Annotated in this window: 1022 protein-coding genes, 9 tRNA genes, 1 other RNA gene, 237 pseudogenes and 1 riboswitch (2 of these 1270 cut by a window edge); of the genes and pseudogenes, 605 read left to right on the top strand and 664 right to left on the bottom strand. The window is 69.0% G+C overall.

Features of this window, described 5'->3' with window-relative positions; all coding sequences use genetic code 11:
- From G7085_RS10150 to G7085_RS25455, 4 genes are all read left to right on the top strand, one after another.
- Positions 1-107 carry the final stretch of a restriction endonuclease subunit S gene (locus G7085_RS10150; RefSeq protein ID WP_197510872.1) on the top strand. It extends 1006 nt beyond the left edge of the window, so 107 of the gene's 1113 nt are visible here — the last part of the coding sequence; the start codon falls outside the window, past its left edge; its stop codon occupies positions 105-107.
- 125 nt (positions 108-232) lie between these two features.
- Entirely contained in the window at positions 233-916 is a 684-nt protein-coding gene (locus G7085_RS25445; RefSeq protein WP_231979403.1) for a type I restriction endonuclease, read from the top strand.
- Positions 904-1983 carry a DEAD/DEAH box helicase family protein gene (locus tag G7085_RS25450; protein ID WP_331715967.1) on the top strand — a complete coding sequence of 360 codons (1080 nt, stop codon included), beginning with the start codon at positions 904-906 and terminating at the stop codon, positions 1981-1983. Before G7085_RS25445 ends, G7085_RS25450 begins: the two co-directional genes overlap by 13 nt.
- Positions 1911-3956, top strand: coding sequence for a type I restriction endonuclease subunit R, EcoR124 family (locus G7085_RS25455; RefSeq protein ID WP_408647201.1), 2046 nt, complete (start codon positions 1911-1913; stop codon positions 3954-3956). The genes G7085_RS25450 and G7085_RS25455 overlap by 73 nt, the downstream gene beginning before the upstream one ends.
- A gap of 12 nt (positions 3957-3968) precedes the next feature.
- Here the strand turns inward: G7085_RS25455 and G7085_RS10160 are convergent, their stop codons facing one another.
- The 4 genes and pseudogenes from G7085_RS10160 to G7085_RS10175 all read right to left on the bottom strand — a co-directional run bounded on the left by G7085_RS10160 (position 3969) and on the right by G7085_RS10175 (position 7318).
- Positions 3969-4127, bottom strand: a complete 159-nt coding sequence (locus G7085_RS10160) for a hypothetical protein (protein WP_197510873.1) — start codon at positions 4125-4127, stop codon at positions 3969-3971.
- A 102-nt stretch (positions 4128-4229) separates the two neighbouring features.
- Positions 4230-4957: pseudogene (locus tag G7085_RS10165) on the bottom strand (ISL3 family transposase); the annotation flags it as partial.
- A 19-nt stretch (positions 4958-4976) separates the two neighbouring features.
- Positions 4977-6655 (bottom strand): annotated as a pseudogene (locus tag G7085_RS10170) (oleate hydratase).
- Between the two features lie 27 nt (positions 6656-6682).
- Positions 6683-7318, bottom strand: a complete 636-nt coding sequence (locus tag G7085_RS10175) for a TetR/AcrR family transcriptional regulator (protein WP_197510874.1) — start codon at positions 7316-7318, stop codon at positions 6683-6685.
- Between the two features lie 273 nt (positions 7319-7591).
- Here G7085_RS10175 and G7085_RS10180 point away from each other — a divergent pair.
- The 5 genes and pseudogenes from G7085_RS10180 to G7085_RS36290 all read left to right on the top strand — a co-directional run bounded on the left by G7085_RS10180 (position 7592) and on the right by G7085_RS36290 (position 11501).
- Positions 7592-8889, top strand: a pseudogene (locus tag G7085_RS10180) (ISL3 family transposase).
- A gap of 233 nt (positions 8890-9122) precedes the next feature.
- Positions 9123-9410, top strand: coding sequence for a TetR/AcrR family transcriptional regulator (locus tag G7085_RS10185; protein WP_197510875.1), 288 nt, complete (start codon positions 9123-9125; stop codon positions 9408-9410).
- Positions 9332-9712, top strand: a complete 381-nt coding sequence (locus G7085_RS10190; protein ID WP_197510876.1) for a hypothetical protein — start codon at positions 9332-9334, stop codon at positions 9710-9712. The genes G7085_RS10185 and G7085_RS10190 overlap by 79 nt, the downstream gene beginning before the upstream one ends.
- Positions 9713-9839: 127 nt before the next feature.
- A pseudogene (locus G7085_RS10195) lies at positions 9840-11091 on the top strand (formate--tetrahydrofolate ligase); the annotation flags it as partial.
- 32 nt (positions 11092-11123) lie between these two features.
- Positions 11124-11501 carry a formate--tetrahydrofolate ligase gene (locus G7085_RS36290; protein WP_331715598.1) on the top strand — a complete coding sequence of 126 codons (378 nt, stop codon included), beginning with the start codon at positions 11124-11126 and terminating at the stop codon, positions 11499-11501.
- A 745-nt stretch (positions 11502-12246) separates the two neighbouring features.
- Here G7085_RS36290 and G7085_RS10200 read toward each other — a convergent pair.
- The 4 genes from G7085_RS10200 to G7085_RS30105 form a co-directional block, all read right to left on the bottom strand.
- On the bottom strand, positions 12247-12483 hold the full coding sequence (locus tag G7085_RS10200) for a hypothetical protein (protein WP_197510877.1): 237 nt from the start codon (positions 12481-12483) through the stop codon (positions 12247-12249).
- Positions 12411-13511, bottom strand: a complete 1101-nt coding sequence (locus G7085_RS10205; protein ID WP_197510878.1) for a low temperature requirement protein A — start codon at positions 13509-13511, stop codon at positions 12411-12413. The genes G7085_RS10200 and G7085_RS10205 overlap by 73 nt, the downstream gene beginning before the upstream one ends.
- 83 nt (positions 13512-13594) lie before the next feature.
- On the bottom strand, positions 13595-13963 hold the full coding sequence (locus tag G7085_RS30100; protein ID WP_331715599.1) for a DNA alkylation repair protein: 369 nt from the start codon (positions 13961-13963) through the stop codon (positions 13595-13597).
- On the bottom strand, positions 13960-14268 hold the full coding sequence (locus G7085_RS30105) for a DNA alkylation repair protein (RefSeq protein ID WP_269451830.1): 309 nt from the start codon (positions 14266-14268) through the stop codon (positions 13960-13962). Before G7085_RS30105 ends, G7085_RS30100 begins: the two co-directional genes overlap by 4 nt.
- Before the next feature lie 105 nt (positions 14269-14373).
- Between G7085_RS30105 and G7085_RS10215 the strand changes: the two genes are divergently transcribed.
- From G7085_RS10215 to G7085_RS10225, 3 genes are read left to right on the top strand one after another with little or no spacing between them, the layout of a single operon-like run.
- Positions 14374-14517: a hypothetical protein gene (locus G7085_RS10215; protein WP_197510879.1), complete on the top strand. Its 144-nt coding sequence runs from the start codon at positions 14374-14376 to the stop codon at positions 14515-14517.
- Positions 14518-14549: 32 nt separating this feature from the next.
- Positions 14550-14855: a DMP19 family protein gene (locus tag G7085_RS10220; RefSeq protein WP_197510880.1), complete on the top strand. Its 306-nt coding sequence runs from the start codon at positions 14550-14552 to the stop codon at positions 14853-14855.
- Between the two features lie 37 nt (positions 14856-14892).
- The gene (locus G7085_RS10225) at positions 14893-15201 is read left to right on the top strand and encodes a hypothetical protein (RefSeq protein ID WP_197510881.1); all 309 of its coding nucleotides are present in this window, start codon (positions 14893-14895) and stop codon (positions 15199-15201) included.
- Here G7085_RS10225 and G7085_RS30110 read toward each other — a convergent pair.
- Both G7085_RS30110 and G7085_RS10230 read right to left on the bottom strand, forming a co-directional pair.
- Positions 15180-15305, bottom strand: a complete 126-nt coding sequence (locus G7085_RS30110; RefSeq protein ID WP_269451831.1) for a hypothetical protein — start codon at positions 15303-15305, stop codon at positions 15180-15182. The two genes, G7085_RS10225 and G7085_RS30110, sit on opposite strands and share 22 nt — an antisense overlap.
- Positions 15302-15892, bottom strand: a complete 591-nt coding sequence (locus G7085_RS10230; RefSeq protein ID WP_331715600.1) for a TSUP family transporter — start codon at positions 15890-15892, stop codon at positions 15302-15304. Before G7085_RS10230 ends, G7085_RS30110 begins: the two co-directional genes overlap by 4 nt.
- A gap of 275 nt (positions 15893-16167) precedes the next feature.
- Between G7085_RS10230 and G7085_RS10235 the strand changes: the two genes are divergently transcribed.
- From G7085_RS10235 to G7085_RS10255, 4 genes and pseudogenes are all read left to right on the top strand, one after another.
- A complete protein-coding gene (locus G7085_RS10235; RefSeq protein ID WP_197510882.1) occupies positions 16168-16419 on the top strand; it encodes a hypothetical protein in 252 nt (83 codons plus the stop codon).
- Positions 16407-17551 (top strand): annotated as a pseudogene (locus G7085_RS36295) (MFS transporter). Before G7085_RS10235 ends, G7085_RS36295 begins: the two are co-directional and overlap by 13 nt.
- Positions 17552-17604: 53 nt before the next feature.
- Positions 17605-17931 (top strand): annotated as a pseudogene (locus G7085_RS34735) (phosphatase PAP2 family protein); the annotation flags it as partial.
- A gap of 151 nt (positions 17932-18082) precedes the next feature.
- Positions 18083-18865 (top strand): diacylglycerol/lipid kinase family protein, encoded by a 783-nt coding sequence (locus G7085_RS10255; RefSeq protein WP_197510884.1) that lies wholly within the window; start codon positions 18083-18085, stop codon positions 18863-18865.
- 28 nt (positions 18866-18893) lie between these two features.
- Here the strand turns inward: G7085_RS10255 and G7085_RS10260 are convergent, their stop codons facing one another.
- The 6 genes and pseudogenes from G7085_RS10260 to G7085_RS25475 form a co-directional block, all read right to left on the bottom strand.
- Complete coding sequence (locus G7085_RS10260; protein ID WP_197510885.1) at positions 18894-19700, bottom strand: glycosyl hydrolase family 95 catalytic domain-containing protein; 807 nt, start codon at positions 19698-19700, stop codon at positions 18894-18896.
- A complete protein-coding gene (locus G7085_RS10265) occupies positions 19597-20373 on the bottom strand; it encodes a glycosyl hydrolase family 95 catalytic domain-containing protein (RefSeq protein WP_197510886.1) in 777 nt (258 codons plus the stop codon). Before G7085_RS10265 ends, G7085_RS10260 begins: the two co-directional genes overlap by 104 nt.
- Positions 20374-20400: 27 nt before the next feature.
- Entirely contained in the window at positions 20401-21111 is a 711-nt protein-coding gene (locus tag G7085_RS10270) for a glycoside hydrolase N-terminal domain-containing protein (RefSeq protein ID WP_197510887.1), read from the bottom strand.
- Between the two features lie 77 nt (positions 21112-21188).
- Positions 21189-21392 (bottom strand): annotated as a pseudogene (locus tag G7085_RS10275) (glycoside hydrolase N-terminal domain-containing protein); the annotation flags it as partial.
- 243 nt (positions 21393-21635) lie between these two features.
- Positions 21636-21950 carry an ACT domain-containing protein gene (locus tag G7085_RS25470; RefSeq protein WP_231979407.1) on the bottom strand — a complete coding sequence of 105 codons (315 nt, stop codon included), beginning with the start codon at positions 21948-21950 and terminating at the stop codon, positions 21636-21638.
- A gap of 76 nt (positions 21951-22026) precedes the next feature.
- Positions 22027-22536 (bottom strand): prephenate dehydratase domain-containing protein, encoded by a 510-nt coding sequence (locus tag G7085_RS25475; protein ID WP_331715601.1) that lies wholly within the window; start codon positions 22534-22536, stop codon positions 22027-22029.
- Between the two features lie 417 nt (positions 22537-22953).
- On the opposite strand from G7085_RS25475, the pseudogene G7085_RS10290 reads away from it, so the two are divergent.
- A pseudogene (locus G7085_RS10290) lies at positions 22954-23938 on the top strand (S8 family peptidase).
- On the opposite strand, the gene G7085_RS10295 reads toward G7085_RS10290, so the two are convergent.
- The 6 genes from G7085_RS10295 to G7085_RS25480 are packed head-to-tail and all read right to left on the bottom strand — an operon-like array spanning position 23935 to position 27771.
- On the bottom strand, positions 23935-24324 hold the full coding sequence (locus G7085_RS10295) for a hypothetical protein (RefSeq protein ID WP_197510889.1): 390 nt from the start codon (positions 24322-24324) through the stop codon (positions 23935-23937). The pseudogene G7085_RS10290 and the gene G7085_RS10295 overlap by 4 nt on opposite strands.
- A complete protein-coding gene (locus tag G7085_RS10300) occupies positions 24321-24515 on the bottom strand; it encodes a hypothetical protein (RefSeq protein WP_197510890.1) in 195 nt (64 codons plus the stop codon). Before G7085_RS10300 ends, G7085_RS10295 begins: the two co-directional genes overlap by 4 nt.
- Positions 24506-24784, bottom strand: coding sequence for a hypothetical protein (locus G7085_RS10305; protein ID WP_197510891.1), 279 nt, complete (start codon positions 24782-24784; stop codon positions 24506-24508). The genes G7085_RS10300 and G7085_RS10305 overlap by 10 nt, the downstream gene beginning before the upstream one ends.
- The gene (gene eccCb, locus G7085_RS10310; RefSeq protein ID WP_197510892.1) at positions 24739-25746 is read right to left on the bottom strand and encodes a type VII secretion protein EccCb; all 1008 of its coding nucleotides are present in this window, start codon (positions 25744-25746) and stop codon (positions 24739-24741) included. The genes G7085_RS10305 and eccCb overlap by 46 nt, the downstream gene beginning before the upstream one ends.
- A complete protein-coding gene (locus G7085_RS10315; protein WP_231980150.1) occupies positions 25668-26636 on the bottom strand; it encodes an FtsK/SpoIIIE domain-containing protein in 969 nt (322 codons plus the stop codon). Before G7085_RS10315 ends, eccCb begins: the two co-directional genes overlap by 79 nt.
- The gene (locus G7085_RS25480; RefSeq protein WP_231979408.1) at positions 26518-27771 is read right to left on the bottom strand and encodes a hypothetical protein; all 1254 of its coding nucleotides are present in this window, start codon (positions 27769-27771) and stop codon (positions 26518-26520) included. The genes G7085_RS10315 and G7085_RS25480 overlap by 119 nt, the downstream gene beginning before the upstream one ends.
- Positions 27772-28162: 391 nt before the next feature.
- On the opposite strand from G7085_RS25480, the gene G7085_RS25485 reads away from it, so the two are divergent.
- Both G7085_RS25485 and eccD read left to right on the top strand, forming a co-directional pair.
- On the top strand, positions 28163-28303 hold the full coding sequence (locus G7085_RS25485) for an EsaB/YukD family protein (protein WP_231979409.1): 141 nt from the start codon (positions 28163-28165) through the stop codon (positions 28301-28303).
- Between the two features lie 26 nt (positions 28304-28329).
- A complete protein-coding gene (eccD, locus tag G7085_RS10320) occupies positions 28330-29508 on the top strand; it encodes a type VII secretion integral membrane protein EccD (RefSeq protein WP_231980151.1) in 1179 nt (392 codons plus the stop codon).
- Between the two features lie 14 nt (positions 29509-29522).
- On the opposite strand, the gene G7085_RS10325 is transcribed toward eccD, so the two are convergent.
- From G7085_RS10325 to G7085_RS34740, 5 genes are read right to left on the bottom strand one after another with little or no spacing between them, the layout of a single operon-like run.
- Positions 29523-29765 carry a hypothetical protein gene (locus G7085_RS10325; RefSeq protein ID WP_197510893.1) on the bottom strand — a complete coding sequence of 81 codons (243 nt, stop codon included), beginning with the start codon at positions 29763-29765 and terminating at the stop codon, positions 29523-29525.
- Positions 29705-29914 (bottom strand): hypothetical protein, encoded by a 210-nt coding sequence (locus G7085_RS10330; protein WP_197510894.1) that lies wholly within the window; start codon positions 29912-29914, stop codon positions 29705-29707. Before G7085_RS10330 ends, G7085_RS10325 begins: the two co-directional genes overlap by 61 nt.
- 41 nt (positions 29915-29955) lie before the next feature.
- Positions 29956-30177, bottom strand: a complete 222-nt coding sequence (locus G7085_RS10335; RefSeq protein WP_197510895.1) for a hypothetical protein — start codon at positions 30175-30177, stop codon at positions 29956-29958.
- Complete coding sequence (locus tag G7085_RS10340; protein WP_197510896.1) at positions 30174-30401, bottom strand: hypothetical protein; 228 nt, start codon at positions 30399-30401, stop codon at positions 30174-30176. Before G7085_RS10340 ends, G7085_RS10335 begins: the two co-directional genes overlap by 4 nt.
- A complete protein-coding gene (locus tag G7085_RS34740; RefSeq protein WP_197510897.1) occupies positions 30362-30811 on the bottom strand; it encodes a type VII secretion protein EccE in 450 nt (149 codons plus the stop codon). The genes G7085_RS10340 and G7085_RS34740 overlap by 40 nt, the downstream gene beginning before the upstream one ends.
- A 27-nt stretch (positions 30812-30838) precedes the next feature.
- On the opposite strand from G7085_RS34740, the gene G7085_RS34745 reads away from it, so the two are divergent.
- The 6 genes from G7085_RS34745 to G7085_RS10375 all read left to right on the top strand — a co-directional run bounded on the left by G7085_RS34745 (position 30839) and on the right by G7085_RS10375 (position 33679).
- Positions 30839-31498 (top strand): hypothetical protein, encoded by a 660-nt coding sequence (locus G7085_RS34745; RefSeq protein ID WP_197510898.1) that lies wholly within the window; start codon positions 30839-30841, stop codon positions 31496-31498.
- Positions 31485-32279, top strand: a complete 795-nt coding sequence (locus G7085_RS10355; protein ID WP_197510899.1) for a type VII secretion protein EccB — start codon at positions 31485-31487, stop codon at positions 32277-32279. Before G7085_RS34745 ends, G7085_RS10355 begins: the two co-directional genes overlap by 14 nt.
- The gene (locus tag G7085_RS10360) at positions 32242-32481 is read left to right on the top strand and encodes a hypothetical protein (protein WP_197510900.1); all 240 of its coding nucleotides are present in this window, start codon (positions 32242-32244) and stop codon (positions 32479-32481) included. Before G7085_RS10355 ends, G7085_RS10360 begins: the two co-directional genes overlap by 38 nt.
- A gap of 174 nt (positions 32482-32655) precedes the next feature.
- The gene (locus G7085_RS10365; protein WP_197510901.1) at positions 32656-32844 is read left to right on the top strand and encodes a hypothetical protein; all 189 of its coding nucleotides are present in this window, start codon (positions 32656-32658) and stop codon (positions 32842-32844) included.
- 202 nt (positions 32845-33046) lie between these two features.
- Positions 33047-33355, top strand: coding sequence for a WXG100 family type VII secretion target (locus G7085_RS10370; RefSeq protein ID WP_197510902.1), 309 nt, complete (start codon positions 33047-33049; stop codon positions 33353-33355).
- Between the two features lie 33 nt (positions 33356-33388).
- On the top strand, positions 33389-33679 hold the full coding sequence (locus G7085_RS10375) for a WXG100 family type VII secretion target (protein WP_197510903.1): 291 nt from the start codon (positions 33389-33391) through the stop codon (positions 33677-33679).
- Between the two features lie 74 nt (positions 33680-33753).
- On the opposite strand, the gene G7085_RS30115 is transcribed toward G7085_RS10375, so the two are convergent.
- The 10 genes and pseudogenes from G7085_RS30115 to G7085_RS34755 form a co-directional block, all read right to left on the bottom strand.
- Positions 33754-34179, bottom strand: coding sequence for an enolase-like domain-containing protein (locus G7085_RS30115; protein WP_331715969.1), 426 nt, complete (start codon positions 34177-34179; stop codon positions 33754-33756).
- Positions 34086-34628: a phosphopyruvate hydratase family protein gene (locus G7085_RS30120; protein ID WP_331715602.1), complete on the bottom strand. Its 543-nt coding sequence runs from the start codon at positions 34626-34628 to the stop codon at positions 34086-34088. The genes G7085_RS30115 and G7085_RS30120 overlap by 94 nt, the downstream gene beginning before the upstream one ends.
- Positions 34603-35022, bottom strand: coding sequence for a hypothetical protein (locus tag G7085_RS25500; protein ID WP_197510906.1), 420 nt, complete (start codon positions 35020-35022; stop codon positions 34603-34605). The genes G7085_RS30120 and G7085_RS25500 overlap by 26 nt, the downstream gene beginning before the upstream one ends.
- Entirely contained in the window at positions 35012-35182 is a 171-nt protein-coding gene (locus G7085_RS10395; RefSeq protein ID WP_197510907.1) for a hypothetical protein, read from the bottom strand. The genes G7085_RS25500 and G7085_RS10395 overlap by 11 nt, the downstream gene beginning before the upstream one ends.
- Positions 35183-35386: 204 nt before the next feature.
- On the bottom strand, positions 35387-35587 hold the full coding sequence (locus G7085_RS10400; protein WP_197510908.1) for a hypothetical protein: 201 nt from the start codon (positions 35585-35587) through the stop codon (positions 35387-35389).
- A 356-nt stretch (positions 35588-35943) separates the two neighbouring features.
- A complete protein-coding gene (locus G7085_RS30125; RefSeq protein WP_269451832.1) occupies positions 35944-36519 on the bottom strand; it encodes a mannonate dehydratase in 576 nt (191 codons plus the stop codon).
- A 79-nt stretch (positions 36520-36598) separates the two neighbouring features.
- Positions 36599-37201 (bottom strand): annotated as a pseudogene (locus G7085_RS34750) (SDR family oxidoreductase); the annotation flags it as partial.
- Positions 37202-37266: 65 nt separating this feature from the next.
- A pseudogene (locus G7085_RS10410) lies at positions 37267-37848 on the bottom strand (SDR family NAD(P)-dependent oxidoreductase); the annotation flags it as partial.
- Between the two features lie 86 nt (positions 37849-37934).
- A pseudogene (locus tag G7085_RS30135) lies at positions 37935-38168 on the bottom strand (RraA family protein); the annotation flags it as partial.
- A gap of 121 nt (positions 38169-38289) precedes the next feature.
- Positions 38290-38556: pseudogene (locus G7085_RS34755) on the bottom strand (hypothetical protein); the annotation flags it as partial.
- 93 nt (positions 38557-38649) lie between these two features.
- On the opposite strand from G7085_RS34755, the gene G7085_RS10425 reads away from it, so the two are divergent.
- From G7085_RS10425 to G7085_RS10440, 4 genes are all read left to right on the top strand, one after another.
- Positions 38650-39285, top strand: a complete 636-nt coding sequence (locus G7085_RS10425; RefSeq protein ID WP_197510911.1) for a GntR family transcriptional regulator — start codon at positions 38650-38652, stop codon at positions 39283-39285.
- A 104-nt stretch (positions 39286-39389) separates the two neighbouring features.
- Positions 39390-40292 (top strand): SMP-30/gluconolactonase/LRE family protein, encoded by a 903-nt coding sequence (locus G7085_RS10430; protein ID WP_197510912.1) that lies wholly within the window; start codon positions 39390-39392, stop codon positions 40290-40292.
- 135 nt (positions 40293-40427) lie between these two features.
- Positions 40428-41393 carry a fumarylacetoacetate hydrolase family protein gene (locus G7085_RS10435; protein ID WP_331715603.1) on the top strand — a complete coding sequence of 322 codons (966 nt, stop codon included), beginning with the start codon at positions 40428-40430 and terminating at the stop codon, positions 41391-41393.
- The gene (locus G7085_RS10440) at positions 41390-41905 is read left to right on the top strand and encodes an SDR family NAD(P)-dependent oxidoreductase (RefSeq protein WP_331715604.1); all 516 of its coding nucleotides are present in this window, start codon (positions 41390-41392) and stop codon (positions 41903-41905) included. Before G7085_RS10435 ends, G7085_RS10440 begins: the two co-directional genes overlap by 4 nt.
- A gap of 189 nt (positions 41906-42094) precedes the next feature.
- Here G7085_RS10440 and G7085_RS10445 read toward each other — a convergent pair whose 3' ends face one another.
- The 5 genes and pseudogenes from G7085_RS10445 to aat form a co-directional block, all read right to left on the bottom strand.
- Complete coding sequence (locus G7085_RS10445; protein ID WP_197510914.1) at positions 42095-42895, bottom strand: alpha-amylase family glycosyl hydrolase; 801 nt, start codon at positions 42893-42895, stop codon at positions 42095-42097.
- The gene (locus G7085_RS10450) at positions 42822-43271 is read right to left on the bottom strand and encodes an alpha-amylase family glycosyl hydrolase (RefSeq protein WP_197510915.1); all 450 of its coding nucleotides are present in this window, start codon (positions 43269-43271) and stop codon (positions 42822-42824) included. The genes G7085_RS10445 and G7085_RS10450 overlap by 74 nt, the downstream gene beginning before the upstream one ends.
- A 16-nt stretch (positions 43272-43287) precedes the next feature.
- Positions 43288-43392 carry a hypothetical protein gene (locus tag G7085_RS34760; protein ID WP_408647203.1) on the bottom strand — a complete coding sequence of 35 codons (105 nt, stop codon included), beginning with the start codon at positions 43390-43392 and terminating at the stop codon, positions 43288-43290.
- A 158-nt stretch (positions 43393-43550) separates the two neighbouring features.
- Positions 43551-44066, bottom strand: a pseudogene (locus G7085_RS32485) (DNA-formamidopyrimidine glycosylase family protein); the annotation flags it as partial.
- A 110-nt stretch (positions 44067-44176) separates the two neighbouring features.
- Positions 44177-44916 (bottom strand): annotated as a pseudogene (gene aat, locus G7085_RS34765) (leucyl/phenylalanyl-tRNA--protein transferase).
- Positions 44917-45042: 126 nt separating this feature from the next.
- Between aat and G7085_RS10465 the strand changes: the two are divergent.
- On the top strand, positions 45043-45288 hold the full coding sequence (locus G7085_RS10465) for a hypothetical protein (protein ID WP_197510916.1): 246 nt from the start codon (positions 45043-45045) through the stop codon (positions 45286-45288).
- A complete protein-coding gene (locus tag G7085_RS10470) occupies positions 45285-45728 on the top strand; it encodes an EcsC family protein (protein WP_197510917.1) in 444 nt (147 codons plus the stop codon). The genes G7085_RS10465 and G7085_RS10470 overlap by 4 nt, the downstream gene beginning before the upstream one ends.
- Here the strand turns inward: G7085_RS10470 and G7085_RS30145 are convergent.
- Positions 45722-45862 (bottom strand): alanine racemase C-terminal domain-containing protein, encoded by a 141-nt coding sequence (locus G7085_RS30145; RefSeq protein ID WP_331715607.1) that lies wholly within the window; start codon positions 45860-45862, stop codon positions 45722-45724. The two genes, G7085_RS10470 and G7085_RS30145, sit on opposite strands and share 7 nt — an antisense overlap.
- A pseudogene (gene alr / locus G7085_RS10475) lies at positions 45859-46829 on the bottom strand (alanine racemase). The gene G7085_RS30145 and the pseudogene alr overlap by 4 nt, the downstream one beginning before the upstream one ends.
- Before the next feature lie 81 nt (positions 46830-46910).
- Between alr and G7085_RS10480 the strand changes: the two are divergent.
- The gene (locus tag G7085_RS10480; protein ID WP_197510918.1) at positions 46911-47672 is read left to right on the top strand and encodes a DUF4282 domain-containing protein; all 762 of its coding nucleotides are present in this window, start codon (positions 46911-46913) and stop codon (positions 47670-47672) included.
- A gap of 30 nt (positions 47673-47702) precedes the next feature.
- Here G7085_RS10480 and G7085_RS30150 read toward each other — a convergent pair.
- From G7085_RS30150 to G7085_RS34775, 5 pseudogenes are all read right to left on the bottom strand, one after another.
- Positions 47703-48736, bottom strand: a pseudogene (locus G7085_RS30150) (serine hydrolase domain-containing protein).
- Between the two features lie 39 nt (positions 48737-48775).
- Positions 48776-49818: pseudogene (locus G7085_RS10495) on the bottom strand (dihydrolipoamide acetyltransferase family protein).
- Between the two features lie 323 nt (positions 49819-50141).
- Positions 50142-50240 (bottom strand): annotated as a pseudogene (locus tag G7085_RS34770) (biotin/lipoyl-containing protein); the annotation flags it as partial.
- A 107-nt stretch (positions 50241-50347) separates the two neighbouring features.
- Positions 50348-51323: pseudogene (locus G7085_RS10500) on the bottom strand (alpha-ketoacid dehydrogenase subunit beta).
- Positions 51320-52387 (bottom strand): annotated as a pseudogene (locus G7085_RS34775) (thiamine pyrophosphate-dependent dehydrogenase E1 component subunit alpha). Before G7085_RS34775 ends, G7085_RS10500 begins: the two co-directional pseudogenes overlap by 4 nt.
- 307 nt (positions 52388-52694) lie before the next feature.
- Here G7085_RS34775 and G7085_RS10510 point away from each other — a divergent pair.
- The 6 genes and pseudogenes from G7085_RS10510 to G7085_RS10540 all read left to right on the top strand — a co-directional run bounded on the left by G7085_RS10510 (position 52695) and on the right by G7085_RS10540 (position 60066).
- Positions 52695-53315: a bifunctional metallophosphatase/5'-nucleotidase gene (locus G7085_RS10510; protein WP_197510920.1), complete on the top strand. Its 621-nt coding sequence runs from the start codon at positions 52695-52697 to the stop codon at positions 53313-53315.
- Between the two features lie 528 nt (positions 53316-53843).
- Positions 53844-55037, top strand: a complete 1194-nt coding sequence (locus G7085_RS25530; protein WP_231979413.1) for a 5'-nucleotidase C-terminal domain-containing protein — start codon at positions 53844-53846, stop codon at positions 55035-55037.
- Complete coding sequence (locus tag G7085_RS10520) at positions 54992-55153, top strand: hypothetical protein (RefSeq protein ID WP_197510921.1); 162 nt, start codon at positions 54992-54994, stop codon at positions 55151-55153. The genes G7085_RS25530 and G7085_RS10520 overlap by 46 nt, the downstream gene beginning before the upstream one ends.
- Positions 55154-55424: 271 nt before the next feature.
- Positions 55425-56854, top strand: a pseudogene (locus tag G7085_RS25535) (DUF222 domain-containing protein).
- 908 nt (positions 56855-57762) lie between these two features.
- Positions 57763-59320, top strand: a pseudogene (gene istA / locus G7085_RS10535) (IS21 family transposase).
- Positions 59317-60066, top strand: a complete 750-nt coding sequence (locus G7085_RS10540) for an ATP-binding protein (protein WP_197510922.1) — start codon at positions 59317-59319, stop codon at positions 60064-60066. Before istA ends, G7085_RS10540 begins: the two are co-directional and overlap by 4 nt.
- 431 nt (positions 60067-60497) lie before the next feature.
- Here G7085_RS10540 and arr read toward each other — a convergent pair whose 3' ends face one another.
- The 3 genes and pseudogenes from arr to G7085_RS10555 form a co-directional block, all read right to left on the bottom strand.
- On the bottom strand, positions 60498-60878 hold the full coding sequence (arr, locus tag G7085_RS10545) for an NAD(+)--rifampin ADP-ribosyltransferase (protein ID WP_197512848.1): 381 nt from the start codon (positions 60876-60878) through the stop codon (positions 60498-60500).
- Between the two features lie 40 nt (positions 60879-60918).
- Positions 60919-61915 (bottom strand): annotated as a pseudogene (argF, locus tag G7085_RS10550) (ornithine carbamoyltransferase).
- A 27-nt stretch (positions 61916-61942) separates the two neighbouring features.
- Positions 61943-62428 (bottom strand): arsenate reductase/protein-tyrosine-phosphatase family protein, encoded by a 486-nt coding sequence (locus tag G7085_RS10555; protein WP_331715611.1) that lies wholly within the window; start codon positions 62426-62428, stop codon positions 61943-61945.
- 117 nt (positions 62429-62545) lie between these two features.
- Here G7085_RS10555 and G7085_RS10560 point away from each other — a divergent pair.
- Positions 62546-63223: pseudogene (locus tag G7085_RS10560) on the top strand (response regulator transcription factor); the annotation flags it as partial.
- A 573-nt stretch (positions 63224-63796) separates the two neighbouring features.
- Positions 63797-64650: pseudogene (locus G7085_RS25540) on the top strand (sensor histidine kinase).
- A 15-nt stretch (positions 64651-64665) separates the two neighbouring features.
- Here G7085_RS25540 and G7085_RS10570 read toward each other — a convergent pair.
- Positions 64666-64839 (bottom strand): DUF5652 family protein, encoded by a 174-nt coding sequence (locus tag G7085_RS10570; RefSeq protein WP_197510923.1) that lies wholly within the window; start codon positions 64837-64839, stop codon positions 64666-64668.
- A gap of 185 nt (positions 64840-65024) precedes the next feature.
- Here G7085_RS10570 and G7085_RS10575 point away from each other — a divergent pair, with 185 nt between their 5' ends.
- The gene (locus G7085_RS10575) at positions 65025-66089 is read left to right on the top strand and encodes a phosphorylase family protein (protein WP_197510924.1); all 1065 of its coding nucleotides are present in this window, start codon (positions 65025-65027) and stop codon (positions 66087-66089) included.
- Here G7085_RS10575 and G7085_RS10580 read toward each other — a convergent pair.
- The 5 genes from G7085_RS10580 to G7085_RS30160 all read right to left on the bottom strand — a co-directional run bounded on the left by G7085_RS10580 (position 66043) and on the right by G7085_RS30160 (position 69484).
- Positions 66043-67377, bottom strand: a complete 1335-nt coding sequence (locus G7085_RS10580; protein WP_331715612.1) for an MFS transporter — start codon at positions 67375-67377, stop codon at positions 66043-66045. The genes G7085_RS10575 and G7085_RS10580 overlap by 47 nt on opposite strands.
- Positions 67378-67472: 95 nt before the next feature.
- A complete protein-coding gene (gene idi, locus G7085_RS10585; RefSeq protein ID WP_197512850.1) occupies positions 67473-67946 on the bottom strand; it encodes an isopentenyl-diphosphate Delta-isomerase in 474 nt (157 codons plus the stop codon).
- A 23-nt stretch (positions 67947-67969) separates the two neighbouring features.
- Positions 67970-68536 (bottom strand): YbaK/EbsC family protein, encoded by a 567-nt coding sequence (locus G7085_RS10590; RefSeq protein ID WP_197510925.1) that lies wholly within the window; start codon positions 68534-68536, stop codon positions 67970-67972.
- 64 nt (positions 68537-68600) lie between these two features.
- Positions 68601-68915, bottom strand: coding sequence for a sugar-binding domain-containing protein (locus G7085_RS32510; RefSeq protein WP_331715614.1), 315 nt, complete (start codon positions 68913-68915; stop codon positions 68601-68603).
- Positions 68870-69484 carry a sugar-binding domain-containing protein gene (locus G7085_RS30160; protein ID WP_197510927.1) on the bottom strand — a complete coding sequence of 205 codons (615 nt, stop codon included), beginning with the start codon at positions 69482-69484 and terminating at the stop codon, positions 68870-68872. Before G7085_RS30160 ends, G7085_RS32510 begins: the two co-directional genes overlap by 46 nt.
- Positions 69485-69601: 117 nt before the next feature.
- Here G7085_RS30160 and G7085_RS10605 point away from each other — a divergent pair, with 117 nt between their 5' ends.
- A complete protein-coding gene (locus tag G7085_RS10605) occupies positions 69602-71206 on the top strand; it encodes an alcohol dehydrogenase catalytic domain-containing protein (protein ID WP_197510928.1) in 1605 nt (534 codons plus the stop codon).
- A 325-nt stretch (positions 71207-71531) separates the two neighbouring features.
- Here G7085_RS10605 and G7085_RS32515 read toward each other — a convergent pair.
- From G7085_RS32515 to G7085_RS10625, 4 genes and pseudogenes are all read right to left on the bottom strand, one after another.
- Positions 71532-71609 (bottom strand): annotated as a pseudogene (locus G7085_RS32515) (RNA-binding S4 domain-containing protein); the annotation flags it as partial.
- 44 nt (positions 71610-71653) lie between these two features.
- Positions 71654-71887 (bottom strand): transglycosylase family protein, encoded by a 234-nt coding sequence (locus G7085_RS10615; RefSeq protein WP_197510929.1) that lies wholly within the window; start codon positions 71885-71887, stop codon positions 71654-71656.
- A 101-nt stretch (positions 71888-71988) separates the two neighbouring features.
- A pseudogene (locus G7085_RS34785) lies at positions 71989-72252 on the bottom strand (G5 domain-containing protein); the annotation flags it as partial.
- On the bottom strand, positions 72207-72830 hold the full coding sequence (locus G7085_RS10625; protein ID WP_197510931.1) for a ubiquitin-like domain-containing protein: 624 nt from the start codon (positions 72828-72830) through the stop codon (positions 72207-72209). The gene G7085_RS10625 and the pseudogene G7085_RS34785, both read right to left, overlap by 46 nt.
- A gap of 124 nt (positions 72831-72954) precedes the next feature.
- Between G7085_RS10625 and G7085_RS10630 the strand changes: the two are divergent.
- The 5 genes and pseudogenes from G7085_RS10630 to G7085_RS10655 all read left to right on the top strand — a co-directional run bounded on the left by G7085_RS10630 (position 72955) and on the right by G7085_RS10655 (position 75788).
- Positions 72955-73415 (top strand): annotated as a pseudogene (locus G7085_RS10630) (cupin domain-containing protein).
- Positions 73416-73417: 2 nt separating this feature from the next.
- A complete protein-coding gene (locus tag G7085_RS10635) occupies positions 73418-73996 on the top strand; it encodes an SDR family NAD(P)-dependent oxidoreductase (RefSeq protein ID WP_197510932.1) in 579 nt (192 codons plus the stop codon).
- The gene (locus G7085_RS10640; protein WP_197510933.1) at positions 73936-74097 is read left to right on the top strand and encodes a hypothetical protein; all 162 of its coding nucleotides are present in this window, start codon (positions 73936-73938) and stop codon (positions 74095-74097) included. The genes G7085_RS10635 and G7085_RS10640 overlap by 61 nt, the downstream gene beginning before the upstream one ends.
- Positions 74098-74156: 59 nt before the next feature.
- Positions 74157-75303 (top strand): annotated as a pseudogene (locus G7085_RS25545) (PEP/pyruvate-binding domain-containing protein).
- A complete protein-coding gene (locus tag G7085_RS10655; protein WP_231979415.1) occupies positions 75300-75788 on the top strand; it encodes a hypothetical protein in 489 nt (162 codons plus the stop codon). The pseudogene G7085_RS25545 and the gene G7085_RS10655 overlap by 4 nt, the downstream one beginning before the upstream one ends.
- Before the next feature lie 67 nt (positions 75789-75855).
- Here G7085_RS10655 and G7085_RS10660 read toward each other — a convergent pair whose 3' ends face one another.
- A complete protein-coding gene (locus tag G7085_RS10660) occupies positions 75856-76140 on the bottom strand; it encodes a hypothetical protein (protein ID WP_197510937.1) in 285 nt (94 codons plus the stop codon).
- Positions 76141-76427: 287 nt separating this feature from the next.
- On the opposite strand from G7085_RS10660, the gene G7085_RS10665 reads away from it, so the two are divergent.
- Positions 76428-76670, top strand: a complete 243-nt coding sequence (locus tag G7085_RS10665; protein WP_197510938.1) for a PEP-utilizing enzyme — start codon at positions 76428-76430, stop codon at positions 76668-76670.
- Between the two features lie 22 nt (positions 76671-76692).
- On the opposite strand, the gene G7085_RS10670 is transcribed toward G7085_RS10665, so the two are convergent.
- From G7085_RS10670 to G7085_RS10690, 6 genes and pseudogenes are all read right to left on the bottom strand, one after another.
- Positions 76693-77562 (bottom strand): oxygenase MpaB family protein, encoded by an 870-nt coding sequence (locus G7085_RS10670; RefSeq protein WP_197510939.1) that lies wholly within the window; start codon positions 77560-77562, stop codon positions 76693-76695.
- Between the two features lie 24 nt (positions 77563-77586).
- Positions 77587-78586: pseudogene (locus tag G7085_RS10675) on the bottom strand (IS481 family transposase).
- A 97-nt stretch (positions 78587-78683) separates the two neighbouring features.
- Positions 78684-79925: a thiamine pyrophosphate-dependent enzyme gene (locus tag G7085_RS10680; RefSeq protein WP_331715615.1), complete on the bottom strand. Its 1242-nt coding sequence runs from the start codon at positions 79923-79925 to the stop codon at positions 78684-78686.
- Between the two features lie 197 nt (positions 79926-80122).
- Positions 80123-80377: pseudogene (locus G7085_RS32520) on the bottom strand (thiamine pyrophosphate-binding protein); the annotation flags it as partial.
- A 132-nt stretch (positions 80378-80509) separates the two neighbouring features.
- Positions 80510-80998, bottom strand: a complete 489-nt coding sequence (locus G7085_RS10685; protein WP_197510940.1) for an SRPBCC family protein — start codon at positions 80996-80998, stop codon at positions 80510-80512.
- Between the two features lie 6 nt (positions 80999-81004).
- The gene (locus G7085_RS10690) at positions 81005-81349 is read right to left on the bottom strand and encodes an ArsR/SmtB family transcription factor (RefSeq protein WP_197510941.1); all 345 of its coding nucleotides are present in this window, start codon (positions 81347-81349) and stop codon (positions 81005-81007) included.
- Positions 81350-81517: 168 nt separating this feature from the next.
- On the opposite strand from G7085_RS10690, the gene G7085_RS10695 reads away from it, so the two are divergent.
- The 4 genes and pseudogenes from G7085_RS10695 (at position 81518) to G7085_RS10705 (ending at position 84667) form a co-directional block, all read left to right on the top strand.
- Positions 81518-81973 (top strand): MarR family winged helix-turn-helix transcriptional regulator, encoded by a 456-nt coding sequence (locus G7085_RS10695; RefSeq protein WP_197510942.1) that lies wholly within the window; start codon positions 81518-81520, stop codon positions 81971-81973.
- Positions 81966-82640 (top strand): MFS transporter, encoded by a 675-nt coding sequence (locus G7085_RS30165; protein WP_269451835.1) that lies wholly within the window; start codon positions 81966-81968, stop codon positions 82638-82640. Before G7085_RS10695 ends, G7085_RS30165 begins: the two co-directional genes overlap by 8 nt.
- A gap of 2 nt (positions 82641-82642) precedes the next feature.
- Positions 82643-83248: an MFS transporter gene (locus tag G7085_RS30170; protein ID WP_331715616.1), complete on the top strand. Its 606-nt coding sequence runs from the start codon at positions 82643-82645 to the stop codon at positions 83246-83248.
- Between the two features lie 47 nt (positions 83249-83295).
- Positions 83296-84667: pseudogene (locus G7085_RS10705) on the top strand (L-serine ammonia-lyase).
- Between the two features lie 182 nt (positions 84668-84849).
- On the opposite strand, the gene G7085_RS10710 reads toward G7085_RS10705, so the two are convergent.
- Positions 84850-85170, bottom strand: a complete 321-nt coding sequence (locus G7085_RS10710) for an alpha/beta hydrolase (protein ID WP_231980164.1) — start codon at positions 85168-85170, stop codon at positions 84850-84852.
- A complete protein-coding gene (locus G7085_RS10715; protein ID WP_197510944.1) occupies positions 85134-85520 on the bottom strand; it encodes an alpha/beta hydrolase in 387 nt (128 codons plus the stop codon). The genes G7085_RS10710 and G7085_RS10715 overlap by 37 nt, the downstream gene beginning before the upstream one ends.
- 225 nt (positions 85521-85745) lie before the next feature.
- On the opposite strand from G7085_RS10715, the gene G7085_RS10720 reads away from it, so the two are divergent.
- A complete protein-coding gene (locus tag G7085_RS10720) occupies positions 85746-86078 on the top strand; it encodes a hypothetical protein (protein ID WP_197510945.1) in 333 nt (110 codons plus the stop codon).
- Here the strand turns inward: G7085_RS10720 and G7085_RS10725 are convergent.
- From G7085_RS10725 to G7085_RS10755, 8 genes and pseudogenes are all read right to left on the bottom strand, one after another.
- Positions 86034-86861, bottom strand: coding sequence for a M48 family metallopeptidase (locus G7085_RS10725; RefSeq protein ID WP_331715617.1), 828 nt, complete (start codon positions 86859-86861; stop codon positions 86034-86036). The genes G7085_RS10720 and G7085_RS10725 overlap by 45 nt on opposite strands.
- Entirely contained in the window at positions 86846-87010 is a 165-nt protein-coding gene (locus G7085_RS25555; RefSeq protein WP_231979416.1) for a hypothetical protein, read from the bottom strand. The genes G7085_RS10725 and G7085_RS25555 overlap by 16 nt, the downstream gene beginning before the upstream one ends.
- Positions 87011-87465: 455 nt before the next feature.
- Positions 87466-87912, bottom strand: coding sequence for a 50S ribosomal protein L9 (gene rplI / locus G7085_RS10730; protein WP_197510946.1), 447 nt, complete (start codon positions 87910-87912; stop codon positions 87466-87468).
- Between the two features lie 22 nt (positions 87913-87934).
- Positions 87935-88174, bottom strand: coding sequence for a 30S ribosomal protein S18 (gene rpsR / locus G7085_RS10735; protein ID WP_073187171.1), 240 nt, complete (start codon positions 88172-88174; stop codon positions 87935-87937).
- A gap of 81 nt (positions 88175-88255) precedes the next feature.
- Positions 88256-88803 (bottom strand): annotated as a pseudogene (locus G7085_RS10740) (single-stranded DNA-binding protein).
- Between the two features lie 150 nt (positions 88804-88953).
- Positions 88954-89241 carry a 30S ribosomal protein S6 gene (rpsF, locus tag G7085_RS10745; protein ID WP_197510947.1) on the bottom strand — a complete coding sequence of 96 codons (288 nt, stop codon included), beginning with the start codon at positions 89239-89241 and terminating at the stop codon, positions 88954-88956.
- 74 nt (positions 89242-89315) lie between these two features.
- Complete coding sequence (locus G7085_RS10750) at positions 89316-89957, bottom strand: SGNH/GDSL hydrolase family protein (RefSeq protein ID WP_197510948.1); 642 nt, start codon at positions 89955-89957, stop codon at positions 89316-89318.
- Between the two features lie 295 nt (positions 89958-90252).
- Positions 90253-90486 (bottom strand): rhodanese-like domain-containing protein, encoded by a 234-nt coding sequence (locus G7085_RS10755; protein ID WP_197510949.1) that lies wholly within the window; start codon positions 90484-90486, stop codon positions 90253-90255.
- A gap of 233 nt (positions 90487-90719) precedes the next feature.
- Here G7085_RS10755 and G7085_RS10760 point away from each other — a divergent pair, with 233 nt between their 5' ends.
- Positions 90720-91079 (top strand): GNAT family N-acetyltransferase, encoded by a 360-nt coding sequence (locus G7085_RS10760; RefSeq protein WP_231980168.1) that lies wholly within the window; start codon positions 90720-90722, stop codon positions 91077-91079.
- Here G7085_RS10760 and G7085_RS10765 read toward each other — a convergent pair.
- The 4 genes and pseudogenes from G7085_RS10765 to G7085_RS25570 all read right to left on the bottom strand — a co-directional run bounded on the left by G7085_RS10765 (position 91041) and on the right by G7085_RS25570 (position 93184).
- Positions 91041-91367 (bottom strand): hypothetical protein, encoded by a 327-nt coding sequence (locus tag G7085_RS10765; protein ID WP_197510951.1) that lies wholly within the window; start codon positions 91365-91367, stop codon positions 91041-91043. The two genes, G7085_RS10760 and G7085_RS10765, sit on opposite strands and share 39 nt — an antisense overlap.
- Positions 91368-91398: 31 nt before the next feature.
- Positions 91399-91956 (bottom strand): hypothetical protein, encoded by a 558-nt coding sequence (locus tag G7085_RS36300; protein WP_456300412.1) that lies wholly within the window; start codon positions 91954-91956, stop codon positions 91399-91401.
- 45 nt (positions 91957-92001) lie between these two features.
- Positions 92002-92765 (bottom strand): annotated as a pseudogene (locus tag G7085_RS36305) (AMP-binding protein); the annotation flags it as partial.
- Between the two features lie 32 nt (positions 92766-92797).
- On the bottom strand, positions 92798-93184 hold the full coding sequence (locus G7085_RS25570; RefSeq protein WP_231979419.1) for an AMP-binding protein: 387 nt from the start codon (positions 93182-93184) through the stop codon (positions 92798-92800).
- 114 nt (positions 93185-93298) lie between these two features.
- On the opposite strand from G7085_RS25570, the gene G7085_RS25575 reads away from it, so the two are divergent.
- The 3 genes and pseudogenes from G7085_RS25575 to G7085_RS10785 all read left to right on the top strand — a co-directional run bounded on the left by G7085_RS25575 (position 93299) and on the right by G7085_RS10785 (position 95006).
- Positions 93299-93535, top strand: coding sequence for a hypothetical protein (locus G7085_RS25575; protein ID WP_231979420.1), 237 nt, complete (start codon positions 93299-93301; stop codon positions 93533-93535).
- A gap of 205 nt (positions 93536-93740) precedes the next feature.
- Positions 93741-93968 (top strand): annotated as a pseudogene (locus G7085_RS30175) (ATP-binding cassette domain-containing protein); the annotation flags it as partial.
- A 9-nt stretch (positions 93969-93977) separates the two neighbouring features.
- Positions 93978-95006, top strand: coding sequence for an ATP-binding cassette domain-containing protein (locus tag G7085_RS10785; RefSeq protein WP_197510952.1), 1029 nt, complete (start codon positions 93978-93980; stop codon positions 95004-95006).
- On the opposite strand, the gene G7085_RS10790 is transcribed toward G7085_RS10785, so the two are convergent.
- From G7085_RS10790 to pdxS, 4 genes and pseudogenes are all read right to left on the bottom strand, one after another.
- Positions 95003-95224 (bottom strand): nucleoside phosphorylase-I family protein, encoded by a 222-nt coding sequence (locus tag G7085_RS10790; protein ID WP_197510953.1) that lies wholly within the window; start codon positions 95222-95224, stop codon positions 95003-95005. The genes G7085_RS10785 and G7085_RS10790 overlap by 4 nt on opposite strands.
- Positions 95221-95775: a nucleoside phosphorylase gene (locus tag G7085_RS10795; RefSeq protein ID WP_197510954.1), complete on the bottom strand. Its 555-nt coding sequence runs from the start codon at positions 95773-95775 to the stop codon at positions 95221-95223. The genes G7085_RS10790 and G7085_RS10795 overlap by 4 nt, the downstream gene beginning before the upstream one ends.
- Positions 95776-95860: 85 nt before the next feature.
- Positions 95861-96434, bottom strand: a pseudogene (gene pdxT, locus G7085_RS10800) (pyridoxal 5'-phosphate synthase glutaminase subunit PdxT).
- Positions 96431-97270 carry a pyridoxal 5'-phosphate synthase lyase subunit PdxS gene (gene pdxS, locus G7085_RS10805; RefSeq protein ID WP_197510955.1) on the bottom strand — a complete coding sequence of 280 codons (840 nt, stop codon included), beginning with the start codon at positions 97268-97270 and terminating at the stop codon, positions 96431-96433. The pseudogene pdxT and the gene pdxS overlap by 4 nt, the downstream one beginning before the upstream one ends.
- 123 nt (positions 97271-97393) lie before the next feature.
- On the opposite strand from pdxS, the gene G7085_RS25580 reads away from it, so the two are divergent.
- From G7085_RS25580 to mnhG, 17 genes and pseudogenes are all read left to right on the top strand, one after another.
- The gene (locus tag G7085_RS25580; RefSeq protein WP_231979421.1) at positions 97394-97672 is read left to right on the top strand and encodes a GntR family transcriptional regulator; all 279 of its coding nucleotides are present in this window, start codon (positions 97394-97396) and stop codon (positions 97670-97672) included.
- 85 nt (positions 97673-97757) lie between these two features.
- Positions 97758-98144, top strand: coding sequence for a hypothetical protein (locus tag G7085_RS10815; protein ID WP_197510957.1), 387 nt, complete (start codon positions 97758-97760; stop codon positions 98142-98144).
- The gene (locus G7085_RS10820; protein WP_197510958.1) at positions 98096-98674 is read left to right on the top strand and encodes an aminotransferase-like domain-containing protein; all 579 of its coding nucleotides are present in this window, start codon (positions 98096-98098) and stop codon (positions 98672-98674) included. The genes G7085_RS10815 and G7085_RS10820 overlap by 49 nt, the downstream gene beginning before the upstream one ends.
- Positions 98662-98850 (top strand): hypothetical protein, encoded by a 189-nt coding sequence (locus G7085_RS10825; protein WP_197510959.1) that lies wholly within the window; start codon positions 98662-98664, stop codon positions 98848-98850. Before G7085_RS10820 ends, G7085_RS10825 begins: the two co-directional genes overlap by 13 nt.
- Positions 98851-98923: 73 nt before the next feature.
- Positions 98924-99746: pseudogene (locus tag G7085_RS10830) on the top strand (deoxyribonuclease IV).
- A gap of 197 nt (positions 99747-99943) precedes the next feature.
- Positions 99944-100408 (top strand): proton-conducting transporter transmembrane domain-containing protein, encoded by a 465-nt coding sequence (locus G7085_RS32525; RefSeq protein ID WP_197510960.1) that lies wholly within the window; start codon positions 99944-99946, stop codon positions 100406-100408.
- Positions 100408-101051, top strand: a pseudogene (locus G7085_RS25585) (proton-conducting transporter transmembrane domain-containing protein). Before G7085_RS32525 ends, G7085_RS25585 begins: the two are co-directional and overlap by 1 nt.
- Positions 101052-101295: 244 nt before the next feature.
- Complete coding sequence (locus G7085_RS10850) at positions 101296-101499, top strand: hypothetical protein (protein ID WP_197510962.1); 204 nt, start codon at positions 101296-101298, stop codon at positions 101497-101499.
- Between the two features lie 26 nt (positions 101500-101525).
- Positions 101526-102554: pseudogene (mbhE, locus tag G7085_RS10855) on the top strand (hydrogen gas-evolving membrane-bound hydrogenase subunit E); the annotation flags it as partial.
- 121 nt (positions 102555-102675) lie between these two features.
- A complete protein-coding gene (locus tag G7085_RS34790; RefSeq protein WP_408647204.1) occupies positions 102676-102990 on the top strand; it encodes an NADH-quinone oxidoreductase subunit K in 315 nt (104 codons plus the stop codon).
- Entirely contained in the window at positions 102890-103099 is a 210-nt protein-coding gene (locus G7085_RS30185; RefSeq protein ID WP_197513067.1) for an NADH-quinone oxidoreductase subunit K, read from the top strand. Before G7085_RS34790 ends, G7085_RS30185 begins: the two co-directional genes overlap by 101 nt.
- A complete protein-coding gene (locus G7085_RS25595; protein ID WP_231979422.1) occupies positions 103096-103596 on the top strand; it encodes a proton-conducting transporter membrane subunit in 501 nt (166 codons plus the stop codon). Before G7085_RS30185 ends, G7085_RS25595 begins: the two co-directional genes overlap by 4 nt.
- Positions 103597-103598: 2 nt before the next feature.
- Positions 103599-104520: pseudogene (locus G7085_RS25600) on the top strand (proton-conducting transporter transmembrane domain-containing protein).
- Positions 104493-104642 (top strand): hypothetical protein, encoded by a 150-nt coding sequence (locus G7085_RS10870; protein ID WP_197510964.1) that lies wholly within the window; start codon positions 104493-104495, stop codon positions 104640-104642. The pseudogene G7085_RS25600 and the gene G7085_RS10870 overlap by 28 nt, the downstream one beginning before the upstream one ends.
- 99 nt (positions 104643-104741) lie before the next feature.
- Positions 104742-105242, top strand: coding sequence for a Na+/H+ antiporter subunit E (locus G7085_RS10875; RefSeq protein ID WP_197510965.1), 501 nt, complete (start codon positions 104742-104744; stop codon positions 105240-105242).
- 56 nt (positions 105243-105298) lie between these two features.
- Positions 105299-105478 (top strand): annotated as a pseudogene (locus G7085_RS34795) (monovalent cation/H+ antiporter complex subunit F); the annotation flags it as partial.
- Between the two features lie 73 nt (positions 105479-105551).
- Positions 105552-105917: a monovalent cation/H(+) antiporter subunit G gene (gene mnhG, locus G7085_RS10885; RefSeq protein ID WP_197510966.1), complete on the top strand. Its 366-nt coding sequence runs from the start codon at positions 105552-105554 to the stop codon at positions 105915-105917.
- A 189-nt stretch (positions 105918-106106) separates the two neighbouring features.
- Here the strand turns inward: mnhG and G7085_RS34800 are convergent.
- From G7085_RS34800 to G7085_RS10905, 4 genes and pseudogenes are all read right to left on the bottom strand, one after another.
- Positions 106107-106343, bottom strand: a pseudogene (locus tag G7085_RS34800) (4a-hydroxytetrahydrobiopterin dehydratase); the annotation flags it as partial.
- The gene (locus tag G7085_RS10895; protein ID WP_197510967.1) at positions 106340-106564 is read right to left on the bottom strand and encodes a 4a-hydroxytetrahydrobiopterin dehydratase; all 225 of its coding nucleotides are present in this window, start codon (positions 106562-106564) and stop codon (positions 106340-106342) included. The pseudogene G7085_RS34800 and the gene G7085_RS10895, both read right to left, overlap by 4 nt.
- A complete protein-coding gene (locus G7085_RS10900) occupies positions 106561-106989 on the bottom strand; it encodes an LLM class flavin-dependent oxidoreductase (protein ID WP_197510968.1) in 429 nt (142 codons plus the stop codon). Before G7085_RS10900 ends, G7085_RS10895 begins: the two co-directional genes overlap by 4 nt.
- A gap of 125 nt (positions 106990-107114) precedes the next feature.
- Positions 107115-107600 (bottom strand): LLM class flavin-dependent oxidoreductase, encoded by a 486-nt coding sequence (locus tag G7085_RS10905; RefSeq protein WP_197510969.1) that lies wholly within the window; start codon positions 107598-107600, stop codon positions 107115-107117.
- Positions 107601-107734: 134 nt separating this feature from the next.
- Here G7085_RS10905 and G7085_RS25610 point away from each other — a divergent pair, with 134 nt between their 5' ends.
- The 13 genes and pseudogenes from G7085_RS25610 to yaaA all read left to right on the top strand — a co-directional run bounded on the left by G7085_RS25610 (position 107735) and on the right by yaaA (position 116030).
- Complete coding sequence (locus tag G7085_RS25610) at positions 107735-107917, top strand: hypothetical protein (protein WP_231980822.1); 183 nt, start codon at positions 107735-107737, stop codon at positions 107915-107917.
- Positions 107914-108201 (top strand): NADPH-dependent FMN reductase, encoded by a 288-nt coding sequence (locus G7085_RS10910; protein WP_331715971.1) that lies wholly within the window; start codon positions 107914-107916, stop codon positions 108199-108201. The genes G7085_RS25610 and G7085_RS10910 overlap by 4 nt, the downstream gene beginning before the upstream one ends.
- A complete protein-coding gene (locus tag G7085_RS10915; RefSeq protein WP_197510971.1) occupies positions 108177-108320 on the top strand; it encodes a hypothetical protein in 144 nt (47 codons plus the stop codon). The genes G7085_RS10910 and G7085_RS10915 overlap by 25 nt, the downstream gene beginning before the upstream one ends.
- Positions 108321-108431: 111 nt before the next feature.
- A complete protein-coding gene (pta, locus tag G7085_RS10920) occupies positions 108432-110774 on the top strand; it encodes a phosphate acetyltransferase (RefSeq protein ID WP_456300396.1) in 2343 nt (780 codons plus the stop codon).
- Positions 110684-111693, top strand: a pseudogene (locus G7085_RS10925) (acetate/propionate family kinase). The gene pta and the pseudogene G7085_RS10925 overlap by 91 nt, the downstream one beginning before the upstream one ends.
- 267 nt (positions 111694-111960) lie before the next feature.
- A pseudogene (locus G7085_RS10930) lies at positions 111961-112733 on the top strand (SDR family NAD(P)-dependent oxidoreductase).
- Positions 112733-113532 (top strand): annotated as a pseudogene (locus tag G7085_RS10935) (lysophospholipid acyltransferase family protein). The pseudogenes G7085_RS10930 and G7085_RS10935 overlap by 1 nt, the downstream one beginning before the upstream one ends.
- A gap of 98 nt (positions 113533-113630) precedes the next feature.
- Positions 113631-114071: pseudogene (locus G7085_RS30190) on the top strand (FAD-binding protein); the annotation flags it as partial.
- A 46-nt stretch (positions 114072-114117) separates the two neighbouring features.
- A pseudogene (locus tag G7085_RS30195) lies at positions 114118-114198 on the top strand (hypothetical protein); the annotation flags it as partial.
- A 169-nt stretch (positions 114199-114367) separates the two neighbouring features.
- Positions 114368-114790: an FAD-linked oxidase C-terminal domain-containing protein gene (locus tag G7085_RS30200; RefSeq protein WP_197510973.1), complete on the top strand. Its 423-nt coding sequence runs from the start codon at positions 114368-114370 to the stop codon at positions 114788-114790.
- On the top strand, positions 114772-115167 hold the full coding sequence (locus tag G7085_RS30205; RefSeq protein WP_197510974.1) for an FAD-linked oxidase C-terminal domain-containing protein: 396 nt from the start codon (positions 114772-114774) through the stop codon (positions 115165-115167). Before G7085_RS30200 ends, G7085_RS30205 begins: the two co-directional genes overlap by 19 nt.
- Before the next feature lie 172 nt (positions 115168-115339).
- Positions 115340-115764: pseudogene (locus G7085_RS30210) on the top strand (YaaA family protein).
- Positions 115758-116030 (top strand): peroxide stress protein YaaA, encoded by a 273-nt coding sequence (gene yaaA, locus G7085_RS30215; protein ID WP_331715618.1) that lies wholly within the window; start codon positions 115758-115760, stop codon positions 116028-116030. The pseudogene G7085_RS30210 and the gene yaaA overlap by 7 nt, the downstream one beginning before the upstream one ends.
- 19 nt (positions 116031-116049) lie before the next feature.
- On the opposite strand, the gene G7085_RS10960 is transcribed toward yaaA, so the two are convergent.
- From G7085_RS10960 to G7085_RS11000, 9 genes and pseudogenes are all read right to left on the bottom strand, one after another.
- A complete protein-coding gene (locus G7085_RS10960) occupies positions 116050-116373 on the bottom strand; it encodes a hypothetical protein (RefSeq protein ID WP_197510975.1) in 324 nt (107 codons plus the stop codon).
- Positions 116352-116546: a hypothetical protein gene (locus tag G7085_RS10965; RefSeq protein WP_197510976.1), complete on the bottom strand. Its 195-nt coding sequence runs from the start codon at positions 116544-116546 to the stop codon at positions 116352-116354. Before G7085_RS10965 ends, G7085_RS10960 begins: the two co-directional genes overlap by 22 nt.
- Positions 116547-116665: 119 nt before the next feature.
- On the bottom strand, positions 116666-117142 hold the full coding sequence (locus G7085_RS10970) for a hypothetical protein (RefSeq protein ID WP_197510977.1): 477 nt from the start codon (positions 117140-117142) through the stop codon (positions 116666-116668).
- Between the two features lie 81 nt (positions 117143-117223).
- A complete protein-coding gene (locus G7085_RS10975; RefSeq protein WP_197510978.1) occupies positions 117224-117502 on the bottom strand; it encodes a DUF4190 domain-containing protein in 279 nt (92 codons plus the stop codon).
- Positions 117502-117813 carry a hypothetical protein gene (locus G7085_RS10980; RefSeq protein WP_197510979.1) on the bottom strand — a complete coding sequence of 104 codons (312 nt, stop codon included), beginning with the start codon at positions 117811-117813 and terminating at the stop codon, positions 117502-117504. The genes G7085_RS10975 and G7085_RS10980 overlap by 1 nt, the downstream gene beginning before the upstream one ends.
- A 92-nt stretch (positions 117814-117905) precedes the next feature.
- Positions 117906-120548, bottom strand: a pseudogene (ppdK, locus tag G7085_RS10985) (pyruvate, phosphate dikinase).
- 120 nt (positions 120549-120668) lie between these two features.
- Positions 120669-120866, bottom strand: a complete 198-nt coding sequence (locus G7085_RS10990) for a hypothetical protein (RefSeq protein WP_197510980.1) — start codon at positions 120864-120866, stop codon at positions 120669-120671.
- Positions 120867-120895: 29 nt separating this feature from the next.
- A complete protein-coding gene (locus tag G7085_RS10995) occupies positions 120896-121675 on the bottom strand; it encodes a hypothetical protein (protein ID WP_197510981.1) in 780 nt (259 codons plus the stop codon).
- 47 nt (positions 121676-121722) lie between these two features.
- Positions 121723-122612, bottom strand: a pseudogene (locus G7085_RS11000) (pyruvate, water dikinase regulatory protein).
- A 376-nt stretch (positions 122613-122988) separates the two neighbouring features.
- Here G7085_RS11000 and G7085_RS11005 point away from each other — a divergent pair.
- Positions 122989-123180 (top strand): SRPBCC domain-containing protein, encoded by a 192-nt coding sequence (locus G7085_RS11005; protein WP_197510982.1) that lies wholly within the window; start codon positions 122989-122991, stop codon positions 123178-123180.
- 16 nt (positions 123181-123196) lie between these two features.
- Here the strand turns inward: G7085_RS11005 and G7085_RS11010 are convergent, their stop codons facing one another.
- From G7085_RS11010 to G7085_RS11025, 4 genes are all read right to left on the bottom strand, one after another.
- The gene (locus G7085_RS11010; RefSeq protein WP_197510983.1) at positions 123197-123391 is read right to left on the bottom strand and encodes a hypothetical protein; all 195 of its coding nucleotides are present in this window, start codon (positions 123389-123391) and stop codon (positions 123197-123199) included.
- A 497-nt stretch (positions 123392-123888) separates the two neighbouring features.
- Positions 123889-124254 carry a hypothetical protein gene (locus G7085_RS11015; protein ID WP_197510984.1) on the bottom strand — a complete coding sequence of 122 codons (366 nt, stop codon included), beginning with the start codon at positions 124252-124254 and terminating at the stop codon, positions 123889-123891.
- Between the two features lie 76 nt (positions 124255-124330).
- Positions 124331-124579, bottom strand: coding sequence for a hypothetical protein (locus G7085_RS11020; RefSeq protein ID WP_197510985.1), 249 nt, complete (start codon positions 124577-124579; stop codon positions 124331-124333).
- 108 nt (positions 124580-124687) lie between these two features.
- Positions 124688-124915, bottom strand: a complete 228-nt coding sequence (locus tag G7085_RS11025; RefSeq protein WP_197510986.1) for a hypothetical protein — start codon at positions 124913-124915, stop codon at positions 124688-124690.
- 328 nt (positions 124916-125243) lie between these two features.
- Between G7085_RS11025 and G7085_RS11030 the strand changes: the two are divergent.
- Positions 125244-127713: pseudogene (locus G7085_RS11030) on the top strand (sodium-translocating pyrophosphatase).
- Between the two features lie 64 nt (positions 127714-127777).
- Here the strand turns inward: G7085_RS11030 and G7085_RS25620 are convergent.
- The 3 genes and pseudogenes from G7085_RS25620 to G7085_RS11040 all read right to left on the bottom strand — a co-directional run bounded on the left by G7085_RS25620 (position 127778) and on the right by G7085_RS11040 (position 128992).
- A complete protein-coding gene (locus G7085_RS25620; RefSeq protein WP_231980171.1) occupies positions 127778-128158 on the bottom strand; it encodes a murein hydrolase activator EnvC family protein in 381 nt (126 codons plus the stop codon).
- A complete protein-coding gene (locus G7085_RS25625; RefSeq protein ID WP_231980823.1) occupies positions 128155-128421 on the bottom strand; it encodes a hypothetical protein in 267 nt (88 codons plus the stop codon). Before G7085_RS25625 ends, G7085_RS25620 begins: the two co-directional genes overlap by 4 nt.
- A gap of 200 nt (positions 128422-128621) precedes the next feature.
- A pseudogene (locus tag G7085_RS11040) lies at positions 128622-128992 on the bottom strand (FKBP-type peptidyl-prolyl cis-trans isomerase).
- 99 nt (positions 128993-129091) lie between these two features.
- Here G7085_RS11040 and G7085_RS11045 point away from each other — a divergent pair.
- The 3 genes and pseudogenes from G7085_RS11045 to G7085_RS11055 all read left to right on the top strand — a co-directional run bounded on the left by G7085_RS11045 (position 129092) and on the right by G7085_RS11055 (position 131256).
- Positions 129092-130216, top strand: a pseudogene (locus G7085_RS11045) (lipid II:glycine glycyltransferase FemX).
- 81 nt (positions 130217-130297) lie between these two features.
- A complete protein-coding gene (locus G7085_RS11050) occupies positions 130298-131032 on the top strand; it encodes an alanine racemase (RefSeq protein ID WP_197510988.1) in 735 nt (244 codons plus the stop codon).
- Between the two features lie 29 nt (positions 131033-131061).
- Positions 131062-131256: a hypothetical protein gene (locus G7085_RS11055; RefSeq protein WP_197510989.1), complete on the top strand. Its 195-nt coding sequence runs from the start codon at positions 131062-131064 to the stop codon at positions 131254-131256.
- Between the two features lie 53 nt (positions 131257-131309).
- Here the strand turns inward: G7085_RS11055 and G7085_RS11060 are convergent, their stop codons facing one another.
- From G7085_RS11060 to G7085_RS11085, 9 genes and pseudogenes are all read right to left on the bottom strand, one after another.
- Positions 131310-131936, bottom strand: a complete 627-nt coding sequence (locus G7085_RS11060) for a hypothetical protein (RefSeq protein WP_197510990.1) — start codon at positions 131934-131936, stop codon at positions 131310-131312.
- Positions 131873-132619 (bottom strand): hypothetical protein, encoded by a 747-nt coding sequence (locus G7085_RS11065; RefSeq protein WP_197510991.1) that lies wholly within the window; start codon positions 132617-132619, stop codon positions 131873-131875. Before G7085_RS11065 ends, G7085_RS11060 begins: the two co-directional genes overlap by 64 nt.
- Before the next feature lie 4 nt (positions 132620-132623).
- Positions 132624-134141, bottom strand: a complete 1518-nt coding sequence (locus G7085_RS11070) for a penicillin-binding transpeptidase domain-containing protein (RefSeq protein ID WP_197510992.1) — start codon at positions 134139-134141, stop codon at positions 132624-132626.
- Complete coding sequence (locus G7085_RS11075; RefSeq protein WP_197510993.1) at positions 134030-134956, bottom strand: transglycosylase domain-containing protein; 927 nt, start codon at positions 134954-134956, stop codon at positions 134030-134032. Before G7085_RS11075 ends, G7085_RS11070 begins: the two co-directional genes overlap by 112 nt.
- Positions 134957-135352: 396 nt before the next feature.
- Positions 135353-135481, bottom strand: a complete 129-nt coding sequence (locus tag G7085_RS30220) for a hypothetical protein (RefSeq protein WP_269451836.1) — start codon at positions 135479-135481, stop codon at positions 135353-135355.
- Positions 135482-135483: 2 nt separating this feature from the next.
- Positions 135484-135750 (bottom strand): hypothetical protein, encoded by a 267-nt coding sequence (locus G7085_RS11080; protein WP_197510994.1) that lies wholly within the window; start codon positions 135748-135750, stop codon positions 135484-135486.
- A gap of 17 nt (positions 135751-135767) precedes the next feature.
- Positions 135768-135827, bottom strand: a pseudogene (locus G7085_RS34805) (hypothetical protein); the annotation flags it as partial.
- 16 nt (positions 135828-135843) lie between these two features.
- Positions 135844-135966 (bottom strand): hypothetical protein, encoded by a 123-nt coding sequence (locus tag G7085_RS30225; protein WP_269451837.1) that lies wholly within the window; start codon positions 135964-135966, stop codon positions 135844-135846.
- A complete protein-coding gene (locus G7085_RS11085) occupies positions 135963-136214 on the bottom strand; it encodes a hypothetical protein (RefSeq protein WP_197510995.1) in 252 nt (83 codons plus the stop codon). Before G7085_RS11085 ends, G7085_RS30225 begins: the two co-directional genes overlap by 4 nt.
- Between G7085_RS11085 and G7085_RS11090 the strand changes: the two are divergent.
- Positions 136213-137708 (top strand): annotated as a pseudogene (locus G7085_RS11090) (CCA tRNA nucleotidyltransferase). The gene G7085_RS11085 and the pseudogene G7085_RS11090 sit on opposite strands and share 2 nt — an antisense overlap.
- Before the next feature lies 1 nt (position 137709).
- Here G7085_RS11090 and G7085_RS11095 read toward each other — a convergent pair.
- From G7085_RS11095 to G7085_RS11105, 3 genes are read right to left on the bottom strand one after another with little or no spacing between them, the layout of a single operon-like run.
- On the bottom strand, positions 137710-138486 hold the full coding sequence (locus G7085_RS11095; RefSeq protein ID WP_197510996.1) for a serine/threonine-protein kinase: 777 nt from the start codon (positions 138484-138486) through the stop codon (positions 137710-137712).
- A complete protein-coding gene (locus tag G7085_RS11100) occupies positions 138408-138905 on the bottom strand; it encodes a protein kinase domain-containing protein (RefSeq protein WP_197510997.1) in 498 nt (165 codons plus the stop codon). The genes G7085_RS11095 and G7085_RS11100 overlap by 79 nt, the downstream gene beginning before the upstream one ends.
- A gap of 13 nt (positions 138906-138918) precedes the next feature.
- Entirely contained in the window at positions 138919-139227 is a 309-nt protein-coding gene (locus G7085_RS11105) for a hypothetical protein (RefSeq protein ID WP_197510998.1), read from the bottom strand.
- A gap of 76 nt (positions 139228-139303) precedes the next feature.
- On the opposite strand from G7085_RS11105, the gene G7085_RS11110 reads away from it, so the two are divergent.
- The 6 genes from G7085_RS11110 to G7085_RS11135 all read left to right on the top strand — a co-directional run bounded on the left by G7085_RS11110 (position 139304) and on the right by G7085_RS11135 (position 143040).
- Positions 139304-139783 carry a MarR family winged helix-turn-helix transcriptional regulator gene (locus G7085_RS11110; protein WP_197510999.1) on the top strand — a complete coding sequence of 160 codons (480 nt, stop codon included), beginning with the start codon at positions 139304-139306 and terminating at the stop codon, positions 139781-139783.
- A gap of 111 nt (positions 139784-139894) precedes the next feature.
- Complete coding sequence (locus G7085_RS11115) at positions 139895-141055, top strand: MDR family MFS transporter (RefSeq protein ID WP_197511000.1); 1161 nt, start codon at positions 139895-139897, stop codon at positions 141053-141055.
- A gap of 44 nt (positions 141056-141099) precedes the next feature.
- Entirely contained in the window at positions 141100-142098 is a 999-nt protein-coding gene (locus G7085_RS11120; protein ID WP_197511001.1) for a hypothetical protein, read from the top strand.
- A gap of 308 nt (positions 142099-142406) precedes the next feature.
- Positions 142407-142583, top strand: a complete 177-nt coding sequence (locus tag G7085_RS11125) for a hypothetical protein (RefSeq protein ID WP_197511002.1) — start codon at positions 142407-142409, stop codon at positions 142581-142583.
- Entirely contained in the window at positions 142580-142744 is a 165-nt protein-coding gene (locus G7085_RS11130) for a hypothetical protein (RefSeq protein ID WP_197511003.1), read from the top strand. Before G7085_RS11125 ends, G7085_RS11130 begins: the two co-directional genes overlap by 4 nt.
- The gene (locus G7085_RS11135; RefSeq protein ID WP_197511004.1) at positions 142741-143040 is read left to right on the top strand and encodes an AI-2E family transporter; all 300 of its coding nucleotides are present in this window, start codon (positions 142741-142743) and stop codon (positions 143038-143040) included. The genes G7085_RS11130 and G7085_RS11135 overlap by 4 nt, the downstream gene beginning before the upstream one ends.
- Positions 143041-143108: 68 nt before the next feature.
- On the opposite strand, the gene G7085_RS11140 is transcribed toward G7085_RS11135, so the two are convergent.
- Positions 143109-143639, bottom strand: coding sequence for a VIT1/CCC1 transporter family protein (locus tag G7085_RS11140; RefSeq protein ID WP_197511005.1), 531 nt, complete (start codon positions 143637-143639; stop codon positions 143109-143111).
- A 62-nt stretch (positions 143640-143701) separates the two neighbouring features.
- Between G7085_RS11140 and G7085_RS11145 the strand changes: the two genes are divergently transcribed.
- Together G7085_RS11145 and G7085_RS11150 are read left to right on the top strand one after the other, a co-directional pair.
- A complete protein-coding gene (locus G7085_RS11145; protein ID WP_197511006.1) occupies positions 143702-144457 on the top strand; it encodes a PfkB family carbohydrate kinase in 756 nt (251 codons plus the stop codon).
- The gene (locus G7085_RS11150; protein WP_197511007.1) at positions 144457-144633 is read left to right on the top strand and encodes a hypothetical protein; all 177 of its coding nucleotides are present in this window, start codon (positions 144457-144459) and stop codon (positions 144631-144633) included. The genes G7085_RS11145 and G7085_RS11150 overlap by 1 nt, the downstream gene beginning before the upstream one ends.
- Positions 144634-144792: 159 nt before the next feature.
- On the opposite strand, the gene G7085_RS11155 is transcribed toward G7085_RS11150, so the two are convergent.
- From G7085_RS11155 to G7085_RS30250, 8 genes and pseudogenes are all read right to left on the bottom strand, one after another.
- Positions 144793-145356, bottom strand: a complete 564-nt coding sequence (locus G7085_RS11155) for a VanZ family protein (protein ID WP_197511008.1) — start codon at positions 145354-145356, stop codon at positions 144793-144795.
- A complete protein-coding gene (locus tag G7085_RS32530; RefSeq protein ID WP_197511009.1) occupies positions 145269-145712 on the bottom strand; it encodes a hypothetical protein in 444 nt (147 codons plus the stop codon). Before G7085_RS32530 ends, G7085_RS11155 begins: the two co-directional genes overlap by 88 nt.
- Positions 145713-145725: 13 nt before the next feature.
- The gene (locus G7085_RS30230) at positions 145726-146376 is read right to left on the bottom strand and encodes a Dyp-type peroxidase (protein ID WP_331715972.1); all 651 of its coding nucleotides are present in this window, start codon (positions 146374-146376) and stop codon (positions 145726-145728) included.
- On the bottom strand, positions 146259-146810 hold the full coding sequence (locus G7085_RS30235) for a Dyp-type peroxidase domain-containing protein (protein ID WP_269451838.1): 552 nt from the start codon (positions 146808-146810) through the stop codon (positions 146259-146261). The genes G7085_RS30230 and G7085_RS30235 overlap by 118 nt, the downstream gene beginning before the upstream one ends.
- 180 nt (positions 146811-146990) lie before the next feature.
- Entirely contained in the window at positions 146991-147416 is a 426-nt protein-coding gene (locus tag G7085_RS30240) for an EfeM/EfeO family lipoprotein (protein ID WP_197511010.1), read from the bottom strand.
- A gap of 17 nt (positions 147417-147433) precedes the next feature.
- Positions 147434-147817 carry an imelysin family protein gene (locus tag G7085_RS32535; RefSeq protein WP_197512858.1) on the bottom strand — a complete coding sequence of 128 codons (384 nt, stop codon included), beginning with the start codon at positions 147815-147817 and terminating at the stop codon, positions 147434-147436.
- Between the two features lie 434 nt (positions 147818-148251).
- Positions 148252-148725: pseudogene (locus tag G7085_RS32540) on the bottom strand (FTR1 family iron permease); the annotation flags it as partial.
- A complete protein-coding gene (locus G7085_RS30250) occupies positions 148698-148988 on the bottom strand; it encodes an FTR1 family protein (RefSeq protein ID WP_269451840.1) in 291 nt (96 codons plus the stop codon). The gene G7085_RS30250 and the pseudogene G7085_RS32540, both read right to left, overlap by 28 nt.
- 123 nt (positions 148989-149111) lie before the next feature.
- Here G7085_RS30250 and G7085_RS11185 point away from each other — a divergent pair, with 123 nt between their 5' ends.
- The 9 genes from G7085_RS11185 (at position 149112) to G7085_RS11220 (ending at position 154588) form a co-directional block, all read left to right on the top strand.
- The gene (locus tag G7085_RS11185; protein ID WP_197511011.1) at positions 149112-150461 is read left to right on the top strand and encodes a hypothetical protein; all 1350 of its coding nucleotides are present in this window, start codon (positions 149112-149114) and stop codon (positions 150459-150461) included.
- Positions 150462-150466: 5 nt separating this feature from the next.
- Positions 150467-150742, top strand: a complete 276-nt coding sequence (locus G7085_RS11190; protein WP_197511012.1) for a hypothetical protein — start codon at positions 150467-150469, stop codon at positions 150740-150742.
- The gene (locus tag G7085_RS11195) at positions 150739-150984 is read left to right on the top strand and encodes a hypothetical protein (RefSeq protein ID WP_197511013.1); all 246 of its coding nucleotides are present in this window, start codon (positions 150739-150741) and stop codon (positions 150982-150984) included. Before G7085_RS11190 ends, G7085_RS11195 begins: the two co-directional genes overlap by 4 nt.
- A gap of 136 nt (positions 150985-151120) precedes the next feature.
- Complete coding sequence (locus G7085_RS11200; RefSeq protein WP_197511014.1) at positions 151121-151261, top strand: hypothetical protein; 141 nt, start codon at positions 151121-151123, stop codon at positions 151259-151261.
- Complete coding sequence (gene murJ / locus G7085_RS11205) at positions 151258-152640, top strand: murein biosynthesis integral membrane protein MurJ (RefSeq protein ID WP_197511015.1); 1383 nt, start codon at positions 151258-151260, stop codon at positions 152638-152640. The genes G7085_RS11200 and murJ overlap by 4 nt, the downstream gene beginning before the upstream one ends.
- Complete coding sequence (locus G7085_RS30255; RefSeq protein WP_269451841.1) at positions 152637-152768, top strand: hypothetical protein; 132 nt, start codon at positions 152637-152639, stop codon at positions 152766-152768. Before murJ ends, G7085_RS30255 begins: the two co-directional genes overlap by 4 nt.
- 191 nt (positions 152769-152959) lie before the next feature.
- A complete protein-coding gene (locus G7085_RS11210) occupies positions 152960-153331 on the top strand; it encodes a protein kinase family protein (RefSeq protein WP_197511016.1) in 372 nt (123 codons plus the stop codon).
- Positions 153274-153708: a protein kinase domain-containing protein gene (locus G7085_RS11215; RefSeq protein WP_331715619.1), complete on the top strand. Its 435-nt coding sequence runs from the start codon at positions 153274-153276 to the stop codon at positions 153706-153708. Before G7085_RS11210 ends, G7085_RS11215 begins: the two co-directional genes overlap by 58 nt.
- 286 nt (positions 153709-153994) lie before the next feature.
- Positions 153995-154588, top strand: a complete 594-nt coding sequence (locus G7085_RS11220; protein ID WP_197511018.1) for a hypothetical protein — start codon at positions 153995-153997, stop codon at positions 154586-154588.
- A gap of 4 nt (positions 154589-154592) precedes the next feature.
- Here the strand turns inward: G7085_RS11220 and G7085_RS11225 are convergent, their stop codons facing one another.
- Positions 154593-154949 carry an NINE protein gene (locus tag G7085_RS11225; protein WP_269451842.1) on the bottom strand — a complete coding sequence of 119 codons (357 nt, stop codon included), beginning with the start codon at positions 154947-154949 and terminating at the stop codon, positions 154593-154595.
- Between the two features lie 145 nt (positions 154950-155094).
- Here G7085_RS11225 and G7085_RS11230 point away from each other — a divergent pair, with 145 nt between their 5' ends.
- Positions 155095-155874 (top strand): FMN-binding negative transcriptional regulator, encoded by a 780-nt coding sequence (locus G7085_RS11230; RefSeq protein WP_197511020.1) that lies wholly within the window; start codon positions 155095-155097, stop codon positions 155872-155874.
- Positions 155875-155921: 47 nt separating this feature from the next.
- Here the strand turns inward: G7085_RS11230 and G7085_RS25635 are convergent, their stop codons facing one another.
- The 5 genes and pseudogenes from G7085_RS25635 to G7085_RS11250 form a co-directional block, all read right to left on the bottom strand.
- Positions 155922-156347 (bottom strand): hypothetical protein, encoded by a 426-nt coding sequence (locus G7085_RS25635; protein WP_231979427.1) that lies wholly within the window; start codon positions 156345-156347, stop codon positions 155922-155924.
- Between the two features lie 117 nt (positions 156348-156464).
- A complete protein-coding gene (locus tag G7085_RS32545; protein WP_331715973.1) occupies positions 156465-157025 on the bottom strand; it encodes an ATP-dependent DNA ligase in 561 nt (186 codons plus the stop codon).
- A 168-nt stretch (positions 157026-157193) separates the two neighbouring features.
- Positions 157194-157982 (bottom strand): annotated as a pseudogene (locus G7085_RS32550) (DNA polymerase domain-containing protein); the annotation flags it as partial.
- Positions 157983-158038: 56 nt separating this feature from the next.
- Positions 158039-158203 (bottom strand): hypothetical protein, encoded by a 165-nt coding sequence (locus G7085_RS11245; RefSeq protein ID WP_197511022.1) that lies wholly within the window; start codon positions 158201-158203, stop codon positions 158039-158041.
- 142 nt (positions 158204-158345) lie between these two features.
- The gene (locus tag G7085_RS11250; RefSeq protein ID WP_197511023.1) at positions 158346-158621 is read right to left on the bottom strand and encodes a helix-turn-helix domain-containing protein; all 276 of its coding nucleotides are present in this window, start codon (positions 158619-158621) and stop codon (positions 158346-158348) included.
- Between the two features lie 548 nt (positions 158622-159169).
- On the opposite strand from G7085_RS11250, the gene G7085_RS11255 reads away from it, so the two are divergent.
- The 5 genes and pseudogenes from G7085_RS11255 to G7085_RS11275 all read left to right on the top strand — a co-directional run bounded on the left by G7085_RS11255 (position 159170) and on the right by G7085_RS11275 (position 161512).
- Entirely contained in the window at positions 159170-159376 is a 207-nt protein-coding gene (locus G7085_RS11255; protein ID WP_197511024.1) for a P-loop NTPase family protein, read from the top strand.
- A gap of 108 nt (positions 159377-159484) precedes the next feature.
- Positions 159485-160180 (top strand): annotated as a pseudogene (locus G7085_RS34810) (YhgE/Pip domain-containing protein); the annotation flags it as partial.
- 428 nt (positions 160181-160608) lie between these two features.
- Positions 160609-160812, top strand: a complete 204-nt coding sequence (locus G7085_RS34815) for a hypothetical protein (protein WP_408647091.1) — start codon at positions 160609-160611, stop codon at positions 160810-160812.
- Positions 160809-161078, top strand: a complete 270-nt coding sequence (locus tag G7085_RS32555; protein ID WP_197511027.1) for an ABC-2 transporter permease — start codon at positions 160809-160811, stop codon at positions 161076-161078. The genes G7085_RS34815 and G7085_RS32555 overlap by 4 nt, the downstream gene beginning before the upstream one ends.
- Entirely contained in the window at positions 161030-161512 is a 483-nt protein-coding gene (locus tag G7085_RS11275; RefSeq protein ID WP_197511028.1) for a YhgE/Pip family protein, read from the top strand. Before G7085_RS32555 ends, G7085_RS11275 begins: the two co-directional genes overlap by 49 nt.
- A gap of 59 nt (positions 161513-161571) precedes the next feature.
- Here the strand turns inward: G7085_RS11275 and glpK are convergent.
- A pseudogene (glpK, locus tag G7085_RS11280) lies at positions 161572-163090 on the bottom strand (glycerol kinase GlpK).
- Between the two features lie 35 nt (positions 163091-163125).
- A pseudogene (locus tag G7085_RS11285) lies at positions 163126-163886 on the bottom strand (MIP/aquaporin family protein).
- A gap of 624 nt (positions 163887-164510) precedes the next feature.
- Here G7085_RS11285 and G7085_RS11290 point away from each other — a divergent pair.
- Complete coding sequence (locus G7085_RS11290; protein ID WP_197511029.1) at positions 164511-164801, top strand: hypothetical protein; 291 nt, start codon at positions 164511-164513, stop codon at positions 164799-164801.
- A gap of 4 nt (positions 164802-164805) precedes the next feature.
- Here the strand turns inward: G7085_RS11290 and G7085_RS11295 are convergent, their stop codons facing one another.
- The 11 genes from G7085_RS11295 to G7085_RS32565 all read right to left on the bottom strand — a co-directional run bounded on the left by G7085_RS11295 (position 164806) and on the right by G7085_RS32565 (position 172767).
- Positions 164806-165063, bottom strand: coding sequence for a hypothetical protein (locus G7085_RS11295; protein WP_197511030.1), 258 nt, complete (start codon positions 165061-165063; stop codon positions 164806-164808).
- Positions 165042-165428: a hypothetical protein gene (locus tag G7085_RS11300; protein ID WP_197511031.1), complete on the bottom strand. Its 387-nt coding sequence runs from the start codon at positions 165426-165428 to the stop codon at positions 165042-165044. The genes G7085_RS11295 and G7085_RS11300 overlap by 22 nt, the downstream gene beginning before the upstream one ends.
- A 166-nt stretch (positions 165429-165594) precedes the next feature.
- On the bottom strand, positions 165595-166002 hold the full coding sequence (locus G7085_RS11305) for a hypothetical protein (RefSeq protein WP_197511032.1): 408 nt from the start codon (positions 166000-166002) through the stop codon (positions 165595-165597).
- A gap of 910 nt (positions 166003-166912) precedes the next feature.
- Entirely contained in the window at positions 166913-167044 is a 132-nt protein-coding gene (locus tag G7085_RS30260; RefSeq protein ID WP_269451843.1) for a hypothetical protein, read from the bottom strand.
- Positions 167026-167370, bottom strand: a complete 345-nt coding sequence (locus G7085_RS11310) for a hypothetical protein (RefSeq protein WP_197511033.1) — start codon at positions 167368-167370, stop codon at positions 167026-167028. The genes G7085_RS30260 and G7085_RS11310 overlap by 19 nt, the downstream gene beginning before the upstream one ends.
- A gap of 385 nt (positions 167371-167755) precedes the next feature.
- Positions 167756-168076 carry a hypothetical protein gene (locus tag G7085_RS11315; protein ID WP_197511034.1) on the bottom strand — a complete coding sequence of 107 codons (321 nt, stop codon included), beginning with the start codon at positions 168074-168076 and terminating at the stop codon, positions 167756-167758.
- Positions 168077-168155: 79 nt separating this feature from the next.
- Positions 168156-169289 carry a hypothetical protein gene (locus G7085_RS32560; RefSeq protein ID WP_331715620.1) on the bottom strand — a complete coding sequence of 378 codons (1134 nt, stop codon included), beginning with the start codon at positions 169287-169289 and terminating at the stop codon, positions 168156-168158.
- Complete coding sequence (locus G7085_RS34820; RefSeq protein WP_197511036.1) at positions 169214-169372, bottom strand: hypothetical protein; 159 nt, start codon at positions 169370-169372, stop codon at positions 169214-169216. The genes G7085_RS32560 and G7085_RS34820 overlap by 76 nt, the downstream gene beginning before the upstream one ends.
- A gap of 8 nt (positions 169373-169380) precedes the next feature.
- Positions 169381-169995 carry a YhgE/Pip domain-containing protein gene (locus G7085_RS11330; RefSeq protein ID WP_197511037.1) on the bottom strand — a complete coding sequence of 205 codons (615 nt, stop codon included), beginning with the start codon at positions 169993-169995 and terminating at the stop codon, positions 169381-169383.
- Positions 169904-172498 (bottom strand): MMPL family transporter, encoded by a 2595-nt coding sequence (locus G7085_RS11335; protein WP_197511038.1) that lies wholly within the window; start codon positions 172496-172498, stop codon positions 169904-169906. The genes G7085_RS11330 and G7085_RS11335 overlap by 92 nt, the downstream gene beginning before the upstream one ends.
- A complete protein-coding gene (locus G7085_RS32565; RefSeq protein ID WP_197511039.1) occupies positions 172390-172767 on the bottom strand; it encodes a hypothetical protein in 378 nt (125 codons plus the stop codon). Before G7085_RS32565 ends, G7085_RS11335 begins: the two co-directional genes overlap by 109 nt.
- 158 nt (positions 172768-172925) lie before the next feature.
- Here G7085_RS32565 and G7085_RS11345 point away from each other — a divergent pair, with 158 nt between their 5' ends.
- The gene (locus G7085_RS11345; RefSeq protein ID WP_197511040.1) at positions 172926-173516 is read left to right on the top strand and encodes a TetR/AcrR family transcriptional regulator; all 591 of its coding nucleotides are present in this window, start codon (positions 172926-172928) and stop codon (positions 173514-173516) included.
- A 4-nt stretch (positions 173517-173520) separates the two neighbouring features.
- Here G7085_RS11345 and G7085_RS34825 read toward each other — a convergent pair whose 3' ends face one another.
- A complete protein-coding gene (locus G7085_RS34825) occupies positions 173521-173724 on the bottom strand; it encodes an MBL fold metallo-hydrolase (RefSeq protein ID WP_408647093.1) in 204 nt (67 codons plus the stop codon).
- A gap of 89 nt (positions 173725-173813) precedes the next feature.
- Positions 173814-174143 (bottom strand): annotated as a pseudogene (locus tag G7085_RS25655) (MBL fold metallo-hydrolase); the annotation flags it as partial.
- 71 nt (positions 174144-174214) lie between these two features.
- Between G7085_RS25655 and galE the strand changes: the two are divergent.
- From galE to G7085_RS11370, 4 genes and pseudogenes are all read left to right on the top strand, one after another.
- Positions 174215-175202 (top strand): annotated as a pseudogene (gene galE / locus G7085_RS11355) (UDP-glucose 4-epimerase GalE).
- A 366-nt stretch (positions 175203-175568) separates the two neighbouring features.
- On the top strand, positions 175569-176279 hold the full coding sequence (locus tag G7085_RS11360) for a sensor histidine kinase (protein WP_197511041.1): 711 nt from the start codon (positions 175569-175571) through the stop codon (positions 176277-176279).
- Positions 176280-176350: 71 nt separating this feature from the next.
- Entirely contained in the window at positions 176351-176662 is a 312-nt protein-coding gene (locus tag G7085_RS11365) for a sensor histidine kinase (RefSeq protein ID WP_197511042.1), read from the top strand.
- Positions 176663-176729: 67 nt separating this feature from the next.
- A pseudogene (locus G7085_RS11370) lies at positions 176730-177327 on the top strand (response regulator).
- A gap of 37 nt (positions 177328-177364) precedes the next feature.
- Here G7085_RS11370 and G7085_RS11375 read toward each other — a convergent pair.
- From G7085_RS11375 to G7085_RS25665, 7 genes are read right to left on the bottom strand one after another with little or no spacing between them, the layout of a single operon-like run.
- Positions 177365-177934 (bottom strand): HdeD family acid-resistance protein, encoded by a 570-nt coding sequence (locus G7085_RS11375; protein ID WP_197511043.1) that lies wholly within the window; start codon positions 177932-177934, stop codon positions 177365-177367.
- Complete coding sequence (locus G7085_RS11380) at positions 177931-178752, bottom strand: MFS transporter (RefSeq protein WP_197511044.1); 822 nt, start codon at positions 178750-178752, stop codon at positions 177931-177933. The genes G7085_RS11375 and G7085_RS11380 overlap by 4 nt, the downstream gene beginning before the upstream one ends.
- Before the next feature lie 34 nt (positions 178753-178786).
- Positions 178787-179014, bottom strand: coding sequence for a hypothetical protein (locus tag G7085_RS11385; RefSeq protein WP_197511045.1), 228 nt, complete (start codon positions 179012-179014; stop codon positions 178787-178789).
- On the bottom strand, positions 178987-179190 hold the full coding sequence (locus G7085_RS11390; RefSeq protein WP_197511046.1) for a hypothetical protein: 204 nt from the start codon (positions 179188-179190) through the stop codon (positions 178987-178989). The genes G7085_RS11385 and G7085_RS11390 overlap by 28 nt, the downstream gene beginning before the upstream one ends.
- Positions 179178-179357 carry a hypothetical protein gene (locus G7085_RS11395; RefSeq protein WP_197511047.1) on the bottom strand — a complete coding sequence of 60 codons (180 nt, stop codon included), beginning with the start codon at positions 179355-179357 and terminating at the stop codon, positions 179178-179180. Before G7085_RS11395 ends, G7085_RS11390 begins: the two co-directional genes overlap by 13 nt.
- A 3-nt stretch (positions 179358-179360) precedes the next feature.
- Positions 179361-179969, bottom strand: coding sequence for a TerC family protein (locus tag G7085_RS25660; RefSeq protein ID WP_231979429.1), 609 nt, complete (start codon positions 179967-179969; stop codon positions 179361-179363).
- Positions 179969-180541 (bottom strand): TerC family protein, encoded by a 573-nt coding sequence (locus G7085_RS25665; RefSeq protein WP_331715621.1) that lies wholly within the window; start codon positions 180539-180541, stop codon positions 179969-179971. The genes G7085_RS25660 and G7085_RS25665 overlap by 1 nt, the downstream gene beginning before the upstream one ends.
- Before the next feature lie 351 nt (positions 180542-180892).
- On the opposite strand from G7085_RS25665, the gene G7085_RS25670 reads away from it, so the two are divergent.
- The 4 genes from G7085_RS25670 to G7085_RS30270 are packed head-to-tail and all read left to right on the top strand — an operon-like array spanning position 180893 to position 182617.
- Entirely contained in the window at positions 180893-181360 is a 468-nt protein-coding gene (locus G7085_RS25670; RefSeq protein WP_231980824.1) for a hypothetical protein, read from the top strand.
- Positions 181264-181716: a hypothetical protein gene (locus tag G7085_RS11405; RefSeq protein ID WP_331715976.1), complete on the top strand. Its 453-nt coding sequence runs from the start codon at positions 181264-181266 to the stop codon at positions 181714-181716. The genes G7085_RS25670 and G7085_RS11405 overlap by 97 nt, the downstream gene beginning before the upstream one ends.
- On the top strand, positions 181680-182423 hold the full coding sequence (locus G7085_RS30265) for a penicillin-binding transpeptidase domain-containing protein (protein WP_197511049.1): 744 nt from the start codon (positions 181680-181682) through the stop codon (positions 182421-182423). Before G7085_RS11405 ends, G7085_RS30265 begins: the two co-directional genes overlap by 37 nt.
- Entirely contained in the window at positions 182420-182617 is a 198-nt protein-coding gene (locus G7085_RS30270; RefSeq protein WP_269451844.1) for a hypothetical protein, read from the top strand. Before G7085_RS30265 ends, G7085_RS30270 begins: the two co-directional genes overlap by 4 nt.
- 369 nt (positions 182618-182986) lie before the next feature.
- Here G7085_RS30270 and G7085_RS25685 read toward each other — a convergent pair whose 3' ends face one another.
- Both G7085_RS25685 and G7085_RS30275 read right to left on the bottom strand, forming a co-directional pair.
- On the bottom strand, positions 182987-183178 hold the full coding sequence (locus tag G7085_RS25685) for a DMT family transporter (protein WP_231979431.1): 192 nt from the start codon (positions 183176-183178) through the stop codon (positions 182987-182989).
- A gap of 258 nt (positions 183179-183436) precedes the next feature.
- Entirely contained in the window at positions 183437-183559 is a 123-nt protein-coding gene (locus tag G7085_RS30275; RefSeq protein WP_331715622.1) for an SMR family transporter, read from the bottom strand.
- Between the two features lie 131 nt (positions 183560-183690).
- A riboswitch (guanidine-III (ykkC-III) riboswitch) is annotated at positions 183691-183751 on the bottom strand.
- A gap of 71 nt (positions 183752-183822) precedes the next feature.
- Here G7085_RS30275 and G7085_RS25690 point away from each other — a divergent pair.
- The 5 genes and pseudogenes from G7085_RS25690 to G7085_RS25705 all read left to right on the top strand — a co-directional run.
- Positions 183823-184377: an LLM class flavin-dependent oxidoreductase gene (locus G7085_RS25690; RefSeq protein ID WP_331715623.1), complete on the top strand. Its 555-nt coding sequence runs from the start codon at positions 183823-183825 to the stop codon at positions 184375-184377.
- Between the two features lie 124 nt (positions 184378-184501).
- Positions 184502-184846 (top strand): hypothetical protein, encoded by a 345-nt coding sequence (locus tag G7085_RS25695; RefSeq protein WP_231979434.1) that lies wholly within the window; start codon positions 184502-184504, stop codon positions 184844-184846.
- Positions 184847-184881: 35 nt separating this feature from the next.
- Positions 184882-185094, top strand: coding sequence for a hypothetical protein (locus tag G7085_RS11435; protein WP_197511051.1), 213 nt, complete (start codon positions 184882-184884; stop codon positions 185092-185094).
- Entirely contained in the window at positions 185063-185476 is a 414-nt protein-coding gene (locus G7085_RS11440; protein ID WP_231980185.1) for a DUF885 family protein, read from the top strand. The genes G7085_RS11435 and G7085_RS11440 overlap by 32 nt, the downstream gene beginning before the upstream one ends.
- Before the next feature lie 130 nt (positions 185477-185606).
- Positions 185607-186543 (top strand): annotated as a pseudogene (locus tag G7085_RS25705) (DUF885 domain-containing protein); the annotation flags it as partial.
- 26 nt (positions 186544-186569) lie between these two features.
- Here G7085_RS25705 and G7085_RS34830 read toward each other — a convergent pair.
- The 7 genes and pseudogenes from G7085_RS34830 to G7085_RS36310 form a co-directional block, all read right to left on the bottom strand.
- Complete coding sequence (locus tag G7085_RS34830) at positions 186570-186950, bottom strand: hypothetical protein (protein WP_408647205.1); 381 nt, start codon at positions 186948-186950, stop codon at positions 186570-186572.
- Between the two features lie 72 nt (positions 186951-187022).
- Positions 187023-187226, bottom strand: a pseudogene (locus tag G7085_RS34835) (acyltransferase domain-containing protein); the annotation flags it as partial.
- 241 nt (positions 187227-187467) lie between these two features.
- The gene (locus tag G7085_RS11455; protein ID WP_197511053.1) at positions 187468-187977 is read right to left on the bottom strand and encodes an extensin family protein; all 510 of its coding nucleotides are present in this window, start codon (positions 187975-187977) and stop codon (positions 187468-187470) included.
- Positions 187978-188270: 293 nt separating this feature from the next.
- A complete protein-coding gene (locus G7085_RS11460; RefSeq protein WP_197511054.1) occupies positions 188271-188660 on the bottom strand; it encodes a flavodoxin domain-containing protein in 390 nt (129 codons plus the stop codon).
- A gap of 155 nt (positions 188661-188815) precedes the next feature.
- A pseudogene (locus tag G7085_RS34840) lies at positions 188816-189072 on the bottom strand (mycothiol-dependent nitroreductase Rv2466c family protein).
- Positions 188973-189416, bottom strand: a complete 444-nt coding sequence (locus G7085_RS34845; RefSeq protein ID WP_408647095.1) for a DsbA family protein — start codon at positions 189414-189416, stop codon at positions 188973-188975. The pseudogene G7085_RS34840 and the gene G7085_RS34845 overlap by 100 nt, the downstream one beginning before the upstream one ends.
- 29 nt (positions 189417-189445) lie before the next feature.
- Positions 189446-190678 (bottom strand): cation:dicarboxylate symporter family transporter, encoded by a 1233-nt coding sequence (locus G7085_RS36310; protein ID WP_456300397.1) that lies wholly within the window; start codon positions 190676-190678, stop codon positions 189446-189448.
- Positions 190679-190965: 287 nt separating this feature from the next.
- Between G7085_RS36310 and G7085_RS11475 the strand changes: the two genes are divergently transcribed.
- The 9 genes and pseudogenes from G7085_RS11475 to G7085_RS11510 all read left to right on the top strand — a co-directional run bounded on the left by G7085_RS11475 (position 190966) and on the right by G7085_RS11510 (position 197090).
- Positions 190966-191664: a Sir2 family NAD-dependent protein deacetylase gene (locus G7085_RS11475; RefSeq protein ID WP_231979438.1), complete on the top strand. Its 699-nt coding sequence runs from the start codon at positions 190966-190968 to the stop codon at positions 191662-191664.
- 67 nt (positions 191665-191731) lie between these two features.
- Positions 191732-192902: pseudogene (locus G7085_RS11480) on the top strand (DUF808 domain-containing protein).
- Positions 192892-193206 carry a hypothetical protein gene (locus tag G7085_RS11485; protein ID WP_197511055.1) on the top strand — a complete coding sequence of 105 codons (315 nt, stop codon included), beginning with the start codon at positions 192892-192894 and terminating at the stop codon, positions 193204-193206. The pseudogene G7085_RS11480 and the gene G7085_RS11485 overlap by 11 nt, the downstream one beginning before the upstream one ends.
- A 44-nt stretch (positions 193207-193250) precedes the next feature.
- Entirely contained in the window at positions 193251-193664 is a 414-nt protein-coding gene (locus G7085_RS11490; protein ID WP_231979439.1) for a MarR family winged helix-turn-helix transcriptional regulator, read from the top strand.
- A gap of 134 nt (positions 193665-193798) precedes the next feature.
- Positions 193799-194146, top strand: a complete 348-nt coding sequence (locus tag G7085_RS11495; RefSeq protein ID WP_197511056.1) for a MazG-like family protein — start codon at positions 193799-193801, stop codon at positions 194144-194146.
- A gap of 99 nt (positions 194147-194245) precedes the next feature.
- Positions 194246-194557 carry a flavin reductase gene (locus G7085_RS11500; RefSeq protein WP_231980189.1) on the top strand — a complete coding sequence of 104 codons (312 nt, stop codon included), beginning with the start codon at positions 194246-194248 and terminating at the stop codon, positions 194555-194557.
- The gene (locus G7085_RS30300; protein ID WP_269451845.1) at positions 194548-194679 is read left to right on the top strand and encodes a hypothetical protein; all 132 of its coding nucleotides are present in this window, start codon (positions 194548-194550) and stop codon (positions 194677-194679) included. The genes G7085_RS11500 and G7085_RS30300 overlap by 10 nt, the downstream gene beginning before the upstream one ends.
- Before the next feature lie 1359 nt (positions 194680-196038).
- The gene (locus G7085_RS11505) at positions 196039-196473 is read left to right on the top strand and encodes a site-specific integrase (RefSeq protein ID WP_197511058.1); all 435 of its coding nucleotides are present in this window, start codon (positions 196039-196041) and stop codon (positions 196471-196473) included.
- A gap of 203 nt (positions 196474-196676) precedes the next feature.
- A complete protein-coding gene (locus tag G7085_RS11510; protein ID WP_197511059.1) occupies positions 196677-197090 on the top strand; it encodes an AbiV family abortive infection protein in 414 nt (137 codons plus the stop codon).
- A gap of 461 nt (positions 197091-197551) precedes the next feature.
- Here the strand turns inward: G7085_RS11510 and G7085_RS11515 are convergent, their stop codons facing one another.
- Positions 197552-198457 (bottom strand): hypothetical protein, encoded by a 906-nt coding sequence (locus tag G7085_RS11515; RefSeq protein WP_197511060.1) that lies wholly within the window; start codon positions 198455-198457, stop codon positions 197552-197554.
- A 1030-nt stretch (positions 198458-199487) separates the two neighbouring features.
- On the opposite strand from G7085_RS11515, the gene G7085_RS11520 reads away from it, so the two are divergent.
- Positions 199488-200801 (top strand): SIR2 family protein, encoded by a 1314-nt coding sequence (locus tag G7085_RS11520; protein WP_331715624.1) that lies wholly within the window; start codon positions 199488-199490, stop codon positions 200799-200801.
- Between the two features lie 83 nt (positions 200802-200884).
- Here G7085_RS11520 and G7085_RS11525 read toward each other — a convergent pair whose 3' ends face one another.
- On the bottom strand, positions 200885-201103 hold the full coding sequence (locus G7085_RS11525; RefSeq protein WP_197511062.1) for a hypothetical protein: 219 nt from the start codon (positions 201101-201103) through the stop codon (positions 200885-200887).
- Between the two features lie 34 nt (positions 201104-201137).
- Positions 201138-201977, bottom strand: coding sequence for a hypothetical protein (locus tag G7085_RS11530; RefSeq protein WP_197511063.1), 840 nt, complete (start codon positions 201975-201977; stop codon positions 201138-201140).
- Between the two features lie 137 nt (positions 201978-202114).
- Here G7085_RS11530 and G7085_RS11535 point away from each other — a divergent pair, with 137 nt between their 5' ends.
- The gene (locus tag G7085_RS11535) at positions 202115-202324 is read left to right on the top strand and encodes a hypothetical protein (RefSeq protein ID WP_197511064.1); all 210 of its coding nucleotides are present in this window, start codon (positions 202115-202117) and stop codon (positions 202322-202324) included.
- 115 nt (positions 202325-202439) lie between these two features.
- The gene (locus G7085_RS11540; protein ID WP_197511065.1) at positions 202440-203168 is read left to right on the top strand and encodes a hypothetical protein; all 729 of its coding nucleotides are present in this window, start codon (positions 202440-202442) and stop codon (positions 203166-203168) included.
- A 158-nt stretch (positions 203169-203326) separates the two neighbouring features.
- On the opposite strand, the gene G7085_RS11545 is transcribed toward G7085_RS11540, so the two are convergent.
- Together G7085_RS11545 and G7085_RS11550 are read right to left on the bottom strand one after the other, a co-directional pair.
- A complete protein-coding gene (locus tag G7085_RS11545; RefSeq protein ID WP_197511066.1) occupies positions 203327-203494 on the bottom strand; it encodes a hypothetical protein in 168 nt (55 codons plus the stop codon).
- Complete coding sequence (locus tag G7085_RS11550) at positions 203491-203694, bottom strand: hypothetical protein (RefSeq protein WP_231979440.1); 204 nt, start codon at positions 203692-203694, stop codon at positions 203491-203493. The genes G7085_RS11545 and G7085_RS11550 overlap by 4 nt, the downstream gene beginning before the upstream one ends.
- Before the next feature lie 507 nt (positions 203695-204201).
- On the opposite strand from G7085_RS11550, the gene G7085_RS11555 reads away from it, so the two are divergent.
- The 7 genes from G7085_RS11555 (at position 204202) to G7085_RS11585 (ending at position 209755) form a co-directional block, all read left to right on the top strand.
- Positions 204202-204684, top strand: a complete 483-nt coding sequence (locus G7085_RS11555) for a hypothetical protein (RefSeq protein WP_197511068.1) — start codon at positions 204202-204204, stop codon at positions 204682-204684.
- A 315-nt stretch (positions 204685-204999) separates the two neighbouring features.
- Positions 205000-205191, top strand: a complete 192-nt coding sequence (locus tag G7085_RS11560; protein ID WP_197511069.1) for a hypothetical protein — start codon at positions 205000-205002, stop codon at positions 205189-205191.
- A 343-nt stretch (positions 205192-205534) separates the two neighbouring features.
- Positions 205535-205708 carry a hypothetical protein gene (locus G7085_RS11565; RefSeq protein WP_197511070.1) on the top strand — a complete coding sequence of 58 codons (174 nt, stop codon included), beginning with the start codon at positions 205535-205537 and terminating at the stop codon, positions 205706-205708.
- Between the two features lie 289 nt (positions 205709-205997).
- Entirely contained in the window at positions 205998-206558 is a 561-nt protein-coding gene (locus G7085_RS11570) for a hypothetical protein (protein ID WP_197511071.1), read from the top strand.
- Positions 206559-207130: 572 nt separating this feature from the next.
- Positions 207131-207406 carry a hypothetical protein gene (locus tag G7085_RS11575; protein ID WP_197511072.1) on the top strand — a complete coding sequence of 92 codons (276 nt, stop codon included), beginning with the start codon at positions 207131-207133 and terminating at the stop codon, positions 207404-207406.
- A gap of 1471 nt (positions 207407-208877) precedes the next feature.
- On the top strand, positions 208878-209249 hold the full coding sequence (locus G7085_RS11580; RefSeq protein ID WP_197511073.1) for a hypothetical protein: 372 nt from the start codon (positions 208878-208880) through the stop codon (positions 209247-209249).
- A gap of 320 nt (positions 209250-209569) precedes the next feature.
- Positions 209570-209755: a hypothetical protein gene (locus G7085_RS11585; protein ID WP_197511074.1), complete on the top strand. Its 186-nt coding sequence runs from the start codon at positions 209570-209572 to the stop codon at positions 209753-209755.
- 2470 nt (positions 209756-212225) lie between these two features.
- Here G7085_RS11585 and G7085_RS11590 read toward each other — a convergent pair.
- The 7 genes and pseudogenes from G7085_RS11590 to G7085_RS11615 all read right to left on the bottom strand — a co-directional run.
- Positions 212226-212489 (bottom strand): annotated as a pseudogene (locus G7085_RS11590) (HigA family addiction module antitoxin); the annotation flags it as partial.
- Positions 212490-212528: 39 nt separating this feature from the next.
- On the bottom strand, positions 212529-212630 hold the full coding sequence (locus G7085_RS34855) for a type II toxin-antitoxin system RelE/ParE family toxin (protein WP_408647206.1): 102 nt from the start codon (positions 212628-212630) through the stop codon (positions 212529-212531).
- The gene (locus tag G7085_RS34860; RefSeq protein ID WP_408647096.1) at positions 212603-213004 is read right to left on the bottom strand and encodes a type II toxin-antitoxin system RelE/ParE family toxin; all 402 of its coding nucleotides are present in this window, start codon (positions 213002-213004) and stop codon (positions 212603-212605) included. The genes G7085_RS34855 and G7085_RS34860 overlap by 28 nt, the downstream gene beginning before the upstream one ends.
- Before the next feature lie 1089 nt (positions 213005-214093).
- Entirely contained in the window at positions 214094-214456 is a 363-nt protein-coding gene (locus tag G7085_RS11600; protein ID WP_197511077.1) for a site-specific integrase, read from the bottom strand.
- Positions 214453-214848, bottom strand: coding sequence for a site-specific integrase (locus tag G7085_RS11605; protein WP_197511078.1), 396 nt, complete (start codon positions 214846-214848; stop codon positions 214453-214455). The genes G7085_RS11600 and G7085_RS11605 overlap by 4 nt, the downstream gene beginning before the upstream one ends.
- A gap of 61 nt (positions 214849-214909) precedes the next feature.
- On the bottom strand, positions 214910-215311 hold the full coding sequence (locus G7085_RS11610; RefSeq protein ID WP_197511079.1) for a hypothetical protein: 402 nt from the start codon (positions 215309-215311) through the stop codon (positions 214910-214912).
- A gap of 1172 nt (positions 215312-216483) precedes the next feature.
- Positions 216484-217694, bottom strand: a pseudogene (locus G7085_RS11615) (IS256 family transposase); the annotation flags it as partial.
- A 530-nt stretch (positions 217695-218224) separates the two neighbouring features.
- On the opposite strand from G7085_RS11615, the gene G7085_RS11620 reads away from it, so the two are divergent.
- Positions 218225-218437 (top strand): hypothetical protein, encoded by a 213-nt coding sequence (locus G7085_RS11620; protein ID WP_197511080.1) that lies wholly within the window; start codon positions 218225-218227, stop codon positions 218435-218437.
- A gap of 463 nt (positions 218438-218900) precedes the next feature.
- On the opposite strand, the gene G7085_RS11625 is transcribed toward G7085_RS11620, so the two are convergent.
- The 8 genes and pseudogenes from G7085_RS11625 to gyrB all read right to left on the bottom strand — a co-directional run bounded on the left by G7085_RS11625 (position 218901) and on the right by gyrB (position 226723).
- Positions 218901-218977: transfer RNA gene (locus G7085_RS11625), tRNA-Ile, on the bottom strand.
- Positions 218978-219050: 73 nt separating this feature from the next.
- The gene (locus G7085_RS11630; protein WP_197511081.1) at positions 219051-220133 is read right to left on the bottom strand and encodes a hypothetical protein; all 1083 of its coding nucleotides are present in this window, start codon (positions 220131-220133) and stop codon (positions 219051-219053) included.
- Complete coding sequence (locus tag G7085_RS11635) at positions 220130-220315, bottom strand: hypothetical protein (protein WP_197511082.1); 186 nt, start codon at positions 220313-220315, stop codon at positions 220130-220132. The genes G7085_RS11630 and G7085_RS11635 overlap by 4 nt, the downstream gene beginning before the upstream one ends.
- Complete coding sequence (locus G7085_RS11640) at positions 220312-221166, bottom strand: hypothetical protein (protein WP_197511083.1); 855 nt, start codon at positions 221164-221166, stop codon at positions 220312-220314. Before G7085_RS11640 ends, G7085_RS11635 begins: the two co-directional genes overlap by 4 nt.
- A gap of 90 nt (positions 221167-221256) precedes the next feature.
- Positions 221257-221580, bottom strand: a complete 324-nt coding sequence (locus G7085_RS25715; protein WP_231979441.1) for a DUF3566 domain-containing protein — start codon at positions 221578-221580, stop codon at positions 221257-221259.
- On the bottom strand, positions 221580-221981 hold the full coding sequence (locus G7085_RS25720; protein WP_231979442.1) for a hypothetical protein: 402 nt from the start codon (positions 221979-221981) through the stop codon (positions 221580-221582). The genes G7085_RS25715 and G7085_RS25720 overlap by 1 nt, the downstream gene beginning before the upstream one ends.
- 155 nt (positions 221982-222136) lie before the next feature.
- Positions 222137-224626: pseudogene (gene gyrA, locus G7085_RS11650) on the bottom strand (DNA gyrase subunit A); the annotation flags it as partial.
- A gap of 30 nt (positions 224627-224656) precedes the next feature.
- Positions 224657-226723 (bottom strand): DNA topoisomerase (ATP-hydrolyzing) subunit B, encoded by a 2067-nt coding sequence (gene gyrB, locus G7085_RS11655; protein ID WP_408647097.1) that lies wholly within the window; start codon positions 226721-226723, stop codon positions 224657-224659.
- 185 nt (positions 226724-226908) lie between these two features.
- Between gyrB and G7085_RS11660 the strand changes: the two genes are divergently transcribed.
- On the top strand, positions 226909-227658 hold the full coding sequence (locus G7085_RS11660) for a sulfite exporter TauE/SafE family protein (RefSeq protein ID WP_197511085.1): 750 nt from the start codon (positions 226909-226911) through the stop codon (positions 227656-227658).
- A gap of 347 nt (positions 227659-228005) precedes the next feature.
- Here G7085_RS11660 and G7085_RS11665 read toward each other — a convergent pair whose 3' ends face one another.
- Positions 228006-228242 (bottom strand): hypothetical protein, encoded by a 237-nt coding sequence (locus G7085_RS11665; protein WP_197511086.1) that lies wholly within the window; start codon positions 228240-228242, stop codon positions 228006-228008.
- Positions 228243-228851: 609 nt separating this feature from the next.
- On the opposite strand from G7085_RS11665, the gene G7085_RS11670 reads away from it, so the two are divergent.
- Positions 228852-229022: a hypothetical protein gene (locus G7085_RS11670; protein WP_197511087.1), complete on the top strand. Its 171-nt coding sequence runs from the start codon at positions 228852-228854 to the stop codon at positions 229020-229022.
- Here G7085_RS11670 and G7085_RS11675 read toward each other — a convergent pair.
- The 4 genes and pseudogenes from G7085_RS11675 to G7085_RS34865 form a co-directional block, all read right to left on the bottom strand.
- Positions 228979-229830: a M23 family metallopeptidase gene (locus tag G7085_RS11675; RefSeq protein WP_197511088.1), complete on the bottom strand. Its 852-nt coding sequence runs from the start codon at positions 229828-229830 to the stop codon at positions 228979-228981. The two genes, G7085_RS11670 and G7085_RS11675, sit on opposite strands and share 44 nt — an antisense overlap.
- Before the next feature lie 127 nt (positions 229831-229957).
- The gene (locus tag G7085_RS11680; protein ID WP_197511089.1) at positions 229958-230233 is read right to left on the bottom strand and encodes an SIMPL domain-containing protein; all 276 of its coding nucleotides are present in this window, start codon (positions 230231-230233) and stop codon (positions 229958-229960) included.
- Positions 230116-230388: a hypothetical protein gene (locus G7085_RS11685; RefSeq protein ID WP_197513069.1), complete on the bottom strand. Its 273-nt coding sequence runs from the start codon at positions 230386-230388 to the stop codon at positions 230116-230118. The genes G7085_RS11680 and G7085_RS11685 overlap by 118 nt, the downstream gene beginning before the upstream one ends.
- A 26-nt stretch (positions 230389-230414) precedes the next feature.
- A pseudogene (locus G7085_RS34865) lies at positions 230415-230666 on the bottom strand (hypothetical protein); the annotation flags it as partial.
- Between the two features lie 364 nt (positions 230667-231030).
- Between G7085_RS34865 and G7085_RS11695 the strand changes: the two are divergent.
- Positions 231031-232011: an NAD-dependent epimerase/dehydratase family protein gene (locus G7085_RS11695; protein WP_197511090.1), complete on the top strand. Its 981-nt coding sequence runs from the start codon at positions 231031-231033 to the stop codon at positions 232009-232011.
- Positions 232012-232106: 95 nt separating this feature from the next.
- Here the strand turns inward: G7085_RS11695 and G7085_RS11700 are convergent, their stop codons facing one another.
- The 14 genes and pseudogenes from G7085_RS11700 to dnaA all read right to left on the bottom strand — a co-directional run bounded on the left by G7085_RS11700 (position 232107) and on the right by dnaA (position 243349).
- Entirely contained in the window at positions 232107-232556 is a 450-nt protein-coding gene (locus G7085_RS11700; RefSeq protein WP_197511091.1) for a DUF721 domain-containing protein, read from the bottom strand.
- The gene (locus G7085_RS11705) at positions 232468-234381 is read right to left on the bottom strand and encodes a hypothetical protein (RefSeq protein WP_197511092.1); all 1914 of its coding nucleotides are present in this window, start codon (positions 234379-234381) and stop codon (positions 232468-232470) included. The genes G7085_RS11700 and G7085_RS11705 overlap by 89 nt, the downstream gene beginning before the upstream one ends.
- Positions 234382-234480: 99 nt before the next feature.
- Positions 234481-235624: pseudogene (gene recF / locus G7085_RS11710) on the bottom strand (DNA replication/repair protein RecF).
- A gap of 10 nt (positions 235625-235634) precedes the next feature.
- A complete protein-coding gene (locus G7085_RS32575; RefSeq protein ID WP_331715625.1) occupies positions 235635-236144 on the bottom strand; it encodes a hypothetical protein in 510 nt (169 codons plus the stop codon).
- Entirely contained in the window at positions 236087-236515 is a 429-nt protein-coding gene (locus tag G7085_RS32580; protein WP_331715626.1) for an NAD(P)-binding domain-containing protein, read from the bottom strand. Before G7085_RS32580 ends, G7085_RS32575 begins: the two co-directional genes overlap by 58 nt.
- Positions 236516-236596: 81 nt before the next feature.
- Entirely contained in the window at positions 236597-237757 is a 1161-nt protein-coding gene (dnaN, locus tag G7085_RS11720) for a DNA polymerase III subunit beta (RefSeq protein ID WP_197511093.1), read from the bottom strand.
- Positions 237758-237832: 75 nt separating this feature from the next.
- On the bottom strand, positions 237833-238024 hold the full coding sequence (locus tag G7085_RS11725) for a hypothetical protein (RefSeq protein WP_197511094.1): 192 nt from the start codon (positions 238022-238024) through the stop codon (positions 237833-237835).
- On the bottom strand, positions 238009-238401 hold the full coding sequence (locus G7085_RS11730) for an ABC transporter permease (protein ID WP_197511095.1): 393 nt from the start codon (positions 238399-238401) through the stop codon (positions 238009-238011). The genes G7085_RS11725 and G7085_RS11730 overlap by 16 nt, the downstream gene beginning before the upstream one ends.
- 48 nt (positions 238402-238449) lie before the next feature.
- A complete protein-coding gene (locus G7085_RS32585; protein WP_197511096.1) occupies positions 238450-239439 on the bottom strand; it encodes an FtsX-like permease family protein in 990 nt (329 codons plus the stop codon).
- A complete protein-coding gene (locus G7085_RS32590) occupies positions 239397-239717 on the bottom strand; it encodes an ABC transporter permease family protein (protein ID WP_197511097.1) in 321 nt (106 codons plus the stop codon). The genes G7085_RS32585 and G7085_RS32590 overlap by 43 nt, the downstream gene beginning before the upstream one ends.
- Positions 239718-240011: 294 nt before the next feature.
- The gene (locus tag G7085_RS11745; protein WP_197511098.1) at positions 240012-240383 is read right to left on the bottom strand and encodes an ABC transporter permease; all 372 of its coding nucleotides are present in this window, start codon (positions 240381-240383) and stop codon (positions 240012-240014) included.
- 2 nt (positions 240384-240385) lie between these two features.
- The gene (locus G7085_RS11750; RefSeq protein ID WP_197511099.1) at positions 240386-241507 is read right to left on the bottom strand and encodes an ABC transporter ATP-binding protein; all 1122 of its coding nucleotides are present in this window, start codon (positions 241505-241507) and stop codon (positions 240386-240388) included.
- Positions 241504-241677 carry a VOC family protein gene (locus tag G7085_RS11755; protein ID WP_197511100.1) on the bottom strand — a complete coding sequence of 58 codons (174 nt, stop codon included), beginning with the start codon at positions 241675-241677 and terminating at the stop codon, positions 241504-241506. Before G7085_RS11755 ends, G7085_RS11750 begins: the two co-directional genes overlap by 4 nt.
- Positions 241678-241985: 308 nt before the next feature.
- Positions 241986-243349, bottom strand: a pseudogene (gene dnaA, locus G7085_RS11760) (chromosomal replication initiator protein DnaA).
- 346 nt (positions 243350-243695) lie between these two features.
- On the opposite strand from dnaA, the gene rpmH reads away from it, so the two are divergent.
- From rpmH to G7085_RS25735, 10 genes and pseudogenes are all read left to right on the top strand, one after another.
- Entirely contained in the window at positions 243696-243833 is a 138-nt protein-coding gene (rpmH, locus tag G7085_RS11765; RefSeq protein WP_077349367.1) for a 50S ribosomal protein L34, read from the top strand.
- A 15-nt stretch (positions 243834-243848) separates the two neighbouring features.
- Entirely contained in the window at positions 243849-244199 is a 351-nt protein-coding gene (rnpA, locus tag G7085_RS11770; protein ID WP_197511101.1) for a ribonuclease P protein component, read from the top strand.
- Positions 244200-244218: 19 nt separating this feature from the next.
- On the top strand, positions 244219-244488 hold the full coding sequence (gene yidD, locus G7085_RS32595; protein WP_408647099.1) for a membrane protein insertion efficiency factor YidD: 270 nt from the start codon (positions 244219-244221) through the stop codon (positions 244486-244488).
- Between the two features lie 3 nt (positions 244489-244491).
- Positions 244492-245586, top strand: a pseudogene (gene yidC / locus G7085_RS11780) (membrane protein insertase YidC).
- Positions 245587-245624: 38 nt separating this feature from the next.
- Positions 245625-246093, top strand: a pseudogene (locus tag G7085_RS11785) (Jag family protein).
- Positions 246094-246122: 29 nt separating this feature from the next.
- Positions 246123-246713: pseudogene (rsmG, locus tag G7085_RS11790) on the top strand (16S rRNA (guanine(527)-N(7))-methyltransferase RsmG).
- An 896-nt stretch (positions 246714-247609) separates the two neighbouring features.
- Positions 247610-248478, top strand: a pseudogene (locus tag G7085_RS11795) (ParA family protein); the annotation flags it as partial.
- A complete protein-coding gene (locus tag G7085_RS36315; RefSeq protein ID WP_331715978.1) occupies positions 248455-249147 on the top strand; it encodes a ParB/RepB/Spo0J family partition protein in 693 nt (230 codons plus the stop codon). The pseudogene G7085_RS11795 and the gene G7085_RS36315, both read left to right, overlap by 24 nt.
- Positions 249123-249344, top strand: a complete 222-nt coding sequence (locus G7085_RS32600; protein ID WP_331715627.1) for a hypothetical protein — start codon at positions 249123-249125, stop codon at positions 249342-249344. The genes G7085_RS36315 and G7085_RS32600 overlap by 25 nt, the downstream gene beginning before the upstream one ends.
- Positions 249345-249537: 193 nt before the next feature.
- Positions 249538-249773 (top strand): annotated as a pseudogene (locus tag G7085_RS25735) (DUF3817 domain-containing protein).
- A gap of 213 nt (positions 249774-249986) precedes the next feature.
- On the opposite strand, the pseudogene G7085_RS11810 reads toward G7085_RS25735, so the two are convergent.
- From G7085_RS11810 to trxB, 7 genes and pseudogenes are all read right to left on the bottom strand, one after another.
- A pseudogene (locus G7085_RS11810) lies at positions 249987-250490 on the bottom strand (SURF1 family cytochrome oxidase biogenesis protein); the annotation flags it as partial.
- A gap of 1 nt (position 250491) precedes the next feature.
- Positions 250492-251420, bottom strand: a pseudogene (locus G7085_RS11815) (D-alanine--D-alanine ligase family protein).
- Between the two features lie 25 nt (positions 251421-251445).
- A pseudogene (locus tag G7085_RS11820) lies at positions 251446-252750 on the bottom strand (aminotransferase-like domain-containing protein).
- Positions 252751-252802: 52 nt separating this feature from the next.
- Complete coding sequence (locus G7085_RS11825) at positions 252803-253180, bottom strand: hypothetical protein (protein ID WP_197511103.1); 378 nt, start codon at positions 253178-253180, stop codon at positions 252803-252805.
- Entirely contained in the window at positions 253135-253350 is a 216-nt protein-coding gene (locus tag G7085_RS11830; protein WP_197511104.1) for a hypothetical protein, read from the bottom strand. The genes G7085_RS11825 and G7085_RS11830 overlap by 46 nt, the downstream gene beginning before the upstream one ends.
- A gap of 58 nt (positions 253351-253408) precedes the next feature.
- Positions 253409-253726, bottom strand: coding sequence for a thioredoxin (gene trxA / locus G7085_RS11835; protein WP_197511105.1), 318 nt, complete (start codon positions 253724-253726; stop codon positions 253409-253411).
- Positions 253727-253763: 37 nt separating this feature from the next.
- Positions 253764-254721: pseudogene (gene trxB / locus G7085_RS11840) on the bottom strand (thioredoxin-disulfide reductase).
- Positions 254722-254804: 83 nt separating this feature from the next.
- Here trxB and G7085_RS11845 point away from each other — a divergent pair.
- Together G7085_RS11845 and G7085_RS11850 are read left to right on the top strand one after the other, a co-directional pair.
- A complete protein-coding gene (locus G7085_RS11845) occupies positions 254805-255143 on the top strand; it encodes a UDP-N-acetylmuramate dehydrogenase (RefSeq protein ID WP_197511106.1) in 339 nt (112 codons plus the stop codon).
- Positions 255144-255363: 220 nt separating this feature from the next.
- Positions 255364-255876, top strand: a complete 513-nt coding sequence (locus G7085_RS11850; protein WP_197511107.1) for a hypothetical protein — start codon at positions 255364-255366, stop codon at positions 255874-255876.
- A gap of 68 nt (positions 255877-255944) precedes the next feature.
- Here the strand turns inward: G7085_RS11850 and G7085_RS11855 are convergent, their stop codons facing one another.
- The 5 genes and pseudogenes from G7085_RS11855 to G7085_RS11875 form a co-directional block, all read right to left on the bottom strand.
- Complete coding sequence (locus G7085_RS11855; protein WP_408647100.1) at positions 255945-256181, bottom strand: enoyl-CoA hydratase/isomerase family protein; 237 nt, start codon at positions 256179-256181, stop codon at positions 255945-255947.
- A pseudogene (locus G7085_RS34880) lies at positions 256069-256886 on the bottom strand (enoyl-CoA hydratase/isomerase family protein). The gene G7085_RS11855 and the pseudogene G7085_RS34880 overlap by 113 nt, the downstream one beginning before the upstream one ends.
- A 173-nt stretch (positions 256887-257059) precedes the next feature.
- Complete coding sequence (locus G7085_RS11865) at positions 257060-257644, bottom strand: sugar-binding transcriptional regulator (RefSeq protein ID WP_197511110.1); 585 nt, start codon at positions 257642-257644, stop codon at positions 257060-257062.
- Positions 257645-257711: 67 nt separating this feature from the next.
- Complete coding sequence (locus G7085_RS11870) at positions 257712-257903, bottom strand: sigma factor-like helix-turn-helix DNA-binding protein (RefSeq protein WP_197511111.1); 192 nt, start codon at positions 257901-257903, stop codon at positions 257712-257714.
- Positions 257896-258639: an isochorismatase family cysteine hydrolase gene (locus tag G7085_RS11875; protein WP_197511112.1), complete on the bottom strand. Its 744-nt coding sequence runs from the start codon at positions 258637-258639 to the stop codon at positions 257896-257898. The genes G7085_RS11870 and G7085_RS11875 overlap by 8 nt, the downstream gene beginning before the upstream one ends.
- A gap of 209 nt (positions 258640-258848) precedes the next feature.
- Here G7085_RS11875 and G7085_RS25745 point away from each other — a divergent pair, with 209 nt between their 5' ends.
- Positions 258849-259739: a glycerol-3-phosphate dehydrogenase/oxidase gene (locus tag G7085_RS25745; RefSeq protein WP_269451847.1), complete on the top strand. Its 891-nt coding sequence runs from the start codon at positions 258849-258851 to the stop codon at positions 259737-259739.
- A complete protein-coding gene (locus tag G7085_RS30310) occupies positions 259703-260566 on the top strand; it encodes a glycerol-3-phosphate dehydrogenase/oxidase (protein WP_331715629.1) in 864 nt (287 codons plus the stop codon). Before G7085_RS25745 ends, G7085_RS30310 begins: the two co-directional genes overlap by 37 nt.
- A 59-nt stretch (positions 260567-260625) precedes the next feature.
- Here G7085_RS30310 and G7085_RS11885 read toward each other — a convergent pair whose 3' ends face one another.
- The 6 genes from G7085_RS11885 to G7085_RS11910 all read right to left on the bottom strand — a co-directional run bounded on the left by G7085_RS11885 (position 260626) and on the right by G7085_RS11910 (position 263629).
- Positions 260626-261300: a hypothetical protein gene (locus tag G7085_RS11885; protein ID WP_197511113.1), complete on the bottom strand. Its 675-nt coding sequence runs from the start codon at positions 261298-261300 to the stop codon at positions 260626-260628.
- On the bottom strand, positions 261213-262259 hold the full coding sequence (locus G7085_RS11890) for a hypothetical protein (protein WP_197511114.1): 1047 nt from the start codon (positions 262257-262259) through the stop codon (positions 261213-261215). The genes G7085_RS11885 and G7085_RS11890 overlap by 88 nt, the downstream gene beginning before the upstream one ends.
- Positions 262241-262585: a hypothetical protein gene (locus G7085_RS11895; protein ID WP_197511115.1), complete on the bottom strand. Its 345-nt coding sequence runs from the start codon at positions 262583-262585 to the stop codon at positions 262241-262243. Before G7085_RS11895 ends, G7085_RS11890 begins: the two co-directional genes overlap by 19 nt.
- A 90-nt stretch (positions 262586-262675) precedes the next feature.
- A complete protein-coding gene (locus G7085_RS11900) occupies positions 262676-263179 on the bottom strand; it encodes a hypothetical protein (RefSeq protein WP_197511116.1) in 504 nt (167 codons plus the stop codon).
- A gap of 34 nt (positions 263180-263213) precedes the next feature.
- Positions 263214-263474 (bottom strand): hypothetical protein, encoded by a 261-nt coding sequence (locus G7085_RS11905; protein ID WP_197511117.1) that lies wholly within the window; start codon positions 263472-263474, stop codon positions 263214-263216.
- A complete protein-coding gene (locus tag G7085_RS11910) occupies positions 263444-263629 on the bottom strand; it encodes a YbjN domain-containing protein (protein ID WP_197511118.1) in 186 nt (61 codons plus the stop codon). Before G7085_RS11910 ends, G7085_RS11905 begins: the two co-directional genes overlap by 31 nt.
- Positions 263630-263805: 176 nt before the next feature.
- Here G7085_RS11910 and G7085_RS11915 point away from each other — a divergent pair.
- The 3 genes from G7085_RS11915 (at position 263806) to G7085_RS11925 (ending at position 265250) form a co-directional block, all read left to right on the top strand.
- Positions 263806-263878 (top strand) — tRNA-Ala (locus G7085_RS11915).
- Between the two features lie 205 nt (positions 263879-264083).
- Positions 264084-264503: a hypothetical protein gene (locus G7085_RS11920; protein ID WP_197511119.1), complete on the top strand. Its 420-nt coding sequence runs from the start codon at positions 264084-264086 to the stop codon at positions 264501-264503.
- Positions 264504-264803: 300 nt separating this feature from the next.
- Complete coding sequence (locus G7085_RS11925; protein WP_197511120.1) at positions 264804-265250, top strand: tyrosine-type recombinase/integrase; 447 nt, start codon at positions 264804-264806, stop codon at positions 265248-265250.
- A gap of 88 nt (positions 265251-265338) precedes the next feature.
- Here G7085_RS11925 and G7085_RS34885 read toward each other — a convergent pair whose 3' ends face one another.
- The 3 genes and pseudogenes from G7085_RS34885 to G7085_RS25760 all read right to left on the bottom strand — a co-directional run bounded on the left by G7085_RS34885 (position 265339) and on the right by G7085_RS25760 (position 266649).
- On the bottom strand, positions 265339-265647 hold the full coding sequence (locus G7085_RS34885; RefSeq protein ID WP_408647208.1) for a multicopper oxidase domain-containing protein: 309 nt from the start codon (positions 265645-265647) through the stop codon (positions 265339-265341).
- A 207-nt stretch (positions 265648-265854) separates the two neighbouring features.
- Positions 265855-266252, bottom strand: a pseudogene (locus G7085_RS32605) (hypothetical protein); the annotation flags it as partial.
- Positions 266146-266649 (bottom strand): multicopper oxidase domain-containing protein, encoded by a 504-nt coding sequence (locus tag G7085_RS25760; protein ID WP_331715630.1) that lies wholly within the window; start codon positions 266647-266649, stop codon positions 266146-266148. The pseudogene G7085_RS32605 and the gene G7085_RS25760, both read right to left, overlap by 107 nt.
- A gap of 513 nt (positions 266650-267162) precedes the next feature.
- Between G7085_RS25760 and G7085_RS32610 the strand changes: the two genes are divergently transcribed.
- Genes G7085_RS32610 through G7085_RS11945 form a run of 3 tightly spaced genes read left to right on the top strand, consistent with a single transcriptional unit; the run spans position 267163 to position 268216 of the window.
- Complete coding sequence (locus G7085_RS32610; protein WP_197511121.1) at positions 267163-267453, top strand: YncE family protein; 291 nt, start codon at positions 267163-267165, stop codon at positions 267451-267453.
- Complete coding sequence (locus G7085_RS11940) at positions 267450-267902, top strand: YncE family protein (protein WP_197511122.1); 453 nt, start codon at positions 267450-267452, stop codon at positions 267900-267902. The genes G7085_RS32610 and G7085_RS11940 overlap by 4 nt, the downstream gene beginning before the upstream one ends.
- Before the next feature lie 2 nt (positions 267903-267904).
- Positions 267905-268216: a YncE family protein gene (locus G7085_RS11945; RefSeq protein WP_197511123.1), complete on the top strand. Its 312-nt coding sequence runs from the start codon at positions 267905-267907 to the stop codon at positions 268214-268216.
- Positions 268217-268716: 500 nt separating this feature from the next.
- On the opposite strand, the gene G7085_RS11950 is transcribed toward G7085_RS11945, so the two are convergent.
- The 3 genes from G7085_RS11950 to G7085_RS25765 form a co-directional block, all read right to left on the bottom strand.
- A complete protein-coding gene (locus G7085_RS11950; protein WP_197511124.1) occupies positions 268717-268911 on the bottom strand; it encodes a hypothetical protein in 195 nt (64 codons plus the stop codon).
- Between the two features lie 143 nt (positions 268912-269054).
- Positions 269055-269267, bottom strand: coding sequence for a hypothetical protein (locus tag G7085_RS11955; RefSeq protein ID WP_197511125.1), 213 nt, complete (start codon positions 269265-269267; stop codon positions 269055-269057).
- Positions 269268-269371: 104 nt separating this feature from the next.
- Positions 269372-270157 carry a prolipoprotein diacylglyceryl transferase gene (locus G7085_RS25765; protein ID WP_231979446.1) on the bottom strand — a complete coding sequence of 262 codons (786 nt, stop codon included), beginning with the start codon at positions 270155-270157 and terminating at the stop codon, positions 269372-269374.
- Here G7085_RS25765 and G7085_RS11965 point away from each other — a divergent pair.
- The 15 genes and pseudogenes from G7085_RS11965 to G7085_RS12010 all read left to right on the top strand — a co-directional run bounded on the left by G7085_RS11965 (position 270115) and on the right by G7085_RS12010 (position 281321).
- Positions 270115-270264 carry a hypothetical protein gene (locus G7085_RS11965; RefSeq protein WP_197511127.1) on the top strand — a complete coding sequence of 50 codons (150 nt, stop codon included), beginning with the start codon at positions 270115-270117 and terminating at the stop codon, positions 270262-270264. The two genes, G7085_RS25765 and G7085_RS11965, sit on opposite strands and share 43 nt — an antisense overlap.
- A gap of 563 nt (positions 270265-270827) precedes the next feature.
- Positions 270828-271646, top strand: a pseudogene (locus G7085_RS25770) (HAD-IC family P-type ATPase); the annotation flags it as partial.
- Between the two features lie 83 nt (positions 271647-271729).
- Positions 271730-272887, top strand: a complete 1158-nt coding sequence (locus G7085_RS25775; RefSeq protein ID WP_331715980.1) for an HAD-IC family P-type ATPase — start codon at positions 271730-271732, stop codon at positions 272885-272887.
- A 30-nt stretch (positions 272888-272917) separates the two neighbouring features.
- A complete protein-coding gene (locus G7085_RS11975; RefSeq protein WP_197511128.1) occupies positions 272918-273199 on the top strand; it encodes a metal-sensitive transcriptional regulator in 282 nt (93 codons plus the stop codon).
- A gap of 150 nt (positions 273200-273349) precedes the next feature.
- On the top strand, positions 273350-274129 hold the full coding sequence (locus tag G7085_RS11980) for a type II glyceraldehyde-3-phosphate dehydrogenase (RefSeq protein WP_197511129.1): 780 nt from the start codon (positions 273350-273352) through the stop codon (positions 274127-274129).
- Positions 274130-274193: 64 nt separating this feature from the next.
- Entirely contained in the window at positions 274194-274403 is a 210-nt protein-coding gene (locus tag G7085_RS11985) for a hypothetical protein (RefSeq protein ID WP_197511130.1), read from the top strand.
- A gap of 84 nt (positions 274404-274487) precedes the next feature.
- The gene (locus G7085_RS25780) at positions 274488-274898 is read left to right on the top strand and encodes a cation transporter (RefSeq protein ID WP_231979448.1); all 411 of its coding nucleotides are present in this window, start codon (positions 274488-274490) and stop codon (positions 274896-274898) included.
- Positions 274898-275269 carry a hypothetical protein gene (locus G7085_RS25785; RefSeq protein ID WP_231979449.1) on the top strand — a complete coding sequence of 124 codons (372 nt, stop codon included), beginning with the start codon at positions 274898-274900 and terminating at the stop codon, positions 275267-275269. The genes G7085_RS25780 and G7085_RS25785 overlap by 1 nt, the downstream gene beginning before the upstream one ends.
- Before the next feature lie 121 nt (positions 275270-275390).
- On the top strand, positions 275391-275741 hold the full coding sequence (locus G7085_RS25790) for a P-type ATPase (protein WP_331715631.1): 351 nt from the start codon (positions 275391-275393) through the stop codon (positions 275739-275741).
- 147 nt (positions 275742-275888) lie between these two features.
- Positions 275889-276641: an HAD-IC family P-type ATPase gene (locus tag G7085_RS30315; RefSeq protein ID WP_331715632.1), complete on the top strand. Its 753-nt coding sequence runs from the start codon at positions 275889-275891 to the stop codon at positions 276639-276641.
- Positions 276527-276874, top strand: coding sequence for a hypothetical protein (locus G7085_RS30320; protein WP_331715633.1), 348 nt, complete (start codon positions 276527-276529; stop codon positions 276872-276874). The genes G7085_RS30315 and G7085_RS30320 overlap by 115 nt, the downstream gene beginning before the upstream one ends.
- A 160-nt stretch (positions 276875-277034) precedes the next feature.
- Positions 277035-277382, top strand: a complete 348-nt coding sequence (locus G7085_RS11995) for a hypothetical protein (protein WP_197511131.1) — start codon at positions 277035-277037, stop codon at positions 277380-277382.
- A gap of 262 nt (positions 277383-277644) precedes the next feature.
- A pseudogene (locus G7085_RS12000) lies at positions 277645-278847 on the top strand (IS110 family RNA-guided transposase); the annotation flags it as partial.
- Positions 278848-279139: 292 nt separating this feature from the next.
- Positions 279140-280519, top strand: a complete 1380-nt coding sequence (locus G7085_RS12005; protein WP_197511132.1) for a phenylacetate--CoA ligase family protein — start codon at positions 279140-279142, stop codon at positions 280517-280519.
- A gap of 550 nt (positions 280520-281069) precedes the next feature.
- Positions 281070-281321 (top strand): hypothetical protein, encoded by a 252-nt coding sequence (locus tag G7085_RS12010; RefSeq protein ID WP_197511133.1) that lies wholly within the window; start codon positions 281070-281072, stop codon positions 281319-281321.
- A 50-nt stretch (positions 281322-281371) separates the two neighbouring features.
- On the opposite strand, the pseudogene G7085_RS12015 reads toward G7085_RS12010, so the two are convergent.
- Positions 281372-282638: pseudogene (locus tag G7085_RS12015) on the bottom strand (IS256 family transposase).
- A gap of 1438 nt (positions 282639-284076) precedes the next feature.
- Between G7085_RS12015 and G7085_RS12020 the strand changes: the two are divergent.
- The 3 genes from G7085_RS12020 to G7085_RS12030 all read left to right on the top strand — a co-directional run bounded on the left by G7085_RS12020 (position 284077) and on the right by G7085_RS12030 (position 286223).
- Positions 284077-284358: a type II toxin-antitoxin system RelE/ParE family toxin gene (locus tag G7085_RS12020; RefSeq protein WP_197511134.1), complete on the top strand. Its 282-nt coding sequence runs from the start codon at positions 284077-284079 to the stop codon at positions 284356-284358.
- Between the two features lie 141 nt (positions 284359-284499).
- The gene (locus G7085_RS32615) at positions 284500-284667 is read left to right on the top strand and encodes a HigA family addiction module antitoxin (protein WP_331715634.1); all 168 of its coding nucleotides are present in this window, start codon (positions 284500-284502) and stop codon (positions 284665-284667) included.
- Positions 284668-285059: 392 nt separating this feature from the next.
- Positions 285060-286223, top strand: coding sequence for a hypothetical protein (locus tag G7085_RS12030; RefSeq protein ID WP_197511135.1), 1164 nt, complete (start codon positions 285060-285062; stop codon positions 286221-286223).
- A 358-nt stretch (positions 286224-286581) separates the two neighbouring features.
- Here G7085_RS12030 and G7085_RS12035 read toward each other — a convergent pair whose 3' ends face one another.
- Together G7085_RS12035 and G7085_RS34890 are read right to left on the bottom strand one after the other, a co-directional pair.
- A complete protein-coding gene (locus G7085_RS12035) occupies positions 286582-287538 on the bottom strand; it encodes a hypothetical protein (RefSeq protein ID WP_197511136.1) in 957 nt (318 codons plus the stop codon).
- Between the two features lie 275 nt (positions 287539-287813).
- Positions 287814-288065 (bottom strand): annotated as a pseudogene (locus tag G7085_RS34890) (hypothetical protein); the annotation flags it as partial.
- Here G7085_RS34890 and G7085_RS12040 point away from each other — a divergent pair.
- On the top strand, positions 288006-288326 hold the full coding sequence (locus G7085_RS12040) for a hypothetical protein (protein WP_231979450.1): 321 nt from the start codon (positions 288006-288008) through the stop codon (positions 288324-288326). The pseudogene G7085_RS34890 and the gene G7085_RS12040 overlap by 60 nt on opposite strands.
- A gap of 296 nt (positions 288327-288622) precedes the next feature.
- On the opposite strand, the gene G7085_RS12045 is transcribed toward G7085_RS12040, so the two are convergent.
- Positions 288623-288958 carry a hypothetical protein gene (locus tag G7085_RS12045; protein ID WP_197511138.1) on the bottom strand — a complete coding sequence of 112 codons (336 nt, stop codon included), beginning with the start codon at positions 288956-288958 and terminating at the stop codon, positions 288623-288625.
- A 290-nt stretch (positions 288959-289248) separates the two neighbouring features.
- Between G7085_RS12045 and G7085_RS32620 the strand changes: the two are divergent.
- A pseudogene (locus tag G7085_RS32620) lies at positions 289249-290338 on the top strand (TIGR04053 family radical SAM/SPASM domain-containing protein).
- A gap of 767 nt (positions 290339-291105) precedes the next feature.
- Here G7085_RS32620 and hemQ read toward each other — a convergent pair.
- From hemQ to G7085_RS12065, 4 genes are all read right to left on the bottom strand, one after another.
- Positions 291106-291729, bottom strand: coding sequence for a hydrogen peroxide-dependent heme synthase (hemQ, locus tag G7085_RS25810; protein WP_331715981.1), 624 nt, complete (start codon positions 291727-291729; stop codon positions 291106-291108).
- Entirely contained in the window at positions 291611-292654 is a 1044-nt protein-coding gene (locus tag G7085_RS12055) for a ferrochelatase (RefSeq protein ID WP_331715635.1), read from the bottom strand. The genes hemQ and G7085_RS12055 overlap by 119 nt, the downstream gene beginning before the upstream one ends.
- 233 nt (positions 292655-292887) lie before the next feature.
- Positions 292888-293334, bottom strand: a complete 447-nt coding sequence (locus tag G7085_RS12060; protein ID WP_331715636.1) for a glutamyl-tRNA reductase — start codon at positions 293332-293334, stop codon at positions 292888-292890.
- Positions 293304-294137: a glutamyl-tRNA reductase gene (locus G7085_RS12065; protein ID WP_197511140.1), complete on the bottom strand. Its 834-nt coding sequence runs from the start codon at positions 294135-294137 to the stop codon at positions 293304-293306. The genes G7085_RS12060 and G7085_RS12065 overlap by 31 nt, the downstream gene beginning before the upstream one ends.
- 53 nt (positions 294138-294190) lie before the next feature.
- Here G7085_RS12065 and hemE point away from each other — a divergent pair.
- From hemE to G7085_RS12125, 11 genes and pseudogenes are all read left to right on the top strand, one after another.
- Positions 294191-295196: pseudogene (hemE, locus tag G7085_RS12070) on the top strand (uroporphyrinogen decarboxylase).
- Positions 295193-295402, top strand: a pseudogene (locus tag G7085_RS34895) (NAD(P)-binding protein); the annotation flags it as partial. The pseudogenes hemE and G7085_RS34895, both read left to right, overlap by 4 nt.
- A 91-nt stretch (positions 295403-295493) precedes the next feature.
- Positions 295494-296045: an FAD-dependent oxidoreductase gene (locus G7085_RS25815; RefSeq protein WP_331715982.1), complete on the top strand. Its 552-nt coding sequence runs from the start codon at positions 295494-295496 to the stop codon at positions 296043-296045.
- The gene (locus tag G7085_RS12080; protein ID WP_197511142.1) at positions 295997-296434 is read left to right on the top strand and encodes a hypothetical protein; all 438 of its coding nucleotides are present in this window, start codon (positions 295997-295999) and stop codon (positions 296432-296434) included. Before G7085_RS25815 ends, G7085_RS12080 begins: the two co-directional genes overlap by 49 nt.
- Positions 296431-297309 (top strand): annotated as a pseudogene (gene hemC / locus G7085_RS25820) (hydroxymethylbilane synthase); the annotation flags it as partial. The gene G7085_RS12080 and the pseudogene hemC, both read left to right, overlap by 4 nt.
- A gap of 366 nt (positions 297310-297675) precedes the next feature.
- Positions 297676-298047: a uroporphyrinogen-III synthase gene (locus tag G7085_RS12095; RefSeq protein ID WP_331715983.1), complete on the top strand. Its 372-nt coding sequence runs from the start codon at positions 297676-297678 to the stop codon at positions 298045-298047.
- A gap of 95 nt (positions 298048-298142) precedes the next feature.
- Positions 298143-299419, top strand: a pseudogene (gene hemL / locus G7085_RS12100) (glutamate-1-semialdehyde 2,1-aminomutase).
- Positions 299420-299814: 395 nt separating this feature from the next.
- Positions 299815-300719 (top strand): annotated as a pseudogene (locus G7085_RS25830) (DUF4862 family protein).
- A gap of 206 nt (positions 300720-300925) precedes the next feature.
- Positions 300926-301435 (top strand): hypothetical protein, encoded by a 510-nt coding sequence (locus G7085_RS12115; RefSeq protein ID WP_197511145.1) that lies wholly within the window; start codon positions 300926-300928, stop codon positions 301433-301435.
- 193 nt (positions 301436-301628) lie between these two features.
- Positions 301629-302000, top strand: a complete 372-nt coding sequence (locus G7085_RS12120) for a hypothetical protein (protein WP_231979454.1) — start codon at positions 301629-301631, stop codon at positions 301998-302000.
- Complete coding sequence (locus G7085_RS12125; RefSeq protein WP_197511147.1) at positions 301940-302227, top strand: hypothetical protein; 288 nt, start codon at positions 301940-301942, stop codon at positions 302225-302227. Before G7085_RS12120 ends, G7085_RS12125 begins: the two co-directional genes overlap by 61 nt.
- 81 nt (positions 302228-302308) lie before the next feature.
- On the opposite strand, the gene G7085_RS25835 is transcribed toward G7085_RS12125, so the two are convergent.
- From G7085_RS25835 to G7085_RS30325, 12 genes and pseudogenes are all read right to left on the bottom strand, one after another.
- Entirely contained in the window at positions 302309-302491 is a 183-nt protein-coding gene (locus G7085_RS25835; RefSeq protein WP_231979455.1) for a hypothetical protein, read from the bottom strand.
- 620 nt (positions 302492-303111) lie between these two features.
- On the bottom strand, positions 303112-303717 hold the full coding sequence (locus G7085_RS12135) for a hypothetical protein (protein ID WP_197511149.1): 606 nt from the start codon (positions 303715-303717) through the stop codon (positions 303112-303114).
- A 664-nt stretch (positions 303718-304381) separates the two neighbouring features.
- Positions 304382-304997: pseudogene (locus tag G7085_RS34900) on the bottom strand (response regulator).
- On the bottom strand, positions 304921-305346 hold the full coding sequence (locus G7085_RS32625) for a sensor histidine kinase (RefSeq protein ID WP_331715984.1): 426 nt from the start codon (positions 305344-305346) through the stop codon (positions 304921-304923). Before G7085_RS32625 ends, G7085_RS34900 begins: the two are co-directional and overlap by 77 nt.
- Positions 305347-305551: 205 nt before the next feature.
- Positions 305552-306268, bottom strand: a pseudogene (locus G7085_RS32630) (histidine kinase dimerization/phosphoacceptor domain-containing protein); the annotation flags it as partial.
- Positions 306265-306855, bottom strand: a complete 591-nt coding sequence (locus G7085_RS12150; RefSeq protein ID WP_197512861.1) for an MMPL family transporter — start codon at positions 306853-306855, stop codon at positions 306265-306267. The pseudogene G7085_RS32630 and the gene G7085_RS12150, both read right to left, overlap by 4 nt.
- A 367-nt stretch (positions 306856-307222) precedes the next feature.
- A complete protein-coding gene (locus G7085_RS12155; protein ID WP_197511150.1) occupies positions 307223-307732 on the bottom strand; it encodes an MMPL family transporter in 510 nt (169 codons plus the stop codon).
- Between the two features lie 46 nt (positions 307733-307778).
- Positions 307779-308141, bottom strand: coding sequence for a hypothetical protein (locus G7085_RS12160; RefSeq protein ID WP_197511151.1), 363 nt, complete (start codon positions 308139-308141; stop codon positions 307779-307781).
- Positions 308141-308326, bottom strand: a complete 186-nt coding sequence (locus G7085_RS12165) for a hypothetical protein (RefSeq protein WP_197511152.1) — start codon at positions 308324-308326, stop codon at positions 308141-308143. The genes G7085_RS12160 and G7085_RS12165 overlap by 1 nt, the downstream gene beginning before the upstream one ends.
- A gap of 221 nt (positions 308327-308547) precedes the next feature.
- A complete protein-coding gene (locus G7085_RS12170) occupies positions 308548-308847 on the bottom strand; it encodes a hypothetical protein (protein ID WP_197511153.1) in 300 nt (99 codons plus the stop codon).
- Positions 308848-308902: 55 nt separating this feature from the next.
- A complete protein-coding gene (locus G7085_RS12175; protein WP_197511154.1) occupies positions 308903-309085 on the bottom strand; it encodes a hypothetical protein in 183 nt (60 codons plus the stop codon).
- A 100-nt stretch (positions 309086-309185) separates the two neighbouring features.
- Complete coding sequence (locus tag G7085_RS30325) at positions 309186-309311, bottom strand: hypothetical protein (RefSeq protein WP_269451848.1); 126 nt, start codon at positions 309309-309311, stop codon at positions 309186-309188.
- A gap of 140 nt (positions 309312-309451) precedes the next feature.
- Here G7085_RS30325 and G7085_RS12180 point away from each other — a divergent pair, with 140 nt between their 5' ends.
- The gene (locus G7085_RS12180; protein ID WP_197511155.1) at positions 309452-309637 is read left to right on the top strand and encodes a hypothetical protein; all 186 of its coding nucleotides are present in this window, start codon (positions 309452-309454) and stop codon (positions 309635-309637) included.
- A gap of 165 nt (positions 309638-309802) precedes the next feature.
- Here G7085_RS12180 and G7085_RS12185 read toward each other — a convergent pair.
- Both G7085_RS12185 and G7085_RS12195 read right to left on the bottom strand, forming a co-directional pair.
- Positions 309803-310218 (bottom strand): annotated as a pseudogene (locus G7085_RS12185) (GrpB family protein).
- An 879-nt stretch (positions 310219-311097) separates the two neighbouring features.
- Positions 311098-311733, bottom strand: coding sequence for a Swt1 family HEPN domain-containing protein (locus G7085_RS12195; protein WP_331715640.1), 636 nt, complete (start codon positions 311731-311733; stop codon positions 311098-311100).
- A gap of 389 nt (positions 311734-312122) precedes the next feature.
- On the opposite strand from G7085_RS12195, the gene G7085_RS12200 reads away from it, so the two are divergent.
- Positions 312123-312275 (top strand): hypothetical protein, encoded by a 153-nt coding sequence (locus G7085_RS12200; protein WP_197511159.1) that lies wholly within the window; start codon positions 312123-312125, stop codon positions 312273-312275.
- A 15-nt stretch (positions 312276-312290) separates the two neighbouring features.
- Here G7085_RS12200 and G7085_RS12205 read toward each other — a convergent pair whose 3' ends face one another.
- From G7085_RS12205 to G7085_RS25855, 6 genes are all read right to left on the bottom strand, one after another.
- Positions 312291-312695, bottom strand: coding sequence for a hypothetical protein (locus G7085_RS12205; protein WP_197511160.1), 405 nt, complete (start codon positions 312693-312695; stop codon positions 312291-312293).
- Positions 312596-312850, bottom strand: coding sequence for a pyridoxamine 5'-phosphate oxidase family protein (locus tag G7085_RS12210; RefSeq protein WP_197511161.1), 255 nt, complete (start codon positions 312848-312850; stop codon positions 312596-312598). The genes G7085_RS12205 and G7085_RS12210 overlap by 100 nt, the downstream gene beginning before the upstream one ends.
- 60 nt (positions 312851-312910) lie before the next feature.
- Positions 312911-313348, bottom strand: coding sequence for a hypothetical protein (locus tag G7085_RS12215; protein WP_197511162.1), 438 nt, complete (start codon positions 313346-313348; stop codon positions 312911-312913).
- Positions 313349-313486: 138 nt separating this feature from the next.
- Positions 313487-313786, bottom strand: a complete 300-nt coding sequence (locus G7085_RS30330; protein ID WP_269452134.1) for a substrate-binding domain-containing protein — start codon at positions 313784-313786, stop codon at positions 313487-313489.
- Entirely contained in the window at positions 313672-314250 is a 579-nt protein-coding gene (locus G7085_RS12220) for a type 1 periplasmic-binding domain-containing protein (protein WP_331715641.1), read from the bottom strand. Before G7085_RS12220 ends, G7085_RS30330 begins: the two co-directional genes overlap by 115 nt.
- On the bottom strand, positions 314238-314486 hold the full coding sequence (locus tag G7085_RS25855; RefSeq protein WP_231979459.1) for a LacI family DNA-binding transcriptional regulator: 249 nt from the start codon (positions 314484-314486) through the stop codon (positions 314238-314240). Before G7085_RS25855 ends, G7085_RS12220 begins: the two co-directional genes overlap by 13 nt.
- 292 nt (positions 314487-314778) lie before the next feature.
- Here G7085_RS25855 and G7085_RS12225 point away from each other — a divergent pair.
- From G7085_RS12225 to G7085_RS12270, 14 genes and pseudogenes are all read left to right on the top strand, one after another.
- Positions 314779-315462: pseudogene (locus G7085_RS12225) on the top strand (beta-L-arabinofuranosidase domain-containing protein); the annotation flags it as partial.
- Between the two features lie 53 nt (positions 315463-315515).
- Positions 315516-315922 (top strand): annotated as a pseudogene (locus tag G7085_RS30335) (beta-L-arabinofuranosidase domain-containing protein).
- 110 nt (positions 315923-316032) lie between these two features.
- Positions 316033-316181, top strand: a pseudogene (locus G7085_RS34905) (hypothetical protein); the annotation flags it as partial.
- A 75-nt stretch (positions 316182-316256) separates the two neighbouring features.
- On the top strand, positions 316257-316553 hold the full coding sequence (locus G7085_RS25860) for a hypothetical protein (protein ID WP_408647209.1): 297 nt from the start codon (positions 316257-316259) through the stop codon (positions 316551-316553).
- Positions 316554-316573: 20 nt separating this feature from the next.
- On the top strand, positions 316574-317692 hold the full coding sequence (locus G7085_RS25865) for a glycoside hydrolase family 2 protein (RefSeq protein WP_231979461.1): 1119 nt from the start codon (positions 316574-316576) through the stop codon (positions 317690-317692).
- Positions 317693-317750: 58 nt separating this feature from the next.
- Complete coding sequence (locus G7085_RS25870) at positions 317751-318503, top strand: glycoside hydrolase family 2 TIM barrel-domain containing protein (protein ID WP_331715642.1); 753 nt, start codon at positions 317751-317753, stop codon at positions 318501-318503.
- Positions 318463-318594, top strand: a complete 132-nt coding sequence (locus G7085_RS30340; protein WP_269451849.1) for a hypothetical protein — start codon at positions 318463-318465, stop codon at positions 318592-318594. Before G7085_RS25870 ends, G7085_RS30340 begins: the two co-directional genes overlap by 41 nt.
- Positions 318595-318607: 13 nt before the next feature.
- Positions 318608-319009: an alcohol dehydrogenase catalytic domain-containing protein gene (locus G7085_RS12245; RefSeq protein ID WP_197511166.1), complete on the top strand. Its 402-nt coding sequence runs from the start codon at positions 318608-318610 to the stop codon at positions 319007-319009.
- Positions 318973-319428, top strand: a complete 456-nt coding sequence (locus G7085_RS12250; protein ID WP_197511167.1) for a zinc-binding dehydrogenase — start codon at positions 318973-318975, stop codon at positions 319426-319428. Before G7085_RS12245 ends, G7085_RS12250 begins: the two co-directional genes overlap by 37 nt.
- On the top strand, positions 319425-321095 hold the full coding sequence (locus G7085_RS25875; protein ID WP_231979462.1) for an extracellular solute-binding protein: 1671 nt from the start codon (positions 319425-319427) through the stop codon (positions 321093-321095). The genes G7085_RS12250 and G7085_RS25875 overlap by 4 nt, the downstream gene beginning before the upstream one ends.
- 2 nt (positions 321096-321097) lie before the next feature.
- Positions 321098-321898: an extracellular solute-binding protein gene (locus tag G7085_RS25880; protein WP_331715985.1), complete on the top strand. Its 801-nt coding sequence runs from the start codon at positions 321098-321100 to the stop codon at positions 321896-321898.
- A gap of 162 nt (positions 321899-322060) precedes the next feature.
- Positions 322061-322282: a hypothetical protein gene (locus G7085_RS25885; protein WP_231979464.1), complete on the top strand. Its 222-nt coding sequence runs from the start codon at positions 322061-322063 to the stop codon at positions 322280-322282.
- A gap of 2 nt (positions 322283-322284) precedes the next feature.
- A complete protein-coding gene (locus G7085_RS12265) occupies positions 322285-322902 on the top strand; it encodes a carbohydrate ABC transporter permease (RefSeq protein WP_231979465.1) in 618 nt (205 codons plus the stop codon).
- Positions 322899-323702: a carbohydrate ABC transporter permease gene (locus tag G7085_RS12270; protein ID WP_231979466.1), complete on the top strand. Its 804-nt coding sequence runs from the start codon at positions 322899-322901 to the stop codon at positions 323700-323702. The genes G7085_RS12265 and G7085_RS12270 overlap by 4 nt, the downstream gene beginning before the upstream one ends.
- A 378-nt stretch (positions 323703-324080) precedes the next feature.
- Here the strand turns inward: G7085_RS12270 and G7085_RS12275 are convergent, their stop codons facing one another.
- Complete coding sequence (locus G7085_RS12275) at positions 324081-324917, bottom strand: hypothetical protein (RefSeq protein ID WP_197511168.1); 837 nt, start codon at positions 324915-324917, stop codon at positions 324081-324083.
- A 145-nt stretch (positions 324918-325062) separates the two neighbouring features.
- Between G7085_RS12275 and G7085_RS12280 the strand changes: the two genes are divergently transcribed.
- From G7085_RS12280 to G7085_RS34910, 4 genes and pseudogenes are all read left to right on the top strand, one after another.
- Positions 325063-325719 (top strand): exodeoxyribonuclease III, encoded by a 657-nt coding sequence (locus G7085_RS12280; RefSeq protein ID WP_331715643.1) that lies wholly within the window; start codon positions 325063-325065, stop codon positions 325717-325719.
- Positions 325720-326016: 297 nt separating this feature from the next.
- Positions 326017-326187, top strand: coding sequence for an META domain-containing protein (locus tag G7085_RS25890; RefSeq protein ID WP_197511169.1), 171 nt, complete (start codon positions 326017-326019; stop codon positions 326185-326187).
- Positions 326180-326416, top strand: coding sequence for a hypothetical protein (locus G7085_RS12290; protein ID WP_197511170.1), 237 nt, complete (start codon positions 326180-326182; stop codon positions 326414-326416). Before G7085_RS25890 ends, G7085_RS12290 begins: the two co-directional genes overlap by 8 nt.
- Positions 326410-327446: pseudogene (locus G7085_RS34910) on the top strand (leucyl aminopeptidase family protein); the annotation flags it as partial. The gene G7085_RS12290 and the pseudogene G7085_RS34910, both read left to right, overlap by 7 nt.
- Positions 327447-327454: 8 nt before the next feature.
- Here the strand turns inward: G7085_RS34910 and G7085_RS36320 are convergent.
- From G7085_RS36320 to G7085_RS30350, 4 genes are all read right to left on the bottom strand, one after another.
- Entirely contained in the window at positions 327455-327889 is a 435-nt protein-coding gene (locus G7085_RS36320) for a helix-turn-helix transcriptional regulator (RefSeq protein WP_456300413.1), read from the bottom strand.
- A gap of 463 nt (positions 327890-328352) precedes the next feature.
- A complete protein-coding gene (locus G7085_RS12310; RefSeq protein ID WP_197511173.1) occupies positions 328353-330242 on the bottom strand; it encodes a MalT transcriptional regulator family protein in 1890 nt (629 codons plus the stop codon).
- Positions 330243-330552: 310 nt separating this feature from the next.
- Complete coding sequence (locus tag G7085_RS30345) at positions 330553-330681, bottom strand: LapA family protein (RefSeq protein ID WP_197511174.1); 129 nt, start codon at positions 330679-330681, stop codon at positions 330553-330555.
- A 165-nt stretch (positions 330682-330846) separates the two neighbouring features.
- Positions 330847-330969, bottom strand: a complete 123-nt coding sequence (locus G7085_RS30350; protein WP_269451850.1) for a hypothetical protein — start codon at positions 330967-330969, stop codon at positions 330847-330849.
- On the opposite strand from G7085_RS30350, the gene G7085_RS25900 reads away from it, so the two are divergent.
- The 20 genes and pseudogenes from G7085_RS25900 (at position 330950) to G7085_RS34925 (ending at position 342498) form a co-directional block, all read left to right on the top strand.
- Positions 330950-331171 (top strand): SLC13 family permease, encoded by a 222-nt coding sequence (locus G7085_RS25900; protein ID WP_197511175.1) that lies wholly within the window; start codon positions 330950-330952, stop codon positions 331169-331171. The two genes, G7085_RS30350 and G7085_RS25900, sit on opposite strands and share 20 nt — an antisense overlap.
- Before the next feature lie 182 nt (positions 331172-331353).
- The gene (locus G7085_RS12325; RefSeq protein WP_331715986.1) at positions 331354-331962 is read left to right on the top strand and encodes an SLC13 family permease; all 609 of its coding nucleotides are present in this window, start codon (positions 331354-331356) and stop codon (positions 331960-331962) included.
- A complete protein-coding gene (locus G7085_RS12330) occupies positions 331869-332507 on the top strand; it encodes an SLC13 family permease (RefSeq protein WP_197511177.1) in 639 nt (212 codons plus the stop codon). The genes G7085_RS12325 and G7085_RS12330 overlap by 94 nt, the downstream gene beginning before the upstream one ends.
- A 127-nt stretch (positions 332508-332634) precedes the next feature.
- The gene (locus tag G7085_RS12335; RefSeq protein ID WP_197511178.1) at positions 332635-333039 is read left to right on the top strand and encodes a hypothetical protein; all 405 of its coding nucleotides are present in this window, start codon (positions 332635-332637) and stop codon (positions 333037-333039) included.
- A complete protein-coding gene (locus G7085_RS12340) occupies positions 333006-333326 on the top strand; it encodes a hypothetical protein (protein ID WP_197511179.1) in 321 nt (106 codons plus the stop codon). The genes G7085_RS12335 and G7085_RS12340 overlap by 34 nt, the downstream gene beginning before the upstream one ends.
- A 20-nt stretch (positions 333327-333346) precedes the next feature.
- Complete coding sequence (locus G7085_RS12345; RefSeq protein WP_197511180.1) at positions 333347-333838, top strand: hypothetical protein; 492 nt, start codon at positions 333347-333349, stop codon at positions 333836-333838.
- Positions 333839-333899: 61 nt separating this feature from the next.
- Positions 333900-334244 (top strand): SHOCT domain-containing protein, encoded by a 345-nt coding sequence (locus G7085_RS12350; RefSeq protein WP_197511181.1) that lies wholly within the window; start codon positions 333900-333902, stop codon positions 334242-334244.
- Between the two features lie 76 nt (positions 334245-334320).
- Positions 334321-335097 carry an META domain-containing protein gene (locus G7085_RS12355; RefSeq protein WP_197511182.1) on the top strand — a complete coding sequence of 259 codons (777 nt, stop codon included), beginning with the start codon at positions 334321-334323 and terminating at the stop codon, positions 335095-335097.
- 166 nt (positions 335098-335263) lie between these two features.
- Positions 335264-335770: pseudogene (locus G7085_RS34920) on the top strand (DUF3375 family protein); the annotation flags it as partial.
- 28 nt (positions 335771-335798) lie between these two features.
- Positions 335799-336272: a DUF3375 family protein gene (locus G7085_RS25910; protein ID WP_231979468.1), complete on the top strand. Its 474-nt coding sequence runs from the start codon at positions 335799-335801 to the stop codon at positions 336270-336272.
- A 42-nt stretch (positions 336273-336314) separates the two neighbouring features.
- Complete coding sequence (locus G7085_RS12365) at positions 336315-336509, top strand: hypothetical protein (protein ID WP_197511183.1); 195 nt, start codon at positions 336315-336317, stop codon at positions 336507-336509.
- The gene (locus G7085_RS12370) at positions 336506-337285 is read left to right on the top strand and encodes a DUF4194 domain-containing protein (RefSeq protein ID WP_197511184.1); all 780 of its coding nucleotides are present in this window, start codon (positions 336506-336508) and stop codon (positions 337283-337285) included. The genes G7085_RS12365 and G7085_RS12370 overlap by 4 nt, the downstream gene beginning before the upstream one ends.
- A gap of 165 nt (positions 337286-337450) precedes the next feature.
- A complete protein-coding gene (locus tag G7085_RS12375; protein ID WP_197511185.1) occupies positions 337451-337690 on the top strand; it encodes an ATP-binding protein in 240 nt (79 codons plus the stop codon).
- A 96-nt stretch (positions 337691-337786) separates the two neighbouring features.
- On the top strand, positions 337787-339109 hold the full coding sequence (locus tag G7085_RS12380; RefSeq protein ID WP_197511186.1) for a hypothetical protein: 1323 nt from the start codon (positions 337787-337789) through the stop codon (positions 339107-339109).
- A 150-nt stretch (positions 339110-339259) separates the two neighbouring features.
- The gene (locus G7085_RS12385) at positions 339260-340078 is read left to right on the top strand and encodes a hypothetical protein (RefSeq protein ID WP_197511187.1); all 819 of its coding nucleotides are present in this window, start codon (positions 339260-339262) and stop codon (positions 340076-340078) included.
- A 95-nt stretch (positions 340079-340173) separates the two neighbouring features.
- Positions 340174-340782, top strand: coding sequence for an SbcC/MukB-like Walker B domain-containing protein (locus tag G7085_RS12390; RefSeq protein WP_197511188.1), 609 nt, complete (start codon positions 340174-340176; stop codon positions 340780-340782).
- 157 nt (positions 340783-340939) lie between these two features.
- The gene (locus tag G7085_RS12395) at positions 340940-341206 is read left to right on the top strand and encodes a hypothetical protein (RefSeq protein ID WP_197511189.1); all 267 of its coding nucleotides are present in this window, start codon (positions 340940-340942) and stop codon (positions 341204-341206) included.
- Positions 341207-341237: 31 nt separating this feature from the next.
- Positions 341238-341939 carry an SGNH/GDSL hydrolase family protein gene (locus tag G7085_RS12400; RefSeq protein WP_197511190.1) on the top strand — a complete coding sequence of 234 codons (702 nt, stop codon included), beginning with the start codon at positions 341238-341240 and terminating at the stop codon, positions 341937-341939.
- A gap of 290 nt (positions 341940-342229) precedes the next feature.
- Entirely contained in the window at positions 342230-342406 is a 177-nt protein-coding gene (locus G7085_RS12405; protein WP_197511191.1) for a YdeI/OmpD-associated family protein, read from the top strand.
- Complete coding sequence (locus tag G7085_RS34925) at positions 342406-342498, top strand: YdeI/OmpD-associated family protein (protein WP_197511192.1); 93 nt, start codon at positions 342406-342408, stop codon at positions 342496-342498. The genes G7085_RS12405 and G7085_RS34925 overlap by 1 nt, the downstream gene beginning before the upstream one ends.
- Positions 342499-342666: 168 nt before the next feature.
- Here G7085_RS34925 and G7085_RS34930 read toward each other — a convergent pair.
- Positions 342667-343218: pseudogene (locus G7085_RS34930) on the bottom strand (aspartate/glutamate racemase family protein); the annotation flags it as partial.
- 215 nt (positions 343219-343433) lie between these two features.
- Between G7085_RS34930 and G7085_RS25915 the strand changes: the two are divergent.
- Together G7085_RS25915 and G7085_RS25920 are read left to right on the top strand one after the other, a co-directional pair.
- Entirely contained in the window at positions 343434-343625 is a 192-nt protein-coding gene (locus G7085_RS25915; protein WP_231979469.1) for a hypothetical protein, read from the top strand.
- A 40-nt stretch (positions 343626-343665) separates the two neighbouring features.
- Positions 343666-343806 (top strand): hypothetical protein, encoded by a 141-nt coding sequence (locus tag G7085_RS25920; protein WP_231979470.1) that lies wholly within the window; start codon positions 343666-343668, stop codon positions 343804-343806.
- Between the two features lie 112 nt (positions 343807-343918).
- Here G7085_RS25920 and G7085_RS25925 read toward each other — a convergent pair whose 3' ends face one another.
- The 5 genes and pseudogenes from G7085_RS25925 to G7085_RS25940 all read right to left on the bottom strand — a co-directional run bounded on the left by G7085_RS25925 (position 343919) and on the right by G7085_RS25940 (position 346751).
- Positions 343919-344401 (bottom strand): Gfo/Idh/MocA family oxidoreductase, encoded by a 483-nt coding sequence (locus G7085_RS25925; protein ID WP_231979471.1) that lies wholly within the window; start codon positions 344399-344401, stop codon positions 343919-343921.
- Positions 344398-344912 (bottom strand): annotated as a pseudogene (locus tag G7085_RS25930) (Gfo/Idh/MocA family protein). Before G7085_RS25930 ends, G7085_RS25925 begins: the two are co-directional and overlap by 4 nt.
- Before the next feature lie 23 nt (positions 344913-344935).
- Positions 344936-346013: pseudogene (locus G7085_RS12430) on the bottom strand (transaldolase family protein).
- 115 nt (positions 346014-346128) lie between these two features.
- Positions 346129-346602, bottom strand: a complete 474-nt coding sequence (locus tag G7085_RS25935; protein WP_231979472.1) for a GntR family transcriptional regulator — start codon at positions 346600-346602, stop codon at positions 346129-346131.
- Positions 346599-346751: a GntR family transcriptional regulator gene (locus G7085_RS25940; protein ID WP_231979473.1), complete on the bottom strand. Its 153-nt coding sequence runs from the start codon at positions 346749-346751 to the stop codon at positions 346599-346601. The genes G7085_RS25935 and G7085_RS25940 overlap by 4 nt, the downstream gene beginning before the upstream one ends.
- Before the next feature lie 276 nt (positions 346752-347027).
- Between G7085_RS25940 and iolC the strand changes: the two are divergent.
- The 4 pseudogenes from iolC (at position 347028) to G7085_RS12460 (ending at position 352536) form a co-directional block, all read left to right on the top strand.
- Positions 347028-348008 (top strand): annotated as a pseudogene (iolC, locus tag G7085_RS12440) (5-dehydro-2-deoxygluconokinase).
- Between the two features lie 161 nt (positions 348009-348169).
- Positions 348170-348867, top strand: a pseudogene (locus tag G7085_RS12445) (Cgl0159 family (beta/alpha)8-fold protein).
- Positions 348868-348955: 88 nt separating this feature from the next.
- Positions 348956-351620, top strand: a pseudogene (iolD, locus tag G7085_RS12455) (3D-(3,5/4)-trihydroxycyclohexane-1,2-dione acylhydrolase (decyclizing)).
- Positions 351621-351677: 57 nt separating this feature from the next.
- Positions 351678-352536: pseudogene (locus G7085_RS12460) on the top strand (sugar phosphate isomerase/epimerase family protein).
- 22 nt (positions 352537-352558) lie between these two features.
- Here the strand turns inward: G7085_RS12460 and G7085_RS34935 are convergent.
- A pseudogene (locus tag G7085_RS34935) lies at positions 352559-352995 on the bottom strand (DUF4291 family protein).
- A gap of 302 nt (positions 352996-353297) precedes the next feature.
- On the opposite strand from G7085_RS34935, the gene G7085_RS12475 reads away from it, so the two are divergent.
- From G7085_RS12475 to G7085_RS12505, 7 genes and pseudogenes are all read left to right on the top strand, one after another.
- Entirely contained in the window at positions 353298-354263 is a 966-nt protein-coding gene (locus G7085_RS12475) for a sugar ABC transporter substrate-binding protein (protein ID WP_197511196.1), read from the top strand.
- Between the two features lie 81 nt (positions 354264-354344).
- Positions 354345-355847 (top strand): sugar ABC transporter ATP-binding protein, encoded by a 1503-nt coding sequence (locus G7085_RS12480; RefSeq protein WP_197511197.1) that lies wholly within the window; start codon positions 354345-354347, stop codon positions 355845-355847.
- A gap of 161 nt (positions 355848-356008) precedes the next feature.
- Positions 356009-356844 (top strand): annotated as a pseudogene (locus G7085_RS25950) (ABC transporter permease).
- A gap of 60 nt (positions 356845-356904) precedes the next feature.
- Entirely contained in the window at positions 356905-357117 is a 213-nt protein-coding gene (locus G7085_RS12495; protein WP_197511199.1) for a Gfo/Idh/MocA family oxidoreductase, read from the top strand.
- Between the two features lie 112 nt (positions 357118-357229).
- Positions 357230-357352, top strand: coding sequence for a hypothetical protein (locus tag G7085_RS32635; RefSeq protein WP_331716052.1), 123 nt, complete (start codon positions 357230-357232; stop codon positions 357350-357352).
- A 46-nt stretch (positions 357353-357398) separates the two neighbouring features.
- Positions 357399-358049 (top strand): annotated as a pseudogene (locus G7085_RS12500) (Gfo/Idh/MocA family protein); the annotation flags it as partial.
- A gap of 251 nt (positions 358050-358300) precedes the next feature.
- Positions 358301-358882 carry a sugar phosphate isomerase/epimerase family protein gene (locus G7085_RS12505; protein WP_197511200.1) on the top strand — a complete coding sequence of 194 codons (582 nt, stop codon included), beginning with the start codon at positions 358301-358303 and terminating at the stop codon, positions 358880-358882.
- 9 nt (positions 358883-358891) lie between these two features.
- Here G7085_RS12505 and G7085_RS25955 read toward each other — a convergent pair whose 3' ends face one another.
- The 3 genes and pseudogenes from G7085_RS25955 to G7085_RS34940 form a co-directional block, all read right to left on the bottom strand.
- Positions 358892-359302 carry a Gfo/Idh/MocA family oxidoreductase gene (locus tag G7085_RS25955; protein ID WP_269451851.1) on the bottom strand — a complete coding sequence of 137 codons (411 nt, stop codon included), beginning with the start codon at positions 359300-359302 and terminating at the stop codon, positions 358892-358894.
- Entirely contained in the window at positions 359185-359556 is a 372-nt protein-coding gene (locus G7085_RS30355; RefSeq protein WP_197511202.1) for a Gfo/Idh/MocA family protein, read from the bottom strand. Before G7085_RS30355 ends, G7085_RS25955 begins: the two co-directional genes overlap by 118 nt.
- 53 nt (positions 359557-359609) lie before the next feature.
- Positions 359610-359858: pseudogene (locus G7085_RS34940) on the bottom strand (Gfo/Idh/MocA family oxidoreductase); the annotation flags it as partial.
- A gap of 207 nt (positions 359859-360065) precedes the next feature.
- Between G7085_RS34940 and G7085_RS12525 the strand changes: the two are divergent.
- From G7085_RS12525 to G7085_RS12535, 3 genes and pseudogenes are all read left to right on the top strand, one after another.
- Positions 360066-361564: pseudogene (locus tag G7085_RS12525) on the top strand (CoA-acylating methylmalonate-semialdehyde dehydrogenase).
- Positions 361565-361697: 133 nt separating this feature from the next.
- A pseudogene (gene lgt, locus G7085_RS12530) lies at positions 361698-362506 on the top strand (prolipoprotein diacylglyceryl transferase).
- A gap of 274 nt (positions 362507-362780) precedes the next feature.
- A complete protein-coding gene (locus G7085_RS12535) occupies positions 362781-363146 on the top strand; it encodes a thiol-disulfide oxidoreductase DCC family protein (protein WP_197511203.1) in 366 nt (121 codons plus the stop codon).
- On the opposite strand, the gene G7085_RS12540 is transcribed toward G7085_RS12535, so the two are convergent.
- The gene (locus G7085_RS12540) at positions 363143-363880 is read right to left on the bottom strand and encodes an ROK family protein (RefSeq protein ID WP_197511204.1); all 738 of its coding nucleotides are present in this window, start codon (positions 363878-363880) and stop codon (positions 363143-363145) included. The two genes, G7085_RS12535 and G7085_RS12540, sit on opposite strands and share 4 nt — an antisense overlap.
- A 136-nt stretch (positions 363881-364016) precedes the next feature.
- Complete coding sequence (locus G7085_RS12545) at positions 364017-364334, bottom strand: MarR family transcriptional regulator (RefSeq protein ID WP_197511205.1); 318 nt, start codon at positions 364332-364334, stop codon at positions 364017-364019.
- 111 nt (positions 364335-364445) lie between these two features.
- Between G7085_RS12545 and G7085_RS25965 the strand changes: the two genes are divergently transcribed.
- Together G7085_RS25965 and xylA are read left to right on the top strand one after the other, a co-directional pair.
- Complete coding sequence (locus G7085_RS25965) at positions 364446-364643, top strand: hypothetical protein (protein ID WP_231979477.1); 198 nt, start codon at positions 364446-364448, stop codon at positions 364641-364643.
- Between the two features lie 11 nt (positions 364644-364654).
- Entirely contained in the window at positions 364655-365620 is a 966-nt protein-coding gene (xylA, locus tag G7085_RS12550; protein WP_331715646.1) for a xylose isomerase, read from the top strand.
- A gap of 28 nt (positions 365621-365648) precedes the next feature.
- On the opposite strand, the gene G7085_RS12555 is transcribed toward xylA, so the two are convergent.
- Positions 365649-366542 carry a hypothetical protein gene (locus G7085_RS12555; protein ID WP_197511206.1) on the bottom strand — a complete coding sequence of 298 codons (894 nt, stop codon included), beginning with the start codon at positions 366540-366542 and terminating at the stop codon, positions 365649-365651.
- 29 nt (positions 366543-366571) lie between these two features.
- Between G7085_RS12555 and G7085_RS12560 the strand changes: the two genes are divergently transcribed.
- Positions 366572-366805 (top strand): hypothetical protein, encoded by a 234-nt coding sequence (locus G7085_RS12560; protein WP_197511207.1) that lies wholly within the window; start codon positions 366572-366574, stop codon positions 366803-366805.
- A 34-nt stretch (positions 366806-366839) separates the two neighbouring features.
- Here the strand turns inward: G7085_RS12560 and G7085_RS36325 are convergent, their stop codons facing one another.
- The gene (locus tag G7085_RS36325) at positions 366840-367847 is read right to left on the bottom strand and encodes an SIR2 family NAD-dependent protein deacylase (RefSeq protein WP_456300414.1); all 1008 of its coding nucleotides are present in this window, start codon (positions 367845-367847) and stop codon (positions 366840-366842) included.
- 168 nt (positions 367848-368015) lie between these two features.
- On the opposite strand from G7085_RS36325, the pseudogene G7085_RS34945 reads away from it, so the two are divergent.
- The 4 genes and pseudogenes from G7085_RS34945 to G7085_RS34950 all read left to right on the top strand — a co-directional run.
- A pseudogene (locus tag G7085_RS34945) lies at positions 368016-368302 on the top strand (FeoA family protein).
- Positions 368299-370229, top strand: a pseudogene (gene feoB, locus G7085_RS12580) (ferrous iron transporter B). The pseudogenes G7085_RS34945 and feoB overlap by 4 nt, the downstream one beginning before the upstream one ends.
- 52 nt (positions 370230-370281) lie before the next feature.
- Positions 370282-370518 (top strand): hypothetical protein, encoded by a 237-nt coding sequence (locus G7085_RS12585; protein ID WP_197511208.1) that lies wholly within the window; start codon positions 370282-370284, stop codon positions 370516-370518.
- Positions 370519-370608: 90 nt separating this feature from the next.
- Positions 370609-370782 (top strand): annotated as a pseudogene (locus tag G7085_RS34950) (NifU family protein); the annotation flags it as partial.
- 57 nt (positions 370783-370839) lie between these two features.
- Here G7085_RS34950 and G7085_RS32640 read toward each other — a convergent pair.
- From G7085_RS32640 to G7085_RS12615, 4 genes and pseudogenes are all read right to left on the bottom strand, one after another.
- Entirely contained in the window at positions 370840-371568 is a 729-nt protein-coding gene (locus tag G7085_RS32640) for an MFS transporter (protein ID WP_197511209.1), read from the bottom strand.
- Positions 371478-371765, bottom strand: a complete 288-nt coding sequence (locus G7085_RS12600; RefSeq protein ID WP_231979479.1) for a hypothetical protein — start codon at positions 371763-371765, stop codon at positions 371478-371480. The genes G7085_RS32640 and G7085_RS12600 overlap by 91 nt, the downstream gene beginning before the upstream one ends.
- Positions 371714-372795, bottom strand: a pseudogene (locus G7085_RS25985) (YibE/F family protein). The gene G7085_RS12600 and the pseudogene G7085_RS25985 overlap by 52 nt, the downstream one beginning before the upstream one ends.
- Before the next feature lie 163 nt (positions 372796-372958).
- A complete protein-coding gene (locus G7085_RS12615) occupies positions 372959-373225 on the bottom strand; it encodes a hypothetical protein (RefSeq protein ID WP_197511212.1) in 267 nt (88 codons plus the stop codon).
- Between the two features lie 65 nt (positions 373226-373290).
- Here G7085_RS12615 and G7085_RS12620 point away from each other — a divergent pair, with 65 nt between their 5' ends.
- From G7085_RS12620 to G7085_RS12630, 3 genes are all read left to right on the top strand, one after another.
- The gene (locus G7085_RS12620) at positions 373291-373479 is read left to right on the top strand and encodes a DUF6767 domain-containing protein (protein ID WP_197513074.1); all 189 of its coding nucleotides are present in this window, start codon (positions 373291-373293) and stop codon (positions 373477-373479) included.
- 149 nt (positions 373480-373628) lie between these two features.
- Complete coding sequence (locus G7085_RS12625) at positions 373629-373811, top strand: hypothetical protein (RefSeq protein ID WP_231979480.1); 183 nt, start codon at positions 373629-373631, stop codon at positions 373809-373811.
- Positions 373811-374419, top strand: coding sequence for a rhomboid family intramembrane serine protease (locus tag G7085_RS12630; protein WP_197511213.1), 609 nt, complete (start codon positions 373811-373813; stop codon positions 374417-374419). Before G7085_RS12625 ends, G7085_RS12630 begins: the two co-directional genes overlap by 1 nt.
- A 9-nt stretch (positions 374420-374428) precedes the next feature.
- Here the strand turns inward: G7085_RS12630 and G7085_RS12635 are convergent, their stop codons facing one another.
- Complete coding sequence (locus tag G7085_RS12635) at positions 374429-375781, bottom strand: SDR family oxidoreductase (protein ID WP_197511214.1); 1353 nt, start codon at positions 375779-375781, stop codon at positions 374429-374431.
- A 161-nt stretch (positions 375782-375942) separates the two neighbouring features.
- Here G7085_RS12635 and G7085_RS12640 point away from each other — a divergent pair, with 161 nt between their 5' ends.
- The 25 genes from G7085_RS12640 to G7085_RS12760 all read left to right on the top strand — a co-directional run bounded on the left by G7085_RS12640 (position 375943) and on the right by G7085_RS12760 (position 396195).
- Positions 375943-376182, top strand: a complete 240-nt coding sequence (locus G7085_RS12640; RefSeq protein ID WP_197511215.1) for a hypothetical protein — start codon at positions 375943-375945, stop codon at positions 376180-376182.
- Positions 376179-376700 (top strand): M23 family metallopeptidase, encoded by a 522-nt coding sequence (locus G7085_RS12645; protein ID WP_197511216.1) that lies wholly within the window; start codon positions 376179-376181, stop codon positions 376698-376700. The genes G7085_RS12640 and G7085_RS12645 overlap by 4 nt, the downstream gene beginning before the upstream one ends.
- A 480-nt stretch (positions 376701-377180) precedes the next feature.
- A complete protein-coding gene (locus G7085_RS12650; RefSeq protein ID WP_197511217.1) occupies positions 377181-377357 on the top strand; it encodes a hypothetical protein in 177 nt (58 codons plus the stop codon).
- Positions 377354-379081 (top strand): phosphatase PAP2 family protein, encoded by a 1728-nt coding sequence (locus G7085_RS12655; protein WP_197511218.1) that lies wholly within the window; start codon positions 377354-377356, stop codon positions 379079-379081. The genes G7085_RS12650 and G7085_RS12655 overlap by 4 nt, the downstream gene beginning before the upstream one ends.
- Positions 379082-379271: 190 nt before the next feature.
- On the top strand, positions 379272-379562 hold the full coding sequence (locus tag G7085_RS12660; RefSeq protein WP_197511219.1) for a hypothetical protein: 291 nt from the start codon (positions 379272-379274) through the stop codon (positions 379560-379562).
- 94 nt (positions 379563-379656) lie between these two features.
- Complete coding sequence (locus G7085_RS12665) at positions 379657-379890, top strand: vWA domain-containing protein (RefSeq protein WP_197511220.1); 234 nt, start codon at positions 379657-379659, stop codon at positions 379888-379890.
- A gap of 55 nt (positions 379891-379945) precedes the next feature.
- Complete coding sequence (locus tag G7085_RS12670) at positions 379946-381265, top strand: hypothetical protein (protein WP_197511221.1); 1320 nt, start codon at positions 379946-379948, stop codon at positions 381263-381265.
- Positions 381228-382148 (top strand): hypothetical protein, encoded by a 921-nt coding sequence (locus G7085_RS12675; protein ID WP_197511222.1) that lies wholly within the window; start codon positions 381228-381230, stop codon positions 382146-382148. The genes G7085_RS12670 and G7085_RS12675 overlap by 38 nt, the downstream gene beginning before the upstream one ends.
- A 29-nt stretch (positions 382149-382177) precedes the next feature.
- The gene (locus tag G7085_RS30365; protein ID WP_197511223.1) at positions 382178-382474 is read left to right on the top strand and encodes a tubulin-like doman-containing protein; all 297 of its coding nucleotides are present in this window, start codon (positions 382178-382180) and stop codon (positions 382472-382474) included.
- Complete coding sequence (locus tag G7085_RS30370; protein ID WP_197511224.1) at positions 382381-382767, top strand: tubulin-like doman-containing protein; 387 nt, start codon at positions 382381-382383, stop codon at positions 382765-382767. Before G7085_RS30365 ends, G7085_RS30370 begins: the two co-directional genes overlap by 94 nt.
- Entirely contained in the window at positions 382722-383147 is a 426-nt protein-coding gene (locus tag G7085_RS30375) for a hypothetical protein (RefSeq protein WP_197511225.1), read from the top strand. The genes G7085_RS30370 and G7085_RS30375 overlap by 46 nt, the downstream gene beginning before the upstream one ends.
- Positions 383075-385636 carry a hypothetical protein gene (locus tag G7085_RS12695; protein WP_197511226.1) on the top strand — a complete coding sequence of 854 codons (2562 nt, stop codon included), beginning with the start codon at positions 383075-383077 and terminating at the stop codon, positions 385634-385636. The genes G7085_RS30375 and G7085_RS12695 overlap by 73 nt, the downstream gene beginning before the upstream one ends.
- Positions 385617-386411: a hypothetical protein gene (locus tag G7085_RS12700; protein ID WP_197511227.1), complete on the top strand. Its 795-nt coding sequence runs from the start codon at positions 385617-385619 to the stop codon at positions 386409-386411. The genes G7085_RS12695 and G7085_RS12700 overlap by 20 nt, the downstream gene beginning before the upstream one ends.
- Before the next feature lie 138 nt (positions 386412-386549).
- Positions 386550-388241, top strand: coding sequence for a hypothetical protein (locus G7085_RS12705; RefSeq protein ID WP_197511228.1), 1692 nt, complete (start codon positions 386550-386552; stop codon positions 388239-388241).
- 10 nt (positions 388242-388251) lie between these two features.
- Positions 388252-388884, top strand: coding sequence for a hypothetical protein (locus G7085_RS12710; RefSeq protein ID WP_197511229.1), 633 nt, complete (start codon positions 388252-388254; stop codon positions 388882-388884).
- Positions 388885-389014: 130 nt separating this feature from the next.
- A complete protein-coding gene (locus tag G7085_RS12715) occupies positions 389015-389431 on the top strand; it encodes a hypothetical protein (protein WP_197511230.1) in 417 nt (138 codons plus the stop codon).
- A 165-nt stretch (positions 389432-389596) separates the two neighbouring features.
- Positions 389597-391123: a hypothetical protein gene (locus G7085_RS12720; RefSeq protein WP_197511231.1), complete on the top strand. Its 1527-nt coding sequence runs from the start codon at positions 389597-389599 to the stop codon at positions 391121-391123.
- A 178-nt stretch (positions 391124-391301) separates the two neighbouring features.
- Positions 391302-391781 (top strand): GAP1-N2 domain-containing protein, encoded by a 480-nt coding sequence (locus G7085_RS12725; protein ID WP_197511232.1) that lies wholly within the window; start codon positions 391302-391304, stop codon positions 391779-391781.
- Positions 391775-391939, top strand: a complete 165-nt coding sequence (locus G7085_RS12730; RefSeq protein WP_197511233.1) for a hypothetical protein — start codon at positions 391775-391777, stop codon at positions 391937-391939. Before G7085_RS12725 ends, G7085_RS12730 begins: the two co-directional genes overlap by 7 nt.
- 43 nt (positions 391940-391982) lie before the next feature.
- Entirely contained in the window at positions 391983-392234 is a 252-nt protein-coding gene (locus G7085_RS12735; protein ID WP_197511234.1) for a hypothetical protein, read from the top strand.
- Positions 392216-392443, top strand: a complete 228-nt coding sequence (locus G7085_RS12740; RefSeq protein ID WP_197511235.1) for a hypothetical protein — start codon at positions 392216-392218, stop codon at positions 392441-392443. Before G7085_RS12735 ends, G7085_RS12740 begins: the two co-directional genes overlap by 19 nt.
- 380 nt (positions 392444-392823) lie before the next feature.
- Positions 392824-393249 (top strand): hypothetical protein, encoded by a 426-nt coding sequence (locus tag G7085_RS12745; protein ID WP_197511236.1) that lies wholly within the window; start codon positions 392824-392826, stop codon positions 393247-393249.
- A complete protein-coding gene (locus G7085_RS12750) occupies positions 393246-393566 on the top strand; it encodes a hypothetical protein (RefSeq protein WP_197511237.1) in 321 nt (106 codons plus the stop codon). Before G7085_RS12745 ends, G7085_RS12750 begins: the two co-directional genes overlap by 4 nt.
- 61 nt (positions 393567-393627) lie before the next feature.
- Positions 393628-395100, top strand: coding sequence for a TerD family protein (locus G7085_RS32645; protein WP_197511238.1), 1473 nt, complete (start codon positions 393628-393630; stop codon positions 395098-395100).
- A 228-nt stretch (positions 395101-395328) separates the two neighbouring features.
- Entirely contained in the window at positions 395329-396195 is an 867-nt protein-coding gene (locus G7085_RS12760; protein ID WP_197511239.1) for a lactonase family protein, read from the top strand.
- A 338-nt stretch (positions 396196-396533) separates the two neighbouring features.
- On the opposite strand, the gene G7085_RS12765 is transcribed toward G7085_RS12760, so the two are convergent.
- Both G7085_RS12765 and G7085_RS12770 read right to left on the bottom strand, forming a co-directional pair.
- Complete coding sequence (locus tag G7085_RS12765; RefSeq protein ID WP_197511240.1) at positions 396534-397562, bottom strand: DUF222 domain-containing protein; 1029 nt, start codon at positions 397560-397562, stop codon at positions 396534-396536.
- A gap of 76 nt (positions 397563-397638) precedes the next feature.
- Entirely contained in the window at positions 397639-398046 is a 408-nt protein-coding gene (locus G7085_RS12770) for a VOC family protein (protein ID WP_197511241.1), read from the bottom strand.
- Positions 398047-398251: 205 nt separating this feature from the next.
- Between G7085_RS12770 and G7085_RS12775 the strand changes: the two genes are divergently transcribed.
- Positions 398252-398833, top strand: a complete 582-nt coding sequence (locus G7085_RS12775) for a DUF1989 domain-containing protein (RefSeq protein ID WP_197511242.1) — start codon at positions 398252-398254, stop codon at positions 398831-398833.
- Between the two features lie 42 nt (positions 398834-398875).
- Here G7085_RS12775 and G7085_RS32650 read toward each other — a convergent pair whose 3' ends face one another.
- From G7085_RS32650 to G7085_RS34960, 4 genes and pseudogenes are all read right to left on the bottom strand, one after another.
- Positions 398876-399136 carry an MraY family glycosyltransferase gene (locus G7085_RS32650; protein WP_331715648.1) on the bottom strand — a complete coding sequence of 87 codons (261 nt, stop codon included), beginning with the start codon at positions 399134-399136 and terminating at the stop codon, positions 398876-398878.
- Positions 399112-399792, bottom strand: a complete 681-nt coding sequence (locus G7085_RS32655) for an MraY family glycosyltransferase (protein ID WP_331715987.1) — start codon at positions 399790-399792, stop codon at positions 399112-399114. Before G7085_RS32655 ends, G7085_RS32650 begins: the two co-directional genes overlap by 25 nt.
- Positions 399793-399801: 9 nt before the next feature.
- Positions 399802-400065 (bottom strand): annotated as a pseudogene (locus G7085_RS34955) (hypothetical protein); the annotation flags it as partial.
- Between the two features lie 47 nt (positions 400066-400112).
- Positions 400113-401857: pseudogene (locus G7085_RS34960) on the bottom strand (phosphoenolpyruvate carboxykinase (GTP)).
- Between the two features lie 193 nt (positions 401858-402050).
- Here G7085_RS34960 and G7085_RS12790 point away from each other — a divergent pair.
- On the top strand, positions 402051-403490 hold the full coding sequence (locus G7085_RS12790; RefSeq protein ID WP_197511243.1) for an XRE family transcriptional regulator: 1440 nt from the start codon (positions 402051-402053) through the stop codon (positions 403488-403490).
- Between the two features lie 40 nt (positions 403491-403530).
- On the top strand, positions 403531-404022 hold the full coding sequence (locus G7085_RS12795; protein ID WP_197511244.1) for a DUF456 domain-containing protein: 492 nt from the start codon (positions 403531-403533) through the stop codon (positions 404020-404022).
- Positions 404023-404137: 115 nt separating this feature from the next.
- On the opposite strand, the gene G7085_RS12800 is transcribed toward G7085_RS12795, so the two are convergent.
- On the bottom strand, positions 404138-404335 hold the full coding sequence (locus G7085_RS12800; RefSeq protein WP_197511245.1) for a hypothetical protein: 198 nt from the start codon (positions 404333-404335) through the stop codon (positions 404138-404140).
- A 176-nt stretch (positions 404336-404511) separates the two neighbouring features.
- Here G7085_RS12800 and G7085_RS12805 point away from each other — a divergent pair, with 176 nt between their 5' ends.
- From G7085_RS12805 to G7085_RS12815, 3 genes are all read left to right on the top strand, one after another.
- Complete coding sequence (locus tag G7085_RS12805) at positions 404512-405021, top strand: hypothetical protein (RefSeq protein WP_197511246.1); 510 nt, start codon at positions 404512-404514, stop codon at positions 405019-405021.
- Between the two features lie 934 nt (positions 405022-405955).
- Positions 405956-406408 carry a hypothetical protein gene (locus G7085_RS12810; protein WP_197511247.1) on the top strand — a complete coding sequence of 151 codons (453 nt, stop codon included), beginning with the start codon at positions 405956-405958 and terminating at the stop codon, positions 406406-406408.
- 85 nt (positions 406409-406493) lie between these two features.
- Positions 406494-406964, top strand: a complete 471-nt coding sequence (locus G7085_RS12815; protein ID WP_331715988.1) for a GNAT family N-acetyltransferase — start codon at positions 406494-406496, stop codon at positions 406962-406964.
- 967 nt (positions 406965-407931) lie between these two features.
- Here G7085_RS12815 and G7085_RS12820 read toward each other — a convergent pair.
- The 8 genes and pseudogenes from G7085_RS12820 to G7085_RS12855 form a co-directional block, all read right to left on the bottom strand.
- Positions 407932-408138, bottom strand: coding sequence for a hypothetical protein (locus G7085_RS12820; protein WP_197511249.1), 207 nt, complete (start codon positions 408136-408138; stop codon positions 407932-407934).
- Between the two features lie 35 nt (positions 408139-408173).
- Positions 408174-408371, bottom strand: coding sequence for a hypothetical protein (locus G7085_RS12825; protein WP_197511250.1), 198 nt, complete (start codon positions 408369-408371; stop codon positions 408174-408176).
- Between the two features lie 155 nt (positions 408372-408526).
- Entirely contained in the window at positions 408527-408703 is a 177-nt protein-coding gene (locus G7085_RS12830; protein WP_197511251.1) for a hypothetical protein, read from the bottom strand.
- Positions 408685-408846 carry a hypothetical protein gene (locus G7085_RS12835; RefSeq protein WP_197511252.1) on the bottom strand — a complete coding sequence of 54 codons (162 nt, stop codon included), beginning with the start codon at positions 408844-408846 and terminating at the stop codon, positions 408685-408687. The genes G7085_RS12830 and G7085_RS12835 overlap by 19 nt, the downstream gene beginning before the upstream one ends.
- A 658-nt stretch (positions 408847-409504) precedes the next feature.
- Positions 409505-411019 carry an arsenical pump-driving ATPase gene (gene arsA / locus G7085_RS12840; RefSeq protein ID WP_331715650.1) on the bottom strand — a complete coding sequence of 505 codons (1515 nt, stop codon included), beginning with the start codon at positions 411017-411019 and terminating at the stop codon, positions 409505-409507.
- Positions 410980-411485, bottom strand: a pseudogene (arsD, locus tag G7085_RS12845) (arsenite efflux transporter metallochaperone ArsD). The gene arsA and the pseudogene arsD overlap by 40 nt, the downstream one beginning before the upstream one ends.
- Entirely contained in the window at positions 411458-411772 is a 315-nt protein-coding gene (locus tag G7085_RS12850) for an arsenate-mycothiol transferase ArsC (protein WP_197511253.1), read from the bottom strand. Before G7085_RS12850 ends, arsD begins: the two are co-directional and overlap by 28 nt.
- Positions 411760-412089, bottom strand: a complete 330-nt coding sequence (locus tag G7085_RS12855) for a hypothetical protein (RefSeq protein ID WP_197513076.1) — start codon at positions 412087-412089, stop codon at positions 411760-411762. Before G7085_RS12855 ends, G7085_RS12850 begins: the two co-directional genes overlap by 13 nt.
- On the opposite strand from G7085_RS12855, the gene G7085_RS34965 reads away from it, so the two are divergent.
- Positions 411973-412374, top strand: a complete 402-nt coding sequence (locus G7085_RS34965; protein WP_408647211.1) for an ArsR/SmtB family transcription factor — start codon at positions 411973-411975, stop codon at positions 412372-412374. The two genes, G7085_RS12855 and G7085_RS34965, sit on opposite strands and share 117 nt — an antisense overlap.
- Positions 412375-412609: 235 nt before the next feature.
- Here G7085_RS34965 and G7085_RS34970 read toward each other — a convergent pair.
- Positions 412610-413023 (bottom strand): annotated as a pseudogene (locus tag G7085_RS34970) (class I SAM-dependent methyltransferase); the annotation flags it as partial.
- A gap of 72 nt (positions 413024-413095) precedes the next feature.
- Positions 413096-413368 carry a dihydrofolate reductase family protein gene (locus G7085_RS26025; RefSeq protein WP_231979482.1) on the bottom strand — a complete coding sequence of 91 codons (273 nt, stop codon included), beginning with the start codon at positions 413366-413368 and terminating at the stop codon, positions 413096-413098.
- 790 nt (positions 413369-414158) lie between these two features.
- Here G7085_RS26025 and G7085_RS12870 point away from each other — a divergent pair.
- Both G7085_RS12870 and G7085_RS12875 read left to right on the top strand, forming a co-directional pair.
- Positions 414159-414377, top strand: coding sequence for a hypothetical protein (locus tag G7085_RS12870; RefSeq protein ID WP_197511255.1), 219 nt, complete (start codon positions 414159-414161; stop codon positions 414375-414377).
- 561 nt (positions 414378-414938) lie between these two features.
- A complete protein-coding gene (locus G7085_RS12875) occupies positions 414939-415118 on the top strand; it encodes a hypothetical protein (protein WP_197511256.1) in 180 nt (59 codons plus the stop codon).
- Between the two features lie 55 nt (positions 415119-415173).
- Here the strand turns inward: G7085_RS12875 and G7085_RS26030 are convergent, their stop codons facing one another.
- Complete coding sequence (locus tag G7085_RS26030; RefSeq protein ID WP_331715989.1) at positions 415174-416013, bottom strand: STAS domain-containing protein; 840 nt, start codon at positions 416011-416013, stop codon at positions 415174-415176.
- A 31-nt stretch (positions 416014-416044) separates the two neighbouring features.
- Positions 416045-417143, bottom strand: a pseudogene (locus G7085_RS32660) (SulP family inorganic anion transporter); the annotation flags it as partial.
- A 21-nt stretch (positions 417144-417164) separates the two neighbouring features.
- Here G7085_RS32660 and G7085_RS12885 point away from each other — a divergent pair.
- Together G7085_RS12885 and G7085_RS34975 are read left to right on the top strand one after the other, a co-directional pair.
- On the top strand, positions 417165-417428 hold the full coding sequence (locus G7085_RS12885) for a hypothetical protein (RefSeq protein WP_197511257.1): 264 nt from the start codon (positions 417165-417167) through the stop codon (positions 417426-417428).
- Positions 417429-417530: 102 nt separating this feature from the next.
- Positions 417531-417668, top strand: a pseudogene (locus G7085_RS34975) (helix-turn-helix transcriptional regulator); the annotation flags it as partial.
- A gap of 58 nt (positions 417669-417726) precedes the next feature.
- On the opposite strand, the gene G7085_RS12895 reads toward G7085_RS34975, so the two are convergent.
- The 4 genes from G7085_RS12895 to G7085_RS26055 form a co-directional block, all read right to left on the bottom strand.
- Complete coding sequence (locus G7085_RS12895) at positions 417727-418989, bottom strand: glycoside hydrolase family 3 C-terminal domain-containing protein (protein ID WP_197511258.1); 1263 nt, start codon at positions 418987-418989, stop codon at positions 417727-417729.
- Entirely contained in the window at positions 418929-419354 is a 426-nt protein-coding gene (locus G7085_RS12900; RefSeq protein WP_331715653.1) for a glycoside hydrolase family 3 N-terminal domain-containing protein, read from the bottom strand. Before G7085_RS12900 ends, G7085_RS12895 begins: the two co-directional genes overlap by 61 nt.
- Before the next feature lie 69 nt (positions 419355-419423).
- Positions 419424-419714: a hypothetical protein gene (locus G7085_RS32665; RefSeq protein WP_331715654.1), complete on the bottom strand. Its 291-nt coding sequence runs from the start codon at positions 419712-419714 to the stop codon at positions 419424-419426.
- Positions 419705-419935, bottom strand: a complete 231-nt coding sequence (locus tag G7085_RS26055; RefSeq protein ID WP_231979483.1) for a hypothetical protein — start codon at positions 419933-419935, stop codon at positions 419705-419707. Before G7085_RS26055 ends, G7085_RS32665 begins: the two co-directional genes overlap by 10 nt.
- Between G7085_RS26055 and G7085_RS34980 the strand changes: the two are divergent.
- From G7085_RS34980 to G7085_RS12950, 11 genes and pseudogenes are all read left to right on the top strand, one after another.
- Positions 419927-420157, top strand: a pseudogene (locus tag G7085_RS34980) (hypothetical protein); the annotation flags it as partial. The gene G7085_RS26055 and the pseudogene G7085_RS34980 overlap by 9 nt on opposite strands.
- Before the next feature lie 36 nt (positions 420158-420193).
- The gene (locus tag G7085_RS26065; protein WP_231979485.1) at positions 420194-420547 is read left to right on the top strand and encodes a hypothetical protein; all 354 of its coding nucleotides are present in this window, start codon (positions 420194-420196) and stop codon (positions 420545-420547) included.
- Between the two features lie 160 nt (positions 420548-420707).
- A pseudogene (locus tag G7085_RS30395) lies at positions 420708-421400 on the top strand (carboxylesterase family protein); the annotation flags it as partial.
- 41 nt (positions 421401-421441) lie between these two features.
- On the top strand, positions 421442-422239 hold the full coding sequence (locus G7085_RS12925; protein ID WP_331715655.1) for a carboxylesterase family protein: 798 nt from the start codon (positions 421442-421444) through the stop codon (positions 422237-422239).
- Positions 422233-422586: a Cd(II)/Pb(II)-sensing metalloregulatory transcriptional regulator CmtR gene (gene cmtR / locus G7085_RS12930; protein ID WP_197511274.1), complete on the top strand. Its 354-nt coding sequence runs from the start codon at positions 422233-422235 to the stop codon at positions 422584-422586. The genes G7085_RS12925 and cmtR overlap by 7 nt, the downstream gene beginning before the upstream one ends.
- A gap of 362 nt (positions 422587-422948) precedes the next feature.
- Positions 422949-423349: pseudogene (locus tag G7085_RS36330) on the top strand (P-type ATPase); the annotation flags it as partial.
- Between the two features lie 65 nt (positions 423350-423414).
- Positions 423415-424434: an HAD-IC family P-type ATPase gene (locus tag G7085_RS36335; RefSeq protein WP_456300415.1), complete on the top strand. Its 1020-nt coding sequence runs from the start codon at positions 423415-423417 to the stop codon at positions 424432-424434.
- Between the two features lie 209 nt (positions 424435-424643).
- Positions 424644-424907, top strand: coding sequence for a hypothetical protein (locus G7085_RS12940; protein ID WP_197511276.1), 264 nt, complete (start codon positions 424644-424646; stop codon positions 424905-424907).
- 22 nt (positions 424908-424929) lie between these two features.
- Positions 424930-425061, top strand: a complete 132-nt coding sequence (locus G7085_RS30400; protein ID WP_269451854.1) for a hypothetical protein — start codon at positions 424930-424932, stop codon at positions 425059-425061.
- A gap of 133 nt (positions 425062-425194) precedes the next feature.
- A complete protein-coding gene (locus G7085_RS12945) occupies positions 425195-425497 on the top strand; it encodes a PH domain-containing protein (RefSeq protein WP_231979487.1) in 303 nt (100 codons plus the stop codon).
- A gap of 138 nt (positions 425498-425635) precedes the next feature.
- Positions 425636-425839: a cold-shock protein gene (locus G7085_RS12950; RefSeq protein WP_197511279.1), complete on the top strand. Its 204-nt coding sequence runs from the start codon at positions 425636-425638 to the stop codon at positions 425837-425839.
- 74 nt (positions 425840-425913) lie between these two features.
- Here G7085_RS12950 and G7085_RS12955 read toward each other — a convergent pair whose 3' ends face one another.
- The 4 genes and pseudogenes from G7085_RS12955 to G7085_RS34985 form a co-directional block, all read right to left on the bottom strand.
- Entirely contained in the window at positions 425914-426243 is a 330-nt protein-coding gene (locus tag G7085_RS12955) for a helicase C-terminal domain-containing protein (RefSeq protein WP_197511281.1), read from the bottom strand.
- A 27-nt stretch (positions 426244-426270) separates the two neighbouring features.
- Entirely contained in the window at positions 426271-426996 is a 726-nt protein-coding gene (locus tag G7085_RS12960) for a DEAD/DEAH box helicase (RefSeq protein ID WP_197511283.1), read from the bottom strand.
- 43 nt (positions 426997-427039) lie between these two features.
- Positions 427040-427309 (bottom strand): hypothetical protein, encoded by a 270-nt coding sequence (locus G7085_RS26070; RefSeq protein ID WP_231979488.1) that lies wholly within the window; start codon positions 427307-427309, stop codon positions 427040-427042.
- Between the two features lie 100 nt (positions 427310-427409).
- Positions 427410-427577 (bottom strand): annotated as a pseudogene (locus G7085_RS34985) (nuclease); the annotation flags it as partial.
- A 172-nt stretch (positions 427578-427749) separates the two neighbouring features.
- Here G7085_RS34985 and G7085_RS12970 point away from each other — a divergent pair.
- Positions 427750-428169 carry an OsmC family peroxiredoxin gene (locus G7085_RS12970; RefSeq protein WP_331715656.1) on the top strand — a complete coding sequence of 140 codons (420 nt, stop codon included), beginning with the start codon at positions 427750-427752 and terminating at the stop codon, positions 428167-428169.
- Between the two features lie 81 nt (positions 428170-428250).
- On the opposite strand, the gene G7085_RS26075 is transcribed toward G7085_RS12970, so the two are convergent.
- Positions 428251-428523, bottom strand: coding sequence for a hypothetical protein (locus G7085_RS26075; RefSeq protein ID WP_231979489.1), 273 nt, complete (start codon positions 428521-428523; stop codon positions 428251-428253).
- Here G7085_RS26075 and G7085_RS26080 point away from each other — a divergent pair.
- A pseudogene (locus G7085_RS26080) lies at positions 428506-428631 on the top strand (acyl-CoA desaturase); the annotation flags it as partial. The gene G7085_RS26075 and the pseudogene G7085_RS26080 overlap by 18 nt on opposite strands.
- A 208-nt stretch (positions 428632-428839) precedes the next feature.
- Positions 428840-429337 carry a fatty acid desaturase family protein gene (locus tag G7085_RS26085; RefSeq protein ID WP_331715657.1) on the top strand — a complete coding sequence of 166 codons (498 nt, stop codon included), beginning with the start codon at positions 428840-428842 and terminating at the stop codon, positions 429335-429337.
- 17 nt (positions 429338-429354) lie between these two features.
- On the opposite strand, the gene G7085_RS12980 is transcribed toward G7085_RS26085, so the two are convergent.
- The 13 genes and pseudogenes from G7085_RS12980 to G7085_RS13035 all read right to left on the bottom strand — a co-directional run bounded on the left by G7085_RS12980 (position 429355) and on the right by G7085_RS13035 (position 441770).
- Positions 429355-429771, bottom strand: coding sequence for a hypothetical protein (locus G7085_RS12980; protein WP_197511285.1), 417 nt, complete (start codon positions 429769-429771; stop codon positions 429355-429357).
- A gap of 97 nt (positions 429772-429868) precedes the next feature.
- Positions 429869-430966, bottom strand: coding sequence for a hypothetical protein (locus G7085_RS12985; RefSeq protein ID WP_197511286.1), 1098 nt, complete (start codon positions 430964-430966; stop codon positions 429869-429871).
- A gap of 69 nt (positions 430967-431035) precedes the next feature.
- The gene (ilvD, locus tag G7085_RS12990) at positions 431036-432736 is read right to left on the bottom strand and encodes a dihydroxy-acid dehydratase (RefSeq protein WP_197511290.1); all 1701 of its coding nucleotides are present in this window, start codon (positions 432734-432736) and stop codon (positions 431036-431038) included.
- 317 nt (positions 432737-433053) lie between these two features.
- A complete protein-coding gene (locus G7085_RS12995) occupies positions 433054-434202 on the bottom strand; it encodes a restriction endonuclease (protein ID WP_197511297.1) in 1149 nt (382 codons plus the stop codon).
- Positions 434203-434364: 162 nt separating this feature from the next.
- Entirely contained in the window at positions 434365-435153 is a 789-nt protein-coding gene (locus tag G7085_RS13000) for a hypothetical protein (protein WP_197511299.1), read from the bottom strand.
- A 145-nt stretch (positions 435154-435298) separates the two neighbouring features.
- The gene (locus G7085_RS13005) at positions 435299-436009 is read right to left on the bottom strand and encodes an SMC family ATPase (RefSeq protein WP_197511301.1); all 711 of its coding nucleotides are present in this window, start codon (positions 436007-436009) and stop codon (positions 435299-435301) included.
- A gap of 17 nt (positions 436010-436026) precedes the next feature.
- Positions 436027-437511 (bottom strand): hypothetical protein, encoded by a 1485-nt coding sequence (locus G7085_RS13010; RefSeq protein ID WP_197511303.1) that lies wholly within the window; start codon positions 437509-437511, stop codon positions 436027-436029.
- A gap of 82 nt (positions 437512-437593) precedes the next feature.
- Complete coding sequence (locus G7085_RS26090; protein ID WP_231979490.1) at positions 437594-438394, bottom strand: sbcc family protein; 801 nt, start codon at positions 438392-438394, stop codon at positions 437594-437596.
- Positions 438395-438420: 26 nt separating this feature from the next.
- Positions 438421-438576 (bottom strand): annotated as a pseudogene (locus G7085_RS34990) (AAA family ATPase); the annotation flags it as partial.
- A 46-nt stretch (positions 438577-438622) separates the two neighbouring features.
- A complete protein-coding gene (gene sbcD, locus G7085_RS13020) occupies positions 438623-440161 on the bottom strand; it encodes an exonuclease subunit SbcD (protein ID WP_197511307.1) in 1539 nt (512 codons plus the stop codon).
- Positions 440146-440574, bottom strand: coding sequence for a hypothetical protein (locus G7085_RS13025; protein ID WP_197511309.1), 429 nt, complete (start codon positions 440572-440574; stop codon positions 440146-440148). The genes sbcD and G7085_RS13025 overlap by 16 nt, the downstream gene beginning before the upstream one ends.
- The gene (locus G7085_RS13030; protein WP_197511311.1) at positions 440472-441269 is read right to left on the bottom strand and encodes a hypothetical protein; all 798 of its coding nucleotides are present in this window, start codon (positions 441267-441269) and stop codon (positions 440472-440474) included. The genes G7085_RS13025 and G7085_RS13030 overlap by 103 nt, the downstream gene beginning before the upstream one ends.
- A gap of 66 nt (positions 441270-441335) precedes the next feature.
- Positions 441336-441770, bottom strand: a complete 435-nt coding sequence (locus G7085_RS13035) for a hypothetical protein (protein WP_197511313.1) — start codon at positions 441768-441770, stop codon at positions 441336-441338.
- Between the two features lie 553 nt (positions 441771-442323).
- Here G7085_RS13035 and G7085_RS13040 point away from each other — a divergent pair.
- The 9 genes from G7085_RS13040 (at position 442324) to G7085_RS13075 (ending at position 451724) form a co-directional block, all read left to right on the top strand.
- On the top strand, positions 442324-443559 hold the full coding sequence (locus G7085_RS13040; RefSeq protein WP_197511315.1) for a choice-of-anchor K domain-containing protein: 1236 nt from the start codon (positions 442324-442326) through the stop codon (positions 443557-443559).
- Positions 443532-444158 (top strand): DUF5979 domain-containing protein, encoded by a 627-nt coding sequence (locus G7085_RS13045; RefSeq protein ID WP_197511316.1) that lies wholly within the window; start codon positions 443532-443534, stop codon positions 444156-444158. Before G7085_RS13040 ends, G7085_RS13045 begins: the two co-directional genes overlap by 28 nt.
- Complete coding sequence (locus G7085_RS32670) at positions 444155-444889, top strand: DUF5979 domain-containing protein (protein ID WP_331715658.1); 735 nt, start codon at positions 444155-444157, stop codon at positions 444887-444889. Before G7085_RS13045 ends, G7085_RS32670 begins: the two co-directional genes overlap by 4 nt.
- Positions 444849-445508 carry a DUF5979 domain-containing protein gene (locus G7085_RS13050; protein ID WP_331715990.1) on the top strand — a complete coding sequence of 220 codons (660 nt, stop codon included), beginning with the start codon at positions 444849-444851 and terminating at the stop codon, positions 445506-445508. Before G7085_RS32670 ends, G7085_RS13050 begins: the two co-directional genes overlap by 41 nt.
- Positions 445505-445828, top strand: coding sequence for a DUF5979 domain-containing protein (locus tag G7085_RS13055; protein ID WP_197511318.1), 324 nt, complete (start codon positions 445505-445507; stop codon positions 445826-445828). Before G7085_RS13050 ends, G7085_RS13055 begins: the two co-directional genes overlap by 4 nt.
- Positions 445825-449106 (top strand): DUF5979 domain-containing protein, encoded by a 3282-nt coding sequence (locus G7085_RS30410; protein ID WP_197511319.1) that lies wholly within the window; start codon positions 445825-445827, stop codon positions 449104-449106. The genes G7085_RS13055 and G7085_RS30410 overlap by 4 nt, the downstream gene beginning before the upstream one ends.
- Before the next feature lie 139 nt (positions 449107-449245).
- A complete protein-coding gene (locus G7085_RS30415) occupies positions 449246-450127 on the top strand; it encodes a SpaH/EbpB family LPXTG-anchored major pilin (protein ID WP_197511320.1) in 882 nt (293 codons plus the stop codon).
- Positions 450100-450729 carry a SpaH/EbpB family LPXTG-anchored major pilin gene (locus G7085_RS30420; RefSeq protein ID WP_269451855.1) on the top strand — a complete coding sequence of 210 codons (630 nt, stop codon included), beginning with the start codon at positions 450100-450102 and terminating at the stop codon, positions 450727-450729. The genes G7085_RS30415 and G7085_RS30420 overlap by 28 nt, the downstream gene beginning before the upstream one ends.
- Before the next feature lie 140 nt (positions 450730-450869).
- On the top strand, positions 450870-451724 hold the full coding sequence (locus tag G7085_RS13075; protein WP_331715659.1) for a class C sortase: 855 nt from the start codon (positions 450870-450872) through the stop codon (positions 451722-451724).
- A 275-nt stretch (positions 451725-451999) separates the two neighbouring features.
- On the opposite strand, the gene G7085_RS13080 is transcribed toward G7085_RS13075, so the two are convergent.
- Complete coding sequence (locus G7085_RS13080; protein WP_331715660.1) at positions 452000-452671, bottom strand: CAP domain-containing protein; 672 nt, start codon at positions 452669-452671, stop codon at positions 452000-452002.
- 422 nt (positions 452672-453093) lie between these two features.
- Between G7085_RS13080 and G7085_RS13085 the strand changes: the two genes are divergently transcribed.
- The 3 genes from G7085_RS13085 to G7085_RS13095 are packed head-to-tail and all read left to right on the top strand — an operon-like array spanning position 453094 to position 454639.
- Positions 453094-454068 carry a hypothetical protein gene (locus G7085_RS13085; RefSeq protein WP_197511321.1) on the top strand — a complete coding sequence of 325 codons (975 nt, stop codon included), beginning with the start codon at positions 453094-453096 and terminating at the stop codon, positions 454066-454068.
- On the top strand, positions 454017-454493 hold the full coding sequence (locus G7085_RS13090; RefSeq protein WP_197511322.1) for a hypothetical protein: 477 nt from the start codon (positions 454017-454019) through the stop codon (positions 454491-454493). The genes G7085_RS13085 and G7085_RS13090 overlap by 52 nt, the downstream gene beginning before the upstream one ends.
- On the top strand, positions 454481-454639 hold the full coding sequence (locus tag G7085_RS13095) for a hypothetical protein (protein WP_197511323.1): 159 nt from the start codon (positions 454481-454483) through the stop codon (positions 454637-454639). The genes G7085_RS13090 and G7085_RS13095 overlap by 13 nt, the downstream gene beginning before the upstream one ends.
- 105 nt (positions 454640-454744) lie before the next feature.
- On the opposite strand, the gene G7085_RS13100 is transcribed toward G7085_RS13095, so the two are convergent.
- The 34 genes and pseudogenes from G7085_RS13100 to G7085_RS13255 all read right to left on the bottom strand — a co-directional run bounded on the left by G7085_RS13100 (position 454745) and on the right by G7085_RS13255 (position 475449).
- Entirely contained in the window at positions 454745-455173 is a 429-nt protein-coding gene (locus G7085_RS13100) for a YjbQ family protein (protein WP_197511324.1), read from the bottom strand.
- A gap of 70 nt (positions 455174-455243) precedes the next feature.
- A complete protein-coding gene (locus tag G7085_RS13105; protein ID WP_197511325.1) occupies positions 455244-455774 on the bottom strand; it encodes a triose-phosphate isomerase in 531 nt (176 codons plus the stop codon).
- 205 nt (positions 455775-455979) lie between these two features.
- Positions 455980-456435, bottom strand: a complete 456-nt coding sequence (locus G7085_RS32675) for an SIS domain-containing protein (RefSeq protein ID WP_197511326.1) — start codon at positions 456433-456435, stop codon at positions 455980-455982.
- A gap of 3 nt (positions 456436-456438) precedes the next feature.
- Positions 456439-456573 (bottom strand): hypothetical protein, encoded by a 135-nt coding sequence (locus tag G7085_RS30425; protein ID WP_269451856.1) that lies wholly within the window; start codon positions 456571-456573, stop codon positions 456439-456441.
- On the bottom strand, positions 456570-456782 hold the full coding sequence (locus G7085_RS13115) for a hypothetical protein (RefSeq protein ID WP_197511327.1): 213 nt from the start codon (positions 456780-456782) through the stop codon (positions 456570-456572). Before G7085_RS13115 ends, G7085_RS30425 begins: the two co-directional genes overlap by 4 nt.
- Before the next feature lie 14 nt (positions 456783-456796).
- Positions 456797-457744 (bottom strand): N-acetylglucosamine-6-phosphate deacetylase, encoded by a 948-nt coding sequence (locus G7085_RS13120; RefSeq protein ID WP_197511328.1) that lies wholly within the window; start codon positions 457742-457744, stop codon positions 456797-456799.
- Positions 457704-457916, bottom strand: a complete 213-nt coding sequence (locus G7085_RS13125; RefSeq protein ID WP_197511329.1) for a hypothetical protein — start codon at positions 457914-457916, stop codon at positions 457704-457706. The genes G7085_RS13120 and G7085_RS13125 overlap by 41 nt, the downstream gene beginning before the upstream one ends.
- Complete coding sequence (locus tag G7085_RS13130) at positions 457913-458689, bottom strand: hypothetical protein (protein WP_197511330.1); 777 nt, start codon at positions 458687-458689, stop codon at positions 457913-457915. Before G7085_RS13130 ends, G7085_RS13125 begins: the two co-directional genes overlap by 4 nt.
- Positions 458690-458795: 106 nt before the next feature.
- The gene (locus G7085_RS30430; RefSeq protein ID WP_269451857.1) at positions 458796-458930 is read right to left on the bottom strand and encodes a hypothetical protein; all 135 of its coding nucleotides are present in this window, start codon (positions 458928-458930) and stop codon (positions 458796-458798) included.
- 254 nt (positions 458931-459184) lie between these two features.
- Complete coding sequence (locus G7085_RS13135) at positions 459185-459421, bottom strand: hypothetical protein (RefSeq protein WP_197511331.1); 237 nt, start codon at positions 459419-459421, stop codon at positions 459185-459187.
- 229 nt (positions 459422-459650) lie between these two features.
- On the bottom strand, positions 459651-460163 hold the full coding sequence (locus G7085_RS13140) for an aldo/keto reductase (RefSeq protein ID WP_197511332.1): 513 nt from the start codon (positions 460161-460163) through the stop codon (positions 459651-459653).
- Between the two features lie 328 nt (positions 460164-460491).
- The gene (locus tag G7085_RS13150; protein WP_197511334.1) at positions 460492-460860 is read right to left on the bottom strand and encodes an SDR family NAD(P)-dependent oxidoreductase; all 369 of its coding nucleotides are present in this window, start codon (positions 460858-460860) and stop codon (positions 460492-460494) included.
- Positions 460857-461630: an aldolase/citrate lyase family protein gene (locus G7085_RS13155; protein WP_231979491.1), complete on the bottom strand. Its 774-nt coding sequence runs from the start codon at positions 461628-461630 to the stop codon at positions 460857-460859. The genes G7085_RS13150 and G7085_RS13155 overlap by 4 nt, the downstream gene beginning before the upstream one ends.
- 28 nt (positions 461631-461658) lie before the next feature.
- Positions 461659-462429, bottom strand: coding sequence for an SDR family NAD(P)-dependent oxidoreductase (locus G7085_RS13160; protein WP_197511336.1), 771 nt, complete (start codon positions 462427-462429; stop codon positions 461659-461661).
- Positions 462419-463369 (bottom strand): Gfo/Idh/MocA family oxidoreductase, encoded by a 951-nt coding sequence (locus G7085_RS13165; protein ID WP_197511337.1) that lies wholly within the window; start codon positions 463367-463369, stop codon positions 462419-462421. Before G7085_RS13165 ends, G7085_RS13160 begins: the two co-directional genes overlap by 11 nt.
- Before the next feature lie 63 nt (positions 463370-463432).
- Entirely contained in the window at positions 463433-463759 is a 327-nt protein-coding gene (locus G7085_RS13170) for an MFS transporter (protein ID WP_331715661.1), read from the bottom strand.
- A 48-nt stretch (positions 463760-463807) separates the two neighbouring features.
- A pseudogene (locus G7085_RS13175) lies at positions 463808-464394 on the bottom strand (MFS transporter); the annotation flags it as partial.
- On the bottom strand, positions 464310-464990 hold the full coding sequence (locus tag G7085_RS26125) for an MFS transporter (RefSeq protein ID WP_408647106.1): 681 nt from the start codon (positions 464988-464990) through the stop codon (positions 464310-464312). The pseudogene G7085_RS13175 and the gene G7085_RS26125, both read right to left, overlap by 85 nt.
- Positions 464991-465114: 124 nt before the next feature.
- Positions 465115-465873 carry a DeoR/GlpR family DNA-binding transcription regulator gene (locus G7085_RS13185; RefSeq protein ID WP_197511341.1) on the bottom strand — a complete coding sequence of 253 codons (759 nt, stop codon included), beginning with the start codon at positions 465871-465873 and terminating at the stop codon, positions 465115-465117.
- 91 nt (positions 465874-465964) lie between these two features.
- On the bottom strand, positions 465965-466552 hold the full coding sequence (locus G7085_RS13190; protein ID WP_197511342.1) for a hypothetical protein: 588 nt from the start codon (positions 466550-466552) through the stop codon (positions 465965-465967).
- Between the two features lie 6 nt (positions 466553-466558).
- Positions 466559-467071, bottom strand: a complete 513-nt coding sequence (locus G7085_RS13195; protein ID WP_197511343.1) for a hypothetical protein — start codon at positions 467069-467071, stop codon at positions 466559-466561.
- A gap of 9 nt (positions 467072-467080) precedes the next feature.
- Positions 467081-467710, bottom strand: coding sequence for an ABC transporter ATP-binding protein (locus tag G7085_RS32680; protein ID WP_331715991.1), 630 nt, complete (start codon positions 467708-467710; stop codon positions 467081-467083).
- 106 nt (positions 467711-467816) lie between these two features.
- Positions 467817-468152 (bottom strand): annotated as a pseudogene (locus tag G7085_RS32685) (ATP-binding cassette domain-containing protein); the annotation flags it as partial.
- Between the two features lie 180 nt (positions 468153-468332).
- A complete protein-coding gene (locus G7085_RS13205; RefSeq protein WP_269451858.1) occupies positions 468333-468656 on the bottom strand; it encodes an ATP-binding cassette domain-containing protein in 324 nt (107 codons plus the stop codon).
- A gap of 144 nt (positions 468657-468800) precedes the next feature.
- Positions 468801-469133: an ATP-binding cassette domain-containing protein gene (locus G7085_RS13210; protein ID WP_231979493.1), complete on the bottom strand. Its 333-nt coding sequence runs from the start codon at positions 469131-469133 to the stop codon at positions 468801-468803.
- A 235-nt stretch (positions 469134-469368) separates the two neighbouring features.
- The gene (locus G7085_RS13215) at positions 469369-469932 is read right to left on the bottom strand and encodes an ABC transporter permease (protein WP_197512873.1); all 564 of its coding nucleotides are present in this window, start codon (positions 469930-469932) and stop codon (positions 469369-469371) included.
- A gap of 117 nt (positions 469933-470049) precedes the next feature.
- Positions 470050-471003, bottom strand: coding sequence for an ABC transporter permease (locus G7085_RS13220; protein ID WP_197511345.1), 954 nt, complete (start codon positions 471001-471003; stop codon positions 470050-470052).
- Positions 471004-471005: 2 nt separating this feature from the next.
- A complete protein-coding gene (locus tag G7085_RS13225) occupies positions 471006-471977 on the bottom strand; it encodes an ABC transporter substrate-binding protein (protein ID WP_408647107.1) in 972 nt (323 codons plus the stop codon).
- Complete coding sequence (locus tag G7085_RS13230; RefSeq protein ID WP_197511346.1) at positions 471974-472441, bottom strand: ABC transporter substrate-binding protein; 468 nt, start codon at positions 472439-472441, stop codon at positions 471974-471976. The genes G7085_RS13225 and G7085_RS13230 overlap by 4 nt, the downstream gene beginning before the upstream one ends.
- A gap of 340 nt (positions 472442-472781) precedes the next feature.
- Complete coding sequence (locus G7085_RS13235) at positions 472782-472973, bottom strand: hypothetical protein (RefSeq protein ID WP_197511347.1); 192 nt, start codon at positions 472971-472973, stop codon at positions 472782-472784.
- A gap of 8 nt (positions 472974-472981) precedes the next feature.
- A pseudogene (locus G7085_RS26140) lies at positions 472982-473661 on the bottom strand (dihydrodipicolinate synthase family protein).
- Between the two features lie 64 nt (positions 473662-473725).
- Entirely contained in the window at positions 473726-474448 is a 723-nt protein-coding gene (locus G7085_RS13245) for an alpha/beta hydrolase (protein ID WP_331715992.1), read from the bottom strand.
- Entirely contained in the window at positions 474439-474636 is a 198-nt protein-coding gene (locus tag G7085_RS13250) for a hypothetical protein (protein ID WP_197511350.1), read from the bottom strand. The genes G7085_RS13245 and G7085_RS13250 overlap by 10 nt, the downstream gene beginning before the upstream one ends.
- 129 nt (positions 474637-474765) lie before the next feature.
- Entirely contained in the window at positions 474766-475449 is a 684-nt protein-coding gene (locus G7085_RS13255) for an HAD family hydrolase (RefSeq protein WP_197511351.1), read from the bottom strand.
- A 98-nt stretch (positions 475450-475547) separates the two neighbouring features.
- Between G7085_RS13255 and G7085_RS30440 the strand changes: the two are divergent.
- Together G7085_RS30440 and G7085_RS30445 are read left to right on the top strand one after the other, a co-directional pair.
- Positions 475548-475811: pseudogene (locus G7085_RS30440) on the top strand (threonine/serine exporter family protein); the annotation flags it as partial.
- Between the two features lie 77 nt (positions 475812-475888).
- Positions 475889-476911 (top strand): threonine/serine exporter family protein, encoded by a 1023-nt coding sequence (locus G7085_RS30445; RefSeq protein ID WP_269451859.1) that lies wholly within the window; start codon positions 475889-475891, stop codon positions 476909-476911.
- Here G7085_RS30445 and G7085_RS13265 read toward each other — a convergent pair.
- The 12 genes and pseudogenes from G7085_RS13265 to G7085_RS35010 all read right to left on the bottom strand — a co-directional run bounded on the left by G7085_RS13265 (position 476882) and on the right by G7085_RS35010 (position 484622).
- Positions 476882-477685 (bottom strand): glycoside hydrolase family 3 C-terminal domain-containing protein, encoded by an 804-nt coding sequence (locus tag G7085_RS13265; protein WP_197511352.1) that lies wholly within the window; start codon positions 477683-477685, stop codon positions 476882-476884. The genes G7085_RS30445 and G7085_RS13265 overlap by 30 nt on opposite strands.
- A complete protein-coding gene (locus G7085_RS13270; protein ID WP_197511353.1) occupies positions 477682-477954 on the bottom strand; it encodes a hypothetical protein in 273 nt (90 codons plus the stop codon). Before G7085_RS13270 ends, G7085_RS13265 begins: the two co-directional genes overlap by 4 nt.
- A 121-nt stretch (positions 477955-478075) precedes the next feature.
- A complete protein-coding gene (locus G7085_RS13275) occupies positions 478076-478969 on the bottom strand; it encodes a glycoside hydrolase family 3 protein (protein WP_197511354.1) in 894 nt (297 codons plus the stop codon).
- On the bottom strand, positions 478963-479160 hold the full coding sequence (locus G7085_RS13280; RefSeq protein WP_197511355.1) for a hypothetical protein: 198 nt from the start codon (positions 479158-479160) through the stop codon (positions 478963-478965). The genes G7085_RS13275 and G7085_RS13280 overlap by 7 nt, the downstream gene beginning before the upstream one ends.
- Positions 479161-479250: 90 nt before the next feature.
- Complete coding sequence (locus G7085_RS13285; protein ID WP_197511356.1) at positions 479251-479700, bottom strand: ABC transporter permease subunit; 450 nt, start codon at positions 479698-479700, stop codon at positions 479251-479253.
- A 17-nt stretch (positions 479701-479717) separates the two neighbouring features.
- Positions 479718-480107 (bottom strand): ABC transporter permease, encoded by a 390-nt coding sequence (locus G7085_RS13290; protein WP_197511357.1) that lies wholly within the window; start codon positions 480105-480107, stop codon positions 479718-479720.
- 59 nt (positions 480108-480166) lie between these two features.
- The gene (locus G7085_RS13295; RefSeq protein ID WP_331715663.1) at positions 480167-481153 is read right to left on the bottom strand and encodes an ABC transporter permease; all 987 of its coding nucleotides are present in this window, start codon (positions 481151-481153) and stop codon (positions 480167-480169) included.
- An 85-nt stretch (positions 481154-481238) separates the two neighbouring features.
- Positions 481239-481502, bottom strand: coding sequence for an ABC transporter ATP-binding protein (locus G7085_RS13300; protein ID WP_197511359.1), 264 nt, complete (start codon positions 481500-481502; stop codon positions 481239-481241).
- Positions 481478-481774, bottom strand: a complete 297-nt coding sequence (locus G7085_RS13305) for an ATP-binding cassette domain-containing protein (RefSeq protein ID WP_197511360.1) — start codon at positions 481772-481774, stop codon at positions 481478-481480. The genes G7085_RS13300 and G7085_RS13305 overlap by 25 nt, the downstream gene beginning before the upstream one ends.
- Complete coding sequence (locus G7085_RS36340; protein ID WP_456300398.1) at positions 481744-481920, bottom strand: ATP-binding cassette domain-containing protein; 177 nt, start codon at positions 481918-481920, stop codon at positions 481744-481746. Before G7085_RS36340 ends, G7085_RS13305 begins: the two co-directional genes overlap by 31 nt.
- Positions 481844-482854, bottom strand: coding sequence for an ABC transporter ATP-binding protein (locus tag G7085_RS36345; protein WP_231979494.1), 1011 nt, complete (start codon positions 482852-482854; stop codon positions 481844-481846). The genes G7085_RS36340 and G7085_RS36345 overlap by 77 nt, the downstream gene beginning before the upstream one ends.
- A 77-nt stretch (positions 482855-482931) precedes the next feature.
- Positions 482932-484622, bottom strand: a pseudogene (locus G7085_RS35010) (ABC transporter substrate-binding protein).
- Between the two features lie 169 nt (positions 484623-484791).
- Between G7085_RS35010 and G7085_RS13330 the strand changes: the two are divergent.
- The gene (locus G7085_RS13330) at positions 484792-485154 is read left to right on the top strand and encodes a TetR/AcrR family transcriptional regulator (protein ID WP_197511363.1); all 363 of its coding nucleotides are present in this window, start codon (positions 484792-484794) and stop codon (positions 485152-485154) included.
- Between the two features lie 148 nt (positions 485155-485302).
- Positions 485303-485461 (top strand): hypothetical protein, encoded by a 159-nt coding sequence (locus G7085_RS13335; protein ID WP_197511364.1) that lies wholly within the window; start codon positions 485303-485305, stop codon positions 485459-485461.
- On the opposite strand, the gene G7085_RS13340 is transcribed toward G7085_RS13335, so the two are convergent.
- From G7085_RS13340 to G7085_RS26165, 7 genes are all read right to left on the bottom strand, one after another.
- On the bottom strand, positions 485434-486489 hold the full coding sequence (locus tag G7085_RS13340) for a mannosyltransferase family protein (RefSeq protein WP_197511365.1): 1056 nt from the start codon (positions 486487-486489) through the stop codon (positions 485434-485436). The two genes, G7085_RS13335 and G7085_RS13340, sit on opposite strands and share 28 nt — an antisense overlap.
- The gene (locus G7085_RS13345) at positions 486486-487064 is read right to left on the bottom strand and encodes a hypothetical protein (protein WP_197511366.1); all 579 of its coding nucleotides are present in this window, start codon (positions 487062-487064) and stop codon (positions 486486-486488) included. Before G7085_RS13345 ends, G7085_RS13340 begins: the two co-directional genes overlap by 4 nt.
- A 778-nt stretch (positions 487065-487842) precedes the next feature.
- Positions 487843-488538, bottom strand: coding sequence for a C40 family peptidase (locus G7085_RS32690; protein ID WP_331715664.1), 696 nt, complete (start codon positions 488536-488538; stop codon positions 487843-487845).
- A 337-nt stretch (positions 488539-488875) separates the two neighbouring features.
- Positions 488876-489235, bottom strand: coding sequence for a hypothetical protein (locus G7085_RS26155; protein WP_231979495.1), 360 nt, complete (start codon positions 489233-489235; stop codon positions 488876-488878).
- A 112-nt stretch (positions 489236-489347) separates the two neighbouring features.
- Positions 489348-490295, bottom strand: coding sequence for a DEAD/DEAH box helicase (locus G7085_RS26160; RefSeq protein ID WP_331715665.1), 948 nt, complete (start codon positions 490293-490295; stop codon positions 489348-489350).
- 277 nt (positions 490296-490572) lie between these two features.
- Positions 490573-491601, bottom strand: coding sequence for an alpha/beta fold hydrolase (locus tag G7085_RS13360; RefSeq protein WP_231979496.1), 1029 nt, complete (start codon positions 491599-491601; stop codon positions 490573-490575).
- Positions 491601-491825: a hypothetical protein gene (locus tag G7085_RS26165; RefSeq protein ID WP_231979497.1), complete on the bottom strand. Its 225-nt coding sequence runs from the start codon at positions 491823-491825 to the stop codon at positions 491601-491603. Before G7085_RS26165 ends, G7085_RS13360 begins: the two co-directional genes overlap by 1 nt.
- A gap of 87 nt (positions 491826-491912) precedes the next feature.
- On the opposite strand from G7085_RS26165, the gene G7085_RS26170 reads away from it, so the two are divergent.
- Positions 491913-492323 (top strand): hypothetical protein, encoded by a 411-nt coding sequence (locus tag G7085_RS26170; protein WP_231979498.1) that lies wholly within the window; start codon positions 491913-491915, stop codon positions 492321-492323.
- Positions 492324-492423: 100 nt separating this feature from the next.
- Here G7085_RS26170 and G7085_RS26175 read toward each other — a convergent pair whose 3' ends face one another.
- A complete protein-coding gene (locus tag G7085_RS26175; protein WP_231979499.1) occupies positions 492424-492792 on the bottom strand; it encodes a hypothetical protein in 369 nt (122 codons plus the stop codon).
- Between the two features lie 107 nt (positions 492793-492899).
- Here G7085_RS26175 and G7085_RS32695 point away from each other — a divergent pair, with 107 nt between their 5' ends.
- The gene (locus G7085_RS32695; protein WP_331715666.1) at positions 492900-493475 is read left to right on the top strand and encodes an alpha/beta hydrolase family protein; all 576 of its coding nucleotides are present in this window, start codon (positions 492900-492902) and stop codon (positions 493473-493475) included.
- Entirely contained in the window at positions 493475-493834 is a 360-nt protein-coding gene (locus G7085_RS26180; RefSeq protein ID WP_269451860.1) for an alpha/beta hydrolase family protein, read from the top strand. The genes G7085_RS32695 and G7085_RS26180 overlap by 1 nt, the downstream gene beginning before the upstream one ends.
- A 101-nt stretch (positions 493835-493935) precedes the next feature.
- On the opposite strand, the gene G7085_RS13370 is transcribed toward G7085_RS26180, so the two are convergent.
- The 5 genes and pseudogenes from G7085_RS13370 to G7085_RS13385 form a co-directional block, all read right to left on the bottom strand.
- On the bottom strand, positions 493936-494316 hold the full coding sequence (locus G7085_RS13370) for a hypothetical protein (RefSeq protein ID WP_197513078.1): 381 nt from the start codon (positions 494314-494316) through the stop codon (positions 493936-493938).
- Positions 494317-494457: 141 nt separating this feature from the next.
- Positions 494458-494646: pseudogene (locus G7085_RS35015) on the bottom strand (glycoside hydrolase domain-containing protein); the annotation flags it as partial.
- Between the two features lie 50 nt (positions 494647-494696).
- Positions 494697-496868 (bottom strand): annotated as a pseudogene (locus G7085_RS13375) (glycoside hydrolase domain-containing protein); the annotation flags it as partial.
- Positions 496869-497198: 330 nt separating this feature from the next.
- Positions 497199-497774: an Ltp family lipoprotein gene (locus G7085_RS13380; RefSeq protein WP_197511368.1), complete on the bottom strand. Its 576-nt coding sequence runs from the start codon at positions 497772-497774 to the stop codon at positions 497199-497201.
- A gap of 89 nt (positions 497775-497863) precedes the next feature.
- Positions 497864-498067 carry a DUF2510 domain-containing protein gene (locus G7085_RS13385; protein ID WP_197511369.1) on the bottom strand — a complete coding sequence of 68 codons (204 nt, stop codon included), beginning with the start codon at positions 498065-498067 and terminating at the stop codon, positions 497864-497866.
- Between the two features lie 193 nt (positions 498068-498260).
- Here G7085_RS13385 and G7085_RS13390 point away from each other — a divergent pair.
- The 22 genes and pseudogenes from G7085_RS13390 to G7085_RS13480 form a co-directional block, all read left to right on the top strand.
- Positions 498261-499352, top strand: a pseudogene (locus G7085_RS13390) (FAD-binding dehydrogenase); the annotation flags it as partial.
- Between the two features lie 211 nt (positions 499353-499563).
- Positions 499564-499890, top strand: a complete 327-nt coding sequence (locus G7085_RS30455) for an FAD-binding protein (protein WP_269451861.1) — start codon at positions 499564-499566, stop codon at positions 499888-499890.
- Positions 499891-500035: 145 nt separating this feature from the next.
- Positions 500036-501310, top strand: a complete 1275-nt coding sequence (serS, locus tag G7085_RS13395) for a serine--tRNA ligase (protein WP_197511370.1) — start codon at positions 500036-500038, stop codon at positions 501308-501310.
- 76 nt (positions 501311-501386) lie between these two features.
- The gene (locus G7085_RS13400) at positions 501387-502172 is read left to right on the top strand and encodes an HAD family hydrolase (protein ID WP_197512877.1); all 786 of its coding nucleotides are present in this window, start codon (positions 501387-501389) and stop codon (positions 502170-502172) included.
- Positions 502173-502424: 252 nt separating this feature from the next.
- Positions 502425-503159 carry an ABC transporter permease gene (locus G7085_RS13405; RefSeq protein WP_197511371.1) on the top strand — a complete coding sequence of 245 codons (735 nt, stop codon included), beginning with the start codon at positions 502425-502427 and terminating at the stop codon, positions 503157-503159.
- The gene (locus tag G7085_RS26185) at positions 503146-503553 is read left to right on the top strand and encodes an ATP-binding cassette domain-containing protein (protein WP_231979500.1); all 408 of its coding nucleotides are present in this window, start codon (positions 503146-503148) and stop codon (positions 503551-503553) included. Before G7085_RS13405 ends, G7085_RS26185 begins: the two co-directional genes overlap by 14 nt.
- Positions 503520-503936, top strand: a complete 417-nt coding sequence (locus tag G7085_RS26190; protein ID WP_231979501.1) for an ABC transporter ATP-binding protein — start codon at positions 503520-503522, stop codon at positions 503934-503936. Before G7085_RS26185 ends, G7085_RS26190 begins: the two co-directional genes overlap by 34 nt.
- Positions 503899-504693 carry a CDP-alcohol phosphatidyltransferase family protein gene (locus G7085_RS13415; protein WP_197511372.1) on the top strand — a complete coding sequence of 265 codons (795 nt, stop codon included), beginning with the start codon at positions 503899-503901 and terminating at the stop codon, positions 504691-504693. The genes G7085_RS26190 and G7085_RS13415 overlap by 38 nt, the downstream gene beginning before the upstream one ends.
- Entirely contained in the window at positions 504690-505565 is an 876-nt protein-coding gene (locus tag G7085_RS13420; RefSeq protein ID WP_197511373.1) for a glycosyltransferase family 2 protein, read from the top strand. Before G7085_RS13415 ends, G7085_RS13420 begins: the two co-directional genes overlap by 4 nt.
- 694 nt (positions 505566-506259) lie before the next feature.
- Positions 506260-506340 (top strand): annotated as a pseudogene (locus tag G7085_RS35020) (Stealth CR1 domain-containing protein); the annotation flags it as partial.
- A gap of 50 nt (positions 506341-506390) precedes the next feature.
- Positions 506391-506768: a hypothetical protein gene (locus G7085_RS35025; RefSeq protein WP_408647110.1), complete on the top strand. Its 378-nt coding sequence runs from the start codon at positions 506391-506393 to the stop codon at positions 506766-506768.
- Positions 506769-506797: 29 nt separating this feature from the next.
- Positions 506798-507238 carry a stealth conserved region 3 domain-containing protein gene (locus tag G7085_RS13430; protein WP_197511375.1) on the top strand — a complete coding sequence of 147 codons (441 nt, stop codon included), beginning with the start codon at positions 506798-506800 and terminating at the stop codon, positions 507236-507238.
- Positions 507239-507242: 4 nt separating this feature from the next.
- Positions 507243-507932, top strand: a pseudogene (locus G7085_RS26195) (glycosyltransferase); the annotation flags it as partial.
- Between the two features lie 515 nt (positions 507933-508447).
- Positions 508448-509482, top strand: a complete 1035-nt coding sequence (locus tag G7085_RS13440; protein WP_331715993.1) for a glycosyltransferase — start codon at positions 508448-508450, stop codon at positions 509480-509482.
- Positions 509483-509610: 128 nt separating this feature from the next.
- Positions 509611-510087, top strand: coding sequence for a hypothetical protein (locus tag G7085_RS13445; protein WP_231979503.1), 477 nt, complete (start codon positions 509611-509613; stop codon positions 510085-510087).
- Positions 510088-510089: 2 nt separating this feature from the next.
- Entirely contained in the window at positions 510090-511247 is a 1158-nt protein-coding gene (locus tag G7085_RS13450; protein ID WP_197511378.1) for an FkbM family methyltransferase, read from the top strand.
- Positions 511248-511270: 23 nt separating this feature from the next.
- Positions 511271-511942 carry a glycosyltransferase gene (locus G7085_RS13455; protein WP_197511379.1) on the top strand — a complete coding sequence of 224 codons (672 nt, stop codon included), beginning with the start codon at positions 511271-511273 and terminating at the stop codon, positions 511940-511942.
- 96 nt (positions 511943-512038) lie between these two features.
- A pseudogene (locus G7085_RS13460) lies at positions 512039-513301 on the top strand (ISL3 family transposase); the annotation flags it as partial.
- A gap of 1282 nt (positions 513302-514583) precedes the next feature.
- Positions 514584-515494, top strand: a pseudogene (locus G7085_RS13470) (glycosyltransferase).
- A gap of 12 nt (positions 515495-515506) precedes the next feature.
- Positions 515507-515926, top strand: coding sequence for an NAD(P)-binding protein (locus tag G7085_RS32705; protein WP_331715667.1), 420 nt, complete (start codon positions 515507-515509; stop codon positions 515924-515926).
- Positions 515830-516647, top strand: a pseudogene (locus G7085_RS13475) (UDP-galactopyranose/dTDP-fucopyranose mutase family protein). Before G7085_RS32705 ends, G7085_RS13475 begins: the two are co-directional and overlap by 97 nt.
- Positions 516644-517807 (top strand): annotated as a pseudogene (locus G7085_RS13480) (nucleotide sugar dehydrogenase). Before G7085_RS13475 ends, G7085_RS13480 begins: the two co-directional pseudogenes overlap by 4 nt.
- A 211-nt stretch (positions 517808-518018) precedes the next feature.
- On the opposite strand, the gene G7085_RS13485 reads toward G7085_RS13480, so the two are convergent.
- Positions 518019-518888, bottom strand: coding sequence for a Stealth CR1 domain-containing protein (locus G7085_RS13485; RefSeq protein ID WP_197511382.1), 870 nt, complete (start codon positions 518886-518888; stop codon positions 518019-518021).
- Positions 518889-518927: 39 nt separating this feature from the next.
- Here G7085_RS13485 and G7085_RS13490 point away from each other — a divergent pair, with 39 nt between their 5' ends.
- Positions 518928-519113 (top strand): hypothetical protein, encoded by a 186-nt coding sequence (locus G7085_RS13490; RefSeq protein ID WP_197511383.1) that lies wholly within the window; start codon positions 518928-518930, stop codon positions 519111-519113.
- Positions 519114-519247: 134 nt separating this feature from the next.
- Here the strand turns inward: G7085_RS13490 and G7085_RS13495 are convergent, their stop codons facing one another.
- The 3 genes and pseudogenes from G7085_RS13495 to G7085_RS13505 all read right to left on the bottom strand — a co-directional run bounded on the left by G7085_RS13495 (position 519248) and on the right by G7085_RS13505 (position 521243).
- Positions 519248-520183, bottom strand: a complete 936-nt coding sequence (locus tag G7085_RS13495) for a Gfo/Idh/MocA family protein (RefSeq protein WP_197511384.1) — start codon at positions 520181-520183, stop codon at positions 519248-519250.
- Between the two features lie 149 nt (positions 520184-520332).
- Positions 520333-520677, bottom strand: a pseudogene (locus G7085_RS35030) (adenylyltransferase/cytidyltransferase family protein); the annotation flags it as partial.
- A complete protein-coding gene (locus tag G7085_RS13505; protein WP_197511385.1) occupies positions 520626-521243 on the bottom strand; it encodes a WhiB family transcriptional regulator in 618 nt (205 codons plus the stop codon). The pseudogene G7085_RS35030 and the gene G7085_RS13505, both read right to left, overlap by 52 nt.
- Before the next feature lie 420 nt (positions 521244-521663).
- Here G7085_RS13505 and G7085_RS30470 point away from each other — a divergent pair, with 420 nt between their 5' ends.
- Positions 521664-522224, top strand: a complete 561-nt coding sequence (locus G7085_RS30470) for a UDP-N-acetylglucosamine 2-epimerase (RefSeq protein WP_331715669.1) — start codon at positions 521664-521666, stop codon at positions 522222-522224.
- The gene (locus tag G7085_RS30475; protein WP_269451863.1) at positions 522212-522748 is read left to right on the top strand and encodes a UDP-N-acetylglucosamine 2-epimerase; all 537 of its coding nucleotides are present in this window, start codon (positions 522212-522214) and stop codon (positions 522746-522748) included. Before G7085_RS30470 ends, G7085_RS30475 begins: the two co-directional genes overlap by 13 nt.
- Positions 522749-522806: 58 nt before the next feature.
- Here G7085_RS30475 and G7085_RS32715 read toward each other — a convergent pair whose 3' ends face one another.
- The 4 genes and pseudogenes from G7085_RS32715 to G7085_RS13520 all read right to left on the bottom strand — a co-directional run bounded on the left by G7085_RS32715 (position 522807) and on the right by G7085_RS13520 (position 524803).
- Positions 522807-523253 carry a UDP binding domain-containing protein gene (locus G7085_RS32715; protein ID WP_331715670.1) on the bottom strand — a complete coding sequence of 149 codons (447 nt, stop codon included), beginning with the start codon at positions 523251-523253 and terminating at the stop codon, positions 522807-522809.
- Entirely contained in the window at positions 523213-523566 is a 354-nt protein-coding gene (locus G7085_RS30485; protein WP_269451864.1) for a nucleotide sugar dehydrogenase, read from the bottom strand. Before G7085_RS30485 ends, G7085_RS32715 begins: the two co-directional genes overlap by 41 nt.
- Positions 523566-524035 (bottom strand): annotated as a pseudogene (locus G7085_RS30490) (NAD(P)-binding domain-containing protein). Before G7085_RS30490 ends, G7085_RS30485 begins: the two are co-directional and overlap by 1 nt.
- A 96-nt stretch (positions 524036-524131) precedes the next feature.
- Positions 524132-524803 (bottom strand): hypothetical protein, encoded by a 672-nt coding sequence (locus tag G7085_RS13520; RefSeq protein WP_197511386.1) that lies wholly within the window; start codon positions 524801-524803, stop codon positions 524132-524134.
- Between the two features lie 77 nt (positions 524804-524880).
- On the opposite strand from G7085_RS13520, the gene G7085_RS30495 reads away from it, so the two are divergent.
- Positions 524881-525006, top strand: coding sequence for a hypothetical protein (locus G7085_RS30495; protein ID WP_269451865.1), 126 nt, complete (start codon positions 524881-524883; stop codon positions 525004-525006).
- 57 nt (positions 525007-525063) lie between these two features.
- On the opposite strand, the gene G7085_RS13525 is transcribed toward G7085_RS30495, so the two are convergent.
- From G7085_RS13525 to argG, 5 genes are all read right to left on the bottom strand, one after another.
- Positions 525064-526416 carry a D-glucuronyl C5-epimerase family protein gene (locus G7085_RS13525; RefSeq protein WP_197511387.1) on the bottom strand — a complete coding sequence of 451 codons (1353 nt, stop codon included), beginning with the start codon at positions 526414-526416 and terminating at the stop codon, positions 525064-525066.
- 104 nt (positions 526417-526520) lie between these two features.
- Positions 526521-527228, bottom strand: a complete 708-nt coding sequence (locus tag G7085_RS13530; protein ID WP_197511388.1) for a hypothetical protein — start codon at positions 527226-527228, stop codon at positions 526521-526523.
- A 496-nt stretch (positions 527229-527724) separates the two neighbouring features.
- Positions 527725-528681 carry a glycosyltransferase gene (locus G7085_RS32720; protein ID WP_197511389.1) on the bottom strand — a complete coding sequence of 319 codons (957 nt, stop codon included), beginning with the start codon at positions 528679-528681 and terminating at the stop codon, positions 527725-527727.
- 109 nt (positions 528682-528790) lie between these two features.
- The gene (locus G7085_RS13540) at positions 528791-529171 is read right to left on the bottom strand and encodes a hypothetical protein (RefSeq protein ID WP_197511390.1); all 381 of its coding nucleotides are present in this window, start codon (positions 529169-529171) and stop codon (positions 528791-528793) included.
- 34 nt (positions 529172-529205) lie between these two features.
- Positions 529206-530627 carry an argininosuccinate synthase gene (gene argG / locus G7085_RS13545; RefSeq protein WP_197511391.1) on the bottom strand — a complete coding sequence of 474 codons (1422 nt, stop codon included), beginning with the start codon at positions 530625-530627 and terminating at the stop codon, positions 529206-529208.
- Positions 530628-530795: 168 nt separating this feature from the next.
- Here argG and G7085_RS13550 point away from each other — a divergent pair, with 168 nt between their 5' ends.
- The 13 genes and pseudogenes from G7085_RS13550 (at position 530796) to G7085_RS13605 (ending at position 537301) form a co-directional block, all read left to right on the top strand.
- Positions 530796-531008 carry a hypothetical protein gene (locus tag G7085_RS13550; RefSeq protein WP_197511392.1) on the top strand — a complete coding sequence of 71 codons (213 nt, stop codon included), beginning with the start codon at positions 530796-530798 and terminating at the stop codon, positions 531006-531008.
- The gene (locus G7085_RS13555; RefSeq protein WP_197511393.1) at positions 530963-532339 is read left to right on the top strand and encodes a glycosyltransferase; all 1377 of its coding nucleotides are present in this window, start codon (positions 530963-530965) and stop codon (positions 532337-532339) included. Before G7085_RS13550 ends, G7085_RS13555 begins: the two co-directional genes overlap by 46 nt.
- On the top strand, positions 532339-532683 hold the full coding sequence (locus G7085_RS13560) for a hypothetical protein (protein WP_197511394.1): 345 nt from the start codon (positions 532339-532341) through the stop codon (positions 532681-532683). Before G7085_RS13555 ends, G7085_RS13560 begins: the two co-directional genes overlap by 1 nt.
- Positions 532684-532688: 5 nt before the next feature.
- Positions 532689-532967, top strand: a complete 279-nt coding sequence (locus G7085_RS13565) for a hypothetical protein (RefSeq protein ID WP_197511395.1) — start codon at positions 532689-532691, stop codon at positions 532965-532967.
- A complete protein-coding gene (locus G7085_RS13570; protein WP_197511396.1) occupies positions 532894-533304 on the top strand; it encodes a glycosyltransferase family protein in 411 nt (136 codons plus the stop codon). The genes G7085_RS13565 and G7085_RS13570 overlap by 74 nt, the downstream gene beginning before the upstream one ends.
- Before the next feature lie 13 nt (positions 533305-533317).
- On the top strand, positions 533318-533992 hold the full coding sequence (locus G7085_RS13575) for a glycosyltransferase family 4 protein (RefSeq protein WP_197511397.1): 675 nt from the start codon (positions 533318-533320) through the stop codon (positions 533990-533992).
- 72 nt (positions 533993-534064) lie between these two features.
- Positions 534065-534484: a glycosyltransferase gene (locus G7085_RS13580; RefSeq protein WP_197511398.1), complete on the top strand. Its 420-nt coding sequence runs from the start codon at positions 534065-534067 to the stop codon at positions 534482-534484.
- Between the two features lie 34 nt (positions 534485-534518).
- Entirely contained in the window at positions 534519-535175 is a 657-nt protein-coding gene (locus G7085_RS13585) for an ABC transporter permease (RefSeq protein WP_197511399.1), read from the top strand.
- Positions 535172-535318, top strand: a complete 147-nt coding sequence (locus G7085_RS13590) for a hypothetical protein (protein WP_231979504.1) — start codon at positions 535172-535174, stop codon at positions 535316-535318. Before G7085_RS13585 ends, G7085_RS13590 begins: the two co-directional genes overlap by 4 nt.
- Positions 535319-535599: 281 nt before the next feature.
- Positions 535600-535703, top strand: a pseudogene (locus G7085_RS36350) (ATP-binding cassette domain-containing protein); the annotation flags it as partial.
- Positions 535704-535782: 79 nt separating this feature from the next.
- Positions 535783-536034: an ATP-binding cassette domain-containing protein gene (locus G7085_RS26215; protein WP_331715671.1), complete on the top strand. Its 252-nt coding sequence runs from the start codon at positions 535783-535785 to the stop codon at positions 536032-536034.
- Positions 536035-536235: 201 nt separating this feature from the next.
- Positions 536236-536577: a hypothetical protein gene (locus G7085_RS13600; protein WP_197511401.1), complete on the top strand. Its 342-nt coding sequence runs from the start codon at positions 536236-536238 to the stop codon at positions 536575-536577.
- Positions 536578-536800: 223 nt separating this feature from the next.
- Positions 536801-537301 carry a glycosyltransferase family protein gene (locus G7085_RS13605; protein ID WP_197512879.1) on the top strand — a complete coding sequence of 167 codons (501 nt, stop codon included), beginning with the start codon at positions 536801-536803 and terminating at the stop codon, positions 537299-537301.
- 5 nt (positions 537302-537306) lie between these two features.
- Here the strand turns inward: G7085_RS13605 and G7085_RS13610 are convergent, their stop codons facing one another.
- The 7 genes from G7085_RS13610 to G7085_RS13640 all read right to left on the bottom strand — a co-directional run bounded on the left by G7085_RS13610 (position 537307) and on the right by G7085_RS13640 (position 540281).
- Positions 537307-537636 (bottom strand): hypothetical protein, encoded by a 330-nt coding sequence (locus G7085_RS13610; RefSeq protein WP_197511402.1) that lies wholly within the window; start codon positions 537634-537636, stop codon positions 537307-537309.
- Positions 537637-537771: 135 nt separating this feature from the next.
- On the bottom strand, positions 537772-538296 hold the full coding sequence (locus G7085_RS13615) for a hypothetical protein (protein WP_197511403.1): 525 nt from the start codon (positions 538294-538296) through the stop codon (positions 537772-537774).
- A 108-nt stretch (positions 538297-538404) separates the two neighbouring features.
- On the bottom strand, positions 538405-538641 hold the full coding sequence (locus G7085_RS13620) for a hypothetical protein (protein ID WP_197511404.1): 237 nt from the start codon (positions 538639-538641) through the stop codon (positions 538405-538407).
- A 23-nt stretch (positions 538642-538664) separates the two neighbouring features.
- Positions 538665-538829 carry a PGAP1-like alpha/beta domain-containing protein gene (locus G7085_RS13625; protein WP_197511405.1) on the bottom strand — a complete coding sequence of 55 codons (165 nt, stop codon included), beginning with the start codon at positions 538827-538829 and terminating at the stop codon, positions 538665-538667.
- Positions 538805-538981 (bottom strand): hypothetical protein, encoded by a 177-nt coding sequence (locus tag G7085_RS13630; RefSeq protein ID WP_197511406.1) that lies wholly within the window; start codon positions 538979-538981, stop codon positions 538805-538807. The genes G7085_RS13625 and G7085_RS13630 overlap by 25 nt, the downstream gene beginning before the upstream one ends.
- Complete coding sequence (locus G7085_RS13635) at positions 538978-539571, bottom strand: hypothetical protein (RefSeq protein WP_197511407.1); 594 nt, start codon at positions 539569-539571, stop codon at positions 538978-538980. Before G7085_RS13635 ends, G7085_RS13630 begins: the two co-directional genes overlap by 4 nt.
- 434 nt (positions 539572-540005) lie before the next feature.
- The gene (locus G7085_RS13640; protein WP_197511408.1) at positions 540006-540281 is read right to left on the bottom strand and encodes a hypothetical protein; all 276 of its coding nucleotides are present in this window, start codon (positions 540279-540281) and stop codon (positions 540006-540008) included.
- A 122-nt stretch (positions 540282-540403) separates the two neighbouring features.
- Between G7085_RS13640 and G7085_RS13645 the strand changes: the two are divergent.
- The 7 genes and pseudogenes from G7085_RS13645 (at position 540404) to G7085_RS13675 (ending at position 545936) form a co-directional block, all read left to right on the top strand.
- Positions 540404-540996 (top strand): annotated as a pseudogene (locus tag G7085_RS13645) (acyltransferase).
- Between the two features lie 29 nt (positions 540997-541025).
- Positions 541026-542083, top strand: a pseudogene (locus tag G7085_RS13650) (DegT/DnrJ/EryC1/StrS family aminotransferase).
- A 2-nt stretch (positions 542084-542085) separates the two neighbouring features.
- Positions 542086-543074, top strand: a pseudogene (locus tag G7085_RS13655) (Gfo/Idh/MocA family protein).
- Positions 543075-543189: 115 nt separating this feature from the next.
- A pseudogene (locus G7085_RS30500) lies at positions 543190-544477 on the top strand (nucleotide sugar dehydrogenase).
- A 3-nt stretch (positions 544478-544480) separates the two neighbouring features.
- Complete coding sequence (locus G7085_RS13665) at positions 544481-544972, top strand: hypothetical protein (RefSeq protein ID WP_197511409.1); 492 nt, start codon at positions 544481-544483, stop codon at positions 544970-544972.
- Positions 544973-545001: 29 nt separating this feature from the next.
- Positions 545002-545205, top strand: coding sequence for a hypothetical protein (locus G7085_RS13670; protein WP_197511410.1), 204 nt, complete (start codon positions 545002-545004; stop codon positions 545203-545205).
- The gene (locus G7085_RS13675; RefSeq protein WP_197511411.1) at positions 545184-545936 is read left to right on the top strand and encodes a glycosyltransferase family 4 protein; all 753 of its coding nucleotides are present in this window, start codon (positions 545184-545186) and stop codon (positions 545934-545936) included. The genes G7085_RS13670 and G7085_RS13675 overlap by 22 nt, the downstream gene beginning before the upstream one ends.
- A 46-nt stretch (positions 545937-545982) precedes the next feature.
- Here the strand turns inward: G7085_RS13675 and G7085_RS26230 are convergent, their stop codons facing one another.
- The 14 genes and pseudogenes from G7085_RS26230 to G7085_RS13735 form a co-directional block, all read right to left on the bottom strand.
- Entirely contained in the window at positions 545983-546330 is a 348-nt protein-coding gene (locus G7085_RS26230; RefSeq protein WP_231979506.1) for a zinc-binding dehydrogenase, read from the bottom strand.
- Positions 546327-546911: a zinc-binding dehydrogenase gene (locus G7085_RS26235; protein WP_331715672.1), complete on the bottom strand. Its 585-nt coding sequence runs from the start codon at positions 546909-546911 to the stop codon at positions 546327-546329. The genes G7085_RS26230 and G7085_RS26235 overlap by 4 nt, the downstream gene beginning before the upstream one ends.
- A gap of 53 nt (positions 546912-546964) precedes the next feature.
- Positions 546965-548047 (bottom strand): M15 family metallopeptidase, encoded by a 1083-nt coding sequence (locus tag G7085_RS13685; protein ID WP_197511412.1) that lies wholly within the window; start codon positions 548045-548047, stop codon positions 546965-546967.
- Positions 547969-548193: a hypothetical protein gene (locus G7085_RS13690; RefSeq protein WP_197511413.1), complete on the bottom strand. Its 225-nt coding sequence runs from the start codon at positions 548191-548193 to the stop codon at positions 547969-547971. Before G7085_RS13690 ends, G7085_RS13685 begins: the two co-directional genes overlap by 79 nt.
- A gap of 205 nt (positions 548194-548398) precedes the next feature.
- The gene (locus G7085_RS13695) at positions 548399-548632 is read right to left on the bottom strand and encodes a hypothetical protein (RefSeq protein ID WP_197511414.1); all 234 of its coding nucleotides are present in this window, start codon (positions 548630-548632) and stop codon (positions 548399-548401) included.
- 502 nt (positions 548633-549134) lie between these two features.
- Positions 549135-549572 carry a hypothetical protein gene (locus G7085_RS13700; RefSeq protein WP_197511415.1) on the bottom strand — a complete coding sequence of 146 codons (438 nt, stop codon included), beginning with the start codon at positions 549570-549572 and terminating at the stop codon, positions 549135-549137.
- Positions 549573-549883: 311 nt separating this feature from the next.
- Positions 549884-550204: pseudogene (locus G7085_RS26240) on the bottom strand (pseudouridine synthase); the annotation flags it as partial.
- Positions 550108-550566, bottom strand: a complete 459-nt coding sequence (locus tag G7085_RS26245) for a pseudouridine synthase family protein (RefSeq protein ID WP_231979507.1) — start codon at positions 550564-550566, stop codon at positions 550108-550110. The pseudogene G7085_RS26240 and the gene G7085_RS26245, both read right to left, overlap by 97 nt.
- 40 nt (positions 550567-550606) lie before the next feature.
- Positions 550607-550691, bottom strand: a tRNA-Ser gene (locus tag G7085_RS13710).
- Between the two features lie 92 nt (positions 550692-550783).
- Positions 550784-551782, bottom strand: a complete 999-nt coding sequence (locus G7085_RS13715; RefSeq protein ID WP_197512880.1) for an LCP family protein — start codon at positions 551780-551782, stop codon at positions 550784-550786.
- A 37-nt stretch (positions 551783-551819) separates the two neighbouring features.
- Positions 551820-552017, bottom strand: coding sequence for an LCP family glycopolymer transferase (locus G7085_RS30505; protein ID WP_197511416.1), 198 nt, complete (start codon positions 552015-552017; stop codon positions 551820-551822).
- Positions 552018-552071: 54 nt separating this feature from the next.
- Positions 552072-552644: a hypothetical protein gene (locus G7085_RS13725; protein ID WP_197511417.1), complete on the bottom strand. Its 573-nt coding sequence runs from the start codon at positions 552642-552644 to the stop codon at positions 552072-552074.
- Between the two features lie 73 nt (positions 552645-552717).
- Positions 552718-553779 (bottom strand): LCP family protein, encoded by a 1062-nt coding sequence (locus G7085_RS13730; RefSeq protein ID WP_197511418.1) that lies wholly within the window; start codon positions 553777-553779, stop codon positions 552718-552720.
- Entirely contained in the window at positions 553677-554630 is a 954-nt protein-coding gene (locus G7085_RS13735) for a hypothetical protein (RefSeq protein ID WP_197511419.1), read from the bottom strand. Before G7085_RS13735 ends, G7085_RS13730 begins: the two co-directional genes overlap by 103 nt.
- 164 nt (positions 554631-554794) lie before the next feature.
- Between G7085_RS13735 and G7085_RS13740 the strand changes: the two genes are divergently transcribed.
- The 3 genes from G7085_RS13740 (at position 554795) to G7085_RS13750 (ending at position 555324) form a co-directional block, all read left to right on the top strand.
- Positions 554795-554887, top strand: a tRNA-Ser gene (locus tag G7085_RS13740).
- 57 nt (positions 554888-554944) lie between these two features.
- Positions 554945-555184: an ACT domain-containing protein gene (locus tag G7085_RS13745; protein ID WP_197511420.1), complete on the top strand. Its 240-nt coding sequence runs from the start codon at positions 554945-554947 to the stop codon at positions 555182-555184.
- Positions 555082-555324, top strand: coding sequence for an ACT domain-containing protein (locus tag G7085_RS13750; protein ID WP_197511421.1), 243 nt, complete (start codon positions 555082-555084; stop codon positions 555322-555324). Before G7085_RS13745 ends, G7085_RS13750 begins: the two co-directional genes overlap by 103 nt.
- A gap of 151 nt (positions 555325-555475) precedes the next feature.
- On the opposite strand, the pseudogene G7085_RS35035 reads toward G7085_RS13750, so the two are convergent.
- The 22 genes and pseudogenes from G7085_RS35035 to G7085_RS13830 all read right to left on the bottom strand — a co-directional run.
- Positions 555476-555589, bottom strand: a pseudogene (locus tag G7085_RS35035) (methylated-DNA--[protein]-cysteine S-methyltransferase); the annotation flags it as partial.
- Positions 555590-555645: 56 nt separating this feature from the next.
- Positions 555646-555732 (bottom strand): annotated as a pseudogene (locus G7085_RS35040) (hypothetical protein); the annotation flags it as partial.
- Between the two features lie 81 nt (positions 555733-555813).
- Positions 555814-556029 carry a hypothetical protein gene (locus tag G7085_RS26250; protein ID WP_231979508.1) on the bottom strand — a complete coding sequence of 72 codons (216 nt, stop codon included), beginning with the start codon at positions 556027-556029 and terminating at the stop codon, positions 555814-555816.
- Positions 556026-556810: pseudogene (locus G7085_RS35045) on the bottom strand (DNA-3-methyladenine glycosylase family protein). The gene G7085_RS26250 and the pseudogene G7085_RS35045 overlap by 4 nt, the downstream one beginning before the upstream one ends.
- Positions 556811-556842: 32 nt before the next feature.
- Positions 556843-557298, bottom strand: a complete 456-nt coding sequence (locus tag G7085_RS26265) for an Ada metal-binding domain-containing protein (RefSeq protein ID WP_231979511.1) — start codon at positions 557296-557298, stop codon at positions 556843-556845.
- A gap of 3 nt (positions 557299-557301) precedes the next feature.
- Positions 557302-558261 carry a CehA/McbA family metallohydrolase gene (locus G7085_RS13765; RefSeq protein WP_197511422.1) on the bottom strand — a complete coding sequence of 320 codons (960 nt, stop codon included), beginning with the start codon at positions 558259-558261 and terminating at the stop codon, positions 557302-557304.
- Positions 558147-558686, bottom strand: coding sequence for a hypothetical protein (locus tag G7085_RS13770; RefSeq protein WP_197511423.1), 540 nt, complete (start codon positions 558684-558686; stop codon positions 558147-558149). The genes G7085_RS13765 and G7085_RS13770 overlap by 115 nt, the downstream gene beginning before the upstream one ends.
- Positions 558683-560854 carry an alpha-mannosidase gene (locus tag G7085_RS13775; protein ID WP_197511424.1) on the bottom strand — a complete coding sequence of 724 codons (2172 nt, stop codon included), beginning with the start codon at positions 560852-560854 and terminating at the stop codon, positions 558683-558685. Before G7085_RS13775 ends, G7085_RS13770 begins: the two co-directional genes overlap by 4 nt.
- Positions 560788-561318 carry a glycoside hydrolase family 38 N-terminal domain-containing protein gene (locus G7085_RS13780; protein WP_231979512.1) on the bottom strand — a complete coding sequence of 177 codons (531 nt, stop codon included), beginning with the start codon at positions 561316-561318 and terminating at the stop codon, positions 560788-560790. The genes G7085_RS13775 and G7085_RS13780 overlap by 67 nt, the downstream gene beginning before the upstream one ends.
- Before the next feature lie 20 nt (positions 561319-561338).
- Positions 561339-561962, bottom strand: a complete 624-nt coding sequence (locus G7085_RS32725; RefSeq protein WP_331715673.1) for an ABC transporter ATP-binding protein — start codon at positions 561960-561962, stop codon at positions 561339-561341.
- Positions 561851-562186 (bottom strand): ATP-binding cassette domain-containing protein, encoded by a 336-nt coding sequence (locus G7085_RS30515; RefSeq protein ID WP_269451866.1) that lies wholly within the window; start codon positions 562184-562186, stop codon positions 561851-561853. Before G7085_RS30515 ends, G7085_RS32725 begins: the two co-directional genes overlap by 112 nt.
- Positions 562187-562217: 31 nt before the next feature.
- Positions 562218-562424 (bottom strand): ATP-binding cassette domain-containing protein, encoded by a 207-nt coding sequence (locus G7085_RS30520; RefSeq protein ID WP_269451867.1) that lies wholly within the window; start codon positions 562422-562424, stop codon positions 562218-562220.
- Positions 562421-562927 (bottom strand): carbohydrate ABC transporter permease, encoded by a 507-nt coding sequence (locus tag G7085_RS13790; RefSeq protein WP_231979513.1) that lies wholly within the window; start codon positions 562925-562927, stop codon positions 562421-562423. The genes G7085_RS30520 and G7085_RS13790 overlap by 4 nt, the downstream gene beginning before the upstream one ends.
- Entirely contained in the window at positions 562867-563181 is a 315-nt protein-coding gene (locus G7085_RS26280; protein WP_231979514.1) for an ABC transporter permease, read from the bottom strand. Before G7085_RS26280 ends, G7085_RS13790 begins: the two co-directional genes overlap by 61 nt.
- A gap of 82 nt (positions 563182-563263) precedes the next feature.
- Complete coding sequence (locus G7085_RS13795) at positions 563264-564052, bottom strand: carbohydrate ABC transporter permease (RefSeq protein ID WP_231979515.1); 789 nt, start codon at positions 564050-564052, stop codon at positions 563264-563266.
- Positions 564053-564189: 137 nt separating this feature from the next.
- Positions 564190-565479 carry an extracellular solute-binding protein gene (locus G7085_RS13800; protein WP_331715674.1) on the bottom strand — a complete coding sequence of 430 codons (1290 nt, stop codon included), beginning with the start codon at positions 565477-565479 and terminating at the stop codon, positions 564190-564192.
- On the bottom strand, positions 565476-565625 hold the full coding sequence (locus tag G7085_RS13805; protein WP_197511426.1) for a hypothetical protein: 150 nt from the start codon (positions 565623-565625) through the stop codon (positions 565476-565478). Before G7085_RS13805 ends, G7085_RS13800 begins: the two co-directional genes overlap by 4 nt.
- Positions 565626-565827: 202 nt before the next feature.
- A complete protein-coding gene (locus G7085_RS13810; RefSeq protein ID WP_197511427.1) occupies positions 565828-566799 on the bottom strand; it encodes a Gfo/Idh/MocA family protein in 972 nt (323 codons plus the stop codon).
- A 16-nt stretch (positions 566800-566815) separates the two neighbouring features.
- Positions 566816-567016 carry a hypothetical protein gene (locus G7085_RS13815; protein ID WP_197511428.1) on the bottom strand — a complete coding sequence of 67 codons (201 nt, stop codon included), beginning with the start codon at positions 567014-567016 and terminating at the stop codon, positions 566816-566818.
- Positions 567017-567164: 148 nt separating this feature from the next.
- On the bottom strand, positions 567165-567722 hold the full coding sequence (locus G7085_RS26285) for a hypothetical protein (protein ID WP_231979516.1): 558 nt from the start codon (positions 567720-567722) through the stop codon (positions 567165-567167).
- A 132-nt stretch (positions 567723-567854) separates the two neighbouring features.
- Positions 567855-568169: a hypothetical protein gene (locus G7085_RS30525; RefSeq protein ID WP_269452154.1), complete on the bottom strand. Its 315-nt coding sequence runs from the start codon at positions 568167-568169 to the stop codon at positions 567855-567857.
- The gene (locus tag G7085_RS13830) at positions 568157-569050 is read right to left on the bottom strand and encodes an ROK family transcriptional regulator (protein ID WP_197511429.1); all 894 of its coding nucleotides are present in this window, start codon (positions 569048-569050) and stop codon (positions 568157-568159) included. The genes G7085_RS30525 and G7085_RS13830 overlap by 13 nt, the downstream gene beginning before the upstream one ends.
- Positions 569051-569363: 313 nt before the next feature.
- Between G7085_RS13830 and G7085_RS13835 the strand changes: the two genes are divergently transcribed.
- The 18 genes and pseudogenes from G7085_RS13835 (at position 569364) to G7085_RS13890 (ending at position 582150) form a co-directional block, all read left to right on the top strand.
- A complete protein-coding gene (locus G7085_RS13835) occupies positions 569364-570290 on the top strand; it encodes a LacI family DNA-binding transcriptional regulator (protein ID WP_197511430.1) in 927 nt (308 codons plus the stop codon).
- Positions 570287-570733, top strand: a complete 447-nt coding sequence (locus tag G7085_RS26290; protein WP_231979517.1) for a carbohydrate ABC transporter permease — start codon at positions 570287-570289, stop codon at positions 570731-570733. Before G7085_RS13835 ends, G7085_RS26290 begins: the two co-directional genes overlap by 4 nt.
- 17 nt (positions 570734-570750) lie before the next feature.
- Positions 570751-571224, top strand: coding sequence for a carbohydrate ABC transporter permease (locus G7085_RS26295; protein ID WP_231979518.1), 474 nt, complete (start codon positions 570751-570753; stop codon positions 571222-571224).
- Complete coding sequence (locus G7085_RS13845; protein WP_231979519.1) at positions 571224-571904, top strand: carbohydrate ABC transporter permease; 681 nt, start codon at positions 571224-571226, stop codon at positions 571902-571904. Before G7085_RS26295 ends, G7085_RS13845 begins: the two co-directional genes overlap by 1 nt.
- A 2-nt stretch (positions 571905-571906) precedes the next feature.
- On the top strand, positions 571907-572050 hold the full coding sequence (locus G7085_RS26300; protein WP_231979520.1) for a hypothetical protein: 144 nt from the start codon (positions 571907-571909) through the stop codon (positions 572048-572050).
- Between the two features lie 52 nt (positions 572051-572102).
- A complete protein-coding gene (locus tag G7085_RS13850; protein ID WP_197511431.1) occupies positions 572103-573383 on the top strand; it encodes an ABC transporter substrate-binding protein in 1281 nt (426 codons plus the stop codon).
- Between the two features lie 92 nt (positions 573384-573475).
- A pseudogene (locus tag G7085_RS13855) lies at positions 573476-574138 on the top strand (ADP-ribosylglycohydrolase family protein); the annotation flags it as partial.
- A 149-nt stretch (positions 574139-574287) separates the two neighbouring features.
- A pseudogene (locus G7085_RS30530) lies at positions 574288-574425 on the top strand (ADP-ribosylglycohydrolase family protein); the annotation flags it as partial.
- 90 nt (positions 574426-574515) lie between these two features.
- Positions 574516-574638, top strand: coding sequence for a hypothetical protein (locus tag G7085_RS30535; RefSeq protein WP_269452264.1), 123 nt, complete (start codon positions 574516-574518; stop codon positions 574636-574638).
- A 306-nt stretch (positions 574639-574944) separates the two neighbouring features.
- The gene (locus G7085_RS13860) at positions 574945-575943 is read left to right on the top strand and encodes an ADP-ribosylglycohydrolase family protein (RefSeq protein ID WP_331715675.1); all 999 of its coding nucleotides are present in this window, start codon (positions 574945-574947) and stop codon (positions 575941-575943) included.
- 302 nt (positions 575944-576245) lie between these two features.
- Positions 576246-577109 (top strand): hypothetical protein, encoded by an 864-nt coding sequence (locus tag G7085_RS13865; protein WP_197511432.1) that lies wholly within the window; start codon positions 576246-576248, stop codon positions 577107-577109.
- A gap of 240 nt (positions 577110-577349) precedes the next feature.
- Entirely contained in the window at positions 577350-577967 is a 618-nt protein-coding gene (locus G7085_RS13870; RefSeq protein WP_197511433.1) for a formylglycine-generating enzyme family protein, read from the top strand.
- The gene (locus tag G7085_RS13875) at positions 577964-579022 is read left to right on the top strand and encodes a CaiB/BaiF CoA transferase family protein (RefSeq protein ID WP_231979521.1); all 1059 of its coding nucleotides are present in this window, start codon (positions 577964-577966) and stop codon (positions 579020-579022) included. The genes G7085_RS13870 and G7085_RS13875 overlap by 4 nt, the downstream gene beginning before the upstream one ends.
- Positions 579016-579141 (top strand): hypothetical protein, encoded by a 126-nt coding sequence (locus G7085_RS36355; protein WP_269451869.1) that lies wholly within the window; start codon positions 579016-579018, stop codon positions 579139-579141. The genes G7085_RS13875 and G7085_RS36355 overlap by 7 nt, the downstream gene beginning before the upstream one ends.
- A 202-nt stretch (positions 579142-579343) precedes the next feature.
- A complete protein-coding gene (locus G7085_RS13880) occupies positions 579344-580003 on the top strand; it encodes a CoA ester lyase (RefSeq protein ID WP_197511434.1) in 660 nt (219 codons plus the stop codon).
- A gap of 99 nt (positions 580004-580102) precedes the next feature.
- Positions 580103-580552 (top strand): annotated as a pseudogene (locus G7085_RS35050) (alpha/beta hydrolase); the annotation flags it as partial.
- A 22-nt stretch (positions 580553-580574) separates the two neighbouring features.
- Positions 580575-581852, top strand: coding sequence for a hypothetical protein (locus tag G7085_RS26305; protein WP_231979522.1), 1278 nt, complete (start codon positions 580575-580577; stop codon positions 581850-581852).
- Complete coding sequence (locus tag G7085_RS13890) at positions 581818-582150, top strand: hypothetical protein (RefSeq protein WP_197511436.1); 333 nt, start codon at positions 581818-581820, stop codon at positions 582148-582150. The genes G7085_RS26305 and G7085_RS13890 overlap by 35 nt, the downstream gene beginning before the upstream one ends.
- A 39-nt stretch (positions 582151-582189) precedes the next feature.
- Here the strand turns inward: G7085_RS13890 and G7085_RS13895 are convergent, their stop codons facing one another.
- The 5 genes from G7085_RS13895 to G7085_RS13915 form a co-directional block, all read right to left on the bottom strand.
- Positions 582190-582435, bottom strand: a complete 246-nt coding sequence (locus tag G7085_RS13895; protein WP_197511437.1) for a hypothetical protein — start codon at positions 582433-582435, stop codon at positions 582190-582192.
- 124 nt (positions 582436-582559) lie between these two features.
- Positions 582560-583519, bottom strand: coding sequence for an HNH endonuclease signature motif containing protein (locus G7085_RS32730; RefSeq protein WP_197511438.1), 960 nt, complete (start codon positions 583517-583519; stop codon positions 582560-582562).
- Positions 583512-583832 (bottom strand): hypothetical protein, encoded by a 321-nt coding sequence (locus G7085_RS13905; protein WP_197511439.1) that lies wholly within the window; start codon positions 583830-583832, stop codon positions 583512-583514. Before G7085_RS13905 ends, G7085_RS32730 begins: the two co-directional genes overlap by 8 nt.
- Before the next feature lie 450 nt (positions 583833-584282).
- Positions 584283-584444 (bottom strand): hypothetical protein, encoded by a 162-nt coding sequence (locus G7085_RS13910; protein WP_197511440.1) that lies wholly within the window; start codon positions 584442-584444, stop codon positions 584283-584285.
- A gap of 518 nt (positions 584445-584962) precedes the next feature.
- Positions 584963-585370 (bottom strand): hypothetical protein, encoded by a 408-nt coding sequence (locus G7085_RS13915; protein WP_197511441.1) that lies wholly within the window; start codon positions 585368-585370, stop codon positions 584963-584965.
- Between the two features lie 969 nt (positions 585371-586339).
- Between G7085_RS13915 and G7085_RS13920 the strand changes: the two genes are divergently transcribed.
- Positions 586340-587020 carry a tyrosine-type recombinase/integrase gene (locus G7085_RS13920; protein ID WP_197511442.1) on the top strand — a complete coding sequence of 227 codons (681 nt, stop codon included), beginning with the start codon at positions 586340-586342 and terminating at the stop codon, positions 587018-587020.
- Between the two features lie 242 nt (positions 587021-587262).
- Here the strand turns inward: G7085_RS13920 and G7085_RS13925 are convergent, their stop codons facing one another.
- From G7085_RS13925 to G7085_RS26330, 12 genes are all read right to left on the bottom strand, one after another.
- Entirely contained in the window at positions 587263-587997 is a 735-nt protein-coding gene (locus G7085_RS13925; RefSeq protein ID WP_197511443.1) for a hypothetical protein, read from the bottom strand.
- A 699-nt stretch (positions 587998-588696) separates the two neighbouring features.
- Positions 588697-589008 (bottom strand): hypothetical protein, encoded by a 312-nt coding sequence (locus G7085_RS13930; protein ID WP_197511444.1) that lies wholly within the window; start codon positions 589006-589008, stop codon positions 588697-588699.
- Between the two features lie 295 nt (positions 589009-589303).
- A complete protein-coding gene (locus tag G7085_RS13935; protein ID WP_197511445.1) occupies positions 589304-589819 on the bottom strand; it encodes a hypothetical protein in 516 nt (171 codons plus the stop codon).
- Between the two features lie 166 nt (positions 589820-589985).
- Positions 589986-590330, bottom strand: a complete 345-nt coding sequence (locus G7085_RS13940; protein WP_197511446.1) for a hypothetical protein — start codon at positions 590328-590330, stop codon at positions 589986-589988.
- 460 nt (positions 590331-590790) lie between these two features.
- Positions 590791-592092, bottom strand: a complete 1302-nt coding sequence (locus G7085_RS13945; protein WP_197511447.1) for a phage tail tape measure protein — start codon at positions 592090-592092, stop codon at positions 590791-590793.
- Between the two features lie 106 nt (positions 592093-592198).
- Complete coding sequence (locus G7085_RS13950; RefSeq protein WP_197511448.1) at positions 592199-592360, bottom strand: hypothetical protein; 162 nt, start codon at positions 592358-592360, stop codon at positions 592199-592201.
- Between the two features lie 561 nt (positions 592361-592921).
- Positions 592922-593332: a hypothetical protein gene (locus tag G7085_RS13955; RefSeq protein WP_197511449.1), complete on the bottom strand. Its 411-nt coding sequence runs from the start codon at positions 593330-593332 to the stop codon at positions 592922-592924.
- Entirely contained in the window at positions 593329-594054 is a 726-nt protein-coding gene (locus G7085_RS13960) for a hypothetical protein (protein WP_197511450.1), read from the bottom strand. Before G7085_RS13960 ends, G7085_RS13955 begins: the two co-directional genes overlap by 4 nt.
- The gene (locus tag G7085_RS13965; protein ID WP_331715996.1) at positions 594051-595415 is read right to left on the bottom strand and encodes a phage major capsid protein; all 1365 of its coding nucleotides are present in this window, start codon (positions 595413-595415) and stop codon (positions 594051-594053) included. Before G7085_RS13965 ends, G7085_RS13960 begins: the two co-directional genes overlap by 4 nt.
- Positions 595416-595571: 156 nt before the next feature.
- Complete coding sequence (locus tag G7085_RS13970) at positions 595572-595829, bottom strand: phage portal protein (RefSeq protein WP_197513085.1); 258 nt, start codon at positions 595827-595829, stop codon at positions 595572-595574.
- Entirely contained in the window at positions 595744-596280 is a 537-nt protein-coding gene (locus tag G7085_RS35055; RefSeq protein ID WP_197511452.1) for a phage portal protein, read from the bottom strand. Before G7085_RS35055 ends, G7085_RS13970 begins: the two co-directional genes overlap by 86 nt.
- A gap of 465 nt (positions 596281-596745) precedes the next feature.
- Positions 596746-596997 carry a hypothetical protein gene (locus tag G7085_RS26330; protein ID WP_231979524.1) on the bottom strand — a complete coding sequence of 84 codons (252 nt, stop codon included), beginning with the start codon at positions 596995-596997 and terminating at the stop codon, positions 596746-596748.
- A gap of 61 nt (positions 596998-597058) precedes the next feature.
- On the opposite strand from G7085_RS26330, the gene G7085_RS26335 reads away from it, so the two are divergent.
- Complete coding sequence (locus tag G7085_RS26335) at positions 597059-597322, top strand: hypothetical protein (protein ID WP_231979525.1); 264 nt, start codon at positions 597059-597061, stop codon at positions 597320-597322.
- A gap of 315 nt (positions 597323-597637) precedes the next feature.
- Here G7085_RS26335 and G7085_RS35060 read toward each other — a convergent pair.
- From G7085_RS35060 to G7085_RS14020, 10 genes and pseudogenes are all read right to left on the bottom strand, one after another.
- Positions 597638-598192: pseudogene (locus G7085_RS35060) on the bottom strand (hypothetical protein); the annotation flags it as partial.
- A complete protein-coding gene (locus G7085_RS35065; RefSeq protein ID WP_408647114.1) occupies positions 598189-598311 on the bottom strand; it encodes a hypothetical protein in 123 nt (40 codons plus the stop codon). The gene G7085_RS35065 and the pseudogene G7085_RS35060, both read right to left, overlap by 4 nt.
- A 246-nt stretch (positions 598312-598557) precedes the next feature.
- A complete protein-coding gene (locus tag G7085_RS13990; protein ID WP_197511455.1) occupies positions 598558-598854 on the bottom strand; it encodes an HNH endonuclease in 297 nt (98 codons plus the stop codon).
- Positions 598855-599183: 329 nt separating this feature from the next.
- Positions 599184-599417, bottom strand: coding sequence for a hypothetical protein (locus tag G7085_RS14000; protein WP_197511457.1), 234 nt, complete (start codon positions 599415-599417; stop codon positions 599184-599186).
- A gap of 73 nt (positions 599418-599490) precedes the next feature.
- A complete protein-coding gene (locus G7085_RS26345; protein WP_231979527.1) occupies positions 599491-599925 on the bottom strand; it encodes a hypothetical protein in 435 nt (144 codons plus the stop codon).
- Positions 599925-600098 (bottom strand): hypothetical protein, encoded by a 174-nt coding sequence (locus G7085_RS26350; RefSeq protein ID WP_231979528.1) that lies wholly within the window; start codon positions 600096-600098, stop codon positions 599925-599927. The genes G7085_RS26345 and G7085_RS26350 overlap by 1 nt, the downstream gene beginning before the upstream one ends.
- 100 nt (positions 600099-600198) lie before the next feature.
- Positions 600199-600474 (bottom strand): annotated as a pseudogene (locus tag G7085_RS35070) (WhiB family transcriptional regulator); the annotation flags it as partial.
- Positions 600475-600681, bottom strand: a complete 207-nt coding sequence (locus tag G7085_RS14010) for a hypothetical protein (protein WP_197511458.1) — start codon at positions 600679-600681, stop codon at positions 600475-600477. It lies immediately after the preceding pseudogene.
- Positions 600678-600911, bottom strand: coding sequence for a helix-turn-helix domain-containing protein (locus G7085_RS14015; RefSeq protein WP_197511459.1), 234 nt, complete (start codon positions 600909-600911; stop codon positions 600678-600680). Before G7085_RS14015 ends, G7085_RS14010 begins: the two co-directional genes overlap by 4 nt.
- Before the next feature lie 703 nt (positions 600912-601614).
- Positions 601615-601687: transfer RNA gene (locus G7085_RS14020), tRNA-Arg, on the bottom strand.
- 99 nt (positions 601688-601786) lie between these two features.
- Between G7085_RS14020 and G7085_RS14025 the strand changes: the two genes are divergently transcribed.
- From G7085_RS14025 to G7085_RS32735, 4 genes are all read left to right on the top strand, one after another.
- The gene (locus tag G7085_RS14025) at positions 601787-602155 is read left to right on the top strand and encodes a glycerophosphodiester phosphodiesterase family protein (RefSeq protein ID WP_331715676.1); all 369 of its coding nucleotides are present in this window, start codon (positions 601787-601789) and stop codon (positions 602153-602155) included.
- 124 nt (positions 602156-602279) lie between these two features.
- Positions 602280-602528, top strand: a complete 249-nt coding sequence (locus G7085_RS14030) for a glycerophosphodiester phosphodiesterase (protein WP_331715997.1) — start codon at positions 602280-602282, stop codon at positions 602526-602528.
- A 10-nt stretch (positions 602529-602538) separates the two neighbouring features.
- Positions 602539-603438, top strand: a complete 900-nt coding sequence (locus G7085_RS14035; protein ID WP_197511462.1) for a 1,4-dihydroxy-2-naphthoyl-CoA synthase — start codon at positions 602539-602541, stop codon at positions 603436-603438.
- Positions 603439-603460: 22 nt separating this feature from the next.
- The gene (locus tag G7085_RS32735) at positions 603461-604159 is read left to right on the top strand and encodes an HIT family protein (RefSeq protein WP_331715677.1); all 699 of its coding nucleotides are present in this window, start codon (positions 603461-603463) and stop codon (positions 604157-604159) included.
- 126 nt (positions 604160-604285) lie between these two features.
- Here G7085_RS32735 and G7085_RS14050 read toward each other — a convergent pair whose 3' ends face one another.
- On the bottom strand, positions 604286-604666 hold the full coding sequence (locus tag G7085_RS14050) for a YwiC-like family protein (protein ID WP_197511464.1): 381 nt from the start codon (positions 604664-604666) through the stop codon (positions 604286-604288).
- A 64-nt stretch (positions 604667-604730) separates the two neighbouring features.
- On the opposite strand from G7085_RS14050, the gene G7085_RS14055 reads away from it, so the two are divergent.
- A complete protein-coding gene (locus G7085_RS14055) occupies positions 604731-605636 on the top strand; it encodes a squalene cyclase (RefSeq protein WP_231979530.1) in 906 nt (301 codons plus the stop codon).
- 66 nt (positions 605637-605702) lie between these two features.
- On the opposite strand, the pseudogene upp reads toward G7085_RS14055, so the two are convergent.
- A pseudogene (gene upp, locus G7085_RS14060) lies at positions 605703-606364 on the bottom strand (uracil phosphoribosyltransferase).
- A 46-nt stretch (positions 606365-606410) separates the two neighbouring features.
- Between upp and G7085_RS14065 the strand changes: the two are divergent.
- A pseudogene (locus tag G7085_RS14065) lies at positions 606411-607033 on the top strand (tRNA adenosine deaminase-associated protein).
- Positions 607034-607059: 26 nt separating this feature from the next.
- Positions 607060-607490: pseudogene (gene tadA / locus G7085_RS14070) on the top strand (tRNA adenosine(34) deaminase TadA).
- A 71-nt stretch (positions 607491-607561) separates the two neighbouring features.
- Here the strand turns inward: tadA and G7085_RS14075 are convergent.
- From G7085_RS14075 to G7085_RS14085, 3 genes are all read right to left on the bottom strand, one after another.
- Positions 607562-607732 carry a hypothetical protein gene (locus tag G7085_RS14075; RefSeq protein WP_197511465.1) on the bottom strand — a complete coding sequence of 57 codons (171 nt, stop codon included), beginning with the start codon at positions 607730-607732 and terminating at the stop codon, positions 607562-607564.
- Between the two features lie 126 nt (positions 607733-607858).
- Entirely contained in the window at positions 607859-608041 is a 183-nt protein-coding gene (locus G7085_RS14080; RefSeq protein WP_197511466.1) for a hypothetical protein, read from the bottom strand.
- Positions 608029-608583 (bottom strand): MFS transporter, encoded by a 555-nt coding sequence (locus G7085_RS14085; RefSeq protein ID WP_231979531.1) that lies wholly within the window; start codon positions 608581-608583, stop codon positions 608029-608031. The genes G7085_RS14080 and G7085_RS14085 overlap by 13 nt, the downstream gene beginning before the upstream one ends.
- A 318-nt stretch (positions 608584-608901) precedes the next feature.
- Here G7085_RS14085 and G7085_RS14090 point away from each other — a divergent pair.
- Positions 608902-608985: transfer RNA gene (locus G7085_RS14090), tRNA-Ser, on the top strand.
- Here the strand turns inward: G7085_RS14090 and G7085_RS14095 are convergent.
- The 3 genes from G7085_RS14095 to G7085_RS14105 form a co-directional block, all read right to left on the bottom strand.
- Complete coding sequence (locus G7085_RS14095; protein ID WP_197511468.1) at positions 608957-609514, bottom strand: phosphatase PAP2 family protein; 558 nt, start codon at positions 609512-609514, stop codon at positions 608957-608959. The two genes, G7085_RS14090 and G7085_RS14095, sit on opposite strands and share 29 nt — an antisense overlap.
- Before the next feature lie 295 nt (positions 609515-609809).
- Entirely contained in the window at positions 609810-610094 is a 285-nt protein-coding gene (locus tag G7085_RS14100) for a LytR C-terminal domain-containing protein (protein WP_197511469.1), read from the bottom strand.
- Between the two features lie 209 nt (positions 610095-610303).
- Positions 610304-610597, bottom strand: coding sequence for a type II toxin-antitoxin system VapB family antitoxin (locus tag G7085_RS14105; RefSeq protein WP_197511470.1), 294 nt, complete (start codon positions 610595-610597; stop codon positions 610304-610306).
- 89 nt (positions 610598-610686) lie between these two features.
- Between G7085_RS14105 and G7085_RS14110 the strand changes: the two are divergent.
- The 3 genes and pseudogenes from G7085_RS14110 (at position 610687) to G7085_RS14120 (ending at position 612940) form a co-directional block, all read left to right on the top strand.
- Positions 610687-612342 (top strand): annotated as a pseudogene (locus G7085_RS14110) (helicase HerA-like domain-containing protein).
- A 240-nt stretch (positions 612343-612582) separates the two neighbouring features.
- Positions 612583-612789, top strand: a complete 207-nt coding sequence (locus G7085_RS14115; protein WP_197511471.1) for a hypothetical protein — start codon at positions 612583-612585, stop codon at positions 612787-612789.
- 1 nt (position 612790) lies between these two features.
- Complete coding sequence (locus G7085_RS14120) at positions 612791-612940, top strand: histidine phosphatase family protein (RefSeq protein ID WP_197511472.1); 150 nt, start codon at positions 612791-612793, stop codon at positions 612938-612940.
- A 2-nt stretch (positions 612941-612942) separates the two neighbouring features.
- On the opposite strand, the gene G7085_RS14125 is transcribed toward G7085_RS14120, so the two are convergent.
- The 4 genes from G7085_RS14125 to G7085_RS14140 form a co-directional block, all read right to left on the bottom strand.
- Positions 612943-613251 carry a hypothetical protein gene (locus tag G7085_RS14125; protein ID WP_197511473.1) on the bottom strand — a complete coding sequence of 103 codons (309 nt, stop codon included), beginning with the start codon at positions 613249-613251 and terminating at the stop codon, positions 612943-612945.
- The gene (locus tag G7085_RS14130) at positions 613206-613418 is read right to left on the bottom strand and encodes a hypothetical protein (protein ID WP_197511474.1); all 213 of its coding nucleotides are present in this window, start codon (positions 613416-613418) and stop codon (positions 613206-613208) included. The genes G7085_RS14125 and G7085_RS14130 overlap by 46 nt, the downstream gene beginning before the upstream one ends.
- Complete coding sequence (locus G7085_RS14135; protein ID WP_197511475.1) at positions 613385-613807, bottom strand: hypothetical protein; 423 nt, start codon at positions 613805-613807, stop codon at positions 613385-613387. The genes G7085_RS14130 and G7085_RS14135 overlap by 34 nt, the downstream gene beginning before the upstream one ends.
- 124 nt (positions 613808-613931) lie before the next feature.
- Positions 613932-614327: a hypothetical protein gene (locus tag G7085_RS14140; protein WP_197511476.1), complete on the bottom strand. Its 396-nt coding sequence runs from the start codon at positions 614325-614327 to the stop codon at positions 613932-613934.
- Between the two features lie 346 nt (positions 614328-614673).
- Between G7085_RS14140 and G7085_RS32740 the strand changes: the two genes are divergently transcribed.
- Positions 614674-615045 (top strand): ROK family protein, encoded by a 372-nt coding sequence (locus G7085_RS32740; protein WP_197511477.1) that lies wholly within the window; start codon positions 614674-614676, stop codon positions 615043-615045.
- A 380-nt stretch (positions 615046-615425) separates the two neighbouring features.
- Here the strand turns inward: G7085_RS32740 and G7085_RS14150 are convergent.
- A pseudogene (locus G7085_RS14150) lies at positions 615426-616699 on the bottom strand (aspartate kinase).
- A 187-nt stretch (positions 616700-616886) separates the two neighbouring features.
- On the opposite strand from G7085_RS14150, the pseudogene G7085_RS14155 reads away from it, so the two are divergent.
- The 5 genes and pseudogenes from G7085_RS14155 to G7085_RS26370 all read left to right on the top strand — a co-directional run.
- A pseudogene (locus G7085_RS14155) lies at positions 616887-617221 on the top strand (DUF480 domain-containing protein); the annotation flags it as partial.
- An 84-nt stretch (positions 617222-617305) separates the two neighbouring features.
- Positions 617306-617959: a class I SAM-dependent DNA methyltransferase gene (locus G7085_RS14160; RefSeq protein WP_231980424.1), complete on the top strand. Its 654-nt coding sequence runs from the start codon at positions 617306-617308 to the stop codon at positions 617957-617959.
- Between the two features lie 118 nt (positions 617960-618077).
- Entirely contained in the window at positions 618078-618257 is a 180-nt protein-coding gene (locus G7085_RS26360) for a hypothetical protein (protein ID WP_231979532.1), read from the top strand.
- Positions 618258-618270: 13 nt separating this feature from the next.
- Complete coding sequence (locus tag G7085_RS26365) at positions 618271-618750, top strand: Gfo/Idh/MocA family protein (protein ID WP_331715678.1); 480 nt, start codon at positions 618271-618273, stop codon at positions 618748-618750.
- 38 nt (positions 618751-618788) lie between these two features.
- Positions 618789-619082 carry a hypothetical protein gene (locus tag G7085_RS26370; protein ID WP_231979533.1) on the top strand — a complete coding sequence of 98 codons (294 nt, stop codon included), beginning with the start codon at positions 618789-618791 and terminating at the stop codon, positions 619080-619082.
- Between the two features lie 6 nt (positions 619083-619088).
- Here the strand turns inward: G7085_RS26370 and G7085_RS14170 are convergent, their stop codons facing one another.
- From G7085_RS14170 to ileS, 3 genes are all read right to left on the bottom strand, one after another.
- Complete coding sequence (locus G7085_RS14170) at positions 619089-619718, bottom strand: LCP family protein (protein WP_197512890.1); 630 nt, start codon at positions 619716-619718, stop codon at positions 619089-619091.
- Positions 619658-620113, bottom strand: a complete 456-nt coding sequence (locus G7085_RS14175) for a hypothetical protein (protein WP_197511480.1) — start codon at positions 620111-620113, stop codon at positions 619658-619660. Before G7085_RS14175 ends, G7085_RS14170 begins: the two co-directional genes overlap by 61 nt.
- A 125-nt stretch (positions 620114-620238) precedes the next feature.
- On the bottom strand, positions 620239-623373 hold the full coding sequence (gene ileS, locus G7085_RS14180; protein ID WP_197511481.1) for an isoleucine--tRNA ligase: 3135 nt from the start codon (positions 623371-623373) through the stop codon (positions 620239-620241).
- Positions 623374-623757: 384 nt separating this feature from the next.
- On the opposite strand from ileS, the gene G7085_RS14185 reads away from it, so the two are divergent.
- The 20 genes and pseudogenes from G7085_RS14185 (at position 623758) to G7085_RS14280 (ending at position 642404) form a co-directional block, all read left to right on the top strand.
- The gene (locus tag G7085_RS14185; RefSeq protein WP_197511482.1) at positions 623758-624864 is read left to right on the top strand and encodes a hypothetical protein; all 1107 of its coding nucleotides are present in this window, start codon (positions 623758-623760) and stop codon (positions 624862-624864) included.
- Between the two features lie 174 nt (positions 624865-625038).
- Positions 625039-626001 (top strand): MalY/PatB family protein, encoded by a 963-nt coding sequence (locus G7085_RS14190; RefSeq protein WP_197511483.1) that lies wholly within the window; start codon positions 625039-625041, stop codon positions 625999-626001.
- Between the two features lie 221 nt (positions 626002-626222).
- Positions 626223-627374, top strand: a complete 1152-nt coding sequence (locus G7085_RS14195) for a hypothetical protein (RefSeq protein WP_197511484.1) — start codon at positions 626223-626225, stop codon at positions 627372-627374.
- A complete protein-coding gene (locus G7085_RS14200) occupies positions 627326-629233 on the top strand; it encodes an Ig-like domain-containing protein (RefSeq protein WP_197511485.1) in 1908 nt (635 codons plus the stop codon). Before G7085_RS14195 ends, G7085_RS14200 begins: the two co-directional genes overlap by 49 nt.
- A gap of 218 nt (positions 629234-629451) precedes the next feature.
- Positions 629452-630051, top strand: coding sequence for an Ig-like domain-containing protein (locus G7085_RS14205; protein ID WP_197511486.1), 600 nt, complete (start codon positions 629452-629454; stop codon positions 630049-630051).
- Positions 630052-630398: 347 nt separating this feature from the next.
- A complete protein-coding gene (locus G7085_RS30555; protein ID WP_331715998.1) occupies positions 630399-630869 on the top strand; it encodes an Ig-like domain-containing protein in 471 nt (156 codons plus the stop codon).
- Positions 630830-631735, top strand: a complete 906-nt coding sequence (locus G7085_RS14220) for a hypothetical protein (RefSeq protein ID WP_197511488.1) — start codon at positions 630830-630832, stop codon at positions 631733-631735. Before G7085_RS30555 ends, G7085_RS14220 begins: the two co-directional genes overlap by 40 nt.
- The gene (locus G7085_RS26375; RefSeq protein ID WP_231979534.1) at positions 631660-632346 is read left to right on the top strand and encodes an Ig-like domain-containing protein; all 687 of its coding nucleotides are present in this window, start codon (positions 631660-631662) and stop codon (positions 632344-632346) included. Before G7085_RS14220 ends, G7085_RS26375 begins: the two co-directional genes overlap by 76 nt.
- 83 nt (positions 632347-632429) lie before the next feature.
- The gene (locus G7085_RS14225) at positions 632430-633206 is read left to right on the top strand and encodes a fibronectin type III domain-containing protein (RefSeq protein ID WP_331715999.1); all 777 of its coding nucleotides are present in this window, start codon (positions 632430-632432) and stop codon (positions 633204-633206) included.
- A gap of 657 nt (positions 633207-633863) precedes the next feature.
- Positions 633864-634829: an AAA family ATPase gene (locus G7085_RS14230; RefSeq protein WP_197511490.1), complete on the top strand. Its 966-nt coding sequence runs from the start codon at positions 633864-633866 to the stop codon at positions 634827-634829.
- A gap of 141 nt (positions 634830-634970) precedes the next feature.
- Positions 634971-635240, top strand: a complete 270-nt coding sequence (locus G7085_RS14235) for a hypothetical protein (RefSeq protein ID WP_197511491.1) — start codon at positions 634971-634973, stop codon at positions 635238-635240.
- A gap of 79 nt (positions 635241-635319) precedes the next feature.
- Entirely contained in the window at positions 635320-635874 is a 555-nt protein-coding gene (locus tag G7085_RS14240; protein WP_197511492.1) for a DUF58 domain-containing protein, read from the top strand.
- Positions 635871-636062 (top strand): hypothetical protein, encoded by a 192-nt coding sequence (locus G7085_RS14245; protein ID WP_197511493.1) that lies wholly within the window; start codon positions 635871-635873, stop codon positions 636060-636062. Before G7085_RS14240 ends, G7085_RS14245 begins: the two co-directional genes overlap by 4 nt.
- 139 nt (positions 636063-636201) lie before the next feature.
- The gene (locus G7085_RS32745) at positions 636202-637380 is read left to right on the top strand and encodes a hypothetical protein (RefSeq protein WP_197511494.1); all 1179 of its coding nucleotides are present in this window, start codon (positions 636202-636204) and stop codon (positions 637378-637380) included.
- The gene (locus G7085_RS32750) at positions 637362-637895 is read left to right on the top strand and encodes a transglutaminase-like domain-containing protein (protein ID WP_197511495.1); all 534 of its coding nucleotides are present in this window, start codon (positions 637362-637364) and stop codon (positions 637893-637895) included. Before G7085_RS32745 ends, G7085_RS32750 begins: the two co-directional genes overlap by 19 nt.
- On the top strand, positions 637892-638350 hold the full coding sequence (locus tag G7085_RS14260) for a hypothetical protein (protein ID WP_197511496.1): 459 nt from the start codon (positions 637892-637894) through the stop codon (positions 638348-638350). Before G7085_RS32750 ends, G7085_RS14260 begins: the two co-directional genes overlap by 4 nt.
- Before the next feature lie 67 nt (positions 638351-638417).
- Positions 638418-639482: an RDD family protein gene (locus G7085_RS14265; protein WP_197511497.1), complete on the top strand. Its 1065-nt coding sequence runs from the start codon at positions 638418-638420 to the stop codon at positions 639480-639482.
- Between the two features lie 22 nt (positions 639483-639504).
- On the top strand, positions 639505-639807 hold the full coding sequence (locus G7085_RS14270; RefSeq protein WP_197511498.1) for an FHA domain-containing protein: 303 nt from the start codon (positions 639505-639507) through the stop codon (positions 639805-639807).
- 73 nt (positions 639808-639880) lie between these two features.
- Positions 639881-640455 (top strand): annotated as a pseudogene (gene dcd, locus G7085_RS14275) (dCTP deaminase).
- Between the two features lie 77 nt (positions 640456-640532).
- Entirely contained in the window at positions 640533-642404 is a 1872-nt protein-coding gene (locus tag G7085_RS14280) for an ABC transporter ATP-binding protein (RefSeq protein WP_197511499.1), read from the top strand.
- Here G7085_RS14280 and deoC read toward each other — a convergent pair.
- Positions 642398-643083: pseudogene (gene deoC / locus G7085_RS14285) on the bottom strand (deoxyribose-phosphate aldolase). The gene G7085_RS14280 and the pseudogene deoC sit on opposite strands and share 7 nt — an antisense overlap.
- A gap of 292 nt (positions 643084-643375) precedes the next feature.
- On the opposite strand from deoC, the gene G7085_RS30560 reads away from it, so the two are divergent.
- From G7085_RS30560 to G7085_RS26400, 7 genes are read left to right on the top strand one after another with little or no spacing between them, the layout of a single operon-like run.
- The gene (locus G7085_RS30560) at positions 643376-644482 is read left to right on the top strand and encodes a discoidin domain-containing protein (RefSeq protein WP_197511500.1); all 1107 of its coding nucleotides are present in this window, start codon (positions 643376-643378) and stop codon (positions 644480-644482) included.
- Between the two features lie 2 nt (positions 644483-644484).
- Entirely contained in the window at positions 644485-645186 is a 702-nt protein-coding gene (locus tag G7085_RS30565; protein WP_331715679.1) for an endo-alpha-N-acetylgalactosaminidase family protein, read from the top strand.
- Positions 645183-646184: an endo-alpha-N-acetylgalactosaminidase family protein gene (locus G7085_RS30570; RefSeq protein ID WP_197511502.1), complete on the top strand. Its 1002-nt coding sequence runs from the start codon at positions 645183-645185 to the stop codon at positions 646182-646184. The genes G7085_RS30565 and G7085_RS30570 overlap by 4 nt, the downstream gene beginning before the upstream one ends.
- Positions 646118-646753, top strand: coding sequence for a hypothetical protein (locus G7085_RS32755; RefSeq protein WP_197511503.1), 636 nt, complete (start codon positions 646118-646120; stop codon positions 646751-646753). Before G7085_RS30570 ends, G7085_RS32755 begins: the two co-directional genes overlap by 67 nt.
- A complete protein-coding gene (locus G7085_RS14310; protein ID WP_197511504.1) occupies positions 646743-647261 on the top strand; it encodes a hypothetical protein in 519 nt (172 codons plus the stop codon). Before G7085_RS32755 ends, G7085_RS14310 begins: the two co-directional genes overlap by 11 nt.
- Positions 647258-647863, top strand: coding sequence for an NPCBM/NEW2 domain-containing protein (locus G7085_RS14315; protein WP_197511505.1), 606 nt, complete (start codon positions 647258-647260; stop codon positions 647861-647863). Before G7085_RS14310 ends, G7085_RS14315 begins: the two co-directional genes overlap by 4 nt.
- A 28-nt stretch (positions 647864-647891) precedes the next feature.
- Positions 647892-648854 (top strand): Ig domain-containing protein, encoded by a 963-nt coding sequence (locus G7085_RS26400; protein WP_331715680.1) that lies wholly within the window; start codon positions 647892-647894, stop codon positions 648852-648854.
- Between the two features lie 73 nt (positions 648855-648927).
- Here the strand turns inward: G7085_RS26400 and G7085_RS14325 are convergent, their stop codons facing one another.
- The 5 genes and pseudogenes from G7085_RS14325 to G7085_RS14340 all read right to left on the bottom strand — a co-directional run bounded on the left by G7085_RS14325 (position 648928) and on the right by G7085_RS14340 (position 652986).
- Complete coding sequence (locus tag G7085_RS14325) at positions 648928-650139, bottom strand: sensor histidine kinase (protein ID WP_197511506.1); 1212 nt, start codon at positions 650137-650139, stop codon at positions 648928-648930.
- Between the two features lie 225 nt (positions 650140-650364).
- Positions 650365-651089 (bottom strand): annotated as a pseudogene (locus G7085_RS14330) (response regulator transcription factor).
- A 33-nt stretch (positions 651090-651122) separates the two neighbouring features.
- The gene (locus G7085_RS14335; RefSeq protein ID WP_197511507.1) at positions 651123-651617 is read right to left on the bottom strand and encodes a DoxX family protein; all 495 of its coding nucleotides are present in this window, start codon (positions 651615-651617) and stop codon (positions 651123-651125) included.
- A gap of 51 nt (positions 651618-651668) precedes the next feature.
- Positions 651669-651920 carry a hypothetical protein gene (locus G7085_RS26405; RefSeq protein ID WP_231979536.1) on the bottom strand — a complete coding sequence of 84 codons (252 nt, stop codon included), beginning with the start codon at positions 651918-651920 and terminating at the stop codon, positions 651669-651671.
- A pseudogene (locus tag G7085_RS14340) lies at positions 651884-652986 on the bottom strand (NAD(P)/FAD-dependent oxidoreductase). The gene G7085_RS26405 and the pseudogene G7085_RS14340 overlap by 37 nt, the downstream one beginning before the upstream one ends.
- A 271-nt stretch (positions 652987-653257) precedes the next feature.
- Here G7085_RS14340 and G7085_RS14345 point away from each other — a divergent pair.
- The 9 genes from G7085_RS14345 (at position 653258) to G7085_RS14375 (ending at position 658991) form a co-directional block, all read left to right on the top strand.
- Positions 653258-653473 (top strand): hypothetical protein, encoded by a 216-nt coding sequence (locus G7085_RS14345; protein WP_197511508.1) that lies wholly within the window; start codon positions 653258-653260, stop codon positions 653471-653473.
- Entirely contained in the window at positions 653470-654591 is a 1122-nt protein-coding gene (gene mptB / locus G7085_RS14350) for a polyprenol phosphomannose-dependent alpha 1,6 mannosyltransferase MptB (protein WP_197511509.1), read from the top strand. Before G7085_RS14345 ends, mptB begins: the two co-directional genes overlap by 4 nt.
- Positions 654592-654748: 157 nt before the next feature.
- The gene (locus G7085_RS14355; RefSeq protein WP_197511510.1) at positions 654749-655615 is read left to right on the top strand and encodes an ATP-binding cassette domain-containing protein; all 867 of its coding nucleotides are present in this window, start codon (positions 654749-654751) and stop codon (positions 655613-655615) included.
- A complete protein-coding gene (locus G7085_RS14360) occupies positions 655600-656184 on the top strand; it encodes an ABC transporter permease subunit (protein ID WP_197511511.1) in 585 nt (194 codons plus the stop codon). Before G7085_RS14355 ends, G7085_RS14360 begins: the two co-directional genes overlap by 16 nt.
- Positions 656181-656453 (top strand): hypothetical protein, encoded by a 273-nt coding sequence (locus G7085_RS14365; protein ID WP_197511512.1) that lies wholly within the window; start codon positions 656181-656183, stop codon positions 656451-656453. The genes G7085_RS14360 and G7085_RS14365 overlap by 4 nt, the downstream gene beginning before the upstream one ends.
- A gap of 53 nt (positions 656454-656506) precedes the next feature.
- Positions 656507-656692, top strand: coding sequence for a hypothetical protein (locus G7085_RS26415; protein WP_269451872.1), 186 nt, complete (start codon positions 656507-656509; stop codon positions 656690-656692).
- Complete coding sequence (gene thrC, locus G7085_RS26420; RefSeq protein ID WP_331715682.1) at positions 656689-657567, top strand: threonine synthase; 879 nt, start codon at positions 656689-656691, stop codon at positions 657565-657567. Before G7085_RS26415 ends, thrC begins: the two co-directional genes overlap by 4 nt.
- 43 nt (positions 657568-657610) lie before the next feature.
- On the top strand, positions 657611-657925 hold the full coding sequence (locus G7085_RS26425) for a PALP domain-containing protein (protein ID WP_231979538.1): 315 nt from the start codon (positions 657611-657613) through the stop codon (positions 657923-657925).
- A gap of 94 nt (positions 657926-658019) precedes the next feature.
- Complete coding sequence (locus tag G7085_RS14375; protein WP_197511513.1) at positions 658020-658991, top strand: DUF1707 SHOCT-like domain-containing protein; 972 nt, start codon at positions 658020-658022, stop codon at positions 658989-658991.
- A 409-nt stretch (positions 658992-659400) separates the two neighbouring features.
- Here G7085_RS14375 and G7085_RS14380 read toward each other — a convergent pair whose 3' ends face one another.
- The 5 genes from G7085_RS14380 to G7085_RS14400 all read right to left on the bottom strand — a co-directional run bounded on the left by G7085_RS14380 (position 659401) and on the right by G7085_RS14400 (position 663827).
- Positions 659401-659979: a DUF4126 domain-containing protein gene (locus G7085_RS14380; RefSeq protein ID WP_231979539.1), complete on the bottom strand. Its 579-nt coding sequence runs from the start codon at positions 659977-659979 to the stop codon at positions 659401-659403.
- Between the two features lie 903 nt (positions 659980-660882).
- Positions 660883-662202, bottom strand: a complete 1320-nt coding sequence (locus G7085_RS14385; RefSeq protein ID WP_331716000.1) for an HNH endonuclease signature motif containing protein — start codon at positions 662200-662202, stop codon at positions 660883-660885.
- 337 nt (positions 662203-662539) lie between these two features.
- The gene (locus G7085_RS14390) at positions 662540-663082 is read right to left on the bottom strand and encodes a hypothetical protein (RefSeq protein ID WP_197511516.1); all 543 of its coding nucleotides are present in this window, start codon (positions 663080-663082) and stop codon (positions 662540-662542) included.
- Positions 663083-663246: 164 nt separating this feature from the next.
- On the bottom strand, positions 663247-663594 hold the full coding sequence (locus G7085_RS14395) for a hypothetical protein (RefSeq protein ID WP_197511517.1): 348 nt from the start codon (positions 663592-663594) through the stop codon (positions 663247-663249).
- Positions 663558-663827 carry a hypothetical protein gene (locus G7085_RS14400; RefSeq protein WP_231979540.1) on the bottom strand — a complete coding sequence of 90 codons (270 nt, stop codon included), beginning with the start codon at positions 663825-663827 and terminating at the stop codon, positions 663558-663560. Before G7085_RS14400 ends, G7085_RS14395 begins: the two co-directional genes overlap by 37 nt.
- Before the next feature lie 128 nt (positions 663828-663955).
- On the opposite strand from G7085_RS14400, the pseudogene G7085_RS14405 reads away from it, so the two are divergent.
- The 19 genes and pseudogenes from G7085_RS14405 to G7085_RS14500 all read left to right on the top strand — a co-directional run bounded on the left by G7085_RS14405 (position 663956) and on the right by G7085_RS14500 (position 675212).
- A pseudogene (locus G7085_RS14405) lies at positions 663956-666040 on the top strand (NAD(+) synthase).
- A 106-nt stretch (positions 666041-666146) separates the two neighbouring features.
- Positions 666147-666428, top strand: a complete 282-nt coding sequence (locus G7085_RS14410) for a hypothetical protein (RefSeq protein WP_197511519.1) — start codon at positions 666147-666149, stop codon at positions 666426-666428.
- Positions 666359-666697 (top strand): hypothetical protein, encoded by a 339-nt coding sequence (locus tag G7085_RS14415; RefSeq protein WP_197511520.1) that lies wholly within the window; start codon positions 666359-666361, stop codon positions 666695-666697. Before G7085_RS14410 ends, G7085_RS14415 begins: the two co-directional genes overlap by 70 nt.
- Entirely contained in the window at positions 666643-666987 is a 345-nt protein-coding gene (locus G7085_RS14420; RefSeq protein ID WP_197511521.1) for a hypothetical protein, read from the top strand. Before G7085_RS14415 ends, G7085_RS14420 begins: the two co-directional genes overlap by 55 nt.
- Positions 666876-668642 (top strand): hypothetical protein, encoded by a 1767-nt coding sequence (locus tag G7085_RS14425; RefSeq protein ID WP_197511522.1) that lies wholly within the window; start codon positions 666876-666878, stop codon positions 668640-668642. Before G7085_RS14420 ends, G7085_RS14425 begins: the two co-directional genes overlap by 112 nt.
- Positions 668639-668830: a hypothetical protein gene (locus G7085_RS14430; protein WP_197511523.1), complete on the top strand. Its 192-nt coding sequence runs from the start codon at positions 668639-668641 to the stop codon at positions 668828-668830. The genes G7085_RS14425 and G7085_RS14430 overlap by 4 nt, the downstream gene beginning before the upstream one ends.
- 52 nt (positions 668831-668882) lie before the next feature.
- On the top strand, positions 668883-669104 hold the full coding sequence (locus G7085_RS14435; RefSeq protein ID WP_197511524.1) for a hypothetical protein: 222 nt from the start codon (positions 668883-668885) through the stop codon (positions 669102-669104).
- Positions 669105-669338: 234 nt separating this feature from the next.
- Positions 669339-669626: pseudogene (locus G7085_RS35075) on the top strand (siderophore-interacting protein); the annotation flags it as partial.
- A gap of 199 nt (positions 669627-669825) precedes the next feature.
- Positions 669826-670203, top strand: coding sequence for an SIP domain-containing protein (locus G7085_RS14445; protein ID WP_331716001.1), 378 nt, complete (start codon positions 669826-669828; stop codon positions 670201-670203).
- 1 nt (position 670204) lies between these two features.
- On the top strand, positions 670205-670444 hold the full coding sequence (locus tag G7085_RS14450; protein ID WP_197513089.1) for a hypothetical protein: 240 nt from the start codon (positions 670205-670207) through the stop codon (positions 670442-670444).
- A gap of 118 nt (positions 670445-670562) precedes the next feature.
- Positions 670563-670718, top strand: coding sequence for a hypothetical protein (locus tag G7085_RS32760; protein ID WP_197513091.1), 156 nt, complete (start codon positions 670563-670565; stop codon positions 670716-670718).
- Complete coding sequence (locus G7085_RS14465; protein WP_331715683.1) at positions 670676-671125, top strand: iron chelate uptake ABC transporter family permease subunit; 450 nt, start codon at positions 670676-670678, stop codon at positions 671123-671125. The genes G7085_RS32760 and G7085_RS14465 overlap by 43 nt, the downstream gene beginning before the upstream one ends.
- Before the next feature lie 263 nt (positions 671126-671388).
- A pseudogene (locus G7085_RS14470) lies at positions 671389-672137 on the top strand (FecCD family ABC transporter permease).
- A 233-nt stretch (positions 672138-672370) separates the two neighbouring features.
- A complete protein-coding gene (locus tag G7085_RS14475) occupies positions 672371-673066 on the top strand; it encodes an ABC transporter ATP-binding protein (RefSeq protein ID WP_331715684.1) in 696 nt (231 codons plus the stop codon).
- A 103-nt stretch (positions 673067-673169) separates the two neighbouring features.
- Positions 673170-673655 (top strand): ABC transporter substrate-binding protein, encoded by a 486-nt coding sequence (locus tag G7085_RS14480; protein ID WP_197511527.1) that lies wholly within the window; start codon positions 673170-673172, stop codon positions 673653-673655.
- A gap of 114 nt (positions 673656-673769) precedes the next feature.
- Positions 673770-674156 carry a TroA family protein gene (locus G7085_RS14485; protein ID WP_197511528.1) on the top strand — a complete coding sequence of 129 codons (387 nt, stop codon included), beginning with the start codon at positions 673770-673772 and terminating at the stop codon, positions 674154-674156.
- Positions 674157-674228: 72 nt separating this feature from the next.
- The gene (locus G7085_RS14490) at positions 674229-674588 is read left to right on the top strand and encodes an arsenate reductase family protein (protein ID WP_197511529.1); all 360 of its coding nucleotides are present in this window, start codon (positions 674229-674231) and stop codon (positions 674586-674588) included.
- Positions 674589-674592: 4 nt separating this feature from the next.
- Positions 674593-674826, top strand: a complete 234-nt coding sequence (locus tag G7085_RS14495) for a hypothetical protein (RefSeq protein WP_197511530.1) — start codon at positions 674593-674595, stop codon at positions 674824-674826.
- Positions 674827-674834: 8 nt separating this feature from the next.
- Positions 674835-675212, top strand: a complete 378-nt coding sequence (locus G7085_RS14500) for a DUF1345 domain-containing protein (protein ID WP_197511531.1) — start codon at positions 674835-674837, stop codon at positions 675210-675212.
- On the opposite strand, the pseudogene hemH reads toward G7085_RS14500, so the two are convergent.
- Positions 675146-676169 (bottom strand): annotated as a pseudogene (gene hemH / locus G7085_RS35080) (ferrochelatase). The gene G7085_RS14500 and the pseudogene hemH overlap by 67 nt on opposite strands.
- A 262-nt stretch (positions 676170-676431) precedes the next feature.
- Between hemH and G7085_RS14520 the strand changes: the two are divergent.
- Together G7085_RS14520 and G7085_RS30575 are read left to right on the top strand one after the other, a co-directional pair.
- The gene (locus G7085_RS14520; RefSeq protein WP_197511535.1) at positions 676432-676677 is read left to right on the top strand and encodes a hypothetical protein; all 246 of its coding nucleotides are present in this window, start codon (positions 676432-676434) and stop codon (positions 676675-676677) included.
- A 203-nt stretch (positions 676678-676880) separates the two neighbouring features.
- Positions 676881-677585 carry a WD40 repeat domain-containing protein gene (locus G7085_RS30575; protein ID WP_197511536.1) on the top strand — a complete coding sequence of 235 codons (705 nt, stop codon included), beginning with the start codon at positions 676881-676883 and terminating at the stop codon, positions 677583-677585.
- A 150-nt stretch (positions 677586-677735) separates the two neighbouring features.
- Here the strand turns inward: G7085_RS30575 and ald are convergent.
- Positions 677736-678841 (bottom strand): annotated as a pseudogene (gene ald, locus G7085_RS14530) (alanine dehydrogenase).
- Between the two features lie 180 nt (positions 678842-679021).
- On the opposite strand from ald, the gene G7085_RS14535 reads away from it, so the two are divergent.
- On the top strand, positions 679022-679690 hold the full coding sequence (locus G7085_RS14535; protein ID WP_197511537.1) for a hypothetical protein: 669 nt from the start codon (positions 679022-679024) through the stop codon (positions 679688-679690).
- Positions 679621-679893, top strand: a complete 273-nt coding sequence (locus G7085_RS14540) for a septal ring lytic transglycosylase RlpA family protein (protein ID WP_197511538.1) — start codon at positions 679621-679623, stop codon at positions 679891-679893. Before G7085_RS14535 ends, G7085_RS14540 begins: the two co-directional genes overlap by 70 nt.
- 62 nt (positions 679894-679955) lie before the next feature.
- Here the strand turns inward: G7085_RS14540 and G7085_RS32770 are convergent, their stop codons facing one another.
- The 8 genes and pseudogenes from G7085_RS32770 to G7085_RS35095 all read right to left on the bottom strand — a co-directional run.
- Complete coding sequence (locus tag G7085_RS32770) at positions 679956-680435, bottom strand: carbohydrate kinase family protein (RefSeq protein WP_331716002.1); 480 nt, start codon at positions 680433-680435, stop codon at positions 679956-679958.
- The gene (locus G7085_RS26435) at positions 680374-680523 is read right to left on the bottom strand and encodes a hypothetical protein (protein WP_231979542.1); all 150 of its coding nucleotides are present in this window, start codon (positions 680521-680523) and stop codon (positions 680374-680376) included. The genes G7085_RS32770 and G7085_RS26435 overlap by 62 nt, the downstream gene beginning before the upstream one ends.
- A 41-nt stretch (positions 680524-680564) precedes the next feature.
- Positions 680565-680852 carry a PfkB family carbohydrate kinase gene (locus G7085_RS14550; RefSeq protein ID WP_197511539.1) on the bottom strand — a complete coding sequence of 96 codons (288 nt, stop codon included), beginning with the start codon at positions 680850-680852 and terminating at the stop codon, positions 680565-680567.
- A pseudogene (locus G7085_RS35085) lies at positions 680849-681199 on the bottom strand (ADP-ribosylglycohydrolase family protein); the annotation flags it as partial. The gene G7085_RS14550 and the pseudogene G7085_RS35085, both read right to left, overlap by 4 nt.
- A gap of 142 nt (positions 681200-681341) precedes the next feature.
- Positions 681342-681632 (bottom strand): ADP-ribosylglycohydrolase family protein, encoded by a 291-nt coding sequence (locus tag G7085_RS35090; protein WP_408647115.1) that lies wholly within the window; start codon positions 681630-681632, stop codon positions 681342-681344.
- Positions 681629-681802, bottom strand: coding sequence for an ADP-ribosylglycohydrolase family protein (locus G7085_RS14565; RefSeq protein ID WP_269452168.1), 174 nt, complete (start codon positions 681800-681802; stop codon positions 681629-681631). Before G7085_RS14565 ends, G7085_RS35090 begins: the two co-directional genes overlap by 4 nt.
- Positions 681803-681881: 79 nt before the next feature.
- Positions 681882-682124 carry a hypothetical protein gene (locus tag G7085_RS26445; RefSeq protein WP_231979544.1) on the bottom strand — a complete coding sequence of 81 codons (243 nt, stop codon included), beginning with the start codon at positions 682122-682124 and terminating at the stop codon, positions 681882-681884.
- 283 nt (positions 682125-682407) lie between these two features.
- Positions 682408-682527 (bottom strand): annotated as a pseudogene (locus G7085_RS35095) (DUF1707 domain-containing protein); the annotation flags it as partial.
- A gap of 352 nt (positions 682528-682879) precedes the next feature.
- Between G7085_RS35095 and G7085_RS14575 the strand changes: the two are divergent.
- Genes G7085_RS14575 through G7085_RS14585 form a run of 3 tightly spaced genes read left to right on the top strand, consistent with a single transcriptional unit; the run spans position 682880 to position 683840 of the window.
- Positions 682880-683272, top strand: a complete 393-nt coding sequence (locus G7085_RS14575) for an MFS transporter (protein WP_197511542.1) — start codon at positions 682880-682882, stop codon at positions 683270-683272.
- A gap of 47 nt (positions 683273-683319) precedes the next feature.
- Positions 683320-683640 (top strand): MFS transporter, encoded by a 321-nt coding sequence (locus G7085_RS14580; RefSeq protein WP_197511543.1) that lies wholly within the window; start codon positions 683320-683322, stop codon positions 683638-683640.
- A complete protein-coding gene (locus G7085_RS14585; protein WP_197511544.1) occupies positions 683640-683840 on the top strand; it encodes a hypothetical protein in 201 nt (66 codons plus the stop codon). Before G7085_RS14580 ends, G7085_RS14585 begins: the two co-directional genes overlap by 1 nt.
- A gap of 10 nt (positions 683841-683850) precedes the next feature.
- Here G7085_RS14585 and G7085_RS14590 read toward each other — a convergent pair whose 3' ends face one another.
- Positions 683851-684447 (bottom strand): HAD family hydrolase, encoded by a 597-nt coding sequence (locus G7085_RS14590; protein WP_197511545.1) that lies wholly within the window; start codon positions 684445-684447, stop codon positions 683851-683853.
- A gap of 102 nt (positions 684448-684549) precedes the next feature.
- Between G7085_RS14590 and G7085_RS30590 the strand changes: the two genes are divergently transcribed.
- From G7085_RS30590 to G7085_RS14600, 4 genes and pseudogenes are all read left to right on the top strand, one after another.
- Positions 684550-684855 carry a cytosine permease gene (locus G7085_RS30590; protein ID WP_269451873.1) on the top strand — a complete coding sequence of 102 codons (306 nt, stop codon included), beginning with the start codon at positions 684550-684552 and terminating at the stop codon, positions 684853-684855.
- Positions 684852-685283: pseudogene (locus G7085_RS32775) on the top strand (cytosine permease); the annotation flags it as partial. The gene G7085_RS30590 and the pseudogene G7085_RS32775, both read left to right, overlap by 4 nt.
- A gap of 187 nt (positions 685284-685470) precedes the next feature.
- Positions 685471-685902: a hypothetical protein gene (locus G7085_RS32780; RefSeq protein ID WP_331716053.1), complete on the top strand. Its 432-nt coding sequence runs from the start codon at positions 685471-685473 to the stop codon at positions 685900-685902.
- Positions 685903-686009: 107 nt separating this feature from the next.
- Positions 686010-686351 (top strand): YnfA family protein, encoded by a 342-nt coding sequence (locus tag G7085_RS14600; protein ID WP_197511546.1) that lies wholly within the window; start codon positions 686010-686012, stop codon positions 686349-686351.
- Positions 686352-686705: 354 nt separating this feature from the next.
- Here the strand turns inward: G7085_RS14600 and G7085_RS14605 are convergent, their stop codons facing one another.
- From G7085_RS14605 to dnaB, 5 genes and pseudogenes are all read right to left on the bottom strand, one after another.
- Positions 686706-687017, bottom strand: coding sequence for an HAD-IA family hydrolase (locus G7085_RS14605; protein WP_269452169.1), 312 nt, complete (start codon positions 687015-687017; stop codon positions 686706-686708).
- Entirely contained in the window at positions 686983-687372 is a 390-nt protein-coding gene (locus tag G7085_RS14610) for an HAD family hydrolase (RefSeq protein ID WP_197511548.1), read from the bottom strand. The genes G7085_RS14605 and G7085_RS14610 overlap by 35 nt, the downstream gene beginning before the upstream one ends.
- 277 nt (positions 687373-687649) lie before the next feature.
- Positions 687650-688135: pseudogene (locus G7085_RS26455) on the bottom strand (A/G-specific adenine glycosylase); the annotation flags it as partial.
- A gap of 115 nt (positions 688136-688250) precedes the next feature.
- The gene (locus tag G7085_RS14620; protein WP_197511549.1) at positions 688251-688751 is read right to left on the bottom strand and encodes a DUF6553 family protein; all 501 of its coding nucleotides are present in this window, start codon (positions 688749-688751) and stop codon (positions 688251-688253) included.
- A gap of 41 nt (positions 688752-688792) precedes the next feature.
- Positions 688793-690207 (bottom strand): annotated as a pseudogene (gene dnaB / locus G7085_RS14625) (replicative DNA helicase).
- A gap of 570 nt (positions 690208-690777) precedes the next feature.
- On the opposite strand from dnaB, the gene G7085_RS14630 reads away from it, so the two are divergent.
- From G7085_RS14630 to fumC, 5 genes and pseudogenes are all read left to right on the top strand, one after another.
- A complete protein-coding gene (locus tag G7085_RS14630; RefSeq protein WP_197511550.1) occupies positions 690778-691089 on the top strand; it encodes a metal-sensitive transcriptional regulator in 312 nt (103 codons plus the stop codon).
- 9 nt (positions 691090-691098) lie between these two features.
- Entirely contained in the window at positions 691099-691218 is a 120-nt protein-coding gene (locus G7085_RS26460; RefSeq protein ID WP_231979546.1) for a heavy-metal-associated domain-containing protein, read from the top strand.
- A gap of 209 nt (positions 691219-691427) precedes the next feature.
- Entirely contained in the window at positions 691428-691991 is a 564-nt protein-coding gene (locus tag G7085_RS14640) for a ubiquitin-like domain-containing protein (protein WP_197511551.1), read from the top strand.
- Positions 691895-692584, top strand: coding sequence for a septal ring lytic transglycosylase RlpA family protein (locus tag G7085_RS35100; RefSeq protein ID WP_197511552.1), 690 nt, complete (start codon positions 691895-691897; stop codon positions 692582-692584). Before G7085_RS14640 ends, G7085_RS35100 begins: the two co-directional genes overlap by 97 nt.
- 165 nt (positions 692585-692749) lie before the next feature.
- Positions 692750-694137, top strand: a pseudogene (gene fumC / locus G7085_RS14650) (class II fumarate hydratase).
- Positions 694138-694628: 491 nt separating this feature from the next.
- On the opposite strand, the gene G7085_RS14660 reads toward fumC, so the two are convergent.
- Positions 694629-694799, bottom strand: a complete 171-nt coding sequence (locus tag G7085_RS14660) for a hypothetical protein (RefSeq protein WP_197511553.1) — start codon at positions 694797-694799, stop codon at positions 694629-694631.
- 224 nt (positions 694800-695023) lie between these two features.
- Entirely contained in the window at positions 695024-695608 is a 585-nt protein-coding gene (locus tag G7085_RS14665) for a TetR/AcrR family transcriptional regulator (protein WP_197511554.1), read from the bottom strand.
- A gap of 47 nt (positions 695609-695655) precedes the next feature.
- Here G7085_RS14665 and G7085_RS35105 point away from each other — a divergent pair.
- Together G7085_RS35105 and G7085_RS26490 are read left to right on the top strand one after the other, a co-directional pair.
- A pseudogene (locus tag G7085_RS35105) lies at positions 695656-699010 on the top strand (acyl-CoA dehydratase activase-related protein); the annotation flags it as partial.
- A 274-nt stretch (positions 699011-699284) separates the two neighbouring features.
- Positions 699285-699968 carry a hypothetical protein gene (locus tag G7085_RS26490; RefSeq protein ID WP_231979547.1) on the top strand — a complete coding sequence of 228 codons (684 nt, stop codon included), beginning with the start codon at positions 699285-699287 and terminating at the stop codon, positions 699966-699968.
- A 23-nt stretch (positions 699969-699991) separates the two neighbouring features.
- Here the strand turns inward: G7085_RS26490 and G7085_RS14675 are convergent, their stop codons facing one another.
- Together G7085_RS14675 and G7085_RS14680 are read right to left on the bottom strand one after the other, a co-directional pair.
- Positions 699992-700282 carry a hypothetical protein gene (locus G7085_RS14675; RefSeq protein WP_331715687.1) on the bottom strand — a complete coding sequence of 97 codons (291 nt, stop codon included), beginning with the start codon at positions 700280-700282 and terminating at the stop codon, positions 699992-699994.
- The gene (locus G7085_RS14680; RefSeq protein ID WP_331715688.1) at positions 700207-700569 is read right to left on the bottom strand and encodes a hypothetical protein; all 363 of its coding nucleotides are present in this window, start codon (positions 700567-700569) and stop codon (positions 700207-700209) included. The genes G7085_RS14675 and G7085_RS14680 overlap by 76 nt, the downstream gene beginning before the upstream one ends.
- A gap of 45 nt (positions 700570-700614) precedes the next feature.
- On the opposite strand from G7085_RS14680, the gene G7085_RS32785 reads away from it, so the two are divergent.
- The gene (locus tag G7085_RS32785; RefSeq protein ID WP_331715689.1) at positions 700615-700746 is read left to right on the top strand and encodes a hypothetical protein; all 132 of its coding nucleotides are present in this window, start codon (positions 700615-700617) and stop codon (positions 700744-700746) included.
- An 88-nt stretch (positions 700747-700834) separates the two neighbouring features.
- Here G7085_RS32785 and G7085_RS32790 read toward each other — a convergent pair.
- From G7085_RS32790 to G7085_RS14715, 9 genes and pseudogenes are all read right to left on the bottom strand, one after another.
- Positions 700835-701430, bottom strand: a pseudogene (locus G7085_RS32790) (beta-L-arabinofuranosidase domain-containing protein); the annotation flags it as partial.
- Positions 701397-701699 (bottom strand): beta-L-arabinofuranosidase domain-containing protein, encoded by a 303-nt coding sequence (locus G7085_RS26500; RefSeq protein ID WP_331715690.1) that lies wholly within the window; start codon positions 701697-701699, stop codon positions 701397-701399. The gene G7085_RS26500 and the pseudogene G7085_RS32790, both read right to left, overlap by 34 nt.
- Before the next feature lie 349 nt (positions 701700-702048).
- Positions 702049-702684: pseudogene (locus tag G7085_RS35110) on the bottom strand (carbohydrate ABC transporter permease); the annotation flags it as partial.
- The gene (locus G7085_RS32795; RefSeq protein ID WP_197511559.1) at positions 702681-703010 is read right to left on the bottom strand and encodes a carbohydrate ABC transporter permease; all 330 of its coding nucleotides are present in this window, start codon (positions 703008-703010) and stop codon (positions 702681-702683) included. The pseudogene G7085_RS35110 and the gene G7085_RS32795, both read right to left, overlap by 4 nt.
- Positions 702953-703504, bottom strand: coding sequence for a carbohydrate ABC transporter permease (locus G7085_RS32800; protein ID WP_197511560.1), 552 nt, complete (start codon positions 703502-703504; stop codon positions 702953-702955). Before G7085_RS32800 ends, G7085_RS32795 begins: the two co-directional genes overlap by 58 nt.
- A 255-nt stretch (positions 703505-703759) precedes the next feature.
- Complete coding sequence (locus tag G7085_RS32805) at positions 703760-703990, bottom strand: hypothetical protein (RefSeq protein ID WP_331715691.1); 231 nt, start codon at positions 703988-703990, stop codon at positions 703760-703762.
- A complete protein-coding gene (locus tag G7085_RS32810) occupies positions 703957-704133 on the bottom strand; it encodes a hypothetical protein (RefSeq protein ID WP_331715692.1) in 177 nt (58 codons plus the stop codon). The genes G7085_RS32805 and G7085_RS32810 overlap by 34 nt, the downstream gene beginning before the upstream one ends.
- Entirely contained in the window at positions 704109-704381 is a 273-nt protein-coding gene (locus G7085_RS14710; RefSeq protein ID WP_197511562.1) for a hypothetical protein, read from the bottom strand. Before G7085_RS14710 ends, G7085_RS32810 begins: the two co-directional genes overlap by 25 nt.
- On the bottom strand, positions 704318-704971 hold the full coding sequence (locus G7085_RS14715) for an ABC transporter substrate-binding protein (RefSeq protein ID WP_197511563.1): 654 nt from the start codon (positions 704969-704971) through the stop codon (positions 704318-704320). Before G7085_RS14715 ends, G7085_RS14710 begins: the two co-directional genes overlap by 64 nt.
- A gap of 278 nt (positions 704972-705249) precedes the next feature.
- Here G7085_RS14715 and G7085_RS26515 point away from each other — a divergent pair, with 278 nt between their 5' ends.
- Both G7085_RS26515 and G7085_RS26520 read left to right on the top strand, forming a co-directional pair.
- On the top strand, positions 705250-705723 hold the full coding sequence (locus G7085_RS26515; RefSeq protein WP_331715693.1) for a LacI family DNA-binding transcriptional regulator: 474 nt from the start codon (positions 705250-705252) through the stop codon (positions 705721-705723).
- The gene (locus G7085_RS26520) at positions 705675-706202 is read left to right on the top strand and encodes a substrate-binding domain-containing protein (RefSeq protein WP_331716003.1); all 528 of its coding nucleotides are present in this window, start codon (positions 705675-705677) and stop codon (positions 706200-706202) included. Before G7085_RS26515 ends, G7085_RS26520 begins: the two co-directional genes overlap by 49 nt.
- Before the next feature lie 3 nt (positions 706203-706205).
- Here G7085_RS26520 and G7085_RS14725 read toward each other — a convergent pair whose 3' ends face one another.
- The 7 genes and pseudogenes from G7085_RS14725 to G7085_RS14755 all read right to left on the bottom strand — a co-directional run bounded on the left by G7085_RS14725 (position 706206) and on the right by G7085_RS14755 (position 713396).
- Positions 706206-706757 carry a glycosyltransferase gene (locus G7085_RS14725; RefSeq protein ID WP_197511564.1) on the bottom strand — a complete coding sequence of 184 codons (552 nt, stop codon included), beginning with the start codon at positions 706755-706757 and terminating at the stop codon, positions 706206-706208.
- A 103-nt stretch (positions 706758-706860) separates the two neighbouring features.
- Positions 706861-707400, bottom strand: a pseudogene (locus G7085_RS35115) (glycosyltransferase); the annotation flags it as partial.
- Complete coding sequence (locus tag G7085_RS14735) at positions 707346-707483, bottom strand: hypothetical protein (RefSeq protein ID WP_197511565.1); 138 nt, start codon at positions 707481-707483, stop codon at positions 707346-707348. The gene G7085_RS14735 and the pseudogene G7085_RS35115, both read right to left, overlap by 55 nt.
- A gap of 61 nt (positions 707484-707544) precedes the next feature.
- Positions 707545-709105 (bottom strand): annotated as a pseudogene (gene cydC, locus G7085_RS14740) (thiol reductant ABC exporter subunit CydC).
- Positions 709102-710707, bottom strand: a pseudogene (gene cydD, locus G7085_RS32815) (thiol reductant ABC exporter subunit CydD). Before cydD ends, cydC begins: the two co-directional pseudogenes overlap by 4 nt.
- A gap of 113 nt (positions 710708-710820) precedes the next feature.
- Positions 710821-711897, bottom strand: coding sequence for a cytochrome d ubiquinol oxidase subunit II (gene cydB, locus G7085_RS14750; RefSeq protein ID WP_197511566.1), 1077 nt, complete (start codon positions 711895-711897; stop codon positions 710821-710823).
- Positions 711855-713396 carry a cytochrome ubiquinol oxidase subunit I gene (locus G7085_RS14755; RefSeq protein ID WP_197511567.1) on the bottom strand — a complete coding sequence of 514 codons (1542 nt, stop codon included), beginning with the start codon at positions 713394-713396 and terminating at the stop codon, positions 711855-711857. Before G7085_RS14755 ends, cydB begins: the two co-directional genes overlap by 43 nt.
- A gap of 55 nt (positions 713397-713451) precedes the next feature.
- Between G7085_RS14755 and G7085_RS14760 the strand changes: the two genes are divergently transcribed.
- On the top strand, positions 713452-713832 hold the full coding sequence (locus tag G7085_RS14760; protein WP_331715694.1) for a BlaI/MecI/CopY family transcriptional regulator: 381 nt from the start codon (positions 713452-713454) through the stop codon (positions 713830-713832).
- A 433-nt stretch (positions 713833-714265) separates the two neighbouring features.
- On the opposite strand, the pseudogene G7085_RS14765 reads toward G7085_RS14760, so the two are convergent.
- The 9 genes and pseudogenes from G7085_RS14765 to G7085_RS26545 all read right to left on the bottom strand — a co-directional run bounded on the left by G7085_RS14765 (position 714266) and on the right by G7085_RS26545 (position 721746).
- A pseudogene (locus G7085_RS14765) lies at positions 714266-715419 on the bottom strand (PPK2 family polyphosphate kinase).
- A gap of 96 nt (positions 715420-715515) precedes the next feature.
- Positions 715516-716376, bottom strand: a complete 861-nt coding sequence (locus G7085_RS14770; protein WP_197511568.1) for a VOC family protein — start codon at positions 716374-716376, stop codon at positions 715516-715518.
- Positions 716377-716513: 137 nt separating this feature from the next.
- Positions 716514-718387, bottom strand: a pseudogene (locus G7085_RS35120) (ABC transporter ATP-binding protein).
- Positions 718388-718508: 121 nt separating this feature from the next.
- Positions 718509-719021 (bottom strand): ABC transporter ATP-binding protein, encoded by a 513-nt coding sequence (locus G7085_RS32830; protein ID WP_331716005.1) that lies wholly within the window; start codon positions 719019-719021, stop codon positions 718509-718511.
- A gap of 29 nt (positions 719022-719050) precedes the next feature.
- Positions 719051-720187: pseudogene (locus tag G7085_RS14780) on the bottom strand (ABC transporter transmembrane domain-containing protein); the annotation flags it as partial.
- Positions 720188-720245: 58 nt separating this feature from the next.
- On the bottom strand, positions 720246-720506 hold the full coding sequence (locus G7085_RS26540) for a hypothetical protein (RefSeq protein ID WP_231979550.1): 261 nt from the start codon (positions 720504-720506) through the stop codon (positions 720246-720248).
- The gene (locus G7085_RS14785; protein ID WP_231979551.1) at positions 720506-720772 is read right to left on the bottom strand and encodes a helix-turn-helix domain-containing protein; all 267 of its coding nucleotides are present in this window, start codon (positions 720770-720772) and stop codon (positions 720506-720508) included. Before G7085_RS14785 ends, G7085_RS26540 begins: the two co-directional genes overlap by 1 nt.
- A gap of 72 nt (positions 720773-720844) precedes the next feature.
- The gene (locus tag G7085_RS14790) at positions 720845-721183 is read right to left on the bottom strand and encodes a hypothetical protein (protein ID WP_197511570.1); all 339 of its coding nucleotides are present in this window, start codon (positions 721181-721183) and stop codon (positions 720845-720847) included.
- Positions 721156-721746, bottom strand: a complete 591-nt coding sequence (locus G7085_RS26545) for a DUF4031 domain-containing protein (protein WP_231979552.1) — start codon at positions 721744-721746, stop codon at positions 721156-721158. Before G7085_RS26545 ends, G7085_RS14790 begins: the two co-directional genes overlap by 28 nt.
- Positions 721747-721812: 66 nt before the next feature.
- On the opposite strand from G7085_RS26545, the gene G7085_RS14800 reads away from it, so the two are divergent.
- Entirely contained in the window at positions 721813-722124 is a 312-nt protein-coding gene (locus G7085_RS14800) for a hypothetical protein (RefSeq protein ID WP_331715697.1), read from the top strand.
- Between the two features lie 94 nt (positions 722125-722218).
- The gene (locus G7085_RS14805; RefSeq protein WP_197511572.1) at positions 722219-722800 is read left to right on the top strand and encodes a DMT family transporter; all 582 of its coding nucleotides are present in this window, start codon (positions 722219-722221) and stop codon (positions 722798-722800) included.
- Here the strand turns inward: G7085_RS14805 and G7085_RS26550 are convergent.
- The 17 genes and pseudogenes from G7085_RS26550 to G7085_RS14850 form a co-directional block, all read right to left on the bottom strand.
- Entirely contained in the window at positions 722709-723347 is a 639-nt protein-coding gene (locus G7085_RS26550) for a glycoside hydrolase family 1 protein (RefSeq protein ID WP_331716006.1), read from the bottom strand. The two genes, G7085_RS14805 and G7085_RS26550, sit on opposite strands and share 92 nt — an antisense overlap.
- Positions 723314-723818: pseudogene (locus G7085_RS35125) on the bottom strand (family 1 glycosylhydrolase). The gene G7085_RS26550 and the pseudogene G7085_RS35125 overlap by 34 nt, the downstream one beginning before the upstream one ends.
- Positions 723781-724098, bottom strand: a complete 318-nt coding sequence (locus tag G7085_RS26570; protein ID WP_331715700.1) for a family 1 glycosylhydrolase — start codon at positions 724096-724098, stop codon at positions 723781-723783. Before G7085_RS26570 ends, G7085_RS35125 begins: the two are co-directional and overlap by 38 nt.
- Position 724099: 1 nt before the next feature.
- On the bottom strand, positions 724100-724300 hold the full coding sequence (locus G7085_RS26575; protein ID WP_231979555.1) for a hypothetical protein: 201 nt from the start codon (positions 724298-724300) through the stop codon (positions 724100-724102).
- Positions 724267-724653 carry a hypothetical protein gene (locus G7085_RS35130; RefSeq protein WP_408647213.1) on the bottom strand — a complete coding sequence of 129 codons (387 nt, stop codon included), beginning with the start codon at positions 724651-724653 and terminating at the stop codon, positions 724267-724269. Before G7085_RS35130 ends, G7085_RS26575 begins: the two co-directional genes overlap by 34 nt.
- A 45-nt stretch (positions 724654-724698) precedes the next feature.
- Positions 724699-725054 (bottom strand): annotated as a pseudogene (locus G7085_RS35135) (TIM-barrel domain-containing protein); the annotation flags it as partial.
- A 98-nt stretch (positions 725055-725152) separates the two neighbouring features.
- Positions 725153-725818 (bottom strand): annotated as a pseudogene (locus tag G7085_RS32850) (TIM-barrel domain-containing protein); the annotation flags it as partial.
- Positions 725776-726078: pseudogene (locus G7085_RS32855) on the bottom strand (alpha-xylosidase); the annotation flags it as partial. The pseudogenes G7085_RS32855 and G7085_RS32850, both read right to left, overlap by 43 nt.
- Complete coding sequence (locus G7085_RS26595) at positions 726069-726362, bottom strand: hypothetical protein (protein ID WP_231979557.1); 294 nt, start codon at positions 726360-726362, stop codon at positions 726069-726071. The pseudogene G7085_RS32855 and the gene G7085_RS26595, both read right to left, overlap by 10 nt.
- A gap of 24 nt (positions 726363-726386) precedes the next feature.
- The gene (locus G7085_RS26600) at positions 726387-726872 is read right to left on the bottom strand and encodes a carbohydrate ABC transporter permease (RefSeq protein WP_231979558.1); all 486 of its coding nucleotides are present in this window, start codon (positions 726870-726872) and stop codon (positions 726387-726389) included.
- A 115-nt stretch (positions 726873-726987) separates the two neighbouring features.
- Positions 726988-727395: a hypothetical protein gene (locus tag G7085_RS26605; RefSeq protein ID WP_231979559.1), complete on the bottom strand. Its 408-nt coding sequence runs from the start codon at positions 727393-727395 to the stop codon at positions 726988-726990.
- A 91-nt stretch (positions 727396-727486) separates the two neighbouring features.
- Positions 727487-728218 (bottom strand): carbohydrate ABC transporter permease, encoded by a 732-nt coding sequence (locus tag G7085_RS14825; RefSeq protein WP_231979560.1) that lies wholly within the window; start codon positions 728216-728218, stop codon positions 727487-727489.
- Positions 728219-728301: 83 nt separating this feature from the next.
- Positions 728302-728568: a hypothetical protein gene (locus G7085_RS14830; protein ID WP_197511573.1), complete on the bottom strand. Its 267-nt coding sequence runs from the start codon at positions 728566-728568 to the stop codon at positions 728302-728304.
- A complete protein-coding gene (locus G7085_RS14835) occupies positions 728510-729613 on the bottom strand; it encodes an ABC transporter substrate-binding protein (protein ID WP_197511574.1) in 1104 nt (367 codons plus the stop codon). Before G7085_RS14835 ends, G7085_RS14830 begins: the two co-directional genes overlap by 59 nt.
- 68 nt (positions 729614-729681) lie before the next feature.
- Positions 729682-730389 (bottom strand): substrate-binding domain-containing protein, encoded by a 708-nt coding sequence (locus G7085_RS14840; protein ID WP_197513092.1) that lies wholly within the window; start codon positions 730387-730389, stop codon positions 729682-729684.
- Complete coding sequence (locus G7085_RS14845) at positions 730353-730673, bottom strand: LacI family DNA-binding transcriptional regulator (RefSeq protein WP_231980491.1); 321 nt, start codon at positions 730671-730673, stop codon at positions 730353-730355. Before G7085_RS14845 ends, G7085_RS14840 begins: the two co-directional genes overlap by 37 nt.
- 179 nt (positions 730674-730852) lie before the next feature.
- Positions 730853-732368: pseudogene (locus G7085_RS14850) on the bottom strand (lysine--tRNA ligase).
- A 409-nt stretch (positions 732369-732777) separates the two neighbouring features.
- Between G7085_RS14850 and G7085_RS14855 the strand changes: the two are divergent.
- The 5 genes from G7085_RS14855 (at position 732778) to G7085_RS35140 (ending at position 734436) form a co-directional block, all read left to right on the top strand.
- Complete coding sequence (locus tag G7085_RS14855; protein WP_197511576.1) at positions 732778-732945, top strand: heavy metal-binding domain-containing protein; 168 nt, start codon at positions 732778-732780, stop codon at positions 732943-732945.
- A 103-nt stretch (positions 732946-733048) separates the two neighbouring features.
- Positions 733049-733192: a hypothetical protein gene (locus G7085_RS14860; RefSeq protein ID WP_197511577.1), complete on the top strand. Its 144-nt coding sequence runs from the start codon at positions 733049-733051 to the stop codon at positions 733190-733192.
- A complete protein-coding gene (locus G7085_RS14865; RefSeq protein ID WP_197511578.1) occupies positions 733162-733455 on the top strand; it encodes a hypothetical protein in 294 nt (97 codons plus the stop codon). The genes G7085_RS14860 and G7085_RS14865 overlap by 31 nt, the downstream gene beginning before the upstream one ends.
- A complete protein-coding gene (locus G7085_RS14870; protein ID WP_197511579.1) occupies positions 733428-734042 on the top strand; it encodes a 13E12 repeat family protein in 615 nt (204 codons plus the stop codon). The genes G7085_RS14865 and G7085_RS14870 overlap by 28 nt, the downstream gene beginning before the upstream one ends.
- A 43-nt stretch (positions 734043-734085) precedes the next feature.
- The gene (locus G7085_RS35140; RefSeq protein WP_408647214.1) at positions 734086-734436 is read left to right on the top strand and encodes an HNH endonuclease signature motif containing protein; all 351 of its coding nucleotides are present in this window, start codon (positions 734086-734088) and stop codon (positions 734434-734436) included.
- A gap of 97 nt (positions 734437-734533) precedes the next feature.
- Here G7085_RS35140 and G7085_RS26610 read toward each other — a convergent pair whose 3' ends face one another.
- The 3 genes from G7085_RS26610 to G7085_RS26615 form a co-directional block, all read right to left on the bottom strand.
- On the bottom strand, positions 734534-734827 hold the full coding sequence (locus tag G7085_RS26610) for a hypothetical protein (RefSeq protein WP_231979561.1): 294 nt from the start codon (positions 734825-734827) through the stop codon (positions 734534-734536).
- A gap of 255 nt (positions 734828-735082) precedes the next feature.
- Entirely contained in the window at positions 735083-735793 is a 711-nt protein-coding gene (locus tag G7085_RS36360; protein ID WP_197511581.1) for an HAD family hydrolase, read from the bottom strand.
- Positions 735790-735957 carry a cell division protein CrgA gene (locus tag G7085_RS26615; protein ID WP_331715702.1) on the bottom strand — a complete coding sequence of 56 codons (168 nt, stop codon included), beginning with the start codon at positions 735955-735957 and terminating at the stop codon, positions 735790-735792. The genes G7085_RS36360 and G7085_RS26615 overlap by 4 nt, the downstream gene beginning before the upstream one ends.
- 340 nt (positions 735958-736297) lie before the next feature.
- Between G7085_RS26615 and G7085_RS14890 the strand changes: the two are divergent.
- A pseudogene (locus tag G7085_RS14890) lies at positions 736298-736941 on the top strand (DUF881 domain-containing protein).
- A gap of 8 nt (positions 736942-736949) precedes the next feature.
- Here G7085_RS14890 and G7085_RS14895 read toward each other — a convergent pair.
- From G7085_RS14895 to G7085_RS14960, 15 genes and pseudogenes are all read right to left on the bottom strand, one after another.
- Positions 736950-737384 carry a glutamine amidotransferase-related protein gene (locus tag G7085_RS14895; protein WP_456300399.1) on the bottom strand — a complete coding sequence of 145 codons (435 nt, stop codon included), beginning with the start codon at positions 737382-737384 and terminating at the stop codon, positions 736950-736952.
- A gap of 25 nt (positions 737385-737409) precedes the next feature.
- Positions 737410-737586, bottom strand: a complete 177-nt coding sequence (locus tag G7085_RS36365) for a glutamine amidotransferase-related protein (protein WP_269451875.1) — start codon at positions 737584-737586, stop codon at positions 737410-737412.
- Between the two features lie 169 nt (positions 737587-737755).
- Positions 737756-737968 carry a PASTA domain-containing protein gene (locus tag G7085_RS32860; RefSeq protein ID WP_197511582.1) on the bottom strand — a complete coding sequence of 71 codons (213 nt, stop codon included), beginning with the start codon at positions 737966-737968 and terminating at the stop codon, positions 737756-737758.
- A 43-nt stretch (positions 737969-738011) separates the two neighbouring features.
- Positions 738012-739519 (bottom strand): annotated as a pseudogene (pknB, locus tag G7085_RS35155) (Stk1 family PASTA domain-containing Ser/Thr kinase).
- A 67-nt stretch (positions 739520-739586) separates the two neighbouring features.
- Positions 739587-741011, bottom strand: a pseudogene (locus tag G7085_RS32870) (peptidoglycan D,D-transpeptidase FtsI family protein).
- A pseudogene (locus G7085_RS35160) lies at positions 741008-742399 on the bottom strand (FtsW/RodA/SpoVE family cell cycle protein). Before G7085_RS35160 ends, G7085_RS32870 begins: the two co-directional pseudogenes overlap by 4 nt.
- Positions 742399-742821, bottom strand: a complete 423-nt coding sequence (locus tag G7085_RS14920) for a hypothetical protein (protein ID WP_197511583.1) — start codon at positions 742819-742821, stop codon at positions 742399-742401. The pseudogene G7085_RS35160 and the gene G7085_RS14920 overlap by 1 nt, the downstream one beginning before the upstream one ends.
- A gap of 49 nt (positions 742822-742870) precedes the next feature.
- The gene (locus tag G7085_RS14925) at positions 742871-743827 is read right to left on the bottom strand and encodes a PP2C family protein-serine/threonine phosphatase (protein ID WP_197511584.1); all 957 of its coding nucleotides are present in this window, start codon (positions 743825-743827) and stop codon (positions 742871-742873) included.
- A complete protein-coding gene (locus G7085_RS30635; protein WP_197511585.1) occupies positions 743828-744289 on the bottom strand; it encodes an FHA domain-containing protein FhaB/FipA in 462 nt (153 codons plus the stop codon).
- Positions 744290-744983, bottom strand: a pseudogene (locus tag G7085_RS14935) (FhaA domain-containing protein). It abuts the gene before it with no gap.
- Positions 744984-745108: 125 nt separating this feature from the next.
- Positions 745109-746107, bottom strand: a pseudogene (gene meaB / locus G7085_RS35165) (methylmalonyl Co-A mutase-associated GTPase MeaB); the annotation flags it as partial.
- Between the two features lie 158 nt (positions 746108-746265).
- Positions 746266-746475, bottom strand: a pseudogene (locus tag G7085_RS14945) (helix-turn-helix domain-containing protein); the annotation flags it as partial.
- Positions 746456-746767 (bottom strand): hypothetical protein, encoded by a 312-nt coding sequence (locus G7085_RS14950; RefSeq protein WP_197511586.1) that lies wholly within the window; start codon positions 746765-746767, stop codon positions 746456-746458. The gene G7085_RS14950 and the pseudogene G7085_RS14945, both read right to left, overlap by 20 nt.
- Positions 746764-746910, bottom strand: a complete 147-nt coding sequence (locus G7085_RS14955) for a hypothetical protein (RefSeq protein ID WP_197511587.1) — start codon at positions 746908-746910, stop codon at positions 746764-746766. Before G7085_RS14955 ends, G7085_RS14950 begins: the two co-directional genes overlap by 4 nt.
- Complete coding sequence (locus G7085_RS14960) at positions 746907-747077, bottom strand: hypothetical protein (protein ID WP_197511588.1); 171 nt, start codon at positions 747075-747077, stop codon at positions 746907-746909. Before G7085_RS14960 ends, G7085_RS14955 begins: the two co-directional genes overlap by 4 nt.
- Before the next feature lie 312 nt (positions 747078-747389).
- Here G7085_RS14960 and cobT point away from each other — a divergent pair.
- Positions 747390-748353: pseudogene (gene cobT, locus G7085_RS14965) on the top strand (nicotinate-nucleotide--dimethylbenzimidazole phosphoribosyltransferase).
- A gap of 113 nt (positions 748354-748466) precedes the next feature.
- Positions 748467-748649, top strand: coding sequence for a DUF5302 domain-containing protein (locus G7085_RS14970; protein ID WP_269451878.1), 183 nt, complete (start codon positions 748467-748469; stop codon positions 748647-748649).
- A gap of 197 nt (positions 748650-748846) precedes the next feature.
- Here the strand turns inward: G7085_RS14970 and scpA are convergent.
- The 4 genes and pseudogenes from scpA to G7085_RS30675 all read right to left on the bottom strand — a co-directional run bounded on the left by scpA (position 748847) and on the right by G7085_RS30675 (position 753944).
- Positions 748847-751023 (bottom strand): annotated as a pseudogene (gene scpA, locus G7085_RS30660) (methylmalonyl-CoA mutase).
- Position 751024: 1 nt separating this feature from the next.
- A pseudogene (gene mutA / locus G7085_RS32875) lies at positions 751025-752890 on the bottom strand (methylmalonyl-CoA mutase small subunit).
- A gap of 258 nt (positions 752891-753148) precedes the next feature.
- Positions 753149-753577 (bottom strand): annotated as a pseudogene (locus tag G7085_RS32880) (dihydropteroate synthase); the annotation flags it as partial.
- A complete protein-coding gene (locus tag G7085_RS30675) occupies positions 753531-753944 on the bottom strand; it encodes a dihydropteroate synthase (protein ID WP_331715705.1) in 414 nt (137 codons plus the stop codon). The pseudogene G7085_RS32880 and the gene G7085_RS30675, both read right to left, overlap by 47 nt.
- Positions 753945-753984: 40 nt before the next feature.
- On the opposite strand from G7085_RS30675, the gene G7085_RS30680 reads away from it, so the two are divergent.
- The 3 genes from G7085_RS30680 to G7085_RS30690 are packed head-to-tail and all read left to right on the top strand — an operon-like array spanning position 753985 to position 754657.
- Positions 753985-754269: an ArsR/SmtB family transcription factor gene (locus tag G7085_RS30680; protein ID WP_197511590.1), complete on the top strand. Its 285-nt coding sequence runs from the start codon at positions 753985-753987 to the stop codon at positions 754267-754269.
- A complete protein-coding gene (locus G7085_RS30685; RefSeq protein WP_269451880.1) occupies positions 754266-754475 on the top strand; it encodes a VOC family protein in 210 nt (69 codons plus the stop codon). Before G7085_RS30680 ends, G7085_RS30685 begins: the two co-directional genes overlap by 4 nt.
- Complete coding sequence (locus tag G7085_RS30690; RefSeq protein WP_269451881.1) at positions 754475-754657, top strand: VOC family protein; 183 nt, start codon at positions 754475-754477, stop codon at positions 754655-754657. Before G7085_RS30685 ends, G7085_RS30690 begins: the two co-directional genes overlap by 1 nt.
- Positions 754658-754672: 15 nt before the next feature.
- Here the strand turns inward: G7085_RS30690 and G7085_RS15000 are convergent, their stop codons facing one another.
- Positions 754673-754819, bottom strand: coding sequence for a hypothetical protein (locus tag G7085_RS15000; RefSeq protein WP_197511591.1), 147 nt, complete (start codon positions 754817-754819; stop codon positions 754673-754675).
- 372 nt (positions 754820-755191) lie between these two features.
- Between G7085_RS15000 and G7085_RS26685 the strand changes: the two genes are divergently transcribed.
- Both G7085_RS26685 and G7085_RS26690 read left to right on the top strand, forming a co-directional pair.
- On the top strand, positions 755192-755707 hold the full coding sequence (locus G7085_RS26685) for an FGGY family carbohydrate kinase (protein ID WP_231979567.1): 516 nt from the start codon (positions 755192-755194) through the stop codon (positions 755705-755707).
- A 193-nt stretch (positions 755708-755900) separates the two neighbouring features.
- A complete protein-coding gene (locus tag G7085_RS26690; RefSeq protein WP_231979568.1) occupies positions 755901-756374 on the top strand; it encodes a hypothetical protein in 474 nt (157 codons plus the stop codon).
- A 259-nt stretch (positions 756375-756633) separates the two neighbouring features.
- On the opposite strand, the gene G7085_RS15010 is transcribed toward G7085_RS26690, so the two are convergent.
- Together G7085_RS15010 and G7085_RS15015 are read right to left on the bottom strand one after the other, a co-directional pair.
- Positions 756634-757272, bottom strand: coding sequence for a histidine phosphatase family protein (locus tag G7085_RS15010; RefSeq protein ID WP_231979569.1), 639 nt, complete (start codon positions 757270-757272; stop codon positions 756634-756636).
- A gap of 260 nt (positions 757273-757532) precedes the next feature.
- Positions 757533-758912, bottom strand: a pseudogene (locus G7085_RS15015) (glycosyltransferase); the annotation flags it as partial.
- Positions 758913-758953: 41 nt separating this feature from the next.
- On the opposite strand from G7085_RS15015, the gene G7085_RS15020 reads away from it, so the two are divergent.
- A complete protein-coding gene (locus tag G7085_RS15020) occupies positions 758954-759193 on the top strand; it encodes a hypothetical protein (RefSeq protein ID WP_197511593.1) in 240 nt (79 codons plus the stop codon).
- Positions 759194-759266: 73 nt separating this feature from the next.
- Here the strand turns inward: G7085_RS15020 and G7085_RS15025 are convergent, their stop codons facing one another.
- The 4 genes from G7085_RS15025 to G7085_RS30695 all read right to left on the bottom strand — a co-directional run bounded on the left by G7085_RS15025 (position 759267) and on the right by G7085_RS30695 (position 761626).
- Positions 759267-759416, bottom strand: a complete 150-nt coding sequence (locus tag G7085_RS15025; RefSeq protein WP_197511594.1) for a hypothetical protein — start codon at positions 759414-759416, stop codon at positions 759267-759269.
- 172 nt (positions 759417-759588) lie between these two features.
- Entirely contained in the window at positions 759589-759990 is a 402-nt protein-coding gene (locus G7085_RS15030) for a hypothetical protein (protein WP_197513094.1), read from the bottom strand.
- Positions 759987-760925 carry a hypothetical protein gene (locus G7085_RS15035; RefSeq protein WP_197513095.1) on the bottom strand — a complete coding sequence of 313 codons (939 nt, stop codon included), beginning with the start codon at positions 760923-760925 and terminating at the stop codon, positions 759987-759989. Before G7085_RS15035 ends, G7085_RS15030 begins: the two co-directional genes overlap by 4 nt.
- A gap of 497 nt (positions 760926-761422) precedes the next feature.
- The gene (locus G7085_RS30695; protein WP_331715706.1) at positions 761423-761626 is read right to left on the bottom strand and encodes a hypothetical protein; all 204 of its coding nucleotides are present in this window, start codon (positions 761624-761626) and stop codon (positions 761423-761425) included.
- A 9-nt stretch (positions 761627-761635) separates the two neighbouring features.
- Between G7085_RS30695 and G7085_RS30700 the strand changes: the two genes are divergently transcribed.
- A complete protein-coding gene (locus tag G7085_RS30700) occupies positions 761636-761875 on the top strand; it encodes a hypothetical protein (protein ID WP_197513096.1) in 240 nt (79 codons plus the stop codon).
- A gap of 54 nt (positions 761876-761929) precedes the next feature.
- Here the strand turns inward: G7085_RS30700 and G7085_RS35170 are convergent.
- The 7 genes and pseudogenes from G7085_RS35170 to G7085_RS15085 form a co-directional block, all read right to left on the bottom strand.
- A pseudogene (locus tag G7085_RS35170) lies at positions 761930-762408 on the bottom strand (glycoside hydrolase family 130 protein).
- A 239-nt stretch (positions 762409-762647) separates the two neighbouring features.
- A pseudogene (locus G7085_RS26700) lies at positions 762648-762827 on the bottom strand (ABC transporter permease subunit); the annotation flags it as partial.
- 518 nt (positions 762828-763345) lie between these two features.
- Positions 763346-763648 (bottom strand): annotated as a pseudogene (locus tag G7085_RS26705) (carbohydrate ABC transporter permease); the annotation flags it as partial.
- Positions 763639-763914: a hypothetical protein gene (locus G7085_RS26710; protein WP_231979570.1), complete on the bottom strand. Its 276-nt coding sequence runs from the start codon at positions 763912-763914 to the stop codon at positions 763639-763641. The pseudogene G7085_RS26705 and the gene G7085_RS26710, both read right to left, overlap by 10 nt.
- Before the next feature lie 244 nt (positions 763915-764158).
- Positions 764159-766450 (bottom strand): extracellular solute-binding protein, encoded by a 2292-nt coding sequence (locus G7085_RS36370; protein WP_231979571.1) that lies wholly within the window; start codon positions 766448-766450, stop codon positions 764159-764161.
- Positions 766451-766575: 125 nt separating this feature from the next.
- Complete coding sequence (locus G7085_RS15080; RefSeq protein ID WP_197511598.1) at positions 766576-767031, bottom strand: FadR/GntR family transcriptional regulator; 456 nt, start codon at positions 767029-767031, stop codon at positions 766576-766578.
- Complete coding sequence (locus G7085_RS15085; protein ID WP_197511599.1) at positions 767028-767279, bottom strand: FadR/GntR family transcriptional regulator; 252 nt, start codon at positions 767277-767279, stop codon at positions 767028-767030. The genes G7085_RS15080 and G7085_RS15085 overlap by 4 nt, the downstream gene beginning before the upstream one ends.
- Before the next feature lie 112 nt (positions 767280-767391).
- Between G7085_RS15085 and G7085_RS30710 the strand changes: the two genes are divergently transcribed.
- From G7085_RS30710 to G7085_RS15165, 16 genes are all read left to right on the top strand, one after another.
- Positions 767392-768117 (top strand): GntP family permease, encoded by a 726-nt coding sequence (locus tag G7085_RS30710; RefSeq protein ID WP_197511600.1) that lies wholly within the window; start codon positions 767392-767394, stop codon positions 768115-768117.
- Complete coding sequence (locus tag G7085_RS30715; protein ID WP_197511601.1) at positions 768117-768782, top strand: GntP family permease; 666 nt, start codon at positions 768117-768119, stop codon at positions 768780-768782. The genes G7085_RS30710 and G7085_RS30715 overlap by 1 nt, the downstream gene beginning before the upstream one ends.
- Positions 768782-769345, top strand: a complete 564-nt coding sequence (locus tag G7085_RS15100; protein WP_231979572.1) for a gluconokinase — start codon at positions 768782-768784, stop codon at positions 769343-769345. The genes G7085_RS30715 and G7085_RS15100 overlap by 1 nt, the downstream gene beginning before the upstream one ends.
- A gap of 28 nt (positions 769346-769373) precedes the next feature.
- Positions 769374-769456: transfer RNA gene (locus G7085_RS15105), tRNA-Leu, on the top strand.
- A 430-nt stretch (positions 769457-769886) separates the two neighbouring features.
- Positions 769887-770645 (top strand): hypothetical protein, encoded by a 759-nt coding sequence (locus G7085_RS15110; RefSeq protein ID WP_197511602.1) that lies wholly within the window; start codon positions 769887-769889, stop codon positions 770643-770645.
- A gap of 169 nt (positions 770646-770814) precedes the next feature.
- Complete coding sequence (locus tag G7085_RS15115) at positions 770815-771138, top strand: S8 family serine peptidase (protein ID WP_197511603.1); 324 nt, start codon at positions 770815-770817, stop codon at positions 771136-771138.
- Positions 771135-771509 carry a hypothetical protein gene (locus G7085_RS15120; RefSeq protein WP_197511604.1) on the top strand — a complete coding sequence of 125 codons (375 nt, stop codon included), beginning with the start codon at positions 771135-771137 and terminating at the stop codon, positions 771507-771509. The genes G7085_RS15115 and G7085_RS15120 overlap by 4 nt, the downstream gene beginning before the upstream one ends.
- A 43-nt stretch (positions 771510-771552) precedes the next feature.
- Positions 771553-771966: a vWA domain-containing protein gene (locus G7085_RS15125; protein WP_197511605.1), complete on the top strand. Its 414-nt coding sequence runs from the start codon at positions 771553-771555 to the stop codon at positions 771964-771966.
- Between the two features lie 34 nt (positions 771967-772000).
- Positions 772001-772270: a hypothetical protein gene (locus G7085_RS15130; RefSeq protein WP_197511606.1), complete on the top strand. Its 270-nt coding sequence runs from the start codon at positions 772001-772003 to the stop codon at positions 772268-772270.
- Positions 772264-772422, top strand: coding sequence for a hypothetical protein (locus G7085_RS15135; protein ID WP_197511607.1), 159 nt, complete (start codon positions 772264-772266; stop codon positions 772420-772422). The genes G7085_RS15130 and G7085_RS15135 overlap by 7 nt, the downstream gene beginning before the upstream one ends.
- A gap of 87 nt (positions 772423-772509) precedes the next feature.
- Positions 772510-772851, top strand: a complete 342-nt coding sequence (locus tag G7085_RS15140) for a hypothetical protein (protein WP_197511608.1) — start codon at positions 772510-772512, stop codon at positions 772849-772851.
- The gene (locus tag G7085_RS15145; protein WP_197511609.1) at positions 772848-772985 is read left to right on the top strand and encodes a hypothetical protein; all 138 of its coding nucleotides are present in this window, start codon (positions 772848-772850) and stop codon (positions 772983-772985) included. The genes G7085_RS15140 and G7085_RS15145 overlap by 4 nt, the downstream gene beginning before the upstream one ends.
- A gap of 796 nt (positions 772986-773781) precedes the next feature.
- The gene (locus G7085_RS15150) at positions 773782-774780 is read left to right on the top strand and encodes a M14 family zinc carboxypeptidase (protein ID WP_331715707.1); all 999 of its coding nucleotides are present in this window, start codon (positions 773782-773784) and stop codon (positions 774778-774780) included.
- A 176-nt stretch (positions 774781-774956) separates the two neighbouring features.
- Entirely contained in the window at positions 774957-775589 is a 633-nt protein-coding gene (locus G7085_RS15155) for a vWA domain-containing protein (protein ID WP_197511611.1), read from the top strand.
- 322 nt (positions 775590-775911) lie between these two features.
- On the top strand, positions 775912-776079 hold the full coding sequence (locus G7085_RS15160) for a hypothetical protein (RefSeq protein ID WP_197511612.1): 168 nt from the start codon (positions 775912-775914) through the stop codon (positions 776077-776079).
- Between the two features lie 53 nt (positions 776080-776132).
- Positions 776133-777230, top strand: coding sequence for a hypothetical protein (locus G7085_RS15165; RefSeq protein WP_197511613.1), 1098 nt, complete (start codon positions 776133-776135; stop codon positions 777228-777230).
- A 123-nt stretch (positions 777231-777353) separates the two neighbouring features.
- On the opposite strand, the gene G7085_RS15170 is transcribed toward G7085_RS15165, so the two are convergent.
- Positions 777354-777710, bottom strand: coding sequence for a cytochrome b5 domain-containing protein (locus G7085_RS15170; protein ID WP_197511614.1), 357 nt, complete (start codon positions 777708-777710; stop codon positions 777354-777356).
- The gene (locus G7085_RS15175; RefSeq protein WP_331715708.1) at positions 777707-778084 is read right to left on the bottom strand and encodes a DUF2231 domain-containing protein; all 378 of its coding nucleotides are present in this window, start codon (positions 778082-778084) and stop codon (positions 777707-777709) included. Before G7085_RS15175 ends, G7085_RS15170 begins: the two co-directional genes overlap by 4 nt.
- Positions 778085-778191: 107 nt before the next feature.
- Here G7085_RS15175 and G7085_RS15180 point away from each other — a divergent pair, with 107 nt between their 5' ends.
- Positions 778192-778758, top strand: a complete 567-nt coding sequence (locus tag G7085_RS15180) for a beta/alpha barrel domain-containing protein (RefSeq protein WP_197511616.1) — start codon at positions 778192-778194, stop codon at positions 778756-778758.
- A gap of 485 nt (positions 778759-779243) precedes the next feature.
- Here the strand turns inward: G7085_RS15180 and G7085_RS15185 are convergent, their stop codons facing one another.
- Both G7085_RS15185 and G7085_RS15190 read right to left on the bottom strand, forming a co-directional pair.
- A complete protein-coding gene (locus G7085_RS15185; protein WP_197511617.1) occupies positions 779244-779387 on the bottom strand; it encodes a hypothetical protein in 144 nt (47 codons plus the stop codon).
- Between the two features lie 58 nt (positions 779388-779445).
- Positions 779446-779913: a hypothetical protein gene (locus tag G7085_RS15190; RefSeq protein WP_197511618.1), complete on the bottom strand. Its 468-nt coding sequence runs from the start codon at positions 779911-779913 to the stop codon at positions 779446-779448.
- 302 nt (positions 779914-780215) lie between these two features.
- On the opposite strand from G7085_RS15190, the gene G7085_RS26725 reads away from it, so the two are divergent.
- From G7085_RS26725 to G7085_RS15210, 4 genes and pseudogenes are all read left to right on the top strand, one after another.
- Positions 780216-780659 carry a hypothetical protein gene (locus G7085_RS26725; RefSeq protein ID WP_231979573.1) on the top strand — a complete coding sequence of 148 codons (444 nt, stop codon included), beginning with the start codon at positions 780216-780218 and terminating at the stop codon, positions 780657-780659.
- A gap of 270 nt (positions 780660-780929) precedes the next feature.
- A complete protein-coding gene (locus G7085_RS26730) occupies positions 780930-781280 on the top strand; it encodes a hypothetical protein (RefSeq protein ID WP_231979574.1) in 351 nt (116 codons plus the stop codon).
- Positions 781277-782944, top strand: a pseudogene (gene pgi / locus G7085_RS15205) (glucose-6-phosphate isomerase). The gene G7085_RS26730 and the pseudogene pgi overlap by 4 nt, the downstream one beginning before the upstream one ends.
- Before the next feature lie 37 nt (positions 782945-782981).
- On the top strand, positions 782982-783515 hold the full coding sequence (locus G7085_RS15210; RefSeq protein ID WP_331715709.1) for a SanA/YdcF family protein: 534 nt from the start codon (positions 782982-782984) through the stop codon (positions 783513-783515).
- Here G7085_RS15210 and G7085_RS26735 read toward each other — a convergent pair.
- Both G7085_RS26735 and G7085_RS26740 read right to left on the bottom strand, forming a co-directional pair.
- A complete protein-coding gene (locus G7085_RS26735; protein WP_231980510.1) occupies positions 783464-783772 on the bottom strand; it encodes a hypothetical protein in 309 nt (102 codons plus the stop codon). The genes G7085_RS15210 and G7085_RS26735 overlap by 52 nt on opposite strands.
- Positions 783773-784072: 300 nt before the next feature.
- A complete protein-coding gene (locus G7085_RS26740; protein WP_231979575.1) occupies positions 784073-784453 on the bottom strand; it encodes a hypothetical protein in 381 nt (126 codons plus the stop codon).
- On the opposite strand from G7085_RS26740, the gene G7085_RS26745 reads away from it, so the two are divergent.
- Positions 784448-784618 (top strand): hypothetical protein, encoded by a 171-nt coding sequence (locus tag G7085_RS26745; protein WP_231979576.1) that lies wholly within the window; start codon positions 784448-784450, stop codon positions 784616-784618. The two genes, G7085_RS26740 and G7085_RS26745, sit on opposite strands and share 6 nt — an antisense overlap.
- A 21-nt stretch (positions 784619-784639) precedes the next feature.
- Here the strand turns inward: G7085_RS26745 and G7085_RS26750 are convergent, their stop codons facing one another.
- Positions 784640-784882, bottom strand: a complete 243-nt coding sequence (locus tag G7085_RS26750; RefSeq protein ID WP_231979577.1) for a hypothetical protein — start codon at positions 784880-784882, stop codon at positions 784640-784642.
- A 340-nt stretch (positions 784883-785222) separates the two neighbouring features.
- Between G7085_RS26750 and G7085_RS15220 the strand changes: the two genes are divergently transcribed.
- The 6 genes and pseudogenes from G7085_RS15220 (at position 785223) to ppgK (ending at position 790724) form a co-directional block, all read left to right on the top strand.
- Entirely contained in the window at positions 785223-786719 is a 1497-nt protein-coding gene (locus G7085_RS15220; RefSeq protein WP_331715710.1) for a xylulokinase, read from the top strand.
- 168 nt (positions 786720-786887) lie between these two features.
- Positions 786888-787115, top strand: coding sequence for a hypothetical protein (locus tag G7085_RS15225; protein ID WP_197511620.1), 228 nt, complete (start codon positions 786888-786890; stop codon positions 787113-787115).
- Complete coding sequence (locus G7085_RS15230) at positions 787030-787962, top strand: MFS transporter (RefSeq protein ID WP_269451883.1); 933 nt, start codon at positions 787030-787032, stop codon at positions 787960-787962. Before G7085_RS15225 ends, G7085_RS15230 begins: the two co-directional genes overlap by 86 nt.
- Positions 787959-788177 (top strand): hypothetical protein, encoded by a 219-nt coding sequence (locus tag G7085_RS15235; protein ID WP_197511622.1) that lies wholly within the window; start codon positions 787959-787961, stop codon positions 788175-788177. Before G7085_RS15230 ends, G7085_RS15235 begins: the two co-directional genes overlap by 4 nt.
- 13 nt (positions 788178-788190) lie before the next feature.
- Positions 788191-789824, top strand: a pseudogene (gene argS / locus G7085_RS15240) (arginine--tRNA ligase).
- 111 nt (positions 789825-789935) lie between these two features.
- Positions 789936-790724 (top strand): polyphosphate--glucose phosphotransferase, encoded by a 789-nt coding sequence (ppgK, locus tag G7085_RS15245; RefSeq protein ID WP_197511623.1) that lies wholly within the window; start codon positions 789936-789938, stop codon positions 790722-790724.
- An 83-nt stretch (positions 790725-790807) separates the two neighbouring features.
- On the opposite strand, the gene G7085_RS15250 is transcribed toward ppgK, so the two are convergent.
- The 5 genes and pseudogenes from G7085_RS15250 to G7085_RS35185 all read right to left on the bottom strand — a co-directional run.
- Positions 790808-791668, bottom strand: coding sequence for a PH domain-containing protein (locus G7085_RS15250; RefSeq protein WP_197511624.1), 861 nt, complete (start codon positions 791666-791668; stop codon positions 790808-790810).
- 44 nt (positions 791669-791712) lie between these two features.
- Positions 791713-792162 (bottom strand): PH domain-containing protein, encoded by a 450-nt coding sequence (locus G7085_RS15255; protein ID WP_197511625.1) that lies wholly within the window; start codon positions 792160-792162, stop codon positions 791713-791715.
- Entirely contained in the window at positions 792162-792491 is a 330-nt protein-coding gene (locus G7085_RS15260) for a PH domain-containing protein (RefSeq protein ID WP_197511626.1), read from the bottom strand. Before G7085_RS15260 ends, G7085_RS15255 begins: the two co-directional genes overlap by 1 nt.
- A gap of 160 nt (positions 792492-792651) precedes the next feature.
- Entirely contained in the window at positions 792652-793068 is a 417-nt protein-coding gene (locus G7085_RS26755) for a cell wall-active antibiotics response protein (RefSeq protein WP_231979579.1), read from the bottom strand.
- Positions 793069-793111: 43 nt separating this feature from the next.
- A pseudogene (locus tag G7085_RS35185) lies at positions 793112-793276 on the bottom strand (DUF1707 SHOCT-like domain-containing protein); the annotation flags it as partial.
- A 160-nt stretch (positions 793277-793436) separates the two neighbouring features.
- Between G7085_RS35185 and G7085_RS15270 the strand changes: the two are divergent.
- From G7085_RS15270 to G7085_RS15280, 3 genes and pseudogenes are all read left to right on the top strand, one after another.
- Positions 793437-794557: pseudogene (locus G7085_RS15270) on the top strand (6-phosphofructokinase).
- 47 nt (positions 794558-794604) lie between these two features.
- Positions 794605-795099: a hypothetical protein gene (locus tag G7085_RS15275; RefSeq protein WP_197511628.1), complete on the top strand. Its 495-nt coding sequence runs from the start codon at positions 794605-794607 to the stop codon at positions 795097-795099.
- A complete protein-coding gene (locus tag G7085_RS15280; protein WP_197511629.1) occupies positions 795078-795854 on the top strand; it encodes a serine hydrolase domain-containing protein in 777 nt (258 codons plus the stop codon). Before G7085_RS15275 ends, G7085_RS15280 begins: the two co-directional genes overlap by 22 nt.
- Before the next feature lie 79 nt (positions 795855-795933).
- Here G7085_RS15280 and G7085_RS15285 read toward each other — a convergent pair whose 3' ends face one another.
- On the bottom strand, positions 795934-796689 hold the full coding sequence (locus G7085_RS15285; protein WP_197511630.1) for a (Fe-S)-binding protein: 756 nt from the start codon (positions 796687-796689) through the stop codon (positions 795934-795936).
- Between the two features lie 36 nt (positions 796690-796725).
- Positions 796726-798594 carry an FAD-binding and (Fe-S)-binding domain-containing protein gene (locus G7085_RS15290; RefSeq protein WP_197511631.1) on the bottom strand — a complete coding sequence of 623 codons (1869 nt, stop codon included), beginning with the start codon at positions 798592-798594 and terminating at the stop codon, positions 796726-796728.
- A gap of 250 nt (positions 798595-798844) precedes the next feature.
- On the opposite strand from G7085_RS15290, the gene G7085_RS15295 reads away from it, so the two are divergent.
- Positions 798845-798918, top strand: a tRNA-Gly gene (locus tag G7085_RS15295).
- 137 nt (positions 798919-799055) lie between these two features.
- Complete coding sequence (locus G7085_RS15300) at positions 799056-799352, top strand: GIY-YIG nuclease family protein (RefSeq protein WP_197511632.1); 297 nt, start codon at positions 799056-799058, stop codon at positions 799350-799352.
- Positions 799353-799434: 82 nt separating this feature from the next.
- Here the strand turns inward: G7085_RS15300 and G7085_RS15305 are convergent, their stop codons facing one another.
- From G7085_RS15305 to G7085_RS30725, 7 genes are all read right to left on the bottom strand, one after another.
- Positions 799435-800502 carry a LacI family DNA-binding transcriptional regulator gene (locus tag G7085_RS15305; protein ID WP_197511633.1) on the bottom strand — a complete coding sequence of 356 codons (1068 nt, stop codon included), beginning with the start codon at positions 800500-800502 and terminating at the stop codon, positions 799435-799437.
- A gap of 55 nt (positions 800503-800557) precedes the next feature.
- Positions 800558-801391, bottom strand: coding sequence for a carbohydrate ABC transporter permease (locus G7085_RS15310; protein WP_197511634.1), 834 nt, complete (start codon positions 801389-801391; stop codon positions 800558-800560).
- 1 nt (position 801392) lies between these two features.
- Positions 801393-802229: a carbohydrate ABC transporter permease gene (locus G7085_RS15315; protein ID WP_197511635.1), complete on the bottom strand. Its 837-nt coding sequence runs from the start codon at positions 802227-802229 to the stop codon at positions 801393-801395.
- Between the two features lie 100 nt (positions 802230-802329).
- Positions 802330-803511 (bottom strand): ABC transporter substrate-binding protein, encoded by a 1182-nt coding sequence (locus G7085_RS15320; RefSeq protein ID WP_331715711.1) that lies wholly within the window; start codon positions 803509-803511, stop codon positions 802330-802332.
- Positions 803424-803690 (bottom strand): hypothetical protein, encoded by a 267-nt coding sequence (locus tag G7085_RS32885; protein WP_331715712.1) that lies wholly within the window; start codon positions 803688-803690, stop codon positions 803424-803426. Before G7085_RS32885 ends, G7085_RS15320 begins: the two co-directional genes overlap by 88 nt.
- 297 nt (positions 803691-803987) lie before the next feature.
- Complete coding sequence (locus G7085_RS15325) at positions 803988-804329, bottom strand: hypothetical protein (protein WP_231979580.1); 342 nt, start codon at positions 804327-804329, stop codon at positions 803988-803990.
- 26 nt (positions 804330-804355) lie between these two features.
- On the bottom strand, positions 804356-804478 hold the full coding sequence (locus G7085_RS30725) for a hypothetical protein (RefSeq protein WP_269451884.1): 123 nt from the start codon (positions 804476-804478) through the stop codon (positions 804356-804358).
- A 182-nt stretch (positions 804479-804660) separates the two neighbouring features.
- On the opposite strand from G7085_RS30725, the gene G7085_RS15330 reads away from it, so the two are divergent.
- Complete coding sequence (locus tag G7085_RS15330) at positions 804661-804918, top strand: hypothetical protein (RefSeq protein WP_197511637.1); 258 nt, start codon at positions 804661-804663, stop codon at positions 804916-804918.
- Between the two features lie 9 nt (positions 804919-804927).
- Here G7085_RS15330 and G7085_RS30730 read toward each other — a convergent pair whose 3' ends face one another.
- The gene (locus G7085_RS30730) at positions 804928-805476 is read right to left on the bottom strand and encodes an undecaprenyl phosphate translocase family protein (protein ID WP_331715713.1); all 549 of its coding nucleotides are present in this window, start codon (positions 805474-805476) and stop codon (positions 804928-804930) included.
- Positions 805473-805889 carry an undecaprenyl phosphate translocase family protein gene (locus G7085_RS30735; protein WP_269451885.1) on the bottom strand — a complete coding sequence of 139 codons (417 nt, stop codon included), beginning with the start codon at positions 805887-805889 and terminating at the stop codon, positions 805473-805475. Before G7085_RS30735 ends, G7085_RS30730 begins: the two co-directional genes overlap by 4 nt.
- Positions 805890-806515: 626 nt before the next feature.
- On the opposite strand from G7085_RS30735, the gene G7085_RS15340 reads away from it, so the two are divergent.
- The 5 genes from G7085_RS15340 to G7085_RS15360 all read left to right on the top strand — a co-directional run bounded on the left by G7085_RS15340 (position 806516) and on the right by G7085_RS15360 (position 808587).
- Positions 806516-806782, top strand: coding sequence for a hypothetical protein (locus tag G7085_RS15340; RefSeq protein WP_197511638.1), 267 nt, complete (start codon positions 806516-806518; stop codon positions 806780-806782).
- A 261-nt stretch (positions 806783-807043) separates the two neighbouring features.
- Positions 807044-807214: a hypothetical protein gene (locus G7085_RS15345; RefSeq protein WP_197511639.1), complete on the top strand. Its 171-nt coding sequence runs from the start codon at positions 807044-807046 to the stop codon at positions 807212-807214.
- A gap of 9 nt (positions 807215-807223) precedes the next feature.
- A complete protein-coding gene (locus G7085_RS15350; protein ID WP_197511640.1) occupies positions 807224-807574 on the top strand; it encodes an HNH endonuclease in 351 nt (116 codons plus the stop codon).
- Positions 807575-807807: 233 nt separating this feature from the next.
- Positions 807808-808203: a class I SAM-dependent methyltransferase gene (locus tag G7085_RS15355; protein WP_197511641.1), complete on the top strand. Its 396-nt coding sequence runs from the start codon at positions 807808-807810 to the stop codon at positions 808201-808203.
- 213 nt (positions 808204-808416) lie between these two features.
- Entirely contained in the window at positions 808417-808587 is a 171-nt protein-coding gene (locus G7085_RS15360; RefSeq protein ID WP_197511642.1) for a hypothetical protein, read from the top strand.
- Between the two features lie 11 nt (positions 808588-808598).
- On the opposite strand, the pseudogene ppk2 reads toward G7085_RS15360, so the two are convergent.
- The 7 genes and pseudogenes from ppk2 to G7085_RS26765 all read right to left on the bottom strand — a co-directional run bounded on the left by ppk2 (position 808599) and on the right by G7085_RS26765 (position 814962).
- Positions 808599-809503: pseudogene (gene ppk2 / locus G7085_RS15365) on the bottom strand (polyphosphate kinase 2).
- Between the two features lie 82 nt (positions 809504-809585).
- Complete coding sequence (locus tag G7085_RS15370; protein ID WP_197511643.1) at positions 809586-810644, bottom strand: polysaccharide deacetylase family protein; 1059 nt, start codon at positions 810642-810644, stop codon at positions 809586-809588.
- A 212-nt stretch (positions 810645-810856) separates the two neighbouring features.
- Entirely contained in the window at positions 810857-811525 is a 669-nt protein-coding gene (locus tag G7085_RS15375) for a MetQ/NlpA family ABC transporter substrate-binding protein (RefSeq protein WP_331715714.1), read from the bottom strand.
- Positions 811526-811792: 267 nt separating this feature from the next.
- Complete coding sequence (locus G7085_RS15380) at positions 811793-812425, bottom strand: methionine ABC transporter permease (protein WP_197511644.1); 633 nt, start codon at positions 812423-812425, stop codon at positions 811793-811795.
- A gap of 45 nt (positions 812426-812470) precedes the next feature.
- Entirely contained in the window at positions 812471-812881 is a 411-nt protein-coding gene (locus G7085_RS35190) for an NIL domain-containing protein (RefSeq protein WP_408647216.1), read from the bottom strand.
- A gap of 48 nt (positions 812882-812929) precedes the next feature.
- Positions 812930-813507 (bottom strand): annotated as a pseudogene (locus G7085_RS35195) (methionine ABC transporter ATP-binding protein); the annotation flags it as partial.
- 273 nt (positions 813508-813780) lie between these two features.
- Positions 813781-814962 carry a TetR family transcriptional regulator gene (locus tag G7085_RS26765; RefSeq protein ID WP_331715715.1) on the bottom strand — a complete coding sequence of 394 codons (1182 nt, stop codon included), beginning with the start codon at positions 814960-814962 and terminating at the stop codon, positions 813781-813783.
- A 357-nt stretch (positions 814963-815319) separates the two neighbouring features.
- Here G7085_RS26765 and G7085_RS15395 point away from each other — a divergent pair, with 357 nt between their 5' ends.
- On the top strand, positions 815320-815580 hold the full coding sequence (locus G7085_RS15395) for a hypothetical protein (RefSeq protein ID WP_197511645.1): 261 nt from the start codon (positions 815320-815322) through the stop codon (positions 815578-815580).
- Here the strand turns inward: G7085_RS15395 and G7085_RS15400 are convergent.
- Together G7085_RS15400 and G7085_RS15405 are read right to left on the bottom strand one after the other, a co-directional pair.
- Entirely contained in the window at positions 815534-816226 is a 693-nt protein-coding gene (locus tag G7085_RS15400) for a hypothetical protein (RefSeq protein ID WP_197511646.1), read from the bottom strand. The genes G7085_RS15395 and G7085_RS15400 overlap by 47 nt on opposite strands.
- On the bottom strand, positions 816223-816699 hold the full coding sequence (locus G7085_RS15405; protein WP_197511647.1) for a hypothetical protein: 477 nt from the start codon (positions 816697-816699) through the stop codon (positions 816223-816225). Before G7085_RS15405 ends, G7085_RS15400 begins: the two co-directional genes overlap by 4 nt.
- On the opposite strand from G7085_RS15405, the gene G7085_RS30740 reads away from it, so the two are divergent.
- The gene (locus G7085_RS30740) at positions 816689-816823 is read left to right on the top strand and encodes a hypothetical protein (protein WP_269451886.1); all 135 of its coding nucleotides are present in this window, start codon (positions 816689-816691) and stop codon (positions 816821-816823) included. The genes G7085_RS15405 and G7085_RS30740 overlap by 11 nt on opposite strands.
- A 72-nt stretch (positions 816824-816895) precedes the next feature.
- Positions 816896-817393 (top strand): hypothetical protein, encoded by a 498-nt coding sequence (locus tag G7085_RS15410; protein ID WP_197511648.1) that lies wholly within the window; start codon positions 816896-816898, stop codon positions 817391-817393.
- A gap of 56 nt (positions 817394-817449) precedes the next feature.
- On the opposite strand, the gene G7085_RS15415 is transcribed toward G7085_RS15410, so the two are convergent.
- Both G7085_RS15415 and G7085_RS15420 read right to left on the bottom strand, forming a co-directional pair.
- Positions 817450-817836, bottom strand: coding sequence for an ATP dependent DNA ligase (locus tag G7085_RS15415; RefSeq protein WP_197511649.1), 387 nt, complete (start codon positions 817834-817836; stop codon positions 817450-817452).
- Entirely contained in the window at positions 817824-818417 is a 594-nt protein-coding gene (locus G7085_RS15420; RefSeq protein ID WP_197511650.1) for an ATP-dependent DNA ligase, read from the bottom strand. The genes G7085_RS15415 and G7085_RS15420 overlap by 13 nt, the downstream gene beginning before the upstream one ends.
- Positions 818418-818612: 195 nt before the next feature.
- On the opposite strand from G7085_RS15420, the pseudogene G7085_RS35200 reads away from it, so the two are divergent.
- Positions 818613-820885: pseudogene (locus G7085_RS35200) on the top strand (ROK family protein).
- A 55-nt stretch (positions 820886-820940) separates the two neighbouring features.
- Positions 820941-821604 (top strand): annotated as a pseudogene (locus G7085_RS15430) (carbohydrate ABC transporter permease); the annotation flags it as partial.
- A 68-nt stretch (positions 821605-821672) separates the two neighbouring features.
- On the opposite strand, the gene G7085_RS26785 reads toward G7085_RS15430, so the two are convergent.
- From G7085_RS26785 to G7085_RS26795, 3 genes are read right to left on the bottom strand one after another with little or no spacing between them, the layout of a single operon-like run.
- Positions 821673-821996: a M20/M25/M40 family metallo-hydrolase gene (locus G7085_RS26785; protein WP_231979583.1), complete on the bottom strand. Its 324-nt coding sequence runs from the start codon at positions 821994-821996 to the stop codon at positions 821673-821675.
- The gene (locus tag G7085_RS26790) at positions 821993-822310 is read right to left on the bottom strand and encodes a peptidase dimerization domain-containing protein (protein WP_231979584.1); all 318 of its coding nucleotides are present in this window, start codon (positions 822308-822310) and stop codon (positions 821993-821995) included. The genes G7085_RS26785 and G7085_RS26790 overlap by 4 nt, the downstream gene beginning before the upstream one ends.
- Positions 822310-822840 (bottom strand): M20 metallopeptidase family protein, encoded by a 531-nt coding sequence (locus G7085_RS26795; RefSeq protein ID WP_231979585.1) that lies wholly within the window; start codon positions 822838-822840, stop codon positions 822310-822312. Before G7085_RS26795 ends, G7085_RS26790 begins: the two co-directional genes overlap by 1 nt.
- 211 nt (positions 822841-823051) lie before the next feature.
- On the opposite strand from G7085_RS26795, the gene G7085_RS15440 reads away from it, so the two are divergent.
- Positions 823052-823744 carry a GTP pyrophosphokinase gene (locus tag G7085_RS15440; RefSeq protein ID WP_197511651.1) on the top strand — a complete coding sequence of 231 codons (693 nt, stop codon included), beginning with the start codon at positions 823052-823054 and terminating at the stop codon, positions 823742-823744.
- A 154-nt stretch (positions 823745-823898) separates the two neighbouring features.
- On the opposite strand, the gene G7085_RS26800 is transcribed toward G7085_RS15440, so the two are convergent.
- A complete protein-coding gene (locus tag G7085_RS26800) occupies positions 823899-824126 on the bottom strand; it encodes a hypothetical protein (RefSeq protein WP_231979586.1) in 228 nt (75 codons plus the stop codon).
- Between the two features lie 174 nt (positions 824127-824300).
- On the opposite strand from G7085_RS26800, the gene G7085_RS26805 reads away from it, so the two are divergent.
- The 4 genes from G7085_RS26805 to G7085_RS35210 all read left to right on the top strand — a co-directional run bounded on the left by G7085_RS26805 (position 824301) and on the right by G7085_RS35210 (position 826201).
- The gene (locus G7085_RS26805) at positions 824301-824786 is read left to right on the top strand and encodes an SPFH domain-containing protein (protein ID WP_331715717.1); all 486 of its coding nucleotides are present in this window, start codon (positions 824301-824303) and stop codon (positions 824784-824786) included.
- Positions 824786-824971 (top strand): toxin-antitoxin system HicB family antitoxin, encoded by a 186-nt coding sequence (locus G7085_RS15450; protein WP_231979587.1) that lies wholly within the window; start codon positions 824786-824788, stop codon positions 824969-824971. Before G7085_RS26805 ends, G7085_RS15450 begins: the two co-directional genes overlap by 1 nt.
- Positions 824972-825195: 224 nt before the next feature.
- Complete coding sequence (locus G7085_RS35205) at positions 825196-825852, top strand: aminotransferase class I/II-fold pyridoxal phosphate-dependent enzyme (protein ID WP_269451887.1); 657 nt, start codon at positions 825196-825198, stop codon at positions 825850-825852.
- Between the two features lie 73 nt (positions 825853-825925).
- On the top strand, positions 825926-826201 hold the full coding sequence (locus tag G7085_RS35210) for an aminotransferase class I/II-fold pyridoxal phosphate-dependent enzyme (protein WP_269452183.1): 276 nt from the start codon (positions 825926-825928) through the stop codon (positions 826199-826201).
- 25 nt (positions 826202-826226) lie between these two features.
- Here the strand turns inward: G7085_RS35210 and G7085_RS35215 are convergent.
- From G7085_RS35215 to G7085_RS32905, 4 genes and pseudogenes are all read right to left on the bottom strand, one after another.
- Positions 826227-826870: pseudogene (locus tag G7085_RS35215) on the bottom strand (nitrilase-related carbon-nitrogen hydrolase).
- Between the two features lie 386 nt (positions 826871-827256).
- Positions 827257-828861 carry an FAD-binding and (Fe-S)-binding domain-containing protein gene (locus tag G7085_RS32895; RefSeq protein WP_331715718.1) on the bottom strand — a complete coding sequence of 535 codons (1605 nt, stop codon included), beginning with the start codon at positions 828859-828861 and terminating at the stop codon, positions 827257-827259.
- Positions 828862-828971: 110 nt separating this feature from the next.
- Positions 828972-829640 (bottom strand): annotated as a pseudogene (locus G7085_RS32900) (FAD-binding oxidoreductase); the annotation flags it as partial.
- Positions 829613-830092, bottom strand: a complete 480-nt coding sequence (locus G7085_RS32905) for an FAD-binding oxidoreductase (RefSeq protein WP_197511652.1) — start codon at positions 830090-830092, stop codon at positions 829613-829615. The pseudogene G7085_RS32900 and the gene G7085_RS32905, both read right to left, overlap by 28 nt.
- Positions 830093-830305: 213 nt before the next feature.
- Between G7085_RS32905 and G7085_RS30750 the strand changes: the two are divergent.
- From G7085_RS30750 to G7085_RS26835, 4 genes and pseudogenes are all read left to right on the top strand, one after another.
- Positions 830306-830847, top strand: a pseudogene (locus tag G7085_RS30750) (FAD-dependent oxidoreductase).
- Entirely contained in the window at positions 830844-831008 is a 165-nt protein-coding gene (locus G7085_RS35220; protein ID WP_231979588.1) for a hypothetical protein, read from the top strand. The pseudogene G7085_RS30750 and the gene G7085_RS35220 overlap by 4 nt, the downstream one beginning before the upstream one ends.
- Before the next feature lie 79 nt (positions 831009-831087).
- Positions 831088-831297 (top strand): hypothetical protein, encoded by a 210-nt coding sequence (locus G7085_RS26830; RefSeq protein WP_231979589.1) that lies wholly within the window; start codon positions 831088-831090, stop codon positions 831295-831297.
- Positions 831255-831497, top strand: coding sequence for a hypothetical protein (locus G7085_RS26835; RefSeq protein WP_231979590.1), 243 nt, complete (start codon positions 831255-831257; stop codon positions 831495-831497). The genes G7085_RS26830 and G7085_RS26835 overlap by 43 nt, the downstream gene beginning before the upstream one ends.
- Here G7085_RS26835 and G7085_RS15480 read toward each other — a convergent pair.
- Positions 831487-832079, bottom strand: a pseudogene (locus G7085_RS15480) (MarC family protein). The gene G7085_RS26835 and the pseudogene G7085_RS15480 overlap by 11 nt on opposite strands.
- Before the next feature lie 296 nt (positions 832080-832375).
- On the opposite strand from G7085_RS15480, the gene G7085_RS15485 reads away from it, so the two are divergent.
- Together G7085_RS15485 and G7085_RS15490 are read left to right on the top strand one after the other, a co-directional pair.
- Positions 832376-832630, top strand: a complete 255-nt coding sequence (locus G7085_RS15485) for a hypothetical protein (RefSeq protein ID WP_197511653.1) — start codon at positions 832376-832378, stop codon at positions 832628-832630.
- A gap of 97 nt (positions 832631-832727) precedes the next feature.
- Complete coding sequence (locus G7085_RS15490; protein ID WP_197511654.1) at positions 832728-833762, top strand: hypothetical protein; 1035 nt, start codon at positions 832728-832730, stop codon at positions 833760-833762.
- 106 nt (positions 833763-833868) lie between these two features.
- Here G7085_RS15490 and G7085_RS15495 read toward each other — a convergent pair.
- Positions 833869-835382: pseudogene (locus G7085_RS15495) on the bottom strand (acetyl-CoA hydrolase/transferase family protein).
- A gap of 229 nt (positions 835383-835611) precedes the next feature.
- Between G7085_RS15495 and G7085_RS30755 the strand changes: the two are divergent.
- The 3 genes and pseudogenes from G7085_RS30755 to G7085_RS30760 all read left to right on the top strand — a co-directional run.
- A pseudogene (locus tag G7085_RS30755) lies at positions 835612-835755 on the top strand (phosphoglycerate mutase family protein); the annotation flags it as partial.
- Between the two features lie 4 nt (positions 835756-835759).
- Positions 835760-836053, top strand: a complete 294-nt coding sequence (locus G7085_RS35225) for a histidine phosphatase family protein (protein WP_408647217.1) — start codon at positions 835760-835762, stop codon at positions 836051-836053.
- A pseudogene (locus G7085_RS30760) lies at positions 835948-836223 on the top strand (histidine phosphatase family protein); the annotation flags it as partial. The gene G7085_RS35225 and the pseudogene G7085_RS30760, both read left to right, overlap by 106 nt.
- Positions 836224-836226: 3 nt before the next feature.
- Here G7085_RS30760 and serB read toward each other — a convergent pair.
- The 5 genes from serB to G7085_RS15525 form a co-directional block, all read right to left on the bottom strand.
- A complete protein-coding gene (gene serB, locus G7085_RS15505) occupies positions 836227-837084 on the bottom strand; it encodes a phosphoserine phosphatase SerB (protein WP_231979593.1) in 858 nt (285 codons plus the stop codon).
- Positions 837085-837167: 83 nt separating this feature from the next.
- The gene (locus G7085_RS15510) at positions 837168-838463 is read right to left on the bottom strand and encodes a S1C family serine protease (RefSeq protein WP_331715720.1); all 1296 of its coding nucleotides are present in this window, start codon (positions 838461-838463) and stop codon (positions 837168-837170) included.
- A gap of 232 nt (positions 838464-838695) precedes the next feature.
- Positions 838696-839025, bottom strand: coding sequence for a methyltransferase (locus G7085_RS30765; protein ID WP_197512914.1), 330 nt, complete (start codon positions 839023-839025; stop codon positions 838696-838698).
- The gene (locus G7085_RS30770) at positions 838964-839218 is read right to left on the bottom strand and encodes a methyltransferase (protein ID WP_197511655.1); all 255 of its coding nucleotides are present in this window, start codon (positions 839216-839218) and stop codon (positions 838964-838966) included. Before G7085_RS30770 ends, G7085_RS30765 begins: the two co-directional genes overlap by 62 nt.
- A complete protein-coding gene (locus G7085_RS15525; protein WP_197511656.1) occupies positions 839155-839685 on the bottom strand; it encodes a hypothetical protein in 531 nt (176 codons plus the stop codon). Before G7085_RS15525 ends, G7085_RS30770 begins: the two co-directional genes overlap by 64 nt.
- A 57-nt stretch (positions 839686-839742) precedes the next feature.
- Between G7085_RS15525 and cobU the strand changes: the two genes are divergently transcribed.
- Together cobU and G7085_RS15535 are read left to right on the top strand one after the other, a co-directional pair.
- Entirely contained in the window at positions 839743-840372 is a 630-nt protein-coding gene (gene cobU, locus G7085_RS15530) for a bifunctional adenosylcobinamide kinase/adenosylcobinamide-phosphate guanylyltransferase (protein ID WP_231979594.1), read from the top strand.
- Positions 840369-841076, top strand: coding sequence for an adenosylcobinamide-GDP ribazoletransferase (locus G7085_RS15535; RefSeq protein ID WP_197511657.1), 708 nt, complete (start codon positions 840369-840371; stop codon positions 841074-841076). The genes cobU and G7085_RS15535 overlap by 4 nt, the downstream gene beginning before the upstream one ends.
- 27 nt (positions 841077-841103) lie before the next feature.
- Here the strand turns inward: G7085_RS15535 and G7085_RS15540 are convergent, their stop codons facing one another.
- The 4 genes and pseudogenes from G7085_RS15540 to G7085_RS35235 form a co-directional block, all read right to left on the bottom strand.
- Complete coding sequence (locus G7085_RS15540) at positions 841104-841940, bottom strand: class I SAM-dependent methyltransferase (protein WP_197511658.1); 837 nt, start codon at positions 841938-841940, stop codon at positions 841104-841106.
- A gap of 58 nt (positions 841941-841998) precedes the next feature.
- Positions 841999-842598, bottom strand: coding sequence for a 2'-5' RNA ligase family protein (locus G7085_RS15545; protein ID WP_197511659.1), 600 nt, complete (start codon positions 842596-842598; stop codon positions 841999-842001).
- A pseudogene (locus tag G7085_RS35230) lies at positions 842595-843118 on the bottom strand (siderophore-interacting protein). The gene G7085_RS15545 and the pseudogene G7085_RS35230 overlap by 4 nt, the downstream one beginning before the upstream one ends.
- Before the next feature lie 47 nt (positions 843119-843165).
- Positions 843166-843444: pseudogene (locus tag G7085_RS35235) on the bottom strand (siderophore-interacting protein); the annotation flags it as partial.
- 393 nt (positions 843445-843837) lie between these two features.
- Here G7085_RS35235 and G7085_RS15555 point away from each other — a divergent pair.
- On the top strand, positions 843838-844734 hold the full coding sequence (locus G7085_RS15555) for an AI-2E family transporter (RefSeq protein ID WP_197511661.1): 897 nt from the start codon (positions 843838-843840) through the stop codon (positions 844732-844734).
- Positions 844735-845092: 358 nt separating this feature from the next.
- Here G7085_RS15555 and G7085_RS15560 read toward each other — a convergent pair.
- Both G7085_RS15560 and G7085_RS32920 read right to left on the bottom strand, forming a co-directional pair.
- Positions 845093-845177, bottom strand: a tRNA-Ser gene (locus G7085_RS15560).
- Positions 845178-845286: 109 nt separating this feature from the next.
- On the bottom strand, positions 845287-845856 hold the full coding sequence (locus tag G7085_RS32920; protein ID WP_331715722.1) for a L,D-transpeptidase: 570 nt from the start codon (positions 845854-845856) through the stop codon (positions 845287-845289).
- Between the two features lie 321 nt (positions 845857-846177).
- Between G7085_RS32920 and G7085_RS15570 the strand changes: the two genes are divergently transcribed.
- Complete coding sequence (locus G7085_RS15570) at positions 846178-846432, top strand: hypothetical protein (protein WP_197511662.1); 255 nt, start codon at positions 846178-846180, stop codon at positions 846430-846432.
- 128 nt (positions 846433-846560) lie between these two features.
- Here the strand turns inward: G7085_RS15570 and G7085_RS15575 are convergent, their stop codons facing one another.
- Complete coding sequence (locus G7085_RS15575) at positions 846561-847382, bottom strand: asparaginase (RefSeq protein WP_197511663.1); 822 nt, start codon at positions 847380-847382, stop codon at positions 846561-846563.
- Positions 847383-847607: 225 nt separating this feature from the next.
- Between G7085_RS15575 and ffs the strand changes: the two genes are divergently transcribed.
- The 18 genes and pseudogenes from ffs to G7085_RS15660 all read left to right on the top strand — a co-directional run bounded on the left by ffs (position 847608) and on the right by G7085_RS15660 (position 858479).
- An RNA gene (gene ffs / locus G7085_RS15580) (signal recognition particle sRNA small type) lies at positions 847608-847703 on the top strand.
- Positions 847704-847826: 123 nt separating this feature from the next.
- A pseudogene (locus G7085_RS15590) lies at positions 847827-849634 on the top strand (DNA polymerase III subunit gamma and tau); the annotation flags it as partial.
- Between the two features lie 415 nt (positions 849635-850049).
- Complete coding sequence (locus G7085_RS15595; RefSeq protein ID WP_197511665.1) at positions 850050-850358, top strand: YbaB/EbfC family nucleoid-associated protein; 309 nt, start codon at positions 850050-850052, stop codon at positions 850356-850358.
- A 13-nt stretch (positions 850359-850371) separates the two neighbouring features.
- Positions 850372-850984, top strand: a pseudogene (gene recR / locus G7085_RS15600) (recombination mediator RecR).
- 162 nt (positions 850985-851146) lie between these two features.
- Positions 851147-851689 (top strand): aminoglycoside phosphotransferase family protein, encoded by a 543-nt coding sequence (locus tag G7085_RS26850; RefSeq protein WP_331715724.1) that lies wholly within the window; start codon positions 851147-851149, stop codon positions 851687-851689.
- Between the two features lie 29 nt (positions 851690-851718).
- Positions 851719-851862, top strand: a complete 144-nt coding sequence (locus tag G7085_RS15615; RefSeq protein WP_197511667.1) for a hypothetical protein — start codon at positions 851719-851721, stop codon at positions 851860-851862.
- Between the two features lie 139 nt (positions 851863-852001).
- Complete coding sequence (locus tag G7085_RS15620; RefSeq protein WP_197511668.1) at positions 852002-852391, top strand: VOC family protein; 390 nt, start codon at positions 852002-852004, stop codon at positions 852389-852391.
- A gap of 187 nt (positions 852392-852578) precedes the next feature.
- Entirely contained in the window at positions 852579-852716 is a 138-nt protein-coding gene (locus G7085_RS35240; protein ID WP_408647118.1) for a hypothetical protein, read from the top strand.
- Positions 852701-852988: pseudogene (locus tag G7085_RS35245) on the top strand (hypothetical protein); the annotation flags it as partial. The gene G7085_RS35240 and the pseudogene G7085_RS35245, both read left to right, overlap by 16 nt.
- Positions 852989-853031: 43 nt before the next feature.
- The gene (locus G7085_RS35250; protein ID WP_408647119.1) at positions 853032-853490 is read left to right on the top strand and encodes a hypothetical protein; all 459 of its coding nucleotides are present in this window, start codon (positions 853032-853034) and stop codon (positions 853488-853490) included.
- Positions 853487-853975 (top strand): ABC-2 transporter permease, encoded by a 489-nt coding sequence (locus tag G7085_RS15630; RefSeq protein WP_197511669.1) that lies wholly within the window; start codon positions 853487-853489, stop codon positions 853973-853975. Before G7085_RS35250 ends, G7085_RS15630 begins: the two co-directional genes overlap by 4 nt.
- Positions 853960-854295: an ABC transporter permease gene (locus G7085_RS15635; RefSeq protein ID WP_197511670.1), complete on the top strand. Its 336-nt coding sequence runs from the start codon at positions 853960-853962 to the stop codon at positions 854293-854295. Before G7085_RS15630 ends, G7085_RS15635 begins: the two co-directional genes overlap by 16 nt.
- Positions 854296-854315: 20 nt before the next feature.
- A complete protein-coding gene (locus G7085_RS15640) occupies positions 854316-855116 on the top strand; it encodes an ABC transporter permease (protein WP_331715725.1) in 801 nt (266 codons plus the stop codon).
- Between the two features lie 50 nt (positions 855117-855166).
- The gene (locus G7085_RS30780) at positions 855167-855883 is read left to right on the top strand and encodes an HAD-IC family P-type ATPase (RefSeq protein WP_197511671.1); all 717 of its coding nucleotides are present in this window, start codon (positions 855167-855169) and stop codon (positions 855881-855883) included.
- Positions 855884-855986: 103 nt separating this feature from the next.
- Complete coding sequence (locus G7085_RS30785; RefSeq protein ID WP_269451889.1) at positions 855987-856793, top strand: HAD-IC family P-type ATPase; 807 nt, start codon at positions 855987-855989, stop codon at positions 856791-856793.
- 112 nt (positions 856794-856905) lie between these two features.
- Positions 856906-857166, top strand: a complete 261-nt coding sequence (locus tag G7085_RS30790) for a hypothetical protein (protein ID WP_331716011.1) — start codon at positions 856906-856908, stop codon at positions 857164-857166.
- The gene (locus G7085_RS36375; RefSeq protein ID WP_197511673.1) at positions 857073-858035 is read left to right on the top strand and encodes an HAD-IC family P-type ATPase; all 963 of its coding nucleotides are present in this window, start codon (positions 857073-857075) and stop codon (positions 858033-858035) included. The genes G7085_RS30790 and G7085_RS36375 overlap by 94 nt, the downstream gene beginning before the upstream one ends.
- Positions 858036-858104: 69 nt before the next feature.
- The gene (locus tag G7085_RS15660; RefSeq protein WP_197511674.1) at positions 858105-858479 is read left to right on the top strand and encodes a hypothetical protein; all 375 of its coding nucleotides are present in this window, start codon (positions 858105-858107) and stop codon (positions 858477-858479) included.
- On the opposite strand, the gene G7085_RS26885 is transcribed toward G7085_RS15660, so the two are convergent.
- From G7085_RS26885 to G7085_RS35260, 4 genes and pseudogenes are all read right to left on the bottom strand, one after another.
- Positions 858436-858810, bottom strand: coding sequence for a hypothetical protein (locus tag G7085_RS26885; protein WP_231979595.1), 375 nt, complete (start codon positions 858808-858810; stop codon positions 858436-858438). The genes G7085_RS15660 and G7085_RS26885 overlap by 44 nt on opposite strands.
- Entirely contained in the window at positions 858795-859196 is a 402-nt protein-coding gene (locus G7085_RS26890) for a Gfo/Idh/MocA family protein (RefSeq protein ID WP_231979596.1), read from the bottom strand. The genes G7085_RS26885 and G7085_RS26890 overlap by 16 nt, the downstream gene beginning before the upstream one ends.
- Before the next feature lie 47 nt (positions 859197-859243).
- A pseudogene (locus G7085_RS35255) lies at positions 859244-859453 on the bottom strand (Gfo/Idh/MocA family oxidoreductase); the annotation flags it as partial.
- An 82-nt stretch (positions 859454-859535) separates the two neighbouring features.
- Positions 859536-860860: pseudogene (locus G7085_RS35260) on the bottom strand (amidohydrolase).
- 74 nt (positions 860861-860934) lie between these two features.
- On the opposite strand from G7085_RS35260, the gene G7085_RS15675 reads away from it, so the two are divergent.
- On the top strand, positions 860935-861123 hold the full coding sequence (locus G7085_RS15675) for a hypothetical protein (RefSeq protein ID WP_197511677.1): 189 nt from the start codon (positions 860935-860937) through the stop codon (positions 861121-861123).
- Positions 861124-861138: 15 nt separating this feature from the next.
- On the opposite strand, the gene G7085_RS15680 is transcribed toward G7085_RS15675, so the two are convergent.
- From G7085_RS15680 to G7085_RS26910, 8 genes and pseudogenes are all read right to left on the bottom strand, one after another.
- Positions 861139-861429 (bottom strand): hypothetical protein, encoded by a 291-nt coding sequence (locus G7085_RS15680; protein WP_197511678.1) that lies wholly within the window; start codon positions 861427-861429, stop codon positions 861139-861141.
- Positions 861430-861508: 79 nt separating this feature from the next.
- Positions 861509-861994, bottom strand: coding sequence for an MFS transporter (locus G7085_RS15685; RefSeq protein WP_197511679.1), 486 nt, complete (start codon positions 861992-861994; stop codon positions 861509-861511).
- A 451-nt stretch (positions 861995-862445) separates the two neighbouring features.
- Positions 862446-863009: a leucine-rich repeat domain-containing protein gene (locus G7085_RS15690; RefSeq protein WP_197511680.1), complete on the bottom strand. Its 564-nt coding sequence runs from the start codon at positions 863007-863009 to the stop codon at positions 862446-862448.
- Positions 863010-863079: 70 nt separating this feature from the next.
- Positions 863080-863439, bottom strand: a complete 360-nt coding sequence (locus G7085_RS15695; RefSeq protein WP_197511681.1) for a hypothetical protein — start codon at positions 863437-863439, stop codon at positions 863080-863082.
- 2 nt (positions 863440-863441) lie between these two features.
- Positions 863442-863924, bottom strand: a complete 483-nt coding sequence (locus tag G7085_RS15700; RefSeq protein WP_197511682.1) for a hypothetical protein — start codon at positions 863922-863924, stop codon at positions 863442-863444.
- Positions 863925-864035: 111 nt separating this feature from the next.
- A pseudogene (locus G7085_RS35265) lies at positions 864036-865206 on the bottom strand (phosphoenolpyruvate carboxykinase domain-containing protein).
- A gap of 214 nt (positions 865207-865420) precedes the next feature.
- Positions 865421-865783 (bottom strand): annotated as a pseudogene (locus G7085_RS35270) (hypothetical protein); the annotation flags it as partial.
- Positions 865671-866015, bottom strand: a complete 345-nt coding sequence (locus G7085_RS26910; protein WP_231979597.1) for a hypothetical protein — start codon at positions 866013-866015, stop codon at positions 865671-865673. The pseudogene G7085_RS35270 and the gene G7085_RS26910, both read right to left, overlap by 113 nt.
- 402 nt (positions 866016-866417) lie before the next feature.
- On the opposite strand from G7085_RS26910, the gene G7085_RS15710 reads away from it, so the two are divergent.
- The 3 genes and pseudogenes from G7085_RS15710 to G7085_RS15715 all read left to right on the top strand — a co-directional run bounded on the left by G7085_RS15710 (position 866418) and on the right by G7085_RS15715 (position 867891).
- Positions 866418-866756 carry a hypothetical protein gene (locus G7085_RS15710; RefSeq protein WP_197511683.1) on the top strand — a complete coding sequence of 113 codons (339 nt, stop codon included), beginning with the start codon at positions 866418-866420 and terminating at the stop codon, positions 866754-866756.
- Positions 866757-867401: 645 nt separating this feature from the next.
- Positions 867402-867494 (top strand): annotated as a pseudogene (locus G7085_RS35275) (pyrimidine dimer DNA glycosylase/endonuclease V); the annotation flags it as partial.
- A 166-nt stretch (positions 867495-867660) separates the two neighbouring features.
- Positions 867661-867891 carry a hypothetical protein gene (locus G7085_RS15715; RefSeq protein ID WP_197511684.1) on the top strand — a complete coding sequence of 77 codons (231 nt, stop codon included), beginning with the start codon at positions 867661-867663 and terminating at the stop codon, positions 867889-867891.
- Here G7085_RS15715 and G7085_RS15720 read toward each other — a convergent pair.
- The 3 genes and pseudogenes from G7085_RS15720 to G7085_RS26920 form a co-directional block, all read right to left on the bottom strand.
- A complete protein-coding gene (locus G7085_RS15720) occupies positions 867881-868093 on the bottom strand; it encodes a hypothetical protein (RefSeq protein WP_197511685.1) in 213 nt (70 codons plus the stop codon). The genes G7085_RS15715 and G7085_RS15720 overlap by 11 nt on opposite strands.
- 28 nt (positions 868094-868121) lie before the next feature.
- Positions 868122-869297, bottom strand: a complete 1176-nt coding sequence (locus tag G7085_RS15725) for an Ig-like domain-containing protein (protein WP_231980549.1) — start codon at positions 869295-869297, stop codon at positions 868122-868124.
- Positions 869298-869492: 195 nt separating this feature from the next.
- Positions 869493-869792: pseudogene (locus G7085_RS26920) on the bottom strand (discoidin domain-containing protein); the annotation flags it as partial.
- Between the two features lie 53 nt (positions 869793-869845).
- Here G7085_RS26920 and G7085_RS15730 point away from each other — a divergent pair.
- Positions 869846-869995 (top strand): hypothetical protein, encoded by a 150-nt coding sequence (locus tag G7085_RS15730; RefSeq protein WP_231979598.1) that lies wholly within the window; start codon positions 869846-869848, stop codon positions 869993-869995.
- A 19-nt stretch (positions 869996-870014) separates the two neighbouring features.
- Here G7085_RS15730 and G7085_RS15735 read toward each other — a convergent pair whose 3' ends face one another.
- The 4 genes from G7085_RS15735 to G7085_RS15750 form a co-directional block, all read right to left on the bottom strand.
- Positions 870015-870473 carry a hypothetical protein gene (locus G7085_RS15735; protein WP_197511688.1) on the bottom strand — a complete coding sequence of 153 codons (459 nt, stop codon included), beginning with the start codon at positions 870471-870473 and terminating at the stop codon, positions 870015-870017.
- Positions 870474-870632: 159 nt separating this feature from the next.
- Positions 870633-872048, bottom strand: a complete 1416-nt coding sequence (locus G7085_RS15740) for a hypothetical protein (RefSeq protein WP_197511689.1) — start codon at positions 872046-872048, stop codon at positions 870633-870635.
- Positions 872049-872127: 79 nt separating this feature from the next.
- Entirely contained in the window at positions 872128-872769 is a 642-nt protein-coding gene (locus tag G7085_RS15745) for a hypothetical protein (protein ID WP_197511690.1), read from the bottom strand.
- On the bottom strand, positions 872766-872979 hold the 3' portion of the coding sequence (locus tag G7085_RS15750; RefSeq protein ID WP_197511691.1) for a hypothetical protein. Its footprint extends 122 nt past the window's final position; the window shows 214 of its 336 coding nt (coding positions 123-336); the start codon falls outside the window, past its right edge — the gene reads right to left on this strand; its stop codon occupies positions 872766-872768. Before G7085_RS15750 ends, G7085_RS15745 begins: the two co-directional genes overlap by 4 nt.

The following is an 872979-nucleotide window of genomic DNA, read 5'->3' on the forward strand; positions in this document are numbered from 1 at the left end:
TCGTCAACGACATCAGTATCGGCCTCCCTGCCGAACTTGATGCTCGTCGCAAGCAGTACGAGCACTATCGTGATCGGCTCCTGACGTTCAAGGAGCTGGCGTCGTGAGTGATTCACCCGCGCGCACGTACGATCCGATCGCAATCTCTTCGGAGAGCACGGTCGTCGCTGAGTATGTTCATGATCCGTCGCAGGGTGATGCGTATCAGTCGGAGTCTGCGCTCGAAAGGGAGATGATTCGACTCCTCGAGGAGCAGGCATACGACTACCTGCCGATCACATCGGAGACAGATCTGGTCGCGAACCTCCGCATGCAGCTCGAGAGGGTCAACAGGATGACCTTCTCGGATGCCGAGTGGGAGCAGTTCTTCACAACGAAGGTCGCCGGTGCCAACGACGGCATCGTCGAGAAGACGGTGCGTGTGCAGGAGGATCACGTGCAGATCCTCAGGCGCGACGACGGGTCGACGAAGAACATCGCGCTGATCGACAAGGCGAACATCCACAACAATCAGTTGCAGGTCATTAACCAGTACGAGATCGGGCGCGACGGTGGTGACGCGGGCGACAACGGTGCGAAGTACGCCAACCGTTACGACGTGACCGTGCTCGTCAACGGGCTGCCGATGGTGCACATCGAGCTGAAGCGTCGCGGCGTCGACATCCGGGAGGCCTTCAACCAGATCAATCGCTATCAGCGCGACAGCTTCTGGGCCGGGTCGGGCCTGTTCGAGTATGTGCAGCTGTTCGTGATCAGTAACGGCACGCTCACGAAGTACTACTCCAACAGCACTCGCAACAGGCACCTTGCCGAGCAGAAGAAGGCGAGTGGTGCGGGCAAGGGAAGAAGTCGAGCAACTCGTTCGAGTTCACCAGCTGGTGGGCCGACGCGAACAACAAGCCGATCACCGAGCTGACGGCGTTCGTGAAGACGTTCTTCGCGAAGCATGCGTTGTTGAACATCCTGACGAAGTACTGCGTGCTCACCGCGGATCGGGACCTGCTGGTGATGCGGCCGTACCAGATCGTCGCGACCGAGCGGATCCTGCAGAAGATCCAGATCTCGACGAACTACAAGACGCTCGGCACACTCGATGCCGGAGGATACGTCTGGCACACCACGGGGTCGGGTAAGACGCTCACTTCGTTCAAGGCAGCGCAGCTCGCATCGAAGATGCCGAGTGTGGACAAGGTGTTGTTCGTCGTCGACCGCAAAGACCTCGACTACCAGACGATGCGTGAGTACGACCGGTTCGAGAAAGGGGCGGCGAACTCGAACACGTCGACGGCGGTGCTGAAGACGCAGCTCGAAGACCCCAGTGCGCGGATCATCATTACGACGATCCAGAAGCTGTCGACATTCATCAGGGCGAACAAGGGCCACGAAGTCTTCTCGGGCCACGCGGTGATCATCTTCGATGAGTGCCACCGGTCGCAGTTCGGCGACATGCACACCGACATCACACGCGCGTTCAAAAAGTACAACCTGTTCGGATTCACCGGCACGCCGATCTTCGCCGCGAACGCCGGCAGCGGTGGCAACCCTCAGCTGCGCACGACCGAGCAGGCGTTCGGCGACAAGCTGCACACGTACACGATCGTCGACGCCATCACGGACAAGAACGTGCTGCCGTTCCGGATCGACTACATCAACACCATCAAGGTCGGGAACCCCGACGACTCACAGGTGTCAGCGATCGACCGTGAGCGAGCGCTTCTGGACGTGCGTCGTATCCGGGACGTCGTGGCGTACACCCTGGAGCACTTCGATCAGAAGACGAAGCGCTCATCGAGCTACGAACACGCAGTCGTGACGAACGTCGCCGACTCGGTGCGGGCCGGCGTCAGGCGGAGGCACTCAAGGAGCGGAAACGAGTTCGCGGATTCAACGCGCTGTTCGCTACCGCGTCGATCGACGCCGCGCGCCGTTACTACAACCAGTTCCAGCTGCAGATGGAGGAGCTGCCACCGGACAAGCGGCTGAAGGTCGGGCTGATCTTCAGCTACGGTGCGAACGAGGCCGAAGCCGACGGAATCCTCGATGATGAGGCGTTTGACACCGATGCGCTCGACCGTGACACGCGCTCGTTCCTGGAAGACGCGATCCAGGACTACAACGACATGTTCGGGACCAGCTACGACACGAGCGCGGACCGGTTCCAGAACTACTACAAGGACCTGTCACAGCGGATGAAGAACCGCGAGATCGACCTGGTCATCGTGGTGAACATGTTCCTCACCGGCTTCGACGCGACGACGCTGAACACACTGTTCGTCGACAAGAACCTGCGCGCCCACGGACTGATCCAGGCGTACTCGCGCACGAACCGCATCCTCAACTCGGTGAAGACCTACGGCAACATCGTCGCCTTCCGCGATCTCGAGGAAGAGACGAACGCTGCGCTGGAGCTGTTCGGCAACAAGGATGCCCGCGGCGTCGTCCTGTTGAAACCGTACGTCGACTACTACGGCGAGTATGTCGACAAGGTCACCGAACTGCTCACGCACTTCCCAATTGGGCAGCAGATCGTGGGGGAGCAGGCGCAGAAGGACTTCATCCAGCTGTTCGGAGCGATCCTGCGGCTGCAGAACATCCTCACGTCCTTCGACGACTTCGACGGCAACGATCCACTGACCGAGCGACAGCGGCAGGACTACACCAGCATCTACCTGCGGCTACGCGATGAGTTCACGCGCGATCGTGACGGCGACAGAGAAGTCATCAACGAGGACGTCGTGTTCGAGATCGAGCTCGTCAAGCAGGTCGAGATCAACGTCGACTACATCCTCATGCTCGTCGAGAAGCTCCGCGCCGAGAAGGGCGACGGCGACGACAAAGAAGTCCGTGCCGAGATCACCCGCGCGGTCGACGCGAGCCCGACCCTCCGCAGCAAGCGCGACCTCGTCGAGGACTTCGTCGAGTCGGTGTCGCTGCAGGGCGCGGTCGATGAGCAGTGGCAGGCGTACATCGCCGCGAAGCGAGAGGCCGAGCTTCAGGAGCTCATCGAAGCGCACAAGCTCAAGCTGGAGCAGACGCGGTCGTTCGTGGATGCCGCGTTCCGGGACGGCCAGCTGCGCACAGCGGGCACCGAGATCACCCGCATCTTGCAGCCAGTGTCGCGGTTCAACCGCGAGTCCAACCATGGCGACAAGAAGAAGCGGGTCATCGAAGCGCTCTCCAGGTTCTTCGAGCGGTTCCGGGGACTTGCCACTGGGGTGGGGAGCCTGGGGACTGAGGTCAGCACGAAGGGCGCTGGCGGCACAGCCGCTCACGCGCCACAATCTGCGCATTCAGCCAGGCACGCAAGGGTGCGGCATGTTCGAGCATCTCGGCCTGGCCGTTCAACCGCGCACCGCTTCGGCCACGGCCGTCTTGGTCCGCGCGGCCAGGTCGTCGACGAGTTGCTGGCACAGCGCGATCCCGGCCGCACCGTCCTGCTCTTGCCGGCACTCGGACAAGCGTGCCTCGTCGATCGGGATCCGCTTGGCGAATCCACGAGTGGTGCTGACCTCGATGTACGCGCCGGTCTCACCGGGCCCGTCGGCTCCCAGCCGCATCTTCACAGGAGTGTCCCACGGGACGTCGGCCGTCTGCATCGCCGCGTTGCCGAAGTTGGACGCGCTCGTGTTGAACGGGCTGCTGATCATCAATGCCCTCCTTCCTCGAATGCTGGGCGATCTCGCAGTGTGGCACCGTTCGGCGAAACCACCACCTCGCTCGGTGTGTCCGACGTTCCAATCTACATTGCAGGACGGCCCGCATCCCCGTCAGCACGCCACCTGGACAAGTGCCGGAGCCGTCTCGATCTCATCGCAGTTCGGCGCTTCGGCATCCTCACTCACAGCGATACAAAAGCCAGAGTCGTCGCTATCGGTATGATCTATCCAATTGCTCATGCGATAAGCGCTTATGCCGTTGTGCCTGGTCAGGCGCGGTTTCCTTGCAGCCGATCGTAGTCGGACACCACATCAAGGTGAGCGGGGTGTTGCGCTCCAGCATCTTGATCGTGTCGTCGCCGTAACGCATGAACGCCTCCCAGCGGGGCGCGGGGCCGAGTCGCCCACGACGCTTCCGATGTAGGTGAGGCCGCGTTCGTGCGAGTCGATGCCGCCGTCGCGCAGCAGCACGGGGTTGGCGGGATCCAGTAGGCGCCGCCGGAACGGGCGGTCGAGCCGCCGACGTACTTCGTCTTCTCGATCACGAGGACGTTGAGGCCCTTTTCGGGCTCATCACAATCCACGGTGTAGCTGAGGTCTGAACCCACCGGCCTCGAGTAGTGATCTGGCGATGTAGTTGGTGAGGTTCCGGAAGCCGAGTGCGGAGCCTCGGAGGTGTTCGAGGCGGCCGTTGATCGCTTCGGTGGGCCGTTGGAGGCCGGGCCGGTCGAAGTAGGCAAGGACGTCAGCCGCTCGGTTCTTGAGTGTTCGGCCGAGCGAGCGGAGTTCGACGAGCGCGGTCGGGACGCCGTTGCTGAGGCTGGCGATCAGGTTGTTCATCAGGTCGCGGCCGCGAGCAGGGTCAGCCTCGCGGTAGGCGATGATCATTCGCTGGTAGGCCGCCCAGGTGACCTCGACGGCGGCGTGGGCGTCGTCGGCGAACAGCTGCTCGAGCCGGGTCTTCTGTTTGTCGGTGAGCAGGTCGGTGCCGGTGTGCAGGGTGCGGCGGGCGGAGTACAGCGGTCACCGGCCCGGCCGCGGTGGCCGTGAAGGTCTTGCTGGATCCGGCGGCGGCACTTGTCGAGGGCGTCGCCGGCGAGGCGGACGACGTGGAAGGGGTCCATCACCGCGACCGCGTCGGGCAACTCTTCGGTAGTGGCGGTCTTGAACCCGGTGAAGCCGTCCATCGCGACCACCTCCACGCTGTCTCGCCAGGCCTGGTCTCGTTCGGCCAGCCAGGTCTTGAACACGCTCTTGGAGCGGCCCTCGACCATGTCGAGCAGCCTGGCTGGACCGGCGCCGGCGAGCTCGCGCGAGGGCTCAGCGCAGCATCGTGAGGGCAGCTTTGGCCAGCACGCGCGGGTCCTTCTCGTAGTGGTGCAATGTGGTCAGCCGCTCGCTCGGGATGCCCAGGAAGTGGTAGACGGCGATCTGGGCGGCTCGAACCGAGTACTGCTCGGTGAAGACCATGTCGAAGGGCATCTCGACGAACTGGCTGATGAAGGCGAGGTTCACCGAGTTGGCGGGCACCACCTCCGGGCGGTCCCCTTGGCCCGACGGGCGAAGAGCGCGCTGGCGTACGGCATGTGAGCGGGCACCACATTGACGATCGAATCCCAGATCTCCTCGGTCTTGGCGGAGATCTTCACCGCCCGGGTATCGACGCGTTCGAGCTGGCCGAGCGCTTCGGTGAGCATCTCGCGCCCGGTCATCTCGATGAAGGGCTTCTTCACGACGTCTCCGGTCCGTCGCGGGTAGAGCGAATAGCCCCAGAACACGGTTTCGTTCGGTTGCTGGGCGGCGAAGTGTGGCTGGTGGTGAATCACCAGCGAGACCACCGCATTGCTGTCGACGAAGGTGTTCAGTGCATTGCCGGGCAGCTGTCGGGTGATGGCGGAGATTTCGTTGACCAGCAGGTGGTTGTTGGTGGTCACCGTGAAGCTGGTCCACTCGCTCTGGGTGCGGTCGGCGAAGAACTTGTCGGGGTTGCCCAGGCCGTAGAAGTGTTCGGTCGCCTGCTTCCACAGCGCTGCGGACGGAGCGTAGCGTTCGTCCTCGACGATGGCGGTGTCCAGATCGCCCAGCGAGGTGGAGTCGGTGATCGAGCCGTTGGTGCAGAACACCAGGTCGCCCTCATTCACATCGATCAGGCCTGGCTGATTGTCCTTGTCTACCTGCTCGTACTTCAGCCCGATCACGGTGATCCGGTCGCGCATTGGGTCATCATCGGCGAACACGAACTCGGTCACCTTGCGGTTGCCGACGAACTCGACGCCCTTGCCTTCGAGCCAGGCGCGCATCGGCACGATGATGCTCTCGTACTGGTTGTACGGCGTCCGCGTGACGCCTTCGAGGGTATTGATCCGGCTGAACTCCAAGATCATCCGGTTCATGTAGCGGCGAAGTTCCATCGCGGAATTGCTGCGTAGGAAGGCGAAGGTGGTCTCCCACATCCTCCAGAAGTTGGTGGTGAAGAAGTGCGGGCTGGAGGCGAACCACTCTTCGATGCTGACATCGTCCAGCCTGGATTCTCGCGATTCTGGCAGCGTCATCAGCTTGGTCAGCAGCACGCGATCGGCCTTGCTGAACTGCATGTGGCTGTAGTCATCGGCATCGCCTCTAGTGCGCGGGCCGCGGGTGTCCATCAGCCGGCCGATGTCCTTGGTCGGATGGGCGTGATCGAAGTCGAGGATCTCCTGGGTCAGGGTCTTTCCCGGCGAGGTCAGAGACGGAATCGAGCCCAAGACGTCCCACAGATTCTCGTAGGTCTCCTCGTTGAGCATCCGGCCGCCGCGGTTCAGGAAGCCGGCTTTGTTGCTAAGCGCCTTGTGCCCGTACTCGGTCTCGTAGGCCGCTACGCGATTGCCGTCGTTGGCGCCGTGGTCTTCCAGGCCGAGAATGGTGATCTGGGAACCGTCCCAGTGTCCATCGCGAATCAAGTAGACGGCGGCGGATAGGCTGCCGATCCCGGCGCCGATGAGGTAAGCCTTGCGAGTCATGGTGTTCTCCTTGTCGATTGGTGCGTCTCAGAGGTGGCTGGTCGCGCTGAGGGTTGATTCGCCGGATGAGGCCTTGTTCAGGCCGACGAGGAAGCCGTCGACCATGATCGCCACCTGGGCGTGCAGTTCGGTGGCGGCCGCCCGGTCTGGGTGGGCGCCAGTGGAGGGCTGAGCCAGCGCCAGGTGCAGGCAGGCGAAAATGAGCCGGGCGGCGCGCTCAGCCAGGAGCCGTGCCTGCGGGCCGTCCGCTTGGCTGGCCGCGAGCAGTGCGGACGCAACGCCGTCCTCCAGGTCTGCCACGAGTTGCAGGCCGGTCTGGCGATGGAGCATCTTCTCGTGCCCGAAGAGCAGTTCACGCTGATACAGGATGGCGGTGTCCAGCTGTTCGGCGCTTCCCTTCAGGACCGGCATGACGAGGGCGAAGACGGCCTCGATCGGATCTGACAGCCCAGCGGCGGCGCGTCGCCCTTCGGTGATCGCCTCACGGAATCGCTCGTTATAGACCATGAGCAACAGGTCGGCCTTGGTGGCGGCGTAGCGGAACAGAGTGCCTGCGGCCACATCGGCTCGGTCGGAGACCTGCTGGGTGGTCATGCCGGCGTAGCCATGCGTTTGGAGGAGATCGTGGGCCGCAGCGAAGATTCGGGCGCGCTTGGCGTCCATGTTGCGATCCCGACGCGATCCTAGGGCTTCCATCGAGCCTCCTACTGAGTGGACTCATTAACGAGCATACTCAGTATGCCGGTCATGGCAAGACCCCTGCAGAGGTATCGTCGGCCGTTCTTTGGCGGGGTGACACAGCGCTCAACCGGCTCATCACAGATGAGGGTGTAGGGGCTGTTCGGCGCGTCGGGCCGGGTAGGGGTCGAGGTCTCCCGATGATGGAAGTTCTCACACTGCCCATCTGGAAGACCTCGACGTGTCTGATGCTACCCTGTGGCGGGGTTCGCCTGCCCTGACCTGACCTCGTTCTGTCGGCTCGACGAGCTCGGCTTGGAGGTCACCGGCCAACTGCTGGAGCCTGGCCGCGCGGTCCTCGCCTGCCGGGTGGTGGAGCCGGATCAGTGGTGCCGACGTTGCGGCTGCGAGGGCCTCGCGCGTGACACCGTGACGCGGCCGTTGGCCACGAGCCGTTCGGCTGGCGGCCGACGACGTTGCTGGTCACGATCCGCCGCTACCGCTGCACCGGCTGCGGGCATGTGTGGCGACAAGACACCAGCCTCGCCGCGGAGCCGCGGGCGAAGCTGTCACGCCGCGGGCTGCGGTGGGCGTTGGAGGGCCTGGTAGTTCAGCACCTCACCGTCGCCCGCGTCGCCGAGGGCTGGGGGTGTCGTGGAACACCGCCAACACGGCGGTCCTGGCTGAAGGCAAGCGGGTCCTGATCGATGACCCGACCAGGTTCGACGGCGTGAAGGCCATCGGCGTGGATGAGCATGTGTGGCGCCACACCCGCCGCGGTAACAAGTACGTCACCGTGATCATCGACCTGACCGGCATCCGCGACCGGACAGGGCCTGCCAGGCTGCTCGACATGGTCGAAGGGCGCTCCAAGCAGGCGTTCAAGCAGTGGCTGTCCGAACGCGACCAGGCATGGCGCGACAGAGTTGAGGTCGTCGCGATGGACGGGTTCACCGGGTTCAAGACCGCCACCACCGAAGAGTTGCCCGACGCGACCGCCGTCATGGATCCCTTCCACGTCGTCCGCCTCGCCGGCGACGCCCTCGACCGATGCCGGAGACGCGTCCAACAGGCCATCCACGGACATCGAGGACGCACCAGTGACCCGCTCTACTCGGCGCGCCGCACCCTGCACACCGGCGCCGACCTCCTCACCGACCGGCAGAAGGACCGGCTCACTGCCCTGTTCGCGGGCGATGATCATGTCGAGGTCGAAGCCACCTGGGTATCTACCAACGGATGATCGCCGCCTACCGTGAACCCGACCGGACCAGAGGCCGGGCCCTGATGACCAGCCTGATCGCCTCGGTCAGCCACGGCGTCCCGCCGCGTTGAGCGAGGTGATCACACTCGGCCGAACACTGAAGAAGCGAGCAGACGATGTGCTGGCCTACTTCGACCGGCCCGGCACCTCGAACGGTCCGACCGAGGCCCTCAACGGCCGCCTCGAACACCTCCGCGGATCGGCACTCGGCTTCCGGAACCTCACCAACTACATCGCCAGATCACTGCTCGAGACCGGCGGATTCAGACCCCGACTACACCCTGGATTGTGATGAGCCCCTTTTCGGCGCCCGCGAGGGCGGTGGCGAGGCCGGTGCCGGTACCGACGACCAGCAGGTCGACGGTGCAGTCCTTCGCGGGCACCGGCGGGGAACCATGTCTGCCATGGGTAGCTCCTTTGCTGAGTGGCTGAATCCGGGTGCTGAGCTCGGATGTTGATCAAATACTAGCCGCTCGGCAAGTATTCTGTGAAGCTAGGGGAAGAAGATTCCCAGGGACTGCTGGCATGCTGTCCTCGGAACTGATCGGAAACGGGGCAGACATGGGACGGGCAGCGGCAGGCGTCGGGCGCGAGAGGGTGCTGGACGCGGCGTTGGACCTCTTCGCCAGGAACGGGGTGACGGCGACGTCGCTGCAGGCGATCGCCGACCATCTCGGCCTCACGAAGGCCGCGATCTACCACCACTTCCCGCCAAGGACCAGATGGTCGTCGAGGTGCTCCGCGCCGGGCTGCAGCAACTCGATGACGTTGTCGCCGACTCAATGGCGGCCGACGATCCCGCCCGCCGGGTAGACATCGTGGTGGAGGGGCTCGCCGACATCATGATCGACCACAGGCCCCGCTACTCCATCATGATGAGCGACCCCGCCGTCGGGGTGGTCCTGGCCGCCGACCCGCACACCGCGGAGACCTTCGACCAGATGGAGAAGGCGCTCCTCGGGCCCGAACCGACGGCGGAGCGACGCCTCGCCGTTGCCTACTTCCTCGCCGCCTGCAACGCTCCGGCCCAGCAGTCGCTGCGCGAGCACGCATCGATCAGCGACGAGGCCATCCACTCCAGCATCGTCGCCCTCGGGCACCATCTGCTCGCTTGATCCTGTGGGCACCCAGGGGTTCGTGCAATGACATTGCACTAATCCCACCCCTCCCACGCTGCCTCCCCATGCGGTGAAACACTATGCAGACCCGATTGGAGAAGGTGCCCCCGTGACCCTCAGCAACGTGGAGATCGCCCAGGCAGCAACGCCGCTGCCGATCACGCAGATCGCCGAACGACTCGGCCTCCCGGCCGACCAGATCGAGCCCTACGGCCGGTTCAAGGCCAAGCTCCCACTTCAGCTGCTGGAGAAGCACCGACGCGACCGTCAGGGCCGGCTCATCCTCATGACCGCCGTCTCACCCACCCCGCCGGCGAGGGCAAGACGACCACCACCGTCGGGCTCGGGGATGCGCTGACGCGGCTCGGTCAGAAGGCGGCGCTGTGCCTGCGCGAGCCGGCACTCGGCCCGGTGTTCGGCATGAAGGGTGGCGCCGCGGGTGGCGGCTACGCGCAGGTGATCCCGATGGAGGACATCAATCTGCACTTCACGGGCGACTTCGCCGCGATCGCCGCCGCCAACAACCTGCTCGCCGCGCTCATCGACAACCACATCTTCCACGGCAACGAGTTGGGCATCGACCAGCGTCGGATCACCTGGCGGCGCGCGCTCGACGTCAACGACCGGGCGCTGCGTGACACCGTCACCGGCCTCGGCGGCGTCGGAAACGGCTTCCCGCGCTCGTCGGGCTTCGACATCGTGCCCGCCAGCGAGGTGATGGCGGTGTTCTGCCTTGCCACCTCACTGTCCGACCTCAAGGAGCGACTCGGCCGGATTGTCGTGGCACACACGTTCGACAAGCGACCGGTGCTGGCCAGCGACCTCAAGGCCCAGGGCGCCATGGCCGCGCTCCTGCACGACGCGATCGCCCCGAACCTCGTCCAGACCATGGAACACACCCCCGCCCTCGTGCACGGCGGCCCGTTCGCCAACATCGCCCACGGCACCAACACCACCATCGCGACGAAGGCAGCGCTCGGGCTCGCCGACTGGGTGATCACGGAGGCCGGCTTCGGGGCCGACCTCGGGGCCGAGAAGTACTACGACATCGTCAGCCGCGCCGCCGACCTGCGGCCGGCCGCGACGGTCGTGGTGACGACGGTGCGGGCCATGAAGTTCCACGGCGGCGTCGCCGTCGCCGACCTCCCCGACGAGACGTCGCAGCCGTCGCCAGGGGCATCTGCAACCTCCAGCGGCACGTCTCGACGCTGCGCGACGTGTTCGGCCAGAAGGTCATCGTCGCGATCAACCGACGGGTCGAGGACGATCCCGAGGAGGTCGAGGCGATCATCGGGGCTGCGCAGGCGATGGGGGTGCCCGGCGTCGAGGCCCGACACTTCACCGAGGGCGGTGCGGGGGCGGAGGAACTGGCGCGGGTGGTGATGGAGGTCGTCGGGGACGACGAGCCGTGCAGGCCGGGCCACGCCTACGAGCTGGAGGCCCGCTCTGGGAGAAGGTGCGGGCCGTCGCGACCCGCGTCTACGGAGCGAGCGACATCAGCGGAGGCTCCGGCGTCCACAAGCAGATCGCACGGCTCGAGGCGGAGGGCCACGGCCACCTGCCGGTATGCGTCGCGAAGACGCAGTACTCGTTCTCCACCGATCCGTCGCTGCGCGGTGCGCCGACGGGGCACGTCGTCGACGTGCGCGAGGTGCGGCTGAGCGCGGGCGCCGGATTCGTGGTGATGGTGTGCGGATCGATCATGACGATGCCTGGGCTGCCCTCCAAGCCGTCGGCACACACGATCGACGTCACCGATGACGGCACGCTGGTGGGCCTGTTCTGACCGTTCGGCGCAACGTCCCTGACTGCGCGGCGGTGCGGCTAGGTTTCCCACATGAGGTTACACGCCGTCCTGCGACTCCTGGTCGCCGCCCTGATCCTGGCGGCGACCAGCTGGACGTACGGGCCCTCTGGCGGGTGAACGGCGCCGCACCCAACCCGGCCAACTTCTTCGGGTTCTTCACCGTGCAGTCCAACCTGATCGGCGCGGCCGTGCTCGTGGCGCTCGGCGTCCTCGAGCTACGCGGCAGGGCCCAGCCGGGCTGGCTGCCGCTCGCGCGCGGGTGCGCCACCGTGTATCTGATGATCGTCGGTCTGGTCTACGGGCCCTGCTCGCGCCGCTCGGTGAGGAGGGCGGGGTTCCCGTGGTGTGGGCGAACACCGTCCTGCACGTCATCTCACCGCTCTTCCTTCCCTCGACTGGGTGCTCGTCCGCGACCGTCCCGCCCTGCGGTGGCGGGCCCTGCCGTGGGTGTTGGCCTACCCGGCGCTGTGGCTGGTGGTGGTCCTGCTGCGGGGGCGACCGACGGGTGGGTGCCCTACCCGTTCCTGGATCCGTCCATCGGGTACGGGATGGTCGCGCTTGTCTCGGTCGCGATCTTCGCCGTCGGGCTGGGGCTCGGGGCGCTCGTGTGGTGGGTGTCGCGCGCGCTGCCGGCGCGGCAACCGGGACGATCGGGCAGCGCATCGGACACGGCCACCCCTGACGTCCGGGCCGGAGGACCGGCCGGGCTAACGGACGTCGGCGCTCAACGCCGCCCTGGCCCGCGCCACCGCTTGGCGCATCGTCCGGTGCCCCGTACCTCGTACCCGACGACGGCCACCCACGGGATCAGCATCAGCAGCGCGAGGTCGACCCCGAGCGGAACCCCGAGGGACGCGAGCGCCACACCCAGGACCGCGACCGCCACCGTCACCGCCAGCAGCAGGCCATGGAAGGCGTCAAACCCGCCGAGCAGGGTGGTGAAGTTGGCGAAGGTGAGCAACACCACCGCGGTCGCGGGGACCGCGACGGCCAGCGCCAGAGCGACCCGGGTGGCGCCCGACTCCCCTCGACGAAGCTGGCCGACAGGTGCAACCCTGCCCCGACGGCCGCGATCGACGCGTACAGCAGGATGTGCAGCAGGATGACGGCGTGCAGCCGGCGGGGCCGCAGCCCGAGCAGTTCGCCGCACGGCAGGATGAAGTAGAGCCACCAGAGCCCGAACGCGAGCCCGAGCCCTGCGACGGCGACCGCAATCGCCGTCGCATTCCAGCCGAACCCGTCGACGTCGGCCTGCACGGCGGTGACGGTGCCGAGCACCACCTCGCCGAGCGTGATGATGGTGAAGGCACCGAGTCGCTCGGCCATATGCTCCGGATGCCACGGCATCTGCTGGCGCCGCTCGGCGAGCACCGGGTAGAGCACCTCCTGGACGAGCCACACCCCCATCACCGTCAGCGCGATCCGGGGCGGAATCGGGAGGAACGCCTGCAGGCACCAGCCGACCTGCGAGATCACGAGGGCGCGCACGTACGCCGTCGCCATGACGCGGTACCGGCCCGAGACCCTCGCGACCCGGAGCCAGACGATGATCGCACCCACCCGCATCACGACGTAGCCGAGCACCATCACCTTGTTGTCGAGGCCGCCGGAGTCGATCGAAGCGACCATCGGACCCAGCCCGAGGGCGAGCAGCAGCACGCCGACCATCTGCATCAGGGTGATCAGGCGCACGCCCCAGTCGTCGGTGTCGAAGGCCGAGAGGAGCTGCGAGTACGTCGACCACGCCCAGGTGATGGCGAAGACCGCGAAGAGGAAGGTGCCGATCCCCGTGACGATGTGGCCCTCGTCGAGCAGGCGGGCGAGGTTGGACGAGGCGATGGAGACCGCGACGACGGCGATCAGGTCGAAGATGAGTTCGAGGGGAGAACCGGCGCGGCCCTGCTCGCCCGGGTCGCGTCCGCGCATGGGCAGCAGCCCATGGGGCGAACGGTGGCCGACGGCGGTCGTCGGCCCTTCAGCCGGTGTCATGTCGGTGTCCCGTCGGCGCCTGGGACGAGCCTACGACCCTGGCGCCGTCGCGACACCTGACCGGCGAAGCCGACTCCCACCACTCAGGCGGTGGCCTCGCGGCGGCGGACGATCTCGGCGATCCAGGTCGGCGCGAACGGTGAGGTGCAGTTGGGAGGCGTCGGGTAGTCCCGGAGCACCCCGAGTCGCTCCCCGATCGCGACGGCCCGCTCCCGCAGCTCGGCGTGGTAGATGCCGATGTGGGCGAGGCACTGGTTCATGGCCCACTGCAGTCGCTCCGGGGCGTCGCGCATGTCGGCCTCGATGACGTCGAGCAGACCCGCTGGGTCGATCCCGTCGGGCTTCTTCGCGACGCGGTCAGCCGTCAGCGCCCACCCCGCGGATCCCACCACCGGGTCGGGGTCGGCCAGCCACACCACCCGCAGTTCCTCGACGTGCGGGCTCTTCTTCACGACGTAGCTGACGAGCCATTCGTGCGCCTTCGGCGTCCCGCGGAGCGGAGCATGGCGTCGAGTTCGTCGGCCGTGAAGAGCCGCGGGCGGCACACCAGGGTGGCGAGCAGCTTCGCCTCCGTCACGCCCGTGGCCCACAGCTCGCGGGACAGGTCATGGTCGACGCCCAGCCGCTTGGCGACGGCGCGCAGCTTCGTCAGATTCACGGCGTGGTTGTCGCCGTGACGCTCGTTGACGGCGAGGATCTTCGGGTCCCCGAGCGCGCGCAACTCTGCGAGGATCTCTTCGATCCGCGGTTCCGTCATGGGGTCCTCCTGTCGTTCGGGCAACGTTACGGCAGAGTGCCGCCCCGCCCTTGCCGCTGCCCGCTCCATGGGTAGGCTGGCCGCACCTCGATGCCTAGGAGAGTCATGTCCGAGCCACTCGCCCCGCTACTCGTCTCGTCGGAATCCGTCGAGTCGGCCGATCCGTACGACGTGATCCTCAGCAACATCGAGGTGGTCAACGATCTCGCAACCCTGCTCGGGCCCGATGAGCTGGCCCCGAGGCGCTGATCAGCTACTACACCGACTTCTACCACGCGCAGATGGACAACGGCGGCTTCGCGCAGTTCGCGTTCAACTCCGAGTGCTCACCGCTGATCCTCGAATGCGTCTCCGCCGGTTTGGAGGCCTTCGACACGCCGCGGCACGCGGCGGTGTTCGCCCGCGCGAGGACCATCCTCGACGCCCTCCCCGGCACCGAGATCGAAGACTTCCTCGAGTCCGACCTGTTCGCCGAGTCCCACCCACTACGCGACCTGCTCAACGGGGCCGCAGCCGGTTTCGACGAGGCTGAGGAGGATCTCGTCCTCCGGAACGCGGCCTACCTGATGAGCCGCCCTCGCTCCTGACCGTCCCGAGACGGAGCTCGAGCAGACGATCGAGGCCGTGTTCGCGGCACTCCCCGACCGGGCCGAGCGGGAAGCGGAGCTCGACGATGCGCCGCAGCCCGAGTTCGTCCAGGTGATCGTGGGGCTCACCGACCGGGCCGGGCTCACGCTGGACCGGATCACCGCGGGCTCGCCGTCCCCCGAGGGGATCGTGTGGCACTTCCTCACCGGGCAGGGCGCCTACCGCTACGTGCAGCAGGGCAACGACGCGGTGCTGTTCGCTGACGAGGACGACGCTGAGGTGCTGCGGGTTCCCGTCGCCGAGCTGGTCACACACCCGGAGGGTCATCCCGCCCAGACGTCGTAGCCGAGCTTGACGATCAGCGCCGCGGCGACGGCGAGGAACACCACGCGTACGAAGCCGGTGCCCTTGGCGATGGCGGTGCGCGCCCCGAGGTAACCGCCGGTCATGTTGGCGGCGGCGAGGCACAGCCCGAGGCCCAGACGACGGCGCCGGTCGGGATGAACAGCAGCAGGGCGCCGAGATTGGTGGCGAAGTTGACGATCTTGGCCTTGGCACTGGCGGCGATGAAGTCGTAGCCGACGACGCTGACCAGAGCGATCACGAGGAACGCGCCGGTGCCTGGCCCGAGCATCCCGTCGTAGAAGCCGATGAGCACCCCGACCAGGCAGACGACGACGAGGTGGCTGCGCCCTGTGAAGCGGAGCGCGGTGGCCGCGCCGAGCTTCGGGCGGAGCGCGACGAAGATCACCACCGCGGTGAGGGCCACCACGATGATGGGCTTGAACAGGGCCGGTGGCAGCACCGTCGCGACGACGGCGCCCCCGAAGGAACCGGCCAGCGCGAGGCCCGCCATGGGCAGGGCGGTGCGGAGGTCGGGTTTGACGCGCCGGTAGTAGGTGAGGCTGCTGGTGCCGGTTCCGAAGATGGAGGCGAGCTTGTTGGTGGCGAGCGCCTGGACCGGTGCCAGTTGCGGCACGAGCAGGAGCGCGGGGAGTTGGAGCAGCCCACCGCCCCGACGACGGCGTCGACCCACCCGGCCGCGAAGGCGACCAGCATCAGGAGGGCGACGGTCTCGATCCCGACGCCTTCCGGGAACCAGGCGTTGAGGTCGGGCATGGCGTCAAATCTACGCTCACTCGTGCCGCCGGACCCGTCTGGAAAAATCGGCCAGTAGCCGATTTTTCCGCTCCATCTCCGCAGGGACGGCGGGGGCAGGACCGCGGACGGCGGGGGACGGCGGGGGCGGACGGCGGGGGACGGCGGAGGGGACCGCGGGGGACCGCGGACGGCGGGGCTACAGTGGGGCCGGTGCAGGCAGCAACCAGGCGACAGATACCGGGCGAGATCTGGGTTCTCGTCGCCGCCGCCTTCCTGATCGCGCTGGGCTACGGCCTCGTCGCACCGATCCTGCCGCAGTTCGCCCGCTCCTTCGACGTCGGCGTCGTTCTCGCCTCCGCCATCGTGACCGTGTTCGCGCTCGTGCGGCTCCTCTTCGCCCCGGTGGCGGCGCCCTGGTCGCCAAGTTCGGCGAACGACGCATCTACCTCATCGGCCTCATGATCGTGGCCATCTCCAGCGCCCTCTGCGGGCTCGCCCCGGGTTACTGGTCGCTGCTGTTCTTCCGCGGCCTCGGCGGCATCGGATCGGTGATGTTCACCGTCTCCTCGATGGGCCTGCTCGTCAGGCTCTCTCCCCGGCGCAGCGCGGCCACACCTCATCCCTCTACGGCACCGCGTTCCTGCTCGGCAACATCTTCGGACCCATCCTCGGCTCGCTCCTGTCCGGATTCGGCATGCGGGTGCCGTTCTTCATCTACGCGGCCGCCGTGACCGTCGCCGTCGCGGTGGTGGCGATCTTCCTCCGCGGAGGCGCGGGCGGCCGCCCGCTTGACGACGTCATCCAGGAGCGGATGACGCTGAAGGAGGCGCTCGGGCTGCCCTACTACCGTGCCCTGCTCTACACGGGCTTCGCCCACGGCTGGTCGAACTTCGGCGTCCGGATCGCCCTCCTGCCCCTGATGGCCGCCGCGATCCCGGCGATCGGCGAGGCCGCCGCGGGCATCGCACTGACCCTGTTCGCCCTCGGCAACGCCGTCACCCAGCAGGCCACCGGCCGCCTGATCGACAAGCGCGGCCGTCGCCCTTCCTCATCCTCGGCCTCGGCATCTCCGCCATCGCCACCTTCCCGTTCGGCTGGCTCGACACCCTTCCCTGGTTCCTGGGCTCGCCACCCTCGCCGGCGCGGGTGCCGCATTCATCGCGCCCGCCTCCCAGGCGCTGCTCGCCGACCTGATCGGCTCCAACCGCAACGGCGGCCAGGCGCTCTCGACCTACTCGATGGCCACCGATCTGGGCTCCATCGCAGGCACGATGCTGGCGGGCATCATCGCCCAACTGATCGGGTTCGGCTGGGCATTCGCCGTCACCGGCGTCGTGATGGCCACGGCGATGGTTCCCTGGTTCCTCGTGAAGCGGCGCACGGCCTGAGCAAGAATGGGGGATGCCGCGACGCGCCCTCCCCTCCCTCGTCACGGCACTGCTGGGCCTCACTGTGCTGGCCTGGTCACTCTGGACGCCGATCGCGTTCGACCCGTGGTGGCCGTGGCCGTACGCGGCGGAGGGCTCGCCGACCGGACGCGTGGCCGCAGTCTGGGCCGACATCCTGCAGCCAGCCACCGCATACCTTGCTGTGATCGGCCTCGTGGTGACCATGTTCCGTTGCCGGTGGCGCGACCTCGCGGCGTCGATGCTGTTGGCATCCCTTCTGACCCTCTCGCTCGTGACCGTCCTGAAGGTGACGATCGGCCGTGCCCGGCCGACGACGCCGTGGCTCGGTGCCCTCGGCGAGAATGCCTCCTTTCCCTCCGGGCATGCATCCGCGGCAGCCGCACTTGCGATCGCCGTCACACAGGCGACGTGGGCGCTGACCAGACGTCGCAGGCCGACCGTGGTGGCCGCGGTCGTGGGCACGGCCGTGGCGGTGCTGGTCGCGGTCGGAAGGCTGGTGCTCGGCGTCCACCATGTCAGCGACGTGCTCGCCGGCGCCTTGGTGGCCGCCTTCTGTGCCGCCCTGGCCGCGGCCCTGACCGGCGCCTGGCGCACGCTCACGCCGTCGGGGCGGCCGGGAAGCGTCTACGTGGTGTGGCACCCGCACCGCGTGCGGGCCAGGCCGGAGTGCGGGCCGCCTGGATCGCGAGGCGGCGCGGCGCGGTTGCCCCGCACCTGTGTGGCTGGCCACCGAGCGCGACGGGCACGGGGTCGAGCAGGCCCATGCCGCGGTCGATGCGGGCGCCGACCTGGTGCTCTCCCTCGGCGGCGACGGCACCATCCGGCAGGTGCTGAGCGCGGTGGAGGGCAGGGCCGCTGTCGGGGTGCTCCCGGCAGGCAGCGGCAACCTGCTCGCCAAGAACCTGCGCATCCCGCTCGACATCGGGCGCGCCATGGACCTGGCCCTCGACTCGCCGGCCACCCCGCTCGACCTGCTGCTGATCGAGGCCGACGGCGCGGCCCCCACCGTGGCGGCCGTCATGGTGGGCGCAGGCGCGGACGCCGCCGTGCTGGCCGACACGTCCGAGCGTGGCAAGCGGCTGGTCGGGCCCCTGGCATACATCTCCGCCGGCCTGCGGCACATCGTCGCGACGCCGGTGGCCGCGGAGGTCATCGTCGGCGGCGAGGTGATCTCAGTCGACACGTCGCTCGTGACGGTGGGCAACGTCGGGTCGCTCCACCCGGGGGTCGCCCTCATGCCCGCCGCCGACCCCGCCGACGGCAGGCTCGAGGTGCTCGTCGCCTCCCCGGAGGGCGCCGTCGACGTGCTGCGGATGATCCTCGGCGTGCTGGCCGGACGCGACCGGATCGACGACGTTGTGCGGCTCTCGGGCGTCGAGGTGACGGCCCGCTTTGAGCGACCCGTCGCGTTCCATGTCGACGGCGATGTGGTGGGCGACGTCACCGTCGTCAGGGCGACGGTGCTTCCGGGCGCCGCGCGGGTCGTCCGACCGGGCTAGTGTTCGACGACGACGTCAGCCGGCGGCCTCAGGAGCCGGCCGCCCTCACGAGCCGGTAGCGTCCACCTGCGACGGTTCGGTATGTGGCCGCCTCGACGCCGAGTTGGTGCGGAGCGACGACGGCACCGTCCGACCCGGAAAGGGCGTAGCCGTCGATGCCCGGGTAGCTGAGGGTCAGGTCGTTCCCGCTGCCAGAGGCGATCGCCGCGCTGACCAGGGCACCCCCTTCCCAGAGGAGGTCGATCTCGAAGTTGCCGCGGGCCCGCAGCCCCGAGACGCGTCCTTCCGCCCACGCCTCAGGTAGCGCCGGCAGCAGCCGCACGCGCCCGAGGTGGCTCTGCAACAGCATCTCGGCCATGCCTGCGGTGAGGCCGAAGTTGGCCTCCACCTGCATCAGCGGGATCTCATCGTGATCGTCGCCCTGCCCGTGCCCGGCCAGCAGGTTGTCCATGATGCCCGCGATACCCCTCGGCGGGCCGACCAGCCTCGTCAGCGCCAGGTGCGCCATCTCCGCGTCCAGGGCCCGGGCCCACAGGCTGAGGCGATGCGCCTTGCCCCACCCGGTGGTGGCGAAGCCGCGCTGCTCCAACGACACCTTCGCGGCCGCCAGCACGTCCTCCTGGCCCGGCGTGATGAGGGTGCCTGGGAACAGGCCCACGAGGTGCGACAGGTGGCGGTGCGGGAGCGGCCGGTAGCCGGCATTCCAGTTGGGGATGTCCGTCTCGGGCAGGTCACCCGCCTGCGCCCGGCCGAAGGTGGTCTCCTCGTACCATTCCCTGATCTGGCCCGACCCGCCGATCTGCACGGGATCGAGCCGCCCCGGGCGTCGGCCCACCGAGCGACCAGATCGTCGTCAACCCCCAGCTCCCTGGCAGAGCCGATCGCGTCGCCGAACAACTCCCACACGAGCGACTGGTCGTAGGTGGAGCCGTTGACGGTGGGCCCTGCTCCGCGGAGACCGACGGCGTCACGACGAGCCGGTCCTGGTAGGGGCTCCACCAGAGGTAGGTGAGCCAGAAGTTCGCGAGCTCGCGCTGCATCGGATAGATCCGGTCCCGCAGGAGCTCGCCGTCCTGCGTGAACTTGTGGTATTCGCCGACATTCTGCAGCGCCCACGTGGAGCCGCCGATGTTCCAGCCGAACTCCTGCACGCCGTAGGGCGCCGTCAGGCCGAAGATGTTGTTGACGGTGTGCACGAGGAAGCCGTTCTCCTCGCCCGGCCCGCTCGGCACGGCGGACGTTGCACCCGCCGTCACCCGTCCGGGCACCCGGAGCGACTCCATCCACTCGATGAACGGTTCCGCCGTCTCGGCAAGGTTCGTCACGAGGTTGGGCCAGTAGTTCATCTGGACGTTGATGTTGAAGTGGTAGTCGGCGTTCCAGAACTGCGAGGCGTCTCCGATCAGCCACGCGCCGTTCAGGTTCGACGGCAGAGTGCCGGGTCGCGAGGTGGCGATGCTGAGGTAGCGGCCGAACTGGAACGCGAGCGCCTCGAGAGCCGGGTCCACCTCCCCGCCCGGTAGCGGGAGAGCCATTCATCGGTCGGGATGTCGACAGCTTCGCCGAGGTCCAGGTCGACGCGCGAGTAAAGGCCGTTGTGGTCGGCCACATGGGTGGCCCGCACCGCGTCGTAGCCCTTCGCGGCCGCGGCCCTCACCCGGCCCACCACCCGCGGTGCGGATCCTCCCCGCGGTAGGTGGGGTGGTCATTGGCGTAGTCGGTGCCGGTGGAGAGGAAGAGCGTGACGCTGTCGGCTGCCGCGACCCGGATGCCGGTGGAGTCGGTGGTGACCTCACCGCCGTCGACGACCACCCGACCTGCGCCTCGTAGCGGAGCTGGTTGTCCGCGAGCTCACCCGACAGCGTGACGGTGGAACCGTCGGCCACCACCACCGCACCGGCCTGCGCGCCGGTGAGCGTGATGTGGACGGACACGGCGCCGGGCGCGTCGGTCGACAGGCGCGCGGCGAGCACGTTGTCCGGGTGGCTGGTGAACATCTCCCGGGTGTGGGAGACGCCGTCGCTGCGGTAGGAGACGGTCGCGACGCCGGTGTCGATCGCCAACTCGCGCACGTAGTCGGACACGCCGGTGAGCGGCTGCCGCCAGAAGTCGAGCCGGAGGTCGCCGAGGTCCTGGTACATCCCCATGCCGTCGCGCCACGCGGCGGGATCGATGATCTCGTGGACGAGGTGTCCGCTCGACTCCTCGAACGGCATGCCGAACACATGCGTCGACTTGTCGTCCAACCTCCCCGCGAACTCCTCGATCGTCGCCCGGGTGACGGGGATGGTGCGGTTGCCCCGTTGTAATCGGGGCGCGACCTTCCCGGCCCGCCGCTCCAGAGTGTCTTGTCGTTGAGGTGGATCCGGTCGCGGGTGAGGCCACCGAAGACCATGGCTCCGAGGTGGCCGTTGCCGAGCGGCAGGACGGTGGACTGCCAGCGGTGCCCGTCCGTGTCGACGGGGGCGGGTTCGTCGAACCAGACCCGGTGCGACGGGGCGACTCCCGCGGGGCGCGTTCCTGCCATGGAGGCTCCTTGGATGATCGACTCTGATCCCGGTTGACGGCCGGCGCCGGACGGCGACCCCTCCGTGGGGCCGCCCGCAGCCTAGTGTCCCGTGTCAGATATTCGCTGCGCTATGCGGCCCTCCGCTGGCGCCTCGCGGCGTTCTCCTCGCTCGACGAACGGCAAGGTGCGACTCCGGTCGTCGGCCTTGCGATGCATCCACCGGCGAGCCACCTATCATCAACTAACCTCTGACACGAAACACTAGCGGGACAGCCCGTTGACCCAGGCCCGCGCCGCGTCGAACTCGGAGTCACTGAAACCGACCCCGATCTCCGGGCGTCTGCCGTTGGCCCGCGGGTACGAGCCGAGGAAGTACACCTGCGGGCACACCCGGTGCAGCCCCTCGAGCGCCTCGGCGACGCGCTTGTCGCGCAGGTGCCCCTCGCAGTCGATGGAGAAGCAGTAGGAACCGAGCGTCGTCTTGGTCGGGCGCGACTCGATGCGGCTCAGGTTCACGCCACGCACCGCGAACTGCTCCAGGATCTCCAGCAGGGCACCGGCGTGGTCCTGCCGCATGAACGCGACCAGCGTCGTCTTGTCCGCGCCGGTCGGGTCGGGGATCCGGCCCGCGGGCCAACCTGGACGAAGCGGGTCACCGCGCCGGGTTGTCCTCGATCTGGTACGCCAGTTCCGTGAGGCCGTACATCCGCCCGGCCACCTGCGCGCAGACGGCGGCGTCGTAGCGGGAGTCGGGGCGGGCGACCTCTGCCGCGGCTCCCGCCGTCGACCCGGCCTCGGTGACGACCGCGTCCGGCAGGTTCGTCGCGAGCCATTCGCGGCACTGCGCAGCGGCATGCCCATGCGTCAGCACCTGGCGCACGTCCGCCATCCCGGTGCCCTCCCGCACGTACAGGCCGAACTCGACGGGGATCACGATCTCGCCCTTGATGGCGAGCGGGGCACCCGCGATCAACTCGTCGAGCGTGGCGGACACGCCGCCCTCGACCGAGTTCTCGATGGGGACGACCGCCCGCGTCACGGCACCCTCGCGGACGGCGTCGAGCGCCTCGCGGACCGAAGGGAAGGCGACCGCCTCCTCCTCCGTCACGGTGCGGAGGGCCTGATGGGTGAACGTCCCCGCGGGACCGAAGTATCCGAGCACGTTGCCTAGTCTGGCAGGCGCCGACCCGTCCGCGCGTCGCGGTCCGTCCGGCCGGGCCACCGGATCCTGTCCTCTGGCCTGAGCGCCGACTACCCTTGCGGGCGTGAAGCCAATGATCGTGCGGCTGGCCGCCGCCGCCACCGCAGGGGCAATGCTCTGCGCGGGCGGCATGGTGCCCGCGCGAGGCGACGATGTGCGCCACCTGATCCAGGAGAACTGCACCGCCTACCAGGCCACCCCGTCGAGTGAGCTCACCAACGCCTGGCAGTTGCAGCGGCTCGGCATGGAATCGGTGTGGCGGCTCGCCACGGGCAGCGGGATCCGGATCGCCGTGATCGACACCGGCGTCTCGACGCTCGGTTCCCCCTACCTCGCCGACAAGGACCGTTTCGTCGTGCGCGACATGATCCCGCCACGGTGCGGCCGAGCGACGACGGCAGCATCGACTGCCTGCACGGCACGATCGTCACGTCGATCCTGGCCGCGGGTCGCGGCTCCGACGGATCGGCGCTGGCCAGCGCGACCAACTTCTCCGGGATCGCCCCCGACGCCACCGTCTACGCCTACCGGACGCTGCTCTCCTCGGAGCAGCAGCCGGGGCAGGAGAGCGACGAGAACCTCCGCTACACGATCGACGCGGTGCGTCAGGCCACCGCCGACGGGGTCGACATCATCAACCTGTCGCAGGTGACGTTCGGTGACGCACTGCTGCCCGACTTCCAGGCGGCCATCGAGGACGCCATCGACGCGGGCATCGTCGTGGTGGCAGCCGCGGGCAACGCGGGGCAGGCCCAGCAGGGCGTCCCTACCCCGCCGCCTTCCCGGGGTGATCGGCGTCGGCATCTCCAACCAGCAGGATGCGGGCGACCCGGCCACCTACCCCAGCCACGACATCACGGTCGGCGCACCGGGGCGTTCGCTGGTGGCGCTGCGCCCGTCGAAGGACGGGCCGCAGGCGACGCTGGAGAATCAGGCCTACCTCACCGACGCCACAGGCACCTCATACGCGGCGCCCGTCGTGACGGGCATCGTCGCCCTGCTGCTGCAGTACGAGCGCGACGTGCACGACCGGCGACTGACCCCGGCCGAGGTGAAGCGGCGGCTGATCGCCACCGCCGACCGCCCCGCCGTCCCGCTCCCCGACTCCTACCTCGGCTACGGCATCGTCAACCCGATGCGGGCCCTGACCGACACCACGTCCGAGACAGCGACCTCCGCGACCGCGACCCCAGCACCGACGCGGAGGTCGTCATCAAGGGCCCGAGCGCACCCCGGTGATCTCGATGGTCGCGCTCGGGTTCGGGATCGCGGCCATCGTCGCGGTGCTGCTCGGCGTCGTCGCGGCGATCGCGATCCCCGCGGCCCGCCGCAAACGGTAGGCCGGAGACCGGGACAGGCCTAGGGCTGCTCGGCCCCGGGCAGGTGCGCGGTCTGGATGAGGCCCTTGAACCCGCGGGTGATCAGCGTGCCGCGGCCGGGTGGCATCGGTGAGCCCTTCACATCCCCGTAGAGGGCGCCCTCCTCCTTGTTGCCGCTCATCACGAGCGCCGGGTTGACGGCGTCCTTCATCCGGCTGATCAGCTGGTCACCGAAGATCGCCCGGCTCGCGCCGCCGAAGGCCCTCGTCATGATGATGTGCAGGCCGATGTCGCCCGCCTGGTTGATGAGGTCGGCGAACGGGGCCATCGGGTTGCCCGACGGCGTCGCCACCAACTCGTAGTCGTCGACGATCACGAACACCTCGGAGCCCGTCCACCACGACCGGTCGCGCAGCTGCTGCTGGGTCACGTCGGGCCCGGAAGGCGGGCGCGGACGGCCTCGGCCGTCTGCTGCAGCATCGGGGTCGCCGCCGCCGCGGACGGGTAGTAGCCGATCAGGTGCTCCGTCTCGACCTCACCGAGCAGCGAGCGCCGGTAGTCGACGATGATGATCTTGGCTTCCTTCGGCGTGAACCTGGTCGTGATGCCCTTCAGGAACATCCGCAGCAGGTTCGACTTGCCCGACTCGGGGCGCCGAACGCGACGAAGTGCGGTTCGCTCATCGTCTCGAGGTACACGGGCGCCAGCTCGAGCTCGTCGACGGCGTACGGGATCCGCTTGTCCGGGGCGTGCCCGATCGCGGGCAGCGAGGCGAATCCGAGGTTCTCCGGCAGGAGGCGGACCTCCGCGGCCCGCGGGCCCTTCCAGGCCGCGTTTACCGCCGTCATGAACCCGCGCTGCCCCGCGCTGACGTCGGTGGCGTCCTCCACCCCGTCGATGCGGGCAGGCCGATCATCGTGTGCAGGCCGCCCGACATCAGGCCACGGCCGGGACGGGCGGCGGGGACGATGGCCTGGATCTTGCGGTCGACCTCGGAGTCGAAGGGGTCGCCGAGCTTCAGCTCGATGCGCGACTGCAGCGCGTCCTTTGTACCGGAGCGGATCTCCGACCACTTGGCGGCGGCGATCCATACGTGGATGCCGAACCCGAGGCCCCCGTTGGCGAGCGCCTGGATCTGCGGCTCGAGGGCCTCGAACTCGGTCTTCATCGTGGCCCAGCCGTCGATGACGAGGAACACGTCGGTGGGAAACCGGTCGGGCACGATGCTGCCGTCGCGGCGGCCCTGCCGGTAGGTGGTCATCGAGTCGACGCCCAGCTCCGCGAACTGGAGCTCGCGGCTGGAGCGCAGCGACGTGATCTCCGCGACTGTGCGCCGCACGCGGTCGACGTCGAGCCGCCCGGTGACCGAGCCGACGTGCGCGAGGTTGCGCATCGACGTCAGCGAGCCACCGCCGAAGTCGAGGCAGTAGAAGCCGACCTCCTGCGGGGTGTGCGTGAGCGACAAACCAGCGATGCCCGCGCGCAGCGCCATCGACTTGCCCGACTGGGGGCCGCCGACGACGCCGAGGTTGCCGCCGGAACCGTCGAACCGGATCCACCACGGGTCGCGCCGCTGCTGCCGGGGCCGGTCGATCAGGCCGAACGGCGCCGCGAGCGCCCCGCGGAAGGCCGGGTCGGATGCCTGCAGGCCGCGACCCTCGACCTCGGCCAGGCCGCCGAGCAGCTTGTCCATCGTCGGGGGCTCGTCGAGTGGCGGCAGCCACACCTTGTGCGACGGCCAGCCGTGCCCCTTGAGGCGACCGACGGCGATGCTCAGCAGGGTCTCATCCTCCTCCTCGCGGTCGTCGTCCTCCTTGACCTCGACCACCTCGGCGCTGCGGGCGGGCAGCACCTCGACCGCCTGCTCCGGGGAGCGACCGGCATGACGTAGTCCGCGCTGAACTCCAGCACCGGCGGGGTCCAGCCCCTCGATTCGACGACGACCTCGTCGATGGGGCGGTCCTCCGGGGCTGCCGGGGCCGACTCCCCGTGCCACGGGCCCGACACGTAGGCGGCCTTGAACCGCGTCATGCCGGTGGTGTCGAACTTGAGGTAGCCGTTGCCGGGCGGGGTGGGCAGCTCGTACGCGTCTGGCACCCCGATGACGGTGCGCGACTCGGCCGGAGAGAAGGTACGCAGCGCGATGCGGTACGACAGGAACGTGTCGAGGCCGCGCAGCTTGTTCTCCTCGAGCCGCTGCGACGCGAGCAGTTGGTGCACGGCGATGGAGCGACCCACGCGGCCGATCTGCACGAAGAGGTCGATGAACTCGGGCCGGGCGCTCAGCAGCTCGGAGAACTCGTCGACCACGATGAACAGGCTGGGCATCGGCGGGATGTCCGCGCCTGCCTGGCGGGCGTTCTCGTAATCCTCGCGGTTCTTGAAGTTGCCCGCGTCGCGCAGCACCTCCATGCGCCGGTCGAGCTCGCCGCCGATGGCATCTGCCATGCGGTCGACCAGCGACAGCTCGCCCTCGAGGTTGGTGATGACGGCGCTGACGTGCGGCAGGTGTTCGAGCCCGAGGAACGTCGCGCCGCCCTTGAAGTCGACGAGGATGAAGTTCAGCTGCTCGGTCGAGTGCGTCATGGCGAGGCCGAGCACCAGCGTGCGGAGGAACTCCGACTTACCCGATCCGGTCGCTCCGATGCAGATGCCGTGCGGGCCCATGCCGCCCTGCGCGGACTCCTTGATGTCCAGTTCGACGGGGCTGCCGTCGTCGGCGGTGCCGAACGGGATCCGCAGGTGCTGACGCAACGGGCGGGGCGCCAGGCCTGCCGCGGGTCGAGGGTGAGGGGTCACCCACGCCGAGCATGGCCGGGTAGTCCTTGGGTGGCTCGAACACAACCTCGGCGGGGCCGTCCTCCGAGCCGAGGGTCACGTCGGGCATCCGGTACGGGGCCATGGCGCGGGCGAGCATCTCGCAGTAGACGACCGGCACCTGGTCGGGGCGGCCGAAGGGCGTCTGCGCGTGCGGGGTCTTCGAGGTGCGACGGTGCAGCACGATCGCATCGTCGCGCACCTCGAAGACGGCGACGCCGCTTTCGAATGTCTGCGGAAGCTCGCGCCGCCCGGTCACCTCGATGGTGACGGCGCGGGTGCTCGGAGTGACGAACTGCTGCGAGTTGACGCCCTCGACGCCGTCGGAGACGACCACCGTCAGCGACGGCGGATTGGCGGCCGACTGCGCTGACGTGCCCATCTGCGACAACTCACCGGCGCCGGTGGCGAACATCCGGACGGGTCCGACCCCGTCGCGCTCGGTGGGATGCTGCAGGTGTGGGAGCCACTTGACCCACTGCCACTGGTCCTGGTGCTGCCTGCTCGCCGCCACCATGAGCGACACGTCTGTGGGCGCGTGCCACGTGACGAGCTGGGCGACCATCGAGAAGGCCACCTTCCGGCAGGCCTCCTCGTCACCCACCAGCGAGATGGCGCGGAAGCCGCGCACGTCGACGGCGAGCGGAACCGACTGGATGAGGCGGTGGGTGCGGATGAAGCGGCGCAGGGCGCCGGTGGTGAGGGGCTCGAGGTCCTCGATGGGCTGCGATTCGGGCGGCGTGATCCGCTTGGCGGACTGCTGCCGCCCAACCGAGAGTCGCAGCGATCCGAACTCCTCCGCGTCGGGGCGCCGTTCCCACATCCGCATGCCGCCGACCACGGTCCACAGGCTGTCGGGCGAGGGATGGCGGTAGGCCATGCTGGCGCGCTGCTCGTCCGCGGTCCTGGCGAAGTTGCGGCGGGTCTGGGCAAGGTAGCGAAAGTAGTCGCGGCGGTTGGCGTCGAGCTGGGCCGACTGGTCGTCGTTCTGCCTGCCCACCTGGGAGAGCATCATGCCCATCATCGACACGGCGTACAGGCCACCCACGATGCTGCCCATGAGGCCTTTGCCACCCCTGCGAACATCAGCCCCATGGCGAGGCCGCCCGCGACCATCGGGAGCATCCGCAGCAGGTTCCCGAACGGCTTCGACGCCGCCGGGGCGGGATCTCCGGGGGCGATTCGAGCAGGAGGTCGCCTCGTGGCATCGCCGGCGGGGTCACCCGCTTCGGCCGATGGAACGTGATCAGGCCCATGCGCCGATTCCCTCCGGTGAAGTTGCTCGACGCCTAACTTAACCGACGAGGCGTCCGACTCCCCGCCGTCGCAACGGCTGTGACGTGCTCCCGCGGGCGTTAGGGTACGGGCGTGAGTACCTTGCCCGAAGAGGACCTGTCGAGGGTCACGATCATCTCGAGCAGCCGCCGCGTCGATCTCGCGCTCCCGGGGCCGTGACGCTGAACGAGCTGATGCCGAGCATCGTGCGCTTCTCCGGGCTCGAGTCGAACACCCCGACCGACGCCGTGCACGGCTGGGTCCTGCAGCGCTTCGGCTCCGACCCGTTCGACCTCTACACCCCGTCGGGAAGCTGAACCTGCGCGACGGCGAGACCCTGCACCTGCGGCAGCGTGAGAACGCGATTCCCGATGCCGCCTTCGACGATGTCGTGGATGCGGTGGCGGGCGCCACCAACTCCAGGCCGTCGTGGGTCGCCCGCAACTCCCAGCGCATCGGGCTCATCCTCATGATGGCGGTGCTGATCGGGTTGCCGCTGCTCATCATCCTGGCCCAGCCGAACGTCGATCCTGAGCAGGCCCGGGTGGATCCGTGGCTCCGGTTCCCGCTCGGTGTCGCCGTCGTCACGACGGCGTTCCTCAGCTTCGCCGCCTGCATCGGATCGGTGGCGCTGGCCCGGGCGGCGAAGGAGATCCCGACGGCGACCTGCCTCGCCTGGGCGAGCGCCGCGCTGGCGGGCATCGCCGGCTGGTTTGCGGCTGAGCCGGTGTCGGAGACGGTGCCGATGTCGATCCGGCTGGTCCTGTCGTCTGCGCTGGTGCTGATCGCCTCGGCCGCGGCCGCGCTCGCCGCCCGGGTGAGCGCGCTCGCGCTGTTCGCGGTGGCCCTGTCATCCGCGTTCACGCTCGTCGCTGCCAGTTGCATGATCATCTTCCCCGGCAACAACGTGGAGGTGGCGGCGATCACGCTGACGGTGATGGCCTTCCTGACCTCGTTCCTGCCGACGCTGAGCTACCGCATCGCGGGCATCGCGCTGCCCAACCTGCCGGTGACCACCGAGGCCATGCTGGCCGACGAGACACCGGTGCAGTCCGACATCGTGAGCAGGGCGCTCTTCGCCGACCGCCTGCTCGGGTCGATGCTCGCGGCGAGTTCCGCGACCGCCGTACTGGCCGCGCTGCTCACCCTGACGCAGGGGTCGATCTGGTCGACGCTGCTGCCGGTGTGCGTCGGGCTCGCGTTCCTGCTGCGGGCCCGCTCCTTCGTGGGCCTGACGCAGCGCATGGCGCTGCTGATCGGCGGCGCCCTGTGCGTGGCCATGGCGGTCGTGACGCTCAGCATCGGGGCCTCCCGGTCGCTGCTCGGCATGTCGCTGCTGTTCGCGGGCTGCCTGGTGCTCGCCTATGTCTTCGCCCACTACTCGGCGTCGACCTACAACAAGGTGCTCTCGCCGACGTGGGGGCGCTGGGGCGACGTGTTCGAGTGGCTCGCGATCATCGGGATCGTTCCCACCCTGCTCGGCGTGCTCGACCTCTACGCCTACTTCGGCAGCCTCCTCTGACGGAGGCCCCGCGGCTATCCGCCGAACAGCAGCCGGTACTCGGTCGGCGACGGCGGCATCGACACCCTCGTGACGCGGCGCACGCTCGCCAGCACGACCTCGGTCTCCGCGAGGTCGGTGACGGCCTTCACCTGCCCCGTCGACAGCGCGTAGGCGCGGCGCAGGTGCTCGGCGCCCTTCGTCGACAGTGGCGCGATCAGAGCGACCTCGGCGGCCCTGAGGTCGCTGACGGCGCGGCCCGCCTCCGGATCGCCCATGGTGACGAGCGTCTGCCACGCCCGAGCCGGTCGGTCGGGGCCACGGCGCCCATGCCGTCGATGATCAGGCTCGGCCGGTAGGGGCGGCCCTGACCGGGAAGGTTCTCCGGGGTGCGGAGCAGGTCGATGGTGCCGCCGCAGGCGCGCACGGTGTCTGCGAGCGTCAGCCACCGGCGGTGGTCCTCGACGATCACGGAGAGGTGGGCTCCGAGACACATGGCCCGGAACGCGAGCAGCCAACTGACGTACTCGGGCGTGGCCATGAACACCCTGGTGGGTTGCTGGCGGAACAACCTGAGCGTGACGGGGCCGCGAGCCCCGTGCCGAGCACGAGGCCCCACGGGCCGGTGCGCATCTCCTGCTCCTCGGGCTGCACGGCGGGGCCGAGCGCCTGGAATGTGATCTCGGTCATCGGCCGATCCGCCTTCCCAATGCCATGGTGGCCAACAGGCCCGGCACCTGGTTGCCGCCCAACGGGCCGAGCCGCAGGTCGCCCTGCACGGATGCCATCACGAACTCGTCCGCGGCCGCGGCCTGTTCCAGGTTCGCGGTGACGAGCCGGACGGCGCCACGCGGCGGCTCACCCGGCGAGACGGTCAGCGAGGTGACGGCGAACATCGCGGGCGACTGCGCCACCACGTCGAGCAGGCCCTGGTAGTGGGCGCTGGGGCGTCGTCGAAGCCGCTGATCCCTCGGGTCTGATGGACGAGCGTGTCGCAGGTCCAGTGTTCCCACGCCTCGCTGCTGCGCTCCTCCGAGGGCTGGTCCGAGGCGCCGGTGGCCAGCGCGAGGACGTCGGCGATGCCGAGCGGGTCGAGCGGTTCGGTGGGCATGCCGTGGCGCTTGAGCGTCGCCTGGGCGCGGTGGAGGCCGAAGCGCAGTGTGGCGAACACGCCGACCTGGCCCGAACCGCGCCGGTCGACGGCCTCGAGGCAGAGGCGCGGGTCGAGCCGCAGCGCGATCCAGGTGCGGCGGACGGCGGGCGGGGTGGCGCGCCCGGCGATCTCGCGGTAGGCGTCGAGGGCGGGCGAGTTCGGCGGAAGCATGGCGCCGGCGGGCCCGGGACGGTGTAGGTGACGATCTGGATGCCGGAGAAGACGACGTCGTCCTGCCTGGTCAGCGAGCCGAGCACCGCGAGGTCGAGGCGGGCACCCCGGTCGGTGAACAGGGAGTTGTCGCTGGTGACCTCGAGGATGCCCGACCACGATTCGCCGTCGGCGACGACGCCGATCTCGCCGTCGTGGGCGTCCTTGATCTCGGTCACCTCCAGCTTCGGCAACCACTGGGCGAGCGGCACGAGTTCGGCCGCGACGTCGGGGTGTTCGAGCCGGTGCCGTGCACGGGACGCGAACCGGCGGCGGGTGCGCACGGTTCGGCCGAGGGTGCGCCCGTTGACGGGGATGGTGAGAAGCAGTGCGGCGAGCAGCATCAGCGCGGCCAGCGAGATCGACCAGATCTGCATGCGGAGGGCCAGCGCGACGGCGACCACGAGCACGATCTGCCAGGCGACGACGAGCCCGAGGTGGCGGGTCGAGCGACTCCGCCTGGGCAGCGCCGCCCGCGAGGGCTGGGTCCTGCGCAACATCTGTTTTTCCCTCCTTCAGGCCGCGGCCCACTCTATGGCCTCGCCCGCGCACGAACGGGGCCGTGCGCGCCCTGTTGTGCCGCCACCGGGGCTAAAGTGGCCCGGACCGCTCCCCACGATCACCCAGGACAGGCATGGCGACCCGTAAAGACCTCCTGAAGGCCCAGTCCTTCACGTCGCGGCGCATGATCGCGGCCTTCGTGGACCGTGACCCCGACGACCCGACGCCGCCGCTTCGCCGCGTGGGGACGGCGACCTTCGTCTCCATCCTGATCGGGGTCGTGCTGCTGGCGGGCACCACACTGTTGGGGTGCTGCGTGGGGCACGGCCAACGAGTCGTGGAAGGACCAGTCCAACGTCATCCTCTCCGACGCCCAGTCCGGGCCCTGTTCGTGTACCAGGACGACAGGTTGTACCCGATGGCCGACGTGTCGTCGGCCCGCCTGAAGGCGGCGGGCGCGGAACCGGAGGGCCAACCCCGTGTCATCGAGGTCAAGACCGAGGCTCTCCGCGGGCAGGTCCAGCAGCCCGAGGAGGGCATCCCTGGCTCGCCGCGCCAACTGCCCGCCGTCAAGGACCTCCGCGGCTACCCGCTGCGGCTGTGCTCGACGGCGCCGCAGGGCCACGACCGCCGGTACCTGACGCTCGAGTTCGGGTCGGGGGCCTCCAGCAGCAACGACTTCGCCATCGTGGCCAGGCACTCCAACGGCACCGACTACCTGCTGTTCGGCGGCCAGACCCACCAGCTGTATGCGGCCCCGGGTCAGCAGTCGAGTCTGATCGGGGACCTGCCGGTCGTGACGCCCGGGACGGCTGGATCGCGGCCCTGCCCGCCGGGCTCCCATCAACCCACGGGTCGTCGAGGGATACGGGGCGCCAGGCAGCGACCGGATGAAGATCGGACAGATGGCGGTGGTCGACGACGGTGACAACGACCGTTACTACATCCAACTCTCGGGTGGCCTTTCGCGCATCTCCTACCTGGAGATGAAGGCCATCGCGCAGCAGAACAAGGATGAGAGCGATCCCGTGCCACTCACCGACGTCGAGGTGACGCAGATGGGCAACGCGGAGATCCCGCGGTTCAGCGCCGACGGGATCCCGCTCGGCGAACCCGCCCTCCCCGGGTGACTTCTCCTCCGAGAGCGCCTCGGTGTGTGCCACCTTCGAGGAGGATTCACCGGGGCGGGTGTCGCTCGGCATCGACCAGCGCACCCCCGAGATCCCCTCGAACGCGAACGCACCGCTGGGACAGTACGTCGACCTCGTGACGCTGCCCCGCTCAGCGGGGCCCTGCTACGCAACATGGACGCGGTCACCGACGAGGGCGCCACCACATTGCTGCTGAACGGCCGGAGCTACGCCATCCCGACGACGGGTGCCCGCCGGGCGCTGGGCTACGGCGGGTCAAGCCGATCCCGGTGCCGGGTGGCCTCATCAACCTGCTTCCACCCGGCCTGGCCAACACCGGTAGCGCACTGTCGGCCGACATGATCGTCAGGACCGGCGACTAGGCGCAGATGAGCGTCGCCCAACCGGCCCTCTAGGTACTGCTACTCGAAAACGGCGGGCCGCTGGGAACTGACCCGACCTCCGCCTAGTGTTTTGCCCGACAGCACAGCAGCAAGCGCGATCCTCTCGCCCGAGTTGCTACCAATGAGTCCCGAACGGACTCACCGTCGAAGGGAATGGAACCATGGGCGATAAGTCCGTTGACCGCGCTGCTATGCAGAAGGCCACGCAGCAGATCGAGACCAAGCACCAGCAGATCCACCAGCTGCAGAGCCGCCTCCAGGGCCAGATGATCGACCTCTCCTCGCGCTGGCACGGCAACGCCTCGACCGCGTTCCAGCAGGGCTACCAGCAGTTCGACACGGAGTTCGAGAAGGTCAAGCAGGGCCTGGACAAGATCCACACCTCCCTCGTTGAGACGCTCCGTGAGTACGGGTCGCGTGAGGAAGAGAACCAGGCCACCGCAAACCAGATCGCCGGCCTCATCGGCTGACCCAGTCACTTTCTGATTCGATAGGAGACACCAATGAGCGATTCAACCACTTACTCCGTCGGCGGCCTGCAGGAGGGCATCAGCAACCTCTCCGCCGCCCACAAGGAACTCACCACCCTTCTCGAGGACCTCAAGGCTGAGCTGTCGACCTCGCTGGGCGCGTGGGAGGACAACGCCCGTAACGCCTACGTCGAGGTGCAGCGTTCGTGGGACGCCTCGGCCGCCAAGCAGCAGGACATCGTGCAGCGCATGCCCGTCCTCCTCGGCAACATCGCAGACGGCTACAACGCCACCGAGTCCCGCAACGCGGGCATCTGGGGCTGACCGGTTCCAAGCGCAACAGCAGTGGGGTCCGGCGATGCCGGGCCCCACTGCTGTTGCGCGGGTTCCTTCGCGGATCAGGTGGCCCGCGGTGCGGCCCGCAGCGGGCCGCGAGCGGTAGGCCCCGCAGGCCTCGTCGATGCGGATGAGCTCGTTCCACTTCGCGGTGCGTTCGCCGCGTGCGATGGAGCCGACCTTGACGATGTCGGCGCCCATCCCGAGGCGAGGTGCGCGACCGTCACGTCCTCCGTCTCGCCCGACCGGGCCGACACGATGACGCCGAGGCCCGCCTCGCGGGAGGCGCGCACCGCGGCCGCGGCGGCGCTGACGGTGCCCGCCTGATTCACCTTGATCAGCGACGCCTCCACCTCGCGCGCGGCCGCGGCGGACCGCACCCGCCCCGCATCGGTCACCAGGTAGTCGTCGCCGACGACGACCGCGGGAACGGTCGACACGGCCAGTGCCATGCCCTCCGGATCGTCCTCGCCGGCCGGGTCCTCGATCGTGGCGACCGGGAAGTCCTCGCACAGGCCGCGCAGTTCGCCGATCCACTCCCGGTCGGGTACCCGGTTCCCGCGATCCGGTAGGCGCCGTCGACCAGGAACTGGGTGGCCGCGATGTCGAGGGCGATGGCGATGTCGACGCCGGGCCTGAGACCCGCGAGTTCCATGCCGTCGACCAGCACCTGCAGCGCGTCGCGGGTGCCTGCGACCTCGGGCCAGTGCCCGCCCTCGTCGGCGACCCCGCGGGGTTCGCCGCGGCGGAGCATCACGTCGCCGACGGCCAGATACACCTCGGCCACGTGGCTCAGCGCGTCCGCGATGGTGGTCGCTGCGATGGGATAGACCATGAAGTCCTGCACGGCGACGCGGTGGGCGGCGTGCGCGCCGCCCCCATGATCTGGATCTGGGGACGCGGGATGTGGGTCAGGGGCTGCCCGAGCCGGGCCCACAGCGGCAGGCCGAGCGAGGCGGCCCCGCGTGGGCCACAGCCATCGACACCGCCGTCGTGGTGTTGCCTCCGATGCCCGAGCGTTGCGGGTCGGGATCGGCGGCGTCGAGGATCGCGTCGATGGCCTCCTGGTCGGTGACCGGCATCCCACGCAGCGCGGGGGCAAGGGTCTCAGCCACCTTCCGCACCGCCTCACGCACGCCGAGGCCGCCCATCCGCCTGCCGCCGTCACGCAGTTCGATCGCCTCGCGGCGGCCGGTGGAGGCCCCTGCGGGGCGATCGCGCGCCCCACGGCCCCACCGATCGTCACCACCTCGGCCTCGATGGTGGGCAGTCCTCTGGAGTCCCAGACCTCCCTGGCGCGGATGTCTGCGATGGTGTCGGTCATTTCTCACTGCTTCCGTGGGTGTCGGTGTGTGACGAGCTCCGAGACGGCCCGGTCGCGGACCATCCGGCGCTCGGCCGGGTCAGATACTCGGCCGGTGAGGCGCCCGCGACGCGCGCGAGCTGCAGCGCGGGGAGGCACCGGGAGATGCGTTCGTCGAGCTCCGCCACCGGTTCCCAGTCGACCAGATCGAGGTAGGCACGGCGCAGGGCACCGGCCGCCCGGGCGAGGTTCGCCGCGTGCGGCGGGAGGTGGACGGCCTTGAGTTCCAGGTGGTTCAGGCAGAAGGCGACGTCGAAGGCGGGTCGCCCAGGTGGCGCACTCCGCGTCCAGGAGAACGGGCGAGGAGGCGCCCACGAGGATGTTCTTCGGGCTCACGTCACCGTGGACGAGCGCGCGGGGTTCGCTCCGAGCATCCCGATGACGTCGGCGATGGCATCGGCCACCTCGGGGACGGCCAGCGCCGTCCTGCGCAGGTAGGGCTCGATCCGGAGCGACTCGAACTGGGCCTGGTTGGCGAACCCCGCCGCCAACCCGGGGGTCGCGGCACTCGCGGCGTGGATGCGTCCCAGCATGCGGCCGACGGAGGCGGCGAAGCCGACGTCGACGAGGCCGCCAGCAGTTGCTCCTTCCAGTTCGGGAAGTCTCCGGGTGGGAGGTAGTCGAGCGCGACCGCGAAGGTCTCGGCGTCCGTCGCGAGCACCGCAGGAACCGCCTCAGGCACCACGGTGGCGACGTAGCGCAGCCACCGCGCCTCCGCCGCGCCCCGCTCGAGGGGGCGTGCCATTCCGCCTCGACCCGCAACCGGCCGAGGGCACGTTTGAGCACGAAGGCCCGGTCGCCCACCCTGACCAGCCGGATGTCGGAGGACACCCCTCCGGTCAGGGGCGTCAGCTCCGGCTCCTCCCCTCACGGAGGAGCCCCATGCGGGTCAGGATGGCGCGGTCGTCGTCCACCTGTCGTCCCTGCGGGCGGGATGGCCGTAGGCCGCGTGCTCGAGGCCACGGATGTAGCCGATGGCGAAGAGGCGGCCGAGCATCTCGTAGCCGGGCGCGTCGTTCGACTCACCCTCGAGGGTCGGCACGTGGTCGGGGCGCATCGCGCCGCCGAACCCGATCTCGTGGTACGCCTCGAGGCAGGCGGCCATGTCGGTCTGACCCGCGTCGTGGAACGTCTCGCGGAACTCCTCGACGGTGCCCCTCACGTCGCGGAAGTGCACGAACGGGATCTTGGCCGTGCCGAACTCACGGATCAGGTCCGGGATGCTGGTCTCTCCCGCGAGCACCTCCGGCATCAGCGCGAAGTTGCCCTGGCAGAACGTCATGCCGTTGTAGTCGGACGCGACGATGTCGAGCATGCGGCGGTAGTTCGCGACCGAGCCCATGATGCGCGGAACGCCACGGTCGAACGGCTGGGGCGGGTCGTCGGGATGCAGGGCCAGGCGGACGCCGGCCTTCTCGGCCTCCGGGACGACGGCCTTCAGGAAGTACGCGAGCGCGTCCCACATCTCCTCCGGGTGACCTCGCCCTCGGGAGCAGTGGTTCGCGCGCCTGCGCGACGGAACGGTTGTAGCCCGTGACGAGGGCGCCGCCGCGGTCCTCGAGCGCGGTCGAGGTGCGACCCCAACTGCTGAGCGCCATCCAGTTGTAGGCCATGGTCGGCACCCCGAGCACCCCGAGCGCCCGGATCTGCTCGATGAACTGCTCGATCTCCTCGTCGCGGCCGGGGAGCCCGAGGCGGGTGCGGTCCATCGGCGCGGTGTCCTCGGTGGCGATCAGCTTGAAGCCCCACTCCTCGTAGATCTCCTTGTTCCTGCGCAGCGCAGCGAGGCTCCACGGCACCTCCGAGCGGTCATCGATCTTCCAGCCGGCGCTGCCCACCGAGGCGAACATCCGCGTGTCCTGTTCACCTCCGTTCAGGACTCCGACGACGTTGTCGACACCGACCTGTCGGATGAGCTTCCAGTTGCGGGACGGTCGCGGGGGAAGGAACTCGCTGAGTTGGAGCATGGTCACACCTTCTGTAGTCGTCGGGTCAGGGCTTCTCGGGAGAGCGGCCGCGGTACGCGCCAGCAGGCCGCCGTCGACGCGGATCTCCGCACCGGTGATGAAGCTGGCCTCCGAGCTGGCCAGGAACGAGCAGGTGCTTCCGAGCTCGGAGGGGCGGCCCACACGGCCGAGCGGGTGCATCCTGCCCCACTCGGCGATGACCCCTCTTCTCCGGCGTCGGTGCCGTCGGACCAGTCACGCGCCGCGGCGCGCAGCATCGGGGTGTCCACCGATCCGGGCAGCACCGCGTTGACCCGGACCCCGTAGGCGGCCTCGTCGACCGCGAGAGCGCGGGCCATCGCGTTGAGGGCACCCTTGGTGGAGGTGTAGCCCACCACGTTGTTCTGGGTGGCGACGCCCTGGGCGGACGAGATCAGCGAGATCGTACCGGCGTTGCGTCGAATCTCCGCGATGGCCGCATGCACCGCCAGGAAGACACCACGTACGTTGACCGCGAAGACGCGGTCGAAATCGGCGGGCGTCGTCTCGGCTGCGTCGCCGTAGGTCTGGATCCCTGCCGACGTGACGAGGTGGTCGATGCGTCCGAAGGCCGACATGGCAGCCTCGACCAGCGCGGTGTGCGTCTCCTCGAGCGACACCTCTCCTGCCACCCCGACGGCCGCACCACCGTCCGCGATGATCCGTGCGACGCCCTGGTCGACCTCCTCCCGGCTGAGCCCATGGATGACGACCGAGGCGCCGTCGGCCGCGAAGGCCTCCACCACTCCCCGACCGATTCCTGCCGAACCGCCTGTGACGATGACGACCTTTCCGGTGTGCCTGCCCATGTTCTCCGGTTCTCCTTGGTTGTTCTGAACGAGTTGTTGGTGTCCTGGTCAGAGCACGCCGAAGCGTGCGAATGCCTCGGTGGCGCTCATCCCGCCGGCGATGGCCGCGGCGACGAGGTTCTCCGTTCCCGCCTTCTCAAGGGCGGCCCGATCACCTCGTCCTCGAGTTCCTGCGGGATCACGAGCACGCCGTCGACGTCACCGAAGATCAGGTCGCCCGGCGCGATGCGGACGCCACCGACCTCGACGGGCACGCGGAACTCTCGGACCACCGTGCGCACGGACGAGTCCTGCGCGTAGCCGCCCCAGCTGAAGACGGGGAAGTCGCGCGCGAGGGTCTGGGGGTGTCGCGATGGTAGCCGTCGACGACGGCACCGACCGCCCCCGCTGCTGGGCCGTCGTGGTGAGGATCTCGCCCCACATCGCCACCGGCTGCACCACGCGGGTACCCACCCACACCTCGCCGGGACGGAGTTGGTCGAGGGCCTCGGTGAGGTACCCGAAGGGCTTCTCCTGCGGGCCGTACACGTCCGCGACGAGGACGGGCATCGCCCTGCCTGCGAGCTTCATCTCCGGGCGCAGCGGGCGGACGGCCGGCGGGAGGAACTGGTGCGTCCGTCCGAGCCGGTCGAGGATGTCGCCCACGACAGGCGTGTACAGCGACGTCCTCATGAGTTGGAGGAGTTCCTCGTCGGTATGTTGACCCATGATCCTCGCTTCGTTGCTGGAACTCGACTAGCCACCACAATCGTGACATACTTGTATACTAGTTTCAAGAGTCGACGAGAGGAGGGCAGGTCGATGCTGGACACACCGCAGGCAACCCTGTCATCGCTGCAACCCCTTGCCAGCCCGAAGTCGCGCTACCGGATCTCCGACGCGGTGTTCGAGTCGCTCAGCGAGTCGATCCGCAATCTGCGGCTCCCACCCGGCTCCCCCATTTCGGAGCCCGCGATCGCCGCCTCGCTCCAGGTGAGCCGCTCGCCCGTCCGCGAGGCGATCACCCGCCTGGTGGATCTGGGGCTCGTCTCGGTGGTTCCTCAGGTGGGGAGCCGGATCGCGCCCATCTCACTGCGCGAGGTCGACGAGGCCGTCTTCATCCGTCGGGCGTTGGAGACCAGCGCCTTCACCTACGCCATCCGTGACGTCCGCCCTGACGTCTCCGAGATCCAGGGCCACGTCAATGCCAACGCGGCCGCCGCGGCCGAGGGCGACGCGGAGCGGTTCTTCGAGACCGACGAGCTGATCCATCAGGCGGTGTTCATCCTCGCGGGTGTGCCCCGCCTCTGGGACGTGGTGCGCGGAACGAAGATGCAGCTCGACAGGCTCCGGCGCCTCCATCTGGATGCCGCCCTGTCCAGTGAGGACCTGCTGGCCGAGCACCAGGCCCTCGTCGACGCCCTCGCCGATCGCGACCTGCCGAGGGCACCGCCCTGATCGACGAGCACGCGACGCGCATCCTCTCCGATACCACCCGGCTCCGCGAGAGCCATCCGAGCTTCTTCACCGACTGATCCTCCACACGTTCAGGAGAAATGAAAGTGACCGAACACGTCAACGTCGTCGTACCTCGTCACACACAATGCGGAGAGGGTCCGTACTGGGACCCGGAGAGCCGCACCGTCGTCTGGGTGGACATCATCGGTAAACAGGCGCTGCGCACCACGATCGGCGGCGACACCACCGTGATCGACTATCCAGAGATGGTCGGGGCCGCCGCCCCGCGCGTCGGCGGCGGGCTGGTGCTGGCCGTCGAGTCCGGCTTCGCGCTGCTCGACGCCACCGGCGAGGTCACCTCATGGGTCGACGTGCTGACGCCGCCGCTCCGGATGAACGACGCGAAGGTCGATCCGGCCGGGCGCTACTGGGCCGGGGCCTGCGCCATGGACTTCAGCGAGGGAAAGGGCGGGCTCTGGCGGCTGGACGAGAACCTGTCCGCCGAGCTGGTGCTCGACGGCCTGACGCAGCCCAACGGGATCGGTTGGAGCCCTGACGGCACCACGATGTATCTGGCCGAGACCCAGGCCCGCCAGCTCCTCAGCTACGGGTTCGACCCCGTCACGTCCAACATCCTGAGCGGGCCGTCGGTCGTCGCGGAGGGCTTCGCCGACTACCCGGACGGCCTCTGCGTCGACCGGGACGGCCACATCTGGCTCGCCGAGTACGGCGGGGCGTCGTGCACGAGATCACCCCCGACGGCGACGTGGTGCGGAGCATCCGGTTCGACACCCCTCAGACCACGTCGTGTGCCTTCGTGGGCGACGACCTCGACACCCTCCTGGTCACCACCGCCGGCGTGGGCCTCGACCCGGAGACCGATCCGATCGCCGGGTCCCTCCTCGAGATCACCGGGCACGGCACCGCCGGGCTCGCAGTCGCCCTGTTCAAGGGCTGACCCGGGCACGACGCAGCCTCCACTCCCGACCGACACCGCTGTCACCTAACGAAAGGACAACAATGCAGTTCCAACGCCTCGGCCCCTCGGCCGTGAGATCCCGGTCGCCGTCGTCGACGGCCGCACCCTCGACCTGCGCCCGATCACTCCCGACATCACCGGTGACTTCCTGGCGGACGACCCGGTGGGCACGGTGACAGCCCGGTTGGGGGAACTCACCGACCTCGAGGGTGCCGCCGCGCTGCGCGTCGGGGCCCCGGTCGCCCGCCCCGGGTCGGTCTACTGCATCGGCATGAACTATGCCGCGCATGCCCGGGAGGGTGGGTCGGAGCCGCCGGAGCGGATCGTGGTGTTCATGAAACCGTCCCACACGCTCGCCGGCCCGGATGACGACTTCCCCGCATCGCGCGGGGCGCAGAAGCTCGACTGGGAGGTCGAGTTGGCCCTCGTGGTCGGTCGACGCGCCTGGAACCTCGGACCCGACGACGACGCGCGGGGCGTGATCGCCGGCTATGCCGTCGCCAACGACATCTCGGAGCGCGCCTGGCAGTTGGAGGAGTCGGGCGGTCAATGGTCCAAGGGAAAGAGCGGCCCGGGCTTCCTTCCGCTGGGCCCGGTGCTGGTCCCGACGGCCGACCTCGACCCGTCGGACCTGCGGTTGCGGTCGTGGGTGAACGGCGAGCCCCGCCAGGACTCGACCACCGCCGACCTGATCTTCGACATCGACACGATCGTCCGTGACCTCAGCACCTACACCGTCCTCGAGCCTGGAGACGTCATCCTCACCGGCACACCGGAGGGCGTTGCCCTCTCGGGCCGCTTCCCGTACCTGGGCGTCGGCGATGTGATGGAGATCGACATCGAGGCCTGGGGCGACAGCGTCAGGTCGTCGTCGCAGACGGGACGCTGCGATGAGCGATCCGCGCTTCGACGGCCTCGTGGCCGTGGTCACCGGCGGCATGTCGGGGATCGGCGCCGCGTGCGCCGCCCGGCTGCAGGAACTCGGGCCGACGTGGCTGTGATCGACCGGGATGTCTCCGCCGGGGCGTCGCCGGCGCTGTGCCTCGAGGCCGACGTGAGCGACGTGGCGGCGGTGGGGCCGCCGTCGCCGCGGTCGTCTCGCGGTGGGGCCGGATCGACATCCTCGTGAACTCGGCCGGGATCGGCGCTGCGGGAACCGTGCTCGAGAACGACGTGGAGGAGTGGCAGCGCGTCCTGGGCATCAACGTGATCGGCATGGCCAACGTGGTCAAGGCGTGCCTTCCCCACCTGATCGCCTCGCCTGCGGCGAGCGTCGTCAACGTGTCGTCGGCGGTGGCCCTGACGGGCTTCCCGAACCGGGTGCTCTACACGGCGAGTAAGGGCGCGGTGCTGTCCATGACCCGCGCCATGGCCGTCGACCACCTGGCCGACGGCGTGCGCTTCAACGCCGTGTGCCCGGGCACCACGGAGACCCCGTGGATCGGCCGCCTGCTCGGCGACTCGGTCGACCCGGCGGCGGCGCGGGAGGCGCTGGAGGCGAGGCAGCCCCACCACCGGTTGATCTCGGCCGAGGAGGTGGCCGAGGCGGTCGCCTACCTGGCCGGCCCGCGGTCGGCCTCGACGAACGGAGTGGCGCTGTCGGTGGACGCGGGTATCGAGTCGCTCTACGTGGCGCACTGAGGCCAGAGACGCGGGTGAGGGGGTGGGCCAAGGCCCACCCCCTCACCTGTCCCCCGTCTCAGGCGCGCACCACGACGGCGGCCCGTGAGCGACGACGACACCGCTTCGCTCACCCGGTCACAAACGCTCACCCGGCCCCGGCGGGCCGTTGGATCGCGCACCGGCGGCGAGCCGGCGCTCAGCGGGTGGTCAGCGCAGGCTGACGGCCTCGTCGTCGGCGACCACGGCGATCGAGGCGCGGTCGAGGTCGACGCGCACCTCACACCAGCGCGAGCCGGAGGTACAGCGGTAGAACAGGGCGCGGTTGTCGCGGTGCAGCACCTCGACCTCGGCGGTGGCCAGCCAGGCGTGCCTGCGGCGGAAGCCGATCGCCCGACGGTAGGCCGCGTGCAGCCGGGAGCCGAACGGGCTGAGAGCCCCGGGCGAGTCGGGCAGCGGGGGCCGCACCTCATCGTCGCCGGCGAACTGGTCGCGCTTGGTGCCGGTGAAGCCCTGCTCGTCGCCGTAGTAGACGCTGGGCACGCCGGGGAGCGTCATGAGGAGGAAGGCGGCGATGCCCGCGAGGTCGGGGCCCACGAGCGTGGCGATGCGGCTGACGTCGTGGTTGCCGACGAAGGTCTGCGGGAGGAACGAGCGGCAGAAGTCGGCGTGCCGGTCGATGGCGTGGGCCAACTCCCAGAGATTCTCCTCCTTCAGCGACGACCAGATCGCCTTCCACAGCTCGTACTGCGTGACGGTGGTGAGCGTCGACCCGGAGACGAAGCCCGCGTAGTCACCATGGATGACCTCGCCGACGAAGACCACATCGGGGAACTCGGCGCGGACCCGCGCGGCGACATCACGCCAGAACGCCGTCGGGACGGCGTATGCGACGTCGAGCCGCCACCCGGCGGCCCCTTCCGCAGCCAGTGCAGCATCACGTCGACGACGAGGTCGGCCACGGCGGGGTTGGAGTGGTCGAGCTCGACGAGGTCGTCGTGGCCCTCCCACCCGCGGGCCGGTCGCCGTCCATGGCGATCAGATCAGGTCGCTCCGTGACGAGGGGGTGGCTCCTGGCAACGTGGTTGAAGACGCCGTCCAGCACGACACCCAACCCACGCGCACCGCACTGTGCGATCAGGTGGTCGAAGTCGGCGTCGTCGCCCAGGCGCGGATCGATCCGGTAGTGGTCCAGCGTGTCGTAGCCGTGGCTGACGGACGCGAAGATCGGGTTCAGGAGGAGGCCGTTGCAGCCGAGTTCGACGACGTAGTCGAGCCACGCCTCGAGGCGGCGGAGCCGGTGGGCCGGCTCCCCGTGGTCACCGCGGAGCGGGGCACCGAGCGCGCCGAGTGGATAGACCTGCCACCAGATGTCGTACTCGAGCATGCCCATGAGCCTAGGGCTACTTCAGCAACTTCGACATCCGACGGTCGGCCAGCGGCTTCCCGCCGGTCTGGCAACCCGGGCAGTACTGAAGCGACGAGTCGGCGAACGAAACCTCCGCGATGGTGGTGCCACACTCGTCGCACGGCTCCCCGCGCGGCCGTGCACGCGCATGCCGGAGCGCTTTGCGTCCTTCAGCTTGTCGATCGGCACCCCGGACGCCGCGTCGATCGCCTGACCGAGCACCTCACGGAGCCGGCCGAACAGGTCGGCCACCCCGTCCCCGTCGAGCCCGTCGGCGGGCTTGAACGGGCTCAGCCGGGCGGCGTGCAGGATCTCGTCGGAGTAGGCGTTGCCGATCCCGGCGAGCCGGCGCTGATCGCGCAGCACACCCTTCAACTGCGCCCTCCCCGCCTCGGCGAGGACGCGGCCGAGGTCGGCGGCGGTGAAACCCTCGGCCATCGGGTCGGGCCCGAGCGCCGCGATCCCGGGCACCTCCTGTGGGTCGTCTACCACGTAGACGGCGAGGTGTTTCTGGGTGCCGGCCTCGGTGAGACTGAAGCCCGACCCGTCGTCGAGCACGACCCGCAGCGCGAGCCCCGACTTCCCTGGTCGCGCGGGCACCGTCGGGGCGACCTGGTGCCACTGCACCCACCCGGCACGGGCCAGGTGGAAGATCAGGTGGATGCCCTGCGCCCCGATGTCGATGAACTTGCCATGCCTGGCCACGCCGTCGATCTCGAGCCCCGCGAGCGCATCCAGTGGGATCCGGAACGTCTTGAGCGCGGAGAAGGACACCAGGTGCCCCGACGCGATCGCCCGGCCCGCAGGCGCCCGTCGAGGGTGGTGGCGAGCGCTGCCACCTCAGGCATCTCCGGCATGGTTCCTCCTCACGCACACGCTACCGCTCAGCCGCCCGCCCGAGGCGGCCCGCCGTCGCGTGCCGGTCGCGCATGCCGCGCCAGGCGCTCAGCAGCTCGGCCCCGGGAGGCGACCGCGGTCGGACCAGCCACGCGTGGGTCGCTCCAACACCAGCGACAGCCGCCGCAGGTACTCCTCGCGCGGCACCTCGTAGGCCCCAGCGTCCCGAGGTGCTCGGTGAGCCACTGCACGTCGAGCAGCTCCACCCCGGACGCCTCGAGTTCCAGCACGAGCCGCACCAGCGCGACCTTCGACGCGTCCCTGCCACGCTCCGGGTCGTGGAACATCGACTCGCCCGCGAACAGGCCGCCCACCTGCACCCCGTACAGCCCGCCGACCAGTTCACCGTCGGCATCCCACACCTCGACGCTGTGCGCCCAGCCCGCTCGTGGAGGCGACGGTAGGCGGCCGAGATGCGCGAGTCGATCCACGCGCCGTCACGTGCGGGGTCGGCGCAGCGCCCGACGACCCGACCGAACTCCAGGTCGGTGGTGGTGCGGTACCGCCTCACCATCTTCCCGAGCGACCTGGTGACCCGCAGCCCCTGCACCGGCAGCAACCCCCGCAGCACCGGCGACCACCACCCCATCTCCGACCGGTTCAGGGGCATCGGGAAAACGCCGCAGCGGTAGGCCTCCAGCGCGACGGCAGCATCGAACTCGTCGGAGTATCCGATGAGATCACGCGGCGGCCAGTCCTCCGGCCGGCCGAACAGGGTGCCGAGCATGCCCCAAGTCTGTCAGCGTCCGGGACATCGGCGGGGAGCTCACCCGGAACCGTCCCCAACCGGCCCTGACTCCCTCGCCTTCCTTGGTCGCGTATGTCACGCTTGAGTGCGTAGGAAGGGGTGCGGATGGCTACCCAGAACCAGGCGGTCGCCCTCACTGAGGGCATCACCGCCAACGCGATCCACGAAATCCTCGAACTCGCGATCGAGGGCAAAGGCAGGCTGCCCGGGGCCAAGCACGCCGCGAAACAGCTTCTGGTGCAGCGCAATGACGCCGAGCTTGCGATCTCGCGCATGCTCACCACCCACGTCGCCATGGCCAGCGGCCAGGGCTTCGCCACCAACTGGGCGGGTTCCTCGTCTCCCTCGTGACCATTCCCGCCAACATGGCCGCCGCCACCTTCCTGCAGGCCCGCCTCGTCGCCGGGATCGCGCACCTGCGCGGCTATGAGCTGACCGATCCTCGGGTCCGCACCGCCATCCTCATGGTGATGCTCGGCCCGGCAGGCAACGCCGACCTCGTCTCCAAGGGCGTGCTGCCCTCGTCGCCGCTCGTGGTGGCGACGGCGCCGGTCTTCGATGCCCGCCTTGACCGTCAGGTCTCGAAGGCTCTTCTCGACCGCGCACTCAACCAGATGACGGGCAAGCGGTTCGGCGTGTGGATGGCCAAGCGGGTGCCGATCGTCGGCGGTGGCGTCGGCGCGGCAGTCGATGGCTGGTCGACCAGGTCGATCGGGATGCACGCCATGGAGGAGTTCACGAGCCGCCGTCCGCGGCTGACCCGCACCGTCGTGGAGACCGACCCTCAGTAGTCGCGCTGCACACGCGCCGTGATGAGGCAGGTCACCTCATAGGTGATCGTGTCCATCAGGGTGGCGAGTTCCTCGACGCCGATCCGCTGGTCGCCGCTGGTGCCCATCACCACGACCTCGTCGCCGACCCTCACGGTGGTGGGGCCGGGCCGAGGTCGAGCATCGTCTGGTCCATGCACACACGCCCCACCACGGGGTACGAGACGCCGTCGATCAGCATCCGGCCCCGGGACGAGAACCGGCGGGAGTAGCCGTCGCCGTAGCCGATGGCGACCGTCGCGATCCACGTGTCGCGCTCCGCCTCCCAGGTGCGTCCGTAACCGACGGTCTCACCGGCGCGGATGCGCTTGACGAAGTTGACCCGGCTCGTCCACCGCGCCACGTCGCGGAGCCCGGCCGGGTGCCCTCCGACGACGTCGGGGTAGGACCCGTAGATCATGATGCCTGGCCGGATCAGGTTGCTGCGGCCCAGATCGTGGCCGAGGACGGCGCCGGAGTTGGCCACGTGCACCAGCCCGATGGGGCCATGGGTCCGCTCGACCTCATCGACCACCGCGTAGAACCGGGCAAGCTCCGCGACCGTGTAGTCGGCGCCGTCGTCGACGTCGCTCACGGGGAGGTGGGTGAAGATTCCCTGCAGCCGCAGGTTGGGCGCGGCATCGATCCTGGCTGCGAGCGGGGCCGCCGCATCCGGGTCGATCCCCACACGTCGCATGCCCGTGTCCACCTTCAGGTGCACGTCGATCGTGCGCCCAGCCAGCGCGGCGGCCGCCTGTGCCTGGTCGACGGTGTCGTCGTCGTCGACCGACAGCGTGACGTCGGCCGCGATCGCGTCGGGCAGTTCCTCGGCGAGCGAGGGGAGAACTTGAGGATCGGCAGGGTGACGCCGGCGGCGCGCAGTTGGCGGCCCTCCTCGACGAGCGCGACGCCCAGCCATTCCGCCGATCCGCGCTCCTGGATGCTCAGCGCCACCGGCACCAGCCCGTGTCCGTATGCGTCTGCCTTCACCGGGGCGAGCACCATCCTCCCGCCGGCCAACTCGCGTGCGACGGCGAGGTTGTGGTGCAGCGCATCGAGGTCGATATGCAGGCGCGTGAGCATGGTTCCCAGTGTGGCCCCGGCCAGGTAGGAAAGTGAAAACGCCCGGCAGCCCTGAACTCAAATCGTGGCAGACTTGCGGCCATGTCGAACCAACAGTGGAACAGCGGTCAGGGCTCCAATGAGTGGGCGCCGCAGCAGGACTGGGGTCAGCAGGCCCAGCCGCAGCCTTCCGGTCAGGACTGGGGCCAGCAGGCCCAGCCCCAGCCTTCCGGTCAGGACTGGGGACAGCAGGGTGCACCGGCGCAGGACTGGGGACAGCAGGCCGCCCCGACCCACGACTGGGGACAGCAGCAGGCCCAGCCGCAGCCCTCCGCTCAGGACTGGGGCCAGCAGCAGGCCCAGCCGCAGCCTTCCGGTCAGGACTGGGGCCAGCAGGCCGCCTCCACCCACGACTGGGGACAGCAGCCGCAGCCTGGCGCTGACTGGCAGTCTCAGCCGGCGCAGCCCGACTGGAATCAGCAGCAGAACTGGCAGGGCCAGCCGCAGCAGGGCCAGTACCTCCCAGCCCAGCAGCAGTTCCCGGCCAGGCCGGTCGAGCCCAAGGGTGGCCTGTTCGACTTCAGCTTCAAGAAGCTGTCGCTGCCCGGCTCCGCAGGCACGATCTTCCTGGTTGGCACGATCGCCGTCGCCGTCGGCTGGCTGTTCGGGTTCATCAACCTGCTCGGCTCCGGGTTCGCGACCCCGCTCAATGTCATCGAGTCCCTGGTCAGCGGCCTTGCCACCGCTCTGTTCCAGATCCTGGTGCTGCGGGTGCTGGTCGAGATCGGCGTGATCGGCACGAGGCTGCTGACCAGGGCGGAGGAGAAGCCGGCCAAGAAGACCGAGTCACCCGAGGCACCCTGATCCCACCCACGGCGGCTCAGGCGTCGGGCCTCACCTGATGGTGAGCAGGGCGTCGACGGCCTCCGAGGTGACACCGATCACCGGCCAGGCGCCCGGTGAGCTGTTTCCGAGCACGCTCACCGTGGTGGCCGCGGCCGGTATGTGGGTGGAGCAGAAGGAGACGCCCGCGTCGTAGCCCTCGATCATCGTGGCGGCGCCTGTCGCATGCAGCCAGAGCCCGAGGCCGTAGGCGTTGCGGGGCTCTGATCCGTCGGCCGGGGGCGTCCGCATCGCGGCCACGGTGGGAGGCGACACGATCCGCCCGGAGTGGAGCGCTTCCCAGAACCGGTGGAGGTCGGCGGCGGTGCTGAAGGCTCCGCCGTCGCCGTTACCGAGGACCGGCAGTCGGAGGGCGTTGACGGCGTCCCCCTCTTCGAAGAGGTAGCCCGTGGCCGCCGAGCCTGGGAGGTCATCCATCCGCAGATACGCGGTCTCGGTGAGGGCCGCGGGTGCGAACACCGAACGCTGAATGACCTCGTGGAAGGCCTGTCCGGTGATGCGTTCGAGGACGATCGCGAGCACCATGTACCCACCGTTGCAGTACGAGAAGGCACTCCCGGGCTCGAACTTCTGCGGGAAGCCGTCGAGCGCAGGCAGAAATGCCTCCGCGGTGGTGAGGGTGTGCACCGGGAGGGTGAAGACGTAGTCGTCGACCTCCCACTCGCCGTCCTCATCCAGGTAGTCGCCGATCCCGACGTGTGCCTGAGCAGCTGCTCGATGGTCACGGCATCATCGATCAGTGGGAGGTCCCCGCCGAGGATCCCACGCACCGGCTCATCGAGCCTCAGGCTGCCGTCCTCGACGAGCCGGAGGATCGCAAGGGCGGTGAACGCCTTGCTTCCGCTGGCAAGGCCGAACTGCATGGCGGCCGTGACGGGCACCCCGTACCCGCGGTGGGCCAGGCCGTAGCAGCGCTCGAACACGCGCCGGTCGGCGACATCGACGGTGACGACGCCCGAGAACGAGCGCTCGCGCGCGGCGGCATCAAGGGCGGCGGCATCGAGCGTGAGCATGACACACATCATGACACCGCCCCACGATCCACCGGTGCCCGCGGGCGCGGGTCAGTACAGCAGCGCCATCGCGGGCTCGGCGAGGATCGACGCTACGTCGTGCAGGAAGCGCGACCCCTGCTCGCCGTCGATGATCCGGTGGTCGAACGCGACGGCGAGCGTGGTGACCCAGCGCGGCTCGACCCGCTCGTCCGCGCCCTCGCCGACCACCCACGGCCGGCGCTGGATGGCGCCCATGCAGAAGATGGCCGACTCGTCGCCGTTGATGATGGGCGTGCCCGCGTCGATACCGAAGACGCCGACGTTGGTGATGGTGAAGGTGCCGTGCGCGTAGTCGCCGGGCCGCAGCTTGCCCTCGCGGGACACCTGCACAAGCCGGTTGATGGTCTGGCACAGCTCCAGCAGGCCGAGCCGCTGCGCCGCCTTGATGTTGGGCACCATCAGGCCACGCGGGTGGCGGCCGCGATGCCGAGGTTCACGTCACGGTAGTAGACGATCTCCTGACGCTCCTCGTCCCACGAGGTGTTCAGGTCGGGGTTGCGGCCGAGCGCGAGACAGATGGCCTTCGCGTAGATCAGCAGGGGTGACACCCGGAGGCCCGCGAACTCGCGGCGTTCCTTGAGTCGCTCCACGAACTCCATCGTCCCGGTGACGTCGACGGTGGTCCATTCGGTGACGTGCACGTGCGTGTTCACCGAGCGCACCATGTTCTCGGCCGTCAGTTTCCGCACGCCCTTGATGGGCACCCGTCGCTCGGCGCGGCCCTCAAACGGGTCGAACCCGCCGAGCCCCTCGGTCGGGCCACCGAACGCGGAGCCACCCATGCCCGAGTCGGAGAAGGACGGACCGGGCTGACCCCCGTCACCGGCGGAGAAACCGCCACCGGCCTGGAAGGTGGCGCTGTCGTTGATGATCCGGCCCTCGCGCGGCTGCTCCGACAGGAAGCGGAACGCGGCGGCGGCCTCGACGTCACGTCGGGTGATCGACCCGTCGGGGCCGGTGCCGACGATCCCGGCGAGGTCGACGCCGAGATCCTTCGCGTACTTGCGCACCGGCGGCTTCGCCTTGACCGACCCGGCCTCCGAGGCGAGCACCAACTGCGACTCGGCGGGCGCGCGGCCCGGGTCGGCAGCGGATCGCCCTCGGGCTGGGCGGTGATGGTGGTGGTGGGATGCACCTCGTCGGTGCGGCGCCCCGGCTCGTGCGGTTCATAGGCCGCGGACAGCGCCTCCGACGCGGCCCGCGACTCCTCCGCCGGGCGGGTCCGACGGCGTCGACGTGACGGCGTCGCATCGCTCGCCCCGTAGCCCACCAGGTTCGGCTCCGGCTCGTCCTCGGCCGGGTCGCTGCCGTCATCGATCTCGACGATGGGCGCGCCCACCTCGACGGTGGTGCCCTCGGGCACCAGCAGCGCGGTGACTGTGCCCGCGTACGGCGAGGGAAGCTCGACGAGCGACTTGGCCGTCTCGATCTCGACGAGAATGTCGTTGACCTCGATCGTCTGGCCCTCGGTCACCCGCCAGGCGACGAGTTCGGCCTCGAGAAGCCCTCACCGGGGTCGGGCAGCAGAAACTGGCGCTTCACGCGAGCGCTCCCTTCATCATCGGCTCCATGTCAGGCTCCTCAGTACGCAAGAGACCGGTCGACGGCGTCGAGGATCCGGTCGACCGAGGGCAGGTACTGCTCCTCGACCCTTGCAGGCGGGTATGGCATGTCGAAGCCCGCCACGCGCTGCACTGGCGACTCCATCACGTAGAACAGGTCCTCGTGCAGCTTCGCCGCGATCTCCGCACCCACGCCGAGGGTCTTCGGCGCCTCATGCACGATGATCGCCCGCTTCGTGCGGCGCACCGACGAGATCACCGTCACCCAGTCGATGGGGCTGATGGTGCGCAGGTCGACCACCTCGAGCGAGGTGCCCTCCTCCTCAGCGACGGCGGCCGCGTCGAGGCACGTCTTGACCATGGGCCGTAGCAGAACAGGGTTGCGTCGGTGCCGTAGCGGGTGATGGCCGCCTGATGCATCGGCTGCGGCTTCGCGGTGAAGTTCACCTCGCCCTTGACGTGGTAGCGGCGCTTCGGCTCGAGGAAGACGACGGGATCGTCGGACTGGATCGCCTGCTGCATCATCCAGTAGGCGTCGTTCGGGTTGGAGCACGCGACGACCTTGAGCCCCGGGGTGTGCGCGAAGTAGGCCTCGGGCGACTCGGAGTGGTGTTCGACCGCGCCGATGCCGCCGCCGAACGGGATGCGGATCACCATCGGCATCGGGGTCTGGCCGCCGGTGCGCATGTGGAACTTGGCGACCTGGGTGACGATCTGCGAGAAGCCGGGGAACACGAACCCGTCGAACTGGATCTCCACGACCGGCCGGTAGCCGCGCATGCAGAGCCCGACGGCGGTGCCGATGATGCCCGACTCCGCCAGCGGCGAATCGACGACGCGGTTCTCGCCGAACTCGGCCTGCAGCCCCTCGGTGATGCGGAACACGCCGCCGAGCTTGCCGATGTCCTCGCCGGCGAGCAGCACCTTCGGGTCGGCCTGCAGCGCGCGGCGCAGCCCCGGTTGAGGGCCTTCGCCATGGTGAGCGTCTCGCTCATGCTTCCTCCCCCTCGAGGTACTCGGCGAACTCGCGACGCTGGGACTCGAGCGCAACGGTCGGCTCGGCGTAAACCGTCTCGAACAGCCGGTCCATCGTGGTGTCCTCCAGCTCAGGGATGGCCGCGCGGATCTCCACACCCAACTGCTTCGCCTCCTCCTCGACGGCCGCGAACCATGCGTCGTCGACGGCGCCCTCGGCCCGCAGGTACCGCGTCAGGCGCAGGATCGGGTCGCGGCCACGCCAGGCCTCCTCATCGGAGGACGCGCGGTACTTGGTGGGATCGTCCGATGTGGTGTGCGCCCCCATCCGGTAGGTATAGGCCTCGATGAAGCAGGGCCCTCCCCCGATCTGGCGCGCTGGAGGGCCCAGTCGGTGACGGCCTTCACGGCGAGCACATCGTTGCCGTCCACCTGGACGCCGGGGAAACCGAAGCCTCGGGCACGCTCGAAAAGCGGGATACGCGACTGCAGGGCGATCGGTTCGGAGATGGCCCACTGGTTGTTCTGGCAGAAGAACACGACCGGGGCGTTGTAGGAGGCGGCGAACACGTAGGCCTCGTTGACGTCGCCCTGGCTCGCGGCGCCGTCACCGTGGTAGACGACCACTGCGGAATTCTCGGCGTCGTTGTCGTTCCCGACGGCACCGTCCAACTGGAGGCCCATCGCGTAGCCGGTCGCGTGGAGCGTCTGGCAGCCGATCACGATCTGGTAGTTCTTGAAGGTCTCGAGCCGCTGCCAGTCGCCGCCGTCCGAGCCGCGGAACAGGGCGAGCAGATTGGTGAACGGCACCCCGAGCACCATGGCGACGGCGTGCTCGCGGTACGACGGGAACACGACGTCCCCTCGCGCAGCGCACGCCCGGAGCCGACCTGCGCAGCCTCCTGGCCGAGCAGCGGCGTCCAGAGCCCGAGCTCGCCGTGGCGCTGCAGCGCGGTGGCCTCTGCGTCGAAGCGGCGGGCGAGGATCATGTCACGCAGGTAGCCGACAAGGTCCTCGGTGGTGCCGACGAACTCGAACGCATCGTGACTGACCCGTTCCCCTCAGGGGTGAGGAGCTGAACCATGTCGTGGCTCTGACCGCGCACGCGGACCCCTTTCGACAACCTACGAAACCGTAACTTACGCCAGCGTAGCTTACGGATCGGGCGGCCCGGAGATGGCGATCCACCAACCTGACCCCCGGGATTGTGGGAAGCCGACAAACGGCCGGGACCGTGAACGACCGGTGACCCTTCGGTGACAACTCGGTGGATTCGCCCTTTCCAGCTTGCCGACCACCTTGTGTGCCTAGAGTGTGGAACCCAGCGGCAGGGGGCAGGATTTCTGCCGTCCTGCGGCAGATCTCATACGTCAATCGACCATTGGAGAGAGATGACCACACACACCTCGCGGTTGACGGCGGGCCTCGCCGCCACCGCATTGGTGGCAAGCGGCCTGGCGATCACCACCGGCGCCACCACCGCCACCGCCGACGTCAAACAGTGCGTCGCGACCAACCCCACGGAGACGGTGTCCGTCTTCGGCATCAACGACTTCCACGGGCGCGTCATCGACGACTCGAAACCCGTGACGGACCCGACCGCGTACCTGGCGGGCCGACTGTTCACGCCGGTCGAGCAGGCCCGCGACACCCAGGGCGAGGACAACGTCCTGCTGATCTCCTCAGGCGACAACATCGGCGCTTCCACGTTCGTGTCGATGATCACCGACGACCTCCCGACCCTCGACATCCTCAACGCTGCGGGTCTCGACGTGTCGACCGTCGGCAACCACGAGTTCGACAAGGGCTGGAGCGACCTGTCCGGCCGCGTGGCCGCAGACTCCGAGTTCGGCTACCTCGGCGCCAACGTATACAAGGGCACCGGCACGACCGTGCCTGCACCCCTGAAGGAATACGAGATCTTCGAGAAGGCCGGCGTGAAGATCGCGGTGGTCGGTGTCGTCACCGCCGACGTGCCCTCCCTCGTCTCCCCGCCGGCGTCGCAGGCCTGAGGTTCGGCGACCCCGCCGCGGCCGTGAACCGCGTCACGAAGGCGCTCCTCGACGGAGACACGGCCAATGGCGAGGCCGATGTCGTCATCGCCTCGTTCCACGAGGGCGCAGCCAACGGGGCCCTCACGGCCGCGCAGAACGCCGCAGACAGCGCCGCATTCGACGAGATCTTCCGCGACGTCGACCCGCGCGTCACCGCGATCTTCAACGGCCACACGCACCAGAAGTACATCTACGAGTCGACCAGCAAGGTCCCGATCATCCAGACCGGCTCCTACGCGGCCAACATGGGCAGGATCGATCTGGTCGTCGACTCGATCACCAAGGGCGTCTGTTCCGCGACCCCTGCCGTGACCGAGTCGCCCAAGACCCCGACGAGTCATTCCCAGCCATCGCGGCCATCAATGACATCGCCGAGGTGGCGTTCGGCGTCGCCGACGAGCTCGGCAGGGAGGTCGTCGGCGAGGCGACCAAGGCGATCTCGACCCCGGCACCGGCGGCTCGGGCACCCGCGACCAGGAGTCGCCGATGAGCAACGCCGTCGCCCAGATGTTCTACGACACGCTCAGCAACGGCAACCCGAACTTCATCGGCCTGCAGAACCCCGGCGGCACCCGAGACAGCTTCAACGCGGGCGACATCACCTACCGCGAGGCTGCCATGACGCTGCCGTTCGCCAACTCGCTGTTCACCACCGAGATCACCGGCGCGCAGTTCAAGACCGTCCTCGAGCAGCAGTGGCAGCGTGACCAGGAGGGCAAGGTTCCGTCGCGTCCATTCCTCCAGCTCGGCCTCTCAGACAACGTGACCTATACCTACGACGAGACCCTCGAAGAGGGCTCGCGGATCACGTCGATCATGGTCAACGGCAAGCCGATCGACCCCGCCGCGAAGTACACCGTCGGCTCCGGGTCGTTCCTGATCGCGGGCGGCGACAACTTCTGGGAGCTCGCCAAGGGCACCAACACGAAGGACACCGGCCGCGCCGACCTTGAGGCATGGGTCAACTGGGTGGCCGACTCCAGCCCACTCAGCCCCGACTACACCAAGCGGGGCGTCTCGGCGAAGCTCGCCGACGGCACACTCGTCGAGGGGGCGACGACCTTGTCTTCTCGTTCGGCCAGGTCAAGGCCGACGGCGTCGCTCCGCAGACCCTCGACATGTACCTCGAGACGGGCGACAAGGTCTCCCGAAGCTCGCCAACCGGCAGATCCGGGCCTACCTCGACGGAGTCCAAGTCGGTTCCGGCAAGGTGACCAACGGCGCGGGCACCATCTCCGTGTGGCTGCCCGAGGGCACCAGCATCCTGAGCGGCAACTACACGCTGGAGTTCAAGGTGCTCGAGTCCGGCACCACGATCCACTTCCCCATCAAGGTGGAGACCACGGCCAAGCCGAAGCCCACGCCGACCCCGACCCCGACGCCGACCCCGCCGCCGGTCCCCAGACGCTGTACACCACTCCCGGCGTGCACCGTGTCAATGGGCGCCTCTGGGTCACCTCCTGCGAGCCGTACTCGCAGACCACGCGCTGCCGCACAGAGATCTGGGCCACCCAGATCCGCTACATCGACGGCAGGTTCGTCAAGGTCAACGACTTCGCGTTCAACAACATGACGTACCTGCCTCGAAGCGGTCCCTGTGGGTGGGCAACCCGCTCGGCACGCCAGGCAACCACGTGGTCAACGGTCGCAACTGGCGCACCGAGTGCGACACGGCCCTGACGGGTCGCAACGCGTGCCGCAGCTTCATCAAGACGTGGGTGATCGAGCCCGCGCCGGGTGGCGGCTACCGCAACGTTCAGAAGTATGTGCTGAACAACATCGTGCTGTTCTCCTGAGCATCGCCTGACGCGAGGGGCTGGACGCCGGCGGCGTCCAGCCCCCTCCATGTCGTCACCCCTGATGGGCCGCCGGAGGAGGCGGTCGGCGCCCACTCGGGCCGCTCAGGACATATTCAAACTGTTTCGACTCATCACGGCTCACGGGATCGTTTGAAACGGACAACACCCACACAGACACGGACAACACCCATAGCCAAACCTCAGTAAATCCCCGAAAAAGGTACCCCAGGGTGGTTCCGAAATGTATCGAACGGGGTAGAATCGGAACATGTTGGACGGCCCGTTCCCGAACACCCGCGATGAGGCAATCGCGCGGCTGGAACAGGGCCTCCACCTCTGGAACTCCCCCCAGACGTCCGGAACACCGGAACACGAGTTGGAGCAGTTGGCCCAGCTCAACACCCTGATCGACCGACTGCTCGCCACCCGCTCCCTGGCCATCTCCGACGCCGACAAGCGACGGGTCGCCGAAACGGCGACCGGGTTGACGATGGCTGTGTGGCTGAAGTCGACCCGACGGGCCACGAAGGGCGAGGCGACCGGGATCATCTTCGCCGGCCATGACCTTGCCGCACACCCGGAGGTCGGCAAGGCCGCGGTGGACGGGACGGTCTCGACCAGGCAGGCGGCGTGTATCACGGCGATGCTCGACGATCTACCGTCCCGGTTGAGTGTGGAGCAGCAGGGCAGGGCGGCGGAGTTCCTGGTCGCGAAGGCCGCCAACCTCGACACCAACTCGTTGAAGCGCCTCGCCAGTGAGGCGCTCGACGTCGCAGACCCGGTCGAGTCGGAGGCTGATGCGGCGCAGCGGGAGCAGGTGCGGTTGGAGGCGCAGCAGCGACGCGCGGAACGGAACCGGGCGTTCCGGTACCACTACGACGACGGGTCGCTCCATTTCTCCGGCCAGGTCCCCGCCGTCGACGGCGCCGAACTGGTCCGCCTGGTCGAAGCCAGGGTCGAAGCCGTCAAGCGCGCCACCCGTGACGATCGACGCGGAGCCGATGTGGGGCGGCCTGAGGTGACTCCGGAGCAGCGGGCGGCGGACGCGTTCATGGCGATCATCCGCGGACATGACACCTCGGGTGTGCGGGTGGCGCAGGACCGGGCCCGGGTCGTGGTCCACCTCGACGAAGAGACCCTGCGGCGTCGCGTTGAGCAGGCAGGAGTGCTGCCGTCGGGCAGAAGATCAGCGCAGGTGAGTTGCGGCGCCTGTGCTGCGACGCTGACCTCACCCCCGTCGTCCTGGGCACCGCCTCTGAGGTACTCGATCTGGGCCGGACGCGGCGGCTGGTGTCCGATGAGATGCGCCTCGCGCTCAGCATCCGTGACCGCGGCTGCGCGTTCCCCGGCTGCGACGCCGCCGACCATGAGTGTGAGGCCACCACATGGTTCCGTGGTGGGCAGGAGGTGCCACCACCCTCGGCAATCTCGTCCTGCTGTGTCCGAAGCACCACAAACTGGTCGAGCCACCCCGGATGCACCACCCGCCAGGCAGACCTCCAGACGGAACCCGAACCTCTGGGCGGGACTCTGCCCGGGAGCGGTGGGAAGTCCGGATCAATCAGCACGCGATGCCCGAGTTCCTTCCCCCGGAACGGCTCGACCCGACACGCTCCCCGATCCCGGCCACGGCACCCTGCCCCTGACCGTCTGACCCGCCCCATCGGCGGGTCGGACGGTGCGCCCCGGCCCAGCTGAACATCCGGGAAGGCATCCACCGACCGGAGCCGGCCGTGACCGCGTCGTCCGCATCACCCCATCCGGTCCCCGCGAAGCAGCCGGGGCAGTGGCCACTATTTTCAGCAGGACCGACCAGAATCGGCCACTGGCCCATTTCTCCAGGAGGCCCGGCAGGAGGACGGGCAAGTCAGTGGGCACCTTTTCCAGGCAGACCGACCAGAATCGGCTACTGGCCCATTTTTCCGAGCCCGGCAGCCCAGACCCGGCGCGCGCAGAACCATCCCCGTTGCTGCCAGGAACCCCAACCACCGCACGGCCCTGACCGACGCCTGAACAGAGCACCCCCGTCCGCCTCGACGCAGCAAAGGAGCGGGGTAGTGGTCACTATCTCAGCAGGACCGACCAGAACCGGCTACTGGCCCATTTTTCCAGGAGGCCCGACAGGAGGAGGGCAAGTCAGTGGGCACCTTTTCCAGGCAGACCGACCAGAATCGGCTACTGGCCCATTTTTCCGAGGCCCGGCAGCCCAGACCCGGCGCGCGCAGAACCATCCCCGTTGCTGCCAGGAACCCCAACCACCGCGCAACCCTGGCCGACGACCCAGACGGGGGATCCCCGTCTGCCGCGACGCCACCAAGGAGCGGGGTAGTGGTCACTTTTTTCAGCAGGACCGACCAGAATCGGCTACTGGCCCATTTTTCCGAGAGCCCGGTAGAGGGCAGTGGCCACTATTTTCAGCAGGACCGACCAGAACCGGCCACTGGCTGAATATTCGCTTCTCTGAGCGCCACGAGTATTGCGGTTGAGCGCCACCTGCTCGTGGGCGCGTTCGCGTCGTTGAGCGCCACCGGGTATTCGGGTTCGGCGCCACCTTCCTAGGCTCCTTCTGCCGCGTGGCTGATCACGCGGCAGAAGGAGTAGTTCGGATGGTACGCAGGATCAAGGCGAAGCTGGTGTTGAGGCTTCGCGCGGAGGGGCTCACGGGTCGGCAGATCGCGGCGCAGGGTATGTCTCGGCACTCGGTGTCGGCGGTGCTCGACGCCGCCGACCGGGAGGGCGTCGGCTGGGACGACGTCGCGGAGCTCGACGAGGCGGACGTGTATGCGCGGCTGTTCCCCGGGCGTGGTGAGCACGAGAGTGTTCACGCGCAGCCGGACTGGGACAAGGTACATCGGGAGCTCGCGAGGGTCGGGTGACGTTGAAGCTGCTGCATGGCGAGTACGTCGATGCCTGCCGGGCCAAGGGCGAGACGGCGATGGGCTACGACCGGTTCTGCAAGACCTACCAGCGTCATGTGCTGGTGATCGGGGCGGCATCGCGGGTCGGTCACAAGGCCGGGCAGACGGTCGAGGTCGACTGGTCGGGCAAGACTATGCAGCTCAGCGACCCGGTCACCGGGCAGGCGACGAGGGTCTACCTGTTCGTCGCGACGCTGCCGTTCTCCCGCTACTCGTTCGTCGAGCCGACGCTGGATATGAAGCAGGACACCTGGCTGCGCGCGAACACGGCGATGTTCGACTGGTTCGGCGGCAGTGTCCCCGGATCGTCCCGGATAACCTGAAGGCGGGTGTGATCAAGCACCCTGCCGAGGGCGAGGTGGTGCTGAACGACGCGTATCGGGAGCTCGCGGCGCACTATTCGGCGGCGGTGCTGCCGGGACGGGTGAAGAAGCCGAAGGACAAGCCGAGTGTCGAGGGCACGGTCGGGAACGTTGCGACGGTGGTGATCGCGGCTCTCCGCGACCGCACCTTCGCGACGCTGCCGGAGTTGCGGGCCGCGGTCTACGAACGCGTCGCCGCTTACAACGCGAAGCCGTTTCAGAAACGCGCCGGGTCGAGGCTTTCGGTGTTCGAGGGTGAGGAGAAGCCGCTGCTGCGGCCGCTCCCGCAGGTTCCGTTCGAGATCTCGCAGTGGCTCTACGGCCGCAAGGTCCAGAAGAACGGACATGTGGTGTTCGAGAGGAACTTCTACTCGGTCCCTTACGAGAACATCGGCCGGTCCGTCGACCTGCGCATCACCGACACCACCCTCGAGGTGTTCGCCGGCGATCAGCGGCTCACCAGCCATCTCCTCGCCCCAGCCGGGGTGGTCAACGAGTACCGGACGCACGACTCGGATCTGCCCGACGGGCCCCGCTACCAGCAGATGGACCCGCAACGGGCACGGGAGTGGGCCGCTCGGATCGGGGAGAACACCACCACGATCGTGAACCGGATCTTCGAGTCCGTCCCCGTCGACGAGCAGGGGCTGGGAGCTGCGCTGGCAGTGCTCAGGTTGACCCGCCGCTATTCCGCCACCCGGGTCGAAGCCGCCGCCGGCATCGCACTCGATGCCCGAGTCCGATCACCCAGGTATGCGCACCTGCGGCCGATCCTCGACTCGAATCAGGACCAACGCGGCAGAGGCCCATGGTTCGAACCAGCCGACGAGGAACCCGCCGGCTACGTCCGCGGCGCCGACTACTACGCAGGAGGCACCCGATGAGCCGGCTCGACTCCGAGACGAAGCGGAAGCTGCGAGAGATGGGCGTCCCCGCCCTCGTCGACGCGCTCGACATCCAAGACGAGGGCCTCACGATGGGGCTGGTGTTCGAGGAGCGGATCAAGCTCGCCGTCGACGACGCCCACGCCGCGTTCACCCACTCCAAAGTCGAAGGCCTCATCCGCCGCGCCGGGCTCCGCTACCCGAACGCGGACCTCCGCCGCGTCGACATGCTCGAACAACGCGGGCTCGACAGAGGCGTGATCGCGCAGCTCGGGACCTGCCAGTTCATCCAGAGGCACATGAACGTCGTGTTCCAAGGCTTCACCGGGTCCGGGAAGAGCTATCTCGGGTCGGCGCTGGCGAAGCAGGCGTGTCAGCACCGCTACCGGGCGCACTACATCCGCATGCCCGACCTCGAAGAGACCTGGACCGCGGCGAAAGACAAGCCCGCCGGTCGGGAGAAGTGGTTGCGGAAGTACTCCACGTTCACGCTCCTCGTGATCGACGAATGGCTGCTCGACCCGCCCACCGACGACGTCCGGTTCATGCTGCTCGAGCTCCTCGAACGCCGTTACGACGCGACCTCGACGGTGTTCTGCACCCAGTACGCGAAGAAGGACTGGCACCAGCGCCTCGGCGGCGGGGTCCACGCCGACGCGATCATGGACCGCATCGTCCACAACACCCTCTGGATCGAGACCGGCGACGTCAACATGCGCGAGCACACCGCCGCCGCGGCCGGCTGAACCCGGGCCGGTGAGCGTCGCGCCGACCGGGGTGGCGCTCACCGGCAATACCGGTGGCCCTGAGAGTGAATATCGACTGGCCCTCAACCGCAATAATCAGTGGCGCTCACGACTCCAAATACTCAACTGGCCCATTCTTCCGAGGCCCGGCAGCCCAGACCCGGCGCACGCAGAACCATCCCCGTTGCTGCCAAGAACCCCAACCACCGCGCAACCCTGGCCGACGCCCCAGACGGGGATCCTCCGTCTGCCGCGACGCCACCAAGGAGGGAAGCAGGGGTAGTGGTCACTATTTTCAGCAGGACCGACCAGAACCGGCCACTGGCCCATTTTTCCGAGGTCCGGCGGAATCAAGGCCGACGGGAGCGGAGCGGGGCGGGTCGGTCGGCGGGGCGGGTCGGTCGGCGGGCGGGTCGGTCGGCGGGAGCGGGTCAGTCGTCGATGACGTCCTCGCCGCGGCGGGCCAACTCGGCGAGAGACTCGCGCATGCCGAGGATCTGCTCGGCACTGTGCCCCTCCCAGTCCATCAACTCACCCACGACGCGGACCGGGTCGGCCGAGCGGTAGGACTGCGTCGGGTTCCCCGGAAACCGCTTGTCCGTGACGTTCGGGTCGTCCTCATACGCGCCTGTCGGCTCGACGACGTAGATGCGCTGCACCCCGTCCCCGTCGGCCAGTTCCGCACCCCAGGCCGCCGCGTCGAGCGTCCGCGTGAAGTAGACGTGGTTGGCGCTCCGACCGCCACCGAAGTTCGACCGCCACCCGGCGACCAGCAGGTCACCCACGACCAGATCCGCCTTGGTGCCGTGCAGGAACGCTCCGGAGGGGTGCGCCTCGAAGGGGTCGGCCGGGTCACGATGCCGCCAGCGTCGCGACCAGCACCGCCTTGATGGTGTGCATCCTGTTCTCGGCCTGGTCGAACACGATGCTCGCCGGCGACTCGAACACCTCGTCGGTCACCTCGACACCCTCGATGCCGAACTGCTCGTGGAGATCGCGACCCACCGCCGTGGCCAGGTCGTGGAAGGCAGGCAGGCAGTGCATGAACTTCGCGTCAGGGTTGCCCGTGGCCGCCATCAGCTCCGCGTTGACCTGGTAGGGCCGCAGCAGTTCGATCCGTTCGGCCCACACCTCCTTCGGTTCGCCGAGCGACACCCACACATCGGTGTAGACGAAATCAACGCCCCGCACACCCTCGGCGACGTCGTCGGTGATGGTGATCCGGGCCCCGGTCGTGGCGGCCAGCCGTCGTGCCTCTTCGACGATCTCGGGCGCGTTCTGCTGCGAGGGGGAGCGACCATCCGCACATCCATGCCCATCATGGCGCCGGAGATCAGCAGCGAGTTCCCCACATTGTTGCGGGCGTCACCCAGAAACGCGAAGGCGATCCCGCTCAGCGGCTTGCCGCTGTGCTCGAGCATCGTCAACTGGTCGGCGAGCATCTGCGTCGGGTGCCAATCGTCGGTGAGCCCGTTGTAGACGGGCACTCCGGCATGCTCGGCGAGGGTCTCGACAATGCCCTGCCCTGCCCGCGGTACTCGATGCCGTCGTACCAGCGGCCGAGGACGCGGGCCGTGTCGGCCGCGGACTCCTTGTGGCCGATCTGCGAACCTGCCGGATCCAGGTAGGTGGTGGTGCCACCCTGATCGGCCATCGCCACCTCGAAGGCGCAGCGGGTGCGCGTCGACGTCTTCTCGAAGAGCAGCACGACCTGACGGCCCTCGAGCCGACGGACCTCACGCCCCTCACGCCGGGCGGCTTTCAGGTCGGCGGCCAGGTCGAGCAGCGAGCGCCACTCGTCAGCCGTGAAGTCGAGTTCCTTGAGGAAGCTGCGTCCGAGCAGGGTCATCGTCGCGCCTTTCGGGTCTGGAAGCCCTCAGGATAATCGGCCCGCGGCGCGGCCCCCGAGGGGTCCAACCCCGGACCGGGCCTCACCCGCCGACCGCATCGAGGATGCCGGGCATGGCCGCCTCGACGTCCTCGAGGGTCTCCTCGAAGCCGGCCTGATCGCCGTACCAGGGTCCACCAGCGCCTCACCCTTCGGTTTACGCGGGTTGAAGTCGTTCAGGAGCGCGACCCTTGCACCGGGCGCCGAGCGCAGCAACCGCTCGACCTGGAAGGGCTCAACCGCAACCACCAGGTCGGCCCCGAGCAGGTCGTCCGCGGTCACCCTGCGGGCCTGATGGCCGGAGGCGTCGTAACCGTGGGCCGTGAGGGTACGCGCCGCGCGCCGGTCGATGGGGTTGCCCGCCTCCTCCGCGGAGATACCGAAGCTCTCCACCTCCAGGTCGATCCCGCGCTCCCGCGCCTCCCGGATCGCGACCCGCTCCGCCATCGGGAACGACAGATGTTGCCCCAGCACACGAACACCAGCTTCGACATCGCCCCACCCTAATCCCGGGCACGCGGACCGGGAAGCGGGATCCGTCCGACGACCCGGGTAGGATTCCGGCAGGTACCGGACGAAGGGTGGGCCCACATGCAGATCCTGGTGGTGGACGACGATCAGGCCGTGCGCGACTCGCTCGCGCGTTCCCTGACCTATTCCGGCGACGAGGTGCAGACGGCGGGCGACGGCGTGGAGGCCCTGGCCAAGCTCGTCAGCTACTCCCCCGACGCGATCATCATGGACGTCATGATGCCCCGCCTCGACGGCCTGGAGACCACCCGAATGCTGCGTGACGGCGGCAACGACATCCCGATCCTGATCCTCACCGCCCGTGACGCGGTGGGCGACCGCGTCGACGGCCTCGACGCCGGCGCCGACGACTACATGGTCAAGCCCTTCGCGCTCGATGAGCTGCTGGCGCGGCTCCGCGCGCTCACGCGGCGGGCGAAGCCGGCCGCGGAGGCCGAGTCGCGGGTGCTGACGTTCCAGGACGTCACGCTCGACACCCAGCACCGCGAGGTGACCCGGGCCGGCCAGCACATCTCGCTCACCCGCACCGAGTTCGCGCTGCTGCAGGTGTTCATGGAGAACCCGCGCCGCGTGATGGAACGCAACACGCTCCTCAACGAGGTGTGGGGCTTCGAGTTCCCGACCACCGCCAACTCGCTCGAGGTCTACATCGGGTACCTGCGGCGGAAGACCGAGGCAGGCGGTCGCGCGCGCCTGATCCACACCGTGAGGGGCATCGGGTATGTCCTGCGCGAAACGCCCCGTGATCTCCAGCTGGTGGATCAGGATCCAACGTGCCATCGGTCGGCTGGTCAGCGGCCAGTCACTCCAGTGGCGCCTGGCGCTCCTGACCGGCGCCAGCGTCGCCATCTCGGTGATCGTGGTGGGCGCCACCACCTTCACGGTGACGCGCTGGTCGCTCCAGGATCAGCTTGACCGTGAACTGATCGAGGTCGCCCAGAGCACGACCTCGTCGGTTGCGGGTGAGTACTCCGACAGTGGCCGGCTCACCCAGGGTTGCTGGTCGCATCCAACGGGCTGCTTGCCGTGGTAGGTGCGGACGCCTCCGTCGAGCAGCTTCCCGGCCAGAGCCGCGACATCCCGGCGACCGCCTCCGAGATCTCGATCGCGCGGCTGCAGACGGGCTCCTCGGCCCGCACCCTCTTCACCGACGCCCTCACCTACCGCGTGGTCGCCGTGCCGCTCCGCCTGAACGACGGCACCCCTGTGGCGGTGATGTTCGCCCGCCCCATGACGAGCCTCGAGACCACGCTCGGCACCCTGTGGATCGTGCTGCTGATCGCCGGGGCGCTCGGCGTCATCACCGCGACGATGGCGGCGCTGTGGACCGGCCGCGCCGTCCTCGCCCCGGTGCGGCGGCTGTCGCAGGCCGTGAAGTCCGTGACGCAGACCGACGAACTGAACCCGATCCGCATCTACGGCCGCGATGACCTCGGCGAGCTGACCCAGTCGTTCAACACGATGCTCCGCTCGCTGCAGCAGTCGCGCGAGCAGCAGCGCCAACTGATCGCAGACGCCGGCCACGAACTGCGCACGCCGCTGACCTCGATGCGCACCAACATCGAGCTGCTGGTGGCCGACGACACCACCGGCATGCTGCCGGAAGGCGCCCGCTCCGAGGTGCTCGGCGACGTGGCCGCCCAGCTCGGCGAGTTCTCCGCGCTGGTCGGCGACCTCGTGGCGCTGACCCGGGACGACCACCTCCAGCGTCCACACGAGATGGTCGACCTCGCCGACATCACCATCTCCGCCATCGAGCGCGCCCGCAGGCGCGGCCCGGGCATCGAGTTCGACGCGAGCCTTGAGCCGACGCCGATCATGGGCGATCCCGCCACCCTGGAGCGGGCCATCACGAACCTGCTCGACAACGCGGTGAAGTTCTCCCCGCCGGACGGTGTGATCCGCGTCCACCTCGAGGCCGGCGAGCTCACCATCATCGACCATGGCCCGGGCATCGAAGAGGACGACCTTCCCCTTGTGTTCGACCGCTTCTACCGCTCCGACAAGGCGCGCAACACCCCGGCACCGGCCTCGGGCTCGCGATCGTCGCCCACACCGCGGAGGTGCACGGCGGCTCCGTGAAGGCTGGCAACGAGCCGGGCGCGGGCGCGAAGTTCACGTTCCGGGTGCCGATCCTGGAGATTCCCGCCGAGGCGTACGAGTAGGAGTCCCCGATCGGGCTAGCGCTTGCGCCCCCACAGCAGATAGGCGGTGGGCAGGATCCCCACGGAATTCACGAGCGTGAGCGCCGGGACCCAGACCTCCTTGGGGCCGTTGATCGTGCTCTGGTCGCGCCGGGCGACGTCGACGAGGGCGTAGGCGCGGAGCACAGCGTCGAGGACGCCCCGATCCACAGGGCGCCCCTCACGGGCTTGGGTAGGTTCTCGAACCGGACTTTGTTGGACTTCATCGTCTTTCCTCCTCCCTCCAGCGTAGCCTCGGGCATATGTCCGCACATCAACCAAGTCCTCTGCTCGAATTCGACCCGACGACCCGCGCGTTCATCGAGCCCGGCGCGCTGATCCGTCCCCGTGGGGACATGCCGAAGGCCTGCGTCCTCACCTGGTTCCGGGACGCGGCCGACCGGATGGTCGAGACCACCTTCGGACGGCGGATCGTCCAGCTCCGCTGGGAGGATGGACCGCGGCCCGTCTACGCGATCGAGCACGACTCCCGCACGGTGGCGCTCGCGCCGATGCCGGTGGGAGGGGCGCCCTCGGCGGCCCTGCTGGAAGAGCTGATCGCGCTGGGCTGCCGTTCGTTCATCGCCTGCGGCGGAGCAGGCGCCCTGCGGCCCGAGTTCACCGCCGGGCATGCCGTGCTGGTCACGTCCTCGCTGCGGGACGAGGGCGCCTCCCACCACTACCTCCCACCGTCGCGCACCGTGGAGGCCGACAACCACGCCGTCAGCACGCTGCGCCGCACCCTGACGGAGGCAGGCGTGCCGTTCGACGAGGGCCGCACCTGGACCACCGACGGCCTGTACCGGGAGACGGCAGACAGGATCGCCGCCCGGGTCGCCGAGGACTGCGTCACCGTCGAGATGGAGGCCGCGTCCGTGGCCGCGGTCGCCGAGTTCAGGGTGTCCGCCTGGCCCAGGTGCTCTACTGCGGCGATGACCTCACCGGCGAGGTGTGGGACGAGCGCGGATGGCAGGACAACCACGACGTGCGCGACCGGCTCCTGTCTGTGGCCGCCTCCGCCGCGTTGCGTCTCGAAACCCCCTGACACCTGCCCGGCCGGGTGGCAGGATCGTCGCATGGGAACCATTGACGAGTACCTCGCGGGTCTCCCCGACGCGGACGCGGAGGTCGTCCGAGGCGCCTACGACGTGGCACAACGGGTCGTGCCGCAGGCTGAGCAGGGCCTCGGCTACGGGATGCCTGCCCTCACCTACCGGGGCAAGCCGCTGCTGTCTGTGATGCGCGCGCGGCAGCACTTCGGCATCTACCCGTTCAGCGGCCGGATCGTCGAGGACATCTCCGAACTGCTGGAGGGGATCGACCACGCCAAGGGCACGATCCGGGTGCGGCCCGGGCAGCCGCTGCCCGACGCGGTCATCGAGGCGATCGTGGAGCGCCGCCGCGCTGAGATCGACGGCTGAGCCCATCGACGGCTGGCCCTCGGTCAGGCGCGGTAGTTTCTGAACGCGGGGAACGCGACCGCGACGACGGCGATGCCGACCAGCACGAGCAGTCCCCCACCACCGCTGGCCCAGGCCGGGCCGACCAGCTCCGAGGCCGCACCGTGCGCGGCATCGGCGATGCGGGCCCGCCCGCCACCACGACGATGAACACGCCCTGCAGCCGGCCCGGACATCGTCGTCTGCCGCGGAGAGCAGGATGGTCTGCCGGAAGGCTGCGGACACCATGTCCGCGGCGCCGCCCACGATCAACATGGCGAGCGAGGCGCCGAGCATCAGCGTCACGGTGGACGGGGCCAGCCCGACGAAGAGGCCGAAGAGGGCCATCGCCGCGCCCCACACGCAGATGGCCACCAGCACCGCAGCGCCCTGCAACCGCACCCTCGTCACCCAGCCACTGAACACGCCGCCGAGCACCGCGCCCAACGGCATCGCGGCATACAACAGCGCGAACTCGAGCCCGCCCTCGTCGGGCCCGCCGAACGCGACGTGCGCGATCTCGGGATAGAGCGCGCGGGACATGCCGAACACCATGGCGATCAGGTCGACCAGGAAGCTGAGCAGCAGGATCCGGTGCCCGCGAGATACCGCAGCCCCTCCACCACCGAGCGCAGCCCCGGGCTGCCGGAGCGCCGCTCAACGGGCAGCGGGGCAGCCGGTAGACCGCGTACAGCGTCGCGAGCAGCGTGAAGGTGTCGATCAGGTACAGCCAGGAGTAGCCGAGCACCGGGATCAGCGCACCGCCGACGAGCGGCCCGGCGATCGCACCTGCCGACATCACCGTCATGTTGAGCGCGTTCGCGGCGGGTAGCTGCCGCAGCGGGATCAGCTTGGGCAGGATCGCCACCCGGGTCGGCTGGTTGACGGCGAAGAATGCCTGCTGGAGCGAGAAGAGTGCGAGCAGCAGCCACACGTTGCCGAGGCCGAGGAACGCCTGGAGCCAGAACAACGCTGAGGTGGCCACCAGCCCGAGGGTGGTGATCTCGAGGAGCCTGCGGCGGTCGACGTGGTCGGCCAGCGCCCCACCCCAGAGCCCGAAGACGATGAGAGGCACGAGCCCGAACACGCCCGTCAGGCCCACCATGCCGGACGACCCCGTGATCGCGTAGATCTGCGCCGGCACCGCCACCACCGTCAACTGGGCGCCGATGACGGTGACGATGTTGGCCGTCCACAGGCGCCGGAAGTGTGGTTCGCTCAGCGGCCGGATGTCGGCGATCATCCCGCGCAGCCTCCGCGCGAGGCTCACCTGGTACCCGACCGGTCGATCACGGCCGACACGTTACTCCGCGGTGTGGCCCGCCTCACGCAGTGCCGTCCACTGCAGGACAGACCAGGGGCTGATCAGGAACGGCGTGTTGTCGACCAGCGCGTCCAGGTCGGCGGTCGTGACCCAACGGAACGAGGCGACCTCTTCGGGTTGGGCTCGGGAGCGACATCGGCGTCGAGGATCCACACGGGGCAGATCTCGTTCTCGACGACGCCCGAGTCGTCGACGGCGCGGTAACGGAAGTCGGGCAGCGCGAGCGTGAGCCGCGACGCGTCGACGGTGATGCCGAGCTCGGCGAGGCCATGGCGGGCGATGGTTGCAGTCGGCTCCTCACCGAGGTCCGGGTGCCCGCAGAAGGCGTTGGTCCACACGCCCGGCCAGGTGAGCTTCGACACGGCGCGCCGCGACAGGAGCCAGCGGCCGTCGCTGCCGCGCACGTGGCAGGAGAAGGCACGGTGCAGCGGCGTCGCGTCGGTGTGGACGGTGGACTTGGGGCGGTGCCAAGCACCACGTTCGCGTCGTCGACGAGCACCACGTGCTGGCCGGATCCCAGGTCGGTCATGCCCGGACCCTAGCCGGGCACCCGGGTTTGTGCACGTTCCGGCTGCGCGTCGACGGTCAGCTTCAGCACGCGCGCGTTGGGCAGCGTCGCGAGTTCGGCGCCGTCGACCAGGAGCTTCGAGCCGCGCACGCCCCCGCCGATAACGACCGGGCCTGCCGCGGCTACGGCCTCGTCGACAAGGATGGGCCAGTGGGCGGGCAGGCCCACCGGCGTGATGCCGCCCTGGGTCATGCCGGTGAGTTCCTCGGCCGTCGGCTGGTCGGCGAACGACATCTTGCGCATCCCGAGTTCCCTGCGCACCACCTTGTTCACGTCGGCCCTGTCGGTGGCGAGCACCATGACGGCGGCGTGCACGCTCTCGTCGCCGCGGCGGCCGAACACGACCACGCAGTTGGCGGAGGCCTCCTGCGCGACGTCGTAGGCCTCGCAGAAGGCGGCGGTATCGGCGAGCGTCGCGTCGATCGCGGCGACCCGCGCACCGGGCACGTGGCCCGCCGCGGCCGCCACGGGTGGGGCGACCAGCTCCGGGTTCTCGCGCAGCGGCTTCCAGTCCAGGGTTCCCTCGGCAGATGGCATGGGGATCAGGCTACGCGCTCCAGCAGCGCGGTCGCCGTCGGCTCATCGGTGACGAGGGCATCGATCAGGCGACCCGCCACCGCGCCGCGGATCGCGTCGACCTTCTCGAGACCCCCGCGACTGCGACCACGTTGCTCAGTTCGCGGAGCTCCTCGAGGCCGAGGCCGATCCGGCGGCGCGACCAGTTGGTCTCGACGACGTTGCCCTCGACGTCGAACCACTCGCCCATGATGTCGCCGACGGCGCCGCGGGCCGCGAATCCGGCCACCTCGGCGTCGGTGGTGACACCGAACTGGACGGCGGAGCAGCCGGGGGTCGCCGAGCCCATGCCCGTCAGGGTGACTGCGGCGGAGCGGGCAAGGTCGAGCACTTCGCGCACCGCGTCCTCCCCACGGATCGCCTCGGCCACCTCCGGGTGGACACGAGCAGTGGGGCGGGCAGGGTCCGCAGCCGCTGGAGCACGTGCGGGCTGCGGGTGAGCACCTCGTCGATGGCGGTCAGGGCGCCCGCGGTGGCCACGATCTGCACGCCGTCGAGGTTCTCCTCCGGCAGCATCGACAGCGACCGGGCCACCGAATCGCCCCAGCTGACGCCGACCACGGCGCCGGGGTGCAGGTGGCGCCGGACGAACGCGGCGAGCGCGGCGGCCACCCGCTCGTTGGTCCGCTCCCGGGACATCCGGCCCTGTGCGGTGGGCACGACGACGGCGTCACGGAGGCCGAGGCGGTCACGCAGCCGGGTGGCGAGCTGCATGGCGGCCAGGTACTGGGAGTCGAGCTCGATGCGGACGATGCCCTGCTGTCGGGCGCTCTCCAGCAGCCTGCCGACCGTCTGGCGCGACACGAACAGCCGGGTGGCGATCTGCGCCTGGGTGAGGCCGTCCTCGTAGTAGAGCCACGCGGCCCGCACGACCATGTCGATGTCGTTCGGGGCCGGGTTGAGCACCATCGTGTGTCCTCCTCAGACGTGTTGTGTCCGTGAGCATATGCCCAGTTGGGCCGCCGCCCCTTTCCGGGACGGCCCCGTTGCCTATCTTGGTGGAAAGACTCCAGAGAAAGGCCTCCGGTGAGCCAGATCCCCGCCCTCCAGCACGCCATCCAGATCGTCGGCGTCGATGAGATCGTCGTCAACGACGCCAAGCCGGTCGACCCGGTCGGCCCGCACCAGATGCTGCTCCAGGTCGAGTCGTGCGGCATCTGCTTCAGCGACACCAAGCTTCTGCACGCGTTCGACTCCCACCCACGCAAGGCGGAGGTGGTCGAGGGCATCTCCGCCGAGGCGCTCGCCGAGATCCCCGGCTACAAGCCCGGGTCGCTCCCGACGGTGCCGGGCCACGAGCCGGTTGGCCGCATCGTCGCCGCGGGCGACAAGGTGACGCACTTCAAGGTCGGCGACCGCGTCCTCGTGCAGGCCGACTGGAAGCACCTCCGCACGCCCAAGTCGAACGGCGCGTTCGGCTACAACTTCGAGGGCGCGCTGCAGGAGTACGTCGTCATCGACGAGCGCTGCGTCGTGTCGCCGTCCGGCGAGGAATTCCTGATCCACGTCTCCGACGGCCCGTCCGCCGCTGCCGTCGGCCTCATCGAGCCCTGGGCCACCGTCGAGGGCTCCTACGCCTGGGCCGAGCGCAACCACGTCAAGGATGACGGCACCCTGCTGGTCGTCACCGACGGCGAGGCCACCGGGCTGGCCGACCTGACCGCCGCCCACGCCCCCGGCGAGATCGTCACCATCCCGGCGGCCGACATCGCCTCGATGGAGGGGCGCACGTTCGACGACATCGTCTACTACGGCGCCGACGCGGCCACGATCGAGTCGCTTGCGGCCCTGCTGGGCACCCGCTCGGTGTTCTGCGTGGTGCTCGGTGGCGCCGCCATCGACCGGAGGGTGTCGCTGGACATCGGCCGCGTGCACTACGACTTCATCCGCTTCGTCGGCACCACCGGTGACAGCCCGGCCGACGGCTACGCCTGGATCCCCGCCAACGGCGACCTCCGTGCGGGCGACAACATCGCCATCATGGGCGCCGCGGGCCCGATGGGCCTCATGCACACGATGCGCGCCGTCACGTCGGGCGTGCCCGGCATCACCGTGACCGGCACCGACCTGAACGACGACCGCCTGCGGCACCTCGCCGAGACGGTGGCCCCGGCCGCCGCCGACCGGGGCGTCGCCGTCAGCTACATCAACTCGGGCACCACCGAGCTGCAGCCCGGCTACACGCACATCTCGTGCATGGTTCCGGTGCCGGCGGTCGTGTCGCAGGCCGTCGACCTTGCCGCCGAGGACTCGATCCTCAACGCCTTCGCGGGGATCCCGGCCGGCACGCTCGGCGAGTTCGACCTGCAGGGCATCATCGAGCGCCGCATCTTCATGCTCGGCACCTCGGGCTCCGATGTCTCCGACATGCGCACCGTGCTCGACAAGATCGAGAAGGGCATCATCGACACCCACATCTCGCTCGACGCCGTCACCGGCATGGCCGGGTTCCGCGACGCGATCGACTCGGTGATCAACCGCACCTCCGGCGGCAAGATCATGGTCTACCCGCAGCTCCACGACCTCCCGCTGACCAGGCTCGTCGACATGCCGGAGAAGCTTCCGCACGTCGCGGCGAAGCTGAAGGACGGGATCTGGACCAAGGAGGCCGAGCAGGCCCTGCTCGGCTGACCGCACGGTGTGCCTCCGCGGGAGGCACACCGTCTTCATTCCCGGGCCCGCAGCTTCTCGATGGCCCGGCGGTCACGCTTGGTGGGGCGCCCTGCGCCCCGGTCGCGCACCGCGACCCTCCCACCATCTCCGGGATCGGGGCGGGCTTCTCAGGCGTCCGGTCGATGTAGGCGGCCTGGGCGAGCGGGGCACCGACGCGCTTGTCGAGCGTCGGATCGACGACCTCGATCAGCCTCTCGTCCTGCTCCTTGCGCACCCGCACCTTCTGGCCGGTGACGACGGGCTGCGCGGCCTTGGCGAGCTTGTCGTCGACGCGGACATGGCCACCGCGCACAGCGGCGGTGGCCATCGAACGGGTCTTGTACATCCGCACGGCCCACAGCCAGGAATCCAGTCGCGCCATCGCCCCAGCTTAGGCGAGCCGGTCCCCGCCATGGGGCTGCGGGGTCAGCGGAGACCGAGCCTCCGCGAGCAGGCGGGCCACTGGCCCCAACCGGCCTTGGCCTGCAGCATCTTCGCCCGCTTCGTCTGCTCGGCCGCGGAGGCCCGCGAGGGCAGCCCGGAGCCTCCGACGGAGCGCCAGGTGGACACGGTGAACTGGTAGAGGCCGTGGTAGAGCCCGTTGCTGCTGACGATGCGCGGGTTGCCGCCGGACTCGCACTGCGCGAGCCTGGCCCACACGCCCCACCGATGGCCGACGCGGTGTCCTCCGCCTTCTCCACCTTCGTCCCCACCGTGGTCACCTCGTCCACGGCCTCAACCGCTACCGTCTCCGAGAGCAGCTTCCGCTGCGTCTCCACGCCGTCGCGGGTGGTGACCTCGAAGAGGCGGTCGATGCGTCCGTCGATGCCCTGGGTGGTCACCTGCGTGGTGCCGGACCTGTACTTTCCGCTCTTGACCTGGCTGGCGCCGTGGGCGACCGCCTCGGACTCGGTGACCTGTGTGGTGGCCCAGCGCACGATCGTGAGGACGGTGGCACCGTCCTCCCCGACGGCCACGGTCAGTTCGTCGGCGTCGCCGAGGCTGAGGTCCTGATCGTCGAGCACCGACTGCAGCGGCGTCGGGCCCTCGAGCGAGGCGGTCGAGGCACCGTCGACGTGGACGATGCTGATCTCCCCGCCAGCGGCAGGTCGATCTCGGCACGGCCCTGCGACCGGGAGACCGTCATGGCCATGTCGCGGCCACCCGCCGCCTTCGCGAGTGCGGCACCCGCATGGTCCTCGGTGGTCCAGAGGATCGTGTGCTCGCTGTCGAGGACGACGTCGACGGCCCGCGCCCGGTCGATGCGGACGGTGCTGCCGTCGGCCAGCCGCGCGTCGAGGGCCGGGCTCACCTCGTCGTGTTCGCCCAACTCGATGCCCTGCTCCGCCAGGAGCTCCGACACATCGCCGGTGAACGTGCCGGTGCTGAGGAGCCGTCCGTCCGCCTCGAGGGTCACAGATTTGTGCGCGGCGGCCACCCCGACGCCGCCGAGCCCGAGCAGCAGCGCCAGCGAGATGGCCACCCCTGTGACCGCGACGCCGGGGCGCCTGCCGCGCGGCGCGGAACGCTTCGGGGAGGCCAGCTCGGTGACCTCGTCGATCCGGATCGACGCGTCGTCGGCCATGCGGCGTGGTGTGCTCATGCTTCTCCCATGGTGGCTCGATCGGCGCCAAGACTACCGATGGGGCCTTGTCACTGTCGCATCGCAGGGCACCGGCCGCACGGTCCGACCCCACCGGTAGGCTGCCTGGCAGGAGGAGAAGCACATGAGCATTCAGGATTACGGACCGCAGCCCAACGTCTTCGACATCGAGGCCGCGACCGTCGCGAACCCCAACTACCGCACCGTCGCGTGGACCGGGAAGTACCTTCAGGTGACGCTGATGTCGATTCCGGTGGGTGGGTCGATCGGCCTCGAGACGCACCCCGAGACCGACCAGTTCCTGCGCATCGACGCCGGCCGCGGCCGCGTCACGATGGGCCCCGCCGAGGACGACCTTCCGTTCAGCGAGGAGGTGGGTGACGGCTGGTCCATCCAGGTGCCCGCCGGCACCTGGCACGACGTGATCAACATCGGCGACGAGCCCCTCCAGCTCTACACGATCTACGCCCCACCCATCACGCGGCCGGAAAGGTACACGCGACGTTCGCCGACGCCGAGGCCGACGAGGAGTCCGGCAACGACGAGCCACCCGCATGGAGCCACCAGCCGCACCCGGAGCACTGAGGATGACGCGCAGGGCCATCGTCACCGGCCACAGCCGCGGGCTCGGGGCGGCAGTCACGGCCGCGCTCACCGCGGACGGGTGGGACGTGCTGGGTGTCTCCCGCTCGGCCGGCGAGCGGGTCGATCTGGCCGATCCCACGGCGCTGGCCACCTGGCTCGACGGCCCCACGGTCGCCGACTTCCTGGCGGGCGCCGATGAGGTGCTGCTGATCAACAACGCGGGGCTGCTCGGACCGGCAACCGTCGCGGGTCCGCAGGAGGCGGCCTCCGTGACGGCCGCCGTCAACGTCAACGTGACCGCCCCGATCCTGCTCACCAACGCCGTCCTCGCGGCCCGCCCGGACGGGGTGCCCGTGAGGATCGTGCACGTCTCGAGCGGTGCGGGACGGCGCCCGATCGTCGGGTGGAGCGTGTACTGCGCCACCAAGGCGGCCGTCGACCAGCATGCCCTGACGGTGGCGGCCGAGCGGTTGCCCGGGTGCGGATCGCGGCCATCGCGCCGGGCGTGGTCGACACGTCGATGCAGGCCCAGATCCGCGGCTCGGAGGACTTCCCGGGTCGCTCCGACTTCGTCGCCCTGAAGGACGAGGGCCACCTGCTGACGCCCGAGGCCTCCGCCTCCCGGCTGCTGGCGATCGCCCTGGCCGACGATTTCGGTGCGGAGACGCTGACGCGGGTCTGACGCGTCGGGTTCTTCGCCGCGGAACCGGGACTAACCTGGAATGCGGCAAAGGAGACGACATGGGTCGGATCGAGACGCTGCGGGCCTTCGGGCGCACAGACATCGCCACCGCCGGAGGCAAGGGAGCCAACCTCGGCGAACTGGTGAGGGCCGGGTTCCCCGTGCCCGACGGCTTCATCATCACGACGGGGGCCTACGACGAGTACCTGGGGCAGACGACCTGCGCGCCCGCCTCGCCGCCGCCCCGACGGCACGGCGGCGAGGGCGCTGTTCGATCGCCCGCTCCCCGCGGACCTCGCCGACGCGGTCACGGAGGCTTACCGCGCCCTCGGGAGGGGCCGGTCGCCGTCAGATCGTCGGCCACCGCGGAGGACCTCGCCGACGCCTCGTTCGCCGGCCAGCAGGACACCTTCCTCAACGTGCGGGGCGCCACCGACCTGCTCGACGCCGTCCGGCGGTGCTGGGCATCGCTGTGGACCGACCGCGCCATCGCGTACCGGGCGAGGGCGGGGTGCGTGACGCGAGCCTCGCCGTCGTCGTGCAGCGACTCGTCGACGCGGACGCGGCGGGCGTCATGTTCACCGCGAACCCGGCCAACGGGCGCCGTGGGGAGGTCGTCATCAACGCGGCGTTCGGGCTCGGCGAGGCCGTCGTCGGCGGCGAGGTGACCCCGACGAGCTCGTGGTCGAGGCGGGCAGCGTCACCTCCCGCACCACCGCGGACAAGGCGGTCCGCACCGTCACCACCGGCTCCGGAACCGTCACCGCCGGGCAGTCCGCCGACCGGCGGCACGCACGGGTGCTGACCGACGCCCAGGCCGTGTCCCTCGCCGATCTCGGGCGCCGGATCGAGCGGCACTTCGGCTCCCCGCAGGACATCGAGTGGACCCTCCGCGACGGCGCGTTCCAGGTGGTGCAGAGCCGCCCCGTCACCGCTCTCCCGCCCGAGACCGGGCCGGCGCCCACGACGTGGCCGCTGGAGCGCAGCGACGGCATGTACGTGCGCGCCTCGATCGTGGAGCAGCTTCCCGACCCGCTCTCGACGCTGTTCGCCGACCTCATCCGCCCGTCAGTGGCCGCATCGCTGCGGACCGTGCTCGAGCGCTACTTCAAGGACGGCGTGCTCGAGCCGGAAGACATGGACTTCCCGACCGTCAACGGATTCGCCTACTACTTCTACTCCAACGCGGGATGTGGCGGCTGGTGAAGGCGGCGCCCACCGCGTTGCCCGTGGTGTTCCGCAGCGGGAGCGACCTGAACGGCCTGACGATGTGGCGCACCATCGGGCTGCCCGCCTACCGGGCCGTCGTGGAGCGGCACGCACACGACGACCCGACGACGATGACGGCGTCCGCCCTGCTCGACACGGCCACCGAGCTGATCTCCGCCGGCGCCGAGTACTACACCTTCGTCCAGGCCCTGATCCCCAGTCGGCGACCGCCGAGATCGCCTTCACGAAGCTGTACGGGGCCCTGGTGCGGCACCCCGGTCGGCCGCCCGCGCTGGCCCTGCTGCTGGGCGCCGAGTCGGAGCCGATCCGCGCGGAGCGGTCGCTCTACGCGCTGGCGACGTGGTGCAGAAGGTATCCGGAGGTGGTCTCGGCGATCCTCGACGGGCGCCGGGTGCCTGGGGCGCGGCGGGCCCGGTTCGATGAACTGCTGCGCGAGCACCTGGACCGCTTCGGACACCTGACCTACAACCTCGACGTCATGCAGCCGGTGGCGGCCGACGACCCGTCCGCCGTCATGGTGGCGCTGCGCTACGCCGTGTCGGGCCGGGCGACCGACCCGGACGATCGACTCGCCCGGCTCCGCGCCGACCGGGAGTCGGCCACCGCCTGGTTGTGGGGCCATGTCGGCCCGCTCCGCAGGCGCCTGCTGGAGCGCGCGCTGAGGAAGGCCCACGAGCTCGGCCCGCTGCGGGAGGACGCGCTCGCCGACGTCGGGCTGGGCTGGCCTGCGGTGCGCCGGATGCTGCGCGAGCTGGGAAGCCGCCTCACCGAGGCCGGCGTCGTGCTGGAACGCGACGACGTGTTCTGGCTCACCGGTGAGGAGGTGCGGCAGGCGGCGGGAGCCTCGACGCCGGGCGCGAGGCAGGATCGTCGCTCGCGGCCGCCGTCGACGCGCGGAAGGTGCAGTGGCGCGGGCGCAGGCAGATCGCGACCCCACCGGGGTGGCTGCCCGCCAGGGGCTGGGCCTACCGGGCGTTCCGGCGGTTCATGCCGACCAACGAGTCCACGCAGGACGGCGACACGCTGCGGGGCCTCGGCGCGAGCGGCGGCACCGCGACGGGCACCGCGCGGCTGCTGCGGGGCCGGAGGACTTCGCCTCGATGCGGCCCGGGGATGTGCTGGTCGCTCCCATCACCACACCCGCGTACACGCCGTTCTTCGCGATGGCCTCAGCGGTGGTCACGGACGTCGGTGGGCCGCTGTCGCACAGTTCGATCGTGGCGCGCGAGTACGGCATCCCCGCCGTGCTCGGCACCGGCTCGGCCACCGCGCGGATCCGCAGCGGCGACCAGGTGACGGTCGACGGGGACCGCGGCCGCGTGCTGTTGCCGAAGGCCGGCTGACAGCGGCCGGGTCGGCCGGGCGTCACGCCTGCTCGGAGGCGGTCAGCGGGGTCGCGATGGCCCACCCTGCGACGCGGGTGGCGAACCTGCCCAGCGGCAACCCGACGAGCCGGTCGAACCACCTCGACGTCGGGAGGTCGAGCATCTGCCTCGCCCAGACAGGCAGCGTCGCGACGGCGCCGGCCGCGAGCATCCAGTAGCCGAGCTTCCCGGGCCACGGCACCGGGGGCGTCCGCAGGATGAAGTCGACGGTGTCGCGCGCGGCGGGCGAGACGCGAAGCTCGGGCCGGTAGGCGTCGATGACCGCGAGCAGGTCGGCCTCGGTGCGTGGCAGGTCGACGGCGCCGAGCAGTTCCCCGACCGGTGCCGCCGAGGCGACGTACGCGTCGGCCTCCCCCGGCCCGAGCCGCGCGGGCCCGAAGGCCTGGTAGGAGGCGAGGAAGCTCTGCGTCTCGGCGACGTGCACCCAGGCGAGCAGGTGCGGGTCGGACGCCCGGTAGGGGGTGCCGTCATCGGTCTTGCCGCGGACCCGCTCATGCACGGAGCGGACCCGGCCGATCAGGGCCTCGGCCGACGGGATGGGGCCGTAGGTCGTCATGGCGATGAACTCGCCTGTGCGCTGCAGCCGCCCCCACGGGTCGGACCGGTACCCCGAATGCCCGGCGACGCCCGCCATGGCGGCGGGGTGGAGCGCCTGGAGCAGCAGCGCCCGGATGCCTCCGGCGTACATGGCGGCGTCGCGGTTGATACGCCAGATCGCCTCGTCGCTCCGGTGCCAGCGCTCGCCGTCAGCGCCCCAGATGCTCGCTTCGCGGGCCTCCGGGTCGGGGCCGGCGACCTTGTCACGGATCGCCGACCCGATGAGGTGACGCAGCTTCTCGATCGGGCGCATGCCCCAAGGGTATGCGCGAACCGGCTAGATGTACTTCCCCGTGACGTTGTGAACGCGTTCTGAGGGGTTTGGCCGCCGATCCCGGTGTGGGGTCTGTGGTGATTGTAGTGATGCAGCCACGTTTCGTAGGCAGCGGCTCGTTCGGCTTCGCTGGTGTAGGGCTTCGCGTATGCCCACTCGGCGGCGAGGGTGCGGTTGAAGCGCTCGACCTTCCCGTTGGTCTGCGGCCGGTAGGGCTTGGTCCACTTGTGTTTGACGCCCTCTCCGAGAGCGTCGCGGAAGGCGTGGGATCGGTAGCAGGCGCCGTTGTCGGTCATCACCGCGGTGACGGTCACGCCGAGTCCCTGGAAGAACGCGTTCGCGCGGGTCCAGAACCCGCGGCGGTCTCCTTGCGTTCGTCGTCGAGGATCTCCGAGTACGCGACCCGGGAGTGGTCGTCGACGGCGTGGTGGAGGTATCGGTAGCCGCGGGAGCCTGCCGCTCCTGCCCGCGTTGCCTTGTCGCGGGCGGAACCCGCGGCGCGGTCCTGCGTGGATCCGCGGCCGTGGGCGTGCCAGCCGCCGCCGTCGGGGATCCGGCCCTGCTTCTTGATGTCGACGTGCACGAGCTGCCCGGGCGCGGCGACCTCGTACCGTTTCGGCTTCGGCTTTCGCACCGGCAGCCCGGTGGCCTGGTCGATGTCCACCAGCTTCGGCATGCCGTACCGGGCCAGCACACGACCCACCGTCGAGCGTGCCAGATGCAGGTGATACGCGATCCGGTGCGGACCCCACCGGCGCGTGAACCGCAACGCGATGATGCGCCGCTCCAACTTCCGCGGCAGTCGATTCGGCGAGGACGCCGGCCTCGAGCTGCGGTCAGTGAGTGGCTGCCCGGCCCGATACCTGTCGACCCACCGTTTCGCCGTCGCCGGCGAGCACTGGAACCGTTCCGCCGCGCGTCGCAGCGACCAGCCGCGATCGACGACGAGAACAACAAGACGACGACGCCCCTCCGGCGTCAAAGGCGCGTTAGCGTGGGACATGAAGACCTCCGTGAGCAAGATGCGAGTGTGGTAACCCACATCCTGCACGGAGGTCTTCGCCTACCTCACCCGTTCACAACCTGCCGGGGAAGTACAGCTAGAAGACCTGTCTCCAGTTGGTGGCGGCGAGGTCGAGCAGTTCGTCGCCGCGGCCGTTGAGCACGGTGCGGATCGCGTACAGCGCGAAGCCCTTGAGCTGCTCCTGGGTGATCTTCGGCGGGATGGTCAGTTCCTGGCGACCCGTGGGGATGTCGATCAGCGCAGGTCCGTCGTGCGCGAACGCCTCGCGGAGCGTCTCCTCCAGCTTGGCGGCGTCGTCGACGCGGTAGCCCTTGACTCCGATCGCCTCGGCGACCTTCGCGAAGTCGGGGTTGACGAGGTCGGTGCCGAAGTCGACGAAGCCGGCGGCCTTCATCTCGAGCTCCACGAAGTTGAGGCTGGAGTTGTTGAGCACGACCACCTTCACCGGCAGCTTCTCCTGGACGAGGGTGAGCAGCTCACCGAAAAGCATGGTGAGGCCGCCGTCGCCCGACATCGTGACGATCTGGCGCCCGGGGAACGCGGCCTGCGCGCCGATGGCCTGCGGGATCGCGTTGGCCATGGAGCCGTGGCTGAAGGAGCCGACGATGCGGCGCCTTCCGTTCATGGTGAGGTAGCGGGCTGCGTAGATGACGGGCGAGCCCACGTCGGGGAGGAAGACGGCGTCGTCAGCGGCGAGCTGGTCGATCACCTTCGCCACATACTGCGGGTGGAGCGGCTTGCCCTTCGGCGTGGGGGTGGCGAGGTCGTCGAGCTTGGTGCGGGTCTTCCGGTAGTGCTTCTGGGCCTCCTCCAGGTGGGAGCGGTCCTTCTTGCGCGGCACCATCCGGATCAACGCCTCGGCGGTGTCCTTGACCGTGCCGACCAACCCGAGGTCGAGCTGGACGCGGCGGCCGAGCTGCTCGCCGCGCACGTCGACCTGGATCACCTTGGCGTTGTCCGGGTAGAACTGCTGGTAGGGGAAGTCGGTGCCGAGCATCAGGAGGGTGTCGGCGTTGGCCATGGCGCGGTAGCCGCTGGCGAACCCGAGCAGGCCCGTCATGCCGACGTCGAACGGGTTGTCGTACTCGACGTGCTCCTTGCCACGCATGGCGTGCACGATCGGGGCCCCCAGCACGTCGGCCAACGCGACCAGCTCATCGTGTGCCCCCGCCGCGCCTGCGCCGGCAAGGATGGTGATGCGCTTGCCGTTGTCGAGGAGCTCGACGGCGCGCCCCAGATCCTCCGAGCCCGGGATGACGCGCGGCTCCGCCTCGAAGGCGTGGGCCAGCTGGTCGCCGGCGGCCTGGCTGAGCGCCACGTCCCCGGGATCACCAGCACCGCCACGCCCCGCTTGGAGATGGCCTCCTGCATGGCGATGCGGAGGAGGCGGGGCATCTGGTCGGGGCTGCTGACGAGTTCGGCCCAGACGGAGCACTCGCGGAACAGCTCCTGCGGGTGGGTCTCCTGGAAGTAGTTGGAGCCGATCTCACCGGAGGGAATGTGCGCGGCGATCGCGAGCATCGGCACCCGGCTGCGCTGGGCGTCGAAGAGACCGTTGATGAGGTGGAGGTTGCCCGGCCCGCAGGAGCCTGCACAGACCGTCAGCCTGCCGGTCAGCTCGGCCTCGGCCCCGGCGGCGAAGGCGGCGGACTCCTCGTGTCTGACGTGGACCCACTCGAGCTTGGACGAACTGCGGACCGCGTCTGTGAGGCCGTTGAGCGAGTCTCCGGAGAGACCGTAGATCCGCTCGACCCCTGTGCTTCCAGCGATGAAACGATGATCTGCGCGACGGTAGCCATGTGCTTGATTCTTCTACATTCTCCGCCCCATCACCGACGAAGCACAGGGTCGCCCGCAGTCAACGCCGTTACTCCGGTCGCGAACACCCGACACCCGGGCGGGTCAGGCAGTCAGCAGGCCGTCGATCTGGTTGATCGCCGAGGTCGCTCCCTCGATCATCCCCATGTCGAGCACCTGCTGCAACGACTCGGCGGTCGGGTAGACCGATACCGCCGTCATGGTGGTGTGCCCACCGTTCGGCTCGAAGCGGTAGGTGTTGATGCTGACCGGGAGATCGGTGTTCTCGGCAAACGTCTCGTCGACGGCGAACCCGTCCTCGAAGGTGAAACTCCTGGGCGAGTCCACCTCCGTGACGCGCCAGAAGCCGTAGTACCGCTCCCCGTCGGGACCGGTCATGAAGTAGTTCATCCTGCCGCCCGGTGCGAGGTCGTGGTCGACGAAGGTGGCGGGATGCGTGGGCGGGCCCCAGACCCGCTCGAGCTGACGCGGGTCGGCGTAGACCTGCCAGACGCGCTCTACGGGGGCCGCGAAGTCGGCGGTGAGGATGATGGTGCGCGACTCGAGGTCGTGCGTTGCATCGGTGAGAGGCATGGTGGTTCATCCCTTCGGATCGGGTTGCGGTTCGGCCAGGAGTTCGTCGATGCGGGCGATGCGCCCGCGCCAGACGTCCTCGAGCTCGGCGAGCATGTCGCGCACGGAGCGGACCGCCGCGATGTCGCCGCTGGTGAGGGCCTCGCGGCCCTGTCGCCGCTTGGTGATGAGGCCCGCCTTCTCCAGGACGGCGATGTGTTTCTGGACGGCGGCGAAGCTCATGTCGTACTTCGCCGCGAGGGCCGAGACGCTGTGCTCCCCGGCAAGTACCCGACGCAGAACATCGCGCCGGGTGCGGTCGGCGAGCGCGTGGAACAGTGCGTCTGCACGATCCTCTTCGTTCCCGGCCATGCCGCCCAATCTACAACCATTTAGTTGCATGTCAAGGGTCCGCGGCCCACTTCCCGCCCGACGCGCCCTCCCGGGCCACCCGCCGACAGCATCCGGACACCGACCCAGGGCATTTTGGTTAGCCAAACTAATGAACTAGGCTAACTACCCGAAGAGGGAGTACAACACATGAATCTGTCGGCGGAGACCGGGAACAACGCGGAGGACGCGCCCATGATCACGCTCGCGAACGACCTGCGGCTGGCGTGCCAACGCATCGCCCGCCGGGTGCGCTTCGAGTCGACGACCGCCGTCGCACCGCACCAGTTCTCGGTGCTCGTCTACCTGCACCGCATCGGCCCGCAGACGCCGACGCAGCTCGCCGCCCACGACCGGGTCAGCGCGCCGTCCATGACGAAGACCGTCAACTGCCTCGCCGAGGACGGCCTCGTCGAGCGCTTCCCCCATCCCGACGACCGGCGGCAGGTGCTCGTGCGCCCCACCGAGGCCGGGCACGCCGTCATCCGTGACACCATCGCCCAGCGCGACACCTGGATGCTCGAGCACCTCGAGGGCCTCAGCGAGGAGCAGCTCACCCTGCTGCGCAGCGCCGCCGACCTGCTACTGGAGGTCTCGGATGCCTGAACGCCTCAGTACCTTCGCCTCCCTCGGGATCCGCAACTACCGCTACTTCTTCGTCGGCGCGCTCGTCAGCAACCTCGGCACCTGGATCCAGCGCATCGGCCAGGACTGGCTGGTGCTCACCGAACTGACCGACAACTCCAGCACCGCTCTGGGCATCGTGACCGCCCTGCAGTTCCTCGCGATCCCGCTGCTCGCCCCCTATGCGGGCGCCATCATCGACCGCTACCCCAAGCGCAAGGTGCTGATCGTCACCCAGGTCGGCCTGATGCTGACGGCGCTCGGGCTCTGGGCCCTTGTCGCAACCGGAACCGTCGCGTTGTGGCACGTCTACGTCTTCGCTCTGCTGATGGGCATCATCACGGCCTTCGACAACCCGGCGCGGCAGGCGTTCGTCACCGAGATCGTGCCGGAGGACCACATCACCAACGCCGTCGGCCTCAACTCGACGTCGTTCAACGGCGCCCGTCTCGTGGGTCCCGGCCTCGCCGGCCTACTGGTCGCCGCGGTCGGCGTCGGCCCGACCCTGCTGATCAACGCGCTGAGCTTCCTCGGCATGATCGCCGCCGTGATCGCCATGCACGGCGACGAGCTGCGCCCCGCCCCGATCCCCAAGACGAGGGCGGCGCCCTCGACGGGCTGCGCTACCTCTGGCACCGACCCGACCTGATCGTGGTCCTCGTGATGGTGTTCGTGCTCGGCACCTTCGGCATGAACTTCCAGATCTTCAACGCCACCATGTCGACGGTCGAGTTCGGGAGGGGTGCCTCCGCCTTCGGCATGCTGGGCACCATCATGGCCGTCGGCACCCTCGCGGGCGCCCTGATGGCGGCCCGCCGCACGAAGCCGACGCTGCGCACCCTGATGCTGTCGATGGTCGGCTTCTCGATCAGCACCTTCGCGCTGGCGCTGTCCCCCAACTACTACGTCTACGCTGCGCTCCTCATCCCGACGGGCTTCTTCTCCCTCACCGCGATGACCACGGCGAACGCGTCGGTGCAGTTGGGCACCGCCCCGGAGTTCAGGGGCCGCGTGATGGCCGTCTACATGGCGATCTTCCTCGGCGGCACCCCGCTCGGGTCGCCTTTCATCGGCTGGGTGGGCCAGGTTCTCGGGCCACGCGCCTCGGTGCTGGTCGGCTCGGTGACGGTGGGACTCTGCGCCATCGGCGTGTTCGCCTACCTCGTCCTCCACAAGGGCATGCGGGTCAGGGTGGCGCGACACCCGATCCGGATAAGGGTGTGGACGCACCGCTCGGAGGCCCCGGCCGTCAGCTGAAAACCCGCGCGCTAGTGTCGGTGCCACAGGCAACCATCGGAGGCGGCATGTCGATCAGCGCGCTCGATCTGTTCAAGATCGGCATCGGTCCTTCTTCATCGCACACGATGGGTCCGATGCGGGCCGGGGCCCTCTTCGCGGAGGCCCTGGCCGACCTGCTCGATGAGGTGGCCCGCGTCCGGATCGACCTGTACGGGTCGCTCGCCGCGACGGGCATCGGGCACGGCACGGACAAGGCGGTCGTCGGCGGGCTGCTCGGCAACCTGCCCGAGGCGACCGACCCCGACCGCTTCGAGGCCGACGTCGCCGCGGTCGGGCGTGAGGGCCGCCTCCTGCTCGCGGGGCGCCGTCCCGTCCCGTTCGACTGGGCCACCGATCTCCGGTTCCACCGCGAGGCGCTGCCCCGACACCCGAACGCGCTCGACCTGACGGCCCTGGGCGAGGACGGCCGCGTCGTCCACACGGCCCGCTACTACTCGATCGGCGGCGGCTTCGTCGTCGATGAGGAGGAGGCCGCGCGGGGCGGCACCGGGGTCGACGAGGTGAGCGTCCGGTACCCGTTCAACACCGCCGAGGAGCTGTTGGCGACGGCCGCACGCGAGTCGCTCAGCATCGCGCAGGTGGTCGCGGCCAACGAGGAGGCCTGGCGCCCCGCCCACGAGACGCGGGCCGCCCTGGTCAACATCTGGGGCGTGATGGAGGCCTGCGTGGAGCGTGGGATCAGGCAGGAGGGTCTCCTTCCCGGCGGGCTCCGGGTGCCGCGGCGCGCGCCCGACCTGTACCGGCGGCTCACCTGCGACCCGCGGCCGAACCTGATCACCGTGACCTTCTCGGCGATGGAGTGGGTCAACCTCTACGCGCTGGCCGTCAATGAGGAGAACGCGGGCGGCGGCCGGGTCGTCACCGCCCCACCAACGGCGCGGCCGGGATCATCCCGGCCGTGCTCCACTACTACATGGACTTCGCCGAGCACCCGGGCGACGACGACATCGTCGACTTCCTGCTGGCCGCCACCGCGGTGGGGGTGCTGTTGAAGCAGAACGCCTCCATCTCCGGTGCGGAGGTGGGTTGCCAGGGCGAGGTCGGTTCGGCGTGCGCGATGGCCGCTGCGGGCTCGCCCAGGTGCTGGGCGGCACGCCGGGGCAGGTGGAGAACGCGGCGGAGATCGGCCTCGAACACAACCTGGGGCTGACGTGCGACCCGATCGGCGGGCTCGTCCAGGTGCCGTGCATCGAGCGCAACGCGATGGCGGCCGTGAAGGCGATCAACGCGGCCCAACTGGCACTCAACGGCGACGGCACCCACCGCGTCACCCTCGATCAGGCGATCCGCACCATGCGCGACACCGGACACGACATGTTGAGCAAGTACAAGGAGACCTCGGAGGGCGGCCTCGCGGTCGCCTTCATCGAGTGCTGACGCCCGGTCAGGTCGGGTCGGCGGACTCCTCGGCCGGCCCGGTCGCGACGGTGCGTTCGTTCAGTTCGATCCAGGACGAATCGCAGCCGGGGCAGCGGTAGACGGGCGCCCCTCGACCCGCTCGTCGGTCTCGACGGTGCCGCAGGCATCCTGGCACGGCCAGGTGGAGAGGAACCTGGCGCTCACCGGGCCGCCCAGGTCGCCCGGAGCCACGAGAGGCAGAGCCCCAGCCAGGCCTGGGCGTTCTCGGGCAGGGCGCCGCGGTCGGCATTGGAGAGCGGCGTCGCCATCGACAGGCCGTGCGGGCCGCGGTCGAAGTGGTGGTACTCGAACTCGACGCCCGCCTCCGCAAGGGCCGCCGCGAAGCGCAGCGACTGGGTGGGCGGGACGGTGGTGTCCTCGTTGGTGGTCCAGAGGAACGTCGGTGGCGTCGCGGCCGAGACGCCCGCAATGCAGTCGCCAAACGTCAGGTGGGGGCGGGAGCGGCCGTCGTCCCAGTCCATGGTGAGCACCGCGTAGCAGGGGACGATGGCGTCGGGGCGGGGCTGAAGGCCATCAGACCGGCGTTGATCTCGACGCCCGCGGCAACCAGCGCGTCGTATTCGGCCCGTTCGGCGGTCTCGAGTGCGGGGTCGTCCCAGGCGGTGCCGATCATCCCCGTCACGTGGCCACCGGCCGAGAAGCCGAGGACCGCAACCCGGGTCGGGTCGTTCCCCAGCTCTTCGGCGTGTGCCCGGACCCACCGGACGGCGCGGGCGGCGTCGACGGCGGGGTTGGGCCCGGTGGCGTGCTCGTTGATGGAGTAGCGCAGCACGAACGTGTTGAAGCCGCCCGCGAGGAAGGACGCGACCACCGGGTCGACCTCGCGCTGGGAGAGGAACTCGTAGCCGCCCCGGGGCAGATGACGATGGCCGGCCGCGGGTGCTCCAACGGCGTGGGTCGCTCCGAGTGCAGCGGCAGGTCGAAGACCGTCGCCTCAAGGGAGACGCTCCGTTGTGGGTTCAACTCGACGGTGAAGGTGCGCACCGATCAAGCCTATCCCGATCGGGCAGGGGCACCGGGATGTGAGGATGGGGTGATGGCAGCGCACCCACCGCAGTTCGACCCGGCCGATCCGTACCTGGCCCGCCTCCGCACGGTGGCGCTGGCGCTGCCCGGCGCCGGGGAGAAGCTCGTGGTCGGGCACCCCGCGTTCTACACCCGCAAGGTGTTCGGCTACTTCGGGATGAGCTACAAGGTGGGGGTGAGTGGGCGCACTCGCCGCGGTCGGCAGCCTTCCTGCTGCCGGAGGACGAGCGACTCGCGCTGCTCGACGACCCGCGCGTGCACATCCCCGGCTACATCGGGCCGTTCGGCTGGATCGGGGTCACGCTGGACGACTCGACCGACTGGGACGAGATCGCCGAGCTGATGGAGCTGTCCTACCGGGAGACTGCGGGCTCCCGGCTCCTACGGGAGCTGGACGCCCGGCGCCCCTGAGCTTCAGAGCCCGCGGACCTTTCCGGAGACCCACTTCCCGAGGTCGGTCACGCCCTCCCCAGGTCGCGGGCCAGCTTGGCCAACGCGTCCTCGCTCTGCCTGAAATCTGCGGCGTAGGCGTCGGCGGCGGCGCTCGCCTCCGACGAGATCTTCGCATCGGCGTCCTCGTCGCGGCGCGGGTACCCACCGCGAGGATCGCGGCATAGGCTCCCGACTCGACCCACCGTCGGATCTCGCTCGCCCGCACAACGTTCATCGGGTGGGTGGAGCCGTCGACGAGCATCAGCTTCGCGATCGAGTCGCGCAGGTCGTCGCTCTCCTGGTACTCCCGCGCCTGGGCAAGGAACTCCGTCTGGTCGAGGTCCTCCAGGTGCCCACCGGAGGCGAGCTTCATGTTGACCCGCACGGCCGCAGGCACATCCTGGGTGGCGAGCAGCCCGGCCCGGTCGGCGGACAGCTCCGACTTGCGAGACCACTCCGTGAGGGCCGAGCGGAGCGCGATCAGCCCGATGCCACCGAATGGGACGCTCGTCAGGGTGAACCCGAAGGTGAGGATGTACTGCAGCAGGGTGCGGTAGAGGGCGTGCCCGCTCAACGCGTGGCCGAGCTCGTGGCCGAGCACGAACCGCAACTCCTGGTCGTCGAGGAGGTCTACCAGCGCGGAGTTGACCACGATCTTGGGCTTGTCGATCCCGATCGTCATGGCGTTGAGCACCGGGGAGGCCATGACATACAGCTCGGGCAGTTCGGGGCGTCCAACGCGGTGGCCGCGTCGGCGTGCAGCCGATGGACCCGCGGGAACTGGCGCTCGCTGACGCGGACGGCGGAACCGAGCAGCTGCATCCGGATGGAGCGCTCGTTCATGAACGCGGAGAACTTCCGCAGGATGGTGTCGAAGCCCTGGAGCTTGCGCAGCGCGACGAGCGCCCCCTGTCCGCCGGATGCTCCCAGGCCCGGCTGGAAATGCCCTTGAGGGGTATGCGGTGTCGGGTGGTGTCGGAGGTCATGGGTCCAGTGTGCCCGCTCCCCCGTCCAGCCCGCCTGCGACCCAGGTCCCTGTCACGACCCTTTCGGCCGGGACGGTGGCCCATTCTTCCGGGCAGACCGACCGGAATCGGCCACTGGCCGATTTCTCCGGCAGGCCCCGAGGGATGCAGCCGACCGGGACGCTGGCCCATTCTTCCGGGCAGACCGACCGGAATCGGCCACTGGCCGATTTCTCCGGCAGGGCCCCGGGGGATGCAGTTGGCAGGGCCGAGGATGCAGAGAGGGCCCGGCCGAAGCCGGGGCCCTCTCCTAAAGGACTTCGTCCTGTGGGATCACTCAGCGGTGACCTCGAACGGCACGTGCGCGGTGACCGCGCCGTGCAGCTTGACGTTGGCGGCGTGGCCACCAACGGACTTCACGGGCTTCGCGAACGAGACCGAGCGCTTGTCGATCGTCGGGCCGCCGGCCTTCTTCACGGCAACCGCGAAGTCGTTGGCGGTCACGGCGCCGAACAGGTGACCCTGCTCGGAGGCGCGCGAGGTGACCTTGATGGTCAGGCCCTCGAGCTGCGAGCGGATCTCCTGCGCGTGCTCGACACCGCGAACCTCGCGGGCGTCGCGGGCACGCTTGATGCCATCGATCTGCTTCTCGTTGCCACGGGTCCAGCGGATCGCCTTGCCCTGCGGCAGCAGGTAGTTGCGGCCGTAGCCGTCCTTCACCTCGACGATGTCGCCGGCGATGCCGAGCTTGTCAACGGTGCCAGTCAGGATGAGCTTCATAGTGAACCTTTCCCTTCCGTGATCAGCGAGCGGTCGACGCGTAGGGCAGCAGGGCAACCTCACGCGCGTTCTTGACGGCGATGGCGACCTTGCGCTGGTCCTGGACCGAGAGGCCAGTGACGCGGCGGGCGCGAATCTTGCCACGCTCGGAGATGAACTTCTTGAGCGTGTTGGTGTCCTTGTAGTCGATGTTGGCGACGCGGGTCGTCTTCACCGGCATGATCTTCTTCTTGTTCACAGGCTTGCGCTGTGGACCGGCCATTGTGGTGCTCTCCTTTGTTGGTGGGCGGGATGCCCTGAAAGCCCGTCTCGCGACGGAATGTGCCAGCTAGCCCGCGGAGGGCTAGATAAGCGGTGGATCAGAACGGGGCTCTTCAGGCTGCGACTGGGCCCACGGATCGTTTCCGCCGCGGTTGCCACCGGCATTGCCGGAGCTTGCCCAGGGATCAGCCTGCTGCTGCGGCTGGTTGCCGCCGCCGCCGTTGCCGCCCTGACTGCCCTGCCACGAGCCGCCACCGCCGCCGCCACCCTGGGTGCGGGTGACCTTCGCGGTTGCGTAGCGCAGAGCGGGACCGACCTCGTCGACATCAACCTCGAACACGGTTCGCTTCTCACCCTCGCGGGTTTCGTAGCTGCGGGCCTTCAGTCGACCGGAAACGACGACGCGCATCCCCTTGGTGAGGGATTCGGCCACGTTCTCGGCGTACTGACGCCAAACCGAGCAGTTGAGGAACATGGCGTCGCCGTCCTTCCACTCGTTCGTCTGACGATCGAACGTGCGGGGGTGGACGCGACCGTGAAGTTCGCGACAGCGGCCCCATTGGGCGTGAAGCGAAGCTCCGGATCGGCGGTGAGGTTGCCGATGAGCGTGATGGGTGTCTCGCCTGCCATGTTTTTCAGTGCCTTCCGATGGATCGGACTTCGATGGGCCGAGCGGCCCACCTCGTGTTACCTCCAGATTCTCGGGCCAGGGCCCGACAATTTTGCAGGTAACTGTGAAGTTGTGGAAAAGAACCCGGTCCCCGCGAGGGGAAACCGAACTCAGTCCTCGAGACGGAGAACCTTGGTGCGCACGATCTTCTCGTCGATGGACATCAGACGGTCCATCTCGGATACGGTCGCGGGCTCCGCGGTCAGCTGGAGGACGGCGTAGATCGCCTCCGACTTCTTGTTGATGTCGTACGCAAGGCGACGACGTCCCCAGATGTCGATGTTGTCGATCGTGCCGCCATCCTTGGTGATGACTTCGAGGTGCTTGTCAACGAGTGCGGGTGCCTGACGCTCATCAACGTCGGAATCGATGAGAACCATGACTTCGTACTTACGCATAGTTCAGCCCCACCTCCTTCGGACTAACGGCCACGGGTCGTTCCCGTGGCAGGAGGGCGTGACCGACCAGGTGGTCAGTCGATCCACCACCCTACCGTGGGGCGGACGGCTGGCGGAAATCCTTCAGGCCTCCCGGAGCCCTCGATGACGCCCGAGGAGACGATGGAGTCCCAGTACAGGTCGGCGAACGCCAGGTAGCCCTTGTCGTTGGGGTGGAACCAGTCGGCCGCCGTCTTTGTGTAGAACCGCAGATACCCGTTGTCCCGCATCGACCGGTAGATGGGCACGAGGTGGTGCCCGTAGCTTTCGATCAGCCCGGTGGCGCGCCGCGTCATGGCCAGCGACCGCTGGGAGAGGCCGGGGATCAGGAACCAGGGCACGTCGCCGACGAAGCTGCCCGGCGGCAGCGCCGCCAGGATGGCCTCGAGGCTCGCGGCGAACGACTCGACGCTGTTGTCCGCCGCGAAGATCACGTCGTTGCCGCCGATGTCGAGCGTGACGATGTCGGGGGTGAAGCCGAGTTCGGCGAGGTGCGGGAGCTGGCGCGCCACGACGTCACCGGAGACCGCACCCGAGACCGAGAGATTGGTGATCGCAACATCACGCCCCGTCGCCTGCGCCAGCCGGTCACCGACGATGGCGACATAGCTCGCGCCGACGTGGCTCGCTCCGACGCCCTGCGCCGCCGAGTCGCCCAGCGCCACGTAGTGGAGCACACCCTCGGCGTGCCCCCACGCCGCGACTCCCAGTGCGCCCGGTAGTCGTCGACGTGCCGGTTGATGAGGCGGTGCCCCTTCAGGTAGTTGTAGCCGACGGCGGCCAGGCCGGCGGCCGCGGCGCCTACGGCGAGGCCGGCCCGAAGCGGTTCATCTCCGCCTCCGGTAGGGGCCGGGATCACCGGGTTGCCGTCCTTGGCCCAGGCTCGCAGCCCACCCGCCACCGACTCGGCGAGAAGGCCCCTCTCGCGCAACTGGGCAGCGACCAGCGATGAGCGCAGCCCGTTGTCACAGATCACGACGATCGCGGCCTCGCGGTCCGCCAGCGGGTCGTCGCCGTGGATCGCCAGGAGCGGGTCATCCCCGAAGTCCTTGGGCTCCACCGGCCGCGCCCGGGGGCGTGGCCGGACTCGTACTCGATCGGCGTGCGGACGTCGATCAGCACGGCCCCTTTGCTGAGCGCCATCAGCGTCTCTTCGATGCTGAGGCCGCCCGCGGAGCGCTTTCCGAGGAAATCCATGAAACCCATGCGCCCATCGTGGCTTGCGGCAGGGCCGCAGCCAAGTCGGTTCGGCGAATGGACTGCGATTTCGTGGCAGGCTGGCCGGATGGGCATGGCGGTCGGGATCAGGGACTACGGGCCGGGCGATGCCGCGGCGACGCTTGAGGTGTTCATCGACGCGGTGACGGTGACCGGCGCCGCCTTCTACAGCGCGGCCCAGCTCGAGGCCTGGGCCGATCCCGGCAACCGGAACTGGAGGCCTGGCACCGGGCCAGGAGCGCGCGGGGACCTTCGTCGCGACCATCGACGGCGAGGTGGTCGCCTTCTCCGACGTCGATCCCGCCGGCCACATCGACATGCTGTTCGTGTCCCCGCGTTCGGGTCGGCAGGGCATCGCGACGCGCCTGCTGAAGGAGGTCGAACGGCGGGCGCGCGCCTCCGGCGTGACCACGTTGACCACGGACGCCAGCCTGGCGCTGCGGCCGCTGCTGGAGCGCCTCGGCTTCACGGTGACGGCGGAGCAGCACCCCGTGACGAGGGGCGTCGAGTTGACCAACTTCGCGATGGAGAAGGCGCTGGCGTCAGAGGATGCCGAGCTGGGTCAGCCCGACGACGCCTGACACGGCGGCGAGGCCGAGCCCGAGGAGCACGTACCCCGCCCACCGCCTGCGCGCCCAGAACACCGTCAGGACGGGCAGCACCAGCCCCGCCAGCGCCTGCACCCCGAACCCGATCGACTTCCACAGCGGAGGCGCGGCGATCTCGAAGTCGATGCCCGCGCTGTCGACGGGCGGGATCACGACGTAGGCGAGCCCGGTCAGGGTCCCGGCCGAGCCGAGCAGCAGCGCGGCGGCTCCGAGCGTGAGCGCACCGGGCCAGGTGGTCCACCACCTGCGACGTTCAGCCATGCCCCGACCCTAGGGCTGTGACGCAAGAACGTCAGCGGTCGTCCCGGGCGCGTTCCTTCAACCGGGCGTACATGTCGTCGATCATCGCCTTGAACCTGGCCTCCACCTCGCGCCGCTTCACCTTCAGCGTCGGCGTCAGCAGGCCGTTGTCCATCGTGAACTCCTCATCGATGACCTGGGTCTCCTTCGGCCGGTCCTGCGACGGGAGCTTCGCCGTCAACTCGTCGACGCGCTTCCTCATCTCGTCGAGGAGCTCGTTCGAACGGAGCCAGTCCTGCAGCTCACCCTGCCACTTGCCCGCCTTCGCCAGCGCCTCCACGTGCGGGAGGGACGGCTTGACGAGCAGCGTCACGAACGGGCGGTTGTCGCCCAGCAGCACTGCGTGCTCGAACAGCGGGTCGGCAAGGATCAGGCCCTCGATGGGCTGCGGGGCGACGTTCTTCCCGCCGAGCGTGACAATGATGTCCTTCAGCCGGTCGGTGATGGTCAGGAAGCCGTCGGTGTCGATGTAGCCGACATCTCCGGTGCGCAGCCAACCGTCCTCGATCGTGTCGGCGGTGGCCTGCTCGTTGTTCCAGTATCCGAGCATGACGTTGGGGCCCTTGAAGAGAATCTCGCCGAGGTCCCCGATCCGCAGCTCGCCGCCATGGAGGACCTTCCCGGCGGTGCCCTCCTTGAAGTCGGACGGTGCGTTGAACGACACCAGCGGCGAGGCCTCCGTCAGGCCGTATCCGGTCATCACGGGCAGGCCGATGGAGCTGAAGAACTCCTCGATCTCGATCCGGAGCGGGGCGCCACCGCAGGCGAGCACGGTCTTCGGCCCGCCGACGGCGTCACGCACGGCCTTCAGGACGAGCTTGTCCGCGATCTTCAGCTTCGCGCGCAGCACCGATCCAGGCTCACGGCCCGCTCGGTGCGCGTACTGGTTGTGGCGGCCGATCTTGAGCGCCCACGCGAAGATGCGGCGCTTTGCGGCCGAGCCGGCCACCTTCGCATGGGCCGTGGTGTAGACCGTCTCGTACAACTTCGGGACCGACACCATCATGGTCGGCTTGGCGAGCACCATCTGCTCGGCGACGGTGCGGGCGTTCTCCACGTAGGTGTTCATGCAGCCGTTCAGGAGGACGACGATGGTCCAGGCCCGCTCCAGCGCATGCGAGAGGGGCAGGAAGCAGAGCGAGTGGTCTTCGGATCGGAACGTGAAGAGCAGGTCGAGGGCTTCGCCCTGCGCAAGGAGCGCCTTGTGCTGGATCATGACCCCTTCGGCGCACCCGTGGTGCCCGAGGTGTAGATGATCGAGGCCAGGTCGTCACCGCTCGCGCGGGCGAGCCTCTCGTCGATCGCAGCCCGGTCGGGGTCGGCGAGGAAGCCGGGGTAGGCGACCATGTCGGCGGGCATCCCCTCGTAGGGGTGCACCACCACGATCGTCTTCAGCTCGGGAGCTCCTCCCGCGCCTCCAGGACGCGCTCGGCCTCGCTCTTCCCACCCACGAACATCACCGTCAGGCCCGAGTCGCGCGAGATGTGCGCGATCTGCTCCGGCGTCGACGTGGCGTACAGCGGGACGGGGACCGCGCGCACGGTGCAGGCGCCGAAGTCGATCTCCGACCACTCCGGCTGGTTGTTCAGGAAGATGCCGATCCGGCCGCCCTCCTCGACTCCCAGGCCGATCAGGCCCTGGGCGACCCGCTCGACGCGCGCCCCGAACTGGGCGTAGGTCTGGACCTCCCAGTCGTCGTCTCGCCGGATGCGGGTGGCGGGTCGCTCCCCATGGTTCTCGATCACGGATCGGAACCTGGTGATGATGTGGTCGGACAAGTCGGCCTCCTTCGGCAACTGCTCGCCCCAAGGCTACTGCGGCCGCCCAGGCCGGGGAGCCGGTTCCGTCGTGGTGGATCCGGGGCTAAGCTGGCCTGACCCCGACCAGGAGGAATGAATGACCGACTGAGCCTGGCACGCCCGTTGGCGCGTGCCGTCCCACAGAGACCGCATCCCAGCGACCCCAGGACCAGTAACCATGGCTCATTCCCCGCCGTCGTCGTCGACGGCCTCACCTTCACGCTTCCCGACGGAACCGGCATCCTCCTCGACGTCACCGCGACGTTCCCGGTCGGCATGACCGGCCTGATCGGCCCAACGGCTCCGGCAAGACGACCCTGCTGCGCCTGATCGCAGGCGAGCTCACCCCGACCTCCGGGACGGTGCGTGCGGCCGGCCGGGTCCACGTGGTTCCGCAGCGCCTGTCCAGGGCGGGCTCCGTCGCGGACCTGCTCGGCATCGCAGGGAGCCGGGCGGCCCTGCACGCGATCGAGGCCGGGTCGGTCGACCAGGCGCACTTCGACGCGGTCGGGACGACTGGGACGTCGAGGCCCGCGCCATCGCCGAGCTTGCGGCACTTGGCCTCCCGGCCGACCACGACCTCCTCGACCGCGACGCGTCCACGCTCTCCGGAGGAGAGGCGACCCGGATCGCATTGGCGGGTGCCAGGCTGGCCCGCGCCGACGTCACCCTGCTCGATGAGCCGACCAACAACCTCGACACCCGCACGCGACGCTGGCTCCACGACGCGCTCGACGACTGGGAGGGGCCCGGATCGTGGTGAGCCACGACCGTGACCTGCTCGAGCGGGTCGACGCACTTGTCGACCTCGATCCCGCGGGGTCGAGGTGTTCGGGGCCCGTTCAGCGCATACCTGGAGCAGCGCGCCCTGCGGCAGGCGGCCGCCGAGCGCAGGCTGCGCGATGCCGATGCCGAACTGGAGAGGGCGAGGCGGCAGGCGCAGGTCGAGCTCCAGCGGCAGGCCCAGCGCGACCGCTCGGCACGGAAGGAGCGCGCGCTCGGCAACGTGTCGAAGGGCGCGGTCGACTTCTACAGAAACCGCGCGGAGAAGGGCGTCGGGTCGAAGGGCGTCGCGCACCAGAAGGCGGTCGCCGACGCCGGGGCGACCCGCGCCGAGGCCGACGCGTCGGCCCGCACGGCCGACACGATCCGCATCGCGCTTCCCGACACCACGGTGCCCGCGGGCAAGGACGTGCTGCGCCTCACCGTGGGCGGCACGCGCCTGGACGTGGTCGGCCCGGAACGGATCAGGCTGGTCGGCGACAACGGCTCGGGCAAGTCCACCCTGCTCGCGCTGCTGACCGGGGGCGACGGCGACGAGCCGTGGCGCCGGGCGGTGCTTGACGGCGTCCAGCTCGACCTCGCACCCACCGTGCCGCTCGGGATGCTCGCGCAGAGCCTCGACGACCTCGACCGGTTCGCGACCGCCATCGAGGCTGTGCGCGACGCGGCCCCGCTGCGCACCCCGCACGACGCCCGGGCGCTGCTCGCACAGTTCCTGATCCGCGGCGACCGGGCCGACCAGCCGCCGTCGACCATGTCGGGCGGGGAACGGTTCCGTGTCGGCCTCGCCCGGACGCTGTTCGCCGACCCGGCCCCGCAGTTCCTGGTGCTGGACGAGCCGACCAACAACCTGGATCTCGACTCCGTCGGGCAACTTGTTGAGGCGCTCGAGGACTACCGGGGCGCGCTCCTGATCGTGACGCACGACGGGCACCTCGCCGCCGAACTGAGCATCCACCGGACGTGGGAGCTCGAGCGGCCTGGCGGGGTGCCCGTGGTGCGCGACGCGATCGTCTAGCCGCGCGCCTTGTCGGCGGCGATGACGCGGCGCATGCCCTCGATGGCCACGGGGATCAGGTTCTCGACCTTCGAGGCCTCCTTCTCGGCGTCCGTCATCGGCGCGAAATCGTGGTGGCCCATCACCATCATCACGCCGCCCGCGCGGACGCGGCGCACGGACGCGACGAGGAAGAGGGCTGCGCACTCCATCTCGGAGACGAGACAGCCGCCCTTCACCCAGGCGTCCCACCGCTCCCGGAGGCGCGGGCCGACCGGCATCGAGTCGGGTCGTGCTGCCCGTAGAAGGAATCCTTCGACTGCGAGACGCCCACGTGGTAGCGGCGCCCCATCTCGGCGGCCGCGAGCACGAGGCCGTTGATGATGTCCTGGTCGGCGACGGCCGGGTACTCCATGGGCAGGTAGTGCAGTCCGGTGCCCTCGTCGCGGATCGACGCGTTGATGACGGCTATGTCGCCGGGCTGCGTCTCGGGCTGCATGGCACCGGAGGTGCCGACGCGCATGAAGGTGTCGGCTCCGACGTGGATGAGCTCCTCCACCGCGATCGCGGCGCTCGGGCCGCCCATCCCGGTCGAGGTCACGGCCACGGGAACGCCGTCGAGCTCGCCCACCCAGGTGGTGTGCTCGCGGTGCGAGGCCACGAAGCGCGGATTGTCGAAGTGCTGCGCGATGACCTCACAGCGGCCGGGGTCGCCGGGGAGGAAGACGTAGCGTCCGATGTCTCCCTGCTTGAGGTGGATGTGGTACTCGTAGCCCTCGGAATAGGCCATGTCGGCTCCCTGGTGGTCGGTGATGTGTTGCCCCTACGCTAACGCCACCGTCGCCCCGGCCGCTGGCGCGGTGGCCTGATCGCCCTCAGCGGAGGGTCGGTTCCGGGAGCAGCCGGCGGTGCAGGGTCGCGTCCCCGGTGAGCTCCGGGTGGAACGCCACCACCGTCACGGCACCCGAGCGCACACCGACGACCCGGCCCCGGTGCTCGGCGATCACCTCGACTCCCGGCCCCACCCGGGTCACGACGGGTGCCCGGATGAAGGCGGCCATGACCGGCCCATCCACCGTGTCCACCACCGCCTCCTCGGAAGCCACCTGCGACCCGAAGGCGTTGCGTCGCACCGTGATGTCGAGCAGGCCGAGGCTCTGCTGGCCGGGGCGGGATCCTCGATCCCGGTGGCGAGCCCGATCATCCCGGCGCAGGTGGCGAGCACCGGCAGCCCTCCCCGGACGGCGGCGCGGAGCGGTTCGACGAGCCCGAACATCCGCATCAACCGGTCGATGGTCGACGACTCACCGCCCGGGAGCACCAGGGCGTCGAGGCCCTCGAGGTGCGCGGGGCGTCGCACCGGGACGACGTCGGCGCCGAGGCCCTCGAGCACCCGGGCGTGCTCGACCACCCCTCCTGGAGCGCGACGACGCCGACGCGTCCCGTCACCAGCCGCGCTCGGCGAGGCGGTGCGGCGCGGGCAGGTCGGAGACGTTGATGCCGACCATGGCCTCGCCGAGCCCGCGTGAGGCCTCGGTGACCACCTCGGGGTCGTCGAATGCGGCGGTCGCCTTCACGATGGCCGCGGCCCGCCTCGCCGGGTCACCCGACTTGAAGATGCCGGAGCCGACGAACACACCGTCGGCGCCGAGCTGCATCATCATGGCGGCGTCGGCGGGCGTCGCGACGCCCCCGGCGACGAACAGCACCACGGGAAGCCGGCCGGTGCGCGCGACGTCGGCCACGAGGTCGTAGGGCGCCTGCAGTTCCTTGGCCGCGACGTACAGCTCGTCGGGCGACTTGGCCTGCAGCGCGCGGATCTCGCCGAGGATCTGCCGGATGTGCCGGGTGGCCTCCGACACGTCGCCGGTGCCCGCCTCGCCCTTCGAGCGGATCATGGCCGCGCCCTCGGCGATCCGGCGGAGGGCCTCGCCGAGGTTTGTGGCGCCGCACACGAAGGGGACGGTGAAGGCGTGCTTGTCGATGTGGTTGACGTAGTCGGCCGGGGAGAGCACCTCGGACTCGTCGATGTAGTCGACCTTGAGCTGCTGCAACACCTGGGCCTCCACGAAGTGCCCGATCCGCGCCTTCGCCATCACGGGGATCGACACGGCGTCGATGATGTCGGCGATCAGGTCCGGGTCGCTCATGCGGGCCACGCCACCCTGGGCGCGGATGTCGGCGGGCACCCGCTCCAGCGCCATCACGGCGACGGCTCCCGCGTCCTCGGCGATGCGGGCCTGCTCGGCGGTGACGACGTCCATGATCACGCCGCCCTTCAACATCTCGGCGAGGCCGCTCTTGACGAGGCGGCCCCGACGAGGGGGTCGGGTCGGTGGAACGGTTCAGCGTATCGGTCATGACGGACACCTTCCCCGCCCGAGTGGATCATCACAAGAGCCACTAGCATGGAGTTCCATTGGACCACTTGGAGGCGGCATGCAGCGCACCGAGGTCGACCTACCGCTCCTGCTCGACCGCCGCGACCCACGGCCCTCACGCTCCAGGTGGCGGACGGGATCCGCGAGCTCGTCGATGCGGGGGCGCTGCGCCCCGGGGAGCGACTGCCGGCGACCCGCCCGCTGGCCGTGCGGTGGGGGTGGCCCGTGGCACCGTCGTCGCCGGCATCGACCAACTCGTCGCCGAGGGCTACCTCACCGCGGTCACCGGCGCGGGCACCGTCGTGAACCCGCGCCTGCGGACGATCCACCCTGGCCTGCCCTCCGCAGCGCGCACCGTCGCACCACCCCCGCGCCGGAGCGACCCGCCCTGGTGGATCTCACCCCCGGACGGCCCGACGCCGCGCGCCTCGTCGATCCACGCTGGCGCGAGGCGTGGCGGACGGCGGCCTCCCGGATGGCGGCGACCGCGCCTCCCGCCGCCGGCCTGGCCGAGCTGCGCGCCGAGTTGGCGGCCCACCTGCGCCAGGTGCGGGGCGTGCTCGCCGACCCGGCCGACATCCTCGCCACCACGGGGCCCGCGACGGCCTCGCGCTCGTGCTGCGGCTCGAGTCGCTCCGACGGGGTCGCGACCTCACCGTCGCCGTCGAGGACCCCGGCTATCCCTCCCTGCGCCGGGTGCCCGAGCGGCTGGGCGCGAGGCTGGTGGAGGTGCCGGTCGACGGCGACGGGCTCGATATCGCCGCGCTGGGCGCACTGAGCCCGGCCCCCGACGCCGTGATCGTGACGCCGAGCCACCAGTACCCGTTGGGCAGTTCGATGTCGGCCGCCCGCAGGCACGCGCTGCTCGCCTGGGCCGGTGCCACCGGCGCGCTGATCATCGAGGACGACTACGACTCGGAGCTGCGCTACGTGGGGGCGCCCTGCCCGCGCTGGCCGCGCTCGACCGGCAGCACGCCCCGAGGGCCGCTCGGTGGTGACGTTGGGCTCGTTCTCCCGGACGGTCACGGGCGACCTCGGGCGGGTTTCGTCTACGCCCCGAGGTCACTGATGGCCGACCTCGTGCGGCTCCGCGCCGACCTGGGCGGCCTCCCCTCGGGGTGGCGCAGCGGGCCCTCGCCGGCTACCTCCGCTCCGGGGTCTGCGCCGCCACATCGAGCGGATGCGCCGCGACTACCGGCGACGCCGCCTCGTGCTGCTGGGGCGCTGGCCGATCTGGAGGGCGGCGAGGTGACCTGCATGGACGGCGGGCTGCACGCCGTGGTCCACCTGGGGCGATGCCCACGCTGACCGCGGCTGACCGCGAGGCCCTCGTGATCCGCGAGGCGGCCGACCGCGGGATCGTGGTGACCCCGCTCAGCCGCTACTGGGCCCACACACGCCCGACCACCGCCTACGGCATCGTGATCGGCTATCCGCCGCCCGGCCCGAGGGAGGGCGGGCCCTGGCGGCGCTCTGCGCCGTGATCGCGTCGACGGCGGGGAGTGTGGTCGACCTCGGGTCACCCCTCCTGCCGGGCACCCCGGTTAGGCTGAGCCCATGACGATCACCCTGGGCGCCCACGTCTCCTCAACCCATCCGCTCGTCGATGCCGCGGGCATGGGGGCCGACCTCGTGCAGATCTTCGTCGGCGACCCGCAGAGCTGGAAGAAGCCCACGACGCTCTTCCCCGACGGCGCCGCCGCCCTCAACGCCGCCGCCTCCTCGGACGGGGTCGGGATTGTCGTCCACTCTCCCTACGTGCTCAACGTGGCGTCCACCAACAACCGGATCCGCATCCCGTCGCGCAAGCTGCTGCAGCAGACGATCACCGAGTCCGCGGCCATCGGCGCGATGGGCGTGGTGGTGCACGGCGGCCACGTCACCGCCGACGACGACCCGGCCGTCGGGTTCGAGAACTGGCGCAAGTGCATCGACGGGCTCACCCTCGACGTGCCGATCTTCATCGAGAACACAGCGGGAGGCACCAACGCGATGGCCCGCACGCTCGAGTCGATCGAGCTACTGTGGGCCGCGATCGGCGATTCGCCCAACATCGACCGCGTCGGATTCTGCCTCGACACCTGCCACGCCCACGCGGCGGGGCTGGACCTGGAGGGCTCGTCGCCCGGGTCGTGGCCATCACCGGCAGGGTCGATGTCGTGCACTGCAACAACTCGCGGGACGCCGCGGGCAGCGGGGCCGACCGGCACGCGAACCTCACCGACGGCACGATCGACCCCGAGCTGCTGCTCACGGTCGTGCGCGAGGCAGGCACCGCGACCATCCTCGAGACCCGGGTGAGGTGCCCGAGCACGCGGCCGAGATCGCCTGGCTGAGGCCCACCTGGAAGGGTGACCCGGGGCCTTGTCGGGTCCGATAAACTACCGACCGCCACCACGTACCCACCGGAAGGGACCACTGGCGTGCTGTATGCCCTGATCGCAGTCCACGCGATTCTCGGCGCGTCCACTCCCTGTTGGTCAGGAGGCTCGGCGCCCGGGTCTTCTATGTCCTGGCCGCCGCTCCGCTGGCCGCGGGCATCTGGCTGACGGCGATGGCCCCAGGCGTCCTCGGGGCGTGCCGTATGTCGAGAACCTGGCCTGGATTCCCTCCCTCGATGTGACGCTCACCCTGCGGGTGGGGCTCGTTCAGTGGATCCTCGCGATGATCGTCACCTGGATCGGCTTCCTCGTCCTCCTCTACAGCAGGTGGTACTTCGACGGCCTCACCACCGGCCGGTCCGCCGCCATCCTCACGGTGTTCGCCGGCACCATGCTCGGCCTCGTCACGGCTGACAACCTCATCGTGATGTTCGTGTTCTGGGAGCTGACCACGGTCTTCTCCTTCCTGCTCATCGGCCACGACCCGACGCGGCGCGCCAACCGCGGCGCCGCCCAGACGGCGCTGGTCGTGACGACCACAGGCGGCCTCGCGATGTTGGTCGGCATCGTCGCCGTGCACCACAGCAGCGGCACCATGTCGCTCGAGGCGATCCTCGCCGATCCGCCACGGGGACGCTCGCCGGCGTGGGCGCGCTCCTGATGCTCGTCGGCGCCCTCAGCAAGTCGGCGCTCGTGCCCTTCCACTTCTGGCTCCCCGGCGCGATGGCCGCCCCACCCCGATCTCGGCCTACCTGCACGCCGCGGCGATGGTGAAGGCGGGCGTCTACCTGGTCGCCGTGCTCGCCCCTGCGTTCGCGGAGGTCCCGTTCTGGCGGCCCGCGGTGCTGCTGCTCGGAAGCATCACGATGATCCTCGGCGGCTGGCGGGCCCTACGCCAGACCGACCTGAAGCTCCTGCTCGCCTACGGCACCGTTTCCCAGCTCGGCTTCATGGTGCTCCTGCTCGGCGTCGGCACGAAGTCGGCCGCCATGGCCGGCCTCGGGCTGGTCATCGCGCACGCCCTGTTCAAGTCGGCGCTGTTCATGTGTGTCGGCCTGATCGACCACTCCGCGGGCACCCGCGACATCCGCGAGCTCAGCGGCGTCGGGTACCGCGTGCCGTGGCTCGCCGTGATGGGCGGCCTCGCCGCGCTGTCGATGGCCGGGATCCCGCCACTGGTGGGCTTCATCACGAAGGAGTCGGCGTTCGAGTCGATCGTCAACCTCGTCGACGGCGACCTCCCGTCGCTGACCCCCTGCCCGCCGTCGCGCTCGCCGCCGCGCTCACCTTCGGTGCCGCGCTGACGGTCGCTTACTCGCTGCGCTGGTGGTGGGGCGCGTTCGCCTCCAAGAGCGGGCCCCGCCCTCAACTGGCACCGGCCCGCCGTCGGCATGGCCGCCGTGCCAGGTCTCCTCGGCGGCCTGAGCCTCGCGCTCGGTTTCCTCGGCCCCAGCTGACAGCGCTGATCGCCCCTACGCCGAGACCCTCGGCACCGGGGAGAAGAGCCACGGCCTCGCGCTCTGGCACGGCTTCACCTGGCCGCTCATCATGTCGCTGCTCGCGGTGGGCGCCGGCGTCGTGCTGTTCCTCTTCCGCAGGCGGATCGCCGCGATCCAGGCGACGTTCCCGCAGGTGGCCACCGCCGAGGAGATGTACCACCGCTCGATGCACGGCATCGACCGGATCGCCGTCGAGGTGACGGCGCGCGTCCAGCGGGCTCCCTGTCGATCTACCTCGGCACGATCCTCGTGACTCTCGTGTCCGCCTCGCTGTTCGCGATGCTGCGCATCCAGCAGTGGCCGAAGCTACGGCTCTACGACACGCCCGCCCAGCTTCTCGTGGTGATCGTGATCGCGACCGCCGCGGTGCTGGCCGCCGCCTCGCGCGGCCGGATCCGCGCGGTCCTGCTGGTCGGGGTCACCGGTTACGGCCTCGGGCTCCTGTTCGCGATGGGCGGCGCCCCCGACCTCGCCCTGACCCAGGTGCTCGTGGAGACCGTCACCCTGGTGGTCTTCGTGCTGGTGGTGCGCAAGCTGCCCCGCTACTTCACGAACCGCCCGCTCAGCTCCACCCGCTGGTGGCGGGTGCTGGTGGCCCTCCTGACCGGCACCACCGTGACGCTGATCGCCCTGGTCACGCTCGCCGCCCGGGTCGCCGAGCCCGTCTCGAAGGACTGGTACCGGCTTGCCTACGAGTACGGATACGGGAAGAACATCGTCAACGTGGCGCTCGTCGACACGAGGGCGTGGGACACCTTCGGTGAGATCTCGGTGCTCGTCATCGCCGCCACAGGCGTCGCGTCACTGATCTTCCTCCGCTCACGCGTCAGCAAGGTGACCTCGACGAAGGAGGCCTTCGAATCCCGCGAGGACGAGCCGCAGGCCGACACCGCGCCGGGTGTGTGGCTGCGCGCCGGGCAGACCCTCTCCCCGATGGTGCGCTCAATCGTGTTCGAGGTGATCACCCGCGTCCTGTTCGGCGTGATGATCGTCGTGTCGGTCTACCTGCTCCTCGCCGGCCACAACTGGCCGGGCGGCGGCTTCGCCGGCGGCCTCGTCGCGGGAATGGCGCTCATGATCCGTTACCTCGCCGCCGGCCGCCACGAGCTCGACGAGGCCGCCCCCGTCGACGCCGGTCGGCTGCTGGGCGGCGGCCTGCTGCTTGCCCTCACCGCCGCGGTCGCGCCGCTGTTCTTCGGCGGCACCATCCTCCAGAGCTACGACTGGCCCATCCACATCCCGCTGCTCGGCGAGCTGCACCTCGTCACGTCGACGCTCTTCGACATCGGCGTCTACCTCGTCGTGGTCGGCATGCTGCTGGACGTGGTCCGCAGCGTCGGCTCCGGCATCGACCAGCACGCCTCGGAGGAGATAGCGCCGGTGCCCATCCCCGACTCGACGAAGACCCTCCCGGGATACGGGGTGGCCGATGAGCGCCAACCTCGCCCTCGCGATCACGGCCGGCATCCTGGTCGCGGCCGGCGTCTACCTGCTGCTCGAGCGCTCGCTGACCCGCATCCTGCTCGGCGTCCTGCTCACCAGCAACGGCGTCAACATGTTATTCCTGATCGCCGCGGGCGAGCCTGGACGGCCCCCATCGTCGGGCTCGCCGCCGGCGACGTCTCCGATCCGCTCCCCAGGCGATGGTGCTGACCGCCATCGTGATCACGATGGCGGTGGCGGCCTTCGTGCTGACGTTGGCGTACCGCAGCTTCCAACTGCACGGACACGACGAGGTGGCTGACGACGTCGAGGACGCCCGCATCCGCGAGCTGGCCGAGGCCGACTTCGCGTCCGACTCCTACGAGGACACCTCCTTCTCCGACAGCGGCCGGGACGCGGTGAGCGAATGACGAACCTGCTTCCCGTTCCGGTCCTCCTCGCGATCTTCGGCGCGGCCGTCGCGCTGGCGCTGCCGCGCCGCCCGGGCGTGCAGCGCGTCGTCTCGGTGCTGAGCCTCACCGGCATCGTCGTGGTGGCCAGCGTCTTCATGTACTGGACCCACACGCACGGCTCGCTGGCCCTGTGGCTCGGAGGCTGGCCGGCCCCGCTCGGCATCGCGCTCGTCGTCGACCGGTTGAGCGCCCTGATGCTGCTGGTGGCATCCGTGGTGGCGCTGGCGGTCCTCGTCTTCGCCACCGGCCAGGACAAGGACGAGGTGCGCCGCGAGACACCGGTGTCGATCTTCCACCCGACGTTCCTGCTGCTCGTGGCGGGCGTGTCGAATGCCTTCCTGGCCGGTGACCTGTTCAACCTGTTCGTCGGCTTCGAGATCCTGCTCTTCGCCTCCTACGTGCTGCTGACGCTGGCGGAACGGCCGACCGGGTGCGGGCGGGCACCACGTACGTGATCGTGTCGCTGCTCAGCTCCTCGTTGTTCCTGATCGCGATCTCCGCCATCTACGCCGCCACGGGCACCGTCAACATGGCGCACCTGTCGGTGCGGTTGCGCGACCTCTCGTCGCCCGTGCAGCTGCTGCTCGAGGTGCTGCTGCTCGTGACGTTCGCGATCAAGGCTGCGGTGTTCCCGCTGTCCTCGTGGCTGCCCGACTCCTACCCGACGGCGCCGGCCCCGTCACCGCGGTGTTCGCGGGCCTGCTCACCAAGGTCGGCGTCTATGCCATCATCCGCACCGAGACGCTCCTGTTCCCGCTGCACACCGTCGACACGATCCTGCTCACGGCCGCGGGCCTCACCATGCTGATCGGCATCTTCGGCGCACTCGCGCAGGTTGAGATCAAGCGAATGCTGTCGTTCACCCTGATCAGCCACATCGGCTACATGATCTTCGGCATCGCACTGAACACCACCGAGGGCCTCGCGGCCACCATCTTCTACACGGCGCACCACATCACCATCCAGGCGACACTGTTCCTCGTCACCGGGCTCATCGAGCGCCGGGGAGGCACGTCCTCTCTGGAGGGCCTCGGCGGTCTGCTCAAGGTCGCCCCCTGCTCGCGTTCCTGTTCTTCGTTCCCGCCATGAACCTGGGCGGTATCCCGCCGCTGTCGGGGTTCATCGGAAAGCTCGGCCTGCTGCAGGCGGGTGCCGCCGTCGGCACCCCGCTCGCCTGGGCGGTGATCGCGGCGGGCGTCGTGACGAGCCTGTTGACGCTGATCGCGATGGTGAAGGTGTGGAACAGGGCGTTCTGGGGTGTGACCCCTTCCGAGCAGCGCAGGCAGGCGGCCATCGCAGCCAACCAGGATCCCGATGAGGTCGTCGACGACGATCCCCGGGTGATGCCCCGGTGCAGGTCGGGGCCACCATCGGTCTGATCCTGTTCGGGCTGGCACTGACGGTGTTCGCGGGTCCGCTGTACGAGTACGCGACCGCGGCCGCAGAGGCGCTGCGCGACGGTTCACTGGTCGCGGTCGTCCTACCGGAGGGGCTCCGATGACAAAGACGTACCCCGCGCGGCGCAGCGGATCGGGTTCCGCCCGATCTCCGTGCTCGGCATGACCGTGGTCTGGGTGATCCTCTGGGGAAGCATCTCCCCATGACGATCGCGTCGGGCGCCCTGCTGGGCTGGCTCGTGTCGGTGGTGTTCCCACTCCCGCCCATCCACTGGGAGGGACGCTTCCATCCGATCGGGTTCTTCAAGCTGGTCTGGCATCTGCTGCACGACCTCGTGCTGTCCTCGTTCCGGATGATCCAGCTCGCCTTCCAATGCAGGATCAACCTCAACGCGGGCATCGTCCGCGTCGACCTGGACAGCAACGACGACCTCTACCAGGTGCAGGTCGCCGAGCTGATCTCGCTCGTGCCCGGCACCGTCGTCGTTGAGGTCGTCCGGCACCCACGGCGCCTCTACCTGCACGCCCTCGACCTGGTGGGACCGGATCCGGTGGGCCGCATCCAGAAGATGACCCACGACGTCGAGGCCCGGGTGCTCAACGCGTTCGGGTCGGCGCAGGAGATCGCCGATTACAGGGCGGCGAGGGCGCGCGGAGAGGTCGGCGCCGAGGAGCTTCCCGAACTGGAGGTGGATGAGTCATGACGATCGCCATCCAGGTGGTGCTCTCCATCGCCGCGATCCTGCTGTTCACCGCGGCCATGATCGGCGTCAACCGCATCGCGGTGGGCCCGACCCAGCTGGACCGGTCGGTGGCCGCCGACCTCATAGTGGCCACGGTCGTGGCCGGGTTGGGGCTGTGGACCGTGTGGTCAGACCTGACGACCGAGCTGCTGATCCTCGTGCTGCTGTCGATGCTCGGCTTCACCAGTGCCGTCTCGATTGCGCGGATGGTCGGCGACCGGATGGCGTCGCGCCGGAGGTTCTCCCCACGAGACGACAGGATGACGACGCATGACCGACCAGATCTTCGACCTCATCGGTGCCCTGTTCGTGCTGGTGGGCGCCGGGCTCTGCTTCGGCGCGGCGGTGTCGCTGGTGCGGTTCCCCGATGTGCTCAGCAAGATGCACGCCATCACGAAGCCCCAGGTGCTCGGCCTGATCTGCATCACCGTGGGGATCACGTTCAGCATCCGCGCCTGGTGGGCCGTCGGGCTCGGCCTGCTCATCGTCGCGCTGCAGCTGATGACCTCGCCCGTGTCGGCGAGCATGGTGGCCCGCAGCGCGAGTCGCTCCGGCTTTGTCGATGAGGCGCACCTCAACGTCAACCACCTCGCAGACGACCTCGAGGAGATGGGCTACTCGCGCGACGGGCACTAGTGCCCGTCGCTGCGACCCGCCGACCAGCACAGGCACGCGCGGTTGCCCTGCCTGTCCTCCAGCACGCGGAACGTGCCCGTCTCCCGGGCGATCCTGCCCCGGCGGCCAGCGCGCCCTCGTGCGCGGCTCGATCTCCTCGGGCGGCAGCGTGACGTCGAGGTGGAACCGCTGACGGGGTGGCTCGTGCGGCTCGGAGTGCTGGAACCAGAACAGGGGCGCGATGCCGCGCGGATCGACCACCGCGTCGTCGCGCACGTTGCCCGGCCCGCCCGTGAGCACGACCGACCAGAAGTCGGCGATCCCGGCCACGTCCGTCGTGTCGAGGGCCACCTCGACGACCTGGGTCGATCCGGGGTCGGCCACCAGGCCGCGGGCCTCAGCGAGCCGGGTGATCTCGCGCGCGAGGTCGACATCGCGCTCGGTCACGCCCCCGAGTCGTGGGACGTGAGCACGATCCGCACGTCGGGGTAGGTGAGCGTCACGTCGGGGTGGTGGTCGGCCTCGTCGGCCACCACGGCGATGGCGGCGACGAACTCGGCGCCGGTCTCGAAGTCGCCCGTCACATACCTGGCATGGATGGCGTTGAGCAGCGTGCGCCAGTCACGGAGACCGGCCTCGAGGATCTGGGGGTTCGTGAGGCGTGTCATGGATCCACCCTGCAACGCCCCCGGCCGGTTGTCACGGTTTCCGGCGGATCAGTCGAGCAGCGCCCCGGCCAGCAGCTCGAGCCCCGGAGCTTCGCCGGCCAGGCGTCCGCCGGCTCACCCGGGTGGGCGCCCTGCACCGGATGGACCATGATCTCGTCGACCCCGAACTCATCGGCGGTGGTCCGGAGTTGGTCGGCGACCTGCCGCACGTCGCCGATCGCCCAGGTGTGCACCGCGGGCGCGATGACCTCGCGGAGCTCGGCGGAGAACACGCTGGAGACGTCGTCGCCGACGAGCCTTCCGCGCTCCAGCCTGCCGCCTGCGCGCAGGCTCGCCATGGCATGCATGTGCGGCTCTGCCAGCTTCCAGGCCTCTTCAGCGGTGTCTGCGACCGACACGTTGACCGTGACGAAGGTGCGCGGCACCGCACCGCCCCGGCCGGCCTGAACCCCTCGCGGTACAGCGCGAGGGCCCGCTCGGTGCCCGGCCGGAGAAGTGGTGGGCGAACACATACGGCAGGCCGAGGTCGGCCGCCAACTCCGCCGAGAAGTCACTGGAGCCGAGCAGCCAGACCTGCGGCACGGCCGCCAGGTCGGGGGCGGGGTGCATCGCGTAGGTCTGCCCGTGCCGGAGCCTGATCTCGGCACCGCCGGGCGAGAACAGCGTCAGGATGTCCCTGACGTTGGAGGGGAACTCCGCGACGGGGTCGGCGGGCCTTCCGTCGGGCCCACGTAGGTGCCGCCGTGGAGGTGCCCCGGATGGCGGCAGAGGTGATCGGGTCGGTGCCCGGCGCACGGCCGATGCCGAGGTCGATCCGGTCGCCGTAGACGGCGGTGAGCAGCGCGAACTGTTCGGCCACCGCGAGCGGTGAGTGGTTGGGCAACATCACGCCTCCCGACCCGAGGCGGATCTGTGAGGTGCCCTCGCCCAGGTACATCAGCTCGACCGCGGGCGACGTCGACGCCACCGACTCGGTGTTGTGGTGCTCGGCCACCCAGTATCGCGTGTAGCCGAGCCGATCCGCGGCCCGCACCATCGCCCTGCTCGCCCGCAGGGACTGCCCGCGCTCTGGCCGGTCCGGACGCTGATCAGGTCGAGCACTGAGAGTCGCATGGCCACCACGCTACCCGGGCGCCCCGACTTTGGAGGATAGTTTAGTTCTCAACTATCATGGTCGGGAACGCAACCTCTTCCCCGAAGGAACCAGATATGAAGATCGGCATCGTGCTCGGATCCATCCGCGAGGAACGCAACGGCACCTCCGTCGCCCACTGGGTCAGGGACAACGCGGCCACCCGGGGGACGCGACCTTCGACATCGTCGACCTCGCGAGCTTCGACGTCCCGCTCCTGACCGACTCCGTTATCCCCGCCGCCCGCGGCGGCGTCTACCCCGATGCCCGGGTGCAGGCGTTCGCCGACGCCATGGACGCCTTCGACGGCTACATCGTGGTGACCCCCGAGTACAACCACGGCATCCCCGGCGGCGTGAAGAACGCCTTCGACCACCTCGGCCCGGAACTCAACACCAAGCCCGTCGCCTTCGTGTCCTACGGCGCCGAGCGGGGGTCCGCGCCGTCGAGCAGTGGCGCCAGGTGGTCGCCAACTTCAACATGTTCGACATCCGCGCGCAGGTGACGCTCGACCTGTTCACCGACTTCGACGGCGACGGCGCGAACCCGGCCGAACGCAAGGCGGGCGAGCTCGTTTCGATGATCGACTCGCTCGTCCCGATCGCCGTGAAACTGGCCGCCTGAGCCTCCCCGACGCGCCCCGGCATCGCCTGGGGCGCGTCGGCATGTGCGAAGAGGTGGCCCCGAGGCCGATGCGGGGCCGGTTCCCGCGGGAAGCAAGGTAAGGTGACCCCCGTGACCAAGAGTGTGTTTATTGCCTCGTCGGAGCGGCAAGTCAGCAAGTCCTCCATCGCGCTGGGCGTGATCGACCTGTTCGCGCGCCAGGTGCGCTCGGTCGGGGTGTTCCGCCCGCTCGTCGCCTCCTCGGAGCATGACGCCGTCACCGAGGCGATGCTCTCCCAGAAGGGCGTGACCCAGTCGTTCGAGTCGGCGATCGGAGTCTCCTACGCCGAGTACGCCGACGATCCGGACGCCGCGATCGACACGATCGTCGCGAAGTACAGCGCCATCGCCGAGACCCGCGATGCCGTCGTGATCCTCGGGTCGGACTATGAGGACATCGACACCTCGTCCGAGTTGGCCCACAACGCCACCATCGCCGCCAACCTCAACTCGCCGGTGCTGTTCGTGTGCCGCGCCGAGGACCGCTCCGTCGAGCAGGTCCGTCGCGCCACCGAGGCCGCCATCGAGGCGCTCAACCAGCAGCACAACACGGTGATCGGCGTCATCGCGATGCACGCAGAGCCCTCCTCCGTCGAGGAACTGCGCGGTGCGCTCGGGTCGCTGGGCGAGGTCGCCGTCTCGGTGCTCCCCTTCAACGCGGTGCTGCGCGCCCCCTCCGTCGGCGACCAGTTCGACGCCGTCGACGCGGTCCAGTGGCTCGGCCAGGACGACTTCCGCCGCCACGAGTCGCTCCACACGCTCGTCGCGGGCATGACGCTGCCGAACCTCCTCACGAGGCTGAAGCGCGAGGCGACCGTCATCGTCCCCGCGGACCGCCTCGACCTGCTGCCCGGCCTCCTGATGGCCCACCGTTCCACCGACTACGGCCCGCTCGCCGCGCTCGTCCTCACCGGCGGGTTCGAGATCCCGGCGTCCGTGTCGAAGCTGTTCGCCGACTCCGCGATCGACCTGCCGATCGCCGTCACCCAGCGCGACACCTTCCCGACCGCCGTCGCCCTCCAGGCGATCCGCGGTACCTCGACCAGCTCGGCCCGCAAGATGGCCGAGTCGCGCACCCTCTTCTCGCAGCACGTCGACGAGACCGCCCTGCTGAAGGCGATCGACTTCCCGCGCACCGAGATCCGCACGCCCACCATGTTCGAGTACCAGATCATGCAGCAGGCGCGCGCGAACCGGCAGCGGATCGTGCTGCCGGAGGCCACCGACGACCGCATCCTCGAGGCGGCGGCGGTGGTGCTGCAACGCTCCGTCGCCGACCTGATCCTGCTGGGCGACAGCGCCCGGATCAGCCAGCGGGCCACCGAGCTCGGCCTCAACCTCAGCGAGGCCACCATCGTCAACCCCCACGACCCGGAACTGCTCGAGACGTTCGCGGCCGAGTACGCACGGCTGCGGGCCCACAAGCACGTCACGCTCGACCAGGCCCGCGACAAGCTGCGGGACCTGTCCTACTTCGGCACCATGATGGTGCACCAGGGGTTGGCCGACGGCATGGTCTCCGGCGCCATCAACACCACGGCCAACACCATCCGCCCGTCGCTCGAGTTCATCAAGACGATGCCCGGCGTCAGCGTGGTGTCCGGGTCGTTCCTGATGTGCATGAGCAACCGTGTGCTCGTCTACGCCGACTGCGCAGTCAACCCCGATCCCGATCCGTCGCAGCTGGCCGACGTGGCGATCTCGTCTGCCAGGACCGCCGTCGACTTCGGCATCGAGCCCCGCATCGCGATGCTGTCGTACTCGACGGGCGACTCCGGCTCCGGCGCCGACGTCGACAAGGTCCGCGAGGCGACGCGCATCGTGCGTGAGCGGGCGCCCGAGCTGAAGGTCGAGGGACCGATCCAGTTCGACGCCGCCGTCGACATGGTGGTGGCGCAGAAGAAGATGCCCGACTCCGAGGTGGCAGGCCGCGCGACGGTGTTCATCTTCCCGACCTCAACACCGGCAACAACACCTACAAGGCCGTCCAGCGCACCTCCGGCGCCGTCGCGATCGGTCCGGTCCTGCAGGGCCTCCGCAGACCGGTCAACGACCTTTCGCGTGGTGCGCTCGTCGACGACATCGTCTCGACGATCACCATCACGGCCATCCAGGCCCAGTCCGTCTAGCCCGAACCACTCCCGCGTACGGCGGGAGAGAGCTCCGCCGACGCGGCGCGCTCAAGTCGATAAAAGAACAGGAATGCCCATGTCGCAGCCGATCCTCCTCCTCAACTGTGGATCGTCGTCGATCAAGTACCAGTTGCTTGACCCGCACAACCCGGCCCGCAGGCGGTGGGGATCGTCCAGCGCATCGGGCAGGGCATGTCGACGATCGACCACGAGGTCGGCGACTCCGAGTACCACGAGGACGTCCGCTTCGCCGACCACACCGAGGCCGTCGCCGCCGTCGTGAAGATGTTCTCCGACCACGGCCCCAGCCTCGAGCACGTGGTGGCCGTCGGGCACCGCACCGTCCACGGCGGCTCCACCTTCGTCGAGTCGACCCTGATCGACGACGCAGTGGTCGCCAAGTTGGAGGAGCTCTCCGACCTGGCCCCTCTCCACAACCCGCCCGGCATCGCCGGGATCCGCGCCGCGCAGGCCGTCCTGCCGGACGTGCCGCACGTTGCCGTCTTCGACACCGCGTTCTTCTCGACGCTGCCTGCCGAGGCCTACACGTACGCCATCGACGCTGCCACCGCGGAGAAGTACGGCATCCGGAAGTACGGCTTCCACGGCACCTCGCACAGCTACGTGTCCAAGAAGGCCGCAGAGGTCCTCGGCCGGCCTCTCTCCGAGTTGAAGACGATCGTCTGCCACCTCGGCAACGGGCCTCGATCTCGGCGGTCGACGGCGGCGTCGCCATCGAGACGTCGATGGGCCTCACCCCGTTGCAGGGCCTCGTGATGGGCACCCGCTCCGGCGATGTCGATCCCGGCATCTCGAAGTACCTGAGCGTCGCGGCCGGCATGAACGCCGACGACGTCGACGACCTCTTGAACAAGCGCTCCGGCATGGGCGGCCTCTGCGGCTACACCGACATGCGCGACGTCAAGACCCAGATCGAGGCGGGCAACGAGCAGGTCAAGCTCGCGCTTGACGTGTACGTGCACCGCCTCGTCGGCTACATCGGTTCCTACATCGCCATCCTCGGCGGCGTCGACGCCCTTGTGTTCACAGCGGGCGTCGGCGAGAACGCCTCCCACGTGCGCGGCCCTGTCATCGAGCGCCTGAAGGCGCTCGGATTCGAGCTCGACGAGGGCGCGAACCTCGTCCGCTCGAAGGAACCCGCGACATCTCGACCCCGGAGTCGAAGGTGCGCATCCTTGTGATCCCCACCAACGAGGAGCTCGCGATGGCGCAGGAGACGCTCGAGGTCATCGGCACCCTCTCCTGACCCACCCGCGCAGAGGAGGCCCGGCACCCGCCGGGGCCTCCTCTGCGTTGCGGGCAGGGCACGGGTGGTGACCGCTGCGGTGCCGATGATTGTGCTGGCTGCACAACCCCGCCACACCCGCCTTGTCCGGGACGCACAATCCGGACAGGTGAGGCCCGTTCCGCTTGGGCAGCCAGCCGCGCGGTGGCGTACCTTAGAGTCCATGGCTTCAGCTTTGATCACGGGTGGCACGTCGGGCATCGGTCTTGCGTTCGCGCGGGAGTTGGCCGCACGCGGAACCGACCTCGTCCTGGTCGCCAGGGATGAGGCCGACTCCGGGAGACCGCCGCCGAGCTCACCGAGGTGCACGGCGTCGAGGTCGAGATCCTTCCCGCCGACCTCTCCGTCCGCGACGACGTGCTGCGTGTCGCCGCACGGCTCGAGGATTCGTCCCGTCCGGTGGAGTGGCTGGTCAACAACGCGGGCTTCGGGCTCCACTCCACGGTGCTCGACCCGGCCGACATCAACCTGCATGCGAAGGCCCTCGACGTCATGTGCCTTGCCGTCCTCATCCTCGGCGGCGCGGCCGGACGCGCCATGCGGGGCGCGGACACGGCCGCATCATCAACGTCGCGTCCTCCTCGGCCTCGATCTTCACGGGCAACTACTCGGCGATCAAGGCGTGGGCCCGCACGTACTCCACCGCGCTGGCTCTCGAGTTACACGGCACCGGGTCACCGTCACGGGTCTGCTGCCCGGCTGGGTGAAGACCGAGTTCCACGAGCGGGCCGGCATCAACTCGAGCAAGCTGCCCGGAATCGTCTGGATCGACCCGGACAAGCTGGTCCGCACCGCCATCGACGACGCCGAGAAGGGTCGGATCGAGTCGGTTCCCGACTGGAAGTGGCGGGCGGCCATGTTTGTGGCCGACCACGGCCCCGAGGCGTCACGCGGCTGGTCTCCCGCCTGCTGACCGCCTCGCGGAAGCACCACTGATGTCGCGTGAGCTTGAGCCGGACAACAGCCGGTATACGTCGAAGCTGCAGGCGACAACGCGGCAGACCGCGCAGCTTCTCCTCCTCAAGCCCGCGCTGAGCAGGCTCCTCAAGATCCGCGTCCACGGCCTCGCGAACCTCGACGGCCTCGAGGGCGCATTCGCCGTGTACGGCAACCACTCGTCGCACCTGGACGCCCCCTGATCCTGTGCTCGCTGCCGAATCGGCTGTCGCGTTACGTCGCCACCGGCGCGGCGGGCGACTTCTTCTTCGGCAACTGGGCCAAGTCGATCTCGATGTCCCTGTTCATGAACGCATTCGCCATCGACCGGGGCAAGGGTGGGAAGGGGCGACGCGGTATGGCCGGGCATCTGCTCGCCGACGGCGTCCCGATCCTCCTGTTCCCGAGGGGACCCGGTCCCGGACCGGCGCCATGGGCCCGTTCATTCCCGGCGTCGCATCCCTGTGCGTCTCGCGCGGCGTGCCCGCCCTGCCGGTGGCGCTGGTGGGGCCTACGAGGCCTGGCCTTCCAATCAGAAGAACCTGCCGAAGGGTCGGCCCGAGGTGCACGTCGTGTTCGGGCGGCCCTTGACCCCTACCCGGGGGAGATCGCACTCGAGTTCAACGAGCGGATGCGCCGCCATCTGCTGGAACTCCACGACACGACGGCCCGGGCATACGGTAAGAAGACCCTTGCAGAGTACGCGCGGACCGTGGCGCTCAAGAAGGCGGAACGCACCGAGATTGCTTCCCTGGTCGAGGACGCCAAGGAGCAGGCAGACAAGCAGGAGGACAGATGATCGAGGGCGTCAAGCAGCAGAAGTGGTGGGGCTGGGGTGAAGAGGGTCACGCCTACCGCTACGAGGACAAGCCCAAGTTCGTGCCGTTCGTGAAGAAGATGGTCGGGATCGACATCACCACGACGGCGCAGCCGGTTCCCCGCTTCTCATCCCTGACGGTGCCCGCCTCCCAGCTGGGCGAGGGGCTCCGTGACACGTTCGTCTCCATCCTGGGCGAGCGCTACGTCCAGACCGACGACGAGACGCGCGTGGTGCACGCCTACGGCAAGGGGGTGCGCGACCTGATCCGTGTGCGCAACGGCAAGCTGGGCCGTGTTCCCGACGTCGTGCTCTACCCCGGCGACCAGGGCCAGGTTGAGCGGCTCCTCGATGCCGCCGTCGCCGCCGACGCGGTCGTGATCCCGTTCGGTGGCGGCTCCAACATCGTCGCGGCCCTGGAGGCCGAGCCGGGCGAGACCCGCCAGGTCGTCTCGGTGAACATGGGCCGCCTCAACAAGGTGCTGGAGATCGACGAGGTCTCCGGCCTCGCGCACATCCAGGCAGGCGTGTTCGGCCCGACATGGAGGACCAGCTCAACGCGCGTGGTTGGACCATGGGGCACCACCCGACTCCTTCGTCTGGTCCACACTGGGCGGCTGGATCGCGACGCGCAGCTCCGGCATGCAGTCCGACAAGTACGGCGACATCGCAGACATCGCACGCGGCCTCACGATGGTGATGCCGGGCCAGGTGCTCACCCTGCGTCCGCTCCCTCGTCCTCGTCAGGCCCGAGCGTCCGCGAGATGGTGCTCGGCTCCGAGGGCGCCTCGGGATCATCACCTCGGCTTGGGTCAACGTGCACCGCATCCCCGAGGTCCGCGAGATCCAGGCCTACTTCTACGCCACCTACGAGGACGGGCTGAAGGCCTGCGAGCAGATCGTCGCCTCCGACGCCTCGGTCATGATGGCCCGTGTCTCCGATGCGATCGAGACGCAGTACATCATGGCCAACGGCAAGAAGTCGGGCAAGGTGTCATCCCTGGTCAGCAAGGGCATCCAGAAGGTCATGCTGCAGAAGGGCTGGGACCTCGAGAACATCGCGATGAGCTTCGTCGGGTTCGAGGGCAGCGCCAACCACGTGCGCTACGAGAAGGGCCTCGTCGGCAAGATCGTGCGGGCGAACGGTGGCCTCGGCGTCGGTAAGGGCCCCGGCACCCTGTACGACCAGAAGAAGTACGACACCCCTACATCCGTGACTTCATGCTCGACCGAGGCCTGATCTGCGACGTCTCCGAGACGACGACGCCCTGGGCGTACGCCGCCGAGATCCACGAGCGCATCGTCGAGCGGTTCGAGGAGAAGATGCAGGAACTCGGCGTGCGCGGCGTCGTGTTCTGCCACCTCAGCCACTCGTACCACTCGGGCGCCTGTCAGTACTTCACCTTCGCCATCGCGGACGACTCCGACAACCAGGAGGCGACCTACGACGCCGCGAAGCGGGTCATCCAGGACTCCTTCATGGACTTCCACGGGACGGTCTCGCACCACCACGGCGTGGGCGAGGAGCACAGCCCGTGGATGGATCGCGACATCTCCCCGGCAGGCGTGTTCATTCAGCGCAAGCTGTTCGAGGGGTCGACCCCGGCAACAACCTGAACCCCGGCAAGATCGTCCACGACGGGGCCCGGGCGTCTCGTCGAACTCCGTCGACGTGTGAGGTGAGGGGTGGGCACGCCGGTAGACTCGCCGGCATGCTCACCGTGCTCTCCCCGCGAAGTCCCTCGACTACGAGTCGAAGCTGCCGACCAGGAAGCACTCCGAACCCAGGCTGCTGACGCAGTCCGAGGGACTCATCGAGATCATGCGGACCAGGTCGCCCGCGGACATCTCGAAGCTGATGCACATCTCCGACGACCTTGCGCACCTCAACGCGACGCGTTACGCGCAGTGGTCGCGCGAGCACACCCCCGCCACCGCGCGTCAGGCGGTGCTCGCGTTCAACGGTGACGTCTACCAGGGCTTCAGGCGTCGACGTTCGAGGCCCGCGACTTCACCGACGCGCAGAAGACGCTGCGCATCCTGTCGGGTCTGTACGGCCTGCTGCGCCCGCTGGACCTCATCGCCCCGTACCGCCTGGAGATGGGCACGAAACTGGCCACCGGCCGCGGTGCGAACCTGTACGACTGGTGGGGTCATCAGGTGACCGACCTGCTCGCACGGGACCTGGAGGCCTCCCCGGCTCCCCGGTGCTGATCAACCTCGCCAGCTTCGAGTACTCCAAGGTGATCGACCGCGAACGTCTCGGCGCGCGGGTGATCTCGCCGCGCTTCGAGGACCGGGACGCGTCGGGTCGGCCCCGGATCGTCAGCTTCTACGCGAAGCGCGCGCGCGGCACCATGGCCGGCTGGTTGGTCCGCAACCGGGTCCGCACCGCCTCCCACCTGAGCGACTTCGACGGCGACGGCTACGCCTTCGACGAGGCCCGCTCGACCCGCGACGAGCCGGTCTTCGTCCGCTGAGACCGGCGCGCCAGGTCACTCAGAGGCCACCCAGCATCGCGAAGATGAAGATGAAGTAGATCACGTAGAAGATGATCGCCAGCGAGAACCCGATGATGCTGAGGATGCCGAACACCTTGCCGAGCGTGTAGCCCGTCTTCAACTGCCCTGCCCACTGGTACGGGGCACCCGCCTGGATCTCCTTCCGGGCCTGCCCGCCCATGTACCAGGCCACGAACGCCGTGATGCCCGTGAAGATGCCGAGGATTCCCAGGATGAAGACGAGCTGGCTCTGCGGGTGCTCCACGTTCTGGTAGCCGTACGGCTGCTGGTAGGGCTGCATCACGTAGCCCTGCTGCTGCATGCCGTAGGGCTGCTGGAGCGGGGCGTGGCGTAGCCCTGCTGGGGTAGCCGTACTGCGGGCCGTCGGCTCGCCGTAGCCCTGCGGCCGCGCCTGATAGGGGGACGGGAGGAGTAGGGCGCCTGCCCGTAGCCGGAGTGCTCACCGGGCCGGAAATCGGGCTGCTGATCGGACATCGTGTGTTCTCACCTTCCCAGGGTGTGGTTGCAAAGTGTCTCACGGTGGAGCGCGGGAAACGGAAAACGGGCCGGGCGTCTCAGGAACGCCCGACCCGTATTCGCTTGTCGACTGCGGATCAGCCCATCGTGGCGGCGCCGAGGCCCGCGATGATCGCGAAGATGATGAACGCGATGTAGAGGGCGAAGAACACGATGTAGATGATCGAGAACACCTTGCCGAGCGTGTAGCCGGTCTTGAGCTTCGTGCCCTCCCAGCCGTAGGGCGCACCCGCGTCGATCTCCTTCTTCGCCTGGTTGCCCATGTACCACGCGATGAACGACACGATGCCGACGAAGATGCCGACGATGCCGAGGATGAAGACCGTCTGAGTCTGGGGTGCTCCTGCACGCCGTATCCGCCGGCGGCGCCGTACGCCGGAGGCTGCTGGCCGTACGCCGGAGGCTGCTGGCCGTACGCCGGAGGCTGCTGGCCGTACGCCGGGGCTGCTGGCCGTACGCCGGGGCTGCTGGCCGTAGGCCGGGGGCTGCTCGCCGTAGCCGAGGTTCGGGGACTGCTGCGGGTCAGGCTGGCCGTAGCCACCGGGCTGAGTCATGTCGTCTCCTGTCAGAGGTTCGTTGCGTGACGATTGTGGGGATGCATCGGGTCAACCGCAATAGCCCTCTCGAAAACAGGCCTAGAGGCCCGACGACATCATGAGCATGACGAACCCCACGAAGAGCACCATCAGGACGGTGTAGATGATCCCGAAGATCCATCCCACCATGGCCAGGCCGGAGAACTTGTAGGGGGCGCCGTTGGCGATCTCACGCCGCGCTCTGGAGCCCAGGTACCAGGCGATCGGCGCGGTGACCCAGACGGCCAGGCTCGCGATCCCGAGGCCGAAGATCGCGCCGGTGTTCGGATGGTCCGGAACCACCGGGTACGAGTACGGGTACGGCTGCTGGTACGGCACTACGTTGGGCTGGTAGCCGTAGGCAGGGACCCGTAGGGCTGCTGGCCGTAACCCTGCGGCGGCCCGGCCTGCGGATAGGGGGCATGGACCGGCGCTGGCGCGGGGCGGCTTCCCTCATCCACGATCGGCGCCGGGGTCGGCGTGAGGTACCCCTCGTCGTAGACGCTCGGGGCGGGTTCCAGCGCGTCGTAGGCCGAGGCGAAATCGGGGCCGCTGGTCGGAGCGGGCGTCGCCTCCACGGGTGCGTCCTCCCGGGTCCCGTAGTCGGGGCTCAGGTAGTTCGGCCCGTAGGACTCGCGCTCTGACGACATCTCCCACCTCCAGATCGGTACGTCCCACCAAGTGTAGGCCGGACCCGGCACACCTCCCGGCGCGTGGCACCGGGAGGTGTGGAGCGGGTGCGTCAGCGGGCGTTCAGCACCGCGCGCGCCGCCGCGAACCGGGCGATCGGCACCCGGAACGGCGAGCAGGACACGTAGTCGAGGCCCACCGAGTTGAAGAACTCGATGGAGTCCGGGTCGCCGCCGTGTTCACCGCAGACGCCGCACTTGAGGCCGGCTTGGCACCGCGGCCCCTCTCGACGCCGATCGAGACGAGCTGGCCGACACCGTCGACGTCGATCGACTCGAACGGGTTGCGCTCCAACACGTGGTCCATCACGTAGCTGGTCAGGAAGCCGTTCTCCGCGTCGTCGCGGGAGATGCCGATGGCCGTCTGCGTCAGGTCGTTGGTGCCGAAGGAGAAGAAGTCGGCGTGGCCCGCGATCTGGTCGGCGACCAGCGCCGCGCGGGGCAGCTCAATCATCGTGCCGACCGTGTAGTCCAGCCTCCTGCCCGCCTTCGTGAGCTCGTCCTCGACGGCCGCCACCACGATGGCGCGCTGCGTCTCGAGCTCCTGGCTGAGAGCGACCAACGGGATCATGATCTCGACCCCGACCGTCTCGCCCTCCCGCTCGAGGACCGCTAGCGCCGCGCGGATGATGGCCCGCGCCTGCATCTCGGGGATCTCCGGGTAGAGCATCGCGAGCCGCACGCCGCGGGTGCCGAGCATCGGGTTCATCTCGTTGAGCTTCTTGACCTGGGCCAGGGTCTGGCGCGCGTCGGCCAGTTCCTGCCCTCTGCACCCTGCAGTTCGAGCCGCTGGACGAGCAGCGACTGCTCCACCAGGTTCGGCAGGAACTCGTGCAGCGGCGGATCGAGCAGCCGCACGGTGACGGGGAGCCCCTTCATGGCCGTGAAGATGCCCTCGAAGTCGACCTGCTGCATGGGCAGGATCTCGGCGAGGGCCGCGGCCCGTTGGTCCGGGTTCTCCGCGAGGATCATCTTGCGCACGGCGGGAAGGCGGTCCTGTGCCATGAACATGTGCTCGGTCCGGCAGAGCCCGATGCCCTCCGCGCCGAGCTCCCGGGCCTTGGTGGCATCGTCGAAGTTGTCGGCGTTGGCCCTGACTCCGAGGCGACGGACGCCGTCGGCCCACTCGACGAGGCGGGTGAAGTCCTCGTTGATCTGCGGCGGGATGAGGTCGAGCGCCTCACCGTAGACCTTGCCCGTCGAGCCGTCGAGGGTCATCACGTCGCCCTCGCGGTAGACGTTGTCGCCGATCGTGAGCGTCCGGGCCACGGGGTCGATCCTGATGCCCGCGGCGCCCGCGACGCACGGCTTGCCCATGCCGCGCGCCACCACGGCCGCGTGCGACGTCATGCCGCCGTGCGCCGTCAGGATGCCCTGCGCCACGATGACGCCGTGGATGTCGTCGGGTGTTGTCTCGAAGCGGACCAGGATCACCGGTTCACCACGCTCGCCGCGCTCGGCGGCGGTGTCGGCGTCGAAGACGATCTCGCCGACGGCGGCACCGGGAGAGGCGGGCAGGCCGGAGGCGACCGGGGTGCGGCCGTGGTTCGGATCGATGGCCGGGTGGAGGAGCTGGTCCAGCTGGGCCGGTTCGATGCGCAGCAGCGCCTCCTCCTTCGTGATCACGCCCTCGTCCACGAGGTCGGAGGCCACCTTCAGCGCCGCGGCCGCGGTGCGCTTGCCGTTGCGGGTCTGCAACAGGTAGAGCTTGCCGTCCTCGACGGTGAACTCCATGTCCTGCATGTCCTTGTAGTGCTGCTCCATCTTGTGCATGGTGTCGATCAGCTGGCCGTACGCCTCGGGCAGCACGGCCTCCATCTCACCCAGCGGGTTCGGGTGCGGATGCCCGCGACCACGTCCTCGCCCTGCGCGTTGACGAGGAACTCGCCGTAGAGGGCCCGCTCGCCGGTGGAGGGGTTACGGGTGAAGCAGACGCCCGTGGCCGAGGTGTCGCCCGGTTCCCGAACACCATCTGCATGATGTTGACGGCCGTGCCGAGGCTGGCGGGGATGTTGTTCGCGCGGCGGTACACCTCTGCGCGGGGGTTCTGCCACGACTTGAACACGGCGTTGACGGCGCGGTTCAGCTGCTCACGCGGGTCCGAGGTCCACTCGCCGCCAAGCGCCTCGTTGGCGATGTCCTTGAAGGTGGCGACCAGTTCCTTCAGGTCGTCGGCGGTCAGGTCGGTGTCGTTCGCGACGCCGCGGTCGTGCTTGAGCGCGCTCAGGGCATCCTCGAAGGCGTGCGAGGGGATCCCCTCCACGACCTCGCCGTACATCTGGATGAAGCGGCGGTAGCAGTCCCAGGCGAAGCGCTCGTTGCCGAACTCCTCACCGAGCGCGACCACGGACTCATCCGAGATGCCCAGGTTGAGGATCGTGTCCATCATGCCCGGCATGGAGAACACGGCACCGGAGCGGACCGAGACGAGCAACGGCCTGTCCGCCGCCCCAACCTGCGCCCTGTGCGTTCCTCGAGCCGGGCGAGGCCTTCGGCGATCTGGTCGGCAAGGCCGTCCGGCCATTGCCCGCCGTTGTTCATGGTCTCTACGCACGCCGTCGTGGTGACTGTGAACGCGTCGGGGACCGGAACTCCGACCCTGTTCATCTCGGCAACGCCCGCGCCCTTGCCCCGAGCAGGGACTTCATGGTGGCATCGCCGTCGGCAAGGTCGTAGATGTAACGAACGTCACTCATAGTGGGGAATCTCCTTTGACTGCCCAAGGACACCTCTGTCCTCTTGCCCAGAGCCTAGTGCCGACATTCCCCCGGTGGGGCGGGGCGGACGAATGTGTGTCCGTCCCGCTCCCCGGAGCGTCAGGTGATCGTCCAGGCCCCACCGTCGGTGCTGACCCAGACCAGCAGCGGCCCGTCGGTGAGTCCCAGGCTTCCCGTGAACGCCCCGGTGGTGTCGACGAGGAGGGTCAACTCCTCGGTGACCTCGAAGACGAGGATCCGGCCCGAGCCCGAGTAGGTGAACTGCTTGGTGGTCGCCGGGCCGTAGTACCAGAGCACGGCGTCGGAGACGCCCTTTGCGCTGGTGGTCAGCTTCGGCGCGGCCGTCCACGGCCGGAGGGTGATGGTCCACTCCCCCTCCCCTGCACCCTGAGGTGGCCGGATGAGTCCTCCACCAGCCCGATCATGGTCGACCCCGTGTAGTTCCCGGTGCCCATCAGGCCGTCATCGGTGGGGTTGCCCGACGGGTCGAGCGTGCTGACGAGGAACTCGTCGGTTCCCTTGTAGGTGAATGTCAGGTAGGCGATGTCCATGCCTGCCGGGAGGCTGATGGTCGTGGTCCCGGTGCCCGAGTAGGTGGCGTACACGTTGTCGGTGAACCGCACCATGTTGTTGAACTGCCAGCCCTCGATCGTGACGTACCTGGTCCCGGAGGAGGTCCGCTCGGCCTGGATCGCGGTGCCCCAGATGTAGGAGCGGCAGCCGTTGTTTCCGGTGGTCGGGGTGTCGCACTCGGTGAACCAGTCCCGACCCTCCGACTCCCACGCTCCGCTGCGGCCCAGGTTGTTGTTGATCCAGCGGGCACGCGGGCTCGCCTTGTAGGTCAGGTTGTTGAACACCCAGCCGGTCTTCTGCACGTACCTGCCGCGCTCGACCTTGACCTGGGTGGCCCAGATCTCGGTGCGACACCGGTCGACATTCGACGAGTACTTCTGGCACGCCGTGTTCCACTGACGGCCGTTGACGGTGTGCTTTCCGGGCGTGATGTAGACGTCGACGGCTGCTTCAGCGCCCTGCGTGAGGGGACCCATGACCGCGACCAGCGCGAGCGACGAAGCGATCGCCAGTCGGGAGAGTAGCTTCTTCATGGCGGTCGATGTAGGCGATCCCCTCCGGCGCCGGGGTGGACCGGGAGTTAATTGTGTCCCGGGCTCCAGGGGTCTCCCGGGGCCATCACTCCCGGCGGGCGGCGCAGGTGCGCCCCGACCTTCTTCGCGCGCTCGTCGACGATCTCGATGATCCTGGCCGCCGCCTCCTCCAACGCGACGCCCGTCGTGTCGATCACCGGGGCTCCGAGCCTGCGATGGATCCGGGCGATCTCGTCGAGTTCGTCATAGATCTTCACGAGGTCTGCGTAGCCGTCCTTCGTCCCGAAACCGCCCAGCCCCTTCACCCGTTCGCCACGGATGGTGAGGAGCCGATCCGCGTCCATGGTCAGCCCGATGATCCGCCACCGGTCAACGGTGAAGAGCTCGGGAGGCGGGGCGATGCCCGGCACGAGCGGCACGTTGACGGCCTTGTACCCCAGATAGGCGAGGTAGATCGACAGCGGGGTCTTGCCCGAGCGCGAAGGGCCAACGAGGCAGATGTCGGCCTCGTGCAGCACCGCGGGCATGGCTCCGTCGTCGTTGCGCACCGCGAAGTCGATGGCCGCCATCCGGACGAAGTACTCCGCCTCGACGGCAGGGCCCGCATCGCCACCTGGTCAGCCTCGATGCCACTGATCTGCTCGAGCGCATGCATGGCGTCGGTCATCAGATCCGCGTGCGGGATGGAGGCGTCCCGGCAGAAGTTACGCACCAGGCTCGCCAACTCCTCGTTGACAAGCGTGTAGAACACCGCAACGGGGTTTCCCGCGTCCCGGACGGCCTCGAGGGCGAGGATCAACGCCCTCGTCGTGAGCATCTTGCGATGCCGGACGATGGTGAACTCCCGCGACGGGAACTGCGCGATCGCCGCGCGGGCGATCCGGGCGGCCGTCTCTCCGGTCGAATCGGCGATGATGTGGATCTCGAGAGGAGCCATGCGCCCAACTGTAGGCCGCGGCGGCCTGGACACGCGGCCGCCCCGGCAACCTCACGACACCCGCATCCCGGGCGACGGATTCCGACCCCGATCGTCCCGCGTCGAGGTGGGCAGGGATAGGCTGATCAGAACCGGCCGGGCGAAGGTGCCCCGCCGCAGCAGGAGGTGCAATTACCGATGGAGACCACCACCGAAACAGAATCGGCAAGCCTCGAGGTGTCGCTCGCCGTCCCCAAGCCACTGACGGCGGTCTGGTCCGCCCTGATGACCCTCCGGGCAACGACGCCCTCCTCGGCGTCGGAGGCCGACTCGGCTCGAAGGGTGACGACTGGCGGCCGAGGACGGCACATACGGCGTCACCAGGAGCTTCCACCCCATGGAGCAGATCCGCTTCTCGTGGCATGCGGACGACGAGGCACCACGCTCGATCGTAGACCTGCAGTTGCGGGGCGGAGACGACCAGACCCACCTCGTCCTCGCACAGCAGCAGCTGCCTGCCGACGCCGACATCAACGCACTCTCGGCGCGCTGGGAGGGAGCCCTCGGCAGGATCGCGGAGCTGGCCTGAACTCAGCCCCACACGGTCAGGGTGCCGTCGGGGCCACCGTCACGAGACGGCGGCCGATCCGGGTGAAGCTCAAGGATTCGCCGCTGTCCCTCCATACCCAGTCGAGCTCACCGGCGGTCGTGACGGCTGCCATCGCGAACCTGGGGTTGGCGGCCTCCACGTCGCGCATGCGGACGATGAGTGCCGTCCGTCCTGGCAGCACGTCCAGCACGGGCGCCAGGTGTCGAGCCGGTACGCAGACGCACGTCCCGCCGTGTTGCGCAGGTTCGGCATGTTTCCCCACCCCAGAGGTCGGTTTCGAATGGTCGGTCACGCCGGCGGCGGACCGTTGACGCCCTTGCGGGCGCGATCACCCCGGACCGAGAGGGTGCCGTCGCGGCCCAACGTCGCCAGGTGGGGCCGAACCTCGGCATGGACCACGAACCCAATGTGTCGTGGCGCACCCATGCGATCCGACCGTCGGCTGTGATCGAGGCGACCGAGAAGCGTGACACGGCCGTGCCCGGGTCGCACATGCGCACGATGAGCGTCCGGTTACCCCGGAGCACGTCGAGCACCGGCGCCGGGGTGACCGTGTGCCAGAGGCGCTCTCCGGTCTGCATGTCGTAGGCCTGAACCCATGAGCCGGAGGTTGTCTCTCCCGCCGTTCCCCGCTCGGGAAACAGCGTCTGCGCCCCGGAATAGAGGATGAGCCGCCCTCGAACTGGGTCACCCGCGTGAAGATGCCTGTGTCGGTGAGAGTCCAGCGCGTCGCACCCGACCACGGGTCGACCCGCTGCAGGCTTCCGGGGACTCGAGCAGCAGTGCATCGCCGACGACGTAACCGTGCCCCCACTTCTCCTCCCGGCGCCACAGTCGCCGCCAGGTGTCGAGGCTCCAGCCGTCGGTGCCGTCGGTCCCGGTCAGCACGGCGACCCCGTCCACCACCTGGAAGGCCGGACCATCCGCCAACCAGCGGGGCACCGCGCCGTCGGCGGCCCGGATGCCGAGGGTGTACTCCTGTTGCCCACGCCAGCCGTACGCGGTGCGCAGCAGGAGCATGCCGTCGCGCTCGATGACCACCGGATTACGCATCGCCCGGTTGAGGGCCTCACTCATCGGCACCTGCCTGCTCCACACAACGGCATAGGGGAGGGTGCGGCGAGCCTCGTCACCCGGAGCGCGGGCCGCCGACGCCGTTCGTCGGCACCGCGACCAGGAGGGAACCCCGGTCGCTCGACCCGAACCAGCCGACGCCCGCGTCGCTGACGGGGACGTCGAACCGGAACTGTCGTTCCCCGGTGAGCCGGTCGAGCAGGGTCACCTGCTGCCCGGCCTGGAGTGCGACCCACCCGGTGCCGGGCAGGTCCCGGACCACGAACGCGGATGCGGCACCGGTCAGCCGGTAGCGCCACCGCACGTCGCCCGACTCGGCGTCGAGGCCACGGACGCCGGCCCGGCTCGGCCATGGGGCGGTTCCTGGATCCCGATCAGGTCGCTACCCAGAGCGACCGCGTTCTCCCCTCCCTCAGCCGGGTCGACCAGATGGGTGGCGGAACGGCCCCCAGGTGCAGGCCGTCGTCGTCCATGGTGGGGAGGCGGCAGCCCCGACGAAGGCGACGAGGCCAGCCACGGCTGCGAGCGCCGTGCACAGGTGGCGCGTGTGGCGCCGGGTCCATCGGGAGACCGGGGCGGGCCCGGCGATCTCGGTGAGTTCCAGGACGTCCTGGTCGTCCTCGTTTCCTGGCAGTCTCATGATCCCCCTCAATTCGGGGTCAATGTAAGTCTGCCCAGACCTCATCGGTAGACCCTGCGCAAGCCTCCATCCAGCGACACGACACGACGAGCACCGCCGTGTGGCGACGGGTCCACACCCACATCGGCGCCCCGTCTGTGGCGGGCTGAGTTCGACCACGTCATCGGGTTCGATCCGTCAACCCTGGTGTCCGCGCGGGCCGCCGTTCCGGGCGGCGCGGAGCGACGAACCTCACCCCCGGCGGTGGCCGCGGGGCGCCCGGTCCTAGTATGGGCAGGGACGGCAACGAAGCCGTCATCAGACCTGGTTCACAGGAGAAGTGGTCGACATGGACACACGTTTCGGCACCAAACCCAGAGCACGCGGCGCCGCCCTCGGCGCCCTCACCCTGCTACTCCTCACCGGCTGTGCCGGAGGTGGGGGCGGGGTGAGACCCACGTGGCGGCGAGGCCAACCTGCAGCTTCCCGACCTTGGATCGGTCACCTTTCTCGGCCTGCCCGGCAACGTCCTGCTCGGGCTCGGCCTTATCGTGTGCGCGCTGGGCCTCGGCTTCGGTCTCCTCACCTACACCCAGCTGAAGAGGATGCCCGCGCACCAGGCGATGCGCGAAATCTCCGAGCTCATCTACACCACCTGCAAGGCATACCTGAGGCAGCAGGGACAGTTCCTGTTCCTGCTGTGGGCCTTCATCGCGACGATCATCGTCGTCTACTACCTGTCGCTCGGCTTCGGCGTCGGAAAGACCGCCATCGTCATCGCGTTCTCCCTGATCGGCATGGCCGGTTCATATGCGGTGGCCTGGTACGGAATCCGCGTCAACACCCTCGCGAACTCCAGGACGGCCCACGCGGCCATCGGCGGGCGCCCCTACGCGCTCCACGACATCCCGCTGCGCTCCGGCATGAGCATCGGCATGGTGCTCATCTCCGTCGAGCTGGCGATGATGCTCATCATCATGGTGTTCCTGCCCGGCGAGATCGCTGGCGCCTGCTTCATCGGCTTCGCCATCGGCGAATCGCTGGGCGCCTCCGCGCTGCGCATCGCCGGCGGCATCTTCACCAAGATCGCCGACATCGGCGCCGACCTCATGAAGATCGTGCTGCACATCAAGGAAGATGACGCCCGCAACCCCGGCGTCATCGCCGACTGCACCGGTGACAACGCCGGCGACTCGGTCGGCCCGTCCGCCGACGGCTTCGAGACCTATGGCGTCACCGGCGTCGCGTTGATCACGTTCATCCTGCTCGGCGTCCCGGAGCAGACGATGCAGATCCAGCTGCTGGTGTGGCTGTTCGTGATCCGCGCCGTGATGATCGTGGCCTCCGGAATCTCCTACTTCATCAACAGCGCCATGACAAGGTCCCGCTACGCAGGGGCCGAGGAGATGGACTTCGAGAAGCCCCTCACCTCGCTCGTGTGGATCACCTCCCTGGTGTGCATCGCGAGCACCTTCCTGACGTCGGCGCTGCTCATCGGCGACATGCCGGGTGGCATGTGGTGGAAGCTCTCGCTGATCATCTCGTGCGGCACCCTCGCGGGCGCCCTGATCCCCGAGCTCGTGAAGATCTTCACCTCGGTGAAGTCCCGCCACACCCGAGAGGTGGTCATCTCCTCCAACAAGGGCGGTCCCTCGCTCGGCATCCTGTCCGGGCTGGTCGCGGGCAACTTCTCCGCCTACTGGCTCGGCATGGCCATCGCGGGCCTGATGGCCGTCGCCTACTGGATCTCGACGCTCGGGCTCGGCGACGCGATGCTGGCCCCGGCGGTGTTCGCCTTCGGGCTCGTCGCCTTCGGCTTCCTCGGCATGGGTCCGGTCACGATCGCGGTCGACAGCTACGGACCCGTCACGGACAACGCCCAGTCGGTGTTCGAGCTCTCCACCATCGAGGAGGCTGGGGTCGAGGACGAACTCGAGCGTGAGTTCGGGCGGCGCCCGGACTTCGAGAAGGCGAAGTACCTGCTCGAGGCCAACGACGGTGCGGGCAACACGTTCAAGGCCACTGCGAAGCCGGTCCTCATCGGCACCGCGGTCGTCGGCGCCACCACGATGATCTTCTCGATCATGATGGGTCTCACCGGCGGGCTGGAGCACGACGTGGAGAACCTGTCGCTGCTGCATGCACCGTTCCTGCTGGGGCTGCTCATCGGCGGCGCGGTGATCTACTGGTTCACCGGCGCGTCGATCCAGGCCGTCACCACCGGCGCCTACCGGGCGGTCGAGTTCATCGGTGCGAACATCGACCTCGACAGCGACGCCAAGCGGGCGAGCGAGGAGGACTCCTCGAAGGTGGTCCAGATCTGCACCAAGTACGCGCAGAAGGGCATGTTCAACATCTTCCTCGGCGTGTTCTTCGCGACGCTGGCCTTCGCCTTCGTCGAGCCGTTCTTCTTCATCGGCTACCTGATCGCGATGGCGCTGTTCGGCCTGTACCAGGCCATCTTCATGGCCAACGCGGGTGGCGCCTGGGACAACGCGAAGAAGCTCGTGGAGGTCGACCTCGCGGCGAAGGGCACCCCGCTGCACGAGGCGACGATCATCGGCGACACCGTTGGCGACCCGTACAAGGACACCTCGTCCGTGGCCCTCAACCCGGTGATCAAGTTCACGACGTTGTTCGGCCTGCTGGCCGTCGAGCTGTCGGTGCTGCTGAAGGCCAACTTCGGAGGCGTGCTGACGGGCGTGCTCGCGGCCGTGTTCCTGTTGGCCTCGATGGTGTTCGTGTACCGCTCCTTCTACTCGATGCGGATCAACGAGGAGATGGAGAACATGGAGATCGAGGTCGTCAAGGCCTCCTGAACAACACCCGACGGCCGCCCGCAGGCTCTGCGGGCGGCCGTCGCCGTTGTCCAGGGTGGTGCGCTCACCAGTGGGTGATGCCGTTGGCCCTCAGGAGCGCCCCGGGTCGGAGGCGGTGTAGATGTCTCCGGGGTGGTGCCGGGCTCGTAGTACTCGAGGTGCAGGTGGGCACCGAATGAGCGCCCCGTCTCCCCACCTCGCCGATCTGCTGCCCGACCGTTACCGTGTCGCCCGGGGCGACATCCGCGTCGCTCAGGTGGGCGTAGAGGGTGTGGGATCCGTCCGCTGCCCGGATGATCAGGTGGGTGCCCGCCCATCCGCCCGCCGTCGGCTCGACGACTGTGCCCGCGACCACCGCGTGTACCGGGGTGCCGACGTCGGCCGCGAAGTCGAGGCCCGTGTGATAGCGCGACCATGACCCGGTCGCCCCGAATCGGGCGCTCAGACGGTAGCTGCCACGTTCGAGCGGGAGCGACGCGGTCGGCTCCGGCTCCGGGCAGGCGCGGCCACCGGAGTGGGCGCTGGGGAAGCCGCGGGCCTGGGGGCAGGCGTGGGCGCGACGAAGCGGCCGGCCTCCACCGGCACCGGCGCAGCGACAACCGGTTTCGTGGCCGCGGAGGCCGACGAGACGCCGGTACCCATGAGGGCGAGCGCTGCGACGGTCAGGTTCAGGACTGCGCGGCGCGGATGGTTGAAGCGGAACTGCATGGATCTCCCTGAGTTGGACACCCCTATTCTGAGGGTTTCTCAGGCAATTCTCAAATACCACCGGCCTTGCGCGCTCAGATCGGAGCCTTTGACGGTTGGGCTTCACCGACTTCCTGAGACCACTCCTCAGGTTGATCAGGCTTCCGGGAAAGACGAAGGCCGCGCCCGGCTCGGGCGCGGCCTTCAACGTGTCGGGTGGATCAGGTGAGACGGATGAGGTCGCAGACGAAGATCAGCGCCTCGCCCGGGCCGATCACGCCGCCGGCGCCCCGCTCGCCGTAGGCGAGGTGCGACGGGATGGTCAACTGGCGACGCCCCCCGACCTTCATGCCCTGGATGCCCTGGTCCCAGCCCTGGATGACCCGGCCGCCGCCGAGAGGGAAGGAGAGCGGCGCACCGCGGTTCCACGAGGAGTCGAACTCCTCGCCGGAGCTGAAGGCCACGCCGACGTAATGCACGTGCGCGACGTCGCCGGCCTTGGCCTCGGGCCGTCACCCTCGACGATGTCGGTGATGACGAGATCAGCGGGGGCCTCGCCGCCCGGGAAGTCGACCTCGGGCTTCTCATTCATGTTGGTCATGGCCCCGAGCCTACCCGGACGGCAGCCCTTCCCACACGCCCGGAAGCGCGCGAATCCTCCCCTCCACGGCTCGCCGGGTAGCCTGTCGGGGTGAGCATCACCTGTCGTCCCATCTCCGCCGAGCAGCACCTCGGGTTCATCGTCGAACGCGGCTCGGCGTCGTTTCTCCAGACCCCGGCATGGGCGAGCGTCAAGCCCGAGTGGCGCGCCGAGTCCGTCGGCTTCTTCGACGGCGGAGTCCTCACCGGGGTGGGGCTGATCCTCTACCGCCAGCTTCCCAAGCTGCGGCGCTTCCTCGCCTACCTCCCGGAGGGCCTGTCCTGGACTGGACCAGGGGAGACATCCCGAGCACCTCGCCGCGCTCGTCGCGCACGCGAAGAAGGCGAGGGCCTTCGCGGTGCGGATCGGCCCGACCACCGTGCACCGCCGCTGGTTCCCCGCCACGATCAAGGAGGCGATCGCCGACGAGACGGTCACCCGGCTGTCCGAGGTGACGCCGGATGTCACCGTCAACGCCGCGACCAGGCTGCGCAACCAGCTCCTCCACGGTGGCTGGCGGACCGATGAGACGGGCCACGGCTTCGCCGCCGGCCAGCCGATGTTCAACTTCCAGCTGCCGCTGCGCACCGCGGACGGCGCCCAGAAGACCGAGGACCAGATCCTCAAGGGCATGAACCAGCTCTGGCGCCGCAACATCAAGAAGGCCGCCAAGGAGGGTGTCACCGTCCGTAACGGTGGTCGTGCCGAACTCGCGGACTTCCACCGCATCTACCTCGAGACCGCGCAGCGCGACGGCTTCACCGGCCGCTCGCTGAGCTACTTCCAGACGATGTGGGATGCCCTGAACTCCGAGGCCCCCGACCGGATGAAGCTCTATCTCTCCGAGCATGAGGGCGACCTGGTCGCGGCGACCACGATGGTCCGCGTCGGGGAGCATTCCTGGTACTCGTACGGCGCATCCACCAACGCCAAGCGCGAGGTCCGGGGATCCAACGCCATCCAGTGGCAGATGATCCGCGACGCCAACGAGGCGGGCTGCGCGGTCTACGACCTACGGGGTATCACCGAGGGGTCGGAGCCGACGATCCCGAGATCGGCCTCATCCAGTTCAAGGTCGGGACGGGCGGCGAGGCCGTCGCCTACGTGGGCGAGTGGGACTACGCCATCAACAAGCCACTCCACTACGCGTTCAACCTCTACCTGAAGCGGCGGTGACCTGGTGCCCCTCACACTGACGATCGACCGCGCCCGCTGGGAGGCGCATCAGCGCGACCTGATCTCCCAGGTCCCGGGTTGGTGCCCGTAGCCAAGGGCAACGGTTACGGGTTCGGGCTCGACGTGCTCGCCCGGCAGTCCGGAGTGCTGGGCCTTCCCGTCCTCGCTGTCGGGATCGCCCAGGAGGTCGCCAAGGTGCGTGCCGGCGGCTGGGCCGGCGGGTTCAGCGGCGACCTCGTCGTGCTCAACCCTTGGCGCCCCTTCGACGACGTGGCTACGGCCCAACTCGCGGATCCGCACGTCATCGTGACCGTCTCACGCGCCGAGGACGTCACCGCCCTCGCGGCCGCCCACCCGGGCACGCGGGTTCTGCTCGAGATCGAGACCTCGATGCACAGGCACGGGCTGACCCCAGGCGACGTCGACGTCGCGGCCCTCGACCGGCTGACGTTCGAGGGCTGGACGATCCACCTGCCCGCCGACGGCTCCCTTGCGGACGCCCACCGGCTCGCCGCTGGCGGCCTCGCCGTCCGCACCGGCCCGATCTGGGTCTCGCACCTCAGCGTGGCCGACTACCGGGCGCTCAGCGCACGCCTCGACGTGCCGACCCACATGCGCATCGGCACGCGGCTCTGGCTGGGCGACAGGGAGGCCTACCGCACCACGGCGACCGTGCTGGACGTCCATCGGATCGCGAAGGGCGACCGGCTCGGCTACCACCAGGCAACTGCCCCGAAGGACGGCCACATCCTGATCGTCTCGGGCGGAACCGCGCACGGGGTGGCGATGGCGGCCCCGTCCCGCAGCGGTCGCTGAGGCAGCGCGCCGTCACCGTCGCCCAGGGCGTGCTCGAGGCGGCCGGTCGGACGTTGTCACCGTATGGGATCGCGGGGAGGAAGCGGGCCTTCGCCGAACCACCCCACATGCACTCGTCGATGATCTTCGTGCCCGGGAGGGACCCGCTCGTGAAGGTCGGCGACGAGGTGCCCGTCACCACGAGGATGACGACGGTGACCACCGACGAGGTCCGTTGGGCCTGAGTCGGGGCGTCAGCCGATCGGTTGCCCCACGGGGGGCATCCGCTCATACCGGTTCAGCACCCCGCCGAGGGATCAGGCACCTCGGGCGTCTTCAACCGGTCGTGCAGGGGATCGCGGATGTCACGGATCGACTCGACGACGATCCACGCATGCACGCCTGAACGCAGGATGATGGCGAGCCAGTAGAGCAGGTACGGGCCGCTCTGGCTGATCGTCAGGGCGCCACCGAGCCAACCCCAGATCGCGAGGTAGTGGCCCACCTCCACGACGGTCAGGGCGATGAGTTCGGTGCGGAAGGGTCGCGACAGGATGAGGGCGACGACGAGCCACAGGCCGGTCTGCGGTGGGTACGCCGGGCCCAGCAGCGCCGCGGCGAAGAGCACCACCGCGATGAGTGACCCGATGCGCGGTCGCCGCTTCGTGACGTAGAGCCAGGCGATGAAGACACAGAGGGCGAGCACGAGTATCGCGAACGCGAGCGACCCGGTGTCACGCAGCTGCAACCCGAACAGCGAGACCAGGTACCAGAGCGACCCGTATCCGGTCTGCTTGTTGATCTCCTGGTGGTAGAACGCGTAGACGGCGTCGAAGTTACGCAGCAGCAGGGGAAGGTGGATCAGCAGGAACGTGGCGACGGCCGGGATCGCGAACCTGAGCGCCGTCGCCCAGCCCGAGCGCAACCCGCAGGCGACCACGACCGCGAGCGCGACACCGACCGGCATCGTCCCGGCGCAGGCCGCGATCCCGACGACCACCCCGCCTCCACCGTTCGCCCGCGGGCGAACGCGGCCAGCCCGATCAGCGTGATGGCGATGGGCACCAGATCCCACGAGATCAGGCCCGAGGCCAGGACAACGGGCGAGGCGGCCAGCAGCACCGAGTCCCAGGACGGCCGCCCGTTTTCCGTCCCGCGACCGGAGCGCGCGAGCGCCAGGCAGGCGACGAGGAAGCAGAGGTAGAGGCCGACTGCGGTCAGGGAGAAGAAGGGCACGCTCTGGTCGATCTGCGCCTGCAGATCGGCGCCCGACACTCCCGAGAGCAGGGAGGCGAGGTTCCTGGTCAGCAGCACGATCACGGCGATGAGCGGCGGGAACACCAGCTGTTCGGAGGAGAGCGGTGACGTCCCCGCCCCGAGCCCCTGGCTCAGGAATGTCGTCTGGATGTCCGAGTAGCAAACCCTGATATAGGAGTTGATGGGGTTGGTCGCCTCGGTCTGGAGGCACGGGACGTGCCGCAGGTACAGCGCGGTGAAGAGGAGCGCGCTGACCGCCGCGACCGTGGCCAGCGGGCTGAACCAGAACCCCCGTCGGACGGGGTGCCTGCCCATCGGCCCGCCGAGTCGCGGGTACAGCGCGTTGTCCACGGCGTCACTCTAGCCGTCGACTTCTTCCGCGGTCAGTCCCCGGGGCCGGCGCCGCCCCGTCACCGGAGCCCTGCCCACCCGTGTTGCCGCCTCCCGGTTTGCCGCCGCCACCCTGGTTGCCTCCGCCCTCTGACGCCACACCGGTTGGTTCCTTGCCCGGCTCCTTGCCCGGCTCCTTGCTCGGCTCGCTGGTCGGTTCCTTGGTCGCCTCCTTCGACGGCTCCTTGCTGGGTTCCTTGCTGGGTTGCCTGGTCGGCTCCTTGGAGGGTTCCATGCTCGGCTCGGGGCTGGGCGCCACCTGGGATGGCGTGGCCGACGGCTTGGCACTCGGGGTAGGCGACGGCTTGGGCGTCGGCTTGGGCGAGGAGCTTTCCTTACCCTTTTCCGCCTTGATCGGTTCGGGCCTGTCGAAGTCCTCCACCGGCATCGAGTCGGTGGCCTGCAGCATGAAGTCCACCCACGTCATGAGCGGATAGCTCGAGCCGAAGAAGGTGGAGTCCTGGGGCCGCTTGTAGGCCTCCAGGTTGTCGTTGCCGCCGTCTCCGGCGACGTACATGACGGCGGTGGAGACCTGCTTCGTGTACCCGACGAACCACGCCGAGGTGATCGCCCCGTCGAAGTCATTGGTGCCCGTCTTGCCCGCGACCGGACGGTCCAGTTCGCCCGCCCGGCGACCGGTGCCCTCCTCGACCACGGAGGTCAGCGAGTCGGTCACGTTGGCTGCCACGTTCGGGTCGATGGTGCGCTCGTTGGCAGGCTTGGCCTCGTAGAGCACCTCCCCCTTCGAGTCGAGCACCTTCGAGACGATGTGCACCTCGTTGCGTTGCCCCGAGTTGGCGAGCGTCGCGTAGGAGTTGGCCATGTTCGTCGGGCTGACCTCGGCGAACCCGAGGGCCACGCGGTTGATCGGGTCCCACCCGCGGCTGGTGGGAGCTCCCGCGTCGTTGGCCGCCTGCATCACCTTCTGGGGACCGTCATCCATCTGCCCGGTCATGTCGACGAAGGCCGTGTTGATCGACTTCGCCGTCGCCTCACGCAGCGTGACCGGGCCGTACTGATGGCTGAACTCGTTGCGGATGGGCTTGTCGTCACCCTTGGGCGTGAAGGTGTTGCCCTTGAAGATCGACTTGAGTGAGAAACCGTTGCGGAGCCCGGCGATGGTGGCGAAGGTCTTGAAGGTGGACGCGGCCGGGCGGTCGGTCGTGGCCCAGTTGCGCGAGTCCGCCACGTAGTCAGCGCCGCCGTAGGTTGCCAGGATGCCGCCGGTGGCGGTGTCGACCGAGGCGATGGCCACGTGCAGGTCGTTCGGGTCGGGGTCGCCCTTGGCCTTCTCCGCCGCCTTCTTCGTGTACTCCTGGGCGGTGAGGATGGCCGCGGTCTGCATTGGCTTGTTGAGCGTCGTGATGATCTTCAGGCCGCCGCCCTGGAGCTCGGCGTCGGTGAATCCCTTCGCGAGCAGCTCTTCCTCGACCTGCTTGATGAGGAAGCCCTTGGGGCCGCCGTAGCGGTTGTTGATGGGCACCTCGGGAAGGTGGGGAGCTGCGCGTACGCCGCGTCATGTTCCTGCGGGGTGATCGCACCCATGGTCAGCATGCCGTCCAGCACGTAGCGGTAGCGGCCCAGGAGCCTCTGGAGCTTCTCCTCGCCTCCGGAGGGGTTGAATCCCGCGGGGTTGTTCAGGATGGCGGCCAGCGCGGCGGTCTCCTCGAGCGTCAGCTCGGCGGCCGGCTTGAGGAAGTAGGACTTCGCCGCAGCCTGGATCCCGTAGGCACCACGCCCGAAGTAGATGGTGTTGAGGTAGCCCTCGAGGATCTGCTCCTTACTCATCTCGCGGCCCATCTTCACAGCGAGGAATAGCTCCTTCACCTTGCGCGACACCGTCTGCTCGGAGGTCAGGTAGAGGATCTTGATGTACTGCTGCGTGATGGTGGAGCCACCCTGCACCTCACCGCCGGTGGCGATGGACCAGACGCTGCGGGCGATGCCCGTGGCGGAGAAGCCCGGATCCTCCCAGAAGCTCCGGTTCTCGGCCGCGACGACCGCGTCCTTCATGAGCTGGGGCATGTCCGCGTAGTCGAGGCTGACCCGGTTCTGGACGGCGAGCGAACCGAGTTGGTTGTTGCCGTCCTGGTAGTAGATGAAGGTGGTGTTCGTGGTGAACTCGGCGTTGGCGTCCGGAAGCTCGGCACTGCTGTAGAGATACGCCACGCCTCCGAGCCCGGTGATGCCGAACACGATGAACAGCACCAGGAAGGTGACGCCGATCCGGCCCCAGATCCTCCTGGCCCGCGACCGGGGTTGCTTCTTCCCGCCGCGCTTCGCCTTCGCCTCTGCCATTGGTGTCCTCGTGTCCGATTACAACTCCGTGTGGTCGCCGCGGCCGTGTCCAGCCTCCGACGTCAGCCGGGTTCCCCGGTCCTGACGGGACTCGGACGCCCTCGGATCGCGTGCCCCTGGAGGGTCACGGCGCCTGGAGGGCGCCGGGTGAACCCGTTGACAGGGCCGTCCCGCGCGGGACCACATCGTCACAGGATACGTGTGGCGCCCAAGAATCCTGGTGCCAGGGGCTGCGACCACGGTCGCCGGTTTGCCGCACCGGACCCCGACCCAGGTGCCGCTGCACCCTAGCGGCCGCGGCGCGACAACCACGACAGGGTGGCGGGCCGCAGGCATTCCGAGCACCTGCCCGCTCCACCTGGAAACGCAGCGGCACCCGGCGGCTTCGCGTCCCGGTCAGTGCCCGGTGGCGCCGGCCACCGTGGTCCGGATCCCCGCCTCGGCGAGCGCCCTCTGGGCCCTGGACCGCACCTCGCGCGCAGGTGCCCAGTGGCGGTTCGGCTCGGCCTTGAGACCGATCTGCACGGTCATCGTCGCCCCGGACAAGCCCCGATGCCGAGCACCGACGGCTCCTCGAGGAGGATCTCCTCCCAGTCGGGCTCGGCATGCATCTCGGCCACGGCCTCCCGCAGGAGAGCCACCACCCTCTCCGGATTCTCATCGATCGGGACCGGCACATCGATCGTCAGGGTCGAGAAGCCCTGCGACACGTTCCCGAGCGTGAGCACCTCCCCGTTGCGCACGTACCAGACCGTGCCTGTCCCGTCGCGCAGTTGCGTGACCCGGAGGGACACCTCCTGAACGGTCCCGTCAGGTCACCGACGCGGATCACGTCCCCCACCCCGAACTGGTCCTCGGCCAGCATGAAGATGCCGAGAGGTAGTCCTTCACCAGAGACTGGGCCCCGAAACCGAGCGCGACGCCTCCGATGCCCGCCGAGGCCAGGAGTGGCCCATCGGCACGCCGAAGATCGCGAGGACCGTCAGCACCGTCAGACCCACCAGCATCACGTCGACCACGTTGCGCAACAGCGACCCCAACGTCGCGATCCGCTGCTTCTGCCGGACCCCGCGAGGCCACCCGCCCGGTCGAGGAAGCGCCTGGCCTGGGAACGGCGCGTCTGGTCCGCCTCGGCCTCGTGCTTCGCTGTCAGCGCCTCCACCGTCCGCCTGATCACGAAAACGGCCAGGAACCGGACGGTCACGGCCACGGCGATCACGATTCCGGCCTGCAGGAGCTTCTCCCAGATCTCTTCCATGTGCCAAGCCTGCCAGTGCGGGACGGCCTCCGCCTGCGGCTCGCGTAGACTTGTCCCCGTGCCAAGCCTGACCCGAGCCCAGACGAACGCAATGCAGGAACTCCTCCGCATCGCGCCGGTCATCGACGACCTCGGCCGGCTGTTCTCCGACGCCGGCCACGAGATCTTCCTGGTGGGTGGTTCCGTGCGCGACGCGCTGCTCGGGACCCTCGGCCAGGACCTCGACTTCACGACCTCCGCCTCGCCCGATGAGACAGAGGCCCTCCTGAAGCAGTTCACGCCCACCACCTGGGCGATCGGCAAGGCGTTCGGCACCATCGGCGCCATCAAGCGCTCCGAAGGCGTCGAATGGCAGATCGAGGTGACCACCTTCCGCGCCGACGTCTACCGGAGCGAATCACGCAAGCCAGAGGTGGCCTTCGGCGACTCGATCGACGGCGATCTCATCCGCCGGGACTTCACGGTCAACGCGATGGCCATCGACGTGGCCACCAAGGCCTTCGTCGACCCCTACGGCGGCCTCGACGACCTCGCCGACGGCGTCCTGCGCACCCCTCGACCCCCGAGATCAGCTTCTCGGATGATCCGCTGAGGATGCTGCGTGCCGCCCGCTTCGCCTCCCGGCTCGGGTTCACCGTCGTGCCCGAGGTCGTCGCGGCGATGAAGGACATGGCGGAACGGATCGACATCGTCTCGGTCGAGCGCGTCCAGGCCGAGCTCACCGGCCTCCTGCTGACCGACTCACCCCGCGAGGGTCTGGACCTGCTCGTGCGCACCGGGCTGGCGGAGCGCTTCCTGCCGGAACTTCCCGCGCTGAAACTCGAGGTCGACGAGCACGCCCGCCACAAGGACGTCTACGAGCACAGCCTGACGGTGCTCGATCAGGCGATCGGGCTGGAGAAGGCCCGCGGCCACGAGCCCGACATCGTCAACCGCCTCGCGGCGCTGCTGCACGACATCGGCAAGCCCGCCACGCGCCGCTTCGAGGGCCCCAAGGTGACGTTCCACCACCACGACGTCGTCGGCGCCAAGCTGGTCACCAAGCGGCTGAGGGCGCTGGCCTTCCCACGCACGTGGTGAAGTCGGTCGCGAAGCTGATCGACCTCCATCTGCGCTTCCACGGCTACTCGGACGGGCATGGACCGACGCGGCCGTCCGCCGCTACGTCCGTGACGCCGGAGACGAGCTCGAGCGGCTCCACATGCTGACGCGGGCCGACTGCACCACCCGCAACCGACAGCGTGCCACCCGGCTCCGCCGAGCCTACGAAGAGCTCGAGTGGCGCATCGACGAGCTGGCCGCCCAGGAGGAGCTCGATTCGCTGCGCCCCACCTCGACGGCACCCGGATCATGGAGGTCCTCGGCATCGGGCCCGGGCGCGAAGTGGGTCAGGCCTACGCCTTCCTGCTGGAGCACCGCACCGAACACGGACCGGTCCCGGAGGAGGAGGCGGTCGAGCTGCTGCGCGCCTGGTGGGCCGGGCGCGACGCCTGACTCAGGAGGCCCTGAACGACCCGGTGCCCGTGCCCTCGGACGCGACGCAGTAGAAGAGTCTGCTGCCACCCTCGAAGGCGGCCTCGCTCGGCGGGAGCACCCGGATCTCCATCCCGTCAGCCGCCGTTCCGGTGTAGGCAGCCAGCGCCTCCGTGGTGCAGGCCTCGATCACCGCGGGATCGGCATCAACGTCGTCGATGTTCGCCGACGGTGTGTCCTCGCTGAGCGAGCCGACCAGGAAGGCCTCCCACTCGTGCCCGGTGTCGCAGTCGACCGTCTGCGCCGTATAGAACCCTCCGATCGAGGTCAGCCCAGCAAAACAGACGGGACTGGCGGGCGCGACGAGGCCCGGTCCGCCCGACCACCGGGATGTCGGCTCCGGCGACGGCACCGTGGGCGAGGTCTGTCCTGCGCCGATGGGGTGGAAGCCGGCGGCACCTCGGCGGAGTTCCCGGGCGCATTCAGCAGGGCGGTGGTCACCGCGTAGGCGCCGACGCCCACGGCCACCGCGGCGATGGCCCCAGCACGATGGGCCACGCGCGGCGCGGCATGGTGGGAGCGTCGATCGGGGCGAGGAGCTGGGAGGAGGTGCGCCGGGAAGGACACCGGAGGCGGGGAAGTTCTGCCGCTGCGGCCCGGGCAACATCCGGGTGACCTCACCCCCGGCGAGGACGTTGTGCGGCCTGCCCAGCGCACCCCTCAACTCGAGCAGCGTGGCGTGCAGGTCGGCCCCATCGGCAAACCGCTGGCCGGGGTCGGGTGCGGTGGCGCGCCACACGACGCCGAGTAGCCGATCGGCGCCCTGCACGTGCGGGGCGTCAGCGAGCGGGCGGTAGAGCGTATTGACGATCTCCGCGACCGTCTGGGGTGACCCGTCCTCCCGCTGTCGCGGCGGCACGCCGGTGAGGATTGAGTAGAGCGTCGCGCCGAGCGACCACACGTCGGCACGCTTCGACGGCGCCGCCTGCTCGAACGCCTCGGGGCCGCGTACGCGGGGGTCAGTGCCTCGAGAGTGACGGAGGCTTCGCCCTCCGCGGGCAGTGCCGCGAGGCCGAAGTCGCCGAGCCGGGGAGTCCCGTAGGCGTCGATCAGGATGTTGGAGGGCTTGATGTCGCGGTGCAGGATGCCCCGCTCGTGCGCGGCGGCCAGCGCACTGGCGATGGCGATGCCGAGCTCGAGGACGTCCGGCGCAGGCATGGGCCTGAGCGCTTCACGAGCTGCCCCACCGAGCCGTTCTCACAGAGCTCCATGGCGAGGTAGGGCCGGTTGTCCCGCGTGGTGCCCGCGTCGATGAGCGACACCACATGCGGGTGGGACGAGATGAGGCCGACGCCGTCGACTCGCGCAGAAAGCGGCGCCGGTTGCGGGGATCGTCGAGGACACGGGAGTCGATCTTGACGGCCACATCGCGGTCGAGTGAGATCTGGCGGGCCCGGTAGACGGTGGCGAAGCCACCCCTGCCGATGGCGGCGCCCAACTCGTAGCCGGGCACGAGGCCACCGGATACCGGCTGGGACATGGGGCTCCTCGCGGGACAGGTCTGTGTCGGCGAGTGTATCCGGCGGGCGGTTCCCGGCCGTCGCGGGGATTTCACCGTGAGCACCCACCAGATATATGCTTGCTGCATGCAAATAGCTGGCCGCCTCTCGGAGGAGCTCTACCGTCTCTTCTCCAATATCGGTCACGCCGCCCAGCACGGCGAGGAGAAGCCCCTTCTCAGCCCCGTTTCGTTCAGCCTGCTCGCCGCCCTGTCGAGGCGCCCGCACCGGGCAAGCGACCTCACCGGGCTGTCCGGCCTCGATCAGTCGACCATGTCGAGGCGGATCAGCACGATGTGCGAGCACGGCATCGTCGAGCGCGTGCCCGACCCGGCGGACGGCCGGGCCCACCTCATCCGCCCGACCGCCGCGGGGCTCGACCTCATCGCCAGGGAACGTGAGCGGCGCGTGCGCACGATCACCGACGTGCTCGAGGCATGGCCTGACGGCGAACGCGCCGACCTGGTGCGCCTCATCGCCCACCTCAACGACTCCCTCGAAGCCAGCAGGCCCGCCGCCCGCCAAGGAGAAAAGTGACTGACACCCCAACGGGACCTTCAAGCTCTCACCCGAGTCGAAGCGGGTCTTCATCGGCCTGATCATCGGCATGTTCGCCGCCTCCGTCAGCCAGACCATCGTCGGCCCGCGATGCCACGCATCGTCGCCGAACTCGGAGGCATGGAGCACTACTCCTGGGTCGCCACCACCGCGATGCTCGCCTCGGCAGTCGTCGTGCCCATCGCGGGCAAGCTCTCCGACCAGTACGGGCGCCGACCGTTCTTCCTCGCGGGGCTTCTCGTGTTCATGGTCGGCTCGGTCGTCTCGGGCGCCGCCCCGACCTTCGGCGTGCTCGTCGCCGGGCGCGCCATCCAGGGCCTCGGCATGGGCACTATCATGCCCCTGTCGCAGACCATCATCGGCGACATCATCCCGGCAAGGCAGCGCGGCAAGTACCAGGGCTACATGGGCGCCGTCTTCGGCCTGACCTCGGTGGCCGGCCCCCTCGTCGGCGGCGTCGTCACCGATCACCTGGGCTGGCGCTGGCTCTTCTTCGCGGCGCTCCCCGTCGGTGTGCTCGCGTTCATCCTGGTGGCCCGCTTCCTGCATCCGCCGCACAACCCACGCGACGCGAAGGTCGACGTCGCGGGCATGACGACGCTCAGCCTCGCCCTCGTGGCCGCCCTGCTCGCCACCAGCTGGGGAGGCACCACCTACCCGTGGGCGTCGGCCCAGATCCTCGGCCTCTACGCCGTGGCTGCCGTCCTGCTCGGGCTCTTCATCTTCTTCGAGACGAGGGCCGAGGAGCCGGTGCTCCCGCTGCGGCTGTTCCGTTCGTCGACGTTCACCCTCACCAACGTCGCCGTGTTCGCCTTCGCGATGCTGATGTTCTCCACCATCATCTACATTCCCGTCTACGCCCAGGGCGTGCTCGGCGTCAACGCAACCAACTCAGGGCTCATCCTGATGCCGCTGATGCTCGCGTTCGTCGTGATGGGCATCGTGATGGGGCAGATCATCACCCGCACGGGCCGCTACAAGGAGTTCATGCTGGCGGGGGTCGTCGTGATGGCGCTCGGCGTCCTCCTCCTGACCCGGCTCGCCTACGGGTCGAGCTCACTGGAGCTCTCGGTCGCCATGCTGGTGCTCGGCATCGGCATGGGCATGGTCTCGCAGCAGTACGTCCTCGTGATCCAGAACGCGTCCACCCGACGCGACCTGGGCGTGGCGACCGCCTCGACCCAGTTCTTCCGCAACGTCGGCTCCACAGTGGGAACCGCGCTCATGGGCGCGGTGATGACAGGGGGCTAGCCACCGCGATCGCCTCCAACCTGACGGCCGAGGCGGCGGCAAAGATGCCCGAGGGCGGGATCGACCCGGGTGCGGTGCTGGATCCGGCAGCGCTGCAGGGACTCGACCCGGCCGTGGCCGAGGCGGTCCGGATGGGGCTCGCGGATCAGTTGCACACCATTTTCCTGCTCCTCTGGCCGCTGCTGGCGGTCCAGTTCGTCGCGACGCTGTTCATCAAGGCGCTGCCGCTGCGCGACGCCCTGGAGGAGCCTGGCCGCGAGCTGCTCGACTCGATGGCCCAGACGTCCGCCCACCCGGATGACATCGTGCCGGTGTTCCACTCCCCCAGCACCACCGGTGCCCGCTCCCGCGAGCGCGTGATGGGCTTCCGGTTCCACCTGCTTGCCGACGAGGCGAACAACCCGGAACGCAGCATGCTACGCCGCGCCATCGCAGAGGTCGGCGACGGCGACCTGGCGCGCGGGCAGCGGCTGCTCCAGCTGGCCGGGGAGATGCTCACCACTGAGGACCCCGAGGTGGCGGCCAACCGGGAGAAGTACGCGGCCGAGGTGGCGAACCGGGTTCGCAACGGCTCGATCCTCTCGCCCGGCCTGCGGGTGGACCTCGCAACGGTCCTGTCCGACGTCGACCGCTCGGCGGTCGTCGGCGGAGCGGAGCCCACGGTCGCCGAGCAGTACGTGGCCGTGGACGTGGCGCGCCTCGGGGAGGCGTCGACCGACCTGGCGGTGGCCTTCCTCGCCGACGTCTCCGGCCGCAGCGGTACCGCGGGGTCGGCGGCTGATAGCGTTCGCTCACACACCGACGTGACCCGTCAGGGGCTCCTGGGGTGCGCGCGAATCGAGGCTCCCCATGACCGACACCCCCCAGAGCCGTCGGCTGTCCCTCCTCCTGCGCGCGGGCCGGTGCAGCTGGGCCGCCATCGGCATCGTCGCCCTTCTGCTCCTGGTGTCGATCGGGCTCGGCGCCATCGCCGGGATCGTGGTTCCGCTCGTCATCGCCATCATCGTCGGGGTGGTCCTCGAGCCGCTCGTGACCAGGCTTGAGGGCCTCGGCGTCAAGCGCGCGTTGGCCAGCGTCATCGGGCTCCTGACCGCGCTCCTCCTGGCGGGGGAACCGTGACCATCGTCGTGCGTGGCTTCCTCAGCGAACTCCCACAGATCAACCGGCAGCTCGTCGCCGGCTGGATCTCGCTCGTGGCATGGGCCCGGACGCTCGACCTGGACACCGTCGTGCTCGAGCGGCTCCGTGAGGGCGTCGAGCAGTACGCCCCGCTGCTCGCCCAGGGCGTGTTCGGGCTCGCATCCGGCACGTTCTCCAGCGTGGTCGCCTTCGGGATGGGCGCCTTCTTCGGGTGTTCTTCCTGTTCTTCGTGCTGCGCGACGGTCGGCGGTTCCCCGGCTGGCTGGCCCGCGCCGGTGGCTGGAACGAGGAGACGGCCGAGGGCATCGCACGCGAATCCCAGACGGCGCTGCGCGGGTACTTCCGCGGGATCGCGATCACCGCGCTGGTCACGGCCCCATCTTCATGATCCCGCTGCTCGTGCTGAGGGTGCCGCTCGCCACCTCCATCTTCATCCTCTACCTCGCGCTGTCGTTCATCCCGTTCCTGGGCGCCTGGATCACGGGGGGCTTCGCGGTCCTGATCGCCTTCGGATCCGGTGGGCCGGCACGGCCGCCATCGTCGCGGTGACCTTCCTCATCTCCAACGGCACCATCCAGAGCGCGGTCAGCTCCTGGGCCCTCGGCTCGGCCCTGCGCATCCACCCCGTCGTCGTGCTGTTGGCGACGCTGATCGGCGGCACCCTCGCCGGCCTCATCGGCATGGTGCTTGCCGCGCCGCTCGTGGCCGCGGCGATCAGGTCGGCCGAGGTGATCCGCGCCGGGCGCGCCTCAGACCCCGACCCGGCCGATGAACGCCGACAGGAGGAGCGCGAGCGCCCCGAAGAACAGGCTGCGGCCCACGGTGCGGCGGACGCTCATCCCTGAGGTCCGGGCCGCCACCAGCGCCGTGGCAACCACGCCGAGCAGAACCGCACCGATCAGCACGTGCGTGGTCAGGTGGTCCGGCGCCAGGAGCACGGCGCCGATGGGGCGAGCGCGCCCACCACGAAGGCGAGCGCCATGAGCACCGCCGCGAGCACCGGTCGCGGATCCAGGTAGGTGGGCGAGATGCCGAGCTTGGACACCGCGTGCTCGGCCAGGGCCTCACGCACAGGAAGGTGCTCCGCCACCTCCCGGGCAAGTGACGCCGGGAGCCCCTTCGCCAGGTAGATCTCCGTCAGCTCGGCCAGTTCCTCCTGCGGCGACAGCTCACGCAGCCGCTCCTCCTCCGCGAGGAACGAGTCGAGCGCGTCCTGTTCGGAGCGCATCTCCGCGTAGCTGCCGCTCGCCACAGAGACCGCACCGGCCAGGAGGGTGGCGAGCCCCGCGATGACGGCGGCCCGCTCCGGATAGTTGGCCAGGGTGAGCCCCTCGATCACGCCCGCGCCCACCAACAGCCCCTCGTTCACGTGGCCGGCGAGCCGCCTGACCTCGAACCCTGTGACCCTCGTCGCCCACCCCGCCATGCGCGAACCATAGGGCACCCGCGCCTCCGTCCGCCCGGAATCGCGCCAAGGAGGAGGCTGACTAGTGTGGGCCCATGCAGATGCTCCGCACCGTCACGATGAACACGGGCTACGACGACTACTACACGGTCAGCGGCCTCGACTGGGGCGGCCGCGGCACGCAGCACCGGTTCGAGTCCGTGTGCTCCGGAAAGGGCATCAGCTGCGCCCGTACCGCCACCGCGCTCGGCATCCCGCTCATCGCGTACGGTTTGATCGGCCGTGACGACCACGACACCTTCTCCGCCCGACTGACCGCCGAACACATCCCACACCACCTGTTCAAGGTGCCGGGCACGGCGCGGCACAACCTGACGCTCGTCGACGCCACCGGCGAGCGGGTCGCGGCGCACTTCATGGCCGCCGGGTACGACTTCGACAGCGCAGGAGTCGTCGATCCGATGGTCGATGCGGTGCTGGCCGACACCGCCGCCGACGACATCGTCACCCTGAACGGATCGACGTGCACCGGGTTGCCCACCAGCACGTGGGCCGACCTGGCGTCAGGCCTCATCGCACAGGGCGTCCGGGTGGTCGTCGACGCCCAGGGAGCCGCGCTGATCGAAGCGCTGAAGGTGCCGGGCGTGCTGGCGTTCAAGCCCAACGACGACGAGATCATGGCGATCCCCGAGGTGGCCGCGTCGGAAGATCCGGTCGGCACCGCACTCGGCATGTTCCGGGCCGCAGGGGCGACACTCCCGCTGGTGTCGCTGGGCGGCGAGGGCGTCGCCTTCCTCGACGAGGCGGGGAGGAGGGTGCACGGTAGCTGCCACGTGGAGGCCCCGTCCAGTCGGTGATGGCGGGCGACGCCTTCGTCGCCGGCCTCGTCCGCGGCGCGCTCGCCTCCGACGACAGGCTCGACTGGGTGCGTCACGGGCTCGCGGCGGCGGCCGCCCACGTGGCGGGCCTCACCGGCGACGCGCTGCTGCGCCGCGCCGACGCGAACCTCGCCGAGGTCAGGTTCGCGGGCTGACCCGGGAGTCCGCCAGCCCGGCTCCCGAGGCACGCAGCGACAACCCCCGCGCCTCCCGGTCGGTGAGCACCCCGATGACGGACGCGACCGCGATGCCGGTGGCCAGCCACCCCAGGACCTCTGCCGTGGCGCCGATGCCAGGCAGGAGCGACCCGAGCGTCAGCAGCGCCCAGCCGCCGAAGCCGAACAGGAAGCGGGCACCATCCGCAGCCCGGGCGGGCGTCCCACCGCGGCTCGAGCCACACGGCGCGCTGGCCGGGCGACCCGCGCCCCTCCGCACCGCGAGCATCGCGACCAGAACCACGACCCCGGCGATGAAGTCGTCCCACGCCCCCTGCTGTGGGTCGGGCGGCCCAGCACGTAGGTCACGACCACACGGTAGGCGGTGAGCAGGACGGCCGGGAGGGTGGTGAAGAGGGCGGCATCGATGAGCATGCCGACCAGCCTGCGGGTGCGGGTGACGGGCCGCGCGCGGCTCCTGCTGCGAACCGACACCCGCGGGTCGGGGAGGAAGAACAGGAGCACCCCCGCCGCCAGGGCGCCGATCAGGGCACCCGTCGTGTTGAGGATGACGTCGTCGACATCGCCGATCCGGTAGCGGCAGGGCAGCAGCCCGAGCGCGCCGGTGGTCTGGGTCAGCTCGATCGCGGCCGAGAGCGCGAGGCCACTGAGGGTGGAAAAGACGATGCCCCGGCCGAAGTAGCGGCGCAGGAGCGCCCCCACGGCACGAACAGCAGCACGTTGAACGCCACCTGGAGGAAGACGAAGCTCGTCAGCAGCGACCGCCATCCGTTGGCCCGCTGGTACTCCAGCAGGTCACCGACGAACGCGAACGGCGTGAGGTTGCGACCCGGCACCGGGTTCGCGGCACACCACTGCTGCGTCGGGATCGGGAAGAGCGTGTAGGCAAGCAGCGCCACCCCGAAGACGGCCACCATCGCCGCCCCGACGAGCCGGACCAAGCGGATCTGCCCGTGGCGGCGCGACTCCCAGATGAGGATGGGCACGAAGAGTGCGACGAAGGCGAGGGCTCCGAACAGCACACCGATGAAGGCGGGCCAGGTCCAGGCGTCGATCACAGCCCCGAGTATCTCACGCCGTGAACAGCGCCTCGCCTACGAACCCGCCCTCCGCGACGCCCGGTGGGACGGCCCAGATGCCCGAGCCGATGTGCTGGAGGTACTCCATCATGAGGTCGTTGCGGCTGAGCCTGGACTGCATCGGGATGTAGTGGGTGCGCGGATCGGTGACGAACGCGATGAAGAACAGGCCCGCCGACAACCTGCCGAGGTGGTCATTGCCGTCGACGTAGTTGTAACCGCGCCGGAGCAGCTGGACGCCGTCGTTGTGGTCGGGGTGCGCGATCGACACGTGTGATGCGACGTCGACGACGGGGATGCCACCGCGTCCCGTGAGCGCGAAGTCGGGCTGGTCGAATTCGCCACCACCGGACAGCGGCGCGCCCTCCCGCTTCGTCCTGCCGACGATGTTCTCCTGTTCACGCATCGGGGCACGGTCCCACGTCTCGATCTGCATGCGGATCTTGCGGGCCACCAGGTACGAGCCGCCCTCCAGCCAGGCGGCCGCGGGATCGGCCCCCGGCTGCACCCAGACGTGCCTCCCGATCAGGTCGGTCTGCTCCCCGCGGAGCCCCATGGTGCCGTCCTTGAAGCCGAACAGGTTCCGGGGGTCACCTGGTCGACGCTGGTCGACGAGGTGCGCCCGAAGCCGAGTTGCGACCAGCGCAGGACGGCGCGGCCGAACGCGATCCGGGTCAGGTTCCGGATCGCATGCACCGCGACCTGCGGGTCGTCTGCGCACGCCTGGATGCAGAGATCACCGTCGGAGAGGGAGGGGTCGAGGTTGTCGGCGACGAAGTGCGGGAGCGGCTCGAGGGCGGCCGGGCGCCGGGCCGCGATGCCGAACCGGTCGTTCCCCTTCGCATCCCGGAAGAGCCCGGGCCCGAAGCCGAAGGTGACGGTCAGCCCGGAGGGCGGCAGGTCGTATGCCTCGCCGGTGTCCTGCGGCGGCGCGTCGTAGCTGCCCGACATCGCGTCGAGCTCGCCTGCCGAACCGCCCTGGGTCATGCGCGCGGCCGCATCGGTCCAGTCCCGCAGAAGCGCGATCAGGCCATCCCGGTCGAGCCCGTCGGCCGCGTCGAATGAGGCGAAGTGCATCCGGTCCTGGGCGGGGTGACGATACCGCCCTGGTGTTCGCCGTGGTACGGGTAGGCACCCGCTGTCGTCGGAGCCGGATCCGCGGTACCGCTGGGTGTCGCCGCCATCGTGAGGGCGAGGGCACCTGCCGCCGCCCTCCGACACCGGCGGCACCGAACAGGTGCCGGCGGCTGAGGTCGCTCATGAGAGGATCACGCCCGCCATCTGCGACAGCGGCTCCGAGAGGGTGTTGACCGCGTCGGCGAGCTCCTTGACCTGCCCGGCCGTCAGCTTGTCGTAGGTCACGAAACCGTCGCCGTCGCGCTGCGCGTCGAGAAGCACCTGGAGGTCGGCGAAGGCGTCCCCGATCCGGGTGTCGAGGGCCGCGTCCCGGCGCTGCAGTAGGGGACGGAGCCCCTCCCAGGCGACCTTGGCGCCGTCCACGTTGGCCTGGAAGTCCCACAGGTCGGTGCGCGACCAGTACTCCTCCTCGCCGGTGACCTTACCGGTGGCCACCTCGTCGAGGAGGCCCTTCGCGCCGTTGGCGATGTCCGAGGCGCTGAAGGTCATGTCGCGGGTGCGGTCACGCAGGATGAGCGTGTCGGCAACCAGCTTGTCCGCGATCACGGTGCGCTCGGCATCCGTCATGGGGTGTAGCCCTCGGCACGCTCCGGCCAGAGGTCCTTCTCCAGCCGGTGCCAGCCCGTGAAGTCGTCGCCCGCCTCCAGGTCGGCCTCGCGGGCGTCCATCTGCGGGTCGAGGTCGCCGAAGCTCTCCGCGACGGTCTCCACCCGCTCCCAGTGGACGCGGGCCTCGGCATACAGCGCACGCGCCCCGTCGTCGTCGCGGCCCTTGACGAGCGTGGCGAACTCCCCGGTCCGCACCACCAACTGGTCGATCTGGTCACGCACGTACGAGGCGTACTGGCGGTCGGCCTCGGCCACGAGATCCGCGTCCTCCCCCTTCGGCCCGACATCCTCACCGGAGTCGGTGACGGTGAAGCCTGCGCGGATGCCCTCGCCGACCATGCCGGGCTTGCAGGCCGTGAAGTAGCTGCCGGGAGGGGCGGCGAGCACCAGGTCGCGGGTGAGACCGGGGCCGATGTTCTCGATCTCGGCGACGATCCGCAGGCCGTCCTCCCGAGCAGGTAGAACTCGTTGATCTGCGACCCCTCGTTGGTCACCTTGAATGTGATGGTCCCGGACGGCGCCGTCGTGGCCGACACGGCGCAGCCGGTGTCGCTCGCCTGGACGGTGAGGACGCGCTCATCGCCGGTCGCTGTGGTGTTGTCGGTGCAGCCCACGCTGAGCAGCAGGCCCGCGGTGAGGACCGGGACGAGGAGGGTCGGATCATGAGGCGGCTCCTTGGGGAACGGGGTGACGGCCGGCCGGTGGGCCGCACGGTTACGCAGGGCGAAGAGGGTCCCGACGATCACGACGTAGCTCACCCAGGCGATCGCCTCGAGCACGGTGGTGACCGGGGAGAAGTTGAAGATGCCCTTCAGAAGGGTGCCAGCGAGGCTGTCGAGGCTGACGATGTGGCTGACGTCGAAGGCGATGGTGTGCAGGCCGGGCAGGAAGCCCGCCTCCTGCAGGTCGTGGATGCCGTAGGCGAGCACACCCGCGGCCACGAGGATGAGGAAGGCACCGGTCCAGGTGAAGAACCTGGACAGATTGATCCGCAGCGCGCCGCGGTACATGAGGTAGCCCAGCCCGACCGCGACGAGGATGCCGAGGATGGCTCCGATCAGCGGCTGCGAGGTTGCCCCGGAGTCGCGGGCCGCGGCCTTGGTGGCAGCCCAGATGAACAGGGCGGTCTCCAGCCCCTCGCGGCCCACTGCGAGCAGGGCGACCACGACCAGCGACCAGGGCCGTGTGGCCTCGTCGAGGCTCCCCCTCAGGGAGGAGCTCAGCCCCGGGCCGCGGTGGCCATCCACAGGATCATCCAGGTGACGAAGCCGACCGCCACGATGGAGAGGGTGCCGCCGATCAGCTCCTGCGCCTCGAACGTCAGGCCCCTGGGCCCGTAGGTGAGTGCTGCGCCGAACGCGAGCGAGACCGCGACGGCGATGCCGACGCCCAGCCAGATGTAGCGGAGGTCGCGGCGACGGCCGCACTTGACAAGGTAGGCCACGAGGATACTGACGATGAGAGCCGCCTCGAGGCCTTCACGCAGCCCGATCAGAAAATTAGCCAACATCTCTATGCCTTTAACTCACGGGTGAGGGTCACCTAACTAAAAACCCGGGAGGGGGTCGAGTCAACTCCCCTTGCCAACCGTCCACCCCGGCCCCGTTCCGCGCGGGCGTCTACTATTGGGACGGTGAATCCCCGACGGCTGCTGCGCGCGCTGATGGCGGCGCTGCTCGTCGCCGTCGGACTGGTCGCCCCTCCCCGCTCCGCCTCGGCAGATCCGGGGTCCCCGCTCGAGGTCAGGATCGGGGCCGTCTCCACACCCGTGCTCAACTTCTCCGACCCCGCGCAGGTGGTCCAGATCTCGGGCACACTGACCAATACCTCGACGACCCGCCTCACCGACCTGGTCGTGCACTTCTGGCGGTTGCCTGTACCGATCACGTCGACGAAACAGTTGGACGCGCTGCGCGCCGACACGCCCATCGGCGCCCGGGTCACCGACCTCACGAGCCTCTCCGAGATCGATGCCCTCGGCCCGGGCGAACGCGCACCCTTCACCGTGCAGGCGAGCATCGCCCAACTCACCTCTGCCGACGATCCGCTCACCCGGGACGGAGCCGTCTACCTCATCGGAGCGCAGGTCCGCGGCTCGGTCACCACGTCATCGGGTCGGTCAACCGTCGGAGCCGACACCTTCCCCATCGCCGCGACCCGGCTGGCCGTCGAGTCATCGGCCGTTGTCAGCCTCACCGCGAGGCCCAGTTGGCTTCCTGACGGGGGCTTCCGCGACTCCTCCCTTGCCGATGACCTCGACGGCAGGCTCGACATCCTCCTCTCCAGCGGGGAGCGGCCCGGAATCCAGGTGGCCATCGACCCGGCGCTGTACGACGCGGCGCTGCGCATGTCGGGGCCGCACGTGGTCGCGGGTGAGGAGGTCACGGGCAACGGCATCGCCCTGCGCTGGGTGCAGCGCGTGGACGCGCTGATCGCCGAAGGCCGGGTGTGGCGCCTGCCCTACGGAAACCCCGACCTGATGCGTGCCGACGCCTCCGGCCTGCTCCAGCAGACGCTCGCGAGCAGCCGCACGGCCGGGGCGGGCATCCTCCACGATCTCCGGGACGCCGTGATCCTCGACGGCGCCACCGGGCACGTCGTCGCCCAGCTGGGCGAGTTCGACACGGTCATCGTGCGCGACGCCACCGGCGCGGAGCCCGGACCGCCACGCATCCTCGGCGCAGTCGCCAGCGACAAGGCCACGTCGGCACCCGACGGCCACGAGCTCGCGACGCTGCTCAGTGAGGACTTCCTCTCGCCCCGCCCGCCCCTCTACATCATCGACACCGTCCGCTCGGCCGAGGTGGACAGAGACCTCGCCGCCTGGCGCACCCTCGTCGCTCCCACGGCGACCCCGGCTGAACCCCTCGCATGGGAGCAGCAGGAGACCGCCCCGTGGCCCGAGGTGGCCAAGGCACTGGCCGAGGCCGACGCCGACGCCGCCCTGCAGGGTGACCTGACGGGATCCCCGCCCCCGACCTGAGCGCGTTGGGAGCGACGGCCTGGTCGTCGGCCTTCGGCGACCAGGCCGAGGCCCTCGCCTACGTGCGCTCCGGCTCCCCGGCCGACATCGAGCTGAAGAAGGTGACGCTGCGGGCCGCGGGATCGTTCGTGATGGGGTCGCGCACGAACACGTTCCCGATGTCGCTGACGAACGACCTGACGGTGCCCGTCACGCTCGGGGTCGGCTTCCGCTCTGATGCCCCGCAGCGCATCCGGGTGCCGGCGATCGACCCCGTCACCATCGCCCCCGGGAGTCCGTGACGCTGGACGTGACGCCCGAGGCCACCGCCAACGGCGTCGCCCTGGTGCGCGCGCAGGCCATCACGGCGGGCGGCGTCGCGGTCGGCAAGCCCATCACCATCGAAATCACGGCCACCAACTTCGGGCGCGTCGGCTGGATCATCATCCTCGTCTCGGGTGCAGTTGTGCTCGGAGGAACCGCCTGGCGCATCAGGGCGGTACGTCGGGAACAGGCGAAGGCCTCAGCGGAGGAACAAGAGTGAGCCAGGTCAGCACCACGAAGAAGCTCGTCTCGGCGAGCGCGCTGATGGCGTCCGGGACGCTCATCTCGCGCATCCTCGGCATGGCCAGGGTCGCCCTGGTCGCCTACATCCTGGGGTCAGCACCCGCCAGGCCGACATGTTCGAGCTGGCCAACACCGTCCCCAACTCGATCTACATCCTGTTCGCAGGCGGCGCCCTCAACACCGTCCTGGTGCCGCAGATCGTCCGCGCCATCAAGCGCGACCCCGACGGGGCGAGGCCTACACCAACCGGATGATGACGGCGTTCATGCTGATCGTCGCCGGGGTGACGGTGCTGGTGACGATCGCGGCCCCGGTGGTGGCCTCCATCTACTCCTCCTCCGCGTGGCGCGTCCCCGAGCTGGCGGAGCAGTACTCGTCGCTCGTCATGCTCACCTACCTCACCCTGCCGCAGATCTTCTTCTACGGCGCGTTCTTCCTGATCGGTCAGGTGCTCAACGCCCGCGACAAGTTCGGGCCGATGATGTGGGCACCCATCGCCAACAACGTGGTCTCGATCATCCTGCTCGTCACCTACCTGATGATCTGGGGCACCGGGCAGGACACCTCGCAGGCCTTCACCACCGCGCAGATGCTGCTGCTCGGCCTCGGCTCCACTCTCGGCATCGCCGTCCAGACGGCGGTGCTGATCCCGTTCATGCGTCAGGCCGGCTTCCGCTTCCGGGCCCGCTTCGACATCATCGGCACCGGGCTGGGGAAAACCTTCAAGCTGGCCGTGTGGACGCTCGGCTTCGTGGCCGTCAACCAGGTGGCCCTGATCGTGGTGCAGAGGCTTGCCACCTCGGCGACCGCCACCGGCGCCGGCGCGGGCCTGCTGACGTACAACAACGCCCACCTGCTGTGGATACTGCCCCACTCGCTGATCACCGTCTCCCTTGCCACCGCCATGCTGCCCAATGCGTCCCGGTTGGCGGCCGCGGGCGACCTCACCGCGGTCACGGAGGAGTTCACCAAGACCGTGCGCCTCGCGCTGCTGGTGATCGTGCCCGCCACCGTGGTGTTCATCGCGCTCGCCGGGCCCATCTCGGGCATCCTCTTCGGGCACGGCGCCCATCCCGAGGACGCCCGGCTGATCGCGTGGACCCTGATGGCGTTCGCGGTCGGCCTGATCCCCTTCACCATCCAGTTCGTGTGCCTGCGCACCTACTACGCGCTCGAGGACACCCGCACCCCGTTCCTGCTGCAGATCCTGATCGCGGGCGTCAACATCGTGGCCGCGATCGTCCTGGTGCGCCTGACCACGTCGACGGCCTGGGTGGCCCCGGCACTCGCTCTCGCCTACTCGCTCGCCTACCTCGTCGGCGTCCTCGCCTCCTGGCAGGTGCTGCGCCGCCGCCTGCCCGGCATGGACGGCACCAACCTGCTCCTGCACGTCGTGCGGCTGCTGCTCGGGTCGCTCCTGGGCGGTGTGGCCGCCTACTACCTGGCGGGCTGGCTGACCTCCGTGATCCCGAGCCGGCTGCTCGCCAACCTGGCTGCCTGCCTCGCCGGTGGGCTGCTGGTCCTCGGTGGCTACCTGCTGCTGGGCCGCCTCCTCAAGGTGCGGGAACTGGCCAATCTCCGCGACCTCGTCCAGAGCCGCCTCGGGAGGGGAAATCGGCCCCCGCCTCCGTGACCGCCCCTGACCTGACCGACGATCAGGCCACCGTCATGCTGCCCGCCATCGACGACACGCCGACCGGCGTCTCCGACGAGTTCGACGACATCGGGCCGGTGACCATCGTGCGGAACCGCCCCCGCTGAGCCACCACACCTTCGAGGCCCCGGGCAACCAGGCCACGGTGGGGCATCGCAGTTGGGCGGCGACCTTCCCTCCGAGGACGAGGACACGACTCCGGGGCCCAGGACGGGCACTTCGGCGAGGCAGGGACACCGCGGACGGCGGGGACACGGAGACCGACCCCGACGACCGGGAGACCGATCCGGTCGCACTGTTGGGGATCTTCCGGGAGGACCAGGCCGCTCGCCGCGTCCACCCGTCCCACATCGCGGGCATCGGGACGCTGCTGAACACCCGCTACGAACTGCTGGAGCTGCTTGCACAGCGACACGGCACCGAAACCTGGCGTGCCCACGACCAGGTCCTCTCCCGCGACGTACTGGTGCACGTGGTGGCGCCCGGCGACGAGCGGATCTCCGAGCTCATGACGGCGGCCCGCAAGGGCGCCGTCGCCACGGACTCCCGCTTCCTCCGGGTGCTGGACGCCGACGAGCTGACCGACCCTCCCAGGGGATCGGCGCGTACGTGGTGGCGGAGTATGCCAACGGCCGCACCCTCACCGAGCTGCTCGCGAAGGGACCTCTGAGCACCATCGAGGCCGCCTACATCGTCCGGGAGCTCGCCGACGCGCTCGTCGGGATGCACGGCCAGGGCCTGTTCCACGAGCAGTTGAACCCCGACAACGTGGTCATCACGTCCTCTGGCGCGGTCCGGCTGGTCGGCTTCGGCACCGAGGCCACCCTCGCCGGGCGCAACGACGGCGGCAACGCCTGGGCGCTGCGGGAGGAGGCCGACGTGACCGGGCTCGGCAGCCTGCTGTACGCGAGCCTGGTGCGACGTTGGCCGGGTGGGCCCGGCTTCGGGCTTCCGGCAGCCCCGCTGGTGGCGGGCGAGACGGCCCCACCCAACCAGGTCCAGGGCGGCATCTCCCCGCCCTCGACCGCATCTGCGCCACCACCCTGACGCGGCGCGGTGCAGCATCAGAGCGTCGGATCGGCACAGCTGCCCAACTGCTGACGGCACTCAACCAGGTTCTGGGCACCGCGGACGCCTCCGCCGACCTCGAGCAGCGCGTCCGGGCGGCGCACCTGGTGGCCGATGTTCCGGTGCCGACCGCAACCCCCGGCGCCCCGCACGAGACGGCCACCCTCGGCACCGTCACCCTGACCGCACCGCCGGCAGGTCCACCGGGACCAACGCGGGTGAACCCATCGTCGGCGCGGGCCACGCCGACCGTTCACGCAGGGCGATGTGGGTCCTGATCGCGCTCGCCGGCCTCGCGCTCGTCGTCTCGTTGATCGTGCTCGGCATCAACAACGCGCGCGACGGGGCCGGCCAGCAGCCCGCGCCCTCGACCCAGGGTTCCACGAGCCCGACACAGACCCGGGCGGCCCGCCCACCATCGTCGGGGCGCAGGACTTCGACCCGAAACAGACGGCGGCAACGGCGAAGAGCTGCCGGAACGGGTCGGCAACGTGTTCGACGGCGACCCTGCCACGACCTGGAAGACCATGTCGTACAAGAACCGACCCAACCTGGGCGGCCTGAAGCCCGGCGTGGGAGTCATCCTCGACCTCGGCGAGCCCAGCACGGTCACCGCGGTGGACGTGACCTTGCTGGGGGAGCGACCAGCGTCGAGTTGCGGGTGCCCAGCGGCGCCGAGCCGTCCGCCCGGACCGAGAAGGACTGGACGGTGGTGGGTGCCGACGACTCGGCCACCGGCACGGCGCGCATCGCTTTGGACAAGCCCACCGAGACCAGGTGGCTGATGGTCTATCTCACCAGCCTGCCGAAGGTGGGCGACCGGTACGTCGGGGAGATCGCCGAGATCACCCTGGGCTGACGGGTCAGCGCAGCGGACGCCCCTCGGCGTCCGGAAGCCTGCGCATCGCGATCAGGACGATGTCGATCAGCGCCCAGATGCCGAAGCCGCCCATCGTGATGAGCTTCAGGATGCCGAGCCCCGTCTGCCCGAGGTAGAACCGATCGACACCCAGGGTGCCGAGAAGGACGCTGAGCACCAGCGCGACGGTCCAGTCCCGGGTCGAGTACAGGCCTGGCACGTGTGCCGCGGGGAAGTACCCGCCGCCCGCTGCGTCGCGCACCATCGAGTCGGCACGCAGCGTTCCCGACTGGGCCATGCCTTCGAGCGCCTGCAGGGGGTACGGGCCGTAGTCCTGACCCATCGAGGAGACGAAGTACATCCCGGGACGGGGCTGAGGAGTAGCCGTACATGTCGTAGCTCATGCACCAACTCTAGGGCCGGGTGGCCACGCTCCGCGTCCGCCCCGGGAGGATGCCACCCTGAGGGTGCGCTGCCTCCCGGCCCCGGCCACTAGAGTTGAACGCGTGAACCAGCGAGCCGCCAACGAGGTCTACGTCCCGGCCAGCCAGAGGGTGGGTGAGGCGGAGTGCCGCGCGCTCCTCGACGAGGTCGGAGCCGGCCTGTGGATCACTGGCACCGACGGCCCGCCCTCAGCGACGCTGCTCCCGACGCTGTGGCGGGGCGACCGCCTGATCGCGCACGCCTCCGGCCACAACGCCCAGTTCGCGGGCCTCGAGGGCCCCGTGCCGTGCCGGTTCGTCGTGCAGGGAGTGGGCGCCTACATCAGCCCCCGTTGGTACCCCAGCATCCAGGACCCGACCGATGGCGGTGCCGCGCGCGGCCGGGCGCGGGGCCGCGCCGTCGGCACCTGGGACTACCGGCAGGCCCAGGTTGCAGGGGTGCTCACCGTGCACCGCGACCGGGAGCGGCTCCGCCACGAGCTGGGCGAGCTGGCCCACCTGCACGACGAGCTGCGGCTGGCCGACGGCTGCCCGGCGGATGCCGCGCGCGGACCGTGGCGCACCTCGGAGGCCCCGCGGGACTTCCTCGAGGCGATGCTGCGCGGCGTCGTCGGCCTCGAGCTGGAGGTGCGCGAGGTCGTCGGCCGGCACAAGTTGTCGCAGAACCGCACCGGGGCGGACCGGGACGGTGTCGTCGAGGGTCTGACAGCCCGCGGGCGGCCCACGGATCTGGCCGTCGCCGAGGCGGTCCGGACGGCCACCCGCTGTTCGACCCGACCGGTGAGTAGGGCGCCGCTCAGGCGGTGCCCGGATCGACCAGCACCTTGGCAAGGTCGTAGCTGACGGGCTCCTCCAGTTGGGCGTAGGTGCACGATTCGGGGGCGCGGTCGTCACGCCAACGGTTGAACTGCGCGAGGTGCCGGAACCGCACACCCTCCATGTGCTCGTAGCGGACCTCCACCACGCGCTCGGGCGCAGCGGGATGAACGACAGGTCCTTCTTCGCGTTCCATCTGGAGTGTGCCGCGGCGGTGGGGTGCGCGGGAACGACTGGTCCCGGTTGTCGGGCGTCTTCTCCTCCGGCTCGGCCCATGCCCAGGGGTGAGCGTCGAAGCCGGTCACCAGCGGCTGCAGCTCGTCGAACAGCTCGCGGCGTCTCGCCATCGGGAACGCGCCGATTGCGCCGACGGAGTTCAGCAGGCCCTCGTCGTCGTAGAGGCCAAGCAGGAGTGACCCGACGGCGTCGGTCGCATCGCGGTAGAGCCGGTAGCCGGCCACGACGCAGTCGGCCGTGCGCTCGTGCTTGAGCTTGTACATCACACGCTTGTCCTCGGCGTACGGCTCGTCAAGGGCTTGGCGATGATGCCGTCGAGGCCGGCCCCTCGAACTGCTCGAACCACTCCATCGCACGGTCGGTGTCGTAGGTGGCCTGGGTCAGATAGATGGGCGGCCTGGCCCGGCGAGCGCCTCCTCGAGGGCGACCCTCCGCTCCCGGAACGGACGCTCTGCGTAGTTGTCCCTGCCGATGGCCAACAGGTCGAATGCGACGAAGCTCGCCGGCATCGACCTGCTGAGCTTGGCGATCCGCGACGCGGCCGGGTGGATCCGCTGCTGCAGCGCGTCGAAGTTGAGCCGGTCGCCCAGCTCCGGGTCGACCATGACGATCTCACCGTCGATCACGCTGTGGTCGGGGAAGTTCGCGATGATCGCCTCGACGAGTTCCGGAAAGTAGCGGGTCATCGGCCGCGAGTTGCGCGACCCGATCTCGACCATGTCGCCCGAGCGCCAGATCAGGGAGCGGAAGCCGTCCCACTTGGGCTCGAACAGGTACTCCCCTTCGGGAGCTTCTTGACCGGTTTGGCGAGCATAGGCCCGAACGGCGGTGCGATGGCGGTGCCCCACTCCGCGTCGCGCTCGGCCTTCGGGCCATGTAGTCCGCATCCGACCGGTCGGCCTTCCGCCTGCTCGGGGCACCCGCGGCGGCTCCCCAGGCATCTTCGGGTAGTCGGGCGGGAAGTTGAGCTCGCCGAGGCCCCGTTCCAGGTCGGCCTCCCACAGGGCGAGCGCGGCCGCGACGTCACCCTCGTGGTCGTCGATGTCGGCCCACGGGCAGCCGCGGGAGGCGAGCAGGGCCGGGACGGTGCCGACGGTGAGGTCGCGCGGGTCGGCCTCGCCGAGTTCGTCCCAGGTCAGCGGCGTCGAGACGGGCGCCCATGCCAGGGGCCGGGGTGAGTAGGCGCCCGCGATGGTCCGATCGCGGTTGGCCTGGTTGAAGTCGACGAAGACCCGTTCGCCCCTCTCCTCCTTCCACCAGGACGTCGTGACGAGCTCCGGCATCCGTCGCTCCAGCTCCCGGGCGATGCCGATCACGCCGTGGCGCACGTCCTGGAACTCGTGGGTGGGCCTGATCCGGGCGTAGACGTGCACACCGCGGTTGCCGGACGTCTTGGCGTAGGCGGTCAGGCCGTGCTCGGCCATCACGGCGCGCAGCTCGAGGGCCGCGGTCACCGCGTCGCGGAAATCGCGGCCGGGCTGGGGGTCGAGGTCGATGCGGAACTCGTCGGGGTTGTCGAGGTTCGCGGTGCGCACGGGCCAGGGATGGAAGGTGATGGTGCCCATCTGGGCACCCAGGCGAGGTCGGCCGGCTCGTTGAACACGAGCTGTTCATGCCTGCGTCGCGACGGGTAGGTGCACATCACCGTGCGGAGGTGCTCCGGGGCACCGCGCGGGGGCGTTTGGAGAAGAACTCCTCCCCTCGATCCCCTCCGGGAAGCGCTGCAGGGTCATGGGTCGGTCGCCGTTCAGCCGCAGGAACGGCTCTGCGACGGCGACCAGGTACCCGGCGAGGTCGCGCTTGGTGATCCCCGGCCCGGGCCACAGCACCTTGTCGGGGCTGCTGAGCTTCACGCGTCGCGGTTCGGGCCCGGGAAGCTCCAGGTACTCATCGGCCATGCTGAAACACTATGCGCCGCCGGCGCACCGCAGGCCGATTCGCCCATCCCGCGCTGTCAGGCGACGCCGAGGCCACGCAGCAGAACGCGGACCCTGGCCCTGAGCGCGGCGCGCCGGTCCCCGTGCGCGCGACCGACGACGTTCTGCAGGAGCTCGCTGACCAGCGCGGAGAACACCCACCGGGCCGCCTCCTCAACCGCCATCTCCCGGAACCCGGCCACGTAGGGGAGAGGGTCACGGCGATGCGACCCACCATCTGATCGACAAGGTCGAGCGACTCCCTCCGCTCGGCCCCGCCCTCACCGAAGAGCACCTCACGCAGGAAGGGCCCGGCGTTGCCCGGTTGGCTCTCGGCCAGCGAGATCAGGGGCCGAGCAGCAGCAGGATCTCTTCTTCCGGGTCGGCGCCCTTGGCGTCGAGGCTCAGGCCGACGAGCGGACGCAGGTGTTCGTTGACCACCATCAACAGCAGTTCCTGCTTCGTGCCCGCGTAGCGGAAGAGGGTGCCCTCCGCGACGTCGGCCTCGACGGCCACCTGCTGGGTGGTGGTCGCAGCGAAGCCCTGTTCCGCGAAGAGCCTCGCGGCCGCCCGCGAGATGGCCGCCCGCTTCGCCGCCTTGTTGCGGTCGCGCCGGCCCATCGTGACACCGTCCATGGACCCATCCTAGCCCATTATCGAAGTGCACTCATTTCGGAGTACACTCCGTTCTTGTGGAAGCAGCACGACACCTCCTGCAAGCGGGCGACGCTCCGGAGCCCCTCATCACCGCCGTCGATCTGCGCCTGGCGACCGGGCACGGCATCGTCTTCGAGCACCTCACCGTCCAGATCCCGCGGGGCGCGCTCGTCGCCGTCACCGGAAGGGCCGGGCGGGGAAGTCTGCGCTGTTGCTCGCGCTGACCGGTCGGATGCGTGGCGTGACCGGCACGCTGACGGTGGACGGACACGACGCCGCACGCCACCCACGGCGGGTGCGGCGGGCGACCTCGGTGGCCCGGATCGACGACCTGATCGTGGCCGAACCATCGCTGTCCCTGAACGACTGCATCACTGAGCGCACGCTCGCCGACGCGGCACCCGCGCGCTCGAGAATGGCCAACTACCTGCACACCGCCCACCTGTTGGGGCTGACCTCCCCCTCGGCACGCTCTACGGAGACCTTCCCCGGCCGATCAGGTGCGTGCCTCCGTGGCGCTGGCGACCATCCGCCCCGCCCCGCTCGTGGTGCTGGACGACATCGACCGGGAGACGACGGCGCTCGAGCAGGAGGACCTCTGGGCGGGGCTCGCCCGGCTCGCCGCGGAGGGCGTCACCGTGATCGCCACCACCTCCGAGCTGACCACCCTGCCGCAGGGCATCCTCACCATCGAGATGGAACCCACGCATGCACGCTGACTCCCGCAACCCGATGACGCTCGCCCGCTTCGAGCTCAAGCGCTTCAAGGGCCCCCTCCCCGGCTGGCTCTCGCATTCATCCTGCTGATCCCGCTCCTGTACGGGTGCATCTACCTCGCGGGCAACTGGGATCCCTATGGCCGCCTGGACAACGTTCCGGTCGCCGTCGTGAACGAGGACGTGCCCACCACCGTCAACGGCGGCGACGTGCACGCCGGCCGCGACTTTGTGGACAGCCTGCACAGGGACGCGAAGTTCGACTTCCGTGACACCGACGCGGCCGACGCCGAGGCGGGGTTGCGGGAGGGCAGGTACTACCTCGTCATCTCGGTGCCACCGACGTTCTCCTCCGACCTCGTCAGCGGGCAGACCGACGACCCGACGCGGGCCCGGATCATGCTGCGTCGCAACGACGCCAACGGCTTCGTGATCGGCACCATCACCAACTCCGCCCAGGACTCCATCGCGAAGGCCATCGACGAGACCGCCGTCAGCAGCTACTTCGAGGCCGTCTTCGCGAGCCTGGACACCATCCGCGATGCCATGGCATCAGCCGCCGACGGCGCGGCCCAACTCGACACCGGGCTGGCCACCGCGCACGATGGCAGCGCGCGCCTGCGCTCCGGCGCCTCCGACGCGGCGGCCGGGGCAGACGCCCTCGCCACCGGCGCGACCGAGCTCGCGGCGGGCGCGGCGACCGCCTCCGACGGCGCGGCCTCGCTCGCCGAAGGGATGACCACCCTCGATGAGGGTGCCGCCAGGCTGAAGGACGGATCGCGCCAGGTGGCCGACGGCACCGCACAGCTCGCCGACACCCTCGATCCCGTGCTGACGCTGGCGGCAGAGAGGCTCCCCACCGTGCAGGCGGACGTGACGAAGGCCGCGGACGCCGCCTCCGAGCTCACCGCCCAGATCGCCGAAGGCGGCGGGACGATCGCCGGTGCGGGCGCGGACATCTCGCGATCCCTCGACGACCTCCTCGCCACGAACCCCTCGCTTGCCGACGACCCCGCCTTCACACGTCTCCGGTCCGGCGCGGAGCGGCTCTCGTCCGCGACGGGCGCCGCGGCACAGGGGCAAGGGACGTCGCTGACGCCGTCAACCGGGCCGACCAGACCATCCGTGGCGCCGGCGACCTCTCGGCACGGGCCACCGAGGCGAAGACGAAGGTGGACCTCCTCAACAGCGGCGCTCAGCAGGTTGCCGACGGCGCGTCCGACCTCAGCGCCGGGGTGTCGACGGCACTCTCGGGTGCGGAGTCGCTGGATGGAGGGCTCGGCGACCTCGCCTCCGGCGCCGACGAGGTGTCGGACGGGGCGGGTGCCCTTGCCACCGGCCTCCACACGCTCTCGGAGGGATCGGTGACGCTCGACGACGGGCTCGCCCGGCTGTCCACCGGGCACACGAGCTCTCGGCCGGGCTCGCCGACGGTGTGACGCAGATCCCGGTGCTCACCGACCACGAACGCGACGACGCGGTGAGCGTGCTATCCGCGCCGGTCGACGTCAGCATGCAGGTCGACAACCCGGCCCACGTGTACGGCCGTGGCCTCGCCCCGATGTTCTTCTCCATCGCGCTCTGGGTGCTCGGCATCTCCGCGTTCTTCGTCGTCCGGCCCATCACCGGGCGGGTGCTGGCCGCGCGGGCAGCGATGTGCGGATCGCCGTCACCGCGTGGGCCCCGCTCGGGTTCATCTCGGTGATCGCCGGCTGGCTGATGCTGGCCGCCGCCTGGCTCGGGCTGGGGTTGGACCCGGTCCACCCGTGGCTGATGATCCTGCTGGTCACGCTGGTCTCGCTCGCGTTCTCTGCGGTCGCGCACCTGATGCGCACGTGGCTCGGCTTCGTCGCGACGGCCGCCATGCTGGTGCTGCTGATCATCCAGCTCACCGCGGCGGGCGGCACCTACCCACCGGAACTGCTGCCGCCGTTCTTCGCCGCGATCTCGCACGCGGTGCCGATGACCTACTCGATCGACGCGTTCCGGATCGCGATCTCGGGCGGGCTGATGACCCGGTTCGTGCGCGACATCGCTCTACTGCTGGTGCTGTTCGGCTCCAGCATGGCGCTGCTGGTCCTGGTCGTTCACCGCAGGCGCCGCTTCCGGATCACCGACCTCCATCCACCGCTGGGCTGAGACAGAAAAGAGGGGCGCCGACCTGTCGGTCGGCGCCCCTCCGTGTGCGGGTCGTCAGCTCACTCGACGACGTCCTCGTCGATCCAGTCGAAGGTCCGGGTCACGGCCTTCTTCCAGTTGCGGAACAGGCGGTCGGCCTCGCCGCGCTCCATGCTGGGCGTCCAGCGCTTCGACTCGGCCCAGTTGTCGATGACGTCCTGCTCGCCCTCCCAGTAGCCGACGGCGATGCCTGCGGCGTACGCGGCGCCGAGCGCGGTGGTCTCAGCGACGACGGGCGGACCACCGCGACGTTGAGCTCATCGGCCTGGAACTGCATGAGGGTGTCGTTGGCGGTCATGCCGCCGTCGACCTTGAGCTCTGCCAGCTTGACGCCGGAGTCGGCCTCCATGGCCTCGAGCACCTCGCGGGTCTGGTAGGCGGTCGCCTCCAGGACTGCACGGGCGATGTGGCCGCGGTTGACGTAGCGGGTCAGGCCGACCAGCGCACCACGGGCGTCGGCACGCCAGTACGGGGCGAACAGGCCGGAGAACGCCGGCACGAAGTACGCGCCGCCGTTGTCCTCGACCGTCGAGGCGAGCTGCTCGACCTCGGGTGCGGAGTCGAACATCTTCAGGTTGTCGCGCAGCCACTGCACGAGCGAACCCGTAACGGCGATCGAACCCTCGAGCGCGTAGACGGCGGGCTTGTCACCGATCTTGTAGCAGACCGTGGTGAGCAGGCCGTTCTTCGACGGGACGATCTCGGTGCCGGTGTTCATGAGCATGAAGTTGCCGGTGCCGTAGGTGTTCTTCGCCATGCCGGACTCGAAGCAGGCCTGGCCGAAGGTGGCCGCCTGCTGGTCGCCCAGGATGCCCGCGATCGGGACCTCCGGGAGCATGCCCTGCTGACGTCCGACGCCGTAGACCTCCGCGGAGCTCTTGATGGCGGGGAGCATCGACATGGGATGGTCATGTCAGCGGCGATCTCTGCGTCCCAGTCGAGGGTCTTGAGATCCATCAGCATGGTGCGCGAGGCGTTGGTCACGTCGGTGACGTGGATGCCGCCGTCGACGCCACCGGTCAGGTTCCACATGACCCAGGTGTCCATGGTGCCCATGTAGAGGTCGCCTGCCTCGGCGCGGGCGCGGGCGCCCTCGACGTTGTCCAGGATCCACTTGACCTTGGGCCCACAGAAGTAGGTGGCGAGCGGAAGGCCGACGCGCTCCTTGTAGCGGTCCTGGCCGATGTCACCGCCGAGCTCCTCGACGATCTTGCCGGTGCGGGTGTCCTGCCAGACGATGGCGTTGTAGACGGGCTCACCGGTGTTCTTGTCCCAGACGACCGTGGTCTCGCGCTGGTTGGTGATGCCGACCGCGGCGATGTCGTTGTGGTTCAGGGACTTCTGGGAGAGCGCGTCGGCGACGACCGCGCGGACGTTGTCCCAGACCTCGATCGGGTTGTGCTCGACCCAGCCGGCGCGCGGGAAGATCTGCTCGTGCTCCTTCTGGCCCACGGCGACGATCGTGCCCTTGTGGTCGAAGATGATCGCCCGCGAGCTGGTCGTGCCCTGGTCGATTGCAAGTACGTACTTGTCAGACATGTACTAACACTTCCTTGAGTGGTTGATTTCGAAGATCAGGCCGGGAGCAGGACGCCGGAGAGCAGACCCGCGATGATGGCGCCGATGAGCGGGCCGGCGACGGGAACCCAGGAGTAGCCCCAGTCCGAGCCACCCTTGCCCTTGATCGGCAGGATGAAGTGCGCGATGCGGGGCCGAGGTCACGGGCGGGGTTGATGGCGTAGCCGGTCGGACCACCGAGGCTGGCGCCGATGCCGACGATCAGCAGGGCAACGCCGAGGGCGCCGAGCCAGCCGAGGCCCGCGGGGTCTTGGTGGCGGAATCGCCCAGTGGCCGGCGGCGAGCACGACGAAGACGAGCACGAAGGTGGCGATGGCCTCAGTGACGAGGTTCCAGCCGTAGCTGCGGTACTGCGGGCGGTCGAGAAGACGCCGAGCTTGGTGGCCGGATCCTGCTCCTTGTCGAAGTGCTCCTTGTAGGCGAGCCAGCAGAGGGTCGCGCCGATGATGGCGCCGATCATCTGGGCGAGGATGTAGATCGCGATGGACGCCGCGCCGACGGCGATGCCGGGCACGAACTCCTTGGCACCCGAGGACGCGATGCCGACCGTGACGGCGGGGTTCAGGTGGCCACCCGACTTGTAGGAGACCAGGACACCCGCGAACACCGCGAGACCCCAGCCCCAGTTGACGAAGAGGAAGCCGGTGCCATTGCCTTTGGTCTTTGCGAGGGCAGTGTTGGCAACGACGCCACAGCCCAAGAGCATGAGCATGGCCGTTCCGACCACCTCAGAGAGGAAGATGACTCCCAACGACATAGTTGAAGCTCCGTTCCTGACAGCAATGTCAGCTCAGCGTCACTGCTGACGCGCACTTTTCGGGTGACAAAATGCCGCCCTTCGCCTAGCGAACCGTTGATTGCACGTCCTTGCAAGGACCATGCACGTTCGTGCATCGGCCGTGGGAGCAGTTGCACGGTGACCCTTCTTCCAGCGGGCCCAAAAGCCGCGTCAAAAAGGGGGCATGACCGACCGTCTCGTAAGCTTGCCCCGCACGCACGAAGGGAAACCCTCCATGACGAATCAGCCGTGGCAGCCGCAGCAGGGCCAGGGATGGCAGGGCCAGCCCAGGGCCAGGGTCAGGGCCAGGGATGGCAGGGGCAGCCGCCGCAGCCCGCCCGGGCTGGCAGCCCGCCGCGCCACAGCCCCGTCGGGGCGGTGGTGCGGGCTGGATCGTCCTTGCCGTCGTCGCGGCGGTCGCGCTGTTGGGCGGAGGTGCGTTCCTTCTTCCGAAGCTGATCGGTGGCGGCGGCCCGACGGCTCCCCAGCCACCACGTCTCCCGGGGTGCCGACGCACGGCACGGATGGCCCGGAGGCGGAGTTCGGGTTCGATGACGCGCCGCCGCAGGTGGGGGTCTGGACGGCCCAGCCGTCACCGACGGCATGACCGGCTTGTACTACACCGCCGAGGGCATGGAGGACGGGTCCGGCCTCGAACTGATGATCACCGTCGCCAATTCGGGGATGGACTTCGGCGCCGCGGCGGCCGATCTCGGTGGCGCGGTGGAGTCCTCGGGCGGCCGGGTGATGTGTGGTGATGCCGAGTTCGCCTTCTACGACTGCTACATCGACACCGCGGAGTTCGGCACCCTGTACGCGTCGGCCTCGGACAGAGCCGTGGCACCGGCGGATGTCACCGCGGTCGCCGACGCGATCGCCGCGCTGCACCCCTGACGGGTCAGCCCAGCGGCCACTTCCCGTTCAACTGCGCCGCGGAGGATGCGACCTCCGATTCGAGCTTGTCGAGGGCACCCTGGGCGGTCTCGAGGTTCAGGTGCTCCTGGATGTCCGCCTGGAGCGCGCGGAGTGCCCTGGTTGCGCCCAGCGTGCAGGCGAACGAGCCAGGAACCTGAGGGCCGGTGCCGCGCACGGTGCTGCGGGCGGTCTTCACCGCGTCGAGGATCTGGCGCATCGTCACCTTGTTGAGCTTGGCCACCGTCGAGAGGGCCCCGGCATGGTCCCCGCGCTCCCGCTGAGCGTGCCGATGGATGTGTTCTGGGCATGCGCCACTTCGCCGTAACCCGAAGAGGCGGCCCCCGACCACCCTGACACCTTCTCCAGCAGCGCGACGAGTTCGGGCAGCTTGGCGGCGCCCGCACTGACGTCGCTCCACGTTTCCTGGTCGTTGCGCAGCTTCGGCAGCGCCTTCTCCACGCGCCGTTGCGCCATCGCGAGTACGGGGCGCTGGGCCGCCAGCAGAGCGAGGTTGCCCTGGTGGATGCTCCGGCCCGCAGCCTCGGCACCCCTCGCCGCGGCGAGGACGCCCGGAGCGACCCGGCCAGCGGGCCGAGCGTCATCCACAGGCGCCTGCGATCACGCTCGAAGGCCGCCTCCACCGCGTCGCGCAGCGCGTCGTGGGCCCCGGGACGTCGAAGCCGAGCGCGCCACCACCGCCCCGCCCTTCTTCCTCCCCGCTGCAGCAGGGCTGCGATCTGCTGTGCGAGCTTGATTGCCATCTCGATCGGGTTCATGCCTGGACCTTTCCTGCCTCGCCCACGTTGAAGGCCTCCACGTCTCTGTACCCGTCGGCGATCCGGACCAGCTTGGCCGAGATGTCCGCGAACTCGCGGCTGGCGGCCGACGCCTGCGCGGTGACGCCCTCACCGAGGACCTCGACCGAGTTCGTGCTGACGAGCCCCATGTCGCTCGGCACCTCGCTGGCCGCCATCCTTGCCGTGGCATCGCTCAGTTCCGCCCACTGCTTGGCGGCCGCCCGCAGCTGATCAGGGGTCACCGTGTAGTCGGAACCCCCGCCACCGGTGCCGGCAGGCGCAGTGGGCGAACCGCCCGTGGTGGTCGGGGTGGGCCCGGGGAGACCGTAGGGCTCGTCGGTCATGGTCCAGTTCTGCGGATCCTGGCCGCCGCCGGTCCACAACCCGGAGTCCTTGCCGGTGTCGTTGCCGGAGCCGGTCTCATTGCCGGTGCCGGTGTGATCGCCGGAGCCGGAGCCAGTGTCGTTGCCAGAGCCGGTGTTGCCGCTTCCGCCGGTACTGCCACCACCACCGGTATTGCCACCACCGCCGGTATTGCCACCGCCACCGGTGTTTCCACCGCCGGTATTGCCACCTCCGCCGGTGTTGCCGCCGGTTCCGGGGAAGAGGCCCCGCCGGTGCTCCCGCCGGGACCGTGGCCGCTACCGTCGGTGCCTCCGCCCTGGTTCCGCACCCACTCGTCATAATCCGACACGCCGTCACCGTCGGAGTCGACGTCGCGGCGAAGGTAGGTGTCGGGCACGCCGTCACCGTCGGTGTCGACCATGGGCAGCCCGCCGGCCGCCATCGGCCCGCCGGAACCGCCAGTCATGGAACCCGGGAGGCCGCCGCCCGAAGCACCGCCGCCCGATGCACCGCCGCCGGAAAGCCCTCCACCGGCACCGGGACCGCCGCCGGCGCCTGCGCCGAGGCCACCGATGGCTCCCCACCGAGCGCGGCCCCCTGCGCGGACGGGCGGCGGCGGGCATCCCACCCCGCGCCCGAGCCCGCCGATGGACACCGCCCGGGTTCACCGGCCGGCCCGACACCGGCGGCGCCACCGGCCCGACCCGCGGCTCCCGCGCCTCCCGCGCCCCCATCATGGGCGGCATCATGGCACCGCCACCCTTGCCCGCGCCCTTGGAGCCGCTGGCGTTCGGGTTGATCTGTGCCTCACGCAGGTCCTGCGCAGACAGCTCGTCATCGCTGTCGGGCCGCACGCCCGCGAACGTCGCGCCCGCCGCGCGACGCTGCAACTCCGCCCAGGCGGCTTCGGCCTCGGTCATCACTCACTCCTCGGGTTCAGGATCGCGGTCAGTACGTTCGAGAGCAGGCGCCGCTCGGCGAGGAGCCCCTGCAGGTGCTGGTCGGTGGGAGGGGCTCGAAGGCCGCCTGCGCCCGGTCGGCCGCGAGCTGCACGTGCCCGATCAGGGGACCGACCTGCACGTCGTCGAGCCACTTCTCGTCGAAGTCGACGCCAACCGTGTTACCGATGGAGTCGAGCGTGACGGTGACCCCTTGGAGCGGCCCGTGAAGGCGCGGGGAGCGACCCGCTCGGCGGCATCGAAGGCGACATCGAGCCGCTCGTCCAGTTCGTCCTGTGCATCGCTGACGGCGTCGATCAACTCATCGCTGAGCGGGCCGATCGCCTCGAAGGCCGCCCGCACCTCATCGGGGAGGGCGACAAGCTCCGCCATGGGTCCGGCAGGGGCGGCACCGTCGGCCTCTGCCGTCTCTCGGTCGCGCGCGGCCCGGTCGAGGAGCGCCAGCATCAGCGCCTCACGGAAGTGGTCACCGAGGGCCCGCCCTGCCCGAGCCGGGTGTACCAGACGGGGCTGATGCGGTTCTTGACGAGGCGCCCGTCCTCCACCCACACGCGCACGATGCGCTCCGAGTCGGAGAACCCCCGTCACTGTCAAGCTCGTCGTCGACCGCCTCGTCCGCGGCCCCGTAGGCGGGCGCGGCGAGCAGGTCATCCTCATGCGAGGCGGCGTCCCGCCGACCTCGAAACCCTGGTGTGTCATCTCCGCCCCGCTCCTCGGTCCACCGCATGACGTGGACATTAAACCAGCAGGTGGGGCCGTTTCCGGGGCTATGCGGCGCGGGTAAGTCCCTTCCGGAAGGAGTCGGCGGAGACCTTCCTGCGGGCCGAGATGGCTAGGTAGGAAAGGGCCCGGCCACCACGAACATCAGGATCGAGACGGTCGCGATGCCGATCTCACCGGTTCCGTCCGAGAGCCAGGTCCGCACGAGGGTGAACCCGTTGTGCAGCGGCGAGACCATCCCGACAGGCCCGAGCCAGTCGAGCGCCGAGGAGACCCCGAGCCCGACGGTGGCGACGAGCAGCAGCAGCGCCACCGCGCGGCCGACGTTGCCGAGCCACCCGGCGAGCGCGTGGTTGGCGAGCACGAACGACGCGCCCAGGACGGCGAGCAGCGCCATCAGGCCGATGGTCCTGCCGATGCCGAGGTCGAGCACGACGCCCCGATCACGCCGAGACCGAGCCCGAGCGCCGCGATGATCGCCAGCGGCAACCGGAGCGTCCGCCACCACAGCTTCACGCTGGGGGCGCTGGAGGCGACGACGTTCTCGGGACGGGCCGGAAGGCCACGAACGCGGCGAGCGCGCCGAGCCACAGGCCGGCCAGCAGCAGCAGCGATGCCAGCGGAACCTTGCCGGAGGCGATGAGCGAGTCGCTCTGTTCGACGGGGCTTGCCACCACCTTTGCGAGCTTCTCGCGGTCGCCCTGGGAGTAGCTGGGCACCTGGTCGGCGCCCTTTGCCAGCTCGGTGGCGAACGTGGAGAGCCCGTCGCTCAGCTTGTCGGTGCCCGCGGAGAGCGCGACGAGTCCGTCGGCCAGCTCGGCGGTGCCACCAGAGGCCGCCTCGACGCCCTCGGTGTACTGCCGCACGCCGTCGACATAGGTCGCGGCCCCGTCGCGGAGGGTTCCGACGCCGGCGTCGAGCTTGTCGACGCCGTCGGCGAGCTGCGCCGCGCCGGTGGAGAGTTGGTTGACGCCTGCGGGGAGGGCCCCGACCTGGCCGTTCAGCTGCTGGATCCCCTCGTTGAGCTGGGTCGCTCCGGCGGCGAGCGCCGGGGCCCCGGCGACCAGCGGTGCGGTCTTCTCCTCGAGGGTGGCCGCACCGTCGCGGATCTGGGTGAGCCCGCCCTTGAGCTGGCCCATCTGGGCGGCGGTCTGTTCGGCGATGGCGTCCACGGCGGTGTTCAGGCCGGTCTCGAACTGGCCGGCGCCCGTCGCGAGCGAGTCGGCGCCGGAGACGAGGGACTGGCCGGAGGCGTCGGGCGTGGTCAGCATGCCCGCCGCGACCTGGGAGCTGGTCGCGAACCCGGTGCCGACGCCCTGCGCGTAAGCCTGGGCGAGCTGGCCACAGAGCGCGGGGTCCTGGACCTCGCACCGGAAGGTACCGGCGGCCTGGCCGATCGCGCCCTGCGCGACCTGGTCGAAGTTGCCCTGCCCGTAGTCGCCGAGCTTCCCGCTCACGTACTTCAGGCCGCCCGCGATGCCGTTGGCCCCCTGGGTGAGGCCTGCGGCGCCGTCGGTGAGCTGGTCGAGGCCGCCGGCGCCACCGGCTCCGGCCTGGTCGAGCTGCGCGATCATCTGGTCGAGCCCACCGCGGATCTCCGAGACGCCACCCAGCGCAGCGGCCGAACCGTTGGCGAACGCGGGCACCTGGCCGAGGAGCTGGTCCGCCCTGTGGCGAGCTGGCCGACACCGTCGACGAGCTGGGGAGTCTGGTCCGCGAACTGGGCCACACCGTCGGCTAGCTTGCCCGCCCGTCGCTCAGCTGGGCGGTGCCCGACTTGAGGTCACCGATGCCGGAGACGAGCTGGTCGCCCCCGACCACGAGCTTGGGCCCGTTGTCACTGAGCTGGAACATGCCGGCCTTGAGCTGGGCCCCGCCCTGGGCGGCGGCCTCGGTGCCGTCGGCGAGCTCGGAGGCCCCGTCAGCGAGCTGGGTCGCGCCGTCCACGATCGTGGCGAACTGCTCCCCGACCGTGTTGAAGCCGACGTAGATGCCGTCGAGGTAGCTACCGGTGAGGGTCGAGTTGATGGTCTCGATCGCGAGGCGGGAGATCTCCTGGGCGACCGCAGAGTCGGTGATCGGGGCGTTCCCGCTCACCTGCACGGCGATGGTGGCCTGCTCGGCGGTGGCCGCGTCGTTGGCGGAGAACGAGGTGGCCGCGGCCGAGAACCCCTTGGGGATCGTGACGACGGCGGAGTACTCGCCGGTCTTCAGGCCGGCGGCTGCGCTGGAGGCGTCCGCGAGGGTCCAGTCGATGTTGTCACCATCGCGGTCGACCATCGCCGCCGCGAGTTGGCGTCCCATCGGCACGTACTGCCCGTTGACCGTGACGGCCTGGTCGAGATTGACCACGGCCGCGCTGACGCCCGGATCGGCCCGGCCGCCGGTGAGGCCGAGGAGGGCCGTCACCGCGAGCAGGGGAACCAGGACGATGGCGGCGATGCTCGCCCAGAGTCGCTTCTTCGAGGTCATGCGTTGCTCCCTCAAGCAGGGTTTCGGCCGGAACGACGTAGCTGCCGTCCAGCGGGATGTCGCCGAGTCCCTCGGCGTTGGAGGCGCAGAGGACCACGGCTCCCTTGGTGCGGGTCCGGGCGACCAGCGCGGCGAGCGCGGCGCGCGCCTCGGGGGTCTCCGCACGTTCGACGCTGTCGACGAAGACGACGCTGCGCTCACGCGTCCGTTCGAGGGCGGACACCGGGTCGGACACGGTGGCAAGATCGACGTAGGTGACGCGTCCGCGCACCCGACCGGCGCCCTCCGGAAGCAGCGCGCCCGCGACGCGGGCCTTTCCGCCGGTGGTCTCGAGGCGGCCGCTGAGCGCGAGCGCGGCACCCGTGCGCCGACCGACCGGACCGATGAGGCCGATCACGTTGCCCGCCACGAGGCGCAGGTCGATGGGTCCGACGACACCATCGACGGTGAGCCCCTCGGAGAAGGCGACCGAGTCATCCCCCGGCCAATCCTTCAGGTGCATCTCACGGGTGAGGACCTCACCCTCGACGTCGAACGTCGGGAGCAGCTTGTCGAGCCAGCCGGGCAGCCACCAGGCCTTGTCCCCCAGCAGCGTCATGACGGCGGGTACGAGCGTCATCCGCACCAGGAAGGCGTCGACGGCGACGCCGACGGCCAACGCGAGCGCGATGGCCTTGATGGCCGCCATGCCCTCGGGCACGAAGAACGCGAACACGGAGATCATGATGACGGCGGCCGCCGCGACGACGGGGCCGGAGGCGACGAAGCCGCCGCGGATGGCCTCGATCGCGCTCTTGCCGTGCACGTACTCCTCGCGCATGCGGCTGACGAGGAACACCTCGTAGTCCATGGCGAGGCCGAACAGGATGCCCATCAACAGGATCGGCAGGAAGGAGATGACCGGCATCGGCTTCTCGAGGTTCACGACCTGGTTGAACCAGCCATGGTTGAACACGAGCGTGGTGACGCCGAACGCGGCACCGACGCTGAGGAGGTAGCCGAGCGTCGCCTTGACGGGCACCCAAACCGAGCGGAACACGGCAGCGAGCAGCACGAGCGACAGGCCGACGACGAGGAGACCGAACGGCAGGAGTGCCTCGGTGAGCTTCTCGCTCACGTCGATCTGGATCGCGGTCATGCCGGTGACGGCGGTGTCGACGCCGTACTCGGCCTTCCACCCGGCCGCGTGGTCGCGCAGGGTGCGGACCAGGTCGGCGGTGGCGGGGTCGTCGGGGCCGGTCGTGGGAACGATCTGGATCATGCCGGTGTCGACATTGGCGTTGGGCGTGGCGATCGGCACCTGCTGGACGCCCGGCAGCGCCTCGATGTCGGCCTTGAGGCCCTCGAGCAGACCCATCGGGTCGGTCGAGCCGATGATGTCGGCCGTGACGATGATGGGGCCGTTGGCTCCCGGACCGAAGTTCTCGTCGACGAGGTCGTAGGCGATGCGGGCGGGTGATCCCGCGTGCTGCTGGCCGGCGTTGGGGAGGGCCACCTGGAGCCCGATGGTGGGCACCGTGAGTCCGATGAGGCCCGCCACCACGACCACGATGGTGACGATGGGGTGCCGGGTGGTGATGCCGACCCACCAGGCGAACAGACCCGTGCGCTCGCGGCCCGCGACGGCCTTCTTCGGAGCTCGGGGCTTCGGCCGCATCCGCTCGCCGAGTGCACCCATCAGGGCGGGCAGGAAGGTGAGCGCGATGAACACCGCGACTGCCACGGTCGCTGCGGCGAACAGGCCCATCACCGTCAGGAACGGGATCTGGGCGACGCCGAGGCCGAGCAGCGCGATGAACACGGTCAGGCCGGCGAACACGACGGCCGACCCGGAGGTGCCGACGGCGCGTCCCGCGGACTCCTCGGGGTCGAGGCCGTCGCGCAGCTGATCGCGGTGTCGCGACAGGATGAAGAGGGCGTAGTCGATGCCGACGGCGAGGCCGAGCATGATCGCCAGGAGTGGGGTGGTGGAGTTGATCTCGAAGACGTTGGTGAGCAGCAGCATCACCGCCATGGCGATGCCGACTCCTGTGATGGCCGTCAGGAGCGGCAGCCCCGCGGCCACGAGCGAACCGAGGAGCAACGTGAGGACGGCGAGCGCGACCACCAGGCCGATCGCCTCGATGATGGTGAGCGCCGGAAGTTCGAGGTTGTAGGCCTCGCCACCCATGCTGACCTGCGCGTCGGCGGGCAGGGCATCGCGCAACTCGTCTCCGACCGCGGTGATGGGAGCGAGTTCCCCGGTGCTCGGCGCGATGGTCGGGAAGTCGAGGCTCAGCTGGATGATGGCCGCGTTACCGGAGTCGGAGACGAGGCCGTCGACCATCTCGTTCCAGGGGCTCGTGACGGCCTCAACCTCGTCGACCTTCTCGAACCGGGACACGGCGGCCTCGATCTCGGGCCGGTAGTCCTCGACGCTCTCCCCTCCGGGGCCACCACGACGACGGTCGCCGAGAGGGCGGCCGCCTCCGGGAACGTCATGCGCAGCTTGTCGAGCGCCGCCTGCGACTGTGAGGAGGGAATGGAGAAGGAGTTGTTGAACGAGCCCATGAAGGCGACGCCGAGGCTGCCGAGCGCGATGAGCAGCGCGAGCCACGCGCCGATCACCGTCTTCTTGTGGCGGTAGCACCACCGGCCCAACGCGTACAGCATCGCTGACATCTCTGAGGTTCCTCCCGACGGTGGCCTGGTCCAGCCCAAGGCTAGGCGCATACAGTCATGTATCCAAAACGGGAGTGTATCCGATACACTCCCGTATCGATACCGGCGACCGGTCCCCGAACCGCGACTCGCTATGCTCCCCGGAGGACATGATGACGAAGACGACCCCACGCGAGACGGCCCGTCGCCGCGCCACGCGCGAGCGGCTCGTCGAGGCCGCCCTCGACCTGTTCGGTCGCTTCGGGATCGACGCCACGTCGGTCGAGCAGCTCTGCGAGGCCGCCGGGTACACCCGCGGCGCCTTCTACTCGAACTTCGAGACGAAGGACGACGTGTGTGAGGCCGTCGCACGCAGGATGGCCGAAGAGTGCATCGACGCGTGCCGGGCGAGCCTCAACTCGTCGGTCGGACGGATCGACCTCGGCCCGGTGCTGTCGCAGCTCTTCGAGGCGGCCGCGTTCGGGCCGGAGCGCAGGCGCACCATGATCGAGATGCAGCTGCGGGCCAGCCGCGAACCCGAACTCGCCGCCCGCCTCGAGCACGCCCGCTCCGACATGTGGCCGCTGCTCAACGAGGTGGTCGAGCGCGCGGCCGAGCAGGCGTTGATCGGCTTCAGCATCGACGTCGACGACCTGCTGCGGCTCTGCGAGGCCCTCTACTTCTCCCCGCTGCTCGCCGCCGACGGCGCGAACCTGAAGATGATGACGGTCGCGATCGAGGCCTTCGTCATCGAGCGGTGACGGGTCACCAACCCCGGGCGATCCACTCCTGCAGGTGTGGGGCCTCCGCCCCGATCGTGGTTGACGGCCCGTGACCCGTGTGGACGACGGTGTCGGCGGGCAGCGTGAAGAGCCGTTCCGTGATCGAGTCGATGATCGTGGCGAAGCTCGAATAGGCCCACCTGGTGGCCCCCGGCCCACCCTCGAACAGCGTGTCGCCTGTGAACACGGCACCCAGCCCGTCCGCGATGAAGGAGGTGGATCCAGGTGTGTGGCCGGGGTGTGCCTCGCCTCGAGTGCCGTTCCCGCAACCTCGAACACCCGGGCGTCGACCAGCGGGTCGAACGGGGCCGAACCGTGGCTCTGCTCCCAGAGGAACGCATCGGCCGGGTGCAGCAGCACCGGCGCGCCCACCAGGTCCGCGAATCCGAGCGCGGCCCGGACGTGGTCCCAGTGTCCGTGGGTGAGCAGCACCGCCTCCACCCGCCTGCCCGCGACGCCTGCGGCGACCGCGGCGGCGTCGTGTGCGGGGTCGATCACGATCACCGATGAGTCGTCGCCGACCAGCCACGCGTTGTTCTCATGCACCGGCGGGCCTCCGGGGTCCACGTTTCCCGCCGTGACGATCCGTTCAATCCGAGCGCTCATAGCCACCTCCCGACACCTACTCTTCCACCTCGGAAGACTACGATCGAGGCTCACCCTGAGAAAGGAAACACATGCAGGTCTTGATCACAGGTGGGGCCGGTTACATCGGCAGCACGGTCGCGTCCGCCTGCGAGGACGCTGGGCACAGCGTCGTCATCCTGGACGATTTCTCCACGGGTCGCCGCGAGTTCATCGGTGACCGGGTGCTGTATGAGGGCGACATTGCAGACGCCGCCCTCCTCGACCGCATCTTCACCGAACGGGCCATCGACGCCGTCGTGCACTGCGCGGCGAGGATCGTCGTCCCGGAGTCGGTCTCCGATCCGCTCGGCTACTACGAGAACAACGTCTCGAAGACGGTGACGCTGCTCGAGGCGCTGCAGCGCAACGGCATCCAGCGCTTCCTGTTCTCCTCCTCCGCGTCCATCTACGCCCCCGACGAGAACTTCGTGGTCACGGAGGCCTCGCCCTCCAGCCCGGCTCCCCTACGCCCGCACCAAGTTCATGGTCGAGATGGTCCTGGAGGACTTCACGAAGGCCTCCGATGTGCGCGTGGCCTCGCTGCGCTACTTCAACCCCATCGGGACCGACCCCAAGCTGCGCTCGGGGCAGCAGCTCGAGCACCCGACGCACGTCCTCGCCAAGCTGCTCGAGGCGTGGACGAAGGGCGAGACCTTCACGATCACCGGCGTCGACTGGCCGACCCGCGACGGCTCCGGCATCCGCGACTTCATCCACGTGTGGGATCTCGCGAAGGCCCACGTCGCCGCCCTCGAGAACTTCGACAAGGCCACCGCCGACGTCGACTACCAGGTGTTCAACATCGGCACCGGCAATGGCGTGACCGTAAAGGAACTGGCCGCGTCGTTCGAGGCCATCTCGGGCGACCCGCTGAAGGTGCAGGACGGTCCGTCGCGCCCCGGTGACGTCGCAGGCGTCTACACGGTGTCGACGAAGGCTGCCGACATGCTCGGCTGGAAGGCCGAGCTCAGCGAGCAGGACGCCGTGCGCGACGCGATCGCCTGGCTCCCTGTGCGCAGGGAGATGCTGGGCTACTGAGCCCTGCCGGTCAGTCCGTCGCCTCGGACCAGAGTTCGCGGCGACGGGCTGCCCTGCTTCGGTCGGCGAGGCTCGTCGCCGTGAAGACCAGCGTCACGAGCGTCATCAGCCAGAACAACTTTCGGATCATGCCCCAATCTAGGAGAAGGGGGTTGCACCACGGCAACCCCGACACGGCGATCCAAGACCGTGGTGCACCGCTCAGACGACGATCGGCGCCCCCGGTCTGACCCCACCCCGAGGATCTGGCCCTAGGCTGATCGGCATCATGAACGAGACTCGTCTGTCGCGGGAGGCCCGCACCGTGTTGCGGGACGCGGCCCTGGCCGGGCTGCTCGCGGCGGCCACGCTGATCCCCTGCTCTGGATGCCGAATGTCGAGACTGTCTCGCTGGCCGCCCTCTGGTCGCTCCTGATGTGCGCGGCCGCGGCGCTGCGCAGGGTCGCGCCCCTCGTCGGGCTGGCCGTCGCCACGGTCGCGGGCATCGGGATGGTGTTCACCATCACGTGGCCGGTGCCCGCGCTGCTGGCCGTGCCCGTCATCGTCTACGGCGTCGGCCGCTACCGTCGCATCTCGGGCCTCGTGCCGGTGGTGGCGTTCGGTGTACTGGGCTCGCTCGCCGGGCCGATGTCGTGGACCCGGGACCTGGACGAGCGCTACCGCTTCCTCGGCACCTCGGTGATCGTGGCGCTGTGCGCGACCATCGTCGCCCTCGCCTACCTCGCGGGCCGCTACATGCGCGAACGCGTCCTGAACGCCTCGCTCGACAGGGAGATCGTCACCGAGCGGTTCACCGCGGCACAGCGGCAGAGCGAGCAGGAGTCGCTGCTGGCAACAGGCCGGGCACGAGCCGAGGTGGCGCAGGAACTGCACGACGTGCTCGCCCACTCACTGTCGGTCATCGTGGTGCAGGCCGAGGGCGCCAAGGCGCTCACCGGCAAGCGCCCGGAGGCGGCGGTCCAGGCGCTCACCGTCATCGCCGACACCGGGCGCAAGTCGATCGACGAGGTGCGTCGCATCGTGTCCCTCATGCGCGGAGAGTCCGACAGTCCCCGCTTCGGCCCGGCCCGACGCTGAGCCAGATCCCCGAACTGGTCGCCACCGCCGGCGACCGGATCGAACTCGCGATCACGGGCGAGGTCCCGATCGTGCCCGAGTCGCTCGGCCTGACGGCCTACCGGATCGTGCAGGAGGCCACCACCAACTTCCTGAAGCACGCCGGAACGACCGCGACCGCGCGGGTCGACATCACCTACCGGGCCGATGGGATCGACATCACCGTCACCGATGACGGGGTTGGCGCACTCTCGAGGCCGGACGGGCGCGGTTCGGGTCTGGCGGGGATGCGTGAACGGGTCGCCGCGATGGGTGGAAAGCTCGACGCCGGCCCCGCGCCGGCGGTGGCTACGAGGTGCGGGCTCAGCTGCCGATGCCGAGTCGACTTGGGAAGAGCTGGCTGAAGGAGGCCTCACGGTGATCAAGGTGTTACTCGCGGACGACCAGTCCCTGGTGCGCAGCGGATTCAGGATGCTGATCGACTCCGCGGACGACATGGAGGCCGTCGGCGAGGTGGAGAACGGCCGTGACGCCGTCGCCATGGTGCGCACCCGCCCGGTCGACGTGGTGCTGATGGACATCCGGATGCCGGTGATGGACGGCACCGAGGCGACCCGCCTGATCTCGGAGCTCGGCGTCGACACCAAGGTGCTGGTGCTGACCACGTTCGACCTGGACGAGTACGTCTTCGCGGCCCTCCGTAACGGCGCGAGCGGGTTCCTGCTGAAGGATGCGCTGCCCGAGGAGTTGCTGGGCGCGATCCGTGCGGTGGCGGCCGGCGACGCGGTGGTCGCTCCCTCCACGACGAAGCGGCTGCTGACCCACTTCGCCGACCTGCTCCCGAAGGCGACCGGGGAGCAGCGGGGCAGCGGCTGGAGGCGCTCACCGAGCGGGAGCGGGAGGTGCTCGAGGAGGTGGCCCGGGGGCCAACAACCAGGAGATCTCGCAGCGTCTCTACATGGCCGAGGGAACGGTGAAGACCCACATCGGTCGGCTGCTCAGCAAGCTGAATGCGCGCGACCGTGTGGGTCTCGTGCTGATCGCCCTCGAGGAGGGCCTCGGCGGGTAGCCGACGGGTCGCTCCCGCCGGCCGCCCACCTCTCGGCTCAACCCCTGGATCCCAGGAGGGAGCGGCCGATGTTGAGCACGCCGAGGACGAGCATCGCGATGCCGATCAGCCACCAGAGGAAGACGGCTCCCCACAGCGGGCTGGTGAGCAGGCTGAAGCCGGCGATCACCGAGATGATCGCGAACACGACGGTGATGGCCTTGGACTTGACGGCGCCGAGCGTGAACAGGGCGGTGAAACCCTCGACGATCCACATCACGCCCACCATCACGACGAGGAAGACGGCGAGGAAGGCCGCGGATTCCTTCAGTGAGCTGAACGCGAAGCCGCCGGCGAGGATGTAGAGCAGGCCGAGCAGGGCGTGGCCGACCCGGCCGCCGGTGCTGAGCCGCTTCGAGAGCAGGCCGATCGCGATGTAGACGATGCCTGCGAGGATCGCGTAGAGCGCGATGACGCCGGTGAGCGCGACGGCGGTCTTGCCGGGCCACACGAGCACGGCGATGCCGAACGCGACGGCGATGACGCCCTCCACGAGCAGGGCGATCCGCGCCCCGCTCGAGACGAGGTCGGCGATTTCTTCTTCAGGGGTGGTTGATTCGGAGGTCATGAGGCGTCCCTTTCCATGGGTACACGCAGGGGAACATCCCCTGAGCGGAAGCATAGGGCCACGCGCCACGCCGTGGGCCCGGCTGTCAGCGGGCGGCCGTGAGACTCTGGGTGCCCTCTTCGAAGGTTGCCGCCCCAGGCGCCTGCGGGACGCCTGCATCGCGACGGCGCAGGCCGCGTACGCGAGGGCGATCCGAGGAAGGCCGCCGTCGACAGCCCCGACGGCGGAAGCACGAACGCCGCCACCACGCCTGCGAGCACGAATGCGCCGTTGAAGGCCATGTCGTAGAACGTGAACACGCGACCCTTGTACCGGTCGTCGACGTGGGCCTGCACGATCGTGTCGACGCAGATCTTGAACGACTGCACCGACAACCCGACCAGGAAGCTGATGGCGAAGAGGACGGGCTTCGCCGTGGTCAGCGCCGAGACGAGCGACGCTGCCGCCCCACCGGCCAGGAGGCCCACGGCCGTGCGGCCCAGGCCGAACTGCCTGGCGAGCACGGGCACGAACGGGGCGGCCAGAATGAAGCCGGCTCCGGTGGCGACACCCCAGACGCTGAGGTCGGCCAGCGCGGCGTCCGGATCCGAGACCGGGTGCCACAGATGCCGGGCGGCGAGGATCACCGCGACGCTGAGGAGGCCGAACAGCAGCCGGGTGACGGCCATCAGGGCCAACGCGATCAGGGCCGTCGGGCGGGTGCGCAGGTGTCGTCCGGCGTCGGCGAGGCCCGCGGCGACGGCACGGGCACCCCCACCGTGGCGGAGTGCTCCTCGGAGGCGTCCGGGCCGAGGGCGTCCGGCGCGAAGCCACGGCACACCAGCACCGAGCCGACGAACCCGGCGGCGGCGATCAGGAAGACCAGCGAGTTGGCCCGGTCGGCGCCCAGCGACGCTCCGAGGCCGAACCTGACCCGAAGCCGATAGCGGCGCCGAGCACGACGCCCATCGGCCCGACGGTCGGCACGATCGACGACGCGGTCAGGAACTCTTCACGGTCGACGGTGTGCTGGAGACCGGCGGACAGGCCGGCCAGCATGAACCGGTTGATGCTCATGGCCACGAGCAGCGCGCCGTACAACACGACCGCCCAGGCCCCGGTCGTGTTGCCGGTGAAGATGATGACCCGATCACGGTGGCGAGCACGGCCCGCGCCGTGTCCGACCAGAGCGCGACGTTGCGTCGCGACCAGCGGTCGAGCAGCGGGGAGACGAAAGGCCCGATCACGGTGAACGGGAGAAGGGTCAGCGCCAGCACCCCGCGATCGCCCATGCGTCGGGTTGGGACTGCGGGGAGAAGAGAATGTAGGAGGCCATCCCCACCTGGAGCGTGCCGTCGGCGGCCTGGCTGAGGATGCGCAGCGTCAGGAGTCGACGGAAGGCGGCATGCCGCCAGAGTCGCCGTACGGCGGAGATGAGCCCCATGGATCAGTCGGCGTCGATCTCGGTCTCGAACGCGGCGTGCGCCCGGCGGGCCTGCTCGACCTCCCAGGTCGTCCCGGTGTCCTCCATGAGCTCGCCGATCCTGGTTTCGTCGAACTTGAGCAGGGCGGTCTCCGCAGCGAGCATCTTCTCGTAGTGGATCTCCCGCTCGCCGGCCTCCCCGTGGTACTGCACGTTGTTGTAGGCGTGTGCGTGCCGGTGGAGCGACTTGACCGCCGACACCATCGCACCCTTCGGCGAGACGAGCGACGCGACCACGGTGAGCGTCAGCACTCCGACGATGATGCCGAGCGAGGTGTACGGATCGAAGTGGTAGACGTCGACCGGTTCGCCGCCGTTGATGAAGAACAGCCGGTTGTCGTACAGGGCCTCGAGGATCAGCTTGACGCCGATGAAACCGAGGATGACGGCCAGGCCGTACTTCAGGTAGACGAGGCGGTCGAGCAGGCCGTCGATGAGGAAGAACAGCTGGCGGAGCCCCATCAGGGAGAACGCGGTCGCGGTGAACACGATGTAGACGTTGTCGGTCACGCCGTAGATGGCGGGGATGGAGTCCAGCGCGAAGAGGATGTCTGTGCCGCCGATGGCGACCATCACCAGAAGCATCGGGTCAGTACCCGCTTGCCGTTCTCGATGGTGAACAGCTTGTCGCCGTCGTAGTGGTCGGTGGTGCGCAGAAAGCGCTTGGCGAGGCGGATGACGAAGTTGTTCGCGTCGTCGTCGCCCTCCTTCTCGGGCGCGAGCAGCCTGCCCGCGGTGATGATCAGGATCAGCCCGAACACGTAGAAGGCCCAGGTGAAGTTGTCGATGATCGCCATGCCGAGGAAGATGAAGCCGGCGCGCGCAAACAGGGCGAACACGATGCCGAAGAGCAGCACCTTCTGCTGGTCGGCGCGTGGCACCGCGAAGCTCGCGATGATCACCACGAACACGAAGAGGTTGTCGACCGAGAGCGCCTTCTCGAGGATGTAGCCCTGGAAGTAGTCGACGCCCATGCCGTGTCCACCGACGACCCAGAGCACGATACCGAACGCGATCGCGATGCCGACGTAGATGGCCGACCAGACCGCCGCCTCCCGCAACGTCGGTTCGTGCGCCTTGCGCACGTGGAAGAAGAAGTCGAAGGCGAGAAGGCCACCGATCACGACGAGTGTGATGATCCACACGTTCAGGGAGACATTCGTGGTCAGTAGGGCAGTAGACAACATCAAGTTGCTCCTGTGGGGAGGCGAGAAAACGGGGTTTCTGCCATCGGTACCCTTCAGGGCCAACGTCGATGACTTCGGTCAAGGATACCCGGGCGTTGCGTCCTGCCAAACCCCACGGGGCCCGGTCGGCGGGCCCGGGTAGCCTGTACCCGATGTCGATTCCCGGAGGTCTGCCGATGCGCCGCACCCTTGTCGCCCTGTTCGCCGCTGCGGCGCTCCTGGTCGGCTGCGCCCCCTCCGGCAAGGCCCCGGACCCGGCCCCACATCGGAGACCGCACCCCCGGCAACCTGCCGAAGGCCGACGCGCAGGTGGCGGAACTGGTGGCTGCGCTGAACGCGAGGGACCTGTCGAAGGTGCCGACGGTGCAGGGGGGAACGACCGCCCAGAGCGACCTCGACGTGATCTTCGCCGGAATGGACGACGTGTATCCCACCGTCACCGCCGGCGACATCGCCTACGGCGACGAGGGCGCGACGGCGACCCTGCAGATGGCCTACCCCGAGCTCGGCGATCCCGGGTGGAACTTCTCGACGAAGGCGGACTTCCGGCTCTCGGGCGATGCCTGGACCCTCGACTGGAGGTCGAGCATCATCGCCCCGAGCTCACCGACCGGACGCGGCTGCGGCACATCCAGAAGGAGGCAAAGCGGGGAGCCATCAACGACTCCGCCGGCCTGGCGATCGTCGAGGAGCGGGCCCTCTTCGAGGTGGGTCTCGACAAGGGATCCCTCACCGAGGCCGAGTGGGCGGGAGCCGCGCTGCAGATCGCGGAGCTGATGGGGATCAACGGCACCGACTTCCAGGCAAAGGTCGCGGCCAACGGTCCGAAGGCCTTCGTGGTGGCGGCCACCGTGCGGCAGGAGAACATCCCCGCGGGCATCGTCGACGTGCCCGGCAGCCACGTCAACGAGGTGACGGCGGTCGTCGGCCCCACGGACACGTTCGCGGCGCCGCTGCTCGGTACCGTCGGGCAGCCCACCCAGAAGATGATCGACGAGTCGGAGGGCAGGCTCAGCTCGCTCGACCGGGTCGGCCTGTCCGGTCTGCAGTCGCGCTACGACTCCGAGCTCCGGGGTGTCCCGAGCGACGGGTCGAGATGGTCGCCCGCAAGGGCGTCGAGGATCCGACGGTGACGGTGCTGTTCCAGCAGGACGCGACCATCGGAAGGCCCATCACCCTCAGCCTCGACCGCGACCTCCAGGCCAAGGCCGAGTCGGTGCTGAGCACGCAGGCAGGCCTCGCGACGCTCGTGGTGATCGACCTCACCACCGGCGGCATGGTCGCGGCCGCCCAGTCGCCGAGCGGCGGCAGCTACCCCTACGCCACCTACGGCAGGTATGCCCCCGGCTCCACGTTCAAGGTGGCCACGGCGCTCGCGATGATCCGCGGCGGGATGGGCTCCACCTCGACTGTCCAGTGCCCGTCACAGCTGAAGGTGTCCACGTACACGTTCGGCAACTACTCGGGATACCCGTCGTCGGCGCTCGGCTCCATCACCCTCAACGACGCGTTCAAGTACTCGTGCAACACCGCGTTCGTGGGCGCCACCGGCGTCACCGGCGACGCCCTGCACGCTGCGGCCGGGTCGCTCGGCGTCGGCACCGACTACGACGCCGGCTTCACCTCGAACTTCGGCACCGTCGCGCCGGGCAACGCCATCGACCTCGCCGCATCGCGGATCGGTCAGGGCCAGGTGACGATGTCGCCGATGGGCATGGCGGCCGTCGCGGCCTCCGTCGCCTCGGGTAAGACCGTCGTCCCGTGGCTGGTGCAGGGTCATCAGGCCACTCCGACGGCCGCCCCCTCACCGCGGCAGAGGCCCAGCAGCTGCAGGCCATGATGGAGGCCACCGTCGACTCCGGAACGGGCAAGGGCCTCAAGGGCGTCATGTCCGGCGCGAAGTCGGGCACCGCCGAGTGGGGCAAGGCAGGGCAGCAGCAGACCCACGCCTGGATGATCGCCTACAACGACCGGTACGCCGTCTCGGCGTTCGTCGAGGTCGGCGATTCGGGTGGCACGACGGCCGCCCGCTGATCGTGCAGCTGTTCAGCTGACGGGGCCCTGCGGCACCGGCGGGTACCACTGGGGACCGGTCGGACCGGCGGCGCCCCCACCGCGGTAGCCGGGCGCCCGATGATCAGCGCCAAACCGAGCAGGAGTGAGCCGCCGAAGGTGATCAGCGCGTTGAGGAGACCCCAACCCGCGATGCCCAGTGTGTCGATCAGGTTGGGCGCAAGCAGCGTCACGACGATGGAGACCGCCTGGATCACCACCCATGCCGCCAGCAGGACCCGCGCGACCCCACGACTGAGCACGACGCCGGCGATGAACAGCCCCAGGGAGATGACGCTGGGATCACGAACGTGAAGAGCTGCAGATTCATGCCCGCGAACCTAACACCCCTCAGTCCGCGGCATCGACCCTTCCGCCGTCGAGTTGCTTGAGCCCGATCACGCAGCCGATGATGCCCGCCAGCAGCAGGGCCTTCAGCCACGACATCGACTCTGCGCCGATCGCCACCGAGTAGCCGACGGTGAGCACGGTACCGATGCTGGTCCACACGGCGTAGGCCGTGCCCGTCGGGATGTGCTGCATCGCGAACGAGAGCCCACCACCGACGCGACGGTGGCCACCAGGAACACGAGCGTGGGCACAAGTTGGGTGAAACCGTTGCTTGCCGAGAGCGCGTTGGCCCACACGGCCTCGAGCACGGCGCTCAGCAGCAGCACCGGCCAGGCGAGGGCGCGGGGAATCGCCGTCGGGCGCGTCATGCCAGCACCTTCAGTCCGACCACGCAGGCCACGATGCCGACGAGGAGGAGCACCTTGATGAGGCTGGCGCGTTCGACGCCGGTCACCATCGCCCACAGCACGGTGAGCGAGGCCCCGTGGCGGTCCACACCGCGTAGGCGGTGCCCGTCGGGAGGGTGTTGAGCGCGATCCCGAGGCCCACCAGGCTCAGGATCGAGGCCACCACGAAGACGATGGTGGGACGGGCCTCCGAAGCCCGTCGGAGCGGCCGAGCGCGGTGGCCCAGACGGCCTCCAACACGCCCGAGGCGATGAGAATGACCCAGTCCATGGGAGGGGAACCCTTTCGTAGCCGACGTATGGCCAGTCTTGTCTTCACCGGGTACTGATCCGTCGTCCGGGGCGGGTCGCCGCATCCAGGCTAGCAAATCACGGGGGCTGCCATACACTCCAAGTAGTTGAACACTCAATCTTTGGAGCTGGGATGGACGTGGAGTTCGGGATCGACACCTTCGGCGACATCACCGCGGGACGCGACGGCGCCCTGCTGCCCGATGACGCCGTCATCCGCAACGTGATCGAGGAGGCGGTGCTCGCCGACGAGCTCGGCCTCGATGCCGTCGGGGTCGGGGAACACCACCGCAACGACTTCGCGATCTCGTCGCCGGAGATGGTGCTGGCCGCGATCGCCGCGCGGACCTCGCGCATCAGGCTCGCCACCGCCGTCACTGTCCTGTCCTCCGATGACCCGGTGCGCGTGTTCGAGCGGTTCGCCACGCTGGACGCCATCAGCTCCGGGCGGGCCGAGGCGGTCGTCGGGCGCGGCTCGTTCACCGAGTCGTTCCCGCTGTTCGGCTACGACCTGCACGACTACGAGGAACTCTTCGAGGAGAAGCTGCGGCTGTTCGCCCAGCTGATGGGCGGCGGCCGGGTGACCTGGAAGGGGAGGCTCACGCAGGATCTGGCCGATGTCGAGCTGCATCCGAGGCTTGCGTCGGGGCCGCTGCCGACCTGGGTGGCCGTCGGGGCTCGCCCCAGTCGGTGATCAGGGCCGCGTCCTACGGGTTGCCGCTGATGCTGGCCATCATCGGCGGCCCGGTCGAGCGGTTCGCCCCGTTCGCGGACCTGCACCGCAGGGCACTCGAGGAGCTGGGAAGGAGCCGCAGCCCGTGGGCTACCACTCCTACGGTCACCTGGCCCGCACCGACGATGAGGCCCGCGAGCGGATGTACCGGCCGTGGCTCGAGCAGTCCCGCCGGATCGGAGCGGAGCGCGGCTGGGGCCGGATGGACCGGTCACACTTCGAGCAGGAGGCCGACCACGGAGCGATGGTGGTCGGCTCCCCGGACACGGCGGCGCGGCGGATCGCGGCAGGTGTCAGGTCGCTCGGCGCATCGCGGTTCCAGCTGAAGATCTCGACCGGTCACCTCGGGCATGAGGCGCTGATGGAGACGATCCACCTGTACGCGACCGAGGTCGTCCCGTTGGTGAAGGACATGCTCTCCGACGACTGAGGCCCCGGGCGACGCCCCGGTGCTAGCGTCACACCATGACCGACTCGCCCGTGCGCGTTGCCACGCCCCTCGACGGGATCGCCGACGACTTCGTCGACACGATCGCCTCGCTCAGCCCCATGACGGCCACCGACATCGGGGTGCCCGGCGACCCCAGGGAATCGACGACTTCTCCCCGAGGGTCGCGAAGCCTTCATCGACGCGCACCGGGCCACCCTGCGCCGCGTCGAGGCCGAGCCGCCGGTTGACGCCGTCGACGAGGTGACGAGGGCCGCCATGATCGAGCGGCTCTCGCTCGAGATCGAGCTGCACGACGCGGGCGAGAGCTACGCCGACCTCAACAACCTCGCCTCCCCGTTGCAGGCGATCCGGGCGGTGTTCGACCTGATGCCGACCGCCACCACGGATGACTGGGCCGACGTGGCCGCGCGCATGCAGGCTGTCCCCGCAGGAATCGACGGCTACATCGCGTCGCTCCGGCACGGCGCCTCCCGCGCCGCTGGTCCCTTCCCGGCGAGGAGGCAGATCGAGATCGGCATCGAACAGGCCCGCGAACTGGCCGGACTCGACGGCTTCTGGTCACACCTCGCCTCCGGGCCCGGGTGCCGGCCGCGCTCGCCGCCGACCTGACCCGTGGGGCCGACGCCGCCCGCGCCGCCTACCAGCGGCTCGCCGTCGCGCTGGCCGACCTGCACGACCGCGCCCCGAGGCCGACGCCGTCGGCCGCGAGCGGTACCAGCGGCTCTCCCGCCGCTTCCTCGGCGCGACGGTCGACCTGGATGAGACCTACGAGTGGGGGCGTGCCGAGCTGGCCGCCATCCTCGCCGAGCAGGACGACATCGCCAACCAGCTGTACGGCGACGCCACCGGCACCGCGGAGGCGATGGAGCGACTCAACGCCGACATCAGCAGGCAGTTGCACGGCACGGACGCGCTGCAACGCTGGATGCAGGAGACCTCGGACGCCGCGATCGCAGCCCTCGACGGCACGCACTTCGACATCGCGGAGCCGCTGAAGACGTTGGAGTGCCGCATCGCCCGACGCAGGACGGTGGCATCTACTACACCGGCCCGACGGCCGACTTCTCGCGGGCCGGACGCATGTGGTGGTCGGTGCCGCCGGGCGTCGAGACCTTCTCCACCTGGCAGGAGAGGACCACCGTCTACCACGAGGGCGTCCCGGGCCACCACCTCCAGATCGGCCAGGCTGTGTATCGCGCCAGCGACCTGAACAAGTGGCGCAGCCTGCTGTGCTGGGTGTCGGGTCACGGCGAGGGGTGGGCGCTCTACGCCGAGCGCCTGATGGCCGACCTCGGCTTCCAGGACGATCCGGGTGACCGGATGGGCATGCTCGACTCGCAGCGCCTCCGGGCCGCGCGCGTCGTGCTCGACATCGGCGTCCATCTCGGCAAGCCGTACCCCGGCGGCGGCACCTGGAACGTGGACAGCGCGTGGAGTTCCTGCGGGAGAACGTCAGCATGCAGCCCGACTTCCTGCGCTTCGAGCTCGACCGTTACCTCGGCTGGGCCGGGCAGGCACCGTCGTACAAGGTGGGTCAGCGGCTGTGGGAGCAGGCCCGCGACGAGACGGCGGCCCGCAAGGGTTCCGACTTCGACCTCAGGTCGTTCCACCGCGCCGCCCTAGATCTGGGATCGGTGGGCCTGGATGTGCTTCGGGAGGCCCTACGGGGAATCTGACGCGGCCATCACCCGTCAACTGGCGCTCAGCGGAGCGGCATCGATCCCGCCTGCACCGTCATCTGGCCCGCGCGCAGCCGCGACACGACGGCGCGCTGGAGCGATGACCACTGGGGAAGGGTGTCCAGGTCGAGGGTCGTGCCGTCGCCGGTCTCGCGGTGGAACCCGAAGTAGAGGGCGTCGCGGGTTCCGTCGGCCGGCTCCCCGTACGGCGCGAACCTTGCCGCGAACCGGGCCATGTTGGAGGCCGGGTCGAGCAGGGCTGCAGCCCACGGTCGAGCAGCCACGAGACGCAGGTGAAGCGGTCGACGGTGAACTCCCCGTAGGCGGGCACCGCGACGGTGCGGGCCAGTTCGAGGGAGGCGTCCACAGCCTCGGGGGTCAAAGGCCCGACTCGGGATGTGCACGCCGAGGGCCCCGTCGTCCGGTTCGAGGGTGAACTGGAGCCTGCCGAGCCACAGCAGGGACCCGCTGTAGTTGACCGGTACCCATGTCCGCCCGCCGAAGCCGAACCGCTTGTGGACAAGCCGGTGGATGTGGACCTGCTGGCCGAGGTCGGCCAGGCTGTGCCACGCGACGTCCTCGGCCACACCCCTGCGGAGGAGTTCGGCGTGCACCAGCGGGGCGACCCGCACCAGCGCGACCAGCAGCGGGAAGTCGGTGCCGGCGGGGTGTTCCACGGGCGGTCCGGCGACCGGGTTGGATCTCTCCCGACCCGCCCCACGTTCGCCTCGAGCGCCGCGTGGAGCGACTCGATCGTGGCGACATCATCGGCGGACAGCCGCCCGAGCCCGGCGCCGAAGTCGACGGCGTCGTCGTCCCTGAACTCGAGCAGGGCGAGCAGTTGATCCAGGTCGGGAACCATCGGTCCTCCAATTCGGTGGGGCCTCCATCTCACCACGAAGGGCAGTCGCGCGCGGGCGGTCAGGCGCGGACCGCCTCGGCGAGGAATGCCCTCCATCCCTCCGTGGTCGCGAGCCGTGCGGTGATTCCCGCCGAGCGCTGCACCTCACGGACGGCGTCCACCGTGCCGGTGTCGTAGTCGCCCGAGAGGGTGACCGGGGCGTTGAAAACGTGCCGCAGGACGCCCTGGACCACCTGGGTCTGCGCCCGCGACGAGCTCTGGAAGACGGGATCGTCGTAGCCGTTGACGCCGTTGTCGACGTGGATGTGATTGTGGTGCTGCGCGTTGTAGGCGTAGGTGAGGGTGTAGGTGAACCGGCTCGACAGCGAGGCCGCGAGCCGCCAGTACTCCCGTAGACGGGCCGGATCCTCGCCCCACTCGTCGTAGCGGCAGGACACGTTGCCCGCCTCGTGGGTGAGCCCCGCGAAGTCGAAGGCCCTGCCGCGGGCGTGCAGGGAGGGGCACTTGTCGACGTGCGCCCGAAGGTGGAGACCACGGTGAGCGGCCCCAGGGCCGCCAGAGCGACCCACTCGCCGGCCCACTGCCGCAGCAGGCCGATGAAGCGGGGTCGGCGTTGAACGCCTGCCGGTTGCCCGTCTCCGCGTAGGCGAGCGGGGCCCCGCCGAGCTCCGCGAATGACTCCAGCGCCTCCGGGCGGTCGCACCCGGCGTTGCCTCCCGGGTCGATACCCGTGGCGTTGCCGTCTTCCCGGCGGGTTCCGCATGCGGCAAGGGGCGCGAGCGCCAAGGTCGCGCCCGCGGTCAGGACGAGTCGGCGCGGAAGCATGGGCCAACCGTAACGGGCGCCGCCAAGTGTCAGTCCTTCACGAGTTCGAGGAGGTCACCGGCCCACGCCTCGGCAAGTGTGTGATCGACGTGGTCGTCGGAGCCGTGCCCGCGGAGCCTGCCGAAGATCCTCGACAGTAGGCCGACCTTCGCTGGCACGAACCTGCCGGGAACGCCTCGGAGGCCACCGCGGCGCACTTGAGCATGGCTGCGTCGTTGTACCCGTGGGCCGTGTCCTGTTTCGCCGGGTCGGCGGCGTTCAGGCTGGTGTTGAACACCGCGACCGTCGTCGAAGTGAGGGCCTCGGCGTTGGCGCGGAGCCACGCCATCGCCTCCGGGTACCACGCCCCGGTGTTGATGCCGCTGCCCACGATGACGAGGTCGGCCCCGTCGACCGCCGGGTCGTCCGAGAGGTTCGCGATCCGCACCCGATGCCCGCAGAGCGCAACACTGTGGCGACCGAATCCGCGACATCGGAGGCCGCCCCCGTGCGCGTCGCATACCCGATCAGGACATTTCCCATGTTCCCTAGGCTAACCAGGGCGACCCCTGCCCGATCGGGCAGGGGTCGTCAACAGCTGACTCAGTCGAAGATCGGGTCGACGGTGCGGGTCCGCTTGAGCTCAAAGAAACCGTCGTAGGCGGTCACCTTCTCGAGCCCGTCGAACAGGTTGCCAGCCTCCTCGCCCTTGGGGCGGGTGACATCACGGGACCGAACAGGCTCTTGCCGTTGACGCGGATCACCGGCGTGCCCACCTCATCGCCCACCGGGTCCATGCCCTCGTGGTGCGAGCGCCGGAGGGCATCGTCGACGGCATCCGTCTGTGCGATGTCGATGATGTCGGTGTCGGCCCGACCGCGGCGAGCGCCTCGCGCAGCGTGTCGAGGTCCTGGGGTCGTCCTCCCGGGTGCAGCCGGGAGCCGATCTCGGTGTAGAACTCGCGGAGACGCTCCGATCCGTGGCGCTGCTCGACGAGGATGGCGGCGCGCACGGGTGACCAGGCGTTGTCCAGCATTCTGCGGTAGCCGGGTGAGAGATCCCTTCCCTCGTTGAGGACCGAGAGGCTCATCACGTGGAAGGTGGTGCGCACGTCGCGCACCTTCTCCACCTCCAGCATCCAGCGGGATGCCATCCAGGCCCACGGGCAGGTCGGATCGAACCAGAAGTCAACGTGCTTCGTCATGTCTCCATCCCACCACACCGTCGCGGGTGTCAGGCGGGGTCCGCGACGGCGATGTCCTCGAGCCCCAACTCCTCGTGTGCCCCGTGGGAGTCGCCGATGAGCTTGTCCATGATCACGGCGATGGCGCCGTCACCGGTGACATTTGTCGCGGTGCCGAACGAGTCGATCGCGATGTAGGTGGCGATCATGAGGCCGACCTGGGCCTCGTTGAAGCCGAGCATCGTCGTCAGGAGCCCCGCAGCCGTCATGATGGCGCCCCGGGCACGCCGGGAGCGGCGACCATCATGATGCCGAGCATCGCGATGAAGGCGATCATCAGCCCGGGCTCGATGGTGATACCGAACAGCATCATGACCGCGAGCGAGAAGCAGGTGATCTTGATCATCGAGCCCGCGAGGTGGATCGTGGCGCAGAGCGGCACCGTGAACGCGGCGACGGGCTCGCGGACCCCGAGCTTGATGGCCTGTCGCAGCGTGACGGGATGGTGGCCGCGGACGACGAGGTGCCCAGCGCCGTGGCGTAGGCGGGAGCATGGTGCCGAGCATGCGGATGGGATTGCCGCCGGAGAGGGCACCCGCAACGGTGAACTGCAGCAGCAGCATGATCCAGGTGAGGATGAAGACGAACACGACGACACCGAGGAACGCGACGATGACGCTCGCCACCTGGCCGCCCTGCGTCATGTTGAGGAAGATGCCGAAGATGTAGATGGGCAGCAGCGGGATGATGATCTTGGTGATGATCCAGTTGACGATCTCGCGGAACTCCCGGAATGCGTCGTGCAGCACGTTGCCCTTGATGACGGTGAGCGCCACGCCCACGATGAAGGCCAGCACCACAGCGGAGGTGACGCCGAACAGCGGCGGGATCTCGAGTGTGAAGTAGGAGGCGAGCAGCGACTCCTCGGGGTTGGTCACCGCCTCGGTGTTGCCTGGCAGCACCCTGGGCAGCACCAGCATCGATGCCCCGAAGCCCATCAGGCCCGCGATCAGCGTCGAGAGGTAGGCGATGCCCGCGGTGATCGCCAGCCACTTGCCGGCGCCCTTGCCGAGATCGGCGATCGCGGGTGCGATCAGCCCGAGGATGATCAGCGGGATGGCGAAGCTGAGGAGCTGGCCGAAGAGGGCGTTGAAGGTTACGAAGACCCGGGTGAGCCAGTCGGGAAAGAAGAGGCCGCACACCACGCCGAGCGCAATGGCGATCACGATGAGAAGGAGGAGGCTGGGCCGTTTCTTGGCGTTCGCCTGCGTCGGTGCAGTCATGGGCCCACGCTATCGGGAGGATGCCGTCGGATCACTTCCGGGTACTTTTTGACCATGATCCCAGGAGATGTCGGGGCTGGTTCCGCACCGCCGGCAACCGTGTGCCCCGCGCGGGCCCGCCTGGCGGCCAGGTGAGGGCGGCTTCGGCAGGGTCTCCCACGACGACGACGTGGCGGCCGCCTTCGAGCTGTTCCGCGGCCGTCCCACCATGGCCCTGACCGGAGCGGGCATGTCGACCGGCTCCGGCCTGCCCGACTACCGGGCCGCGATGCCGTGCCGCGCTCCCCATGACCTACCAGGAGTTCGTCTCCTCCGATCTCAGTCGGCGAAGGTACTGGGCGCGCAGCACGGTCGGCTGGGGTCCGTTCGGGCGCGCGTTGCCCAACCCCGCGCACCTCGCGTTGGCCCGGCTCGCGGACCTGACCCCCGTCACCGGTGTGGTCACGCAGAACGTCGACGGGCTGCACCAGCGCGCCGGATCGTCCCCGGTGGTCGACCTGCATGGCAATCTCGACAGCGTCATCTGCCTGTCCTGCGGTGCCCGTTGCACGAGGACGGACCTGCAGCACACCCTTCTGGACCTCAACCCGCGCTTCGCTGCCTCGATCGACCTCCTCGCCGAGCAGGTCAGGACCGCCCCGGACGGCGACGCCGAGGTCGACCGCACATCCGAGTTCGCCTACCCCGCGTGCGCCCGGTGCGGCGGGATCCTGAAGCCCGACGTCGTCTTCTTCGGGGAGAACGCGCACCGCTCCAGCGTGGAGGCCGCGAACCGTCTCCTGGAGGCGGCCGACGTGCTGCTCGTGCTCGGCACGAGCCTCAGCGTGATGAGCGGGCTGCGCTTCGTGAAGCGCTCGGCCCGCGAGGGGCGCGACGTGATCATCCTCACCGACGGCCACACCCGCGGGGATGGGCACGCGACCCTCCGGCTGCACGGGCGGCTCGCACCGGTGCTGGAGAGGTGGGTCGCACTGGCGACCCACTGACGTCCGACGACCGGTCAAGCCCTCTCGGCCGGTAGAATTCGCGCGATCCACCTGCAGAAAGGCACCCATGGCTGGCGGACTTGCGGCACTCCTCGACGACATCGCGGCGATCGCCCGCGCGGCGGCCGCGTCCGTCGACGACATCGCGGCGGCGGCCGCGAAGGCCTCGACGAAGGCCGTGGGTGTGGTGGTCGACGACGCGGCCGTCACCCCGCGCTACGTCCAGGGCTTCACCCCGACCGGGAACTGCCGGTGATCTGGAAGATCGCCAAGGGCTCCATCGTCAACAAGGTCGTCTTCATCCTGCCCGTGATCCTGCTGCTGAGCTGGCTCGCGCCGTGGCTGCTCACGCCCCTGCTGATGTGCGGCGGTCTCTACCTCTGCTACGAGGGTGCGGAGAAGATCTGGGAGGCGCTCACCGGGCACAGCAAGGCCAAGGAGGCGCCCGCTCTCGTCAAGGGCGGAAGCCACGAGGACGCGATGGTGAAGGGCGCCATCACCACCGACTTCATCCTCTCGGCCGAGATCATGGTGATCTCGCTCAACGAGGTCGCCAATCTGAGCATCTGGCTGCGCGCGGGTGCCCTGATCGTGGTGGCGATCGCCATCACCGCGCTGGTCTACGGCGTCGTCGCCATCATCGTGAAGATGGACGACGTCGGGCTGCGACTCTCCGAGCGGGAGAACACCGGCGCGTTGGGTCGGGGCTCGTCAAGGCGATGCCGATCGTCCTCAAGGTTCTGAGCACCGTGGGCATCGCGGCCATGCTGTGGGTCGGCGGTCACATCCTCCTGACCGGCATGGACACTCTGGGCTTCCACCCCGTCTACGAGTTCGTCCACCACCTCGAGGTCGCGGCCGCGGCCGCGGCGGGCGGGTTCGTCGGATGGCTCGTCAACACCTTGTTCTCCGCGCTGCTCGGCGTCGTCGTCGGCGCCGTGGCGGTGGTCGTGATGCATCTGCTCCCGTTCGGGAAGAAGCACGACGACGCGGAGCACCCCGCGACCGATGAGATCGTGGTCGATCCCGCCGCCACCACCGGGACGGGCGGCGGCGCCGTCGACCGCGAGGGGATGGACCGGTCGGGTCCTAATATTTCGCCCCATGACCGCACCGCATCCCCAGAGCCAGCCGATCCCCTACCCGCAGGCACAGCCCCAGGCGATGGGCACCATGCGCCTGACCATGCCGGGCTCGTTCTGGACCAGTTCGATGGTCGCCCCGACCGTGCTGCTTGACGGGTACCGGCTCAACGTCAGCGCCTCATCCGGGAGCTTCGACTTCCCTGTCCCCGCGGGCAACCACCGCCTCCACGCGCACGGGCAGTGGCTGCGGACCTTCGGCAACGCCGACATCGACTTCTCCGTGCAACCAGGCCAGTTCGTCGAGATCTTCTACGCCGCGCCGGTGCACCAGTTCGCCAACCGCGGGGCGATCGGGTTCACGCCTCAGAAGCGTCAGGGCATGGGGATCCTGATCACGGTCCTCGTCGCAGTCCTTGCCGTGTTCGCGCTTGCGATGGTTTCGCCCTTCTTCTTCTGACCGAGGTTACTTGTCGATTTAACTATTCCGGTAGGATGGGCGCCATGACGCGCTGGCTCGACGAACGGGAGATGAAGGCCTGGGTCCGGATGGCCTCGGTGCTCGAGTTGTTGCCGGGCGCGATCGAGGCCCAACTGAAGCACCACTCGGGCCTCTCACACTTCGAGTACTGGGTTCTCGCCATGCTCTCGGAGGCGCCCGCGCGCACGCTGCGGATGTCGTCGCTGGCGGCCCGAACGCGCGGCACGCTCCCCCGGCTTTCGCACGTGGTGAACCGTCTCGAGAACCGCGGCCTCGTGACCCGCCACCCCGACCCTGATGACGCCCGCGCCACGAACGCGACACTCACCGACGCCGGCTGGGACACCGTGGTGCTCGCCGCCCCGGCCACCTCGGCGCGGTGCGCGACTCCATGGTCGACGCACTCACCCCCGAGCAGCTCGACCAGTTGTCCATGATCTGCGAGGCGATCCTCGGCCGGATCGCCCCTGGGGTGGTAGACCTACTGAATGAACCAGCGAAATGACCCGGGGCTAGGTCTTTTGCGGCCCCCGGATTCGCCCGACCCCGACCACAAGGTAGCCTCACCCACATGATCCCCGCCCCACGCAGAAACGACCTCGCTTCGGGCATCACCGCCCTCAGCCGCTGGATCGACGAGGGCAACGTCGGCAGAGACCCCGAGGCCGCGACCTGGGCGCGCATCGCGAAGATCACGGAAGAGGCCGGCGAGGTGGTCGCCGCGCTCATCGGGGTGACGGGACAGAACCCCCGCAAGGGAGTCACCCACACGATGGGCGATGTGGAGGACGAGTTGCTCGACGTCGCGCTGACGGCGCTCGCCGCCCTCGAACATGTCCGTGGACACGACGGGCGCTCGATGGACCTGCTGGACGACAAGGTCGCCCGTACGCTCGCGCGCGCCGGCCTGGAGGGCTGACGCGGTCTGGGTCAGACTTGACCCCATGACCATCCACAGCGAGCATCCGTTCCTGCCTCCCCGGAGGACCGCGATCCCCTACGACGGCTGCGTTCCCGCCTGCCCGCGCCCGTGAGCATCTGGACGAGTTCCGACGGTGCCCACAGGGACGGCTGGACCATCTCGTCGATGCTGGTCGCCGACGGAGAGCCGGGCGAGCTCGTCGCGATGGTGAACGAGGACGCCGACTGGTGGGATCTGTTCCGCGCCACGGGCACCGCGACCGTCAACGTGCTCGGTGCGGGTCAGGGTCCCGTCTCGGAGGCCTTCGCACGGCTCGCACCATCCCGGGCGGCCCCTTCAGGACGGGCCATTGGAGCGACTCGCCGTCCGGCCCGAGGCTCGACGACGCCTCGGCCTGGGTGTCGGTGAACCTGGTCGACCGCGAGCCGGCCCATGTCGGGTGGTGCCTGCTCGTGCGGGCCTCGATCACCTCGATCGAGCTGAACGAGGGCGTGGCCGCGCTTGGCCACCAGTCGGGGCGCTACTTCTAGAAGAACTTTTGGGCGAACCACTTCCATCTACTACACATCGTCGTATAAGGTGTGTGCATCACGGCACCGGTGGACCGAAGAGTCACCCGGCGCCGTGAGTGATGTCCCGGACCATCTGGGACGGACAAGACCGACGCCTCCAGGCACACACCCCCACCCGTGCCCGGTCGTCGTATCCGGTGTCGAGGATGACATCGGCGTAAACGCCCTCGGCCTTCGAGCCCGAGGGCGTTACGCATTCCCGGGAAAACAACAAAGGCCGTTGCCGGAGCAACGACCTTCGCGGGTGGTGGGCCTAACTGGACTTGAACCAGAGCTCAGGCTCAACCCGTCCATGACCCATGAAACTCCTACCTACAAGCACCAAAGCCGTTTCACTAGGCGTGTAATCCTCCTCCAAGGCTGCTCGAAGAGGCTGGGCAGAGCGAGCAGATCGGGCTAGAGTGGACCCGAAACGTCCTCTATTTGTCCTCTCTTGAAGGGATCTATCGATGGCACGCCGCATGACGCTCGGCACGGTCGAGGGCCAGCACAATCATTGGCGGGCGCGGTACCAGCGAGAGGGGCAACGACACGTGCCGGGCCACACATTCAGTACGCCAGAACTCGCGTGGGCCTGGCTCCGCTCCGAGCAAACGTTGATCGACCGCGGAGATTGGACCCCACCGGCCACCCGACGCCGGGAGCAGGCGGCCGAAGCGCAGCGCGAGGCCGAGATATCGACCCCCTTCGGTGCATACGCCCGCGACTGGATCGCGAACCGGACCACACCTCGCGGGACACCGCTGGCGCCACGCACCGTCTCGGAGTATCACGCCTATCTCGAAGGGCCCCTCGCAGACTTCGCCGGGCGCCCGCTCGCCGACGTCAGCCGTGCCGACGTCAAGGCCTGGTGGCAGCGCTTCGCAGACAAACCCCGATACCGACACCACGCCTACGCCTTCGCCAAGTCCGTGTACAAGGCGGCAGTAAAGGACTGCCTGCTCGACGTCAATCCGTGGGACGTCGACAACGCCGCCCGCGTCGTACTGCAAACACCGAAGGCCGTCAGGGCCACCATGATCAACGACCTGACCCCTGAAGACGTCCAAAGGCTGGCCGACGCCACGCAGCCCGGGCAGTGGCAGGCGCTCGTGCTCCTACTCGCCTGGACCGGCCTTCGCCCAGGCGAAGCCTTCGCCCTGCAACGAGGCGACTTCAAGGTCGGCTACATCGACTCAGCTCCCATCTGGCGAATCAACGTCGCCCGCGCAGTGAGCCGAAGCAGGACCCCGAGGGCCGCCGCGTCGACACCATCGGGACACCGAAGACACCCGAGTCCATCCGTCATGTATGGCTCCCCCGCACCTCGTGCCGGTCGTGCAAGACCACCTCCACCGCTTCTCCCAGCCGGGACCCGAAGGGCTCGTGTTCCCATCGACCAACGAAGTTCTGCCCTTCGCGACGACCCAGCAGGTCGCCGGGACAACCGGCAAGCAGCGCCGCGATCGAAAAGGAGAAAAGGTCCGGCCCCCGTCAGGATTCACCGGCGCCCGCGAGGCCATCGGGATGCCTGGTCTACGCCTGTACGACCTCAGACACTGGGCCCGCCGCATCCTCCTGAGCGCCGGCATGGGTGAACTGGCAGTCGAGCAGTACATGGGCCACCGCCTACCCGCCGTCCAGGGCGCCTACGCCGTGCTCGACCCACGCCAGGTCTGGCCCATCATGCTTCGATGCAGTGAGCTGGCAGGCTGGACACCGGACGCCGCCGCGCCCGGAGGCGGGCAGTCGCCGGGTTGCTCAACGCCATGACAGCCGACCAGTTGGCCGCCGCAGTCAGCGCAATGAGCCCGGACCAACTAGCAATCGTCGTGCCGGCACTGAACCCCGAGGCACTAATCCGACTCCTAGGCACCCAGAGCCGACCATGAGAGTCCGGACGTCCACGGATCAGAAACGCCTGCTCAGAACGGGCGCCACGCGCCACCTGCGCACCTCGGCCCTAAGTTGACTTCATGGCCAGATCGCTCGGGGATACCGTCCACTACGCAAGGGAACTTCAACTCAACGCCCACGCGCTTCTCGAGGATGCACAACTCCTCTTCGACCAGGGCCGATGGGCGAGAGCATTCGCACTGTCCGTCTTGGCTGAAGAGGAAGCAGGCAAGGCTTTGCTCGCCATCGCGGAGCAGCTACCGGGTAATGACTTTGCCGACTTCAAACCCAATCGGCACGAGGACAAGCTAACCGCCACGGCCCTCGCTGGGATCGCGTTCCTCGGTGACCTCGGAGACATCCGGGACAAGGCCCGACAGATCGATAGTGGTGCACTCCATCGCGAGAAGCTCGCCGCGCTGTATGTCGACCAAGGCCCGGATGGACTGCAATCACCGACATCAATCACGTGTGAGGGGCCACGCAGGCGCTGAGCCGTTCGAGGAAGCTGATCGGTTGGATGACGGCCCATCTCGGGCAGCTGACGCCGGAGGCCATCGACGCTGCAATCCAGCTGGATGCCTACCTCACCCCAAGATGGAGAACTACTTCCGGAGCACGGAGAGGCGGCGGGACTTGGTTTTCTTCGTCAGATGATGGACTGGAGCTTGGCGCAGGCGCGTGGGGAACCGTCTACCTGCATCGCCTCGCCTGACGCTGCAGGGTGATCCGGCGCTGAACACAGCGCAGTCGGCGGCGTGTCCGGATGCTCAAACGTGGCGTAGAGGGGACTCGAACCCCTGTCGAAACGCCTCTGACTAGGAGTCTACTGAAGAGCACGCCCTGCCGTGCTACGGATCTGCAACGAACCGACCGATTCGCGGACAGAGCCCCAAAGAAGGCGGCTGGGCCTAGATGGCCTCCGCACCGTCTCCAGGATGCAAGACGCGTGACGCTACTGGCCCGGACGGGCCTCCCGCGTGTCGTCACTGCCATCCGTACTTCGGTTTCGGCTCTGGCCTGCCCCACCCGACCCGCTCCTCGTGGGTCCACTGCGGCGGCGCCCCCGCGGGAAGTTGCGACGCGGGTCGGTGGCCCCGAGCAGGCCGCGCGCCCACTCGACGAACTCCCCGGACTGCCCGTCGGTGCCGACAGGGACCTCGTCCAGGAACTCCGTTAGCCCGCGGTGCCGGGCCCAGGCGTCGGTGCGCTCGTGCAGCTGGCACTCCCACTTCTCGTACTCGTCGCGCAGCTTGCCGATCCGGTGAGCCTCGCGTCGGCGGGCCTCTTCCTCCTCCTCGCGGATGCGTTGCTGCTCGGCCAAGTGAAGTGCTCGCTTGGTAGCGTCCTCGATCACGTTCAGGATGTCGACCAGCTGGTGCTCCACCGTCTTGCGGACGCCGTCGACGAACTTTATGTCCGTCTTCCGGTTGTTCTCGGTGAGGTGAAGCCGCAGGCGCCCGGTGCCGAGGTAGTCGTATGCGGGCGGGTGGACGTACTTGCCAGCTGCCCGGTCGGCGGCCTCCTTGGGCGTGTCCTGGTGCGGCTCGCGCTTGGTGACCTCGTCGAACACCAGGCCGATGGGTGCATGTCCCGCGTCGATCAGAAGCAGCGCCTGCGTGTCGTAGCCTATGGTCTTCCCGCTCCAGCGATCTTGGTGCGTGGTGCCCAGCACCGGCGTGATCGTCCAGCCGCGGGCCAGAGCCTCCGTGACCAGCGAGTGCACGATCAGCACGCAGCGGCGGCGTGCGAACTTCGGCAGTCGCCCGGGTCGGTCGCGGATCTCCTTGACTGCAGGGTGCGGCCGCCGTACGACCTGCCTCAGCGGAATCTCGGCGGCAGGCTCCTCGGCGACCGGCACCCCCTCCACAGGGTCCGGTTCCCGCTCGGATTTGGTGATCCGTGCGGCCGGCTGCTTCTGCTTCGCTGGCCGGGGCCCCGTGGAGCTCGGACCGGTTCCCCGGCCTTGGGTGGGTAGGCGCCATGCTCAGCGAACCAGCGGCCAGCCTCAGTCAGCTCGGCCGTCCAGTAGCCACCCTTGCGACGGACGATCGCGAGCTTCCGGGCAACCAGGGCCTGCACGCTTGCCTTCATCCTCCGATCAGGCGGGTCGGCGGTTTCCCCTGCCGCCAGCCAAGCCAGCGCCTCTCGTTGGGTATCATTCACGGGCCGCTGTGACATGTGCCTCAGTCTGCCCACGCTGCACGCCGTCGGAGAGGCGTTGCCGACAACCAGGTCACGCAACAGTTCGAGCCCATACGCCGGAGCACCGCCCGATTCACGAGCAGCTGGGCCCGACAGCCCTTAGGTGCCAGTGGATCAGGAGAGTCCTGATACCCAGTTGTTCATCTCAGTGTTCACAAAATCGCCAGAGTAGACGTTAAAGATGCCGGGAAGTACGCGGACTGAGAGTAACTGTTGGTTGTGGTCCTCAAGGTTCTGTTGGAACCCGCCATCCACAGAGATGGGATGCCGCCCTGCCCTGCCTGTACTCGCCGACTCTGTCAGTCTGCAAGACTACCCATACGCGCTTGTGGCACGGCAGGCTCAGCGGACTGCCCTCCGACATACTCGGGCAGACAAGGGGAGGAGACCGAGGTGGGGACGACACCTGTTGCGCAACTGCAGGAGGCCTTGGAGCAGGCTCAGGCCCTGCCAGTCCTTTTCGTGGGGTCGGGTTTGTCACGAAGGTACCTGGGCTCTCCCGACTGGGATGGCCTGCTCGACCACTTCGCGAGCTTGACAAACCGACCCATTTCCTATTACCGGGGCGCGCTGGAAACGATCGGCCTAAGATTGCTAGCATCATCGCCGATGAATTCTATGACGTGTGGTTCCGCGAACCCGAATACAGCGAATCTCGCACGCTTTATGAGTCGGACGTCGAACAGGTGGCCGATCCGCTTAAGTTTGAGATCGCCCAGTACATCGCAAATCACGATGTGATCTCGGATCCAGGAATAGCGGCTGAGCTAGACGCACTAGGTCGTGCGCGCGCACATGCTGTGATAACGACCAACTGGGACACAATGCTCGAAACGCATTTCGAAGGTCTCGAGGTGTTTGTGGGCCAGCAGGACGTGCTCTTCGCGACCACTCAAGCTGTCGGCGAGATTTACAAGATTCACGGTTCGGTCACTGATCCCAAGTCGCTGATCGTCACCAGCGAGGACTACACGCACTACTGGGATAGGAACCCCTACCTTATCGCGAAACTCCTAACCATGCTGGTCGAACACCCCGTTCTCTTCATCGGATATGGTCTCGGTGATGCGCACATCAACAGGATGTTGGAGAATTTGATCACTTGCTTAACGGCCGAGCAAATCGAGGTCCTTAACGATCGCCTTGTCTTCGTAAGACGGACGCAAGCGGGTGACGAGAGCGTGATGCAACGCGGATCTATGACCGTGGGCCCACACACGCTGACGATCCGCGAGTATGTGTGCGCGGACTTTCTTGAGCTGTTCTCGATGCTAGGAGCGCTGCCCGAACGCTTCCCCGCCAAGCTCCTGAGGCGACTGCGGCAAAGTGTTTACGAACTCACCTTCTCCACTGAGCCCAGCGGTCGAGTCCACGTCCTCCCCATCGACGGCAAAGACATCGATGATGTTGAGATCGTTGTTGGGGTAGGGACAATGGAGCGGCTTGGAGAGAAGGGCTACTCTGCGCTTGGTCGTTCAGACATCTGTCGGGATATGCTTACCTGTGAGACCGACCATAATGCTGAGCGGCTTGCCAGTGACCTCGTCCCACGCCTTCTTCGCGGGGCCAAGTTTGTTCCCGTCTACTACCCCCTATACCTTGCGGGCCTGTTGGATGAGGCCGGAAACCCCACAGATACCGCGGGCTTGCCTGCGAATGGCCGGGCCTTGATCAGTGGGTCGACAAAGCTGACCCCCTACGTCGTGCGCGATAAAGCGAAGCGTCAAAAGCAGACGTTCCGTGAACTCCTCGAAGAAGAAGACAAGAATGTGGCTCTAGAATACGGACTCGTATGCATGTACGAGGTGGCGGACGTGGTCGCACTGAAGGAATTCCTGCTTGAGAGAGTACCCGCGACCGATCCGGTGAGCACCCCTCTGGCCAAGCTGTGCTGCAAGTATGACAGACTTGTCTACGGTCCAGATTTCGATGGGGATCGTGGGGACTTGTACACAGCGTTGGGCGTCAGGAGAGATAGACGTCGAAGGCGCGAGGGCTAAACCTGCCTGTTCACTGTGGCACCCGTGGGCGCCATACAGGATGTCACGACGCGACTTGACCAAACCCGCTTCGCACTGACGCCTCATCCATCGCCTTCCCGAGTGTCCATCGCTGTCAAGACGCCTTCTTCGGCGTGGCGATGGTTGGGCGCCGTGAGAGAGACTTCAAGCGCCGTCGGAGCTGAAAGGTCGATCCGCAGTCGTTCGATCTCGCTCGCATCACCGTCGGTGAAACGCGCCTTCATGAGGGCAAGCATGTCCTCCTGCCGCGGCTGGCCGAAGGTCAGCCGGTACAGCGCCACGTCCCGCTTGACGTTGTCGAGGTTGCTTTCGTCCCTACTCAGGGGTACGGGCGACGTGACGCTCGATCCGGTGCTCTCCCGGGTAGGTCCAGTGAGGCGCGAAGGAACCGAGACCATGATCTTCCCGCGACGCCAATTCGTACAGCTTCGCCCAAGGGTTGGCTGCCCCGCTTCTGCGCGCATCATCGCCGTGTCGGGCCGCAAGGTTCCTCCGGACAGCCAGCCCGTCATATCGGTCGACCCGCCCCTCGCGCTGCTCAAAGTCGATGGGGTTGGGCGGGGTGTTCCAGTGGTAGACGCTCCTGCTCCACCAATGAAAGTCAACGCCTTCCTGCCCGATGGATGTGGTCGCCAGAACGAACGGATGGAACGGACTGTTGAACGCCTGACGCACGACGGGTTGTCGGGCGCTCTCCTCGTTCTCTCGACGCCCGCCGAAGCGGAGTGCAAACCGCGTGGAGAAGCGCCGCCGGTACCCCGCGTCTTGATCGGTCGGGTCGAACACCTCGACGGTCGACGAGCGCATCTCCAGCGCCACCGAGGCCATGCGGGCGATCTCGAGCAGGAGTTTATCGTCGACAGGCGGCGACCCGAGGCTGACGTGGAGGTGGTGGAGGTACTCGTCGAGGGTTGCCTGCAGGTTCCCCCACGCGCAGTAGGTGACGATCTTCCGCCAATACGGCTCCACGCCAGGAACGAGTTGATCCAGGAGCAGGATGGCCTCGGGACGTGAGAACAGAGTGCGTAAGGCGCCTGAAAGTCGCACCGCGGCCACCCATCGGCCGCTGACGGAGACGCCTGGCTCACCAACGGAGAAGCGTGACAGCGCTCGGTACGCAATGTTCCCCGGGCTGTGGATGGCCACGTCGGCCACTGCCGCGAGTCCTTCAGGAGCCAGTCGACGGTCCTGGCCACGCCCCGGATCTGTAGAGCGAGCTCCACGTGCTTCTGCTGGCGAGACCGGACCATGGGCACCTCATCGCCTGACGGTGGCTCGTCCACCAGGTCCTCGTGGCGCTCGAAGGCGGCCAGCACTTGGCGCTCGTCCAGATCGTCGGGACAAGGCTGAATACGACAATGAAGATGATGCACCCGCACCCGACGACTGGGGGCGGCTGGAGCAACGGTTCCGGCCAGCGAATCTCGTCATTATTGACGAGCCAGAAGCGGCGTTGCATCGGGCTGCAGAGCGGCACATGGCTCTCGGCCTGGACGGCCTGACCGTCGTCGGTCCTCAGGTCGTAGTGGCCACTCACTCGCCTGAGATCCTGAACCGGCCCGAGGTCAGCCTGATCCACGTCCACCGCCACCGAGGGGACCCACCTCAACCAGTCAGATGCCCAAGTTCGACCTCGAGGAGTCCTACGCTGAGCTGGGCATGCTCCCCTCAGACCTGATCGGTATGTATCGGGTCTTCTTGTTGGTTGAGGGCGAACACGACGAAATCGTGGTGCGCGCTTTGCTTCCGGATGTGCTCGAAGCGTCGCGAGTGAAGATCGTCGCCATGCGCGGAGGGGCCAAGCTTCCCACCACTGTAGAGAGCCAGTTGTTGTTCGACATGACCACAGCGCATGTCGTCGCGCTGCTGGACAACGTGGCAGCCAGCGAGATCGACGCAACCTGGTTGGAGGCTCAAGAACGCTACCTGAGCGGAGACGCCGACCTAGCCATCGACTACCTCACCGGCCAGATGCGGGGCCGGAAGGGCGAGGAGTACCAGTGGATCTCCCAATGGTTGGCTAGAGCCTTGAAGAAGGGCGTCCACGAGAGACTCCTCCCGTATGGACTGGCCGCACGAGACATCATCGAGTACCTGCCGGCCGAGGCCATCGTGCCCAAAGCGCACAAGTCGTGGGTTGAGTTACGCGCCGAGCATGACGCAGCCAGGCCTGGCCTGGACCGCTCGAAGGGCCTGCACGACTTCAAGACCTGGCTGACCCGCACCTACGCCGCCGACGTCAGCCCTCAGGCGATACGTGCAGCAGCGGCCACCGTCACCGACATCCCCACCGAGTTCCAGAAACTCCGCTACCGGCTACGAGAGGTCGCTTCCCGCCGGCCCTGACCGCTACGTCAGATCCGGCAACACCGGGTGCGGTGTCTAGCTTCCCGAGCTCAACAGCAGAGCCCGAGGTGCTCCTAGTACTCAGCTGCAGAGTGTTCGCCCCGCATGGCCAGACACTTTGCGCTGACGTACCCCGTGGCCCGCCGCTTGACCGCGGCTCACGCGTCGGTCTCGCCGAGCTCGCGCAGGTCCTTGCGGCATTCCGCAACGATCCATGCGACGAAGCCGGGCCTCTCCTCTGTCCGGATGTGTGCGTTCTGGATGAAGATCGAGCAGCCGACGATAGCCGTGTGTCCGTATCGCCCTCGGTAGAACGTGCGGGTCATCCCCTCGCGGAAGGTTGCCTTCCTGCTTCGGCGCGTTGCTGGATCTGTTCGGCCCGTGTGGCGCGGGCGTTGGCGGTGGCGACCTGCTCGGCGGCCTCGCTGGAGACCGCTTCGAGTTGCGCTTCGACGGCTTCCGGATCTCCGACGGTGCGGAGCTCGTCGACCAGACTGCTGAGCTGCTGGCCCAGGTGCTCGATCATCCCCGAGACCTGGCCGGTGATCATGCTCGCCCGCTGCCGCGCCGCGTCGACCGGATATGCCTCAACCTGTTGAGGCCCCTCCGCCAACCTCTGCCGCGCACGCCACGCAGCCGCCCGAGTGTGACCAGGGTCGTCGCAATACTCCGGCGGACGGCCGGTGCCATCGGACGGCACCGCCGGCTGCTCACACCCGGAACCGGCACATCTGCTGATCAGTCTGCTGAGTCTCGGCGTCACGACAGCACGTAACGTAATGACGTAACGCTACGTGACGAAAGCTGCATCAGTCCGCCTGAGACTTCGTCGCGGGTCACCTGTTTGTGCGCCTGGACGCCGAAACGGGTGTAGGAAGGTGTCTATGTTCCGTGCCGATGATGTGATCGAGCTACTGCCCGGCCTCGCGGGGAGCGCCCCGTCTTCCACTCCGAAGCCGACTTCCAGCAGGCTCTCGCGTGGGCGATCCACGTGGCGCATCCCGGCCTTCGTGTGCGGCTGGAGACCCGGCCGGTGAAGGGCGCGCACCTCGATCTGCTCGTCACTGACCCGACCGACGGCGGATCCCTCGCGATCGAGTTGAAGTACCTCACCGACAAGTGGGAGGGCGAAGTCGATGGGGAACAGTTCGCCCTGCTGCGGCAGTCTGCCCAGGACATCCGCGGCTACGACTGCGTCAAGGACATCGCCCGCGTCGAGAGACTCGTGGCGGCTGGATACGCGAAGGCCGGCCTCGTGCTCATTCTCGCCAACGACCCTTCGTACTGGCGAGCCCCTACACACGATCGCGTCACGAATGCAGACGCGTTTCGTCTCCACGACGGCCTGACCCTCACCGGCCCGCGCGCCTGGGGCCCGAGAACCGGGCCAGGGACAAGCGTAAGTCGCACCACACCCATCGACCTAGCGGGCATGTACACGCTGGCATGGCGGGACTACTCCGAGCTGCCCGGAACGCGCGGCCGGTTCCGCTACCTCGCCGTCCCTGTCACGTAGCTTGCCAGTCCCTGTTGCGCGGCCAGGGCGCATCGTTGGACGTGCCTGACCGCGGTGCCGGGCCGGACCCGACCCGACACCTGACCGGTGGTGGTGGCGACAGGTAGCGCCAACCGAAATCTCATCTCCCCGGCCTGTGGTGGAGGGCTACGCTGCGAAGACCTGGACCGGCCCGTCCTCGTGCCGGATGATTGGCGCCGACCAACCTCACGGGCAAGGACGTAGTACCTGGGACACCTCCGAAATCGTCGCCCCAGAGCTGTGGGAGAAGTTCCTACGGAAGGCTGACTGATCATGGCTATGGACACCGAAATCATGAACAAGATTCTCACCGAGCTGGCCTTCGGGACCCTGAAGGCCGACTCGCGGTACGTCATCAACGAGGAGACCTCAAAGTTCTGGGACCAGTTGGTGGTAGAGATTGCCGCCATGCCGGAAGGGGCCATCATCGACGCCCCGTCGGAGATGCCTGACTTCCTGCCGCCCAGCGTTCCACCGATGAAGTGACCGAGCCCCTCACCCTCGCCGCCTAAAGGACGACTGGGTGAAGGGCCTGGCAGGGAAGCTCGGGCTGAGCCTTCCTTCTGATCTCGCCGAGCCGTGGGAGGCCCCGGATTACAGCTCGCAGGCCACCCCGACCGCGACGAAATGACATAACGTGGCTTCTCGGCCAGTGTCCCAGCCAGGCGGAGCTCGCCCCCGCGATAGGGCTGGTTCGCCATGCGGCATGGCTCTTGTTGGATAATGGCGACATGGACGAAAGCCAGCTCCTGCTCCCCACCGTCGATGAGTATGTCCGAGCCTTCGAAGCAGCGGATCGCGCGGGAAGATCACTCCGAAGCAGCGGGAGATGCTGATCTTCCATCACTCGCAAGCAGCGCGGGCAGTCTCGGCGAGGGTCCTTGCGGAGTCGGTCGGCTATGCCAACTACAACGCGGCTAATCTCCACTACGGGAAGCTGGGCGGCACGATCATCGAGGCGCTTGGTGGCGTCTACGGGACACCGAGGTTGGCGTCCTCGTAGACTTCGTGCACCCGAATCAAGCTGCAAACGCTGAATTCCTGTGGGTCATGAGGGAGCGGGTGGCGATCGCTTTGGAGGAGCTTGGCTGGGTGCCGAGGGTATCCAAGTACCTCTACCCTCACGCGGCGCTGAGGCTTCCGCGTTCGGAATAGTAGCCCCGGTTGTTGGGGCAGGGATCTCGCGCCCTCGTTGATTCAGTTCGATGGATTCTCATGAATGACCACGGCGACGAGGGTCGGGCCGTCGCGGCCTTCAGGGTCGTCTACTTCGACGAAAGGGAGGAGCAGAAGTGAGCGCCACCGAGCCAGGGGTGGAGGGATTTGCTGCGCTGATCCCCGAGGAAATGTTGGACGTTCCGGGACACGCGTTCTACACCGGCGAAGCGGGCTTCACTGGTCAGAAACCCCTCTACCTCCTGGGTCTCAACCCCGGCGGGGACGGCGCTGAGACAGTCCGTCAACAGTTCCAGCAGCTCAAGGTCGCCCACAGCGCCTACTCGGCCTACGTCACGCACACGTGTAAGCCGGCCGCCCGCATTGACCACAACGTTCTCCACCTGCTTCGCAAGGTGTCCCTCCAAGCGACTGAGGTTCCGGCGAGCTGCCTGGTGTTCTCTCGGACGCGTGCTGAGGCGGACATTGCTAAGGAGTTCGACAGATTGGCCGCGCTCTGCTGGCCCTTCCACGAGGCCGTCATTCGTACCCTCGGCGTGAAGGTCGTCGTCTGCTTCGGCAAGAGTGCCGGCGAGTTCGTCCGTCGGCAGTACGGCGCCCATCACGAGATCGACCATTTCACTGAGCGGAACAACCGCGGTTGGCGGAGCACGACACATCGTGCTCCTGGGGACTGAAGATCGTCACCGTGACTCATCCGTCGCGTGCCGACTGGCGCAACCCGTTGGCCGATGTCTCACCACTGGTGGCGCGAGCACTCGAGGACGGCCAGAAGCTGTCCTGATTCATTTCCACGGTGAAGGCTTGACGCCATCGGTGGGTAGCAGAATCCACCCACCGATGGCGTCAACGTGTCGTCCGCTGTGACACTTCAATGCCATCCCCCGCGACATACCGGGGAGATGAGCGTGCTCTAAGCGCAGGTGGAGCCGCGCTGGTCGGCGGTCAACGCCAAGACGCGAGGGCTGTCCCTCACGTGCATGTCATTGCTGTCACATGGATGTCATCCGCTGTCACGGACGATGTCCAACTGTCATCCCTCTCGTCACCCAACAGGTGTCAAGAGGTGTCTGAGGGGGCGCGATCGAGATGAAGTGACATAAGGTAGGTTCTCGGCCAGGAGTTCCACGGCGCTGTCGCCCTGCAGGTGCGACCCGCGCGTGATCGGCGCCGAGCGTGACATGGTGGGATGCGGCGTCATTCCTTCTGACACGGCATCTCAGCTAGGAATATGGCGACGAGGAACCCGATGTCACAGCAGTCGGCGCTGAGCGAAGGCTGCGCAGCAGGTAACGTGATGCGCACGGCGCGCAGGCGAAGGAGTTCAGGAGTGGTGCGATTCACCCTCGAACTGCTCACCGGCCTCGCCGTCGCGGCGATCGTCACCGCGATCGTCATGGTCACGATGTTCTACCTCGGCCCCTGGGCCGATCCACCTGGGATGGACGAACTCTGGTGGCTGCTCGCTGCAGCGGCGGTCCTACTCGCGTCTTGGCGATGGTGGGCACGCCGACGAACACCTTGAACACGTGAGCACCACCCATCGCGGCAAGAGCGGATGGATCATCCTTTGGCTGTAGGGACCTCGACCGGGGTCAGGATGAGCCCTTCGTGGGTCACCGTGGATCCGAGGACCGCGTCGGAACGGTCCAGGAAAGTGACGTCAACGTTCCCCAACCGCGTGAATCTCACCGTGTCCCGAGCGGATCTGATACGTACTCAAAAAGGCCGCCGAGATCGATCAGTGCGCGAAGGATGGCACGGTCGTAGCGGTAACGGTGCAAGACGGCGCGCGGGTGCGGTCGCGGGTACCCGGGACGCGCACCGACCCCCTCTTGGCGGGCGGGAACCAGCCATGCAAGCTCGAGTGTCAACGGGTGACTAACGTCACTGTCGTGAAAGAGCAACTCGATGGTCGTGGCCCTGGGCCGGAGCGATTGCATCCATGCCACTTGGCCCGCCCGGTCCAGGCCGGGGATCGCAAGAAGGTCAGCGTTCGTGCTCACCAGCCCTCCTCCATCCAGACCACCAGCCTCGCCTGAGCGTAGGGGAATCTAACCATCGGAACGCGGCATGACCGGATGTTGGGGGCGCCACCTTCGGCGCGTCGCTGGTATTGATGGCCCCGGCGAGCCAGCGATCCGCATCCGAGCGTCAGAGGCGTTTCAGAGGCGAGGGCGCCGAGGCTGTCGCTGATCTGGCCCGCGTCCGTGAGAGGGTCGATCAGGAAGAGGTCGAAGCCAGCGACTTGAGAGACTCCCATCGAGAGGACCGTGCGCGAGCACAACCATGACTGAGTATGCGGATACATCACCCGGCATTGCGCTAGTCGCTCTGCTGCTGCTCCCCACGCTGGTCATCGCTTCTACGACGGCCAGCCTGGTGTCCCTGCGGCGCGTGGGTCTAGCCCGACACCGGTGGCGACTCGCCCTGACAGGAGGCCTCCTCGCGCTCACGGTCTTCGTCATCATGCTCTGGGCTCCCGTAGTCCCGCAGGAAACGGGCGTCGACCTGTACTGCGATCAAGCCTTCCTGGCCATCACCTTGCACGGTTCATCCGGTAATGCCTTTCCGCAGTGGGCTGTCATGTGCAGATCAGTCGCCGTTGGGCACCTGGTTGTCAGTGCCGGACTTACCGTCGCGTGGTTGGCATGGTGCCTAGTTCAGAAGGTCCGTGGTCGGAGGCGCTGAGCGGATTCCTGGTGTCCCGCGTGAAGGCCTGCACCAGCTGGAAGGCTCGTGCTGTGCGGCCTCCACCGCCAGGTCCGTCGGAAGGAGAGGTTGAGTCACGACGCTGGCGCGTTGGTCGTGAACGACCAAGGTGGTCGAAGTCGGAGTGCTGGGTGAGTTGGTGCGTTTCGCGACACCCCGGCCCCGATCAGACAGGTGGGTGGCAGTTGCGAAGAGACACGCAGCTCGCCGGTGCAGGCAGTGTCCTTCGGCGATGCGAGAGTGAGTTCGTCGGTGGTGGACCCGGTCAGGTCTACAGTCTCGTCATGGACAACAGGGGCGTGGCTTTGATTCTTTCCTGCTTGGTCGGCGTCGCGTCCACTACCGGCTGTGCGCTTCTTGCGGAGGAGTATGCGCGATATCCCTCGCCGGACGGGGACCGAACCCTGATTGTCCGCACGTGGGCCGACTGGATCGACCCCATGTACCCACTGCAACTCAAGCACGGCTGGTTCACCACCGACTTGGGGTGCGTCAATGGTGACTACAGCGGAATCAACTCAGTTGAATGGCTCGATAACGCGACACTCCACATCGATCTGAGCGACGGCGGCGCCGGCGATATCCCGGTTGTGCTCCGCTTCGACGGTGAACTGACTATCAGTGGCGATCCTGACGACCTGCTCCACTCGTGCTGACATCCCTCGGGTCCGCTGACTCAACCGAACGGCCAGAGCCGGGGGTCAGTGCGCCGGCTGCGAGAGTGCGGAGCCGGTGTCTGCTCCGCTCAGCGGCAGACATCCGGATGTTCAGACTGTGCGGATGGGGTCTGGCTGGCCGGTGCTGAGAGGATGGGCGTGTGAGTGACATGCGTCGGAGACCGGGCAGTCTGCCGGTGGCGGTGGCAGGTCTCGTTGTGTCTCTTCTGCCTGGGTTGGCGGCGTTCCTGCCTGGGGTTGCGCGTGTGGTGTGGAACCTTGGTGATCCCATCCAGCGGACCTATCTGACGGTCCCGCGGGTGGCGCTGCTGATCTTTCTCCTGGCTGTTGTCCTCGCGCCCTTCGTGGGAGCCGTCGCCTGTCTGGTCCTCGCACATCGCCGTGGCCTCTCGTGGTCGAGCGCGGTGTGGGTGGCCTCGCTAGTTGCGCTCGGGCTGGGCATGTTCGCGGTCTACGCGGTGTCCATGACCGGAGGTGGGTTCTGATGCGCCTCCACGGCGGCTGTCTCAGGGTGGTCGCTCATGGTCGCTGCGTTGATCGGGATAATGCCGCTGTGAGTGTTCGTGTGCGGGGGATGGAGCTGTGGCCGGATGGCGGTCGAGTCGGCCGGCCCTGGGTCGAAGGGGCGCGAGGCGGTGATGCCCTCGCCCGCGCGGGTGCGCCGATCAAGACTCAACTGGGAGAACTGCTGACCGGCCATGAGATTCGGCTGCGTTCGACACTACTGAGGGTCCAGGTCGACGATGTGCCGGCACCTGGACCCGCAGTGGTGGTCACGGTGTTCGACGACATCCCAGGCGGATTCGAGACGGCGCGGGTGGCCGTCCCTGACAGCGTGGCCGATCTGGACCCGGCGGCCCGGTGGTGGCTGGCGTTGCAGGTACTCCTGGAGACCGCCTCAGCACTCCAACAAGGAACCGGAGACGGGTTCGATCGGCAACAGATCGAAGCCGAGATGCTGGCACGCGGAGCAACGGCGGTAGCCGCTTCGCGGTGGATCTCAGCCCCGGGTCGCCGGCACCGCGCTCGTGTGTTGACAGTCCTGCCCGTGGACCAGCCGCGGCGGAGCTGGATCGACGTCCTAGACGCCCGCACGGGCCAGCTCGTGGGCGCCAGCCCGACCGCCTCGGCCGTGGAGGCCGCGGCTAGTTTGCCCCTCAGCCCCGCGGTGGACCAGCGCCACAAGCGTGTCTACCTCGTTGCTCGTGGATCACGGTGCGCTCACCCTGGACGTCGAGGAGCTGACCGTCGACCTCGATGCTCTGTCTCCAGCACAGACAGCCCCTCAGTGCCCCTGGCTACCGCGCCCGCGACCCCACCCATCGAGGTGCGCCATTTCTCCACCAACGATCCGACGCGTCCCAGCGTGGTCGAGTTCGGCGGCATCAACGGTGAACCACATCGCCTCTCAGCCGCGCACCGGCGCGCCTGGGCGCCCTGGAACCCGCCCACGGGCCCGGTTGACGTCCTGGTGGAAGACCTCCGGCCTAGCGACCCTCCACCTCTCAGCCTCCACCACCACGACCGGAGAGCCTGCGCGGGTGGTCACTCAGCGCGACGGCCGCGACCTGTGGGTGGACGTGGCAATCGACCCCAACAAGCCCAGCAGCTCGAACCGGACGAGGTCGCCCAACAGGCACTCCGCCAGGCTGTCGCCAGCGCGGCCCGCCGCGCCAGAATCCCACCCTGCACCATCTAGGTGATCCCCACCAGGCACGACAACCGCCTCGACGCGGCAGATCCGCGCGTTCCCTCGGGCATCCAGCTGGTGCTGGACCCCCTGTCTGCTGTGACTCCTCGAATCCCTGTGATGCAAGCACCGTGGAGTGCTCGCTGGGCACAGCGACCCACCCTCTTGCTAATCCCGAGCGCGCACCCGCCCTCGGAAACTGAGGCCGCGACGGCCATGGAGCACGACAGCCGCAGTCATCAGTGCCAGGATGATCGCGAAGTACACCCCGTAGACCACGAGGTAGATCACGAGCATTTGCCACCCCTGTCGTCCCACACGATGAGGATCGGAAGGATGGTCATCGCCGCAGCCGTTACCCCACCGGCTACGAGGGCCGCCCATCCAGAGGGTGGACGCCAGGCCAGATAGGTGACTCCCGATAGAGCTGCCAGCACAGTGCAACCCAGCGACAGGCTCGACCACGCCAATGGCGTTTCGACAGGTCCTCCCACCACCAGGTGGGCCAGGGTAGGAACCGCCAACATGATTCCCGCTGCCGCCACGATGGCTGCAGCAAATCGGGCGGGAAGGGGAAGGCTTCTTCATAGCAACAGCATGGACCATCCCAGCCAGCGACCGAATAGAGCCCCGGGAAGACATCTCCGCCTCGCGCGCCGGGGCCCTGTTCTGGGCCACGGACCGGTCTATCGTCGCGTCTTCTTATTACTGAACCAGCATGACAGCGGCAAGAGCGGATGTATCATCCTTTGGCTGTAGGGACCTCGACCGGGGTCAGGATGAGCCCTTCGTGGGTCACCGTGGATCCGAGGACCGCGTCGGAACGGTCCAGGAAAGTGACGTCAACGTTCCCCAACCGCGTGAATCTCACCGTGTCCCCGAGCGGATCTGATACGTACTCAAAAAGGCCGCCGAGATCGATCAGCGCGCGAACGATGGCACGGTCGTAGCGGTAACGGTGCAAGACGGCGCGCGGGTGCGGTCGCGGGTACCCGGGACGCGCACCGACCCCTCCTGGCGGGCGGGAACCAGCCATGCAAGCTCGAGTGTCAACGGGTGACTAACGTCACTGTCGTGAAAGAGCAACTCGATGGTCGTGGCCCTGGGCCGGAGCGATTGCATCCATGCCACTTGGCCCGCCCGGTCCAGGCCGGGGATCGCAAGAAGGTCAGCGTTCGTGCTCACCAGCCCTCCTCCATCCAGACCACCAGCCTCGCCTGAGCGTAGGGCATCTAACCATCGGAACGCGGCATTTGCGGATGTTGTCAGGCGACGGGGTCGAGCCTGCGGACGGTGGGTATTCCGGCGGCACGCTCGGCCGCGAGGTCATAAGCCGACTGCAGGGCCAGCCAAACGCGGGCGGTACCAACGCCTGCTCCCTCCAGTCGAACAGCAAGGTTGGGGCTCACGCGGGCATGGCCGTGCAGGACTCGGCTCAACGTCACCCGGGAGATCCCGAGCCTGGACGCGGCCTCCCCGACACTCAGCCCGAGGTCGGCCAGCACGTCCTCGCGAAGGATCTCGCCGGGATGGACCGGGTCCTCATCACCATGTTGTCCACCTCCTGGTCAGTGGTAGTCCTGATAGTCGACGAGTTCGACGTCGCTCTCAACGAAGCGGAACGTCACTCGCCAGTTGCCGTTCACCCAGATCGACCAGTGCCCGGCCAGGTCCCCTTTGAGGGGTGGGTCCGAAACGACGGGATCGCGAGGTCGTCGGGGGTCTGTGCCACGTCCAGCAGCGACAAGATGCGAAGCAACTTGGGGATGTGAGTCGCTTGAACACCCTTCTTCGAACCGTCGCGATACAGCCGCTCCAGACCCTTGTGCCGGAAGCTGACGATCACAAAAACCATCGTATCGCGTAGCGCTACACGATACAAGCCCGCCCACGCCCTCAACGACCACCAGCGGCAGATCAGTGTGCTTCCGCAACGCGCCGCGCCTGCCCGCAGGCGGTCCACGGCAGTACTACGTTGTGCTTGCGACCCCGCTGGAGCCATAGCTCTCTTCGCAATGCTGAGTTGTCTGGGGCGCCGTCCCATGTCGTTGGGTCGACCGAGATTGGTGGTGCCTGCTTGAATCACCACCGCGAACTGCGGGGGCCCCGAGACACACGTCCTCAGCCCGGCACCAAACGTAGTAGCTACCAGCCCCCACTCAGGAAGACTCCCAGGGCCCGCTCTCCTTCGTCGAAGCCGTAATACCGTCGCTTCCCGCAGCGCGCGCACTCCTGATGGTTGGGCCTCCCGTCCTCCGTGTTGTGACGGGTGAGAAACCTATGCCATCCGATCCGGCACAGCAGCCTCTTGGACATAGCCGCCTCCTACTCGGCGGTGCATTACGAGCCCCCGGGGCAGTGGTTACGGCCCGCCGCCCAGGAGATCTGCCACCTGGGGATGCTAACTTATGGCGGATCGCCCACACCATCGGCTGCCCTGACAAGAAGTGGGATCACTTCGAGTGGAAGCGATGCAGACTTCCGACGCCCTGGCATAGGCCCAAGCCGAAGCGCGCTGGCAGCGACACTAGAGTGCGCTCACGGCTCTAGACCAACGGCAGCCAGCGTGCCCAATTCGTCTCGCCGTGCCCCAAGACACGAGCCGTCCCAGCTCCAACGGGCTCCTCTGAATCACCCTGTGTGTATCACGAGGACTTCGGCGTCCGGTGGCACTGGGCTGGTCATCTCAGGGACGAGCGCCCGCGCGATGACGAGAGCGGCTGGGTCCCTATCTCGGACTGATGCAGCTGGCGCCGGCCCAGCGCTGGTCGAGCAGATACTCCCCTCGTTTCCAACAAACGTGAGGAGATCGCCTGCGCAAACGTGACAACCTCACATCGGCATGAGAGTGAAGCGGGGGAGTGTCCAGGGAGGCCTCCGGCCGGACCCGGCGACGATTCGAGGCCAAGCCCGCCGACCTCTTCAGAGAGGGAGTTGGGTGGCTGCGTTTTCTTCCCAGGCGTCTTCGATGCGGGTGTAGATCCCGATGGAGGCCAGGTCCTTGTGCCGGGTCTGGCGGGCGATCTGCAGGGAGGTGGCGCCACGTTTCGCGGCGTAGGTGACGAACCCGCCCGAAGGGAATGCGCCGAGAAGCCGGTGGCGTCGAGACCGGCCCGGGTGACTGCTTGGGTGATCAGGCGGGATAGTCCGTCGGGGGTGAGGCCACGGGCGCTGACGCGGTTGCCTTTGGAAATAGACCGGAAGACCAGGCCTTCGGTGATGCCGGCGACGGTGAGCCAGTGGCGTAGCGCGGTGACGGGGCAGTAGTCCTGGCGGGCACCCCAGGGAGGACCACGAGCTCAAGGTCGCCGGTCTGGTTGGTTTTGGAGTGGGTGAGCTCGATCACCAGGCCCCGTTCGTGGGGTTTGATCTGATCTACCTCGAGGGCGGCGAGTTCGGAGGCGCGCAGCGCGGACACGAACCCGAGCAGCAGGAGGACCCGGTCCCGGATCCCGCTGAGCGAGGGCTCGTCGTCGCGGGTCTTCCATTTCGTCATTTCGGGGCAGGCGTCGACCACGTCGAGGAGGAGTGGGGCATGAGGGGCGGGCCTGGTCCGGGGTGCCCGAGTTGTCGGCGGATCCCTTCCCAGACGGCGATCACGCGTGCGGTCTGGGTGGGGTCGGGATGGTTGCGGACCTTGTGGGCGAACCGGATCGTCGATAGACGTCGGCTGATGGTGCCGACCTTCGCGCCGGCGGTGGCCAGCGCGGAGATGTAGCGGGAGATGGCGATGTCGGTGGCGGGCAGCGCCGTGTGGTGGTTGTCGCGGCACCAGGTGACGAACTCGGTCCAGTCGGAGCGGTACCCGCGCAGCGTCGACGAGGCCCTCGACGCCGAGGCGAACGCGGCCTCGGCCGCATCCAACGACAGATCTTCCGGCAGCAACATCCCCGCCTGCTGATCAACGGCGACCAGACCACCAGCCGTGCCCAGGGCCCCTGGCTGGCTTTCAGACATGCGACTCGTCGGGGTGCTCGAGTTGCTCGGCGAGCCAGGTGCCGGCGGCAGCCTCGGCAGCCGGTTTGGCGGCTGTCAGGGTGGGCTGGACGCCGCGGGCGATGCGGGTGACCTGGTCGGTGCTGCCGGTGCGGTAGACGGTGAGCGTCCAGGTCCACCGGCCGGCGGTGCCGCGCTGGGCCATCAGCTGCAGATCGTGGCGCTCAGAGATCGGCAGGTTGACACCCCACGCCGTCTTCGGGCCGGAGCGGTCGTGGCTCCACTCGTACGGGGCAGCGGCACGTCGTCGCGGGTGACGAGTTGCTGTCGCCGAGTGGCCATGCCTGGATCCTACCGTTATTACATCGGATTCTCTGGATAATCCGATGTAATAGCCGGTCTCTAGTTTCGCCAACGCAGTGACGTGAAACCCGAGTCGAGTCTTGGAGACCGCGGGTGGGGGTCCCCACAGACATCGATAAGCAATTTTGCCCCATCCTCTTCCATGTAGAACACATACGCCAATTCCGGTGCGCTGCGCCCCGAAACACTCGCAAGTAACACGGCGAAAGCAAGCAGCACCCCTCCAGCCCGTACCCCTGTCAGCACTTGTAGCCCCCACCCAGAGGATCGCTTCTCTTTCGTATCGATTCTTGCATGCCTCCCGGCGTCTACGCCCGCGGCTGAGGGATCACGACCGACTACGTCAACACCCTCGCGTCATCGTCGACCAGGAGCAGCGCTCACGACCGAGCGCGGTCTGGCAGACCGCAACCGAGCAGCAGCCGTCCGGTGATCTTCGTGAGACCCCGGGTCACAGACTCCCCCGCTCGATTTCGAGAGGCACATTGAGCATCTCCGCTAATAGGGTTCCGCGCCGAATTCCCCCTTCCAAGTTATCGACTCGGAGCGTAGAATGTCGCTCCCGTGTCGCACGCTAGTCACCAATGTGACGGTACATCCGGATAGCAAGCTCACGCCGCCAGGAAAGAGTCGAACGGAACGGATCTCATCTCGGGGTACCCAACGATCACCCGAAAAGGGACATATCATACGAACGCCGGAACCGATCGCAATAGCAACGTTCTTCCTAATCCCCAACCACACCATGATCGATCCGCCTCCGATAACTAGGACCCCAGTCAAAATGGAAGTTACACTCGAGGACTCAGACAGAATCACCACTCCGATGGCGGGGAACAGCCCACCAAGGGCGAGGATGGACCACTCCCGATAACCGATGATCCAGAGTTGATCCGAGCTCTTCATCGACGTCTCGATGCGTAGGGTCCGAAATTCGCTACACCAGATGCAGCAGCCATGAATGATGATGCCGTTGCTCGGCGGAAGTATCCACCTCGCGCTGCTCGGAAGTTCGGGAGAACGCGTGGCAACACCGTTGCCTTCACCCGTCGAGCCACCACGCCAGTAAATCGGGCATAGGTAGACGTCATCGTTTTCACGCCCCTGAAGGCGGTCCTCCCGTACTTGGCAAACTGAAATGCGCCTCCCAGGCCGAGGGTGGCCCCGGTCACAATAGCGTCCCCAGGGTCTGTCAAACGAACGGTGTAACTGGGTTGTGTTGTCATGCTGGTCTGGGCTGCTGAGGCGGCCGTCGAATCGGATGTCGAAAGCGTTGAGGGCTTCCTTCCATCTCTGGGTCCAGCGGGCCCTGCCTTTGCCTGTGGGGTCGAGCGCCATGACGGCGAGGTAGACGCACTTGAGCGCGGCCTACTCGTTGGGGAAGTGCCCGCGGGCTCGGACGGCCTTGCGGATGCGGGCGTTGACCGACTCGATCGCATTCGTGGTGCACACGATGCGTCGGATCTCGCGGTCGAAGCCGAGGAACGGGACGAACTCGGCCCAGGCATTCTCCCACAACCGCACGATTGCCGGATACTTCTCGCCCACGCTTCGGCGAACTCGAGGAATCGTTCCTCGGCCTCGGTGAGGGTCGCAGCCTGGTACACGGGCTTCAAGGCCGGGAGATGGCGTCCCAGTGCTGCCGGGCGGAGTACTTGAAGCTGTTGCGCATCAGGTGCACGATGCAGGTCTGCACGATCGTCTCCCTCCACACCGTGTTCACCGACTCGGGCAGCCCTTGAGGCCGTCGCACACCACCATCAGGACGTCGTTGACGCCGCGGTTCTTGAGCTCCGTGAGGACCTGCAGCCAGTACTTGGCGCCTTCCCCACCATCTCCTGCCCACAGGCCGAGGATGTCCCGGTTGCCCTCCGTCGTCACCGCAAGGGCGACGTAGATGGGCCGGTTGGCGACCTGGCCGTCTCGGACCTTGACGTGGATCGCGTCGATGAACACGACCGGGTAGACCGGGTCCAGGGCCGGTTCTGCCACTCCAACATCCCGTCGAGCACCTTGTCGGTGATCGTGGAGATCGTGGTCTTCGACACCTCCGAGCCGTACACGTCGGCCAGGTGAGCGCTGATGTCGCCGTGGGTCATGCCGCGCGCCGACAAGGACAAGACGATGTCCTCGATCGACCCCAACCGGCGCTGCCGCTTCGCGACGATCGTTGGTTCGAACGTTCCGGCACGGTCTCTGGGGACGCCGATGGTGACCGGGCCGGCCTTCGTCAGCACCGTCTTCGTCCGGGTGCCGTTGCGGGCGTTGCCGTCCGCAGAGGCGCCCTTGGTGTGTTTGTCGTAGCCGAGGTGGTCGGTGATCTCGCCTTCCAGCGCGGACTCCAGCACCAGTCGGGTCAACTCGGACAGCAGGCCGCCCTCCCCGTCGACCGACAGGCCCTGGCGTTGCGCGTCACCCACGAGCTGGGCGACCAGCCCCGGTCCACCACCGGCGGCCGAGTCGCCTCCGTCATCACAGCCACTCCGGCTCCCTCCACCACAGCCGCTGGGGCCGTCTCAACCTGCCTGCTCATCGTGCTCCTCCTTGATCGGAGTTACACCGTTGACCGTACAGTCCCGCACTTGGGGTTCATTGGGGCACAGGAGGGGATGCCATTCCCACGCCGCCCGGAAGGAGCGCTGCCATGGCTCAGAGCGACCGTCATGAGGCCCGCGTCAGAGTGCGGAGCCAGCTCATCAAACGCCACGAGGCACTCATGGCCCGCGAGGCGAGGATCCGCGCAGAAGTGCTGGAAGCGGCCGCCGCCATCCTCACGCGCGACAGAGCCGTGCTGGAGGCAGAAGCTCGACTCGGCCAAGCCCTGGGGCGCTGACATCCAATGAGGGAATGCCGGTCGATGAGGCGGCAGAGCTGTGCGGACTCCCCGTCAAGGAAGCCAAGCGGGTACTACGCATGCGCGGGATGGCCCGAACCAGCAGGAACTGGCAGAAGAGGTGGCCCAATCATGAAGCGCACCGTGCTTGACGTGGCGGAGCTCATCGGCAGCTACGGCCGATTCGTCTCATATCCCCAGGCGGCGGAGATCACCTCCTTGAGCGTCCGATCACTCAAGCGGGAAACCGCCGCCGGCAACCTGCCCTGCTACCGCTTGGGAAGCGCACGCGTCTACCGGCTCAAGACAGAGGACGTCGCCACGTTGATTCAGCGCGTAGCCTGAGGCCCGCCGACGCTGCGAATCGCCACCGCAGGCTGACCCGCAGCGCCGACGTCGGGTCAGTGGTCGTGACGCTGCGCGCGAAACTTCCTGACCCTCAATCAGCAACACGGCGAGGCGGTGCTGCGTCGTGTCTCTGCGCAGGCACCGACGGAGGCTGACCGCGCGCGTCGGCCCGGGGTCGGCGGCCGAAGATGGCTATGCGGTGATCACGCCTACCGATGACCGCGATAAGCGCGCCAAGTACTTAGTCGCCGACGATCCCTGCGCGGCCAGTCAGGGGACACGGCGACCGGGCAGTCAGCAGACGTGACACGAATCTGCCGACCGATGACCGCGGATGCATCAGTGAGCTCGGCGGCAGCCCGAAGGGTTCCATCAACCACCGATCCGCTCGGGAGAAACGTCCTCTATTTGTCCTCTCCCGAAGAGGGAAATAGTAAAACCCTAGTCACCTAGGGTTTTTTGGTGGGCCTAACTGGACTTGAACCAGTGACCTCTGCCTTATCAGGGCAGCGCTCTAACCGTCTGAGCTATAGGCCCGCTTACCGTCGAGAACTCTAGCGCACAAAAACGTCACGCGGCAAACCGACTCCCCGATGAACCCGCCCGCGGCTCACCGCAGCATCTCCACGGTGTTGAGCCCTCCCACGCTGTGCGCCCACGGTCGAGGAGGTCCTCGGGTTGTACTCGACGGCCTCCTGGTCGAACGTCGTCTCCGGCGCCACCGGGTCCTGGGCGGTCTCCACCGGGGCTGCGGGAGAGGCACCGGCTCGACGGGAGCGACCTGTTCCACGGGAGCCTCGGCAAGCGGGGGACGACCGGCTTCGTCTCCGGCTCCACCGGTGCGGCGCCCGTGTCCGTGGCCGGAGGGGTCGCCTCCGACTCGCGCCCGTCGGTTTCCTCGACCTCGTCGGGCCGGTCGTCGGACGCATCCGCCCGATGCCGGGCCGGCCGCGTCCTCGGTCGCCTGTTCCCCGTCCTCGTCTGGCCTTGTGACGATGATGCCGTCCTCGGTCACGGTGGTGACCCAACCAGCCGACGCGTCGTCCGCCTTGTCCTTGTCCTTGTCCTTGTCCTTGTCCTTGTTCTTGTCACCGCCGTCTGCGGGCGAGGAGACGGCCCTGGGCCACTCGAAGCTCGTCGAGGTGGAGGAGAGGCCATCTGCGATCTGGGTGGCGGACGGGCTCCAGGTCCCCTCCCCGGAGAGCCACCTACCGAGCATCACCTCGACATTGCCCAGGAGCGTCAGCGCGGCGGCGGTCCTGCTGAAGAACGCCGCTGGCGCGGTCGACACGTGCCCGCGGAGCTGCTCCACCGCCTGGGTGAGGATCAGTCCGCAGGCATCGAAGATGTTGGCCTGGATGGCGCCGACCACGAGTACCGACTCAGAGGCCGTCTCGGCGAGGCTCCGGAGGTCGCGCATCGCCTCGATCTGCCGCGGCACGACGGCGAGGTGCGCCTCGGAGGCCCTCCCCTTCCAGTCCGGCTGATCGGCCAATCGCTCGGCCGTCAGGATCATCTCCTCGACCCTCGCCGACTGCTTGCGCCACGCCCGCCCGATGGTGGCCATCTTCTGCGGAGTGGTGGCGCACCGCTGAAGTGACGTCAGGTGGGCACGGATCGCGTCGAGGAGGCGGGCCACCTCCTTTGTGAGGGTGGTTCCCTGCTGCTCGATCGCCGCGAAGATGGCGCTCACCTGGAAGAACTGGGCCTGCGCGCCCTAGCGGTTGCCAGTTCCACGAGGTCGGCAGAGATCATGGAGGTGACGAGGTCGAGGAACTGCCCGGATCGACGTTGCAGCGCTGGGTAGAGGTCGAGCTCTGCCAACTCGGTCAGCTTGTCAAGCACCTCCTGCTTGCGCGCTGCTTCCTGGCTCACTGGGCGCTCCTGACGGTCTGGGCGGCGGCCGCCTCCTGGTCCCGGTAGGCCTGGGCGCCGTAGGTCAACCCGGCCGCAATCTCGTCGAACTCCTTCGAGGCCCCACCCGCCAACTGCCGGATCCCGTTGGTCATCTCACCGTACGGGCCGGCTGGCTGCTTCACGAGGCCGAAATCCTCCAACGACGCCTGTAGATCCGAGGCGGCGTTACCGACCTCAGCCATCCTGGCAGCGAGGTCCGACCACTCCCGCGCCACCTTCTCCACCTGCGCGGGATCGACCGAGATCACATCGGGGTTTCCGGGTGGGACGGCGACCACATCGGCCCTGGGAGCGGAGCCCTCAGTACCGATCCCGCCGACCACCTCATCGGCGGGGCATCCTCCGTAGACACGTCCGCACCGGGCGCCGGTTCGAAGGCGCCGGCTGCGGCCGGTCCCGACGATGCACCGATGCCCGCAGCTCCGAGCCCGGCGGCACCCATCCCGGCCGCGCCAGGCCCGTCGATGTCCCGATTCCTGCGGAGGCCACGGCCGGACCGGCGATGGGAGCGACCCCGGGGAGCCTGCACCCGCGGTGCGCATCGTGACGGCCGCAGCCGCTGCGCCACCGCCTGCCGCTGAGCCGAGCCCACCCTGGGCTGCGCCCGCCGCACCACCGCCAGCTCCACCCATGCCCATCATGGGCGGCATCATGCCGCCGCCGTTCTGGCCACCGGCGCGCTCAGACTCGCGCGGGTTGATCAGGGCCTCGTAGACCTCGAGATTGTCGATGACGTCGTCGGTATCGGCGCTGATCCCGACGAAGCCGGTGCTGTGCGCACGCTCTTCCCTCTGGCTGTACACATCCATGGCGGACCCCTCCCCATGCGTCCCGGGCTTTCGGCTCGGACACTACATGGGGCGTGGGTCACCTCGGGAGTTCGAGTGACGCCTGAAGCCTCAGTCCTCGGCGAGAGTGACCTCGAGGCCGCCCATCACGGTTGCAGCAAGGTTGTACAGGAAGGCGAACAGCGTGGCCACAGCTGTGATGATCACTGCATCGACGACGGCGAGCACGATAGCGAAGCCCATCACGCGGTTCACGGTGAGGAAGTCCTCGAGCTTGAACGACGCCTCGGAGTTCTCGGAGTCGCCGAGAACGGTGTTGATCAGGGTGTTGGCCGACTCGAGCGCACCGGAGCCGGCGAGCACCGACCACAGCACGAACGCGACCACCAGCATCATGATCCCGAACGCGATGGAGAACAGCAGAGTCGTCTTCATCACCGACCAGGGATCGATGCGGGAGAGCCGCAGGCGCGCCTTCCGGGTGCGACGCGACGCACGGGGTTTGGGAGGCGCAGTGACCTCAGGCTTCTCCTCGACCGCGGCGGTGGGGCCGGGCCGGGCCGGGGTACCGGAGTGCCGGGCATCTCCTCGGTCGGCTCGGGTTCCTGGGTGGGCAGGCCGGTCACGGGGACGGCAGCCCATTCCTTCGCGGTGTTCGCGGCCCGTTCCGACACCGTCGGGGTGATCCCCGTGCCTGCCGACTGCTTCGACTCACTCCTGGTGGAGGCCTCCGTCACCTGGGTGGCCTCACGGTCCTTTCCACCGGTGCGGTAAGGCGAGAAATCAAGGCCCGGCGAGCCGTTGCTGCCTGGCCAGCGCGGCGAGTTTTCACTCATCCGTGTCCTCCTCGTTCACCGTCTCGGCGTCCATTTCCTGCCCTACGGTACCCGCTTCGACCTCGGCGACCCATCAGCGGCCTCGGTGGCCGCATCCCCGATGGCCCCGTCGGCCGCCTCCAGGGTCTCCTCGGTGGCGTCGGGCTCCTCGGACTCGGGTACAGGGCGATGGCTCCGACGGCGTCCTCACCGCGGACACCGACGAACTTCACGCCCATGGTGTCGCGGCCCTTCACGGGCACATCCGAGACGGCGGAACGGGTCACCTGGCCGGAGATCTTGATGGCCATCACCTCGTCGGACTCGCCGACGATGAGTCCACCGACAAGCTGCCCACGGTCCTCGTTGAGTTTCATCGCCTTGATACCGAGGCCACCGCGGCCCTGCTGGCGGTACTCCCCGACGAGGGTGCGCTTCGCGAAGCCGCCGTCGGTCACGGTGAAGACGAACTGGTCGGCGTAGTCGACGTCCGCCCTGAGCACGGCCATGCTCAGAAGCTGGTCACCGGCGCGGAACTTCATGCCGGTGACGCCCGAGGTGGCACGGCCCATGGGTCGCAGCTGCGAGTCGTCGGCCCCGAACCGGATGGCCTGACCCTTGCGGGAGATCAGCAGCACGTCGTCATCCGAGCTCACCAGCGAGGCACCGATCAGCTCGTCGTCCTCCTCGCGGAAGTTGATGGCGATGACGCCGGCCTGACGCGGCGAATCGTAGGCCTTCAGCTCGGTCTTCTTGACGAGGCCGTTACGGGTGGCGAGCAGCAGATACTGCGCGTCCTCGTAGCTGTTGATGGTGAGCACCTGCGCGATCTTCTCGTCGGGCAGGAAGTTCATCAGCCCGGCGACGTGGCCACCCTTTGCGTCACGCCCCGCCTCGGGCAGCTGCCACGCCTTCGACCGGTATACGCGGCCGAAGTTGGTGAAGAACAGGATCCACTGGTGATTGGTCGTGGTGAAAAGGTGCTGCACCTCGTCGTCGGCCCGCAGCGTCGCTCCGCGCACACCCTTTCCGCCACGCTTCTGCAGGCGGTACTGGTCGGCGCGGGTGCGCTTGGCGTAGCCGCCGTGCGTGATGGTGACGACGACGTCCTCGTTGGGATGAAGTCCTCTTCCGAGAAGTCCCCGTCGGCCGCGACGATCCGGGTGCGACGCTCGTCGCCGTACTTGTCGACGATTTCCTGCAGCTCGCTGGAGATGATCCGGCGCTGGCGCGCCTCATCGGCGAGGATGTCCTTGAGATCGGCGATCCGCGCCTCACGCACGGCCAACCGCTCGACGATCTTCTGGATCTCCATGGAGGCGAGGCGGCGCAGCTGCTGGTCGAGAACGGCGCGAGCCTGGATCTCGTCGATGTCGAGCAGGTCCTGCAGCCCGCTGCTCGCCTCCTCGGGGTGCGGCTCGCGCGGATCAGCGCGATCACCTCATCGAGCATGTTGAGGGCCTTGACCAGGCCACGGTCGATGTGGGCGAGCTTTTCCTCCTCATCCAGCTGCCACTGGGTGCGGCGCCGGATGACCTCGAGCTGGTGCTTGATCCACAGCGAGATGAACTGGTCGAGACGCAGCGTGCGGGGCACCTCCTCGACGATGGCGAGCATGTTGCAGCCGAACGTGTCCTGCAGCTGGGTGTGCTTGTAGAGGTTGTTCATCACGACGCGCGGCTGCGCGTCACGCTTGAGCACGATGACCAGGCGCTGTCCGGTGCGGGCGGACGTGTCGTCACGGATGTCCGCGATGCCGGTGAGGCGGCCCGAGTTCACCAGATCGGCGATCTTCTGCGCGAGGGTGTCCGGGTTGCACATGTAGGGCAGCTCGGTGACCACCAGCAACTGGCGGCCCTTCGCGTCCTCCTCCATGTCGATCACAGCGCGCATGATCACCGAACCACGCCCGGTGCGGTACGCCTCCTCGATGCCGCCGCGGCCGACGATGAAGCCGCCGCCGGGGAAGTCGGGTCCCTGGATGCGCTGCATCGCGGCTTCGAGGAGCTCCTCGCGGCTTGCCTCGGGGTTCGCGAGCGCCCACTGGACGGCATCGTTGACCTCACGGAGGTTGTGCGTGGGGATGTTGGTGGCCATGCCGACGGCGATGCCGGTCGAGCCGTTCACCAGCAGGTTCGGGAAGCGGGCCGGGAGGACGACCGGCTCCTCTTCACGGTTGTCGTAGTTGGGCCGGAAATCGACGGTGCCCTGCTCGATCTCGCGGACCATCTCGACGGCGAGCGGCGCCATCTTGCACTCGGTGTACCGCATGGCTGCGGCCTTGTCGTTGCCCTGGCTTCCGAAGTTTCCCTGGCCGGTGACGAGCGGGTGACGCATCGCCCACGGCTGTGCGAGGCGCACGAGGGTGTCGTAGATCGCGGTGTCGCCGTGGGGTGGTAGAGGCCCATGACCTCGCCCACCACGCGGGAGCACTTGTTCCAGCCGCGGTCGGGACGGTAGCCGCCGTCCCACATCGCGTAGAGCACACGGCGGTGCACGGGCTTCAGCCCGTCGCGCACGTCGGGCAGGGCACGCCCGACGATGACGCTCATCGCATAGTCGAGGTACGAGTTCTGGATCTCGACCTGCAGATCGATGGGATCAATCCGGCCCAGTCCGGGCGTGGAGATCTCGTCGGTCGTGGTCTCGTCCTTGTCGTCAGCCATGGATGTTCATACCTTCTTTGATTCTTCAGCTCAGATGTCGAGGAAGCGGACGTCTTTGGCGTTGCGTTGGATGAACGTGCGCCGCTGCTCCACGTCTTCACCCATCAGGATCGAGAACATCTGGTCCGCCATCGCCGCGTCGTCCAGCGTCACCTGCAGCAGGATCCGGTTCTCAGGGTCCATTGTGGTGTCCCACAGGTCGTCGGCGTTCATCTCGCCGAGGCCCTTGTAGCGCTGGATGGGGTTGACCTGGGGCAGCTTCTTGCCCTCGGCGAGGCCCGCGTCCCGGAGCGCGTCACGTTCGTTGTCGTTGTAGGCCAACTCATGCGGCGCGTTGGACCAGCGGAGCCGGAACAGCGGCGGCTGGGCCAGGAACACGTGCCCGGCGTCGATCATGGGGCGCATGAACCGGAAGAGCAGCGTCAGCAGCAGGGTGCGGATGTGGGCGCCGTCGACGTCGGCGTCGGCCATCAGCACGAGCTTGTGGTAGCGCAGTTTGTCGACGTCGAAGTCCTCCTGCATGCCGGCGCCGAGCGCGTTGATGATCGCCTCGACCTCCTTGTTGGCGAGGATCTTGTCGATGCGTGCCTTCTCGACGTTCAGGATCTTGCCGCGGATCGGCAGGATGGCCTGCGTCCTCGGGTCGCGGCCACCGCGGGCGGAGCCGCCTGCGGAGTCGCCCTCGACGATGAACAGTTCGCACTCGGCCGGGTTGGTCGACTGGCAGTCGACAAGCTTGCCGGGCAGCCCGGATCCTCCGAGGAGGCCCTTGCGGGAGCGGGCCATGTCGCGCGCCTTGCGGGCGGCGATTCTGGCCTGCGCCGCCGACTGCGACTTGCGGACGATGTCCTTACCCTCGGCTGGGTTCCGCTCGAACCAGTCGCCCAGGCGGTCGTTCATGACGCGCTGCACGAAGCTCTTGGCCTCGGTGTTGCCCAGCTTGGTCTTGGTCTGGCCCTCGAACTGCGGCTCGGCGACCTTGATGGAGACGATGGCGGTGAGACCCTCACGGATGTCGTCACCGGAGACACGGTCCTCGCGCTTCTTCATCAGGCCCCACGACTCGCCCCACCGGTTGACGGTATTGGTCAGCGCGGCGCGGAAGCCCTCCTCGTGCGTGCCACCCTCGTGCGTGTTGATGGTGTTGGCGAAGGTGTACACCGAGCTGGAGTAGCTGGAGTTCCACTGCATGGCGATCTCGACGCCCATGCCGAGGTCGGGCGCGTGGGCCTCCACGTCGATCACGGACGGGTGGATGGCTTCCTTGCCGGCGGAGAGGTACTTGACGTAGTCCGTCAGGCCATCCTCGTAGAGGAACTCGTTGTAGGGGGTGTCGGTCTCGCCCTCGTCGCCCGTGGCGACCTGGTGCTTTGCGCGCAGGTCGATCAGGGAGAGCTTGAGGCCCTTGTTGAGGAACGCCATCTCACGGAACCGCGTGGCGAGCGTGTCATAGTTGAACTCGGTCGTCTCGAAGATGTCGGGCGACGGGTAGAACGTGATCGTGGTGCCGGTGGTATCGGTCGCCTCGAGCTGCTCGAGTTCGGTGATGGGCTCACCCAGATGGAACGTCTGCTCGTAGCGGTAGCCGTCGCGGCTGACCTCGACGATGAGCTTCTCCGACAGGGCGTTGACCACCGAGGAGCCGACGCCGTGCAGGCCGCCGGAGACCTTGTAGCCGCCGTCGCCGAACTTTCCACCGGCGTGCAGCACCGTGAGGACGAGCGTCACCGTGGGGATCTTCTCAACCGGGTGCTCCTTGACGGGGATGCCACGGCCGTTGTCGATGACCCGGACCCCGCCGTCGTCGAGCAGCTCGATCTCGATGGTGTCGCAGTACCCGGCCAGTGCCTCGTCGACGGAGTTGTCGACGATCTCCTGCACCAGGTGGTGGAGGCCACGCTCACCGGTCGACCCGATGTACATGCCTGGGCGCTTGCGCACCGCCTCGAGGCCTTCGAGAACGGAGATCTGGTCCGCGTCATAGCTGCCGGTCACGGTGTTGTCAGCCGCGTCGACGAGACCTTCCATCCGTTCCTCGGGGTCGTACCCGTCGATGTCCTGCATGTCTTCCGACACAATGCTCCTGACCACAGACATTGGCGCCGGCGGGAGACCGGCGCCTTTGAACGGGCCAATTCTACCGCCTCAGGCAAGCATTCGAGGCATCCGACCCGGTCGGATGCCGCTGTAACGCCGAATTTCGCCTCCTGAGCCGTTCAAGGGGCGGATCACGTGGACCCCCACATCGCCCCCGCCCGGGCTGTGGACACCATGCCGGTAGGGTGCTCGACGTGGACTGGGTCATGGTGGTTGCTGCGGCGCTTCTCGTCGGCATCGCCAAGACGAGTTTCGGCGGTCTTGCGTCCCTCTCCGTGGCGCTCCTCGCGATGGCCATGCCGACGAAGGAATCGACTGCCGCGGCGCTCCTGATGCTCATCACCGGAGACGTGATCGCCGTCCTCCGCTACCGGAAGGCGACCGACTGGAAACTCCTGCGGGGGCTCATCCCGGCAGTCATCCCGGGTCTGCTCCTGGGCGCCTGGTTCCTGAACGTGGTCGACGACACCCTGCTGAAGCGCTCGATCGGCTGGCTGCTGTTGTTCTTCGTCCTGCTGCAGTTGGGCAGCAAGGTGCGCCAGGCGCGCGCACCCCGGCAGGAGCCGACGACGGAGCGGCCGCATCCGGCGCTCAGCCTCGTCGCGGGTGTCTCCGCCGGGTTCACCACCATGGCAGCCAACGCCGCCGGCCCCGTGATGGCGATCTACCTCCAGTTGGCGAGGGTGGACAAGCTGCGCTTCCTGGGCACCGGGGCCTGGTACTTCTGCATCATCAACCTTGCGAAGACCCCGCTGACGGCATCGCTCGGCCTCTTCACGCCGCAGGTGCTGACTACCGGGCTCTACATGGTCCCTGTTGTCGTCCTCGGAGCTGTGATCGGGATCGCAATCATCGGGAAGGTGCCCCAGCGCACGTTCGACATCGTGACGCTCCTGACCTCGGTGATCGCCGCGGGCGCCCTCATCATCCTGTAGCGGGCGCCGTTCTCAACAGCGGCTCGTTGTCCTGTTCGGGGTGCCAGAGGTTGTCCTGTTCGGGGTGCCAGGGGTTCGGTTCGCGTTACGGCTCGGTGTCCGGCGGCATTCCTGGCCCTGCTCAACCGTCAGCACGAGTCGGTCCTGCAGGGTGGGTATTCGATCATGGTTTGGGTGGTGGGGTCGGGTTGCTCGGAAAAGTCGGACTCCTTGAACCTGTTTCAGGGCATGCGAACTGGGCGCAGAATTGCGTCGTGAATCCTGCGCTTTGTATTGAGGCCGAAAAACAATTCACAGCCTCATCCACAGATGTGGATTTCCGGGGCAGGAGGCCTGCCCCGGAAATGTCATCGGGGCGGTAACCAACTCAGTGAGGCCAGCTCCCTGCGCTGCACCTGCTCAGCCGCGTGGCGCTCGAGTCGATGCTCGAGGTGGTCCTGGGCGGGCCGGGTGGCACGCTCCAGAAGCCAGAGGCTCGCCCGCAGGGCGATCCGGTCCCGCCACGGGAGGTGGGAGGGTTCAGGCAGCACGATGGTGGTATCAGAGCTGGTCAGATGGACGTGGGACGGGTGCGTGATGTTCACGGGGTTCCTTCGACAGGTGCGTTCACGGTGCGCTACGGCGCGCGGAGCAGGGCACACGGGTGCCCATGGATTGCATGCGGAGAGTTCGGCCGGTTGTGCCCGGAGGGTCAGTCGGCCTGAACGGCGGAGGCCGCGGTCATGCCGGGAGTAGTGAACTCGCTGGTCCTGAAATCAAGGATCTGAATCATGTCGGGCCTCCTTCCTGTCGTAAAGGCAGGGTCAACACTAATGGGTGATCCCACGGGGCGTCAAGCAGATCCGGGCATTGATTTCCGACCGATTCACGTCCTCTCCCAGATAGGGGAGAATCCCATTCCCGGAGGGTTATTCCTCCGTCGACGCAGTGGCCGAGGCGGACGTCGACGTGGAGGGCGAGGCCACCGGCGATGCCGGCTCTGACGCCGACGCCCGGGGTGAGGCCGGCGCGGTGGGAGACGCCTCGGGTGACGCCGGCGCGAAAGCCGATGCCTCAGGCGAAGCCGGCTCAGAGGGCGACGGCTCCGGGCCGGTGAGTCTTCCTGGGTCGGGTCGGGCTCGGCGTGGGCGTTGGAGTCGGGCTCGGCGTGGGCGAGGGAGTCGACGTGGGGTGGGGCTCGGCGTCGACGTGGGGTGGGGCTCGGCGTCGGAGTGGGCGTCACACACGGTGGGGCCGACGGCGCGGGCGAGGCCGACGGCGTGGCCGACGGACACGGGGTCGGGGTCGGGGTCACCGAGGGACTGGCCGACGGCGACGGCGTCAGCGACGGCGGGGTGTGGGTGTGGGGGACGTGGGCACCGTAGGAGTCGGGGTGGGCGAGGGCGGACGCACGGTCGGAGGCGCCGACGTCGGTGTGGGCACCGTCGAGTAATCCATGGACCCGAGGTCCACCACGACGGGATTGCCGTTCAGCCACGGCTCCGGGTTGGTGAACTGCCCGTCCGCGATGACCTCGAAATGCATGTGGCATCCGGTCGAGTAACCGGTGCTGCCGACCCGCCCCACTCCGTCGAGGGCCTGAACCTTCTGGCCCACCCGCACGCCGATCGACGACAGGTGGTTGTAGGTGGTGACGACGCGGTGGCCGCGCAGCATGCCGTGGTCGATCTTGACCTGGATGCCGTTGCCTCCGGCCCAGCCGGCCTTGACCACGGTTCCTGGGGCGGCCGCCCCCACCGGGGTTCCGCACGGCACCGCCCAGTCAAGCCCCGTGTGCAGCTTCCAGACCTTCAGGATCGGATGGAAGCGCATGCCGAACTTCGATGTGGTGCGCCCGCTGACAGGCCTCGTGAGGAGCGCCCCTGCGGTGGCCTTTCCCAGCGAGGTGACCAACTCCTGCTTGATCGACTCGGGCGCGACAGGCAGGGGAATCGGAACCCCGGAAGGCCCCACGGCCTCCGGCGTCACGGCGTTGAACGGGTCGATGAGTCCGGGGCGTCCCTTGTCAGGCCAGGGCCTCGATCGCCTGGCGGACCCCGAGAGGTTGCGCGCGGCGAACGCGGAGGCGATGGCGGTGGGTGCGGGTGGCGGCACCGGGACGGCCTCGACGGCGGTCATCGGGTCGGCCGCGAAGTAGGCGACGGTGGCACACACAAGGCCGGCCGACAGCACGGCCGCTAGCCCCGAAGTTTCACGTGTCCCCTCCCCCAGAATCGGACCTCACCTATGCAAGCACGACGGCGGGTTCCCGGGAAGGGCCTGGGTCACAATGTGACCGAAAGTTCGGCGTGTCCGGGGATCAGGATCCCGCGCGGAAGGTCACGCTGAGGTTCGCGGCCACCTCCACGTCCTGCGGATCCAGGTCGAAGCTGGGTGCCGAATCCTTCGCCAGCATCATCTGCCCGGACTGCCCGAACCCGAAGTGGGGTGCGCCACCGTCGTCGATCCGCACCACGCTCAGCTCCGTCTGGTCGGCCGCCTCCGCAATCCACTGCGCCCGCTGACGGGCGTCTTCGAACGCCCCCGCAGCACCTCCGGCTGGATCCGGCGGAGCGTCTCCTCGGAAAGACGCCATTGGAGGTCGCCGATCTCGACGCCGTCCATCGAGGCGAGGTCCCCGAGAAGACCGGCCACCCGGGACAGGTCCTTGACGGTGACCGAGCCGCGCACCTGCGCGACATGCTGCGGCTCCCCGGCTGCCTGTGCTGGTCGTAGGGGATGTTCGTCCACGTACGCAGGCTGGTGAGCCTTGCGTCGCTGCCCCCGTCGTCAGCGACGACGGAGTCCAACTTCGCGCGAACCTGCTCGGAGGCCTCTGCGGTGTCGCGGAGCACGGCGTCGCGTGAGACACCGGTGAATCCGACGGTGAGGCTCACGACCGCGCACTCGGCGGGGAGGGTCACCGAACTGCTTCCGACAACAGACACGTCCATGGGCGTCAGCCTATGGCCCCGGGCGGCCACCGACCCGGAAACCGGATGGATCGGGCTCCGGGTGGGGCACTCCATGGGTCCTCCTCGGCCGCGACAATCCGCAGCAGTCGGTTGAGCCTGGCCGGCAGCGAGGAACGAGACGCCGCCCGAGTCGAAACCACTCCAGCCGATAGGCAGATACTCAGACACGGCCCCTGCCCCAAACTGTGGCTGGGATCCTGCACCGAGCCGGGAGTGGTTGGTTTCATGACGCTAGGCGGTCTACTCCGTCGACGCCGGTCGGCTCAACCAGCGGGCCGGCCGCACCCCACTATCACAGGGGTGCCGGGGCGAAGAGAGGCACCCTCCCCCATCGGCCGGGACCCGACTCCTACTCTGGAATTACTAGCCGGGTGGCTAGTAACTGGGCCGGGAGCGGCCCCTGGCGAAAGGTCAAACAGTGACAAGCACCCTGGTACTCGGCGGCACCGGCCTCCTCGGATCGCATACCGTCGGCGAACTGCTCCGACGCGGCTACGAGGTCACCGCCGTCTCGCTGCCCGGGTCGGACAACGGCACGCTTCCCGCGGAGGTCGACGCCGTCTGGGCCAACATCTGCACGCTGCCTGACGATGAGGTGCGTGACCTGTTCCGCGGCAGGCACGCCGTCTTCTACGCCATCGGCGCCGACGAGCGCACCATTCCCGCCATCCCCGCGGCACGCTTCTTCTACGAGGCCAACGTGGTCGGCACGCAGCGCATCGCCCGGCTCGCCCGCGAGGCCGGCGTCGCGAAGTTCGTCCTCTACGGCTCCTACACCGCCGAGATGGGCGAGCGCTGGACCGACTTCGGCTACGGCCGCGACCCGTACCCGCGCACCCGTCTGCTGCAGGAGGAGGTCGCATGCCTCGAGGGCGAAGGATCCATGGACGTCATGACGCTGCGCCTGCCCTACATCTTCGGGCTGGTCACCGGTCAGCGCCCGCTGTGGCAGTTCGTCATCGACACCGCCCGTTTCCAGCAGCCGAAGGTCGCGGTTCTCCCCGGCACCACATCTGCGGTCACCGCACGTCAGGTCGCGCAGGCGGCGGTCGGGGCCATGGAGCATGGTAGCCACGGCGCGAAGTACCCGATCAACGCCTACGACCTCAGCTACCTTGAGCTCAACCGGCTCGCCTGCCGTGCCATCGGGCGCGACGAGGCAGACGTCGTCGAGGTGCCACTGGAGGCCGTCCTCCCCGCCTACCGGGCGCGCGACGAGGAGGCAAGGGCCAGGGGCGTCGAGCACGGCGTCCCGGTCGAGCACACCGCCGTCTTCCAGAGCCGCGCCGCCGTCAACGACCCGGCCGACTGCGCGGTGCTGGGGATCGAGGACGACGACGTGGTCGCGGCCATCGTCGAGTCGTTCCAGTGGTGCGTGGACAACCCACAGCAGGCCTGAGCGGCCCACGGACGGGTACGCCCGCGGTGGGATGAACCACCGCGGGCGTACTCCGCTCAGCCGGCCGTTTCAGGCCCGGTTCACCCGTGGATGGATCAGGCGACGTCCTCCCACAGGGACAGCGTCAGCAGCGAGGAGTAGTCGCCGGGCGCCTGGTAGACCGGGGCCCATCTTCGTGGGCACCGATCCGGTGGCCCGCCTAGCGCACCGCCACGCTCACCCGTAGGTGTCCCGGGGCCCCTCCCCTGCACCGAACGCGGTCCCTTCTTCCAGCTCGGGGCGGCCGGTCCACGGAAGTCCACCCGCAGCACGGTCCGGTCGCCCAGCTCACGGTTCAGCCGGGCGACGAGCTTCGAGGCGGTGTAACGCATCGCCTGCGCCCACGCGGTCGAGTCGCACTCGACGACGAGGACGCCATCCTGGTAGTCGACCGGTCGCGAGTGTTCCGCATTGGACTCACCTACCAGGTCGCTCCAGCGACGCAACACGGTGGAGAGCCCGATCCGACGCTTCCAACCCCGCTCGGAGACCACCTGGTCGAGCACCGCCGCGACCAGTTGCGGGTCGCGCTGGTCGGGGTGGGCGCCGGAGCGCTGCTGCTCGACGACCCGGACGCGACGCTTCGGTTTCCTGGGCTGCGCCGGCTCGGGCAGTGCGTAGCCGTGCTCGGATGCCTCGACGGCTGCCCGCGCGATCTCCGACGCGAGCTCGAGCCCGGTCGGATCGTGCGGGGTCTCGCTCATGCAGACGAGGGTACCCCGCGCCGCCGGAGACGACGACCGACCGGCTACCCGACGACCGTCGCGTACAGCGACAGCTGTGACTGCGAGCTCTTCTTGTGCGAGTAGAGGCTCGTCTCGAGGCCCACGATCGCCGCCAACCGGTTGTTGTCGTCGACCGCCTGCAGCCCCGGATTGACGTGCCCACCGGCCCGGGCGGGATGGTGTACGAGGTGGTGCGGGGGATGGCGGCCACGCAACCCGAGGTGTCGCCGAGCGTGCACAGCCCGTTGCCCTCGGCTACCAGTTGGCCGACCATGTGGTGCCAGACCATCCTGCCGTCGCTGCCGACGGGGCACATGTAGGAGTGCCAACCGGTTCCCGGTCGAGCCCGGGTCCCGGCGGGCGTCACGATGCAACCGGCGCCCGTCTTCTCGTACTGCCAGAAGCGGAAGGTCTGCTTCGAAGCCACGAGCTGAGAGCTTCCGAGGCCCTGCACCCACTGCATCGACGTCGCGGAGGTTGGCGCCCTACCCTCGGCCTTGGCGTCCACCAACGTGCCGAGGGAGCGACCTGCACCCGGGGCCCGCAACGAGCCGAACATGAACCCGACGGCGTTGACCGCGCCCGGATGCGATGCCGCCGTCAGGGTCAGCTCGCTGAACGTGCGCCCCGCCGGGGTGACGTTGCGGTAGGTCTCGGTGATCGGGCTGTTGTTCCAGTAGAGGCGGATGCTGTTGCCCTGGAGCGCCTCGTAGGTGCCGTAGCGCACGGTCGGTGCCTGGAGGAAGGAGCGGGCGGTGCGCACGTCACAGGTACCGCCCGGCAGGGCCTCAACCTTGATGAGCCGACGGTCGGCCGCCTCCTTCGAGCCGGCGACACAGCCGGTAGGCCGGTTCGGGATCGGGGCGCGGAAGCGTCCGTAGTCACTTTCCACCGCGTCGTCGAAGCTCCATGACCAGTAGCTCTCGCGGAAGGTGCCGAGTTTGCCGCCCGGGTCGAGCTCGATGTTGGAGATCCGGCCGGTCCCCTTCGTCTTTGTGCCAGCCATGTTCTGCGTGACGACGTTGCCGAGGGTGAGGTGGCGGCGACCCTTCAGGAAGGACGGCGCCGTCGACATGGGCGGGGCAGTCGGGTAGTCGATGGGCGCGGTGGTGAACCGGACCATGTTGTTGAAGATCCACCTGGTCACCCAGCGGTAGCCGGAGCCGGCAGACTCGATGACGCGCGCCTCGATGTACGAGCGGCAGCCGTTCCGGCCGGTGGTGGCCGTGTCGCACTCGGTGCGCCACCTGCGCCCGTCTGCGGTCCAGGCCGCGGTGCCGCCGACGACCGCGTGGCCACCGAGCGGGTTGCCCGCCCAGAGACCCCGGTTGGATGCCACGTAGGTGAGGTTGTTGAAGGTCCATCCCGTCGTCTTGACGAACCTGCCGCCCTTCTGGGTGATGACGGTCGCCTTAATCTCCGTGCGGCACCGTTGGGTCTGGGAGTACGGCTCGCAGGTCGTGCTCCACTCCCGTCCGTTGACGGTGTGGGTTCCGGGCGTCGTGTAGACGTCGACGTCGGCCTTCGCCTCCGGCATTGCCGTCGGTGACAGGGTCACCAGAAGGGTCGCCGTGAGCAGCGCCCCAATCAGTCCAAGTTTGCGCATGCTTCAGATATCCCGAGATCGGTCGAGTTCCCCGAGGCACCATAACAGCCGGCCAACGGCATCCCGGCATCGGGCGTGTCGTCCCGGCCGCGGGCCGCCTCAGGCGGGAGCGACCGTCCCCGCCTCGACGCGGAACCGGCGTTCCGCCGGAAAGTCGGGGACGTCGGCGCCGACCGCGGCGGTGATCAGCACCTGCTCGGCGTCGACGATGGCGGTGGCGAGTCTCTCCCGTCGGGAGGCGTCCAGCTCGGCGAAGACGTCGTCCAGGACAAGCACCGGTTCGGTGCCGTCGTCACGCACCAGCGTGAAGCCTCCGAGGCGCAGCGCGAGTGCGAGGGACCAGCTCTCCCCGTGGGAGGCGTAACCCTTCGCGGGCAGTTCGCCGATGCTGAGCTCGATGTCGTCTCGCTGCGGACCCACCAGGGTGAGGCCGCGCTGCAGCTCGTCGCGGCGCAGCCGCTCCATCGCCCCGAGCAGCCGGTTGGCCAGCTCCGCGCGGACGTCGGGGCCGAGGCGACGTCGTCGAGGTCGAGGATCGTCTTGTACGACGCCGACACCTGGTTGTTGACGGGCGCGATCGTCTCGTACGCCTCCTGCGCGTGCGGCATCACGTCGGCGAGTGTGTCGAGCCGGGCGTGCAGCAACTCGGCGCCGATGGCGGCCAGCTGCTCGTTCCAGACGGCGAGCGTGATGTCCTCATCGCCGCCCGAGGGGGTGCGGGAGCGACCCGACATCGACTTGAGCAGGGCGTTGCGCTGCTTCAGCACCCGGTCGAAGTCCTGCCGCACGCCCGCCATCCGTGGCCAGCGGGTGACCACGAGCGAGTCGAGCCAGCCGCGCCGGTCGGACGGATCCCCCGCACGATCGCGAGGTCGACGGGTGAGAAGACGACGGTGCGCAGCGCGCCGATCAGGTCACGCGGGCGGCTGAGCGGCGCCCGGTTGAGTCGTGCCACGTTCGAGCGGCCGTTTGCGATCTCCAACTCGAGTGAGATCACCCGCGGGTCATCGGCTGCCGCCCGCACCTTGGCCCGCACGATCGCGGAATCGGCACCGGCCCGGATCAGCGGCGCGGTTGCCGAGACCCGGTGTGAGCTCATCGTCGACAGGTATTCGACCGCCTCGACGAGATTGGTCTTGCCCTGGCCGTTGGATCCGACGAACACCGTCACGCCGGACGTGAGTTCGAGCGTCGCGGCGTGGTAGTTGCGGAAGTCGGTCAGGGAGAGCTCGGTGACGAACACGTCGGGACGGTCAGTCCTTCGAGGGAGCGACGGCGTGGCCGCCGAACTGGTTGCGCATGGCCGCGACCATCTTCATGGCGGGCGAGTCGTCCTGCCGCGACACGAAGCGGGCGAACAGGCTCGCCGCGATGGTGGGCACCGGCACTGCGAGGTCGACGGCCGCGTTGACGGTCCACCGACCCTCGCCCGAGTCCTCGGCGTAACCCTCGATGGCATCGAGGTGCGGGTCGTCATCCAGGGCACGGACCATCAGATCGAGCAGCCAGGAGCGGATCACGGTGCCCTCGCGCCACGAGTCGAACACCTCGGGCACGTTGGTCACGACATCGGAGGCCTCGAGGAGTTCCCACCCCTCGGCGTAGGCCTGCATCAGGCCGTACTCGATGCCGTTGTGGACCATCTTCGCGAAGTGCCCCGCGCCGTGGTCTCCCGCGTGGACGAAGCCGGACCCGCCCTCAGGCTTCAGGGCGTCGAACACCGGCATGGCGACCTTGACGGCCTCCTCCGGGCCACCGCACATGAGGGCGTAACCGTTCTCGAGGCCCACACGCCGCCGGAGGTTCCGACGTCGAGGAAATGGATGCCTGCCTCACCCAGGTACGACGCGTGGCGGGCGTCATGGGTCCACTTCGAGTTGCCGCCGTCGATGACGATGTCGCCGGCGCCGAGCAGCGGACGCAGGGTCTCGACGAGCGGCGTGACGGCCTGGATCGGCACCATCAGCCACACGACGCGAGGGCCGTCACCGAGCTTGGCGACCAGATCGGCCTCGTCGGTCGCGTCGGAGATCGCCTGATTGTGGTCGAGCCCGACCACCTCGACGCCGCGGCGACGCAGCCGCTCGCGCATGTTCGCGCCCATCTTCCCGAGCCCGATGAGTCCGATCCGCATGATCTCTCCTAGTCGACGATGTCCGGAATAGTCATACCAATGGTAACCCGGGGTCGGGAGGCATGGGCCTCCGCCCACGGATCAGCCGGGCAGGCGCATCAGCATGATGACGTGACGGTAATCCGTGAGCGGATCGGCGTCGATGCTGGCCAGCCCCATGATGAGGCAGGGCTTGCCCGGAAGGGTGAACGAGAAGTGCGCGTACGGAGCGTCGAGCGCGGTGAGCGCATCGAGCAGGTAGTGCGGGTTGAAGCCGGCGTCGGTGATCGACTGCTCGTCGCCCACGACCTCGACCTGCGCCTCGATCGCCTCGGACGCCTGCGCCTGGTCACCCGTGGCGGCCTCGAGCGCGATGTGGTCGTCGTTGATGCGCATCCGCAGGGGGGTGTTGCGCTCGGCCACGAGCGACACGCGCTTGACGGCTGCGAGCAGGTCGGCGGTGTTGACGCGCACCGAGACACTCGCGGCGACATCCATGAGGTGACGCACCTTCGGGAACGCCTGGCTCAGGAGCCGGGTGGTGGCCTCGCGGCTGCCCTTGGCACCCTCGCCCACGAAGCCGGCGAGGCCTTCGCCCTCAGCCTCGGTGGTGGAGAGCGCGACGGTGACATGCTCGCCGGAGGTCATCGACTTCGCGGTGTCGGCCAGCACCTTGCCGGGGATCAGCACGTTGGCCTCGACGCCGGGGTTGCCCGGGTTCCAGGTGATCTCCTTGAGCGCCATCCGGTAGCGGTCGGTGGCCAGCAGCGACAACTGGTCGCCGTTGATCTCGAGCTTGATACCGGTGAAGACGTTCAGCAGCTCGTCGCGACCGGCTGCGACGAACACCTGGCCGACGGCCTTCTCGAAGGCCGCAGCCTCGACCTGACCGGTCTCGGTGGGCATGTCGGGCAGCGTCGGATACTCGTCAACCGGGAGGGTCTGCAGTGTGAAGCGGGCCTGGCCGCAGGTCAGCTCGACCTTGGAGTGGTCGGCCACCATCTCGACCGGCTTGCTCGGCAGGGAGCGGGCGATCTCCGAGAGGAGGCGGCCCGAGACGAGGACGGTTCCCTCGTCGCTGACGACCGCAGGCAGCGTGACCTTCGCCGACGTCGTCGAGTCGAAGCTGGAGAGCGTCAGACCGTCTGCGTCGGCCTCGAGGAGCATTCCGGCGAGGATGGGAGCCGTCGGGCGGTTGGGGAGGCTGCGGGCCACCCATGCCACGGCGTCAGCCAGCGCGTCGCGCTCAACTCGAATCTTCACGGGTATCCCTTTGAAATCTGGGTTGGATAAAGCTCGTCGCCTGCATCATAGCCGTGCCCCGACGCCGCCCGTCGACTACTCGGAGGCGATCGCCGCGAGGGTGTTCTGGAGGGCGGCCCTCCTGGCGGGCAGGACGGCCGCCAGGACGCCCATCAGGGCGGCCACCACGACGAACAGGGCGAGCTGCCAGCCCGGCACCACGAGGGTGTCGATGCCCTGGTCCCGCAGCAGGATCACAAGCGCGCTGCCGGTCACGATGCCGAGCACCACCCGAGGAGGGCGCCCAGCGTCGCCACGATCACCGACTCGAGCGTCACCATGGTGCGCAGTTGGCGCCTCGTCATCCCGACGGCGCGCAGCAGACCGACCTCCCGGGTGCGCTCCAGCACCGACAACCCGAGCGTGTTGACGATGCCGAGCAGGGAGATCACGATCGCGAGCGCGAGCAGCGCGTAGATCGCGGCGAAGATCTGGTCGAAGCGCGCCACGCTCGCCTCGACGTACTCCGCGGTGTCGGAGACCGCGGCAGTGGGGACGTCGCGGGCAAGGTCCCGCAGATCCCCGAGGACCGCGGCCCTGTCCGCGCCGTCACCGGCGAAGACCACGAGGCTCGACACCATCGACGTGTCGACGATCTGTGTCATGGCCTCGGGGGTGATGACGATGTCGGCCGCTGCGACCGCACCCCGCCGTCATGGACGCCGGTGACGAGAACCTGGACCGTTCCCTTCGGCCCCGTCAGGTCGATCAACCGTCCGATCCCGATACCGAGCGCGGTGGCCCGGTCGGTCGCCACGACCGCCGGGAGCGCGTCGCCGTCGGCCCGGAACGATCCCGCCACGATCCGCAGAGCGGAGCCTTCGGCGACCGCCTCGGGCTGGCCCGAGCAGGCTGACGCGCTCGTCGCCGAGCTGCGCCTCGCCTCGGTGGAACGCGTGCACCGCGCTCACCCCTGCCACGGCCCGGGCCCGGTCGGCGAGGTCGGCGTCGAAGGGCTGGTAGCCGACCGGGGCGATCACGAAGTCGCCGCGCTGGTCGGCCGAGAGCCGATCGCCGATCGAGGTGGTGGTGCTGGATGCCAGGACGGCGACCGTCGTGATCAGCGCGACGCCGATCATCAGCGTGGCCGCCGTGGCCGCCGTCCGACGCGGCTGGCGGACGGCGTTGAGCTGCGCGAGCCTCCCCACCTCTCCGAAGAGGGCCCGGAAGACCCGGCCCGCGAGCCACACCAGGGGCGCGCCGATCAGGGCGGCGGCGAGCACCATCCCGATCAGCAGCAGCGCGGCGCCGATCCCGAGCCACACCAGCGGGAGGGGCACCGGCAGCCAGACTGCGCACACGACCGCCGCGACCCCGAGTTCGACCATCGCGACCCCCACCATCGCGGTGCCACCCGGCTTCTCCGGGCCCGACTGCGCCGCCTCCGACAGGGCCTCGACGGGGCGGGTCCGTGAGGCGCGGCGGGCGGGAACGGAGGCGGCCAGGAGCGTGACCAGGATGCCGATCGCGTAGGACGCGGTGACGGCCTGCCAGGTCAGCGTCGGCGCAACGGGTCCGAGATCGACGCCGAGGGCACGGACCGCGGCGAGGATCGCCCACGTCAACCCGTACCCGACGACGAGCCCGAGGGTCGCTCCGATCAGCCCGACGATGAGGGCCTCGAACAGGACCGAGGTGCGCACCTGTGCCCTTGTCGCTCCACTGCGCGCAGCAGTGCGAGCTCGCGGGAACGTTGGGCCACCAGGATCGAGAACGTGTTGACGATCAGCAGAGTGGCCACGAGCAGCGCGATGGCCGCGAAGACCAGCAGGAGGGTGTCGACGAAGCCGAGGCCGACGTCGAGCTGGTCCTGGACCGCCTCGGCCAACTTCTCCCCCGTCTCGGCCACGAAGCCGTCCGGGAGCACCTCCTGGATTGCGGTCGCCACGGTGCCGGCATCGCTGCCCTGCGTGGTCTGCACCCAGACGGCGTAGTAGCCGTCGGTGCCGCCCTGCGCGATCGTCCTCGCCTCGTCGAGCGTGAAGAACAGGTAGCTGGCCCTCCGGTCGCTCCCGCCCGAAGGTGCCGGTGCCGACCAGGCGGTAGGTACGCACGCCGTCGAGCGGGGTCGAGACGCTGATGTCGCCGCCGATCGAGTAGCCGGCCCGCTGTGCGGTCGCCGGGTCGGTCACCACCTCGTCGTCGGTGGCAGGGGCCCTGCCCTCGACGATCCGCGCGCCCTGCTGGCCACCCGCGGCGGGGGTGTCGTGCCAGTTCATCCCGATGCCGGGGGCGCCCGGGAATGCGAGCAGGCCGCCGTCCCGGTCGAGCGGGAACACCTGCGTGCTGGAGACGATACCGACGGCCCGCACGACGCCGTCGACCCTTCCGATGGCGTCCACCTGCCCGGGGTCAGGCGCGGCTGCTCAGCCGGGTTCACGTTCTCGAAGCCGGCCACACCTCCCGACCCGGCGCTGACGTTCACGTCACCCAGGGCACCCGAGACGATCTGGTCGAAGCTCGCCCGCAGCAGGTTGGTGAACATCAACGACCCTGCCACGAAGGCGACGCCCAGCACGATCGACAGGGCACTGAGGATGAGCCGGACCTTGCGGGCCCACAACGATTTCAGGGTCGCGTGCAGCATGCTCAGTCCAGGGCCGCGCGCCGTGCGATCGAGCGTTCGACGGTCGGTTCCACCGTGTCGTCGACGATGCCCGGGTGCGCAGGCGCCGCTCCGCCGTCGCGGTAGACGCCCCGCGCCGTCGGCTGGTCGTGGCGGGGGTAGATGCGGGCCATGGCGAGCAGCAGGTCGTTCTGGGTGGCCCCGTACACCTCGTCGACGATCCGTCCGTCGGAGAGGAAGACGGCCCGGTCGGCGTAGCTCGCCGCGTGCGCGTCGTGGGTCACCATGACGACGGTCTGTCCGAACTCGTCGACGCTGCGACGCAGGAAGCTGAGCACCTCGGCGGCCGAGGCCGAGTCGAGGTTGCCGGTGGGTTCGTCCCCGAACACGATGTCGGGCCGGTTCATCAGCGCCCGGGCGCAGGCCACCCGCTGCTGCTGGCCGCCGGAGAGTTCGGAGGGCTTGTGCGTGAGGCGGTCGCCCAGCGCGAGAACGTCGACGATGCGCCCGAACCACTCCTCGTCGATGCCCGGCCTGCGATGGCCAGCGGCAGGACGATGTTCTCGCGTGCCGTGAGTGTCGGGACGAGGTTGAACGCCTGGAAGACGAAACCGACGCGGTCGCGCCGCAGGAGGGTGAGCGGGGTGTCGGCGAGCTCCCCACAGCCGTGTCTCCGATCCACACCTCGCCGGAGGTGGGGTGTCGAGGGCCGCGAGCAGGTGCATCAGCGTCGACTTGCCCGATCCCGACGGGCCCATGATGGCGGTGAACTCGCCCGCGGTCACGTCGAAGTCGACACCGTCGAGGGCCGTCACGACGGCATCGCCCGACCCGTAGATCTTCGTAAGGCCCCTGGCCCTGGCTGCGATGCTCACGGGCCCAACGCTAGCCGCTCGCGTTCCGGCGGGAGCCACCACCGGGTCAGGAGGCGGTCTCGTCCGGTTGGTGGATGCCGAAGATGTTTCCCTCGGTGTCGGTGAAGTATCCCTGCCAGGCCATCCCCGGCAGCGCGTACTTCGGCAGGGCGACGCTTCCCCGTTCCTGAGAACCGCCTCCGCGGTCTCGTCGAAGCTCTCGACGCCCATGGTCAGGACGGCCGAGCCCACGGGGTTGTCCGCGATGAGCGGTGCGCGGCGCATCATCATGCCGCCGTTGATCCCGGGGCCTCGTCGGAACCGGTCACCACACCGAAGTACGGCTGGCCGGTGTACTCGCTGTAGTCCTCGAAGCCCCACCCGAACACCTCGGCGTAGAACGCCTGGGCCCGGGACATGTCGTCGACGTGGATCTCGAAGTGGATGGGTCGTGCGGTCATGACCGGTCCTCCTGTTCTGAGGGGACCATCGTCGCAGTCGGCGACGACGATCCGGGGGTTTCCCACATACGTGACTTGTAGTTTCTGAAGGTAATTACATCTTCTTCATACTCATAGGGCCTGTTGAAGGTGTGGATAACCTGCGAAATACCTTGTCAGAGCATGATCTACCCTGAGCACCGGCTGTGGATGGACCACGGCCCGGGTGGGAGGGGTTGTGGACAGTTTCCGGGCGGAAAGTTATCCACAGATGACTCCCCAGCCGTGGACACACGGTTATCCACAGGCTTTTTCGGGCGTACCGGTCGTCAGGACTGCTTGATCTGGTTGGTGAGCTCGGTCACCTGGTTGTACAGGACCCGGTCCTCGCCGATCTTCTCGCTGATCTTGCGGACCGCGTGCAGCACCGTCGAGTGGTCACGGCCACCGAACCTGGCCCCGATCTTCGGGAGCGACAGGTCGGTCAGTTCCCGGCACAGGTACATGGCGACCTGACGGGCCTGGGCGATCGACTGCACCCGGCTGCTGCCGGTCAGATCGTCCATCGTGATGCTGAAGTAGCGCGACGAGGCGTCCATGATGGTCTGCGCGTCGACCGGCGCGGCGTCCTCGGGCATGAGGTCGTTGAGCACCTCCTCGGCGAGGGCCACCGTCATCTCCTGCTGGTTCAGGCTGGCAAGAGCGGCGACCCTTGTCAGGGCACCTTCGAGCTCGCGGATGTTGGTGGGGATGCGCGAGGCGATCAGTTCGAGCACCTGGGTACCGGCGGTCAGACGCTGCGAGGCGACCTTCTTCCGGAGGATGGCGATGCGCGTCTCGAGGTCGGGCGGCTGGATGTCGGTCATCAGGCCCCACTCGAAGCGCGAGCGCAGGCGTGGCTCGAGCGCCTCGAGGAGCTTCGGGGGCCGGTCGGAGGTCATCACGATCTGCTTCTGCGCGTTGTGCAGCGTGTTGAACGTGTGGAAGAACTCCTCCTGCGTCTGGATCTTCGACTCCAGGAACTGGATGTCATCGACGAGCAGGACGTCGACGTCGCGGTAGGAGCTGCGGAACTCGGCGGTGCGGTTCGACGAGATCGCGTTGATGAAGTCGTTGGTGAGTTCCTCGGTTGAGACGTACTTCACGCGGAGCTGCTCGTAGTAGCTGGTCACGTAGTGGCCGATGGCGTGGAGCAGGTGGGTCTTGCCGAGGCCGAGGGCCCGTAGATCATGAGCGGGTTGTACGACTTGCCCGGCGTCTCGGCCACGGCTGCGGCCGCGGCGTGCGCGAAGCGGTTCGACGAGCCGGCGACGAACGACTCGAACGTGTAGCGGGGGTTGAGCCGCACCTCCTGCGCCCTGGTGCGGGGCAGCATCGGCTGCGGAGGCAGGTCGGAGGGCGGCGACGGGTCGGCGACGGGCTCCTCCAGGACCATGTCCGGGTTGATCATCACGGCGAGGTGGGTGGGTTGTCCACATAGCTCGCTGAGCTTGTCCTCAATCTGTGCGCGGAGCCGCGTCTCGACCCGCTCGCGGGTCGTCTCGTCGGCCACAGCGAGCATCAACGTGCTGCCGTGCATGTCTAGTGGTCGCGTCCGGCGTAGCCAGGCGCGAGATGACATGTCGGCGTCCTCGACCACGTCGTCCCACAGGCCGGCCAGGTCTGGCGTCGGTGATGCGCTCACCCCACCCACTTCCCGGCGGTGCACTGTCGGCCCGCCACTTCACTCGTCCACAAGGTTGTCCACAAGAGGGTATAACTCTTCCGCCAGATTTGCTCATCGCGGAGGTCTTGTGGATAACCGTCGGGCAGGAAACCGAAACTAGTGCCCTTCGGAGGGCAGTGCAAGGAGAATCGGGGAACTGGTCGGCGTGTCGGCTGGACTACAGCCTTGTAATTTGCTTGGTTGACCGTCCTGCCGATGGCCGGTTTGGCTAACGGGCCCTTCCCGCGTATCGTTGAACAGTCGCCGTTTTTCGGCGCCACTTCCCCTGCCCATCAGGGCAGTTGCCAACTTTCGATTTTGAGGGAGTAATCCCATGAGCAAGCGCACCTTCCAGCCGAGCAACCGTCGTCGGTCCCGTACCCACGGCTTCCGCACCCGTATGCGTACCCGCGCCGGCCGCGCCATCCTCAGCGCCCGTCGTCGCAAGGGTCGCGTCGAGCTTTCGGCGTAAGGACCCGGTCGTCCCGTGCTACCGGGTCCGCGCCGCCTCAAGCGGCCCGCAGATTTCGGTGCCACCGTGCGGCGGGGCTCTCGAGCAGCAACGCCGACGGTGGTCGTGCACGTCCGACGTACCCCAGACCAAGATCCACCCGAATTCACCCGGGTGGGTTTTGTCGTATCCAAGAAGGTGGGAAACGCCGTCACCCGGAACCGGGTGAAGCGTCGCCTGCGTCACTTGGCGCGTGACCTGGACTCGCCCTTCACCACGGATGTCGTGGTGCGGGCGCTTCCTGCGGCCGCAACGGAGCCTGAACAGCTCCGCGAGGATCTCGGTCACGCGTGGAGCCGTGCCTTTGCGAGGGCCGCGTCATGCTGAAGTACCCCTGATCTGGTTCGTGAAGGGATGGCGCCGCTTCATCTCGCCGATGTACGGCGACGTGTGCAAGTACCACCCCACCTGCTCGCAGTACGGGCTCACCGCACTCGAGACCCACGGGGCCCTCAAGGGCTCGTACCTGATCGTCAAACGTCTCATCCGTTGCCATCCGTGGTCGATGGGTGGGGTTGATTACGTGCCTGGGACGGCTGCGGCCGAAGCCTGGGCAGAACAGAACTCCGATGTAACCCGGGACGCAGCAGCTGCGCCCATGCCGAATGAGGTGTAGCAAGTGGTCGAACTTCTCGTGTCGCTGAATCTGTGGGACAGCTTCATGGGCGTGCTCTCTGCGATGATGCAGCCGCTCTACTGGGCGATCTCCGGGCTGCTCGTGTTCTTCCACTGGGTCTTCAGCCCCTTCTGGGTGCCGACTCCGGGTGGACGTGGGCTCTCGCCATCGTGATGATGACCGTCACGATCCGCACGGCGCTCATCCCGCTGTTCGTGAAGCAGATCAACTCCGCGCGCAACATGCAGTTGCTCCAGCCCAAGCTGGCCGAGCTGCAGAAGAAGCACGGCTCCGACCGGGAACGCCTGGGTCAGGAGACGATGAAGCTCTACCAGTCCGAGGGCGTCAACCCGATGGCCTCGTGTCTGCCGATGCTGATCCAGATGCCGATCTTCATCTCGCTGTTTCGTGTGCTGCAGGGCGTCACGGACGGCAATGTCCGCGGCACCTGGCTGAAGAATGCCCGGAGCTGGTCGAGTCGCTCCAGAACGCCACCGTCTTCGGCGCCCGCCTCGCCGGCCACGTGTTCCCCTCACGCCCTTCGGTGCCACCCAGGTCATCGGCATCATCCTCGTGATCCTGATGGTCGGCACGTTCTTCATGACGCAGCTGCAGCTGATGCGCAAGAACATGCCGCCGGAGTCGCTTACCGGCCAGGCCGCGCAGATGCAGAAGATGATGCTCTACTTCTTCCCGGTCATCTACGCGATGTCGGCCGTGGTCGTCCCGATCGGCGTGCTCGTCTACTGGCTCACCTCGAACCTGTGGACCATGGGCCAGCAGGGCATCCTGATCCGCAACAACCCCGCGCCGAACACTCCCGCCTACATCGACTGGGAGGAGCGCATGCTGGCCAAGGGCAAGGACCCCGAGGCCATCGTGCTCGCGCGTGCCGAGAAGAGCCGCAAGACCAAGAAGACCCCCACGCAGACGCGCACCGTCTCGACCGCTACCGACACCGAGGGTGCGGCAGTGGAGCAGAAGGTCGTGCGCCAGGAGGTCACCCGCCAGACGGTGAAGACGACCGAGGACGGTCGCCGCGTCGTCACGCGCCAGCAGCCCGGTGGGCAGTCGCGCGCGCAGCGGAAGAAGAAGTAACCAAGCCACGCCCCCGGGGCACGAGAGAGGAAACTCCCATGACGAATCACGAGTCTGAAGCAACGCTCCTCGCCGAGGGCGACCTGGTTGCCGACTACCTCGAGGAACTGCTGGACATCGCCGACCTCGATGGTGACATCGAGAACTCTGTGCAGGACGGCCGCGCCTACATCGCGATCGACACCGACTCCGAGCTTCTTGTCGGCAAGGACGGCGAGGTGCTGGATGCGCTCCAGGAGCTCGCCGCCTCGTCGTGATGACCGAGACGGGTAACCGTTCACGCCTCATGGTCGATGTCGCGGGCTACCGTGCGCGTCGCCGTGCCGAGCTCGTCGTGATGGCCAAGGACGCGATCGCGGCCGTCCATGAGTCGGGCGAGCCGGTCCGGATGACCCCCTGAACGCCTACGAGCGCAAGATCGTCCACGATGAGGTCGCTGCCGCCGGGCTCGTCAGTGAGTCCGAGGGCGAGCCGCCGACACGTCGCGTCGTGGTCCGCCCCGCGTGACCGGAACACCCGAGGCCGAGACCGCCCTCCTGGAGGCCTACCCCCAGGCCGCCGACTCGCTAAAGCGATATGTCGATATTCTGGGTGGCCGGGCCTCGAGTGGGGGCTGATGGGGCCGCGTGAGGGCGACAGGCTCTGGACGCGGCACATCGCCAACTCACTTGCCCTTGTCGACGCGGTCCCCACCGGGGTGCGGGTCGCCGACATCGGCAGCGGCGCCGGCCTTCCCGGCATTCCCCTCGCGATCGCTCGGCCCGACCTGGAGGTCACGCTCGTCGAGCCGCTGCTGCGCCGCGCGAACTTCCTGACCCTCGCCGTCGAGGAACTGGGGCTGGGTGAGCGGGTCCACGTGCTGAGGGCCAGGGCCGAGGACACCAGGGAGACATTCGACGTCGTCACCTGCAGGGCAGTTGCCGCCCTCGAGAAGCTACTGAAGTGGACGATCCCACTGTTCGCCCCGCACGGTGCCCTGATCGCCCTGAAGGGGAGTCGGCCGAGGATGAGATTCGCGCCGCAGGCAACGCGCTGAAGGCGGCCGGCCTTGAGGCCCGGGTGATGGAACTGCGCGCCGCCCGGGTGTCGATCCCACGCGTGCGATCAAGGTGACGAAGGCGGGCTGATCCCCGGCGGTTCTGTTCTCTTCTCCCGCGGCTCTGTTTGTTCTCAGACGGTTCTGTTCTATCGTCTGGCGGCCGGGTCTGTGCCGTGCCACTCCCCCGGGCTCGGTTCGTGAGAATCGGCCAGTAGCCGATTCTGCCCGGTCTGCCTGAAACTATCGGCCACCGAGTCCCTTGCTTCCGTTGCGCCTCTCCCGGGGATCGGTGCGTGAGAATCGGCCAGTAGCCGATTCTGCCCGGTCTGCCTGAAACTATCGGCCACTGACCCGGGTGCGGTGCTCCGGGATTGGTTCGTCCCGAACCGCAGCCCCATGCTGTCGTCCGATCGTTCCGGTCGAGGCGGTCGGTGTGGGTCCGTAGTTGTCGATGCTCGACCGGACGGAGTCGCGTCGCCGCATCGGGCCCGACCGTCAGGCGTTGAGGCGGCCCTCAGAGGCACTGGGCGGTTGTGTGGACGGCGGCCGGTCCGGGAGACATTGGACTGGCCAGGTTGAGCGCGAAACCGTGCTTCCTTTCCGGGTGTCAGCAGGTCGTTGCCGTTGCTAGGTTTCACGTGAAACGATCAAGGTGCTCCTCACCGCCATGACCAGTACCCCACCAAGCCAATCAGCTATAAACGGATATAGCGATAAAAGGCTAGAAGGTTAAAAGGTTATACGTCCTCGCAGACGGACGTGTACCGTTTCACGTGAAACGGTTACCCTCTCATTGAGGGTGGAATCGGAATCGTCGGGTTCCTTCGGTAGAGTCGCCTCGTACCCCGAGGAGGCATCACATGGCGTTGTTCTTTCGCAAGCGGAAGACTCGTGAGTTCGACGAAGAACCATGGAAGGACCACAACAGCGTTTCACGTGAAACGGGCGGCAATCCACGGCGTGCGGTCGACTCCCAGACGGTAGATGATGAGTATGGCGACGAGATGGTCCCCACGGGGCCCAAGTCGCCGTAGAGCTCCCCGGCCCAAGGAACCACGCATCATCGTCGTAGCGAACCAGAAGGGTGGCGTGGGAAAGACCACCACGACCGTCAACATCGCTACGGCCCTGGCTCTCGGTGGGCTCAACGTCCTCGTCGTGGACACTGATCCCCAGGGCAATGCCTCCACCGCGCTGGGAGTGGAGCACTCGCCCGGAACAAAGGGCACCTACGAGGTCCTCATCGACCGCGTCGGGATCATCGAACATGCACAGCCCTCCCGCACAGCCCGAACCTGCACGTGCTCCCTGCCGCGATCGATCTCTCTGCAGCCGAGCTGGAGTTGGTCAACGAGCGCGGCCGCGAACATCGGATGCGTGATGCCATCGAGCAGTACGTCGAGGAGTCCGGGGTCGATTACGTCTTCTTCGACTGTCCCCCGTCGCTCGGATTGCTCACGCTGAACGCTCTCGTCGCCGCCACCGAGATCCTCGTGCCCATTCAGACCGAGTACTACGCACTGGAGGGCGTCACCCAGTTGATGCGCACGATCGACCGCGTCAAGGGCAATCTGAACGACGATCTCGTCCTGAGCACCATCGTTCTGACCATGTACGACGCGCGGACGAACCTATCCCGGGAGGTTGCGGAAGAGGTGCGCAAACACTTCGCCGCCCAGACGTTGGATACGGAGATCCCGCGCTCGGTCAAGATCGCTGAGGCCCCGAGCTACGGGCTCCCCGTGATCACCTATCAGCCCAAGTCCGTCGGAGCCGTGGCGTACCTCACGGCCGCGGAGGAAATTGCACGCAGGGAGTGGAGAACTGACATGGCGACAAAGCAGAGTGGGCTCGGCCGCGGCCTCGGCGACCTGTTCGCCCGAACCGACGACGATCAGGAGGTGAAGCCGCTCACCGACGGCTCAACCTTCGCCGATCTCCCGCTGGGCCAGATCTCCCCCAATCCGCAGCAGCCCCGCACGGTGTTCGACGAGGACGACCTGGACGAACTGGCCGACTCGATCGCCGAGTTCGGCGTCCTGCAACCAGTTGTGGTGCGTAGGGCGGGTCGGAACCGTTATGAACTCATCATGGGGGAGCGGCGCCTCAGGGCCAGCAAGCTGGCCGGCCGGGAGACGATCCCCGCGATCATCCGGGGCACGGATGACACGGCGCTCCTCCGCGATGCGCTGCTCGAGAACCTCCATCGGGCGAACCTGAACCCCATCGAGGAGGCCCAGGCCTACGATCAGCTGCTGCGCGACTTTGCCTGCACCAAGGAGGATCTGTCCCAGAAGATCCATCGTTCGCGTCCACAGGTATCCAACACCCTGCGCCTGTTGAATCTGTCTCCGAAGGTCCAGACCAAGGTGGCAGCAGGCGTCCTGAGCGCCGGTCACGCTCGGGCCCTGCTGGGCCTTCCGGATGAGGACGCCCAGGAGCGACTCGCCGAGCGCATCGTCGCAGAGGGCTGTCAGTCCGGTCGACGGAGGAGATCGTGGCACTCGGGCGTGGCACCGTAAGCCGCCCGGCCACCCTCAGCAGGGGAGCCAGGCAGCCGAACGAGAGGGAACGTGACCTCTCAAGTCAGCTCAGTGACCAGTTCGACACCAGGGTCCGCGTCGATATTGGGCGGAACAAGGGGAAGATCACCATCGAGTTCGCCACCGGTGACGATCTCGACCGCATCATGGCCATTCTCGACGGCAAGACCATCTAACGATTCACCGACTAACGGGTAAACCGATAAGTCGATATAGCGACCAGGAGATTAGACGATGACCGAGCAGGTCGACCATCAGCAGGTCACGATCGATGCCGAGGACATCCCCGGTGTGAAGTCTGCGCTGATGCGCTACAGGGTGATGGCGTGGGTGGTGGGCATCCTCCTCGCCGTCCTGATGCTTGTGGGCATGCCCTTGAAGTACATCTGGGGCGACGGACGCGTCGTGATGTGGACGGGCATCCCCACGGCTGGCTCTACATGGTGCTGCTGATCACCGCATACGACCTCGGTCGTCGCGTCCAGTGGTCGCTCAAGTGGTTCCTGGCGATCATGCTGGCCGGCACGGTGCCGTTCCTGTCCTTCGTCGCCGAGCACTTCGCCACGAAGAACGTGCGAGCCGTCCTCGCACGCTCCGAGGCCTGAGCCGCCCTTACGCGGCCTTGGCAGCGCGGTCGGCCTTCTTGGCCTCGTCCTTTGCGAACCCTCGCGCGGCGTAGATCCCGAATGCGACGGCGCCGCCGGCGAACACCCACCACTGGAGGGCGTACCCGCGATGGGTGGGTGACCCCTCAGAGGCCGGCAGTAGCAGGGGGCCGCATCCAGCCCCTGAGCCGACGAATCGGCCGCGCTGAGCGTGACGTAGCCGGCCACCAGCGGGCTTGGCCACTCCTGGGCGAGTTCCTGCACCCGGAGCGTCGGGTGGTCGGCGAGGCTGGTCGAGGTGCCGCTGTAGGGCTTGTCCGGGGCCAGGAAGGTGCCTTCGATGCTCTGCTCGCCCGGAGGGGGCGCCTGAGCCGTGTCACCGGGGGCCATGGCACCACGTACCACCGTGACGTAACGTCCGTCGTCCATCCGGAACAAGGTGGCCACACGCCAGAGATCGGAATCGCCGATCCGCGCCTCCCGGTCTGCGACGTAGCTCCCGCTCAGCGTCACCCGCCGCCCGTAGATGTCCTGGATGGTGCCATCCTCGGAGATGTTCTCCGCGAGGGCAACTGCGGGCTGGGTGGCACGCTCCGCGGAGACGTCGCGGGTCGACTCCTCGTAGGAGCTCATCTGCCACAACCCGAGCAGCATCATCGCGCCGGCGACGACGCAGCCGGCGGTGACGGCGAGGGCCTGCTTCGTCCGCAGTTTCATGTCAGTGTTCCACGGTGGCGACGAGCTTGGCCACGACCTCGCCTACCTCGCGACCCGCGGCCTCGATGGCCAGTGGGGCCAGCGAGGTCTCCGTCATGCCGGGAGCCACGTTGGCCTCGATGAACGTGGGCACGCCGCCCTGGACGATCATGTCGATGCGGGAGATGTGACGCAGGCCGAGGGCGTGGTGGGCGGCGACCGCGAGGGTCTCGGCGGCCTCGAGCACGTCGCGTGGGAGGGCGGCCGGCGTGACGAAGCGGGTCGCCCCGGCGGTGTAGCGCGACTCGTAGTCATAGACACCGGACTCGGGCCGGATCTCGACCGCGGGCAGCGCCACCGGCCCGTCGCCCTCGTCGAGCACCGTCACCGCGATCTCGGTGCCCTCCAGGTACGACTCGATGACGGCGACGGCACCGTAGGCGTAGGCCGCCACCAGCGCACTCGGCAGCTCCGCAGCGGAGTTGACCTTCGTGACGCCGAGGGCGGAGCCGCTGCGGGACGGCTTGACAATGAGGGGGTAGCCGAGCTGCGCACCGATGCCCTCCATCAGCACGGGTGCCCCGAGCTCACGGAAGATGTCGTGGGGCAGGGCGATCTGCCTCGGGGCGGCGAGCCCGGCGGCCCGGATGACGGATGTGGCGATCGACTTGTCGAACGTGATCCGCGACGCGGCGCCGGACGAGCCGACGAAGGGGACCCCAGCACACCGAGCACCTCCCGCAGCGCGCCGTCTTCGCCCAGGCCACCATGCAACATCGGAACGACCACGGCGTCAGGGTTGTCGCGCAGCAGCTGCACCAGGTCGCCGGTGACGTCGGCCTCGATCACATCGACGCCCGAGTCGCGCAGCGATGTGGCCACGCGCCGTCCGGAACGCAGCGACACGTCCCGCTCGTGGCTCAGTCCACCGGCGATCACGATGACGGTCATGTTCGATCCACTCTCCTTGGCTGGCTCAGCTCAGATCCGGGCCCGGGCCAGGCCCGCGACGCAGGTTGGTAGGCGACACGTGGACGCCGAAGGTGCTCATCACCTCGAGCTCACCGCGGATCACGTCAGCGAAGCGCTGGACGCCGAGCCGGATGCGATCGGGTGTGGGGAAACAGTACGACAGGCGCACATTGCGGGCGCCACCGCCGTCGGCGAAGAACGCCGGGCCGGGCACGAACGCCACGCGGGCGTCGACGCCTCGCGGGAGCATCGCCTGCGAATCGATGCCCTCCGGGAGCGTCACCCAGACGAAGAAGCCCCCGCCGGGTGCGTCCAGGTCGATCCCGCCGGCATGAACTCCTCGAGCGCGGTGAGCATCGAATCGCGCCGCTCGCGGTACATGTCCTTGAAGACGGTGATCTGACCCCTCCAGTCCTGGTTGGCGAGGTAGTCGGAGATGGCGAACTGGCTGAACACCGGCGGGCAGAGCGTCGCCGATTCCTGCGCCAGCACGAGCTTCTCGCGGACACCGTGGGGTGCGAGTACCCATCCCACCCGGAATCCGGGGGCGAAGGTCTTCGAGAAGGAGCCGAGATAGATCACGTTGGGCTCGAAGGAGCGCATCGCCGGCAGCGGCTCCGCGTCCAGGGACAGGAGGCCGTACGGGTTGTCCTCGACGACGATCACGCCCTCAGCGGCGCAGGCGGCGACCACCTCGTGGCGGCGCTGCAGTGTCTGTGTGATGCCGGAGGGGTTGTTGTAGTTGGGGATCGTGTAGAGGAACTTGACCCGCCTACCCTCGGCCTTGAGCCGCCGCGTGGTGTCGCGGAGCGCGGCGGGGTCGATCCCGTCGGCGTCGCTCGGGATGTGCACCACGTCGGCCTGGTAGCTGAGGAACGTGCCGAGTGCCCCCACGTAGGACGGCGACTCGGCAAGGATCACGTCCCGGGGTCGCAGAAGATGCGGGTGACGAGGTCGAGCCCCTGCTGGGAACCCGCCGTGATCATCACGTCGTCCGCGTGGGCGGTGATTCCCTCCAGCGCCATCACGCCGAGGATCTGCTCGCGCAGCCCGATCTCGCCCTGCCCTGAGCCGTATTGCATCACCTGGACGCCGTTGCCCACGATCATCGAGCCGATCGACGCGCCGATCCGCTCGAGGGAAGGTCCTTGATGTTCGGCATCCCGCCGGCGAGCGACACGATCTCAGGCCGGTTGGCTACCGAGAACAGAGCTCGGACTGCGGAGACCCGCATGCCGTTGGTGCGCTGTGAGTAGCTGTCGACGAACCCGTCGAGACGGGTGTCGTGTCGATCCTGGTCGGTCACGATTGATGCCTTGTCATATCTGTCGGCGTGGGTACGGCCACCCTAGCCCCTGCCGTCACCCCGTGACAGACTGCTCAAACTGCTCGAGGAGACCGCGGATCTCCTCCTCATCCTGGTCGGACAGTCCCACGACCATGAGGCCGGTGTCGCGCTCGATGGTGGCGCAGCCGACGGTCTCCTCGTCGGAGTACTCGTCGGAGAGGCCGCACAGCAGGTTGCCCGTCGGGGTGGCCACAGGGCTGGAGGATGAGACGGGTTGGGGCGACTCGAAGCCCGCGTCACCCATGAACGAGTCGAGGTCGTTCTGGGGCCACTGCATGACCAGCACGATGGACGCGGTGCCGTCGGAGTAGTCGGCGCTGGTGAGGTGTCCGTCATCGGAGGGCTTCAGGGTGCCCCGGACGTAGGAACCGAGCTGGATCGGCGGCTCCATCGCGAACGGGGGGTCGGGCTCTGGCTCGCTGACGGCGAACCGGAGAAGCCACCGCCCAGGCCGACTCCGAGCAGGATGGCGCCGATGATGAGGGCGGCCAGGGCGGCGAGGCCTCCGTACTTCACCCTGTCCGGGATCGGCGGCTTGGGCTCGACGTGCAGAGATGCCACGGGCTTCCAATCGGAGTCCGCGGGATCCCCGCCCGAGGGGCTTCAGGCCGTTCAGTCATCAGAGGAGCTCGTCGATGGCCTTCTTGAGCGCGTTCTTCGTCTTGCCGCCGGAGAGGGACTTGGCCACGCGTCCACCCTGGAAGAACTGCAGCGTCGGCAGCGAGAGGATGCCCTGTTCGGCCGCGAGGTTGGGGTTCGAGTTGGTGTCGACCTTCACGAACTTCACCTGGCCGTATTCGCCGGAGAGCTCCTCGATGATGGGCGAGAGCTGCTTGCAGGGCGAGCACCAGTCGGCCCAGTAGTCGACGACGACGAGTCCGTCGGCCATCAGCACCTCGTCGACAAACGACTTCTCGGTAACGTCGGTCACTGCCACGGTTGTATCTCCTTCTTACTAAAAGTCTCTTGACTGCTCAGTCGGCGATCGACTGCAGGTAGCGCTCGGCGTCCAGGGCCGCGGAACACCCGTACCCGCAGCTGTGACGGCCTGGCGGTAGGTGTGGTCGACGAGGTCGCCGCACGCGAACACGCCTGGCAGGTTGGTGGCAGTGGTGCGACCCTCGACGAGCACATAGCCTTCGGGTCGAGGTCGACCTGCCCCTTGACCAGCTCGGAGCGTGGGTCGTGGCCGATCGCGATGAAGAGCCCGTTGACCGGAACGTCGCGCAGGTCGCCCGTGGTGGTGTCGCGCAGCGTGATCGACTCGACGGAGCGCTCACCGTTGATCGTCTCGACGGCGGAGTTCCAGGCAAAGTCGATCTTGGGGTCCTTCATGGCCCGGTCGATCATGATCTTCGAGGCGCGCAACTCGTCGCGGCGGTGGACAACCACGACGCTCGAGCCGAAACGGGAGAGGAAGGTGGCCTCCTCCATGGCGGAGTCGCCGCCGCCGACGACGGCGATCGGCTTGTCGCGGAAGAAGGCGCCGTCGCAGGTGGCGCACCAGGACACGCCGCGGCCGGAGAGCCGCTCCTCGTCGGGTAGGCCGAGCTTGCGGTAGCCGGAGCCCATGGCGAGGATGACCGACTTGGCGCGGTACTCGACGTCGTCGGAATCCTTGACGATCTTGATGTCACCCGTGAGGTCGACGGCGGTCACGTCGTCGGTGATCAGCTGGGCTCCGAAGCGTTCCGCCTGGGCCCGCATGCTCGTCATCAGTTCGGGGCCGTCGATGCCCTCGGGAAACCCGGGTAGTTCTCGACCTCGGTGGTGTTCATCAGCGCGCCGCCGGATTCGAGGGCCCCTCGAAGATGACGGGCGACAGGTTGGCGCGGGCCGCGTAGATGGCGGCGGTGTAACCGGCGGGCCGGAGCCGATGATGATGACATCGTGGGTGGTGGTCATGGATTCCTCTCGCGTGACCCGACCCATATTAGGCGCTGGGGCGAAATTGGCGATCCTCGGGAACCTGCCACCCCTTGAGAAGCCTCCCCTTCTGGCGTGCAATGGGTGCCATGACCACCAACGCAGTGCCTTTCCCCATCACCGGCATGGAGGTGGACGACTCGGCCTGCGAGGTTGACGACCTCGCCTTCTGTGGCGGTGTCCAGGTGCGGGTGCCTGCGACCGACTCCTGGGGCGACCTGGTCGAGCACGCAGTCGCCTCCGACTGGGTCGGCATCGAGGCCCTCGCCGCCGTCCCGGGAACTGTCGCCGACGCCGTCACAACCGACGCCACCGCCCACGGACAGTCCGTCTCCGACACCCTCTCGTCGGTGCGCACCTGGGATCTGGCCACCGATCAGCAGCGCAGCTTCCCGGTGGCACAGCTCAGGGGCCCAGCTTCCCGCTGAGGGAGCGGCTCGAAGACGGGACGCCCCGTTACCGGATCCTCGACGTCGCATTCCTGTTCCGGCAGGGCGATCTGACGGTGCCTGTCCGGGACGCCGGACTCGCCGCCCTGCTCGGTGTCGAGGAGGGAGCGCGGGTGCCTCTGGCGGACGTGCGGGCGGCGGTGTCGCGCGGCTGAGGCGGGCGCCGGCCGGGTGCCTCGGGCCGCGGTATCTTTCATGCATGAAGGCCAACGCTGCCCTGCAGATCATCTTCGCGTTCTTCCTCGGCCTCGTGGTGGTCGCGTTCGTCGGAATCGGCGTCAATACGTTCTACCCGGAACCGGACTACCCGTCCACGGAGGCAGGTCAGGCCGAGTGGGCCTCGGTGCACGGCCACTGGGCGCTCGTCACCGGCATCGTCCTGCTGGTCTGTGCGACGCTCCTCCTGGCCGTGTCGCTCCTCCTGCCGGGCGAGCAGGCGGTGATCTCCAACGGGGTTCTGCTCGGCGGTGTGTTCACGATGATCTACGCAGTCGCGATGACCTTCTCCGCCGACACCAGCATCGCCCGGTTCGCGATGATCACGGTCGCGCTTGCCGTGACGATCCTGGTGGGGTACCTGCGCTTCGTCCGTGGCCGTCGCCCCGTCCCGGCGGCGGGTCAGCCTGACGGTGCCGCGATGGGTGAGCTCGGCGAGCGGCTCACCGCCCTCGAGGAGAAGCTCGACGCCCTTGGGCGCGTCCTCCGCGAGTAGTGGCGCCGGGTCCGCTGCTCCGTGCGCGATCCGCCGGCGCCTCGCGGCGTTCTCCTCGGGTGTTCGGCCTAGCGGTGCCAGTTGGAGCGGTAGTCGAAGACCTTGTCGATCTCCTCGGTGGGTACGTCCTCGATTGTCGCGTAACGCCAGGTGGGAGTGGTGTTCTTCTCGATGAGCAGGGCACGCACGCCCTCAACGAAGTCGCCGACGTTGAGGACGCTCTCGGCGAGCCGGAGGTCCTGGTCGAGCACCTCGCTGAGGCCGAGCTTCTCGGCGCGGATCAGGGCGCGGAGCGCCACATGCACTGCGAAGGGGAACGCTCCCGCAGGTCCCGACCCGCCTGGCGCGCCGCCTCGTCCGGATGCGACTCCAGTGCCTGGACGATCTCGACGGGGTTGTCGGAGGCGTAGCACTCCTCGATCCACGTGTTGGACGACTCGAACAGCGGCGCGGGCAGGGCCCGTCGGCCGACTCGTCTGCCAGGTTCAGCAGGAGCGCATCGCCTCCGGTGAACGTGGCGGAGGTCAGCGCGAGGTGGCGGCCGATGGCGCCTGCGCGCGACAACTGGTGCATGACACCGACGTCGGGGAAGAAGCCGATCTTGGTCTCGGGCATCGCCATCACCGTGTCGGCGTAGACGATGCGGCGGTCGGCGTGGCTGCCGAGCCCGAGGCCCCGCCCATCGTGATGCCACGCATGTGCGTGGTCACGGGCTTGGGGTAGTTGGCGATCATCATGTCCAGCGCGTACTCGGTCTCGAGGAAGTGCAGCCACGGGCCGCCCTCCACCACGTTTCCGGCAAGCAGCCGCACATCGGCGCCCGCGCAGAAGCCGCGCTCGCCGTTGGCGGTGATCTCGACGGCGGTGACGTCGTCATCGCGGCTCCACTCCATGAGGGCCTCGTACATGGCCAGCAGCATGGAGTCGTCGAGCGCGTTGATCGCCTGTGGCCGATTGAGCGTGATGCGGGCAATCCCGTCGGTCACATCGGTCATGATGAATTCAGACATGAGCGCAGCCTACGGCAGTGTTATCGCTCTCGTCTTCCGATGCTTGTCAGTTCAGCCTGATGCCGGGCTTCATCCGGGTCAGCACGGCGCGCGCAGTCTCCTGATCGATGACGAGGTCGGTCGCCACGCCTGCCCGGAGCGCCCGAGGGTCGGGGCCGTCTTCGACAGCCCGGTTACCACGCAGATGCGGCGGGTACCCGCTGGAGTTCCTTCGGCGTCATGCCGGTGGCCCTGCCGTTGAGCGGAATGTCGCGGAATGAACCGTCTTCGCGCAGCATCACTGTGCAGATGTCGCCCACAACGCCCATTTCACGCAGTTCACGCTGATCACGTTCGCTCAGGTAGTTGGAGGCGTAGACGTGGGACTGGAGCTCGGAGTTGAGGCCGCCGACGCCGAAGAGGGCGATTCCGCAGTTGTCGCGCACGCTCAGGATGTGTCGGGTCGACTGTTCGCGCCACATCGCGTCGCGGGTGTCCGGGTTGTCGAAGAAGGCGGGGAGGGCGAGGAGCTGTTCCTGCCCGTTGAACGCCTCGGCGAAGCGGTGGAGGATGCTCCCGACGTAGGGCAGGCCCGTCGTCTGGTGGTTGGCTCCGCCGTTGAGGCCGATCACCGTCACGCCGTGCAGTTCCCGTGGGCGTAGGTGCGCGGCGATGGCCGAGGTGGTGGTTCCCCATGCGACGCCGAGGATGTCGCCGTCCTCGACGCTGGCGGCGAGCAGGTCGGCGGCGGTGCGGGCCACCTGGTCGAGGCGGAACACGCTGCTCGCCCCGGCCTCACCTGCACGATGTGGGCCGTCACGTTGAAGTAGCGCTGAAACAGGTCCGCTATCCGGCCCAGGGCCGCTCGGGGTCGACGATCGTCACCCGCACCAAGCCCCTGTCGCGGGCCTCCTTCAGGAGGCGCGACACCGTGGAGCGCGAGACGTTCAGGTGATGGGCGATGGCGTCCATCGTCTCGCCCTGGACGTAGTACATCCGGGCAACAGTCAGTAGTGACTCGCTGCTCTTGTCAGGCATGTTCCTCCCACCTTTGACGTCTCATCCTAGGGGGACAGGAAACCGCCCGGTATGCCGGACGTCCCCACCGAGTTTCGGTGGGGACGTCCGGTGTCGGTCGGTCAGTATCCGCGCGACGAGTCGGCCATCTCCTGCTCACTGCCGAGCGCGTCGACGAACTCGTCGGTCGACATCGGCTTGGAGAACATCGGGTAGTCGTACTTGATCGCGTTGGCGTGCTCTTCCGGCGAGGTGGCCCGACGGCGTCGGTGAGGGTGATCACCTCGAAGCCCTTCTCGTAGGCGCTGCGCATCGTGGACTCCACGCAGCAGTTGGTGAGGAAGCCGGCGAGGACGACGGTGTCGATCCCCTTGGAGCGCAGCACGAAGTCGAGGTTGGTGGAGCCGAATGCGTCAAGACCGCGCTTGCCTTCGATGGTGATGTCGCCCTCCTGCGGGGTGAGCTGCTCGCAGATCTCGGCACCCCAGCCGCCGCGCACGAACGATGTCGACGCGACGACGCCGGCGAGGATGCCGTAGGGGTGCGAGGTGATCTCGCCGTAGCCCGGGGCGAACGAGATCGGCACGTGGAGGATGGCGCCGCCCGCCTCGCGGACCGCGTCGGCCGCCGCGACGGCGTTGTCGAGCGTTCCGGTGGCGTCCATGGTCTCCTTGACTGCGTCGTGGAGGGTGCCTCCCGGAGTCGTGAAGTCGTTCTGGAACTCGATCAGGACAAGCGCCGTCGATTCGGCTTTCATGGGTGCTCCTTTGCACTGGTGGGTCGCGATCCACTGTATGCGGCGTGCCACGTCAAGGCGCCCTATCTCATGAGGAGCGCCTAGCGGGAGCGCGGTTGCTGCACCACCGCGACGTCGCACCCCGCGCCGTGTGCACGAACGTGCACAGCGGTTGCGCAGAACGTGCAGACGGGTGAACCTTGGATTACGAGCAAAGGAGCATCACAACAATGACGAGCACCGCTTTGACGCCGCAGCAGCGCACCGAGTCGCTGCGCGCAATGTCCACTGAGACCTTCGACGTGCTGGTGATCGGAGGTGGCGTCACCGGAGCAGGCATCGCGCTCGATGCGGCCTCGCGTGGCCTCAGTACCGCGATCATTGAGGGACAGGACTGGGCCTCCGGCACGTCCTCGCGATCCTCCCGCCTGGTGCACGGCGGTCTGCGCTACCTCTACAACCTCGACTTCAAGCTGGTGGCTGAGGCCCTCAAGGAGCGCGGACGCCTCCTCACCCTCATCGCCCCCCACCTTGTCGAGGCCCAGCCCTTCCTGTGGCCCCTCAAGACGCCCGTGATCGAGCGGGCCTACTCCGCGGTCGGGGTCGGCATGTACGACGCCCTCGCCGTCATCGGTGCCGGCGGCAAGAAGACCGTCCCGATCCAGCACCACCTCTCGAAGAAGGGCGCCCTCAAGCGGTTCCCCGAGATCAAGCCGTCGGCCCTCTGCGGCGCCATCGAGTTCTATGACGCCCGGGTCGACGACGCCCGCCTCGTCATCACGCTCGTGCGCACCGCCCAGAAGTACGGTGCACAGGCCGCAAGCCGCGTCCGGGTGACCAACATCCTCAAGGACGCCCGGGGCCACGCCTCCGGTGTCGAGGCCGTCGATGTCGAGACCGGTGAGGCCCTCACCATCAAGGCGAAGCGCCTCATCAACGCCACCGGCGTGTGGACCGAGGAGACCCAGGACATGGCCGGCGGCACCGGCGGCCTCAAGGTGCTGGCGTCGAAGGCATCCACATCGTCCTGCCGCGCGAGCGTCTCAAGGCCCAGACCGGCCTGTTCCTCCGCACGGAGAAGTCGGTGCTGTTCATCATCCCGTGGCAGCACTACTGGGTGATCGGCACCACTGACACCGCCTGGCACGAGCAGCTCAAGCACCCGGTGCCCACGTCGGCCGATATCGACTACGTGCTGGCCCACGCCAACGAGGTGCTGGCGGAGAACCTGACCCGCGACGACATCATCGGCACCTACGCCGGCCTGCGCCCGCTGCTGCAGCCGAAGGTGCTCGACGAGTCGAAGTCGACGAAGGTGTCGCGTGAGCACACCGTCACCGAGGTCATCCCCGGCATGGTCGCGATCGCGGGCGGCAAGCTGACCACCTACCGCGTGATGGCCGAGGACGCCGTCGACTTCGCGCTCGGCAAGGAACTCGCGGCGGCCAAGCCGTCGCCGACGTTCGACCTTCCGCTGATGGGCGCCGACGGCTTCGACGCCACGGTCAACCAGGCCGAGCGCCTGGGCGCCAAGTACGGGTTCGACGCCGACCGGATGCACCACCTGGTGCGCCGCTACGGCTCGGAGCTGCCCGACCTGCTGGCCACCATCGACGAGGACCCGACGCTGGCCAAGCCACTGAAGGCCGCGCCTCAGTTCATCCGCGCCGAGGTCGCCCGGGCGTGCACCGTCGAGGGTGCCCTCCACCTGGAGGACATCTTCATCGCCCGCGTGCGCCTCAACTCGGAGTCGCGTGACCGTGGCGGCTCCGCCGTCGACGAGATCGCCGAGATCGCGGCAGCGCAGCTCGGATGGGACGCCCAGAAGACCGAGGCCGAGAAGGCGAACTACCGGGCCCGGATCGCCGCCGAGATCGCCGCTGAGGAACTGCCCACCGACGCGGCAGCCTCAGCCGCGCGCATGGAGGCCGCCGACATCGTCGACTGATCCTCCGAACGGACGAACCGCCGCCCTGTCCGTGGGGCGGCGGTTCCCTGTTCTGGGTGCTAGACGAAGTCGACCGGCGGCCGGGTGGGCCACTGATCCGGGCCCTGCCCCTGCGTAGGCGCCATGGGTGCGGGCCCGGCCTGGGGCTGTATGAGTGGCGCAGGCAGGGCAGATGGGATGTCGGTCGGGGTACCGGGGACCGGTACGCCGCCCGGTGCCCCGGGCAGGTCATCGTCGACGGTAGGGGTGCTGCGACGATTCCGGCGCGTCGCGGTAACCAGCGAGATCACAGCCGAGCCGGCGAGGTGGGCTGCCACGCCCAGCCCGAAGATGAGAACCAACAGCTCGAGACGGCGATCCTGCATCTCCCACTCCCACTGGGCCCGCTGGGACTCCACCGCCTGGTCGTGGGTGAACTGGGCGATCAGGAGTCGTTCCGACAGTTCGGCGTTCTGGAGCCCGATGATCTCCAGCTGATCGTTGGTGAGCCAGCCGTTGACCACCTGCTGTTTCGGTGCGGTGTCGGCACGGATGTTGTTGCTGTCTGCGTCCGAGCGGGCAGTCTTCAGTAGCTTCGCCCAGTCCTGAGTGACGTTCAGGGCGCGCCCTCCATCCGGTGCAGCCGGGAACGCCGGCAGCGGCTGGGTCACGAGCAGTACGGCGGAGACGGCGACCAGGGCCCAGACGATGACGCGGTACAGGTGCAGCGCGATCCCGGGACGGGAATCGGACATGGAGCACTCCTTCGATGTCGAGTACCCAGGACGCTAGCGGAGGCCTCTGACAACGTCGGACGACGGCTAGGGCTGCAACTTCCCGTAGTACCAGCCGGGAGGTGGGAACGGACCCGGAGCAGCACGGCCCCGAGCACGCAGCCGAGCCCGCGCCGCACCCGGGGTCGGCCGTTCGCCGACATCTCGAGCAGGCCGATGCGGGCGAACTCGTTGATGATGTGATCCGCCTGATCGCCGACCCACGCTCGCGTGACCACCGGGGAGCCCGCCGCCTTCACCATCTCTCTGGTGAGCGGGAGCGACTCCAGCTCCCTCGACAGTGGGGTATCGACGTCATCCTCACCGCGGACGAGGGCGGCGGCGAGGATCTCGAACGCCCGGGCCGTGCTGATGTTCCACTCGGCGTCTTCAATGACGTATGTCAGCGCGGCGGACAGCGCGATGTCGTAGGTGAGGGTGAGGCGTTCATCCTGCCGGTCAGCGAGGAACGCGTCGGCCCTCGGGCCTCGGCGGACCCTGCTGCCGTCCAGTTCGATGATCCGCGAGTTGAGGAGGTGGTCCCACCAGATGGTGAGCGGTGGGACGGCGTCCATGGAGAGCACGGGAAGCGCCGCGCCGATGCCGCCGGGTTGCCGGGGACGCCTGTTCACGCCGATGACGTCGATGCCGAGCAGGCCGGCAGTGAAGCGGAGGTCGGCCCGGCGGATGGCACCGGTTGCGGTCACGGCGCGGCCCGCCCCGATCCACGCCAACAGGTCGGGCACCCGCTCGCACACGGCGACTCTCCCCAGGGCCTCGGCGGTCTCTGCCCGGTCGAAGCGGAGCATGCGGTCGGTCAGCAGCTTGGTGACGGCGTCCTCCGCTTCGGCGTTCTGCGCTCCCACCACCGCCTGGACGTCCTTCCAAGCCTCGGCGTCATCTCCCAGATGGATCCGGTGGCTCAGGTATATCCCGAGCATCCAGTAGAGGTCCAACCGATGTTCCTCTGCGTAGGAGCGGTCAGCTGCCAACTCCCGCCCCACCGCCAGCACGTCATCGGGGAGGCGGAGGTCGAGCCCCTAGCGTCGCCGAGATCGAGCAGTTCGTCGAACAGCCCCATGGCGTCGTCGAGCGTTGCCTCCTGACCCGGAGTCGCACCATTGCCCAGCGCCACCCGCAGGCTGCGACGCAGCCGACGCTGCCACCCGAGCGCGCGGGTTGCGTCGCAGGCTGCGGGAGCGGGAAGTGCGGCGCGTGGGGAGCGCGGTGAGCAGCTCGTCGCAGAGGTCGGATACGTCCCGGCCAAGGTGCTTCGCGAGGCAGGCGAGGTAGGAGGCGACGGAGATGGCGGCGCCATGCAACACCGCCTTTCCTCCGTGCGTCATGAGAAGGCCGTTCATGGAGGCGTAGGAGCCCCGTCTCCGGCCGCGGCGAGGATGTCGCCTGCCGGCCTACGGCCGTACGACGGGTAGGGCAGGTAGAACACGTGGAACGGGGGTGGTTCTGCCAGCCAGGTGTCGAGCAGCCCGAGGGCCGTGCCGATGACCTGACTCACCGACGGGAATGCCGTCGACGGGTACGGCCCCACCTTGTCGATCAGATCGAGCGCGTCGTCGGTATGTCCGCCGTGGGCCAGGAGGGTGAATGCGGCGAGGACGTCGAGCGCGGCGACCCGATCGTCACCGGTGGGGGTGGACAGTTCCATGTTGCGGCGCTCGATGGCCCGGGTCATCGCCTCGTTGAACGTGTCGATGTCGACATCGATGGCGTCCAGGTCGATCCCGTCCGCCGCGAGCAGCGGCCTCAGTTCCTCCATCAACTCGGCACCCATGCCGGGCCGGTGCGTGACCCCGGCTGCCTCCATCGCCGCGAGGAACTCCGGGTCGATCGGATCGTTCATGTACCGAGCGTAGAGCGCGGGATGACAACCGGATCTATCTGTTGTAGGACGCCGGCTGCGCCTCCGGATAGAGCGTGTGGAGATCGGTGAAGTACGCGACCGCCGACGAGATGCCGAGGCTGATGTGCGCGGCGAGCTGGGCGTCGGTGACGCCGTGCCGGAAGTCTCCGGGGTGCCTCGTCGACACGCTCAGCAGCCCGCCCTCGCCCGGTTCGACGCAGATCTTCGGGTAGAGGCTGACGGAATGGATGTCGTTGGCGCCCATCAGGATCCGGTGGAACTCGTCGTTGGACACGAGATGCCCCAGGACCCCAACACCTGGAGGCCGTCTCCCTCGCCGGTGACGTAGATGTAGAACGCGTTGCCGTCCCAGATGCTCAGGACGTCGCCCTCGTCGTCGACCTTGTACCCGATGCCCATCGCGTCGAGGATGTCGAGCACCCTCTGCATCGTGAGGGCGTTACCTGATCCGGTTCGGTTGCCATGGGGCCCAGCCTACGGACAGGAGTGTAGGTCACGTGCCCGGGATCTGGCATGGCGTCGGGGAGGTAGCGACGCTGCCCCGGCTCTGGGAGGGGTGCGATGTGGCGACCCGGGCCTAGGCACCCTATACTCTTGCGAGTCTCGGGGCATTAACTCAATTGGTAGAGTGCCACCTTTGCAAGGTGGAAGTTAGGGGTTCGAGTCCCCTATGCTCCACAACTCGAGAACCGCCTGGCACAAGCCAAAACGGATGCAAAACACGTAGTGAGACGGGATTCCGACTCCGCCAAGCTGCGTCACCCTCCGCCACCGTGCACCACTCTGTGGCCCCAAATTGGTCACGAAATAGGCCATAATGGGTACCGATTGGCCCCAAATTGGACACGGATTGGACCCGGAAAACCGGGGAGGGAGCCCGAACATGGCGCGTGCACCCCGCAGACTTCCGCCCGGAATCCTGCTCCTTCCGAGCGGGAACTACCGGGTTCGCTACCTCGGCCCCGACGGGAAGCGGTATTCCAAGACCTTCACCCACCTGCAGGACGCGAGGTATTGGCAGGCGTCCGAGCAGCGCCTCATCGATCAAGACGGCTGGACCCCGCCGGAGGTACGTCAGCGCCGACAGGACTCTGCAGCGCTCACCGTGGCCGAGTGGGCCGAGCAGCGCATCCTGGCATGGTCCACCCGATCGAGGTCGCCCATCGTCGGCAGCACCGTCGAGGACTACCGACGGTGCCTGCGTCTCCGGATCGACGGCTGGCTCGGGGACACACCCTCGCACTCGTCACTGCCGCGATCGTGCGCAAGTGGCACGAGGCTCTCCCGGACACACCGACCATGAACGGGAAGGCCTACGATCTCCTCAAGCACCTCATGAACGACGCCGTCAACGACGAGCTGATCGCGGCCAACCCGTGCCGCATCGTCGGAGCCGGCAAACCACGAGCCAAGGGGCAGCTGAGGCGCTCAGCGCAAGCGATATTGGGCCGTACCTCGAAGCGGTGGAGGAATATTACCGCCCAGCCCTGGCAGTGGCCGTCCTGGGTGGCCTCCGATCTGGGGAGGTACGTGGCCTGCGTCGGCGCGATCTCGACGTGGAACAGGGCTTCATCCGAGTCGCCGGGCCATCCGACGGGAACAGGTGGCCGAGGGCGAGTACAAGCGCGACTACACAGACACCAAGACTCCGGCTGGGAAGCGCGTCATCTACCTACCCGCCGCAGTGCTGGACTACCTCCGGCCTTGGGTCCAGAACCACAATTTCGCACCCGACGAGCTGCTCTTCCCGGCCCGCCGTACAGGCAAGATCATGAACGAGACGGTGCTGGCAGCAGCGCACCGGCGCGCTGCCAGGCAGATCGGCCGTCCGACGCTCACCCTGCACAATCTCCGGGCAACCGCTGCCACTCTCGCAAAGCAAGCAGGCATGACTGACCGTGAGGTGCAACGCCGCTTTGGTCACACAACGGCGGCAATGGCTAACCTGTACCAAGTGCCCGAACTTGAGCGGGACAAGTCGGGTGCTGCCATGATCGATTCTCTGCTCCAGTCACGTGGGCATCAAGCCCGGCTCCCCAGTGACGACTGATCCCTCTGCGCGAGCTCTTACGCTCACGGGCTTCTGATTCACCATTCCTGCCTACTACGGGCCGCGGAGATGCGCGGTTGATCGATCGTCAGGCGTAGCGCATCGTCGTCATCATCCCGACTTCCGCGTGGTAGATGTTGTGGCAGTGCAGCATCCACTCGCCGGGGTTGTCGGTGATGAGGTTGAGTTCGATGGTCTGCATGGGGGTCAGGAGCACGGTGTCCTTGCGGAGGCCTCCGCTGCCCGGGAGTCCCCAGGTGTGGCCGTGGATGTGCATGGGGTGGGCCATCATGGTCATGTTGGTCATGCGCATCCGGACGCGCCGGTCGGGGCTCACGTCGAGTGGTTCGTGGTCGCCGAACTTGCGGCCGTTGATGCCCCAGCCGTAGGGGTCCATCTGACCGTTGAGTTCCACGTCGAAGGTGTCGTCGGGCTCGCCGTCTGGCAGGCGCGCCTGCGCTGCGGCGCGTAGTTGCGTCCCGAGCAGGGCGTCGCCGTCGAGTTCCGGGACTGGGGCATCCGTCGAGGGCGCGTCGCCCGAGGCCGTCCGAACGACGGCGCGGGCGGTCCCGGTCTTGCCCTCGGGCCGTGCCGCGAGCGGGAAGGTCCCGTCGCGCAGGGTGACCGTCACGTCGTAGCGCTCTCCCATTGCGATGTACAGGGCTGCGGTGTCCGCGGGTTCGACGGGGAATCCGTCGGAGTGTGTGACGGTCATGGTGTGGCCCCCAACGCCAGCTTGAAGATGGTGTCCGAGGCGGCGTTGATGATCCTGATGCGGATGCGCTGTCCCGGCTTGGCTTCGAAGGTTGCGGGGGCTTCGGGTACGCGTCCGTTGATGAGGTAGTGCGGGTAGTCGACGTCGCCGGCGTCCCCCAGGGCGAGGATGCCCCGTGTCTCATGTCGCGCATGTTCCCGTGGCCCATTCCCATCGAGACCGGGCCGTTCTCCGCGGCGAAATCCTCGAAGATCTCGTCCGGGCCCCGGCCCACGCCGTCGGTCCAGTCGTCGAGGACCACGATCCATTCGTCGTCATAGGCCCCGGTTCGTCGGGGTCGTCGATGATCAGGGGTGCATACAGGGCGCGGTCGAGTTGGACGCCGGAGTGCGGATGGAAGAAGAAGGTACCGGGGTCCGGTGCGACGAACTCGTAGGTGAAGCTCGTGCCGGGCTCGATGGGGTCCTGCGTCACTCCCGGCACGCCGTCGGCGGCGTGGTGCAGTCGGACGCCGTGCCAGTGCACGCTGGTCGAGGCGGGCAACTGGTTGTCGACGGTGATCCTGAACAGGTCTCCGGCCGTGCCGCGCAGCACACCCATGCTCGAATCGTCGTACGCCCAAGTCTTCGCCGTCAGGCCGCCGAGGTCGAGCGTGACCGGCCGCGGTGTCAACGCCTGCTGCACGACGGAACGCCCCGGCGCCGGAGCGAGCGAAGGGGCCGGGTACGAGCGAGAGGCACCGGAGCCGGGCGCTGGAGTGCCGGGCTTGTTCGAGGGGCTCGTGCAGGCGGACAGGAGTCCCGCCCGGCGATGCCCGTGGCGCCGAGGAGCAGGTGGCGGCGGTTCAAAGCGGTCATGAGCCAATACTCCCCTGGGTATCGTCCTCATCCAAGCGTGGAATGTTCAGGAACGGTCAAGGTTCCGTGGGTAGGGACATGCCAGGATCTTGACGGGATCTTCACCGAATCCGCACCCGGGCCAGATCCGGTGCGCGCACAGTGATCGCGGGACTTTTCACGAAGAACAAGGAGAAAGTCAGTGATTCGCATCACCAAACGGAGCTGGCGCAGCCCAGCGACCCTCACCGTCCTCGCCACGGTGGCCCTTGCGTTGAGCGCCTGCGGCCAAGGCGAGGGCACCGACCCGAACTCCGGCATGACAACACTGGAGCGAGCGGCGACAGAAGATGGCGCAACCGTGGCGACTGAGGACTCAACCGCCTCGGGGTCGACGCTGGAGATCGCGTCCGTCGACGGCACCGTATGGGTCGCCAACGAGGACGGGGACTCGCTCAGCGCGCTGGACGCCGCCACCGGCGAGGTCGTCACGACTGTGACAGGAATCGAGAGCCCGCACAACGTGCAGGTGAGCCCCGATGGCAGCACCGTTTGGGCCGTCAGCGGACACAACAACGCACTCGTGGCCCTGGATGCGGAGACCTACGAACTGCGGGGACGGCACCCACCGGCACGAGTCCCGCGCACGTGATCGTCACACCGGACGGCGAGACTGTGTATGTCACCAACGCCGGCGACGACACAATGAGCGTCTACGAGGCGGACTCGCTCGAGTTGCGTGCCACCATCGACCTGAGCGCTGGCCCGCACGGGCTGCGGGCCAGTCCCGACGGGTCAACCGTGGTCGTCGCCAACACCACGGCCGGCGCGATCGACGTCGTCGATACTGCTACGAACGCGGTGGCCGCCAGTATCCCCGTGGGCGACTCGCCACCTCAGGTGGCGGTCAGCGCCGACGGAAGATATGTCTACGTGACCCTCATCGGGTCCAGCTCGGTGGTGAAAGTCGACCTCGCGGAACAACAGGTCATCGGATCGGTTGCGGTCCCGGCGCCCCGGTGCAGCTTTACCTCACCGCCGACGGGACGCGGCTGCTCTCGGCGGACCAAGGTACCGACGACACGCCCGGCACCACGGTGACCATGATCGACCCCGAGTCCATGACCGTCGAGTCCACCGTGCAAGCCGGGTCCGGGCCGCACGGTGTCGTCATCGAGCCCACCGGGCAGCGAGCCTGGGTCACCAACCTCTACGACGACACGGTCTCGGTCATCGACCTCACCGTGAAGGCCACCATGGCGACGGTGACCGTGGGCGACAAGCCCAACGGGATCAGCTACAGCCCGCTGCCGCCGGCCCCGGGCCGGGCACCGTCGAGATCAGCGTGCCGGAATACGCTACCGCGACCGGGGCCGGCCACGACGAGCACTGACGGATCCCCGATCGCGCGTTAGCTCGGGCAACGTGGACCGCACCCCGGCCATTCGCCGGGGTGCGGTTCGCTTGTGTTGGAGTGCCTGAAAGGCTGATCACTCGTGGTGACCGTCGTGTTCCTCCGCTGCTGGCGTCGCTGAAGGCGCCGGTGCGGCGGGCTCTTCCCCGCTTCGGGGTTCGGGGTTGAACAGGGGCCGAGGACGAGCGTGGAGAAGAGGAACAACGTCGAGAAGATCACGACACCGATTGCGGGCGCCTTCCAGGTGGCGAAGCGTCGGTGGATGCGGCGGAGGAGGGGAATGCTCAGCAGCAGCCCGCCACGTACAACACGGCGTTGCCCAGGAACCCCGTCAGGATCGCTGCACCGGCCAGGAACCCGACGTGGTGCATCACGTGGGGGCGAGCCCCATGAGCGCGCCGAGGGTGGCGCGGGCGCCCGCCCAAGCCGTGCCGAGGAGACTGCGCGCTCCCTCGCCGGCAGGCTCCGCCGGAGCCATCACTTCCTCGGGGGTTGCGTCCATCACGCGTGCGTCCTAGCCGTTGTGGTGGGCGCCCCAGCCGGAGAACCCCTGGTGCATGACGCCGGGTTCTGGGTGCCGCTGAAGCCCATGTCGGCGGCGTGCATGCGGACGTGCTCGGCGAAGTGGCGTCCGGTGGACTCCTCGGCGCCCGCAGGTGCGGCGGTCACTGCGAGCAGTGCGGCAGCGGCGGCCACGAGGGCCGCGATCCTCTTCGTGGGGTCATGTGGGGTCTCCTTTTGTCGGGCGGCGGCACGAGAGCCACCACAACCATCTTCCCGCCGGCAGGTATGGATTCGGTGAAGCCTCGACCCGGCTTCGATCAAGGGTCGGCGGCGCGTCAGGCCGCCGGGCTCGTCGTGGACGCGGCCATGATCGGCGCTTCGGTCCCGGCCTGTGCCGGTTCCTCATCCTCGCTGACTGGAGCGGGCCCGTGCAGGGCCTCCCGGACGATCAAGGCGGTGCCGGCGAGCATGCTGACGATGCCGAGCACCTGCGCCTCGGTGAGGCCGAACAGGATGGGATTGTTGATCCGGACGAACTCGACGAGCAACCTGGCCGCTCCGCTCAGGCGAGATAGGCGCCGAACATGGTGAGCGGGCCGACGCGGCGTCCCAGCGCCCACAGGACGCCCGCGATCAAGAATGCCCGGCCGCCTCATACAGCTGGGCGGGGTGGACCGGGACGTCGACCGGGACCGCGCCGTTGGGAAGGCCATCCCCACGGGAGATCCGTAGGTTTGCCGTAGGTACCGTCGCCCGCAAGGAAACAGCCGATCCGACCGATGCCGTAGGCCACCGACAGCGGAGCAGCCATCGCGCCGGCGACCTTCGGCAGCGACAGCGCGTGCCGGCGGGTCATGACGACCACTGCGAGCGTTCCGCCGATCAGGCCGCCGTACCAGACGAAGCCGGAGCCGCCGAGCATGTGCCAGGACAGGTGTTGGAAGTTGGCGATGAGGAAGTACACCTTGGCGGCGACGAAGCCCCAGATTGTGGCCCACAGCGCGATCGAGTGGGCCAACTCTTTGTCGTATCCGATCCGTTGGAAGGACCGGCCGAGCAGGTAGGCACCCGCCAGCAGCGCGAGCGCCTTGCTCAGTCCATAGGACTGGACCCCCACACCGAACACCGAAAACAACTCAGGCCACACAGTCGACTCCCGTCGTCGAATCACGGAGGACGCGCAGCCGCGCCACTGACTCCACGCTGACCGATCTGCGTCAAGCGCCTGACCGGGATCGGCCAAGATTCGGTCAAGATCCGCCGCAGGCTCTGCCCCCTCGCACCAGTGCACGGATCTTGATCGAACCTCGATCGAATCCCATTGCGGTTCGCATAGTCCCGCCGTAGTCTCGCTGTATACCCCCCAGGGTATGAACTTTCGAGTGAGGTGGCGTGATGGTTTGGCTTGTTCTGGTCGGCGCAGGAGTGCTGACTGCATTGCTGTTGTGGTTCTTCTTCGGTCCGAAGAAGGCTGGGAGCGTGCACGTCGAGGACGGGGTGCAGGTGGTGGAGGTCACCGTCGATGGTGGCTACAGTCCCGGGTGATCGAGGGGTGCGTCCCGGTGTTCCGGTGCGGATCCTGTTCGACCGCAGGGAGGTGGTGAATGCACATCGCGGGTGGTGATGCCGGACTTCAAGATCAATGCGAGCCTGCCGGCGTTCCGGACCACGGCCGTCGAGTTCACCCCTGAGGCTGCCGGCGAGTACCGGTTCGCCTGTGGATGAACATGGTCTCGGGCCTGATCCGGGTCACCGGTGCTGTGCCGGAGACTCCACCTGCCCTCGCCCAGCCCGACGCAGCGGCAGCGGAAGCGGCCACGCCGGGCACCGTCGCGAACGCGTCACGGCTCGTCTCCGACAATGACGATGATGAGTCGGAGCGGGCCGCCGAGATCCGGGATCTCACGCGGCGAGTGCTCGGCGGCGCGCTGCTCACGCTGCCCGTGCTGGTGGCGGTGATGGGTGTCGAACTGTTCAAGGCGGCCTGGGTGCCGGAGTTCCTGATGAACCCTTGGCTGCAGCTGGCGCTGATTGCGCCGGTGATGCTGTGGACCGGCTGGCCGATCCATCGCGTGGGCTGGCGGGCGCTGTCGCACCGCACCGCTGACATGAACTCGCTGATCACGCTCGGCACGGTGGCCGCCTTCGGCTACAGCCTCGTGGTGACGTTCGCGCCGCAGATCCTCCCTCCGGAGTTGCAGCAGGTGTACTACGAGGCGGTTGGCGTGATCATCACCTTGATCTTGCTGGGCCGCCTGCTGGAGACGAAGGCGAAGGCGGGCACGGGCGAGGCCATCCGCAAACTCATCGGCCTCCAGCCGCGTACCGCCCGGGTCCTGCGCCTGGGCAGCGAGGTTGAGATCCCGGTCGAGGAGGTTGAGGTCGGGGATGTGGTGCTGATTCGGCCCGGCGAGAAGATCCCCGTCGACGGTGAGGTGATTTCGGGGTCTTCGGCCGTGGACGAGTCCATGGTGACCGGCGAATCGATGCCGGTGACCAAGACCGTGGGCGATCCGGTGATCGGCGCGACGATCAACTCCACCGGCGCGTTGCGCTACCAGGCCACCCACGTCGGGGCCGACACGATGCTCGCCCAGATCATCAAGTTGGTCCGCGAGGCGCAGGGCTCGAAGGCCCCCATTCAGCGGCTGGTGGACAAGGTCTCCAGCTACTTCGTCCCCGCTGTCATCATCATCGCCGTCTGGACCTTGGCGATCTGGCTCCTGCTCGGCCCTCAGCCCGCGTTCGTGTTCGCGCTCGTCGCCGCGGTCTCGGTGCTGATCATCGCCTGCCCCTGCGCGCTCGGCTTGGCGACGCCGATGTCGATCACTGTCGGCACCGGCAAGGGTGCTGAGCACGGCATCCTGATCCGATCCGCCGAGGCTCTCGAAACCGCCCACAAGCTCGACGCCATCATCCTCGACAAGACCGGCACGATCACCAAGGGCGTCCCTATCCTCACCGACGTCGCCGCCGCTGGGGCCACGACGAGGACCAGTTGCTCGGCTGGGTGGCCGCCTTGGAGAAGAGCTCTGAGCACCCGCTGGCCGCCGCGATCGTCGCGGGCGCCGTCGAGCGCGGTATCTCGGTGCCCGACATGGACGACTTCGACTCGATCACCGGGCAGGGCGTGCGCGGCCGGGTTGACGGACATGACGTCCTCGTCGGCAACCGCCGGTTGTTCGCAGCAGGCGGAGTGATCGACGAGGCCTTGCTCCCCTGCACGACGCGCTCGCCGCCGACGGCAAGACCCGATGCTGGTCGCGGTCGACGGCCGCGCCGCGGGGTGGTGGCCGTCGCCGACACCATCAAGGAAGGATCCCCGGCCGCGGTCGCGGCCCTCCAGGCCCGCGGCATCGAAGTGATCATGATGACCGGGGACAACAGGGCCACGGCCGCGGCGATCGCGGCGCAGGTCGGAATCCGTCGCGTCGTCGCCGAAGTGATGCCCGAACACAAGGCCGCCGAGGTCCGCCGCCTCCAGGAGGAGGGGAAGGTCGTCGGTATGGTCGGCGACGGCATCAACGACGCCCCCGCACTGGCGCAAGCCGACGTCGGCTCCGCGATCGGCACCGGCACCGACGTGGCCATCGAATCCTCCGACGTCACCCTCATCTCCGGCGCCCTCTCGGGTGTCGTCACGGCAGTGGACCTGTCCCGCGCCACGATGCGCAACATCAAACAGAACCTCGTGTTCGCGTTCCTCTACAACACCCTCGGCATCCCCATCGCGGCCGGCCTGCTGTACCCGTTCTTCGGGATCCTGCTCAGCCCGATGATCGCCGCCGGCGCCATGGCGCTCTCGTCCCTGTCCGTCGTCGCCAACGCCAACCGCCTGCGAGGCTGGACGCCCCGCCCCATCCCGGAGCCCGGCCCGACCGGGCACGCCACGACGCCCGTCGTGGAAATCGGCGGCACCGTATCCGCCGCCACCACCACCGCAGAAAAGGACACCACCATGTTCGGCAAGAAGAAGACCCCCACCCACATCGACCCCGTCTGCGGGATGAAGGTACAGCCCGCAAAGGCCGCCGCCACCCGCGACCATGACGGCAACACGTTCTACTTCTGCTCCACGCACTGCGCAGCAGCGTTTGACGCGGACCCCCACCGCTACGGGCACCCGCAACCCGAAGCCACCGCGCACGGCCCACACTCCGGCCACTAACCGAGTCGACATGCGGGAGGTAGGATCGACATGGCCAGCACCGACGACAAGCACGCGCTCATCAACCGGCTCAACCGCATCGAAGGCCAGATCCGTGGCATCTCCCGCATGGTCGACCAGGACACGTACTGCATACAAACCCTCACGCAACTCTCGGCCGTCAACAGCGCACTGCGCTCGGTGGCACTGGAACTCACCCAACACCACCTGCAGCACTGCCTCGCCGAAGCGGTCGAGTCCGGCGACCGCCAGCTCCACGACGCCAAGGTGCAGGAGGTCTCCGCAGCGATCGGGCGCCTGCTGCGCAGCTGAGGAAGCCCCTCCCCTGACTTCGCCCCCGGCCCCGCTGGCGGGCGGAGAGCATCGGGAAGAAGAACGCGCGGCAACCCGACGGCCGAACAGAACGACGACCGCGAATAACTCGCAGAACACCACGGCACGAAACAAGCACAGGAGGCTGTCATGAACATCAAGGTTGCCGTCAACGGCTACGGAGTGATCGGCAAGAGGGTCGCGGACGCCATCCGGGCCATGCCCGACATGGACCTCGTCGGCGTGGCCGACGTCGCCACCGACTGGCGCATCCGTAGCGCGGTCGGACGCGGCATCGAGGTGTTCGCGGCCACCGATGACGCGGGAACCGCGATGCGAGCGGCCGGGGTACCTGTAGTGGGCATCCTGGAGGACCTGCTCGACCAGGTCGACGTGGTCGTGGACACCACCCCGAAGAAGGTCGCCGCCACCAACCTGCAGGCCTACCAGGCCGCCGGGGTCAAATCCGTCTTCCAAGGCGGGGAGTCCCACACCACCACCGGGCACTCCTTCGTCGCCCAGGCCAACTACGCCACCACGCTGGGCCGGGACGCCACCCGGGTGGTCTCGTGCAACACCACCAGCATCGTGCGCGTCCTCGGGGCGCTGCAGGACGCCGACCTCCTCGTCCGCGCCCGCGGGGTCCTGATCCGGCGGGCCACCGACCCGGGCGAGTCCCACCAGGACGGCATCATGAACACGATGGTCCCCGAGGCCTCCATCCCCTCCCACCAGGGCCCAGATGCCCGCACGGTCCTGCCTGACCTGGACGTGGTCACCATGGCCGCGAAGGCGGCGCACACCCAGACCCACAACCACTACTGGACCCTCCAGCTGACCCGGCCCGCCAGCCGCGGGGAGGTCCTTGATGCCCTGCGTGCGGCCCCAGAATCGCGTTCATCCGCATGGCCGACGGCCTCACAGCCCTGAACACCACCGTCGAGCTCATGCGCGACATCGGCCGGCCCCGCGGGGACATGTGGGAAGTCGGAGTGTGGGAGGACGTCCTGACCGTCGAGGGGACGAGGCCTACCTGACCTATCAGGTCTACAACGAGGCCATCGTCGTCCCCGAGACCATCGATGCCATCCGCGCCCTGGCCGGCACCGTGACCGACGGCGCCGAATCCATCGCGATGACGGATGAGGCCCTAGGCATGCTCCGGGAGTTCTTGCCCGACCCGGTCCGGGCGACGACGGCCTGAGACATGAGCAGGTGGCCCAGCATCCCGCCAGGCCCCGTCCATGCACCGCCTATCGGCCACAGGCCGGGAAGGGAAGACCGAATCATGAAGAATCAGACCACTGTCCTGGAGGTCGGTGGCTTGCACTGGGCCACCTCTGAACCGGTGATCGAAAAAACGCTCCGCGAACGCCCCGGCGTGCTCGCCGTCCAGGCCAGCGCCGTGTCCCAGACAGCGACGGTCACCTACGACCCGGACACGACGTCGGTGGCCCAGCTTGTCGGCTGGGTCAACGAGTGCGGCTACCACTGCGCCGGACAATCGGTGCCCGACCACATGTGCCACCCCATGTCTGAACCGGCGCCGACCGACGCCCACACCGGGCACGATGCCCCACGCGGCAGGCCGGGCACGACGCCCATGCAGGGCAAGTGGCGCATGATGATGACGCCCATGCCCGGCACACCGGTCACGGGGGCGATGCGGATGAGGTTGACCGCTCCGCGCAGGCGGTGATGGGCCACGGCGGGCACCACGGTGGCGGGACGATGGAGGACATGGCCCGCGACATGCGCAACCGGTTCCTGGTTGCCCTGATCCTGTCGATCCCCATCACGATCTGGTCCCCGCTCGGGCGTGATGTGCTGGGGCTGAACCCGCCGCTGGCGTTCGGGCTGCGCGACGACGTCTTCACCTTGCTCCTTTCGCTGCCGGTGGTGTTCTACTCTGCGTGGATCTTCTTCGACGGCGCTTACCGGGCGTTGCGGGCCAAGACGTTGGACATGATGGTCCTGGTGGCGGTCGCCGTGGGGCTGGGTGGCTCTACAGCTTGGTGGTCACCCTCACCGGCGGTGGTGAGGTCTTCTACGAGGCGGCCACCGTGTTGACCACGTTCGTGCTGCTGGGGCACTGGTTGGAGATGCGAGCCCGCGGCGGCGCGAACGACGCGGTACGCACGCTGCTGCAGCTGGCCCTTCCCTGGCCGTGGTGATTCGTGACGGCCAGCCCGTGGAGGTCCCCACCGCCGAGGTAGCCGTCGGCGATCTGCTGTTGGTACGGCCCGGCTCGAAGATCCCCACCGACGCAGTCGTGGAGGAGGGCGAGTCCGAGGTCGATGAGTCGATGGTCACCGGAGAATCGATGCCGGTGGAGAAGGCGCCCGGCGCGGCGGTGATCGGCGCCTCGATCAACACCACCGGCACCTTGCGGGCCCGGGCGACCAAGGTCGGGGCGGACACCGCGCTGGCGCAAATCGTGAAGATGGTCCAGGAGGCCCAGAACTCCAAGGCCCCGGACAGCGTCTGGCCGACCGGGCGGCGTTCTGGTTGGTGTTCGTCGCCCTCATCGGCGGCACCGTGACCTTCACCGTGTGGATGCTCGCCGGCGCCGGCGTGCCGACGGCGATGCTGTTCGCGATCACCGTGGTGGTCATCACCTGCCCGACGCCCTGGGGCTGGCCACACCGATGGCGATCATGGTGGGCACCGGGCTCGGAGCCAAGCGGGGGTGCTGTTCAAGAACGCCACTGCCCTGGAGGGGACGGCAAAGATCGACACGGTGGTGATGGACAAGACCGGCACGCTGACCAAGGGCGAGCCGGAGGTCACCGACGTCATCACTGTCGGCATGAGCGAGGAGGAGATGCTGGCCCTGGTCGCCGCCGTCGAACGCGAGTCTGAGCACCCGCTGGCTCGAGCCATCGACAGCCATGCCGCTGCGCGCGGCGTGCCGGTGCTGAGCGTGAGCGAGTTCCTCAACGTTCCCGGGCACGGTGCCATGGCCACGGTGGACGGCCGGCGGGTCCTAGTCGGCAACCTGCGTCTCATGACCAGGGAGAACATCGACCTCGGCGACCTAGGCCAGCGGCGCGACGAGCTGGCCGCCTCGGGGCGCACTGCGGTGCTGGTCGCCGTGGACGGACGCACGGTGGGTGTGATCGCACTGGCCGACGCCGCCCGCGACACGGCGGCCGCAGCCGTCGCGGCCCTGCACGAGTCCGGGATCGAGGTCGTGATGCTCACCGGCGACAACGAGGCCACAGCACTGCGCATCGCCGAGCAACTCGGCATCGACACGGTCATCGCCGAGGTCCTGCCCGGGACAAGGCCCAGAAGGTCACCGAGCTGCAGCAGGCCGGCAAGACGGTGGCGATGGTCGGCGATGGCGTCAACGACGCCCCGGCCCTCGCCCAGGCCGACATCGGCATCGCGATCGGTGCCGGTACGGACGTGGCGATCGAGACCGCGGACATCGTCCTGATGCGCTCCGACCCGCTGGACGTCTCCGTCGCGCTACGCATCGGCGGGGCACCGTGCGCAAAGAGCGGCAGAACCTGGCCTGGGCGATCGGGTACAACGTCCTCGCGCTGCCCATCGCTGCGGGGTGTTCTACCCCGCCTTCGGTCTGATGCTGCGTCCCGAGATCGCGGCGCTGACAATGTCCGGTTCCACGGTCATCGTCACGCTCAACGCCCTGCTGCTCAAGCGGCTTAGGCTGCCCGCGCAACAAACCCCGGGCGCGCCCCAGCGCGCGGTCCAGGAACCGATCACACCAGTCCCGGCCGGGACCCGCTGACGGGGTTGGCGTGGACGTCCCTGTTGGCAGCACCGCTTCGCCGGCCGGAGCGGTGGCCCGGGGCCGAAGCCGTTGCGGATGCTGTGGATCACCGCGGCCTGGGCGGCGTGCTTCGTCGTGATCGAATGGGGGCTGCGCGACGCCCCGCTGCTGTGGTACGCCGCACTGCGTGCCCTCGTGGCCGGCCTCGCCCTGCTGGCCCTGGGCTCCATCCAGCACCGCCCGCCCCGCGCGGCGCACATGCCTGGGGCCTGGTCACGGTCCTCGGGCTGGTCAACGTCACCCTCGCCTCCCGGAACCCCCACCACCGCGGCGGTCCGCGCCGAAGCGGATCCTTCAACCATGGACTGGGTGGTGACCGACTCCACCACGTCGACCGATGTTAGGGAGGACGGCCGGCCGCGTCTCGTCGCTGTGACGCGGTAGACAACACTCCCGGAACACCCCGTATCGCCCGTCCGGCCGTGCCGAACGGTGCACCGGCTGCCGACGGCACCGCCCCGTTACCTTGGTAGAGGCCCCTAAGTTGGGGTTACGGTCGCCGGGCCCGGCATGACTTACTGCCCCTGTCGTCGATGATCCGGGGGTGTTGTCACCGGGCCTGGTAGCGCCAGCTGACCGCTGATAGGGACACGGCCTTGTGAAGGTCTCAACGTAGACGTGGGTGCGGCAGCTGACGCAACACCACATGCCCCGACGACCGCCGACCAGAGTTGGAGGGATGGTGACCATCATGGAAGACGATGTTGGCTTCGACATCTGGTGCGGGCTCGACGTGGGCAAACAGGCCCACCACGCCTGCGCCCTCGACACAGCCGGGAAGAAGATCCTGGACAGGCCCTGCCGCAGGATCAGGCACGTCTGGAAGAGTTGCTGGCCAGCCTGCAGACCCAGGGCCGGGTCCTGATGATCGTGGACCAGCCCAACACGATCGGCGCTCTACCGATCGCCGTCGCCCGTTCGATGGGGATCCAGGTTGCCTACCTGCCCGGGCTGGCGATGCGCCGGATCGCTGACCTGCATCCTGGCAACGCCAAGACCGACGCCCGCGACGCATTCATCATCGCTGACGCTGCCCGGACCATGCCCCACACCCTCCGCCGTGTCGATCTCGGCGAGGAAGCCTTGGCCGAGTTGAAGGTCCTGATCGGTTTCGATGAGGACCTCGCAGCCGAGGCCACCCGCCTGTCGAACCGGATCCGCGGGCTGTTGACCCAGATCCATCCCGCGCTCGAACGCGTTGTCGGACCCAAGTTGGACACCAAGCAGGGGCTGGCCGTGCTGGAGCAGTTCGGCGGCCCCAGACCATCAGCAACACGACCCGCGCCAGGCTCCTGCGGGTCATCACCAAGGCCAACCCGCGAGGCGCGCAGACCTTCGCCGACGCGATCTGGCAGGCACTGGCGCAGCAGAGCGTCATCGTTGCCGGCACCGCAGCCGCCGAGCAGGTCCTGCCCAACTGGCCGCATCGCTGCGAACCACCAGGGCGCAGCGGGCCGCGCTAGCCACCCAGATCGAGGAGGTCCTCAACGCTCACCCTCTTGCCGAGGTCCTGACCTCGATGCCCGGCGTCGGAGTCAGGACCGCAGCTAGGATCCTCCTCGACGTCGGTGACGCCTCGATGTTCCCCACCGCTGGCCACCTGGCCGCCTACGCCGGCCTCGCGCCGGTCACCAGACGCTCTGGCACCAGCATCCGAGGCGAGTTTCCCTCCCGTTCCGGCAACAAGCACCTGAAGCGGGCCCTGTTCCTCTCAGCCTTCGCCGCCCTGGGTTCCGACCCGGTCTCCCGCGCCTACTACGACAGGAAGCGGGCCCAAGGCAAGAAGCACAACGCTGCCCTGATCTGCCTCGCGAGACGCCGCTGCGACGTCATGTACGCCATGCTCCGCCACCACGAACTATTCCACGCCCCATCCCATCACCACAGCCAATCGCTGCTTGACAGAAACATAGGGACACCCCCCAACGGAGGGGCACACAACGGGCCGACCCGCCAAGTGGGGGCGCGGCGGGAAGGGAGAACGAGCCCGCAGACGCAGCGAGCGCCGGCCTTGTCGCGAACTTGATCACAGCCATACCAAGTCTCAACACCACCGGTTGATCATGGGCACTAGCAGGCGAGTTTGGAGTGCGGACATGGCGAACAGGAACCAGACCAGGTACGGGAGCACGAGTTGCCGCATGAATCCCAATTTCTTCCTACTCGGCAGAGTGCTGGTCGTGCGCTCCCAGGTACGGCGCCGCGACCGTTGGCATCGGCAGCGGCTGCTGAGGTTCCAGCAGGCTCAGCTTCGTCGCCTGCTGAACCACGCGAGGACGCACTCGCCCTACTACGGCGAAGTCTTGGCCGGAAAGGAAGGCTCGCCGCTATCAGAATTGCCGGTGCTCACCAAGCAGGACCTGATGCGGCACTGGGATCGGATCTGCACGTCTCCTGATCTGCGGTTGGCTGATGTCGAACGGCGGCTTCACGATCTCGAGACCACCGGCGATGACCCGGCGCGAGCGTGGCGTGGTCTGTGGCTGGCGGCGACGGGCGGCACCACCGGCGCGCGTGCGACGTTCGCTTGGAACAGACGCGAATGGACCTCGGTATTGGCCTCCTACGCGCGGGTGAATGACTGGGCCGACGTCCATGTCGGCCCCGGTGCGCCGTTGCGAACCGTGATCGTGAGTTCCCGCGACCCCAGCCACCAGTCAGCGGTGGTCGGAGCCAGCCTCCGATCCGCCATTGTTCCCACCCTGCGGTTGGATGCGCACCGCCCCGTGAAGGAAATGGTGGACGAGATCAACGCGTTCCAGCCGCGACTGCTGGTCGCATATGCTTCCCTCCTTGGGCCACTGGCGAACGCCCAGCTTGAAGGAACCCTTCAGATCTCGCCGGAGAAGGTCGTCGCCGCCTCCGAAGTCCTACCCGCACCGGCCCGCGCCGCAGCTGTGTCGGCATGGGGGTCGCGTGCCCTGGTGGACACCTACGCTGCCACCGAGACCGCGGGCATCGCCTCGACCTGCCAGCATGGCGGATGGCACCTCTACGAGGACTTCGTCATCATCGAACCTGTCAACTCCGACTACCAGCCGGTGCCTGCCGGAAGCCCCTCCGAACGACTTCTCGTCACAGTCCTGTTCTCCCGCACGCTCCCACTGATCCGCTACGAACTCACCGACAGTGTGCGCCTATCGACCAAGAACTGCTCGTGCGACCTCCCTTTCGCCCTGCTTGAATCGGTAGATGGGCGCAGCCAAGACACCTTGACACTGCCCGGCCACGATGAGGAGATCAGGGTCCATCCGGTGGTGTTCGCCAGCGCGCTGCAGAACTCGGCACCCAACGGTTGGCAGATAGAACAGCATTCCGACCACCTACTCGTCCGCCTGGTCTCCCCGGTCGAAGACCCGCACGAGGCCAAAGCCGAAATCGAGAAGGCGCTACGGGATCTTGGTGTAGAGACGATCCCAGTAAAGGTTGTCGCAGTCGGTGAGTTGCGCCGCACACGATTGGGTAAGGCCCCGCTCGTCACAGCACTGCTGACGGATGGACCTCCGCACCACCCTTCATGATCGCGGCGCAGTGCAGCGCTGGAAGCCGTCCGCATCAGATCAAGGCGAAGCCGTGGCACGGCACTCCGAATGCATGCCCCTTGTCGCAAACGTCGTCGCTCTCGGAGAGCGTCCCGTCGTCTAGGTGCTAGGGGCTCGTCAAAGCTTGTCGGAAACTTGACCGCGACCATACCCGCGCTCCACACGGCCCGGAGATGATGGGCTTGCGATCGAAGAGGAGAGCAGACCATGACGAAGCTCAGCCAGACCAGGTACGGCGTGCGGGGACTCACCTGCAACCGCTGCCTCGTGAGCGCGCTCGAGGCCGTCCGGGCGCTGCCCGGCCTCCGCCGGGTCGCGATGAGTCTCGTTCCATCCGGCGAGTCACTTCTCACCGTCACCCCGTCGGACGTGGCGACCGGTTCCGAGCTTCGCGCACTTCTCGGGAGCGTGGGCTTCGAACTCACGCTCCGGCGCCACGAACAGCTGCCCTCCGACCTGATCAAGCCCCGAGCGAGCAACAAGCGCATCGGCCCTCCCACCCCTGACCGCCCACGAAAGGACCGTCCCCATGACGCACCACCCGCACACCGACACCACACCCCACCACTCTCATCCGACCGGCAGCGACGAGGCGGGTCGACCGCCGTCGCGGCACCGGGGACACTACTGGCACATGCTCCTGATGTGCGTTCCCTTGGTGGCGCTGGGTCTGTGGTCGCTGACTCGCGGCGCGGGTGCAGGCACACTGATGGTGGGCATTCTCTGCATGGGCATGATGCTGTTCATGCACCGCATGCCCGGCACCGGTCACCGCCACTGACCTGCGAGCTGCATGAGGGACTGTCCGATTTTCGGTGTAAGTGGCGATTTCTAGTGGTAGGTGCTGGCTGCTGGCATGCGGTCTGCGAAGGTGATGGCGAAGGCGTTCAGGGCGGGCTTCCAGCGCATGCCCCAGCGGGTCTGTCCGGTGCCCTTGGGTCCAAGGATCTCACGGTCAGGTACAAGGTCTTCAGGGCGGCTTGCTCATTGGGGAAATGGCCTCGGGCCCGGACCGCCCGCCTGAAGCGGGCGTTGAGGCTCTCGATCGCGTTGGTGGAGCAGAGGACCTTGCGGATCTCGACGTCGTAGTCCAGGAACGGGACGAACTCGGCCCAGGCACCCCGCCAGAGCCGGATCATGGCCGGGTAGGCCTTGCCCACTTCTCGGCGAACTCCTCGAACGCCCGCTCCGCATCGATGGCCGAAGCAGCCTCGTAGACCGGTTTCAGGTTGGCCGCGATCTCGGGCCAGTGCCGCTTCGACGCATACGAGAAGCTGTTGCGCAGGAGATGGATCAGACAGGTCTGGACCTTCGCTTGCGGGAACACGTTGCCGATGCTGTCGGGCAGGCCCTTGAGCCCGTCACACACGATGAAGAACACATCCTGGACGCCGCGGTTCTTCAGCTCGGTCAGGCAGGCGAACCAGAACTTCGCCGACTCCCCGTCGCCGTTGCCGGGCCAGATGCCCAGGATGTCCTTGTGCCCGTCGAGGTCGACCCCGATCGCGGCGTAGTAGGGCTGGTTACGGACCTGCCCGTCACGGACCTTGACCACGATCGCGTCGACGAAGATGGCAGCGTAGATGCGCTCCAGCGGCCGCGCCATCCAGGTGGTCATCTCCTCCACGACCCGGTCGGTGATGCGACTGATCGTGTCCTTCGAGACGCTGGTGCCATAGACCTCGGCGAAATGAGCGGCGATCTCCCCGGTGGTCAGACCTTTGGCGAACAGGCTCAGGACCATCGCGTCCATGTCCGACAACCGCCGTTGGCGCTTCTTGACCAGCTGCGGGTCGAAGGTGCCGTTGCGGTCCCGCGGGACTTGGATGTCGATCGCGCCAACGTTGTCGGTCAAGACGGTCTTGGTCCGGGTGCCGTTGCGGGAGTTCCCGCTGCCGCGGCCGATCGGGTCGTGCTTGTCATAGCCCAAGTGCTCGTTGAGCTCTTCATCGAGCGCGGCTTCGACGATCTGCGCGGTCAACGTCTTCAGCAGGCCACCCGGGCCGGTCAACGCGATCCCGGCGTCCTTGGCCTGGCGGACCATCTGCGCGATCGCTTCCCGCTGATCGATGTCTAGGTCGGCCGGCTCCTCCGGCATCAGAGGTGGTGGTTCGGTCACGTCGTCCAGTCTGGCCGACACCTCGAGCTTCTCGAGGGTGTTGACGGTGTTCTCAGTCATGATGACTCCTCCTGCCCTCACGGGCACTGGAGCCACTTACACCGTTTGCCTGACAGACCCCGCGCTCACTTGGCGTGTCGCCGAGCTCGCCAAGAGTGCCATCAATCGCGACCGGGACGCCGCCGACGAGCGGCGTTGGCGGCACTGGGCCGAGCAAGTCAATCCCACGTTGACCGGCACACCGCAGTGGCCCGCCATCCGCGGACTCCTGCGAAGCCTTCAGCGACAAGGAACCGACACAGGCAACCTGATCCCCACCTGCAGGACAGATCTGTAGGTGACATCCGGGCCGCACTGATGCGGCTCTCCGCCACCAAGAACCGGCCTAGGGTCATCGGTGGCCTCTCGGCCAGCCGCATTCGTCACACGACTGGCCCCAGCCACCATCGACTCGGGCCTTCCATCTGAACCGATACCAGGACCAGCCGTCACGTAGGCGTTGTGCATGCCTCGGGACGTACGCACGAAGCCCGCAATAACTCTTTGGCGGTACCTTCGAATGGCCTAGCCAGAGCACGTTGCAGCAAAGGTACCCCTGTGGATTCTTTGACCAGGGGTACGTTTCCGAGGCTGTCCACCAGGAGAGTGCATGGACCGATCCCACCGTCGAGAGGAAGGCTCAAGTCGTCCGGTTCTGGATACGCGCGACGATAAGGGAACGTCGCGCTCCACGGTCCGACGAACGATGTCGACCAAGAGGTAGCCGTGGGCTATCCGGTTCCGCATCACCCACGCGAGGTGCCAGTCAGCTCCAAACAAGTCTTCGCGCACCGATGAGCCAAGCGTGGCGAGCCCGCGGAGACGCATGCACGTGGCCTAGGAAGACGGCTCCGGCATTGCCAGGGGTACGTTTGTAAACGCTTGTCAGATCGCATTAGGCGGTGGGGTACGTAGCCCTGGAGCAACGAGGGGGTACGAGTTCGCGGATGTCCGCAGAGCACGCTGAGACGTAGAACGACCCAAGCCCGGGAGGAGCCATCCACCATGAACCGCACGCAGGCTTCCGCCACATCGCACCCTCGTTACGCCACCCTCCTCGAAGCAGCCGAGTACTGCCGTAGCTCCAGACGATCCCTCGAACGACGTATCGCCGAGGGAAGCTGACCCGCTACAAGAACGGCTTCCGAGTAGTCGTCGACCTCAACGAAATCGACGCCCTACTGCGGAGCCACCACACCAGACGGGTATAGGGCCGCAAAGCCTTGACTGCACCTTCACTACACACCGACAGCAGCAGGGCCACGGGATGCCACCGCGGCAACGGACAACCACTTCCCACTACGGGTTTGCTCGAAGCGGCGTGGTGGCGAATCCCTGGCGTTTGTGCGGGTATGACGTGATGCGTTATAGTGGGTGAGTGATCAGATCCTTCAGGGACCCGGCAACCGAACGGCTCTGGTCGCGACAACGAGTCAAGAGCATCGACCCACGCATCGAACGGGCTGCCCTGCGGAAGCTGGTGATGCTGGATGCCGCCGAGATCCTGGACGACCTCCGGGTGCCTCCCGGGAACCGCCTCGAGGCACTTCGCGGAGACAGGGCCGGACAGCACAGCATCCGGATCAACCAGCAATGGCGGATCTGCTTCACCTGGACCGATGCCGGACCCACCGACGTCGAGATCGTCGACTACCACTGAGGAGGTACCAGCCATGACAACAACGATCCCACCGATCCACCCGGGCGAGATCCTCATGGAGGAATTCCTGGAGCCGCTGCAGATCAGCCAGAACCGGCTCGCCGTCGCGATCAGCGTCCCCCACGTCGGATCAACGAGATCGTGCACGGCAAACGTCGGATCACTGCCGACACCGCGCTCCGGCTGGCTCGCTACTTCGGAACCACCGACAGGTTCTGGCTCAACCTCCAGACCCGCTTCGACCTTGAGGTCGAGAAGGACAACCTCGGCAACGCACTCGACCGGATCCAGCCGCTCCAAGCCGTCTAGCGTCCTCGGCGCGGCATGACCGGACGTTGGCTGTCGCTGTTTCCGAGACGCCAGTCTCGCGTGAGGATAGCGTTCACCCATGGGTGACGGGCTTGACCATCAACTGAAGATGAACCAATCGACATGGTCGAAGTTGACCGAACTGGGTGTGCGTCCGGGAGACGCTCTGAGCTGCGCCGCCTTCGAATCCGAGTTCCGATACGTGTCAGCGCAAGTGCCCTTACATTTCAGCCCCGTCCTGCTGGCAGCAGAGGGCGCGAAAGCGGTGTACGTGCCCGCCGTTTCAGGGAACCACTAACCATGTCACGTCGCGGTGGAGACGGGCTGTCACGTCGGCAGCGCGCAAGGCAGGCCAAAGCCAAGCTCGTAGCTGGCCCCGGGGCGACGTGCGGGTGAGCATCATCACTGGCGCGACGAACTCATCTGAGGGCCTGGACCTCAGCCATGAGGTCCGTCTAGTCCGCTCCGCCCTTCTCTACGCCGACAGAGTGGATCTCTTGTCGCCACCCGCAGCGATGCTCGCCGGAATCATCGCCGGCACCGCGCAGGGAGGAGACTTCGTGTTGGACGTCATGAACAATCTCGACGACGCCACGCTCCAGCACCTGTCCGGCGGGAAAGATCCGACCAAGTTGCGCGGCGAACTCCAACTGATGAGTTCCCTCACATCGCTCCCTCGCGCTGAGCGACGCAGACGGCTCGGCGCCGAAGGCTCGCGTCAGCTCTCCGCTCTTTCGCGCCAGTTCCGCCAGATGATGGACAAGGGCGCCGCTGACATGGGGACCGCGATGCAAAGCGTGTGGGAACGCGCAGGCGCCCCCGATCTTGAACAGGCCGCCGAAGCAGGACTGCTTACTATCCGAGGCGACTTAATCGACTTCAACCTCCCCGCCGATCAAGCAGCCGAGAATTTCGCCGCGAGCCTTCAGAAACTCATGGAAGACCCGACCAACCACCTCATGTTCGATGAACAGATGGGTGGACTCACGCGGCGCTTATTGGAGGAACGCCCGGAGCTAAAGAGCAGCCTTACCCCACACACTAAGAGGGCGACACTCGGTTCAGGACTCGCCGCGCGGCTCCCGGCTTTCCCCGACGCTCCGATGGCAGCCATCCTGGCAGCGCGCAACGAACTCGAGGCGCCTCTGGGCCGCTATCGCCGTGCCGTTGGTCAAATGTCTGCACGTCTGGCCGCCGGGCCGGTAGACAATCCACAGCTAGCGACCGAGATCGAGGACCTCTGGCAGGACGACGTGCAGCCCACGCTGCGGCAACTCTCCGACGGCCTGTCCGCAAGCGCCTTTGTCCCCCACTTGTTGGGGCAGCTTCCTGCAGACGGAAAAGTGTGGAGCGGGCTCGCCTCATTCGGCGTTTCGTTCCTCCAGGTGGGAGTTGGTGCGCTGGCCGAACTGACGCAGCCTGCCGCGCTCGCTACGGGAGCAGGACTTGTAGCCACTTCGCTCGGCAAGGCAGCGAAAGCGACGATCGCTAACCGCCAAGACGCACGCAGCCACGGGCTCTACTACCTACTGGCCCTGAACGAACGCCTCGCCTAAGCTGAGTCCGGCAGAGTGGTGTATCGACTGGTGCCCGCCTTGCTGTAGGGAAGGGTGAGGTCAACGGGTGATTCCTTCGAGATCCTCTCGCAACCGCCTCGAAGAGAAGTGCACAAGAGACCGCTATTTCTAGCTTCGACGCGCGGCCTGTGCCACTTCACGATCCGTTGGTTCAGTCGTCGCGGAATGTTGCGTGATCCAGTGGAGTGTTAGTCAACGGGATCCTGTTCGCGCAGATCGACGGGTCTGAGGCGTCGGGCACGCGACCGCTCCGAGGAGCGGGACACCTGCATGGTGGGCGATTGATGGGAACGTCCCGTCATCGACAGATTCTTACTCGGCCACGGGGCATGAGCTGTCATCTCACCGGAAACAACGAGGCCACCTCGTCCTCGAGAAGAACCTTCCCTTGAGGAGACGGCGCGAGGACTTTCGCGAGCCAGCCAGCGGCCGGTACCACCCCCTCAACGTAGGCGCGGGCTTCTCCTCGTCTCTCAGCGCTATCATCTCCGCACATGGCCGCATAGGTGCGCAGACGATCAGCGAGTAGGTCGTAGAGCCGGACGGCGGCTTTGTGATTGATCATCCGAATTCGGTCGCGGGCGGCTTCGATCGCGTCGACATGGGCCTCCGTCGCGGGATCAAGCAAGCAACCGCTAACCGAGGCATTCGACGATTTCTTCTTCGCGACCTCGATCTGGCCAAGCAGCTGGTTAACCGCGTCGCGAGTGAACCTCCGCTCGTGGTTGTCCTTGACAGCGGTCTTGACTTCCCAAATTCGGCGCTCGGAGCGCTTAGGAGTTGACCAGCTCCAGCGACAGTCGCTTGCGCTCTGCTCGGACTTCGGCGGACGCTCTGCGTCGGCGCCTGACAGCCGAGCCAAGTACTCCAATCCCTCGCATTGATCATTGTGGCCGCCCTTCAGCAGGTCTCGCCCATGGGTGAGATTGCGGTCGAGACGGGAGCCTGCCGCCCTGCGCCATTCATCCCAGACTTGGAAGAGACGGTCATTGTCGTCCCCTGATACGCGCTCACCCGCGAGTGTCGCGCTGGTCCGCGCAAGACGGCGGAACCAAGCCGTCTGCGGGCCGCTCTGGATGGCCTCTTCCAACGCTGTCCGAGCCCAGGCGTGGTCCTCAGTGCGGCCCCGGTCGAAGTGAGCGTGTGCCTCGACGTAACGCCAAAAGGCACCGTGTTCGGTTTCACCTGCGGCGGCGAGGAGATCGCTAGCCTCCTTCGCATCTCGTGCAGCCGCGCCGTGGTCACCAAGCCATAGGCTCGTTGCCGCTCCAACCTCGGCCGAGGCGCTGGCCACCTCCCCGCTGCCGGCGGTTGCACGACCTGGACGGTTCCGGCCGGAGAGCGAAGTTGTGGCTGTGGATGGTTTGTCCTTCTCCGGCGGTTCTCCTTGACCCCAGAATTCCTCGCATGTCCTTCGCGTAGTGCCCCAACCTTGATCGTAGAGTTCCAAGGCCTCCCGAACAATGGGGCGGTGTCGGCCGGGATGGACTTCCGCACAGCCGGATCGGCCAGCATTTGCGCGAAGGTCGGGTCCAAACCGAGGTAAAGCGAGCGGTCAGTGGGCGTGCGGTTGGCGCGGCCAAGGGCCTGAGTTACTCGCTGGCCAACGCGGTGGCGCATAAAAGTTGCGTCGCCCAAGTAAGCAACGACGAACCGTTCGAACTCACTGCTGGCTTGTGGCACCGTGGTTATGATCACCAATTTGCACACCTCGCCAGGGAAGTCGAGCCCGTCGTACCGGCCAGCAGTGACTAGCTGGCCTTGGCCAGCAACGATCCACGCCTCGACTTGTTCGTCGTCGCCGGCGCGGAGGCGGAACACTCGCTCGCCGACCTGCTTGAGCTTCTCTTCAAGCAGGTCGGCCTCCGCGTTGCTCGCGCACAACCAAGCCGCGCGTCCATCTGCGGCTGCGACCTGTTCCAGAGCCCATCCGAAGACCTCGTCGTCGAGCGCCGGCTTGCCGGTCGGGTTCAGGATGAACTGACGCTCGCCAGTGGCTCCAGTTGGCAGCACATTGGCTGGTTTGAGCCGAGTGACGCGGTTACCACCGATTCGCCGTTGCAGGTCGTCCATCGAGCCTAGGGTGGCGGACAAGTAGATGCGCTGCTTCGCTTGGGCGTAACCCGGAACGAGCTGGGTCGGAGGATGGTAAGGACGGATCTCTACGGCCGATGGACCAATCAAGCTAGTTGTCCTTCCGATGTCTTGGGTCTGGCCGATACTCCAGGAGACTTACCAATTTGGATGTGGCGGTGGATGGCACCGGTCTGTCCCGGAACCACAGTCGCCGTGGCCCATCGTGCGGTTGTCTGCGAGCATGCCAGCGGGTGCGTGCGAGCGCGACTTTGGAGCGGCGGCGGCACGCGCCGGGACCATGCTCAGCTGCGCTGAGGTCGGTCGGCCGTGCCCTCGAACGGAGCGTCGTTCCGGGGCTCGTAGTACGCTCCCCAGGCGTACGCGGCCGTGATGCTGCCGTACCCGCTCAGCCGGTGCAGCTCGATGCCGTTGCCTTGAGGACAGACCTTCAGGTACGCCGTGGGGCGCTGCTGACCGTCCTCGAGACGGACGACCCCGAACCAGTCGTTCCGCTGGGCGGCATTGAGGGCGTATAGCTCGGCGGCCTGATCCGGCGTGAGTTCCCGGGTGAACAGCCCCCACTGCTTAGCGGGGTGCTCCGGGCCCGCACCGATCTTGTCCGCATAGATGTAGCTCACAGTCACAGTCCATGTTCCACACGTCGCCTGGGCCGTGCGGTGGGCTCGACGTGAAGGCGGAAGCAAGACGAGTATTGCGTCCCGGCCTGATGAGTAGGGGACTGTGGCCGAGGAAGGGCGCTCGAGGGCGTCGCTGTGGCACCCCAGGGTCCTAACCAGACCCCTGGGCCTGACCCCAGCGGGTCCGCTTGTAGTGTCCTGATCCATGACGGACCAGCACCCGCACCACCCGCACGCCGCGCGGAAGGGGTCGTGCGCACCCTGCGCCACGACGCGGGGAGCGACCCCACGTGCTCGTCTGGGAGGTCACCCGCGCCTGCCAGTTGGCCTGCAGACACTGCCGTGCGGACGCCTTCACGAAGGCCGACCCCCGCCAGCTCACCACGGAGGAGGGCAAGCGGCTCCTCGACGACTTCGCCGCCTACGGCACGCCGAAGCCCATCGTCATCCTGTCGGGCGGCGACGCCTTCGAGCGACCCGACCTCGAGGAGCTCATCGAGTACGGCACCGGCATCGGGCTGCCCATCGCACTGTCGCCGTCGGTCACCCCGCTGCTCACCGACGAGCGGTTGGCGGCGGTGCGGGCGGCCGGCGTCAAGGCCTTCTCCCTCTCCCTCGACGGTGCAACCGCCGAGACCCACGACTCGTTCCGCGGTATCGACGGCACCTACGACGCGACGATGGACGCGGCGGAACTCGTTGTCAAGCACGGTTTCCGGTTCCAGGTCAACACCACGATCTGCCGCAACAACCTGCGCGAACTCCCGCAGCTGCTCGCCAACACCATCGCCATGCGGGCCCACATGTGGTACCTGCTGTTCCTGGTGCCGATGGGCCGCGGCTCCAACCTCGAACCCCTCGACGGCGAGGAGATGGAGGACGTGCTGCACTGGCTGCACGACGTCTCCGACCGCATCGCCATCAAGGTGACGGAGGCACCCAACTACCGGCGTGTCGCCATCCAGCGCGACGACGCCCGCGCCGCGGGCTGCCGATGCCGGAGCGCGGCCCCCTCCACCGGTGGCTGATGGCAGAGACCGACGCTCTGCTCGGCGAGGTCACCGACCGACGCCCTCCGAGGCCCCCGATCGGCGTGAACTCGGGCCGCGGGTTCGCGTTCATCGACCACATCGGCGGGTGTACCCCTCCGGGTTCCTGCCCCACCTGTGCGGGTCGGTGAAGGAACGGCCCTTCCGCGAGATCTACGCCGACGCGCCGATGATGCAGGCGCTGCGCGACCCGTCGGGTTACTCCGGCAAGTGCGGCGTGTGCGAGTTCAACTGGATCTGCGGCGGCTCGAGGGCAAGGGCTCACGCCATGCTCGGGGACCCGTTGGCGTCGGACCCGACGTGCCTGCACCAGCCGGTCGGGACGGGGTAGTCGCGCCGGGCGGAGAGTCACTCCCGGGCGCCGTCACTGTTGCGAAACGACTCCCGACGATCGGCTGGAACTCGACTCTGCTCGGGTTTCTGCACCGTGTCGGGCCATTCGTTGGGGTCGGCCAGTGGCAGTCGGTTGAGCCGGGCCGGCGGCGAGGTACGAGTCGTCGCCCGTGTCGAAACCACTCCCGTCGATGGGCTGGTACTCGACCACAGACACGTGGGCGCTGCTCGGCTCGGGATCCCGCACCGTGTCGGGGTGGTTGGTTTCGGCACGGCCCGGCGCTTCGCGCGGGGCCGGCTCAACCGACTGCTGGGGTCGGGCTTCTTGCTGTGCCCGGCCTGCTGCTGGGATCGGGTCTCTTGCTGTGGTGGGGTCTCTGCACCGTGTCGGGGGTGGTTGGTTTCGGCACGGCCCGGCGCTCCGCGCGGGGCCGGCTCAACCGACTGCTGGGCCGGGTTTCCTTGCTGGGGCAGGGTTCCTTGCTGTGCCCGGGTGTCCTGTTGTGGTCGGGCTTCCTTGCCGTCGTCCGGATCCTGCACCGAGCAGGGTGGTCGTCGGGGTCGGCCAGTAGCAGTCGGTTGAGCCGGGCCGGCGGCGAGGTACGAGGCGCCGCCCGTGTCGAAACCACTCCCGTCGATGGGCTGGTGCTTGACTACAGGTGGGTGGGCTCTACTCGGCTCTCTGCAACCGTGTTGGGGGTGGTTTGCCTCGGCCCGGCGCTTCGCGCTGGGCCGGCTCAACCGACTGCCGTGGTCGGGGCAAGCTCAGTCGCGAGGCTGGCGCTCCACCCACTCGGCCAGCCCGACCAGCGGGCCGGTGAAGAACGGCGTCTCCTCCCGCACATGCAGGCGGGCCTCGACCCCGCGGGCGTGACGCATCGCGTCGGTGATGCGGTGCAGCTCGTCGGCCTCGAATGCCAGGATCCACTCGTAGTCGCCCAAGCCGAACGACGACAGGGTGGAGGCAACCACGTCCGGGTACTCGCGCCCGGCGATGCCGTGCTCGCGCAGCATCTCGGCGCGCTTGGCCGGGTCGAGGTAGTACCAGTCGTAGCTGCGCACGAACGGGTACACCGTCAGCCAGGGCCGCGGCGCGAAGCCCGCGAAGCAGCTGGGCACGTGCGAACGGTTGAACTCGGACGGGCGGTGCACGGCGACAACCGACCACACGGGCTCCAGCGCCAGGCCCAGCGTGCTGCGCCGGATCGCGTGGTAGGCGGCCTGCAGCTTGGCCGGGTCGTCGGAGAGGGTCCACACCATCAGGTCGGCGTCAGCCCGGAACCCGCCGACGTCGTAGGCGCCGCGGAGCGTCACCCCGGTAGCCTCGACGGCGGACAACACCTCCTCGGCCAGCGACTCCGCCGGTGCATCCTCCTCCGCGGGAAGCAGGGCGGCGGTGGAGAACACCGAGTACATCGCGTACAGCGACGCCTCGTTGAGGGCCTGGACGTCGACTCCGGTCTGGTCGCGGTCGTCGCGGCTGGGGTGCGTCACGGCTTGGTTCCTCCATGTGGGTGGCTGGTGGCGGCGGATCGGGGAGGCAGCAGTTGCCGCCGGCGAACTGGCAGACGGACCGCGGCCGGCGCTCGCCCCGTGCCACGGCGGCCTGCTCGAGCAGGAGGTCGGCGAGCATCGACACGAATCCACCGTCGATGCCGACGGTGCCTGCACGCTCGTACTCCAGGCCGAGCCCCGCCGCGGTCTGGGCCGCCTCGGTGTCGAGGTCGTATGCCACCTCCATGTGATCGGAGATGAACCCGATCGGAGCGACCACCACACCGGTCACGGAACCGGCCACCGCGGTGAGGGCGTCGTTGACGTCGGGTTCCAGCCACGGGACGTGGGGTGCCCCGGAGCGTGAACAGTAGGTCAGCTCCCAGTCCAACGCCTCGCCGAGCTCGGCCTCCGCGAGCGCGGCGACGGCCCCGGCCACCCGCATGTGCTGCGCGTCGTAGCGGTCGGCCGGCTCACCCGTCGCCGACAACTCGTTCATGGTGAGCGGGATCGAATGCGTCACGAACAGCACCCGCATCTGGGCCCCGCCGATCCGCCCGCGGAGGGCACGCACACCCTCGACGAGACGGCGCGCGTTCGCCTCCGCGAAGGCCGGCTCGGCCCAGAAGGGGTCGATCTTGTCGACGCGCACCGGCTGCCCCGCCGCGGCACCCTCGATGTCCTCGCAGTACTGGCGGCAGCTTGAGTAGGACTGGTACGCGGAGGTGGCCAGCGCCACCACCCGCTCGTGACCGTCGACGGCCAACCCCGCCACCACGTCGCCGATGTAGGGCTCCCAGTTGCGGTTGCCGATGAGCACCGGTGGGGTCAGCCCCGCCGGGACAGCTCGCCGCGGAGGGCCTCCATCAGATCGTCGTTGAGTTCGTTGATCGGCGACTTCCCGCCGAAGCCCATGTAGTGCTCGGACACCTCGAGCAGCCGCTCGTCCGGGATCCCCTCCCCCGGGTGGCATTGCGCATGAACGGAAGCACATCGTCGGGCTGGTTCGGCCCGCCGTAGGAGGCGAACAGCACGGCGGTGTAGGGGCCAGGCTCATGAAACCTCCATGTCGGATGGGGTGGGGGTGAGGTCACTGACGGAGAAGCCGGTCACCGGGCACCGCCCGGCCTCGAGCTCGTCCGGGTGGGGGCCGTACTCGATGCCGTAGAGCTCCTGCATGGCCACCAGATACTGGTCGGCGCGCCCGCTCTCTGCGGCCTCCCGCGCCCGGGACGACGGCACGTGCAGCATTCGGGTGGCCAGCCTCCGCAGCGCCTGGGCGGCATCTTCCGTGGTCAGCTCGCGGTTGGGGAGCCGGGCGACCTCGTCGTCCACCAAGGCGAGCACCGTGGAACGCAGCTGGGCGATGGCCGGATCGATCACCCGTCCGCGCAGTTTGGCCAACGTCCTGCCCATCCCTGCCTCGATCAACTGCCTGGCCGCGGTGTCGTCGTAGCCCAGAGACGGTGCTATCGAGCCCTGGATGACGGCCAGATCCACCAGGGTGACCCCGTCGACGGAGCGCACGCCGTGGTCGACATCGCGCACAAGTGAGAGGTCGAGCAACCGCGTTCCTGGGTCACGTGCTCGGCGAGGACGACGGCGCCACGCCCGCGGCAGGTGACCACCACGTCTGCCGAGAGCAGTGCCTTCGTCAGGTCATCGGCCACCATGACACCGTGGCTGGCTGCGAACGACTCGCCCCGTCCCGACGCGGAGTGCACCGTCAGGTGCCGGGCGCCGTTGCGGCGCAGCTGCGCCACAACGGCACCGGCGTAGGAGCCGGTGCCGACGAGCAGGATCCGCGCGTCGGCCCAGGCAACCGGGCCGAGCAGGGCGAGGCCCTCGGTGACGATGGAGCGACCCGCTGCGTCGAGGGTGGTCTGGTTGGCGATCTGTCGCGAGGTCTTGAGGGCCTCCTCCAGGGCGACGCTGAGCGGCAGGGACGAATGCCCGGCCCGCTGTGCGTCGGTCAGGGCCCGACGCAGCTGACCGGCGATCTCCCGCTCACCCACCACCATGGAATCGAGCCCCGCGGCCACCTCGAAGACGTGCCTCAGTGCTGGCTCGCCGATGCTCAGGTCCCAGCCGAGGTCGGCCCCGAAGTGCTCGGCAAGCAGCGGCCGCAAGGGCGGGCCGTCGACGTCGGCGAGCACCTCCACCCGGTTGCAGGTGCTCATGACGACGGCGCCCCGGACGCTGGGCTCCGACAGCACCCGCTCCGCCAGCCCGTCAGCCCGCGCACTCGCGCGCTCGACCTCGGTCAGCCCCTGCCGGTCGTGCTTGATGGAGTAGACATGCATCGCCATTAGAGGGCCATTCAACCACTATCGGGCGATGGGGCAGAATCGGTGCCATGAGCATCCTGATTTCGGCCCTGGAGGGCGGGCGAGAGCACCGGCTTCCCGTGTGGTTCATGCGCCAGGCGGGCCGTTCGCTGCCCGAGTACAAGACCGCCCGCGGCGAAACGTCGATCCTGGAGGCGTGCCTGCGGCCCGAGATGGCCGCCGAGATCACCCTGCAGCCCGTGCGCCGTCACAAGGTGGACGCCGCGATCTTCTTCTCCGACATCATGACTCCGCTGGTGTTGGCCGGGTGGGCGTCGACATCGTCGCCGGGGTGGGCCCCGTCGTCGAGCACCCGGTGCGCACCGCCGCCGATGTCGACAGGCTCGTGGGCCACGAGCTCGGCGACGTGTCGATGATCACCGAGGCCGTGCGACTCGTCACCGCGGAGCTCGGCACCGCCACGCCCCTCATCGGTTTCGCAGGGGCTCCCTTCACGCTGGCCGCCTACCTCGTGGAGGGGCGCGGCTCGCGCGACCATCTCGCCGCGCGCGCCATGATGCACGCCGACCCGGATGCGTGGCGCAGGCTGCTGGCCTGGGCGGCTCGGCTCTCCGCCCAGTTCCTCACCGTCCAGATCGATGCCGGCGCCCGGGCGGTCCAGCTCTTCGACTCCTGGGCGGGATCGCTCAGCCGGGCCGACTACGTGGAGCGGGTCGCTCCCCACTCGGCGGCGGCGCTGGCCGCGGCCGAGGGACGGGTGCCCCGCATCCACTTCGGAGTCGGCACCGGGCATCTCCTGACCGACATGGCGGCCTGCGGGGTCGAGGCGATGGGCGTGGACTACCGCACCCCCTGGACGAAGCTGCAGCGCTGCTGCCGGGCTTACCGCTGCAGGGCAACATCGACCCGGCGCTCCTGGCCGCAGGCTGGGCGCCGCTGGAGGCGCACGCCCGAGACGTCGTCGAGCGCGGGAAGGCGGCCCCGGCACACGTCGTGAACCTGGGCCACGGGGTGCCGCCCACCACCGATCCGAGCGTGCTGACCGATCTGGTCGCGCTCATCCACGAGCTGTGACCGCCGTCGTCATCGGCGGAGGCCTCGCCGGCCTGATCGCCGCCCGCCGGTACCGCGCCGCGGGCCTCGACCCCGTCGTGCTCGAGTCCTCCGCATCGATCGGCGGGATGATCCGCAGCGTCACCCTCGGTGGTGTGAGGGTCGACGGCGGCGCGGAGGCCTACGCCACTCGCAGCCCGGCCGCCCGGGCCCTCGCCGGGCGACTCGGGCTGGAGGTGGCCGGCCCGGCGGGTCGGCCGCACGTGTGGTGGAGCGACTCGATCGTGCCGCTGGCCGACGGCGTGCTCGGCATCCCGGATCCCTCGACGACCCCGCCCTCGTCGCGCTCACCGCCGACGAACGCGAGCGCCTCGCCCGCGACCTCGAACTGGGGCCGGAGATCGGGGCGGACGCGCTCACCGTCGGCGAGCTGGTGGCCGCGCGGATGGGGAGGGCGCCGTCGCCAGGCTCGTCGCGCCGCTGGCCACCGGGGTCTACCGGACCCCGCCGGACGCGCTGCAGCTCGCCGTCTTCGCCCCGCGCCTCAAGCAGGCGATGGCGGAGCACGGCTCACTCCTGGCGGCGGTGGCCGCGCTCCGGGCGCCGGGATCGAGCGCCGTCGAACAGCCGGTCGGAGGGATGTTCCGCCTTGTGGAGGCGCTCTCCGACGGCGTGCAGGTGCGCACCGCCACCCCCGCCGTCGGCCTGCGGCGCGACGGCGACGGTTTCGTCGTCGAGACCCCCACGGGTGAGGTCCGCGCGGACCGGGTGGCCGTCTGTGCGCCCGCCGCGGTGGCCGCGAGGCTGCTTGCCGGGCTCGGGTGCTCGTTCCCGAGGCGCCCGGCCGCCCCGCATATGTGGCGCTACTGACGAGCGCCCACCCCGGGCTCGCGGAGGCGCCTGTCGGTTCCGGCCTGCTGATGGGCGACCGCGATCCGGCGGTGACCGCTTCCGCGCTGACCCACTACTCCACGAAGTGGCCCTGGGTGCGGGGCGCGGAGGTGCTGCGGCTCTCCTACCCGCAGGCCCCGTCGGACGCGCAGCTGGTGGCCGACGCCTCCCGCCTCACCGGGCTGGACCTGGCAGGCACCGTCACCGACACGGCGATCGTGCGCCACGAGATGCCCGGCAAGCTCGACCCGGCTGCCCGCGACGAGCTGCTCGCCGCTGCCGCGACCGCCGGAGTGGACGTGCTGGGAGCCTGGCTGGACGGCAACGGCATCAGCCCGGTGATCGAGGCCGGGGAGCGCATCCGATGAGGCTCCGGCTCGGTACCCGCGGCTCGGCGCTCGCCGTGACGCAGTCGGAACACGTGGCCAACCTGCTGCGCGGGCTCGGCCACGAGGTGGAGCTTGTGCGGATCAAGACCACCGGCGACGTCACGCGCGGTTCGCTGACGCAGCTCGGAACGATGGGGGTTTTCGCGGCGGAGCTGCGGCAGGCGATCCTCGACGGTCGCTGCGATCTCGCAGTCCACTCCCTGAAGGACCTGCCGACGGGCGCTGTCGAGGGGCTGACCATCGCGGCCATGCCTCCCCGTGAGGACGCCCGCGACGCCCTGTGCGCGGGTGGACGGCGCCTGGCGGATCTCCCGCCCGGTGCCACGGTCGGAACCGGCTCGCCCCGTCGCGTGGCGCAACTGCGCGGGCTCCGCCCGACCTCACCTACGTGGACGTGCGCGGCAACGTCGGCACCCGGCTGGCCAGGGTGTCCGACGGTGACCTCGATGCCGTGGTGTTGGCCGCGGCGGGCCTGCGCCGACTCGACCTCACCGATGAGATCGACGACCTCCTGCCCATCATCTCCGCGCCCGGGCAGGGGCCCTCGCCTTGGAGTGCCGCGCTGACGACGTCGACGTGCTGGCCGCCCTCGCCCCGCTGGATGAGCAGGCCGTGAGGGTCGCCGTCGAGGCGGAGCGGGGGTGCTCGCCGGGCTCGGAGGTGGGTGCGCGGCCCCGATCGCGGCCTACTCGGACGGCGCGACCCTGCGGGCCGGCGTGTTCGCCTTGGACGGGGCGGGAGCGGCCATGGTCGAGGTTCCGCTCGCGACGGGCGCCGTCGAGGCCTGCCTCGCAGCGCTGCTCGCCGACGGCGCCGGTGAGCTGGCCGATCTCACGGCCTCCCGCCCTTCGCGGCTGGCCTCGCTGCACGATGACAGCTCCCTGTGGCGCGGCGAGGTGCCGCTCGCGGGCGTCCGTGTGCTGCTGCCCCGCGCGGAGGGTCAGCTCGCCGACGGCCTGCGCGCGGCAGGCGCCGAGGTCACCTGCTGCCCCGTGCAGCGGCCCGTGACCCTGCCCGCCGCAGGCACCCTCGCGGGCGCCGACTGGGTGGCCGTCACGTCCCGACCACGGTGGCGGCCCTCGCTGAGCTGGGCCTCACGATCGGCCCCGGACCCGGGTCGCGGCGGTCGGCCCGGCCTCGGCGGACGCGCTCCGGAAGGCGGGATACGCCGTCGACCTGCAGCCTGAGGGTGAATCGACGGCGGCGGCGCTTGTCGCGGCATTCGACAGCGGAACCGGGCGGGTGGTGATCCCGGCTCGGCGCTCAGCTCACCTGTGCTCGCCGACGGTCTCCGTGCCCTCGGCTACGCCGTCGACGTGCTGCCCATCTATACGATGACAAGGCTAGATGCCGTGCCTGGGCGGGTTCTCGAGGATTGGCGGGCCGGGCACTTCGACGCCGTGGTCATCACCTCAGGATCCGTCGGTGCGGCGTTCGCGACGCTCTTCGGCTGGCGGCAGGGCACGCCCGTCGTGGCGTTCGGACCACCGTCGAGGACCTGGCTGGAGGAGGCGGGAGTCCCGCCCACCGCCGTCGCCGTCACGCAGGACGCGGATGGCCTGGCCCGGGCACTCGGCGAGGCCACCAGGTGAGGCGGGTCGCACCCGCACCGATGACGAGTCGCTCCCCGCATAGGGTGGACGGCGCAGACAACCGATCGAAACCCCTCTGGAATGGAGCTGGCCTGATGGCTGAGACCCTCTTCGACCGCGCAAAGGCAGTGATCCCGGGCGGCGTGTCATCACCCGTGCGGGCCTTCGGCTCTGTGGGCGGCGCGCCGGTCTTCATCGCGGAGGCCCGGGCCCGCACGTCGTGGACGTGGCAGGAAACGAGTACGTCGACCTGGTGTGTTCCTGGGGCCCGGCGCTGCTCGGCCACGCCCATCCGGAGGTGGTCGACGCCGTGCAGCGCGCGGCCGCGCGCGGGTTGTCGTTCGGAGCCCCCACCCTCGCCGAGGTGGAACTGGCCGAGCTGATCCGGGCCAGGGTGCCTCTCGCGGAGCAGGTGCGGTTCGTCTCGACGGGCACCGAGGCCACCATGACGGCGATCCGGCTCGCCCGCGGCGCAACGGGGCGCGACAAGATCGTGAAGTTCGCCGGCTGCTACCACGGTCACTCCGATGCCCTGCTCGCCGCCGCGGGCTCCGGACTCGCGACGCAGGGGCTGCCGGGATCGGCCGGCGTCACGGCCGCCGCTGCCGGCGACACGATCGTTGTCGGATACAACGATCTGGATGCCCTCGGGCGGTGTTCGCCGAGGTCGGTGACCGGATCGCGGCCGTGATCACCGAGGCGGCCCCGGCGAACATGGGCGTCGTCCCGCCCTCCGAGGGATTCAACCGGGAGATCCGGCGCCTCACACACGGGCACGGAGCCATGATGATCCTCGACGAGGTGCTCACCGGTTTCCGGGTCGGCCCGCCGGATGGTGGGGCCTCGAGGGTGGCTACCGGCCCGACCTCGTCACCTACGGCAAGGTGGTGGGCGGCGGGATGCCGCTCGCCGCGCTCGCCGGGCCCGCCGAGATCATGGCGCTGCTCGCTCCCGTCGGCCCGTCTACCAGGCGGGCACCCTCTCGGGGAACCCGCTCGCAACCGCGGCGGGCATCGCCACCTTAAGGCTGGCTGACGCGGAGGTGTACGCGAAGGTGGACGCGGCGTCGCTGCAGCTCCAGGGCGCCGTCGCCGAGGCGCTGACCCTAGCCTCGGTGCCGCACGTGATCCAGCAGGCAGGAAGCCTGTTCTCCGTGTTCTTCCGCGAGGGCGCGGTCCGCAACTACGAGGACGCGAAGGCCCAGGACACCGCGGCGTTCGGGCGGTTCTTCCACTCGATGCTCGAGCAGGGGGTCGCGCTGCCGCCGTCGGCATTCGAGGCGTGGTTCCTCTCGGCGGCCCACGATGATGCCGCGCTCCAACGCGTGGTGGACGCGCTCCCCGCCGCTGCCCGGGCCGCCGCCTCGGCCTAGGCTTCGCGCCAGCAGAATGCCAGGCCCGGTACCTCCTTATCCAAGGCTCACTCCTTAGCCGTGGATAAGGACACCGGTTATCAAAGGCCAAGGAGTGAGCCTGGACCGTCGGGTCACTCATCACCGCCACGCGCAGGATGAACGCGCCCAGGGTCAGCGAGCACGTGTCACTCCGCGTCAGCCGACCCGGTGACTTCGGCCGGCGCCGCGGGCGTCCCCTTCCGCTGGGCCCGGTTGATGGTCTGCCCTCCGGTCCGCCTGGAGCTGGAAGGTGCGGGCCAGCACCCGCGCGCCCGGCCCGGCAAGAAGCCGGGACCGGTGGCGTGCCGCGGTTTCATGGCTGGAAGAATGAGCCCCGGATACGAGATCCCGCACTGGAGCGGATTGGAGTTGTCATGGGGCAGATCGTGGGCGCTTACGCCGTCCTCGGAGGGCTGGAGGATGCCCGGCCGGTGGTCGACGCGCTTGCCGCGTCACCTTTGGTCGAGGGCCTCGAGGTGCCCTTCCGCGGCGGGGTTGTCGATGTGCCTCCGGGCGCGCCGGCGACGTGGCGCTATGTCGTCACGCTGATCCCCGAGACCATGCAGCGGGTCGGGGCCGACCCGACCTTCGGCCTGGCCACGCCCGATCCCGCAGGCCGGGCAGAAGCACTCGACTACCTCCGCCGGGTGCATGCCGCCGTCACCGGCTCAGGCCTCGATGTCATCGCCGTCGAGCTGCACAGCGCGCCGACCCGGACCGCGTCGCTCGCCCACTTCACCGAGTCTCTGACCGAGATCGCCGGCTGGGACTGGGGAGCACCCAGGTCGTCGTCGAGCACTCCGATGCCTGGTCGGACGAGCACCCTGTGGAGAAGGGGTTCCTCACCCTGGCCGAGGAGTTGAAGGCTGCCGAGGCGGCCGGTGTCGGGGTCGCGATTAACTGGGCCCGCTCCGTCATCGAGACCCGCGACGCCGCCACCGGCCTGGCCCACGTGCGCCAGGCTGCGGCCCGAGGCCTGCTGCGGGGCCTGATGTTCTCCTCGGTGTCGCCGGTCGACAACAACGTCGGTCGCGGCTGGGTCGACTCCCACCTCGCGCCGACGGGGCTCAGCATCAGCCCCGAGGGTTCCCTGCTGACCCGGAGATCATCGCCGGCTGCAGCGAGGCCGCAGGCGATGTGTGGCGGGGTTCAAGATCTCGGTGCCGGCGAGCCTGGACGCCGAGGCCCGCGGTGCAGCACTGCTGGAGATGCTGGCGCTCGTGGAGGAACGCTCGCACTGACCGTTCCTCGCCACGGCGTCGGGGCCAAGTGGAGGTGAGAGTCGGTCTGCGGCTGCTGATCCCAGGAGTGCCCAGGCCGAACCGTCAACTCCTCGCGGCGGCGCACCCGGCTCCGGCCCAGGCGACAACCCGCGCCTGGCCCCGCACCCCGCGGCGGTGCGGGGCCGCCGTGGCTGTACATCCGGCCGCTGAACCCTGCATGGAGCACACTGGGGCCCTGCCCCTGCCCAGAGCCTGGAGGAATGTGACCAGCAAGCAAGACCCCGAGGACACGCAGAGACTCCCCGCCATCGACCGCGGCCACACCTACCCGATGCCACTGTGGGTGCAGCTGATCCGCTGGTTCCGCAGCATCCTTCTGGTGTCGATCGCCACGAATGCCGCCGTGCTCGTCCTGACTGTCATCGTCGGGCTCGCGCTCACCGAGACGGACGTCTTATCCCTCCCGTGGCAACTCGTCGATGCGATCGACGAGTTCAGTCGTCTGTTTCTCGGCGTCGCCGGCCTGATCGGGCTCTTCGGGTTCGCGATCATCTTCGCCGTGGTCCACGACGTGTACTGGGCCTGCCTGCGCTGGCATCTGGGGCGCTTCACCGAAGATGTCGGTAACCGCAGGCAGGCGCCCGTCGACTGGCAGCGCGCGTCGTACGGCCCGGACGCCGATGGCACCTCGCTGCTTGTCCTCTACCCGGGCTCGTTCATCCTGAGCCTGTTCGGGTACGTGTTGGGCCGATCGTCGCCCTCACGTCGGTGATCATGATCGTGCAGGACGACGAAGTGGAGTTCTCACTCGTTGCGCTGCTGGTCGGGGTCCTGTTCGTGCTGGTTCCGCTCGGAGTGCGACGCGTGCTGAAGCGGGTCCCGGAGTCGAAGGCGAAGGCCTTCTGGGGGATGCGAAGGCGGGCCAGTTCCAGCCGCGCTCCAAGCAGGGGGACTGTTCCCCGGCGGTGGCGCGTCTGGTTGCCATGTCGGCGAAGACGGAGCGGGTGGCCGGTGTGCTCGCCACCATCGCGGCACTGTCGTTCCTCCCGACCGCGATCGCCACGTTCATCACGCAGCCCTGCCGAGGCTGCGAGCCGCGGGATCTGAGCGACCTCGGGCAGAGCCTGGTCGGCTTCCTGGCCGGAGCAGCCGGCTGGATCGCGGTACTGACGCTGGTTCCCATGCTGGTGGCCTTCGTCGTCGGCGCGGTGCTGAGGTACCGGCTGCGGCGGCAGTTGCTGACTGACGCCGCGGGTGAGGAGACGAACATGCCGCCGTGGCCGGTGCTCAACTGGGTTCTCCTGGAGGAGGCCCCCTCATCCGGTTCTTCGCCCTGAGCCACGTCGTCGGGCTGTTCCTGTTTGAGATCGGAATCACCGGGCTGCTGTTCGAGAGCTCCGCCCTGCAGATTGACGTCGGCGTCTGGTGGTTGCTGTTGCGGACAGGCGTGGGGCTGATCGTGTTCGGTGGCTGGTTCTGGTGGTTCGGCCGCGGCCGGGTGGCGGAGGAGCGGGAACTCCTGATGAACCGTTGGGGCTCTGGGAGCCGGACGAGCCACATGTGAGGTCACCGGCCGCACTCCCTCCCGACCCGTGGGAGGCCTGGGGCCCGGGTAACTGGATCTCCGGGCGGCCAGGGTGCGTCGTCATCCAATGCTCTCCACGAACTGGACGCGCCACTGGTTTCCGTAGGACTGGACATCCAGGCGCAGCTCGCCCTGCGCGGTTTGCAGGGTGGCGGGCGTGATGGCACCCATCTGCTCTCCCAGGCTGATGGTGATCTCGTCGGTGTTGCGCGGATCACCGAGGGAGGCGGCGGAGGTCTTCACGAGGGTCGTGGCGGTCGTCTCGTCATACCTGCTCGTGGCGACCGAACAGGCGAGAGCGCCGTCCTGCTCAACGATGCTCGCAGCGAAACCATCGACCGCCTCCCGGGCGGTGGACGGTCCCACGGGGTTCCGTCGCACGCGAACTGCGCCTTGGGCAGCCACCAGGCGGCAGCCACGATCGCCACGAGGGCGAGCACGGCGACGATGGTGGAGATGACGACGAGCTTCCTCGCTCGCAGCCAGGGTGGACCAGATTCCATGGTGACCCGCCTGTGAAGGTGGCTGGCGATGGGGCCGATCGTGAAGAGGGGCAGACCATCCGGTGTCGATAGCCTAGTGGGAGCTGGAATCAGCGGCCTGCCGGGGTCCTTGGATGCCGTGCGGTTGGCATCGGTGAGGAATGCCGGCGCGGATAGGGGCGAACGCGATGGTGACCGCTGCGGCCGGCGCCTCAGCAGTCGGTGCGGGCCGACGCCCAGCACCCACCTCCACATTGAGCTCCTGCACCGCGGAGTCACCGGCAACGTACGAGATGTGACTCATCCACAACCCGTTCACGAGGGCCGTCTGGCCCACCTCAAGCGAGAAGATCGGATCGTACAGAGCCTCGTCGCGACCGGTCAGGGCCCAGGCCAGGCTCTGCAGTTCGAGGTCCGTGTTGGCGGGAGGCCCAAACTCATCGGCACCGCCCCATGCCCACGCCATGCCCTCGTTCGACCCACCTGCCGTGAACCAACCACCGTCGGCCCCAGGGCCCATGCAGTTGAAGGAGTCGTCTCCGGCTGAGCAGTCAAACCCGAAGCCGAGCAGAGCCTCGTAGTTCTGTTCGCTGAACGGGTAGAACGCGGGTTGCTCCAGCCCGGCGGCCCAACCGGGGTGGTGATGATGACAGAGGTCCAGGGGCTCACGCGGACGAGGCGCCCGCCCATCTGCAACTCAGCGTCCTCGCCACTACCTTTGAACTCCCGTGCGATGCGTGAGTCGTCGAAGTCGTCCCCGGACATGGTCAATGGCCCTCCTGCCCGCCACAGATCATCGAGCAACTCGCCGTCGGTGTTCCCGACGGTGGTGAAGGACAGGTGCGTGAGCCGACCTTCACTGTCGCCTCCGATGTACATCCGGATCTGTGCCGAGTCGTCGACACACCAGATCGACGAGATCTCACGGTGCCGCTCATCAGTGCAGGTGAGCCCCTTGGCCTTGGCCAGGTCGGTCGCCGCTGACACCAGGTACTCCGCTTCCGGCCGCCCTTGTGTGGGTGTCGCCCCGGCAGCCGGACCGTTGGCCGCACTCTCGTCTCCTGCCGGAGAGGCGCTCGGTTCGGCCGTCGGCGATGCACCGGTGGTGGGCGACGGTGGCGTCGCTGTGACGCTGGTCTGGTCGGGCCCGGTAGGGCGGCCGGCTGGCCGTCCTGCATGAGCCACCACGTAGCGAGGACGCCGCCAGCGAACGCGAGCCCCATCGCGAGCGTGACCGCCACCGTCCGACTTCCCAGGATCGCGCGGAACCTGCTCCCCGCCGCCCTGCCGTTGGTTCGTCTTGGGCTGTCAGGGACGCCGATTCGTCGGCATACGGATCCCACGCTGGATCGGTTGCCCCTGGCTGTGCCAGCTCGTAGGGGTCGTACGGATCGTGCTCCAAGGCCTGCTCTCTGACTCAAACCGACTCTGAAGGGCTCGACGCACATGGTCACGCCCCGCTCCGGGGCACCTGGCCCGAAGCGACGATCATCCTAGCGACTCCGCTGAGGGCTGCTCGAGTGAGGTGGGGACCTCTCCGCAACGGGGCGAAGCGGCGGGCGCACTCCCTGATGCACCCATGTCGGTCGTCGCCGGGAAGCAGGCTGCCCTCCGGCCTTCCTGGCCCGAGGCGGCCTTCTCAGTCGGGCGCCTAGATCAGGCCGGTCTCCTGCGCGACATGGATGGCGCGGGAACGGCTGTCGACGTCGAGCTTGGTGAAGATGTGTGAGACGTGGCTCTTCACCGTCGCCTCGGTGACGAACAGGCTGCGGGCGATCTCCCTGTTCCCGGCGCCGGTCGCCATCAGGCGCAGGACGTCGACCTCCCGTGCGGTGAGGCGCGGCAGCGGGCTGCGCATCCCCTGCAACACCCGGGTGGCGATGTCGGGGACAGGAACATGTCGCCGGCCGCGGCGCGGCCGATGGCCTCCACGATCACCTCGGGCGCCACGTCCTTGAGGACGAAGCCGGCCGCTCCCGCCTCGATCGCGCCCAGGATCTCGGCATCCCGGTCGAACGTCGTCAGGATCAGGACGGCGGGTGCGGGGTGAGTGCGCGCAGCGCGGCGGTGGTCTGGATGCCGTCGATCCCGGCGCCGAGTCGCAGGTCGCAGAGCACCACATCGGGATGCAGGTGCCCGGCAAGGGTGATGGCCTCCTCACCGGTGGCCGCCTCCCCGACGATCTGCACCTCATCCGATGCCAGGACTGCGCGCAACCCGCTGCGCACCACGGGATGGTCGTCGACGAGCAACACGGTGGTGGTCATGGCGTCTCCTGCGTCGTGGCCCGGCCTGGGCCGGGGGCGATGGGCAGGTGTGCGGAGATCGCGGTGCCCTCGCCGGGGCGCTCTCGACGTCGATCCCGCCGCCGAGTTCGCGCAGCCGTGCCCGCATGAACCGTAACCCGTAGCCGGAAGCGCCCATCGTCGGCTCGGTCCCGGCCTCCCAGGCGCGGACGTCGAAGCCCCGGCCGTCGTCGATGAGGTCGAGACGGACGGTCTGCCCGTCGTCGATCAGGCTCATCACGGCCCGTGAGGCGTCGGCGTGGAGACGGACGTTCGCGATCGCCGACTGCGCCGTGCGGAGCAGGGCGACCTCCACCGCGGTGGGAAGCATCGGGAGGGTGTCGTCGACATGCAGTTCGACCTGCAGACCGGTCTCCTGGCTGGCCTTCTCGAGGACGCGCCGGAGCGCCGCCGTGAGCGCGTGGTCCTCCAGTTCGGAGGGGCCAGCGCCGCGACGATCCTGCGGACGTCGGCGAGGCTGTCACCGGCGAGCACCTCGACCTGGCTGAGGGTCCGCGCGGCCTCGGGTCCTGGCTTCGGCCCGCGCCGGCGTGGGCGAGCAGCCGGATCGATGAGAGCGCCTGGGCGATGGTGTCGTGGATGTCGCGGGAGATGCGGGTGCGCTCGGCCACCACTCCGGAGTGCCTCTGCGTCAACGCGAGCTCATCCTGCAGACCCGACATCTCCTGCTGCGCCAACCTCAGCGATGTGACGAGGCGTTCGCGTTCCTCCGCGTCGCGGAGGAGTTGGAGGTAGCCGCGGGAGATGCCGAACGCGAACACTCCGCCGATGGTGGGGCCGAACACGTTGGCGTAGCTGGTGGAGCCGTGCTGCAGGATCGGCGCGACGATCACCACCGCCAGGACGATGGCCGAGAACAGCAGCCCCCACCTCGGCGGGAGTAGGTGACCGGCGAGAAGCCAGAGCAGGAACGCGACCCAGACGAACTCGGACGACACCGCCACGGCGGCCACCCAGATCACCGCGAACCCGATCAGCCACCAGGTCACCGTCCGTGACGACCGGGCGCGTGACGGGAGGAGTGCGCCCGCGGTGTGCCAGGCGAGGATCGCCAGACCCGCCACGACCGCGGCCGCGGCCGGCGTGTCCGCGCCGATGGCACGGATCACGCCGATCGCGGTGAGGACGGCCGCGATGAGATGCTGCCCGATCTCCATCGCCCGCACGGTGGGGTCGGCCGGGGACGACCCCGACTGGTCAGGCCGCGACAGCGGGGCGTTGACGAGGTTCATGGGCCAACCCTTCCTGCCCGCCTTCGGCTTCCCGGCCACCAGATGCGGTCGCCGACCAGCGCGAAGATGGCGGGCACGATGACGGTGCGCACCACGAGCGTATCCACGATCACGCCGACGCCGACGATCAGGCCAAGTTGGCCGAGCGTGACGAGCGGCAGAACGCCGAGCGCGGCGAACACCGCGGCCAGCACGATCCCCGCGCTGGTGATGACGCTTCCCGTGTGGGAGACGGCCTCGACCATGCCGTCCTTGGTGCCGAGCACGGCAGCCTCGGCCCTGGCCCGGTGCACGAGGAAGATCGTGTAGTCGATGCCGAGGGCGACGAGGAACAGGAACGCGAGCAGCGGCACCTGCAGATCCAGGGCCTGCTGGTCGAACAGAACGCGGCTCAGCCAAGCACCCGCCCCGATGGCTGCGACGGCGCTGGCGAGGTTGACCAGGAGCAGCAGCACGGGCGCGATGACGGAGCGCAGCAGGAGGAGCAGGACGACGAAGGCGACCGCCAGCACCAGCGGTGCGACCAGCAGCAGGTCGCGCTCGTTGCCCGCGCGGGCGTCGAGGTCGGTGGCGACCGCCCCGCCCACGAGCGCGTCCGCCCCTCCACCGCGTGTGCGACGTCGCGCAGTTGCGTGATCTGGTTCAGGCTTTCCTCTGAACTCGGTGCATACTCGCTTGTCACCATGATCTTCGTGAGCGAACCGTCGTCGGTGGTTCCGATCGGGTGGGCACGGACAACGCCCTCGACGTCGCTCACCGCGGCGACCACGTCATCGGCTCCTGTGCTGTCGGCGACGATGTAGATGGGCTGCGCCTCACCGGGTGGGAAGTGATCCGACAGGACCATGAGGCCGGTGGCCGACTCCGACTGCACGCGGAACTTCTCGATCTGATCGAGGCCCACCGAGGTGCCGAACAGGCCGAGCGACATCACGCCGAGCAGTGCCGCGCCGGCTACCAGGCTGACGACCGGGCGACGGACCACCCCGGTGGCGACCCGGCGCCAGGCGTTCGCCTGCTTCGGGCCTCACCCGGGCGGGGAACGAAAGGCCAGAACACCTTGCGGCCGCACACGGCCAGGAACGGGGGAAGCACGAACAGGACGGCGACCAGCGCGATCGCCAGGCCGATCGCGGAAGAGACACCGAGGCCGTGCGTGCCGGGGATGACGGCGAGCACGAGCGTCAGGAGCGCGAGGACGACGGTGACGTTTGAGGCCACGATGGCCGGGGCCGTCATCCGCCAGGCGGTGCTCAGCGCCGCGCGGTGGTCGTCGGTGGTGAGCAGCTCCTCCCGGTAGCGGGAGATGAGCAGCAGGGCGTAGTTGGTGCCCGCGCCGAAGACGAGGACGCTGATGATGCCCGCGTCGAACTGGAGGTTCCACTGCGACCCCGCGGCGGCCGTCATCCGGCCTGCCAGCCCGTCGGCGAGGCCGACGACGGTCAGCGGGATCAGCCAGAGCACGGGGAGCGGTACGTGGCGATGAGCAGGACCGCGACGATCAGGATGGTCACGAGGAGGAGGGTGAAGTCGGCGCCCTCGAAGGACGCGGCCACGTCCGCCCGAATGCCGGGCCGCCGGTGACTTGCAGGGAGATGCCGTCCGGTGAATGCTCGGCGAGGTCGGCCCGCACCTCCTTGATGATCTGGGCCGTGTCGGAGTTGGTCTCACCGACCGTGATCGGCGTGACGAGGAGGGCGGCCTTCCCGTCCTCGCTCACCATCGGCCCGTTCGAGTCGGCCGCGGAGTGCGTGTTCAGCACGGGAAGAAGGCCGGCGAGTTCGACGAGGTCGGTCTCGCTGAGAGCGCCGCCGTCCGCGCGGGAGGCTACGACGAGCACCGACTGCCGGTCGGCATTCGGGAACTTCGCCATCAGTTCGCCGACCTGGGTCGACTCCGATCCCGCGGGGCCTGCGCGTTCTGGGACGGGGCCTTCGCGGAGCCGAACGCCCCGAAGAGGGCGACCATGATGAGGAGCGCGAGGCTGAGGGAGATCCAGGCGCCCCTGCGCGAGGTCAGCCGATCTGAGATGGGTGTGCGGAGCCGGGTATCTGCCATGTCATCACCCCATCATCTGGGGACGGGCCGGGGCATCGCGTACAGGGCTGAACTGCCTCTCATCCTTTTGGATGGATCGCCGGAGACGAGGCGAGGTCACGAACGCCGACCGAACCGCCGGTCCGCCCGATGTCGGCGATCCAGATCAGGTGGCCTGATTCAGCAGCCCAGAGGCCATCTCCGTCCTGGACCGAGCAGAGGATTCCGGTCCTGACGGAACGTCAGGCTGCCTCCGGAAGCAACCGATCCGCTTCGGTGACGGCACCCGTGTCAGCCGCTTCGGCCTTGCCACGTCGCGGCGTGAACACCGAGGAGAGCACCAGCAGGGCCCCGACCAGGGCCGTGACCAGCAGTGCGGGCGTCGCTGCGTTCCACCAGCCGGCACCCTGGAACAGCAGCGCGCGTGAGCCCTCGGCAAGGAAGCGGAGCGGGTTCCATGGGTAGACGAAGTCCTGCCAGAACGCAGGAAGGAACTCGAACGGCATGTTGGCCGTGCCCATCCCGAGTAGGAGGATCCCCACGGGGACGACCATGCCCCCATCCCCAGCCAGTTGACCGAGCCGATCACCACCGTCATCAGCGCGAAGGCGGCGATCGTGAGAAAGGCGATCGCACCTCCCGTGGAGAAGGCGAGGTCGGGGCGAACAGCGTCAGCACCCAGGTGGCCGCGGCCCCGGCAACGACGGCCGCGACGGCCGCGATTCCCAGCTGCAGCAGCGCGCGGGGCGTGCGACGGGCGACCCGGCCGCCCGCCTCCACGGTGCGACCGTCGAGGGGAACGACCCGCGAACGGTGATTTCGCCTGCGTAGGCCACGATGTAGACGAGGATCATGAACACCATCGGCAGGATGGTGGCCGTCAGCCCGATCGACTCGGGATCTCGTGGTAGGCCTCCGTGACGATCGTGAGATCCGCGCCTGCGGCGAGCGCGCCCAGTGAACCGGAGAGCTGCGCGGTCACCATGGGCAGGCGCGGCGCTATCACGGCTGCAAGGATCTGGCTTGGGTGAATGCCGGGAGAGCCGGAGCGAAGGGTCGGTTCGGCCGACCCGTGAGGGTGTCGTCGAGGGTGACTGACGAAGACGCGGATCTCTGAGGGTTCGGATCAGCTGGGCGTCGTCGAGGGTGCTCGGCGTGGTGTCGGCGGTGGCGCTGGGGTCGTTCCTGCCGATGGCGCTCGCCACGTTCATCGTGCAGCCATGCCGCGGCTGCGAACCACGGGACCTGAGCGAGCAGGGTCAGGGCGTTGTCGCCTTCCTGGCCGTGTCGGGCGGGCTGGTCTGGTGGTACCGCCGCGATCAGGTCGCTTAGGAGCGGGAGCTGCTGAGGGAGGGTGGGGCTGAGCCCGGCGGGTCCTCCCACCCCGGCAGCCCCGTCGGGAAGCCGTCGATGCTGACCAGGTTCTTCTCCTGCTGTTAGGCCAGGAGGCCGTCGTCATCCGACCGCCCGAAGCAGCGCCGTCGGGCCCGTCTCGGGTCAGGTCCGGGCCAGCAGCCCCGCGACTACATCGGTCTTGGACTGGGTGTACTCGTCCCAGTTCGCGCTCGCCTCAGCCGAGGCCAGTTTGACCTCCAGGTACCGTGCCCGCGCCCCGGGGTCGCGGCGAAGGAGGTCGCGGAAGTCGATCCGCCGCTGCCACGACCCGTACTCGACGACGTGGATCACGTAGCGGCGGTCGTCGCGGCTCGGGAATCCGAGCCAGGCGTGGTGCGGGAGGGCGCCCTCGAGGTCGAACCCCTCGTCGCGTAGCTGGTCGGCCACCGTCTGCACCTCGGCAGGTCGACGCCGATCAGTAGGTCGACGACGTCCTTGGCGGGCAGGTCGGGAACTGAGGTCGAGCCGATGTGTTCAATCTTCGCGCCGGGCAGCAGCGGCCCAAGCCTCCCGGCCATCTCCTCGAAGAGGCCCACCCACTCAAGGTGGCGGCTGGGGACGATGGTCACGCCTTCGCTGCTCACCGTCAGTAGCCTGCCAGTCCGCCGAGCCGACTGGCACCCGGCAGGCGGGGCGTCAGCACTCCGGAGAGTTGAACCGGTAGCGACGGCGCATCCTCTGGCTATCCGCTCACTGTGTGGCTCACTGCATGACACTGTGCATCAGTGATATGCAGTGATATGCAGTGAGGCAGGTGACAGCTGACCGCCAGGGGTTCGGCTCTGAAGTGACCCCGCGCGAGTTGAACAGATCTCGACTGCGCCTCACTCGGTCCCGCTTACATACACTGAGACAGCCGATCTGGTCAGTGACTGGTAATCCAGATACAGGGATGAGTGTTACCCGCCTCGTAACCCGCTCAGGAGGGGTGGGCATACCACTGAGGCGGCTGCAGCGGCTGCGCCTCCTGCTGGCAGGCGTCTCCAGTCTGGTGCGCGGAACGCTCCCTGCCTGGATCCCCAGCAGGCTCAAGGCCCGAATGTCCTTACACTCGCACTGTGCTCGGGCTTCAGGCGGGGCATCTGGTGCATGAGCGAGGACGCGCGTACGCATGCCGTGCGCGGTGCGGACGTGCGCATCGTCTCCCACCCCTGGACTTGGAGGCCGAGCCCGGGGAACTGATCGGGGAGGTTCGGCGGCTGGCCCCTGACGATGCAGGAACTGGGCTCGCGTACATTCCTCCGATGAGGAGCGTGGCGTCCGTGTCTGGCGGTGGCTGCAAGGAAGGCTAACCGTCTGCGACGGTGTGAGCGTCCTTATCGAAGCTCCGCGTGCCGCCAACCGTCAGCACAATCTCGTCGCCCTCGCGGATGACCGTGACATCCATATCGACGACATCAGTCACCCCACTGGCCTAGTGCCAGCCGGGCCGGGGAGTCAGCCTTCGCCTGGGTGCGGAAGATTCTGGGAGCTCGAACCTGGAGTTCCCGCACCTGATCAGAGTCATTTGTGGGGTCTGCCAGCGGCTTGCTCCCCAGAGGGAGTTCTTCTGCCGGTGAAGTTGCGGTCGGCTCCGGCTCGGTAGGTGCGGCTGTGGAAATGAGTGCCCTGAGCGCCTCAGCGCGAGCATGACTAAGTGCTTCCGCCTCTTGGCTCTCCGGCAGGAGCGCCCTTGCCAGGCGATCCAGGGTATCGAGGTCTCGGAATGCCTGATCGTGGCTGACCTTCCGACCCGGTGACTCGTGGGCCCAACGGTGGCGAACCGTGAGGGACTCCTTCAACCAGTTGCGGGTCTCTCTCTTGCCCAAGCCTTTGTCTGCGAGCAGGTTCCAGTTTCGGTCAACCACTTGGATGAGGGCGGCCAAGTCCAAGTCAGGTAGATCGGACCAGTGGTTATCCTTCGCGATCTGAGCTTGTTGGGGCGTGAGATTCCCCAGCACGCCCTTGGCCCACCAATCAGAACCGAGCTTGGGCAGTTCGCGCTCCATCACGGTACACAAGACGACAGCGAGCCCGTTCAGGTGTTCCCTCACGTCTCTACCCCTAGTCAAAAGCCAATTTGAGTCAAAGTATCAGGGTGTAGTCCCCGGTGGCCACTACTGTCACGGGCCCCATGAACCCCACCGGTCTGGAGCTTCCCTACCGGAGACGCGCGGGTCCAGAGTGCTACCGGGCGCCAAACCGCCGACAAGCGAAGTGGCAGGGCATGCATGACGGCTACCTCATCCAGTAACTAGGACCTCCGAACTTGGAGCGACTCATGATCCATGTCGTCGCACGATATTCCGCGCCCCGCTCGAGGTACGCATGGGGCTTTGGATCGGATGGGCACTCTTGTCGTTCATCAGCGTTCTTGTGGATCAGCCAGCCGTGCGCCACGTAGGCGGGTCTTCTGGACCTGAGGCAGGCCAACCGGCAGCGGGTGCTCAACCTCGGAAACCTCTACATCCTGAGCTACTTGGAGATCGACGACTACTCAAAAGGAGGCCCGGAGCACTCAAAGGCCTGCCACCGGTACCTGCGGCTGCTTGAGGACGAGTTCGGGGCGCCCGGCCCAAGGCGCAGTTCTGTCTGAGCTCCGACCGTCCGGTCAGCCCGGCGGGTCCTCCCGCACCGGCAGCCCCGTCGGGAAGCCGTCGATGCTGACGCGGTTCTTCTCCTGCTGATACGCCACCAGACCCTTGTCACCCTTCTTCGCCGACCACAGCGCCATCGTCTCCCGATCCGACTGGAACTCCATCAGCGGGACGCCGTATCCGCACGACGTCTGCACCAGGTCGACGTCGAGGCTGAAGATGTTGCGGGCCCCCTGCAGGGGCGGAAACAGGGCGAGGAGGTCGTCCCATCGCGGGTCGCCCTCGTGGACGACGTCTGCCGTGCCGTACAGCCGCAGGATCAGGGGCGCTTCTCGAATGAGCAGAACATGATGGTCATCCGTGGCACGTCCAACAGGTGTGCCGCCGTCTCGTTGCCGCTGCCCGTGCCGTTCAGCCACACCACCCGGTTGGGGCCGAGCACCCGCAGCGAGTCGAGCCCCTTGGGTGAGACGTTGACCCGGCCGTCGCGCGCGGCGGTGCCGACGAAGAAGACATGCTGCGCCTCGATGAACCGCCTGTACCTGTCCTCGATCCGCCCGAACTGCTGTGCCATGCACCCAGTATGGGCGCCGTGACGGTGGGCCAGCCCGGGTGACCGGAACCGGGACGCGGGTCAGGCGACGGCCTTCCTCACCTGCTCGCGGATCTTCTCGACGACCTCATCGGTCACCTCCACGACCGCGAACGACACCGGCCACATCGGGCCGTCGTCGAGGTTTGCCGACTCGTCGAACGAGACCGTCCCGTACCGGGTCTTGAACTTCGATGCCGGCTGGTAGAACACCACCACCTGCCCGTCCCGGGCGTAAGCCGGGAACCCGTAGAACGTCTTCGGCAGCAAACCCGGCGCCACTTCGGCGACGATGGCGTGCAGTTGGGTGGCCACCTGGCGGTCAACGCCGGTCAAGGCGTCGATCGCATCCACGCACGCCTCCAACTCCCGGGCCAACTTCGCGGCGCCCTTCAAGCCCTTCGTGGAGCGCAGCTCGTCGGCCCGCTGCTTCATTGCCGCGCGTTCCTCGTCGCTGAACCCGCCGTCCCTGCCTGCCATCCGAGGCTCCCTTCGTCGTCACTGTCGAACAGGAACACGCTACTGAACAGGTGCTGGTGGACTGCCGGATACTTTGAAAGAGACGACGCCGTCGACAAGGCGCGTCGGGAAGGGCCATGCGTCGTCGCTATCGGGTCTTCAGTTCGTCGAGCCGCGGACGACCAGCTGGCCGGTGATGCGCTGCACGCCGGTGTGTGGCCGACCATCGATTGCATCGAGGAGGCAGCCCGCCGCGAGTCGTCCAATCTTGTTCAGGTCGGGGTCGATCGTGGTCAGGGCCGGCCGTGCGCCGATGGCGATCGGATCCCAGTTGTCGGTGCCGATCAGAGCGATGTCGCCGGGCACGTCCTTACCGAGCTCCCGTAGGGCATCTCCCACCCCGCGGGCGATGAGATCCGAGCCGCAGTAGATGGCATCGACGTCCGGGTTGGCCCGCAGCGCCATCTGAGTGGCCTGTCGGCCCAGGCCTCGCTCCAGTTGCCGTAGTACACCTGATCGACGAGTTCGAGGCCCTCGGATTGGAGCGCGCCCTCGAGTCCCTGCGCCCGTTCGCGTGCGGCGTCGAAGCTCTCCGGACCTGAGATATGGGCGACGCGTGTTCGGCCCATCCTGACGAAGTGGTCGCCCGCAATGCGGCCGATCGCCACGTCATCCACCACTACGGAGCAGTCCCTCGGGTCGGAGGACGGCGACAGCGCGTAGACGACCGGAAACGAGGGCTCGACCGGAAGCGGAGAGCGCGAGTTCGAGCTGCGCCCGGTGACAATGAAACCGTCCACCCGACGGCGTTGCAGCGTCTCGACATGGTGCCGCTCCCGGATCGGGTCGTCGCGGCTGTCGCAGAGGAATACCGAGATCTGCCCAGCTCCGAGCGCATCCTCCACTCCCATCAGGATGGGCACGCTGAAACGCGCGAAGCTGTCGGTGGTGATAAGGCCGACGGTGTAGCTGCGCTTGGCTGGCGATGGGCACTACGGGTGCTGCCAAGCTGGAAGTTCAACTCCTGGGCGGCCGTGACGATGCGTGAACGGGTCTTGTCGCTCAGCTGACCGGTGCCGTTCAACGCTTTGGAGACGCTCCCCGGTGACACCCCGGCACGTGCTGCGACGTCCCGGATCGTCGTTCGTCCCTCCGCCATGACTATCTCTCCTAAGCCTGTGGCAAGCCCTCATCTTCGGGGCTCCTCCTAGCTTGGCAGAAAATTCTGCCCACGTACAGAAACTCCTTGCGGAAACAGAAGTTTGCTGCCTACTGTTTCCATCAAGGTTTCCGAACGAAGGAGTTCAGGCGTGACGACAACAGACCCCGGGGTCATCGAGACCGCGACCACAGAGGGTGCAGAGACGACGGGTCAATCGCTGTTGACGAGGGGTTGTGGTCCTGTTGCCCCACTTGTGACAACCGTTCTGAGGCCGCTGGCGCACGATGCTGTGAGGATCGGCGAGGGATTCCTCGGCGACCTCCAGCGCGGAAACCGGAAAACCTCGATCCCGCGTGGTCACGAGCACCTGACCGAGCAGCAGGCTTGGACCAACCTGGACAACGCGGCCGCCCGCCGCGTCGGAGAGCCCTACCACGGCCCGGTCTACGAGGACGGCGAGGTCTTCAAATGGCTCGAGGCGGTTGCCTGGCAGGAGGGACTCGAAGCCGACCAGATCATGGCGGACTGGCTCGACCGGTACAGCGACCTGGCTGCCCGTGCCCAGGCAGATGACGGGTACTTCAGCACTTTCAACCAGGCCGCCGGAAAGCGCGGTCGCTATGAGTGGATCTCCTATGACCACGAGATCTTCAACATGGCAACGCTTATCCAGGCCGCCGTTGCGCAGTACAGGGCAAGCGGCCGGACAGTGCTCCTCGAGGTCGCATGTCGCGCGGCCGACCACATGGCCGAGACCTTCGGGTTCGGCCAGCGCGAGGAGCTGTGCGGTCATCCGCTCATCGAGATGGCGCTGGTGGAGCTGTACCGCGTGACTCAGAACCCCCGTTACCTCGAGCTGGCCTCCTACTTCGTCGAGCACCGCGGACACGGAACCCTCACCGACCCGACCTGGCAGGGCTGGAAGTCCGTCTACTTCTCCGACCGCATCCCCGTGCGTGAGACCGTCTACCCGGAAGGCCACGCCGTCCGCGCGGTGTACTTCGCCGCGGGGCCACTGACGTCGCAATCGAGACCGGTGACCGGGAGCTCTTCGACACGCTCCGCACCCAGTGGGACAACATGGTTGCGGCCAAAATGTATGTCAACGGGTCGCTCGGAGCGCGCTGGGAGGGGAGGCGTTCGGCGACCCGTACGAGCTGCCCAACGACCGCGGCTATGGCGAGACCTGTGCGGCCGTCGCGTCGATCCAGTGGAGCTGGCGGCTGTTGCTGGCCACCGGTGAGGCCAAGTATGCCGACCTGATCGAGCGCCAGTTCTACAACGCAGTCCTCTCCGGCGTCTCGCTCGACGGTGACAGGTACTTCTACGTGAACTCCTCCAGGTGCACCGCGACGCGCTCGTCTACGACAGCCGGATGCCTGCCAACGGCCGCCAGCCCTGGTTCGGCACCTCCTGCTGCCCCACCAACCTGATGCGCACGATCGCAACGGTGCATGACCTGGTGGCCACTTCGACCGCCGACGGTGTCCAGATTCACCAGTTTGCCGCGGCCGAGGTGTCCGGTGGCAAAGCCAGCTTCGTGATGCGGACCGCGTACCCATGGGACCTCACCGTCGACGTCGAGATCACCTCGGCGCCAGGACGGGATTGGGAGCTCTCGCTGCGCATCCCCGCCTGGGCAGAGGGGCCACCCTCACCGTCAACGGTGAAGCCGTCGACGCCCCGGTCGGTGACTACGCCAGGATCCGCCGGTCCTGGAAAAAGGGTGACCAGGTGCGGCTCTCGCTCCCGGACGCGCCGCGGGCCGTGCTCGGGCAGCATCAGGTCGACTCGTCCCGAGGCGCGGTCGTCATCGAACGCGGACCGCTCGTCTACGCCGTCGAGCAGATCGACCAGCCGGCCGGGCTCGACATCGAGGACCTGCAACTGGCCGACACTGAGCTTCAGGTCGATCACAGGGACATCCTCGGCGGCGTGCCCACCATCGTGTGCAACGCCCGCAGCGGTCCCGACGGCGCCACGGTGCCCGCCGTCGCCATCCCGTACTTCATGTGGGCCAACCGCGAAGTCGGACCGATGCGCGTCTGGCTGCCCACCGCCTGACAGGAAGGAGGAACATCGCAATGACCAACCCATCCGCACCCGCGGTGCCTCGCGCGGAGCATCCGCGGCCCCAGTTCGTCCGCGACAAGTGGCTGAACCTGAACGCCATCTGGCAGTTTGAGATGGATCCGGCCGACACAGGCCTGGAGCGTGGCCTGCTCGAGCGAGAGCTCACCGACGAGATACTCGTGCCGTTCGCTCCGGAGAGCACCCTCTCCGGCGTCGGGCACGTCGACGCCATGAACGCCGTCTGGTACCGCCGCGAGATCAGCGTCCCGGAGGACTGGCAGGGCGACCGCGTCCTGCTGCATTTCGGTGCCGTAGACCACGACGCAACGGTGTGGGTCGACGGCGTTGAGGTGACCCGCCACCGAGGAGGGTTCACCGGCTTCTCCGCCGACATCACCGAACTCGCCCCTCCGGGTCACGCAGCCACGGTCGTGGTCAGGGCCCGGGACCCCTACCAGGGCCCGCAGGCCCGCGGCAAGCAGTCCCGCCGCTTCGGCAACTACGAGTGCTTCTATACCCGGACGACCGGAATCTGGCAGACCGTCTGGCTGGAGGCCGTTCCGGTCGACGCCGTCGAGCAGATCCACATCGTGCCGCACTTGGCTGAACCAGCATTCGACGTCACCGCGACGCTACGCCGCACCCGTCCGGGGCTGACCCTCCGCGTCACGGTCTCCGACGCCGACGGTGAGGTCGTTAGCCGGCAGGTGCCCGCCGACTCGGCCCAGCAGCCTTCGCTCCGGCTTCCCATTCCTGAGGAAAGGGTGCGTCCCTGGTTCCCCGGCGAGCCGCATCTCTACGACCTCTCGATCGAACTGGTTGACGGCGACCGTACCGTCGATACCGTCGCCTCCTATGCGGGGCTCCGCACGGTCACCGTCGTCGGTGATGCCGTCCTGATCAACGGGCGCAGGGTCTTCCAGCGCCTCGTCCTTGACCAGGGGTACTGGCCCGACTCGCTGATGACCGCTCCGAGCGACCAGGCGCTGATCGACGACATCGAACTGTCGATGCAGGCTGGTTTCAACGGGGCCCGCCTCCACCAGAAGGTATTCGAGGAGCGGTTCCACTACCACGCCGATCGCCTCGGCTACCTCGTCTGGGGGAGTTCGGCGACTGGGCGCCTCTGATCCGACGCGACGCCTCGAGGATCACCAACAGCCGAGCGCCTCCTTCATCACCCAGTGGGTGGAGGCGGTCGTCCGCGACCGCAACCACCCGGCGCTCGTCGGATGGTGTCCCCTGAACGAGACCTACCAGCCGATCACCGATCAGATCACGCAGCTCGACGACGTGACGCACGGCATGTACCTGGCAACCCGTGCGGCCGACCCGACGCGCCCGGTCCTTGACACGTCCGGCTACTCGCACCGTGTCGACGGCGCAGACATCTACGACTCGCACAACTATGAGCAGGATCCAGCCAGGTTCGCCGAGCAGGTGGGTGGCCTGGCCGAGGGACGCCCCTGGATCAACGACTTCGAGGGCCGTGCGATGTCCGTCCCATGGCGCGGGCAGCCGTACTTCGTCTCCGAGTACGGCGGCATCTGGTGGAACGCCGCCATCGCCGAGGAGGCGCAGGATCCTGACCGCGTCGGCTCCTGGGGGTACGGCGAGCGGGTCCGCTCGGTCGACGAGTGGTTCACCCGGTTCGCCGGGCTGACCGATGCCCTCCTCGACGACCCCGGGATGTTCGGCTACTGCTACACGCAGCTGACGGACACCTTCCAGGAAGAGAACGGACTCTTCGACTTCGGTCGTCAGCCGAAGTTCGACCTTGCCCGGCTGCACGCCATCCAGACCCGTGAAGCCGCGGTCGAATCGATCGACCTGGCCAACCAGTCCCGAAGGAGGACGCATGACCATCACAACCGTTGCCCCACACTTCCGCGGCGAAGGCGTGATCGAGTTCGCCGAGAAGGCCTACCGCAGCCCCGGTGAGGGCGAGCTCCTGATCCGGATCGGTGCAAACGCCATCTGCGGCACCGACCGCAAGGAGTACTTCGGAGGGGTGGGATCATCCCGGCCATGAGGCGGCCGGCCGGGTGGAGCAGGCCGGTACGGGCACCAGCCTCGCGCCCGGCACCCGCGGGGCCATCTACCTGATGGATTTCTGCGGGGAGTGCCGCTCGTGCGGCGTCGGTTCGACCAACCAGTGCAGCGCAAAGCGCCAGGACGTGGGCCAGAGCTCCGACGGCGGCTTCGGTCCCTACGCGATCGTCCACGAGAACCACTTCTTCCCGATCCCCGACGACGTCTCCTACGTCGAGGCCACGATGCTGCTGGACGTCATGGGCACCAGCACGCATGCTCTGCGACGCGCCGAGCTCGTCCGCAAGGATGCGCGCACCGTGTACATCATCGGCGCCGGCCCGATCGGCCTCGGGCTCCTGGCCATGACGAAGATCTGGTGGGTGAGGACATCGAGGTGCATGTCTCAGACGTGAGCCCGTGGCGGCGCGAGTTCGCCGAGAGCTTCGGCGCCATCAGCCACGACCCCGCCGACAGCGAGTCGATCATCGAAGTGCAGCCAGACCTCGCGTTCGACTCCTCCGGCAGGCAGTCCGCTCGGGAGCTGGCGATGCGGGCGCTCAGCCAGCGAGGAGCCCTGATCTGCGTCGGCCACGGCGAGGGCCTCACGCTCGACGTCTCCCGAGACCTCATCGCCCCCGAACGGGCTGTACTCGGGAGCGAGTACTTCCGGTTCGACGAGATGCCAGACAACCTCGACGCACTCAGAAGGAACCGCGAACTGCTCAGCCGCATCGTCACCCACACCTACGACGTCACCGAGATCCGGGAGGCCTTCACAGCATTCTTCTCCGGCGCCACGGGCAAGGTCGTCGTCACCCAGGACATCGCATGAACCCCGCTCCGCTCCGCGTCGTCGTGGTAGGTGCCGGCACCTGGGGCAGGCAGCATGCCCGCATCTTCTCTCGGCGTGCCGATACCGAGTTGGTGGGCATCGTGGGCCGCACGCCGGATAGGACCGCAGCTCGCGCAGCCGAGTTCGGGGTCCGGGCCTACACCGACCTCGACGTGATGCTGCGGGAGGCCGCCCCCGACCTGGTCACCGTCTGCCTACCGAACGAGGGCCATTACGAGGCGACAAGACATCTCATCCAGGCGGGCGTGCCCCTCCTTGTCGAGAAGCCGCTCGTCTTCGATCTCGCCGAGGCCGACGACCTGATCACCCTCGCCGAGGAGAAGGACCTGTTCTTCGCCATCAACTTCAACCACCGCTGGGCCGAGCCGGTCCGCCGCGCCAAGGCGGCCATCGAGGCTGGTGAGCTGGGCGATATCGTCTTCGCCACCTGGCGGTTCGGGGGCGAGGCCAACCACGGCACTTCTCCGCACGCCAACCTCATTGAGACCCAGTGTCACGGGTTCGACATGCTCGAGCACCTTGTCGGGCCTGTCGAGTCGGTGATGGCCGAGATGACGGACATGACCTACGGCGACATGTCGAGCGTGGCACTGGCCCTCAGGTTCGAGTCGCGGGCCGTCGGCACCATGCTCGGCTCGTACGACTCCTCCTACGCCTACCCGGACTCGCAGCTCGTGGAGATCAACGGGACCGCAGGCAGGCTGGCCATCCACGACACCGTCGCGTCCCTCGAGATCAGCACGGCAGGCAATGAGGAGCGCCGGGTGTGGCAGGCCGGCTACTTCAACGACGAGGCCCGCGGGTTCCACCAGACGTTCGACCGCCACGTCGACCTGGTCCTCGACGCCCTCAGGGGCGGGGACAGCCACCGGTTCACGCCCGGGCGGGCCGCCGGGCCCTGCAGTTGGCCCATGCCGCCATCCGATCCTTCGAACAAGGCCGCCGCGTCCGTGTGGACGAGGTGCGTCCCTGACCCATCAGGGTCGATCCCACTCAGTCGTTTCAACCATCATCACTCAACGAGGAGAACCAAGATGACCAGCAGCACCCGACTCAGCCGACGCGACATCTTCCGCCTCAGCGGGGCCGCCGCGGGAACCGCCGCGTTCGGCGGCATGCTCACCGCGTGTGGCTCCAGTACCCCGGTGGGCACGTCCTCCGCCAGCTCTTCCGCGGGCGCAGCAGTGCCGCCCGGCGATCTGTCGTACATGTTCTGGGGCTCGGTGGCCGAGCAGAAGGCCACCGAGACGATGCTGAAGAACTTCGAGAAGGAGAAGGCCGGGCGCAAGATCAAGTCGCTCTACACTCCGTCCGACTACCCCACGAAGTTGAACGCCCTCGTCGCCAGCAACAAGATGCCCGACATGGTCGCGGTGGAGCCCGCCATGGGCTACCGCCTCAGCGGACAGGGCAAGGCTGTCAACATCGCCGACTACTTCGACAAGTATCCTGCGCTGGCCGACCGACTGCCCGGCTCCTACTACTACTGGGAGGAGGGCAAGTGCTTTGGCACCCAGAGTGCAAACGAGACCATGATCCTCTTCACGAACAAGAAGGCATTCAAGGAGGCGGGGATCGACGAGGCCCCATCAGTGCCGACGCAGCCTGGAAGTGGGATGACTACGTCGCGACCGCGTACAAACTGACGATCGACCAGGAGGGCAGGCACCCAGACGAGGCCGGCTTCGATCCGAAGAAGGTCAAGCGGTTCGGCACACTCGCGAACATGTGGTCCGCCGCATGGCACGGCCTGATCCTCTCGGCAGGGATCGACATCGTCGATGAGACCGGCAAGAAGACGATGCTCGACTCGGCGGCCGGTGTCGAGGTGTTCCAGAACCTCGTCGACCTCATTTACAAGCACCGTGTTGCCCCCTCGCCCACCCAGCTCGGCAACAACGCCCCGTCGTTGGCCGTTCAGCTGACGTCGGACCGGCTCGGGATGGCGATTGATGGGCAGTGGGCGCTCCTCGATGTCAGCAACTCGGGCGCCGACTACGGGCTGGGCGTCCTGCCCAAGTACGAGGAGCCGAAGACCGTCACGATGGGCGGCGCCACGCTCATCAACAAGGACACCAAGCACGTCGAGGAGGCCCTCGAACTCTACGTCTACCAGTCGGACCCGAAGCAGGTGGACCTCTTCGCGAGCGGCCTGTGGATGCCCCTGGAGACGGCCTACTACACGGATCCTGAGCAGATCAAGGTCTGGACGGACAACAAGGCGCACCCAGCCGAATACAAGACCGCCGTCATCGACTACACCATGAACAACTCGCAGGCCTACTTCGCTCAGAGGCTGCGAAACATCGAGAAGATCGACCGGGCCGTGGCGTCGTCGATGGAGCGCCTGCAGACGGGTAAGGACAGCGCAAAGACCGTCATCGATGCCCTGGCCAAGCAGCTCAACGGAGGTCTGCTCGAAGGCGTCTACCCCTCGCACCCGGCATGAGCATGACGCCCACCAGGCCCCGCCCCTTGATCAGGCCGATGATGAGCGGCCTGATCAAGGTGGGCCCGTCCCGGATGACATGCCTGGGACCACTGTGAAGCCCCGACGGCGGGGGTCGTCGTCCTCAAGCGGGTCGAGGCCCGTTGGGGGTACTTCTTCGCCATGCCCGCCATCCTCGGCTTCGTGATCTTCACCGTCGGCCCGATGGTGGCCTCTCTGATCTTCAGTTTCACGGACTGGCGCATCGGAGAGTCGGCCAGCTTTGTCGGCTTCGACAACTACGTTCAGATGAGCCAGGACCCGCTTTTCTGGAAGTCCCTCTCGGTGACCACCTACTACACCCTGGGCGCGGTGCCCTCGGGTTACTGGTCGCGTTCCTCGTAGCCATGCTGGTCAACTCCGGTTTCCGGTTCCAGTCGGCCTGGCGGACGATCTACTACCTACCGACGCTCGTGCCCGCGATCGCCAATGCCGTGCTCTGGATCTGGATCTTCAACCCCGACTTCGGTCTCCTGAACACGCTGTTGCGCTCGGCTGGCCTCCCGGAGTCTCAGTGGATCTACGCCGAGGAGACGGCCGTCCCCTCGTTGATCCTCATGAGCGTCTGGGGGTTCGGCAACGGCATGGTGATCTTCCTTGCCGGCCTCCAGGGAGTTCCCCGTCAGCTCTATGAGGCTGTTGGGATCGACGGCGGTGGCGCGTGGGCGAAGTTCCGCCATGTCACCTGGCCGTACATGACTCCCGTCATCTTCTACAACCTGGTCACCGGCATGATCGGAACTTTCCAGGTGTTCAACCAGGCCTTCGTCATGACCGACGGCGGTCCCAACAACTCGACCTTGTTCTACATCTACTACCTCTACACACAGGCGTTCACGGATGCGGAGATGGGCTACGCGAGTGCCCTCGCCTGGGTGCTGTTCATCATCGTGCTGATCGTGACGGTGCTCCTGTTCCGCAATGCGCGTAGTTGGGTGTTCTACGAGATGGGAGACGCGCGATGACAGACACATCCGCCCGGAGCCGCAGGCGCCGTGGATGGGCGATGACACCGACGCCCCAGGAGCGTGAACGCAAGCCGTGGGTCCGTGCACTGCTGTTCGTGGTGCTCCTGGTTGGTGCGGCGATGATGCTGACACCCTTCGTCTGGCTGGTGCGCAGCGCCCTGATGACAGATGCGCAGATCTTCACCACGCCGCCCGAGTGGATCCCCAATCCCGTTGCCTGGAGCAACTTCCCGGACGCGATGAGCACCCAGCCGTTCCTGCGGTACTTCCTCAACACCATGATCATCGAGCTGTTCGTGGTAACCGGGACTGTGGTCACGTGCGCGATGGCGGGCTTCGCGTTTGCTCGGCTCCGTTGGCCCGGCCGCAACCTGGTCTTCGGTCTTCTGCTGACCGGAGTGATGCTGCCCTACGCGGTGACTCTCATCCCGACGTTCGTCGGCTGGAGCGCGCTCGGGTTCCTGAACAGCTTCGTCCCGTTGACGGTGCCCGCCTGGTTCGCCGGTGCCGGAGGCGGTGTGTTCAACATCTTCCTGTTCCGCCAGTTCTTCCTCGGCATCCCGTTCGAGTTGGATGAGGCGGCCTACGTGGATGGGGCATCGCCCTGGAAGGTCTTCTGGACCATCGTCCTGCCGCTGTCGAAGCCGGTAGTGATCGTGGTGACCATCTTCACATTCATCGGCGTCTGGAACGACTTCCTCGGCCCGCTGCTCTACCTCAGCGACCAGGAGATGTTCACCCTGTCGCTCGGGCTGGCCACGTTCCAGAGCACCTACACCGCGCAGTGGGGCTGCTGATGGCCGCGTCGCTGGTCGTCATCGCCCCGGTGATCATCCTGTTCTTCGTGCTTCAGCGGTACTTCGTGGAGGGAATCACGTTGACGGGCCTGAAGGGTTGAAACCCGGCCTGGCCCACATGCCGGAGGGCGACGCGTCCACACCGATCATGAGACCCGGTCGCCCGGCCGGGGTCTCATGATCGCCAACCGCCCGGTCACGGTCAGCGAGGGTCAGCGGAACTTCACGATGTTGTTGAACACCCACTTCTCAGAGACCGAGAAGGAGTAGCCACCTCCTGGCCTGGGCACCGCCTCCGCGACCCGGGCGAACGTGTAGCTGCGGCAGCCCTTCCTGCCGGTGACGGGGGTGTCGCACTCGGTGCGCCACCTGCGGCCGTCAGCAGAGGTCCACGAGCCCGTCGTCGCCAGGGGGTTTCCTGTCCAGGGCGCGCGGGGCTGGGCGTGTAGCTGAGGTTGTTGAAGGTCCAGCCGGTGACTCGTCTGTAGGTGCCGTTCTCCCACACCACGTGCGTGGCGATGATCTCGGTGCGGCTGGTCCCGGAGTACGTCTCACAGGTCGTGCTCCAGTCGCGGCTGTTGAACCGGTGGAAGCCTGGTGCGGTGTAGATGCTCTCGGCGGTGCTGAGGGTCGCGATGTAGCCGCGGCCCCTGCCGCCGGTGAGGGTGGCCATGCCCACCACCTGGCCCGAGGCGTTGATGTCCTCGATGGTGCTGAGGGCGTAGCCGGAGCGCTCGGGATGAGGTCGTTCAGGTTGTGGACCCGCCCGTCGACCCAGATGACGGCGACGCTTCCGGCAGGGCCCGTGGCGGTGCCGGTAACGACCCCGGAGTTGTTGATCGCCGTGGCGCAGGCGCTCGTGCGCCCGGCCGGCAGCGGAAGTGCGACGGGGGTTCCGGTGGCGTCAAAGCGGTAGGGGCGTTCGGTGCCGCCGATGATGCTGCAGCCGGCGGCCTGCCCGGAGTCATTCACGGTGTTGAGCCGCGAGGAGGTCGCCCCGGAGGGCGTGGTCGGGCGCCTGGCGACGCCGTTGGTCCACACCACCGGCACGTCGGCGTTGCGGAAGCGGGCGGTGCCGGCGACGTTGCGCCCATTGTCCGAGATGCCGCTGGCGCTGGAGTTGCCAGAGCCGCTGGGAGGCAGAAGTTCGGTGCGGTTGGTGGGGCCGCTGAAGGTGAAGGCCCGCCGGTTCTTGGAAGGAGATTGCGCCCACACCACTGCCACGCCATTGCCTGAGATATGCCCGGCGTGGGAGGTGAGCCCGGTCGGACCGGTCCCGACGCTCCTGCTCTCCGCTCGCAGGGTCCCCGGCGACGCACGGCTGCCATCGGCAGGCGCGTACCCCGGTAGCCTCGCAGGGGTGAGGATCGCCACCTGGAATGTGAACTCGGCCAAGCAGAGGATGCCGCGGCTGCTGACGTGGTTGGAGCAACGTCGACCCGATGTGGTGTGCCTGCAGGAGACCAAGCTCGGCGACTCCGCCTTCCACGAACTCTTCGACGCTCCGTTGGCCGACCTCGGCTACCGGGTGGCCCACCACGGCCACGGCGGTTTCAACGGTGTCGCGCTGCTCTCGAGGGTGGGTCTCGACGATGTCGAGGCCGACTTCCGGGGCCAGCCCCAGTACGACGGCGTCACCGAGGCCCGCGCGCTCAGCGCCACCTGCGACGGAGTCCGCATCCACTCGCTGTATGTGCCGAACGGGCGCGAGGTGGGCTCGCCGCACTACCTCTACAAGCTGGCCTGGTTGGACGCGCTCGCCGCCGTCGTCGCCGACGGGCCGGCGGATGTGGCGCTGTGCGGTGACATCAACATCGCCCCTCCGACCTCGACCTCTTCGACCCGGCAGCCTTCGTCGGCCACACCCACGTCACCGTCGAGGAACGGCAGCGCGTCGAGGACTTCGGGCTGGTCGACGTGGTGCGCGCCCGCTGGCCGGAGCACGAGACGCTGTACTCCTACTGGGATTACCGGGCGGGCATGTTCCATCAGGACTACGGGATGCGCATCGACCTGATCCTCGCCTCCGATCCGGTCGCGGCGCGCGTCGAGGCGGCCTGGGTGGACCGGCAGGCACGCAAGGGCAAGCTCCCCAGCGATCACGCCCCGTGATCGTCGACCTCGACGTCGCGCCCGACGGCGACGCCGGCCCGGTGGTCCCGCCTCCGTCGCGACCCGGACGCAGGGCCACCGGCGGCCGCGTGAAGCTGCCGCACGCCGTCGAGTGAGCTCTCGGAGCGCATCCGCAACCACTCCCTCCGGGATCACCCCCGGCGGGTGATGCCACGGCCCGGCGAGACCCGGTTGTCTTGGTGTGCAGACACGAAGGAGCAGGTCGCCTGAGGACGGCACCATCTCCGGGTCCGGCGGCTGCAACCGCCTGTTCGGCTCCTGCACCGCCGCCGACGGCATCATCAGCCTCGGTGACTCACTCGAGATGCGCACCCCAGACGGGGCCACCGCGCTCCGCTTCGTCCGTGCCTGACGCCCGGGCCCCACCAAGAAGGAACCACGATGACTCACGCCGCCCGTACCCGCCGTTCGCCCTCCCCGCCCGAAACCTCGCCGTCACCGTCGGCGATGCCCCCGCCGACCTCGGGGCCGTCGCCCACATCGTCTTCACCGGCGAGAACCCCCGGAGGCCAGCGGCATCGATGCCGGACGCGCAGCCACGCTCGGCTTCACCGCGGCGGTGGGAGCGACACTCGTGCTGATCGGCACCGACGGCCCCGTCATCGTCCTCGTGGGAGGCGGCGACCGGGCGGCCGCCGACGCGACGGTGCTGCGCGACTGTGCGGCCCATTTCGCTCGCGCCATCCCCAGCCAGCGGCGGCTGGGCATCGTCATCCCCGACACCACCACCCGGCTCGACGACATGGTTGTGGCCCTGATCGAGGGCGCCGCCCTTGCCCGCTACGTCTATCGCATCGGCGAGGACGGCCCCGACGCCAGGCTGACGGCGTTGGCGCTGCTCTGCGACCCGGAGGCCGAGGCCGAGGCGGCCGTGGCCCGCGGCCTGCTCCTTGTGAAGGCCACGAAGCTCGCCCGTGATCTCGCCGGAACCCCCGGCGGCATGCTGACCGCCACCAGGCTCGGTGAGGTGGCCCTCGACCTCGGCCCGGGTGCGGGTCTCGAGGTGCGGGTCTTCGGCGAGGAGGAACTCGTCGAGCTCGGTTGCGGCGGTCTGCTCGGCATCAACCTGGGCAGCGTCGAGCCGCCCACCATGATCAAGCTCGTCTACCGGCCCGAGGGTGAACCCGTCGGGAAGCTGGCCCTGGTCGGGAAGGGCATCATGTATGACGCCGGCGGCCTCGCGCTGAAGCCGGGTGATGAGGTGCACGCCGTGATGAAGAACGACATGGCCGGCGCAGGAGCCATCCTCGCGGCCATGACGGTGCTCAAGGACCTCGGCTGCCGCGCCCAGGTGACCGGCTACCTGATGTGCACCGACAACATGCCCTCGGCTCGGCGATCCGCCTCGGCGACATCGTCGTGATGCGCGGCGGCAAGACCGTGGAGGTGGTCAACACCGACGCGGAGGGCCGGATGGTCATGGGCGACGCGCTGGTGCTTGCCACGGAGGAGCCCGTTGACGCGATCGTCGACATCGCCACCCTCACCGGCGCCGCGCTGAAGACACTCGGCACCGATATCGCCGCCGTCCTCGGCAACGACGCTTCCCTGATCGATCGGGTGAAGGCCTCAGCCGAGCGGGTCGACGAGCCGGTCTGGGAGCTGCCCCTGGCGCGCCGCTACCGCGGCCAGCTGAACTCCACCCTTGCGGACCTCCGAAACCTCGGGGCCCGAATGCGGGCACCATCACCGCGGCCCTCTTCCTCGAGGAGTTCGTGGACGGCAGGCCGTGGGCCCACATCGACATCGCGGGCACGGCGCAGCTGTGGGCACCCGACCGGTGGCGCAACCAGGGCACCACCGGCTTCGGCACCCGTCTGCTCATCGACCTGGCGCTCAACTTCGAGGCCTGAGCGGCTGATGGTGTCAGGGGCCGACGCGCTCCCTGACATCCGGTCGAGCAGACCGGCCGCGCGCGCCACGCGCACCGCCTCCCTGCGGCTCCCGACCGCCAGCTTGCGGTAGATCGACTTCAGGTGCTGCTTCACGGTGTTGGCAGAGATGCTGAGCGCCGCCGCGATCTCGGCGTTCGACCCCATCGACGGCAGGTACATCAGAACGGCCAACTCGCGCTCGGTGAGCTCGCCCAGGGGCAGTGAGCGGGAGCGACCACGGGTCCACCGTCCCGAAAGGGCCCAGTCGACGAGGTCGCGGTGGGCGCCGACCACCTCCCGGTGGTGCCGGAGCGCCCCGCGACCTGGCTGCTCTGACGCAGCAGCAGCAGGTGCGCCCCTCCGATTCGGTCAGGTCGAGGGCCGCGAGATGGCCTCGATTGCCAGCGCGTCGTGCCGGAGCCGGGTTTCCGCCGCGGCCACCGACAGCCACGCCTGCAACGCTTGGGTGCCCCCGATCGCAAGCAGATGGGCGACCGTCGGGCGGACGAGCTCGGGCCGCCCGACGGCCAGGTGAAACCTCGCGCGGCAGTTGGCGACGCCATCTGGCCGCCCGTCCCCCTCTCCAAGCGCCCCGCGTCATGCGAGGCGAGGGTGGCGCGCGCACCCTCGATGTCGCCCCGCGTCAGCGCGAGGTCGACCTCAAGTGAGGTGAGGAGGATCGTGCAGAGGGGGAGGAGGGCAGGGTGGCCAGGTGCTCCTGGGCCACGGCAAACCTGCGGCGCGCCTCCGGCACGTTCCCCTCCGTGAGGGCGCCCCGCGCCGAGAGGATGTGGACCGTGGCCGCGACGAACGGGTTGAGCTGACCGGTGCCGGAGTCGAGACAGCGGGTCAGTGCCTCCCGGCCCTCGTCAGCGTCGCCGGAGTACATGCTGGACACGGCGAGCGCGAGCCACGCCCACTGGCCATCGGAGGATCGGGCCCTGTCCGGGAGCCGGGTGATCTTCAGGGCGGGATCCACCGTCGTCCTGGCTCTTCGCAGCTGGCCCGACCCGGCCTGCGCCAGGGCGAGCAGCCCGCGGTGGTGGACCTCGCCGAACGGGCCGCCGGACGCACGGGGACACGCTTCGACGGCGGCCGACAGGAGATCGCAGGCCGCACCCGGGTTCCCCGACCACAGCTCACCGATCCCGCGGAGCGTCAATGTGACGCTCCTGCGCCCCGTCAGGCCGGGGGCATCGGCAGGGCCGATGTGGGCGAACAACGCATCGGCCTCCTCCGCGGCACGCCGCATGGCCGCCGCATCGCCGTCGCGGTGCGCCTGGGCTGAGGCGAGCCCCCGGCCGATGAGGCCGACGATGGAGGCCCGCGGTCCGGGGAGCGATCCCGCGAGCCGCTCCGCCTCGACCGTGCACCGCCGCAGGGTGTCGGCATCCCCGCGGCAGAACGCCGCCATGGCGGCCACGGCCTCGAGTTCTGCGCTGCCGGCGGAGGCGGAGGCCGGGATCCGGGCGGTCAGCTCGGCGAAGCGTTGCCGGTCGGGCCCGAGAATGCCGACGACGCCGGACCGGGTCGCGACCTGCCCGGCGAAGTCCCAATCGCGTGAAGCGATGGCATGGTCGACGGCGGCCATCCAGGCTCCGTTGCCCTCGAACCACAGCGCTGCCGTGCGCTGGAGCTCCCGCTCGAGATCGGGCCGCGACTGTCGGAGCCGCGCCCGCAGCACCTCGGTGAGAAGCGAGTGCGTGCGGTACCAGCCGGTGCCCTCCAGCTGATGGGAGAGCAGTTGCTCGTGAGCGAGGGCGCGCAGCATCGCGTCCGCGTCCTCCTCCCCGGTCAGCGCGGTCGTCAGCGGGGCACACAGCTGATCTGACACCGAGGTCCGCAGCAGAAACTCGCGGTGGCCCTCCGGGAGGAGATGGAACACCTCATCCCACAGGTACTCCGAAACCTGGTGGCTGAGACCCCCGAAGCGCTCCACCGCCCAGGTGGGATCATCGGAGATCTGCAGCGTGAGGGTCGCCAACCGCAGTGCGGCCGCCCATCCCCGGTGGAGCTCAACAGGCGGTCGAGGGTCGCGGGGGCGAGCGTGACGCCTGACTCCACGGTCAGCTCCTCGGCCTCGCCACGGGTGAAGGCCAGGTCGGCCGCCCTGACGTCGGCCACCTGCCCCTGGAGCCGTGACCGGTGCAGCGAGAGGGCGGAGCCTGACGCGACACCAGGACGACGCGCAGGCCGTCGGGGGCCAGCGCAGGAGCTGCTCCAGCACGTCGAGCGATTCCCCGTCATCGATCTCCTGGACGTCGTCGAGGACAAGGACGATGGCCCCTCCTGCCGCATGCACGAAGGTGCGGAGCGACTCGACGTCGGCGATGTCGGGCAGCCCTGCAAGCGACGAACCGCCGGGCAGCGCCGTCATGAGTGCCGACCTTACCGAGGTCCAGAAGCGGGCGGTGCCGGCGTCGCCGCGGTCGAGCGACAGCCAGGCGACCGGGCAGCCGACCTTGCCGCTGACCGTCCAATCGGCCACCGCGAGGGTCTTTCCGGTGCCCGCCGGCCCCGTGACGAGCGTCACGGGTCGAGTGGTTGCGCTGTCGAGCAGGTGGGTGACGCGGGGCGCTGCACGAAGCGCTCAGAGCGCGCTGGGATACGGAACCGGGCGCCACCCAAGCGACGCCCTCGCGCTCCAGAGATCACCGATGGCCCCCATCCCCGGCTCGAGCAGTTGGGCACATCGTAGGGGAGCCCCCAAGCCCGTTCTCACCCGAGGTGTCCGAGATTCAGGTCACCGCCCTGAGACCCGGTTCAACGCGAGGGCATCGAGCACCCGCGGCGCCTCCCACACCGTGGGCCGGCGGATCCGAGCTCGTACCGGCCGTGGCCGCCTATCTGCGTCGCGAGATCAGCCAGCACGTGACGACCCCGGCAAGGAAGACGCCGGTGAGCGTGATCCACAGGGGCGCCTGCACCGAGAAGACGAGCAGATCGATCCCGACGCGCTGCCGGTTCTGCACGATGAACGCGAAGGCCAGGATGGCGATGACGATGCCGGCCCAGGTGCGGGGGAGCGCAGGAAGGCGGTCCCGGATCTCGGCTTCTCACTCACGGTCGTGTCCTCTCCGACCGGGCACATCACCCGGCTGCTCCCGCCGAGCCTTCCACGGAAGTACCGTGGGGGATTACCCGTGCCGGGTGATGCCGGGCACCTCCACCCGGCGCAGGATGGAGCCGGTCTCCGCGGGTGACGCGTGCGTGACGACCCCGAGCAGGTAGGAGCACCTCGTGACCGACAGCGCGATCACGCTGACCGTCCTTGCGGTGACGGTTGTCCTCTTCATCTGGGACCGGCTCCCCGTCGCGGTCGTCGCGATGCTCGTCCCACTGGCCCTGTGGGCCACAGGTGTCCTCGATCTCGGCACTGCCACCGCCGGCTTCGGAGACCCCACCATCTTGTTCATCGCCGCACTCTTCGTGGTCAGCGAGGCCCTCGACAAGTCGGGGTGACCGCCTGGGTGGGTGAGTTCGCCATGCGGCACGGGGCGAGAGCCGCACCAGGATCACGGTGATCGTGATGATCGTCGTCGCGCTGCTCACCGCACTGATAAGCCCGAACGGGCGGTGGCCGCCCTCACCCCCGTCGTGGTCGTCATCGCCATCCGGGGAGGCGGTCGCCGTCGGAGCTGCTGCTGCCCACGGCCTTCGCCGCACACGCCGGGTCGCTCCTGATGCTCACCGGCTCCCCGGTCACCGTGCTGGTCTCCGACTACCTGGAGGAGGTCACCGGTTACCGGATGGGCCTGTTCACCATCGCCGTGATCGGTGTCCCCCTACTTCTGGTGACCATCGCCACGGTGGTCCTGTTCGGCTCGAGGCTGATCCCGGTCCGCACCGCGTCGAAGGTGCTGCGCGACTTCGGGGCGCACGGCGCGACCCTCGCCCGGCACTACGACGTCGAGGGCACCCATGACACCCTCATGTCACGTGGACGGGGCACGGCGGAGTTCGTCATTCCACCGAGGTCGAAGTTCATCGGCGACGTCGTGCACAGGGGATGCTCACCGAGAGCGGTGAACTGGTGGTCGCGGCGATGCACCACAAGGGCCAGGACGTCCACGACGAGCTCACCCTCTCGGCGGGCGACACGCTGCTGCTCCAGGGACCATGGGAGGCCCTCGACAGCGCCGCCGACGATCCCGACATCATGGCGGTCGACAACCCCGATCTCGTCAGGCGTCAGGCCGTGCCGTTGGGTGCGGGTGCGAAGCGCGCCATCGGGGTGCTCGCGGCCATGGTGATCCTGCTGACCACGGGGCTGATCCCCGCACCGGTGGTCGGCGTGGGTGCGGCACTCGCGATGGTGGTCCTACGGGTGCTCAGCGTCGACGAGGCCTACCGCGGCATCTCGTGGACCACCGTGATCCTGGTAGGCGGGATGATGTCGCTCTCGGCCGCGATGGTGGCAAGCGGAGCGGCCCAGTCGCTCGCCGAGGGCCTCGTGGCGCTCATCGGCGACGCCGGTCCCTATGCGCTGATGGCGGGCCTGTTCGCCATCACGGCCGTGCTCGGTCAACTGATCAGCAACACGGCAACCGCGCTCATCGTCATCCCCGTGGGGCTGTCGGCGGCCGCGCAGCTGGACATCTCCGCGATCCCGGTGCTGCTGGCGGTGGCCGTCTTCGCGGCCGGGGCGCTGCTGACACCGGTCGCGACACCGGCCAACCTCATGGTCATGGAGGCGGCCGGATACCGCTTCGGTGATTACTGGAGGCTCGGGCTGCCGCTGCTCCTGCTCTACGGGGTGGCGGGGATCTTCCTCGTTCCCGTGTTCTTCCCGTTCTGAAACGCCACCTCCGTTGCCCCTACGCCCTGAGCGAGCCGAGCCACCCGCAACGGGTGATGATCGGCGCGTCCGGACGCGGAAGAGTGGGCCCCGCCCACGGTGGGCTGAATGGGAGGAATGTGAACGGATGAACGCGGTGCTCGCCTTCGCCATCGTCATGGCGGTCTGGACAGTCAGCGACTGGGTCGCCAAGAAGACAAAATCGCTCCTGTCGTCGCTGTTCGTCGCGTCGATCATCTTCTTCGTCGGCTTCCTCACCGACGTCTTCCCGGACGACCTGCTCGCCAGTTCCTCACTGCTCGGCCTCGGCGGGGTCGTGGTGGGCTTCATCATCGTCCACCTCGGCACCCTGATCAGCATCGACGAGTTCAAGCGCCAATGGAAGACGTTCGTGGTCGGTGTCTCCACCGTCGTCGGCATCGGCGTCCTCCTCTGGATCGCCGGGTTCATCTTCGGCGGGGGCGCCGTCAGGGCGCCTACGACGGTGTCTCCCAGGCCATGGACTACGTCGTCGCAGGCATCGGATCGCTGAGCGGCGGCACCATCTCGGTGCTCATCATCCAGGAGGCGGCGCTCGGCGTCGGCCTCACCTCGGTGGCGATCTTCCCGGTCCTCATCGCGGCGCTGCAGGGCCTCATCGGCTTCCCGTTGACGTCGATCATCCTCCGGCAGGAGGCGGCCCGCCTCAAGGGCGAGTACCGCGCGGGACGGCTCGAGGTGCCAGCGGCCGCGACCGAGGCGACGGCCGAGAAGTCCAAGCTGCCCGGCTTCCTGGACACCACCCCGGCACCCTGCTCGTCGTCGGCGCGGTCGTCCTGATCTCAACCCTCATCAACAACGTGACCGACGGCATCCTCAACACCTTCGTCGTTGCCCTGATCTTCGGCATCGCGCTGCGCGCCTTCGGCATCTTCAAGCCCGGCGTCCTCGCAGGCATCGACGCCTACGGCCTCATGATGCTGTCGATCATGATCCTCGTTTTCGGTCCTCTCGCCACCGTCCAACCTGCCGACGTGGCCGCGCTCGCTGTGCCGCTTCTCATCGCGTTCCTGTTCGGCATCCTGGGCATCGCGCTGTTCGCGGCCATCGCGGGCAAGCTGCTCGGCTACACGATCCCCATGTCGATCGCCATCGGCCTCACCTCGCTCTACGGCTTCCCCGGCACCATGATCCTGTCGCAGGAGGCCGCCAGGGGAGCGGGCGAGAGCCCCGAGGAGGTCGCCGCCATCGAAGGCGCAATCCTCCCGAAGATGATCATCGCCGGCTTCTCGACGGTGACCATCACCTCCGTCATCGTCACCGGCCTGATCGCATCGCGCATCGGCAGCTGACACCCACAACTCCGGGCCCGGACGACCGATCGGGCCCACCACATCCGAACAAGGAGAAATCATGATCCGACGCAGGACCCGCCCAGGGCTCCTCGGCACCGCGGCCCGCACCGCCGTGATCGCGGGCACCGCCAGCAGCGTGGCAGGAAAGGCCGACGCAAAGCGACAGGCCCAGGCCGCAGACCAGGCCGAACTCGCCGCGGCCAGGGCCCAGGCCCAGCAGACGGCCATCGACGAGGCCGCCGCCCGCGCCGTCGCCGCCCAGCAGCCGGTTGCCCCGGCACCTGCCGCGGCAGCCGCACCGGATCCGCTCGCGCAGCTCGAGCGGCTGGCAACCCTCCACGAGAAGGGGATGCTCACCGCCGAGGAGTTCACCGCGGCGAAGGCGAAGCTGCTCGGCCTCTGAGAGGGGGCTTCGCATCCAGGTGGCGCAGGCCTGGCAAGGTTGGCACTGACCTCACAACCGCAAGGAGAGCAGACTGATGAACAAGCCCCTCTGGATCACGGCGCTGGCAGGGTGCCTCCTGATGACGGCGTGCGCCTCCGCGGTGCCGGCGGACCAGCCGACGGCCGACGACCTCGTCGGGGTCACCTGGGTCCTCGAGGACCTGGGCGGGAAGAAGCCAGTGGCCGGTTCGCCCGTCACCGTCCGCTTCGCCGAAGGCGCCATCGCCGGCTCGAGCGGCTGCAACCGGTTCGGTGGCACCTATGAGATCGACGGCGCCGAGCTCACGGTGGACGAGACGCTGCCCGCCACGATGATGGCCTGCGCCGAGGACGTGATGGCGGTCGAGGCCTCGCTCTTCGCCTCGCTCCCGAAGGCCACCGGCTTCGCGGTCGACGGGGACACCCTCACCCTGAAGGACGGGGACGGAACGACGCTCGGCACCTTCACCGCTCAGACGCAGGACCTGACGGGCACCTCCTGGGTGGTCACCGGATACAACAACGGCAAGGGTGGGGTGGTGAGCACCATCGTCGGAAGCGAGGCGAGTCTCGAGTTCGGCGACGACGGTGCCCTGTCGGGGTCCGGCGGCTGCAACAGGCTCACGGGCTCCTACACCGCCACCGACGGCGCCGTCTCGTTCGACCACCTGGCCAGCACCGGGATGGCGTGTCTCGAGCCGGAGGGCCTGATGGAGCAGGAGTCCGCCTTCCTCGCAGCCCTCGGCACGGCTGCCACCTACTCGATCGAGGGTGACCAGCTCGAGCTGCGCACGGCCGACGATGCCATCGCACTCAGCCTCACCCGCGCCTGACGCGGGAACGGCCCGACAAGCGAGAATCGGCCTGCCCAACTAAGCTGTCCCCGATGTCCAACACGCGCGCTGAGGCCGCCTACCGGCGTTCAGCCGCGGCCTTCAGGAATCCGATGCTCGGCCTGCTCCACGGCCGGTACGCCCCTTCGTCGTCGCCGTCCTGTCGATCGTCTTCACGGCAGACCGCGCCACGGTCGCCGTCTCCGACGCCCACGCCGAGATCGCCGAGCTCATCGACCAGCTCCGCGCCGCCGGATACGACCAGGACGAGCGCCGGATACCGACGGGTACCGCCCGCGAGATCTGCCGCTACTGGGTCAAGGTCGGCTGGCTCGTCCCGCAGATCGAGGACGACGTCGAGGTGTACCGCCTCTCGGCCCAGGCCGTCGGCGCCCTCGAGGTGGCCGGCCGGGCCGGGGGAGGCCGCACCCGGGTCTCCCAGTCCCGCGTCCGCACGCTCCTCGATTCGGTCGACCGGTTGAGCGTCGACGCCGACGACAACCGGGAGGCCCGCATGGCGCGGCTCCGCGCCGACCGGGACCAGCTCGAGGCCGAGATCGCGCGGCTCGAGGGCGGCGGCGAGGTCGAGCCCCGCGACGAGGAGCAACTCCTCGAGGAGGCGGAGAACATCATCCACCTCGCCCGCGAGCTGCCCGCCGACTTCTCCCGTGTCGCCGAGTCCATCAACGCCATGCAGCGCGATGTCGTCACCGCCCTTCGCCAGGACGTCCGCCCACCGGCGAGGTGCTGCGCGAGTACCTCCAACGCGGGCGGCACATCATGCAGGCCACCCCGAGGGTCGGGCGTTCGCCGGGGCGCTGCGCCTGATCGGCGAGCCCGAACACATCGACCACCTGGCCGACCAGCTCCAGACGCTGATGGCCAAGCCGTTCGCCCGCCTGCTCGACCTCGAGCAGCGCGCCGACCTGCGCGCCATCAGCCGCCGGGTCGAGCTCGGCGTCGAGGAGGTGCTGACGGCGCAGCGGAGGGCCTCGCACGTCATCACCTCCCAGGTGCGCACCCACGACCCCATCCGTGACCGGCAGGTCGACGACCTCCTGCGCGACGTGATGGCAGGCCTCCAGACCTGGATGCAGACCTCGCGCCCGGGCGACCGCGTCGACCCGCTGCGCAGCTTCCCGTCGCCGACGTCGGCCACCTCCGACAGTCGCTGAGCGACATCCGCCCGCCCGGAGCGCCGGACAAGATCCGCGACGGTGAGGGCGACGACGTCGACTTCCTCGACGCCGACGAGCGCTCCTGGGCGGCCCCACTACGTCGAACTCGAGAAGTACGTCGCCACGCTCGGTGACGCGTTCGACCTCGGCGCAGCCTTCGAGGGCGGCTCGGCCGCGACCCGCCGCCCGTCGACCTGCTCGGACTCCTCGAGATCGCGCACCGCAACGGCATGACCGAGGGCGACGACGTAACCGTCGTCGAGGCCCTCCGCCCGACGGCACCAGCCGTAGGTTCGCCTTCGGCTCCGTCACCGCCCGCACCACCAAGGAGCACCCACGTGACTGACGAGACCACCGGTTTCATCGCGCCCGTCGCCATGGAGAACGATCTCGGTGAGCTGTTCGCCGGAGACCGGGGAGTCCTGGACCACGACATCCGCCGCGTGCTGGTGCGGCTCCTGCAGCGCCGCTTCGTCCTCAAGGAACGCAGCCGCGACGACTGGAAGGTGCTCCTCGACAACCAGCAGGTGATCGAGTCGCGCCTGAACGACCTGTTCGTCCGCCTGGAGATCGACCATGAGCGCGGCGTCGCCTACAAGACGCAGGTGCGCCCCGATGAGCTCGAGGTGCCGATCCTGCTGCGCGACGACGCCTACACCCGCGCCGAGACACTCGTGCTCGTCCACCTCCGCACCATCTTCCAGCGCGAGAGCACCGCCGGGGAGCAGGCGGCCCGCGTCGACATCGAGGAGATCGAGCAGACGGTGCTCACCTACTTCGCCGACTCCGACGGCGACGTCGCGCGCCGCCAGAAGGCCATCCGCGGGGCGCTCGCCCGCCTGCGTAACGAGGGCATCGTCGAGGAGGAGTCCGAGGGTCGCTACCGGATCAGCCCGATCGTAGAGATCGTGCTCAGCTCGGAGCGACTCCGCGAGTTGAGCGCCTGGCTCCGTGACAACGCCGGCGGAAGGGTCCGCGCGGACGACCCGACCCGGTCGACGACGACCTGACGGCCGAGCTCGGCGAGGTCGACGAATCCGAGTTCGACGCGGGTCACCCCGAGCCGGCCGATGACGCCGATGCGGACCGGGACACCGAGTACGACGGGAGCCCTACGAGGCGCCCGACCCAGACACCCAGCCCGCCCTCGACGAAGAAGGAGCAACGCTGTGACCATGCTCGACACCCTCTTCGGGCTCATCCCCGCCGCCTCCCGCATGCAGCAGTGGGTGGCCGAGGATCTCCAACTGGTCAACTGGGGCGGCTACGACGGCTACCACCGCGTGCGCTTCTCCCCGACGGCGACCCTGCTGTGCGGCGGCTCCGGTTCCGGCAAGTCCACCCTGATGGACGCCTACATCGCCCTCATGATGCCGCACACCACCCGTTCAACGGCGCATCCAACGGTGCGGTGACCGGCCGCCCCGCGGCCAGGAACAGCGCAACATCGTCTCCTACGGCCGCGGCAAGCTCGACGAGTCCCGCACCGACGAGGGAGCGACCCGCATGCGGTGCTCCGCGGTGACGGCGCCGACACCTGGACGGCAGTCGCGATGACCTGGGCCGACCACGACGGCGCCCGCTTCACCGCGGTGCGGGCCTGGTACATCCCCGCGGCGGCCCGCATCCACGACGACACCGTCCGCGTCCGCGCCACCTTCGACGGCGACTTCGACCTGCGCAGGCTGGAACAGGCCGCCGAACGACGGCTCACCGACTCCGCCGTCCGCGCGGTCGGCCTCGAGACGGCGGGAACCGACCGCGAGTTCTCCGCCCGGCTGCACACCGCGCTCGGCATCGGGGCCGCCGGCTCCGGCGCGAAGGCCATGAACCTGCTCTCCCGCATCCAGGCGGGTCAGCAGATCACCACCGTCGACGACCTCTACAAGAAGATGGTGCTCGAGGAGCCCGAGACGATGGCCACCGCCGACGCGGTGGTGGCCCACTTCGACGGCCTCGACGGCACGCGTAACCGCATGGTGACGGCGCGTCAGCAGGTCCGGGCGCTCGAGCCGATCCGGGGCCTCCGCTCCCGGATCCAGGCCGCCGCCGACCGGATGCGCCTGATCGACGCCGTCGGCCACTTCTCCGATGCAACCTCGCTCGCCGCGCTGTGGCAGGCGAGCCGCCGTCAGGACCTGCTCCACGATGTGGAGACCGAGTTGCGTGCCCGCAAGCTCGGCGCCGACCAGGCCGTCCGCGAGAAGCAGGAACTGGCAAAGGCCGCTGAGGCGGAGCGCGACGGCATGTCCGAGGTGCTGCGCAGCTCGGGCGGCGACCAACTCGACACCGCCCAGCGTGAGTTGCGCGATGTCGAACGCCGCGCCGGTGAGGTCGAACGACAGCGGGCACGGCTCGATGCCGCGCTCGACTCGATCGGCGCCGAGGTCAGGACCGGAAGACAGTTCACCACGCTGGCCGACAAGGCCCGCCTCGCGCTCGCCGACGCCGAGGGCAAGTCCGGAGCCCGCGACGCCTACGCCGAGGCCCGCTCCGTCCGCACCGCCATCGAGAAGGAGGTCGCGGAGCTCGAGGCCGAGAAGAGGAAGGCCCAGACCCGCAGCGACAACATCCCTGCCGCGCTGCACGAGTCGCGCGAGCTGCTCGCCCGCGCCGCCGGGCTCAGCGTCGACGACCTGCCGTTCGTCGGCGAGCTGATCGAGGTGCGCACCGAGTTCGAGCCGTGGCGCGAGGCGTTCAACCTCGCCCTCGGTGGCTTCGCCACGACGCTGCTGATCGACTCCGACCGGCTGCCGCTGTTCCGCACCGCCATCAACTCCGTCCGCACCCCGTGCGCCTGCGCTACGAGGGTGTCGCCGTGGGCCAGCCGCTGAGCCCGCCGCGCGATGACCGGACGCTGCCCGGCCGCCTCGACTACCGCCCTCGCCGTTCACCGGCTGGCTGCAGGACCGGCTCGTCGACCGCTTCGGCTTCGTCTGCGTCAACGCCCCGAGGAGCTGAAGCGGCACTCGACGGCGCTCACCGTGAGCGGCCAGATGTCGCAGGGCAACCGTGGAGCCCACGGTGGTCACGGTCGCGCCAACGTGCTCGGCTTCTCCAACCAGCACCGCATGCGCGACCTCGCCGGCCGCATCGACGACGCCCGCTGGCGCCTCGTCGACGCCATCGACGCGCAGGACGCCGCCGCCACCTCGCTCGACGCGATCGACGCCCGCAACGCCGCCTACCGTGTGGTGGCCGATCTCTCCTGGGACCAGGTCGACGTCGACGCACTCGAGGCCGAGCGCAGGCGCTGGGTCGGGGTAATCGACGAGGTCACCACCGGCAACCCGACCATCGCCCGCATCCAGCAGCAGATCGCGAAGGCGCAGGACAAGGTGATGACCCTCCGCGAGGACATCGGCCGCGCCAAGCACGAACGCGACCGGATCGCCGAGCGTTGGGGCGAGGTGATGGAGGCCGTCGACTCCGCCGACGAGACCCTCGAGGTCGCCGGCGACGCGGGCATCGTCCTCACCGACGAGCAGGCCGCCTACCTCGACCGCCAGTTCGACGTGCCCGACGGCGAACGCGCCACTTCCGCCTCCGATGAGCTGCGTCGCTTCGATGCGGCCCTCGAGAACGCGGCCCAGCGCCTGTCGGCCGACCAGTGCGGCGCGCAGGAGACGCTGGCCGAGCAGCGCGAGACGCTACGCCGCACGCTGGCCACGTTCCTCGACCGCTGGCCCAATCCCAACCTGCTCGCCGACCCGATGCTGGCCTCGGCGACTTCGAGCGCATCCTGGATGACCTCGAGACCAGCGGGCTGCACGAGCTCGAGACCGAGTGGCGTGACTCGCTGATCAACCTGTCGGGCAACGACCTCACCAACCTCGAATCGGCGCTGAGCAGGTCGCTCAGGGAGATCCGTGAGCGCATCGAGCCGATCAACCTCATCATGCAGGACCTGCCGTTCTACGACGACGACCACCGGCTGCAGATCACCACGCGCGAGAACCAGTCGGTCACCCGGCAGCGGTTCCGCCGCGAGCTGCGCGACGTGCGCGGCCTGATCGAGGCGGCCGACGGCGAGGAGCAGCGCGAGGCCGCCTACATCCGGATGTCGAAGCTGATCGACCGCATCCGACGATCCGCGCCCGATTTCGCCGACCTGATCGACGTGCGGAACCACGTCCGCGTCAGCGCCGAGCGGGTCGACGCTGTGACCAAGCAGCACGTCGCGCTGTACGACCACATAGGCGAGAAGTCCGGCGGCGAGTCGCAGGAGCTGATCGCGTTCATCGTCGGGCGGCGCTGCGCTACCAGCTCGGCGACGCCGGGCGGAGCGCCCGCGTTACGCCCCGGTCTTCCTGGACGAGGCGCTCATCAAGGCCGACGCCCACTTCACGGCCCGCGCGATCGGTGCCTGGCGGGGCTGGGTTTCCAGCTCATCATCGGCGCGCCCAACGACAAGTACAGCGCGATCGAGCCGCATGTCGACGTCGAGTACGACATCCTCAAGGACACACAGGGCCGCTCGTGGGCGAAGCCGAAGGTCGGCCTCTGACCCGACGATGAAGGAGAAGCATGTTCCAAGCCGACCTCGACAATGACGTCGAGATCCGTGGGGCGGTGGTCCTCGAGCGCACGGCGCGGGCCTCCTGCCGAGGAGGGTCACTCCGGAGGGATTCCGGCGGATCCCCGATCGGTTCATGCGTGCCTCGGTGGGCCAGTCCGCCGGCGTGCGGATCGCGATGCGCACCGACGCCACGCTGCTCAGGCTGCGGGTCAACGTCCTGAAGATGATCGAAGACCGGGTGCTTCCGCTGCCGAGCGCCGTGTACGACGTCACCGTCGGAGGGCAGATCGTCAGCTCCGCGAGCTCCGACGTCGGGGACGCTTCATCTTCTCGTTCGAGCGGCCCGACGGCGGTACCGTACCCGGCCCGGATTCCGAGCTGGAGTTCCGGCTGCCCGGGGAGGGGAGCGTGAGCTGGAGCTGTGGCTTCCCTACAGCGACGAGGTGGAGATCATCGGGCTCCGGGCCGACCGTCCGCTCAGGGCACCCGGGCCGGACAGCCGACCCCGGTGGGTCCACCACGGCAGTTCGATCAGCCACGGCTACGCGTCGTCGCGCACCACCTCGACCTGGCCGGTGGTGGCGGCCGGCCTGCTCGATCTCAACCTCACCAATCTCGGCTTCTCCGGCAACGCGCTGCTCGATCAGCTGACCGCCCGCACCATCCGCGACACCCCGGCCGACCTGATCAGCGTGAAACTGGGGATCAACGTGGTCAACGGCGACCACATGCGCCGCCGCGTCTTCCGCTCGGCCGTGCACGGCTTCCTCGACACCATCCGCGACGGCCACCCCACCACGCCGCTGCTGGTCATCTCGCCGGTGTGCTGCCCGCCGGTGGAGACGCTCCCCGGGCCCACGATCCAGGATGAGAGCCGGGACATCCCGTGGACCACGACCGCCGGGCGCATCGAGGAGATCGCCGAGGGCAAGCTCAGCCTCGGGGTCATCAGGGAGGAGCTCGCCGACATCGTCGCCGGTCGCGCGGACGAGGACCCGTTCCTCGGCTACCTCGACGGCTCCAGGCTCTACGGACTCGACGACAACGCCCGCCTCCCGATGCCCGACAACCTCCACCCCGACGATGCGGTCTCCCGCCTGATCGCGACCCGGTTCGCCGAGCTGGTCGACTGGCCACGCGGGTGAGCGAACAGTTCGAGGGGCGCCCGTCGTCCAGGATGAACCGGCCGGCGCCTGGCGCGCCTGGCTGGCCGACAATCACGCAACCGCCACCGCGGCCTGGCTCGTCATCGCGAAGGAACGCAGGCAGGGCTATGAGGACGCCGTCTGCGAGGCTCTCTGCTTCGGCTGGGTCGACAGCGTCACCAAGCCGCGCGACGCGGAGACCAGGTACCAGCGGTTCAGCCCCGGAGGCCGGGATCGACCTGGGTGCGGTCCAATCGCGAACGGGTCGCCCGCCTGATCGGGGCGGCCTGATGACCGAGGCCGGGCTGCGGGTGGTGGAGGAGGCGAAGGCATCGGGCTCGTGGGACCTGTTCGCCGAGGTCGAGGACGGCATCGTGCCCGACGACGTGCAGGAAGGGCTCGATGCGGTGCCGGGGGCGGCTGCCGGGTTTGCGGGTTTCCCCCGAGTGCCCGCAAGCAGATTCTGATGTGGATCGTGCGGGCCAGGCGGCCGGAGACGCGGGCCCAGCGGATCGCCGTCACCGCGCAGAAGGCGGCCAGGGGAGAGAGATCCCAGTAAGGCCGGTGGTGACGCATCACCTCCCTGACGACGGCCGGGGAGGCTGCCGGCTCCCGGGGATGGAGCCGTGGGTAAGGGGAAGGACTGCTGGATCGCGGCCAACGCGACGTCGAGCGCCGCCTCCAACGGTTCCACCACCTCCACTTGGACCAACTCCCAGATCGCGGCCGCGGGCCGGGCCATGCTCGCGCTCCCGAGCACCACGCTGCGCGCGCCCGCGGCGGCGAGCCGGTTCACCTCGGAGGCGAGCATCGCCGCCGACTGCGGCTGGTAGTCGGCCCGCCCCGCCGGCTGGACGGCAATCAGGCGGTCATCGAGCCCGTAGTGCTCGGCCTGCGCACGGGCCATCTCCGGATCCTGGTGGTGCGGGCAGAGCATGCCCCAGTCGATCGCGTAGGCGCGGCGCATCGCCGCCCAGCCGATTCCGATCACCGGTTCGGGCGCCAACGCCCAGCCGTCCGGGAGCCCAGGGTCCATCGTCGAGGCGACGATCATCGCGTCGTACCCGTCGCGGGCCAGCCGCCTCGCTCTCGCCTGCACCATGGACTCGACGGCGCTCACCTCCGTCATCGACTCGAGTCGCTCGGGGGCCCCGGCGATCCGCTCCGTCTCGATGAGGCAGCGGTGCCGACGCGACCAGGCTCCCGACGCCTCGACGAGGGCCGCAGTGGTGGCCCTCGACGATGTGGGATTCAGGCAGAGGATGCGCACATCGCTCACCTACCTCGGGCTGCTGTCGGCGATGATACGGAGCATGGAGGCTTCCTCTCGGGGGCGACGGACACCTGTCTGACGAGCCAACCACGACCGTCGACAGGGCGGGTTACGCGTGATTTACGATCCGGTAACGCCTGCCGGTAGGCCCCGCGACCCTGCCGCTGGGGCGGGGGCGCCGCCCGTAGGATGGCCCGATCACCGCTTCGAAGGAGTCAACCATGACCGGTGTCGCGCACAGGATCGCGTTGGTCGCGCACGACAACAAGAAGGCCGACCTGCTGCGGTGGGCGGAGTTCAACAGGGGCACGCTCAGCCACCACACGCTCTTCGCCACGGGGACGACCGGGACGATGCTCGAGTATGAGCTCGGGTTGCCGGTCACCCGGTTGCTGTCGGGCCGGTGGGGGTGATCAGCAGATCGGGGCGTTGATCGCTGAGGGTGGTATCGACATGCTGATCTTCTTCTGGGATCCGTTGGAGGCGCAGCCCCATGATCCGGATGTGAAGGCGTTGTTGCGGATCGGGGCGGTGTGGAACATTCCGATGGCGTGTAACTCGGCCACGGCCGACATGATCATCAGCTCGGCATGATGAAAGAGGAGTGGGACAACCGCCCCGACATCATGCAGCGCCCCTACGAACCCTGATGGGACGCGCTTCGGCCCGGGATCCGAACAGGTCCCGGGCCGAAGTGTCGAATGGGTCAGGCGTCGAGCCGGACGGTGCGGCCGCTGTGGGCCGACTCCTCCGCCGCCTGGGCCACCACGAGCGCCGCAACTCCGTCGGCGACCGTCGGCGACACCTCGGTGCCGTTGATGATCGCGTCGATGAACGCGGTCAGCTCGTTGCTGTAGGCATCGGCGTAGCGCTGCAGGAAGAAGTCGAGGTACGGCTGCTGCACGCCCGACGCTTCCTTGGTGTTCACCGAGAGGGTGGTCTCGCGCCAGTTGTCCATGACGGCCGAGCCGAGAGAGCCGTGCACCTCGAGACGCTGGTCGTAGCCGGTGACGCAGCGACGGTTGTTCGTGATCGTCGCGACGGCGCCGTCCCGGCCGCGCAGCAGCACGACGGCGGCGTCGAAGTCGCCGGTCTCGGCGAGCTCAGGCAGCACGTTCTGGCCGAACGCGCTCACCTCGACGATGTCACCGATGAAGAACCGGGCCTCGTCGAAGTCGTGGATCGTCATGTCCTTGAAGATGCCGCCTGAGGCCGCGACGTACTCGGCCGGCGGCGGGCCGGGTCACGGGCGACGATGGTGACCTGCTCGATGGTGCCGAGCTCACCGGCGTCGGCCAGGTCCTTGGCGCGGCGGATCGACGGGTCGTAGCGACGCTGGAAGCCCACCATGACGGGAGCGTGCTCGAAGGTCGCGAGCTCGGCCTCGAGGGCGCGGGCCTCCTCGACGTCCTTCGCCACCGGCTTCTCGACCAGCACCGCCTTGCCCGCGCGGGTCGCCGCCAGCACCTGGGTGCGTGCAGTGGGGTGGGGGAACCGATGATGACGGCGTCGACGTCGGCGTCGGCGAACAGGTCGTCGGCCTCCTTGTACGACTTCGCGCCGTAGACGGCCGCCAGATCCTCGGCGGCCGTGCCGATGGGGTCACAGACGGCGACCAGCTGGGCCTGCGGGTGCGAGGCCACCGCGGCTGCGTGCACCTTGCCGATCCGGCCTGCGCCGATGACTGCTACTCGGAGCATGTTCGTGTTTCTCCTGGTCCAGATCAGATGGCGGGGACGATGATGTCGCGCACGAGCGAGTCGAGGTCGGCGTCGGCGGCCAGGAACTGGCGCAGCGTCTTGACCGTCGGCCCGAAGGTCTCGAAGTCCTCGACCGCGATGCCGTCGACATCGTAGGCGCGGCGGAAGTCCTCGATCCGGTTCAGCTGGTCGAGGTACTCCTGGCGCACCGGCTCGTCGATCTTCTCGACCACCTGGTAGTCGGAGGAGTTGATGATCTGCTGCCACTTGAACGGCGGGGAGACGACGACATCGCCGCCGACGAGCTCCGACCACTGCAGCACGTTGCGGAACGCCGCGGCGAGCACGCGCGAGCGGAAGCCGCGCTCGGTGAAGATCTGGTACGCCTTCTTCGCGCAGGCCACGCCGGCCCACTCGAGGGCGGACGGGTCGATGAAGATGCCGTCGCGGGCGACGACCGACTTCAGCCAGTCGTCGAGGCGGCCCACCATGATGGTGACGACCGGGCCCATCTTCGAGATGTCATGGCCCTCGGCGGCACGGCGGTCGAGGCCGCGCTCGATCGCCTCGGCGGCGCGGACGGCCTGCGGGACGGAGAACGAGACGGTGACGTTGATGCTGACGCCGCGGTAGGTGGCATCCTCGATGGCCTCGAGGCCGGTCTTGGTGGCGGGGATCTTCACGACGATGTTCTCGGCGAGCCCGTCGAACTCGACGGCCTGATCGGCGAGGGCCTTCGCGTCACGGTGGAAGCGGGGGTCGGTCTGCACGGAGAGTCGGCCGTTGCGGCCGTTGTGCTCGGCGAAGATGTCCTCGAGCAGCACGGCGGCCTCGACGGAGAGGTCCTTGACCGCCTGCCAGCCGATCTGCGACTCGCCCCAGGTGGGGTTCGCGGCGGCGATCGCCTTGATGCGGGGGCCCACACGTCCATGTTGTTCTTGATGACGCTGTATGCGATGACGGGGTTGCAGGTCGCGCCGACACCACCGAATGCGATCGACTGTCGCAGCTCGTCGAGGTCGGACGAGTCGTTCCACAGCGCCGTGGGGTGGTCCGCGCGGCCGTCAGTAGTGGGCCGGGTGTGTACTCGATGTCGGTCATCTTGGCTCCTGTCGCAACGACGCCGCGGCGTCCATGCCACGCGTCTGGGTTCAAGTCAACCCCATTGTCCGGCACGAGTCAAGCCTTTGTCCATACATACGCCAGAATTGTGACCTCAGGAGGTGAACAGGGAGAAGCGGAACGAGTACAGCGTCGGGCGGTAGATGTGCTGGCCGATCTCGACGGGCCTGCCCTCGGCGGTCCTGCCGACCCGATGCATGGTGAGCAGCGGCGCTCCCGGCTGCTCACCGAGGGTCGCGGCCTCTTCGGCCGTCGCACCACGGGCACCGATCTCCTGAGTGGCTGACGCGATGTCGATCCCGCGGTTGTGGAGGCACGTGTAGAGGCCGGCGTCACCCAGTTCCTGCCAGGTGGGTGCGATGTCGAGCGGGATGAGGTTCGTCATCAGAGCGAGCGGGTGGTCGTCGGCGTAACGGAGCCTGCTTACGCAGAGCAGCCCGTCCTCGGGTGCAAGCCCCAGCTGTTCCGCCTCCCGCTTGCTGGCCTGGCGGACCTCGTAGGACAACACCTGGGTGGTGGGCACGAAGCCGGCTTCGGCCAGGTCTTCGTTCAGCGAGGAGAGTTTCATGGGCGGTGCACGTGCGGCGGTGTGACCCGGGTGCCGACGCCACGGCGCCGGGTGAGCAGCCCTTTGGTCGCGAGCTCCTGAAGCGCGCGGCGCGCGGTCGGGCGGGCGACGTCGAGGCGGTGCGCCATCGATACCTCGTCCTCGATCATGGCGCCGGCGGGGAGTTCGCCGGAAAGGATCGCGGCCTCAATGGGCCGGCGATCTGCTCATACAGGGGGTCGGGGACGAGCGATCGATCGTGATCGCCGGTGCGTACGTCTCCTCCATGTTTGCCTCCTCGGGGTGGACCGGGCGGCGGTGCCCTGGTAGCCAAATCGTTGTCTTGGGGATCATACAACCAACGTTTGCCTCCTGTATGTAAGCACAAAGAGTTGACCCGCGTGCGCGCGGGCTGGCAGACTGTTCAATGACGTAGGAGGTCGCCAATGGTGGATGACTCGCGAGCACCCGAGGTTCTGGTGATCGGACGCTGCAGCGTGGACGTCTACCCGTTGGAGGTGGGCGTCAAACTCGAAGACGTCGCCACGTTCGGGAAGTTCCTCGGTGGTTCGGCGACCAATGTCGCCGTCGCGGCCGCCCGCTACGGACACCAGGTCACCGCGCTCACCGGCGTTGGGAAAGACCCGTTCGGCCGGTTCGTCGTGGCCGAACTCGAGCGCTTCGGTGTCGACGCCTCCCAGGTGGTGGTCAACGACCGCTTCAACACCCCCGTGACATTCTGCGAGATCTTCCCCCGGACCATTTCCCGCTCTATTTCTACCGGCAGCCCACCACCCCGACCTCGAGATCGGGCCGGGCGACCTGCCCGTCGACCTCGACCGCTACCGGATCGTCTGGCTGACCGGCACCGGCCTCGCGCTCGAGCCCTCCCGCTCGGCCCACCACGCGGTCGTCGCCGCGGCCGTCAACTCCACCGTCATCCTCGACCTCGACTACCGCGAGCGTTTCTGGGGCGATGAGTCCGTGCCGCGCCGCGCCATGGGCGATGTGCTCCCGCATGTCGATGTCGCCATCGGTAACCGTGAGGAGTGCCGGATCGCCACGGGTGAATCCGAGCCCGAGCGCGCCGCAGACGCTTTGCTGGAGATGGGCGTCAAGATGGCCATCGTCAAGCAGGGCCCGCTGGGAACTCTGGTCAAGACCGCCACCGAGCGTGCGTTCATGCCCGCGATCCCCGTCGAGGTTGTCAACGGGCTCGGTGCCGGCGACGCGTTCGGTGGCGCCGTCTGCCATGGGATCCTGCAGGCCTGGAGCCCCACCGCATCATCGAGTTCGCCTCCGCGGCGGGCGCGCTGGCCACCACCCACATCGAGTGCGCCTCCATCATGCCGACCGCTGACGAGGTCAACGCCCTGCTCGCCTCGCACCCTGAGGTTACAGAGCGGCTGGACGTGTGGTCGCGATGAGTCACGTCGCCCGCCTGGCCCAACTCCGCTTCACCCAGCCGGAGGCTTTCGCCCATGCCATGCGGGTGCGGGCGCCCGGGACGCTGCCACGTGGTCCCAAGGCCCTGTTCATCGCGGCCGACCACCACGGCCGCGGCGCGCTCGGCGCCGGTGATGATCCGATGGCGATGGCCGACCGTGAGGACTACCTGCATCGGGTGCTCACCGCCCTGGCCCACCCACGGGTCACCGGCTTCCTCGGCACCCCGACATCGTGGAGGACCTCGCGATGCTCGGCGCGCTGGAGGGGAAGCTCGTGATCGGCTCCATGAACCGCTCCGGCATCATCGGCGCCCGCTACGCCGTCGACGACCGCGTCACGGCCTACGACGTGCCCGGGATCGTCGGAACCCGCCTCGACGGCGGCAAGCTGCTCCTCCGGATCGACCCGTCCGACCCGGCCACTCCAACCATGCTCGAGCGGACGGGCGCCCAGGTGTCCGCCCTCGCCGCGGCGGGCAAGATTGCCATGGTCGAGCCGTTCATGGCCAAGCCCTCGGGCGGTGGCCCCGTCAACCAACTCGACACCGAATCGGTGATCCGCTCGATTGCCGTCGCGTCCGCGCTCGGCAACACTTCCGCCCACACGTGGCTGAAGGTGCCCTGCGTCGAAGACATGCCCCGCGTCATGGCCGCCACCTCACTGCCCTGTCTGATGCTCGGTGGCGATGTTCCGGAGGACGCCGGAGCGACCCTGGAGAGTTGGCGCTCGGCGCTCAAACTGCCCAACGTGATGGGCCTCGTGCTCGGGCGTGCCCTGCTTTTTCCTCGCGACGGCGACGTCGCGGCAAATGTCGAAGCGATAGCGGAGGTCCTGTGAGCGACAACGACACCTATGTCATCCGGGCCGGATCGACGGCCCACGGCCGGTTTGAGACGGACGTGGACGCTGGCCGGGCCGGCTGGGAGTGGAGCTCCATCCGGGTGCTCAACCTTCCGGCCGGCGGCACCGAGACCATCGAGACGGGGAGGAGGAACTCCTCGTCCTCCCACTCGCCGGCGGCTGCACCGTCGAGATCGACGCCATCACCTACCAGCTTGAGGGCCGGCCGGAGATCTGGACGGCGATCACCGACTACCTCTACGTGCCCCGCCGCGCCACAGCGACCATCACCAGCGACGCCGGCGGCCGGTTCGCGCTGCCCGGTTCGAAGGCGACGACCGACCTCCCGGTGCGTTACTGCCCCGTCACCGACGTCGTCACCGGCCTGCGCGGCACGGGCAACTGCTCCCGCCAGGTCAACAACTACGCGCTCGGTAACGCCGTCGAGACCTCGCACCTGCTCGTCTGTGAGGTGCTGACCCCGGCGGCAACTGGTCCAGCTACCCACCGCACAAGCACGACGAGCACACCGACGTGGAGCGCGTCCTCGAAGAGATCTACTACTACGAGGTGCGCCCCGGCCGCGGTGACACCGAGGGCATGGCCCTCCAGCGCATCTACCCGTCGCCCGCCGGCGACATCGACGTGTGCGCCGAGGTCCACTCTCGCGATGTCGTCATCATGCCGTTCGGTTACCACGGCCCGTCGGTCGCAGCCCCGGCTACGACCTGTACTACCTCAACGTCATGGCGGGCCCGGCCGAGGACTCGACCTGGCTGATGACGGACGACCCCCACCACACCTGGATCCGCGACACCTGGAACGATGAAGACGTCGATCCGCGGCTCCCCATGACCCCCTCAACCCCCAGGAGTGACACCATGAGCGAGACCGTGCGACTCACCGTCGGGCAGGCGATCATCCGCTTCCTCGTCAACCAGTTCGTCGAGAGCGACGGGGAAACCACCCGTCTGATCGCGGGCGCCATGGGCATCTTCGGCCACGGCAACGTGGCGGGGATCGGCCAGGCGCTGCTGCAGAACGAGATCGACCCCATCCCCGACGGTGGCGAGATGCCCTACATCATGCCCCGCAACGAGCAGGGCATGGTCAACGCGGCCGCCGCGTTCGCGAAGGCGACCAACCGCCGTCAGACCTGGATGTGCACCTCGTCGATCGGTCCCGGCGCGCTCAACATGGTCACCGGCGCGGCCGTCGCCACCAGCAACCGGTTGCCGGTCCTGCTGTTCCCGTCTGACCAGTTCGCCACCCGCAACCCCGACCCGGTGCTCCAGCAGATCGAGGACTCGCGCTCGCTCCTGACTGCCGCGACCGACTGCTTCCGACCCGTCTCTGCGTTCTTCGACCGCATCACCCGGCCCGAGCAACTGATCCCGTCGCTGCTGGCCGGGCTCAGGGTGCTGACCGACCCGGCCGACACCGGGGCCGTCACCATCGCGCTGCCGCAGGACGTGCAGGCCGAGGCGTTCGACTTCCCGGCGGAGTTCTTCGCGCCGCGGACCTGGCGCATCCGCCGTCCGGCCCCGGAACCGGTCGCCATCGAGCGCGCAGCCGCGATGATCCGCGCAGCCAAGCGCCCGCTGGTGGTCTCAGGCGGCGGAACCATCTATTCGCTCGCCTCCGAGGAACTGCGCGCGTTCGCGTCGGCGACCGGCATCCCCGTGTCGGACACCCAGGCGGGCAAGGGCGCAATCAACTTCGACCACGAGTGCGCGGTCGGCGGCGTCGGTTCCACGGGTGCGGCTTCGGCCAATGCCCTGGCGGACACCGCGGATGTGGTGATCGGCATCGGCACCCGCTATTCCGACTTCACCACTGCGTCCCACACGCAGTTCAAGAACCCCGACGTCAGGTTCATCAACATCAACGTTGGCGCGTTCGACGCGGCCAAGCACGCGGCCGAGATGGTGGTGGCCGATGCACGCGAGGCGCTGGTCGCGCTCACCGAGGCGCTCGAGGGCCACCGGGTCGATCAGGAGTACACCGATGAGATCGCCCGCCTCCGCGACGAGTGGGCCACGGCCACCGACGAGTGCTACCACGTCGACAACCAGCCGCTGCCTGCCCAGACTGAGGTGTTCGGTGCCCTGAATGAACTGCTGGGCGACGAGGACGTCGTGATCAACGCCGCCGGCTCCATGCCCGGCGATCTGCAGGCCCTGTGGCGTGCCCGGAACCCGCAGCAGTACCACGTCGAGTACGCCTTCTCCTGCATGGGTTACGAGATCCCTGCAGCGCTCGGCGTGAAACTCGCACTGCCCGACTCCGAGGTCGTCGCGATCGTCGGTGACGGCACGTACCAGATGCTGCCCATGGAGCTCGCCACGATTGTCCAGGAGGGCGTCAAGGTCATCTTCGTGCTCCTGCAGAACTACGGCTTCGCATCGATCGGCGCGCTGTCGGAGTCGCGCGGTTCGCAGCGCTTCGGCACGAAGTACCGGGGTGCCCGGGGCGAGGTACTGCCCGTTGACATCGCGGCCAACGCCGAGTCGTGGGGCCTGAAGGTGCTGCGGGTGTCGAGCATCGACGAGTTCAAGACGGCGTACGCGGAGGCAAAGGCCCTTGACGTGCCCGTCATGATCCACATCGAGACCGACCTGACGGGCCCGAACCCGCCCGGTTCGAGTTGGTGGGACGTGCCCGTCTCCGAGGTCTCGCGCCTCGAGTCGACGCAGCAGGCCCTCGCGGACTACAAGCGCGACCGAGTCGGCCAGCGCCACTATCTCTGACCCTTCAAGACGTGGGCGTCGAGGCGCCCCTGAGCAGAACACCACAAGGAGACATCAATGAAGATTGCCGGTGCACCCATCAGCTGGGGCGTGTGCGAGGTGCCCGACTGGGGCTACCAGATGACGCCTGAGCGCGTCCTGACCGAGATGAAGGAGATCGGCCTCACGGCCACCGAGTTCGGCCCCCAGGGCTGGCTCCCGACCGATGCTCAGCAGCGGGCCACCCTCGTCGGTGAGTTCGGTCTGAAGCCGGTCGGGTCGTTCTTCCTCGCCGTCATGCACGATCCCGACTTCGACCCGATCCCGCAGGTCGAGGCCGAGCTCAAGGCGTTCGAGGTGGCGGGTGGCGATTTCCTCGTGCTGGCCGCCGACTCTGGCCGCGACGGCTACGACGACCGCCCGAGTTGACCGAAGAGGGCTGGGCCACCCTGTTCAGCAACCTCACCCGGATCCGCGAAGCCTGCGCCGCCAAGGGCGTCACGGCCTGCGTCCACCCCCACTGGGGAACGATGGTCCAGAACGTCGACGAGGTCGAGCGCGTCCTCGACAACTCGACCGTCGGGCTGTGTCTCGACACGGGCCATCTGACCGCCGGCGGCGCCGACGTGGTTGAGCTCGTGCGCAAGTACGCCGACCGCGTCGACATCGTCCACGCGAAGGACGTGCGGAAGGACATGGCAGCGAAGCTGCTGCCCGGCGAGCTCACCTGGAGCGAGGGCATCAAGGGCGGTATGTTCACCCCCATCGGTCAGGGTGACATCGACTTCCCGACCATCGTCGGGCTGCTCAACGAGGCCGGCTTCGACGGCTACTGGGTGCTCGAGCAGGACATCATGCTCGACGAGGAGCCCCGGCCGACGGTGGCCCGGTGGCCAACGCCAAGGCGAGCTTCGACGCCCTGGCCGCGCTGGCCTGAGGCCAGCTCCTACCCGGTCCCGTCACCTGCCCTGCCGTCTGCAGGGCAGGTGACGGGACGGCGGTCGGAACGTGGGCGGTGTCAGGTCAGCCCGTCGCGCCAAGCAGACCGACGAGGTGATGTCGGTCAGGTCGACGATCCACTCCTGCACGTACTGCGCCACGGTCGCGCCAGAGATTCCTACCTGTAGGGAGCGGTGCGGCAACGCGGCCCCGTCAGGGTCCGTTCCGGGTCCCACTGGACCCGCACCGTCGTGGAGTGCAGCTCTTCGCGCCAGGCCTCCATGGACTCGTGGTGAGCCGGATCGAACGCGCTCAGACAGGCCCCCGACAAGGCCTTCAGGAAGCCGTCACGGCGAATCCGGATGCCGAGCACGCGCTCCTGGCCGGGCTTTGTTGCCCAGCCTGCCCGGTACATCATCCACAGGAACGACGGCTTGATCCACGTCATGCGGTGCATGCCGAACGGCGGCACGAAGGTACCCGCCTTGACGGCCGGGCCGCCCAATCCGATGTGACAAATTCCCGGGGCCGAGGGTCCGAGGCTGCAACTTTTCGCTCGCGGGTAACGGTTTGGTAACGATGCCACCGTCGGGGCCTCGCTGGTCGGACGGGCCGCTGACTAGGGAGATCATCAGCAGGCGGCGCAAGGATTGACATAGCAACCATATGTATTGACAAGAAGGTCAATCGTCTATAACAATGGGGCCATTGGGAGACCTGTCATCGGTGACAGGGCACCACAGATCTCTGGAGGAATCGATGAAGAAGACTCTCCTGGCCGGGCTCCTTTCCGGCGCGCTCCTGCTCTCCGCATGCAGCATGGGCGCCACCGAAGGCGGCACGTCCGGCGGTGAAGCCGACGGCAAGCTCAAGGTCGGAGTCATCCTGAAGACGCTGTCCAGCGAGTACTGGAGCTACGTCGCGGCAGGCGTGAAGGCAGCGGAGAAGGATCTCGGCGTGGAGGTCGCCCTGCAGGGCCCGGCGTCCGAGACCGCCTACGACGAGCAGAACTCGATGATCGAGACCATGCTCGCCGACAACTCGATCAAGGCGCTGGTCATCTCCCCGCTGCAGCCCGACTCGGTCGTGTCGATGCTCGGTGACACCGACAAGCCCATCCTGTTCGTAGACACCGATGCCCCGTACGACAAGAAGGTCAGCTACATCGGCACCGGCAACGAGACCGCCGCCAAGACCGGTGGCGAGTACGCCGCAGAGGTCGCTGGCGACGGCGCCGAGGCTGTGTGGATCGGCGGGGTCAAGGGCAACACCACCTCCGACGACCGCGAAGCTGGCTTCACCGCTGGCCTCGAGGGTGGCGGAGTGAAGGTCACCGTCCAGCAGTACGCCGAGGGCCTCGGTGACAAGGCCGCATCCGTGATGGAGAACGTGCTGACGTCCAGCCCGAACGTCTCGGTCGTCGTCGCGAACAACGACGACATGGCAGCAGGGGCCGCCCGCTCCGTCAAGGCGGCGGGTAAGGACATGATCATCGTCGGCTTCGACGGCATCAAGGCCGGCGTGCAGAACGTCATTGACGGCACCGTCACCGCAACCGTCGCCCAGGATCCGTTCGGCATGGGCTACAAGGCCGTCGAGGCCGCGGTGAAGACGGCCAAGGGTGAGTCCGTCGAGGACTTCATCGACACCGGCTCCACCGTCATCACCAAGGACAACGCTGAGGACTACCTGGCCAAGCTCGAAGAGCAGCTGGCCGGCGCCTGATCGGGCGGTCCGACCCGTGATGGGAGGGCCCCGACACTGGGGTCCTCCCTCCCGATCCTTGGCAACACTAGGCAGGTACACATGACCGCGGTCGTCGAACTCCGCAACGTAACGAAGCGCTTCCCAGGCGTTGTCGCCCTCCGCGACATGGGACTCTCCATCGAACCAGGCGAGATCCATGGCCTCATCGGCGAGAACGGCGCGGGCAAGTCCACTCTGATCAAGGTCCTCACCGGGGTCTACATCCCGGAGGAGGGCGAGATCCTGGTCGACGGAGCCCCACAGCGGTTCACAGTGCCGCGGCAGTCGCAGGACGCGGGCATCGCCTGTGTCTACCAGGAACTGAACATCGTCCCGCAGCTCTCGCTGACGGACAACATCTTCATGAACCAGTTCATCAAGCGGGGTCGCCTGCTCGACTACACGGCTATGCACGCCAAGGCGGACGAACTACTCAAGTCGATGGGCATCAACGTCGACGTCACCAAGCCGGCCGGCGTCTTCGGCATGGGCGTGCTCCAGATGGTCGAGATCGCGAAGGCCCTCCTGACAGGCGCCAAGGTCATCATCATGGACGAGCCCACCTCCAGCCTCGGCGAGAGCGAGGTCGAACAGCTCATCCACGTGGTGCGCGACCTCAAGGCCAAGGGCGTCGCCATCCTCTTCGTCTCGCACAAGCTCGAGGAACTGTTCATCCTGTGCGACCGTGTCACCGTGATGCGCGACGGCCAGCACATCATCACCGAGGACATCGGGAACCTCGACAACGACAAGCTCATCCGCGCCATGGTCGGCCGGAGCGTCGGGAACCAGTTCCCGAAGATGGAGACCACCCAGGGCGACATCGCGATCGAGTTCCGCAACGTCACCTCGGTAGGCACACTCAAGGACGTCAGCTTCAAGGCACACTACGGCGAGATCCTCGGGTTCTCCGGCCTGGTCGGCGCCGGTCGCACCGAGACCATGCGTGCCATCTTCGGCGACCTACCCATCGACAGCGGCGAGATCCTGCTCAACGACAAGCCCGTGCGCATCACCTCGCCGCAGCGGGCCGTCGAGCTTGGCATCGCCTTCCTCACCGAGGATCGCAAGGGCCAGGGCCTCGTCCTCAACCAGTCCATCGCCACCAACCTGATCCTCGCTTCGCTGAGGAAGGTGGAGCGCGGCCCGCTCCTGGACAGGTCGAGGGTGAAAGAGATGTGTGACGAGTCGATCGCCTCGATGCGCATCAAGACCCCGGACGCCGAGAACCAGGTGTCCAAACTCAGCGGCGGCAACCAACAGAAGGTCGTCATCGGCAAGTGGATCAACTCCGACGCCGAAATCTATCTCTTCGACGAGCCGACGCGAGGCATCGACGTCGGCGCAAAGGTCGAGGTCTACAACATCATGAACAGGCTTGCCAGCCAAGGCAAATGCATCATCATGGTCAGTTCCGAGCTCCCCGAGGTACTCGGGATGAGCGACCGGGTCATCGTTATGCGCGGTGGCGAGGTCATGGCTGAGATCCGGCGCGACGAGCCGGACTTCAACGAGGACGACATCATGAAGGCCGCCTGGGGAGAACGGAAGACAACATGCTGAAAAACCCACGCGTCGCGGCGATCGTCCGGACGCTGGCGCCCCTGCTCGCCCTTGCGATCCTGCTGATCGTCATGTCAGCGATCAGCCCGGAGTTCCGCACCGTCAACAACGGCATGAACATCCTGCGCCAGACCGCGGTCAACGGCTTCCTCTCCGCCGGGATGCTGGTCGTGCTGATCACGGCCGGCATCGACCTCTCGGTGGGCGCCAACGCCATCCTGAGCGCCTGCGTCATGGGCATGCTGATGACGACCTTCGGCATCACCAACCCGGTGGTCCTGCTGCTGGCCGCGCTCATCGTCGGCACCACCGTCGGCATTGCCAACGGCCTGCTTCTTACGAAGTTGAAGCTGCCGCACCCGTTCGTGTCGACGCTCGGTATGAAATTCGTGCTGGCCGGCCTCGCGTTGTTCGTCGTCAGCACCCGCACCATCTCGGGATTCCCCGACGCTGTCACATGGCTAGGCTCGGCCGACTTCCTCCGCGGCAGCGGCTTCAACGGCATCCCGGGATCGTTCCTGGCCCTGCTGCTGACGTTCGTGCTGCTGCACATCCTGCTCACCCGCACCGCTCTGGGGCGCTCCATCTACGCTGTCGGTGGTAACCCGAGGCCACCCGCCTCTCCGGCATCAACACCGACCGGGTACTGACCTTCGTCTACGGCCTCTCCGGCTTCGTGTGCGCCCTCGCAGGCATCGTGATTGTCGGCCGCTCCGGTGTGGCCAATCCATCGGCCGCAATGGGCGGCAACTACGAGACCGACGCGATTGCGGCCTGCATCATCGGCGGCGCATCGTTCACCGGCGGCAAGGGCACCGTGTGGGGCACCCTCATCGGTTGCCTCATCATCGCGGTCATCCGCAACGGCCTCACCATCATGAACGCGCAGTCCGATGTGCAGTTCATGGTTATCGGCGCCGTCATCATCGTCGCGGTGTTCATCGACGTCCGTCGCACCGCCTCCGAGGAGAAGCGCCGCCGCCTCGCGGCCGCCTGATCGATCCGTTCGGGCCCGGCCGGCGACGGCCGGGCCCTTCCCATTGGAAGGGACATCCACATGACCGACCTGCTGCGCGTCGGCGTCATCGGCGCCGGAGTGATGGGGCGCGACCACGCCCGCCTGCTCGCCACCTCCGTTGCCGGCGCCCGGTTGACGGCGATCGCCGACGTCAACCTGGACGGCGCGCTGGCCGTCGCCGAGCGCCACGGCGCCGAGGGGTCTTCGCCACGGGCGAGGAGCTCATCGATTCCGGGCTGGTCGATGCGGTGATCGTCGCGTCACCGGACCACCTCCACGCGGGCACCACGCTTGCGGCCATGGACGCGGGCCTGTTCGTGCTCTGCGAAAAGCCCTCGCGCCCACCGTCGAGGAGGCGTCAGAGGTGGCGGAACGGCACGCGGCCCTCGAATGGCCCTTGTCACCGTCGGATTCATGCGCCGCTTCGACCCCGGCTACGTGGCGCTGCGCCGTCGACTCGACCAGGGAACCGACGGGCGCGTCCTGATGACGCACTCGGTGCACCGAAACGTCGAGGCGTACCCGGGAAGCCCTCCAGTGCCACCATCACCAACTCCGCCGTGCACGAGATCGACATCCTGCCGTGGCTCACCCGCACCCCGATCGTCGAGGTGCAGTGGACCGCGGGCCGCACCACCTCGCTGCTCGGTGAGCGGCACGACCCGCAGCTCCTGCTGTTGCGCGACGCGGAGGGCGTACTGCACACCGTCTCGGTCCAGGTGCACGCACAGTACGGCTACGACGTGCGCTGCGAGCTGATCTGCGAACGTGGCTCGGTCGAACTGCCGAACGTGCCCGGCCTCGTAGACGACGCCCCGCTGATCGTCAACGCCGACCTCTCGCGTTCCTCCGCTTACCCGGCCGACTGGCGGCCGCGTTTCGAGACGGCGTACCGGCGCGAGCTGACCGCCTGGGTCACCGCATCGCTCGCGGGAACCGTCCCGGCGGAGGCGGCCACCATCGAGGAGTCCCTCCGCACCACCAGGATCGCCCACGCCCTCGTCCGGTCGATGAACGACGGCGGCTGGGTGTCCGTCCCGAGTAGGAGCTACCATGCGCATCGCCCTCCTGACCGACTCCCTCGGTCACCTCCCGTTCGAGCAGATGCTCGATGCGGCCGCCGGGGTCGGCGTCACCGACCTCGAGTTCGCCACCGGCGGTTGGTCGGAGGCCCCGCACCTTGACGTCGAGGCTCTCGTCGCCAGCGTCCACGCCCGCGGTGCCTTCCTGGCCGCCTTGGGGGAGCGGGGCTCAGGGTGGCGGCGCTCAACGCCAACGGGAACCAGCTGCACCCGGTGACCGGGGCCCGGGATGACGCGGTCGTGCGACGCACCGTCCAGTTGGCGGCCCTTCTTGAGATCGAGACCGTCGTGCTCATGTCGGGCCTCCCCGGCGGTGCACCGGGCGACCTGACGCCGAACTGGGTGACGACGTCGTGGCCCCGGAGACGCAGTCGATCCTCGAACACCAGTGGAACGACGTGGCTCTGCCCTACTGGAGCGACCTGGTCGGCTTCGCGAAGGGCCACGGTGTGCGGTTCGCCGTCGAGATGCACGGCCAGCAGCTCGTCTACAACGCGGCGACGCTGCTGCGGCTCCGGGAGGCCGTCGGCGACACCGTCGGTGCCAACCTCGACCCGTCACACCCGATGTGGATGGGCGTCGACCCCCGCCTGCTCGCGAGAGAGCTCGACGGCGCCGTCCACCATGTGCACATGAAGGACGCCCGGATCGAGCCGACGGTGGCAGGGGTGCACGGCGTGCTCGACACCCAGACCGTTGATCGGGCCCGTAGCCGCGCCTGGAACTACGTGACGCTCGGCCATGGCTACCCAGGAGGCGCCCAGTTCTGGTCGCAGTTCCTCTCGGACCTGCGTGCCTCCGGCTATGACGGCCTGCTCAGCATCGAGCACGAGGACGTCGGCATCGATGCCCTCGAAGGCGTCCGGCAGAGTGTCGAACTGTTGCGTGGGATCGTGCCGGTGGGGCCGCCGAGCTGGCGACCCGCGGAGGTCTGAGCGACCCGCTCAGCCGATCTCCTCCAGCCTGACCGCGCGGTGCTCGAGGCTGGAGCGCCGGCAGGCCAATGCGATGCGGAGCGCCTCGACGGCGTCGGCGGCGGAACAGGCGCCCGGCAGCCCTTGGACCGGATTCCGGAGGAAGTGGTCGAGCTCGCGCTCGTAGCACGGCTGGAAGCGCTCGATGAAGTCGTACCACGGCGTCCCGGGCGGGAAATCGATGCCGGGCTCAGTGGAGCGGAACGGCACCTTCGCATCGAGCCCCACGTTGGCGGAGCCGTCGGTGCCCATCAGGTCGAGTCTCACCTCGTGGCCCTGACCGTTGTAGCGGGACACGTGGGCTGTGCCGACGGTGCCGTCGTCGAGTGTGATGATCGTGACCGCGTCGGAGAGGTCGTCGTAGTGGGCGAACTCGGCCATGCCCTTGCCGAGCCGGTGGTGTAGACCTCGACGACCTCCCGCCCCGTGACCCAGCGGATGATATCGAAATCGTGGACGTTGGCATCGAGGAAGATGCCGCCGGAGTGGGGGATGTAATCGGGGGTCGGTGGCACGTGGTCGCCGGTGACGCAGTGGAAGCGGCGCAACTCGCCGAGTTCCCCGGAATCGAGCAGCTCTTTGGCGCGGGTGTATCCGGCGTCGAATCGGCGCTGGAAGCCGATGTGGTGGGGCACCCCGTCTCCTCGAGCGCCCGGGCCGCATCACGTGATGCGGCAAGGTCGAGCCCGATGGGCTTCTCGCAGAACACGGGAAGGCCCGCCCGCGCGGACAAGGTGAGCAACTCGGCGTGGGTGGCCGTGCTGGTGGCGATGACGACGCCGTCAAGGCCGAGCGGGTTTGCGGGGTCGAACACCTCGTCGACCGTGGCAGTCCCGCACCCGAGGCTGTCGGCGAGCCTGGAGGCCCTCTCCGGTGTGGAGCCTGACAGTACCAGTCGGCCGACCAGCGGGTGGTCGAGCAGGATCCCGGCGTGCATCTCTCCGATGCGGCCGACGCCCACCAGCGCGATCACCAGGTCTGCGCGGGGTTGTCCATGAGACTCCTTTGTCCATACAAGCTTTGGGGCGATGCTAGGGATCGCGACTCGGTGATGTCAATGTTGCCGAAATCTTGATGTCACCCCATGGCCATGTTAATGTATAGACAAACTTCCGGCGTCGAAGCCGGGCAATGGAGGCAGACCATGACCCAGACCATCACCCACTGGATTGACGGGGCCCGTACGAGGGCCAGCCGACCGGCACCATCCCCGTGGAGAACCCGGCCACCGGCAAGGTGGACTCGGAGCTCCTCGCCGCGAGCCAGGCCGATCTCGACCACGCCGTCGCCGTCGCCGTCGAGGCCCAGAAGAAGTGGGCACGCACCTCGCTGGCCAAGCGCACCGCCATCATGTTCAAGATGCGCGAACTGGTGCTCGCCAACCAGGACGAGCTCGCCAAGTCGATCGTCAACGAGCACGGCAAGGACTACGGCGACGCGATCGGCGAGATCCAGCGCGGCCGCGAGACCCTCGACTTCGCCTGTGGCATCAACGCCGCCCTCAAGGGCGACTACTCGTTCGACATCTCCTCTGGTGTCGACATCCACACCGTCTCCCAGCCGGTCGGCGTCGTCGCGGGCATCTGCCCCTTCAACTTCCCCGTCATGGTGCCCATGTGGATGCACCCCGTCGCCATCGCCACCGGCAACGCCTTCATCCTCAAGCCGGCCAGCCCCACTCCGACCGCCTCGCTGCTGATGGCGAAGCTCTACAAGGAGGCAGGCCTCCCTGACGGCGTGTTCAACGTCGTCTCCGGTAACCGCGACATCGTCACCAAGATCCTTGAGCACCCCGGCATCGACGCCATCTCCTTCGTCGGCTCCACCCCGGTTGCCCACATCATCCAGGAGGTCGGCACCAAGCACGGCAAGCGCGTCCAGGCGCTCGGCGGTGCCAACAACCACGCCATCGTGATGCCCGACTCGGACCTCGAGTTCGCAGCCCAGCACATCGCCGCGGCCGCATTCGGTGCCGCGGGCGAGCGCTGCATGGCGCTGCCGGTTGTGGTCGCCGTCGGCGGCATCGGCCCGAAGCTCGCCGACATGGTCAAGGCATTCGGCGAGAAGATCAAGGTCGGCCACGGCCTCGGTGAGGGCGTCAACATGGGGCCGGTCATCTCGAAGGCCGCCAAGGAGCGCATCGTCGGCCTGATCGACGACGCCGAGAAGCGCGGCGCCACCGTCGTGCTCGACGGCCGCGAGCTCACGGTCGACGGCTACGAGGACGGCTTCTGGCTCGGCCCGACCATCCTCGACGACGTCCCGCTCGACGCCCCTGCCTACTACGAGGAGATCTTCGGCCCGGTCCTCACGATCGTGCACGCCGACTCCTATGACGAGGCCATCGAGATCGTCAACGGCTCCGAGTTCGGTAACGGCTCGGCCATCTTCACCAACGACGGTGGCACGGCCCGGCGCTTCACGCTCGATGTCGAGGCGGGCATGGTCGGCGTCAACGTGCCGATCCCGACGCCCGTCGCGTACTACTCCTTCGGTGGTTGGAAGGAGTCGCTGCTCGGCGACCTCCACATCCACGGCCCCGAGGGCGTCAAGTTCTACACCCGACTGAAGGCCATCACCAGCCGGTGGCCTTCCGAGAGCGGCCTCCACGCCGCGACCATGTCGTTCCAGCGCCAGGAGTGACCCTGGGCGCTCTGCGCACCGGGCAAGGGCAGGCCTTCGGGCCTGCCCTTGCCCGTCTCCGCAGCGGGTAGGGGCCGCATGGCAAGCTTGTCCCGTGACGAGACTGGTACTGACCTTCCCTGACTTCGACCCGGTGGCGATCAACCTCTTCGGGCTGAAGATTCACTGGTACGCCATCATGTATCTGCTCGCGTTCGCGCTTGCTTACTTCCTCATGATCCGGCGACTGCGCCACGAGCCGTTCCGGTCGATCACGAGGCCGGAGCCGTGGACGAAGACCGACGTGGAGGACATCCTCCTCGGCGCGATCCTCGGGGTTCTGATCGGCGGCCGGCTCGGCTACTGCCTCTTCTATCAACCCGCCCACTACCTGACGAACCCGCTCGACATCCTCAAGGTGTGGGACGGGGGCATGAGCTTCCACGGTGGCGCCATCGGCGTCGCGCTCGGGCTCGCCTGGTATGCCTGGAAGAAGAAGCGCCCCTTCCTCCAGGTGGCCGACTTCCTGGTGCCCGCGGCACCGATCGGGCTTGCCGCCGGGCGCTTCGGCAACTTCATCAACGGCGAGCTGTGGGGCCGTGAGGCCCCCGCCGGCCTGCCGTGGGCCATGATCTTCCCCACCGGCGGAGACGTCCCCCGCCATCCCTCGCAGCTCTACCAGATGCTGCTCGAGGGATCCTGCTGTTCATCCTGCTCTGGATCTACGCCCGCAAGCCGCGGTTCCGAGGCCAGGTGGCGGGCGCGTTCCTCTTCGGGTACGGCCTCTTCCGGTTCATCGCCGAGTTCTGGCGCGAGCCCGACTCCTACCTCGGGCTGCTCGGCCTCGGGTTCAGCATGGGTCAGTGGCTCTCGATCCCCATGATGATCGCGGGCCTGACCATCTGGATCTGGCCGCAAGGCGGAAGATTGACGACGTCGAGGCCCCGTCGAGACCGAGGCTGAGGATGTGGACAACTCGGGGATAACGCTGAGGCCGGAGCCCCGGAAATGAGGCCTCTGGCGATGCGTCCACGACGGAGGAACCCTACTCAGAGGCGCCTCCGGAGGTTGTCGACAACCCTCTGATCCGAGTTCTCCACAAGAGAGCGGAAATCGGGACGTCTGAAGATTCCTCAGCAGCTCTCAAAATAGGTCTGACAACCGCGGTTACCGTTAGCGGAGGAGGTGCAGGGGCTGTGGACAAACCGGTGGACAACCTGTGGGTGGCGACGCCCTCGTGCTCTATGACGCTGACTGCGGGTTCTGCACCGCATCGGTGCGTGTGGTGACCGGCCGCTGGTTCCTGGCGCGCGTGACGGCCGCGCCCTTTCAGTCCCAGGACTTACCAAGGCTCAGACTTTCTGTGGATAACTGCGAGGCTGCGCTGCATGTGCTAGCCGGCCGGGAGGTCCATGTTGGTGGCGCGGCGATCGCCCGCATCCTGCGGTCCTCGCGGGCGCCCTGGCCCCTCGTCGGCCGTGCGCTCGGCCTGCCGGTGATGCGGTGGATCACCGAGCGCTGCTACCGCCTCGTGGCGCGAAACCGGCACCGCCTGCCAGGTGGGACCGTGGCATGCGAGCTACGGGCCAACGACGTGCGCTAGTCCCCGAGCAGCTCCCCGATCCAGCTGGCCGGGTCGGCCAGTACATGCCGGAGTGCGGCAAGGCCCGCGCCCATCGAGGCGCGGAGAGGGGAGCGCTCGACAACCTCGGTCACGATCTTCGTCTGGTGTGACCACATCACCCGCACGTCCAGTTCGTCGGCGAGCCGGTCGCGCAGGAACGGTTCCAGCGGCCCGAGGTGCCCGCCGAGCCGGATGTTCTCGACGTCGAGCAGGTTGAGGGCCGCGCTCAGCGCGATGCCCAGTGCGGTGGCCGCGTCGTCGATCGTGCCGACGGCCGCCGCCTCCCCCGCCTCGGCGCCGGCGACGAGCGCGGCCAGGTCGGCGTAGCCGCTGCGTCGGAGCAGGGCCCTGGTGCCGGCCACCGTCTCGAGGCAGCCCCGGGCGCCGCAGCCGCACAGGTCGCCGTCGGGAGCGACACAGACGTGGCCGAGTTCGGCCGCCCACCCGCTGCGGCCCGTGAGGAGTTCGCCGTTGAAGGCGATGGCTGCGCCGACGCCGACCTCGCCGGTGACGTAGATGAAGGAGGCGGTGGGATCCTCGCGGAGGACGGTGAGCGCAGCGCAGTCGATGTCGTTGGCCGACCTGAGCGGGATGGAGACGCCGTCCACGTCCAGGTGCCAGAAGTCGGCCGGTGCCACGCCCTCCCAGCCCAGGTTCGGGGCCCGCAGCACGAGGGTGCCGGTGCGGTCGAGCAGCCCGGGGAGCGCGAGCACGGCCCCGGCGATCCGGGCCCCGGGGTGCGGACGGACAGCGCCTCTGCACCCAGCTCGGCGAGCTGCGTCATGACGTCCTGCGGGGTCAACGCCAGGACGTCGATGTTGCGGCGCCGCACGGCGAGCAGCTCGCCCGTCAGGTCGACGACCGATGCGACCAGCCGCTCGACATTGGCCTCCAGGCCGAGGCCGACGACGGTGCCCCCTGCAGACTGAGCGGCACCGCGGGGCGGCCGCGGGCTCCGGGGGTGGTCTCCCCCTCGTGCACGAGGCGGCCGGTGATGAGGTCGTCGACGAGCCGCGACACGGTGGAGCGGGTCATTCCGACCTCCGCCGCGATGTCTGCGCGGGAGATGGTGCCGGTGCCCCCAGGGATCCGGCTGAGGACGAGGGCCAAATTGGCGGCACGCACCGACGACTGCGTCATGCGTCCCGAACCGGGCTCCACGGTCATGGCGGCCTCCAAAGATCTTTCTCGGGTTGACACTAACCTGAGGACGTATAAGTATTATACTGAAACTAAACCGGACGAGGCGGTCCGGCAAACATCGATCAGAGGAGCCCCATGCGCACCCCAACCCCCGAAGACAGGTTCTCGTTCGGTCTCTGGACCGTCGGCTGGACCGGCACCGACCCGTTCGGTGGCAACACCCGCCCGGCCCTCGACCCGTGGGAGTACTCGGACAAGCTCGCCGAGCTCGGTGCGTGGGGCATCACGTTCCACGACAACGACGTCTACCCGTTCGACGCCCCGCCGAGGTAGCAAAGGCGCGTGTGGCGCAGCTGCGCGACGCGGCTGCGAAGGCCGGCCTCGTGATCGAGATGGTCACGACCAACACGTTCTCCCACCCGGTGTTCAAGGACGGCGGCCTCACCTCGAACGACCGCTCGGTGCGACGCTTCGGATTGAAGAAGGTGCTCAACGCCGTCGACATCGCCGCCGAGTCCGGCGCCTCCACGTTCGTGATGTGGGGCGGCCGGGAGGGCGCTGAGTACGACACCTCGAAGGACCTGTACGCCGCGTTCGCGCGCTACAAGGAGGGCCTCGACACCGTCGCGAGCTACATCAAGGAGAAGGGCTACGACCTGCGGATCGGGCTGGAACCCAAGCCGAACGAGCCCCGCGGCGACATCTTCCTCCCCACCATCGGGCACGCTCTCGGCCTGATCGCCGACCTCGACCACGGCGACATCGTCGGCCTCAACCCCGAGGTCGGTCACGAGCAGATGGCCAACCTCAACTACACGCACGGCATCGCGCAGGCCCTGTTCACCGGCAAGCTGTTCCACATCGACCTCAACGGCCAGAAGGGCCTGAAGTACGACCAGGACCTGGTGTTCGGCCACGGCGACCTGCTGAGCGCGTTCTTCACCGTCGATCTGCTGGTCAACGGGTTCCCGTCCTCGCCCGACGCGCCCCGCTACACCGGCCCCGTCCACTTCGACTACAAGCCGTCGCGCACCGAGGGCATGCAGGGGATCTGGGACTCGGCGAAGGCCAACATGGAGACCTACCTGATGCTCGCCGACAAGGCCCGCGCCTTCCGCGCCGACCCCGCGGTCGCAGCCCTGATGGAGGAGAACCTCATCGGGCAGCTCGCGGTGCCGACGCTCGGTGAGGGCGAGTCGGTCGCCGACTTCCTGGCCGCCGACGAGCCGTTCGACGCCGACGCCGCCGGTGCGCGCGAGTACCGCTTCGTGGAGCTCTACCAGGCGGCACTGCGCCACCTGATCGGCTGACCCGGGCTTCAGGCCAGGGCCGCGGCGATCAGTTCGCGGCCCGGCCTGCCAGCTCGGCCCGCCTCCCGCCGTCGACGAGGTCGCCCTGCGCATCCACGAAGCCGGCCTCACCCTGCGCGACGAGCGCCTGGTGGGCGGCCACGATGGCGGTCCCCTCGCGGAACGCCTCGGCAGCAGACCCGGGACAGGGCCGTCGAGGCAGGTCAGCGCCAGCGGTAGGCGGTTCGGCGTGTTGTGCTCGCTTCCCGCCATCACGATCAACCCGGCGTCGAGGAACGCCGCGACGTACTCCTCGACGCAGGCCGCCGTGTTGCGCACGGTGATCAGCTCCGCCGCGTGGAAGCCCGCGTCGCGGATCCGTCGGGCGAGGTCGACCGCGGGAGTCTCGTAGTCGCAGACGGGGCTGGCGCCATCGGCGACCGCGCAGTAGGTGGGGATTCCCCGAGCTCGAGGACCAGGGCGACGCCGTCGGCGAAGGGCACGGGGAGTCGGGCACGAAGGCCGCCTGCCCGTGCTTGAGCAGGGCCGCGCGCAGGGCGTTCTGCAGGTCGCCTGCGCCCGCGATGTCAGAGGTGGCGCCGATCAGTCGCCCGAGGACGGCCTGACGGTCTCCGGCGGGAAGCCCGAGGATCAGGTCGGCGAACGCGTGGGCGATGTGGCGCTCCTGCAGCGAGACCCAACCGCTCGGCACCTCGCTGCGGGCGGCGAGGTCGTCGGCGATGGTGGTCGCCGTCAGGGCATTGGGCAGGCCTGCATCGGTGACGAGGCCGCTCATCAGGGCGACCTGCCGCTCGGCCCGCTCGTCGTTGGCCCGCCGGATGCCCCGCCCGATCGCCGAGTCGCCCGCAGCCGCACGCTCCACGTTCAGCCCGCGGCCCTGCAGGTAGTAGCGGCCGGGTTCTGTGGGTCGTTGACCGTCCACCCGTCGCCTCGAGCTCGGAGTCGAGGGTGATGATCTCCGTGCCGGCCAGCGGATACAGGCCGGCGGCCCGCGCGTGCTCGAAGAAGCGGGGCAGTACCTGCAGGTCGAAGAAGTTCGACGTCCCGATCACCTCGAGCCCCTCGTCGCGGGCCTGCGCCAGCAGCGAGTCGAGCGTCACATCCGATGAGGCGTTCGGGGGAACGTGGACGTGGGTGTTGGCACTGAGCGGGCGGGTGGTCATGGGCGCTCCTCTGCGGTCCTGATCGGAACCGACCCTATCGGGTGTCGCCCTGCGCCTCAGAGCGACCCGATCGCCTCCCGGTACCGCTCCTCGATGACCTCGAGGTCGGCCCGGTGCCGGTCGATGCGGCAGCCGCGTTCGCGGAAGGAGATGCCCTCGACGGTCCACCGCTCCCGCGCCTCGTCCAGCAGACGCTCCGGCAGGCGGCCGTCGCGGTTGGTGACCCGCCACCAGGCGACCTCGGTGCCGTACTGGCTCATCACCCTCCGACCACGCGCGCCGTCGTCCCGACGATCTCGGCGATGTCGCCGTAGCTGACGACCGTGCCCGGGCCCACCTGTTCGACGGCGCGCAGCACGCGCTCGGTCAGCAGATCGGCGGCCTCGGACGACACGGTTCACCGCTCCCGGGGGCGAGCAGGCCGGGCAGCACGTCGTCGAGCCTGCCGCGGACCACCTCGTCGGCCTCGTCGTCATAGGTGGTGGGGAGTCGTTGACGATGACGCTGTAGGCGCCCTTCCCGATGGCGAGCGGGAACAGGGCGGCGACGGGATAGACGCTCAGCGTGGTGCCGACCGCCACGATGGCGTCGCAGTCCTCGGCCGCCTTCACCGAGGCCTCGAGCACGTCGGCGTCGAGCACCTCCTCGAACAGGATGACGGTGGCGCGGGTGATGCCGCCGCAGTGCGGGCAGCGTGGATCCTCCTCGCCCGCGTTGACGCGGGTGACCATCTCCTCCATCGGGCCGGTCCGGCCGCACATCTCGCAGCGCCACGTCCGCATCGACCCGTGCACCTCGTGCACCAGGTCGGGCGACGTGCCCGCGATCTGCTGCAGGCCGTCGGTGTTCTGCGTGATGACGGCGCGGAGCCTGCCCTGCCGCTCGAGATCGGCGATGGCAAGGTGCGCGATCGTCGGTTCCGCGGCCCAGGCGGCGGGATCGACCCGGCGACGCCAGGCCGCCCGGCGGACGTCCTCGTCGCGCAGGTACCAGGAGAGGTTCGAGACGAGCTCTGCGTACGGGTCGCGGGTCCACAGCCCGTCGGGTCCGCGGAAGTCGGGGATGCCCGCCGCGGTGGAGAGCCCGCCCCGCTGAGGATGACGATGCGATCGGCTTCTGACAACGACGAGACCTTGGCCATGGGCTCAAATCTAGTGGGCGGAGGAGGAACAAGCTGAGGCTTACCTCACCCCGCACGTGACCAATAGCGAACCAAGTGTTAGCGTAATTTCATGACGCTCGTGGAACGGTTCGCGGCCAGGCGCTGCACGACGGCACAGGCGCTGTCGCTCCCGACGCGCACACTCGACGTGCTGCCCGCCGGAGAGGCGTCCGCGATCCTCGGTTTCGACGTCGACGATCTGGTAACCCGCCGACTCTTCGACCTCGGTTTCACGCCCGGTGAGCAGGTGGAGCGACTCCGCCGCGCCCCCTGGGTGACCCCCTCATGTTCCGCGTCGGTGGCATCGAGATCGTGTTGCGCAGCACGGAGGCCCGCCGCATCCTGGTCGCCGCATGACCCACCAGCACCACGGTGCGGCGCCCGCACCGGCGCCCACCGGGGCGCGCAGGGTCGCGCTGGTCGGCTCACCCAACGCCGGGAAGACCACGCTCTTCAACGGCCTGACGGGCCTGCGGGCCAAGACCGGCAACTATCCGGGCGTGACCGTGGCCCGCTACGAGGGCTCTGTCGAGACGGCCACCGGCCAGGTTGTCGTCGAGGACCTCCCGGGCACCTACTCGCTCGACCCCATCAGCCCCGATGAGCAGATCGTCGCCACCGTGCTCGACGAGGCCGACAGCCTGGACGGCGTGCTCCTGGTGGTGGACGCCACCAACCTCCGGCGCGGACTCGGTCTGGTGACCCAGGTGTTGCAGGCGGGCCTGCCGACCACCGTCGTGCTCACGTTCCTGGACGAACTGGTGCGTCGCGGCGGGCGGGTCGACGCGGAGGCCCTCGGCCGCGCGCTCGGCCTCCGGGTGCTCCCCGTGGTGGCGGGCGAACGTCGCGGCGTCGAGGCCCTCCGTGACGTGCTGACCGACCCTGCCGGGTGGCAGACGCCTCCGTTCCCGCCGCCGACCGAGCCACAGGACGTCGTCGGCTGGGCGTCGTCGGTGCTGAAGTCGGCCCACTACGCGCCGCCCGACCCGGACTCCCGCACCGGGAGGCTCGACGGCGTGCTGCTGCACCCCGTGTGGGGCAGCCTCATCTTCTTCGCCGCGATGTTCCTCTTCTTCCAGACGATCTTCGTGGTCGCGGCGCCCCTGCAGGGATGGATCGAGCAGGGCTTCGCCTGGCTCGGCGAGGTGGCGCGCGCGAACATCCCCATCGGCTGGCTCGCGGGCTTCGTCGCCGACGCCCTGATCGGTGGCGTGGGCGGCGTGCTCGTGTTCCTGCCGCAGATCGCGCTGCTGTTCGTCCTCATCTCGCTGCTGGAGGGCACCGGCTATCTGTCGCGGGCCGCCTACCTGATGGACCGCGTCATGGCGACGGCCGGGCTCGAGGGCCGCGCGTTCGTGGCGCTGCTCAGTTCACTCGCCTGCGCCATCCCCGGCATCATGGCCACCCGCACGCTGCCGTCGGCGAGGGACCGACTCGCCACCATGATGGCCGCCCCGCTCATGACGTGCTCCGCGCGGCTGCCCGTCTACGTGCTGCTCATCTCGATGCTGGTGCCGGCCGACCTCGGGTGGGGACCCTTCCGGGCCCAGGGCGCCATCATGTTCGGCCTCTACCTGCTCGGCGCGGCCTCCGCGATGGCCGCCGCCTGGTTCTTCAAGCGCGTGGTCGGTCGCTCCGGCGCCGCGCTGCCCTTCTACATGGAGATGCCCTCGTACCGGCTGCCACGGCTGAAGACGGTCGGCATCTCGGTGCTCGATGCGAGCAAGGCGTTCCTGCGCAAGGTGACCTCGATCATCCTGCTCACCACCGTCGTGCTGTGGGCCCTGCTCAACCTGCCGATCCCCGGAAGCGCCGATCTCGCCGAGGCCGGGATCGACCCGGCCGACTCCGTCGCCGTCACCGCCTACACGCTCGACCACTCGGCCGCGGCCTGGCTGGGCCGCGCCGTCGAGCCCGTCTTCGAGCCGCTCGGGTTCGACTGGCGTGTCAACATCGGCGTCATCTCATCGCTGGCGGCGCGCGAGGTGTTCGTCTCGACGCTCGGCCAGGTCGCGTCGGCCTCCGACCCGGAGAACCCGGCCGCCGCCCTGGCCGGCTGGACCCACCAGGACGGCCCGGACCGGGGAAGCCTGTCTTCACCCCGGCCACCATCGCGGCCCTGCTGGTGTTCTTCGTCTACGCGATGCAGTGCATGTCGACGCTCGGCGTGATGCGCCGGGAGACGGGCACCTGGCGCTGGCCCGCCATCGCGTTCGGCTACCTCAGCGTCACTGCCTGGGTGATGGCATTCCTCGCCCACACCATCGTCGGAGCCTTCACATGAGACGCAGCATCCACCCCAGTCCGTGCCCGGTGAGCCGCAGGCCATCCGCTGGGTGACCGATGTCGACCTCCCCGTCGGGCTCGTCACGGCGGCGCCCGGCACCATCGGGCCGATGCTCGAGTACGGCGTGCTGACGAAGGCGTTCGTGGAGCGCGGCGGCATCTGGACCTGGCTCGATCCCGGCCGCACCTGGGCCGAGCACGGCCCCGGATCCGTGACGCCGTCGCCGACGCCGTCGATCTGGAGGGCTGGGAGGTCGAGGGAGACTCCGCCGAGTTGCTCGGCCTGATCGCCCGCGAGGTGCTGGAGGGGAACTGAAGAGCTACGTGGCCTCCCACGGCGGCCACATCACGGTGTCGGCGGCCACCGGGACACCCTCACTCTGGACTTCGGGGGCGCCTGCGAGGACTGCCCGGCCGCCGCCTCCACTCTGCACGACCGCATCGAGACGGCCGTCCGCGCCCGCTACCCGGGGCTCACGCGGATCGCCCGGTCCGGCGGAGAGCACGGGTCGGGGTGGCTCGGGCTGCCGGTGCCCGGGCGGGGCCGGTAGGGCCTCAGCGCGGTCGACGCTGGATCGCCGCGCCGACCGTGACGACGGCAACGGCGATCAGCCCCATTGCCGCGAGGCCCGGAAGGCGATCAGATCGAGCAGCACGCCCGCGCCCGTCGCCCCGGCCGCGCCGACGAGGTTCATGATCAGGTCGCTCCGGCCCTGGCGTCGCGTGCGAAGCCGCGGGGCGGTTGATTCCGTGAGCAGGGCGGCGCCCGCGACGGTCGAGGCGCTCCAGCCGAGGCCCAGCAGAATCAGCGAGGCGCCCACCACCGGCACCGACGACTGACCAACGACGGCGAGCAGCAGCGAGGCGACCAGGATCGCCTGCCCGACGAGCACCGTCGGGATCCGGCCGATCCGGTCCGACAGTGCTCCGAACACCGGGGACAGGGCGTACATGCCCGCGATGTGGAGGCTGATGGTGAGCCCGATGACGGTCAGTTCCGCCCCGTGGTGGATCAGGTGCACGGGCGTCATCGCCATCACGGAGATCATGACGGTGTGCGTCGCGGCGATCGCGAGGATCGCGAACCGTGCCCGGTGTGGCTGGTCGGGGCGGTCCGTCACGGTGTCCCCGGCGACGTGGTCGGTGGCGATCCGCTGCGCGAGCAGCAGTGGGTCGGGCCGCAGCCAGATCAGGTACAGCGCGATCGCGGCCACCTGCGCCACGATCGTGAACAGGTAGGCGCCGGTCAGGGTGGGCATCCCGACGAGGCGGCCCAGCGCCTCGCCCGGGCCCACGAGGTTCGGGCCGAGGACGGCGCCGATCGTGGTGGCCCACACCACCAGCGACAGGTCGCGACCGCGGGTCGCGTCGGTGGCGAGGTCGGTGGCCGCGAACCGCGACTGCAGGTTGGCCGCCTGCCCGCACCGATCAGCAGGAACGCGGCGAGCAGGAGCGGGAACCAGTCCTGGGCCCGCGCCAGGATCACCAGTGCGACGCCCGCGAGCGCGAGCACCATGCCCACCGCGAGCGCCACCCGGCGTCCCGAGACCGGGCCAGTGCGGCCAACGGAACGGCGAAGGCGGCCGCGCCGAGCGTCACGGCGGCGGTGGCGAGACCCGACAGGTCCTCCCGGCCCGACACAGCCCCGCCAGGACGGCGCCGAGCGACACGGTCGCGCCGAACGCGATCCCGCCCAGCACCTGGCCGAGCGACAGGACGACCAGCGCCCGGCGACGCACGGCGTCGACCTCGGCCGGAACCCCTGCGACGCTCATGCCCGCGCCGCCTCGTCGCCGTGCTTCGGGCCTCGTCGACCACCTTGGCCGGGCCGACCGTCAGGGCGGCGATGCCGGTGGTGATGGGCACGGCGAGGATCAGCCCGATCGCAGAGGCGAGCGTCCGGACGCCCTCGCCCGCGAACATCTCGAGGGTGAAGACGGCCATCAGGTCGCGCGTGGTGAAGAACAGCATGAGCAGCACCGTGAGGGCGGCGCCCGCGTAGGCGAAGACGATCGTGTAGATGGTCGAGGCGATGTGGTCGCGACCGATCCGCATGCCCGCGGCGAACACCCTGGTGCGGCTCCACTCGGGCGCCGCGGCGCGCAGCTCCCACACCGCGGACGCCTGCGTGATGGTGACGTCGTTGAGGACACCGAGGCCGCCGATGATGATGCCGACCATCAGGAGGTCCTGGAAGTTGATGGCGGGCGCCAGCTGGGCGAGGTCGTACTCGTTCTCGTCTGCGAAGCCCGACAGCCGCGCCGCCCGGACGGCGATCGCCCGAGCGCGGTGGTCACCGCGAGCCCGATCAGCGTTCCCGCAAGGGCGGCGGAGGTGCGCATCGAGACGCCGTGGGCCACGTAGAGGACGATGAACATGATGGCCGTCGAGCCCGACAGCGCCACCGCCATGCCGGGCTTCCCGACGATGATGGCCGGCAGCATGAACCCGATCAGCACGCCGGCCGCCACGACCAGACCCGCGATGGCGAGGAGGCCGCGGAGGCGGGCTACGGCGACCACGGCGATGATGAACAGCACGGTCAGCACGATCAGGACGGGCATCCGGTTGACGCCGCTGAACGAGAAGTGGGTGCCGTCGGCGGTCTCGACGCGGGCGACCTCGATGCCGTCGCCGGCCTTGAGCCCGTTGTGGACGCTCGCCCCGGTGAGCTCGATCGTGGTGTCTGCCCCGCGTCCGGCCCGCTTGTGATGTGGATGACCGCGGTCAGGCAGGCGGCCGTTCCCGACGGCGTCGCGACAGACGACTCGCAGCCCTCGGTGATGGTGACGATGGTGGCATCGGCGTAGCTGACGCCGGGGCGTCGACCACCTTCGTGAGGGCAGCGTCCAGTTCGGTGGAGCTGGGCCAGAGCCAGATCATCCCCGCGATGGCGAGCACGCCGAATACCGCGAGCAGGCCGAGCAGGTAGGTGCGGGCGCGCTGGCCGACCTCCACCACTGCGTGGCTGCCGTGCGAGTGTCCGTGGCCCATGCGCACAACGTACCGGCAGATCCGCGCCCAGCGGTTACTACAAGACGTAGGGGTATAGTCGACACGTGCTGGAAACGGACGTCCCGACGAGACCCGCGCGGCGCAGGCCGGATCCGAAGTGCCCGCTGCGCCCCGGTGAGCCGTGCACCCTCTGCCAGGCGAGCGTCACCGGCCCGCAGGACTGTGGACTCGTCTACCTGATCATGGACGATCCCGACGCCAGGGAGGCGCTCCGGGCCTCCAAGCTGCGCTGAGCCCTTGCCGCCTGCCGGTATCCTCCCGTTCATGGATCAAGCCCCGCCGCCTGCTACCGCCATCCGGACGAACAGACCCGGATCACGTGCCAGCGTTGTGGGCGCCCCATCTGCCATCAGTGCATGATCCCCGGTTCCGTCGGGTTCCAGTGCCCGAGTGCGTCACCCGCGGGATGCGGGAGACCCGGCAACACGAGCTGCCCCACGGCGGCGCCCGGAGCCGCGACCCGCGACTCACCTCGATAATCCTGATCGTGGTCAACGCGATCGTGTGGCTAGGGATGCGCATCACCAACAGCTACGACGGCCCCTCTACGAGTCGCTCGCCCTGATGCCGCAGGGCCAGTGCGTCGGCGGCGGACGGATCTTCATCGGCGTCCCGGAGCAGGCCTGCGGGGCCGGCCTGAACGGCGCCACCCACTGGGTCGACGGCGTCGCAAGCGGGGCCTTCTGGCAGGTGCTGACCTCAGGCTTCGCCCACGTCGGCATCACGCACATCCTGTTCAACATGCTCGTCCTGTGGATGCTCGGCCCGTCGATCGAACAGGTCCTCGGGCGGGTTCGCTACCTGGCTGTCTACTTCGTCGCGCTGATCGGCGGCTCGGCCGGTGTGATGCTGTTCTCCGAGCCGTGGGCCTCGGTCGTCGGCGCCTCCGGCGCGATCTACGGCCTGATGGGGGCCCTGCTGGTGCTCGCGATCCGGCACGAGGGCAATGTGCGCAACATCCTCGTGTGGCTCGGCATCAACGTGGCCATCTCCTTCACGTTCCCCAACATCTCGTGGGAGGGCCACCTCGGCGGCCTGCTCGGCGGTGCCGCCGTCGCCGCGATCCTCGCCTACCTGCCCAAGGAGCGCCGCAACCTGCAGTGGCCACTGATCGGGGCGGTGGCCGCGGTGTTCGTCGTGATCATCGTGGCGAGGGCACTGCAGCTGGCCTGACCGGGGCGCTCAGGGGCGCGCCAACGCGTGCCGCAGCGCCTCGTCGAGGGTCGGCTCACCGAACCGGAAGCCCGACCCCGTCAGCTTGGCCGAGCTGATCTTCTGATCGGTGTCGATCAGCTCGGAGCGACCCTCGGAGCCGAGGATCAGCTCTGGGCCGAACGCGGGCGTCGGCAGCCAGGCCGGTCGGTGCAGCGCGGATCCGAGCGCGTCCGCGAAGCCCTGCTGCGTCGTCGGCGTCGGGCCCACCGCGTTGACGGCGCCCTCGAGTGGCGGTGTGAACGCTGCGTGGACGTAGGCGCGGGCGAGATCGTCCAGACCGATCCAGCTCATCGACTGGGTCGCCCCGGCCAGCCGCCCGCCTGCCCCGACCAGGAACAGCGGCACCTGCGGCGGCACCGCCCCGCCCCCGAGCTCAGCACGATGCCGGTGCGGAGGAACACGGTGCGGACCCCGGCTCGCTGGGCGGGGCTGCCGCGCGCTCCCAGGCCCGCACGACGTCGGCGAGGAACCCCTGCCCAGCGCGGAGTCCTCCGTGAGGAGCTCGCCGGGCCTGCGCGGCCCGTAGCCGCCGATCGCGGAGGCCTGCACCAACGTCGCCCCGGTCGCCTCCCGCGCCATGGCCTCGGCCAGGGTGGTGGTGCTGTCGATCCGCGAGCGCAGGATGTCCGCCTTCCTGGTGGGAGTGAAGCGGCCACCGATCGTCGCGCCCGACAGGTTGATCACGACCGATGCCTCCTCCAGGGCGCCCTTCGGCAGCCACAGGGTGCGGGGTTCCCACCGCAGTTCGTCCCTGGCCCGGGTGTCGCGCCGGACCAGCCGCACCACCCGGTGGCCCGCGGTGGTGAGCAGCGCCGTCAGCTGGGTGCCCACCAGCCCGGACGCGCCCGAGACGACCACGGTCGACGAGGGAGTTCCCAGCCGTGCGAGCAGGGCGAGGTCGCCTCGCAGCTGCCGCTCGCGGAACGCGAAGAGCCCCGCCAACTGCCGCTCGACGACCGACCGCGGCACGGCGCGCGGCAGCTCCCAGGTGACGGTGTCGGTGATGACGGTGCCGCCGTCGGGCCCGTCGCTGAAGTCGTGCTCGTGCCGCCAGGAGCGGAACGGGCCGTGCACCTGCTCGTCGACGAAGCGTTGGTTGTCGACCAGTTCGACGTGGCGCACCAGCCAGTCGACGCCGACGGGGCCGATCCCCACCCTCAGGGGCAGCTCGGAGCCGGGGTTGATCCCGTCGGTGGGACCGCTGCGCAGGGCCGCGAGCCCCGGTGGCGTGAGGCGGACGAAACCGCCGGGCCGGGTGTGCCAGGCGAACACCTCCGAGCGGGGCGCCGGGTAGCTGGAGACGTGGGTGAACGTGGGCATCGTCGCTCCTCGGTCGGGAAACCCAGCCTATCCCGGGCAGCCGCGGATCAGGGCAAACCCTCAACCATCACCTGAGAAAAACTGAGAGAGACTAGGTAAACCCTCAGGGTTCGCTTAGTGTTGAACGGCCAGGTTCCTAAACGCTCGAGGGGAAGACGAACGTGAAGAAGGCCTTAGGCGCGGTATTTGCCGTGCTCCTGATCGGCGTGCTCAGCGTCGTCGGTTCTCCGACGGCGAGGGCCGACGACCTCCCGGACTTTCCGATGGCGCTGCCCGTCGGGTGGGGTCTGACGGTGCAGGCGGGTGGCACGCACACCTTCAGCTCCGGGGTGCGGTCATCCGTCGATCTCGGAGCCTCCGGGGTGCGTCCGTCCCGGTCGTCGCGGCCGCCGACGGCGTGATCTCGACCGTCAAGGCCGGCTGCCAGGTCGTCATCACCCACTCCGGAGGGTGGCAGACGCGCTACTACCACCTCAAGTCGATCCCGGGCTTCAGTGTCGGGCAGAAGGTCACCGCGGGCACCAAGCTCGGGATGACGGCGATGCCCGGCTCCGAGACCTGCGGCCGCGGAACCTTCCGTCACGTGCACTTCAGCCTCATGAAGGATGGCAGGGAGGTGCCGATCGACGGTCTCTCGCTCGGCGGCTACACCATCAACTCGACCGGTGGCGCCTACTGCGGCTACTGGACCCGCGACTCGAACGGTGCCGTCGTGGCCGACGCGCGCCGCTCCTGCTACGCCGTGCCGAAGGTGACGAACAACCTGATCCACCCTGACGATCTCGAACGGGCGGCGGACACCCCCTCCGCGATGAGGACCGTCCGGAGATCGCGGACAAGGACACGATCTCGCCCGAACTGCTCTACATCACCCGGGCCAGCACACCGTCGGCGGTCGCGCCTGGCGGACGGCGTGTGAGCCCTACTCGAGTTCCACGACGCGCTGCCGCACCGAGATCTGGGCGGCCACCGTCGTCTCCGAGGGCGACAGGTTTGTCCGCAAGGAGGCGTGGACCTTCAACAACCTGACCTATCCCGCCTCGCCGCGGAGCGTGTGGGCTGAGAACCCCTCGGAAATGCCCCTCGGGCGGCAAGGCCGAGTGGAAGGGCACCGACGGCCGTAAGTGGTACACGGAGTGCGACACGGCAGCCACGGGCAAGGGCGCCTGCCGCGCCTACGCCTGGGCGACGGTGGTGGACGCCAAGCCCCGCTCCTCGGGCGGATACGACTTCGTGAAGAAGACGGGCTGGACGTTCAACAACATCGTGGTCTTCTCCGACTGAGCGGTGAACCCCGGGCCAACTTTCTGCGAACTCTGATGGAAAGTTTGGGAAAACGCTTCCCCGACGGGTGGGGACCGGCAGTATCGGTTCCTGATCCACCCGGAAGGACCCTCCCGTGAACCGACTCACCCGACGCTTCGTCCTCGCAGCGCTCAGCACAGCGGCCGTCTTCTCGACCTGTCTTCCCACCGTCGCCGACGATGGGCTCACCCCGAAGACGCCATCGCCCCGCACGCGGCCGCCTACGGCTTCTACCTCGACACCTACCTCGACAACACCTCGGCGAACATGACGCCGGAGTCGAACCCCGCCATCGGCGTGCTGTCGCGGATGCTCGACCTCTGGCAGCCCGGCACCAGCTGGGACAACGGCACCAGGCTGAACGTAGAGGTGCTCGACCGCAACATCGCCATCGTCGAGGAGATGACCGGCTCCCGGACGCGGGAGGAGGGGAAGGATGCCTATCTCAGCGACCGGCGCAACCAGAACTACTCGATGCTCGAGGGTCTCGGCGCGGACCGCGACGAGGTCGCCGGCCTGATCAACGCCGGCACCACGATCGCCGACGAGATCCCCGCAGACGCCACCAGCGTCAAGTACGACGACGGCGGCAATGCCAACGGCGAGTGGGCCGACGCGGACTCGGAGCTGGGAAGCTTCGTGACGCTCGTCAACACCGTCCGTGGCCCCGCGGCCACCAGCAACCGCGCCAAGGAGTTCTACCAGTACATGCGACCGTTCCGGTGGAGCACCGACGTCGACGTGCTGCCCGAACTGCGCCCCGCGCAGAAGCCCGAGTCGGAGGCTGCCGGAGACGGCGGGTTCCCCAGCGGGCACACCAATGCGGCCTTCCTCGCGGGCTATGCGATGGCCGCCGCGACGCCCGAGCACTACGCCGACCTGATGCTGCGCGCCTCCGAGCTGGGCGAGAGCCGCGTCGTGGCGGGCATGCACAGCGCGCTCGACGTGATGGGCGGACGTGTCCTCGCGACCGCCATCGCGGCGGCCTCGCTGGCCGACGAGGGCAACGCCGACCTCGTCGAGCAGGCCCGCGCCGACGTCTCCGGGCTCGTCGACCCGGCCGTCCCCACCTCCACCGACCGCGACGCCTATCAGGCGGACCTCGCCGAGTTCCTCGACAATGTCACCTTCGGCTACGAGCCGGGCACCGTGGCGCAGGCGCGGTCGGCCTCCGCGCCCCGGGTCCCGAAGGGCGCCGAGTCGCTGCTCGCGTCGCGCCTGCCCTACCTCACCGGGGATCAGCAGCGCTGGGTGCTCTACTCCACGGCGCTGGAGGCCGGCTACCCGGTCCTGGACGACAAGGAGGGCTGGGGCAGGCTCAACCCGTTCGCGGCGGCCCACGGCTTCGGGGCGTTCGACCGTGACGTCGAGGTGACCATGGACGCCGCGGACGGCGGGTTCTCGGCCGCCGACGTCTGGCTGAACGACATCGAGGGTGCCGGTGGCCTCACCAAGTCGGGCACCGGGTCCCTCACCCTTGCAGGTGCCAACAGCTACACCGGCGGAACCACCCTGCGTGACGGCACCCTTGTGTTGACTACCGCGACGGCGCTCGGCGCGGGCGATGTCGCGCTGCCCGGCGGGGTGCTGGATGAGAACTCCGACGACACCGTCGAGGTGGCGGGCGACCTGACAACCGGCGGACGGCTCGAGCTGAGCCTCGACGAGGCGGGCGAGCCCGCCCTGGAGGTCGAAGGCACCGCCACGCTCGGCGGCACGCTTGTGCTCAACCTGACCGGCCTCGACACCCTGCCCGACACCATCCCGGTCATCTCCGCCGAGGTGGTCACCGGCGCCTTCGCCTCCGTCGAGGGATCCCCGCCGGGTACGAGCTGCGCGTCGTCGACGGCGTGCTGGCCCTGGTCAAGGGCGCCGGGAAGCCGACCGCCCCGGCCCCAAGCCGGGCCTGCCCTCGACCGGCGCCTGAGGCATGGATCACCGCGACCGCGGGGCCAGACGCAGGTCTTGCCTGCCCCTGATTTCGCGGTCCGGTGATCGGCTCTGCCCACCCGTCGGCTACATTGACAGCCATGAATTGGGCACAGCCAGGGCAGGGTGCGCCGTCCGGCCAAGGGGCATCCTCCGATGGCTGGACGACCCCGACGACACGCTTCGATGACCGTCAGGTCTCCGACGGCTTCGGCGGCGGCCCGCAGATCGAACTGGTCACGCCCAACCGGCCCCGATGCTCTGGTTGGGGATCGGCCTGCTCCTGACGCTCGCCGCCGCGCTGGTGGCGCTGATCGGTCGCACCGCGACGACCGGGCTGATCGGCTGGATCCTCGCCGGGCCGCTCGCCATCGGCACCGTCGCGATGTTCGCCGTCGCGGACGCCAAGCGCCGCGAGTCGGGCTGGTACGCACCCTCCGACCTCGCCGACTGGGGACGCCGGATCCTGATCGTGGCGGCCCTCGTGGTGGTCGCCGTCTGCGCCTGGTTCATCGCGAACGACGTCGCCCGCGGGATGTGGCGATGATCGGCCTGCGCCGCGCGGCGGTAGCCGCGGTCGCGGCCGGGCTCGGGTTCGGCGGGATCGCCGCCACCCCGCCGCCGCCGACGAGTTGGCACCCGTGGAGCGGTTCGTCGCCTGCATCAACGGCGGCGGCCAGGGCAACGTCCTGATGATGATGGACACCTCCGGTTCCCTCGCCGACACCGACCCGCAGGGAGGCCGCGTCAAGGCGGCCACCGCGACCGTCAGCCGGCTGGCCGACTCACTGGCCGACGTCGAGGGCGTCAACGTCGACATCGCCGTTGCCGGTTTCAGCAGCACCTTCGAGCGTTCGCTCGACTGGCTCCCCTGACCCCGGATCGGTCGGGAAGATCAATGCCGACCTCGCCTCCTACGCCTCGCGGAACTTGGGTGTCGACACCGACTACTGGACCGCGATGGACGGTGTCCGCCGCGAGTTCTCCGCCCGCGCCCAGGGTGAGGGCGCCAACTGCAACCTCCTGATGTGGTTCTCCGATGGGGAGTTCGCGCTCAACAAGCGCCCCGACGACTCGGCCATGCAGCGTTGGGGCGGCCCGAAGGCGTGGGTTCCGGACAACCGGCTCCGTACCTCCGCGGACGTGAAGGCCGCGCTCGACGCCGGCCGGAGCGACATGTGCCGCACCGGCGGCCTCGCCGACCAGTTGCGCGCCCTCGACATCATCACCGTCGGGCTGGGGCTCGCGGTCGACGCGCCGCCCGAGAGCTTCGAGCTGATGTCGGGCATCAGTACCGGCGAGGGGTGCGGCGGCAACACCTCGCCGGTGCCGGGCGAGTTCCTGATGGCCAGCGACGTCGACGACCTGATCTTCAAGTTCATCACCTCGCTCGAGCGCGGCGATGAGGGTGAGACGCCCACCTGCGTCGACTCTGAGTGCCCCGAGGGCACCCGCACCTTCGTGCTTGACGGCTCCATCGGCGCCGTGAACGCCACGGCCAAGGCGCCTGTGGACGGCACCCGGATCTTCCTCAAGACCCGCGACGGCGACAGCATCGAGCTCACTCAGGGCACTGGCGAGAAGGACCTGGGCGGCTCGACGCTGTCCTGGGAGTGGGTCACGCCCAGGGTGCTGACGCTCGATCTGGTGCGCGAGAGCCCCGACAACTGGGCCGGGCCCTGGGCATCGTCTTCGTCGTCGACGAGGCCACCGACCAGCTCGCCAACTCGTCCATCACGCTCAAGGGCGACATCGCCCCGTTCCTGGTCAACCGCGACGAACTGCAGGCCCGGATCGGGGAGGACCCGGCCAGGCTCGAGCTCGGCACCGTCGACCGGCGCGGCCAGCGCATCGACCCGGCCACACTCTCCGACGAGACGTTCCTCGACGCCCGGCTGCTCGCGGGGGCAAGACGATCGAGCTCGCGTCCGGCCTCGTCAAGGGGAGATCGAGGAGCCGATCGAGCTCGACCTCGACGGCCTCTCACCCGGCGTCGCCGAGCTGGTGCTGACCCTCGACGTCACCACGCAGTCGTGGGAGGAGGGCGGCAGGACGACTCCGGGCACCCGCCTCGAGCCCCGCCACGCGTCGATCCCGCTGAACATCCTCCCGCCGTTCGACTTCCCTCCATCCCCGACCGGATCAGCTTCGGGGCGACCGAGACCGCCGACCCGGTCACCGTCCAGGTGCCCGTCGAGGGCGAGGGCTGCGTGTGGCTCGCGGGGAGACGACGTTCACCGGCTTCCCTGAGGGCCTCGGGAACGCGCGGCTCATGTCGCCCGCCACCGACCGCGACTCGTGCGCGGGCGGCAGCCTCGAGCTGACCCTCGACCCCGGCGGCCTCGGCAACGGCTCGTTCACCGGCTCCACCACCGTGATGCTCGCCGCCTCCGACTCAACCGCTGAGCCGATCGCCGCAGAGCTCGCCTTCGACCTCAGCCAGACGCGGCCCGTGTCGCAGCCGGTGCTGTGGGGCGTGCTGATCCTCGTGACGCTGCTCGGCGTCGCGATCCCCGTCGGCATCCTCTACCTGGTGAAGTACCTCACGGCGAAGATCCCCGGTAACGCTGTCCTCGCCGGCACCGTCTCCGGCCTTGTCGACGACACCCGTTCGTTCACCGACAACGGCGTACCGATCGGGGTGGCCAACCTCGCCGTCGCCCACCTCACGAACCGTCGCGAGGTCAGCGTCGCCGGCCGCACCCTGGTGGCGAAGATGGGCGCCTCGCCCACCGCCCCGGCCACGTCGTCGTCGACACCCCGGACCCTCGGCCGGAGGCAGGACGGCGCTGCAGTCGGTCGGCGGCAACGCGAAGCTCCCGCTGGCGGTGCAGGGCAACTGGATGGTCGCGCTCGACCCGCAGCGCCCGGTGACGGGCCCGGTCGAGGTGACGGTCTTCACCGCCCCGGCGCGCCCGGCTTCAACGAACTGCTCGAGGACGTGCGGGCCAACATCCGCCCGGCCGTTGCGAAGCTCCGCGAGGGCCTGCCGCCCGAGCGGCCCGGTGCGGCCCCGTCCGGGCCGGCCGACCCATGGTCGACGCCGCAGGCGCAGACCCACCCCGATACGATCCCTGGGCGAACCCGCCCGGTGGAAACGGCCCGACCAGCGGGCCGGGCACCTGGTGAGTGACACCGAAACTCGAAAGAGGAGATTGATCCGTGCGTAGGTTCCTGATCGTCGGCTGCGGTGGCTCCGGTGGCCGCACCGTCCGCCTCCTGATCGACCAGCTGCGCGCCGATCTGCGCGCGCGAGGCATCGCCGAACTGCCCGACGCCTGGCAGTTCGTCCACATCGACGTGCCCGTCGATCCCGACAAGGGCCCCGCCCGCTCGGCGACGTGCGCGACCTCGGCGGCCAGTACGTGTCGTTCTCCTCGGCCACCAACACCTACCTCGCCACGGCCAACGCCGTCGAGGCCCAGCTCGGCGCGAAGGGCAACAACTTCGCGCCTCTGATGGGGTGGGCGCCGCGCGACCGCGAGATGGCCAACGGCATCCCCGTCAACAACGGCGCGGGCCAGTACCGGGCCGTCGGGCGGATGCTGACGCTGCCGCGGCTCGGCGCCCTGCACGAGACGATGGTCACCGCCCAGGCGCGTGCGGTCGCTCCCAACGCGTGGGGCGACGTTCCCCGCCGTGAGCAGACGAGCAACGTGATCATCCCATTGTCATCGGTTCCATGGCGGGCGGCTCTGGTGCATCGATGTTCCTGGACGTGTGCCGCGTCCTCGGGTCGCTCCCAGGCGTGAAGCCGCAGAACATCGGCTGTTTCCTCTATACCGCTGACGTGTTCGCGGAGCTGCCCGCCGGGCAGCGCGCGAACATCGAGGGCAACGCCATGGGTGCGATGCCCGAGATCCTCGGCGCCATCACCCGGATCAGTGAGCCGTTCGACCGCGAGACCTACCAGCGGCTCGGCGTCCCGTTCACCCGGGCAACCCGCCGTTCGGGCGCGTGTTCCCGATCGGACGGCGCATCGGCGGCGACGGCGCCTTCTTCGGTGACGGCTCGGCCGACGGCGTCTACCGGGGCATCGCACGGGCCCTCGCCGGCACCATGGTCTCCGAGGCCGCCACCAGCCAGTACGTCGACTTCATGCTGGGCAACCCGCAGCCGCTCGACTCGATGAGCAGCCGCTTCGGCTGGCGCGCCGACCGCCGCGCGCTGCCGTTCGGGTCGCTCGGCTTCGCGAGCCTCTCACTCGGCCGCGACCGGTACCTCGACTACGCGGCGCAGCGCCTGTCGCGCAGCGCCTCCGACCACCTGGTGGACGGGCACCTGAACCCCACCAACCAGCTGCCAGGCAACGATCAGCTCCGGATGCTGCTGGACAACCAGCTCGGCGCCTCGCTGAACGCGATGGGCCTTCCCCAGCCCGGCCAGCAGATCCCCGACTGGTTCCAGAGCATCGCCTTCCCCCGCCCGCACTGGGAGGCGGCGGCGCGTGACGCGGCGGCACCCGGCGTCGCCATGATGAGCAACTCCGGCTCCGCGCCCGCCGCACAGTGGGTGGGCACGGTCGCGTCCTCGGTGGGGGCGCTGCGCGAACAGTCGCGCTACCAGTTGCGGCAGGCGGCCTACGCGTGGGGCGAGATGTGGGCCTACCAGCTCGAGGGGTCGGCGAAGTCCGAGTTCCTGCGGGTGGTGGCCGACTTCGGCCTGCCGTACGGCCGCGAGCTGATGACGCGCGTCCGGGCGCTCGCCGACCAGATCATCGGGCAGCTCGCCCAGGCCGGGGCGACCGCCGACGGGGCCGATCCGGTTGCCTTCGACCCGGCGATCGGCCAGCAGGCCCAGGCCCTCGGTAAGAAGACCGTCGACTTCACCCACCCGCTCGGCCAGCTCGCCGCGCGCTCGCTGCAGTCGTCCATGGAGAACGTGCTGCGCCGCGAGGGCGCCCGGGTGGCGGCGGGCGTGCTGCGCGCCTTCGCCATCGACGTGCTCGGTGGGTTGGAGGCGGCCGCCAACAACGCGCTGCGCACCCTCGAGGTCGAGCGCGCGAAGGACACCGCGGGCGCAGGCCTCGCCCAGCTCAACTCGGCGATCTACAACGACTGGCCCGACGAGACCGACCGCGTTCCACTGCGGTTCAACCACGCCGAGAACGAGATCCTGCTCACCACCGCCGACGACTTCCCTGCCCAGTTCCGCAGCGACGTCGTGGCGTCCGCGGGCGGTGCCATCGACTACAGCCTCGGGCTCGGCAAGCTCCGCGCCGAGGCGGTGGCAGGCCGCTGGGAGACCACCGGCTCGAAGGTCACCCAGGACGTGCTGCAGCAGGTGAGCCACTGGCGCCCCGGCGTGCTGCCCAACCGGGCGACGGACGGCACCCCGACACCGGAGGCCCGGCCCGTCTACTCGCTGCGCCTGGACTCCGCCGACCTGCTGGAGCGCGCCACCGCGCGCCTGGCCGCCGTCGGTGACGTGTTCGCCAACTTCGCGGGCGCGTCCATCTCCGACTACCTCGACGACCCGGCCGTCACGGCCATCGACCGCCAGCAGCGGCACGAGGGGTTCGCGGCCAGGTTGGTCGAGACCATGGAGAAGGCCCGCCCCGTCGTCGGCGTGGACATCCCGATGGCGAAGCGGCTCCACAACGCGGAGATCCGCTACGTCTACTCCTTCTCCGAGATCCCCCTCGAGGGCACCCACCCGGTGGCCGAGCAGGTGGCCACGCAGCTCGGGAACAACCCCGACCTGGACGTGACCTCGCGGGAGAACTTCCGCAGGGCGCTCGCCGGTGCGCTGTCGACGGCGGGCAAGGTGAACGTCTTCGGCTCGTACCAGAAGGTGTCGCCGATGTGCTTCACGTCGCTGCTCGAACCGATCAATGCCCGCTGGGCCCAGTCGCCCGCCAGCGCGCAGCGAGACCTGTGGCAGTGGAAGCGCACCCGTCCCCTCTACGCGGCCATCGGCATGCATCAGGAGGAGGCCGAGGCGATCGTGGCCGGCTGGTACCTCGGCCGCCTCATCGGGCTGGTCCGGCAGGACGCCTACGGCGCCGCCGAGGTGCGCACGCCGCGCGGCTGGGTCCGCTTCGGTGAGCTCCTCACCTCGGAGGAGACGGCGATCCGCACCCCGCACGACGTGCTGGCGGGCGTGCTGATGAGCCACACCCGAGCGTTCGTCGGCTGCGTCGGCGACCCCGACCTGACGCCGCTCGCGCCCTACGAGGCGCTGCGCGTCCTGATCGACGGCGCCGAGAGCAACGAGCAGAGCAGGCCGGTCGAGACCATCAACGGCACCCGGCTGCTGAACGCCGCCTTCTACGGCAGGCCGCTGGAACTGGGCGGCGTCACGCTCGAGGGCGATGGCAACTCGCAGGTGCTCACCTCGGTGCCCGAGGGAGCGACCGCGGCGGAGACGGCCCAGGCGAGGGTCGAGGCGACGCTGGCGTGGATCGACGGCCTGAAGCGGATGCTGGTGGGCGAATGGGGTGCCGACGAGGCGTCGGTCAGGGCGCTCACCCTCAAGCTCGACGTCGACGGCATGCGGCGCATGTCGCTGTTCGGCGAGCTCGCGCCGATCGCGCTGCCCGCGCTCGACCGGCTGAAGGAGCTTGTCAAGGCCGCCGGGGTGGACGATCAGGGAGCCAAGCATGACGTGGTCTGGGTCTGACATCGTCGTCATCGCGGCGCGACGGCCGGTGGCCGTTGCGCTGCAGGCGGTGCTGCACGACTGGATGGTGCAGGGGCTCGTGACCCCGTGCCGCATCGTCGACCTCGACTCGCTCGTGGCAGGCCGCGAGGCCGTCCCCGCTGCGGTGCTCGGGTCGGACGGCGTGCGGACGGTCGCCCTGCAGCAGGACCTCGCGCACACGCGGGTCGGCAGGATCCGGCTCGCGGTCGTCGGCGTCGTCGACGAGGACGTGACGTCCGTCGACCGGGCGGCCGCCGCCACCGTGCTGGATGCCATCCGGCAGACGGTCTCCAGCGTGCCCGTGGTGCAGCTGAACCTGTCGGCGGGCAGCGCGGGCGCGGAGTGGTCGACCAGGGCGCTCACCCTCTTCGGCTGGCACAACCTGGCGGTCTCGCCGGAGGAGTCGGCGTCCCCGTCGCAGGGGCGGCCACGCTCACCCGTTCCCTGGACGATCCCGCTGGCTGCTGCTGCTCACCGGCACCGTCGCCTCGCTCACCGGTCTGTGGCCGGGCAGGAGCGGGCACCGTTCGACGATCAGCAGGCCCCCAGCGGTGGCCTGATCGTGCCGATCCGGGCTTTCAGCCGGTCGCTGTCGTCGGGCTCGGTGCAGGACGCGCTCGCGTCGCGCCTCGTCTCGGTGCACGACCGCTACCCGACCCCGCGGGTGGACGCCAGTTACGCCCTCAGCATCGCCGACGAGGAGGGGAGGCCATCCGGATGGCCGAGCAACTGCTCGGCAAGCACATCGACGTGATGCCGCGCGTCCGGCACCGCACCCCGCCGCCCGCCGCGCAGAAGGTCGGGGCCCTCGAGGCGGTCCGGCAGTTCCTCGGCTTCGCGGGAAGGCGCTGCTCAACGCCCCGGCGACGCGATCAACGCGTTCGGCCGCTCCATGTCGCAGGCCACCGCTGGCGCCGTCCAGAACGCCGTCTTCGGTGGGGCCGACTCGGGATTTGCCGTCGTGGTGCGCGGTGTCAGGGCCGACGGTTCGTCGGCCACCTGGGACGAGTACGAGCGGTCGCTCGACTCAGTGGTGCGCCGCGCCGCGGAGCACGGCGAACTCGAGCCCATCGCCCAGAAGCCGCAGCTGTGGCGCGACTTCGTCGACGGCGGCATGACGCTGCTCGACGCGGGCAACCGGTCGCCCGAGCTCCCGCCCCGCACGCACGGCTCGCAGCGCGCGGTGCTCACCACCACCAGCCGCGTCGGTGTCGACCCGTCGAATGCGTTCACCCTGCCCGCGAACCTCGCCGCGTTCCTGCCCAACTGGCGCATCGAAGCCGGCGACGACATCGCCGTCGGCAGACTCTTCGAACGCCTCGACCACCTCAGCCAGACGCAGCCGCATCTGGGGCAGGTGATCAGCGCCGAACGCAACCGGCTCCGCGAATGGGCCGGACGGGTCCGCGGCTCCTACTCCGGCCACGTCGGGCGCCGGCTCGGCGACGCGCATCGCGCCACCATCGCCGAGGTGCAGGAGCTGACCTCACTCGTCGAGCGGCTCGGCGGCCAGCCCCAGGTGCCCGCCACCCTCGACTCCTCGCAGGACGACCTGGCCGGCCACGTGCGCGTCATGTCGGCCGTCGCCGTCTCCCTGCTCGCGATCTTCTCGGCGCTCACCGCCCTTTCGGTGATCGGTTGGCCGTTCCTGATCCTCGCCGTCCTGCTCATCATCGGCGGTTGGGCCGGCACGGGGGCCGTGCTGCACATGCGGTCGTCGGCCAGGCTGTACGCGCAGCTCAACCGGCTCCGCGCCGCGACCACCGAGTACGAGGACGCCACCCGGCACCGGCTCGAGGCGCTGGACGACCTCCGGCGCATCAGCCGCGCCTACCGCCAGTACCTCGACTGGTCGCGCGCGTTCGGCGCGTTCATCCACGCACCGCTCGGACGCGTCAACGCCTCGACAGAGCGGATGCTGCACGTCGGCCAGGGCATGCCGCTCAATCTCGCGGTCGGCGTCGCGGTGCCCGACGACGAGGCCGTCGAGGAGGTCGCGAACCGGTGGCGGGGCGAGTTGTTCCGGGCCGGCTGGCTCTCGGAGGCCTGGCGCTCGTTCGAGACCGACCTGCCCGCGAGCATCGGCAACCTGCGGCACCGCCTGCAGCAGGATCCGGGCCTTCTCGGAAGCGACCCGGTGATCGACGGCATCCCCGTGCTCACCCGGTGGAGCACCGCGCTCGCCGGGCGGCCACACAGCGTCCCATGCCGGAGGCCGTCGCCGGGAGGATCACCGAACTCACCCGCAGTGATGCCCAGGCCCGCGACCTGCTGCTCGGCCGGGTGCTGGTGCGCGACGCGACCGGCGCCCCGCGCGAGGTGTCGCGCACCGAGTTCATCGAGGGGCTCGACAGCCCGGGCGGCACCGCCGGTTCGTTCCAGCCGGGCATCTTCAACCCGCCGGGGCGTCGTCGACATCCGGCAGGTGCGTCACACCACGGCGCAGGAGGATTCCACCGGCCTGGACGTGGCGTTGGTCGTCGTCCAGCAGGGTGGCGCCTTCGACGCGTCCAAGTTCGCCGGGCCCCAGCTTCCGCCGGAGGAGCCCGTCCACCTCCAGTCGTCGTCCGACTCGTTCATCTAGGGGAGAGAGCATGTCCGAGGGGAATGCGGCCTACTTCACCGCCTTCGTCATCTTCTACCTGATCAACGCGGTGCCCTCCGCGCTGTTCGGGATCGCCCTCGCACGCAGGGCCGGACGGCCGTGGTGGCACGGCGTGCTGCCCGGCTTCTTCCTGCCATGGTTCGGCCTGCTGTTCCTCGGCAACCAGCCCGCGGGGACGCCGTACCGTACCGGGCCCGCCCGCTACGCGATGATCATGGCCTTCGTGGCCGGCCTCATGGTGCTGATCTCCATCTTCCTGACCTGGGTGACCATCGATGGCCGGACCATCGGGCAGTCGGGCGAGTTGGAGTACGCGCCGAACCAGGTGTTGCCGCTCGCCATCATGGTGTGGGCGCTCGCGCTCGGGCCGATCCTGGCCTCCATCGGGCTGCTGTTCGGGGCGGCTACGGCGTCGCCATCGTCACCGGCGTGCTCGTGTCCGTGTTCGGCGGCCTGCTCGCAGCCGGAACCTGGCTCTTCGGCCCGGCTGGGCTGTTCCTCGCCGAGGCAGGCAGGATGCACGACCAGGAGATTGCGGCGACCGTCGGGCCGGGTGGCTGGCTCGCGCTGGTGGCCCTCGTCACCGCTTACTGGGCGGTGCTCGTGCTGCCGTTCGGGTTGAAGGTGCGCAGGCTCCAAGACCCCAGGCCGGAGAACCTGCCGCCGATCGGGCAGCCGCCACAGCCCCAGCCGCACCCGCAGCAGCAGTGGGGTGGGGCCCCCACCGGTGGTCAGCGTCCGGGAGCGACCTGGTGAGCACCGGAGCACAGCGGGCGCGGTGGCTGATCGACGCCGCCCAGGCGCGGGCGGAGACGTGCCGTCGCAGCGTGACCTGGAGTTGTGGGCCAACCTTGACATCCGGCTGCCCGAAGTGGCCCAACACATTCTCTGGGAGCGTCGGGGCGCGCTCCTCGACGCCTTCGGGGCGCTGCTGCCCGCCCTCGACGGGCCGACTGCCGCAGCTGATCCTGCCGCCGAACCTGAACCGGAGCTCGATCTCAGCCCCGAGGCGCGCTTCAAGCGGCTCCTCGAATGGCGCGCCCAGCATCCCGACGAGGCCGTCGCGGCCGTCGCCGACCAGGATCTCGCCCGGCTCGCATCCAGCGGCGCGACGGGTCGCTCCGAGGTGGAGGCGGCCGCCGGGCGGCTCGCGTCCAACGCCCTGGTGACCCGGTACGCGCAGGGGATCGCGGCGGCGCTCGGCGGCGAGCCCGCCCCGACCCGCGCCGCCGAACCGGCGCCCGAGCCGGAGCCGGCGCCCGCCCCATGCCACAGACCGCCACCGTGCCCGAACCGATCCTCGAGCCGGGGCCGGGCCGCTCGAGTGGGAGCGGGTGCCGCAGTTCGCCACCTTCTCCTGGGCCGACGGCCCCGCCCGCCCTACGGGCACCTGTCGGCCGACCTCGAAGACGACGTCGTGCGGCTGGCGTGGTCGCCCGCGCCCACCGCCGCCCCCGTCACGTTGTACCGCATCATCGAGTCGGCCTCGAACTGGCCGCAGGGGCGCCGGAGCTCGGGGAGTGGTAGGGGTGACGCGGGGCACCGCGGGCACCGTCCGGCTGCACCAGTCGGGCGCCGTGACGTACCTTGCCGTGTGGGTGAACCAGGGGCAGACGCTGCTCGAGGCCACCCATGCGCAGCCGCGCCTCGTCGGCGTCTCGCAGATCGTGTGGCCGCCGTCGAGGCTCACCGTGCAGGTGACGGCCAACCAGACGGTGACGGCGCTGTTCACCGCGCCCGAGGGCAGCAGGGTGGAGGTGCAGCGGTTCCCCAAGGGCGCCACCATCGCCTACGACATCACCCGCGAGCTCGACCGGGCGCACGTGACCACCACCGGCTTCCGCGACCTTGAGCCGCTGATGGGCGAGGAGATCGTCTACGCCGCGTTCTGCGTGGCCGAGCTCGCCGACGGCTCGTCGCGGGTGTCGCGCCCCGTCACAGGAGTCGTCCGGGTGACGCCCGACGTGGAGCAGGTGAAGGTGCAGGTGGTGCGATCGACCACCACACCCGGCACCTACGACATCTCGTGGCTGCGGCCGCGGCACGGTGAGGTGCGGCTCTACGCCACGCAGGAGCGACCCGAGCAGGGCATCGAGAACGAGCCGCGCACCCTCGAGATCATCGAGGGGCAGGGGCGCCTGACGTCGGAGTTCCGCATCAACTATCCGCCCGTCGATCATGGCGGCCTGATGACGATCACCGGGTTCGCCGTCGATCCCAGCTGGGTGCGCGCGCACTTCGTGGCGGTGCACTGGGTCTCCGACGACGCCGTCTGGGTGGGGCCGATCGTCTCCATGGTGACGCCGCACGCCCCGACGCACGGGCAGGTGATCGAGCGGGTCGACTCCCAGATCGTCACGTTCGCGTGGCCCGAGGGGTCGGCGTCGTGCAGGCCTACCAGGGCCGCAGGGCCAGCCGATCGACCCGGCCGACTCCGAGCCGGTGGCGCAGCTGACGCGCGACCAGTACGTGAAGATGGGCGGGATGCGGATCACCCGCACGCTGCCGTCCAACGGGTGCGCGCTTCATCTCTACGGCGTCGTGTACCTCGACGGACGGCCCGTCTACTCCGATCCCTGTCGATCGACTACCCGGGCATCACGCGACTCGAATACCAGGTGATCGGTTACGGCGCGGACGGCGGTCCGGCCGCCCGGGCGTGTGGCCGGCGATGTACCGGGTGTTCGCCAGGGTGGACGACGACCTGCACGACACCCCGCTCGCGGTCGTCGGCCAGATCGGGCGGCTGCCGCTCTACCCGGAGGACGGCAGGGACTTCGGGCGGCCTGTCGTTTCGCTCACGGCGGGGCAGATGTCGCAGATCGCCGAGGTCCCGGCCGGTCCGACGCAGGCCTTCCTGAGGGTGTTCGTCAACCTTCCGCCGCCGAGTGCGGCGCCGTCGCGGTGCTCGACCCGGCCGTCTACACGTTGGAGCTGGGGCTGTGATGGCGCAGCTCATCTACGGCAGCGCCGACCAGGTCGAGGGCCGCACCGGCGGCGGGTGGGGCGTGCTCAAGGCCACCCCGACCTGACCCCGAGGTGGGCGAAGCGCTGCTGCGGCTCACCAGCGTGTCCATGACGTCGGGGCTGCCGCAGTTCCCGTCGTCGGAGCAGCTCGCGGCCCGCCCCGTCCGCTTCCGCCTCGACCCCTCGGGAGACGCGTACGCCGCGTGCCGCAGCATCGAGGCGGGCACCGACCACACAGGCCGCCCCGGCAATGTCGTGTCGCACTGCGCGCTGATCCCCGCCGTGCCGCAGGCGCGGCCGGTCGACTGGTTCTTCGCCGACGGGTGGGTCGCTCCCTACGGCCCCCGCCAGGTGGCGACGGCGACGCCCCCGACCGCTCTCGCCCCGCCCGGAGGGTGGGAGGACACCGCCGGGTGGCTGCGCGCCGACCCGCAGCGCACCGCGCGGATCCGGTGGATCGTCGACGTCGCGTTCTCCCTGCTGCTCGACCAACAGCGGGTGCTGCTGGTGGCCCCACCAGCCAGGAGGCGGCGCGCTGGGCGTCGGTGCTGAGCTGGCTGCTGTACTCGAAGCTCGCGGGCATGGTGCGGATCAGGATCGGTGAGGATCCCTCCACCGTCACCGACGCGCTGGGCACCGTGCCGGTGCTGGCCGCCGTCACCAGCCCCCCGACCCTGCCACCCTGCGCGGGCTGCCACCGCTGGATGTGACGTGGGACCTCGATCCGGAGCGCGCCCGCACCACGGTGAGTGGGTGCTTCCCACCGGGCACCGGTTCCCGGCGTCCACCGTGACCGACCTCGCCGTCGATCTCGTCTTCGCGGATCCGGCCACCGCCGCTGCGGTGTTCGGGAAGCGCGACGAGCTGCACGAGCGTTACCTGGCCGAGCGGTACCAACTGCTCCCCGCCGACGAACTGCTGTTTCTGCAGGCGGCGTGGCTCCTGACGCCCGGGCCCAGGAGCTGGCCCGCGAGGAACCGATCCGGGTGCTGCTCGCGGCGCTGAACCCTGACCTGCTGCGCTGGGAGGACATCGCGTCGCTGGCACGGGAGGTGGGTCGGGGGCCCGTCGTCGACGACATCTACGGGGTGTCGAGGACGACCATGGAGAGGCGGCGCCGCAACCGAGGGCGCGGCGGCCCACCGCGCTCCAGAAGGCCCTCATCGCGGCGGCGACGCTCCAGAGGGTCGGCGTCGACGTCGAGGCGCTGGTGATGGGCGAACAGCTCCAGCTTGTGGGGCGATCGCGCGAGGTCTGCCAGGCGGCGGACGACGTGCGGGCCGTGCTCGCGGGGCAGGAAATCGTGGGAGAGGATCTCTGATGGCAGGAATCGTCCAGCTGGCTTCGGGCGGGAGCGCGAAGGCGCCGGCCGGGGCCGTATCGATCAGGCTCAGCGCGTCCGCCCCGCGGAACTGCTCCTCACCCGGCCCGACGGCCAGGTGGTGCAGCCCCAGTTCCGGGTGTCGGCCGACGAGGTCGTCGTGGTCACAGGCGCCGAGCTGCTGATCGGGCCCGGACCGGCACCGGGCAGCCCTTCGCGCCCGGCACCAGGATCGGCCTGTCGTTCCGCAGCCCCGGCGGCGCGGGAGGCGAGGTGGTCCGGCCCGCCGCGGACGTGGGCGGGCACCACAACGCCGTCCTCGTGCGGCTCGGCGCCGACGGCGTGCTGACCGACGTGTTCGCCGACGGGCGACGCAGCGACGAGGGTACCTGGGCGCGGGGTTGGCTCCGGGGCGGCGCCTACGCCTACCACGTCAACCATCAGGAGCCGACCACCTCGAGCCGGTCCTGGTCGGTGGTACTGGACGCGTCGGCCTCGATCCTCGTGGAGGACCGCCGCGCCGATGTCGGGCGTTTCATGGAGTCGGTGATCGGGATCGCCGCCACCGGGTTCGGCGCACTGCCCGGGTCGCTCCTGATCGCGACCGAGCCGGTGCGCGACGCCGTCGGGTCGCTGGATGCCGACGCCGTCGACTGGGATGGGGCGCTCGGGCACGATCCCGCACCGTGGCCCGCGTGACCCGCGCCGTCGAACGCGCCGCGGAGACCTCTGACAGCGTCGTGCTGCTGCTCGACGGGGTGCCTGTCGACTACCGCGAGCTGACCAGGTTCGCCGCCGGGTCGGGCACGCCGATGCTGGTGGTGGCCGTCGGCCGGTCGCGGTACGGGCTGCTCGCCTCCGACCGTCCCCTGGAGTTCTGGGACGAGGAGCTCGCGGCGCTCGACGAGCTCGCCGCCCTTCCCACCGTGCGCCTCGTCGCGACGACCGACCTGGCCGCGGCGGTGGCCCAGGCCCCGGCGCTCGCCGATGCCTTCTTCTCGGAGTACGTCGCATGATGTGCCCCGCTGTTACCAGCCGATCGCCGCGAGCGGCTCGTGCCCGAGCTGCCGGTTCGATGTGCCCGTCGAGTGGCTCACATCGACGCAGCTCGCGATCGCCATCACCGGTGCCAGGACCGCGGGCAAGTCGGTGCTGATCGGCGTGATGATGGACCAGTTCGAGTACTTCCTCGGCGAGCGGCACCAGAGCTTCCTCACACCGCTCGGTGGGACGCAGGACCGGTTCGAGACGAAGTACCGGCGGCCGCTGTTTGAGCAGCGCAACCTGCTGCCGCCCACTCCTCCTGTGCGTGACGAGCGGCTCGAGCCGCTGCTCTGGAGCTTCCGGTATGGCGACCAACCGGTGTGTCTGTCGATCATCGACGCCGCGGGTGAGGACTTCGAGGCCCTGGCGCCCTCCGACGGGCAGTTCCGCTATCTCGGGTTCGCCGACCTCATCGTCGCCATGGTCGACCCGCTGAAGGTGCACGGCGTCGCCGCGGTGCTCGAAGGGGTGGTCACCGTGCCGCACGGCTCGGGCCACGACCTGGAGGTGGTGCGCGCGGTGCTCGACGCCCGCAACGCCCACCGTCAGGAGGGCGGGCCCGACCAGGTGCTCGGCATCGTGCTCAGCAAGTTCGACGTGCTCCAGCGGATGCGGGAGCTGTCGGCATCGCCGTGGCAGTCGATCTTCAACCGGCCCGGTTCAACGCTGCAGCGGGACCCCTCGATGGTGAGCCCGTTCTACAACTGGCAGGACGGTGAACTGCTGCAGCAGGAGCTCAGAGGGCTGCTCCAACTGCTGGGTGCGACGATGCTGCTGACCGCGGCGGGCGATGCGCAGATCCCCTACCGACTGTTCGCCACCTCGGCGCTCGGATCCGAACCGAACGCGTCGACGGTCGGGCGCGGCGGCATCGTCCCGTTCCGCGTGCTAGATGTGTTGCAGGCGGGTCTCGCGAAGAAGCTGGGGCGCGGTGATGGCACCGGAGAAGCTGTTGCAGGGGCGAGCGTCCCACTGGTGAATGGTCAGCAGCAGCCGATGCAGCGGGTGCTGATCGGGGCGACCTGGACCAACATCGCCATCGACATCGACATGTGCGCGCTGATCCTGAAGGGTGACGCGTCGGGCTACTCGGTGCCGACCGAGCAGCACTTCGTCTACCGGCAGCGGCGCACCACCCCGGACCGGTGCGCGTTCCTGACCTTCGTGGCGAGCGGCCCCAACCCGGGTGCCGACCGGGCGCAGATCCTGCTCGACTTCGGTGCCATGCCCGAGGAGGTGACCCGCGTGATCATCGCGATGACAGCCATGACGCCCGGCGCGCTCGTGGGGCAGATCGGCACCCTACGCACCCGGGTGATGGACCTTGCCACGGGAGAGACCCGGTTCATCTACCAGCACGCCAACCAGGCCCAGCTTGAGGCGGCCTGCGTCACGTTGTGGACGCTCGACCGCACGGGCAGCCGGTGGAGCGCGAAGGTGACCGGCAGCCGCTATCCGGGCGGGCCCGCCGCGCTGGTGCGCAACTACGGGGCCAAGACCGGCTGAGCCCGGCGCAGGCGTGGCCCCGGCCATAGGATGAGCCCATGGCTGGCGAACTTCTCCTGGTAGGCAACGACAAGGGCGGAACCCTCTCGACGCTGCGGCTCGAGGGCGAACGACTGATCGGGTGGCCGTCGCCGAGGTCGGGGTCGGTTGCAGCACCTTCGCGATCGATGCGGCCCGTGGCCTCGTCTACTGCGCGGTGAAGGAACCCACCCCGCGATCGTGACGCTCGTGCTCGACCGCGAATCGGGCGGCCTCACCGAGCTCACCCGGATGGCGGTCAGCGACACCCTCGCCTACCTCGCCCTCACCCCGCACGCCCTGCTCGGTGCGTCGTACCACGGAGGGTGGGGCGCGAGCTGGAGCGTCACCGATGGGGTGATCGGGTCGGAGGTCTCCAGGTTCCGGCACCGCAACGTGCACGCCGCGGTGCCCGACGCGCACGGCGGCAACGCCTACTTCCCCGCGCTCGGCGACGATGTCGTTGCCCAGTTCGCGCTGGCCGTCGACGGTGAGTTGGTCGAGCTCTCGGAGCCCGCGGTGAAGGTCACGCCCGGTTCGGGTCCGCGTCACCTCGTGGTGTCGGGCAACGGACGCAACGCCTACCTCCTCAACGAGTTCACCGCCCAGGTGATGCGCTTCGACCGCAGCGAGGGCGGCCGGCTGCACCTCGCCGAGGACGTCCGCGCCTACGACACCGCATCGGGCCTGCATGACAGCGGATACGGCAAGGACCCGCGGGCCGGCCACCTGATCTGGGCCGCCGACCTCGCCTTCGCCGACGATGAGCGGTGGCTGCTCTGCAGCGAACGCTCCGAGTCGACCGTCGCTGCCGTCAGGCTGGACGCGGATGGGCGGCTGACCGAGCACGTCGTGCTCTCGAAGGTCGAGGCGCAGCCCCGCGGCATCACGGTCGCTCCCGACGGTAGGCACGTCGTCGTGGTGGGGAGTTGTCAGGCCACGCCGGGCTGTACCGCTTCGAGGACGGGACGCTCGTCGAGCTCCACCGGGTCGAGACCGGAAAGGGCCCCAACTGGGTGCGTTTCCTCTGATTCCTCGTGCTCCAGTCGGCGGGTGCCGAAGGGTGTGACGTCGTAGCGGTAGCCGAGTGGGCTGGTCCAGGTGAGTTGGCCGGGGTTGGTTGGTCGAGGATCCACCAGCCCGCGGTTTTTGCGCGGTGGACGCGGCGTGACAGGGGTGCGAGGTTCCCGATGCCGGTCTGCCCGGGTTGTCCGGGTTGGTAGGCGGTGGTGTGGTCGAGGTCCAGGCCCTCTGAGCTCAGGATCGAGAACGGGAACGGTTCATGGGGAACGCCATGATCGTGGCCCGGCGCATCACCCTGGTCGGCGCGTAGGCGTCTGCCGGCGCCATGGTGGGTAGGTCGATCACGGGCTGAACCCTGACCTTGAGGCCGGGAATATCACCGATCAGCTCGGTCAGCAGAGCGGTGGTGATGTGCCCGGCCCGTTCGACGCGTGCGACGCCGGTGGTTTCGCCTGTCGCGTCGGTGTGGATGTGTACGGCCAGGTGGAGGGTGGGCCGGTGCCTGGTGGGTGAGGGCACAGTCCTGCCTGGGGATCGGCTGGCTGGTCGAGGGTGATGTCGGTGGGCACCGGGGTGTCTTCGGCTGGCCGGGTGGTGCAGGGCGGTGTGTCCGTGTCCGTATTGGCGTGGTGGCAGCCGCAGTGGCAGGCGGTGGTGCCGGGTAGTTCGGGTTGTCCGGCGGCCTCGAGGAGGGCGACGGCGTAGTGGGGGTCGGTGAGGACGCCCATGGCCTTGGCTCTGCGTTGGGAATGGGTGAGGGCTGGGAACTCGGGCTCGATCAGGTCGGCGAACAGGGAGAGTCGGTCGTCGACGAGTCGGGCGTCGGTGATGTCGAGCCTGCCGGTGAGGTTCATCACGCCGTCCTGCGCGCCCCAGGCGTGGACACCGCGGTCTTGGCGGGCTCTGCGCTCCTTCTCGGCTGCCAGCTCGACGTCCGATTCGGTGATCAGCTTGTCGAGGGCGTTGAAGGCGGCCGTCCAGCCTTTACCCTTCTGCCGGGCGAGCCAGGCGGTGGTGACGGCGTCGGTGTGGATCGGGTGGAGCCCGGTGCAGCGGGCCGCTGCCTTGAGGGCGCGGCCTGCGTCGATGTCCATCTCCTGGACGGCCTGGTAGAGGCGGGGGTGGCGGTACTTGAGGTTAAGGGCGTCTGCGAGGCGGCTTGCCGCCGCGGTGGCCGTGCAGCCGAGCAGCCCTGCTACCTCGAGGCTGAGGTATTCGGAGACGGTGGGGGTGCCGGCGGCGCCGAGGCGGATGCGGCGCTCGACGAGGGCCTCGTTGAGTTCGTCCTCGTCGAGCCGGTAGATGGTGGCCAGATCACACAGGGAATCAATGACCTCAGCCTCGCCGCGGCGGCGAAGGCGGTCGCCGGCGAGCAGCCGGTCGCCGGCCGCCCGTCCGTCGCGTTCCGCATAGCCATCCATACACCTACTATCCGGCAAGCCTCTGACAGTTCTGCACTTGTCAACAGCCCTGTGGGAAACGAGTTTCACACAGGCATCAGCCGGCCGGATAGATGTTGACCATCCACTCGATGCCGTAGCGATCCATGCAGAGACCGAAGGTCGCTCCCCAGCTCTGGGGCTCCAGCGGCATGCCGATGTTGCCGCCGTCAGCGAGCTTCTCGAACCATCCAGTGAGCTGCTCGGCGTTGGTTCCGCCGAGGCAGATGTAGTTGCGGGTGCCGCCCCAGGTGGCCTCCGCGCCGGGCATCGCGTCCGACGCCATGAGCGTGAAGTCGCTTGTGACAAGGGCCGCGTGCATGACGCCGTCGGCAGGCATGTCGGTGACGCCGAAGGATGAGAAGGTGTCGACGGTGAGGTCGCCGCCGAAGATCGAGTGGTAGAACTCCATCGCCTCGCGGGTGTTGCCTGCGAAGTTGAGGTAGGGATTCATGGTGACGGGCATGGCTGCTCCTGACGGTCGCCTGGTGGGGACCGGGCAAGCCTAGGCACGGGACGGCCCGCACGGAACCCCGTGGGAGATATCCACGCCGCGTCCACAAGTTATCCACAGGGTTGTGCACACCTGGGATAATTACACCCATGTCGTTCCCGACGTGGGTACATCTCCGTGATACTTGAACCGACACCCATCGAGTCAGTGAGGAAGCATGACTGAGGAGTTCATCGTCGAGGCACGAACCGGCAGGGCGTTCGACGTCACGAGAGGACAGGTCGTCACCGTCACCGACACCGATGGTGGACAGGTGGCCGATTTCTATGCCGAGGTACAGGGCCACCCGGGTGAGTTCATCTCCCCTGGGGTGACCATCGACTGCAACGAGTCTCTGCGGCTGCGAGTGGGCGACACGATCTACTCCAATCGCTACCGGCCTCTCCTCCGGGTGCTCTCCGACGATGTGGGTGAGCATGACCTGCTGCATCCGTGTTGCAGGCCGGAGATGTACGAGTTCTTCTACTCCAACGGTGAAGGCCATCCGAGTTGCCTCGACAACATCAACGGGCACCTGTCCCAGCCGCAGCCCAGCATCACCCCGGTGAATCTGTTCATGTTCACCGAGATCACCACGGACGGCGGCATCAAGGTCAAGGCTCCGGTCTCCCGGCCCGGTGACTCGATCGTCCTGGAGGTGCTCGAGGATCTACGCCTCGTCATCGCGGCCTGCAGCGTCTCCGAGAGCGACTGCAACAGCGGTCGCTGTACTCCCATCACGGTCACGATCGGCGGTTGAGCCCTCGGAGCGTTCGGGGGCTGCGCCTGAGTCGGCGAGCGCTCAGCCCGCCCAGGCAGCGTAGAAGATGGCCAGCCCCGCGAGCACACACACCCCGCAGAGGATCCAGACCCGGATCACCATGGCCGCCTCACCCCAGATGGTCTCGAAGTGGTGGTGGATAGGGGTGAACGGGAAGATCCGCTTCCCCGTTCCGGTCAGCTTCCTGCTCAGCTTGAAGAAGGTGGTCTGGATGAGAACCGTCATCGTGTCCATCACGAACACCCCGCCGAGCACGATCAGGAGGAGTTCGGTGCGCGACATGATGGCGATGCCCGCGAGGAGGCCCCCAGCGCCAGGGAACCGACGTCGCCCATGATGATCCTGGCCGGCTGCACGTTCCACCAGAGGAACCCGATGCAGGCCGCGGCGACCGCCGCGCAGATGATGGCGAGGTCGAGCGGATCGCGGACCGGGTAGCAGTGCTCCGGAACCAGCGACGGCCTGGAGGAACCGCAACGTTGGTTGCTCTGCCACAGGTTGATCAGCGCGTAGCCGCCGAAGACCATGGCGGCGGTGCCGGGTAGGAGGCCATCGGCGCCGTCGATGATGTTGGTGGCGTTCGAGGTCGCGGTGATCATGAACCAGATGACCAGCAGGACGACGACCAGGGGCAGCCTGATCCAGACGTCCTCCGTCGTGGAGAGGTGCAGGGAAGCGGGCCGGACGCCGTCCGGATCCGCGAAGAACTGCGTCGCGAGCACCCCGAAGACCAGGGCGACGGCCGCCTGCCCCGCGATCTTCCTCCAGCCGCTCAACCCTCGGTTGTCCTGCGTCACGACCTTGATGTAGTCGTCGAGGAAGCCGACGGCACCGCAACCGACCAAGAGGAGGAGCGCCAGCCAACCGCTCGCGCTGGGCCCGTTGCCCGCCGCGAAGGTTGCCGTCAGGTAGGCGACGACTGAAGCGAGGATGACCACCAACCCACCCATCGTCGGCGTCCCGCGCTTGACCTGGTGTGATGCGGGGCCATCGACCCGGATCGGTTGGCCGAACCCGATCCTGGCGAACCAGGTGACAGCCCAGCGCGTACCCAACAGGGAGAGGATGACCCCCAATCCACTCGCGAGAATCAGAGCAATCATGCGGGGACCCTTCGTGTCGGCGACGCGGTGATCCGAGGTCCACCACCCGGGGTCATCGTTTCGTCTCCGGAGCGGCAGCGCAACCGCCGCCGACTCCGGCCCCTCCATCAGGGTCAGGCCACTCAGGGAGACGCGCTTGTCAGCGCCGCATCGCCTCAGAGTCGCGAGCGGAACTCCGCGTGCTGCTTCAGCACGGCCGCGGGGACCTTCGAGCCGATCCGTGCGAGGAAGACGTCGGTGTCGTCGGCCTCGGCGTTGACGGCGGCGGAGTCGATCGCGAACAGGGCCTCCCAGTCCTCGTCGCTCACCCCTGCCGCCGGGTAGTCGATCGAGCCGTCGACGGGAACGAGCCCGAACGGGGTCTCGGCCGCGTCGGCGCGTCCCTCGATGCGTTCGGTGATCCATGCCAGCGCGCGGGAGTTCTCCGAGAAGCCCGGCCACAGGAAGCGACCGTCCTCGCCGCGACGGAACCAGTTCACCTGGAAGATCTGCGGTGCGTCGGCTCCGAGCCGCTCGCCGACGTTGAGCCAGTCCTGCCAGTGGTCGGCCATGTGGATGCCGGAGAACGGCAGCATCGCGAACGGGTCGCGACGCAGCTCGCCGAGCGTGCCCTCGGCGGCGGCGGTCCGCTCGGAGGCCAGCGTGGCCCCCAGATAGACGCCGTGCTCCCAGTCCCTGGCCTGAGCCACGAGCGGCACGTTGGTGGCGCGGCGGCCACCGAAGATGATCGCGTCGATCGGCACGCCGGCCGGGTCGTCCCAGGTGTCGGCGATCGAGGGGCAGAGGTGCGCTGCGACGGTGAACCGCGAGTTGGGGTGCGCGGCCGGGGTCTCCGAGTCGGGGTCCAGTCGTTGCCGAGCCAGTCGGTCAGGTGGGCGGGCGCCTCGTCGGTCAGGCCCTCCCACCAGACGTCGCCGTCGTCGGTCAGCGCGACGTTGGTGAAGACGGTGTCCGCCTGGATCGCGGCGATCGCCGTCGGATTGGTGGAGTACCCCGTGCCGGGGGCCACGCCGAAGAAGCCGGCCTCGGGGTTGATCGCGCGCAGGCGGCCGTCCTCGCCCTGCGCAAGCCAGGCGATGTCGTCGCCGATGGTCTCGACCTTCCAACCGGGATGGACGGGCGCAGCATGGCGAAGTTGGTCTTGCCGCAGGCGCTGGGGAACCCGGCCGCCACATGGAAGGAGCGACCCTCAGGGTTCGTCGCCTTGAGCAGCAGCATGTGGGCGGCGAGCCAGCCCTCCTCACCGCCGATCTTCGAGGCGATCCGCAGGGCGAAGCCCTTCTTGGCCAGGATCGCGTTGCCGCCATACGCCGAGCCGTACGACCAGATCTCGCGGGTCTCCGGGTAGTGGACGATGTACTTGGTGTCGTTGCACGGCCACGCGACGTCGACGTCACCGGGCCGCAGCGGAGCCCCCACGGTGTGGACGGCGGGCACCCACTGCGTGTGCGGGCCGATCTGGGCGAGTGCGTCGGCCCCCATCCGGGTCATGATGCCGGTGCTGATCACGACGTAGGGGAGTCGGTCACCTGGACGCCGAGTCGGGCGAGCGGGCTGCCGACCGGGCCCATCGAGAACGGCACGACGTACATGGTGCGGCCGCGCATGCAGCCGAGGAACAGTCCGTTGAGGGTCTCGCGCATTTCGCCGGGGCGGTCCAGTTGTTGGTGGGGCCGGCGTCGTCCTCGTTCTCGGAGCAGATGAAGGTGCGCGACTCCACCCGGGCAACGTCGCTCGGGTTGGAGCGGGCCAGGTAGCTGTTCGGGCGCTTCTCCGGGTTCAGCCTGATCAGCGTGCCCGCTGCGACGGACTCGTCGAGCAGGCGCTGGCGCTCCTCGGGGATCCGTCGCACCAGACGATGCGGTCGGGCTGGGTGAGCTGGGCGATGGACTCCACCCATTCGACGACGCTGGAGTCGGCATTGCCGGGGAGGGGCGGACGATCGTGGCGGTGGCGGTCATGAGTTTCTCCAACCTGGTGGTGTGCGCTTCGTTGCGGGATGAGCTCTTGCATTCACCATAGGTAAGGAAGCCGGTCGGGCATGTGGTCCAAAGGGTGTGAAATATGGCAAGTCTTCACGTATCGTGAACTCCATGGCCGATCTATCCACGCTCGGACGTCGAATCCGGCATTTCCGCACCAGGGCTGGTCTCACCCTTGAAGAACTGGGGGAGATCACAGGAACCGCGCCCAGCCAGCTGTCCATGGTGGAGAACGGGCACCGCGAACCCCGCCTCTCGCTGCTCGAGGCGATCGCCTCGGCGGTGAAGGTCTCCGCTTCCGATCTCCTGGCGGCGGAGCCTCCGTCGCCCAGGGCCGCGCTGGAGATCGAGCTGGAGAAGGCCCAGGCCGCGCCCGCCTACAAGGAGTTGGGGCTGCCCAACCTGCGACCGAGTCGGGCCATGTCCGACCAGGTGCTGAAGACGATCGTCGGCCTGCACCGCGAGCTCGACCGCCGCGCCCGGATGGCGATCGCCACCCCGGAGCAGGCCCGGCGCGCCAACACTCAACGACGCAGCCACATGCGCGAGCGGAACAACTACCTTCCTGAGATCGAACTGATCGCAGAGCAGGTCACCAAGGCCGTGCGGCACACCTCCGGAGCGCTCACCCACCGCACCGTTGCGGAGATGGCCAGCCGGGTCGGGCTGACCATCGTCCACACCGACGGCCTTCCCCACTCGGCGCGCGCAGTGGTCGACCTCGAGCACGGCCGGATCTACATCCCGCCCGCGTCGATCCCCGGCGGCCACGGGCTGCGGTCCCTTGCCCTGCAGGCGGTGGCCAACCGCGTCCTCGAGCATGAGGCCCCCGTCGATTACGCCGACTTCCTCCGCCAACGCCTCGAGGCCAGCTACTTCGCCGCCGCGTGCCTGATGCCGCGCGCCGCCTCCGTGGACTTTCTCGAGCGGGCGAAGCGCGACCGCAACATCGCGATCGAGGACTTCCGTGACACGTTCGGCGTCACCCACGAGAGCGCGGCGCTCCGGTTCACCAACCTGGCCACGCAGCACCTCGGGATCACGCTCCACTACCTGCGGGTCGACGGCGACGGTTCCGTCGTCGGCGCCTACGAGAACGACGGCCTCCCGCTGCCGCAGGACGCCACGGGCTCGACCGAGGGTGAGGTGGTGTGCCGCCACTGGAGTGCCCGGAAGGCCTTCGCCCGGTCCACGCGCACCAGCGAGCACTACCAGTACACGGACACCCCGGCCGGCACCTTCTTCGAGTCGACGCAGACCGGCACCGGTGCCACGGCGGAGTTCTCGATCACCCTCGGCGTCCCCTACGCGGCGTCGAAGTGGTTCCGGGGGCGCGAGTCGCAGGACCGCGAGGTGTCGACCTGCCCCGACGTGCGCTGCTGCCGCAGGCCCGAGGACGGGCTGACCGAGCGGTGGAAGGGCAGGCGTGGGCCTCGCCCCGGGTCAGCACCCACCTGTTCGCGCCGCTGCCGCAGGGCACCTACCCCGGTGTGGACGACCGTGAACTCTACGAGTTCCTGGAAGACCACGCGCGCGACTGATCGCGCCTGAATCAGCCTGACGGGCTGGGCCGGCCCGTACGCTGGTGGGCGTGACCCCTGAGATCATCGCCGCCATCGTGGCTGGAGCCCTTGCCCTCGTCGGCCTCGCCGGCATCGTGTTCCCCGTACTCCCGGGCAGCATCACGGTGGGCGCCGGCGCGCTCGTCTGGGCAATCTGGGGTGCCTCGGGTTGGGGCTGGGTCGGCTTCGGCGTGATCGCTGTGCTCCTGATCATCGGTGCCACCAGCAGTTGGCTGCTCACGGGCCGGTCGCTGCAGAGGCACGAGGTGCCGAAGTGGCCGATCGTCTTCGGGCTGGCGCTCGGCGTGGTGGGCATGTTCGTGCTTCCCGGCTTCGGCCTGCCCATCGGATTCGCCGTCGGGCTGCTGGCCGCGGAGTGGTTCCGGGTGCGTGACCTGCGCAAGGCGCTGACCACGAGCTGGGCGACGATCAAGGCGCTCGGGCTCGGCATCCTGATCGAGCTCGGCTGCGCGATGGTGGCCGTCGGCGTCCTCGCCGTGAGCATCGCCACCGCCTGGTGAGCCAGGGCAGCCGACATGGCCGGTGGGCTACGGACGCGCAGATGAGCCACGAGCGGCTCCTGACGATCAGCACTTTCGGACGCGCGGTTGGCATTCCCGGAAGCGCGCTGCGGTACTACGCAGCTGAGGGGTGCTGATACCCGCCGATGTCGACCCAGCCAACGGGTACCGCTTCTACGACCCTGCCCAGATCGAGACCGGTGTTCTGATCGGCAAAATGCGGGCCGCCGGCGTCCCTCTGCCGCTGATGCGCGATCTGCTGCAGGCCCCAGCAGGTGACGCGCTGGCGCTGGTCGATGAGTTGATCAGCCACCACAGATCAGACTCCGAGAACCGTCAAGCGGAGCTGTCGGTCCTTCGAGATGCCATCGCTGGGGCCATTCAGCAACCTCAACCCGCCCACGCGGTATGCCGCGGAGCGGCCCTTGCATCTGTCATCGCGCAGGTCGGATCGGCGACAGTCGGCGCAGCGGACGAGGTTTCGGGGTGGTGTGGGAGCTGCACGACGGGCTGCTCGAGTTGAGCGCCACCGATCGCTACTGGCTGGCATTCAGAACCCTGCGCACGAGCAGTTCGGAAGGCACCGCCAGGGCGATGACGCAGCTTTCCGCGGCGAACAATATCGCCGTTCACTGCGCCAGACGTGGAGAGGTGAGGGTTGAGTTCACGGGGGATGGGCTCTGCCTATCGGAGGGCAAGGGCCGCGTTCTGGCGCGGGCCGACCGGATCGAACGTGGCGTGCCCGATCTCGGCAGGCTGCTCTCAACTCAGCCCTCGGCGGTCCGGACGGTTGGATTCCCGCAGGGCCCGCTGGCGGGCTTCCTGCGCTCCCAGACGGGCAGGGTGCATCTCATGCTGGACGATGACCGCGTCGCCATCGTTGGAGACGAGGGCGCACAATCGAGGGCTGGGCCTCCGAAGGTGGAGAACCAGGGCGGATCTGCGTCATGTTTCAGGCCGCTCTCCTCGCCGCCCCATCACGCTCTGTCATGGGGCTGAGGTGTTGCTCGAGGTGGTCGATGACCAGACGCCCGTGCGTGTGCTGTCGCCGCTGTCAGACGATCTCACCTGCCTCGTGATGCCCATGCGACCTTGACCTTCAGGTGGCTTCAACCCCCAACCTGACGGGCATGTCGATTCCTGAAAAGTGTCCTCCGCTTCCACGGCGGTTCCATGCGTGGTGGGCGGCTTCGACGCTGGCTGCGGCCGGTGACTCCATGTTGGCGTTCGCCCTGATCTGGACGGCGACGGGCCATGGACCGACCGCCGTGGCGCTGACGAGCACCCTCGCGGTCCTGCCCGGATCCTCTTGCTCCTGGTGGGCGGAGCGCTGGGGACAGGTTTGGTCCGCGCCGGTTTCTGATCATCGCCAACTCGCTCCAACTGGCCATCCTGGTGGTGTTGAGCGTCGTTTCGACTGCAGCACCGGGGTGGTCTTCCTCGGCGTGGCTGCCGGTGCCACCGGCGTAATCTCCGCCTTTCAGCAGCCCTCGGCGGTTGTGCTTCCCAGGCTGCTGATCAGCCACGAGCGTCAACTGCCGCGGGCCCTGGCACGGATCTCTGGCAGCCAACAGATCGCCAGGATCCTCGGCGTTGGGGTCGGCGGAGCGGCCGCCGCGTCCATGCCTCTCTTCCTCGTGACCGCGGCCAACGCTGCAGTGGTGGCCCTCGGGTTGGTGGTGCTGTTCATGATCCGCGTCCCGAGTGGGTCTCGGCAGGAACCGCGGGAGTCGCAACGCGCCGGGATCTGGGGGCCCTCGCGGCCGGGGTCAGGTCTGCCCGGGCGCTCGGCCTGCTGCCGCTGCTGGCAGCGGTCGCACTGGTCTGTGCGGCCGTTCTCCCCACCGTCGCAGTCGTCCTGCCGAGCCTGGCGCGCGCCAACGGCTGGAGTGCCGCTCAGGCCGGGCTGCTCGATATCGGTTGGGCTGTGGGCATGCTGGCTGTCACGCTGCTGGTCTCCTACTTCGGGACGCTGGCGAGGTGTCAGCGCGCGCTGGTTGGCGGCCCGGCCGTGGTCTGCCTGGCTTTGGCAGCGCTAGCCCTTCCGCTGCCCTTCCCGATGGCCGTTGCCCTGTTACTGCTGACTGGAGCAGGCACCGCGTTGTTCACCACCCACGTTGCGCCGATGGTGCTGCAGGCAGCTCCGGCAGGCCAGCTGGCCCGCTTCCAGTCGCTCCTGGCCATCGTGCAACTTGCGCCACCGGTACTGCTGAACAGCCCGCTCGCGGCGCTGTCGGGCTCAGGTAGAAGCTCCACCGCGTTTCTGTTCGCCGCGCTGCTGGCGGGAGGTGGCGTACTTGCAGCCATCCACGGACCGCGACACCGACGCGGGCGGGAACGCGCAGCAGAGCCTCCGGCAGAGCCGACGGCATCGCCCAACCAGTAACTCGTCAGGCCGCCGAGCGGCCGTTGGTGCCCGAGAATCGATGATGGCGTGAGTGTGGTTGGCTGAGGGCCATGGAAATCCGTCAGTGTGTCGGCGCCGACCTCGAACTCCTGAGCCAGGTTTGGCCGAGCCCAGGTGTCTGGGAGGGCACCTCAGGAGGCAGGTCTCCGGAGAGGCTGCCTTCCTGGTCGCCCGGGAAGGTGACGAGCCCGTCGGGGTGGGCATGCTCCAGTGGACAGGCTGCGTGGGCGAGCGGGCACGGGCCGCGCTCCCGGGCGCCGTAGAGGTCAACCATCTCCAGGTGCGGGAGACATGGCGCGGGCGCGACATCGGCAGCGCGCTGATCGCCGCCGCCGAGACCCTGGCCAGGAGGCGTGGCCTGGGGCGGATGGTGCTCGCGGTTGATGCAGATAACCCAGCCGCAAGGTCGCTCTACCTGCGACTGGGCTACCGACCGACCGGCACCGTCGACACGTGCACCTACACCTACCGGGATGACGCCGGCGTCGAGCGGACTGCGACGGAGAGTTCGGAGGCACTGGTCAAGGACCTGTGATCTCGAGCCCTGCGTCTGCTGGGTTGTCTGCCGAGCGGGCCTGCGGTGGTCGGGTTTCTGCACCGGGTTGGGGTGATTTCGACACGCTGGGCGACTCGTTCCTCGTCGCCGGGCGGCTCAATCGACTGCTGTGGTCGGGCTCCCTGATGTACCGCTGGCTTGTCTGCCGAGCGGGCCTGCGGTGGTCGGGTTTCTGCACCGGGTTGGGGGTGATTTCGACACGCTGGGCGACTCGTTCCTCGTCGCCGGGCGGCTCAATCGACTGCTGTGGTCGGGCTCCCTGATGTACCGCTGGCTTGTCTGCCGAGCACGCTCGCGGTGGTCGGGTTTCTGCACCATGTCGGGGGTGATTTCGACACGCTGGGCGACTCGTTCCTCGTCGCCGGGCGGCTCAATCGACTGCTGTGGTCGGGCTCTGCGTCTGCTGGCTTGCCTGCCGCGGCGGCGACACTGGAGGCTCAGTCGACTGCTGTGGTCGGGCTCCCTTGTGTATGGCTGGCTGGCTTGCCGCGGCGGTGATTCTGGGCTCGGTCGATTGCTGTGGTTGTGGTGGGTCTCGGCTGGGGCGATTGCGGCGGGTGGGGCGTTGGGGACCCTGGGGAGGTAGTCGGTTGAGCCGGGCTGCGGCGACGGAGGAGCCCGCTGGCCGTGTCGAAACCACTCCCGTCGACATCCGGGGACTCAGTCCCGACACTGTCGTCCGCGGTGGTCGGGTTTCTGCACCGGGTTGGGGTGATTTTGACACGCTGGGCGACTCGTTCCTCGTCGCTGGGCGGCTCAATCGACTGCTGTGGTCGAGTTCCTTATGCACCGCTGGCTTGTCTGCCGCGCGGGCCTGCGGTGGTCGGGTTTCTGCACCGGGTTGGGGTGATTTCGACACGCTGGGCGACTCGTTCCTCGTCGCCGGGCGGCTCAATCGACTGCTGTGCCCAGCGACCCGCCCGACGGATAGCGGCATCGATCTACTTCAGCCAGTGGCAGAACCGGTTCCCGCGAGCGTGCGGCGTCGGGCACGCAGGGCGGCGTCGATGACCAGGAGGCGGTGGGTGCGGCTGTGGCGGGGCAGGACGGCAAGTAGAAGCACCAGCACCACTGCGACTGCGCCCACGACTATCAGAGCCGGGACGAGGCTCTCCGCTGCTGCGCGGGTGAGGTCGAAGACGACGGCCAGCACCACGACGTCGACGATGACAGCCAGCGCCGAACTGATCAGGAAACCGGGACGATGATCGCCTGCTGCGGGTTTCCTGGCATCACCGGAACGAAGACGGTTCCGGAACCAACCCACAAGGGGTGCCGGTTCCAGCCCCCACCCCTTGCCCCGTCCATCTTGGCCCGGCGGATGCGGGTGCGGATGGTGCCGGTCGAGCGCCAGATCAGGTAGGGCGCCACGATGATGCTGATCACCGCCGAGTCCAGCGTCAGGGTGCCGAAGCTGAGACTGTCGCCCGCCAGCCAGAGAACCAGCGGAGGGAGGGCGACCAGGGCGAGGATGAACCACCGCTCCCGACGGCGGGCGCGCGCCAGGTCTGCCTCCAGGTGGTCGCGGTCGGTGGTTTCCGTTACCCGAGGGACTGCAGGAGCCGGGTGAGCCCACGGTGGGAGCGATGCGACCGCAGCGCGTGCATCGCCGCCCTCCCGAAGGTGGCCTCGCGGATCGAGGCCAGTGACGCGAACACCATGGCCAGCAGGAACACCAGGATGCTGAACAGCGGGTTCTTCAGGGCAGCCGGCAGCATCCACCAGCAGGCTCCGCCCCGGCGGTGGCCAGCATGAGGATGAGGTTCTCCCTGACGTCCTGGATGGCGAGCACCTCGTGGTCGGAAGCGGTGAGCGAGTCCTCGTCGGTGGATGCCCTCTCCTCGAGGTCGCGGGAACCCAACGGGGCCAGGTAGAGGGCAGCAGCAGCCCGACGATGATCCCGAGGACCGGCAGCGCGAGCGCGCCGGCGCTCTCCGCCCAGCGGTCGGCTGTCTGGACGAGTGCCCCCAGGAGAGGTGGCCGTCGGGCCAGACCGAGCCCAACAGGAAACTGGCGACCACGACCAGCAGCGACGCCAGCATGTTCAGGGCCACGGCCTTGGCGTAGCGCGAGATCAGTTCTGGCGCCTCGTCGAATGCGTCGTGAATGACGCCCGGCTCACGCATCTGAGTCATGGCCATGAGTCTGGCAGGGAAATCTCCCGGTTTCTCTGCGGGGAGCATCCATCGTCGTTCCAGGACGCCATCGGCTCAGTCGGTGATCGAGCCCCGAGCTAACCCCGCACGGCCGCCAGGTCGCGCAGAGCGGTGGTCCCGGTGGGTTCCTCGACGAGGAGCGGGATGGTTGCCAGGCGACGCGCAAGGCCTCTCGCCGTCTCGATGTGTGGCGCCTCGCTCGCCGCCCGCGCCGCCAGCAGGGGTGCTTGGTCCCCGTACGGGTGATGGACTGGTTGATGATCCATCCCCAGGGGGTGATGCCCGCCCGCTGGAGGTCGGCGTCCAGATCGGCCGCCTCCTGCACCGGTGTGGCGTCGGGCAGCGCGACGATGAGGATGCGGGTCAGTTCCGGATCCTGGAGCCGCATGAGGGAGTGACGATTCCCGCGCCGGAGCCCATGCCGCGGACGATCTCGCGGTGGTAGGAGCCGGTGGCGTCCATCAGCAGCAGCGTGTGGCCGGTCGGTGCGGTGTCGATCACGACGAACTCTCTCCTGGCCCTGGAGACGAGGTGCGAGAACTCGCCGAAGACGGCGACCTCCTCGGTGCAGGGGGAGCGGAGATCCTCGAGGAGCTGCGCCTTCCCGTCCTCGTCGAGCCGCGCACCCTTCGTCGCCAACACCCGGTCGCGGTACGCCTGGGTGGCCGCCTCCGGATCGATGCGTGACACCGTCAGGTTCGCCGCCGTGCCTCCGTCGAGCGCCTGGTCGAGGTGTCCCGCCGGATCGGTGGTGGAAAGGTGGACCCGCTTGCCTCGGGCCGCAAGCTCCAGCGCGATCGCGGCCGCCGTGGTGGTCTTGCCCACGCCTCCCTTGCCCATGCACATGATCAGGCCGTGGTCCTGCCCGGCCAGCTCGTCGATAAGGTCTCCCAGGGCCCAGCCGTCGGCGGCACCCGAGGGCGGGGAGGCCGGCGCCAAGGGAACATCGCCGCCGTCGAGGAGCGCGCGGACGGCGTCGACTCCGACGACGCTGGTGGCACGCAGCGGCACCCGCGAGATCGCGAGTCGGCCCAGTTCCTCCGGCAGGTCTGCCAGTGCCTTCTGCTCGCGCGTGATGACGGCGTGGGCCAGCGGGTCTCCGCCCGCGGCCCCGTCGAGCACGCCGTTGATGACCAGGTGCTGCTGCGTGATCCCGAGCGCGGCGAGTTCCCGGGAGGTGCGGGCAGCCTCGTCGAGGGTGGATTTCTGCGCCCGGGCCACGAGAACGAGCCGCGTCATGGACGGGTCGCTGAGCTTGGCGAGGGCCTCGGCGTACTGGCTCCGGGTCTTGTCCAGGCCGGACATCGGGCCGAGGCAGGACGCATCGCCCTTGCCCTCATTCAGGAAGGTGGTCCACTCGCCCGGCAGCTGCAGCAGGCGGATCGTGTGGCCGGTCGGCGCGGTGTCGAAGATGACGTGGTCGTACCCGGCGGTTGAGAGGTCGTCGGCGAGGAGATCGGTGAACTCGTTGAACGATGCGATCTCCGTGGTGCAGGAGCCGGACAGCTGCTCGGTGATGCTGATCAGCTCGGCCTCGGGCAGTAGGCCACGCACCGGGCCGATGATCTTCTCTCGGTAGGCCTCGGCGGCCGCCTCGGGATCGATCTCGATGGCGGAGAGCCCGGGGACGGAGGCGATCGGCGTCACGTGGTTGCCGATCCTCTGGTCGAACACCTGAGCCACATTGGACGCGGGATCGGTCGAGACGAGCAGAACCCGGCCGCCGGAATCGGCGATGCGGGTGGCGGTCGCGCAGGCCAGCGACGTCTTTCCCACCCCTCCCTTTCCAGTGAAGAACGCGAAACGGGGAGGTCGGTCAGGAAGGAATACGTCATGGCTCAGCAGCACCCCGTCGACTGCGCAGTTGACGAGCAGCATCCCTGGGTGGAGGCGCTCAGGCCCAGGTCGTCGCCCAGCCCGGCGAGCCTGCGCAGCTCCGTGCGGTCGGGGTAGCGGCCCGTCGCGACCGTCACGTCGTCGACCAACACGAGGGGAGCCCCGCCGATCCCGCGACGCGCAGGAAGTCGGCCACCACCTTGTTGGATGCGAAGGCGCCGGGATCGTTGGCGAGGTTGGCCCGCTCGATGTCGACGCCCTGCCGCCGGAGGTGGTCGAGGTCGGCGGTGAACGAGACCAGGGCTTCATCCACGTCGGTGCCGCAGACCCCGGTGTTGCAGCACAGGGCGGGCTCGAACACGCGGATGCGCGGGCCAGCCGTCAGCTCCGTGTGCAGGGCCTCGACACGCGCCGCGATGTCGGCTACGACGAGCCGCATGCGATCCATCCCGTCGATGCCGCGCAGCGACGGTTCGTCGGTCACCCATGTCTCGATCCGGCCGCGCATACCAGGTACCGGCTCGACCACGGCCTCCTCGCCCAACACGACGATGCGGTCGACCTGAGCGACCTCGACGGGGTCGAGCGGGCGCGGCTCCTGGCCGCCATGGAGGCACCGAGATCGGCGACCGCGGCGACGGCCTCCTCGTTCAGGGTGGCCCCGGGACGGGTGCCGGCGGAGGAGACGTCAACCCCACCGAGCTTCCGCATCAGGGCGGCCGCGATCTGCGACTTCCCGCCGTTCTTCACGCAGACGAACAGCACCGACGGACGAGCACCCATCACGACCTCCATGTATCGAGAAACATCAATACGAGTATCAAAGCGTCCATATCGAAGAATGTCAATATGGGATACGATGGGTCGATGACCACCCTGGCTGAGGCGCGCGACGAGAGCATCCATTGCTGCCCGACAACGGCGGTACCCTGCTCGACGGCGACGCGGCGGCCGCCCTCGCCGGTGTCTTCAAGGCCCTGGCCGACCCGACCAGGGTGCGGCTCCTGCGCTACCTCGCAGACTCCGCCACCGGCACGGTGTGCGCCTGTCATCTGCCGGACGCGCTCGGCATCACCCAGCCCACGCTGTCGTTCCACATGCGCAAACTCCACGACGCCGGCCTCGTCGAGCGGGAGCAGCGCGGCCGCTGGGCACACTGGTCGATCAATGCCGAAGCCCTTGTCCCCATCCGTTCCTTCCTGAACCTGGACGGCCCCGCCCGGGCAGCGCCTGCTGCTGAGCCGGCCTACCTCCGGCCGAGCGTGAGGCGCACGTCCTGCCACACCGCATCCTCCGACCGCTCCGCCCGAGCAGGTGGGCCGCGGCCGACGTCACCCTCTCGACCTCCTCCTCCGGCATCGAGTCCCAGGCGGCCCGCTGACCAACCGAACGGGTGAACCGGACCCAGTCCTCGACCCTCCGGAACCGCACCTGCACGCGGAAGGTCTGCGTCACCGCATCCCTGGCGCCGGCGGCGGCCAGGGTGGCCTCCATGCCCGCGTCCGAAGCGAACGGGCTGTCAGGCCCGGCGGTGCGCGGATCCTGGGGCGGCATCCAGGGGCGCAGCAACCCGTCGAGCCTCTGCCACAGGTCGCTCTGGGCCCCGAAGGTGGTGACGCCGATGCGGCCGCCCGGGCGGAGGAGGCCCACCCAGCGGCCCAGCGCACCCGGCGGATCGGGTAGGAAGAACAGCACCAACGAGGAGGCGACCACGTCGAAGGAGCCGGGCGGGAGGGCCGGGCCGACGCGTCGCCCACCTCGACGCGGGCAACGGTGCCGGTCAACGCCTCGCGGGCGAGCCGCACCATCGCAGGGCTGATGTCGAGGGCCGTGACGCTGCCCCGGGGTGACGGCGTCGGCGAGGAGGGATGTGACCTCACCGCGCCCGCATCCCAGATCGGCAGCAGCCTCGCCCGGGAGTGGCCGGAGCGCGTCGACGAGGTGGCGCGCGATCGGACCGAAGAACGGGAAGCCCGCGTTGTCGTACTGGTCCGCGATGCGGTCGAAGAGCGCGGCGACCGCGGCCGTGCGCGAAGAGAAGTCCATGAGCAAGCCTCCATCCACCGTTTCCGGATCAACCAAGGCCCGGAGCGACCCCGTGCTCGCGACGGGCCATCGTCAGATGGACGACACCGCTGGGGAGGGCGCCGTCTCCATCACGAAGCGCTCATCCAGCCCTTCGAGCCCGTCCCACAACCTCTCGCCACGGCCGAGGATGATCGGCACGACGACGATGTGGAGTTCGTCGATGAGGTCGGCGAGCAGGAACTCGCGGATCGTGCTGGTGCCGCCCCCGATGCGCACGTCGCTCCCGCCCGCCAGCGCATGGGCCTTCGCCAGCGCCGCCGCCGGCTCCGCGTCGACGAAGTAGAACGTGGTGCCACCCTCCATCTCCACCGGGGCCGCACGTGGTGGGTGAGCACGATCACCGGCGTGTGGAACGGCGGGTTCTCACCCCACCAGCCCCTCCACTCGTGATCGACCCACGGCCCCCGTTGAGGACCGAACTTGTTGCGGCCCATGATCTCGACCCCGATGCCCCGCGCCCACTGACCCGCGAACGCGTCGTCCACGCCGACCGTTCCCGGCCCGTTCCCGTGGAACCCCATCAGTTGGAAGGTGCGGGTCGGCAACGCCCAGTCGAGCAGCCGGTGCCCGGCGTGACCGAACGGCTCCTCCAACGTCTGCCCCTCACCCACCCGAAGCCGTCGAGTGAGATGGAGAAGTTGTGGACCCGTACCCGTGAACCGCCTGCCATCTTCGGACTCCCTTCCCGGTGCTGGGGCCAGCCAAACACCGGGTCGCGCCGAGTCGGTCGGATCGGCAGAACCGACCGACTCGGCGCGCCGATGTACGCCGACACGCCGGTGGCCGCGCGCCCGGGTGGCGCGTCCGAGGGCCGGTTTCGGGAAGCCCTTGCATCTGTTCCTCGTGCTGGGTAACGATCCCCCTGTGTCGCCAACTTGGGGCGGCTCATCCGATGTCCGGACGCCTTGGAAGGGTCCGCCCGGTGTGAGTTGTTGGCTCGGCGAGGAAGCCGGGCCGGAATGGAGTCACACATGCGTAGTCGTCGTGCGTGGATCGCGGTAGTGGCCGCGGTCGCACTTGCACTCTCAGTCGTGACACCGGCCGCGGCCGGCGGTTCGCGACCCCGAAGATCAAGGAATGGTCAACCGAACTCGTGGCGCCCTTCAGCCTCGCGGTTGACGGATCCCGCGTGCTCATCGCCGATGGTGGCACCGGCGTCATCGGTCAGCTGAAGTCGGATGGCAGCATCAAGCCGCTCGTCAAGGACGTTCCGGGCCTCGCGGGCCTCGCCACCCGAGGTTCCTGGATGGCCTACGGATCCTCCGATGCGGACGGCGCGTCCGAGCCCCCGTCATCACCGCGAGCGGCCTGAACATCCGCAAGCCGAATGGCAGGACGCTCTACGCGGACACGCATGCCTACGAGTGGGCCAACAACCCCGACGGCATCTACACCTACGGCATCACTGACCCCGCCACCTGCGCCGAGCCGATGAGCTACACGGGGCTCCTGGATTCCCATGTCTACGCGGTGGCCCCTGGCGAGGTGAGTGGCTGGTCGCCGACGCTGGCGCCAATGCCATCTTCAAGATCTCCGACAAGGGCAGGATCAGCACCCTTGCGGTGCTTCCTCCGGTGCTCGTCACGGTGACAGCAGAGATGGTCGCGATGGTCGGGGCTCCTGAGTGCTACATCGGCGACACCTACTGGGTTGAGGCCGTACCCACCGGCGTCACGATCGGACGGGCGGCGAGATCTACGTCAGCACGCTCCCCGGCTTCCCGGGAGAGTCGGCGTCCAAGGGTGCGATCTGGAAGATCAATCCGAGGACGGGCAAGGCCACGCAGATCGTATCCGGCCTCTCCGCGCCGACCAGCATCGCTGCCTCCGGATCGGGCATCTACGCCGCAGAACTCTTCGGAGGAAAGGTCTCGGTGACCAGGCGCGGCACCACGACCACGTTCATCGATCTCCCGAATGCGCTCAGCGTCGCGGCCGCACCAAACGGCACGATCTGGGCGGCAACCATGGCCAGCGAGACCGGTCCGGGCAAGATCGTGAGCGTCTCCAATCACAAGGTGAGGGTGCGCGGCCACCACGGCTACCACCGCTGACAGCTCCCCCTTCCGGGCCCCGCCAAACCCCTGCCGGCGGGGCCCACCCTTGCCTTCACGCTTCCTCGTGGACGCCCTCGATCTCGCGGTAGGCCCGGATGGCCATCGGGATGGTGGTGAAGATGCGGTCTTCGCCCACGGCGTCGACGAACCCCGCGGCCTTCAGTTCCTCGTAGATCTCGAGCCTGACGCGTGCAAGCGCGAACTCGATGCCCCGTGCCTCGAGTTCCTTGCGCAGCAGTTCCAGCGTGTCGACCGACGTCAGATCGACCTGCACGTTCGCCTCAGCGTTCAGCAGGAACCACCGCACCGGCATCTCCGACGCGTCGATGGCGGCGTTGGCCCGCTCCAGGAAGTTCTCGGCGTTGGCGAAGAACAGCGGCGAGTCGTAGCGGTACACCACGAGGCCCGGAATCTGTCTGGCGTCGGGGTAGTCCTCGACGTCGTGCATGCCGGCCATCCCTGGCACGTAGCCGAGGATCCCGTCGTTGGGCGAGGCCAGCCTGCGTAGCAGGTCGAGCAGCGACAGCGTGATCGCGATCCCGATGCCGGCCAGCACACCCAGCGCGATGACCCCGGCGGCCGTGACGAGCGACAACACCAGCTCGCTGCGCCGGAACCGGGCGATCCGCCGGATCTCGGGAATGTCGATCAGCCGGGTTGCTGCGTAGCTCACCAGCGCACCCAGCGCTGCGGCCGGGAACGTCGAGAGCACCGGGCCAGCGAACAGAAGAGTCGCGACGGTCAGCGCGATCACCACGACTGTGTGCAGCTGCGAGCGCGATCCCATCGCGTCCCCGATCACGGTCCGCGATCCGCTCGACGACACGGGGAACCCTGGAACAGGCCGGAGGCCACGTTGGCTGCCCCAGTGCCAGGAGTTCCTGCGAAGCATCGATCCGCTCCCGCCTCTTGGCGGCGAATGCCCTGCCTGTGAGCACGTTGTCGGAGTAGCCCACCACCGCGATGCCGACGGCGTAGGGCAGCATCGCCCACACCGACAGGTCGTCGAGGCGGGGGAGTCGGGGTGCGGGAAGCCCTGCGGCACCTCGCCGATGGTGCTGATCCCGAAGCGCTGCAGGCTGAAGATCGCGACGGCGCCGGCCGCCAGTAGCAGGATGATGAGCGGCCCCGGGAGCTTCGGCCAGAGCCGGTTGGCCACCAGAAGCAGCACGAAGACGACGGCGGCCAGCGCGAACGTCGGCCAGTGGACCTCCCCGACCTGCCGCACCAGGGCCGCCGTCTGCTCGATCGGCCCACCGTTGGGGATGTCGAGCCCTGTCACCTTGCCGAACTGGCTGGTGATCATGAGCACCGCGACGCCGACGAGATAGCCGACCAACACGGGCTTCGACAGCAATGACGCGAGGAAGCCCAACCGCGCCACCCATCCGACGAGGCAGACGAGGCCCACGGCGATCGCCATCAGCGCCGCGACCTCTGCGTACCGGCCCGGGCCGGCTGTCGCCACCAGAGCGCCGACCCCCACCGCCGTCATGAGCGCGGTCGTGGACTCCGGCCGACCGACAGTTGCCGCGACGCCCCGAAGACGACGTAGACCGCCATCGCGGGCAGGATCGCCCAGAGCCCGACGACGCTCGGCAGGCCGGCTATGACGGCGTAGGCCATCACCTGTGGAATCAGGTATGCGGTGACGGTGACGCCCGCCAGCAGATCCCCGCGTAGCCAGGAACGCTGGTAGCGGCGCAGCACAGCGATCCCGGGAAGCAGTCGTTCCCAGAGCGGCAGTTCGGTGGAGCCCCTGGCCATGGCCGGAAATCTACGCCGACGCAACCCCGTCGGGTGGGTTCCAGGGCGGATCATCCTAAACCGTTTGGGCGCACATGAGGGTGTCAGCGTGCCTGGCCCACGGATCCGGCAGAAGGTCGGCGCGAGGCGCGATGTCGGCCTAGCTTCGAGTCGTGGGCCAATGGAGCTTGCTGGGAGGGTGGAACGAGCCCTTGCGGTCGTCGACGACGACCGTAGGCTCCGTCGCGACGTCCTCGAACACATCCGCCGCACCATCCCCTTACCGCCTTCACGTGGGTGCTGACCGACCCGGACACCACGGTCGGCACGGCCCCGCTCGCCGAGGTGGCCTGGATGGAGGATCTGCCCGATCTGATCGCCATGCGCTACACCGCCGCGGAGAGATGGACGTCGGTGCGCTCCGGGTCGTCGACCACCCGGTGCCACCCGAATCGGACCTCGGCCTCTACCTCGCGGAGCGGGCAGGTTCGACGTCGTCTCCGTGACTTGGCCGACCCGTTCGGCTCGTGGGGTTTCTCGACCTGGTGCGCGAGGGAGTGACTTCACCCCGGGCGAGTGGATCTCGGTGACGGCCGAACGGGTCGGCAGTGACATAGCCGTTGCGTTCGTGCCGCTGCCTACCGCGGAGCGGGTTGCGCTGTTCTGCCGGGTCAGCGGCTCAGCCCCCGCGAGTCGGCGGTTCTGACCGGCGTCGCCGACGATGCCAATCTCAGTTCGATCGCCGGGCTCCTCGGCATCACCGAGAACACTGTCCACGACCACCTGAAGTCCATCTTCGACAAGACGGGGTGCACAGCAGGCGCGAGCTCATCGCCCGCGCCCGCGGCGAATGACCGTGTCAGGCGTTGGCGGCCCCCAGCAGGGCATCGAGCTGTTCCTGCGTCATCGGGCTGCCCGGGAACGACACGAGTCGTCCCAGCGGGAACGACATCATCATCTTCAGCAGCTCGCCGTCGAACGCCTCACCCAACCCTGCCCGCATGATCGGCCCGGCCACCGGGTTGGCGAGCGCCTCCCCGATCGACGAGTCCGGGGTCAGCGGCACCCTGACCTCGTCGCCCGCGATCTCCACCGAAGCCGAGGTGCGCAGGTCGCGGCTAGAGGCGCCGACGGCGACGGTGTAGGTGCCGCCCTCGACCACCCAGTGGTCGACCCGGGTGTCCCAGTAGGCGAGGTCCTTGCGTGCGACGGCGATCTCGACGACCCGCTCGGCGCCGGCCGGGATCTCGACGGATGCGAATCCCGTGAGCTCCTGCGGCGCCCGGCTGACGACCGAGCCGGGGAGCGAGGTGTAGACCTGCACGACCTCACGTCCGTCGCGGGTGCCCGTATTGCGCACCGGCACCCGCACGACGATCCCGCCGTCGCCAGCCACTGAGGCCTCCGCCGGGCCGTACCCGAACGTCGTGTAGGACAGGCCGTGGCCGAACGGGTAGGCCACCTCCAAGCCGCGTGCGTCGAAGGAACGGTAGCCGACGAGGAGCCCTCGCCATAGGTGACGTGGCCGAACTCGCCGGGAAGTTCCCGTTGCTCGGGTGTCGCGCAGGTCGAGCGGGATCGTCTCGGTGAGGCGGCCCGACGGGTTCACGTCGCCGAACAGCACCTGCGCCGTCGCGTGTCCGCCGCCCTGGCCGAGCAGCCACGTCTCCACGATGGCGGGCACGTCATCACGGAAGGGCAGCGCGACCACTCCTCCGTTGGAGAGCACCACCACCACGTTCGGGTTGGCGGCGCGGACGGCGTCGAGGAGCTCGAGCTGCGTGGCGGGCAGATCGATGTCGTCGCGGTCGAAGCCCTCCGACTCGAGGCTCGCGGGCAGGCCGAGGAACGCGACGACCACCTCGGCGTCGGCGGCGACCGCGACGGCCTCCGCCCGCAGCGCGGCCGCGTCGCCCGTGCCGTCCAGGGAGAACCCAGGAGCATAGGCGACGTCACCATCGGCGAGGGAGCGGATCTCGTCCAGGGCGATATCGAGTCGGGTCGGGTTGATGAGCGAGGAACCCGCGCCCTGGTAGCGCGGGCTTTCGGCGAAGGCGCCGATCACCGCGATCCGGGCGGTGCGGGAGAGCGGGAGCAGGTCGCCCTCGTTGCGGAGCAGCACGATCGCGCGCCCGGCCGCCTCGCGGGCGAGCGCGTGGTGGGCGTCGACGTCGAGGGCCGCGGGGCGGGCCCGGTGCGGCGGGTCCGCCGGATCAGCTCGAGCATGCGCCCGGTGGCGACGTCCAGGATCGACTCGTCCAGCGTGCCCGCCTCGATGGCGTCGACGATCTCCCTGTCGGTGATGCCGCTCGCCGAGGGCATCTGCAGGTCGAGCCCGGCCGAGAGTGACGCCACCCGGTCGCTGACGGCGCCCCAGTCGGACACCACGAGGCCGGTGTAGCCCCACTCGTCGCGCAGCACGGTCGTCAGCAGCCAGGGATCCTGGGAGGCGTAGACGCCGTTGATGCGGTTGTAGGAGCACATCACGGTCCACGGCTGCGTCTCGGTGACGACCCGCTCGAAGGCGCGAAGGTAGATCTCGCGCAGGGGCGGGCGCTATGTCGGCGGAGACGCGCATCCGGTCGGTCTCCTGGTTGTTGGCCGCGAAGTGCTTGAGCGACGCGCCCACGCCCTGCGACTGGATGCCGCGCACCAGACCGGCGGCGACGGTGCCCGCAACGTGCGGGTCCTCGGAGAAGTACTCGAAGTTGCGCCCGCACAGGGGGAGCGCTTGATGTTGACGCCGGGACCGAGAATGACGGAGACGTCCTCGATCGCCGATTCGACGCCCAGCGCCACGCCGATCCGTTCGGCCAGTTCGGGGTCGAACGCGGAGCCTAGGCCCACCGCGGGCGGGAAGCAGGTGGCGGGACGCTGTCCGCGAGGCCGAGGTGATCGCCCGGGCCGGCCTGCTTGCGCAGCCCGTGCGGCCCGTCGGTGAGCATCATGGCTGGCACACCGACGCGCTCGACGGCCTTGGTGTGCCAGAAGTCTGCGCCGCTGGTGAGGGATGCCTTCTCGGCGGTGGTGAGGTGCGCAACCTCGGGAGATGGTCGGCCATGGGACACCTTTCGTGGTGGGACGCGTCCGCGCGCCCGATAAAAAACTTATGGTATTCGGTATTGGTATGCAAGGGTCTGGCACACTCTCACCATGGCAAAGAGAGGCTCGTACGCGAAGGGCGTCGTCCGCCGCGAGGAGATCCTGAGTGGCGCGCTCGAGGTGATCGCGAGCGCGGGCATCCGCGGGCCTCCATCAAGGAGATCGCCGACGCCGTCGGCCTCAGCCAGCCTGGCCTGCTGCACTACTTCGGGTCCAAGGATGAGTTGTTCACCGCGATCATCCGCAAGCGCGACGAACTCGACGCGCTCGATCTCGCGCAGGCGCAGAAGGCGCCCGCGGGCCTCGAGCGCCTGACGGCCGTCTTCCTGGCCGTCATCCGTCACAACGCGGCCGTTCCCGGCCTCGTGGAGCTGTTCTCCCGCCTGGCCGTCGACGCTGCCGACCCGGATCATCCTGCGCATGCGTACTTCCTCGAGCGCAGCAGCAGGCTCCGCGCGATGTTCGTGACCGAGTTGCGTGCCGCCCAGGAGGAGGGGTGCTCACAGCCGCCATCCCGGCCGAGTCGATGGCCAGGATCGTGCAGGCAGCCGTGGACGGTCTCCAGCTGCAGTGGCTGACCGACCCGGCCATCGACATGGCCGCGTTGACGCAGGACCTGTTCACCGCGTTCCGGGCGCCCTCTGCCGATGCCTGATCCGATGTCGTCCGATGATCGCTGTAGTGGTGCCCCTCGCACTGATCCCCATCGAGAGCGTCCGCTGAACGGAGAATCGACCCATGACTGCCCAGACAACCCTCGACACCGTCGAAGTCACGACCGACATGGGCCGCGTCCGTGGCTCGTGGCGTGACATTCCCGGATCCGAGGTGCGGTCCGCCGGCTTCCTCGGCATCCCCTTCGCCCAGGCGCCCGTCGGGCCCTCCGGTTCGCCCTCCCGGCCCGGTTGAGCCGTGGGAAGGGTGCTCGAGGCGCTGGAGTACGGGGCGACGGCGCAGCGCGGCGACCCCGGCGTGACGCTCATCCCCGAGCCTTCGGTGCCGGGCGACGCGACGCTCAACGTCAACGTGTTCACGCCCTCACCCTCGGGCGACGGGGAGCCGCTGCCGGTGCTGGTCTGGATCCACGGCGGTGGCTACATCGCGGGATCGCCGGCCAGCCCCTGGTACGACGGGCGGGCGTTCAACCGCGACGGCATCGTCACCGTCACCCTGAGCTACCGGCTCGGCTTCGACGGCTTCGGCGCGATCGAGGGTGCCCCGGCCAACCGGGGTGTGCGTGACTGGATCGCGGGACTCGAATGGGTGCAGCGCAACATCGCCGCGTTCGGCGGCGACCCGTCTCGTGTCACGATCGCGGGGCAGTCGGCCGGTGGCGGCGCCGTCATGACGCTGCTCGGCATGCAGAGCGCGCAGCACCTGTTCCACTCCGCCTACTGCGTCTCGGGCGCGGTGGCAGATGTGACCCCCGAACGCGGGCCGAGTACGCGGCCAAGTTGGCCACGGCCCTCGGCGTGGCGCCCACCCGGGAGGGCTTCGCGTCCGTCGACGAGGAGACGTTGCTCGAGGAGCAGAAGAAGGCCAGCAACATCGACATCGCGAGCCTCGGCCTCATCCTGGAGGAGGGAATGTCGCTCGGCCCGCTGATCGACGGCGACCTGATCGTCCGACCGACGATCGAGTCGCTCAGGATGGGCATCGGGTCGGATAAGCCGCTCGTGCTCGGTTCGACCGACGACGAGTTCGCGATGGCCGTCCAGGAGCAGGAGAAGATGCTGCGCTGGATGCCGTTGGCGCTCATCCTGCGGCCGTTCAAGGTGAGCCGCACCACACGCAAGGCCTACCTGGCTGCCAACCCGGAGACCGTTGCCCGCGGGCACGCGGCCGTGCTCGGACGGTTTATCACAGACAAGATGTTCCGGACGGCGGTCGTGAAGGTTGCATCCATGCGCGGGAAGGCACCGACGTGGGTGTACCGGGTTGCGTTCAGGTCGGGCGTGTTCGGTTCGGCCGTGCACTGCATCGACGTGCCGTTCTTCTTCGACTGCCTCGACGGGCCAGCTCTCGAGCCGCTGACGGGCCGAACCCGCCGCAGGCTCTGGCCGACGCGATCCACGGCGCCGCCGTCAACTTCATCAAGGACGGCGACCCGGGCTGGACCCCGTGGTCGGCCGAGCCGGATGCCAACATCGTCTTCGGTGGGCCGCGAGGCGTCGCCCAGGTCGAGAGCGGCGGTTACGCGGAGTGCAGCCCCTGCTCTGAGGTCGGGACACGTTGATTCAGTGACCGGTGTACTGTTCAGCGTGTGCTGACCATTGCCTCCCGTCTCGACGTGATGAACCGGCTCGGCCGGGCCATGGCCGATCCGACGAGGTCGCGCATCCTGTTGCGCCTCCTCGACGGACCGGCCTACCCGGCCAGGCTGGCCGAGTCGCTCGGGCTCACCCGCCCCAACGTCTCCAACCACCTGACCTGCCTGCGTGACTGCGGCATCGCCGTCGCCGTGCCCGAAGGCAGGCAGACGCGCTACGAGATCGCCGATCCGCACATTTCCGCCGCCCTGAAGGCGCTGCTCGAGGTGACGCTTGCCGTCGATGAGAGTGCCCCGTGCCTCGAGCCTGAGTGCCCGACCTGCCAGGCGACGGGAGCCCGGGCGTGACCGGGCCCGTGCTCGCGAGGGAGGTCGTCGACGCGGACGAGGACCGTGAAGACGACGGACCCTGGTGGCGCGACCGCGAGGTGATGCTCCCCGTCGTGTCGGGCGTCGCACTCCTCGTCGGTCTGGGTCTCAGCTGGGCAGGTGCCCACGTCCCGGCCCTCCTCGTCTTCTGGGTCGGGTTGTTGCTCGGGGCGTCGACCTTCACGCCCGGAGCGCTGCGCAAGCTGTTCACGCAGCGCAAGCTCGGCATCGGGTTACTCATGACGATCAGCGCGGTCGGGGCCGTCATCCTCGGCTACGTAGGCGAGGCGGCGGCGCTCGCATTCCTCTACTCCATCTCGGAGGCGCTGGAGGACAAGGCCATGGACCGCGCCCGGGCCGGGCTCCGGTCGCTGCTGCGGCTCGTGCCCGAGACCGCGACCGTCCGCCGCGGCGGACGCTCCGAGGAGGTGCGCGCCGCGGATCTGGTGATCGACGACCTGCTGATTGTCCGGGCGGGGGAGCGGATCCCCACCGACGCCGTCGTCGTCTCAGGCCTCAGCAGCCTCGACACCTCTGCCGTCACAGGTGAGTCGATCCCCGTCGACGTCGGGCCGGGTGACGCCGTCGCGGCCGGGTCGATCAACGCGACGGGGTCCTCGAGGCACGGGCCACCGCCGGCGGCACCGACAACTCCCTCACCACCATCGTCGCGCTCGTCGAGCGGGCGCAGGCCGACAAGGGCGAACGGGCCCGACTCGCCGACCGCATCGCCCGCCCGCTCATCCCCGGCGTCATCGTCCTCGCGCTGCTCGTGGCCGGACTCGGGTCGCTCCTGGGGACCCGACCGTGTGGATCACCAGGGCCCTCGTCGTGCTGGTGGCGGCCTCGCCGTGCGCACTGGCCATCTCCGTGCCCGTCACCGTCGTGTCCGCCATCGGCGCCGCGAGCCGGTTCGGCGTGGTCATCAAGTCGGGCGCCGCGTTCGAGAGGCTCGGCGCGATCCGCCGCGTCGCCGTCGACAAGACGGGCACGCTCACCCGCAACCACCCGACGGTGGCCGATGTCGTGGTCGCTCCCGGGCACACCCGCGACGCCGTGCTCGCGTGGGCCTCCGCCGTCGAGCGGCACAGCACCCATCCGCTCGCCGCCGCCATCTCGGCGGAGGGTACCGGCGCCCCCGCCGTCGATGTGGTTGAGAAGCCCGGGCACGGCGTCACCGGCACCATCGACGGGGCCGACATCACCGTCGGAAGCCCGCGCTGGGTCGCCCCGGGAATGCTCGCCGACGACGTGGCCCGGCTCGAGGGCGATGGGCAGACCGTCGTCCTGGTCCACGTGGACGGGCAGACCGTGGGGGCGATCGGCGTCCGCGACGAGCTTCGGCCCGAGGCCGCGGAGGCGGTGGCGCTGCTGCGTCGTGACGGGCTCGAGGTCATCATGCTCACGGGTGACAACACCCGCACGGCCATGGCCCTCGCCGGGCAGGCGGGCATTGACGACGTCCGCGCCGAGCTGCGACCGGAAGAGAAGGCCGCCGCCGTGGCAGACCTGACGCGGGGCCGGTCGACAGCGATGATCGGTGACGGCATCAACGATGCCCCGCGCTGGCCCGTGCCGACGTCGGTATCGCCATGGGAGCGACCGGCTCGGACGCAGCCATCGAGTCGGCCGACGTCGCGTTCACCGGCCACGATCTGCGGCTCATCCCGGATGCGCTGCGGCACGCCAGACGCGGCCGGCGGATCATCAACCAGAACATTGCCCTGTCGCTGCTCATCATCGCGACCCTGCTACCGCTCGCGATCACGGGCGTGCTCGGGCTGGCCGCCGTCGTGCTCGTCCATGAGGTGGCCGAGGTGGTGGTGATCCTCAACGGCCTCCGCGCCGGAAGGGTCGGACGGGCTGGACGCTGAGGGTAACCGAGTCGAACTCGGTCTGCTGGTGCCCTACCCTCGGTTAGGTCGAATGGACTTGTGGGAGGGTGGTCTGGGATGTCATTTGCAGCGTTGGCTTCGGCCTTCCTGGCCGACCCGAGCGAGGAACGCACAACGGCACTGCGCTCCGCCATCGTCCGGATGCGCATCTACAGCCCGCCGCACTCCGGCCCCTCCGTCGACGCCCTCGTGGAAGCGGGGCGGTACGCGGAGGCCGTCGAAGCGGTCCACGCCTCGATGCCGCTGTCTTTCCTGAGCCCATCCGCCCACCGCGGCTACGCGACCGCACTGCGCGGTGTCGGCCGTTTTGCCGACGCGGACCGGGAAGACGAGATGGCCGAGCTCATCCTGGGGCGTTGCTCCGTTCGGGAGACGGAACCCAGGGCGCCCGTTCCTGATCCTTGAGGAGAGCGACCGACGCGACATCATGGGCGGGCTCGGTCGAAGCATCGCCGGCCACCGCGTCGACGTGCGTGGCGTCAAGATGTTCGACGTGATCACCTCCGATGACGGGTCCGAGACCTGGTTCGAGTTCTTCCGCGACGACTCCTGCCCGTAGTCGGCCTGACCCGGCCGGCGGCCCGTCGGCGGGGGTGCGAGACTGCAGGTGAGACCGGAAGGATGAGAACCATGGAACCCGCTGTCATCGCCGAATGGACCCTGGTAGGGAGGCCCCGATCCCGCGGGACATCATGGGTTTGCTTGCGCCGGGTGAGCAGCCCGTCGCCGCGTTCAAGACGCTCCGCGACTCGGCCGTGTTCACCACCAAGAGGCTGATCATCCGTGACGCCCAGGGCCTCACCGGCAGGAAGGTCGAGATGTACTCGCTCCCGTACTCGGCCGTGAACATGTGGTCGTCGGAGAACGCAGGGACGATGGACTTCAACGCGGAACTCGAGCTCTGGACCCGCGCCGGACACATCAAGATCAAGCTCGGCAAGGGCATCGACGTGCGCCGCCTCGACGCGCTGATCGCCCACTGCGTGTTGGGGTGACGGCGGCCTCCGGAGGGCCCTCTCGAAACATTTCCTGTTGTCGATGCGGTGGGATGGCCCTACTGCATGTACGCTTAATCCCGGGCATAAGCCCATCCGAGGTATGGATGGGTACGCCTGCGACACAAAGGAAAAAACATGTCCACAGGAACCGTCAAGTGGTTCAACGGGGAAAAGGGCTATGGCTTCATCGCCCCCGATGACGGCAGCGCCGATCTCTTTGCGCACTTCCGCGCCATCGTCGGCTCGGGATACCGCACCCTCGAAGAAGGCCAGAAGGTCGAATTCGAGACCGAGCAGGGTCCGAAGGGCCCGCAGGCGACCAACATCCGGCCGCTCTGACCAACAAGACCTCAACCGGGGCAGGCACTTCACGTGCCTGCCCCGGTGTCTTGTGTCCTCTGAACCCGGCGCGGTCAGCCTCGGGTGCAGCGTCGCAGCTCGCGGCGCACCTCGGGCGCGGCCAGCTCGATCACGTCCAGATCACCCACGACGATCAGCCGGTCAGTGGCGCGCGACAGGCCGACGTAGATGCGCTCCTTGAACCGTTCGCGGGCGCCGTCCTCGTTGACGCAGAGCACCACCGCCCGTCGTTCCAGCCCCTTGAAACCCAGCACGTGGCCGTAGAACACCTCGTCCTCGTGGAATGCGCGCCAGTAGCCGTCCTGCCCGGAGACCTCCTGTTGCGCCCGCTGCTCGGGATGCCGGTTGCCGGTGGTCAGCAGCGCGATGCTCCCGGGGCCCATCCTTCGTCCATCAGAGCCTCGACCTGATCATCGGACGCGTCGATCGCGTCGTCGTGGGTCGAGGGCACGTGCACGACCTCGGGCCCGTCTCCCCCTGCAACCGCATCCGTGAGGGAGCGAGCGGGCGGAAGACCTGGGCAATCTGCCTGGTGTTGCGCAGGTTGTGGTCGAGCACGAGCGGCACAAGCGGGAACGGCGGCCTGCCGAACCGGTTGAACAGGCGCTGGTTCTCATCGGAATAGAGGTACAGACCTCCTCTTCCTCGTCGCGCATCGCTGCCAGCAGCGGCCGCCACCAGGATTCGGCGAAGTCCTGCGCCTCGTCGACGACGAACGCGTCGAACCGTTTCCCCGGCGGCAGTTCGGCGGCTTGTTCCGCCATCAGCGGTGGGAGCCGCTCCTCCCAGAAGGTGGGGTCCTGACGCGATCCCGATTCGATGCCCCACTGGTTGGCCAACTGCTCGAAGGTGCCGACGAAGGCCGGCCGCTCCTTGTACGGCCAGCGCGCCACCTCGGCATTGAAGTGGGCAGCCAATCCGATGGAGTAACAGAGCAGCGCCACCCGCTGGGCCTTGCGGTCACCGCGGCCCTGCGACAGCTGTCGCGCCTGGGTGAGAGCCAGCACGGTCTTGCCGCTGCCCGCTCCGCCGCGCACCTCGACGCGGTGCAGCAGCCTGGTGACGTCGAGGATCAGGCTCTGCTCCTGGGTGAGACGGTTGGCCCGCGACTCCCGCTCGTCGGAATCGTCCTCCACACTGGGCGCGGCGACGACCCCTTATGGCTGAGGATCTCGACGATCAGCTCACAGTCGTCGATTGTCGGAGCCACCCGGTGGGTCTCGAATCCGAGGGAATGTCGGCGATGCGTTCCGTGAGGTTCGCCAGGTTGTCCCGGTCGTGCACCATCCAGCGCGGGCAATCGGGCGCGTCGAAGTCGGCCGGCAGCGACGTGTACGGCAGGACGACGGCATGGGCGAATCTGGCCCTGCCGTGCGAGCCCGCCAGCCACCGAGGGTCGTACTCGACGAAGCTCTGGAGCGCGTAGCGCATGTCCCGCGCCTGGCCCACCGGGTCCATCGGGTCTCGACGCCGTCGAGCCATCGGAACCACCGCCCGTCCGGTAGCCGGTGCCGGAGCCCTTCACCTCGATCACGACCACGCCGACCTCGGGCATCACGACGATGAGGTCGGCCTCGTGATCCTTGGTGGAATCGGTGAGCCGGTAGTTCGCGATCAGCGTGTCCTCGGGACGCAACGTGTCGCGGAGCAGGGTCCATACGCTCTGCTCCGACTCCGTGACGAACAGCGGGTCTGCGGGGAACAACTGGGGCGGCATGGCCCTACGCTACCGGGCCGACCCCCTTGTCCGTGGCGGTATCGCGGTTGTGCTGCGGTGCCCGGTGGGGGTGCCTAGGGTGGGGAATACCACCACTGTTTGGAGGAAACATGTCGGTCACCAGCAAGGCAACCACAACCTGGCGCGGTTCCCTGTTCGAGGGTCGGGCGAGGTGGCGTTCGAGTCGTCGCACCTCGGCACCTTCCCGATCAACTGGAAGGCACGCAGCGAGGGCTCCGAGTCGGTCACCACGCCAGAGGAACTGATCGCGGCCGCGCACGCGGCGTGCTTCTCGATGGCCTTCTCGAATGCGTTGGCCCAGAACGGCACCCCGCCGGAGACGCTCGAAACCAACGCCGCGGTCGCGTTCAAGCCCGGCGTCGGTATCACCGGTAGCCACCTCACCGTCCACGCCGAGGTGCCCGGGCTGAGCGACGAGAAGTTCCAGGAACTTGCCGCGGACGCGAAGGCCAACTGCCCCGTCTCGAAGGCGCTCGCGGGGTCGAGATCTCCCTGGAGGCGACCCTCGACTGACGACCACTGGGCGGGCAACCGCGGGTCGATCGGTTTTCGCGAGGTACCTTGGATGTAGCTTTCGGCGATCGCCCTTGGCTTCCGGACGGGGCCGACGGGCCCCGCTACAGGACAGGGGCCGTCCATGCCCAGCCCGACTCTAGAGACTCCACAGGTTCGCACGTGGCAACGCTACGTTGACGCCACTGACTACCCACCGCTGATCCGCGCCTACACCGAAGTGTCGCAGCGGGTGAAGCAGCAGGGCCTCCTGCACCGCGCCCGTTGGTTCTACATCGTGGTGGGCGCGGTTCTCGCGCTCGGCCTCGGCGGTACCATCACCGGCTTCGTGCTGCTCGGCCACAGCTGGTTCCAGTTGTTGATCGCGGCGGTGCTCGGCGTGCTGTTCACACAGGTGGCGTTCCTGGCCCATGAGGCCGGCCACAAACAGATCCTCGCCTCCGCACCGGCCAACGCACGGCTCGCCCGCATCCTGGCCGGCGCCATCGGGATGAGCTTCTCGTGGTGGGACAGCAAGCACACCCGTCACCACGGCAACCCGAACCGGGTGTCGAAGGATCCCGACATCGCGATCGACACCGTCTCCTTCGTGGAGGAGGACGCCGCCACCGCGAGGGGCTGCGCCGCTGGATCACGAAACGCCAGGGCTGGCTGTTCTTCCCGCTCCTCACGCTTGAGGGCTCAACCTGCACCGACTGAGCTTCCAGCACCTGTTCTCCAAGGGAGAGGTGAAGGGCCGCTGGGTCGAACTCGCCATCGTGTTCGCGCGCTTCGCGCTGCTGCTGGTGCCGGTGTTCCTGTTCCTGCCGGTGGGCATGGCGTTCGCGTTCATGGGCGTCCAGTTCGCCGTTTTCGGCGTCTACATGGGCTCGTCGTTCGCGCCCAACCACAAGGGCATGCCGGTGATCGCCAAGGACGCCAAGCTCGACTTCTTCTCCAAGCAGGTGCGCACGTCCCGCAACATCCGCGGCGGCTGGTGGGCCACCACGCTGATGGGTGGGCTGAACTACCAGATCGAGCACCACCTGTTCCCGAACATGCCCCGCCCGCACCTGCGCAAGGCGCGGGTGATCGTGCGGGAGTTCTGCGAGAAGCTCGAGGTGCCCTACACCGAGACGTCGCTGATCAAGTCGTACGGCATCGTGATCCGCTACCTCAACGACGTCGGCCTGGCGGCCCGCGACCCGTTCGAGTGCCCCATCACGGCGCAGTACCGACGCGCCTGAGTCGGTCTGTTTGGTGGTTACTGCACCGTGATGCCCGCGGCCCGGAGGATCTCGTCCGCCTTCACCGCGGGGCCGAGGCAGAAGCCCGACTGGGATCCCCACTTGCCGTCGGGGTTGTCGCCGTCCGGGAGTTCTGATCGCACCAACGTCTGACCTGTGACGTCGATCCGGTCGCCCGTCGTGACGTGTGCGCCGTCGGGGAGGATCATGTGGGGAGCCTCCCACCTGGTGCCCTCCGGCCAGATGAGCCAGTGCAGCGCCCCGTCGTCCTCCTCGAGTTTGAGGCAGCCGTTGCCGGGGTCGACGACGGTGCCGGCGAACGTGGAGGTGGGGCCGGTCATGGGTGGGAGATGGTCGGCGGTGACGTCGAACCCCGCCTCGGTGCCGGCGCAGGCGCTGAGGGCGATGAGGCCGAGGATCGCGATGGACTTCATGGTCGCTCCGAAGTGTGCGGTGGGAGCAAACGTACCTCCAGCCCGGGGACGATTGAGTCGATCGAGAATGCCCGAGCTGGAGGAGCGCAAGTGAGGGCTACCGGATGCCCCAGTGACCGTCCGCCTCGATCGTGATAAGCGAGGGGCCGGCGAGGAACGGCCTCTGCGCCTTGTAGTTGCCAATCTCGTTTGCAACGAGCTTCGAATCATCTGCGCCCCATTGCCAGACGATGAAGTTCGACTCCCCTGTGTGGGTCAACGAGAAGTTCCTGGCCGGCCCGTAGTACCAGAGGACTTCACTGCCCTGCCCGTTCTTGCCGGCGCTGGTGAGTGTGGGCGCAGCGGATAGCGGCTTGACGATGATGGTCCAGTCGCCATCGGCTTGAACGTCGAGGGCAACCGTGTCGTCATCGAAGAGTCCAATTGCACCGCGGGCTTCGACGGGTCCGATCTCGTTGAGGGCGAGGTCGGTCTCTGCGTTGCCGGAGTTCAGACCCCAGACGATGAAGTTCGACTGCCCCAGATGACGGCCGTCGATGTAGAGCTGCGTGGCGCCCTTCGGGAGGCGGATGACAGTTGGACCGTAGCCGGAGTAGACGGCGTAAACGTCGTCCTTGAACCTCACCATGTTGTTGAAGGTCCAGCCGTTGGTCTTGACGAAGGTTGTTCCCTTCGACGTCTTCTTTGCAGCGATGGTGGTCGCCCAGATGTAGGAACGGCACCCGTTACGTCCGGTTGTGGGTGAGTCGCATTCGGTCCGCCACTTGCGGCCGTCCTTGCTCGTCCACTCGGCGTCCTTGCCGAGGTTGTTGTTTGCCCACTGCGCACGGGGAGAGGCCTTGTACGTCAGGTTGTTGAAGACCCAGCCCGTCTGATTGACGTAGCGGCCGCCCTTCGTGACCACCTGCGTGGCAACGATCTCGGTACGGCATCGGTCGACCGTGCTGGAGTACGGGGTGCAGTTTGTCCTCCATTGCCGGCCGTTGATGTTGTGTGTGCCCGGCGTGATGTAGACATCGATGTCTGCCGCTGCGGGCTGCGGGCTAGTGGCGACTGCCGAGGCTGCGAGCAAAGCGGCGGCTACGGCTATCTCTAGCATTTTTCGGAAGTTCATGGCGCCAGTGTATGGACCGTACTTTTCGTCCAGATACCCGGGTTGAGTGGGCAGAATTCCGGTGCTGACGAGGGTGATCACTTCGGTACGCGTCCTGCCTGTGCGTAGCGCAATCTCACGGTGACACGCGGGCGCTGGGACGCCCGCCCGTCAGATCAGCACCGCCCCGCGGGAGGCTGACTGCACCAGTTGCCGGTACTTCGCCAGCACCCCTCGCTTGTACCGCGGCTCCGGATGGGTTACGCCCGCCTCCCGGCGCCGCGTCATCTCCTCGTCATCGACCAGGAGATCGAGGCGCGCGCCAGCGACATCCAGGCGGATCCGGTCGCCGTCGTGGACGAAGGCGATCGGCCCCTCGTCGACCGCCTCCGGTGCGACGTGGCCGACACACAGGCCGGTCGTGCCGCCCGAGAAGCGGCCGTCGGTGAGCAGCAGGACGTCCTTTCCGAGGCCTGCGCCCTTGATGGCGCCCGTGACGGCCAGCATCTCCCGCATCCCCGGGCCGCCCTTGGGGCCCTCGTAGCGGATGACGACGACGTCGCCGGCCTTGAGGGATCCGTCCTCGACGGCGTTCATCGCTCCCCGTTCCCCGTCGAAGACGCGCGCGGTGCCCTCGAAGACGTCCGCGTCGAACCCGGCCGACTTCACGACGGCGCCGTCTGGGGCGAGGCTTCCGGTGAGGATCGTGAGCCCGCCTGAGTGGTGGATCGGCCGGTCGAGGGCCCGGATCACGCGCCCGTCGATGTGGGAGGGCTTCAACTCGTCGAGGTTCTCGGCGACGGTCTTTCCCGTCACAGTGAGGCAGTCGCCGTCGAGGAGGTCGGCCTCGAGCAGCGTCTTCATCACGACGGGGATGCCGCCGATGTGGTCGATGTCCTTCATCACGAACCGGCCGAACGGCTTCACGTCGGCGAGATGCGGCACCTTCGCGCCGATGCGCTGGAAGTCGCCGATGGTGAGATCGACCTCCGCTTCGTAGGCCATCGCGAGCAGGTGCAGGACGGCGTTGGTGGAGCCGCCGAACGCCATCACCACCGCGATCGCGTTCTCGAACGCAGGCTTCGTCATGATCTGGCGGGCCGTGATGCCCTTGCGCAGCAGGTTGACGACGGCCTCGCCCGAGCGGCGGGCCATCAGGTCGCGGCGGCGGTCGGTGGCGGGTGGGGAGGCCGACCCTGGCATCGACATGCCGATCGACTCCGCCACCGCCGCCATGGTGTTGGCCGTGTAGAAGCCGCCGCAGGCACCCTCGCCGGGGCAGATGGCCCGCTCGATGGCGTCCACGTCCTCGCGTGACATCAGCCCGCGCACACAGGCCCCGACGGCCTCGAACGCATCGATGATCGTCACCTCCTTCTCCGTGCCGTCGGAGAGGCGGGCGACGCCGGGCAGGATGGTGCCGGCGTAGAGGAAGACGCTGGCAAGGTCGAGGCGGGCCGCGGCCATCAGCATGCCGGGCAGGGACTTGTCGCAGCCGGCCAGCAGCACCGAGCCGTCGAGCCGCTCGGCGCTCATCACGGTCTCGACGGAGTCGGCGATCACCTCCCGGCTCACCAGGGAGAAGCGCATCCCCTCGTGGCCCATGGAGATGCCGTCAGAGACGCTGATGGTGCCGAACTCGAGCGGGTACCCGCCCGCCGCGTGCACGCCGTCCTTCACTGCCTTGGCGAGCCGGTCGAGCGACAGGTTGCACGGGGTGATCTCGTTCCACGAACTGGCGACCCCGATCTGGGGTTTGGCGAAGTCCTCGTCGCCGAGGCCGACGGCTCGGAGCATGCCGCGTGCGGCGGTGGCTTCCAGGCCGTCGGTGACGTCGCGGCTGCGGGGCTTGATGTCGGGTGAGTCGCTCATGCTTGGGAGCCTAAGCTTCGCGGGCTGGCCGTAGCCTCAAACGCCGGAAGCGCTGCGTTGATCCCACCCGTGTCGGAACAGTCCGGGAAACCCAACTGGCCTGCACCGGAAGCAATGTCAGCAGCAGTGAGACCGACCCGCGTGGTTCGTGAAGGTGTTATCCAACCCTGGGCGCGACGGAAGTTCCCTCGGGTACGTCGGGTTTGGACTGCGGCGGCTCATCCTGGAGATCAATCTCAAACTGGGTACTGGAGACGGTCAGGTCCGTACTCGGCCCGGCGCTGCTGCGCACGGGAACTTCATTGTGAGGTAAGCGCTCAGGTCCTTCCGATCCCCTTCCCCATGCGCTTGAGGAGGGCGACAATGTCTCGCCCGACCAAAAACACGACTGGGTGTTCATCTTCTCTTACCTCTTGGTATGCCTGTGGCGTGATGAAAGCAGTGGTCACGAACACGCCAAACTCGCGGTGTTTGATGCGAGAGATCAGTCGGCTTACCATCCCAACCCCGACGCCGCCGCCAGTGGGGCTGTAGCACTTGGCCTCGAGCGCAAACTGAAGCCTGATGGGATCCTCGGGTGGCCCGAGACGATACTCGCCAACTGCGTCGCGGCCACCGTCACGGGTAGGTCGCGTCACTTCGATGGAGGCGACATTAGTGTCAGACTGGACCCACATTTCGGCGGCGAAGTTCTCGAACTGTACGGGGTCGGCTTTGAAGTGGTTGTGGACGGTCTCCATGATCCATCTGTCGCCTGGATCGGGAAGCTGGTCAGCTTTGCTACGGATGATCCGGTTCCGAGGAGCTTCCAGCGCTTGGTAAATCCGTCCGTTAACCCAGGCCCGCCATTCCTGAGGACAGTTGGGTCCCAGTGGATTACCGTCAAGGATCTCGTCAATCCAGGCCCGTGAAACACGTGGGGTCTTAAGGATGGTGAAGTGTGCTCGATAGTTCTGGAACCTCAGTTCACGAGTGGTGCGCCAGATCGCGACGAGTTCCTCTTCCGATGCCAAGCGGGGTGAGCCAGGGGTGAGCAGCCCACGGAACCTGATGTTGCGTCCGACAACGCGTTCGAAGAGAAAGATCGGAGGCACTTGCTGTCGCCTTGCAACTTCGCCCCGAGATGCCTCGAACATGTACCGGAGCAGTTCGTTGCCGCCGCGCGGGGTCTCATGAAGCTCCTTGCCTGGTTTGCGGTTGTCGCCGTAGTAGGTGAAATCGCCCGTGGTGGGATCCACGTGGTCGGGCCAGTCCACTTCGGCCCCTGACGTGTAGAGCACGACCAGACTGACGGAGTGGCTCTTGACGCTGCCGTTGAACCGGAAGCCCCCCTGGTTGCCCACCGGTAACAGCCTTGCGAGCGCGTCATCAGCAGCATTGCCGCGAGTGCCGCCGGCATAAACTCGGTCAAGCACCAGGTCTGCGGTTGCGAGATCAGCGAACGGAACCGCCTCATCCTCAAGCATGGTCCCTATCCTGCCAGAGGGCTGATTTGGTCACGGAGCGCGATGACCTTTGCATCATGCAACGAGCTTCATCTGACTAGTACCGTGGTTGAGGCCGGCTGCCTTGGCAAACATCCGACCTCACCCTCAGGAGTGGATCACGAGATCAGCCGTGCGCCGCCATCAGGGCCCTCCGCAGCAGTTGCGGGTCGCCGAGGCGGTGGCGCAGCGTCCTCTCCAAGCCCGCGATCGGGTACAGGTTCTGCGGGCCCGCGGGTCCTTGAACGACTCGCTCGCGTACCTCGGCAGCACCGCCTGCGACAGTGACGCCAACGCGATCGCCTCCTCGCGGCTCAACTCGTGCGAGCACTCGACCCGCACGATCCCGGCCCACGGGGAGCCCCCGGCGCCCGGCAGGCGGAGGTACCAGGAGTACCGCTCCCAACTCGTGCCCAGCAGGAACACCGGCGTCCGTTGCCCCGCGTTGAGGGTGCCGACGACGCGGTTCAGGTCGGAGGTCAGGTAGGCCGACTGCTGCGACTTGATCATCCCGATCGCCCGCGGCACCTTCGTGCGGCCCCGAAGCGGGCCGTCGATCACGAGGAGGTCGTCGTCGCCGCCGTCGGTGGCCGCGCGGGCGTTGGCCGCGCAGATGATCTCCAACTCTGCGAGCTTGTCCTGCAGCGCCAGCGAGAGCAGATCGAACACCTGCTTCGTGGCATCCGGCTTGGCGTGCACCGCGGTCCACGTGCCGAGGCGGGTGCCGATGTCGTCGGCCGCATCGGAGGTGGTCAGGAGAGCGCGGCGCACCTCGGCCACCTCGACGGTGGCCGCCGTCCTCGTTGACCGGACGACCCCTGCCGCGTACGACGCACACAGGCCAGGGGCCACGTCATCGCCGTCCTCGGGCCGCAGCCACAGCCGCGCCTCGACGCGACGCACGCCGTCGACGAACAGGATCGTCTCCGGCACCCGGACGGGGAGGGGCCGATCGGGCGCCACTGGTTGGCAGGCAGCTCCACGTCCACGTCGAGCTCCGCCTCCGACTCGGCAAGCTCCTCTACCTCCTGCAGGCTCGAGCCGTAGTCGGGCGACCAGCCATCCACCTGGAACCGCATCAGCCCTCCCTCGTGACGCTCGACGTGCGGGAGTCGCGCGTGACGACGAAGCGCGTCGGGATCCGCTCGGCGAGGCCCACCACGTGCGTGACGATGCCGACCAGCCGGTCGCCCTGGGCGAGTCGCTCGAGGGTGGCGGCCACCACCTCGAGGCTGTCCGGATCGAGCGACCCGAAGCCCTCATCGAGGAAGATCGAGTCGAGGCTTGCAGCCGTCGACGACATCGACGACAGCTCCGCCGACAGCGCCAACGCCAACGCAAGGCTCGCCTGGAACGTCTCGCCGCCCGACAGCGTCCGCACCGAGCGCTTCGCCTCCGCGTCGGCGTGGTCGATCACGAAGAACTCGCCCTTCTCGTGGGCGAGCGAGAACTGCCCGCCCGAGAGCTCGAGCAGCGACGACGACGCCGCCTCCACCAACACGTCGAGGGCCGCCCCGGCCAGCCAACGCTGGAACTTCTTCGCGCTCAGGTGATCGGCCAGCATGCCCGCCACCTGCCTGCGTTCCTCGGCGGCCTCCCGCTCGGAGCTCAGCTTCTCCACCCGCCTGAGATCGGCCTCGACCCTGGCCAGCCGGTCGGCGGCCCGGGCCTGCTCGGTCGCGAGCGCGACGGCCACCTCGGCCGCGGCACCGACCTCGATGCCGGCCCCGGTGACCTCGGCCACCAACGCCGCCTCAGCCTCGATGACGGCCTGCCCCGTCGACTCCACGACGGCGCGGGCGGCGGTCAGCGCCGCTTCCGCGGAGGCCCGCGTCTGATCGGCCCAAGCGGCGAGCGTCGCCCAGGCGGCGGGCAGGTCGGATGAGTCGACGGCGGGGCGCCGAGCGGCACCAGCGGCTCGCGCGTCTCCCGCAGCAGCCGGTCGGCCGAGCCCAACTCCTCGCGCAGCGCACGCTCCGCGGCCACCGCGACATCGCGCTCCCTGGCCGCAGCCTGCTGGGCACCCAGGGCCGCCTTCTCCGCGGCCTCCAAGGCCGTGAGCGACTCGAGTGCCGCTGCGATCTCGGCCGCCGACGGCGCCTCAGCCAGTTGCCCGGTGAGCGACCAGATCCGCTCGCGTGCCCCTCGAGGGCCGACTCCGCGCGGAGCCGGTAGCCGCGGGCCGCCTCGTCGGCAGTCGTGGTGGTCGAACGGGCCGACGAGGCGGCGTTCAGCGCAGCCACGGCCGCGTCGTCCTCTGCCTGGGCCCGGTCGTGCGCCGCCCGCGCCTCGGGCAGTTCGACGGCGTCGAGGGCGGCGACCGCGTCGGCGGCCCACGCCGTCAGCTCGCGCCACGACTCCTGCAGCGACCCTCCCTCGCCTACCGGCGCACCAAAGGGCAGCACCGCCGAGCGGGCCGCCGCAGCGCCTGGACGCCGTCGCGACGTTCGCCGTCGAGCCGGGCCGACTCGGAGCGGGCCTCGGTAAGCTCTCCGCGGGCGGCGGCCCGCGCCTTGCCCGCGGCCTCGACTGCATCCGCGGCCACCCGGAGCGACCCGAGTCGCTCCGTGGCGTCGGCGCGCAGGGTGTCAGGGTCGTCGCCGTCGGGAAGCGCGTCGGCCAGCCGTTCGCGAGCCTGCGCCAGCGCCCGGGCCTGGTGTCCCGCCTCCGCCTCGGCCCGTGCGACGGCCTGGCGGGCCGCGTCCCGTGCCAACTCGGCCAGCTTGACGCCGTCGGCGGCGGCCTGCGCCTCCGCGACGTCGATCGGCGCGGGAGCGTCGCCACCGTCGCCTCGCACACCGGGCACTCGTGCCCGACCTCGAGACCGGCGCGGAGCGTGGCGGCGGACGCCCGGACCCTGGCAGACTCCGCGACGGCGCGGGCCTCGGTGAGCGCGGCCTCGGCGCTTCCGGACGTGACGGATGCCTCGCCCAGCGCGGTCGCGGCCGATCGCCGCTCCAGATCCGCCACCTCGGAGCGCAGCGCGATGGCCCGGTCGCACCGGGCGATCAGGGCCGAGAGCTCGACGGGGTCGCCGAGCGCCGCCACAGCCGCCCGGGCCGCGTCCTCGGCCTCCTCTGCCTGCGACACCTGCTCCGTGGCCGCGGCCACCGCCTCGGTGGCGGCATCGAGCCGCTGCGCCAGGTCGTCGACGCCTTCGGGCGGGGTGAGCGCCGCGATCGCGCGCCGGCGGTCGGTGAGGTCGGCCAGCACCGCCGCGGCGGTGGACTTGGCGCGGGCGGCGGAGCCCTGCGCCTCGAACGCACCCGACCAGCGCGCCTCGGCCTCCACCTTGGCGGCTGCCGTCTGCTCGGCAGCCCGACGGCGGTCGTCGCGGCCGACTCGAGGTCGGGCAGCGCCCTCGTCAGGTCGGTCAGCTCGAGATGCCGGTCGCGCACCCGCTCCAGCTGCGAGCGGTTGCCCCAGCCTCCAGCGCGGCCCTGGCAACGCCGTATGCCTGCTCAGCCTCGGAGGCAGCGGTGCGTAGCCGCTCGGCCTCGTCGCGCACAGCGGTCGAGCGGGCGGCCAGCTCGGTCAGGCCCCGGGATCCGGACGGCGGCGAGCCGGGCGGCGTCCTCGGTGGCCCGATGAGCAGCTTCGTCGCTTCGGCTGAGGCACCGCGTGCCGCCTCCATGGCTGCGGAGAGCCCGTCGACGCGGGTGGCGAGCCCGGCCAACTCCTCCACCCTAGCTGCGGCCTCGTCAGCGGCCTCCTGCGTCGCGCCGCCCAACTCGTCGATCCGACCGGAGATGGCCACCACCTCGGAATCCGCCGCGCTCCGCCTGGCTCCGGCGGCCCGCATCACGATGTCGTACTGATGCGCGCCCAACAGCTTCAGCAGGATGTCCTGCCGCTCGCCGACGGTGGCGTTGAGGAATTCCGCGAACCGGCCCTGCGGCAACACCACCGCCTTCGTGAAGTCGTCGAACGACAACCCCAGCAGCTCCTCGATGGCCGGCGTCACGTCGCGTACCTCGGAAGCAAGCACCTCGACCTCGTCGGTGGTGGCCGACGAGGCGCCACGGTCGTCGAGCCGCTCGAGCGTGGCCGTCTTCTGCTGGATCGACTGCCCGACGCGACGCACCTCCCGTGCCACGCGGTAGCGCGCCTGGCCGACGTCGAACAGCAGTCGCACCGTCGCGCGGGCGGTGGTGGGCGCGAGCGCCCACTGCACCGAGTTGGCCCTGCCCAGCGCGGGGCCGAGCCGAACAACGCGAACACCATGGCGTCGATCACCGTCGACTTGCCCGCGCCCGTCGGGCCGACCAGCGCGAAGTAGTCGGCGCCCTCGAAGTCGACCACCGTCTCCGCGCGGAACGACGCGAAGCCGTTCATCTCCAACCGGATGGGACGCATCAGTTCACCCCCGTCGTCTCGTCGAGCAGTTCGGAGAACAGCGTCGTCAGGCGCGGATCGTCGATGCCGGCCTCCTCGCAGTACGCGGTGAACAGCTCCCGCGGGGAGCGGCTCGGCTGTTGCGCCACGTGGTGGGTGGTGGCCTGCGCGAAGTCGGGATGGATCCGCACCTCCAGCGCGTTGGGCAGCGCGTCGAGCACCTCGTCGCGCAGGCCCGCCCGGACGCGTTCCTCGACGACCACCCGCAGGTAGTCGTCGCCGAACCCTCCGCGGACGCCTTCAGTTGCTCGACGGTGCCGCTCACCGTCCGCAGCCGACGGCCCGCCGTGATGGGGATGTCGGTGACCCGGGCCGGCGTCGACGGCGTCGCCTCCACCAGGCACACCACCGGCGAGTTCTCCTGCTCGCCGAAGTCGACGGCGATCGGAGCGCCCGAGTAGTGGACGGGCGTCGGGGCCGGGATCTGCTGGCGGCGGTGGAGGTGCCCCAGCGCAACGTAGTGCGCCGTGATCGGGAACGACTGCGCCGACACGTGGTACTCGAAGATCGACTGCGCCTCGCGTTCACCGCCGCCCATCAGGCCGCCGGTGCAGGTGAGGTGCCCCATCACGATGTTGACGGTCTCTGGCGTGAACGACGTTGCCAGCGCGGAGATGATCTCGCGGACCGACGCCTCGTACCTTCCGGCGTTGTCCGACGGGGTGCCGGTGACGATCTCCTCCGAGCCGACGATGTAGCGGCGCGACACGAACGGAACCAGCGCCACGACGGCCTCCTCGCCGGTGGAGCGGGCCGTGAACCGGTGCACCCCTCCCTCAGCGGCGGCCCGGATGGCGCCCGCATACTGGATGCCTGCCACGGCCATCAGTTGGCGCAGCGCCTCGAAGCTTCGCGCATGGTCGTGGTTTCCAGCGATGACGACCACCTCGATGCCCGACGACGCCAGCCTCAGCAGGGCGCCGTTGACGAGCCGCTGGGCCTCGGCGCTGGGGGCCGCGGTGTCGTACAGGTCGCCGGCCACGAGCACCGCGTCGACCTCCTCGCGCAGCGCGATGTCGATGATCTCGGCCAGGACGGCCTGCTGCTCCCCAGCCGGTTGCGGCCGCGGAGCGTCTTGCCGACGTGCCAGTCGGCGGTGTGCAGGAACTTCACGGTGCTCCTCGTCAGAACGGGGCCGGGTCGGCGTCGCGGGCCATCCGGGACATGATGTTGGTGGGGCCGGTGCTCCCGGGGCGACCTCGGATTCGCGGGTCGCCCACGCCGGGAACGGGAACTCGACGGCCAGCGGTACGGGCAGCTCAGGCTGGGAGACGAACATGGCGCCCGGCTTCGCAAGGGTGGCGCGCTGCCGCTGCGAGGCGGGCAGGAAGCCGTACTCGGGGCGGCCCGCCTCGGCCGGGTCGAGCCTGCCGACGATGCGGATCGACGAGTTCGACACGATGCGCCGCTCCACCTCGGAGGCCGTCTGCTGCGCGCCGATCAGGATGATGCCGAGCGACCTGCCGCGCTCCGCGATGTCGAGGAGCACCTCCTTGATGGGGGAGTTGCCCTCGCGCGGGGCGTGCTTGTTCAGCTCGTCCAGCATCGTGAACAGCAGCCCCCGGCGCCGGCCCGCTCCTTGGCCTCGGTCTCGGAGCGCAGCACCACGCCGACGACGAACCGCTGCGCCCGCTCGGGCAGGTTGTGCAGGTCGACGACGGTGACGCGGCTGTTGCCCGTCGAGACGGTGCGGCGGGTGGTGTCGCCGGTGAGGTTGCCGCGGATGATGGGGCCGAGCGCCTTCTGCGACGAGCGCAGCCGCCGGATGAACGCGTTGACCGAACCCGCCGTCGTTGCGGCACCCGCCCAGTCGGCCTTGGTGGCGTCGTTCTGCACGCGCTCGGAGACGAAGTCGATCAGCTCGGCGTACGTGGCGATGCGGGTGCCATCGACCGAGATCGCGCCGTCGGAGCCGGACGCGACTGCCTCGCGGCGCAGCTTGGCGGCGACCTGGTGCACCACGAGCGTGTACTGGTTGCGGTCGTCCTCCGCGTCGGCGAACACGAAGGGCAGGAGTTCCTGTTGGCAGAACTCGAGCAGCGTCCACCAGAACGCGTCGACGCCGCTGGTGCGGCCCGAGATGTGGGGCGGCCGGTCTGATCGCCCGGGCGGGGAGGTGCGAAGAAACGCGCCGAGTCGAACGGTGTCGCAGGTAGCCCGAGGCGGGCGTATTTGGCGCGCATGACGTCGTCGAGCTTCGCGTTGGGCTTGTCGAGGAACATCAGGTCCTCGCCCTTGACGGCGAAGATGAGCGCCTTCGCAGCGAGCGACCGGTCGCCGAGCACCCCGAGGAGAAGATCGAGTGCAGCAGGAACAGCGCGAAGCTGGTCTTGGTGGCCACCCGGAGATGCCGGAGATCGAGACGTGGGCGCCGCGGGTGCCGTCCAGGAACTCGAGGTTGATGTAGACGGGCTCACCGTCGCGGCCGAGCCCACCACCACCTTGCGCGACATCGAGTCGAAGTACAGCGCCCTGTCGCGGACGGTGCCGACGGCGCGGTGGGCCGCGATGCCGGGCATAGGCGGCACGTACACCTCGGGGTCGACCCGGGTGGTGGTGACCTCGGCGATCTCCTGCGTGTGGGCGGGCAGCACGCCGTCGGCGATCAGGAACGCGTCGGAGCCGTAGCTGGCGCCCTCGTGCCGGGCGACCACCTGCGTGACGACCCGGAGGTGCGCACGGGCCCGACGCCCGGCACCACGCGTTCGGTGGTGACGACGTCATCGAGCTGAAGATACGCATCGGGGCCGACGGCGACGCTGAACTTGAGCGGGGTGGAGTCGCTGGTGCCGGCGACGAGGCCGACCGGATCGTCGATGTTCATGGGCCCTTCCAGGCGTGCGCGGGTGATGTGGCCACCGTAGCGCCGCGCCCCGACGATTGCCGACGGCAGGGCGGGTTCGGGCGGCGGGATCAGGCCCGCGTTCGGCCATCTCGTCGACGATCCAGCGCGCCGTCTCGCGGGTGCAGATGCCGGGCTCGTCGAAGCTGACGGCGAACAGGCTGGTGATCTCGGTCAGCTGCGGCACACCGCGCAGCGAGAGGATCTCGTCCGCTTCCGCCGCGTACGCGTCGCGCGGGGACCCGCCTGCGACGAGCCCCGCGGGGTCGGCCTCGGCGAGGATCTCGATGAGCTGTTCCCGGGTGACTGCCATGTGGCGAGCATAGTGCCGGACGCCAGGGATCCGGCGGGGTGGGGTGAGGGTAGTGGCCGTTAGTTTCGGCGGGACCGATCAGAATGGGACACTGGCCGATTTTGCGAGGGGCCATCCCGGGTGGGGGCGGGGTAGTGGCCGTTAGTTTCGGCCGGACCGATCAGAATGGGACACTGGCCGATTTTGCGAGGGGCCAGCCCGGGGTGGGCGTCGGCCAATTGGCTGACGTCGAAGAGTGCTCCGCTGGTACTCACGGGGAGACTCCACGTCGATGCCAACTCCGGCTGTGACGAATCGGCTTGTCGGTAGGCGTTTGACAAGGCTCGGCGCGATCCGCTAACTGCCTGGCGCTACCTTTCGGCCAGACCCTACGGAAGGTAGTTGACAAGGCGACGAGTTTCCCGCTTTACTGCAATCGCATTCACTTTAGGCAGGGGGGTCCAGTGAAGGCTTGGGGAAGTATGCCGTCCAGCGACGGCAAAATACGGGGCGTAGGAGCCTCGTTTCACGAATCACACACGGTCCGGAAGGACGATTGAGGCCACTGATTCCGGTGGGACTCTCGTCGATCCTGGTGGCCGGGCTCGCCGGGGTGACCATGTTCACCGGCGCGTCGACCGCAGCGGCGGCGACCATCACGGTGCCGTCGGCCCAACGGCCGAAGGCCCAGATGGCCAACCACACCGGGTGGAGCGGCGCCGAGGCGAGCGCCAACCCGTCCAACGGCGACTGTGTTCGCTACGGCACCGCGTCGAACACCACCACGTCGGGCTCCGCATCAAACGGCGGCGGCAGCAACGGCACGAGTGATAACAGCTGGACCGACGGCTACACCGCCTGGGTCTCGAGCGGCACCACCGCCTACTCGGCGCACGGCAAGCCAGCGCGGGCAAGGGAGTGCAGCTCTGGTCTGAATTTGGGGACCCAGAGTGCTCTCGGGTTCGCTCCCAGCGACGTCTCATCGTTCGAGACAGGCACGCTGTTCAACCTCGGGCGCATGGTGCATCGCAACAACGAGATCACCGCCACAAACAGATGGTTCCGGGGCGACATGAACATCCAGTTCATGGACATGAACATGACGTTCAAGTGGCGGCTCAACGAGACGCCGAACAACGCCGAGCCCTCGACGAATAGCGCCAACAACGACCTGCTCAACTTCCTGAACCAGACCACCGAGCAGACCTTCACCAGCGACGGGCTCACCTACACGCTGGTGGTGAAGGGCTTCACCAACAACGGCACGGACACCTCCTGCCCCGCGACCATCGGCTCGGCAAACCCCGCGAACCAGTTCTCGACCGTCGAGACCAAGGTCACCAACGGCTGCCTCTGGGCCTCCGTCGAGCAGGTCCGCAACGTGACGGTCAAGAAGGTCGTCGAGTCGCCCTACGGCACCGCGCCCAGCCAGAACTTCGCGTTCACCACCACGTCGAGCCTGGCCGGCTCGCCCTGGTCGGCCCCGGGCACGGCCTCGCTGGCGCACAACGGCTTCTTCACCCGGAAGTACAACTCGGGCGAGGCCATCTCGATCACCGAGGAGACGCAGACCGCACCCTGGGCGTTCAAGAGCCTCGCGTGCGTCGACGGCGCCGGCGCGTCCATCGGCACAGTGACCGGCCAGACCGTCACCATCCCGGCCGGCAGCGCGACCAGCAACGCTGCCGCGGCCAACATCACCTGCACGTACACCAACACCTACACGCCGCGGGCGACCCTGACGTTGGTCAAGGCCGTCACGTCGACCGGGCAGCCTGCCCCGTGGCTACGCCGTCCGACTGGAACCTGACGGCCCAGGGCCAGGGTGTGGTGGCCTCGCAGGTGGTCTCGGGCGCAGGCAACTCGACCAGCGTCACGAGCCAGAGCGTCATCGCCGGCACCTACAAGCTCAGCGAGGCGCCCAACAACGGCAACACCACCGCCGGCTACGTCCAGGACGGAGCGTGGACCTGCAACAACAACTTGACGGTGAACGCCAACGGTGAGATCACCCTCGCCAACGGCACCAACACCACCTGCACGGTGAAGAACAAGTTCCAGACCGGAACCCTTGCCATCACCAAGACCGTCACCTCCACTCCCGGCGGCGGCTACACGCAGGGCACCGCGAAGCAGTTCACGGCGAGCTACGTCTGCACCGTCGGCGGCAAGCAGGTCACCGGCACCACCACCGTGCGCCCGAACGCAGCCAACGGCCAGCCCGGCAGCGTCGCCACGGTTCCGAACCTCCCGGCCGGCGCCAACTGCGTCGTCACCGAGATCAACGCGCCGACCGGCTCGGAGAACCTCGCGAACACCTCGTGGGCGTGGGGCACGCCGAGCGTCTCGCAGGCCAACGTCGTGATCCCCGCGGGGCCACGGCCACCGTCAACATCACCAACCCGGTGACGCAGAACACGGGAAGCCTCGTCATCACCAAGCAGGTCACCCCGCGTGACGGCGTCCCCGCGGCGGGCTACACCGGCAGCCGCACCTTCCCGATCGGCTACGTCTGCTCCATCGGCGCCACCCAGACGGCGTCCGGCACGGTCAACCTCGCCAACGGGGCCAGCCAGACCATCACCGGCATCCCGGCCACCTCGAGCTGCACCGTCTCCGAGACGCTCAGCGCGCAGGCCGGCGACTTCCTCGACGCCTCGTTCCGCTGGGACGGCAACGCCGTCGCCCAGGCGTCGGCGGTCCCGGTCAACGGCACCACCGCTGCGGTGGTCACCAACTACTTCACCCGCGATTACGTCGATCTCACGATCGCGAAGAAGGTCACCGGCGCCGGCTACACCAACGGCAACTTCGACATCGACTGGACCTGCGGCACCGTGGGCGGCACCGTGAACCTCGCCGACGGCGGCTCAGAGAAGGTCCGCGTCCCGCGGGCGTCTCCTGCACCGTCGTCGAGCAGGCCGGTCGCCCGGACCTCGCCCCGGCTACGTGTGGGGCGACGCCCAGTACACCGGCCTCACCAACGGTGCCGTCACCGTGCCGCGCGGGGACACCCGCACCGTCACGGTGACCAACCCGAACACCATCGGCTTCAACCGCATCTCGCTCACCAAGCGGATCGCCAACCTCGCCGACCAGGTGACGCCGGGCACCACCTTCGACGTCGCCGTCACCTGTGACGCGCCCGCCCAGGGACAGACCGTGGACTACAGCAAGACGTTCACGTTCACCACGCCGCTCGCCGGCGCGCAGGAGACGCCGTTCCTGCCGATCGGCACCGAGTGCTCCGTCGTCGAGACCGGGCTGCCCTCCGGCAGCGACGGCCTCCCGAACGCCTCGTTCGCCTGGGACTCCACGCCCGGCTACGAGGGCCTCACCAACGGCAAGGTCACCGTCCCGCAGACGACGACCCCTGCACCCGTCACCGTCATCAACGACATCGAGCGCGTCTACGGCCCGCTCTTCGTCACCAAGACGGTTTCGGTTCCCAGCGGAGTCTCCGTCAGCCAGCCCTTCACGGGCACCTGGTCCTGCACCTTCGGCGACGAGATCGTCGCCAGCGGCACCTGGCAGGCGCCCACGGCCGGCGGCCAGGCGACCCTGACCCCTAGCCACTCGAAGATCCTCGTCGGCAGCCTCTGCTCCGTCACGGAGAATGATCCGGCCAACCCGGTCTCTGGCGACGCCTCCTACCACTGGGCCGTCAGCACCCGGGTGCGCCGCTCGTCATCACCACCGACGGCGTCACCGCCGAGGTCGGCAACACCCTCAACCGCACCACCGGCTCGTTCTCGGTGATCAAGCAGGTCGAGGGAGGCCAGGCACCGGCCCAGTTCACCGACGGTGACTTCACGTTCGACTACACCTGCGTCCCGGCAAGCGGCTCGAACATCACCGGAACGCTCCGCATGCGCAACACCGGCGGCGCCAGCGCCACCGGCGACATCCCCGCGGGATCGGTCTGCACCGTCACCGAGCGACTCTCCGAGCGCCCGGCCCGGTCGACCCGTTCCGCTGGGACGGCGTCAGCTACGAGGTCGCCGGCGCCGCGGGCACCGCCTCCGGGAGCAACGGCGTCACGTTCACCGTCCCGGCCGACGGCGCAGCCGTCACCGTGACCGCCACCAACGAGATCTCGGCCAAGACCGCCTCCGTGAGCGTCAAGAAGGTCGTCGACGGTGAAGGCTTCGTCGGCGGCAGCCGCGACCTCTTCCCGATGACGCTGACCTGCGTCGACCCGACCAGCGGGGCCTCGGCCCAGGTCCGGGACACCCGGGGCATCGCCAACGGCGAGACCACCACCTGGAACGACATCCCGCTCGGTGCCAAGTGCTCCGTGCAGGAGGGCGCCATCGGCGACGGGTCCGGCAACGGCCTGAAGGACGCGTCCTTCGCCTGGAACGCGCCCAGCTACAGCGAGGCCCAGGTCACCGTCACCGAGACCGGGACGCCGACGATCACCGTCACCAACACGACGCGACGCGTCTACGGCCAGATCTCCCTGACCAAGACCTTCCTCAACGGCGGGTTCACCGGGGTCGTCGCGGCCGACCGTACCTACACCGGCAACTGGGTGTGCAGGTACGACGGCGCCACCGTCGCGGCGGGCACCTGGTCGTCCCAGGGCTCCGCCGCGGGCTCGCCCGCGACCCTGCTCGCCACCACCGGTGACCTCGCGAGCATCCCGCTGACGGCGTCCTGCTCGGCCACCGAGTCGGCGCTCTCGGCGCCCAGCACAACCGACCCGTCCTTCCGCTGGCTCGACCCCGTCTACTCGGACATCGATTCGGTGAGCATCACCGCCAGCGAGAACTGGATGAACGTCACCAACACGCTGGCCCGCGACACCGGCAGCGTGCTCGTCAGCAAGAAGCTGTCGGGCCAGGTCGGAGGCTTCGCCAACGACGCCGCCTTCCCGGGCTTCCCGGTCGGCTACGTCTGCGCCCTCGACCCGGCCGACCTGGGCAACACTTCCGCGGAGCGCATGCTCGGCGAGGTGTTCGTCACGGCCGGCGCCGACGCCGTCACGCTGGTCGACGGCGTGCCGCGCGGCTGGACCTGTGCCGCCAACGAGGGTTCCTTCGTGACGGCCACCAACACGTGGCTGCTCGACTCCTCCTTCGCGTGGGGCACCCCGACGATCACCGTCGACGGCGAACAGCAGGAGACCTTCCTGATCGGGGCCACCCCGCACCGGGTCGTGGTCGACAACCCGATCACCCGCCAGCTCGGCACGATCCAGATCGACAAGGCCATCGCGGAAGGGTTCGACGGTGTCGTCAACGACGGCGCGACGTTCGGTGGCGCATACCAGTGCAGCTACGCGATCGGCACCGACCGTGAGGCCACCTACAGCGGCACGTGGAGCGTCGACGGCGAGGGTCGCGCGACCCTGACCGGCGACACCCAGCTCCCGTACGGCACCACCTGCTCCGTCACGGAGACCACGCCGAGCGACGCCGACCTCGTCGACGCCTCCTGGACGTGGGGCGAGGAGATCGTCACCGCGGCCCCGGCGGTGGTCAGCGGCGACGGGCCGGCGGCATTCACCGTCACCAACACGCCCGAGCGCGTCTTCTCGACGCTCGCCATCACCAAGGCCCTGACCGGCCCCACGGACGGGTTCACCGACCCGGCCCTGGCCGTCGACGGCTCGTGGGCGTGTGTCTACGGCGGGGAGACGGTTGCGTCCGGCACCTGGACGGCCCCGGCCGTCGGAGGCGCGGCGACGCTGACCCCGGCCGACGTGCAGATCCCGGTCACCTCGCGGTGCACCGTGGTCGAGGACACCCTGGATCCGTCGGTGTTCAAGGACGCGTCGTACACGTGGGGTGCGCACCCGGCTGACCAGAGCGCAACGATCGTCGCTGGCGAGGTGGCCTCGGTCACCGTGACCAACGTCGTCGAGCGGGTGCAGGGCACCTTCACGATCAGCAAGCTGATCGAGCGGGGCCCCGGCGTCACCGTGCAGGTGCCCGGCAGCGACGTGGTCTACAGCGGCACCTACGAGTGCACCTACGCCGGCGTGACGACCGGGCCGCTGCCCTGGTCGATCATCGGCGAGGGTAACTCGTTCACCGCGCCGACCCAGTACGCCGACTCCGTCTGCACCGTGCTCTCGGAGAACGCGCCCAACAGGCAGCCCGTCGTGGCCGACAACTCGTTCGGCTGGGGTGCCCACACCATCGGCGCGGCCGTGACGGTCACCCCGAACGCGACCGTGAATGTCGACGTCACAAACCGGGTGTTCCGCTCGGTCGGCAGCTTCGGCGTCACGAAGGTCGTCGAGGGCGACACGGTCGGTCTGCCCGCGCAGCCCACCTACTCGTTCGCATGGTCGTGCACCGCCGACAACGGCGACACGTACCCGACCGACCCGGAGGACGCCACCTTCACCCTCACCGCCGGCCAGCAGTGGAACCCGAGCGAGAACATCCCGCTCGGCAGCTCCTGCACCGTGACCGAGACCGACATCCCGGCCCCGCTGCACCCGAGCTTCACCTGGTCGACCGCGATGAGCGTGGCAGGCGCCGAGGGAACCCCCGGCACCGGGGACGACCCGTCGATCGCCTTCGAGATCCCGCAGCAGAGCGATGCCGGTGTGCTGGTGACGGCCACCAACACGCTCACCCGCGGGCTCGGCGGCTTCTCGGTGACGAAGTCCGTTCCGGAGGGCAGCGTCGTTGACGAGACGATGACGTTCACCGGCGCCTTCGAGTGCGTCGGCCCGCTGGCCGGCGACGAGGTCACCGGCACGTGGGGCCCGATCGCGGCGGGCGAGACCTGGACGTCGGAGAAGAACATCCCGCTCGCGGCGAGCTGCAAGGTCACCTCCGAGGAGCGCCCCGTGTGGCCCTCCGGAGACGACCACTCGCAGCAGTGGGCCGGCGATCCCGACCTCGGCACCGCCGTCGTCTCCGCCGTTGAGCCCGCCACCGTTACGGTGACCAACGCGACGGCGCAGGTGCTTGGCAGTGTCACCTGGTCGAAGGTCGTCGAGGGTACCGAGGACCGGCTCGCCGGCTCCACCTGGACCCTCACCGCCCCGAGCGGTGACGCGGTGACCGTCGTCGACTGCATCGAGGCCACGTGCCGCGAGGGCGCGTTCCTCGACCAGAACCCGGCACCGGGCGAGTTCCTGCTCACCGGCCTCGGCTGGGGCGGCTACACCCTCGTCGAGGCGCAGGCCCCGCCGGGTACTACATCGACGACACCGAGCACCCGTTCACGATCGGCTCCGACGAGCCGGGCGAGCTCGCGGTGGTCGCGGTCGGGCCGATCGGAAACAGCCCGATCAACCCGCCGGTGCTGCCCTTCACGGGTGGCCTCGGCCGGGACCACTTCACGATGCTCGGACTGTTCATCCTCGTGCTCGGCCTCGGTGCCGGCGCGGTGATCCAGAACCGTCAGGGCCGAAGGAGGGCCGCCTGATGAGGACGGCGCTCTCAACCGCCGGCAACGTGCCGGACACCAACAACACAAATGACCTCCTGCCAGCCCGGAAGGCCGCAGGAACCAAAAACAACGGGGGAAACATGAACACTCGCAGGACCGGGGTGCGGCGACTGATCGCAGGCACCGCCGCACTCGGACTCGGCCTCACTGGCGCCCTGGCGCTCGGGGCACCCGCCTTCGCCGACGTCGGCCCGGATCAGCCGAACGCACCGACGCAGGGCACGCTGACCATCAACAAGTACGCAGGCGCCCCGCTCGGCGAGGGCGAGACCCTCGAGGACCGCGAGCCGCTCAACGGGGTCGAGTTCACCGTCACCCCCGTCGGCCTGAGCTCCGACGCCGGCTGCACCGCGATCGACCTCACGGTCGCCGCCCAGTGGGACGGCCTCGATGGCCTCTTCGCCAGCGGCCCCGCGGCCCCGGAGGCCCCGTTCTGCCTCGTGACCGCCGACGCGGAGGCCGACGTCACCGACAGTGGCAGCGTCGTGTTCGACCTCCCGGTCGGTGTGTACTTCGTCTCCGAGACCGACCCCGGCGCCAACCCGATCGTCTCCTCGGTGCCCGACTTCTACGTCGCCATCCCGACCTCCGCGACCAGCGGCGCTGACGGCTGGACCTACGACGTGGTGGCCGACCCGAAGAACCAGCTGATGGAGGGCCCGACCAAGGTCATCGACGCTGAGCAGACCGACATGGTCGTCGGCGGCGAGGTCGACTGGACCATCACGGTGCCGATCCCCACGCTGAACAACGACGAGCTGTTCACCTCCGCGTCCGTCACCGACGTCCTCGACGCCCGCCTGAGCTACGCCTCCTCGACGCTGTCGATCGGTGACGAGACCCTGGTCGCGGACACCGACTACACGGTCGACGCCGGCGGCGGGGCGTCACCTGGACCTTCACCGCGGCCGGCCGCGCCAAGCTCGACGCCGCCATGGGCGGGGAGCTCACAGTCGACCTGACCACCACGGTCGACGAGGTCGGCGACGGCAGCATCCCCAACGACGACTACTCCAGCGAGTTCAACGGGACCACCGTTCCCGGCGTGCCCACCCCCTACACCTACTGGGGCCAGCTCTCGATCCTCAAGACCGACGACTCCGAGAACCCGCTGCCCCTGAAGGGCGCCGAGTTCCAGGTGTTCAACACCGTCGCGGGTGAGTGCTCGGCCGACGCCCCCGCCGCCGGCGCCCTCGCCGTCGGCACCTCGGATGCGGAAGGCATCGTCCAGTGGGCCGATGTCGACCCGAGCGACGTCCTCGGCCTGTGGATCGCCAACACCGACGGGCCGGCCGATCCGCTGCCGACCCGCGACGTCTGCGTCTACGAGACCGTCGTGCCCGCCGGCCACACCGCCGGTGCGTTCGAGGCACTGCAGACCATCGAGGTCGGCACCGAGGCCACCAACGAGCTGACCGTCGTCAACCCCCGCAAGACCGACCGCCCCGACCTGCCGCTCACCGGTGGTGCAGGCACCCTCGTGATGTCGTTCGGTGGCCTGGCCCTCGTCGGCCTCGGCCTCGTCGCGCTGCTGGCGAGCCGTCGTCGGAAGGCCGCTCTCTGAGGGCTCAGGGAGTAGCTGAGTAATCTGGCGGCGGTGCCTCACGGAGGCACCGCCGCCAGCTTCATGGATCAACCGATGGGGGACTGGACGTGGCTGAGGGTCGAGGAGTGCCGGCAGGGCGGCGCTGGAGCGTGCCGTGGGTGCAGCTCGTCGCGAGCCTGGTGATCCTGGCCGGCGCGTGCATCTTCCTGTACCCGCACGTGGCCTCCTGGTACTCGCTGCAGGAGCAGGCGAGGGCGACCGAGGCCGCCCAACGCGCCATGCAGCTGCCGCCCAACGACAAGCCGAGCACCCGCGCCGAGGCGTTGGATGCGGCGCGCAGGTACAACGAACAGCTCGCAAGCGGCGCGCTTTTCCAGGCCAACGCCAACGTCCCAACCGGCGACGGTGTCCGGAGCGACGACACGCTCGTCTACGAACAGATGCTCGACCTGACCGGGGCCGGGTTCATGGGGCGGCTGCGCTACGCCGCGCTCGACATCGACCTGCCCGTCTACCACGGCACCAGCGATGAGACGCTCGGCCGGGGCGTCGGCCACCTCGAGGGCACCTCGCTGCCGATCGGCGGTGTCGGCACGCGCTCGGTGCTGACCGCGCACCGCGGGCTGCCGACGGCGACCCTCTTCGACGACCTGGACAAGGCCGTGGCAGGGCAGACCTTCACCGTCTCCGTGCTCGACCACGTGGTGACCTACCGGGTCACCGAGGTTCAGGTCATCAAGCCGGAGGACACCCAGGCGATCCTCCCCGACCCCGGCCGTGACCTGTTGACGCTCGTGACCTGCACGCCGCTCGGCGTCAACAGCCACCGCATCCTCGTGACGGGCGAGCGGATCACGCCCACCCCGCCCGAGGAGCTGGCCGCCTCCGTCGCGGTGCCCGAGGGCCCCGGCTTCCCTTGGTGGGCCGTCGCCCTCGGAGGCACCGTCGTCCTACTCGGCGCCTACATCTGGCGCTCCGGGTACCCGCGGGCGGCGGCACCCCGTCGGGCCTGACGGTTCAGCCGCTGAAGACCACCATGTTGTTGAAGATCTCGGCCTCGACGACCTTGTACCCGCTTCCGCTGGCCTTGATCACGGTGGCCCGCGTGTAGCTGCGGCACCCGTTGCCTCCGGTGAGCGCCGTGTCGCACTCGGTGCGCCACTTGCGGCCGCCGCTGGTCCAGCTGACCGAGCCGCCGACGACGCCGTTGCCACCGAGCGGGTTGCCCTTCCAGAGCGACCGGGGGAGGGCGCGTAGGTGAGGTTGTTGAACGCCCAGCCGGTCGAGCTCACGAACTTGCCCCGACCTGCTGTACCTGGGTGGCCTGGATCTCCGTGCGGCACCGCTTCGTCTGCGAGTACGGCTCGCACACCGTCCGCCAGAGGCGTCCGTTCACGTTGTGGGTGCCCGGCGTCAGGTAGACGTTGACCGTGGAGTCCGACGGCGGCGTCAACGACGCGAGCCACTCGGCGCCGGTGCGGAAGGTGGAGCCGGGGCTGGTCGGCGATGCGTAGAAGTTCGTGGTGCTGAACGTCCAGTCGCCGGAGGCCGGCTCCGCGAAGCCGATGGAGATCGTGGTGTACGAGGCCGTCAGGATGTTCTTCCGGTGGCCGGGCGAGGCCATCCACCGCTTCACGAGCGCGGCCGCCGACTCGCCCGTGTACCCGCCGGCCACGTTCTCCGCCCAGGAGCGGCCTCCCGTGGCGATGTTGGCGGCCGAGTTGTGCCAGATGGTGCCGTTGTTGGCGGCCGCGAGCTTGTTGGTGAACGGCTGCGTGACGCGCAGCGAAATGTCCGGGCTGAACACCAGCGGCTTCAACCCGTTGGCCGTGCGGTGGGCGTTGTGCTGATCGAAGATGTCGGCGATCATCTGCGCGTGCTTCAGTTGCTCCTGCCGCGCGTTGCCGACTGCGTGCGCGGGCGCCTGCACGATCGAGAATGAGAAGAGAGCGGCGATCACGAACAGTGCCCCAACACCGTCGTGCGCCGAAGACTATGGGTGCCCATCGTTGTGAAGCCTTCGGTGGTCGGTCCCACCGGTTACCGGGGACGGCAGCAACGTCCCTGACGGCTGTCAGGGTCGGATTTCCCCCGGAAATTCCCCCGCCAGGCAATGTAGCGGAGTCCCGCCAGGCATTCACCTCGGGTGTCCTATGCGGCGGCGGGGGCTGGGTGGGCGCAGTCGGGTGATATCGCGGGTGCGCGCGTGGCCATCGGGAGGATCCGGTTCGGCCGGCGGGCGGGAATGGCTACTCTGGTAGTCAAGACCGACAGGCCCAGGGGTATCTGCGACGTGACGACGAAGGCGACAGCGCGGGCGCGGACCGAGCTGCCCGGCTACGAGGGCGGACGGCTCCACTCATCGGCGGGCGGCCGCTGACGATGTTCACGGACTTCGACGTCGAGGCCTACACCCACGATGCCAGGGGCCGCATCAAGATCGCCCGACCGAAGCTGAAGCCGATGGCCGACGACGTCCGCGACGACCTCGGGTTCCTGTGGCGGCTCGAGAGCGCCGCCCTCTCCGAGACGCGTGCGCTGCTGGCCAGCTGGTCGGGTAACGAGGCGCGCGTCACGGCCTTCGTGGCCACCTGGGCCTACGAGCGGCTCTGGCTCGCCCATGCAGTCCGCGACCTGCTCACCTCCGACGGCAGTCCGCTGCCCGAGCCCCTCGCCCGCGACACGTGGCGGGCCAGGCTCCGCAAGACCTACGTCGAACGCGGGCTACCCATGGTCGTTCCCGTGTGGACCTCGGTGGTCGGGGAGTCCGTCACCGCCGGGCACATGGCGCGGCTCGCCGTGCAGGAGGCATCACTCCAGGCGGCCTACGCCGCGATGCTGCCGCGCGTCGAGGGCGAGTCGCGGCGCGTACTGCAGGAGATCATCGACCGGCGCGACGAGATCATCCGCTTCTTCCGGATGGAGGCCTCCGCCCGCATCTCCCGCTCCCCGCAGGAGGCCCGCATGGCCAAGGCCCACCTGCTGCCGACCTGGAAGCCGTTCCGCGTCGTCGGGGCGCCCGACCCCGACGAGACGCGCGCCCTCGCCTCGATCTTCCGGACGCCGCAGGATCGGCTCCGGCTCGTCGGCGCCGACTCGGACCTCCGCCGTCTGCTCATGGAACGACCCACGGGCTTCTGGGGGCGGCCGCCCCCACCCCGGCCTGCTCGCGAGAAAGGGACAAAATGGCGTTCGACCTTGAGAAGTACGCGGAGACCTCCGACCGTGTCCGCTGGGAGGATCTCGACCTCACTATCTTTGAGGAGCATCCGCTGGACGCGGAGACGCTCAGATCGCTCCGATACATGTGCGACGTCGAGTACCACACGTCGTGCTACCTGCGTGACCTGCTGGTGACCCGCTCGCACCGCGAGGACGAGGCCCGCGGGTTCATGACGACCTGGAACCGCGAGGAGTTCTGGCACGGTGAGGCGCTGTCCGCGGTGCTGAAGCAGCACGGCATCCACGTCGATTACGACGAGCTGAAGGCCAAGCGGATCAAGCTCGGTTGGCAGTTGGCAATGGGGCCGGTCAAGCAGGCGACGGGGTCGAACCTCGTCGGCGACGACTTCATCGCCGTCCATATGACGTGGGGCGCGGCCAACGAACTGTCGGCTGTCGCCGCGTACCGACGGATGGCCGCGATGCAGGACCACCCGGTCCTCTCCCGCTGCTCGAACGGATCGCCAAGCAGGAGACCCGCCACGTCGCGTTCTACACGACGCAGGCGAGGGAGAAACTGGAGAACTCCGAGCGGGCGCAGAAGATCGTGCGCTGGGTGATGACGAAGGTCTGGAACCCGGTGGGTTCGGGGATCATGGACGATGCCGAGATCAAGCACGTGATGCGTCACCTTTTCGAGGGCAGGGTGACGAGCTCGACAAGCTCGACTCGCGGGTGCAGAGGTTCCCCGGGCTGGACGGGGTGACGATCTTCCGGACGGCGTTCGAGAAGATCGGGATCACTCTCTGACGGCGTCAGTCGCGAACAGAGTTGAAGGGCCGCCCATCGGGCGGCCCTTCAACAGTGGGGTTCACTCTCCGATGATCTGCACCTGGATCACGCGGTCGCGATCGCGGATCTGGTCCCAATCGACGAAGTAGACATACCCGAACTCGCCGAGGTCGAGTGCGCCGTCGACCAGGACGATGGTCTCTGAGCGACCGAAGAATACGCTGCGCAGGTGTGCCTCGGTGTTGAGGCTCGTCCACTCACCGACCTCCTTGGCCTCGTTCATGGCGAAGTCGATGTGCTTGGGGCCGGGGTGCATGTACTGACCCTCAACCAGTGCCTGCGGCGCGAGCTTCTCCATGATGTTGACGAGGTCCTGCTGCAGGTACTCGAGACCGTAGTAGGTCTTGTCGTGGCTCGACTCCTGGGTCATCACCGAGCACGTGGTGTGGTGGCTGTACACCACGCAGATGCCCTGCTTGACGCCCGAACGCTGCACGATGTCCTTCACCTGGGGGTGATGTCGTGGAAGGTCGGGTGGTTCTTCTCCGACTTAACCGCGATCTCCTCGCGAAATACGGTCATGCTGGCTGCTCCTTCTTCATGGGTTGGTGTGTGTTCATTCGGGTGTCCCACCCACGGCGAACGGCCGCTAGCATCTGCTCGACCAACGCCGGGCGGTTCCGGGCGAGGGCGATGGCGCTGGAGGACCCGGTCGCGTCCGCTCCCGCGGAGATGACCCGTTCCACGTCGTCCGCGCACGAGATTCCCGCGCCCTGCAGAACGAGGATGCGCGGATCGATCGACGCGACGGCGTCCTTCGAGGCCTGCATGTAGGAGAGGTCGCTCGTCGTTCCGGTGCCGATCAGCTCCGTCGGTTCGGCGACGATGATGTCAGGTGCGAGCAGTGCGATGGCCTTGATCTCCGCGATCGAACTCGCGCACACGATCGTGAAGAGGCCGACCTCCCGTGCCCGTGCGATGCTCTTCTCCAGGACCGCGAAGGTCACCGGACGTTCGGCATGGTTGAGCATCACGCCGTGCGCTCCGGATGCCTTCAACTCCTCCGGCAGGAGGTCGGCGAGCCCGCGCCCGGGCCGCAGGGGATCCATGTGGGCGCACAGACCAGCAGATGGGTGGTCGCCGCTGCGACGCGTGAGATCAGGGCGACCGGGGTGGTGAAGATGAGCCCGATCCCGTGCCTGGCCGCAGATGCGTCTGCGGCGCGCGCGAGGTCGAGGATGTCGTCCCCACCAGATAGGACTTCGGACCGATCTCAAAGAACGGCGGAGCGATCACTGGCTGGTCGAGCATGGATCAGGCCTTCTGGTTGAGGCGGGCACCGACGGCTCCGCCAGGGTGGATGAGTGCGAACTGCTCGATTCGGTACCCCGTCAGTTCCATCACGCCTGCGAGCAGGGCGTCCAACAGAGCCCCCGTGACCGTGTTGCTCGTCGTTGCCATGACGTTGAGCGGATCGGACTCCCTCGTGACGGTCATCGTCACGAGGACGTCGGCCGCCTGGGCCAGCGTCGATTCGGGGTTCTCGGTCAGGGCGATGAGCTTCGCACCCTTCTGCTTGACGACGTCGATGATCGGTAGGAGCTCAGCGGTCTTCCCGCCCGCGACACCATGACAACCGCGCTGTCGCTCTGGACGGCGCCCAAGCCACCGTGAATGGCCTCGGCCGGGGCATGAACTTGGCCGGCCTCTCGATGCAGCACAGGGAATGGGCGAACTTCGCGGAGGCGAACCCCGACGAGCCGCTTGCACAGGTCACGATCGAGCCCGCTTCGGCAAGCACCCGGGCGGCTGCTGCCAGCGCCGCGGGTCCGCCTTCTGGGCGAGCGTCGCAAGTGCCTCTGCCTCGATCCGCAGCGCTGCGCCGATGGCGTCGATGTTGTCGTTCATCCTTCATCCTTGACTAGTTCGCCGCCGAGCCATACCTGGCGAAGATCCAGGTGGCTGTCGTCGGCCTGAGCGATGAGCACGTCTCCCCTCCGGCCTGGGAGCAGTTGCCCGATCCGGTGCAGTTCCCCGATGGCGGCGGCCGGGTTGTGGCTCGCGGCGCGCCAGGCGTCCACGAGGGGAACCCCTGCCGCACGCATGAGGTTGTTCACCGCGCCATCCATGGTCAGCGATGAACCGGCGAGCCCCCGGCCTCGTTGAAGCGGACATCGGGGCGCTCACCATCGTTGAGGCCTCCCTCTGGCGCCGCGCCCTCTGCCGCCGTCGCGTCCGTTACCACGATCAGTCGGTCCCGCCCCTTCACCTGGTAGGCGAGTCGGAGCAGGTCCGGTCGCACGTGGCAGCCGAGCCGGTCCGCGACGACCTCCGCCCAGATCGAGTTGTTGAGAAGTACGGCCTCATCCACTCCGACCTCGCGGGTCCCGGCGTACCTGGTCGGTTCGATGGCGCATCCGGTGGCGTTGAACAGGTGGGTGCAGAGGCGCAGCCCTGCGGGTACGAGGGCATCGATCGCCTCGGAGCTGGCCGTCGAGTGCCCGACCGAGAAAGTCATCGAGCCGCCCGTGAGTCTCTGAAGGTCGTGGACCATCTCGGTGACGCCCGGAATCTCGGGAGCGATCGTCATCGTGCGGAGCCGGCCACGGGCCGCCGTGACGAACCGTTCGTACTCGGCGACGGCAGGGGCCTCGACAACTCCTTGTAGGCACCGTAGGCGGGGTTCAGATACGGCCCCTCCATGTGGATGCCGAGGACGTTGCGGGTGTGCCCTCGTCGATGGCAGCCCCGATGGCGGCGACGGCCGCCACCTGCTCGTCGGCAGTCGGGTGCAGGATCGTGGTCGCGAGCATGCTCGTCGTGCCATGGCGCAACTGGCCTTCTGCCGCGGTGACCGGGTCCTCATGGCCCAGGCGCCCGCGCCGGCGTGGCAGTGGATGTCGACGAAGCCCGGCCCGATGACGAGTCCTTCAACGTCGATCACTTCGGCATCCGTCGGGGCGTTGAGGGTGCCGGTTGCGCCCGCGGTCACGATGATGCCGTCGCGGATCCACAGGTCCTGCCCCGGCACGGCGCCGTCAGGGAGAATCAGGGTTCCGTTGCGGAAGACGCGGTCCATGCTCATCCCTCTCGGCAGGTGTGGCGAGACGGTTCAGCAGGTCGACGGCGGCGTCCACGATCGCGCGCCCCGAGGCTGGGGCGAGGATCGAGTTCCCCGGCTCGTATCCGCCCTCTTCCAGGGCCGCCTGGGTGACGCAGTATCCGGGCAGGTGACCGTTCGTCAGGGTCACGACGTTGGTCTCGACCATCGGGGAAGCCGTCTGCAGCTCCACCCGAAGTCGGAGAACAGCTCACCCGGAGTGAAGACCCAGGCGACACCGCCGATGGTGAGTGCGCTCACCGTGTAGGGCGCTCCGGATGCGTAGCGCTCCTCGAGCCGGCCATCCAGGGCCTGCAGCGAGTTGTTGTAGTCGCACTCGGCGCCGAGCAGCCAGAGGTTGGCCGTCTGACGCTCGGTGTACGGAGCGTCGGAGGCGATCAGATCGGACTCCCGCCTGCGCAGTTGCTCCACCCGTTCCAGCACCACGTCGGGAGACGGGTAGGACTTTGTGATGAGTGCGACCTCGCGTTCCGCTGTGGCGATCATCGCCCCAACGCTCGGACGTGCCTGTTCAACCGCCTTCACGACCGCCTCGCCGAGGATGTTGCCGAACCTTGCGACCTCATCGAAGCCCTGGCCGGTGCGGTAGTAGCGGGGCTCTGGTCTCCCGCCGTCCCATCGAGTAGAGGAAGACGGCTCCGGGATGGCGTCGGGACACGACCGATCGCATTGCCCCCGGGAAGTCGGCACTGACGAGCGTGTTCTCGCCGTGCAGGATCGTCGGGTGCAGTGCGTACTTGGTCCAGACCGCCCGTAGCTCACCCTCCGCGTCGACAACTGTGAGGACTGGTAGCGATGCGTCGACAGTGCCGTTGTCCGGGTCGCGCCGGTTACCCCGATGCCCGACTCGGCGCCGCAGTGCCCGCGGGCGTAGCCCACGGAGGCGGGGAAGGTGTCGGCCACGGCCCGTACCGCGAGGTCGGTGAGCGTACCGGTGATCTGCTCTATGTAGGCGTCGTCGATGCGCGTCTCGAAGGGGGCTGTCCCGGGCCGGCCTCGAAGACGACACTCATCCAGGGGCGCTGTGGGTGTGCGAGCAGGTGATGAACACCGCGGAACTTGCCACGCCCGTGTGCTCGGCGATCGAGGTGCGGATCCGGTCCGCCTGACCCTTCGTGATCCAGAACAGGTCGGTTGCCAGCACGATGGCCTCGCCGCCGTGCTCGTCGTCCAGGTAGAGGGCGGATGCGATCAGCGGGTCGTGCGTGCCTGTGTTGGCACGTTCGAAGTAGGGGTAGCCGCCCAGCTCTACGCCGAGCTGCGGGTGATGTCACCCTCATGGACTCCAGCTCTCATCTAGCCCTCCAGGCCTAACAACGTTGTCTCAATCATCATTTCACTATCGTTGTGATTACGTCAAGAATCATCAAAAACTATCGGAGAACCATCCGGTTTCTCTCACTGAGCCGCGGCCAGGGCAGGCCAGAGTGCCGGGGTCAGTAGCTCGGGTGCCGGAACCGGGACGTCAACTGCGATGCTCTCGAGCAGCGCTGCTTCGAGGGGCCCCTTGCGGACCAGGCGGCAGTTCTCCCGGACCTGGCCGACGGTCTCTGCGCCGACGAGGAGCCGGATGTCGCCGTCCAGGCTCAACCCGGCGCGCAGCGCCAGCTCGACGCGGGTGAGGCCGGCGTCCACGGCGATGGCATCGAGCGCCTGCAGGCTCGCTCGCGCGCCGGAGAGGTGCGCCGGTACATCGTCGGGGCCATCGCGAGGAGCCCCTGAAGGTACAGGCTGCGCACGTAGACGACCCTGCCGAGTGCGGCGCCGAAGGAACCGCCCTCGGTGTGTCGACGGTCGAGCACATTCGCGGGTAGCTGGATCGCTTCGATCCCGGGGTGGCCGCGAGCTGCACCGCCGCACGCGGTCATGCCCGCAGGAGACCCGACCCTGTCGATCCAACCCCGTCCGGCCAGCTCGAGTAGGAGGTCGAGGTGCCGTGCATCGGCGTCACGGTGGAAGAGAACCACAGGAAGCGTGTCCAACCCAGACGTCGCCTCGAGGACTCGATGGAGTCGGTGAGGGCGATCCGGGCCAGCCCCGGGTCGTCGACCTGTTGCGGGGACAGGTGGATGGCCTTCGTCACGACGGTCGCTTCGGCCTCCAGACCGAGCAGATGGAGGGCCGTGCCCAGGACGGCCTCGGAATCCCCGTATCCGGAGGCCGTGTCGAACTCGCGGATCCCTTCCTCCCAGGCCGCGGCGATCAGATTGACCGCCGCCGTGCCCTCGACCGCCCTGAGCGGTTTGCGACGCCGTATGCCTGGCCGAACTGTGCGGTTCCGAGCGCGATCGGCAGGCCGCTCATTTCGCGGTGTACCCTCCGTCGACCGGGAGATTGACCCCGTGATGTAGGCCGCGGCGTCGCTGGCCAGGAACACCACCGCACCCGCGAGATCGTCGTCTCCCGCCAACCTGCCGAGGCAGGTCCGCTCGGAGTAGTTGGTGACGAACTCCTCGGGTGGTTCTCCGTCTGCAACCCGCCGGGTGGACGCAGTTGCACCGGATCCCCCGCGCTCCGAAGTAGCTGGCGAAGAACCTGGTCAGGTTCGCCATCCCGCCCTTGTGGAAGAAGTAGTCAGGGTGCCACCCGTGCATGTCGGTGCCCGCGTAGTTGAGGGCTCAACGCCGATCAGGCCCATGATCGAGCCGATGTTGATGATCGAGCCCCCTCGCGGAGGATCTCGCCCATCGCCCGCGTGACCACGATCACGCCTGTCGCGTTGACATGGAAACTCTCGTCCCATGCCGAGGCTTCCTCCTCCATGCCCTGGTGGCGGGGCGGGCGACGGCGTTGTTGACGAGGATGTCGAGCCCACCCGACTGCTTGGCGATCTCATCGCGCGCGGCGAGCACCGATGCCTCGTCGCCCTGGTCGAGTCGGAGGGCGTGCACGTCGAGTCCCTCGGCGCGGAGCTCGGCCGCGAGGGCGCCGAGTGCCTCCACCCCGCGTGATGCCATGTACGTGGTCGCTCCCGCCTCCGCGAGGCCGCGCACGATCTGCCTTCCGTACAGGCCTGCGCCGCCGGTGACGAGGGCGGTCCGTCCCTTCAAGCTGAACAGGTCAAGCGTGGTCATGGTGCGGGCCTCTCGGAGTAGATGCCACCCGCGAGCGTCGCGGTGCGGTCAAGGAGTTGGGTTGCGTAGTCGGCCAGCCCGACGACATCGGCGCCGAGCGAGATGAACCGGTAGCCGAGCGCGATGAGCTCGTCGGAGTTGGCCGGTGAGCCGACGGTGCCCGCGAACTTGCCGTTGGCCTCGGCGACGCGTGCGATCCTCTCGCGCGCCTCCGTGAGGCGCGGATGATCCCAGGCGCCCGGGCGCCGATCGCCTGGGAGAAGTCGCCTGGGCCGAAGAACAACATGTCGATCCCGGCAGTGCCGCGATCTGTTCGAGTTCCTCAAGCGGTTCCGGGTCCTCGATCTGGACGATGACGAAGCGTTCGTCGTTTGCGCCCGAGAGGTACTCCCGAGCGGGACCTGGCCGTAGCCGCCGTCTGCGTTTCCGCCGTCCAATGGACGCAGCCCCACGGGGTGGAAGCGGGTCTGCCTCGCCACCGCACGTGCGTCATCGAGGCTCATGATGTGCGGCACCATGATCCCCGTCGCATCGAGTTCCAGTGGCCTGATCAGGTCGCTGTAGGAGCCGCGCGGAACCCGGACGACGACATCGACGTCGTGGGCCTTTGCGGCCCAGATCCCCGCCTCGACCGCTGAGATCGAGTTGCCGACATGCTCGAGATCGAGCCACACGCAATCGAAGCCGCTGCGTGCCACGATCTCCGTGACCCGTGGGTCCGCGAGGTTCTGCTTGAAGCAGGTCGCGACGCCCCCTCCCTCAACTTCCATAGGACGCGGCTCGGCCGCATCTGTTGGATCACCATGTTGTCCACCCTCCGTCGACGCTGATTGTCTGGCCTGTGATGTAGGAGCCGGCGGGTGCCGCCAGCAGAAGGACCGGGCCCGCGATCTCCTCAGCCCTGCCAACCCGGGCGAGGGGAACCCGCCCGCGAGCCGCTGCACGAACTCCGGGTCGGCCGCCTGGATCAGGGGTTCGGGAACGGGCCGGGGCAACCGCGTTGACGCGGATCCCGTCGCCTGCCCAGGCGACCGCCAGGTAGCGTGCGAGCTGGGCGACGCCGGCCTTCCCGACCGAGTATTCGAGCGGGTTCGGGTTCATGGGCGCCTCGTACAGGCGCGGATCCGGTGCCACCAGGCCGTACATCGAGGAGAAGAGCACGATGCTCGAGCCAGGGGCCATGACCTCGTGCGCGGCCCGGGCAAGCGCGAACGTGGCCGTCAGGTTGTGGTGGTTCGCCTCATCGAACTGGTCCGGCGTCAGCTCGTCGAGGGTGCATCCGACCGATCTGAAGCTCATGTCCACCAGCACGTCGAGGCGTCCCTCGTGCGCCAGGACATCGGCGACAACGGCATGCGGCTCTCCCGGTGCGAGCGCCCGGACGGCAAGACCGGAAGAGGTGAGCCTGGTGGCTTCCGCCTCCGCCCGCTCCAAGGCGAGGTCGACGAGCACGACGCGGGCACCCCGTCCAGCGAGCATCCGGGTCACCTCTGCGCCGAGGTATCCGGCGCCTCCGACCACGAGGGCGGTGCGACCGGTGAGGTCGAACGGATCCGGTTCAGAAGTCATCTGCGCCCACCCCGATCCGTGCCCCGCCCCGATCGCGGCTCTCGATCCCACCGATGACGAGGCGCATGAGCTCCGCTGTCTCGTCGAACGGGTACGGCTCGGTGCCTGTGCGCAGATAGCCGATGAAGTCGGCCAGTTGGGCGCGGAAGGCATGGAAGGTGTCTGCGAACCTGGCCTGCACCGAGCCGTGGGTCCCGGCGAGTTGAAGCAGTCCGAAGCCGCCGTACAGGTCGGAGGTCACCGTCGCGACAACGTCGACACCTCTGCGATGCGTCAGATGAACCACGTTCCTGGAGGCCGATCCGGTGTTGGTCACGGACTCGAAGCCGGGCCCGAGGATCGGATAGATCGCCTCCAGCGCATGGATCCCGTACGCCTCCCAGGACTTCGGCGAGGTGATCGTGGCGAGGCGCAGCTCTCCGAGATCGTTCGTGCTTGCCCGGAAGGGCGCGAACTCCTTGGCGTAACGCATGGAACTCGACGACATGATCGGGGCCGACTGCCTCCTCCAATCGAGGAAGGTGGAGAGCGAGGCCCTGTCCGTGGCCAGCGGCTTGTCCACGAACAGCGGGATACCGGCCTCGACGAACGGCCTGCACCGGTCCACGTGTTCGCTCCCACGGTCGGTGGCCACGATCACTGCGTCCACCTCGCCGATCACATCCTCTGGACGGGTGACGACGCTGCCGATGCGGGCGCAGGCCGCCACATGGTCGGCCGTGAACCCGCCGTCTCCGACGCAGTGGATGTGGGTCACCTCCACACCCGGGAGCCCGACCTCCGGCTCCTTGTTCAGATAGTCAGGAATGCCCGGAAAGGGGCACTCGGCCGTCATCCGGTCGCGGTCATAACCGTTGATGATCGCGGACCAGGAATAGGGGTGGCCATTTCCGGCGGAGGAGCCGAGAATGGCGATGCGGATGTTCTGGGCGTCACGCACCAGTGGCACGACTGCTCCTTCGGTCAGGGCTGGACCCGCCTTTGGGTCGCCTGTCAAAGACTATCAACGATCATCAAATGTCGTCAACAACATTTCGTTGTTCGTCACCGACATGTGGGGTAGCAGGTGGCGTCGCCTCGGGGTGCTGGCGGACAGCCGCGCGACGGCCTGTTCGGCGGAGCGGTCCCCGACCGTTCGTGTCCGCTCGTGCTGCAGGGTGAGAGCATCCCACGAGTCGACGGTCACGAGCTCGACGAACTGGTGGGGATCCTCCCCGACGCAGTACAGCTCCCAGCGGTGCGCCCCGCTCCTCAGCCTCGCCCGGCGCAGCTGCCGCATGGCGGCGCGGAACTCCCCCGGGCCTCGGGCGGAACCCAGTACTCGATGCACACGACGACGGGGCCGGAGTCGGAGTCGGGAACTCCGACCGCCGCGGCCTCACGCCACTCCGCGACGGGCGTGTGGTCGGTGCGGGTCCCCTCGCGGAGGCGCAGCCGGGGGCCAGCCCGCGGCGGCTCCCAGGAAGGCGAGACCGGCGGCGGCGAGCACCGCCTTCAGCCCCCAGAGCTGGATCAGTGCGCCCCAGAATGGTGACGCCGCGGCCTGGGAACCCGCGAACACCATCGACAACATTGCGAGCGCACGGGCCCTGACCCAGCCGGGCAGCATGAGCTGCAACTCGGAGTTGAGCGTGGAGACCGTCGCCGTCCAGGTGGTGGATGCGAGGAAGGTGAGCAGCGCGACCGACCAGGCCTGCTGGACCAGTTGCGTGCCGACCAGCGACGTGCCGTAGACCACGGCCGCGAGCATGACGAGCCGGTTGGCGCTGACCCTCGTCCGGAGCCAGCCGAGGCTCAGTGCTCCGAGCACCGCCCGAGCCCCGCGAGCGACATCAGCGCGCCGTACTGTGTGGAGTTCATCCCGAGCTGGCGCTCGGCGATCAAGGGAAGGGCCACCCAGAGGGCAGAGCCGGGCACCGTGTAGAGCAGCAGCCGGATGAGCAGCGCAGGGACACCGGCCTCGTGTCGGACGAAGCGGCCACCGGCACGGAGCGCCGGTAGGAACCGCTCGCGTCGAAGCGTCTCCATGCGGGGCCGTCCCACAGCAGAAGCAGGACGAGGAAGGCCAGCGAACAGAGGGCGTTCATGGCGAAGACGAGGGCGACGTCCACCCAGGCGATCAGCGCTCCCGCCACCAGCGGGCCGACCATGCGCCCGAGGTTGCCGGAGACCATGTCGAGCCGCGTCGCCGCCGCGAGGCCGTTGCGGGGCACCAACTCGGCCACGAGCGGCTGCCAGGCGGCCGCCTGCAGAGCTGAGCCGGCGTTGATCAGGAACACGAAGCCGAGCAGCATCACGGGCGGGACCAGGCCGAGGAAGGTCGCGGCGGCGAGCAAGGTGGAGGTTGCCGCGAGGTACGCGTTCACACCGACGAGCAGGATCCGGCGGTCGAAGGCGTCGGCCAGCACGCCTGCCGGGAGGACGAGCAGGAGGAGGGGAAGGGTCGACACCGCCTGTACGAGGCCCATGATCGAGGCCGCGTTATCGTCGTGGACGAACAGCCACTGGGTGCCGATGAGTTGGGCCACGCGCCGGTGTTCAGACCGACGGTGCCGAGCCACAGCCAGAGGAATGCCCTACGCCTGAACGGGACCCTGATGCCCTCGGACGGGTGAGCCGTCATGCGGCCCCCTCTGCTCAGGGGCGCCGCACCTTAGCGTCCGACTCGATCCGCAACGGTGACCTTCAGCCCGCGGCGCGGAGTGCATCGACCTCCTCCTGAGGCGCGTCCGCATCGGTGATCAACTCCGTGAGGGCGCTCAGCGGGGCAACCGGCACGAGGGCGCGCCTTCCGAGCTTGCCGCCGTCGCCGAGCGCGATCACCGTTGCCGTCGCGTTGATCACGGCGGCCTTCGTCTCCGCCTCGACCGAGTTCATGGTGGTGACCCCTGCACATCCAGGGCGCTCAACCCGATGAATGCGAGGTTGATGTTCACCGACTGTAGGGCCTGGACGGCGAGCGGCCCGACCGCGGCGAGGGTGCTCGATCGCAGACTGCCCCGATGAGCATGATCTCGGCATCGCCGACCGCCATCTCCAGGGCGATCTCCGGGAGTTGGTCACGAAGACCTTGTCCGACATCGTGCGGAGCTTCGGCACGAGATGCGACACGGTGGTGCTCGCCTCCAGGAAGATGCTGCTCACCCGGGGTGTGATCCGGGTGAGCGCCTCCTGCGCGATCATCTCCTTCTCGGCGACCCGCTTGAGGCGCTCGGTCGCAACCGGCGGGTCGTCCAGCGATTCGACCGCGAGGGCCCCACCATGCACCCGTTCGATCACCTTCTGCTCCGCGAGCAGTTCGAGATCGCGATGGATCGTGGCCGGTGAAGCGGAGACGTGATCTCCGATGACTGACACCGATGCGCTTCCGTTTGCCCGCAGGAACTTCAGGATCTCCTGGCGGCGCTCCCATCCCAGCGTCTGGCCGCGCTTCTTCAGTGTCATGACGCCCACTCTCCTCAGCCATCGAACTTCACTCGATCAGTTGCTTTCATATTGCATCACGTCAAGGCTTGGACCGTCACCTTGCCGTCAATCAGCCTGCTGACATTGGCCGATTCGCCTCGGGAGGTGCCGGAACCGGGTCGGATGACCGGTGCGAGACGTCGCGGTTCCCGGCAACCCACAGAGGAAGAAGGCGGACGTCGCCAGGCACGACCTGCCCCGGCGTGGACGGTGGCGTCTCGTCGCCGGTCTCGCGGATCTCCCACCAGCAGTGGCCGGCGTGGTCGTGCTCGTGGTCGGCCTCGAAGCCCGCATCGCGGAGGGCAGGTCCGATCCATCCGACGCAGTGGTTGCAGTAGTCCTCGGCCACGCCGATGTCGTTGCGGAGCAGGAACCCGAGGCTCGGGCAGTCGACCATGTCGATGCGCATGAACCGGCGGCCGGTATCGGGATTCTCATGGACGTCGGAGGTGTAACCGGCGCCCTCCTCGGCCAGGGTGTGGCCCCAGTAGTCGAGCATCCCGTCGAAGCCGCGCAGGAACTCGGACCGGGCATGCGACTGGGAGTCGATCGAGATCGCCTCCTCCCAGTACCGCTTCAGCCCTTCCATGCCGTGGTGGTCCTGCAACCAGCGAAACGTCCAGTCGTAGTGGGCGTTGAAGTCATAGACCCCGAGCATCTCTTCTCAACCTTCCCGAGGGGTGGCGCAGCCGTCGACCGTTGTCGGATCCTGGGCCGGGCGGTCGTCAGCGTGGGTGATCGTCTGCACGCAACGGCCGTTTCCGCCCGCGACATCGATCCTGAGCCCGGCGCCTGTGGCGCAGGCGTTGCCCATCACGACGCATTGCTGGCAGAACTCATCAACGATGTCTCTTCCGTTGGCACGCAGGTGCGCGATGGCGGGGCAGGACCGCACGTCGACGGTGACCCGGTCCTCGCCCCGGCTCACCACCACCTCTCCGCCCGGCTCGACGCTGAAGAAGTCGCGCCAGTAGGTCTCGACCGCGGGTAGCCCGCCTTCTGACCACAGTTGCCAGACGGGACGCTGGTAGTCGTTCCCCAACTCCGTCCAGTAGTCGTGCAGGGCGTCGTGGCCGTACGTGTCCCTGATGTGGGCAAACGTCGCGTTGATGGCGAAGTAGAAGTCGGCGGCCCCCTGCGGCTTCACGTCGCGATAGGGCAGGGACAGATCGGTCATCACGCCTCCTCAGGGCCGGGATGATGGCAGGCGAACGCTGTGCCCCACCGTCCGTGCGAAGCAGGGCTTGTCCGTGGCGCAGACCTCGGTGGCCCTCCAACAGCGGGTCCGGAAGGGCACCCCGATGGAATGTCGGTGGGGAGGGCAGGTCGCCGTGCAACAGCCGGCGGTTCGACATCCCCTCGTTCTCGGATCGGGCACCGGGACGGCGGAGAGCAGGGCCTGCGTGTACGGGTGCTGCGGGTTGGTGAACACCTGGTCGGTCGGCCCTTCTTCGACGATCGACCCGAGATACATGACGATCACCCGTTGGGCGATGTGGCGCACGACGCCCAGGTCGTGTGCGATGAACAGGTAGGACAGCCCGAGCTCACCCTGAAGCCGGTCGAGCAGGTTCACCACCTGCGCCTGAACCGACACGTCGAGGGCCGAGACGGGTTCGTCGAGGATCAGCATCTTCGGCTCGAGCGCGAGCGCGCGGGCGATCCCGATGCGCTGACGCTGCCCACCTGAGAACTCGTGCGGGTAGCGGGCGGCGAGCGCTGGTCGCATGCCGACGAGGTTGAGGAGTTCGTGGGCCCTCTGCTTGCGTGATTGCCTGGTCCCGATCCCGTGGATCTCGAGAGGCTCCGTGAGGATCGACTCGACCGTTGACCGGGAGGGAGCGACGCATACGGGTCCTGGAACACGTACTGGAGGTCGCGACGGATGCCCTCAACTCGGCCCCCGTGGCCGTGGAGATCTCCCTCCCGTCGAACCAGATCCCGCCCGAGGTCGGTCGGTAGAAGCCCATCACCGTCTTGCCGACGGTGGTCTTCCCACACCCTGACTCCCCGACGAGCGCGAGCGTTTCGCCGTGCTTGACGTCGAAACTGATCCCGTTGACGGCATGCAGCTTCGTCGAACGCTTGAGGAAGCCACCGCCGACCTCGAACTCCTTGACGACGTCGGTCACCCGCAGGATCGAGTCCGCACCCGCTGGTGACGTGGGTACCGCGATCCGGGTGTCCGTTGTCACAGTGTCGGTTGTCACGATGCCTCCCAGTGGGTAGTCGGGCCGAGTTCGCGGCTGAAGTGACACGCTGAACGGTGGTCGGTCCCGATCTCGATGAGCTCAGGCCTCGTGAAGCAGTGCGGGCGGTCCTTCGACAACTCGCAGCGAGGTTGGAAGGCGCAGCCGGCGGGCAGCCTCCGTGGATCCGGGGCTGCCCCGGAATGGCGTGCAGTTCCTCACGCACCTCGTTGACGCGCGGCAGCGAGTTCAGGAGGCCCTGGGTGTAGGGTGGCGCGTGTTGTGGAAGATCTCGTCGACCGGGCCGGACTCCGCGATCCTCCCGCCGTACATGACCACCACGTCCTTCGCCATCTCCGCGATGACCCCGAGGTCGTGGGTGATCATCAGGAGGGCCGAACCGTGGTCCTGCTGCAACCGGAGTAGGAGTTCCAGGATCTGGGCCTGGACGGTGACGTCCAACGCGGTGGTGGGCTCGTCCGCCACGATCAGTTTCGGATTGTTGGCAATCGCCATGGCGATCATCGCGCGCTGGCGCATGCCTCCGGAGAACTGATGCGGATACTGGGCCATGCGGGTCTTCGGGCAGGGATCCCCACATCGGCGAGGAGTTCCTCGATCCTCGCCGCGCGCTGTGCCTTCGTCCGGAAGTCGGGCGAGTGTCTTCGCAGAGACTCATCAATCTGGGCGCCGATGGTCATCAGGGGTTCAGCGCGGTCATCGGGTCCTGGAAGATGAAACCGATCTCGCCACCCAACAGCGCAGAGCGTCTTCGGGGCTGATCGAGACGAGGTCCTCCCCGCAGAACCAGGCGTGCCCGTCGACCACCTTCGCGCTCGGCGGCACGAGGCCCAGCGCGCTCAGGATCGACACGGACTTTCCGGAGCCCGATTCGCCGACCAACCCGAGGGTCTCGCCGGCGTTGAGTGAGTACGTTGCCCCGTTGACCGCCCGGACCACGCCTGTGAGGGTCGTGAACTCCGTGGTCAGGTTCTCGAGCGAGAGAATCGGCTCACCAGCGGGAACGTGCTTGGTGATGGTGGTTGTCATGTGCTGCTCACCTGCTCTGTCGAGGATCGACGCTGTCACGGAGACCGTCACCGAGGAAGTTGACCGCCATGACGGTCACGGCGATGGCGAGGCCCGGGGCAGCCACATCCATGGCATCTGCTGCAGGATCCGAAGGCTCTGGGCCTCCGACATCATGGAGCCCCACGTCGGCGCTGGGGCGGCACCCCGAGGCCCAGGAACGACAAGCCGGTCTCGGTCATGATCACGCCGGCGGTCAGGATCGTGAACGCGACCGCCGCGTGCGGGAGCACCGCGGGAGCATGTGCCTGAGCAGGATGTGTGGCACCGACCCGCCCAGCCCCTGGACCGCCTGGATCGAGTCCTGCTCACGCAGCGACAGCGCGACACTTCTGGTGACACGGAAGGCCGCAGTCCACTGGAGCAGGCCGAGGGAGATGATCAGCAGAGGGAGGGACGCCCCGAGAAAGGCCACCACCACGATGATCACGATGAGGATCGGGAACGACTGGATCACCTCAGCGATGCGCGTGAGGAAGGCGTCCATCAGGCCACGGAAGTAGCCGGCGACGATGCCGAGGACGAGGCCGATGGTGGTCGCGATCACTGAGGCCGCGAGGCCGATGGTCAGCGAGACCCGTCCGCCTGCCATCAGGCGGGCGAAGACGTCGCGCCCTGCCGAGTCGGTGCCCAGCCAATGAGCGGAGCTGGGCGGCTGACGGAAGTTGCGGGGGTCAACGGCGCCTGGGTCGATCGTGTAGAGGAACGGGCCGACGAATGACATCAGCACGAGCAGGATGAGCACCGTCAGCGAGATCATTGCGAGCTTGTTGCGACGTAGCCGCCGCCAGGCCAGCCCCATGGGGAGTAGATCGTCTCGGGCTCCTCGACTGCGATGTCGGGGCGGTCCTGGGTGTCGATGGTCATGATTTCCACCTCACAGTCGGATCCGTGGGTCGACCACGGAGTAGGCAATGTCGGCGACGAGGTTGGCGATCACCACGATGATGGCGATGAACATCACGAAACCCATCAGGACGGGATAGTCGCGGCTGGTGATGGAATCGACGGCGAGTCGGCCCATCCCCGGCCAGGCAAACACCTGCTCGACGATCACCGCTCCTCCCAGGAGTTGCGGGATGTTCATTGCGATGACCGTGATGATGGGGATCAGCGCGTTGTAGACGCCGTGCCGCCAGGTGATCCTGCCGCCTGAGAGACCCTTGGAACGGGCCGTCATCATGAAGTCCTGCCCGAGCACGTCGAGCATCGAGGAGCGGGTCCAGCGCTGGTAGGCGGCTGCCCCGGCTGTTCCGAGGATGAGCGCGGGCATGATCATGTGCCTGAAGCCCTCCCAGGCGGAGGGGATCGTCGCGTTCATGCCGGCCGTGGGCAGCCACCTCAGCTGGAGACCGAAGACGTAGATGCCTGCCAGCGCCAGGAAGAATGGCGGGACGGAGAGGGCGATGACCGATCCGGCCGAGAGGATGTAGTCACCTGCGCGGTTGTGGCGAAGGGCTGCCCAGACGCCTCCGACGATGCCGATCAGGAGGGAGACGATCAGGGAGGGCACAACCAACGCCATCGTGTTGTAGAGGCGGTCCATCATGAGCGCAGTCACCGCGCGGCCGTCGAGGTAGGAGTACCCGAGGTTGCCCGTCAGCGCCTCCCCAAGCCACCTGAAGTACTGGACGACCAGGGGCTGGTCCAGACCGAGCTGGGCCGTGACCGCTGCCCGCGCAGCCTCGAGGTCACCTGAGAATGTCAGGGGATTGACGTACATGTCGACCGGGTCGCCGGGCGCCTGTCGCACGAGGATGAACAGCAGCACGCTGATCACCAGCAGCACCGCGACGCTCACGAGCGATCGTTTGAGGATGAACCGCAGCATCTCTACCTTTCCGCGCGCAGGGGGTGGTCGGATTCACTCCAACCACCCCCACGCCTGCTTTGGACGCTACTTCGCCCACTGATCGGCGATGGCGGTGACGGGGAATACCGCCGGGTCGTAGCCGGAGATGGTCGGCCCGGTACCCGCATTGAGATCGGCGATGTAGAGGGGAAGTTCGGAAGCTCCTCGTTGAGGATCTTGTTGATCTCCTGGTAGATCGGGGCACGATCCGCGTCATCGACCTTGGTGACGGCCTCCGCGAAGAGCTTGTCGACCTTCTCGTTGCAGTAACCGGTGATGTTGGAGCCGTTGGGGATCTTTGAATCACAGGTCAGGCGGGCCGCCAGCGCCGCTGGCTCGGGCACCGTCTGCGTGTAGGGGCTGATCAGCAGGTCGAGCTCGAAGTTGTTCACGAAGGTGGTCAGATCTGCCGACTGGTGGTTGCGGATGACGGCATTGATACCGACCTCCTGCAACTGGCCGACGATGATCCGGAACACCGCGTCGCGGTCCGCCTGGCCGGGCACGATGTCGAGGTTCAGTTCGGTCTTCGCGTCCCAGTTGGCTTCCTTGAGCAGTTGCCTTGCCTTCTCCGGGTCGTACTCGTATGGGTTCATGTCTGGCGACTGCGCCCAGTCGGGCTGGAACATCATCGAGTCGGCGAGGCGGCCCTTGCCCGCGAGGATGCTGTCGATGATGGCCTCGCGGTCAATGGCGTACATGATCGCCTGACGGACGCGGACATCGTCGAGCTTGCCGCTCGGGATCGAGTTGTGCAGCGCCATGACCTTGTTGCCCGGCACGGAGATGATCTTGACGCCCTCGGCCTCCAGCGCCGCAACGTCGGTGGCTGCGACCTCTGCGATGTCGAGCTCGCCGGTCTGCAGCTGAGCGGTGGCGACGTCGCCTGTGAGGAACTTGAGGATCAGCGTGTCCGCCTGTGCCGGGAAGAACGCCTCGGGGTTGGCCTTCATCTCGATGGTGTCATCGTTGATCCACTTCGAGAAGATGTAGGAACCGGATCCGACGGTTGGCTCCCGGAACTCCGGGGCCCCTTCAGGCTGCCCGGCTCGATCTCGCCGTAGACCGACTTCGGAATGATGCCGAGCTCGGTGAGGAACGGTAGGAAGTTCGGGTTCGGTGCGCTCAGGGTGACCTCGACCGTCTTGGGATCGACGACCTTGACGCCACTCAGCGAGTCGGCCGTGCCCGCCTGGACCTCCTCGGATCCCGCGATCGAGCTGAGGTAGGAGCCCCAGTTGGAGGCCACCTCGGCGTTCAGGTAGGTGTTGAAGCTGAACGCGACGTCATCGGCGGTCAGATCCGAGCCGTCGCTCCACTTTGCGTCGTTGAGGACGAAGGTGAAGTGCTGGTTGTCGGGCGACTCCCAGGACTTGGCGACACGGCCGACGAACTCGCCCTGCACATAGGTGAGCATCGGCATGAACTGCGCGACGGCGGCGGCCTGATCCGCCGCGTGCAGGGCGTGGACCGGGTCGAAGTTGTTCGGCTTCTGGTAGAGCTGGAAGGCGATGGTGCTCCGTGCGCCTCCCGCCGTGGCCCGCTGCTGCCCTGGGGCTGGGGGCTCTGCGGTCCTGTCCCGGCAGGGGTGCAGGCTGCAAACAGGAGGGCCGAGGAGATGAGGGCTGCGGCGAACCCTAGACGTTTTTTGGGATTACCCATGATCACTCCTTTGTGGTCGAGTTACTCGATGATGTCACGTTCGCTGACAAATCGTCAATACCTTTCACAAAATCTCTCTGTAAACGTCAGCTCGGTCAGTTGAACTCGGGCGGGTATGCGGCCAGGTGCGCCTCGACGTGGGCCAGCAGGGCCGCCGACGGCTGCGTCAGAGGGGCGCTGAGGGTTGAGTGTTCGATGACGCCCGCGAGTCGCAGTGCCGTCTTGATTGTGCCCATGACCGTCGCGGAGAAGCTCCCCTCGCCGGTGGGCCCGAAGTAGAGGTCCATCCGTCGGGTCAGCCCTCCTGGAGTCGCCTCGCCTCGGGCCAGCGGCCCTCACGGGCGGCCTCGATGACCGCGAGCTCGGTGCGCGGGTATACGTTCGCCAGCCCCGGGATCGAGCCCGTGAACCCTGCCAGCACGGCCATGTCGATGCAGGTTTCGGAGCCGCTGTAGCCGACCCCTCCGACCTCGGCGAGGGCCATCGCCTCGCGGCGGTGGTTGTCGAGATCGCCCGATGAGTCCTTGACTCCGAGCAGGATGCCCTCGCTCGCGAGCGTGCCCAGGAGCGCGGGGTGAGTGCAGAAGGCACCCGGGAGGGCACGTGGTAGGCCATGACGGGTCCGCCGGCGGCAGCGGCGACCGTGCGGTAGTGCTCGGTGAGCTCGCTCGCTGAGATCGGCAGTCCGCTCGGCGGTGGGGCCAGGATGACGTCGGCACCGACGGATCTCCATCTGCGGGCGGCGGCCGCCGCGGCGGCGGTGCTCATGGCTGCGACGTTGGCCATCACGATGCCATCGGTCGCGTCACGGACGGTGCGCACGACCAGTTCCGCGGCGTCGGCGGAGAGGCATGGGCCCTCGCCGGTTGATCCGAGGACGAGGACGCCAGCGCAGCCGGTTCGGGTGAGGGCCGACGCGAGGTTCGCCGTCGATGCGACGTCGATGGATCGGTCCGGCAGGAGGGGCGTGATCATGGGGGAATGACGCCGCCGTCGTGGAGGCGTTCGAGGATGGGCATGGGAACTCGCTTTCGTTTGGTCAGATGGTGCGGAGGAAGGCTGCGCGCTGGGCGAGGGCCCGTTTTGCCACCCCTGCGTGCGGATTGAGGGAGGCGAACCCGTGTGGTGCCCCTGCGTATACGTGCAGGTCGCAGGGAACGCCCGCCTCCAGCAGGCGGAGGGCGTACCTGACATCCTCGGCGCAGAAGAGGTCGAGCGTCCCGGTGTCGATGAAGGCGCGTGGTAGGCCGCCCAGGTCGGCCGCGCGGGCAGGTGCAGCCAGGTGGTCTGCCGGTGCGCCGCCGAGGTAGGCCGACCAGCCGATCGCGTTGTCGGCCGGGGTCCATGTGTGCCACTTCTCGCGGGGGCCGGTCGTGCGGTCGTCCAGCATGGGGCAGCCGAGCAGTTGGGCGGTGAGGCGTGGGCCGCCGGTGTCCCGGGCCAGTATCGCGGTCGCTGCTGCGAGGCCTCCTCCGGCCGAGTCGCCTCCGATGGCCAGCCGGAGCGGGTCGATCCCCAGGCCGGAGGCCTCGCGGCCGAGATGGGCCAGTGCTGCGTGGCAGTCGTGGACGGGGGTCGGGTTCGGGTGCTCCGGGGCGAGTCGGTACTCGGGTGTGATGATGGTGATCCCGCTCGCCGCGACCAGGCGCAGGATGGTCGGCTCTGCGGTCAGCCGTGAACCGGCGACCATCCCGCCGCCGTGCAGGAACAGGAGGGTGCCTCCGGTTCCGCCCTCGGCCGGCCGGTATCGGGTCAGTGGGATCCGGTGGCCGTCGCGGGCCGGTGCCGGGGAAGCTCATCGCGATGGATCCGCTTCAGCAGGTCGGCCCCGGCCGCCGGTGCCAGTGCGGCGGATGATCGTCGCAGGGAGGCTGCGTCGGGGGTCGGGTCCGCGGCACGGCGTTCGAGGTAAGCGGTGAGGGCACCGCTCAGATCCGGATCGAGGGACATGCTTCACTCTCCGTCGAGTGTCAAAAGCTTTCGTATTCCATCGTAACCGTTCAATTCGGGTGACGCAAGGAAGCTCTCAGCCGGGAAGGTGAGCTTGAAGTCGAAATCGTCAGGCCGCGCGGCGGGGGGTCAGGCGACGGCGGCGGCGTCGAGCACCAGAGACGGCAGCTCGACCATCGAGTCGAACACCGCGTGGACGCCCAGCCTCAGCAGAGCCGCGGCCGACAGGTACGTCGGCCCGCCGGGGGCGAACCCGAAGACGCTCGCGCCCGCCGCGATGCCCGCGGCGATCCCGGAGCCGGAATCCTCGATGACGGCGGCGGTCGCCGAGTCGATCCCCAGCGAACCGGCGGCGGCGAGGTACACGTCGGGAGCGGGCTTGCTGCGCGGCAGCTCCATCCCGCTGAACACCCTGTCGCCGAACACGTCGCTGAGCCCCGCGATTTCGAGCTGCATCTCGATCTTGCCGCGGTCGGCGCCCGAGACGCAGGCGACAGGCAGCCGCTCCGCGATGGCGTGGACGGCGTCGACGGCGCCGGGCACGGGCGCGAGTCGCTCCCGCAGTGCGGCATCGCGGCGGACCCGGAAGCCGAGGATCCACTCCTGGTCGATCCGGTGCCCCGTGTGCTCGTGGATGACCCTCCACTCGTCGAGGAACGCCTTCCCGACGAAGCGGCGGATGGTCTCCTCCTCCGAGATGTCCCATCCGAGCTCGATGAGCATCTCGCGCAGCACGGCCTGCGTGATGGGTTCGGAGTCGACGAGGATGCCGTCGCAGTCGAACAGGACTGCGGAGAATCGGGAGGCTGCCACGTCTCAGCACCTTAACCGCCGACGACGCCGGCGCGAAACAGCGCCTCGACGCGCGCACCTTTTCGGGCACCGGGCCACATGATGGAAGCATGGGTGCCATGTCTGTCGGCGACGCCACCTCACGGGTGCGGGAACTCAACCTCACGCTCGATCTCAGCCTCCGGATCGGCGAGGTCCTGCTCTCCTCCGGGGCCGGTGCCGCCGATGTCACCGCCTCCATGCAGGCCGTCGCGCAGAAGCTCGGCGTGCACCGGCCGGAGGTCGACGTCACGTTCACCCAGCTGTCGATGAGCTACGCCTACGACCCTGAGGAGCTCCCGCTGACGCTCGTGCGCCGGGTGAAGGCCCGCGACCTCGACTACGACGACCTCACGCGGGTCAATCAGTTGGTCCGCGACATCGTCTCCAACCGGGTCGACCTCGCGGGGCCCGCGCCCGGATGGCAAAGGTGGTCTCCGCACCGCACGCGCTCCCGCGCTGGGCCGTCACCATCGCCAACGGCGCCATGTGCGGTTCGGCCGCCATCTTCCTCGGCGGCGGCCCCATCGTCGTGTTCATCGCCTTCCTGGCAGGTGCCGCGATCCACCGCGTGCAACTGCTGCTCTCACGACTCCGGCTGCCTGGCTTCTATGTCCAGGTGGCGGGTGGGTTCGTCGCCTCCGCGTTCGCCGTGGCAGTGAAGGCGACGGGTGTCGGCGTCGATCCGAGCCTCGTGATCACCTCCAACATCATCATGCTGCTCGCCGGCATCGGCCTGATGGGGGCGCTTCAGGATGCGCTCACCGGTTTCTACGTGACGGCGACCGCCCGGATCCTCGAGGCCGTCCTCTACACCGCGGGCATCATCGCGGGCGTCAGCGGCGGGCTGGGAATCGCCGCGATGCTCGGCATCGAGGTCGGCTACGTCGAGCCCGGCCGCGCGGGCTGGGAGGGCATCCCGCTGCTCGCCCTCGGCGCCGCGCTCTGTGCCGCCGCGTTCGCGGTGTGCGTCTACTCGCCGTGGCGCGTGGTGATCCCGGTCGCGGTGATCGCGCTCGCCGCCGCCGTCCTCGACCGGGTGATCTCGAACCTCGCGCTCGCCAGGCCCTGGGGCGCCGCCGCGGCTGCGCTGTTGATCGGGCTGGTCGCCTACTCCGTCGCAGGGCGCGTCAAGGTGCCGCCGCTGGTGATCATCGTGCCCGCGATCACGCCGCTGCTGCCGGGCCTCGCGATCTACCGTGGCCTCTCGCTTGTCATGCAGGGGACGCAGGCCAGCACCGCTGACGGCCTGCTCGCGCTCATGACCGCGGCCGCCGTCGCGACGGCACTGGCGTCGGGCGTCATCCTGGGTGAGTGGATCGCGCAGCCCCTGAAGCGGGAGGCGCGACGGCTGGAGACCAGGCTTGCCGGCCCCGCCTCGTCGGCCCGTTCGGTCCGAGGGGCCGCCGCTAGCTCAGGCGACGGTGAACGGCGCCGTCAGTAGTCGGTCGGGATCCGAGGACGGGCCGACCCGCAACTCGAAGGCTCCGGCCTCGACTATCCGGTTGCCCGCCGCGTCCACGATGGTGCAGTCGGCGACGGGCACCTCGATCTCGACGGTGACGGCCTCCCCGGAGGCGACCTCGACCTGCCGGTAGGCCTTCAGCTCCTGGTCGGCCCAGCTCACCGAGGTGACGGTGTCGCTGATGTATGCCTGCACCGTCTCCAGCGACGGGCGATCCCCCTCGTTGGTGAGGGTGACGCGCGCCCGGACGGTGTCGGTCCTCGTCAACCGATCGGCGGCGAGCACCAGGTCGGAGTAGGTGATCGTGGTGTAGCTCAGCCCGTGGCCGAAGCGCCACGCGGGCACCTGTGTGAGGTCGGCGTACCGGTTGCCGTGCTGACCGCGCACCTGGTTGTAGTAGGTCGGCTGCTGGCCGACGTGCACCGCGAACGACACGGGAAGGCGGCCGCTCGGCTCGACGAGCCCGAGCAGGATCTCGGCGATGGCCTGCCCGCCGCGCATGCCCGGCGACGCTGCCCAGATCACAGACGCCGCGGTGCGGGCTGCGGTGGGAAGCACCAGCGGCTTCGACGCAATGAGCACCACCGTCATCGGCTTCCCGGTCGCGGCGAGCGCGTCGAGGAGGGCGATCTGGCCGCCGATCAGGTCGAGGGTCGCTGTGGAGCGGCCCTCGCCGACCAGCGGAATGACGTCGCCGACGACGGCCACGACGTGGTCGGAGGCCCCCGCGAGGGCGACCGCCTCCGCGATCATCGCCTCGTCGGGCGCCGCGGGGCTCGCGATCCGCGGCCGCGGCTGGCCGTCGGGGAAGAACCGGCCTGCCGGATCGTCGACCAGGTCGACGATGCGTGCGCCCTGCGCGTAACCGATCTCCCAACTTTCGGGGAATGGTCGCGGAGGCCGTCGAGCACGGTGCTGATCATGTGGCGCGGGTGGCCGTCCGGGAACCAGCCCGCCTGCCCGGAGTTGCCGGCCCAGTCACCCAACTGGGTCTGTGCATCGTCGGCGAGCGGGCCGACCACCGCGATCCGCCGCGCGGTGTCGGAGACGGCGCGCCCTGCGGCGTCGCGATCTGTGGTGTGCAGCAGGGGAGGACGCCGTCGTTCTCGAGCAGCACGATCGAGCGGCGCGTCAGTGCCAGGTTCACCGCCTCGTGCTCGGGGTGGCGATCTCGGTGGCGATCCGCTGCGGGTCAGGGCGGCGGGGGTTCTCGAACAGACCGAGCTCGAACTTCACCGTCAGGATCCGGGCGACGGCCGCGTCGAGGTCGGCCTCGTCGAGCATGCCGGCGGCGATCGCCTGCAGGGCGCCCTCGAAGAACCGCGGGGTCGTCATGATCATGTCGTTGCCGGCCTTGACGGCGGCGGCCGCGGCGTGCGCGTAGTCGGGCTGGATCTGTTGCTCCCAGACCATCCGTCCGACGTTGTCCCAATCCGTGATCAGCATCCCGCCGTAGCCCCAGTCACCGCGGAGCACGTCGGTCAGGAGCCACTCGTTCAGCGTGATCGGGACCCCGTCGGTGGTCTGGTAGCCGAGCATGAAGGTGCCACAGCCCTCGCGGGCGACCCGCTCGAACGGGGCAGGAACCAGGAGCGCAGCTTGCGGCGCGACAGGTCGGCCTCGGAGGCATCTCTGCCGCCCTGCGTCTCGGAGTAGCCCGCGAAGTGTTTCGCGGTGGCGAGGATGGCGCGCTCGTCGTGGAGCCCCTCGCCTGGTATCCGCGCACCATCGCCGAGGCGAACTCGCCGATGAGGAAGGGGTCCTCGCCGAAGGTCTCGTTGACCCGGCCCAGCGTAGGTCGCGCGTGATGCACAGCACAGGAGAGAACGTCCAGTGGATGCCGGTCGCAGCCACCTCGACGGCGGTCACCCGGGCGGCCCTCTCGATCAGGCCCGCGTCCCACGAGCCGGCCATGCCGAGCTGCGTGGGGAAGATCGTGGCACCTTCCCAGAAGGAGTGCCCGTGAATGCAGTCCTCGCCGACGAGCAGTGGGATCCGCAGCCTGGAACGGTCGGTCAGCTCGTGGGCCCTCAGCACCCGCTCGGGGAGGTGTGCAGGATCGAGCCGACGTGCCTGTTCAGCACCTGATCGTCGAGGTCGTCGCGGGCATCCAACTGCATCATCTGCCCGACCTTCTCCTCGACTGTCATCAGGGAAAGCAGGTCGGCGACCCGCTCTCCGACGGGCAGGCTTGCATCGAGGTGCCTCTCGGCGTTGGCGGTGGTCACGCTTGTACTTCCTTCAGGTGTGTCACGGGGCGCACCGCGGTGACGGCGGAGTTGGCATTGAGACCCTGCTTGCGTAGGGCGCGGGCTCGCTCACCGGCGGACCGCAGGCGCGGATTGACGTACTCGTCGATGCCGAAGTTGATGAGGGACAGGGCGACGCCGATGGCGGCGATGCAGAGGCCGGGGGCAGGTACCACCACCACTGGTTCTGCTGGAACGCGCCCTGCGCGGATGCCCAGTTGAGGATCGTCCCCAGTTGTACGTCGTCACCGGGATGACGCCGATGTACGACAACGTGGTGAGGCTCAGGATGGCGGCGGTGACCGTGCCGACGAAGCTCGCGGCGATCAGGGCCATCAGGTTCGGCAGCATCTCGATGGTGATGATGCGGCGCAGGGGCTCACCGTTGGCGCGGGCCGCCAGCACGAAGTCGCGGTTGCGTAGCGACATCGTCTGGGCCCGCAGCACGCGCGCCCCCCACGCCCAGCCCACCAGCCCTAGCACGCCCGCAACGACCCAGAGCGGTGGATCCTCGAACATCGAGGCCACGATGATGATCAGGGGAGGCTGGGGATCACGAGGAACACGTTGGTGAGCGCCGAGAGAGACTCGCTCTTCCAGCCGCTGAGGTAACCGGACACCACCCCGACGGTGATCGCGATCGCCGTTGCGATGACCGCGGCGAGGAAGCCGACGACGATGACGCCACGGGTGCCGTGGATCACCTGGCTGAGCACGTCCTCGCCGATGTGCGTGGTCCCGAGCCAGTGCGCGGCCGAGGGTGGCTGGAAGCGCGCGGTGTGGTCGACCGCGGTCGGGGAGTACGGCGCCAGGAAGTCGGCGAAGACGGCCACCAGGACGAAGAACACGAGGATCGCGAGCCCGGAGAGCGACTTGGGATTGCGGAACATCGCGAATGCCGAGCCGAGCTTCGCCCAGCGGCTCATGCCCTCCGGTGTCGCCTCGGTGGGGCCACCACGGGGCGGGGCAGGGGGATCGTCATGGCTCAGGCCTCCGTCTGGCGGGTGCGAGGATCGAGGAACGCGTAGGCGATGTCGGCAAGGACGTTGGCGAGCAGCACCGAGATGGTGATCACGAGAAACACGCCCTGCATGAGCGCGTAGTCCTTCGCATTGGTCGCGTCGAGAAGCAGTTTGCCGATGCCGGGGTAGCTGAACACCATCTCCATCACGATGGTGCCGCCCACGATGAAACCGAGCGAGAGGGCGAAGCTCTGGATCTGCGGTAGGACCGCGTTGCGGGCGGCGTAACGCCAGAGCACCTTGCGCTCGGGCATGCCCTTGGCCTGCGCCACGGTGATGTAGTCCTCGTCCAGCACCGTCAGCATCATGTTGCGCATGCCGAGCATCCAGCCACCGAGCGAGGCGATGACGATCGTCAGCGCGGGAAGGGTGCCGTGGTGGATGACCTGGCTGATGAACTCGAGTGACCACTCGGGCTTCATGCCGACGCCGAACGCCTTGCCGATGGGGAACCACTTGAGGTTGACGGAGAACACCGCAATGGCGAGGAGGCCGAGCCAGAAGTAAGGGATTGTGCTGAGGAACGTGGTGATCGGGATCATCACATCGAGACGGCTTCCACGACGCCATCCGATGATGGCGCCCCCGACGGTGCCGATGGTGAACGACACGATCGTGGCGAAACCGACCAACCCGATCGTCCATGGCAGGGCGCCGGCGATCACTTCGGTGACGGGCCGCATTCCGTGCAGCAGGGAGACGCCGAGGTCGCCGCGCAGGAGATGCGACCAGTAGTCGAGGTACTGCTGGACCAGTGTCTTGTCCGTGTCGAGGCCGAGCAGGGCGCGCAGCGCATCCGCCGCCTCGGGTGACACGTTCCGGTTCCGGGCCAGGTACTGATCGACAGCGTCGCCTTTCATCATCCGGGGCAGGATGAAGTTGATCGTGATGGCCGCCCAGAGCGTGAACAGGTAGAAGAGTGCGCGGCTCCCGAGGAAGCGCCACGGCACCCGGGCGCGTCCCCTCTCCGCCTCGTGGCGGTGGTGCCGACCTCGAGCGCGTCGGGGACCTCGGTGAGAGGCGGTTGGACGGCGCTCATCGGAGTCCTCCATGGTGGGTCGCGAAGTGCTTCTCGGGGTCGGGAGACGCCGCTCGGAGCTCGCGGGTGTATGGGTCCTGCGGGTTGAGGATCACGTCATCGGCGGGGCCGTGTTCGACGATCCTGCCCTGGTTGAGCACGATGATCTCGTCGCTGAAGTGACGGGCGGTGGCGAGGTCGTGCGTGATGTAGAGGACGCCGAGGCCCTCCTCGCGCTGGAGATCGGCGAGCAGATTCAGGACGCCGAGCCTGATCGACACGTCGAGCATCGAGACGGGTTCGTCGGCCACCAGCAGCCTGGGCGCGACGCGAGGGCGCGGGCGATCGCGACCCGCTGCCGCTGGCCGCCGGATAGTTCGTGGGGTCTGCGGTCGATCACCGAACGGGTGAGCCGGACGCGCTCCAGGAGCCGCCGGACCTCTGCCTCCGTCTCGGCTCTGGGCACCACGTCGTGGAGGCGCAACGGTCGCTCGATGTGGTAGCGGATCGTGTGGTACGGGTTCAGCGACGCGAACGGGTCCTGGAAGACCATCCGGAGCTGTTGCCGGTAGGCGCGCAGCCCTTTACCACGCTCGGGGATGGGGAGCCGTTGAGCAGCACCTCACCCGAGGTGGCCCGTTCGAGCTGGGTGAGGATCTTCGCGATCGTCGACTTGCCGCTTCCCGACTGGCCGACCAACCCGATGGTCTGCCCGGAACTCAGCGTGAAGCTGACGTCGTCCAGGGCGCGGAGCTGGCCCACGCCGCGGACGTTGTAGATCTTGGTGACGTGGTTGAACTTGAGCATGCTCATCGCACGACCACCCCTCTCTCGCCGGTGAGGCGTGGAAACGATGACAGCAGCGTCTTCGTGTAGTCGTGCTGCGGCCCGGTCCAGATCCGTTCCGCAGTGTTGAGTTCGACGATCCGGCCTTCGCGCATGATGGCGATCCGGTCGCTGATCTCCAGCAGCAGGGGAGGTCGTGGGTGATGAAGATGACCGAGAAGCCGAACTCGTGGCGGAGCTGGGAGATCTGCCGCAGGATCTCACGCTGAACGAGGACGTCGAGCGCCGTCGTCGGCTCATCCATGACCATCAGCTGCGGCCTGAGCGCCAGCGCCATCGCGATCATCACCCGCTGCCGCATGCCGCCCGACAGTTCGTGTGGGTAGGAACGCATCCGCTGCCCGCCGACCTTGACGATCTCGAGAAGTTCACGCGCCTCGTGCCGGCGCTGCCTCGCCGTCATCCCGGGGCGGTGCACCTCGAAGACGTCCTCGAGTTGGGCGCCGACCTGGACGACGGGGTTCAGCGCGTTCATCGCGCCCTGGAAGACCATCGAGATCTTGTCCCAGCGGAAGCGGCGCATGGCCTCGTTGTCGAGGGTGTTGATGTCGATGTCGTCGCCGGAGGCGTCGTGGAAGACGACCGATCCGCCGGTGATCACCGCGGGCGCCCTCAGGAGGCGCTGGATACCGTAGGCGAGGGTGGTCTTACCGCAGCCACTCTCCCCGGCCAGGCCGAGGATCTCGCCGCGCTGGAGCACGAGGCTCACATTGCTGACGGCCTCCACAGGCGGATCGACGTCGTAGACAACCGAGAAGTCCTGCACGGACAGCAGCGGATCGCGCATCGGATGGGTCTCACTTTCGGCATCAGCCGCGCGCGGGGATGCAGTGCATCCCCGCGCGGAGCGGTGTGTGTCTCGGGTCAGCCGGCCGGGGTCAGCTTGGTGAGGATCTGGACGATACCGGGCTGCGTCGGGTCGCCCGAGGCGTACGGGTCCTCCTCCGAGGGCCAACCGACGTAGTTGCGGGTGTTGAACTCGCCGAGCAGTGGGTGGGCGCCGAGCGGGATGGCGGGCACGTTCTCGACGAACCCCTTCTGCATCACCGCGAGCGCCGCAGCGCGCTCCTCCTCACTCGATGCGTTGGCGTAGGTGTTCAGGGCCTCGGTCACCGCCGGGTCATCGAAACGGCCGAAGTTGTACTGCGCCCTGTCATCCACGATCCACTTCGGGTCCATGGTCGAGGTGTACATGCCGTATGCGTTGCCGGTGTCCTCGAGCCAGTGGATGATCGCCTGGAAGGTGCCCTCCTGGCGTGCGGCGTCCCAGCCGCCCCAGTCTGGCTGGTCAACCTTGACCTCGATGCCGAGGGCCTGCTTGAGCTCCTCGGAGATCAGCGCCTGCTCAGTGTTCCAGTCGCTCCAGCCCGACGGGACCGAGATGCTGAATGAGACGGCCTCGCCGTCTGGGTCGGTGAGCTTGCCGTCCTTCCAGGTGTAGCCGGCGTCGGTGAGGATCTTCTTGGCCTTGTCGACGTCGACGGAGTACTTCTGATCGGCGTACTGGGGCAGGATCTCCTTGCTCAGCAGGTCGCCGAGGCCGGTGACGCTCCACACGGCCTGCGACGCGCCCTCGCGGGCGATGTCAACGTAGGCCTGGCGGTCGATCGTCCAGGCGAGGGCCTCGCGCAGGGCCTTGTCGTTGAACGGCTTGGTCTGCAGGTTCATGAAGAGGGTGGCCGCGCCCGCGGTGGGCGAGACCAGGAACTTGTTGTGCTCCTTGTCTGCGGCGAGGAAGCTGGTCTGGATCTGCGGCAGGAAGGCCTGCGCCCAGTCGGCCTCACCCGAGACCAGGGCCGTGGTCAGGGCGGCGTTGTCGCCGTAGGAGACATAGTGGAGCTCCGGGACGGCGACCGGCCCGCCCCAGTAGTCGGGGTTTGCGGTCAGGGTGACGGACTCGGTGGACCAGTTGGACAGCACGTAGGGCCGGTGCCGACGGCCATGCCCTCGCCGGTCAGCGGGTCGGTGTTCGGGTCCGCAATGTTCTCCCAGATGTGCTTGGGGACCATGGGGTGGTGCAGCACGCGGGCCTGGGCGGTGTACTTCGAGTTGGCGAACTTCAGGGTGATCCTGTCGCCATCGACGGTGGCGCCGGTGTAGTTGAGGGCCGAGGTGTCGTTCAGTTTGCCGTTCAGCAGCATGTCGAAGCTGAAGATGATGTCGTCGCCGGTGAAGTCAGTGCCGTCGCTCCACTTCACGCCCTTGCGGGGCACGACGGTGAGCTCCGTGTAATCGTCGTTCCACTCGACCGACTCGGCGAGCCAGGGGGTGGTGCCGAGGTCGCCGGTCGGGTTCACGAGGGCAAGCGTCTCGAAGAGGACCTTGCCATAGGCGTACTTCGAAGCGGATGAGTCACCGAGGTACGGGTTGTGCGACTCGGTGGTGATCGCGCCGTCGGGCTTGGCGATGGTCAGGGCGGCGGTGCCCTGCGTGGGGCCGTTCGTCGTCGCGTCGCCGGAGGGCTCACCGGTGGCGGCAGGCTCCCCGCCGGTGCCGCACCCGGCGAACAGTAGTGCCGCACCGGCTGTGAGTGCGATCAGTGGCTTCAGCTTCATTGCTGCTCCTCATCAGTTGCCCCGTGGGTGGGGATCCAGGGTCGGCATTCTGCCGTAGACTGATTCTTACTCACGGGTAAGTAAGTTCGCAACTTGGTTACCAGCTTGTTAGCAAATCGTGACCTGGGGCTATGCTGAGGGACAGCTGAGGCCTGGCGAGAGGGGGGCGATGACCGAGAGCACCACGCGCAGGCGGACCGGTGTACGACCCGCGACGCTCGAGCGGCGGCAGGCGATCCTGGCGGCCGCGACCGACGTCTTCGGCAGCAAGGGCTACGCCAACGGCACCCTCCACGACATAGCTGACCAGGTCGGCATGACCCACGCCGGGATCCTCCACCACTTCGGCTCGAAGGACCAACTCCTCCTCGAGGTCCTCACCTATCGCGACCAGACCGACGTCCAGCATCTCACCGAGCGGCACATCCCCGGGGTCTCGACCTGTTCCGGCACCTCGTGCGGACCGCCTTCAGCAACGCGAAGCGGGCGGGCATCGTCCAGGCCTTTGCCGTGCTTTCCGGAGAGTCGGTGACCGATGAGCATCCCGCCCGGGACTACTTCACCGCCCGCTACCAGACCCTCCGTCGCGAGATCGTCGAGGCCTTCGAGCAGGTGTGCCGCGAGCAGGGATTACCGAACCCGGCCCCATCCGGCACGGCTCGGCGAGCATCATCGCCGTCATGGACGGCCTGCAGATCCAGTGGCTGCTCGACCCGACAGAGGTCGAGCTGGGGAGGCGACGCAGTTCGCCATCGAGGCCATCGTCTCCGCCGTTCTCCACACCCATGGGAGCGACCTGGCCTGAGGCCGGTCAGAAGAACCAGGCGCCGCGCGTGTAGGCCACCAGGCCGACCGTCGCCAGCACCGTCATGGCCGTCACCGTCATCGCGTGCGCCCGTTCGCGGCGGCCGACCAGGGCGGCCAGCAGGAAGGCGAACGGGAAGAATGCCAGCGCGAGGCGGGGCGTGCTGTAGTACCAGGCGTTGCTGAGCCCGATCAGCAGCGTCGCCCCGATGTAGATCGCGTAGCCGACGTACCCGCGCCACATCACCCAGATCAGCAGGCCCAGCGAGAGTGCGGCGAACACGATCTCGAGCCGCCAGCTGAAGATGACGTTTGCGCTGTAGTCGCCCTCCCACGTGCGCCAGGTCGCCAGGAGGCTGTCGGTGAAGCCGACGAAGTCGCGTCCCCAGCCGGTGCGCTGCACCTCCATGAACGCCCAGAAGGAGCCGCGCTCGCGGAGCAGGAACAACCCGTAGGCCCAGAAGGGCAGTGAGGCCGCCACCATCGCCGCGACGGCCGAGATCATGCCCCGCACGCTCGGCCACGCCCGGCGGGCAAGCTCGATTGCGACGCCCAGCAGCACGAACAGGCCGACGGTGCGGCTCCCGACCGCGATCGCCGTGAACAGTGCCGCCTCCCACGGCCGGCCGCGTTGCGCGTAGTAGAACGCGGGAATGGCGCCGGCGAGGAAGAGTGCCTCCGTGTAGCCCGCGGTGAGGAAGACGCCGGTGGGGAACAGCAGCAGGTAGATGATTGCGCGGTCGCCGTCGAGGCCGTGCAGCTGCGCCAACCGGTAGAGGTAGGCGCAGGCCACGAAGGTCGCCACCGCTGAGATGAGCAGCCCCGCGTGCACCGGCGCGATCCCGATCGCCATGAGGGCGCGCAGCGCGAGCGGGAACAGCGGGAAGAAGGCCGGCGCGTTGCCCGCGACGACATCGGGGCCGTAGCCGTTCTCTGCAATCTCGATGTAGTGGTGCGCGTCCCACTGCAGCCAGATGTTCCAGTCGAGGTGGGGCTTCACGGTGTCGGTCACTATCAACCACTGGATGGCGGATGCGCCGACGAGGAAGGCCGCGCGCGTCACCACCACCGCGATCGCCGCGGCGGCGAGTGGTTTGCGCCACCGCGCCGGGAGCGACCCGTCCTCCGCAGGGGAGCGGGCACACGGGAGCGGCCCGAGGTCGGGAGGCCCGACAACTCGCCGGCCAACGGGTCGTGCAGGGCCGCCGTCGGCACCGTGTCGCGGGCGGGACGGAGCAGGTCGAACAGGACCGCGACGGTGAGCCATGACTCGACGGCCACCCGCGCCACCAGCGCGAACCAGTAGACCCAGGGCACCCCTGTGCCCGCCGTGACGGCGTCGGCCCAGGCCAGGTGCGCGAGGGCGTAGCCGACCTGGGTCGCGGTGACGGCGATGAGTGCCGGGCGGGTGGGCCGCGCCACCACGACCGCGAACAGCACCCACAGGCCGCTCTGCGGCGGGAAGGCTGGGCCGAGGACGACGGTGGAGAGCACCACGATCCCGATGAGCGACCCGACCCTCGGCCGCCGGCCCGTCACGCGCAGCAGGCCGAACACGCAGCCGAGCGCGATGCAGGCGATGGCGAACCCGATCGATCCCGCGTACGGCTGCTCGAAACCGAGGCGCCCGGCGAGCATCCAGAGCGACCCGGGCCGGGGCCGCGCCGGCCTCGCCCCGGTAGAAGTCCCAGACCCGGCCGAGATCGGAGGCCATCAGGGGCAGGTGGACGGCGAGGAACATCAGTATCCAGGCGCCCGCGAACCGGGCGGCCAGCTGGGCGCCTCCGCGCAGCCCGAGCGCGACGACGACAGCGACGCCCACTCCGATCGGCATCGTGCCGGCGCAGGCGGCCAGCCCCATCACGAGGGCCGCCGGGACGGTGCGGCCGGTGGCCAGGAGCGCCAGGCCGGTGGCGGTCAACGCGAGCGGGAGCAGGGTCCAGTCGGCCAGCCCCACCAGCAGCACGATCGGGGAGGAGGCAAGCCACAGCGCATCGCGCGACCATGCCCCGGCTCGCGCCGTCCGAAGACCCCCAGCGCGATCACCGCCGCGAGAAAGCAGACGAACAAGACGATGACGCCCACCCCGTAGGCGACGGGCGCCGACCCCAGGCCGGCCAGCGCGCCCAGGATCAGGCTCAGCAGCGGAGGCTGGGCCAGCGCGTCGCCCTCGATGGCGGTGAGGCCGGGGAACGCTCGCCAGTTCCGCAGCGAGAGGAGGAAGGTGGCGACGAAGACGACGGTCGCCGCCAGGATGGCGCTCCCTGCGGAGAGGCTCTGAGGGGACCGACGGCGTGCGCACGGTCTTACGCTACTGCCTGGCAGAGCGGAGGGCCCGGCATCGGCCGGGGCCCGTTGTGCGCGTTGCCGCGTCAGCCGTTGAGGACGCGGACCGCCGCCCTCAGCGGCATCGAGTTCACCGTGGTGACCCGCACGCCGGTGCGGGATTCGCCGCGTCGACGATCTTGCCGTCGCCGATGTAGATGCCCACGTGGCTGATCGGTGAGTAGTAGAAGACGAGGTCGCCTGGCTTCAGGTTGGATGTCGAGACCCGGGTGCCCGCGGACACCTGGCTGCCGGAGCTGCGCGGCAGTGAGATGCCGACCTGCTTGTAGGCATAGGTGGTGAGGCCGGAGCAGTCGAAGGAGTTGGGGCCCGCCTGGGCGTAGACGTAGCGGCTCCCGACCTTGGAAAGGGCCGCCGCGACGACCTTGGTGGCCTTCGACGAGGTCTCGACCGGGACGCCTGGCAGCGGCGGGGCCGCGGCGGGAATCGTGGTCACGGCCGGCACCGATGAGGTGGCGAACTGCACCATGTTGTTGAACACCCACTTGGTGGACTGCGTGTAGCGACCGTTGGCCGACGAGACGACGGTGGTCAGGATGTACGAGCGGCAACCGTTCGAGCCGGTGGCGGCGCTGTCGCAGTCGGTCTTCCACCTGCGGCCATCCGCGGCGGTCCACGCGCCCTTGTGTCCGAGTGGGTTCTTCGCCCAGGCGGAGCGCGTCGACGGCAGGTAGGTGAGGTTGTTGAACACCCAGCCCTTGGTGGTGAGGTAGGAGCCACCCACCTTGGTGATCTTGGTGCCCCAGATGTCGGTGGTGCAGCGCACGATGTCGGCGGTGTACTTCTCGCAGTCCGTGGTCCAGTACCGGCCGTTGACCAGGTGGTCGCCAGGCTGGCTGTAGACCGTCGGTGCGTCGGTCTGAGCCTTGGCCTCGCCCAGGGGACGATGGCCATTACCACCCCGAGGAGGGCGGAGACCAGCACGTACATGGTGCGCTTGAGCATATCGGTTGCCTTTTCAGTGGAGACTCGGGCTCAAGCAACCTAACAGCCAAGACTGAGAAATCCAAAGCATTGTCTCAGGAGAATCCCGCGACACGCCGATGGGAAGGCCTGTGACAAGGCATTATGTGTGAAATGTGGCCGACCGTCTGAGGAGTTCCTCAGGAACGCCTCAGACGGTCGGGTTCAGCGTGGGTCAGGATCAGCGTCCGTGACGGCGCTGGGAGCTGAAGCCCGCCGCCCCGCGGTTGCTGCCGGCCGCCGCCACGTTGCCGCCGCGACGCCCGCCGGAGGAGCGACCTCCGGAGGACCGTGTGCCCGGGCCTGGCCAGCGCGGTCGCCGGAGGGGCCGCCCTCGGGGCGGGTCCCAGGACGCGACGTCGCATCGGAGCGACGGCGTCGACCGCCACCGTCGCCACCGTTGCCGCCGGCGCCCCGGCCGCGACCGCGGCCGTTCCCGCCGCCGTTTCCGCGGTTGCCCCGCCGTCGCCCTGCTGCTGGGGCTTGTTCGGGTAGGCCACCGACTGGGCCTCCTCAGGCGAGAGGTAGACCCGCTCGCCGGGGCCAGTTCGGTCAGCAGGGTGGAACCGGTCGTCGCCGTGGCGATGGCCGGGGTGATCTTGGCGGCGCGCATCAGCGAACGCACCTCGCCGGTCTGATCGGGGTCACCAGCGTCAGCACGGTGCCAGCCTTGCCCGCACGGGCCGTGCGGCCGGAGCGGTGGAGGTAGGCCTTGTGCTCGGCCGGCGGGTCGGCGTGCACGACGAGCTCCACGTCGTCGACGTGGATGCCGCGCGCGGCGATGTCGGTGGCCACCAGCGTCTGGACGGTGCCGGAGTGGAACGCCTCGAGGTTGCGGGTGCGCGCGTTCTGCGCGAGGTTGCCGTGCAGGTCGACCGCGGGCACACCAGCCTGGACGAGCTGCTTGGCGAGCTTCTTGGCGCCGTGCTTGGTGCGGGTGAAGACGATGGTCTTGCCCGGAGCGGCGGCGAGATCGGCGAGGATCCCGACGCGCTCTGACTTGTCGACCCTGAGCACGTGGTGGTCCATCTTGGCCACCGGCGACTCGGCCGAGTCGGCCTCGTGCGTGACCGGCTGGTGCAGGTACGCCTTCACCAGCACGCCGACACCCTGGTCGAGCGTGGCGGAGAACAGCATGCGCTGGCCCTTGGTCGGGGTCTGGTCGAGGATGCGGCGCACCATCGGCAGGAAGCCCATGTCGGCCATGTGGTCGGCTTCGTCGATGATGGTGATCGCGACGGCGCTCAGATCGATGGCGCCCTGGCCGACCAGGTCGAGCAGGCGGCCGGGGCAGGCGACGAGCACGTCGATGCCCTTGGCCATGGCGCGCACCTGCGGATTCTGGTTCACGCCGCCGAAAACGGTGACGTGGCTGAGGCCTGCGGCATCGGCGAGCGGGGTGAGCGCCTCCTCGATCTGCGACGCGAGTTCACGCGTCGGGGCGAGAATCAGGGCGCGGGCCTTGCGGGCCCCGGCGCGGCCACCGCCTGAGAGGCGGGCGACCAGCGGAAGCAGGAAGGCATACGTCTTTCCCGAGCCGGTGCGGCCGCGGCCGAGCACGTCACGCCCGGCGAGCGAGTCGGGCAGCGTGGCAGCCTGGATCGGGGTGGGGAGGTGATGCCACGCGCACTGAGCACGGCATCGAGGTTTGCGGGCACGCCGAGGCGCGCGAAGTCGGAAGACAAAAAGGGATCCTTAGAGATCGGTGTCTCGCACGGCGCGCCTGACGGCAGCGACCGGGATGGTCGTGCGGCGCGGGCAAAGGGCGGCCGGCGTGATGCCAGGCCTCTTATCACCGGCGGTCCGCTGCAAGACTGGGCGAACCGCAGGCCTCATTCTACGCGGGAGGTGCAAGCTTCAACGAATCGTGCCCATCAGCGGAGGATCCGGTGCCCCGCCAGATCGAACAGGCGGGCAGGACTTCGCCCGAACGCAGCCCGCTGTGCTCGTACTGGCTGGTCACCCACGGCGTGACGCCAGGGAGGAGCGACACGGTCTCCATCGAGTACTCCACCGGCACGTAGATGTCGTTGTAGTAGACGGCCGCGGCGCCCCGCGCATCGGAGGCCCGCAACGCCTCGACGTCGTACAGGCGCGGCCACTCGTGCGCGGCGATCGCCTCCGCAACCTCGCGCCATGGCCGCAGAGCGGGCACGGTCTCGGCCCACTCGGCGTGCACGTGCTCGGCGGTCAGCAGCGTCGGGTCGGAGCGGAAGTCATCGGGCTCGACCCGCTCGGCGGCCCAGGCGGTGGTGCCGCCGTCGGCGTAACACGACTCGTGGACCACGTAGTAGAGAGGGTTCCTGCCACCGAAGGGCAGCGCGTCGGTGAGGTCGTGGCGGAACGCGTTGCCGCGCGGATCCTTCTCCAGCAGCGCCCACAGCGACTGCCATCCGTCGTCCGAACCCAGCAGCGAACCGAGCGACCTGAGGCGTGACACCGACACCACCTCGCCGGTCGGCAACTCGATCCGGCCCGCCGCCGCGAGGTCGACGAGGCGGGCGAAGGCCTCGCGGTGCTCCGGGAACCGGCGGTAGTACCGCTGGCACGCCGCGCGCGACTTGTCGTAGGTGAGCGCGTACGCCTCCTCGGGCGTGTGCCCGACGGCGCTCAGGCCGCCGGTGAAGAACACGTGCTCGAGGGAGGCCGCGTCGGTGCTGAGGTAACTCAGCGTGGTGAAGCCGCCGAACGACTGCCCCAGCGTGCTCCACTTCTCCGCGCCGAGGTGCTCGCGCACTGCCTCGGCGTCGCGGACGATCGAGTCGGCCCGCAGGTGTGTGAGGCGCTCGGCGAGCACCTGCGCACCCAGCGCGAGGTCGTCGTCGGTGACCGGGGTCGATCGGCCGGTGCCGCGCTGGTCGAGCATCACGACGCGGTACTTCTCCAGCGCCGCATCGAGCCACGACGGCGACGAACGAAACGGAGCGGGGCCTCGTGCCCGGGGCCGCCCTGCAGGAAGGTTAGGAAGGGCAGATCCGCGCCGCCGGGTCGGGTGACCACGGCGGCGTGGACGTCGATCGTCCTGCCGTCGGGGTCGGCCCAGTTGAGGGGAACGGTCAGGGTGTGGTGGTCGACTGTCAGGTCCTGCATGCGTCGCGTGGTCACGCCCCAGAGACTACCTGCGGACACTCCGCCGCCCCGTTGGTGCCCCGCTACGGGCGGTGGCATGGTGGGACCATGACTTCCACCTCTCCCTGGCACGATCTCGACACCTTCGTCACCACGCCGAGGCTCGCGGGCCTCACACTCAGCCACGACGGAACGACCCTGATCGCCGCGGTGCAGGGCCCCGACGCGGAGAAGACGGCGTACACGACCTCGCTGTGGAGCGTCGACATCACCGGTGAGCGCCGCGCCGTCCGCCGCACCCGCTCGGTGAAGGCGAGGCCGCCGCCGCGTTCCTGCGAGACGGGTCGCTGGTGTTCACGTCGAAGCGCGACATTCCCGCCGACGGCGCCGACAAGCCCAAGGACTCCACCTCGGCGCTGTGGTGCCTGCCCGCCGACGGCGGCGAGGCCTACGTGCTGGCCCGCCGTGACGGCGGTTTCGGGTCGATCCTCACCAACGCCGTCGACGACACCGTCGTGATGGGCGCCCTCATGTTCGACGGCGCCGCCGACGATGAGGCTGACGCGGAGAAGCGTGCGAACCGCACCGACCTCAAGGTGAGCGCCATCCTCCACGAGGGCTACCCGGTGCGGTACTGGGACCACGACCTCGGCCCCGAGCACATCCGTCTCCGGGCCGCCACGATCGAGGGCGACGGTGACCTGGCACTCGGCCGGGTGCGGGAACTCACCGGCGATGTCGGATCCGCTGTGGGCTGCCTCGCGCTGTCCCGCGATGGCCGGGTGCTGCTGGCCGAGTGGAAGCGTCGGCTGTCCCGCGGCGTCACCATGGGCGAGGTCGTGCGCATCGACCTCAGTTCCGGCGAGCGCACCGCGGTCGCCGCGGCCGAGGACGCGGAGTTCGGCGCGCCGGTGGTCAGCGATGACGGCGGACTCGCCGTCGTGGTGCGCGACTCCATCTCGTCGGCCACCGTCGCGCTGGACTCCACCCTGTGGTTGATCGACCTCGCCACCGGGCAGCGCCGGCGCCTCGCAGAGGGCTGGGACCGCTGGGCCACCCGTCGCGTTCTCACCCGATGCCGCCACCGTGTACGTCGTGGCCGACGAGGACGGCGCCGCCCCCATCTTCGCGATCGATGTCGCCACCGGTGCGGTGCGTCGGCTCACGGACACCGGTGCGCACAGCAGCGTCGTGCTCTCGCCCGACGGCGGCACGCTCTACTCGCTGCGCAGCGCCTACGACAACCCCGGCGACATCGTCGCGATCGACACCGTGACCGGTGCGCTGCGCGTGCTGCCCTCGCCCGTCGCCTATCCGGCGCTGCCCGGTCGGATCGAGCGCGTCGAGACCACCGCCGCCGACGGCACCCGCGTACCCGGCTGGCTGATCCTGCCCGAGGGCACCTCGGCCGACGAGCCCGCCCCGCTCACGCTGTGGGTGCACGGCGGCCCGCTCGGCTCGTGGAACTCGTGGTCGTGGCGCTGGTGCCCCTGGCTGCTCGTCTCGCGCGGCCAGGCCGTCCTGCTGCCCGACCCCTCCCTGTCGACCGGCTACGGCCTCGACTACATCCAGCGCGGCTGGAGCAACTGGGGCGCGGAGCCCTACACCGACATCATGTCGCTCACCGACGCCGTCGAGGCCCGCCCGATGTCCGCGGCGACGCGTCGGTGATGATGGGCGGCTCGTTCGGCGGCTACATGGCCAACTGGATCGCCACCCACACCGACCGCTTCCAGGGCATCGTCTCGCACGCATCGCTGTGGAACCTCACGAGCTTCGGCCCGTCCACCGACGCCGCCTGGTACTGGAAGCGCGAGTTCAGCCAGGAGATGCTCGAGGCCAACTCGCCGCACGCCTTCGCCGACCGGATCGTCACCCCGATGCTCGTGATCCACGGCGACAAGGATTACCGCGTGCCGATCAGCGAGGGCCTGTCGCTGTGGTGGGCGCTCAACGAGCACTACGACGGCGACCCGGCCGAATTCCCCACCGGTTCCTGTACTTCCCTGACGAGAACCACTGGATCCTGACGCCCCAGCATGCCAAGGTCTGGTACGACACCGTGCTCGGGTTCGCCGAGGCCGTGCGTGACGGCCGGACGCTGGTGCGCCCGGCCATCCTGTAGCCGCGCTTACCGCGCCGTCAGGGCGAGCAGTTCGACCTGGGCCAGCCGCAGCGCCGTGCCCGGGACGAGCCGCACCGCCTCGGCAGTGACCGACGCGTCCAGCACGAACGCTCGGAGCTGCCCCGGCCACTCGAACGGCTCCGCCTCGCGGGCATCGATGGTGGCCCATGCGCCGTCGATCAGCGCCTCGAGCAGCCACGACGCCGCAGGCACGGGTCGGTCGGGCCCGGTCAGCGTGTAGGCCTCGACGCGGGTGGCGCCGTCGAAGCTCCACACGACGGTGCCTCCAGCGGGGAGCTCGACGTCGCCCTCGGGGTCGTCGTCGCTCAGCGGGGCGGGATCGATCCCGCCAGCGGCGGTGAGTCTCGCTCCCGTCCCGACGTCCACCCAGCGGCGCGGCGCGGCGCCCCACGGCGTGTGGGACGGGGCGGTCGCGTCCTGCCCGACGCCCCAGTCGGAGGGCTCGGAGCCGAGCGTGAACTCGAGCGTGTGACCGCCGACCAGTTCGCTGTGGTCGATCCAGGTACGCCCGATCGGCGCCCCGTCGAGGGTGACGGACCGGATGCACGGGCCCGCGCCCACTGCCCGGATGACGAGGTCGCCTCCGGGGAGCCGCCACCGCACCACCGGCAGGTACGGGGCGTGCAGGGTGTACCGGGAGGTGCCCACCTGCAACGGGTAGAGGCCCGACAGCGCGAACAGGTACCAGGCCGACATCTCGCCGTTGTCCTCGTCGCCGGGTAGCCCTGGCCGAGGTCGGAGCCCCGGAAGAGGCGGCGGAGCGCGTCGTGGACCACCTCGCCCACGCGCCACGGCGTCGACGTGAAGGCGTACAGGAACGGGATGTGGTGTACCGGCTGGTTGCTGACGGCGAACTGGCCGGCGCGCGTCAGGTGCGCCTCGGTGATCTCGTGCATGTGGCCGGGGTAGGTGCCGGGCAGCGAGCCATCCTCGACGGTGGCGAAGAACGTGTCGAGTCGCTCCCGCAGCGCCTCGCGGCCGCCGACCAGGTGAGCGAGGCCGGCGACGTCGTGCGGGGCCGGGAAGGCGAACGACCAGCCGTTGGCCTCGGTGTAGTCACCGCCCCATTCGCGCGGGTCGTAGGCGTCGGCGGGCGTGCGGAACGACCCGTCGAGGTGCACGCTCTGGAAGAAGCCGGTGGCCTCGTCGAACAGGTTCACGTAGCCGGAGGCGCGGCCGAGCAGGTAGGCCGACTCGTCGCGCAGCCTCCGGGCCGCACGCCCATCGAGTGACGGGTCGTCGGCCAGTCGGGCCGCCATCAGGCCGAGCGCATGGTCGTTGAGCGACGCCTCGAATGCCCAGGAGACCGGCTCGTGCGAGTCGGGGGTCGGGACGCCCCGGTACACCCAGCGGAGGTCCTTGCGGCCGACGCCCGCCTCGGTGGGCCGCGCCGTCGCGTTGCGGAGTCCCGCCCGGTAGACGGCGTGCCGGTCGGGCAGCGGGCCGCCCTTGGCGTCGAGGTCGGCGAACGCCACGTCGGAGCTGGTGCCGGTCATCAGGTCGGCATAGCCGGGAGACGACCAGCGCGCGATCCACCCACCCGAGCGGTACTGCGCGACGAAGCCGTCGGCCAGTGCGGCGCCCTCGGCAGGATAGGCCAGTGCGTACAGCGGCCACGCCGTCCGGTAGGTGTCCCAGAAGCCGTTGTTGACGGCCATCCGGCCGGGCACCACCTGCGCGCCCGTGCGCTCGTCGTCAGACCCGCAGAGATGCGGCAGCACGGGGCTGGCGTGCACGCGCTCGCCGTCGACCAGTTCGTCGCTGAAGTTCGGGAACAGGTTCACGCGGTACAGCGACGAGTAGGCGCTGATCTGTTCGTCGCGCGATGCTCCCTCGAGCCCGAGGACCCCGAGCCGCTCCGACCAGGCTGCGCGGGCGTCGGCCTGGACGGCATCGAAGTCGGCGTCGAGTTCGTCGCGCAGCACGTGGACGGCCTGGTCGACCGAGATCAGAGAGGTGCCGATCCGCGCGCACACCCTCTCGCCGGGGCCGGCGCTGAGGAGCATGCCCGCATCGCCCTCGGGGCGGGAGTCGACGTCGAACGCGATGGCCACGAAGAGGCGGCTGCGCCCCTCCGAGAGGGCTGAACCGTTGTCGACCCACCCGACCCACAGCCCGTCGGTGCGTCGCGTGAATCTGGAGGCGCCCTCCGCAACCCCCTGGGTGAGGACGAGTCGGCCCGGGGTGCCGGGCGTGGTCAGGCGCAGGATGGCGCCGTGCGTCGTCGGCGTCATCTCGACGAGCGGGCCGTCATCCAGCCGGACGGCGTAGCGGTGCGGTCGCGCCTCCTCGGCCGCGTGCGTGAAGGTGTGCGGCGCGCCGGTCGACCCCCAGGTGGGGGTGAGGATCAGCTGGTTGCGGTCGCCCATCCAGGGGCTCGGCTGGTTGGTCAGCGCGATGCCCTCGAGCGCCGGGCGGCCCGAGTCGGTGTCGTGCGCCGACCAGGCGTAGAACCAGTCGAGTGCGCGGTTCGTCATCGGCGACACGATGAGGGCCCCGTTGGGACGGGCCGCGCCGGGGTAGGTGTTCCCGCGCGAGAGCAGGAACGCCGAGTTGGAGCCGCGACGGGTGTCGACCAGATCGACGGGGTCGGTGGCCGGGGCGAGCGGGGCGATGGCCACGTCGTCGAGCCACACCCGCCCGGCGGCGGGGGCGTCGACCGCGACGACCAGGCGGGTGACGGTGCGCCCGGCCAGGTGGCCCAGGTCGCAGGCCACCCGGTTCCACTGGCCCGGGAGAAGGATCCGGGACCCGCCCTGGGCGCGCGCCGTCAGGGCCGTGCCGTGCGCGTCCACCGGCGCCGTCTCCGAGAGGCGGGAGCCGTCGTCCAGAACGAGGTCGAGGGCCACGAACGCGGCGGGCGGTTCGGGGTCGTCAAGGGCCGCGTCGAGGAAGACGTCGTAGGAGAGCCGCGACATCGCTCCGATGCGCACGGGGCCGTCGACCACCCCCGCCTCGGCGAACCCGGGTCGCTCCCAGGTGACCGCCAGCGCATGCAGGCCCGAGGAGCCGTGCCCGGGCGGCCGGTCAACGGGTTGTCGGGGCCGGGCCCGACCAGGCTCGCGATGCCGTCGCCGGAGGTTGGCGAGGCCGATTCGCCCGGTTCGAAGGACGTGCTCAGGGTGTCGGGATGCATGCTGCTCCAGCGGGAGGGGCGGGGGATGGGCCAAGCGGCTTGTCCGGACAATTCTTCCCTACCCGTCCCTCCCGCGCCACCTGTCACCGGGGCGCGCCCCGCGGGGCAGCTGTTACAGGCCGACCGAGTCCGCTCCGTGCGCCGCCTGCTCGGAGGAGAAGCCCTCAAACGTGAGCTGGTCGATGAGCCCGGAGCGTGAGAAGGCGTCGTAGTCCATGTACGACTTCGCCTTCAGCGCGGCCTGCTCCATCCAGTCGACGTCTACCGTCGCGACCCCGTGCGCGGCCTCCTCGGCGGTGAACTTCTCGTACTCGAGTTGCTCGGTGAGGCCCTTCTCGGAGAACGCCTGGAACTCGAGGTAGGAGCCGGCCTTCGTGACGGCCTGGGCCATCCAGTCGGTGTCGAGCGCGTCGACGGCGAACGTCGCGTCCTCGGTGGAGAAGCCCTCGTACTCGAGCTGCCCGACCAGCCCCAGGCGGGAGAACGCCTGGAAGGCCAGGTAGTTTTCGGCCTGGCGGACCGCCTGAGCCTGTGAAGTGCTCAGTTCCGGGGCCGTCTCCTCAGGGGGTGCCGCCGAGCTGGGGTCGGGGCTGCGCTGACCGTCTCCGGGGCGGCCGTCGGCTCGGGGTCGGGTCAGGGACGACGGCCTCTTCCACCGCGGCCGAAGCGGGCGCCGTCGGGGATGCAACGGCAGAGGTCGAGGGGGAGCGGGCGGGGCGGCCGGGTCGCCGGCACCGCCACCCAGTGCCCCGCCGAGCCCCGCGAGGGCGAGGACGGCTACGGGATCACGATCCGCTTCTTCTTGAACCACGGTCGCGGCGCCGTGCCCTGGGGCTCAGTGGGGCCCGTGGGCTGGGGCGCGGTGAGGCCCGCGGCCTGTGCCTGCCCCGGAGCCACGTGGTTCGTCCACTGCTGTCCGTCCCAGAAACGCTGGGACCCGTCAGGCTGGGAGTACCAGCCCGCTGGGTGCTGCTGATTCATGCCGTCTCGCTTCAGGCTATCGGGTGCGCTGGGACCATCTCCCTGCGCCTCACCCATGAAGGTACGGGGAGGGTCTGACAAAACCGACGGCCCTCACCCGCGGTGGGAGGGGGCCGGCATCGCGTGGTTTCTCTGCGCGGCCTGCGGTGATGCCGGAGGATGGGGCAGGCAGTGCTTGCGACGGGGGAGCGACATGGGTTTCAGGGCCGACGTGATCGTTGTCGGGGCGGGGCTTGCGGGGCTGGTGGCCGCCTACGAGGCGGCACAGGGCGGCCGCCGCGTCGTCATCCTCGACCAGGAGAACGCCAACAACCTCGGTGGTCAGGCGTTCTGGTCGCTCGGCGGCATCTTCCTGGTGGACAGCCCGGAGCAGCGACGGATGGGCATCCACGACTCGCTGGAGTTGGCGATGCAGGACTGGTTCGGCTCCGCGCAGTTCGACAGGCTCGATGACGAGGACGTCTGGGGTGAGCAGTGGGCCCGCGCCTACGTCGCGTGGGCGGCCGATGGGAAGCGGGACTACCTCCGCGGGCTCGGCTGGAGCGCGGTGCCTTTCGTCGGCTGGGCCGAGCGGGGCGAGGGGTCGGCGAGCGGGCACGGCAACTCCGTACCCCGCTTCCACATCACGTGGGGCACCGGGCCGCGGGTCGTTGAGCTGTTCTCCGAGCGGGTGCTCGCCGACGAACGGGCCGGCCGGGTTGCTCTGAGGTTCCGGCACCGGGTCGATGGGGTGATTGTCGAGGGTGGCGCCGTTGTCGGGGTGCGGGGCTCGGTGCTGGAGGAGGACGACGCTCCGCGCGGGGTGTCGTCTTCGCGCACTGTCGTGGGTGATTTCGAGGAGCGCGCTGACGCGGTGATCGTCACGTCGGGGGGTATCGGGCACAACCATGCCCTGATGCGCGCGAACTGGCCCACCGGCCGGGTGGGGCCCGCGCCGTCGCACCTGATCAGCGGGGTGCCCGCTCACGTGGACGGGCGGATGCTCGGGATCACCGAGGCGGCCGGCGACCGCGTCGTCAACCGCGACCGGATGTGGGCCTACACGGAGGGCGTGCACAACTGGGACCCGGTGTGGCCCGACCACGCCATCCGGATCCTGCCCGGGCCTTCGGCGATGTGGTTCGACGCGGAAGGGAGGCGGCTGCGCGGCATGAGCGGAGTGCCCGGGGCCGACTCGATCGGCGCCATGAAGCAGATCCTCGCCACGGGCCACGACTACTCGTGGTTCGTGCTGACGCAGTCGATCATCGAAAAGGAGTTCGCGCTGTCGGGCTCTGAGCAGAACCCGGACATGACGGGGCGCGATGTCGGGTTCCTGCTGCGGTCGCGGCTCGCGAAGGGGCACCCGGCCCGTCGAGGCGTTCAAGGAGCACGGGGTCGACTTCGTGGTTGCAGGCACCCTCGGGGAACTGATCGGGAAGATGAACGCGATCACACGAGGGCCCGCGCTGGACGAGGCCGCCGTCGAGGCGCAGATCGTCGCGAGGGATCGCGAGATGGACAACCCGTTCACCAAGGACATCCAGGTGATGGTGATCCACAACGCTCGGAGGTCGACCACCGACAAGCTGATCCGGGTCGCGAAGCCGCACCGGATCCTCGACCCTGCGCACGGGCCCCTGATCGGCGTCCGGCTGAACATCCTGTCGCGCAAGACGTTGGGTGGCCTGCAGACAGACCTCGCTTCCCGGGTGCTCGGTGCTGATGGGAGGCCGATCCCCGGGCTGTACGCGGCGGGGGAGGTGGCCGGGTTCGGGGCGGCGGGGTGCACGGGTACAACGCGCTTGAGGGCACGTTCCTCGGGGCTGCATCTTCTCCGGTAGGGCAGCTGGTCGCTCGGTGTGCGGGGTGGACTGACGTTCGACGCCTCCTGCCGGCCCCCGGCTGCTGGGAGGACGCCAGAGGGGCGAGCGACCCAACCGGGAAACCGGGGCGGTGGAGCCGCCTCCGGTGGGTAATGTTGGCCCCATGATTGATCCGAAGTGGCTGCGCGCAGATCCCGACCGCGTCCGGCGCTCCCAGGCCGCCCGCGGGGCCTCGGTCGAGCTTGTCGACGAACTCATCGCCGCAGACGAGTCGCGCAGGTCCGCGATCCTCGCGTCCGAGACCCAGCGCGCCGAGCAGAAGGCCCTCGGCAAGCAGGTCGCACAGGCCAAGGGCGACGAGAAGCAGGCCCTCCTCGCCCGCACCAGGGAGCTCGCCGCCGACGTCAAGGCCTCCCAGGCCCAGACGAGCGGGGCCGAGGCCAGGTTCGACGACCTCATGAAGCAGCTCGGCAACCTCGTCCTCGACGGCGTCCCCGAGGGCGGCGAGGACGACGGTGTCGTCATCGAGCGCGTCGGCACCCCGCGCAACTTCGCTCTCGAGGGATTCGAGCCCAAGGACCACCTCGAGCTGGGCGAGGGCCTCAAGGCCATCGACATGGAGCGCGGCACCAAGATCTCCGGCTCGCGCTTCTACGTGCTCACCGGCATCGGGGCCCAGCTCGAGCTCGCGCTGCTCAACTTCGCCATGAGCAAGGCCACCGAGTGGGGCTTCACCGCCATGATTCCGCCGGCGCTCGTCAAGCCGTCGGCGATGGAGGGCACCGGCTTCCTCGGCCAGGCCGCGCAGGACGTCTACCACCTGGAGGAGGACGACCTCTACCTCGTCGGCACCTCCGAGGTCGCGCTCGCCGCCTACCACTCTGACGAGATCCTCGACGGCGGCAGCCTCCCGCGCACCTACGCCGCCTACTCGCCCTGCTTCCGCCGCGAGGCAGGCTCCTACGGCAAGGACACCCGCGGCATCTTCCGCGTGCACTGGTTCGACAAGGTCGAGATGTTCGTCTACTGCGACCCGTCCGACGCGGAGGCCTGGCACGAGAAGCTCCTCGGCTACGAGAAGTCCTTCCTGGAGGCCCTCGAGCTGCCGTTCGAGGTGCTCGACGTCGCCTCGGGCGACCTCGGGCTGAGCGCCGCCCGCAAGTACGACTGCTACGCCTGGCTCCCGACGCAGAACCGGTACCGGGAGGTCACCTCGACCTCCAACTGCACCGAGTTCCAGGCGCGCAGGCTCAACATCCGTGGCCGCTTCGAGGACGGTGTGCGTCCCGTCGCGACGCTGAACGGCACCCTGTGTGCCATGACCCGCATCATCATCATGCTGCTGGAGAACCACCAGCAGATGGACGGGTCCATCCACGTCCCCGAGGCGCTGCGCCCCTACCTCGGTGGCCGGGAGGTCCTGGAGCCGGTCGCCTGAGGTGACCGGTTGGCTGGGCCGGTGGCTGCACCGGCCGGAACGAAAGGTCGACGATCAGATGGAGTTCACCCCGAAGCTGGTGGCCCTCGACATTGACGGCACCCTGGTCGACGGCTTCGGGGTCATGCCTCCTGAGGTCCATGCCGCCGTGCGCCGCGTCGTCGATGCCGGCGTGCCCGTCGTGCTGTCGACCGGCCGATCGTGGCTCGCAACCCAGACCGTGTTCGAGGAGCTCGACCTTCCGGCGGGCTGGGCCGTGTCGTCGAACGGGGCGATGGTGGTGACCCACCCGCCGTTTGAGGTGCGCCATGAGACCCGGTTCGATCCGGCGTCCGTGGTGCGGCAGGTCGCCGACGTGGCGCCCAGTGCACGGATCGCCGTCCAGGACGGGCTCGACTGGCGGGTCAGCCGGGAGTTCCCGCCCGGTGAGCTGCAGGGCGAGGTCACCATTGAGACCATCGACGAGTTGGCGTCGCGACCCGTCTCCCGCGTCATCGTCAGAGACCCTGAGAGCACGGAGGAGAAGTTCTCCGAGGTCGTCGCGCAGCTCGGGCTTCACGAGGTGGCCTACTTCATCGGCTGGTCGGCCTGGCTCGACATCGCCCCGCAGGGCGTTGACAAGGCGCACGGTCTGCAGATCGTCTGCGAGGCGCTCGGGATCGACAGGGCGCACGTGCTCGCCATCGGCGACGGCCGCAACGACATCGAGATGCTCGAGTGGGCTGGCCGTGGGGTCGCGGTCGGTGACGCGGCCGACGAGGTGCGGGAGGCGGCCGACGCCGTCACCGGAACCTTCGAGGAACTGGGCACTGTCGCCGAACTGGACCGTTGGTTCGGGGCCGAGGACGAAGAAGCTTCATGAGGCCGTTTTGGGCGCCCAGAGGCTGGCTGGGTACACTACCAACACTGACGGTTCTCACCGGCGGTTCGGCGCCACCGGTCGCCGATCGGAAGACGCATCCTCGGCATGGTGCTCGATCGTTTTGTGAAAGGCATCCCAAACGTGACGTCCACGACCTCATCCGCGGCAGCGAACCTGCCCAGGGTGGGTGCTCGGCCTCCTTTCCACAGGTATCTGTTGGAGGTATGGAGGCGCCGTGATTTCATCGTCACCATGGCCCGCTACCGGATGCGCGCGGGTTTGGAGAGCAACCGACTCGGCCTGGCCTGGGTGGTCCTCCGCCCCTTGCTGAACGCCGGCATCTATGGCCTCATCTTCGGGGTGCTGCAGGGCGGTAACCGCCCACCGGACTTCCCGGCCTTTGTCGTGATCGGTGTGTTCCTCTTCGAGTTCTTCCAGGGCTGCTTCAACGACGGTTCGAAGTCCCTCACCGGCAACCGGAACCTGGTGCAGTCGCTCGCCTTCCCCCGCATGACGCTCCCGTTGGCTGCGACCATTGAACGGTTCCTGCAGTTTCTGTTCATGCTCGCGGTACTCGTCCCCATCCTCATGCTGTTCGGCCACTTCCCACGATGGGAATGGCTCTACATGGTTCCGCTGGTGGCCTGTCTGACACTGTTCAGCGCGGGTATCGGCCTCATCACGGCCCGCCTGACCGTGCACGTGTCCGACCTGACACAACTGCTGCCCTTCATCAGCCGGCTCCTCTTCTACATGTCGGGCGTGCTGTTCGCCGTCGACAAGATCCTCGCCGGTCATCCCGTGCTGCTGCGGATCTTCGACTTCTATCCGCTCTACCAGGTGCTCAGGATCGCCCGTCATCACCTCATCGGGGCCCCGGGCTACCCCAACTCATACTGGGTGATCCTGGCGGTCAGTTCCATTCTTGTGTTCGTGGGTGGAGCGGTGTTCTTCTGGCGTGCCGAGGAGCGCTATGGCCGGGACTGACAGCGGGATCGGCGGTCGCGTGCCGGTGGTCATCGTCGATGATCTGCACGTGAAGTACCGCGTTTTCGCCTCCGGGAAGTCGGCGGGAAATGCCCGGAGCGGACTGTTGAACATGACGCGTGGGGTGCGTGAGGTGCATGCGCTCAAGGGGATCTCATTCACCGCCTACGAGAACGAGACGATCGGTGTGATCGGCTCCAACGGTTCGGGCAAGTCGACGCTGATGCGCGCCCTCACCGGCCTGACACCTCCCGCCTCCGGAGCCGTCTACGCCAGGTCGCGGCCCAATCTCCTAGGGGTGGGGCCGCGCTGCTCCCCAACCTCTCCGGCTCCCGCAACATCATCCTCGGCGGCCTGGCCATGGGCTTCACCCGTGACGAACTCGAGGTGCTGAAGCCGCAGATCGCCGAGTTCGCCGACCTCGGCGACTCCCTCGACCTGCCGATGCGCACCTACTCATCCGGCATGCAGGCCCGGCTGAAGTTCTCGATTGCCGCCGCCCGCAGCCACGACATCCTCATCATCGACGAGGCACTCGCCGTCGGCGACAAGGCCTTCCGTAAGCGCTCCGAGGCGCGCATCCGTGAACTGGCCACCGAGGCGGGAACCATCTTCCTGGTCTCGCACTCCATGACATCGATCCGCGACACGTGCGCCCGCACGATCTGGATCAACAAGGGCGTGCTGGTGATGGACGGCCCGACGGACGAGGTCGTGCAGGCCTACGAGGGAACCGACAGTGACCCTCGACCGGCCCGCCGCACCCTCCCTCGATGAGCTGAGGGCCGCCGTCCAACCCGACTGGGTGATGGCTCGTTCCGCCGAGCACTGGACCGGGACGCTCTACATGCGACGGCTCTCGATCTACCTGACGTGGCTCCTGGTCCGCACCCCGCTCACGGCCAACGGCGTCACCTGGCTGATGATCATTGTCGGTGGGCTGGCCGGCCCGGCCCTTCTGCTGCCGGCGCCATGGGGTGCGCTCGTCGCGGCGCTGTTGGCCCAGCTGCAGATGCTCCTCGACTGCTGCGACGGCGAGGTCGCGCGGTGGCGACGCGCGATGAGCCCGAAGGGGATCTTCCTGGATCAGGTTGGCCACTACGTGGCTGAAGGGTCGATCGGTCTGTTCCTCGGCGTCTCCGTTGCGTTGGCCACCGACCCCACCGACTGGCGGTTCATGTTCGCCGGTGCGCTCCTGGCAGCGGGCATCTGGTTCAACAAGTCGCTGAACATGATGGTGACGCTGGCCCGGACGAACGCCGACCTCCCGCGGCTGCCCGACACCCAGGCGGTCCGCGCCATCGGGGGCGCCTCTCTGCTGGGCCGTCTCCGTCGGCTCGCCGGGTTCGTCCCGCTCCACCGCATGTTCCACTCCATCGAGCTCACCCTGGCCTCGCTCGTGGTCGCGCTCGTCGCGCTCCTCTTCCCTGCGCTGTGGCCCTGGTACGTCGTCTTCGTCACCGTGCTGATCTGGCCTGTGACCGGCGGGCACTTCATCGCGATCTGGAAGTCGCCCCGACTGGCGGCGCAATGAGCGCGCCGTACCGGGTGGGGGTCGTCGTCCTCACCATGGGCAACCGCGCCGACGCGCTGCAGAGGGCGCTCGCCTCGCTCGGCGACCAGAAGGGCGTCGAGCTGGACACGGTCGTCGCAGTCAACGGCTCGGGCCCCGTGGAGGCCCCCGCGGGGATGCGCGTGCACCTGTTGGGGGAGAACCTCGGAATTCCCGCAGGCCGCAACCGCGGGGCGGCGGAGGTGGAGGGCGAGTACCTCTTCTTCCTGGACGACGACTCCTGGCTGCCGTCCGACACGTTCCTCGCCGACGGCGTCGCGCTGCTCCGCGCCGACGACACGCTCGGCATGGTGCAGCCGAGGATCATCGACCCTGACCGCAGGGGCGAGGAACCCCGACGGTGGATCCCGAGGCTCCGCAAGGGCGACCCGGCCCGCAGCAGTGAGGTGTTCTCGGTGCTCGAGACGGCGGTGCTGCTCAGGCGGGACACCTTCGACGCCACTGGGGGCTGGCCCGGCGAGTTCTTCTACGCGCACGAGGGCATCGAGCTGGCCTGGCGGGTCTGGGACACCGGCCGGAGGGTCGAGTACCGGGGCGACCTCGAGGTGGCGCACCCTGTCGTCGACCAGGCACGCCACAAGGAGTTGCACTACATGAATGCGCGCAACCGGGTGTGGCTGGCGCGTCGCTGTCTACACTGGCCGTTCTCCTGGCTGTACGTGGCCTCGTGGACGTTGCACCATCTGCTGCGTGATCTGCCGGAGAACGCCAGCCAGACCTGGTGGGAGGGCTGGATGGACGGCTGGCTGCAGCGGCCGTCCAGGCGGAGGAAGAAGTTGAAGTGGTCGACGCACTGGAAGATGACGGCACACGGTCGTCCGCCAGTAGTGTGAGCGAGGCTTCCCGAGCCGAGATGAGGATTGAGATGGGAACGATTTCTGATCTGCTGACCCGCCCCTTGAGACAAGTCTATGAAGCACTGTCTCCCGACACCAGACGATTTGTCCGAGGAGCCTTGACGGGGGCGCGGAAAGTTGCGGGTCGACGGACAGAGCAGCGCAATTATCGCCGTCATGGTGCCGCTGAGACGCAGGCCCGTCCGCTAGATCTGGCAGTGGCCACCTTCTCCGCCTTGCAGGAGCAACTCCAGGCGCATGGGTAGAGCCGTGGCTGATCGCAGCGGACACTGACCCCGCCGGTGTGCTGGGAGTCGACGTGAGGGACAGTTCGCGAGTTGCTCAGGCGATTCAGGAGTTGGGGGCGCGAGGGTATTGGGTTAGGTCGAACTCGTCGGGAACTCCCATCGAATCGCTGAGCCGTGATCACATCCTTGAACTACTGGAGAGCGCTGACGCGATCGTCACTATCTACGCTCCGAGAGACATCGGCGGCAGTGGGTGGATTGTCGGCTCGGAGTATGGGTGCTCAGTGGAAGTCTGGCGCTCGGAGCATGAAGCCGGCGTGGAATACATGATCGGTCCCCGTGAAAACAGGGCTTCCAGACAACTTGCCATGGAAGACTTCCAACTCCAGCCGACCAGCTGGAACGGCGTGCCGAGCCGGACGCCAAAGGCGCTCACGAGAAGGATGCTGGACGACATCGACTTCCCGATTGACGCTGTCTACACATGGGTGGATGGCGCCGACCCGGAGTGGCTGACCCGACGCGGAGCCGCCGCGGCCCGAGAGGCTGGGTCACCTATCATCCAGAGGCTACGATGGCGTCTCGGTTCACCAGTCGGGATGAGCTCAAGTACTCTCTTCGGTCTCTCGACTACTTTGCCCCGTGGCTCCGTCGAATCTACATTGTCACCGACGGTCAGGTGCCCGACTGGCTCGATATGTTGAACCCTAGAATCCGTATTGTCGATCATAAAGAGATATTCCGCTCGACTGAGTACCTACCGTCTTTCAACTCGAATAGCATCATCTCGAACCTCCACCATATTGAGGGCTTGGCAGAGCATTACATCTATGTAAACGATGATGTGTTCCTGGGGCGCTGGATGCGACCTCAGAGGTTCTTCCTGGGGTCTGGCGTCGCGCTCGTGTCGCCAGCTACCAACCGCCGTCGGTTTGGGCCGTCAACGCCCTAGAAGAGCCTCATTTCAACCTGAGTCGAAACATGCGTAACCTTCTGCAGGAAGCATTTCAGGTAACCATCTCTCGGGCTATTAAACACACGCCTCACCCGCAGCTGCGCTCCGTGAACGAGGAGCTCGAAGAGCGCTTCAACCGAGACTACGTCCGTACATGGAGCCGCCCGTTCAGGCACCACACCGACATTGTGGCTGACCAACTGCATCACTACTACGCGCAGATCACCGGCCGCGCCGTCCCGGGTGATCTCCGGTACACCTACGTCAACCTGATGGACGCCAGTCATGACCCTCGCCTTGAACGGCTGACCCTTCGCGACCGTGAGGTGTTCTGTCTGAATGATGCGCCGGTTCCCGGTCAGGAACCGATCGCCCCGGAGCGCGTACAGCAGTTTCTTGAGGGCTACTACCCTGTTCCTTCGAGTTTCGAGCGAGCAGACCCGCATGGGCCTGAGAAGAGGATTTAGCAGCATGCGAGGGAACAGACTGGAAGAGTCGAACATACCCGCCGTCTCGGTGATCGTCCCAGTGCACAACTGCGGGGCACAGCTTGAAGCGACGCTGGCGAGCATCGGTGCACAGACCCTCGACTCCCTCGAAATCATCTTGATCGATGACGGATCCACGGATGACTCGCGAGCGATCATGGAATCCTTCGCGAAGTGTGACCCGCGAGTCCGGGTGGTCCCTGGCCCTGCAACAGGGTCTGCGGGTGACGCCCGCAATGCCGGTCTCGCTCTGGCGAAGGGTCGATACGTCTCCTTCCTGGACGGCGATGACCTCTTCATGCCCAGCCTTCTTGAGACGCTCTCCAAGCGTGCCGAAACCGACATGGCCGACGTCGTCGCCTGTCGTTACCAAACCCTCAACTCCCTCACCGGTGATACGGAACGGGCCGACTGGATGTTGCGCGTTGAGCTGCTTCCGAGGTCGCTTCCTTTCGCACCGCAGGATGTCGGGGACCGACTCTTCTTTGCCTTCAACTCAGCGGCGTGGAACAAGTTGTTCAATCGTGAGTTCTTGCTCCGGAAGGGAGTGGTGTTTCAGTCTCTCAAGCGGACGAACGACGCCTACTTCACCTTCCTTGCGCTGGCGCTGTCGCAGCGGATCTCATATGTCGATGAGGTTCTTATCACCTACCGTGTGCAGCAGCAGTCCAGTCTTCAGGCAACCATCGCCGAGGATCCCTTCGAGTTTACCCAAGCGCTGGCGGCGATCCGCGATCGACTCGCGCACGAAGGACTATTGCCAACTTACCAAAGGGCCTTCACGAACTTGGCGATATCGATGTCGTCTTCATCGCTCAGGCGCCAGAACAGCGCAGAATCCTTCCTGCGACTCTACGACGCCCTCGACTTGGAAGTGCTCGACAGATTCGGGTTGAGGGGTTGCCTGACGAGCACTTCCTGCGCGCCGACCTGGCAGCTGTATACCGGCGGTTCGAGACACAGAACGCTGCAGATTTCCTCTTCCAAGAGAGCAGGGAGGCGGCTGAGGCGGCTCGAAGAAACGCCCGCGAAACGCGTGACCTCCTACGTTCCTCTATCGCCAAGGCGCAACCTGTGGAGAATTGGACGGCCCGCGAGCCGGGTCCTCCTGCTGGCGCTCGCACACAGCAAGAGGGTTGCGATGTTTCCGTCATCATCCCCGTGTACAACTCACTCGCCTACCTGGCGGTGGCGGTTTCGAGCGCCCAAGAGCAATCAGGGGTCCGTTGCGAGATCATTTGTATCGATGATGGGTCGAACGATGGCTCTGGTGAACTGCTGGACGAGATGTCAACTCGCGACCCGCGTGTGCACGTGATCCATCAGGCCAACGGTGGGCTCTCTGCCGCGCGGAATGCTGGTCTTGGGGCGGCTACCGGACGCTACGTCTGCTTCCTTGACAGTGACGATGTCTGGTTGACGGATAGTCTCGCCGGCCTCGTTGCGCGAGCCGACTCGGAGGACCTGGACGTTCTCCTTTTCGATGGAGTGTCGATCCGGGAGGAAGGCGTCGACGATGATGTCTGGGCCAGGTATGCGACGTATTACCAACGCTCGGTCCACACGATGGTGACAACAGGGCCAGACATGGCAACGGCCATGAATAAAGAGGGCGAATATCGAGCCAGTTCCTGTCTCTACATTGCACGGAGAGACTTCCTGGTCGAGAAGGGGATTGGTTTTTATCCCGGTCTGATTCATGAAGATAATCTCTTCACTTTTGGACTTCTTGCCGAGGCAGGGCGGGTCGGCCATTCTTCGGTGGGCTTCTATGGACGGAGGGTGCGTCCTGAGTCCATCATGACTGCGAGTAGCCGCTTAGCCTCCGCGCGCGGCTACTTCTTCGTTTGGGTGGCGATGCTCCGCATTCTTCATGGTCGCGACTTCGGCGATCACGAAGTCAATAGAGAGCTGGGGAATGTTGCCCATTCGATGTTCAGGGCTGCCCGGAATAATGCGGTGTCCCTGAGCGAGGACCTAGTTGAGAGCATCGCGGAGGTGGACGACTCTGCCGATGCACAGTCACTCTTCGTGCTGTTCCGCCGCGCCTGGTCTCAGGATCGGGGCAGGAAGAAACTCGAACGCCGCATCCGCGAGGCCGAAGCAACTGCTTCCCTGCTCGGACCTCCGCCCAACTCTCCAGCCGGCGGCCTCGCGCCCCGCTTGGCCGCGAAGCTCCGAGGTGTGAAGGCCAGTTGGGGCCGGCGACACCCCTCAGGGTAGAGCTTTGGGGCAACGTGGTAGGCTGCACGGACTTGAGGCGGCCCTTTGCTGGTCACGCCGTTCTGTGCTGTCTGGCCGCAGCCATGCCGTAAGGAGTCCTTGTGCCGCAGTTGTCCAAGAAAGAGTGGGTGCTCGCGACCGGGTCGGCCCTCCTGAGCGTGCTGTCGATTGTCTTCTGGCTCACCGGTAAGGAGCACGTGGCTGGCCTCTTCGGTCTCGGGCTACTGGGGTTGATGGCAATACTGCAGGTCCTGTTTGCTTCCCGTACCTGGCGTCAGGTGGTCAAGGGCGACTCGCGCCTCGGCAAGGCGGTGGCTCGGCAGGTGAAGACTGCAGGCTCGATCGGGCGAGGCATTTCTGCCAATGCGGCTGCCCAGGAGCGGGGCTTGGATGCGCTGCAGTTCTCCCAGAGTGTCGTCACGCAGGCACTTGCGGGCGTGAAAGGGACGACTGAGGAAGCTCTTCGAGTTGTGCAGGCCAACGAGGCGAGGGTCCGGGAGCTCGAGGCTTCTGTCGAGAGGCTCTCCCGTGATCTTGAGATGGCCCTTGAGTCCGTCGCCGTCTTCAGTGAGCGTCTCGCGAATGGGCTCCTGGGAAGCGAGTGAAGATGGTGGGCAGCGGTGGCGATGCTCATCTGACGCAGCCGGAAATGGACGCGGTCGAATGCGCGAACGGACGGACGATCTACGTCTCCCTTGAAGACGCACGCGGCCGGGAGCTTGAGGCTCACCTAGGTGTTCCGTATCCCAACTCGTTGAAGCTCTGGGAGCTGGCCCTCCAACTCATGGATGAGTGGGATCTGGTTCTCGATGTCGGGTCGAACTATGGTGAAATGCTTGCCGGACTGCGGGGCTTGTCGGCGACCCGTGTCATCGCGTTCGAACCGAATCCGCTGATCCTGCCGTGCCTCAGGGCCACTTTGACGGAGCTGCCGTGGCAGGTCGAGCTCGCCGAGGTTGCCGTGGGCGCCTCCACTGCGGACACCGTGTTCCTCGATGTAGACGTGGAATGGAGCGGTGTGACGCACATCGCGGAGCCTGATTCTCGCGAAGACCCGCCGAGCGCAAGCAGGGTACCCGTCAGGCTGGTGTCGTTGGATTCGGTGTGTACCCCGTACCCCCGGACGGTGTGCATGAAGATCGACGTGGAGGGCTATGAACTGCGCGCGCTAGCTGGCGCGCGCAATCTCCTGTCCTCGGCTGACTACGCGGTCGTCATGTTGGAGATCCTTCATATGCCCGTCCAGGATGTGTTGGAACTGGCCCGCAGGTATCCCCTCTACCTTTTGGATATTCAGCGTGAGGAACTGGTCCGTTGGGACGGGGCTGACGGATACCAGCTGGGACGTGCGTTGCACTCTGGCCAGCTATACCGTCAGGATGCGATTCTGCTGGCTGGCGCACGCGGTGCCGACCTCGACTCCCAACTCCGAGCGAGTCGCGACTCCACGATGAAAAGGGAAGCACGGGTCGCCGCCGCTGCCGAAGCGCAACGGGCGGAGACCTCGGGGCTCCAGTCCGCACTGTTATCCGTCCGGTCTGAGTTACTCTCTACCGTTGCAGACAAGTCCATGGTCGAGCGCCAGAGGGATGTTGTGACCCAGAACCTCGCCGAGCTACAACAGCAGTACGAACTGCTGCGCGAAGACCTTCGACGGTCCTTCTCTGCACGATCTGTTCTGAGGGTCTTGGATCCATCAGGCGAACTGTTTCGGGAGGCTCTCGTCGAGTTCTCCAGGAGTCTAAGGCACAGGAGTGCAGAGTGATTCGTCCGAAGGTGTCGGTGTTGGTGCCGACGTTCAACGCTGTCCCCTTCCTTGAACAGGCGTTGGACAGCCTCGCCGCCCAGACCTTAGAAGATATCGAGTTCATCTGCATCAATGACGGCTCGACCGATGCATCGCCGGTAATCTTGGACCGATACGCAGCGCGAGACCCGAGATTCAAGGTGATCCACAAGCCGAACAGCGGATATGGCGCGTCCATGAATGTTGGACTCAGTCATGCCAATGGTGAGTATGTTGGAATCCTTGAACCTGACGACTATGCGTCCCCCAAGATGTTCGCTTCGCTGTATGAGGCGTCCCGCGACGGTCGGGCGCAGGTTGTCAAGGGCAACTTCAACGCAGTGAAGACGGCGCCGTCCATCGAGATCAGCAAAGTCACCCTCTTTCCTTCCGATAAGACAAACCAACTTCTACGCCCAGCGTCTGAGCCCTGGATCTTCCGGGCAAGGCCAGCTATCTGGGCCGGCCTATACAAGGCGAGTTTCCTTGAGGAGAACGGTATACGCTTCTTGGAGAGCCCCGGTGCCTCCTATCAGGATGCTGGGTTTAACTTCAAGGTCTGGTCGGCTGCGACTGAGGTCGTATTGGTGGACGAGGCGTACCTGTATTACCGGACTGATAACGCCGCCTCCTCTGTGAAGGATCCGGAAAGGTTTGGGGCTCATCACAGATGAGGTGTAGGGGCTGTTCGGCGCGTCGGGCCGGTAGGGTCGAGGTCTCCGATGATGGAAGTTCTCACACTGCCCATCTGGAAGACCTCGACGTGTCTGATGCTACCCTGTGGCGGGGTTCGCCTGCCTGACCTGACCTCGTTCTGTCGGCTCGACGAGCTCGGCTTGGAGGTCACCGGCCAACTGCTGGAGCCTGGCCGCGCGGTCCTCGCCTGCCGGGTGGTGGAGCCGGATCAGTGGTGCCGACGTTGCGGCTGCGAGGGCCTCGCGCGTGACACCGTGACGCGGCCGTTGGCCCACGAGCCGTTCGGCTGGCGGCCGACGACGTTGCTGGTCACGATCCGCCGCTACCGCTGCACCGGCTGCGGGCATGTGTGGCGACAAGACACCAGCCTCGCCGCGGAGCCGCGGGCGAAGCTGTCACGCCGCGGGCTGCGGTGGGCGTTGGAGGGCCTGGTAGTTCAGCACCTCACCGTCGCCGCGTCGCCGAGGGCTGGGGTGTCGTGGAACACCGCCAACACGGCGGTCCTGGCTGAAGGCAAGCGGGTCCTGATCGATGACCCGACCAGGTTCGACGGCGTGAAGGCCATCGGCGTGGATGAGCATGTGTGGCGCCACACCGCCGCGGTAACAAGTACGTCACCGTGATCATCGACCTGACCGGCATCCGACGACAGGCCTGCAGGCTGCTCGACATGGTCGAAGGCGCTCCAAGCAGGCGTTCAAGCAGTGGCTGTCCGAACGCGACAGCATGGCGCGACAGAGTTGAGGTCGTCGCGATGGACGGGTTCACCGGTTCAAGACCGCCACCACCGAAGAGTTGCCCGACGCGACCGCCGTCATGGATCCCTTCCACGTCGTCCGCCTCGCCGCGACGCCCTCGACCGATGCCGGAGACGCGTCCAACAGGCCATCCACGACATCGAGGACGCACCAGTGACCCGCTCTACTCGGCGCGCCGCACCCTGCACACCGGCGCCGACCTCCTCACCGACCGGCAGAAGGACCGCTCACTGCCCTGTTCGCGGCGATGATCATGTCGAGGTCGAAGCCACTGGGTATCTACCAACGGATGATCGCCGCCTACCGTGAACCCGACCGGACCAGAGCCGGCCCTGATGACCAGCCTGATCGCCTCGGTCAGCCACGGCGTCCCGCCGCGTTGAGCGAGGTGATCACACTCGCCGAACACTGAAGAAGCGAGCAGACGATGTGCTGGCCTACTTCGACCGCCCGGCACCTCGAACGGTCCGACCGAGCCCTCAACGGCCGCCTCGAACACCTCCGCGGATCGGCACTCGGCTTCCGAACCTCACCAACTACATCGCCAGATCACTGCTCGAGACCGGCGGATTCAGACCCGACTACACCTGGATTGTGATGAGCCAGGTTGGCTGTCGCCGAAGAGTATTCGAGCATCCGGAGTTCATTGACCATCTTGAGTGTCGGACGATAGTCCGATTTTTCAGGAGCCGGTTCGAGGCGTACCGATGGAACTTGGATCGACTTGCCCCGAGTCCGTCAGGTTTCTTTGACCATGTCGAGACCGAGTATCAGCTGCGTCGTCGCGGGAACTACAACGATCCTGCTTCACGGACACTGAGCTCAAATCTAACAGCGAATGCTCTGCGACGCTGTTGCTCTGATCCCAAGCCTGGGGAGCAACTCGAACCCAACTCTGAAGCGCAGCATCGTCTGTGATCAACTGTGTCAACTCTGATCGTTGAGACTGCGTCATTGCCAGACCCACACGAGATCTCTGTTGACGATCCAGGACCTAATCCGACGGGTCATGGGCGGTCGACGGAACCGTGGGCGGAACTCCGTGTCGCGAGAGGGACTACCTGTTCTTCCTGGACGCCGACGACGTCCTCGAGTTGGACATGATGGAGAAGGTGGTCGCCGCTTCGGTCGCAGCGTCCTCAGACATCTGCGTTTTCCGCGCGGACTCGTTCAAGGACGGTGAGCCTGATGGGCGAACGCCCATCAGGCATGGCATTCGTAATGAGCTCCTGCCTGAAGAGCCTGTCTTCAGTCCGCGCCATGTCCACAAGGATATCTTCAGCCTGTTCCAGGGTGGGCATGGGACAAGCTATTCCGAACCGACTTCGTGCGCGGCGAAGGACTTGAGTTCCAGGAGTTGCGCACCACCAACGACCTGCGGTTTGTCATGACCGCCATCGCTGTCGCCGATCGTATTGCGGTTCTCGATGAGCGGCTCATCCATCAGCGTCGGGAGATCAGCTCTTCGCTTTCGCGTACCCGCGAGCGGTCATGGAACAACTATCTGCTTGCCCTCGAGAGCCTCCGGGAGGAACTCGAGTCACGAAGTCTCTATGGGGTCTACAGATTGGACTTCCTGTCGTACGCCGTTCAGTTGTCGATGTGGAATCTTCGGACACTGGCTCCGGCTAGCAGGTCAGCGTTACTCATGGCGCTAAAGGGCGGCTGGCTCGAGCGCCTCGGGCTCGACGTGGTGGATCTTGCCAGCCTCCATGATCCCGATCTCGCGGCACAGTTCGTTGATCTCGTCAGTGACTGCGCGATGCCAGGCAACGAACCTGTGGCGGCAGTTGATCGCACCCCGAGTGACCGTGAACAGGTTGAGCATCCAGTTCTGTCGGTCATCGTTCCTGTGTACAACATGGAAGAGTACCTACGCGAGTGTCTCGACAGCGTCCTGCTACATGGCGACCTCCCGCTCGAGGTTATTTGCGTCAACGATGGCTCAACCGATTTGTCTTCGCAGATTCTCGAAGAGTATCGACAGCGTTTCACGCAGTTGACGGTTATTCATCAGCGCAACAAGGGACTCTCCGGCGCGCGCAATCGGGGCTTGAGGAGGCAACTGGGGAGTACGTGTGCTTCCTGGACAGTGATGATGTCCTGCGCCCGGTTGATCTGACCGCGCTTGTGGGTTACGCCCGGATGAACGACCTCGATGTCATGGGCTATGACGCACGGTCCTTCTTGGACGGCGAGAGTGCCACCGAACCTTGGCGCGCGCTCCGCAAGTACTACCTCCGCTCTCGCTCCTACACCCGGGTGCAGACCGGGGCAGAGTTATTAGCGGAGCAGCGCAGCCATCATGACTACCGGGTCAGCTGTTGCCTCTATCTCGTCCGTAGACACCTGATCGAATCGTTGGGGCTTAGGTTCATTGACGGAATCATCCACGAAGACAATGCGTTCACGTTCGCCATCATGGTTGCTGCCGAAAGGGCCGCCCATGCGCGGGTGGAGTTGTATGGCAGACGAGTGAGGGCGGGCTCCATCATGACGGGGAGTTCTCATCTCAAGTCGGCGAGCGGGTACATCGCGTCACTGCCATCGATGATTGGCACCCTGGGGTCATGGCAGGGAGACGATGAGACTGTCGCGAAGCACTTGAGTGGTGTGGTGTATCAGGTTCTGCACAACTCTCAAGACCATCTCTCACGCCAGTCGGAAGTGTCACACCGCGACTTCCTCGATCACGAGGGAGATCCTGTTCGAAGCCTCTTTATGCGCGTTCTTCAACGGTTGAGCCCGCCCGCGTCTGTTTCTCGTAAATAGTTAGGTTGCCTCATGGATTTATTGGTGGTCGGATCCGGTCTCTTCGGACTCACGTTAGCTGAGCGCGCTGCGTCCTCAGGCCTCAAAGTCGCCATCGTCGAGCGCAGGGACCACATCGGCGGCAACGCCTATTCGTCTTTTGATCCCGAAACGGGCATTGAGATCCATCGCTATGGATCACATCTCTTCCATACCTCGAATGTGGCCGTCTGGGAGTACGTAAATCGATTCACCTCGTTCACGGGCTACCAGCACCGCGTGTACTCGACCTTCAAGGGGCAGGTTTTCCCCTCCCGATCAACCTTGGTACGATCAATCAGTTCTTCCGAACAGCCATGGGACCGAGCGAGGCCAGAGCGCTGGTCGCCTCCCAGTCGAGCGAATTTGAGTCCGGTGACGCACGCAACCTCGAGGAGCGGGCCATCTCTCTGATTGGGCGGCCCCTGTATGAGGCGTTCATCCGAGACTACACTGCCAAGCAATGGCAGACGGCACCTGAGGAGCTCCCGGCGGAAATCATCAGCAGATTGCCCGTCCGGTATAACTACGACAACCGCTATTTCAACGACACGTTTGAGGGGCTGCCCGCTGATGGGTACGGTGCCTGGCTCGAGAGGATGGCGGATCATCCGAACATTGAGCTGCACCTAGGGGTTGACTTCTTCGACGAAGGGCACGCCCTTAGCCGTAGCGCGACTGAGGGGGCGCTGCCGATCGTCTACACAGGGCCACTGGACCGGTACTTTGATTTTGCGGAGGGGTCGCTGAGTTGGCGCACGCTTGATTTCGAGTCAGAGATCCTGGATGTCGGTGACTTTCAGGGACGAGTGTGATGAACTATGCGGACATGGAGGTGCCGTTTACGCGCATTCATGAGTTCCGCCACTTCCACCCTGAGCGGGACTACCAGCAGGAGAAGACCTATATCACGAGGGAGTTTTCACGGTTCGCTGAGGGTGAGGATGAGCCGTATTACCCCGTGAATACCAAGGGCGACCGGGATCGTCTACTTCGATATCGGGATCTGGCTGGTGGTCTGCCGTCCGTGTTCTTCGGCGGTCGGCTGGGCACATATCAGTATCTGGATATGCACATGGCGATCGCGTCAGCCTTGTCGCTTTGGTCGAACAGGGTCAGTGGGGTTTTCGCGTGAGGATCGCGGTGGTCGGACTCGGATACGTGGGTATGGCGAACGCTGCTGCACTCTCACAACAGCACTCTGTGGTAGCGGTCGATGTCGACGCTCGACGCGTCGATCTGGTCAACGCTCACCGCTCACCGATTGCAGATCCGGAACTGGAGGCTTACCTCGCAAACCACCCGGTCAGCCTTACGGCTACCGGCTCGCTTGAGGAGGCTCTTGAGGGGCCGATGCTGTGCTTGTCGCCACACCTACAGACTATGATCCGGAGACGAACTACTTCGACACATCCTCAGTTGAGGGCGTGATCGCGCAGGCCCTGGAACAGAGTCCTAGCATTGTCTTGATTATCAAATCGACGGTGCCAGTTGGGTTCACCGCGGCGTTGTCCGAAAGGCATGCCGGTGCCCGGATCGTTTTTTCGCCGGAGTTCCTGCGGGAGGGTCGGGCATTCTTTGACTGCACGCATCCGTCGCGCATTGTGGTTGGCGACCGGGGCGAGGCTGGAACTTTCGTCGCGAACTTGCTCAGGTCGGCCGCGTCCGACAAGCATGTTGCAGTGCTTCTGACCGGTGCCACGGAAGCCGAGGCAATCAAGCTGTTTTCCAACACCTACCTCGCTCTGCGCGTGAGCTTCTTCAATGAGCTCGACACATTCGCCGCTACTTTTGGGCTCGATACGCGCCAGATCATCGACGGAGTCAGTCTTGACCCTCGGATTGGGGGCACTACAACAACCCCTCGTTCGGGTACGGTGGATACTGCCTTCCGAAGGACACCAAGCAGCTACTAGCGAACTACTCCCGGGTTCCTCAGAACCTAATCAGTGCGGTTGTGGATGCTAACCGCACCCGGAAGGAGTTCATCGTCGAACAGGTCTTGGAACGGAAACCAAAGATCGTTGGCATCTACCGGCTGGCCATGAAACTGGGGTCAGACAACTATCGCTCGTCGTCGATACAGGGCATTGTGAGCCGACTCCAGGCCCGAGGGGTCCCGGTGGTCCTCTATGAGCCGAGTGTGGCTGGCGACGTGTTCAACGGGGTGCCCCTCATCCGGACCTGACCGATTTCAAGAAGCGCTCAGATGTCATTATCGCCAATCGTCACACGTCTGAACTGGATGACGTGAAACAGCGTGTTTATACCCGTGATGTTTTCCAACGCGATTGACAGGTGGTCGGGCGCCAGCGCTCATCTAGTCGGATGCGGCCTGCCCTCAGGTCAGGCGAAGTAATGCGCCTGAAAGGCGGCTAACCTGGCTCGGTTGGCCCCAGCTGAGGCCGCGGTTGCGTTCAGGCAGACGACCTCGGCGTCGCGCCATTCCAGGATGCGCGGCAACCGCCACCGCAGCTCCGGGAGGCTACGTCGGCGTAGAAGTGTCTCACCTCCCGGGCACGCCTCGGCCTGTGGCCAGGGCGTAATGCGGGGCGAGCGAAGACGCCACCGACAGGTCGGTCGGTTGCCGGAACGGGGCCAGCTGCGTGCGGTGGAACTCCTCGGCCGCGAGCGACTCCAGCTCCAAGGTGAGTGAGCGCAGCTGCGGGTGCGGTACGTGCTTCATCTTGTGCCTGACCCTGACTCCGGTCAGCCGTTCCAGCACCGCCGAGTTGTTCCTTGACGCTGCAACCACCGGCTCGTCGGGCTGACGCGTCGGCTCAGCGATCGGGTCCCTGGCGAGGAACGCGCGGAGTCGCCCGTCGGAGGTGAAGAACGTGGATGGCGGCGTGTAGCGCGCCAGGAACACGTCGTCGTTGAGGTACACCCAGTGTTCGGCGAGGCCGGGGATGTGGTGCAATCGCGACTCGATGGCGTGTGAGTTGAACGTCGGTAGGGCCTCCGGATCGTCAAAGATCTCGGTGTGATCCACCACGGTCACGTGCGGAAACTCGTCGGCCAACCACGCGGGCCGCTGACGGTCGGTCACCAGGAACACCCGGCGTCTCCACGGCGCGAACCGTTCGACGGCCCGTAGGGCGTAGCGCAACTCGTCGATCTGCGTGAACCGCGCGTCGTTTGTGGCGGTCGGATGCAGGGCTCCGGAGGTGTCGCGCCCTTGTCGCCGTGCCTGCCAGGCAGGATCACCGCCGTCGACCCAGGTGAAGACGAGGTCAATGTCGAACTCCGGCTCCGGCTCGCCGAGGGGGCCGGTGGTGACGACGACCCCCACATCCGGACCGGCCGCGAACCTCCCGGCCTGGTTGGCCCACGCCCGGAAGACCAAGGCCGGTGCCGTCGCGGAGGCGCGGGACATGGGACGGGGCGGAGACCGTCGAGGTACAGCGGCGCCTCGGTGGAGGAGCACAGCGCCCGGAGGGCAGCCTGCCAGTCGGTCACTGTGATCGTAGGCAGCCCGGCGCCGACGTGCGCGGTGGTGTGGGGAACTTCGGCCAAGGCCGCCTCGCAGGTGGCCAGGGCCGATGCGATGGCGTCGGTGGCGGACGTCCACGGGGAGGCCACGACGCTCGTGCCGCGGTAGGTCACCCAGTGGGTTCCCGGCGCGGCGAGGGCGTGGTCGCGGAGCCGGGTGACGATATGCCCAGCCCCTCACCGACCCGCTCCAGAGCCCTTGCCCCGAGGTGGAGCGCAACTGCCACGGGCCCGGTCATCTGCCTAGTTCCGTCGCGTCGCGCCTTGCCCCGCCAGCAGGGACGCGATGGCCAGGGAATCTGCGCGCCGCAGCTGGAAGGAGTCGCGGTTGCCGTCGGTGATCATCGACACGAACTCGGCCAGCTCGTAGCGCAGCCCGTCACCGTCGAACGGTGTGTAGTACTTCCGGTTGTTGCGGGGATCCTCGAACCGCGTCTCGAAGTATTCGGTGAGCCACCAGGGTGCCGGCACATAGAGGTAGCCCCGCGTCCCCGAGACCACGAGGTCACCCTCGGACTTCACGCCGATCCCGACGGTCGCCGAGGCCACCGCGTGCGGGTACACGAGATTGACCCTGGCGAAGAGGTCAACCCCGGCCTCGGAGCGCACCGCCCGGGTCGACACATCGACAGGATCGGTGCCCAGCAGCTTGACCAGCGCGAGGAACGGATAGGTGCCGAGCTCGCTCAGCGCACCGCCGACCTGCGACTCCACCTCCCGCCCGCTGTCGATCAGCTTCGTGAACGTCGCGTCCACCGCCCGGATGGTGCCGATGGTGCCGCTCCGCGCAATGGCGACCATCCGCTGGAAACCGGGGGCGAATGCCGTCTTCACCGCCTCCAGCAGCACCAACGACCGCTCGTCCGCCAAGGCGTACAGGTCCTCGAGGTCGGCCACCGACAGCGCCATCGGCTTCTCGCACAGCACATGCACGCCCGCCTCGAGAGCCCGCGTCGCGAACTCCACGTGCGTCTCGTGGGGGGTGGCGATGTAGACGGCGTCGACGTGGGCCAGCAGGTCGTCGTAGGTCTCGTTCGCCCACTGCAACTCGAACTCCGCAGCAAAGGTCCGCGCCGAGGCAGGGTCACGGGTCCAGACCGCCTCGACGTTGACCCCGGAGACGAAGCGGGCCTCGCGCACGAAGCGGCGAGCGATCCTGCCCGCGCCGACGATCCCCATCCGCAGCACACCCCCTGCCTCGCGGAGCCCGGTGCTTGAGATCCCTTCGTGCGGTCGAGATAGGTCACCTCGCAGTAGTCACGGAGGTAGTCGAAGCGGCCCACCCAGTCCGATCCGATCGCGAAGACGTCCACGTCGAGGCGCTGGATATCGTGGATCTTCTGACCCTCGTACTCCTCGACGATCACCTCGTCCGCGAGCCCCGACTCGGTGACGTTGCGGATCCGCTCAACGAGCGACTGGCGGACGTTGAGCTTGCCGCGCTCCCTGTCGTAGCTCTCCGCGGTCACGCCGACGATCAGGCGGTCGCCGAGCTGCCTCGCCCGCTCGAGGAGGCGCCGATGCCCTCGTGGAAGAGGTCGAAGGTCCCGTACGTGATGACCCGCCTCACAAACGACCTCCTGCTCACCCTGCCGCACCCGGTCGGGCGCCTCCCCACACCCTAGTCCGGGACAGACGAAGCGGTGGCGAGGCACAAGGGAGTGCCTCGCCACCGCGGGTGACAGGTACAGGGGTCAGGCGGCCGTCGCGCGACGGATGCCGGTCTTGACCTCGTTCGCGATCGCGACGATGGCCTGGGCGACGGGGTCGCCTTGACGCGTGGCCGCAGGACGCCGTCCTCCTGCTCGATGCGACGAAGGTGACGCTTGACGGTCGAGACCGAGCAGCCGACCTTCGAGGCGATGACGCTCAGCGGCTGATCGGGGTTCGCGGTGCGGATGCGGTGGATCTCGTAGCGGTCGAACTGACGGCCGGAGTTCACGCCCGCGAAGGTGTCGAAGTCCTCCGGGTCGACCTGCACACCGAGGCGTGCGCGGATCTCCAGGCGCTGACGCTTCGTGGTGCCTGCGACGTAGCCGGCGACGTCGAAACGGGTCACCGCATCGGAGAGACACTGGGCCATCAGCGGGCAACCGGCGCACATCTTGTCGGCCTGGGAGCGCAGCATCTGCTGCTCGCGGCGCTCGCCGCGGGAGGAGGGGGAGGCCCCGTCGTCGAGGAGCGGGTGCAGGAAGACGTTCGCGTAGGTCACGCATGCGGTGCTGGTGGTGGTCGTCATCAGTGTCTCCTCTTTCGCCGAAACCCCGTGTGGGCTCCGACCCATCCAGAGTGTCGTGAAAACGGCGTCCTGTGACCCGAAAATCGTGGGGGACCTACCCGACTTCTCTGGGTATCCGCGATAGGCAGATTTGAGTACCCATGCTCACCTGGGCAGACAACCGATCCGGCTAAGCGGCCGTGACAAGGATGACACGTCATCTGTCGCTGGGTGGGGAAGTACTCAACCGCATGGGTACCCACGGCGCGGGTGGGTGGCCTGCAGCCATCCTTGCCGATGGTGGGTCACCCCGGGGCCCGAAGGGTCTCAGGCCCCGCGATCGCTTCGCCGGTAGGCTGACGGGCAGGCCGGAGGAAGGTTAGGCATGAAGAAGGTAATGGTCATCTACGGGACCCGCCGGAGGCGGTGAAGGTCGCGCCAGTGATCAAGGCGCTGGCGGCCTCGGACGTGCTGGAACCGGTGGTGGTGTCGACCGGGCAGCACCGCGACATGCTCGACCAGATCAACCGTTGGTTCGGGATCGAGCCCGACTTCGATCTCAACGTCTTCCAGCACGGGGCCACGCTGACGCAGTTGTCGGCGAAGATCCTGGAGCGGCTCCCCGAGGTGCTCCAGCGGTTCCGCCCCGACGCGGTGCTGGTGCAGGGTGACACGACGACGGTCGCGATCGCGGCCATCGCGTGCTTCTACGAGCAGATCCCGGTGGTCCACCTGGAGGCCGGGCTGCGTTCGGGCGACATCCATTCGCCGTTCCCGGAGGAGGCCAACCGGAAGTTGGCGGGGCAGGTCACCGCCCTGCACCTGGCGCCGACGACGCTCTCGCGGGAGAACCTGCTGCGGGAGGCGTTCGACGGGTCGGCGATCCCTGTGGTGGGCAACACCGTCATCGATGCGCTGGAGTGGACGATCGCGCGCCCGGTCGAGTTCGCCGACCCCGTCTCGCGGAGGGGTACGCGGCCGGGCGGCCGATGGTGCTGCTGACGGCGCACCGCCGCGAGAACTGGGGCGCGCCGATGGAGCGGATCGCCAAGGCGGTCGCGACGCTGGCCGAGCGGTACCCGGACCACCTGTTCGTGTTCCCGGCGCATTCGAACCCGAGGGTGCGCGAGACGATCATCCCGGTGATCAGCCCGTTGCCGAATGTGGTGGTGTGTGACGCGCTCGACTACCCGGAGTTCGTGCACGCCCAGCAGTGGGCCAAGCTGATCCTGACCGACTCGGGCGGTGTGCAGGAGGAGGCGCCGAGCCTCGGCAAGCCGGTGCTGGTGCTGCGGGAGAACACGGAGCGGCCCGAGGCGGTCACCGCTGGCACCGTGAAGCTGATCGGCACCGACTTGGATGCGATCGTGGAGAACTCGGTGCGGCTCCTCGACGACCCCGCCGCCTACGCCGCGATGGCGAACGCGGTCAACCCCTACGGCGACGGTGATGCCGCGGGTCGTTCGGTGGCCGCGATCGCCGAACTCCTCGGCGTCGGGGAGCGGCTCCCCGACTTCGGGGCCTAGGGCCCGAACGACGCGAGGGGTGACCGGTCGGTCACCCCCTCGCATCATTTCCCTCTGGTCACCTGCGTTTGCGGTCCCACAGGCCCTTCGCGTCGATCAGGGCACGCCCCGCGACCCGGTCGGCAGGCACGGCCCTGAACGCGTCGTGGTCGACGAGCACCACGAGGATGTCGGCGGTGTCGAGCGCCTCATCGGTGCCGGTCAGGGCCACGTTGTCGCGGCCGGCGAGCTGGCTGGGCAGTTCGTGGACGTGCGGCTCGACGGCCAGCAGGTGCGCGGTGGGCATCCGGTCGGCGAGCTGGACGGCGATCGAGATCGCCGGCGACTCGCGCAGGTCATCGATGTTGGGTTTGAACGCGAGCCCGAACAGAGCGACCTTCGGGTTCTCGAGGCCGTAGGCCGCGGCCAGCACCTTGTCGATGACCCAACCGGGCTTGGCGTCGTTGACCTCGCGGGCCCTCGGATCAGCCTCGCCTCTTCGGGTGCCGCGGCCACGATGAACCACGGGTCGACGGCGATGCAGTGCCCGCCCACCCCGGGCCGGGCTGCAGGATGTTGACGCGCGGGTGGTGGTTGGCCAGCTCGATCAACTCCCACACGTCGATGCCGAGCTTGTCGGAGATGATCGACAGCTCGTTGGCGAACGCGATGTTGACGTCGCGGAACGAGTTCTCGACCAGCTTGGCCATCTCCGCCGTGGTGGCGTCGGTGAGCAGCAACTCACCATTGCAGAACGTGGCGTACAGGTCACGGGCGCGCTCCGCGGCCCGCCTGGTGATGCCGCCGATGATCCGGTCGTTCTCAACCAGCTCGATCATCACGCGGCCAGGCAGCACCCGCTCGGGCAGTGTGCGAACAGCAGGTCGGCCCCGGCCAGATCGGGACGCTCACCAAGCACCACATCGGCCATGTGTCGGGTGGCTCCGGGCGGCGAGGTGGACTCGAGGATGAGCAGTTCGCTGCCCGTCAGGTGTGGCGCGATCTCGCGGGCCGCAGCCTCGATGTAGCTCAGGTCGGCGCTCTTGTCCTCGTGGAACGGGGTGGGAACGGCGACGATGTAGACCTCGGAGGCGCTCGGGTCAGCGATGCGGTGAGCAGCCCTTCCCGACGGCGTCGACGACGAACCGCTCCAGGTCGGGCTCAACGAAGGGACCCGTCCGGCGTTGATCGCCTCGACCGAGCTCTCCTTGACGTCGACCCTGTGACGCGGATCCCCTGGGCCGCCAGGATCGCCGCCGTGGGCAGGCCGATGTAGCCGAGCCCGACCACGCAGACATCAGAGAACATGGGGTTTCCTTCCGATCGGCTCCACGCCGCTACCACGCGGCGCAGATTACCACGCGGCCCCAACAGACCTGGTCTGCCGGGGCCGCGAATGGTGGGTCAGCTGGCCTCGTCGGGCAGCTCCATCGTGTCCGGCACGGACGGCGGCTGGATAGCCAGCGGCTTCGGCTCGGCCGGCACCTGGACGCTCTCGGTGCCCATGTCCAGCGTGATGGTCGTGGGCTCCGCAGTGGAGCGGAGGTTGCCCGGTACGTACGGCACGCTGACGGACATCCGGCTCAGCGTGTAGGCGGTGTCGTCGAGCAGCCTGGCCGTGTCACTCAGCTTCCGTGCGTTCGCGAACTGCGCGATCCGCTGCAACTCGGAGACGTGCCCGTCGTGGTAGTTGATGTTGATGTTGCGCCCGGTCCACAGCTCGGGCACGGTGACGTCGGCGCCGTAGCCGTCGAGCGTGACGGGCTCGCCCATGTCCTGCCAGCGCCCGCCGTACCAACCCTGCACCTGCACGGTGCCGGTACCGGTGAGGGTGAGCACGGTGGTGGGTTCCTCGTGCACCCTCAGCTCGTAGCTGGGCTTGAGGTTGACGCCGAGCTCGTCGGCCTCGCGCAGCTCGACGTCGTCGTACCACGCGGTCGTGTTGGTGACGGCGTACGAGTAGGTCAACAGCTGCACCTTGATCGAGCAGGTGGCGGCCGGTGCCTTGAAGCTGGTGGCCGACCACGCCTCCTCCCGCGACCGGTTCTTGGCGTTCTCGTGGATCAGAGTCGTCACCGTCTTGCCGTCCTTTGCAGGGCACAGCGAGTAGATCGCGACCTTGCCCCGGTGCCCGCCTGGCCCTCGGGATCTCGATGTTCGACTTCATGGAGAAGGACAAGGTCCTGTCCGCGGGGAATGAGCCGGGCGGCAGGGTCTGCTCGACGCCCGCCCACGCGTTGCCCTCGGTCGGACGCCGACCCGCCCGTTGGACAAGATGACGCCCGCGGTGTTGCCGTTGACGATGTTCCACCCGGGAAGCGCGCCGTTGCCGGCCGTCATGGTGGAGTTGGTGAGCAGGTTGGGCCGCTCCGTCGAGGGCTTCCCGACCGGGAGGTCGGCGATCGGCCTGCCGTTGAGCCGGGTGGAACCGATGGTGGCCTCCGAGCCCGCCGGGATGGCTCGCAGCGGGACGGTGTCGTGGCCGCGGAGCATGTCGTAGGACGACATCGTGCCGCCCTCGGACGGCACCTCCATGCGGGGCACCTGGACGGCCAGGTCCTGGACTGCCTCCTCGAACAACGCCCAGGCCCGGGCCGCGTTCGGGGTGCCCTTGCGCTCCTTGGCGTAGGCGTCGAGCGCGAGGACGGCCTGGAAGTGGCCGTTGTAGACGACGGTCGGCGTCGGGTGGTCGGGTACTCCTCGAACCAGAGGAAGCCGTTGGCGCGGTTGGTGAAGCCACCGTCCTGCATCGCTACGAGGTAGGAGTTGAACAGTTGATCGGCGTAGCGGTCCCATTTCGCGTCACCGGTGAAGTCGGCCAGTTCGAGCATGGACGCCATCGCTCCGGCCTGGCCGAGGCCCGAGTACCAGGGGTTGGGCAGGGGTCGACGCCCGGATTCGCGCTGAACGAGAACGGGTACGGCAACCACATGCTGACGCGGCCGCTGGCCGGGTCGGTGCGCGTGGTCGCCCCTTGATGAGGTGGTTCGCCCCGAGCAACGCGAAGCAGGTGCGGTCGGCGTCGTTGATCGTCGTCGAACGCAGGCTGAGCTTGATGAAGTTCGACAGCGAGATCGGGTTGTAGTGCGTGTTCGGCTGGTAGGGCGTCTTGATGACGTGCGGCCTGCCGTCCTCGGTGAAGCCCCAACCGGCGGGGCCTTGGCGTGGCAGGGATTGTCGTAGGCCGGGTCGACCGGCGGCGGCGTGGTGGTCGCGGTGAACTGCACGACGTTGTTGAACACCCACTTGTTCTCCGGGGTGAAGGTCCAACCCTTGGCCGTCTTCTTCGCGTTGATGACGGTGGCCCACACGAAGGAGCGGCAGCCGTTACTGCCCGTCCACTCGGTGTTGCATTCGGTCTTCCACATGCGGCCGTCGGTGCCGGTGAACTGCCCGTTACGTGCCAGGGGATTGTTCTTCCAGTCGGCGCGCGGTGACGGGAGGTAGGTCAGGTTGTTGAACACGTACTCGTTGAAGAGCTTGTAGCGGCCGTTATCCAGGCGCGCCTGGGTGGCCAGGATCTCGGCCCTGCACCTCGTCACCGTGGTCGAGTAGGGCTCGCACGTGGTCCTCCACATGCGGCCGTTGTACTCGCGTTCACCCGGCGTCGTGTAGGGATGGTCGTCGGCCGCGGCCGGGGTCGGGGTGGGGGTGGCCACGAGGCCGATTGCGGCCAGCAGGGCCGCCACCAGAAGGGGGACGATTCTTCGAGTTGTACGTGTGTGCATCACTAGTCAGGTACCCAGACGGAAGCAGCGCAGCCCCGAACGGCCTACGCCTCGTTCGCCCGATGCTACCCGACGGCCATGCCGAAGCAGGCATTGGTGGAGCGCTCAGCGGGCCGTGGAGCCAGGGTCCGGTGCTTGTCAGGCGAGATTGGGTGGGTGAACGTGTGGTCTGCCAGCCCCACGAGGAGGGGCGCCATGGCGTCGGCTGCCACCACCTCGACGGTGGTATCCGGCCCGCTCGGGGTGACGACGGCCAGCAACTCCGGGTCGGCCACCACGACCGAGTCCGCCGCCAGAGCCCAGCCGCGCTCCCAGTCGCGGGCCAGGTCGCCGGCCTCGCCGTCGGGCCACGGAGCGTGGTCCGAGTGGTCGATGACGACCCTCGCGTACCAGTGCCTGGCCGCGAATGCGCCGAAGCCGAAGAAGCCTGTGGGTGGCCCGGTGAGCACCACCACGTCGAAGTCGTCGTCGCGCGCCCCGAACCAGCGCTCGAGGGCCACCTGCCAGAGCCCGGCCGGGCCCAGCGTCGGGTCAGCGTCGCGGACCGCGCGGGTCAGGGCGAGGGCCTGCGTCGCGTCGATCGGGCCGGGTCCGGGGGCGACGTTGGCGACGCCCAGGTCGGGCACCACGTGCAGCCGGTCGGCACCATCGACGGCCCGGTCGGAGGCAACGTCGAGCAGCAGGCCCGCCTCGTGGGCGGCCGACATCCAACCCAGCTGACGCGGGGTCGCCTCGCCATGGCGCACCAGCAGCATGCGGCCGGTGCCGGGCACCCGGTCGGCGGGGTGGGCGTGGGCGGGCCCCTGCGAGTTCCACCAGCGCCGTCTCTGGGAGGGCCCCGGGGTCGTCGGCGACGACCCACGCCCAGCCGCGTGACGCCTGGGCCCACAGAGCGAGCTCGGTGGCCCACGACCCGGGCTCCAGCACAAGCAGCGGCCGGTGGGCGTACTTGACGATCCAGTCGAGGACGAATCTCCACTGCGCGGCGGTGTCGCCGGTCAGTGACCCGGCCGCGATGTCCATCGCCGGCTCCGGGAGCGGCGCGGTCTGGGTCACCCCGGACATCCGGAGACGGTCGCCGTCGCGCCGCACCACGATCAGGTGCCGGGCCCGGGCGAGGCCCGCCCGCGTCTCGTCGTCGGTGATCACGACGGGGGTGTGGAGGCTCATGCCGCCAGCTCCTCGATCAGGGCCAGTTCCGGGCGATGGTGGAGTGCCATCCGCACTGGGTGCGGACCCGCTCGGCGGCCGCGCGGGAGAGGCCCGGCATCAGGTCCGGGTTCCCGACCAGGTGCCAGAGGGCGTCAGCGAAGGCGCGCGGGTCGTTCCCGCGGGGAGCAGTGAGCTGCGGGAGTCGGTGAACTCCGGAATGGCGGCCACCGGATTGGTGATGGTGACGGCGCCCGAGGCCATCGCCTCGCCGAGCATCACGCCCTGGGTGTCGTAGCGGGTGGGCACCAGGGCGACGCCGTGTGCGTCGTACAGCGCCGCCATCCGGGCGGGCCGGGAGAAGCCCTCGGAGACCGTGACGTTGTCGAGCCGCCGGATGTCGCGCACCGCTTCGCGGAACCGCACGCCGTAGCCGCGGATCGTGATCTGTAGTTCGGCGAACCCCTCCCGGCGGGAGCAGAGGTCGAGCGCGCGGATCGCGATATCGCCTCCGTAGTTGTGGGTGGCGAAGCTGCGCAGCAGCAGGATCCGCCGCGCCTCCTCGGGGCGCGGACCCGCGCGCCGTACAGGTCGGCGTCGATGTAGTTGGGGATGGTCCGCGCGTTCACGGCCTCGGTGCCGACGTCGAACTCGGAGTAGCGCCGCTGCGTCGCCGACATGAACACCTTCGTGATGGCGGGATCGGCGAACAGCGGCCGGGCGGCGGCGAACCGGTCGCGGTTCTGGCCGTCCCTGATGTGCCGGATCGCCGTCAACTCCGCGGTCGTGGTGTTGCCGTGCAGCCTGCGGTAGTCGCGCACCTCGTAGCCGTGGAACCAGGTCGCCAACCGGTGCCCCGGCACCCGCGCCCGGAGTTCGGCGATGGCCTGCGGGGTGGGGAATGCGCGAGGATCGGCGACCCACCCGCGGCGGCGGCGTCGAGCGCGGCGGGCAGTTCGGAGGCGCGGATCGACAGCACGGGAGCGTCGGGCTCGTCCTGCCACCATGGCGCGTCGGTGTTGAGGGGGAGTAGTCGATGACCACCCCGTGGAGCCCGGCCGCGGCGTACGCGCGCACCCGTTGCCGGACGAACTCGGAACCGGTCCTCCAGCCGTGCGGGTAGGTGACGGCGACGAGGATGAAGTCGTGGCGCTCCCGGAGGCGCTCGATGGGTCGTTCACGCCAGCTACTTCCGGCGGATGACCTTGGCGACGCGGCGGAGCGGGTCGCGTTCGAGTCGCTCGGCCTGCGTGCGCACCTTCGCCTCGAGATCGGCCCGGACGTGGGCCGCCTCCTCGAGATTGGTGCGGTCGACCTCCCGCTCCGCCCGCAGCGCCATCAGCTCGGTCTGGAGCCCGGACACCTGGGCATGCAGCCTGTCGAGCTCCGTGACGGCCTTCTCCGTGTCTGCCCGCGTCAGGTCCATGCGGGTGGCCAGGGCGATGGCGTCCCTCCGGAGCTCCTCGATCGTGCCGCCGGCCTCCGCGAGGCGGGCTGCGGCCTCCTCCGCCTCCCTCAGGGCATGGGCAAGGAGCCGGTCGCGCTGGTCGTCGTTGTTGTCAGCCACGTCGTGAGCATATCCAGCGGCGACCGGCCGCGTGTCAGTCGGTACCCGAATCCATCGACGAGCGCTCCCCGGCGGCATCCAGGTCGGCGGTGCCCGCGCCGCCGAGCTCGGCGATAGCTGCGGCGCCACCGGTCTCGAGTTTCCCGATCAGCTCCTGGTGGCCAGCGAGCAGCGAGCCCTGCGACGCGTACAGCTCGAGCTTCTCGCGGGAGTCCGCGATGTCGAGGTTGCGCATGGTGAGCTGGCCGATGCGGTCGGTCGGGCCGAACGCCGAATCCTCGACGCGCTCCATCGACAGCTTGTGCGGCTGGTAGCTGAGGTGCGGGCCGCGCGTGTCGAGGATGGTGTAGTCGTCGCCGCGGCGCAGCCGCAGGTCGACCTCGCCCGTGACGGCGGAGGCGACCCAGCGGGTGATCGACTCGCGCAGCATCAGCGACTGGGGGTCGAGCCAGCGGCCCTCGTAGAGCAGGCGACCGAGGCGGAGGCCCTCGCTGCGGTAGTTCGCCAGAGTGTCCTCGTTGTGGATGGCCGACAGCAGACGCTCGTAGGCGGCCCACAGCAGCGCCATGCCGGGAGCCTCGTAGATGCCGCGCGACTTCGCCTCGATGATGCGGTTCTCGATCTGGTCGCTCATGCCGAGACCGTGCCTGCCGCCGATCGCGTTGGCGGCCATCACGAGGTCGACGGCGCTCTCGAAGCGCTCACCGTTGATCGAGACCGGGCGGCCGAGCTCGAAGCCGATGGTGACGTCCTCGGTCTCGATGACGACGCTCGGATCCCAGTACTTGACTCCCATGATGGGCTCGACCGTCTCGAGCGACACGTTCAGGTCCTCGAGGGTCTTGGCCTCGTGCGTCGCGCCCCAGATGTTGGCGTCGGTGGAGTACGCCTTCTCCTTCGAGTCGCGGTAGGGAAGCTTGCGCTCGGTGAGCCACTGGCTCATCTCGTCGCGGCCGCCGAGCTCGCGCACGAAGTCCTCGTCGAGCCACGGCTTGTAGATCCGCAGCTGCGGGTTGGCCATCAGGCCGTAGCGGTAGAAGCGTTCGATGTCGTTGCCCTTGTAGGTCGACCCGTCGCCCCAGATGAACACGTCGTCGGCCGCCATCGCGCGCACCAGCATGGTGCCGGTGACGGCGCGGCCGATCGGGGTGGTGTTGAAGTAGGCCTTGCCTGCCGAGCGGATGTGGAACGCGCCGCAGGCGAGGGCGGAGAGGCCCTCCTCCACGAGCTGCGGCCTGCAGTCGACAAGGCGGCTCAGCTCCGCGCCGTAGGCGAGGGCGCGACCGGGCACCGAGGCGATGTCGGGCTCGTCGTACTGCCCGATGTCTGCCGTGTACGTGCACGGGACCGCACCGGCCTCGCGCATCCAGGCGACGGCGACCGAGGTGTCGAGGCCACCGGAGAAGGCGATGCCGACACGCTCGCCGACGGGAAGGGAGGTCAGTACTTTAGCCACGGGGCCACTCTAGTGGCCCGCCGGGGTTGGCCGCACATGGCCGTCCACGGCGTCACCCGGGCGGTCCGGGTGCCGGTCACAGGCGCGGAAGGCTGGTTTGCGAGCCGATCTTGTTTAGACTTCCGCTCGACACCCATCGGATCCCCGTGGAACCCGAGAAGGAGAAGAATGCAGCAGCCGCACGCGGTCATTGCCCTGCCGAACAACATCGAGATCGATGCGAGGGCCCACCGCAACGGCCTGGCCCTGCTCTCGGCGGGCTACCGGGTCACCATGGTCGGCTTCGGCACAGGCATCCCGCCGAATGGCGAGATCGCAGGCATGCCCTATGTCCTGTGCGCGCCCGCTTCGGCCGCCGTCAGGACGGCCCCTCGCAGCTGACCTTCACCTACCGCGCTGTCCGCAAGGCGTTCCACGTCACCATGAAGCGCCGCCCGCCGCAGAAGGTGCTGAAGGTCGTCGCCCGCGTCGACGGCGTCACCAACTCCGTCAAGCAGAGGGCGTCCAAGGCCGCCGCGGGCCTGAAGCAGCGGGTCGCCCCACCCAAGCCCGTCGAGGTCGATCCCAGCCTGAAGTTCTGGGAGACTGCGCTGCCCCAGGTGCCGGTGATGACCGCAGCCATGAAGCCCACCCTGATGGAACTCCAGCCCGACGTCATCGTCACCGATGTGCACCTGCTGCCGCTTGCCACCGAGGTGGCCACCGCGTTCCGGTCCACCGGCCACCGGGTCGGCGTGGTCTACGACGCCCGCGAGTATGTGTACGGCCTCGCCAGCGAGGACCCGTTCATCACGCAGGGCTTCCCGCCCTCGAGTCGGAGTACATCGGCCAGGTCGACGCCACGTTCACCGTCTGTGAACCCATCGCCCACTTCCTGCAGGAGAAGTACGACCTTCCGGTGGAGCCGGGTCTGGTGCCCAACGCCCCATCGGGGAACTGCCGCCCACCAGGCACCCCATGACCATCCGGGACTTCCTGAAGCTCCCGGGGAGACCCCGATCCTGGTCTACGCGGGCGGGCTCTCCTACCACCGCGGTGTGCACGATGTCGTCGCCGCGCTGCCCGATCTCCCCGAGGTCCACCTCGCCATCGGCGCCCGCCGCGGCAGCTCCTATGTCGTGGAACTCGAGGAGCAGGCGGAGCGACTCGGGGTCGCGGGGCGCGTCCACTTCATTCCGTTCGCCCCCACCCACGAGGTGGCCGAGTACCTGGCCTCCGCGACGGCGGCCATCTTCCCGTTCCTGCCCGTCGGCAACCACAACTGGGCCGCGCCGAACAAGTACTACGAGTCGGTGCAGGCGAGGCTGCCGATCCTGACCTCGAACATGGAGTGGCTCACCGAGCGCATCACGCGGCTGGGTATCGGCGAGGTGTTCGAGCATTCCAACCCGGCGTCGATCGTCGAGGCCACCCGCAAGCTGCTGGGAGACCTGGACACGTACCGGGCGCGGCTCACCGACGACCTGGTGCGGGCCCACACCTTCGAGCAGTTCGAGCCGACTGTCCAGGAGATCGTGCTCGGCGTCACCGCGGAGCGCGCCCGGGAGGGCCTGCGCCCGAGCAGCCTGCAGGGCCAGCTGACGGCGATCCGCAGAGACATGCTCCGGCAGCGCGCGAGCCTCTCGGACTCCGAGATCTTCGAGCCCCGGCCGCGGCTGCGGATCGGCACCGCCAACACCGGAGGCCAGCCCTGCTGTGGGCCACCAGCCTGATGCGTCAGCATCCCGAGGCGATGGCCGAGTCGGCGTGGATCTACCGCGACGGTCCGCTGAAGTTCCCGGTCGACGAGACCATCACCTACCACCAGTGGGTGTCCCCGGCCTGGCAGCGCGCGCTGATGCGCAAGCTGGAGAACCGCGTCACCCACGTGCTGACCGAGTCGGCACGGGCCATGGTCGGCGCCCAGTTCGGCAAGTTCTTCTACGAGGAGGCCGGCTACTTCAGGAAGGCGGGCATCCGGCAGGGCCTCGTGTTCCACGGGTCCGACATCCGTAACCCCGGCGCCACGCGGAGATCGAGCCGGACTCGCCGTTCGCGGATCCGACGGTCGAGTTGACCGCGGTGCTGCAGAAGCAGGTCGAGGCCATCACGCCCCACGTGCAGGCCTTCGACGGCCCCGTCTACGTGACCACCAACGACCTGCTCGACTACCTGCCCGACGCGCAGTGGCTGCCCATCGTCGTCGACCCGGGCTTCTGGACCAGCGACATGGTGCCGCTCGCGGGCCCGGGGCGCCGGTGGTGTTCCATGTGCCCAGCAAGGGTCGATGAAGGGCAGCGACGACGTCGACGACGTGTGCGGGCGGCTCCAGGCCGAAGGCCTGATCCGCTACGTCCGTGACGAGGACCTCACCCGCACCCAGATGCGTGACCGGATGATGAACGCCGACATCGTGATCGACCAGCTCCGGCTCGGCGACTACGGGATCACCGCGGTGGAGGCCATGGCGGGCGGCAAGGTCGTCCTCGGCCACGTGGCAGCCCGGGTCCGCAACCGCATCGCGGGCGAGGTCCCGATCGTCGAGGCCGACGCCACGACCCTCGAGGACGTCCTGCGTCGTGTGCTCGCCGACCCGGCGCGCGCGGCGGAGCTGTCCGCGGCCGGCCGGGCGTACGTCGAGCGGTGGCACGACGGCACCCGCAGCGCCGAGGTGCTCGCCGACTTCATGGGGCTCTGACGGGCGCCCGGGCATGAGGATCCTGATGCTGGTGGCCACCTCGGTCGCCACAGACACCCGCGTGTTGCGGGAGGCCCGCACCCTGGTTGACGCCGGGCATGAGGTGCACATCATCGGTCGCTCCGTTCCGGACGGGTTCGATCCCGGTGAGGGACTGACCGTCTCCAGCATCGGCACCTCGTCGGTGTTCCGGGCCGACGGGCAGCCGTCCCTGCAGGGCAGGAGACTCTCCGCCCCGGTGCGGTTCGCCAGGTGGATGCTGCTGCCGCAGCACCGCCGCTCGTCCTTCCGCCGCTGGGCCGCCGGAGCCGTCGAGGATGCCCGTGGCCGCGACTTCGACGTCGTCCACGCCCACGACTTCACCGCTCTCGAGGCCGCGGCCACCCTCGCGGGTGAGCGTAGGGTGCCGTTTATCTACGACTCCCACGAGTTCTGGCCGGGCCTGCCCCGCGAGTACCGGCCGACGCCGCTGGCCGACCGCCGCGACCGGCGGGAGGAGGCGGAGTTCGGTGGCCGCGCCGCCGCGGTGCTGACCGTCGGCGAGGGCGTGGCCGAGGCGCTGCGTGACACCTACGGTTGGCGCAACGTCACCGTCGTGCACAACAGCTTCCCGCTGCGCGACTCCCTGCCCGCCCGCTCGACGCGCCGCGGGGCCTCGTCTATGCGGGCGCGTCGCCGCCTTCCGTGAACTGGAGACCATCGCGACCGCCAGCCGGGACGTCGACCTGCCCATCACCGTCGTCGGCCCGGCCGATGAGACGTGGCTGACCTCCTTCGACCGGGCCGCGTCGACGTGCGGCCAGCGCTTCCGCTGGACGAGGCGTCGCGCCTGCTGCAGGAGGCGGGCCTCTCGCTCGTCACCCACTCCAACCGGTGGCTCAACCACCGGCTCGCCATGCCGAACAAGCTCTTCCACGCAGTCAGCCTCGGGGTGCCACTGGTTGCAACCGACGTCGGCGAGCTCGCCAGGATGGTGCGGACGCACGGGCTCGGCACCCTTTACACGCCCGGGGACGCCACATCCCTGCGGGCGGCGATCGTCTCAGCGGTGCGTGATTATCCGCGGTGGGCGGGTAATGTCAGTGCAGCGCGTCCCGCCCTCAGCTGGGAGGCCGACGCCGATCGCCTCGTGGCGATCTACGAGCAGTTGCAGCAGAACAGCGAGAAGGAGTCATCGTGATTCGGTGCCTCACCGGACATGACGAGGTCATCAGGTGAACAACAAGGTTGAACACCGCGCCGACGTGCACGTCTACACGCCGCACAAGGCGGGGCTTCCCCGGATGCGGGAGTACTTCGGTGACCTGTGGCGGCGCCGCGACTTCGCCATGGAGCTCGCCCACACCAACATGCGGGCCGCCAACACGAACACGGTGCTCGGTCAGCTGTGGCTCGTCGTCAACCCGCTGCTGCTTGCGGGCGTCTACTACCTGTTGGTGGTGGTCCTCTCGGGGGCCAATGGGAAGAACGCCGACTTCCCGCAGATCGCGGGCGGCCTCTTCCTGTTCTTCCTGATCACGGGCATCGTCCAGTCCTGCGCGACCTCCGTGACGAACTCCGGTTCGCTCGTGTTGAACATGAGCTTCCCGAAGCTGCTGCTGATCCTGTCCAACACCTACCTCGCGGTGCGGCGCTACCTACCGACCCTGCTGGTGTACCTCGTGATCCACCTGTTCTACCAGCGGCCGATCACGTGGTCGCTGCTGTGGATCCCGTCGCGATCCTCTGCGCGTCGCTCGTCGGGCTGGGGCTCGGCGCCCTGGTGGCCACGGCCCAGGTGTACTTCCGTGACACCGCGCAGTTCCTGCCCTACATCATCCGCATCTGGCTGTACGCCTCCCCGGTGCTCTACTCGGGTGAGTATTTCATGACCACCGCACCCGGTCGGGCCCTCGGCCCCCTCGTGCAGCTCAACCCGGCCTTCTCGGTGCTGGGGATCTGGAGCGACGCGACCCACGGCCTGAACCCGCCGATGCACTACGTCGTGGTGGCGCTGGGCTGGGCCTGCTGCTGACCGTGGTCGGCTGCCTCTTCTACATGTCTAGGGAGCGTGAGTTCGCTGTCCGTCTCTGACCATTTCCTCGAGCGCGACCCGGGGCCGAGGAGCCCACGGCCGACGGCTCCGTCGCGCCCCCGACCAGCTTCCACGACGACGCCGCGGTGGTCGTAGATGACCTCGACATCACCTACCGGGTGAGCCTCGAGCGCAAGAACTCCCTGAAGAACGCCCTCGTCCGGAAGGCGCGCAAGGAGGAGGTGCGTTACCGCGAGGTCAAGGCCATCCGGAACGTCTCGTTCGAGGTGCCCGCCGGCCAGTGCACGGATTCATCGGTGCCAACGGCGCGGGCAAGTCGACCCTGATGCGCGCCGTCGCGGGCATCCTGCCTCCCACCCAGGGTCCATCGAGGTGCGGGGAAGGTCAGCACGCTGCTCGCGCTCGGCGTCGGCTTCAACACCGCTCTGACCGGCCGCGAGAACGTGCTGCTCGGCGGCATGGCGGCGGGCCTGACCCGCGACGAGGTGACCTCGCGGTTTGACGAGATCGCGGGCTTCGCCGAGCTCGGCGACTTCATCGACATGCCGCTGCGCACCTACTCCTCCGGCATGCGGTCGCGCCTGGCGTTCTCCGTGTCGGTGTTCATGAACCCCGACATCCTGATCATCGACGAGGCGCTGTCGGCGGGGATGCGAAGTTCAAGCAGAAGGCCAGCGAGAAGATGGCCGAGCTGATGGACACCGCGGGCACGATGCTGCTCGTGTCACACGCGCTCAGCTCCATCCAGGAGATGTCCGACGAGGTGATCTGGCTGCACAAGGGCGACTGATCCGTCGCGGCGACCCCAAGGAGGTCTGCGACGCCTACCTCGAGTTCCTCAAGGTGGGCGACGACGCCGTCGTGATGGAGGACTTCTGAGCGCGCGGGCAGCCCTCGTGACGACTGGGCATGACGTCGCGGACGCCCGGCTGCACCGCACCGCCGCCGCGCTCAGGCGCGCCGGGTTCGACGTCGAGGTGTTCGGCCTCGGGGACGCACGGCTCGGCCCGGCCGGATGCGCTATCCACGTGTCACCGCGGCGCGGCAAGCTCGGACGGGCCCTCCAGGCGCTGACCGCCCCGTTCCTGGCCCGGGCCGATGTGCTCATCACGATCGACCCGAGACGTCGCTCTCGGCGTTTCTCAGGTCACTCGGGCGGACCATCTGGGTGGCGGACGTACATGAGGACTACGCATCGCTGCTCCGGGACCGCTCCTGGGTTCCCGGACCGATGCTGAAGATCCTGCAGGGCGCGGTGCACCTGATGAACCTGCTGATCGTCCGTGCCGATCTGGTGCTGGTGGCCGACGAACACGTGCCGCCCCGGACCGCCGGGAACCGCTTCGTGATGCGCAATGAGCCGGACTTCACGCTCCTGCCCCACCGGGCGAGGCGTCGGACGACGCCCCCTGGCGGGCCATCTACATCGGAGACAACCGCGCCTCGCGCGGCCTGCGCACGATGGTCGAGGCCGTCGCCGCCACCTCCGGAGATTCCCAACCGTGGGCGCTCGACCTGGTGGGGCCGGTCGCAGCGACCGACCGCGCCTGGCTCATGGAGCGGCTGGCGCGCCCCGACGCAGGGCTGATCGCATCGCACGGGCGGCTCGAGCCGCTGCGCGCGTGGCGGTTCGCCGAGGGCGCCGACGTCGGGCTGTGCCTCCTCGAGGCGACCCCGGCGTTCTCCGACGCGATGCCCTCGAAGCTCTACGAGTACCAGGCTTGCGGCCTGCCGACCATCGCCACACCGCTGCCCAAGGTGGCCGGGCTCCTGGACCGCACCGGTGCGGGCATCCTGGTGCGGGACGCGGCCGAAACGACCGCGGCGCTGCGCCGGTTCGCCACCGACGCGCGGTGGCGCACGGAGTTGAGGGACGCCGCCCGCGAGGCCGCCGTCGCATCACGGTCGGTGCCGAGCACCTACGACGAGGCCGCGGCCCGGATCTCAGCCCTGCTCGGCTGAGCCCGTCACGCCCCGGGTTGCTCCGTGAGGCCGAGCAGCTCATCTGCCACGTTCGGCACCCGCGCGAGCCCACCGTCCCGCACCCGGAAGAGGTCGTCGCCGCGGGAGAACCACAGCACGGACCCGGCCGGGTCCCCGCCCCGGGCGACGGCGAGCGTCGCGTCGGGCGACAGTGCCGCCTCAGCCGAGCGCCGCAGTTCGTCGGGGCGCCGTCCCAGCCTTCCAACGAAGTGAGGCCCGGCGGCAGGTCGGGCACAGCGACCGGTTCCGCCGATACGGTTCCGGTGGGCCCCGCCGTCAACGGGGGAGGAAGAACCCGTGAGAACGCGTGCCACCGCTCGACGGTCCGGGTCAGGATCACCTCCACCACTGGCTCCATCCGCACGACGGTGCCGTCCTCGGCGACCGCCCGCGAGCGGGCCACGAGCGTGCGGTCGCGTCCGAGATGGACGTTGCTCAGGAACACCGCGTCACCCATCGAGGCCGCCATCACCAGCCCCTCTGTCGCGGTCGCCGCGACCCCGAGCGCGTCCTCCCACGAGGGGTCGAGCGTCCCGTCCGCGAACAGGATCCCGCGGCCCGCAGATAGGCGTCGTTCTCGCCCCGCCGATGGCGCCCCGTGCCGGTACCGGTCGACGGCGTGCTGCCACGCGAGGGTGGGTACGACCCCGATCCGGAGCGGGCCGTCCTCCTGCCTGATCATCTGGTCCCCTGGTGAGGCCGTACCGCTGAGCGAGATCGTCGAGGGAGACGCTCCGCGCGATGTTGGGTGCGACGCCGTCGACCGGCTCACCGGTCAGGATGATCCGCAGCCTGGCGTCCTTCACGGGGAGCCCGACCACCTCGGGAGCGACCGCCTCCTCGACCCTGTCCGCCACCGCCTCCAGATCGGCCGTGGTGGTGCCCGGCGCCGTCGCCTCGACGACCATGTTGCGTGCCTCGCCCAGCCCGCCGGAGACCTTCCACCGCACCGACAGGTCGTCGGCGGGAAGCACGGTGGCTGCAGCGGAGCGGACCGCGTCCTCCCAGGGGCAGGGTCGTCCAGTTCCGACGCGCAGCCCAGCAGCGACAGTGCGGCCGCGATGAGTCCCATGGCCATGACCTTACGCATCAGTGCCTTCCGATGTCGTACTGGTAGGTGACGACGTCGTCCCCGCCGGTGAAGTACGGGCGAGCCGGTCGTTGAACTCCTGGATCCGCGGGTCCGTCGGAGTTCTCGACACCACGTCCTGCGCGTACAGGGGGACGCTGTGCGCCTCACCTGGGCCGGTCAGCCGCGGCAGGTGCACCTCGGTGACGTTGGGTTGGTCGTGCACACCGCCGAGATCCAGCTTCGGCACCACGTCGGTGGTGTGGTGGAAGTTCAGGACGGGACGTCCTGGCTGATGGGGATGGTGTTGACGGGCGACCCGGCCGAGACGACGCCGTCGACCTGGTAGCGCGCCGTGAACCCTGGATCCGAGGCGATGTTCGCGGCGATGATGCCGCCCTGCGAGTGGCCGGTCAGAAGGATGTTGGGCCGCTCCACGGGCCGTGGGCGGCCTCGTAGTTGCGGATGGCCAGGTCGATCGCGGCCTTGGTGGACTGTGTGACCGACGAGTCGCCGTAGCCGACGGCCTTGAAGTCGGCAGGCCAGTCGGTGCCCTCCACATCGCCGTTCCAGCCCTCCAGCTGCGTCATCGGGATGGAGGTGCCGGGGATGTTGACGATGAAGCGGGGCGGGTGGCCCGGGACCACGGAGACCTCGACGGCCGGACGGTCGGTGGTGTCGTCGGGGTCGCTCGTGTCGTAGGGCCGCTCCATGTTGGCGACCAGATCGGCCACCGACGACGGCGGCGCGATGGCGACGTCTCCCGGTGGGTCGGCACATAAGGGGAACCGTCGTTGAAGAAGGTGGAACCGAACACGTCACCGCCCGCGTGCAGCCCCAGATACAGGCCCTGGCCGAGCACCTCGGCCGGTGCGGGTAGCTTGCCCGTGTAGAGCAGTTCCTGCAGCCAGCGGGGCTGCCTACCGGCCTCGTCCATGAACGACTCGGATCCGCGCCGCCATGCCTCCAACGGCCCGGCCGCGGCGGGCCAGTGCTCGGAAGCTGTGTCGATGAGCCACTGGTTGGCCGAGCTCAGCGCATCCTGGGCACCGGAGAAGGCCGAGTTGGTGAGCCCGACCGCACCCTGCTGCAGCCCGTCGAGCAGGTCGTCGACCGTGAGCTTTCCGAGGTTGAACGCGAGCCCGACGTCGAGGCTGTTGATCCGCCAGGCGATCGCCACGACGCTGCCGCTGATCTCGGTCCACCACCACGGCCTCCGGGGTCGAGGCTGGTGGGGAAGCCCGCGGTGGAGATGACCCAGCCCGATCCACCGATCCGGAAGTCGCGGGACCGGGCGTGGTCGATGAGGGCGCGCTGATCGGACTGGATCCGTCGCAGGTCGCGCGCCGCGGTGCCGACGAGTTGTGCCTGTTCGGCAAGCAGCGCGGTCAGTTCGCTCCACCGCTCGAGCATCAGGCGCAGATCCTGCCTCTGCCGGTCGGCCGCCCTCCCGAACCAGACCGGTGGCCTGAGGGTGAGCACCGCGCCGTGCTGCCCGCGCAGGGTGGCGGCCAACGCCTCGTTGGCGGCCGCCTCCGACTCCATCGGGCCTGCGTCCCAGCGAAGCCCCTCATCCCAGCCCGCCATCGTCACCGACCCCGAACGTCTCGCGGATCAGCCCGACGCCGGTGGCCTCGGCCTCACGATACGACTCGGCGGATTCCACGAGCTTGGCCGGATGCGCGGCGAGGTGGTCACAGACGCGACGGGTGGCGGCCTCGTAGCGTGACTGCAGCATCCCTGCCGCTGCCGATGCAAGGCCCCGGACATGGCGGTGGCGGGCGAGTCGACGCGGGCCGCCCGCAGCTCCGCGGAACCCTGCGCGGTCAGGCGCCCCATCGCGCTCCCGTAGTCGGCAAGCACCCCGTACTCGACGGCGAAATCGGTCATCGTGATCCCTTCCGTCCGCCATCGTAGAGGCGGGGTGGGGCAGCGGGAGAGGTGCAGGGCAGGACCGTGGCTTCGCGGGGCAGGCGGTATGCTCGCTTCCAGCGATCGAAGGGAATTGGTGCATGGTCCGCATTCAGGAAAGCGCTGACGTCTCGCCCGAAGCCGTGATCGGCGAAGGGTCCTCCGTCTGGCATCTGGCGCAGGTCCGCGAGGGTGCCGTCCTCGGCGAGAACTGCATCGTCGGTCGGGGAGCCTACGTTGGCACCGGGGTGAAGATGGGCGACAACTGCAAGCTGCAGAACTATGCGCTCGTCTACGAGCCCGCGGTGCTCGAGGACGGCGTCTTCGTCGGCCCCGCTGTCGTGTTCACCAATGACCACTTCCCTCGCTCGGTCGATCCCGACGGACGACTGAAGCGCGGCGACGACTGGGAGGCGGTCGGTGTCACGTGCCTGACCGGGTCCTCCATCGGCGCCCGTGCCGTCTGCGTAGCCCCGTCACCATCGGTCGGTGGGCCATGATCGCCGCGGGTGCCGTCGTGACGAAGGACGTCCCCGATTTCGCGCTGATGGCCGGTGTCCCGGCACGGCGCATCCGCTGGGTCGGACGTGCGGGTGTCCCGCTCGAACCCGGCGAGGCCGAAGGCTCGTGGGTGTGCCCCGAGACCGGTCGGCAGTACAAGGAAGACAACAACATCCTCGTGGAGGTTTCCTAAGTGAACGACTTCATTCCCCGGCCAAGCCGATCATCGGCGATGAGGAGCGGGAAGCGGTCGACCGCGTCCTGCGCTCCGGCATGATCGCCCAGGGCCCGGAGGTCAAGGCCTTCGAGGAGGAGTTCTCCACCCACTTCGGGCTCGGCCGCGCCTGCGTCGCCGTCAACTCGGGTACCTCCGGCCTGCACCTCGGCCTGCTGAGCTCCGGGATCGGTGCCGGCGACGAGGTCATCGTGCCCTCGTTCACCTTCGCCGCGACCGCGAACTCCGTCGCCCTGACCGGCGCAACCCCGTCTTCGCCGACATCGCGCTCGACGATTTCACGCTCGACCCGGCCTCCGTCGAGTCATACATCTCCGACCGCACCAAGGCGATCATGCCGGTGCACCTGTACGGTCACCCCGCAAAGATGGCCGAACTGAAGGCCATCGCCGACAAGCACGGCCTCATGCTGTTCGAGGACGCGGCCCAGGCCCACGGCGCCTCCCTGAACGGCACCCCGGTCGGTGCGTTCGGCACGTTCGCGATGTTCTCGCTGTACCCGACCAAGAACATGACCTCCGGTGAGGGTGGCATGGTCTCGGCGGCCAACGACGAGGTCGAGCGCAACCTGCGCCTCTACCGCAACCAGGGCATGCTGCAGCAGTACCACAACGAGGTCGTCGGCCTGAACAACCGCATGACCGACATCCATGCAGCCATCGGCCGTGTGCAGTTGACCAAGGTCGGCGCATGGACGAAGCAGCGCCAGGACAACGCGGCCTTCCTCTCCGCGAACCTCGAGGGCGTCGTGGTGCCCGCCGTCGCCGAGGGCGCCGTGCACGTCTACCACCAGTACACCGTCCGAGTCCCCGGCGACCGTGACGGCCTCTCGAAGGCCCTGAAGGACGAGTACAACGTCGGATCCGGCATGTTCTACCCCGTGCCGAACCACCGCCTGAAGCCGTTCGCACGCGACTACCACCTGACAAATACGGAGCAGGCCGCGGCAGAGGCGCTGTCACTCCCGGTGCACCCCTCACTCTCGCAGGGCGACCTGGAACGCATCGTCGAGGCGGTCAACGCGCTCGTCAAGGCTGGTGCGTGACCATGGCGAACCTCCGCGCCGGCCTCATCGGCCTCGGCTCCATGGGCCGTCACCACGCCCGTAACCTGCGCGCCATCGAGGGCGTCGACCTCGTCGCCGTCGCCGACCCGGCGGGCGACCCGTTCGGCGTCGCGGGCGGCCTCGCGGTGCTGCCCAACGTCGAGGCGCTCGTCGGGCAGGGGCTCGACTACGTGGTGGTGGCGACCCCACGAAGTTCCACGAGTCCATCGGCACCACGCTTGCCGAGGCGGGCGTGCACGCGCTCGTCGAGAAGCCTCTCGCGGCCGACACGGGGCGGCCCGCCGCCTCGCCGAGGCCTTCGCCTCGCGCGGCCTGATCGGCGCCACCGGCCACATCGAGCGCTACAACCCGCCCTGCAGAGCCTGCGGCGGCGGCTGGCCGAAGGCGAGCTCGGTGACCTGTACCAGGTCGTGACGCGGCGCCAGGGGCCGTTCCCGGCCCGCATCGCCGACGTCGGCGTCGTGAAGGACCTCGCGTCCCACGACATCGACCTGACCGCCTGGGTGACCCAGCGCGACTACGAACTCGTGGCCGCGCGCACCGTCTCGAAGGCGGGGCGTGAGTACGAGGACATGGTCGCGGCCACCTGCCAGCTGACCGGGCGCTCATGAGCTCGCACCTGGTCAACTGGCTGACGCCCACGAAGGAGCGCCTCACCGTCGTGACCGGCGAGAAGGGCATGTTCGTCGCCGACACGCTGACGGCCGACCTCACGTTCTACGCCAACGGTCAGGTCCACGAGAGCTGGGACGACATCGCGCAGTTCGGTGGGGTCACCGAGGGCGACGTCACCCGCTTCGCCATCGCGAAGCCCGAGCCGCTGCGCACGGAGCACGAGAACTTCCGTGACGCGGTGCTCGGCAAGGAGGCGGACATTGTCACGATGGAACAGGGCGCCCGCGTGGTCGAGGTGTGCGAGGCCATGATCGAGTCGGCCGCCACCGGAAGGTTCGTCGAGCTCAGGAACTGATCGACCGGGCCGCGTCACACCCCACGGTGTGACGCGGCTCCGTCGTCTCCGGATAGGTCAGCGCCCGCGGGGCCGTAGGCTGTTCCAGGGTCTGTGAGGCCCGGGAGGAGAACAGATGAAGATCGCGGTCGTAGCGCTCGGCAAGATCGGGCTGCCGCTCGCAGTGCAGTACGCGGACGCAGGGCACGAGGTCATCGGTGCCGACGTCAACCCGCGCACCGTGGAACTGGTCAACGCCGCCGCCGAACCGTTCCCCGGGGAGGCACAGCTCGGGAGAAGCTCGCCGCGGCCGTCGCCGGGGAAGGCTCAGGGCCACCACGGACGTCGCGGCCGCCGTTTCCGAGGCTGACGCCGTCGTCGTGGTCGTGCCGCTGCTGGTCGACGCCGATGGCAACCCCGACTTCGCCTGGATGGATGAGGCCACCCGCAACATCGCGCGTGCGCTGCGGCCGGGCACGCTGGTCAGCTACGAGACGACGCTTCCCGTCGGCACCACGCGCAACCGTTGGCGGCCGATGCTCGAGGAGGGGTCCGGCCTCGTCGAGGGCACGGACTTCCACCTCGTCTTCTCGCCCGAGCGGGTGCTGACCGGGCGGGTCTTCGCGGACCTGCGCAAGTACCCCAAGCTCATCGGCGGACTCTCCGAAGCGGGAGCCGAGCGGGCCAGGGCGTTCTACGAGGCCGTCCTCACCTTCGATCCGCGCCCCGACCTGCCCCGCGGCAACGGCGTCTGGGACCTCGGCACCGCCGAGGCGGCCGAGATGGCAAAGCTCGCGGAGACCACCTACCGGGACGTGAACATCGGGCTCGCCAACCAGTTCGCCCGTTTCGCGGGCGCCAACGGCATCGACGTCTTCCAGGTGATCGAGGCGTCGAACTCGCAGCCGTACAGCCACATCCACCGCCCGGCATCGCCGTCGGCGGGCACTGCATCCCCGTCTACCCCAAGCTCTACCTCTGGACCGATCCCGAGGCGAGCATCGTCGCGACGGCCCGTGAGGCCAACGCGCAGATGCCCGCCTACACCGTGCGGCTCGCCGCCGATGCGCTCGGATCACTGGAGGGCCGCAGCGTCGCCGTGCTCGGCGCCTCCTACCGGGGGGAGTCAAGGAGACCGCGCTCTCGGGTGTGTTCCCCGTCGTCAGCGAACTCGTGGCCCTCGGAGCCGACGTTGCCGTGCACGACCCCTCTACAGCGACGAGGAGTTGGCCGCCATGGGCTTCGCGTCCTACACGATCGGCGACCCCGTCGACGCCGTGATCGTCCAGACCGACCACGCCATGTACCGCGAGCTGGCTGCCGCCGACCTTCCCGGCGCCGAGGTGGTCGTCGACGGCCGCCGTGTGCTCGATTCCGCCAGCTTCGCGGGCACAACCTTCATCTCCCTCGGAAAGGGGAACTGAGACGTGGACAAGCCCAGGATCGTGCTGTTCCGGCACGCCGCCGTGGACTTCGATTCCAGGATCAAGCGGATCGCGACCACGCTGCACCGGGGCGGATTCGAGCCGATCATCATCTCCACCGAGCCCGTGGGCGGCGAGGAGGGTGAGTTCCTGCTCGGCGGCCACACCCGCGTCATCCGGGTCGCCCTGAAGCCCTGGCCCGCGGCCGAGGCGCCGAAGCCCAACCCGAACGCGGGCCGTGCTGCGAGGCTCAGGCGGCAGCGCGCGGTCCACGCCCAGCGGATTAAGGGTGCCGACGCCGCGTCCGCCAGGTCTGCCGCCAAGTGGGCCATCACGAACGCCAAGCTGGGCGTCGTCGGCGCCCTCGTGCTCAAGGACCGGCTCGCCACCTACGGCAAGGCGGCCCGCGCCCGCCTGCGGGCTCGGACGACCCGTTCGAGGGCCTGGACCTGCCGCGCAACCTGCCGGTCGCGCACAACCTCGTCTACACGCTGAAGGACCTGCTGGTCGAGCTCGAGCCCGCCGTGCTGCACGCGCACAACCCGCTGGTACTGCCGGTGGCCTGGGCCGCGGCGAAGGAACTCCGTGGCAACGGCCACGTGGTGAAGCTCTCCTACGACGTCCGTGAGGACTTCGCGGGCCTTCCGCCAAGGAGATCGGCAATCCCGCCGCCCACGCGGCCCTGCTCGGCACCGAGCGGGCGTTCATGCCCCACGCCGACTACGTGATGACGGTCACCGAATCGCACGCCCACCTGCTGCAGGACAAGTACCGGCTCCCGGTCCTTCCGGAGACCGTCGTCAACCTGTCGGTGTTCCAGCCGATGGAGGGTGACATCACGGTGCGCGAGGCGGCGGGCGTGTCCGAGGAGACACCGTTGCTCGTCTACGCGGGCATCATGAGCTGGGCCCGCGGCATCGAGACGCTGATCGAGTCGATGGCCTACATGGATGAGAAGACCCACCTCGCGATCGTGACGATGCCGCTCCCGCATCCCATGCAGACCAAGCTCGACCCGCTGGCCGAGGAACTCGGGGTGCGCGACAGGATCCACTACATCGATCCGGTCAACCAGGCGAATCTCTCCTATTACCTGCACGGCGCAGACGTCGCCGTCCACCCGCTCCCAGGCGGCTCCCCGAACCACGACCGCACGCTTCCGAACAAGCTCTTCGAATACCTGCACGCCGAGCTGCCGCTCGTATCGTCCGACGCGAAGACGATGGCGCAGTTCGTCGTCGACAACGGCATGGGCAACGTGTTCAGGACCGGTGACGCGAAGGACCTGGCGGCGAAGGCCGAGGCGCAGCTCGCCGACCCGGTTCCGCAGGCGCACCTGCACGAACTGGCTGAGCGCTACTCGTGGCAGAGCAACGAGGAGATGCTGATCCGCTCGTTCGGTCGTCTCGCCGGTGCCACCGGCCGGACCCTGAGGGCCCGTTCGGGTCGACCGAGGTGACCCCGCCGACTGAGTCACCGGTGAGGGCCGTGCCTCGACGGCGGCGTCAGTGGACCAGGACGATCTTGCCCACGTTGGCGCCGCCCACGAGCTGCTCGTGGGCGCGGCGGACCTCCGCGAAAGGGATCCGGGTCTCGGGTGACAGCCTGATCCGGCCGTCGGCCAGCATCGGCCACACCTCCTGCTCGACCGCCTGACAGATCGCCGTCTTCTCGGCGTCGGGGCGGAACCGCAGCGACGTGGCCGCGACGCTGCCCGCCTTGCTGAGGAGCAGGCCGAGGTTCAGGGTGCCCTTGACGCCGCCCTGCAGGCCGATCACCACCAGGTGTCCGCCCTTCTTGAGGGCCTTGACGTTGGGCTCGAGATACTTCGCGCCGATGATGTCGAGGATCATGTCGGCCCGCCGGTGGCCTCCTTGAGCTCGGAGACCCAGTCGCCGTGGTAGTCGAAGGCGAAGTCGGCGCCGAAACTACGGCAGTGGTCCAGCTTCTCAGGGCTGCCCGCCGTCGCGGCGACGATCGCCCCGATCGCCTTGGCGTACTGGGTGGCGAAGGTGCCGATGCCGCCCGCGCCGCCGTGGACCAGGAACACCTGGCCGGCCTTCAGGAAGCCGACCCGCACGTTCGACGCCACGGTGGCCGCGACCTCCAGCACCCCGGCCGCGGAGACGAGATCGACCCCGGGCGGAGGTGCGATCGCCTGGCCCTCGTGGACCACGAAGTACCCGGCGTAGCCGCCGCCGGCCAGTAGGGCGACGACCTCGTCGCCGACGTTCCAACGGGTGACGCCCTCGCCAACGGCGGCGACCACGCCGGAGGCCTCGAGGCCGATGATGTCGGTGACCCGGGCGGCGGCGGGTAGTGCCCCTGCCGCTGCAGCACGTCGGCGCGGTTGACGCCGGAGGCGACGGTGCGCACCAGGATCTCGCCGGTTCCCGGGTGGGGTGGGTGCCTCCCCGATGGTCAGGGCGTCCACATCTCCGGGGTCTCAACGATCACTGCTCGCATGCCCCAACCCTACTGGTGGCGTCAGGTCGCCGGGAGTGCGGCCGTCAGGTCGGCGTCCGGGCTGTCGACGATCAGCAGCACCACCCGGGTGCCGCGCAGCCCCACCGCCTCCGACCAGACCGTGTCGAGGTTGCGCCTGCCCAACCATGTGCGCTCGCCCGGCTGACAAGGGTGGTGGCAGCCCCGAGGCATGCCTCCGCCTGCGTGACCCATTCGTCGAAGTACGCCTGCGCCGCAGCATCGTCGGCGAACTCGAGCGTCAGGCCGACGCCCGGCCTCCCCTCCGCGTCGCTCAGGGTGCCCTCCAGCGCTGCGACGGGCCGGGGTAGGGCCGGGCTCGGCGCAGCCCAGCGCGATCGCACCCAGGGCCGCGTGCGCCGGGGAGACGGCGTGCACCCAGGTGCCGTTGCCGAGGTAGCCCTCCTCGGTCGAGCCGGGCCGCGCCGTCGGGCTCCAACCGTCGGGTCGTGCCACGTCGGCCTCGTCGAGGCCGCCTGCCGTGGTCGGGCTGGAGCTGTTGGCGCGGGTGGCGGATCGAGCGGGGCGGGGGCACCGGGGCGGTGGGTGCCGGGGACGCCACCGGGGTGCCGCCCTGGCTGGGGCCCGGACCGCGGGTGGGTGAGGTGACCACCGCCGTCGGGCCGGGGCGGCGCAACGGGAGAGGCGCACCCGGCGAGCAGCAGCGCGGCTCCCACGACGAGGGCGGCCCTCATCGCTTCTCGAAGTGGTGCCAGTCCCACCCGGAGAACCATTTCCAGCCGCGCGCCCGGAACGCCGTGACCGGCGCGCTGCCGGTGGTGAGCATCCCCGGCACCACGGGCGTGCGCTTGACGTGCTGCGTGCTGGGGTACCAGACCCCTGCGGATCCCGGTACGGGTTCTGCCATGGGTTCAGGTCGACGGCGTAGCCGTAGCTGTGCGGCGACATGGCGTACGGGTTGCCCACCACCTTGCGGCAGTTGAACGCCGAGGTGTTGTTGGCGGCCATGGAGGCCACGTCGTCGCCGCCGAATGCGTTCAGGTTGGTCATCTGGTAGACGGGGAACCCGGCCTCGAACGCCTTCGTGAACGCGTAGGCGACGTCGGAGGCCCTGTCCCGGCGCACGATGATCTCCCGCGGTAGACCGTGCCCACCATCGTCTGCTGGTTGATGCGGATGGTGCTGAGGTTCGACGGTCCCACCGGACACCCGGTGCGCCACGTCTTGGCGACCTCGGCCGAAGTGGTGTTCGTGATGACCGGGTTGGCCACCCGGGCGCGCGTGAGGGGGTTGGTCGTGGCGGCGGGAACCGGTGACCCCAGGGCAGCGTGACGCAGGTGCGCACCTGCCAGGTGCCGAGCGTGCCCTTGGCGTACGCGAACGGGATGGAGTAGGAGCCGTCGGCCTGGACGCGTGCGGCCCCGGCACCGACCCAGCCAGATGGTGTCGACACGTAGGCGGTGACCAGCGAGTTGATCACGGCCGGGAGAGGGCGCCCTTGATGGTCGTGCCTGCGAGCGGGTCGATCGTGGCGGGCACGGCCTGGCTGAGGGTGGCTGGCAGCAGGTCGACGGTGCGACTGACCTGGGGCTCGCCCGGGGTGCGGACCAGCAGCGTGGCCTTGCCGGTGAATCCGCCGTCGACCAGCGCCGAGTAGGCACCCCCGTGGCCGGACGGTGATGGTGCTGCGGAGCCTGCCGCCCGCGTCACGGACGTCGACGCTCACCTGCGCTCCCGCCGGTGCCTTCCCCGTGACCCGGATGGGGCCGAGGTTGTCGTAGAGGGATCCGGGCCGGTCTGGGTGCGCGATCTCCGCTACGGTGACCGTCTCCACCGGCGGATGGGTGCGGGTTCCGCGTCGGGTACGGTCGCGGGTCCGAGGTCCGCGGGGAGGGCGCGACGGCGGGAGCGATGGGTTCCGGGTCGGGTGTGGTCGTCGGTTCGGGTGAGGCAGTCGGGTCGGGTGAGGCAGCCGGTTCCGGCGTCGGTGTCGGATCGGGTGAGGCAGCCGGTTCCGGCGTCGGTGTCGGATCGGGTGAGGCAGTCGGTTCGGGTGAGGGCTCCGGATCGGGCCCACCGCCGAGGTCGGGTGACTGTGAGGGGCCCGCAGCGGGGCCCGGCTGGGCCGCAGGCCGGGCCTCGGCCGCGGTCGCCCCGGCACAGGAGCGACGGCGGGGACACGCAGAACGGTTCGGCCGGGCGAGCGTGAACCTCACGATGTTGTTGAACACCCAGGCCTGCCGTGCGGCGTAGCCGGAGCCCGACCTGGCGTAGACGGTGGCGAGGATGGAGGAGCGACACGCGTTGCGCCCGGTCCACGAGGTGTCGCATTCGGTGCGCCAGCGTCGGCCGTCCCGGGTGTGCTCGCCAGGGATCGCGAGGATGTTGTTCGCCCACTGGGAGCGGGGCTCGGCTTGTAGGTGAGGTTGTTGAACACCCACGTCTTCTTCTCGGTGTACCTGCCCGCCGAGTAGGTGACGGTGGTGGCCCAGATCTCGGTCCGGCACCGTTCGACCGTGGACGAGTAGGGCTGGCAGGCGGTGCGCCACTGGCGTCCGTTGTAGTTGTGGACACCTGGCTCGGTGTAGACGTCGAGTGCGGCCGCCTCGTGGGGGCCGCTCCGACCCGAGCGCGAGGAGGGTGCTGACAATGACCGAAAATACCGTTCTGCAACGCATGATGATGCCTCCGCCGCCAACCTAACAGGATGCGGGGTCCAGATCCGGCGTGCCTCAGAGCCAGGTCAGATCGCGTCCCGATTCGAAGCGGCGGGTGACCCGTCGACCGGATCGTCGAAGGCGAGCGTGTGGGCCAGCAGGCGCAGTGGCGTGCCGAAGTCGTCGATCGGGGTCTCGGTGACCACCGGGTAGAGGGATCGCCGAGCAGCGGGATCCCGAGTTGGTCGAAGTGGGCGCGGATCTGGTGGGTCTTCCCGGTGAGCGGCCGCACCTCGTACAGCGCGAGGTCGCCGCGGACCTCGAGGATCGAGATGTCGGTGAAGGCGTTGGGCGCATCGTCGAGGGTCTCGGCCTGCATCGTCCCGACGCGCTTGACCAGGTGCGATTCGACGCGTCGTGGGAAGCTGAGAGACGGGTCGAACGGGGCGATCGCCCGGTACACCTTCGTGGCTGCGCGCACTGTGAACAGCGACTGGTAGGCGGCCCGCCAGCGCTTCTCCGTCGTCATCAGGAGGATGCCGGCGGTGCCGCGGTCGAGCCGGTGTGCCGCCGACAGGTGCGGCAGGTCCAGGGCGAGGCGGGCCTTGACCACCGCGCTCTGCACGATGTGCCTGCCGCGGGGATGGTGGACAGGAAGTGGGGCTTGTCGAGCACGACGATGCGCTCGTCGCGGTGCACGACGATGAGCTCGCCGGGCACCTCCGCCTCATCCCGCAGGGTGCGGTGGAACCAGACGAAGGTGTGGGGGCGGTACTCCTCGCGCCCCGTCCACGGCCGCCCGGCATCGTCGGCGAACGCGCCGTCGGCGAGCAGTGCGTCGACGTCTTCCGGCGCCGGTGCGAGTTTGTGGACCAGCCAGTCGCGCATGGTCGGCCACGGCAGGAGGTTGCGCGGATCGCGGTCGGGGGTGCGCACCCACGCGGCCTGCAGCCCGTGGCGGGGCGGGAGCGGGGACTTCGGGGGCACCCGGCAAGGCTACCCGGGTCGCGCCCGATGGCCACGACGGCGGCGAGGGTGGGATTCGAACCCACGGAGAGTTGCCCCTCGGCCGCTTTCAAGGCGGCTGCACTAGTCCACTATGCGACCTCGCCAGTGCGGCACCATGCTAGCGCCTGCCGCCACCGTCGTGCCGCCCGCGGGGTGTCACCGGCTACGGGTACGCTCAGGGCATGGCCGAGACGACCTACACCATCCAGTCCCGTCCGCCGGTTCGGGCATTCCTCATCGCAGCGGTGAGCTCCCTCCTCGGGGCCGGGGCGATCGTGCTGGCCGCATCCGGGGCTGGAAGCTGGTGTGGGACGTGGTGCTCACGATCCTCGGCATCCTTCTCCTGCTCGCGGGCCTCTCGCTCCTCGGCCTCGCATGGTGGACGATGCAGAAGATGGCCGTCACCCTCACCCTCGACGAGGTGGGTTTCCGAATCCGCGGCGGCGGGCAGGACCACCGCGGTGAATGGCTGGACGTGAAGCAGGTGACCCGCTCCGACGACGGCGCGCACGTCACCATCTACCACGGGCCGGAGCGGCGCACCCACGTGCTGTTCCAGCGCAGGGACAGGATCGACGCCGTGCTCGACGACATGACCGCGCGGCTCAGGGCGTCCCGCAGCGGAGAGAGGGCTGAGGCCACCCTTCCGGGTCAGCCCTGCCAGGCGCAGGCGTCGGCGACGTTCTGCGAGCCGTCCTGCAGCCGCTGCTCGTCGAACTCGGGAGCCGCGGTCGGCGTGGGGATGCTGACGGCGACGGCGCCGGAGAAGCGGAGGGCACGCCGGTGGGTGCAGCGGCGGCGGGGTGACCGCGGGCAACGGGGCGATCGCGGTGGCCACGGCGGAGCGCATCTCGTCGAAGTCGGGCCGGCTGGACGAATAGCCGTTCCTGCCCGGCACGAACACGAGGCGGTTGACGTTGCCGTCCTTGACCCGGAACGCGAGGTCGATGAACGCACCGAACTCGTCGCGGGTCACGTCCGTCAGGAGGATCTCGGCCGACGCTGCCGCGATCGGCTCGAACGACGTGACGAGCGTCTGCGGGTTCGCCTGCCGGATGATCGCATCGACGAGGCACGACTGGCGCGCCATCCGGTCGTAATCCGACGAGTCGTAGCGGCTGCGGGCGTACCACATGGCCTGGTAGCCGCCCAGCCTGCGGTTCTCGCCCTTCTCGATGTAGCTGGAGGGCCGGATCCCCGTGCGCTGTTCCCGCCGACCGGCAGGTCGCGGTTCACGTTGACCCGCACCCTCCCATCGCGTCGATCAGGTCGCGGAGACCGTCGATGTTCAACATCACGAACCGGTCGATGGGCAGCCCGGTGATGCCCTCGACGCCCTCCTTCAGCGCCTCCGCCCGGGAAGGTGCTGCCCTCGAAGAGGTACGCGTAGTCGCCGCCCTCCTCCGTCTTCTCCCAGATGCCGTTGACATACCAGTTGGCGTCGTCGCCTTCGCCGCGGAATCCGTTCGGGAACTCGTCTGCCATCACCGACCCTCGGGAACGGTGTCCTCGGGAGGTTGCGTGGGATCTGGATGAGCGTGGTGTCGCCGGTGGCCGTGTCGATGGAGGCCACCATGATGGTGTCGGTGCGCACCCCGAACTGCTCGACCCTCTCGGCCCTGGCCGCGTTCCCGTCGGCCCCAGCAGCAGGATGTTGACCCGTGGTGTGCCGGCCCAGGGATCCGGTTCCTCCATCCGGGCGATCGTCTGCCGGTTGCTCGCGCGGATCGAGGAGGCCTGCGGGAGGACCGAGTTGAGCAGCACATCGGCGTCGCGGGTGTAGCGGGCAGCGACAGCGGTCGGGGCTGCCACCGCGAACGCGAGCGCCGTGACGAGCACCGCCCCACCGCGCGGCGACCGGCGCTCAGGCCGGCAGGGCGCGTCGCCACCTGGGTGAGGGCGATGAGCCCGGCCCACGCAACGGCCGCACCCGCGAGCCAGAACCGGGCCGACTCGAGCGTCGACTCGCGCTGCGCGAACTGCGTCAGCGAGGAGAGATCGGTGAGGGCGCGGTACCCGATGTAGCCGCCAACCACGAGGGAGAGCGTCGCGGTCACCGTGCCGAGCAGCCTGAGGCCTCGGCGGGTGCCCCGAGCAACCCGGAACCCGGCAGGACGGCGGAGGCCAGCGTCAGGAGGAGTGAGGTCCGGAGCCGCGGGCGGCCGGGCGTGGCCCGAAGTCGGCCGGGACGGCGTCGGTGGCCATCGGTTCCCACGCCTCGCGGCGCGCATCGACGGCGGTCAGGTCGACCTCATCGCGTCGGACGAGCGTCGGCTCAGCATCATCATCGGACTGCGGCCGATGGGCGTCGTTGGTCATGAGGCCTCCCGCGGCCAAGTCTATGGGGTGCCGGGAGGCCCGCGCGTCAGCCCTCGCCCTGCCAGGCGCAGGCGTCGGCGACGTTACTGACCCCTTCCGTGGAGGCCGACGCCTTCGCGGAAGGGTGGGCTTGGGCGATGACTGCGTGGTCGGCGCCGTGCTGGGGGTAGCCTTCGCGGTCGGCTTGGCCGTGGACTTCGGCGGTGCGGGGTTGATCGCCTTGGCGACGACCTTGCGCATCTTGGCGAAGTCCGGGTGGGCGTAGCTGTAGCCGTTGTTGCCGTTGCTGAACACGAGGCGGCTGATCGTGCCCTTGTCCTTCACCCGGAAGGCGAGGTCGATGTAGGCGCTGAGCTGATCATCCGTGATGTCGGTGGCCAGCATGTCGGCCGATGCCTTCACGATGGGTTCGAAGTTGGTCAGCAGCGTCTGCGGGTTGGCCTGATCGACGATGGCGTTCACCAGGCATGACTGGCGTTCCATGCGGTTGTAGTCATTGGTGTTGTAACGGCTCCTCGCGTACCACATGGCGTCGTAGCCGTTGAGGTGCTGGTTGGGGCCCGGCTGCAGGAACCGCTTCGGCTTCGTGCCCTTGGCCGTGTCGCCGCCGATCGCGAGTTCCTCGTTGATGTTGACCGTGACGCCGCCCATCGCGTTGATCAACTGTTGGAGGCCGTCGATGTTGAGCAGCACGAACTGGTTGATCTCGAGGCCCGTGACCCCTCGACGCCCTCCTTGAGGGCATCGGCTCCCGGTAGGTGCTCCCGCCATCAGGTCGGGGTAGTCGAGCTCGACGTGCTGCCAGATCGAGTTGATGTACCAGTCGCCCTCGGGGCCGTCGCCGCGGAAGCCGTCCGGGAACGCCTTCGCCATCTCGGAGCCCGCGGGAAACGGCGTGTTCTGCACGTTGCGGGGATCTGGATGAGGGTGGTGTCACCAGTCTTCGTGTCGATCGACGCGACCATGATCGTGTCGGTGCGGATCGAGTACTTCGCGACCTGCTCGGCGCGCGCGGCGTCGCCGTCGCCGCCCAGCAGCAGGATGTTGACGCGGCCCTGGTTCGCCCACGGGTCGACGCCGGGGGCGATGGTCGGCTGGTTGTTGGCCTTGACCTCGTCGGAGCCCTTGAGGATGGCGTCCAGCGCGAGTGTCGTGTCGCGCGAGTACCGCGCCGCCACTGCGGTGGGCGCCGCCACGCCGAAGGCGAGCGCCGTGACGACCAGTGCGGTGAGGATCCGGCGCCCGCCATGCAGCACCCGCGGCCCGGTCACGATGGCGGTCAGCGTGATCAGGGCGACCCAGATCAGCGCAACCGCGATGAGCGCGACCGTGGCCGCCCCGAGCACCGACTCGTTGCCCGCGAATCGGGCCAGGCGTCCGAGGTCGGTGACGGCGAGGTATCCGATGACGGCGACCGCCGCGATGGACAACACCGAGGTCGCGGCGCCGAGGGCCCGCAGCCCCCTCTGAGGGGCGCCGAGCAGCCCTGAGCCGGGCACGACGGCGGAGGCGAGGGTCAGCAGGAGCGACCTTCGCAGGCTATCGCCGCCGACCTGTGAGGCAGCGGTGACCGTGGGTGCAGCGGCCGTCGGGTCACGGAACCAGGAGTCGGAGGTGGGAGGTGGCAGGCTGGGGCGCCCGGGTGACGTCTCCCGCGGTGGGCGGGGGAGCGACAGATCGCGGCCGAAGGCGAAGGGGTCGTCGCGGATGACGGTGCTCTCCACGTCCTCGGCAGCGCGTCCGGGGGTCGCCGGGCCGGTGGGGTGTCGTTGGGGAGCGCCGCGCGGCGCGGCCTTTCGGCGTCGTTCATCAAACCTCCTGCGAACCCAAGGATAACCGGTGGCCGTTTGCCGCCCTGCCTTCCGCTCGGCTAGTCTGGTGCGGCACTGGAGGTGTCGCCTAGTACGGTCTATGGCGCCCGCCTGCTAAGCGGGTTTGGGGCTTCAACCCATCGCGGGTTCAAATCCCGCCACCTCCGCCAGTCGTCACGACGCCCGGATCCGGGGCGTCGTCGCGTTTGGCCGGTAGGCTGACGCCCATGGCTGGTGAGACCGATCTCGACACGCTGCTGCGTGGGCTCAACCCGATCCGCCGCGAGGGCGAGTTCGTCTTCGCCACTTCACACCTGGCCCTCGAGGCCGAGGCGAGGATCGTCGAGGACGAGGGCCGACCCTCGTGCTGCGCCGCGCCGTCGCCGACTGGGAGGGCCTCGGCTACGAGGGCACCTACGCCTGGATCACGCTCACCGTGCATTCCTCGCTCGAGGCCGTCGGCCTGACCGCCGCGGTCGCAGGGCGGCTGGCCCGGGCGGGCATCGCGTGCAACATGCTGGCCGGCGCCCACCACGACCACCTCCTCGTCCCGACCGAACGGGCGGACGAGGTGCTGCTGCTTCTCGCGGGGCTGTCCGCGGCCTGACGCGGTCAGACCAGGGGCTGCTGCGGGTCGGCGCCCCGCTCGAGCGCCAGCAGGAATGCCTTGCGTTCGGTGCCACCCGCGTAACCCGTGAGCCGCCCGGACGCCCCACCACGCGGTGGCAGGGCACGACGATGCTGATCGGGTTGCGGCCGTTGGCGAGCCCGACGGCCCTGGCCGCGCCCGGCTGCCCGATGGCGTCGGCCAGTTCGCCGTAGGACAGGGTCGCTCCGTAGGGGATCCCGCGCAGCGCCTCCCAGACGCGCACCTGGAACTCGGTGCCCTCCGGGCGAGCGGCAGATCGAATGTGGTGCGCTCTCCCGCGAAGTACTGCCGCAGCTGCCGGGTGGCCTCGGGCAGGGCGTCGTCGACGCGCTCCCGAAGGTCTCCGGGTGCGGGCCGGGCGGTGATCGGTCATGTACAGGCCTGTGAGGGCGCCGTCGCGCTCGACGATGGTGAGTTCGCCGATGGGCGAGTCGATCACGCTGAAGCTCATGGGTTCTCCTCGGAACAGCCCCGGTGGCCGGGGATCGTGTTGACGGCGTGCGGGGTGAGCGCCCACAGGTGCTGGGTCGCATACGAGCGCCACGGGCGCCAGGCGGCGGACCGGGCGACGAGATCGTCCACGCCGAGCCTGCCGGCCCGGACCACACCGAGGTCGGTCGCGGGGTACGCGTCGGGGTCGCCGAGCCCGCGCATGGCGATCATCTCCACCGACCAGGGGCCGATGCCCGGATGGCCGTCAGAGCGGCGCGGGCCTCGTCGCGGTCGACGCCGACGCCGAGATCGAGCGATCCGTCGGCCAGGGCGAGGGCCGTCCGCCGGATCGTTTCGCGGCGGGCCGCCGGGAAGGCGAACACCTCGTCTGGCGCATCCAGCACGCTCTCGGCGGTGGGGAAGAGGTGGGTGAGGCCGGGGATCGGGACCTCGACCGGCTCGCCGACGGCCGCGACGAGGCGGGCGCCGTGGGTGCGGGCCGCCGCCGTCGACACCTGCTGGCCGAGCAGGACGCGCAACGCGATCTCGTCGCCGTCCACGCCCCTCGGGATGCGGCGACCCGGGTGGGCCGCGACGAGTGGTGCGAGGGCGGGGTCGACGGCGAGGTGTGCGTCGATGGCGACCGGGTCGGCGTCCAGGTCGAGCAGCCGCCTGACCCGCGCGATCGCCGTCGGCAACTGGCTCACCTCGGTCAACCCGAGCCGGGCCTCGACCCCGTGGCCGTGGGTCGCAGCGACACGACGCCGTGGCCGACGGGCAGCCGCAGCGTCCGATGGTAGCTGCCTCCCGTGAACGCCTCGACGCCCTCGATGGCGGTGGCGATGAGATGCCCGAACACGTTGCACGGGCAGAACGGACGACGCACCGCGAGGGTGAGGTCAACGAAGGTGAGGCCGGTCGCGGCGGAAGGCCTACGCCCGGTTGAGCGCACCCGCAGGGCAGAGGGCGTGGTGGCGTACACCTCCTGGATGGTGGCGTTGAAGGAGCGCACGCTCGCGAAGCCCGCGGCGAACGCAAGGTCGGTCAAGGGAGGTCGGTCTCCTCGAGCAGGGTGCGCGCCGTCTGGGCGCGTCGCGCCCTGGCCAACGCGAGTGGTCCCGCGCCGGTGGCCTCCGTGACGAGGCGCTGCACCTGGCGGACCGAGTAGCCGAGTCGGCGGGCGAGGCCCTCGACGCCGTCGCGGTCGACCACGCCGTCGTCGATCAGCCGCATCGCCCGCGCCACGGCGTCACCGCGGACATCCCAGTCGGGCGAACCGGGGCTCGCCCCCGGGAGACACCGTCGGCAGGCCCGGAACCCGGCCTGCTGGGCGGCCGCGGCGGTGGGGAAGAAATCGACATTGGCCGCCAGCGGCGTCCGCGCCGGGCAGGAGGGGCGGCAGTAGATCCCCGTGGTCCGGACCCCGGTGAAGAAGCGTCCGTCGAAGCGCGCGTCCCGTGCCCGGATGGCACGGAGGCAGGCGTCGCGATCGGTGTACATGCATCAAGGATGACGCACCGGGAGGCCGTGACCTAGCAGAAAAGCGACACGGCAGAGAAGGCCGGTGTCGGAGGGAAGATGCGGCCGGGTGGTGGGTTTGTGCCCCCGCCACCCGGCCGCGGTCCATGGGTCAGGCCGTGAGGGCGAGCACCGTGCGGTGCGAGTCCTCCAGCCGGTACGGGCCCTCGCCCTCGCAGCGACGATGCGCTGCGCGTCGGAGTCGACCACCAGGCGGCGGCCGGAGCCCGAGATCAGCACCAGTCCCTTCGCGGCCAGCGCGAGGAGCTCGTCGCCCTCGCGCAGCAGGATCGGGGCCGTGTCGTGGACGGGGCGGGCCTCGGCGTCGCTCAGGAAGGTTCCGCTGCCCGTCATCGCCGTGCGTCCCGCCCGGATGGCGTCGAGGATCGCGTCGGGCGACAGCTCCTCGGCGGCGACCCACGTCGTCGGCAGGCCGGGGCGGAGCGGCTTCGAGCGGTTGTGGAAGTCGCCGCCGCCGATCAGCACGACGTCGCGCCTCCAGCGCTGGAACCAGGCCAGGCACGAGGTCGCGATGGGCTCCTCGTACCAGGACGAGTGGTACAACTCGACGCCGCCCGGCTCGCGCTCCAGCAGGTGCAGCCACGAGCAGTCGCCTGAGACGGGGTGGTTGATCGACATGAACCCGCCTCGTTCGGCGACCGTGTCGACCCACTCCTGGGCCGGCCGGCGGAAATCGATGAAGCCGATCTCCCCGTAGGCGTTGGAGTGCCCGGCGTGCGTGGTGATCTCCTGGCCGGGCACCAGCGTGATGCCGTGCCGATCACCCACAGACGGAAGGTGCGCGTGGTGGCTGGTGGTGCAGTGGTCGGTCACACACAGGAAGTCGAGCCCCGAGGCGACGCCCTCGTTGGCCAGTTCCCACAGGCTGAGCGCCCCGTCGGAGTGCAGCGAGTGGGAGTGCGTGTCGCCCGCGTACCAGCGCATCCCCGGAGGGGCGGGCAGGTCGCGGTCGCTGCCGCGCGAGGCCCGGGTGACGGGCGCCTCGACCGGCCCGTGGTCCGGGCGGCCGAGGGCGGGGCCTCGACCGTGACCGTCACCTCGGCGCCGCTGTCGGGCAGCGTGTGCAACCCGACGATCACGTCCCACGTGCCAGCCACCACATTGCCGGGCAGGTAGCCGGGCGTGGCGTCGTCCTCCGCGACGATGAAGGTACGGCGGGCGCCGCCCGACCAGCCGCGCCACCCGTCAGGCCCCTCGCAGCCGAGGTCCACGACGGCGTCCGGGCCGCCCTGCACCTCCAGCCACACCTCGAACGAGCTGACGCCCTCGGGCAGCTCGAACGGGAACCTCTGGTACCGGTCGGCCGACTGGTCGGCCAGCGTCACCTTCCTGGAAACGCTCTGCCTCATTGCGACTCCTTCCGTAGCGTGATGATCCGGCCTGCGCCGACCTCGAGCGACCAGGGGTCGACGGGTCCGCCGACGGCCGCGCCGTTGAGATCGGTCGGCACCCAGGTGCCCCGGCGGAGACCCGCAGGGGTTCCGGGGTGTCGGCGTAGTTGACGAACCGCGCCTCGACGCCGCCGGGCACCCGTCGGAGCGACTCGAGCGCGACGCGCCCTCCGTCCGCAGCGACACGCCGGGGCCGAGGGCTCCCCGCCGCGCCCCGGCGCAGTCACGGGCTCGAACCGGAAGACGTCGGCGTGCTCGACCTGCGAGGCGGTGTCGAGGTCGATCGCGAACGACAGCCGCGTGTGCCGCCCCAGGTACTGCGCGCCGGGCACCTCGAGCTGCGAGCCGGCCGGCTCGTCGCGCAACGGATGCACGTTGACGCTCATCATGCCGACGCTGCGCAGCACCGTCAGCGCGATCCGGTCGGGCCCGTCGATGCCGTCGACGATCTCGTACTCGACGAGCTTGTCGAGCAGGACCCCGACGCCACCTGCTGTGATGGATCTGGTCGCGGGGAAGGTGGGCAGCGGGAACTCGCCCCAGCCGCCCTCCGCGGCGCGGCCGCGGGCGGTCGCCCCGTACTGGCCCACCGACGACGAGCCGGTCAGCCCGGACGCGAGGGTCGGCACCAGGACGCGCAGCCGGTGGTCGCGGATCTGGTTGGTCAGCGTGACGTCGACCCGCACGAAGGGCTCGTCGGCCCGCAGCTCGAGCACGGTGTCGACCAGCTGCGGCGCGGTCTCGTCGGAGCGCCTGGCACGGTCGGCCGGGTCGATCCCGGTCGGGAGCGCGTAGAAGCGGCGGATCAGGATGCGCCCACGCAGCGGGCCCTCCTCCACGGTGACGACCTCGACCGACTCCGGCGTGGAGACGGAGCCGTCCACGGGGCCGTAGTTGTAGGAGTCGCCACGGTCGCCGTCGTCGACGATGCTCAGCGCGTCGGCGAGGGTGGCCCCACTGCGCAGATCGGTGACGGTGACGCCGCCGTCTCCGGCGACCTCCACCCGCACGAGTCCGTTGTCGAGCGCGGTGCCCGCGGCGGTGACCGGCCGCGACGGCGCTGCCGCGGCGCGGGCGTCCAGCGCAACCGCACTGATGCCGTCGGCCTCGGCGGCCACCAGCACCCGGCACGTCTCCGGCACCTGCGTGATGACGCGGAAGGAGCGCTCGCCCTCGGCCGCCTTCGCGGTGAGGACGGCGACGAAGTCGGCGAGGTCGAAGTCGCCGTCGGTGTGGTCGGCGACGGTGAACACGAGCTCGTCGCCCTCCCAGGTCCACCGCCGGATGTGCTTGCCGAAGAGCTCCTGGCCGTGGATCCGGCGGATGATCTTCGGCAGGTCGGAGGTGGAGACGGTCTCGTCGCCGATCACGGTCGGCAGGGCCCGATCAGCTGCACGTTGGCGGGCAGCTCGGCCGGGGCGGCCTCGATCACGAGCTCGGCCTGCACGCGGCGGCGGAAGCCGCTCTGGTTGAACACGGCCAGCGCCCCTCGGGGCCGCCGAGCCGAGCGACCCGAGCGCGATGTCGATCGCGCCGTCGGCGGTCTGGGCCGCGACCTTCAGCCTCGACTCGACCTGGTCGGCGGTGGCGTCGACGCCGCAGCCGGTGACGGAGTCGTGCGCGGTCGACTCGATGACGAGCCCCCAGCCGCGCTCGAAGAACGCCGTCCGGGACGGGCCGCCGACGAACGCGTCGAGCCGCTCACCGGTGGTCAGCGCCCGCTCGGCCGCGGCCATGGCCGCCTTGAGGTCGGTGCGGATGGAGAACACGCCCGGCAGCAGGTTGCCGCGGGCATGTGAGCGCAGCTCGCCCCGCACGACGGGGAGCGACCCGAGCGCCGCGGGGGAGTGGTCGCGGGAGGCGATCACCTCGCCGACGGTGCCGATCCGCAGCTCCACGTCGCCCTCGTAGGCGCGCAGGATCTGGACGAGGTCGGCGCGGGGCGCCATGTGGTCGGTGCCGAACCAGCCCGCCACGTCCTCGCCGCCGAACCACGACGCGTGCTCACGGACGTAGCCGTCGACGAGTTCGGGCAGCTTCTCCAGTGGTTCGAACAGCTTCAGGGCGCTGCCGTAGCCGTCCCACAGGTACTCCACGCGCACGGCGGAGCCGTCGAGCCCTCCCACAGGAAGGCGTGCCTGTCGACGGCGGCGGGGACTCCCCGCCAGAGGGAGGCGTCGGCGATGCCGAAGCCGCGCAGGATCTGCGGGGTCTGCGCGGCGTGGCCGAACATGTCGGGCAGATAGCCGACACGCATCTCACCGCCGAGCCTGCGGGCCGAGGCGATGCCGTGTTCGAGGTTGCGCACGATGGTCTCGCCATCGCAGCAGAACTCGTCCAGCAGGATCTGGAACGGGCCGAGCGCGAGCTGGCCGCGGGCCACGGCGGCCCGAACCCGGGCTGTCTCCTCGGGGCGGATCTCGAGGTAGTCGTCGATCGCCGCGCTCTGCCCGTCGAGGGTGAACCGGTAGGCCGGCTCACCCTCGAGCATGGTCAGCAGCGAATCGAGCATGCTGACCAGCCGGGCGCGGAACACGTCGTGCGGCTCGTACCACTCGCGGTCCCAGTGGGTGTGCGGGACGATCCACATCGCCCCGGGGAGACGTTGCGTCACTGCTCCTCGCCGCCGATCCTGAGGCCCGACTCCTCGTCGAAGACCATCGTCTTGCTCACCGGGATGTGGAACCAGACGCGCTGACCCGGCTCGGGGAGCGGATCCTCGTCGACGACGGCCTGCAGGCGGTCGTCGCCGCCCTTCGCGGTCAGCAGCGCCGAGGCGCCCAGGTTCTCGATGGTCACGATCTCGGCCAGGACACCGTCGGGGACCGGGGTGGGGCTCCAGGTGATGTACTCGGGCCGCGCCCCGACGACGACCTTCTGGCCATCACTCAGCAGGGCGGCCGTCTCGGGTCGCACCTCGATCGTGGTGCCGAGCACAGCGATCCGGCCGCCGGTGACGACGCCGTCGAGCAGGTTCATGGGATGCGACCCGATGAAGGACGCCACGAACGTGTTGGCAGGGGCGTGGAACACCTCGCGGGGGGTGCCGATCTGCTGGATCCGACCCTCCTTCATGACCGCCATCCGGTCGGCCAGCGCCAGGGCCTCCGACTGGTCGTGGGTCACGAACACCGAGGTGACGCCGAGCTCGCGCTGGAGCTCCTTGAGGAACGAGCGCGCCTCGAGCCGGAGCCGGGCGTCGAGGTTCGACAGTGGCTCATCGAGGAGGAGCACCTTGGGCGGGTGGCGATGGCGCGGGCCAGGGCGACGCGCTGCTGCTGGCCGCCGGAGAGCTGTCCGGGGCGGCGCTCCAGCAGGTGCTCCAGCGACAGGCGGCCCGCCGTGTCGGCGGCCGTCTTCTTCCGCTCCTCCTTTGCCACCTTGCGGATCCGCAGCGGGTAGGCGATGTTGTCGGACACGTCCATGTGTGGGAACAGGGCGTAGTCCTGGAACACCATGGCGACCCCCGCTCGCCGGGCTCGCGGTTGGTCATCTCCTCGTCGCCGATCCGAAGTGACCCTCGGTGATGGTCTCGAGGCCGGCGATGGAGCGCAGCAGGGTGGTCTTGCCGCAGCCGGAGGGGCCGAGGAGCGCGAAGAACTCGCCCTCGCCGATCTCGATGTCGACGCCGTCGACGCCGCGGACCCCGTTCGGGTACTGCTTGACCAGAGCGGTGGTCGTGATGGTCGAGGTCATGACTTGATACCTCCGTAGAAGCGGAAACCGAACTTTCGGTTGACGAAGAAGTAGATGAGGATGACGGGCAGCGCGAAGATCAGCGAGAACGCCGAGATGAGGCGCAGGTCGGCCTGGCCCGACTCTGTGTAGAAGGTGTACATCATGACGGCGGCCGGTTGGCTCGTCGGGTCGCGCAGCAGCAGGAACGGCACCAGGAAGTTGCCCCACACCTGGACGACGGTCCAGATCGCGACGAACGCGATGCCGGGACGGGCCACGGGAACGACCACGTGGCTGAGGATCTGGTACGGCTTGGCGCCGTAGAGGCGGGCCGACTCCTCGTACGACTTCGGGACCGAATCCATGAAGTCCTTCAGGATGAACACCACCGTCGGCAGCAGGCCGCCCGCGAGGACGAGCATGACACCGGTGTGGGTGTTGATCAGGTGGATGGCATTCATCAGCTGGAACGTCGGCACCATCGCGGCGGTGCCGGTGACGATGGAGCTGAGCAGCAGCATGCCGTAGAGCAGGCCGTCGCGGCCGGGATCTTGACGCGTGACAGCGCGTAACTGGCGAGCGTCGCGAACAGCACCGTCAGCACCATGGTGCCGACGGCGAGGATCAGCGAGTTGCCGATCGAGCCGAGTGCGTAGGGGTTGTCCAACAGACGCTGGAAGTTGCTGAGCGTCCAGTCGGGCCACTTCACGGCCATCGTCGGGTTCGCGTCGAACGGCGCGACCACCAGCCAGGCCATGGGCAGCGCGAAGAACACGCCGATCGCGACGAGCAGGACGATGAACAGGGCACGCCGATGACCTTGCGCAGCTGACGCCCGAGGGTGGGTGTGGAGGTGCTCACTTCTTGCTCCTTCCGATGCGCATGTACATCAGGGCGATGGCCAGGTTGATCAGCAGCATGATCATCGAGATCGCGGCGCCGAAGCCGAGCTGACCGCCCGGGATGGCCGTCTGGTAGATGTAGACCGACAGGATCTCGGTCTTGCCGTTGGGGCCGCCCGCGGTGAGCAGGTACGGCGTGAACGTGTTGAAGGTCCACAGCGTGATCATCAGGGTGTTGGTGAGCACGTGGCCGCGGATGTTGGGCAGCACGACGTCGCGCAACTGCTCCCACCCGGAGGCGCCGGCCATCCGCGCGCTCTCCATCTGCGACGGCGGGACCGCCGACAACGCGGAGGAGAAGAGCTGCATCGAGAAGGCGGTGCCGATCCAGATGTTGAAGATGACGATCACCGTCATGGGGTGCTCGATGAGCCACGCCTTACCGTCGGTGCCGAGCAGGGCGTTGAGGGTGCCTCCGCGGCGGTCGAGCAGCGCGATCCAGAGGAACGCGTGGACCGAGCCGGGGATGACCCACGCGGCGAGCACGATCGACTCGAGCAGGGTGCGGGCCCAACCTACGATGCGCCTGGTCGACCAGGCGAGCGTGAAGCCGAGGAGGGTCTGGCCGAGGACGCCCGAGAAGAAGACGAAAATCAGCGTCAGCCGGAGCGAGTTCCAGAAGCTCTTGTCACCGAGGGCCTGCGCGTAGTTGGCGAGCCCCACGAACTCGGTGTTGGCCGCCGCGAGGCCGGTCAGCCGGTAGTTGGTCATCCCGAGGTAGACCGTCCAGATGGCGGGGAACAACAGGAAGAGGGCGATGACGAGGAGGGCCGGAGTGACGAAGACGAGTGCCCGTTTCGTCCCAGGCCCGCCACGTCCTCCGCCCGGCGCCGGGAACCAGTGGTTCCCGGCGCCGACGCGGTGGTTGTGGTCACGAGAGATCAGCTCGCGATCTTGTCTTCGCCGCCCACGATGGCCGGGAGGGCGTCGGCGAAGGTCTTGACGGCGTCATCGATCGAGGAACCGGACACGACGTCGAGGGTGGCCTGCTGCAGCTTGGCCGAGACCTCGGGGTACTCGGCGAGGCCGGGGCGGTAGGCGGTGATGGGAAGGACCTCGTTGTTGACGAAGGTCAGCATCTTGTCGGAGGCGAGGAGCTTGTCGTTGACGTCCTTGCGGGGCGAGATCGACAAGGTGCCGGCCGCGCGGGCCTCGAAGGCCTCGGGCGAGTTCATGAACGCCAGCAGTTCCCAGGCGAGGTCGGGGTTGGCCGAGTTGGGGTTGAGCACGCGGCCGGTGCCGCCCGACATGGAGACGAAGTCCTGGCCGTTGACGCCGGAGCCCGGCTTCATGGCGGGGATCTTGGCGTAGCCAACGTTGGTGTCGCGGTCGGCCATCGGCGCGGTGCCGACACCCTCAGCGGGGTTGATCACGGAGCGCCAGAAGTAGTCACCCTCGAAGAGGATGGCGATCTTGCCCGCCGCGAACTCCTGGAACGAGGTGTCGCGGCCCGAGGCCTCCTGCTGCAGGATCGGATCGCCGAGGCCCTCGTCGATGTAGATCTTCTTGTAGAGATCGAGGACGTCGCGCATGCCCTTGGTGTCGCCGTACCACTTGCCGTCGGCCCACAGCTTCTGGCCGGTGCCCATGAGCATCGGCAGGTAGCCCTGCATGGTGGTGGCCTCGCCCATCGCGGTGCCCGCGTTGAGCTGGATCGGCACGACGCCGTCGAGCTTCTTCAACGCGCGGCCCGCCTCGAGGATCTCGTCCCACGAGGTGGGCTGCCAGTCGGCCGGGAGACCGGCCTGCTCGAACAGCGTCCTGTTGTAGTAGATGACGCGGCCGTCGGAGCCCTGCGGGATGCCGTAGCGCTCACCCTCGAACGAGAGGGCCTGCTGGACGGCCTCGGTCATCTGCTCCCAGCCGTCCCAGCTGTCGGCGTCCTTGGCGACCTGGTTCAGCGGCTTGATGTAACCGGCCTGGGCGAACTCGCCCGTCCAGATGCCGTCGATGCCGAGCACGTCTGCACCCTTGCCGGAGCTGAGGTCGAGGGCGATCTTGGTCTTGTAATCCTCGTCGTCGACGCCCTGGGGCTCGTACTTGACCTCGACCTCGACGCCCTTGGCCTTCTGGGCCGCGGTGAACTCCGGGATCACGAAGTTGGCGATCCAGTCGGCCTCGGCGGCGTTCTTGCCGCCGGCGATGGCGTTGGTCATGATCGAGAGGTTCACCTTGCCCGCGGGGCGCCGGTGGTCTCGCCTCCGCCGCCGGCGGTCGGGGTGGAGGTCGGTGAGGTGGACGGGGAACACGCGGTCATGGCGAGCGCCGCGGCGCCGACCAGGGCGACGGTCTTCGTCGCCTTTCCGATGAACTGCATCTCTTTCCTTTCGAGAGGGTTCCGGGTGCGGGCCGCCGTCAGAGGCGGGGGTCGCTTCCCCACGGCCGGCCTCGTCGTCGAGGCCGGTGGAGATGGCACAGGCGCCCCAGAGGGCCTGTGCGCTTGCCAGGTCGGCGCGGGCCTCGGGAGGGACGAACCCTCCGCCCGCCCGCCGCTGGCGAGGGTGAGGAGTGCGCGGAGCTCACGCTCGAACGCCTCCTCCTGGGGCCAGGTGCGCGTGCTTACCTGGCTGCTCAACTGGTCTCCTCCGTCGCACACCCGAAGCACGGTGGGCGCGTTGAGGATGTAGGGCGTCGCGAACTCGAGTTGGACGGTTCCCCTTTCGTGGTGGACGGTGACGGTCTCGCGGTATTCGGGTAGTCGGAGATGAAATGCCAGCCCAGGTTCCAGGGCACACCGCCCGTGGTGAGGCCCACCCCGAACACGGAGCCGGGGAACCGGTCGCCCTGCCTGCGGGCGTGGAGGACCCTGTCCAGGCCGAGGCCGAGGTGCCGGGTGAGAGCGATGTCGTGGATGACGGAGCCGAGGACGACGTTGCTCCACAGCTTGCGCAGCGTGTCGTCGTCGGTGCCGGTCGCCTCGGTGATCGACCGGGCGCCCGGGTGGTGAGGGCGTCGAGGGCTGCCGCGTCGATGTCGCCGGCGGCGGGCTCGAGCCGCGCGAACCCGATCTGGGCGCCGTCGGCCGGGTGCAGCACCTCGACGCGCACCTCGCGGGGCGTCACGTCGGCGAGGAGGGTGCGGGCGGCGGCGACCGCCGGGTCGTACTCCTTCATGTAGCCGATGCGCAGCCAGTCGTGCGGGTCGCGGCCGAGGTCGGCCAGGCCGCGCTCGAGGGTGTCCAGGTCCTGCCCGCTCCAGCCGAGCGGCTTCTCGACGAGCACCCTCACGCCAGCCCGGATCAGGGCGAGCACCTCGTCGGTGTGGCCGCCGCCGGTGGCGACGATCGCGGCGTCGATCTGGACGGAGCCGTCGGAGACGGCGGCCAGCAGGGCGTCCAGGCTGGTGAACCGCCCGGAGACCCCATAGCGGTCGGCCAGCGTGGCGAGCCGTGAGGCGGACAGCTCGACGACGGCCACGAGGTCGACGTCGGCGCGGTTGCGCTGGATCAGGGGCAGGTGGACCGACTGGGCGATCCCACCCAGGCCGATCACCGCGATGCGGGGCGGGTCACGCGAACCACCTCCGGATCGTGTCGCGGTTGGCCGCCTGATCGGCGACCGCGCGGTCGAGATCGGCATCGGACATCAGCACGACGTCCTGCTCCACCACGAGCCAGCCGTCGAAGCCGCTCGCGATGATGTCGGTGACGATGCCGTCCAGGTCGAGGTCGCCCTCGCCGAGCGCGACGAACACACGCTTCTCCCACACATCGCGCAGCAGGTTGTCCGAGCCCTTGGCCGCCTCGAGGATCCGCAGGTCGGCGTCCTTCAGGTGGAGATGGTTGATGCGGGGCGCCCAGCGCTTGAAGTCGGCCGCCGGGTCGCCCCACCGAGGAGGAGGTGGCCGGTGTCGAAGGTCAGGCCCATGCTCGTGTCGCGCAGGAAGGCGTCGATCTCGGCGGGCGTCTCGATGTAGGTGACGGCGTGGTGGTGGAAGGTGGGCTCCAGGCCCAGCGACCGGACATGGGCGGCGACCCGCTCGAGCCGGGCGACGAAGAGGTCCCAGGCCGCGCCGGACAACTGCAACTCGGGGGCGCCGCCGGGCCGTGCCTTGCGGGCATCGTCGCCGGCGTCGGCGATGGTGGGGAGGGGCCGGGGCCCTCCTGCGTGGCGGCGACGAGCGCGAAGTCGTCCAGCACGGGCAGCGCGGCGGCGAACGCGGCCTCGAACTGCTCGTCGGTGCCGGTGAACGGGTAGTCGAGCCAGCCGCCGGCCAGGCCGAGGCCGTGGCGGTCGAGGGCGTCGACCAGGTCGCTCCCGGTGCCGAAGAGCCCGTGCGCGCCGAGATCGATCCCGTCATAGCCCGCGCCACGCACGAGCGCGAGCAGCTCCTCGCCGGTGGGAAGGGCGACCAGGTCGGGCCTGGCCAGCCCGAACACACCGTAGGAGACGGGTGCGTTGGCGATCTTGATCATGGCTCTCCGGTGAGTTGACGTGTGCGGCGGTGCAGCGCTGTTTATTCTGCACTAGAGAGAAAATGGCGTCAATCGAGGGCCGCGAAACGATACCGAATCGTTATCGATGTCCTGACAAAGGGCGGCGCGGGGTCAGCGGCGGCCGAGGCGCGGGACGAAGCGCTCGTCGAGCACGAAGCAGGCGGCGCCGATCGCGCCGACCGCGGTGCCCATCACGGTGGGCAGCACCGTCACCGGGTGTGGCCCGCGTGCCGAGGGGCGCGCGAGGGCGGCCACCGCGGGGGCCTCGTAGAACGACTGGAGGTGCTCCCAGTTGGGGCCGCCGTACACGACGGTGTCCGCGTCGAACACCTCGACCGTCATCACCACCATCTCGGCGAGCCGCTCGCCGGCCGCGCGGAGAATGCCGGAGGCCGCCTCGTCGCCGGCGACGGCTATCCGGCACAGCTGGCGGAGTTGGGCCTCCTGCTGGTGGAGCTCCCAGCGTGTCGGGGCGCGGCCGGGATGAGGCCGAGCTCGTGGGCCTCCTGGACGAGGTGGAACGGGTCGTTGTCCATGCCGTGCTTGGAGCTGTCGCCGAGCGCGACGAGCATGCGGCCGATCTCGCCCGCGTTGCCCCATGCGCCGCGGATCGTCTCGCCCCGCATGGACAGCCCGATGCCCGTGCCGATGCCGAGGTAGACGAACACCATGGTCGAGTCGAGCGCGTCGCCGCCGCGCACCCAGACCTCACCCGTGACGGCGGCGTGGGTGTCCTTGATCACGGGCACGGGCGTGCCGAGCCTGCGGGTGAGCGCGCTTCCGATGTCGACCCCTGTCCAACTCGGAAGCCAGACGGTGTCGAGCAGGGATCCGGATGCGTCGTCAAGTGGCCCCGGCACGGCGACGCAGGCGCCGAGCAGCTTGTCCGGGACGATTCCGGAGCCCGCGATGAGGCCCTCGATCAGGCTCGCCGCCTCGTCGAGGGAGCCGCTCGGGTCGTTCGGGTTGATCGACTCGCTGGTGCCCGACGCCACGACCTGGCCGCGGAGGTCGAGCAGGGCCGCCGACATGATCGCCGGGTCGATGTGCAGCCCGATGGCGTAGTTCGCGGTGGGGACGAGGTCGACGATGACGCGCGGGCGGCCGCGGCCGACCGATTCCGTGCGGAGCTCGGTCAGGTAGCCCTGCTGTCGGAGGTTCCGGACGATCGAGGACACGGCGGGGACCGACAGGCCTGTGTATGCGGCGATGTCGGTCTGGCTCGTCGGCCCAAGCGCCCGGAGCGCGTGGATGACGGCGTTCTCGTTGTACTGGCTGACGTGCGAGAGGCTCGCGCCTGATCGCATTGTCGACCCCCTTCGGACTTGCCCCATGCTAACGCCGGGTCCCGGTCCGCATCGGCGGATGCCCCATGCCGCCGGGTGAGGTCACGATTTGGTCACGGACCATTGACAGCCCGGACCGCGGCTGACAGAGTTCGCTCAAACCTGGAAACGATTCCAACTCCCACCGGGGTGAATCTGGAAACGTTTCCAACCGCTCGCGGGTGAGGGGAGGGACGATGTCGTCACGGGTCACGCTCAACGAGGTTGCCGCGCGCGCAGGGGTGTCGCTCGGTTCGACCTCGCGGGCACTGCACGGCTCAGGCGCCAGCCCGAAATGGTTGAGCGGGTCCGTGCCGCGGCCAAGGAACTCGGCTACCGGCCCAACGCCGCCGGACGGCAGCTGCGGCTGCAGCGCACCCACCTCATCGAGTTCGCCGTCGCCGACATCGGCAACCCCGTCTACGTCGAGATGCTGAGCGCCATCCACGGCGTGCTCGCCCCGCACGGTTACCGCATCGTCGTGTCCAGCATCGGTGACGAGGCGGCCTCGGCCATCCGGGTCCTCGCCTCCCTCGATGACGGACACGTCGACGGCATCATCATCAGTCCCCTGCGCGTCGACGCCGAGTTCATCGAGCTCCTCCGCGCGGCCCCGCTGCCCGTCGTCGCCATCGGCCGGTCGTTGCGCGACCACGGCATCGAGACGGTGTCCACCGACTCGGCCAGCGGCATCGGGCTCGCGGTCACCCACCTGGTCGACGTGGGCTGCCGCAGCCTCGCGTTCCTCAACGGCCCCACCGACACCACCCCCGGCGAGCACCGCCAGCGCGGCTACGACGCCGCCGTCGCGGTGCCCGGCTTTGCCGCACACAGCTTCGGCACCGAGGTGGCTGACGCCTTCACCGTCGCCGCCGGGCTTGAGGCAACCCACCGCCTCCTGGACCGGGCCGGGTCAGACGGCGTCGCGCTCGACGCCGTCGTGGCCGCCAACGACCTGCTCGCGATCGGTGCCGTGCGCGCCGCCCGCGAGCGCGGGCTGAGTGTCCCGGACGACCTCGCCGTCACAGGGATGGACGACACCGAACTCGGCCGCATGGTGCAGCCGGCGCTGACGAGCGTGTCGCTCGGAACAACGAGGCGGGGCCAACTCGCCGCCGAACTGATGCTCGCCCGGCTGGGCGATTCCCCCGAGACGCCCCACCTGGCCACCGTCGGTCCGGAGTTGATGGTGCGCGAGTCGAGCGTGAGGAGCGAGGCATGACCACGGCGCAGGCCACGGCCGGACGGCGGAGGCGCATCTCCGGCCTGGAACGGACCAGACGCAAGGAGGCCGCCCTCCTCGTCATGCCGTCGCTGATCCCGATCCTCGTGCTCAGCGTCGCCCCGCTGATCGCGGGCATCGCACTGGCGTTCACCGACGCGCGGCTGGTGCGCAACCCGAAGTACAACTTCGTCGGAGTCGACAACTTCGTCGACCTGATGAGCAACACCATGTTCTGGGAGTCGTTCCGGATCGGCATGGTGTGGGCCGTCAGCGTCACGCTGCTGCAGTTGCTCGCGGCTCTCGGGCTCGCGCTGCTGCTCAACGCCGACCTGCGCTTCCAGGGTCTCACCCGCGTGCTCGCGCTCATCCCGTGGGCCATGCCGCCGGTGGTCGTGGCCATCATGTGGCAGCTGATCTACTCGCCAAACGGGGCCCGCTGAACGCGGTACTCGGCGCGATGGGGCTGCCCTCGGAGACGAACTGGCTCGCCGACTTCTCGACGGCGCTGCCCGCGGTGATCCTGGTGGGCGTCTGGGTCGGCATGCCGCAGACCACCGTGACCCTGCTGGCAGGCCTGCAGCAGATCCCCGACGAGCTGAACGAGGCCGCCTCGGTCGACGGCGCCAACGCCTGGCAGCGCTTCCGCTCGGTCACCTGGCCGAGCCTTCGCCCCATCGTCACGTCGATCACGTCGCTGAACTTCATCTGGAACTTCAACTCGTTCTCGCTTGTCTACGTCCTCACCGAGGGTGGGCCGGGCGGCAAGACCATGCTGCCGATGCTGTTCACCTACCTCGAGGCGTTCAAGAACCGCAACATCGGCTACGCCGCCGCCATGGGTGTCGTGCTCGTTGTGGTCGTGGTGGCGCTGCTCGCCGTCTACCTGTGGTCGCAGTTCCGGCAGGACGCCGACCCACGAGGGGAGAAGTGATGCGTGTCTTCACCCGCACAGCCCAGTACGTGGCGCTGCTCGCCTACATCGTCTTCCTCGGCTTCCCGCTGCTGTGGCTCATCTCGGCCAGCTTCAAGTCGTCCGCGGAGCTGAACTCGCTCGCCATCAGCCTGATCCCGCGGGACTTCACGTGGGCCAACTACCCGCTCGCCCTCGAGCGGCAGGGGCTCGTGCCGTCGGCCGTCAACTCCGCGCTGGTGGCGCTCGGCTCCACCGCGCTCGTGATCCTCATCGCCATGCCCGCCGCCTACGTGCTGGCGCGGCTGAAGGGCAAGGTCCGCACCGTCGGCATCGGCTGGATCCTGGTCAGCCAGGTGTTCCCTGTGATCCTGATCATCCTTCCGCTGTTCCTCATCCTGCGCACCCTGAACCTGACCGACTCGCTCGTCGGCCTGACGCTCGTCCACACCACCTACACCCTGCCGTTCGCCCTGTGGATGATGCAGGGCTACGTGATGGGCATCCCCGTCGACCTCGAGGAGGCGGGCTCGGTCGACGGCGCGGGTCGGCTCCAGGTGCTCGCCCGGATCGTCTTCCCGCTGCTGGTGCCCGGCGTCGTCGCCACCGCGATGTTCTCGTTCGTGTCCAGCTGGAACGAGTTCTTCTTCGCCCTCGTGCTCCTGCAGTCCCCGAGAACTACACCCTGCCCATCACGCTGAAGATGTTCGTCGGCGGCGAGGGCAAGGTGGCGCTCGGCCCGCTCGCCGCAGGCTCCGTGCTGGCGGCGATCCCCAGCATCGTCTTCTTCTCGATCATGCAGCGCAAGCTCACCCGCGGCCTGATGGCCGGCGCGGTGAAGGGCTGATCCCACCCGTCCCTACGAGTCCCACCCATCCCTCACGAAAGGAACTCAGATCATGAAGCGAAGTGGAGCCTCCATAGTCGCAGGCCTCACCGTGGCCGCCCTCGCCCTCACGGCGTGCGGGTCCACCGAACCCGAGGCCACCGGCAGCCCCACGGGCGCACCGAGCGAGAGCGCGACCGCCCCCGCGGAGCCGGTGAACCTGACCTTCCAGTCCCTCTCCGACCAGCCGGCCGCCATCGAGGTGACCAAGCAGATCGTCGACACCTGGAACGCGGACAACCCGTCCATCCAGGTCGAGATCGTCCCCGCAGGCTGGGACGGCATCTACGACAAGCTCATCACGCAGTTCAACGGCGGCGCCGCGCCCGACGTCATCCACTACGAGGCCGCGAGCATCGTGCCCTTCGCCCGTGACGGCTACCTGGCCGACCTGACGGAGCACATGTCCGCCGACCACAAGGCAGACATCCCCGAGGGCATCCTCAAGACGGTCACCGTCGACGACCAGATCGTCGGCTACCCGACCGAGCTGCAGTCCTACATGGTTTTCGCCAACACCAAGCTGCTCACCGCCGCCGGGATCGAGATCCCGACCGGCGACACCATGACGTGGGACCAGCTGCGTGAGATGGCGAAGAAGGCCACCGCCAACGGCGTCACCGGCCTCGGCTGGGGCCTCGCGAGCCCGACCGCCGCCATGATGGCGATGTCGCCCGGATTCGGCGGCACCTGGTTCGACGGCACCGGCAGCGACGCGACGATCACCGTCGGCGACGCCGAGCTGGCTCTCCCGACGCTGGTCCACGAGATGACCTACACCGACAAGTCGCTGCTGCCGGTGACCCTGACCCTCTCCGGCGGCAAGACGCTCCCGTACTTCTACGACGGCCAGATCGCCATGACGATCCAGGGTCCTTCCAGGCCGCCAACGTCGCCAACGACGCGCCGGCCGACATGGAGTGGACGGTCCTGCCTCCCCTCGAGGGCCGGCGGGCGCCGACCAGGCCGCCAACCCGCAGACCCTCTCGGTCAACGTGGACTCGGAGCACATCGCCGAGTCGGTCAAGTTCATCGAGTACTTCACCTCCACCGACAACCTCGCCGCGATCAACAAGGCCGACGCGCTGATCCCGCCACCACCTCCGCCCAGGAGGCGCTCGCCGCGGAGATGGCGGGTGAGACCGGGTGGGACAACATCCTGAAGTCGGGAAAGCACATGACCAGCGCCCGTACCTGTTCGTCGACACCTACGCTCAGTGGAAGGACACGGTGGCCACCCCGCGTTCCAGAAGTTCCAGGCGAACGAGATCGACGCCGCGGGGCTCGCCGATGAGCTGAAGTCGGGCTGGGACCAGGTCAACCGGTGATCGTGGGGCGGCCGCGCCGGGGGAGCGGCCGCCCTGCCCATGAGTTAGGAGTCTGACAGTGAGCTGGCTGCAGGACCGCTGCACCGCGGTCATCACGGGAGCGGCGGTCGGGGACGCCCTCGGCGGCGCGATCGAGGGCTGGACGCCCGAACAGATCGAGGAGCGCCACGGTGGGAGGGTCACCGGCATCGTCGGGCCCTGGTTCGAGGACTGGCGCACCGCCCGCCCGATCGCGCCCTACCACAAGGGCGACGGTCACATCACCGACGACACCCTGATGACGAGGCTGCTCGTCGAGGTCTACGCCCGGCGCCGCACCCACCTCGACGCGTACGCCGTCGCGGAGGACCTGGTGCCGCTGATGATCGGGGAGCCGCGCTGGATCCCCGAGCTCGAGGCCGAGGCGCTCATCCTGCAGCGCGTCTTCCTCGCCGAGAAGTGGCTCGTCGCACGGCTCCACTACGGTCACGTCGACCCCCGCGAGGCGGGCGTCGGCAACGTCGTCAACTGCGGTGCCGCGATGTACATGGCGCCGATCGGGTTGGCCAACCCGGGCGACCCGGACGCGGCCTACGCCGAGGCGATCGACGTCGCCGGGGCGCACCAGTCGAGCTACGGCCGGGAGGCGGCCGCCGTGTTCGCGGCCATGGTCGCGGCCTCCGTCGCGCCCGGCGCCACCGTCGGCGACGTGGTGGACGCCGCCCTGCGGCTCTCGCACGACGGCACCCGCGCCGCCATCGAGGCCTGCGCGGCCGCCGGGGCCGCCAACGCGGCTCCCGCCGACGACGGGCAGCGCCGCGCGCTCGCCCGCGCGATCCGGGAGGCGGTCGCCCCGTACGACTCGGTCGGCCCGAGTACCGCCAGATGTCGATGGACGCGCGCCGCCCGTCGCGCACCAAGGCGATCGAGGAGCTTCCCGTCGCCGTCGGCTTCATCGTGGCCCACAGCGGCGACTTCCGGGAGGCCATCCTCGGCGCCGTCAACTACGGCCGCGACGCCGACTCCATCGCCGTCATGGCCGGGGCGGTGTGCGCCGGCCTCGGCGGCACCGGGGTCGTTCCCGAGGAGTGGCTCGACGAGATCGAGCGCGCCAGCCGGATGGACATCCGGGCCACCGGCGCCCTGATGGCCGAGGTGGCCGCCGAGCTGGTGGAGGCCGACCGGCTCCGCGCAGAGGAGCGACTCGCCCGCTTCGACCGCATCGCGGGGGCGACGGCGTGAGGCTGACCTGGGCGCAGCCCGAGGACCTGCTCGCCCACGAGCTGGTCCAGTCGGACGCCGAGGGCCGCGACACCGCCGACATCCGCGCCCGCTGGGTCGCGGCCGGGGAGACCCGACGCCGGTGGTCAGCGGCGCGGGACCCGTGCCTGCCACGCCCGAACTGCGGGCGCTGGCCCGCGACCTCATCGCGGAACTCGACGCGTTGCCCGTCGCCCCGGCGCCGGGGAGCCCGACGACTGGGACGCGATCGTCGCCCTGCTGCCCGGGCGCGCCGTCCGACCGGAGCCCGCCGACCTCGGCGCGCGGGTGCTCGGCGCCTGGACGGGGCGCGCGGCGGGCTGCCTGCTCGGAAAGCCCGTCGAGAAGATCCCCCGCCGGGGCATCGAGGAGATCCTGCGCGCGACCGGGCGTTGGCCGCTCGACCGCTGGTTCACCGGGATCGGCCTTCCCGACGACGTCGCCGCCCGCTGGCCGTGGAACCGGCGCTCCCGCCCGACGTCGCTGGAGGAGAACATCGACGGGATGCCCGAGGACGACGACCTCAACTACCCGATCCTCGCCCTCGCGCTGCTGGAACGCCACGGCGTCGGCTTCGACACCGACGACGTCGCCCAACTCTGGCTGGAGAACCTGCCCGCCGGGCGGGTGTTCACGGCCGAACGGATTGCGCTGCGCAACATCCTCGAGGCGCGGCCCGTCCCGGAGACGGCGACCCACCAGAACCCGTTCCGCGAGTGGATCGGCGCGCTGATCCGCACCGACGTGTTCGGCTGGATCCGCCCCGGAGACCCGCTCGCGGCTGCGGAGCTCGCCTGGCGCGACGCGCGGCTCAGCCACACCCGCAACGGCATCTACGGCGCCATGTGGGCCGCGGCCCTCGGGTCGGCGGCCATGGTCGCCGGCTCCATCGACGAGGCACTCGACCTCGCCTCCACGGTCGTGCCGCCCGACAGTGCGCTCGCCCGGGCCATCGCGCTCGGCCGCGCGGAGGCCGCCCGGAACGACCTGAGCGAGGACGGCGTCCGCGCAGCCCTCGACGCCCTGCACGACGCCTACGGCCATCTGCACTGGGTGCACGTCCTCAACAACGCCGCGACGATCGCCTACGCGCTGGCCGCCGGCGGGAGCGACTTCGGTCGCTCCGTGTCGCTCGCCGTCACCGCTGGCTGGGACACCGACTCCGCCGGGGCCACCGTCGGGGCCGTCGCGGGCGCGCTGCTCGGGTCGACGGCATCGGGGAGCGGTGGACGGCGCCGCTCAAGGGCCGCATCGACACGTCGATGCCGGGCGGCCCGCAGCAGATAGCCGACCTTGCGGCGCGCACCGTCGCGCTCGCGGGCCGGTAGGAAGGGCGACATGTACGCATTCGATCCGCTTGTGCCGCGGCCCATCGACCTGCCGACCCAGGTGCCGACGGGCGAGGTGGACCTCGTGGCCCTCGACGAGGCCAAGATCTTCGTCGGCCCGCCGCGGGTCGAGGAGCGCGACGCGTGGCGGGCCACCCTGCACCGGTGGCGCGACGACGCGCGCGCCCGCCACGGCTTCGACGGCGCCGCCTACGACCGGCCCGGGCCGCGTGGGCCGCCACCTGCCACGCCGTGGCCCAGGTGTGGCTGTGGGATGAACTGTTCTACTCCTTCGAGGAGGGCCGATTCACGCCGGAGCGCTTCCTCGACGACGCCCACGAGCGCCTCGGCGGCCTCGACGCCGTCGTCCTGTGGCACGCCTACCCGATCATCGGGCTCGACGACCGCAACCAGTGGGACCACTACCGCGAGGTGCCCGGCATCGTCGGGCTGGTCGCCCGGCTCCACCAACTCGGCGTCCGCGTCTTCGTCGACTACAACCCCTGGGACACCGGCACCCGCCGCGGCGACGACGACCTCACCGAACTCGCCGCGCTCGTGCGCGACCTCGGCGCCGACGGCGTCTTCCTCGACACGCTCAAGAAGGCCGACCCCGAGCTGGTGGCCCGCCTCGAGGCCGCCCGGCCCGGCATCGTGCTGGAGGGCGAGTCGAAGCTGCCGGTCGAGCGGATCGCCGACCACTCCACCTCGTGGGCGCAGTTCTTCGCCGACTCGCCCGTGCCCGGGGTGCTCCGCGCGCACTGGTTCGAGCGCCGTCACATGCAGCACCACATCCGCCGCTGGCACCGCGACCACTCCGAGGAACTGCAGTCGGCCTGGCTCAACGGCGTCGGGATGATGGTGTGGGAGGTGGTCTTCGGGGTCTGGGTCGGCTGGAACGCCCGCGACGCGGCCACCCTGAAGCGGATGCTGACCGTCCAGCGCGCCGCCGCCGACCTGCTGCAGCGCGGCGACTGGATGCCGCTGGCGCGGCTCTCCGACGAGGCCGAGGCGGCCGGCGTCTACGCCTCCGCCTGGACCGAGGGCCCCGTCCGGCTCTACACGCTCGTCAACCGCGGCGACACCGACTACCTCGGCCTCGTCGTGCCCGGCGCGATCCCCTGACCGACCGCGGCGCCGCAGAGGGCGGCCGGATCCTGGTGCCGGCCCGCGGGTCGCCGCCGCCGTCCTCATCGCGGCCGACGCGGGCCTGCCGCGCTGGCTCTCCGACCTGGCCGTCGAGCTGGACGCGCAGCCGCCGGTGGCCGACGCGTCGTTCCCGCACCGCATCGCCCGCCGCGTCGAGCCGAGGCGCCGGTTCGGCCCGCCGCCCGCGGAGCGCGTGGTCGTCCCCGCGGGGAGCACGTGCTCACCGTCCGCTACCGCGCCCGGGAGACGGGTATGTACCAGGGCGCGCCGTACGTCGACGAGTGGAAGCCGCTGGTGCCGCGCCTGCACGACGCCCGCACGCTGCAGCGCGAGGTGATGCTCGACACGTCGGTGGCCGTCTCGGCCACTGAGGTGACCAACGCCGAGTTCGCCGAGTTCCTCGCCGACTCCGGGTGGCGCCCGGGCTCCGACGCGCGACTGCTCGCGCACTGGGTCGACGGTGCCCCCACCGCGGAGCAGGTGGGAGAGCCCGTCACGTACGTCGGCCTCGACGACGCCCGTGCCTACTGCGAGTGGCGCGGCGGCAGGCTCCCCACGGAGGACGAGTGGCAGCTCGCCGCCGGCCTGCCCGGGTTCCGCCGCGGCACGCCCGAGGTGTGGAACTGGACCGAGTCGGAGCACAGCGACGGCCGCACCCGGTTCCTGATGCTGAAGGGCGGCAGCCACTACCTGGCGGAAGGGTCCGACTGGTACGTCGAGGGTGGCGTCCACCCGCCCGAGGTGTCGGTGAAATACCTGCGGCCCGGATTCGGGCTCGACCGCGGCCCCACCGTCGGGTTCCGGATCGCATTCGACGGGAAGCAGCCGCGATGAGCACCGGCACCGATCCCGCCCGCGGCGCGCTGCACGGCCTGCGCGTCGTCGACGCCTCGACGCTGTTCGCGGGCCCGATGGCCGCCATGCACCTCGGCGACATGGGCGCCGACGTGATCAAGGTCGAGCACCCGACGCGGCCCGACCCCTCCCGCGGGCACGGCGTCGCGAAGGACGGCGTCAACCTGTGGTGGAAGACGCTCGGCCGCAACAAGCGCACCGTGACGATCAACCTGAACAGCGACGGCGGCCGCGACGCGTTCCTGCGGCTCGCCGCGACCGCCGACGTGGTGATCGAGAACTTCCGGCCCGGAACCCTCGAGCGCTGGGGCCTCGGCCCCGACGTGCTGCACGATCGCAACCCGCGGCTGGTGCTTGCCCGGGTGACCGGGTTCGGGCAGTTCGGGCCCATGCGCTCGCGGCCCGGGTTCGGCACGCTCGCGGAGGCGATGAGCGGCTTCGCGGCCACCACCGGTGAGCCCGACGGGCCGCCGACCCTCCCGCCCTTCGGCCTGGCAGACGGCATCGCCTCGCTCGCCACCGCGTACGCCGTCATGGTCGCGCTGCACGCCAGGGAGGCGTCCGGCCGGGGCCAGGTGGTCGACACCGCCATCATCGAACCGATCCTCGCGATGCTCGGCCCGCAGATCACCCGCTGGGACCAGTTGCACACCGTCCAGCCGCGCACCGGCAACCGGTCGGTCAACAACGCGCCCCGCAACACCTACCGCACCGCCGACGGCCGCTGGGTCGCCGTCTCCACATCGGCGCAGTCGATCGCCGAGCGCGTGATGCGCCTCGTGGGCCGGCCCGAGCTGATCGACGAGCCCTGGTTCGCGCGCGGCGCCGACCGCGCCCGGCACGCCGACATCCTCGACGACGCCGTCGGCTCCTGGATCAGGCAGCGCAGCCGCGACGAGGTGATCGCCGCCTTCGAGGAGGCGCAGGCCGCCGTAGCCCCCATCTACAACGCCGACGACATCGTCGCCGATCCGCAGTTCCGGGCGCTGGGCACCATCCACGAGATCGACGATGAGGAGCTGGGCCGATGCTGATGCAGGGCCCGCTGTTCCGGCTTTCCGACAACGACGGGGTGATCGCCCACACGGGCCGTGCCCACGGGCCGACACCGACGCCGTCCTCGCCGAACTCGGCTACGACGCCGCCCGGATAGCCGAGCTGCGGGGGAGGGGCGGTATGAGTGGGATGCCGGTCGCGCCGCTGTACGTGCCGGCCGACCGCCCGGACCGGATCGCGAAGGCGCTGGCCAGCGGCGCCGACGGCGTGTTCGTCGACCTCGAGGACGCGGTCGCCCCGCCTCGAAGGACGCGGCGCGCGCCACGCTCGGGTCGATCCCGGGCCTCGTCGCTGCCGCCGTGCCCGGGGCGTTCCACGTCCAGGTGCGGGTCAACGCACCCGGCACCCCGTGGCACGACGCCGACGTCGACGCCGTCGCGCAACTGCCACCCTGGGTCGGGGCACGGATCCCGAAGGCCGAGTCGGTCGACGTCGTCACCGCGCTCGCCACCCGGCTCCCCGGCCGCGGGCTGCACCTGCTGCTCGAGTCGGCGCTCGGCATCGAGCACGCCTTCGATCTGGCCCGGTGCCCGCAGGTGCTGAGCCTCGGGATGGGGAGACCGACCTGCGCGCCGACCTCCGCGTCACCGCCGACGAGGGCCTCGACTGGGCCGCGGCCGCGTCGTCAACGCGGCCAGGGCCGCCGGGCTGCCGTCGCCGCTGATGTCGGCCTGGACCCACGTCACCGACCTCGACGGGCTCGCCGCGAGCTGCCGCACGGGTCGCTCCCGCGGCTTCCTCGGCCGCAGCGCCATCCACCCCACCAACTCGAAACGATCCGGGAGGCCTTCCGCCCCACGGACGACGAGACCGCCCGCGCACGCCTCGTGCTCGAGCGGATCGAGGGCGCCGTCTCCTCCGGGACCGGCGCCCTGCAACTCGCCGACGGGACCTTCCTCGACCTCGCCATGGTCGAGTCGGCCCGCCACACCCTCGCCCTGGCCCACCGGCTCGGGTGAACCACTCCCGGGCCGCGAAGCGGCGACCCCGGCCCTCGTCCCCGGACGCCCGCGGGCAATGCCGCCCGATCGACGATCGAGTAGAGGGGAACCCCACCCATGAGACGCAGCATCTGGAGAGGGCTGACGGCGGGCGCGCTCGTCGTCGGCCTCACCGTGGCGACCGCCGCCGTCCTCACCTCCGGCCCGGCGACACCCAGCGCCGGCGAGATAGTGAGCGGACGCGTCGAGGGCACCGCCGCCGGCGCCGTCGACTACAGCGTGTACCTCCCGCCCGGCTACGCGGCCGGCGACGCCGAGTACCCCGTCATCTACCTGCTGCACGGCCGCGGCGACACGCAGGCCGCCTGGCAGCGGATCGCCGGTGACCTCGACGAACTGATCGCCGCGGGCGACATCCAGCCGATCATCGCCGTGATGCCCGACTCGCCCTGGAACGACCGTGGCAACTGGTACACGGACTCCGCCTACACGGGCCCCGCGGCGAGCGGGCCCGGGGTCGCGGTGGAGACGGCGCTCGCCGTCGACCTCGTCGACCACATCGACGCGACGTTCCGCACGGTCGACGACCGTGAGGGCCGCGCGGTCGGCGGCTACTCGATGGGCGGGCGGGCACCCTGCGGTTCGCGCTCGCACACCAGGAGGACTTCTCCGCAGGTCTCGTGCTCAGCCCGCCGTCTACACGCCGCAGCCGCCGGCCGACTCGTCGACCCGCGACTACGGCGCCTACGGCGTCGGCAACGCCCTCTTCGATGCGGCGCGCTACGAGGAGCTGAGCTACGGCCGGGCCCTCGAGGAGCTCGATCCGGCCCAGCCGGTGCACCTGTTCATCGCCGTCGGCGACGACGAGTGGCCCAACCCCGACCCGGCCGAGGCCCACAACGACATCGACTTCGAATCGGCCCAGCTCTACAACACCGCCCGCCGGGTGCCCGGCATCACGGCCGAGCTGCGCATCATGGACGGCGGCCACGACTGGGACGTCTGGCAGCCCGGTTTCCGGGAGGGCATCGTCGACATCGCGTCGCGGCTGCGCACCGCACCGGCCGCCCAGTGGGAGGCGGAGCTGTTCGGTGCCCCGGGCGATGACCGCGCGGGCGGGGTGCTGGAACACGCCGACGGTTCGACCACCGTCGTCATCAACGCCGACGGCGCCATGGAGGGCCACGAACCGCTCGGCGGCCTCGACATCGTCGTGATCCGCCGCGGCCCCGACGGCGTCGAGCAGTGGCGCCGCACCCTCGGCACGGCAGGCAACGACCGGGCCTACGGCGTCGTCGAGGGCGCGGACGGGCGGTGCTGGTGGCGGGCTACACCCGCGGGGTGTGGTCGAGCGGGCGGGAGGTGCGCCGTCCGACGACATCGTGGTGGCCTCGCTCTCCGCCGACGGCACGCCCGGCCCGTTCCTGCAGTTCGGCGACCCGGCGGCCGCCGACCGCGCCTACGGGTCGCTCCCGACGGCGCCGGTGGCCTCTACCTGACGGGCTACACGTCGGGGCGGATCGGTGCGGCCGAACCGGCCGGTGACAAGGACAACGTCGTGGCCCGCGTCAGCGGTGACGCGGAGCTGATGTGGGGCGATCAGTTCGGCGGCCCCGGAGAGGACAAGGGCTTCGGCGCCGCGCTGCTGCGGGCGGCGGGGTCGCCGTCGGCGGGATCGCGACCGGTGGGCTGCCGGGCCTGGAGGCGCAGGGTTCCGGTGACGGCTGGGTCGCCTCCTACACCGCAACCGGCGAGCGAAGCTGGCTGCGGACCGCCGCTACCGGGCCAACGAGCAGGTCAGCGGCGTCGCCGCGCTCTCCGACGGCACGGTGTTGGCGATCGGCCATACGAAGGGTGTGCTGGGTGAGGAGTCGCTCGGCGACAACGACATCTTCGTCGCCGCCTTCTCCGACGGCGCGGCCGCACGGGCCGCCGGGCCGACCTGGGTGCGTCAGCTCGGCACCTCCACCGACGACCGGGCGCGGCGATCGTCGCCACCCCGGCGGCGGGCGCTCGCCATCGCGACCACGTACGGGCGATGGGGAGAACCGGGCGGCGTCGACGTCGTCACGTTCTCCATCGACGGGCCGGTGAGGTGTCCGGCATCGACCAGTTCGGCTCCCGGGAGCGCGACGGCGCCGACGAGTGGGACGAGGCCAACCTGATGGCCGCCTCCGGCCCGTCCGGGGTGCTGCTGGCCGGGCTCACCTACGGAGCGCCCGCCGGGTTCTCCAACGCCGGGCCGGAGACGTGTTCGTCACGCTGATTGCAGACGAGGCCGAGCCGACGCCGTCGCCGTCGCCGTCGCCGTCGCCCACGCCGACGCCGTCGCCCACGCCGACGCCGACGCCGACGCCGACCAGGACCCCGACGCCGGAGCCGAGCGCGAGCGTCGGGCCGACGTCATCGCCCAGCGCGAGCCGGACGCCGACGTCCGGTGCGAGCGCCACGGCGACGTCGTCACGCCCGGCCCGGCCCGGCCTCCCGAACACGGGGGCACGGTCGGCACCTGATCAGCGCAGCGACGAGGGCTCCGGCGAACCCCGCCGGAGCCCTCGAATCCTGGGCGCGTTCTCAACCCGAGTCAGGCGACCCAGGCGGGTGAGCACACGAACTCCCTGTGCCTCGGGGTGGCTCGGGTGTGGGTGAGGGCAGGCTGCTGCCTGGGGCTTGTGCCTGTGGTGTCGTCGGGGAGTCCGGTCGGGGTCGACCGTGATCGGTGGGAGGAACTCGGGAGCTTGTCGTACGGGTTGATCCGCACCACCCACTGGTAGTCGGGCGACCGGTGTGGGTCGGGCTCCACGACCCGGTGATGGTGGGACACAACAGCACCATGTTGTCGATGCTTGTCCTGCCGCCCGCCCACCAGGGCCTGATGTGATGTGCCTCGCAGGCCGAGGCAGGGGCGTCACACAGCGGGAACGCGCAGCCCTTGTCGCGCTGGGTGAGCGCCGCCCGGATCGCCTTGGTGACGAGGCGGTGGTCGCGTCCCACGTCCAATGGCTGGGAGTCGGTGCCGAGCACGGCGGGGATGAGGTCGGCATGGCAGGCCAGGCTCCGGACCGTGGCGGGGTGATGCGCTGCCCGGTGTCGGTCAGGGTGGCCTGTCCGATGCCCTCGGTGAGGGTCGAGTAGTTGAGCGCGACGAAGACGCGGGCCTGTCGCCGGCGCTTTCGGGAGTTCGCTCGAGGTGGCCGCCACGGCGATGAGGCGCTCGAGCGCGTCTGCCCGGCGGGTGGCCCTTGACGGTGGGAGCGGCTCGTCGCCGTAGGACGACACTGAGGGCATCAGCGAGTCCAGCTGGGCGATCAGGGTGGTGCCGACGACGGCGGTGACCTGGCCGTGGATGCGGACCGATCCGTGGTGGTCGGGTTCGACGATGAGGTGTCGGTTGCGGTGGGCGAGGCGTTCCTCGCGCTCGAGCCGCGCGGCCTCGGTCTGCTCCGCGGCCTCCGGGTCGAGGATCTCGAGGATGCCCGCGGCGAACTGCCGGAGCTGTTCGGGCCGAACTCCGCGGCGCGCTCGATCAGCCACAGCTGCGCCTGCTCGATCTGGGCGGCGCCGAGCGGCACCTTCCTGAGTTCGAGGATGACCGCCTCGGCCTGGTCGGGGACAGCGTCCCGTCGCGCAGGGCCCGCCCGATCAGCGGGAAGCTGCAGTTGAGGTCGGCGGCGTAACGGATCTGCGCGAAGGCCTTCCTGCGGGACATCTGACACGAGGCCAGGAGCTTGCCCGGGACGTCGTCGGCGGCCGATCCGTTCAGGTAGGCGTCATGGAGGAGATCGAGTCGGGCGCCGGTGACCTGGCCGATGAAGCCTCCGAGCCGGTTGACGGCGTCAGCCCGCATTTCCGGGGGAGGGAGGAGACCAGCGCGGCGATGTCTGCGAGCGAGGCATCCAAGCACCTCTGCAGCTCATCGACGACCGTGTCCTCCATGGACCAAATATACATCTTATCGAACTTCAATGGAAGAGGTTGGCCCGCCCTGTTTTTTCGAGTTTCTGGTCGGGCGATAGCGGTAAACCAGCTTGTAGAGGGGGTCTTCGAGTCGGAGGTTCGCGTGGGGCGCTCCGATCCGGGTTTGGTCTGTCCTTGGGGTTACACGGCTCATTTATCAAACAAAGAACACTTCGTACGAATAATATTCATGGGTTTGGACGGGGTGGCGCCACAACATGACGCCCCTGTCGGAGCCTCCTCCGCCATCGTCGGATCCAGAGGCGCAGACACGGCACGGCCGCTCGCCCATGGGCGAGCGGCCGCGAGTTTCGTGTCGGGCGTTGAGGGTCGGATCGGCTCAGAAGTAGGTGTCGCCGGAGTCGTTGTAGCACTCGAGCGAACTGGTGCCTGGGGGATCCCCGCGGCGGCGAACTCGTCGCAGGGAGTACGTCCTGGAGCGCGAACAGCGCCTCCCACCCGCTGCCGGTGTCGCCCCAGACCATGTGGCCGCCGCCTCCACATTCAACGAATCCGTCGCTGCCGACCACGAACCCGGCGTGGTTCACGTCGGTGACCCAGATCATGGGGGCGCAGCCGTCATCGTTGTCGGCGAGGTACTCGGCCGCGAGTTGCCGGAAGCCCTCGGGCGCCTGTGCCAGGCTCAACGCCTCTTCGGGCTGTGGAGCATGACGTCCATTCCGATCCATCCCGCTGGGCGGGTCGGTGTCGGGTGGGCGTGGGCGTCGGGGTGGGCGTGGGCGTCGGGTGGGCGTGGGCGTCGGAGTCCGGGTCGGTGTCGGTGTCGGTGTCGGGGTGGCAGTGACGGTGACCGTGGGCGCCGGGGTGGGCGCGGCGGCCTCGGCGCCGGGCCGCATCACGAAATACATCCCCGTCGCGGTGAGGGCCGTGGCGGCCAGGGCTCCCAGAGCCAGCCGAGCCGGCGGGGCCGCCCTCTGGGCGGTCGGGTCTCGTCGAGGCCGGAGTACGGGTCGTCAGGGCGGTCATGGCCCGATGCTATCGAGGCGGTTTGTGGGGACCTCACCGGCTCTGGTTTGGCCTCCGGGCGCCACTTCGCAGACGCGAATCGGCCGCGCGCCGGGTGCGCGCGGCCGACTCGTTCAGGTCGTCCGAGGGGTGTCGGCTCGGCTCAGTAGGTGGTGTCGCCGGAGGCGTCGGTGCACTTGAGCGAGACGGTGCCCGCGGGATCCCGGCCGTGGCGAACTCCTCGCAGGCGATGACGTCCTGGAGTGCGAACAGCTCCGCCCAGCCGGAGCCGGTGTCGCCCCAGACGACGCGTGCGGCGCCGCCGCAGTCCGCGCCGCCCTTGGTGCCGATCACGAACCCGGCGTGGTTGACCTCCTTGAGCTCGATCTCGGGGGTGCAGCCGTCGCCGTCGCCGGCGAGGTACTCGGCCGCAAGGGTGCGGAACCCTTCAGGCGCCTGCATCTGCTCCATGGCCTCTTCGGGGTGTGCAGCACGGAGGCGACCGAGATCCAGACCGCCGGCGGGTGGGCGTTGCCTTGGGCGTCGAGGCCTCGGTCGCGGTCGGAGTCGCGGAGGCGCTGGGAGCGGGGAGGGCGTGGCGGCGTCCGCGTCGGGTCGCGCCACGAAGTACACCACCGCCGCGGTGATGGCAATCACGGCAAGGCCCCCACAGCCAGCCGCGTCGGGCTGGCCTCCCCTTGCCGGCTGCGTTGGAAATGTCGAGGTTTGCATTCGGGTTGGTGGGGTAGTCATGCTCTCGATGCTATCGAGGCGGCTTCCGGGAAGCACTTCGGCCCCGGCTGCCCGCGCCCGGGCAAGAAAAAAAGAGGCTCCCTCGTGGGAACCTCTTTCGTCACCGACCTGCGGTGACCGCTTGCGCGCTCGGAGGGACTCGAACCCCAACCTTCTGGTTAGGAGTCTCGAACGTTGTCCCGATCGGCAGGGCAGCGGCATGAGCAAGGCGATCTGGCATCGGCTTACGCGCTACGACTCGGGCCAATGGGACGGGTACGCGCGTTGCGGCCTGGACGACGAGGTCTGGCAGGTTGAGTGGACCACGCCCTCGGGACGACGTACCCGCGCCAGGCGCATCAACCCGGCCGTGTTGCTCGGGCGGTGTACCGGCTGCGGCCGTTGGATCACTTACGAGGACCTGGTCGCCTCGGGTGTCGAGCCGGAGGGCTAGGGATGGTGTTGGTACCCCACTTATGGTCCGGCGCTTGCCCGGGCGCGAGGTAGCGCTATCAGTAGCAGCGAGAAGCTTCCAGCATGACTGATCCTCGAATGAAGCCGGTCCCGTCTTTGTGGGCGGGCCCGCTCGCCATGTGGAGGCGATCGCTCGTGGCCGCCGGCCGGTCGCCGGAGACGATCGCGACCCGGACCGATCACCTTCGACGAGCTGCTCGCGCGCTCGGAGGTGACCCGCGGGACGTGACGGCCGGCGACGTCGTCGAGTGGGCAGGAGTCCAGGTCTGGTCACGGGAGACCCGTAGGAGCGTCTACGCGTCGCTGCGCGGGTTCTGGCGCTGGGCACTGACCCAAGGCCTGGTCGTTGTCGATGCCACCGCGCAACTGCCGAGGGTCGCGCCAACGCCCCCGATGCCGCGGCCGGCGCCAGACGAGGTGATCGCCGCGGCCGCGCGTGACCAGCACGACCGGCGCTTGGCCCTGATCGTGCTCTGCGCGGCCGAGCTCGGCATGAGACGAGCCGAAATAGCCCAGGTCAACGCCAGCGACCTCAGCCGCGACCTGCTCGGCTGGACGCTGCGCGTCCACGGGAAGGGCGGGAAGGACCGCGACGTCCCACTGACCGACGATCAAGCCTCGACACTACGGCTCGCCTGCCGGGCCGGCTGGATGCTCCCTGGACGGATCAACGGCCACTTATCAGCCCGCCGTGTCGGCGAACTTGCGACCGAGGCACTCGCCGGGCACTGGACAGCGCACACGCTGCGTCACAGGGCCGCGACGACCGTCTACGCCGCGACCGGCGACCTGGTCGCCGTCCAGCAGATGTTGGGACATGCTTCGGTCGCGACGACACAGCGCTACGTAGCCCTGCCCTCAGCAAGGCTACGTAGCGCGGTCGCGACAGCGGCCCGATCGGCCTAGGACTCCTCGACGGCCCGGCGGGGTCCTGGTCGGCTGGCTGGAGCCACCGCCGGCGGACCCAGGCGACCAGGGCGGTGCCGCCGGCGACGATGGCTCCCTGGACTGCGGTCCAGGTCCAGCGTTGCCAGTCGGCCAGCCAGTCGGCCCAGCCGGCCGCGGACTGGACGGCCTCGATCAGCGGGATGGCGAGGGCGACCAGGGCGACGACGATGGCGCCGTCAGCGAGGGTCTGCCAGCCGCGCTTAGCGGCGATCTGCTTGGCGTCCATCAGGCCACGACCGTGAAGTCGTGCGCCTTGCCGAGGCGCTCCAGGGACGCCTTGCCGGGATGCCGTCAGCATCGCGGCCGGTGTACCCACAGCGGCGCTGCCAGGCGGCGTAGGCGGCGATCGAGGTGGTGCCGAAGTGGCCGTCAGCGAGGGCTGCGGTGAGGAGCCCCTCGGCGACCAGGGCGCGCTCGACGGGCAGTACCGCGGCCCAGTTGGTCGTCGTCTGGCCCGGCTTGGGCGGGTCTGCGCGGACGGCGTTCAGGAGGCCGGCCAGCGACACGGTCTCACCGCGGCCGCCGGCCGAGGGCAGGCCCGGCGCCGCGGACGACGCGAACCAGGCCGAGGTGTTGCCCGCGGCGGCCGCGACCGTCGCCGCCGAGGCCTTCTCGCTGGTGCGGTTGCGGAGACTGATGTGCACGTGGCGGGTGTGGCTGGAGGCGCCCGAGTAGGGCCGCGCGGCCCACTTGTTGCTGCGTGAGTAGATCTTGCGGTTGTGGATCACGTAGTGCACGCGGTCGTCACCGATGACGGCGTCCAGGAGCTCCTGGACGCCGATGCCGGATGCGTCGATGTCCATGGCGCGGACGACGCCGAGTCCATCGGGATTGTGCTCGGAGACGCGGGCTCGGTGTGCGGCGTCGCCGATGGTGCCGTCCAGCGCCTTCGAGCGGCCGGGCCAGCGGCGGTTGATCTCGGTGCGGAGCTGCACCAGGGACGGGGCGAGGATCCAAGACATAGAAGTGTGGCCTTTCGTTAGATGTCGTCGGGGAGTGGGGCGGGTCCGGGGAGTCGGGGCCGCGGTGCCGGTAGTAGAGGTCGAGCAGCCGGCGGGTGTACGCCCAGAGCGAGCGGTTGGTGTCCTCGAGGTGTACGACGCGCTGCATCAGCTGCGTGTAGAGGACGCCCAGGAGCGTGAGGCCGGCCACGCACAGCGCGGTCAGCGTGGTCAGCACGGCGACGGTCACAGCTGCACCGCGAACCAGGAGATGCCGACGTTCCCCGCAAAACTTGCGTTCCCATGAGTCACCTTCACAGTGCACTGCGCGGCCGAAACGGCGATTGTCTGCAGCACGGCCCCGCCACATTCACCCCGTATTGAAGCTGTAGAGGACATTCGGTGATGCGCTGAACCGTCCTGCTTTGAATGGGATGACCAGCTGTCCGACGCCAGCGCTCACCGGCACAGATACCCAACCCCGTCGAACCGGCCGGCGGCGGCGACAGCGGTCGCGGCCGCGGTCTCGGCGCGGGTCGCGGCGTTGATCGCTGCGGCGACGTCGGCGTCGGAGTTATCCAGCTTGTCTGACAGCGCCTTGGTATAGGCGGGGAATGCGCGGAAGTAGAGGTCGGCGTCGATGTAGGGCCAGCCCTGGGGCTGGTTGGGATGACGTCCTGGGGCATGGGGGTCCTAGTAGTAGTAGCTGGCAAAGGAGCCGACGGCGAGGTCGGCGACGGCGAGCGGTGTGGGGAGCGACCGGAACGTTGGTGGTGTGGTCGGGAACTTCTCGCCGAGGTCGCGTGTTGAGTAGGGCCGGAACCCGAACAGCGATCCGGGTGCCAGGGTGATGTCGTTGAGGTTGAGGTCTCGACCGTTGAGGGTGAGCCTGCCGCCGATGAGTACAACCACGGAGCCGAGATCGCTGGGTGCGTCCAGGATGTCCAGGACGGCTGCGTCGCGGGCCCCGATGCCGATGAGTGTTTCTGCGGCTGCGAGGGGCACTCGCTCCAGCAGCAGACGGGTTGCCTCTAGGCGATAGGCCGGTGGGAGGACTCTGCCATGACGCGCTCGGCCCATGCGCTGACACCTGCGTCATTCGTGACGGTGTTTACGACATCAGTCGAGACTGATAGCGCCGACGAGCTGAAGGAGCCGATGCCAGTCTTGAATGTGACTGTTTTCTCTGCTGGGTCGAGTCCGCTAGCGCTGTACCCATAGCTGACCGTCACTTGGGAGATGGTGGCTGATCGATCGAGCACTCGGGCGGTGTCCGCAATGGCCAGGGATCCGACGGGTATCACGGGAGTGCTCCGGTGGCGTATGAGCCGAGGGCATTTCCCCAGGCCGGATCGGTTACCACGGTCAGCATCGGACCGGCCGTTCCTTGCTGGTACACGATCAGCCCGTCGCGGCCCTCGACCGCATTGAATCCGAGTTGTACGGTGTCGCGGATCAGGTCTAGAGCGACGAAGTTGTCGACATCGCGGGGAGCACACTGCCCGCGTGCTGCCGTGGGGCGACGAGGGGCCGGACGGGAGGCAGTATTGATAGCCTTCATACGGGTTTCTGCGAGCTCGGCCGGCCTGGGCTGCATGCCGATCTTTGTCGCGGCTGCGCGTCCCAGGATGTCCATCAGAGTCAACGCGTAGACATGCCGACCGTCTGAGCGGGTCGTGCGTGTGATGGAGCTGACCCATCCGAAGAGGATCTGGACCCATGGTCGGCCGGGTGCTAGCTGGACCTCGACCTTGACCGTGGCGTCGTAGTCCAGGAGCGCTTCGTCGATCGAGCCGGGTGGGCAGATGAGGGACATGGATGCGGCGCCGGGGTCCGGGTGTGCGCGGGTGTGGAGCGGGCCCAGGAGACGTGCACAGGGCCGGCCACGATGGCGCGGGTGCCCTGCGAGGCGAGCCCGACGGGCAGCGTGACCCATGCTGTGGAGCCGGGCCTGCGGGCGAGGACGCGGCTGGCGTGGATCCTCATAGTGCCAGTCCGTTCAGGGCGATGGCGCCGGTGCGACGCATGTAGCGGTTCAGTACGTCGATGATGGTGCGGGCGGTCGCGTCCTTGTCCAGGGCACCTTCGACGGTGAGGTTGATCTGGTAGGTGGGCGATTCGTTGGTTCTCGGGTTGCCGCTGCCGGTGTGGGAGTAGGCGAGCTCGACCGGGATCTGTGGTGCGGTGGAGGGGACGGCGGCGTCGACCATGCGGCTCGACGCCGATGCGATGGCGCCGGCCTGGCCGAGGAGTCCGTTGATGAGGCCCTGACCGGTCTGGGTGCCGATGGTGGCGAAAACCTTGGACGGGCTGTGGATGCCGAGCAACCGCTTGGCTGCGCCGATGGCGTCGTTGACGACCCTCGCACTGACTGGACCAGCCGGCCGGCCATTCCCTTCACGCCGTTGATGAGGCCCTGGACCATGTTGCGGCCCACGCCGGCGAGGGTGGAGGCGATGTTGGACAGGGCTCCGGTGACCTTGGACGGGAGCTGGCGAAAGAACCCAACGACGGTGTCGATGCCGGTTTGGACTGCCCGCTTACCTGCCTCCCAGGCTCCTGTGAGGATACCGGCGAGGGTGGAGGCGATGTTGGACAGGGCTCCGGTGACCTTGGACGGGAGCTGGCCGAAAAATCCGACGACGGTGTCGATGCCGGTTTGGACTGCCCGCTTGCCTGCGTCCCAGGCCTTGGTGAAGAGCTCGTCGAGCTTGAGCATGCCGATGATGGTTTTGAGCTGGCCGATCCAGTTGTCGACGATGCCCTTGATGATCCCGACGACGGAGCTCACGATGCCCTTGATGCCGTCCCATGCGCCGGACCAGTCGCCGGTGATGACGGCGGTGACGGTCTGGATGATGCTGCGGATGAGGTCGAGAGCGGGCCGAGGATGCCCATGATGCCGTCGAAGGTCGACTTGATGATGGGGAGCAGTGCGACGAAGAGGTCGCCGATGGACTGGATCGTTGGCCAGATTCCGTCGAGGGCGCCGGTGGCGGTGCCGATGCCGGAGGTGAAGACGGACCAGTCGAAGGTGTCGATGAGGTTGAGGAGCCAGTCGAGGGCCTTGCCGGCACCGTCGAAGACCGCGCCGGCGATCGGCTCCAGGGCGACCATGGCTTTGTTCTTGAGGATCTGCCACTTCTCCGCGGCGTCGGCGGTTTCCTGGCCGAGGCCGAGGATGGTGTCGGTGGTGGTGCCAGCGGCGCCCATGAGGTCCTCGACGCCGATGGTGCCGGACTGGACGGCTGTGACGAACTGAGCTGCGCCCTTGGTGCCGAAAACTTTGGCGGCGAGGTCCATGGCACCAGCGGTGTCGCCGGCCTTGACGAACCCATCGATTTCACCGACTACTCGCTTGAAGGCCTCCTGTGGCTCCTCGCCTGCGCGGGCGAGAGTGACCATGCCCTTTTGCATCGCGGACATTGTGCCTGCGGCGTCGAGGCCGGCCTTGTCGAGGGATCCTGCGAGCGCGGCGGAGTCCGCGAAGGAGAAGCCGAGGTTGGTGAGTCCGGGGCCGGCCTTGGTGACGATGTCGGCCAGGTCGTTCATCCCCACGCCGGTGGCCTGGCTGACCTGGAAGAGCTGGTCCATGGCGGTCGAGACGTTGTCGCCTTCGATGCCGAAAAGATTGAACGCGGCGGAGGTTTTCTCGATGCTGACTGTTTCGCCGAGCATGCGGCCGGCTTCGAGGTACTGGCTGGCGACGGTTTCGAGGGTGTCGCCGGTGAGGCCCATGCGCGTGTTGAGGTCGGCGATGGTGGGGCCGATGTCCTCGATTGCTGCGGGGATGGTACTGGCGACGGTTTTGGCCGAGTCCATCAGGCCTTCGAGGGCGTCGCCGGTGGCGCCTGTTCCGATGCGGATGCCGTCTGAGACTTCGTCCCAGGTGGCGCCGATGTCGTAGAGGGCCTTGCCGCCGACGGCGACGCCAGTGACGATGGCGCCGCCGACCATGGCGGCGGCGGGGCCGAACTTCCCGAGCTTGCCCATGAGTCCGCCGGCGCCAGTCTCGACGTCGGTGAAGGCGTCCTTTGCGCCCTTGGCGTCGCCGAGGATCTTGACTGCCAGCACGGCGGTCTTGCCCATGGTCTACTCCTGTTCAGCGGTGAAGAGGCCAGTGCGGCCTCTAGGTACTCGGCGGGTTCGGCGAGCCATACGCTCGGTGGGATCCCGGAGCGTATGGCGAGAGCAACTAGGAGCTGCTCCCAGGCGCCGTAGGGTCCGTCTCGTCGCCTTCTCCGTCGGTGTCGTCGTCGAGGCTGTTGGAGACGGCGTAGTCGGCGATGAGGTCGCAGAAGGTTGTGTAGTCGTCGGCGACGGGGCGGCCCTGCCGGCGCAGAGCGTAGAAGCCCATGAGGAGGTGGACCCGGGGGTGTCGCTGTAGTCCCAGCCTTGCTTGCGGCAGGTGGCCTCGGCGGCGATCTTGTCGGCGGCGAGGACGCGGACGGGGCCGATGATGGCGCCGCGGGCGAGTTCGTCGGCCTGGGCGAGTTCGGCGGTGAAGTAGACCGGCTTGATGGTGGACATCTAGATTCCTTCGACGTTGTTGATGATGGCTTCGATGCGCTGCTCGTAGACGGGGAGCCATCGCGGTTCGGTGGCGGTGGCGCCGTCGGAGAGGAACGGGTTTTCGGGGATGCTGCGGGCAGGCCATCCCCAGTGGATGGGTGCGGCGTAGGGGACGGAGGCCTTGCCGGCTCTGACGATGCCGGCCGTCTTGGTGCCTGTGGATCGGATGGAGCTGGCGAGTAGGCCGTTGAGGTGGGGACGCGACTTCGGCCGCCGTCAGCGGCGATCTGTGCGGCCTCGGCGTTGGCGGCCTTGAGGTCGGACAGGTCGTCGCCGGCGGCTTTGAGGGTCTTGCGGAGCTCCTTGAGTCCGTCGACCTGGACGCCGCGGTCGCGGTAGCCCACGGTCAGACGCCGGCGGAGAGCACGACGTCGGTGGCCTTGAACTTGAAGTCGGACTGATTACGGGCCTTGACGTCGCCACCGATGGCGATGGAGCGGACGAGGACCTTGCCGGCCGCTTCGAGGGCCTGCGCGGTCGCCGGCTTGAACGTGAACGGGAGGGTCTGGCCGCTGTTCTCGTTGCACCAGAGGATCAAGCTGTCGGCGTCGTAGGACTGGAACACTGACCCTTCGAGGGTCCAGGTCTCTTCGCCCTCCTCGATCAGCTCCTCACCGGAGAGCACAGTGATGGTCTCTCCGTCGTCGGCTTCAGGGGTGAGTTGGCCCTTGGTGAGGGCGACGCCGAACTCCTTGAGGCTGCCGATGGCGCCGATGCTGAGCTGGCCGGGGCCGAGCTTGTGGGACGAGATGGTCATGGGGTCTCCTTAGAGGTCGTGGTCGGTGGTGAGGGTGAGCTGGACTGCGATGAGTGGGTCCGAGGTGGAGTCGGGCTGCCAGTCGTAGGGGTCGGCCTGGTCGATGTCGAGGACAGTGCGGATGAGGCCGAGGAGGGTGTCGGCCTCCTGCCATGAGGTGGAGCGATCGGCTGAGCCGGGGACGACCATGAGGGTCCAGGTGGCGGTTGCGTGGTAGCGGGTGTCGTACTCGACTCGGGAGGAGTGACGAGGACGGCGTGGAGGCCGGCGTGGACCGCGTTGAGTGCCTCGTCAGTGGCGATGGTGACCACGGGCGTGGGGTCGATGACCTCCAGGGCTGCGGTGATGGCGGCGATGAGCTCGTCGGCTGTTGCGCGGGTGTCCATGGTCATCCGATTCCGGGGTGAGGTAGGGGCGAGGATGTCGGCGGCGGCCTTCATCGGGTCACGGGTGACGCGGACCGGGGCGAGGTCAGGCCCGTCGAACTGGGCGACCCCGTTGCGGACGCGGCGGCGGTGGTACAGGTCGGCGGCTACCTCGCGGACGGCGAGTCCGATGATTGGCTGTGGCACGGTTGCACCTGCTGTGCGGGTGTTGACGAGGGTCGTGGCCTCGCCCAGCACCAGGCCGAGGAACTCGTCGTCGCCGCCGTTCGCTGGTGCGCGCACGTAGGCGCGTAGGGCTGCGACGTCGAGCTCCTCGGGCACTGGTGCGTCAGTCATGTCAGGCGCTCTTGATCGGGATGACGCCGTTGGGGAACGGGGTCAGGACGCTGGCGTAGCCGTAGACGGAGAAGCTCTTGGAGAGGTTGACGATGTTGGTGTCCTGGAGCTGGGCGGGGCGCCGGGCGATTCGCGGAACTGGATGGCCTGCGCGTCGTAGAAGCCGCCGTCGGTGACCTTCTTCGAGGGGTGACCTTGACGCCGGCGAGGTCGCCGCTGATCGCGCTGAGGTCGAGCTCACCGATCTGGTTGACGCCGGTGCCCCAGACGCGCATGAGGCGGTTGTCGCCGTCCTTGAGCTTGAGCAGCTGCTTGAAGCGGGCGGGGGTGCAGATGAGCCCGGACATGGCGAGGTCGGCGTCCTCGAACGCGAGGGCGACGTCGACGATCGCGTCGAGCCAGTCGTCGGCGTCTGCGCTGGCGGCCAGGGTGATCGCGCTGGCCGCGTTCGCCGTCTCCAGGGCCTTGAACTGGTTGGCGACGACGGTGTCGGTGATGCGGCCGTACTTGAGGCCGAGGGCGGTCAGGGTGGTGTCGAGGACCGGGACGGTGGCGCGCTCGATGAGCTGGAGGGTGAGCTGGGTCCAGCCGCCGTAGGTCTTGACCGGGGCGGAAGCGGAGTCGAGCTCGACCTTGCCGGAGGGCAGGTCGTCGCCCTCGGCGGCCTGCTCGGTGACCTGGGTGGTGTCGCTCTTGACCTTGACGTAGTCGAGGCTGAGGCCGGCGTCGGGCAGAGGTGCGGAGCTGAAGAGGTTGGCGATGCGGCGGCGGTCCTGGATGAGCTTGATGAAGCTGCCGACGAAGGTGTCCTTCATGACGGTGTCGCCGGTGGTGGCGCCGGTGTAGGCGCGGTGGAAGTCGGCGGCGTCCTGGTCGCCGGCGGCGATGGCCTTGAGGAGCTCGCCCATGGATCGCCACTGTGAGCCGGCGGGGTGGTCGGGGTGGTGCCGATGAGCTTGACTGCGCGGTCGAGGTCGGCGAGCTGCTCGGCGAGGGGGCGAGGTCGTCGCGGGTGATGGGGTCCATGGCGGGTTCCTGTCGGGTCGGGGCGGTGCGGTGTTCGGTGATGGTGGCGTTGTCGTAGGCGGGGTGGGGACCATCGACACCTCGCGGAGGTGTACCGCGGTGTGCCGGATGGTGATGCTTCCGTCGTCGTGCTTGGTCTCCTCCCAGGTGCGTGGCTCGAAGCCGACGGAGAGGCGGGTGACGGCGCCGTCGCGCATGAGGGTGGCGGCGTCGCGGCCCTGGGCGGTGTCGCTGATCCGGGCGGAGATCTCGCGGCCGGCATCGACGTCGATGCCGGTGTAGATGCCGATGGGCTCGCGGTGGCGCCAGAAGAGGATGCCGTCGTCGTCCTGGATGGAGCCGGGGCGAAGCTCTCGCGGAAGCCGGGGTAGATGGTGACCTCGTCGTCGTAGGGACGGCGATGCCGGTGAAGCTGCGGCCGTCGCCGTCGGTTGCTGCGCGGAGTTCGATGGTGCGGTGTTGGGTTCCGGTGGTGAGGTCGGTGGTGCTGGTCATGTGAGCTCCTTGGGTGCGGGCGCTGGTGCGGGCTGCTGGAGTGGGGCGAGGCCTTCGTCGGCGCGTACCTCGTCGACCGTCTTCCAGCCGCCACCGATGGCGAGGTTGTGGGCCTCGTAGCGGGTGGTGGTGTCAGACCTGAGCAGCGCATCGACGTTGAAGCGGGCGTCATAGCCGGCGCCGATGGCGGATGTGATGGCGAGCTCGATGGGCGGAGGTAGCCCATGAGGCTGAACCGCGCGAAGGCAAGCCATTCTTGGCTGACGTTGGCGTAGGTCTGAGCGCCGCCGTCGATGCCGACCAGCATGAGCGATGAGGGGTGCCGTAGATGCGGGCGATGTCGATGGTCGAGAAGTCCATGGCTTCGAGCCACAGTGCATCAGCGGGCTTGAGCATGATCGGCTCATAGGACAGGCCAGCACCGAGGACCTTGATGCCCGACGGGTTGGCTGTGCGCTCGATGGGCCGGCCTTCATCGTCGAGGTCGTTCCAGGTGTTGCGGTACTGGCGGGCCTTGTCGGCGGTGAGGGATTGGTCTGACGAGAGGATGCCGGACGGCTGGCCGGAGCCGTTCCACCATTCGGCGGAGTAGGCGGCGGCGCCGTCGGCGAACTGGATTCCGCGCCGGGCCGCCTCGATGGGGAGAGCCCTTGGTCCAGGTGGAGAGCTTGATGAGGTAGAGGTGTTCGACCTCTTCGGCGGCATACTCGGTGCGGCCGTGGTGGTAGGTGATGACGCCAGTGCGCGTGTCCTGGTGGACCTGGACCTCACTGGCGGGCAGGATCGGCAGGTCGATGACGCTGCCACCGATGCCGACCTTGCGGAGGTAGGCGTTGCCGTCGGTGGCGAGGTCGAGGACGACCTGGCTGAGCCACTGATCGAGGCGCATGTGCTGGGCGGGGCGTCGGGCCAGGCTGGGGGTTACGGCGACGGGGCGGCCGTTGCGGGTGACGTCGATGGTGAGCTGGATGACGGAGGTGTTGAGGACCGACAGGGCGCGGTATGCGGCGGGGACGGCCACCGCGCGGCGGGTCGAGATGACGGTGTGCTCACGGGCCGGGGCATGAGCCCGGCCGGCATGGTTGCCTCACGGGTGAGGCCGAGCCAGTCGGCTACGCGGTGGAGTACTCCCATGGCCACCATGCTCGGGCCGGGTGTGACATTTCCCGCTCAGAAGATCTGGGCGCCGTGGTCTGGCTGGACGTCGGCGACGTATGCGGCGGCGACCAGGGCGAGGAACGCGTCGGCCGGGACGGCGCCGGCGGTGATGGTCCAGGTGCCGTCGGGGCGGCGGGCTTGGCGGCTGGTGGCGAGCTGGCGACGGATGAGCGGGTGATGGTCGTGGGCGAGGGTGGCATCGGTGATGCGGGCGTAGACCGCTGCGGAGGCTTGTCCCTGCTCGGTCTGGGTGAGGAGCCACACGGTGTGGCCCTCGTCGCGGAGGTGTTTGCCGACGTCGCTGAGGGTGCGGGAGTCGAGGGCGATGGCGGCGTCGGGGTACTCGTCGAGGAGCCGGCCGAGGAGCTGGAGGAGCTGGTCGCGGCCACAGCTGCGGAGCGATGCGATGGTCTGGGTGCCGATGATGCCGTCGGCTTTTGCGGCGGCGGTGATGGTGACGTACTCCCAGCCCGCGGAGCGGGCGACGCCGATGACGGTGGGTTCGAGGTCGGTGATGGTGGGGCAGGCGTCCCAGAGTTCGAGGTCGGCCCACGTCTTGGAGGCGGCGACGAACTGGTTGAGCGCGTAGCGCTGCTGGTCGGTGAGCGGACTCGTGGCGATGTCGGCCAGGATCGTCTCGCGGTCGACGCGACCGCACGCGACGGAGGGGTTCGCGGCTTCGATGGCGCCGGGGTATGGATCGTCGAGCCGGCTGGAGCTTCCCAGAGGAAGAACCCGAATCGCTCGTCGTCAGCCGGGTCGGCGATGGCCTGGTCGCCGCGCAAGTAGAGCTCCTTGAGAAGCTCGGAGAGGTCGTCGCCGGCGGTGGTGATCCAGCGACCAGCGCATCGGCTTGGGCACGCTGGCCGTTGACGATGGAGTACCACATCTCGCGGCGCATCAGGTGGAGTTCGTCGGCGATGCCGAGGGTGACGGGCACCGATTGGAGACCGTCGGCCTTGCTGGGGTAGACGGCGTAGGCGCCGCGCTCATCTCGCCAGCGGATGCCTCGGGTGCCGGACGCGTGGAGGACGCTGGACAGGAGGGGCGAGTGGTCGACGGCGAACTTCACGCGACGGTAGACGACGTTGGCCTGCTCGACGCTGGTCGCGATGCCGACGACGGACGGGGCGGGGACGTGCTGGGTGAGTCCGTAGATTGCCAGGCCGCCCGCCTTGAGGCTCTTGCCGTTCTGCCGGCCTTCGGAGGTGACGGCCTGGCGGTAGCGGAGCCGGCCGCGAAGCGCGGGGACCGGCCAGTCCGACGGGTAGCGTTCGAGGAGGTGGTTGAACCAGGCGCGCTGCGGATCGTCGTAGCGGACGAGGTTCCCGTCGGGGAGGGTCCAGTGCTTCTCCAGGAGCTCGACCAGGCGCGGCCCGTCGGAGTCGATCAGCTTGCCACCGCCGAGCGGCGGGGTGTAGCGGGTCGGTGCCCACGGCTGGCCGTCGAACTGGATCACGACACCTGCCTCGGGCCGAGGAGGCGGAGGTCGGCCGGCGAGGTTCCCGGCAGCACGGACTGCCCGGCGGCCGGCCGGAGCTTCTCGATCTGATCAACCTGCTTGATGTAGACGCTCATCGTGGATGTTTGGTAGGCGCCGTCGAGCGCTTCGGCGGTTCGGAGCAGCGCGATCGCCAGGGATGGGTCGCGGACAGCCATTCCCGGCATTCCCGGAGGTATCGCCGGGTGGCGGTCGTCTGGGTCTCTTTCCGGGCCATGGATTGCTGCTTTCTGGGTGTTTCGTTGATTCGGGTACGGGTGGGCGTTTTTCCTGCTGCCGTGCGTGAAAAAGAAGACTGGCGCGGGGTTGTCCGGGCGGATTTCTCAGAAAAAACCGGCGGCTGGTAGTTGCAGGATGTCGGCGTAGTCGGGGTGGACCAGGACTGGTCTGCCGTCGACGTTGTCTTGCTTCGCGCTGTTGCAGGAGCGGCAGAGCGTGACGAGGTAGTCGGGGTCGTAGGCCTGGGCGAGGTCGCCACGTTGGACCAGCACAGCCATGGGCTCGACGTGGTCGACGGTGAGGTCGTCCTCGCTGCCGCATGTGACGCAGTGCCCGTCGCGGTCCTTGACCAGGGCGGCGACCTTACGCCACCGCCGATCCCTCAGGCTGTGCCGGCTCATCGCTGCTCGTCGCGGTCGCGGGCGAGCCAGCCGAGGATGCCGAGCAGGAGGACCAGGTTGAGCCCGACGATGCCGACGACGACGAGGAGCAGCACCACGACGAGGACGCTCACGACAGCCACCTCACGACAGTGCGGCGGGTGACGCCGAGGCGGGTGGCGATCTCGCCGTGAGTGACTCCTCGGGCCTGGAGTACTCGGGCATCGTCCTGGAGCGAGTCACGCCGGACATCAGCCCGGCTGGCGAACTGGACCAGGCGCGGACTCATCCCGGTTGCTGCCGCTCTTGTGGACCGCGCCGAGCTGAACGAGACGTAGCGGCTCATGGTGTCACCAGCGTGTTGCAGTCGATGATGTGGAGGGCGGTCCAGGTGGAGTGGCCACAGTCGGGCACGTGAGCGGCCCGACGCCTGGAGGTTTGACCTCGGTTATGTCGACCTCGACGGGGCCGAGCGGGATGCATCGCTCGACCATCATGCTGTCGGTGGTGATGGTGAGCTTGGTGACCTCGGTGGGTGCGAGGCCGAGGCGGCGGATGAAGTCGAGGACGGTGGACCTGTCCACAGCCTCGACGGGTTCTAGTGAGTTACCAAGCATCACTACTTACTTCCTTTCCTTCATCCTTAGTTCTTCCTTCTTATGGGGACACGGGTGTCCCCTCAGGGGACATGGGTGTCCCCTGAGGGGACATGGGTGACCCCTGGCGGTCGGGATCGGCGAGCTCGGCGGGGCAGTTATCCACAGCCAGGCGGGTCCGATTGGTGGTGATGGCGTAGCAGGCACGGTTGCCGTTGACGGGCTGGCCGACGACCTCGATGGCGCCCGCAGCGATGAGCTCGCCGACGGCGCGCTGGATGCGCTTCTTGGCTGTGGGCCAGCCGGGGTCGCCGTCGCCGACGCCGAGGAGCATGACGCCGATGAACCCGTGGCCGCCGTAGTACAGCCGGCCCTCGCGGTCGCCGTGGGTCTCGTCGTAGGCGCGGGTGGCCATCTGGACCAGGACGAGGCGAGAGAACGGGCTGAGGCCTGCCCAGACGGGCAGGAGGGCCTCCTGGACCAGTCCGATGCCCATCAGAAGCTCCAGCCCATCTGGCGGGCGAGGAATGGCGTCAGGACTGCGGGCTCGAACGCGTGGTGAGGGCGGTTGTCGTGTGCGGGTCGCCAGCAGATGCCACAGATGCCGGGGTGGACGATCTGCTCGACGCCGTAGCGGGTGATCGTGCGGTAGGGCACTGGATCGGGCATCGGTCGCCGTGGGCATACCTGGGCCGGCCGTGGATCGTCGCTCATGTCTGCTCCCATGTGCGGGGTGGATCGGTCGGCCCTCGATGACGATGCCGGCCTGGATGACGTCGGTGGCGCGGGTAGTGATGGCGTGGGCGAGGCAGGGCCGCTGCACAGGGCAGCCGGCACACACCGCGAGGGCCTCGTCGACGTCGAGGTCCTCCAGGAAGCCCCGCCCGTGGCTGACGCACGCCCCATCGGTCTCCCAGCCCCGCTGGGCGGCTAGGAATGCGGCCGCGGGGCCAGAGCGGCGCGCTTCACCGCTGCTGCTCGATGTCGAACAGCGCGAACGCGCCGACGATGCCGATCCAGATGAGCAGGAAGCCGAGTGCGGCAGTCACGAGATGATCCCTTCGGTGGCGAGGTCGGCGATGAGCCCGTCACGGCAGTCGACGCATGCGGCGACTCGGTCGAACGGGCGGAACACGAGCCAGCCGGCGGGCGGCTCGAAGCGGTCGACCTGGACGAGGCAGCGCGGGCATGACCAGCGCCTCAATGACCCGTCGGCGGGCGCATAGACGGCGGCCTCGATGAGCGGGCTCACGGCTCACGCTCCGGCTCCGGCTGACGGCTACCTCGTTGGGAGGGTTGGCCGTTGACGGCCGTCGCCGCGCTCTCCAGGTCGATCCCGAGGGTTCGGCAGAGCTCAACCATGACCTTGAAGCGTGGAACAGCGTTCTTCAGCTCGAGGCGGGCCACCGTGGCGACGGATGTGCCAACCTTGGCGGCTAGCTCCTCACGGGTCACGCCTGAGCGCTTGCGCGCGCTCAGCACCACTTGCCCCAGTGTCAAAATTGCCATATCGCAACCGTGCCTTGCGCGCGTTGACTTGTCAACTGTGCTCGCATATCATTTCTGACATGTCGCAACGACGCCACCTGTGGACGAGCAGCCAGAGTCTCTGTCAGCTAGCAGAGCCGGGTACTGAGGTGCCAGAGGATGCGCCGGCCTGCGGTCCCTGCCTAATCGCCGCAACGATGTATTTCCATGCGGGTGTGACGCTGCGGGAGCATGTCCCGGTCGAGACGCCGCGGGAAGCGGCAGAGGAGCTAGCGGCCGGGCCGTTCAGTTGGACGTTCTATCCCGACACCGTCCGTAAGTTCGGCGCTGATCGGTGGTTCGGCAGGAGTGAGTATGGCGGGATAGTCCTGCGTACTGAGGAACACCTTGAAGGAGAATCGGAATGACCACGTTCAACGTGACTTGGGGTGACGCGCTGGTCATCTCTGTGTTCAAGGCCAGGGCGGCCTCAAGGAAGCGGTTGACCGCATCCGCGCGGTCGTCGGGTCGCACATCGGTGTACGCAATACGTTCGCCAAGCTGCTGAGGGTTGCTGACGTCGGCACGCTGGATGAGACCGACCTGTTCCGCGCGTGGCTGCTTGTCGTCGCGCTCGGGGAGACTCCGGAGCGGTTTCACCTCAACGACGAAGCCGTCCCACGTGGTTATGACGTGGAACGGCTTCGCCAGGAACTTGCGCGCTCGGAGGGACTCGAACCCCCAACCTTCTGATCCGTAGTCAGATGCTCTATCCGTTGAGCCACGAGCGCCGGGCAGTCACCAACTATACGCAGTGGTCAGCCTTTTCGGCAAAACGAGGTGCTGGCAGGGTGCGATGCGTGACCTGGGGCGACGTGGGAGGATGGGGCGTGACAGAGATCTGGGCCCATCGCGGAGCCTGCGCCTACGCTCCCGAGAACACGCTCCCCGCATTCGAGCTCGCCGTGCAGATGCGCGCCGACGGCGTCGAACTCGACGTGCAGCGCACCGCCGACGGCCAGCTCGTCACGATCCATGACGAGACGATCAACCGCACGTCCAACGGCGTGGGCCGGGTCGTCGACCTCACCATGGAGGATCTCCGGCGCTGCGACTTCACCAATGGTTTCGCCGGTCGTCGGGGAGTCAAGATCCCGACCCTGCATGAGGCGCTCGACGTGTTCCGGAACACTTCGATGACGGTCAACGTCGAGCTGAAGAACAACCTCGAACTGTATCCGGGATGGAGACCGAAGTGATGCGCACCGTCCGGGAGATGGGGATGGAGGATCGCGTGGTGTACTCGTCCTTCAACCACTTCTCGCTCGCCAACCTGCGCGGCCAGGTCGCCCGGAACGCATCGCACTGCTGCTGACCGATGCGATCTACGACCCCTGGAAGTACGCGAACTGGTTCGGTGCCGGCGCGATCAACCCGCACTACAGCGTGCTGCAGCATCCCAACTACGTGTGGCTGGCGCACGAGGCGGGCGTCAAGGTGATCACGTGGACGGTCAACCGTGACGAGGACGCCCTCCGGCTCAAGTCGCTCGGCGTCGACGCGATCATCACGAACTTCCCGACCGGGTGCGCGAGACCCTCAGCCATCCAGGTTTCTGAGGCCGGGCGATAGGCTCAGGCCCATGACCGCCAATCCCTTCCGCCCCGAGCTGTGGACGCCCGTCGAGGGCTTCAACTTCACCGATATCACCTACCACCGCGCCAAGGACGTGCCCGCGGTGCGGATCGCGTTCGACCGCCCGGAGGTGCGCAACGCGTTCCGGCCACACACCGTCGACGAGCTGTACACGGCGCTGGAGCATGCGCGTACGTCGTCTGACGTCGGGTGCGTGCTGTTGACCGGCAACGGGCCCTCCGAGAAGGACGGCGGGTGGGCCTTCTGCTCCGGCGGCGACCAGCGCATCCGCGGCCGCGTCGGCTACCAGTACGCCGAGGGGGAGACCGCGGAGAGCGTCGACCCGGCCAAGCTCGGCCGCCTGCACATCCTCGAGGTGCAACGCCTCATCCGGTTCATGCCGAAGGTGGTCATCGCCCTGGTGAACGGATGGGCCGCCGGCGGCGGTCACTCGCTACACGTCGTCGCCGACCTCACCCTCGCGTCGCGCGAGCATGCAAAGTTCAAGCAGACCGACGCCGATGTCGGCTCCTTCGACGCCGGCTACGGCTCGGCCTACCTGGCGCGCCAGGTCGGTCAGAAGTTCGCGCGGGAGATCTTCTTCCTGGGCGATGTACACGACGCGGAGGACGCGCACCGGATGGGCATGGTCAACCGGGTGATCGACCACGAGCGCCTCGAGGACGTCGGCCTCGAGTGGGCCGCCAAGATCTGCGGCAAGTCGCCGACGGCGCAGCGGATGCTGAAGTACGCGTTCAACGCGATTGACGACGGCTTGGTGGGGCAGCAGATCTTCGCGGGAGAGACGACGCGGCTGGCGTACATGACCGATGAGGCGGTCGAGGGCCGCGACTCGTTCCTGGAGAAGCGCGCTCCCGACTGGTCGAAGTTCCCGTACTACTACTGATCCGTCGTCGTAGGGTGAGGCGATGAGCGACGTCATCTGCGACATCATCGCCGGAACCCTCGAGGCCGAGGTCGTCTGGCGCGACGACCTCGTGATCGCCTTCCTCGACCACCGCCCGGTGTTCAAGGGGCACGTGCTGCTCGCGCCCGTCACCCACGTGCCCACGTTCACCGACGCGCCGGCCGATCTGGTCGCCCCGCTGTTCCTGCAGACGCAGCGGGTCGCCCGGGCGATGGTGGAGGCGCTGGGCGCCGACGGCAGCTTCACCGCCGTCAACACCGTCATCAGCCAGTCGGTGCCGCACCTGCACGTCCACGTGGTGCCGAGGCGCCGCAAGGACGGCCTGCGGGCTTCTTCTGGCCGCGGACGCGGTACGCCGAGGGTGAGGCGGCCGAGTATGCGGAGCGGCTGCGGGCCGAACTGGGCTCGGGGCATGCCGGTTGAGCCGGTCGCCGACGCTCCTCCCCGTGATCAGGCGAACAGCACGAGGATCAGGAGCGCCACCGAGGCCACGATCTCCACGATGCCGATCTGCATCGGGGTCCGCTTCGCCCGCGGCATCCACCACGTCCTCGCAACCAGTGCGAGCGCCCAGACGATCCAGGGCCACGCCATCCAACCCAGGGTGGCGGCCGCGACCACCAGGGCGGCGAAGGCCCGTGGTACACCAACGATCTGGTCGCCGAGTGTGGATCGTTGCGCTCCCGGATCAGCGCCTTGACGTGCAGCACGGTGCCGATGAAGTACAGGGTCACCGCCGCCATCTCGGCGGCCTCAGTCGCGGTCAGCATGGGGACGCCGGGCGAGACCCGGAGCACGCCCATCAACCCGCACGAGGCGACGATCGTCAGGACGCCCGACAGCAGCGTCCGTTCCCGCTTGCTGGCCGCCAGCCAGAGCGACACGCCGAGCACGACCGCGTACGGGGCACCCAACACAGCAGCGGCCAGCCCTTGAGCACCAGCGTGACGAGCCCGAACACCGCCGCCCCTGCCAGGTAGGCGCCGAGCGGGGCGTAGTACCGGCCGCGTCGCTTGGCGGGCGACTTCAGCGTCAGCACCGCGGCGTTGAATGCGAAGTAGCCGACCAGCCAGGTGAGCCCGAGCGCGGCGTCGCCCAGATCGAGGGGCCGCACCCTTGCCGCCAGCGCGAGGCCGGTGAGGTAGGGCACGACGATCATCGCCCAGGCTCCGTGCTGCTGGGGTACCCAACCTGTCGACTTCGCCATGCCCCTCACGCTATCGGATCGGCGCTTTCCGCCTCGTGGGGGCCCGTCGACGTAGCCTCGAGGGATGCGCGACGACATCATCGAGTGGCTCCTTGACTCCGACCCTGCGCTCCAATGGCAGGTCGAACGCGACCTCGACGGCGCCCCGGAGGCCCAGTGGCGGGAGACCCGGGCCCGCGTCGTCACAGAGGGAATCGGGGCCGGCCTGCTCGCGCTCCAGGGTGAGGACGGGCTGTGGGCCGGCGGGTCGTTCTTCCCGGCGGCATTCGACTTCGAACACCCGGGTGAGGGGCAGCCCTGGACGGCGACCACCTGGTCGCTCAACTCCCTGCGCGAGTGGGGCGTCGACGCATCCGTCCTGGGCGACACCGCCTCGAGGATCGACGCGAACGCCCGCTGGGAGTATGACTCCCTTCCCTACTGGGGTGGCGAGGTCGACGTGTGCATCAACGCCTTCACGCTGGCCAACGGCTCCTGGCTCGGTGCAGACGTCTCCGCGTTGCGGGGCTGGTTCCCGGAGCACCAGTTGGGTGACGGCGGCTGGAACTGTGAGTGGGTCGACGGATCGACCCGTTCGTCGGTCCAGTCGACCCTCAACGCCGTCAAGGGGATCCTCAACCACGAGATCCGCACCGGCGACACGACGCTGCGCGAACCACGCCTCCGCGGCCAGGAGTACCTGCTCGAGCGGCGCCTGCTGTGGCGGGCCTCCGACGGTGGGCAGATCGCACCGTGGGTCGACAAGTTCGCCTATCCGTTCCGCGGCTTCTACAGCGCGCTGACGGCGCTCGACCACTTCCGGACGGCGTCACTCCACGACGGTGTCACTCCCGACCCGCGGTTGGGGACGCCGTCGACGTGCTCCGGAAGGCGCGTGGCGAGGACGGCCGGTGGCTGCAGGCCAGACGGCACCCGGGCGACGTGTGGTTCGAGGTCGACGTCGACGGCGGACTGCCGTCGCGGTGGGTGACCTTCCACGCCACCCGCGTCCTCGACTGGTGGGACGCGCAGGGCTGACCCGCGGCCGGGGCCGGGCCTACTGGGCCAGCCCGTACAGGCGGTCACCGGCATCGCCGAGGCCGGGCACGATGTAGCCCTGCTCGTTGAGCCGCTCATCGACGGCCGCGACCACCAGGCTGCACGGCACCTGCAGGTCGGCCAGCAGGTCATGGAGCCGCTCGATGCCCTCGGGTGCCGCGAGCAGGCAGATGCAGGTGATGTCGTCGGCCCCGCGGTCGACGAGGAACTGGACGGCCCTCCGAGTGACCCGCCGGTGGCGAGCATGGGGTCGAGGACGTAGCACTGGCGGCCGGAGAGATCCATCGGCAGCCGCTCCGCGTAGGTCATCGGCTCGAGGGTCTCCTCGTCGCGGATCATCCCGAGGAAGCCCACCTCGGCGGTCGGCACGAGGCGGAGCATGCCTTCGAGCATGCCGAGGCCTGCACGAAGGATGGGAACGACAAGGGGCGCCGGGTCGGAGAGCTTGGTGCCGATGGTCGTGGTGATGGGGGTCTCGATCTCGGTGTCGCCGACGCGGACACCGAAGGTCGCCTCGTAGGCGAGGAGCGTGACGAGTTCGTCCACGAGCTTGCGGAACACCGGCTGCGGGGTGAGCTTGTTACGCAGGAGCGTGAGCTTGTGATCGACGAGGGGATGCTGAACGACGCGTACTTCCACGGTCCAACCTTCCCACACCATGCCCCTACCCGAGAGGTTGGGGTAGGAGGTGTGTCGTGGCGGGGTCGTGCAAGGATGGGGGCCGAAGCAGTCGCGCTGGAAGGAGAGCACCGTGGACGTTTTCGACGACGACGCCGAACCGTTTGACCTCAAGGACGATGCCGACGCCGAAGACGACGACTTCGATGACGATGACGACGACATTGAGGATGCGTCGGAGGACGACGTGGACCTGGTCGTCGCGCTGTACCGCGAGGACGGCAAGCCCACCGCGGTGCCCATGGATTTCGACCTCGCCAACGACCTCGAGGAGCTGATCCGTCAACTCACCCGCCTGCCTGGGGATTCCGGGGCCGACGGTTGGGTGTCGATCAACGGCGAGTTCTTCGTGATCTGTCGCGTCCGCGGCCGCACCGTCGAGGTGCTGCTCTCCGATGTCACGGCAGCCAACGACTGGCCGATCGCCCGCGACGTGGTCGACTACCTCGGAGCCGAGCTCCCCGATGACGACGACGAGCCCTCCCCCTGGGTGACCTCGAGATGTACGCGGCCAGTGGGTTGCGTGCCTTCGAGATGGAGGCGATCACCACCGACTACGACGAGGACTCCGACGAACTGCTCCACCGGATCGCCGAGCGGCTCAAGGTCGCCGACGAGTTCGACCGGGCCGCCGAGGCCTTCGACGACTGACGTTGGGCACCCGTTGGCATGACGCCATGCGCCTCGCGCTCGGTGAGGCCGAGGCGGCCGCGTCCCACGGCGACGTCCCCATCGGGGCCGTCGTCCTCGACGCGTCGGGTGCCGTCATCGCACGCGCAGGTAACGAGCGGGAGCTGCACGGCGACCCGACCGCACACGCCGAGGTGGTGGCGATCCGACGCGCCGCGGAGGCGGTCGGGAGTGGCGGCTGACGGGCTGCACGCTCGTGGTCACCCTCGAGCCGTGCACCATGTGCGCGGGTGCGATCGTGGCGTCGCGGATCGATCGTCTCGTGTTCGGGGCGTTCGACGAGAAGGCGGGCGCCGTCTCATCGCTCTGGGACGTGGTGCGCGATCCGCGGCTCAACCATCGCCCGACCGTCATCCCCGGGGTGCTCGCCGAGGAGTGCGGGGAACTGCTCGACGCCTTCTTCCGTGAGCGCCGCTGACCTGGACTAGAGCGATTCCTCGACCGGGAGCCGCATGTCGGGCTGCGCCCTGCGGAACACCGCCGAGACGATCACGGCCAGGGTGCTGATGCCCAGCGCAACCAGGACGCCCCCGCTCCCGCCCGCGCATCGATCGCGATGCCCGCGAGCGCGGAGCCGATGGAGGAGCCGAGCAACTGCCCGGTGCCGATCCAGCCGAACGCCTCCGCCGTGTCGGAGAACGACACCGCCCGCGCGATCACCGACGACACCGCGGCGAGCGCGGGGCGATGCCGAGGCCGGCGATGAACAGCGCGATGGCGAGGGCGGTGAAGCCGGACGCGGCCGTCGCGAAGGCGAAGCCCCCGTCACCACCAGCAGCCGCAGGGTCAGGACCAGCGGGTGAGCTGTCGGTTCCCCGCGAACAGGCCACCGATCAGCGACCCGACCGACGAGATGGCGAGCACGATGCCGGCGTTGACGGAGCCGTCGCCGAAGGTCGCGACCATGGCCGCCTCGATGGAGGCGAATGAGCCGATCATCAGCATCGACGCGAACATCATGAGCACCACGGAGGGGTTCTGCAGGACGTGGCCGAGCTTGCGGGTGGCGGCCGGGATCTGGAGCGACCGGACGCGTGGGCGAGTGCGAACAGCAGGCCACCCGCAATCTGGATGGCGACCACGATCAGCAGGGCCGTCGACGAGCCCACCCCGGAGACGAGCAGGGTGATGGCGACCGGGCCGATCACCCAGATGATCTCCTGGAGCGCGGCGTCGAGGCTGAACAGCGCCGTCAGCATGTGCTGTGGCGCGAGCAGCGGGTACAGGGTGCGCACGGCGGGGATCACCGGTGGCATGGCGGCACCGCCGAGGGCCGCCAGCGCCATCACTCCTGCGAGGTGCAGCGGGAGCGTCACCAGCAGGGCGAAGGAGGCGGTCGAGATGGCAAGGGTGACCAGGAGCAGCCGCGAGGTTCCGAACCGGCTCAACTGGCGCGAGACGATGGGTCCGGCGATCGCCATGCCGATCGAGAAGGCCGCGAGGACGAGCCCGGCCGCGGTGTAGGAGCCCTGGGTGCGCTCGACGTGCATCAGCAGCCCGAGCGAGTACATTCCGCGGGAAATCGGGCCGCGAGTTGGGTCGCGATGACGAGGCCGAGGCCGGGATCCTCATCAGGGCTGCAAAGTCACGCACCGGCCAACTCTATCCGCGCGTCGCGCGCCGACCGAACCGGGCCTTCCGCCGACCCGGCGGGCCCGGCCCGGCAAAATCGGCCAGTGGCCCACTCTGCCCGGTCCGGCCGGAAGTTCTGGCCACTCTCCGGCCCGGGTCCGTGCCCATAGAGGTCACGTTGCCCGGCGCGAACCGGCCGCGGTGGCCGCAGATCCGCCGATTGGGCAATCTCGCTTCCCATCGGTAGAATCGTCCGCGGTGATGTGACTGAGTGGCCGAAAGTGCTCGCCTCGAAAGCGAGAGTAGGGAAACCTACCGGGGTTCAAATCCCTCCATCACCGCCGAGAGAAGCCCGCGAGAGCGGGGCTTCTTCCATTCCCCGCGCTCAGGCGTGCTTCGGGCCACGGCCCGGATGAGCAGCAGCGCGAAGCCGAGGAAGCTCAGCGACAGGCCGATCCCTCCCACCGAGTCCGTGACGTACACCTCTCCCAGCGCCAACTGCGCGAAACAGGTCAGCGCGACGGTGGCCGCGGCCAGCCAGATCGGCCACCGGCGACGGAACCACACCTTCGAGAACACCAGCCACCCGCCCACCAGGGCCACCGTGACGGTCGCGGCGGGCCAGGACGGGAAGGCCGACAGGGGACGCCGACGGTGGCGAACTCCGGGCGCGGGCGTTGAACGTAGTGTTTCACGGCCAGCGGGAGCAGGCCGCCGACAAGGGTCAGGCCGCTCCAGATCAGGAGCCGTACCCGGAGGGCGGCCGGCGGGCGCGTTGCTCCGCCGTCCACCACGGAAGGGGATCAGCGCTCCGAGGATGCAGAGCGTCGCGAGCAGCAGCCAGGTCCACGGTGAGAGGAGGAAGTTCACGGCCGTCCACGCCACCACCCACCACGGGTTTGATTCGGCCACCGACCCGAACCAGGCCGCCGGCGCCGCATCGATGGCGAGAAGCCGGGTTGGGCGGGGCCGAGCCAGGCCGCCAGGGCGAACTGCAGGATGCCGACCGTCAGGCAGATCCGCAGCGCCGCACGGGAGCTTCCCTGCCCGATACTCGACGTCGCGCGCATCTGTGGATCGGGATCAGGGCTCGCGGGTGGGCGTGGGCGTCGGGGTGGCGTGGTGACCTTGGGTGGAACGACGCAGACGGTGCCGTCGGGCGCGCTCACCTGGTACAGCGGCGCCTCCTGGTAGACGGGCTTCTCGGTCGGCAGCAGAATGTCGACGGTGCCGTCGACGCGGTCGTCATACTCGATCTTGGGGTCGACGAACTGCGACGCGACCAGCCGGATCTGCGGGCCTGGTTCCTGTTGGCCCGGATCGTCAGTACCTTGATCTGCTCCTCGGTGTTGGCGATCCGGAGCACGTTGTAGCCGAAGTCGACCAGTCGGGTCTGCACCCGCTGGGCCTGCCCTGTGGTGTAGCCACCGTTGAAGATCCGGACGCTCACCTGCGACACGTGCACCGTCTCGGACGGCTTGACCAGGCAGGGTGTGGGGAGGGGACGGCAGCGGCGCCATCAACGAGTTCCATCCCAGAAGGCACCCCAGGCGAGCAGCCCGACCAACCCCAGGAGGATCACGGGGGTTGCGATGAGCCTGAAGATCCGCACTCGTTCGTCTGCCTTCGTCGGTGGTCGATGTGTGTCTGGCAAGTACCCTAGTTCAACTCGAGCACGCGGGCGTGCATTGTCTGGCGTTGTTGCAGCGCTGCGCGGAGGGCACGATGCAGGCCGTCTTCGAGGTAGAGCTGGCCCCGGTAGGACACCACATGCGCGAAGAGATCCCCGTAGAACGTCGAGTCCTCCTCCAGCAGGGCCTCGAGGTCGAGGGTGCGTTTGGTGGTCGTCAACTCGTCGAGTCGCACCTGGTGCGGTGCTATCGCGATCCACTGCTTCTGGGTGTAGCCGTGGTCCGGGTAGGGGCGGGAGTCGCCCACGCGCTTGAAGATCACGGAGCCACCCTACCCGCACGCCCTGCGGGCGAGGGGAGGTGGGAAGAGTCGCGGGAACCGGGCGGCGGCCGCACCGGTTGTGGGAAGGTATGGGCGTGAACGACGTGCCCCAGATCGACCTGATTCGAACCGGATACACCTTCGAGGCGCCCGCCGCGACACTCGGCGTGCTGATCGCCGACGGCGAGCCGGTACAGGACCTGCCGATCCGGATCCCGCTGGGCATGTTCAACCGGCACGGCCTCGTGGCCGGCGCCACCGGCACCGGAAAGACCGTCACGCTCCAGGTGATGGCGGAGGCGCTCAGCGCCGCCGGCGTCCCCGTCTTCGCCGCCGACATCAAGGGCGACCTGTCGGGCATGGCGACCGCCCCACACCGAGCGAGAAGCTGCTCGCGCGCACCGCGGTCCAGGGCCAGCCGTGGGAGGCCTCCGCATTTCCCACCGAGTTCTACGCTCTCGGCGGCGAGGGGACCGGCACCCCCATCCGCGCCACCATCTCCTCCTTCGGACCCATTCTCCTGTCGAAGGTGCTCGACCTGAACCAGGTGCAGGAGTCGTCGCTGGGGCTCGTGTTCCACTACGCGGACCGGGCCGGGCTTGCGCTGCTCGACCTCAAGGACCTCATCGAACTGCTGAAGTACCTCACCTCCGACGAGGGCAAGGCGGAACTCAAGGGCATCGGTGGCCTCAGCACGGCAACCGCGGGCGTCATCCTCCGTGCACTCATCACGCTCGCCGACCAGGGCGCCGATGTGTTCTTCGGCGAGCCGGAGTTCGACCCGTCCGAGCTGCTCCGGGTCGCTCCCGACGGCCGCGGCATCGTCTCGCTGCTGGAGTTGCCGCGGCTCGCGTCCCGGCCGGGCCTCTTCTCGACCTTCCTGATGTGGCTGCTCGCCGACCTGTACGAGTCGCTCCCCGAGGTGGGCGACCTCGACAAGCCGAAGCTGGTCTTCTTCTTCGATGAGGCGCACCTCCTGTTCAACGGCGCCTCGAAGGCGTTCCTCGACTCCATCACCCAGACGGTCCGGCTGATCCGCTCCAAGGGCATCGGCGTGTTCTTCGTCACGCAGACCCGAAGGATGTGCCCGACGATGTCCTGGCGCAGCTCGGCTCCCGCGTGCAGCACCAGCTCCGCGCGCACACGCCCAACGACTCGAAGGCCCTGAAGGCGACCGTCGCGACATATCCGAACTCGACCTACGAGCTCGAGGACCTCCTCCAGCAGCTCGGCATCGGCGAGGCCATCGTGACGGTGATGAGCGAGAAGGGGCCCCGACCCCGGTCGCCTGGACGAAGATCTGGGCCCCGACCTCGCAGATGGGGCCGACGGATGAGGCCCGGATGCAGGCCATGGTGACAGCCTCGCCGCTGAATGCCCGCTACGGTGCGGCGATCGACCGCGAGTCGGCCTATGAGGTGCTGACGGCGCGGCTCGCGGAGGGCGCCCGGATCGCCGAGGCGGAGCGACTCGAGAAGGAGCGCCTCGACCAGCAGAAGGCCGCCGAGCTGGAGGCTGCCAGGCTCGAGAAGGAGTTCCAGCGCCAGCAGCGCGAGCTCGAGCGGGAACGTGCCCGCATCGAGAAGGAGCAGCGCGCCGAGGAGGCGGCCCGGCGCAAGTGGGAGCGGGAGAACCCCTCCCTCGTCGAACAGGTGACGAAGTCGGCTGTGTTCAAGGACCTCGTGCGCACCGCCGGCCGGGAGATCATCCGCGGCGTGTTCGGGACGGGACGCCGCGGGAGATGAACCGAAGGGCCCTCGGGTCCTGGCGTTCGCGGCGTTTGCCGGGTGCGCCGGGCCCGCAGGGCCGCCGTCGGCTCCTCCAGCCACGGGGACATCGCCAGAGCCCTCCCGCACGCCCGATCTCAGCCGCCCGCTCGGCGTCATCGAGAGCATGATCCGCGACGGCGGCGTCACCCTCTACCTGGCCTTCCCGGGTGTGACGGATGCTCCGCGCGGGACCTGGCGGCCCAGATCGCCGCCGAGTTGGGACACGCGTTCGAGGCGCTCGACGCCGTCGCGAGAATCATCGTCTCGCCTTCGGAGGCGTGCAGCGAGTTCGCGGCCCTGGCGTTCCCGGACGAAGAGGTCAGGGTCGATGCGCTGCTGGCCGACCTGGCGCGGCCCGGCCCCGGCTCTCCGAGGCGGTCGAGCACGGCCGCCGGTTGCTGTCCCACCCGGTGCCGTGGGTGAGGTGGTCGTTCTCATCGGCCACCGGGTCAGCATCACCGAGACCACCGGTGTCGAGGTGGCCGCAGGGGAAGGGCTGATCTGCGCGGCTGCGGGCGGGGGCTATCAGGTACTGGCCAGGACCATGCCCAACGACTGGGCGCGGATGGGCTGAGCTCAGGTGGCGGTGTAGCGCTCGACCGTCGGGTCGTTGCGGACCCGGTCGCTCAGGGCCTGAAGCTGCTCCGCCAGCGAGGCGGCCGTCAGCTGCGCCGATAGGAACTGCGCCCACAGCACCCCCTGGGCCGGCGCGAGGCCGTAGTAGTCGGCGAACCGCCACGTGAAGACGGCGTCGCCCGCGTCGGCCAGCAGCCGCGTCTGGGAGTCGAGCGCGCTCGACCTGAGGTCGGTGGGTACGGAGTTGCGCACCACGGTGGGGATCAGGTTGGTGCGGGTGAACTCCTGCGCCACCTCGGGTTCGAGCATCGCCCGCAGCAGTGCCTTTCCCCCTCGGGGTTGGCCGCCGATGCCGGCACCAGGAAGGCCTCGGTCGGGGTGGAGTGGATTGCCGCCGGCGGCAGGGTCGGTGAGGTCGTGAGTGTGGGGACGGGGGCGGCGGTCATCTCGAAGCCGTCGGCGGTGCGGCCGGCCATCTCGTGCGCGATCCAGGAACCCGACGGATAGAAGAGGGCGCGCCGGTTCCCGGACCACTCGGCCTGCGCGTCGAGGAATGGCCCGCCGTGCAGCACGAAGCCCGACCCGACGCAGGTCTCCATGGCCTCGAGCACCCGCAACATGGCCGGCAACTGCCAGCCCCCTCCTCGAGGTTGTCCAGGGCGAGCCGCACCTCGTCGCCGCCCTCCTTGATCGCGGAACTGATGGCGAGTTCCTGGTAGTAGTGCGCCGCATCGTCGCCCCAGACGAACAGGAAGGTGTCGAGCGAGCGGGCCTTCTCGCCGAGCTCGAACATCTCGTCCCAGACGGTCGGCACGGCCCATCCCTGTGACGCGAAGGTGGCCGCCGAGTGCCAGATCCCGTACACCGACAACCCGTAGTGGAGCGCGATGAGACGGTCATTGACGATGCCGGGGCGAGCGCGCTCGCGTAGAGGGTCTCGGAGATCGGTACCCCGGCACCGTTCGGCGCGTCGATCACGTCGTCGAGGGTCAGGAACGACTCGACCATCTCGCCGATGGCGAGCTGGTCCGCCCCGGAGTTGTCGAGCAGGTCCGGTGGGGTGGCCCCTCGACGAACCGATCGCCCACCTGCGCCTTCACGTCGGTGACGGGTGTGATGGTCGTGGTCACGGTGGGATGCAGCTCGGTGAGCCGGTCGGCGGCGAGCCGGAGGTAGCCGGGGTCGAACGCCCCGTCGAAGACGACGGCGTCGATGGAGGTCAGGTCGCCGGGGCGGCCCGGCCAGGCGGTCGGGCTGGGGCTCGCCGTCGGGAGGGGCCCGGTGGGAGCGGGTCGCTGGTGCAGGCGGCCAGGGGCGCGACGGCGAGCGCGGACAGCATGGTCCTGCGGCTGAACGGCGTCATCTGGTCCTCCTCGGACATCCAACCCTACGGCACGGCAGGGTAGGCCCGGACGGCTGTGGCGGCGAGGGGCCCGTGGCATGTAGTGTTGGCGCGACCCGCCCCGACGAAGCGCGCGGGCGATGCCCACACTTCAAGGGAGGTGCCGGTGACCGACGCCGTTCTCGCCATTGACATCGGGGCACGAAGGTCGCCGCGGCCCTCGTCTCACGCGACGGCACGATGGGACGCATCGCGACGGCCCCGACGCCGGGCTCCCAGGGGCCGACGGCGGTGTTCCACACCATCGAGCGGGTCGTGGGCCAGCTCGCGGACGAGCTCGCGGGCACGGAGGTGGTCGCGGTCGGGTTGCGAGCAAGGGTGTCGTCGATGTGGCCACGGGACAGGTCAGGTCCTCGACGAGGGCGATCACGGGCTGGACCGGCACTGACGTCGCCGTGGATGCCGGGAGGGCGCTGGTCGCGGTGCTGGGCTACCTGCCACCGGTGCATGTGCAGAACGACGTCGACGCCTATGCGTTCGGCGAGTTGTGCAGGGGCGCCGCTCGGGGGATCACCGATGTGCTCGTCGTGGCGGTCGGCACCGGCATCGGGGCGTCCGTTGTCCTCGGCGGGGAGGTGCGGCGCGGCCGGACGGGCGCCGCGGGCGAGCTGGGGCACGTGCCCGTCGTCGGAGCGGCGCATCTGACCTGCAGCTGTGGATGGCCCGGCCACCTGGAGGCGATCGGCTGTGGGGCGGGCTGATCGCCCACTACCACTGGCTCGGCGGCGATCTGAGGGCCACCACCGGCCTCGACGTGTCGGTCCGGGCCCGGCAGGGTGAACCCCACGCGATCCGGGCGGTCGTCGAGTCTGCGGCGGCGCTCGGGCGAGGGATCGCTGCGGCCGTCGCCGTCCTCGACCCCGATGGAGTCGTCGTGTGTGGGGTGGGACGGACACGGACCCGATCTGGTGGGAGTCGCTGGAGCGCCACCTACGGGAAGAGCTGATCGATGTGCAGCAGTCGGTCCCGCTGCTGCGCGGGCAGCTCGGGGTGCGGCGCCCCTGCACGGGGCGGCCATCTGGGCCTGGGAACGGTCAGCCCAGGTGGACTGACCCGTTCCCGATCCGACAGGTCCGCAGGGTCAGCGACCGGTGCCTGCGTAGACGGTGGCCTGCCCGTCGGCGTCGAGCCCGAACGCGGAGTGCGCGGCACGCACGGCGCGGTCCACATCGTCGGCGCCGACGATCACGGAGATCCGGATCTCGGAGGTGGAGATCATCTGCAGGTTCACGTCGGCCTTGGCGAGCGCATCGAAGAAGGTCGCGGAGACGCCGGGATGTGAGCGCATGCCGACGCCGACCACCGAGACCTTGCCGATCTGGTCGTCATAGAGGAGCTCGTCGAAGCCGACCTGGTCGCGGATCGCCTCCAGCGCCTCGATGGCGCGGGAGCCGTCGGCCATGGGGAGGGTGAACGAGATGTCGGTCTTCACGTCGCTCAGCCGCGAGATGTTCTGCACGATCATGTCGATGTTGAGCTGTTCGTCTGCGACCGCCCTGAAGATGCGGGCGGCCTCGCCGACGCGGTCGGGAACGCCCGCCACGGTGATCTTGGCCTCGCCGCGGTCGTGCGCGACGCCGGTGATGATGGCTTCTTCCATGGTGTCGTCCTTGGTGATCTCGGCCTGGTCCTTGACCCAGGTGCCTGGCTTGTCGGTGAACGAGGAGCGCACGTGGACGGGCACCCCTTCGCGGCGGGCGTACTCGACGCACCGCAGGTGGAGGATCTTGGCGCCCGACGCTGCCATCTCCATCATGTCTTCGTAGCCGATCTCGCGGATGTGGCGGGCCGACGGCACGATCCGGGGATCCGCGGTGTAGACGCCGTCGACGTCGGAGTAGATCTCGCAGTAGTCGGCGCCGAGGGCGGAGGCGAGGGCGACCGCGGTGGTGTCGGATGCGCCGCGGCCGAGCGTCGTGACGTCCTTCGTGGTCTGCGCGACGCCCTGGAAGCCGGCGACGATCGCGACGTTGCCCTCATCGAGGGCCCGCTCCACCCGGCCGGGGGTGATGTCGATGATGCGGGCATTGCCGTGGGTCGGGGTGGTGATCACCCGGCCTGCGAACCGGTGTAGGAGACGGCCTCGACGCCGAGGTCCGACAGCGCCATCGCGAGCAGGGCCGCGGACTGGCGCTCGCCGGTGGTCAGCAGCATGTCCAGCTCGCGCGACTTCGGGTGCGGCGACACCTTGAGGGCCAGATCCATCAACTCGTCGGTGGTGTCGCCCATGGCCGAGATCACGATGATGACGTCGTGACCCTCGCCGCGGGTGCGGGCGATCCGCCGCGCGACCCGCTTGATCGAGGCGGCGTCCGCCACCGACGATCCGCCGAACTTCTGAACGATGCGACCCATGCAAACCTCCAAGGAAACCTCGTCGAGTCTAGTTCTTCGGCGCGCACCGGGGCGACCCGTCCGCCGACACGAACCCGGGCCCAGGGCCGGGTGGGCGGGCTTTCCGGTGTAGCGTCGTCGTGTGTTGCCGAAACTCACTGCCGAAGAACAACGCGTGCTCGGGTGCCTCCTCGAGAAGGAGACCACGGTGCCGGGCAACTACCCGCTGACGCTCAACGCGCTCCGCACCGCCTGCAACCAGTCCAGCAGCCGGGAACCCGTCGTCGACTACGACGAACGCACCATCCAGGACGCCATCCGGTCGCTGAAGGACAAGCATCTCGCGGGCGTGACGTGGGCCGACCACGGCAGGCGCACCCTCAAGTACGCCCAGGTGGCCTCCGAGGTCCTCGCCCTCGCCGCCGATGAGCGCGCGCTGCTGACGGTTCTCCTGCTGCGCGGCGCGCAGGCCCCGGCGAGTTGAAGACCCGCACGGACCGCCTCTTCGGGTTCGGCGACCGGGCCGAGGTCGAGGCCTGCCTGACGCGGATGGCCGCCCGCGAGGAGCCGCTGGTCGAGGAGCTGCCACGCAGGGCAGGGCAGCAGGACACCCGTTGGGCACACCGGATGGGAGACCTCCCGCGACCCGCCGGCCCGGTGGCCGAGGTGGACCGCGAGGAGGTGCTCGCCTCCGGGACGGCGGAGCGGGACGCGCTGGTCCGGGAGACCTACGCCGCGGTGGCCGACGCCTACCAGGAGGAGCTCGCGACGCGCCTGGATGAGCGACCGTTGGAGCGCTGGCTGCTCGACCGGGTCGTCGAGCTGGCCTGGGAGCGGCCGATCGCCGATGTCGGCTCGGGCACCGGAGCCTCCACCGCGTACCTCGCGAGGCGCGGCGGTGACGTGACCGGTTACGACTTCTCCCCGGAGATGGTCGAGGTCGCCCGCAGGGCGCACCCCGACCTCCGGTTCGAGACCGCCGACCAGCGCCGCCTGCTCCGCCCGCCCGCCGCGTCGGGCTGGGGCGCGATCACGGCCTGGTACTCGATGGTCCACTACGCGCCCAGCGAGGTGGCCCAGCAGGTCGCCTACCTCGCCAACCTGCTCGACGAGGAGGGGTGCTCGCGCTGGCCCTGCACGCGGGGCAGCCTTCGAGACGACCGAGGAGTGGCTCGGACACGAGGTGTCCACGCCCTGGGTGCGGCACGACCCGGCGCACGTGCGAGCCACCGTCGAGTCGGCCGGCCTGGTCGAGATCGAGACCTACGTCGAGATCGGTGACGACCGCGACCGGCTGTTCATCCTGGCCCAGCGGCCCGCCACCGACTAGCGCCGGCGGGCCTCGGGCCATCCGCCGGAACCCCGGGCGGAGGACGCCTCCCACCATTAGGCTCTTGGCATGAGCACGGTGCGCTGGGGAATAGTCGGAGCAGGATCCATCGCGGGCTCTGTTGCGGGCGACTTCCAGTTCGTCCCCGGCGCCAGCCTCGTCGCGATCGCCTCACGCTCCCAGCACAAGGCCGACGTCTTCGCGGCCCACCACGGGATCCCGAGGCGTTCGGGAGCTACCTGGAGATGATCGCATCCCTGACGTGGACGCCATCTACATCGCCACCCCGCATCCGCAGCACCGCGACATCGCGTTGTCTGCCATCGCCCACCGGAAGGCGGTTCTCGTCGAGAAGGCATTCACGGCCACGCTCGTCGGCGCGCAGCAGGTGGCCCAGGCCGCGACGGAGGCCGGAGTCTTCGCCATGGAGGCCATGTGGACCCGGTTCCTGCCTGTGATCAGCGCCGCCCGTGAGGTGGTGGCTTGGGGCAGGATCGGCGATGTGATCGCCGTCCAGGGCGACCTCTACGCGTTCCGTGAGTACCAGGAGGGGCACCGCCTCTTCGACAAGGGGCTCGGCGGGGGAGCGATCCTCGACCTCGGCGTCTACCTCGTCAACCTGGCCCAGATGTTCCTCGGCGACGTCAAGGGCATCGACTGCATGACGCGGCTCTACCCGACCGGTGTCGAAAAGGCCGCATCGATCACCCTGGCCCACATCGGGGCGGGCTCTCCTCCCTGACCTGTGGGTTCGACGGTCCCGGCCCCGGCCGGATGGTGGTGGTCGGCACGAAGGGCTGGATCGAGATCGAGCCCCGCTTCCACCACCCCTCCGTCATCACGATCCACCGCACCGGGGTGCTGCCGCGGGTGATCGAGGCCGTGCCCTCAGGCCGCGGATACAGCCACGAGTTCGCGGAAGCCACGAAGCGGATCGCCGCTGGCGATCGGCAGTCGCCGACCATGCCGCTCAGCGACACGCTTGAGGTGATGCGGGTGCTCGAGGCGTGCCTGCGGCAGTCCGGGGTGTACCACCGCGAGCAGGACCTGCCGGAGTTGCGCCCGCACGGTTGATGCCGGTCAGCTGAGCGTCGCGTAGAACTCGTCCAGGGTGTCGGTGCGGAGCGCCTCCTGCAGCTGCGTGAGTTTCGCCTCGTCCACGAGGACGATGGACTGACCGTCGCTGGACGTGGCAAACCCGGCCGTCGGGAGCTTGAAGGAGTGCATCTCCGAGGGGCTGAAGTTGCGCAGTTGCCAACCGAGGTCGACGATCACATCGTTGGTGAGGCCCGCGTCAACGGTGAAGTTCGAGCCGAGCTTTGTGACGGAGTTGCGGAACTTGATCGGGTCGGAGACCGTGCCGGCCGAGACCAACTCCGTGATGACCGCCTGGATGACGTCACGCTGCCGTGCGGCGCGCCCGAAGTCACCATCGGAGAGGTTCTTACGCTCCCGCACGAAGACCAGCGCCTCTGCGCCGGTGAGCGTGATCTCACCCTTCGGGAAGGTGAACCCGTTGCTGCTGGATGCCTCCCGGTTGACGACTGTGACGCCGCCGAGGGTGTCGATCACGTTGACGAAGCCCTCGAAGTCGATGATGGCCGTGTGGTCCATCGGCACCTTGAGGAGCTGCTCCATGGTCTCCACCGTCAGCGCCGGCCCGCCCCACGAGTAGGCGGCGTTGATCTTCGCCTTGCCGCGGCCGGGGATGTCGACCCAGGAGTCGCGGGGAGGCTCATGAGATAGACCTGTGTGCGATCGCCCGAGACGTGCAGGAGCTGCAGCACGTCGGAGCGCCCGCGTTCTGCTCCGCGGGTGTCACTGCCCATCAGCACGATGTTGATCGGCGCGTGCTCCTGGCCCGGCACCGGTGCGACCGTCGGGGGACGGTTGGTGCCGGTCGGCATGATCGTGGGCTCGCGGTTGATGTTGTCGAGCGCGTCGTAGGCCGTCTTGCTGTAGAACGCGACGACCCCCACGGCCGCGAGCAGCACTGCGGTGAGCGTGCCGAGGACGGTGAACAGGAGCCAGCGGTTGCGGCGCCGGGCCGTCTTCGTCTCGGTGGGGTCGCCACCGGTGCCCTCGTCGCCTGTGAGTTCGCTCATGGGACGAAGCATAGGGCTGGCACTCCGGTCGGATGCGCCCTACCACCACCTACAGCCCCGGAGTGCTCCTCCCGCCGCAGGGATGGTAGGGGGCAGCCAGCCGGCGGCCCCCCTAAACATCCTGCTCAGGCCTTCGTGAGCCTCAGCCGCAGGTCGAGGTCGGGGTCCTCATCGGTGGGGGCGTCCACCTCGTCCTGCAGCAGCTCCACGGCGAGCACCTCGGCCGCGATCAGGTCGCGGTGCACGGCGATCGCCTCGGCGAGCTCGGGGGCCGCCTCGAGGACGATCCGGATCCGGTCGGACACCTCGAGGCCCGCCCGCTTACGTGCCTCCTGCACGAAACGGATCACCTCGCGTGCCTGCCCGGACCTGATCAGCTCGGGGGTGAGCTCAAGGTCGAGCGCGACCGTTTCACCCTGCTCGTTGACCACCGACCAGCCCTCGCGGGGTCGCTCGGAGACGATCACGTCGTCGGGCCCGAGCTCGACCTGCTCACCCTCGAACTCCATCACGGCCCTCCCGACCCGGCGGAGCTCGGACGACAGCCAGGCCGCGTCCAACTCGGCGATGGCCTTGGCCACGAGCGGTGTGCGCTTCGCGAACCGCTTGCCGAGGTTGCGGAAGTTGCCCTTCGCCGAGTAGTCGACGACGTCGCCAGCGGAGGCGAACGACTCGATCGCCTCGACATTCAGCTCGGAGCGGATCTCCTGCTGCAGCTCGGGTGACAGCTTCTCGAAGATGGCCGTCGGCACCAGCATCCGGCCCAGCGCCTGACGGACCTTCACCTTCGACTCCGCGCGCGCGGCGCGCCCGAGCTCGACGGTGCGGCGGGTCAGGTCCATGGCCTCCGACAGTGCGGGGACGATGAGCGACCCGTCAGCCTTCGGCCACGCCGCGAGGTGCACCGAGTCGGGGCCATCGGGGTCGGCGGCATGGAACATGTCCTGCCACACGCGTTCGGTGACGAACGGCATGATCGGCGCGAGCAGCCTGGTCAGCGTGTCGAGGGTCTCGTGCAGAGTCCACAGGGCGCCCTCGTCACCGGCCCAGAAGTTGCGACGCGAGCGGCGCACGTACCAGTTCGACAGGTGGTCGATGAACGACGCGAGGGCGGTGCCGTAGCGCTGCGTGTCGTAGTTGTCGAGCGCGTGCGTCACCTCGGCGACCAGCTGCTGCGTCGCCGACGTCAGCCACACGTCGAGGATGCGGCGGTCCTCCACCGGCGGGGCCTCCCCGGACGGCGTCCAGTCGGCGGCGCGGGCGTACAACGACTGGAACGCGACGGTGTTCCAGTACGTGAGCAGCACCTTGCGGACGGTCTCGCCGATGGTCTGGTCGCCGACCCTGCGGGCCGACCACGGCGACCCCGAGCAGGCCATGAACCAGCGCACCGCGTCCGCGCCGTGCCTGTCCATCAGCTGGATCGGCTCGAGCACGTTGCCGAGGTGCTTGCTCATCTTGCGGCCGTCGTCGGCGAGGATGTGGCCGAGGCACACGACGTTGCGGTAGCTCGACTCGTCGAACACCAGCGTGCCGACGGCCATCAGCGAGTAGAACCAGCCGCGGGTCTGGTCGATCGCCTCGCAGATGAAGTCGGCCGGGTAGCGGTCGGCGAACTGCTCCTTCGAGCCCTCGGCGTGCGGGTAGCCCCACTGCGCGAACGGCATCGAGCCGGAGTCGAACCACGCGTCGATCACCTCGGGCACCCGGCGCGACTCCCTGCCGCACGTCGGGCAGGCGAACACGATGTCGTCCACGTAAGGACGGTGCGGGTCGAGCGCGCTCTGATCGGAGCCGGTCAGCCCACTGAGCTCGGCGCGGGAGCCGACGCACACCTGGTGGTCGTCCTCGCAGCGCCAGATCGGCAGCGGCGTTCCCCAGTAGCGGCTGCGCGACAGCGCCCAGTCGATGTTGTTGTTCAGCCAGTCGCCGAAGCGGCCGTGCTTGATCGACTCGGGGTGCCACGCGGTGGCCTCGTTCTCCGAGAGCATCCGCTCCTTGATCTTGGTGGTGCGGATGTACCACGACGGCATGGCGTAGTAGAGCAGCGGCGTGTGGCAGCGCCAGCAGTGCGGGTAGGTGTGCGAGTAGTCCAGCTTGCGGAACAGCAGGCCCCTGGCGGCGAGGTCGGCCACGATCGGGTCGTTGGCGTCCTTGAAGAACCGCCCACCGACCAGACCGAGGTCCTCCTCGAACGTGCCGTCCTTGCGGATCGGGTTCACGAACGGCAGCCCGTACGCGCGGCACACAGCCATGTCATCCTCGCCGAAGGCGGGCGCCTGATGGACGAGGCCGGAGCCGTCCTCGGTGGTGACGTAGTCGGCCAGCACGATGAAGTGGGCCGGCTCGGGGAAGTCGACCAACTCGAGTGGCCGCCGGTAGGTCCAGCGCTCCAGCTCGCGGCCCGTGAACGCCTCACCCAGCGTCCACTCCTCGCCGAGCACCTTGTCGGCGAGGGGCTCGGCGATCAGTAGGGGCTTCTGGTCGGCGTGGCTCGCGACCCGGTACGTGACGTCGGGGTGCACCGCGACGGCGGTGTTCGACACGAGCGTCCACGGCGTCGTCGTCCACACGAGCAGGTCGACGGCGCCGGCGAGCGGGCCGGAGGTCAGCGGGAACCGCACGTAGATCGACGGGTCGACCACCTCCTCGTATCCCTGCGCCAGTTCGTGGTCGGAGAGCGCGGTGCCGCAGCGGGGGCAGTAGGGAGCGACCCGGTAGTCCTCCTCGAGGAGGCCCTTGTCGTGGATCTGCTTCAGCGCCCACCACAGCGACTCGACGTAGGAGGCGTCCATCGTGACGTAGGCGTCCTCGATGTTGACCCAGTAGCCCATCCGCTCGGTGAGCTCGGTGAAGGCGTCGACGTGGCGCAGCACCGACTCGCGGCACTTCGCGTTGAACGCCTCCACGCCGTATGCCTCGATGTCGGCCTTGCCGGAAAAGCCCAGTTCCTTCTCGACGGCGAGCTCGACGGGCAGGCCGTGGCAGTCCCAGCCGGCCTTCCGCTCCACGTGGTAGCCGTTCATCGTCTTGTAGCGGGGGAACATGTCCTTGAAGACGCGCGCCTCGATGTGATGCGTGCCAGGCATCCCGTTGGCGGTCGGCGGGCCCTCGTAGAACGTCCACGGGGTGCCGCCCGCGGTGCGGCGCAGCGACTCGTCGAACGTGCCGCGTTCGGCCCACAGCTTCAGGATGTCGTGCTCCAGCGCCGGGAAGTCGACCTGCGCGGGAACGGCGCGGTAGCCGGGTGAGGTGGTCATCGGTTGCCCTTCTTGCGGTATCCCTACTGAAGGGACGAGCCGGGGCCCGCGGTACCACCCTCCTTGGGCGACGTGCGCCCCACTTGTTCGTGCACCGCGGCCGGGTCTAATGGACGGGCCGTGGCCCGTCGTTCTTCCGGCAGCTCCGGGGTGATGGCCCTTCGACGCCTTGCGGTGCGGGACCATTATGCGACGTGGGTCAAGGCCGACTCAACCCGTCGACGACCGCGGTGGGATGTCCGGGGCACCCTGGGACTGGCACCATGGAGTCATCTGAGGAGGGACGAAGGTGACACAGGGCGAGATCGAGGGCTGGGCACGCGAGCGGAACATGAGCGTCCACACACCGTGGCCCGCGCTGCGGGGCGTCTTCCGACGGGGGAGATGTTCGAAGGCGGCGACCGCGAGCTGCTCTCCGGCTGGTCGGGCACCCTCGGCGGGCTGCCCGTCTTCGGGTTCCAGGCAGCCGCCGGTTCCGACCCCGACGGACCCCTCTACGTGGTGGCCGTCCGGCTGCCGGGAATCAACTTCCCGGAGTTGACGCTCATGGAGGCTGGCCTCGCGGGCGACGCCCCCACCGTCCCGATCGACCCGGTCTTCGACCTCTACTGGCAGGTCGTGGCCAGGAACCCGGCCTTCGCCCGTGACCTGATCGGCCCGGCGATGCAGGAGGTGCTGACCGGCCTGAAGCCCGACTTCTCGCAGATCTGGGTGGAGCGCGACGCCGTCCTGCTGAGCGCCCGCGGTGACGTCTCGGCCACCGCGCTGGACAGGTACCTGCATCTGCTCCGCAGGCTCGTGGACACGATGCCGACGCGCGTTCTCAACGCACTCAGGCCCGACCCGGCACTGCTACGCATCGTCCCGCGCCCGGCCCCGCCGCGGCCCGCGGGCCAGCTACCACTCCGGGTGCCCGCTTCCACACCCGCCCCACCCGCGCTCGCGGCGTCGACCGACAACGAGTGGGCACGGTGGGCGACCCGGCGGGGCTGGCTGCACTTCCCGAACGGCAGGGAGATCGCCGAACGGTTCCATCGCGGCCCGGTGCAGGGAGGGCGGTACATCGACGCGTTCGCGGGCCGCTTCGGCGACCTGCCGTGCTTCGGCTGGCGCACCGTGAGCGGCACCGGCGGCGAAGCGGCCATCCGACAGGTGGTGTGCGTGCGCAAGCCCGGCGTCGACCATGAGGCCGTGCGCGTCACGCTCGACGACGCCATCCTCACCGAGCTGGTGGGCAGCGGCGACATCGAGGTGGGTGACGCGGACTTCGACGCGCGGTGGCGCGTCACCTCCGATTCGGAGGACAGCGCGAGGGCGGCGCTGACGCCAGCCATCTGGAAGGTGATGGGGGAGCCGTTCGTGCCGCGGTTCGAACAGCTGTGGATCGAGCACGATGTGGCGGCCGTCATCACCGACGGGCCCATCGCGCCCGACCGGGTCGACGAGTACCTCAAGTTCCTGCACAAGCTCGTCACGCTGATGGGCCGCTGACAGACCCGGAAGGCGGGGATGGAGGATGGTGGCCATGGCCATCTTCGACATCCCCCTCTCCGACCTCCGGCAGCGCGGCAGCATCAAGTGGCGCCGGTTCGAGCCCGACGTGCTGCCGATGTTCGTGGCCGAGATGGATGCTGCCCTCGCCCCGCGGTCCGGGAGCGGCTCGAGTTGGCGCTCCGACAGGGCGACACCGGCTACCCGGAACTGCCCGCCTACCAGGAGGCCATGTCCGACTTCGCGCAGTGGCAGTGGGGATGGACGTTCGACCCGGCCGACGCGACGTTGGTCACCGATGTGGTCACCGGCATGCGCGACGCGCTGGAGGCGGTGAGCCGGCCGGGCGACGGTGTGGTGATCAACCCGCCGATCTACCCACCATTCCGCGGCGTCTCGCACGACCGTCGGATCATCGAGGTACCCATGGTGGACGGGCGGCTCGATGTGGAGGGGCTCGAGGAGGCTTTCCGCACCCAGCGGCCGGCCGCGTTCCTGCTCTGCTCACCCCACAACCCCGAGGGCACGATCCACACCCGCGCCGAGCTCGAGGCCGTGGCGCAGATGGCCGCCCAGTACAACGTCGCCGTCATCTCCGATGAGATCCACGCCCCGCTCGCCGGTTCCGCCCACGTGCCGTACCTGGCGGTGGAGGGCGCGGGTAACGCGGTCATCGTCACGTCGGCGTCCAAGTCGTTCAACCTCGCCGCGCTCAAGAGCGGACTCATCATCGGCGATGCGGGCATCCGGGCCAATCTGCGGCCGATGGTCTCCGACGGCGCGAGCTACTTCGGCGTGCTCGCCCACAGCGCGGCGCTGACCCACGGGCGTGGGTGGCTTGCGGAGGCATCGGCGGAGATCGCGGGCAACAAGGCTCTGTTCGCCGACCTGCTGCGCAGGCACCTGCCGGAGATCGACCACTCGCCGTCCGAGGGAACCTACCTTGCGTGGGTCGACTGCTCGCCCCTCGGCCTGAGTAACCCCGGTGAGCACTTCCACCGGGTCGGAAGGGTGCGGTTCAACTTCGGTTCCGAGTTCGCCCAGGAGACCGCCTCGTTCGTCCGGGTCAACCTCGCCACCTCGCACGAGATCATCGAGGAGGCGGTCCGCCGGATGGCCGACTCCGTCGCCGGATAGGGGTCCAGCAAACCCTCCTGGCTAGGAAACGACCCGCTCACCTCGTACCCTTCTCCCTAGTGCCAACCCGGAGGAGGACGGATGACGCTACCGATTGCCGCCTGGCGAGTGACCTACACGCCCGGGAACTGGCTGGTGCTCTCCGGCCCGACGATGCTGGTTGTGATGCTCCCGCCCCGGCGCGGGCATCGAGGCTGGTCAATGTCCTGTGGGACGGCATCGTGGCCGCCGATTCGGTCGACGCCCTGATGCGGCTCGTCGCCGACGTCGGCCTCGACGCGATGCCCGATCTCGGCGCATTCTTCTGGGACGCGGAGGGGTTGCACGGCCTCACCCGCGGTGCGGTCCGGATGGTCGACACCGCGTCCGGCGAGGTCGCACTCGAGGGCCAGGGGACGCTGACCTGGCGCGAGGCGAACCTCGGCGGCGAGCGCCACCTGCGCATCGACCTCGAGCCGGTCGACGACGACGAGGTGCTCCAGCTGCCGCTGGTCGTCGGGGCAGCGTCGGCGTCGGCGATCTATCTCACGACCGACCCCGAGGCGCTGGTGCGCTTCCCGAGCTACGAACAGCTCGGCGCGCTCCCCAAGGTGCCCGTGCTCGGCGTCCGGCCGCGCGTGCGTCAGGCCGAGATGGCAGCCGCCGCCCCGAAGGACACGTTGCCGCTGCGGAGGAGGTCGTCGAGGCCATCGCCGGGCCTGCCGACGAGTTCGCGGCCGAGCTCCCGGCGTTCTCCACCGACGAGCCGGGAGAGCCCGTCCGGCAACCGCACGTCGAGGACGAACGGCCCGTCGAAGAGGTGGGGGCCATCGAGGCTCCCGCGGTGGAGGAGCCCGAGGTACCCGCGATGGAGGAGCCCGAGGTTCCCGCGGTCGAGGAACCGTCGCCGGAGGAGGGGAACCACGACGAGACCCTGGTCGGCGACGTCTTCGCGGACGACGGGATCGGGGCGCCCATACCCGGCCTCAGCCCCTCGCTCGACGACTCGACCGACCCCGGCGCCATCGCCGTTCCCTCGCGCCCCGGTCGGGGCACCCGCCATCCCGGCCCCGGCCGCGCCCGCGCCGGAGCGGCAGGCCCCCGTCGTGGTGCCGCCGAGGCTCGGCGAGATCGACGATGACGCCGGCGGCACCATCTTCTCCACGGGACTCGCAGCCACCCACAAGCCGGCCCCGCAGCCCGAACAGCTCCAGGGCCGCAGGTGCTGGCCGTGCCATGCGCCAACGGCCACGCCAATGCCCCTGGCTCACGGGCCTGCCGGATCTGCAAGGCTCCGGTCGACTCCTCGAACCCGCGGCTCATCCGCCGGCCGCTGCTCGCGGGTGTGCACACCAACCAGGGCGACTTCATCGACATCGTCAGCGGGGTCGTGATCGGTCGCGCGCCCGACGCGGGCAAGGGGCCCTCCGGGTCGGACCTGCTGCGTGTCCCGAGCCCTAGCAGTGACATCTCGCGCAACCACCTCCTCGTCACCACCCGCGACTGGAACGTCCACGTCACCGACCTCCACTCGACCAACGGCACCACCGTTCTGCCGGTCGGCGAGCCGCCGTTCACCCTGCGCGACGGCGCGTCCGTGCAGGTCGAGCTCGGCACCGTGCTCGATCTCGGCGACGGCGTGTCGCTCCGCATCGAGCCGCCCGCGGCTGACTGGAAGGCTGGACAGCCCTTGTCGGGTGAGAAGAACTCCGCGCGTTCGCTGCGACTGACCGGACGGTTCCTGCGTCGCTCGTGGCAGGGCCTGATCGTCGGCGGACTCGCCGTCGCGCTCGGCGTGGCCGCCTACCTCAGCCCCGGCCTCGTGGAGGCGGACGTGCTGCTCGACGACGGGTTCGTCCACGTCGTCAAACGCGACTCGGAGCTGATCGGCACCGTCAACTCCCAGATCAGGCAACTCGCCAATGCGTCCCAGCTCGGCGAACAGCGGGCCGAGGTGTTGCAGAACGCCGACGAGGTGCTGATGTACCTCCCGCAGTCCGACTCCCTCGTGCCGTTCGACGCGGCACGCAACATCTCGGGCTCGACGACCGCGCTGCCATCCAACTCGATGGTCCAGTTGGTCGGTGACAGGCTCCTCGTGGTGGGCGGCGAGTCCGGCGCCACCTGGTCGGGCACCGTCCCCGACATGCTCGCCCTCGACTACGAGCAGACGAAACCCCAGACCGAGGTGGGTGAGGGAGGCGTCGCCACCCTCACCGCCACCGGCGATGTGATCGGCCTCGACGTCGGCGCCTCACGCCTGGTGCGACCCGACGGCGAGGCCACCGCCACGGTCGACCTGCCGTTCAAGCTCGATGCGGACGCCGTCGTCAGCATGTCTGCCGTCGGAGACAAGGCGGTCGTGCTCGACCACTCCTCCAAACGGATCTGGGTCGAGGGCATGCCCCAGGCGTACCCGGTCTCCGACGCCGGGAGTGCCCGCCTGATGGCGCCCGCACCCCACGCGCTGCGCGGTGAGGACGGGATCCTCGCCATCTACGCCAACGCCGCAGGCCTCAACGCCCTCACCAAGGACGGACAGGTGTCGCTGTCCGGTCGCATCGACCTCGCGCCCGTCGCGCCGGTCCAGGTCGGGGAGTGCGTCTACGCGGCCGGGGTCTCCGACACCACCGGTGTCTTTGTGCGCAGGTGCGTCGGGAAGGACGCCCACCGCGAGGACATCGGCTCGATCACCTCCGACGGCACCGACTTCGCCTTCCACGTCAACCGCGGCGTCGTCGCGCTGAACGACCAGTCCAACGGCACCGTCTGGCTCGTCGACAAGGACATGTTCGTCATCCGTCCGGAGGACTGGGAGGGCGTCGTCCCCGCCGACGACGACGACCCCACCAGCCCCAACGGCAGCGAGATCAACGTCCAGCCCGACCGGTCGCCCGACAACCTGGCCCCGAAGGCCAACGACGACGCTCTCGGCGCGCGCGTGGGCACCTCGACGGTACTCAACGTGCTCGACAACGACTCCGATCCCGACGGGGACGTGCTCACCATCTCGACGAAGACCGTGCTCAACGGGGCGACGCTCGAGCCGATCCGTGACGGGGCGGGGCTGCAGATCACCATCTCCCCCGACGCGAAGGCCGACCAGTTCGTCTTCGACTACACCATCAACGACGGGCGCCAGGGCACCAGCACCGCCACCGTCGTGGTCACGGTGCATCCCTCCGACATGCGGGCAGGCAACAGCCCGCCCGCAAGTCGGACAAGCCGGGTGGGCACCGCCCGATCGAGCTGAAGTCGGGCACCGAGCTCAAGCAGCGCCTCCTGCTGGACTGGCGCGACCCGGAGGGCGACCCGATCCTCCTGAAGGGGGCGTGGCTCGATCAGGGGTCGCAGGACATCCTCACCTTCACCCCGGACGGCACCATCGAGTTCATTGATGTCGGCCTCGCGACCGGACAGAAGAAGATCCACCTCATCGTCTCCGATGGGCAGGCCGAGACGCAGGACGAGTTGCTGGTCAACGTCGTCGAGGACCCGGTCGCTCCCACGGCCAACGGCGACTTCGCCACCGCGAAGGTCGGCTCACCCGTCCAGGTCGAGCCCCTCGCCAACGACGTCGGCACCCGCCCCACCCTCACCCAGGTCGGCCCCACCGAGGACTGCGCCGACTGCCAGCTCGACGTCAACCTCCGCGAGGGTGCCTTCACATTCACCGCGCAGAAGCCAGGCACCTACTACGTGCCCTACGACATCGTCGACGGCGTGAAGGTGACCGGCGTGGTGCGCATAGACGTGCGCGGCGAGAATGTGTCCGGCCTCCCCGTCGCCGCCCAGGACGTCGCGCTCCTGCCGCTCGGCGGAACCGTCGTGCTCGACCCGCTGCTCAACGACACCGACCCCAACGGCGAGGTGCTCGTGGTGCAGACGTTCGACGCGCCGGAGTCGCTGCAGGTGGTGATGGAGCGCAGGCACCGGATGACGATCAGCGCGCGCCACGACCTGCAGCAACCCGTCACCTTCACCTACTGGATCTCCAACGGCCACAACCCGGTCGCGGGCAAGATCACCGTCATCCCGACCGACACCGGCTCCGGCACCCCATCGCGGTGACCGACCGGATCCCGATCCGGGCGGGAACGACCGCTGCGGTCTCACCGCTGGCCAACGACACCTCGCCCGTCGGGCTCGACCTGTCCCTCGGGAGTTGAGCGACCACACGCTGGGCGAACGCGCGTGGATCGACGGCGACCGCGTGCGGATCAGCGTCCCCGCGGGCGCGCCGGGTGGCGTCACCAACATCGGCTACACCGCCGTCGACTCGCGCGGTGGAAGCGCGCCCGGCACCATCGCCGTCGAGGTCGTCTCGGAGGACGCCCCAACACGGCACCGGCGCCTGAGCCCGTCATCGAGCGGGTCCTCGCGGGCACCGAGACCCGCATCCCATCCCGCTGAGCGGCATCGACGCCAACGGCGACGCCGTCCGGCTCGTCGGGCTGGCCAGCGGCCCCCAGCTCGGCCGGATCACCTCCGTCGGCGAGGAGTACCTCACCTACGAGGCGTTCCAGGGCGGCCGTGGCACAGACACCTTCAAGTACCAGGTGATCGACTCGCACGGCGAGCTCGGAGTCGGTGAGGTCCGCGTCGGCGTCGCACCGCAGAGCGCGGAGAACACCAAGCCCGTGGCGATGCAGGACCAGATCACCGTGCGCCCCGGAAGGCCCGTGCAGATCGCCGCTCTGCGCAACGACTACGACGCGGACGGCGACTCGGTCGGCTACACCTCCGAGGCGGCCATCGAGATGGACGCCGGCATCGTGGCCGAGGTCGTCGAGAACGAGGTGGTGCTCACCTCCCGAACGAGCCCGGCACCTACGCCGGCACCTACTCGGTGCAGGACAGCCGCGGCGAGCAGGCCTACGGGCAGTTGATCATCGAGGTCGACGAGGCCGCCCCGAACATCGCCCCCGTCGCCCGCGACGACTCGGTGCCACTGTCGGGCATCATCGACCAGCGCTTCGTCGAACTCGATCCGCTCCTGAACGACTTCGATCCCGACGGTGCGAAGAGCGATCTGCGCATCGAGGTCGCGGACGCGGTCGAGGGGGAGGACGGAGCCCGCGTCGACGAGTCCGGCACCAGGTTGACCGTCCCCGTCAAGGAGTACCTCCAGCAGGTTCGCTACCTCGTCATCGACAGCGACGGCGCGCGGTCCAGCGGCATCGTGATCGTGCCCGGCACCAACGACATCGTTCCCGCGCTGATCGACCCCGAACTCGAACTGAAGCCCACGGCGGGTCAGACGTTCATCATCGACATCAACGAGTACGTGCGCGGCACCCAGGGACGCAGCCTCGAGCTCATCACGGCCGACAACATCTGGGCCACCAACGGAGCCGACGCTGGCCCCGACGGTGAGAGCAGGATCCGCTACACGGCCGACCGGACCTTCGCCGGCCCTGCCTCGCTGGTGTTCGAGGTGCGCGACAAGGTTGCCAACCCCAGCGACAAGACCGGCAGGAGCGCCGTCATCTCCATCCCGCTCGAGGTGCTGCCCGCCGCGACCGGGGAGGGACCTCCAACACCGGGCCTGACGAGAACATCAACCTTCCGCCGGAGCTCCAGGTCGCCAACCCGAGGCTCGAGGTGGGAGCCGGCGAGGAGCCGCGCTCCCTCAACCTGCTCACCCTGTTCCGCGACCCGGACGGCGACCGGAACTCCATGGTCATCAAGGGCCAGCTCCAGGAGGCGGGCGGCGACGGCCAGATCCAGTGGTCGTCCAACGGGGAGATCCTGACGGCGAGCGCAGGCGTCAAGGCAACCCCGGGTAGCTGGAAGCAGCTGCGAGGCGTGGTGATCGACGCGCGCGACGGCGAGTTGCCCTTCACCGTCCGCGTGGAGGTCACCGCCTCGACCCGGCCCACCATCACCGTGAAGCCCGACGTGATCGAGAACGCAGTGGCGGGGCAACGCTACGACCTCCAGGTGACGGGCAACGACACCTCGCACCTGCTCGGCGACCAGTCCGTGACGCTGCTGAGCGCCCGCGCGACGAGCCCGGGCGGTTCCGTCACGGTCACCGACGCGGCCCGTGGCATGGTGTCGGTGACGCTTGCCGCGGGATGGCACGGCCCGTTCACCGCGAACTACTACGTCAACGACGCCACCGGCGACCCCAACCGTCAGGTGACCGGGTCGATCATGGCGCAGGTCCGCGACAGGCCGGGCGCCCCGCTCACCCCTACTCGACCGATGAGGAGGTGCGTGACGGCCAGATCACCGTCCAGTACCGCTCGACGGGCGACGGCGGGGCGAAGATCATCGGCGCACGCGCCATCGCAACCTCTCCGGGCCGCGACTCCGTCACCGGCGCCTGTGCCGCGAACACCTGCACGGTCTCCGGCCTGAGCAACGGAGTGCCGTGGCGGATCTCGGTGATCGAGACCAACGAGGTCGGCGACTCCGAGGCGTCGCCCCTCTCGGCGCCGAAGGTGCCAGATGCCCGCCCCGACGCGCCGATCCAGCTGACCGTCGACTACGCGGACAGCGCGCTGCGCCTCAACTGGAACCACGACGTGCAGTACTCGTCGCGCAACGGCGGCAGCCCGATCGTCAGCTACACGGTGGCGATCAGCGGCGGCACCACCGGCACCGAGGTCATCTCCGATCCCGGCGCCAGGAGCTACACGTGGCCGGGCCTTGTCAACGGAACCGCGTACCAGTTCACCGTCACCGCCACGAACACGAGCGGGCTGCAGGGCACCTCGGTGGCCTCCGTGGCCGAGTATCCCTCCGGCATCCCCACCGGTGACGCTGCACCGGTCGCGTCGCCCATCAACGACGACATCGGCGGCGCCTTCAACGTCACCTTCACGACCTCCGGCGTCGACCCCAAGGGCGACCCGGTGAAGCAGTGGATCGTGGTGCCGAGCGGCAGGTCCGGAGCCAGCAGCGCCAGCCCCGTGACGGTCAACGCCGACGGCCGCACCAGCTACACCGTCCGCGTGGGTGGCATGAGGCTCGAGCCCACCCTCTTCACCATCCAGGCCGTCAACCGTGGCCCGGGGGTCGGGACCGTCGGCAGCACAGGCAGGTACCAGGTGGCCTACCCGCAGCCGCGGATCACGAAGGCCTCCTGGGCGCCCCGGGAGGGTGGGGCCGCGGTGACGATGGAGACGAACGTGCCCAAGGGGCGCCCGTCGGCTACGAGTATTCGGTCGACGGCGGCGACTACCGCACCTTCGACGGCGTCTCCGTGTCGGGCCTGACCAACGGCCAGAACTACACGCTCAGGTTCCGGCTGCGGCTCGAGGACCTCACCTCGGCCGAGTACAAGATCACCGGCGTGCAGCCGCGGGCCGACACCCCGCCGCCGCCCAAGGTGATCCGCCGACTCTTCCTGCTGCCGGACAAGGTCCAGTTGTCGTTCAGCGACGACCCCATCGACACCGAGGGCTGGCGGTTCACCGAATACGTCTACTGCACCTACGTCGGCAGCGACGGCTGCCGACTCGACAAGCGGCAGCCCAAGGCCAAGGCGGGCGCCACCAACACGGTGCGCTGGGCGGCGGGCGCCGCGAGCGGAACCTACGAGGTGGTCCTCGACGGGGTCACGCAGCCGAACCGCAGCGGCTCGGAGGTTTCGGCCAGGTTCCCCTACGTGGAGAACGGGCTCTGCACGATCACGGCGACGGGTCCCTCCGGGAACTCGGTGGTCGACAAGGTCTCCGACTCGGGCGGCATCCTGAGCTTCACGAACACCTACTCCGCGATCCCGATCCCGAACCCCCGGCTGAGGGCCCGACCACGGAGGCCGCAAAGACGATCGAGGTCGACTGCACCATCAACGGGGAGTCCGACAGCTGGAAGTTCAACAACGAGTGAGCGCCCGAGCCACCCACACGAGAGACTGAGAGACAACAGACATGAATCCGGAGCAAGCCCGCTGGTTCGGGGAGAACTTCGCCAACATCGTCGGCAACGTGGAACGCGTCATCATGGGCAAGACCGAGGCCATCCGGCTGGCCGTCACCTGCCTGCTCGCCGAGGGACACCTCCTCCTCGAGGACTTCCCGGGCACCGGCAAGACGACGCTGGCGCGGGCCATCGCCCAGTCGGTTCAGGGCACGAACTCACGCATCCAGTTCACGCCCGACCTGCTGCCCTCCGACGTGACGGGCGTGACCATCTACGACCAGAAGTCCGGCGAGTTCGAGTTCCATCAGGGGCCCATCTTCGCCGCGATCGTGCTGGCGGACGAGATCAACCGGGCCTCGCCCAAGACCCAGTCGGCGCTGCTCGAGGTGATGGAGGAGTCCCGCGTCACCGTCGATGGACAGTCCTACAACGTGGGCCAGCCGTTCATGGTCATCGCGACGCAGAACCCCATCGAGCAGGCGGGCACCTACCGCCTGCCCGAGGCACAGCTCGACCGCTTCCTCATGAAGACCACCCTCGGCTACCCCGACCACGAGGCCACCATGAGGATCCTCGCGACCGGCGGCAACAGGCCCCGCTCGACGGCGCTGCCCGCCGTGATCTCCACCTCCCAGGTGGCCGAGATGAGCCAACTCGCCAACTCGGTGCACATCGAGTCGTCGGTGTTCGACTACATCGCCCGCCTCACCGCAGCCACCAGGTCGCTTGGCGACGTCCGGCTCGGTGTGTCGATCCGCGGCGCGCTCGCACTGGTGCGCGCATCCCGGGTCTGGGCCGCCTCCCTCGGAAGGCACTTCGTCGTCCCCGATGACATCAAGATGCTCACCATCCCGTGCCTGGCACACCGCCTGATCCTCGATCCCGAGGCCGAGTTCAACGGCGTCCAGGCGGTCGATGTGATGGCCGAGGTTGTCGGATCCGTCCCGCCGCCCACCGAACGCCAGCCCGCCTGATGACCGGGCGGCCGAGACGCGCTGGGAGGCCCCCGAGGCGGTCGATCCACCGACCACCCAGGGCTGCGCAGCGCGTTCCGCCGCGTCCGCGACATCACAGGGGTCCGCACCGCCGGCTGGTTCGCCCTGCTCGGCGGCCTCGTGAGCCTCGGCGTCGGCGTCGCCCTCGGCTGGGTCGAGTTCACGGTGGCTGGACTGCTGGCCACCGTCTTGTTGCTGGTGTGCCTCCTGTACACGATCGGTCGACCCAACCTGCAGGCACGGGTCGAGTTGACCGGCCGCTCGGTGACGGTGGGGAGCGGGCCTCCGGCCTGCTCCACGTCCGCAACGCCGCGCGCCGAAGGCACTGGGGATCCCGGCTGGACCTACCCATCGGGGAGGTCAACGCGAGCTTCGCGCTGCCGTCAATGAGCGCGGGCGAGGTGACGAGCGAGTCGTTCCGGATCCCGACCGACAGGCGGGGCCTCATCACCGTCGGCCCGCGCGCTCGGTGCAGGGCGACCCGTTCGCGCTGACCGGACGTGAGGCCCGCTGGACCGAGGAGTTCGAGCTCTACGTCCACCCCCGCACCGTGCCGCTGCCCGGCAGGCAGACCGGCTTCGTGCACGACCTGGAGGGCCATGCGAGCCCGCACCTGTCGTCCGCCGACATGAACTTCCACGCGCTGCGGCCCTATGTCGCCGGTGACGACCGCCGCCACGTCCACTGGCGCTCGACGGCACGCACAGGGCGTCTGATGGTGCGGCAGTTCGAGGAGTCGCGGATGTCCCGGGTGGCGGTGTCGCTCGACACGGGGCGCGCCGCCTACCTCGACGAGGATGAGTTCGAACTCGGGGTCTCCGTCGTCGCGTCGGTGGCGATGCAGACCCTCTACTCGGAGTCGCCCCTCACGCTGCTCACGTCGCGCGACGAGTTGGTGGCGGTGACGCCGTCGCGCGCCCTCGACCAGCTCTCCGTCGTGACACAGACCGCGCGGGCGGCATCCTCGACCTGGTGCACTCGACGATCAGGCGTGCCCCCGCCGCATCGGTCGTCATCGCCGTGACCGGTTCCTCGACCACGCTGTCGATGCTGCGTCGGGCCTGTGGCCGCTTCGATGTCGATGCCCGCGTCATCGGCATCCGGGCGGTGTCCGGGGAGGAACTCAGGGTCCGGTCCGCGGGTAATGTGACGGCGATCCAGCTGGGGCGTCTCGACGACCTGCCCCGAGCGATCCGGAAGGCGATGGAGTGATGGTGGCGAGGAGGGCGGTCGAAACCATCGACCGGAGTTCGTTCACGACCACGTCGAAGCAGGGACGCGCCGTGTGGCTCGCCGTCGACGGCGCGGCCCTCCTGATGCTCCTCACGTTGACCGCGCTCGCGTTCCTCCCGTGTACGGCACACCCTGGCTGTTCGTCACGGTCCTCGGGTTCGGGATCGTCGGCATGGGTATCGGGGTGTTGTCGGCGCTGCGCAGGCTCAACACGCTCGCCACCGTCGGCATCGCGACGCTCGCCTGGTTCCTGTTCGGCGGGTTCCTGGTGATGCCGTCGTCGACCATCTCGTGGGTGGTGCCCACCGGTCGCACGCTGTACGGGCTGCTGGTCGGCCCGGTGACCGCATGGCGCGACATGCTCACCCTCGCCCCACCCATCGGGGAGACCTTCAACCTGCTGACGGTGCCGGGCCTCGTCGGGCTGGTCGCTGGCCTCATCGGTGCGCTCGTGTCGCTCCGTTCCCGGGTGCCGATGCTCGCCTGGGTCGCTCCCGCCTTCGGTTACCTGATCGGCGCCGTCGTCGGCTCCGACACGGCCTTCCGACCGGTACTGGTGGGTGTCGCGTTCTTCCTCACCGTCCTCCTGTGGACCACGTACCGGCGGGCCGTCACGCGTGGGCCCTCGCCGGGCACACCGGCAGGTTCCGTCCCGTGCGCGGGCTCCTCGGGTGGGAACCGTCGCGGTGGCGGGGCCCTCACGGTGGGCCTGGTGCCGCTTCTGGCCGGTGGCGCGGAGCGCGACAACGTCCGGGCTGCCATCGAACCGCCCATCAATCTCCAGCGTTACGCCTCGCCTCTCCAGGGGTACCGCGCGAACATCACCGAGCGGCGCGAGTCGAAGGTACTGACCGTCGTCGGCGCCGTCGAGGGCGACATCATCCGCCTTGCGACGCTCGACGAGTACGACGGCCTCAGCTACAACGTCGCCTCGCTCGACGACTCCGCCGTCGAGGCCACCACCTTCACCCGGGTCGGACAGTGGATCGCCGACGACCGGCCCGGTGCCGACCGCACCGTCTCGGTCACGATCGACGACTACTCCTCGGTGTGGACCCCGACCCTCGGCCGCACCAGGGGCATCGCCTTCGAGGGCGAGCGGCGCGTGGCCCTCTCCGAGAACTTCTACTACAACCACAGTTCCGGCACGGGATCACCACGGCGGGGCTGCTGCCGGGCGACAGTTACACGCTGGAGGCGCGGGTGCCCACCAGACCCGCAGACGGCGACATCGCGGCTGCGGGCGCGGGGACCTACCCGCTCCCCGCGAGCGACAACGTGCCCGAGATCGTGCTGAGCCGCGCACGCGCCATCGCCGGTGAGGGCACCACCGGGGGCGCGGCAGCGCTCGCGCTGGAATCCGTGTTGCGCACGGAGGGCTACTTCAGCCACGGCCAGGCCGACGAGGCCGTTTCGCTGCCGGGGCACTCCGAGCGCAGGCTGATCACGCTGTTCGAGGGCACGGAGATGGTCGGAGACCACGAGCAGTACGCGGTGGCCATGGCGCTCATGGCCCGCGAGCTCGGCATCCCCGCCCGGGTCGTGTACGGCTACCGGGTCGGCGCCACGCAGACCATCACGGGGAGCCAGGTCGGTGCCTGGACCGAGGTGTTCCTCGATGGCCTCGGCTGGGTCATGTTCGACCCACCCCTCCCGAGACGCAGACGCCGCCGGAGGAACCGCCGCATCGTCCGCCGGAGCAGCAGCAGTTCGTCGACAACCCGCCACCTCCGCCGCTGCGGCCCGAGGTGCCACAGCCGGACGACCAGATTCCGATCGACCCGGGCAAGGCACCCGAGGAAGAGACCGTGATCGACTGGGCCCGGGTCGGAGCAGTCGCGCTGCTCACGGGTATCCCGTTGCTGACGGTCGTCGTGCCGGTGGCGCTTGTCCTCGGACTCAAGCTGCGCCGCCGCTCCCGGCGCCGCAACGATCCCATGATCGCCAACCGGATCGCGGGAGCATGGGCCGAGCTGGTCGACCGGGCACGGGACGTCGGGCGCTCGCCGTCGGCGTCGGCCACCAGGACCGAACAGGCCGAGGCCCTCAAGAGCGACTTCGCGCGGCTGCGCGACAACAGCGATCCGGTGGCCCTCGCCAAGGAGGCCGACTGGCTCGTGTTCGCGCCGGGCGAGCCGAGCGAGGCGCTGGCCGATGAGTACTGGGCCTCTTCGGCCGCGGTGCGGCGCGGCATGCGGCGCTCGGTGAACCGCCTCCGGTGGATCGTTTCGCACCTGTCAACCAAGTCGTTCCGCAGGATCCGTTGACCGCGGTCGGCGACCCGCCGGGCGGTAAGGTGTTGCGGCGTACCGGGAGTATTCGAGGAGGACGGACGTGAGCCGACTGATTCCACGCGGAGTGGTGGTCGCAGGCCTTGGCCGCCGGTTCCTCGCCGCCGTGATCGACCTGCTGCCCATTGCGCTCGCCTATGCGGCCCTGTTCATCGTGCTCAACGCAACCTCGTCGCCGGCGATCATGCTCGTCGCGAGCATCGGCGCCGCCGTTGTCATCGCGGGATACGCGCTCTACCAGTGGTGGGCCTACGCCACCCGCGGGGCCGGCATTGGCGCCCGGTTCACCGGGCTGCGCCTCGTCTCGTTGAGTAACGGCGAGCCGATCGGGTGGTGGCGCTTCTTCCTGCGCCAACTGGTGTTCTCCGCGCTGATGGGAACGGTCATCGGCGGCATCGCTCTGCTCATCTTCCTCGTCATCCACGAGCGGCGCCAGGGTTGGCACGACATGGTCGCAGGGGCCGTCGTGGTCCAGCCGAAGGTGGCGGAGGTCAAGCCCCAGACGCAGCAGAAGAAGACCCACGCCACCAGCACGGTCGGGCTACCGCCGCACCTCGCAAGCACCTTCAGCCCGCAGCCCGGCACCTCTCAAGGGTGGTCGTCGGAGCCGCAGGCCGCTCCCGACTGGCTGCCTGGCGTCGCATCGGAGCCGTTGCAGCCCCAGAACCCATTCCAGCCGCCGCAGGCCCAACCCGCCCAGCCGGCCGGGCAGGCACCCTGGTCGCCCCCGCAGGCGGCCCCGGCCACCCAGGCTTGGCCCGCCCCTGCGCAGCAGCCGCAGCCGTGGCAGCCGCCTGCCCAGCAGCCGGGCACGCCGGCCCCACCCCAGCCCGACCGGCCGCAGCAGCCTGGAACCCAGCCCTGGGTCCCGGTCAGCGGCCCGAGGCCGTGCCCCCGCCGCGCAGCCATTGCCTTCACCCTCGAGATCCCCTCAGGCCTGGATTCCGATCCCATCCGCCTCCTCGGTCATCGAACCGTCGCGCAACGTGCGTGTCCGGGAGCGCGAGTTCGGCGAGGTCGACGACGACGAGGGGACCCGCATCGCGAGCCTGCCGCCCTCCGCGGGGCAGCGCGACGGTGGAGAAGGCTGGTACGTCCGCCTCGATGACGGCCGGGAGGTCGAGCTGACGGTGACCGTGCTGCTCGGCCGCAACCCCCACAAGGACCAGGGCGACCCGGAGGAGGTCCACCTTGTGCCGGCCTCCGGCGATGGTCGGATGATCTCCCGGACGCATGTGCTCATCGGGACCGACCCGCGCGGCGTGTTCGTGGTCGACCGGGGATCGACCAACGGCACCGCGCTCGTGGCAACCGGCGGATCACTCGAGCCCTGCCCACCCGGCACCCAGATGCGGGTCCGCGAGGGGCAGCAGGTCTCCTACGGGAACCGGTGGTTCACCGTGCTCAGGCGTCCCGCGCCGCTCGGCAGGTGAGCGCGACCCCTGCCCGGTTCCGCGGCCCGGTCGCCGGCTCCGCCGAGGCCTCCGCACCGCTAGGCTGTCGGTCATGCTTCTGAGCGATCGAGACATTCTTGGCGAGGTCGAGGCCGGTGGAGTGCGCCTCGATCCGTGGGACCCGGCGATGGTCCAGCCGTCGAGCGTCGACGTCCGGCTCGACAAGTTCTTCCGCGTCTTCGAGAACCACCGGTACCCCTCGATCGACCCGTCGGTCGAGCAGCCCGAGCTGACCCGCCTCATAGAGGTGGCCGACGACGAGCCGTTCGTCCTGCACCCGGGGAGTTCGTGCTCGGAGCGACCTTTGAGCAGGTGGCGCTGGGGCCATCGGTCGCGGCGCGGCTCGAGGGCAAGTCGTCGCTCGGCAGGCTGGGCCTGCTCACGCACTCAACGGCCGGCTTCATCGACCCGGGCTTCACCGGGCACGTCACGCTCGAGCTGTCCAACATGGCGACCCTTCCCGTCAAGCTCTGGCCTGGCATGAAGATCGGCCAGCTCTGCTTCTTCCGGCTCAGCTCCCCGGCGGAACACCCGTACGGTTCGTCGCAGTACGGCTCGCGTTACCAGGGCCAGCGGGGTCCGACCCCGTCGCGCTCCCACCTGAACTTCCACCGCACGAAGATCTGACGCCCGGGTCGGGTGCCGAGGCGTGCTCCCGGCCCACCCGGCACGACAGGCGCCGGTTCTCCTGAGGGGGTCCTCGCATGAGCGTCACACGGGGCATGGGCGGTGGCCGGATGGTCGGCCGGCTCGCGGCCGACCCCGCCATCACCGGCCACAAACTCGACCGCGGCACCGCCCGTCGTGTGCTCGCCTACGGTAAGCCGTTCAGCAGACTGATCGTGGTGTTCCTCATCGCGACCGTGATCGACAGTGCGCTGTCGGTCGTCCCGCTCCTGCTGTTCCAACGCATCATCGACGACGGCGTGCTCGGCGGCGACAGGCGACTGATCGTCCTGCTCTCCCTCGCGGTCGCGGGCATGGCGCTCGCCTCGGCAGGCGTGGGCCTGGTGGAGCGCTGGTGTTCCGCCCGCATCGGTGAGGGGCTCATCTACTCGATGCGCACCCAGATCTTCGGTCACGTACTGGCAATGCCGGTGGCCTTCTTCTCCCGCTCACACACCGGCAAGCTGGTCTCCCGGCTGCAGTCCGACGTCATCGGGGCGCAGCAGGCGTTCACCTCCACGCTGTCGTCGGTGGTGAGCAACGGGATCACTCTGGTGCTGGTGCTCGGCTCGATGCTCGCGCTCTCCTGGCCGCTGACGCTCGCGGCGCTGGTGCTGCTGCCGCTGTTCATGTTGCCCGCCTCCCGCGTCGGCCACAGGCTGGCCGACCTGTCGCGCACCCGCATGCAGCAGCAGGCCGAGATGTCGGCCACCATGACGGAGCGGTTCTCGGTCTCCGGGGCGCTGCTGGTCAAGCTGTTCGGTGACCCGGACACCGAGCGCGCCTCCTTCGCGCGGCAGGCGGACGCTGTGGCCGGCTCGGGCGTCAGCATCGCGATGGTTTCGCGGGTGTTCCTCACCGCCCTCACCCTCGTCGGTGCCCTCGCCACCGCCGTGTTCTACGGCTTCGGCGGCCTCGGAGCGGTGGACAGGACGCTCAGCGTCGGCACCCTCACCGCCCTCGTGGCACTGCTCGCCCGCCTGTACGGGCCGCTGATGCAGCTCAGCACCCTGCGGGTCGACGTGATGACGGCGCTGGTCAGCTTCGAACGCGTGTTCGAGGTGCTCGACCTCGAACCGCTGATCGTCGACGCCCCCGACGCAACCCGGGTGGACGGGCCGCCGAGCGTCGTCTTCCGTGACGTGGCGTTCACCTATCCCGACGCGCAGCACGTGTCGCTGGCCTCCCTCGAACCGTCGGCCGCGGCCCACGAGTCGGCCTCCCAGCCGGTGCTCAGAGGGGTGTCGTTCGAGGCCGGCCCCGGCAAGACCGTCGCGCTGGTGGGGCATTCGGGCGCCGGGAAGACGACGATCACCCACCTCATCGCACGGCTCTACGATGTCGACTCAGGGGTGGTCGAGGTGTGTGGCTCCGACGTGCGGGGAGTCACGCTCGCCTCTCTCCGCGACCGGGTGGGCTACGTCACGCAGGACGCGCACCTGTTCCATGACACCATCCGTGCCAACCTCGCCTACGCCCGGCCCGATGCATCCGATGAGGAGTTGTGGGGCGCGCTCCGCGCCGCGCAGATCGCCGATCTTGTGGAACGGCTCCCAGACTCAATGGAGACCGTGGTGGGGGAGCGGGGCTACCGGCTGAGCGGCGGGGAGAGGCAACGCTTCGCGATCGCCCGCCTCCTGCTGAAGGCACCGCCGATCCTGGTGCTGGACGAGGCGACGGCGCACCTGGACTCGGAGTCGGAGGCGGCGGTGCAGCGCGCGCTCGACGCGGCCCGCGAGGGGCGGACGTCGATCGTCATCGCGCACCGGCTCTCCACCATCCGCGGTGCGGACCTGATCCTGGTCGTGGAAGGTGGCACGGTGGTCGAGTCAGGCACCCACCAGGCGCTGCTGGAGCTCGGCGGACAGTACGCCGAGCTGTACCACACGCAGTTCGCCGACCGTCAGTAGTCGCCCTGGTCGACGGCGTCCCCGTCGCCGTCCGCCCCGGCCAGCACGGCCGCGGTGCCGGAGAGGCCCAGCCGCGTGGCGCCCGCCTCCACCATCTTGTTCGCGGTGGCGTAGTCACGGATGCCGCCGCTGGCCTTGACGCCGAGTCGCTCCCCGACGGTGGCCGCCATCAGCTCGACGGCGTGCACGGACGCACCCCCGGCCGGGTGGAACCCGGTTGAGGTCTTGACGTAGTCGGCTCCCGCAGCCTCCGAGGCGCGACACGCCGCGACGATCTCGTCGTCGGTGAGTGCGGCCGACTCGATGATCACCTTGAGCAACCCCCTGGTGGCCTCACGGACGGCGCGGATCTCGGCCTCGACGAGGTCGGGGCGCCCCTCCTTCAGCAGGCCGATGTTGATCACCATGTCGACCTCGTCGGCTCCGTTGGCCGAGGCCTGGGCGGCCTCGAACGCCTTCGCCTGCGGGGTGTGGTTGCCGGAAGGGAAGCCGCACACGGTCGCGACCTTGACGTCTCCCATGTCGTCGGTGATGGGGAGCATTGAGGGGAGACGCACACGGAGTAGGTGCCGAGCTCCTTCGCCTCAGCCACGAGCGCCGAGATCTGGGCGCGCGTGGCGTCCGTCTTCAGCAGGGTGTGGTCGACCAACTGAGCCAGGGCTGTGCGGGTGATCTCCATGTCCGTCCTTTCGGTTCGCCTTCTCCGGGCATCGTATCGCCCGGTCCGTAGCCGACGGCGTGCGAGTGCTCCAGGCCAGAGGGTGAAGACACCTTGTCTCGGACCGGTTCGAGCACCGCTGCTGAGCGTTTGAACGAGTAGCGGTCACTTTGGTCGAGCGAACCGGGGCAAAGGTTGCCGCATTGGCTGGGACCGCTCCTAGGCTGCCGGGCAACGCGGCTCCACTGTGGAAGCCGCATCCAGGAGTCGAAGGGGATCCATGTCACGACCACGACTGAAGACACGACGGACGGTGGCCACCGTTGCCGCCGGCGCGTTGGTGACCGGAGGGCTGGCGTTCTCGCCGGCCCCGGCCAGCGCGGACCTCACCTATGCCTTGTTGCCGCAGAGCCAGATGTCCGTGGTGGCCGTCAACTCTGTTGAGCCTGAGGCTGAGCTGGGCAGAGGTGGCGGGCCCGCCGAGTACGTCCTCGACGGAAACAGGGACACGTACTGGCACACCAAGTGGCAAGGTGGCGTCGACCCGCTGCCGCACCACCTGACCGTGAAGCTGGCCGATGAGGCCGTCCAGGTCGGTCGCGTTACTCTGACGCCGCGCCAGAGTTCCAACGGCTCGGGGCGCGTCAACGAGTACGAGCTGCTCGCCGCCACCGGCCCCGACTGCACGGCCGCCACGTACACCAAGGTGGCGGAAGGTTCGTTCCCGGGCGATGTCGCCTCCGCGCTGACCGACCGCGTCATCACGCTGGACCAGCCCGTCGACGCCAACTGCCTGCAGGTGAGGTACCTGAGCACCTGGGGCGGCGTGAGGGGCGCCGACCCCATCTCGCCCGCCGAGACGGTCGGCTCGCTCGCCGAGTTCAACGTCGAAACCGTCTCCGGCGAGGTCACCCCACCGACCCGCCCCGAGATCGTCATCCCCGAGGGCACCGTCGAGATCGCCGACGGCGACCTCACGGTGCGCATGCACCCGGGCTTCCCGCAGGTCGTCGACTACCGCCTCGGTGACAAGCAGCTCGCCGGTCGCCTCGGTGACGCGCTGACCAGCATCCTCGTCAACGAAGAGGAGCAGCCCGTCACCGTCGGCGCCCCCGTAAAGTCGGACGACGGCAGGTCGGCCACCTACGCGCTGACCTTCCCGAACCTCGAGGGCGTCTCCTTCGATGCGGTCGCCTCGGTCAAGGAGGGGGTGTTCACGCTGACGCTGACCGGCCTCGTCGACCCGGACAACGACGTGCGTCGCGTACGGATCCCCAACCACGACCTGGTCACCGTCACCTCCGACGACGCCGCCTCGCAGCTCACCGCGGGCCGCATCAGCCCCGACCGCAACAACGTGGCCGACAGCTTCGACAACGTCGCTGCCTCCGCCCCCGTGCCGTGCGGGGCTCCTACCTGATCGTGGCGAACAACTCCGAGCTCGCGGCCGCGTTCGATACGAACGCCACCGAGGACAACACAGGCCCGTCGAGCACGTCCGGCCGCGTCTCCAGCGGTAACAACCGTTACCAGAACGCCATCGTCGAGGCGGACGGCTACAAGTTGGGCACCGCCTACGCCGGCACCTGGACGTGGCTTGCCGAGGGCGTCGTCGCCAAGGGCGGCGACACCTCCATCGGCCGTGAGAATGATCCCTTCGTCGAGATCAAGCTCACCGCCGACGCCAACGCCGACGCGGTCGTCGACTGGCAGGACGGCGCCATCGCCACGCGCGACATCGTCCTGCAGGCCAACGGCACCGAGGATGTGCCCGACACGGTCATCGCCCGCATCCCGTTCAACATCGTGTCGCAGGCGACCCACCCGTTCCTGCGCACGCTGGATGACACCAAGAAGATCGCGCTTGCCACCGACAACCTCGGCCAGCAGGTGCTGCTCAAGGGCTACCAGTCCGAGGGCCACGACGCGGCGCACCCCGACTACGCGGACAACTACAACATCCGCGCCGGCGGCTACGACGACCTCGTGAAGCTGGTCGACGAGGGTGCGAACTGGAACGCCATGTTCGGCGTCCACGTCAACGCCACCGAGTCGTACTCCGAGGCCAACGCCTTCTCCGAGGACCTGCTCTACATGCCGCCGCGCAAGGCGTGGGCTGGATGAACCAGTCCTACTACATCGATGGACCGAAGGATCTGGCCACCGGCAACGTCCTCGACCGCTTCCGGGACTTCATGGACGAGGCGCCGGAGAACCTGCGCTGGCTCTACATGGACGTCTACTACCCGTATGGCTGGGAGATGGAGCGCTTCACCGAGGAGCTCCACGACCAGGGCTGGACGATGTCGACCGAGTGGTCCGACCACATGCCCCAGCAGACCATCTGGTCGCACTGGTCGCAGGATGAGAACTACGGCGGCTCGGCCAACAAGGGCCTGAACTCGCAGCTGATGCGGTTCGTCTACAACTCGAAGCGTGACACGTGGAACCCGGACCCCGTCCTGGGTAACACCAACATCGTCGACTTCGAGGGCTGGACCGGCCACGTCGACTACAACAAGTTCATCGACAACGTGTGGCAGCGCAACCTGCCCACCAAGTTCCTGCAGCAGTCCGACATCGTGAAGTGGGACAAGGCCGGCGGCGAGATCACCTTCGCCAACGGCACCGTCGCGACGTCCCCGCTCTCCGGCATCAACGGCGCCACCGTTCCGACCAACCGCACCTTCGCCTACGACGGTGCCACGGTCTACGACCAGGGCAGGTACCTCCTGCCCTGGGATGACAAGACCGGGGAGCGCCTCTACCACTTCAACGGCACCGGAGGCCCGTCCGAGTGGACGCTGACCGACGCCTGGAAGTCGCAGACCAGCCTCAAGCTGTTCAAGCTGACCGACACCGGTCGGGTCGACGCAGGCACGGTCACACCCGCTGACGGCAAGGTCACCATCGAGGCCGAGGCCAACACCGCCTACGTGCTGTACCCGACCTCCGAGGTTCCCGAGGCCAAGGCGCCGAACTGGGCCAGGACTCCGGCATCGCCGACCCCGGCTTCTTCTCGGGCACCCTGGACGCGTACGACACCACCGGCGACGTGTCGGTCGTCAAGACCGACCGCGGCAACTACCAGGCCGAGTTCGGGGCCGGCGCGGCCTCGCTGACCCAGGAGCTCACCCTCCCCGCAGGCACCTACTCCGGTTGGGCCTGGGTCGAGGTCGAGCCCGGCCAGACCCGCGACCTCACCGTCACCGCGAGCGGCGACGGCGTCGAGGCGGCGGGCTACTCCACCGGCACCTCCGGTGTGGTCGCCAACACCATCTCCTCCTCGACGGTCATGAACGCGACCGCCTCGGATGAGAAGCTGCGCACCAACTTCCAGCGCCTGCGCGTGGTCTTCACCACCGACGGCACCCCGTTCGAGCTCGGCTTCACCGTCGGCGACGGCGACGCCAAGGTCTCCATCGACGACCTGCGCGTCGTGGAGTACACCCCGGCCGACGATGCCGACGAAACCGACGAGACGATCTTCTTCGAGGACTTCGAGAACATCGACACGGGCTACTTCCCGTTCGTCACGGGTGCCACCAACGCGGGCGGCGACGCACGCACCCAGCTGGCCAAGCGCCACGCCCCTTCTCGCAGAAGGGCTGGTACGGCGTCGACAGCTTCAACAAGGTCGTGGAGGGCGGCAAGCTCAACGACAACGCGCTCACGGGCACGTGGTCGCTGATGGCCAACAACGAGAACGCTGGCGAGATCCTCAAGACCTCCCCGGCGCCATCGCGTTCGAGGCCGGTCACAGGTACCGCGTCTCGTTCGACTACCAGACCACCTACGCCGACCAGTACCGTGTGCGCCTCGGTGGCGACTCGATCATCGACGGTGCGGTCACGACCACCAACCTGGTCTCCGAGGTCCTGCCGCAGACGCTCTCCACCACCAGGTGGAACGGCGAGTTCGACGCCTCCTGTGGTGCGCCGTTCATCGCCATCGACAAGATGGCGGGCCAGAACACGCAGCACAACATGACGATCGACAGCCTGCGCGTCGAGGATCTCGGCGAGAGCTCCGGTGTCTGCCTCGATGGCTCGATCACGGCCAACGCCAGTGTGGAGGCCGGTGGTGCGCTGACCGTCACCACGAAGGTCGTCGCGATCAGCGGCGCCCTCACCGACGTGAAGCACGCCCTGACCCTGCCGGAGGGCTGGACCTCGTCGGTCACCACCCCGGTGCCGTGAACCTTGCCCAGGGTGAGACCTCCACCCAGGTCTGGAGCGTCCAGGTGCCGCTCGAGGGTGAGACCTCCACGATCGGCTTCACCGGATCGGCCGGCGCCGACGGCGAGACCGCGACGGTCAACCGTTCCACCAAGGTGTCCGTCTCGCAGCCCCTGCCCGACGGGGAGATCTACCTCTCCGACCTGCGGGACCGCGTCACCAGCCAGGCCAACGGCTGGGGCCCGCTCGAGTGGGACCTGTCCAACGGTGAGGACGGTGCCGGCGACGGTGGCCCCATCAGCGTGGACGGCGTGACCTACGCGAAGGGCCTCGGCATGCACGCCAACGGCCACGTCGCCTTCGATCTGGGTGGCGAGTGCACCGCGTTCAAGTCGATCGTCGGCATCGACGACATCCAGGGTGCGAAGGGTTCCGTGACCTTCATCGTCCAGGGTGACGGGGTCGAGCTGGCCCGCTCGCCCGAGCTGACCGGTTCCTCGCAGGCGTTCGCGTTCGACGTCAACATCACCGGCGTGAAGAACCTGAAGCTGATCGCCGACCAGGGGCCGGCAACGGCAACGACCACGCCGACTGGGCAGGCGCCCGCGTGCTGGCGAGGGTGATGTCGAGGTTCCCGACACCGACGCCCCGGTGATCGAGAAGATCGCCGATCAGGCGGTTGAGCTCGGGTCCGATGTGTCGGTCGCCGTCAAGGCCGCCGACGAGTCGACGCCGCTGGTCTACTCCGCAGAGGGCCTTCCGGCCGGTGTCGCGATCGATGCCGCGACCGGTGTGATCTCGGGTAGGCCGACCGCTGCCGGCGTGTCGAATGTGACCGTCACGGTCGCCGACTCCGAGGGCAACGAGGCGACCGTGTCGTTCACGATCACGGTCACCGAGGCGCCTGTCGTCGACACCGACGCCCCGGGCATCGAGAAGATCGCCGACCAGGCCGTCAAGGTCGGGGCCGACTTCACGCTCCAGGTCAAGGCCACCGACGCCTCCAAGCCGCTGGCCTACTCGGCCACCGGTCTGCCTGCGGGCCTGAAGATCGACGCCGCAACCGGTGTGATCTCGGGCAGGGCGACCAAGCCGGGCAACAACAAGGTCGTCGTGACCGTCACCGACGCACAGGGCAACCTGGCCTCTGTCGAGTTCAAGCTCAAGGTCGAGAACCAGAACAAGCCGAGCTTCGAGCGGACCGCGCCCTACACGCTGGCCGGGTTCCACAAGGTCAACGGTCGGGACTGGTTCACCAAGTGTGAGAACTACTCGCAGACGCAGCGCTGCCGCACCGACATCTGGGCCTCGACCGTCGTCAAGACGGGTAAGGGCTTCGAGGTCAGGAAGGCGTGGGTGTTCAACAACCTCACCTACCTGCCCTACATGTTGCGCGGGCAGTGGGCCGCCAACAACCTGGGCTACACGAACCAGTGGACCGCAGCCGACGGCCGCAGGTGGAAGACGGAGTGCGACACCACCAACACGGGTGGCAACGGATGCCGCAGCTACGCGATGACCACGGTCGTCTCGGCAACCCCGAAGCGTGGGGGTGGCTACACCTTCTCGCAGTCCAACCAGTGGGTGTTCAACAACATCGTGATGTTCCGCTGACATCCCGGATGAGCTGACGCTCAACAGGATCGGCCCCGGCTCGTACGAGCCGGGGCCGATCAATGTGTTCCGGTCAGCCCGCGGCGGCGACCCCGTCAGCCAGTGGGAGGGAGACCCGGAAGGTCGTGAGGCCGGGGCGCGACGCGACGTCGGCCCTGCCTCCCCAGGACTCGACCATCGCCCTCACGATCGCGAGGCCGAGGCCGGTTGACGGGGCAGTCGTCGCGGCCCTCGCCTCGTCGGCCTTGGTGAACCTCTCGAACACCAACGGCAGCGTCTCCTCCGGAATGCCCGGCCCGTCGTCAGCCACCTCGATCACGGCGAGGCCGTCGACCGCACGGACGCTGGTGTGCACCTGGGTGCCGGGCGGCGTATGGGTGCGGGCATTGGACAGCAGGTTGACCATCACCTGGTGCAACTGGTCCGCGTCCGCCAACACCGTGACCTCGGACGTGGGCACATCGAGCAGCCAGCGGTGGTCGCTACTGGCGGCCTGGGCATCCGAGACGGCATTGAGCACCACCTCGACGGCGTCGACCGGGCCGGGCTCGATCCGGGCGTCCGAGTCGAGCCGCGCCAGCAGGAGCAGGTCGTTGACGAGCTTCGACATGCGCGTCGACTCGGACTCGATGCGACCCATCGCGAACCGGGCGTCGGTGACTTCGGGGGAGCGTCGGGCCAACTCGGCGTAGCCGCGGATGGCCGCGAGCGGGTTGCGCAGTTCGTGGGAGGCGTCGGCAACGAACCGGCGCAGCTTGGTCTCGCTCGCCTCGCGGGACGCCAGGGCACCCTCCACCCGGTCGAGCATCTGGTTGAATGCCGACGACAGGCGCGTCACCTCGTTGTGCTCGGGCAGGTCCACCACGTCGACACGCGGCACCTCGACGGTTCCCCGCTCCAGTTCGAGCCTGCTCACCTCGTCCGCGGTCACCGTCAGCTCGCTCAGCTTGCGGGTCGCCCGACGCAGCACGGCCCGCGTCACCACCGCGGTGACGACCAGGGCGAGGGCGGTGAGTCCGACGGCAAGCCGCGTCATCCAGGTCAGCGAGTTCTCCACCTTCTGGACGGGGATCCCGACCACGGCCTTACCGAACTGCGTCTGGTACGCCATCACCCGGTAACTGCCCATCTCCGGGAGCCGGATGGTGTGGATCTCGCCGTCGGCAGGCGTCGCGTAGATCTTCTCGGACTCGGCCGTTGTCACGGTGGTCGGGATGCCCGGCTCCTCGTTCTCGCTGACGAGCAGGATCGAGCGGAGCTGCCCCGACGCGTCGGGGGCGAACATGACGGTGCCGAGGGGTTCCCCGGTGACTGGATGCCACTGACCGGCGACGACGGCCGATCCCCCGCAACTGGTTCTGCGCCACGGCCGAGACATCCCGGTCGAGCTGGTTGTACAGGATCGTCCGCGCGGTGAGGATCGTGCCGACGCACAGGAGGAACGCCATGCTTGCCACCACGGCGAGCAGCTTGGGCAGCAGCTGGGACGCGATGGATCCGCGGAGCGGGCTCATGACCCGACCGGGCGCAGCACGTAGCCCGCGCCCCGCATCGTGTGGATCATGGGCTCGCGGTCGGCGTCGATCTTCTTGCGGAGGTAGGAGATGTACAACTCCACGACATTGGCCTGACCGCCGAAATCGTAGTTCCACACCCGGTCGAGGATCTGCGCCTTCGACAGCACCCGCTTCGGGTTGCGCATCAGGAAGCGGAGCAGCTCGAACTCGGTGGCCGTCAGATGGATCTGGGTGCCGGCGCGGGTCACCTCGTGCGAGTCCTCGTCGAGGATCAGATCCCCACCACGATCTGGGTGTCGGGGCGCACCGTCGTCGCCCCGGAGCGGCGCAGTAGGCCGCGGAGGCGTGCGATGACCTCCTCGAGCGAGAACGGCTTCGTGACGTAGTCGTCGCCCCCGGCCGTCAGGCCCGCGATCCGGTCCCGCACGCCGTCCTTCGCGGTCAGGAAGATGACGGGCACGTCCGGCTGCTCGGTGCGGATCCGACGCATCACCTCGAGCCCGTCGAAATCGGGAAGCATCATGTCGAGCACCAGCGCATCCGGCTGCACCTCGCGCGCCACCCGCACCGCCTCGTTGCCCGAGGCCGCGGTGTGCACGTCCCACCCCTCGTAGCGCATCGCCATGGACAGCAGCTCGATGAGGCTCGGCTCGTCGTCGACCGTGAGGATGCGGATGGGGGTGCCGTCGGGACGGCTGAGGGTGTCGCTGGTGGCCATGGCACTACTGTGGCACCTCTCCAGCGGTGGAGGCTATGGATTGCCTGTGCAGAACCTGTGAGGGTCAGCCCGCGTAGCGGGGTCCTCACCGATCAGGTCGCGGGACTCCGCGGAGGGCCGGATGAAGAGGTGGTCCAGCCCGGCCCTGCCGGAGCCGAAGGCCAGCAGCAGGAGGCCGAGCGCCGCGAGGATCGCGTTGTACTCCCAGCCGCCGTCGCCCACGTAGAAGCCGGCGCCCTGTTTGGTGGTGAGGATGATGGCGGCATTCATCACCACCATGCCGAGGCCCACCAGCGGCGTCGCGAGGCCGAAGGCGAGCAGGACCCCACCCACAAGCTCGAAGATGACCACCGCCACGGCGAGGCCGTCGGCCGCCGGGAGGCCCGCGTCGGTCAGGATCTGGGCCTGCTTCCCGAGGCCGCCGGAACCCTGCCACCGGCTCCAACCATGGGCCACCAGGGTGACTCCTGCCACGATGCGCGCGACCAGCAGCGCGATGTCGCGCACCGCCTTCAGGAATGCCTCCACCGGTGCCTCCTCAGGCCTGGTCGGACTTCGGCTGAACTTCTTCGCCGTGCATCAGTCTGCCCGACACGCCCGACCCGAGTCGCTCAAGGGCCAATCTTCCGACCAGTTGCTGGTTGGTGACGACCCTCTGGAGCGTCCGTTGGTGATGAAGGTGATGGCCCAGCTCAGCAGCGTGGTGACGCGCTGCTTGAAGCCCGCGATGTAGAGCAGGTGCAGGAACAGCCACGCCACCCAGGCGATGAAGCCCGTCAGCCGGACCTTTCCGATCATGGCGACAGCCGAGAACTTCGAGATGGTGGCCATCGATCCCTTGTCGAAGTACGAGAAGGCGCCCGGAGGGTCGGCGTGAGTGAGCCGCGCCGTGATCGTCTTCGCCGCATGGCGCGCGCCCTGGATGGCGCCCTGCGCCACGCCGGGCACCTCGGGGACGGCGGCCATGTCGCCGACCACGAACACCTCCGGGTGGCCGGGAGGGTCAGGTCGGGCTCGACGATGACGCGGTTGGTGCGGTCGAGTTCGGCGCCGGACTGCTCGGCGAGGATCTCGCCGAGTTCGCTGCCCTTCACGCCCGCGGCCCACACCTTGCACACCGCCTCGATCCGGTGGGTGCCGCCGTCCTTGTCGCGGATCTCGATGCCGTCCTCGTCGACGTTGGTGACGATGGAGTTGAGCTCGACCTCGACGCCCAGCCTCTCGAGCACCTTCCTCGTCCGCTCGCCGAGTTCCTTCCCGAACGGGGGCAGCACCTGGGAGGCGCCGTCGACAAGGACGACGCGGGCCGTCGTGGAGTCGATGGAGCGGAACTCGTCGGCGAGTGTCGAGTTCGCCAACTCGCGGATCTGGCCCGCCATCTCCACCCCGGTCGGGCCGGCGCCGACCACGACGAAGGTCAGCAGCCTGCGACGCTCCTCCGGGTCGGTGGTGAACTCGGCGACCTCGAAGGCCTTGAAGATGCGGGCCCTGAGCTCGAGGGCGTCGTCGATGGTTTTCATGCCCGGCGCGAAGGTCGCGAACTGGTCGTTGCCGAAGTACGACTGGCCTGCCCCTGCCGCCACGATCAGCGAGTCGTAGCCCGTCTCGTGGTAGTCGTTGTGGAAGCGCCACTTGACGACCCTGTTGGTCAGGTCGATGTCGTCGACGAGACCGAGCAGCACCTGGACGTTGCGCTGGCGGCGCAGGATCTCGCGGGTGGCAGGGGCGATCTCGCCCTCGGACAGCACCCCGGTCGCCACCTGGTAGAGCAGGGCTGGAACAGGTGTGACGTCGTCTTCGCAATGAGCGTGACGTCGACATCGGCGTGCTTCAAGGCCTTCGCGGCGAACAACCCGCCGAACCCCGACCCGATGACGACCACGCGGTGGCGGGTCATGAGCGAGCCGCTTTCGTCTGGAGGAACGTGTCGTATCGCATTCAACCAGGGTAACCCGGCGTGCACCCCGCGCCTCAATCAGTCCGGGCCCGGCACAGTAGGCTTACCGGGCTTGAGACGAGAGATCGGACAAGGTGTTGAGACTGCCTTCCTGGCTGCGGACCGCGGGTCGCGGCGCGCCGACGGCCCCCTGGCTGTGGGTGCTGCTCGGCATGCTCGCGGTCGTCACGGTCATCGGGGGCTGACGGCGGACCTGCACGGATTCCTCGAGGTGCGTGCCAGCTGGTGGCGTCCACTCATCACCCTGCCCGCCGTGAGCGTGCTGCTGCTGGCCTGGTGGCAGCTGGGCCCGCGGTGGAGGCATCCGCTGGTCACGGCGGCGCTGTGGTCACTCCCGATGCTGTTCGCGCTGCCCATGCACTCCCGTGACGCCTACGCCTATGCGGCAACGGGGTGGAACGTCGCGCGGGGATCGACCCGTACGTGACGCCGCTCGGTGATGCGGGCATGCCCGGCCTCCTCGTCGGGACGCACTGGTTCGAGACGACGTCGGTGTATCCGTCGCTGTCGCTCGACTTGTTCGGGCTGCTCTCGAGGGTGACCGGTGGTGACCTCTACTGGACGCTCGTCGCGCTGCGACTTCCGAGCGTGCTCGCGCTCGTGCTGCTTGCCTGGGTGTTGCCGCGGCTGGCCCGCCGGTTCGGGCTCGACCCGCTGACCGTGCTGTGGGCGGGCCTGCTGAACCCGGTCATGCTCGTGCAACTGGTGGGAGGTGTGCACAACGACGCGCTCATGGTGGCGTTGGGCATGGCCGCCTTCCTGGCCGTCACCGACCTCGGTTGGAACGGCTGGCGTGGCCTCGTGGTCGCGGGAGTCCTGCTCGGCGTCGCGATGGGGGTCAAACAGTCGGCCGCACTCTTCGGCCTCGGGGTGGTGGCCGTGGCCTGGGGACTGCGCCGCCACCGGGGCGGCGGCTGGCTGGGTGCCGCCGATGGACGGGGCTGGCTACGCCTGGCCGCCGTCGCGGTGGTGCCTGGCCTGATCACCATCACCACCTTCCTGCTGACCTCGGTCTCGTGGGGCCTCGGCTGGCGCAATCCCACGGCGGGCAACCCCATCGGGGCCACCAGCAACGCGCCGATGTCATGGATCGCGTCGTTCCTGCGGTACCACGAGGTGTTCAGCTTCCCCGTCGCCAACGCGGTCGTGTCGACCGTGTCGACCGTCCTGATCGGCGCGCTCGTCCTCGTGCTGTGGGTATGGATCGGGCCCCGCGGCTCGGGCATCGGCCGCCCGTGGGTCTTCGCGGTGGGGGTGCTCGTCGCGTTCAATGTCGTCGGCCCGGCGCTCCAGCCCTGGTACCTGACCTGGGTGCTCCCCCTTTTCGCGTTCGTCCGCGGCCCCGCGGCGGTCAACCGCGTGTGGCTGGTGACGGTGTGTGCCTTCGCGATGCTGCCGCCGCTGCAGGACCTGCTCCCTCCCTACATCTCGATGTTCGTGGTGGCCCTTCCGCTCGGGCTCGGCTTGTCGGCGATGCGGCGGCGGGGTTCCGATCCGCTCCCGGTGTCCGACCATGGCGTCGACCCCTTCAAGACCTCGGTGTGATGCCCGGCGGCCCTCCCGCCACTAGGTTTGCGGGCATGTCGAGTGTCCCGTGGAGCCAGCGCACCGACGATTGGGCCATCCAGGCGACGGGTCTCGTCAAGCGTTACTCGGGCCGCGCGGTCCTCAACGGGTTGAACCTCAACGTCCCCGCCGCGGCGTGCATGGCCTGCTCGGCCCCAACGGCTCCGGCAAGACAACCTCGATCCGCATCCTGCTCGGGCTCGTGCGCGCCAACGGTGGTGAAGCGCGGATCCTCGGCGAGCCCGTCCCCAAGCGGTTGCCGCAGGTGATCGACCAGGTCGGCGCCATCGTCGAATCACCCAAGTTCTCGCCCCGGATGACGGGCAGGCACAACCTCAACGTGCTGGCCGACTCGATCGGGGCGCCGTCGCGCCGGGTGAGCGAGGTGCTGCTCGAGGTGGGCCTCGCGGCCGACGCCGACCGGCACTTCACCACCTACTCGCTCGGCATGAAGCAGCGGCTGGCAATCGCGGCGACGCTTCTCAAACGACCGGAGGTGCTCATCTTCGACGAGCCGACAAATGGGCTGGACCCGGTCGGCATCCACGACATCCGGGCGACGATGCGCGGGCTGGCGGACGCCGGGCGAACCGTGCTCGTGAGCTCGCACATCCTCTCCGAGATCGAGCAGATCGCCGACTCGGTGTCGATCATCGCGGCCGGGCAGGTGGTCGCCGAGGGCGCCATCCACGACTTCCTGAGCGACGGCGCCCCACACGTGCGGGTGCGCATCGAGCGCGCCCTCGAGGCAACCGACCTGCTCCGTGGTGTGGGCTGGCGGGTCGATGTGGACGAGACCGGGCTGAGGGTCTCCGGGCGGGAGGGGCGGGTGCCGGACGCCGCCGTGATCGCCGAGACGTTGGGGACGGCCGGGTTGTGGCCCAGTGAGCTGACCTCTGAACGGCGCAGCCTGGAGCAGGTGTTCCTGCAACTCACCTCCGGCGCCGACCTCCACGCGACCCAGGGCAGCGGATGGAGGGACGCTAGATGTTCGGGCACCTGATGCGCGGCGAACTCGCCCGGCTGCGCTACCGCAGACGGGCGTGGGGCAGCATGATCCTGATGCTGGTCGCGGGCCTGCTGGCCCCGGCGGTATGGATGGAGGGCATCGCGATGCCCACCGAGGCTGATATCACCCTGGCCATGGACGAGCTGGTGAGGATGCAGAACCAGGGCGACTGCCTCGACTGCACGTTCCGCGATCTTCTCGGCTGGCCGACCTTCGACGTCGTCGTCCGCAACAACCTCAGCGCGGCGGGGATCGCGTTCGCCTTCCTCACCTTCATGGTCGTCGTGGCCTATGTCGGGGCCGACTTCTCCTCCGGGGCCATCTCGACGCAGCTCACGTTCACCCCCAGGCGCAGCCTCGTGCTCGCCACCCGTGCGTTGGCGTGCGGCGTCCTCGGGGCGCTCCTGATGGCCGTCGGCCTGCTGACGACGACGGGGGTGACCGTCGTCGGGTATCTGGCCACGAACGGCGTCGACTCGATCGGGGAGGCGTCAGGGCTGCTGAGGTTGCTGGGTGGGGCATCGTCTACGGCGGGCTGCTGGGTATCATCGCGGCGCTGGTGACCTTCATCATCCCCAGCACCCCGCTCGCCATGGGCGCGGCCGTCGTGGTCCTGATCGGCAACGGCTTCGTGGTCGATGAGGCCACGAGCCTCATGCAGAACGGCGAGACGTTGCTGTACCGGCTCCTGCCCGCCCAACACGGGATCGCGCTCGTCTACGACGAGTCGTCGGCTGCCACCGGCCGGGCCCTCGTCTACCACCTGGTCGTGATGGCGGTCCTGTTCGCGGTGGCCGCGTTCCTGTTCGAACGTCGGGACATCAAGGCCTGACCCGGCGCGGAAGGCCCACCGCCGTGAGGCCGCGCGACACTAGACTGCCGCCCATGCGTTACGTCTCCACCCGCTCCGCCGCCCACGGCAAGCCGTTCAGCGACATTCTGCTCGAGGGGCTGTCGGCCGACGGAGGGTTGTACCTGCCCGAGTCGTACCCGGTGGTCGACGCAGCAACTCTCGATGCCTGGCGCGTCCTGCTCGCCGAGCGGGATACGCGGCCCTCGCGTTCGAGGTGATCAGCCTGTTCATCGACGACATCCCCACCGACGACCTGCGCGGCATCGTCGAGCGGGCCTACGAGCCTTCGAAGTTCATCGACCCGGCGGTCGTGCCCGTGACGCACCTCTCAGACGGCATGTGGCTCGCGCACCTCAGCAACGGGCCGTCGGCCGCCTTCAAGGACATGGCGATGCAGCTGCTGGGTGAGCTGTTCGAGTACGAACTGGAGCGTCGCTCCGAGACCATCACCATCGTCGGGGCGACCAGCGGCGACACCGGCTCTGCCGCGGAGTATGCGCTCGGCGGGAAGCCCTCTGTGACGGTGTTCATGTTGTCACCGCTGGGCAGGATGACCCCGTTCCAGCAGGCGCAGATGTTCAGCATTGACGATCCGCGCATCGTCAACGTGGCGGTCGAGGGCGTCTTCGATGACTGCCAGGACATCGTCAAGGAACTCAACGCCGACGCCGACTTCAAGGCCCGGCACCGGCTCGGCGCCGTCAACTCGATCAACTGGGCCCGGCTGATGGCCCAGGTGGTCTACTACTTCGCCGCCTGGCTGCAGGTCTCCGACGGCGGCGCCGTCAGCTTCGCCGTCCCGTCGGGCAACTTCGGCAACATCGCCGCCGGCCACGTCGCCCGCGAGATGGGGCTGCCGATCGACCGGCTGATCCTGGCCACGAATGAGAACAACGTGCTGGAGGAGTTCTTCCGCACGGGCGTCTACCGGGTACGGGGGCCGCGGAGACCCTCGCCACCAGTTCGCCGTCGATGGACATCTCGAAGGCCTCGAACTTCGAGCGGTTCGTGTTCGACCTGCTCGGCCGCGACCACGAGCGGGTCGCCGGACTGTTCGGTCGGAGCCTCCCGGAAGACGGCTCGTTCGACCTGAGCGCCACCCCGAGTTCGCCGGACAGGGGGAGCGGTTCGGGTTCGTGGCTGGCACCTCCACGCATGCCGACCGGCTGGCCGAGATCCGTCGCGTGTTCGATGCCGACGGCGTCGTGATCGATCCGCACACCGCCGACGCGGTACACGTCGCCCGTGACGCCGATCTGCCGGGCCCGATCGTGGTGCTCGAGACGGCGCTGCCCGTGAAGTTTGCGGAGTCCATCGTCGAGGCCATCGGGCTGGTGCCGCCGGTGCCGGCCCGGTTCGAGGGGATCGAGGACCTGCCCCGTCACGTCATCGAGGTACCCGGCACCGCGGCTGCCGTGCGGGCGGTCATCGAGGAGCACGCCGCCCGGTAGGCAGCGCGGCACGGGTGGCGCGGGGCGTCCGCGCCACCCGTGCCGCCTCACCCTTACTCTGGGTGGCATGGATCAGAATCTCCCCGAGCCACGGATGCGGGCCAGTGACGCCGAGCGTGACCAGATCCTGACCGTGCTGCAGCGGGGCTACGAGACCGGCCGTCTGGACCTCGCCGAGATGAAGGAACGCCAGGACCGCGCGCTCAGTGCCACCTTCCTCGACGAGCTTCCGCTCCTGATCGGTGATCTGCCGGAGGGCAGACTCCCGCCGTCCGCGACAACCCCGTGCCTGCCGCGGCCCCGTCGCACGATGTGGTGCCGGAGACGGCCCCGCGGACGCCGGTTTCTCGGCGAGCATCATGTCGGGCGGCGATCTCGTCGTGGAGTCCGGGACCCGCCGTCTGCGGAACTTCGCCTGGTGGGGCGGCAACACCTACGACCTGACCGAGGCGATGGGCCCGGGACGGATCGTCACCCTCACCCTCGACGCGGTGATGGCAGGCAGCGACATCTATGTCCCCGAAGGGTGCGGGTCATCGACCAGTCCATCGCCATCATGGCCGGCAACGACGTCTCACGCGACGCACGGGGCGACGGCTCAAACGGCACGTTGGTGCTCAAGGGCTTTCTCTGGTGGGCGGGCAACAAGGTGGCGCTGGCAGGGTCGCGACGCCGGGCCGCCGTCACCGCTGACGCGCCGGGCGTCAGTAGTCGAGGAGGAGGGCAGCTGCATGCGCTGCGCCTGCCGCGTGAGCTCCAGGAACACTGCGAGCCCGAACACGCCCCACTCGCGCAGGTAACCGGCGTTGCCACCGCGGCGTTCGTCTTCGGGATCGGGCCCCCGGTGAGGAGGGCCTCCGTGAGGCTGGTTCCCTCGATGCCGAGCCGCTCCCGGAGGAGGTCGAGTTCGCGCTCCAGCAGGTCGAGCGTCGCCATCGCGAGCGTCTCACCGCCGACGGTCGTGCCGGTGAAGGTGGCGGCCACCCCTGGGACCGGCAGCCACCACTCGGCCCCTCCGAGCAGGCTGGGAAACTGCTCGCTCCCTGCGGTTCGGGCCGCCACGTAGGAGGGCTGGAGGTGAAGTCGTCCGGGGCGTCGTCGTCGCGGGCGAGCTCGGGTCTCTCGAGGTGGGCCGCAAGCAGGATCATGGCGCCGTAGCCGAGCCAGTGCGGCTGGTCGGTCGCGTAGGGCGCGTCGGCGCGGTCGACCCAGAGGCGCTCGAATCCGAGGGCCCCGGCCATCGCGGACTGCCAGGCGGCGACGGTCTCCTCCACCTCCGCCGGATCGGGGGCTGGTCGCTCCCGATCGGGGCGGGCGGTCGAAAACTCGATGCCCTGGGCCTTTGCCGCCTCGGCGATGACGGTCTGCCAGTCACCGGAGAGGTAGCGGGTGAGCGAGCCTACGTAGATGTCGAGTCCCATGCCCCGATCCTTGCAGGTTCGGGCAACCGTCGGGAGCCCGGAACCGGGCCCCGGCTAGTCGGCCGCGGCATCGCCTGCCGTCCGGCGTTTCAGCCAGCGCCACCCCTTGCGCGTGAACCGGGCGAACACGACGGCGGCCACGATCATCGAGATGAGCAGGATGCCCGCGATGATGGCTGCGGCCACGGGGAAGAATACGGCGAGCGTCGTCACGCTGACCACGCCGACGTCACCGGCCACCGACGCCGTCAGGTTCGTGACGGGTTCGGGCGAACTGTTGGCCGCCAGGCGGATGCTCGCCTTGGCGAGGTGGCTGACCAGCGCGGTCAGGCCGCCGATGGATGCGAGGGTGACGGTCCAGAGGTCGCCCTGTGCCCCCGCCATCAGGGCGCCGATCGCGGCGCCGGCGATGGGTCGGATCACCGTCGACGGGACGTCCCATACGGAGTCGACCACCGGGATCTTGTCGGCCACGAACTCGATCACGCATAGAACGGCCATCACGATCAGCACGTCGGTGCGCTGCAGGCCGAGGGGCACGTCGTCGACGCCGAGGAACCTGCCGAGGAGCCCGAGCACCAGCACCGTCGCGTAGGCGTTGATCCCCGAGGCCCAGCCCGCGGCGAACGTCATCGGCAGCATTTCCATGCCGACAGTATGGCGACACGGTGAGGCAGTCGGCCGGGATCGGCCGGGTTTCGGTCGAGGGCGCCGTCCAAGCCGGACCCTCGGAAAAATCGGCCAGTAGCCGATTCTGGTCGGTCCTGCTGAAAATACTGGCCACTGACTTGCCCGTCCTCCTGCCGGGCCTCCTGGAAAAATGGGCCAGTAGCCGATTCTGGTCGGTCTGCCTGAAAAAGGTGCCCACTGACTTGCCGCTCCTCCTGCCGGGCCTCCTGGAAAAATGGGCCAGTGGCCGGTTCTGGTCGGTCCTGCTGAAGATAGTGACCAGTACCCCGCTCCTTGGTGGCGTTGCGGCAGACGGAAGTTCCCCTGTCTGGGTCGTCGGCCAGGGTTGCGCGGTGGTTGGGGTTCTTGGCAGCAACGGGGATGGTTCTGAGCGCGCCGGGTCTGGGCTGCCGGGCCTCCTGGAACAATGGGCCAGTGGCCGGTTCTGGTCGGTCTGCCTGGAAAAGGTGCCCACTACCCCGCTCCTTGGTGGCGTCGCGGCAGACGGAAGTTCCCCTGTCTGGGTCGTCGGCCAGGGTTGCGCGGTGGTTGGGGTTCTTGGCAGCAACGGGGATGGTTCTGCGCGCGTCGGGTCTGGGCTGCCGGGCCTCGGAAAAATGGGCCAGTAGCCGATTCTGGTCGGTCTGCCTGGAAAAGGTGTCCACTGACTTGCCCGTCCTCCTGCCGGCCTCCTGGAGAAATGGGCCAGTGGCCGTTTCTGGTCGGTCCTGCTGAAAATAGTGGCCACTTCCCCGGCTGCTTCGCGGGACCGGATGGGGTGATGCGGACGATGCGGTCACGGCCGGCTCCGGTCGGTGGATGGTCAGCTGGGCCGGGGGCGCACGACCTGGCCCGCCGATGGGCGGGTCAGGCGGTCAGGGCAGGGTGCCGTGGCCGGGGATCGGGGAGCGTGTCGGGTCGAGCCGTGCCGGGGCAGGAACTCGGGCATCGCGTGCTGATTGATCCGGACTTCCCACCGCTCAACCGCGGGATCCCGCCCATGCACGGGACGCGTGCCCGTGGGCTGGCGTCCCGGTGGAGCCGGGGCCCGTCCCTGGGCTGGTGCCCTGGCGGGTGGTGCATGCGGGGTGGTTCGACCAGTTTGTGGTGTTTCGGACACAGCAGGACGAGATTGCCGAGGGTGGTGGCACCTCCTGCCCACCACGGAACCACATGGTGGGCTTCGCACTCATGGTCGGCGGCGTCGCAGTCGGGGAACGCGCAGCCGTGGTCCCGGATGCTGAGCGCGAGGCGGATCTCGTCGGAGACCAGCCGCCGCGTTCGGCCCAGGTCGAGTATCTCAGAGGCGGTGCCCAGGACGACGGGGGTGAGGTCGGCGTCGCAGCACAGGCGGCGTAACTCGCCTGCGGGGATCTTCTGCCCCGACGGCAGTAGCCCTGCCTGCTCAACGCGACGGTGGAGGGCGTCTTCGTCGAGGTGGACCACGACCCGGGCCCGGTCCTGCGCCACCCGCACACCACCCGCAGTGTCATGTCCGTGGATGATGGCCATGAACGCGTCCGCGGCGCGCTGCTCCGGCGTCACCTCAGGCCGACCCACGCCTGCCGAGCGTCGATCGTCACGGGTGGCACGCTTGACGGCCTCGACCCTGGCTTCGACCAGGCGGACCAGTTCGGCGCCGTCGACGGCGGGGACCTGACCGGAGAAATGGAGCGATCCGTCGTCGTAGTGGTACCGGAACGCCCGGTTCCGCTCCGCGCGACGCTGCTGCGCCTCCAACCGCACCTGCTCCCGCTCCGCCGCATCCGCCTCCGACTCGACGGGATCCGCGACGTCGAGCGCTTCACCGGCGAGCCTTTTCAGGGCGTTGGTATCGAGCCGGGCCGCCTTCGCGACCAGGAACTCCGCCGCCCTGCCCTGCTGCTCCACACTCAACCGGGACGGTAGATCGTCGAGCATCGCCGTGATACACGCGGCCTGCCTGGTCGAGACCGTCCCGTCCACCGCGGCCTTGCCGACCTGCGGATGCGCGGCCAGGTCATGGCCGGCGAAGATGATCCCGGTCGCCTCGCCCTTCGTCGCCCGCCGCGTCGACTTCAACCACACAGCCATCGTCAACCCCGTCGCCGCCTCCGCAACGCGACGCCGGTCAGCGTCGGAGATGTCGAGCGACCTGCGGGCGTTGAGCCGGTCGGTGGCCGAGCTCAGCCGCGCCAGGTAGTTCAGTTCCGCCTGGGGCTCACGCTGGAGGGTTCTCGCCGAGAAGTGTCAGGGCCTGTTCCAGCAACGCGATGGCCTCATCGCGGGTGCTCCGGAAAAGGGTGTCCGACATGGACCTATTCTAGTGCGTTCGTTTCCTGTTTCAAACAGTTTCGGCGAACGAGTTGTACCAGGTTGGCTACCAGTGTTGTCCAAAATGGCCCAGGTGTTGTCCGTGTCCTATCGTGCCGATTATGGAATCACTGCAGGATAAGTTCGAATAGTGCTGCACGAGGCCCGCAGGCGTGTTCGTCCCGATGGCGTCCAGGGGAACCGCGACGGCCCCCAACGACCTGAGGGCCTTTCACGCGGTGGTGCGACGCGCACGTCCGAAGCCGCCTGCGTACACGAGCCCCGCGCCGACCGACGTGACCGCGATCAGGGCCAACGGCCCAACCATCCGCCGGGGAACCCCCGACGGCGCCCTCCTCGCCCTCCCGGGTGCCGGGACGCTGGGCGTCACCGTGCTGGGTGCCCCAAGTACCGTCGTCAGCTCGGCCGTGACGGCCTCGTCGAGCGGCGCGGTGCCGCCGCAGATGTTGGCCTGCCAGGTGTCCGTGGCCTCGCCCATGATGTCGTCGTGTCCGGCGAACAGCACGATCTCCTGGCCTTCGGAGAAGCCGGAGAGCCCGCACGACGCGCTGTTGTTCGGGCTCGCGACCTCGATCCGGGACAGCGCTTCACCCTTCCAGATCCGGTCCAGCTCGATCGTGTAGACGGTCGCGTCGGTGCTGGAGCTCGGGTTCGACGGCTCGTCGATCGTCAGAATGGTGCCGGTGCCCACCAGCTCGGCCCAGGCGGCCTGCTCCGTGGGGTGCTGATGACGCAGCTGCACGCCGACGCGCACTCCACCGACCCCATGAGAGGCCGACGGCGCCCACTGCTGACAGGACGGCCGCCCCGAGTAACCCTGAGATCCGCATGATGTTGCTCCTTCGCAAAGTACAGACGAACTAACGACGCTCACCGGAGCGACCCGGGTTGTCCCGACGACGACTCCACCCTCCGCGTTCAGGCGAGAGCCGCGGCCACCGCGGCGAGCGCCGCACCGAGGGCGGCCCATCGCGCGGACGACGAGCGGAGCAGAACGAGTGGATCGAGGATGTCCATCGGCAGCGGCACTGGGACGTGGGTGTTGAGCCGGGCGAAGCGCGCCGGGTCGGTGGCAGGGGTCGCCCCCTCACCGACAGCCGCGAGCACCTCGGGCAGCCTACCCAGGTCTCCGCCCATCACCAGGTAGTTGGCCCTCGCCTCCTTTTCGATGATGAGGACCTCATCATCGATATCGAAGCGGAGATCCCCACACGACGAGTTGATGACCTTCAGCCGCAACCCTGGTACGGGATCGCCCTTCCACACCCGGGCGTACTCGACCTCGTAACTCGCGTCGTGCGCCCCCGGGGCTCGAACTCCGCCACCACCCGCACGAGGGCCGCGATCTCCGCGTCGGCGATCTCCTCTGCGATCGAGGGCGGATCCGGGTCGAGGACGAGGCTGCAGGCGGACGCCATCGGGGCTGTCAACAGCTGGAGTGCGGCCGCGGCGGCCAGCGTCGCGCCGGCAAGGAAGGGAGACGTCGCCCATCCCGGCATGGTCTCGTGCTCATCGGTTCTCCTCACGGTCTACCGCTACGACGTGCCCGGACGCGGATCCGGTTGTCCCGGCCCCGAATCGTCGCGCCGCCGCCGCCGGGCCGGGGCGTTCGTGGGAGACTCGGCCCATGGAGTTCACGTCGCTGTACAGCCACGGTTTCGCGCGCATCGCCGCCTGCACCCTGCCGGTCGCCCTGGGCGATCCCGCCACCAATGCCGAGCGGATCATCGAGCAGGCGCGGCTCTGCCACGACGACGGCGCCGCAGTCGCCCTGTTCCCGGAGCTGTCGGTCAGCGGTTACTCCCTCGACGACCTGCTCCTCCAGGACGTGCTGCTCGACGCCGTCGACGCGGCCATCGTGCGGATCGCCGAGGAGACCGCCGACCTGAGCCCCATGATCGTGGTCGGCGCCCCCATCGCCACCGACCGCAGGCTCTTCAACTGCGCCGTCGTGATCCACGGCGGATCGGTGCTCGGCGTCGTCCCGAAGAGCTACCTGCCCAACTACCGCGAGTTCTACGAGAAGCGGCACTTCGCGGCCGGCGCGGGGATGGAGGAGGCGGGGCTCGTGCGGCCACACTGGCCCACCGCGATGGACGACGCGGAGATCCCGTTCGGGACCGACCTGATCTTCGAGGCTGTCGACGTGCCCGGGCTCAGGATCTTCATCGAGATCTGCGAGGACATGTGGGTGCCGGTGCCGCCGTCGACCGGGCAGCGTTGGCGGGAGCGACCGTCGTGCTGAACCTGAGCGCCTCACCGATCACGGTCGGGCGCGCCGACGACCGTGCCCTCATGGTGCGCTCGCAGAGTGCGCGGGCCTGCGTTGCCTACGCCTACGCCGCGGCGAGCTTCGGGGAGTCGTCCACCGACCTCAGCTGGACGGGCAGTCGATGATCTACGAGATGGGCGACGAACTGGCCGAGTCCGAGCGGTTCGCACCCGGAGCGACCATCCTCATGGCCGACGTCGACCTCGACCGGATCCAGCAGGAGCGGCTGCGGCAGGGGTCGTTCGACGACAACGCCCGCGCCCACGACGTCACGCCCTTCCAGTTCTCGACGATCGGGTTCGAGCTCAGCCCGCCCGACGCCGACCTCGGGCTCCGCCGCCCGCTCGACCGGTTCCCGTTCGTGCCCGACGACCCGGCCCGGCTCAACCAGGACTGCTACGAGGCCTACAACATCCAGGTGTCCGCGCTGGAGCGGCGCATGCTGTCGATGTCGGGCGGCGACCCGGCCAGGGCCCCAAAGATCGTGCTCGGCGTCAGCGGCGGCCTCGACTCCACCCATGCGCTGATCGTCGCGGCGAAGGCCTGCGACCGGCTCGGGCTGCCCCGCACCCACATCCTCGCGTTCACGCTGCCCGGATTCGCCACCTCCGACCACACATTGGGCAACGCCACGGTGCTGTCGGAGGCGCTCGGCGTCACGTTCGAGGCGGTCGACATCAAGCCGATGGCCGAGTCGCTGTTGCGGGCGCTCGGGCACCCCGCGGGTGACGGCGAGCCCGTCTACGACGTCACCTACGAGAACGTGCAGGCGGGGCTGCGCACCGACTTCCTGTTCCGCGCCGCCAACCAGCGCGGCGGGTTCGTGCTCGGCACCGGCGACCTCTCCGAGCTCGCCCTCGGCTGGTGCACCTACGGCGTCGGCGACCAGATGAGCCACTACGGCGTGAACTCGGGCGTGCCGAAGACGCTGATGCAGCACCTGATCCGCTGGGTGATCTCATCGGGTCAGTTCCCGAAGAGGGCGTCAACGAGACCCTCGACTCGATCCTGAACACCGAGATCTCGCCCGAGCTGATCCCGGTGGCCGACGGCGCCAAGCCGCAGTCGACACAGGACTCCATCGGCCCCTACGCGCTGCACGACTTCACCCTCCACGGCCTGCTGCGCCGCGGCTACCGGCCCAGCAAGATCGCCTTCCTGCAGTGGCACGCCTGGCGCGACGCGGAGGCCGGGCAGTGGCCGGCAGGCTACCCCGAGGCGGACCACACCGCCTACGACCTCGCCACCATCCGCAGGTGGATGGCCGTGTTCCTGCGCCGCTTCTTCTCCAACCAGTTCAAGCGCACCGCGATGCCCAACGGCCCGAAGGTGCTTGCCGGCGGCTCTCTCTCACCGCGCGGCGACTGGAGGATGCCGTCGGACGCCTCGGCGCGCGCGTGGCTCGAGGAGTTGGAGGACGGCGTCCCGGCCGACCTCTGAGCGACGGCCCGGCGGGGAGCGCCTGCGCCTACGATGAGCCCATGCCGACCCGTGGGCATGACTCGATCTTCGCCTCCGCCGACCTGCCTGCGGAGGCCGCCCGGGCGTGGCTGACGGCGGGCTTCGACGCCCAGGCGGCGGCGGGGACCCCGAAGCCCTGACGCCGGAGCAGCGGGCCGACCTCGCCGACCTGCTCGGCAGCACCTGGTGGCGCGCGCTCTACCAGGGCGAGGGCGACGCGGAGGATCCAGAGGAGTTGCTGAGGCGGGCGCTGCCCCCGCGGTCCGGGCCGCGGACCGGCTCCCACAGGGCGGTCTCGTGCTGGCCCTGTACCTGCGCAACCTCGTCAACGACGCCTGGTCGATGGCCTGGGACCACCACCTCCTGATCACCACGATCGACGTGTCGTGCAACGAGGCGGAGAGGCTCCGGAGCGACCCGCCCGTCGACCCCGTCGCCGACCTCGCCTGGAGGTTGCTCGACTTCATGCGCCTCGAGTTCCGCGTCGAGACGGCGCTGCTGGCGGGCAGGCTCGACGCCGTCCTGCGCGTCGCCGAGGCGGCGGCCGCCCACGTCCGGCCCATCGTCGACGCCGCCCGCGAGTGCCCGCCGGGGAGGGTCGCGACGCGCTCCTGCGCGAGGCCACCAACGAGCTGACCTACTACCGCACCATCCGCGACTGCGCCCGGGTCGGGCGCCGGCTGCTTCTTGGTGACAGGAGCGACGCGGCCGCCGACCTCGACCGGATGCGTGCCCGGGTGGAGGCCACCGACTTCAACGCCGTCGACGCGAGCGAGCTGCGGGCCACCTCGCCGCGGTCGAGGCCGTCAACGGGGTGCGGGGGCGCGAATGGCTGCAGGTCGACGCCGGCCGGATCCGCATCGTCTACCCGTTCGGCATCCGGCTGCGGGGCGACGACGACCCGATCGCGCTCGTCGAGGAGCTGAAGACACGCGCGCACGGGATGCGGCTGAGCGGCGCACCGATCGGAGGCCTGCCCATCGTCGAGGCGAGGTCGCGGCTCGACCTCAGCGACGTCTGGCAGGGCACCGACAACTTCGGCCGCGGCTACCGCGGCGCCACCATCCAGCTCGGCGACCTCGTCCTGACCGGTGACGACGGCGCGCGGCTCGAGACGGTGCGCCCCAGGATCCAGCTGTCGCAGCTCGGCAACCACTCGATCGTGTTCGAGCTCGACCTCCTCGACGTCCCCGCCCACCGCATCGCCGAGGCCCTCCACCTCGCCAGCCCGGTGTTCGGCGACCTGCGCGAGATCGACGACGTGCTGCGGATGCAGGGCCCCGACGGGTGCCCGTGGCAGGGTCCCCGCGGTGGTCGCCGGCGTGCTGGACGGGCTGAGGGGCTGCTGGACGAGATCCCGGGTGGCTTCAGCGAGGCCGATCTCGCGACCCGCGACGGCTCCTTCGGCATCATCGTCACCGTCATCGCGGCCTCCGCCGTCGGCCCCGACGGCGCAAGGAGGTTGGGCGACACCCACGGGCTCCTCGACCTGTGGGGCGTGCAGCCGTTGCTGCACCCGCTCCCGAGCGGGGTCGCGAGCGTCGCGGACTGGGCGCTGCACGACCTCGACTCGGTCGAGACCTGGCCGCTGCTGCACCTGAACGGCGAACTGCTCGCCTCCAGCAGCAACATGACGCTGCTGGCCTCGTTCACCTCGCCCGACTACGCGGTCAGCGAGATGGAGAGCTACATCGAGTTCGCGCACAGCCTGCACGGCATGTACAAGGGCTGGCAGGACGGCGTGCGCTACTACGCGGAGCGCATCGCCGGGCTGCTCAGGGGAGCGGAGGCGGCCCTCGCGGAGGCCGACGAGCTGGACCGTGGCGGCGAGGACCCGCTGTCGGGCCGCCGTGCCGCCGTCATCGAACGCCTCGACCTGCTGGTGCGCGACGTCGAGCGCACCGAGCTGTCCCTCCAGGCGTTCGTGCAGTCCAACGAGGCCATCATGCTGTTCGTGGAGTCACCCGACATCGTCGCGTCGCCGCCGCTGCGCGCCGACCTCGACACCATCCTCACCTCCAACGGCTACCCGCGGCTCCGCTCGGGCTTCACGAGGGCCGTCCGTGACGTCCTCGGCACCCGGCTGCGGCCGCTGCTCGACGTCGTGCACCGCAGGATGGAGAAGTCCTACGCCGAGGAGACGGCCGCGCTGCGGGAGGCTCGCGACCGCAGGGTCGACCTCGCGTTCCAGCTGATCGGGGTGGTCTTCGGGTGGTCGGCCTCTCGGGGCTGGCCGCCATCCTCCAGGCGGGCAACCCCGGCTGGGGAGCCGACGTGGCGTGGGGGCTGCTGTTCGGCATCCTTGCCCTGGCCGGGCTGCTCAGCCTGGTGCTGTATCTCACGGCCCGCAGGGTCGGAGCGACCCCGAAACCAAGAAATGGACGAGACCTTCCAGATGAACCATGTGATCGAGGCCGTCACCGACGCCTCAACCCTCGCGCACGTCTACGGGTCGGTCCTCGCGCCGAGCTTCCCGCCCACCGAGCTCGTCCCGCTCGACGTGTTCGTCGCCGGGGCACGGCGGGCCACCTCGACGTCCTCGTGGCGCGCCCGGTCGGGGGAGGCGAGCCGCTCGGCGTGATCGTCGGTGAGCGGCACGGCGACGGGTGCTCGTCGACTGGCTGGCCGTCGCGGGAGCGACCCGCGGCGGGGGCGTGGGCCGCGCGCTCATTGAGGCCGGCCTCCGGCGGTGGCTCGACGACGGCGCGCTGGTCGTGGTGGGTGAGGTGGAGCGACCCGACCTCTTCGGGCGCATCCCCGCTACGGTGACCCGGCGCGACGCCTCGCGTTCTACGAGCGGCTCGGCGCAACCGTACTCGACGTGCCCTACTACCAGCCACCGATCGCCGAGGGCATGCCGCGGCTCCCCGGCCTGCTGCTCGTGGTGCTTGCCGCCGCCGACCCGACCCCCGCGCCACGCAACCTCTCGCGGGCCGAGAGGGACGCCGTCCGCGAGGTTCTCTCCTCGACGATGGGGAGCCCGAGCCTGGGGACGCGGAGACGCAGCGGGTGTTCGCCGCGGTCGATGACGCGGCAGGTGTGAGGCTGCTGCCGCTCGCCCGGTATCAGCGGGTGCCACTCTCGAGGTGAGCGTCGAGAGACGGCGGCGGGCTCCGTGTTTTCCCGGACCGGCGGGGCCTCCCGGCGTGGTGGGAAAGATTGGTTAGGCAAACCTAATGAAATGAGTATTACGCAAGGGTTCATGCGTGTAATACTTGCGGCGTGACGAGTGAAGCTTCGACCGACACCCGCCCCGCCTACCGGGCCTTCCGGGTGCGTGTGGCCGCCCGCAGACGGCTGTCCCCGCACTTCACCCGGATCACGTTCAGCGGGCCGAGCTCGTCGACTTCGGCACCGCGGGCCTCGACCAGCGCGTCAAGGTGGTGCTGCCCTTCCGGGGCTCGGGTTCACCCATTTCCCCGACGTCGACGACTGGTACGCCGCGTGGCGCGAGCTTCCCGTCGAGCACCGCAACCCGTTCCGCACCTACACCGTGCGTGAGGTCCGTCCCGACGCCCTCGAGGTCGACATCGACTTCGTCGGCCACGGCGATGCCGGGCCCGCGAGCCGTTGGGCGGCGCGCGTCGAGGTCGGCGACGACGCGGTCATCGTCGGGCCGGACGAACGCAGCCCCGGCCGCACCCTCGGCATCGACTGGCGACCAGGGCCGTCGACCAGATCCTGCTGGCCGGTGATGAGACCGCCGCCCTGCCATCTCGGCCATCCTCGGGTCGCTCCCCGTCGACGCGACCGGGGTCGCGCTGATCGAGGTGCCCGACCCTGCCGACACGCTCGATCTGATCGCCCCGGACGGCGTAGCGGTGCGGTTCCTGCCGCGCCACCCGGGCGGTGCGCACGGGCACCGCCTGATCCCGCGGTGCGCGAGTGGGTGGTGCGCACCTGCTGCGCCGCCGGCTGCATCCCGGTTCCCGACCGGCCCGTGGCCTTCGAGGACCCTGATGACGCCCCCTGTGGGACGTCCCCGACGGCACCAGCCTCGACGGCGACTGTTACGCCTGGATCGCGGGGAGGCCGGGCTCGTCAAGACGCTGCGCAGGTTCCTCGTCTCCGATGCCGGGCTCGACCGGCGCCGCGTCGCGTTCATGGGCTACTGGCGCCAGGGCCGCGCCGAGCTCGACTGACATGCCCACCGGCACCCTCACCCCGGTCCTCGACGTCGGGGCGGTCCTGCGAGCCCGCCATCGCCGCTCCGCGCTGGTGTTCGGCTCCGCCACAGTCCTGCTCGCGGTGGTCGCTGCGCTGAGCCTCCTGATCGGCGTGCGTGACCTCGATCCGGCCACGGTCTGGCAGGCGCTCACGGCGCCCATCGCCGACGATGTCGACCACATGGTGGTGCTCCAACAGCGCGTCCCCGCACGCTGATCGGGCTCGCCGCCGGAATCTCGCTCGGGGTCGCAGGCATCGTCATCCAGGGCGTCACCCGTAACCCGATCGCCGACCCCGGCCTCCTCGGGTCAACTCCGGCGCAGCCCTCGCCGTGGTGCTCGCCATCCAGTTCCTCGGCGTCACCTCGGCCGTCGGTTACGTCTGGTTCGCGTTCGCGGGGCCGCCCTCGCCGCCGCCGTGGTGTTCTCCTTCGGACACGCGCAACCGGTGCAGCTCGCCCTCGTCGGCGCCGCCCTCGTCGCCTTCGTGACTCCGCTGACCACGCTGGTGCTGCTCCGCGACCAGGCCACCTTCAACAGCTACCGCTTCTGGGTGGTCGGCGCGCTCACCGGCCGCGATCTCGGCGTGCTCGCGTGGCTGCTGCCGTTCCTACTGGTGGGCCTCCTACTGGCCGCCTATCTGGCGCACCGGCTGAACGGTCTCGCGCTCGGCGACGACATCGCGCGCGGGCTCGGGCAGGACGTGCGCACCACCCGCATCCTCGCCGGGCTCGCCATCGTGCTGCTGTGCGGCACGGCCGTCTCGCTCGCGGGCCCCATCGCGCTGGTGGGGCTCGTCGTGCCGCACGCCGCCCGCCGGCTTGTCGGGGTCGACCACCACGCGACCACCGCGCTCGCGGTGCTGCTCGGCCCGATCATGCTGCTGGGGCGGACGTGATCGGCCGCGTGATCGTCACCAACGCGGAGCTCGAGGCGGGCGTCGTCTGCGCCTTCCTCGGCGCGCCCGTGCTCATCGCGGTGGCCCGCGGCCCGAGGGTGGCGGCCCCGTGACCGCTTCCACCGGCCCGCCCTGCCGCTTCGGGCCCGCCGCCGCGGCGCCACGGCGCGCACCGTCGGCCTGCTCGCCTCCGCCGCTGTTCTCATCGCGGCGCTCACCGTCCTTGCGCTCCTGCTCGGGCCGCCGACCTCACCGGCGACGCGGTGCTGCGTGGGTTGCTCGGCGTCGGGTCGCGGTCCGAGAACCTCATCATCGGCACGTTGAGGCTGCCCCGGATCGAGGCCGCGCTGCTGGCAGGGGCCGCCTTCGGGCTCGCCGGGGCCGTGTTCCAGGCCGTGCTGCGAAACCCGCTCGCGAGCCCCGATATCCTCGGCGTCTCGTCGGGCGCCAGCCTCGGCGCCGTCGTCGCGGTGCTGGTGTTCGGCTGGAGCGGTTTCTCCGTCTCGGCGAGCGCCTTCATCGGGGCGCTCGGTGTGGCCGTGTTGATCTGGGCGTTGGCCTGGCGCCAGGGCCTGCACGGGCTGCGCTTCGTGCTGGTCGGCGTCGGGCTCGCGTACCTCAGCGGCTCGACCATCAGCTGGCTGCTCAGCCAGGCCGACGTGCGCGAGGCGCAGCCCGTCCTGCTGTGGACCGTCGGCAGCGTGGCCGACGTGCGCGGCGCCTCGCTCGGCGCCCTCGCGGTGCTTGTTGCGGTGTTCGGGGCGTGGTCGCGCTGGCGTCACGCCCGCTGCGCGTGCTTCCGCTCGGCGACGAGCTGGCCGCGGGCCTCGGCGTGGCACCCAACCCGGCGCGCACCGTCCTGCTGCTCGCCGCCGTCGGGCTCGTCGCGTCCGCCACCGGTGTCACCGGCCCGATCGCGTTCGTCGCGCTGCTGGCCGCGCCGATCGCCAGGCGGCTGACCGGCGACGGCGGCCCGCGCTGCTGGTGGCCACCGCCGTCGGGGCGCTGCTGACCCTGCTCGCCGATCTGCTCGGCCAGCACGCGGTGCCGGGGTGGTCGCCCCCGTCGGTATCGTCACCGGCCTGATCGGCGCCCCCTACCTGCTCCTCCTCCTGGTCCGTCAACGGAAGGCCGTCGCATGACCGCACACCAGCACTCCTTCGCGGCCGAGGCCGTCACGGTCGGTTACGACGGCCGCGTCGTGATCGAGGGTCTCGACTTCGCCGTCCCGCCGGCAGGATCACGGTGATCGTCGGCCCCAACGCGTGCGGCAAGTCGACCCTGCTCCGCACCTTGGCCGGCCTGCACAGGCCGACCGCCGGGCGGATCCTCCTCGACGGCACCCCGGTCGCCTCGCTCGGACGGCGCCGGGTGGCCCGCATCGTCGGTGTGCTGCCCCAGTCCTCGACGGCGCCCGACGGCGTGCGCGTCGCCGAGCTGGTCGCCCGTGGTCGCTACCCGCACCAGGGCTGGTTCGGTCTCGCCCGCTCCGACGACGACGCCGTGGTGGCCAGGGCCCTCGCCGACACGGGCACCGCCGACCTGGCCGACCGCCGCGTCGAGGAGCTCTCCGGCGGGCAGCGGCAGCGGGTCTGGATCGCCATGGTGCTCGCGCAGGCGACCGACATCGTGCTGCTCGACGAACCGACGACCTTCCTGGACGTCAGCCACCAGCTCGACCTGCTCGACCTGCTCGCCGACCTCAACCGCGAGCGCGGCACCACCGTGGTCATGGTGCTCCACGAGCTGAACCTCGCCGCCCGCTACGCCGATCATCTCGTCATGATGCGCGACGGCGCGATCGTCGCGCAGGGCGCGCCCGGCGACGTGATCGACACCGGCTCGATCAACAGGGTCTTCGGCCTCGACTGCCGGGTGGTCGACGACCCCGTCTCCGGCACGCCCCTTGTCGTTCCCATCGGGCGGCGCCACGCCGCCTGAGCCCCACCGGGAGCACAGCTCCACAACCCGAGGAGAACCCCTTCATGCCAATCGCCAGAACCCTGACCGCCCTTGCCGCGGCCGCCGCGCTCGCGCTCGTCGCGTGCGGCAGCCCTGCGACTCCACCCGGCGCCCCCAGCCGACCGGATCGGCGGCGCCGAGCACGGGCGCCCCGGCCGGCGCCACCGACGCCTTCCCGATCGAGATCACGCATGCGCTCGGCACCACCGTGATCGAGGCAGAACCCACCCGCGTGGCCACCTGGGGCTGGGGCTCGACGGAGGCGGCGCTGGCCGTCGGCGTCTACCCGGTCGCCGTCGCGGAGCAGTCGTGGACCGTCGGCGCGGGCAACCTGCTGCCCTGGGTGGAGGAGGCCTTCGGCGACCGGGAGAAGCCGGTGGTGCTGACCGATGCCGACGGCGGCGCCACCTTCCCCTACGAGGAGCTGATCGCGGCCGATCCCGACCTGATCCTCGCCCCGTACTCCGGCCTGACCCAGGAGCAGTACGACACGCTCAGTGAGATCGCCCCGACCGTCGCGTACCCAGGGCGCCGTGGACGACGACGTGGCAGGAGACCATCACGCTGACCGCCGAGGCGCTCGGCCGCTCCGCCGCGGGGGAAGAGGTGCTCTCGGGCATCGGCGGCACCCTCACCGCGATGGCGGAGGCACACCCGGGCTTGAGGGGAAGACGGTTGCCGGGTGTGGGACGCCGACGGCTTCGTCTACGTCTACACCGCGGCCGATCCCCGCATCGGCATCCTCGAGGAGGTGGGGCTCCGGGTCGCGCCGAGCGTCTCCGAGCTCGACACGTCCGACGGCGGATTCTTCTACGAGCTGAGCTACGAGCAGCTCGACAAGCTCGACGCCGACATCGTGATCAGCTACCACGCCAGCGAGGAGGAGGCCGCCGCCTTCCTGACGAAGCCTGCGCTGCAGGCGATCCCGGCGGTGAAGGCCGGCCGCGTCGTCCAGGTGGCCGACCCGATCGCAGTGTCGTCGGTGTCGCCGCCCACCGCGCTGACGTTCGACTGGGAGGCCGGCCTCCCGACGCTCATCCGGAAGCTGTCGGAGGTGGCCGCGAGGTAGCCCCACGGCGTGCGCCGCCGGCCTCCCGTCCGCGGCGCACGCCCCCGGGATCGGGCATCGCAGGGGATACGCTTGGGCGATGAGCGAGATCACCGTGCTGCACAACCCCGTTGCTCCACGTCGAGGGCCGCGGTCGACGCCGTCGTCGCATCCGGGCTGCGCGGCGAGATCCGCAACTACCTCTCGGAAACCCTCTCGCGTGGCGAGTGGCTCGAGGTGCTCGCCAAGCTCGACGCGGACCCCACTGAGCTGGTGCGCCGCGACCCGAACTTCGAGCGCTCGGGCCTCACCGACGCCGACGTCGCCTCCGCGGAGCAGGTCGCCTCGGTGCTGGCCGAGCAACCGCAGCTCGCGCAGCGCCCGGTCCTGATCCGGGGCGACAGGGCGATCATCGGACGCCCGAAGTCGGCCGTCGGACCCTTCCTCGGCTGAGACCATGACCCGCAGGTCACGACGGCTGCTGCGGCTGTCGCTGAGCGTTGGGGTCGGCGTCGTCGCCGCGCTGCCGATCGGGCTGCTCACCCGGATCGACCTCGGCATCGCGGGCGGATGGACCGCGTTCGTCGCGGTGTACTGCAGCTGGACCTGGCTCCGGCTCTGGCCCCTGGATGCGGCCCAGACGGCGGAGCACTCCATGGAGGAGGACCCCGGCCGGGCCTCGCCGATCTGATCCTGATCGTGGCCTCCGTCGCGAGCGTCGCGGGCATGGGGTTCATCCTGGTTGCGGGCAATCAACCGGTGTCGACCGCCGCGCTCGGCGTCGCCTGCGTGGTGGCGTCCTGGCTTCTGGTCCACACGATCTACGCCGTCCGCTACGCCGACCTGTACTTCTCCTCGGACAGGCCCCCGATCGACTTCGGCGACGAGCCCCCGCGCTACTCCGACTTCGCCTACCTGACGTTCTGCCTCGGCATGACGTACCAGATCTCCGACACCAACCTGCGCACCAACCGGTTACGGGTCACGGTGCTGGGCCACACGCTGCTCAGCTACTTCCTGGGCGCCGTCGTGCTTGCCGCGACGGTCAACCTCGTCTCGGGGCTGGCGGCGAGCTGAGGAGCGCCGGCCACGGGGGCGGAAGCCCTCAGGTCGGGAGCCAGCCCTGCAGGTTCTCCGCCACCACCTCCGTCAGCGCCCGATGTGGCCGGGTCGTCGTTGAGGCAGGCGATGTAGTCGAACCGCGGCCCTCCCGCAGACTCGTAGGCCTCGCGGATCAGCTTGTCGACCTCCTCCAACGTCTCGACGCAGTCGGCCGAGAAGGCGGGGAGATGACTGCCACCGATCGGCCCTGCCGGGCCAGTTCGGCCGCGTGCTCGATCGTGTAGGGACGCAGCCACTCCTCCCGGCCGAACACCGATTGGAACGTTGTGTGGATCCGGTCGGTGGGCCAGCCGAGCCGTGCGGCCAACAGGCGCGAGGTCTCCAGGCACTGCGAGTAGTACGGGTCGCCCTCGTGGACGTAGCGCTGCGGCATCCCGTGGTACGAGGCGATCAGCACGTCGGGCGTGTGGTCGAGCGCCGCGTAGCCCCTCTCGACCGATGCCGCGAGGGCGTCGATGTAGGAGGCGCGGCCGTAGTACTCCGGCGCCACCCGGACGGCGGGCTGGCGCTTGAGCCGCAGCAGGGCCCGGAAGAACTCGTCGTTGGCCGTCGCCCAGGTCGCCCCGCGTAGTGCGGGTACAGGGGAACGAACAGGAGCCGGTCGCAGCCCGCCTCCGTCAGCCGCCCCACCGCGTCGCGGGTCGACGGGTTCCCGTAGCGCATGCACACGTCGACGACGACCTCGTCGCCCCAGCGGGCGGCGGCCGCGTCGGCCAGCGCCGCGAGCTGCCTCCGCGTCACCGTCATCATCGGCGACTCGTCGTCCTCCGTGTTCCACACCGAGCGGTAGATGGCGCCGGACGTGAACGGGCGCCTGGTCAGCACCATGGTGTGCAGGATCGGGAGCCACCTCCAGGCCGGAAGGTCGACCACCCGGCGGTCGGAGAGGAACTCGCGCAGGTACCGGCGCATCGACCGGTAGTCGGTGCCGTCGGGGTGCCGAGGTTGGCGAACAGCACCCCGACCTTCGAGGCGTGCACCCGTCGGGTGGGGCGGGGATGATCAGCTGCTCTGTCACGCAAGTCTCCTAGGGTGGCTCGACCACGAGTGTAGGGAGGCTTCGCGGTACCCGATGGCGACCCCGTGTCGCTTCGCCACCTCACTTTCGGCCCTGATGCGATCGACCACCCCGTGGTGGCTCGTGTCCGGGTGGGGCAGCGTCTACCTTAGGATCGTGACCTGGGTAACCCGGGATGACAAGGCGTTAGGGGCGGTCGGCCAGAGCAGCAGCGCGGTCGGGCTCTGGGAGGTCACGGCGTCCGGCCTGGTGCGCACCGGCGGCTGGAGCACCCCGTCGCGGGTCACAGCCGTGCTGCTCGAGGATGACTCCCTCCTTGTCGGGGCGGATTCTCCGAGGTCCGCGAGTACTCCCTCGACGGGGAGCAGCTCCGCGCGTGGCCGGAGCGCTCGGTCGTCGTGAGCCTCGCGGGCCGGGGCGACACGCGGCTCGTCGGGTCGGCGGGGGAGCGACCACACTCTGGCGCAGGAGCGATACCGGCGAGCTCAACCGGATCGACGCGGGCATGCTGTTCGACGTGGTGCGGGCGGCTCCGCGGTGATGCTCAGCAGCAGCGTCGGGCCGCACGTGTTCAGCCTCGGGACGGGGGTGGGAGGATGCCGGTCGTGGCCAACGGGGCCGACCTCAACGCCTACTACGGGTTCAGCAGCGACGGTTCGACGCTGGTCAACCAGACCCGTGACGAACGGTTGATCACCTTCCGACGCGAGGGTGACCGGTACGAGCAGGTCGCCTCGCTGGCGTTCCCGCATGCCCTCTCCGACATCCGGCTCTCACCGAAGGGGACATCCTCGTGCTCGGGGTCGAGGGCCGGCCCGGCTACCAGGTGTACCGCTGGGTCGGGGCAACTGGGTCGGGTCCGCCCGGATCGACGGCTGGCCGAGCGGCATCAGCGCCTTCGTGGGCGACGCGCTGTTCGTCGGGCTGGGCATCGAGGGCAGGAGTTCACCGTGTGGGACCTCACCGGGGAGCCTGAGCGGCTGGCTGACGTCGAGACCGAGGAGAGCGAGGTGCCGGCCGCCTTCGCCGGGGCGCCCGGGATGCTCGCGGTGGGCGATCTCGCCGGTGAGATCACCGTCTACTCGCTGCAGGACCCCGCCGGGTCCCGGGTGACGGCGCGGTTGCGAGAGGCCAGGTCGTCGATCTCGCAGGTGAACTTCTCAGCGGACGGTGGGCGCCTGTTCGCCTCGACCTACGAGGGCCTCGTGTGGGTGTGGCGCCTCGACGGGAGCGACCCGGAGCTGGAGCTGCGCCTCGAGCCTGGGGCGCAGGCCGTCCAGGGGTCGCCGAGCTGGACGGCTCGGTGGTGATGTCGCTGCGTGACGGCAGGTCGCTCCGGTGGCCCTCCCGTCGGACGATGACGCCTCCCTCTGCGGGGCGTTCGGCCGGTACCTGACCGAGGACGAGTGGTTCCAGTTGGTGCACGGCGTCGGGTACGTCCGGGTTGCCCCTGACGCCGGTCAGCCGGCCAACGCGTCGGCCGGTGCCACCCAGTCGCGACCGAAAGCCCGGGCCACGGGCTCCGACGTGAGCAGGCCGAGGTGGGTGGAGAGCCCCGCGCCAGGGGCCGTCGTGTCGCATCGCCGCGGTCACCCCAAGTCGGCCACCTCGCGGATGTAGGGCAGCGTCGCGTTCGTCAGTGCCCACGTGGACGTGATGGGCACCACCCGGGGATGTTGGCGACGCAGTAGTACGTGGAGTCGTGCACCCGGAACGTCGGGTCCTCGTGCGTGGTGGGTCGGCTCCCTCGAAGCAGCCGCCCTGGTCGATCGACACGTCCACCAGCACCGAGCCCGGCTTCATCTTCGCCACCATCTCCTCGGTGACGAGCTTGGGTGCCTTCGCCCCGGCACCAGCACGGTGCCGATCACCATGTCGGCCCCAGCACCTGCTCGCGCACGGCCAGCGTCGAGGACGCGAGTTGGTGGACCCGGTTGCCCCACCGGCCCAGGCAGGTGCGGAGCTTCTCGAGGTTGGTGTCGAGCAGGGTGACGTCGGCGCCCATCCCGAGCGCCACCTCGGTCGCGTTCTGCCCGACGACCCCGGCGCCGAGGACGACCACCTTCGCGTTGGCGACCCCGCCGATCCCACCCATCAGGATGCCCCGCCCGCCCGAGTTCCTCTGCAGTTCGTGTGCGCCCACCTGCGGGCGAGGCAGCCGGCCACCTCGCTCATGGGATGGAGCAGGGGAGAAGACCCGACGGCAGTTGCACCGTCTCGTAGGCGATCGAGGTGGTGCCCGCCGCGACCAGCGCGTCCACGAGGGGCCGTCGGCCGCGAGATGCAGATAGGTGAACAGCGCGAGGTCGTCGCGGAGCAGGTGGTACTCCTCCGGGAGGGGTTCCTTGACCTTCAGGACCAGCTCGGAGTCGGCCCACACGGAGTCGGCTCCGGGCAGGATCCGCGCACCGACCGCGGCGTAGTCGTCATCGCTGATCGCCGAGCCGATCCCGGCCCCCGACTCGATCAGCACCTCGTGGCCCCGACGACCAACTCATGCACCCGACGGGGTGATGGCGACGCGGTACTCGCTGTTCTTGATCTCCCTGGGGACTCCGATGCGCATGACGCTCCTTCCTGCCCGTCAGGCTACTTGTGCCGGGGTCGCCGCACGCGGATCGCGGTCATTCTCAGAAAGGGTGCCGTCTGCCCGGTGAAGTGCCTTGTCGGCCTCCGAGTTACCGGCGTGTCGCCTGAGAGCCTTCCTGAGAAATTCTTGGAATCTCGGCGGGTCTTGTGTAGCGTCGTGCCCGTCATCTTCGAAAGGACGTCCATGCTGAAGCGTGTACTAGTCGGCCTCGTGACCGTGGCTGCCGGTCTCGCGGGCGCCATCGCCGCCCCGCAGACGGCCAGCGCCTCCGATGTCTACACCACGCCGGGCGACCACCTGGTCAACGGGCGCTACTGGAACACCGACTGTTCCAAGTACTCGACCACCGTGGTGCGCTGTTCCACCGACATCTGGGCCGACAAGGTCGTCAAGGTCGGCGGCAGCTACGTCATGCACAAGGGGTGGGCGTTCAACAACCTCACCTACCTCCCTCCGAGCGTGCCCAGTGGGACGACAACCCGCTCGGCGTCAGCACCTCGAAGTGGACCGCCGCCGACGGCCGGAAGTGGAAGACCGAATGCGACACCCCTGCCACCGGTAGGGCGGCTGCCGCAGCTACGCGCTCGCCGATGTCGTCAAGCAGGTCAACGGCAGGTTCGTCACTGCGTCCACCTGGCAGTTCAACAACATCGTCCAGTTCGCCACCTCGGACAAGCCCGCGGTGACCACGATCCCAAGGCCGCCCCGCCGCTCGACGGCGTTCCGGTCGAGACCGACCCGGTGCCGACCCAGTCGTGCAAGGCGTCCTACTACTGGGAGGCCAGCGCACCGCCAACGGTGAGTGGTTCAACCCCGCGGCGCTGACCACCGCGCACAAGTCGCTCCCGTTCAACACCAGAGTGAGGGTGGTCAACCCGAAGAACGGCAAGTCGGTGACGGTGCGCGTCAACGACCGTGGCCCCTACGTGTCGGGCCGCTGCCTCGACCTGTCGCGTGCCGCGATGCAGGCCATCGGAGGTACCGCCTCCGGTGTGCTCACCATCAACTACCAGGTGCTCGGTCGCTGAGCCCTCCCAAGAACCGACGCCCCGGACCTCCCCCCAGTCCGGGCGTCTTCTATTTCCCCGGGTCAGCTGCCGAGCGCGGCGTCGAGCCGTTCGCGGGTCGGGCCGGCGGCCGAACCCTCCACGGCGACGGCGAGGGCGGCGGCGATGTTGGCGCGACGGAGCGCCTCCTCCATGCCGAGGCCCTCGGCGAGCATCGCAAGCAGGGCGCCCGCGTGGGCATCGCCCGCGCCTGTCGAGTCGACGACGTCGACCGGATGGCCGGGTACCCTGAGCGGCGCCGACCCCCTGCGGTGCAGCACCGCGCCCTCGGCGCCGAGCCTCGCGACGATGACGGCGTCGGGCCTGGAGAGGCGCGGCCACAGCGCCCGGACGCCCCCAGGAGGGTTGCCTCGCGCTCGTTCAGGCTCAGGATGGTGGTGGAGGCCAGGACGGCGTCGAGCACGCCGTCGGGCACCTCGGCGGCCAGAGGCCCCGGATCCATCAGCAGCGTGGCGGGGAGTAGCCGTCGAGGAGCGCCGCGACGGCCGGGCCCGTGGTCGGATAGAGCAGGTCGTAGCCGCTGACGTAGACGGAGTCGTCCGCCCGCCAACCGATGCCCGCGAGATCGGTGTCGCCGATCTCCTGTTCCACGCCCGGGCTCGTGACGAACGTGCGCTCGCCGTCGGGCTCGATCAGCCCGATGCAACTGCCGGAATCGCCGTCGACGGAGCGGGCAGCAGCACATCCACTCCGAGGTCGTCCAACGCCTCCATCAGCATGGTGCCCACCGGGCCTGTGCCGACCCGGCCCGCGACGACCGTCGGCATGCCGAGCCGGGCCGCGGCCGCGACGATGTTGAACGCGCCGCCGGGCTGCGCGGTGATCGGCCCTGCCAGCACGTCGCCTCCGCGCTCGGGCAGGTTGGGCACGCGCATCATCTGGTCGCCGATCAGGCTGCCGATCACCACGAGGCGGCTCATCGTCGGAGCTCCAGCAGGGCCGCGGCGAGGGCGCGCAGGTGGAGGTCGGGGTTGACCAGTTCGAGCTGGGCGACCTCGTCCGCAGGGAACGCGTCGACGCCGTGCACCGCGCCGAGCACCGCCCCGGCCATCGCGGCCACCGTGTCGGAGTCGCCGCCGAGCCCGGCGGCCGCGAGCACCCCGCCCCACGGATCGTCGCGGTAGGCGGCGACGATGGCGAGGGCCGCCGGGACGGCCTCCTGGGTCGCGACCGACGTGCCGACCAGCGTCTCGATCGCGCCGAGCGGGTCCGGGCCCAACGCCAGCGAGACGGCCCATCTGATCCGGTGCGGGACGGAGGCACCGGGCGTCGCGTGGCCCGCGTGGCGCCCTCCTCGGCAGCGGCCACCGCGAGGTCGAGGGCGGCGGGGATGTCGGCGCCCTCGATGCCCGCTGACACCGCCGCCCCGATGGCGGCGGCGCCCGCGTTTGCGATGCGGGTGTTGTGGGTCAGCACGTCGACGGCGGCGATCTCGCCCACGAAGTCCGCGAGGGGAAGACGCGGTGCGCGATGCCGAGGGGAGCGACCCGCATGGCGGCGCCGTTGGTGTCGCCCCAGCGCCCGGTCTCCTCGGCAGGGGTGCCGGCCCGGAAGGCCTCGATCGCCCGCAGCGTCGACGGGCCGAGCAGGTCGAGGGAACCCCTGGCCTCCATCCGGGTGTGCCAGTCGCTCAGCGCGCGGGCGAACGAGTCGAGGTCCACCCGGCCTTGGCCCTCGACGATCAGCTGGGCGAGGATCACGGCCTGCTCCGTGTCGTCGGTGACGGTGCCCGCGAGCTGGCCCGGGCTGATCGGGTTCTCCTCGGGCCGGGGTGGAACCGGTCGAGCGTCCCGTACAACTCGGTGATCCGCGCCCTGGTCAGCATCTGCGTGGGCATGCCGAGCGCGTCACCCAGCGCGAGCCCGATCAGTGCCCTTCCGCCCTCACGTTCATACCGGCCAGCCTACGGGTGCCGTCCGATCCGGGGCGCTGAGCGTCGGGAAAGGCGATCAGGATCCGCTGGTGAGGGCGGGGGCCCTCGCGGCGAGCCGTCGCAGCTCGCGCGGTGTCGCGTAGCGGACCTTGCCGTTGCTGGTGTGCCCCCGCACCACGATCCGAGGGAGCCCAGGCGCAGGGCGGGTCGTGACGTTCGATGAGAACATCCCCTGGTTGCCGACCGAGACGCGCTCGGTGTCCACGCCCCAACCCTGCGGGACGATCAGGGTCGGGCTTCCGCCGTGCGCGACCAGCACCAGGTCGATCACGGGGCGAGCGGCACCGCCTCGAGGAAGTCGAGCTTGACGTAGTGCCACATCGAGCAGTGCACCTCGATGAACGGCGGCACCTGCCAGGCCCCGGAGATCCTCCGGGTCTCCGGCGTCCTGCCGAGCAGCAGCGGCTCGTCCCAGGTGGCCCCCGGCCCTGAACGGGTGGGGTGATGTCTGTGAGGAAGGCGGCCAGCTCGGCGCTGGGCACCAGGTCACCCACGATCCGGCGCAGCTCACCCTGTGTCCTGGCCTCGAGACCGATGCCGACCCGCTGGTTCATCTCGTCGAACTCCAGCCGGCCGTCGGCCGCGGCCAGCCTGACCAGTTCGACGGCTCGCTCACGCTGGGCCGAGGTGATGCGGAGCTGGTCGTCGGGTGCTGGCTGCATGCCACCATTCTGGCAGCAGGCCGCGCCACGGACCCGGACGCGCCTACGGATGGGACACCCCGGGTGAACTGGCGGGCGCGCGTGAGGCAGACTCTTGCCACGTGCGTTTCTCAGCTCTGATCGGTGGCATCCTCATCCAGCTCGTCGTGGGAGGGGTGTACGCGTGGAGCCTCTTCGCCCGGGCCCTCCAGTCGCCCGACGCGATGGGTCTCGGCCACGTTGAGGCGACCATCCCGTTCGAGGTGGCCATCGGGATGATCTTCGTCGGCACCTCGATCGGCGGCCGGTTGCAGGACCGCAGCAACCCCCGCCTCGTGGCGCTGCTCGGCAGCGTCATCTACGCCGGGGCATCATGCTCGCCTCCCTGGCCCGGGACGCGGGCGACCTGTGGCTCCTCGTCCTCGGCTACGGCCTCATCGGCGGGTTCGGCCTCGGTATGGCCTACATCGTTCCGGTGGCGCTGCTGCAGAAGTGGTTCCCGCGGCAGCGGGCGCTCGTCACCGGGCTCGCCGTCGGTGGGTTCGGGTTCGGCGCCACGCTGACGTCGCCCGTCGCGTCCAGCCTCATCGATGCCAACCCGACGACGCCAGCCGCCGCCTTCCTCCCCATCGGGCTCGGCTACCTGGTGCTCGGTGTGATCGGGTCGCTCCTGTTGTTCACACCTCCCGCTGCGGAGGAGACCACTGCCGAGGGTGACTCCATGACGGTGCAGCAGGCGCTGCGCACCCGCAGTGGTTCCTGCTGACGGCCATCCTCACGGTCGCCGTCGCGGCGGGCATCTCGCTGGTGTCGATGATGGCCGCCGCATCCGTCGACGTGGCCGGGATCGACCCCGCGTCGGTGGCGACCGTGGTCGGCGTGCTCGCGCTGTTCAACGGCGCGGGTCGCATCGCATGGGCCTCCGTCGCGCAACGGATCGGCCAACTCCCGGTGCTTGCCGCGATCCTCGTCCTGGAGGGTGCGGCGCTGCTCCTGCTGCCGCACACCACCGACATGGCGTTCCTCGCGCTGGCCGCCGTCGTCTACCTCTGCTACGGCGGCGCGTTCGGCACCCTGCCCTCGGCCGCGGGCGCGTTCTTCGGGCTCCGGCACGCGGGGCCATCTACGGCCTGATGCTGGTCGGCTGGTCGCTGGCCGGGGTCGTCGGGCCGCTGGTCGCCTCGGCGCTGGTGGGCCCGGGCGGCAACTACCGCCTCGCCTTCAGCGTGATGGGTGCCCTCGCGGTTGCGGGCGTCGCCCTCCCGCTCGTGACGCGCCCGCCGCGGCGCGCCGGAGACGCTGACACCCTCGAGGAGGAGCTGGCCAGCGCCTGAGGGCGGGGTGCTAGAGGACGCCCAGCCCGACCAGCCAGACGCGGGTCGCGGCGTCGGTGGTGAACACGTGTCCCCTCCAACCGAGCTCCACTGCGGCCGCCACGTTGGCGGGGTTGTCGTCGATGTAGGCGATCTGCTGCGGGTCCAACCCCAGCCGGGCGGCGACATGCCGGTAGAGGTCGGGATCCGGCTTCGTCATCCCGACGGTGGCCGACACGAACAGGTGGTTGACCTCGCGCCGCCAGGCCGCCGCGTCGGCCGCCTTCTGCATGGCGTGCGGCGAATTGGTGAGCACCGCGACGCTCACCCCGGAACCCCGGACGTCGCGCAGCAGTTGGCGCGCCGTCGAGCGGAGTTCGGTCCACCCGGCGGCATCCAGGCCCGCGATCTCCTCGACGAGCGCGTCCGTCGGCTCCACGCCGAGATCCTCCAGGATCGGGCCCCAGTAGTCGATCGCCGGGCAGCCCGCGTCGTAGCCGACGCGCCCGTCCCAGTACCGCATGGACAGCGCCTCCTCCTCGACGCCGAGGCGTCTGGCCAGGTCCGGCAGCAGCGAGGGAGGGGAGGCGAGGACTTCTCCGAGGTCGAACACAACTGCGTGGATCATGTCCCCGATCGTAGGCGCTGGGGCGGCTCCCGGGGCGGACCCGCAGGGAGCCGGTGAGCCACTTGGCGTGGCTCAGCCCGCGGGCGAGCGTGGGGTCTAGGTTTGGGGCGCAGAAAGGGGAGACGACATGACCGACACTCCGGCCGGGGCACCGGCGCAACGTCCATCGAGATCAACGGCATCAACGTCATCGCGGAAGAGGAGCGGAAGGGGCATCCCCGCGACCTGTTCATGCCGTGGTTCGCGGCCAACATCTCCATCCTCGCGATCCCGTACGGCGTGTGGTTCCTCGGGTTCGGGATCTCGTTCTGGCAGGCGAGCGTCGCCGGCGTCCTCGGCGTCATCGCCTCGTTCCTTCTCGTCGGCTTCTCCTCGCTCGCAGGCAAGGTGGGCTCGGCCCCACGATGATCCTGTCGCGGGCCGCGTTCGGCGTGCGGGGCAACGCGCTGCCGTCGGTGATCGGCTACCTGATCCTCGTCGGTTGGGAGATCGTGCTCGTGACGCTCGCCACGCTGGCCACCAACACGGTGCTCGGCAGGCTCGGCTGGGCCACGGGTAACGCGTCGTTGATCATCTCGTTCCTGATCATCGCCGCCATCATCATGGCGGCCGGCATCCTCGGCTTCGACGCCATCATGAAGGTCCAGACGTGGATCACCTGGGCCACGGCGGTGCTGACCGTCGCCTACATCGCGCTGACCATCTCGCACATCAACCTCTCCGCCGTGATGGCCATCCCCGCCGGGTCGTTCCAGGCCGTGATCGGCGCGCTCGTGCTCGCCATGACCGGCTTCGGCCTCTCCTGGGCCAACTCGGCCTCCGACTACTCGCGCTACCTGCCGCGCTCGGCCTCCAGCACCGGCGTCGTCGGCTGGACCACCTTCGGCGCCTCGGTGGCCCCATCGTGCTCGTCATCTACGGCCTCCTGCTCGCCGGTTCCGACCCGCCCTCAGCGAGGCGGTCAACAGCGACCCCATCGGCGCGCTGACCGGCATCCTTCCGCTCTGGTTCCTGGTGCCGTTCGTGATCGTCGCGATCCTCGGCCTGGTCGGCGGCGCCGTCCTGGACATCTACTCGTCCGGGCTGACGCTGCTCGCGCTCGGGCTGCCCGTGAAGCGGTGGCAGGCCGCGGCCCTCGACGGTGTGCTGATGATCATCGGCACCATCTACATCGTGTGGTTCTCGCCCAACTTCATCGGCCCGTTCCAGGGCTTCCTCATCACGCTCGGCGTCCCGCTGGCCGTGTGGGTGGGCGTGTTCCTCGCCGACCTGATGCTGCGCCGTCAGGGCTACCACGACACGGCGCTCTTCGATGCGGCCGGGCCCTACGGGTCGGTCAACTGGGTCTCGGTCGCGCTCGTGGTGATCGGCTCGTTCATCGGGTGGGCCTCGTCACCAACACGATGGCCAGCTTCACTATGTGGCAGGGGTACCTGCTCGGCCCGCTCGGGGTAAGGAGGGCGCGTGGGCGTACTCGAACCTCGGCGTCCTCGTGGCCATCCTGATCGGCTTCTTCGGCTACTGGGCGCTGTGCGGGCGCCGCGTGCGTCAGCAGCCGTGAGGTGCTGACGCTGCGCTCCCTCGCGCTGTTCGTGGCGGCCGCCGTGTGTGAGATCGGCGGCGCCTGGTTGGTGTGGCAGGGCATCCGGGAGCATCGGGGCTGGGTGTGGATCGGTGGTGGCGTCATCCTGCTCGGCCTGTACGGGGCCGTCGCGACGTTGCAGCCCGACGCCAACTTCGGCCGGATCCTCGCCGCCTACGGTGGGGTGTTCATCGCGGGCTCGCTGCTGTGGGGGATGGCCGTCGACGGGTTCCGCCCCGACCGCTGGGACGTCGTCGGCGCCCTGATCGCGCTGGTGGGCGTCGCCGTCATCATGTATGCCCCGAGGACCCAGGTCGGCTGACCCCGGGGCGCCTCCCGTGAAAATCGGCCACTGGCCGTTTCTGCCTGGTCCGGTGGGAAGTATCGGCCACTGACGGGGGCGGGGCGCCGCCCGTGAAAATCGGCTACTGGCCGTTTCTGCCTGGTCCGGTGGGAAGTATCGGCCACTGACCGGGGCGGGCGCCTCCCGTGAAAATCGGCCACTGGCCGTTTCTGCCTGGTCCGGTGGGAAGTATCGGCCACTGACCGGGACGGGGCGCCTCCCGTGAAAATCGGCCACTGGCCGTTTCTGCCCGGTCAGGTGGGAAGTATCGGCCACTGACCCCGGGTCAGGCCTGGTTGTCGATCGCGACGAGCAGGCCGTCGCCGGTGTCGCTCACACGCACACTGCTGAGGTCCCGACCACGGCATGCGCCGACGCGATGTCCACGGCCGGATGGGAGGTCGCCACCCCCAGCACAGGGCTCCCCGCCGCGAGCCCCGCCCCGATGCCGGCCGGGGCATCCTCGACGACCAGGCACCGCTCGGGGGCGAACCCCAGCCGGGCGGCGGCGAGAAGGTAGCCCTGCGGATCTGGTTTGCCCACCCGCACGTCCTCCGCGGCCACCATGACCTCGGGATAGGAAGACCTGCCGCGGCGAGCCGCCTGCGCATCAGCCCACGGTTGCCCGAGGTGACCACGGCCCAGCGCCCGGGCGGCAGCGCGGCGAGCAACCCGGCGGCCGCAGGCAGCGCCGCGATGTCGTCGAAGTCGCCGAGTTCCAGCCTGTCGAGGAACTCCACCGACTCCGCGACCCGCTCGCGGGCAGGAACATGGCGATGGTGTCCTCGCTGCGTCGCCCGTGGCTGACGCTGAGCAGTTCGTCCAGATCGACGTCGTGCGCCTCGCACCATGCCCGCCAGGAACGCACCACGGCCGGGGTGGAGTCGACGAGTGTGCCGTCGATGTCGAACAGGATCGCGTCCACCTCGAAGCGTCGCGGTGCGCTCCGCCCACCGGCCGTCTCCGGCGCCGGGCCGGTAGGTGGCTGGGTCAGGATCATCTGGTGAGTCTATGGCCAGGGGAGCGTGAACCCGGCCGGTGTCTCGCGTGCCAATCCGTCGGCGACCAGCCCTCAGCCGCGCGGTGCAGTTGCACGGCGTCGGGCCAGGCGATGTCACCGAGCGGCACCGCCGACCCGGTGGCGCGCAGCGCGGCCATGATCCGGCCCCGCGCCTGCCGGTCGGTTCCCTCCCAGGCCTGCGCCACCCGCTGGGGCCGTCCCAGGCTGGGCGACCGGCCGCCAGCCAGGCGCAGTGCAGGGAGACGGGGCAGCGGTGGCAGGCGGGGTTCCGGGCGGTGCAGATCACGGCGCCGAGCTCCATCGACGAGGCGGCCCAGAGGGCGGCGTCCGCGTCCGTGTCGGGTACCCAGGCGTCCGCGGCCCGACGTTCGGCTGCCGTGACGTGGGCCGTCGGATGCTCGACACCCCGCTCGAGGCGGGCCAGCACCCTGCGCACGTTGACGTCCAGCACGACCGACCGGCGCCCGAACGCGAACGCAAGCACCGCGGCGGCGGTGTAGCGGCCGATCCCGGGCAGGGCAAGCAGCGCGTCCCCGTCATCGGGCACCTCACCGGCGTGCCGCCCCACGATCGCGACCGCCGCCTCCCGGAGGCGCAGCGCCCGCCGCGGATAACCGAGCCGGCCCCACGCGCGCAGCACGTCCGCAGTCGGGGCCGCCGCGAGATGGGCAGGGGTGGGCCAACGCGCCATCCAGTCGCGCCAGGGGCCCTCTACCCGCGTCGTCGGGGTCTGCTGCAGCATGATCTCGCTCACCAGAACGCCCCAGGCGGTGGTGTCCGGATCGCGCCAGGGCAGGGCCGGGCCTCGGCCGTGAACCAGGTGGCCAGGCCCGCCCTGACGGCGTCGACGTCCGGGCTCACTCGCCGAGCAGGTGCCCCACGGCCTCGTTGGCCGAGCGGCGTTTCGCGAGGGCCGCACGCATCATCTGCACGTCGCCGGGCAGCACCTGGAGGTATGCCTCGAGCCAGAGCCGGGGCAACTGACGGGCGGTGTTCGTCTCGAGGTTGGAGTCGACCATCACGGAGATCGCGGCGGCCGCCTCGTTGGCGATCTTGCCATGCAGTTCCTCGTTGGAGATGCGCTTCAGCCCGAAAAGGGTCGAGGCGTAGCCGGGATCGTTCAGGGTGGTCTCGAAGTAGAGGATCGCGGCGTCGCGCATGGCGTTGAAGTAGTCGGTCGGCCCCGCCTCGGCCAGTGCGGGGGCGGTCTCCTTCACGAACTTGTCGATCGTCCTTCGGGCACGGCGGGCGTCGAAGCCGCGGCCCTCGATCACGAGCGCGAGCCAGAACCCGAGAAAGTGGTCGGCCTTGGTCGCCTTCCTGCCGTAGCGCGCGCGGTCGAGTTCCGGAGAGGTCATGCCCCGAAACATAGCCGACGGGCCCACGCCGGGAAACCCACCTATCCCACCTGTGTCCGTCCCCCACGCACCCCGATGCTCTGGCGGGGTCGGGAGCCGTCAGAGGGGGCGTTGGTGAAGCGGCTGTAGTGGCCCTGGAACAGGGCGTCGATCTTGCCGGTCTCGCCGTTTCGGTGTTTGGGGATGTGGAAGGTCGCGAGGCCACGTTCCTCATCGGACGGGTTCTGCGAGTACATCTCGGGGCGGTGCAACATGATCACCATGTCGGCGTCCTGCTCGAGCGAACCCGATTCGCGCAGGTCGGACAGCTGTGGGATGCCGTCCTTGCGCTGCTCGGTGTTACGCGACAGCTGCGACAGCGCGATGACGGGGATGTCCAGTTCCTTGGCGATCAGCTTGATCTGACGCGAGAACTCGGAGACCTCTAGCTGGCGCGACTCGACCTTCTTGCCGGAGCTCATCAGCTGGATGTAGTCGATGGCGAGGAGTTGGAGGTCGTTGCGCTGCTTCAGACGGCGGGCCTTTGCGCGGATCTCCATCATCGTGAGGTTGGGGGAGTCGTCGATGAAGAAGTTCTTCTCGGCGAGGATCGCGGCCTTGTCCGTGATGCGCTGCCAGTCGTTCTCATCCATCTTGGCGCCGCCACCGCGGATGCGGTTGAGTGGAATGGACGCCTCGGCGCTGAGGATCTTCATCACGATCTCGGTGCGGCTCATCTCGAGGGAGAAGAACGCGGCCGTGAGGTTGTTGTGGATGGCGGCGCTGCGGCAGATGTCGAGCGCGAACGTCGACTTACCCACGCCCGGTCGGGCCGCGACGATGATCATCTGGCCGCCGTGGAAGCCGTTGGTGATCCGGTCGAGCTCGGCGAACCCCGTCGGCACGCCCGAGATGCCGTCGCCGGAGTTCTGGATCGACTCGATCTCGTCGAAGGTCGGCTCGATGAGCTCGCGCAGCGACTTGTAGTCCTCGGAGGCCTTCTTCTCGGTGACCTCGAACATGGTCTGCTGGGCCTCGTCGACGATCTTGTCGACCTCGCCCTGCCCCTGGTAACCGAGCTGCGCGATCCGGATCGACGCGTTCACCAGCCGCCTGAGGACGGCCTTGTCGCGGACGATCTCCGCGTAGTAGGGGCGTTGGCGGCGATGGAGACGCTCGAGAGGAGGTCATGGAGGTAGACGGCGCCGCCGATCTTGGCCAGCTGGCCCGTCTTGCCCAGTTCACCCGCCACCGTGATCGGATCGGCGGGTTCGCCGCGTCCGTACAGGGTCAGGATCGCGTCGAAGATCGTCTCGTGGTTGGGGCGGTAGAAGTCCACTCCACGGAGGGTCTCGGCCGCATCGGAGATCGCGTCCTTCGACATCAGCATCGCGCCGAGGACACTCTGCTCCGCAGCCAGGTCCTGGGGCGGTGTGCGATCGAGTGTACGGTCCTCGTGGACTGGAGCCTGACTCATGGCACCTCCTCACCGGTACATCCAACGCAGCCAACAGGCTAGGGCACCCACAAGGGTCCCCGGTCCCGGCCCTGTCGACAAGCCTGTGGACAGGGTGTGGACAACTTCCGGAGCGCCGATTGCGGGCTGTGGACGAACCTACCAGCTGAGCGTGAAACTACTGTTATCAAATCGTTACCTTTGTGGGCGCGGGCCGGGTTTCCGCGATTTGTCCACATATCGCCGTGAGGCCGGGTGTCGCGGCCGACGGGCCGCACGCTGCGTGAGGGCTGGAGCGCCCGGAGCGAGCCGGGCGGGCCGTTCAAACCCCATCTGGCCTCGGGTTATGCCATGACACGGGCCGGTTGGACCTGGCGGCCGGACCCGTGCTATAAGGCCCGGGTGTGTCCGACCGGCATCGGAACCCCCTCGCTGTCGGCGAGGTTATCCACAGCCCTTGTGGGTTGTGTGTGGACAACTGGGTCGCCAAGCGTGGAAAACGGTGGATTTCTCGTTCCTGGCGACCCGGTGACCAGGGGTGGCGGTTGAGACAGGTACCCCTGGGGGTATATTGGGGCGCGAAGGAGGCCCATGTCTGAGACGGTCCAGGAGTCGTGCCACGTTGAGCACGGGTACACGCCCGAGAAGGCGAGTTACCTGCGCCGGTTGAAGCTCATCGAGGGTCAGGCGCGCGGCATCGCGCGCATGGTGGAAAACGACGAGTACTGCATCGACATCCTCACCCAGGTCGCCGCCGTGACGAGCGCGCTCAAGGCCGTCTCGCTCGGCCTGCTGGAGGACCACCTGGAGCACTGTGTCGCCGACGCAGCGCGCAAGGGCGGACCGGAGGCCGACGCGAAACTCGAAGAGGCGATGCAGGCGATCAAGCGCCTGGTCAGGTAAGGAGAATCCATGATCACGAACTACACCGTCAGCGGTATGACCTGCGGCAACTGCGTCAACCATGTCACCGAGGAGGTCGCCGAGGTTGACGGCGTCACAAACGTCAATGTGACGCTCGAGGGGGCGTGATGGTCGTCGAGTCGGCCGACCGCATCCCCTTCGATGCGATCATCGAGGCGGTCAAGGAGGCCGGCGACTACGCCGTGGTCGAGGCCTGAGCCGCCGCCGTCGGAAATCCTGAGGAATTTTCAGACAAGACTTGGGCATTCCTCAGGAATCCCTTAAGGTGGTGACATCCGGTTCTCATGCCGGGAGTCTCACCCCTGGAGTTTCACTCGATGGCAAAGGTCCTCATCCCCGCAATCGCCGGCGGCGTCGCTCTCGCGGTCGTCGGCGGTGCAGCGCTCGCGACCGCCCTCCACAAGAACGACGTGGAGTTGAGCGTCGACGGTCAGGTCACGAGCATCGCCGTGCGGGAACGAACGGTCGCCGAAGTCCTCGAGCTTGAGGGCATCACCCTCGGCGACCACGACGTCGTCCTGCCCGCAGCCGACACCAGGGTGACCGACGGCATGGCCATCTCGGTCGCGTACGGCCGCCCGCTCCAGCTCACTGTCGACGGCGAGCAGAGGGTCGTATGGACCACCGCCCGCAATGTGGGCGACGCGCTCGAACAGCTCCAGTTGGACGCCGCCGACTCCAAGGTCTCCGCCACCCGCTCCGTCGGGATCGGTCGTGAGGGCCTCGACCTCGAGGTCGCCACCGCAAAGGACGTCACCGTGGTCGCGGCAGGGGCCTCGACCCCGTGCGCGCCGCAGGCACCGTCGCGGACGTCCTCGCTGCCCAGGGCATCAAGCCGGACGCCGACGACAAGCTCGCTCCCGCAGCGGACACCGTGCTGAGCGACGGGCTGAACATCTCCTTCGTCCAAGTGGACGTGAAGACCTCGACGAAGGCGAAGGTGATCCCCTTCGAGAAGTCCGAGGTCAAGTCCGACAAGCTCGAGAAGGGCAAGACCAAGGTCGCGACCAAGGGTGTCAACGGGGCGGCCACCGAGACCTACACCGACGTCTACCACGACGGGGTGCTCGTCACGTCGACCCTGAAGTCGAGCGTCGTCGACACCGAGCCGGTGACGCAGGTGACCACGGTCGGCACCAAGGTCGAGGCGACAAGCACATCGTCCGGCGGTGGGAGCAGCCTGAGCCCGGCCACCGGCGCCAGCTGCAAGGCCTCCTACTACTGGCAGGGCCAGATGACGGCCAACGGTGAGCGGTTCAACCCCAACGATTTCACCGCCGCCCACAAGTCGTACAAGTTCGGCACGCGCGTCAAGGTGACCAACCCGAAGAACGGCAGGTCCACCATCGTGCGCATCAACGACCGTGGCCCCTACATCTCGGGTCGCTGCCTCGATCTGTCGACGGCGGCCATGAAGGCGATCGGTGGTACGGCCGCCGGCGTGATCACGGTCAACTATGAGGTCGTCGGCTGACGCGCGCCGCACTTACCGAGTGTGATTCTGGTCTGACAAACTGGTAGTATCTACGAAGTGCTCCCGACGAGGAGCCCCACGAACCGCCCGGTCCGCTGCCGCCCCCAAGAGCAGCGGGCCGGGCTCTTTCATCCCCAGAATCGGCTCCCGGGGTAGCGTCGGTCCATGAGCTACCGCATCGAGAAAGACTCCATGGGTGACGTGCAGGTCGAGGATGACCGCTACTGGGGCGCGCAGACGCAGCGCAGCCTCCTCAACTTCGACATCGGCCGCGACACCTTCGTGTGGGGGCGTGCGATGATCCGGGCCCTCGGGGTGCTGAAGAAGGCTGCGGCCCAGGCCAACGCCGAGTTGGGTGAGCTTCCCGCCGAGCGGGCCGAGCTCATCACCCGTGCCGCTGACGACGTGATCGAGGGCAGGCTCGACGACCACTTCCCACTCGTGGTGTTCCAGACCGGCTCGGGCACGCAGTCGAACATGAACGCCAACGAGGTGATCTCCAACCGGGCCATCGAGCTGGCCGGTGGTGTGCTCGGCTCCAAGGCGCCGGTGCATCCCAACGACGACGTCAACCGCGGTCAGTCGTCGAACGACACGTTCCCCACGGCGATGCACATCGCGGTGGTGAGTGAGTTGAACTCGCGCCTCTACGGTTCCGTGGCGCGGCTGCGTGACGTGCTGGCGGCGAAGGCGGAGGAGTTCGACGGTGTCGTGATGGTCGGACGCACCCACCTCCAGGACGCCACCCCGGTACGCCTCGGGCAGGTGGTGGGCGGCTGGGTCGCCCAGCTCGACTTCGCCCTCGAGGGCGTTCGGCACGCCGATTCGCGGGCCCGCGACCTGGCGATCGGCGGCACCGCCGTCGGAACGGGCCTGAACGCGCACCCCGACTTCGGGCCCCTGGCCGCCGCGAAGATCTCCCATGAGACGGGGCTTGAGTTCTTCCAGGCCGACGACCTGTTCGCCGCGCTGAGCGCGCACGATGCGCTCGTCGAGGTGAGCGGGTCGCTGCGGGTACTTGCGGGCGCGCTCATGAAGATTGCCAACGACGTGCGCTGGTACGCGAGCGGCCCCGCAACGGCATCGGGGAGATCACCATCCCCGAGAATGAACCGGGCAGTTCGATCATGCCGGGCAAGGTGAACCCCACCCAGTCGGAAGCGATGACGATGGTCGTCGCGCGTGTGTTCGGCAACGACACCACCGTCGGGTTCGCGGGGAGCCAGGGCAACTTCCAACTCAACGTGTTCAAGCCGGTGATGGCGCACGCGGTCCTCGAGTCGATCCGGCTGATTTCCGACGCCTGCGTCTCGTTCGCCGACCACTGCGCGGTCGGCATCGAGCCGAACATGGAGCGGATCGAGGCGAACCTCGCCTCCAACCTGATGCTGGTGACGGCGCTGAACACGCACATCGGCTACGACATGGCGGCGAAGATCGCGAAGCAGGCACACAGGGAGGGCACGTCGTTGCGCGAGTCGGCCGTCGCCAACGGCGTCAGCGGCGAGGACTTCGACCGCTGGGTGGTGCCCGCGGACATGACGGGGAGCTGAGCCCGGCTCAGCTCGCTGCCCGGAGTCGAGGGTGTCCCTGTGTGTTTGGTCAAGCGGCGATGGGTTGGGGCTCAGCAGGGCTCGGGTTGCGGAGCATGGCGTAGAGGACGTCGCAGCCTCGTCGTGAGAGGGAGATGAGGACGGCGTTGTGTTTCTCGCCGCGGAAGCTGGTCCCGGAGCGGTGGGTGACCGAGGCGAGACCGGCGTAGGCGGCGAGGTGACAACACCCCCGGACCATCGACGACAGGGGCAGTAGGTCATGCCGGGCCCGGCGACCGTAACTTCATCTTGGGGCTCCGGACAGGTATCGGGCTCGCGAGGCTCCGGCCGTGAACATGGCCCCTCCCAGCGGGAGATGAAGGTGGCGCGGGCCACGAACTCAACTGTGTTGAGCCCGGGGGCAGCCGGGTTCCATGAAGGTCGGCGGCGGTCCCGCGCGTGCGGTTGCGGCCGACGCCTCATGGTTCTACTTCGTTGGGGAGGTCGAGGCGTCAGGCGCCCACGATGTCGGAGTAGGCCTTGTACGTCCCATCTCCGTCGGTCAGATAGCTCCAGAAATGGTGCTGGACATCCTGCTCCATGACGTAAGGGGTCCGTGCGTACCGGCAGATGTCCTTGGGCGAGAGCTTCTCGGTCTTCGACTCGATGAGGTCATCGCCCAAAGAAATGGGCCGCAGTCTGCGCCCAGAAAAGCCGCCTCCGGGCTCACCATTGGAAGTGCGTATCCGGGGGTCTTTCCGAGTGGTTCTGAATGCCACGTGGAACTTGGATGCATGATCACACGTCGGTGTTTCCTGGTCAATCCCCCGCATCGATTTCTTTTCAGGCGACCTGCGGCGTTGGTTTCTTCGGTTGCCGAGGTCGGGGGCGCGGCGCAGGCCAGCGCTCAGCCCGCGGCGCGCCCGCGGAGGAAACGCCGCACGTGGGTGGCCGGATCGAACTGTGGCGCCGGCTCGTCTGAAGGCAGCAGCCCGAGGCCTCCGGTGACGATCGGCATGGCGATCGGGCCGAGCAGTGCCGGGATCTGGGTCTCCGGTGCCTCGCGCTCCAGTGCGCCCTCGTCCTGGTAGCGGCTGAGCAGCCCGGCGACGGCACGCAGAACCGCCCGCAGGGGCTCGAGTGAGGGAGCGACCCGGTCGTCGAAGGGAACCTCGGTCAGCAGCGCGCGGGCGACGGGTCCGTACCGGCCGAGCATTGTCTTGTAGTCCGTGATCAGCCGGATCAGGTCGGCCTCGAGGTCTCCGGTGTGGACGACCGACTCCTGGGTGAAGGTCGTGACGACCTCGGAGACCGCCTCCCTGACGAGTCCGTCCTTGGAACCGAACTTACGAAAGAGGGTCACCTCGTTGACGCCGGCCCGCTCGGCGATGGCGCGGGTGGTGGTCCCCTTCAGGCCCTCGCGGCCGAGCACCTCGAGTGCGGCCGCGATGAGCGCGTCCGTCGTGTTCTGGGCCCGTTCCGCGCGATTCATGCCCCCAGCATATTGCAAGCACGTACTTACTTACTACAATCGGTAGTATGCAACGCGATTCCACCACGCTGTCGCTGGGCCTCGACATCGGATCGACGACCGTCAAGGCCGTCGTGCTCGACGGCGACAGGGCCGTCTTCAGCCGCTACCGCAGGCACAACGCCGATGCCCGTGGTGCGCTGCGCCGCCTGGTCGGCGAGGTGCGCGACCAGTTCCCCGGCCGGGCCATGACGTGCGCCGTGACCGGCTCGGCCGGCCTCAGCGTCGCCGACCTGATGGGCGTGACGTTCGTGCAGGAGGTGATCGCCTCCACCGAGGCGATCGAGCGGTTCCACCCCGACGCCGATGTGGTCATCGAACTGGGCGGCGAGGACGCCAAGATCACCTTCCTCAGGCCGAGCGTCGAGCAGCGGATGAACGGCACCTGCGCGGGCGGCACCGGCGCCTTCATCGACCAGATGGCCACCCTCCTGCACACCGACGCCGCCGGCCTCGACGAACTGGCATCCGCTACACGCACCTCCACCCGATCGCGTCGCGCTGCGGCGTCTTCGCCAAGTCCGACCTGCAGCCGCTCCTCAATCAGGGCGCAGCGCACACCGACCTCGCCGCGAGCGTCTTCCAGGCCGTCGCCACCCAGACCATCGCCGGGCTGGCCTGCGGGCACCCGATCCGCGGCAACCTCGTCTTCCTCGGTGGCCCCTGCACTTCCTGCCGCAGCTGCGCGCCGCCTACGAGCGCGCACTGGCCGCCCAGGTCGGCAGCTTCACCACTCCCGACGACGCGCACCTCTACGTCGCGCTCGGCGCGGCGATGCTCGCTGCCCGCCCCGCCACCGGCGGCATCCCTCGGCGGCACGACCCCGCCGAACTGGTCGACCGGCTCGGGCGCACCGTACACATCCCGCTCGCCAGCGCACGCATGCGGCCCCTGTTCGCCGACGCCGCCGAGCGGGCCGACTTCGACCGCCGCCACCACTCGGACACCACCCCCGGATCGACCTGGCCGACACCGACGGGCCGCTGTTTCTCGGTATCGACGCCGGATCGACCACGGTGAAGGCCGTCGTCCTCGACGACGAGGGTCGCATCGCCTTCACGCACTACCGCTCCAGTAACGACCCTGTCACCGCCGCGAAGGAGATCCTCCGCACCGTCCTCACCGACCTGCCGCTCTCGGCCCACCTCGCGAGGGCGTGCGTCACGGGCTACGGCGAGGGCCTTGTCAAGGCCGCGCTCCGCCTCGACGACGGTGAGATCGAGACGATGGCGCACTACCGGGCAGCCGAGTCGCTCTGCCCGGGCGTGACGGCAGTCATCGACATCGGCGGGCAGGACATGAAGTACCTGCGGATCGTGGACGGCGCCGTCGACTCCATCGCGGTCAACGAGGCCTGCTCCTCGGGTGTGGGTCGTTCCTGCAGACCTTCGCCGCGGGCATGGGGCTCGATGTCCGGGAGTTCGCGGCGCGGGCCCTCGAATCGTCGGCCCCGGTCGACCTCGGCACCCGCTGCACGGTGTTCATGAACTCGTCGGTCAAGCAGGCCCAGCGCGAGGGCGCCTCGGGTGCCGATATCGCCGCGGGCCTGTCCTACTCGGTGGTGCGCAACGCGCTCTACAAGGTGATCAAGCTGCGCGACGCGGGCCAACTCGGCGAAACCGTCGTCGTGCAGGGAGGCACGTTTCTCAACGACGCCGTGCTGCGCGCCTTCGAGTTGCAGACCGGGGTCACCGTCACCCGCCCCGAGTTGGCCGGTCACATGGGGGCACTGGGCGCGGCGCTGACCGCCCGGCGCAACTGGTGCGACGGCGGTCGCTCGGAGGCGCTCAGCCTCGCCGAACTGGACGCGTTCACCGTCGAGACGGCCATGCAGACATGCCGCCTCTGCCAGAACCACTGCCAGCTGACCATCTCCACGTTCGGTGACGGCGCCCGGCACGTCTCGGGCAACCGCTGCGAGCGCGGCGCCTCCACCGAGAGGGTGCCGAAGAAGTCGGAGCTGCCGAACCTGTACGACTACAAGTACCGGCGCCTGTTCGGCTACCGCCGCCTCACCCACGAGAAGGCGACGCGCGGCGAGATCGGCATCCCGCGGGTGCTCAACATGTACGAGAACTTCCCGCTGTGGTTCACCGTGCTGACCAACCTCGGGTTCCGTGTCACGATCTCGGGGCGCAGCAACCATGAGGTGTTCGAGCAGGGCATGGAGTCGATCCCAGCTGAGAACGCCTGCTACCCGGCAAAGCTGGCGCACGGCCACATCGAGAGCCTCCTCGACCGGGGATCGACACGATCTTCTACCCGTGCATCCCGCTCGAGTCGCGCGAGATCGCCGAGGCCGACAACAACTTCAACTGCCCATCGTCGCGTTCTACCCGCAGGTGCTTGAGCGCAACATGACCCGCCTGCACGCCGACGGTGTCACGTACCTCTCGCCGATGCTCAGCCTCGATGATCCGGCGAAGCTGGCCCGCCGCCTCGTGGAGGTGTTCGCCGACTGGGGGTCACCCTCGAGGAGGCCGAGGTCGCCGTGGCCGCCGGGTTCGCCGAGGACGCCGCGGCCAAGGCCGATGTCCGTGCGGAGGGTGCGCGCGCCATGGGGTACCTGCTGGAGCGGGGCCTGCGGGCATCGTGCTGGCGGGCCGGCCCTACCACGTCGACCCGGAGATCAACCACGGCATCCCGAGCCTCATCAACGGGCTCGGCATGGGCGTGCTCACCGAGGACGCCGTCATCGACCCCGCCGACCTGCGGCTCGAGCGGCCGCTGCGGGTCCGCGACCAGTGGACCTACCACTCCCGGCTCTACGAGGCCGCCGCCGTGGTCGGGGAGCGGCCCGACCTGCAACTGGTCCAGCTCAACTCGTTCGGTTGTGGGGTCGACGCGATCACCACCGACCAGGTCGCCGAGATCCTCGAGGCAGCCGGCGACATGTACACGCTGCTGAAGATCGACGAGGTGTCCAACCTCGGCGCCGCCACCATCCGGCTGCGCTCCATGCAGGCGGCGGCCACCGAGCGGGCGGGCAGTCAGGTCGTTGTCGCGATGGGATCGCCGGAGCGCGCCGTCTTCGACGCCGCCGCCCGCGACAGCCACACCATCTACGCGCCGCAGATGGCGCCGATGCACTTCCGGCTCCTGATGCCGGTGCTGCGCAAGCTCGGCTACCGGGTCGAACTGCTGGAGCACGCCAGCGGCGAGGACATCGAGGTGGGCCTGAAGTACGTCAACAACGACGCCTGTTTCCCGGCGATCATGGTGGTCGGCCAACTCGTCAACAAGATCCGCTCCGGTGAGGTTGATCCCGACCGCGCCACCGTCGGGATCACGCAGACCGGCGGCATGTGCCGGGCGACCAACTATGCGGCGCTGCTGCGGAAGGCCTTACGGGAGGCGGGTTACCCGCAGGTGCCTGTGCTCGCCATCAGCCTGCAGGGGCTTGAGGACAACCCCGGCTTCAAGTTGAGCCCGCGATGCTGCACCCCGCGATCCAGGCCCTCGTGCTGGGTGACCTGCTGCAGAACCTGACGCTGCGGGTGCGCCCGTACGAGGCCGTCGAGGGATCGACCGACGCGTTGTACGAGCGCTGGGACACCATCTGCCAGGAGTACCTGCAGCACTCGGGCACAGCGTCACACTCGGGCGCCACCTCGGCTACCGCGCCCTCGTCGACCAGGTGGTCCGCGAGTTCGATGCCTTGCCGCTGCGCGATATCGCACGGAAACCCCGGGTCGGCGTCGTCGGCGAGATCCTCGTCAAGTTCCACCCCGACGCAAACAACCATGTCATCGACGTGATCGAGGATGAGGACTGCGAGGCGGTGCTGCCCGGAATGCTCCCGTTCTTCCTGATGGGCATGTACTCGGCCCGGTTCCGGTCCGACGCCCTCGGGGTGGGGGAACGCTCCGTCGCCCTGAAGCGGCTGGCCGTCTGGGTGGTCGAGCAGTACCAGCGCCCCGTCGCGAGGGCGCTCAGGCGCTGCGGCGGAAAGTTCGACCTGCCGCCCAGGATGGCCGACCTCGCCGCGAAGGCCGACGGCATCATCTCGCTCGGCACCCTGGCGGGTGAGGGGTGGCTGCTCACGGCCGAGATGATCGAGCTGATCGAGGCGGGCGCCCCGAACATCGTGTGCGCCCAGCCGTTCGCGTGCCTCCCCAACCACGTGGTGGGCAAGGGGATGTTCGCCGAGCTGCGGCGTCGGCACCCGGAGGCCAACATCGTCGCGGTCGACTACGACCCCGGCGCCTCCGAGACGAACCAGCTCAACCGGATCAAGCTGATGGTCGCCACCGCGCACAAGCGGCACCGCGGCGGGGAGCGGTCGGCCACCATCGAGCCGATCCGCCCGCCGCCGCGGTGAGCCGCGAGGATGCCGTGGGCTGATCAGGCCTCCGGGAGCCACACCCGCATCGTCGCCGGGCCCCGGTTGGCCCACGAGTGGTAGGGCACCAGCGGCACGTCGAGCGTCCCCTCGATCAGGTGCCCCCCGTCGTGGTACGGCCAGGCGGCCGCGTTGTGGCCGATCCTGCTCCCCTTGATGACGGCACCGACGCCGTCGTCGGTCAGCGTGGCAGCGTCGATCTGGAACTCGTTGACGGTCAGGTCGTCGGGAAGGTCGACCGACTCGGAGCACAGCACCAGGGGGCCGCGCTCGACGGCGACCGAGCCGCGCACAGCGTCGATCCGCGAGTCGGGGCGCGTGATCCGCGGGCCGACCGGAAGGGAGAGCACCACCGCGTCCCCGCGGTGACGCCGTCGACCCGGAAGGCGCCGGGCGTGACGGCGACGCCGTCCACCGTGGCGCCCTCGGCCCAGGCGGGGATGCGCAGATCCAGCGCGAACGGGGAAGGGGCCCGCTCCACGATCACCCGCACCGTGCCGTCATACGGGTACCCCGTCTCGACCCGCAGCCGGACATCGCCGACGTTGAGCGTGGCGGGAGCGTACTGCACCAGCGCCACGCCATCGGGGTCTCCGCCGCCAGATAGCCGGCCAGGCTGGCCAGGGTGCGCGACACGTTCGTGGGGCAGCAGGACACGTCGAACCAGGGTGCGCGCAGCGAGGAGTTGGCCCGCGGCACCTGCCGGTCGGCGGGAGCCTCCGCGGCGGGGGTGCGGCGGTGCAGCGTGTTCGAGTAGAAGAACGACCTGCCGTCCTCGGCGGGGAGGCGGCGACGATGTTGTAGAGCGTGCGCTCGATCGCGTCGCCGTAGCGGAGGTCGCCCGTTGAAAGAAGCAGCCGCCAGGCCACCATGATCGACCCGACACCCGCGCACGTCTCGCAGTAGGAGCGGTCGGGCGGGAGTTCGAAGTCCTCGCCGAATGCCTCGTCCTGGTGGTGCGAGCCCATGCCGCCTGTCACGTACGTGCGGCGGGCAAGTGCGTTGTCGTACTGGCGCCGGGCCGCGTCGAACAGTTCGGTGTCGCCCGACTCGACGGCGACGTCCACGGCCGAGGCCGCAAGGTAGAGGGCCCGGACGGCGTGACCGCGCAGCACGGTTGAGGTGCGGAACGGCTCGTCGTCCTGGTAGTAGGAGCGACCCCACTCGATGTCGGCCAGCAGGCCGTGGCCGCGCCGGTCGATGAAGACGCGGGCCTGCTCCAGGTAGCGGGCATCCCCGTCGCGCGGGACAGTTCGGCGAGACCCACCTCGATCTCGGGGTGCCCGCAGATGGTCTCGCGGGCGCCGTCGGCGAACTCGGTGACGACATGGTCGGCGGCCTTCAGCGCCACCCGCACGATCGTGGAGTCGGGGTGCCCGGTGCGGATCCGGGCGACGGCGGCCTGGATCAGGTGGCCGTAGCAGTAGAGCTCGTGGCCCACTCGAAGTCGGTGTAGCGCGGATCCAGGCCCGGGTGGTCGAACCTGGTGTTGAGGTAGCCGTCATCCTCCTGAACGGCCTCGATGAGAGCACCGAGGCGCTCGATCTCCGCCTCAAGAGCCTCGTCGCCCGTGCGGCCCACCTCCCAGGCCATCGCCTCGATCAGCTTGTAGACGTCCGAGTCGGAGAACTCGCGTCCACGCCGCGACTCGGGAGCGTGCCATTGAGCGCGTGGGCGAAGTTGTCGATCCAGCCGACCCTGGTCTCCCACGCGAGGGCGTGGGGGATGATCGCTTCGTGGTTGAGTCGTTGCCGATCACCCCAGAAGCCCCGTCGATCGTGACTCGGTCGATCCCCAGCGGCTTCAGGAGGCCGTGTGAGGGAGCGACGGGTACGGGCGAGGTGTGCATGGAATCTCCTTGATGGGCGGGGAGGTGGCTCAGCCCTTGACTGCGCCGGAGGTGAAGCCCTTGACGTAGTACTTCTGCAGGCGAGGAAGAGCACGAGGGCGGGGAGGGTGAGGATGACCACCCCGCGGTGGTGATGCCGTAGTCGATCACGCCCATCACCTGCTGGCGCATGTTGACGAGGGCGAGCGGCAGTGGCGCGTTCTCCATCGACAGCAGGTAGAGCGAGACCATGAAGTCGTTCCAGGCCGCCAGATAGGCGAACAGTCCGACGGTGATCAGCGCCGGCGTGACCGTCGGCAGCATGACCTTGAAGAACGAGCCCAGCTGGGAGCAGCCGTCGATCTGGGCCGCCTCCTCGAGCTCGCGGGGGATGGCGGCGAACGAGTTGCGCATCATGAACACGCCGAACGGGAGTTGGAAGAGCGTCAGGACGAGCCCGACGCCCGGCAGCGAGTTCTGCATGCCGATCCGCTGCATCCACACGATCAGCGGGATGAGCAGCGCCGCCACGGGCACCATCATCACCGACAGCACCAGGATGAACAGCAGGCTCTTTCCGCGGAACCGGAACCGGGCGAACGCGTACCCGCCGGTGGCCGCGCAGAGCACCGTCACGACGATCGCGATCACCGAGATGATCAGCGAGTTGAGCAGGTAGGCGGGCAGCCCGCGCCCGTACTCGAACAGGGCCACGTAGTTGCCGAACCCGAAACCGGACGTCTGCGACGTGCCGGGGGCAGGGGAGACCGAGCTGATCACCGCCCATACGAGCGGGGCGAGGAAGGTGATCGCGATGCAACTGGTCAGGAAGTAGAAGAGTCCCTTGGACAGCGGGGTGGACTTCACCGGTCCTCCTTGTCCGAGACGCCCATGGCGCGAAGCTGGATGGCGTTGATGACGATGAGCGCGACGAGCACGAGGACCGAGAGCGCCGCTGCCATGCCGAGGTCGCGTTTGGTCTCGAACGCGTAGCGGTAGATGAGCTGGACGACGGTCATCGTCGAGTTGTTCGGCCCACCCTTGGTGAGCACGTAGAACTGGTCGAAGGCCAGCAGCGAGCCGGTGATCGACATGATCATCGTCATCGCGATGGTGGGTTTGAGCAGCGGGAGCGTCACCTGGGTGAACGTCCTCCACCGGCTCGCGCCGTCGATGCGGGCCGCCTCGTACACGTCGGTGGGATGGCCTGCAGCCCCACCATCGTGAGCAGCATGTAGAAGCCCGAGAAGCGCCACACCACGAGGAAGACCGTCGCCCAGAGCGCACCGTCCGGCGTGCCGAGCAGCGAGCTGTTCTGCTCCATGACGCCGAGGCCGGCGAGGAACTTGTTGATGGGGCCGACCTGGGGTGAGTAGAGCGCGTAGAACAACACCGAAGCCGAGGCGATGCCGAGCGCTGAGGGCACCAGGATCGCGGTGCGCAGGATGTTGTTCCAGCGCCTCGCCTCCTGCACCAGCAGCGCGAGCCCCAGCGCGATCGGCATCAGGATCACGGTGGTGACCACGGTGTACTTCAGCGTGAACCAGACCGAGTCCAACAGCAGCGGGTCGGCGAGGACCTTCGAGAAGTTCTCGACACCGTTGAGACCCTGGTTGCCGCCGAGCAGCGTCCACTTCGAGCCCGACATCATCACCACGAGGATGATCGGTGCCAGGAACAGCAGCACGAGGATCACGGTGACGGGGTGGCGAACGCCCAGCCGGCGGCCGCCTCCCGCTGCGCGTTGGTGCGACGCCCGCGCCGGACGGGCGCAACAGTCGTCGGTTTCGTCATGGGTTTTCCTTGGTTAGAGCGGGCGGGGTGGGGTGGGGGAGGCCCACCCCCGGGAGCTCGCGGTGGCCGGGTCAGCCGCCGAGCGTCGACGTGATGGCGTCGTTCAGCGAATCGACCTGTGCGCCGTCGGCCCAGACCGCGTCCTGGATCAGGAGCTGCCAGTTGGAGCCGGCCGCGTTGAACGCCTCGTTGAAGTTGACGGCGACCGGGCGCGACCGTCCTTGATGGTGGCGTTGGCGATCCTGGTGCGCTCGTCGGCGCTTGCGTACCCGTTCTCGAGGACGCTGATGCTGGAGGCGGTGTCGTTGTTGTCGGCGAAGACCTTCTGCTGGGCGTCGTCGGACATCAGCCACGACATGAAGTTCCAGGCCTGGGCCACGTTCTTCGAGCTCTTGGAGACGCCGAGGGCGTCACCGCCGAGGAAGGTGGACTGGCCGCCGTCGACTCCGGGATCCCCGCGACGCCGATCTCGAAGTCGACCGTGTCGAACAGGCCCGTCACCGCGGTGTAGGGGTACTGCATGACGCCGATCCTGCCCTCCTGGAAGGGGGCGGTCCAGGTTGCTCCGGTCTCCTCCTTCGAGCCCGCGCCGAGACCGTTGGGGTCTCACGCAGGTCGCGGTAGGCGTCGTAGATCTTCTTGGCCGCGTCGGAGTTCAGGTTGGCGGTGGTGCCGTCCTTGATGACCTCTTCACCGCTGGCCCACATCATCGGGAACAGGGTGAAGACGAGCGCGCCGCCCGACTGGCCCGCCAGGTAGGTGCCCGCCACGCCGTCCTTGCCGAGGCCCGCGACGGCCTTGGAGTGGGTGACGAACTCGGCGAGGTTGGTCGGCCCGGCCTCGGGTCGAGGCCCGCCTCCTTGTAGAGATCCTTGTTCCACACCATCACCGAGATGTCGGTGACGAAGGGGAGGGTGTGCATCTTGCCGTCGATGGTTCCCGCGTCGATGTGGCCCTTCTGGAGGTTGTCGATGTCGAGCGTGCCGATCTCCTTGGTGAGGTCGGCGAAGACGCCCTGCTCCACCCAGTAGGGGATGCGCACGACGTCACCGGCGAGGATGTCGGGCAGCGTGTCGGTCTGGATGGCGCCGCCGACCTTGCCCTCGACGTCGTCGTTGGGCAGGATCTCGAGCTTGACCTGGTTCTTGTGGGACGAGTTGTACGCTTCGACGGCATTCTTCGCCTGCCGCTCGAGCGGGGCGCGCGTCCACATCGTCAGCTCCGTGCCGTCGTCCAGGCCGTCGCTGGGTACCGACGCTCCGGTGGTCGGCTCGGTGGGTGTGGTGTCGCCTCCGCAGGCCGTCAGGCCGAGGCCGAGGCTCAGGGCCGCGAGGGCGGCCACGATGGATCGGTTCAACATGTGTGGTCCTCTCATCTTCGAGGGTGCCGAAGGGTGTGATCCGCAAGGGCGGAACAGCCCGCCCCCGAAACCTTCGAAAAGGTTTGCGACAATCCTTGCACGGGGATCGATGGTCGTCAATAGCAATCTCGCCGCCGTTCAACACGCAGCTGGAACGCCTGGTGTAGGCTGCGGTTTCGAGGAGCCCCTGGCTGGGGCCGGACCGGAAGGGGACCGATGTCGAAAACGGATTCGAGGGCCGCACCCCCACGCTCAACGATGTTGCCAAAAGGGCGCAGGTGTCGCTCTCCACCGCATCCAAGGCACTGAACGGGCGCACGGACGTGAGCGAGGTCACCCGGTCCCGTGTGCTCGATGCGGCCAAGGACCTCAACTTCGTGCCCAACACCCTCGCCAAGTCGCTCCTGACGGGCCGCACCGGCACCGTCGGGCTGATCACACACGACTTCGAGGGCCGCTTCTCGATCCCACTGCTGATGGGCGCGGAGGACGCCTTCGGCCTCAACAAGGTCTCCGTGCTCCTCTGCGACGCCCGCGGTGATGCCATCCGCGAGCGCTACCACCTGGGCGTGCTGATGCAGCGCCGCGTCGACGGGCTCATCATCGTGGGTGCGCGGCCCGACACCCGCCAGTCGCTCGGGAGCGACATCCCGTTCCCGTCGTCTACGCCTACGCACCCTCCGACGACCCGGACGACTGCTCGATCGTCTCTGACAACGTCGGCGCAGGCCGGATCGGCGTCGACCACCTGATCTCCACCGGGCGCAGGAACATCGCCATCCTCGGCGGCGACATCACCTACGGCGCGTCCGAGGAGCGCTCGCGGGGTGCCATGGAGCGGCTCGCGGCGGAGGGCCTCGCACCGCTCGGTGGGGCGCCCGTCTACGGCGCGTGGTCGGAGGAATGGGGCCGCGCGGCCATGCGCACCACGCTGGCCCAGTACCCCGAGGTCGATGGCGTTCTCTGCGGGAACGACCAGATCGCACGGGCGCGCTGGACACGCTGCGCGACGCGGGTCGCCAGGTTCCGGGTGAGGTGGCCGTGGTCGGCCACGACAACTGGGCCATTCTCGCGACGGGGCCCGCCCGCGCTCACGAGCATCGACATGAATCTTGAGGACATCGGGCGCAAGGCGGCCCAGCGGCTCGCCGAGGCGATGGACGGGCACCCGTCGCGCGGAGTCGAACTCCTCGCCCCGCGCCTTGTGGTGCGCAACTCGTCGGTCGCCTGAGGCTCACGCCCTGGTGAGCGCCCCCGCCAGTTCGGCGTAGATGTCGAGCATGGCCTTCGCCTGCGAGGCGATGGTCCACTGCGAGGCCAGTTCAATGGAGCGTGCCGCGGCCTGCTCCCGCCACTGCCGATCCTCGGACCGGGTGATGACACGCAGCAGACCTGCGGCGAGCGAGGCGGCCGTCGGCCTGGTGATCTCGCCGTTGACCCCCGGCTCGATGACCAGCGTCAGTTCGTGGTCGACCGAGACGATGGGCAGCCCGGCCAGCGCCGCCTCGTGCAGGACCAGCGCCTGGGTGTCGGTCTGGCTCGGGAAGGCGAACACGTCTGCCATGCCGTAGAACGCGCCGAGGGCGTCGCGCTTCTGCTCTCCGGGGAGGATGATCCGACCCGCGTCGCGCCCGGCGGCCAGCACCTTCCTGATGTGGCTGTAGCGTTCCCAGTCGCCGACGATGCACAGCCGCGCGTCGGGGCGCTGGGCGTGCACGAGGGTGAAGGCGTCGGCCAGCAGCGGCAGGTCCTTCTCGGGCGCGATACGGCCGGCGTAGAGCACCATCGGGCCGTCGGGGTGGGGATCGGGGCGGCCCGGGTGGCAGGGCGTCGACGCCGTTGGGAACGACCCGGATCGTGGCATTGGTGCTGATCAGGCGGCAGCGGGCCGCCGTCTTCGGGGATGGGGTCGTCACGAGGTCGGCCGACTCCAGCATCTTCTGGCACAGGCCGAGCAGCAGGGCGGTCGAGCGGCCGCGGTCCTCGTACTTCACCTCGGCGAGCCGCAGGTCCTGCTCGTCCATCACCTCACCCTTGGTGAGGCGGGCGAACGCGCGTACCACGCCCGTCAGTAGCGGGAGGACGGCGGAGTAGTGGTCGGCGTAGGCGTCGAAGTCGGTGTGCCAGGTGAGAAGCATCGGAATGCCGAGCCTGCGTGCCGCCCAGGTGCCGAGCACCCCGACGGGCCCGAAGCCGTGCACGTGGATCACGTCGGGCCTGAGCTCGGCGATCCGGTCGATGGTGCGGTCGAAGTGGCGTCCGTTGGCGACCCTGGTGGGCATCTTGGGCACGCGGACCGACGGCAGGCGGATCTCGGTGCGGCCGGGCCGACCATGATGCGGGTTCGGGCCCTTGGCGGCCGGTGCGACAACGATCACCTCGTCGCCCTTGTCGAGGAGGTTGCCCTCCAGTTGTTGGACGGCGAACATGAGGCCGTTGCTGCCGGGCCGTAGTTGTCCGTGAACTGCGCCACCCGAAGTGGGCGGGTGGCTCCTGTCGCGGCGTCGTTCACCCTGTCACAATAGCGGCCCCGGGGCGGTGACAACGCAGCCACCGTGCCGGATGGACGCGGCTCAGCCGAGTCGCACCACGCGGTCGCAGTCGGCCATCACGTCGGGGTCGTGGGTGATCACGAGCATTGCGGCGCCGTCGAACGCGCGCCACACATCGGCCATCAGGGCGTCGGCGGTCTCACGGTCGAGGTGTTCGGTCGGTTCGTCCAGGATGATCAGCGACCGGTCGGCGACCAGGAGCCGGGCCAGCGCGAGGCGGCGCCTCTCGCCCCCGAGAGGGTCGATCCGTCCTCCCCGATGCGGCGCTGCGGATCGATGTCCAGCCCGGCTCGGGCCAGGGCGTCGACGATCTCCGCGGCCGTGGCGTCCCTGGCCCCGATGCGCACGTTCTCCGCCACGGTCGTGGCGAAGATGTGTGCGTCCTGCTCGAGGTAACCGACCCGTCCACCGCGGTGCAGCTCGCCGCTCAGTGGTGGGATCAGGCCCATGGCGGTGGCCGCGATCGTGGTCTTCCCGACTCCCGAGGGCCCGGCGAGCGCGACCCGCTCTCCCGGCCGGACATCCAGGTCGATCCCCTCCAGCACAGGGCCGGAGCCGGGCCAGCCGACGGCCGCGTCGACCAGGCGCAGCCCGGGTGCCCCACCCTCCGGGTCGGTGACGTCGCCGGTGCCGACGGCCGGTGTGTCGAGTACCTCGCCGATCCGGCTGAGCGCGGCCTGGGCGCGGGTCCAGGTCTGGGCGGCCTGCGCGAAGGTGTTCAGCACCTCGTGCAGCGCCAACGGAGTCAGCGCGAGGACCGCGAGCATGCGTGGGTCGAGTTCCCCGGCGCGCACGGCGATCGTGCCGAACCACAGCGATGCGGCCACCGAGAGGCCGGAGGCCAGGATCTGGCCACCCGCCGCGATGCCCGCACCCACGCCCCGCGTGACTCCTGCCCGCGCAGTTCGTCGTCGATGGCCAGGAGACGGTCCAGTTCGGCCGCGTCGGCACCGTAGGCGACGAGATCGGTCGAGGTGAGGGCCAGCTCGCGGGTGGCGTCTGCGAGTCGGCCGCGGGTGGTCACGGAGTCCCGGTCGGCCCGCAGGGTCATCCACTGCGTCCACCACGGCAGCAGCACACCGGCCAGCACCGCCGTGGCGAGCAGCACGAGCGCGGCAGGCAGGTTGAACACCCCGAGCATGACGGTGGCTCCCACCACGACGACGGAGGCGGAGAGGAACGGCAGCGCCACGCGCACCACCAGGTCCTGGATCGCCGTCACGTCTGTCACCACGCGGGTGAGCAGGTCGCCGCGGCGGCGGCCGATCAGGGTGGTGCGGGCGAGGCGGTCGTAGACCCGTACCCGCAGCGCGCCCTGCATGCGCAGCGCGACATCGTGGCCGAAGATGCGTTCGACGTAGCGGAAGGCGCCGCGCGAGATGCCGAAGGCGCGCACCCCCACCGCCGCGGGCTGTAGGTAGAGCACGGGCGGGGCCATCGCCGCGAACGAGATGAGCCAGGCGGACACGCCCATCAGCGCCACCGACGAGGCCGACGCCATGGCGGCGAAGAAGACGGCGAGCAGGAGCCTGCCGCGGGCCTTCGGCACCTCGCGGAGGAGTTCCCTCAGCAGCGCGATCATGCGGCCACCACCTCGACGACGCGGTCGGCCGCCTCGAGCACGGCCGGTCGGTGGGACACCACGAGCGCACCCGCGCCAGTGCCGCGCACGGCCCGGATGACGTGGGCCTCGGTGTCGGCGTCGAGGCCGGCGGTGGGTTCGTCGAGGATGAGGAAGCGGGCGCCGCCCACCCGGATCCGGACGAGGGCCCGCGCAAGGGCGACCCGGCGGCGTTCACCCGCGGAGAGGCCTTCGCCGTCGTCGCCGACGGGCTTGTCCGCGCCGAAGTCGGCCCCGGCATCGGTGAGGGCTGCTGCGATGGTCGCGCCGTCCACGCCCGGATGACCGAGGGCGACGTTGTCGCCGACGGTGCCGCGGACCAGACCCGGCTCCTGCGCTACCCAGGCGACCTGGCCGCGCCAGGACGCGTGGTCGGTGTCGGCCAACGGTTGCCCTCCGACGCTCACCCGGCCGCCGGTCGGGGTGAGGAAGCCCATCGCCATCGCGAGGGCGGTCGACTTGCCCCCTCCGGATGAGCCGCTGAGCGCCACCACCTCGCCGGGTTCGACCACCAGGCTGAGGCGTTCCACCGCCGGGCCTCGGCACCCGGGTAGGTGTAGCTGACATCCTCGAGGGCCAGCGGGCCTCCGGGGCGGCGAGGGCGCCGGTGGCGACCGGGGCCGCGTCGATCACGGCGAACGCGGCGTCGGCCGCCGCGACACCGTCGGCCGAGTCGTGGAAGTGCACGCCCACCTGCCGCACGGGCAGGAACGCCTCGGGGCGAGGATCAGCACGAAGAGGGCGGTCGTGAAGTCGACCTGCCCGTCCACCAACCGGAACCCGATGGTGACGGCCACGATCGCCACCGACAAGGTGGCGAGCAGTTCGAGCGCGAACGACGACAGGAACGACACGTACAGCGTGCGCATGGTGGCGTCGCGGTACTGCTCCTCGCCGATCTCGACGCCCTTCTTCTGGGCCCGTGCCCGCGCGAAGGCCTGCAGCGTCGGGAGGCCTGCGATCAGGTCGGCGAAGTGGTTGGCGAGCCGGTCTGCCACGGCGAAGCTCCGTCGGGTCGCCTTCTCGGTGGTCCACCCGATCAGGGCCATGAATACCGGGATGAGCGGGAGGGTGAAGGCGATGATGATGGCCGAGGGCCAGTCGGCGAGCAGGATCACGGCGCCGATGATGAACGGGACGGTCGCGGCCAGCCCAAGTTGGGGCAGGTACTTCGAGAAGTAGCCGTCGAGGGAGTCGAGGCCCTGCGTGACGGTGCGCACCAGCGAGGCGGATGAGGTGCCCCGATGGGGTGCCGAGCCTGGCCCGCAGCACGTCGCGGCGCAGGTCGGACTTCACGGAGGCCGCGGCGCGGTGGGCCAGCACGGAGCTGAGCCAGGCGAGCAGGCCGCGACCGGCGAACACCGCCAGGAGCGCCACCAGCGCGCCCTGCCAGCCGGGCGGGAAGCTCTTCGACGCGAATGCGGTGGTGAGCCAGCGGGCGAGCAGGTCGGCCTGTGCGATCAGGAGGACCGCGGTGGCAACCCCGACGGCGACGGAGGCGATGAGGAAGCTGCGGGTGGCCCGTGCGCGTTGCAGCAGCCTCGGGTGGATCGGTCCGGCCATTGCCTCAGTTTCCCATGTCGGTTCAAGCGGGTCGCCGTGGCGGACCCGGGTTGTGGCGAGGCCCGCCTCCGCGGGGAGTCGGGCCTCGTTGCTGTCGGTCGGATCGGGTCGGCTCAGGCGGCCGGCTCGACCTCGTCGGGGATGTTCTTCGTCGAGATCCGCTTGCTGAACACCCAGTAGGACCAGGCCTGGTAGGCGATCACGATCGGAACGAAGATGACTGCTGCCCAGGTCATGATCGTCAGCGTGGTCGGCGAGGACGCGGCCGTGATCATGTTGAGACGGTCGGTGACCGCCACCGACTCGTCCTGCGCGAAGCCGATGTTGCCGTACATCTTGAAGAAGATGCCGACGAACAGCGTCACGATGGACACGCCGGTGCCGATGAAGCCCCATCCGTCGCGGCCCTTGTTGATTGCGAATGCGGCCCCGAGGATGGCCAGGATCGAGAGGATGCCCGCGATCCAGGTGGCGACCCGGAAGTCTCCGAACTCGGAGGTGGCGGGCCAGAAGACGTTCTGGCAGATCACGAACAGTGCGACGAGCGCGGCCGCGACCCAGCCGAAGCGGCCGCCGAAGGTCTCGGCGCGGTCGTGGATGACGCCGCGGGTCTTCAGGGCGATGAAGGCCGAGCCGTGCACCAGGAACAGGACGACGAGCATGACGCCGCCGAGGAGGGCGAACGGCCCGAAGAGGCCCCAGAAGGAACCGTTCCAGTGCAGGCCGTCGTTGGCGAGCCCGATCACGAAGTTCGCGAACCCGACACCGAAGACCAGCGAGGGCAGGAACGAGCCGATGGTGGCGAACCAGTCGAGCGTGGTGCGATAGCGGCTGTCGGGATGCTTCGAGCGGTACTCGAAGGCGACGCCGCGCAGGATCAGGCCGACCAGCACGAGCAGGAGCGGGATGTAGAGACCGGAGAAGAGGCTGGCGTACCAGCCGGGGAAGGCGGCGAACATGGCGCCGCCGGCGGTCAGCAGCCACACCTCGTTGCCGTCCCAGACGGGGCCGATGGTGTTGACGATGACGCGCTTCTCCTTCTCGTTCCTGCCGAGAACGGGGATCAGCATGGCGACGCCGTAGTCGAAGCCTTCGAGGAAGAAGTAGCCGAGCCACAGCACGGCGACCAGGATGAACCAGACCATCGTCAGCGTCGGGACGGTGACGGCACTTTCAAGCATGGTGAGCATGGGTGGGTTTCCGTCCTCAGTACGCGAAGGTCAGGGGGCGTCGGGATCGGACTGGACCTCGACGGGCGCGACGTCGGGAGCCCCGCCTTCGCGTACTTGAGGAACAGCCAGACCTCCAGCACCGCGAGGGCGCCGTAGATCAACGTGTAGGTGATCATCGAGAACAGGACGTTGCCTGCGGGCACGGACGTCGAGACGCCCGAGGAGGTAGGCAGTACGCCCGCCACGATCCAGGGCTGGCGGCCCATCTCGGTGAAGATCCATCCGAAGGAGATCGCGAACAGCGGCAGAAGCGGCATCGCGAACATGGCGGTCGTCCAGATCGGTCCGGGCTTGGGTAGGCGGTCCTTGCGGACCAGCCACAGCGTCGCGATGCCGATGGCGATGCCTGCGAAGCCGAGGCCGATCATGAGGCGGAACGTCCAGTAGGAGAGCGCCACGTTGGGCATCGGGTCGATGCCGGGGTAGTTGGCCGCGAGTTCCTCGGCGTACTGCTGCTGGAGCGTCGTCTGGGAGCCGTCGAAGCGACGGAAGCCCTCGGTCTTGAACTCCTCGCGGATGTTGTTGATGCCCTTGACCTCTTCGTGGCCGGACAGGAACGACAGGAGGCCGGGGATCTCGATGGCGAAGACCTGCTCGGTTCCCTCGCGGTTGCCGATGGTGAGGATCGAGAACGGGGCGTTCTTCGTGGTGTAGAAGAGCCCCTCGGCCGCCGCCATCTTCATGGGCTGGACCTGGGTCATTACCTTCGACTGCTGGTCGCCCGAGATGATGGTGACGACGGAGCCCGCGATGAGGACCCAGGCGCCGAACTTCGTGGCGAAGCGGTAGGTGCCGGTGTCGCCCACGCGCATCTCGCCGTCGCGGCGGATCTTGGCGAGGTGCCAGCCTGCGACGCCGGCAACGAGGCCACCGGCGACCATGTAGGCCGCGGCGATCACGTGCGGGAAGGTGACGAGAAGGACCGGGTTGGTGAGCACCTCGAGGAAGCCTGCGACGCCGTCGAGTTCCGCACGGCCGTTGTTGAACACGGTTCCGACGGGGTTCTGCATCCAGGAGTTGGCGGCGAGGATGAAGATCGCCGACAGCATGGTGCCGATGGCCGCGGCGTAGATCGTCATCAGGTGCAGCTTCTTCGGCAGCTTGTCCCAGCCGAAGATCCAGAGCCCGATGAACGTCGACTCGAGGAAGAACGCCAGGAGGGCCTCGAGCGCGAGCGGGGCGCCGAAGACGTCACCCACGAAGCGCGAGTATTCCGACCAGTTCATGCCGAACTGGAACTCCTGCACGATGCCGGTCACGACACCCAGCGCGAAGTTGATCAGGAACAGCTTGCCGAAGAACTTGGTGAGCCGGAGGTAAGCCTCCTTGTCGGTCTTCACCCACATGGTCTGGAAGACCGCCACCAGCATCGACATGGCGATGGTGATGGGCACGAAAAGGAAGTGGTAGACGGTCGTGATCCCGAACTGCCAGCGGGCCAACGTTACTTGATCCATGGTGGCAAGCTACTACGGGGGGTCGTAAAACGACAACATGTCGCTAAGAAGTGGGGTGCTTGCCCCTATGCTTGCGGGCATGGCGTCGAGAGGTGAACTCGAGCAGCGGGTGATGGAGCTGCTGTGGGGTCCCAGCGCGCCCCGAACCGTCGCGGACGTGCATCAGCAGTTGTCCGCCGAGCGGGAGCTCGCCTACACCACTGTGATGACGGTCCTCGACCGCCTGGCCAAGAAGGGCCTCGTCAAGCGCGAACTGGTGGCCCGGGCGTGGCAGTACCGGGCGGCGTCGAGCCAGGCGGTCGTGATCGCCGGAGAGATGGCAGCCCTGCTGGCGGTGGCGACGCCTGAGGTCCGTGTCGCCGCGCTGCGTGAGCTCACCGAGGGCTTGAGCGCCGAGGAGCGCGCGGCGCTCGGTGAGTCGGCAGACGCCCTCTGAGGTGCCGGGCCGGCGGCGAGGTACGAGTCGTCGCCCGTGTCGAAGCCACTCCCGTCGATGGGCAGCTACTCAACCAGAGCTTCTTGTCTTCTGCTGTGGCCGGGTCTCTGCACCGTGTCGGGAGTGATTTCGACACGGCCCGGCGCTTCGCGCGGGGCCGGCTCAACCGACTGCTGGGGCCGGGTTCCTCTCGGGAGGGTACCGGGGGTTCCTGCTGTGCCCGGGCTTCTTGCTGTGGTCGGCTTCTTGCCCGGGCCACGGTGATCGTCGGGGTCGGCCATCAGCAGTCGGTTGAGCCGGGCCGGCGGCGAGGTACGAGTCGTCGCCCGTGTCGAAACCACTCCCGTCGATGGGCAGGTACGCAACCAGCGCTTCTTGTCTTCTGCTGGGGCCGGGCTTCCTGCTGTGGTCGGGCTTCTTGCGTCCCCTCCTACTACTTCTTCGCCTTCTTCGCGGACTTCTTCGACTTCTTCGCCGGAGCGACCTCAACCGTCTCGGCGGCGAGCGCCGGAGCGACCTCTTCGAGGAGCGCCCGCTTGTCGGCCAGCGTCGCCGCGAGATCGGCCTCCAGCTCGGAGCGCTTCGCCGCGATCACCTCCGCCGCCGTCTTCCGGGTTGTCTTGTCGGCGTGGGCGTCGATCAACTGCGCCGCCTCGAGGTTCACGTCGACGCTGGCGTCGATCGCCTCCTGCACCACGACCCGCGTCTCCGCGAGCGAAGCGGCGAGCACCTCCGGCGTCATCGTCGCCGCGAGCCTGCGCCGCTCCTCCTCGGGCCTCCAGTCGGGCTTCGGCCAGCGCAGGTCCATCTCGATCAGGGTCCGGGTGAGAATCTCGGTGACGGCGAGCCGCGGGTACCACTTCCGGTCGGCCGGGAGCACGTACCAGGGTGCATGGTCGGTCGAGGTGCGCCGGAACACGTCCGCGTACGCCTCCTGGTACCCGTCCCACTTCAACCTCGCCGGGATGTCACTGGACGAGTACTTCCAGCGCTTGTCGGGGCGGTCGATCCGCTCCATGAGCCGCGTGGCCTGCTCGTCGTGGGACACCATCATCGCGAACTTCAACACAATGGTGCCGTCGTCGACGAGCCGCTTCTCCCACTCGTTGATCTCCTCGAATCGGGGCTCCCACACGTCGCGCGGGACGAGGTTGTCGACCCGCACCACGAGCACATCCTCGTAGTGGGAGCGGTCGAAGAGGCCGATCAGACCCGGCCGGGGAGGGCGTTCTCGATGCGCCACAGGTAGTGGTGCCTGCGCTCCTCCTCGGTGGGGACCCCGAAGCTTCTGAGCGCGACGCCCTGGGGGTCGACCATGCCCATCACATGCCGGGCGATGCCGCCCTTGCCTGCGGTGTCGATGCCCTGGACCACCACGAGTACGCTGCGGGAGCCGCCCGACCGCCCGTCGGCGTAGAGGCGCTCCTGCAGCTCGCCCAACAACCTGCCCCGCTCCGACATCAGGGCGGCCGCGGCTACCTTGTCGCCGGTGAACCCGGGGGTGGACCTCCGGTCGAAGGAGGTGAGGTCGAAGCCCTCCGTGACGCGCAGGGCATCGCGGGGGTCGGCGGTCCACAGATCAGACATCTTCGTCCCTTCAATCTTGCGGCATGAGTCTATCCGCGTGCCGCGGCGCCACCGAGGGTTTCCGTCCGATTCTCCGATTCCCGGTGCGCCCCCGGATCAGCCGACGGTGAGGCGGATCTCGTTGTTCCAGGGGTCGAGCACCCCGAGGGTCTGCCCGTCGAATGTGGGGACGAAGCCGGCAAACCTCAGCCGCTCATCCGCCCTCCCCAACTCCTCGGCGGTGGGCACGAGGATGTCGACCACGCCCATGCCGAGGGTCCTGGAGCGCGGGCCGGCGCCGCGGGAGTTCCACACGTTCATCGCCATGTGGTGGTGATAGCCGCCTGCGGACACGAACAGGGCGCTGCCTGGGAACGCGAAGGTCTCGTCGAAGCCGAGGGCGCGGACGTAGAAGTCGCGCGCCGAATCGACGTCGCCCACCTGCAGGTGGACGTGCCCGAGCGAGGCCTCCGTCTCCGGCAGAGAGGTCGGGTCGATCCCGCCGAGCTCCCGGTTCACGAAGGCCGCGGGATCAATGTAGAGGGTGTCCATCTGCACCTGGCCGTCAACCCACCGCCACTCGGAGCGGGGCCGGTCGCGGTACAGCTCCACACCGTTGCCCTCGGGGTCGGTGAAGTAGAACGCCTCCGAGACGAGATGGTCTCCGGTGCCGGCGTGGGTCTCGGGGAACCTCGTGTACATGCTCACCAGGGTGGAGGCGAGGGCCCGCGGGTCGTCGTAGACGACGGCGGTATGGAACAGCCCTGCCTCGCCGCGGCGGGCGGGGCGCAGATCCCGGGACTCGGTGAGCCGCACGATCGGCCTGGTGCCGTGGCCGAGCGTGACGGATCCGGACTCGTCACTCAGCGGCCGCAGCCCGACGCCCTCGGTGTAGAAGGCGAGCTGGCGTGCCATGTCGGCAACGCGCAGCTCGAGCCGTCCCATCCGGGTGTCGCCCGCGAGGTTGTCGTTGGCCATGGTCCCTCCCAAAAACTTGTAGCGTCAAGTATTGAAGCTTCAACCATATTAGGTCGAGGGTGTCCCGGAAGCAAGGGGACGCCCCGCGGTTTCCGCGGGCGTCCCATCTCCGTGACCGATCGGGGTCGGTCCTCCGCTCAGCTGGCCTGGTCGTCCAACTCGTCGACGGCCGACGAGAACTGCGACTGGTAGAGGTCGAAGTACGCGCCGTGCCTGGCGAGCAGCTCGTGGTGGTTTCCCTGCTCCACGATCGCGCCGTTCTCCATCACGAGGATGAGGTCGGCGTCGCGGATCGTTGAGAGGCGGTGCGCGATCACGAACGACGTGCGCCCGGAGCGGAGCGCCGACATGGCCTTCTGCACCAGCAGCTCGGTACGGGTGTCGACCGAGCTCGTCGCCTCGTCGAGGATCAGGATGCTCGGATCGGCAAGGAACGCCCGCGCGATCGTCAGCAACTGCTTCTCACCGGCGGAGACGTTCGATCCCTCCTCGTCGATCACGGTGTCGTAGCCGTCGGGCAACGAGTGCACGAACCGGTCCACGAACGTGGCCCGGGCGGCCTCCATGATCTCTTCCTCCGTGGCACCCTCCCGGCCGTATGCGATGTTCTCGCGGAGCGTGCCGCCGAACAACCAGGTGTCCTGCAGCACCATGCCGATGTTGGAGCGCACGACGCTGCGGGGGACGCCCGCGATGTCGGTGCCGTCGATCATGATCCTGCCGCCGTCCAGGTCGTAGAACCGCATCAGCAGGTTCACGAGCGTGGTCTTGCCCGCTCCGGTGGGGCCGACGATGGCGACGGTCTGACCGGGGTGGGCCAACAGGTCCAGGCCTCGGATCAGGGGCTGATCGGCCGAGTAGGAGAACGCGACGTCCTGGAACTCGATGCGGCCCTGGATCTCCGAGGGGAGCGTGCCCGTCGGTTCGGCCGACATCTCCTCGGCGTCGAGCAGTTCGAAGACCCGCTCGGCGGATGCCACACCCGACTGCAGGAGGTTTGCCATCGAGGCGACCTGGGTCAGTGGCTGGGTGAACTGCCGCGAATACTGGATGAAGGCCTGCACGTCGCCGATGTTCATGGTGCCCGACGCGACGCGGAGCCCACCGATCACGGCGATCACCACGTAGTTCAGGTTCCCGACCAGGAACATCACGGGCATGATGATGCCGGAGATGAACTGGGCACCGAAGCCCGCCTTGTACAGCTCCTGGTTGTGCTTCCCGAACGCCTCCTCGACCTCGCGCTGGCGGCCGAAGACCTTGACGAGCGAGTGGCCGGTGTAGGCCTCCTCGATGTGGGCGTTCAGCTCTCCGGTCGACTTCCAGTTCTGTGCGAACAGCTTCTGGGAGCGCTTGCCGATGACGCCGGTGACGACCATCGCGACGGGCACCGACAGCAGGGCCACCAGCGCGAGCGTCGGGAGATCCACATCATCATGACGAGCACGCCGATGAGCATCAGCACGGCGTTCAGGAGCTGCGACATCGTCTGCTGCAGCGTCTGGGACACGTTGTCGATGTCGTTGGTGACGCGGCTGAGCACCTCTCCGCGCGCCTGACGGTCGAAGTAGGACAGCGGCAACCGGTCGAGCTTCGCCGACACCTCCTGGCGCATCCGGTAGATCGTGCGCTGCACGGCGCCGTTGAGGACCCAACCCTGCACCGCGGAGAACGCGAAGGACAGGAGGTAGAGGCCCAGCACGATGAGAAGCACCCGGCTGATGGCGCCGAAGTCGATGCCCTGACCGATCACGAAGTCCAGGTTGCGCAGCATGTCGGCAAGGTCTGTCTGGCCGTTCGCGACCAGCTGCTCCAGCAGCTGCTCCTTCGTGGTGCCCGCAGGCACCTGGGTGCCGAGCTGCCTGCCCATGATGCCCGCGAGCATCAGGTCGGTGGCCCGGCCCAGGATCTTCGGGCCGACCACGCCGAGCGCGACGGACAGCACGCCCATCGTGATGGCGATGATGAGGCTCACGCGCTGCGGGCGCAGGTGCGTCAGGAGGCGACGCAGTGAGACGCCGAAGTTGGCGGCCTTCTCCCCGGTGCCTCCGCCGGGGCCGTGGCCGGGTCCGCCGCCGCGGGTCGGGCCGTACTTGGGGCGTTCGTTCGCCTTGACGGGGTTGTCTTTTCGCTCATGCCGCCTCCTCCGCGCTCAGCTGCGAGGAGACGATCTCCTGGTAGGTGTCGTTCGTGGCCAGCAGTTGTTCGTGCGTGCCGCGGCCGACGATCTCGCCGTCCTCGAGAACGAGGATCTCGTCGGCCTCTGTGATGGTGGCGACCCGCTGTGCCACCACAAGCACCGAGGCGTCCGCCGTCTCGGGGGCGAGCGCCGCGCGGAGCCGGGCGTCGGTGGCGACGTCAAGGGCGGAGAAGGAGTCGTCGAACACGTAGACCTTCGGCTTCTTGACCAGCGCGCGGGCGATCGCGAGCCTCTGGCGCTGACCGCCGGAGACGTTGGTGCCGCCCTGGGCGATGGAGGCCTCGAGCTGGCCCTCCTTCTCGCGGACGAAGTCGGCGGCCTGCGCCACCTCGAGGGCGTGCCACAGCTCCTCATCGGTCGCGTCGGGCTTCCCGTACCGCAGGTTGGAGGCGATCGTGCCCGTGAACAGGTATGGCTTCTGGGCACGAGGCCGACCCTCTCCCACAGGGCGTCAGGGTCGAACGACCGGACGTCGACACCGTCGACGAGCACGGTGCCGCCTGTGACGTCGAAGAGCCGCGGAATCAGGTTGATCAGGGTGGTCTTGCCTGAACCGGTGGACCCGATGATCGCGGTGGTGCGGCCCGGGCGCAGGTCGAACCCGAGGCTCTTCAGCACCGGCTGTTCGGCGCCGGGGTAGGAGAAGCTGACGTCGGTGAACTCGACGTGGCCGCCCGCCTCGGGCGTGGGCGCGGGATGTGCAGGTGGGGCGACCGAGGTCTCCGTGTCGAGCACCTCCATGATGCGGTCGGCGCAGACGGCGGCGCGCGGCGCGATCATCAGTAGCATCGTCGTCATCATCACCGAGATCAGGATCTGCATCAGGTACGCGATGAAGGCGGTCAGCTGGCCGATCTGGATGTCACCCGACTCGATGCGGCCGGCACCGAACCACATCACGCCCACCGTGGAGAGGTTCATGACGAGCGTGACGAACGGGAACAGGAACGCCATCAGGCGCCCGACCATGGTGGTGGTGTAGACCAGCTCGGAGTTGGCCTCCTCGAAGCGGGCAGCCTCGCGGGGCTCACGGACGAAGGCGCGCACCACTCGGATGCCGGTGATCTGCTCGCGCAGCACCCGGTTGAGCTTGTCGATGCGCTTCTGCATGGTCTGGAACAGCGGGCCCATCCTCATCACGATGAACCCGATGCCGATGCCGAGCAGGATCACGGCGGCCAGGATGATCCAGGAGAGCCCTGCGTCCTCCCGCAACGCCATGACGACGCCACCCACCATGGTGATGGGCGCGGAGATCAGCATCACGCACGTCATGAGGACGAGCATCTGCACCTGCTGCACATCGTTGGTGGTGCGGGTGATGAGGCTCGGCGCGCCGAACCTGCTCATCTCCTTCGAGGAGAAGCTGAGCGCCCGCTCGAAGATCGCGGCCCGGACGTCGCGTCCGAACTGCATCGCGGCGTTGGCGCCGGCCCACACTGCTCCGATCTGGGCCGCCGCCTGCACCGCTGACAGCAGCAGCATGACGCCGCCGGTGGCCCAGATGAAGTCGGTGTCGCCCTTCACGACACCCTCATCGATGATGCGGGCGTTGAGGGTGGGTAGGTACAGGCTGGTGACTGTGGCGATCGTCTGGAGGACGATCACCACGGTGAGGTAGCCCCAGTAGGGCGCACGTAGCGGTTGATGAGCCGCGCGAGGCGCGAGATCAAGGGCGTTCCTTTCGGAGGGCCCCGTGGAGGGCCAATGAGGCGGTCGTGTCGTGGTCGAGCATCGGCTCGAAGTGGAACGCGGAGCCGGTGGCGAGCAGTTCCAGGAAGGACACGTACTGGGTGGGGGTGACGCTGAGCTCGTCCGCATGCTCGTCGAACCGTTCGGCGAGCCAGGCGGTGAGGTCGCGGCGGCGGGCGTCGAGTTCGTCCCTTACGCACGCGTCGGGCTTCGCGTGCTCATGGCGGAGCACCATCATCAGGGTGCGGATGCGGTGGATGCGCTGTGCGAGGAGTTCGAGTGTCGCCCTCGTCTTGTCGTCGAGGGAGTCGCCGAGGTCGACGCCGTCGAGCGACAGAGCGAGCTTCTCGTGTGAGAACCCGCGAGCGCGGTCTCCCGGATCAGGTCCTGGAGAGAGTCGAAGACGCGGAAGATGGTGCCCTCGGCGACGCCCGCGGCCTCGGCCACCTGGCGGGTGGTCAGGGCCGGGCCGTGCTGCTCGAGAAGCGGGAGGGTGGCTTCCATGATGGCCGCCCGACGTTGCTCAGGCGGCATGGGTGCTGCGCGTGTCACCGGGCAAGCTTACTGAGTGACCACTCACTCACCAAGTGTCAGGGTCAGGAATTTTCCTGCGGGCCCAGGAGTCGCTCCCGCTCGGCCTCCAGGTTGGCGTGGGCGGCGGCCCCCAGAGGTCACGGCCGCGGGGGTGTGGAAGAGGGGATCGGCCGCGAGGAGCGACTCGACCACGGCCAGCCGGCCGATCCGCCAGGATTCCGCGTCGAGGTGGTCGTAGTCGAGGCGGACGTCGCGCAGATAGACGTGGTAGCGCCCGGGGACCTGGCCGAGCACCGAGAGATCGGCGTCCGAGAGGAGCGCGGCCTGGGGATCGGTCGGAGCGTGGCAGGTCGTCATCCGGACCAGGCGGGCGACCTCCACGACGTCGTCAGGGGTAGCAGCGGCGTGAGTGCCCGCTCGGCGAGCGTGGCCGAGCTCTCCTCGTCGTCGCCCGGATGACCGAGGTAGACGGCGTCGTGGAACCAGGCCGCGAGCCGCGTCGTGCGGGTCGCCCCGGTCAGCAGGTCGAGCGCCTCCAGGCAGTTCGCGAGGTGGCGGACGTCGTGGTAGTGGCGGTGCGGTTGGCCCCACCGGGCGAGGAGGTCGTCGCGCAGCGCGACCGGCAGCCCCAGCGAGTCCCAGTCAGCCCTGGCGGATGCGGCGGCCCGTTCGCGGCTCGGCCACTTCTCGGGCGCCCGCACCCGGAGGCCCGCGTCGACGAGGCGGCGGACGAGTTCGCGTTCGCGCACCGGGGTGGCCCCAGCCTGGAGGAGCGCGGGGTAGCGCCGCGACGGCACGTCGTAGTGGTCGTGGTCGAAGGCCTGTGGCGGCAGCCCGGCGAGCGCGGCGAAGTGGTGCAGCTCGTCGAGAGAGACATCCGAGACGAGGTGGCCGAACAGGGTGCCGTGCGCGGGCCACCTGGGTGGGTCGATCAGGATCGCCATGGGAACTCCTCTACGCTGTGGTCGCCGGGACCCTTGGCCCGTGGACCGCCGACCGATTGGAGCCCCGTGCGCCCGTCCTCACTCGCCACGGTGGCCCTGCTGCTCGTCACCGGCATCTGGGGTTCCACGTTCTTCGTCATCAAGGATGCCGTGTCCCTGATGAGCCCGATCGACTTTCTCGCGGCCAGGTTCGCCATCGGCGCCGCGGTTCCCGCCGTGGTGTTCCTCCCGCGACTCCTTCGTCTGAGTGGGCGACACTGGCTCGCCGGGCTGGGCATCGGGTCGCTGTTCGGGCGGGTCAGATCGCGCAGACCATCGGCCTGCAGACCACAGCCGCCTCCGTGTCCGGCTTCATCACGAGCGTCTACGTGGTGCTGACGCCGCTCGTCGCCTGGCTGGTGCTGAGGGCCCGACCGACGCAGCGCATCTGGGTCGCCGTGGCCCTCGCCACGACCGGGCTCGGGTACTGGGGTTGACCGGGGCGGCCTCCTTCGGCGTCGGCGAGGCCCTGACGCTGCTGAGCGCGGCCATCTACGCCGTCCACATCGTCGCGCTCGGCAGCTGGGCCGGCCGGATGGACGCCGTGGCGCTGGCCGTCGTGCAGTTGATCGCCGTCGCAGCGATCTGCCTCGTGGCCGGCGCGCCCGGCGGATACGACATCCCGCCGGTCGCCGCGGCCTGGGGCGCGATCGCATACACCGGGCTGGCCGCAGGAATCGTCACGATGGTGTTGCAGACGTGGGCGCAACGGCACATCGCCCCGACCCGCACCGGGTTGCTGATGACGCTCGAGCCCGTGTTCGCCGCCCTGTTCGCCGTGCTGCTCGGGGAGAGGACTTCGGCGTCCGGCTCCTGTTCGGCGGCTCACTGGTGCTGGCCGCCAGCGTCGTCGGGGTGCGGGGTGTGGAGGGCGCGGGTCGGGCCGTCGACGGTGTCGCCGACTCCCGGCCGCGGCATCCGGGTTAGGGGAGCGACCTGGTCGCCACCAGCCTCCGGTACCAGTGGGCGGAGTCCTTCCATGTGCGTTCGAGGGTGTCGTAGTCGACGCGGATGATGCCGAAGCGTCGTGAGTACCCCCAGGCCCATTCGAAGTTGTCCAGGAGCGACCAGGCGAAGTAGCCACGCACGTCGGCACCGAGCGCGACGGCGTCGGCGACGGCCCGCAGGTGCCGGTCGAGGTAGTCGACGCGCAGCGGGTCGGGCACGGAGCCGTCGTCGGCAACCTCGTCCTCGAAGGCGGCCCCGTTCTCCGTGACCATCAGCGGGAGCCCCGGGTAGCGGGTGTGCAGGTCTGTCAGCAGCGTCGTCAGGCCCTCAGGTGCGATGTTCCACCCCATCGACGTGTACGGGCCGGGCTCGCGCACGAACGCGACGCGGTCGGCGCCGACCCACGGCGAGGACTCCGACTCCCGGTGGCCCGAGTTGTCGGAGGTCTCATCGGGTCCGACGGCGCCGCGCACCATGGTTGTCGCGTAGTAGTTGACGCCAAGCACGTCGATGGGCTGCCGGATGAGCTCGGAGTCGCCCGGCAGCACGAACGCCCAGTCGGTGATGTGGGCAGTGTCCGCTAGCAGGTCGGCAGGGTAGGCACCGTCCAGGATGGGCCGAGGAAGGCCCGGTTGGCGATGGCGTCGATGCGGCGCACCGCCTCCAGATCGGCCGCAGAGCCGGGGTCGGCGGGACGCAGGACGTGCAGGTTCAGCGTCACGGACTCCCGCGCCGAGGCGCCGAGCACCTCGCGGATGGCCCGCGCGGCGAGGCCGTGTGCGAGGTTGAGGTGGTGCACCGCGGCCAGGGCCGCCGCCGGCTCGGTGCGGCCCGGGCGTGCACGCCCGAGGCGTAGCCCAGGTAGGCGGAGCACCACGGCTCGTTCAGGGTGGTCCACGTCTCGACCAGGTCGCCCAGTTCGCGGGCCATCGCGGCCGCGTACCGGGCGAATGCCTCGGCCGTGGCGCGGACGGGCCACCCGCCCGCGTCCTCCAGTTCCTGGGAAGGTCCCAGTGGTACAGCGTGACCACCGGCGCGATGCCGCGTTCACGCAGCCGGGTCAGCAGCGCGCGGTAGAACGCCACCCCTCGGGTTGAGCCGGTCGCCCCCGTGGGGCAGCACCCGCGACCACGAGATCGACAGCCGGTAGGCGTCAACGCCGAGCCGGGTGAGGTGATCGACGTCGCCCTCCCAGCGGTGGTAGTGGTCGCAGGCGACGTCTCCGGTGTCGCCGTACTCGGTCAACCCCGGCGTGTGCGAGTAGGTGTCCCAGATCGACGGTGTGCGGCCACCCTCGGCGGCGGCGCCCTCGATCTGATAGGACGCGGCGGCCGCGCCGAACACGAAGTCGGGGGAGAATCGCACCTCAGGCATGAACCACGACCTCACCGGCGCCGTCGGCCTCCACTGAGCCACCACCGACCACCTCGACCGACCATGGTGCGGTCGCATCGTCGCTTGACACCCGGATAGTGTCGCCCTCGCGACGCACCCGGAACGATGCCGGCGCCCCCGTGCCGCCGGCGATGCGGGTCACCTCGTCGTAGCCGTCGGGAAGCTCGAACAACCGCAGCGTGACGCCATCGGCCCAGGCGTACTCGGGAGTGTCGTCGACGGCGCCGACGGGCAGCACGGTGCCCGGGCGGACGTAGAGCCCGAGCGAGTCGAACCCGTAGCTGCGCGTGACCCAGCCGCCTCCCGAGATGGAGCCGTCGAGCAGGTGCGTCCAGCGCCCGCGGGCAGGTAGGTGTCGGCCAGGCCCGACGCGGTGAACACGGGTGAGACGAGCAGCGATGGGCCGAGCATGTACTGCAGGTCGACGTCGCGCGCCCCGACGTCGTCGGGGAACTCCAGCACCATCGGCCGCATCATGGGAACACCACCGGTGGCCTCCTCGGCGGCCGCGGCCAGGTAGGGCATCAGGGAGAGCTTGAGCCGCGTGAATCTCGCCGTCAGCTCGACGGCCTCCTCATCGAAGGCCCACGGCACCCGGTAGGAGCCGGATCCGTGCAGGCGTGAATGCGATGAGAGCAGCCCGAACGCAAGCCAGCGCTTGAATACGCCCGCGTCGGGGACCCCCTCGAAGCCACCGATGTCGTGGCTCCAGTAGCCGAAGCCGGACATCGCGAGCGAGAGCCCACCCCGGAGCGACTCGGCCATCGACGGGTACGTCGAGTCGCAGTCGCCGCCCCAATGCACGGGTACTGCTGGCCACCCGCGGTGGCGGAGCGGGCGAAGAGCACTGCCTCGCCCTCGCCCCGTTCCTCGACGAGCAGGTCGTGGACCGCCCTGTTGTACAGCTGCGGGTAGTAGTTGTGCATCCGCCCGGGTCGGACCCGTCGTGCCAGACGACGCCGTCCACAGGGATGCGTTCGCCGAAGTCGGTCTTGAACGCGTCGACGCCCTGGTCAAGCAGGGCCTTCAGCTTCGAGCGGTACCAGGCGACGGCGTCCGGGTTGGTGAAGTCGACCAGCCCCATGCCCGCCTGCCACTTGTCCCACTGCCAGACGCCACCGTCGGTCGTGCGGACGAGGTAGCCGAGCGAGCTGCCCTCCTCGAACAGTGCGGAGCGCTGCCCGATGTACGGGTTGATCCACACGCAGATCCGTAGCCCCTTCGCCTTCAACCGTGCGAGCATCCCCTGTGGGTCGGGGAACGTGCGTGGGTCCCACTCGAAGTCGCACCACTGGTATTCGCGCATCCAGAAACAGTCGAAGTGGAACACCGAGAGAGGGAGGTTCCGCTCGGCCATCCCGTCGATGAAGCTGGTGACGGTCGCCTCGTCGTAGTCGGTGGTGAAGGAGGTCGACAGCCACAGCCCGTACGACCAGGCGGGGAGCCGGGCGGCCTCCCGGTGAGGGCGGTGTAGCGGGCCAGGGCGTCCTTCGGGGTCGGTCCGCCGATCAGGTGGTAGCGCAGCCGCGAACCGCCGACGGAGAACTGCACCCGGGTGTTGACCTCGGAGCCCACCTCGTAGGAGACGAGTTCCGGGTGGTCGACGAAGACACCGTAGCCCTTGCTCGTCACGTAGAAGGGCACCGACTTGTACGCCTGCTCGCTGGCCGTGCCGCCGTCCTCGTTCCAGATGTCGACGACCTGCCCGTTCTTCGTGAACGGGCCGAACCGCTCGCCGAGCCCGTAGACCCGCTCGGACGGGTCCATCGTCAGCTGTTCGTGGATGAACTCGGTGCCGTCTCCCCGTGTCATGGAACCGACGGACTTGGCCCCCGATGTGGTGAGCTCGCGCCCGGCCTGGAGGTAGCGTGCGCCCCACAGGCCCTCGGTCGGTACCCGCACCTCCACGTCGCCCGACCGCAGCACCGCCTCCGTTCCACCTATCTCGATCTCGGGTGTGAACCCTCGGCGCGGTTCAGGGCGAACTCGGGCCCTGGCGTGGGGCGGCCGGCGTGGTGGACGATCTCTGTCGTGATCACGCCGGGTGCGGGCGAGGAGTACGTGATCGTCAGCATCGGGCGGTTCAGGATGTCGCCCCGGCTTCGGATCACGGCGGTGGCCGCGTAGACGGTCAGGGTGCCGCGGGCCGGGTCGGCCCGCACGTCGTCGATCTCCACCGCGTAGAGGGCCGTGTACTCGGGCCGGATGGCCCAGTAGCCGTCGGTGAACTTCATGGACTTCTCGTTTCGGGGTCGGGGTCACTTCACCGAGCCCGCGGTGACACCGCGGGTCAGGGTGCGCTGGAAGATGAGGAAGAAGATGAGCGCGGGCAGGAGCGACACCAGCGCGCCCGCGTTGGTGGTCGGGGCGTCCATCATGCGGTCGCCCTGCAACGAAGCCAACGCGATCGGGATCGTCTGGGTGTCGTTGTTGGTCAGCATCACGAGCGGGATGAAGAACTCGTTCCACGTCCAGATGAAGAAGAACACCATCAGGACGCCCATCGTCGGGCGGACGATCGGGTAGACGACGTCGATGAGGATGCGGAATCTTCCCGCGCCGTCGAGAGCAGCGGCCTCCAGGAGTTCGCGTGGGAAGGTGCCGAGCACGGAGCTCAGCAGGTAGATCCCGAAGGCGGCCTGGATCACCGTGAAGATGATGATGACCGACAGGCGCGAGTTCGAGAGGCCCACGTCGTTGGCCATGGTGAACAACGGGTAGATCAGGGCCTCCTGCGGCAGCATGTTGGCGATCAGGAACAGGCCGAGCAGCCACGTCCTGCCGCGGATCCGGCCGATTCCGATCGCGTACGCGGTGACGAGGACAGAAGCGCGCCGAGAATGGCGACGGCACCCGAGATCAGCACCGAGTTGAGGAGCTTGAGGGGAAGTCGGTGCGCGTCCAGAACGCGACGAGACCGTCGGTGTAGAGCTCGGTCGGGAAGCTGAGGGGGCCGTTGTTGGAGTAATCCTGCGGCGACTTCAGCGCGTTGAGCGCCATGATGAAGAACGGTGAGAGCATCAGGAGCGCGAAGATCGCGGCGGCCGCGAGCACGAGCCAGCGGGCGGCGCCTCTACGGTGACGGGCGCCGGGCTTTACGGCGGTTGTCGTCATGTCGGGTGCCTTCCCAGGGTTGTGCCGGGCGCCCGGTCTCTGAGCGGTGGTGGTCATGTCAGACGCCCTCCCTCTCGTGACGCTCCACGCGTGCCTGCAGCGCGAGGATGCCCCGGCGACCGCGATGATCACGAGCGTCAGGACGGTGGCCACCGCGGAGCCGTAGCCGACCTTCGACTTGTCGAAGAAGTTCAGGTAGGAGTAGTAGCTCGGTACGAGCGTCGAGCCTTCGGGCCCGCCCGGGTCAGCACGTAGATGGGGCGAACACCTTCAGCGCCGCGACGGTGCACGTGAGGGTGACCACGAAGGTCTCGGGGCGGATCTGGGGAATCGTGATCGCACGGAACCGGGCTACCCAGCCGGCCCCGTCCAGCTCGGCGGCCTCGTAGAGCTCGGGGTCCACCCGCTCGAGGGCCGCCATGAAGATGACGACGGGGTACCCGATCTGGGCCCAGATGAGCACGAGCATGACGGTGCGCATCGCCAGGTCGGGGTCGCCGAGCCAGTTGGGCGGTGACGCGACGCCGAGGCCTCGCAGGATCTCGTTGATCGCTCCGGTCTGGGCGTTGAGGATCCAGTTCCACAGGACGCCTGCGACGGAGACGGGGAGGATCTGGGGCAGGTAGTAGGTGGCCCGCAGGAAGGACGAGACCCCCGAGCCGAAGCGCCGGCCGAGGTAGTCGAACAGCACGGCGGCGAGGATCAGGCCGATCAAGGTCGGCACGATCACCATGGCGATGATCATCCAGACGGAGTTCTGGAACGACATCCAGAACGCCTCGTCACCCAGCAGGTCGCGGTAGTTGCCGAGCCCGTACCAGCGCATCGGGGCGTTGCCGCCCCGCCACTTGAACAGGCTCGTGTAGATGTTCATCACGAGCGGGTAGCCGATGATGACGGCGAAGGCGATGATGCCGGGGAGCAGGTAGGGCAGGTACGCCCAACGCGACTCGCCGCGTCGCCGGGGTTCAGTCATGGCTCGGTGCCTCCTGTGGCTGACAGGGTGTTTCGGGGATGGGTGGGGCGGAGTCCGCCCCACCCTGACGAACCGTGGACCGGTCAGCCGTTGAGGAGTTCCTCCTTGCCCTCGACGTACGGGGCCTGCAGGCCGTCGAGCACGGCTGTGACGTCCTTGTTGCCGTTGACGAGGGCCTGGAGCTGAGCGACGATCACGTCGTAGTAGCCCGGAACCGGCCAGTCGGGGTAGAACGCGAGGCCGTCGTCGGTGAGGATCCCGTTGAAGGTGTCGGTGAGGTTCTTGACCTGCTCATCCGTGATGGTGGCGTCGCCGCCCGCGACCGGGAGGCCGCCGTTCTCGGCGAACACCTGCTGCACCTCGGGCTGAGCGTGATGTCGATGAAGTCGGCGGCCAGCGTCTTCGAGTCGGCATTTTCCGGGATGACCCAGATGTTGCCGGACGACCCGGGGTGCAGCTTGTTGCCCGGGAAGGAGAACATCCCCAGTCGTCCTTCTTCTCCGTTGCGATGCGTCCGAACCACCAGGAGCCGGACACCATCATCGGGTACGTGCCGTTGATGAACGACACGCCCATGTCTTCAGCCGTGAGGGCTGCGACGTCCTTGTCGATGTAGCCGGAGTCGATCCACGCCTGCAGCTTCTCGGTGCCCTTTGTCATCTCGGGCCCGTGGAAGTCGACGTCATTCTTGAAGAGCTGGTAGTTGTCGACGAAACTGCGCTCAGAGTTGGCGAGGACGAGCTCGTACCAGAGCTGTCCGAGCGGGTACTCCGAGCCGCCCGTGGCGAGCGGGGTCGTTCCGGCGTCCTTGAACTTCTTCAGGACCGCCTCGAACTCGTCGAGGGTGGTCGGGACGGCCACGCCCATCTCCTCGAAGGCAGCCTTCGAGTAGTAGACGCCGACGTACTCGCCGTAGTTGGGAACGCCGAACCACTCGCCGCTGCCCATCAGCCCCTGCTCGTTGTACCGTGCCGTGGTGGCGATGGATGCCGGGAGCTTCTCCTCCCAGCCGTACTCGTCTGCGAAGTCGGTCAGCGGGGTGATGAGGCCCTGCGCCGCGAGCTGCCCCGCGGTGGCGTTGCCCTTGTTGTACTCCATGACGTCGGGCACCTTGTCGCCGGTGAGCACGATCTTGGCGTTCTTCTGGATCTGCTCGAAGGTCTGCATCTCGACCTTGACCGTGGCGTCGGGATGCTTGTCCTCGAAGATTTCGATGGCCCTATTCCAGGCCTTGCCCATCGCGGAGTCGTCGTTCTCGTAGTGCCAGATGGTGAGGGTCTTGTCTTCCTTGTCTGCGTCACCGCCTGCGGATCCGCCGCCGCCCGCGCAGCCTGTGAGGGCGAGGGCGAGTGCCGCAACCGCTGCCACCAACGACAGTCTGGGATTTCGCTTCATTGCGTTTTCCTTTCGGTTCGAGGAGGCCGGCCGGCGTCCTCAGCTGTTGGTCCGAGCGGGACCGAGGCTCATTCCCTCGCCGTAGATGCAGGGGATTGAGGTGTTGGCAACCTGGGGCGGTTCGCCGTTGAGTTGCGCCACGAGCGAGTCGACGGCGAGGCGCCCGAGGGCTGTGCCGGGAACATCCATCGTGGTGAGTGGGGGTTGGACATCTCGCTGACACCCATGGAGGTGGCCAGGCCGATGATCGAGACATCGCCGGGGATTGAAAGTCCACGGCTCTGCAGTGCGGAGTAGACGCCGAATGTTGCCAACTCGTTCATGGTCATGAAGGAGGTGACGCCTGGGTGTGAGTCGAGGATCTCCGCCGCCACCTGTCTGCCCGCGGAGGGGGTGTCCTCGCAGGTGCGGGCGATCGGGGAGAGGCCCAGGTCGGTGAGGTAGGCCCGATACGCCTGGTCGGCGCGCACCGAGGGCCCGTACCCCGTGGCGAGCGACTGGCTCGAGTGGTTGATGAAGGCGATCTCGCGGTGACCAAGCCCTACCAACCGGTCGACGGTCTCCTGGACGGTCGTACCGAAGTCGATGTCAACGCTGGAGCGTGAGCTGATGTCACGCGTGGCGCCGATCATGGCGTAGGGCACCCCGGCGGCGTCGAGGGCATCCGCCCTCGCGTCATCGAGATGGACGCTCATCATGAGCACGCCGTCGGCCTGGCCCTGTGCGACCAGGCTGCTCATCATGCGGGTGTCGTCGTGTGGGATGGGCCAGAGCACCAGGTGGTAGCCGAGTTCCCGTGCCCGCTCCGCGGCCGCGTGGATGAACTCCCCCCGGTGGTCCCGACGCCGCGGTCGGCGTCTGGGTAGAGCATCGCGAGGACGCTTGTCTTCCTGCTCGCCAGCGAGCGGGCACTGGCGTTGGGCTGATAGCCGAGTTCCGCCATGGCCGCCTCGATGCGCGCCTTGGTGGCCGGGCGGATGGGGCGGGCCCCGGATAGCGCGTAGGACACCGTCGAGACGGATACGCCTGCCTGGCGTGCGACGTCTGTGATGGTGGCCATGGAACACTCCCTCGTGTCGTCGAAGCGCTTAGTCGAAGCGTTTCGATGACATGAGTATGTATCGGGTCGCAACTTAAGTCAAGGGCAATGCGTCACAACTTGATAACGAATCGGGATGTGCGCTGACAGGCGCCGACGCCCGGGCTGGATCATCCGGCCCGGGCGTCGGGAGGGGTGGGTCAGGCCTGTGGGCGCAGCAACGGGTAGAGAATCGTCTCGCGGATCCCGACGCCGGTCAGCAGCATGATGAGGCGGTCGATGCCGAGGCCGAGGCCACCCATGGGGGCACACCGAACTCGAGGGCCTCCAGGAAGTCGGCGTCGAGCGCCATCGCCTCCGGGTCGCCTGCGGCCGCCTTGAGTGACTGAGCCACCAGCACCTCGCGCTGGACGATCGGGTCGATCAGCTCGGTGAAGCCGGTGCCGCGCTCCATGCCTCCGATGATCAGGTCCCAGGCCTCGACCTTCCCGCGCTCGGTGCGGTGCGGGCGGGCCAACGGCTGCGCGATCGACGGGTAGTCGTAGACGAAGGTGGGCTGCAGCAGCCCCGGTTCCACGAGCTCCTCGAACAGCTTCATCGCCATCTTGTCCGCGGCGAGCTTGGGGTCGTACTCGATGTCGCGACCCTCTGCGATCGCCCGCAGGTGCTCGAGCGGGGTGTCGACCGTGACCTCCTCGCCGACGGCCGAGGACAGTGCCGGGTAGACGGGCAGCCACTCCCATTCGCCGTCGAGATCGATGACGCCCTTCGGGGTCTCCACCTGACGTGAGCCGACGGCGTCGGCCGCGGCCACCACGATGTCCTGGATCAGGCGCGCGATGGTGCGCTGGTCGCCCCAGGACTGGTAGGCCTCGAGCATGGTGAACTCCGCCGAGTGGCTGGAGTCGATGCCCTCGTTGCGGAAGACGCGGCCGAGTTCGAAGACGCGGTCGGCACCGCCGACCATGGTGCGCTTCAGGTGCAGCTCGAGTGCGATGCGCAGGCTCATGTCGATGTCGAACGCGTTGATGTGCGTCTCGAACGGGCGGGCGGCCGCGCCGCCGTGCACGAGCTGCAGAATCGGTGTCTCGACCTCGAGGTAGTCGCGGGCGTAGAGCGTCTCGCGGACGGCGCGGGTGATGGCAGAGCGCTTGCGGAGGATGTCGCGGGCCTCGTCGCGGACGATCAGGTCGACGTAGCGGCGACGCACGCGGGCCTCCTCCGACAGGTCCTTGTGGAGGACGGGCAGCGGCCGCAGCGACTTGGCTGCCATCCGCCACTCGGAAACCATGATCGACAGCTCGCCTCGCTTGGAGGCGATGACGCGACCGCTGACCCACACGAAGTCGCCGAGATCGACGTCGCTCTTCCAGGCGTTGAGCGCCTCCTCGCCGACCTCGGCGAGAGAGAGCATCACCTGCAGTCGCTCACCATTGTCGTCAGGGGTGAATCCGTCCTGCAGCGTGGCGAAGGCGAGCTTGCCGGTATTGCGGATGAACACGACGCGGCCGCCAGCGGTGACGACGTCCTGCGTCTCCTCGCCTGCCTCAAGGTGCCCCAGCCGGCGCGGATCTCGCGGAGGGTGTGGGTGCGCGTCAGATCGGCCGGGTAGGCCTCGACTCCGGCGTCCAGTAGGCGCTGGCGCTTCTCCTTGCGGATGGCGGTCTGCTCGGAGTCACTTGGCAACTGGTCAGGCGTCTTGGTCACGCGCGACATCCTACCGTCGACGCGGCCGGCGAGGCCTCCTCGGGCGGGTCGCTCCCGGGATCCGCGGCCCGGGGCGACGATACGCTTGCGGGCATGACCGTCCAGCCACCGCGACCCGACGGGGGACAGCGACCCCGGCCGCAGCCCATGGCGCCCAGGCAGCCGAATCCTCGGCCGCCGGCGGCGCCGGTGCCCCGCAACCACAGGTCGCCGGGGGCCGCGTTCCGAGGCCCACGCCGTCGGCACCGCCGATCTCGCCGCAGCCCCAGCGTGACATCGACCCGCGGGAGCCTGCCAACGTTTCCTACCCGATCCCCGTGGCCACCACGGATTTCCTGCCCGGCAGCGAGATCACGGGAGTGGTCGGGCTGGTCATCGGGTGTCGACCCGGCCGCGGGACCTCGCCCACAATCCCGAGATGGGGTTCATCAATACTGCCGCCCGACAGGACGCGGTCGGCGCGATGGTGAAACTCGCGCTGGAGCTGGGAGCGGACGCTGTCGTCGGGGTGCGGTTCGACGGCGGGAAGATCAGTGAGACGGTCAGCGAACTGACGGCCTACGGCACGGCTGTGCGGCTCCGGTAGAGCTGGCCCAGATGGGTAAAACCCGTAGCCAGTCATCATAAATCGCCGAAAATTGTTGCCCCGGGTAGTTCCATAACGTATCGAACGGGGGTAGAATCGGAGCATGTTGGACGGCCCGTTCCCGAACACCCGCGATGAGGCCATCGCGCGGCTGGAACAGGGCCTCGACCAGTGGAATGCGGCCCCACCAGAGGCCTCCGTCACCCGGAACACGAGTTGGAGCAGTTGGCCTCCCTCAACACCCTGATCGACCGACTGCTCGCCACCCGCTCCCTGGCCATCTCCGACGCTGACCGGCGCCGTGTTGCGGAGGCTGCGACGGGGTTGACGATGGCTGTGTGGCTGAAGTCGACGCGGCGGGCGACGAAGGGTGAGGCGACCGGGATCATCTTCGCCGGCCATGACCTGGCCGCACATCCCGAGGTCGGGCGGGCGGCGGTGGATGGGCGGTCTCGACCAGGCAGGCCGCGTGTATCACGGCGATGCTCGACGATCTCCCGTCCCGGTTGACGCTGGAGCAGCAGGGCAGGGCGGCGGAGTTCCTGGTCGCGAAGGCCGCTCGGCTCGACACGAACGGGTTGAAGCGCCTCGCCAGCGAAGCGCTGGACGCCGCGGATCCGGTCGAGTCGGAGGCTGATGCGGCGCAGCGGGAGCAGGTGCGGTTGGAGGCGCAGCAGCGTCGCGCGGAACGGAACCGGGCGTTCCGGTACCACTACGACGACGGATCGCTCCATTTCTCCGGTCAGGTCCCCGCCGTCGACGGCGCCGAACTGGTCCGCCTGGTCGAAGCCAGGGCCGAAGCCGTCAAGCGTGCCACCCGTGACGATCGACGCTCGGCAGGCGTGGGGCGGCCTGAGGTGACTCCGGAGCAGCGCGCCGCGGACGCGTTCATGGCCATCATCCACGGACATGACACCTCGGGTGTGCGGGTGGCGCAGGACCGGGCCCGGGTCGTGGTCCACCTCGACGAAGACACCCTCCACCGTCGCGTTGAGCAGGCAGGAGTGCTGCCGTCGGGGCAGAAGATCCCGCAGGTGAGTTGCGGCGCCTGTGCTGCGACGCTGACCTCACCCCGTCGTCCTCGGGTCCGCCTCTGAGGTGTTGGATCTGGGCCGAACGCGGCGGCTGGTGTCCGATGAGATGCGCCTCGCGCTCACCATCCGTGACCGTGGCTGCGCGTTCCCCGGCTGCGACGCGGCCGACCATGAGTGTGAGGCCCATCACGTGATCCCGTGGTGGGATGGCGGCCCGACCTGCCTGGGGAACCTGGTCCTGCTGTGTCCGAAGCACCACAAACTGGTCGAACCACCCCGGATGCACCACCCGCCAGGCAGACCTCCAGACGGAACCCGAACCTCTGGGCGGGACTCTGCCCGGGAGCGGTGGCATGTCCGGATCGACGTCCATGGGATGCCCGAGTTCCTTCCCCGGCACGGCTCGACCCGACACGCTCCCCGATCCCGGCCACGGCACCCTGCCCTGACCGTCTGACCCGCCCCATCGGCGGGTCGGACGGTGCGCCCCGGCCCAGCTGAACATCCGGGAAGGCATCCACCGACCGGAGCCGGCCGTGATGGCGTCGTCCGCATCACCCCATCCGGTCCCCGCGAAGCAGCCGGGCAGTGGCCACTATTTCCAGCAGGACCGACCAGAATCGGCCACTGGCCCATTTCTCCAGGAGGCCCGGCAGGAGGACGGGCAAGTCAGTGGGCACCTTTTCCAGGCAGACCGACCAGAATCGGCTACTGGCCCATTTTTCCAGGAGGCCCGGCAGGAGGACGGGCAAGTCAGTGGGCACCTTTTCCAGGCAGACCGACCAGAATCGGCCACTGGCCCATTTTTCCGAGGCCCGGCAGCCCAGACCCGGCGCGCGCAGAACCATCCCCGTTGCTGCCAAGAACCCCAACCACCGCGCAACCCTGGCCGGTGGCCCAGACGGGGATCCCCGTCTGCCGCGACGCCACCAAGGAGCGGGGTAGTGGTCACTATCTTCAGCAGGACCGACCAGAATCGGATACTGGCCCATTTTTCCGAGGGCCCGGTAGAGGGCAGTGGCCAGTATTTTCAGCGGGACCGATCAGAATCGGCCACTGGCCCATTTTTCCGAGAGCCCTGAAGAGGGCAGTGGCCAGTATTTTCAGCGGGACCGACCAGAATCGGCTACTGGCCGATTTTTCCGAGTGGTCCGGTAGGTCAGGCCAGGGCCACGCGGACGCCAGCCTCGACGGCCTCGAAGCGCAGCTCGGCGAGGGTCGCGACGCACAGGTCGGCACCCAACTCGTCGGCGGTGTGCCCGGTGGTCACCCCGATGACGGCGCAGCCGGCGGCGCGCGCCCCGGCGATCCCGGCGGGGCGTCCTCCACCACCAGGCAGCGGGCCGGGGCGAAGCCGAGCAGTTCGGCCGCCCGCAGGAACGAGTCCGGGGCGGGCTTTCCGTTCTTGACGGTGTCGCGCGGAACCACGACGGACGGCATCGGAAGGCCGGCCGCCCCATCCGGGCGGTGATGAGGCGCGTCGTGCACGAGGTCGCGATCGCCTTGCGGTGCTCGGGGATCGACTCAAGGGCGGCGAGGGCACCCGGAAGCGCGACGACGCCGTCGGTGTTGGAACACTCCAACTCGTCGATGCGCCGTCCGGCCGCCGGCGCGATGTCCGCGGGCAGCAACGCCCGGGCGACCGCCTCGGTGGGCATGCCGGTATAGCGCCGCATCTCCTCGAGGGCGATGCCGTACTCCTCGGCGAAGATCCCGTAGGCCGTCATCATCGAGGCGTGGGAATCAGCCAGCGTGCCGTCGAAGTCGAAGATGACGGCGTCGAAGACCCCGAACGGCTCCTGCAGAGTGGTCACTTCCAGAGCGTCATGAAGGAGAAGCACGCCACGATCAGGCCGAGGCCGATCGCGATGTTCCAGTCGCCCAGGGCCCGCATGAACGGGATCGCCTGGCCGGCGAGGCTGTTGACGACCATCCACGCCACGCCGACGAGGCCGACGGGGATGAACACCGCGGGCACCCAGTTTCGGTTGGCCGGGCGAGGCGCTTCCTCTCGCTGCGCTGTTCAGCCAGTTCGGCTGAGTCCCTGCGCTGCTTCTTGACCTCGGCCTTCTTGCGGACCTTGGATTCGGGCACTGGAGGCCTCCTAGACAAAAGATGTAACGGCGACCAGCCTAATTGAGTGTGCCCAGAATGCACACTCGGGCGTTGCGTGCGCGGTTAGGCTTGGCACCATGACGCTCCGGGACCGCATCGCGCAGCGGATCCCGCGCGTGCGCGCCAACATCGGGCAACAGCGTCGGCGCACGCCCCGTGGCCGCATCGCCACCATCCTGGTGTGCGTCCTCGCGGGGCTCATGATGAGCGTCGCAGCCGTGGCCGCCCGCGGCACCGACCTGCGTAGCGACCGTGGCGCCGACCTGCGCGACCTGATCGTCACCCAGGCCGACCGGAACGAGGAACTGCGGGCAGCGGCGGCCGGACTCGACGCCGAGGTGTCCTCGCTGGCCGCCGCGCAGGGCGGAACCGGCGAGTTGGGCGAGCAGGTGCACGCCGCGGAGATCGCCGCAGGCCTCGTCGCCGTCGACGGTCCGGGTCTTTCGGTGACCCTGAGTGACGCGCCCTCCGACTTCCGGCCTGCCGGTGTCGACGACGATGCCCTCGTCGTGCACCAACAGGACATCCAGGCGGTGGTCAACGCGCTGTGGGACGGGGGAGCAGAGGCCATGACCATCCAGGGCAGCGGGTCATCTCCACCACAGGGATCAAGTGCGTGGGCAACACCGTCGTGCTGCACGGGATCCCGTACGCACCGCCCTACGTGATCGAGGCCATCGGCGACTCCGGCTCACTCCAGCAGGGGCTGGACGACTCGCGCGCGGTCCAGATCTACCGCCAGTACGTCGACGCCTACGGACTCGGCTACACGGTGAGCGTCCGGAGCGACCTGGAGTTGCCGGCCTACAGCGGAACCGTCGGCCTCCGCTTCGCCACGCAGGGCTGAGCGCGGGCTCAGCGCAGCTTCGTCGACACCAGCGGCGAAAGCCCCACGGCGCGAGCCGGGGCCTCCGCGTCGCCGCACACCGCGAGCCAGTTCGCGAGCATCTGATAGCCGCCCTCGGTGAGCACCGACTCCGGATGGAACTGCACGGCCTCGACGGCGAACTCGCGGTGGCGCACGGCCATGATCACGCCCGATTCGGTGCGGGCGGTCACCTCCAGGACGTCGGGAACGGTCTCCTCGACGATCGCGAGCGAGTGGTAGCGGGTGGTGGTGATGGGGGAAGGGAGCCCGGCGAAGACGCCTTTCCCCTTGTGGAAGACCGGCGACGTCTTGCCGTGCAGCAGTTCCGGAGCCCGGTCGACGACCCCGCCGTAGGCGACGCCCATGGCCTGCAGCCCGAGGCAGACGCCGAACAGCGGCACAACCCCGCCCAGGGTGCGCACGACGTCGACGCAGACACCCGCCTCCTCAGGGGAGCCCGGGCCGGGGACAGCAGGATGCCGTCGAACGCCTCGTGCCAGTCGGGCCGATCGAAACCGGGGCGTCGTTGCGCCACACCTCAACCTCGGCGCCGAGCTGGGCCAGGTACGAGACGATGTTGTAGACGAACGAGTCGTAGTTGTCGATGACGAGGATGCGTGCCACGGCGCAATTGTGCCACCGGCCACGCACCCAGGGGATGCGTGACCGGTGGTCGGGCCTGTCTGCGACTGTCAGGGCGCGGGCGTCGTCTGCGCCGCGCCGGGTGACTCAGACGCGGCCTGGGCGATCGACACCTCGATCTCGGTGCCCCGCTCCACCACGTCGCCCTCCTTTACGGACTGCTGGAACACCAGCCCGGGGTCTGGTCGTCGGTGGGAACCATCAGGACCTTGATGCGGAATCCGGCGTCCTGCGCACGCTGGGTCGCCGCCGCCTCGTTCATACCGGTCAGGGACGGCACGACCGACTTGCCTGTGGCCACGGTCAGCGTGATGGGCGTGTTGAAGTCGACCGTCTTTCCCTCGCCCGGTTCGACAGAGATCACGCGCCCGGCCTCCGCGCCGATCGGTTCGGTGGCGGGATCGGCCTCACGGGCGGCTGGATATTGGTGAAGCCGAGGCCCTTGAGCAGGTCCTTCGCCGTTTCGTAGGGACGTCGAGGACACTGGCGGGATCTCGGCCCCGGTCGCGCCGGTCGAGACGAAGTAGACCACCGTCGAACCCGGCTTCACCGGCATGTTGGGAATCGGATCCTGGCGGATGACCTTGCCCTTGTTCGCGTCGGTGCCCGCCTCCTCGCGGCGGTCCCCGACCAGGTCGGCGTCGCGCAGCAGGCGCTCGGCCTCGACCTCGGTCTTGTCCGTCAGGTCGGGGACGAGGACGTTCTGCGGGTCGGGGAGGCGCTCGGTGTCGGGCTCGGGCTGCTTGAGACGGTGGGGTGGGCGTGGGGTGGGCGACGCGGAGGGCTCCGCCGTCCCGGGGGCCGCTGAGCAGCATGGCGACTGCCACGATGATGCCCACGAGCACCAGCCCGGCGATGGTCAGCAGCACGATGAGGCCCTTGCGGCTCTTCGGCTCCTCCTCGACCTCCTCCAACGCGTCCTCCGGAAGGTCGGGGCTGGCGGCGGGTACGGCGGGTACGGCCGCCGTGACGGCCGGCGGGACGACGCCGCGGCGGGCGGTGGTCGTCATCGGGTCGCTCGGGATGATGCGGGTGGCCTGGTCGGCCTGGTTCAGCGCGAGCACAGGCTCGCCCGCGATGCAGCGGTTGATGTCATCGCGCATCTCGCTGGCATCGGAGTAACGGTCGCCGGGATCCTTCTCAAGGGACTTCAGGACGATGGCATCCATCGCCGGAGTCACCTCGGCATCGAGCTGGGACGGCGGGACGGGATCTCGCGCACGTGCTGGTAGGCCACCGAGACGGGGGAGTCGCCCTTGAACAGCGGCTGTGAGGTCAGCAGTTCGTACAGCAGGCAGCCGACGGAGTAGATGTCGGAGCGGTTGTCGACCTTCTCGCCGCGCGCCTGCTCAGGGGAGAGGTACTGGGCGGTACCGATCACGGCCGCCGTCTGCGTCATCGTGGCCGACGTGTCGGCGACGGCACGGGCGATGCCGAAGTCCATCACCTTGACGGTGCCGTTGGGCGTCAGCATCACATTGGCGGGCTTGATGTCGCGGTGCACGATCCCGGCCCGGTGCGCGTAGGCGAGCGCGTCCAGCACGCCGGCCGTGAACTCGAGGGCCCGTTCGGGCACGATCTTGCGTCCGTCGCGCAGCACCTCGCGCAGCGTCACGCCCTCGACGAGCTCCATCACGATGTAGGGCACCGACACGTCGGAGCCGGTGTCGCGTTCCTCGCCGGTGTCGTAGACGGCCACGATGTTCGGGTGGTTCAGGCCGGCGGCCGACTGCGCCTCACGGCGGAACCGCGCCTGGAAGGTGGGGTCGCTCGCCAGATCGACGCGCAGCCGCTTGACTGCGACGTCCCGCTCGAGACGCAGGTCACGGGCGCGCCACACCTCGGCCATGCCGCCCCGCCCGATGATCGCATCGAGCTGGTAGCGGCCGCCGAGCAAGGCTCCTCGCTCTGTCATCGCTGCCGGTCCTTTCGGTTTGTCCTGCACCATCTTGCCGAATGGGCATGAGAGGAATCTGAGAACCTCATCGGAGAGCCTCCAAAGTGGCCTTGAAAATGGGCGCGGCCAGCTTGCCGCCCGAGATGTCGTCGCGACCGACGTCGGCGTTCTCCACGAACGCGACGATCGCGACGGAGGGGTCCTCGGCGTAGCCGACGAACCATGCGTACGGGGGCGGTCGGGCGCGGTCTGCGCCGTGCCGGTCTTGCCGCCGATCGTGACGCCGTCAATCCGGGCCGGCTTACCGGTGCCCTTCTCGACCACGGCGATCATCATCTGCTGCATCAGCTTGGCGTTCGCCTGGGTGAGGGGCCGCGACTGCTCCTCGGGGAGCGGGCGTCGAGGACCGTCAGGTCGCGGTTCGTGACCGAGCTGACCAGATACGGCTTCATCATGACACCGTCGTTGGCGATTGCGGCGGCCACCTGGGCGATCTGCAACGGGGAAGATGCCACATCGAACTGCCCGATCGCCGTCAGCGCGGTCTGCGCCGCGTCCAACTCCGTCGGGTAGCGCGAGGTGGCGGCGGCGATGTCGATGGTCGGGTCCTGGTTGAACCCGAAGGCCTCGGCCTGCGCCCGGATCTTGTCGGCACCGAGCTGGAGACCCAGGTTGCCGAACGCGGTGTTGCACGACGTCTGCAGCGCCTGCTGAAGCGACACGCGCTGCCCGCCGCAGTCGGTGGAGTTACCCATCGTGCGGCTCGAGTTCGGCAACGGAAGCGAGTCGGGCGAGTCGACCATGGAGTCCGGCACCATGCCGTCGGCCAGGGCGGCCGCCGCGGTGACCAGCTTGAAGGTCGATCCGGGGGATACACCTCACGGGTCGCGCGGCCCTTGAGCGGCTCGTCCTCGCCGTTGAGGAGTTCGTCCCACGCTTTCTGCGCGTCGCGGAGGTCGACGGTGGCGAGCAGGTTGGGGTCGTAGGTGGGGGTCGAGACGAGCGTGAGTACCTGGCCGGTCTTGTAGTCGATCGCCACGACGGCACCCCGCTTGTCGCCGAGGGCGCGCACCGCAGCCGCCTGGGCCGCCGGGTTGAGCGTGGTCTGCAGATTGGCGCCGCCCGAGCGCCTGCCCGTCAGGAGGTCGATGATCCGGCCGAGCGCCTGGTCGTTCGACGTGCCGGCGAGCTGCTCGTTGTAGGAGGACTCGAGCCCCGAGCGTCCGAAGTCGTAGGAATACCAGCCGGTCACCGAGCTCCACAGCTCCGGGTCGGGGTAGGTGCGTACAAACGGGAACCGGCCGCTACCGGGCAGCGACTCCGCGATGGGCTCGTTGCCCACGAGGATCGCGCCGCGGTCACGCGCGAACTCCGCGTCGCGGACGCGGCGGTTGCGCCCGTCGGCGTTGAGCGAGTCGGCGCGCACGACGGAGGTCCAGGTCAGGTTGACCAGCAGCGCCGCGAGCAGCACCGAGACGAAGATCGTCACCTTGCGGATGGGGCCGTTCATCGGGCGATCACCGTCGTCAGCGCCTCGAGGTCGCCTGCCTCCTGCGGCGCGGCCGTGGCCGCCTGCGGCATGCGGGCGCGGTGGGAGATCACGAGCAGGATGCCGATGATGATCCAGTTGGCGATCAGGCTCGAGCCGCCCTGCGACATGAACGGCGTCGTCAGGCCGGTCAGGGGCAGCAGGCGGGTGACGCCGCCGATGATGGCGAACACCTGCAGCGCGAATGTGAAGCTGAGGCCGGCGGCGAGCAGCTTGCCGAAGCCGTCGGGCACCGTCAGCGCCGCTTTGAAGCCGCGGGCGATCAGCAGGCCGTAGATCACGATGATGCCCATCAGGCCGACGATCCCGATCTCCTCGCCGAGGGCCGCTGCGATCATGTCGCTCTTGGCCAGCGGTGTCAGACCCGGCCGGCCCAGGCCCAGCCGCGGCCGAACAGGCCGCCCCAGGCGAAGCCGAACTGGGCGCTGATGATCTGCAGGTTCCGGTCGTAGTCGCTGAACGGGTCGAGCCAGGCGTTGACGCGGCGTGGCACATGGTTGGTGAACTTGTACGCGGCGAGTGCCGCCCCCACGAACAACAGCCCCGCCAGGATCGGCCAGGCGGGCCGCTCCGTGGCGATGTAGATCATCACGGTGAACAGGCCGAAGAACAGCAGCGAGGTGCCGAGGTCGTTCTGGAACACCATGACCGCGATGGCGGCGAGCCACATGACCATGATGGGTCCGAGGTCGCGGGCGCGGGCAGCTCGAACCCGAGGAAGCGTCGTCCGGCCAGTGCGAGCACCTCGCGCTTCTCGTAGAAGTAGGCGGCGAACGCGATGGCGAGCAGGATCTTGGCGATCTCGGCCGGTTGGAACGAGAATCCCGCGACACGGATCCAGATCCGCGCACCGCCCGACGCGTGCCCGATGCCCGGCATCAGCGGCAGCAGCAGCAGGATCAGGCCGCCGAGGAACATCAGGTACGGGTAGCGCTGGAGCCTGCGGTGGTCGTGCAGCACGAGCATCACGGCGATGCACAGGACGATGCCGAGCCCGGTCCAGATCAACTGCGTGGTCGAGTCGGTCCTGATGGGTTCGGGATCTGGTCGATGCGGTAGATCATCGCGAGGCCGAGCCCGTTGAGCAGGAACACGGACGGCAGGATCAGGGGGTCGGCGTACGGCAGCCGGAAGCGCACCGCGAGGTGGGCAACCAGGCCCATCCCGAACCAGACCCCGGCAACGGGCAGCAGGTTCGACGGCAGCGTGCCGTACAGGTTCAGGTTGGTGATCACCCAGCCCGAGTACCCGAAGGTCTGGGCGAGCAGGATGAGGAGGAGTTCGACGCCGCGTCGCTTGCGGTAGACGATCACCTCGTCGGAGAGTGCCGGCTGGATCTGGTCGCTCATCAGCAGGCCTCTGGGTCTGCCTCTTCGGTCGCCGTCGGGGTGACGGTGATGGCGCTCGGGAACGGGCCGGCCGTGGCCGACAGGCCCGGATCGGGCGTCACGGTCACGGACGGGTCGATCGGGAGCCCCGGCCCGGTGGGCTGGACCGTCGGAAGTGGCGAGGGCGCGAGGGTCGGCTTGGGGTGGCTGCGTTCCTCCCGTACCTCGACGCAGCGTCGGGCCAGCTCACGAAACGATTCGGTCGTGCCCTCGGCTGAACCGGCGCTCGACAGCGGGATCGTGGCCTCCACCTGGCGTTGGAAGAAGCGGGGGAGGTCGGCCACCGCGATGTCGGTGCGTTCGACGAGTGTGCTCAGGCTGAGGCCGAGGAATCCGCCGGGGAGCCCGTTGTAGACGGCGACAAAGCCCTCGTCGGCGCCCACGAAGTAGCGGGTCTTCCCGTAGCCGTAGACGGCCCAGGCGCTCCCCCGATCACGAGCGCGGCCGCGAGCACGACGGCGAGGATCCCGGGCCAGCGGCGCTTGGGATCCTGGGGCGCGTAACGGGCGGCCTCATCCGGGTCCTGCCCCAGGCCTGCGGCCGTGTCGTGGGTGGGGTACTGGGGCTGATCGTCGCTGTCGCCGCGTTCCATGGAGAGCTGCCCGGTCCGGGGATCTCGACCTCTGTCGCCGAGCCGACCAGCAGCCCCGGCGCAGCGTCGAGTTCGTCGTCCTGGTCGGCGACCTCGCCGATCACCACGGTGATGTTGTCGTGCCCGCCATTGTCGTACGCCGTGCCGGCGAGCCTCGCAGCGGCCTCGTCGAGGTCATCGATGGCGAGCAGGCCTGCCATCACCTCGTCGTCGACGAGCCCGCTGAGGCCGTCGGAGCAGAACATGATCCGGTCGCCGAGCCGTGCCTCGAGGAGTTCGTAGTCGGGGTCGAACAGATCCTGTCCGTTGAGCACCTTGAGGATCAGGGAGCGGTGCGGGTGCACGGCGGCCTGTGCCGGTGTGATCTTGCCCTCGTCGATCAGTGACTGCACCCAGGAGTGATCGTGGGTGAGCTGCCTCAGCTCGCCGTCGCGGAGCAGGTAGCCGCGGGAGTCGCCGATGTGTGCGAGCCCGAACTGTTCGCCGTTGAACATGGCGCCGCAGAAGGTGGTGCCCATGCCGTCGAGTTGAAGGTCCTCCTCGATGAGGGCGCTGAGCTTGGCGTTGGAACGCGCCATGATGCCCGCGATGCGCTCGAGCATCTCCTCGCCGTCCGTGGCCCGTGCGTCGGAGCGGGCGGCCTCGGTGGAGGCCACCGCGGACGCCAGGTCACCCGCAGCTGCGCCACCCATGCCATCGGTGACGAGCAGCATGGTGGGGGAGGCGTAGCCGGCGTCCTGGTTGTTCTTGCGGACGCGGCCGACCTCCGAATGGGCGGTGAAGCGGAGACTGAACACTCAGATCTCCAGCCGCATCAGGGTCTTGCCGATGCGCACCACGTCGCCGACCGTGACCTTGACCGGTTCGGTGGCCAGCTTTCCGTTGACGTAGGTGCCGTTGGTCGACTGCAGGTCGGAGAGGAGCCACGTGGTCGGGTCCTGCTGCACCAGTTGCGCGTGCCGCGCCGAGGCGTAGTCGTCGTCGAGCAGCAGCGTCGAGTCGGCGGCCCTGCCGAGGTTGATGACGGGCTCCACCGGCGCGGACATGCCCTGTTGGGGTCCCGAGGTGATCGCGAACCGGGTGGGGAGCTTGCTGCGGGATCTGCCGCGGCCACGATCGGCCGGGATCGTCGAGAGCGAGGAGGCGGGTACTCTGCGCCCGAACAGGTCGGTCCGGACGACGTTCGCGACGAGCAGGATGAACAGCCACAACAGGGCAAGGAACACGATCTTGATCGTGGCGACGATGAGGTCCGACACTCAGGACTCCGTCGGCGTGTAGACCAGCATCCTGGTGTTGCCCACCTCGATGCGTGCGCCCTCCCCGATGCGGGTCTTGGTGATGCGGCTGCCGTTGACGTGGACCCCGTTGGTCGAGCCGAGGTCTTCGATGGTGATGACGGGGTGGGACGGATCGCCCGAGACGGAGATCATCGCGTGGCGGCGGGAGATGCCCGGGTCGTTCAGGCGGAGGTCGGCCTCCGCCCCCTGCCGATCAGCAGGCCGGGGGCAGCGAGCGGGTGACGCACGCCGTTGACTTCGAGGACGATCTGGCCGCGGGGGCCTGGCGGCCGGCCCCTTCCGTCGCGACGGCCTGGCTCGCGACGGTGAACTGACCCGTCGGGAGGCTCGCATCGAGGGCGTATTCGATGGAGATGGGCCCGTTGAACACGTACTGCCGGTCGGCCGCGTGGTCGCGGATGCCGGGCAGGATCTCGGAGTTCAACGTCTTGGAGTAGGGGGCGAGGCGGTCGTAGTCGGCCTGGGAGAGTCCGATCCGGAAGGCGTTGGGCACGAGGCGCCTCTCACGGCTCAGCAGCTTGGCCTCGGCATCAAGCTCCCGCTGGATGCCCGCGACGATCTCGACGGGGTGCACGTAGCCTTTGAAGGCGCGCGCGAAGACCTTGCCGACGGCGGATTCGATGCGTTTCTCGGCCTTGTCGAAGACTCCCATGTGCCTCCCTTCCTCGTGCTGGACGGACGTCATCCGGCCACAAGCTTACCCGCCGCCGCGGAAACGGTGCGCCCTGGCAGGCTAGCGCACCGGGTGTGAGGGGGCTCAGGCCCCCTGGCGGTCCGCCAGGGCATCGTCTCGACGGCGGTGGCGAAGCTTGCGAGGATCTCCCGGGCTCCCTCGAGGGCCGACAGTGACTCCTCGGCCAACTGGGCCTCGACCACCTCGGCCCGGGCACGGACCTGGGGTGAGGTGCGCAGGGCCTCCATGAGCTCGTCGCGCACCATGTTCCACAGCCAGTCGCGCTGCTGGGCCAGGCGGCGGGTGGCGAGCGTTCCCGCCTCCTCGAGCTCCGCCCGGTGCTCGGTGACGGTGTCCCACACCTCGTCGAGGCCCTCACCTGTGTAGGAGGAGCAGGTGAGGACGGGGCGCGGCGCTTCTCGTTGTCGCTCGTGATCAGCTTCATGGCGATCGTGAGCTCGCGGGCCGCGACACGTGCCGCCTGCTCGTTGTCGCCGTCGGCCTTGGTGATGGTGATGACGTCGGCGAGCTCGAGGATGCCGCGCTTGATGCCCTGCAGCTGATCGCCGGTACGGGCGACCTGGAGCATCAGGAAGGTGTCGACCATGCCGGCGACGGCGACCTCGGACTGACCGACGCCCACCGTCTCGACGAGGATGACGTCGTAGCCCGCGGCCTCGAGGACGAGCATCGACTCGCGGGTGGCGCGGGCCACCCTCCGAGGTGACCGCCCGACGGCGAGGGCGGATGAAGGCGTCCTCACGCTGGGCGAGCTCTCCCATCCGGGTGCGGTCGCCCAGGATGGAACCGCCGGTCTTCGATGAGGACGGGTCGACGGCGAGGACGGCGACGCGGTGGTGCCGCTCGTCGATCAGCTTCATGCCCATCGCGTTGACGAACGTCGACTTGCCCGCGCCCGGGACGCCGGAGATGCCGACCCGGAAGGCGTTGCCGGTGCGGGGTGCGATGCGCTGCAGCAACTGGTGGGCAAGCGCGCGGTGCTCGGGTCGGGTCGACTCGACCAGCGTGATGGCGCGGGCGATTGCCGCCCGGGTGCCGTTGGCGATGCCGTCCGAAAGTTCCTCAACATTGACCCGTCGCATGCCCACGACCTTACCGTCAGCGGCTTTCGGACCGGCCGCCACCCCTGACGTGTTGCCCACCCGTGGGCCGGACGGCCTCCCGTCGACGTCCGGCGTCGGTGGTGGGCCCTGGCCTGGTCCCTGCGGTGGGATTCACGCCCGAGGGCCAGCACCAACAGTTCACCGACCTCGCAGCCCAGCGTGTCGCAGATGGCCCGCAGGGTGGAGTAGCGGATCGCGCGTGCCCGGTCGTTCTTCAGCACGGACAGGTTCACCACGCTGACCCCGACCCGCGCGCTCAGCTCGGTCAGGGTCATGTTCCGGTCGACGAGCAGTTCGTCGAGGCGGCAGTGGATGCCCGCGTCGTCGTCACGCTCCGCGGGGCTCACACCAGGCCCTCCGAGTCCTTCTGCAGGCGCTGCCCCACCTCGAAGGCCGAGGCGACCAGCGCCAGCGCGATGCCCAGCCGACGGGCCCCAGGTCGGCCTCGAACAGGAAGCTCCAGAACGTGTCGGGTGTCCCGAGTTGCTCGACGACCTGCGTGCGGGCGATCGCGCCCACGAGAGGCCCGATCAGGCCGGCCACGACAAGGGCGAATGCGGCGAAGCCGAGGACGGGGGCCATCGAGCGACGGAAGGTCCGCTGCCGGATCAGGGACAGCCCGAGCCACCACAGGGTCATGCAGACGGTGATCGTGGCGAGCGCGGGCAGCGCGGCCTCGGCGAGGAGCAGCCAGCGGGTTCCCGCCCGAGCGAGTCGAGTGACACCACGGACCGCGTGTACTCCGCCGACGCCACGCCCGCGACGCCCTCGAGGGAACTCATCTGCGCATCCCGCAGCGGCAGCGGGACAGGGACGGGGAGCCGAAGATCTCGCCGCCGGCCCGGATCGCGCCGACCAGCGCCGTGACGGCGATGCTCACCGCGCCGGTTGCGATCAGCCCGAGGAACACCGCCTCGAGTGTCGACGTGTGACCGGTTCGCTTCATCATGATGACCTCCATAACGATTGTCGATGTATCGAATATCGTTAACATAACGATCCTCGATATGAGAGTCAACTGTTTCCGGACGACATCTCCCGGCTCGCCGCGGAGCCGGTGGGACCACCCGCGGCTGGAGCCCGGGGCCGGCCGATCGTGGGCGACCCCGCTCAGCGTTCCGCGGACGCACTGCTAGCCTCACCGGAGACCAGCCGACCGAGGAAGAAGACAAGTGACTGAGCAGCTGCTGAACGAGACCGTCGACGCGATCGAGCCCCCTCATCCGAGGCGACGGAGCGAGCCCGGGCCCGGCAGGCGATCCTGACCAAGCCCGCCGGCAGCCTCGGCCTTCTCGAGAGCATCGGCGTCCAGCTCGCCGGCATCGCGGGGGTCTGCCCGCCCCGGTGCCCCAGCCGGCGACGGTGGGTGTCTTCGCGGGCGATCACGGCGTGTGTGCGCAGGGGTCACCCCGTGGCCCAGGAGGTGACCGTCTCCATGCTGCAGAACATGGCCGCCGGAGGCGCGGCCATCAACGTGCTGAGCGCGCAGGCTGGTGCCTCCGTGATGATCACGGATGTCGGCGTGGCATCCGACTACCCCGCATCCGACGGCGTCCGCGACCGCAACGTGGCCCGCGGCACCCGCGACATGTCGGCAGGCCCCGCGATGACCCGCGATGAGGCCGTCCGGGCGCTTGCCGTCGGCATCGCGACGGCAGACGAGGCGGTCGCCGGGGCGCGCGGGTGCTGCTCACCGGCGAGATGGGCATCGGCAACACCACCGCCTCCAGCGCCCTGATCTCAGTGTTCACGGGGGCCGACGTCGCCACCGTCACCGGTAGGGGCACCGGCATCGATGACGAGTCGCTCCGACACAAGATCTCCGTCATCGAGGCCGCCATCGCGCGGAACGCCCTGATCCCGCCGATCCTGTCGCCGCTCTGGCCGCGGTCGGCGGCCTCGAGCAGGCGGCGCTGGCGGGCTTCATCCTGGGGGCCGCACGGCACCGGGTACCTGTCATCCTCGACGGCGTGATCGCGTGTGCGGCCGCCTGCGTCTCCGTGGCGCTCGCCCGGATGCCCGGGCTACCTGATCGCGGGGCACGCCGGGGCTGAGCCGGGCATCACGGAGGCGCTGCGGCACCTGGGCTGAACGCGTTGGTCGATCTCGGGCTGCGGCTCGGTGAGGGCACCGGCGCCGTCCTCGCGCTGCCGATGGTGCAGGCATCGGCCCGGATCCTCTCCGAGATGGCGACCTTCGAGGACGCCGGGATCGACGCCGGGTAACCCGTCCGCTCCGGGCACGTCCGGCTGCGGCGGTGGCCGCCCCGGGCCGGACACGTCGGCGGTGGATCGGGGGGATCCGCACCGCGCGCCCGAACGGGGCTAGCGTTGGCCACATGTCTGAATCCGAGAAGCCAGAGGAACGCCTCGATCCCAAGGAGGCGATGCGCCAGGCACTTGAGCGCAAGAAGCAGCAGGAGCACTTCTCCTCGTCGCACGGTGTGGACGCCGAGCGGGGAGACGTGCACGCCCACGGCAAGGTCGGCGGGAAGCGCGAGTTCCGCCGCAAGTCGGGGTAGGCCACAACCACCAAGGGGTCGTCCGGGAGGGCGGCCCCTTTTCCATGCCCGGATGTCAGCTGTCCGACGACACGCAGGGCGTCGGCAGAAGGGCAGGGGCCCCGATGCGTCGGCAGAAGGGCAGGGCCCCGATGCGTCGGCAGAAGGGCAGGGCCCCGACGCGATCGCGTCGGGGCCCCTGCCTGTCCGGCCTGAGCTCAGCCCTCGAGCTGGGCGATCAGCTTGGTCAGCAGATCGACGGCGGCCTCGGGATGATCGTGCCGGGCGGGTAGATCGCGTCGGCACCGGACTCGCGGAGCTCCTCGAAGTCCTGGCTCGGGATGACGCCACCGACCACGATCATCAGATCGTTGCGCCCGAGCTTGTCCAGCTCCTCACGCAGCGCGGGCACCAGGGTGAGGTGACCGGCCGCGAGCGAGGAGACGCCGACCACGTGGACGTCGGACTCGACGGCCTGGCGGGCGACCTCCTCCGGGTCTGGAACAGCGGGCCGACATCGACATCCATGCCGAGGTCGGCGTAGGCGGTCGCGATGACCTTCTGTCCGCGGTCGTGACCGTCCTGGCCCATCTTCGCGATCAGGATGCGGGGACGACGCCCCTCCCTGGTCTCGAAGTCCTCGACCAGCTTGCGTGCCTTCTCGATCGTCTCGGACGAACCCGACTCCTTGTTGTACACACCGGAGATGGTACGGATGTTCGCCGTGTACCGCCCGTAGACCTGCTCGAGCGCGTCCGAGATCTCGCCGACGGAGGCCTTGGCGCGCGCAGCGTCGATGGCCACCTTCAGGAGGTTACGGTCGGGATCGGTCGGGTCGGGGTTCGCGGCGGCCCACGAGACGCGCTCCAGCATCTGCTGGGTGACGGCCTCGTCGCGCTCGGCGCGGAGCCTCTCGAGCTTGGCGATCTGCGCGGCGCGGACCGACAAGTTGTCGACCTTCAGCACGTCGAGTTCGTCCTCGTTGTCGAGGCGGTACTTGTTGACGCCGATCACGGGCTGGCGGCCCGAGTCGATGCGGGCCTGGGTGCGGGCTGCCGCCTCCTCGATGCGCATCTTCGGGATGCCTGCCTCGATGGCCTTCGCCATGCCGCCGGCGTGCTCGACCTCCTGGATCCGCTCCCACGCCTTGCGGGCGAGCTGATCCGTGAGGCGCTCCACGTAGGCGGAGCCTGCCCACGGGTCGACCGTGCGGGTGGTGCCCGACTCCTGCTGCAGGAACAGCTGGGTGTTGCGGGCGATGCGGGCGGAGAAGTCGGTCGGCAGCGCGATGGCCTCGTCGAGGGCGTTGGTGTGGAGCGACTGGGTGTGGCCCTGCGTCGCTCCCATCGCCTCGACGGCGGTGCGGATCACGTTGTTGTAGACGTCCTGCGCGGTCAGGGACCAGCCGGAGGTCTGCGAGTGTGTGCGCAGCGACATCGACTTCGGGTTCTTCGGCCCGAACTGCCGCACGAGACGCGCCCAGAGAAGGCGCGCGGCCCTCATCTTGGCGACCTCCATGTAGAAGTTCATGCCGATCGCCCAGAAGAACGACAGACGGGGGCGAACTGGTCGACGTTCAGGCCGACCGACTCGCCTGCGCGGATGTACTCGACACCGTCGGCCAGCGTGTAGGCCATCTCGATGTCGGCCGTCGCGCCCGCCTCCTGCATGTGGTAGCCGGAGATCGAGATCGAGTTGAACCGGGCATGTTCGCCGAGGTGTAGGCGAAGATGTCGGCGATGATCTTCATCGACGGCTGCGGCGGGTAGATGTAGGTGTTGCGGACCATGAACTCCTTCAGAATGTCATTCTGAATCGTTCCGGCGAGCTGCCCGGGAGCCACGCCCTGCTCCTCGGCCGCCACCACGTAGAGCGCCAGCACAGGCAGGACGGCGCCGTTCATCGTCATCGACACCGACATCTGGTCGAGCGGGATGCCGTCGAACAGCTGACGCATGTCGAGGATCGAGTCGACCGCCACGCCGGCCATGCCGACGTCACCGGAGACGCGGGGTGATCCGAGTCGTAGCCGCGGTGCGTGGCCAGGTCGAACGCGATCGACAGACCCTTCTGGCCGGCCGCGAGGTTGCGGCGGTAGAAGGCGTTGGACTCCTCGGCGGTGGAGAAGCCGGCGTACTGACGCACGGTCCACGGCTGGTTGACGTACATGGTGGCGTAGGGCCACGCAGGAACGGCGGGATGCCGGGGCGGTGTTCAGGAAATCCAGGCCCTTGAGGTCGGCGTCGCCGTACAGCGGCGGAACCAGAATGTGCTCAGGGGTCTGCCAGCCGGCGCTGTGTCCGGCGGTGGAGTTGATCGCCTCAAACTCGGCCGCCGCGTCGGCGGGGACGGATGCCCCGCCGAGCTCGACGTCTGTGAAACGGGGGATGGTCATGTCAGGCTCCCAACTTGTTCAGGGTGTTGGTCAGCAGCTCGACGACGTTCATGCCATCGAAGACGTTTCCGTCCACCGCTTCAGCACCGCCCTCGCCGAGCTCCTTGATCTGGCCCGCGACCAGCACCTGCAGCGCCCCGGCCTCACGCAGCGCCTTGGCGACCGCGACGCCCTGTTCGGCGTAGACCTTTGCGCTGGAGACGAGCACGACGACCTTCGCGTCGTTGTCCTTCAGCTGCCGGACGTAGTCCTCAGGGACGATCCCTCGGCCAGGACGGTGGCGATGCCACCCACCTGGAGGAGGTTCGACGTGAAGCCCTCGCGGCCACCGAAGTCGCGGCGGGCGCCGAGTGCCGCGAGCAGCACCTTCGGCTCGTTGCCGGCGGCGCGGGCCGCGTCGGAGCGGTCGCGGAGATCCTCGAACACCTGCGAGTCGCGCACGACCTTCAGGCCGGCCAGGGCCGGGCCTCCGGGCGTGCCTTCCGCTCCAGCGGGGACTCGGCGTAGTTCGGGAACATCGAGACGCCGGTGATCGGGATCTTGCGGGTTGCGAGCTGCGTGGAGCGTGCCGCGTTCAGCTCATCGAGCTGAGCCGCGACGGTGCCGTCGGCGAGCGCGGCCGCGAAGCCCTTGCCGTCGAGCTCCTGGAAGACCGCCCAGGCCTTCTCGGACAGCTGACGGGTCAGCGACTCGACGAACCAGGAGCCGCCGGCGGGATCGTTGACCCGGCCGATGTTGGACTCCTCGGCCAGCACGATCTGCGTGTTCCGGGCGACCCGGCGTGACAGGTCGCCCGGCAGGCCGGCGATGGTGTCGAACGGGATGACCGTCTGGATCTCTGCGCCACCGGCGGCGGCGGCGAAGGTGGAGATCGTGCCGCGCAGGATGTTGACGTACGCGTCGTCTCGGGTCGCCTCACGCAGAGAGGTGACGGCGTGCTGGATGGCTCCGCGGGCGTTCTCGGTGACACCGAGGACCTCGCCGACGCGTGACCAGAGACCGCGCAGTGCGCGGAGCCTGGCGATCGTGGCGAACTGGTCGGTGGTGGCCGACACGCGGAAGATCAGCGAACCGAAGGCCTCGTCGACGCTCGAGCCTGCCTCGACCAGCGCGCGGACGTACTCGACGCCTGCAGCGATGGCATAGGCCAACTCGTGGACATCGCCTGCGCCTGCGCTGTTGTAGATGGTCGCGTCGACCACCAGTGGGCGCACCTTCGCGAACGGGGCCGCAAGGTCGCGGGCGGTGGCGACGACCGAAAGGTCGGCGGGGTGCCCGCGAGGGCGGCCGCACCGATCGGGTCGACGCCGAGGTTGCCGCTGACGGCGTCATCGGCGAACGTCGAGGCCGCGAGGATCTCGGTGAGGCGGGTGGCCGCGGCCAGTTGCTCGGTGCGGCTGGTCAGGTAGACCGGAGCCAGGTCGAGCAGCACGCCCTCGAGGGCGGCGGCCAGGTCGTCCACCTTGACGGCATCCGGATCGACCCGCACGAACACGGCGGTGTTGCCGCGCTCGAGCTCGGTCAGGATGTCGCGCCTGGTCTCGGAAATGTCGGGGTTCTCCTGCAGCTGGGCGACCTCCCAGGCATCCATGTCGCCGTTGCGGACGGTGGTGCCTCGGACGAAGGGGGCGACGCCGGGGTAACCCAGCTCCTCCACGCCGTCCTCGATCGTGTACAGGGGCTTGATCGACAGGCCGTCGACCGTGGTGCTCGTCAGGCGCTTGTAGGCCTGATCGATGTCCAGTTCCTTGCCCTCAGGCCGCTTCCGGTTGAGGACCTTCAGTACCTCCTTCTCCCAGTCTTCCCGGGAGGGAGTGGTGAAGTCAGCGGCCAGGCTGATGTCGGCCGCACTGGTGTGATCGCTCATCGCTCTCCGTCTTTCTAGGGGTTTAGACCCGTGGTCAACCCTAACCCAGGGGCGCCCACGGTGAGGGGTGGGCGGAATAGGTCGGACCAGTGGGTCGTGGTAAGCGGTGCGGTCACCGCCCCGGTCGGTCCGGACGGGCGGCCGGTCGCCGCGCAGGGAGGCGACCATGTCGAGGACCCTACGCGTGGCGCGCACATCGTGGGCACGGAAGACGGTGGCACCCTGCCAGGCGGCGACGGCGGTGGCCGCGAGAGTGCCCTCGAGCCGGTCGTCGGTGGGCAGGTCGAGGGTCTCCCCGACGAAGTCCTTGCGGCTGATGGCCTGCAGTACCGGGTAGCCGAGCCCGACGATGCGGTCTGTCTGTGCCACGAGGGCGAGCGAGTTGAGCGTGGTCTTCCCGAAGTCGAGGGTCGGGTCGACGAGGATCCGGTCGCGGGTGAGCCCGGCCGCCTCAGCGCGCGCCGCACCCGTGCGCAGCACGCGCAGCACGTCCTCGACGACGGCGTCGCCGGGGCCGTAGTCGATCCCGACGGGATCGGTGCGGGGCGGGAGGCCGCCGGTGTGGGACACGACGTAGCCGATCCCCTCGCGTGCGGCCACCCCCACGAGGTCGGGGTCGGCCCCTGCCAGGTGTCGTTGATCAGGTCGACGAATCCCGCGCAGGCATCGGCGACCTCGGCGCGCCACGTGTCGAGCGAGGTGAGCAGGCCGGGGCGGCCTCCCGCAGCGCCACGAGCACGGGGCGGACGCGGTCGATCTCGGTTGCCTCATCGACCCAGTCGCCCTCCTGGCCGGCGCGTACCCCGCCGATGTCGACGATGTCGACGCCCTCGGCGAGCATTGCGGTGGCCCGGGCCACCGCGCTGCCGACGTCCCCGTGCCGGGCGGGTGCATAGAACGAGTCCGGCGTCCGGTTGACGATCCCCATCACGGCCGGGCGGGCGGCGTCGAAGCGCTGGCCACGGAGGATGAGGGGTGCGGGTGTCGGCTGGGTCACGGGTCGAGTCTGCCAGGGAAGGCGGGCGCCGGGGCCGGATCCACCGGTGGCCCGCACCCCCTTGACATGCAAGCGTGGGCTTGCCTATCGTCGAGTGGTGGCCGACATCTACCGGGCGCTGGACGATGGGACGCGAAGGCTCATCCTCGATTCCCTCGCTGCACGTGACGGGCAGAGCCTCTTCGAGATCTGCACGACGCTGGTCATGCGCCATGACGTGTCCCTCACCCGGCAGGCGGTCTCCCAGCACCTCGCGGTGCTCGAGGAGGCGGGTCTGGTCCGTTCGGAGAGGCGCGGCCGGTGCAAGTTCCACCACTTCGACCCGGCGCCACTGGCCGAGATCACGGCACGGTGGCCGGTACAGGAAAGGAAACACCCATGAAGATCTCGATGATGAGTGTCTTCGTCGACGACCAGCACGCGGCCCGTGCGTTCTACACCGACATTCTCGGGTTCCGGATCCGCCACGACATCCCGCTCGGCGACGACTTCTGGCTGACCGTTGTCTCGCCCAGGAGCCCGGCGGCCCCGAACTGCTGCTCGAGCCCTCCGGCCATCCCGCAGTCAAGCCGTACCGGGATGCGTTGATGGAAGACGGTATCCCGCTCGCGCAGTTCGCCGTCGACGACATCGCCGGAGAGTACGACCGGCTGCGCGCGCTGGGAGTCCGGTTCACCCAGCCGCCCACCGACATCGGCACCGCCACCGTCGCCGTGTTCGACGACACGTGCGGGAACCTGATCCAACTGATCGAGCCGCGCGTCGGCTGACGGGAGCGGTGGGCGTCAGTCGGTGCCGAGGGTCTCGGCCTGCAACGCGATCAGGCGGGCGTTCACGGAGGCGAGCACCTCGGCGGTCTCGCGGTTGAGGTGTTTCATCGCCTTGCGGCGCGCCTTGCCGCGGTTGGAGTCCCAGGCGAGCGTGCCCCGCATCTGCAACGCCTTGGCCTGACGCCGCCATCCTTCGGGCTCGGCGGCGCCGGGGAAGGTCTCGCTGACGGCCGTGGCCGCCGCCTCGATGGCCGCGACCTTCGCCTCGAAGTGCAGCCTCGGGTTGTCGGAGTTGGTTGCGGACCTGAGTTTGTCGATGGCCGTGTCGATGCCCTGGCCGATCTGGGGTTCTCGCGCAGCGCGCTCAACAGGGCGAGGCTTGTGGCGATCACGCCGGTCGCGGTCTTGATGATGACGCTGATCTTGCTCATGAGGCCAAGTCTAGGCGGGGGCCCGTCGATCCGGATGGGGTGTATCCCGGGCTCGACCCTGGTGCCCTATGATCGGGACGGGATTAGTTGCGAGGAGGCACAAATGTCCAAGGTGGTTGGGATCGACTCGTCGACGCAGTCGTGCAAGGTGCTCGTGGTCGACGCCGCGAGCGGCCGCATCGAGGCGATCGGCCGCGCGTCACACCCCGACGGCACCGAGGTGGCGCCCGACGCCTGGTGGGCTGCGCTGGTCGAGGCGCTCGCCCAGGTTGACCTGTCCGACGTCGTGGCCGGCGCGGTCGCGGGGCAGCAGCACGGCATGGTCTGCCTCGACGTGGACGGTGGGGTGATCCGCGACGCCCTGCTCTGGAACGATACGCGCTCTGCCGCGGCCGCGGCCGATCTGATCGCCGAGTTCGGCGACGGCGATGCCGAGGCCGGTGCCCGCTGGTGGGCGGACGCCGTCGGCTCGGTGCCCGTGGCCTCCTATACAGTCACCAAGCTCCGTTGGCTCGCCGACCACGAGCCCCACAACGCCGCCCGCATCGCGGCCGTCGCGCTGCCGCACGACTGGCTCACCTGGAAGCTGCTCGGCACGGGCGCCTCGATGACCTCGTGACGGACCGCTCCGATGCCTCCGGAACCGGCTATTTCGATCCGGTCACCAACTCCTACCGCCGCGACATCCTGGCCGCCGCACTGCGGATCGACGCGGTGGCCGCCGAGCGCATCGTGCTGCCGCGCGTGGCCGCACCGGGCGAGGTGGTGGGCCGCGGCACCCTTGCCGGGGTCCCGATCGACCTCGGCCCGGGATGGGCGACAACGCCGGTTCGGCTCTGGGCATGGGCCTTGCCGCCGGCGACATGGTCGTCTCGATCGGCACCTCGGGAGTGGTGTGCGGGGTCTCCGATGTCCCCTCCCGCGACGCGTCCGGCCTGGTGTCGGGCTTCGCCGACGCGACGGGCCGTTTCCTTCCGCTCGCCTGCACCCTGAACGGGGCGCGGGTCCTCGACGCCACCGCCCGCACGCTCGGTGTCGACCATGACGCCCTCAGCGCACTCGCGCTCGGTGCCGCCCCGGCGCGGAGGGTCTCGTGCTGGTGCCGTTTCTGGAGGGGAGCGCACCCCGAACCTGCCGGACGCGACCGGCAGTCTGCACGGTCTGACGCTGGCCTCGATGACCCGGCCAACCTGGCACGCGCCGCGGTCGAGGGGTGGTGTGCTCGCTGGTCGACGCGCTCGCCTGCCTCACCGACACGGGCGCGACCGTCTCCAGGGTCCTGCTGACGGGTGGCGCAGCCGCCTCCCCGCGGTGCAGACCTGTGCGGCCGGCCTCTTCCCGGCGCCGGTCGCGATGCCCGCGGCGGGGAGTATGTGGCCCTCGGTGCCGCCAGGCAGGCCGCCTGGGTACACGCGGGGACCGCGGAGCCCCCGTCTGGGAGGTGGCGGTGACGCCGCTGCCCGAGGGGGCGACGACGCGTCGGTCGTCGCGCGCTACCGCTCGGTGCGCCCCTGGGCGTGATGCGACGGCAGGTGGCCGCCCGGCTCAGGCCGGGTCGGTCGCCCGGTGTTCGACCGCGATGGGCTCACCGTCGACGGGCACGACGAAGGTGCCCCAGCGCTCGGCCTTCCAACCCTCGGCCGTGCTGCCGTTGAGCACAATCCACTGGGTGTTCTCGAGCGGCTGGGCGTTCTCCATGCCGACCGACGGGTCCTGCGTGATGGCCCACACGCGCAGCGCGGCGCCATGGCTGACGAGTGCGACGTTGTCGTGCCCGCCCTCCTCGACCTTCGCCACCGCGGCGTTGAACCGGGTCAGGAACTCACGCGCGGTCTCACCGCCCTCGAGCCCGACGTCGAGGTTGTCGGGCGCCCACGAGGTGAGCACCTCGAGGTACCTGCGCCAGTCGGTGTTCATCTCCTCCACACCGGCCGAGATCTCGTGGATGCCCTCCAGCACCACGGCCTCCAGCCCGCGCGCGGCGGCGAGCGGGGCCGCCGTCTGCTGGGCCCTCGTCAGGGTTGACGCGTAGAGGGCGTCGATCTGCTCGTGCTCCAGCGCGGCCACGAGGGCCTCGGCCTGGCTGAGGCCGAGCTCGTTGAGCGGCAGGCCAGGGTGGGCGGTGTCGAGCTGACGGTTGACGTTTGCCTCGGTCTGTCCGTGGCGGATGAGAAGCAGGCGCATGGCGACCACCCTACCCGGACGCTCAGGGGAGCCTGTGGAAGGTCCCCGGAGCCCGACGGAGGTGAGGATCGGTTCGGTCTGCCCACCCGAGTGCGTGATGGTGGCGCCGTCGTCGTGCACCGTGAGCTGGGTCCGGTGGTGTCGGAGGGCGGCCGCGACCCGCGGTAGGTAGCCCTGCAGGTCGAACCATTCGGTGGCCAGCGCGCGGTCGGGGTGAGGGCCGCGAACGGGAGACCCAACTCGGCCGCGGCGGCCCGCGCCACCTCGAACATCCGGACATGGTCCGGGTGGCCGTAGCCGCCGTCGTCGTCGTAGCTGACGACGAGGTCGGCGCGGGTGTGGCGCAGGAACGCGACGGCGTCGGCCACCTCCTCCCCGAGCTCCGACAGCGTGAACGACCTGGGGCCGGCCTGATCTCCCGGGCCGGCGAGGCCCTCGCGGATCCACCGCATGCCCGAGTCGAGGTACCGGCGCGGCTCCACGGAGGCGCGGGCCGGTGGCATGCCCAGGTAGGCGTGGGCGCCCACCCCCAGTTCTGCGAGCGCGCCCGCGAGCTCGGCCTCGCGGCGCTCCTGCAGCTCGGCGGTTCCCTCGAGCCGGGAGAGCGGGCCGGGGACGACCCCGCCCATTTCGCCGCGGGTGGCCGTCAGGACGGACACGTCCACGCCCTCGTCTACCAGGTGGGCGATCAGCGCTCCGGAGGCGAGCGTCTCGTCGTCGGGGTGCGCGTGCAGGAAGGCCACCCGGCGCCCGGCAGACATGGCCCTGCGGTAGGCGGCGACCGTGTTCTCGGCGACGTGACCCCAGGTCATCGACTCGGCCCGCTCCCGCCCGGTGGCGGCCATCGTGGCGCGGCGGTCGGGGTCATGCAGGAGCGAGCCGATCACCTCGGCCCACTCCCGTGGGTCGTGCGATGGGACGAGCAACCCCGTGTGGGTGTTGCAGATGGCCTCGGTGAGGCCGCCCGCCGCCGCCGCGACCACGGGCACGCCCGACGCAGATGCCTCGAGGGCGACCAGCCCGAACGTCTCGGAGTGCGATGGCACCAGCAGCAGCGAGGCGTGCCGGAGCAGTGCCGCGAACTCCGGCCGGTCCTGGCCCGGTAGGAAGGTGACGGCGTCGCCGACGCCCCGCTCGGTGGCGAGCGTGTGCAGCTCAGCCTCGTAGGAGGCGTTGTCGGGCGAGGCCTGGCCCGCGATCACCAGCCGCGGTCGGTCGGCCTCCGGCAGCAGCGACAGCGCCTCGATCGCGACGTCTGGCGCCTTCAGCGGCTGCAGCCGTCCCGCGAAGAACAGGTATCCCGGGGCGAGACCCTCGGGGCCTCCCTCCGGGGAGGCGGGCCTGAACAGCTCGGTGTCGACGCCAGGGCGCACCACGGCGACGCGCTCGGGATCGGCCTGACAGCGTCCGATGACGACGGCCGCCTCGTAGCGGGAGACGGCGATGATGAGGTCGGACTCGGTGGCGCAGAGCACCTCTCCCTCCAGCCTGGCCGGGCTCTCCGGCGGCTCGCCGTCGCGCAGCGGCGAGTTGGGGTGCGCCGCGACGGAGTGGAACGTCATCACGTGCGGGATGCCCGCCTCGCGGGCCAGCGGCAGTGCGGCGACGCCGGACATCCAATGGTGTGAATGGGCGACATCGAACCCTCGAGCGAGCCGAGGTTGGCCCGGAACTCATCGATGTGGGCGTCGATCTCGCTCTTGGGAGCGGTCGCAGCGGGCCCGCGGTGATGTGGTGGACGATGAGGCCGTCGTCGAGGGTCACGGTGTCGGGCTGCTCCGGGTGGGAGCGCCGGGTGAAGAACTCGACCTGGGTGCCGGTCTGCCTCTGCAGCGCGAGCGCGACGGCCCTGATCAGGACGTTCATCCCGCCGGCGTCCGCGGTGCCCGCCCGCTCGGCGGGGAGGTGTGCAGGGAGATGAAGGCGACGCGCATGCGTTGGAAGCTACCACCGGGAGGTCGACGGCGCGCCCGGGCTGTCACCCGGGCGCGCGCTCAGTCATGAGGTGACGGTGAAGCCACCCCGCGGACGATGATGCCCTTGCGGGTGACCGCATCGCCCCGGCCGCGGCCGTCGGCGTCGAAGGCGATGCCCTCACCCCGGGCGAGACGCTCCGTGGTGGTGCGACGGGTCAGGGCGGACACGTAGAGGACCCTGTCGTTGCCACGCTGTGTGCTGTACCGCGCGGTCGCGATCGCCGGGCGGACGATCAGCGCGTTGTGGCGCAGCTCGCCCCTGCTGGTGCAACGGACGCGGACCGTTCCGCCCGGGAGGGCACCCTGAGTGGCTGGGGGACGAGCGACCCGTCGCTCTCAGTCAGGCCCGGGCGCCGGTCCCGCCGTTCAGGGTGGAACCGAGACCGCGTCCGCCCACGATGCGCCACTGCGCCGTCCCGGCATCTGCGGAGGTGCGCCAGGCGATCGGATGCAGGTACCCCTCGGGCGAGTGCACCTCGAACTCGACCCATTCGCCGTCAGGGACGTGTACGTAGCTTCCGTCAACGAGGTTCCCCTCGCCGGTCCAGGCTCCACCCTCGGGACGGATCACCTCGCAACCCTCGCTGAGGGAGGCGGCCGAGGCGGGGAGGACGGAGAGGCCGTTGTGATCCGCGATCCCGGTGATGGACGCGGCGATCGAGGCCACCCGACGGTTCGCATCGAGGATCTGCATGGTGAGCAGGCCGTGGATGGTCGACTCCGCACCGGAGTTCCGATTCACCCGCCCGTCGGTCTCGACGCCGTCGAACGTGACCCCGCTGGCGGGTTGGTAGGTCGCGATGCCCGCGGTGTTCGCGCCGAAGAACCATCCCGCCGCGATTCCCGCGACTTCGAGCATGCCCGGACCTCCGCCGGCCCCGGCCGCGGCCATGGCCGCGGCCACCCTGCCATGGGCGCCGTACGCGATCTGGGCCTCGGCCGGGACCGGTGCCCATGCGTTCGCCGGCCCGCCGCAGGCCAGGAGCAGTGGGGTGAACGTGCCCGCGTCGGCGATTGCGGCGCGACGCCAGTCGGGGCGCCCACGCAGGGCACCCGCCCGTCCGAGGGCCTCGGGGCGGCCGCACCCCAGGCATGCCAGAAGCCGAGCGAACCCGTCCAGGGCAGCACGGCGCCGAATGGCCATCCTCCGTCACGGGGCGTGGCCATCGCGGCGACCCCCTCTCCGTAGCGGTCCAGCGCCCGCGCGATCCGACGATCGGAGGGTGTGGCCCTCAACGCGGAGGTGAGCCCGAGCATGGCCTCCGCGGTCGCGTCGGCGCCGCCGGTGATGAGCCAGGCGGGCAGTCGTCGGCCGTCGCTGGTCACCCACTTCCCGTAGCGGCCGAGCGACTCCTTCTCCAGTGCGTCGAGGCACAGGTGGAGCCGGGCGAGCAGGAAGGCGGCGAACGCCGCGTCGCTCGAGCGGAAGGCCGCATAGCCTTCGCCGAGCGCCCAGACGGTACGCGCCAGCCAGTACGACTCCGCGGAGTCGGACGGGTCGGGCAGTTCCACGGGGATCGCGCTCGGGTTCAGTTCGCCGTCGCTCTGCTGCCAGAGGACGACACGGCCGGCGTCGGGGCCGCCCGCGTTCTGCAGGTAGGTGAGGGTGCGCAGCAGGCCGCGGGCGTCGTCCCTGGCGCGGGTCTCGCCCGTGGCCCGCCATGCGCGCAGGAACACGACAGCGGCTCGGGCGATGTCGTCGGCGTTGTAGGCGCCCTGGCTCCAATGCCCCGTGGCCTGGTCGAGGGAGCCACCGCCGACCCGACGGAACGACTCCCCTGCGCATCGGCATAGGTCCAGGGGCGAGGCCGGACGGCTCGGTCGAGATGTCGTGGGTCGTGTGGGTGGGCAGCGGGGGCAGCGGCACCTCGTCCAGCAGGAAGCGGAGGTGGGCGAGGTTGGTGAGCGCGGGCGTGCGGCCCTCGTCCCCTGGCGCCGGACGGCCGGTGTCCGCGTTGGCGGTCCGGGTGGTGAGTGCCGCCGCGAGGGGTGCCGCTCCTGCGGCGGTCAGGAAGGTGCGTCGGGTTGTCATGATGGTTGCTCCGATGGTCGGTGAGCCGGGGCGCAACGCGGGGTCGGTGAACTCCGGTGATGCCCCGCGGTGATGAGGCTGCGGGTGGGAGAACGGGCCCGGGAGGGGCGCGGTGAAGGCGATGGGGGTGTCGGCCCGGATGTCAGCCGAGGCCGGAGGCGCGTCCCCAGCCCGTCGCCGGGTCGCAGACGGCGACGGCGAGGGTGGTGTCGGACTGGCCGTAGTAGGCGAACCACGTGTCCCGGAAGAAGACGAGACCTTCCACGAAGGTGACGTTCGACACGAGGCCGTGGGTGTCCTCGTAGGTCTGTGGCGCCAACCACGGCACCTGCATCCGTGCCAGCACCTGCGTCGGGTGGTCGGGATCGATGACGATCTGACCGCAGCGGTAGTCGACGTCGACCGAGCCGTCGGCGTTGAACTGCCGGGTGGCCCGTTGGTCAGCATCAGCAGGAGGCCGTTGTCGGTGAGCACGGGAGAGGTGCCGATCTCGACCAGGTCGGCGTCGAAGGAGCCGGGCGTCGGCTCGTACATGGGCTCGAGGTGGGAGGTCCCCGCTTCCCAGTGGATCAGGTCGTCGCTGGTGGCCCAGTAGATCGCGCCCTCACCGAAGTACATCCACCACTTGCCGTGCATCCGGTGGGGACGATCACGCCGGCCTTCGACCACCCGAACCCGCGGGGGTCGACGGTGGCGAAGGTGTCGAAGTCGGGGAAGAGGGGCCGTGCCTGTTCCAGGTGTGCAGATCGGTCGAGGTGGCCAGGCACAGCTGGGCCGATCGGCGGTCCCAACCGGTGTAGGTCAGGTAGTACGTTCCGTCGATCAAGGCGATCCGTGGATCCTCGCATCCGAACCGCTCGTAGTCCTCCACGGGGAGAAGATGGGCTCGGATTCCCGCTCGAAGTGGTACCCGTCGCGGCTCCGGGCGAGGCCGACGTGGGAGACGATGTCCTCGGCGTGGGCCCGGTAGAGGAGCACCACCTCGTCGCCGTCCACGATGGCGGCCGGGTTGTAGAGGTTCGAGGACTCCCACGTCCCTCCCTGTGGACGCAGGATCGGGTTCCCGGCGAAGGGCTCGAAAGGCCCGAGTGGGAAGCGTGCGTCGGTGAACAATTGTGTGTCGTGCATGGACTATCCCTTGATTGCCGATCCGATGTCGGAAGCCTTGAAGTAGCGCTGGAAGACGATGAAGAGGACCACGACGGGAAGCGCAAGGGCCGTCGCGCCGGCGAGGATGGCCCGTTCGGGTTCGAGGTGGACTGGGCCACGTTTGAGATGTAGTTCGCCAGGGAGACGGCCAGCGGCTGCATGGACGCGTCCTTCGTGATCAGGAAGGGCCACAGGAACTCGTTCCATGGGCCGATGAAGGTCACGAGGATCACGGTCACGAGCGCCGGGCGCACGAGCGGGACCGCGATCGTTGTCAGCAGGCGGAGTTCGCCTGCGCCGTCGATCCGGGCAGCCTCGAAGATCTCCTGTGGGAGTGCCTTGAAGAACTGCGTGAAGATGAACACGGCGGTGGTGTTGATGGCGAACGGGGCGACCATCCCGAGGTAGCTGTCGCCGAGCCCGAAGCCCGCGTGATCTGCACGTAGAGCGGGATCATCAGCAGTTGGAAGGGCACCATCTGGACGAGCAGCATCAGCACCCAGACCACGCCCCGGCCGCGGAAGTCGAGCCGGGCGATGGCGTAGCCGGCGAGCAGCCCGAAGGTCACCGTGCCCGCCAGCACGCCGAGCGTGAAGATCAGCGAGTTGGCAAGAGAGCCGAGCAGGTCGATGCGGGAGTTGATGTTGGCGAAGTTCTGCGTCGTCCAGCCCGAGGTGGGCACGAGGCTCGACGGTGAGTTTGTCGGGTTCTGCTGGAACGCTCCGACGAGCATGAAATAGAAGGGAACGCGAACAGGAGGGCGGCCGCGGTCAGGAGCAGATACCTGAGCCAGGAGAGGCGTGGGGTCTTCATGGCTACGCCTCCCTTGTGATGCGTGAGGCCACCAGAGACAGGAGCCCACCAGGACGACGAGGATCATGCCGATCGCCGCCGCCGTGTCCGGGTTCTGCTGCTGGATGCCCTGCTGGTAGATGAGCAGGACGGGGGTGGTCGATGCGCCGTCCGGACCGCCGCCAGCGGTGAGCAGGTAGGGCTCGGTGAACAGGTTCGCGCCGGTGATGATCGACAGCACCAGCACGAGCGTCGTGGTGGTGCGCACACCTGGGATGGTCACGTTGCGGAACCTGTCCCAGGTGCCTGCGCCGTCGACCATTGCGGACTCGTGCAGTTCGAACGGGATGTTCTGCAGCGCCGCCAGGTACAGCAGGATGTAGAAGCCCAACTGCTTCCAGGTGACGTACAGGGCGATCATCGGCATCGCGAGGGCCGAATTGACCAGCCAGGACGGGTCGGGGGCAAGCGGCCGAGGATCGTGTTGATGAGGCCGTCGGAGGAGAAGAGCAGCATCCAGACGCCGACGAGCGAGACGGAGGCAGTCAGGTAGGGCACGTAGAAGGCGACGCGGAACGCCGCCGCCCATCGGATGGCACCGTTGAGGGCGGTCGCGAGCAGCAGCGAGAGCGCCACGGTGAGCGGGACGTTGATGACGAGGAACACCAGCGTGTTGCGGAAGGATCCGAGCACCTGGGGTCGGTCAGCACGGCCACGAAGTTGTCGAGGCCGACGAACGGCTTCGGTACGTTCACCCCTGGGGCCGTGAAGAAGTAGTCGTGGAACGCCATGTACACCGCGAACCCGAGCGGGTAGGCGAAGATCGTCAGGACGAAGGCCAGATAGGGCAACACAAGGAGTGAGCCGATCGGTTGCCGTCCGAACCAGGGGACCGCCCGGCGCGGTCCTCCCTGGGTGTTGCAGGGCGGTCATGGGATCACCCTGCGACGAGCTTGTCGATCTCGGAGGCCGTGCCGGAGAGGAAGTCGTCGATGGGCGTCTTGGCGAAGATCACCGACGAGGAGTACCCGTCGCGGAACTTCTGCCACACCTCGACCGAGTTCGGGATGCTGGGGACGTCGCCGACGCGTTCGGTCTGTGCCGCGAACGCCTTGTAGTTCGGGTTGGCCGCGAAGTAGTCGGGGAAGGTGCCCTCGAGGTCCCCGCGCATCGGCATCTGCCCGGTTGCCTCGAGGAGCTGACCGTCGCTGTCCTCGCTCGTCGCGAACTTGAGGAACTCCCATGCGGTGCCCTGGTTCTCACAACTGGTGAACATGGAGATGTTCTTGGAGTCGGCGAAGGTATAGGGATCCTTGGCCCCGTCGGGGGTCGGCACCGCCATGAAGCCGACGTCGACAGTGTCCGCGTACGAGGGGATCGCCCATGGCCCGGCCATCTGCATCGACGTCGTCCCGGCCGACATCGCGTCGTCGGTCGATGCCTCCTTGGGCGCCAGGCCCTCCTTGTAGATGGTGGCCCAGAACTCGGCCACCGCCTTGCCGTTGTCGTCGTTGAAGGTGGCCTTCCCGTCCTTCACGAGTGGAGTGCCCTCGGTCGCCGCGAGGTAGAGGGGGTAGAAGTCGAACCAGGGCTGGTAGAACTCGCTGGTCGGGGCCGGCCAGATGGCGCTCTTGGCGGCGCCGCTCTCGACGATCTTGCGGGCGCCGGCCAGGAAGCCGTCGTAGCTCTCCATGCCGGGGTTGTCCGGGTCGATCCCTGCCTTCTCGAAGATGGTCTTGTTGTACATCACCATGACGGGGTTCGACTTCCACGGAAGCTGGTAGAAGCCGCCGTCGGTCTTGTAGAACTCCGCGGAGCCACCCGTCCGCTCGTTGATGTAGGAGTCGCCGTCCTTGAAGGTGGTGGAGAGGTTGACCAGGCCGCCCTGGCGGACCCAACCCGAGACGGCCGCCGTCGAGATGTTGAGCACCAGACACGGTGACGTGCCTGCCGTGATGGCGGCGGTGATGGCCTCCTCCGACGATGAGCCGGCCGGGATCTCCTGGGCCTTGACCTGCTCGTCGGGGTGGTCCTTGTTCCAGGCCTCGACGACGGCCTTGCCCCAGGCGACCTCCTGCTCGTTGTTGGAGAGCCAGACGTCGATGGCGCCGGTCTTGGCGGCAGCGTCGTTTCCATCCGGGGTGCCGTTCCCGCCAGCGCATCCGGCGGCGAGCAGAGTGACGGCCGTCAAGGCGGCCATTGTGCGGAGGATCTTCATTGTTACTCCTTGTGGGTTGTGGTCAGGCGGTGGTTGCGCGCAGCTTGACGCGCGTGCAGTCGAGGGGAACCGTGCGTGGTTCCTCGCCCGCCAGGTCGGCGAGCAGGCGCTCAGCTGCCACCTGCCCGCGCAGGTGCGGGTCGGTGAACACGGAGGTGACCGCCGGGCTGAGCTCGGCGCTGATGGGGTCGTCATCGAATCCCGCGACCGCCAGGTCCTGGGGACTCGGAGACCGGTCGAACGGGCGTAGGAGTACCCGCCGATGGCCATGGTGTCGTTTGCGTAGAGGATCGCTGTGGGGCGGGCCGCCAGGCCGAGAAGTTCGGCCGTGATGGTCCTGCCGCTCGCTGCCGTGAAGTCGCCGACGCGCAGGAGTTCGTCGCTGCCCACCGCATCCAGGTAGGCCTGAGCGCGGATGTGCGAGTGGACGTAGTCACCTGGGCCGGCGACGTGCGCGATCCGGGTGTGCCCACGGGAATGGAGGTGGGTGACGAGCTCGTGCATGGGGGTGGCGTCGTCGGTCCGCACGCAGGAGAACCGCGTCGGCTCGTCGTAGGCGCCGAGGATGACGGCAGGCAGGCCCAGCTCGGCAAGGAACGGCGGCCGCCAGTCGTGCCGGCGCAGGTCGAGGAGGATCACGCCGTCTGCCCTGCCCGCGGCCATGGTGCGGTAGGCCCGCTCCTCGGCCGTCCGGTTGCCGACCACCTGCAGCACGAGCGCCGCCTCGACCTCGGCCAGCGCCACCTCCACACCGGCGATGAACGGAGGGAAGAAGGCGTCCGAGGCCAGGATCTCGGGGTCGCGGGCGAGCACCACACCGATCGCGTTGGCGCGCCGGGTGGCAAGGGCGCGGGCGCTCGAGCTCGGCACCCAGCGCAGCTGCTCGGCGGCCTCGATCACCCTCGCCTTCGTGGCGGTGGAGATCGGGCGTTTGCCGCTGTAGGTGTGGGAGACCGTGGCCTTCGTGACTCCCGCGAGGCGGGCGACGTCACCGATCGTCGGCTTGTTCATGAGGTACTTCCTTGGGCTGGTGACCTCAAAGTAAAACCGGTTTGATAGCAAGTCAAGCGGTTTGATGAATTTGATTCCCGGTTTCGGCGCGTCCGCGGGATGCGGCGCCTGTCGCGGATCCGCCCTCAGATGTCCTTGAGGGCCTCGCGGACCTCGGTCACCAGGCCGCGCGCGTGCAGCTCGGCGGCGGCCCGGTCGCCGGCCGAGACGGCCCGCGCGAGCTCGATGTGCCGGTGCAGGGCCTCCGGCTCGGGGTGCTCCGGCTGCAGGCCGAGCCGGGTGCGCCCGACCAGCACCTCGGAGATCGCGTCGGCGAGTGAGGCGAACATGTCATTGCCCGACGCCACCAGGAGGAGGGTGTGGAACTCGATGTCGGCGTCCAGGAACTCCTGCCGGTCGCCCCGCCCGCTCGAGCCGAGTTCCTTCAGTCGGTCGGCGAGGACGGCCAGGCGCTCCCGCTGGGCGTCGGTGGCACGCTCGGCGGCATGCAGGGCGGCCATCGGCTCGACGGCTGCCCGGAGTTCGGTGAGCGTGCGTAGCTGTGCGTCGTGCCCGCTCGAGGCGAGCTTCCAGCCGATCACCCGGGGGAGAAGACGTTCCAGCGCTCGCTGGGGAGCGCCCGGATTCCGATCCGGGGACGGGCCTCGACCAGCTTCAGATCCTCCAGTGAGCGCATCGTCTCCCTCGCGACGGTGCGGGACACGTCGAACCGGTCGCTGAGTTCCTGCAGCGTGAAGGTCTGCCCAGGCTCGATGACGCCGTCGACGATCTCGAGGCCGACCCGGTCGAGCACCGAGTCGGCGAGCGGGGCGATCCGGTCGCGCGACATGGCAGCAGAGTACCCACTGTGGACCGCCTGCTTGCAATGGTGCTATCAATGTGTAATGGTGTGACCATTCAAGGTGGGGTCCAACGGCGACCCCGGGTACGAGGGAGTACACATGGAAGACTGGACACAGACCCTTGGGGCAGGTCCGCTGCTCGGGATAGCGGCGGCGGCCATCGCGCTGATCCTGTTCCTGGTGATCAGGTTCCGGATGCACGCGTTCCTCGTGCTGATCGTGGTCTCGCTGGCCACCGCGCTCGCCACCGGGATCCCCTTTGACGGCATCGTCAAGACGATGGTCGGCGGTTTCGGCGGGACACTGGGCTCGGTCGCGCTGTTGGTCGGCCTCGGTGCGATGCTCGGCCGCCTCGTCGAGACGTCGGGTGGCGCCCAGTCGCTCGCCGATGCCCTGATCCGCCTCTTCGGGGAGAAGAGGGCGCCGCTCGCGTTGGGCGTCGCGTCGCTGATCTTCGGGTTCCCGATCTTCTTCGACGCGGGCCTGATCGTGATGCTGCCGATCATCTTCGCCGTCGCGCGCCGCATGAAGGCGCCGGTGCTGGTTTACGGTCTGCCCGCGGCCGGTGCCTTCTCCGTCATGCATGTCTTCCTGCCGCCGCACCCCGGCCCGATCTCCGCTTCCGAGCTGTACTCCGCGAACGTCGGCTTCGTGCTGCTCGCGGGCCTGATCGTCGCGCTTCCCACGTGGTACCTCACCAGCTACCTGCTCGGCATGTGGATGGGGAACCGGTGGAGGCTTCCCGTCCCCGACCTCCTCTCCGGTGGGGCGCTCGACGAGGACCAGCCCGCCGATCCCCCGGCGCCGGCACCGTCATCGCCCTGATGCTCCTGCCCGTCGGGCTCATCTTCCTCAACACCGGCCTCAACATGGCCGCGAGCCTCGGCGCCGTCGACGCCGGCAACTACTGGGTGCAGGTGCTCCGGATGGTCGGTGAGACCCCGGTGGCGCTGCTGATCTCCGTCCTTGTCACCTCGGTCGTGCTCGGCACCCGTCGTGGGAAGACCGGCTCCGCCATCGAGAAGACCCTTGACGGTGCGCTCGGCCCCGTCTGCTCCGTGATCCTCGTCACCGGCGCGGGTGGCATGTTCGGCGGGGTGCTGCGCGCCTCCGGCATCGGCGACGCGCTTGCCGACGTGATGGGCGACCTCGGAGTCCCGCTCATCCTCGCGGTCTTCGTGGTCGCGCTTGTGCTGCGCATCGCGCAGGGCTCGGCAACCGTCGCGCTCGTCACCACGGCCGGCCTCATGGCGCCCGCGGTCGCGGCCGCCGGCCTGAACGAGTTCCAGGTGGCCGCCATCGTGCTGGCCACCGGGGCGGGCTCGGTGGCTGCCTCGCACGTCAACGACTCCGGGTTCTGGCTGGTCGGACGGCTGATGGGCATGGACGTGCCCACCACCCTGAAGACCTGGACCGTCATCGAGACCGCCATCGCCCTGGTCGGCTTCGCGATCGCGGCGGGCATCTTCGCCGTTGCGGGGCTGGTGTGATGCCTGTGCATGTCGTCGTGATGGGCGTGGCAGGCACAGGAAAGACGACCATCGGCGAGGGCATCGCCCGGCAGTTCGGCCTCGAGCTGGCCGAGGGGGACGCCTTCCACTCGGAGGCCAACCGGGCGAAGATGGGTGCGGGCACGCCGCTGACCGATGAGGACCGCTGGCCGTGGCTCCGGTCGCTGCGGGACTGGATGAGCGCCCGGGCCGGCTCCGGCCGCTCGACGGTGGTCGCCTGCTCCGCGCTGCGCCAGAGCTACCGCGAGGTGCTCCGGGAGGCCGACGGGGAGGTGTTCCTCGTGCACCTGGTGCTGCCGGAGGACGTCAACGCCGACCGGCTCGCCGCCCGGAAGGGCCACTACATGCAGCAGTCGATGCTCGACTCGCAGCTGGCGACCCTCGAGCCCTCGCCGAGGGGAGGAGGGCATCGAGGTGCTCAACACGGGCCGCCCCGAGGAGGTGGTGGCCGAGGTGGCCCAGATGCTGAGGATGCGGTTCCCGGAGCTCGGCTGACCGGCGGCCGCCCCGGGTTTTTGTGCCCGACGCCGGGCAGGTGCTAGTGTTTGGCGTCGGGTCGCAAGGCCCACTGCGCGCGTGGCGGAATGGCAGACGCGCTGGCTTCAGGTGCCAGTGCCCGCAAGGGCGTGGAGGTTCAACTCCTCTCGCGCGCACAAACCGAAAACCCGGACGACGTCCGGGTTTTCGTGTCTCCCGCGCCGGTTGTGGGCACGGTGAGGTTCGGCGTCGGACAGGTCCGACCACGGGCAGGAGCCAACCTCACTGTTGACGGGCCCGGCTCCATCAGCACGTGAGAGCGAACCGCGTAGTCCGTTGCGGCCCGCGCTCCTGGCCGGGCCGCCCGATCCGGCGACACGGTCAGCGCAGCCGACCGGAGGCACGGGCGACGTATCAGCCGCGCTCCACCTGCGCTCCTGAACGGCATCGAGGGATGGCGAGAGCCCTCCCGGGTGTGCTGGAAGGAGCACTGAGATGACTCGTCGCTACTACAGGAGAAATGAACCGGTCGAGGTTGAGCCGGTAGACGTCGTCGCCGTCCGGGCGACGGTGGAGCCCCCTCAGGTCGGACCGCTCGGGGAGCGGGTGGGGGTCGACGTCAGGGACGCCGTTCCGCAGCTCGACGAGGACACCCTCGCGGCGTTCGAACGCTCGGGATGGTTCCTGCTGGCCGCCGACGGCGTGCGCCTCGAGGCCGTCCGTGGCGGGGAGGTCCCCGCCGAGGCGGAGCAGGCGGGCACCCTCGTCATCAACGCCGACGGCCGCGCCGCCATCGCCACCGACGAACTCACGGTCCAGGTCGTCGGCGACCTCGACCGGGACCGGGCCCTCGCAGCGCTCGACGACGCGGGCCTCACCCTCATCACCGAACTCCGCTTCGCGCCCAACCTGTTCGTGGTGCGTAACCGCGGCGGCGACGCGCTCGACGCCTCGGTCGCCCTCCACGATGACCCGCGCTTCGTCTTCGCGGAGCCGGCGTTCATCGAGCACATCCCGCAGCGGTTCGTGCCGACCGACCCCGAGTACGTCAACCAGTGGCAGTGGAACAACACCGGCGCAGGCGGGGCACCGCCGGGGCCGACGTGTCGGCCGAGGAGGCCTGGGACCACACCATGGGTGCCGGCATCCGCGTGGCCATCGTCGACAACGGCTTCGACGCCGGCCACGAGGACCTCGCGGCAGGGTCGGCCCGGATCCGGCTTCTTCACCGGTAACCCCGCCGCCCTGACGGTCGGGACCGCCGGGATGCCCGACAGCGACCACGGCACCTTCTGCGCAGGCATGGTCGGCGCCCGCAGCGGCAACGGCCGCGGCGGGTCGGGGCGGCCCCGCTGTCCGAGCTGATGCTCGTGGCCTGCCTGGGCGACCAGGTCGGCACGCAGGTGACGCTCGCCCGATCGATCGCGTACGCGGCCGACCCGTCGACGGAGGTCGGGGGTGCAGACCCTGCGACCGGCGCCGACATCATCGTCTCCAGCCTCGGCCCAACGGCGCCGACTGGGCGCTGCAGACCGTGCTCGACCTCGCCCTCCAGAACGCCGCCACCAACGGGCGCGGCGGCCTCGGAACCGCCATCTTCTGGGCCGCGAGCAACGGCAACGTCGACGTGATGCTCGACGAGGTCGTCTCGCACGCCGACGTCATCGCGGTGGTCAGGTCGACCCGCAACGACCTCGAGGACAACGCGGCCCACGGCCCGGAGGTTGAGCTGATCGCGCCCGGGGTCGACGTCGTCAACGCCTTCTCCGGCAACACCTACGGCCCCTGGGTCGGCACCTCCTTCGCGGCCCCTGCGCCGCGGGCTGCGCCGCCCTCGCGCTGTCGGTCGACCCGATGATGACGCGCGACCAGCTCCGCCAGGTCATGCACGACACGGCCGACAGGATCGGCGGTGTCGTCTACGACGGCAACGGGCACAACGACGACTACGGCTTCGGGCGCGTCAACGCCTTCGCGGCGGTGCGGCGCGCGGCCAGGAAGATCCAGCTGCAGACCACGAGCGTCGTGTTCAACGACGTGCCGGAGGACGAGACGACGGCCCGCGCCATCGTCTGGGCCGTCTCGGGGATCGACCCCCTCACCTTCGAGGTGGTCTCCGGTCCCACGACGCTGACCGGCCCGGCGAACTCGTTCCAGCTGCTCCTCGGATCCTCGGCCACCGTCCCGGCCCCGGCGCCGGTGTCACCGGGCACGCGCGGATCTGGCTGACCTACACCGGCACCGCCGCGGGCGACACCGCGACCGGGAGATCGTGGTCCGCTCCGTCGACACCCTCGAGCAGTGGAGCGTCCCGATCTCGGCCAACACCATCGAGCGGCCCACCGCCGCCGTCGTGATGGTGATGGACAAGTCGGGGTCGATGGACTGGGGCGCCGGCGACGGCCGGTCGAGGGTCGAGGTGCTGCGCGAGTCCGCGAATGTGATGGTCGACCTGCTGAGGGCCGACACCGGGATCGGCATCGTGCGCTTCGACCACGACGCGGCGCCCGTGTTGAACGTCGTCGACGCCGGGGCCGAGATCTTCGGGTCGGGAGGGCGCAGGCCGCCGCGGCCGTCGCCTCCCACGTCCCCAACCCGGCGGGCGCGACGTCCATCGGCGACGGCGTGCTTGCCGGGGGACTGCTCCTCGACGCCGCCGCCCCCGGCTACGACACCACGGCCATGATCGTGCTCACCGACGGGCAGGAGAACGCCCCGCCATGATCGCGGACGTGGCAGGCGGCATCGACGACAAGGTGTTCGCCATCGGGCTGGGCGAGCCGTCCGTGATCAACCCCGCCGCGCTGACCGCGCTGACCAACGGAACCGGAGGCTACGTCAACATGACCGGTGTGCTGTCCCCGGACGAGCGGTTCCTGCTCGCCAAGTACTACCTGCAGATCCTGGCAGGCGTCACCAACGAGCAGATCGTGCTCGACCCGACGGCTACCTCAAGTCCAACGACATCGCCAAGATCGGATTCGTGCTGACGCGCGCCGACTCGGCCACCGACGTCATCGCGCTCCTCCCGTCGCCCGACGTGGTGAGCTACACGCTCATCACCCCGCGCGGCGAGACCATCACCCCGCCTCGCCGGGCGCCGCCTACGTCACCGGCGCCAACGTCGCCTACTACCGGCTGAACCTGCCCTGGGTCGACGCAGGCGGCGGTGAGCACTGGGAGGGGAGTGGACGGCGCTGTTGGAGGCCGAGCCGCGCGGCTACAAGGAGTGGCTCGCGAAGCTGGAGCAGACCGACCCAGGGCGTTCGAGCACGCGGTCACCCACGGCGCCAGGTACGCGGTCGAGGTCCACAGCCGCTCCAGCCTCACCATGGTCGCCGAGCTGCACCAGAAGGGCATCGATCCCGGCACGGTGATGACGCTGACGGCCAGGCTCTCCGAGTTCGGGATCCCCGTCGAGGACGACCGCGCCAACGTCCGTGCCGAACTCACCGGCCCGGCCGGGCCCGACCTGATCAAGCTGGGCACGTCGGCGGCGGCGTCTACACGGCCGACCACCCCGCCAACCACTTCGGCCTCTACCGGTTCCGGGTGGTGGCGGAGGGAGTGACCCTGCACCGCGAGCGGTTCACGCGCGAGCAGTTGGTGACCGGGTCGATCTACGTGCCCAAGCCCCGGAGGACCCGAAGCCCCCGACCGGTGACGACGACACCGGAGGCTGCGCCGACAACTTCGACGCCCTGACCAGGGCCCTCAAGCTCGACCGTCGCCTCGCCAGGATGCTGGATGCGGCACTTCGCAGGCAGGGCAGCAGCCTCGCCGAGCTCCTCGAATGCATCGCGAAGTGCGCGGGCGGGCCGGAGCGACCCGGACCGCGGCCCGGCAGGCCCGTCCAGCCCGGCAGGCCGGTCCAGCCGGCCGTGACGATCGGGCCGACGATCCGTCGAGCCTGCTGGCCGAGGCCCTGCGCCGGGCGGCCGACCACCTCGAGTCGGACGGGAACCGGCCGTGACCGAGGCACCCCGAACCCCGGCACCGCACGAACACCTCGTGTGGTGCCGGGTCGCCGGGCCGACGCCCGGCGCACTGCGCGAGTTCCTCGACGCCACCGGCGCCGATCCGGGCTGCCGCCGGTGGCGCGGCAGACCGCCGACGGCGTCGAGGTGCTCGTCGAGATCACCCGCGCCCGGCTCGACTCCGCCCGTGCCTCCCGAGCCGACCTCGTCATCGAGGAACTCGAGGACCTCACGGACATGGAGTCGCGGCGCAGGGCCGAGGTCGGCCGGGGCGACCGCTTCGCCGCCCGGGGGCCGTCCCGCACGGGGTCGGACGCAAGGAGTAGGGCCATGTACCTCAACGTCACCGAGATCGAATCGGCGCTCGCCGCGCTCCACGCCGCGTTCCCCGCCACCAGCGAGCTGATCGCCATGCCCAACCCGACCCACGAGGGCCGGGCGACGCACGCCCTGCGGGTCGGGGCCCGGGCGCCCACGACGTCGACGGCATCCTCCTGCTCGGCGGGGTGCACGCCCGGGAGTGGGTGCCGCCCGACGCCCTCGTCTCGCTCGCCGCCGACCTCCTCGAGGCCCATGCCGGTGGCACCGGGCTCGGCTACGGCGGCGCCTCCTACTCCGCCGCGGAGATCCACCGGATCGTCGAGACGCTGAACATCTTCTTCTTCGCGTGCGTCAACCCCGACGGGCGGGCGCACAGCCAGACGGTCGCCTCAGGATGGCGCAAGAACCGACGACCCGCGCCGACCGGGATGACCGGCGCCGACTGCGTGGGCGTCGACCTGAACCGCAACTTCGACTTCCTGTGGGACCACACGGCCAGGTTCGCCGCCGACTCGGGCGTCAGCGCCTCCTCCTCGCCCTGCCACCCGACCCTCTACCGGGGGCCGTCGGCGGCCTCGGAACCGGAGACCCGCAACGTCGTCGCGATCCTCGACCGGTTCCCGCGGATCCGGTGGCATGTCGACGTGCACTCCGCGGTGCCGGTGGTGCTGCACAGCTGGGGCGACGACGAGAACCAGTCCGGCGCACCCGGCGACTCGTTCCTCAACCCCGCCCTCGACACCGTCCGCGGCCGGCTCGGCGACGGAGTGGGGGAGTTCGTGTCGGCCGCCGATGTCGCGATCATCACCGAGTTGGCGCAGCGGATCGGAGCCGGGGTGCAGGACGCCCACGGCGCCGTCTACGACGTCGAGCAGGCGATGACCCTGTACCCGACCTCCGGCGCGAGCGACGACTACGCCTACAGCCGACACTTCGCCAATCCCGTTCTGAACAGGGTCTACGCCTGGACTATCGAGTGTGGCACCTCCTTCCAGCCCGCCTGGCCGACGGCGGTCGAGGTGATCGGGGAGGTCTCCTCGGGCCTTGTCCGCCTCGCGCTCGGGGCCCACGCGGTCACCGACGGCCTCGCCGTCTCGCTGCGGACCCCGGCGGTCGCCTTCGTCGACGTGCCCGAGGGGAGACGACCTCGGGCGCCGTCCGCTGGGACTGCGGCGGGGCCATCGACCTGCACTTCGAGGTGACGGCGGGCCCGACCGGGGATTCGAGCTGCCGCTCGGGCCGGCCGTGACGCTGCCGGCCCCGGAGCCGGCGTCACGACCCCGGGGCGTCTCTGGGTCTCCTGGACGGCAGGCCCGCGGGGACGGTGGCGGCGGGCACGCTCACGGTGCGCTGCCGCGAGACGGACGAGACCTGGACGGTGCCGGTCACCGCCAACTCGATCGTCAGGCCGCGGGTCGCGGTGGCGCTCGCGCTCGACCGGTCGGGCTCGATGCTGGCCGGTGCCGGTGACGGACGCACCAGAGTAGAGGTGCTGCGGGAGGCGGCCGCGGTGTTCCTCGAGGTGCTGCAGCCGGCCAACGGCGTGGGCCTGGTGTGCTTCGACCACGACGCCCAGCCGGTGCTGGCGGTGGTGGAGGCCGGGCCCGAGGTGTTCGGGCCGGGCCGGGCCGCGGCCCAGGCCGCGGTGGCCGCCCATGTCCCGAACCCTCGGGAGCCACGTCCATCGGGGACGGCGTGGCCGCCGCCGCGCTGCTGCTGGACGCGGCCGCCGCCGACTTCGACCACACCGCGATGGTGCTGCTCACCGACGGGCAGGAGAACGCGCCAGCCTGGATCGCGGACGTGTCGGGATCGCTCGACGACCGGGTGTTCGCCATCGGGTTGGGGGAGCCGGCCGACATCAACCCGCCGCCTCTCCGCCCTGGTGGCCGGCGCGGGCGGCTGGGTGGGGGTGAGCGGGTCGTTCTCGATCGACGACCGCTTCCTGCTCGCCCGCTACTTTCTCCAGGTGCTGGCCGGCGCGACGAACCAGCAGATCGTGCTCAGCTGACGGCCGGGGTGCGGTTTGCGGCGCGGCTAGGCTCGGCCCCATGGCAGGAAACCGGGCATTCGTGGGCGATGAACTCCCGCGGCTCGTCTCGCTCGCCGCGGCTGGCGACGACAGGGCGGTGCGCAGCGCCCTGCTCGCCCTTGCCCCGCCGATCTCGCGCTGGCCTCGACGCTGGGCCACCGCAGGTACCGGCCTCCGCCGTCGACCCGATCGAGGGTGGCGGCGACGCCACCGCCTGGCTGCTCGCCCTCTCGTGGAACGGGCGCTGCCGCGAGGTGTCGGTGCTGCGGATGGGGGCTGACCCTCCCCGGTGGCCGACCGGATGCTCGCGCTGCTGCTCTGCGACCATGTCGAGCAGGTGCGACGGCGGGCCTGGCGGGCCGCCGAACACCGCCTCGACCCGGCCCGGGCGGCCCACTGCCTCCCGGTGCTCGTCGCGCTCAGGGGCGGGAGCGTGGCGCGGAGGCACTGCGCCGCTACCGCGACCTGATCCGGGCGCGGTTCGGCACCGACGCGTGGCGGCTCGCCTGGCTGAGCAACGACGTGGCGACGCGACGCTGGGCCGCCGACGACTGGCTCGCCTCAGGGCCGTCGCTCGCGACGGTCGTCGAGCGCCTCGCGACAGAGCCGGAGCCCGCCGTGGCGGGCGTCCTCGCCAGGCACGTCGCATCGCGCGCCGTCGTCGCCGATTCTCCGCTGCTGCTCGCGTCCCCGCACGCACGGGTCCGTGCTGCGGGCGCCTGGCTGAGCCGCGACGGGGAGGCCATGGTGCCCCTGCTGCACGACCGGTCGTCCCTTGTGCGTTCGGCGGCCCGGTTCCGGCTGACGGAGAGCGGCTTCGACGTGCGGGGCTGGTGCGAGCGGGCCTGGGAGCAGGACGGCACCGTGCGCGCCCTGAAGGCCGCCGTCGAGGCGGGGGTGCCCATCGCCCCGGCGCGGCTGCTCGACCTCGCGGAATCGGGTGGTCCGGCCGGGCCAACGGCAATCAGGGCGCTGGCGACACCGGGGCTCGCCCCGGACGAGTTCGCCCGCCTCGTCGCTCTACTCGACCGACCAACCTGTGCGGCCGCCGTCGCGGCGGTCCTCTCGGTGCGGGGAGGCTGGCGCTTCGACGAGTTGGCGCCCCGCTGGGCCGACATCCCGCAGCGCGGCCTGCTCGCCCCGCTGCTCGCCAGCCGCGGTGGATGGGACCGGATCCGCGCCGCGCTGCTCGCCGCCTCGGACGGCGGCCCCGCTCTGATGGCGTCCGCAAGGAGGTGGGTCGCCGGCATCGGCACCGCTGCGTCGACCACGCTCGTCGAACCCGATCCGGCGCAGCGCGCACACCTGTGCGACCTGCTCGCCCGTGGAGGCATCGCCCCGACATCGCCCGCCCCGTCGAGAGCCGGCTCGGGCTGCGACTTACCCCGTACCCCGCCGCGCCCGGGCCGCGTCCCTGGGGTGGGCCGGACGCCGCCGTGCTGCTGGCGCTGGCGGGAACGGGGCGCCTCCTTCGGCCGAGCCTCGCCGCACCGGTGGTGCTCCGCTCGGTCGGATTCGCGTTGGGGGAACGCCTCCCGGACGACGCCTTCGATGACGTCATCGGGCGCCTGCACGCGGTGGGGCTCGTGGTGCCACCGAGCTGGAACCAGTTTGCGCTGACCGCCGAGGGCCGGGCGCTGGTGCGGGGGCTGAGGGCACACATGCCCGGAGCGTTGGAAACCCTGCAGGCGCGGCTCGCGGAACGGGGCCAGCCGAGCCGCTGATCTCCCAGCCGTCAGCCGATCAGGGGCCGAGGGAGTAGCCCGCGAGGCGCTCGGCGGGTTTCGGCTGACCCGCGTGCTGCCGCTGGAACGCGATGGTGGCGTCGGTTCCACAGAGGCGCAGGATCTCCTCGCGGCCGCCGGGGTGCAGGTCGATCCAATCGGTGAGGTTGTAGACCTCACCGTCGATCGCTGCCCAGCAACTTTGGGTCGAGTCGTGGGCGGCCACCTCGGCCATGGTGTAGCCGTGGGTGGCCGGTGTGGGGGATCCGGCCGCGCCCGCCGATGCCGTCGGGCCGGAAGACGGGCCGGCCGCGGATGTGCCCGACCACACCGAGGTCGCTCCCAGGTGCCCGGTCACGGCGGTCAGCCCGATCACCACCAGCGACACGGCCGCGACGCCGAACCCGGCGAGCCGCTGTCGCGGAGACTGCCGGTCGACACCCGCGTCCACAGCAGCCATGCGCCCGTGCCGAGCAGGTAGGCGAACGCCACGAAGGCCAGAGCGGTACCGAGGGTCCCGTGGGCGCCCGGTTGCCCGACCCTCGCCGCGAGTTCGTCGCCCGACAACGTGGCGGCGCCGGCCCCGAGGGTCCCGACCGCGAGGATCAGGAACGAGGGCAGGGCGAGGCGCCGCCTCCACCGGTTGCTGAAGGCCATGACGGTGAGCGTCACCGCGGAGAGTGGCAGGAGCACGACGGGTATGTGCACCGCGAGGGGGTGCACCGGTAGACCGAAGATCGTGTCGAACATGGGAGAAGCGTAGGGAACCTTCCAAGCACCGGGCTGTGGGTCGCCTGAGAATCCGCCCAGGGAGGCTGTGGATGCCTGCCGGCTCCCGACTCGGGCAGAATTGGGCCATGACCACCGCCCCGGAACCCCACGGCCTCATCGTCTGCCTGCCCGACGCCTCGCTCGACGACCACGTCGCCGTCATCGAGACGCTCCTGCAGGAAGGGCTCTCCCGGTTCGCGCTCCCCGCCGGCTCCGGGTACCTGGCCGAGGTGGTCGGCATCTTCGGCTCCCGGGCCGTGTTCGGCGCGTACCGCGTCGCCACCGGGGAGGAGGTCCGGGCGTGCGCTGCGGTCGGTGTGTCATTCCTGCTTCTCGACCTCGCCGATCCGGGCCTCATCGGGCATGCGGCGGCGACCGGTGTGCCGTGCTTCGCGTCGGCGATGACGCCTGCCGAGATCCGGGGGTCCTCGGCGCGGGTGCGACCGGTGCCCTCGTCTGGCCGGCCGACGTCGTCGGGCACGCCTTCGGGAATCGGCTCTCCGAGATCGGCCTGGGCGACCGGGTGGTCCCGATGGGTGGCATCGGGGCCTACGCGGCGGGGAGTGGCTCAAGTCCGGCGCGCGGGCGGTGTGTATCGAGGCGACTCTGCTCGGCGACGCCTTCGCCGGCGGATCGCTGAACCAGTTGCGTGACCGGGTCGGCTCCTTCGCATCGGTCCAGGACAGGTACGCGCCGGTCGTCGACGCCTAGTCGGACGTCGCGGCCCGGCGGGGCCCGCCAGGCCCCCGCATCGTTCCCCGGCCCACCGCGGGGTGAGTCGCCCCGCCCGTCGGGTCGGCCCTGCCCATCCGGGCTGCCGGCGGTGACGTCGAGGAGGTCCAGCCGCCAACCCCGGGCCGGACGGATGGTTGTGGCGGTGGAGGATCGAGCCCCTCCGTGCCGCGACGACCACCGCGCACGCCGTCGCGACGGCGCCGAGGCCTCCGAGGCCGAGGATGATCCAGGTCGGGGACACACCGGCCGATTCGGCGGGCACGGGGGCGCCGTTTCCGCGGAGGGGCCGGTGAAGGGTAGGGGCCTGCGTGGGCGTCGGCGTGGGGTCGCCGTCGGCGTGGGGTCGGGCTCGCGGTGACGCTGGGGGTCGCGACGGGGTCGTCCAACCTGATCACCGGCACGGTCACGGTGGCGCGCGCCGACGGGTAGCCCCCGAACCGTCGAAGGACACCGTGATGTCCATGTCGCCCTCGGCCTGCTCGTCGGGGACGAAGTAGAGCGTCTGGAACCGGCCGTCGTTGCCGGTTATCGCGAAGGAGTCAGGCACGTCGCCGGCCGCGTCGGCCAGGGTGATCCCCGCCCCGAGAGCGCCCGGCCTCCCGCCGTCACCTGCCCTCGACGGCGATCATCCCCCGTTGATCGCCGAGGCCGGGCCTGTCGCCGTCAACTTCACCTTCACCGCAGCGGGGCGCTGCGATTCGGTGGGCCTCGTGGGACGGTCGCCTGCATCGGCCTCGCCCACCGTGAACTCGGTCGCGCCCAGTACAGCCTCGCCGTCGACGGTGACCGTAGCGGTGTGCCTGCCAGGGCCAGTTGGACATCGGCCTCGACCGAGAACCGACCCTTCCCTGCGTCTTCGCCCTTCCCACCTCGGTGCCGTCCACCGAGGCCACCACCGTGCGGCGACGGATCTGACCCGCATCGCCGCTCAGCCTGCCCGAGATGGTGACGCGCGAAGCGGTGGCGGAGACCTCGACCCGGACCCCGACGTCGGCAAGTGCCGCCGTGGGGAACAGTGCCACCAGGCCCAGCAGGAGGGCCGACAGCCAGAGGCGCAGGATGCGACGGTGCATGGCGGGATTTCTGCCCTTTCGTTAACGTTTGCTGAGAGTAGCCCCAATCACCCGCTCAGCGCGAGAGGGTTACCTGAGAGCGGTGTTTGGAAATGACCCACCGGACCCCTAAGCTGAGAGAGCCTTAGATTTTCTCAGGAAGGTTGGTGACGATGGTGGCATCGGCACGACGCGCGGCCCGGCCGACAGTGCGGCGGAGGAGCCCTCGCGGAGCTCGGCACCGTCAGCGTGGCCCGCCGCGGGACCCGGCGGTCCGGGGGCTCCAACCGCTTCGTCCGGTTGGCCATCGCCCGCTCACCATCTTGTCGGTCACGGGCCTCACCGCCGCACTGCTGGTCGTGCCGCCGCAGGACCGCGCCGCCGACCACACGGAGTCCGGCTCCTATTCGTCGACGTCGCTCGGCACCTCGCGTGACCTCGCCCGAGCGTCCCTGCTGCCGGAGAGCCTGACGAGCCCCTCCGCGGCGCCCTCGGCCACCCCGACGCCGGTGACGCCCATCCCTACGCCCACCGCGCCCGCGACGCCCACCGCGACGCCCACCCCACGCCCACCCCACGCCCACCGCGACGTCCACCGCGACGCCCAGCGCCGCGGCCAGCGCCACGCCGGCGCCCAGCGCGGCGGCCGCTGCGGCCCCCGCGCCCGCGAAGGCCAAGCCGGACTACACCAGCCTCGGGGAGACGCTGGGCACCTGGTATGCGACAGACAGCGTCAACGTCCGCCGCGGGCCGGGCACCGGGTATGACGCCAGCACGGTCCTGTCCGACGGCGCCGCCGTCGCCGTAACCGACCGCGAGGTCGACGGTTGGCGGCAGGTCGTCGTGTCCAAGAGGTCAGGCTGGGTCAAGGGGAGCTTCCTCACCTCGAAGAAGCCCACGGCCAAGGCCTCCAGCTCGTCATCGGGCGGCTCCTCATCCGGGGCCACCTCCGGTGGTTTCTCCGACGCCAGGTGCGCGAAGGCGGGCGGCCTCGAGGCAAACCTCACCTCCCGCACGGCCACCGTGTTGAGGGCCGTGTGCGGCAAGTTCACCGGGTCAGCAGCTACGGCGGCTACCGTCCCGGGGCGGGCTCGTACCACGGCTCCGGCCGGGCGCTCGACATCATGGTCAGCGGCGACTACGGCTGGGACATCGCCAACTGGGCGAGGGCCAACGCGAAGTCGCTCGGGATCATCGAGGTCATCTACCAGCAGAAGATCTGGACGACCCAGCGCTCCGGCGACGGGTGGCGGGGATGTCCGACCGGGGCAGCTCCACCGCCAACCACTACGACCACGTGCACATCAGCGTCCGCTGAGCCCGCTCCGCACACCGGCGCGGGGTTGACTGGGTCCCCGGCGGGGCCGCACCTTAGGCTGGGGCCATGAACACTCCGGTTGACCCCACCTCCACCGACGCCTGGTCCGATCTGCAGACCCTCAAGGGTGCCTCGTCCCCGACCTCCGTGGCTGGTTCGAGGCCGATCCCCACCGCGCCCGCGACCTCACCTTCGACCTGGCCGACCTGCACGTCGACCTGTCGAAGAACCTGATCAACGAGGACGTCGTGGCCGCGCTCCTGCGGCTGGCCGACCAGGTCGGTCTCGCCGAGCGCCGGGAGGCCATGTTCTCCGGTGAGAAGATCAACGTCACGGAGAACCGCTCGGTTCTGCACACCGCGCTGCGCCTCCCTGCCGACGCTGAGCTCGTCGTCGACGGCCGGGACGTCGTCGCCGACGTCCACGAGGTGCTTGACTCCATGTTCGCCTTCGTAGACAAGGTGCGCTCCGGCGAGTGGAAGGGCGTCACAGGCAGGCCCATCACCACCGTCGTCAACATCGGCATCGGCGGCTCCGACCTCGGGCCCGTGATGGTCTACGAGGCGCTGCTGCCCTACCGGCAGGAGGGCTCACCTGCCGCTTCGTCTCCAACATCGACCCGTCCGACGTGGCCGAGAAGGTCGCCGACCTTGACCCGACCACCACCTTGTTCATCGTGGCTTCGAAGACGTTCACCACGCTCGAGACGCTGACCAACGCCCGGATGGCCCGCGAATGGCTGCTCCGCCGCCTCGTCGAGGTCGGCGCGATCGAGGACACCGACGAGGCCCGCACCGCGGCGGTGGCCAAGCACTTCGTCGCCGTCTCCACCGCCCTGGACAAGGTCGCCGACTTCGGCATCGACCCCGCGAACGCGTTCGGGTTCTGGGACTGGGTCGGTGGCCGCTATTCCGTCGACTCCGCCGTCGGCCTCCCGTCGCCATCGCGATCGGCCCCGACGGCTTCCGTGACTTCCTCTCCGGCTTCCACGCCGTCGACACCCACTTCCGCACCGAGGACCCCAGCGCAACGTCCCGCTCCTGATGGGCCTGCTCAACGTCTGGTACGTCAACTTCCTCGGCGCCCACAGCCACGCCGTGCTCCCGTACGCGCAGTACCTGCACCGCTTCCCGGCCTACCTGCAGCAGCTCACCATGGAGTCCAACGGCAAGTCCGTGCGCTGGGACGGCACCCCGTCACCACGGACACGGGCGAGATCTTCTGGGGCGAGCCCGGCACGAACGGGCAGCACGCCTTCTACCAGCTGATCCACCAGGGCACCCGGTTGATCCCGCCGACTTCATCGCCGTCGCGAACCCGGCGCACCCGACCAGGGACGGCGACACCGACGTGCACGGGCTGTTCCTCGCGAACTTCTTCGCACAGACGGCCGCCCTCGCATTCGGGAAGACCGTCGAGGAGGTCCGCGCCGAGGGCACACCCGAGGCCGTCGTCCCGGCCCGCGTCTTCGCCGGAAACAGGCCCACCACATCGATCCTGGCTTCGGCGCTCACCCCGTCGGTCGTCGGCCAGCTGATCGCGCTCTACGAGCACATCACGTTCGTCGAGGGCATCGTGTGGGGCCTCGACTCGTTCGACCAGTGGGGCGTCGAGCTGGGCAAGAAGCTCGCCCTGGAGATCGCACCCGCCGTCTTCGGTGACGCGGAGGCGCTGGCCCGGCAGGATGGGTCCACCCAGGCGCTGGTCAGCTGGTACCTTGGCGCCCGCGATTGAGCGAAGGGGCCGACGCCTCCTGGCGGTCGCCGTCGCCGTGGCCCTGACCGGGTCGCTCCCGGTGATCGCCAGCGCCATCCATCTCGGCGCGGTGTCGGCGGGCCGGACGTACGCGGTAGCGGACGTCCCGCGGCGCGGCGTGGCCATGGTGCTCGGCGCGAAGGCCAACCCGGGCAGTCCGTCGGCATTCCTCGCCGCGCGGCTCGATCTGGCCGTCGAGCTCTTCGAGGCCGGCAAGGTCAGCGCCGTCCTCGTGACCGGGGACGGCCTCTCCCGCTCCAACCACGAGACCGCCGTCATGCGTGACTACCTGGTGGCGGCGGGGGTCCCGGCCGGGCGGATCGTCGAGGACCCGGCGGGTTTCGACACCTACGACTCGTGTGTGCGGGCGCGTGACGTGTTCGGCGTGACCGAGCTGACGCTTGTGACGCAGGACTACCACGTCGGGCGCGCCGTCGCGATCTGCGGCCTGGTCGGGGTCGACGCCGTCGGGGTGGGCGATGAGACGATGCTGAGGCGCTACCCCTCAACTGGATCAAGGGCGCCGGCCGCGAGTGGCTCGCCAACCTGAAGGCCGAATGGGATGTCTGGTCGGGGCGCGCCCCGCAGCAGGATCCGCCCGACCCGGCGCTGCGTGAGGCGATCGGCGACTGAGCCTGACTCACCAGGCGCTGACGCCGCGCCCCATCCCGTAGTAGTTCCAGCCTGCGTTGTGCCACCGCTGGGGTTGAGGACGTTGCGGCCGTCGATCACGTTCGGGTTCGCAACCAACGGAAGGAGCGACCCCGGGTCCAGGTCAACATACTCGCGCCACGGCGTGAGGATCATCACGCAGTCCGCCCCTGTGACCGCCTCCTCGACGTTGTCCGGCACGCACAGGTCGGGCCGGCGCTCGCGCAGCGCGGCCCGGCGGCCGGGTCGACGATGGCCAGTTCGGCGCCCGCGGCCCACAGCCTGCTCGCGATGTCCAGGGCGGGGAGTCGCGCATGTCGTCGGTGTCGGGTTTGAAGGTGATGCCGAGCACCGCGATCCGCCTGCCCTCGAGGCTGCCGCCGACGGCCTCCTCTGCCAGCGCGACGGCGTGGTCGCGACGCCGCAGGTTGATGGTGTCGACCTCGCGCAGGAACGTCAGGGCCTGGTCGACGCCGAGTTCCCCGCGCGGGCCATGAAGGCGCGGATGTCCTTCGGCAGGCAGCCGCCTCCGAAGCCGATGCCCGCCTGCAGGAACTTGGAGCCGATCCGGTCGTCGTGGCCGATCGCCTGGGCGAGGCGGGTGACGTCGCCGCCCGTCGCGTCGCACAGCTCGGCCATCGAGTTGATGAAGGAGATCTTGGTCGCCAGGAACGAGTTCGCCGCCACCTTCACGAGCTCGGCGGTGGGGTAGTTGGCCACCACGAGGGGCGTCCCATCGCTGAGCGTCTGCGCGTAGCACTCGTTGAGCAGGTCGCGGGCGGTCACGCCGGTCGCGTGGTCGTCGGGCAGCCCGTAGACGAGGCGGTCGGGGTGCAACGTGTCCTTGACGGCGTGGCCCTCGCGGAGGAACTCGGGTTCCAGGCCAGCAGGAGCGGTCGGCCCGACTCGTGGAGGCGCAGGGCGATGGCGCCCGCCGTCCCGACCGGCACCGTCGATTTGCCGGCCACGAGCGCGGGGCCGTCGGCGGGGCGGCGTGGGTGAGGATCGTGTCGACGGCGGCGTTCACGTAGGACATGTCTGCCGCGAGCCGGCCAGCCTGCTGTGGGTGCCGACGGCGATGAAGTGGATCTGGGCGTCGGCGATCAGTGACGCGTCGGTGCTGAAGCGCAGCCGACCCGACTCGACACCCCTGGAGAGCACCTCGGCAAAGCCCGGCTCGTGGAAGGGAGGCACGCCCGCGGCGAGCTTCGCCACCTTGGCCTCGTCGACGTCGATACCTACGACCTCATGGCCCAGGTCCGCCATGCATGCTGCGTGGACGGCACCGAGGTACCCGCATCCGATCACGGAGATTCGCATGGGGACCAGAGTAGCCAGCCCGTGGAGGCATGCGTGACGCCGACCCCCGAAGCCGATGGTGCCGGACCCTGACGGTGACAAGACCTGCGCGACAGGCCATGATGGGGCACACCGATTGGGAGGTCAACGTGGATCAGAACGCCACCGCCGCAGAAGCCATTGTGAACGGTCACACCGCGCTGGGAATCGAGTTCGGCTCGACCCGCATCAAGGCGGTTCTCATCGGGCCGGACAGGCAGCCCTCGCGACGGGTGGGTTCGACTGGAAGGCCAAGTTCGAAGACGGCGTGTGGACCTACGATCTGGACGCGGTCTGGGCCGGGCTTCAGGCGGCCTACGCCGACCTGGCGGCAGACGTCGAGCGGCACCACGGCCTGCGTCTGACCCGTGTCGGGTCGCTCGGCATCTCGGCGATGATGCACGGCTACCTCGCGTTCAATGCCGCGGGAGAGCTGCTCGTGCCCTTCCGTACCTGGCAGAACACGATGACCGCCGAGGCGGCAACGGAGCTGACCGGGCTCTTCCAGCACAACATCCCGCAGCGGTGGAGCATCGCGCACCTGTACCAGGCGATCCTCCGCGGTGAGGACCACGTCGGCGACATCGACTACCTCGCGACGCTTGCCGCCTACGTGCACCACGTGCTGACCGGCGAGCGCAACCTCGGCGTCGGTGATGCGAGCGGCATGTTCCCGATCGACGTGGCGACCGGCAGCTACGATGCCGCGATGGTTGCGCAGTTCGACGAGCTGGTCGCCGACCGCGGGTACGGCTGGAAGCTCGCCGACATCCTGCCCACAGTCCTTCCCGCCGGCGCCCGGGCGGGCATGCTGTCTGCCGAGGGTGCCCTGCTGCTCGACCCGACCGGTGAACTTCAGGCGGGAGTCCCCGTCGCCCCGGCCGAGGGTGACGCAGGCACCGGCATGGTGGCCACCAACTCGGTGGCGCGCCGCACGGCCAACGTCTCTGCGGGCACCTCGATCTTCGCCATGGTGGTCCTCGAGGGCCCGCTCGCGAAGCTCCACGAGGAGATCGACCTCGTCACCACGCCGGCGGGCGACCTGGTCGCGATGGCCCACTGCAACAACGGCACCATCGACCTCTCCGCATGGGTGGGCCTGTTCGGCGAGGTCGGCCGTGCGCTCGGCGCCGAGTTCGACACGAACCAGCTCTTCGAGACGCTCTACCGCTCCGCGCTCGAGGCCGACTCCGACGGCGGCGGCATGCTCGCCTACAACTACCTCGCGGGCGAGCACGTCACCGGGCTCGAAGCCGGCCGTCCGATGTTCGTGCGCACGCCGTCGAGCACGTTCAGCTTGGCCAACTTCATGCGCACGCACCTGTTCGCGTCGCTCGGCGCGCTGCGCGTCGGCATGGACGTGCTGCTGCGCGACGAGGGCGTCGGGCTCGACTCGATGTTCGCCCACGGCGGTCTGTTCAAGACCAAGGGTGTCGCCCAGGGCTTCCTCGCCGCCGCGATGGACACGCCCGTCTCCGTCGGCGAGGTCGCCGGTGAGGGTGGGGCGTGGGGTATGGCCCTGCTCGCGTCGTACCTGGGGAGCCGACCCCGCTCGCCGAGTGGCTGCAGACCGAGGTGTTCTCCGACGCCGAGATCGACACGGTCGAGCCGTCTCCGGCCGACGTGGCGGGCTTCAACCAGTTCATGGAGCGCTACCGCGCCGGCCTGGTCGTGGAGAGGGCCGCCGTCGAGGCCATCTGACGTCGGGGATCCCGGGGAGGGCCGGAAAAATCGGCCAGTGGCCGATTCCGGTCGGTCCTGCTGAAAAGAGTGACCACTGACCCGCGGTCGGTGGCGCCGGCGGCACGTGCCCGCGCCCGTTGAGGGGCGGGCGCACCAACGAGCTAGACTGTCCTTCGTCAAAGGGTAAGCGCGCGACGGGAGGCTGGGACGTCGCGCAGGTCGCGGGAGCGACCCAACGTTCGAGGTACCCATGACCATCCACATCGACGCGCCGCCCGCGCGCCCCGACTCCGGCTTCGCCGGCCTGCTCGCCCGGGTCGGCTGGCCCTACATCATCGCATCGGCCTTGGCCCGGCTGCCCCAGTCGATGCTCACCATCGGGGCGCTCACCTATGTGGCCGCCGGATCGGGCGACTTCACCACCCCGGCGTCGTCGCCGCCATCGCGGGTGTCGGCGTCGGGCTGGGCGCGCCCCTGATCGGGCCGCCTCCGACCGCTGGGGGCAACGCCCCGTGCTGCTCGTCTCCACGGTCGCCTACATCACTGCGCTGGTCGGGCTCCTCTGGGCCGGTGCGCCGCGCGGCGGCACCGTCGACCTGGACGCTGCCCTGATCGGGTGGGCGCTGGTGGCAGGCATGGTCGTGCCGCAGGTCGGCCCCATGACGCGGGTCCGCTGGATCCGCAGGCTGACCGGCCCCGGTGACCGTGTCGCCGTCGACCTTGCCCTCGGCTACGAGAGCACCATCGACGAGATGGCCTACGTGGTCGGCCCGGCGCTCGTCGGGATCATCGCCGCCGCTGCAGGGGCGCCCCTGCCGCTGGTGATCGCGGCGGTCCTCGCGCTGTTGGCGGTGCCCGCCTTCGCGTTCGACCGCAGCGCGAAGGCCGCCAGCCCGGTCGGTGGCCACGCGCACGCCGACGTCGCAGCGCCCCACCGCATGCCGCTGGGCTTCCTCGCCATCGGCGTGGCGGGGATGCTCGCCATCGGCGCGATCTTCGGCTCGCTGGCCACCGGCATGACGGTGTTCGCCGCGGCCACCGGGCACCCCGGCAGCGGTGGCCTCATCTATGCGGCCATCGGCATCACATCGGGCCTCGGCGCCCTCAGCGTCTCCCGCTGGCCCGCCCGCTGGAGCGAGCAGCGCCGCTGGCTCGCCTGCGCCGTCCTCACCCTCCCCGCGACCGTGCTCCTGCTGCTCCCGGCGGAGCCGTGGCAGATGGTGCTCGGCATGCTGCTGATCGGTGCCCCGTCGGTCCGATCATGGTCACGGTCTTCGCGGCCGCCGGCCGCCGCACCCCCGTCGCGCGGCTCGGGCTTGCCATGACCCTGCTCTCCGCCTCCGTGACGCTCGGCACCTCCATCGGCAACCTCCTCGCCGGCACCTCTGCCGACGCGTCGGGCCATCACGGGGCCATTCTCGTCACCATCGGCGCCGCGGTCGCGCTCCTGGTCTCCGGGTCGTCTTCGCCGCCCATGCCCGTCGCGCCACCCGGCGGCGGTTCCCGGCCGCCGCGATTGAGCCGATCGTGCCGCGGGTGAGACAATGGCCCACATGCAATCGCTCCCCGCGCTCCTCGACGCACGCCTCCGGGCCGTCACCGGCGTCGACCCTGAGATGCGCCCCGCCACGAAGCCCCAGTTCGGTCACTTCCAGTCAAACGTCGCCCTGCGCCTTGCCAAGCAGGAGGGGCGACCGCCTCGTGACGTCGCCGCCGACATCATCGGCCGACTCGACATCGCCGACCTGTGCGAGACCCCGGAGATCGCGGGCCCCGGCTTCATCAACTTCCGGCTCCGCACCGAGATCCTCGCCGGCGCGGTCACCTCGCTGCTCGAGGATCCGGACGGCGGCATCAACGTCACCGGCTACCCGCAGCGCGTCGTCATCGACTACTCGGCGCCCAACGTGGCCAAGCAGATGCACGTCGGTCACCTGCGCACCACCATCATCGGCGACTGCTTCAACCGCACCCTCACGGCGGTCGGCAACACGGTCATCCCGCAGAACCATATCGGCGACTGGGGAACCCAGTTCGGCATGTTGATCGAGGAGGTGCTCGACGAGGGTCTCGACGTGACGCAACTGTCGCTCGGCGACGCCGACGCCCTCTACAAGCGCGCCGCGGCCCGATTCCGCGACGACGAGGAGTTCGCCACCCGCGCCCGCGCACGGGTCGCCACGTTCCAGGGCGGTGACGTGACGTCGCTGCAGATCTGGCAGCAGCTCGTCGACATCTCGAAGCCCGCGTTCAACCACGCCTATGACCGGCTCAACGTGCTGCTCACCGATGACGACCTCGCGGGGAGAGCACCTACAACGACGACCTGCCGGTGCTCGTGAAGGAACTCGAGGAGTCGGGCGTCGCGGTCGTCGATCAGGGTGCCCTGTGCATCTTCGTGGAGGGCTACGACGCGCCCCTGATCGTGCGCAAGTCGGACGGCGGCTTCGGCTACGCGACCACCGACCTGGCCGCGATCCGCCGCCGGGTCCGCGACCTCAAGGCCGACCGGATCATCTACGTCACCGACGCCCGCCAGGCGGGCCACTTCTCGCAGGTGTTCGCCGCCGCGCGGCTCGCCGGGTTCCTGCCCCAGAACGTGGTCGCCCAGCATGTCGGCTACGGCATGGTGCTCGGCCCCGACGGCCGGCCCTTCAAGACGCGTGACGGTAAGGCCGCGACCCTCGACTCGCTGCTCGACGCGGCCGAGGAGGAGGCCGCGCCGAACATCGCGCTGGCCGCCATCAAGTACGCCGACCTCAGCAACGGGCTCCAGAAGGACTACACCTTCGACGTCGAACGCATGGTGCAGACCACCGGCAACACCGGCCCGTACCTGCAGTACGCGCACGCCCGCGTCAACCAGATCCTGCGCAAGGCCGAGGCCGAGGGCATCCACTACGGCGCCGTCACGGTCCTTGACGAGCCCGTCGAGCAGCAGCTCGCGCTGACGCTCAGCGGCTTCGGCGACGTGGTCGACGACGTCGCCCAGCACCTGCAGCCTCACAAGCTCTGCACCTACCTCTATGAGCTGGCGGGAACGCTGGCGTCGTTCTACGAGGTGTGCCCGGTGCTCAAGTCGGACGGCGACGTGCGGGCCTCGCGGCTTGCGCTGTGCGCGGCCACGAAGGGCGTGCTCGCCCGTGGCCTCAACCTGCTGGGGATCGACGCGCCCGAACGCATGTGACCCGGCGCCTCCCGCGCCCGTGGGTGCGGGAGGCCTTGGCCGGGTCTCTCCGGATGCCCGCTCGCCGGGGTTGACCCCTGGAAAGGCGCCCCTGCCGCTACGATTCCGTGCATGAGCATTATCTTGGGAATCGATGTCGGTGGTTCGGGTGTCAAGGGCGCACCGGTCGATCTGGAGACCGGCGAACTGGTCGCCGACCGACTGAGGATCCCCACCCCGAAGAAGTCGACGCCGGCCAACGTCGCCGACGTCATCGGGAAGATCATCGAGCACTTCACGCCGGTTATCGGTGATTCGCCGGTCGGGCTCACCATTCCGGCCCCTGTGGTGCACGGCAGCGTCCCCTTCATCGCGAACCTCGACCAGGAATGGGCCGGTCTGCAGGCCGACAGGTTCTTCGAGGAGCGTCTCGGGCGTCGGATCTCGCTGGTCAACGACGCGGATGCGGCCGGCTTGGCCGAGGTGCACTTCGGCGCGGCGAAGGGCAACGACGGGCTCGTCATCCTGACCACGCTGGGCACCGGCATCGGCGCGGCGATCATCTACCGCGGCGTCCTGGTCCCCAATGCCGAGCTCGGTCACCTCGAGCTCGACGGGCACGACGCGGAGTCGCGGGCCGCCTCGTCCATCAAGGAAAAGGAGGGCCTCTCCTACGAGGAGTGGACCGCCAAGCGCCTGAACCCGTACTACCAGCACGTCGAGATGCTGTTTTCGCCCGATCTGTTCGTCGTCGGCGGCGGCGTCTCGAAGGACTGGGACAAGTTCGGCGACCTCTTCGAGCTGAAGACCCCGATCGTCCCGGCCACGATGCGCAACCGGGCGGGCATCGTCGGTGCCGCGCTGTTCACCAAGGACGCCATCGAGCACCCGGACCATCACAGCGAGCAGGTCGGGGCCTGACACCCCAGGACCGCCCGCGGATGCCGCATCGGAACCGGCCACCCTCCAGGGGTGGCCGGTTCCGTATCAGGGGTCACGGGCCCTCAGTCGGCGATCAGCCGGGCCCTCCTCGCACGCTCGAGCTGCTCAAAGAAGAGGCCCCGGGCGACCGCCACGTCGAGGTTGCCCAGTTTGAGCGACACGGGGCCGTCCGTGGTGTGGATGGCGATCTCGGCCAGCCGGAGTCGTCGCTGCAGCGGGCCCTGCTCGATGCTCGCGGACTGCATCCGTCGGTGCGGGACGATGGCGCGGCGCTGGGTGATGAGGCCGTGCTGCGCGAGCACCACGTCCTCGCCGATGCCCCACGTGTGGCTGTGGAACGACACGGGGGTCAGCCACCTGGCGCGCTCCGGCTGAGGGTGGGCCTCGATCTTCGAGAGGTCGAGGTCGGGCCAGAAAGCGTGTAACACCGTCATCACGTCCTCCCAGGTGCCGAACGGCAGGACGACCGCGTTACCCGCGCCGTCCTCGTCGGTGCCCGGAACGCCGTAGCCGAGGACGGTGACGGACACCTGGTAGAGCCCGGTGAGCCGCTGCAGGATGTCCTGCTCGATCGACACGGCCTGGATCCGGTGCGGTTTGAGGCCCTGCGTGACGGTGCTCAGCAGGCCTCGCCGGATGCGCAGCGCGTCGCCCCGACGCGTCATCGTGAAGCCCCAGTTCCTGCCCGTCTGGCTCCAGAGCCAGCCGATGATCGCGGCGGCCGAGGCGAAGAGGGTGACGGGGGTATCCGTCACCAGAGTCACGACGAGAAACACGGCGGCGAAGGTCAGGGACAGTGATGCGCCCATCGAGATGAGCGCGCCGAGCAGCAGGTTGCGCACCGGCACCCGGACGATGAGCTCCCCGTCGTCCTGCTCCTGCGGGGGTGGTTCCAGGACGACATCGACGTGGGCCGCCCGCATGTTGGCGAGCAGGTGCTCACGCAGCGAGTCGGCGCGTGCCTTCGTCAGGTAGGCGAGGTCGACCCCGCCGGCGCCCCGACGTCGATGTGGACCTTCGCGAGCCCGAGCAGCCGCGCCACGAACGGCTGGCTGACGTCGATCGACTGCACCTTCGTGTAGTCGACGCGCGACGACGTGCGGGAGATGAAGTTCCTCTCCACCCGGAACTCCGCGTCGTCAGCCACGAAGGTGGTGGTGCGCCAGGTGATGACGCCGCTCACTCCGCCGAGCAGGGCGACCACGCCGGCGGCGATGCCCGCGAACAGCGCCGTCCCGCCGAATGCCTCACCAGACTCGAGGAACTCGCGCACGATGATGACGGCGACCGCAGCCAGGGCGATGCCGGAGCGGGCGAGCCCGGTCAGCGGACTGGGCCGTTCGACCAGCGTCTCCCGGTGCGACGGCGCAGGTGCGGCCGCCGACGGCTCGGGAGCCGGGCCGAGAGTGGGGTCCATCAGATGCCGGCCTGCTGCAGTTCGCCCCGGGCGATCAGGCGGTCGCGCAGCGCGGCGGCGTCCACGCACGAGAGGCCGGGGATCGACACTGTGCCCTCGGTCGACGAGGTGATCATCTGCACTGTCGACAGGCCGAACCGTTGTTCGATGGGCCCGGACGCCACCTCGACGAGCTGCATGCGGCCGTACGGCACGCACTGAAGTCTCCGGTGCCAGAGGCCGTGCGTCACGTAGACGTCCTCGTCGCGTTCGGCGAAGCCCCACCGCCGGAAGACGCGTGGCGCGCGCCACAGCCGCCAGCCGATCCAGACGAGGCCGGTCGCGAGCACAGCCCACTTCACCCACCCCGGGGCGAGGAAGTAGGAGGCCACCCACACAAGCGCCAGGAAGATTCCCCAGGTGAGGGGATCATCAGCAACTTCAACTTCAGGTAGTTCGGGTGCAGCCCCTGCCAGGGGGTGCCAGGCGGTGCAAAGAGGTCGTCCAGGGTCACTTCACAAACTTCTCGTATTTGTTGCGCTTCGTAGTGTCCGGTCCGAGGACCTTCACTTCTCCCATCACCACCGTACCCACGAGATTGATGCGGATGCCGTCTGGACGGGGAATCGTGCCCTCGACCTTTGCATCGCTCATCACGGAGGACAGCCGGGAGACGTTGACGTCGACTCCCTCGGGTACCCGGATCCGGACATCGCACATCAGCCCGCCGACGTTCAGCGTGATCTCGCGGCTGGCGAAGGTGGAGTCGACCAGGTCGAGGCGCACGTCCCCGAGCCATGAGTTGATGGTCACCTCTGAGGCGACGACGTCGATCTTGCCTGGGCGCAGCGACGAGAGGATGGCGTTGCCGCCGGTGAACTCGCCGGGCTTCGCGACAAGGAGCGGGCGCGCCGCTGCGGGCGCCACGGGGAGGGGCGGGGCGCCTGGTGGGTGCGACCAGGTCGACGGTGAGGACGTCCAGATCGCCGAAGGTCTTCGCGTCGTAGGCGTGCGCGATCCGCTCGGCGTGCTCGTCGAACGTCAGCCGACCCTCCGCGTAGGCGTTGTTCAGGACCTGGGCGACCAGTTCGCGGTCCTGGTCGGCGCAGCGGAGTTCATCGATCCGGGGAGACATGCGCCAAGTCTAGGCCCGGGGGTGCCCGCGTGACCCTGCCGCACGGGGCGGATGCGGGGCGGTTCCGGGGCGGCTCAGGGAAGACCCTGGAGTGGTTCGCCGGATGGGCCCGCGGGTGCGGCTGCGGAGCAATAGGGTGGGGCAGAACGAGGAGGTCCACATGGGCAAGCGAGTGGGGATACTGACGGCCGGCGGCGACTCACCGGGCCTCAACGCGGCGATCCGCGGTTTCGGCAAGGCCGCCATCGGCCACCACGGCATGGAACTGATCGGCTTCCGCGACGGCCTGCGTGGCCTGGTGGAGGACCGCTGGCAGACGCTCGACGGCGCGGCACTCGCGGGCATCCTGACCGTCGGAGGCACCATCCTCGGCACCTCGCGCGACAAGCCGCACAAGATGCTCATCGACGGCGAGGTGTGCGACATGGTGCCCACCATCATCGAGAACTACGAGCGCAACAAGCTCGACGCCATCGTGTGCATCGGCGGCGGTGGGACGGCGAAGAACGCCAACCGCCTGGCCCAGGCCGGGCTGAACATCATCCATCTGCCCAAGACGATCGACAACGACATCGCCCACACCGACACCAGCTTCGGGTTCTCCACGGCGCTCGGCATCGCGACGGAGGCGATCGACAGGCTGCACTCGACCGCCCACTCGCACCACCGGGTCATCGTCGTCGAGATCATGGGTCACAAGGCCGGCTGGCTCGCGCTCGGCGCGGGCATCGCGGGAGGCGCCGACATCGTCCTGATCCCCGAGATCCCGTACTCGATCGACTCGATCGCCGAGTCTGTGGCGGGCAGGGCACGCTCGGGGCGCAACTTCTCCGTCATCGCGCTGGCCGAGGGCGCACGGAACCAGGAGGACTCCGCCGACCTCGCGGCGGCCGTCGCACTGGTGAAGGGGGCCGCGACGCCTGAGGCCAAGGCCGCGGCGAACAAGCACAAGGCAACGGTCGAGGCCGCCCACCGCGACAACGCGTTCAAGGTCGCCTCGGCGCTGGAGGTGGCGACGGGCTCGAATCCCGCGTCACGGTGCTCGGCTACGTGCAGCGCGGCGGCACCCCCGACGCCAACGACCGCGTGCTCGGCACCCTGCTCGGCTCGGCGGGCGCCGACCTCGTCCAGGCGGGAACCTTCTCGGTGACGGTTGCCTCGCAGGCCGGGCAGGCGGTCCCCGTGCCGCTCAGCGACGTGGCGGGCAACCTGAAGACCGTGCCGCTCGACGACCCGTGGATCCGGGCCGCCCGTGGCGTGGGCACGGGGCTCGGCGACTGACTCCGCCACCGCGGCAGGTCCCTTTCGGCTAGCGTGGCGCCATGCAGGTGCTGAGACGCAGGCGCACGGTCGCCGCCGCGGCCACGGCAGTGGGGTTGGTGCTCCTCCTCGTCGCGGGCATCGGCGGCTACTGGTACCTGCGGCCCCTGCTGCGCACCGGTACCGGGTACGCGGCCCACAACCTCTGTGCGGTCACGTTGGTCGCCGGGCGCGTCGACGCCGCCACGGATCTTCCTTCGAACCCCCTGGTGCCGTACCTGACGCCGTGGATGGGCCCCGATGGGCAGTCGCGGGTCACCGTCGTCGGCTTCCTCGCCGGCCAGAATGCCTGGTACACCCCGGGCTTCGGCTGCACTGTCGCAGAGGAGAGGCCGACGCTTCCCGACCCCGCCGAGGTCGCTCCCGCGCCCGAGTTCCCGACCGCCGAGGTCGATCCCGCGATCGAGGCGGCGCTGGACAACGCCTTCGGGAGGACCTTGACGACGCGGCCCGGGCCACGCTCGGCACCCGCGGTGTCGTGGTGCTGCGCGACGGCATCGTGATCGGGGAGCGGTACGCGGACGGGTTCACGGCGGCCACGCCGCAGCTCGGCTGGTCGATGTCCAAGTCGGTCACGAACCTGCTCACCGGTCGGCTGGTACTGGAGGGGAAGGTGTCGCTCACCGACGCCCAACTGCGACCCGAATGGACCGATGAGCGCGCCCGGATCACCGTCGACGACCTGCTCCGGATGACCGGTGGCCTCCAGTGGGATGAGACCTACGAGCTGGGCACGCCCATCACACAGATGCTCTACGACGAGCCCGACATGGCGCTGTTCATGGCGAGGCAACCCGCCGCGCACCCGCCGGGCACCTTCCAGCAGTACTCCACCGGTTCGACTGTCCTGCTGTGCTCGGTGCTGAACGCGAAGGCAGGGTTGGGACCCAACCTGCCTCGCCGGATGCTGTTCCAGCCGCTGGGCCTCGGCTCCGCGGTGATGGAGATCGACGCGGCGGGCACCCCGGTGTGTGGCAGCTACCTGTGGGCGACGCCGCGGGACTGGGGCAGGATCGGGCAGTTCGCCCTGAACGACGGCGTGGTCCACGGGGAGCGGCTCCTGCCGGAGGGCTGGATGGCTGAGTCGACGAGGGTCCGCCCCGTCGCCCTCACGGATGCCGACGGCATGGCCGCGTCGTGGTGGGCCAACGAGCGGGTCGACGGGTCGCTCGTCGAGCCGATCCTCCCGGCCAGCGCCTACTGGCGCAGGGGCATGATGGACAGCGGCTGTTCGTCCTGCCCGACCAGGGCGTCGTGATCGTCCGGATGGGCTTCTCGCCCGAGGCCGGGGACACCCGCGTCGTGCAGTTGGCGGCCGATGTCATCGCGGCGGTCGGCTAACCGGCCACGGGGCGGGTCGCCTCCTCCAGCAGTTCGAGGATGTGCCGGTACGGCCTGCCCGTGGCCTGCGACATGCCGATCTCGCACGTCCTGTTCACCGAGGCGTACCCGTCGTACTCCCGCCGGTTGACCTCGGTGGCCATCTCCCGCGACGAGCTCTCGGTCAGCTCGGGATGGAGAAGGCCCCGGTCACCCGCGAAGCCGCAGCACGCCCAGCTGAGCGGCACCTCGACGTCGTCGCAGATGAAACGGGCCACCTCGAGCAGCGCCTCGTTGATGCCCAGCCCTGTCGAGGCGCACGTCGGGTGCAGCGCGAGCGACCCGAGCGGCGTCGTCACCTGCAGCCGCGGGAGGAGCTCGTCGGCGGCGAACTCGACGACGTCGAGCACCGGCACCTGCCAGTGTCGGGCCATCTCCGCCAGCGACCGGGTGCAGCTGCTTGCGTCGGTGACGATGGGCAGCTGGTCGGGCATCACGATCTCGGCGTGCACCTTCCTGCGCATCACCTCGTAGCCTTCGGTGACGCCCTTGGCACGCCAGGGCGCGCCGCAGCAGAGGGCCTGGGCGTCGAGCATGGTCACGCGCACCTCGGCGCGGAGACAGAGCTCCCGGAACGCGGTGAAGACTCCCTCCCGGAGGCGGCGAACACTGTCTGCATGCAGGACGGGAAGTAGGCCGCGACGCCGCGGTCGCCCCGGTCCCTGCGGTTCGGTCTGCGCCTGAGCCTCGAGCCGCGGGGAGCCGGTGGTCATAGCTCGGCACGGTGTCCTCGCCGAGGCTGCGTCGGCCTACGTTCGCGGCCGCGTCGGCGAGGGCGCCGCGGACTTGGCCAGCGTCAGTGCCCTCGACCCCATCCGGGTGAACAGACCCCACGACCGGGCCGCCTGAAGCCAGGTGGTGCGTTCGACCGCGCCGATCTCCTCCAACCGCTGCCTGCGCACAAGCGTGCCGGTGTCGATCCCGAGCGGGCACGCCACCGAGCACATGGAGTCGACCGCGCACGTCTCGACCGCCTCGTATGTGTAGGACTCGGCGACCTGTTTGAGCAGGTCGTGGTCCTCATGGCGGGCGGCGATCTCGCGGCGCAGCACGATGCGCTGCCTGGGTGTGAGGGTCAGGTCGCGGGAGGGGCACACGCTTTCGCAGTAGCCGCACTCGATGCAGTTGTCGACCTCCTGCTCGATGCGGGGCATCAGCTTGAGGTTGCGGAGGTGCTCGTCGGGATCCTTCGTGATGACAACACCGGGGTTCAACATTCCTGAAGGGTCGAACAGGGCCTTGACGGCGCGCATCACCTCGTACAACTCGTCGCCGTACTGGTCGCGCACGAACGGGGCCATCGCGCGGCCGGTGCCGTGCTCGGCCTTGAGGACGCCGCCGCGCCGCAGCACCTCGCGGACCAGGTCGCGGGTGAACTTCCGGAACCGCAGCAGCCCCTCCGCCTCGTCGAACCTTTCGCTGAGCAGGAAGTGGATGTTCCCGTCGCGCGCGTGGGCGAAGATCGGCACGTTCTCGACCCCGTAGCGGTGCTTCGTGAAGAGCTGGTCCAGGGCGTGGCACATCTCCTGGAAGTGGTCGAGCGGGACGCTGATGTCCTCCAACAGGGTCGTGGTGCCGGATGCGCGGGCCCCCGCGACGCGCGCGTAGAGGCCGCGGCGGAGTTCGACCAGGGCGCTGCGCCGGTCCGGGTCGGTGGTCATCTCTACGGAGTCGACCACGTCGAGTCCCGCGAGCACCTCGGCCGCCTCGGCCGCCCTGCGCTGCAGCGACTCCTCATCCACGTCGTGCAGCTCCACGAGCAGCGCCGCCTGGGTGGTGAGGTCGAGGCCGCGCAGGAAGAGGGGCGCGGTCCTCGCCTGACGGGCGACGCGCAGCGACGCGACGTCCATCAGTTCGACGGCCTCGAAGCCGTGCCCGACCAGCAGCGGCGCGACCCCTGCGGCCGCGTCGAGATCGCTGAACAGCGCGAGCCCGGCCGCGAGGTGGCGGGCCTGCGGCACCGTCCGGAAGGTCGCCTCGGCGATGAAGCCGAGCGTGCCCTCGCTGCCGATCAGCAGGTGGGAGATGATGTCGACGGGGCGGTGGAAGTCGAGTAGCGCATTGATGCCGTAGCCCATCGTGTTCTTCATGGCGAAGAGGCGACGGATGTCGGCAACGGCCTCCGGGTTGGCGAGCAGCCGCTTGCGCAGCATGTGCAGGCCGCCGGTGAGCTCCGGTTCCTCGAGGCGCAGGGTGATGTCGGCCGACGGGTCCGCGGTGTCGACCACCAGCCCGCTCGGCAGCACGAACACCATCGACTCGACGGTGCGGTAGGCGGTCTGCTCCAGGCCGGCGAGCATGCCGCTCGAGTTGTTGGCGAGGATGCCGCCGATGGTGCAGGCGACCGCGCTGGTGGGATCGGGGCCGAGGCGGCGCCCGTGCCGCGCGAGGTGGGCGTTGACCCTGGCCAGCGTCACGCCCGCGCCGACACGGACGCGGAGCCCGTCGTCGAGCACCTCGAGATCCTTGAAGTTGCGGCGGGTGTCGACCAGGGTCGAGTCGCTCACGGCCTGGCCGCAGAGGCTGGTGCCTCCGGAACGGAAGGTCAGTGGCTTGCGGAGCGTGGTGGCCTCCCGCAGCAGCTCGGCCACGTCCTCGATGGTGGCAGGGGTGACCACCTCGCTCGGGTGAGGAGGAAGTGGGAGGCATCGTGGGCCACGGCGAGGCGCGTGATGGCCCGGTCGTCGCGCGTCATCGTCGACTGCGAACTGGACATGGGCCTGATCCTACCCAGGTGGGGATGTGTGGTGCGTCGGAAGCGGCACGCACGGACATCCTCGGAAGAGCGCCGCCCCGTGCCCGGAAAAGCCGGACACCGCCGGGCCCGGGAGGCGGGCACCGCCCGATTACTGCTAACCTGTGTCTCACGCGGGCGTAGCTCAATGGCAGAGCGCTAGCTTCCCAAGCTCGATACGCGGGTTCGATTCCCGTCGCCCGCTCCACCGGCCCTCCGGCCGAGCGGCCCTTCACTAGGCGCGATGCCTCGTGGGGGCCCTTTCCGTGCCGGCAGAGGTGGGATCTGTCCACAGCTCCGGCTCTCGTCGCAGCATCGGCGGCTCTGTCGCCGGATAGTCTCCGCATGGAGTACACATACATTCTCGAGTGCGCCGACGGCTCGCACTACGTCGGTACGGCCCACGACCTCGCCCTCCGGCTCAGCCAGCACCGCGACGGCACCGGATCGACCTGGACACGGTTGCGGCGCCCGATCAGCCTCGTCTGGGCGGCGGCCTTCCCGGACAACGGGGAGGCCGCCCTCTTCGAGGAGGAGGTGCGTGGTTGGCGGCGCGAGCACAGGGACGCGCTGATCGCGGGGCGCCTGGCCGAGGTGCCCGCCCCCGACGGCGGGCCAGCGGGGTACACCCGTACGTGCTGAGCGCCGCGGAACGACAGCGGATCGGCCGGATCGTCGGGATCGCCCGGTAGCGGCGACGCGGCGCCGACCCCGGTGGGAGCGGCTACCCCAGAAGGCGGACGGAGTCGCCCTCGGAGATTTCGCCCCTGATCCACACCTGCTCGGCCGGGGCCTCTGGTCGGCGGACGGCGTTCAGGGTCACCCGCGCGGTCGTCTCCGCGATCTGGTCGAGGGGTTGCGCGAGGGTGGTGAGGCGCGGTGACCAGTAGCGGCTGAGGTCCAGGCCGTCGAAGCCCACCAGCGACACGTCGTCCGGGACGTTCAGGCCGGCCTGGCGCAGAGCGCTTGCCACGCCGATCGACACCTCGTCGCAGACGCCGACGGCGGCGGTGAAGTCGAGCGGGCCCCGGGCGAGACGCCGCCCGATGCTGTCGAAGCCGTTCTCCATCGTGTAGAGCCGCTCCGGCACCGCGGCCTCGATGATGAGTTCGGGATCGACCCCGATGCCCGCGGCGACGAGCGACTGCTCGTAACCGGCAAGGCGCTGCGCCCAGGCGTGCCCGGCGTCGATCTCGGACCCCGCGCCGATGAAGGCGATCCGGCGGTGGCCCCGCTCGATGAGGTACGAGGTGAGATCCGCCTCGCCCTGCCGGTCGTCGACCGACACGAACGAGTGGAGCGACCCGGAGATCGAGTAGTCCGACGTGGTGCAGAACACCAGCGGCACATCGATCTGGGCGAGGCGGCGGCTGAGCGTCACCGACTCCTCCCTGTCGCGGGTGCCGTAGCGGCCGAGGAAGACGACGCACTGGTAACGCCCGGCCCGCACCATGCGCTCGATGGTCGCGGCCTCGGCGTCGTGGTCGGCGACGTGGGTCAGGTTCGTGTCGAAGCCGGACTCGGCGAAGGCCGCCTCCAACAACTGCAGCACGGAGATCAGCAGCCGACCCGTCTCGCCCTGGATCACCACGAGAACCGAGTTGCTGTCGGAGATCTTGAGGGCGCGTGCGCTCGAGTTGGGGACGTAGCCGTACCTGCGGGCGGCCTCGTGGACCTTCTTCTTTGTCTCGGGGCTGACGTCGTCGCGGTCGTTCATGGCGCGTGAGACGGTCGAAACCGCGACACCGCACAACCGGGCGAGTTCCCGGATCGTGATACCGGTGCTGCTCATCTCCACTCCTTCCCTGGCGTCCCCGTGCCCGCACCGGGCACGGGGAACCGGACCATCAGCCCTTGACGGCGCCTGCGACGACGCCCTTGATGATGTGCTTCTGGCTGAACGCGTAGAAGACGATCACCGGGATCATCGCGAGCACCAGGACGCCCATCATGGCGCCCATGTCCACCGAGCCGTAGCCGCCCTTCAGGTACTGGACCGCGATGGGGACAGTCTTGTACTTCTTCAGGTCGAGCGACAGGTAGGGGAGCAGGTAGTCGTTCCACAACCACATGACCTCGAGGATCGCGACCGTCACCACGGCCGGCTTCATGATCGGCAGCACGATGTTGAAGAACGTGCGGACCGGGCCGCAGCCGTCGATCGTCGCCGCCTCCTCGATCTCCACCGGGATGCCCTTCACGAAGCCGGTGAAGATGAACACCGCCAGCCCCGCGCCGAACCCGAGGTAGACGATCCACAGGCCGAACGGGTTGCCGAGACCGAGGTAGTCGACCAGCCAGGAGAGGGTGAACATCACCATCTGGAAGGGGACGACGAGGTTGAACAGGAACACGAGATAGATCGACTTCGCGAACCTGTTGTCGGCACGCACGATCCACCACGCCGTCATCGACGTGCACAGCAGGATCAGCGCCGCCGAGCCGATGGTGATCACCAGCGACCAGCCGAACGACGAGACGAAGTCGGTCTTTGCGATGCCCTGGGCGTAGTTCTCCCAGCCGACGAACGTCTCCGGGTTGGGCAGGGAGAACGGCTCGGACGAGACGAACACCTTGCCCTTGAAGGAGTTGATCACCACGAGGACGATCGGGAACAGGTAGGCCACCGAGAGGATGGCGAAGACGACGGTCCAGATCCGGGGATGCTTCGGGTCCCTCATCTCATGCCTCCTTCGAGCGGGCGAACTTGTTCTGCAGCAGCGAGATCGCGGCCACGATGAGCAGGAAGACGACCGCCTTCGCCTGGCCGACGCCCTCAAAGCCCGGCCTGCCGTAGAACGTGTTGTAGATGTTGAGCGCGAGCATCTCGGACATGCGCGACGGCGCGCCGTTGGTGAGTGCAAGGTTCTGGTCGAACAGCTTGAAGCCGTTCGTGATGGTCAGGAACGTGCACACGGTGATGGAGGGCATCACCAGCGGGATGATCACGTGACGCAGGCTCTGACGCGGCGTCGCGCCGTCGACCTCCGCCGACTCGAGCAGCTCGCCGGGGATCGACTGCAACCCGGCGATGTAGATCACCATCATGTAGCCGATCTGCTGCCAGCACACCAGCGCCACCAGCCCCCAGAAGCCGTAGGTGCTCGAGTAGGTGATCGACCTGGCCCAGTTGGCGAGGATGCCGTTGAGGAGCAGCAACCAGACGTAGCCCAGCACGATGCCGCCGATGAGGTTCGGCATGAAGAACACCGAGCGGTACAGGTTGGAGCCCTTGAACTTCTTGACGAGCAGGTATGCGATGGCGAACGCCACCACGTTGATGAGGATGGTCGTCACCACGGCGAACGCGGTGGTGTACCAGAGCGAATGGAGGAACACCTCGTCGCCGGCCAGCCTCTTGTAGTTGTCGAGGCCGACCCACGTGCTGCGCGTGACGGTGGTGAACTTCGTGAAGGAAAGGTAGACGCCCAGCGCGAACGGGGCGACGAATCCGATGAGGAAAGCGGCGAGCGTGGGGCCGGTGAAGAGCCACCACCAACGCTTCAACGATCTGTGCATGATTTCTCCCGAGTCGGCGGGAGCGGGGCGCACAACGCACCCCGCTCCCACTCAAGGCATTCTGACAGGCTTGGCCGGGGGTTCCGACGAACCGGTCGGATCAGCCCTGGTTCGTCAGCGCGACCTCGGAGGCCCAGCCGTCGACGAATGCGGTCTTGACAGCGCCCCAGTCGCCCGTGCCCTGCGCGTAGCCGAGCAGCGCCTGGCCGACACCGTTCTTCCACTCCTCGGAGGGCATGGTGGTGAAGTTCCAGGTGACGGCGGTCTTGCCTGCGGCCGTGTACTCGGCGTCGGCAAGGACGAGCGGGTTGGTCGACTTGTTGTCGGCGAACGACTTGAACGGCGTCACGAAGCCCATGGTGTCGGTCAGCGTCGTGCGGCCGGTCTCGGAGGTGATGACCCAGTCGAGGAAGTCCTTGGTCGCCTTCTGGTCGGCCTCGGAGACCTGGCTGTTGACGACCCAGTAGTTCTCGGAGCCGGTGGTCAGGCCCTGGTTCTCCTCGCTCTCGGCGCCGATGAAGATCGGGAGCATGCCCAGGTCCTCGTCAGCGACGCTCTGTCCCTTGATGTCGTTGTAGGCCCAGGTGCCGTTCTGGTAGAAGGCGGCCTTGCCGAGCGCGAAGTCGGCGTTGGCGTCCTCGATCGTCTTACCGGAGAGGAGCGTCTTCTCGGTGGTCGAGTTGTTGATGTAGAGATCGAAGATCTTCTGGTAGCCGTCGAGGTAGGAGCCCTTGATCGTCTCGGGCTGGCCGACGATGCCGTCGGCCTTGTACTCGTAGTACAGCGGGATGTTGGCCAGGTGGGTCTTGAAGCGCCAGTCGGAGGAGGAGTCGAACCCGGCGGAGGTGAACGCGCCCTCGACGCCCAGGGCGTCCTTGTTGGCCTGGATGCCCTCGGCGACGGCCTTGAGCGCGTCGAAGCTCGTGATCTCGTCGGCCGACTTCACCGCGGCGTCGGGAAGCGCGAAGTACTTGGCCAGGATCGCCTTGTTGTAGATGATGCCGTAGGTCTCCATGACGTACGGGACGGCGACGGGCTTGCCGTCCTCGTTCTGCAGGGCGATCGACTGGTCGTTGAGCTGTCCGTAGACGTCGGTGTCGCTCAGGTCGGTGGTGAACTCCATCCAGGTGTTCAGGCCGACGGGGCCGTTGACCTGGAACAGCGTCGGGGCCTCGGACTTGGCCATCTCCGACTTCAGGGTCGTCTCGTAGGTGCCGGAGGCAGCGGTCTGCACGTCGACCTTGGTGCCGGTCTCCTCGGTGTACTTGGCCGCGAGGGCCACCCAGTCCTCGGCCTGCTCCGGCTTGAAGTTGAGGTAGTAGACCCTGCCCGCGTCACCCGCGGGCTCTCGCCACCGTTGTCGCCACCGTTGTCGCCGTCGGTGCCGCAGGCGGTCATCCCGACCAGCAGCGCCGAAGCCATCAGGCCCGCCGTCACCATCTTCGTCTTGCGTGTTGCCATCGTCCTTGTGCCTTCCTTGGTTTGAGGACACTCACTTGTGTCGCCACGTCGTCTCCGGCACTTCATTGGAATCCCGGAAACGGTTCCGTGCCTGGAAGGTTACACGCCGTCAACGTGCCTCGCAAGGCGGGGTGGTCGGTTCCGGAAACGTTACGGGTGGGACGGGGTTCCTGAGCCGTCGGCCGATGCCGGATCCAGCAGGGGCGGAAGGCCCGCTCGATCAGCGGCGTGGCGGCCATCCACGGCAGCGACACCCCGATCAGGAGGAGGAGCGCGAGGCCCTGGGGGCGTAGACGGTCACCGCGACGAGCAACGCGATGAACCCGGCGTGGATGACCAGCACGCCGAGGGCGATGGGAGGTTGCCCACCGCGATCAGCCACGCGTTGACCAGGTGGCGGTGCCACCGGTTCTCGAACCGGGCAAGGAGTGAGAACAGGAACGGGAAGCCGAGCAGGAAGCACAGCGTGAGAAGGACCTTGAGCACCAGGAGGTCCGGTGTGCGGAGGAAGATCCAGCTGGCCGTGAGCAGGGCCCCGACCGGGCCGACGACGGCCCACGCGGCCGTCGACGCCGCGAAGTTGGCGCGTAGCGAGGTGCCGAACAGCCGCCACACAGGTGACTCGTCGCCGGCGGACATGCGCCGGCAGGTGTCGGCGAGGGCGGTCAGGCTGGCTCCCGCGGTGACGACGGGAGGCAGCAGACGACGGTGAGGATGTTGAGCAGGATCAGGTCGCCCAGCGCGCTGGCGGCTCGCCAGGCGGGCGCGTCGTGCTGGAAGAACCTCACGGTGAACCCCTCTCGTTCCCACCCAAGCTTATGCGGAGCCTCTCGGTCGGTGCCGACCGGATACGTTTCCGGTCGCACGGGTCAGGGTCTTGGGTGGGGCCGACCGACCCGCCCGTTCGCGGTACGGCCGGTACGTTACAGTCGGTTGGATCCGTCGCCGTCGACGGTTCGTTGGAGGTCGAGTGAACGCAATTTCCCTGCGGCGCGTGGGCTCAGCCCTGTGCCTGTTCCTCGCGTGCATCACCGTAGTGCTGCTCGGGCTCGGCTCGGATCTCGGGTGGATCACGCTCGCGGCCACCGGCGTCACCCTCGTGCTCGGTTCCTACGTGCAGGAGTCCTATGCGTGGGCCGTGCGGGCCGTGATGGCGGCCGGTGGCCTCGCCCTCACGCTCTTCGGGCTGCTGCCCTGGTTCGACCTGGCCGCGGCAAACTTCAGCTGAGGCAGTGCCTCACTCGGCGGCGCCGGCCGCCTTCTCGATCGCCTCACGCCTGCTGGCGACCCGGTCCTCGACCTTGCTGAAGAGGTAGGAGGCGACCGTGCCCACCACGAGCATCGCTGCCGCGAAGGCGAGCGCGACGCCCAGCGAGAGCCCGCTGTCGGCCAGCCCCTGGGTCGTGTAGGCAGGCAGCACCTTGGTGGGGAACAGCGCCACGGAGGAGCCGACGACCAAGCCGAGGATCAGGTGGTACATCCGCGAGTAGTGGGTGTCGAACATCCAGGCCACCACCTTGGAGGCGAGCAGCACGCAGGCGATGCCGCCGATGGCGATGGGGATGATCGTGGCGAGTTGCAGCGCGGCGATGTCGGCCGACATCTTGTCATACAGGTCGAAGAAGATGAGGAAGTTCGATGGGCTGAGGCCGGGCACGATGAGGCCGAGGCCGATCAGGGCACCGGAACCGAGCCACACCGGGATGCTCGGTGCCACCGTCAGGCTGGCATTCCCGGCGATGAGCATCAGGACGAAGATCCCCACCGCGGAGCCGACCAGGATCACCCAGTCGAGAGTGCTCCGGCCGCGCCTGCCCGCCTGCCGGAAGAGGGAGGGAACGTGCCGATCACGAAACCGACGAACAACACGATGAACTGCGCGGCGTAGGTCTCGAACGCCGTCTCGACCGCCTTCGCGAAGACGACGACGCCGAGCAGGCCGCCGATGCCGACCGGGATGAAGTACAAGACATTCTTGACGAAGTCCTTACGGATGTCGGCCAGGAAGCGGATCATCTGGCTGTAGATGTTGAAGATCACGGCGAGCACACCGCCCGACAGCCCCGGCAGGATGGCGCCGACACCCACGGCGAAGCCCTTCAGGAGTCGTCCGAACCAGCGTCCGACCGAGTCGGGCGCTGTCACCTCGTCGTGGACCTCGGTCTGGATGTCGGTTTGGGGAGCGGTCGGCTCAGTCATGGTGCCTGCTTCTCATCGTGGGAAAACCGAGTCAACACTACGCAGCCCGCCCGCCCGACTCCAAGCCGGTGGCCGGGCCATGGACCACGGTCTGATGCCGGGGTCGTGAGGACCCGCCGTGGTGTCGGTCTCCAGGGGTTGTCGCGGCGCGGGGACGTGCAAGGGTTTGCACCATGAGCATGCATTCCTGACCCCGGTGCGCGCGCCGCCACCCTCGGCCGCGCCGTCAACCATCCACCCGATCCCGAGGAATCCGCTGTGCTCGCCATCACCCCTTCACCCTTTCCGCCCGCCCGGACGATCCCGCCTGGCTGCGCTACCAGGAACTCCGCCGCCGACTCGACCACGCCCTCGTCGACGGTCCCGGGTTCGACACCAGCCCGAGGCCGCCTGGCTCGACGCCGTCAACGCGGAGGCGGAGTACCGCACTGAGCGGCTCCTTGCGCAGCTGGACGGCGAGGCGATCGGGTATGCGCGCCTCACCGTCAACCTGATCGACGACCCGAGTCCGGGGAGGTGTTCGTCTACGTTCTCCCGGAACGCCGCGGGCGGGCGTCGGTACGGCGCTCGCCGGCGCGGTCGCCGACCTCGTCCGTGCGCTGGGGTTGACGCGGGTCGAGGCATGGGTGATGGTCCACCCGGACGGCGACGCCAGGCTCGCGCCGACGTCCGGGGTCGGATCGGTCCCGGCCGACGACCCCGGCATCCGGTTCGCCCTGCGCCACGGGTTCGGGCTGGGGCAGGTCGAGCGGGTCAGCCGGTACGATTTCGCTGCCCCGCCGATCGATCCGCGCGACGCGCTCGCGGAGGCGGCCGAGGCCGCAGGCGACGACTATGAGGTGCTGCTCTTCGAGGGGCGGCAGCCGAGGACGCGCTCGCCGACCTCGCCCTGATGCGGGCCCGGATGTCGACCGATCCGCCCAACGGCGGGATCGAGGTGCGGGAGCAGCACTGGGACGCGACCCGGTTGCGCGACCGCGATGAGCGGTTGCTCGTGACGAAACGGTTCTGGCGGGCCGTCGTCAGGCACATCCCCAGTGGCAGGTTCGTCGCGCTCAGCGAGATGGCCCGCGTCAGGAGCAACCCGGATGCGTTCCTGGAGCAGTGGGACACACTGGTGGTCCCGAGCACCGGGGCACCGGCTCGGCATGCTGGTGAAGGCCGCCAACCTCATCCAGGTGCGGGAGGCGGCACCGGACGCGACCGCGCTGCTGACGTGGAACGCGGAGGAGAACCGCCACATGCTGAGCGTCAACGAGGCCCTCGGGTTCCGCCCTGTGCTGGTCGAGGCCGCGTTCCAGCGGAAGGTCGGTGGCGGCCAGTAGCCTGACGCCATGGTGGGAATCCGGAGGGCGAGGGCGTCGCGGCGCCGCGCGCGGCGGGTCGCCGCGTCGGGGAGCGACCTGACCGTCGCCGAGTGGGAACGGATCCTCGACGCGTGGCGGGAGTGCGCCTACTGCGGGGCCGACGGCGTCGCCCTCCAGAAGGACTGCGTGCTTCCCATCTCCCGCGGCGGCCGCTACACCATCGACAACGTGGTGCCCGCCTGCCGCTCGTGCAACGCGAGCAAGTGCAACACGGAGGTGACGTCGTGGATGCGCCGCCACCGGCTGGACGAGGCGCGCTTCCTTGAGCGTTGGGTCGCGACGCTGCCCAACCTCCGCGCGGACGGTCCTCTCCGGTGAGCCGGTGGCGCGGGGAGCACGTGCTGGCGACGGAGCGCCCGGCCTGTCATGTGGCCGCCTGATGGCGGCCCCGATCCGGCGTGACGACATCGGCGCCTGGGCCGCGGCCAACGGCAGCGTCACAGCCACTCCCAATAGGCTCATCCCATGGACGACTACCTCGACGTGAACCGGGCCAACTGGGATGCACGGGCCGACGTGCACGTCGGCCCGGCGGCTACGACGTCGGGGCGGTGGCCGACCCGTCGTGGATCTCCGGCGTCGTGGCGTTCGACCGGCCCCGACTCGGCGACCTGACGGGCCTGGACGCCGTGCACCTGCAGTGCCACCTGGGCACCGACACGATCAGCCTCGCGCGGCTGGGTGCCACGATGACGGGGCTGGACCTGTCGCCCAGGTCGATCGCATGGGCCAGGGAGATCGCCGATCGCGCCGGCGTCGGGATCGACTACGTCGTCTCGGATGTCTACGGCGCCGTCGGCGCCCTGGGGCTGGCCGCTTCGACCTCGTCTACACCGGGATCGGGGCGCTGTGCTGGCTGCCCGACATCCGGCGGTGGGCCGCCACCGTCTCCGGGCTGCTGCGGCCGGGAGGCCGGCTGTTCGTGCGGGACGGGCACCCGGTGCTGAACTCGCTGCTGCCCGTGACGGTGGGTGAGGCGCAGCCCGACGCGGATCAGCAGCCATGGTTGACGGGCCCGGGGAGCTCACCCCTGCGCTCGAGCTGCCGTACTGGGAGCGCCCCGAGCCGCTCGTGTGGCGCGACGAGGTGAGCTACGCGGGCGAGGCACAGTGGCGTCCCCGGAATCGATCGAATGGAACCACTCGCTGTCTGAGATCGTGATGGCGGTCCTCGACGCGGGGCTGCGGCTGGAGCTGCTGGTCGAGCACGACAGCGTGCCCTGGGACGCGCTTCCCGGGCTGATGGAGCCCGACGGGCTCGGCGAGTACCGGCTGCGGTCGCGGCCGGAACGGCTCCCCGCCTCCTTCACTCTGGTCGCGACGCGCCCCTGAAGGCCGGAGCGTCAGTCGCCCTCGGCGTGCTTGCCGCGGCGCACCACCAGCGGGTCGGGCGCGAACACCACCGACGCATCCTTGCCCTCGTAGTCGAACTGGTGCAGGAACGCGCGCATCGCGTTGATCCGGGCACGCTTCTTGTCGTTCGACTTCACGGTCGTCCACGGCGCGAAGTTCTTGTCGGTGCGCACCAGCATCTGCTCCTTGGCGTGGGTGTACGCCTCCCACCGGTCGAGGCTCTCCAGATCCATGGGGGAGAGCTTCCACTGCCGCACCGGGTCGAGCTGCCGCAACGCGAACCGGGTGCGCTGCTCGTCCTGGGTGACCGAGAACCAGATCTTGGTGAGGCTGATGCCCGACTCGACAAGCATCCGTTCGAACTGCGGAGCCTGCGTCATGAACGTCTCGTACTCGTCGTCCGTGCAGAAACCCATCACCTTCTCCACCCCGGCCCGGTTGTACCAGGAGCGGTCGAACAGCACCATCTCGCCCGAGGTGGGAGGTGCTGCACGTAGCGCTGGAAGTACCACTGTCCCCGTTCGCGCGTGTTCGGTGCGGCGAGCGCAACCACCCTTGCGGCGCGGGGTTCAGGTGCTCGGTGAAGCGCTTGATGGTGCTGCCCTTACCCGCCGCGTCCCTGCCCTCGAACACGATGACGTGCTTGGCGCCGGTGTCCTGCGACCAGTACTGGAATTTCAGCAACTCCACCTGCAGGAGGTACTTCTCCCGCTCGTAGATGGCGCGGTCCAGCAGCGCACCGTACGGGTAACCGTCCTGCCACGTCTCGATGGCGGAGCCGTCGGGGCGATCAGCTCGGGGTCCACCCCTCGGCGCCCTCGACGCGGTAGCCCTGGCGCTTCAGCAGGTCGATGTACTCGCGCAGCGGCATGTTCTGGGTCATGGCTCCATGCATAGCGCCTCACGGATGCCGGTGAGGCAACGACGCGCTCATGCGGACGTTTGTGAGTGTCCGCCCACCACCCTGGTGCCCGCCCTCAGCAGCTGATGCCCGCCGGCTTCGCGGCCACCTCACCGGTGTTGCGGCAGAGCCCGATCCCCTTCTCGGTGAGGCCTGACTTCATCGCGCGGATCGCGGACTCGTTGAACCCGTTCCACTGCATGTGCATCAGGACCGTGTCGCCACCCTTGGCGTTGCCCACGACATACGAGATCAGCTGCGAGGTGGACTTGCCGCGCCAGTCGTTCGTGTCGACGGTCCAGGTCCAGATCCGCATCCCGACGGCATCGTAGGCGCGGCGGACGGTGGAGTTGTACGCGCCGTAGGGCGGGCGCCCGTAGGTTGTCACAACGCCGGGCGACCCGAGCTGGCGCACCACCGAGGAGTAACTGAGCGTGGTCAGGTCGGGGTGGCTGATGGAGTGGTTGAACACGTAGTGCCCGAGCGAACGGGCGTACGCGGCGTCGAAGCGGCCCGCGGAGAGGCAGTCGCCGGTGGGGAACAGCGCGAGACGCACGCCCATGTCGGTGGCGGCCTTCACGGTCGTCTTGAAGGCGCTCAGCGACTTCGGGCAGTCATCGAAGGTGAGGATGACCCGGTTCGACGTGTTGGGGCCGTGGGTAACCGAGTAGGTGCCCGACGGCGGAGGGTGGGAACCGGATCCTTCGGCGGCCGGTACGTGTAGAGCGACTCGAGGTCGGTGCGGATCTGCCCGAAGTGCACGATGTTGTTGAAGACGTAGTTGCCGCGGCCGGTCGAGTCGATGTAGGAGCGGCAGCCGTTGCGTCCCGTGCGGGTGTCTCGCACTCGGTGTACCACTTCCGGCCGTTGACCGTGTGGTGCCCGGGCGTGGCCAGCGGGTTCCCGACCCACAGGCTGCGGGGGCCGGCAGGTACGTCAGGTTGTTGAACACCCAGACCCCGCCCGACCTGATCTCCGTGCGGCAGCGCGCCGTCTGCGAGTACGGCTCGCACCAGGTGCGCCACTGGCGCCCGTTGACGGTGTGCTCGCCCGGCGTTGTGTAGACGTCGAAGTCGGCCCGGGCCTGTGGAGCGGTGATACCCATGGTGACAACCATGGCCAGCGCCGCGAACACGGCCCCGATGATGCGTTGTGGTCGCATGTCGAACTCCTCTTCCCCCTGCTCAAACAGAGCTTCTCCAACCGACTGTAGCCATGTGCGCCCCGCCTGGGCGGGGCGCGCCGGAATCACTGTGCGGTTCCTCCGTGCCACACGGGCGCGGGCCGCACGGCAAAAGGAGAGGGCCGACGCGCGGCAGCGCGTCGGCCCTCTCCACCATGGCTGTATCAGCCGGGAATCACGTCACCCGAGGGCCACTCAGACTTGATGAAGTCCTTGACGTCCTGCGAGTGCAGCAGCTCGTCGAGCTTCTGGATCGCGGTGCTACCGTCGTCCTCGGTGCGCCACACCAGCACGTTGGCGTAGGGGTTGCCCTCCACTGCCTCGATCGCGATGGCGTCCTCGGCCTTCAGACCCGCGGTGAGGATGAAGTTGCCGTTGATCAGCGCGCCGGCGACCTTGGGGTCGTCGAGCAGCTGGACAACGACCTCGGGCTGCGTCTCCTCGAAGGTGAGGCCCTTCGGGTTCTGCGCGTCGGTCAGCGTCAGGACGGTGGTGTCCTCGGTGACGTCGGCCAGCAGGCCGTTCTCCTCGAGGAGCTTCAGCCCGCGGTACTGGTTGGACGGGTCGTTGGTGATGGCGATCTGGCCGCCGTCCGGGATCTGGTCGGCCGAGTCGAACTGGTCCGAGAACAGGGCGAAGGGCTCAATGTGGATGCCCTCGCCGTGCGAGAACTCGAAGCCCTTCTCCGCGATCTGGTTCTCCAGGTACGGCAGGTGCTGGAAGTAGTTCGCGTCGAGGTCACCCGAGGCCAGCGCCTCGTTGGGGAGCACGTAGTCGTCGAACTCGGTGATCTGGATGTCCAGTCCCGCGTCCGCGGCGAGGTTGTCGCGCACGAACTCGAGGATCTTGGCGTGGGGAGCGGGCTGGCGCCGACCTTGAGGGTCGTCACGGCGGCCGCGGACTCCGAGCCGGTGGGGCTGGTGGTGCTGCCGGGTGTCGCTTCGCCGCCGCAGGCGGTCAGGGACATGGCGGCTGCCAACGAGGCAGCGACTGCGGTCAGGATCTTTCGCATGAGGGTTCCTCCCTTGCTCTGGGCCAACAACAAGTTGGCCGCCTTTGTGGCCTTGATGGCCGTCCCGCCGGGCGGGAAATCTGTGGGATCAGCGGTGGTCGACTGCCTTCGAGACGCGGTCGCCCACCCACTGGATGAGCTGCACCAGCACCACGAGCAGCACGACGGTCATCACCATGACATCGATCTGGTAGCGCTGGAAGCCGTAGTTGTAGGCCAGCCGGCCGAGGCCACCTCCGCCGATCAGGCCTGCCATGGCCGAGTATCCGACGATGGTCACAACGGTGGTGGTCAACGACGCGACGAGCGAGGGCAGCGACTCGGGAAGCAGCACCTTGACCACCGTCTGCAGCTTCGTCGACCCCATCGCGTGGGCGGCGTCGAGCTTGCCGGAGTGCACCTCGCGCAGGGACGTCTCCACCAGCCGTGCGAAGAACGGGATGGCCGCGATGGCCAGCGACACGGAGGCGGCGATCGGGCCGATCTTGGTACCGACGAGGAAGGCGGTGAACGGCATCAGGGCGATCATCAGGATCGCGTACGGGAACGACCTGGTGATGTTGACGATGACGGTCGACAACACGATGCTCAGGGGTCGGTTCTCGCTCATGCCGCCCGGTCTGGTGATGTAGAGCAGCACGCCGAGAGGGAGCCCGAGGATGAGGGTGGCGAGCGAGGAGAGGCCGACCATCTGGAGGGTTTCCACCAGAGCCGGGAGCATCGCCTTCTGGATGGCGGGTTGGCGAACCAGGTGCCTTCGAGGGGATCACGCGGCGTCACCCCCGTAGCCGAGGTCGGAGGTGAGCTGGGCATCGGCCCCGAGCGCGCGCAGTTCGTCGATGACCCGCTGTGGATCGGTCCCCTCCGGAACCGCCAGCCGCAGGTGGGAGAAGGTGGTGCCCGCGAGGTGTTCTACGCTTCCCGCGAGGATCGCGATTTCGGCGCCCACCCGGTTGGAGACGTGCGCCACCACGGGCTGCAGGGTCCGCGGGCCTGACGACAGCACGTCGACGAGGGTGCCGACGCCGTGCAGGTCGGCGTGCGGCGGGATGCCGAGGAGCGCCTGGCTCAGGCGTCCGTCGAGGCGGTTGACGACGTCGGTGAGCGCGCCCGACTCGACGATCCGGCCGCCCTCGAGGAGCGAGACCGAGTCGCAGATTCGCTTCACGACGTGCATCTCGTGCGTGATGACGAGCACCGCGAGCTCGGAGCGGCCGCGCAGCGACACGATGAGGTCGAGGATCTCGTCGGTGGTGCGGGGGTCGAGGGCCGAGGTGGGCTCATCGAACAGGAGTACGTCCGGGTCGGTGGCGAGCGCGCGGGCGATGCCCACGCGCTGGCGCATGCCTCCGGAGAGCTGTGCGGGGTAGGCGTTGGCGGCGTCGGTCAGCCCGACGAGCCCGAGCAGTTCGGCGACCTTCGCGTTGCGGTGCGTCGCGGCTGCCTTGACGATCTCGAGTGGGTAGCCGACGTTCTGGGCGATGGTGCGCGAGTCGAAGAGGTTGGCCTGCTGGAACACGAGCCCGATCCGGCGCCGTGCCGTTCGGAGCGCATCTGAGCGGGCGGCGGTGAGGTCGACCCCGTTGATCTCGACGGTTCCCGACGTGGGCGGTCGAGCATCGTGAGGCAGCGCACCAGGGTCGACTTGCCCGCCCCGGAATGCCCGATGATGCCGTGGATGGAGCCGGCCGGGACGCTCAGCGACACACCGTCGAGCGCGCGCACCGTGCGTGTCCCCTGTGTGTAGACCTTCGTGAGGTCGGTGACCGTGATCATGACCACTCCTGTCCTCTCGGAGAGCATTCAATCAGGCGGTGGCCCCTACCACGAACTCCGACCTTGCCTGTCCATCCTTCGTTCACCACCCGCGAAACGGGGAATATCCGTGCCTCGGGCCCGGCTGTGCCCCGCCCGACCCGGGCGGCGCCGTCGGCAGGTACAGGGGCGGGGCGGCCGGCGATGGCCCGCGGAGGGGTGAGGGCGCCCGGTGGCGCTTCCTCCCCTTCGCGCACGGGCGACCCGATGCTCCTGAGGTCCGCACCTCCGCGATGGAGGGGTGCGCGACGTGGGGGTCGCTCAGACGAGTCGCGGGTCGATGAGTTCGAGGGCCCTGCGGGCCGCGGCGTGCGGATCCTCCGGTCGCGCGGTGACCACCCCGTAGACCATGTGGATGATCGTCACGAGGTCGTCAGGCGTCCAGCGCGGATCGGCGAGCCCGGCGCCCTGGGCGAGGGCGAGGGGCTCGGCGAGGAGCCGTTGCAGGCGGCCGCCGGAGATGCGTCGGGGAAGGTCGTCCTCGTCGAAGACCATCTCCACCAGCGCTGTCGTCTCGACCACCGAACTGATCAGGCGCCGCCACAGCTTCGGAAAGCCCTCCGGGCGGCGGACGTTCGCGGCGATCTCCTCGATCTCGGCGAGGTTCTCGGCGAACACCGCCAGCGCGAGGTCGAGCCGCGTCGAGAAGTGCCGGTAGAGGGCACCCTGGCCGACCCCGGCGTCGTGCGCGATGGCGGTGAGGGAGACCCGGTAACCGTCCCGCATGAACAGTCTGCGTGCCGACGCGATGAGGGCCGCGCGCGTCCGCGAACCGGACGGTGGCGGAGCGTGTCGGGTCGACGAAGCCGAATGCATGGGCACACAGTAGCGGGACCCGCGCCGCGGAATGGGCGATGGAGCAAGAGTCACAGGAAGCGATCCGCGGCCGGCCTTGTCGTCGCGGTCAGCCTTTTGAGAACCGCAGCACCTCGTCGGCCACCTCGCGGAAGATCCCTCGGCGAGGACGGCCCCGATGCGACGCACCCGATCCGGGTCGATCCGGATGATCCGGTTGACGCGCGCCTCGCTGGGGCGCCGCTGGGAGTCCCAGCCGCCGACGCCGATGTCGATCCAGAAACGCCCGGCCCGGGCCTCCTGTTCGGCGTCCCGGTCGTGGTCCTGCGACGTCACCTGCAGGCCGAGCAGCCACGGCCCGTCGCGGCCGATCAGCAGCACTGGGCGGTCCTTCCCCTTTGAGTGGTCCTCCTCGAAGGGCACCCAGGTCCAGACGACCTCTCCGGGTCCGCCCGGCGGTCGTTGTGGGGCTGGTAGACGATCTCGGGGCGGCCGCGGAAGTCGCCGGGTAGCCGTCGGGGACCGCGCCGGGTTCGGGCCGGCGGGCTGTTCGGTGAAGGTGGCGCCCGGCCTCGCTTTCGGCCCGCCGGAGGGCCTCGCCTTCCGTGGCGCGGTGCGCGTCGAGCGCTCCAGCGCGCGGGTCGCCACCTGGCGGAGGACCCGGAGGGCGCCGTCGAGGAAGGGTTGCGTGCGGCCATGGTCGCGAGTCTAGCCAGCCCCACGCCCTGTCGAGCGGACGAGCAACCTGGCCGTAAACCGTACGTGCCCGATCCCGCGCGGCTAGTGTTTCGTGTCAGAGGTTCGTTGATGATAGGTGGCGCGCCGCTGGATGCATCGCAAGGCCGACGATCGAAGTCGCACCTTGCCGTTCGTCGAGAGAGGAGAACGCCGCGAGGCGCCAGCGGAGGGCCGCATAGCGCAGCGAATATCTGACACGGGACACTAGTATGTGACCATGCTGAAGCGCCCGGCGCGCGGCGCCGCGACAGCCCTCTGGGGCTGTTGATGGCCTACCCGGTCACCTGGTACGGACCGGGTACCTGGGCGGTCGCGCTCGTCGTGGCGTGCTGGGCCGTCTACTACGCCGTCCGGCCGATCACGTGGCGCACGGCGGCCGTGCAGTTGGCATCGGTCTGGGTGGGACTCACCCCGGTGGTGGCGGCGGCCGACGGGGTCGCTCCCGATTCGACGACCTGGTCGGCGTTCGGGGCGGCGTCTCCTACGGCACCTGGTACTTCGTCTTCTGGATGGCGCCGGTCGCCCTGATGGCCTGGTTCTTCGCCGACTGGCGCGCGCGCAGCGAGCCGATGGAGTCGCGCGGCGTGTGAGCCGGGCCGTTCACTGGAAGCGGGGAGGCGCCCGTAGAAGATGCGCGACGGCCTGCGGTAGGCGTCGTCCCTGGGGAGCGCACCTCCGCCCATGCGGCGAAGTACCTGGACATCGGCGGCAGGAAGGCCAGTACCGCCGTCACGAGGGCGAGGCCGACCCCGATGAACGCCCAGTCGGAGGTGACGGCCGCGAACCCACCCATCAGGAGCAGGCCCACGAGACCGGCCCAGCGGGACCATCGCCATCCGTTCCAAGCCTGGAACCCCGCGACGCCGACGGCGCCGGCGGCCAGCACCGAGGCGGCGGCCAGCACCCCCTCGAGCGTCAGCGACAGCCACTTACCCGGATCGGGAGCGACCCAGGCGATCAGCCGCGCAGATGTCGGGTACGTCCCCGGGTGGGCGGCCAGCCACCAGTGGAGGGCGTAGACGGCGATGACGACCGCGACCGCGAGGTAGGACGCCGCCGCCGAGATCCATGCCGCCACGGGCCGCGGCGGCTCACCGGTGCGGGGGCTGAGCGTGGTTCCCTTCACCAGCTCGCCCAACGGCGGCAGAGTCTCGATCTGCTTCGGGTCGGTCACCCGGCAAGCCTACGACACGGCGTCAATCGGGGGCCGGCTTCCTTCGCCGCCCGGGCCGACCTCCACGTGCCGTAGGATCTGTGGCCCCCACAGCTACCTGAGGAATCCCCGTGCTGCGTTCCCGTCTGGCCCCACTGGTCGTCCTTCCCGCCCTGCTGCTCACCGGTTGCTCTTTCAGCTTCTCGGTCGGGGCGGGGAATCCGCCTCGCCCACCCCGGTGACCGTTGACACCCCGCACCCAGCCCGGAGGCGAGCGCACCCAGCCCGGAGGCGAGCGCACCCAGCCCGGAGGCGAGCGCACCCAGCCCGGAGGCGAGCGCACCCAGCCCGGAAACGAGCGCCCCCGGTGCCACGGCGGAGGCCACCCCGGAGTCGATCGCCGAGGCGACTGAGGACAGGCTCGAGGAGATGGTCGGGAGTCGACCCTTCGTCGACTGTGGGAGCGACCCGGTCGTGGTGGAGGTGAACGGCACCCACCTCTGCACGCTGATGGCCGAGGGGGACGACGCCAGGTACGACGTGACCGTCACCTTCACCGCGCTCGCTGAGGACGGCTCGTTCGACTTCGACTTCCAGGTCGCCGACGAACCCCGCTGACCCACCCGCGGATGGCGTGGGCGAGGGTCAGGCTCCGGCCCTGGCGAGGCCGGCCGCCGCGTCGTGGGCGTGGTGGGCCAGTTCGTGGAGGAGGTAGAGGCCAAGGGTGCGGGCGGTGAACTCGACGCCGTCGCCGCGCCTGCCGCGGAGTTCCCACTCCCGCCCTCCGGCCGGCCGAACGCTGCGGCGGCCAACGCGGCGCGCCGCAGCAGGAGGGCGGACGTGTCCGTGGCCGACGCCTCCCGGTACCGCTTCTCGACCGCGGCCGCCTCGCCGTCCCAGGAGTCGAACTCGGCCAGCCCTCCCGCCTCGAGGATGGCCTCGAGCCGCAGCGTCATCACCCCGCACACGTCGGCCAGGTGCTGCCCGTACTCGACGGGCGACCAGGTTGACGGGGCGGGACGGCGGTCGGCCCGGGCCGGGCGAGCGTCGTGGCCGTGTCGGCCGCAAGAGACGCGATGGCCCGGGGAACCCCGCGCTGGGGTAGGAGTCGGGATCGAAGCCGCACTCGGCGCACGCTGTCCGCATGGTCCAGGTCCAGTCCTTGTCGTCCGGGTCGCTGCCCCGTGAGCCGTCTCGGTCATGCGGCGAGCCTAACGCGGCGGGGCGCGGACGGGGTGCGCCGGCTACCGCAGGTCGGCCGTGGCGGCGTCGACCGGGCGCACGTCGGGGCGGAGCGCCCGCAGCACCGGTTGTCTCATCAGCCCATTGGGCGAGACCGTCAGGTAGCGCACCTGCACGCAGATGATCGGCTCCACCCAGCGGGTGCGGCGCAGTTCGGGGCCCTGCTCAGGCAGCGGCTCGAACGGTGGCTCGTCCTGTTCGATGCCGCGCAGCACAGTGAGCAGCATGTCGCGCTCCCGGTGGCTGAGGCCCGAGCCCACGCGGCCGAGCGGGTACAGCACCGGAGCGGTGTCGAACGTCGTCTCGTCCGTGGCGTGACCCACCCATACGGACCCGAGGTGCCGGTCGTTCCCGGATTCGGGCACCCAGCCACCGATCACCGCGACCATCTCGGTGCGGTGCGGGGTCTTGATCCAGTCGAGGCTGCGGGCCCCGGCTCATAGGGTGAGCCGAGCCGTTTGCTCATCACGCCCTCGAGGCCGCTCTCGTGGGCGATGCGGGAGATCGTCTCCGCGTCGTCGTAGGTCTCGGACACCTGCCAGGAGCGCCGCGGCAGGTCGAGCTGCTCGAGGACATGGCGACGCGCCTCCAGCGGTTGCCGGGCGATGTCCCGGCCGTCGAAGCGCAGCACATCGAACGCCATGAAGGTGGCGGGGCGCTCCGTGGAGAGCCGCGAGGCGCGCTCCGGGTCGCGGACGTGGATCCGCGGCGCGATGGCCTGCAGCGTCGGGACGCCGAGGGCGGGGTCGATGGCGATGATCTCGCCGTCGAGCAGCAGCCCGTCGGGCAGGCCGGTGGCTCCCGCGACGATATCGGGATAGGCGGCGGAGATGTCGCCACCGCTGCGGTTGAAGAGGCGCAGGGCACCGTCGGCGGTCTCTGCCAGCGCGCGCACCCCGTCCCACTTGATTTCGTGGAGCCATCCGACCCGGCCGGGGAACGCCCGGGGTCGGGTGGGTGTGGCGAGCATCGGTCGCATGCATCACATTGTGCACGGTCGCCCAACCTTCGGGACCCGTCCCGCACGCCGGTGTCAGGCCACGTGGCTCAGGCGCATGTGATCGACGTTGGCGGCAATCCGGCGCGAAACCGTTGACGTTGAACCCGGCACCGCCTACTCTCGAAAAATAGTTAAGCAGCTTCCCTAAGTTACTCAGGAGTGAAGATGTCCGCAGCGACGCGACCTGCCCACCTGGCACGGGTGTTCGGGCAACTTCGATCCGGTCCGGTGAAGGCACGGCATCTCGTGGACGTCACGGGCCTGTCCCGCCCGACGGTGATGGCGCTTCTCGCGACCCTGGAGGAGGGCGGCCTCGTGCGCTCCCAGGACCAGGAGACCTCGAGGCCGGGACGCCCGCGAGCACGTGGTCGATCGCCCCCGGCGCGGGCATCGTGATCGCAGTCGACCTGCTCATGGAGACGGCGCTCGTCTCGGTCGCCCGGGTCGACGGCAGGATCATCGCCTCCGAGTTCGTGAGCGGCATCTCGCTCGAATCCGCACCCCGGCTCGCCTCACTGATCGGGCTCGTGGAGAAGCACGCCGACGCCCATCCCGGTTTCGGCCCGCTCCGCGCCCTCTCGATCTCCACCACAGGCACCGTCGACGACTCCGGGACGATCATGAGCACCACCTCGGTGCCGGCCTGGAACGGCTTTGCGCTGGGGCGTCGGCTCGAGGAACGCTTCGGGCTGCCGGTGCGCGTCGAGAACGACATCAACGCGGCCGCGTTCGGTGAGTTCGCGCTCCGGGTGGGTGAGAAACAGTTGGACGACGGCGACGACCTCCTCCTGGTGGCGCTCAGCAGGAGCGTGCTCACCGGCCTGGTGATGGGCGGCCGGATCCACCGGGGCCGCGGGTTCAACGCCGGTGAGGTCGGCCTGATCGTAGCCGAGGGCCCCGGGCCGGTGGAGGGGCAGCTCGAGCACGCGGCGGAGATCATCGGCTCTGCCGCCGCGGTCCTCGATCCGTCTGTGATCGTCATCGCCGTTCCGATGGCGCAACTGCCCGATGCCATCGGAGAGATCAACTCCCACCTGCGCGAATCGAGGGCCGCCGCCTCGACCCCACTCAGCTTCGAGGGGCACGACTGAGGCAGGGCGGCGCCGTCATCGGCGCGCTCTCCCTCGGCCTGAAGGACGCCACCGAGGAACTCCTCGGCAGTTCCGTCAAGGCCACCATCACGCCGACCGCCCTGCACCTGGTGCAGGAGGCAATCACGAAAGGTATGCACTTCCCAGTGACTCCACAGATCAGCACCCCCGCCAGCGCGCTCAAGGTCGGCGTGGTCGGTGTCGGTGCCCGTTCCCGGCTCGCGCTCAACTTTGAGCGCCCCGAGCTGGGCGGCACCATCACCGCCGCCTATGAGCCCCACCCCGACGCGGCGGCGCGCGTGCTCAGTCGCCTCGGCCGCGCCGACATCGCGTTGACCGGCTCCGTCACCGAACTGGCCGCCTCAGGCATCGACGTGGCCATCGTCACCTCGCCCGACGACACCCACGCCGACATCGCCTGCGAGCTGCTCGAGGCGGGCATCCCCGTCTACCTCGAGAAGCCGCTCGCGATCCACCTCGACGATGCGACCCGCATCCTCACCACCGCCCATGCAACCGGCACCAAGTTGTATCTCGGCCACAACATGCGCCACATGGACGTCGTCCGGGGCATGCGTCGCATCATCCGTGAGGGCCTGATCGGCGAGGTGAAGGCCATCTGGTGTCGCCACTTCGTCGGCCATGGTGGCGACTACTACTTCAAGGACTGGCACGCCACCCGCGAGCACGGCAACGGGCTGCTACTGCAGAAGGCCGCGCACGACCTCGACGTGATGCACTGGCTCGCCGACTCCCACACCTCCCGGGTGACGGCCATGGGTGGGCTCACCGTCTACGACAAGGTCACCGACCGCCGCGACCGCAGCAACGAGCTGATGGGGCAGTGGTTCAACCCGACCGAGAACTGGCCGCCGCTCAGTCAGAAGGGACTCAACCCCGTCATCGATGTCGAGGACGTCTCGATGATGCTGATGCAGATGGAGTCGGGCGTCTATGCGTCCTACGAACAGTGTCACTACTCGCCCGACTACTGGCGCAACTACACCGTCATCGGCACCGAGGGCCGCATCGAGAACTTCGGCGACGGTGAGGGCGGCGTCATCCGGCTGTGGAACAAGCGCGGCGACTACGACCCCAGGGCGACGCCCAGTTCCCCATCGTCGGTGACGGGGTCGGCCACGACGACGCCGATGTGCTGACCGTGAGCGAGTTCGTCCGGTTCGTGCGTGACGGTGCGCCCACCGACACCTCCCCCTCGGCGCCTGGTACGCGGTCGCGGCCGCGATCCAGGCCACCGAGTCCCTGCGAGACGGCTCGACCCCGCGCGACATCCCCACCCTCCCCTCCGACCTCATCGACTACTTCAACAACAACCAGAACAAGTGACCCCCACACTGAAGGAGACCCCCATGAAGCGACGAAGCTGATCCCCGAGACGCTCCAGTGGGGCAACTACGTGGCGGTGTTCCAGAAGCTGCCGTTCCTGCAGCAGTTCGGCACGTCGATCCTGATCACCGTGGCACGGACGCTGGGGCAGCTCGCGTTCTGCGCCCTCGCGGGATACGCGTTCGCCCGGATGCAGTTCCGGGGCCGCAACGTGCTCTTCGGCATGCTGCTGGCCATCCTGATGATCCCGGGCCAGGCCTACCTGATCCCGCAGTACCAGATCATCAAGAACCTCGGCCTGCTCGAGTCGGCGGCCGGCATCGTCCTGCCGGGTTCTCGGCCTTCGGGACGTTCCTGATGCGACAGGCGTTCATGTCGATGCCGCGGGAGCTCGAGGAGGCGGCGCGCCTCGACGGCTGCAACCCGTGGCAGACGTTCTGGAGGGTGATGCTCCCGCTCGCGAAGCCCAGCCTGTTTGCGGTGGCGATCGTCACGGTGCTGTGGAGCTGGAACGACCTGCTGTGGCCGCTGATCGTCACCACACGGGAGGAGAACATGCCGATCAGCGTCGGCATCGCCACCCTCGCGGGCCAGTACTCCAGCGACTACGCCGTCATGATGGCCGCCTCCGCGATGGCGATGGCCCCGATCTTCGTCCTGTTCTTCTCGATGCAGAAGCGGGTGATCGAGGGCTCGCGACCTCCGGCCTGAAGGGCTGACCTCGCCGGAAAGGTTGAGCCCGGTCCCTCAAGGGGGCCGGGCTCCACCCAGCTGTGTCGATGGTTGCTCAGGCGAGCTTGCGCAGCGCCAGTTCGGCGAGCAGCCGGGCGCCGTCGCCGACGACGGCGTCGTCGAAGCGCGCGTAGGCCGAGTGGTTGAACGGCGCCGTGTCAGGGTCGAGATCGGGCTCACAGGCCGACAGCCCGATGAAGCAGCCGGGCGCCAGTTCGAGCAACCGGGAGAAGTCCTCGGCACCGGCTAGCGGGTGGCTCCAGCGCGCGTGACGGTCCTCTCCGAACAGGTCGGCCACGACCCCGGCGACGACGTCCGCCTCGGCGTCGTCGTTGATGGTGACCGGGTACTGCTCGAGCAGGGAGAACTCACCGCTCACGCCGTGTGCCGCGGCGATGCCCTCGACGACCCGCGGGATGGTCTCGAGCAGCCGGTCGCGGGCGGCGTGCGAGAAGGTGCGCAGCGTCGCCTCGAGGCGCCCCTCCTCCGGATGACGTTGGCGATGGTGCCCGCCTGCAGCAGGCCGACGGTGACGACCACCGGGTCCTGGACGTCGAAGCGGCGCGTCACCATCGTCTGCAGCGCGGTGGTGATCTCGGCGAGCGCCGGCACCGGGTCGGCGGCGCGTTGAGGTGTCGAACCGTGGCCACCGCGCCCGACGACCCGCACCTTCGCGACGTCGGAGCTTGCCATCACGGTGCCCGGCTTCGTCGAGAAGGTGCCGTGCGGGTCGAGCGCCGACCAGACGTGGATGGCGTAGACCCAGTCGGGGCGGAGCCCGCTGCGTCCATCACGCCCTCCTCGAGCATGTACTTCGCGCCGTCGACGCCCTCCTCGCCGGGCTGGAACATGAAGATGACATCGCCGGCCAGTTCGTCCGCACGGGAGCAGAGTTCGTGTGCCGCCCCGACCAGCATCGACATGTGGAGGTCGTGCCCGCAGGCGTGCATGTTGCCGTTGGTGGAGGCGTAGTCGAGGCCGGTGAGCTCCTCGACAGGCAGCGCGTCCATGTCCTCGCGCAACAGCACCACGGGCCGCTTGCCCTCCGTCGGACGACCGCCCCGCAGCACGCCCACGACCGACGAGACCTTTGTGCCGAGGCTGATCTCGAGTGGGAGGCCCTCGAGCGCCGCGAGGATGCGGGCCCGGGTCTGCGGAAGCTGAAGGCCGACCTCCGGGATCTGGTGGAGTTCGCGGCGGAGGGCGACGAGATCGATGCTCATGGTCCTTGTCTACCGCATCCGGGCCGTGGCCCGGCCGGTGGGCCGCGACTCGGCCCGCCATCTGGTCACCGGTGAGAGCCCGACGGCGTCAGGCCACGAACCCCGGTTCGGGAGGCTCAGCCCCCTCCCGGCGCGCCGATCGCCCGATCCGCCCCATGACGGTGCCCCGTGCCATGACCGCCGGGTTTGGTGCGTCCGCCACACTGGAACCATGGCTGAACACGACCGACGTCTCGCGGGCCTGCTCGACAGCTACGCCGAGGGCCCGACCGCAGAACCCGAGGAGATCCTCCGCAGGCTCAGGGACGACTATTCCCGGTTCCGCCTCGAGTATTCCTGTGGGATGGACGAGGTGGCGACCAAGATCAACATCCTGCGCAAGGAGTTTGACGAGACACACCGGTACAAGCCGATCGAGCACGTCAAGACACGCCTGAAGTCGATGGAGTCGCTCCTCGAGAAGGCCAGCCGGCTCGGGTGCGGCTCCGACCTCGAGGCCGTGCGGCGGCAGATCCGCGACGTGGCGGGCATCCGGGTCGTGTGCGCCTTCAGGGACGACACCTACGCCGTCGCCGACATGCTGGTCAAACAGCCCGACGTCACGCTGCTGGAGAAGAAGGACTACATCGCCAACCCGAAGCCGAACGGGTACCAGAGCCTCCACCTCATAGTCGAGGTGCCGGTGTTCCTCTCCGACGGCGCCATTCAGGTACCCGTGGAGGTGCAGATCCGCACCATTGCCATGGATTTCTGGGCCAGCATCGAGCATCAGATCCACTACAAGTACGAGGGGCAGGTCCCGACGTATCTGCGCGACAACCTCAAGGAGGTCGCAGACGTGGCCACCTCACTCGATGAGCAGATGGGTGACCTGCGCGCGGAGGTCCGCTCGCTGGAGCGGTAACCGCCTTTCGCTGCGCCCCGTCACCTGCTAATCTGATATCACTTAGCTATCAGATTATCAGGAGGCATGATGAGCCAGATCCCAGTCGCTCCCGACGAATCGTCGGTGGGTGGGGAGGCGGCCGGCCGGCCGGTCGGCCATGAGGGAACCCGCGTCAGCATCGAGGAGCGCAAGGCGTGGTCCATGTCGGGGCGCTCGCGTTCCTGATCGCGCTGGTGCTGCTTGCGCTGGGTGGGTGGGCGATCGTGGCGGCCGCGGTCCAGGACTCGGCGGGCGAGCAGGTGAGCGGGTGGCTTGTCGCGCTCGGCATCGTCGCCGTCCTGCTCGCGACCCTCGTCGGCTCGTCGCTGACGGTGGTCTCGCCCGGCGACACCAAGGTCACCCAGTTCTTCGGACGCTACCTCGGCACCATCCGCAAGCAGGGGCTCCTCATGACGGTGCCGCTGACCACCAAGAAGAACGTCTCCGTCAAGGTCCGCAACTTCGAGACCAACGAGCTGAAGGTCAACGACGCCGACGGCAACCCATCAACATCGCGGCCATCGTGGTGTGGCAGGTGGCCGACACCGCAAAGTCCGTGTTCTCGGTCGAGCAGTACGAGGACTTCGTCACCGTGCAGGCCGAGTCGGCGCTGCGCCACGTCGCGTCGTCGCACCCCTACGACTTCGCCGACCCGGGCGAGGAGAGCCTGCGCGGCTCGACCGATCTCGTCTCCGGTGAGCTCGCCCAGGAGGTCGCCGCCCGGATCGCGATCGCCGGGCTGGAGGTCGTGGAGACGCGCATCTCGTCGCTCGCCTATGCGCCCGAGATCGCCCAGGCGATGCTGCAGCGGCAGCAGGCCTCGGCCGTCCTGTCGGCCCGCAGCAAGATCGTCGAGGGAGCCGTCGGCATGGTCGAACAGGCCCTCGAGCGGCTCGAGCGCGACGACATCGTCTCCCTGGACGATGAGCGCAAGGCCGCGATGGTGTCAAACCTGCTCGTGGTGCTCTGCTCCGACTCGCGCTCGACCCCCGTGATCAACACCGGGACCCTCTACGGCTGATGTCCGACAACGAGGAGAAGGCGGTGCAGGGCGACGGGCGCAAGGAGCGCAAGTCGATCCTGCTCCGCCTCGACCCCGCCGTCCACGAGGCCCTCGCCAAGTGGGCGGCCGATGACCTGCGCAGCCTCAACGCCCACATCGAGGTGCTGCTGCGCGACGCGCTCAAGGGGCAGGCCGCCCGGTGAAGGCACAACCGATCCGGCGTCCCGGCCGCCCGAGGCGCGAGGTGGACGCCGAGGGTTCCTGAGGGCGGCGGTGCCTAAGCTCTGGGCATGTCAGCACCCTCAGCCGCCGTTGACCGGCTACGGAGTTTCGGCGGCACCGTGTTCGCCGAGATGACCGACCTTGCGATGATGCACGGGGCCGTCAACCTGGGCCAGGGATTCCCGACTGGGACGGCCCGGCAGCCATGCTCGAGATCGCCCGCGAGCAGATCCTGGCGGGCAACAACCAGTACCCGCCCGCCCGCGGGCTGCCCGATCTCCGCCGCGCGATCTGCGAGGACCGCGTCCGCAACTTCGACATCGAGTACGACCCCGCCTCCGAGGCCCTCGTCACCGCGGGGGCGACCGAGGCGATCGCCGCGACCATGCTCGGCCTGGTGGAACCGGGCAGCGAGGTCATCCTGATCGAGCCGTACTACGACTCCTATGCCGCCGCCGTCGCACTCGCCGGGGCGACCCGGGTCTCCGTGCCGCTGGTCGCCGACGGGGTGGGTTTCCGGCTCGACCTGGACGCCCTGCGGGCCGCCGTCACCGACTCGACGGCGATGATCGTGGTCAACTCGCCACACAACCCCACCGGAACGATCCTCACGCACGCCGAACTGACGGCCATCGCCGAGTTGGCCGTCGAACGCGACCTGCTGGTCCTTTCCGACGAGGTATACGAGCGCCTGACCTTCGACCTCCCGCACGTGCCCATCGCGTCGCTGCCCGGCATGGGATCGCGCACCATCACCGTCAGCTCGGCGGGCAAGTCGTTCAACGTCACGGGCTGGAAGATCGGCTGGGCCCTCGCCAGCGAACCGCTGTTGGAGGGGTGCTCGCCGCGAAACAGTTCCTGACGTTCGCGGGCGGTGCACCGTTCCAGCCAGCCGTGGCGCACGCGCTGCGCCACGAGGGGAGTGGGCCGCGGGCCTGGCGCGGACGCTGCGCGACAGGCGCGACCGGTTGACCGCGGCCCTCTCTGCCGCCGGGCTCGCCCCGTTCCGCTCGGAGGGCACGTACTTCGTGTGCGCGCGGGTCAGCACGGACGCGGTCGACTACTGCCGGGAACTGCCGGGTGAGCGTGGGGTCGCGGCGATCCCGGTGTCGGTATTCACCGACCACCGCGAGCCGTGGCGCGACATCGTCCGGTTCGCGTTCTGCAAGACCGACGCCGTGCTCGACGAGGGCATCCGCCGTCTGGGCTGACCCTGGCCCGCGGCGTCGTCGCCTGTCAGTCGGGCAGGACGGGCAGGGCCTCACGGGCGACGTCGGCCTCGGCGGGGTCGAGGTCGATGAACGCCAGTTCGGGGGCGATGCCGAGCTCGAGCAGCACGCGTCCGGTTGGATCCACCACCATCGAATGCCCCACCCCGGTGGGACGCCCCAGCGCATCCGGGTCGCCCGTCGCCGCCTGGTCGACCGCGACCACGAACGCGGTGGAGTCCATCGCGCGGGCCGTCGCGAGGGTGCGCCACTGGTGGACCTTCCCCGGCCCGGGCGCCCACGAGGCGCAGACCACGATGACCCGGGCGCCGTCGGAGGCGAGAGCCTGGAACTGGGCAGGGAAGCGGATGTCGTAGCAGGTGGCCAGTCCCAGCCGTGTGTCGCGCAGATCGATGTGAACCAGGTCGCTCCCGGGGCGATGTGCCGCGACTCGCGGAAGCCGAGGGCGTCGAACAGGTGGACCTTGTCGTAGCGGGCCTCGACGGCACCCGTCACCAGCAGCGTGTTGTGGACCCGGCCATCGTCGGCGGTGGTGAACATACCGACCACGATGGTGGTGCCGAGCGTGCGGGCGAGGGTGCGGACCGCGTCGGCCCACGGGCCGTCGAACGGCTCGGCCACCTCCGAGGACGCCCTGGAGAACGAACACATGGTCGCCTCGGGAAGACGACGACGTGGGCGCCGCCGTCGGCCGCGGCCCGGGCCTGCGCCCCGAGGAGGGCCAGGTTCGCCCTCGGGTCGGTGGAGGCGCTGAGTTGGGCGATGGCGATGCGCATGGGGTAACTCTCGCCACCCGGGTCGCTCCGGCGCAAGCCCTGACGTGTGGGCGTGGGGACGGCGGTGGGTCGGTGGCCGATAGTTTCGGCCGGACCGGTCAGAATCGGCTACTGGTCGATTTTTCCGGGCGGGCGTGGGGGACGGCGGTGGGTCGGTGGCCGATAGTTTCGGCCGGACCGGTCAGAATCGGCTACTGGCCGATTTTTCCGGGCGGCGCCCGCGCGAGCAGGTCGCGCAGGTGCCGCCCGCGTTGCCGGGTCTCAGCTGACGGCGGCGACCCTGGCCGCCAACTCCTCCAGCACGTGCGTGTACGTCTTCCCTGTCGCCCTCGTCATCCCGATCTCGCACGTCCGGTTCAGCGACAGGTACAGGTCCGCGTTCAACTCCCGCGCGTGACGCGCCTCGTCACGGGTCGACGTCGCCGTCAGCTCCTCGTGCAGCAGGCCCCGGTCACCGGCGAAGGCACAGCAGCGCCATCCCTCGGGAACGACCACCTCGTCGGCGACCAGCCCCGCCAGGAACGTGAGGTTGTCGTTGACCCCCATCAACGTCGACGAGCACGTCGGGTGCAGGACGGCCATCCCGGCCTTGGCCACCTCGGGCAGCTTCGGGGCGACGAACTCGGCGACCCACTGGGTCGCGTCGATCACCCGGATGTTCGTGATCCCGCGCTTCTTCAGGCTCACCTCGACGCCCTCGGTGCACGACACGTTGTCACACACCAGCGGCAGCTTCCCGTTGTCCGTGGCGGCAACGCACCACTCGGCGAGCCGCTCCGACATGGTGTCGAAGCCCTTCGCGAGGCCCTTCGACTTCCACGGCGTACCGCAGCACAGCGACGCGATGCCTTCGGGCGTGCGCAGGTTCAGCCCCGCGGCCGCCGCGAGCTGCCGGACGGCGCCGGCCACGCCGGTGCCGCACGCGTGGTCGGAGCCGAACATCGTCCCCACGCAGGCGGGCATGAAGATCGCCGCCGGCTCGGAGGCGGCAACCGGCTTGCGGACCGGGCCGCCGCCGGGAAGCTCGGCCGACAGGGTCGGCACGATGTCGGTGCCGACGACGGCGCGGGCGGCGCCGAGCACCCCGCGCACCAGTGGGTTCGGCACCTTGTCGACCACCGTCATGCCCACCGAGGCGACGTTCAGCACGCCGGCCCAGTGCTTGGCCGCGAAGTCCCAGCCCGCGTCGAGGACGCCGGACTGGCGTTCCCTACGCAGGTCACGGATCAGGTCGCCTGTGTTGATCTGGACGGGGCAGGCGGTCGAACACATGCCGTCGACGGCGCACGTCTGCACGACGTCGTAGGTCTCCTGCTTGAACAGCTTCTCCGCCAGCTCGAGGTTGCCCTCGGTCGTGGCGTCCTGGATCGCGCGCTGGATGACGATCCTCTGGCGCGGCGTGGTGGTCAGGTGCTGGCTCGGGCAGACGGGCTCGCAGTACCCGCACTCGACGCAGTCGTCGATCACCTCGCGCACAGGCGAGGTCGACTTGATGTTCTTCAGGTGCAGCTCCGGGTCCTCGGTGAGCACGGAGCCGGGGTTGAGGATCTGCTCCGGGTCGCATGCCAACTTGACGTCCCACATCGCCTGGTACAGCTCGTCGCCGTACTGACGGTGAACGAACGGGGCCATGATGCGTCCGGTGCCGTGTTCGGCCTTCAGGGTGCCCTGCCGGTCGAGGACCAGCTGGACCATGTCCTCGGTGAAGTCCTCGTACCGCTTGAGGGACTCGGGCCCCGCGAAGTCCTCGGTGACGAGGAAGTGGATGTTGCCGTCCTTCGCGTGGCCGAAGATGACGGCGTCGGCGTAGTTGTGCCTGTCGAACAGCACCTGCAGCTCGGAGCAGACGGCGCCGAGGCTCTCCATCGGCACGGCCACGTCCTCGAGCAGCGCGGCGGTGCCCTTGGGCGGTTCCGCGCGACCTTCGTGTAGAGGCCCTTGCGCATCACCCACATCAGGCCGCGGCGCTTCGCGTCCTGCGTCATCTCGGGCGCGGCCTCGAGGCCTCCCAGATCGGCGAAGGTGGCGTTGCCGGCCGCGATCCGCTCGGCGATCCCCTCGTCGTCATCGGCCTGGTACTCCACCAGCAGCGACGCCTGCTGCGTCGCCTCGAATCCGGCGGGCAGCACGTCCTTCGCGTCCTCGCCCATGGCGCGGATCGATGCGGCGTCGATCAGCTCGACGACGTCGGCACCGGAGTAGACGAGGTGCGGGAGCGCGGTGGTGGCGGCGTCGAGCGACTCGAAGAGCAGCAGGCCGGTGGCGGTCTTCGCGGGCACCGGCAGCGTCCGGAAGACGGCCTCGGCCACGAAGCCGAGCGTCCCCTCGGAGCCGATCATCAGGTGCTCGAGGATCTTGACCGGCCGGTCGTGGTCGATGAACGAGTTGAGGCCGTAGCCCATGGTGTTCTTGATGGCGTAGCGGCGCCTGAGATCGGAGGCGACCTCGTCGCGGTTGAGCTGGTCGCGCAGCCGCTCGAGCACCTCGACCAGTGCGGGTTCGGCCCGGCGGAGCTGATCGTCGGCATCCGGCGCGCCGGTGTCGATCACGGTGCCGGACGCCAGCACGATCGTCATCGACTCGATGGTGCGGTACGTGTTCTTCTCGGTGCCGCAGGTCATGCCGGAGGAGTTGTTGGCGACCATGCCCCGATCGTGCAGGCGATCTCGGAGGCGGGGTCGGGGCCGAGCTTGCGCTTGTAACGGGCCAGCGCGCCGTTGACCTGACGGATGGTGGCGCCGGGTTGCACGCGGACGCGGTCGCCACCATCGAGCACCTCGATGTCGCGGAAGTTCCGACGCACGTCGACCGTGAGTCCCATCGACAGCACCTGGCCCGACAGGCTCGAGCCGCCCGCGCGGAACGTCAGCGGCCAGCCGAGCTGGCGCGCAACCGCCATTGCGGTGGCGACCTCCTGCGCGTTGCGGGCCCGCATGATCGCATCCGGGGTGCGGATGTAGTGCGACGCGTCGATGGCCAAGGCGATCCGGTCGAGCTCGCGCGTGCTGACGGCGTCGTCGCCGAGTGCTGCGCGGAGGGCTGCGACGCCGGCGCTGTTGCCTGCATCCAGGAGCGTGCGGGAGGTGGTGACCGACATGGGTGACCTCGTTTCACGGACGTTGTGAGTTGGTCTGACCAGACCACCCTAACATCATGGATCCGAGGACCCAGGGCGGGTTGGGCGAACCCTTCCGGGCCGCCCGTGGGTCGCCTGAGGGTGCCAGGCCGTCGGGAGATCGGGTGGCGGGAGTGACGCCGGACGCGCGACACTGGATCCCGGCACCTTGGAACACCACGGAGGTGGGCGGGCATGATCGACTTCTGCGTGATCGGCGGCGGCATCGTCGGCCTCGCCACGGCCATGACGCTGCTGCAGCGCAACCCCGGCGCCTCGCTCGTGGTGTGCGAGAAGGACGACCGGATCGCCCCTCACCAGACCAGCCACAACAGCGGCGTGATCCACGCCGGCGTCTACTACCCGCCCGGCAGCCTCAAGGCGCGGCTGTGCAGGCTCGGCGCGGCCTGGACCCGCCAGTTCTGCAGGGAGCGGGGCATTCCCTTCGCCCAGCCGGGCAAGTTGATCGTCGCCACCGACGACACCGAACTGGTGCGGCTGGCCGCGCTGGGGAGCGGGCCCGCGCCAACGGGCTGCGGCCCGAGCGCCTCGACGCTCACGAACTGCGCAGGTGTGAACCCAACGTGCGTGGGGTGGGCGCGATCCTGGTCGCTGAGACGGGCATCGTCGACTACGGGGCCGTCGCGCGGGCCATGGCCGAACGGATCTCGGACCTGGGCGGAGGGGTGCGCCTCGGTGCCAGGGTCACGGGCATCGGGAGGACGCGACCGGTGTGACCGTGGAGCTCGCCGACGGCGTCATCCACGCAGGCCGACTCGTCGCCTGCGCAGGCATCCAGGCCGACCGGGTCGCGCGGATGGCCGGGCTGGGCGACGGGTTCGCGATGCTCCCGTTCAGGGGGAGTACTACCGGCTGCCGCCGTCGCGGGCCGGGCTGATCGACCACCTGATCTATCCGGTGCCCGACCCGTCGCTGCCCTTCCTGGGGTCCACCTGACGCGGACGATCGACGGTGGGGTGAGCGTCGGCCCCAATGCGGTGCTCGGGCTGGCCCGGGAGGGCTACCGCAAGTGGTCGGTCAATCCTGCCGACACCGTGGAACTGCTCCGCTTCCCGGGGTTCTGGCGGCTCGCGCCGCGCCTGGCCCGCACCGGCATCGGGAGCAGCTCGACTCGCTCGTCGCGTTGGGATACCTGGCCAGGGTGCGGCGCTACTGCCCGGATCTGACGCTGGACGACCTGACGCCGCACCCGGCGGGCATCCGCGCCCAGGCCGTGCTCGCCGACGGGACGATGGTCGAGGACTTCATGTTCAGGTCGACCGCCCGGCAACTGCACGTGGTGAACGCGCCGTCACCGGCTGCCACCTCCGCCAGGCCCATAGCGGGAGAGATCTGCGACCGACTGCTGCGTGGCGTCAGCCGATGAAGAAGGCCTTCGTGCCGTTGAACATCATCTGGACCGCGAGGAGCACGAGGATCATGCCCATCAGCCGCTCCGTCGCCACGAGGGCCCTCGTGCCGACGACGCGCTGCAGGAAGCCGGAGAAGTACAGCGTCACCGTGGTGATCAGCCACGAGATCATGAGGCCGCCGAGATACCAGGGCCAGTTGCCGGCATCCTGGCTGACGAACACGACGATGATGGCAAGCAACGAGGGGCCCGCCACGTAGGGCACCGCGAGCGGGACGATGAAGGGCTCGTCGTGGGTGACCGGCTCGGCGAGATTCTTCTCCGGGGTCGGGAACACCATGCGGATCGCGATCAGCATGAGCACGACGCCGCCCGCGGCGGTGAGCGCCGCCTCCTCGATGTGCAGCAGGTTCAGCAGCCCCGTCCCGCGAACAGGAAGGTCACCATCACAGCAAGCGCGATGAGGCACTCGCGCAGGATCACCCACTGGCGCCGCTCGGCCTTCGTGTTGCGCAGCGAGGTGAGGAACAGCGGCACGTTGCCGAGCGGATCCATGACCAGCAGGAACGTGAACGCCGCCGAGATCATCACTTCCATGGAAGCCTGTACACCCCTCCGATCGCCTCCCGGCGGACGCCGGGAGGGTTCACTCTACGGCCCACGCCCCGGCCGCCCAGTCCGGGGTGCTCGCCTTCGGCCAGGTGGGGCCTGCAACCGTTGCCGGAGTGGGGGCCATACTGTGCGCCAACCGGGGCGATCGTTCCCGACCGAGGGCGAGGAGGCCCCATGCGTCACCTGACCACCGTCGTCGCGGTGCTCACCGCCGCGCTCATCGCCTGCAGACCGCGCCGCCGGCCCGGGCTGACGGCCCCGGGGTGGAGATCACGGGACCGATGGAGGCGGCCACGCACGCCGTCGCCACGGTGGGCGGGATCACGGGAACCGTCGGGTACTCGTGGACCGTTGACGGGGTGGTTGTCCCCTCCGAGAACCTCGTCGGCGAACCGATCGAGCCGCAGCGCCTGATCCTGCTCGAGGAGTACATCGGAAAGCAGGTCGTCGTCACGGCGACCGTCACTCCCGAGGGTGGCTCCCCGGTGGTCCTTGTCTCCGCCCGCGCACCGTCGTCCAGGGCACCATTCTCATGAACGCGCCCCGGGTGGAGGGCGACTTCTTCGTGGGTCGGCCCCTGAGGGCGGTGCCGCAACCGGCCTACCCCCGGACCGGGCTCACCTACTCCTACCAGTGGTACGCCAACCGGGTGCCCGTCGCCGGGGCGACCGCAGAGACCTGGACGCCCGGGCCGCGTACGAACGACGCTCCGTCTCCGTCGAGGTCTCCGCCTCGAAGGCGGGCTGGACGACGTCGGCGCCCGTCCGGAGCGCCTCCGACGTGCCGCTGCTGCGGCTGCCCTACGTCTCGGCCGCGGGCGCCAGCCTGACCGGTGACCTCGTGGCCGGAACCGGGGTGGGCGTCGCCCTGACCGGACCGGTTGGTGAGCCCTACGAGGTCTCCGTCACCTGGGCCGTCGACGGGAAGCCCGCCGGATCGGGGGATGTCCTGCGGCTGACCAACGCCATGATCGGGCTGCCCGTGACGGCGACGGTGACCATGACGGCCGACCGGGTCGCTCCGTTCACCGTCACCACCCCGGCGCGGATCGTGGGCCGGGCGAGCTGTGGACGGGCGAATCGCTGTTCACGACGCCGGCCGTGGTCGGATGGGTGGCGCGTGTCACGTCGCCCTACGAGGGTTACCCGGTCACCCAGACCGTCACCTGGCTGCGCGACGGCAGACCCATCCCGGGGAGACCGGCCGGACGTACCGCTTCACCGGGCCGACGTCGGGAAGACCGTCGTCGCCCGGGTCCGGGCGACCGGCCGCGGGATCGACGCGACCTACCGGTGGCGCACTGGGCAGCCGGTCGTTTTCAACGTGTACACCACCCCCGGGGAGCACCAGGTCAACGGGCGCCGCTGGCGCACGGCCTGCGAGCCGTATTCCACGACGCTGCGGTGCCGCACCGACATCTGGGCCACCCAGGCGGTGTTGGTGAACGGGCGCTGGGCGCAGCGCACCGGGTGGGCGTTCAACAACCTCTCATACCTGCCCCTGGACGGCGGCACGTGGGGGACCAACCCTCTCGCGCGTACCGGTGAATGGGTCGACGCCGCGGGCCGGGATGGCGCACCGAGTGCAACACACCCCAGACCGGCTCCAACGCCTGCCGCACCTACGTGTCGGCCCACGTCACGCGCTACGAGCACCGCCGCTACGTGACCGCACGCCAGTGGGTGTTCAACAACGTCGTCTACCGCTGAGGCGGTAGCGACACGAGAGGGCCCGCGCCGAAGCGCGGGCCCCTCTTCCGTTGTCCGGGGTCAGCTCACTGGACCATGGTGCCGGTCTCGAGGAAGCGGACGTGCCATCCGAGCGCGGTGGCAAGATCGTGCGGCGTGTGCATGCCGTTGGCCTTCTTCTCGGCCAGCTTCACGTATTCGCGCAGCGGCTCCTTGAAGTCCGGGTGCGCGCAGTTGTCGATGATCAGCTTGGCGCGCTGGCGCGGTGCCATGCCGCGCAGGTCGGCGAGGCCCTGCTCGGTGATGATCACCTGGACGTCGTGCTCGGTGTGGTCGACGTGGTTGACCATCGGGACGATGCAGGAGATCGCGCCGCCCTTGGCCGTCGACGGCGTCACGAACGAGGAGATCCAACCGTTGCGGGTGAAGTCGCCCGAGCCGCCGATGCCGTTCTGCATGCGCGAACCCATCACGTGGGTGGAGTTCACGTTGCCGTAGATGTCGGCCTCGATCATGCCGTTGCAGGCGATGACGCCCATCCGGCGGATGGCCTCCGGGTGGTTGGAGACGTCCTGCGGGCGCAGCACGATCTTCTTCGCGTAGTGTGCCGCGTTGTCGTTCATCTTCTCGGCCGCCTTCGGGCTCAGCGAGAAGGCGGTGGCCGAGGCCACGGTCAGCTTGCCGGAGTCCAGCAGGTCGACCATGCCGTCCTGGATCACCTCCGTGTAGGAGGTGAGGTTCTCGAACGGGCCGTCGAGAAGGCCCTGCAGCACCGCGTTGGCGATGTTGCCCACGCCCGACTGCAGGGCAGCAGGTTCTTGGGCAGGCGACCCTGCTTCACCTCGTTGCCGAGGAAGTCGAGCAGGTTGTTCGCGATCGCGCGGGAGTCGTCGTCGAGGAGCTTGAACGGGGTGTTGCGGTCGGGCGCGTCGGTGACGATGACGGCGATGACCTTCTCCGGGTCGACCTTCAGCACCTTCTCACCGATGCGGTCGCCCGCATTCATGATCGGCAGCGCGACCCGGTTCGGCGGGAGGGCCCCGATCGGGTAGTAGATGTCGTGCATGCCGTAGAGGCCCTCGGACTGCCATTCGTTGACCTCGAGGATCACCTTGTCCGCGTAATCGAGGTAGGTGCGGTTCATGCCGACCGACGAGGACGGGATCAGGTCGCCGTCCTCGGTGATGGCGGTGACCTCGATGACGGCGACGTCCAGCTTGCCCAGGAAGCCCTGCGACACCTGCGGGCCCATGTGGGAGAGGTGGATGTCCTGGTAGTACGACGTGCCCTTGTTGATCGCGCTGCGCATCTCGGGGTCGGACTGGTAGGGGGCCCGGTAGGAGATGCCGCCGGTGCGGGCGAGCGCGCCGTCGAGCTCAGGCGCGGTGGAGGCGCCGGTCCAGACGCCGACCCTCAGCTCCTCACCACGGTTGTGTGCCGCGTCGATGATGGCGGCGAGCGCCTCAGGGAATGCCTTGGGGTAGCCCGAGCCGGTGAAGCCCGAGAATCCGATGTTCCAACCGTCCTCGACAAGGACGGCGGCCTCATGCGCCGACATGACCTTGTTCTTGAACGCCTCGCTCCGGATGCGACCTGACATCTGTCCTCCTTGAAGAATTGTCTGCGGCACACCCTATCCGGTCGGCTCCCCGATTTGAGGGGCACCCAGGGAATCCCGCCGTTCGGTTCGGTGTATGCGCAAACCCCTTGCCCGAGCCCCTGGCGCCCCGCTGCGCCCGGTGTCGGCGCCCGGTGGGCGTCGCTGGCCACGACCCGCGGCAGTGCCGTCACCGACGCACCTTCCCGCGCTGCGGGCGTAGATTGGGGCGATGGAACCCATCCGCACGCAGGCCTGGTTGGTCCGGCACGGCGCGACGCAGTGGTCGCAGACCGGGCACCACACCTCCGTCACCGACCTGCCACTCCTGCCCGCGGGCGAGGAGGACGCCAGGCTGGTCGGTGAGAGGCTCACCGAGGGTGACTTCCCCTGGTCCTTTCCAGCCCGCGGCTGCGGGCGAGGGAGACCGCGCGGCTGGCGGGCTTCCCCGCCCCGAGATCGACGACGACCTGGTGGAATGGGCCTACGGATCCGCCGAGGGCCTGACGTCCGCGCAGATCCAGGAGCGCGTCCCGGGGTGGCGGATCTGGACACACGGCGCGCCCGATCTCGGACCCGAACCCGTGGGGCCGGGGAGAGCGTCGACGATGTCGCCGCCCGTCTCACCCGGGTGGTCGACCGGGTCCGCTCGAGCGGACTGGAGCGCGTGCTGATCTTCGGACACGGGCATGCGCTGCGGGCCATGGCGATGCTCTGGCTGGGGCTCCCCGTCGACCGGGGGGCGCATTTCCCGCTGTACACGGGGCGGGTCAGCGTCCTCGGGTACGAGAAGACCTCGCCGGCGCTCGTCGCGTGGAATGTCGGCGAGTTGTACGAGGTGTGAGCGTCAGAAGGCGAACGCCGCCGCGGCGTCGAGGCGCGGGAAGTTGATGGCCACATCGGCCGCGGCGGCCGTCACCGGCTTCGCACAGAACGCCACGGAGAGGCCCGCCGCCGCGAACATGCCGAGGTCGTTTGCCCCGTCGCCGATGGCCACGGTCAATGCGGGGTCGATCCCGGCGGAATCGGCGAAGCCCAGGAGGTCGCGCGCCTTCTGGTCGCGGTCGACCACCTGACCGATGACGCGTCCGGTGAGCCGCTCCCGGCCGTCGACGGTCTCCGTCTCGAGGTGGTTGGCGTTGAAGAAGTCGAGCCCGAGCCGTGCCGCGAGCGGCTCGACGAGTTGCACAAAGCCGCCCGACGTCACCCCGACCAGCGCGCCGGCGGCCTTGGCCGCCGCGATCAGCTCGACCGCCCCGGATGACAGGGTCATGGCGGGGCCGACGGCATCGAAGATGGAGATGGGTAGGCCGCGAAGCGTCGCGACCCGCTCGGTGAGCGACTGCCCGAAGTCGAGTTCGCCGCGCATCGCGCGTTCGGTGATCTCCGCGACCTCGGCACCGACGCCGGCGTGCTGGGCCAGCAGGTCGATGGCCTCGGTCGTCGTCAGGGTGGAGTCGACGTCGAGCATGACGAGCCGGGCGCCCTGTGTGGCCAGCGGTCCTGCGATGACACCGACCGCGACGTCGCCGGCAACGGCCCGCAGCGCGGAGCGCAGCAGGTCAGGCTCGTCGTGGGAGGTGAAGAGGCTGATCCGCTGCCCGTAGTTGGTCTCCTCGCTCGTGACATGGTCGGTCGGGGGCACCATGGCGACCAGCGCCCGGGGGATGGGGCCGGCTGCTGCGAACGTCACGCGGATCTGCATGCGTCGACCCTACTTGTCGGGCGCGCCGCGGCCCGCCACCGTCCGGCCCTGACGCGCGGGTGGCGGGCCGTTGACCGGTGTGATCAGGCCTTGGCTGCCACCGGGGTGACGGTCACGGTGACCTCCTTGCCGCCGCGGAGCACGGTGAGGTCCATGGCCTTGCCGACCTGGCCAGCCCGCACCAGCGCGACGAGCGACTCGCTGCCCGTGACGGTCTGCCCGTCGACGGCGGTGATCAGGTCGTCGACCTTCAGGCCGGCCGAGGCCGCCGGGGACCCGGACACCACCTGGGCGACCACTGCGCCCTGCTGGCCGGTGGTCCGCACGTCGGAGGCGCTGATGCCGAGCTGCGGGTGCTCGGCCCTGCCTGTGCTGATCAGCTGGTCGGCGACGTAGCGGACCTGGTCGGAGCCGATGGCGAACCCGATGCCGATGTTGCCCGACTGGCTCTGGCCGCTGGACAGCGATGCGATCGACGAGGTGATGCCGATCAGCCTGCCGGAGCTGTCGACCAGCGCGCCGCCGGAGTTGCCGGGGTTGATGGCCGCGTTGGTCTGGATGGCAGCCGTGACGACGGTCTCGGCCGTGGTCTGCTGCTGCAACTGCCCGAAGCCCGGAAGCTGCTGCTGTTGTTCGCTCGCGGCAGTGGTGGTGACGGGGCGGTTCAGGGCCGAGACGATGCCGGTGGTGACGGTGTCGGCCAGGCCGAGCGGGTTGCCGATGGCCATCACCGGGTCGCCGACGGAGAGCACCTGGTTGTCCGCGAACTCCATCACCGAGAGGTCGGACGGCGGATCGACGAGCTTGACCACGGCCAGGTCGGTCGAGGGGTCGGTGCCCACCACTGTCGCCTCATACGACACGTTGCCGAGCATGACGATGACCTTGCCGTCCAGCGCGCCCGAGACGACATGGTTGTTGGTGACGATGTGGCCCTCCGTGTCGATCACGACACCGGAGCCCTGGGCGCCGCCGCCGGAGGTCTGCACGTCGATCGCGACGACCGCCTTGGAGGCGACCTTGGCGACGGCGGTCCAGTTGGGGCTGTTGGGGTCGGCCTGGACGACGGTGGTGCCGCCCGAACCGACGGAGGCGGTCGTCGTGCCGCCGCCGAGCTGGGAGGCGGCGAAGCCGACGCCTCCTCCGACTCCGCCCGCGAGGATGGCGACGGCGAGGATGCCCGCGATGCGGCTACGGCCCTTCGGGGCCTTCCGGTCACCGGGGCCTGGACCGTGGTGGTGGCCGACCGGGGCTGGCCGAAGGCCTGGTTCCAGGTGGGGTAGCCCACCTGCTGACCCGCCTCGGGCCGGGGGCGAAGCCGGGCTGCCCGGGGTGGGTCTGTGCTGCGGGGCCGCCGGGCACCGGCTGCGGGCCGACACCCGGCTGGGCTGCGGGGGTCGCGGAGGGCTGACCCTGTGGCTGCGGCCATGCCTGCGGCGGCTGGGGCTGCTGGGGCTGTGCCGGGGTGGTTCCCTCGCGGCTCCAGGGGTTCGGGTACTGCTCGTTGGTGCTCATCTTCGTCTCCCTCGCGGTGCGTTGACACCAGATAACCGGCCGAACCTGTGAGCCCCCTGTGAGCTGGCTGATCCTTTGCTTAGACCTGTGGCCCGGTCACCGGGCGGTGGTTACGGTGACCGTGAAGTTCGGATCCTGGAGTGCGATCTGTGTGCGGCCGAGGCGCACGTTCAGTTCCTTGCGGTAGGGCAGGTGGGAGTTGAACACGCACCAGAGCTGTCCGCCGGGACGCAGCACCCGTGTCGCCTCGTCGAACATCGCGATGGTGTCGGAGGAGTCCTTGGCGACGCCCTGGTGGAACGGCGGGTTCGTGACGATCGCGTCGAGGCTCTGGTCGGCGTACCCGTCGAGCCCGGCCCCCAGGTCACGTCCACATCCAACCCGTTGATCTCGGCCGCGATGCCGGTTCCGGCCACCGCCGACCAGCTGACGTCGCGGGCCTGCACGCGCAGACCCTCGCGGCCAGCCACATCGAGATGGTGCCGTTCCCGCAGCCCCAGTCGAGCACGTCGTCGGCGTCGATCCCCGGGAGCCTGCCCTTCCCGCCGAGGGCCGTCAGCAGCAGGCGGGTGCCCGGATCGACCTTGATGCCGCCGAACGTGGCGCCGTGGGCGGCCACCGAGAAGCCGAGATCCTCGTGGAGGCGCACCTTCGGCCAGTCCGACTCCCGGTTCTCCGGCCCCATGCCCGCAGTACCCGTGACTTCGAGCGACCCAGCGACGCCGACACGGCCGCGAAATGCTTGCCCAGCACCTCGTTCATCGTCAGGTTCATGTGCCTGACCCGCGCCCCGCCCAGGAATGTGACGTCGTCGGCGCCCTGCACCGCTGCCGCCTGCTCGTCGAGCGCGGCGAGCGACTTCGGGAGCCGGGCCAGCGCCAGGTCGACGCCCGCCAGGTCGGCGGGATGCTCCACCAGCAGATCGGGCGAGACCAGAGACGCGTCGCGCCAGTCGTCGCAGAAGACGCGCACGTCAGGCGTGAGCGTCAGCGCGTCCTCGATCAGCGCCGGGGCGTCGAGGATCGCCACCGCCTCGGCATGGTCGGGGGCCTCGGCCCAGATCAGGTCATCTACAACATCGCGCATGGCCCCGATCCTACGGGGCGCACCGTGGTCGCTAGGTTTGACCGTGTGGATGAAGCCATGGAGTTCAGGGTCCGGATCGATCCGGGAGACGGCGCGGCGGCCGATCTGCTCGCCAGACTCGCCGCTCACGGCGAGGTGACGGCGATGGTGCACGGCCGCGGGACGACCCTCGTGCTGGGTGGGGCCCGGTCGGGGAAATCGTCGTGGGCGGAGGCCCAGCTCGCTGACCGGGGCGACGTCGAGTACGTGGCCACGTCCGAGGCGCGCGCCGACGATCCCGAATGGCTGGAGCGCGTCGCGCTGCACCGGGCGCGTCGCCCCGCGTCCTGGCGCACCACCGAGACGATCGACCCGGCCGCCGTCCTCGGCTCCGATGCCCCGTCGCCGGTGCTCATCGACTGCCTGGCGGTGTGGCTCGACCGGATCCTGCTGGATTCCGGCGCCTGGGACGACCGGGAGGGTTGGCGCGACGCCGTGGAGGCGCGGGTCGCGGGGCTCATCGCGGCGATCGGGGCCACGTCGCGGGAGGTGATCCTGGTCAGCAACGAGGTCGGCTCGGGTGTGGTGCCCGCCACCGCCTCCGGGCGGCTGTACCGCGACGAACTCGGCAGGCTCAACGCGCGGGTGGCCGCCGCAGTCGACGAGTTGTGGCTGTGCACCGCCGGGGTCGCGAGGCGGCTGAAGTGAGGTCGCTCCTGACTGCAACCGGCCTGTTCACCGTCATCCCCGTCCGACCGTTCGAGGTCGACCGTGGCGCAGCCACCAGGGCGATGGCCGCGCTGCCGTGGCTCGCTCTGCTGCTCGGACTCGCGGCCGGTGCGCTCGTCTGGGGGCTCGGGACCCTCGCGTCGCCGCTGCTCGGCGCGATCGCGGGGCTCGCCCTGCTGGCGGCCGTGACCGGCGCCCTGCACCTCGACGGCGTCGCGGACACCGCGGACGGGCTCGGCTCCCGGAAGTCGCGGGAAGAGGCGCTGGAGATCATGCGCCGCTCCGACATCGGCCCGATGGGGGTGGTGACGCTGCTGTTCGTGCTGCTGCTCGACGTGGCCGCGCTTGCCTCGACCTCCTCGCCCCTGTTCGGGGGTGCCGCGCTCGCGGTCGCGGTGATGGGCTCGCGGCTCGCCGTTTCGATCGCGACGGTGTCGCGACGCTCGGCGCGCACGACCGGCTTCGGTGCGCTGTTCGTCGGCGTCACGGCGAGGTCGACCGCGGTCGTCAATGCCGTCCTGGCGGTGCTGGTGGGGCTCGGGCTCGGCTGGTTGACGGCGGGTTGGACGGGTGCCGTCGCGCTCGCCGTCGGCGGTGTGGTCGCAGCGTTGGTCGCGACGTGGTGGGGCCGGAGGCTGGTGCGCCGGTTCGGGGTTGGACCGGTGACACGTTCGGGTCGCTGATCGAGGTGACCCAGGTCGCGTTGCTGCTCACAACCGCCGTCGCCTTCGGCGCCCTGGGCTGATGCGGTCAGACGCGGGCCAGTAGCTCCCGTGGAGGATGGAGAGGAACCCGTCGTCGGAGTCGGCCCACTGGCGCCACCCCTCGCTGACCCGGGTGAGGTCGGCGGTCGTCGCGAAGCCCTCGTCCACGGCCTGCCGCGCCATCGCGGAGTCGAGGATGCGCTCGGCCCACATGCCACCCCACCAGGCCCGATCCTCCGGCGTCGAGAAGCACCAGGTGCTGGTGGTCACGGTGACGTCCTCAAGGCCGGCTGCGTGCGCCCAGCCGAGCAGCCGACGACCGGCGTCCGGTTCGCCCCCGTTGGCCCTGGCGAGGCGCTGGTACAGGTCCATCCACTCGTCGAGGGCCCGGTACCGGGGCCACCAGACGAAACCGGCGTAATCGCTGTCGCGCACCGCCACGAGGCCACCGGGCAACGTGACGCGCGCCATCTCGCGGAGCGCCTGCACCGGGTCGGCCACGTGCTGCAGCACCTGGTGGGCGTGCGTGACGTCGAACGTGTCGTCGGGGAAGCCGAGGGCGTGGACGTCGGCCGTGGCGAAGTCGACGTTGCCGAGCCACCGCTCCGTGATGGTCGCCCGACAGATGGCCAGCTCCTCGTCGCCCGTCTCGGTGGCCGTCACCTGGCCGACGAGCGCGGCGAAGTCGGCGGTGATGGTGCCCGGCCCGGCCCCGATGTCGAGCAGGTGCATGTCGTCGACCAGATGCGGGAGCAGGTAGCCGGCGGAGTTCTCGGCGGTGCGCCAGCGGTGGGAGCGCAGCACAGACTCGTGATGGCCGTGGGTGTACCTGGGTTCCAGCATTCCCCAAGTGTCGGGGCGGGGCGGATGGCGGGGCGGCGTGGCCCACCCTGTGGGACGCTCAGCCGGTCCAGGTGCCGTCGCAGAGGGACAGCCGACCGATGGTGGTGAGTGGACCGGCGATGTCATCGGTCGCGTAGCTCATCAGGCAGACCGTGTCGACGGCGACCTCGAGGGGAGGCGGGGCGAAGCCCGTCATCCGGGCCTCGGCCTCGGAGAGTTCCGCCTCCACCGCGTACAGGCCGACGGTGACGTGCGGGTGGCGGCTCGGCGCGGGAAGGACGGCCCTGAGCGGTGAGAGCGCATCGGCGGACGCATCGAGATAGGGCGCCATCGGGAAGGTGCCCCACCCGCCGACCGTGACCCGGAACGGTGCGATCCCGAGTGCGCGGAGGGCCGCCAGGTCACGGCGCGTGTCGTGCTCGCCGTACACCGCGCCGGCCGGGGTCGCCCCCGGCTCGGGGCGCAGCCCGGCGAAGGCGAGCGTGATGTGCGGCTGCCGCAGGTAACGCGACAGCAGCAGGTCGTCGAGCCTGCCTGCCGCCTCCCCGACCCGGGCCCTGACCTCCGCGGTGTCGACGTCGAGCGCCCACACCAGCGCGCTGCTGCACCCGCCGTGCCACTCGGAGAAGTCACGGTCGAGGTTGGGCAGGAGCCTCACGGCTTCGTGGGCGCCGGTTCCGCACCCGCTGCGGCCTCGGCCTGGTCCATCTCCTCGACGAAGGCGTGCTTGGAGCTCTGCCAGCCGTCCTCATTCATCCCGGCGCGCCAGTATCCGGAGATGGAGACGTCGGCCCGGGGGAGCCCGAGATCCACGAAGAGGTGGCGGCGCAGATCCTTTATCATCCCCGCCACGCCGTGGACGAACCATCCGCCGGTCGGCAGGTCGGCCGCACGGACGACCCGCGTCAGCTCCCTGCCGTAGGGGCGCCGTCGCGGGGCACCCAGGTGAGGTCGACGCCGTCGCGGACCGGGACCGGGAAGGTGGCGCCGTCGTCGGCGATCTCGATGAAGACCGACGCCGTCGACGAGGCAGGCAGAGCCTCGAGGGCCGCGCAGATGGCGGGGGCCGCGGCCTCGTCGCCAGCCAGCACGAAGTGCTCGAACCGCGGGGCCGGTGCCCATGCACCACCCGGGCCGCGGAAGGCGATCTCGTCGCCGGGTTCCGCCCCGCAGCCCACGGCCCGGCCAGCCCCTCGTCACCGTGCACGACGAAGTCGACCTCGATGGTGCCGGTGGCCGTGTCGTGGCTGCGCAGCGTGTAGGTGCGGGTGACCGGCGCGAGTTCGGGGGTCGCCTCACGGATTGCGTCCGGGTCGAACGGCCACGCGTAGTCGGCGCCGGCGGGTGGGAACAGGAACTTCACGTAGTGGTCGGTGAACGGCAGGTCTGCGCCGACCAGATCCGGGCAGTCGAAGGTGAGCCGGACGAGTTGCGGGGAGACGCGGGTGGTCGCCTTCACGGTGGCGCGGTGCAGCGGTCGCTGACGAGAACTCATGATGCCCATTCTGCCGAGATTACGTAAGGTGATCCTAACTTATTCCCGGACCGTCCCTGGTCGGGTCCGTCCCGGCCCGCGCCACCGTCAGCGCGATCCCGGACCGTCGCCGAACCGGGCGCGCGCCGGCTCCGGCCCGGGGGTCGCGGGTGTTCGTGAGGCCGCGCCGCCGGAATGCACGCACGATCGGCCGCACGATGCACGCGTAGCCCTAGGATGACCGCAGGACGGCTGCCCGCACCCGGTGACGGGCTCCGCCGAATCAGGCCCGTGATCCGACGGAGGACCAGCCATGACCACTTCCGATCCCGACCTCCAACCCGAGGAGGCCGACCTCCAACCCGAGGAGGCCGGCCCCAACACGCCGCCGCAGCCCCGGCAGAACGGCAGGCTCCCCGTCCGGTGAGCGTCCGGGCCCGGCTCACGAACCCGTTCGCCTGGGCGTTCCTGGGCATGCTGGGCGCGCTTGCCGGGCTGGCGATCGGCGGTGCCGTCGCGTCGCTGAGCAGCATCCTCGTCACGGTGCTCATCGCGCTGTTCTTCGCCCTTGCCCTCGACCCGCTGGTGCGTCGCCTCGAGGCGCGCGGCGTCGCGCGCGGCGTGGGAATCGGGATCACGTTCGCCGGGGTGGTCGTCGTGGTCGGCGCCATGCTCGCCTTCGTGGTGCCGGCGACGGTCACCCAGGTGGTCGGTTTCACCAAGTCGGTTCCGGGGTTCATCGCGGCGCTGGAGCAGCAGCCCTGGTTCCAGGAGGTGACGGGTCTCGGCGGCGAGGAGGTCTACAGCGCGCTCCTCGAGCGACTGCAGGCCTGGGTCTCGAACCCGGCGAACCTGCTCGCCCTCGGCAACGGGGTCCTCGCCTTCGGCTCGGGCCTGATCAACGGGATCTCCGGCACGATGATCGGACTGGTCCTCACCCTCTACTTCCTGGCTTCACTCGACGCGATGAAGCAGGCGATGTACCGGCTGCTGCCTGCCTACAAGAGGTCGAAGGCCGCCGAGGTCACCGAGCAGATCACCCGGTCGGTCGGAGGGGCGATCGGCGGCGCGATCCAGTTGGGCATCCTGAACGCCATCTTCTCGTTCCTGCTGCTGACCGTGCTCGGCATCCCGTACGCGATGATGCTCGCCTTCCTGGCGCTGCTGGTCTCCATGCTCCCGATGATCGGGTCTGTGATGGTGTGGATCATCGCGTCCCTGGTCTGCCTCACGGACTCCTGGCAGACGGCGCTCATCTTCGCCCTCGTGTACTTCGTCTACATGCAGATCGAGGCCTACGTCCTGACCCCCGCATCATGAACAAGTCGGTGTCCGTGCCCGGCCCCTCGTCCTGATCGGGGCCATGGTGGGAGCGACCCTCATGGGACTGGTCGGGGCGCTGGTGGCCGTCCCCGTCACGGCATCACTGCTGATCCTCATCAAGAGCATCCACATCCCGCGCCAGGACGCGAAGACGGCACCGGCGCCGACCGACTGATACCAGGAGCGGTTCCGGTGCGGGCCGCGTTTCCCGGCCATCGCGGGATCGGCGTCGTGGGGCTCGATGGGGCCGAGGAACCGGGGCGGCCAGGCCCCGTCGGGCACGCACCTGCCGGACGCCATGGCCGGGTGCGGGAAACGAAGAAACCCCCTGCCACAGGGCAAGGGGTCCGTTCCGCGGAGGATACGAGATTCGAACTCGTGAGGGCGTGAACCCAACCCGCTTTCCAAGCGAGCGCCATAGGCCTCTAGGCGAATCCTCCGCCGGGAACCTTACCGGAGTCTGCGGCGACTTTCCAAAACCTGCCGGCGAGGGTCGGGATGCGGCAAGGGGCGCGCCCCGAAGGACACGCCCTCACCTGCTGATCGGGATCAGTTGTAGACGATCACCTTGTCTCCGACCTTCGCCAGGTCGAAGAGCCGGGCGAGCGCCGCCTTGTTGCGCACGTTGACGCAGCCGTGCGAGGCGCCGTTGTAACCGCGGGCGGCGAAGTCGGGCGAGTAGTGGATTGCCTGGCCACCGCTGAAGAACATCGCGTACGGCATGGCCGTGTGATAGAGGCTCGACACATGGTTGCGGGACTTCCAGTTCACCTGGAAGGCGCCGTTGCGGGTGGGCGTCAGTTCCGAACCGAAGCGGACGTCGAGGACGGTGTCGACCTTGCCGTTGACGACCCAGGCCATCTTGCGCTGGTTCTTCGAGATGCAGAACGCGCGACCGGTCATGCAGCGCCGGTCGAGGCGGAAGCCCTTCTGCACCAGCGGGCTGGTGATGACCGGGACGGGCTTGCCTGCGGTCGGGACGCCCGATGGCCGGGGAGCGGTGGCAGGGATGGTCTTCACCCAGGGGATGGTCGCGGTCTCGAACCGGACGATCCCGTTGAACACCCACTGGTCCTTCTGGACGATCTTGCCGTTGACGAGCGAGGCGACCGTTGCCACGGCGTAGGAACGGCAGGCGCCCCTACCGGTGGCGGGGGTGTCGCACTCGGAACGCCACCTGCGGCCGTCGGCGGCGGTCCAGGAACCGGTCTGCGCGAGCTTGTTGCCTGCCCAGACGGAGCGCGGGGAGGGCAGGTAGGTGAGGTTGTTGAACGTCCAGTTGTTCCGCGTGTACCACTGGCCCTTGGACAGGTAGACCGTCGAGCCGAAGATGCTGGTGCGGCAACGGATCGTGGTGGAGGAGTACGATCCGCACTCGGTGAACCAGTAGCGGCCGTTGACCAGGTGGTACCCGGGGTCACGTAGAGGGCCTGCTCAGGGGTGAGCTTCGGCGGTGTCGGCTTGGCCGACGCGGTCGGCTTGGGTGACGTGCTCGCGGTCGGCTTGGGCGACGTGCTCGCGGTCGGCTTGGGTGACGTGCTCGCGGTCGGCTTGGGCGACGCGGTGGGGCTTGCCGTCGGTCCGGGGCCCGGGACCCCGGTGTCGGCGGTGGCCGTCGGCGCGACCATCGACAGCGACATGGCGGCCGCTGCGACTGCGAAGAGCAACTTGCGCATGGTGGTGGGATCCTCCTAGCGGTTCAACCGGGCCATCGTAATCCGGTGATCGGTTCAGAACTAATCACCCGGGTGGCCCCTGACACCCTCTACTACGCATTCCAGTGTGCCCGTGGTTGCATGCCGATACACAGCGGAAGCGTGGGGTCAGCCCGCAGCGAGACGGGCGAGCGACCGTTCCGTTGCGGTGTGCAGATGCACCCGGCCCACAGGCCGGCCGTGCCCGAGCACGGGGTGGGGCGCCAGCGCGAGGAGTGCGTCGGTGGCCAGTCCCAGCGCGGCCAGGACGCCCACCAGCACGGGGATGTTGCCCCTGTGGTTGCCGTCGGCCGTCTTGACCGCGATGCCGGTGCCGTCGGGCAGTCCGGCGGCGAAGGCGCCCTCCGCACCGAGCTTGCAGACGAGCCCCGGCACCTCGTGGTGGAACACCACCTCGTCGCGCCGCGTGCCGGAGGCATGCTCGGGATACCTCCGGAAGGCATCGGCGATCGGCCGTGCCTCGCCGTCGTCCGCGGACGCCAGGCGGCCGAACGAACGGGCGAGCCCCGTCAGGGTGACGGCGAACGCCGGTGCCCCGCAGCCGTCGACGACCGGGTCTCCGACCGGCTCGCCCGTGTATTGGGCCAACGCGGCCCGGGTTGAGCGTTGTAACGGATGCGCAGCGTCGCGGTAGTCATGGAGCGACCAGCCAGCCCGCACGCAGGTGCGCAGCATGCCCGCGTGCTTGCCGGAGCAGTTGTGGGCAACCGGCTCCCTGCCGTGCCCCTGCCTGACCCACTCGACGAGTGCCTCCTCGTCCCAGGGCAGTGAAGGTGGCGTCTGCAGCGCGTCGACGGTGAGGCCGCAGCCCTCCAGGATCGAGACGACAGCCTGCCTGTGGAAGGCCTCCCCGGCGTGTGAGGCCCCGACCAGCGCCAGTTCCGCACCGGTGACATCGAGTCCGCCGCGGAGCATCGCGATCGCCTGCACGGGCTTGACCGCGGAGCGGGGAGCGTCGGCGAGGTGACGTCGCCTACGGCGAGCCTGACGGTGCCGTCGGGCCCACCACCACCAGCGACCCGTGGTGTTGGGCCTCCAGATACGCGCCCCGCCAGACCTCCGTGAGCACCGGCTCCAAGCTGTTGACCATGCCTGGCAGGCTACCGACTCCACAGGCGGTTGGACGAGCCGGTCGGGCTATGGGCTAGACTCTCTTCAGGTTCCTCGCGCGGCGGTATCTCGCCCAACTCCCCAGGGTCGGAAGGCAGCAAGGGTAAGTGAGCTCTTCCGGGTGCGCGAGGGGCCCTTTTTCTTCCCTCGCGAAGTGTCGGCGAGCTGAATTAGGGTGAACGGGTGGACGACGAGCACGACGAGGATGAGTACGGCCCGATCGACGAGAGCTACGGGTCGGCGGGTCTGCCCGGTTTCGGACCGATGGACGGACCCGGGCTCTTTGACGATCCCGAGCCGGGGCCGCTCCCCGTGGAGCAGACCGGGCCCGGCCTCTTCGCCGAGGATGAACCCGCTGAAGAACTCCCGGCACCCGCTCCGGCCACGCCCGCGCCGGTGAACGCCACCCGCCGCACCCCGCGCCCGAAGCGCCGCTCGCGCTCTACCGCAGGTACCGGCCCGACACGTTCGCCGAGGTGATCGGCCAGGACCATGTCACCGTCCCGCTGCAGCGCGCCCTCACCAACAACCGGGTCAACCACGCCTATCTCTTCTCCGGCCCGCGTGGCTGCGGCAAGACCACCTCGGCACGCATCCTCGCCCGCTGCCTGAACTGCGAGCAGGGCCCGACGGCCACGCCGTGCGGTGTCTGCCTCTCCTGCACCGATCTCGCGCGGGGTGGGCCCGGTTCGATCGACGTCATCGAGATTGACGCCGCGTCCCACGGCGGCGTCGACGACGCCCGGGACCTGCGCGAGCGCGCCTACTTCGCCCCCGTCGCGAGCCGCTACAAGATCTACATCATCGACGAGGCCCACATGGTCACGCCGCAGGGCTTCAACGCGCTGCTGAAGCTGGTCGAGGAGCCCCGCCGCACACCAAGTTCATCTTCGCCACCACAGAGCCCGAGAAGGTGATCGGCACCATCCGGTCACGCACGCACCACTATCCCTTCCGGCTCGTGCCGCCGAAGGTGCTGAGCGACTACCTCGCCCACCTCTGCGACGTGGAGGGGTCGAGGTCGACCACTCCGCCATCCCTCTGGTGGTGCGGGCGGGTGCCGGATCGGTGCGCGACTCGCTCTCGGTGCTGGACCAGCTCCTCGGCGGCGCGGGTGAGGAGGGCGTCAGCTACAGCCAGGCGGCAGCGCTGCTCGGCTACACCCCGACGCGCTCCTGGACGAGATCGTCGACGCCTTCGCCGCCGGAGACGCCGCGGGCGTGTTCCGGACCATCGACAAGGTGATCGAGGTCGGGCAGGACCCACGCCGGTTCGCGGAGGACCTGCTGCGTCGCCTCCGAGACCTGGTGATCCTCGCCGCCGTCCCGGAGGCCGCCACCAACGGCATCCTCGACGTGGCCGCCGACCAGGCCCAGCGCCTGCAGACCCAGGTCGCCGGGATGGGTACGGGCGAACTGACCCGCGCCGCAGAGGTGATCGCGACAGGCCTGACCGAGATGCGCGGCACGACGGCGCCGCGCCTCCACCTCGAGCTGATGTGCTCGCGGGTGCTGCTGCCGGGAGCCGATGCGCACGAGCGGGGCCTGCACGCCCGGATGGATCGCCTCGAGCGTCGCGTCGGCATGATGGGCGAGGCGCCGGCCGCCCCGGCCACGGACTGGACGGACGTGGCGCCCACTACGGTCGCTCCGGTGGCGCCCACCCGGACGCAGACCCCGCGGCCGGTTCCGGCCGAGCCCACCCACCCGGTGCCGGCACGACCCGCAGGCCCCGCCCGGCCCGGCAGAGCCCGCGCCACCAGCCGACCCCATGCCCAGCCGCGGCCGACACCGGTGCCCGCCCCCGAGCCGACCCAGGCTCCGCAGCAGACACAGCCGCCCGCCGACGCGTCCCCACGGCAGCGACCCGCGGGTGCCCCACCCGCGGGGACGGCGACGCCCGACCAGCAGACCGCCCCGACTGCCGAGGCGAGGCCGGCGAGGCAGGCCGCCACCGGCCAGCTCACCGCCACCGAGCTCCGTAGGGTCTGGCCCAACGTCCTGGAGGAGGTGAAGCGACGCCGCCGGTTCACCCACATGCTGCTCAGCCAGCACGCGCAGGTGATCGACGTCGCCGACGGCGCCCTCACCCTGGGATTCTCCGGATCGGGCCCGCGCGAGAACTTCGGTGCCGGGGGCAGTGTCGATGTCCTCGTCGACGCGCTCATCGAGGTGATCGGCGTCGAGTTGCGCATCAACCCGGTCGTCTCGGGGCCGCCCCCGTCGAGTCACACGCAGAGCAGCGTCCCCCAGGTGCGCCGGTGGTGCCCGTCGAGCGGCCCGAGGCCGCCTCAGCGCCCCCGCCGCCGCCCCACCGCCGGAGGTGGAGGCGGAGGTCTCCACCGACGACGAGGTGCTTGACGCCACGCACAATGCCGAGGAACTGCTGAGCAACACGTTCGCCGCCGAGCTCATCGCGGTGCGTGAGGCCGACGAGCGCTGAAGCGCTCGTATGCTTGAGTGCCCAAGGGAAACGACAGGAGAAGAGATGTTTGGTGACTTCGATCTGAACTCGCTGATGCAGCAGGCCCAGAAGATCCAGAGCGACGTGGAGCGCGCCCAGCGCGAGCTGTCGACCAAGGAGTTCGAGGCCTCCGCAGGCGGCGACCTCGTCACCGTACGCATCAACGGCCGCGGCGAGCTGCAGCACGTCGACATCAAGCCCGAGGCATGGGACCCGGAGGATCCCGACACCCTCTCCGCGCTTCTGATCGCCGCCTTCCGCGCCGCGAAGTCCGAGGCGGACGCCGCCATGGAGGCGGCGATGCCCGACCTGCCGCAGATCCCGGGAATGTGAGGCCGGCCCACCCGTGTATGACGGCCCCATCCAGGAACTGATCGACGAACTGAGCCGCCTACCCGGGATCGGGCCGCGCGGCGCCTCCCGGATCGCGTTCCACCTCCTCGACGCACCTGAGGAGGATGTTCTTGCGCTGGCCGATGTGCTGCGGCGCCTCAAGGAGTCGTCCCGGTTCTGTGAGGTCTGCTTCAACATCTCGTCCGAGGAGCGCTGCCGCATCTGCCGCGACCCGCGGCGCGACCGCACCCAGGTGTGCGTCGTAGAGGAGTCCAAGGACGTCGTCGCGATTGAACGCACCAACGAGTTCCGTGGGCTCTACCACGTGCTCGGCGGAGCGATCTCGCCCATCGACGGCAAGGGCCTGCGGACCTCCACACCCGCGAGCTGTTCCAGCGGCTCGCCGACGGTGAGGTGCAGGAGGTCATCCTGGCCACCGATCCCGACACGCAGGGTGAGGCCACCGCCGCGTACCTGAGCCGCATGCTGCGTGACTTCGGGGTCCGCGTCACGCGCCCGCGAGCGGGCTTCCCGTTGGCGGCGACATCGAGTACGCCGACCAGGTCACCCTCGGCAGGGCCTTCGAGGGGCGCCGCGCGATGTTCGAGCCCGAGAGGGTCCTCTGAGTTCCCTCATCCCGGCCGACTTCCACGCGCTGCTCGGTGGTCGGGCCGCCGACGAGGAGGGGGAGTCTCCGGCGCCGACTGGCTGGTGCGCCTGCCGCATCTCATCGAGAGCCACCTCGAGCGCTGGACGCTCCGGCCGGACGGGGCAGCCTGGCACGGCGAATGCGCCATGGTGCTGCCTGTCGTCGACGGCGACGGCCGGCAGGCGGCCCTCAAGCTGACGTGGCCCCACGCGGAGGCGACCCACGAACATCTCGCGCTCCGGATCTGGGACGGTCGGGGGCCGTCCGGCTCATCGCCGCGCACCCGGCGGAGCAGGTGCTGCTCCTCGAACGTCTGGACGGCGACCGGACGCTCAACGACGTGCCCATCCTCGAGGCGTGTGAGGTGATCGGTCGCCTCTTCGGTGAGCTCGACCGGCCCGCCCCGCCGCAGATCCCGCCCCTCGCGACGAAGGCGATCCGCTGGCGTGGGCAGTTCGCGGCCCTTCCTCCGCTGGTGCCGAGACGGCTCGTCGAGCAGGCGGCCTCGACCCTCGACGACCTGCTCCTCGGACCGGCCCCGGCCCGGTTGGTCCATGAGGACCTGCATGACGCAAATGTGCTCGCCGCGACCCGCGCCGAGTGGTTGGCCATCGACCCCAAACCCGTGTCGGGGGAGTGGGCCTACGCCGTCGCGCCGATCGTCTGGAACCGTGCGGGGTAACCGCACGGGCCGGGTCGCCGCGCACCCACGTGCGGCTGCGCGCGGAGATCGTCGCCGACACCGCGGGTCTCGACCTCGACCGCGTGATGGCGTGGACGTTCGTGCGGCTCGTCCTCAACGCGGTGTGGGCTGCCGATCTCGCCCGGCTTCCGGCGACTTCCTGGGCCGGATGATCGCCCTCGCGAAGGCATTTGCCGACGGCGTTGAGTGAGCCCGACCACCTGATTCCCGGAATCCGACGACTTTGTCGGTGGCTGCACCTATTGTCTGTCGTGCAGGCCCCAACCGCGGAAGCGAAGGAAGGTGAAAGGCATGTCGATCCTGCTCAACCCCTATCTGGCGCTCGATGGCACCTGTCGCGAGGCCATGGAATTCTACCGTTTCTTGCTCGGCGGGGAACTCTCCGTCATGACGTTCGGCGAGGCGCAGGGAGGCGCCCAGTTCCCGGGGTCGGACCGTGTGATGCACGCCAGCCTCACCACCGATGACGGCATGGTCATCTTCGGAAGCGACACCATGGATGGAATGCCTCAGACGGTGGGCGATACGGTCGCCATGTCGATCTCCGGCAGCGATGAGCGACTCCCGTCCTTCCACGCCGGGCTTGCCGAGGGCGGGGCCGTGCTCGTCCCGTTCGAGAAGCAGATGTGGGGGACACCTATGGCATGGTCCGTGACCGGTTCGGCGTGCTCTGGCACGTGAACCTGGTCGCCGACCAGTGAGGTAGGCCGCGGCAAGCGGCCCACCGACCGGCGGGAGACCGCCGGGCAGCGGCGCCACCTTCGTCAGGGGCTGGTCCGGATTGGGACGGCTCAGGGGGAACGAAGGTGGCGCCGTCTTCGCGTCCGGCCGGTCTCATCGTGCGTGTAGTGTGCCCCGCGTGGAGCCAGTGATTTCTGCCCGAAGCCTCACGAAGCGCTACGGCGACTTCGTCGCGGTCGACGGCATCGACTTCGACATCGCCCCGGGGAGTCGTTCGGCTTCCTCGGCCCCAACGGCGCGGGCAAGTCCACGACGATGCGGATGATCGCGGCCACCTCGACCCGCACCTCAGGCGAGCTGACTGTGCTGGGGTTGGACACCAATCACCACGGCCCCGAGATCCGCGCCCAGCTCGGCATCGTCCCGCAGGGCGACCTGCTCGACGAGGAACTGCGGGTGATCGACAACCTCATCGTCTACGGAGGCTACTTCGCCCTGCCCGCGCCTACGTCAGGGAACGCGCCGAGCAGCTCCTCGACTTCGCCCAGCTCCGGGAGAAGCGGACGGCCAGGGTCGACGGTCTCTCCGGCGGCATGAGACGGCGCCTGACGATCGCCCGTGGCCTGATCAACAACCCCGGGTGATGCTGCTCGACGAGCCGACCACCGGGCTTGATCCGCAGGCCCGTCACATCCTGTGGGACCGGCTGTTCCGGTTGAAGGAGGAGGGAACGACCCTGGTCGTGACGACCCATTTCATGGACGAGGCCGAACAGTTGTGCGACAGGCTCGTCGTCGTGGACAAGGGTCGGATCGTGGCCGAGGGATCCCCGTCGAAGTTGATCCGGGACTACTCGACCCGCGAGGTGCTGGAGGTCCGGTTCGGGTCGGGCCGCAACGAGCAGGCGGCACGCGCGCTCGAGGGGGTCGGGAGCCGCCGTGAGGTGCTCGCCGACCGCATCCTGATCTACGACGACTTCGGGGAACAGGCGCTTCAGCGGGTCGTCGAGCTCGGCTTGAGCCCCATCGCCTCGCTGGTGCGCCGCTCCTCGTTGGAAGATGTCTTCCTCCGGCTCACCGGCAGGAGCCTCATCGAATGAAATTCGACGGGGTCGCCGACGTCGCCCGCGTGCGCAGGTGGGGCTGGTGGGCGGTCGTGGCGCACCGCGCGCTGCTGGTGCGCAGCTACTGGCCGACGATGCTGCTCACCGGCATCGGCTCGCCGTTCCTGTACCTGCTGGGGATGGGCGTCGGCCTCGGCGTCCTGGTCGACGCGGGAGAGGGAATCGAGGGCGTGGACTACCTCACGTTCGTGGCCCCCGCACTCGTGATGGCCACCGCGATGCAGGTGTCCGCCCAGGAGAACACCTACGGGGTGTTCGGCGGCTTCAAGTGGTCCAACACGTTCACCGCGATGCGGCTGACCCCGATGAGCCCGGCGCAGATGGCGCTCGGCTACCAGGTCTCGGTGCTGGTGCGGGTCGTACCGATGATCGTGTTCTACATCGTCGCGCTCCTCGTCTTCGGGATCGGTGACCCCTGGGTGCGCTGCTCCTGCTCCCGATCGGGATGCTGCTGTCGTTGACCGTGGGGTTTTCGGTGATGGCATGGGTGGCCACACAGCGCGACGACCGGGGGCAGCTCTCCTTCGTGGAGCGGTTCGTCATCGTCCCCCTGACGCTGTTCTCGGGCACCTACTTTCCGCTCGCCACGCTGCCCGGGCCGCTGCAACCCATCGGCTGGGTGTCCCCGCTGTGGCACGCGGCCGAACTGGGCCGGGTCGTGCTCTACGGCGCGCCCGCCACCCAGGGGATGATCGCCGTCCACCTCGGCTACCTGGCGGCCCTTGCCTTCGTGGCCGCGTGGGTCTGCGTGCGTGTGTTCCGGAAGAGGCTGGACCAGTGAGGCCGGGACTCCAGGCACCGGTGCCGCGCGTGCCGGGGCGACTGCGCGGCATCTACTCGGGCAACACCCGCGCCGTGTTGGCGCGCGGCATGAAGGTGATCGCGCGACACAACTATCTCGTCGTGTTGACGGGCTTCTTCGAGCCGGTCTTCTACCTGCTCTCGATGGGGCTCGGGCTCGGCGCGCTGATCGGTGACGTGGAGTTCTACGGGCACGCCGTCGGCTACGCCGCCTACATCGCGCCCGCGCTGATGGCCGTCTCCGCGATGAACGGGGCGCTCTACGACTCCACCACCAACGTGTTCTTCCGGATGCGTTACGGGAAGATCTACGACCAGATGCTGTCCACCTCGCTCGGGCCCGCAGACGTCGCGCTCGGCGAGATCCTGCTCGCCCTGTTCCGGGGGCTGCTCTATGCCTGCGGGTTCATGGTGGTCACCACGCTGCTGGGGCTGAACCTGTCCTGGACGGCCGTTTTGGCCATCCCGGCCGCGCTGCTGGTCGCCTTCGGGTTCGCGGCGGTCGGCCTCACTGCGGTGAGCTTCATGAAGACGTTCCAGCACCTCGATCTGGTCTTCTTCGTGATGCTGCCGATGTTCCTGCTGTCGGCCACCTTCTTCCCGATCGAGGTCTACCCCGAGGCGGTGCGGTGGGTCATCATGGCGATGCCGCTGTGGCACGCCGTCGACATGATCCGACAACTCACCACCGGCATCATCGTGCCCGGCGCCCTGCTCGGACACATCGCCTACTTCGCGGTGATGGTCGTGTCGGGGGTGGTCGCCGCGACGCTGCGACTACGGAAGCTGTTCTTCAGGTAGCGGCCCGGCCCGACCACCCGTGTCGCCGACCCCACCGGGGCAGGACCCTGGTGGGTAGCATCGGTAACCATCAGCGTCGAAAGGCAGTCACCCGTGGCCGAGTCGAACCAGCCAGCCGTAGGCACGACCGATCCGAGCCTCGCACCCGCCGACCGGGTGGCCGCGGCAATGGGGTCGACATCGACACAGGCCTCACGCAGGCCGAGGCCGCCGAGCGGCTGGCGCGCCACGGGCCCAACGAGCTCGTCTCGGCGGCGCCCGACCCGGCCTGGCGGCGGTTCCTCCGCCAGTTCAAGGACCCGCTCGTCTACCTGCTGCTGGCGGCCATCCTCATCTCCATGGTGGCCTGGGTTGCCGAGGGTGCCACGGGTGTGCCGGTGGATGCCGTCGTGATCGTGGTGATCGTGCTGACAAATGCCGTGATCGGCTTCGTCCAGGAGAACAAGGCGGCTGACGCCGTCGCGGCGCTCGCCGACATGACGGCCGCCCGCTGCACCGTGCTGCGCGGCGGCAGCCTCACCGAGGTCGCCTCCTCCGACATCGTCCCGGGCGACGTCCTGGTGCTGGCCGAGGGCGACGCCGTCGGCGCGGATGCCCGCCTCGTCAGCGCATCGTCGCTGAAGGTGCAGGAGGCGGCGCTCACCGGAGAGTCCGAGGCCGTCTCGAAGGGGGTCGACCCGCTGCCCGGGGAGGTGCCGCTCGGCGACCGGATCAACATGGTCCACAAGGGACGGCGGTGGCCCGCGGCGTCGGTCGCGCGGTGGTGACGTCCACCGGAATGGACACGGAGATGGGACGCATCGCCACCCTGCTCGAACAGACCCTCGATGAGCCGTCCCGTTGCAGGTGGAGATCGCGAAGGTCTCGAGGATGTTGGGGCTGCTCGTCATCATCATCGCGGTGGTCGTGATGGCCGCGGTGGCGCTGGTCAACGGCGTCCGCACCATGGCCGAGGCCGTGGACGTGCTCCTGATGGGCGTCTCGCTCGCGGTGGCCGCCGTCCCGGAGGGGCTGCCCGCGATCCTCTCGCTCGTGCTCGCCATCGGTGTGCAGGTCCTCGCCCGCCGGAACGCAGTCATGAAGGACCTGCACTCGGTCGAGACGCTCGGCGCGGTCAGCGTCATCTGCTCGGACAAGACGGGCACCCTCACGCGCAACGAGATGACCCTGCGCGAGATCGTCACCGCCTCCGGGAGGGTGAGCCTCTCGGGAACCGGCTACGAACCCACCGGGGAGGTCAGGCTCACGGGAGAGCACAGCGAGAGGGTTCTCGCCGAGACACGTCGCGTCGTCGGCGCCGGTGCGCTCGCGAGCAACGCCCAACTCGAGCAGGTCGACGGCCGCTGGGAGATCCAGGGCGACCCGACCGAGGCCGCGTTCCTCGTGGCCGGACGGAAGCTGGAGGGTGTGGCCGGTGTGCTCGACGGCTTCGTGCGGGAGGGTGAGGCGCCCTTCGACTCGGAGCGCAAGATGATGTCGGTGCTCGGACACCACGACGCCCTCGGCCTGCACGGTGTGCTGGCCAAGGGTGCCCCGACGTGCTGCTCGAGCGGTGTGTCGCCGAACAGGTGGGTGGGGAGACACGACCGCTCACCCCGGAGCGCCGCGAGGCCATCGCCGCCTCCGTCGAGTCGCTCGGCCGCGAGGGCAACCGCACCCTGGGGTCGCCTGGCGTGAGGCCGAACAGGCCGACTCGGCGGGTGGGTTCCATGACGACTCCGAGCACGACCTCGTCTGGGCCGGGTTCGTCGGCATCATCGACCCGCCCCGCGAGGAGGCCGCCGAGGCGATCCGTGAGGCGCACCGGGCGGGCATCCGGACCGTGATGATCACCGGGGACCATCCGGTCACGGCGGCCCGGATCGCCACCGACCTCGGCATCGTGGAGGCGGGCGATGCCCACGCCGTGACGGGCGGGAGCTGGACCAGCTCGACGACGAGGGTTGGCGCGAGGTGGTGCGTACCACCTCGGTGTACGCCCGCGTCTCACCCCAGCACAAGCTGCGGATCGTCGACGCATTGCAGGAGCAGCGCCAGATCGTCTCGATGACCGGCGATGGCGTCAACGACGCCCCTGCCCTGAAGTCGGCCGACATCGGCATCGCCATGGGGATCACCGGCACGGAGGTCACGAAGGAGGCCGGGGAGATGATCCTCGGCGACGACAACTACACGACGATCGTCGCAGCCGTCCGCCAGGGTCGCGTCATCTACGACAACATCTCCAAGTTCATCCGCTACCTGCTGAGCTCCAACATGGGCGAGGTCGCCACGGTGTTCCTCGGGTGGTGCTGGGCGGCGTCATCGGGCTCGCCGACCCGGCAACCCGGGTGCCACGGTCGTCCCGCTGCTCGCCACCCAGATCCTCTGGATCAACCTGGTAACCGACTCCGGCCCGGCGCTGGCGATGGGGTCGATCCCGAGATCGACGACGTGATGTCGCGGGCGCCCCGGGGCTACGGCACGCCGATCATCGACGGGCACATGTGGCAACGCATCATCGTGATCGGCCTGGTGATGGGGCTGATCAGCCTGGCGATCTTCGACCTGTCGCTTCCCGGCGGGCTGCTGAGCGGGCTCGAGCACCTCGCCCCGACCGGCCTGCAGTTCGAGGTGGCCCGCACGACCGTGTTCACGGCGCTGGTGTTCATGCAGTTGTTCAACGCGCTCAACAGCCGTGCCGACACCGCCAGCGCCTTCTCCCACCTGTTCACCAACAAGTGGCTCTGGCTCTCCTTTGCGGCCGTCACCGTCGGCCAGGTGCTGGTGGTGGAGGTGCCGTTCCTGCAGCACGCCTTCGGGACCACGGCCCTCGACCTGCCGCACTGGGGCGTCGCCGTCGCGGCAGGGGTGGCCGTGCTGCTCTTCGAGGAGGCCGTCAAGGCCGTCCGGCGGGCCGGTCACCCGCAAGGAGTGTGACCTCGTCGGTTCATCCGCGCCGCCGGGCCCGGACCTGCGACGATGGAACCGGAAGACGGAGGAGGAGCGATGGCCAACTGGGATGAGTTGAAGGACTTCGTCCACCGCAACTGGAACGCGACCGACCTGGACGAGCGTCACATCCAGCTCGTGTTCGAGTTGCCCAACCACCGGTCGCAGACGGTGCTCATCGAGCACGCCTCCAACGAGGAGGCCGACTGGGTCAAGTTCAACTCGCCCATCGGAGAGTTGACCGAGATCGACCTCTGGACCGCAGCCGAGAGCCTGTCCCAGAAGGTGGTGGGCGGGTTGATGGTCGAGCAGGGCTATGTCGTCGTGACCAATGCGCTGCCCATCGCCAACCTCACCGGCGACGAACTCGTCGAGACCATGATGCGGATCACCTCGATCGCCGACGATCTCGAGAGCCAGTTCCTCGGCTAGAGGCTCTCCCGGGTAGGACAGCGCCGACCTGGCGGCGCAGCTCATCCATGGTCCCCATGACGGCCAGCGTCTCCGACCACGGGAGCAGCTCCGACTCGGTGCGGCCTTCCGCGATCATCGTCGCGAAGTGGGCGGCCTCGTGGCACAGGCCCAGGTGCCAGGCGATCCCAGGCTCGGGGGACTCCTCGACCGATCCGTCGCGGGAGATGAACCTGATCCGCTGCGGCGCGTAGAAGGCGCCCGGAATCTCGATGCGGGCGTCGCGGCCGCTGATCAGGGCCACCGTCGGGGTCTTCGCCGCGAGCGTCGTGTTGATCAGGCCGTGCGCCATCGGGTGCCCGGCGTAGCCGCTGAGCAGGCCGGAGATCTGGCGGTCGACGCCGGTGAAGGCGGTGGTGCCCGTTGCCTGGACCCGGCCCGGGGCGCCGAGGACGAAGTGGCTGAACGAGACGGGGTAGACCCCAGGTCGAGCATGGCGCCGCCCGCCTTCGCGGGATCGAAGAGCCGGAAGCCGGGGTCGTCGGCGAACCACTGGCCGTGGTCGGCGAACAGGGTCTCGAGGTCACCGAGGGCCCCGTCGGCGAGCAGTTGCCGGACGATGTCCGTGGAAGGCAGGAACCGCGTCCACATGGCCTCCATGGCCGCGACACCCGCGGCCTGTGCCGCTTCGAAGATCTGCCGCGCCTCCGCAGCGTTGCGGGTGAAGGCCTTCTCCACGAGGACGGGGCGGCCCGCCCGATGGCCAGCAGCGCGTTGGCGAGGTGCTCGCTGTGCGGGGTGGCGACGTAGACGGCGTCGATGCCGTCGTCGGCGACCAGTTCCGGGTAGCTGCCGTACGAGCGCTCCGCACCGACCCTCGCGGCGAAGGCCGCCGCGCGGCCGGCGTCGCGGGATCCGACGGCCACGACGCGGCTGCGGGTGTGGGTGTGGAGTGCCTCGGTGAAGGCGCCTGCGATTCCGCCGGGCCCGATCACGCCCCACCGCAACGGTGGGCGGCCATCGGGTCGGGAATGCGTGTCGTGGGGAGCGTCATGGCTCCATTACAGCAGGGGGACCTCACCCGTGGGTGAGGCGACCACCGCAGATCGTGGAGCGGACGCGCATCGTGCGGAGCCGCCCCGCCACCTCATCGGCCGGTCCCGGCTGGAGCGGGTCGGACTCCACCACCACGACGTCGCCCCGCGCCCCGACGCGGAGCCGCTGCCCGTCGGTGGATGCCGAGAGCGCCTCCCGCGCGGTGATGGCCTGCTCCTGGTGCCAGCCGGGCCGGTCGTCGGAGCTGCGCCACACGGCCGCCGCCATGGCGAGCCAGGGGTCGGGGCGGGCCACCGGGGCGTCGGAGCCGAGGGCGAGCGTCGCGCCCGCGTCGAGGAGGGAACGGGCCATGAAGGCGCGCTCCGCCCGGTCGCCCCACACCAGGTCGGTGAGGTCGCGGTCGTCGGGGAGGTGCGCGGGCTGCATGCTCGCCGTCACCCGGAGTGCCGCGAAGCGCGGCACATCGGCGTGGCTGAGCAGCTGGGCGTGCTCGACGGAACCGTGGGCGCCCGTCGCCTCGAACGCGTCGAGGGCGAGCGTGGCTGCCCGGTCGCCGATGGCGTGCACCGCCGCGTCCAGCCCCGCCGAGGCGGCGCGGCGGAGCAGGGCATGGAGCCTCTCGGCCGGGAGGTTCGGTGCCCGGCGGAGCCCTCGTACGGTTCCTCGCACCATGCGGTGCGGGTCGAGAGCGAGCCGTCGCTGATGATCTTCAAGGGCCCCATGGTGATCAGCGGACCGGCGAGCGGGTCGCCGGTGCGCAGGGCGCGACCGATCACCTCGTCGAGTTGGTGTTCGTAGGTTCCCGCGCGCACCCGGAGTCGGTCGATGCCTGCCTCCGCCCGCGCGGGCCAGTCGTTGAACGCATCGGTGAACTCGAGATCGACGATGCCCACCAGCCCGCGGGCGGTCAGCCGGTCCACCGCCGCCAACTCCTGCGCCCGCGTCGGGGTCGTTCCGGGGAGCGACCCGAGGTCGGCCAGCACCGGGAACCAGTCGCCCTCGCGCAGCGGGCCGGTCCGGGGAGGCAGTCCCAGCAGGCGCAGCGCCGCGGAGTTGAGCCATCCGTTGTGGGCGTCGCCCGAGATCAGGACCACCGGCCGCGCACCGCTCACCGCGTCGAGTTCGGCGACGCCCGGCTCCCGTGCCCAGCCTCCCGAGCGGTGCCCGAACCCGATCAGCGGGCCGTCCCCGGGCATGCCCGAGAGCGCGCGGCGGATCGTCGCGCAGACGGCCTCGGGCCCGGGCTCTGCGGAGATGTCGAGCCAGGTCGTCGAGCGCGTCCACTGGCCGAAGTGGACGTGCGCGTCCCACAGGCCCGGCACCAGGTACCCGCCGTGCGCATCCACCAGCCGTGCGCCGGTCGTGTCGAGCCCGGGCCCATCCCGACGATCCGGCCGCCCTCGATCCGAACGTCCATCCGGTGTCCGCCCGCGAGGCGGCCTCCGGCGATGACCAGCGCGGTCATGCCCGCCTCGGCGGGGTCAGCGACGGCGACAGCACGAGGCCGAGCACGGCCGCGACGGGCAGCACGATGAGCGCCCAGCGCAGGTCGACGGCATCGGCGACCAGCCCGATCAGCGGGGGCCGGCGAAGAAGCCGACCCGCATGAGCCAGGTGACGAAGGTCAGGCCGTTGCCGTGGGCCATGCCGGGCAGTTCGTTCGCGGCGTGCATCGCGAGCGGGATGGCCGTGGCGATGCCCAACCTGCGCAGGCGAAACCGACCAACGTCATGGCGGCCGACGGGAATGCGACGGCCGCCGCGGTGCCGACGAGCGCGATGACGAGCCCCTGCGTGACGACGCCCCGCGCGCCGATGCGGTTGGTCAGCGCGTCTCCGGTGAACCGGCCGATCACCTGCGCTCCCTGCAGCGCCACGAAGGCCATGCCCACCACGAACGGGGTCACCTCGAACATCGAGTCCATGTAGACGGCGCCCCACGAAGCCCCGAGTCCTCGATGATGCCGACGGAGGCTCCCAGCAGACCGAGCGCGATCAGGCGTGGCAGCCAGCGGCGGGGATTCCGCCCGACACGGTGGTGCCCTCCCCGGCGGGCCGCGCGTCCGGTGTGCGGAGCAGCAGCGTCTTCGCGTAGATGGCCATCGCGCCGAAGATCACGAAGGCGACGAGGCACTGCACCCAGATCGGCACCCGGGCCTGGGCCGCGATCGAGCCCAGCAGGCCGCCCGACACGGCCCCGACGGACCACCAGCCGTGCAGGCCGTTGACGATCGAGCGGCCGTAGAGGCTCTGAACCCGCAGCCCGTGGGCGTTCATGGAGATGTCGCTGATCGCGTCGAAGCCCGCCATCGCGAAGATCCCGAGCGCGAACACCGGCCACACGGTTGCGTTGCCGTACACGCTGAGCATGGCGAGCCCGAGCAGTGCGGTCACCACGTTGACGCGCGCCGAGGAGTACCGCCGGATGAGCCGCGCGGTGAACAGGCCCGCGATCAGTCCGCCGAGCGGGCCGAGCCCCACGACGAGACCCAGCCGAGGTCGTCGAGCCCGAGGGCGGCCTTGATCTCGGGGTAGCGGGCAGGAGGGAGGCGAAACCGACACCGTTGAGCCAGAACATGATCGTGACGCCCCATCGGGCTCGGACGACCTCACGCGCGGGGGCCACGCCGTGTCCTAGGCCGTCAGGGCAGCGAGCACCAGGTCGGGATCGGGGTTCGTGTGTGCCACGCCGTCGATCACCACCGTGGGAACGACCTCGTTGCCGTCGTTGACGCCGGCTACGAATGCCGCGGCCTCCGGGTCGCTCCAGATATCGATCCAGTCGGCGCGCGGGGCGTGGTCGCCGAGTACGCCCGTAGCCGCTCGCAGTACATGCAGCCGGGGCGCCAGTAGACGAGGACGCCGCTCTCTCCAGTCATCACCCGGGACAGGCTACCGGCCCGTTCCGCGCCCGCCCGCTCCGGCCCGGTCGTCACCTGAGGATAGTCAGACCTCCTGCGACGAGGGCGTCCAGGCTCTGCCAGTCCGTGGCGCTCACACCCACCGCCGACAGGACCTGCAGTTTCGTCAGGGAGGCCAGCGGTGCGACCCGCTGGACGGGTGTCCTGTCGATGTCGAGCTGGGTCAGGCTGGTGAGCTTCCCGATCGGGGTGAGATCGCCGATCCCGGTGCTGGTGATCGACAGTATCGAGAGCGACGTCATGCCACCCAGCGGCGCGGCGGAGGTGACGTCGGGGTTTGACGCGACGTCGAGGATCAGGAGCGCCTTCAGATTGGTGAGCGGGGTGAGGCTCGACAGATTCGAGTCGGCGATGGACAGTCCCCGCAACTGGGTGAGCGACGTGAGCGATGAGGCGTCCAGCCGGGTGCTCGACGACAGGTCGAGGAAGACCAGCCCCGCCGCGTCCTTCAGGGGTGCGACGCTGCGCACGTCGGTGCCGATCGCCTCGACGGTGTTGAGGTTGGGCAGCTTGCCGAGCGGGGCCACGTCAGTGACCGGGTTGTCGGAGATGTACAGGGTGTACAGGGCGGTCATGCCCGCGAGCGGGCGAGGCTGGTGATCCGGTTCCTGGACAGGTCCAGGAACCGGAGGCGCGTCAGCTTCGTCAGGGGGTGATGCTGGTGATGGAGTTGGCCGCCAGATCGAGGCTGGTGAGGCCGGTGAAGTTCTCCATCCCGGACAGGTTCTCGACGTTGCCGTTGCAGGTGGCCTCCACGACCGCGGCGGCGGTGGCGATGGTGAACGGAGCGGTGGCGCCGATCCCTGCCGCCCTGCGCATGCACGCCTCGAGGTCGGGGTCCCGGAAGGTCACCCCGGTCGGCGGCGTGGTCGGCGGGGTGGTCGGTGGCGTCGTCGGCGGGGTGGTGGGTGGCTTGGTCGGTGGGGTGGTGGGTGCGATGGAGAACCGCACGATGTTGTTGAACACCCACTTGACCTGGTGCCGGAAGCCGGTGGCGGTCTTCACGATCACGCTGGCCTGTGCATAGCTGCGACAGCCGTTGCGCCCGGTGGTGGGGTGTCGCACTCGGTGCGCCACTTCCGCCCGTCCGTCGCGGTCCAGGAGCCCGCCTTGCCGAGCGGGTTCCTCACCCACGCGGAGCGCGGCGAAGGCAGGTAGGTGAGGTTGTTGAACGTCCAGGTGTTGCTCGTGACGTAGCGGCCGTTGCGGTACGTGATCACCGTCGCCAGGATCTCGGTGCGGCAGCGCGTGGTGATGGAGTACTTCTCGCAGCGGGTGTCCCACCAGCGGCCGTTGACGAAGTGTCTGCCCGGAGTCGTGTAGACGTCGATCTCCGCCTTGGCGGGGAGGCCGTGACCAGGCTTCCGGTCGCGACGAGAAGTGTGATGAGAGCGATCCGTAGCAGGTTTTTCACGGGTCCCCAGATGCGAGCGATGGTGCCGACGGACCGCATCCGCTCCGCTGAGACGATGGGCCTTCTTCCGGTGCATCCGGGAGGGCCGTCGGCCGCCCCGGTCCAGCCACGATAGGCCGCACCCGTCGGATGATGCGAGGACAAGGCGATATCCATGCGCGCGACTCGCGGCCCGGGTGGCCGATCCTCACGCCGTGGCCGCAGCCGAACCTCGGGACGCGGGTGCCGGTTCGGCGCGGCCGCGCGGGATTTCCGGAAGACCTCCGTCTCGCCGGACGTGTCGCCCGGTGTCAGCGGCCGAAGCTGCTCGGTTCCGCGCCGAGGGTCGTCTCCAACTGCAGGAGCTCGTCGACCAGCTCGCGCGGAAGGCGCCAGCCGAATGTGTCGAACCAGCGGCCGATGCGCGGCACCTCGTCGCGCCACTCCTGCTCCCGGTATCCGACCACCTCCCGGAGATCGGACTCCGTGATGTCCAACCCTCCACGTCGAGCCCGTCCTCGGTGGGGAGCAGGCCGATCGGGGTCTCGCGGGCATCCACGAGGCCGTCGACGCGCTGCGCGATCCACTTCAGTACCCGGGAGTTCTCGCCGAAGCCCGGCCACATGAAGCGGCCGTCGCCATCGCGTCGGAACCAGTTGACGTAGAAGATCTTCGGCAGCTTGTCCTGGTCGGCCTGCGCGCCGATGTCGATCCAGTGCTGGACGTAGTCGGCGACGTGATAGCCGATGAACGGCAGCATCGCCATGGGATCGCGCCGCAGCACCCCGACGGCCCCTTCGCGGCGGCCGTCGACTCCGATGAACAGGTAGCCCCCATGAAGACGCCGTGGCGCCAGTTGCGCGACTGCATCACAAGGGGACGGTGTTCTCCCTGCGACCGCCGAAGATGATCGCGTCGAGGGCGACGCCGGCCGGATCGTGGTACTCGTCCGCCAGGATCGGGCACTGCTCGATCGGGGTGCAGAACCGGCTGTTCGGGTGGGCGGCCTTCTCCTCGGGGCGGCCGCCCTCGGGCCGGATCCCCGTGCCAGCGGCGGCCCTTCCAGTCGTGCAGCGTCGCCGGCTTCTCCGGGTCATGCCCTCCCACCAGATGTCGCCGTCCTCGGTGAGGGCCACGTTGGTGAACAGCGAGTTTCCCCGGCGGATGGCGCGCATCGCGTTGGGGTTGGTGTCCTCGCTGGTGCCGGGGGCCACGCCGAAGAACCCCGTCTCCGGGTTCGTCGCGTACAGGCGGCCGTCGTCGCCGAACCGCAGCCAGGCAATGTCGTCTCCGAGGGTCTCGACCTTCCACCCCGCCACCGTCGGTTCCAGCATGGCGAGGTTGGTCTTGCCACACGCGGACGGGAAGGCCGCGGCGATGTGGTAGGCGCGCCCTCGGGGAGGTGAGCTTCAGGATCAGCATGTGCTCGGCCATCCAGCCCTCGTCGCGGCCATCACCGACGCGATGCGCAGCGCGTAGCACTTCTTGCCCAGCAGCGAATTGCCCCGTATCCGGAGCCGTACGACCAGACCATCTTCTCGTCGGGAAGTGGACGATGTACTTCGTCTCGTTGCAGGGCCATGCGACGTCGGGCTGGCCTTCGGCCAGCGGCATGCCGACCGAGTGCAGGCACGGCACGAAGTCGGCTCCGGTGGCCTCCATCGCCGCGAGCGTCTCCGCCCCATCCGCGTCATGATCCTCATGGAGAGCGCCACGTAGGCAGAGTCGGAGACCTCCACCCCGAACTTCGGATCCTCCGCGTCCAGGTGACCCATGCAGAACGGCATCACATACATCGTCCGGCCCACCATGCAGCCGTCGTACAACTCGGTCATGATCCGCTTCATCTGCGCCGGATCCATCCAGTTGTTGGTGGGGCCGGCGTTGCGCTCGTCGTTGGAGCAGATGAAGGTCGAGTCCTCGACGCGGCCACGTCGTCGGGGTCGGTCCGGGCATACAGCGAATTGGGCTGGAGGGCATCGTTGAGGCGCACCAGGGTGCCCGCATCGACGAGCCCGGCGGCGAGCGCAGCGGCCTCCTCGGACGAGCCGTCACAGTAGTGGATGGCATCGGGCCTGCACAGGTCGACGACCGTGTCGAGCCAGGCGAGAAGGCGGGCGTGGGTCGGCGCGGTGCCGGTGCTCGGGATCAGCTGGCGACGTGGGTGGGATTCGGACTGGTTGAACATCGGTCTCCTCCGTCGGGGCAGGTCAGCGTTGAGTGCCTCCAATGCCAGGGTAGGCCAGCGCGACGCGCTGTGGGGAACCATTGGCGTGTCGGGTAGGGTTCCGGATGTGCGTAAACCCCTGATGTTCGCCGGTGTCTTTGCCCTTGTCGCGGCGCTCAGCGCCTGCGCGGGGCCGATGGCGGAGCGACCCCGCGGGTCACCCGAGCGTCGCCGACCCCGGCACGGCCCTTCCCGAACCGACCCTCGCTCCGCCCCGAGCGTGGAGGCCACCCGCTGCCCGAGCCGTCCGCCACCGGGCCGTCGCAGGCACCCGAGGTCGTTCCCACTCAGGAGTCGCCCCAGGCATCGCTTCCCCCGGTCGAGCAGCCGCCGGTCGTCGGCGGCCCGTGGGCCGAGGTCGACGTGACGGTCCGGGACGCGGCCCAGGCCGGGGCCGCGTCCTCACTCCCGGCCTCGTTGCGCGCCTTCCTGGCGAGCCGGGTCGGAGTCGAGGACGACGGCGGCTGCACCACGACCGAAGTGGAGATCAGGGCCGTCCACCCGGACGGGTTCGCCTTCGGATCCGAGGAGTCCGACTGTGGCGGCGGGCAGGTGATCTGGGGCATCACCGAGGGCCAGTGGCACTACATCACCCAGTTCGAGGACGCCATCCCCTGCCGGGAGTTCGCCCTCAACTCGGTGCCGGAGGCCGTGCCGGGGTTGCGCTGCCTCGATGACTCCGGGAAGGCGGCCGACTACTGATGCCCAACCTCCGAACCGCCGCGGTCGCGGCCGGGCTGCTCCTCGTCGTCGGGTGCGCCCCGGAAACCACCGTCGGTCCCACCCCACCCGAACCGCCACCTCCACCCCGTCGCCCTCGTCGTCCGCATCCGCCTCGGTGAGCCCGACCCGAGCGCCGCACCGACGCCCGACAGGGTCACTCCCAGGCCGTCGGCGTCCCGCCGGCGACCGCCGTGCCGAGCGCGCGCCCTGAGCCCTCGGCGGCTCCGGTGCCGACCCCACCCCGATACCGTCGGCACCCGACCGGTCCGTAGCCTGGGTCGATGTCGACTCTCAGGCCGAGACGCCAGAGGGTGCCGCCTCGCTGGCAGGGTACCCGAGAGTTTCCGCGGTTACGCGGCGGCGCTGTTGGGCGGCCCCGACTCCGACGGCTGCAGCACCACGTACCTCAGCGTGATGAGCGTCCACCCGGACGGGTTCGTCCTGGGCAGCGAGGGCGGCGACTGCGGCGGCGGTCAGACGATCTGGGCGCTGCGGGCGGCTCGTGGGACCGGGCGATCATGCTCCAGGCCGAGCCTTCGTGCACGGAGTTGGAGGGCGCGGGAATCCCGGTCGGCGTCGGGCTGCAGTGCAGCGACGGGGACGACTCGAGGACCTACTGAGCACGTGAGGATCTGGTCGCTCCATCCAAGGTTCCTGGACCGGCAGGGGTTGATCGCCTGTTGGCGGGAGACACTGCTGGCGCAGGCCGTGCTCGCCGGACGCACCAGGGCTACCGGAACCATCCGCAACTCGACCGGTTCCGTGCCGTCGACGACCCGCACTCCACTGTCGGGGCATACCTCGCGGCGCTCGCCGACGAGGCGGACGCGCGGGGTACCGGTTCGACCGCGGCAGGATCGACACGGTCGGCGTCGACGCCTCGATGGACGTCACCGACGATCAGCTGCGGTTCGAGCGGGCCCATCTCGCGGCGAAGCTCGCGGTCCGTTCGCCCGGACTGCTCGCCGCCCTCCCGAACTCCCGGACCCCCATCCGCTCTTCCGGGTCGTCCCGGGCCCGTGGAGGCATGGGAGCGACCCTGAACATGGCCGGCGGCCTCCGATCCGGGTGGATCGGAGGCCGCCGGTTCGTGTCCGCTCCCGTCAGGCCTTGAAGCGCACGATGTTGTTGACGACCCAGCCCTGGACGGTGCTGAAGGTGGTCCTGCCACCGGTCGAGGTCGCCTTGACGTAGGTCGTCCAGGTGTACGACCGGCAGCCGTTGCGGCCCGTGACCGCGGTGTCACACTCGGTGCGCCACCTACGACCGTCGGTTGCGGTCCATGCACCGGTGTGGCCGAGGGGTTGGCCGCCCACTGCGCGCGCGTCATCATCGGCAGGTACGTCATGTTGTTGAACGTCCAGCCGGTGACCTGCGTGTAGCCGTTGCCCCTGCGCTGAATGGTGCTCGCCCAGATGCTCGTGCGGCAGCGGATGTTCTGCGAGTACGGCTCGCAGGTGGTGTACCAGCGGCGGCCGTTGACCGTGTGCAGACCCGGGTGGAGTAGACGTCGACCTGGCCCGGGTGGGCTTCACCGTGGGCGTCGGGGTCGGAGTCGGCTTCACCGTGGGCGTCGGGGTCGGTGTCGGCTTCACCGTGGGGTCGGAGTCGGGGTGGGACTCGGGCGGCCTTCACCTCGACGGTGAAGGTGGCGTTCTTCGTGACCTCCCCGGACGTCCAACCGACCGTGATGACCTGGCTGCCCGCGATCGACCTGTCGTAGCCGTCCACCTTCAGCTCGGCCACAGCCACCGGTGCCTTCGACCCGTCGGAGAACGAGGCCTCCACCATGAGCCCGGTCAGGTTGAGGTCCTCACCGACCTTGTACGAGGTCTTCGTGGGTGCCTGCGTCACGGCGATCGACTCCAGAACGACCGGCTCGGCCGGGTGCTCCACGGCAACCGAGGCCGAGCCCCACACCGTCGGGGTGGCGCTCGACGTGGCGGTCACGGTGAGGGTGGTTGCCGTCTCATCGGCGCCGACGCTCAACAGACCCGAGTCGCTGATCGTCGTCGCTTCCGAGTCGGCGCCGGTGACGGCCCAGGTAAGAGCCTTGTCGGCATCCCCGATCGCCTCGACGGTCGCCGTGAACTGCTGCGTGTCGCCGGGTTCGAGGGTCACCGACGCGGGGTCGAGCGTCACCGAGGTGACGGCGTCCCCGAGGACGGTGAGCTTCAAGGTGGTGGCAACGGTGCCAGCGCTGCTCACGTACCAGGGCAGCTGGAGCGCGCCCTGGAGCGTGTACACGCCCGCCTCTTCGACGAGGGTCTCGTCGTAGTCCCATTCGACCCCGACCGCCTGGTTGTCCTTCGAGCCGTCGTTGTACGACACGAGAACGTGGGTAGGCAGCTTCGGCTGCTCTCCCACCGCGACGGTCCGCTCGAACGACTCGGCGCCCTGGATGGCGATGCCACCCTCAGACAACTCGGGTCGGACGTAGACCTGCGCCTCGGCGATGAGCCCGTAGGCGGAGTTCGTGCCGTAGACGAGGAAGGGCTCGACGTTGGTCTCGGCGACCATCTCGGCGGTGATCGCCTGCCACTGGAACGCGACCTTGCCGTCGGCCCCGCTCTCGTAGGTGACGTCGAGCTCGGCCGGGAGCGTCGGGACGGTGCCCGTCTGAGTCCGGATGATGACCGGCGAGGCGACCTCGGAGACCAGATCGCCGTTCACACGCCAACGGAGGACACCCGTTCCCGCCCCGCTGCCCTGCACGCCGGTGATCCGCACGCGCAGCGCCTTCGCCTCGACCGCCTCGAACCCGAGGTGGTTGTACCCGTTGAGCTTGAGCGCGTCCGCGTAGGTCGAGCCGCCGGTCAGGGTGACGGGGAGCCAGGTGGTGCCGTCGGTGGTGTACTCCAGCGCGTAGGCGTCTGCACGGGGAGCCCGCGTGCCTCCGCCGTCGTCGTACCAGTAGAGATCGCTCGAGGCGATCCTCACCGGGGTGTCCCAGGTGTACTGGATCCAGGCCGCCGTCGCCGGGCTGGTGCCGTTGTTGGGCTGGCCCCAGTTGCCCCAGCCGTTGCCCGCGCCGGGGCGGACCGCGACGGGTGGTCGGGTCGTTGACCTTGAGTGGGTTCTCCCAGCCCGCGGAGCCGGAGGTGGTGATGGTGCCTGTCGCTCCGAACTCGGCGCTGGTGGCCTTCTTCGTCAGCGTGACGTCCACGAACTTCTCACTGGTCTTGTCCCCGTCGGTGGCGGAGAACCGGAAGCGGTAGTCGCCCTCGACGGTGCCGGTCACCGTGGTGGCCAGCGCGTCGGGTGCGCTGATGATGACACCCGCTCCCGCGGGCCCGGTGACGACCTCCCAGCCGAAGCTGAGGGTGCCGTCCTCGGGGAGTCCGTCGTCGACCGCGGTCGCGACGAGCCGGTGGAGAGGTTGCCCACCTTGGTGGAGTCGACCTTCGCCGTGACCGTCGGCGCGTCGTTGACGACGACCGGGACCTCGCGGCCCGAGTTGAACACCTGGATCTCGGAGATCGCGGTGAACCGGCCGGGGGCGTTGGTGAAGGCGACGCGCAGTGAGTCGGTTGTGACCTTGTCGAACAGGACGTCGTTGGTCTTCGGGCTCGGGATCTTCGGGAGCTTCGCGGCCTCGACCGTCTTCCAGCCCGCGCCGTCAGGCACCTGGATGGAGAAGCGCTGGGGCTCGGAGTAGCCGCCGTCCTGGCGGTCGCTCATGAAGTACAGCATCACGTTGTCGATCTCGACGGGGAGCCGAAGTCGAGTTGCACCCACCCGGTCGGGCTCGTCGTGCCGTGGTTGCCCCAGTAGGGCTGGTCGGCGGTGACGCCGTCGGTGAGGGCGTCGAGGGTGACCGGGAGTTCAGTCTCCTTGATGGCGCCGGGGTGTAGTTCATGGAACCGGTCGAGAACCCGGGGTGTGGAACTGGCGCCACGGCGTCGGCCGTGACCCCTGCTGGGTGTGGTCGGCCGTGGCCGTCGCACCGGTGGCGAGGTTCGCGGTGCTGCGTTCCAGGTCGATGCCCGCCTTCTTCAGGTAGTCGATGACGCGGGCGTCCTCGATGTCGGTGTCGACGGCGGAGGCGAGGGTGCTGGTTGCGCCCGCGTGGACCGTCACGTCGAGGCCGTCCTCGGCCTGCGTGACCTTGTTGGTGTTCGGGTCGTAGGTGAAATGGCCGAGCCGGTCGGCAGAGGCGACGCGTTCGCCGTCGAGGAACAGCGAGTACCCGGTGCCAAGGCCGTAGTGCGAGCCGTCGGGATCCCACACGATCGTGACGTCACGCCCGTGGTAGCGCAGGTTGTTGACCATGAAGTGCCCGTAGCCGAGGTCGATGGGCCACAGTTCGATCGAGCCGTCGCTGCGCGGCTGGATGCCGCCCATGTCCTCGATGAAGATGTAGTTCATGTTCCCGAGCATCACGTGGTTCGGGTTGTTGCGGCCGTAGGTCTTCGTGGCGGGGTTCCAGTTCGAGTAGTACTCGGCCTGGTTCGCGTTGGAGGCATCGCCGTTGGGGTAGATGCTCCAGGCCATCCAGTCCAGCAGCCGTGCGGCGTAGTCGCCGTCGAGGTACTTCTGCTGGGTGTCGTAGTGCCGGAGCCCGGCGCGGACGCCTCGGTACTGCACGGTGAAGTTGATGTTGGAGAAGTTGTTCGAACCACCGATGCCGAACTTCGCACGGTCATACTGGTTGGCCGTGTAGAACGGGAAGATCGGGTGGTTGTCGCCGTAGCGGAGGAACCGGTAGCCGTCCACGTAGGTGTCGGCCCGGTCGAAGGGGATGACCTCCTCGGCGTAGACGTCGTAGAGGTTCGTCTCCTTCGCCGGGACCAGGTCGCGCTCGGCCGGGCTCAGAGGGTTCGCCTGGCCGTTGGCGGTGGCCGCCGAGGTCGCTCCGTGCGAGGTGCCCGCGAGGAACATCCGGGTCTCCTCGCTCCACAGCCGATCGAGAATCGCGGCCTGCATCCGGTCGGCCGTGTCGCGGAGCTCGGCGACCTTCGCTTCACCCACGCCCGCCATCTCGTAGAGGTCTGCGGCCGCCGTGAAGGCGCCCCAGACGTAGGCGGACTCGGGGCGTTCGATGGTGCGGGCTCCGGGAGCGCCGCCGCCGCTCTTCGGGAACCCGAAGGAGATGGCGTCCGAGTCGTTGCCCGGCATGTAGTTGGTGTCGTAGGCGATGAGCAGGTCGTCGTTGCCGTCGTAGTGGTCCAGCTGGCCCTTCGCATCACCCTCGAAGTAGCTGGCGAACTTCTCGGCGACCGCCTCACCGCCGCCGTGCACCTGATAGGCCTCGAGGCCGGCGGTGCCCATGTACTGCGAGTAGTGGTTGTTCCAGCTGGTGTGTCCGGGGAGTCGAGGAAGGCCGACGAGCCCGAGAGCTCGCCGAGGTTCAGCACCTGGCCGTATGCGAGATACGGGTTGCGGATCCACTTGGTGTCCTGGAGGTGCATGGGCTGCGTGAGGACAACCGAGTTCTGGTACAGGTTGACGCCCTCGATGGTGGTCGGGAACTGGTACACGTGGCCCGACTCGTTGGTGTCGAGCACGTTGTAGCGCTCGCCCCACCAGCGGTAGACGATGGCCTTCTCGATGGCCGGGTCCGGCACGTCGATGTAGGGATGTCGGCGGCCCACTGCTCGTTGAATGCGGTGATGCCGTCGCGCACGGCCTCATCGGGGCCTTCGCCGCGTACGCGGCGAAGGCGCCGGGGAGTCGGGCATGTCGTCGGAGTAGAGCACGCCGGCGACGGAGAGGTCGATGCTGCCGCCGCCGGGACCGTGACCTCGCGGACCAGGGCTCCGTCCGCGGCGGCGAAACCGGTCGCCTTGAGACGGATGGTGACGTCGCTCCACGGGGTGTCGACCAGGCCGTTGTTGGAGCCGGAGCGAAGTTTGGTGGTGCCGACCAGCTCGTCGGAGGCGTCGGCCTCCGCCTTGGCGATCGGGGACTCGGCGCGGAGCGTGAGCGTGACGTCGCTCGCGCCCGGGTTGCTGAGCGTGAGCGCGGTGACTGCGACGTTGTCATGGGTCATGAACTTCGCCTGATCGGCGGTGATGCCGGTGGTGCCGATCGTGTAACGGCCCTTGGCGTGGCTCGGGGCGTTGACGCGCTGGGCGCCGACCTCGGAGACCGACTGGCCGGGACGGTGATGGTGTAGAAGTTGCCGAGGTTGGTGACGCCTCCGGCGAACGCGCTTCCCGCGAATCCCATGGCCGAGAAGTTCGAGTTGCCGCGCATGTAC

The organism is Tessaracoccus coleopterorum (assembly GCF_011174705.1).
In the GTDB taxonomy this organism is placed as follows: domain Bacteria; phylum Actinomycetota; class Actinomycetes; order Propionibacteriales; family Propionibacteriaceae; genus Arachnia; species Arachnia coleopterorum.

Coding starts and splice junctions, on each gene's coding strand:
- G7085_RS25445 (WP_231979403.1), top strand. CDS start 233: ATGATTCGACTCCTCGAGGAGCAGGCATACGACTACCTGCCGATCACA.
- G7085_RS10175 (WP_197510874.1), bottom strand. CDS start 7,318: ATGGACGCCAAGCGCGCCCGAATCTTCGCTGCGGCCCACGATCTCCTC.
- G7085_RS10185 (WP_197510875.1), top strand. CDS start 9,123: ATGCTGTCCTCGGAACTGATCGGAAACGGGGCAGACATGGGACGGGCA.
- G7085_RS10205 (WP_197510878.1), bottom strand. CDS start 13,511: ATGACACCGGCTGAAGGGCCGACGACCGCCGTCGGCCACCGTTCGCCC.
- G7085_RS30105 (WP_269451830.1), bottom strand. CDS start 14,268: ATGACGGAACCGCGGATCGAAGAGATCCTCGCAGAGTTGCGCGCGCTC.
- G7085_RS10215 (WP_197510879.1), top strand. CDS start 14,374: ATGTCCGAGCCACTCGCCCCGCTACTCGTCTCGTCGGAATCCGTCGAG.
- G7085_RS10220 (WP_197510880.1), top strand. CDS start 14,550: ATGGACAACGGCGGCTTCGCGCAGTTCGCGTTCAACTCCGAGTGCTCA.
- G7085_RS30110 (WP_269451831.1), bottom strand. CDS start 15,305: ATGACCGGCGGTTACCTCGGGGCGCGCACCGCCATCGCCAAGGGCACC.
- G7085_RS25470 (WP_231979407.1), bottom strand. CDS start 21,950: ATGCGGCAGGACCACGCCGGTGCCCTGCTGGAGATCCTGGAGCAGTTC.
- G7085_RS10300 (WP_197510890.1), bottom strand. CDS start 24,515: ATGTTCCTGAAGGGCATCACGACCAGGTTCACGCCGAAGGAAGCCAAG.
- G7085_RS25480 (WP_231979408.1), bottom strand. CDS start 27,771: ATGGGCAGCATCGTGGGTGGCCTGTACGCCGTGTCGATGATGGGCATG.
- G7085_RS10325 (WP_197510893.1), bottom strand. CDS start 29,765: ATGGGCGATCCGGAGGCGGGCCGCGCCGTCAGCGACCTCAGGGCCGCC.
- G7085_RS10335 (WP_197510895.1), bottom strand. CDS start 30,177: ATGACCGAGATCACATTCCAGGCGCTCGGCCCCGCCGTGCAGCCCGAG.
- G7085_RS34740 (WP_197510897.1), bottom strand. CDS start 30,811: ATGCTTCCGCCGAACTCGCCCGCCCTCGACGCCTACCGCGAGATCGCC.
- G7085_RS10355 (WP_197510899.1), top strand. CDS start 31,485: ATGGCGACCCGTAAAGACCTCCTGAAGGCCCAGTCCTTCACGTCGCGG.
- G7085_RS10360 (WP_197510900.1), top strand. CDS start 32,242: ATGAAGATCGGACAGATGGCGGTGGTCGACGACGGTGACAACGACCGT.
- G7085_RS10365 (WP_197510901.1), top strand. CDS start 32,656: ATGGACGCGGTCACCGACGAGGGCGCCACCACATTGCTGCTGAACGGC.
- G7085_RS10370 (WP_197510902.1), top strand. CDS start 33,047: ATGGGCGATAAGTCCGTTGACCGCGCTGCTATGCAGAAGGCCACGCAG.
- G7085_RS10375 (WP_197510903.1), top strand. CDS start 33,389: ATGAGCGATTCAACCACTTACTCCGTCGGCGGCCTGCAGGAGGGCATC.
- G7085_RS10400 (WP_197510908.1), bottom strand. CDS start 35,587: ATGCTGGGACGCATCCACGCCGCGAGTGCCGCGACCCCCGGGTTGGCG.
- G7085_RS30125 (WP_269451832.1), bottom strand. CDS start 36,519: ATGTGGGACGCGCTCGCGTACTTCCTGAAGGCCGTCGTCCCGGAGGCC.
- G7085_RS10425 (WP_197510911.1), top strand. CDS start 38,650: ATGCTGGACACACCGCAGGCAACCCTGTCATCGCTGCAACCCCTTGCC.
- G7085_RS10450 (WP_197510915.1), bottom strand. CDS start 43,271: ATGCTCGAGTACGACATCTGGTGGCAGGTCTATCCACTCGGCGCGCTC.
- G7085_RS10465 (WP_197510916.1), top strand. CDS start 45,043: ATGGCTACCCAGAACCAGGCGGTCGCCCTCACTGAGGGCATCACCGCC.
- G7085_RS10480 (WP_197510918.1), top strand. CDS start 46,911: ATGTCGAACCAACAGTGGAACAGCGGTCAGGGCTCCAATGAGTGGGCG.
- G7085_RS10510 (WP_197510920.1), top strand. CDS start 52,695: ATGACCACACACACCTCGCGGTTGACGGCGGGCCTCGCCGCCACCGCA.
- G7085_RS25530 (WP_231979413.1), top strand. CDS start 53,844: ATGAGCAACGCCGTCGCCCAGATGTTCTACGACACGCTCAGCAACGGC.
- G7085_RS10540 (WP_197510922.1), top strand. CDS start 59,317: ATGAGCCGGCTCGACTCCGAGACGAAGCGGAAGCTGCGAGAGATGGGC.
- G7085_RS10575 (WP_197510924.1), top strand. CDS start 65,025: ATGCCGAAGGCCTGCGTCCTCACCTGGTTCCGGGACGCGGCCGACCGG.
- G7085_RS10590 (WP_197510925.1), bottom strand. CDS start 68,536: ATGCCATCTGCCGAGGGAACCCTGGACTGGAAGCCGCTGCGCGAGAAC.
- G7085_RS30160 (WP_197510927.1), bottom strand. CDS start 69,484: ATGGTGCTCAACCCGGCCCCGAACGACATCGACATGGTCGTGCGGGCC.
- G7085_RS10625 (WP_197510931.1), bottom strand. CDS start 72,830: ATGAGCACACCACGCCGCATGGCCGACGACGCGTCGATCCGGATCGAC.
- G7085_RS10635 (WP_197510932.1), top strand. CDS start 73,418: ATGACGCGCAGGGCCATCGTCACCGGCCACAGCCGCGGGCTCGGGGCG.
- G7085_RS10640 (WP_197510933.1), top strand. CDS start 73,936: ATGCAGGCCCAGATCCGCGGCTCGGAGGACTTCCCGGGTCGCTCCGAC.
- G7085_RS10665 (WP_197510938.1), top strand. CDS start 76,428: ATGCGGCCCGGGGATGTGCTGGTCGCTCCCATCACCACACCCGCGTAC.
- G7085_RS10670 (WP_197510939.1), bottom strand. CDS start 77,562: ATGCGCCCGATCGAGAAGCTGCGTCACCTCATCGGGTCGGCGATCCGT.
- G7085_RS10685 (WP_197510940.1), bottom strand. CDS start 80,998: ATGCCTCTCACCGATGCAACGCACGACCTCGAGTCGCGCACCATCATC.
- G7085_RS10690 (WP_197510941.1), bottom strand. CDS start 81,349: ATGGCCGGGAACGAAGAGGATCGTGCAGACGCACTGTTCCACGCGCTC.
- G7085_RS10695 (WP_197510942.1), top strand. CDS start 81,518: ATGAATCTGTCGGCGGAGACCGGGAACAACGCGGAGGACGCGCCCATG.
- G7085_RS30165 (WP_269451835.1), top strand. CDS start 81,966: ATGCCTGAACGCCTCAGTACCTTCGCCTCCCTCGGGATCCGCAACTAC.
- G7085_RS10710 (WP_231980164.1), bottom strand. CDS start 85,170: ATGGACTGGGACGACGGCCGCTCCCGCCCCCACCTGACGTTTGGCGAC.
- G7085_RS10720 (WP_197510945.1), top strand. CDS start 85,746: ATGGCAGCGCACCCACCGCAGTTCGACCCGGCCGATCCGTACCTGGCC.
- G7085_RS25555 (WP_231979416.1), bottom strand. CDS start 87,010: ATGAACGAGCGCTCCATCCGGATGCAGCTGCTCGGTTCCGCCGTCCGC.
- rplI (WP_197510946.1), bottom strand. CDS start 87,912: ATGAAGCTCATCCTGACTGGCACCGTTGACAAGCTCGGCATCGCCGGC.
- rpsR (WP_073187171.1), bottom strand. CDS start 88,174: ATGGCCGGTCCACAGCGCAAGCCTGTGAACAAGAAGAAGATCATGCCG.
- rpsF (WP_197510947.1), bottom strand. CDS start 89,241: ATGCGTAAGTACGAAGTCATGGTTCTCATCGATTCCGACGTTGATGAG.
- G7085_RS10755 (WP_197510949.1), bottom strand. CDS start 90,486: ATGGGTTTCATGGATTTCCTCGGAAAGCGCTCCGCGGGCGGCCTCAGC.
- G7085_RS10765 (WP_197510951.1), bottom strand. CDS start 91,367: ATGGCTGAACGTCGCAGGTGGTGGACCACCTGGCCCGGTGCGCTCACG.
- G7085_RS36300 (WP_456300412.1), bottom strand. CDS start 91,956: ATGCTCGGATACTGGAACAACGAGCAGGCCACCGCCGACACGATCGAG.
- G7085_RS25575 (WP_231979420.1), top strand. CDS start 93,299: ATGAATGACCGACTGAGCCTGGCACGCCCGTTGGCGCGTGCCGTCCCA.
- G7085_RS10795 (WP_197510954.1), bottom strand. CDS start 95,775: ATGGCCTATTCCGAGGGCTACGAGTACCACATCCACCTCAAGCAGGGA.
- pdxS (WP_197510955.1), bottom strand. CDS start 97,270: ATGTTGAAGGGCGGCGTGATCATGGACGTCGTCACCGCCGAGCAGGCC.
- G7085_RS25580 (WP_231979421.1), top strand. CDS start 97,394: ATGGAGTTCCATTGGACCACTTGGAGGCGGCATGCAGCGCACCGAGGT.
- G7085_RS10825 (WP_197510959.1), top strand. CDS start 98,662: ATGCCCACGCTGACCGCGGCTGACCGCGAGGCCCTCGTGATCCGCGAG.
- G7085_RS10850 (WP_197510962.1), top strand. CDS start 101,296: ATGTCGCTGCTCGCGGTGGGCGCCGGCGTCGTGCTGTTCCTCTTCCGC.
- G7085_RS34790 (WP_408647204.1), top strand. CDS start 102,676: ATGAGCGCCAACCTCGCCCTCGCGATCACGGCCGGCATCCTGGTCGCG.
- G7085_RS30185 (WP_197513067.1), top strand. CDS start 102,890: ATGGTGCTGACCGCCATCGTGATCACGATGGCGGTGGCGGCCTTCGTG.
- G7085_RS25595 (WP_231979422.1), top strand. CDS start 103,096: ATGACGAACCTGCTTCCCGTTCCGGTCCTCCTCGCGATCTTCGGCGCG.
- G7085_RS10875 (WP_197510965.1), top strand. CDS start 104,742: ATGACGATCGCGTCGGGCGCCCTGCTGGGCTGGCTCGTGTCGGTGGTG.
- mnhG (WP_197510966.1), top strand. CDS start 105,552: ATGACCGACCAGATCTTCGACCTCATCGGTGCCCTGTTCGTGCTGGTG.
- G7085_RS10895 (WP_197510967.1), bottom strand. CDS start 106,564: ATGACACGCCTCACGAACCCCCAGATCCTCGAGGCCGGTCTCCGTGAC.
- G7085_RS10905 (WP_197510969.1), bottom strand. CDS start 107,600: ATGGTGCGGGCCGCGGATCGGCTCGGCTACACGCGATACTGGGTGGCC.
- G7085_RS25610 (WP_231980822.1), top strand. CDS start 107,735: ATGGTCGGGAACGCAACCTCTTCCCCGAAGGAACCAGATATGAAGATC.
- G7085_RS10915 (WP_197510971.1), top strand. CDS start 108,177: ATGTTCGACATCCGCGCGCAGGTGACGCTCGACCTGTTCACCGACTTC.
- G7085_RS30205 (WP_197510974.1), top strand. CDS start 114,772: ATGCTCGACCGAGGCCTGATCTGCGACGTCTCCGAGACGACGACGCCC.
- G7085_RS10960 (WP_197510975.1), bottom strand. CDS start 116,373: ATGCAGCAGCAGGGCTACGTGATGCAGCCCTACCAGCAGCCGTACGGC.
- G7085_RS10965 (WP_197510976.1), bottom strand. CDS start 116,546: ATGTCCGATCAGCAGCCCGATTTCCGGCCCGGTGAGCACTCCGGCTAC.
- G7085_RS10970 (WP_197510977.1), bottom strand. CDS start 117,142: ATGACTCAGCCCGGTGGCTACGGCCAGCCTGACCCGCAGCAGTCCCCG.
- G7085_RS10980 (WP_197510979.1), bottom strand. CDS start 117,813: ATGTCGTCAGAGCGCGAGTCCTACGGGCCGAACTACCTGAGCCCCGAC.
- G7085_RS10995 (WP_197510981.1), bottom strand. CDS start 121,675: ATGAAGAAGCTACTCTCCCGACTGGCGATCGCTTCGTCGCTCGCGCTG.
- G7085_RS11005 (WP_197510982.1), top strand. CDS start 122,989: ATGGAGCAGATCCGCTTCTCGTGGCATGCGGACGACGAGGCACCACGC.
- G7085_RS11015 (WP_197510984.1), bottom strand. CDS start 124,254: ATGCGTAATCCGGTGGTCATCGAGCGCGACGGCATGCTCCTGCTGCGC.
- G7085_RS11025 (WP_197510986.1), bottom strand. CDS start 124,915: ATGAGACTGCCAGGAAACGAGGACGACCAGGACGTCCTGGAACTCACC.
- G7085_RS25625 (WP_231980823.1), bottom strand. CDS start 128,421: ATGCAGTTCCGCTTCAACCATCCGCGCCGCGCAGTCCTGAACCTGACC.
- G7085_RS11075 (WP_197510993.1), bottom strand. CDS start 134,956: ATGGCAGAGGCGAAGGCGAAGCGCGGCGGGAAGAAGCAACCCCGGTCG.
- G7085_RS11085 (WP_197510995.1), bottom strand. CDS start 136,214: ATGGAAGAGATCTGGGAGAAGCTCCTGCAGGCCGGAATCGTGATCGCC.
- G7085_RS11100 (WP_197510997.1), bottom strand. CDS start 138,905: ATGCCTGCGCCGGACGTCCTCGAGCTCGGCATCGCCATCGCCAGTGCG.
- G7085_RS11105 (WP_197510998.1), bottom strand. CDS start 139,227: ATGTCCCAGCCGGTATCCGGTGGCCTCGTGCCCGGCTACGAGTTGGGC.
- G7085_RS11115 (WP_197511000.1), top strand. CDS start 139,895: ATGCCACGCATCGTCGCCGAACTCGGAGGCATGGAGCACTACTCCTGG.
- G7085_RS11120 (WP_197511001.1), top strand. CDS start 141,100: ATGCCCGAGGGCGGGATCGACCCGGGTGCGGTGCTGGATCCGGCAGCG.
- G7085_RS11130 (WP_197511003.1), top strand. CDS start 142,580: ATGATCCCGCTGCTCGTGCTGAGGGTGCCGCTCGCCACCTCCATCTTC.
- G7085_RS11145 (WP_197511006.1), top strand. CDS start 143,702: ATGCTCCGCACCGTCACGATGAACACGGGCTACGACGACTACTACACG.
- G7085_RS11150 (WP_197511007.1), top strand. CDS start 144,457: ATGGCGGGCGACGCCTTCGTCGCCGGCCTCGTCCGCGGCGCGCTCGCC.
- G7085_RS30235 (WP_269451838.1), bottom strand. CDS start 146,810: ATGCACTTCGCCTCATTCGACGCGGCCGACGGGCTCGACCGGGATGGC.
- G7085_RS32535 (WP_197512858.1), bottom strand. CDS start 147,817: ATGGTCGGCGAGGGCATCCGCGCAGGCTTCACCGTCACCGACTCCGGT.
- G7085_RS30250 (WP_269451840.1), bottom strand. CDS start 148,988: ATGTTGGCTAATTTTCTGATCGGGCTGCGTGAAGGCCTCGAGGCGGCT.
- G7085_RS11200 (WP_197511014.1), top strand. CDS start 151,121: ATGTTCGAGCTGGCCAACACCGTCCCCAACTCGATCTACATCCTGTTC.
- murJ (WP_197511015.1), top strand. CDS start 151,258: ATGATGACGGCGTTCATGCTGATCGTCGCCGGGGTGACGGTGCTGGTG.
- G7085_RS11220 (WP_197511018.1), top strand. CDS start 153,995: ATGTGGGTCCTGATCGCGCTCGCCGGCCTCGCGCTCGTCGTCTCGTTG.
- G7085_RS11225 (WP_269451842.1), bottom strand. CDS start 154,949: ATGTACTTCGTCTCCTCGATGGGTCAGGACTACGGCCCGTACCCCCTG.
- G7085_RS25635 (WP_231979427.1), bottom strand. CDS start 156,347: ATGTACAAGCTCAAGCACGAGCGCACGGCCGACTGCGTCGTGGCCGGC.
- G7085_RS32545 (WP_331715973.1), bottom strand. CDS start 157,025: ATGCCTGGGGAGCCGCCGCGGGTGCCCCGAGCAGGCGGAAGGCCGACC.
- G7085_RS11250 (WP_197511023.1), bottom strand. CDS start 158,621: ATGGGCCGGCGCGACCGCAACAAGGCGGCGAAGCGGGCGGCCATCTCG.
- G7085_RS11290 (WP_197511029.1), top strand. CDS start 164,511: ATGACCGGCTTGTACTACACCGCCGAGGGCATGGAGGACGGGTCCGGC.
- G7085_RS11310 (WP_197511033.1), bottom strand. CDS start 167,370: ATGCTGGCGCTCCTCGACCGGGCCGCGCGCGACCGAGAGACGGCAGAG.
- G7085_RS32565 (WP_197511039.1), bottom strand. CDS start 172,767: ATGCTGTACGCGTTGGGCCGGTGGTGCTACCGCCACAAGAAGACGGTG.
- G7085_RS11345 (WP_197511040.1), top strand. CDS start 172,926: ATGATGACGAAGACGACCCCACGCGAGACGGCCCGTCGCCGCGCCACG.
- G7085_RS11360 (WP_197511041.1), top strand. CDS start 175,569: ATGCCGAATGTCGAGACTGTCTCGCTGGCCGCCCTCTGGTCGCTCCTG.
- G7085_RS11375 (WP_197511043.1), bottom strand. CDS start 177,934: ATGACCTCCGAATCAACCACCCCTGAAGAAGAAATCGCCGACCTCGTC.
- G7085_RS11395 (WP_197511047.1), bottom strand. CDS start 179,357: ATGGGGCTCATCTCCGCCGTACGGCGACTCTGGCGGCATGCCGCCTTC.
- G7085_RS25660 (WP_231979429.1), bottom strand. CDS start 179,969: ATGGTCGCCATCGGCGGCACAGACATCCTCTTCGCGCTGGACTCCATC.
- G7085_RS30265 (WP_197511049.1), top strand. CDS start 181,680: ATGGTCGCCCGCAAGGGCGTCGAGGATCCGACGGTGACGGTGCTGTTC.
- G7085_RS30270 (WP_269451844.1), top strand. CDS start 182,420: ATGATGGAGGCCACCGTCGACTCCGGAACGGGCAAGGGCCTCAAGGGC.
- G7085_RS25685 (WP_231979431.1), bottom strand. CDS start 183,178: ATGCAGCACATCCCGACGGGCACGGCCTACGCCGTGTGGACCAGCATC.
- G7085_RS11435 (WP_197511051.1), top strand. CDS start 184,882: ATGACCGACTCGCCCGTGCGCGTTGCCACGCCCCTCGACGGGATCGCC.
- G7085_RS34845 (WP_408647095.1), bottom strand. CDS start 189,416: ATGACGAAGCACGTTGACTTCTGGTTCGATCCGACCTGCCCGTGGGCC.
- G7085_RS36310 (WP_456300397.1), bottom strand. CDS start 190,678: ATGACTGCACCGACGCAGGCGAACGCCAAGAAACGGCCCAGCCTCCTC.
- G7085_RS11475 (WP_231979438.1), top strand. CDS start 190,966: ATGACCTACCAGGAGTTCGTCTCCTCCGATCTCAGTCGGCGAAGGTAC.
- G7085_RS11490 (WP_231979439.1), top strand. CDS start 193,251: ATGACGCGCTGGCTCGACGAACGGGAGATGAAGGCCTGGGTCCGGATG.
- G7085_RS11495 (WP_197511056.1), top strand. CDS start 193,799: ATGATCCCCGCCCCACGCAGAAACGACCTCGCTTCGGGCATCACCGCC.
- G7085_RS11510 (WP_197511059.1), top strand. CDS start 196,677: ATGGCCAGATCGCTCGGGGATACCGTCCACTACGCAAGGGAACTTCAA.
- G7085_RS11540 (WP_197511065.1), top strand. CDS start 202,440: ATGCCCAAGTTCGACCTCGAGGAGTCCTACGCTGAGCTGGGCATGCTC.
- G7085_RS11545 (WP_197511066.1), bottom strand. CDS start 203,494: ATGACCCGCACGTTCTACCGAGGGCGATACGGACACACGGCTATCGTC.
- G7085_RS11550 (WP_231979440.1), bottom strand. CDS start 203,694: ATGATCGAGCACCTGGGCCAGCAGCTCAGCAGTCTGGTCGACGAGCTC.
- G7085_RS11560 (WP_197511069.1), top strand. CDS start 205,000: ATGAACAAGATTCTCACCGAGCTGGCCTTCGGGACCCTGAAGGCCGAC.
- G7085_RS11565 (WP_197511070.1), top strand. CDS start 205,535: ATGCTGATCTTCCATCACTCGCAAGCAGCGCGGGCAGTCTCGGCGAGG.
- G7085_RS11575 (WP_197511072.1), top strand. CDS start 207,131: ATGTCACAGCAGTCGGCGCTGAGCGAAGGCTGCGCAGCAGGTAACGTG.
- G7085_RS11580 (WP_197511073.1), top strand. CDS start 208,878: ATGGACAACAGGGGCGTGGCTTTGATTCTTTCCTGCTTGGTCGGCGTC.
- G7085_RS34860 (WP_408647096.1), bottom strand. CDS start 213,004: ATGGGACGGCGCCCCAGACAACTCAGCATTGCGAAGAGAGCTATGGCT.
- G7085_RS11600 (WP_197511077.1), bottom strand. CDS start 214,456: ATGACGAAATGGAAGACCCGCGACGACGAGCCCTCGCTCAGCGGGATC.
- G7085_RS11605 (WP_197511078.1), bottom strand. CDS start 214,848: ATGTTGCTGCCGGAAGATCTGTCGTTGGATGCGGCCGAGGCCGCGTTC.
- G7085_RS11620 (WP_197511080.1), top strand. CDS start 218,225: ATGAAGCGCACCGTGCTTGACGTGGCGGAGCTCATCGGCAGCTACGGC.
- G7085_RS11640 (WP_197511083.1), bottom strand. CDS start 221,166: ATGGATGTGTACAGCCAGAGGGAAGAGCGTGCGCACAGCACCGGCTTC.
- G7085_RS25715 (WP_231979441.1), bottom strand. CDS start 221,580: ATGAAGACGACTCTGCTGTTCTCCATCGCGTTCGGGATCATGATGCTG.
- G7085_RS25720 (WP_231979442.1), bottom strand. CDS start 221,981: ATGAGTGAAAACTCGCCGCGCTGGCCAGGCAGCAACGGCTCGCCGGGC.
- gyrB (WP_408647097.1), bottom strand. CDS start 226,723: ATGTCTGTGGTCAGGAGCATTGTGTCGGAAGACATGCAGGACATCGAC.
- G7085_RS11680 (WP_197511089.1), bottom strand. CDS start 230,233: ATGGCGTCTTTCCGAGGAGACGCTCCGCCGGATCCAGCCGGAGGTGCT.
- G7085_RS11705 (WP_197511092.1), bottom strand. CDS start 234,381: ATGCGCAAACTTGGACTGATTGGGGCGCTGCTCACGGCGACCCTTCTG.
- G7085_RS32575 (WP_331715625.1), bottom strand. CDS start 236,144: ATGTGCGGTGGCCCGGAGGAGGCCGTCAAGGTCGCCATGCCGGTGTTC.
- G7085_RS32580 (WP_331715626.1), bottom strand. CDS start 236,515: ATGCGGATCGGACTCATCGGGCTCGGGAAGATGGGCGCGAACATGCGC.
- G7085_RS11730 (WP_197511095.1), bottom strand. CDS start 238,401: ATGACACAGATCGTCGACACGTCGATGGTGTCGAGCCTCGTGGTCTTC.
- G7085_RS11745 (WP_197511098.1), bottom strand. CDS start 240,383: ATGCTGCACGCGACCCTGAAATCGTTGTGGGCCCGCAAGGTCCGGCTC.
- G7085_RS11750 (WP_197511099.1), bottom strand. CDS start 241,507: ATGATGATGCGCCGCGCACCGCTCATCGCGGACAACCCCGTGGGCTCG.
- G7085_RS11755 (WP_197511100.1), bottom strand. CDS start 241,677: ATGACCGCACGACCCATCCACTTCGAGATCCACGTCGACGACATGTCC.
- rpmH (WP_077349367.1), top strand. CDS start 243,696: ATGAGCAAGCGCACCTTCCAGCCGAGCAACCGTCGTCGGTCCCGTACC.
- G7085_RS36315 (WP_331715978.1), top strand. CDS start 248,455: ATGGCGACAAAGCAGAGTGGGCTCGGCCGCGGCCTCGGCGACCTGTTC.
- G7085_RS11825 (WP_197511103.1), bottom strand. CDS start 253,180: ATGGAGCCGCCGATCCAGCTCGGTTCCTACGTCCGGGGCACCCTGAAG.
- G7085_RS11845 (WP_197511106.1), top strand. CDS start 254,805: ATGACCACCAACGCAGTGCCTTTCCCCATCACCGGCATGGAGGTGGAC.
- G7085_RS11850 (WP_197511107.1), top strand. CDS start 255,364: ATGAAGGCCAACGCTGCCCTGCAGATCATCTTCGCGTTCTTCCTCGGC.
- G7085_RS11870 (WP_197511111.1), bottom strand. CDS start 257,903: ATGCCTGACAAGAGCAGCGAGTCACTACTGACTGTTGCCCGGATGTAC.
- G7085_RS11875 (WP_197511112.1), bottom strand. CDS start 258,639: ATGAAAGCCGAATCGACGGCGCTTGTCCTGATCGAGTTCCAGAACGAC.
- G7085_RS25745 (WP_269451847.1), top strand. CDS start 258,849: ATGACGAGCACCGCTTTGACGCCGCAGCAGCGCACCGAGTCGCTGCGC.
- G7085_RS11885 (WP_197511113.1), bottom strand. CDS start 261,300: ATGTCCGATTCCCGTCCCGGGATCGCGCTGCACCTGTACCGCGTCATC.
- G7085_RS11890 (WP_197511114.1), bottom strand. CDS start 262,259: ATGCTCGGGATATACCTGAGCCACCGGATCCATCTGGGAGATGACGCC.
- G7085_RS11900 (WP_197511116.1), bottom strand. CDS start 263,179: ATGAACGATCCGATCGACCCGGAGTTCCTCGCGGCGATGGAGGCAGCC.
- G7085_RS11910 (WP_197511118.1), bottom strand. CDS start 263,629: ATGCAGAGGGTGCTCGACATCCTCGACGCGATGGGCATCGGGTACAAG.
- G7085_RS11920 (WP_197511119.1), top strand. CDS start 264,084: ATGGCGCGTGCACCCCGCAGACTTCCGCCCGGAATCCTGCTCCTTCCG.
- G7085_RS34885 (WP_408647208.1), bottom strand. CDS start 265,647: ATGGACCCCTACGGCTGGGGCATCAACGGCCGCAAGTTCGGCGACCAC.
- G7085_RS11945 (WP_197511123.1), top strand. CDS start 267,905: ATGATCGACCCCGAGTCCATGACCGTCGAGTCCACCGTGCAAGCCGGG.
- G7085_RS11965 (WP_197511127.1), top strand. CDS start 270,115: ATGGTTTGGCTTGTTCTGGTCGGCGCAGGAGTGCTGACTGCATTGCTG.
- G7085_RS25765 (WP_231979446.1), bottom strand. CDS start 270,157: ATGCAGTCAGCACTCCTGCGCCGACCAGAACAAGCCAAACCATCACGC.
- G7085_RS11975 (WP_197511128.1), top strand. CDS start 272,918: ATGGCCAGCACCGACGACAAGCACGCGCTCATCAACCGGCTCAACCGC.
- G7085_RS11980 (WP_197511129.1), top strand. CDS start 273,350: ATGAACATCAAGGTTGCCGTCAACGGCTACGGAGTGATCGGCAAGAGG.
- G7085_RS25780 (WP_231979448.1), top strand. CDS start 274,488: ATGAAGAATCAGACCACTGTCCTGGAGGTCGGTGGCTTGCACTGGGCC.
- G7085_RS25785 (WP_231979449.1), top strand. CDS start 274,898: ATGGGCCACGGCGGGCACCACGGTGGCGGGACGATGGAGGACATGGCC.
- G7085_RS11995 (WP_197511131.1), top strand. CDS start 277,035: ATGCTGTGGATCACCGCGGCCTGGGCGGCGTGCTTCGTCGTGATCGAA.
- G7085_RS12005 (WP_197511132.1), top strand. CDS start 279,140: ATGAATCCCAATTTCTTCCTACTCGGCAGAGTGCTGGTCGTGCGCTCC.
- G7085_RS12010 (WP_197511133.1), top strand. CDS start 281,070: ATGACGCACCACCCGCACACCGACACCACACCCCACCACTCTCATCCG.
- G7085_RS12065 (WP_197511140.1), bottom strand. CDS start 294,137: ATGCATGTCTACTCCATCAAGCACGACCGGCAGGGGCTGACCGAGGTC.
- G7085_RS32625 (WP_331715984.1), bottom strand. CDS start 305,346: ATGCTTCCCACCGCGGTGGAGGTCGCCCTGCTCCGCACGGCGCAGTCG.
- G7085_RS12160 (WP_197511151.1), bottom strand. CDS start 308,141: ATGGCGAAGTTCCCGAATGCCGACCGGCAGTCGGTGCTCGTCGTAGCC.
- G7085_RS12165 (WP_197511152.1), bottom strand. CDS start 308,326: ATGGCAGATACCCGGCTCCGCACACCCATCTCAGATCGGCTGACCTCG.
- G7085_RS12210 (WP_197511161.1), bottom strand. CDS start 312,850: ATGGCACAGCAGTTCGGGCGGATCGAGGACAGGTACAGGCGGTTCATC.
- G7085_RS12215 (WP_197511162.1), bottom strand. CDS start 313,348: ATGGCAGGCAGGGACGGCGGGTTCAGCGACGAGGAACGCGCGGCAATG.
- G7085_RS25855 (WP_231979459.1), bottom strand. CDS start 314,486: ATGGCGGAGGGACGAACGACGATCCGGGACGTCGCAGCACGTGCCGGG.
- G7085_RS25865 (WP_231979461.1), top strand. CDS start 316,574: ATGACCAACCCATCCGCACCCGCGGTGCCTCGCGCGGAGCATCCGCGG.
- G7085_RS25875 (WP_231979462.1), top strand. CDS start 319,425: ATGAACCCCGCTCCGCTCCGCGTCGTCGTGGTAGGTGCCGGCACCTGG.
- G7085_RS25885 (WP_231979464.1), top strand. CDS start 322,061: ATGCCCGCCATCCTCGGCTTCGTGATCTTCACCGTCGGCCCGATGGTG.
- G7085_RS12265 (WP_231979465.1), top strand. CDS start 322,285: ATGCTGGTCAACTCCGGTTTCCGGTTCCAGTCGGCCTGGCGGACGATC.
- G7085_RS12270 (WP_231979466.1), top strand. CDS start 322,899: ATGACAGACACATCCGCCCGGAGCCGCAGGCGCCGTGGATGGGCGATG.
- G7085_RS36320 (WP_456300413.1), bottom strand. CDS start 327,889: ATGTACCTGCCGTCGATGGGGTCGAACGCCGAGATCGCGGCGGCGCTC.
- G7085_RS12330 (WP_197511177.1), top strand. CDS start 331,869: ATGGCGGTCGACAACCCCGATCTCGTCAGGCGTCAGGCCGTGCCGTTG.
- G7085_RS12335 (WP_197511178.1), top strand. CDS start 332,635: ATGAACGCGGTGCTCGCCTTCGCCATCGTCATGGCGGTCTGGACAGTC.
- G7085_RS12340 (WP_197511179.1), top strand. CDS start 333,006: ATGGACTACGTCGTCGCAGGCATCGGATCGCTGAGCGGCGGCACCATC.
- G7085_RS12350 (WP_197511181.1), top strand. CDS start 333,900: ATGATCCGACGCAGGACCCGCCCAGGGCTCCTCGGCACCGCGGCCCGC.
- G7085_RS12355 (WP_197511182.1), top strand. CDS start 334,321: ATGAACAAGCCCCTCTGGATCACGGCGCTGGCAGGGTGCCTCCTGATG.
- G7085_RS25910 (WP_231979468.1), top strand. CDS start 335,799: ATGTCGTCACCGCCCTTCGCCAGGACGTCCGCCCACCGGCGAGGTGCT.
- G7085_RS12370 (WP_197511184.1), top strand. CDS start 336,506: ATGACCGAGGGCGACGACGTAACCGTCGTCGAGGCCCTCCGCCCGACG.
- G7085_RS12375 (WP_197511185.1), top strand. CDS start 337,451: ATGCTCGACACCCTCTTCGGGCTCATCCCCGCCGCCTCCCGCATGCAG.
- G7085_RS12390 (WP_197511188.1), top strand. CDS start 340,174: ATGCAGGACCTGCCGTTCTACGACGACGACCACCGGCTGCAGATCACC.
- G7085_RS12405 (WP_197511191.1), top strand. CDS start 342,230: ATGACCGAGGCCGGGCTGCGGGTGGTGGAGGAGGCGAAGGCATCGGGC.
- G7085_RS34925 (WP_197511192.1), top strand. CDS start 342,406: ATGTGGATCGTGCGGGCCAGGCGGCCGGAGACGCGGGCCCAGCGGATC.
- G7085_RS25915 (WP_231979469.1), top strand. CDS start 343,434: ATGACCGGTGTCGCGCACAGGATCGCGTTGGTCGCGCACGACAACAAG.
- G7085_RS25920 (WP_231979470.1), top strand. CDS start 343,666: ATGCTGATCTTCTTCTGGGATCCGTTGGAGGCGCAGCCCCATGATCCG.
- G7085_RS25925 (WP_231979471.1), bottom strand. CDS start 344,401: ATGACGATCCACGACTTCGACGAGGCCCGGTTCTTCATCGGTGACATC.
- G7085_RS25935 (WP_231979472.1), bottom strand. CDS start 346,602: ATGAAACTCTCCTCGCTGAACGAAGACCTGGCCGAAGCCGGCTTCGTG.
- G7085_RS25940 (WP_231979473.1), bottom strand. CDS start 346,751: ATGATCGAGGACGAGGTATCGATGGCGCACCGCCTCGACGTCGCCCGC.
- G7085_RS12475 (WP_197511196.1), top strand. CDS start 353,298: ATGAAGAAGACTCTCCTGGCCGGGCTCCTTTCCGGCGCGCTCCTGCTC.
- G7085_RS12480 (WP_197511197.1), top strand. CDS start 354,345: ATGACCGCGGTCGTCGAACTCCGCAACGTAACGAAGCGCTTCCCAGGC.
- G7085_RS12495 (WP_197511199.1), top strand. CDS start 356,905: ATGACCGACCTGCTGCGCGTCGGCGTCATCGGCGCCGGAGTGATGGGG.
- G7085_RS25955 (WP_269451851.1), bottom strand. CDS start 359,302: ATGGCCGAGTTCGCCCACTACGACGACCTCTCCGACGCGGTCACGATC.
- G7085_RS12545 (WP_197511205.1), bottom strand. CDS start 364,334: ATGACCGTGGAGCCCGGTTCGGGACGCATGACGCAGTCGTCGGTGCGT.
- G7085_RS25965 (WP_231979477.1), top strand. CDS start 364,446: ATGCGCACCCCAACCCCCGAAGACAGGTTCTCGTTCGGTCTCTGGACC.
- G7085_RS12560 (WP_197511207.1), top strand. CDS start 366,572: ATGATCTCCGTGCCGGCCAGCGGATACAGGCCGGCGGCCCGCGCGTGC.
- G7085_RS12615 (WP_197511212.1), bottom strand. CDS start 373,225: ATGGGCCACGGACACTCGCACGGCAGCCACGCAGTGGTGGAGGTCGGC.
- G7085_RS12630 (WP_197511213.1), top strand. CDS start 373,811: ATGCCGCAGGGCCAGTGCGTCGGCGGCGGACGGATCTTCATCGGCGTC.
- G7085_RS12635 (WP_197511214.1), bottom strand. CDS start 375,781: ATGCCCACGTTCACCCACGTCTCCAGCTACCCGGCGCCCCGCTCGGAG.
- G7085_RS12655 (WP_197511218.1), top strand. CDS start 377,354: ATGACGCCGGAGTCGAACCCCGCCATCGGCGTGCTGTCGCGGATGCTC.
- G7085_RS12660 (WP_197511219.1), top strand. CDS start 379,272: ATGCTCTGGTTGGGGATCGGCCTGCTCCTGACGCTCGCCGCCGCGCTG.
- G7085_RS30375 (WP_197511225.1), top strand. CDS start 382,722: ATGTTCCTGGACGTGTGCCGCGTCCTCGGGTCGCTCCCAGGCGTGAAG.
- G7085_RS12695 (WP_197511226.1), top strand. CDS start 383,075: ATGGTCTCCGAGGCCGCCACCAGCCAGTACGTCGACTTCATGCTGGGC.
- G7085_RS12700 (WP_197511227.1), top strand. CDS start 385,617: ATGACGTGGTCTGGGTCTGACATCGTCGTCATCGCGGCGCGACGGCCG.
- G7085_RS12705 (WP_197511228.1), top strand. CDS start 386,550: ATGTCGCAGGCCACCGCTGGCGCCGTCCAGAACGCCGTCTTCGGTGGG.
- G7085_RS12710 (WP_197511229.1), top strand. CDS start 388,252: ATGTCCGAGGGGAATGCGGCCTACTTCACCGCCTTCGTCATCTTCTAC.
- G7085_RS12765 (WP_197511240.1), bottom strand. CDS start 397,562: ATGGATGGCTATGCGGAACGCGACGGACGGGCGGCCGGCGACCGGCTG.
- G7085_RS12770 (WP_197511241.1), bottom strand. CDS start 398,046: ATGCCCGTCACCATGAATCCCTACCTCAACTTCGCAGGCAACACCCGC.
- G7085_RS12775 (WP_197511242.1), top strand. CDS start 398,252: ATGACTGAGGAGTTCATCGTCGAGGCACGAACCGGCAGGGCGTTCGAC.
- G7085_RS32650 (WP_331715648.1), bottom strand. CDS start 399,136: ATGTCGCGCACCGAACTCCTCCTGATCGTGCTCGGCGGGGTGTTCGTG.
- G7085_RS12790 (WP_197511243.1), top strand. CDS start 402,051: ATGGCCGATCTATCCACGCTCGGACGTCGAATCCGGCATTTCCGCACC.
- G7085_RS12810 (WP_197511247.1), top strand. CDS start 405,956: ATGCTGGCTGTCACGCTGCTGGTCTCCTACTTCGGGACGCTGGCGAGG.
- G7085_RS12830 (WP_197511251.1), bottom strand. CDS start 408,703: ATGCTGCCGGCTGCCCTGAAGAACCCGCTGTTCAGCATCCTGGTGTTC.
- arsA (WP_331715650.1), bottom strand. CDS start 411,019: ATGCTGCTCGTCAACTGCGCAGTCGACGGGGTGCTGCTGAGCCATGAC.
- G7085_RS12850 (WP_197511253.1), bottom strand. CDS start 411,772: ATGGAGGTCGTGATGGGTGCTCGTCCGTCGGTGCTGTTCGTCTGCGTG.
- G7085_RS26025 (WP_231979482.1), bottom strand. CDS start 413,368: ATGGAGGGTGGCACCACGTTCTACTTCGTCGACGCGGAGCCGGCGGCG.
- G7085_RS26030 (WP_331715989.1), bottom strand. CDS start 416,013: ATGCTTCGCAGGAACTCCTGGCACTGGGGCAGCCAACGTGGCCTCCGG.
- G7085_RS12940 (WP_197511276.1), top strand. CDS start 424,644: ATGCGCATCTACAGCCCGCCGCACTCCGGCCCCTCCGTCGACGCCCTC.
- G7085_RS30400 (WP_269451854.1), top strand. CDS start 424,930: ATGGGCGGGCTCGGTCGAAGCATCGCCGGCCACCGCGTCGACGTGCGT.
- G7085_RS12945 (WP_231979487.1), top strand. CDS start 425,195: ATGGGTTTGCTTGCGCCGGGTGAGCAGCCCGTCGCCGCGTTCAAGACG.
- G7085_RS12950 (WP_197511279.1), top strand. CDS start 425,636: ATGTCCACAGGAACCGTCAAGTGGTTCAACGGGGAAAAGGGCTATGGC.
- G7085_RS12955 (WP_197511281.1), bottom strand. CDS start 426,243: ATGGGCCCCGGGAGCATCGCGCTGCTGACCACCGGCAACCGGCATCCC.
- G7085_RS26075 (WP_231979489.1), bottom strand. CDS start 428,523: ATGGGCCAGGAACGCCACCTGTGTGAACAGCACGCCGAGCACCGCCGC.
- G7085_RS12980 (WP_197511285.1), bottom strand. CDS start 429,771: ATGAAGTCCATCGCGATCCTCGGCCTCATCGCCCTCAGCGCCTGCGCC.
- ilvD (WP_197511290.1), bottom strand. CDS start 432,736: ATGAGCGACTCACCCGACATCAAGCCCCGCAGCCGCGACGTCACCGAC.
- G7085_RS12995 (WP_197511297.1), bottom strand. CDS start 434,202: ATGCTTGAGGATGAGGCGGTTCCGTTCGCTGATCTCGCAACCGCAGAC.
- sbcD (WP_197511307.1), bottom strand. CDS start 440,161: ATGCTGGACGAGCTGAACAAGCACGCCCCGCGCGAGGGCAACTCCCCC.
- G7085_RS13035 (WP_197511313.1), bottom strand. CDS start 441,770: ATGGCAGTCACCCGGGAACAGCTCATCGAGATCCTCGCCGAGGCCGAC.
- G7085_RS30415 (WP_197511320.1), top strand. CDS start 449,246: ATGAACACTCGCAGGACCGGGGTGCGGCGACTGATCGCAGGCACCGCC.
- G7085_RS30420 (WP_269451855.1), top strand. CDS start 450,100: ATGGGCGGGGAGCTCACAGTCGACCTGACCACCACGGTCGACGAGGTC.
- G7085_RS13085 (WP_197511321.1), top strand. CDS start 453,094: ATGTTCACGGACTTCGACGTCGAGGCCTACACCCACGATGCCAGGGGC.
- G7085_RS13090 (WP_197511322.1), top strand. CDS start 454,017: ATGTGCGACGTCGAGTACCACACGTCGTGCTACCTGCGTGACCTGCTG.
- G7085_RS13105 (WP_197511325.1), bottom strand. CDS start 455,774: ATGGATCCCCTGCGGCCCGGGCGCGGGCTCGCCGACCTCCTGCCGGAG.
- G7085_RS30425 (WP_269451856.1), bottom strand. CDS start 456,573: ATGAACGACAACATCGACGCCATCGGCGCAGCGCTGCGGATCGAGGCA.
- G7085_RS13120 (WP_197511328.1), bottom strand. CDS start 457,744: ATGGACCGCGTCTTCCGCAACGGAACCCTGATTCTCCCTGACGGCGCC.
- G7085_RS13150 (WP_197511334.1), bottom strand. CDS start 460,860: ATGACCACGCTTGACCTGTTCAGCTTGAAGGGACGGACCGCCCTCGTC.
- G7085_RS13155 (WP_231979491.1), bottom strand. CDS start 461,630: ATGGAAGTTGAGGGAGGGGGCGTCGCGACCTGCTTCAAGCAGAACCTC.
- G7085_RS13160 (WP_197511336.1), bottom strand. CDS start 462,429: ATGACTTCTGAACCGGATCCGTTCGACCTCACCGGTCGCACCGCCCTC.
- G7085_RS13185 (WP_197511341.1), bottom strand. CDS start 465,873: ATGACACTGAAGAAGCGCGGCCAGACGCTGGGATGGGAGCGCCGCCAG.
- G7085_RS13190 (WP_197511342.1), bottom strand. CDS start 466,552: ATGCTCGGGGTCTATGACTTCAACGCCCACTACGACTGGACGTTTCGC.
- G7085_RS13195 (WP_197511343.1), bottom strand. CDS start 467,071: ATGACCGATCTGTCCCTGCCCTATCGCGACGTGAAGCCGCAGGGGGCC.
- G7085_RS13205 (WP_269451858.1), bottom strand. CDS start 468,656: ATGGCCCAGTATCCGCATCAGTTCTCCGGAGGCATGCGCCAGCGCGCG.
- G7085_RS13210 (WP_231979493.1), bottom strand. CDS start 469,133: ATGACAACCACCATCACCAAGCACGTTCCCGCTGGTGAGCCGATTCTC.
- G7085_RS13215 (WP_197512873.1), bottom strand. CDS start 469,932: ATGATCTCGCTGACGGTGCTCATCCTGCTCGTGCTGATGTCATTCGTC.
- G7085_RS13220 (WP_197511345.1), bottom strand. CDS start 471,003: ATGCTGCGGTTCATCCTCAAACGATCGCTCGTGAGCGTCGCGGTGCTG.
- G7085_RS13225 (WP_408647107.1), bottom strand. CDS start 471,977: ATGAAGGCCAACCCCGAGGCGTTCTTCCCGGCACAGGCGGACACGCTG.
- G7085_RS13230 (WP_197511346.1), bottom strand. CDS start 472,441: ATGCTCACCTATGTGCAGGGCGAGTTCGTCGGCCGTGTCGCCAAGTCC.
- G7085_RS13235 (WP_197511347.1), bottom strand. CDS start 472,973: ATGGACCTCTACTTCGGGCCCACCGGCGAGGGGAGCTTCTCCGCGACG.
- G7085_RS13250 (WP_197511350.1), bottom strand. CDS start 474,636: ATGTCCCTCGATCCGGATCTGAGCGGTGCCCTCACCGCTTACCTCGAA.
- G7085_RS30445 (WP_269451859.1), top strand. CDS start 475,889: ATGGCAAAGGTGGTCTCCGCACCGCACGCGCTCCCGCGCTGGGCCGTC.
- G7085_RS13265 (WP_197511352.1), bottom strand. CDS start 477,685: ATGATCGCGGAGGCGGTCGCCCTCGCGGGGGCCTCCGACCACGTCGTG.
- G7085_RS13285 (WP_197511356.1), bottom strand. CDS start 479,700: ATGTTCGAGGATCCACCGCTCTGGGTCGTTGCGGGCGTGCTAGGGCTG.
- G7085_RS13290 (WP_197511357.1), bottom strand. CDS start 480,107: ATGAGCCGCTGGGCGAAGCTCGGCTCGGCATTCGCGATGTTCCGCAAT.
- G7085_RS13305 (WP_197511360.1), bottom strand. CDS start 481,774: ATGGTCTTCCAGGACCCGTTCGCGTCGCTGAACCCGTACCACACGATC.
- G7085_RS36345 (WP_231979494.1), bottom strand. CDS start 482,854: ATGCGCGATCCGCTGCTGTCCGTGCAGGACTTCTCGGTTGTCTACGAC.
- G7085_RS13330 (WP_197511363.1), top strand. CDS start 484,792: ATGACCGAGAGCACCACGCGCAGGCGGACCGGTGTACGACCCGCGACG.
- G7085_RS13335 (WP_197511364.1), top strand. CDS start 485,303: ATGGACGGCCTGCAGATCCAGTGGCTGCTCGACCCGACAGAGGTCGAG.
- G7085_RS13345 (WP_197511366.1), bottom strand. CDS start 487,064: ATGCTCGCCGGGCGCCTCGGTTTCGAGCAGCCGTACGCGGGATCGATC.
- G7085_RS13360 (WP_231979496.1), bottom strand. CDS start 491,601: ATGCTCGACCAGCGCGGCACCGGCCGATCGACCCCGGTCACCGACGAC.
- G7085_RS26165 (WP_231979497.1), bottom strand. CDS start 491,825: ATGCAGGACCTGACAGTCGACCACCACACCCTGACCGTTCCCCTCAAC.
- G7085_RS26170 (WP_231979498.1), top strand. CDS start 491,913: ATGACTTCCACCTCTCCCTGGCACGATCTCGACACCTTCGTCACCACG.
- G7085_RS26180 (WP_269451860.1), top strand. CDS start 493,475: ATGATGGGCGGCTCGTTCGGCGGCTACATGGCCAACTGGATCGCCACC.
- G7085_RS13385 (WP_197511369.1), bottom strand. CDS start 498,067: ATGAATCAGCAGCACCCAGCGGGCTGGTACTCCCAGCCTGACGGGTCC.
- G7085_RS30455 (WP_269451861.1), top strand. CDS start 499,564: ATGGACAACCCGTTCACCAAGGACATCCAGGTGATGGTGATCCACAAC.
- serS (WP_197511370.1), top strand. CDS start 500,036: ATGATTGATCCGAAGTGGCTGCGCGCAGATCCCGACCGCGTCCGGCGC.
- G7085_RS13405 (WP_197511371.1), top strand. CDS start 502,425: ATGGCCCGCTACCGGATGCGCGCGGGTTTGGAGAGCAACCGACTCGGC.
- G7085_RS26185 (WP_231979500.1), top strand. CDS start 503,146: ATGGCCGGGACTGACAGCGGGATCGGCGGTCGCGTGCCGGTGGTCATC.
- G7085_RS26190 (WP_231979501.1), top strand. CDS start 503,520: ATGGGCTTCACCCGTGACGAACTCGAGGTGCTGAAGCCGCAGATCGCC.
- G7085_RS13420 (WP_197511373.1), top strand. CDS start 504,690: ATGAGCGCGCCGTACCGGGTGGGGGTCGTCGTCCTCACCATGGGCAAC.
- G7085_RS35025 (WP_408647110.1), top strand. CDS start 506,391: ATGGCGTCTCGGTTCACCAGTCGGGATGAGCTCAAGTACTCTCTTCGG.
- G7085_RS13430 (WP_197511375.1), top strand. CDS start 506,798: ATGCGTAACCTTCTGCAGGAAGCATTTCAGGTAACCATCTCTCGGGCT.
- G7085_RS13450 (WP_197511378.1), top strand. CDS start 510,090: ATGGTGGGCAGCGGTGGCGATGCTCATCTGACGCAGCCGGAAATGGAC.
- G7085_RS32705 (WP_331715667.1), top strand. CDS start 515,507: ATGGATTTATTGGTGGTCGGATCCGGTCTCTTCGGACTCACGTTAGCT.
- G7085_RS13485 (WP_197511382.1), bottom strand. CDS start 518,888: ATGTCCCGCGCCTCCGCGACGGCACCGGCCTTGGTCTTCCGGGCGTGG.
- G7085_RS13495 (WP_197511384.1), bottom strand. CDS start 520,183: ATGGGGATCGTCGGCGCGGGCAGGATCGCTCGCCGCTTCGTGCGCGAG.
- G7085_RS13505 (WP_197511385.1), bottom strand. CDS start 521,243: ATGACGACCACCACCAGCACCGCATGCGTGACCTACGCGAACGTCTTC.
- G7085_RS30475 (WP_269451863.1), top strand. CDS start 522,212: ATGGTGCTGCTGACGGCGCACCGCCGCGAGAACTGGGGCGCGCCGATG.
- G7085_RS30485 (WP_269451864.1), bottom strand. CDS start 523,566: ATGATCGAGCTGGTTGAGAACGACCGGATCATCGGCGGCATCACCAGG.
- G7085_RS30495 (WP_269451865.1), top strand. CDS start 524,881: ATGTTCGACTTCATGGAGAAGGACAAGGTCCTGTCCGCGGGGAATGAG.
- G7085_RS13550 (WP_197511392.1), top strand. CDS start 530,796: ATGCAGCAGCCGCACGCGGTCATTGCCCTGCCGAACAACATCGAGATC.
- G7085_RS13560 (WP_197511394.1), top strand. CDS start 532,339: ATGCGTCAGCATCCCGAGGCGATGGCCGAGTCGGCGTGGATCTACCGC.
- G7085_RS13570 (WP_197511396.1), top strand. CDS start 532,894: ATGAAGGGCAGCGACGACGTCGACGACGTGTGCGGGCGGCTCCAGGCC.
- G7085_RS13575 (WP_197511397.1), top strand. CDS start 533,318: ATGAGGATCCTGATGCTGGTGGCCACCTCGGTCGCCACAGACACCCGC.
- G7085_RS13590 (WP_231979504.1), top strand. CDS start 535,172: ATGACCACCGCACCCGGTCGGGCCCTCGGCCCCCTCGTGCAGCTCAAC.
- G7085_RS13605 (WP_197512879.1), top strand. CDS start 536,801: ATGGTCGAGGCCGTCGCCGCCACCTCCGGAGATTCCCAACCGTGGGCG.
- G7085_RS13630 (WP_197511406.1), bottom strand. CDS start 538,981: ATGACGCAGCTGGAGGGCTGGAACGGCGATGTGGAGGGCACCGACTGG.
- G7085_RS13640 (WP_197511408.1), bottom strand. CDS start 540,281: ATGACCGATTTCGCCGTCGAGTACGGGGTGCTTGCCGACTACGGGAGC.
- G7085_RS13675 (WP_197511411.1), top strand. CDS start 545,184: ATGCCCCACGCCGACTACGTGATGACGGTCACCGAATCGCACGCCCAC.
- G7085_RS26230 (WP_231979506.1), bottom strand. CDS start 546,330: ATGATCCTCGACATCATCGGCGCGAAGTATCTCGAGCCCAACGTCAAG.
- G7085_RS30505 (WP_197511416.1), bottom strand. CDS start 552,017: ATGTCAACGGCATCTGGGAGAAGACGGAGGAGGGCGGCGACTACGCGT.
- G7085_RS13730 (WP_197511418.1), bottom strand. CDS start 553,779: ATGGCGAAGGCGTTCCCGGACGGCTTCCGCGGCGACGGCCCCGAGGGC.
- G7085_RS13745 (WP_197511420.1), top strand. CDS start 554,945: ATGGCTGGTGAGACCGATCTCGACACGCTGCTGCGTGGGCTCAACCCG.
- G7085_RS26250 (WP_231979508.1), bottom strand. CDS start 556,029: ATGATCGCCATGCGCGGGCTCGGCGACCCCGACGCGTACCCCGCGACC.
- G7085_RS26265 (WP_231979511.1), bottom strand. CDS start 557,298: ATGTACACCGATCGCGACGCCTGCCTCCGTGCCATCCGGGCACGGGAC.
- G7085_RS13765 (WP_197511422.1), bottom strand. CDS start 558,261: ATGCGCTGGTACGCGGGCGACACGCACTCCCACTCGCTGCACTCCGAC.
- G7085_RS13770 (WP_197511423.1), bottom strand. CDS start 558,686: ATGAGGCAGAGCGTTTCCAGGAAGGTGACGCTGGCCGACCAGTCGGCC.
- G7085_RS13780 (WP_231979512.1), bottom strand. CDS start 561,318: ATGTGGATCGTCCCGCACACCCACTGGGACCGCGAGTGGTACGAGCCG.
- G7085_RS30515 (WP_269451866.1), bottom strand. CDS start 562,186: ATGGTGTTCCAGGACTACGCCCTGTTCCCACACATGGACGTGTCCGAC.
- G7085_RS30520 (WP_269451867.1), bottom strand. CDS start 562,424: ATGACCTCGACCATCACGACCACCGCTCTGGTCAAGCAGTACCCGAAC.
- G7085_RS13790 (WP_231979513.1), bottom strand. CDS start 562,927: ATGCTGCTGCTCAGCTCCATCGTCACCGGCACCGCCGCGATGGTGCCG.
- G7085_RS13805 (WP_197511426.1), bottom strand. CDS start 565,625: ATGCAGTTCATCGGAAAGGCGACGAAGACCGTCGCCCTGGTCGGCGCC.
- G7085_RS26285 (WP_231979516.1), bottom strand. CDS start 567,722: ATGATCAAGATCGCCAACGCACCCGTCTCCTACGGTGTGTTCGGGCTG.
- G7085_RS13830 (WP_197511429.1), bottom strand. CDS start 569,050: ATGCGATCAGGCGCGAGCCTCTCGCACGTCAGCCAGTACAACGAGAAC.
- G7085_RS13835 (WP_197511430.1), top strand. CDS start 569,364: ATGGTTGAGCGGGTCCGTGCCGCGGCCAAGGAACTCGGCTACCGGCCC.
- G7085_RS26290 (WP_231979517.1), top strand. CDS start 570,287: ATGACCACGGCGCAGGCCACGGCCGGACGGCGGAGGCGCATCTCCGGC.
- G7085_RS26295 (WP_231979518.1), top strand. CDS start 570,751: ATGGGGCTGCCCTCGGAGACGAACTGGCTCGCCGACTTCTCGACGGCG.
- G7085_RS13845 (WP_231979519.1), top strand. CDS start 571,224: ATGCGTGTCTTCACCCGCACAGCCCAGTACGTGGCGCTGCTCGCCTAC.
- G7085_RS26300 (WP_231979520.1), top strand. CDS start 571,907: ATGTTCGTCGGCGGCGAGGGCAAGGTGGCGCTCGGCCCGCTCGCCGCA.
- G7085_RS13850 (WP_197511431.1), top strand. CDS start 572,103: ATGAAGCGAAGTGGAGCCTCCATAGTCGCAGGCCTCACCGTGGCCGCC.
- G7085_RS30535 (WP_269452264.1), top strand. CDS start 574,516: ATGGACATCCGGGCCACCGGCGCCCTGATGGCCGAGGTGGCCGCCGAG.
- G7085_RS13875 (WP_231979521.1), top strand. CDS start 577,964: ATGAGCACCGGCACCGATCCCGCCCGCGGCGCGCTGCACGGCCTGCGC.
- G7085_RS36355 (WP_269451869.1), top strand. CDS start 579,016: ATGCTGATGCAGGGCCCGCTGTTCCGGCTTTCCGACAACGACGGGGTG.
- G7085_RS13905 (WP_197511439.1), bottom strand. CDS start 583,832: ATGCGGGCTGACGCCGTCAACCGGCTCGGAGGCTTCATCGGCCAGGTC.
- G7085_RS13915 (WP_197511441.1), bottom strand. CDS start 585,370: ATGCAGGCGCCTGAAGGGTTCCGCACCCTTGCGGCCGAGTACCTCGCC.
- G7085_RS13935 (WP_197511445.1), bottom strand. CDS start 589,819: ATGTCCCTCATCTGCCCACCCGGCTCGATCGACGAAGCGCTCCTGGAC.
- G7085_RS13945 (WP_197511447.1), bottom strand. CDS start 592,092: ATGGGCAAGACCGCCGTGCTGGCAGTCAAGATCCTCGGCGACGCCAAG.
- G7085_RS13950 (WP_197511448.1), bottom strand. CDS start 592,360: ATGGGCTTCTACGCTCTGCGCCGGCAGGGCCGCCCCGTCGCCGACGAC.
- G7085_RS13955 (WP_197511449.1), bottom strand. CDS start 593,332: ATGACCATCTCGTCCCACAAGCTCGGCCCCGGCCAGCTCAGCATCGGC.
- G7085_RS13960 (WP_197511450.1), bottom strand. CDS start 594,054: ATGACTGACGCACCAGTGCCCGAGGAGCTCGACGTCGCAGCCCTACGC.
- G7085_RS13970 (WP_197513085.1), bottom strand. CDS start 595,829: ATGGCTTGCCTTCGCGCGGTTCAGCCTCATGGGCTACCTCCGCCCATC.
- G7085_RS35055 (WP_197511452.1), bottom strand. CDS start 596,280: ATGCCGCCGAAGAGGTCGAACACCTCTACCTCATCAAGCTCTCCACCT.
- G7085_RS26335 (WP_231979525.1), top strand. CDS start 597,059: ATGGCGGCGTCGGGGTACTCGTCGAGGAGCCGGCCGAGGAGCTGGAGG.
- G7085_RS35065 (WP_408647114.1), bottom strand. CDS start 598,311: ATGAGCGTCTACATCAAGCAGGTTGATCAGATCGAGAAGCTCCGGCCG.
- G7085_RS13990 (WP_197511455.1), bottom strand. CDS start 598,854: ATGAGCCGGCACAGCCTGAGGGATCGGCGGTGGCGTAAGGTCGCCGCC.
- G7085_RS26345 (WP_231979527.1), bottom strand. CDS start 599,925: ATGGGCATCGGACTGGTCCAGGAGGCCCTCCTGCCCGTCTGGGCAGGC.
- G7085_RS26350 (WP_231979528.1), bottom strand. CDS start 600,098: ATGCCCGATCCAGTGCCCTACCGCACGATCACCCGCTACGGCGTCGAG.
- G7085_RS14035 (WP_197511462.1), top strand. CDS start 602,539: ATGACCGCCAATCCCTTCCGCCCCGAGCTGTGGACGCCCGTCGAGGGC.
- G7085_RS32735 (WP_331715677.1), top strand. CDS start 603,461: ATGAGCGACGTCATCTGCGACATCATCGCCGGAACCCTCGAGGCCGAG.
- G7085_RS14050 (WP_197511464.1), bottom strand. CDS start 604,666: ATGGCGAAGTCGACAGGTTGGGTACCCCAGCAGCACGGAGCCTGGGCG.
- G7085_RS14055 (WP_231979530.1), top strand. CDS start 604,731: ATGCGCGACGACATCATCGAGTGGCTCCTTGACTCCGACCCTGCGCTC.
- G7085_RS14085 (WP_231979531.1), bottom strand. CDS start 608,583: ATGTACTCGCTCGGGCTGCTGATGCACGTCGAGCGCACCCAGGGCTCC.
- G7085_RS14125 (WP_197511473.1), bottom strand. CDS start 613,251: ATGCTCGAACCCGAGGTGGCGCAGGAGTTCACCCGCACCAACCTGATC.
- G7085_RS14130 (WP_197511474.1), bottom strand. CDS start 613,418: ATGGCCGGCCGCACCGCCGACGGCTTCGAGATGACCGCCGCCCCCGTC.
- G7085_RS14160 (WP_231980424.1), top strand. CDS start 617,306: ATGGGAGACCTCCCGCGACCCGCCGGCCCGGTGGCCGAGGTGGACCGC.
- G7085_RS26360 (WP_231979532.1), top strand. CDS start 618,078: ATGAGCACGGTGCGCTGGGGAATAGTCGGAGCAGGATCCATCGCGGGC.
- G7085_RS14175 (WP_197511480.1), bottom strand. CDS start 620,113: ATGAGCGAACTCACAGGCGACGAGGGCACCGGTGGCGACCCCACCGAG.
- ileS (WP_197511481.1), bottom strand. CDS start 623,373: ATGACCACCTCACCCGGCTACCGCGCCGTTCCCGCGCAGGTCGACTTC.
- G7085_RS14185 (WP_197511482.1), top strand. CDS start 623,758: ATGTTCGAAGGCGGCGACCGCGAGCTGCTCTCCGGCTGGTCGGGCACC.
- G7085_RS26375 (WP_231979534.1), top strand. CDS start 631,660: ATGGTCATCAAGGGCCAGCTCCAGGAGGCGGGCGGCGACGGCCAGATC.
- G7085_RS14230 (WP_197511490.1), top strand. CDS start 633,864: ATGAATCCGGAGCAAGCCCGCTGGTTCGGGGAGAACTTCGCCAACATC.
- G7085_RS14280 (WP_197511499.1), top strand. CDS start 640,533: ATGAGCGTCACACGGGGCATGGGCGGTGGCCGGATGGTCGGCCGGCTC.
- G7085_RS30570 (WP_197511502.1), top strand. CDS start 645,183: ATGAACCAGTCCTACTACATCGATGGACCGAAGGATCTGGCCACCGGC.
- G7085_RS14325 (WP_197511506.1), bottom strand. CDS start 650,139: ATGTTCGCCCCCGACGCGTCGGGGCAGCTCCGCTCGATCCTGCTCGTC.
- G7085_RS26405 (WP_231979536.1), bottom strand. CDS start 651,920: ATGGCCACCATCTCGAAGTTCTCGGCTGTCGCCATGATCGGAAAGGTC.
- G7085_RS14360 (WP_197511511.1), top strand. CDS start 655,600: ATGTTCGGGCACCTGATGCGCGGCGAACTCGCCCGGCTGCGCTACCGC.
- G7085_RS26415 (WP_269451872.1), top strand. CDS start 656,507: ATGCGTTACGTCTCCACCCGCTCCGCCGCCCACGGCAAGCCGTTCAGC.
- G7085_RS14375 (WP_197511513.1), top strand. CDS start 658,020: ATGCGGGCCAGTGACGCCGAGCGTGACCAGATCCTGACCGTGCTGCAG.
- G7085_RS14380 (WP_231979539.1), bottom strand. CDS start 659,979: ATGACGTTCGCCGCGGGCTGGGCCTCGGGGATCAACGCCTACGCGACG.
- G7085_RS14400 (WP_231979540.1), bottom strand. CDS start 663,827: ATGCCGGGATGGGCGACGTCTCCCTTCCTTGCCGGCGCGACGCTGGCC.
- G7085_RS14450 (WP_197513089.1), top strand. CDS start 670,205: ATGCCCACCGGCACCCTCACCCCGGTCCTCGACGTCGGGGCGGTCCTG.
- G7085_RS14495 (WP_197511530.1), top strand. CDS start 674,593: ATGACCCGCAGGTCACGACGGCTGCTGCGGCTGTCGCTGAGCGTTGGG.
- G7085_RS14550 (WP_197511539.1), bottom strand. CDS start 680,852: ATGAGCCGCCTCGTGGTGATCGGCAGCCTGATCGGCGACCAGATGATG.
- G7085_RS14575 (WP_197511542.1), top strand. CDS start 682,880: ATGCTCGCCTCCCTGGCCCGGGACGCGGGCGACCTGTGGCTCCTCGTC.
- G7085_RS14580 (WP_197511543.1), top strand. CDS start 683,320: ATGATGGCCGCCGCATCCGTCGACGTGGCCGGGATCGACCCCGCGTCG.
- G7085_RS14585 (WP_197511544.1), top strand. CDS start 683,640: ATGCTGGTCGGCTGGTCGCTGGCCGGGGTCGTCGGGCCGCTGGTCGCC.
- G7085_RS14590 (WP_197511545.1), bottom strand. CDS start 684,447: ATGATCCACGCAGTTGTGTTCGACCTCGGAGAAGTCCTCGCCTCCCCT.
- G7085_RS14610 (WP_197511548.1), bottom strand. CDS start 687,372: ATGATCCTGACCCAGCCACCTACCGGCCCGGCGCCGGAGACGGCCGGT.
- G7085_RS14620 (WP_197511549.1), bottom strand. CDS start 688,751: ATGACCTCTCCGGAACTCGACCGCGCGCGCTACGGCAGGAAGGCGACC.
- G7085_RS14630 (WP_197511550.1), top strand. CDS start 690,778: ATGTCTGAGACGGTCCAGGAGTCGTGCCACGTTGAGCACGGGTACACG.
- G7085_RS26460 (WP_231979546.1), top strand. CDS start 691,099: ATGATCACGAACTACACCGTCAGCGGTATGACCTGCGGCAACTGCGTC.
- G7085_RS14640 (WP_197511551.1), top strand. CDS start 691,428: ATGGCAAAGGTCCTCATCCCCGCAATCGCCGGCGGCGTCGCTCTCGCG.
- G7085_RS14665 (WP_197511554.1), bottom strand. CDS start 695,608: ATGAATCGCGCGGAACGGGCCCAGAACACGACGGACGCGCTCATCGCG.
- G7085_RS32810 (WP_331715692.1), bottom strand. CDS start 704,133: ATGCAGTACCCCTACACCGCGGTGACGGGCCTGTTCGACACGGTCGAC.
- G7085_RS14715 (WP_197511563.1), bottom strand. CDS start 704,971: ATGTTGAACCGATCCATCGTGGCCGCCCTCGCGGCCCTGAGCCTCGGC.
- G7085_RS14725 (WP_197511564.1), bottom strand. CDS start 706,757: ATGGTGCTCTACGCCGGCCGTATCGCGCCCGAGAAGGACCTGCCGCTG.
- cydB (WP_197511566.1), bottom strand. CDS start 711,897: ATGCTCACCATGCTTGAAAGTGCCGTCACCGTCCCGACGCTGACGATG.
- G7085_RS14755 (WP_197511567.1), bottom strand. CDS start 713,396: ATGGATCAAGTAACGTTGGCCCGCTGGCAGTTCGGGATCACGACCGTC.
- G7085_RS14770 (WP_197511568.1), bottom strand. CDS start 716,376: ATGGCCAACGACAACCTCGCGGGCGACACCCGGATGGGACGGCTCGAG.
- G7085_RS26540 (WP_231979550.1), bottom strand. CDS start 720,506: ATGATGGTGCTCCGCCATGAGCACGCGAAGCCCGACGCGTGCGTAAGG.
- G7085_RS14785 (WP_231979551.1), bottom strand. CDS start 720,772: ATGGAAGCCACCCTCCCGCTTCTCGAGCAGCACGGCCCGGCCCTGACC.
- G7085_RS26545 (WP_231979552.1), bottom strand. CDS start 721,746: ATGGCGATCCTGATCGACCCACCCAGGTGGCCCGCGCACGGCACCCTG.
- G7085_RS35130 (WP_408647213.1), bottom strand. CDS start 724,653: ATGCCCTACCTGGCCGCGGCCGCCGAGGAGGCCACCGGTGGTGTTCCC.
- G7085_RS26595 (WP_231979557.1), bottom strand. CDS start 726,362: ATGAAGTTCACCGACGGCTACTGGGCCATCCGGCCCGAGTACACGGCC.
- G7085_RS26600 (WP_231979558.1), bottom strand. CDS start 726,872: ATGCTGCCGCAGGAGGCCCTGATCTACCCGTTGTTCACCATGGCCAAC.
- G7085_RS14825 (WP_231979560.1), bottom strand. CDS start 728,218: ATGACTGAACCCCGGCGACGCGGCGAGTCGCGTTGGGCGTACCTGCCC.
- G7085_RS14835 (WP_197511574.1), bottom strand. CDS start 729,613: ATGAAGCGAAATCCCAGACTGTCGTTGGTGGCAGCGGTTGCGGCACTC.
- G7085_RS14845 (WP_231980491.1), bottom strand. CDS start 730,673: ATGGCCACCATCACAGACGTCGCACGCCAGGCAGGCGTATCCGTCTCG.
- G7085_RS14855 (WP_197511576.1), top strand. CDS start 732,778: ATGGGGTTCATCAATACTGCCGCCCGACAGGACGCGGTCGGCGCGATG.
- G7085_RS14860 (WP_197511577.1), top strand. CDS start 733,049: ATGTTGGACGGCCCGTTCCCGAACACCCGCGATGAGGCCATCGCGCGG.
- G7085_RS14870 (WP_197511579.1), top strand. CDS start 733,428: ATGCTCGACGATCTCCCGTCCCGGTTGACGCTGGAGCAGCAGGGCAGG.
- G7085_RS35140 (WP_408647214.1), top strand. CDS start 734,086: ATGCGCCTCGCGCTCACCATCCGTGACCGTGGCTGCGCGTTCCCCGGC.
- G7085_RS26610 (WP_231979561.1), bottom strand. CDS start 734,827: ATGGTTCTGCGCGCGCCGGGTCTGGGCTGCCGGGCCTCGGAAAAATGG.
- G7085_RS14950 (WP_197511586.1), bottom strand. CDS start 746,767: ATGACCCTGTGGTGGCTCGGGCTGTCCCTGATCCGGCAGCGGACCTTC.
- G7085_RS14955 (WP_197511587.1), bottom strand. CDS start 746,910: ATGAGTTCCCTCGAGGGCGTCGCGGGCGTGGCGTCGGCGGAGTACACG.
- G7085_RS14960 (WP_197511588.1), bottom strand. CDS start 747,077: ATGATGAAGCGAACCGGTCACACGTCGACACTCGAGGCGGTGTTCCTC.
- G7085_RS14970 (WP_269451878.1), top strand. CDS start 748,467: ATGTCTGAATCCGAGAAGCCAGAGGAACGCCTCGATCCCAAGGAGGCG.
- G7085_RS30685 (WP_269451880.1), top strand. CDS start 754,266: ATGAAGATCTCGATGATGAGTGTCTTCGTCGACGACCAGCACGCGGCC.
- G7085_RS30690 (WP_269451881.1), top strand. CDS start 754,475: ATGGAAGACGGTATCCCGCTCGCGCAGTTCGCCGTCGACGACATCGCC.
- G7085_RS15000 (WP_197511591.1), bottom strand. CDS start 754,819: ATGCGGGGCACGCTCGCCTGGGACTCCAACCGCGGCAAGGCGCGCCGC.
- G7085_RS26685 (WP_231979567.1), top strand. CDS start 755,192: ATGTCCAAGGTGGTTGGGATCGACTCGTCGACGCAGTCGTGCAAGGTG.
- G7085_RS26690 (WP_231979568.1), top strand. CDS start 755,901: ATGGGCGACAACGCCGGTTCGGCTCTGGGCATGGGCCTTGCCGCCGGC.
- G7085_RS15010 (WP_231979569.1), bottom strand. CDS start 757,272: ATGCGCCTGCTTCTCATCCGCCACGGACAGACCGAGGCAAACGTCAAC.
- G7085_RS36370 (WP_231979571.1), bottom strand. CDS start 766,450: ATGAACAAGCCGACGATCGGTGACGTCGCCCGCCTCGCGGGAGTCACG.
- G7085_RS15085 (WP_197511599.1), bottom strand. CDS start 767,279: ATGTCGCGCGACCGGATCGCCCCGCTCGCCGACTCGGTGCTCGACCGG.
- G7085_RS30710 (WP_197511600.1), top strand. CDS start 767,392: ATGGAAGACTGGACACAGACCCTTGGGGCAGGTCCGCTGCTCGGGATA.
- G7085_RS30715 (WP_197511601.1), top strand. CDS start 768,117: ATGCTCCTGCCCGTCGGGCTCATCTTCCTCAACACCGGCCTCAACATG.
- G7085_RS15100 (WP_231979572.1), top strand. CDS start 768,782: ATGCCTGTGCATGTCGTCGTGATGGGCGTGGCAGGCACAGGAAAGACG.
- G7085_RS15120 (WP_197511604.1), top strand. CDS start 771,135: ATGATGACGCGCGACCAGCTCCGCCAGGTCATGCACGACACGGCCGAC.
- G7085_RS15130 (WP_197511606.1), top strand. CDS start 772,001: ATGATCGCGGACGTGGCAGGCGGCATCGACGACAAGGTGTTCGCCATC.
- G7085_RS15160 (WP_197511612.1), top strand. CDS start 775,912: ATGCTCGCGCTGCTGCTCTGCGACCATGTCGAGCAGGTGCGACGGCGG.
- G7085_RS15175 (WP_331715708.1), bottom strand. CDS start 778,084: ATGTTCGACACGATCTTCGGTCTACCGGTGCACCCCCTCGCGGTGCAC.
- G7085_RS15180 (WP_197511616.1), top strand. CDS start 778,192: ATGACCACCGCCCCGGAACCCCACGGCCTCATCGTCTGCCTGCCCGAC.
- G7085_RS15190 (WP_197511618.1), bottom strand. CDS start 779,913: ATGCACCGTCGCATCCTGCGCCTCTGGCTGTCGGCCCTCCTGCTGGGC.
- G7085_RS26735 (WP_231980510.1), bottom strand. CDS start 783,772: ATGATCCTCACGCCGTGGCGCGAGTATGTTGACCTGGACCCGGGGTCG.
- G7085_RS26750 (WP_231979577.1), bottom strand. CDS start 784,882: ATGGCGGACCTGGGCCATGAGGTCGTAGGTATCGACGTCGACGAGGCC.
- G7085_RS15225 (WP_197511620.1), top strand. CDS start 786,888: ATGACCATCCACATCGACGCGCCGCCCGCGCGCCCCGACTCCGGCTTC.
- G7085_RS15230 (WP_269451883.1), top strand. CDS start 787,030: ATGTGGCCGCCGGATCGGGCGACTTCACCACCCCGGCGTCGTCGCCGC.
- G7085_RS15235 (WP_197511622.1), top strand. CDS start 787,959: ATGACCCTGCTCTCCGCCTCCGTGACGCTCGGCACCTCCATCGGCAAC.
- ppgK (WP_197511623.1), top strand. CDS start 789,936: ATGAGCATTATCTTGGGAATCGATGTCGGTGGTTCGGGTGTCAAGGGC.
- G7085_RS15250 (WP_197511624.1), bottom strand. CDS start 791,668: ATGCGGGCGGCCCACGTCGATGTCGTCCTGGAACCACCCCCGCAGGAG.
- G7085_RS15255 (WP_197511625.1), bottom strand. CDS start 792,162: ATGGACCCCACTCTCGGCCCGGCTCCCGAGCCGTCGGCGGCCGCACCT.
- G7085_RS15285 (WP_197511630.1), bottom strand. CDS start 796,689: ATGACCACCGGCTCCCCGCGGCTCGAGGCTCAGGCGCAGACCGAACCG.
- G7085_RS15300 (WP_197511632.1), top strand. CDS start 799,056: ATGGAGTACACATACATTCTCGAGTGCGCCGACGGCTCGCACTACGTC.
- G7085_RS15305 (WP_197511633.1), bottom strand. CDS start 800,502: ATGAGCAGCACCGGTATCACGATCCGGGAACTCGCCCGGTTGTGCGGT.
- G7085_RS15310 (WP_197511634.1), bottom strand. CDS start 801,391: ATGAGGGACCCGAAGCATCCCCGGATCTGGACCGTCGTCTTCGCCATC.
- G7085_RS15315 (WP_197511635.1), bottom strand. CDS start 802,229: ATGCACAGATCGTTGAAGCGTTGGTGGTGGCTCTTCACCGGCCCCACG.
- G7085_RS32885 (WP_331715712.1), bottom strand. CDS start 803,690: ATGGCAACACGCAAGACGAAGATGGTGACGGCGGGCCTGATGGCTTCG.
- G7085_RS15325 (WP_231979580.1), bottom strand. CDS start 804,329: ATGTCCGCCGGCGACGAGTCACCTGTGTGGCGGCTGTTCGGCACCTCG.
- G7085_RS30735 (WP_269451885.1), bottom strand. CDS start 805,889: ATGACTGAGCCGACCGCTCCCCAAACCGACATCCAGACCGAGGTCCAC.
- G7085_RS15350 (WP_197511640.1), top strand. CDS start 807,224: ATGGTGGGAATCCGGAGGGCGAGGGCGTCGCGGCGCCGCGCGCGGCGG.
- G7085_RS15360 (WP_197511642.1), top strand. CDS start 808,417: ATGGCGGTCCTCGACGCGGGGCTGCGGCTGGAGCTGCTGGTCGAGCAC.
- G7085_RS15380 (WP_197511644.1), bottom strand. CDS start 812,425: ATGCTCCCGGCTCTGGTGGAAACCCTCCAGATGGTCGGCCTCTCCTCG.
- G7085_RS35190 (WP_408647216.1), bottom strand. CDS start 812,881: ATGCACGTCGTGAAGCGAATCTGCGACTCGGTCTCGCTCCTCGAGGGC.
- G7085_RS15395 (WP_197511645.1), top strand. CDS start 815,320: ATGGCCTACCCGGTCACCTGGTACGGACCGGGTACCTGGGCGGTCGCG.
- G7085_RS15415 (WP_197511649.1), bottom strand. CDS start 817,836: ATGGTCGCGGTGATCGGTGGCTGGGTGCCCGAATCCGGGAACGACCGG.
- G7085_RS15420 (WP_197511650.1), bottom strand. CDS start 818,417: ATGCTCGCCACACCCACCCGACCCCGGGCGTTCCCCGGCCGGGTCGGA.
- G7085_RS26790 (WP_231979584.1), bottom strand. CDS start 822,310: ATGGCAAGCTCCGACGTCGCGAAGGTGCGGGTCGTCGGGCGCGGTGGC.
- G7085_RS26795 (WP_231979585.1), bottom strand. CDS start 822,840: ATGAGCATCGATCTCGTCGCCCTCCGCCGCGAACTCCACCAGATCCCG.
- G7085_RS15440 (WP_197511651.1), top strand. CDS start 823,052: ATGGCTGAACACGACCGACGTCTCGCGGGCCTGCTCGACAGCTACGCC.
- G7085_RS15450 (WP_231979587.1), top strand. CDS start 824,786: ATGTCCGACAACGAGGAGAAGGCGGTGCAGGGCGACGGGCGCAAGGAG.
- G7085_RS35205 (WP_269451887.1), top strand. CDS start 825,196: ATGCTCGAGATCGCCCGCGAGCAGATCCTGGCGGGCAACAACCAGTAC.
- G7085_RS32895 (WP_331715718.1), bottom strand. CDS start 828,861: ATGGAGAGCCTCGGCGCCGTCTGCTCCGAGCTGCAGGTGCTGTTCGAC.
- G7085_RS32905 (WP_197511652.1), bottom strand. CDS start 830,092: ATGTCGGTCACCACCTCCCGCACGCTCCTGGATGCAGGCAACAGCGCC.
- G7085_RS15485 (WP_197511653.1), top strand. CDS start 832,376: ATGGAGGCGGCCACGCACGCCGTCGCCACGGTGGGCGGGATCACGGGA.
- serB (WP_231979593.1), bottom strand. CDS start 837,084: ATGCAGATCCGCGTGACGTTCGCAGCAGCCGGCCCCATCCCCCGGGCG.
- G7085_RS15525 (WP_197511656.1), bottom strand. CDS start 839,685: ATGCGCGATGTTGTAGATGACCTGATCTGGGCCGAGGCCCCCGACCAT.
- cobU (WP_231979594.1), top strand. CDS start 839,743: ATGGAGTTCAGGGTCCGGATCGATCCGGGAGACGGCGCGGCGGCCGAT.
- G7085_RS15540 (WP_197511658.1), bottom strand. CDS start 841,940: ATGCTGGAACCCAGGTACACCCACGGCCATCACGAGTCTGTGCTGCGC.
- G7085_RS15595 (WP_197511665.1), top strand. CDS start 850,050: ATGTTTGGTGACTTCGATCTGAACTCGCTGATGCAGCAGGCCCAGAAG.
- G7085_RS26850 (WP_331715724.1), top strand. CDS start 851,147: ATGCGCCATGGTGCTGCCTGTCGTCGACGGCGACGGCCGGCAGGCGGC.
- G7085_RS15620 (WP_197511668.1), top strand. CDS start 852,002: ATGTCGATCCTGCTCAACCCCTATCTGGCGCTCGATGGCACCTGTCGC.
- G7085_RS15630 (WP_197511669.1), top strand. CDS start 853,487: ATGAAATTCGACGGGGTCGCCGACGTCGCCCGCGTGCGCAGGTGGGGC.
- G7085_RS15635 (WP_197511670.1), top strand. CDS start 853,960: ATGCTGCTGTCGTTGACCGTGGGGTTTTCGGTGATGGCATGGGTGGCC.
- G7085_RS30785 (WP_269451889.1), top strand. CDS start 855,987: ATGTTGGGGCTGCTCGTCATCATCATCGCGGTGGTCGTGATGGCCGCG.
- G7085_RS15660 (WP_197511674.1), top strand. CDS start 858,105: ATGGCCAACTGGGATGAGTTGAAGGACTTCGTCCACCGCAACTGGAAC.
- G7085_RS26885 (WP_231979595.1), bottom strand. CDS start 858,810: ATGGCGCACGGCCTGATCAACACGACGCTCGCGGCGAAGACCCCGACG.
- G7085_RS15680 (WP_197511678.1), bottom strand. CDS start 861,429: ATGTTCGAGGTGACCCCGTTCGTGGTGGGCATGGCCTTCGTGGCGCTG.
- G7085_RS15690 (WP_197511680.1), bottom strand. CDS start 863,009: ATGACCGCCCTGTACACCCTGTACATCTCCGACAACCCGGTCACTGAC.
- G7085_RS15700 (WP_197511682.1), bottom strand. CDS start 863,924: ATGCACCGGAAGAAGGCCCATCGTCTCAGCGGAGCGGATGCGGTCCGT.
- G7085_RS26910 (WP_231979597.1), bottom strand. CDS start 866,015: ATGTTCAACCAGTCCGAATCCCACCCACGTCGCCAGCTGATCCCGAGC.
- G7085_RS15715 (WP_197511684.1), top strand. CDS start 867,661: ATGGACGTCACCGACGATCAGCTGCGGTTCGAGCGGGCCCATCTCGCG.
- G7085_RS15725 (WP_231980549.1), bottom strand. CDS start 869,297: ATGGTCGCCGAGACCAACGTCGAGCCCTTCCTCGTCTACGGCACGAAC.
- G7085_RS15740 (WP_197511689.1), bottom strand. CDS start 872,048: ATGGGCACCGCCGGCCTCGAGGCCTATCAGGTGCACGGCGGCGGTGAG.
- G7085_RS15745 (WP_197511690.1), bottom strand. CDS start 872,769: ATGACCCATGACAACGTCGCAGTCACCGCGCTCACGCTCAGCAACCCG.